Source organism: Sulfophobococcus zilligii (genome assembly GCF_055398255.1).
The window spans coordinates 57,672-980,417 of the sequence record NZ_AP042406.1 but is presented as its reverse complement, the minus strand read 5'-3'; the positions used below and the strand labels follow the sequence as shown (position 1 = coordinate 980,417).

1015 protein-coding genes, 33 tRNA genes, 1 rRNA gene, 2 other RNA genes, 16 pseudogenes and 3 CRISPR repeat arrays (2 of these 1070 running past the window's edge) are annotated in these 922,746 nt (G+C 38.9%); of the genes and pseudogenes, 567 read left to right on the top strand and 500 right to left on the bottom strand.

Translation table 11 applies throughout. The features are described from left to right. Together ACZ5YP_RS05620 and ACZ5YP_RS05615 are read right to left on the bottom strand one after the other, a co-directional pair. Nucleotides 1-286: the start of a S8 family peptidase gene (locus tag ACZ5YP_RS05620; RefSeq protein ID WP_464834775.1), read on the bottom strand. Its footprint begins 695 nt before the window's first position; only the first 286 of its 981 coding nucleotides appear in the window; it begins with the start codon at nt 284-286; its stop codon lies off the left edge, out of view. 376 nt (nt 287-662) lie between these two features. Further along, nucleotides 663-914, bottom strand: coding sequence for a hypothetical protein (locus ACZ5YP_RS05615; RefSeq protein ID WP_464834774.1), 252 nt, complete (start codon nt 912-914; stop codon nt 663-665). Between the two features lie 175 nt (nt 915-1,089). On the opposite strand from ACZ5YP_RS05615, the gene ACZ5YP_RS05610 reads away from it, so the two are divergent. After that, entirely contained in the window at nt 1,090-1,779 is a 690-nt protein-coding gene (locus ACZ5YP_RS05610) for a CdvA-like protein (RefSeq protein ID WP_464834773.1), read from the top strand. Nucleotides 1,780-1,869: 90 nt separating this feature from the next. On the opposite strand, the gene ACZ5YP_RS05605 is transcribed toward ACZ5YP_RS05610, so the two are convergent. Genes ACZ5YP_RS05605 through ACZ5YP_RS05595 form a run of 3 tightly spaced genes read right to left on the bottom strand, consistent with a single transcriptional unit; the run spans nt 1,870 to nt 5,235 of the window. Then, nucleotides 1,870-3,192 carry a TldD/PmbA family protein gene (locus tag ACZ5YP_RS05605; protein WP_464834772.1) on the bottom strand — a complete coding sequence of 441 codons (1,323 nt, stop codon included), beginning with the start codon at nt 3,190-3,192 and terminating at the stop codon, nt 1,870-1,872. Then, entirely contained in the window at nt 3,189-4,628 is a 1,440-nt protein-coding gene (locus ACZ5YP_RS05600; protein ID WP_464834771.1) for a TldD/PmbA family protein, read from the bottom strand. The genes ACZ5YP_RS05605 and ACZ5YP_RS05600 overlap by 4 nt, the downstream gene beginning before the upstream one ends. 58 nt (nt 4,629-4,686) lie before the next feature. Then, the gene (locus tag ACZ5YP_RS05595) at nt 4,687-5,235 is read right to left on the bottom strand and encodes a chromate transporter (protein WP_464834770.1); all 549 of its coding nucleotides are present in this window, start codon (nt 5,233-5,235) and stop codon (nt 4,687-4,689) included. Nucleotides 5,236-5,332: 97 nt separating this feature from the next. Between ACZ5YP_RS05595 and ACZ5YP_RS05590 the strand changes: the two genes are divergently transcribed. From ACZ5YP_RS05590 to ACZ5YP_RS05580, 3 genes and pseudogenes are all read left to right on the top strand, one after another. After that, entirely contained in the window at nt 5,333-6,721 is a 1,389-nt protein-coding gene (locus tag ACZ5YP_RS05590; protein ID WP_464834769.1) for an acetate--CoA ligase family protein, read from the top strand. 2 nt (nt 6,722-6,723) lie between these two features. After that, nucleotides 6,724-7,426 (top strand): annotated as a pseudogene (locus tag ACZ5YP_RS05585) (acetate--CoA ligase family protein). Between the two features lie 4 nt (nt 7,427-7,430). Next, nucleotides 7,431-8,375 carry a coiled-coil protein gene (locus ACZ5YP_RS05580; protein WP_464834768.1) on the top strand — a complete coding sequence of 315 codons (945 nt, stop codon included), beginning with the start codon at nt 7,431-7,433 and terminating at the stop codon, nt 8,373-8,375. Here the strand turns inward: ACZ5YP_RS05580 and uppS are convergent. Next, nucleotides 8,372-9,157, bottom strand: a complete 786-nt coding sequence (gene uppS / locus ACZ5YP_RS05575) for a polyprenyl diphosphate synthase (protein WP_464835966.1) — start codon at nt 9,155-9,157, stop codon at nt 8,372-8,374. The two genes, ACZ5YP_RS05580 and uppS, sit on opposite strands and share 4 nt — an antisense overlap. Nucleotides 9,158-9,267: 110 nt before the next feature. Here uppS and ACZ5YP_RS05570 point away from each other — a divergent pair, with 110 nt between their 5' ends. The 8 genes from ACZ5YP_RS05570 (at nt 9,268) to ACZ5YP_RS05535 (ending at nt 13,776) form a co-directional block, all read left to right on the top strand. Then, nucleotides 9,268-9,654: a 30S ribosomal protein S8e gene (locus tag ACZ5YP_RS05570; RefSeq protein WP_464834767.1), complete on the top strand. Its 387-nt coding sequence runs from the start codon at nt 9,268-9,270 to the stop codon at nt 9,652-9,654. Between the two features lie 22 nt (nt 9,655-9,676). Beyond that, nucleotides 9,677-9,988: a signal recognition particle protein Srp19 gene (locus ACZ5YP_RS05565; protein WP_464834766.1), complete on the top strand. Its 312-nt coding sequence runs from the start codon at nt 9,677-9,679 to the stop codon at nt 9,986-9,988. A gap of 30 nt (nt 9,989-10,018) precedes the next feature. After that, entirely contained in the window at nt 10,019-10,522 is a 504-nt protein-coding gene (locus ACZ5YP_RS05560; protein WP_464834765.1) for a magnesium-dependent phosphatase-1, read from the top strand. 49 nt (nt 10,523-10,571) lie between these two features. Then, complete coding sequence (locus tag ACZ5YP_RS05555) at nt 10,572-11,096, top strand: nicotinamide-nucleotide adenylyltransferase (RefSeq protein WP_464834764.1); 525 nt, start codon at nt 10,572-10,574, stop codon at nt 11,094-11,096. Next, complete coding sequence (locus tag ACZ5YP_RS05550) at nt 11,093-11,854, top strand: competence/damage-inducible protein A (protein WP_464834763.1); 762 nt, start codon at nt 11,093-11,095, stop codon at nt 11,852-11,854. The genes ACZ5YP_RS05555 and ACZ5YP_RS05550 overlap by 4 nt, the downstream gene beginning before the upstream one ends. Before the next feature lie 225 nt (nt 11,855-12,079). Continuing rightward, a complete protein-coding gene (locus tag ACZ5YP_RS05545; protein ID WP_464834762.1) occupies nt 12,080-12,352 on the top strand; it encodes an H/ACA ribonucleoprotein complex subunit GAR1/NAF1 in 273 nt (90 codons plus the stop codon). Nucleotides 12,353-12,357: 5 nt separating this feature from the next. Beyond that, nucleotides 12,358-13,227 (top strand): transcription initiation factor IIB, encoded by an 870-nt coding sequence (locus ACZ5YP_RS05540; protein ID WP_464834761.1) that lies wholly within the window; start codon nt 12,358-12,360, stop codon nt 13,225-13,227. Between the two features lie 114 nt (nt 13,228-13,341). Beyond that, nucleotides 13,342-13,776 carry a MarR family transcriptional regulator gene (locus ACZ5YP_RS05535; protein WP_464834760.1) on the top strand — a complete coding sequence of 145 codons (435 nt, stop codon included), beginning with the start codon at nt 13,342-13,344 and terminating at the stop codon, nt 13,774-13,776. 55 nt (nt 13,777-13,831) lie between these two features. On the opposite strand, the gene ACZ5YP_RS05530 is transcribed toward ACZ5YP_RS05535, so the two are convergent. Continuing rightward, nucleotides 13,832-15,148: a TIGR04013 family B12-binding domain/radical SAM domain-containing protein gene (locus ACZ5YP_RS05530; RefSeq protein ID WP_464834759.1), complete on the bottom strand. Its 1,317-nt coding sequence runs from the start codon at nt 15,146-15,148 to the stop codon at nt 13,832-13,834. Nucleotides 15,149-15,215: 67 nt separating this feature from the next. Between ACZ5YP_RS05530 and ACZ5YP_RS05525 the strand changes: the two genes are divergently transcribed. Continuing rightward, a complete protein-coding gene (locus ACZ5YP_RS05525) occupies nt 15,216-15,512 on the top strand; it encodes an ArsR family transcriptional regulator (protein WP_464834758.1) in 297 nt (98 codons plus the stop codon). On the opposite strand, the gene ACZ5YP_RS05520 is transcribed toward ACZ5YP_RS05525, so the two are convergent. Then, entirely contained in the window at nt 15,509-16,177 is a 669-nt protein-coding gene (locus tag ACZ5YP_RS05520) for an HAD family hydrolase (protein WP_464834757.1), read from the bottom strand. The genes ACZ5YP_RS05525 and ACZ5YP_RS05520 overlap by 4 nt on opposite strands. A 149-nt stretch (nt 16,178-16,326) precedes the next feature. Here ACZ5YP_RS05520 and ACZ5YP_RS05515 point away from each other — a divergent pair, with 149 nt between their 5' ends. Next, nucleotides 16,327-16,818, top strand: coding sequence for a hypothetical protein (locus tag ACZ5YP_RS05515; RefSeq protein ID WP_464834756.1), 492 nt, complete (start codon nt 16,327-16,329; stop codon nt 16,816-16,818). Between the two features lie 16 nt (nt 16,819-16,834). After that, complete coding sequence (locus tag ACZ5YP_RS05510) at nt 16,835-17,563, top strand: TatD family hydrolase (protein ID WP_464834755.1); 729 nt, start codon at nt 16,835-16,837, stop codon at nt 17,561-17,563. Here ACZ5YP_RS05510 and ACZ5YP_RS05505 read toward each other — a convergent pair. Beyond that, nucleotides 17,547-18,356, bottom strand: coding sequence for a transcriptional regulator (locus ACZ5YP_RS05505; protein ID WP_464834754.1), 810 nt, complete (start codon nt 18,354-18,356; stop codon nt 17,547-17,549). The two genes, ACZ5YP_RS05510 and ACZ5YP_RS05505, sit on opposite strands and share 17 nt — an antisense overlap. Before the next feature lie 104 nt (nt 18,357-18,460). Next, a complete protein-coding gene (locus ACZ5YP_RS05500) occupies nt 18,461-20,074 on the bottom strand; it encodes a CTP synthase (RefSeq protein ID WP_464834753.1) in 1,614 nt (537 codons plus the stop codon). Between the two features lie 63 nt (nt 20,075-20,137). Here ACZ5YP_RS05500 and ACZ5YP_RS05495 point away from each other — a divergent pair, with 63 nt between their 5' ends. Beyond that, a complete protein-coding gene (locus tag ACZ5YP_RS05495) occupies nt 20,138-20,671 on the top strand; it encodes a phosphoribosyltransferase (RefSeq protein ID WP_464834752.1) in 534 nt (177 codons plus the stop codon). A gap of 9 nt (nt 20,672-20,680) precedes the next feature. Here ACZ5YP_RS05495 and ACZ5YP_RS05490 read toward each other — a convergent pair whose 3' ends face one another. Next, the gene (locus ACZ5YP_RS05490) at nt 20,681-21,418 is read right to left on the bottom strand and encodes a KaiC domain-containing protein (protein ID WP_464834751.1); all 738 of its coding nucleotides are present in this window, start codon (nt 21,416-21,418) and stop codon (nt 20,681-20,683) included. Between the two features lie 110 nt (nt 21,419-21,528). Here ACZ5YP_RS05490 and ACZ5YP_RS05485 point away from each other — a divergent pair, with 110 nt between their 5' ends. The 5 genes from ACZ5YP_RS05485 to ACZ5YP_RS05465 all read left to right on the top strand — a co-directional run bounded on the left by ACZ5YP_RS05485 (nt 21,529) and on the right by ACZ5YP_RS05465 (nt 28,277). After that, the gene (locus ACZ5YP_RS05485) at nt 21,529-23,757 is read left to right on the top strand and encodes a CDC48 family AAA ATPase (protein WP_464835965.1); all 2,229 of its coding nucleotides are present in this window, start codon (nt 21,529-21,531) and stop codon (nt 23,755-23,757) included. A 90-nt stretch (nt 23,758-23,847) separates the two neighbouring features. Next, on the top strand, nt 23,848-26,319 hold the full coding sequence (locus ACZ5YP_RS05480) for a tRNA(Met) cytidine acetyltransferase TmcA (protein ID WP_464835964.1): 2,472 nt from the start codon (nt 23,848-23,850) through the stop codon (nt 26,317-26,319). Nucleotides 26,320-26,328: 9 nt separating this feature from the next. Then, on the top strand, nt 26,329-27,411 hold the full coding sequence (locus ACZ5YP_RS05475) for an L-threonylcarbamoyladenylate synthase (RefSeq protein ID WP_464834750.1): 1,083 nt from the start codon (nt 26,329-26,331) through the stop codon (nt 27,409-27,411). Continuing rightward, nucleotides 27,408-27,683 (top strand): hypothetical protein, encoded by a 276-nt coding sequence (locus ACZ5YP_RS05470; RefSeq protein WP_464834749.1) that lies wholly within the window; start codon nt 27,408-27,410, stop codon nt 27,681-27,683. The genes ACZ5YP_RS05475 and ACZ5YP_RS05470 overlap by 4 nt, the downstream gene beginning before the upstream one ends. Before the next feature lie 174 nt (nt 27,684-27,857). Further along, nucleotides 27,858-28,277: a hypothetical protein gene (locus tag ACZ5YP_RS05465; protein WP_464834748.1), complete on the top strand. Its 420-nt coding sequence runs from the start codon at nt 27,858-27,860 to the stop codon at nt 28,275-28,277. Nucleotides 28,278-28,284: 7 nt separating this feature from the next. On the opposite strand, the gene endA is transcribed toward ACZ5YP_RS05465, so the two are convergent. Together endA and ACZ5YP_RS05455 are read right to left on the bottom strand one after the other, a co-directional pair. Beyond that, nucleotides 28,285-28,764, bottom strand: coding sequence for a tRNA-intron lyase (gene endA, locus ACZ5YP_RS05460; RefSeq protein WP_464834747.1), 480 nt, complete (start codon nt 28,762-28,764; stop codon nt 28,285-28,287). A 74-nt stretch (nt 28,765-28,838) separates the two neighbouring features. Next, entirely contained in the window at nt 28,839-29,525 is a 687-nt protein-coding gene (locus ACZ5YP_RS05455) for a DUF47 domain-containing protein (RefSeq protein ID WP_464834746.1), read from the bottom strand. A gap of 44 nt (nt 29,526-29,569) precedes the next feature. On the opposite strand from ACZ5YP_RS05455, the gene ACZ5YP_RS05450 reads away from it, so the two are divergent. Continuing rightward, a complete protein-coding gene (locus ACZ5YP_RS05450) occupies nt 29,570-31,177 on the top strand; it encodes a B12-binding domain-containing radical SAM protein (protein WP_464834745.1) in 1,608 nt (535 codons plus the stop codon). On the opposite strand, the gene ACZ5YP_RS05445 is transcribed toward ACZ5YP_RS05450, so the two are convergent. The 3 genes from ACZ5YP_RS05445 to glyS are packed head-to-tail and all read right to left on the bottom strand — an operon-like array spanning nt 31,152 to nt 33,719. Beyond that, a complete protein-coding gene (locus ACZ5YP_RS05445; RefSeq protein WP_464834744.1) occupies nt 31,152-31,538 on the bottom strand; it encodes a hypothetical protein in 387 nt (128 codons plus the stop codon). The genes ACZ5YP_RS05450 and ACZ5YP_RS05445 overlap by 26 nt on opposite strands. Nucleotides 31,539-31,540: 2 nt before the next feature. Then, nucleotides 31,541-31,918, bottom strand: coding sequence for a hypothetical protein (locus tag ACZ5YP_RS05440; protein ID WP_464834743.1), 378 nt, complete (start codon nt 31,916-31,918; stop codon nt 31,541-31,543). A gap of 49 nt (nt 31,919-31,967) precedes the next feature. Beyond that, nucleotides 31,968-33,719: a glycine--tRNA ligase gene (glyS, locus tag ACZ5YP_RS05435; protein ID WP_464834742.1), complete on the bottom strand. Its 1,752-nt coding sequence runs from the start codon at nt 33,717-33,719 to the stop codon at nt 31,968-31,970. A 110-nt stretch (nt 33,720-33,829) separates the two neighbouring features. On the opposite strand from glyS, the gene speB reads away from it, so the two are divergent. After that, a complete protein-coding gene (gene speB / locus ACZ5YP_RS05430) occupies nt 33,830-34,702 on the top strand; it encodes an agmatinase (protein WP_464834741.1) in 873 nt (290 codons plus the stop codon). Between the two features lie 28 nt (nt 34,703-34,730). Here the strand turns inward: speB and ACZ5YP_RS05425 are convergent, their stop codons facing one another. Further along, nucleotides 34,731-34,880: an Rpo12/RPC10 RNA polymerase subunit family protein gene (locus ACZ5YP_RS05425; RefSeq protein ID WP_464834740.1), complete on the bottom strand. Its 150-nt coding sequence runs from the start codon at nt 34,878-34,880 to the stop codon at nt 34,731-34,733. Nucleotides 34,881-34,983: 103 nt separating this feature from the next. Here ACZ5YP_RS05425 and yciH point away from each other — a divergent pair, with 103 nt between their 5' ends. Further along, a complete protein-coding gene (gene yciH, locus ACZ5YP_RS05420; protein ID WP_464834739.1) occupies nt 34,984-35,298 on the top strand; it encodes a stress response translation initiation inhibitor YciH in 315 nt (104 codons plus the stop codon). Nucleotides 35,299-35,351: 53 nt separating this feature from the next. Here yciH and ACZ5YP_RS05415 read toward each other — a convergent pair. Continuing rightward, a pseudogene (locus tag ACZ5YP_RS05415) lies at nt 35,352-36,309 on the bottom strand (transcription initiation factor IIB). Between the two features lie 165 nt (nt 36,310-36,474). Between ACZ5YP_RS05415 and ACZ5YP_RS05410 the strand changes: the two are divergent. After that, nucleotides 36,475-36,561, top strand: a tRNA-Gln gene (locus ACZ5YP_RS05410). On the opposite strand, the gene ACZ5YP_RS05405 is transcribed toward ACZ5YP_RS05410, so the two are convergent. From ACZ5YP_RS05405 to ACZ5YP_RS05395, 3 genes are read right to left on the bottom strand one after another with little or no spacing between them, the layout of a single operon-like run. Continuing rightward, nucleotides 36,559-38,448: a phosphoenolpyruvate carboxykinase (GTP) gene (locus ACZ5YP_RS05405; RefSeq protein WP_464834738.1), complete on the bottom strand. Its 1,890-nt coding sequence runs from the start codon at nt 38,446-38,448 to the stop codon at nt 36,559-36,561. The genes ACZ5YP_RS05410 and ACZ5YP_RS05405 overlap by 3 nt on opposite strands. A gap of 47 nt (nt 38,449-38,495) precedes the next feature. Then, nucleotides 38,496-39,080, bottom strand: coding sequence for an endonuclease dU (locus tag ACZ5YP_RS05400; protein ID WP_464834737.1), 585 nt, complete (start codon nt 39,078-39,080; stop codon nt 38,496-38,498). After that, nucleotides 39,067-40,254, bottom strand: a complete 1,188-nt coding sequence (locus ACZ5YP_RS05395; RefSeq protein WP_464834736.1) for a Cdc6/Cdc18 family protein — start codon at nt 40,252-40,254, stop codon at nt 39,067-39,069. The genes ACZ5YP_RS05400 and ACZ5YP_RS05395 overlap by 14 nt, the downstream gene beginning before the upstream one ends. A gap of 108 nt (nt 40,255-40,362) precedes the next feature. Between ACZ5YP_RS05395 and ACZ5YP_RS05390 the strand changes: the two genes are divergently transcribed. The 21 genes and pseudogenes from ACZ5YP_RS05390 (at nt 40,363) to rpsB (ending at nt 56,552) form a co-directional block, all read left to right on the top strand. Continuing rightward, a tRNA-Ala gene (locus ACZ5YP_RS05390) sits at nt 40,363-40,449 on the top strand. Nucleotides 40,450-40,565: 116 nt separating this feature from the next. Then, nucleotides 40,566-40,823 (top strand): DNA-directed RNA polymerase subunit H, encoded by a 258-nt coding sequence (locus tag ACZ5YP_RS05385; protein ID WP_464834735.1) that lies wholly within the window; start codon nt 40,566-40,568, stop codon nt 40,821-40,823. After that, a pseudogene (locus tag ACZ5YP_RS05380) lies at nt 40,820-44,291 on the top strand (DNA-directed RNA polymerase subunit B). Before ACZ5YP_RS05385 ends, ACZ5YP_RS05380 begins: the two are co-directional and overlap by 4 nt. An 11-nt stretch (nt 44,292-44,302) precedes the next feature. Next, complete coding sequence (locus ACZ5YP_RS05375) at nt 44,303-46,942, top strand: DNA-directed RNA polymerase subunit A' (protein WP_464835963.1); 2,640 nt, start codon at nt 44,303-44,305, stop codon at nt 46,940-46,942. Nucleotides 46,943-46,948: 6 nt separating this feature from the next. Then, nucleotides 46,949-48,169, top strand: coding sequence for a DNA-directed RNA polymerase subunit A'' (gene rpoA2, locus ACZ5YP_RS05370; RefSeq protein ID WP_464834734.1), 1,221 nt, complete (start codon nt 46,949-46,951; stop codon nt 48,167-48,169). Between the two features lie 7 nt (nt 48,170-48,176). Beyond that, entirely contained in the window at nt 48,177-48,506 is a 330-nt protein-coding gene (locus ACZ5YP_RS05365; protein ID WP_464834733.1) for a 50S ribosomal protein L30e, read from the top strand. A 50-nt stretch (nt 48,507-48,556) separates the two neighbouring features. Continuing rightward, entirely contained in the window at nt 48,557-48,952 is a 396-nt protein-coding gene (locus ACZ5YP_RS05360; protein WP_464835962.1) for a NusA-like transcription termination signal-binding factor, read from the top strand. A gap of 58 nt (nt 48,953-49,010) precedes the next feature. Continuing rightward, complete coding sequence (locus ACZ5YP_RS05355) at nt 49,011-49,457, top strand: 30S ribosomal protein S12 (RefSeq protein WP_464834732.1); 447 nt, start codon at nt 49,011-49,013, stop codon at nt 49,455-49,457. Between the two features lie 10 nt (nt 49,458-49,467). Beyond that, nucleotides 49,468-50,064, top strand: coding sequence for a 30S ribosomal protein S7 (locus ACZ5YP_RS05350; RefSeq protein ID WP_464834731.1), 597 nt, complete (start codon nt 49,468-49,470; stop codon nt 50,062-50,064). Nucleotides 50,065-50,232: 168 nt separating this feature from the next. Beyond that, the gene (gene tuf, locus ACZ5YP_RS05345) at nt 50,233-51,549 is read left to right on the top strand and encodes a translation elongation factor EF-1 subunit alpha (protein WP_464834730.1); all 1,317 of its coding nucleotides are present in this window, start codon (nt 50,233-50,235) and stop codon (nt 51,547-51,549) included. Between the two features lie 99 nt (nt 51,550-51,648). Next, nucleotides 51,649-51,945, top strand: coding sequence for a 30S ribosomal protein S10 (gene rpsJ, locus ACZ5YP_RS05340; RefSeq protein WP_464835961.1), 297 nt, complete (start codon nt 51,649-51,651; stop codon nt 51,943-51,945). Between the two features lie 45 nt (nt 51,946-51,990). After that, a tRNA-Ser gene (locus ACZ5YP_RS05335) sits at nt 51,991-52,090 on the top strand. A gap of 100 nt (nt 52,091-52,190) precedes the next feature. Then, nucleotides 52,191-52,667, top strand: coding sequence for a 30S ribosomal protein S13 (locus ACZ5YP_RS05330; protein WP_464834729.1), 477 nt, complete (start codon nt 52,191-52,193; stop codon nt 52,665-52,667). A 13-nt stretch (nt 52,668-52,680) separates the two neighbouring features. Next, nucleotides 52,681-53,197, top strand: a pseudogene (locus ACZ5YP_RS05325) (30S ribosomal protein S4). Nucleotides 53,198-53,212: 15 nt separating this feature from the next. Further along, nucleotides 53,213-53,614 carry a 30S ribosomal protein S11 gene (locus ACZ5YP_RS05320; RefSeq protein WP_464834728.1) on the top strand — a complete coding sequence of 134 codons (402 nt, stop codon included), beginning with the start codon at nt 53,213-53,215 and terminating at the stop codon, nt 53,612-53,614. Nucleotides 53,615-53,629: 15 nt separating this feature from the next. Beyond that, complete coding sequence (locus ACZ5YP_RS05315) at nt 53,630-54,466, top strand: DNA-directed RNA polymerase subunit D (protein ID WP_464834727.1); 837 nt, start codon at nt 53,630-53,632, stop codon at nt 54,464-54,466. Further along, nucleotides 54,463-54,828 carry a 50S ribosomal protein L18e gene (locus ACZ5YP_RS05310; protein ID WP_464834726.1) on the top strand — a complete coding sequence of 122 codons (366 nt, stop codon included), beginning with the start codon at nt 54,463-54,465 and terminating at the stop codon, nt 54,826-54,828. The genes ACZ5YP_RS05315 and ACZ5YP_RS05310 overlap by 4 nt, the downstream gene beginning before the upstream one ends. A gap of 4 nt (nt 54,829-54,832) precedes the next feature. Further along, nucleotides 54,833-55,288 carry a 50S ribosomal protein L13 gene (locus tag ACZ5YP_RS05305; RefSeq protein ID WP_464834725.1) on the top strand — a complete coding sequence of 152 codons (456 nt, stop codon included), beginning with the start codon at nt 54,833-54,835 and terminating at the stop codon, nt 55,286-55,288. Beyond that, nucleotides 55,285-55,710, top strand: a complete 426-nt coding sequence (locus tag ACZ5YP_RS05300) for a 30S ribosomal protein S9 (protein WP_464834724.1) — start codon at nt 55,285-55,287, stop codon at nt 55,708-55,710. The genes ACZ5YP_RS05305 and ACZ5YP_RS05300 overlap by 4 nt, the downstream gene beginning before the upstream one ends. Before the next feature lie 5 nt (nt 55,711-55,715). Next, on the top strand, nt 55,716-55,916 hold the full coding sequence (locus ACZ5YP_RS05295) for a DNA-directed RNA polymerase subunit N (protein ID WP_464834723.1): 201 nt from the start codon (nt 55,716-55,718) through the stop codon (nt 55,914-55,916). Nucleotides 55,917-55,928: 12 nt separating this feature from the next. Further along, complete coding sequence (gene rpsB, locus ACZ5YP_RS05290) at nt 55,929-56,552, top strand: 30S ribosomal protein S2 (protein WP_464834722.1); 624 nt, start codon at nt 55,929-55,931, stop codon at nt 56,550-56,552. On the opposite strand, the gene ACZ5YP_RS05285 is transcribed toward rpsB, so the two are convergent. After that, nucleotides 56,545-57,183 (bottom strand): IS200/IS605 family accessory protein TnpB-related protein, encoded by a 639-nt coding sequence (locus tag ACZ5YP_RS05285; RefSeq protein WP_464834721.1) that lies wholly within the window; start codon nt 57,181-57,183, stop codon nt 56,545-56,547. The two genes, rpsB and ACZ5YP_RS05285, sit on opposite strands and share 8 nt — an antisense overlap. Beyond that, nucleotides 57,131-57,877, bottom strand: coding sequence for a nuclease/transposase family protein (locus ACZ5YP_RS05280; RefSeq protein ID WP_464834720.1), 747 nt, complete (start codon nt 57,875-57,877; stop codon nt 57,131-57,133). Before ACZ5YP_RS05280 ends, ACZ5YP_RS05285 begins: the two co-directional genes overlap by 53 nt. Before the next feature lie 545 nt (nt 57,878-58,422). On the opposite strand from ACZ5YP_RS05280, the gene ACZ5YP_RS05275 reads away from it, so the two are divergent. Further along, nucleotides 58,423-58,566, top strand: a complete 144-nt coding sequence (locus ACZ5YP_RS05275; RefSeq protein ID WP_464834719.1) for a hypothetical protein — start codon at nt 58,423-58,425, stop codon at nt 58,564-58,566. Continuing rightward, nucleotides 58,563-58,694 (top strand): hypothetical protein, encoded by a 132-nt coding sequence (locus tag ACZ5YP_RS05270; RefSeq protein WP_464834718.1) that lies wholly within the window; start codon nt 58,563-58,565, stop codon nt 58,692-58,694. The genes ACZ5YP_RS05275 and ACZ5YP_RS05270 overlap by 4 nt, the downstream gene beginning before the upstream one ends. 229 nt (nt 58,695-58,923) lie before the next feature. On the opposite strand, the gene ACZ5YP_RS05265 is transcribed toward ACZ5YP_RS05270, so the two are convergent. After that, a complete protein-coding gene (locus tag ACZ5YP_RS05265; RefSeq protein WP_464835960.1) occupies nt 58,924-59,886 on the bottom strand; it encodes a DNA methyltransferase in 963 nt (320 codons plus the stop codon). A 203-nt stretch (nt 59,887-60,089) separates the two neighbouring features. Here ACZ5YP_RS05265 and amrB point away from each other — a divergent pair, with 203 nt between their 5' ends. From amrB to rpl7ae, 5 genes are all read left to right on the top strand, one after another. Beyond that, complete coding sequence (amrB, locus tag ACZ5YP_RS05260) at nt 60,090-60,944, top strand: AmmeMemoRadiSam system protein B (protein WP_464835959.1); 855 nt, start codon at nt 60,090-60,092, stop codon at nt 60,942-60,944. A 46-nt stretch (nt 60,945-60,990) separates the two neighbouring features. Further along, nucleotides 60,991-62,112 (top strand): type 2 isopentenyl-diphosphate Delta-isomerase, encoded by a 1,122-nt coding sequence (gene fni / locus ACZ5YP_RS05255; RefSeq protein ID WP_464834717.1) that lies wholly within the window; start codon nt 60,991-60,993, stop codon nt 62,110-62,112. A 4-nt stretch (nt 62,113-62,116) separates the two neighbouring features. Next, on the top strand, nt 62,117-62,623 hold the full coding sequence (locus tag ACZ5YP_RS05250; RefSeq protein ID WP_464834716.1) for a DUF2118 domain-containing protein: 507 nt from the start codon (nt 62,117-62,119) through the stop codon (nt 62,621-62,623). After that, on the top strand, nt 62,586-64,343 hold the full coding sequence (locus tag ACZ5YP_RS05245) for a glutamate--tRNA ligase (RefSeq protein WP_464834715.1): 1,758 nt from the start codon (nt 62,586-62,588) through the stop codon (nt 64,341-64,343). The genes ACZ5YP_RS05250 and ACZ5YP_RS05245 overlap by 38 nt, the downstream gene beginning before the upstream one ends. 74 nt (nt 64,344-64,417) lie before the next feature. Further along, on the top strand, nt 64,418-64,804 hold the full coding sequence (gene rpl7ae / locus ACZ5YP_RS05240) for a 50S ribosomal protein L7Ae (RefSeq protein ID WP_464834714.1): 387 nt from the start codon (nt 64,418-64,420) through the stop codon (nt 64,802-64,804). Nucleotides 64,805-64,917: 113 nt separating this feature from the next. On the opposite strand, the gene ACZ5YP_RS05235 is transcribed toward rpl7ae, so the two are convergent. Next, nucleotides 64,918-65,157 (bottom strand): 30S ribosomal protein S28e, encoded by a 240-nt coding sequence (locus ACZ5YP_RS05235; protein ID WP_464835958.1) that lies wholly within the window; start codon nt 65,155-65,157, stop codon nt 64,918-64,920. Between the two features lie 127 nt (nt 65,158-65,284). Between ACZ5YP_RS05235 and ACZ5YP_RS05230 the strand changes: the two genes are divergently transcribed. Further along, nucleotides 65,285-65,470, top strand: a complete 186-nt coding sequence (locus ACZ5YP_RS05230; RefSeq protein ID WP_464834713.1) for a 50S ribosomal protein L24e — start codon at nt 65,285-65,287, stop codon at nt 65,468-65,470. Between the two features lie 6 nt (nt 65,471-65,476). On the opposite strand, the gene infB is transcribed toward ACZ5YP_RS05230, so the two are convergent. Then, entirely contained in the window at nt 65,477-67,294 is a 1,818-nt protein-coding gene (gene infB / locus ACZ5YP_RS05225; protein WP_464834712.1) for a translation initiation factor IF-2, read from the bottom strand. Between the two features lie 84 nt (nt 67,295-67,378). Between infB and ACZ5YP_RS05220 the strand changes: the two genes are divergently transcribed. The 17 genes from ACZ5YP_RS05220 (at nt 67,379) to ACZ5YP_RS05140 (ending at nt 78,419) form a co-directional block, all read left to right on the top strand. Continuing rightward, nucleotides 67,379-68,029 carry a 30S ribosomal protein S6e gene (locus ACZ5YP_RS05220; RefSeq protein ID WP_464834711.1) on the top strand — a complete coding sequence of 217 codons (651 nt, stop codon included), beginning with the start codon at nt 67,379-67,381 and terminating at the stop codon, nt 68,027-68,029. A gap of 15 nt (nt 68,030-68,044) precedes the next feature. Continuing rightward, nucleotides 68,045-69,301 (top strand): translation initiation factor IF-2 subunit gamma, encoded by a 1,257-nt coding sequence (locus tag ACZ5YP_RS05215; protein WP_464834710.1) that lies wholly within the window; start codon nt 68,045-68,047, stop codon nt 69,299-69,301. Beyond that, the gene (locus ACZ5YP_RS05210; protein ID WP_464834709.1) at nt 69,294-69,704 is read left to right on the top strand and encodes a type II toxin-antitoxin system VapC family toxin; all 411 of its coding nucleotides are present in this window, start codon (nt 69,294-69,296) and stop codon (nt 69,702-69,704) included. Before ACZ5YP_RS05215 ends, ACZ5YP_RS05210 begins: the two co-directional genes overlap by 8 nt. A gap of 64 nt (nt 69,705-69,768) precedes the next feature. Then, nucleotides 69,769-70,347 (top strand): DNA-directed RNA polymerase, encoded by a 579-nt coding sequence (locus ACZ5YP_RS05205; RefSeq protein ID WP_464834708.1) that lies wholly within the window; start codon nt 69,769-69,771, stop codon nt 70,345-70,347. After that, nucleotides 70,344-70,556 (top strand): transcription elongation factor subunit Spt4, encoded by a 213-nt coding sequence (gene spt4, locus ACZ5YP_RS05200; RefSeq protein ID WP_464834707.1) that lies wholly within the window; start codon nt 70,344-70,346, stop codon nt 70,554-70,556. The genes ACZ5YP_RS05205 and spt4 overlap by 4 nt, the downstream gene beginning before the upstream one ends. Continuing rightward, nucleotides 70,537-71,025, top strand: a complete 489-nt coding sequence (locus tag ACZ5YP_RS05195) for a DUF359 domain-containing protein (RefSeq protein ID WP_464834706.1) — start codon at nt 70,537-70,539, stop codon at nt 71,023-71,025. Before spt4 ends, ACZ5YP_RS05195 begins: the two co-directional genes overlap by 20 nt. 19 nt (nt 71,026-71,044) lie before the next feature. After that, on the top strand, nt 71,045-71,380 hold the full coding sequence (locus ACZ5YP_RS05190; RefSeq protein ID WP_464834705.1) for a 30S ribosomal protein S24e: 336 nt from the start codon (nt 71,045-71,047) through the stop codon (nt 71,378-71,380). 10 nt (nt 71,381-71,390) lie between these two features. Next, on the top strand, nt 71,391-71,561 hold the full coding sequence (locus ACZ5YP_RS05185; protein WP_464834704.1) for a 30S ribosomal protein S27ae: 171 nt from the start codon (nt 71,391-71,393) through the stop codon (nt 71,559-71,561). 14 nt (nt 71,562-71,575) lie between these two features. After that, nucleotides 71,576-72,649: a KEOPS complex N(6)-L-threonylcarbamoyladenine synthase Kae1 gene (kae1, locus tag ACZ5YP_RS05180; protein ID WP_464834703.1), complete on the top strand. Its 1,074-nt coding sequence runs from the start codon at nt 71,576-71,578 to the stop codon at nt 72,647-72,649. After that, nucleotides 72,637-73,323 (top strand): Kae1-associated kinase Bud32, encoded by a 687-nt coding sequence (locus ACZ5YP_RS05175; RefSeq protein WP_464834702.1) that lies wholly within the window; start codon nt 72,637-72,639, stop codon nt 73,321-73,323. Before kae1 ends, ACZ5YP_RS05175 begins: the two co-directional genes overlap by 13 nt. Next, nucleotides 73,316-73,885 carry an XTP/dITP diphosphatase gene (locus ACZ5YP_RS05170; RefSeq protein ID WP_464834701.1) on the top strand — a complete coding sequence of 190 codons (570 nt, stop codon included), beginning with the start codon at nt 73,316-73,318 and terminating at the stop codon, nt 73,883-73,885. Before ACZ5YP_RS05175 ends, ACZ5YP_RS05170 begins: the two co-directional genes overlap by 8 nt. Nucleotides 73,886-73,974: 89 nt before the next feature. Further along, nucleotides 73,975-74,460 carry a 30S ribosomal protein S15 gene (locus ACZ5YP_RS05165; protein WP_464834700.1) on the top strand — a complete coding sequence of 162 codons (486 nt, stop codon included), beginning with the start codon at nt 73,975-73,977 and terminating at the stop codon, nt 74,458-74,460. Between the two features lie 43 nt (nt 74,461-74,503). Beyond that, on the top strand, nt 74,504-75,658 hold the full coding sequence (locus ACZ5YP_RS05160) for a hypothetical protein (protein WP_464834699.1): 1,155 nt from the start codon (nt 74,504-74,506) through the stop codon (nt 75,656-75,658). Then, the gene (locus tag ACZ5YP_RS05155) at nt 75,643-75,939 is read left to right on the top strand and encodes a hypothetical protein (RefSeq protein ID WP_464834698.1); all 297 of its coding nucleotides are present in this window, start codon (nt 75,643-75,645) and stop codon (nt 75,937-75,939) included. The genes ACZ5YP_RS05160 and ACZ5YP_RS05155 overlap by 16 nt, the downstream gene beginning before the upstream one ends. Nucleotides 75,940-76,048: 109 nt before the next feature. Next, nucleotides 76,049-76,654, top strand: coding sequence for a 30S ribosomal protein S3ae (locus ACZ5YP_RS05150; RefSeq protein WP_464835957.1), 606 nt, complete (start codon nt 76,049-76,051; stop codon nt 76,652-76,654). A 114-nt stretch (nt 76,655-76,768) separates the two neighbouring features. Next, nucleotides 76,769-78,016, top strand: coding sequence for a bifunctional sugar-1-phosphate nucleotidylyltransferase/acetyltransferase (gene glmU / locus ACZ5YP_RS05145; protein ID WP_464834697.1), 1,248 nt, complete (start codon nt 76,769-76,771; stop codon nt 78,014-78,016). 10 nt (nt 78,017-78,026) lie between these two features. Beyond that, complete coding sequence (locus ACZ5YP_RS05140) at nt 78,027-78,419, top strand: DUF2095 family protein (protein WP_464834696.1); 393 nt, start codon at nt 78,027-78,029, stop codon at nt 78,417-78,419. On the opposite strand, the gene ACZ5YP_RS05135 is transcribed toward ACZ5YP_RS05140, so the two are convergent. Further along, on the bottom strand, nt 78,412-79,635 hold the full coding sequence (locus tag ACZ5YP_RS05135; protein ID WP_464834695.1) for a redox-regulated ATPase YchF: 1,224 nt from the start codon (nt 79,633-79,635) through the stop codon (nt 78,412-78,414). The genes ACZ5YP_RS05140 and ACZ5YP_RS05135 overlap by 8 nt on opposite strands. Nucleotides 79,636-79,705: 70 nt before the next feature. Here ACZ5YP_RS05135 and ACZ5YP_RS05130 point away from each other — a divergent pair. From ACZ5YP_RS05130 to ACZ5YP_RS05050, 17 genes and pseudogenes are all read left to right on the top strand, one after another. Beyond that, nucleotides 79,706-80,372 (top strand): annotated as a pseudogene (locus ACZ5YP_RS05130) (50S ribosomal protein L15e). Then, the gene (locus tag ACZ5YP_RS05125) at nt 80,336-80,812 is read left to right on the top strand and encodes an RNA-binding domain-containing protein (protein ID WP_464834694.1); all 477 of its coding nucleotides are present in this window, start codon (nt 80,336-80,338) and stop codon (nt 80,810-80,812) included. The pseudogene ACZ5YP_RS05130 and the gene ACZ5YP_RS05125 overlap by 37 nt, the downstream one beginning before the upstream one ends. A gap of 35 nt (nt 80,813-80,847) precedes the next feature. Next, nucleotides 80,848-81,462, top strand: coding sequence for a PHP domain-containing protein (locus tag ACZ5YP_RS05120; protein WP_464834693.1), 615 nt, complete (start codon nt 80,848-80,850; stop codon nt 81,460-81,462). After that, on the top strand, nt 81,463-81,924 hold the full coding sequence (locus tag ACZ5YP_RS05115) for an Rpp14/Pop5 family protein (RefSeq protein ID WP_464834692.1): 462 nt from the start codon (nt 81,463-81,465) through the stop codon (nt 81,922-81,924). A gap of 235 nt (nt 81,925-82,159) precedes the next feature. Beyond that, nucleotides 82,160-82,244: transfer RNA gene (locus ACZ5YP_RS05110), tRNA-Leu, on the top strand. Between the two features lie 66 nt (nt 82,245-82,310). After that, nucleotides 82,311-82,577, top strand: a complete 267-nt coding sequence (locus ACZ5YP_RS05105) for a hypothetical protein (RefSeq protein WP_464834691.1) — start codon at nt 82,311-82,313, stop codon at nt 82,575-82,577. Between the two features lie 58 nt (nt 82,578-82,635). Beyond that, nucleotides 82,636-83,376 (top strand): archaeal proteasome endopeptidase complex subunit alpha, encoded by a 741-nt coding sequence (gene psmA, locus ACZ5YP_RS05100; RefSeq protein WP_464834690.1) that lies wholly within the window; start codon nt 82,636-82,638, stop codon nt 83,374-83,376. Nucleotides 83,377-83,426: 50 nt separating this feature from the next. Then, nucleotides 83,427-84,122 (top strand): ribosome assembly factor SBDS, encoded by a 696-nt coding sequence (locus ACZ5YP_RS05095; protein WP_464834689.1) that lies wholly within the window; start codon nt 83,427-83,429, stop codon nt 84,120-84,122. Between the two features lie 4 nt (nt 84,123-84,126). Next, on the top strand, nt 84,127-84,858 hold the full coding sequence (rrp4, locus tag ACZ5YP_RS05090; protein ID WP_464834688.1) for an exosome complex RNA-binding protein Rrp4: 732 nt from the start codon (nt 84,127-84,129) through the stop codon (nt 84,856-84,858). Next, nucleotides 84,848-85,585: an exosome complex exonuclease Rrp41 gene (gene rrp41, locus ACZ5YP_RS05085; protein ID WP_464834687.1), complete on the top strand. Its 738-nt coding sequence runs from the start codon at nt 84,848-84,850 to the stop codon at nt 85,583-85,585. Before rrp4 ends, rrp41 begins: the two co-directional genes overlap by 11 nt. Further along, nucleotides 85,582-86,445: an exosome complex protein Rrp42 gene (gene rrp42, locus ACZ5YP_RS05080; protein ID WP_464834686.1), complete on the top strand. Its 864-nt coding sequence runs from the start codon at nt 85,582-85,584 to the stop codon at nt 86,443-86,445. Before rrp41 ends, rrp42 begins: the two co-directional genes overlap by 4 nt. A gap of 2 nt (nt 86,446-86,447) precedes the next feature. Beyond that, complete coding sequence (locus ACZ5YP_RS05075; protein ID WP_464834685.1) at nt 86,448-86,708, top strand: 50S ribosomal protein L37ae; 261 nt, start codon at nt 86,448-86,450, stop codon at nt 86,706-86,708. 5 nt (nt 86,709-86,713) lie between these two features. Continuing rightward, complete coding sequence (locus ACZ5YP_RS05070; RefSeq protein ID WP_464834684.1) at nt 86,714-87,253, top strand: Brix domain-containing protein; 540 nt, start codon at nt 86,714-86,716, stop codon at nt 87,251-87,253. Beyond that, nucleotides 87,243-87,500, top strand: a complete 258-nt coding sequence (locus ACZ5YP_RS05065; RefSeq protein ID WP_464834683.1) for a KEOPS complex subunit Pcc1 — start codon at nt 87,243-87,245, stop codon at nt 87,498-87,500. Before ACZ5YP_RS05070 ends, ACZ5YP_RS05065 begins: the two co-directional genes overlap by 11 nt. Further along, nucleotides 87,493-87,861: a prefoldin subunit beta gene (locus ACZ5YP_RS05060; RefSeq protein WP_464834682.1), complete on the top strand. Its 369-nt coding sequence runs from the start codon at nt 87,493-87,495 to the stop codon at nt 87,859-87,861. The genes ACZ5YP_RS05065 and ACZ5YP_RS05060 overlap by 8 nt, the downstream gene beginning before the upstream one ends. 124 nt (nt 87,862-87,985) lie before the next feature. Further along, nucleotides 87,986-88,240: a hypothetical protein gene (locus tag ACZ5YP_RS05055; RefSeq protein ID WP_464834681.1), complete on the top strand. Its 255-nt coding sequence runs from the start codon at nt 87,986-87,988 to the stop codon at nt 88,238-88,240. Between the two features lie 123 nt (nt 88,241-88,363). Then, complete coding sequence (locus tag ACZ5YP_RS05050; RefSeq protein WP_464834680.1) at nt 88,364-90,574, top strand: elongation factor EF-2; 2,211 nt, start codon at nt 88,364-88,366, stop codon at nt 90,572-90,574. Between the two features lie 128 nt (nt 90,575-90,702). Here the strand turns inward: ACZ5YP_RS05050 and ACZ5YP_RS05045 are convergent. The 3 genes from ACZ5YP_RS05045 to ACZ5YP_RS05035 form a co-directional block, all read right to left on the bottom strand. Beyond that, nucleotides 90,703-90,806, bottom strand: a tRNA-Asn gene (locus tag ACZ5YP_RS05045). A 57-nt stretch (nt 90,807-90,863) separates the two neighbouring features. After that, nucleotides 90,864-91,028 carry an MBL fold metallo-hydrolase RNA specificity domain-containing protein gene (locus ACZ5YP_RS05040; protein ID WP_464834679.1) on the bottom strand — a complete coding sequence of 55 codons (165 nt, stop codon included), beginning with the start codon at nt 91,026-91,028 and terminating at the stop codon, nt 90,864-90,866. A 4-nt stretch (nt 91,029-91,032) separates the two neighbouring features. Next, nucleotides 91,033-92,142 (bottom strand): MBL fold metallo-hydrolase, encoded by a 1,110-nt coding sequence (locus ACZ5YP_RS05035; protein ID WP_464834678.1) that lies wholly within the window; start codon nt 92,140-92,142, stop codon nt 91,033-91,035. A 101-nt stretch (nt 92,143-92,243) separates the two neighbouring features. Here ACZ5YP_RS05035 and ACZ5YP_RS05030 point away from each other — a divergent pair, with 101 nt between their 5' ends. From ACZ5YP_RS05030 to ACZ5YP_RS05010, 5 genes are all read left to right on the top strand, one after another. Beyond that, a complete protein-coding gene (locus ACZ5YP_RS05030; RefSeq protein WP_464834677.1) occupies nt 92,244-92,618 on the top strand; it encodes a nascent polypeptide-associated complex protein in 375 nt (124 codons plus the stop codon). Between the two features lie 28 nt (nt 92,619-92,646). Continuing rightward, on the top strand, nt 92,647-95,235 hold the full coding sequence (locus tag ACZ5YP_RS05025) for a DNA-directed DNA polymerase I (RefSeq protein WP_464834676.1): 2,589 nt from the start codon (nt 92,647-92,649) through the stop codon (nt 95,233-95,235). An 89-nt stretch (nt 95,236-95,324) separates the two neighbouring features. Beyond that, the gene (locus ACZ5YP_RS05020; protein ID WP_464834675.1) at nt 95,325-95,612 is read left to right on the top strand and encodes a 30S ribosomal protein S26e; all 288 of its coding nucleotides are present in this window, start codon (nt 95,325-95,327) and stop codon (nt 95,610-95,612) included. 37 nt (nt 95,613-95,649) lie between these two features. Then, nucleotides 95,650-95,988, top strand: a complete 339-nt coding sequence (locus tag ACZ5YP_RS05015) for a hypothetical protein (protein ID WP_464834674.1) — start codon at nt 95,650-95,652, stop codon at nt 95,986-95,988. A gap of 47 nt (nt 95,989-96,035) precedes the next feature. Continuing rightward, nucleotides 96,036-96,521 (top strand): protein-lysine N-methyltransferase, encoded by a 486-nt coding sequence (locus ACZ5YP_RS05010; RefSeq protein ID WP_464834673.1) that lies wholly within the window; start codon nt 96,036-96,038, stop codon nt 96,519-96,521. A gap of 16 nt (nt 96,522-96,537) precedes the next feature. On the opposite strand, the gene ACZ5YP_RS05005 is transcribed toward ACZ5YP_RS05010, so the two are convergent. Continuing rightward, the gene (locus ACZ5YP_RS05005; protein ID WP_464834672.1) at nt 96,538-97,311 is read right to left on the bottom strand and encodes a tRNA (adenine-N1)-methyltransferase; all 774 of its coding nucleotides are present in this window, start codon (nt 97,309-97,311) and stop codon (nt 96,538-96,540) included. 129 nt (nt 97,312-97,440) lie between these two features. Here ACZ5YP_RS05005 and ACZ5YP_RS05000 point away from each other — a divergent pair, with 129 nt between their 5' ends. Next, nucleotides 97,441-97,902, top strand: coding sequence for an ASCH domain-containing protein (locus ACZ5YP_RS05000; RefSeq protein WP_464834671.1), 462 nt, complete (start codon nt 97,441-97,443; stop codon nt 97,900-97,902). On the opposite strand, the gene ACZ5YP_RS04995 is transcribed toward ACZ5YP_RS05000, so the two are convergent. Next, a complete protein-coding gene (locus ACZ5YP_RS04995; RefSeq protein ID WP_464834670.1) occupies nt 97,889-98,074 on the bottom strand; it encodes a ribbon-helix-helix domain-containing protein in 186 nt (61 codons plus the stop codon). The genes ACZ5YP_RS05000 and ACZ5YP_RS04995 overlap by 14 nt on opposite strands. A 110-nt stretch (nt 98,075-98,184) precedes the next feature. Here ACZ5YP_RS04995 and ACZ5YP_RS04990 point away from each other — a divergent pair. The 5 genes from ACZ5YP_RS04990 to ACZ5YP_RS04970 all read left to right on the top strand — a co-directional run bounded on the left by ACZ5YP_RS04990 (nt 98,185) and on the right by ACZ5YP_RS04970 (nt 101,543). Further along, nucleotides 98,185-98,268: transfer RNA gene (locus ACZ5YP_RS04990), tRNA-Ser, on the top strand. 37 nt (nt 98,269-98,305) lie between these two features. Next, the gene (locus tag ACZ5YP_RS04985; protein WP_464834669.1) at nt 98,306-98,863 is read left to right on the top strand and encodes a hypothetical protein; all 558 of its coding nucleotides are present in this window, start codon (nt 98,306-98,308) and stop codon (nt 98,861-98,863) included. A gap of 110 nt (nt 98,864-98,973) precedes the next feature. Further along, nucleotides 98,974-99,609, top strand: coding sequence for a hypothetical protein (locus ACZ5YP_RS04980; RefSeq protein ID WP_464834668.1), 636 nt, complete (start codon nt 98,974-98,976; stop codon nt 99,607-99,609). Nucleotides 99,610-99,715: 106 nt separating this feature from the next. Further along, nucleotides 99,716-100,858: a hypothetical protein gene (locus tag ACZ5YP_RS04975; RefSeq protein ID WP_464834667.1), complete on the top strand. Its 1,143-nt coding sequence runs from the start codon at nt 99,716-99,718 to the stop codon at nt 100,856-100,858. Further along, on the top strand, nt 100,839-101,543 hold the full coding sequence (locus ACZ5YP_RS04970) for a hypothetical protein (protein WP_464834666.1): 705 nt from the start codon (nt 100,839-100,841) through the stop codon (nt 101,541-101,543). The genes ACZ5YP_RS04975 and ACZ5YP_RS04970 overlap by 20 nt, the downstream gene beginning before the upstream one ends. Nucleotides 101,544-101,716: 173 nt before the next feature. Here the strand turns inward: ACZ5YP_RS04970 and ACZ5YP_RS04965 are convergent, their stop codons facing one another. After that, nucleotides 101,717-103,312 carry a flippase gene (locus tag ACZ5YP_RS04965; RefSeq protein ID WP_464834665.1) on the bottom strand — a complete coding sequence of 532 codons (1,596 nt, stop codon included), beginning with the start codon at nt 103,310-103,312 and terminating at the stop codon, nt 101,717-101,719. Nucleotides 103,313-103,444: 132 nt separating this feature from the next. Between ACZ5YP_RS04965 and ACZ5YP_RS04960 the strand changes: the two genes are divergently transcribed. Then, nucleotides 103,445-104,221 (top strand): sulfide-dependent adenosine diphosphate thiazole synthase, encoded by a 777-nt coding sequence (locus ACZ5YP_RS04960; protein WP_464834664.1) that lies wholly within the window; start codon nt 103,445-103,447, stop codon nt 104,219-104,221. After that, entirely contained in the window at nt 104,221-105,573 is a 1,353-nt protein-coding gene (locus ACZ5YP_RS04955; protein ID WP_464834663.1) for a bifunctional hydroxymethylpyrimidine kinase/phosphomethylpyrimidine kinase, read from the top strand. The genes ACZ5YP_RS04960 and ACZ5YP_RS04955 overlap by 1 nt, the downstream gene beginning before the upstream one ends. A 16-nt stretch (nt 105,574-105,589) precedes the next feature. Here the strand turns inward: ACZ5YP_RS04955 and ACZ5YP_RS04950 are convergent, their stop codons facing one another. Genes ACZ5YP_RS04950 through ACZ5YP_RS04940 form a run of 3 tightly spaced genes read right to left on the bottom strand, consistent with a single transcriptional unit; the run spans nt 105,590 to nt 108,734 of the window. Beyond that, on the bottom strand, nt 105,590-106,822 hold the full coding sequence (locus tag ACZ5YP_RS04950) for a hypothetical protein (RefSeq protein WP_464834662.1): 1,233 nt from the start codon (nt 106,820-106,822) through the stop codon (nt 105,590-105,592). Between the two features lie 12 nt (nt 106,823-106,834). Then, nucleotides 106,835-108,334, bottom strand: a complete 1,500-nt coding sequence (locus tag ACZ5YP_RS04945) for a type II/IV secretion system ATPase subunit (protein ID WP_464834661.1) — start codon at nt 108,332-108,334, stop codon at nt 106,835-106,837. A gap of 10 nt (nt 108,335-108,344) precedes the next feature. After that, on the bottom strand, nt 108,345-108,734 hold the full coding sequence (locus ACZ5YP_RS04940) for a hypothetical protein (RefSeq protein ID WP_464834660.1): 390 nt from the start codon (nt 108,732-108,734) through the stop codon (nt 108,345-108,347). Between the two features lie 144 nt (nt 108,735-108,878). Here ACZ5YP_RS04940 and ACZ5YP_RS04935 point away from each other — a divergent pair, with 144 nt between their 5' ends. Further along, nucleotides 108,879-110,471 (top strand): DNA topoisomerase VI subunit B, encoded by a 1,593-nt coding sequence (locus ACZ5YP_RS04935; protein WP_464834659.1) that lies wholly within the window; start codon nt 108,879-108,881, stop codon nt 110,469-110,471. 9 nt (nt 110,472-110,480) lie between these two features. Beyond that, a complete protein-coding gene (locus ACZ5YP_RS04930; protein WP_464834658.1) occupies nt 110,481-111,785 on the top strand; it encodes a DNA topoisomerase IV subunit A in 1,305 nt (434 codons plus the stop codon). Between the two features lie 98 nt (nt 111,786-111,883). Here ACZ5YP_RS04930 and ACZ5YP_RS04925 read toward each other — a convergent pair whose 3' ends face one another. From ACZ5YP_RS04925 to ACZ5YP_RS04915, 3 genes are all read right to left on the bottom strand, one after another. After that, nucleotides 111,884-112,042 carry a hypothetical protein gene (locus ACZ5YP_RS04925; protein ID WP_464834657.1) on the bottom strand — a complete coding sequence of 53 codons (159 nt, stop codon included), beginning with the start codon at nt 112,040-112,042 and terminating at the stop codon, nt 111,884-111,886. A gap of 11 nt (nt 112,043-112,053) precedes the next feature. Then, entirely contained in the window at nt 112,054-112,671 is a 618-nt protein-coding gene (locus ACZ5YP_RS04920; protein WP_464834656.1) for an ASCH domain-containing protein, read from the bottom strand. Nucleotides 112,672-112,747: 76 nt separating this feature from the next. After that, a complete protein-coding gene (locus tag ACZ5YP_RS04915) occupies nt 112,748-114,571 on the bottom strand; it encodes a threonine--tRNA ligase (RefSeq protein WP_464834655.1) in 1,824 nt (607 codons plus the stop codon). A gap of 171 nt (nt 114,572-114,742) precedes the next feature. Between ACZ5YP_RS04915 and radA the strand changes: the two genes are divergently transcribed. From radA to ACZ5YP_RS04900, 3 genes are read left to right on the top strand one after another with little or no spacing between them, the layout of a single operon-like run. After that, a complete protein-coding gene (radA, locus tag ACZ5YP_RS04910) occupies nt 114,743-115,645 on the top strand; it encodes a DNA repair and recombination protein RadA (protein ID WP_464835956.1) in 903 nt (300 codons plus the stop codon). A gap of 48 nt (nt 115,646-115,693) precedes the next feature. Then, nucleotides 115,694-116,194, top strand: a complete 501-nt coding sequence (locus ACZ5YP_RS04905; protein WP_464834654.1) for an HIT family protein — start codon at nt 115,694-115,696, stop codon at nt 116,192-116,194. 2 nt (nt 116,195-116,196) lie between these two features. Continuing rightward, nucleotides 116,197-116,424 (top strand): hypothetical protein, encoded by a 228-nt coding sequence (locus ACZ5YP_RS04900; RefSeq protein WP_464834653.1) that lies wholly within the window; start codon nt 116,197-116,199, stop codon nt 116,422-116,424. A gap of 93 nt (nt 116,425-116,517) precedes the next feature. Here ACZ5YP_RS04900 and ACZ5YP_RS04895 read toward each other — a convergent pair whose 3' ends face one another. From ACZ5YP_RS04895 to ACZ5YP_RS04885, 3 genes are all read right to left on the bottom strand, one after another. Next, nucleotides 116,518-116,766, bottom strand: coding sequence for an eL24 family ribosomal protein (locus ACZ5YP_RS04895; RefSeq protein WP_464834652.1), 249 nt, complete (start codon nt 116,764-116,766; stop codon nt 116,518-116,520). Then, nucleotides 116,750-117,457, bottom strand: coding sequence for a DUF2208 family protein (locus ACZ5YP_RS04890; protein WP_464834650.1), 708 nt, complete (start codon nt 117,455-117,457; stop codon nt 116,750-116,752). The genes ACZ5YP_RS04895 and ACZ5YP_RS04890 overlap by 17 nt, the downstream gene beginning before the upstream one ends. 256 nt (nt 117,458-117,713) lie before the next feature. After that, nucleotides 117,714-117,887, bottom strand: a complete 174-nt coding sequence (locus tag ACZ5YP_RS04885) for a preprotein translocase subunit Sec61beta (protein ID WP_464834649.1) — start codon at nt 117,885-117,887, stop codon at nt 117,714-117,716. 64 nt (nt 117,888-117,951) lie between these two features. On the opposite strand from ACZ5YP_RS04885, the gene ACZ5YP_RS04880 reads away from it, so the two are divergent. Beyond that, on the top strand, nt 117,952-118,215 hold the full coding sequence (locus ACZ5YP_RS04880; RefSeq protein WP_464834648.1) for a MazG nucleotide pyrophosphohydrolase domain-containing protein: 264 nt from the start codon (nt 117,952-117,954) through the stop codon (nt 118,213-118,215). On the opposite strand, the gene ACZ5YP_RS04875 is transcribed toward ACZ5YP_RS04880, so the two are convergent. From ACZ5YP_RS04875 to ACZ5YP_RS04835, 9 genes are all read right to left on the bottom strand, one after another. Continuing rightward, a complete protein-coding gene (locus ACZ5YP_RS04875; RefSeq protein ID WP_464835955.1) occupies nt 118,193-118,939 on the bottom strand; it encodes a phosphoglycerol geranylgeranyltransferase in 747 nt (248 codons plus the stop codon). The two genes, ACZ5YP_RS04880 and ACZ5YP_RS04875, sit on opposite strands and share 23 nt — an antisense overlap. Next, nucleotides 118,923-119,231 carry a hypothetical protein gene (locus tag ACZ5YP_RS04870; RefSeq protein ID WP_464834647.1) on the bottom strand — a complete coding sequence of 103 codons (309 nt, stop codon included), beginning with the start codon at nt 119,229-119,231 and terminating at the stop codon, nt 118,923-118,925. Before ACZ5YP_RS04870 ends, ACZ5YP_RS04875 begins: the two co-directional genes overlap by 17 nt. A gap of 59 nt (nt 119,232-119,290) precedes the next feature. After that, nucleotides 119,291-119,680, bottom strand: coding sequence for a metal-binding protein (locus ACZ5YP_RS04865; protein WP_464834646.1), 390 nt, complete (start codon nt 119,678-119,680; stop codon nt 119,291-119,293). A gap of 17 nt (nt 119,681-119,697) precedes the next feature. Further along, a tRNA-Pro gene (locus ACZ5YP_RS04860) sits at nt 119,698-119,772 on the bottom strand. A gap of 48 nt (nt 119,773-119,820) precedes the next feature. Then, the gene (locus ACZ5YP_RS04855; RefSeq protein ID WP_464834645.1) at nt 119,821-120,318 is read right to left on the bottom strand and encodes a hypothetical protein; all 498 of its coding nucleotides are present in this window, start codon (nt 120,316-120,318) and stop codon (nt 119,821-119,823) included. Nucleotides 120,319-120,332: 14 nt separating this feature from the next. Further along, the gene (locus ACZ5YP_RS04850) at nt 120,333-121,244 is read right to left on the bottom strand and encodes a 3-methyl-2-oxobutanoate dehydrogenase subunit beta (RefSeq protein ID WP_464834644.1); all 912 of its coding nucleotides are present in this window, start codon (nt 121,242-121,244) and stop codon (nt 120,333-120,335) included. Nucleotides 121,245-121,249: 5 nt separating this feature from the next. Then, nucleotides 121,250-122,434 (bottom strand): pyruvate ferredoxin oxidoreductase, encoded by a 1,185-nt coding sequence (locus ACZ5YP_RS04845; protein WP_464834643.1) that lies wholly within the window; start codon nt 122,432-122,434, stop codon nt 121,250-121,252. Between the two features lies 1 nt (nt 122,435). Further along, entirely contained in the window at nt 122,436-122,720 is a 285-nt protein-coding gene (locus tag ACZ5YP_RS04840; RefSeq protein ID WP_464834642.1) for a 4Fe-4S binding protein, read from the bottom strand. A 4-nt stretch (nt 122,721-122,724) separates the two neighbouring features. After that, nucleotides 122,725-123,303, bottom strand: a complete 579-nt coding sequence (locus ACZ5YP_RS04835) for a 2-oxoacid:acceptor oxidoreductase family protein (RefSeq protein WP_464834641.1) — start codon at nt 123,301-123,303, stop codon at nt 122,725-122,727. A 158-nt stretch (nt 123,304-123,461) separates the two neighbouring features. On the opposite strand from ACZ5YP_RS04835, the gene ACZ5YP_RS04830 reads away from it, so the two are divergent. After that, nucleotides 123,462-123,710, top strand: coding sequence for a hypothetical protein (locus ACZ5YP_RS04830; RefSeq protein ID WP_464834640.1), 249 nt, complete (start codon nt 123,462-123,464; stop codon nt 123,708-123,710). Between the two features lie 14 nt (nt 123,711-123,724). Here the strand turns inward: ACZ5YP_RS04830 and ACZ5YP_RS04825 are convergent, their stop codons facing one another. After that, the gene (locus tag ACZ5YP_RS04825) at nt 123,725-124,474 is read right to left on the bottom strand and encodes a DNA polymerase sliding clamp (protein ID WP_464834639.1); all 750 of its coding nucleotides are present in this window, start codon (nt 124,472-124,474) and stop codon (nt 123,725-123,727) included. 61 nt (nt 124,475-124,535) lie between these two features. On the opposite strand from ACZ5YP_RS04825, the gene ACZ5YP_RS04820 reads away from it, so the two are divergent. Next, the gene (locus ACZ5YP_RS04820; RefSeq protein ID WP_464834638.1) at nt 124,536-124,910 is read left to right on the top strand and encodes a hypothetical protein; all 375 of its coding nucleotides are present in this window, start codon (nt 124,536-124,538) and stop codon (nt 124,908-124,910) included. Nucleotides 124,911-124,946: 36 nt separating this feature from the next. Here the strand turns inward: ACZ5YP_RS04820 and ACZ5YP_RS04815 are convergent, their stop codons facing one another. The 3 genes from ACZ5YP_RS04815 to ACZ5YP_RS04805 all read right to left on the bottom strand — a co-directional run bounded on the left by ACZ5YP_RS04815 (nt 124,947) and on the right by ACZ5YP_RS04805 (nt 128,702). Further along, nucleotides 124,947-127,502, bottom strand: coding sequence for a CehA/McbA family metallohydrolase (locus ACZ5YP_RS04815; protein WP_464834637.1), 2,556 nt, complete (start codon nt 127,500-127,502; stop codon nt 124,947-124,949). Nucleotides 127,503-127,608: 106 nt separating this feature from the next. Next, a complete protein-coding gene (locus ACZ5YP_RS04810) occupies nt 127,609-127,920 on the bottom strand; it encodes a hypothetical protein (RefSeq protein ID WP_464834636.1) in 312 nt (103 codons plus the stop codon). A 26-nt stretch (nt 127,921-127,946) separates the two neighbouring features. After that, nucleotides 127,947-128,702 carry a hypothetical protein gene (locus ACZ5YP_RS04805; protein WP_464834635.1) on the bottom strand — a complete coding sequence of 252 codons (756 nt, stop codon included), beginning with the start codon at nt 128,700-128,702 and terminating at the stop codon, nt 127,947-127,949. A gap of 72 nt (nt 128,703-128,774) precedes the next feature. Between ACZ5YP_RS04805 and ACZ5YP_RS04800 the strand changes: the two genes are divergently transcribed. After that, the gene (locus ACZ5YP_RS04800) at nt 128,775-131,618 is read left to right on the top strand and encodes a DEAD/DEAH box helicase (protein WP_464834634.1); all 2,844 of its coding nucleotides are present in this window, start codon (nt 128,775-128,777) and stop codon (nt 131,616-131,618) included. Here the strand turns inward: ACZ5YP_RS04800 and ACZ5YP_RS04795 are convergent. Continuing rightward, nucleotides 131,615-133,540, bottom strand: coding sequence for a phosphoadenosine phosphosulfate reductase domain-containing protein (locus ACZ5YP_RS04795; RefSeq protein WP_464835954.1), 1,926 nt, complete (start codon nt 133,538-133,540; stop codon nt 131,615-131,617). The two genes, ACZ5YP_RS04800 and ACZ5YP_RS04795, sit on opposite strands and share 4 nt — an antisense overlap. A gap of 83 nt (nt 133,541-133,623) precedes the next feature. Between ACZ5YP_RS04795 and cedA1 the strand changes: the two genes are divergently transcribed. From cedA1 to ACZ5YP_RS04605, 38 genes are all read left to right on the top strand, one after another. Further along, nucleotides 133,624-133,890 carry a DNA import protein CedA1 gene (gene cedA1, locus ACZ5YP_RS04790; RefSeq protein ID WP_464834633.1) on the top strand — a complete coding sequence of 89 codons (267 nt, stop codon included), beginning with the start codon at nt 133,624-133,626 and terminating at the stop codon, nt 133,888-133,890. Between the two features lie 17 nt (nt 133,891-133,907). Then, nucleotides 133,908-135,260, top strand: coding sequence for a hypothetical protein (locus tag ACZ5YP_RS04785; RefSeq protein ID WP_464834632.1), 1,353 nt, complete (start codon nt 133,908-133,910; stop codon nt 135,258-135,260). 1 nt (nt 135,261) lies between these two features. Further along, on the top strand, nt 135,262-135,420 hold the full coding sequence (locus ACZ5YP_RS04780) for a hypothetical protein (protein WP_464834631.1): 159 nt from the start codon (nt 135,262-135,264) through the stop codon (nt 135,418-135,420). Continuing rightward, nucleotides 135,407-137,035, top strand: a complete 1,629-nt coding sequence (locus tag ACZ5YP_RS04775; protein WP_464834630.1) for an ATP-binding protein — start codon at nt 135,407-135,409, stop codon at nt 137,033-137,035. The genes ACZ5YP_RS04780 and ACZ5YP_RS04775 overlap by 14 nt, the downstream gene beginning before the upstream one ends. Nucleotides 137,036-137,221: 186 nt before the next feature. Beyond that, nucleotides 137,222-138,058, top strand: coding sequence for a putative RNA uridine N3 methyltransferase (locus ACZ5YP_RS04770; protein ID WP_464834629.1), 837 nt, complete (start codon nt 137,222-137,224; stop codon nt 138,056-138,058). A gap of 98 nt (nt 138,059-138,156) precedes the next feature. Continuing rightward, entirely contained in the window at nt 138,157-139,347 is a 1,191-nt protein-coding gene (locus ACZ5YP_RS04765) for a 50S ribosomal protein L3 (RefSeq protein WP_464834628.1), read from the top strand. Nucleotides 139,348-139,349: 2 nt separating this feature from the next. After that, nucleotides 139,350-140,177, top strand: a complete 828-nt coding sequence (gene rpl4p / locus ACZ5YP_RS04760) for a 50S ribosomal protein L4 (protein WP_464834627.1) — start codon at nt 139,350-139,352, stop codon at nt 140,175-140,177. After that, on the top strand, nt 140,174-140,449 hold the full coding sequence (locus tag ACZ5YP_RS04755) for a 50S ribosomal protein L23 (RefSeq protein WP_464834626.1): 276 nt from the start codon (nt 140,174-140,176) through the stop codon (nt 140,447-140,449). Before rpl4p ends, ACZ5YP_RS04755 begins: the two co-directional genes overlap by 4 nt. A gap of 11 nt (nt 140,450-140,460) precedes the next feature. Then, on the top strand, nt 140,461-141,192 hold the full coding sequence (locus ACZ5YP_RS04750; protein ID WP_464834625.1) for a 50S ribosomal protein L2: 732 nt from the start codon (nt 140,461-140,463) through the stop codon (nt 141,190-141,192). Between the two features lie 101 nt (nt 141,193-141,293). Beyond that, nucleotides 141,294-141,707 (top strand): 30S ribosomal protein S19, encoded by a 414-nt coding sequence (locus tag ACZ5YP_RS04745; RefSeq protein ID WP_464835953.1) that lies wholly within the window; start codon nt 141,294-141,296, stop codon nt 141,705-141,707. A gap of 9 nt (nt 141,708-141,716) precedes the next feature. Then, nucleotides 141,717-142,190, top strand: coding sequence for a 50S ribosomal protein L22 (locus tag ACZ5YP_RS04740; protein WP_464834624.1), 474 nt, complete (start codon nt 141,717-141,719; stop codon nt 142,188-142,190). A gap of 1 nt (nt 142,191) precedes the next feature. Further along, the gene (locus ACZ5YP_RS04735) at nt 142,192-142,851 is read left to right on the top strand and encodes a 30S ribosomal protein S3 (protein ID WP_464834623.1); all 660 of its coding nucleotides are present in this window, start codon (nt 142,192-142,194) and stop codon (nt 142,849-142,851) included. Nucleotides 142,852-142,871: 20 nt separating this feature from the next. Next, nucleotides 142,872-143,048 carry a 50S ribosomal protein L29 gene (rpmC, locus tag ACZ5YP_RS04730; RefSeq protein WP_464835952.1) on the top strand — a complete coding sequence of 59 codons (177 nt, stop codon included), beginning with the start codon at nt 142,872-142,874 and terminating at the stop codon, nt 143,046-143,048. After that, nucleotides 143,048-143,335, top strand: coding sequence for a ribonuclease P protein component 1 (locus ACZ5YP_RS04725; RefSeq protein WP_464835951.1), 288 nt, complete (start codon nt 143,048-143,050; stop codon nt 143,333-143,335). The genes rpmC and ACZ5YP_RS04725 overlap by 1 nt, the downstream gene beginning before the upstream one ends. Nucleotides 143,336-143,341: 6 nt before the next feature. Further along, a complete protein-coding gene (locus ACZ5YP_RS04720; protein ID WP_464834622.1) occupies nt 143,342-143,701 on the top strand; it encodes a 30S ribosomal protein S17 in 360 nt (119 codons plus the stop codon). Further along, the gene (locus ACZ5YP_RS04715) at nt 143,701-144,129 is read left to right on the top strand and encodes a 50S ribosomal protein L14 (protein ID WP_464834621.1); all 429 of its coding nucleotides are present in this window, start codon (nt 143,701-143,703) and stop codon (nt 144,127-144,129) included. The genes ACZ5YP_RS04720 and ACZ5YP_RS04715 overlap by 1 nt, the downstream gene beginning before the upstream one ends. A gap of 13 nt (nt 144,130-144,142) precedes the next feature. Continuing rightward, complete coding sequence (gene rplX, locus ACZ5YP_RS04710) at nt 144,143-144,556, top strand: 50S ribosomal protein L24 (protein ID WP_464834620.1); 414 nt, start codon at nt 144,143-144,145, stop codon at nt 144,554-144,556. Between the two features lie 2 nt (nt 144,557-144,558). Beyond that, on the top strand, nt 144,559-145,314 hold the full coding sequence (locus tag ACZ5YP_RS04705) for a 30S ribosomal protein S4e (RefSeq protein ID WP_464834619.1): 756 nt from the start codon (nt 144,559-144,561) through the stop codon (nt 145,312-145,314). A gap of 1 nt (nt 145,315) precedes the next feature. After that, entirely contained in the window at nt 145,316-145,879 is a 564-nt protein-coding gene (locus ACZ5YP_RS04700) for a 50S ribosomal protein L5 (RefSeq protein ID WP_464834618.1), read from the top strand. Nucleotides 145,880-145,890: 11 nt separating this feature from the next. Then, nucleotides 145,891-146,055, top strand: coding sequence for a 30S ribosomal protein S14 (locus ACZ5YP_RS04695; RefSeq protein ID WP_464834617.1), 165 nt, complete (start codon nt 145,891-145,893; stop codon nt 146,053-146,055). A gap of 11 nt (nt 146,056-146,066) precedes the next feature. Beyond that, a complete protein-coding gene (locus tag ACZ5YP_RS04690) occupies nt 146,067-146,468 on the top strand; it encodes a 30S ribosomal protein S8 (RefSeq protein ID WP_464834616.1) in 402 nt (133 codons plus the stop codon). A 9-nt stretch (nt 146,469-146,477) separates the two neighbouring features. Then, nucleotides 146,478-147,032 carry a 50S ribosomal protein L6 gene (locus ACZ5YP_RS04685; RefSeq protein ID WP_464834615.1) on the top strand — a complete coding sequence of 185 codons (555 nt, stop codon included), beginning with the start codon at nt 146,478-146,480 and terminating at the stop codon, nt 147,030-147,032. Then, a complete protein-coding gene (locus ACZ5YP_RS04680) occupies nt 147,029-147,433 on the top strand; it encodes a 50S ribosomal protein L32e (protein WP_464834614.1) in 405 nt (134 codons plus the stop codon). The genes ACZ5YP_RS04685 and ACZ5YP_RS04680 overlap by 4 nt, the downstream gene beginning before the upstream one ends. An 18-nt stretch (nt 147,434-147,451) precedes the next feature. Further along, the gene (locus tag ACZ5YP_RS04675; RefSeq protein ID WP_464834613.1) at nt 147,452-147,910 is read left to right on the top strand and encodes a 50S ribosomal protein L19e; all 459 of its coding nucleotides are present in this window, start codon (nt 147,452-147,454) and stop codon (nt 147,908-147,910) included. Between the two features lie 13 nt (nt 147,911-147,923). After that, nucleotides 147,924-148,520, top strand: a complete 597-nt coding sequence (locus tag ACZ5YP_RS04670; protein WP_464834612.1) for a 50S ribosomal protein L18 — start codon at nt 147,924-147,926, stop codon at nt 148,518-148,520. 5 nt (nt 148,521-148,525) lie between these two features. Continuing rightward, complete coding sequence (locus ACZ5YP_RS04665) at nt 148,526-149,176, top strand: 30S ribosomal protein S5 (protein WP_464834611.1); 651 nt, start codon at nt 148,526-148,528, stop codon at nt 149,174-149,176. A gap of 5 nt (nt 149,177-149,181) precedes the next feature. Beyond that, a complete protein-coding gene (locus ACZ5YP_RS04660; RefSeq protein ID WP_464834610.1) occupies nt 149,182-149,682 on the top strand; it encodes a 50S ribosomal protein L30 in 501 nt (166 codons plus the stop codon). A gap of 14 nt (nt 149,683-149,696) precedes the next feature. Beyond that, the gene (locus ACZ5YP_RS04655; protein ID WP_464834609.1) at nt 149,697-150,164 is read left to right on the top strand and encodes an uL15 family ribosomal protein; all 468 of its coding nucleotides are present in this window, start codon (nt 149,697-149,699) and stop codon (nt 150,162-150,164) included. A gap of 180 nt (nt 150,165-150,344) precedes the next feature. Then, complete coding sequence (secY, locus tag ACZ5YP_RS04650) at nt 150,345-151,766, top strand: preprotein translocase subunit SecY (RefSeq protein WP_464834608.1); 1,422 nt, start codon at nt 150,345-150,347, stop codon at nt 151,764-151,766. A gap of 42 nt (nt 151,767-151,808) precedes the next feature. After that, nucleotides 151,809-152,219: a hypothetical protein gene (locus tag ACZ5YP_RS04645; protein ID WP_464834607.1), complete on the top strand. Its 411-nt coding sequence runs from the start codon at nt 151,809-151,811 to the stop codon at nt 152,217-152,219. Nucleotides 152,220-152,285: 66 nt separating this feature from the next. After that, nucleotides 152,286-152,567 carry a 50S ribosomal protein L34e gene (locus ACZ5YP_RS04640; RefSeq protein ID WP_464834606.1) on the top strand — a complete coding sequence of 94 codons (282 nt, stop codon included), beginning with the start codon at nt 152,286-152,288 and terminating at the stop codon, nt 152,565-152,567. A 44-nt stretch (nt 152,568-152,611) separates the two neighbouring features. Further along, entirely contained in the window at nt 152,612-153,139 is a 528-nt protein-coding gene (gene cmk, locus ACZ5YP_RS04635; RefSeq protein WP_464834605.1) for a (d)CMP kinase, read from the top strand. A gap of 23 nt (nt 153,140-153,162) precedes the next feature. Continuing rightward, entirely contained in the window at nt 153,163-153,453 is a 291-nt protein-coding gene (locus ACZ5YP_RS04630; protein ID WP_464834604.1) for a 50S ribosomal protein L14e, read from the top strand. 81 nt (nt 153,454-153,534) lie between these two features. Then, complete coding sequence (locus tag ACZ5YP_RS04625; RefSeq protein WP_464834603.1) at nt 153,535-153,810, top strand: tRNA pseudouridine synthase A; 276 nt, start codon at nt 153,535-153,537, stop codon at nt 153,808-153,810. Nucleotides 153,811-153,842: 32 nt separating this feature from the next. Continuing rightward, nucleotides 153,843-154,601 (top strand): RNA-guided pseudouridylation complex pseudouridine synthase subunit Cbf5, encoded by a 759-nt coding sequence (locus ACZ5YP_RS04620; RefSeq protein WP_464834602.1) that lies wholly within the window; start codon nt 153,843-153,845, stop codon nt 154,599-154,601. Nucleotides 154,602-154,614: 13 nt separating this feature from the next. Beyond that, nucleotides 154,615-155,190: a class I SAM-dependent methyltransferase gene (locus tag ACZ5YP_RS04615; RefSeq protein ID WP_464834601.1), complete on the top strand. Its 576-nt coding sequence runs from the start codon at nt 154,615-154,617 to the stop codon at nt 155,188-155,190. Nucleotides 155,191-155,198: 8 nt separating this feature from the next. Further along, nucleotides 155,199-155,318 (top strand) — tRNA-Ser (locus ACZ5YP_RS04610). A gap of 27 nt (nt 155,319-155,345) precedes the next feature. Beyond that, nucleotides 155,346-155,705, top strand: a complete 360-nt coding sequence (locus tag ACZ5YP_RS04605) for a DUF4870 domain-containing protein (RefSeq protein ID WP_464834600.1) — start codon at nt 155,346-155,348, stop codon at nt 155,703-155,705. 10 nt (nt 155,706-155,715) lie between these two features. On the opposite strand, the gene rbcL is transcribed toward ACZ5YP_RS04605, so the two are convergent. After that, nucleotides 155,716-157,053: a type III ribulose-bisphosphate carboxylase gene (rbcL, locus tag ACZ5YP_RS04600; RefSeq protein ID WP_464834599.1), complete on the bottom strand. Its 1,338-nt coding sequence runs from the start codon at nt 157,051-157,053 to the stop codon at nt 155,716-155,718. 151 nt (nt 157,054-157,204) lie between these two features. Here rbcL and ACZ5YP_RS04595 point away from each other — a divergent pair, with 151 nt between their 5' ends. Then, nucleotides 157,205-157,678 (top strand): archease, encoded by a 474-nt coding sequence (locus tag ACZ5YP_RS04595; RefSeq protein ID WP_464834598.1) that lies wholly within the window; start codon nt 157,205-157,207, stop codon nt 157,676-157,678. Here the strand turns inward: ACZ5YP_RS04595 and ACZ5YP_RS04590 are convergent. Continuing rightward, nucleotides 157,657-158,238: an archaemetzincin family Zn-dependent metalloprotease gene (locus ACZ5YP_RS04590; RefSeq protein ID WP_464834597.1), complete on the bottom strand. Its 582-nt coding sequence runs from the start codon at nt 158,236-158,238 to the stop codon at nt 157,657-157,659. The two genes, ACZ5YP_RS04595 and ACZ5YP_RS04590, sit on opposite strands and share 22 nt — an antisense overlap. Before the next feature lie 78 nt (nt 158,239-158,316). Continuing rightward, nucleotides 158,317-158,389, bottom strand: a tRNA-Phe gene (locus tag ACZ5YP_RS04585). 140 nt (nt 158,390-158,529) lie between these two features. Here ACZ5YP_RS04585 and ACZ5YP_RS04580 point away from each other — a divergent pair. Next, complete coding sequence (locus ACZ5YP_RS04580; RefSeq protein WP_464834596.1) at nt 158,530-159,222, top strand: nucleotidyltransferase family protein; 693 nt, start codon at nt 158,530-158,532, stop codon at nt 159,220-159,222. 117 nt (nt 159,223-159,339) lie between these two features. Then, a tRNA-Gly gene (locus ACZ5YP_RS04575) sits at nt 159,340-159,415 on the top strand. Nucleotides 159,416-159,633: 218 nt separating this feature from the next. Here ACZ5YP_RS04575 and ACZ5YP_RS04570 read toward each other — a convergent pair. The 5 genes from ACZ5YP_RS04570 to ACZ5YP_RS04550 all read right to left on the bottom strand — a co-directional run bounded on the left by ACZ5YP_RS04570 (nt 159,634) and on the right by ACZ5YP_RS04550 (nt 163,692). After that, on the bottom strand, nt 159,634-160,029 hold the full coding sequence (locus tag ACZ5YP_RS04570; RefSeq protein ID WP_464834595.1) for a transcriptional regulator: 396 nt from the start codon (nt 160,027-160,029) through the stop codon (nt 159,634-159,636). A gap of 2 nt (nt 160,030-160,031) precedes the next feature. Then, entirely contained in the window at nt 160,032-161,357 is a 1,326-nt protein-coding gene (locus ACZ5YP_RS04565) for a DUF438 domain-containing protein (protein ID WP_464834594.1), read from the bottom strand. 214 nt (nt 161,358-161,571) lie between these two features. Next, a complete protein-coding gene (locus ACZ5YP_RS04560; RefSeq protein WP_464834593.1) occupies nt 161,572-162,117 on the bottom strand; it encodes a tRNA (cytidine(56)-2'-O)-methyltransferase in 546 nt (181 codons plus the stop codon). Further along, nucleotides 162,083-163,171 (bottom strand): GTPase HflX, encoded by a 1,089-nt coding sequence (gene hflX / locus ACZ5YP_RS04555; RefSeq protein WP_464834592.1) that lies wholly within the window; start codon nt 163,169-163,171, stop codon nt 162,083-162,085. The genes ACZ5YP_RS04560 and hflX overlap by 35 nt, the downstream gene beginning before the upstream one ends. 17 nt (nt 163,172-163,188) lie before the next feature. Further along, nucleotides 163,189-163,692 carry a multiprotein bridging factor aMBF1 gene (locus ACZ5YP_RS04550; protein WP_464834591.1) on the bottom strand — a complete coding sequence of 168 codons (504 nt, stop codon included), beginning with the start codon at nt 163,690-163,692 and terminating at the stop codon, nt 163,189-163,191. A 63-nt stretch (nt 163,693-163,755) separates the two neighbouring features. Here ACZ5YP_RS04550 and ACZ5YP_RS04545 point away from each other — a divergent pair, with 63 nt between their 5' ends. The 3 genes from ACZ5YP_RS04545 (at nt 163,756) to ACZ5YP_RS04535 (ending at nt 166,307) form a co-directional block, all read left to right on the top strand. Next, nucleotides 163,756-164,976: a proteasome-activating nucleotidase gene (locus ACZ5YP_RS04545; protein ID WP_464834590.1), complete on the top strand. Its 1,221-nt coding sequence runs from the start codon at nt 163,756-163,758 to the stop codon at nt 164,974-164,976. Between the two features lie 111 nt (nt 164,977-165,087). After that, nucleotides 165,088-165,570 carry a PUA domain-containing protein gene (locus tag ACZ5YP_RS04540; RefSeq protein WP_464834589.1) on the top strand — a complete coding sequence of 161 codons (483 nt, stop codon included), beginning with the start codon at nt 165,088-165,090 and terminating at the stop codon, nt 165,568-165,570. Next, nucleotides 165,567-166,307: a proteasome assembly chaperone family protein gene (locus ACZ5YP_RS04535; protein ID WP_464834588.1), complete on the top strand. Its 741-nt coding sequence runs from the start codon at nt 165,567-165,569 to the stop codon at nt 166,305-166,307. Before ACZ5YP_RS04540 ends, ACZ5YP_RS04535 begins: the two co-directional genes overlap by 4 nt. Here the strand turns inward: ACZ5YP_RS04535 and tgtA are convergent. Then, nucleotides 166,264-167,823: a tRNA guanosine(15) transglycosylase TgtA gene (tgtA, locus tag ACZ5YP_RS04530; protein ID WP_464834587.1), complete on the bottom strand. Its 1,560-nt coding sequence runs from the start codon at nt 167,821-167,823 to the stop codon at nt 166,264-166,266. The two genes, ACZ5YP_RS04535 and tgtA, sit on opposite strands and share 44 nt — an antisense overlap. Before the next feature lie 12 nt (nt 167,824-167,835). Continuing rightward, complete coding sequence (locus tag ACZ5YP_RS04525; RefSeq protein ID WP_464834586.1) at nt 167,836-168,279, bottom strand: Lsm family RNA-binding protein; 444 nt, start codon at nt 168,277-168,279, stop codon at nt 167,836-167,838. A 79-nt stretch (nt 168,280-168,358) separates the two neighbouring features. On the opposite strand from ACZ5YP_RS04525, the gene ACZ5YP_RS04520 reads away from it, so the two are divergent. The 3 genes from ACZ5YP_RS04520 (at nt 168,359) to ACZ5YP_RS04510 (ending at nt 170,181) form a co-directional block, all read left to right on the top strand. Beyond that, nucleotides 168,359-168,700: a DNA-directed RNA polymerase subunit G gene (locus ACZ5YP_RS04520; protein WP_464834585.1), complete on the top strand. Its 342-nt coding sequence runs from the start codon at nt 168,359-168,361 to the stop codon at nt 168,698-168,700. An 87-nt stretch (nt 168,701-168,787) separates the two neighbouring features. Beyond that, the gene (locus ACZ5YP_RS04515) at nt 168,788-169,111 is read left to right on the top strand and encodes a hypothetical protein (RefSeq protein WP_464834584.1); all 324 of its coding nucleotides are present in this window, start codon (nt 168,788-168,790) and stop codon (nt 169,109-169,111) included. Nucleotides 169,112-169,275: 164 nt separating this feature from the next. Then, nucleotides 169,276-170,181, top strand: a complete 906-nt coding sequence (locus ACZ5YP_RS04510) for an ATP-binding protein (RefSeq protein ID WP_464834583.1) — start codon at nt 169,276-169,278, stop codon at nt 170,179-170,181. 18 nt (nt 170,182-170,199) lie between these two features. On the opposite strand, the gene thsB is transcribed toward ACZ5YP_RS04510, so the two are convergent. Then, complete coding sequence (gene thsB, locus ACZ5YP_RS04505; protein ID WP_464834582.1) at nt 170,200-171,843, bottom strand: thermosome subunit beta; 1,644 nt, start codon at nt 171,841-171,843, stop codon at nt 170,200-170,202. A gap of 188 nt (nt 171,844-172,031) precedes the next feature. Between thsB and ACZ5YP_RS04500 the strand changes: the two genes are divergently transcribed. The 5 genes from ACZ5YP_RS04500 (at nt 172,032) to ACZ5YP_RS04480 (ending at nt 175,229) form a co-directional block, all read left to right on the top strand. After that, nucleotides 172,032-172,583, top strand: a complete 552-nt coding sequence (locus tag ACZ5YP_RS04500) for a transcription factor TFIIE (protein WP_464834581.1) — start codon at nt 172,032-172,034, stop codon at nt 172,581-172,583. A gap of 2 nt (nt 172,584-172,585) precedes the next feature. Further along, complete coding sequence (locus ACZ5YP_RS04495) at nt 172,586-173,566, top strand: DNA cytosine methyltransferase (RefSeq protein ID WP_464834580.1); 981 nt, start codon at nt 172,586-172,588, stop codon at nt 173,564-173,566. Beyond that, on the top strand, nt 173,566-174,015 hold the full coding sequence (locus ACZ5YP_RS04490; protein WP_464834579.1) for a RecB-family nuclease: 450 nt from the start codon (nt 173,566-173,568) through the stop codon (nt 174,013-174,015). Before ACZ5YP_RS04495 ends, ACZ5YP_RS04490 begins: the two co-directional genes overlap by 1 nt. A 61-nt stretch (nt 174,016-174,076) precedes the next feature. Further along, nucleotides 174,077-175,078 carry an NAD(P)/FAD-dependent oxidoreductase gene (locus ACZ5YP_RS04485; RefSeq protein WP_464834578.1) on the top strand — a complete coding sequence of 334 codons (1,002 nt, stop codon included), beginning with the start codon at nt 174,077-174,079 and terminating at the stop codon, nt 175,076-175,078. 77 nt (nt 175,079-175,155) lie between these two features. Beyond that, nucleotides 175,156-175,229 (top strand) — tRNA-Ile (locus ACZ5YP_RS04480). Between the two features lie 95 nt (nt 175,230-175,324). On the opposite strand, the gene ahcY is transcribed toward ACZ5YP_RS04480, so the two are convergent. Further along, nucleotides 175,325-176,581, bottom strand: a complete 1,257-nt coding sequence (gene ahcY / locus ACZ5YP_RS04475; protein WP_464834577.1) for an adenosylhomocysteinase — start codon at nt 176,579-176,581, stop codon at nt 175,325-175,327. 119 nt (nt 176,582-176,700) lie between these two features. Between ahcY and ACZ5YP_RS04470 the strand changes: the two genes are divergently transcribed. The 4 genes from ACZ5YP_RS04470 (at nt 176,701) to pyk (ending at nt 179,660) form a co-directional block, all read left to right on the top strand. Continuing rightward, nucleotides 176,701-177,234 carry a hypothetical protein gene (locus ACZ5YP_RS04470; RefSeq protein ID WP_464834576.1) on the top strand — a complete coding sequence of 178 codons (534 nt, stop codon included), beginning with the start codon at nt 176,701-176,703 and terminating at the stop codon, nt 177,232-177,234. 107 nt (nt 177,235-177,341) lie between these two features. Next, complete coding sequence (locus ACZ5YP_RS04465; RefSeq protein WP_464834575.1) at nt 177,342-177,581, top strand: 30S ribosomal protein S17e; 240 nt, start codon at nt 177,342-177,344, stop codon at nt 177,579-177,581. Then, a complete protein-coding gene (locus ACZ5YP_RS04460) occupies nt 177,565-178,050 on the top strand; it encodes a hypothetical protein (RefSeq protein WP_464834574.1) in 486 nt (161 codons plus the stop codon). Before ACZ5YP_RS04465 ends, ACZ5YP_RS04460 begins: the two co-directional genes overlap by 17 nt. A gap of 194 nt (nt 178,051-178,244) precedes the next feature. Beyond that, nucleotides 178,245-179,660, top strand: coding sequence for a pyruvate kinase (pyk, locus tag ACZ5YP_RS04455; protein WP_464834573.1), 1,416 nt, complete (start codon nt 178,245-178,247; stop codon nt 179,658-179,660). Here pyk and ACZ5YP_RS04450 read toward each other — a convergent pair. The 11 genes from ACZ5YP_RS04450 to ACZ5YP_RS04400 form a co-directional block, all read right to left on the bottom strand. Beyond that, a tRNA-Thr gene (locus ACZ5YP_RS04450) sits at nt 179,661-179,761 on the bottom strand. Between the two features lie 39 nt (nt 179,762-179,800). Next, entirely contained in the window at nt 179,801-180,505 is a 705-nt protein-coding gene (gene tpiA / locus ACZ5YP_RS04445; protein ID WP_464834572.1) for a triose-phosphate isomerase, read from the bottom strand. A 41-nt stretch (nt 180,506-180,546) separates the two neighbouring features. After that, entirely contained in the window at nt 180,547-181,686 is a 1,140-nt protein-coding gene (fbp, locus tag ACZ5YP_RS04440) for a fructose-1,6-bisphosphate aldolase/phosphatase (RefSeq protein WP_464834571.1), read from the bottom strand. A 93-nt stretch (nt 181,687-181,779) separates the two neighbouring features. Beyond that, on the bottom strand, nt 181,780-183,588 hold the full coding sequence (locus tag ACZ5YP_RS04435; protein ID WP_464834570.1) for a ribosome biogenesis/translation initiation ATPase RLI: 1,809 nt from the start codon (nt 183,586-183,588) through the stop codon (nt 181,780-181,782). A gap of 120 nt (nt 183,589-183,708) precedes the next feature. Then, on the bottom strand, nt 183,709-183,996 hold the full coding sequence (locus tag ACZ5YP_RS04430; RefSeq protein ID WP_464834569.1) for a DNA-directed RNA polymerase subunit M: 288 nt from the start codon (nt 183,994-183,996) through the stop codon (nt 183,709-183,711). A gap of 211 nt (nt 183,997-184,207) precedes the next feature. Further along, nucleotides 184,208-184,325 (bottom strand): 5S ribosomal RNA (gene rrf, locus ACZ5YP_RS04425). A gap of 34 nt (nt 184,326-184,359) precedes the next feature. Continuing rightward, on the bottom strand, nt 184,360-184,629 hold the full coding sequence (locus tag ACZ5YP_RS04420) for a hypothetical protein (protein WP_464834568.1): 270 nt from the start codon (nt 184,627-184,629) through the stop codon (nt 184,360-184,362). A gap of 9 nt (nt 184,630-184,638) precedes the next feature. Continuing rightward, the gene (locus tag ACZ5YP_RS04415) at nt 184,639-185,724 is read right to left on the bottom strand and encodes a DUF1512 domain-containing protein (RefSeq protein ID WP_464834567.1); all 1,086 of its coding nucleotides are present in this window, start codon (nt 185,722-185,724) and stop codon (nt 184,639-184,641) included. A 79-nt stretch (nt 185,725-185,803) separates the two neighbouring features. Continuing rightward, nucleotides 185,804-185,909 (bottom strand) — tRNA-Ala (locus ACZ5YP_RS04410). Between the two features lie 53 nt (nt 185,910-185,962). Further along, on the bottom strand, nt 185,963-187,054 hold the full coding sequence (locus ACZ5YP_RS04405; protein ID WP_464834566.1) for a tyrosine--tRNA ligase: 1,092 nt from the start codon (nt 187,052-187,054) through the stop codon (nt 185,963-185,965). A gap of 20 nt (nt 187,055-187,074) precedes the next feature. Then, nucleotides 187,075-187,761: a metal-dependent hydrolase gene (locus tag ACZ5YP_RS04400; protein WP_464834565.1), complete on the bottom strand. Its 687-nt coding sequence runs from the start codon at nt 187,759-187,761 to the stop codon at nt 187,075-187,077. Between the two features lie 81 nt (nt 187,762-187,842). On the opposite strand from ACZ5YP_RS04400, the pseudogene map reads away from it, so the two are divergent. Continuing rightward, nucleotides 187,843-188,740 (top strand): annotated as a pseudogene (gene map, locus ACZ5YP_RS04395) (type II methionyl aminopeptidase). A gap of 46 nt (nt 188,741-188,786) precedes the next feature. On the opposite strand, the gene ACZ5YP_RS04390 reads toward map, so the two are convergent. Then, on the bottom strand, nt 188,787-189,041 hold the full coding sequence (locus ACZ5YP_RS04390; protein ID WP_464834564.1) for an Lrp/AsnC ligand binding domain-containing protein: 255 nt from the start codon (nt 189,039-189,041) through the stop codon (nt 188,787-188,789). A gap of 72 nt (nt 189,042-189,113) precedes the next feature. Between ACZ5YP_RS04390 and ACZ5YP_RS04385 the strand changes: the two are divergent. Further along, nucleotides 189,114-189,560: pseudogene (locus ACZ5YP_RS04385) on the top strand (DUF367 family protein); the annotation flags it as partial. 95 nt (nt 189,561-189,655) lie between these two features. Here the strand turns inward: ACZ5YP_RS04385 and rnpB are convergent. Next, an RNA gene (gene rnpB / locus ACZ5YP_RS04380) (RNase P RNA component) lies at nt 189,656-189,976 on the bottom strand. Nucleotides 189,977-190,885: 909 nt separating this feature from the next. On the opposite strand from rnpB, the gene ACZ5YP_RS04375 reads away from it, so the two are divergent. After that, nucleotides 190,886-191,155 (top strand): DNA-binding protein, encoded by a 270-nt coding sequence (locus ACZ5YP_RS04375; protein ID WP_464834563.1) that lies wholly within the window; start codon nt 190,886-190,888, stop codon nt 191,153-191,155. Here ACZ5YP_RS04375 and rgy read toward each other — a convergent pair. Next, entirely contained in the window at nt 191,084-194,737 is a 3,654-nt protein-coding gene (gene rgy, locus ACZ5YP_RS04370) for a reverse gyrase (RefSeq protein WP_464834562.1), read from the bottom strand. The genes ACZ5YP_RS04375 and rgy overlap by 72 nt on opposite strands. A gap of 145 nt (nt 194,738-194,882) precedes the next feature. Between rgy and albA the strand changes: the two genes are divergently transcribed. Both albA and ACZ5YP_RS04360 read left to right on the top strand, forming a co-directional pair. Beyond that, complete coding sequence (gene albA / locus ACZ5YP_RS04365; protein ID WP_464834561.1) at nt 194,883-195,173, top strand: DNA-binding protein Alba; 291 nt, start codon at nt 194,883-194,885, stop codon at nt 195,171-195,173. A gap of 59 nt (nt 195,174-195,232) precedes the next feature. Beyond that, entirely contained in the window at nt 195,233-195,910 is a 678-nt protein-coding gene (locus ACZ5YP_RS04360) for a hypothetical protein (RefSeq protein ID WP_464834560.1), read from the top strand. Between the two features lie 145 nt (nt 195,911-196,055). Here the strand turns inward: ACZ5YP_RS04360 and ACZ5YP_RS04355 are convergent, their stop codons facing one another. Together ACZ5YP_RS04355 and ACZ5YP_RS04350 are read right to left on the bottom strand one after the other, a co-directional pair. Further along, on the bottom strand, nt 196,056-197,720 hold the full coding sequence (locus tag ACZ5YP_RS04355) for a DEAD/DEAH box helicase (protein ID WP_464834559.1): 1,665 nt from the start codon (nt 197,718-197,720) through the stop codon (nt 196,056-196,058). Further along, the gene (locus tag ACZ5YP_RS04350; RefSeq protein ID WP_464834558.1) at nt 197,717-198,136 is read right to left on the bottom strand and encodes a hypothetical protein; all 420 of its coding nucleotides are present in this window, start codon (nt 198,134-198,136) and stop codon (nt 197,717-197,719) included. The genes ACZ5YP_RS04355 and ACZ5YP_RS04350 overlap by 4 nt, the downstream gene beginning before the upstream one ends. A gap of 125 nt (nt 198,137-198,261) precedes the next feature. On the opposite strand from ACZ5YP_RS04350, the gene ACZ5YP_RS04345 reads away from it, so the two are divergent. From ACZ5YP_RS04345 to ACZ5YP_RS04335, 3 genes are read left to right on the top strand one after another with little or no spacing between them, the layout of a single operon-like run. Beyond that, complete coding sequence (locus ACZ5YP_RS04345; RefSeq protein WP_464834557.1) at nt 198,262-199,071, top strand: phosphoribosyltransferase family protein; 810 nt, start codon at nt 198,262-198,264, stop codon at nt 199,069-199,071. Between the two features lie 57 nt (nt 199,072-199,128). Then, on the top strand, nt 199,129-199,536 hold the full coding sequence (locus ACZ5YP_RS04340) for an AbrB/MazE/SpoVT family DNA-binding domain-containing protein (RefSeq protein ID WP_464834556.1): 408 nt from the start codon (nt 199,129-199,131) through the stop codon (nt 199,534-199,536). A gap of 41 nt (nt 199,537-199,577) precedes the next feature. Then, nucleotides 199,578-200,351, top strand: a complete 774-nt coding sequence (locus ACZ5YP_RS04335; protein WP_464834555.1) for a DUF72 domain-containing protein — start codon at nt 199,578-199,580, stop codon at nt 200,349-200,351. Nucleotides 200,352-200,356: 5 nt separating this feature from the next. Here ACZ5YP_RS04335 and mtnA read toward each other — a convergent pair whose 3' ends face one another. From mtnA to ACZ5YP_RS04320, 3 genes are all read right to left on the bottom strand, one after another. Next, nucleotides 200,357-201,427, bottom strand: coding sequence for an S-methyl-5-thioribose-1-phosphate isomerase (gene mtnA, locus ACZ5YP_RS04330; protein WP_464834554.1), 1,071 nt, complete (start codon nt 201,425-201,427; stop codon nt 200,357-200,359). 338 nt (nt 201,428-201,765) lie between these two features. Continuing rightward, on the bottom strand, nt 201,766-201,987 hold the full coding sequence (locus ACZ5YP_RS04325; protein ID WP_464834553.1) for a DUF2283 domain-containing protein: 222 nt from the start codon (nt 201,985-201,987) through the stop codon (nt 201,766-201,768). A gap of 11 nt (nt 201,988-201,998) precedes the next feature. Beyond that, a complete protein-coding gene (locus ACZ5YP_RS04320) occupies nt 201,999-202,268 on the bottom strand; it encodes a hypothetical protein (RefSeq protein WP_464835950.1) in 270 nt (89 codons plus the stop codon). A 141-nt stretch (nt 202,269-202,409) separates the two neighbouring features. Here ACZ5YP_RS04320 and ACZ5YP_RS04315 point away from each other — a divergent pair, with 141 nt between their 5' ends. Next, complete coding sequence (locus ACZ5YP_RS04315) at nt 202,410-203,555, top strand: PUA domain-containing protein (protein WP_464834552.1); 1,146 nt, start codon at nt 202,410-202,412, stop codon at nt 203,553-203,555. 1 nt (nt 203,556) lies between these two features. Here the strand turns inward: ACZ5YP_RS04315 and ACZ5YP_RS04310 are convergent, their stop codons facing one another. Continuing rightward, nucleotides 203,557-204,060 (bottom strand): NOB1 family endonuclease, encoded by a 504-nt coding sequence (locus ACZ5YP_RS04310; protein ID WP_464834550.1) that lies wholly within the window; start codon nt 204,058-204,060, stop codon nt 203,557-203,559. A gap of 1 nt (nt 204,061) precedes the next feature. After that, on the bottom strand, nt 204,062-204,904 hold the full coding sequence (locus tag ACZ5YP_RS04305) for an NAD(+)/NADH kinase (protein ID WP_464834549.1): 843 nt from the start codon (nt 204,902-204,904) through the stop codon (nt 204,062-204,064). Between the two features lie 75 nt (nt 204,905-204,979). Here ACZ5YP_RS04305 and ACZ5YP_RS04300 point away from each other — a divergent pair, with 75 nt between their 5' ends. After that, on the top strand, nt 204,980-205,960 hold the full coding sequence (locus tag ACZ5YP_RS04300) for a class I SAM-dependent methyltransferase (RefSeq protein WP_464834548.1): 981 nt from the start codon (nt 204,980-204,982) through the stop codon (nt 205,958-205,960). Here ACZ5YP_RS04300 and ACZ5YP_RS04295 read toward each other — a convergent pair. After that, nucleotides 205,880-206,368, bottom strand: a complete 489-nt coding sequence (locus tag ACZ5YP_RS04295) for a DUF371 domain-containing protein (protein WP_464834547.1) — start codon at nt 206,366-206,368, stop codon at nt 205,880-205,882. The two genes, ACZ5YP_RS04300 and ACZ5YP_RS04295, sit on opposite strands and share 81 nt — an antisense overlap. A gap of 66 nt (nt 206,369-206,434) precedes the next feature. Here ACZ5YP_RS04295 and ACZ5YP_RS04290 point away from each other — a divergent pair, with 66 nt between their 5' ends. Then, nucleotides 206,435-207,103, top strand: a complete 669-nt coding sequence (locus ACZ5YP_RS04290; protein ID WP_464834546.1) for a protein-L-isoaspartate O-methyltransferase — start codon at nt 206,435-206,437, stop codon at nt 207,101-207,103. Between the two features lie 152 nt (nt 207,104-207,255). Here ACZ5YP_RS04290 and ACZ5YP_RS04285 read toward each other — a convergent pair whose 3' ends face one another. From ACZ5YP_RS04285 to ACZ5YP_RS04260, 6 genes are all read right to left on the bottom strand, one after another. Next, a complete protein-coding gene (locus ACZ5YP_RS04285) occupies nt 207,256-207,990 on the bottom strand; it encodes a UbiA family prenyltransferase (RefSeq protein WP_464834545.1) in 735 nt (244 codons plus the stop codon). A 386-nt stretch (nt 207,991-208,376) separates the two neighbouring features. Next, nucleotides 208,377-209,435 carry a flap endonuclease-1 gene (fen, locus tag ACZ5YP_RS04280; protein ID WP_464834544.1) on the bottom strand — a complete coding sequence of 353 codons (1,059 nt, stop codon included), beginning with the start codon at nt 209,433-209,435 and terminating at the stop codon, nt 208,377-208,379. Nucleotides 209,436-209,478: 43 nt separating this feature from the next. Continuing rightward, entirely contained in the window at nt 209,479-209,736 is a 258-nt protein-coding gene (locus ACZ5YP_RS04275; RefSeq protein WP_464835949.1) for an ArsR family transcriptional regulator, read from the bottom strand. 17 nt (nt 209,737-209,753) lie between these two features. Continuing rightward, nucleotides 209,754-211,940, bottom strand: a complete 2,187-nt coding sequence (locus ACZ5YP_RS04270) for a CDC48 family AAA ATPase (RefSeq protein ID WP_464834543.1) — start codon at nt 211,938-211,940, stop codon at nt 209,754-209,756. Between the two features lie 41 nt (nt 211,941-211,981). Next, nucleotides 211,982-212,056: transfer RNA gene (locus tag ACZ5YP_RS04265), tRNA-Val, on the bottom strand. 58 nt (nt 212,057-212,114) lie between these two features. Then, nucleotides 212,115-212,242: transfer RNA gene (locus ACZ5YP_RS04260), tRNA-Trp, on the bottom strand. A 98-nt stretch (nt 212,243-212,340) separates the two neighbouring features. Here ACZ5YP_RS04260 and ACZ5YP_RS04255 point away from each other — a divergent pair. Then, nucleotides 212,341-212,838 (top strand): transcription elongation factor, encoded by a 498-nt coding sequence (locus ACZ5YP_RS04255; protein ID WP_464834542.1) that lies wholly within the window; start codon nt 212,341-212,343, stop codon nt 212,836-212,838. Between the two features lie 9 nt (nt 212,839-212,847). Here the strand turns inward: ACZ5YP_RS04255 and truD are convergent, their stop codons facing one another. Both truD and pth2 read right to left on the bottom strand, forming a co-directional pair. Further along, entirely contained in the window at nt 212,848-213,939 is a 1,092-nt protein-coding gene (truD, locus tag ACZ5YP_RS04250) for a tRNA pseudouridine(13) synthase TruD (RefSeq protein ID WP_464834541.1), read from the bottom strand. Nucleotides 213,940-213,949: 10 nt separating this feature from the next. Continuing rightward, nucleotides 213,950-214,306: a peptidyl-tRNA hydrolase Pth2 gene (pth2, locus tag ACZ5YP_RS04245; protein WP_464834540.1), complete on the bottom strand. Its 357-nt coding sequence runs from the start codon at nt 214,304-214,306 to the stop codon at nt 213,950-213,952. 68 nt (nt 214,307-214,374) lie between these two features. Between pth2 and ACZ5YP_RS04240 the strand changes: the two genes are divergently transcribed. Then, entirely contained in the window at nt 214,375-214,587 is a 213-nt protein-coding gene (locus ACZ5YP_RS04240; protein WP_464834539.1) for a zinc finger domain-containing protein, read from the top strand. A gap of 9 nt (nt 214,588-214,596) precedes the next feature. Beyond that, nucleotides 214,597-214,872, top strand: a complete 276-nt coding sequence (locus tag ACZ5YP_RS04235) for an elongation factor 1-beta (RefSeq protein ID WP_464834538.1) — start codon at nt 214,597-214,599, stop codon at nt 214,870-214,872. A gap of 810 nt (nt 214,873-215,682) precedes the next feature. On the opposite strand, the gene ACZ5YP_RS04230 is transcribed toward ACZ5YP_RS04235, so the two are convergent. From ACZ5YP_RS04230 to ACZ5YP_RS04205, 6 genes are read right to left on the bottom strand one after another with little or no spacing between them, the layout of a single operon-like run. Continuing rightward, nucleotides 215,683-216,291, bottom strand: coding sequence for a KH domain-containing protein (locus ACZ5YP_RS04230; protein WP_464834537.1), 609 nt, complete (start codon nt 216,289-216,291; stop codon nt 215,683-215,685). Then, nucleotides 216,261-217,082, bottom strand: coding sequence for a serine protein kinase RIO (locus ACZ5YP_RS04225; protein ID WP_464834536.1), 822 nt, complete (start codon nt 217,080-217,082; stop codon nt 216,261-216,263). Before ACZ5YP_RS04225 ends, ACZ5YP_RS04230 begins: the two co-directional genes overlap by 31 nt. Then, nucleotides 217,079-217,417, bottom strand: a complete 339-nt coding sequence (locus ACZ5YP_RS04220; protein ID WP_464834535.1) for a translation initiation factor aIF-1A — start codon at nt 217,415-217,417, stop codon at nt 217,079-217,081. The genes ACZ5YP_RS04225 and ACZ5YP_RS04220 overlap by 4 nt, the downstream gene beginning before the upstream one ends. Then, nucleotides 217,418-218,473, bottom strand: a complete 1,056-nt coding sequence (locus tag ACZ5YP_RS04215; RefSeq protein WP_464834534.1) for an NMD3-related protein — start codon at nt 218,471-218,473, stop codon at nt 217,418-217,420. It lies immediately after the preceding gene. Between the two features lie 3 nt (nt 218,474-218,476). Beyond that, nucleotides 218,477-218,791: a DUF424 domain-containing protein gene (locus ACZ5YP_RS04210; protein WP_464834533.1), complete on the bottom strand. Its 315-nt coding sequence runs from the start codon at nt 218,789-218,791 to the stop codon at nt 218,477-218,479. Between the two features lie 8 nt (nt 218,792-218,799). Continuing rightward, complete coding sequence (locus tag ACZ5YP_RS04205) at nt 218,800-219,225, bottom strand: translation initiation factor IF-2 subunit beta (RefSeq protein WP_464834532.1); 426 nt, start codon at nt 219,223-219,225, stop codon at nt 218,800-218,802. Between the two features lie 89 nt (nt 219,226-219,314). Between ACZ5YP_RS04205 and ACZ5YP_RS04200 the strand changes: the two genes are divergently transcribed. Further along, a complete protein-coding gene (locus ACZ5YP_RS04200) occupies nt 219,315-220,610 on the top strand; it encodes a tRNA (N(6)-L-threonylcarbamoyladenosine(37)-C(2))-methylthiotransferase (protein ID WP_464834531.1) in 1,296 nt (431 codons plus the stop codon). Here the strand turns inward: ACZ5YP_RS04200 and ACZ5YP_RS04195 are convergent. The 22 genes and pseudogenes from ACZ5YP_RS04195 to ACZ5YP_RS04090 all read right to left on the bottom strand — a co-directional run bounded on the left by ACZ5YP_RS04195 (nt 220,607) and on the right by ACZ5YP_RS04090 (nt 233,630). Further along, entirely contained in the window at nt 220,607-221,284 is a 678-nt protein-coding gene (locus ACZ5YP_RS04195; RefSeq protein WP_464834530.1) for an NAD-binding protein, read from the bottom strand. The genes ACZ5YP_RS04200 and ACZ5YP_RS04195 overlap by 4 nt on opposite strands. Before the next feature lie 114 nt (nt 221,285-221,398). Beyond that, nucleotides 221,399-221,495: transfer RNA gene (locus ACZ5YP_RS04190), tRNA-Arg, on the bottom strand. A 98-nt stretch (nt 221,496-221,593) separates the two neighbouring features. Further along, nucleotides 221,594-224,344: an alanine--tRNA ligase gene (gene alaS / locus ACZ5YP_RS04185; protein ID WP_464834529.1), complete on the bottom strand. Its 2,751-nt coding sequence runs from the start codon at nt 224,342-224,344 to the stop codon at nt 221,594-221,596. 141 nt (nt 224,345-224,485) lie between these two features. Beyond that, nucleotides 224,486-224,809 (bottom strand): 50S ribosomal protein P1, encoded by a 324-nt coding sequence (rpl12p, locus tag ACZ5YP_RS04180; RefSeq protein WP_464835948.1) that lies wholly within the window; start codon nt 224,807-224,809, stop codon nt 224,486-224,488. Nucleotides 224,810-224,923: 114 nt separating this feature from the next. Then, a pseudogene (locus ACZ5YP_RS04175) lies at nt 224,924-225,154 on the bottom strand (peptidase); the annotation flags it as partial. 324 nt (nt 225,155-225,478) lie between these two features. After that, nucleotides 225,479-225,709, bottom strand: coding sequence for a M28 family peptidase (locus ACZ5YP_RS04170; protein ID WP_464834528.1), 231 nt, complete (start codon nt 225,707-225,709; stop codon nt 225,479-225,481). Further along, the gene (locus ACZ5YP_RS04165) at nt 225,709-226,269 is read right to left on the bottom strand and encodes a hypothetical protein (RefSeq protein ID WP_464834527.1); all 561 of its coding nucleotides are present in this window, start codon (nt 226,267-226,269) and stop codon (nt 225,709-225,711) included. Before ACZ5YP_RS04165 ends, ACZ5YP_RS04170 begins: the two co-directional genes overlap by 1 nt. A gap of 207 nt (nt 226,270-226,476) precedes the next feature. After that, complete coding sequence (locus ACZ5YP_RS04160) at nt 226,477-227,490, bottom strand: 50S ribosomal protein L10 (protein WP_464834526.1); 1,014 nt, start codon at nt 227,488-227,490, stop codon at nt 226,477-226,479. Between the two features lie 11 nt (nt 227,491-227,501). Then, a complete protein-coding gene (locus ACZ5YP_RS04155; RefSeq protein ID WP_464834525.1) occupies nt 227,502-228,149 on the bottom strand; it encodes a 50S ribosomal protein L1 in 648 nt (215 codons plus the stop codon). Nucleotides 228,150-228,158: 9 nt separating this feature from the next. Continuing rightward, the gene (locus ACZ5YP_RS04150; protein ID WP_464834524.1) at nt 228,159-228,662 is read right to left on the bottom strand and encodes a 50S ribosomal protein L11; all 504 of its coding nucleotides are present in this window, start codon (nt 228,660-228,662) and stop codon (nt 228,159-228,161) included. 3 nt (nt 228,663-228,665) lie between these two features. Continuing rightward, nucleotides 228,666-229,139 carry a transcription elongation factor Spt5 gene (locus ACZ5YP_RS04145; RefSeq protein ID WP_464834523.1) on the bottom strand — a complete coding sequence of 158 codons (474 nt, stop codon included), beginning with the start codon at nt 229,137-229,139 and terminating at the stop codon, nt 228,666-228,668. 5 nt (nt 229,140-229,144) lie between these two features. Next, a complete protein-coding gene (locus tag ACZ5YP_RS04140; protein WP_464834522.1) occupies nt 229,145-229,324 on the bottom strand; it encodes a protein translocase SEC61 complex subunit gamma in 180 nt (59 codons plus the stop codon). 11 nt (nt 229,325-229,335) lie between these two features. Beyond that, nucleotides 229,336-230,247, bottom strand: a complete 912-nt coding sequence (ftsY, locus tag ACZ5YP_RS04135; RefSeq protein ID WP_464834521.1) for a signal recognition particle-docking protein FtsY — start codon at nt 230,245-230,247, stop codon at nt 229,336-229,338. Nucleotides 230,248-230,258: 11 nt separating this feature from the next. Next, complete coding sequence (gene pfdA / locus ACZ5YP_RS04130; protein ID WP_464834520.1) at nt 230,259-230,723, bottom strand: prefoldin subunit alpha; 465 nt, start codon at nt 230,721-230,723, stop codon at nt 230,259-230,261. Then, on the bottom strand, nt 230,720-230,986 hold the full coding sequence (rpl18a, locus tag ACZ5YP_RS04125) for a 50S ribosomal protein L18Ae (RefSeq protein ID WP_464834519.1): 267 nt from the start codon (nt 230,984-230,986) through the stop codon (nt 230,720-230,722). Before rpl18a ends, pfdA begins: the two co-directional genes overlap by 4 nt. Continuing rightward, nucleotides 230,983-231,675 (bottom strand): translation initiation factor IF-6, encoded by a 693-nt coding sequence (locus tag ACZ5YP_RS04120; protein ID WP_464834518.1) that lies wholly within the window; start codon nt 231,673-231,675, stop codon nt 230,983-230,985. Before ACZ5YP_RS04120 ends, rpl18a begins: the two co-directional genes overlap by 4 nt. Before the next feature lie 17 nt (nt 231,676-231,692). Beyond that, the gene (locus ACZ5YP_RS04115; protein ID WP_464834517.1) at nt 231,693-231,986 is read right to left on the bottom strand and encodes a 50S ribosomal protein L31e; all 294 of its coding nucleotides are present in this window, start codon (nt 231,984-231,986) and stop codon (nt 231,693-231,695) included. A gap of 10 nt (nt 231,987-231,996) precedes the next feature. After that, a complete protein-coding gene (locus tag ACZ5YP_RS04110; RefSeq protein WP_464834516.1) occupies nt 231,997-232,155 on the bottom strand; it encodes a 50S ribosomal protein L39e in 159 nt (52 codons plus the stop codon). A gap of 12 nt (nt 232,156-232,167) precedes the next feature. Next, entirely contained in the window at nt 232,168-232,509 is a 342-nt protein-coding gene (locus tag ACZ5YP_RS04105) for a DNA-binding protein (RefSeq protein WP_464834515.1), read from the bottom strand. After that, nucleotides 232,506-233,012, bottom strand: coding sequence for a 30S ribosomal protein S19e (locus tag ACZ5YP_RS04100; RefSeq protein ID WP_464834514.1), 507 nt, complete (start codon nt 233,010-233,012; stop codon nt 232,506-232,508). Before ACZ5YP_RS04100 ends, ACZ5YP_RS04105 begins: the two co-directional genes overlap by 4 nt. Before the next feature lie 46 nt (nt 233,013-233,058). Beyond that, nucleotides 233,059-233,343, bottom strand: coding sequence for a YhbY family RNA-binding protein (locus ACZ5YP_RS04095; RefSeq protein WP_464834513.1), 285 nt, complete (start codon nt 233,341-233,343; stop codon nt 233,059-233,061). After that, nucleotides 233,289-233,630 (bottom strand): ribonuclease P protein component 4, encoded by a 342-nt coding sequence (locus ACZ5YP_RS04090; protein WP_464834512.1) that lies wholly within the window; start codon nt 233,628-233,630, stop codon nt 233,289-233,291. Before ACZ5YP_RS04090 ends, ACZ5YP_RS04095 begins: the two co-directional genes overlap by 55 nt. Nucleotides 233,631-233,705: 75 nt before the next feature. Between ACZ5YP_RS04090 and ACZ5YP_RS04085 the strand changes: the two genes are divergently transcribed. The 5 genes from ACZ5YP_RS04085 to dcd all read left to right on the top strand — a co-directional run bounded on the left by ACZ5YP_RS04085 (nt 233,706) and on the right by dcd (nt 238,691). Continuing rightward, complete coding sequence (locus ACZ5YP_RS04085; RefSeq protein WP_464834511.1) at nt 233,706-234,398, top strand: 16S rRNA methyltransferase; 693 nt, start codon at nt 233,706-233,708, stop codon at nt 234,396-234,398. A gap of 108 nt (nt 234,399-234,506) precedes the next feature. After that, nucleotides 234,507-236,387 carry an anaerobic ribonucleoside triphosphate reductase gene (locus ACZ5YP_RS04080; protein ID WP_464834510.1) on the top strand — a complete coding sequence of 627 codons (1,881 nt, stop codon included), beginning with the start codon at nt 234,507-234,509 and terminating at the stop codon, nt 236,385-236,387. A 51-nt stretch (nt 236,388-236,438) separates the two neighbouring features. Continuing rightward, on the top strand, nt 236,439-237,197 hold the full coding sequence (locus ACZ5YP_RS04075) for an anaerobic ribonucleoside-triphosphate reductase activating protein (RefSeq protein WP_464834509.1): 759 nt from the start codon (nt 236,439-236,441) through the stop codon (nt 237,195-237,197). After that, a complete protein-coding gene (thyX, locus tag ACZ5YP_RS04070) occupies nt 237,194-238,087 on the top strand; it encodes an FAD-dependent thymidylate synthase (RefSeq protein ID WP_464834508.1) in 894 nt (297 codons plus the stop codon). The genes ACZ5YP_RS04075 and thyX overlap by 4 nt, the downstream gene beginning before the upstream one ends. A gap of 79 nt (nt 238,088-238,166) precedes the next feature. After that, a complete protein-coding gene (gene dcd / locus ACZ5YP_RS04065) occupies nt 238,167-238,691 on the top strand; it encodes a dCTP deaminase (RefSeq protein WP_464834507.1) in 525 nt (174 codons plus the stop codon). A 13-nt stretch (nt 238,692-238,704) separates the two neighbouring features. Here the strand turns inward: dcd and ACZ5YP_RS04060 are convergent. The 8 genes from ACZ5YP_RS04060 to ACZ5YP_RS04025 all read right to left on the bottom strand — a co-directional run bounded on the left by ACZ5YP_RS04060 (nt 238,705) and on the right by ACZ5YP_RS04025 (nt 246,432). Continuing rightward, nucleotides 238,705-238,802, bottom strand: a tRNA-Glu gene (locus tag ACZ5YP_RS04060). A gap of 31 nt (nt 238,803-238,833) precedes the next feature. Beyond that, the gene (locus ACZ5YP_RS04055; RefSeq protein WP_464834506.1) at nt 238,834-239,568 is read right to left on the bottom strand and encodes a DNA/RNA nuclease SfsA; all 735 of its coding nucleotides are present in this window, start codon (nt 239,566-239,568) and stop codon (nt 238,834-238,836) included. Beyond that, a complete protein-coding gene (locus ACZ5YP_RS04050; RefSeq protein ID WP_464834505.1) occupies nt 239,528-239,947 on the bottom strand; it encodes a hypothetical protein in 420 nt (139 codons plus the stop codon). The genes ACZ5YP_RS04055 and ACZ5YP_RS04050 overlap by 41 nt, the downstream gene beginning before the upstream one ends. A gap of 50 nt (nt 239,948-239,997) precedes the next feature. After that, nucleotides 239,998-243,102: a DEAD/DEAH box helicase gene (locus ACZ5YP_RS04045; protein ID WP_464834504.1), complete on the bottom strand. Its 3,105-nt coding sequence runs from the start codon at nt 243,100-243,102 to the stop codon at nt 239,998-240,000. A gap of 139 nt (nt 243,103-243,241) precedes the next feature. After that, nucleotides 243,242-243,331: transfer RNA gene (locus ACZ5YP_RS04040), tRNA-Arg, on the bottom strand. 64 nt (nt 243,332-243,395) lie between these two features. Beyond that, entirely contained in the window at nt 243,396-245,468 is a 2,073-nt protein-coding gene (gene feoB, locus ACZ5YP_RS04035; RefSeq protein ID WP_464834503.1) for a ferrous iron transport protein B, read from the bottom strand. Between the two features lie 2 nt (nt 245,469-245,470). Then, nucleotides 245,471-245,701 carry a FeoA family protein gene (locus ACZ5YP_RS04030; protein ID WP_464834502.1) on the bottom strand — a complete coding sequence of 77 codons (231 nt, stop codon included), beginning with the start codon at nt 245,699-245,701 and terminating at the stop codon, nt 245,471-245,473. 80 nt (nt 245,702-245,781) lie between these two features. After that, nucleotides 245,782-246,432, bottom strand: coding sequence for a metal-dependent transcriptional regulator (locus ACZ5YP_RS04025; protein WP_464834501.1), 651 nt, complete (start codon nt 246,430-246,432; stop codon nt 245,782-245,784). Between the two features lie 89 nt (nt 246,433-246,521). Here ACZ5YP_RS04025 and ACZ5YP_RS04020 point away from each other — a divergent pair, with 89 nt between their 5' ends. Next, nucleotides 246,522-246,728 (top strand): 5'-nucleotidase, encoded by a 207-nt coding sequence (locus ACZ5YP_RS04020; RefSeq protein ID WP_464834500.1) that lies wholly within the window; start codon nt 246,522-246,524, stop codon nt 246,726-246,728. Nucleotides 246,729-246,789: 61 nt separating this feature from the next. Here the strand turns inward: ACZ5YP_RS04020 and ACZ5YP_RS04015 are convergent. The 4 genes from ACZ5YP_RS04015 to ACZ5YP_RS04000 form a co-directional block, all read right to left on the bottom strand. Then, nucleotides 246,790-246,891 (bottom strand) — tRNA-Cys (locus ACZ5YP_RS04015). A gap of 445 nt (nt 246,892-247,336) precedes the next feature. Beyond that, a complete protein-coding gene (locus tag ACZ5YP_RS04010; RefSeq protein WP_464834499.1) occupies nt 247,337-248,374 on the bottom strand; it encodes a PhoU domain-containing protein in 1,038 nt (345 codons plus the stop codon). Nucleotides 248,375-248,562: 188 nt separating this feature from the next. Continuing rightward, nucleotides 248,563-248,651: transfer RNA gene (locus ACZ5YP_RS04005), tRNA-Val, on the bottom strand. Nucleotides 248,652-248,698: 47 nt separating this feature from the next. Then, complete coding sequence (locus tag ACZ5YP_RS04000) at nt 248,699-249,337, bottom strand: haloacid dehalogenase (RefSeq protein ID WP_464834498.1); 639 nt, start codon at nt 249,335-249,337, stop codon at nt 248,699-248,701. Between the two features lie 92 nt (nt 249,338-249,429). On the opposite strand from ACZ5YP_RS04000, the gene ACZ5YP_RS03995 reads away from it, so the two are divergent. Beyond that, a tRNA-Tyr gene (locus ACZ5YP_RS03995) sits at nt 249,430-249,516 on the top strand. Between the two features lie 123 nt (nt 249,517-249,639). Here the strand turns inward: ACZ5YP_RS03995 and ACZ5YP_RS03990 are convergent. Together ACZ5YP_RS03990 and ACZ5YP_RS03985 are read right to left on the bottom strand one after the other, a co-directional pair. Further along, complete coding sequence (locus ACZ5YP_RS03990) at nt 249,640-250,689, bottom strand: MBL fold metallo-hydrolase (RefSeq protein WP_464834497.1); 1,050 nt, start codon at nt 250,687-250,689, stop codon at nt 249,640-249,642. 5 nt (nt 250,690-250,694) lie between these two features. Beyond that, on the bottom strand, nt 250,695-251,384 hold the full coding sequence (locus ACZ5YP_RS03985) for a CopG family transcriptional regulator (protein ID WP_464834496.1): 690 nt from the start codon (nt 251,382-251,384) through the stop codon (nt 250,695-250,697). An 80-nt stretch (nt 251,385-251,464) separates the two neighbouring features. Between ACZ5YP_RS03985 and ACZ5YP_RS03980 the strand changes: the two genes are divergently transcribed. The 3 genes from ACZ5YP_RS03980 (at nt 251,465) to ACZ5YP_RS03970 (ending at nt 254,122) form a co-directional block, all read left to right on the top strand. Beyond that, nucleotides 251,465-252,313 (top strand): TatD family hydrolase, encoded by an 849-nt coding sequence (locus ACZ5YP_RS03980; protein WP_464834495.1) that lies wholly within the window; start codon nt 251,465-251,467, stop codon nt 252,311-252,313. A 267-nt stretch (nt 252,314-252,580) separates the two neighbouring features. After that, the gene (locus ACZ5YP_RS03975; protein WP_464834494.1) at nt 252,581-253,567 is read left to right on the top strand and encodes an AIR synthase family protein; all 987 of its coding nucleotides are present in this window, start codon (nt 252,581-252,583) and stop codon (nt 253,565-253,567) included. Nucleotides 253,568-253,594: 27 nt separating this feature from the next. Continuing rightward, nucleotides 253,595-254,122, top strand: coding sequence for a hypothetical protein (locus ACZ5YP_RS03970; protein ID WP_464834493.1), 528 nt, complete (start codon nt 253,595-253,597; stop codon nt 254,120-254,122). A gap of 17 nt (nt 254,123-254,139) precedes the next feature. Here the strand turns inward: ACZ5YP_RS03970 and ACZ5YP_RS03965 are convergent, their stop codons facing one another. Further along, nucleotides 254,140-254,766: a Snf7 family protein gene (locus tag ACZ5YP_RS03965; protein ID WP_464834492.1), complete on the bottom strand. Its 627-nt coding sequence runs from the start codon at nt 254,764-254,766 to the stop codon at nt 254,140-254,142. A 230-nt stretch (nt 254,767-254,996) separates the two neighbouring features. On the opposite strand from ACZ5YP_RS03965, the gene ACZ5YP_RS03960 reads away from it, so the two are divergent. Continuing rightward, nucleotides 254,997-255,284: a hypothetical protein gene (locus ACZ5YP_RS03960; RefSeq protein ID WP_464834491.1), complete on the top strand. Its 288-nt coding sequence runs from the start codon at nt 254,997-254,999 to the stop codon at nt 255,282-255,284. A gap of 128 nt (nt 255,285-255,412) precedes the next feature. Continuing rightward, a complete protein-coding gene (locus ACZ5YP_RS03955) occupies nt 255,413-255,634 on the top strand; it encodes a hypothetical protein (protein ID WP_464834490.1) in 222 nt (73 codons plus the stop codon). Here ACZ5YP_RS03955 and ACZ5YP_RS03950 read toward each other — a convergent pair. Further along, complete coding sequence (locus tag ACZ5YP_RS03950) at nt 255,614-256,192, bottom strand: hypothetical protein (RefSeq protein WP_464834489.1); 579 nt, start codon at nt 256,190-256,192, stop codon at nt 255,614-255,616. The genes ACZ5YP_RS03955 and ACZ5YP_RS03950 overlap by 21 nt on opposite strands. A gap of 73 nt (nt 256,193-256,265) precedes the next feature. Here ACZ5YP_RS03950 and glmS point away from each other — a divergent pair, with 73 nt between their 5' ends. After that, nucleotides 256,266-258,086 (top strand): glutamine--fructose-6-phosphate transaminase (isomerizing), encoded by a 1,821-nt coding sequence (glmS, locus tag ACZ5YP_RS03945; RefSeq protein ID WP_464834488.1) that lies wholly within the window; start codon nt 256,266-256,268, stop codon nt 258,084-258,086. 185 nt (nt 258,087-258,271) lie between these two features. Then, nucleotides 258,272-259,373 (top strand): annotated as a pseudogene (locus ACZ5YP_RS03940) (tryptophan--tRNA ligase). 67 nt (nt 259,374-259,440) lie between these two features. Here ACZ5YP_RS03940 and ACZ5YP_RS03935 read toward each other — a convergent pair. Continuing rightward, a complete protein-coding gene (locus ACZ5YP_RS03935) occupies nt 259,441-260,097 on the bottom strand; it encodes an orotidine 5'-phosphate decarboxylase / HUMPS family protein (RefSeq protein WP_464834487.1) in 657 nt (218 codons plus the stop codon). 57 nt (nt 260,098-260,154) lie between these two features. On the opposite strand from ACZ5YP_RS03935, the gene ACZ5YP_RS03930 reads away from it, so the two are divergent. The 6 genes from ACZ5YP_RS03930 to ACZ5YP_RS03905 all read left to right on the top strand — a co-directional run bounded on the left by ACZ5YP_RS03930 (nt 260,155) and on the right by ACZ5YP_RS03905 (nt 265,118). Beyond that, the gene (locus ACZ5YP_RS03930) at nt 260,155-260,904 is read left to right on the top strand and encodes a 5-formyltetrahydrofolate cyclo-ligase (RefSeq protein WP_464834486.1); all 750 of its coding nucleotides are present in this window, start codon (nt 260,155-260,157) and stop codon (nt 260,902-260,904) included. A 128-nt stretch (nt 260,905-261,032) separates the two neighbouring features. Then, the gene (nadA, locus tag ACZ5YP_RS03925) at nt 261,033-261,989 is read left to right on the top strand and encodes a quinolinate synthase NadA (protein ID WP_464834485.1); all 957 of its coding nucleotides are present in this window, start codon (nt 261,033-261,035) and stop codon (nt 261,987-261,989) included. Next, nucleotides 261,974-262,834: a carboxylating nicotinate-nucleotide diphosphorylase gene (nadC, locus tag ACZ5YP_RS03920; protein WP_464834484.1), complete on the top strand. Its 861-nt coding sequence runs from the start codon at nt 261,974-261,976 to the stop codon at nt 262,832-262,834. The genes nadA and nadC overlap by 16 nt, the downstream gene beginning before the upstream one ends. Then, nucleotides 262,831-263,652, top strand: a complete 822-nt coding sequence (gene nadX / locus ACZ5YP_RS03915) for an aspartate dehydrogenase (RefSeq protein ID WP_464834483.1) — start codon at nt 262,831-262,833, stop codon at nt 263,650-263,652. The genes nadC and nadX overlap by 4 nt, the downstream gene beginning before the upstream one ends. Before the next feature lie 73 nt (nt 263,653-263,725). Further along, on the top strand, nt 263,726-264,841 hold the full coding sequence (locus tag ACZ5YP_RS03910; RefSeq protein WP_464835947.1) for a polyprenyl synthetase family protein: 1,116 nt from the start codon (nt 263,726-263,728) through the stop codon (nt 264,839-264,841). Nucleotides 264,842-264,869: 28 nt separating this feature from the next. Continuing rightward, nucleotides 264,870-265,118: a DUF504 domain-containing protein gene (locus tag ACZ5YP_RS03905; protein ID WP_464834482.1), complete on the top strand. Its 249-nt coding sequence runs from the start codon at nt 264,870-264,872 to the stop codon at nt 265,116-265,118. On the opposite strand, the gene ACZ5YP_RS03900 is transcribed toward ACZ5YP_RS03905, so the two are convergent. Further along, nucleotides 265,115-266,401: a Glu/Leu/Phe/Val family dehydrogenase gene (locus tag ACZ5YP_RS03900; RefSeq protein WP_464834481.1), complete on the bottom strand. Its 1,287-nt coding sequence runs from the start codon at nt 266,399-266,401 to the stop codon at nt 265,115-265,117. The two genes, ACZ5YP_RS03905 and ACZ5YP_RS03900, sit on opposite strands and share 4 nt — an antisense overlap. 209 nt (nt 266,402-266,610) lie before the next feature. On the opposite strand from ACZ5YP_RS03900, the gene ACZ5YP_RS03895 reads away from it, so the two are divergent. Next, on the top strand, nt 266,611-267,159 hold the full coding sequence (locus ACZ5YP_RS03895; protein ID WP_464834480.1) for a cysteine hydrolase family protein: 549 nt from the start codon (nt 266,611-266,613) through the stop codon (nt 267,157-267,159). On the opposite strand, the gene dph5 is transcribed toward ACZ5YP_RS03895, so the two are convergent. Together dph5 and ACZ5YP_RS03885 are read right to left on the bottom strand one after the other, a co-directional pair. Then, the gene (gene dph5, locus ACZ5YP_RS03890) at nt 267,156-267,920 is read right to left on the bottom strand and encodes a diphthine synthase (protein WP_464834479.1); all 765 of its coding nucleotides are present in this window, start codon (nt 267,918-267,920) and stop codon (nt 267,156-267,158) included. The genes ACZ5YP_RS03895 and dph5 overlap by 4 nt on opposite strands. 6 nt (nt 267,921-267,926) lie before the next feature. Further along, the gene (locus ACZ5YP_RS03885; RefSeq protein ID WP_464834478.1) at nt 267,927-269,300 is read right to left on the bottom strand and encodes a hypothetical protein; all 1,374 of its coding nucleotides are present in this window, start codon (nt 269,298-269,300) and stop codon (nt 267,927-267,929) included. A 92-nt stretch (nt 269,301-269,392) separates the two neighbouring features. On the opposite strand from ACZ5YP_RS03885, the gene ACZ5YP_RS03880 reads away from it, so the two are divergent. After that, a complete protein-coding gene (locus ACZ5YP_RS03880; RefSeq protein ID WP_464834477.1) occupies nt 269,393-270,181 on the top strand; it encodes an isopentenyl phosphate kinase in 789 nt (262 codons plus the stop codon). On the opposite strand, the gene ACZ5YP_RS03875 is transcribed toward ACZ5YP_RS03880, so the two are convergent. Next, nucleotides 270,178-270,603 carry a hypothetical protein gene (locus ACZ5YP_RS03875; RefSeq protein WP_464834476.1) on the bottom strand — a complete coding sequence of 142 codons (426 nt, stop codon included), beginning with the start codon at nt 270,601-270,603 and terminating at the stop codon, nt 270,178-270,180. The genes ACZ5YP_RS03880 and ACZ5YP_RS03875 overlap by 4 nt on opposite strands. A gap of 72 nt (nt 270,604-270,675) precedes the next feature. Here ACZ5YP_RS03875 and ACZ5YP_RS03870 point away from each other — a divergent pair, with 72 nt between their 5' ends. Continuing rightward, a complete protein-coding gene (locus ACZ5YP_RS03870) occupies nt 270,676-270,891 on the top strand; it encodes a hypothetical protein (protein WP_464834475.1) in 216 nt (71 codons plus the stop codon). Here the strand turns inward: ACZ5YP_RS03870 and cysS are convergent. The 3 genes from cysS to ACZ5YP_RS03855 are packed head-to-tail and all read right to left on the bottom strand — an operon-like array spanning nt 270,888 to nt 273,683. Then, nucleotides 270,888-272,369 carry a cysteine--tRNA ligase gene (cysS, locus tag ACZ5YP_RS03865; RefSeq protein ID WP_464834474.1) on the bottom strand — a complete coding sequence of 494 codons (1,482 nt, stop codon included), beginning with the start codon at nt 272,367-272,369 and terminating at the stop codon, nt 270,888-270,890. The two genes, ACZ5YP_RS03870 and cysS, sit on opposite strands and share 4 nt — an antisense overlap. After that, nucleotides 272,338-273,069: a purine-nucleoside phosphorylase gene (locus ACZ5YP_RS03860; RefSeq protein WP_464834473.1), complete on the bottom strand. Its 732-nt coding sequence runs from the start codon at nt 273,067-273,069 to the stop codon at nt 272,338-272,340. Before ACZ5YP_RS03860 ends, cysS begins: the two co-directional genes overlap by 32 nt. Before the next feature lie 8 nt (nt 273,070-273,077). After that, entirely contained in the window at nt 273,078-273,683 is a 606-nt protein-coding gene (locus ACZ5YP_RS03855; RefSeq protein WP_464834472.1) for a hypothetical protein, read from the bottom strand. Nucleotides 273,684-273,787: 104 nt separating this feature from the next. Here ACZ5YP_RS03855 and ACZ5YP_RS03850 point away from each other — a divergent pair, with 104 nt between their 5' ends. After that, nucleotides 273,788-274,276: an adenosine-specific kinase gene (locus ACZ5YP_RS03850; RefSeq protein WP_464835946.1), complete on the top strand. Its 489-nt coding sequence runs from the start codon at nt 273,788-273,790 to the stop codon at nt 274,274-274,276. Nucleotides 274,277-274,296: 20 nt separating this feature from the next. Here ACZ5YP_RS03850 and ACZ5YP_RS03845 read toward each other — a convergent pair whose 3' ends face one another. Further along, nucleotides 274,297-274,605 (bottom strand): TRAM domain-containing protein, encoded by a 309-nt coding sequence (locus tag ACZ5YP_RS03845; protein WP_464834471.1) that lies wholly within the window; start codon nt 274,603-274,605, stop codon nt 274,297-274,299. A gap of 78 nt (nt 274,606-274,683) precedes the next feature. Between ACZ5YP_RS03845 and ACZ5YP_RS03840 the strand changes: the two genes are divergently transcribed. The 5 genes from ACZ5YP_RS03840 (at nt 274,684) to ACZ5YP_RS03820 (ending at nt 280,015) form a co-directional block, all read left to right on the top strand. Then, on the top strand, nt 274,684-275,286 hold the full coding sequence (locus ACZ5YP_RS03840) for a hypothetical protein (protein ID WP_464834470.1): 603 nt from the start codon (nt 274,684-274,686) through the stop codon (nt 275,284-275,286). Next, a complete protein-coding gene (locus ACZ5YP_RS03835) occupies nt 275,261-275,899 on the top strand; it encodes an HAD-IB family phosphatase (protein WP_464834469.1) in 639 nt (212 codons plus the stop codon). The genes ACZ5YP_RS03840 and ACZ5YP_RS03835 overlap by 26 nt, the downstream gene beginning before the upstream one ends. A gap of 47 nt (nt 275,900-275,946) precedes the next feature. Beyond that, complete coding sequence (locus ACZ5YP_RS03830; RefSeq protein WP_464834468.1) at nt 275,947-277,083, top strand: radical SAM protein; 1,137 nt, start codon at nt 275,947-275,949, stop codon at nt 277,081-277,083. A gap of 59 nt (nt 277,084-277,142) precedes the next feature. Further along, the gene (locus tag ACZ5YP_RS03825) at nt 277,143-277,490 is read left to right on the top strand and encodes a hypothetical protein (protein ID WP_464835945.1); all 348 of its coding nucleotides are present in this window, start codon (nt 277,143-277,145) and stop codon (nt 277,488-277,490) included. A gap of 83 nt (nt 277,491-277,573) precedes the next feature. Continuing rightward, nucleotides 277,574-280,015, top strand: a complete 2,442-nt coding sequence (locus ACZ5YP_RS03820) for a valine--tRNA ligase (RefSeq protein ID WP_464835927.1) — start codon at nt 277,574-277,576, stop codon at nt 280,013-280,015. A 4-nt stretch (nt 280,016-280,019) separates the two neighbouring features. Here the strand turns inward: ACZ5YP_RS03820 and ACZ5YP_RS03815 are convergent, their stop codons facing one another. Then, on the bottom strand, nt 280,020-280,670 hold the full coding sequence (locus tag ACZ5YP_RS03815; RefSeq protein ID WP_464835926.1) for a PHP domain-containing protein: 651 nt from the start codon (nt 280,668-280,670) through the stop codon (nt 280,020-280,022). An 80-nt stretch (nt 280,671-280,750) separates the two neighbouring features. Between ACZ5YP_RS03815 and ACZ5YP_RS03810 the strand changes: the two genes are divergently transcribed. Further along, nucleotides 280,751-280,960 (top strand): indolepyruvate ferredoxin oxidoreductase subunit alpha, encoded by a 210-nt coding sequence (locus ACZ5YP_RS03810; protein ID WP_464835925.1) that lies wholly within the window; start codon nt 280,751-280,753, stop codon nt 280,958-280,960. A 1-nt stretch (nt 280,961) separates the two neighbouring features. Here ACZ5YP_RS03810 and ACZ5YP_RS03805 read toward each other — a convergent pair whose 3' ends face one another. Then, the gene (locus ACZ5YP_RS03805) at nt 280,962-281,201 is read right to left on the bottom strand and encodes a hypothetical protein (RefSeq protein WP_464835924.1); all 240 of its coding nucleotides are present in this window, start codon (nt 281,199-281,201) and stop codon (nt 280,962-280,964) included. 65 nt (nt 281,202-281,266) lie between these two features. Between ACZ5YP_RS03805 and ACZ5YP_RS03800 the strand changes: the two genes are divergently transcribed. Next, nucleotides 281,267-281,950, top strand: a complete 684-nt coding sequence (locus ACZ5YP_RS03800; protein WP_464835923.1) for a metallophosphoesterase family protein — start codon at nt 281,267-281,269, stop codon at nt 281,948-281,950. Between the two features lie 39 nt (nt 281,951-281,989). Further along, a complete protein-coding gene (locus ACZ5YP_RS03795; protein ID WP_464835922.1) occupies nt 281,990-282,862 on the top strand; it encodes a hypothetical protein in 873 nt (290 codons plus the stop codon). 2 nt (nt 282,863-282,864) lie between these two features. Here ACZ5YP_RS03795 and ACZ5YP_RS03790 read toward each other — a convergent pair whose 3' ends face one another. Beyond that, nucleotides 282,865-283,455, bottom strand: a complete 591-nt coding sequence (locus tag ACZ5YP_RS03790) for an HD domain-containing protein (RefSeq protein WP_464835921.1) — start codon at nt 283,453-283,455, stop codon at nt 282,865-282,867. Further along, the gene (locus ACZ5YP_RS03785) at nt 283,439-284,362 is read right to left on the bottom strand and encodes an N-glycosylase/DNA lyase (protein WP_464835920.1); all 924 of its coding nucleotides are present in this window, start codon (nt 284,360-284,362) and stop codon (nt 283,439-283,441) included. Before ACZ5YP_RS03785 ends, ACZ5YP_RS03790 begins: the two co-directional genes overlap by 17 nt. A 29-nt stretch (nt 284,363-284,391) precedes the next feature. Between ACZ5YP_RS03785 and ACZ5YP_RS03780 the strand changes: the two genes are divergently transcribed. The 5 genes from ACZ5YP_RS03780 (at nt 284,392) to ACZ5YP_RS03760 (ending at nt 288,312) form a co-directional block, all read left to right on the top strand. After that, entirely contained in the window at nt 284,392-284,676 is a 285-nt protein-coding gene (locus ACZ5YP_RS03780) for a hypothetical protein (protein ID WP_464835919.1), read from the top strand. An 8-nt stretch (nt 284,677-284,684) separates the two neighbouring features. Continuing rightward, entirely contained in the window at nt 284,685-284,978 is a 294-nt protein-coding gene (locus ACZ5YP_RS03775) for a hypothetical protein (RefSeq protein ID WP_464835918.1), read from the top strand. A gap of 8 nt (nt 284,979-284,986) precedes the next feature. Continuing rightward, a complete protein-coding gene (locus ACZ5YP_RS03770) occupies nt 284,987-285,523 on the top strand; it encodes an endonuclease (protein ID WP_464835917.1) in 537 nt (178 codons plus the stop codon). Then, a complete protein-coding gene (gene hisS / locus ACZ5YP_RS03765; RefSeq protein WP_464835916.1) occupies nt 285,516-286,796 on the top strand; it encodes a histidine--tRNA ligase in 1,281 nt (426 codons plus the stop codon). The genes ACZ5YP_RS03770 and hisS overlap by 8 nt, the downstream gene beginning before the upstream one ends. A gap of 67 nt (nt 286,797-286,863) precedes the next feature. Next, the gene (locus ACZ5YP_RS03760; RefSeq protein ID WP_464835915.1) at nt 286,864-288,312 is read left to right on the top strand and encodes an RtcB family protein; all 1,449 of its coding nucleotides are present in this window, start codon (nt 286,864-286,866) and stop codon (nt 288,310-288,312) included. A gap of 50 nt (nt 288,313-288,362) precedes the next feature. Here ACZ5YP_RS03760 and ACZ5YP_RS03755 read toward each other — a convergent pair whose 3' ends face one another. After that, nucleotides 288,363-288,599 (bottom strand): MoaD/ThiS family protein, encoded by a 237-nt coding sequence (locus ACZ5YP_RS03755; protein WP_464835914.1) that lies wholly within the window; start codon nt 288,597-288,599, stop codon nt 288,363-288,365. A 127-nt stretch (nt 288,600-288,726) separates the two neighbouring features. On the opposite strand from ACZ5YP_RS03755, the gene ACZ5YP_RS03750 reads away from it, so the two are divergent. Beyond that, nucleotides 288,727-290,619, top strand: a complete 1,893-nt coding sequence (locus tag ACZ5YP_RS03750; protein ID WP_464835913.1) for an aldehyde ferredoxin oxidoreductase family protein — start codon at nt 288,727-288,729, stop codon at nt 290,617-290,619. Nucleotides 290,620-290,678: 59 nt separating this feature from the next. Beyond that, nucleotides 290,679-291,776 carry a radical SAM protein gene (locus ACZ5YP_RS03745; protein ID WP_464835912.1) on the top strand — a complete coding sequence of 366 codons (1,098 nt, stop codon included), beginning with the start codon at nt 290,679-290,681 and terminating at the stop codon, nt 291,774-291,776. Between the two features lie 298 nt (nt 291,777-292,074). Here the strand turns inward: ACZ5YP_RS03745 and ACZ5YP_RS03740 are convergent, their stop codons facing one another. The 13 genes from ACZ5YP_RS03740 to ACZ5YP_RS03680 all read right to left on the bottom strand — a co-directional run bounded on the left by ACZ5YP_RS03740 (nt 292,075) and on the right by ACZ5YP_RS03680 (nt 304,520). Beyond that, complete coding sequence (locus ACZ5YP_RS03740; protein WP_464835911.1) at nt 292,075-292,266, bottom strand: hypothetical protein; 192 nt, start codon at nt 292,264-292,266, stop codon at nt 292,075-292,077. Further along, nucleotides 292,239-293,051 carry a hypothetical protein gene (locus ACZ5YP_RS03735; protein WP_464835910.1) on the bottom strand — a complete coding sequence of 271 codons (813 nt, stop codon included), beginning with the start codon at nt 293,049-293,051 and terminating at the stop codon, nt 292,239-292,241. Before ACZ5YP_RS03735 ends, ACZ5YP_RS03740 begins: the two co-directional genes overlap by 28 nt. An 807-nt stretch (nt 293,052-293,858) precedes the next feature. Then, nucleotides 293,859-295,427 carry a hypothetical protein gene (locus ACZ5YP_RS03730; protein ID WP_464835909.1) on the bottom strand — a complete coding sequence of 523 codons (1,569 nt, stop codon included), beginning with the start codon at nt 295,425-295,427 and terminating at the stop codon, nt 293,859-293,861. A gap of 268 nt (nt 295,428-295,695) precedes the next feature. Next, nucleotides 295,696-295,818, bottom strand: a complete 123-nt coding sequence (locus ACZ5YP_RS03725; protein ID WP_464835908.1) for a hypothetical protein — start codon at nt 295,816-295,818, stop codon at nt 295,696-295,698. A 91-nt stretch (nt 295,819-295,909) separates the two neighbouring features. Next, complete coding sequence (locus tag ACZ5YP_RS03720) at nt 295,910-297,148, bottom strand: dicarboxylate/amino acid:cation symporter (protein WP_464835907.1); 1,239 nt, start codon at nt 297,146-297,148, stop codon at nt 295,910-295,912. Nucleotides 297,149-297,526: 378 nt separating this feature from the next. Further along, a complete protein-coding gene (locus ACZ5YP_RS03715) occupies nt 297,527-299,227 on the bottom strand; it encodes a type II secretion system F family protein (protein ID WP_464835906.1) in 1,701 nt (566 codons plus the stop codon). After that, a complete protein-coding gene (locus ACZ5YP_RS03710; protein WP_464835905.1) occupies nt 299,228-300,931 on the bottom strand; it encodes a type II/IV secretion system ATPase subunit in 1,704 nt (567 codons plus the stop codon). Between the two features lie 10 nt (nt 300,932-300,941). Further along, nucleotides 300,942-301,589 (bottom strand): ATPase domain-containing protein, encoded by a 648-nt coding sequence (locus ACZ5YP_RS03705; RefSeq protein WP_464835944.1) that lies wholly within the window; start codon nt 301,587-301,589, stop codon nt 300,942-300,944. Between the two features lie 55 nt (nt 301,590-301,644). Further along, on the bottom strand, nt 301,645-302,169 hold the full coding sequence (locus tag ACZ5YP_RS03700; protein ID WP_464835904.1) for a hypothetical protein: 525 nt from the start codon (nt 302,167-302,169) through the stop codon (nt 301,645-301,647). Between the two features lie 11 nt (nt 302,170-302,180). Further along, nucleotides 302,181-302,657 carry a flagellin gene (locus ACZ5YP_RS03695; protein ID WP_464835903.1) on the bottom strand — a complete coding sequence of 159 codons (477 nt, stop codon included), beginning with the start codon at nt 302,655-302,657 and terminating at the stop codon, nt 302,181-302,183. Then, on the bottom strand, nt 302,636-303,565 hold the full coding sequence (locus ACZ5YP_RS03690; RefSeq protein WP_464835902.1) for a hypothetical protein: 930 nt from the start codon (nt 303,563-303,565) through the stop codon (nt 302,636-302,638). Before ACZ5YP_RS03690 ends, ACZ5YP_RS03695 begins: the two co-directional genes overlap by 22 nt. After that, the gene (locus tag ACZ5YP_RS03685) at nt 303,558-303,836 is read right to left on the bottom strand and encodes a hypothetical protein (protein ID WP_464835901.1); all 279 of its coding nucleotides are present in this window, start codon (nt 303,834-303,836) and stop codon (nt 303,558-303,560) included. The genes ACZ5YP_RS03690 and ACZ5YP_RS03685 overlap by 8 nt, the downstream gene beginning before the upstream one ends. A 60-nt stretch (nt 303,837-303,896) precedes the next feature. Beyond that, nucleotides 303,897-304,520 (bottom strand): archaellin/type IV pilin N-terminal domain-containing protein, encoded by a 624-nt coding sequence (locus ACZ5YP_RS03680; RefSeq protein ID WP_464835900.1) that lies wholly within the window; start codon nt 304,518-304,520, stop codon nt 303,897-303,899. 201 nt (nt 304,521-304,721) lie between these two features. Between ACZ5YP_RS03680 and ACZ5YP_RS03675 the strand changes: the two genes are divergently transcribed. Next, nucleotides 304,722-305,066 (top strand): hypothetical protein, encoded by a 345-nt coding sequence (locus tag ACZ5YP_RS03675; protein WP_464835899.1) that lies wholly within the window; start codon nt 304,722-304,724, stop codon nt 305,064-305,066. Here the strand turns inward: ACZ5YP_RS03675 and ACZ5YP_RS03670 are convergent. The 4 genes from ACZ5YP_RS03670 to ACZ5YP_RS03655 form a co-directional block, all read right to left on the bottom strand. Then, nucleotides 305,034-305,876 carry a hypothetical protein gene (locus tag ACZ5YP_RS03670; protein ID WP_464835898.1) on the bottom strand — a complete coding sequence of 281 codons (843 nt, stop codon included), beginning with the start codon at nt 305,874-305,876 and terminating at the stop codon, nt 305,034-305,036. The two genes, ACZ5YP_RS03675 and ACZ5YP_RS03670, sit on opposite strands and share 33 nt — an antisense overlap. 191 nt (nt 305,877-306,067) lie before the next feature. Continuing rightward, nucleotides 306,068-307,246, bottom strand: a complete 1,179-nt coding sequence (locus ACZ5YP_RS03665; RefSeq protein ID WP_464835897.1) for an ABC transporter ATP-binding protein — start codon at nt 307,244-307,246, stop codon at nt 306,068-306,070. Nucleotides 307,247-307,304: 58 nt separating this feature from the next. Then, a complete protein-coding gene (locus ACZ5YP_RS03660; protein WP_464835896.1) occupies nt 307,305-308,633 on the bottom strand; it encodes a glucodextranase DOMON-like domain-containing protein in 1,329 nt (442 codons plus the stop codon). A gap of 29 nt (nt 308,634-308,662) precedes the next feature. Further along, nucleotides 308,663-310,738 (bottom strand): glycoside hydrolase family 57 protein, encoded by a 2,076-nt coding sequence (locus ACZ5YP_RS03655; protein WP_464835895.1) that lies wholly within the window; start codon nt 310,736-310,738, stop codon nt 308,663-308,665. Nucleotides 310,739-310,831: 93 nt separating this feature from the next. On the opposite strand from ACZ5YP_RS03655, the gene ACZ5YP_RS03650 reads away from it, so the two are divergent. Beyond that, on the top strand, nt 310,832-311,896 hold the full coding sequence (locus ACZ5YP_RS03650; protein ID WP_464835894.1) for a pyridoxal-phosphate dependent enzyme: 1,065 nt from the start codon (nt 310,832-310,834) through the stop codon (nt 311,894-311,896). 47 nt (nt 311,897-311,943) lie between these two features. After that, nucleotides 311,944-312,218: signal recognition particle sRNA (ffs, locus tag ACZ5YP_RS03645), an RNA gene on the top strand. A 9-nt stretch (nt 312,219-312,227) separates the two neighbouring features. On the opposite strand, the gene ACZ5YP_RS03640 is transcribed toward ffs, so the two are convergent. Beyond that, the gene (locus tag ACZ5YP_RS03640; RefSeq protein WP_464835893.1) at nt 312,228-313,301 is read right to left on the bottom strand and encodes a site-2 protease family protein; all 1,074 of its coding nucleotides are present in this window, start codon (nt 313,299-313,301) and stop codon (nt 312,228-312,230) included. Nucleotides 313,302-313,382: 81 nt separating this feature from the next. Here ACZ5YP_RS03640 and ACZ5YP_RS03635 point away from each other — a divergent pair, with 81 nt between their 5' ends. Next, nucleotides 313,383-314,105: a nucleotidyltransferase domain-containing protein gene (locus ACZ5YP_RS03635; protein ID WP_464835943.1), complete on the top strand. Its 723-nt coding sequence runs from the start codon at nt 313,383-313,385 to the stop codon at nt 314,103-314,105. A gap of 45 nt (nt 314,106-314,150) precedes the next feature. Here ACZ5YP_RS03635 and ACZ5YP_RS03630 read toward each other — a convergent pair whose 3' ends face one another. Then, the gene (locus ACZ5YP_RS03630; RefSeq protein ID WP_464835892.1) at nt 314,151-315,212 is read right to left on the bottom strand and encodes an mRNA surveillance protein pelota; all 1,062 of its coding nucleotides are present in this window, start codon (nt 315,210-315,212) and stop codon (nt 314,151-314,153) included. 90 nt (nt 315,213-315,302) lie between these two features. Between ACZ5YP_RS03630 and ACZ5YP_RS03625 the strand changes: the two are divergent. Continuing rightward, nucleotides 315,303-317,697, top strand: a pseudogene (locus ACZ5YP_RS03625) (DNA-directed DNA polymerase). Here the strand turns inward: ACZ5YP_RS03625 and dnaG are convergent. The 3 genes from dnaG to ACZ5YP_RS03610 form a co-directional block, all read right to left on the bottom strand. Next, nucleotides 317,694-318,896 carry a DNA primase DnaG gene (dnaG, locus tag ACZ5YP_RS03620; protein ID WP_464835891.1) on the bottom strand — a complete coding sequence of 401 codons (1,203 nt, stop codon included), beginning with the start codon at nt 318,894-318,896 and terminating at the stop codon, nt 317,694-317,696. The pseudogene ACZ5YP_RS03625 and the gene dnaG overlap by 4 nt on opposite strands. An 89-nt stretch (nt 318,897-318,985) precedes the next feature. Beyond that, nucleotides 318,986-319,174, bottom strand: a complete 189-nt coding sequence (locus ACZ5YP_RS03615; protein ID WP_464835890.1) for a 50S ribosomal protein L37e — start codon at nt 319,172-319,174, stop codon at nt 318,986-318,988. Nucleotides 319,175-319,191: 17 nt separating this feature from the next. Next, nucleotides 319,192-319,419: an LSM domain-containing protein gene (locus ACZ5YP_RS03610; protein WP_464835889.1), complete on the bottom strand. Its 228-nt coding sequence runs from the start codon at nt 319,417-319,419 to the stop codon at nt 319,192-319,194. A 182-nt stretch (nt 319,420-319,601) separates the two neighbouring features. Between ACZ5YP_RS03610 and ACZ5YP_RS03605 the strand changes: the two genes are divergently transcribed. Further along, the gene (locus ACZ5YP_RS03605) at nt 319,602-320,297 is read left to right on the top strand and encodes an FKBP-type peptidyl-prolyl cis-trans isomerase (RefSeq protein WP_464835888.1); all 696 of its coding nucleotides are present in this window, start codon (nt 319,602-319,604) and stop codon (nt 320,295-320,297) included. Nucleotides 320,298-320,315: 18 nt separating this feature from the next. Here the strand turns inward: ACZ5YP_RS03605 and ACZ5YP_RS03600 are convergent, their stop codons facing one another. Beyond that, nucleotides 320,316-321,374 carry an NAD(P)-dependent glycerol-1-phosphate dehydrogenase gene (locus tag ACZ5YP_RS03600; RefSeq protein ID WP_464835887.1) on the bottom strand — a complete coding sequence of 353 codons (1,059 nt, stop codon included), beginning with the start codon at nt 321,372-321,374 and terminating at the stop codon, nt 320,316-320,318. Nucleotides 321,375-321,488: 114 nt separating this feature from the next. Between ACZ5YP_RS03600 and psmB the strand changes: the two genes are divergently transcribed. The 4 genes from psmB to rtcA all read left to right on the top strand — a co-directional run bounded on the left by psmB (nt 321,489) and on the right by rtcA (nt 325,747). Further along, a complete protein-coding gene (gene psmB / locus ACZ5YP_RS03595) occupies nt 321,489-322,124 on the top strand; it encodes an archaeal proteasome endopeptidase complex subunit beta (protein WP_464835886.1) in 636 nt (211 codons plus the stop codon). 127 nt (nt 322,125-322,251) lie between these two features. Continuing rightward, nucleotides 322,252-324,153, top strand: coding sequence for a beta-CASP ribonuclease aCPSF1 (locus tag ACZ5YP_RS03590; protein ID WP_464835942.1), 1,902 nt, complete (start codon nt 322,252-322,254; stop codon nt 324,151-324,153). A gap of 12 nt (nt 324,154-324,165) precedes the next feature. After that, a complete protein-coding gene (locus ACZ5YP_RS03585; RefSeq protein WP_464835885.1) occupies nt 324,166-324,693 on the top strand; it encodes a nicotinamide-nucleotide adenylyltransferase in 528 nt (175 codons plus the stop codon). Beyond that, nucleotides 324,674-325,747: an RNA 3'-terminal phosphate cyclase gene (rtcA, locus tag ACZ5YP_RS03580; RefSeq protein ID WP_464835884.1), complete on the top strand. Its 1,074-nt coding sequence runs from the start codon at nt 324,674-324,676 to the stop codon at nt 325,745-325,747. Before ACZ5YP_RS03585 ends, rtcA begins: the two co-directional genes overlap by 20 nt. Here rtcA and ACZ5YP_RS03575 read toward each other — a convergent pair. Then, nucleotides 325,722-326,735 carry a GTPase gene (locus ACZ5YP_RS03575; RefSeq protein WP_464835883.1) on the bottom strand — a complete coding sequence of 338 codons (1,014 nt, stop codon included), beginning with the start codon at nt 326,733-326,735 and terminating at the stop codon, nt 325,722-325,724. The genes rtcA and ACZ5YP_RS03575 overlap by 26 nt on opposite strands. Before the next feature lie 88 nt (nt 326,736-326,823). Then, a complete protein-coding gene (locus ACZ5YP_RS03570) occupies nt 326,824-327,450 on the bottom strand; it encodes a TFIIB-type zinc ribbon-containing protein (RefSeq protein WP_464835882.1) in 627 nt (208 codons plus the stop codon). A gap of 147 nt (nt 327,451-327,597) precedes the next feature. On the opposite strand from ACZ5YP_RS03570, the gene ACZ5YP_RS03565 reads away from it, so the two are divergent. From ACZ5YP_RS03565 to ACZ5YP_RS03530, 8 genes are all read left to right on the top strand, one after another. Further along, entirely contained in the window at nt 327,598-328,209 is a 612-nt protein-coding gene (locus ACZ5YP_RS03565; protein ID WP_464835881.1) for an Ntn hydrolase family protein, read from the top strand. A gap of 70 nt (nt 328,210-328,279) precedes the next feature. Then, the gene (locus ACZ5YP_RS03560; RefSeq protein ID WP_464835880.1) at nt 328,280-328,792 is read left to right on the top strand and encodes a ferritin family protein; all 513 of its coding nucleotides are present in this window, start codon (nt 328,280-328,282) and stop codon (nt 328,790-328,792) included. 108 nt (nt 328,793-328,900) lie between these two features. After that, on the top strand, nt 328,901-330,061 hold the full coding sequence (locus ACZ5YP_RS03555) for an MFS transporter (protein ID WP_464835879.1): 1,161 nt from the start codon (nt 328,901-328,903) through the stop codon (nt 330,059-330,061). A gap of 74 nt (nt 330,062-330,135) precedes the next feature. Then, the gene (locus ACZ5YP_RS03550) at nt 330,136-330,831 is read left to right on the top strand and encodes an FmdE family protein (protein WP_464835878.1); all 696 of its coding nucleotides are present in this window, start codon (nt 330,136-330,138) and stop codon (nt 330,829-330,831) included. Between the two features lie 17 nt (nt 330,832-330,848). Next, complete coding sequence (locus tag ACZ5YP_RS03545) at nt 330,849-332,030, top strand: ABC transporter substrate-binding protein (RefSeq protein WP_464835877.1); 1,182 nt, start codon at nt 330,849-330,851, stop codon at nt 332,028-332,030. A 3-nt stretch (nt 332,031-332,033) separates the two neighbouring features. Beyond that, nucleotides 332,034-333,077, top strand: coding sequence for a FecCD family ABC transporter permease (locus ACZ5YP_RS03540; protein ID WP_464835876.1), 1,044 nt, complete (start codon nt 332,034-332,036; stop codon nt 333,075-333,077). Next, nucleotides 333,077-333,838 (top strand): ABC transporter ATP-binding protein, encoded by a 762-nt coding sequence (locus tag ACZ5YP_RS03535; protein WP_464835875.1) that lies wholly within the window; start codon nt 333,077-333,079, stop codon nt 333,836-333,838. Before ACZ5YP_RS03540 ends, ACZ5YP_RS03535 begins: the two co-directional genes overlap by 1 nt. Before the next feature lie 142 nt (nt 333,839-333,980). After that, nucleotides 333,981-334,103, top strand: a complete 123-nt coding sequence (locus tag ACZ5YP_RS03530) for a hypothetical protein (RefSeq protein WP_464835874.1) — start codon at nt 333,981-333,983, stop codon at nt 334,101-334,103. A gap of 150 nt (nt 334,104-334,253) precedes the next feature. On the opposite strand, the gene ACZ5YP_RS03525 is transcribed toward ACZ5YP_RS03530, so the two are convergent. Beyond that, entirely contained in the window at nt 334,254-334,502 is a 249-nt protein-coding gene (locus ACZ5YP_RS03525; RefSeq protein ID WP_464835873.1) for a ferredoxin, read from the bottom strand. Nucleotides 334,503-334,748: 246 nt separating this feature from the next. Here ACZ5YP_RS03525 and ACZ5YP_RS03520 point away from each other — a divergent pair, with 246 nt between their 5' ends. The 4 genes from ACZ5YP_RS03520 (at nt 334,749) to ACZ5YP_RS03505 (ending at nt 338,404) form a co-directional block, all read left to right on the top strand. Beyond that, nucleotides 334,749-335,513, top strand: a complete 765-nt coding sequence (locus ACZ5YP_RS03520; RefSeq protein WP_464835872.1) for a ZIP family metal transporter — start codon at nt 334,749-334,751, stop codon at nt 335,511-335,513. 117 nt (nt 335,514-335,630) lie between these two features. Beyond that, on the top strand, nt 335,631-336,911 hold the full coding sequence (locus ACZ5YP_RS03515) for an ArsB/NhaD family transporter (protein ID WP_464835871.1): 1,281 nt from the start codon (nt 335,631-335,633) through the stop codon (nt 336,909-336,911). 66 nt (nt 336,912-336,977) lie between these two features. Beyond that, nucleotides 336,978-337,835 (top strand): DMT family transporter, encoded by an 858-nt coding sequence (locus ACZ5YP_RS03510; protein ID WP_464835870.1) that lies wholly within the window; start codon nt 336,978-336,980, stop codon nt 337,833-337,835. 95 nt (nt 337,836-337,930) lie between these two features. Beyond that, nucleotides 337,931-338,404 carry a hypothetical protein gene (locus ACZ5YP_RS03505; RefSeq protein ID WP_464835869.1) on the top strand — a complete coding sequence of 158 codons (474 nt, stop codon included), beginning with the start codon at nt 337,931-337,933 and terminating at the stop codon, nt 338,402-338,404. Between the two features lie 2 nt (nt 338,405-338,406). On the opposite strand, the gene ACZ5YP_RS03500 is transcribed toward ACZ5YP_RS03505, so the two are convergent. From ACZ5YP_RS03500 to ACZ5YP_RS03485, 4 genes are all read right to left on the bottom strand, one after another. Next, the gene (locus ACZ5YP_RS03500; RefSeq protein ID WP_464835868.1) at nt 338,407-339,117 is read right to left on the bottom strand and encodes a hypothetical protein; all 711 of its coding nucleotides are present in this window, start codon (nt 339,115-339,117) and stop codon (nt 338,407-338,409) included. Between the two features lie 67 nt (nt 339,118-339,184). Then, nucleotides 339,185-340,132, bottom strand: a complete 948-nt coding sequence (locus ACZ5YP_RS03495) for a glycosyltransferase (RefSeq protein WP_464835867.1) — start codon at nt 340,130-340,132, stop codon at nt 339,185-339,187. Nucleotides 340,133-340,310: 178 nt separating this feature from the next. Beyond that, on the bottom strand, nt 340,311-341,093 hold the full coding sequence (locus ACZ5YP_RS03490) for a DUF47 domain-containing protein (RefSeq protein WP_464835866.1): 783 nt from the start codon (nt 341,091-341,093) through the stop codon (nt 340,311-340,313). 250 nt (nt 341,094-341,343) lie between these two features. After that, nucleotides 341,344-342,369 (bottom strand): anion permease, encoded by a 1,026-nt coding sequence (locus ACZ5YP_RS03485; RefSeq protein WP_464835865.1) that lies wholly within the window; start codon nt 342,367-342,369, stop codon nt 341,344-341,346. 523 nt (nt 342,370-342,892) lie between these two features. On the opposite strand from ACZ5YP_RS03485, the gene speD reads away from it, so the two are divergent. Both speD and ACZ5YP_RS03475 read left to right on the top strand, forming a co-directional pair. Beyond that, entirely contained in the window at nt 342,893-343,267 is a 375-nt protein-coding gene (gene speD / locus ACZ5YP_RS03480; protein WP_464835864.1) for an adenosylmethionine decarboxylase, read from the top strand. Beyond that, nucleotides 343,267-344,361, top strand: a complete 1,095-nt coding sequence (locus tag ACZ5YP_RS03475) for an FAD-dependent monooxygenase (RefSeq protein WP_464835863.1) — start codon at nt 343,267-343,269, stop codon at nt 344,359-344,361. The genes speD and ACZ5YP_RS03475 overlap by 1 nt, the downstream gene beginning before the upstream one ends. Here ACZ5YP_RS03475 and ACZ5YP_RS03470 read toward each other — a convergent pair. Genes ACZ5YP_RS03470 through ACZ5YP_RS03450 form a run of 5 tightly spaced genes read right to left on the bottom strand, consistent with a single transcriptional unit; the run spans nt 344,315 to nt 347,980 of the window. Next, nucleotides 344,315-344,806, bottom strand: coding sequence for a hydrogenase maturation protease (locus tag ACZ5YP_RS03470; RefSeq protein ID WP_464835862.1), 492 nt, complete (start codon nt 344,804-344,806; stop codon nt 344,315-344,317). The two genes, ACZ5YP_RS03475 and ACZ5YP_RS03470, sit on opposite strands and share 47 nt — an antisense overlap. Nucleotides 344,807-344,812: 6 nt before the next feature. Then, complete coding sequence (locus tag ACZ5YP_RS03465; protein ID WP_464835861.1) at nt 344,813-345,874, bottom strand: thiamine pyrophosphate-dependent enzyme; 1,062 nt, start codon at nt 345,872-345,874, stop codon at nt 344,813-344,815. After that, the gene (locus ACZ5YP_RS03460; protein ID WP_464835860.1) at nt 345,874-347,139 is read right to left on the bottom strand and encodes a transketolase C-terminal domain-containing protein; all 1,266 of its coding nucleotides are present in this window, start codon (nt 347,137-347,139) and stop codon (nt 345,874-345,876) included. The genes ACZ5YP_RS03465 and ACZ5YP_RS03460 overlap by 1 nt, the downstream gene beginning before the upstream one ends. A 2-nt stretch (nt 347,140-347,141) precedes the next feature. After that, a complete protein-coding gene (locus ACZ5YP_RS03455) occupies nt 347,142-347,420 on the bottom strand; it encodes a 4Fe-4S binding protein (RefSeq protein WP_464835859.1) in 279 nt (92 codons plus the stop codon). 5 nt (nt 347,421-347,425) lie between these two features. After that, nucleotides 347,426-347,980, bottom strand: a complete 555-nt coding sequence (locus ACZ5YP_RS03450) for a 2-oxoacid:acceptor oxidoreductase family protein (protein ID WP_464835858.1) — start codon at nt 347,978-347,980, stop codon at nt 347,426-347,428. Nucleotides 347,981-348,147: 167 nt separating this feature from the next. Here ACZ5YP_RS03450 and ACZ5YP_RS03445 point away from each other — a divergent pair, with 167 nt between their 5' ends. From ACZ5YP_RS03445 to ACZ5YP_RS03430, 4 genes are read left to right on the top strand one after another with little or no spacing between them, the layout of a single operon-like run. Continuing rightward, nucleotides 348,148-348,402 (top strand): 4Fe-4S dicluster domain-containing protein, encoded by a 255-nt coding sequence (locus ACZ5YP_RS03445; RefSeq protein WP_464835857.1) that lies wholly within the window; start codon nt 348,148-348,150, stop codon nt 348,400-348,402. Then, nucleotides 348,403-349,527: a 2-oxoacid:acceptor oxidoreductase subunit alpha gene (locus tag ACZ5YP_RS03440; RefSeq protein WP_464835856.1), complete on the top strand. Its 1,125-nt coding sequence runs from the start codon at nt 348,403-348,405 to the stop codon at nt 349,525-349,527. It begins immediately after the preceding gene. Continuing rightward, entirely contained in the window at nt 349,518-350,345 is an 828-nt protein-coding gene (locus tag ACZ5YP_RS03435) for a thiamine pyrophosphate-dependent enzyme (RefSeq protein WP_464835855.1), read from the top strand. Before ACZ5YP_RS03440 ends, ACZ5YP_RS03435 begins: the two co-directional genes overlap by 10 nt. Next, nucleotides 350,342-350,875, top strand: coding sequence for a 2-oxoacid:acceptor oxidoreductase family protein (locus ACZ5YP_RS03430; RefSeq protein ID WP_464835854.1), 534 nt, complete (start codon nt 350,342-350,344; stop codon nt 350,873-350,875). The genes ACZ5YP_RS03435 and ACZ5YP_RS03430 overlap by 4 nt, the downstream gene beginning before the upstream one ends. Nucleotides 350,876-350,889: 14 nt before the next feature. Here the strand turns inward: ACZ5YP_RS03430 and ACZ5YP_RS03425 are convergent, their stop codons facing one another. The 3 genes from ACZ5YP_RS03425 to ACZ5YP_RS03415 form a co-directional block, all read right to left on the bottom strand. Beyond that, nucleotides 350,890-351,312: a PPC domain-containing DNA-binding protein gene (locus ACZ5YP_RS03425; protein ID WP_464835853.1), complete on the bottom strand. Its 423-nt coding sequence runs from the start codon at nt 351,310-351,312 to the stop codon at nt 350,890-350,892. A gap of 295 nt (nt 351,313-351,607) precedes the next feature. Next, nucleotides 351,608-352,267, bottom strand: a complete 660-nt coding sequence (locus tag ACZ5YP_RS03420; protein WP_464835852.1) for an MBL fold metallo-hydrolase — start codon at nt 352,265-352,267, stop codon at nt 351,608-351,610. Nucleotides 352,268-352,376: 109 nt separating this feature from the next. Then, on the bottom strand, nt 352,377-352,763 hold the full coding sequence (locus ACZ5YP_RS03415; protein ID WP_464835851.1) for a DUF6114 domain-containing protein: 387 nt from the start codon (nt 352,761-352,763) through the stop codon (nt 352,377-352,379). A gap of 145 nt (nt 352,764-352,908) precedes the next feature. Between ACZ5YP_RS03415 and ACZ5YP_RS03410 the strand changes: the two genes are divergently transcribed. Continuing rightward, nucleotides 352,909-352,981: transfer RNA gene (locus tag ACZ5YP_RS03410), tRNA-Ala, on the top strand. Here the strand turns inward: ACZ5YP_RS03410 and ACZ5YP_RS03405 are convergent. From ACZ5YP_RS03405 to ACZ5YP_RS03395, 3 genes are read right to left on the bottom strand one after another with little or no spacing between them, the layout of a single operon-like run. After that, entirely contained in the window at nt 352,982-353,494 is a 513-nt protein-coding gene (locus ACZ5YP_RS03405; RefSeq protein WP_464835850.1) for a DUF2299 domain-containing protein, read from the bottom strand. 54 nt (nt 353,495-353,548) lie between these two features. After that, on the bottom strand, nt 353,549-354,487 hold the full coding sequence (locus ACZ5YP_RS03400) for a triphosphoribosyl-dephospho-CoA synthase (protein ID WP_464835849.1): 939 nt from the start codon (nt 354,485-354,487) through the stop codon (nt 353,549-353,551). A gap of 23 nt (nt 354,488-354,510) precedes the next feature. After that, a complete protein-coding gene (locus tag ACZ5YP_RS03395) occupies nt 354,511-355,005 on the bottom strand; it encodes a ferritin (protein ID WP_464835848.1) in 495 nt (164 codons plus the stop codon). A gap of 68 nt (nt 355,006-355,073) precedes the next feature. On the opposite strand from ACZ5YP_RS03395, the gene ACZ5YP_RS03390 reads away from it, so the two are divergent. Then, the gene (locus tag ACZ5YP_RS03390; RefSeq protein ID WP_464835847.1) at nt 355,074-356,180 is read left to right on the top strand and encodes an aminopeptidase; all 1,107 of its coding nucleotides are present in this window, start codon (nt 355,074-355,076) and stop codon (nt 356,178-356,180) included. Between the two features lie 5 nt (nt 356,181-356,185). Here the strand turns inward: ACZ5YP_RS03390 and hxlB are convergent, their stop codons facing one another. Further along, on the bottom strand, nt 356,186-356,791 hold the full coding sequence (hxlB, locus tag ACZ5YP_RS03385; RefSeq protein WP_464835846.1) for a 6-phospho-3-hexuloisomerase: 606 nt from the start codon (nt 356,789-356,791) through the stop codon (nt 356,186-356,188). Nucleotides 356,792-356,968: 177 nt separating this feature from the next. Here hxlB and ACZ5YP_RS03380 point away from each other — a divergent pair, with 177 nt between their 5' ends. From ACZ5YP_RS03380 to ACZ5YP_RS03370, 3 genes are all read left to right on the top strand, one after another. After that, complete coding sequence (locus ACZ5YP_RS03380) at nt 356,969-357,859, top strand: SPL family radical SAM protein (RefSeq protein ID WP_464835845.1); 891 nt, start codon at nt 356,969-356,971, stop codon at nt 357,857-357,859. A 30-nt stretch (nt 357,860-357,889) separates the two neighbouring features. Further along, the gene (locus tag ACZ5YP_RS03375) at nt 357,890-358,447 is read left to right on the top strand and encodes a ZPR1 zinc finger domain-containing protein (RefSeq protein WP_464835844.1); all 558 of its coding nucleotides are present in this window, start codon (nt 357,890-357,892) and stop codon (nt 358,445-358,447) included. Between the two features lie 284 nt (nt 358,448-358,731). After that, nucleotides 358,732-358,899 (top strand): hypothetical protein, encoded by a 168-nt coding sequence (locus tag ACZ5YP_RS03370; protein ID WP_464835843.1) that lies wholly within the window; start codon nt 358,732-358,734, stop codon nt 358,897-358,899. A gap of 61 nt (nt 358,900-358,960) precedes the next feature. Here ACZ5YP_RS03370 and ACZ5YP_RS03365 read toward each other — a convergent pair whose 3' ends face one another. Both ACZ5YP_RS03365 and ACZ5YP_RS03360 read right to left on the bottom strand, forming a co-directional pair. Next, complete coding sequence (locus tag ACZ5YP_RS03365) at nt 358,961-360,229, bottom strand: aminotransferase class V-fold PLP-dependent enzyme (protein WP_464835842.1); 1,269 nt, start codon at nt 360,227-360,229, stop codon at nt 358,961-358,963. Between the two features lie 52 nt (nt 360,230-360,281). Further along, entirely contained in the window at nt 360,282-360,962 is a 681-nt protein-coding gene (locus tag ACZ5YP_RS03360) for a metallophosphoesterase (RefSeq protein ID WP_464835841.1), read from the bottom strand. 108 nt (nt 360,963-361,070) lie between these two features. Here ACZ5YP_RS03360 and ACZ5YP_RS03355 point away from each other — a divergent pair, with 108 nt between their 5' ends. Next, nucleotides 361,071-362,105 (top strand): TIGR00269 family protein, encoded by a 1,035-nt coding sequence (locus tag ACZ5YP_RS03355; RefSeq protein WP_464835840.1) that lies wholly within the window; start codon nt 361,071-361,073, stop codon nt 362,103-362,105. Between the two features lie 70 nt (nt 362,106-362,175). Next, nucleotides 362,176-362,874: a VTT domain-containing protein gene (locus ACZ5YP_RS03350; RefSeq protein ID WP_464835839.1), complete on the top strand. Its 699-nt coding sequence runs from the start codon at nt 362,176-362,178 to the stop codon at nt 362,872-362,874. Between the two features lie 76 nt (nt 362,875-362,950). On the opposite strand, the gene ACZ5YP_RS03345 is transcribed toward ACZ5YP_RS03350, so the two are convergent. The 7 genes from ACZ5YP_RS03345 to ACZ5YP_RS03315 form a co-directional block, all read right to left on the bottom strand. Beyond that, nucleotides 362,951-364,141, bottom strand: a complete 1,191-nt coding sequence (locus ACZ5YP_RS03345) for a hypothetical protein (RefSeq protein ID WP_464835838.1) — start codon at nt 364,139-364,141, stop codon at nt 362,951-362,953. 59 nt (nt 364,142-364,200) lie between these two features. Then, nucleotides 364,201-365,199: a thiamine-phosphate kinase gene (locus ACZ5YP_RS03340; protein WP_464835837.1), complete on the bottom strand. Its 999-nt coding sequence runs from the start codon at nt 365,197-365,199 to the stop codon at nt 364,201-364,203. Continuing rightward, complete coding sequence (locus tag ACZ5YP_RS03335) at nt 365,192-366,427, bottom strand: molybdopterin molybdotransferase MoeA (protein WP_464835836.1); 1,236 nt, start codon at nt 366,425-366,427, stop codon at nt 365,192-365,194. Before ACZ5YP_RS03335 ends, ACZ5YP_RS03340 begins: the two co-directional genes overlap by 8 nt. 16 nt (nt 366,428-366,443) lie before the next feature. After that, nucleotides 366,444-367,325, bottom strand: a complete 882-nt coding sequence (locus tag ACZ5YP_RS03330; protein ID WP_464835835.1) for a DMT family transporter — start codon at nt 367,323-367,325, stop codon at nt 366,444-366,446. Continuing rightward, a complete protein-coding gene (argS, locus tag ACZ5YP_RS03325) occupies nt 367,326-369,536 on the bottom strand; it encodes an arginine--tRNA ligase domain-containing protein (protein WP_464835834.1) in 2,211 nt (736 codons plus the stop codon). Nucleotides 369,537-369,636: 100 nt separating this feature from the next. Continuing rightward, a complete protein-coding gene (locus ACZ5YP_RS03320) occupies nt 369,637-370,230 on the bottom strand; it encodes a hypothetical protein (RefSeq protein ID WP_464835833.1) in 594 nt (197 codons plus the stop codon). After that, nucleotides 370,175-371,602 (bottom strand): aldehyde ferredoxin oxidoreductase N-terminal domain-containing protein, encoded by a 1,428-nt coding sequence (locus ACZ5YP_RS03315; RefSeq protein ID WP_464835832.1) that lies wholly within the window; start codon nt 371,600-371,602, stop codon nt 370,175-370,177. The genes ACZ5YP_RS03320 and ACZ5YP_RS03315 overlap by 56 nt, the downstream gene beginning before the upstream one ends. A 192-nt stretch (nt 371,603-371,794) precedes the next feature. Between ACZ5YP_RS03315 and ACZ5YP_RS03310 the strand changes: the two genes are divergently transcribed. From ACZ5YP_RS03310 to ACZ5YP_RS03275, 8 genes are read left to right on the top strand one after another with little or no spacing between them, the layout of a single operon-like run. Continuing rightward, nucleotides 371,795-373,420, top strand: a complete 1,626-nt coding sequence (locus ACZ5YP_RS03310; RefSeq protein ID WP_464835831.1) for an ABC transporter substrate-binding protein — start codon at nt 371,795-371,797, stop codon at nt 373,418-373,420. A gap of 2 nt (nt 373,421-373,422) precedes the next feature. Next, a complete protein-coding gene (locus ACZ5YP_RS03305; RefSeq protein ID WP_464835830.1) occupies nt 373,423-374,454 on the top strand; it encodes an ABC transporter permease in 1,032 nt (343 codons plus the stop codon). Between the two features lies 1 nt (nt 374,455). Beyond that, nucleotides 374,456-375,343, top strand: a complete 888-nt coding sequence (locus ACZ5YP_RS03300) for an ABC transporter permease (protein WP_464835829.1) — start codon at nt 374,456-374,458, stop codon at nt 375,341-375,343. Then, on the top strand, nt 375,334-376,302 hold the full coding sequence (locus tag ACZ5YP_RS03295; RefSeq protein WP_464835828.1) for an ABC transporter ATP-binding protein: 969 nt from the start codon (nt 375,334-375,336) through the stop codon (nt 376,300-376,302). Before ACZ5YP_RS03300 ends, ACZ5YP_RS03295 begins: the two co-directional genes overlap by 10 nt. 2 nt (nt 376,303-376,304) lie before the next feature. Further along, nucleotides 376,305-377,129: an ABC transporter ATP-binding protein gene (locus ACZ5YP_RS03290; protein ID WP_464835827.1), complete on the top strand. Its 825-nt coding sequence runs from the start codon at nt 376,305-376,307 to the stop codon at nt 377,127-377,129. A 41-nt stretch (nt 377,130-377,170) separates the two neighbouring features. After that, nucleotides 377,171-378,715, top strand: a complete 1,545-nt coding sequence (pheS, locus tag ACZ5YP_RS03285; protein ID WP_464835826.1) for a phenylalanine--tRNA ligase subunit alpha — start codon at nt 377,171-377,173, stop codon at nt 378,713-378,715. A gap of 15 nt (nt 378,716-378,730) precedes the next feature. Continuing rightward, a complete protein-coding gene (locus ACZ5YP_RS03280; protein WP_464835825.1) occupies nt 378,731-379,969 on the top strand; it encodes an RsmB/NOP family class I SAM-dependent RNA methyltransferase in 1,239 nt (412 codons plus the stop codon). Next, a complete protein-coding gene (locus ACZ5YP_RS03275) occupies nt 379,959-380,966 on the top strand; it encodes a hypothetical protein (RefSeq protein ID WP_464835824.1) in 1,008 nt (335 codons plus the stop codon). Before ACZ5YP_RS03280 ends, ACZ5YP_RS03275 begins: the two co-directional genes overlap by 11 nt. Before the next feature lie 241 nt (nt 380,967-381,207). Here ACZ5YP_RS03275 and ACZ5YP_RS03270 read toward each other — a convergent pair whose 3' ends face one another. Next, the gene (locus ACZ5YP_RS03270) at nt 381,208-382,704 is read right to left on the bottom strand and encodes a gamma-glutamyltransferase family protein (RefSeq protein ID WP_464835823.1); all 1,497 of its coding nucleotides are present in this window, start codon (nt 382,702-382,704) and stop codon (nt 381,208-381,210) included. 10 nt (nt 382,705-382,714) lie between these two features. Next, entirely contained in the window at nt 382,715-383,893 is a 1,179-nt protein-coding gene (locus ACZ5YP_RS03265) for a CaiB/BaiF CoA transferase family protein (RefSeq protein ID WP_464835822.1), read from the bottom strand. Between the two features lie 136 nt (nt 383,894-384,029). On the opposite strand from ACZ5YP_RS03265, the gene ACZ5YP_RS03260 reads away from it, so the two are divergent. The 6 genes from ACZ5YP_RS03260 (at nt 384,030) to ACZ5YP_RS03235 (ending at nt 389,615) form a co-directional block, all read left to right on the top strand. Continuing rightward, the gene (locus ACZ5YP_RS03260) at nt 384,030-384,953 is read left to right on the top strand and encodes a hypothetical protein (protein WP_464835821.1); all 924 of its coding nucleotides are present in this window, start codon (nt 384,030-384,032) and stop codon (nt 384,951-384,953) included. Nucleotides 384,954-384,994: 41 nt separating this feature from the next. Beyond that, complete coding sequence (locus ACZ5YP_RS03255; RefSeq protein ID WP_464835820.1) at nt 384,995-386,179, top strand: AAA family ATPase; 1,185 nt, start codon at nt 384,995-384,997, stop codon at nt 386,177-386,179. 266 nt (nt 386,180-386,445) lie between these two features. Further along, nucleotides 386,446-386,631: a chromatin protein Cren7 gene (locus ACZ5YP_RS03250; RefSeq protein WP_464835819.1), complete on the top strand. Its 186-nt coding sequence runs from the start codon at nt 386,446-386,448 to the stop codon at nt 386,629-386,631. Between the two features lie 267 nt (nt 386,632-386,898). Then, entirely contained in the window at nt 386,899-388,134 is a 1,236-nt protein-coding gene (locus ACZ5YP_RS03245; RefSeq protein ID WP_464835818.1) for a phosphoglycerate kinase, read from the top strand. Continuing rightward, complete coding sequence (locus ACZ5YP_RS03240; protein WP_464835817.1) at nt 388,128-389,180, top strand: type II glyceraldehyde-3-phosphate dehydrogenase; 1,053 nt, start codon at nt 388,128-388,130, stop codon at nt 389,178-389,180. Before ACZ5YP_RS03245 ends, ACZ5YP_RS03240 begins: the two co-directional genes overlap by 7 nt. A gap of 15 nt (nt 389,181-389,195) precedes the next feature. After that, entirely contained in the window at nt 389,196-389,615 is a 420-nt protein-coding gene (locus ACZ5YP_RS03235; RefSeq protein ID WP_464835816.1) for a universal stress protein, read from the top strand. A gap of 1 nt (nt 389,616) precedes the next feature. Here ACZ5YP_RS03235 and ACZ5YP_RS03230 read toward each other — a convergent pair whose 3' ends face one another. Further along, complete coding sequence (locus ACZ5YP_RS03230) at nt 389,617-391,134, bottom strand: glycogen/starch/alpha-glucan phosphorylase (protein ID WP_464835815.1); 1,518 nt, start codon at nt 391,132-391,134, stop codon at nt 389,617-389,619. Nucleotides 391,135-391,248: 114 nt separating this feature from the next. Here ACZ5YP_RS03230 and ACZ5YP_RS03225 point away from each other — a divergent pair, with 114 nt between their 5' ends. Both ACZ5YP_RS03225 and pheT read left to right on the top strand, forming a co-directional pair. After that, complete coding sequence (locus ACZ5YP_RS03225; RefSeq protein WP_464835814.1) at nt 391,249-392,865, top strand: zinc-binding metallopeptidase family protein; 1,617 nt, start codon at nt 391,249-391,251, stop codon at nt 392,863-392,865. Between the two features lie 4 nt (nt 392,866-392,869). Then, the gene (gene pheT, locus ACZ5YP_RS03220; protein ID WP_464835813.1) at nt 392,870-394,549 is read left to right on the top strand and encodes a phenylalanine--tRNA ligase subunit beta; all 1,680 of its coding nucleotides are present in this window, start codon (nt 392,870-392,872) and stop codon (nt 394,547-394,549) included. 73 nt (nt 394,550-394,622) lie between these two features. On the opposite strand, the gene ACZ5YP_RS03215 is transcribed toward pheT, so the two are convergent. The 4 genes from ACZ5YP_RS03215 to ACZ5YP_RS03200 are packed head-to-tail and all read right to left on the bottom strand — an operon-like array spanning nt 394,623 to nt 397,385. After that, on the bottom strand, nt 394,623-395,564 hold the full coding sequence (locus tag ACZ5YP_RS03215) for a GHMP family kinase ATP-binding protein (protein ID WP_464835812.1): 942 nt from the start codon (nt 395,562-395,564) through the stop codon (nt 394,623-394,625). After that, nucleotides 395,546-396,172 (bottom strand): DUF447 domain-containing protein, encoded by a 627-nt coding sequence (locus ACZ5YP_RS03210; RefSeq protein ID WP_464835811.1) that lies wholly within the window; start codon nt 396,170-396,172, stop codon nt 395,546-395,548. Before ACZ5YP_RS03210 ends, ACZ5YP_RS03215 begins: the two co-directional genes overlap by 19 nt. A gap of 12 nt (nt 396,173-396,184) precedes the next feature. Beyond that, the gene (locus tag ACZ5YP_RS03205; protein WP_464835810.1) at nt 396,185-396,913 is read right to left on the bottom strand and encodes an HAD family hydrolase; all 729 of its coding nucleotides are present in this window, start codon (nt 396,911-396,913) and stop codon (nt 396,185-396,187) included. After that, nucleotides 396,891-397,385, bottom strand: coding sequence for a MogA/MoaB family molybdenum cofactor biosynthesis protein (locus ACZ5YP_RS03200; RefSeq protein ID WP_464835809.1), 495 nt, complete (start codon nt 397,383-397,385; stop codon nt 396,891-396,893). The genes ACZ5YP_RS03205 and ACZ5YP_RS03200 overlap by 23 nt, the downstream gene beginning before the upstream one ends. Before the next feature lie 160 nt (nt 397,386-397,545). On the opposite strand from ACZ5YP_RS03200, the gene ACZ5YP_RS03195 reads away from it, so the two are divergent. Beyond that, nucleotides 397,546-397,815: a transcriptional regulator gene (locus tag ACZ5YP_RS03195; protein ID WP_464835808.1), complete on the top strand. Its 270-nt coding sequence runs from the start codon at nt 397,546-397,548 to the stop codon at nt 397,813-397,815. Nucleotide 397,816: 1 nt separating this feature from the next. On the opposite strand, the gene ACZ5YP_RS03190 is transcribed toward ACZ5YP_RS03195, so the two are convergent. Together ACZ5YP_RS03190 and ACZ5YP_RS03185 are read right to left on the bottom strand one after the other, a co-directional pair. Then, entirely contained in the window at nt 397,817-398,185 is a 369-nt protein-coding gene (locus tag ACZ5YP_RS03190; protein ID WP_464835807.1) for an MGMT family protein, read from the bottom strand. A gap of 2 nt (nt 398,186-398,187) precedes the next feature. Then, entirely contained in the window at nt 398,188-399,075 is an 888-nt protein-coding gene (locus tag ACZ5YP_RS03185; protein ID WP_464835806.1) for a damage-control phosphatase ARMT1 family protein, read from the bottom strand. 145 nt (nt 399,076-399,220) lie between these two features. On the opposite strand from ACZ5YP_RS03185, the gene moaA reads away from it, so the two are divergent. The 17 genes from moaA to ACZ5YP_RS03100 all read left to right on the top strand — a co-directional run bounded on the left by moaA (nt 399,221) and on the right by ACZ5YP_RS03100 (nt 411,796). Beyond that, nucleotides 399,221-400,099: a GTP 3',8-cyclase MoaA gene (gene moaA / locus ACZ5YP_RS03180; protein ID WP_464835805.1), complete on the top strand. Its 879-nt coding sequence runs from the start codon at nt 399,221-399,223 to the stop codon at nt 400,097-400,099. A 4-nt stretch (nt 400,100-400,103) separates the two neighbouring features. After that, complete coding sequence (gene moaC / locus ACZ5YP_RS03175) at nt 400,104-400,562, top strand: cyclic pyranopterin monophosphate synthase MoaC (protein WP_464835804.1); 459 nt, start codon at nt 400,104-400,106, stop codon at nt 400,560-400,562. Next, on the top strand, nt 400,546-401,241 hold the full coding sequence (locus ACZ5YP_RS03170; RefSeq protein ID WP_464835803.1) for a molybdenum cofactor biosynthesis protein: 696 nt from the start codon (nt 400,546-400,548) through the stop codon (nt 401,239-401,241). Before moaC ends, ACZ5YP_RS03170 begins: the two co-directional genes overlap by 17 nt. A gap of 28 nt (nt 401,242-401,269) precedes the next feature. Next, complete coding sequence (gene hypF, locus ACZ5YP_RS03165) at nt 401,270-403,591, top strand: carbamoyltransferase HypF (RefSeq protein WP_464835802.1); 2,322 nt, start codon at nt 401,270-401,272, stop codon at nt 403,589-403,591. A 108-nt stretch (nt 403,592-403,699) separates the two neighbouring features. Continuing rightward, a complete protein-coding gene (locus ACZ5YP_RS03160) occupies nt 403,700-404,191 on the top strand; it encodes an NADH-quinone oxidoreductase subunit B family protein (protein ID WP_464835801.1) in 492 nt (163 codons plus the stop codon). Beyond that, a complete protein-coding gene (locus ACZ5YP_RS03155; RefSeq protein WP_464835800.1) occupies nt 404,157-404,609 on the top strand; it encodes an NADH-quinone oxidoreductase subunit C in 453 nt (150 codons plus the stop codon). The genes ACZ5YP_RS03160 and ACZ5YP_RS03155 overlap by 35 nt, the downstream gene beginning before the upstream one ends. 2 nt (nt 404,610-404,611) lie before the next feature. Continuing rightward, nucleotides 404,612-405,811: a hydrogenase large subunit gene (locus ACZ5YP_RS03150; protein WP_464835799.1), complete on the top strand. Its 1,200-nt coding sequence runs from the start codon at nt 404,612-404,614 to the stop codon at nt 405,809-405,811. Continuing rightward, complete coding sequence (locus ACZ5YP_RS03145) at nt 405,808-406,206, top strand: 4Fe-4S binding protein (RefSeq protein WP_464835798.1); 399 nt, start codon at nt 405,808-405,810, stop codon at nt 406,204-406,206. The genes ACZ5YP_RS03150 and ACZ5YP_RS03145 overlap by 4 nt, the downstream gene beginning before the upstream one ends. Beyond that, entirely contained in the window at nt 406,203-406,472 is a 270-nt protein-coding gene (locus ACZ5YP_RS03140; RefSeq protein ID WP_464835797.1) for an MrpF/PhaF family protein, read from the top strand. Before ACZ5YP_RS03145 ends, ACZ5YP_RS03140 begins: the two co-directional genes overlap by 4 nt. Next, nucleotides 406,465-406,839: a monovalent cation/H(+) antiporter subunit G gene (gene mnhG, locus ACZ5YP_RS03135; protein ID WP_464835796.1), complete on the top strand. Its 375-nt coding sequence runs from the start codon at nt 406,465-406,467 to the stop codon at nt 406,837-406,839. The genes ACZ5YP_RS03140 and mnhG (ACZ5YP_RS03135) overlap by 8 nt, the downstream gene beginning before the upstream one ends. Nucleotides 406,840-406,844: 5 nt before the next feature. Next, entirely contained in the window at nt 406,845-407,105 is a 261-nt protein-coding gene (locus tag ACZ5YP_RS03130) for a Na(+)/H(+) antiporter subunit B (RefSeq protein ID WP_464835795.1), read from the top strand. Continuing rightward, nucleotides 407,102-407,884, top strand: a complete 783-nt coding sequence (locus tag ACZ5YP_RS03125) for a Na(+)/H(+) antiporter subunit B (protein ID WP_464835794.1) — start codon at nt 407,102-407,104, stop codon at nt 407,882-407,884. Before ACZ5YP_RS03130 ends, ACZ5YP_RS03125 begins: the two co-directional genes overlap by 4 nt. Before the next feature lie 4 nt (nt 407,885-407,888). Then, nucleotides 407,889-408,296, top strand: a complete 408-nt coding sequence (locus ACZ5YP_RS03120) for a sodium:proton antiporter (RefSeq protein ID WP_464835793.1) — start codon at nt 407,889-407,891, stop codon at nt 408,294-408,296. A gap of 5 nt (nt 408,297-408,301) precedes the next feature. Next, complete coding sequence (locus tag ACZ5YP_RS03115) at nt 408,302-408,808, top strand: Na+/H+ antiporter subunit E (RefSeq protein WP_464835792.1); 507 nt, start codon at nt 408,302-408,304, stop codon at nt 408,806-408,808. Between the two features lie 8 nt (nt 408,809-408,816). Continuing rightward, complete coding sequence (locus ACZ5YP_RS03110; RefSeq protein ID WP_464835791.1) at nt 408,817-410,451, top strand: proton-conducting transporter transmembrane domain-containing protein; 1,635 nt, start codon at nt 408,817-408,819, stop codon at nt 410,449-410,451. Beyond that, nucleotides 410,448-410,804: a sodium:proton antiporter gene (locus tag ACZ5YP_RS03105; RefSeq protein ID WP_464835790.1), complete on the top strand. Its 357-nt coding sequence runs from the start codon at nt 410,448-410,450 to the stop codon at nt 410,802-410,804. The genes ACZ5YP_RS03110 and ACZ5YP_RS03105 overlap by 4 nt, the downstream gene beginning before the upstream one ends. 8 nt (nt 410,805-410,812) lie before the next feature. Beyond that, nucleotides 410,813-411,796, top strand: coding sequence for a complex I subunit 1 family protein (locus ACZ5YP_RS03100; RefSeq protein WP_464835789.1), 984 nt, complete (start codon nt 410,813-410,815; stop codon nt 411,794-411,796). Here ACZ5YP_RS03100 and ACZ5YP_RS03095 read toward each other — a convergent pair whose 3' ends face one another. The 4 genes from ACZ5YP_RS03095 to ACZ5YP_RS03080 all read right to left on the bottom strand — a co-directional run bounded on the left by ACZ5YP_RS03095 (nt 411,797) and on the right by ACZ5YP_RS03080 (nt 415,247). After that, on the bottom strand, nt 411,797-413,056 hold the full coding sequence (locus tag ACZ5YP_RS03095; RefSeq protein WP_464835788.1) for a hypothetical protein: 1,260 nt from the start codon (nt 413,054-413,056) through the stop codon (nt 411,797-411,799). It abuts the gene before it with no gap. A 100-nt stretch (nt 413,057-413,156) separates the two neighbouring features. Next, nucleotides 413,157-414,230: a peptide chain release factor aRF-1 gene (gene prf1, locus ACZ5YP_RS03090; protein ID WP_464835941.1), complete on the bottom strand. Its 1,074-nt coding sequence runs from the start codon at nt 414,228-414,230 to the stop codon at nt 413,157-413,159. A 162-nt stretch (nt 414,231-414,392) separates the two neighbouring features. Continuing rightward, entirely contained in the window at nt 414,393-414,602 is a 210-nt protein-coding gene (locus ACZ5YP_RS03085) for a 50S ribosomal protein L40e (protein ID WP_464835787.1), read from the bottom strand. An 84-nt stretch (nt 414,603-414,686) separates the two neighbouring features. Continuing rightward, entirely contained in the window at nt 414,687-415,247 is a 561-nt protein-coding gene (locus ACZ5YP_RS03080; RefSeq protein ID WP_464835786.1) for a nucleotidyltransferase, read from the bottom strand. A gap of 60 nt (nt 415,248-415,307) precedes the next feature. Here ACZ5YP_RS03080 and ACZ5YP_RS03075 point away from each other — a divergent pair, with 60 nt between their 5' ends. Together ACZ5YP_RS03075 and ACZ5YP_RS03070 are read left to right on the top strand one after the other, a co-directional pair. After that, entirely contained in the window at nt 415,308-415,967 is a 660-nt protein-coding gene (locus ACZ5YP_RS03075) for an endonuclease V (protein WP_464835785.1), read from the top strand. Between the two features lie 11 nt (nt 415,968-415,978). Further along, nucleotides 415,979-416,053, top strand: a tRNA-Arg gene (locus tag ACZ5YP_RS03070). 63 nt (nt 416,054-416,116) lie between these two features. On the opposite strand, the gene ACZ5YP_RS03065 is transcribed toward ACZ5YP_RS03070, so the two are convergent. The 13 genes from ACZ5YP_RS03065 to ACZ5YP_RS03005 form a co-directional block, all read right to left on the bottom strand. Continuing rightward, nucleotides 416,117-416,356, bottom strand: coding sequence for a hypothetical protein (locus ACZ5YP_RS03065; RefSeq protein WP_464835784.1), 240 nt, complete (start codon nt 416,354-416,356; stop codon nt 416,117-416,119). Between the two features lie 14 nt (nt 416,357-416,370). Continuing rightward, nucleotides 416,371-417,108 carry a hypothetical protein gene (locus ACZ5YP_RS03060; protein WP_464835783.1) on the bottom strand — a complete coding sequence of 246 codons (738 nt, stop codon included), beginning with the start codon at nt 417,106-417,108 and terminating at the stop codon, nt 416,371-416,373. Nucleotides 417,109-417,304: 196 nt separating this feature from the next. Next, entirely contained in the window at nt 417,305-418,306 is a 1,002-nt protein-coding gene (locus ACZ5YP_RS03055) for a hypothetical protein (RefSeq protein ID WP_464835782.1), read from the bottom strand. Nucleotides 418,307-418,430: 124 nt separating this feature from the next. Beyond that, nucleotides 418,431-419,687, bottom strand: coding sequence for a M20 family metallo-hydrolase (locus ACZ5YP_RS03050; RefSeq protein WP_464835781.1), 1,257 nt, complete (start codon nt 419,685-419,687; stop codon nt 418,431-418,433). Nucleotides 419,688-419,746: 59 nt separating this feature from the next. Continuing rightward, nucleotides 419,747-421,612, bottom strand: a complete 1,866-nt coding sequence (locus ACZ5YP_RS03045; protein ID WP_464835780.1) for an OPT family oligopeptide transporter — start codon at nt 421,610-421,612, stop codon at nt 419,747-419,749. A gap of 258 nt (nt 421,613-421,870) precedes the next feature. Continuing rightward, nucleotides 421,871-422,551, bottom strand: a complete 681-nt coding sequence (locus tag ACZ5YP_RS03040) for an MPN domain-containing protein (RefSeq protein WP_464835779.1) — start codon at nt 422,549-422,551, stop codon at nt 421,871-421,873. A gap of 19 nt (nt 422,552-422,570) precedes the next feature. Next, nucleotides 422,571-422,831: a MoaD/ThiS family protein gene (locus ACZ5YP_RS03035; RefSeq protein WP_464835778.1), complete on the bottom strand. Its 261-nt coding sequence runs from the start codon at nt 422,829-422,831 to the stop codon at nt 422,571-422,573. Continuing rightward, nucleotides 422,824-423,300: a (2Fe-2S)-binding protein gene (locus ACZ5YP_RS03030; RefSeq protein WP_464835777.1), complete on the bottom strand. Its 477-nt coding sequence runs from the start codon at nt 423,298-423,300 to the stop codon at nt 422,824-422,826. The genes ACZ5YP_RS03035 and ACZ5YP_RS03030 overlap by 8 nt, the downstream gene beginning before the upstream one ends. Next, complete coding sequence (locus ACZ5YP_RS03025) at nt 423,293-424,216, bottom strand: FAD binding domain-containing protein (RefSeq protein WP_464835776.1); 924 nt, start codon at nt 424,214-424,216, stop codon at nt 423,293-423,295. Before ACZ5YP_RS03025 ends, ACZ5YP_RS03030 begins: the two co-directional genes overlap by 8 nt. Continuing rightward, nucleotides 424,210-426,570, bottom strand: a complete 2,361-nt coding sequence (locus ACZ5YP_RS03020; protein WP_464835775.1) for a xanthine dehydrogenase family protein molybdopterin-binding subunit — start codon at nt 426,568-426,570, stop codon at nt 424,210-424,212. The genes ACZ5YP_RS03025 and ACZ5YP_RS03020 overlap by 7 nt, the downstream gene beginning before the upstream one ends. After that, a complete protein-coding gene (locus ACZ5YP_RS03015; RefSeq protein WP_464835774.1) occupies nt 426,567-427,031 on the bottom strand; it encodes a (2Fe-2S)-binding protein in 465 nt (154 codons plus the stop codon). Before ACZ5YP_RS03015 ends, ACZ5YP_RS03020 begins: the two co-directional genes overlap by 4 nt. Then, complete coding sequence (locus ACZ5YP_RS03010; RefSeq protein WP_464835773.1) at nt 427,028-427,912, bottom strand: FAD binding domain-containing protein; 885 nt, start codon at nt 427,910-427,912, stop codon at nt 427,028-427,030. The genes ACZ5YP_RS03015 and ACZ5YP_RS03010 overlap by 4 nt, the downstream gene beginning before the upstream one ends. A gap of 3 nt (nt 427,913-427,915) precedes the next feature. After that, nucleotides 427,916-430,270, bottom strand: a complete 2,355-nt coding sequence (locus ACZ5YP_RS03005) for a xanthine dehydrogenase family protein molybdopterin-binding subunit (RefSeq protein ID WP_464835772.1) — start codon at nt 430,268-430,270, stop codon at nt 427,916-427,918. Between the two features lie 101 nt (nt 430,271-430,371). On the opposite strand from ACZ5YP_RS03005, the gene ACZ5YP_RS03000 reads away from it, so the two are divergent. After that, a complete protein-coding gene (locus ACZ5YP_RS03000; RefSeq protein WP_464835771.1) occupies nt 430,372-431,709 on the top strand; it encodes a dihydroorotase in 1,338 nt (445 codons plus the stop codon). A gap of 5 nt (nt 431,710-431,714) precedes the next feature. Here ACZ5YP_RS03000 and ACZ5YP_RS02995 read toward each other — a convergent pair whose 3' ends face one another. After that, entirely contained in the window at nt 431,715-432,152 is a 438-nt protein-coding gene (locus tag ACZ5YP_RS02995; protein WP_464835770.1) for a 4Fe-4S ferredoxin, read from the bottom strand. Nucleotides 432,153-432,205: 53 nt separating this feature from the next. Between ACZ5YP_RS02995 and pyrB the strand changes: the two genes are divergently transcribed. Beyond that, a complete protein-coding gene (pyrB, locus tag ACZ5YP_RS02990; RefSeq protein ID WP_464835769.1) occupies nt 432,206-433,129 on the top strand; it encodes an aspartate carbamoyltransferase in 924 nt (307 codons plus the stop codon). A 19-nt stretch (nt 433,130-433,148) separates the two neighbouring features. Here the strand turns inward: pyrB and ACZ5YP_RS02985 are convergent, their stop codons facing one another. Continuing rightward, a complete protein-coding gene (locus tag ACZ5YP_RS02985; RefSeq protein WP_464835768.1) occupies nt 433,149-435,311 on the bottom strand; it encodes an NHL repeat-containing protein in 2,163 nt (720 codons plus the stop codon). 167 nt (nt 435,312-435,478) lie between these two features. On the opposite strand from ACZ5YP_RS02985, the gene ACZ5YP_RS02980 reads away from it, so the two are divergent. The 3 genes from ACZ5YP_RS02980 to ACZ5YP_RS02970 all read left to right on the top strand — a co-directional run bounded on the left by ACZ5YP_RS02980 (nt 435,479) and on the right by ACZ5YP_RS02970 (nt 437,957). Beyond that, on the top strand, nt 435,479-435,877 hold the full coding sequence (locus ACZ5YP_RS02980) for a hypothetical protein (RefSeq protein WP_464835767.1): 399 nt from the start codon (nt 435,479-435,481) through the stop codon (nt 435,875-435,877). A gap of 56 nt (nt 435,878-435,933) precedes the next feature. Beyond that, nucleotides 435,934-436,269 (top strand): hypothetical protein, encoded by a 336-nt coding sequence (locus ACZ5YP_RS02975; protein ID WP_464835766.1) that lies wholly within the window; start codon nt 435,934-435,936, stop codon nt 436,267-436,269. A gap of 305 nt (nt 436,270-436,574) precedes the next feature. After that, nucleotides 436,575-437,957 carry an RAD55 family ATPase gene (locus ACZ5YP_RS02970; protein ID WP_464835765.1) on the top strand — a complete coding sequence of 461 codons (1,383 nt, stop codon included), beginning with the start codon at nt 436,575-436,577 and terminating at the stop codon, nt 437,955-437,957. Here ACZ5YP_RS02970 and ACZ5YP_RS02965 read toward each other — a convergent pair. The 5 genes from ACZ5YP_RS02965 to ACZ5YP_RS02945 form a co-directional block, all read right to left on the bottom strand. Beyond that, nucleotides 437,954-439,780, bottom strand: coding sequence for a hypothetical protein (locus ACZ5YP_RS02965; RefSeq protein WP_464835764.1), 1,827 nt, complete (start codon nt 439,778-439,780; stop codon nt 437,954-437,956). The two genes, ACZ5YP_RS02970 and ACZ5YP_RS02965, sit on opposite strands and share 4 nt — an antisense overlap. 69 nt (nt 439,781-439,849) lie before the next feature. Continuing rightward, entirely contained in the window at nt 439,850-441,289 is a 1,440-nt protein-coding gene (locus ACZ5YP_RS02960; RefSeq protein ID WP_464835763.1) for a type II/IV secretion system ATPase subunit, read from the bottom strand. A 50-nt stretch (nt 441,290-441,339) separates the two neighbouring features. Beyond that, nucleotides 441,340-441,984 carry a YkgJ family cysteine cluster protein gene (locus ACZ5YP_RS02955; protein ID WP_464835762.1) on the bottom strand — a complete coding sequence of 215 codons (645 nt, stop codon included), beginning with the start codon at nt 441,982-441,984 and terminating at the stop codon, nt 441,340-441,342. A 287-nt stretch (nt 441,985-442,271) separates the two neighbouring features. Continuing rightward, nucleotides 442,272-443,195 (bottom strand): NAD-dependent epimerase/dehydratase family protein, encoded by a 924-nt coding sequence (locus tag ACZ5YP_RS02950; RefSeq protein WP_464835761.1) that lies wholly within the window; start codon nt 443,193-443,195, stop codon nt 442,272-442,274. 14 nt (nt 443,196-443,209) lie between these two features. Further along, nucleotides 443,210-444,703, bottom strand: a complete 1,494-nt coding sequence (locus tag ACZ5YP_RS02945; protein WP_464835760.1) for a carboxypeptidase M32 — start codon at nt 444,701-444,703, stop codon at nt 443,210-443,212. Between the two features lie 86 nt (nt 444,704-444,789). Here ACZ5YP_RS02945 and ACZ5YP_RS02940 point away from each other — a divergent pair, with 86 nt between their 5' ends. From ACZ5YP_RS02940 to ACZ5YP_RS02890, 11 genes are all read left to right on the top strand, one after another. Further along, nucleotides 444,790-446,385 (top strand): NAD(P)H-hydrate dehydratase, encoded by a 1,596-nt coding sequence (locus tag ACZ5YP_RS02940; protein WP_464835759.1) that lies wholly within the window; start codon nt 444,790-444,792, stop codon nt 446,383-446,385. Between the two features lie 4 nt (nt 446,386-446,389). Then, entirely contained in the window at nt 446,390-446,836 is a 447-nt protein-coding gene (locus tag ACZ5YP_RS02935) for a GNAT family N-acetyltransferase (protein WP_464835758.1), read from the top strand. A gap of 50 nt (nt 446,837-446,886) precedes the next feature. After that, nucleotides 446,887-447,300, top strand: a complete 414-nt coding sequence (locus tag ACZ5YP_RS02930) for an EamA family transporter (protein ID WP_464835757.1) — start codon at nt 446,887-446,889, stop codon at nt 447,298-447,300. Nucleotides 447,301-447,306: 6 nt separating this feature from the next. After that, entirely contained in the window at nt 447,307-448,071 is a 765-nt protein-coding gene (locus tag ACZ5YP_RS02925) for a ParB N-terminal domain-containing protein (protein ID WP_464835756.1), read from the top strand. A 22-nt stretch (nt 448,072-448,093) separates the two neighbouring features. After that, nucleotides 448,094-448,966, top strand: a complete 873-nt coding sequence (locus ACZ5YP_RS02920; RefSeq protein ID WP_464835755.1) for a hypothetical protein — start codon at nt 448,094-448,096, stop codon at nt 448,964-448,966. 81 nt (nt 448,967-449,047) lie between these two features. Continuing rightward, nucleotides 449,048-449,139 (top strand) — tRNA-Glu (locus ACZ5YP_RS02915). A 25-nt stretch (nt 449,140-449,164) separates the two neighbouring features. Continuing rightward, nucleotides 449,165-449,389 (top strand): hypothetical protein, encoded by a 225-nt coding sequence (locus ACZ5YP_RS02910; RefSeq protein ID WP_464835754.1) that lies wholly within the window; start codon nt 449,165-449,167, stop codon nt 449,387-449,389. A 91-nt stretch (nt 449,390-449,480) separates the two neighbouring features. Beyond that, on the top strand, nt 449,481-450,386 hold the full coding sequence (locus ACZ5YP_RS02905; RefSeq protein ID WP_464835940.1) for an acetamidase/formamidase family protein: 906 nt from the start codon (nt 449,481-449,483) through the stop codon (nt 450,384-450,386). Nucleotides 450,387-450,673: 287 nt separating this feature from the next. After that, nucleotides 450,674-452,728: a S8 family serine peptidase gene (locus ACZ5YP_RS02900; protein ID WP_464835753.1), complete on the top strand. Its 2,055-nt coding sequence runs from the start codon at nt 450,674-450,676 to the stop codon at nt 452,726-452,728. 268 nt (nt 452,729-452,996) lie between these two features. Continuing rightward, nucleotides 452,997-455,114: a S8 family serine peptidase gene (locus tag ACZ5YP_RS02895; protein WP_464835939.1), complete on the top strand. Its 2,118-nt coding sequence runs from the start codon at nt 452,997-452,999 to the stop codon at nt 455,112-455,114. A gap of 199 nt (nt 455,115-455,313) precedes the next feature. After that, a complete protein-coding gene (locus tag ACZ5YP_RS02890; RefSeq protein WP_464835752.1) occupies nt 455,314-456,612 on the top strand; it encodes an ArsB/NhaD family transporter in 1,299 nt (432 codons plus the stop codon). Nucleotides 456,613-456,666: 54 nt separating this feature from the next. Here the strand turns inward: ACZ5YP_RS02890 and ACZ5YP_RS02885 are convergent. After that, nucleotides 456,667-456,741 (bottom strand) — tRNA-Arg (locus ACZ5YP_RS02885). A gap of 72 nt (nt 456,742-456,813) precedes the next feature. Between ACZ5YP_RS02885 and ilvA the strand changes: the two genes are divergently transcribed. Further along, on the top strand, nt 456,814-458,034 hold the full coding sequence (ilvA, locus tag ACZ5YP_RS02880; RefSeq protein ID WP_464835751.1) for a threonine ammonia-lyase: 1,221 nt from the start codon (nt 456,814-456,816) through the stop codon (nt 458,032-458,034). 4 nt (nt 458,035-458,038) lie between these two features. On the opposite strand, the gene ACZ5YP_RS02875 is transcribed toward ilvA, so the two are convergent. The 5 genes from ACZ5YP_RS02875 to ACZ5YP_RS02855 all read right to left on the bottom strand — a co-directional run bounded on the left by ACZ5YP_RS02875 (nt 458,039) and on the right by ACZ5YP_RS02855 (nt 461,669). Continuing rightward, complete coding sequence (locus tag ACZ5YP_RS02875) at nt 458,039-458,428, bottom strand: RidA family protein (protein WP_464835750.1); 390 nt, start codon at nt 458,426-458,428, stop codon at nt 458,039-458,041. Between the two features lie 70 nt (nt 458,429-458,498). Then, entirely contained in the window at nt 458,499-459,743 is a 1,245-nt protein-coding gene (locus ACZ5YP_RS02870) for a dicarboxylate/amino acid:cation symporter (RefSeq protein WP_464835749.1), read from the bottom strand. 181 nt (nt 459,744-459,924) lie between these two features. Beyond that, nucleotides 459,925-460,347, bottom strand: coding sequence for an EamA family transporter (locus ACZ5YP_RS02865; RefSeq protein WP_464835748.1), 423 nt, complete (start codon nt 460,345-460,347; stop codon nt 459,925-459,927). A 68-nt stretch (nt 460,348-460,415) separates the two neighbouring features. Continuing rightward, complete coding sequence (locus ACZ5YP_RS02860; RefSeq protein ID WP_464835747.1) at nt 460,416-460,865, bottom strand: Hsp20/alpha crystallin family protein; 450 nt, start codon at nt 460,863-460,865, stop codon at nt 460,416-460,418. An 18-nt stretch (nt 460,866-460,883) separates the two neighbouring features. Continuing rightward, nucleotides 460,884-461,669, bottom strand: a complete 786-nt coding sequence (locus tag ACZ5YP_RS02855; protein ID WP_464835746.1) for a proteasome assembly chaperone family protein — start codon at nt 461,667-461,669, stop codon at nt 460,884-460,886. A 147-nt stretch (nt 461,670-461,816) separates the two neighbouring features. Between ACZ5YP_RS02855 and ACZ5YP_RS02850 the strand changes: the two genes are divergently transcribed. From ACZ5YP_RS02850 to ACZ5YP_RS02785, 14 genes are all read left to right on the top strand, one after another. After that, on the top strand, nt 461,817-462,284 hold the full coding sequence (locus tag ACZ5YP_RS02850; protein WP_464835745.1) for an ArsR/SmtB family transcription factor: 468 nt from the start codon (nt 461,817-461,819) through the stop codon (nt 462,282-462,284). A gap of 41 nt (nt 462,285-462,325) precedes the next feature. Then, nucleotides 462,326-462,401: transfer RNA gene (locus tag ACZ5YP_RS02845), tRNA-Gly, on the top strand. 239 nt (nt 462,402-462,640) lie between these two features. Next, a complete protein-coding gene (locus ACZ5YP_RS02840; protein ID WP_464835744.1) occupies nt 462,641-464,197 on the top strand; it encodes a proton-conducting transporter transmembrane domain-containing protein in 1,557 nt (518 codons plus the stop codon). A gap of 1 nt (nt 464,198) precedes the next feature. Continuing rightward, the gene (gene nuoB / locus ACZ5YP_RS02835; RefSeq protein WP_464835743.1) at nt 464,199-465,224 is read left to right on the top strand and encodes an NADH-quinone oxidoreductase subunit NuoB; all 1,026 of its coding nucleotides are present in this window, start codon (nt 464,199-464,201) and stop codon (nt 465,222-465,224) included. Next, the gene (locus ACZ5YP_RS02830; RefSeq protein WP_464835742.1) at nt 465,214-466,317 is read left to right on the top strand and encodes an NADH-quinone oxidoreductase subunit D; all 1,104 of its coding nucleotides are present in this window, start codon (nt 465,214-465,216) and stop codon (nt 466,315-466,317) included. The genes nuoB and ACZ5YP_RS02830 overlap by 11 nt, the downstream gene beginning before the upstream one ends. Nucleotides 466,318-466,323: 6 nt before the next feature. Beyond that, nucleotides 466,324-466,797 carry a 4Fe-4S binding protein gene (locus tag ACZ5YP_RS02825; RefSeq protein WP_464835741.1) on the top strand — a complete coding sequence of 158 codons (474 nt, stop codon included), beginning with the start codon at nt 466,324-466,326 and terminating at the stop codon, nt 466,795-466,797. After that, nucleotides 466,797-467,078, top strand: coding sequence for a monovalent cation/H+ antiporter complex subunit F (locus ACZ5YP_RS02820; protein ID WP_464835740.1), 282 nt, complete (start codon nt 466,797-466,799; stop codon nt 467,076-467,078). The genes ACZ5YP_RS02825 and ACZ5YP_RS02820 overlap by 1 nt, the downstream gene beginning before the upstream one ends. Continuing rightward, complete coding sequence (mnhG, locus tag ACZ5YP_RS02815; RefSeq protein ID WP_464835739.1) at nt 467,075-467,449, top strand: monovalent cation/H(+) antiporter subunit G; 375 nt, start codon at nt 467,075-467,077, stop codon at nt 467,447-467,449. The genes ACZ5YP_RS02820 and mnhG (ACZ5YP_RS02815) overlap by 4 nt, the downstream gene beginning before the upstream one ends. Then, nucleotides 467,446-467,691: a Na(+)/H(+) antiporter subunit B gene (locus tag ACZ5YP_RS02810; RefSeq protein ID WP_464835738.1), complete on the top strand. Its 246-nt coding sequence runs from the start codon at nt 467,446-467,448 to the stop codon at nt 467,689-467,691. The genes mnhG (ACZ5YP_RS02815) and ACZ5YP_RS02810 overlap by 4 nt, the downstream gene beginning before the upstream one ends. Then, nucleotides 467,678-468,463: an MnhB domain-containing protein gene (locus ACZ5YP_RS02805; RefSeq protein WP_464835737.1), complete on the top strand. Its 786-nt coding sequence runs from the start codon at nt 467,678-467,680 to the stop codon at nt 468,461-468,463. Before ACZ5YP_RS02810 ends, ACZ5YP_RS02805 begins: the two co-directional genes overlap by 14 nt. Then, nucleotides 468,460-468,870, top strand: coding sequence for a sodium:proton antiporter (locus ACZ5YP_RS02800; RefSeq protein ID WP_464835736.1), 411 nt, complete (start codon nt 468,460-468,462; stop codon nt 468,868-468,870). The genes ACZ5YP_RS02805 and ACZ5YP_RS02800 overlap by 4 nt, the downstream gene beginning before the upstream one ends. Next, the gene (locus ACZ5YP_RS02795; RefSeq protein ID WP_464835735.1) at nt 468,863-469,372 is read left to right on the top strand and encodes a Na+/H+ antiporter subunit E; all 510 of its coding nucleotides are present in this window, start codon (nt 468,863-468,865) and stop codon (nt 469,370-469,372) included. The genes ACZ5YP_RS02800 and ACZ5YP_RS02795 overlap by 8 nt, the downstream gene beginning before the upstream one ends. 11 nt (nt 469,373-469,383) lie before the next feature. Continuing rightward, the gene (locus ACZ5YP_RS02790) at nt 469,384-469,719 is read left to right on the top strand and encodes a hypothetical protein (RefSeq protein WP_464835734.1); all 336 of its coding nucleotides are present in this window, start codon (nt 469,384-469,386) and stop codon (nt 469,717-469,719) included. A 3-nt stretch (nt 469,720-469,722) separates the two neighbouring features. Further along, nucleotides 469,723-470,691, top strand: a complete 969-nt coding sequence (locus ACZ5YP_RS02785) for a complex I subunit 1/NuoH family protein (protein WP_464835733.1) — start codon at nt 469,723-469,725, stop codon at nt 470,689-470,691. An 8-nt stretch (nt 470,692-470,699) separates the two neighbouring features. On the opposite strand, the gene ACZ5YP_RS02780 is transcribed toward ACZ5YP_RS02785, so the two are convergent. The 6 genes from ACZ5YP_RS02780 to ACZ5YP_RS02755 all read right to left on the bottom strand — a co-directional run bounded on the left by ACZ5YP_RS02780 (nt 470,700) and on the right by ACZ5YP_RS02755 (nt 474,838). Then, nucleotides 470,700-471,683: a UDP-N-acetylglucosamine--N-acetylmuramyl-(pentapeptide) pyrophosphoryl-undecaprenol N-acetylglucosamine transferase gene (locus ACZ5YP_RS02780; protein ID WP_464835732.1), complete on the bottom strand. Its 984-nt coding sequence runs from the start codon at nt 471,681-471,683 to the stop codon at nt 470,700-470,702. Between the two features lie 66 nt (nt 471,684-471,749). Further along, nucleotides 471,750-472,955 carry a SufD family Fe-S cluster assembly protein gene (locus ACZ5YP_RS02775; protein WP_464835731.1) on the bottom strand — a complete coding sequence of 402 codons (1,206 nt, stop codon included), beginning with the start codon at nt 472,953-472,955 and terminating at the stop codon, nt 471,750-471,752. After that, nucleotides 472,955-473,242: a P-loop NTPase family protein gene (locus ACZ5YP_RS02770; RefSeq protein WP_464835730.1), complete on the bottom strand. Its 288-nt coding sequence runs from the start codon at nt 473,240-473,242 to the stop codon at nt 472,955-472,957. Before ACZ5YP_RS02770 ends, ACZ5YP_RS02775 begins: the two co-directional genes overlap by 1 nt. Beyond that, nucleotides 473,242-473,682 carry an ATP-binding cassette domain-containing protein gene (locus tag ACZ5YP_RS02765; protein ID WP_464835729.1) on the bottom strand — a complete coding sequence of 147 codons (441 nt, stop codon included), beginning with the start codon at nt 473,680-473,682 and terminating at the stop codon, nt 473,242-473,244. Before ACZ5YP_RS02765 ends, ACZ5YP_RS02770 begins: the two co-directional genes overlap by 1 nt. A 60-nt stretch (nt 473,683-473,742) precedes the next feature. Further along, complete coding sequence (locus ACZ5YP_RS02760; RefSeq protein WP_464835728.1) at nt 473,743-474,264, bottom strand: CopG family transcriptional regulator; 522 nt, start codon at nt 474,262-474,264, stop codon at nt 473,743-473,745. Then, nucleotides 474,251-474,838: a hypothetical protein gene (locus ACZ5YP_RS02755; RefSeq protein ID WP_464835727.1), complete on the bottom strand. Its 588-nt coding sequence runs from the start codon at nt 474,836-474,838 to the stop codon at nt 474,251-474,253. The genes ACZ5YP_RS02760 and ACZ5YP_RS02755 overlap by 14 nt, the downstream gene beginning before the upstream one ends. A 168-nt stretch (nt 474,839-475,006) precedes the next feature. On the opposite strand from ACZ5YP_RS02755, the gene ACZ5YP_RS02750 reads away from it, so the two are divergent. From ACZ5YP_RS02750 to ACZ5YP_RS02725, 6 genes are all read left to right on the top strand, one after another. Continuing rightward, nucleotides 475,007-478,480, top strand: coding sequence for a hypothetical protein (locus ACZ5YP_RS02750; protein WP_464835726.1), 3,474 nt, complete (start codon nt 475,007-475,009; stop codon nt 478,478-478,480). Nucleotides 478,481-478,649: 169 nt separating this feature from the next. After that, a complete protein-coding gene (locus ACZ5YP_RS02745) occupies nt 478,650-478,871 on the top strand; it encodes an ATP-grasp domain-containing protein (protein ID WP_464835725.1) in 222 nt (73 codons plus the stop codon). Further along, on the top strand, nt 478,831-479,781 hold the full coding sequence (gene sucC, locus ACZ5YP_RS02740; RefSeq protein WP_464835724.1) for an ADP-forming succinate--CoA ligase subunit beta: 951 nt from the start codon (nt 478,831-478,833) through the stop codon (nt 479,779-479,781). The genes ACZ5YP_RS02745 and sucC overlap by 41 nt, the downstream gene beginning before the upstream one ends. Nucleotides 479,782-479,788: 7 nt before the next feature. Then, nucleotides 479,789-480,667, top strand: coding sequence for a succinate--CoA ligase subunit alpha (gene sucD, locus ACZ5YP_RS02735; protein WP_464835723.1), 879 nt, complete (start codon nt 479,789-479,791; stop codon nt 480,665-480,667). 51 nt (nt 480,668-480,718) lie between these two features. Continuing rightward, nucleotides 480,719-481,255, top strand: a complete 537-nt coding sequence (ppa, locus tag ACZ5YP_RS02730; RefSeq protein ID WP_464835722.1) for an inorganic diphosphatase — start codon at nt 480,719-480,721, stop codon at nt 481,253-481,255. A 9-nt stretch (nt 481,256-481,264) separates the two neighbouring features. After that, nucleotides 481,265-481,579 (top strand): transcriptional regulator, encoded by a 315-nt coding sequence (locus tag ACZ5YP_RS02725; RefSeq protein ID WP_464835721.1) that lies wholly within the window; start codon nt 481,265-481,267, stop codon nt 481,577-481,579. Here ACZ5YP_RS02725 and ACZ5YP_RS02720 read toward each other — a convergent pair. Then, entirely contained in the window at nt 481,576-482,610 is a 1,035-nt protein-coding gene (locus ACZ5YP_RS02720) for a deoxyhypusine synthase (RefSeq protein ID WP_464835720.1), read from the bottom strand. The genes ACZ5YP_RS02725 and ACZ5YP_RS02720 overlap by 4 nt on opposite strands. A 91-nt stretch (nt 482,611-482,701) precedes the next feature. Beyond that, nucleotides 482,702-482,810: transfer RNA gene (locus tag ACZ5YP_RS02715), tRNA-Met, on the bottom strand. A 93-nt stretch (nt 482,811-482,903) separates the two neighbouring features. On the opposite strand from ACZ5YP_RS02715, the gene ACZ5YP_RS02710 reads away from it, so the two are divergent. Continuing rightward, a complete protein-coding gene (locus ACZ5YP_RS02710; protein ID WP_464835719.1) occupies nt 482,904-483,821 on the top strand; it encodes a hypothetical protein in 918 nt (305 codons plus the stop codon). A 21-nt stretch (nt 483,822-483,842) separates the two neighbouring features. Here ACZ5YP_RS02710 and ACZ5YP_RS02705 read toward each other — a convergent pair. The 3 genes from ACZ5YP_RS02705 to ACZ5YP_RS02695 all read right to left on the bottom strand — a co-directional run bounded on the left by ACZ5YP_RS02705 (nt 483,843) and on the right by ACZ5YP_RS02695 (nt 485,700). Beyond that, nucleotides 483,843-483,927, bottom strand: a tRNA-Leu gene (locus ACZ5YP_RS02705). 6 nt (nt 483,928-483,933) lie between these two features. Further along, nucleotides 483,934-485,367: a ribonuclease FAU-1 family protein gene (locus tag ACZ5YP_RS02700; protein WP_464835718.1), complete on the bottom strand. Its 1,434-nt coding sequence runs from the start codon at nt 485,365-485,367 to the stop codon at nt 483,934-483,936. A gap of 63 nt (nt 485,368-485,430) precedes the next feature. Beyond that, nucleotides 485,431-485,700, bottom strand: coding sequence for a UPF0147 family protein (locus ACZ5YP_RS02695; protein ID WP_464835717.1), 270 nt, complete (start codon nt 485,698-485,700; stop codon nt 485,431-485,433). 95 nt (nt 485,701-485,795) lie between these two features. Here ACZ5YP_RS02695 and ACZ5YP_RS02690 point away from each other — a divergent pair, with 95 nt between their 5' ends. Further along, nucleotides 485,796-486,143, top strand: a complete 348-nt coding sequence (locus tag ACZ5YP_RS02690; RefSeq protein WP_464835716.1) for an Sjogren's syndrome/scleroderma autoantigen 1 family protein — start codon at nt 485,796-485,798, stop codon at nt 486,141-486,143. On the opposite strand, the gene tmk is transcribed toward ACZ5YP_RS02690, so the two are convergent. From tmk to ACZ5YP_RS02660, 6 genes are all read right to left on the bottom strand, one after another. Further along, entirely contained in the window at nt 486,133-486,747 is a 615-nt protein-coding gene (tmk, locus tag ACZ5YP_RS02685) for a dTMP kinase (RefSeq protein WP_464835715.1), read from the bottom strand. The genes ACZ5YP_RS02690 and tmk overlap by 11 nt on opposite strands. Continuing rightward, nucleotides 486,731-487,123, bottom strand: coding sequence for an aconitase X swivel domain-containing protein (locus ACZ5YP_RS02680; protein WP_464835714.1), 393 nt, complete (start codon nt 487,121-487,123; stop codon nt 486,731-486,733). Before ACZ5YP_RS02680 ends, tmk begins: the two co-directional genes overlap by 17 nt. Beyond that, nucleotides 487,113-488,300: an aconitase X catalytic domain-containing protein gene (locus tag ACZ5YP_RS02675; RefSeq protein WP_464835713.1), complete on the bottom strand. Its 1,188-nt coding sequence runs from the start codon at nt 488,298-488,300 to the stop codon at nt 487,113-487,115. The genes ACZ5YP_RS02680 and ACZ5YP_RS02675 overlap by 11 nt, the downstream gene beginning before the upstream one ends. After that, complete coding sequence (locus ACZ5YP_RS02670; RefSeq protein ID WP_464835712.1) at nt 488,300-489,586, bottom strand: UbiD family decarboxylase; 1,287 nt, start codon at nt 489,584-489,586, stop codon at nt 488,300-488,302. The genes ACZ5YP_RS02675 and ACZ5YP_RS02670 overlap by 1 nt, the downstream gene beginning before the upstream one ends. Next, entirely contained in the window at nt 489,583-490,959 is a 1,377-nt protein-coding gene (locus ACZ5YP_RS02665) for a Clp1/GlmU family protein (RefSeq protein WP_464835711.1), read from the bottom strand. Before ACZ5YP_RS02665 ends, ACZ5YP_RS02670 begins: the two co-directional genes overlap by 4 nt. A 151-nt stretch (nt 490,960-491,110) precedes the next feature. Further along, a complete protein-coding gene (locus ACZ5YP_RS02660; protein WP_464835710.1) occupies nt 491,111-491,758 on the bottom strand; it encodes a hypothetical protein in 648 nt (215 codons plus the stop codon). Between the two features lie 62 nt (nt 491,759-491,820). On the opposite strand from ACZ5YP_RS02660, the gene ACZ5YP_RS02655 reads away from it, so the two are divergent. The 5 genes from ACZ5YP_RS02655 to ACZ5YP_RS02635 all read left to right on the top strand — a co-directional run bounded on the left by ACZ5YP_RS02655 (nt 491,821) and on the right by ACZ5YP_RS02635 (nt 493,853). Further along, nucleotides 491,821-492,447: an RAD55 family ATPase gene (locus ACZ5YP_RS02655; protein ID WP_464835709.1), complete on the top strand. Its 627-nt coding sequence runs from the start codon at nt 491,821-491,823 to the stop codon at nt 492,445-492,447. Further along, the gene (locus ACZ5YP_RS02650) at nt 492,434-492,949 is read left to right on the top strand and encodes a CDP-2,3-bis-(O-geranylgeranyl)-sn-glycerol synthase (RefSeq protein WP_464835708.1); all 516 of its coding nucleotides are present in this window, start codon (nt 492,434-492,436) and stop codon (nt 492,947-492,949) included. The genes ACZ5YP_RS02655 and ACZ5YP_RS02650 overlap by 14 nt, the downstream gene beginning before the upstream one ends. Before the next feature lie 44 nt (nt 492,950-492,993). Next, a complete protein-coding gene (locus ACZ5YP_RS02645) occupies nt 492,994-493,284 on the top strand; it encodes a 50S ribosomal protein L44e (protein ID WP_464835707.1) in 291 nt (96 codons plus the stop codon). Beyond that, a complete protein-coding gene (locus tag ACZ5YP_RS02640; protein WP_464835706.1) occupies nt 493,284-493,484 on the top strand; it encodes a 30S ribosomal protein S27e in 201 nt (66 codons plus the stop codon). The genes ACZ5YP_RS02645 and ACZ5YP_RS02640 overlap by 1 nt, the downstream gene beginning before the upstream one ends. A 90-nt stretch (nt 493,485-493,574) precedes the next feature. Next, nucleotides 493,575-493,853 carry a transcriptional regulator gene (locus tag ACZ5YP_RS02635; protein ID WP_464835705.1) on the top strand — a complete coding sequence of 93 codons (279 nt, stop codon included), beginning with the start codon at nt 493,575-493,577 and terminating at the stop codon, nt 493,851-493,853. A gap of 15 nt (nt 493,854-493,868) precedes the next feature. Here the strand turns inward: ACZ5YP_RS02635 and ACZ5YP_RS02630 are convergent, their stop codons facing one another. Next, a complete protein-coding gene (locus tag ACZ5YP_RS02630) occupies nt 493,869-494,141 on the bottom strand; it encodes a hypothetical protein (protein ID WP_464835704.1) in 273 nt (90 codons plus the stop codon). A gap of 122 nt (nt 494,142-494,263) precedes the next feature. On the opposite strand from ACZ5YP_RS02630, the gene ACZ5YP_RS02625 reads away from it, so the two are divergent. The 5 genes from ACZ5YP_RS02625 (at nt 494,264) to xerA (ending at nt 498,881) form a co-directional block, all read left to right on the top strand. Then, complete coding sequence (locus ACZ5YP_RS02625; protein ID WP_464835703.1) at nt 494,264-495,169, top strand: class II glutamine amidotransferase; 906 nt, start codon at nt 494,264-494,266, stop codon at nt 495,167-495,169. Between the two features lie 60 nt (nt 495,170-495,229). Continuing rightward, complete coding sequence (locus tag ACZ5YP_RS02620; protein WP_464835938.1) at nt 495,230-496,303, top strand: ATP-NAD kinase family protein; 1,074 nt, start codon at nt 495,230-495,232, stop codon at nt 496,301-496,303. A 58-nt stretch (nt 496,304-496,361) separates the two neighbouring features. Then, nucleotides 496,362-496,760: a translation initiation factor IF-5A gene (locus ACZ5YP_RS02615; protein ID WP_464835702.1), complete on the top strand. Its 399-nt coding sequence runs from the start codon at nt 496,362-496,364 to the stop codon at nt 496,758-496,760. 143 nt (nt 496,761-496,903) lie between these two features. Continuing rightward, nucleotides 496,904-497,764, top strand: a complete 861-nt coding sequence (locus ACZ5YP_RS02610; RefSeq protein WP_464835701.1) for a DUF2258 domain-containing protein — start codon at nt 496,904-496,906, stop codon at nt 497,762-497,764. A 118-nt stretch (nt 497,765-497,882) separates the two neighbouring features. Further along, complete coding sequence (gene xerA / locus ACZ5YP_RS02605) at nt 497,883-498,881, top strand: site-specific tyrosine recombinase/integron integrase (RefSeq protein ID WP_464835700.1); 999 nt, start codon at nt 497,883-497,885, stop codon at nt 498,879-498,881. Nucleotides 498,882-498,890: 9 nt separating this feature from the next. Here xerA and ACZ5YP_RS02600 read toward each other — a convergent pair whose 3' ends face one another. Then, complete coding sequence (locus ACZ5YP_RS02600; protein ID WP_464835699.1) at nt 498,891-499,349, bottom strand: hypothetical protein; 459 nt, start codon at nt 499,347-499,349, stop codon at nt 498,891-498,893. A 95-nt stretch (nt 499,350-499,444) separates the two neighbouring features. Between ACZ5YP_RS02600 and ACZ5YP_RS02595 the strand changes: the two genes are divergently transcribed. From ACZ5YP_RS02595 to ACZ5YP_RS02585, 3 genes and pseudogenes are all read left to right on the top strand, one after another. Continuing rightward, the gene (locus tag ACZ5YP_RS02595) at nt 499,445-500,992 is read left to right on the top strand and encodes a hypothetical protein (protein ID WP_464835698.1); all 1,548 of its coding nucleotides are present in this window, start codon (nt 499,445-499,447) and stop codon (nt 500,990-500,992) included. A gap of 3 nt (nt 500,993-500,995) precedes the next feature. Further along, a pseudogene (gene proS, locus ACZ5YP_RS02590) lies at nt 500,996-502,436 on the top strand (proline--tRNA ligase). 64 nt (nt 502,437-502,500) lie between these two features. Continuing rightward, entirely contained in the window at nt 502,501-502,749 is a 249-nt protein-coding gene (locus ACZ5YP_RS02585; RefSeq protein WP_464835697.1) for a hypothetical protein, read from the top strand. Between the two features lie 15 nt (nt 502,750-502,764). On the opposite strand, the gene ACZ5YP_RS02580 is transcribed toward ACZ5YP_RS02585, so the two are convergent. Further along, nucleotides 502,765-503,451 (bottom strand): diphthine--ammonia ligase, encoded by a 687-nt coding sequence (locus tag ACZ5YP_RS02580; RefSeq protein ID WP_464835696.1) that lies wholly within the window; start codon nt 503,449-503,451, stop codon nt 502,765-502,767. 57 nt (nt 503,452-503,508) lie between these two features. Between ACZ5YP_RS02580 and ACZ5YP_RS02575 the strand changes: the two genes are divergently transcribed. Then, a complete protein-coding gene (locus ACZ5YP_RS02575) occupies nt 503,509-504,210 on the top strand; it encodes an MBL fold metallo-hydrolase (protein ID WP_464835695.1) in 702 nt (233 codons plus the stop codon). 4 nt (nt 504,211-504,214) lie between these two features. Here the strand turns inward: ACZ5YP_RS02575 and ACZ5YP_RS02570 are convergent, their stop codons facing one another. The 18 genes and pseudogenes from ACZ5YP_RS02570 to ACZ5YP_RS02485 all read right to left on the bottom strand — a co-directional run bounded on the left by ACZ5YP_RS02570 (nt 504,215) and on the right by ACZ5YP_RS02485 (nt 519,228). After that, nucleotides 504,215-505,276 carry a hypothetical protein gene (locus ACZ5YP_RS02570; protein WP_464835694.1) on the bottom strand — a complete coding sequence of 354 codons (1,062 nt, stop codon included), beginning with the start codon at nt 505,274-505,276 and terminating at the stop codon, nt 504,215-504,217. Beyond that, nucleotides 505,273-506,496 (bottom strand): signal peptidase I, encoded by a 1,224-nt coding sequence (locus ACZ5YP_RS02565; RefSeq protein ID WP_464835693.1) that lies wholly within the window; start codon nt 506,494-506,496, stop codon nt 505,273-505,275. Before ACZ5YP_RS02565 ends, ACZ5YP_RS02570 begins: the two co-directional genes overlap by 4 nt. An 11-nt stretch (nt 506,497-506,507) precedes the next feature. Next, complete coding sequence (locus ACZ5YP_RS02560) at nt 506,508-507,227, bottom strand: hypothetical protein (protein ID WP_464835692.1); 720 nt, start codon at nt 507,225-507,227, stop codon at nt 506,508-506,510. Between the two features lie 75 nt (nt 507,228-507,302). Next, nucleotides 507,303-507,857: a hypothetical protein gene (locus tag ACZ5YP_RS02555; RefSeq protein ID WP_464835691.1), complete on the bottom strand. Its 555-nt coding sequence runs from the start codon at nt 507,855-507,857 to the stop codon at nt 507,303-507,305. A 78-nt stretch (nt 507,858-507,935) separates the two neighbouring features. Next, nucleotides 507,936-508,556, bottom strand: coding sequence for a winged helix-turn-helix domain-containing protein (locus ACZ5YP_RS02550; protein ID WP_464835690.1), 621 nt, complete (start codon nt 508,554-508,556; stop codon nt 507,936-507,938). Nucleotides 508,557-508,689: 133 nt separating this feature from the next. Beyond that, nucleotides 508,690-509,253, bottom strand: coding sequence for a hypothetical protein (locus ACZ5YP_RS02545; protein ID WP_464835689.1), 564 nt, complete (start codon nt 509,251-509,253; stop codon nt 508,690-508,692). Between the two features lie 85 nt (nt 509,254-509,338). Further along, nucleotides 509,339-510,739 (bottom strand): V-type ATP synthase subunit B, encoded by a 1,401-nt coding sequence (locus ACZ5YP_RS02540; RefSeq protein ID WP_464835688.1) that lies wholly within the window; start codon nt 510,737-510,739, stop codon nt 509,339-509,341. Continuing rightward, nucleotides 510,732-512,451 (bottom strand): annotated as a pseudogene (locus tag ACZ5YP_RS02535) (V-type ATP synthase subunit A). The gene ACZ5YP_RS02540 and the pseudogene ACZ5YP_RS02535 overlap by 8 nt, the downstream one beginning before the upstream one ends. A gap of 119 nt (nt 512,452-512,570) precedes the next feature. Next, complete coding sequence (locus tag ACZ5YP_RS02530; RefSeq protein ID WP_464835687.1) at nt 512,571-512,900, bottom strand: hypothetical protein; 330 nt, start codon at nt 512,898-512,900, stop codon at nt 512,571-512,573. Further along, on the bottom strand, nt 512,897-513,847 hold the full coding sequence (locus tag ACZ5YP_RS02525; protein ID WP_464835686.1) for a hypothetical protein: 951 nt from the start codon (nt 513,845-513,847) through the stop codon (nt 512,897-512,899). The genes ACZ5YP_RS02530 and ACZ5YP_RS02525 overlap by 4 nt, the downstream gene beginning before the upstream one ends. 6 nt (nt 513,848-513,853) lie before the next feature. After that, entirely contained in the window at nt 513,854-514,417 is a 564-nt protein-coding gene (locus ACZ5YP_RS02520; protein WP_464835685.1) for a V-type ATP synthase subunit E, read from the bottom strand. A gap of 15 nt (nt 514,418-514,432) precedes the next feature. Continuing rightward, the gene (locus ACZ5YP_RS02515) at nt 514,433-514,909 is read right to left on the bottom strand and encodes an ATPase (RefSeq protein WP_464835684.1); all 477 of its coding nucleotides are present in this window, start codon (nt 514,907-514,909) and stop codon (nt 514,433-514,435) included. 51 nt (nt 514,910-514,960) lie between these two features. Beyond that, the gene (locus tag ACZ5YP_RS02510; RefSeq protein ID WP_464835683.1) at nt 514,961-516,910 is read right to left on the bottom strand and encodes a V-type ATP synthase subunit I; all 1,950 of its coding nucleotides are present in this window, start codon (nt 516,908-516,910) and stop codon (nt 514,961-514,963) included. After that, entirely contained in the window at nt 516,907-517,203 is a 297-nt protein-coding gene (locus ACZ5YP_RS02505) for a hypothetical protein (protein WP_464835682.1), read from the bottom strand. The genes ACZ5YP_RS02510 and ACZ5YP_RS02505 overlap by 4 nt, the downstream gene beginning before the upstream one ends. 23 nt (nt 517,204-517,226) lie before the next feature. Beyond that, nucleotides 517,227-517,634, bottom strand: a complete 408-nt coding sequence (locus ACZ5YP_RS02500) for a DUF61 family protein (protein WP_464835681.1) — start codon at nt 517,632-517,634, stop codon at nt 517,227-517,229. Further along, nucleotides 517,624-518,247 carry a V-type ATP synthase subunit D gene (locus tag ACZ5YP_RS02495; RefSeq protein ID WP_464835680.1) on the bottom strand — a complete coding sequence of 208 codons (624 nt, stop codon included), beginning with the start codon at nt 518,245-518,247 and terminating at the stop codon, nt 517,624-517,626. The genes ACZ5YP_RS02500 and ACZ5YP_RS02495 overlap by 11 nt, the downstream gene beginning before the upstream one ends. A gap of 87 nt (nt 518,248-518,334) precedes the next feature. Next, on the bottom strand, nt 518,335-518,697 hold the full coding sequence (locus tag ACZ5YP_RS02490; protein WP_464835679.1) for a hypothetical protein: 363 nt from the start codon (nt 518,695-518,697) through the stop codon (nt 518,335-518,337). Continuing rightward, a complete protein-coding gene (locus ACZ5YP_RS02485; RefSeq protein WP_464835678.1) occupies nt 518,698-519,228 on the bottom strand; it encodes an NUDIX hydrolase in 531 nt (176 codons plus the stop codon). Nucleotides 519,229-519,284: 56 nt separating this feature from the next. Here ACZ5YP_RS02485 and ACZ5YP_RS02480 point away from each other — a divergent pair, with 56 nt between their 5' ends. Both ACZ5YP_RS02480 and ACZ5YP_RS02475 read left to right on the top strand, forming a co-directional pair. Beyond that, nucleotides 519,285-520,163 (top strand): TIM barrel protein, encoded by an 879-nt coding sequence (locus tag ACZ5YP_RS02480; RefSeq protein WP_464835677.1) that lies wholly within the window; start codon nt 519,285-519,287, stop codon nt 520,161-520,163. Next, the gene (locus ACZ5YP_RS02475; protein ID WP_464835676.1) at nt 520,141-520,737 is read left to right on the top strand and encodes a CDP-alcohol phosphatidyltransferase family protein; all 597 of its coding nucleotides are present in this window, start codon (nt 520,141-520,143) and stop codon (nt 520,735-520,737) included. Before ACZ5YP_RS02480 ends, ACZ5YP_RS02475 begins: the two co-directional genes overlap by 23 nt. On the opposite strand, the gene ACZ5YP_RS02470 is transcribed toward ACZ5YP_RS02475, so the two are convergent. Next, nucleotides 520,716-522,749, bottom strand: a complete 2,034-nt coding sequence (locus tag ACZ5YP_RS02470; RefSeq protein WP_464835675.1) for a helicase HerA domain-containing protein — start codon at nt 522,747-522,749, stop codon at nt 520,716-520,718. The genes ACZ5YP_RS02475 and ACZ5YP_RS02470 overlap by 22 nt on opposite strands. Nucleotides 522,750-522,808: 59 nt before the next feature. Further along, complete coding sequence (locus tag ACZ5YP_RS02465) at nt 522,809-523,987, bottom strand: DNA double-strand break repair nuclease NurA (RefSeq protein WP_464835674.1); 1,179 nt, start codon at nt 523,985-523,987, stop codon at nt 522,809-522,811. Nucleotides 523,988-524,094: 107 nt separating this feature from the next. Between ACZ5YP_RS02465 and ACZ5YP_RS02460 the strand changes: the two genes are divergently transcribed. Genes ACZ5YP_RS02460 through cas4 form a run of 4 tightly spaced genes read left to right on the top strand, consistent with a single transcriptional unit; the run spans nt 524,095 to nt 527,370 of the window. Continuing rightward, on the top strand, nt 524,095-525,111 hold the full coding sequence (locus ACZ5YP_RS02460) for a DHH family phosphoesterase (RefSeq protein WP_464835673.1): 1,017 nt from the start codon (nt 524,095-524,097) through the stop codon (nt 525,109-525,111). A gap of 10 nt (nt 525,112-525,121) precedes the next feature. Continuing rightward, complete coding sequence (locus ACZ5YP_RS02455) at nt 525,122-526,156, top strand: histone deacetylase family protein (protein WP_464835672.1); 1,035 nt, start codon at nt 525,122-525,124, stop codon at nt 526,154-526,156. Next, entirely contained in the window at nt 526,149-526,715 is a 567-nt protein-coding gene (gene cyaB, locus ACZ5YP_RS02450) for a class IV adenylate cyclase (RefSeq protein ID WP_464835937.1), read from the top strand. Before ACZ5YP_RS02455 ends, cyaB begins: the two co-directional genes overlap by 8 nt. 13 nt (nt 526,716-526,728) lie before the next feature. Next, on the top strand, nt 526,729-527,370 hold the full coding sequence (cas4, locus tag ACZ5YP_RS02445) for a CRISPR-associated protein Cas4 (RefSeq protein WP_464835671.1): 642 nt from the start codon (nt 526,729-526,731) through the stop codon (nt 527,368-527,370). Nucleotides 527,371-527,530: 160 nt separating this feature from the next. Here the strand turns inward: cas4 and ACZ5YP_RS02440 are convergent, their stop codons facing one another. The 7 genes from ACZ5YP_RS02440 to ACZ5YP_RS02410 form a co-directional block, all read right to left on the bottom strand. Next, on the bottom strand, nt 527,531-529,333 hold the full coding sequence (locus tag ACZ5YP_RS02440; protein ID WP_464835670.1) for an AMP-binding protein: 1,803 nt from the start codon (nt 529,331-529,333) through the stop codon (nt 527,531-527,533). Then, complete coding sequence (locus ACZ5YP_RS02435) at nt 529,324-529,926, bottom strand: MBL fold metallo-hydrolase (protein ID WP_464835669.1); 603 nt, start codon at nt 529,924-529,926, stop codon at nt 529,324-529,326. The genes ACZ5YP_RS02440 and ACZ5YP_RS02435 overlap by 10 nt, the downstream gene beginning before the upstream one ends. A gap of 10 nt (nt 529,927-529,936) precedes the next feature. Then, nucleotides 529,937-530,977 carry a hydrogenase expression/formation protein HypE gene (hypE, locus tag ACZ5YP_RS02430; protein ID WP_464835668.1) on the bottom strand — a complete coding sequence of 347 codons (1,041 nt, stop codon included), beginning with the start codon at nt 530,975-530,977 and terminating at the stop codon, nt 529,937-529,939. Continuing rightward, a complete protein-coding gene (locus ACZ5YP_RS02425; protein WP_464835667.1) occupies nt 530,974-531,276 on the bottom strand; it encodes a HypC/HybG/HupF family hydrogenase formation chaperone in 303 nt (100 codons plus the stop codon). The genes hypE and ACZ5YP_RS02425 overlap by 4 nt, the downstream gene beginning before the upstream one ends. Nucleotides 531,277-531,281: 5 nt before the next feature. Continuing rightward, complete coding sequence (hypD, locus tag ACZ5YP_RS02420; protein ID WP_464835666.1) at nt 531,282-532,490, bottom strand: hydrogenase formation protein HypD; 1,209 nt, start codon at nt 532,488-532,490, stop codon at nt 531,282-531,284. Nucleotides 532,491-532,555: 65 nt separating this feature from the next. Then, nucleotides 532,556-532,834 carry a TIGR00304 family membrane protein gene (locus ACZ5YP_RS02415; RefSeq protein ID WP_464835665.1) on the bottom strand — a complete coding sequence of 93 codons (279 nt, stop codon included), beginning with the start codon at nt 532,832-532,834 and terminating at the stop codon, nt 532,556-532,558. Nucleotides 532,835-532,845: 11 nt separating this feature from the next. Further along, complete coding sequence (locus ACZ5YP_RS02410; protein WP_464835664.1) at nt 532,846-533,100, bottom strand: TIGR00304 family membrane protein; 255 nt, start codon at nt 533,098-533,100, stop codon at nt 532,846-532,848. An 82-nt stretch (nt 533,101-533,182) separates the two neighbouring features. On the opposite strand from ACZ5YP_RS02410, the gene ACZ5YP_RS02405 reads away from it, so the two are divergent. Both ACZ5YP_RS02405 and ACZ5YP_RS02400 read left to right on the top strand, forming a co-directional pair. Continuing rightward, nucleotides 533,183-533,497 (top strand): MTH1187 family thiamine-binding protein, encoded by a 315-nt coding sequence (locus tag ACZ5YP_RS02405; RefSeq protein WP_464835663.1) that lies wholly within the window; start codon nt 533,183-533,185, stop codon nt 533,495-533,497. Nucleotides 533,498-533,686: 189 nt separating this feature from the next. Next, on the top strand, nt 533,687-535,018 hold the full coding sequence (locus ACZ5YP_RS02400; RefSeq protein ID WP_464835662.1) for a hypothetical protein: 1,332 nt from the start codon (nt 533,687-533,689) through the stop codon (nt 535,016-535,018). Between the two features lie 314 nt (nt 535,019-535,332). Here ACZ5YP_RS02400 and ACZ5YP_RS02395 read toward each other — a convergent pair whose 3' ends face one another. Both ACZ5YP_RS02395 and ACZ5YP_RS02390 read right to left on the bottom strand, forming a co-directional pair. Further along, nucleotides 535,333-536,190 (bottom strand): radical SAM protein, encoded by an 858-nt coding sequence (locus ACZ5YP_RS02395; RefSeq protein WP_464835661.1) that lies wholly within the window; start codon nt 536,188-536,190, stop codon nt 535,333-535,335. Then, a complete protein-coding gene (locus tag ACZ5YP_RS02390; RefSeq protein ID WP_464835660.1) occupies nt 536,187-537,137 on the bottom strand; it encodes a radical SAM protein in 951 nt (316 codons plus the stop codon). Before ACZ5YP_RS02390 ends, ACZ5YP_RS02395 begins: the two co-directional genes overlap by 4 nt. An 89-nt stretch (nt 537,138-537,226) precedes the next feature. On the opposite strand from ACZ5YP_RS02390, the gene ACZ5YP_RS02385 reads away from it, so the two are divergent. The 3 genes from ACZ5YP_RS02385 (at nt 537,227) to ACZ5YP_RS02375 (ending at nt 539,610) form a co-directional block, all read left to right on the top strand. Then, entirely contained in the window at nt 537,227-537,982 is a 756-nt protein-coding gene (locus ACZ5YP_RS02385; RefSeq protein ID WP_464835659.1) for a lipoate--protein ligase family protein, read from the top strand. 7 nt (nt 537,983-537,989) lie between these two features. Beyond that, the gene (locus ACZ5YP_RS02380) at nt 537,990-538,289 is read left to right on the top strand and encodes a lipoate protein ligase C-terminal domain-containing protein (protein ID WP_464835658.1); all 300 of its coding nucleotides are present in this window, start codon (nt 537,990-537,992) and stop codon (nt 538,287-538,289) included. Nucleotides 538,290-538,437: 148 nt separating this feature from the next. Next, nucleotides 538,438-539,610, top strand: a complete 1,173-nt coding sequence (locus ACZ5YP_RS02375) for an MFS transporter (RefSeq protein ID WP_464835657.1) — start codon at nt 538,438-538,440, stop codon at nt 539,608-539,610. Between the two features lie 57 nt (nt 539,611-539,667). Here ACZ5YP_RS02375 and ACZ5YP_RS02370 read toward each other — a convergent pair whose 3' ends face one another. Both ACZ5YP_RS02370 and ACZ5YP_RS02365 read right to left on the bottom strand, forming a co-directional pair. After that, nucleotides 539,668-540,150: a YkgJ family cysteine cluster protein gene (locus ACZ5YP_RS02370; RefSeq protein ID WP_464835656.1), complete on the bottom strand. Its 483-nt coding sequence runs from the start codon at nt 540,148-540,150 to the stop codon at nt 539,668-539,670. Between the two features lie 33 nt (nt 540,151-540,183). Continuing rightward, nucleotides 540,184-540,381 carry a hypothetical protein gene (locus ACZ5YP_RS02365; protein ID WP_464835655.1) on the bottom strand — a complete coding sequence of 66 codons (198 nt, stop codon included), beginning with the start codon at nt 540,379-540,381 and terminating at the stop codon, nt 540,184-540,186. Between the two features lie 496 nt (nt 540,382-540,877). On the opposite strand from ACZ5YP_RS02365, the gene ACZ5YP_RS02360 reads away from it, so the two are divergent. After that, nucleotides 540,878-541,576, top strand: a complete 699-nt coding sequence (locus ACZ5YP_RS02360; protein WP_464835654.1) for a helix-turn-helix domain-containing protein — start codon at nt 540,878-540,880, stop codon at nt 541,574-541,576. Between the two features lie 46 nt (nt 541,577-541,622). Here ACZ5YP_RS02360 and ACZ5YP_RS02355 read toward each other — a convergent pair whose 3' ends face one another. Together ACZ5YP_RS02355 and ACZ5YP_RS02350 are read right to left on the bottom strand one after the other, a co-directional pair. Next, nucleotides 541,623-542,432, bottom strand: a complete 810-nt coding sequence (locus tag ACZ5YP_RS02355) for an SDR family NAD(P)-dependent oxidoreductase (protein WP_464835653.1) — start codon at nt 542,430-542,432, stop codon at nt 541,623-541,625. A 14-nt stretch (nt 542,433-542,446) separates the two neighbouring features. Further along, entirely contained in the window at nt 542,447-543,379 is a 933-nt protein-coding gene (locus tag ACZ5YP_RS02350; RefSeq protein WP_464835652.1) for an NAD-dependent epimerase/dehydratase family protein, read from the bottom strand. A gap of 104 nt (nt 543,380-543,483) precedes the next feature. Here ACZ5YP_RS02350 and ACZ5YP_RS02345 point away from each other — a divergent pair, with 104 nt between their 5' ends. The 8 genes from ACZ5YP_RS02345 (at nt 543,484) to ACZ5YP_RS02310 (ending at nt 549,750) form a co-directional block, all read left to right on the top strand. Continuing rightward, entirely contained in the window at nt 543,484-544,581 is a 1,098-nt protein-coding gene (locus ACZ5YP_RS02345; RefSeq protein ID WP_464835651.1) for a TRAP transporter substrate-binding protein, read from the top strand. Between the two features lie 43 nt (nt 544,582-544,624). Then, on the top strand, nt 544,625-545,107 hold the full coding sequence (locus ACZ5YP_RS02340; RefSeq protein ID WP_464835650.1) for a TRAP transporter small permease: 483 nt from the start codon (nt 544,625-544,627) through the stop codon (nt 545,105-545,107). A gap of 6 nt (nt 545,108-545,113) precedes the next feature. Continuing rightward, nucleotides 545,114-546,466 carry a TRAP transporter large permease gene (locus ACZ5YP_RS02335; protein WP_464835649.1) on the top strand — a complete coding sequence of 451 codons (1,353 nt, stop codon included), beginning with the start codon at nt 545,114-545,116 and terminating at the stop codon, nt 546,464-546,466. A gap of 91 nt (nt 546,467-546,557) precedes the next feature. Beyond that, nucleotides 546,558-547,673 carry a helicase HerA domain-containing protein gene (locus tag ACZ5YP_RS02330; RefSeq protein WP_464835648.1) on the top strand — a complete coding sequence of 372 codons (1,116 nt, stop codon included), beginning with the start codon at nt 546,558-546,560 and terminating at the stop codon, nt 547,671-547,673. Then, a complete protein-coding gene (locus tag ACZ5YP_RS02325; RefSeq protein WP_464835647.1) occupies nt 547,630-548,055 on the top strand; it encodes an ATP-binding protein in 426 nt (141 codons plus the stop codon). Before ACZ5YP_RS02330 ends, ACZ5YP_RS02325 begins: the two co-directional genes overlap by 44 nt. Next, nucleotides 548,036-548,299, top strand: a complete 264-nt coding sequence (locus ACZ5YP_RS02320) for a hypothetical protein (protein ID WP_464835646.1) — start codon at nt 548,036-548,038, stop codon at nt 548,297-548,299. The genes ACZ5YP_RS02325 and ACZ5YP_RS02320 overlap by 20 nt, the downstream gene beginning before the upstream one ends. Before the next feature lie 67 nt (nt 548,300-548,366). Continuing rightward, the gene (locus ACZ5YP_RS02315) at nt 548,367-549,185 is read left to right on the top strand and encodes a DNA double-strand break repair nuclease NurA (protein ID WP_464835645.1); all 819 of its coding nucleotides are present in this window, start codon (nt 548,367-548,369) and stop codon (nt 549,183-549,185) included. A gap of 64 nt (nt 549,186-549,249) precedes the next feature. Further along, nucleotides 549,250-549,750 (top strand): LEA type 2 family protein, encoded by a 501-nt coding sequence (locus tag ACZ5YP_RS02310; RefSeq protein ID WP_464835644.1) that lies wholly within the window; start codon nt 549,250-549,252, stop codon nt 549,748-549,750. A gap of 34 nt (nt 549,751-549,784) precedes the next feature. On the opposite strand, the gene ACZ5YP_RS02305 is transcribed toward ACZ5YP_RS02310, so the two are convergent. The 3 genes from ACZ5YP_RS02305 to ACZ5YP_RS02295 form a co-directional block, all read right to left on the bottom strand. Beyond that, nucleotides 549,785-550,417 carry an SDH family Clp fold serine proteinase gene (locus ACZ5YP_RS02305; RefSeq protein ID WP_464835643.1) on the bottom strand — a complete coding sequence of 211 codons (633 nt, stop codon included), beginning with the start codon at nt 550,415-550,417 and terminating at the stop codon, nt 549,785-549,787. Nucleotides 550,418-550,638: 221 nt separating this feature from the next. Then, on the bottom strand, nt 550,639-550,821 hold the full coding sequence (locus tag ACZ5YP_RS02300; RefSeq protein ID WP_464835642.1) for a serine aminopeptidase domain-containing protein: 183 nt from the start codon (nt 550,819-550,821) through the stop codon (nt 550,639-550,641). 101 nt (nt 550,822-550,922) lie between these two features. Beyond that, the gene (locus tag ACZ5YP_RS02295; protein WP_464835641.1) at nt 550,923-552,083 is read right to left on the bottom strand and encodes a glycosyltransferase; all 1,161 of its coding nucleotides are present in this window, start codon (nt 552,081-552,083) and stop codon (nt 550,923-550,925) included. Nucleotides 552,084-552,592: 509 nt separating this feature from the next. Here ACZ5YP_RS02295 and ACZ5YP_RS02290 point away from each other — a divergent pair. Together ACZ5YP_RS02290 and ACZ5YP_RS02285 are read left to right on the top strand one after the other, a co-directional pair. Further along, complete coding sequence (locus ACZ5YP_RS02290) at nt 552,593-553,243, top strand: DUF973 family protein (protein WP_464835640.1); 651 nt, start codon at nt 552,593-552,595, stop codon at nt 553,241-553,243. Between the two features lie 298 nt (nt 553,244-553,541). Continuing rightward, nucleotides 553,542-554,174: a DUF973 family protein gene (locus ACZ5YP_RS02285; RefSeq protein WP_464835639.1), complete on the top strand. Its 633-nt coding sequence runs from the start codon at nt 553,542-553,544 to the stop codon at nt 554,172-554,174. A gap of 262 nt (nt 554,175-554,436) precedes the next feature. On the opposite strand, the gene ACZ5YP_RS02280 is transcribed toward ACZ5YP_RS02285, so the two are convergent. Together ACZ5YP_RS02280 and ACZ5YP_RS02275 are read right to left on the bottom strand one after the other, a co-directional pair. Then, complete coding sequence (locus ACZ5YP_RS02280; RefSeq protein WP_464835638.1) at nt 554,437-555,486, bottom strand: glycosyltransferase family 4 protein; 1,050 nt, start codon at nt 555,484-555,486, stop codon at nt 554,437-554,439. 109 nt (nt 555,487-555,595) lie between these two features. Beyond that, nucleotides 555,596-555,940 (bottom strand): hypothetical protein, encoded by a 345-nt coding sequence (locus ACZ5YP_RS02275; protein ID WP_464835637.1) that lies wholly within the window; start codon nt 555,938-555,940, stop codon nt 555,596-555,598. Between the two features lie 24 nt (nt 555,941-555,964). On the opposite strand from ACZ5YP_RS02275, the gene ACZ5YP_RS02270 reads away from it, so the two are divergent. After that, on the top strand, nt 555,965-556,615 hold the full coding sequence (locus tag ACZ5YP_RS02270) for an IS607 family transposase (protein WP_464835636.1): 651 nt from the start codon (nt 555,965-555,967) through the stop codon (nt 556,613-556,615). Then, nucleotides 556,603-557,850, top strand: coding sequence for an RNA-guided endonuclease InsQ/TnpB family protein (locus tag ACZ5YP_RS02265; RefSeq protein WP_464835635.1), 1,248 nt, complete (start codon nt 556,603-556,605; stop codon nt 557,848-557,850). The genes ACZ5YP_RS02270 and ACZ5YP_RS02265 overlap by 13 nt, the downstream gene beginning before the upstream one ends. On the opposite strand, the gene ACZ5YP_RS02260 is transcribed toward ACZ5YP_RS02265, so the two are convergent. Next, a complete protein-coding gene (locus tag ACZ5YP_RS02260) occupies nt 557,847-558,887 on the bottom strand; it encodes an MFS transporter (protein ID WP_464835634.1) in 1,041 nt (346 codons plus the stop codon). The genes ACZ5YP_RS02265 and ACZ5YP_RS02260 overlap by 4 nt on opposite strands. Before the next feature lie 156 nt (nt 558,888-559,043). Between ACZ5YP_RS02260 and ACZ5YP_RS02255 the strand changes: the two genes are divergently transcribed. The 4 genes from ACZ5YP_RS02255 (at nt 559,044) to ACZ5YP_RS02240 (ending at nt 560,763) form a co-directional block, all read left to right on the top strand. Then, the gene (locus ACZ5YP_RS02255; protein WP_464835633.1) at nt 559,044-559,235 is read left to right on the top strand and encodes a hypothetical protein; all 192 of its coding nucleotides are present in this window, start codon (nt 559,044-559,046) and stop codon (nt 559,233-559,235) included. Continuing rightward, the gene (locus ACZ5YP_RS02250) at nt 559,208-560,035 is read left to right on the top strand and encodes an ornithine cyclodeaminase family protein (protein WP_464835632.1); all 828 of its coding nucleotides are present in this window, start codon (nt 559,208-559,210) and stop codon (nt 560,033-560,035) included. Before ACZ5YP_RS02255 ends, ACZ5YP_RS02250 begins: the two co-directional genes overlap by 28 nt. 157 nt (nt 560,036-560,192) lie before the next feature. Further along, the gene (locus ACZ5YP_RS02245; protein WP_464835631.1) at nt 560,193-560,336 is read left to right on the top strand and encodes a hypothetical protein; all 144 of its coding nucleotides are present in this window, start codon (nt 560,193-560,195) and stop codon (nt 560,334-560,336) included. A gap of 280 nt (nt 560,337-560,616) precedes the next feature. Next, the gene (locus tag ACZ5YP_RS02240; protein WP_464835630.1) at nt 560,617-560,763 is read left to right on the top strand and encodes a hypothetical protein; all 147 of its coding nucleotides are present in this window, start codon (nt 560,617-560,619) and stop codon (nt 560,761-560,763) included. A 75-nt stretch (nt 560,764-560,838) separates the two neighbouring features. On the opposite strand, the gene ACZ5YP_RS02235 is transcribed toward ACZ5YP_RS02240, so the two are convergent. Both ACZ5YP_RS02235 and ACZ5YP_RS02230 read right to left on the bottom strand, forming a co-directional pair. Further along, complete coding sequence (locus tag ACZ5YP_RS02235) at nt 560,839-561,501, bottom strand: Coenzyme F420 hydrogenase/dehydrogenase, beta subunit C-terminal domain (protein ID WP_464835629.1); 663 nt, start codon at nt 561,499-561,501, stop codon at nt 560,839-560,841. Then, nucleotides 561,498-561,632: a hypothetical protein gene (locus tag ACZ5YP_RS02230; RefSeq protein WP_464835628.1), complete on the bottom strand. Its 135-nt coding sequence runs from the start codon at nt 561,630-561,632 to the stop codon at nt 561,498-561,500. Before ACZ5YP_RS02230 ends, ACZ5YP_RS02235 begins: the two co-directional genes overlap by 4 nt. On the opposite strand from ACZ5YP_RS02230, the pseudogene ACZ5YP_RS02225 reads away from it, so the two are divergent. From ACZ5YP_RS02225 to ACZ5YP_RS02195, 7 genes and pseudogenes are all read left to right on the top strand, one after another. Continuing rightward, nucleotides 561,608-562,681 (top strand): annotated as a pseudogene (locus tag ACZ5YP_RS02225) (carbon starvation CstA family protein); the annotation flags it as partial. The gene ACZ5YP_RS02230 and the pseudogene ACZ5YP_RS02225 overlap by 25 nt on opposite strands. Before the next feature lie 57 nt (nt 562,682-562,738). Continuing rightward, nucleotides 562,739-563,032, top strand: a complete 294-nt coding sequence (locus tag ACZ5YP_RS02220) for a DUF7990 family protein (protein ID WP_464835627.1) — start codon at nt 562,739-562,741, stop codon at nt 563,030-563,032. Then, on the top strand, nt 563,029-563,979 hold the full coding sequence (locus ACZ5YP_RS02215) for an ArsA family ATPase (RefSeq protein ID WP_464835626.1): 951 nt from the start codon (nt 563,029-563,031) through the stop codon (nt 563,977-563,979). The genes ACZ5YP_RS02220 and ACZ5YP_RS02215 overlap by 4 nt, the downstream gene beginning before the upstream one ends. Continuing rightward, the gene (locus ACZ5YP_RS02210; protein ID WP_464835625.1) at nt 563,976-564,635 is read left to right on the top strand and encodes a hypothetical protein; all 660 of its coding nucleotides are present in this window, start codon (nt 563,976-563,978) and stop codon (nt 564,633-564,635) included. The genes ACZ5YP_RS02215 and ACZ5YP_RS02210 overlap by 4 nt, the downstream gene beginning before the upstream one ends. 93 nt (nt 564,636-564,728) lie before the next feature. Continuing rightward, entirely contained in the window at nt 564,729-565,187 is a 459-nt protein-coding gene (locus tag ACZ5YP_RS02205; RefSeq protein ID WP_464835624.1) for an aminoacyl-tRNA deacylase, read from the top strand. A gap of 133 nt (nt 565,188-565,320) precedes the next feature. After that, entirely contained in the window at nt 565,321-566,094 is a 774-nt protein-coding gene (locus ACZ5YP_RS02200; RefSeq protein WP_464835623.1) for a hypothetical protein, read from the top strand. Between the two features lie 223 nt (nt 566,095-566,317). Beyond that, nucleotides 566,318-566,806: a hypothetical protein gene (locus ACZ5YP_RS02195; protein WP_464835622.1), complete on the top strand. Its 489-nt coding sequence runs from the start codon at nt 566,318-566,320 to the stop codon at nt 566,804-566,806. A gap of 135 nt (nt 566,807-566,941) precedes the next feature. On the opposite strand, the gene ACZ5YP_RS02190 is transcribed toward ACZ5YP_RS02195, so the two are convergent. Beyond that, nucleotides 566,942-568,198 (bottom strand): asparagine synthetase A, encoded by a 1,257-nt coding sequence (locus ACZ5YP_RS02190; protein WP_464835621.1) that lies wholly within the window; start codon nt 568,196-568,198, stop codon nt 566,942-566,944. A 225-nt stretch (nt 568,199-568,423) separates the two neighbouring features. Between ACZ5YP_RS02190 and ACZ5YP_RS02185 the strand changes: the two genes are divergently transcribed. Continuing rightward, complete coding sequence (locus ACZ5YP_RS02185; protein WP_464835620.1) at nt 568,424-569,587, top strand: iron-containing alcohol dehydrogenase; 1,164 nt, start codon at nt 568,424-568,426, stop codon at nt 569,585-569,587. A 75-nt stretch (nt 569,588-569,662) separates the two neighbouring features. On the opposite strand, the gene ACZ5YP_RS02180 is transcribed toward ACZ5YP_RS02185, so the two are convergent. Beyond that, on the bottom strand, nt 569,663-569,860 hold the full coding sequence (locus tag ACZ5YP_RS02180) for a DUF401 family protein (protein ID WP_464835619.1): 198 nt from the start codon (nt 569,858-569,860) through the stop codon (nt 569,663-569,665). A gap of 78 nt (nt 569,861-569,938) precedes the next feature. Here ACZ5YP_RS02180 and ACZ5YP_RS02175 point away from each other — a divergent pair. Continuing rightward, nucleotides 569,939-570,106, top strand: a pseudogene (locus ACZ5YP_RS02175) (helix-turn-helix domain-containing protein); the annotation flags it as partial. Between the two features lie 14 nt (nt 570,107-570,120). Then, nucleotides 570,121-571,419 carry an RNA-guided endonuclease InsQ/TnpB family protein gene (locus tag ACZ5YP_RS02170; RefSeq protein WP_464835618.1) on the top strand — a complete coding sequence of 433 codons (1,299 nt, stop codon included), beginning with the start codon at nt 570,121-570,123 and terminating at the stop codon, nt 571,417-571,419. Here ACZ5YP_RS02170 and ACZ5YP_RS02165 read toward each other — a convergent pair. The 3 genes from ACZ5YP_RS02165 to ACZ5YP_RS02155 all read right to left on the bottom strand — a co-directional run bounded on the left by ACZ5YP_RS02165 (nt 571,375) and on the right by ACZ5YP_RS02155 (nt 574,932). Further along, the gene (locus ACZ5YP_RS02165; protein WP_464835617.1) at nt 571,375-572,382 is read right to left on the bottom strand and encodes a DUF401 family protein; all 1,008 of its coding nucleotides are present in this window, start codon (nt 572,380-572,382) and stop codon (nt 571,375-571,377) included. The genes ACZ5YP_RS02170 and ACZ5YP_RS02165 overlap by 45 nt on opposite strands. Nucleotides 572,383-572,497: 115 nt before the next feature. After that, nucleotides 572,498-573,406: a CPBP family glutamic-type intramembrane protease gene (locus ACZ5YP_RS02160; protein ID WP_464835616.1), complete on the bottom strand. Its 909-nt coding sequence runs from the start codon at nt 573,404-573,406 to the stop codon at nt 572,498-572,500. Nucleotides 573,407-573,468: 62 nt separating this feature from the next. Next, nucleotides 573,469-574,932, bottom strand: a complete 1,464-nt coding sequence (locus ACZ5YP_RS02155) for a gluconokinase (protein WP_464835615.1) — start codon at nt 574,930-574,932, stop codon at nt 573,469-573,471. Nucleotides 574,933-575,046: 114 nt separating this feature from the next. Between ACZ5YP_RS02155 and ACZ5YP_RS02150 the strand changes: the two genes are divergently transcribed. Together ACZ5YP_RS02150 and ACZ5YP_RS02145 are read left to right on the top strand one after the other, a co-directional pair. Further along, nucleotides 575,047-575,934 (top strand): dihydrodipicolinate synthase family protein, encoded by an 888-nt coding sequence (locus tag ACZ5YP_RS02150; protein ID WP_464835614.1) that lies wholly within the window; start codon nt 575,047-575,049, stop codon nt 575,932-575,934. Beyond that, entirely contained in the window at nt 575,935-576,942 is a 1,008-nt protein-coding gene (locus tag ACZ5YP_RS02145) for a D-isomer specific 2-hydroxyacid dehydrogenase family protein (protein WP_464835613.1), read from the top strand. 96 nt (nt 576,943-577,038) lie between these two features. Here the strand turns inward: ACZ5YP_RS02145 and ACZ5YP_RS02140 are convergent. The 5 genes and pseudogenes from ACZ5YP_RS02140 to tnpA all read right to left on the bottom strand — a co-directional run. Further along, nucleotides 577,039-577,599, bottom strand: a pseudogene (locus tag ACZ5YP_RS02140) (ATP-binding cassette domain-containing protein); the annotation flags it as partial. Between the two features lie 83 nt (nt 577,600-577,682). After that, nucleotides 577,683-578,336: an ABC transporter permease gene (locus tag ACZ5YP_RS02135; RefSeq protein WP_464835612.1), complete on the bottom strand. Its 654-nt coding sequence runs from the start codon at nt 578,334-578,336 to the stop codon at nt 577,683-577,685. Nucleotides 578,337-578,363: 27 nt separating this feature from the next. Beyond that, the gene (locus ACZ5YP_RS02130) at nt 578,364-579,275 is read right to left on the bottom strand and encodes an ABC transporter substrate-binding protein (RefSeq protein WP_464835611.1); all 912 of its coding nucleotides are present in this window, start codon (nt 579,273-579,275) and stop codon (nt 578,364-578,366) included. Further along, nucleotides 579,262-580,647 (bottom strand): RNA-guided endonuclease InsQ/TnpB family protein, encoded by a 1,386-nt coding sequence (locus tag ACZ5YP_RS02125; RefSeq protein ID WP_464835610.1) that lies wholly within the window; start codon nt 580,645-580,647, stop codon nt 579,262-579,264. Before ACZ5YP_RS02125 ends, ACZ5YP_RS02130 begins: the two co-directional genes overlap by 14 nt. Continuing rightward, the gene (gene tnpA, locus ACZ5YP_RS02120) at nt 580,644-581,069 is read right to left on the bottom strand and encodes an IS200/IS605 family transposase (protein ID WP_464835609.1); all 426 of its coding nucleotides are present in this window, start codon (nt 581,067-581,069) and stop codon (nt 580,644-580,646) included. Before tnpA ends, ACZ5YP_RS02125 begins: the two co-directional genes overlap by 4 nt. A 261-nt stretch (nt 581,070-581,330) precedes the next feature. On the opposite strand from tnpA, the gene ACZ5YP_RS02115 reads away from it, so the two are divergent. Further along, the gene (locus ACZ5YP_RS02115) at nt 581,331-581,900 is read left to right on the top strand and encodes a TMEM165/GDT1 family protein (protein ID WP_464835608.1); all 570 of its coding nucleotides are present in this window, start codon (nt 581,331-581,333) and stop codon (nt 581,898-581,900) included. 7 nt (nt 581,901-581,907) lie between these two features. Here the strand turns inward: ACZ5YP_RS02115 and ACZ5YP_RS02110 are convergent, their stop codons facing one another. Continuing rightward, nucleotides 581,908-582,696: an SAM hydrolase/SAM-dependent halogenase family protein gene (locus ACZ5YP_RS02110; RefSeq protein WP_464835936.1), complete on the bottom strand. Its 789-nt coding sequence runs from the start codon at nt 582,694-582,696 to the stop codon at nt 581,908-581,910. Nucleotides 582,697-582,954: 258 nt separating this feature from the next. Here ACZ5YP_RS02110 and ACZ5YP_RS02105 point away from each other — a divergent pair, with 258 nt between their 5' ends. Beyond that, on the top strand, nt 582,955-583,851 hold the full coding sequence (locus ACZ5YP_RS02105; protein ID WP_464835607.1) for a hypothetical protein: 897 nt from the start codon (nt 582,955-582,957) through the stop codon (nt 583,849-583,851). A gap of 45 nt (nt 583,852-583,896) precedes the next feature. Here the strand turns inward: ACZ5YP_RS02105 and ACZ5YP_RS02100 are convergent. Then, nucleotides 583,897-583,970 (bottom strand) — tRNA-Ile (locus ACZ5YP_RS02100). Nucleotides 583,971-584,129: 159 nt separating this feature from the next. On the opposite strand from ACZ5YP_RS02100, the gene ACZ5YP_RS02095 reads away from it, so the two are divergent. Both ACZ5YP_RS02095 and ACZ5YP_RS02090 read left to right on the top strand, forming a co-directional pair. Then, nucleotides 584,130-585,956: an aldehyde ferredoxin oxidoreductase family protein gene (locus tag ACZ5YP_RS02095; protein ID WP_464835606.1), complete on the top strand. Its 1,827-nt coding sequence runs from the start codon at nt 584,130-584,132 to the stop codon at nt 585,954-585,956. Between the two features lie 84 nt (nt 585,957-586,040). After that, nucleotides 586,041-586,409, top strand: coding sequence for a DUF120 domain-containing protein (locus tag ACZ5YP_RS02090; protein WP_464835605.1), 369 nt, complete (start codon nt 586,041-586,043; stop codon nt 586,407-586,409). A gap of 6 nt (nt 586,410-586,415) precedes the next feature. Here ACZ5YP_RS02090 and ACZ5YP_RS02085 read toward each other — a convergent pair whose 3' ends face one another. Genes ACZ5YP_RS02085 through ACZ5YP_RS02055 form a run of 7 tightly spaced genes read right to left on the bottom strand, consistent with a single transcriptional unit; the run spans nt 586,416 to nt 590,477 of the window. Then, nucleotides 586,416-587,960: a proton-conducting transporter transmembrane domain-containing protein gene (locus tag ACZ5YP_RS02085; protein WP_464835604.1), complete on the bottom strand. Its 1,545-nt coding sequence runs from the start codon at nt 587,958-587,960 to the stop codon at nt 586,416-586,418. 12 nt (nt 587,961-587,972) lie between these two features. Beyond that, nucleotides 587,973-588,458: a Na+/H+ antiporter subunit E gene (locus ACZ5YP_RS02080; protein WP_464835603.1), complete on the bottom strand. Its 486-nt coding sequence runs from the start codon at nt 588,456-588,458 to the stop codon at nt 587,973-587,975. Beyond that, nucleotides 588,458-588,859: a sodium:proton antiporter gene (locus ACZ5YP_RS02075; RefSeq protein ID WP_464835602.1), complete on the bottom strand. Its 402-nt coding sequence runs from the start codon at nt 588,857-588,859 to the stop codon at nt 588,458-588,460. Before ACZ5YP_RS02075 ends, ACZ5YP_RS02080 begins: the two co-directional genes overlap by 1 nt. Further along, nucleotides 588,852-589,592, bottom strand: a complete 741-nt coding sequence (locus ACZ5YP_RS02070; protein ID WP_464835601.1) for an MnhB domain-containing protein — start codon at nt 589,590-589,592, stop codon at nt 588,852-588,854. The genes ACZ5YP_RS02075 and ACZ5YP_RS02070 overlap by 8 nt, the downstream gene beginning before the upstream one ends. Nucleotides 589,593-589,594: 2 nt before the next feature. Next, nucleotides 589,595-589,846, bottom strand: a complete 252-nt coding sequence (locus ACZ5YP_RS02065; protein WP_464835600.1) for a hydrogenase subunit MbhD domain-containing protein — start codon at nt 589,844-589,846, stop codon at nt 589,595-589,597. Beyond that, nucleotides 589,843-590,202 (bottom strand): monovalent cation/H(+) antiporter subunit G, encoded by a 360-nt coding sequence (gene mnhG / locus ACZ5YP_RS02060; protein ID WP_464835599.1) that lies wholly within the window; start codon nt 590,200-590,202, stop codon nt 589,843-589,845. The genes ACZ5YP_RS02065 and mnhG (ACZ5YP_RS02060) overlap by 4 nt, the downstream gene beginning before the upstream one ends. Continuing rightward, nucleotides 590,199-590,477, bottom strand: a complete 279-nt coding sequence (locus ACZ5YP_RS02055) for an MrpF/PhaF family protein (RefSeq protein WP_464835598.1) — start codon at nt 590,475-590,477, stop codon at nt 590,199-590,201. The genes mnhG (ACZ5YP_RS02060) and ACZ5YP_RS02055 overlap by 4 nt, the downstream gene beginning before the upstream one ends. A gap of 152 nt (nt 590,478-590,629) precedes the next feature. On the opposite strand from ACZ5YP_RS02055, the gene ACZ5YP_RS02050 reads away from it, so the two are divergent. The 13 genes from ACZ5YP_RS02050 (at nt 590,630) to ACZ5YP_RS01990 (ending at nt 599,046) form a co-directional block, all read left to right on the top strand. Next, on the top strand, nt 590,630-591,574 hold the full coding sequence (locus ACZ5YP_RS02050; RefSeq protein WP_464835597.1) for an ABC transporter ATP-binding protein: 945 nt from the start codon (nt 590,630-590,632) through the stop codon (nt 591,572-591,574). Then, complete coding sequence (locus tag ACZ5YP_RS02045) at nt 591,564-592,382, top strand: ABC transporter (protein WP_464835596.1); 819 nt, start codon at nt 591,564-591,566, stop codon at nt 592,380-592,382. Before ACZ5YP_RS02050 ends, ACZ5YP_RS02045 begins: the two co-directional genes overlap by 11 nt. Then, nucleotides 592,382-592,906: an ABC transporter permease gene (locus ACZ5YP_RS02040; RefSeq protein WP_464835595.1), complete on the top strand. Its 525-nt coding sequence runs from the start codon at nt 592,382-592,384 to the stop codon at nt 592,904-592,906. The genes ACZ5YP_RS02045 and ACZ5YP_RS02040 overlap by 1 nt, the downstream gene beginning before the upstream one ends. 37 nt (nt 592,907-592,943) lie before the next feature. Then, a complete protein-coding gene (locus ACZ5YP_RS02035; protein ID WP_464835594.1) occupies nt 592,944-593,159 on the top strand; it encodes a hypothetical protein in 216 nt (71 codons plus the stop codon). A gap of 68 nt (nt 593,160-593,227) precedes the next feature. After that, the gene (locus ACZ5YP_RS02030) at nt 593,228-593,500 is read left to right on the top strand and encodes a 30S ribosomal protein S25e (RefSeq protein WP_464835593.1); all 273 of its coding nucleotides are present in this window, start codon (nt 593,228-593,230) and stop codon (nt 593,498-593,500) included. 178 nt (nt 593,501-593,678) lie between these two features. Continuing rightward, entirely contained in the window at nt 593,679-594,002 is a 324-nt protein-coding gene (locus ACZ5YP_RS02025) for a DUF134 domain-containing protein (RefSeq protein ID WP_464835592.1), read from the top strand. Between the two features lie 85 nt (nt 594,003-594,087). Further along, nucleotides 594,088-594,306 carry a DUF5320 domain-containing protein gene (locus ACZ5YP_RS02020; protein ID WP_464835591.1) on the top strand — a complete coding sequence of 73 codons (219 nt, stop codon included), beginning with the start codon at nt 594,088-594,090 and terminating at the stop codon, nt 594,304-594,306. Between the two features lie 12 nt (nt 594,307-594,318). Next, nucleotides 594,319-594,729, top strand: coding sequence for a NifB/NifX family molybdenum-iron cluster-binding protein (locus ACZ5YP_RS02015; protein ID WP_464835590.1), 411 nt, complete (start codon nt 594,319-594,321; stop codon nt 594,727-594,729). A gap of 44 nt (nt 594,730-594,773) precedes the next feature. Continuing rightward, nucleotides 594,774-594,849: transfer RNA gene (locus tag ACZ5YP_RS02010), tRNA-Gly, on the top strand. 75 nt (nt 594,850-594,924) lie between these two features. Further along, nucleotides 594,925-595,422 carry a QueT transporter family protein gene (locus ACZ5YP_RS02005; RefSeq protein WP_464835589.1) on the top strand — a complete coding sequence of 166 codons (498 nt, stop codon included), beginning with the start codon at nt 594,925-594,927 and terminating at the stop codon, nt 595,420-595,422. Then, complete coding sequence (locus ACZ5YP_RS02000) at nt 595,419-596,120, top strand: ABC transporter ATP-binding protein (protein ID WP_464835588.1); 702 nt, start codon at nt 595,419-595,421, stop codon at nt 596,118-596,120. The genes ACZ5YP_RS02005 and ACZ5YP_RS02000 overlap by 4 nt, the downstream gene beginning before the upstream one ends. A gap of 1 nt (nt 596,121) precedes the next feature. Next, the gene (locus ACZ5YP_RS01995; RefSeq protein ID WP_464835587.1) at nt 596,122-596,682 is read left to right on the top strand and encodes a hypothetical protein; all 561 of its coding nucleotides are present in this window, start codon (nt 596,122-596,124) and stop codon (nt 596,680-596,682) included. A gap of 135 nt (nt 596,683-596,817) precedes the next feature. Beyond that, nucleotides 596,818-599,046 (top strand): beta-glucosidase, encoded by a 2,229-nt coding sequence (locus tag ACZ5YP_RS01990; protein ID WP_464835586.1) that lies wholly within the window; start codon nt 596,818-596,820, stop codon nt 599,044-599,046. Here the strand turns inward: ACZ5YP_RS01990 and ACZ5YP_RS01985 are convergent. The 6 genes from ACZ5YP_RS01985 to ACZ5YP_RS01960 all read right to left on the bottom strand — a co-directional run bounded on the left by ACZ5YP_RS01985 (nt 599,036) and on the right by ACZ5YP_RS01960 (nt 606,793). Then, on the bottom strand, nt 599,036-600,877 hold the full coding sequence (locus ACZ5YP_RS01985; protein ID WP_464835585.1) for a GH12 family glycosyl hydrolase domain-containing protein: 1,842 nt from the start codon (nt 600,875-600,877) through the stop codon (nt 599,036-599,038). The genes ACZ5YP_RS01990 and ACZ5YP_RS01985 overlap by 11 nt on opposite strands. Before the next feature lie 88 nt (nt 600,878-600,965). Then, nucleotides 600,966-601,910, bottom strand: coding sequence for an ABC transporter ATP-binding protein (locus tag ACZ5YP_RS01980; RefSeq protein WP_464835584.1), 945 nt, complete (start codon nt 601,908-601,910; stop codon nt 600,966-600,968). Nucleotides 601,911-601,914: 4 nt separating this feature from the next. Continuing rightward, nucleotides 601,915-602,883, bottom strand: a complete 969-nt coding sequence (locus tag ACZ5YP_RS01975) for an ABC transporter ATP-binding protein (protein WP_464835583.1) — start codon at nt 602,881-602,883, stop codon at nt 601,915-601,917. A 4-nt stretch (nt 602,884-602,887) separates the two neighbouring features. Further along, a complete protein-coding gene (locus ACZ5YP_RS01970) occupies nt 602,888-603,772 on the bottom strand; it encodes an ABC transporter permease (protein WP_464835582.1) in 885 nt (294 codons plus the stop codon). A 4-nt stretch (nt 603,773-603,776) separates the two neighbouring features. Beyond that, nucleotides 603,777-604,805, bottom strand: coding sequence for an ABC transporter permease (locus tag ACZ5YP_RS01965; RefSeq protein WP_464835581.1), 1,029 nt, complete (start codon nt 604,803-604,805; stop codon nt 603,777-603,779). 74 nt (nt 604,806-604,879) lie between these two features. Then, nucleotides 604,880-606,793, bottom strand: a complete 1,914-nt coding sequence (locus ACZ5YP_RS01960) for an ABC transporter substrate-binding protein (protein WP_464835580.1) — start codon at nt 606,791-606,793, stop codon at nt 604,880-604,882. Between the two features lie 129 nt (nt 606,794-606,922). On the opposite strand from ACZ5YP_RS01960, the gene bgaS reads away from it, so the two are divergent. From bgaS to ACZ5YP_RS01940, 4 genes are read left to right on the top strand one after another with little or no spacing between them, the layout of a single operon-like run. Beyond that, nucleotides 606,923-608,461, top strand: a complete 1,539-nt coding sequence (gene bgaS, locus ACZ5YP_RS01955) for a beta-galactosidase BgaS (RefSeq protein WP_464835579.1) — start codon at nt 606,923-606,925, stop codon at nt 608,459-608,461. Beyond that, nucleotides 608,458-608,694, top strand: a complete 237-nt coding sequence (locus ACZ5YP_RS01950) for an antitoxin VapB family protein (protein WP_464835578.1) — start codon at nt 608,458-608,460, stop codon at nt 608,692-608,694. Before bgaS ends, ACZ5YP_RS01950 begins: the two co-directional genes overlap by 4 nt. Before the next feature lie 10 nt (nt 608,695-608,704). Then, complete coding sequence (locus ACZ5YP_RS01945; RefSeq protein WP_464835577.1) at nt 608,705-609,172, top strand: PIN domain-containing protein; 468 nt, start codon at nt 608,705-608,707, stop codon at nt 609,170-609,172. Nucleotides 609,173-609,213: 41 nt separating this feature from the next. Then, on the top strand, nt 609,214-611,169 hold the full coding sequence (locus tag ACZ5YP_RS01940; protein WP_464835576.1) for a glycoside hydrolase 5 family protein: 1,956 nt from the start codon (nt 609,214-609,216) through the stop codon (nt 611,167-611,169). A 163-nt stretch (nt 611,170-611,332) separates the two neighbouring features. Here the strand turns inward: ACZ5YP_RS01940 and ACZ5YP_RS01935 are convergent, their stop codons facing one another. Then, a complete protein-coding gene (locus ACZ5YP_RS01935; RefSeq protein WP_464835575.1) occupies nt 611,333-613,516 on the bottom strand; it encodes an alkaline phosphatase family protein in 2,184 nt (727 codons plus the stop codon). Between the two features lie 266 nt (nt 613,517-613,782). On the opposite strand from ACZ5YP_RS01935, the gene ACZ5YP_RS01930 reads away from it, so the two are divergent. Further along, complete coding sequence (locus ACZ5YP_RS01930; protein WP_464835574.1) at nt 613,783-614,493, top strand: iron-containing alcohol dehydrogenase; 711 nt, start codon at nt 613,783-613,785, stop codon at nt 614,491-614,493. Beyond that, a complete protein-coding gene (locus ACZ5YP_RS01925; protein WP_464835573.1) occupies nt 614,465-614,989 on the top strand; it encodes a dehydroquinate synthase/iron-containing alcohol dehydrogenase family protein in 525 nt (174 codons plus the stop codon). Before ACZ5YP_RS01930 ends, ACZ5YP_RS01925 begins: the two co-directional genes overlap by 29 nt. Nucleotides 614,990-615,038: 49 nt before the next feature. On the opposite strand, the gene ACZ5YP_RS01920 is transcribed toward ACZ5YP_RS01925, so the two are convergent. The 3 genes from ACZ5YP_RS01920 to ACZ5YP_RS01910 form a co-directional block, all read right to left on the bottom strand. Next, nucleotides 615,039-615,185: a hypothetical protein gene (locus ACZ5YP_RS01920; RefSeq protein ID WP_464835572.1), complete on the bottom strand. Its 147-nt coding sequence runs from the start codon at nt 615,183-615,185 to the stop codon at nt 615,039-615,041. 274 nt (nt 615,186-615,459) lie between these two features. Continuing rightward, nucleotides 615,460-615,813, bottom strand: a complete 354-nt coding sequence (locus ACZ5YP_RS01915) for a hypothetical protein (protein ID WP_464835571.1) — start codon at nt 615,811-615,813, stop codon at nt 615,460-615,462. A 659-nt stretch (nt 615,814-616,472) separates the two neighbouring features. Beyond that, the gene (locus tag ACZ5YP_RS01910) at nt 616,473-618,053 is read right to left on the bottom strand and encodes a hypothetical protein (protein ID WP_464835570.1); all 1,581 of its coding nucleotides are present in this window, start codon (nt 618,051-618,053) and stop codon (nt 616,473-616,475) included. Nucleotides 618,054-618,485: 432 nt separating this feature from the next. Here ACZ5YP_RS01910 and ACZ5YP_RS01905 point away from each other — a divergent pair, with 432 nt between their 5' ends. After that, nucleotides 618,486-618,749, top strand: a complete 264-nt coding sequence (locus tag ACZ5YP_RS01905; protein WP_464835569.1) for a hypothetical protein — start codon at nt 618,486-618,488, stop codon at nt 618,747-618,749. A 462-nt stretch (nt 618,750-619,211) separates the two neighbouring features. Here ACZ5YP_RS01905 and ACZ5YP_RS01900 read toward each other — a convergent pair whose 3' ends face one another. Then, nucleotides 619,212-619,343, bottom strand: a complete 132-nt coding sequence (locus ACZ5YP_RS01900; protein WP_464835568.1) for a hypothetical protein — start codon at nt 619,341-619,343, stop codon at nt 619,212-619,214. Nucleotides 619,344-619,434: 91 nt separating this feature from the next. On the opposite strand from ACZ5YP_RS01900, the gene ACZ5YP_RS01895 reads away from it, so the two are divergent. Then, nucleotides 619,435-619,947 carry a hypothetical protein gene (locus ACZ5YP_RS01895; protein WP_464835567.1) on the top strand — a complete coding sequence of 171 codons (513 nt, stop codon included), beginning with the start codon at nt 619,435-619,437 and terminating at the stop codon, nt 619,945-619,947. A 171-nt stretch (nt 619,948-620,118) separates the two neighbouring features. Here the strand turns inward: ACZ5YP_RS01895 and ACZ5YP_RS01890 are convergent, their stop codons facing one another. Continuing rightward, nucleotides 620,119-620,523 carry a hypothetical protein gene (locus ACZ5YP_RS01890; protein ID WP_464835566.1) on the bottom strand — a complete coding sequence of 135 codons (405 nt, stop codon included), beginning with the start codon at nt 620,521-620,523 and terminating at the stop codon, nt 620,119-620,121. Nucleotides 620,524-620,635: 112 nt separating this feature from the next. Here ACZ5YP_RS01890 and ACZ5YP_RS01885 point away from each other — a divergent pair, with 112 nt between their 5' ends. Next, nucleotides 620,636-620,878 carry a hypothetical protein gene (locus ACZ5YP_RS01885; RefSeq protein ID WP_464835565.1) on the top strand — a complete coding sequence of 81 codons (243 nt, stop codon included), beginning with the start codon at nt 620,636-620,638 and terminating at the stop codon, nt 620,876-620,878. Nucleotides 620,879-620,887: 9 nt separating this feature from the next. On the opposite strand, the gene ACZ5YP_RS01880 is transcribed toward ACZ5YP_RS01885, so the two are convergent. Together ACZ5YP_RS01880 and ACZ5YP_RS01875 are read right to left on the bottom strand one after the other, a co-directional pair. Beyond that, nucleotides 620,888-621,373, bottom strand: coding sequence for a helix-turn-helix domain-containing protein (locus ACZ5YP_RS01880; protein ID WP_464835564.1), 486 nt, complete (start codon nt 621,371-621,373; stop codon nt 620,888-620,890). 97 nt (nt 621,374-621,470) lie between these two features. After that, nucleotides 621,471-622,385 carry an N-acetyltransferase family protein gene (locus ACZ5YP_RS01875; protein ID WP_464835563.1) on the bottom strand — a complete coding sequence of 305 codons (915 nt, stop codon included), beginning with the start codon at nt 622,383-622,385 and terminating at the stop codon, nt 621,471-621,473. Nucleotides 622,386-622,611: 226 nt separating this feature from the next. Here ACZ5YP_RS01875 and ACZ5YP_RS01870 point away from each other — a divergent pair, with 226 nt between their 5' ends. The 7 genes from ACZ5YP_RS01870 to ACZ5YP_RS01840 all read left to right on the top strand — a co-directional run bounded on the left by ACZ5YP_RS01870 (nt 622,612) and on the right by ACZ5YP_RS01840 (nt 630,398). Further along, on the top strand, nt 622,612-623,022 hold the full coding sequence (locus ACZ5YP_RS01870; protein ID WP_464835562.1) for a putative metallopeptidase: 411 nt from the start codon (nt 622,612-622,614) through the stop codon (nt 623,020-623,022). Nucleotides 623,023-623,184: 162 nt separating this feature from the next. Continuing rightward, a complete protein-coding gene (locus ACZ5YP_RS01865) occupies nt 623,185-623,895 on the top strand; it encodes a hypothetical protein (protein ID WP_464835561.1) in 711 nt (236 codons plus the stop codon). Beyond that, nucleotides 623,895-624,647, top strand: coding sequence for a mechanosensitive ion channel family protein (locus ACZ5YP_RS01860; protein ID WP_464835560.1), 753 nt, complete (start codon nt 623,895-623,897; stop codon nt 624,645-624,647). Before ACZ5YP_RS01865 ends, ACZ5YP_RS01860 begins: the two co-directional genes overlap by 1 nt. A gap of 29 nt (nt 624,648-624,676) precedes the next feature. Next, nucleotides 624,677-625,912 (top strand): MFS transporter, encoded by a 1,236-nt coding sequence (locus ACZ5YP_RS01855; protein ID WP_464835559.1) that lies wholly within the window; start codon nt 624,677-624,679, stop codon nt 625,910-625,912. 81 nt (nt 625,913-625,993) lie between these two features. Then, nucleotides 625,994-627,805 carry an ATP-dependent DNA ligase gene (locus tag ACZ5YP_RS01850; protein WP_464835935.1) on the top strand — a complete coding sequence of 604 codons (1,812 nt, stop codon included), beginning with the start codon at nt 625,994-625,996 and terminating at the stop codon, nt 627,803-627,805. Between the two features lie 69 nt (nt 627,806-627,874). Further along, nucleotides 627,875-628,642, top strand: coding sequence for an ATP/GTP-binding protein (locus ACZ5YP_RS01845; RefSeq protein ID WP_464835558.1), 768 nt, complete (start codon nt 627,875-627,877; stop codon nt 628,640-628,642). Between the two features lie 76 nt (nt 628,643-628,718). Then, nucleotides 628,719-630,398: a DUF2070 family protein gene (locus ACZ5YP_RS01840; protein ID WP_464835557.1), complete on the top strand. Its 1,680-nt coding sequence runs from the start codon at nt 628,719-628,721 to the stop codon at nt 630,396-630,398. Between the two features lie 111 nt (nt 630,399-630,509). Here the strand turns inward: ACZ5YP_RS01840 and ACZ5YP_RS01835 are convergent, their stop codons facing one another. From ACZ5YP_RS01835 to ACZ5YP_RS01805, 7 genes are all read right to left on the bottom strand, one after another. Beyond that, on the bottom strand, nt 630,510-630,947 hold the full coding sequence (locus tag ACZ5YP_RS01835) for a hypothetical protein (protein WP_464835556.1): 438 nt from the start codon (nt 630,945-630,947) through the stop codon (nt 630,510-630,512). A 167-nt stretch (nt 630,948-631,114) separates the two neighbouring features. After that, entirely contained in the window at nt 631,115-632,011 is an 897-nt protein-coding gene (locus ACZ5YP_RS01830; RefSeq protein WP_464835555.1) for a protein-tyrosine phosphatase family protein, read from the bottom strand. Between the two features lie 11 nt (nt 632,012-632,022). Next, on the bottom strand, nt 632,023-632,502 hold the full coding sequence (locus tag ACZ5YP_RS01825) for a hypothetical protein (RefSeq protein WP_464835554.1): 480 nt from the start codon (nt 632,500-632,502) through the stop codon (nt 632,023-632,025). A gap of 211 nt (nt 632,503-632,713) precedes the next feature. Beyond that, nucleotides 632,714-633,316: a TATA-box-binding protein gene (locus tag ACZ5YP_RS01820; RefSeq protein WP_464835553.1), complete on the bottom strand. Its 603-nt coding sequence runs from the start codon at nt 633,314-633,316 to the stop codon at nt 632,714-632,716. Between the two features lie 120 nt (nt 633,317-633,436). Continuing rightward, entirely contained in the window at nt 633,437-634,555 is a 1,119-nt protein-coding gene (locus tag ACZ5YP_RS01815; protein WP_464835552.1) for a zinc metalloprotease HtpX, read from the bottom strand. A 62-nt stretch (nt 634,556-634,617) separates the two neighbouring features. After that, nucleotides 634,618-636,516: a S16 family serine protease gene (locus tag ACZ5YP_RS01810; RefSeq protein WP_464835551.1), complete on the bottom strand. Its 1,899-nt coding sequence runs from the start codon at nt 636,514-636,516 to the stop codon at nt 634,618-634,620. A 312-nt stretch (nt 636,517-636,828) separates the two neighbouring features. Further along, nucleotides 636,829-637,161, bottom strand: a complete 333-nt coding sequence (locus ACZ5YP_RS01805; protein ID WP_464835550.1) for a hypothetical protein — start codon at nt 637,159-637,161, stop codon at nt 636,829-636,831. Between the two features lie 154 nt (nt 637,162-637,315). Between ACZ5YP_RS01805 and ACZ5YP_RS01800 the strand changes: the two genes are divergently transcribed. Continuing rightward, nucleotides 637,316-638,674 (top strand): TrpB-like pyridoxal phosphate-dependent enzyme, encoded by a 1,359-nt coding sequence (locus ACZ5YP_RS01800; RefSeq protein ID WP_464835549.1) that lies wholly within the window; start codon nt 637,316-637,318, stop codon nt 638,672-638,674. A gap of 25 nt (nt 638,675-638,699) precedes the next feature. Here the strand turns inward: ACZ5YP_RS01800 and ACZ5YP_RS01795 are convergent, their stop codons facing one another. The 4 genes from ACZ5YP_RS01795 to ACZ5YP_RS01780 form a co-directional block, all read right to left on the bottom strand. Next, entirely contained in the window at nt 638,700-640,160 is a 1,461-nt protein-coding gene (locus ACZ5YP_RS01795) for a glycosyltransferase family 39 protein (RefSeq protein WP_464835548.1), read from the bottom strand. Beyond that, nucleotides 640,147-641,409 carry a hypothetical protein gene (locus tag ACZ5YP_RS01790; RefSeq protein ID WP_464835547.1) on the bottom strand — a complete coding sequence of 421 codons (1,263 nt, stop codon included), beginning with the start codon at nt 641,407-641,409 and terminating at the stop codon, nt 640,147-640,149. The genes ACZ5YP_RS01795 and ACZ5YP_RS01790 overlap by 14 nt, the downstream gene beginning before the upstream one ends. 161 nt (nt 641,410-641,570) lie before the next feature. Then, nucleotides 641,571-642,464: a metallophosphoesterase gene (locus ACZ5YP_RS01785; protein ID WP_464835546.1), complete on the bottom strand. Its 894-nt coding sequence runs from the start codon at nt 642,462-642,464 to the stop codon at nt 641,571-641,573. A gap of 37 nt (nt 642,465-642,501) precedes the next feature. After that, nucleotides 642,502-642,575 (bottom strand) — tRNA-Lys (locus ACZ5YP_RS01780). A 134-nt stretch (nt 642,576-642,709) separates the two neighbouring features. On the opposite strand from ACZ5YP_RS01780, the gene ACZ5YP_RS01775 reads away from it, so the two are divergent. Further along, a complete protein-coding gene (locus ACZ5YP_RS01775; RefSeq protein ID WP_464835545.1) occupies nt 642,710-643,393 on the top strand; it encodes a hypothetical protein in 684 nt (227 codons plus the stop codon). Between the two features lie 29 nt (nt 643,394-643,422). Here the strand turns inward: ACZ5YP_RS01775 and ACZ5YP_RS01770 are convergent, their stop codons facing one another. Further along, complete coding sequence (locus ACZ5YP_RS01770) at nt 643,423-643,764, bottom strand: hypothetical protein (RefSeq protein WP_464835544.1); 342 nt, start codon at nt 643,762-643,764, stop codon at nt 643,423-643,425. A 154-nt stretch (nt 643,765-643,918) separates the two neighbouring features. On the opposite strand from ACZ5YP_RS01770, the gene iorA (ACZ5YP_RS01765) reads away from it, so the two are divergent. The 3 genes from iorA (ACZ5YP_RS01765) to ACZ5YP_RS01755 are packed head-to-tail and all read left to right on the top strand — an operon-like array spanning nt 643,919 to nt 646,639. Beyond that, a complete protein-coding gene (gene iorA, locus ACZ5YP_RS01765; protein ID WP_464835543.1) occupies nt 643,919-645,853 on the top strand; it encodes an indolepyruvate ferredoxin oxidoreductase subunit alpha in 1,935 nt (644 codons plus the stop codon). Further along, complete coding sequence (locus ACZ5YP_RS01760) at nt 645,850-646,467, top strand: indolepyruvate oxidoreductase subunit beta (RefSeq protein WP_464835542.1); 618 nt, start codon at nt 645,850-645,852, stop codon at nt 646,465-646,467. The genes iorA (ACZ5YP_RS01765) and ACZ5YP_RS01760 overlap by 4 nt, the downstream gene beginning before the upstream one ends. Then, entirely contained in the window at nt 646,439-646,639 is a 201-nt protein-coding gene (locus ACZ5YP_RS01755) for a hypothetical protein (RefSeq protein ID WP_464835541.1), read from the top strand. Before ACZ5YP_RS01760 ends, ACZ5YP_RS01755 begins: the two co-directional genes overlap by 29 nt. A 7-nt stretch (nt 646,640-646,646) precedes the next feature. Here ACZ5YP_RS01755 and ACZ5YP_RS01750 read toward each other — a convergent pair whose 3' ends face one another. The 5 genes from ACZ5YP_RS01750 to ACZ5YP_RS01730 are packed head-to-tail and all read right to left on the bottom strand — an operon-like array spanning nt 646,647 to nt 650,536. After that, nucleotides 646,647-647,090, bottom strand: coding sequence for a hypothetical protein (locus ACZ5YP_RS01750; protein ID WP_464835540.1), 444 nt, complete (start codon nt 647,088-647,090; stop codon nt 646,647-646,649). Nucleotides 647,091-647,094: 4 nt separating this feature from the next. Then, nucleotides 647,095-647,457 (bottom strand): PolB1-binding protein PBP2 family protein, encoded by a 363-nt coding sequence (locus tag ACZ5YP_RS01745; RefSeq protein WP_464835539.1) that lies wholly within the window; start codon nt 647,455-647,457, stop codon nt 647,095-647,097. A 9-nt stretch (nt 647,458-647,466) separates the two neighbouring features. Then, nucleotides 647,467-648,420 (bottom strand): iron-sulfur cluster loop, encoded by a 954-nt coding sequence (locus ACZ5YP_RS01740; RefSeq protein ID WP_464835538.1) that lies wholly within the window; start codon nt 648,418-648,420, stop codon nt 647,467-647,469. Between the two features lie 53 nt (nt 648,421-648,473). Then, nucleotides 648,474-649,295 (bottom strand): SPL family radical SAM protein, encoded by an 822-nt coding sequence (locus ACZ5YP_RS01735; protein ID WP_464835537.1) that lies wholly within the window; start codon nt 649,293-649,295, stop codon nt 648,474-648,476. A gap of 5 nt (nt 649,296-649,300) precedes the next feature. After that, nucleotides 649,301-650,536 (bottom strand): Nre family DNA repair protein, encoded by a 1,236-nt coding sequence (locus ACZ5YP_RS01730; protein WP_464835536.1) that lies wholly within the window; start codon nt 650,534-650,536, stop codon nt 649,301-649,303. A gap of 120 nt (nt 650,537-650,656) precedes the next feature. On the opposite strand from ACZ5YP_RS01730, the gene ACZ5YP_RS01725 reads away from it, so the two are divergent. Together ACZ5YP_RS01725 and ACZ5YP_RS01720 are read left to right on the top strand one after the other, a co-directional pair. Continuing rightward, entirely contained in the window at nt 650,657-652,183 is a 1,527-nt protein-coding gene (locus tag ACZ5YP_RS01725) for an ArsB/NhaD family transporter (protein ID WP_464835535.1), read from the top strand. A gap of 77 nt (nt 652,184-652,260) precedes the next feature. Continuing rightward, on the top strand, nt 652,261-653,562 hold the full coding sequence (locus tag ACZ5YP_RS01720) for a phosphoadenosine phosphosulfate reductase domain-containing protein (RefSeq protein WP_464835534.1): 1,302 nt from the start codon (nt 652,261-652,263) through the stop codon (nt 653,560-653,562). Between the two features lie 10 nt (nt 653,563-653,572). Here ACZ5YP_RS01720 and ACZ5YP_RS01715 read toward each other — a convergent pair whose 3' ends face one another. Next, nucleotides 653,573-654,406, bottom strand: coding sequence for a hypothetical protein (locus ACZ5YP_RS01715; protein ID WP_464835533.1), 834 nt, complete (start codon nt 654,404-654,406; stop codon nt 653,573-653,575). Nucleotides 654,407-654,453: 47 nt separating this feature from the next. Next, nucleotides 654,454-655,200, bottom strand: a complete 747-nt coding sequence (locus ACZ5YP_RS01710) for a metal ABC transporter ATP-binding protein (protein WP_464835532.1) — start codon at nt 655,198-655,200, stop codon at nt 654,454-654,456. Nucleotides 655,201-655,274: 74 nt separating this feature from the next. Here ACZ5YP_RS01710 and ACZ5YP_RS01705 point away from each other — a divergent pair, with 74 nt between their 5' ends. From ACZ5YP_RS01705 to ACZ5YP_RS01690, 4 genes are read left to right on the top strand one after another with little or no spacing between them, the layout of a single operon-like run. Then, the gene (locus ACZ5YP_RS01705) at nt 655,275-656,291 is read left to right on the top strand and encodes a metal ABC transporter substrate-binding protein (protein WP_464835531.1); all 1,017 of its coding nucleotides are present in this window, start codon (nt 655,275-655,277) and stop codon (nt 656,289-656,291) included. A gap of 2 nt (nt 656,292-656,293) precedes the next feature. Continuing rightward, complete coding sequence (locus ACZ5YP_RS01700; protein WP_464835934.1) at nt 656,294-657,175, top strand: metal ABC transporter permease; 882 nt, start codon at nt 656,294-656,296, stop codon at nt 657,173-657,175. Further along, nucleotides 657,168-657,563: a CopG family ribbon-helix-helix protein gene (locus tag ACZ5YP_RS01695; RefSeq protein ID WP_464835530.1), complete on the top strand. Its 396-nt coding sequence runs from the start codon at nt 657,168-657,170 to the stop codon at nt 657,561-657,563. Before ACZ5YP_RS01700 ends, ACZ5YP_RS01695 begins: the two co-directional genes overlap by 8 nt. 2 nt (nt 657,564-657,565) lie before the next feature. Continuing rightward, nucleotides 657,566-658,441, top strand: coding sequence for a class I SAM-dependent methyltransferase (locus ACZ5YP_RS01690; protein WP_464835529.1), 876 nt, complete (start codon nt 657,566-657,568; stop codon nt 658,439-658,441). A 6-nt stretch (nt 658,442-658,447) separates the two neighbouring features. On the opposite strand, the gene ACZ5YP_RS01685 is transcribed toward ACZ5YP_RS01690, so the two are convergent. Genes ACZ5YP_RS01685 through ACZ5YP_RS01675 form a run of 3 tightly spaced genes read right to left on the bottom strand, consistent with a single transcriptional unit; the run spans nt 658,448 to nt 660,952 of the window. After that, nucleotides 658,448-659,140, bottom strand: a complete 693-nt coding sequence (locus ACZ5YP_RS01685; protein WP_464835528.1) for a hypothetical protein — start codon at nt 659,138-659,140, stop codon at nt 658,448-658,450. Continuing rightward, the gene (locus ACZ5YP_RS01680; RefSeq protein ID WP_464835527.1) at nt 659,137-659,331 is read right to left on the bottom strand and encodes a hypothetical protein; all 195 of its coding nucleotides are present in this window, start codon (nt 659,329-659,331) and stop codon (nt 659,137-659,139) included. The genes ACZ5YP_RS01685 and ACZ5YP_RS01680 overlap by 4 nt, the downstream gene beginning before the upstream one ends. A 10-nt stretch (nt 659,332-659,341) precedes the next feature. Further along, entirely contained in the window at nt 659,342-660,952 is a 1,611-nt protein-coding gene (locus tag ACZ5YP_RS01675) for an SLC5/6 family protein (RefSeq protein ID WP_464835526.1), read from the bottom strand. 166 nt (nt 660,953-661,118) lie between these two features. On the opposite strand from ACZ5YP_RS01675, the gene ACZ5YP_RS01670 reads away from it, so the two are divergent. The 10 genes from ACZ5YP_RS01670 (at nt 661,119) to ACZ5YP_RS01625 (ending at nt 668,813) form a co-directional block, all read left to right on the top strand. Next, nucleotides 661,119-662,489, top strand: coding sequence for an ATP-binding cassette domain-containing protein (locus tag ACZ5YP_RS01670; RefSeq protein WP_464835525.1), 1,371 nt, complete (start codon nt 661,119-661,121; stop codon nt 662,487-662,489). 1 nt (nt 662,490) lies between these two features. Then, nucleotides 662,491-663,186: an energy-coupling factor transporter transmembrane component T family protein gene (locus ACZ5YP_RS01665; protein ID WP_464835524.1), complete on the top strand. Its 696-nt coding sequence runs from the start codon at nt 662,491-662,493 to the stop codon at nt 663,184-663,186. 68 nt (nt 663,187-663,254) lie between these two features. After that, on the top strand, nt 663,255-663,776 hold the full coding sequence (locus ACZ5YP_RS01660) for an ECF transporter S component (protein ID WP_464835523.1): 522 nt from the start codon (nt 663,255-663,257) through the stop codon (nt 663,774-663,776). Between the two features lie 94 nt (nt 663,777-663,870). Further along, nucleotides 663,871-664,077 (top strand): hypothetical protein, encoded by a 207-nt coding sequence (locus tag ACZ5YP_RS01655; RefSeq protein WP_464835522.1) that lies wholly within the window; start codon nt 663,871-663,873, stop codon nt 664,075-664,077. Beyond that, nucleotides 664,052-664,357, top strand: coding sequence for a hypothetical protein (locus ACZ5YP_RS01650; protein WP_464835521.1), 306 nt, complete (start codon nt 664,052-664,054; stop codon nt 664,355-664,357). Before ACZ5YP_RS01655 ends, ACZ5YP_RS01650 begins: the two co-directional genes overlap by 26 nt. Before the next feature lie 66 nt (nt 664,358-664,423). Continuing rightward, the gene (locus ACZ5YP_RS01645) at nt 664,424-665,644 is read left to right on the top strand and encodes a hypothetical protein (protein ID WP_464835520.1); all 1,221 of its coding nucleotides are present in this window, start codon (nt 664,424-664,426) and stop codon (nt 665,642-665,644) included. Continuing rightward, nucleotides 665,645-665,890 carry a hypothetical protein gene (locus ACZ5YP_RS01640; protein WP_464835519.1) on the top strand — a complete coding sequence of 82 codons (246 nt, stop codon included), beginning with the start codon at nt 665,645-665,647 and terminating at the stop codon, nt 665,888-665,890. Between the two features lie 9 nt (nt 665,891-665,899). After that, the gene (locus tag ACZ5YP_RS01635; protein ID WP_464835518.1) at nt 665,900-666,247 is read left to right on the top strand and encodes a tripartite tricarboxylate transporter permease; all 348 of its coding nucleotides are present in this window, start codon (nt 665,900-665,902) and stop codon (nt 666,245-666,247) included. Nucleotides 666,248-666,473: 226 nt separating this feature from the next. Further along, entirely contained in the window at nt 666,474-667,466 is a 993-nt protein-coding gene (locus ACZ5YP_RS01630) for a tripartite tricarboxylate transporter permease (protein WP_464835517.1), read from the top strand. Between the two features lie 3 nt (nt 667,467-667,469). Beyond that, nucleotides 667,470-668,813, top strand: a complete 1,344-nt coding sequence (locus ACZ5YP_RS01625) for a metal-dependent hydrolase (protein ID WP_464835516.1) — start codon at nt 667,470-667,472, stop codon at nt 668,811-668,813. 27 nt (nt 668,814-668,840) lie between these two features. Here ACZ5YP_RS01625 and ACZ5YP_RS01620 read toward each other — a convergent pair whose 3' ends face one another. Beyond that, nucleotides 668,841-669,278 (bottom strand): OsmC family protein, encoded by a 438-nt coding sequence (locus tag ACZ5YP_RS01620; RefSeq protein ID WP_464835515.1) that lies wholly within the window; start codon nt 669,276-669,278, stop codon nt 668,841-668,843. 139 nt (nt 669,279-669,417) lie between these two features. Here ACZ5YP_RS01620 and ACZ5YP_RS01615 point away from each other — a divergent pair, with 139 nt between their 5' ends. From ACZ5YP_RS01615 to ACZ5YP_RS01605, 3 genes are read left to right on the top strand one after another with little or no spacing between them, the layout of a single operon-like run. Then, on the top strand, nt 669,418-670,407 hold the full coding sequence (locus ACZ5YP_RS01615; protein WP_464835514.1) for an ABC transporter ATP-binding protein: 990 nt from the start codon (nt 669,418-669,420) through the stop codon (nt 670,405-670,407). Next, nucleotides 670,404-671,204, top strand: coding sequence for an ABC transporter permease (locus ACZ5YP_RS01610; RefSeq protein ID WP_464835513.1), 801 nt, complete (start codon nt 670,404-670,406; stop codon nt 671,202-671,204). The genes ACZ5YP_RS01615 and ACZ5YP_RS01610 overlap by 4 nt, the downstream gene beginning before the upstream one ends. Next, nucleotides 671,188-671,997 carry an ABC transporter permease gene (locus ACZ5YP_RS01605; RefSeq protein ID WP_464835512.1) on the top strand — a complete coding sequence of 270 codons (810 nt, stop codon included), beginning with the start codon at nt 671,188-671,190 and terminating at the stop codon, nt 671,995-671,997. The genes ACZ5YP_RS01610 and ACZ5YP_RS01605 overlap by 17 nt, the downstream gene beginning before the upstream one ends. Nucleotides 671,998-672,066: 69 nt before the next feature. Here the strand turns inward: ACZ5YP_RS01605 and ACZ5YP_RS01600 are convergent, their stop codons facing one another. The 3 genes from ACZ5YP_RS01600 to ACZ5YP_RS01590 all read right to left on the bottom strand — a co-directional run bounded on the left by ACZ5YP_RS01600 (nt 672,067) and on the right by ACZ5YP_RS01590 (nt 675,605). Next, complete coding sequence (locus ACZ5YP_RS01600; protein ID WP_464835511.1) at nt 672,067-674,154, bottom strand: glycoside hydrolase family 13 protein; 2,088 nt, start codon at nt 674,152-674,154, stop codon at nt 672,067-672,069. Between the two features lie 89 nt (nt 674,155-674,243). Further along, a complete protein-coding gene (gene udg, locus ACZ5YP_RS01595) occupies nt 674,244-674,891 on the bottom strand; it encodes a type-4 uracil-DNA glycosylase (protein ID WP_464835510.1) in 648 nt (215 codons plus the stop codon). Between the two features lie 30 nt (nt 674,892-674,921). Further along, nucleotides 674,922-675,605: a dolichol kinase gene (locus ACZ5YP_RS01590; RefSeq protein WP_464835933.1), complete on the bottom strand. Its 684-nt coding sequence runs from the start codon at nt 675,603-675,605 to the stop codon at nt 674,922-674,924. Nucleotides 675,606-675,693: 88 nt separating this feature from the next. Here ACZ5YP_RS01590 and ACZ5YP_RS01585 point away from each other — a divergent pair, with 88 nt between their 5' ends. From ACZ5YP_RS01585 to ACZ5YP_RS01570, 4 genes are read left to right on the top strand one after another with little or no spacing between them, the layout of a single operon-like run. Continuing rightward, nucleotides 675,694-676,563 (top strand): NAD(P)-dependent oxidoreductase, encoded by an 870-nt coding sequence (locus ACZ5YP_RS01585; protein ID WP_464835509.1) that lies wholly within the window; start codon nt 675,694-675,696, stop codon nt 676,561-676,563. An 18-nt stretch (nt 676,564-676,581) separates the two neighbouring features. After that, the gene (locus ACZ5YP_RS01580) at nt 676,582-677,313 is read left to right on the top strand and encodes a GtrA family protein (RefSeq protein ID WP_464835508.1); all 732 of its coding nucleotides are present in this window, start codon (nt 676,582-676,584) and stop codon (nt 677,311-677,313) included. A 9-nt stretch (nt 677,314-677,322) separates the two neighbouring features. Continuing rightward, nucleotides 677,323-677,553 carry a DUF5622 domain-containing protein gene (locus ACZ5YP_RS01575; protein WP_464835507.1) on the top strand — a complete coding sequence of 77 codons (231 nt, stop codon included), beginning with the start codon at nt 677,323-677,325 and terminating at the stop codon, nt 677,551-677,553. 12 nt (nt 677,554-677,565) lie between these two features. Continuing rightward, a complete protein-coding gene (locus tag ACZ5YP_RS01570; RefSeq protein ID WP_464835506.1) occupies nt 677,566-677,871 on the top strand; it encodes a hypothetical protein in 306 nt (101 codons plus the stop codon). Here ACZ5YP_RS01570 and ACZ5YP_RS01565 read toward each other — a convergent pair. The 3 genes from ACZ5YP_RS01565 to ACZ5YP_RS01555 all read right to left on the bottom strand — a co-directional run bounded on the left by ACZ5YP_RS01565 (nt 677,864) and on the right by ACZ5YP_RS01555 (nt 679,472). Then, a complete protein-coding gene (locus ACZ5YP_RS01565) occupies nt 677,864-678,622 on the bottom strand; it encodes an RAD55 family ATPase (protein WP_464835505.1) in 759 nt (252 codons plus the stop codon). The genes ACZ5YP_RS01570 and ACZ5YP_RS01565 overlap by 8 nt on opposite strands. An 81-nt stretch (nt 678,623-678,703) precedes the next feature. Continuing rightward, a complete protein-coding gene (locus ACZ5YP_RS01560) occupies nt 678,704-679,153 on the bottom strand; it encodes an Lrp/AsnC family transcriptional regulator (protein ID WP_464835504.1) in 450 nt (149 codons plus the stop codon). Beyond that, on the bottom strand, nt 679,134-679,472 hold the full coding sequence (locus ACZ5YP_RS01555) for a hypothetical protein (protein WP_464835503.1): 339 nt from the start codon (nt 679,470-679,472) through the stop codon (nt 679,134-679,136). The genes ACZ5YP_RS01560 and ACZ5YP_RS01555 overlap by 20 nt, the downstream gene beginning before the upstream one ends. A 145-nt stretch (nt 679,473-679,617) precedes the next feature. On the opposite strand from ACZ5YP_RS01555, the gene ACZ5YP_RS01550 reads away from it, so the two are divergent. Next, nucleotides 679,618-680,133 carry a hypothetical protein gene (locus ACZ5YP_RS01550; RefSeq protein WP_464835502.1) on the top strand — a complete coding sequence of 172 codons (516 nt, stop codon included), beginning with the start codon at nt 679,618-679,620 and terminating at the stop codon, nt 680,131-680,133. Nucleotide 680,134: 1 nt separating this feature from the next. On the opposite strand, the gene ACZ5YP_RS01545 is transcribed toward ACZ5YP_RS01550, so the two are convergent. Genes ACZ5YP_RS01545 through ACZ5YP_RS01530 form a run of 4 tightly spaced genes read right to left on the bottom strand, consistent with a single transcriptional unit; the run spans nt 680,135 to nt 683,530 of the window. Continuing rightward, on the bottom strand, nt 680,135-681,274 hold the full coding sequence (locus tag ACZ5YP_RS01545) for an NAD(P)/FAD-dependent oxidoreductase (RefSeq protein WP_464835501.1): 1,140 nt from the start codon (nt 681,272-681,274) through the stop codon (nt 680,135-680,137). After that, nucleotides 681,271-681,552, bottom strand: a complete 282-nt coding sequence (locus ACZ5YP_RS01540; protein ID WP_464835500.1) for a (2Fe-2S)-binding protein — start codon at nt 681,550-681,552, stop codon at nt 681,271-681,273. The genes ACZ5YP_RS01545 and ACZ5YP_RS01540 overlap by 4 nt, the downstream gene beginning before the upstream one ends. Continuing rightward, nucleotides 681,534-682,028: an NADH-quinone oxidoreductase subunit I gene (locus tag ACZ5YP_RS01535; protein ID WP_464835499.1), complete on the bottom strand. Its 495-nt coding sequence runs from the start codon at nt 682,026-682,028 to the stop codon at nt 681,534-681,536. The genes ACZ5YP_RS01540 and ACZ5YP_RS01535 overlap by 19 nt, the downstream gene beginning before the upstream one ends. Before the next feature lie 5 nt (nt 682,029-682,033). After that, entirely contained in the window at nt 682,034-683,530 is a 1,497-nt protein-coding gene (locus tag ACZ5YP_RS01530; protein WP_464835498.1) for an FAD-dependent oxidoreductase, read from the bottom strand. A 112-nt stretch (nt 683,531-683,642) separates the two neighbouring features. Here ACZ5YP_RS01530 and ACZ5YP_RS01525 point away from each other — a divergent pair, with 112 nt between their 5' ends. The 6 genes from ACZ5YP_RS01525 (at nt 683,643) to ACZ5YP_RS01500 (ending at nt 687,748) form a co-directional block, all read left to right on the top strand. Further along, nucleotides 683,643-684,092, top strand: coding sequence for a hypothetical protein (locus ACZ5YP_RS01525; protein ID WP_464835497.1), 450 nt, complete (start codon nt 683,643-683,645; stop codon nt 684,090-684,092). A 247-nt stretch (nt 684,093-684,339) separates the two neighbouring features. After that, entirely contained in the window at nt 684,340-684,591 is a 252-nt protein-coding gene (locus ACZ5YP_RS01520; protein ID WP_464835496.1) for a hypothetical protein, read from the top strand. Between the two features lie 147 nt (nt 684,592-684,738). Then, on the top strand, nt 684,739-685,629 hold the full coding sequence (locus ACZ5YP_RS01515) for a CBS domain-containing protein (RefSeq protein ID WP_464835495.1): 891 nt from the start codon (nt 684,739-684,741) through the stop codon (nt 685,627-685,629). A 60-nt stretch (nt 685,630-685,689) separates the two neighbouring features. Then, entirely contained in the window at nt 685,690-686,202 is a 513-nt protein-coding gene (locus ACZ5YP_RS01510; protein WP_464835494.1) for a DUF5615 family PIN-like protein, read from the top strand. Between the two features lie 29 nt (nt 686,203-686,231). Then, a complete protein-coding gene (locus ACZ5YP_RS01505) occupies nt 686,232-686,897 on the top strand; it encodes a TIGR00296 family protein (protein ID WP_464835493.1) in 666 nt (221 codons plus the stop codon). A gap of 23 nt (nt 686,898-686,920) precedes the next feature. After that, the gene (locus ACZ5YP_RS01500) at nt 686,921-687,748 is read left to right on the top strand and encodes an NAD+ synthase (protein WP_464835492.1); all 828 of its coding nucleotides are present in this window, start codon (nt 686,921-686,923) and stop codon (nt 687,746-687,748) included. On the opposite strand, the gene ACZ5YP_RS01495 is transcribed toward ACZ5YP_RS01500, so the two are convergent. The 4 genes from ACZ5YP_RS01495 to ACZ5YP_RS01480 all read right to left on the bottom strand — a co-directional run bounded on the left by ACZ5YP_RS01495 (nt 687,735) and on the right by ACZ5YP_RS01480 (nt 691,681). Then, nucleotides 687,735-688,163 (bottom strand): hypothetical protein, encoded by a 429-nt coding sequence (locus tag ACZ5YP_RS01495; RefSeq protein WP_464835491.1) that lies wholly within the window; start codon nt 688,161-688,163, stop codon nt 687,735-687,737. The genes ACZ5YP_RS01500 and ACZ5YP_RS01495 overlap by 14 nt on opposite strands. Before the next feature lie 63 nt (nt 688,164-688,226). After that, complete coding sequence (locus ACZ5YP_RS01490; protein WP_464835490.1) at nt 688,227-689,432, bottom strand: phosphohexomutase domain-containing protein; 1,206 nt, start codon at nt 689,430-689,432, stop codon at nt 688,227-688,229. Then, nucleotides 689,416-690,555, bottom strand: coding sequence for a sugar phosphate nucleotidyltransferase (locus tag ACZ5YP_RS01485; protein ID WP_464835489.1), 1,140 nt, complete (start codon nt 690,553-690,555; stop codon nt 689,416-689,418). The genes ACZ5YP_RS01490 and ACZ5YP_RS01485 overlap by 17 nt, the downstream gene beginning before the upstream one ends. Nucleotides 690,556-690,616: 61 nt before the next feature. Next, nucleotides 690,617-691,681 carry a DUF711 family protein gene (locus ACZ5YP_RS01480; RefSeq protein ID WP_464835488.1) on the bottom strand — a complete coding sequence of 355 codons (1,065 nt, stop codon included), beginning with the start codon at nt 691,679-691,681 and terminating at the stop codon, nt 690,617-690,619. A gap of 151 nt (nt 691,682-691,832) precedes the next feature. Here ACZ5YP_RS01480 and ACZ5YP_RS01475 point away from each other — a divergent pair, with 151 nt between their 5' ends. Beyond that, nucleotides 691,833-693,185: an acetyl ornithine aminotransferase family protein gene (locus ACZ5YP_RS01475; protein WP_464835487.1), complete on the top strand. Its 1,353-nt coding sequence runs from the start codon at nt 691,833-691,835 to the stop codon at nt 693,183-693,185. Here the strand turns inward: ACZ5YP_RS01475 and ACZ5YP_RS01470 are convergent. Together ACZ5YP_RS01470 and ACZ5YP_RS01465 are read right to left on the bottom strand one after the other, a co-directional pair. Then, a complete protein-coding gene (locus ACZ5YP_RS01470; RefSeq protein WP_464835486.1) occupies nt 693,177-693,677 on the bottom strand; it encodes a hypothetical protein in 501 nt (166 codons plus the stop codon). The genes ACZ5YP_RS01475 and ACZ5YP_RS01470 overlap by 9 nt on opposite strands. Nucleotides 693,678-693,689: 12 nt before the next feature. Then, nucleotides 693,690-695,180: a TrkH family potassium uptake protein gene (locus tag ACZ5YP_RS01465; RefSeq protein WP_464835485.1), complete on the bottom strand. Its 1,491-nt coding sequence runs from the start codon at nt 695,178-695,180 to the stop codon at nt 693,690-693,692. A gap of 149 nt (nt 695,181-695,329) precedes the next feature. Between ACZ5YP_RS01465 and ACZ5YP_RS01460 the strand changes: the two genes are divergently transcribed. Then, the gene (locus ACZ5YP_RS01460) at nt 695,330-695,608 is read left to right on the top strand and encodes an LSM domain-containing protein (RefSeq protein WP_464835484.1); all 279 of its coding nucleotides are present in this window, start codon (nt 695,330-695,332) and stop codon (nt 695,606-695,608) included. A 55-nt stretch (nt 695,609-695,663) separates the two neighbouring features. Here the strand turns inward: ACZ5YP_RS01460 and ACZ5YP_RS01455 are convergent, their stop codons facing one another. Then, a complete protein-coding gene (locus ACZ5YP_RS01455; protein ID WP_464835482.1) occupies nt 695,664-696,161 on the bottom strand; it encodes a class I SAM-dependent methyltransferase in 498 nt (165 codons plus the stop codon). Beyond that, nucleotides 696,158-696,949 carry an endonuclease NucS gene (nucS, locus tag ACZ5YP_RS01450; protein ID WP_464835480.1) on the bottom strand — a complete coding sequence of 264 codons (792 nt, stop codon included), beginning with the start codon at nt 696,947-696,949 and terminating at the stop codon, nt 696,158-696,160. Before nucS ends, ACZ5YP_RS01455 begins: the two co-directional genes overlap by 4 nt. A 42-nt stretch (nt 696,950-696,991) precedes the next feature. Between nucS and ACZ5YP_RS01445 the strand changes: the two genes are divergently transcribed. From ACZ5YP_RS01445 to ACZ5YP_RS01435, 3 genes are all read left to right on the top strand, one after another. After that, nucleotides 696,992-697,888: an MBL fold metallo-hydrolase gene (locus tag ACZ5YP_RS01445; RefSeq protein WP_464835478.1), complete on the top strand. Its 897-nt coding sequence runs from the start codon at nt 696,992-696,994 to the stop codon at nt 697,886-697,888. Between the two features lie 66 nt (nt 697,889-697,954). After that, on the top strand, nt 697,955-698,854 hold the full coding sequence (locus ACZ5YP_RS01440) for a cation diffusion facilitator family transporter (protein ID WP_464835476.1): 900 nt from the start codon (nt 697,955-697,957) through the stop codon (nt 698,852-698,854). Between the two features lie 62 nt (nt 698,855-698,916). Then, on the top strand, nt 698,917-699,963 hold the full coding sequence (locus ACZ5YP_RS01435; protein ID WP_464835475.1) for a zinc-dependent alcohol dehydrogenase family protein: 1,047 nt from the start codon (nt 698,917-698,919) through the stop codon (nt 699,961-699,963). 19 nt (nt 699,964-699,982) lie between these two features. Here ACZ5YP_RS01435 and ACZ5YP_RS01430 read toward each other — a convergent pair whose 3' ends face one another. Genes ACZ5YP_RS01430 through ACZ5YP_RS01420 form a run of 3 tightly spaced genes read right to left on the bottom strand, consistent with a single transcriptional unit; the run spans nt 699,983 to nt 701,619 of the window. Beyond that, entirely contained in the window at nt 699,983-700,618 is a 636-nt protein-coding gene (locus tag ACZ5YP_RS01430) for a hypothetical protein (protein WP_464835473.1), read from the bottom strand. 3 nt (nt 700,619-700,621) lie between these two features. Then, nucleotides 700,622-701,335: an HAD family hydrolase gene (locus ACZ5YP_RS01425; RefSeq protein WP_464835471.1), complete on the bottom strand. Its 714-nt coding sequence runs from the start codon at nt 701,333-701,335 to the stop codon at nt 700,622-700,624. After that, a complete protein-coding gene (locus ACZ5YP_RS01420) occupies nt 701,332-701,619 on the bottom strand; it encodes a hypothetical protein (protein WP_464835470.1) in 288 nt (95 codons plus the stop codon). The genes ACZ5YP_RS01425 and ACZ5YP_RS01420 overlap by 4 nt, the downstream gene beginning before the upstream one ends. Nucleotides 701,620-701,704: 85 nt before the next feature. Between ACZ5YP_RS01420 and rqcH the strand changes: the two genes are divergently transcribed. Together rqcH and ACZ5YP_RS01410 are read left to right on the top strand one after the other, a co-directional pair. Further along, nucleotides 701,705-703,687: a ribosome rescue protein RqcH gene (gene rqcH / locus ACZ5YP_RS01415; RefSeq protein ID WP_464835469.1), complete on the top strand. Its 1,983-nt coding sequence runs from the start codon at nt 701,705-701,707 to the stop codon at nt 703,685-703,687. Nucleotides 703,688-703,837: 150 nt separating this feature from the next. Continuing rightward, on the top strand, nt 703,838-705,037 hold the full coding sequence (locus tag ACZ5YP_RS01410) for a methionine adenosyltransferase (protein WP_464835932.1): 1,200 nt from the start codon (nt 703,838-703,840) through the stop codon (nt 705,035-705,037). A 2-nt stretch (nt 705,038-705,039) separates the two neighbouring features. Here the strand turns inward: ACZ5YP_RS01410 and ACZ5YP_RS01405 are convergent, their stop codons facing one another. Continuing rightward, complete coding sequence (locus tag ACZ5YP_RS01405; RefSeq protein WP_464835468.1) at nt 705,040-706,935, bottom strand: DUF460 domain-containing protein; 1,896 nt, start codon at nt 706,933-706,935, stop codon at nt 705,040-705,042. Between the two features lie 63 nt (nt 706,936-706,998). Next, a complete protein-coding gene (locus tag ACZ5YP_RS01400; protein ID WP_464835467.1) occupies nt 706,999-707,889 on the bottom strand; it encodes an RIO1 family regulatory kinase/ATPase domain-containing protein in 891 nt (296 codons plus the stop codon). A gap of 66 nt (nt 707,890-707,955) precedes the next feature. Between ACZ5YP_RS01400 and ACZ5YP_RS01395 the strand changes: the two genes are divergently transcribed. Beyond that, complete coding sequence (locus ACZ5YP_RS01395; protein ID WP_464835466.1) at nt 707,956-708,954, top strand: PP-loop family protein; 999 nt, start codon at nt 707,956-707,958, stop codon at nt 708,952-708,954. Between the two features lie 21 nt (nt 708,955-708,975). On the opposite strand, the gene ACZ5YP_RS01390 is transcribed toward ACZ5YP_RS01395, so the two are convergent. Together ACZ5YP_RS01390 and ACZ5YP_RS01385 are read right to left on the bottom strand one after the other, a co-directional pair. After that, nucleotides 708,976-710,334, bottom strand: a complete 1,359-nt coding sequence (locus tag ACZ5YP_RS01390) for a RuvB-like helicase (protein WP_464835465.1) — start codon at nt 710,332-710,334, stop codon at nt 708,976-708,978. 72 nt (nt 710,335-710,406) lie between these two features. Continuing rightward, nucleotides 710,407-710,814 carry a Mov34/MPN/PAD-1 family protein gene (locus ACZ5YP_RS01385; RefSeq protein WP_464835464.1) on the bottom strand — a complete coding sequence of 136 codons (408 nt, stop codon included), beginning with the start codon at nt 710,812-710,814 and terminating at the stop codon, nt 710,407-710,409. A gap of 76 nt (nt 710,815-710,890) precedes the next feature. Between ACZ5YP_RS01385 and ACZ5YP_RS01380 the strand changes: the two genes are divergently transcribed. Both ACZ5YP_RS01380 and ACZ5YP_RS01375 read left to right on the top strand, forming a co-directional pair. Further along, nucleotides 710,891-711,715 carry a hypothetical protein gene (locus tag ACZ5YP_RS01380; protein ID WP_464835463.1) on the top strand — a complete coding sequence of 275 codons (825 nt, stop codon included), beginning with the start codon at nt 710,891-710,893 and terminating at the stop codon, nt 711,713-711,715. A gap of 59 nt (nt 711,716-711,774) precedes the next feature. After that, complete coding sequence (locus ACZ5YP_RS01375; RefSeq protein ID WP_464835462.1) at nt 711,775-712,269, top strand: hypothetical protein; 495 nt, start codon at nt 711,775-711,777, stop codon at nt 712,267-712,269. 96 nt (nt 712,270-712,365) lie between these two features. On the opposite strand, the gene ACZ5YP_RS01370 is transcribed toward ACZ5YP_RS01375, so the two are convergent. Then, nucleotides 712,366-712,773, bottom strand: a complete 408-nt coding sequence (locus ACZ5YP_RS01370; protein WP_464835461.1) for a DUF2153 family protein — start codon at nt 712,771-712,773, stop codon at nt 712,366-712,368. Between the two features lie 95 nt (nt 712,774-712,868). On the opposite strand from ACZ5YP_RS01370, the gene galT reads away from it, so the two are divergent. Further along, complete coding sequence (galT, locus tag ACZ5YP_RS01365) at nt 712,869-713,879, top strand: galactose-1-phosphate uridylyltransferase (RefSeq protein ID WP_464835460.1); 1,011 nt, start codon at nt 712,869-712,871, stop codon at nt 713,877-713,879. Then, entirely contained in the window at nt 713,876-715,132 is a 1,257-nt protein-coding gene (locus ACZ5YP_RS01360) for a GHMP family kinase ATP-binding protein (protein ID WP_464835459.1), read from the top strand. Before galT ends, ACZ5YP_RS01360 begins: the two co-directional genes overlap by 4 nt. Nucleotides 715,133-715,155: 23 nt before the next feature. On the opposite strand, the gene ACZ5YP_RS01355 is transcribed toward ACZ5YP_RS01360, so the two are convergent. Genes ACZ5YP_RS01355 through ACZ5YP_RS01345 form a run of 3 tightly spaced genes read right to left on the bottom strand, consistent with a single transcriptional unit; the run spans nt 715,156 to nt 716,421 of the window. After that, the gene (locus ACZ5YP_RS01355; protein WP_464835931.1) at nt 715,156-715,746 is read right to left on the bottom strand and encodes an MFS transporter; all 591 of its coding nucleotides are present in this window, start codon (nt 715,744-715,746) and stop codon (nt 715,156-715,158) included. A 14-nt stretch (nt 715,747-715,760) separates the two neighbouring features. Beyond that, nucleotides 715,761-716,279 carry an IS200/IS605 family accessory protein TnpB-related protein gene (locus ACZ5YP_RS01350; RefSeq protein ID WP_464835458.1) on the bottom strand — a complete coding sequence of 173 codons (519 nt, stop codon included), beginning with the start codon at nt 716,277-716,279 and terminating at the stop codon, nt 715,761-715,763. Further along, a complete protein-coding gene (locus tag ACZ5YP_RS01345) occupies nt 716,218-716,421 on the bottom strand; it encodes a beta-galactosidase (protein ID WP_464835457.1) in 204 nt (67 codons plus the stop codon). Before ACZ5YP_RS01345 ends, ACZ5YP_RS01350 begins: the two co-directional genes overlap by 62 nt. 126 nt (nt 716,422-716,547) lie before the next feature. Between ACZ5YP_RS01345 and rnhB the strand changes: the two genes are divergently transcribed. From rnhB to ACZ5YP_RS01330, 3 genes are read left to right on the top strand one after another with little or no spacing between them, the layout of a single operon-like run. Continuing rightward, a complete protein-coding gene (rnhB, locus tag ACZ5YP_RS01340) occupies nt 716,548-717,267 on the top strand; it encodes a ribonuclease HII (protein WP_464835456.1) in 720 nt (239 codons plus the stop codon). Nucleotides 717,268-717,272: 5 nt separating this feature from the next. Further along, nucleotides 717,273-717,701, top strand: a complete 429-nt coding sequence (locus tag ACZ5YP_RS01335) for a GTPase (RefSeq protein ID WP_464835455.1) — start codon at nt 717,273-717,275, stop codon at nt 717,699-717,701. Continuing rightward, on the top strand, nt 717,685-718,434 hold the full coding sequence (locus tag ACZ5YP_RS01330; RefSeq protein ID WP_464835454.1) for a TGS domain-containing protein: 750 nt from the start codon (nt 717,685-717,687) through the stop codon (nt 718,432-718,434). Before ACZ5YP_RS01335 ends, ACZ5YP_RS01330 begins: the two co-directional genes overlap by 17 nt. Here the strand turns inward: ACZ5YP_RS01330 and ACZ5YP_RS01325 are convergent. Beyond that, a complete protein-coding gene (locus ACZ5YP_RS01325) occupies nt 718,431-718,757 on the bottom strand; it encodes a hypothetical protein (RefSeq protein WP_464835453.1) in 327 nt (108 codons plus the stop codon). The genes ACZ5YP_RS01330 and ACZ5YP_RS01325 overlap by 4 nt on opposite strands. 104 nt (nt 718,758-718,861) lie before the next feature. Between ACZ5YP_RS01325 and ACZ5YP_RS01320 the strand changes: the two genes are divergently transcribed. From ACZ5YP_RS01320 to ACZ5YP_RS01310, 3 genes are read left to right on the top strand one after another with little or no spacing between them, the layout of a single operon-like run. Then, entirely contained in the window at nt 718,862-719,239 is a 378-nt protein-coding gene (locus tag ACZ5YP_RS01320) for a hypothetical protein (protein WP_464835452.1), read from the top strand. Then, the gene (gene glmM / locus ACZ5YP_RS01315; RefSeq protein WP_464835451.1) at nt 719,229-720,596 is read left to right on the top strand and encodes a phosphoglucosamine mutase; all 1,368 of its coding nucleotides are present in this window, start codon (nt 719,229-719,231) and stop codon (nt 720,594-720,596) included. Before ACZ5YP_RS01320 ends, glmM begins: the two co-directional genes overlap by 11 nt. Continuing rightward, nucleotides 720,593-720,991, top strand: coding sequence for a Trm112 family protein (locus ACZ5YP_RS01310; protein WP_464835450.1), 399 nt, complete (start codon nt 720,593-720,595; stop codon nt 720,989-720,991). The genes glmM and ACZ5YP_RS01310 overlap by 4 nt, the downstream gene beginning before the upstream one ends. Nucleotides 720,992-720,997: 6 nt before the next feature. Here the strand turns inward: ACZ5YP_RS01310 and ACZ5YP_RS01305 are convergent, their stop codons facing one another. The 10 genes from ACZ5YP_RS01305 to ACZ5YP_RS01260 all read right to left on the bottom strand — a co-directional run bounded on the left by ACZ5YP_RS01305 (nt 720,998) and on the right by ACZ5YP_RS01260 (nt 731,603). Next, nucleotides 720,998-721,759: a molybdopterin-guanine dinucleotide biosynthesis protein MobB gene (locus ACZ5YP_RS01305; RefSeq protein ID WP_464835449.1), complete on the bottom strand. Its 762-nt coding sequence runs from the start codon at nt 721,757-721,759 to the stop codon at nt 720,998-721,000. 18 nt (nt 721,760-721,777) lie between these two features. Then, entirely contained in the window at nt 721,778-722,497 is a 720-nt protein-coding gene (locus tag ACZ5YP_RS01300) for a hypothetical protein (RefSeq protein ID WP_464835448.1), read from the bottom strand. Then, on the bottom strand, nt 722,498-723,805 hold the full coding sequence (locus ACZ5YP_RS01295) for an ATP-binding cassette domain-containing protein (RefSeq protein ID WP_464835447.1): 1,308 nt from the start codon (nt 723,803-723,805) through the stop codon (nt 722,498-722,500). Nucleotides 723,806-723,859: 54 nt separating this feature from the next. Further along, the gene (locus ACZ5YP_RS01290; RefSeq protein WP_464835446.1) at nt 723,860-724,480 is read right to left on the bottom strand and encodes an ECF transporter S component; all 621 of its coding nucleotides are present in this window, start codon (nt 724,478-724,480) and stop codon (nt 723,860-723,862) included. A 186-nt stretch (nt 724,481-724,666) separates the two neighbouring features. Continuing rightward, nucleotides 724,667-725,635: an ABC transporter ATP-binding protein gene (locus ACZ5YP_RS01285; protein ID WP_464835445.1), complete on the bottom strand. Its 969-nt coding sequence runs from the start codon at nt 725,633-725,635 to the stop codon at nt 724,667-724,669. Then, complete coding sequence (locus ACZ5YP_RS01280) at nt 725,628-726,653, bottom strand: ABC transporter ATP-binding protein (RefSeq protein ID WP_464835444.1); 1,026 nt, start codon at nt 726,651-726,653, stop codon at nt 725,628-725,630. Before ACZ5YP_RS01280 ends, ACZ5YP_RS01285 begins: the two co-directional genes overlap by 8 nt. Nucleotides 726,654-726,662: 9 nt before the next feature. Next, nucleotides 726,663-727,763, bottom strand: coding sequence for an ABC transporter permease (locus ACZ5YP_RS01275; RefSeq protein ID WP_464835443.1), 1,101 nt, complete (start codon nt 727,761-727,763; stop codon nt 726,663-726,665). A gap of 11 nt (nt 727,764-727,774) precedes the next feature. Further along, nucleotides 727,775-728,833 (bottom strand): ABC transporter permease, encoded by a 1,059-nt coding sequence (locus tag ACZ5YP_RS01270; protein WP_464835442.1) that lies wholly within the window; start codon nt 728,831-728,833, stop codon nt 727,775-727,777. A 67-nt stretch (nt 728,834-728,900) separates the two neighbouring features. Beyond that, nucleotides 728,901-731,054 (bottom strand): ABC transporter substrate-binding protein, encoded by a 2,154-nt coding sequence (locus ACZ5YP_RS01265; protein WP_464835441.1) that lies wholly within the window; start codon nt 731,052-731,054, stop codon nt 728,901-728,903. A 69-nt stretch (nt 731,055-731,123) separates the two neighbouring features. Beyond that, complete coding sequence (locus ACZ5YP_RS01260; RefSeq protein WP_464835440.1) at nt 731,124-731,603, bottom strand: NUDIX hydrolase; 480 nt, start codon at nt 731,601-731,603, stop codon at nt 731,124-731,126. 83 nt (nt 731,604-731,686) lie between these two features. Here ACZ5YP_RS01260 and ACZ5YP_RS01255 point away from each other — a divergent pair, with 83 nt between their 5' ends. Then, nucleotides 731,687-732,409, top strand: coding sequence for a flavodoxin family protein (locus tag ACZ5YP_RS01255; protein WP_464835439.1), 723 nt, complete (start codon nt 731,687-731,689; stop codon nt 732,407-732,409). Here the strand turns inward: ACZ5YP_RS01255 and ACZ5YP_RS01250 are convergent. Continuing rightward, on the bottom strand, nt 732,396-733,103 hold the full coding sequence (locus ACZ5YP_RS01250) for a DUF357 domain-containing protein (protein WP_464835438.1): 708 nt from the start codon (nt 733,101-733,103) through the stop codon (nt 732,396-732,398). The two genes, ACZ5YP_RS01255 and ACZ5YP_RS01250, sit on opposite strands and share 14 nt — an antisense overlap. Before the next feature lie 126 nt (nt 733,104-733,229). Between ACZ5YP_RS01250 and ACZ5YP_RS01245 the strand changes: the two genes are divergently transcribed. Genes ACZ5YP_RS01245 through ACZ5YP_RS01230 form a run of 4 tightly spaced genes read left to right on the top strand, consistent with a single transcriptional unit; the run spans nt 733,230 to nt 737,646 of the window. Then, nucleotides 733,230-733,562 carry a hypothetical protein gene (locus tag ACZ5YP_RS01245; protein WP_464835437.1) on the top strand — a complete coding sequence of 111 codons (333 nt, stop codon included), beginning with the start codon at nt 733,230-733,232 and terminating at the stop codon, nt 733,560-733,562. Nucleotides 733,563-733,594: 32 nt separating this feature from the next. Beyond that, the gene (locus tag ACZ5YP_RS01240; protein WP_464835930.1) at nt 733,595-735,076 is read left to right on the top strand and encodes a B12-binding domain-containing radical SAM protein; all 1,482 of its coding nucleotides are present in this window, start codon (nt 733,595-733,597) and stop codon (nt 735,074-735,076) included. Nucleotides 735,077-735,120: 44 nt separating this feature from the next. Beyond that, nucleotides 735,121-736,626 (top strand): methionine--tRNA ligase, encoded by a 1,506-nt coding sequence (gene metG / locus ACZ5YP_RS01235; protein WP_464835435.1) that lies wholly within the window; start codon nt 735,121-735,123, stop codon nt 736,624-736,626. Between the two features lie 24 nt (nt 736,627-736,650). Further along, on the top strand, nt 736,651-737,646 hold the full coding sequence (locus tag ACZ5YP_RS01230; RefSeq protein WP_464835433.1) for an ROK family protein: 996 nt from the start codon (nt 736,651-736,653) through the stop codon (nt 737,644-737,646). On the opposite strand, the gene ACZ5YP_RS01225 is transcribed toward ACZ5YP_RS01230, so the two are convergent. Beyond that, nucleotides 737,643-739,013, bottom strand: coding sequence for a stage II sporulation protein M (locus ACZ5YP_RS01225; protein ID WP_464835432.1), 1,371 nt, complete (start codon nt 739,011-739,013; stop codon nt 737,643-737,645). The genes ACZ5YP_RS01230 and ACZ5YP_RS01225 overlap by 4 nt on opposite strands. Before the next feature lie 60 nt (nt 739,014-739,073). Here ACZ5YP_RS01225 and ACZ5YP_RS01220 point away from each other — a divergent pair, with 60 nt between their 5' ends. Genes ACZ5YP_RS01220 through ACZ5YP_RS01210 form a run of 3 tightly spaced genes read left to right on the top strand, consistent with a single transcriptional unit; the run spans nt 739,074 to nt 741,895 of the window. Further along, complete coding sequence (locus ACZ5YP_RS01220; protein WP_464835431.1) at nt 739,074-740,060, top strand: isoaspartyl peptidase/L-asparaginase; 987 nt, start codon at nt 739,074-739,076, stop codon at nt 740,058-740,060. 3 nt (nt 740,061-740,063) lie between these two features. Next, the gene (locus tag ACZ5YP_RS01215) at nt 740,064-740,639 is read left to right on the top strand and encodes an HAD family hydrolase (protein ID WP_464835430.1); all 576 of its coding nucleotides are present in this window, start codon (nt 740,064-740,066) and stop codon (nt 740,637-740,639) included. 59 nt (nt 740,640-740,698) lie between these two features. Beyond that, nucleotides 740,699-741,895, top strand: a complete 1,197-nt coding sequence (locus tag ACZ5YP_RS01210; RefSeq protein ID WP_464835429.1) for an FprA family A-type flavoprotein — start codon at nt 740,699-740,701, stop codon at nt 741,893-741,895. 12 nt (nt 741,896-741,907) lie between these two features. Here the strand turns inward: ACZ5YP_RS01210 and ACZ5YP_RS01205 are convergent, their stop codons facing one another. Next, nucleotides 741,908-742,693 (bottom strand): ATP/GTP-binding protein, encoded by a 786-nt coding sequence (locus ACZ5YP_RS01205; RefSeq protein WP_464835428.1) that lies wholly within the window; start codon nt 742,691-742,693, stop codon nt 741,908-741,910. Nucleotides 742,694-742,695: 2 nt separating this feature from the next. Then, complete coding sequence (gene amrS / locus ACZ5YP_RS01200) at nt 742,696-743,784, bottom strand: AmmeMemoRadiSam system radical SAM enzyme (protein WP_464835427.1); 1,089 nt, start codon at nt 743,782-743,784, stop codon at nt 742,696-742,698. 67 nt (nt 743,785-743,851) lie between these two features. Here amrS and prs point away from each other — a divergent pair, with 67 nt between their 5' ends. Genes prs through ACZ5YP_RS01185 form a run of 3 tightly spaced genes read left to right on the top strand, consistent with a single transcriptional unit; the run spans nt 743,852 to nt 746,522 of the window. Beyond that, nucleotides 743,852-744,751 (top strand): ribose-phosphate diphosphokinase, encoded by a 900-nt coding sequence (prs, locus tag ACZ5YP_RS01195; RefSeq protein WP_464835426.1) that lies wholly within the window; start codon nt 743,852-743,854, stop codon nt 744,749-744,751. Between the two features lie 29 nt (nt 744,752-744,780). After that, nucleotides 744,781-745,776 (top strand): TRM11 family SAM-dependent methyltransferase, encoded by a 996-nt coding sequence (locus ACZ5YP_RS01190; RefSeq protein ID WP_464835425.1) that lies wholly within the window; start codon nt 744,781-744,783, stop codon nt 745,774-745,776. Further along, a complete protein-coding gene (locus ACZ5YP_RS01185) occupies nt 745,773-746,522 on the top strand; it encodes a ribonuclease Z (protein ID WP_464835424.1) in 750 nt (249 codons plus the stop codon). Before ACZ5YP_RS01190 ends, ACZ5YP_RS01185 begins: the two co-directional genes overlap by 4 nt. 57 nt (nt 746,523-746,579) lie before the next feature. Here the strand turns inward: ACZ5YP_RS01185 and ACZ5YP_RS01180 are convergent, their stop codons facing one another. The 3 genes from ACZ5YP_RS01180 to ACZ5YP_RS01170 form a co-directional block, all read right to left on the bottom strand. Next, complete coding sequence (locus ACZ5YP_RS01180; protein ID WP_464835423.1) at nt 746,580-747,422, bottom strand: hypothetical protein; 843 nt, start codon at nt 747,420-747,422, stop codon at nt 746,580-746,582. Between the two features lie 296 nt (nt 747,423-747,718). Next, nucleotides 747,719-748,117 carry an RNA-binding domain-containing protein gene (locus tag ACZ5YP_RS01175; protein ID WP_464835422.1) on the bottom strand — a complete coding sequence of 133 codons (399 nt, stop codon included), beginning with the start codon at nt 748,115-748,117 and terminating at the stop codon, nt 747,719-747,721. Further along, the gene (locus ACZ5YP_RS01170) at nt 748,110-748,631 is read right to left on the bottom strand and encodes an AAA family ATPase (protein WP_464835929.1); all 522 of its coding nucleotides are present in this window, start codon (nt 748,629-748,631) and stop codon (nt 748,110-748,112) included. The genes ACZ5YP_RS01175 and ACZ5YP_RS01170 overlap by 8 nt, the downstream gene beginning before the upstream one ends. Before the next feature lie 181 nt (nt 748,632-748,812). Here ACZ5YP_RS01170 and thpR point away from each other — a divergent pair, with 181 nt between their 5' ends. Genes thpR through ACZ5YP_RS01155 form a run of 3 tightly spaced genes read left to right on the top strand, consistent with a single transcriptional unit; the run spans nt 748,813 to nt 751,552 of the window. After that, the gene (gene thpR, locus ACZ5YP_RS01165; protein ID WP_464835421.1) at nt 748,813-749,379 is read left to right on the top strand and encodes an RNA 2',3'-cyclic phosphodiesterase; all 567 of its coding nucleotides are present in this window, start codon (nt 748,813-748,815) and stop codon (nt 749,377-749,379) included. Between the two features lie 17 nt (nt 749,380-749,396). Beyond that, complete coding sequence (gene cca / locus ACZ5YP_RS01160) at nt 749,397-750,806, top strand: CCA tRNA nucleotidyltransferase (RefSeq protein ID WP_464835420.1); 1,410 nt, start codon at nt 749,397-749,399, stop codon at nt 750,804-750,806. After that, complete coding sequence (locus ACZ5YP_RS01155) at nt 750,749-751,552, top strand: serine/threonine protein kinase (RefSeq protein WP_464835419.1); 804 nt, start codon at nt 750,749-750,751, stop codon at nt 751,550-751,552. The genes cca and ACZ5YP_RS01155 overlap by 58 nt, the downstream gene beginning before the upstream one ends. Here ACZ5YP_RS01155 and ACZ5YP_RS01150 read toward each other — a convergent pair. Then, nucleotides 751,536-751,796, bottom strand: coding sequence for a hypothetical protein (locus ACZ5YP_RS01150; RefSeq protein ID WP_464835418.1), 261 nt, complete (start codon nt 751,794-751,796; stop codon nt 751,536-751,538). The genes ACZ5YP_RS01155 and ACZ5YP_RS01150 overlap by 17 nt on opposite strands. Before the next feature lie 268 nt (nt 751,797-752,064). Between ACZ5YP_RS01150 and ACZ5YP_RS01145 the strand changes: the two genes are divergently transcribed. Together ACZ5YP_RS01145 and ACZ5YP_RS01140 are read left to right on the top strand one after the other, a co-directional pair. Beyond that, nucleotides 752,065-752,170, top strand: a tRNA-Pro gene (locus tag ACZ5YP_RS01145). A gap of 41 nt (nt 752,171-752,211) precedes the next feature. Then, nucleotides 752,212-752,490, top strand: a complete 279-nt coding sequence (locus ACZ5YP_RS01140; RefSeq protein WP_464835417.1) for a hypothetical protein — start codon at nt 752,212-752,214, stop codon at nt 752,488-752,490. 26 nt (nt 752,491-752,516) lie between these two features. On the opposite strand, the gene ACZ5YP_RS01135 is transcribed toward ACZ5YP_RS01140, so the two are convergent. Further along, a complete protein-coding gene (locus ACZ5YP_RS01135; RefSeq protein ID WP_464835416.1) occupies nt 752,517-754,028 on the bottom strand; it encodes a family 4 glycosyl hydrolase in 1,512 nt (503 codons plus the stop codon). Between the two features lie 77 nt (nt 754,029-754,105). On the opposite strand from ACZ5YP_RS01135, the gene ACZ5YP_RS01130 reads away from it, so the two are divergent. Continuing rightward, nucleotides 754,106-754,888: a PIG-L deacetylase family protein gene (locus tag ACZ5YP_RS01130; protein WP_464835414.1), complete on the top strand. Its 783-nt coding sequence runs from the start codon at nt 754,106-754,108 to the stop codon at nt 754,886-754,888. 12 nt (nt 754,889-754,900) lie between these two features. Here the strand turns inward: ACZ5YP_RS01130 and mcm are convergent, their stop codons facing one another. Beyond that, nucleotides 754,901-757,033 carry a minichromosome maintenance protein MCM gene (gene mcm, locus ACZ5YP_RS01125; protein WP_464835413.1) on the bottom strand — a complete coding sequence of 711 codons (2,133 nt, stop codon included), beginning with the start codon at nt 757,031-757,033 and terminating at the stop codon, nt 754,901-754,903. Beyond that, nucleotides 757,030-757,623 carry a GINS complex subunit Sld5 gene (locus ACZ5YP_RS01120; protein ID WP_464835412.1) on the bottom strand — a complete coding sequence of 198 codons (594 nt, stop codon included), beginning with the start codon at nt 757,621-757,623 and terminating at the stop codon, nt 757,030-757,032. The genes mcm and ACZ5YP_RS01120 overlap by 4 nt, the downstream gene beginning before the upstream one ends. Nucleotides 757,624-757,690: 67 nt before the next feature. Between ACZ5YP_RS01120 and ACZ5YP_RS01115 the strand changes: the two genes are divergently transcribed. The 10 genes from ACZ5YP_RS01115 to ACZ5YP_RS01070 all read left to right on the top strand — a co-directional run bounded on the left by ACZ5YP_RS01115 (nt 757,691) and on the right by ACZ5YP_RS01070 (nt 766,945). After that, on the top strand, nt 757,691-758,683 hold the full coding sequence (locus ACZ5YP_RS01115) for a replication factor C small subunit (protein WP_464835411.1): 993 nt from the start codon (nt 757,691-757,693) through the stop codon (nt 758,681-758,683). Nucleotides 758,684-758,695: 12 nt separating this feature from the next. Continuing rightward, nucleotides 758,696-759,961 carry a replication factor C large subunit gene (locus ACZ5YP_RS01110; RefSeq protein ID WP_464835928.1) on the top strand — a complete coding sequence of 422 codons (1,266 nt, stop codon included), beginning with the start codon at nt 758,696-758,698 and terminating at the stop codon, nt 759,959-759,961. A gap of 158 nt (nt 759,962-760,119) precedes the next feature. Continuing rightward, on the top strand, nt 760,120-760,581 hold the full coding sequence (locus tag ACZ5YP_RS01105) for a Tfx family DNA-binding protein (protein ID WP_464835410.1): 462 nt from the start codon (nt 760,120-760,122) through the stop codon (nt 760,579-760,581). Nucleotides 760,582-760,583: 2 nt separating this feature from the next. Further along, nucleotides 760,584-761,603: a molybdopterin-binding protein gene (locus ACZ5YP_RS01100; protein ID WP_464835409.1), complete on the top strand. Its 1,020-nt coding sequence runs from the start codon at nt 760,584-760,586 to the stop codon at nt 761,601-761,603. 1 nt (nt 761,604) lies between these two features. After that, on the top strand, nt 761,605-762,483 hold the full coding sequence (locus ACZ5YP_RS01095) for a substrate-binding domain-containing protein (RefSeq protein WP_464835408.1): 879 nt from the start codon (nt 761,605-761,607) through the stop codon (nt 762,481-762,483). Beyond that, nucleotides 762,471-763,277, top strand: a complete 807-nt coding sequence (locus tag ACZ5YP_RS01090) for an ABC transporter permease subunit (protein ID WP_464835407.1) — start codon at nt 762,471-762,473, stop codon at nt 763,275-763,277. Before ACZ5YP_RS01095 ends, ACZ5YP_RS01090 begins: the two co-directional genes overlap by 13 nt. Nucleotides 763,278-763,316: 39 nt before the next feature. Beyond that, nucleotides 763,317-764,153, top strand: a complete 837-nt coding sequence (locus ACZ5YP_RS01085) for an XdhC family protein (protein ID WP_464835406.1) — start codon at nt 763,317-763,319, stop codon at nt 764,151-764,153. 660 nt (nt 764,154-764,813) lie between these two features. Continuing rightward, entirely contained in the window at nt 764,814-765,161 is a 348-nt protein-coding gene (locus ACZ5YP_RS01080; RefSeq protein WP_464835405.1) for a hypothetical protein, read from the top strand. A gap of 740 nt (nt 765,162-765,901) precedes the next feature. Further along, on the top strand, nt 765,902-766,057 hold the full coding sequence (locus tag ACZ5YP_RS01075; protein WP_464835404.1) for a hypothetical protein: 156 nt from the start codon (nt 765,902-765,904) through the stop codon (nt 766,055-766,057). 120 nt (nt 766,058-766,177) lie between these two features. Continuing rightward, nucleotides 766,178-766,945 carry a hypothetical protein gene (locus ACZ5YP_RS01070; RefSeq protein ID WP_464835403.1) on the top strand — a complete coding sequence of 256 codons (768 nt, stop codon included), beginning with the start codon at nt 766,178-766,180 and terminating at the stop codon, nt 766,943-766,945. A gap of 3 nt (nt 766,946-766,948) precedes the next feature. Here ACZ5YP_RS01070 and ACZ5YP_RS01065 read toward each other — a convergent pair whose 3' ends face one another. Then, on the bottom strand, nt 766,949-767,884 hold the full coding sequence (locus tag ACZ5YP_RS01065) for a hypothetical protein (RefSeq protein WP_464835402.1): 936 nt from the start codon (nt 767,882-767,884) through the stop codon (nt 766,949-766,951). Between the two features lie 280 nt (nt 767,885-768,164). Further along, a CRISPR array of direct repeats spans nt 768,165-768,843; the repeat unit is 24 nt; unit sequence CTTTCAATTCTTTCTATTGTATTC. Nucleotides 768,844-769,483: 640 nt separating this feature from the next. Between ACZ5YP_RS01065 and ACZ5YP_RS01060 the strand changes: the two genes are divergently transcribed. The 7 genes from ACZ5YP_RS01060 (at nt 769,484) to ACZ5YP_RS01030 (ending at nt 775,596) form a co-directional block, all read left to right on the top strand. Then, nucleotides 769,484-770,341, top strand: a complete 858-nt coding sequence (locus ACZ5YP_RS01060; protein ID WP_464835401.1) for a hypothetical protein — start codon at nt 769,484-769,486, stop codon at nt 770,339-770,341. Then, a complete protein-coding gene (locus tag ACZ5YP_RS01055) occupies nt 770,338-772,905 on the top strand; it encodes a hypothetical protein (protein ID WP_464835400.1) in 2,568 nt (855 codons plus the stop codon). The genes ACZ5YP_RS01060 and ACZ5YP_RS01055 overlap by 4 nt, the downstream gene beginning before the upstream one ends. 2 nt (nt 772,906-772,907) lie before the next feature. Then, complete coding sequence (locus ACZ5YP_RS01050; RefSeq protein ID WP_464835399.1) at nt 772,908-773,330, top strand: ATP-binding cassette domain-containing protein; 423 nt, start codon at nt 772,908-772,910, stop codon at nt 773,328-773,330. Then, nucleotides 773,317-773,610: a P-loop NTPase family protein gene (locus ACZ5YP_RS01045; RefSeq protein ID WP_464835398.1), complete on the top strand. Its 294-nt coding sequence runs from the start codon at nt 773,317-773,319 to the stop codon at nt 773,608-773,610. Before ACZ5YP_RS01050 ends, ACZ5YP_RS01045 begins: the two co-directional genes overlap by 14 nt. A gap of 124 nt (nt 773,611-773,734) precedes the next feature. Next, nucleotides 773,735-773,914, top strand: coding sequence for a hypothetical protein (locus ACZ5YP_RS01040; protein ID WP_464835397.1), 180 nt, complete (start codon nt 773,735-773,737; stop codon nt 773,912-773,914). 209 nt (nt 773,915-774,123) lie between these two features. After that, entirely contained in the window at nt 774,124-774,972 is an 849-nt protein-coding gene (locus ACZ5YP_RS01035; protein ID WP_464835396.1) for a hypothetical protein, read from the top strand. Nucleotides 774,973-775,434: 462 nt separating this feature from the next. Next, complete coding sequence (locus tag ACZ5YP_RS01030) at nt 775,435-775,596, top strand: hypothetical protein (protein WP_342783326.1); 162 nt, start codon at nt 775,435-775,437, stop codon at nt 775,594-775,596. 267 nt (nt 775,597-775,863) lie between these two features. Continuing rightward, nucleotides 775,864-776,610: a CRISPR direct-repeat array (repeat unit 24 nt; unit sequence GTTGTAGTTTCTTTTAGTTGTTAC). Nucleotides 776,611-776,862: 252 nt separating this feature from the next. On the opposite strand, the gene ACZ5YP_RS01025 is transcribed toward ACZ5YP_RS01030, so the two are convergent. Both ACZ5YP_RS01025 and csa3 read right to left on the bottom strand, forming a co-directional pair. After that, the gene (locus ACZ5YP_RS01025) at nt 776,863-777,822 is read right to left on the bottom strand and encodes a hypothetical protein (RefSeq protein ID WP_464835395.1); all 960 of its coding nucleotides are present in this window, start codon (nt 777,820-777,822) and stop codon (nt 776,863-776,865) included. A gap of 6 nt (nt 777,823-777,828) precedes the next feature. Continuing rightward, nucleotides 777,829-778,530 carry a CRISPR-associated CARF protein Csa3 gene (gene csa3 / locus ACZ5YP_RS01020; protein WP_464835394.1) on the bottom strand — a complete coding sequence of 234 codons (702 nt, stop codon included), beginning with the start codon at nt 778,528-778,530 and terminating at the stop codon, nt 777,829-777,831. Nucleotides 778,531-778,592: 62 nt separating this feature from the next. Here csa3 and ACZ5YP_RS01015 point away from each other — a divergent pair, with 62 nt between their 5' ends. The 8 genes from ACZ5YP_RS01015 to ACZ5YP_RS00980 all read left to right on the top strand — a co-directional run bounded on the left by ACZ5YP_RS01015 (nt 778,593) and on the right by ACZ5YP_RS00980 (nt 790,630). Continuing rightward, nucleotides 778,593-781,496 carry a hypothetical protein gene (locus ACZ5YP_RS01015; RefSeq protein ID WP_464835393.1) on the top strand — a complete coding sequence of 968 codons (2,904 nt, stop codon included), beginning with the start codon at nt 778,593-778,595 and terminating at the stop codon, nt 781,494-781,496. A gap of 97 nt (nt 781,497-781,593) precedes the next feature. Beyond that, on the top strand, nt 781,594-782,682 hold the full coding sequence (cas7d, locus tag ACZ5YP_RS01010; RefSeq protein WP_464835392.1) for a type I-D CRISPR-associated protein Cas7/Csc2: 1,089 nt from the start codon (nt 781,594-781,596) through the stop codon (nt 782,680-782,682). A gap of 28 nt (nt 782,683-782,710) precedes the next feature. Then, the gene (locus tag ACZ5YP_RS01005; RefSeq protein WP_464835391.1) at nt 782,711-783,517 is read left to right on the top strand and encodes a hypothetical protein; all 807 of its coding nucleotides are present in this window, start codon (nt 782,711-782,713) and stop codon (nt 783,515-783,517) included. Then, nucleotides 783,514-786,021, top strand: coding sequence for a DEAD/DEAH box helicase (locus ACZ5YP_RS01000; RefSeq protein ID WP_464835390.1), 2,508 nt, complete (start codon nt 783,514-783,516; stop codon nt 786,019-786,021). The genes ACZ5YP_RS01005 and ACZ5YP_RS01000 overlap by 4 nt, the downstream gene beginning before the upstream one ends. A gap of 5 nt (nt 786,022-786,026) precedes the next feature. Continuing rightward, complete coding sequence (gene cas2, locus ACZ5YP_RS00995) at nt 786,027-786,329, top strand: CRISPR-associated endonuclease Cas2 (RefSeq protein WP_464835389.1); 303 nt, start codon at nt 786,027-786,029, stop codon at nt 786,327-786,329. Then, on the top strand, nt 786,310-786,948 hold the full coding sequence (locus ACZ5YP_RS00990) for a Dna2/Cas4 domain-containing protein (RefSeq protein ID WP_464835388.1): 639 nt from the start codon (nt 786,310-786,312) through the stop codon (nt 786,946-786,948). The genes cas2 and ACZ5YP_RS00990 overlap by 20 nt, the downstream gene beginning before the upstream one ends. 5 nt (nt 786,949-786,953) lie before the next feature. Then, the gene (cas1, locus tag ACZ5YP_RS00985) at nt 786,954-787,952 is read left to right on the top strand and encodes a CRISPR-associated endonuclease Cas1 (RefSeq protein ID WP_464835387.1); all 999 of its coding nucleotides are present in this window, start codon (nt 786,954-786,956) and stop codon (nt 787,950-787,952) included. Between the two features lie 239 nt (nt 787,953-788,191). Next, nucleotides 788,192-789,324: a CRISPR direct-repeat array (repeat unit 24 nt; unit sequence GTAACAACTAAAAGAAACTACAAC). A gap of 1,150 nt (nt 789,325-790,474) precedes the next feature. Next, the gene (locus tag ACZ5YP_RS00980; protein ID WP_464835386.1) at nt 790,475-790,630 is read left to right on the top strand and encodes a hypothetical protein; all 156 of its coding nucleotides are present in this window, start codon (nt 790,475-790,477) and stop codon (nt 790,628-790,630) included. 265 nt (nt 790,631-790,895) lie between these two features. On the opposite strand, the gene ACZ5YP_RS00975 is transcribed toward ACZ5YP_RS00980, so the two are convergent. The 4 genes from ACZ5YP_RS00975 to ACZ5YP_RS00960 all read right to left on the bottom strand — a co-directional run bounded on the left by ACZ5YP_RS00975 (nt 790,896) and on the right by ACZ5YP_RS00960 (nt 795,893). Next, a complete protein-coding gene (locus ACZ5YP_RS00975; RefSeq protein ID WP_464835385.1) occupies nt 790,896-791,798 on the bottom strand; it encodes an ABC transporter permease in 903 nt (300 codons plus the stop codon). Continuing rightward, complete coding sequence (locus tag ACZ5YP_RS00970) at nt 791,791-792,867, bottom strand: ABC transporter permease (protein WP_464835384.1); 1,077 nt, start codon at nt 792,865-792,867, stop codon at nt 791,791-791,793. The genes ACZ5YP_RS00975 and ACZ5YP_RS00970 overlap by 8 nt, the downstream gene beginning before the upstream one ends. A 3-nt stretch (nt 792,868-792,870) precedes the next feature. Continuing rightward, nucleotides 792,871-794,409 carry an ABC transporter ATP-binding protein gene (locus tag ACZ5YP_RS00965; RefSeq protein ID WP_464835383.1) on the bottom strand — a complete coding sequence of 513 codons (1,539 nt, stop codon included), beginning with the start codon at nt 794,407-794,409 and terminating at the stop codon, nt 792,871-792,873. An 80-nt stretch (nt 794,410-794,489) separates the two neighbouring features. Further along, a complete protein-coding gene (locus tag ACZ5YP_RS00960; RefSeq protein ID WP_464835382.1) occupies nt 794,490-795,893 on the bottom strand; it encodes a BMP family ABC transporter substrate-binding protein in 1,404 nt (467 codons plus the stop codon). Between the two features lie 209 nt (nt 795,894-796,102). Here ACZ5YP_RS00960 and ACZ5YP_RS00955 point away from each other — a divergent pair, with 209 nt between their 5' ends. Further along, nucleotides 796,103-797,326, top strand: a complete 1,224-nt coding sequence (locus tag ACZ5YP_RS00955; protein ID WP_464835381.1) for a hypothetical protein — start codon at nt 796,103-796,105, stop codon at nt 797,324-797,326. Nucleotides 797,327-797,330: 4 nt separating this feature from the next. On the opposite strand, the gene ACZ5YP_RS00950 is transcribed toward ACZ5YP_RS00955, so the two are convergent. The 6 genes from ACZ5YP_RS00950 to ACZ5YP_RS00925 form a co-directional block, all read right to left on the bottom strand. Next, nucleotides 797,331-797,513 (bottom strand): hypothetical protein, encoded by a 183-nt coding sequence (locus ACZ5YP_RS00950; RefSeq protein ID WP_464835380.1) that lies wholly within the window; start codon nt 797,511-797,513, stop codon nt 797,331-797,333. A gap of 218 nt (nt 797,514-797,731) precedes the next feature. Further along, nucleotides 797,732-798,526 carry a TFIIB-type zinc ribbon-containing protein gene (locus tag ACZ5YP_RS00945; protein WP_464835379.1) on the bottom strand — a complete coding sequence of 265 codons (795 nt, stop codon included), beginning with the start codon at nt 798,524-798,526 and terminating at the stop codon, nt 797,732-797,734. Nucleotides 798,527-798,537: 11 nt separating this feature from the next. Beyond that, a complete protein-coding gene (locus ACZ5YP_RS00940; protein WP_464835378.1) occupies nt 798,538-799,617 on the bottom strand; it encodes a TFIIB-type zinc ribbon-containing protein in 1,080 nt (359 codons plus the stop codon). 8 nt (nt 799,618-799,625) lie between these two features. Further along, nucleotides 799,626-800,660, bottom strand: coding sequence for an SPFH domain-containing protein (locus ACZ5YP_RS00935; protein ID WP_464835377.1), 1,035 nt, complete (start codon nt 800,658-800,660; stop codon nt 799,626-799,628). A gap of 46 nt (nt 800,661-800,706) precedes the next feature. Further along, on the bottom strand, nt 800,707-801,207 hold the full coding sequence (locus ACZ5YP_RS00930) for a hypothetical protein (protein WP_464835376.1): 501 nt from the start codon (nt 801,205-801,207) through the stop codon (nt 800,707-800,709). A gap of 219 nt (nt 801,208-801,426) precedes the next feature. Then, the gene (locus ACZ5YP_RS00925) at nt 801,427-802,200 is read right to left on the bottom strand and encodes a sulfite exporter TauE/SafE family protein (protein WP_464835375.1); all 774 of its coding nucleotides are present in this window, start codon (nt 802,198-802,200) and stop codon (nt 801,427-801,429) included. Between the two features lie 82 nt (nt 802,201-802,282). Here ACZ5YP_RS00925 and ACZ5YP_RS00920 point away from each other — a divergent pair, with 82 nt between their 5' ends. Beyond that, nucleotides 802,283-802,825, top strand: coding sequence for a DUF84 family protein (locus ACZ5YP_RS00920; RefSeq protein ID WP_464835374.1), 543 nt, complete (start codon nt 802,283-802,285; stop codon nt 802,823-802,825). Between the two features lie 148 nt (nt 802,826-802,973). Then, nucleotides 802,974-804,677, top strand: coding sequence for a Na+/H+ antiporter NhaC family protein (locus ACZ5YP_RS00915; RefSeq protein WP_464835992.1), 1,704 nt, complete (start codon nt 802,974-802,976; stop codon nt 804,675-804,677). Between the two features lie 96 nt (nt 804,678-804,773). Here ACZ5YP_RS00915 and ACZ5YP_RS00910 read toward each other — a convergent pair whose 3' ends face one another. After that, nucleotides 804,774-806,213: a sodium:solute symporter family protein gene (locus tag ACZ5YP_RS00910; protein WP_464835373.1), complete on the bottom strand. Its 1,440-nt coding sequence runs from the start codon at nt 806,211-806,213 to the stop codon at nt 804,774-804,776. Further along, the gene (locus tag ACZ5YP_RS00905; protein WP_464835372.1) at nt 806,210-806,386 is read right to left on the bottom strand and encodes a hypothetical protein; all 177 of its coding nucleotides are present in this window, start codon (nt 806,384-806,386) and stop codon (nt 806,210-806,212) included. The genes ACZ5YP_RS00910 and ACZ5YP_RS00905 overlap by 4 nt, the downstream gene beginning before the upstream one ends. Before the next feature lie 80 nt (nt 806,387-806,466). Here ACZ5YP_RS00905 and ACZ5YP_RS00900 point away from each other — a divergent pair, with 80 nt between their 5' ends. Next, a complete protein-coding gene (locus tag ACZ5YP_RS00900) occupies nt 806,467-807,480 on the top strand; it encodes a DUF7343 domain-containing protein (protein WP_464835371.1) in 1,014 nt (337 codons plus the stop codon). Here the strand turns inward: ACZ5YP_RS00900 and ACZ5YP_RS00895 are convergent. Genes ACZ5YP_RS00895 through ACZ5YP_RS00880 form a run of 4 tightly spaced genes read right to left on the bottom strand, consistent with a single transcriptional unit; the run spans nt 807,477 to nt 810,399 of the window. Further along, the gene (locus ACZ5YP_RS00895; protein ID WP_464835370.1) at nt 807,477-808,202 is read right to left on the bottom strand and encodes a glycerophosphodiester phosphodiesterase family protein; all 726 of its coding nucleotides are present in this window, start codon (nt 808,200-808,202) and stop codon (nt 807,477-807,479) included. The genes ACZ5YP_RS00900 and ACZ5YP_RS00895 overlap by 4 nt on opposite strands. Continuing rightward, on the bottom strand, nt 808,199-809,491 hold the full coding sequence (locus ACZ5YP_RS00890; protein ID WP_464835369.1) for an MFS transporter: 1,293 nt from the start codon (nt 809,489-809,491) through the stop codon (nt 808,199-808,201). Before ACZ5YP_RS00890 ends, ACZ5YP_RS00895 begins: the two co-directional genes overlap by 4 nt. A gap of 13 nt (nt 809,492-809,504) precedes the next feature. Then, nucleotides 809,505-809,777: an alpha/beta hydrolase family protein gene (locus ACZ5YP_RS00885; protein WP_464835368.1), complete on the bottom strand. Its 273-nt coding sequence runs from the start codon at nt 809,775-809,777 to the stop codon at nt 809,505-809,507. A gap of 13 nt (nt 809,778-809,790) precedes the next feature. Further along, nucleotides 809,791-810,399 carry an alpha/beta hydrolase gene (locus ACZ5YP_RS00880; protein WP_464835367.1) on the bottom strand — a complete coding sequence of 203 codons (609 nt, stop codon included), beginning with the start codon at nt 810,397-810,399 and terminating at the stop codon, nt 809,791-809,793. A gap of 112 nt (nt 810,400-810,511) precedes the next feature. Here ACZ5YP_RS00880 and ACZ5YP_RS00875 point away from each other — a divergent pair, with 112 nt between their 5' ends. The 4 genes from ACZ5YP_RS00875 (at nt 810,512) to ACZ5YP_RS00860 (ending at nt 816,154) form a co-directional block, all read left to right on the top strand. Then, on the top strand, nt 810,512-812,953 hold the full coding sequence (locus ACZ5YP_RS00875; protein ID WP_464835366.1) for a thermonuclease family protein: 2,442 nt from the start codon (nt 810,512-810,514) through the stop codon (nt 812,951-812,953). A 95-nt stretch (nt 812,954-813,048) separates the two neighbouring features. Continuing rightward, nucleotides 813,049-814,536, top strand: coding sequence for an FAD-dependent oxidoreductase (locus ACZ5YP_RS00870; protein ID WP_464835991.1), 1,488 nt, complete (start codon nt 813,049-813,051; stop codon nt 814,534-814,536). Further along, a complete protein-coding gene (locus ACZ5YP_RS00865) occupies nt 814,509-815,792 on the top strand; it encodes an NAD(P)/FAD-dependent oxidoreductase (RefSeq protein ID WP_464835365.1) in 1,284 nt (427 codons plus the stop codon). Before ACZ5YP_RS00870 ends, ACZ5YP_RS00865 begins: the two co-directional genes overlap by 28 nt. After that, nucleotides 815,789-816,154, top strand: coding sequence for a DUF1667 domain-containing protein (locus ACZ5YP_RS00860; RefSeq protein WP_464835364.1), 366 nt, complete (start codon nt 815,789-815,791; stop codon nt 816,152-816,154). Before ACZ5YP_RS00865 ends, ACZ5YP_RS00860 begins: the two co-directional genes overlap by 4 nt. Here ACZ5YP_RS00860 and ACZ5YP_RS00855 read toward each other — a convergent pair. The 10 genes from ACZ5YP_RS00855 to ACZ5YP_RS00810 all read right to left on the bottom strand — a co-directional run bounded on the left by ACZ5YP_RS00855 (nt 816,146) and on the right by ACZ5YP_RS00810 (nt 825,417). Beyond that, the gene (locus tag ACZ5YP_RS00855; protein ID WP_464835363.1) at nt 816,146-816,571 is read right to left on the bottom strand and encodes a CopG family ribbon-helix-helix protein; all 426 of its coding nucleotides are present in this window, start codon (nt 816,569-816,571) and stop codon (nt 816,146-816,148) included. The two genes, ACZ5YP_RS00860 and ACZ5YP_RS00855, sit on opposite strands and share 9 nt — an antisense overlap. 99 nt (nt 816,572-816,670) lie before the next feature. Next, entirely contained in the window at nt 816,671-817,444 is a 774-nt protein-coding gene (locus tag ACZ5YP_RS00850; protein WP_464835362.1) for a 7-cyano-7-deazaguanine synthase, read from the bottom strand. Nucleotides 817,445-817,542: 98 nt separating this feature from the next. Next, complete coding sequence (locus tag ACZ5YP_RS00845; protein WP_464835361.1) at nt 817,543-818,250, bottom strand: 7-carboxy-7-deazaguanine synthase QueE; 708 nt, start codon at nt 818,248-818,250, stop codon at nt 817,543-817,545. A 42-nt stretch (nt 818,251-818,292) separates the two neighbouring features. Next, complete coding sequence (locus tag ACZ5YP_RS00840) at nt 818,293-819,228, bottom strand: 6-pyruvoyl trahydropterin synthase family protein (protein ID WP_464835360.1); 936 nt, start codon at nt 819,226-819,228, stop codon at nt 818,293-818,295. A gap of 145 nt (nt 819,229-819,373) precedes the next feature. Beyond that, the gene (locus ACZ5YP_RS00835) at nt 819,374-819,628 is read right to left on the bottom strand and encodes a hypothetical protein (protein ID WP_464835359.1); all 255 of its coding nucleotides are present in this window, start codon (nt 819,626-819,628) and stop codon (nt 819,374-819,376) included. A gap of 316 nt (nt 819,629-819,944) precedes the next feature. Then, nucleotides 819,945-820,553, bottom strand: coding sequence for an indolepyruvate oxidoreductase subunit beta (locus tag ACZ5YP_RS00830; protein ID WP_464835358.1), 609 nt, complete (start codon nt 820,551-820,553; stop codon nt 819,945-819,947). A gap of 1 nt (nt 820,554) precedes the next feature. Next, on the bottom strand, nt 820,555-822,381 hold the full coding sequence (gene iorA / locus ACZ5YP_RS00825) for an indolepyruvate ferredoxin oxidoreductase subunit alpha (protein WP_464835990.1): 1,827 nt from the start codon (nt 822,379-822,381) through the stop codon (nt 820,555-820,557). A 66-nt stretch (nt 822,382-822,447) separates the two neighbouring features. Further along, nucleotides 822,448-823,350 carry a hypothetical protein gene (locus ACZ5YP_RS00820; protein ID WP_464835357.1) on the bottom strand — a complete coding sequence of 301 codons (903 nt, stop codon included), beginning with the start codon at nt 823,348-823,350 and terminating at the stop codon, nt 822,448-822,450. A gap of 13 nt (nt 823,351-823,363) precedes the next feature. Further along, a complete protein-coding gene (locus ACZ5YP_RS00815) occupies nt 823,364-823,921 on the bottom strand; it encodes a PH domain-containing protein (protein ID WP_464835356.1) in 558 nt (185 codons plus the stop codon). Between the two features lie 71 nt (nt 823,922-823,992). Next, nucleotides 823,993-825,417 (bottom strand): tRNA sulfurtransferase, encoded by a 1,425-nt coding sequence (locus tag ACZ5YP_RS00810; protein ID WP_464835355.1) that lies wholly within the window; start codon nt 825,415-825,417, stop codon nt 823,993-823,995. Between the two features lie 104 nt (nt 825,418-825,521). Between ACZ5YP_RS00810 and pyrF the strand changes: the two genes are divergently transcribed. The 4 genes from pyrF to pyrD are packed head-to-tail and all read left to right on the top strand — an operon-like array spanning nt 825,522 to nt 828,436. Beyond that, nucleotides 825,522-826,202 (top strand): orotidine-5'-phosphate decarboxylase, encoded by a 681-nt coding sequence (pyrF, locus tag ACZ5YP_RS00805; RefSeq protein ID WP_464835354.1) that lies wholly within the window; start codon nt 825,522-825,524, stop codon nt 826,200-826,202. Next, on the top strand, nt 826,184-826,777 hold the full coding sequence (gene pyrE / locus ACZ5YP_RS00800) for an orotate phosphoribosyltransferase (RefSeq protein WP_464835353.1): 594 nt from the start codon (nt 826,184-826,186) through the stop codon (nt 826,775-826,777). The genes pyrF and pyrE overlap by 19 nt, the downstream gene beginning before the upstream one ends. A gap of 2 nt (nt 826,778-826,779) precedes the next feature. Beyond that, complete coding sequence (locus ACZ5YP_RS00795) at nt 826,780-827,547, top strand: iron-sulfur cluster-binding protein (protein WP_464835352.1); 768 nt, start codon at nt 826,780-826,782, stop codon at nt 827,545-827,547. After that, complete coding sequence (gene pyrD / locus ACZ5YP_RS00790) at nt 827,528-828,436, top strand: dihydroorotate dehydrogenase PyrD (RefSeq protein WP_464835351.1); 909 nt, start codon at nt 827,528-827,530, stop codon at nt 828,434-828,436. Before ACZ5YP_RS00795 ends, pyrD begins: the two co-directional genes overlap by 20 nt. 166 nt (nt 828,437-828,602) lie before the next feature. Here the strand turns inward: pyrD and ACZ5YP_RS00785 are convergent, their stop codons facing one another. From ACZ5YP_RS00785 to ACZ5YP_RS00770, 4 genes are all read right to left on the bottom strand, one after another. Further along, nucleotides 828,603-828,944, bottom strand: coding sequence for a PqqD family protein (locus ACZ5YP_RS00785; protein WP_464835350.1), 342 nt, complete (start codon nt 828,942-828,944; stop codon nt 828,603-828,605). After that, complete coding sequence (locus tag ACZ5YP_RS00780) at nt 828,937-829,395, bottom strand: OB-fold nucleic acid binding domain-containing protein (RefSeq protein WP_464835349.1); 459 nt, start codon at nt 829,393-829,395, stop codon at nt 828,937-828,939. Before ACZ5YP_RS00780 ends, ACZ5YP_RS00785 begins: the two co-directional genes overlap by 8 nt. Before the next feature lie 68 nt (nt 829,396-829,463). Further along, nucleotides 829,464-829,760: a hypothetical protein gene (locus ACZ5YP_RS00775; protein ID WP_464835348.1), complete on the bottom strand. Its 297-nt coding sequence runs from the start codon at nt 829,758-829,760 to the stop codon at nt 829,464-829,466. 2 nt (nt 829,761-829,762) lie between these two features. Beyond that, nucleotides 829,763-830,221 (bottom strand): GIY-YIG nuclease family protein, encoded by a 459-nt coding sequence (locus ACZ5YP_RS00770; RefSeq protein ID WP_464835347.1) that lies wholly within the window; start codon nt 830,219-830,221, stop codon nt 829,763-829,765. Nucleotides 830,222-830,340: 119 nt separating this feature from the next. Here ACZ5YP_RS00770 and ACZ5YP_RS00765 point away from each other — a divergent pair, with 119 nt between their 5' ends. From ACZ5YP_RS00765 to ACZ5YP_RS00755, 3 genes are read left to right on the top strand one after another with little or no spacing between them, the layout of a single operon-like run. Then, complete coding sequence (locus tag ACZ5YP_RS00765; protein WP_464835989.1) at nt 830,341-831,486, top strand: AAA family ATPase; 1,146 nt, start codon at nt 830,341-830,343, stop codon at nt 831,484-831,486. Beyond that, the gene (locus tag ACZ5YP_RS00760; RefSeq protein ID WP_464835346.1) at nt 831,483-832,751 is read left to right on the top strand and encodes a vWA domain-containing protein; all 1,269 of its coding nucleotides are present in this window, start codon (nt 831,483-831,485) and stop codon (nt 832,749-832,751) included. The genes ACZ5YP_RS00765 and ACZ5YP_RS00760 overlap by 4 nt, the downstream gene beginning before the upstream one ends. Nucleotides 832,752-832,806: 55 nt before the next feature. Further along, on the top strand, nt 832,807-833,331 hold the full coding sequence (locus tag ACZ5YP_RS00755; protein WP_464835345.1) for a THUMP domain-containing protein: 525 nt from the start codon (nt 832,807-832,809) through the stop codon (nt 833,329-833,331). A gap of 2 nt (nt 833,332-833,333) precedes the next feature. On the opposite strand, the gene ACZ5YP_RS00750 is transcribed toward ACZ5YP_RS00755, so the two are convergent. The 4 genes and pseudogenes from ACZ5YP_RS00750 to ACZ5YP_RS00735 all read right to left on the bottom strand — a co-directional run bounded on the left by ACZ5YP_RS00750 (nt 833,334) and on the right by ACZ5YP_RS00735 (nt 836,730). Then, nucleotides 833,334-834,446 (bottom strand): pyridoxal-5'-phosphate-dependent protein subunit beta, encoded by a 1,113-nt coding sequence (locus ACZ5YP_RS00750; RefSeq protein ID WP_464835344.1) that lies wholly within the window; start codon nt 834,444-834,446, stop codon nt 833,334-833,336. Nucleotides 834,447-834,467: 21 nt separating this feature from the next. Then, nucleotides 834,468-835,062, bottom strand: a pseudogene (gene pdxT, locus ACZ5YP_RS00745) (pyridoxal 5'-phosphate synthase glutaminase subunit PdxT). Nucleotides 835,063-835,064: 2 nt separating this feature from the next. Next, nucleotides 835,065-836,063, bottom strand: a complete 999-nt coding sequence (pdxS, locus tag ACZ5YP_RS00740; RefSeq protein ID WP_464835343.1) for a pyridoxal 5'-phosphate synthase lyase subunit PdxS — start codon at nt 836,061-836,063, stop codon at nt 835,065-835,067. 67 nt (nt 836,064-836,130) lie between these two features. Further along, complete coding sequence (locus ACZ5YP_RS00735; protein ID WP_464835342.1) at nt 836,131-836,730, bottom strand: SagB/ThcOx family dehydrogenase; 600 nt, start codon at nt 836,728-836,730, stop codon at nt 836,131-836,133. A gap of 71 nt (nt 836,731-836,801) precedes the next feature. Here ACZ5YP_RS00735 and ACZ5YP_RS00730 point away from each other — a divergent pair, with 71 nt between their 5' ends. From ACZ5YP_RS00730 to ACZ5YP_RS00720, 3 genes are all read left to right on the top strand, one after another. Continuing rightward, the gene (locus ACZ5YP_RS00730) at nt 836,802-837,476 is read left to right on the top strand and encodes a DUF47 domain-containing protein (RefSeq protein ID WP_464835341.1); all 675 of its coding nucleotides are present in this window, start codon (nt 836,802-836,804) and stop codon (nt 837,474-837,476) included. A gap of 136 nt (nt 837,477-837,612) precedes the next feature. After that, nucleotides 837,613-838,128 carry a flavin reductase family protein gene (locus ACZ5YP_RS00725; protein WP_464835340.1) on the top strand — a complete coding sequence of 172 codons (516 nt, stop codon included), beginning with the start codon at nt 837,613-837,615 and terminating at the stop codon, nt 838,126-838,128. A gap of 280 nt (nt 838,129-838,408) precedes the next feature. Beyond that, complete coding sequence (locus tag ACZ5YP_RS00720) at nt 838,409-839,617, top strand: aminotransferase-like domain-containing protein (RefSeq protein WP_464835338.1); 1,209 nt, start codon at nt 838,409-838,411, stop codon at nt 839,615-839,617. A gap of 10 nt (nt 839,618-839,627) precedes the next feature. On the opposite strand, the gene ACZ5YP_RS00715 is transcribed toward ACZ5YP_RS00720, so the two are convergent. From ACZ5YP_RS00715 to ACZ5YP_RS00700, 4 genes are all read right to left on the bottom strand, one after another. Next, nucleotides 839,628-840,359 carry a HesA/MoeB/ThiF family protein gene (locus ACZ5YP_RS00715; protein WP_464835337.1) on the bottom strand — a complete coding sequence of 244 codons (732 nt, stop codon included), beginning with the start codon at nt 840,357-840,359 and terminating at the stop codon, nt 839,628-839,630. Nucleotides 840,360-840,463: 104 nt separating this feature from the next. After that, nucleotides 840,464-841,186: a hypothetical protein gene (locus tag ACZ5YP_RS00710; RefSeq protein ID WP_464835336.1), complete on the bottom strand. Its 723-nt coding sequence runs from the start codon at nt 841,184-841,186 to the stop codon at nt 840,464-840,466. After that, nucleotides 841,170-842,603: an ATP-binding cassette domain-containing protein gene (locus ACZ5YP_RS00705; protein ID WP_464835335.1), complete on the bottom strand. Its 1,434-nt coding sequence runs from the start codon at nt 842,601-842,603 to the stop codon at nt 841,170-841,172. The genes ACZ5YP_RS00710 and ACZ5YP_RS00705 overlap by 17 nt, the downstream gene beginning before the upstream one ends. Next, entirely contained in the window at nt 842,604-843,188 is a 585-nt protein-coding gene (locus ACZ5YP_RS00700) for an ECF transporter S component (protein ID WP_464835334.1), read from the bottom strand. It abuts the gene before it with no gap. A 135-nt stretch (nt 843,189-843,323) separates the two neighbouring features. Here ACZ5YP_RS00700 and ACZ5YP_RS00695 point away from each other — a divergent pair, with 135 nt between their 5' ends. Further along, a complete protein-coding gene (locus ACZ5YP_RS00695) occupies nt 843,324-843,845 on the top strand; it encodes a nitroreductase family protein (protein ID WP_464835333.1) in 522 nt (173 codons plus the stop codon). Between the two features lies 1 nt (nt 843,846). On the opposite strand, the gene ACZ5YP_RS00690 is transcribed toward ACZ5YP_RS00695, so the two are convergent. After that, complete coding sequence (locus ACZ5YP_RS00690; protein ID WP_464835988.1) at nt 843,847-844,812, bottom strand: rhomboid family intramembrane serine protease; 966 nt, start codon at nt 844,810-844,812, stop codon at nt 843,847-843,849. After that, the gene (locus ACZ5YP_RS00685) at nt 844,781-845,209 is read right to left on the bottom strand and encodes a rhomboid family intramembrane serine protease (RefSeq protein WP_464835987.1); all 429 of its coding nucleotides are present in this window, start codon (nt 845,207-845,209) and stop codon (nt 844,781-844,783) included. Before ACZ5YP_RS00685 ends, ACZ5YP_RS00690 begins: the two co-directional genes overlap by 32 nt. Nucleotides 845,210-845,332: 123 nt before the next feature. Between ACZ5YP_RS00685 and ACZ5YP_RS00680 the strand changes: the two genes are divergently transcribed. Then, nucleotides 845,333-846,379 carry a PhoU domain-containing protein gene (locus ACZ5YP_RS00680; RefSeq protein WP_464835332.1) on the top strand — a complete coding sequence of 349 codons (1,047 nt, stop codon included), beginning with the start codon at nt 845,333-845,335 and terminating at the stop codon, nt 846,377-846,379. Here ACZ5YP_RS00680 and ACZ5YP_RS00675 read toward each other — a convergent pair. Genes ACZ5YP_RS00675 through ACZ5YP_RS00620 form a run of 12 tightly spaced genes read right to left on the bottom strand, consistent with a single transcriptional unit; the run spans nt 846,357 to nt 857,439 of the window. Next, nucleotides 846,357-846,911 (bottom strand): DUF1616 domain-containing protein, encoded by a 555-nt coding sequence (locus ACZ5YP_RS00675; RefSeq protein WP_464835331.1) that lies wholly within the window; start codon nt 846,909-846,911, stop codon nt 846,357-846,359. The two genes, ACZ5YP_RS00680 and ACZ5YP_RS00675, sit on opposite strands and share 23 nt — an antisense overlap. A gap of 2 nt (nt 846,912-846,913) precedes the next feature. Further along, a complete protein-coding gene (locus ACZ5YP_RS00670) occupies nt 846,914-847,402 on the bottom strand; it encodes a DUF1616 domain-containing protein (protein ID WP_464835330.1) in 489 nt (162 codons plus the stop codon). Nucleotides 847,403-847,404: 2 nt separating this feature from the next. Beyond that, nucleotides 847,405-847,818 carry a hypothetical protein gene (locus ACZ5YP_RS00665; RefSeq protein WP_464835329.1) on the bottom strand — a complete coding sequence of 138 codons (414 nt, stop codon included), beginning with the start codon at nt 847,816-847,818 and terminating at the stop codon, nt 847,405-847,407. A gap of 41 nt (nt 847,819-847,859) precedes the next feature. Beyond that, nucleotides 847,860-849,572, bottom strand: a complete 1,713-nt coding sequence (locus ACZ5YP_RS00660; protein ID WP_464835328.1) for a DUF58 domain-containing protein — start codon at nt 849,570-849,572, stop codon at nt 847,860-847,862. Then, the gene (locus tag ACZ5YP_RS00655; protein ID WP_464835327.1) at nt 849,544-850,410 is read right to left on the bottom strand and encodes a hypothetical protein; all 867 of its coding nucleotides are present in this window, start codon (nt 850,408-850,410) and stop codon (nt 849,544-849,546) included. The genes ACZ5YP_RS00660 and ACZ5YP_RS00655 overlap by 29 nt, the downstream gene beginning before the upstream one ends. Continuing rightward, on the bottom strand, nt 850,391-852,157 hold the full coding sequence (locus ACZ5YP_RS00650) for a hypothetical protein (RefSeq protein ID WP_464835326.1): 1,767 nt from the start codon (nt 852,155-852,157) through the stop codon (nt 850,391-850,393). The genes ACZ5YP_RS00655 and ACZ5YP_RS00650 overlap by 20 nt, the downstream gene beginning before the upstream one ends. Then, nucleotides 852,154-852,405, bottom strand: a complete 252-nt coding sequence (locus ACZ5YP_RS00645; RefSeq protein ID WP_464835325.1) for a hypothetical protein — start codon at nt 852,403-852,405, stop codon at nt 852,154-852,156. The genes ACZ5YP_RS00650 and ACZ5YP_RS00645 overlap by 4 nt, the downstream gene beginning before the upstream one ends. Then, nucleotides 852,395-853,093 carry a hypothetical protein gene (locus tag ACZ5YP_RS00640; protein WP_464835324.1) on the bottom strand — a complete coding sequence of 233 codons (699 nt, stop codon included), beginning with the start codon at nt 853,091-853,093 and terminating at the stop codon, nt 852,395-852,397. Before ACZ5YP_RS00640 ends, ACZ5YP_RS00645 begins: the two co-directional genes overlap by 11 nt. After that, entirely contained in the window at nt 853,090-853,782 is a 693-nt protein-coding gene (locus tag ACZ5YP_RS00635) for a hypothetical protein (RefSeq protein WP_464835323.1), read from the bottom strand. Before ACZ5YP_RS00635 ends, ACZ5YP_RS00640 begins: the two co-directional genes overlap by 4 nt. After that, nucleotides 853,763-854,722: an AAA family ATPase gene (locus ACZ5YP_RS00630; RefSeq protein WP_464835322.1), complete on the bottom strand. Its 960-nt coding sequence runs from the start codon at nt 854,720-854,722 to the stop codon at nt 853,763-853,765. The genes ACZ5YP_RS00635 and ACZ5YP_RS00630 overlap by 20 nt, the downstream gene beginning before the upstream one ends. Continuing rightward, nucleotides 854,719-856,371: an archaeosortase/exosortase family protein gene (locus ACZ5YP_RS00625; RefSeq protein ID WP_464835321.1), complete on the bottom strand. Its 1,653-nt coding sequence runs from the start codon at nt 856,369-856,371 to the stop codon at nt 854,719-854,721. The genes ACZ5YP_RS00630 and ACZ5YP_RS00625 overlap by 4 nt, the downstream gene beginning before the upstream one ends. Before the next feature lie 30 nt (nt 856,372-856,401). Further along, nucleotides 856,402-857,439 carry a DUF1152 domain-containing protein gene (locus ACZ5YP_RS00620; RefSeq protein WP_464835320.1) on the bottom strand — a complete coding sequence of 346 codons (1,038 nt, stop codon included), beginning with the start codon at nt 857,437-857,439 and terminating at the stop codon, nt 856,402-856,404. Nucleotides 857,440-857,657: 218 nt separating this feature from the next. Here ACZ5YP_RS00620 and glpK point away from each other — a divergent pair, with 218 nt between their 5' ends. Further along, nucleotides 857,658-859,238: a glycerol kinase GlpK gene (glpK, locus tag ACZ5YP_RS00615; protein ID WP_464835319.1), complete on the top strand. Its 1,581-nt coding sequence runs from the start codon at nt 857,658-857,660 to the stop codon at nt 859,236-859,238. 244 nt (nt 859,239-859,482) lie between these two features. Here glpK and ACZ5YP_RS00610 read toward each other — a convergent pair whose 3' ends face one another. Further along, a complete protein-coding gene (locus ACZ5YP_RS00610; RefSeq protein ID WP_464835318.1) occupies nt 859,483-860,724 on the bottom strand; it encodes an NfeD family protein in 1,242 nt (413 codons plus the stop codon). A 117-nt stretch (nt 860,725-860,841) separates the two neighbouring features. Here ACZ5YP_RS00610 and thiC point away from each other — a divergent pair, with 117 nt between their 5' ends. From thiC to ACZ5YP_RS00575, 7 genes are all read left to right on the top strand, one after another. Further along, the gene (gene thiC / locus ACZ5YP_RS00605; protein ID WP_464835317.1) at nt 860,842-862,188 is read left to right on the top strand and encodes a phosphomethylpyrimidine synthase ThiC; all 1,347 of its coding nucleotides are present in this window, start codon (nt 860,842-860,844) and stop codon (nt 862,186-862,188) included. Then, entirely contained in the window at nt 862,178-862,678 is a 501-nt protein-coding gene (locus ACZ5YP_RS00600; RefSeq protein ID WP_464835316.1) for a 4Fe-4S ferredoxin, read from the top strand. The genes thiC and ACZ5YP_RS00600 overlap by 11 nt, the downstream gene beginning before the upstream one ends. A 69-nt stretch (nt 862,679-862,747) precedes the next feature. Continuing rightward, nucleotides 862,748-863,617 (top strand): SPFH domain-containing protein, encoded by an 870-nt coding sequence (locus tag ACZ5YP_RS00595; protein ID WP_464835315.1) that lies wholly within the window; start codon nt 862,748-862,750, stop codon nt 863,615-863,617. A 41-nt stretch (nt 863,618-863,658) separates the two neighbouring features. Beyond that, on the top strand, nt 863,659-864,111 hold the full coding sequence (locus ACZ5YP_RS00590; protein WP_464835314.1) for an SDR family NAD(P)-dependent oxidoreductase: 453 nt from the start codon (nt 863,659-863,661) through the stop codon (nt 864,109-864,111). Between the two features lie 176 nt (nt 864,112-864,287). Beyond that, nucleotides 864,288-864,437 carry a hypothetical protein gene (locus ACZ5YP_RS00585; RefSeq protein ID WP_464835313.1) on the top strand — a complete coding sequence of 50 codons (150 nt, stop codon included), beginning with the start codon at nt 864,288-864,290 and terminating at the stop codon, nt 864,435-864,437. Between the two features lie 17 nt (nt 864,438-864,454). Then, nucleotides 864,455-865,663, top strand: coding sequence for an IS200/IS605 family accessory protein TnpB-related protein (locus ACZ5YP_RS00580; RefSeq protein WP_464835312.1), 1,209 nt, complete (start codon nt 864,455-864,457; stop codon nt 865,661-865,663). Beyond that, nucleotides 865,635-866,009, top strand: a complete 375-nt coding sequence (locus ACZ5YP_RS00575; protein WP_464835311.1) for a hypothetical protein — start codon at nt 865,635-865,637, stop codon at nt 866,007-866,009. The genes ACZ5YP_RS00580 and ACZ5YP_RS00575 overlap by 29 nt, the downstream gene beginning before the upstream one ends. Before the next feature lie 22 nt (nt 866,010-866,031). On the opposite strand, the gene ACZ5YP_RS00570 is transcribed toward ACZ5YP_RS00575, so the two are convergent. From ACZ5YP_RS00570 to ACZ5YP_RS00550, 5 genes are all read right to left on the bottom strand, one after another. Then, entirely contained in the window at nt 866,032-866,574 is a 543-nt protein-coding gene (locus ACZ5YP_RS00570; RefSeq protein ID WP_464835310.1) for a hypothetical protein, read from the bottom strand. Nucleotides 866,575-866,696: 122 nt separating this feature from the next. Further along, nucleotides 866,697-866,831, bottom strand: a complete 135-nt coding sequence (locus ACZ5YP_RS00565; RefSeq protein ID WP_464835309.1) for a hypothetical protein — start codon at nt 866,829-866,831, stop codon at nt 866,697-866,699. Nucleotides 866,832-866,843: 12 nt separating this feature from the next. Next, on the bottom strand, nt 866,844-867,833 hold the full coding sequence (locus tag ACZ5YP_RS00560) for a hypothetical protein (protein WP_464835308.1): 990 nt from the start codon (nt 867,831-867,833) through the stop codon (nt 866,844-866,846). Nucleotides 867,834-867,896: 63 nt separating this feature from the next. Then, nucleotides 867,897-868,808 (bottom strand): hypothetical protein, encoded by a 912-nt coding sequence (locus tag ACZ5YP_RS00555; RefSeq protein ID WP_464835307.1) that lies wholly within the window; start codon nt 868,806-868,808, stop codon nt 867,897-867,899. A 216-nt stretch (nt 868,809-869,024) separates the two neighbouring features. Further along, nucleotides 869,025-870,935, bottom strand: a complete 1,911-nt coding sequence (locus tag ACZ5YP_RS00550) for a DNA polymerase domain-containing protein (RefSeq protein ID WP_464835306.1) — start codon at nt 870,933-870,935, stop codon at nt 869,025-869,027. A 117-nt stretch (nt 870,936-871,052) separates the two neighbouring features. Between ACZ5YP_RS00550 and ACZ5YP_RS00545 the strand changes: the two genes are divergently transcribed. Together ACZ5YP_RS00545 and ACZ5YP_RS00540 are read left to right on the top strand one after the other, a co-directional pair. Next, the gene (locus ACZ5YP_RS00545; RefSeq protein ID WP_464835305.1) at nt 871,053-871,286 is read left to right on the top strand and encodes a hypothetical protein; all 234 of its coding nucleotides are present in this window, start codon (nt 871,053-871,055) and stop codon (nt 871,284-871,286) included. A gap of 55 nt (nt 871,287-871,341) precedes the next feature. Beyond that, on the top strand, nt 871,342-872,013 hold the full coding sequence (locus ACZ5YP_RS00540) for a hypothetical protein (protein ID WP_464835304.1): 672 nt from the start codon (nt 871,342-871,344) through the stop codon (nt 872,011-872,013). On the opposite strand, the gene ACZ5YP_RS00535 is transcribed toward ACZ5YP_RS00540, so the two are convergent. Together ACZ5YP_RS00535 and fba are read right to left on the bottom strand one after the other, a co-directional pair. Beyond that, nucleotides 871,991-872,914 carry a carbohydrate kinase family protein gene (locus ACZ5YP_RS00535; protein WP_464835303.1) on the bottom strand — a complete coding sequence of 308 codons (924 nt, stop codon included), beginning with the start codon at nt 872,912-872,914 and terminating at the stop codon, nt 871,991-871,993. The two genes, ACZ5YP_RS00540 and ACZ5YP_RS00535, sit on opposite strands and share 23 nt — an antisense overlap. Before the next feature lie 15 nt (nt 872,915-872,929). Next, nucleotides 872,930-873,751, bottom strand: coding sequence for a class I fructose-bisphosphate aldolase (fba, locus tag ACZ5YP_RS00530; RefSeq protein WP_464835302.1), 822 nt, complete (start codon nt 873,749-873,751; stop codon nt 872,930-872,932). A 123-nt stretch (nt 873,752-873,874) separates the two neighbouring features. Here fba and ACZ5YP_RS00525 point away from each other — a divergent pair, with 123 nt between their 5' ends. The 4 genes from ACZ5YP_RS00525 to ACZ5YP_RS00510 all read left to right on the top strand — a co-directional run bounded on the left by ACZ5YP_RS00525 (nt 873,875) and on the right by ACZ5YP_RS00510 (nt 877,241). Then, nucleotides 873,875-874,996 (top strand): aminotransferase class I/II-fold pyridoxal phosphate-dependent enzyme, encoded by a 1,122-nt coding sequence (locus ACZ5YP_RS00525; protein ID WP_464835301.1) that lies wholly within the window; start codon nt 873,875-873,877, stop codon nt 874,994-874,996. A 63-nt stretch (nt 874,997-875,059) separates the two neighbouring features. Continuing rightward, nucleotides 875,060-875,686, top strand: coding sequence for a phospholipase D-like domain-containing protein (locus ACZ5YP_RS00520; protein WP_464835300.1), 627 nt, complete (start codon nt 875,060-875,062; stop codon nt 875,684-875,686). Nucleotides 875,687-875,764: 78 nt separating this feature from the next. Next, entirely contained in the window at nt 875,765-876,322 is a 558-nt protein-coding gene (folE, locus tag ACZ5YP_RS00515) for a GTP cyclohydrolase I (protein WP_464835299.1), read from the top strand. 25 nt (nt 876,323-876,347) lie between these two features. Beyond that, nucleotides 876,348-877,241 carry a cation diffusion facilitator family transporter gene (locus ACZ5YP_RS00510; protein WP_464835298.1) on the top strand — a complete coding sequence of 298 codons (894 nt, stop codon included), beginning with the start codon at nt 876,348-876,350 and terminating at the stop codon, nt 877,239-877,241. A gap of 11 nt (nt 877,242-877,252) precedes the next feature. Here the strand turns inward: ACZ5YP_RS00510 and ACZ5YP_RS00505 are convergent, their stop codons facing one another. Next, on the bottom strand, nt 877,253-878,119 hold the full coding sequence (locus ACZ5YP_RS00505; protein ID WP_464835297.1) for a YraN family protein: 867 nt from the start codon (nt 878,117-878,119) through the stop codon (nt 877,253-877,255). 95 nt (nt 878,120-878,214) lie between these two features. On the opposite strand from ACZ5YP_RS00505, the gene ACZ5YP_RS00500 reads away from it, so the two are divergent. Further along, nucleotides 878,215-879,051, top strand: coding sequence for an LPXTG cell wall anchor domain-containing protein (locus tag ACZ5YP_RS00500; RefSeq protein ID WP_464835296.1), 837 nt, complete (start codon nt 878,215-878,217; stop codon nt 879,049-879,051). Between the two features lie 9 nt (nt 879,052-879,060). Here the strand turns inward: ACZ5YP_RS00500 and ACZ5YP_RS00495 are convergent, their stop codons facing one another. Together ACZ5YP_RS00495 and ACZ5YP_RS00490 are read right to left on the bottom strand one after the other, a co-directional pair. After that, nucleotides 879,061-880,011: an aldo/keto reductase gene (locus tag ACZ5YP_RS00495; protein ID WP_464835295.1), complete on the bottom strand. Its 951-nt coding sequence runs from the start codon at nt 880,009-880,011 to the stop codon at nt 879,061-879,063. Nucleotides 880,012-880,061: 50 nt separating this feature from the next. Next, the gene (locus ACZ5YP_RS00490; protein ID WP_464835294.1) at nt 880,062-881,003 is read right to left on the bottom strand and encodes a molybdopterin-dependent oxidoreductase; all 942 of its coding nucleotides are present in this window, start codon (nt 881,001-881,003) and stop codon (nt 880,062-880,064) included. A gap of 86 nt (nt 881,004-881,089) precedes the next feature. Here ACZ5YP_RS00490 and ACZ5YP_RS00485 point away from each other — a divergent pair, with 86 nt between their 5' ends. Further along, on the top strand, nt 881,090-881,968 hold the full coding sequence (locus tag ACZ5YP_RS00485; RefSeq protein ID WP_464835293.1) for a DNA-3-methyladenine glycosylase family protein: 879 nt from the start codon (nt 881,090-881,092) through the stop codon (nt 881,966-881,968). Nucleotides 881,969-882,039: 71 nt separating this feature from the next. Here ACZ5YP_RS00485 and ACZ5YP_RS00480 read toward each other — a convergent pair whose 3' ends face one another. Continuing rightward, a complete protein-coding gene (locus ACZ5YP_RS00480; RefSeq protein ID WP_464835292.1) occupies nt 882,040-882,864 on the bottom strand; it encodes a KaiC domain-containing protein in 825 nt (274 codons plus the stop codon). A gap of 45 nt (nt 882,865-882,909) precedes the next feature. Beyond that, the gene (locus tag ACZ5YP_RS00475) at nt 882,910-883,812 is read right to left on the bottom strand and encodes a cation efflux transmembrane domain-containing protein (RefSeq protein ID WP_464835291.1); all 903 of its coding nucleotides are present in this window, start codon (nt 883,810-883,812) and stop codon (nt 882,910-882,912) included. A 152-nt stretch (nt 883,813-883,964) separates the two neighbouring features. On the opposite strand from ACZ5YP_RS00475, the gene ACZ5YP_RS00470 reads away from it, so the two are divergent. The 3 genes from ACZ5YP_RS00470 (at nt 883,965) to ACZ5YP_RS00460 (ending at nt 885,480) form a co-directional block, all read left to right on the top strand. After that, nucleotides 883,965-884,039, top strand: a tRNA-Arg gene (locus tag ACZ5YP_RS00470). A 140-nt stretch (nt 884,040-884,179) separates the two neighbouring features. Next, nucleotides 884,180-885,046: a VIT1/CCC1 transporter family protein gene (locus ACZ5YP_RS00465; protein WP_464835290.1), complete on the top strand. Its 867-nt coding sequence runs from the start codon at nt 884,180-884,182 to the stop codon at nt 885,044-885,046. A gap of 158 nt (nt 885,047-885,204) precedes the next feature. Further along, nucleotides 885,205-885,480, top strand: coding sequence for a hypothetical protein (locus ACZ5YP_RS00460; RefSeq protein WP_464835289.1), 276 nt, complete (start codon nt 885,205-885,207; stop codon nt 885,478-885,480). 71 nt (nt 885,481-885,551) lie between these two features. Here the strand turns inward: ACZ5YP_RS00460 and ACZ5YP_RS00455 are convergent, their stop codons facing one another. The 4 genes from ACZ5YP_RS00455 to ACZ5YP_RS00440 all read right to left on the bottom strand — a co-directional run bounded on the left by ACZ5YP_RS00455 (nt 885,552) and on the right by ACZ5YP_RS00440 (nt 890,103). Beyond that, nucleotides 885,552-888,437, bottom strand: coding sequence for a cellobiose phosphorylase (locus tag ACZ5YP_RS00455; protein WP_464835288.1), 2,886 nt, complete (start codon nt 888,435-888,437; stop codon nt 885,552-885,554). Nucleotides 888,438-888,638: 201 nt separating this feature from the next. Next, complete coding sequence (locus ACZ5YP_RS00450; RefSeq protein WP_464835287.1) at nt 888,639-888,977, bottom strand: hypothetical protein; 339 nt, start codon at nt 888,975-888,977, stop codon at nt 888,639-888,641. A 35-nt stretch (nt 888,978-889,012) separates the two neighbouring features. Next, the gene (locus ACZ5YP_RS00445; RefSeq protein WP_464835286.1) at nt 889,013-889,135 is read right to left on the bottom strand and encodes a hypothetical protein; all 123 of its coding nucleotides are present in this window, start codon (nt 889,133-889,135) and stop codon (nt 889,013-889,015) included. Beyond that, the gene (locus tag ACZ5YP_RS00440; RefSeq protein WP_464835285.1) at nt 889,120-890,103 is read right to left on the bottom strand and encodes a radical SAM protein; all 984 of its coding nucleotides are present in this window, start codon (nt 890,101-890,103) and stop codon (nt 889,120-889,122) included. Before ACZ5YP_RS00440 ends, ACZ5YP_RS00445 begins: the two co-directional genes overlap by 16 nt. 217 nt (nt 890,104-890,320) lie before the next feature. On the opposite strand from ACZ5YP_RS00440, the gene ACZ5YP_RS00435 reads away from it, so the two are divergent. Beyond that, nucleotides 890,321-891,055, top strand: a complete 735-nt coding sequence (locus tag ACZ5YP_RS00435) for a hypothetical protein (RefSeq protein WP_464835284.1) — start codon at nt 890,321-890,323, stop codon at nt 891,053-891,055. A gap of 237 nt (nt 891,056-891,292) precedes the next feature. Further along, complete coding sequence (locus tag ACZ5YP_RS00430) at nt 891,293-891,577, top strand: cupin domain-containing protein (protein WP_464835986.1); 285 nt, start codon at nt 891,293-891,295, stop codon at nt 891,575-891,577. A 502-nt stretch (nt 891,578-892,079) separates the two neighbouring features. Here the strand turns inward: ACZ5YP_RS00430 and ACZ5YP_RS00425 are convergent. Continuing rightward, complete coding sequence (locus ACZ5YP_RS00425; protein WP_464835283.1) at nt 892,080-892,244, bottom strand: hypothetical protein; 165 nt, start codon at nt 892,242-892,244, stop codon at nt 892,080-892,082. Nucleotides 892,245-892,315: 71 nt separating this feature from the next. Continuing rightward, nucleotides 892,316-892,699 (bottom strand): DUF6653 family protein, encoded by a 384-nt coding sequence (locus ACZ5YP_RS00420; RefSeq protein WP_464835282.1) that lies wholly within the window; start codon nt 892,697-892,699, stop codon nt 892,316-892,318. A gap of 119 nt (nt 892,700-892,818) precedes the next feature. On the opposite strand from ACZ5YP_RS00420, the gene ACZ5YP_RS00415 reads away from it, so the two are divergent. Together ACZ5YP_RS00415 and ACZ5YP_RS00410 are read left to right on the top strand one after the other, a co-directional pair. Further along, nucleotides 892,819-893,289: a hypothetical protein gene (locus tag ACZ5YP_RS00415; RefSeq protein WP_464835281.1), complete on the top strand. Its 471-nt coding sequence runs from the start codon at nt 892,819-892,821 to the stop codon at nt 893,287-893,289. A 189-nt stretch (nt 893,290-893,478) separates the two neighbouring features. Continuing rightward, nucleotides 893,479-893,760: a hypothetical protein gene (locus ACZ5YP_RS00410; protein ID WP_464835280.1), complete on the top strand. Its 282-nt coding sequence runs from the start codon at nt 893,479-893,481 to the stop codon at nt 893,758-893,760. Nucleotides 893,761-893,831: 71 nt separating this feature from the next. On the opposite strand, the gene ACZ5YP_RS00405 is transcribed toward ACZ5YP_RS00410, so the two are convergent. Next, nucleotides 893,832-894,260 (bottom strand): BP74-related protein, encoded by a 429-nt coding sequence (locus tag ACZ5YP_RS00405; protein ID WP_464835279.1) that lies wholly within the window; start codon nt 894,258-894,260, stop codon nt 893,832-893,834. 535 nt (nt 894,261-894,795) lie between these two features. Between ACZ5YP_RS00405 and ACZ5YP_RS00400 the strand changes: the two genes are divergently transcribed. Together ACZ5YP_RS00400 and ACZ5YP_RS00395 are read left to right on the top strand one after the other, a co-directional pair. Continuing rightward, the gene (locus tag ACZ5YP_RS00400; protein ID WP_464835278.1) at nt 894,796-894,993 is read left to right on the top strand and encodes a hypothetical protein; all 198 of its coding nucleotides are present in this window, start codon (nt 894,796-894,798) and stop codon (nt 894,991-894,993) included. 113 nt (nt 894,994-895,106) lie between these two features. After that, entirely contained in the window at nt 895,107-895,277 is a 171-nt protein-coding gene (locus ACZ5YP_RS00395) for a hypothetical protein (protein WP_464835277.1), read from the top strand. Nucleotides 895,278-895,377: 100 nt separating this feature from the next. Here ACZ5YP_RS00395 and ACZ5YP_RS00390 read toward each other — a convergent pair whose 3' ends face one another. Then, nucleotides 895,378-896,946 (bottom strand): hypothetical protein, encoded by a 1,569-nt coding sequence (locus tag ACZ5YP_RS00390; protein ID WP_464835276.1) that lies wholly within the window; start codon nt 896,944-896,946, stop codon nt 895,378-895,380. Next, complete coding sequence (locus tag ACZ5YP_RS00385; RefSeq protein ID WP_464835275.1) at nt 896,936-899,128, bottom strand: AAA family ATPase; 2,193 nt, start codon at nt 899,126-899,128, stop codon at nt 896,936-896,938. The genes ACZ5YP_RS00390 and ACZ5YP_RS00385 overlap by 11 nt, the downstream gene beginning before the upstream one ends. Nucleotides 899,129-899,761: 633 nt before the next feature. On the opposite strand from ACZ5YP_RS00385, the gene ACZ5YP_RS00380 reads away from it, so the two are divergent. Further along, complete coding sequence (locus ACZ5YP_RS00380) at nt 899,762-902,422, top strand: hypothetical protein (protein WP_464835274.1); 2,661 nt, start codon at nt 899,762-899,764, stop codon at nt 902,420-902,422. A gap of 405 nt (nt 902,423-902,827) precedes the next feature. Here the strand turns inward: ACZ5YP_RS00380 and ACZ5YP_RS00375 are convergent, their stop codons facing one another. After that, nucleotides 902,828-904,180: a hypothetical protein gene (locus tag ACZ5YP_RS00375; RefSeq protein WP_464835273.1), complete on the bottom strand. Its 1,353-nt coding sequence runs from the start codon at nt 904,178-904,180 to the stop codon at nt 902,828-902,830. Beyond that, nucleotides 904,177-905,430 (bottom strand): DNA methyltransferase, encoded by a 1,254-nt coding sequence (locus ACZ5YP_RS00370; RefSeq protein ID WP_464835271.1) that lies wholly within the window; start codon nt 905,428-905,430, stop codon nt 904,177-904,179. Before ACZ5YP_RS00370 ends, ACZ5YP_RS00375 begins: the two co-directional genes overlap by 4 nt. A 202-nt stretch (nt 905,431-905,632) precedes the next feature. Here ACZ5YP_RS00370 and ACZ5YP_RS00365 point away from each other — a divergent pair, with 202 nt between their 5' ends. The 3 genes from ACZ5YP_RS00365 to ACZ5YP_RS00355 all read left to right on the top strand — a co-directional run bounded on the left by ACZ5YP_RS00365 (nt 905,633) and on the right by ACZ5YP_RS00355 (nt 908,996). Continuing rightward, the gene (locus ACZ5YP_RS00365) at nt 905,633-906,247 is read left to right on the top strand and encodes a PD-(D/E)XK nuclease family protein (protein WP_464835269.1); all 615 of its coding nucleotides are present in this window, start codon (nt 905,633-905,635) and stop codon (nt 906,245-906,247) included. Nucleotides 906,248-906,255: 8 nt separating this feature from the next. Continuing rightward, nucleotides 906,256-906,900, top strand: coding sequence for a hypothetical protein (locus tag ACZ5YP_RS00360; protein WP_464835267.1), 645 nt, complete (start codon nt 906,256-906,258; stop codon nt 906,898-906,900). A 176-nt stretch (nt 906,901-907,076) separates the two neighbouring features. Beyond that, nucleotides 907,077-908,996, top strand: coding sequence for a DEAD/DEAH box helicase (locus tag ACZ5YP_RS00355; RefSeq protein WP_464835985.1), 1,920 nt, complete (start codon nt 907,077-907,079; stop codon nt 908,994-908,996). Nucleotides 908,997-909,329: 333 nt separating this feature from the next. On the opposite strand, the gene ACZ5YP_RS00350 is transcribed toward ACZ5YP_RS00355, so the two are convergent. Further along, a complete protein-coding gene (locus ACZ5YP_RS00350; RefSeq protein WP_464835265.1) occupies nt 909,330-910,073 on the bottom strand; it encodes a protein NO VEIN domain-containing protein in 744 nt (247 codons plus the stop codon). 17 nt (nt 910,074-910,090) lie between these two features. Here ACZ5YP_RS00350 and ACZ5YP_RS00345 point away from each other — a divergent pair, with 17 nt between their 5' ends. Beyond that, nucleotides 910,091-911,158 carry a cation:proton antiporter gene (locus tag ACZ5YP_RS00345; protein ID WP_464835263.1) on the top strand — a complete coding sequence of 356 codons (1,068 nt, stop codon included), beginning with the start codon at nt 910,091-910,093 and terminating at the stop codon, nt 911,156-911,158. 397 nt (nt 911,159-911,555) lie between these two features. On the opposite strand, the gene ACZ5YP_RS00340 is transcribed toward ACZ5YP_RS00345, so the two are convergent. Genes ACZ5YP_RS00340 through ACZ5YP_RS00330 form a run of 3 tightly spaced genes read right to left on the bottom strand, consistent with a single transcriptional unit; the run spans nt 911,556 to nt 915,082 of the window. After that, nucleotides 911,556-912,593: an asparaginase gene (locus ACZ5YP_RS00340; RefSeq protein WP_464835261.1), complete on the bottom strand. Its 1,038-nt coding sequence runs from the start codon at nt 912,591-912,593 to the stop codon at nt 911,556-911,558. Beyond that, on the bottom strand, nt 912,586-913,770 hold the full coding sequence (locus ACZ5YP_RS00335; protein ID WP_464835259.1) for a hypothetical protein: 1,185 nt from the start codon (nt 913,768-913,770) through the stop codon (nt 912,586-912,588). The genes ACZ5YP_RS00340 and ACZ5YP_RS00335 overlap by 8 nt, the downstream gene beginning before the upstream one ends. A gap of 40 nt (nt 913,771-913,810) precedes the next feature. After that, the gene (locus ACZ5YP_RS00330) at nt 913,811-915,082 is read right to left on the bottom strand and encodes a dicarboxylate/amino acid:cation symporter (RefSeq protein ID WP_464835257.1); all 1,272 of its coding nucleotides are present in this window, start codon (nt 915,080-915,082) and stop codon (nt 913,811-913,813) included. A 379-nt stretch (nt 915,083-915,461) separates the two neighbouring features. On the opposite strand from ACZ5YP_RS00330, the gene ACZ5YP_RS00325 reads away from it, so the two are divergent. Beyond that, nucleotides 915,462-916,892, top strand: coding sequence for an alanine/glycine:cation symporter family protein (locus ACZ5YP_RS00325; RefSeq protein WP_464835255.1), 1,431 nt, complete (start codon nt 915,462-915,464; stop codon nt 916,890-916,892). Between the two features lie 172 nt (nt 916,893-917,064). Here the strand turns inward: ACZ5YP_RS00325 and ACZ5YP_RS00320 are convergent, their stop codons facing one another. Further along, the gene (locus tag ACZ5YP_RS00320; protein WP_464835253.1) at nt 917,065-918,522 is read right to left on the bottom strand and encodes a sodium:solute symporter family protein; all 1,458 of its coding nucleotides are present in this window, start codon (nt 918,520-918,522) and stop codon (nt 917,065-917,067) included. A gap of 425 nt (nt 918,523-918,947) precedes the next feature. Continuing rightward, the gene (locus tag ACZ5YP_RS00315) at nt 918,948-919,916 is read right to left on the bottom strand and encodes a DNA methyltransferase (RefSeq protein WP_464835251.1); all 969 of its coding nucleotides are present in this window, start codon (nt 919,914-919,916) and stop codon (nt 918,948-918,950) included. Nucleotides 919,917-920,047: 131 nt separating this feature from the next. Here ACZ5YP_RS00315 and ACZ5YP_RS00310 point away from each other — a divergent pair, with 131 nt between their 5' ends. From ACZ5YP_RS00310 to ACZ5YP_RS00295, 4 genes are all read left to right on the top strand, one after another. Beyond that, a complete protein-coding gene (locus ACZ5YP_RS00310) occupies nt 920,048-920,371 on the top strand; it encodes a hypothetical protein (RefSeq protein ID WP_464835250.1) in 324 nt (107 codons plus the stop codon). Beyond that, nucleotides 920,338-920,715, top strand: a complete 378-nt coding sequence (locus ACZ5YP_RS00305) for a hypothetical protein (protein WP_464835248.1) — start codon at nt 920,338-920,340, stop codon at nt 920,713-920,715. Before ACZ5YP_RS00310 ends, ACZ5YP_RS00305 begins: the two co-directional genes overlap by 34 nt. A gap of 3 nt (nt 920,716-920,718) precedes the next feature. Beyond that, the gene (locus ACZ5YP_RS00300) at nt 920,719-921,156 is read left to right on the top strand and encodes a hypothetical protein (protein WP_464835246.1); all 438 of its coding nucleotides are present in this window, start codon (nt 920,719-920,721) and stop codon (nt 921,154-921,156) included. Nucleotides 921,157-921,229: 73 nt separating this feature from the next. Further along, the gene (locus ACZ5YP_RS00295; protein WP_464835244.1) at nt 921,230-921,493 is read left to right on the top strand and encodes a MoaD/ThiS family protein; all 264 of its coding nucleotides are present in this window, start codon (nt 921,230-921,232) and stop codon (nt 921,491-921,493) included. Nucleotides 921,494-921,498: 5 nt separating this feature from the next. Here the strand turns inward: ACZ5YP_RS00295 and ACZ5YP_RS00290 are convergent, their stop codons facing one another. After that, on the bottom strand, nt 921,499-922,746 hold the 3' portion of the coding sequence (locus tag ACZ5YP_RS00290; RefSeq protein ID WP_464835242.1) for an amidohydrolase family protein. The gene runs 135 nt beyond the window's last position; only the last 1,248 of its 1,383 coding nucleotides appear in the window; the start codon falls outside the window, past its right edge — the gene reads right to left on this strand; it ends in the stop codon at nt 921,499-921,501.

Below are 922,746 nucleotides of genomic sequence, written 5' to 3'. Positions count from 1 at the left end.
CTCTACACTTGGATAGGTCTGTTCCCTTGTAGAATGACCTGCCATTGTTGAGAGACATTATACAGTATTTAACAGCACCTTGTAAATCAGAGTGCGAGTAGTCAATACCAGTATCTAGTACTGCTACTTGTATAGTAGAATAGTATCCATAAGCTGCATCTCCATATATACTACTATATGTGGACCAAACTTCATCTGCATATATCATGTAGATGTTCCATTGGACTTCGCCGTGGTGTTTAACTTCTCTATCTTCTTCTATAAATCTAACAAATGGCTTCTTCATTAAATATGAAATGATAGATCTAGGTGCTTCTACAACAACTACGTTTATTTCGGGTATTTCACTTACTACTTTACATACTTTGCACTGTGAGAGTAGTTGATTTACATCTCCATTGAGGCCAATAGCTATTCTTACTACTCCACTATTTAACTGGTCTTCTGAAATTACTGGTGGTGTAGTTGAGATTAGAATTACTCCTATAAAGCAATGCTAGTAAAACTAGTTTTCTACCCAGTATTGTGGTGGACACTATTAACCCACCTCATACTCGTAGTATAGCATGCAAAAGAATGGACTTATAAACTTACAAAAGGAGTAGTAACTGGGTTTTAATGAATGGTTAATGTTGTAGAGTAGTTTATTCTCTATAAAAACACTATATAAACAATCCAGTTATCATTAAAATCAATGCTAGTGCTAACATGAATTTAATGAATTGCTTTACAGTCATATTGGGTATTTCTCTTATAGCAACAATTAATATTCTTATAAATAATACTGTAGCCATTACTACTAGTATTATAAACCCGGCTAGAAATAACCAGTATCCAATTCCCTGCATACTGGCTAAACTCTCACCTATTCTTGCTATAAACTCGCTGATTTTACTTATTGTTGGTGTATTCATTGTAGCCCCTATTTTCAATTCCTAAATAATTTGTTTTAAAGAGGGGGTCTAGTAGAATCAATAATATTGGTGATGAAGGTTAAAAGCGTGTAGCCCTTTCTCGGGGCGATGACAGGTGCCAGGCTTCTGACGGTTTTTAAGTAAAACCGAGTTGATTAAACAAGTGGTGTAAGATATGTGCACTACAATTGAAACTATTGGAGAGTGTCTAGGGAAACCAGTAGTAGACCCTTATGGTAGGAGACTAGGATACATAGTAAGCTACTATAGTGATGCCGATGGTAGAATAAAAGGATTGGAAATAAACATAAATGATGTTGAATATAGAGAAGTATCAATTGAGAGAATACAGGTTGGTCAAAGCGGCATTATACTAATACCCGAATACGAGTACGACGCGATCGTAGTAGAAAACCGTTTAAAAAACGTAAAGAGTAGACTCGCATCTCTCGAAGAACTATACTCAAAGAAGGAAATAGCAACACACGTATATGAAGCACAAAAGAAGAAACTCGAAGAAGAACTAGCAGTTATAAAAGCAAGAGCAAAAGAAGTAAAAGACGCATTGAGAAATAGATTACACGAAGTAGAAGAACAAATAGCTGAAATAGAAAAAGCTATGGGTGCACTAAAAACCGGATATCTCGCTGGTGAAATACAAGACAAACCATATCTAACAGCACTAGATATAATGAAGAAGACCATGGAAATGTTCCTAAAAGAAAAAGACAATATAAAGAAACACCTCGATAAAATAGAGTCTCTTGAAGCACTCCCAGTCTCACCAGTAATAGGGCTTCAACAAACCAAAGAGCAGTCGAAAGGACAATCAAGTCAGCCAATGAACGTTGTTGTTATAGAGTAGACTGTAATACCCACTACCATCTTACTAAAACACTGGTTTTTCCGAGTAATAATAGAGAATAATGTATAGGAGATGAGTTAAGAGAAAAAATTATGCTTCAGGTTTAGTTATAGGTATGTTTTCAATCGCGAGGAATGGTGCTCTAGTTGGTATTCTAACCTCCCACCAGGCTATATCATATCTATTCTTTGTAGCTCCAGTAATACTTGATAGTAGTCTTGGATAACTCGTAGCTATTCTAACTCTACCCACATGGCCCTCTATTTCACCATTTCTCACCAAGAGTGCAACGTCTCTAGAGACTGTTGAGAAATATCCCTCATAGTAGTTTTGTAGTCTTGTATACCAGTTATTAGTTATTATCAAGCCATTCTTTACAATAGATGGGAGTTCTTCTTCTTTTAATTCACCACTAGAAATCTCTAGATTCCACGCTCTTGGATATATCCAGCCAGCGTTTCCAGTGGATTTTAATTGTAGTTTTGATGCTGTTGCAGTGTTGTGTAATACGTTTTTAATTAAACCATTTTCTATTATTGGCTTGTCAAAGGTTTCAACGCCTTCATCATCGAAGCTTCTAACACCTGGTAGAGTTACGTCTCTGGGTTTATCATATAGACTTATTACGTCACTACCTATTTTCTCTCCTGGGGCGTATTTTGCGAATACTGAGAACCCTATGAGTACCCATAGAGCAGAAGCCATATAGGCAAGGTAGTTGAAGAGGTTGCCGGCTACGAGTGGTGATATTACTACGTTGTACTCGCCTGGTGATATATCGGCTTTCTTGTTTGTTATAGTTGCGTAGTAGCCGGCTTTTCTCCCTACTTCTCTTATTGCGTTGTGGTCTAGTTTTGTTGAGCCGTGTGCCCAGTGTCCGCTGAACTCGCCTTTGAAAGCACGTATATATGCTTCAACACCTGTTTTCTCCTCGCTACACTCGAATCCACGGGTGTCTACGAGTATGGTTCTTGTTTTTGAAAGTGTGAGTGTACCTGCTACTCTATCAACTCCCTGCGAGATGGAAGCGTCTACCATTTCTTCTACTAACCTGCTCGGGTCGTTCATCGAGGATTCTACGTTTGGATCGTATGTATTTGTTAGTGGACTACACTTACCCGGCTCTGGTAGTGGAGCATACAACTCGGATTCTTCGATTCTACTAGCTAGCTTCAAGACCTCCTCGGCGTTTTTCACTATGTAGAGTGGGTCTTTGGAGTCATAGTCTAGAATCCAGAGCCGCCTGGATTTAGCTAGTCTCAACTGTATGCTTGTTTGCAGCCATGACTGGGTTACAGAGGGCTCTGAATTCCATAGTTTAACCATTACATTGTTTTTCTCTTCTATTAATACTGATACCTCGTCGAATTTGTTTTGAAGTGTTTTTAATAAGATATACGCGAGTTCACTCATTTCAATACACCTACTCTCATTTTTCCAAGTCTAACATTTGGACCGCCAAACCAGACTGGAACACCCTGTGACGGCTCGCCTTTACCACATGTGCCAGGATAAAACTCTAAGTTTCTATCTTTAGCTACTATATTACTATAGAACCAGCCCGTTGTAAACTCTAATACGGGGTTTAATACTGGTTCTGCTAGCTCGCCGTTTCTAATCATATATGATTCAAGACCCACGTATCTCTGGTTCCAACGGGCGTCGTCAATGTTCCACTCCATATAGGATTTTACAAATAATCCTAGTTCTATGTCTTCTATTAGTTCTTCGAATTTATAGTCTCCGGGGGTTAGATATGTATTGCTCATTCTTATAATTGGCTCGGAAGCATAGTCCATAGCTCTAGCTGCTCCATTACTGCTTGTATTGAATATTCTAGCTGTGTGTCTATTGTGGAGGGGTTCGTATAACAATCCCTCTTTGTATAGATATCTTGGTCTAGCTCTTACTGCTTCATCATCGTATAAATAGAATCCATAACTGCCGGGTATTGTTGGGTCTTCTACAACTGTTGCTTGTTCATTTCCAACTCTGAATTTACCAATCATATCGGGTTTTACGTAGGATTCACCAGCTTGAGCTGCTTCTCTACCAAGTATTCTATCTGCCTCCATGGGGTGGCCCGAGGATTCATGTACTATTAATCCCACGACTTCAGAGCCCACTACTACATCTATTTTCTCGCTTGGTGGAGTGGTTCCCTTGATCAATACTTTCTCGAGGTTTAATAGTTCATCTCTTACTTTGACTTCGGGTTTCCATTCATCTATTAACTCTGCTCCTCTAGATGCTCCAAACTCGCTTCTTCTCTGGAGGCTCCTACCCTGGTATAGAAGTGTAGAGTTTACTCCTATGAATAATCTGGGTATGTATGACTCTACGTATCCCCCCTCGGAAGTAATTACTAGTTTTTCCTGTATGTGTATATCTAATGATTTCACCATTGAGACAAGTTTAGCTTCTTTTATTTCTCCAGCTGTGTTTTTATAGATCTCGGAGAGAACGTTTATTGCATCCTCTATTTTTAATTCTTGTAGTGGTTTCTTCTCGACTACACGGTATTTAGCGCGTCCAGGTCTTTCCTCGGAGAATTCAATGGGGTTTTTTCTAAGTCTACTGGTTGCTTTTGCTCTAATGTATGCGTTTTCAACTGTTTTATATAGGTCTTCTAAGTCTAGACTATTTGTTGCTGCAAATCCAAGCGATCCATTCACGAGAACTCTTATACCAACACCCTTTGTTTTAAATACTCCAGTACCCATTAACTTATTGTTTCGTAGAGTAACACTGTATCCATAGTCGTTTTGAAATCTTACTTCAACGTATTTTGCTCCCAGAGCTAGCCCGCGCTCTATTATTCTATAAAGAACATCCTCACTTACTTCCAATTAATACACCTGCAAAATAAACTATATCCAGCCTAGAAAATATAAATCTTCAAGAACACTAAATGTTAAAAAGTATTTTTAAGACCAGACTAGTAGCTGCTGAAAGAATTATTACGAGTACAGGATTGACTTTTAAACCAAATAGTATTGCAAACGCAACTATAAATACAATGAATACAATGTAGTCAAAACCCCCTGTTTTCAACATCATACTACTCGCTAATCGTAGAAACGCGTAGAGGATAATAGCTAATACTGCTGCATTAACTCCTCTAAAAAACGCCTTGGCAATATAGTGATCCATAAATGGTCTAAGCACGGTAACTATTCCAAGAATGATTATATATGATGGTAATACAACACCAAACGTTGCTATTAGAGAGCCCGGAAGCCCCTTTAACTCGTATCCAACCCATGTAGCTGCATTTATTGCTATAGGACCCGGTGTACTCTCAGCTATACCAATTATACTTAGAAACTCTTCCTCGCTAATCCACTTTTTCTCTTCAACTAGAATTCTATAGTATATACCAATACCTCCATAACCACCTCCAAACATTATAAAACCTATTTTTAAAAACACTAGAAACAATTCGAGATAAGACACCAATTTACACCACCATGTCTACTTCACATCAAATTTTATTTTAATAAATTTTATTTTAATACTTGAATTCTACATAATATGGTAGAGAGGTGTATATATGAACGCGCTTTCAAAGTTTTTCCAACCGGAAAGTGTAGCTGTAATAGGTGCAACACCAAAAGAAGGAAAAGTTGGTAGAGCAATACTAGAAAATTTTATTTCAAGGTTTAAGGGGAGAATATACCCTGTAAACCCCAACTACGATGAAATACTTGGATTAAAGTGCTACAAGAGCGTTAAAGAAATACCTGAAACACCAGACCTCGCCGTAATAGTTGTACCAGCACCACAAGTACCCCAAGTACTAAGAGAGCTAGGAGAAAAAGGAACAAAAGCAGCAGTAATAATTAGCGGTGGATTCAGAGAAACAGGAACAAAAGAAGGAGCTGCACTAGAAGAAGAAGTAGTAAAAATCTCGAGGGAATACGGTATAAGGATCATTGGACCAAACTGTATTGGAATATTTGACAATTGGAGTGGAGTAGATACATTCTTTACAACAAAGATGAGAAAACCACCACGTGGATATGTAGCCTTTATAAGTCAGAGCGGAGCGTTTGCAACAGCACTCATGGACTGGATGGCCTATCATGGAATAGGTGTTTCAAGAGCAATAAGTTATGGCAACAAAGTAGACGTAGACGACATAGACCTACTTGAATACCTAGGTGAAGACGATAAAACAAAAGTTATTTTAATGTACATTGAGGGAATAAAAGAATCGCGCGGTAGACTATTCATAGAGACTGCCCGAAAAGTATCTCTCAAGAAACCAATAGTTGTATATAAAGCTGGAAAGACGAGTAGAGGTGGTAAAGCAGAAGCTAGCCATACTGCCGCTATGGCTGGAGACTACTCGGTGTATAAAGCAGCATTTAAACAAGCAGGTGTAATAGAAGTTGAAAGTTTTGATGAAATGATGGATGTTGTCAGGATCTTCTTAGACCAGCCATTAATGCGTGGTAATAGAGTATATATAGTAACAGATGCTGGCGGAGTTGGTGTAATGCTAACAGACGCGTTAACTAGTGCTGGATTTGAAATACCAGTAACACCACCAGATCTAAAAGAGAAGTTGAGAAGTATATTACCACCACACAATATAGTTGAAAACCCAATCGACTTAACTGGAGATGCAGACGACGAACGCTATATAAGAGTATTAGAGCTACTAGCTAATAGAGAAGACGTTGATGCAATAGTAGTTGTTGCATTACCACAAATACCTGGATTAAAAGGTACATTTGTAGACTACATAGCTAAAATCAAAGAAGAAACAAAGAAACCAGTTGTAGCATTAACTATTGGAAGCGAAATTTCAATTGAAACGGCAAAGAGACTACAAGAAAAAGGAGTTACAGTATTCGAATCACCTGAAAGACTAGCAAAGGCCTTAAAAGCTCTTAGAACTTATAGTCTACACGTAGCTAGGTTTAAGGGTCTCTAACCATGACACCCAGAGAAATAATTAGAAAAGCCCTTGAAGAAGGTAGAACAAAGCTACTAGAACACGAAGCTTTTGAAGTAGCTAAGTACTACGGTATACCAACTCCAAACGCCGTACTAGTTAAAACACCAGAAGAAGCATATAAATACGCTGATGAAATAGGCTATCCACTCAGCCGCTAAAATAGTATCACCAGATATAACACACAAGAGCGATGTAGGAGGAGTAAAACTATTCATTAAAAACAAAGAGGAAGCATACAAAGCAGTAGAAGACATATTAACTACAGTCCCCCAGAAAGCACCTGGAGCTAGAATAACAGGCGTTATTATATACAAAATGGCACCACCAGGCGTAGAAGTCATAGTGGGTGGATTAAGAGACGGTGTCTTCGGGCCAATAGTAATGTTTGGTCTTGGTGGAATATTCGTAGAGGTAATGAAAGACGTTTCATTTAGAATATACCCAATAAGCACAGAAGACGCATTAGAAATGATTGATGAAATAAAATCAGCTAAAATACTCAATGGATATAGAGGCCAACCACCCGTAGACAAACAAGCACTAGCAGACATAATAGTAAAAACAGCAAAACTCCTCGCTGAAAACGAAGAAATAGAATCCATAGATTTAAACCCCGTACTCGCCTACCCACAAGGAGCAATGGCCGTAGACGTTAGAATTATATTAAAACAAAAAGGGTAATTGAATGAACAATAATTTAAACAATCTAAGCATTGAAGAACTAAATAAAAGAGCCGAAGAACTCGCCAGAGAAATATATGAAACACGAGAAGCCATTAAAAACCTGAAGGAAAAGAGGATAGAATTATTCAATCAAATATCTAAACTACGCCAGGAAAGAGCTAAACTCCTAGAAGAAATAAGAGGTATTAAAACCAAATTAAAAACAGCTAGAGAAGAACGTAGAAAACTAATTGAGGAGTATAGAAAACTCGTAGAAGAACGTAGAGAAAACGTACTACAAGTAAGAGCAATTAAAGACTTACTATCAAGTAAAGCCAGTGAAGTTCAAAGCCTTCAAAACCAGACAAAGGAAATAAGAGTACCTATAAGTGTTATCAAGCAGAAAATAGATGAGATAGAGTGGACAATACAAACAAATGTTTTAACACCAGAAAAAGAAAACGAGTTAATTAGAAAACTAAAAGCATACAACGCTCTTCTAAAGAGAGTTACTGCTATACGCGAATCACTAAAAGAGAAAAAAGAAGAAGTATTAGAGCTCAGAGCAACCTATATGTCTCTCCGTGCAAGAATAAAAGAACTAGATGAAAAAATAAAGAAGCTAAGAGAAGTCATAAACGAGAAAACAACTGGTGTAAACAAACTAAAAGACTCGCTTAATCAACTAGTTCAAAAATACAATAGTATAAAGTCGGAGTTAGAATCAAAGAAAAAAGAGTTAGAGGAATGCAACAACGAGTTAACACTGAAAACATCTAAATTAAACGCTCTACGCACACAATACCAAGAAACACTCGCCGCAATTGAAGAAGCAAAGAAGAAACAAGTACTCAATGAGAAGAAGTCAAAAGTTGCTAGAGAAATAGAGCAAAGAGAGAAGAAGAGGTTGACTATTGACGAGTTAAAGATAATGTATGGCGATCTCGAAGACCTCAAAGAAGACTAGCGTCCAAACCTCCTCTCTCTTCTTTGATAACTCCTTATCGCTCTCCAAAAATCAATTTTTCTAAATTCTGGCCAGTATACATCACAAAAGTATAACTCGCTATATGCTGAGTGCCACAAGAGGAAGTTACTAATTCTCTCTTCTCCACTCGTTCTAATAATCAAGTCTAGATCTGGTATTTCACCTGTCGGTAGGTATTTTAAAAATAATTCTTCTGTTATTTCACTCGGGTTTAATTGATTGCTTACAGCGTCTTCTACAATTTTCCTTACTGCTTCAATTATTTCCTGTCTCCCACCGTAACAAAGCGCTATTGTCAATGTGTAATTTGAATACTTGGAAGTAGCTTCTTCTGCTTTTCTAGCTATTTCTCTCAATTCCTCTGGAACCAGGTCTAGGTTTCCCACTATTTTAATTCTAACTTTGTTTTCATGTAGTTCTCGAAGGGAAATTAATTCTTCAAGTCCATTCTTAATAATGTTGAATAGGTTTTGTTTCTCCTCTGGGGATCTGTAGAGACAGTTCTCTGTACTCATAGCAAATAGTGTAACATATGGTATTTTCAACTCCCAAATCCACTTTAAAACTTCTTTAATTTTTGTATATCCATAGTAGTGTCCATTAACTATGTCTAGCCCCTTTTCTCTAGCCCATCTACGATTACCATCCGGTATTACTCCAATGTGTCTTGGAAACGGCCCGTTTTTTATTTGTAGCCAAAGCCACTTCTCGTATATCTTGTATAGTGGTTTAGTAAGTCTTTCTCCCACATTGAGCGTCATTGACTCTGCTTTTCTTTTAAACACTATTCTCCCCACTTGTATCCACAATCCTTCTACGAGGGAATTATTTAAAAGCCCTGTAAATAATGTTTATCAACCGGTGCTACATCATGGCTTACTATCAAGGCAATGATTTAAGAAAACCAACAGGTGGATTGAAAGCTAGACATAGAGATAAGAGAAAGTATGAATTAGGCTCCCCGCCAACAAAGACTACATTGTCAACTAGTGAAGAGAGAAAAATTGAGAGAGTAATGGGTGGAAATAGAAAGATTAGATTAAAGAAAGCACTCTATGTAAACGTTGCATTAAAAGATGGATCAACAAAAAAGGTTAAAGTACTCGATGTAGTTGAAACACCAGAAAACCCACAGTACGCTAAATTCAAAATTATATCTAAGGGCACCGTGGTTAAAACAGAACTAGGCTTAGTGAAAATTACTTCTCGCCCAGGACAAGACGGTGTTTTAAACGGAGTACTCGTTGAAAAAGCCTAATTGACGAGTAGAGTGGTGTTTTTTGAGTAGAGAATATAGAGGGAAGCGCATAGTAATATACCCAGCATACTTTGATGCAAATCTATCTAGGAGAGAAGGGCGTAGAATACCAAAACACCTAGCAATATCCAATCCACGCCTAGAGGACATTGTAGAAATATGTAGAAAACTAGGTTTAAACCCAGAAGTCGAAGCAGACAAGGTATACCCACGCAATATATTCTCAAAGGGGAGAATAATAGTTGATAAACGGGGAAGTAAAATCAAAACACTACTTCTAATCGCATCAGAACTGAAAAAACAGTATAGGCAGAAAGCAACCACAGCTTCCTAGATCCAGGTTTAATCCAACGGTGTATACACATTGTGTGTAATTCTATTCATGGATCTAGATGGAACGCTATGGGACCACTATGACATATCTACTCTAAAACCACCCTTTAAAAAGACGTCTAGATATACCTTCATAGATTCAAATAATGTAGAAGTCCACGTATATGAATTAGCAGTTAAAATACTAGAGTATTCACTAGAGAGGAAAATTATAACATCAACACTTAGTTGGAATAACCCCGAAATAGCACTTGAAGCACTAAAAACAATAGAATTAGACCGGTTATTCCACTACCACGCAATAGAAAACCACCCAGATAAAGCTAAAATGGCACTAAAAATCGCTAACTTAGTAAAGAGGAGCCACGGGTGTAGCGAAGTATATCCTATCTACATAGATGACCGTGAATTACACTTAAACGACATGATCAACGCGCTTCCAAACCTACTCTACATTAAAGCATGGAAAACCTGTACTAACTTCAATGACTGCATTGCACTAATAGAAAACTACTTGAAATCAACTAGTTATTAACACCCTCGTAGAAATAAAGTATTTTTGAGGAATACATGGTGGACTATTAGTGAAGAGAGCATTATTCATAGGGAGGTTCCAACCATTCCACAATGGACACCTCCACGCCATACTAGAGATCCTCAGGGAATACAATGAAGTAGTAATAGTTGTAGCAGCTGCTCAATACAATTATACTTTTGAAAACCCGTTTACAGCTGGTGAGAGAATAGAAATGATTAAACGAGCTCTGGGAGAACTCTACTCTAGAGTCTACATTATACCCATAGACAACATTCCAAATAATAAACTATGGCCTCAACACGTTCTCTCATATATACCACGCGTAGAAACAGTATTTTCAAACAACGAGTTTGTAAGAGAATTATTTAAAATATATGGATTGAAAACACGCGAGACAAGTATAGTCCCTGGCGTCAGTGGTTCTCTAATTAGGAGGAAGATAGTTGAAAACGAAGAGTGGAGAGACCTGGTTCCACATGCTGTTGTAAAATTCATCGAGGAAGTCAATGGCGTTGAAAGAATAAAACTACTCTACCGTCTCTCAATTAGAGCGCCTGGTGAGCGTTTTTGAGTGGGAAATATACTGTTTGTATTGTTGTAATTGGATCTGAAATTACAAAGGGTATAATACAAGACACGAACTCCCACTGGATTGCAAATAGAGTAACAAATATGGGTTTAGAAGTAAAGAGAATAATCGCCGTGCCCGACGAGGCCCCTGAGATCGCTTGGGCTTTGAAAAACTGTCTTGAATCAACCAGTATAGTCTTTACTACTGGTGGTCTTGGATTTACAAGTGATGATATAACATTGAAAGCTATAGCGGAGACACTAGGTTTAAAACTAGTCTTGTCTATTGAAGCCCTTGAAATGATTAAAAACAGGTTGAGTAGAGAGCCATCATACCAGGTAAAAGCAGCTTATCTACCAGAGGGAGCAAAACCACTATATAATAGAGTTGGTATATCTCCAGGTGTCTACCTTGTATACCACTCTAAACACCTATTCGTCCTCCCAGGAGTGCCCAGTGAAATGAAAGCTATATTTGAAGACCACGTAGTACCAGTATTATCAAATCTTGTGAAATCATACTCTAAGAGAATTATTATTAAAACACGTCATGCTAGTGAAGCAGAAGTAGACAATAGAGTAAGAGATATCAGAGAGAAATATCCCTGGGCGTATATTAAAACCCACGCTAAAAACCCCGTTGAAGTTTCAATACTAGTGCTTGCTGAAAGCCCTAGGGAGCTAGAAGAGAGAATACACCTACTAATAGAGAAACTTCGAGAAAACCTTGAAGTATCAAGTATTGAATACGTCGAGTAGAGGTCTTCCACTACTCAATTTATACAGACTACGCCATATATATACCGTATTTGCTATCTCAATGGATATCTATAGGCTTCCTGTTGATTGTATTATATGATCTTTTATGTGTTTGCATTAAAGACAAAATAATTCGTAAAAGAGACTTCATTGAAATCAAAACCCCCTATTTCTTATATACGATAATACGGTAATACCAAAACGACGGATAATGAGGGATTCTTCTTGCGCTTGCTAGGTGTCTCCGAGACTTGGACAAAAGAGGGATATCTTGTAGCAAAGCCATATATATCTGAAGTACTCAGAGTTGTTGGTTCTCTTGTATATGATGACTCAGGACATAGAATCGGGCGCGTTGTAGACGTTATTGGTAAAACAAGCGATCCCAGACTAGTTGTAAAACTAGAACACCCAGATATGGGAGAACTCCTTGTTTCGAGAAAAGAGAGATTGTATTATGTTCCAAGGAGAGAACGTGGTAGAAAGAAAGCTAGGTGAGAACTATGGAGCTGGCCTGTCCTGTCTGTAAGAATACAAATATTCTATTTGATTCTAGTTTACAAGCATATGTATGCTCTACATGTGGACTCGTAGTAGATGATAGACCAATATACCAGGGGCAGGAGACAATAGATAGAGATGAAACAGCAAGATATAGTGGTGCTTTTACATACAGAGTACACGACCACGGAGTTGGAAGCACAGAGATTTCTGGTAGTCTAAGAAAACACATTAAACAAGGAAGAACATGGGTTGCTAGAAACGTAGATGCAAGAGTGAGTAAAGAAGACAAGAAAGTCGTTAAAGCACTCCGCGAATTAAACGAGCTTGTTAGACAAGTAAAACCACCAAAAGTAGTTGCCGAAACAGCAGGAGAAATCCTCAGAGAGGTAGTTAAAAACCTAAATGTCAAAGAACAGACACTAAAGAAAATAGTTATTGGGGCGTTATTCCTCGCATACAAGATTTGCAATACACCGAGACCTGCAAGAGTTTTCGCCAAAGAACTAGGTATAAAAGAAAGCGATCTATGGGAGGGAGTAAGGAAAATTCGAGAAGTTAAAGGAGATATTAAAGTAAACCCTGAAGTCTTCGAGCCAAGGTACTATGTAAACTTTATTACAAGCAAGTTGAAACTATCACCCGAAGTAGGAGCATTATCAAGTGAGATATTGAGCCACGTGAAAGAAGTACAATTAAGTGGAAAGAATCCTGCAAGCCTTGCCGGAGCAGCCGTGTATTTAGCCGGTATTCTCATGGATCAAAGGAGAAACCAGTTAGAAGTAGGCTCTGTAATAGGGCAAACAGATGTAGCTGTAAGAAGCGCGTATGACATGTTGATAAAAACACTCGACATAGAAATCTTGATTTAAACTCGTCTATCAAACAGCTCTACATTATTTTTATACATCACATAATTCTACTCGGTAGAAAAGTAAAATATATTATGGTTTAAAGAAAAGAAAATAATAGCATTGGTGCTGATTATGACGAGTTTGAATAAAACAGATGTTTTCTTGCTTAAATGGCTCAACAAGCAGAAAGATATAGTTTACCAAAACGATATCCCCAAATTAACAGGTATAGATGCTAAAACAGTGAGTAAATCACTATATAAACTCGAAAAACTAGGTCTTATAATAAGAGAGCAGACTGACCATAACAAAAGGAAGACATATATTGTCAAAATAGATTTTGAAAAAGCCGCGAAGCAACTCGAGGAAATAGGTGAAACACTATTTGAACCACGCGATCTGTTCGAGCAAATAGCAGACATACCATGCCTTTCCTGTCAAAACATCAATAAATGCTACGAAGGAGGTTTCTACGACCCTGTCTACTGCCCCCTTATCTTCGACTACTTGTTTGGAGCTAGTATGAGAGAGAAATATCCTATGAGTAAAATAACTGCTAAGAAATAAATCCTTGTTAAACCATATTTATAGTTGGGATGACTACTAGAGAACCCCAGACTGACTACGTGATGACTCCGGGCGCTTTGGACCATTTAGGAGCAATAACTCCTCTTTCATGAAGCTCTATAATCCTCCATGACAATTCTTCTTGTTTAATCCAATCACCATACCCTCTACCCATTCCTATTATTTTCCATATCTCTTTCTTAATCCACTCGGGAATACGTGTTGGCTTCTTCATTCCAAAGGGTGTTCCTGGTAGTGGAATATAGTAGTGTAGGTGGATTCGTGCACCCATATTTACTAGTTTTCTAGCTAGATTGAGTGTTTTCTCCATGTCTTCTACTGTTTCTCCTGGAAAACCAAATATTAAGTCGACGTCTGGTATAAACCCGTTACTCAGGCTTATCTCGACTGCTAAAACAACGTCTTCTACTGTATGCCCTCTATTTATACGTCTAAGTATTTCCTCGCTACCAGACTGAGCCCCCATTATTATTGATTTATTTGCTACGTATTTTCTAAGTAGTTTAATTGACTCTTCTGTTACATGTTCTGGTCTTACCTCGCTTGGAAAACTACCTAGAAAGATTCTCCCACCAGTATTTCTTGTTTTCTTTGATAGTTCTTCTAGCAGTTTCTCGATTGCATCGAGGTTTACACTTCTAGATGAAGTTGTCAATCCATATGCAAGGCTATCGGGAGATATAAAACGTATATCTCTAACTCCTAGTTTAACTACTTGTTCAACTATAAAGGAGATTTTCTCTATGCTTCTATGTCTATATTGTCTACCATGAAGGTATGAGACTTGACAATAGAAGCATCCATGTGGACAGCCTCTTGTAATCTCTATTGGATTAACTATACCCCTCCAATATGGAAACGGGTCGTATTTATCTAGATCTATAGGTTTTCTTACACCAGTATATACTGGTCTATCATTGTCTAAAAAGAACACTCCTTTTACACTCCTTGGATCTTGTTTATTGAGTAGTGCATATAGAAACTCGGCTAGCGATTCCTCCGCTTCACCAATAAAAACATAGTCAAATCCAAAATAGCTTAATGTACCAATAGGGTCTCCAGAGGGGTGTGGACCACCAGTAATAGTTAAACAACCCATTTTCTTTAGTTTTTCAACCACACCTCGTAGTTCTATATAGTAGTTGTCTCGTACTAGTAGAGTTGTCAATAAGCTAAATGCAACTATACACTGGTCTCCACGATTTACAATTAGCCTGGCTGTTTCTAGTAGCTCGTTTAAATCCCTGACTAGATGGTATTTAACACCTTCAATTCTATCAACTACTGCTAGTAGAGAGTTAATACTATACCTTGTTTCAACACTGTATAGAAAAACCATGTTTAGAGTCAACGTAGAAACCCATAAATATTTGTATTTCAATTAATTCTAGGTAGATAGATATAGAAGGGTGCTTAAATTGAAGTCAAATAATGGTTTAAGCCCAGAAGAAATACAAGAACTAGCTCGCCGTGTAAGATTAAAAGTTATTCATGAAGACGGCGATGTAATGTTGTTTACTGCTCCAAACGAAGAAGAACTAGCCAGTATAGTTAAAGAACTACTCAGTTATAAATCAATGAGTTTAAAAGAAATACACATGATTCTCTCAGGGATAGCAAGCGAGGATAAAATCAGAAAGGCATTGAATACACTATTAGAACGCGGAGAGATATATATTGGAAGTAACGGAAAATACATAGCTGTAAACATCTAGCGTAGTAGACCAGCATCACTAATCAATGTTAAAACCTCGTAGAAATCTCTCGCCGTCATTTTTACTCCTTCTTTAATCAAAAAGTGGTTTCTCTCTGGGTGTTTATTTAAACCTATGAATACGCCGTTTATACTTTTACAACTATAGTAGTCTGTAACATAGTCGCCTATACATATCGTTAAACCTGTAACGCCGTGTTTCTTCATTGCATATTCATATAGAGGCGTCTTGTCAAACAAGAACTTTTCTCGCTGGCCTAGATATACTAGGTCGTTTATAGTTAATACGTCGTCTATGTAGTCTAAAAACCCGTGTCTAGCGAGATCCCATGTAATATACCATGCATGTGTTTCCCTTCCAGAAACAACAATTGTCTTTATGTTCAACTTCTTCATAGTCACTAAGAATTCTCTAAGACCTGGTTGCGGTATTGAATGCCTAGAAATATATAGTCTGCGAAATACGCGAAAGAATTCTTCTGGATCTACGCCTCTAGGTATTTTCGACTGTAGATTGTTAGTTACCAGTAATTCTTGAAATTCATCATAAGAGATACACTTTGAACCAAAATGCAGTAATGCTCCACAATAAGCTTCATAGAAGTCAACAGTGTTATCAACCAGTGTTTGGTCATAGTCTAGTAAGACAAGTTCTAGGCGTTTCACACACTACACCTCAGGTTTCGGGAGATTCTTCACTAATCCGACTTCGGCAAATTCATCATCAGCTTCTACACTGTTCTATATTGTTTCATGCATTAAATACATAATCCACTTATATTTCTCCAATCTCTTAATAAATACGGGTTTTGAAAGTGAACAACGTAGAAGTCTATGAATGTCTAAAAAACAATGGATTTCAGTGTAGAGGATTAAACTACGAGGTTTTAAATGAAAACGTCGTTAAGATTACAACTAGTAAACCCATAGGTTTACTAGTAACTCACAGTCCCATCAGCTGTATTATTTGCACAGGTAGTGAATTCCAAGTTCTAGTATGGGGAAGCCAGAAACACACACTTTGGCTTCTCAAACCCGGTGAAAACTACTGTATTGAATTCAAAAACTGCTACATGGATCAATGCAGTGAAAACACAATTGCAATATCTCAACAACCCAGTGCCTGTAGAGAACTCACACTAACACAATGCGAAGAAAAACTACTCAATACACTATTACACTTAAACTACAAGTACCTGTTTATTACAAGCAATATAGAGTACGATATACCAATAGAGATACCCATAATAGTAAAGCATGGAAGTGAAAGAGAATGTATTGAGAAATTAAATAATATAACAACATAATACCAATGGTGGTAGAGTGTATATAGATGCACACGTACACTGTGTAGAACTAGAGAGTTTATCTAGTATAGATAGCGACATACTTGCCGTGTGCGTTGCAGACGACCTCGCTTCATCAATGAAAACACTTGAAATAAGCGAGAAATACAAAAACATTATTCCATGTATTGGAGTACACCCATGGGTAATCCACGAGCACAGTCTAAATGAAACTAGAGGGTTTATAGAAGACACGTTGAAAAACCATGATGTTAAATGTCTTGGAGAAGTAGGCCTGGACAAGAAATTCCGTGCTGAAACATTTGATAAACAAGTGGAATTCTTTAAACTATTTATTGAATACGCTAAAGAATACAATCTAGTATTAAATCTACATGCGGCAGGTGCTTGGAGAGAAGTATTCAACCTAGTGTATCATAGTGGAATAGACAAAGCATATTTCCACTGGTATACAGGCCCTCTCGACCTCTTAAAAGACATTACCTCTATTGGGTATTTAATCGGCATTAATGCAGCACTAGAAATACAAGAGAAACATAGAAGTGTAGTTGAACACGTAGACCTTAAATATATACTAACAGAAAGCGATGCTCCATACGAGTATAGAGGATTAAAACTCACACCTGGCCACGTGAAAAAACTAGTTGCTTTAATAGCTGGTATTAAAGGGATTGACGTCGAAGTAGTTAAAAGCACCATACTTGGAAACTTCGAGGAATTCTATGGATTTAAGAAATCTCGCTAAGAATACTGATTGCTCGCTCTAGTGCCTGTTTGACTTCTACTAGTTTGCTTTGTAAACCACTATATTTTACTGCTAGTTCTTCTTTTTCCTTTACTACTCTCTCTAGTTCGGATTTAAGAGTTTCAATTTGTGTTTCAAGGCTGGTTATCTTCGCTGTTTTTTCATCCAGTGCTCTCTTTAACTCGTCTCTTTCACTAATTACTTTCTCTAGTTCGGACTTGATGGTTCCAAGTTCTGTTTCTAGACTAGCTAGTTTTGTTGATTTTTCATTCAATGCATTCTTTAATTCATCTCTCTCTTTGGTTAATGATTCAACTAGTTCTTTGTATGTCTTTACTTGTTCTTTCAACTTGTCTATTTCTTCTCTGAGAACTCTGACTTCTTCTTCGGGGCCTGCTACTGGTGCTTTAATAAATGGAACAAGGAGTTTTAATTCACCTTTTTTAATTTTCTCGTATGTTTCAGCAACTAGTTTACCTGCTTTTGTCTTACCGTGTATGTGGCTTCTAATAGTAACTTCAGATCTCCCTAATTCTTCTGCTATTTGACTAATAGGTATACCTGCTTTATACCGGGCAAATGCAGCTGCTGCTACTGCGAGACTATCCATCCATGTTGAGCGCTCTATTGGATCACGTATTAACTCTAGTATTTCAGGTCTATATAGAGTACCAATAATTAAAGCCATTTCAAGCTGGCTTATTTCTTTTTTACCAATTGGTTTAATTGGCATATTAGTTAAATCAATGTAGATTGGTTCAGAAGTAGAAGTTGGAGTAGTGGGCTCTGACATATCAATCACCAGGTTATATTATTTGCATGGTCTCTTTTAAACTTTACAAATTGCATAATCAACAGTAATTTTAAAATGTTTATATTATTGTGTTATAAAAATTATTAATTGTTATTTTTAATTTTACTGTTTTTAATAAAATCTAGGAATGCCATGTATATTGGACTTGGTTCAAGTGGTCTACTCTTAAATTCTGGGTGTGCTTGTGTTCCTAGATAGAATGATTTGTTTTCTCTCAACTCTATTATTTCAGCATATCCCTCTTCGCTATATCCCGAAATCTTTAATCCAGCTTTCTCGAGGATGTCTACATACTTGGGGTTTACAATGTATCTATGTCTATGTCTCTCGTATACCTCTCTTCTACCGTACACTCTCCACGCGAGTGTTCCTTCTTCAATAATTATTTTTCTAGCGCCGAGTATCAGTGTTCCTCCAAGTCCTTTATTCAAATCTTGTGTTGGTGCTAGCGCTACAACTGGGTGTGGTGTATTAGGGTCTAGTTCCTGGCTATTAGCTTTTTCTAGTCCAGCTAGGTTTCTAGCAGCCTCTACAGTCATCAACTGCATACCAAAACATATTCCAAGTGTTGGTTTATTGTTTTCTCTGAGGTATTTTATAGCCATTATTTTTCCTTCTGCCCCCCGCCTACCGAAACCAGGGAGTATTATAGCTCCATCAACACCTTCTAGTCTACTTATTAATTGCGGGTTTGATTCTATATCTGTTGACTCGATCCATTCAAGTTCTGGTTTAATACCCAGCCATGTAGAAGCATGTGTTAACGCTTCTATTATGCTTACATAGCTATCTCGGAGTTTAGTGTATTTACCAATCATTGCTATTTTAACTGGTGTAGTTCTCTGTGTTAATTTCTCGATAAACACCTGCCATTGAGTTAAATCAGGTGTTTTTACTGGTAAATCTAGTTTTTCATAGATATACTTTGTAAAGCCCTGTTCGTAGAGTACTAGTGGAATTCTATATGGAGTATCCAGGTAGGGACAGCTGAATACACCATTTACTGGTACATTACCATATAATGCTAGCTTCCTCTTTGCTTCATCATCTAACTCCCTTATGGAGCGTGCTATAATAGCATCTGGTTGTATTCCAATACGCCGTAGTTCTTGAAGGCTGTGTTGAATAGGTTTTGTTTTCAACTCGCCGGAGGGTAGTATTGGCGCTAAACCCACATGTACATAAAACGTGTTTTTAAATCCTTCTTCAAACCTCATTTGTCTAGCTGCTTCGAGGAATGGAAGGCCTTCTATGTCTCCAACAGTACCTCCTATTTCAACTACTACTACATCTGCACTGGAATCTCTCGCTATACTTCTAATAGTATTCTTTATTTCATCTACTACGTGGGGTATTATTTGAACACATTGACCTAAATAGTCTCCACGCCTCTCTTTTAATATAACAGAGTAGTAGATTTGACCAGATGTTATATTATTCCTCCTCGATAGGTCTATGTGCAGGAATCGCTCATAGTGTCCAATATCCATGTCTGTTTCTCCACCATCTTCTGTTACAAAAACCTCGCCGTGTGCATATGGACTCATTGTACCTGCATCGACATTTAAGTATGGATCTATTTTTATCATTGTTACTCTATATCCACTGTTTTTCACGAGCATTCCTATAGATGCTGCTATTATTCCCTTACCTAAACCCGATAAAACACCTCCAGTTACAAATATATACTTCGTCAAGGTGCCCGGGTTAAAAATAAGCTTGAAACTAGCTTAAAAACCATTATTTACATATGGTTAAATATGGCGAGCCACAATACATCAGTAAAAACAAGATATATTAGCTGGGTTGACATACATAAAGCGCTAATTACACTAGTCAATAGAATGTCATCTACATTTAAACCAGACGTTATAATAGCTGTTGCTAAGGGTGGACTTATACCGGCACGCATAGTCTCTGATCTCATGGGAGTAGATGAAATAGGATATATAGAAGTAAAGTTTTACAAAGCTATTGGAGTACGGAGTGAAAAACCATTTATTAAATATCTAGCTATTCCACAATTAAAAGACAAAAATGTACTAGTTGTCGACGATGTAGTAGATAGTGGTAGAACAATACAATTAGTCATAGATACTCTTTCATCCCACGCACCAAGACAAATTAAAACACTAGTATTATTCCTCAAACCATGGAGTACATATACACCAGACTACTACTACGAAGTAGCAAATGAATGGATCGTGTTTCCATGGGAGATATGTGAATCTAAAAAAGAAGGAGTAGACAGTGATGCACAAGAATATAGAGATCTCAGCACAGGCTGCCTCTAATCTCTCTACTCATCCAAATCTACTTGTCTTTAATACCTTGTCTGGATAGACTACAATACCCTTGTCTGTAATGTCGAATATATGTCTCTTCATACTGTGACTTGTACCTCTCATCTTCCATATTACAAGACTTCTAACCAGCTCGCCATTTATTTCGTCTAGGTCTAATCTAACAATACCATCAGCCGCGTGTTCTACACCAGGACCTCCAAACCCCCTTTCTGTTACTGATACCTGGGATACCAGTATACTAGTTGTACCCATTCCAGACAATACTTTCTTCAATTGTAATACTACACTTCTAGCGACAGAGGGTTTTGTGAGGTATAGAGTTGAAACGCTGTCAACAACTACCCTCTGGGCATTTATTTCTTTTATAGCTGTACGTAGTACATCAACGAGTTCTTCAACGCTATCGGGGTCTTTAACAACATATTTTTCTCTCTTGGCTGCTTCTCCAATACCAGCTGTAAACGCGTCTACAATGGCGAATTTTCCTTCTTGCTCGTATTGTTTTACATCCCAGCCGAAATTCTTCATGTTTATTCTTACTTGAACGGGGTGTTCTTCTAGGGCAACATATATGCCTGGTTCGCCCATTTGAAGACCATTCCACAAGAACTGCATTGAGAATATACTTTTACCAGTACCTGGACCGCCACTCAGTAATACAACGTTTCTCTTGGGTATTCCACCATGAAGTATCTCGTCAAAACCTGGAATACCTGTTTTAACTCTTTCGACCATGATTTCCACCCTATATATTTATTATACAAAAACGTAATAAAGGTTGTTAATTTACCCTTTTTCCATATACTACAAAACAGGTGGAAAGAGTGTCTCAATCACACAATAAAATGGATAAATCAATCAAGTTGAGAGTTGCAGAGGCGAGGTCTAGAGATATTGGTCGTAAAATAGCTAGAATTGATAGAGAGGCCATGAGAAAACTCGAAGTAGAACCCGGAGACTTCATAGAGGTTATAGGTCCAAAAGGCCGTGAAATAGTAAAGGTTTGGCCTGCTTACCCGGAAGACGAGGGTATGGGTCTTATTAGAATTGATGGAACAGTGAGAAAAACTATTGGTGTTTCTCCAGGTGAATACGTTACTGTAAGATCTATTAAAGTAGAGCCGGCGACACGTATAACACTATCTCCTACTCAAGATATGCCTAGAATTACCGCTGATCCAGAGTACTTCTCTCAACTCATTAAGAGAAGTCTACTGGGCAACCCGGTTAAAAGAGGAGATGTTGTAGATATACCATTGTATGGCTTCCTCCTTAGATTTATTGTTACCAGTGTACAACCCTCAGCTGTTGGATATGTAACAGATGATACCATAGTCGAAGTTAGATTACAACCAGTTAAACCCGGTATGGTTGGTGAAGGCGTTCCACTAGTTACCTGGGAGGACATTGGCGACTTAGAAGAAGTAAAACAAAAAATCAGAGAAATAGTAGAACTACCACTAAAACACCCAGAATTATTTGAGCGTCTTGGTATTGAACCACCAAAAGGAATACTATTATATGGACCACCGGGAACCGGTAAGACACTACTAGCAAAAGCACTCGCCAATGAAATAGGTGCTTACTTTATTACGATTAATGGACCAGAAATCATGAGTAAATTCTATGGTGAATCAGAAGAGAGACTTAGAAAAATATTCGAGGAAGCACAAGCTAACGCACCAGCAGTAATATTTATTGATGAAATCGACAGTATAGCTCCAAAGAGAGAAGAAGTAGTAGGAGAAGTAGAAAAAAGAGTGGTTTCACAGCTACTAACCCTCATGGATGGATTGAAAGAGAGAGGTAAAGTAATAGTTATTGGTGCAACCAATAGACCAGACGCATTAGACCCAGCTCTCAGAAGACCAGGTAGATTTGATAGAGAAATAGAAATACCACCACCAGACAGAAGAGCTAGACGTGAAATCCTCGCCGTACACACTAGAAACATGCCACTAAGCGAAGACGTAGATCTTGATAAAATAGCCGAGATGACCCATGGCTATACAGGTGCAGACCTAGCTGCACTAGTCAAAGAAGCAGCTATGAATGCTTTGAGGCGCTTTATACAACAGGAAAACATTGATTTAAACCAGCCAATACCAGCTGAAAAACTCGAAAAACTAAGAGTTACAATGGAAGACTTCCTCGTTGCAATGAAGTCTATTCAACCATCACTAATGAGAGAAGTAATAGTTGAAATACCCGAAGTCCACTGGAGCGATATTGGCGGGTTAGAAGAAGTTAAACAAGAACTAAGAGAGAGTATTGAGTGGCCTATGAAATACCCACATGTATTCGAAAAAATGGGTATTGAACCGCCCAAGGGAATATTGTTATTCGGCCCGCCGGGAACCGGTAAGACACTACTAGCAAAAGCTGTTGCAACAGAGAGCGGAGCCAACTTTATTGCTGTAAGAGGCCCTGAAGTACTCAGTAAATGGGTTGGCGAGTCAGAGAAGGCTATTAGACAAATATTTAGACGTGCTAGAATGGTTGCACCAGCAGTTGTATTCTTTGATGAAATAGACTCAATAGCTGGCATTAGAGGAAGCGATCCAAGCGGAGTAATAGACCGTATAGTCAACCAGCTCTTAACAGAACTAGACGGTATACAACCACTCAGAAGAGTAGTAGTAATAGCTGCAACTAATAGACCAGACTTACTAGACCCAGCGCTGTTGAGACCGGGTAGATTTGACAAATTAATCTATGTTCCACCTCCAGACTACAAAGCAAGACTAGAAATATTCAAAGTACACACAAAGAAACTACCACTCTCAGAAGACGTAAATCTCGAGGAACTAGCTAGGAGGACAGAGGGATATACTGGTGCAGACATAGCAGCTATATGTAAAGAAGCTTCAATGCTAGCTCTACGTGAAGTATATAGTAAAAGCGGGTCTCTACAAGTAACTAAGGTTGAAATGAGACACTTCCTCGAAGCACTCAATAAGATTCCACCAAGTCTAAGTAGAACAGATATCGAAATGTATGATAAACTAGCCAAGGAAGTCAAGAAAGCTGGAACTAGTGGAGGCTTTAAAAGACTACCAACCACTTTCACGTAGATTTGTTTTTTATCCTCAGTATAATTACTCGTCGCTATATTACTAGATAAAAGTGTCTATTAGTGATTATTAACTGGTGCTTTCTACTTGATGGAGCCAGGTAGTGAGAAAAAGAATAACAATGACGAAGTAGTTATACCCGCATCATATACGAGATTTGTACGTGAAATTGGAAAGTTAGCTGAGATTCTAGTTAAATCTAGAATTAGATCACTAATTGTATTATCAGGTTCAGACTCTATTAAACTGGGTCTATTTGCAGGTAAACTAGTTGACCACTATGTAAATAAATGGATGAAAATCGAAAAGAGAGAATTGAAAGGCCTCTACATCTACCACGATGAATTCCCAGAAGCAGTTAAAATGAAAGAGGTCTTTGAAGAGAAAATAGCGGAAAACGAAAAAATAAAATTTGAATATGGTGTCTACGAGAAAAGCGAGAAATACCTTGGTGTAACAGTACAAGTACTTGTAATGGATTTAACGAGAGACTTTAAACCAAACGATGTCGGTAGACTAGTTGGAATAGTTGAAGGCGGGGGAATAATAGTCTTTTTAATCCCCAACTGGGATCAATGGGATACATTTAACACTATTTTCAAAGAGACCCTTACAGTACCACAATTCCCAGAACCAAGACACGTGTTTCTAACATGGATTAAAAAGAAGCTCTTAGAACACGATGGTATAGGTATCTACGACGTCGACAACAATAAAGTCATTAAGAAATTAAAGCTAGAGAGAGAAGTAAAAACATATTCAAAAACTGCTGTTCTACCTCAATCACGACTATTTCCAGCAGAAGTCTATAAACATGCATTAACAATGGATCAAGTAAACGTATTGAAAATACTAGAAAACTTCTATGAAAAACCAGGTAAAGGCAAAAAGAAAGTATTTGTTCTCACAGCTGACAGAGGGCGTGGTAAAAGCTGTGCAATAGGCATCGGACTAGTTGGATTAATACACTTATTCAAAAAGGTCAAACCACGTTTTAGAGCACTAGTAACCTCTCCATCACCAAGTAATGTTCAATCACTTATGACACTAGCCGCTAATGTACTCGACACTATGGGCTATAAATACGATGTAATAAAGAAATCGGGATATATTGTTGAAATACGAGGCGAGAAATTCAGTATTGAATACTGGGAGCCTATTACAATACCAAAACTAAAAGGAGACATTGTAGTAGTTGATGAAGCTGCAGGTATACATGTTCCACTACTCTATAAAATACTAGAATCACACAATAGACTAGTGTTTTCTTCTACAATACACGGTTATGAAGGAGCCGGGCGTGGCTTCTCAGTTAGATTTCTAAAGAAATTAAAGAACATGGAGGGTATTGAACTCTACGAGTACGAAATGACAGAGCCAATTAGATATAACTACAATGACCCCGTCGAGGAATGGCAGTTTAAAGCACTACTTCTCGATGCAGAACCAGCCGAACTAGATGAAAAAGATCTAGAAGACATTGAAATGAAGAGATTGATATATGTTAAATATGATCCAAAACAACTCTTTGAAAACGAGAAAGAACTAAGAGAACTATTTGGTATTTACGTATTAGCCCACTATAGAAACGAGCCAGACGACCTTGGAATGCTGGCTGATGCACCACACCATTTTATAAGAGCTGTGAAAACAGCGAGTGGTAAAATAGTGTGTGCTATTCAAATAGCCCAAGAAGGCCCCATAGACACTAGAGAAGTAGATGAACTTCTACGTGGTGGAAAAATTCCAGGTAATATTATACCAGATAGATTTCTCAAACACACTAGACTAGTTGATTTTGCACATACAATTGGGTGGAGAATAGTTCGTATAGCAACACATCCAGCTGTCCAGGGAAAGGGTATTGGAAGCTGGGCGCTTGAAAAAGTATTTGAAGAGGTAAAAGAGCGGGGTCTCGACTGGCTTGGCTCCGGGTTTGGAGTGACTGGTGAACTATTAAAGTTCTGGGTTAAAAACGGTTTTAGTGTTATACATATGAGTCCAGATAGAAACCCTGTTAGTGGCGAGTACACGGTACTAGTTATTAAACCAGTAAAAGAAGAAGTTAAAAAACTAGTTGAACTAGCAAAACTAGAATTCAAATCAAAAATCATGAATAGTCTTTCAATAAACTACCGTGAACTAGAACCCGAAGTAGCCCAGTTAATTCTAGACGACGAGCCATTCATTTACCATGAAAAACCAATAAACGCGCTATCTTCAATAGCTCTCGATAGACTATGGACTTATTGCAAAGGACCCATGACGTTTGAAGCTGCTGCTGACATAATGCATATTATTGCAAAAATATACTGGTGGACGGCGAAACAAATACGTCCACAACTAGAACCAATACACGAAGTAGTATTGATAACAAAGGCCCTCCAGGGCTTGACATGGGATGAAGTCTCAGAAATAACAAAGAAACCGGTTAAACTACTACAGGAAAAAGGACATGAAATAGCCTGTATCTTCTTTGAATACTTAACCGGAGTAAAAAGCGATGAATTCAAACCAGGAATAAAGATCTCCGAGTACAAACCAGGAATAATCTTCATCTAGGTGTAAAAAGTGACTCTAGTATTAAAAACAGACCCTGTAAACCCGGATCCACATATACTACGTGAAGCAGCTGGTATTTTAAAGAAGGGTGGTATAGTAGCCTTTCCAACAGAGACAGTATATGGCCTTGGAGCAATTGTATACAATGAAGAAGCTGTGAAAAAGATATTCTGGGCTAAAATGAGGCCAATGGATAATCCACTAATAATCCACATATCAAGTATTGACATGCTGGAAGAAGTAGCAGTAAATATTCCTGAAAAAGCATATAGATTAATAGAGAGGTTTTGGCCGGGCCCTCTAACCCTCATACTACCTAGAAATCCACAAATACCCAAGATTGTTACAAGTGGATTAGACTACGTTGCTGTACGAATGCCTGCACACCCCGTAGCTCTTGGTTTAATTAGGGAAGCAGGAGCTCCAATTGCTGCTCCAAGTGCAAATATTGCTGGTAAACCTAGTCCTACATCTGCTGAACACGTAATAAAAGACCTCTATGGTAGAATAGACGCTGTTATTGACGCTGGTGAAACAATATACGGGGTTGAATCAACAATAATAAACATTCTTACACAACCACCAATACTACTAAGACCTGGAGCTTATGCAGTAGAAGACATAGAACGAGTACTTGGAGAGAAAATACATATACCTGAATTTGCAAGAGGGTTTAAAGAAGCAGAAACAGCTCTAGCACCTGGAATGAAGTATAAACACTATGCTCCATCAACACCACTAATACTAATTGAGACAGATGAAAGCAGTATTGAAGACATTGTAAAAACAACTAGATCTATTGCACTCAACTATGTCAGCGAGGGCAAGGAAGTGTGTATTGTAGCAAGTAGAGAAACGAGTAGTGGATATAGAGACTTAAATGTAAGAGTTTTAGTTATCGGCTCGAGAAGCAATTTATTCGAAGTAGCTAGGAACCTCTTTAAAACCCTCAGAGAACTCGATGAGTTAAAATGCAGTATAGCCATAATAGAAGGATTTGAAGAAAGAGGATTGGGCCTTGCAGTAATGAATAGATTGAGAAAAGCGGCAGAGAAAAAAATCCACGTGTATAGAAGTGTGATGTCTCCATGATTCCAAGGGGAATAAGCGTTAAAAAACTAAACAATTTCCTAGAGGACTTGAGAAAACAGGGTTTATGGGCTGAAAGACACTCCTATAGCATTAGAATAATGTATAATGGTAAATTTGTAGCTAGTTTACACCTCTACCCTGGATTTAACGAGGCAGTACTACGCCTATATGGCGATGTAGAAGTAAACAACATGGTTCAAGAAGTAGTATATAAAACAGTGAGCAGATACCTACCTGATTTCAAATTAAAAATACAAGTTATTAGTTTATAATGCAATAAATTAACAGGGATGATAAACTCGGAAATCTGAATACGTGATGAACCCGCGCAGGGTTGACCATTACAATTCTAGCTTTACGATTAATATATAAATCTTTTACACAATATAGATATATACATGGGACAAATAGGACATGTATTATAAATGAGGTTATAGGTGCTTGTAATGAAAAACGAGCATAGTGGTTCCTATAGGCACCACCATACGGGACTAACACACCACCAAAGAGGTACACGGCCACCACACCATGGAGAACACGGTCTGGATAAAGAGAAAAAGGTTATGCCTCAGCCAATAGGAGATAAATGTAATCCGCTGTGCCCCCTCTTTGTCTGTACTAGAAATGCTATGTTTATTGCGAGTAAACCAGTAAAAGGTAGAATTATCAAGATAGCTCAGTGTAGATTAACTGGTGGCGATTGTATTGGTGGAGAATGCCAGTATGCATCGTGTAAAGTCAACAGTCTACTACCAGATGGTAGATGTGCTAAAGCACTTGAAAAGAAGCATACGAGGCCTTCAGACGAGGAATTCTTTAAGGAAATGCTTAAAGTTGAAGAATACGATGTTTCAGAGTTTAGATAGCGATATACTAGGGCTTCCACCATTCTAAAATCATGTATTTAACTTCTCTTGTTTTCTCATTTAAAATAGCCAATAATAACTTTTTTCTAACAGAGTGTAGTAGGCGCCCAGCTCTTACAAGTTCTATTGGATCTACTTCTTCACTACTGGTATACACTAATACACCGAAGGGAGCGTGGTCTATTCCAGGTCCATATCTATAGACGAGGTAGTCACATCCAAATTTTAATCCTCTACGTACAATAAACCCTCTTTTTCTCAAATCCGAGTATACAGTGTATAGAGCGTTAAACTTTCTTACACGTTTCTCGGCGATTTCAAAAAGCTCGTTTGGTGTTAGAATTTTATTGTTTTCTCTAACGAGAATAGTGTTTCTCTCTGAGAGGTATACTGTTTCTACTAGCGAGAGTTCTAGGGGGCTTTTAATATCTCTACTTCTTGGTTTGTATTCGCCTAGAAATGTCCCGTAGTATCCATTCCAATACACTCTATTAGCACATTCATAATCAAAAACTACAGCTCTATTTCCAAGTAGAAAGGCCTCGCATGGAGTAGACTGCTCTATGGTTTCCTCGATAGTGCTAGATATCGTATTTCCTCACCGACGTTTTTGAGGAGGTCGCTTATTTCTTCTAAGTGCTCGAAGATGTCTTTTAATAATAGGAGTGCTGGTATATACCCAGCGTATTTACCATAGACTTCAAACAAGCTCTTTCTGAATATAGTGTCTATTTCTTCTTCTACATTGAATACTCTTTCTAGTTTCTCCAAGACTATTTTAGATGATACTTTTAGTTTTGATAGTGCTTCTTCAACGCTCTCTAATTGTGTTTTTTCTAGTTCTACTAGTTTAATGAATGTTTCAAGTACTCCTTTCTCAATTATAACTTTGTTTTCTCTTGCAAGATACATTCTATATGCTACTGCATCTACTTGTTGTATGATTCTATCGAGGTGTCTAACGATGTTTATATATATTGGTACATAGAGGGCAATCTCGCTGCTTTTAACGAGATATTGCATTACACGTAGGTAGTTCTCCTCGCCTTTGTTTTTAATGTTTCTAATTCTCTCGTAGAGTTTTCCGATATCACTATTCTCCTCTGAATACTTTTTCATCATTTCAACTAGTTCTACGAGTTCATCATGAATTATTCTTGTAATATTGACTATTTCCTCAATAGCTGTAATTTCAACAAGTGCACTACTCTCCTCGCTCATTGGAACATCACTCGCGTCTTCAGGCATTAATAATACTCTAAGAGGTTTAAAAAGCATAATTAGAAATAGAGGTGAATAATCTGAAAACTGTTGTTATTGATACACTAGCTCGTGCTTCTGGTGAAAGATATTCAACATTTGATGTTGTAGGAGCTGGTCCACGCATTATTGCAGGTATTGCAGAGTTGTATAGTGATGTATATTTCTACCCGTTTGAAAAAGCACTAGTAGAGATAAACTCTATTATTGATGCTGATCTAGTATTAATTTCTGCAATGTCAAGCGACTACAATGCACTAGGTAAAATACTGGGTAAAATACGCTCACACAACTATAAAGGTAGAGTTATTGTTGGTGGACCAATAAGCTTTGAATACGAGAAAATATTATCAAATCTACCAGTCGACTACGTAGTTATAGGCGAGGGAGAAATACCACTCTTAAATATTTTTTCAAAACTAAAAGAAAAAGGCGAGTTCAACCCCACCGAGATACCAGCACTAGCATATAGAGTTGAAAGTATTGTTAAAATCACAGGGAGACACTTACATACACCAATTGAAATCCTCGATTCAATTAAACCATGGACACGTGTAGACGAAGCGTTTGACTACCCTCAGATCTACAGATTCTACGTCGAAGTTGTACGTGGCTGCAGTAATTTCCAGCGCCCGTTAATCACTACAGGGAAATACAACTGTATAAATTGCTTGAATTGTAGAAGCCCCATTCTAGAGAATAGACTAGTATGCCCCGTGGGAATTCCACCAGGATGCGGATTCTGCAGTGTACCATATATGTTTGGACCCCCTAGAAGTAGAAGTATTAAATCGATTAAACGAGAAGTTGAAGAGCTAATTCAACACGGAGCGAGAAGAATAGTTCTCAGCGGGCCCGACTTCCTAGACTACATGAGAGAAAAACTCGTTAGTAATGTATTAACAAACCCGTGTTACCCACCAGCTAATAAAGAAGCAATTGAAGGCTTACTCAATGAATTATCAAGTATTCCAGAAGTAGAAAGCGGACGTGTTGTCGTAATGATCGAGAATATCAAGGCATGTCTCGTAGATGAAGAAGTAGGTAGAATACTCGGTAAGTATTTAAAGGGGACTACTATTCACATAGGCCTTGAAACTGGTAGTGATGAATTCAACGAGAAAATACTGGGAAAACCAATACTTCTCAAACACGTTGTTGAAGCTTGTAGAATTCTACGTGCATATGGATTAAGACCCTATGTTTACTTAATGTATGGACTTCCATTTGCAAGTGAAGACGTATATCGTGATACACTCAAAGCAATTAGTGTTTTAGGAAGTGTAGGAGTAGAGAAGATAACACTATATAAGTTTACTAGTCTACCAGCCACAGCCTTCGAGGGTCTTAAACCAGAAATAGATAGTTATTTAGAGTTGATCAAGTCTATTAAAAACACTATAGATAAATACAATATGGCTATGAAGAGAAAACTTCTCGGTGAAAAGCTAGAAGTATGGTTAGTTAAATCAAAGAAAAAAATATATGGATACCCCGTTAAACACGGCCCAGTTGTATTTGTAGAGTATCATGGACGTAGAAATCTTACTGGCTGTCGTGGACTAGTAAAGATAGTTGATATAGGTCCTAGATTTGTAAAAGGAGTACTTGTTTCTATTTTAGAGTGTCCAGGAAACTAGAGTATTCTTTAAATAGATTTCTCGCTTCACCCGCCTCATTTGAATACCCTTGTTTTTCTAGTATATCAGCTGCTGCGCGTACAATATCTGCAATATATGGAATACTAATGTATACTAGCATTCTATAGTAGACACTTATGTATTTTGCTAGTTTATCATTTTCACTGGTTATATTATGCATTACTTCTCTTGTAGATGTAATTATTGGTTTTGAACGGGCAAGGAGATCTCTTGAAGAATTTATAAACACCAATATTAACTCGACATCTCTACTAGCAACTGCTAGTTTGCCCTTATCTATAGCTTCTTCGTAGTCATCTACTAGGTTTTTAAGTATTGTCATTGTATTGTAGAGCTCCATGGCTATGCTTTAACCCTCCTTATAGTTGCAATACTGTTGTCTGCTACACCTTGTTTTTCTAGGTCTTCAGGGTAGACTACAACTATGTTTTCACTGCCTTCGACTACTTCAGCTGTGAAGTATGCTTTTTTCTTTCCAGCTACAACTATTTCGACTTGATCTCCATTTTTAATTCCAAGCTCGTTTGCGAGAACCACTGGTATTCTCGCTATTGGTTTATCGAGTGATTTATCATACTTTATACGTATTCTCTTCTCTGAAAGCACTTTTTTCTCGCTTTTCAACTCGGATGCGGAGGGGACTATTGCCAGTAGTTTTGATATATCTACTTTCTTTGGTTCTTCTGGGGGTGTTTGTTCTGGTTTAACACCTTCAGACACACAACCACCATTTAAACTGATATTCTTTCTCCAATATATAGTTAAATCTCTATAAGAATTGTTCTAAACCTAGTTTTTCTACTAGGTATTTCTCTATACTGGATATTTCTATTCTTATCTGCTCTGTGGTGTCTCTATCTCTAATTGTAACAGTGTTGTCTTCGAGTGTTTGGTGATCTACTGTTATAGCGAAGGGAATGCCTATTTCATCTGCTCTTGCATATCTTCTACCAATACTTCCATCGTCATCGTATACTGCTCTAAACCCTCTAGCTACCAGCCTCTTATATATAGACTTTGCTATTTCAACCATTTTCACGTGTTCTGGTTTATTACCAGCCATTAATGGAAAGACTGCAACGTGGTAGGGAGCTAGTTGTGGAGGTAGTTTTAATACTATTTTACCTTCTCGCTCTGTATAAGCGTATTCTAGTGCTACATATATTAATCTCTCTACTCCAAAAGACGGCTCGACGACGTGTGGATAGAACTTTTTACCGTGTATTTTTTCTTCTTCTCTCTTTACATAGAAGCAGTTAGCTGGTAGTTTAAATCCTTGAACTTCAACGTATCCTTTTTCACTTAGCTCTCTCGCCAATTCTTCTGGTTTTCTACTATATAGAGACTGTAATACTTCTCTTGTTTTTTCACTACCTACTAGTTTAGATATTTCACTTGGATTTGGATAAGCTAGTTCTTTCTTGACTATTATGGGTTCTTCAAACTTCTTGAAGACTTCAAAGTCTGCATTACTGTTTGCAGCGTGTCTCTCTATATCATAGCTAGTTCTATATGCGTAGCCAGCTACTTCTATCCATCCAAATTTCTCTGTTAGTACTTCTTGGTCAAAGGTTTGTGCTGAGTAGTGTGCTCTTTCATGTGGTAGTTTCTCAATAAACCTGATTTTATCTGGTGGTACCCCTAGGCTTTTAACAAACTTGTTTCCAATACCCATCCAGTAGGCTAGCCAGGGAGTTTTAACTAGTTTTCTATCTATTAACTCTCTTACAGTGAACTCGGCTGGTTCCTCGATATTCTTTAATCTCATATCAGCCGTTAAAACCCATAGTTTCTCGTCTTCTACATCACTTACTACTCTTGAAACCTCTCTATCTGCTTCTTCGGGGTCGAAGAAGAACTCTATTTCCATTATATTGAATTCTCTAAGCCTCAATAATCCTTGCCTTGGAGAAATCTCGTTTCTAGCTACTCGGCCAACTTGTGCTATACCTAGTGGAAGAGTATTTCTTAAGATCTTGAATAAATGTGGGAAGTTAATGAACATTCCTTGAGCGTGTTCTGGTTTTAAATAAGCTGTTTCCCCTCTATAGGGGCCTATTTGCGTTGTAAACAATAATAGAGCATTAAATGCAGGTGCAAAGTCGCCACCACACTCTGGACACTTCAATTCTTTTTCCTGGACTAGTTTGGTTATTTCCTCGGGGCTCCAACCCTCAACTTCAATGTTTAATAAGTCTTTGATTAAGTGGTCTGCTCTATAAACTCTTCCACACTTATTACATACTAGAACAGGGTCTGTGAAGTGTTCTTCGTGACCACTAGCTTTGAATACTACTCTTGGATTAATAATAGGTGTTTCTATTTCTACAATGTTTTCACGTGAATATACAAAGTACTTTAACCACTGGTTTACAATGTTTCTTTTTATTAAAACACCAATGGGTCCAAAATCATAAAATCCAGCTACTCCACCATATATTTCAAACGATGTCCAAAAGATCCCTCTCCGCCTAGATAAATCCATTATTTTATCGTATTTATCTCTCTCACTACTAGCCATTACAAATACCCTTCAACGACTCTACTTGGTTAGATTAAACAAGAAAACACTATTAAAATCAATCTCTAATATATCTACGTTGAGTGTATTAATTAGAAAAGTGGTTAAAAATGGCGTGGAAAACAACACTTGTAAACCCGGTATTCGCGTGTATAGATAACGCCTCGTCACCACTAGCCGTTATAGGAATACCACTAGACCACACTGGAACATATAGACCCGGCACGAGATTTGCACCCCAGAAAATCCGTGAAGCAACATGTAATCTCGAAATATATAGTCTAATGGCAAATCTAGACCTTGAAGAAATAGGTTTTAGAGACTATGGCGACATACTCCTACAACCAGGTGAACCTAGAAAAGCAGTTGAAAGAATAGAGCTAGTTACAAGAAACTTGTTTGAAGAACACAGAGAATTCACAATAATACTTGGAGGCGAACACCTACTAACATATCCAGTCATACGTGCTCTAGGAAGCAAAATAGACACACTTATAGTATTCGACGCGCACTTAGACACGAGAAACGAGTATATCGAGTCTCAATTAAACCATGCAACATTTCTACGGAGACTAACAGAAGAAAAAGACATTAATGTTATACACATTGGTTCAAGAGCATATAGTAAAGGCGAACTAGACTATGCAAAAAAGAAAAACATTAAAGTATTTAATACACTCGACGTCCACAATGGACGTGTAAAAATAGAAGAGCTGGGACGAGTCTACATCAGTGTAGACATGGATGTATTTGATCCATCAATAGCGCCAGGTGTAGGCAATCCAGAACCCCTAGGGATAACTCCACTACAATTCATGAATATTCTAAGAGAAGTATTCGATAAATCAAGCAGGGTTTACACAATAGATATTGTTGAAGTTAATCCACTAGTAGACCATGGAGATATAACTAGTACCCTAGCAGCTAAAATAGCACTAGAAGCCAGTGGATTATACCTAGAACATAGAAGAAGCAGTATTTAAGAAGATGCACTCGAGATCAAAGAGTTATCTATCTAGCTTTTACAACTCTATATGTTCTAGCTACTTTGTAAACAATATCATAACTACAATGTGGACATCTAACTTGTCTACCATAAGTTCTAACCATTTCTTCATAGTCGAAAACATAACCACATCTACCACACTTGTATTTAACCATACAATCCACCTCTAGAGACCACTAGTCTCAGAAATCTACAAATAGGTTTTTAAGTCTTGATTAACAATATTAATTTTGAAATAAACCGGTGATGTGCAACAACATGCCCCGGCAGGTTTGCGGAGAGGAAATACCCGAAGAACTATGTGAACGACTATTAGTAGAACAACCACTAATTAAAATAAAACTAGATACAAGAAAATTCGGTAAAGCAGTAACAGTTATCGACGGCTTTCCAAACGATAAAGAACTCCTCAAACACCTAGCTAGCTTCTTCAAGAAAAAACTAGCTGCTGGCGGGACATTTAGAGAAGAAGAAGGGAGAATAGAACTACAAGGAGACCATAGACAGAGAGTAAAACAAATACTAATTGAAGAACTAGGAATTAACCCAGAAAACATCCTAGTAATAAGCTAGTTAACCAGTGAGATAGTAAACCCCGACTTGTAAACCCATATATTTTTGTCTTCTTATTCTTCAACTTCCATGCTAATAACTTTCATTAACTCTCTACATCTATTTCTAACAGTTACTTCTGTAACACCAGCTACACTAGCTATTTCTTTCTGCGATTTCTCCTCGCCTAGTTTCTCACATGCAAGATATACTCCTGCCAGCCGCTAATCCTACAGGGTCTTTGCCTCCCAGTATACCGGCTTCTCTAGCCTTGTTTAAAATCTCAATAGCAACTCTTACTACTGTTCCAGATAATCCAAGTGCATGTGCTATTCTTGGAACGAAGTCTGCTGGGTCTGATGTAGATACCTTTATATTTAGTTCTCTTAGTAGTAGACGGTAGCATCTAGCAATTTCTTTTCTATTTACTCTAGAGTATTCTTCTATTTCATCTAGTGTTCTAGGTAGTTTTCTAAGTCTACAAGCTAGGTATATTGCGGCGGCAATAACGCTTTCAATACTTCTTCCTCTAACTAACCCCTTTTCAACTGCTTCTCTATAGATTTTTGCTGCTTCTTCTCTTATATAGGTTGGTAGATTCAATAGGTCTGCTAGTCTATCAAGCTCGTTCATAGCGTGAGCTAGATTTCTCTCGACACTAGTTAGAATTCTTGTTCTAGATTGCCATTTTCTAAGTTTGTATAGCTGGTATTTCTTGTTTACAAGGGTGTGTCCAGCTGCATCTCTATCTGAGTAGTCTATAGCTGTTGTAAAGCCCATGTCGTGTACTGTTGGTGTAATGGGGCCTCCTGTTCGCGCCCTTCTCTCTCTTTCCTCGGGGGTGAATGCACGCCACTCAGCTCTATCATCTATAACTCTCTCTTCAATTACTTCTCCTGTTTCAAGACAAACATATTCTGCTCTTGCAGCATCATATACTATTTGTTCTGGTGGACACTTTTGTTTCTTATCTCCTTGTTCTTGTTGAGGAGTTGTATTGTTAGAATTATTATTGTGTGATGAATTACTCATTAGAAATCACCCAACCTTGTGTTTACTTGTTTTAGCCCCTTATAAACTTAACGCAATGCTTAAAAACCTCTAGGTGAAAGGGCCTTTTAAATCCCATGAGACATTTAAGTTCTAGCATCAAAAACTTTTTTAGGCGGGTAATTATTGTAGAAGAATAATGGATGTAGCCGGGTCGTCTAGCGGCCAAGGATGCGGGGCTTTGGCCGAGAAGGAAGAAACCCCGTGACCGGGGTTCGAATCCCCGCCCGGCTACTTTCTATCTAGTTTAAACGGGCTTACATGAGAGCCATACTTGTATCTAGCTTCTTCTAGTCTACGCTTCTGCTCTAGTAGTATGTCGAAGAACTTCTTTGGTGTATCTGGTACTTGTTCAGCATATATCTTCCATATTCTCTCGTATTTAGTTATTAAGTTCTCTATTCTAATAGTAAATAGTTTCTCATATAATTGCTCGCTGAACTCTTTGTTTAATTCTCTTTCAAATAATTTTACTAAGTCTGTGTATATGGGGATGTAGCCTGTTGGCGTTTCAATAGCGTCTACATCGTTGTTTACTCTCAGCTCCATCCACTTCAACCATACTTTCTTGTCGACTTTCTCGGTTAGATACTTGCCTTTTTCATCTCGGAGGAAGTAGTTAACACTGAATATTCTTGGTTTTTCATCGAGTGTCTCGCCAAATCTAAAGTGGAGTTCTATAAATGCACCTGGAGATATTGATAGAAAGTCTAGTATTGCGAACGGATTAAACTCCATTACCCCAACCGCGCCGAGTGTTGCAGCTGTTTTTTCTGATTCTAGAGATGCTCCTTTTGTTACTATTCCGTGTTCCCAGTCAAATGCTTCTTCTACTGGTACCCATGTATTGGGGTCTCTACCACCAAAGATCATTCCTTTTACTTGGACACCATATGGATCGTTGATTTTTGGATCTACTCTCTTCAAATAGTATATACTCGTAGTAAACCTTGCATTTGGATGAGATGGAGGTATTTCTCTCCCCTGCTCGTCTTTTTTACCTGGCCACCATTTTCCAGCGTAATTTATACCTGGTCTTGGTGGAGTTGACTTTCCATTCCACCATACTTCGCCGTCTTCTGTAAGTAATACATTTGCAAATATTACTTCGGTTTCTCTACTTGTAAGTATTTCGTATATTTCTGGGTCGTCAACTGGGTTAACTCCATCAATAATACCAAACATTCCTATTTCGGGGTTTATTCCATGTGGTTTTCCATTGTAGTTTCTAATTATTGCTAAGTCGTCTCCCACAATAGTGTCTGATATAAGTGCTGTTGATGTTTTTCCACATCCTGCTGGAAACGCGCCTGTGAAGTATGTTATTCTATCTCCTGGTCCCTTAATTCCAGTAATAAACATGTGTTCACATAGCCAGTTTTCTTTGTATCCCTTGTCTACACATATACGTAGAGCAAGCTTCTTTAATCCAACGGTGTTACCAGCGTATTGTGTGTTTACGCTGTAGACAACTCTATCGCTTGTGTCGATATATATTCTCCTCTTGGATACGTCTCGAGACCATCCATTCTCGTCTCTTGGACCAGTACTATGTAGAAACCTCATGTATTCTATGTCTTCTCTAGTTGTAAATACATCATAACATATTCTATGTAGGATGTTACTGCTGTGGATTACATAAGCGGAATCTGTTACTTCAACACCATACAAGCTGAATGGCGAGTCTTTCGGCCCGAAACAATAGAGTCCAATATACATTTCTCTACCAGTCATTATACCCTTGAAAAACTCCATTACTTCTCTTACTCCTTCACTCTTCTCTTTTGTGTTAACCATTGGTATTTTCACGCCGGGTGGTACGAGTATTCTCGTGTTTTCTCTGTCACGAGCTAGATCACGTATACCGTCAAAGTGGACAGTGTGTCTTGGATTATAACTAGAGGGTAGTTCTTCTCTGTTTTCAATAGCTCTTCTTCTAATGTATTCAAGGTCTTCTTCAGAGTCTGTTACTACGAACATTCTTGACGGATTTGTAATTTCTGCTACTTCAAGGAGCCATTTGAGTAAATCAGTGTTTTTAATACGTGATAGTTTTTCTAGGTTTTGTTGATCTACGTATTTTGTAAAAGCACGTAGCAAACTCTCTCTATAATTATTCATTTAAACCACCATGTTTTTGTAAAAAGAGTTGATTTTTATATATATTTCTACATGTGATACATACGTAACTTTATTTTTGCTATTGTAGATGCTATTTTATCAGCTATTCTCAATGGTTCCGGTATTGGACTATAAATACAAGTGTTTTTTACTACATTGAATGCTTCTTCTCTAGAAATACCCGTAATATTTATTCTTATGGGCTTCCACGGAGTATTATAATACATTGACTCAGAGTATACTTCTTCTATTACGCGATATCTCTCTTTCCAGTCTTCAAAGTGCTCGTAGAGCGCGTTTTTTATTCGTTGTAGATTTAATGGATACTGGAATACTACTATAACGCCTTTACCTGTTGTACTAGCTAGTATGCGAGGATCGACTACGTCGAATCCAGCGTATGTTACACCATCTAGTATTATAATTGATCCATTAAACTTCTTTGAAATCTCTATTATAGCTCTTTGACTCGCCCCCTGATCTACTCTTACACTAGTAATTCCAAGTCTTGACACTACTAGTTCACTATTTACCTCGACACCAGCTATTACAGTTGTACCTCTACCACCCTTGTAGAATACAGGGAAAAACCCGTCGTCATATGCTTCTATATAGTAGTTAGAGGTCTGCAAGAGCTCGTTCAACCGCTTTTACTACTTCGTCTTTTACTTTAATGATTTTTGTAAGTCCGTGTCTACCCATACTTCTAACTTCTGCTATGAGAATACCCATCATATCTAGCTGGGATAGCACTTGGCTTACACTCCTCTGGGATAGTGGTTCTAAACCCCTCTTTTTAGCTTCTTCGAGGTATGCCATGTAGACTTCGCCGGTGGTTGTAAACCCCTTCTTTGTAGCTAGTTCTACTGTTGTCTTCAATATTAGTTTTTGTTGGAGTGGTAGTGTTATTATACTCTGATAGACTCTGCCCTCTTCAATCTCTAATACTGCTTTCTTTACGTGTTCAATTGTTACAATATTTGCACCTTCTCTCTCAGCTATTTCCCCGGATACTCTGAGTAGGTCTAGTGCTCTTCGAGCATCTCCGTGTTCTCTAGCTGCTAGTGCTGCACAGTAGGATATTGTTTCATCACCTATTACTCCTGGATAGAATGCTTTTTCTGCTCTTTGCTTTAGAATAGTATATAATTGTTCTGCATTATATGGTGGAAAGAATATTTCTTCTTCTCCAAGACTCGATTTAACCCTGGGGTCTAGGTTTTCTACGAAGTAGAGGTTGTTTGTTATACCAATTATTGAAACCCTGGATTTATTTAGATCCTCATTTATTCTGAGTAGTTTGTAGAGGAGGTCGTCTCCGTTTCTCTTTACAAAGTAGTCTATTTCGTCGAGTATGACAATGTGTAGACCGCCCCACTGTTCAAGTGCACTCGTGTATTTCCTATATACTTCGCTAATAGCAAGGCCCGTATAGGGTATTCTTAAACCAAGACTTGAAGCTATTGAAGCAAGTACTTTGTATGGTGTATCGAGTTTTCTAGTGTTTACATATGCATAACTGAGAACTGTACCAATAGAACTTGCCTTCTCAGTTAGTTTTTTAACAACATATTTTGTTACTACTGTCTTACCAGTACCGGTTAATCCATACAATAATACATTACTCGGCTTTTCCCCCTTAGCTGAAACAACGAGTATGTCAGCTAGTTTTCTAATCTCTGATTCTCTGTGTGGTAAAACATCTGGTACATAGTCGGGGTGTAAAACCTCTCTATTAGCAAAGATTTTAGAAGCCAAACCTCTCTTTTTGATTATTTCATCTATTATATCATATTCTCCAAGCATAAATACACCCAGCAGTAAGCATGATCTAGTCAAGTAGCGGGTTCAACCCCAAATTTACAAATAAAAAAAGACTTTTAAGCCTGTTAATAAAATAAATCCTTTAACGGTGGGCCGGTAGCTCAGCCTGGAAGAGCGCCCGGTTGGCAACGCGCGCCAGAGTCCGGGAGGTCCCGGGTTCAAATCCCGGCCGGTCCACTAACCCCTCTCCTCTAAACCAAAATTGATTCTACAATGAAGAGCCAGGTATAACGGTATTTAAGCCCCTATCAACTTTTTCTAATTGAGGTTAAAGTGCTTTGAAGAGGGTGTATATGGAAGGGGAAATAAACATCCTTGAACACGAGTTAGTACCAAAACATGAAATCGTGCCCCCTAGCGAGGCAGTAGAACTACTTAAAAAACTAGGTATTGAACCATGGCAACTCCCCTGGATATCAGCCGACGACCCCGTTGCCAAAGCCATTGGAGCCAAACCTGGAGATATAATAAGAATTATTAGGAAAAGTCCTACTGCAGGAGAATTTGTTGCTTATAGATATGTTGTTGTAGAGGTGACTAAGAAGTCTTGAAGCCCGAGTTAACACATGAAGATTTATGGATTGTAGCTAGAAAATACATCGAGGAGAAAGGACTAGTTAGACAGCACTTAGACAGCTACAATAGATTCATTAGAGAAATACTACCATCAATTATTGAAGAATTCAGCGTTGTTCCAATAACAGAAGATGTAAAACTATACATTGAAAAACCGCAAATTGGAGAACCAAGATGGATTGAAGTAGATGGTACACCAAGCTATAAAACACCACTAGAATGTAGAATTAGAAATCTAACCTATATGAGTCCTGTAGAAGTAAATGTAAGACTTGAAGGAGATGGAATATATAAAGAAATGCGTCTTAAACTCATGGACCTACCAGTAATGCTTAAATCTGATATAGACCCGCTTAGTAAAATGAGTCCTGAAGAACTAATAGCACATGGTGAAGACCCGAAGGATCCAGGAGGATACTTCATTATAAACGGTAGTGAAAGAGTACTAGTAGCCCAGGAAGACCTTGCAAGCAATACCATTCTAGTAGATTATGGACAAGAAGGAACAGGTATAACACACACTGCAAAAGTTGTTAGTGCTGCTAGAGGCCGTAGATCCCAGTTAATTATAGATAGAAGAAAAGACGGTATATTCTACGCGAGCTTCCAAGGACATAAAATACCAGCTGTTATATTAATGATAGCTCTTGGATTAGATACACGTGAAATACTATACGCTGTAAGTCCAGATCCAACATACCACAACTATGTCCTCCCATCAATACTACAAGCAGAACAAATCCTTCCAAAACTAGAAATACCACAGGGACTAAGCGATGAAGAGCTAAGACAATACATGGAGGAGTACAAAAAGAAGCTAGTCGAAGAAGCCCTCGACTATATAGGTTCAAGATTCGCTATTGGCAGACCTAGAGAAGAGAGAATAGAGAGAGCACGTAGACTCCTAGATGAAAGACTTCTACCACACATAGGTACAGATTCAAGCCGTGAAACAAGGCTTCTAAAAGCAGTATTTATTGGTCAAATGATTGCCAGAATAATAGAGTTAATGCTTGGATTGAGAGAACCAGACGATAAAGACCACTATAGAAACAAGAGGCTTAAACTAGCCGGAGACCTACTGGCAACACTAGTGAGAACAGCACTAGTATCCTTTACGAGAGAAGTAAGAGCAGAACTAGAAAAACAACTATCTAAATCCAGGAAAATAGAGTTGAAAGTAGCATTTAAACACAGTATTATAACTGATAGAATACTCCACGCAATGGCAACTGGTAACTGGCCAGGTAACAGAACAGGTGTAAGCCAGCTACTAGATAGAACAAACATGCTTAGCACTCTAAGCCACCTTAGAAGAGTGGTATCACCACTAGCACGTGGACAACCACACTTCGAGGCGAGAGAACTACACGGTACACAATGGGGTAGAATTTGCCCGTTTGAAACTCCTGAAGGAGCAAATATTGGACTAGTTAAAAACCTAGCACTACTCGTAAACGTTAGTGTTGGAATAGATGACAAGCCAATAGAAGAACTACTATATGGATTAGGAGTTATACCAGTTGTAACAAAGAAGATCAAGGGTAAAGTAGTCAAGGGCTATTTAGACGACATAATCGAGAAACTAGAACGCGGCGAGCTAACAGGAGACGAGTATAGAGGTTGGAGTAGAGTCTTCCTCAATGGAAAACTAATTGGATACCACCCCAACGGAGAACAATTAGTTAAAACAATAAGAAGCATGAGGAGACAAGGTAAAATAAGCTCAGAAGTAAACATTGCACACATACGTACAGACTACATAGATGAAGTCATAGTAAACACTGATGCAGGACGTATTAGAAGACCATTAATCGTCGTTGAAAACGGAGTTCCAAAACTCACCAAGGAACACGTAGAGAAATTAAAGAAAGGAGAGCTGACATTTGAAGACCTCGTTAAAATGGGAGTAATAGAATACCTCGACCCAGACGAAGAAGAAAACGCTTATGTAGCTCTATCAATGGATCAAATCACACCAGAACACACCCATGTAGAATTATGGATACCTGGAATTCTAGGAATAACCGCCTCGATTATTCCATATCCAGAACACAACCAAAGCCCACGTAACATGTATGAAGCAGCTATGGCTAAACAAGCACTTGGATTAAACGCTGCTGAACTTCCAGCGGAGAGTAGATACTCGTGGACAACTACTCCACTATCCACAAAAACCACTCGTTACAACGAAACACATTGGAGTAATTGGATACAATGAGAGGCCAGCTGGTCAAAACTTCGTCGTTGCAGTATTAACTCTAACAGGTTACAACATAGAAGACGCTGTTATATTGAATAAGAGTAGCGTAGACAGGGGATTAGCGAGATCGACATTCTTCAGACTCTACACAACTGTAGAATACAAGTATCCAGGTGGAATACAAGACGAGATTACAAAACCACCACCAAGCGTTAAAGGCTACCGTGGACAAAGAGCATACGAGCTCCTAGAAGACGATGGAATAGTAGCACCTGAAACCCCTGTTGTAGGCGGAGATGTATTAGTAGGCAAGGTAAGCCCGCCTAGATTTATTAGTGCACAAGAATACGCTGTTGGAGGAACAACGAGACAAGACACTAGTATTGCTGTAAGACACGGCGAGAAAGGAGTAGTAGACATTGTAATTCTAACAATGGATAATGAAGGAAACAAACTAGTAAAAGTCAAAGTAAGAGATTTACGTATACCAGAATTAGGCGATAAATTCGCGTCGAGACATGGACAGAAGGGAGTAGTTGGTTTATTGATTCCACAATACGACATGCCATATACAGAAGACGGTGTAACACCCGACTTAATAATCAACCCACATGCATTCCCAAGCAGAATGACTGTTGGACAACTACTCGAGTCAATAGCTGGAAAAGCAGCTGCATTGAGAGGAGAGCCCGTGGATGCAACTCCATTCTATAAAGAAGACATTGAAAACCTAAAACTAGTCTTGAAGAAGCATGGTTATCCATCAACAGGAGAAGAAGTAATGTATGATGGTAGAACCGGCGAGAAACTAGAGGGTATGGTGTTCATTGGTATAGTATACTACCAGAAACTACACCACATGGTAAGCGATAAAATGCATGCTAGAGCTAGAGGCCCAGTACAAATACTCACAAGACAGCCAACACAAGGCCGTTCAAGAGCTGGCGGTCTACGCTGGGGTGAAATGGAAGTAGACTGTCTAGTAGGACATGGTGCTTCACTACTACTAAGAGAAACCATGAGAGAGAGGAGTGACCTGGCAAGAATATATATCTGCGAGGAATGTGGAATGATTGGCTACTACGATAGAAACAAGGGCAAACTAGTATGCCCAGTACACAAAGACAAGGCAAGTCTAAAACCAGTAGATGTAAGCTATGCATTTAAACTACTAATTCAGGAGTTAATGAGTATGGGTATAAGACCCAAACTAGTAGTTGAAGACATTTTGAAGGGGTGATAGTTGTGAGTGTGCTTACTACTAGGATCTCTAGGATAAAATTCGGTATTTTATCACCAGATGAAATTAGAAAAATGAGTGTAACAACAGTTGTAACAACCGACGTGTACGACAACGATGGTCTACCAATAGATGGCGGAGTAATGGATAGACGAATGGGAGCTATTGAACCAGGAGAAACATGTCCCGTATGTGGAAACACTAGAGACAGTTGTCCAGGACACTTTGGACACATAGAACTAGCTAAACCAGTAATACATGTCAGCTTTGTAAAATACATATTAATGTATCTAAAAGCAACATGTGAATCATGTGGTAGAATCAAAATACCTGAAAACGAGAGACAGGAATACCTAAAGTTATTGAGAGACCTCGAAGAACTTGGATTAACGTATTTAAAGAAGAGATTCCACGAGTATATTAGAAAGCGGGCAACATCTACTTCTACATGTCCACACTGTGGATTCCAATCTAGAAAAATCAAGTTGGAGAGGCCATATACATTCTACATACAATCAGAAACAGAGCTTAGAAAACTAACACCAAGTGAAATACGTGAAAGACTAGAGAAAATACCAGATGAAGACGTAATATTATTGGGGGGAGATCCCAAGTCTGCTAGGCCAGAATGGATGGTTTTAACGGTTCTCCCAGTACCACCAAGAACAGTTAGACCATCAATAACACTTGAAACAGGTATACGTAGTGAAGACGATTTAACACACAAACTAGTTGATATTGTAAGAGTAAACAATAGATTGAGAGAACACATTGAAAGCGGTGCTCCAAGAGCAATTATTGAAGAGGAGTGGGAGCTACTACAATACCACGTTGCAACATACATAGACAACGAAGTATCTGGTATACCAGTAGCAAGACATAGAAGTGGTAAGGTGTTAAAGGGAATAGCTCAGAGATTGAAGGGTAAAGAAGGTAGGTTCCGTGGAGACCTTAGAGGAAAGAGAGTAGACTTCTCAGCTAGAACAGTCGTGAGTCCAGACCCCAGCCTCAGTATAAATGAAGTCGGTGTACCAGAAGAAATAGCTAAAATATTAACTGTTCCAGAACGCGTAACACCATGGAATATAGATTTCCTGAGAAAACTAGTTTTAAACGGCCCCGAGAAATGGCCTGGTGCGAACTACGTTATAAGACCTGATGGTAGAAAAATAAGCTTGAAATACGTTGATAGAAAAGCAGTTGCTGAATCACTAGAACCAGGCTTTATTGTGGAGAGACACCTACTAGATGGAGACATCGTTTTATTCAATAGACAGCCATCACTGCACAGAATCTCAGTAATGGCACATGTAGTTAGAGTACTACCATACAAAACTCTTAGACTAAATCCACTTGTATGTCCACCATACAACGCAGACTTCGACGGAGACGAAATGAACCTACATGTCCCACAAGGCGAAGAGGCGAGAGCTGAAGCAAGAATATTAATGCTCGTAGAAAAACACATATTAACTCCAAGATATGGAGGTCCAATTATCGGTGGACTACAAGACTATATAAGTGGAGCATATCTACTAACAGTTAAATCTACAGTGTTAACAAAAGACAAGGCGGCAACACTACTATCTGTAACAGGCTATAAGGGTGGACTACCAGAACCAGCAATATTGAAACCAAGAGAGTACTGGACAGGCAAGCAACTAGTCTCTCTATTCCTACCCAAAGACTTCAGCTATAAGAGAAACACAAAGATTGGTAGTGCATCAGCACTAAGATGTATCGATGAAGACTGTCCACACGACAGTTTAATCATTGTGAAAAAAGGTATTCTACTCGAAGGAGTACTAGACAAAGTAAGTATTGGAAGAGAAGAACCAGAAAGCTTAATGCACTGGCTTATAAAAGACTATGGCGAAGACTTTGGAAGAACATTTATGGACCGTGTATACAAGATGTTTGTACGCATGTGTGAAATATATGGTTTTACAATGAGCTACGACCACCTAGTACTAAGTAGAGAAGCACGTTCATCAATAGACAACTTGATAAAAGAAGAATTGAAAGAAGTAGAAGAACTCATCCAGCTGTATAGAGAAGGAAAACTAACACCAAGACCTGGTAAAACCCTCGAGGAAAGCCTAGAAGACGAAATCATCGACGCACTTTCAAAGAAGCTCTTGGATAGAGTAGCAGATGTTATAACACAACACTTCAAACTAGACAATCCAGTAGTTATAATGGCTAGAACAGGTGCGCGTGGAAACCCAGTAAACCTTACACAGATGTCTGGAATACTAGGACAACAAACAGTTAGAGGAAAGAGGCTTACAAGAGGATTCAAGGGTAGAATGCTACCACACTTCAAACCAGGCGATATTGGTGCAGAGGCAAGAGGATTTATTAAAGCAGGTTTCGTCAATGGATTAAACCCAGTAGAAATGTTCTTCCACGCAGCTGCTGGTAGAGAGGGATTAATCGACACTGCTGTTAGAACAAGCCAGTCTGGCTACATGCAGAGAAGGTTGATTAATGCCCTTCAAGACCTAAGAGTATTCTATGATGGAACCGTTAGAGTTGCAAATGGCGAAATAGTTCAATTACTATATGGTGAAGACGGTGTTGACCCCATGAAGAGTGATCACGGTAAAGCAGTAAACATAGATAGAATTATTGAAAAACTCCTTGCGTGATGAATTATGGAGAAATACATAACCGAACACGAAATAAACGAGTTATTAAACAATGTAAAACACTTAATAACACCGCAATTATACCAAGAACTCTCAACAAAACTAAAAGATGTAGCGAGAAAACGCAGTTTAACCAGAGAGAAGGCAATAGAGATTATAAACGAAGTCGTGAAAAACTATCATAAAGCACTAGTAGATCCTGGAGAAGCAGTTGGAACAATAACAGCACAAAGCCTTGGAGAGCCATCTACACAAATGACTCTAAGAGTCTTCCACTACGCTGGTGTAAGAGAGTTCAACGTAACTCTTGGTTTACCACGCTTAATTGAAATAGTAGATGCTCGTAGAAAACCAGAAACACCAATAATGGAGATTTATCTAACAGACGATGTAAAACACGATTTAGAGAAAGTTAAAGCAGTAGCTCGTCAAATAGAGTCTACACTAGTAGAAAACATTACACAGGAATTCAGTATAGACTACGCTGAGGGTATTGTATTATTGAAACTAGACCCCGACATGTTGAGAGATAAAGGAGTAAGCGTTGAACAAGTTATAGAAGTATTGAGGGGCCTTGAAGTCGGAGAAGTAGAGGTTTCAAGCGACAATCCATACGAGATAAGAATTGCTTTGAGTGAAGAATACCTAGACCCCACTAAAATAGAGAAGTTGAGAACTAGAGTACTACAAGCACACGTCAAGGGAATACCAAATATAAAGAAAACCATTATCCAGAAGCGTGGAGACGAATACATTATAATCGCTGAGGGTAGTAACTTAGAAGCAGTAATGAAGATACCAGGTGTGGACTGGAGAAGAGTCTATACCAACAATATATATGAAATAGAGCGTGTTCTAGGAATAGAAGCAGCAAGGGCCGCAATAATTAAAGAGATAAAGAATACACTAGATGACCAGGGATTAGACGTCGACATAAGACACATAATGCTCCTCGCCGATATGATGACGTGGACTGGCCACGTGAGACAAGTAGGTAGAATGGGTATAGCAGGCGAGAAACCAAGCGTTCTAGCAAGAGCAACATTCGAAACCACGGTTCAAAAACTCGTAGAGAGCGCTGTAGCTGGAGAAGAAGATAAATTACCCAGTATTACAGAAAACATTATAATAGGACAAATAATACCAGTAGGAACAGGGCTTGTACAAGTCTATATGAACCCCCAGCTCGTTAAAAAAGAATTGAGTGAAACAAGTGCTTCGAGGTGAATGATGGATGAGCACTAGTATACCCAAACCCGAGTTGATAAGAGCACTACAAACAGCATCTAGAACAGGCGAAGTAGTATATGGTTCTAAAGAAGTATTAAAACTAGTACTACATGGAAAAGCAAAACTAGTTGTACTAGCTGCTAATGCACCACCAGAACTCAAACGCGACATTAAATATTACTCCCAGCTAAGTAAAATACCAGTAGTAATATTCGAGGGGACAAACATAGAGTTAGGAAACGTTATTGGAAGACCCCACAGTGTTGCGGCACTAGCAATTGTAAACCCTGGTCAATCAAAAATACTCGATTTGGTACAGGTGAGTAGTGAGTGAGTAATAGAGATAAAGGCCAGGCTAAAATTACACCAGAAGAATTTAGATACATGGCTCTACTCAGCGAGCTAACAAACACTACTGTTAGAGACTGTATAATAGACGAGGAAAACAACCGTATTATCTTCCTAGTAAACCCAGACGAAGTTGGAAAAGCAATTGGAGCACGTGGATTCTACGTCCAGCAACTCAGAAAAATACTCAATAAAAACATAGAGATAGTTGGCTACAGTGATAAACTAGAAGAACAAGTAAAACTAGCACTCCAACCAGCTAGAGTAACAGATATGAAACTAGTAACGAGACATGATGGTACAAAAGTACTATATGTAGCAGTAGACCCAGCAGATAAAGCAATAGCGATTGGTAAAGGAGGAAGAAACATACAGAGATTAAAACTAATACTTAATAGACACTTTGGAATAGACTCAGTGGTAATAGCTTAAAAACGATTTTTAAGCAGATTTATGAATTTATATCTAAGCCAGAACCAGGGTGCTTACATTGGCTGGGAAGAAGGGTCCAAACGGTCTATACGCTGCTAGAAAACTAGAAAAGAAGAGACAGAAGTTTAGATGGTACCAGAGAGAATACAAGTGGAGAATGCTTAGAAAACTAGGATTAAGAACAGACCCACTTGAAGGCGCACCAATGGCTAGAGGTATAGTATTAGAGAAAGTCGGTGTAGAGTCACGTAAACCAAACTCGGCACTGAGAAAATGTGTTAGAGTTCAATTAGTAAAGAATGGAAAGGTAGTTACAGCATTCGTTCCATGGGACGGTGGAATAAACTACATTGACGAACACGACGAAGTAATAATTGAAGGAATTGGCGGTACACTAGGTGGAGCAATGGGTGACATTCCAGGTGTTAAATACAGAGTTGTAATGGTTAACGGTGTTTCACTAAAAGCTCTATGGCTTGGCAAAAAGCAAAAACCAGTAAGATAGGTGTAGATTTATGAGTGAGCAAAAAACCTATGTACTAGCCGTTAGAGAACCACTCTTATTTGGCAAGTGGAGTTACGACTGGGTAGACATCAAAGACCCTAGTTTAAAAAAGTATATTTGTCTAAAACCAGTTAGACTTCCACACACTGGTGGACGACACGAACATAGAAAATTCGGTAAAGCAGAAGTACCAATAGTTGAGAGGTTAATAAACAAGCTAATGATGCCCGGGAGAAATGCTGGAAAGAAACACCTAGCATACAATATTGTAAAGAAGGCATTTGACTTAGTATACTTGAAGACAGGAGAAAACCCAATTCAAGTACTGGTTAGAGCAATTGAAAACGCTGCACCCAGAGAAGATACAACTAGAATAATGTATGGTGGAATAGTATACCATGTATCAGTAGACGTTTCTCCCTTGAGGAGAATAGATGTAGCATTAAAACACTTAACAGAGGGCGCAAGACTCAAAGCATTCAATAATCCAATACCTATTGAAGAAGCACTAGCCGAGGAAATCGTATTAGCTGCAAACAATGATCCAAAGAGCTATGCAATACAAAAGAAGGAAGAAATCGAGAGAATAGCTCTAAGCAGCAGATAGTTTTTCAATACATCTCCATACTCGTCAAAACCAACTCTAATTTTTATATACTACCCCTCAAAATCTACATTTATAGTTTCTACTTCTACCACGTTACGATACACCACTTGTAATCTTTATAAGCGTGAATTTTTATTTCCATTGAGAGAGGTATGGGTGATTTAAGAAATGAGCGCGCCGCAAAAACCCCACTTGAACCTAATAATAATAGGACACGTAGACCATGGAAAAAGCACTTTAACAGGCCACATGCTATATCGTCTAGGATACTTCGATGAAAAGACAATGAAAGAACTCGAAGCAGAAGCTCAGAAAATGGGTAAAGAAAGCTTCAAGTTCGCATGGCTACTAGACAGAATGAAAGAAGAGAGAGAGCGTGGAGTAACAATCTCTCTATCATACATGAAATTCGAGACTAAGAAGTACTTCTTCACTATTATCGACGCTCCAGGACACAGAGACTTCGTTAAAAACATGATCACTGGTGCAAGCCAGGCAGACGCTGCAATACTAGTTGTTAGTGCTAGAAAAGGCGAATTCGAAGCTGGTATGAGCCTCGAGGGACAGACAAGAGAGCACGCTATTCTAGCAAAGACAATGGGTATTAACCAGTTAATTGTAGCTGTCAACAAAATGGATGCAACTGAGCCACCATACAGTGAGAAGAGATACAAAGAGGTTGTAGACATTCTATCAAAGTTCTTAAAGAGCATTGGATACGATGTCAGCAAAATACCATTCATACCTGTATCTGCATGGACCGGTGAGAACCTAATCGAGAGATCACCAAACATGCCATGGTACAATGGACCTACACTAGTAGAAGCACTAGACATGCTACAAGTACCAGAGAAGCCAATAAACAAGCCACTTAGAATGCCAATACAAGACGTATACTCTATCTCCGGTGTTGGAACAGTAGCAGTTGGCAGAGTAGAAACAGGTGTAATGAAGGTTGGTGACAGAGTAGTAGTAACACCACCAGGACTAGTCGGCGAAGTAAAATCCATCGAGACCCACCACGTAAGAATAGATAAAGCAGAACCAGGAGACAACATTGGTGTAAACCTCAAGGGCATTGAAAAGAAAGACATTAAGAGAGGAGATGTACTCGGCCCAGTCGACAACCCACCAACAGTAGCCGACGAGTTCACAGCAAGAATAATGGTCATTTGGCACCCAACAGCAATAGCAGCTGGATACACACCAGTAATACACATACACACAGCTAGCGTTGCATGTAAAATAACCGAGATAGTTTCAAAGATAGACCCCAGAACCGGTAAAGAACTAGAAAAGAACCCACAATTCATTAAACAAGGAGAATTCGCAATTGTAAAGTTCAAGCCAATCAAGCCACTAGTAGTAGAGAAATACGCTGAGTTCCCACAACTCGGCAGATTTGCCATGAGAGACATGGGTAAGACTGTAGGTATTGGTCAAGTACTAGATGTAAAACCAGCACAAGTACAGATAAAGAAGTAGTGTTTTCAATAGAGATAAATTTAAAAACATGTTTTTTACTCGCTTACAATGATTGCTTACACTTTGTCAAACCGGGGATATGCATTGTCGACACAGAGAATGGTTAAAATAAAAATGTGGAGTACAAACATAGATGTATTAGAAGACTTCGTATCAAAACTCGTAGATATAGCTAAGAAAAGCGGTGTAAAAGTAAGCGGGCCAATTCCACTACCAACAAAGAAAATGACTATCAGAACATTAAAACTACCACATGGAGAGGGCAAGAAGAAATACGAGAAGTGGGAGATGAGAGTACACAAGAGACTACTATACATAGCCGAAGACGAGAGAGTAATGAAGCAATTAATTAGAGTTAGAGTACCACCAGAAGTATGGATTGAAATAGAACTCTAGCAGACAAGTAATTTAAACCCTTACACCTAAATGTTTTTCCTAGGAGCCGGGGTGCCCGAGCGGCCTAAGGGGCTGGCCTGGAGAACCCCTACCAGATAGCCAGTGGGGGAATGCCCCCGCGCGGGTTCAAATCCCGCCCCCGGCGCTCGCATATAAAACCCTCTTAATCAGTTTTAAAAGCCTGGTTAACTCTAATATGTTAGGCAGTGGATACATGGTTAATCAATGCTTATGGTGGGTTTCGAGTGAGTAGAGAGTTTAGGAGAATAGTGAGAATGCTGGAAACAGACATAAACGGAGCTCTACCAATAGTGTATGGTCTATCAGCAGTTAAGGGAGTTGGCTACAACTTTGCACTAGCAGTGTGTAGAATACTCAAGCTAGACCCATACATGAAACTCGGTTATTTAACAGACGAGGAGGTAAAGGAGATAGAGAGCGTTGTTAGAGAACCACAAAAATACCATATACCAGAGTGGTATTACAATAGGAGAAAAGACTATACAAGCGGGTTGAACATGCACCTCGTAGGAGCAACACTCTTATTCTATGTCAAAGAAGACATTGAACGCGAAAAGAGAATAAAGAGCTGGCGTGGAATAAGACACGCCTATGGACTAAAAGTACGTGGACAAAGAACAAGGACAACTGGACGTGCAGGTATCACTGTTGGTGTAAAGAGAAAGAAGACTACTCAACAACAACAACAAAAGAAGTCTTAGGGGTGGTGTATAAATGGGTGACCCAAAGAAGTCTCGTCGTCTATGGGAAGGCCCTCGTCACCCATGGAGAAAAGAGAGATTAATAGAGGAATCCAAGTTAATGGGTATTTATGGATTGAGAAACAAGAGAGAATTGTGGAAGGCTGCTACAATTATCAGGTATTTTAGACACCGCGCACGATCACTTCTCAGCAGCACCACCAGAAATACGTGAAAAAGAAGAAAAAGTATTGATTGGAAAACTAGTTAAACTAGGATTATTGAAAGAAGGCGCTAAATTAGATGATGTTCTAGGTCTACGAGTCGAAGACCTCTTAGAGAGAAGACTACAAACAATAGTCTACAAGAAGGGCCTAGCAAAAACCATTTATGAAGCCCGCCAGTTGATAACACATGGACACATAGCTATTGCTGGTAGAAAAATAACATCTCCTGGATACATTGTATCAGTAGATGAAGAAGCGCTTATTGACTACTACTATAAGAGTCCATATGCAAAGAAGACATTAACTCAAGAACAAAGCGCGTAAATAGAGGTGTAAACTATGGCGTTTGCATTTAGAGAACTAAAATGGGGAGTAGCCCACATATATAGTAGTTCAAACAATACAATAATACACATAACAGACCTATCTGGAGCTGAAACAGTAAGTATGTGGAGCGGTGGAAAAGTAGTAAAAGCAGACAGAGAAAAACCAAGTCCATACGCTGCAATGCTAGCATCTTCTAAAGCTCCAGCAGAAGCCATGGAGAAAGGAATAACAGCACTACACATTAAAGTAAGAGCACCCGGCGGACACGGCCCCAAAACACCGGGTCCAGGTGCACAAGCAGCAATTAGAGCCCTCGCGAGGTCTGGATTTATAATTGGAAGAATAGAAGATGTAACACCAATTCCACACGATACAACTAGAAGACCTGGCGGTAGAAGAGGAAGGAGATTATAGCTAGGTGTAGCAGTCTTGGAATTAAAAGTACTAGAAAAAACACCTTTTTCTCTAAGATTACTCGTAAAGGGTATTTCCCTCCATACTCTAAACTCTATTAGGAGAATTATACTTAGTGAAGTTCCAACAATGGCTATAGACTACGTAATATTCATTGAAAACTCTAGTGTATTCTACGACGAATACATTTCCCACAGACTGGGATTAATACCATTGAGGAGCGATATAGCATACGATAAATACAAACCACCAGAAGAATGCATTGAAATAGGTGAAACACAACAATATCCACCAGACTGCTTTGCTAAATTCGACCTTGAAGTAGAAGGGCCGGAAGAAGGCATACGCGTAGTCTATAGTGGAGACCTTGTTGCAAGCGACCCCGATGTAGTACCAGTTTACAATAACATCCCCCTCTTCAAATTGATTAAGGGGCAAAAAGTCAAGTTTGAAGCGTACGCTAGACTAGGACGTGGAAAAGAACATGCTAAGTGGAGTCCTGTTTCAATAGCTGTCCATAAATACGTACCCAATATATTAATCAATGAACAAGAATGTACTGGATGTGGTAAGTGTGTTGATGCGTGTCCCAAAAACATTCTTGAGTTGACTAATGGAAAAGCACGAGTTAAAAACCAGGTATTATACGAGTGTACTATGTGTAAACTATGTGAAAAAGTCTGCGAGGTTAGAGCTATAAAGGTTTCTCACGTTGAAAACGAGTATATTCTCTACTTAGAGTTTACTGGGGCTTTAAGCCCCAAGAAAACGCTTATAGAGGCTTCAAACATCCTTATTAAAAAGCTGGATGATTTTGAAGAGAAGCTTAAAAGTATGGGTGTATTGCAATGAGTGATCTAGGTAAAAAGACCAATTTAGTCTTAAGAGAACTCATCGAGACACTAGAAGAATACTCGAAGAAATACGATGCAAGAGTATGGAGAGCAGTAGCTGAAGAATTATCAAAACCCAGTAGAAAGAGAAGAGCTGTAAACGTTAGCAGAATAAACAGATATACAAATCCTGGAGACATAGTGGTTGTTCCAGGCAAAGTTCTAGGAGCGGGCGATATAAACCATCCAGTTACAGTTGCAGCTCTATCATTTTCTAAAACAGCACTAGAAAAAATCCAAAGAGCTGGTGGGAGAGCAATAAGTATTTTTGAACTACTCCGTGAAAACCCTGCTGGAATAAACGTAAAGATTATTGGGTGAAATCATGCAACAGGAGCAACAAGTAATATATATAGATGCATCCAACCACATTCTCGGCAGGCTAGCTAGTATTATTGCAAAGAAGCTATTAGAAGGATATAGAGTCTACGTATTCAACGTGGAAAAAGCAGTTTTAAGTGGCGAGAAGCAAAGAGTGATCGAGGGATACAAGGTATATCTGAGAATTAGAAGACACACAAACCCCGAAAGACACGGTTTAAAGAGGCCTAGAAACCCAGTACTAATATTCAAACACGCCGTTAAAGGAATGCTACCAATGGATAAACCACACGGTAGAGAAGCATATAAGAGACTAAGAGTCTTTATTGGATTACCGAGCGAGTTTTCAAATATAGAGCTAACTAGGTTTCCAGATGCTATGTCAACTAGACTACGTGGTAGATTTGTAACTGTTGAAGAAGTAGCAAAAGCTCTTGGATGGAAGGGTGTTGAGAAATGAGCCAGGAGACCCGAATGGTTAAAATAGTAATTGCAACTGGAAAGAGAAAAACAAGTATTGCAAGAGCTGTTATTAAACCAGGCGAGGGCAGAGTCTGGATCAACAATATACCACTAGAAATCTACCCAATTGAAATGGCCAGAGAGAAAATAGCTGAACCATTAAACCTCATTGGAAACCTAGCTAAACAAATAGATATAAAGATCAATGTAAGAGGAGGAGGTGTAATGAGCCAGGCCGATGCTTGCAGAATAGCAATAGCTAGAGGCCTCGTAGAATACTTCTCAGAACACCGCAATGAACTACTACAAATCTTTAAAGAATACGATAGACACATGTTGAGTGGAGACCCAAGACAAACAGAGCCAGAGAAATGGGGTAGATATAGCGCTAGAAGGAGGTGGCAGAAGAGCTATAGGTGACACGCGTGCTTTTCCCCGTTAGATGTTTTACATGTGGAAAACCCATTGGACACTTATGGGAGGAGTATATTAAACGCGTTAAACAAGGTGAACACCCAGCTAAAGTACTCGATGACCTGGGAGTTAAAAGGTATTGTTGTAGAAGAATGTTTTTATCCCATGTTGAAATAGCAGATGAAATACTCCACTTCCCCAAAGTGTCTTAAGAGGTGTTGTAAATGCCCGAGGAGATAAAACCACCTATTACAGTAGAACTCCTCATTCCAATAGAAAAATACCTACAAGCAGGAGTACACATCGGTACACATATATGTACAAAGTTTGCAGAGCCATTTGTATACAGAATAAGATCTGATGGCGTCTACATACTAGACGTTAGAAAAATAGATGAAAGATTGAGAATAGCAGGAAAATTCCTAGCATCATTTGAACCGACAAAAATAGCAGTTGTATCAGTACGCCTCTATGGTAGAAGACCAGTAGAAAAAATGTGCAAGTATCTCCAATGCAAGCCATTTACTGGTAGATTCCTACCAGGAACATTTACTAATCCATCACTAAAATGGTATTTCGAACCAGAAGTAGTAGTATTAACAGATCCAAGAGCCGACTCACAAGCACTCAAAGAAGCAGCCGAAATAGGCATACCAGTAGTAAGCTTCATAGACACAGACAACAAAACAGAATTCGTTGACCTTGCAATACCAGGCAACAACAAGGGTAGAAAGAGCCTCGCCCTACTATACTGGATACTCACAAGACAAATACTAAGAGAACGCGGAATGATACCACCAGACGCCGACCTACCAGAACAACCATCAGAATTCGAAACCCCTATATAACAATTAAATTTTTACATTCAACCGTTTGTCCCTTGATGCTTGTTGATATGGGTTTATGATTGTTCATTGCATCAAGGGGCTTCCACCTCGCCCACAGGGCTTTAGAGACCGCTGTGGGGTCATGGGCGGCCTTCGTCCCGAACGGCACGCGGGACACATCTACGATTATCCCCGCAGGGCTTGGAGCGTTGCTCCCATCGCCCCGCAGGGCTCTGAAAAATAGATTCCAGCAGGCAACCACGTCTCTATGCCACAGCTCGCCGCCAATACTACACTTGCCTATTCGAGAGCCATTATTGTAAACAATATGTGCTTTGTGTATTGGACATACTTTAGAGGTGTTCTTTGGATTTACATAGATTACTGGCACGCCGTATTCTCCTGCTTTTTCCTCGATTGCCTTTTGGATTCCTCTGAATGATGCCTGGTATATCCTGTGTCTTAATTGATCGTCTTTGATTCTCTTAATCATGTTTTCAGCTGGCTTCTTACCAAGCTTTTCGAGTACGATAGCATATTGCTTCTCACAGGCAATTCTAACAATAATATTCGCCAGCTTCCACTTTACGTCTTGTTTCCTATTTCTCTCTGAGTTTTCTAAGTATCTTTCTCTTAGTTCTGGATTTAACACCGTAGAGTTTGTCGTATTTCTCCTGTATTCTCTTTCTACGATAATAATATCCCAGCACAAGCTTCTCCATATTTGTCTCGAAGAGATAAGCTACACCGTCAACCAGTACAGCAACACTATTCTCATTAACATCAACTGGTAAATAACCCCTAGGTTTATATTCCTCTACACCCCTCTTGAAAACCAAGTAAATGATTAACCACCGGTTTCTCTTGTCGAGTTTTATCTTGGCTTCAGATGCTAGCTTCCAACCCCTATTGAGATACCTCCAGTACCATTTATGTGGCTCGAATCCTACTGTTATCCATCCCTTGTGAGTGGCAATACTAATAGAGGTTAATCCGCTGGGTTTCCACAAGTGGTCGTCTAGCCAAATACTGATACTCCTGACTTCTGGGTATTCTCTACTTGTTAAACCCTGCTTTTTCAATTTCAGGAAGCTCTTAGCCCTCGTGGAAGCGTCTTGGCAAGCCGTGTAAACATAGTGGCTTGGTAGTTGGGGATACTGGTTTCTCAATTCACGATACTTTAATGCCTTGAGTCTTGTGAAGCTGGTAACATTGTTTCTAACAGCGTACATAACTAGCTGTTCAACCATGTTGCGATACATACCCTCTAATTCAACGAAGACACTGAATACCTTTCTAGGTAGTTGAATGCTCCTGGCGACAACTGTTCTGGTTACACTGGGCAATCTCTCGGGGCCCTCTCCACGTGCTACTCTATGATTGTTACTGTGACGAGCACTCGTCTACCCAGTAGCTGCCTCCTCAACGCCTTTGGAACAACAATTATCGCCTTATCACCCATCTTTGAAACTTTAACGGGGCCGAACGATAATTGTTGATACATTTGACTCATTGAGTATATCACCATACATCCTCTTGGTATAACCCCCTATAAACCTTTACCACAGCGTCAAAAACACATAAAACAAGCAGAAACGAGTAGAAGAATTCTACACAACCAACAACAATAAACAAAATAAAAACCTATAAACAAAACAACCACTAATCAAAAATAAAGCAGCCTTCCTACCCTCTTGAAACCCATTACTACCATTGTCATTCACAAGTCCTTCTCCATCAAGGTATTCCCAGTTCAATTATAGACCATGAATAATAAGAGCTTAGAGAAAACATCGAAGAATCTAAAATCAACACAGCTCTATTTATAAACCACACAGTAATCACTACATCAACCTAAACATGCATGTCTACGTAATACTTGGTGATACACTTGTCTTTTGTGAACAAGGAATCAATTCAAAATAGAGTATATGATGCTAGGAGTATTGAAATCCCGAGAAAAGTACTGGGTTGTAGACTACCTGATCCCAAAGACACCAGAGGCCTTCTAGACGAGCTACTTGGAATTATATGAGTTCTAGATTGATCCTCGTTGAAGACTTCAACAACTACAAGTTATTCATTAAAGTCCCTGGTAGTAAAACAGCCTATATGATTTCCTGGTATGGTATGCCAAGTTTAATTCTAAAGGGGAACTCGTAGAATGCAAAGTTTCAACTCACGGCGATCTCGTAAATGGTATATGGGTCTTAAGAGTGGAAATAAAGTTGTTAACAATTGCTTAATCTAGCTACATTGAAATGGATCTCTTTACAAGAGGATGTAAGTTATCCTCCACCAAATATTTAGGTTTTAAATACGTATTAGCTGTATATGCTTTACTAGAGTGTGGCTTTACACTTGGAGAGGCCGAGAAAATAATTAGATTTCGCTAGGTTTTTACTAGCATACTATACTTGTATTTCTCTTTATTTTCGTCTTTCAATGGCTTTCTAAATATGTAGAGTTTTTCGTGTTCTATTAGTAGAAAGTCTCTCTCGCTTATTTTCCTCCATACTTCCCTCGTAGTCTTCGTTTTATGTTGTATCTTGATGACTTCCTCCTTGAGTATAAATCCTTCTTCAAGGAAAACACGTAGTACGTAGTGTGATATTGGAACGTAGTGCTTGTGGATCCTGGTGTCGCTAATGAGTATTGCACAATACCTTCCCGGTTTAAGCACTCTATAGAATTCTCTTGCACACATACGCGTCCATTCAAGGTATTCTTCGAGGCTTTTTGCTCTTGATAAATCTCCTTCTCGGTAGTCTCCACTACTATACTCTATGATGTTGAAGTAGGGTGGGTGAGTTGCAACCAAGTCAATGCTTTCATCGCTAATTAAATCTAGTTTCCTAGCGTCGCCGTGGTATATCTTAAACCATGATTTTTTTATCTCTTCTACTCCGGTTCCAGTAACCCCTAGAAACTCTATGAGAGACTTTCTTTCCTCGAGGTATTTGTTTAAATAGTAGAGTCTGTGAAGTGTGAGTATTACGGCATTGTAGTTTATATCTACTCCAATACAGTTTCTACCGAGTAGCTTGGCTTCTATACATGTTGTTCCACTGCCAATCATAGGGTCTAAGACGATATCACCGGGTTTAGTATACATCAACATGAGTGCTCTTGGTATCTGTGGAGCCCAGTTCCCTCTGTAATCACCTTTATGTGTAGCCCATGAGCCCCTCTTCGGGAAACTCCAAACAGTAGTAGATACATCCGTCAATTCCTCGCTAGCAGGGTGTAATCTAGTGATATCTATTGGTTTAAGCTCTATAACCTGGTCTTCAATAACCATCCTATTATTGTTTTTAACGAACTCGAGATACTCTTCAAGCAACACTTCACGCATTTGAATACCCATATCTAGCAGTCCTCTATACAAAAACCTTATTACACATCTTTAAAAATAAAATCCAGTAAAAACACATTGACGTTGCAAATCGAGCTATCCCACAGTAACTATTAGCTACTAGTGTCGAGAAATCACAGTCGAAGAGTACACCTAGAATTAATTAAAGCTTAATCCATAATTAAAAACGGTGTGTAAACTTGGTGAAAATACGTAGGCCAGTCGTAGCAGGCTATTTCTACCCTAGAGATAGAGCTAGACTAGTTGAGTCAATTGAATGGTCTTTTAAACACAAACTAGGACCCGGTACACTACCACAAGTAGCACAGGAAAGGAGAAAAAATGTTATTGGATATGTTGTTCCACACGCCGGCTACATGTATAGTGGGCCTATTGCTACACATGTTTTCCACGACATGGCGGGATATGGTGTTCCAGAGACAATAATCATTATTGGTACAAACCACACGGGTTTAGGTGCACCTATCTCAGTATACCCTGGTGGTTTATGGGAGACGCCTCTTGGAGCTCTCGAAGTGGATAGTGAACTTGGAAAACTAGTTGTAGAATACTCCGATCTAGCCGATTTAGACGTATATGCACACATTGAAGAACACTCTGTAGAAGTTCAACTACCATTTATTCAATACGTATTCAAAGACAAAGTAAAAATACTGCCGATAGTCATGGGAGTTCACACACCCGAAGCAGCTAGAGAACTAGCTAGAGCTATTCTAGAAGCTGTAAAAACACTGAAGAGAGATATTGTAGTCCTCGCTAGTAGCGACTTCAACCACTATGAACCGCACGATATCACAGTGAAAAAAGACATGGATGCCATTGAGAAGATACTTGCTTTAGACACAGAGGGATTCTACGAGACAATGATAAATGAATATATTAGTATCTGCGGTCCCGGCGGGATAATGACATTGATAGAACTATCTAAATCAATCGGTGGTAAAGCAACACTATTAAAACACGCCACTAGTGGAGACATCTCAGGCGATAAATCAGCTGTTGTTGGCTATGCAAGTATAAAATTCCACCTTGACTAATCTATTTTTTACTCTTCTACACCGTAGATAAAACGGTGCTTATTTAATGAGTGATGCAAAACGCAAACTAGAACACATAGAAATCAGTTTAAGAGAAGATGTTGTCTATACTGGTGAGTGCCGAGAACTATATAGTGAAATAGTGTTAATTCACCAAGCACTACCAGGTATTTCATTAAACAACGTGGATATTTCAACGAGATTTCTCGGCTATGAATTAAACGCCCCTATAGTTATTGAAGCAATGACTGGAGGCCACCCATCGCTAAAACCAATAAATGAAAAACTCGCACTACTCGCAAGAGAATACAAACTAGCAATAGGTGTTGGTAGCCAGAGACCAATATTAAAGTACAAGTTTAACCAGGAAGTCATTGATTCCTATCGAGTAGTAAGAGAAATAGCAAGCGACACTCCCGTTATTGGAAATCTCGGCATAGCGCAACTACATGAAACCAGTATTGACGAAATAAAGAAGCTTGTAGACGTAATCAACGCTGATGCACTTGCAATACACTTAAACCCCGCCCAGGAAGTAATTCAGCCAGAGGGAGATATAGACTTCTCGGAAGTACTTCTCTCCAAGATAGCTGTTTTGACTAGAGAACTCGGAGTTCCAATAATTATCAAAGAAGTGGGCAATGGATTATCAATGGAGGTTGTTTCAAAATTTAAAGCTATAGGAGTTAAATTCTTCGACGTAGCCGGTGCTTGTGGAACAAACTGGATTATGATTGAAGCACTTAGAAACCCTGAAGACTCAATAACTAGAGCTCTCGGAGTAAACCTCTTGAGTGTAAAATGGGGTATACCAACACCACTATCACTTATAGAAACACGCCATGTAGCACCAGAAGCCACGGTAATAGCGAGCGGTGGAGTTTGGAGCGGTATCAACGCGTGTAAAATGATTGCTCTTGGTGGAGACCTCGTAGGACTAGCACGACCACTCCTCAAAGCTCTAATAGAGAAAGGCTATGAAGGCATGAAGAAGTATATGGAGCTATACATTAAAGAACTTAAAACAACAATGTTTCTCACCGGCGCAACCAGTATAAAAGAACTTAGAAAGAAACCAATAGTATTAGGCCCCACGATAAGAAACTATCTTGAACAACGTGGAATAAATGTAAATAACTACCTTTCCAATACGAGGATTAGAGAGTGATACATTGAGTGAAAACTACGTATTCTATGAAGTATACGTTGAAGGCGTTGAAGGACCAAGATATCTATGTGTAAAAAACGACGAGTCTATTATAACATCAAATCCAGCTAGTATTGAATCATGTAGTAAAATACTCGGTTTAATCCCCTATGAAAGAGTAATCGACTACATAGACCTACTCGAAGGACGAACCAAGAAAACACTTGGAGTACTAATAGAAGACCCATCAACCGGGATTTATAGAGGTTTTCTACTAGGTGAAAACACTCCTATATGTCTACAAGAAGTACAAGGAAGTTACATTTTTATACAGTCAAAAGAAGGTTTTAGTGTAAAACCCGGTGATTTACTCGGCTATACAGTTTCAGATAAATTAGAAACTAGAAAAATAAAGTCTAATTGTGAAGGATTAATTGTTTTTATTATAGACCAGCCATGGGAAGAACCAAGAAAAACATTGGTGGTGGTTGCAAGTGAGTATAGATCAATCACTGCTAGAAAAAATCCGTGAAGTAACATATAAACACGCATTAATAAACGCTGTTAAACACGGAGGTAAAGCCGATTTAAAAGCTGTTGTTTCAAAAATAGCTGCTGAACTACCAGAAGCACGTAGAAATCTCAGAGACTACATGGAGTATATTAAATCCATTGTTGAAGAAGTAAACAAGTTGACGCTCGAAGAGCAATTAAAAATAGTTTCTACAAACTGGCCTGAAGCACTCGAAGAGAAAACACAAGAGTTTAAAAAAGAACTACCACCATTACCAAACGCTATAGAAGGCAAAGTAGTTACAAGACTAGCTCCAAACCCAGATTTCTCACTCCACCTTGGTAATGCAAGACCAGCACTTTTAAACTACTGGTATGCCGTAGCGTATAGGGGTAAAATGATCCTGAGATTTGAAGACACAGATCCAAGGTTAAAAGCACCATATCCAGACACCTATATAGCAATCAAAAGAGATTTAAAGTGGCTTGGAGTCTCTTGGAGTGAAGAATACATTCAAAGCCTTAGACTACCAATATTCTACCAGGTAGCACGAGAACTCATAGAGCGTGGAGGAGCATATGTAGACCTATGTGACGACAAGACGTTTAAAACATATAGAAACCAAGGAAAGGCCTGTCCACACAGAGATAGAAGCCCAGAAGAAAACCTCGAAGAATTCGATAAAATGCTCGAGGGTAGATATAGCGAGGGAGAAGCAGTTGTCAGAGTTAAAACAGACCTGCAACACCCAGATATTAGTGTTAGAGACTGGGTAGCCTTTAGAATAATAGATACTACTAAAACACCCCACCCGGTAACCGGCGAGAAATACATTGTCTGGCCTACATACAATTTCGCTGCTGCTGTCGACGACCACTTAATGGGAGTAACACATATACTACGAGCCAAGGAACACATTACAAATACAGTAAAACAGAAATACCTCTACGACCACATGGGTTGGAAATACCCAGAGACAATACATTTTGGTAGATTATCACTAGAAGGCGTTATTCTAAGCAAATCCAAAACAAAGAAGTTGATTACAGAAAAGGGTTTAACATCATACGCGGATCCAAGACTAGGCACTATTCAGGGACTACGAAGACGTGGAATACAAAGAGAAACCATTTGGCGGGTAATAAAAGATGTTGGAGTAAAAGGAATCGACGCAAAAATAAGCCTTGTCAACTTATACGCTATTAATAGAACAATAGTGGACCCAATAGCCAATAGATACATGGCTGTTAAAAACCCCGTGCCAGTGGTATTAAAGGGTATAAGAGACGAAATTAAAGCTCATATCCCCATACACCCATCTAAAAAAGAAACATACACCTATACAATAACAGATGAAACAAAGATATTGTTGTCCAGCGAAGACCTTGCATTAGTTAAAAACAATGTATTTAGACTACTTGGAATGGCTAACTTCGTAATAAAGAACATTGAAGAAGTAAATGGTAAACCATATTATGTAGCTGAATTCCACAGTCTAGAACACGACATTGTAAAAAAGACAAACGCCCCAATTATTCAATGGGTTAGCGAAGACGAGTATGTAAAAGCCATAATGCTAAAACCAAAAGGCATGGAGCTCATTGAAGAAGAATTGTTTGTCGAGAAAAGAGTAATGAGCGAAAAAATAGACTCTATAATACAACTCTACAGACTTGGATTTGCAAGAGTAGACAGTAAACTCGAAAACAAAATCACATTGATTTTTACACACGACTAGCAAAACCAAATCTATAAAAGCCTCTAAGTAGTCTTTTAGGAAATGACCGGGACGATACCCGGAGGAGGATGACCATGTCCAAACCATTTTATGTAAAATTCGAGGTACCACAAGAACTAGCAGAAAAAACATATGAAGCAATAAAGAAAGCAAGAGAAACAGGTGGAAAAGTAAAGAAGGGAACAAATGAAACAACAAAAGCTGTTGAAAGAGGACTTGCCAAACTCGTAGTTATAGCTACAGACGTAGACCCACCAGAAATAGTTGCACACCTACCAGTTCTATGCGATGAAAAGAAAATACCATATACATACGTACCAAGCAAGAAGAGGCTAGGTGAAGCAGCTGGAATCGAAGTAGCAGCAGCATCTGTAGCTATTATTGACGCTGGCGGTGCAAAAGACCTAGTTGACGAAATCATCAAGAAAGTACAGGAAATTAGAGCAAAGAGCGGCGTCTAGAGGGTGTAAATACTCTACAGGAAACAATATTGTGTTTTTAATTCTTTTTCAATAAAAACATTTTTCTTGAACAGTAAGTTCTCTAATGGTTTTAATAGTAAAAAGTAGTGGATTTATCTCTTTGTTGTTAGTTTGCGTGCTTCTCTCTCTGTCTCTCTTAGTATTACAATATCTCCGATTCTAACAGGTCCTTTAATGTTTCTCGTAATTACTCTACCTTTATCTCTACCCTCTAATACTCTCACTCTAACTTGTGTTATTTCGCCTGTTACTCCTGTTCTACCGAGTATTTGTATAACCTCCGCTGGGAATCCTATTTCTTCGACTATGTTTACTTTTGGTGGTTCAAACACTACTTTCTCTACTCTACCAGTGTTTTCACTCAAATCTAGCACCCTTAAGCACTCAATGTGTGAAAAATAATTTTTAAGGCTTTTAAAATTGTAGAGTTAGGTTTGACTAGGGAAAAAGGGTGTGTTTATGCCGAGAACATCAAATTGTACATTTTGTGGTAACCCAATAGAACCAGGAACTGGACTAATGTATGTGCTAAACGATGGAACAATATTGTGGTTTTGCAGTAGAAAGTGTTTTACAAGCTATAAGTTAAAGAGAGACCCGAGAAAACTAAAGTGGACGAAGAAGTACGGACAGGAGACAAAGTAAATTGTTTTATTGTGTTTGTTGAAAGACAAAGCCGTAGAGTGGATCAGTCTTTCTCTTTATTTTAATTATTTCTTCGAGAACGCTTTTTTCATCGTCTCTTAGCTCGCTCTTGTATCTTGTCAACCATACAACAACGTGTTCTTTTGGTATATCAGTGTAGAGTACGTCTCCCTCATCGATTTGTCTACCAATCATTACCTTGCCCTTGATGCTAATTGCTACTCTTTGACCTATAACTGCTTGTTTCAATACGTTATCTCTATCTCTAATCTGCATTACTACTCCTACTTCTGCACCATCGCTTCTCATTAACGGGTAACCTGGTTTTATTGTTCCACCTAGTACTTCTATACCTACTATTGCTGGGTCACTGCGTCTAAATACATAGCCAGGTAGTATTCTTATTTTACCTGGTCTGACAAGTGATTCTAGTTCTCTTAGTTTTTCTTGTTCTTTGTATTCTCTCAACCACTTCAAGTAGTCTTCGAGTAGCTGGTATATTACGTTGTTAGTAAATACCTTGATGTTTTCTTTTTCTATTAACTCGACTGCCTCACTCAATATCTTAGTGTTAAAGACTAGTATTACACCGTATTCTGGTTTCGACTTCTTAACTACAGCTGCTTCTAGCGCGTCGTTTTTAGATACTGGTCCTACATCTGCTAGTCTAATGGGTATATTTTCTCTCTTTAAAGCTTCAATGAGTGCTTCTAGAGAGCCGAGTGTATCGGCTTTGACAACTACTCCATCACTCTCGCTTTTAACAATGATTTGTTTTACTTCTTCAACAACTAGTTTACCATATTCTTCGGGTTGTTTATCGGGTGGAACAACGTAGAGTGGAGTACCAGCTATTACATCTTCTAGTTCAGGAGCAACTATTTTCACTCCAGCAGCAGCTACTACATAGTCTACTTGGATAAATCTACCTTCATGCATTCTCATATCTTGTAGTGGTCTCGGGAGTAGTAGTGCTCTAACCTTGGTTACTTTGTATCCATTACGGGAAGCAACGACTATTGTATCGTTTTTCCTAATTATTCCATCGTATATAATAGTGTCAAGAGTTGTCCCTAGTCCTGGTTCTTCTCTTACTTCGAGAACAACGCCTTTAGCGGCGTCTTCACTTGTAATTAATTTTTTCTTCATGAATTGCTGTGCTAGTCCCGCTATTAGTGCTAGGAGTTCTGGTACTCCCTCACCTGTTTTAGCCGAGACGGGAACTATTGCTACTGTTCTCCTAAAGTCTTTTACTCGGTCAAATCTCTCAGATTCAAATCCAAACTCGTATAGTTGACCTATAAGCGAGTATATTCTCTCTTCTAGTTTCTCTATTGTTTTTGGTGATTGTTTTTGAATACTCTCGAGAAACGGAGCGTCGGGATTGGGCTTCCACCCTTCAATTCTATCTATTTTATTAGCTGCAACAACAAATGGTACTTTTCTCTCTTTAAGTAGATTGATTGCTTCACGTGTTTGTGGTTTAACCCCCTCTATTATATCTATAACGAGAATAGCCATATCTGCAACACTACCACCACGCCTCCTTAGACTGGCAAATAATTCGTGTCCTGGTGTGTCAATGAAGAGAAGGCCTGGTATTTCGATTTTCAACTTGGGGAAGAATTTGCGGAGTGGTTCGGCTAGTTTTTCTAGTACACTAGCTGGTACTATACTAGCACCAATATGCTGGGTTATTTCTCCTGGTTCTTTTCTCGCTACTGCTGTTCCACGTATTTTATCCAGTAGGGTTGTTTTACCGTGGTCTACGTGTCCTAGAACAGTTATTATTGGCTGTCTAATCCATGTTTTACTAGTACTCAATAATCACCACCTCTTAAAGTGGGAATATATAAACGGCTTAATTAATGATTGATAATTAACCACCGGGCAACTGGTGGTCTATGTATGCCGGATTTCAAAATAGTTATAAACGACCCAGAAGCACCTAAAACAGCTAAAGCTGTAAAAGTAAAAGTTGTTGGAGATGGAGATATACCATTTACCGATAGAATGAAAGACCAATTCGAGCTACCAGTGGCAAAAGTAAACTCAAAACTAGCTAGTGAAATAGCTGCTAAACACGGAGTTGTATTAATAAGAATGAGGCGTCCAGACACAGGAGACAAAGTTAAAATGGTTTGTAAACTCGAAGTAGACGACTCTACACCAGATAACACTGTTAGAGTTAGTCTTGCTAGACTAATAGACTTGACTGGTACACAGGAATTAGATGGAGAAATACTTAGAGCTCCAGCATGGCAAATAAGAATAAACGACGAGAGAACAAACGCATTTATAGGATTGAAAATAGGAGATGAAGTAGCAGGAGAAATCGTTGGATTGAAAAACGTAAAACTAGTAATAACTGGCGGCAGCGACATAGCAGGCTTTCCAATGAGGCCAGATATACCAGGCCCCATTAAGAAACGAGCACTTCTCTCCGGCCCACCAGGATTCCACCCCAGAGAAGACGGTGAAAGAAGAAGAAAAATGGTTAGAGGTAACACTATAGCCCCTGACATCGTACAAATAAATACGAAAATAAAATATCTTTAATAACTAGGTGGTTTTTTGCAGCAAATTAAACCGCCCGAAGTAAACATTGGAATAGTTGGACATGTAGACCATGGTAAAACCACTCTTGTACAAGCACTTACTGGTATCTGGACTGCAAAACACAGCAAGGAATTAGAGCGTGGAATGACTATTTATCTCGGATATGCTGATGGAAATATTGCACTATGTCCTGGTTTAAACCCACCCGATGCCTATACCACCGAGCTCGTCTGTCCAGATGGAAGTGAAGCACAACTACTTAGAAGAGTAAGCTATGTAGATGCACCTGGACACGAAGCATACATGACTACAATGTTAAGTGGTGCAATGATAGTTGACGGCGCTATACTTGTTGTCGCGGCAAACGAGCCCTGTCCACAACCACAAACAGTAGAACACTTAATTGCATTGGAAGTCCTCGGAGTAAAAAACATTATTATAGTACAGAACAAAATAGATGTTGTTTCAAGGGAAAAAGCATTAAAGAACTACCAGGAAATACAAAACTTCATTAAGGGTACAATTGCAGAAAACGCCCCAATAATTCCAGTGAGTGCTCTACACAAAGTAAACATCGATGTCTTACTACAGGCAATACAAGAATTAATTCCAACACCCCAGAGAGATCTCTCAAAAACTCCAATAATGTATGTAGTGAGAAGCTTCGACATTAATAGACCGGGCACCCCCTACAACACGATTCAGGGTGGAGTACTAGGTGGAACACTACTCCAAGGAAGACTCAGAGTTGGACAAGAAATAATGATACTACCAGGAGTAAAAATACCTAGAGAAACAGGTAAAACAAAGACAACTATCTACCAGCCAATTACAACTACAATAGAGGAGATTAGATATGGCGACCTAGCAGTAGAAGAAGCAACTCCAAGTGGACTAGTAGCTATTAGAACAACACTAGACCCGTCTATTACAAAAGCAGATCAACTGGTTGGTTCTGTTGTAACAACACCAGATAATAAAATACCAGTTACAACATCTATAGAAATATCGTATAGAGAACTAGAAAGAGTTGTTGGTTTAAAAGGACAGCCACTAAAACTACCCCCACTACAAGTAAACGAAAAAGTAATAGTTGCAGTTGGCCCTGCTTCTAGACTAGCAACTATTAAATCAGTTAGAAAAGACCGTGTAGAGCTGAAACTAGAAGAACCCGTTGCAACATGGAAGGGTTCAAGAATAGCTATTGGTAGGAGAGTAATGGCTAGGTGGAGGCTAGCTGGTTGGGGTGTAGTCGAGGATATCTATGAATAGTAATCGTGTAATAGTTGTTTTAGATACAAATATGCTTCTTTTAATGGCTGATGGCGTACCAGTTCTAGACAATATAAAAGAAGCATTGGAAACAGAACCATTATTCATTGTATTAAAACCTGTCTACAACGAACTAGTCAAACTAGCAAGTAGTGGAGGAAATAAACTAAGAAGAAAAGCAAGATTTGCCCTTGAAATAGTTGAAAAATACTGTAAAATCGTGGATTTCGAATTAAAAGAAGGCGAGTCAGTAGACGATGGAATTATCAGGTTTGCACTAGAAAACAAGGCAATAGTTGCAACTAATGATAGAGAATTAAGGAGAAAACTAAGAGCTCTCGGTATACCAGAAGCATACTTGAGAGAAGAAGCTTGGAGAGTCGTAGTTGACTATTATAAATAACCCTGTTTTTATTTATGTATAACGCGTAGTGATTAAACAATGATAGAGATAGGTGCTTTTCAATATGTTTGCTCTTGTTGAAATACAAGACTATGTAAGAATACCACCATCAAAATTCGGTAGACAACTCGAAGAAACAGTAGAAGAAGAGTTAAAAGCGAAATACGAGGGTGCAGTAATATCAATAGAGAGAGGAGAAGAAGAAAAACCGGTACTCGGTATTATAGTAGCAATTACTTCTGCAAACACCGATCCACTAGGTATAATAATACCTGGTGATGGAGCAACCTACCACAAAGTATCATTCAATGCACTAGTATTTACTCCATTTGAAAAAGAAGTTGTTGAAGGACAAGTCGCGTCTGTAACAAGAGCTGGTCTATACGTTAATCTCGGTGTTTTAGACGGCTTTGTTCACATTAACCAAGTAGCCGATGAAAGAGTAGTTTTCGACACAGCGAGGGGTTCACTACTACTAGAAGAAACACGTAGATATGTAGATAAAGGAGACGTTGTAAGAGCAAGAATTTATGTTGTAGGCTTATTCCCTGGCAAGGGTCTGAGAATACACATGACAATGAGGCAACCATGGCTTGGAAAAATGGAATGGATTGAAAAAACACGAGAGGGTAGTCAGAAATGAGCAGTAGGTCTAAGAGTAAACAGTTCAAAGCATGTAGAAACTGTAAAGCACTCGTAGATAGAGAAGTAGAAGTATGCCCTGTATGCAATGGAAGAGAGTTTGTCGAAGAGTGGAGTGGAGTAGTAATAGTAGTAGACCCGGAAAACTCTGAAATAGCGAAAACACTCAAGGTTAATCAGAGAGGTAGATTTGTTGTTAAACTCGAGTAGAGAACTCAAAATTCCAATACTACTTTTACCAAGCGAGTATAGACTAGACCTCTCACTACCACAGGGAAAACTATACGTTCACAAAACACGCGGTGTAATTAAGGGTTTAAAGTCGGATGTAACAGTTGGAGATATAGTATCTGAGAGACACTACTCCAAGTTAAAAATCATTGATTACAAAACCAAGAGAGTACACTCAACACAACTAAACACCGTGTGCGACCAGATTGTTGTAAATCCACCTGGAGGTGTAAGCATTAATAGCTCTACAATTCTAGATGCTCTCAGAGAAGGATATATCTGTGTCAATGGAGAAGAAGACCTACTAGTAATACCTCTCCTGAAGAAAACAGGAGTTAAAATTATATATGGCCAACCAGATATAGGTGTTGTAGAAGTAGAAGGCTCATTGGAAAGGGCTATAAAGGTTTTAAAAATACTTATACCACATTGGCATAATTATGGGTAGATAAAACCCGGTGTTTACAATGAGTAAACAGGTAAAATTATTAGACAAATACAGTGCAGAAGTATTAGAAGAGAGATATAATGGACTAGTTGAGAGAATAGAAGTAAAAATAAGACTTTTACACCTAGGCGAGGGGACACCAAGTAGAGGACTATTGAAAATGGGAATAGCAAAACTATACAATAAAGACCCGTCACTAGTATACATAAGAAAAGTAGAGTCTAAATACGGCTCGCCAGAGAGTATAATTGAAGCACACATTTATAACAGTCAGGAAAGAGCTAAGTTATTTGAACCAGAATACATTATTAAAAGAGATGAGGAGTCTTATAAGAAAGTAGCTGGAGCACAATAGGTGAGATAAAATGCCCTACATTCACAAACTCTACGAAGTAGACTACAAAAACTGGACGATTAAGAGAAAGAATAAAACCTGTCCAAGATGCGGTTCATTCATGGCATTCCACAAGAAGCCAGTTCCAAGATGGCACTGTGGAAAATGCAATTATGTTGAATATGTAAAGCAATTGTTTTAGGAAAGAGTGTACTTATGTCTATTTTCTCGAAAACATATGAATTTACTCCTTCTATTAAACCCGTCAAGGAACCAGTTATAATACTCGGTATTGAATCAACAAGCCATACTTTTGGAGTAGGGGTAGTTGAATACTCTAATAACAGTGTTAAATTCCTAGCTAATATTTCTAGCCAATACAAACCGCAATCCGGGGGAATACATCCAAGAGAGTCGTTTCTACACCACGTCAACAATGCTCCAAGAGTCCTTCAAAAAGCACTTGAAACAGCAAAAATTAATCCAAGTGAAATAGATGCTGTCGCGGTATCTGTAGGGCCTGGATTAGGCCCTTGTTTAAGAGTTGGAGCTAGTCTCGCCCGCTTTATTGCATCCTACTATGGAAAACCAGTTGCACCAGTAAACCATGCTGTTGCACACATAGAGATTGGTAAGCTTGTCAGTGGATTCAAAGACCCTGTTATCGTCTATGTATCGGGAGGCAATACAATGATCCTAGTGCAGAAAAACAAGAAGTATAGAGTTATTGGTGAAACACTAGATATACCGCTAGGCAATCTACTAGATACTTTTGCAAGAGAAATCGGTATTGCACCACCATATGTTGTCGAGGGAAAACACGCGGTTGATATATGTGCAGAGTGGAGTAGTGAATACGTACCACTACCCTACACGGTTAAAGGCTGTGATTTAAGCTTTTCTGGTCTACTTACAGCTACACTTAGATTAATTGGCAACAATAGAGACAGAGAAAACCTGGGTAAAATATGTAGAAGTCTACGTGAAACAGCATTCAACATGCTAGTTGAAGTCACAGAGAGAACACTAATGTTGACAGGTAAAAAGAGTATTCTACTAGTTGGCGGCGTCGCCTCAAATAAAGAACTCCGCTGGAAATTCGAAGTGGTAGCTGAACACTATGGTGCTGAATTCTATGGAACACCACCAGAAGTAGCTGGAGACAACGGGTTAATGATAGCATATAGTGGACTACTACACTTCCTCCACGGCAAGCTTGTAGAGCCAAGCAGGGTTTTCACTAGGCAGAGATATAGATTAGACGAGGAGGAATATCCATGGCTACCATGAATACACAACTAGTAATGCTTTCACGTGGAGCCGAAGCCGAGATCTATCTAGTAGACTTCTTTGGTGTAAAAGCAGTATTAAAAAAGAGAGTGAGTAAGAAGTATAGAGCACCATTATTCGACGAGTTATTTATAAAAACCAGGACGCGTACAGAGGCAAGAGTGCTTTCAGAACTATATCTCTCAGGGTTAAAAGTACCAGGTGTTTTATTTGTCGACGAAGATAAAGGAGTACTCATTTTGGAATACATTGTGGGAGAGCGGGCTACAGAGGTCTTTGAAAAATCTGAATTCGAAAAACTAGTTTCTATTTCGAGAGAAATAGGTAGATTTGCCGGTGTAATGCATAGTCTTAGAATATACCATGGAGACTTTACACTTGCAAATATCATTATAGCCGGCGACAACGTCTACGTAATAGATTTTGGACTAGCTGGATACAGCGACGACATTGAAGAATACGCTATAGACCTACACTTAATGGCTAGAAGCATGCATGCTTCAAAACCCGAATACGCTGAAAAACTCGTCAACGCAATGCTTGAAGAGTATAAATTACACTATAAGGGAGACGCTGAAGAAGTAATTTCGAGAATGAAGGAAATAAGAGTTAGAGGGAGATACGTGGATAGAGAGCTACGTAAGGCCATTATGAGGGAGCGCTATATTGATTAATCTATGCTTTATAACTGGAAACCAACACAAATACCTAGAAGTAAAATCAATTGCTAGTGAATATGGATTAAACATAGAGATGTGTACAGCGCCAAAAATAGAAGTTCAAGCAGATAGTATTGAAGAAGTTGTCTACAAATCAGCAATGTTGGCATACTTCTTCACTGGAAAACCAGTACTCGTAGAAGACGCCGGGTTATTCATAGAAGCACTCAACGGGTTTCCAGGCCCCTATAGTAGCTACGTGTATAAAACAATAGGAATACAGGGAATACTAAAACTACTCGAAGGTGTTGAAAATAGACGTGCTTGTTTTAAATCAGCTGTTGCCGTTGTACTAGAAAACACGATTATAACTAGTACTGGAGAAGTATGTGGTGAAATCTCGAGAGAACCACGTGGCAATCAGGGTTTTGGATTCGACCCGATATTCATACCAAGTGGTGAAACACGGACATTTGGAGAAATGAGTATTCAAGAAAAGAATAGATATAGTCATAGAGCAAAAGCTGTACGGAGTGTTTTCGAAGAAATAGTTTTTAAAACAAATATAAAGCCCTGAATGCAAAGGATTTTAAGTGGAAAAATACAAGCCTCAGATTTATAAGCCTGGTTTATCATTTCAACTGATAATGATTTGGGTGCTTTTCAATGAACAAGAAGCGTGATAAAGGTAAATCACACCCAACAAGACCGGCTAGAGCAGGTCCACCCAGATGGTTAAAACTAGACATGAGTCCAAGCGACATAGAACTACTAGTTGTAGAACTAGCTAAGAGAGGATATACACCATCAATGATTGGCATTATACTAAGAGACCAGTTTGGAATACCACTAGTTAAACAAGTAATTGGCAAGAAAGTAGAAGATATACTAGAAAATCACGGTGTTAAAATCGTTGTTCCAGAAGACTTATTCAACTTAATGAAGAGAGCTGTTAATCTCAGAAGACACTTAGAAGAACACCCCAAAGATACACACAGCCAGCGTGGATTAATAGAGATAGAGTCTAAAATACACAGACTTGTAAAATACTATAAGAGAATTGGTAAACTACCACCAGACTGGAAATACGACCCCGAAGCAGCCAAGTTAATTGTTTCGACGGGTATATACAGGTTCCAAGAAGCAGCTTAATCTATTTTTCTCTTTCTGTTGCTAGCGTAAACCCGGTGGTTTATTGAGTGGAGAAGAAGCTCTTTTGAAACTCATAAAGGAAAAAGCTACAAGTTTTGTTATAATTCCAGATACTTCTCTTGACTCACTACTAGCTGCTTCTATACTACATAAAAACCTCTCAGAGTATGGTTTAAATGTAAAGTTATCACTTGATCCCAAATTACTCGTAGATTACCCCAAAGACCCTGCTATATTGTTAAATCTACCAGCTATAAGTGATGCACAAATCTCTATAGTTAGAAGAGATGAAAACACCTCGTTAACTGGAATTATTGTTTCAATAGTTGATAAACTACCCGGAATAGACAAATGGGATAAACTACTAGCTCTACTAGCTGCTTTCTATCATGGATTATACGATATATCCAGTGAGACTATTGGGACCATTGAAACCAGTTATTTTAAAGAACTCTCAGAGGAGAAAATAGTCCATAGCACACTGGGGCTTAGAGTTTGGGGTGCAAAGAGAGTTGGTCTTGCAACAGCTCTATCAAGAACTCTCCTCCCATTTATACCAGGAATAAGCGGTAATCATGAAAATGCTCGTAGAATAGTTAGTGAGATATTTAAATCGCAAGATACAAATGGTATTCGTTTAAAAGAGTTTGCGGGGAACCAAAAAGATCCTCTACGCGAAGTACTAAACCTCCTCGTCAAACACATTCAAAGCAATAGACAAATACCTCAACAAATAGCATACAAGTTACTAGGCGATTTCTATATCTCTATCCCAGAACTCGGTGAGACTTCAGAAATAGAGGCAAGTGAGTTGCTTGGTGCGCTTGTAGTATATAATAGTGTTTATTCAAATAGTCCTGAAGACCTACTCTTTATCTCTATTGAAAAATCTATTTTGAATGTTGCTTTCACAGTGTATAATGAAGTAATAGACAGTGTAGCCGAGAAAATAGCACGATATTTTGAAGTAGCGAGAAATGGAGATCCTATTCCGGCCGGCGAGCTATATCCTATTACTCGACCAGATTTAATAGTTGATGTTTTATCCTACGCGGGGGTTTTGCCATTAAGTCGTGTAGTGAAAATAATGGTAGATGGAAATACATATACTGTTCTAAGAGAATTAATACGTGTAAAAACCAAACCGAGCGAGGCATACTCGATTTGCGAGGAGAGTCAGCTGTGTCCAGTAAAGTAAAGAGTATTTTGGAATTGAAAACAAGTAATTGTAATCTATTAGTTGCAGTGAAAAACTCGTTAAGCCCCGATAACACCCAGGTAACTAGAGACATGTCTATTCGTGAATCCATAGTGAGATATAATAATTCGCTTTATACCTATAGAGTAGAAGTGGAAGTAGTAGGTGATCTTCTCCACGCATTAAAGAGAACATCTTCTACAATTAACGAATTACTCTTAATACTTAAATCCATTGAGAAAACACTAAATACTATTACTACTGGTTCAATACAAGAATAACTTTTTAAAGGTGAATTCATTTTAAAGGTTTTAGTGATTAAATTAAAGATGCTGAAAGAGGTGCTTTATCAACGTGTCTTCACGACCAGTAGTAAAAGACAAGTGGAAAATGAAAAAATGGTATGAAGTACTAGCTCCAGAAGAGTTTGGAGGAGTTAGTCTAGGTAGTATTCCAGCAGACGACCCAGACAAACTAATTGGAAGAGTAATAGAGACAACAATGTATGATCTAACAGGCGATATAACTCAAGTACATGTAAAACTATACTTCCAAATAATAAAAGTAGAAGGAGATAAAGCATATACAAGACTCAAAGGACACGAACTAGCTAGAGACTACATGAAGAGCCTTGTTAGAAGAAAGAGTAGTAAAATCCAGGGAATTTTCGACGTTGAAACAAAAGATGGTTACAAGCTAAGAGTAACTATTGTTGCACTAACAAGTTATAGGTGTAAGACTAGTCAAAAGAAGGCAATTAGAAAGATCATGCGTGAATACATATATGAAAAAGCACCACAATTAAACTACTATGAATTCATAAATGAGATATTGAAGGGAACTGTTTCTAATGATATAGCTGAAAGAGCTAGAAAGATCTACCCAATTAGAAGAGTAGAAGTATACAAAACCAAGCTGTTAATGATACCTACACCCGAAGGACCCAAACCAGCAGTGGTTATATCACCAATTCAATTAAAGAAGACAGCAAAGTAGTAATTCTTTTCTACTATACAGTGTTTTCACATATATCAAGAACTCCTAGTTCTCAACATCTATTCAAAACACCTTATTTTCTCAATCATATTAAAATACATTGAGGTGTATGAATTGGTAAAAGCTATATTGCTAGCTGCAGGAGAGGGTACTCGTCTCAGACCTATCACCGAAACCCGGCCTAAATCCATGATACCTATTCTATGCCGTCCAATAATAGACTGGCATATCAAAGCACTCATTGAAGCAGGTGTTGAAGAAATAGTAGTTGTTGTTGGATACTTAAAAGAACAAATAGTAAAACACATTGAGTCAAAAGAATATAGAAGCAGAGTTAAAATAGTAGAACAGGGAGAACTACGTGGTACAGGAGACGCTATAGTTAAAGCTAGCGAGAAAATCGGTGTGGGTGAGGATGTAGTAGTAGCCTATGCCGATGTTTTCCTCGAGGATTGGAGTATATATAGAGAACTAGCCAATAGAGATGGATACTACATAGTAGGTGTTAGAGTTCAAGACCCTCGTAACTATGGTGTTCTCGAAGTCAGAAATTCCAATCTCGTAAAAATAATTGAAAAACCAGAAATACCACCATCAAACCTTGTAAACGCTGGAATATACAAATTAAATACAAGCGATATTCTTGAAAACAAGGAAATACCTTTGAGTCCCAGAGGCGAACTAGAAGCGACAGATTTAATTACAAAAATAGCTTCATTGAAACCCGTAAAAGTATTAGTCTATGAGAAAAAGTGGATTGATATTGGTAAACCATGGCATATAATTGAAGCAAATAAAATAGCACTTGAAAACCACTCATTTGAGGTAAAAGGTAGAATTATTAATCCAGTCTTTATTCGAGGTAAAATCCATGTAGACGAAGAAAGCACTATATATCCATTTACAACAATTGAGGGGCCTGTCTATATTGATAGAAACGTGGAAATAGGGCCAAACGCATACATCAGACCATACAGTGTTATATGTAGCGGTTCCAAAATAGGCTTTTCAGTTGAAGTCAAAGAAAGTGTCTTATTTGAAAACGTCCATGCACATCACTTAGCATACATTGGAGATAGTGTTATATGTGAAAACGTAAATCTGGGAGCTGGCACTGTACTCGCAAATCTAAGACATGATGGAGCTACTGTTAAAATGACTATTAAGGGTATTCGAGAAGACACTGGTAGGAGGAAGCTAGGAGCTATAATAGGAGCAGGTGTTAAAACAGGTATCAACGTTTCAGTAATGCCTGGTGTAAAAATAGGTTCTAATTCATGGATTCTCCCCGGCGTCGTAGTATATAGAGATATACCAAGCAATACTATATATCCCCCAAAAACAAACACTATAAATGAGTGAGATGAGAGAAATGCCTGAATACGAGATAGATGAGTTTAAAAAGAAGTATCCTAGACTAGCCGATGAAATCCTATCTGGTAAAACAAAACAAATCAATCTACAAATACAGTTATTAGACCCGTGGAGAGGCTATGTCCCAACAGTAGTCGATTATATCAGAAGGTGTAAAACCATTGAAGAGGCATTTGAAGTTCTAGACTACCTTGTTAAAAGAGGCGAGTTAACCCAGGAACAGGCTGAAAAGTATAGAGAGGTTTTGAGAAGCGGCGGTATAGAGGCTTTTGGCGGTAGAAAAGAAGACGACTACTACTATAGAGAAGCAGTAAAGTACTGGAATAAACTAGCCAGGAAAATAAAACGTAGTGAAAGCGAGCTAGAGGAGAACATTGAAGAAACTACTTAGATTTAGCTGATACTATTTTAATAACATCATCGTCTTCTAAGACGTGTGTTTCACCGATTCTACGCTTTCTCTTCGCGTCTACTGCGTATAGAAAGCCTTCTCCAAGGTCTGTGTGTACCATGTATGCTAGTTCTCTAGCTGTAGTTCCCTTTTCCACTAGGTATGCATCGGGGAGTATGTTTCCATTGTGGTCAGTATACTTGTTTTCATCTTCTACTGGGTAAACAGTGATCATTCCGAGTTTGTCAAATACAGCTCTCTTCAATAACTCTTGCACACCTGTCGAACCATATACTTTTAAAACGTTTTTCTCAACTAGTTCTAGAGCCCTCAACTGCTCTCTACTAATTTCTCGCTGGATTATTTTAAACTCGCTGTCTCCAGGAAGGTATTCTACTACTCCACTCTGACTTGCTTTTCTCAGGATCAACTCTGCAAGTCCGCTAACAGGAACAACGTTTTCTACGCCGAACACCTCTATTAGTTTTTTAATGTTGTCTCTTGCTTCGGGATAGTCTGCTTTATTTGCTGCTATTATAATGGGTTTTGAAACCTCTCGTAGTTTAATAGCGAATTCTTCAATGTCGCTTTGACTCCATGTACGCGGGTTTTTATCGGCTAGTCCACTGAGTTTTATTGCTTCAACTACGTGTTTTCTCTTTATACTCAAACCCGTTAGGTTTTGATATATAACGTCTACTGGATTTTGCGCTGTAACTAGTACTCTCGAGATTTTAGAACTCCATACTCTTAAAACAACTGATTTAAACCACTCGTCTATTTCTCTCTTTATCAACTCGGCTTCTTCAACTGGGTTGTAAGTACCTGGTTTTCCCCTATTGCCCTCTAAATCCGTTGAGCCAGATGCGTCTACTACGTGGATTAATACATCAGCTTGTCTCAAATCATCCATAAACTTGTTTCCAAGACCTCTACCCTGACTAGCTCCTGGAATTAATCCTGCAACATCTATTATTTTCACTGGGATAAACCTATAGCCCCTTACGCAGAAGCCACTACGTGGATTACACGATTGTAGTCCTAGTTCGACGTGAACACACTTCTTTCTAAGATATGCTACTCCAATATTTGGCTCTATAGTTGTAAAGGGATGGTCTGCTATTTTAACTGGTATAAGTGTGAGAGCTGCGAATAATGTTGATTTTCCAACGTTTGTTTTTCCCACTATACCAATTATTTTTTCTGGGGGCGGCATTTTCAAGCAACCAGTTTATATAAAACCCCTAAAATCTATTAAAGTTAGATTTGGCAACGTGGTGTTTACGATGGCCAAGAGTATGTATCACTATCTAGCGGAAACATGGCATAAAATATACCAGGGGGAGTTAAAACACCTGTTGAGAGAGAGGTTAATAGAGTGGAGAAGACAGCCAAGTGTTGTTAGAATAGAAAAACCAACTAGACTAGATAGAGCGAGAGCACTTGGATACAAGGCAAAAATAGGATTTATAGTTGTAAGAGTAAGAGTACGCAAGGGTGGACAGAGAAAGCCAAGACCAGATAGTGGTAGAAGACCAAAGAGAATGGGTGTTTACGGATACGCTCCAGCAAAGAGTTTGAGGTTAATAGCAGAAGAGAGAGCTGCTGAGAAAGTATAGAAACATGGAGGTTTTAAACAGCTACTATGTTGGAGAAGACGGTAAATACAAGTGGTTTGAAGTAATACTAGTAGATAGAAGCCACCCAGCTATCTGTAGAGACCCAGAGATAAAATGGATTTGCGAACCACAAAACCGTGGAAGAGTATTTAGAGGATTGACAAGTGCTGGTAAGAAAATGAGAGGATTAAGAAAGAGTAGAGGACTCAAGGGAACAATATACTACAAGTGGAAGAAGAAACAGAAAGAACGCGAACTTAAGAAACGCCATGAAGCAAGTAGGGGAGCGCGTGACCCATGGCAGGTAGCAGAGAGATTGAAAGAAGAAAAGTAGAGGTTTTTCAAGTAGAAATAACTACTTTTTGTCATGCTACGGAAGACTGTCTACGTGTAGAACACGCCATCAAGAACCTTTTACCCCAAGAACTCAGAAATGCTATTAATATAAGTGTAGATAGCCAGGAAGGATACTATGGAAATCCAATAAACATACTTAGTACTAAAATAACGCTGAAAAACCATATAGATGCACTACTAAAACACTTGTCTACAACACTACCACAAATTGAAAAATCAATATTGAAGACAACTTTTGACTTGCGATTCGACCCTTCAACAAGGAGGTTTATAATTAGGTTTTCTAAGCAAGACCTATATCTTGGAACACTGAAAATAAGTGATACAGACGACGTAGTTAAATTAGCAATGTTTTTCAAAAACGCCAAGCGTAGAAATGATGTTTTAGAATACCTTGCTAGTATTGGATTAATATAGTAATTTTCTGCTCTAACTAGACATAGGTGTACTTATTGCCAATTAAAGTATTCGTGGATACGTACGTGAAAAAATGCGATTTAAAAACACTTAATACAGCTTTTAAACTCGGCTATAGAATTCTCGTGTGTGAAGAGATAAGTGAACAACTAGTCTCTAATGAAAACGTTAGAATTGTAAAGAAAATTGTTATATCAAGCGAGTCTACTGAGGATTTAAAAAAACAGTTATGGAGAATAAACCATAAGAAGTATTTTATCACAGTAGAACCATTATCAATAGAAGTAGCACGCTGGTCTGCACACGATACTAGAATAGATAGTATAATTATAACTCCACGCAACATCGAGTTATTTGATAAAAAACAAATTGGAATAATGAAACACTATTCAAAACCACTCGAAGTAACACTACCAGTACTCCTCAACGAGGGTAAAGCTGGGAGTTTACTATATAGGCGGTTGAGGTTATTTGCTTCTCGTAAAATTCCACTAATAGCTTCTTCTATGGCTTCAAACTGGTTTGAATTAACCCCTCCATACTCCTATATTGCACTCTTAGAAACACAATTCGATATTCCAAGAAACCACGCATATACAAGTATTTCTCTTACACCTAGAGTAGTGTTGAGTAGAAAAGAGGTGGTTTAAGTGTATTTTGAATACATTAGTATATCAATCCTTTTAATCTCGCTTATTCTACTAGTAGTAGTGCTTGGTTTACTCTTCAAGTCCATAAAGTACTATATTGGACTTAGAAAACTAGTTGAAGCAAAAATTAAACCCGTTGGAAAACCCAGAAAGAGATATATTGTCTTTACAGCACTATGCGAGGAAAAAACGAGTTTAAAAGACTTGGAAGAAGCCCTGAGAGAAATGATGATTAAATACTATGGAGTTGGAGTATATAGAAAAGCATCGCCCCAAATAATCTTCTTTGATGAAGCCAAGGGAGTGGGAGTTATAAGAGTACTACACACATGTACCAAGCACTTAATAGCAACACTTGGCTTGACAAAAAGAGTTGGAAATACAAATTGTATACTAATACCCTTAAAGACAACTGGTACATTGAAGAAGGCAAAAGAATATATTCGTAAAAACAAGATTTAACAGGTTCAAAACATATTGTAAAACGGATGATGAAGCCGCTCCAGAATGAATAGTGATTACTTCGCGACGATCTGACAGAGAAACAAGTAGATAATAGTATCGAATGTGTGTTGCATCAAACCGGTTTTATCTCCTAGTGTTTGTTTCCTGTTTTATACTGTATAAACCTAATATCTTGTTGATCAAAACCAGCAACAGCATTTAAACCCCCCTTTACTATAAATTAGATAATGGTGCGGGGGTGCCCGAGCCTGGCCAAAGGGGGCGGACTTAAGATCCGCTGGCGTAGGCCTGCGTGGGTTCAAATCCCACCCCCCGCACTCTCCTGAGAACCCTTGAATATTCATATAATTCTATTAATACTACAATCTACAGGTGATGTAGAATTGAAGTGTATAGAGTTAGAAGTAGAAAGCAAGGGTTGTCCAAGCTGTGTGAGAACTATAATACCTCACTTATTGAAGATAAAGGGTGTTAGAGGAGTAAAGACTATTCGAAATAAAGTCTATGTCATTATTGAAGACCATGTTGAACCAGGAGTAATTGTTAATAATTCTGAAATAAGGGATTTCTATATTATCCGCTCATGGAGTATACACAACGATACAGATAGGTGTAGTGAAAAAAGTGTTTTTAAACTCACAGGACTATAATGAAGAGTAATATTTTACTCCCTTTTTACAATACTGGTTTATAGTGTGTGGTGATATTATGGGTTTATCAATGGCTGCAGCTTACGATAGAGGTATAACTATATTTTCACCAGATGGTAGAATATACCAGGTTGAATACGCATTTGAAGCTGTTAGAAGAGGATGGACTACACTTGGAATAAAAACAAAGACGACAGCTGTTATTGCTGCCGAGAAGAGAAAGATATCTAATCTACAAGACGAGAAATCTATTCAGAAAATCTTCAAAATAGATGAGCACATTGGAGCTAGTTATGCAGGTATGGCTGGAGATGGTAGAATACTATTAGACTACGCTGTACAGAGAGCACTAATCCACAAATTCTACTATGATGAACCAATACCAGTAGAATACCTTGCAAAACTAGTATGTGATGTAAAACAACTATATACTCAACACGCTGGAGTAAGACCCTTTGGTGTATCAATTATATTTGCTGGAGTAGACGATAAAGGACCTCAACTCTACATGACAGAACCAAGTGGTAGATATGCTGGCTACTATGCAACAGCTATTGGAGAAAAAAGCAATAACGTACTTGAATTCCTAGAGAAAACCTATAAATACGATTTAGAAGTAGAAGACTCGATTAAACTAGCAATAGAAGCTATTGCAAGTATTATTGAGAATAAACCGCTTGAAAACTACATGGAAGTAGGATATGTAGATATATACACTGGTAGATTTAGAATACTCAGCCCCGACGAGATTAAAACATATATTGATAAACTAGTAAGTGAAGGTAGGATTAGACTATAACGTCGACTACATGATTTTCTACTTTTACTCTAAAACCAGGTGGTTTTTGCTTGAAGGATAAATACGTCGTTGTAAAATACGAAGCAAAAGGTCATAGATTTGAGATATTAGTAGACCCTGACAAAGCACTCGAACTCAAATCAGGTAAGAGTGTTAGTTTAGAGGAAGTACTAATAACAGATACTATTTTCAAAGACGCAAAAAAAGGACTTAGAGCTTCACCAGAATCCATGAAAGCTGTTTTCGGAACAGACGACCCTAGAACAGTAGCACTAGAAATAATTAAACGAGGAGAAATACCATTAACAACAGAGCAACGTAAAAAACTAGTTGAAGAGAAAAAAGCACAAATAATCAATTTAATAACGAAAAACGCCATAGACCCCAAAACAAAACTACCAATACCGGCAAAGAGAATAGAGTTAGCTATGGAGCAGGCTAGAATAAGTATAGACCCGTTTAAACCAGCAGAACAACAATTCGAGCAAATTGTAAGCCAGCTAGCAAAAGTTATACCAATAAAAATCGCGAAAGCATACGTTATCGTGAAACTACCAGCTGAACACTCTAGTAAAGGATTAAAACTACTACAATCAATGGGTACAATTAAAAAAACTAGATGGTTGAGTGATGGTAGTCTAGAAGCAGAACTAGAAATACCTGCTGGTCTACAACAAGAACTCATAGACAAAGTAAATGCTTTAACCAAGGGAACCGGAGACGTGAAAATAGTTAATGTAGGGTGAAAACTTGAAGATTCTCGTAGCAGATAGACAAATCGTTAGACCTGGAGACTGCCTCGCAATACTAGAAAAAGAAGAAGCACTCCCCGAGGGAGAATTCAAGTATTTTCCAGATAGACACATCTACATATACAAAAACAAAGTATTTAGTGATGTAGTAGGAGTAGTTAGTACAAACGAGGGAAACCTCACTGTTATACCATTAGAAGGAGTTTACATACCCAAAAAAGACGATATTGTAATCGGAGTAGTAAGCGATATTGGATTATCATACTGGATTGTAGACATTAAATCACCATATAAAGCAATACTGCCAGCATCAGATGTAATAGAGGGGTTTAACCCCGCAGTCCACAATCTAAGAAACTACTTGAATATCGGCGACTACGTACTCGCTAAAATAGCAGCGTTCGATAGACTAAGAGACCCTGTTTTAACAACAAAGGGTAAAGGACTAGGTAAAATAATAGATGGAATTGTAATAGATATAAAACCAAGTAAAGTAGCCCGTGTAATAGGTAAAAAGGGAAGTATGCTTAACATTCTAACTACTCTCACAAAATGCGAAATCATTGTTGGATTAAATGGATATATATGGGCGAAGTGTCCAGACGAGCAAACACAAAGTGCATTGATAAAAGTAGTTAAGTTGATAGAGTCTAAAGCACACATGAGGGGGTTAACAGAAGAAGTAAAAATGCTTTTAGAATCAATGCTTGGTGAGAAACATGGCGAGTAAACCAGTTCTAATTAGAGAAGATGGTAGAAGAATAGATGGTAGACTACCAGACGAGTTGAGACCAGTAAAAATAACAGTAGGTGTATTGAAAAACGCCAATGGAAGTGCGCTAGTAGAATATGGTGGCACAAAAGTAATAGCTGCAGCATATGGTCCACGTGAAGCAGTACCTAGACACATGGTTATACCAGATAGAGCAATACTCCGTGTTAGATACCACATGGCGCCGTTTTCAACGGAAGAGAGAAAGTCGCCAGCGCCGACAAGAAGAGAAATAGAGTTGTCAAAAGTTATCAGGGAGGCTCTTGAAGCAGTAGTATTTACCAATATGTTTCCAAGAACTGGAATAGACGTGTTTATAGAGGTATTACAAGCCGATGGTGGAACGAGAACAGCTGGTTTAACGGCAGCATCTCTCGCACTAGCTGATGCCGGTATACCCATGAAAGACCTTGTAATCGGAGTAGCAGTTGGAAAAGTAGATGGTGTTCTCGTACTAGATGTAAATGAATTAGAAGACCAGTATGGTGAGGCAGACTTGCCAATAGGTATAGCGCCAAATCTGGGAGAAGTAGTATTATTCCAGTTAAACGGTGTATTGACGAGAGAAGAGATGAAAACAGCTCTCGACATGGCGTTTAAGGCTTCTGAACAGATCTATAAAATCGCGAAGGAATCACTACACAATAAATACATGAAGATGATTGAAGAGGTGAAAGTTCAATGAGTATTACTCCTGAACGAGAGTTAATACCGAGAATGCAAGTAGAACACATGTTGAAACTCATTAAACGAGGCGAAAGAATAGACAACCGTGGGCTACTAGACTATAGACCAATAAACATCATATTATCCCCACTAGAAAAAACAGAGGGAAGTGCACTAGTCAAACTTGGAAAAACACAAATACTAGTTGGTGTAAAACTAGAACTGGGTACACCATTTAAAGATAGACCAAACGAGGGAGTTTTACAAGTACACGCTGAATTCGTACCACTTGCATCACCCTCATTCGAGCCGGGCCCGCCAGATGAAAACGCTGTTGAACTAGCAAGAGTAATAGATAGGTCTCTAAGAGAACCAAAAGTTGTTAAACTAGATGAATTAGTAGTTGAGCCCGGTAGAGTAGTCTGGGTTGTATACAACGACATATACTTAATGGACTTTGCTGGAAACGCTATGGATGCATCAATGCTTGCTTCAATGGCTGCACTAGCTACATCTAAAATACCAAGGCTGGAAAAGACAGATGACGGATATAGAATTGATAGAAGTATCAGGGAAAAACCACTTCCAATATCAAACTACGTAGTAACAGTTACTATGGCTATAATAGGAGATATAATACTAGTCGACCCAACACTAGAAGAAGAAAACATAGCAGACGCTATTTTAACAATAGCAGTAGATGAAAACGGGAGAATTTGCGGAGCACAAAAACGCGGTGAAAAAGGAATTTCAAGAAACACAATGGAGAAAGCAATCGACATAGCACTAGATAAAGGTAAATGGTTAATAAGCCAGTTAAAAAATGTTTTAAATAACCCGGGTGAATACACTAAACCACTATCGGAGATAGGTGCTTAGATATGGGTAAAACCAAAGTTGTAGGAATAGCTGGTAGATATGGAACAAGATATGGAGCAACACTACGTAAGAAAGTAAAGGAAGTATTAGAAAAGAGATATGCACCACACACATGTCCATTCTGCGGGCACAAGGGAAGAGTAACAAGAATAAGCACTGGTATATGGATGTGTAAAAAGTGTGGAATGAAGTGGACTGGAGGAGCATATCTACCAAGAACAGAAGTCTCCAAGACTTTTCCAAACATAATTGTTAGGGAATAGGTTTTTTGATCGTCGTTACAACTTCTCGTAGAACAACCCAGAGAATACGCTCGTTTGTAAAAGACTTAGTTTCAATTCTACCCTCCTCAGTGAAAATCAATAGAGGACATAAATCCCTACTAGAACTAGCAATTGAAGCATGTAAACTAGGAGCTAAATATTTCCTAGTTGTTACAGAGTGGAGAGGTAATCCAAGAGCAATAAACATATATGAAGTAGAAAAAACACAGCCACACCACGTAGAATACAAGGAAATAGCGACTATTCTAATACGCGGAGTAAAACTATCACGTGAAAACCCAGAGTCTTCAAGAGCATATGGTATAAGTAGAATTGGAGTAGACTACTCAAAGTGTATTTCCGACGACTGCTTCTACCTCGCTGATTTACTAGTCAAAATACTACAAGACAAGATATCCGAGAAGCCAGAGTTGAAAATAGTTCTCGAAGAAGACAAGTTCATAGTAATTAAAGCTCTAAACATACACGAAAAACCAGTTGGACCAGTACTAAGAGTAGAAAAAGTGGTTAGACATGGAGATTAAATTATATAGCCTTGAATACCAGTTTGAAGTAGAAGACAGAGAACTACTAGAATCAATATACAACTCAATAGCCCCAGAAACTAGAAATCTACCAGAAGACTGTGTCGGCAGCGTGGATTTAACGAGTGGAAAACTAATTGTGAAATTCGAGTGTTCTAGTTTATCGAAGCTTATGGCTTTAAACAATAGTTTTATAGGTGTTTTAACAATGTTATTGGAGGTAGTGAGAGTGGTTAAAAATGAGTGAGAAAACTCTACCCCCAGAAGCACGTCAATTACTAGTACAATACCAAACACTTAGAGAACACTATGCCAGAATAGACGCTGAATTAAAAATAGTTGAAGCAGAATTGAGTGAAATAGAGAGCATTATGGATACACTAAAGACTGTGGGAGATGATGTAGAATTATACAAGGCCGTAGGACACATATTAGTAAAGAAGTCTAAAAGCGATGTATTAAAAGAACTAGAAGAGAGAAAAGAACTACTTACAATAAAGAGAGACAAGTATAGAAAACAACTAGAATTCCTAAACAAGCAAATAAGTGAAACAGAAAACAAACTCAGAGAAACTCTATCCAAGCATGGATTAATAGCATCAAAGTAAACACTACAACAAAACAACACTAAACTAGAATCCCCGAGAAAGGTGAATAATACTGAGTAAAAAAGAAAGAGAGAAAGAATACCTTGAAATACTAAGAAAACTCTCAGATGTAGAACTCGAAGAGTTGATTTCATACCTGGAAAAAGAGACAAGTAAGTACTTGGAGGAAATACTACCCCCAAAAACAGATTTCAGCGTCTCTATTAGTATTGCTAGGAGAGAAGAAGGCGTAGATGTCTCAGTAGAAGTTTCCATTAGAGGTAGACTTCAAGAATACCGTGAAGAAGCAAAATCAGCTATAAACTACGCTAGAAACAAATTAATTGAATGGCTTGAATTACACAGAGAAAAAATAGGTAGAGACACGGGAAAAGAATAATTTTTAATATTGAGCCTTCACTCACTGCGAAGTAGCATTTAAAATTGCGATTCAGTTATATAAAGGTATAAATTGCTATTTTTCAATTACATTGTTTTGAGTGCTTAGTAGTGGTGTAGAATCTTGGTTAAATACAAACAAACACTAGAAGTATTAAAAATAATGAAGAACATTGACCAAATAAGAAACATAGGTATTACTGCACACGTAGACCACGGTAAGACAACTCTATCAGACACACTACTCAGCATGGCCGGCCTCCTATCAGAAAAACTAGCTGGACAGGTATTAGCACTAGACTACTTAGACATAGAGCAAAAACGTCAAATGACTGTTAAAGCTGCAAACGTCAGCCTCTACCACGAATACAAGGGTAAACCATACGTTATCAACCTGATAGACACTCCTGGACACGTAGACTTCCAATCCAGAACTCTAAGAGCTCTTAGAGCTCTAGACGGTGCAATAGTCGTAGTCGACGCTGTCGAGGGAGTAATGACACAGACAGAAATGTATTTGAGAGTTGCACTAGAAGAGAGAGTTAGACCAATACTATTCATTAACAAAATCGACAGGTTAATCAAGGAGTTAAAGCTATCTCCATCTGAAATCCAACAGAGACTAGTACAAATCGTAAAAGACATTAACACTTTAATTATGAACTACGCCGACAAAGAATTCCAGAAAGCATGGCTTCTAGACCCTGCCAAGGGACAAGTAGCTTTTGGATCAGCTAGAGATAGATGGGGTCTAACAATACCACTCGCAGCACAGAAAGGTATAAAGATCAGCGATATAATCGACGTATACAATAGAGGAAAAGACGCCGTAGCAGAACTACAAAAAGCTGCTCCACTACACGAAGCAATACTCGACATGGTTGTAAAATACATTCCAAGCCCGAGAGAAGCCCAGAAATACAGAATTCCAAAGATCTGGCATGGAGATCCAAACAGTGAAATAGCAAAATACATGATGGAGTGCGACCCCAACGGCCCATTAATTATGATGGTTACAGACGTAAAAGTAGACCCACACGCCGGACTAGTAGCCACTGGTAGAATATTCTCTGGTACACTTAGACCAGGCGAAGAAGTATACCTAGTCAACGCTAAATCACCACAGAGAATACTACAAGTAAGCCTCTACATGGGTCCATATAGAGAGCTAGCAGATGAAATACCAGCTGGAAACATCGGTGCAGCTCTAGGACTAGACAAGGCTAGAGCAGGTGAAACCGTAGTACATCCAAGTCTAAAAGACGTAATGGTTCCATTCGAGAGAATGAGAATGATTACAGAGTCTGTAGTAACAGTTGCACTAGAACCAAAGAACCCGCAACAATTAACAAAACTAATAGACTCACTCTACAAACTGCACTTAGAAGACCCAAGCCTCATAGTGAAAATAAATGAAGAAACAGGCGAGTATCTACTAAGCGGTGTTGGTACACTACACATTGAAATAGCATTAACTCTACTCAAAGACCTATATGGATTAGATGTAGTAGCATCACCACCAGTAATCGTGTATAGAGAGACCATTAGAACAGAGAGCAAGATATTCGAGGGCAAATCACCCAACAAACACAACAAGTTCTATATTAGTGTAAGACCACTAGACGAGGCAACAATTAAACTAATACAAGAAGGATTAATCACGGAAGACATGGATCCACGCGAGAGAGCAAAGATATTGAGAGAACACGCTGGCTGGGATGCCGATATGGCTAGAAGAATAATTGCAATAGATGAAAACATCAACATATTCGTAGATATGACAACAGGTGTACAACACCTAAGAGAAGTAAAAGACACTGTAGTACAAGGATTTAGACTAGCAATGAAAGAAGGACCACTAGCACAAGAACCAGTTAGAGGACTACTCGTTATACTACACGATGCAGTCATACACGAAGACCCAGCACACAGAGGACCAGCACAGATATATCCAGCAATAAGAAACGCAATATTTGCTGGTATGCTAACATCACAGCCCACACTACTAGAACCAATACTCAAATTCGACATTAAAACACCAATGGAGTACATTGGAAACCTCTCAGTACTCATAACCAAGAAGCGTGGTAGAATAATAGATATTCAACAATCAGAAAACCTAGCTAGAGTAATAGCCGAGATACCAGTATCAGAATCATTCGACATGGCAGACATGTTGAGAAATGCAACAGCTGGAAAAGCAATTTGGGGACAAGACTTCAGCAGATGGGCCCCAGTACCAGACTCAATGCTAATGGACTTAGTAGCCAAGATAAGACAACGCAAAGGACTCAAACCAGAACCACCCAAACCAGAAGACTTTATTTCACTCTAGCACAACTAGTTTTTCTCCCAATCACTAATAAAAATCCTCAATTGACCCTCCTAAGTAAAAACAAATACTAACCAGGCAATAGTATCTATTACTTAATTGTATTGTTTCAAAAAGGAAAACTAGTTTAACGCCGGGGCGGGGATTTGAACCCCGGACCACCGGGTTTCTGCCAGGCTTGAACCCCAGCTAGTGGTTAACAGCCCGGCGCTCTTCCAGGCTGAGCTACCCCGGCTCCTTTATTCTTTTATTAGAAGGGGGATTTTAAACAATATCTCTTCGTGTTTTCTATTTACTCTTTAATTTCTACTGTTTCACCGTTTTGTGGAATATGTATTTCTAAGTCTTCTCCAAGCTCGTTTCTTATCTTGTTTGCTAATCCAAATGCTTCTTCTTCGCTTCCGTGAACTATGACTAGTCGTTTCAAGCTATCTTTAAATCTACTTATGTATTTCACTATGTCATCTCTTCCTGCATGACTTGAAAAGTCGAGCCATTCTAGTCTCAGCCGCTATTTTCTCTGGGTTTTGATCGTCGAGTATGCCTGTCTCTAGTATTTTATGGCCGTTACTATTTGGAGCTTGATAGCTTACTAGTATAATCGAGTTTCTTGGATTTCTATACAAGTGTTTAAAGTAGTATAGTGCGGGGCCTCCCTTCAACATACCTGCTGATGCAATTATTACACATGGTTTCTTCAATATCTTCTTTCTCATAGAGTAGTCTGTTACAAAGTTTATTCCTTCAACTACTTTTGCAAAGAGGCCTGGGTCTCGAAGGTATTTCTTGTGTTTCAAGTAAACATCTGTTATATCTCTACTCATACCATCAATGTATATGTCTATGTAGGGTGCTTGTGAGTATATTATAGACATTACTTCTTGTGTCCTACCCACACTGAAAGCAGGAATTAAAACCACGCCTCCATTATCAATTGTTTCTTCGACTATTTCTAGTAGTCTCTTTTCTACTAGGTGTCGTGGAGGGTGGTTTCTATTACCATATGTTGATTCAACAATTATCGTGGTTGGTGATATAGTTGGTACATCAGCGCTTGGCAGAGTCCATGTTTGTATTGTATTAAAGTCTCCAGTATACAATACTTTCTCGCCACTTGGTGTTTCAACGTATACAGTAGAACTGCCCAGTATGTGTCCAGCATTATACAATCTAACTCCAAATCCATTAATGCTTACTTCTTCACCGTAATCGAGGAATTCAGTGTTGTTATACATTCTATCAAATTCTCTTATTTCATAGTCAATGTAGTATGCATTAAGTCTTAGAAAGTCGAGAATTAACAGTCTTGCAACATCAAGTGTTGGTTTTGTAGCTATTGCTCTTGGAGCACCACTAATATAGAGGTATGGAGCTGCACCTACATGGTCTAAGTGTGCATGTGATATAACAACTGCTGATATATCAACCGGCCTCACGTGTAGTGGTAGTCTCGGAGTATCTTTCTCGTCGAAGTTTACACCATAGTCTAACAATATACTACCCTCTCTATCCTTCAACAATATTGCTGACCGCCCAACTTCGCGTCCACCACCAAGGATTTTTACCTCCATTCAACCACCATTAACGTATGCTTTCAAATCGCTGAGTCCACAACTCAACAATGAAAATATAAGCACCAACCTTAATAAAAAGTGGAGAGAGGTGTGCTTACTTGGCGTTTTACAGTCCACACGAACTTAAAAAACTTCTAAAACGCTATGGTGTAGAAGTAGAAGAACTCAAAGATATTGAAAGAGTAGAATTCTATAGTGGTAAAAAGAAGATCGTAGTATCAAACCCCCAGGTAATAGCTTTCAAAATGTCTGGTCAAATCTTCTACCAAGTAGTTGGAAGCGAAGTAAGAGAGGAGGCGATTGAAGAGAAGAAACCGGAAACTCCACAAGAACAAGTAAAGTTCTCAGAAGAAGACGTCAACTTTATAATTGAATATACAGGTGCTCCGAGAGAAAAAGCAATTGAAGCATTAATTAAAGCCAAGGGAGACCTAGCCAAGGCTATAATGATTATACGCGGCGAAGAGTCATAACCCTTCAAGCCCCCCAGGGGTAAAAACATTGAGCAATAACACGCAAATCAAGAACTCGTCAAATAATCAAATGAGATTTATTCTCCCATTTAGAAAACCATTTGAAAAATCCATTAAAACACCCCACTATTTATTAAATGTATACTACGATGGTAAACTAGGAAAAGCAGTAATGGAGTTTCTCAGCGAAGATGGTTCTAAACTAGTTAGAATACCAGACCCATATGGTCATAAACCATACTTTCTCACAGATGAAAACATTGAAGAATTAAAAGAAAAGCTAGGTAGTAGTGATGGAGTAGAGGGTTTTGAAGAAGTTGAAAAAATCAATCCTTTAACAATGAAGAAGATTAAAGTAGTCAAAGTGATTACAAAAGACCCACTAGTAGTCAAGAAAGTAAGAAACAAGGTTTCAAAAGCATGGGAGGCCAAGATAAAATACCATGCCAACTACGTATACGATATGGGTTTAATTCCCGGCATGAGGTACACTATTGGAAACAACGGCGAAAAACGCCCTGTACTAGTCGAGCCAGAAATACCAGTTGAAGTCTTGAAAAACATTGATAAATTATTCGAGAAGGAACCAGAGTCAACTAGGCGTCTAGCAAGAGAGTTTGCAAAACTATTTGAAGAACCACCACCTAAAGCACTGAGGGCTTCTATCGACATAGAGGTATATACACCGTTTAAAGGAAGAGTACCAAATCCAAAACTAGCAGAGTATCCAATAATAAGTATTGCAATAGCTGGTAGTGATGGATTTAAAAAAGTATACGTGCTTTCAAGGCCCTTTAAAAACACGTTTATCTATGAAGCAGAAAACATTTACCCACTTGATGCTGAAATAGAAGTTTTCGACTCGGAAATAGCATTGATTCTAGAAGTATTTAAAGACATCTCTCGGTATCCCATAGTGTTAACATTTAACGGTGATAAATTCGACCTTGTATACCTCTACATGCGGTGTTTAAGACTCGGTATACCGAGATATCTTATTCCAATACAAATTAAAGAAGACGCCGCGCGCTTTGATTCCAGTATACACATAGACCTCTACAGGTTTTTCTCGAATAGAGCTATTAAGAACTATGCATTTGGAGGTAAATACCAAGAAGAAAAACTAGATGCTGTTTCACAAGCACTACTTGGAATATCTAAAATAGGTATCGAGGGGACTGTTAGTGATATTTCAGCTGGATATCTAGCAGCATACAACCTACGAGACGCTGTAATAACACTCACTCTAACCACGTTTAGCAACGAACTCACTTGGAAGTTAATGATACTACTAGCACGTGTATCGAAAACAACACTTGAAGAAGAGTGTAGGAGACAAATATCTGGATGGATACAAAACATGTTTTTCTGGGAACACCGTAGACTAAACTACTTAATCCCAAATAAAGAAGACATTGCAAGCCAGGTAAGAGCATCTACAAAAGCCGCTATTGAAGGTAAAAAATACGCTGGTGCACTAGTTGTACTACCACCACAGGGAGTATTCTTCAACCTAGTAGTATTAGACATTGCATCACTATATCCAAGTGTTATAAAGAACTACAATTTAAGCTATGAAACAGTAGATATGAATTGGTGTAAAGAAAAGAAACCAGTTCAAGACGAAACAGGAAGACACCTACACACTGTCTGTATGGATGCACCTGGTTTAACAGCTGAAGTTATAGGGATACTCAGAGATTTCAGAGTAGGAATATATAAGAAGCGAGCTAAAGACCCATCAATAACAAGCGATCAAAAGGCCTGGTACGACGTAGTACAAAGAGCAATCAAAGTATTCATTAATGCTAGTTACGGCGTCTTCGGTGATGAAAGGTTTTCACTATATTCACCAGCAGTAGCAGAGAGTGTAACAGCACTCGGTAGAAAATCCTTTATGAGCATTGTAACAAAAGCAGCTGAAATGGGTATAAAAGTATTATATGGAGATACAGACTCTATATTCACATGGAACCCCACACGCAGGCAACTAGAACTACTCCAAAAATGGATACAGAAAAACCTTGGATTAGATATAGAAATAGACAAGGAATTCTCATACGTCATCTTTACAGGGTTGAAAAAGAACTATCTAGGTAGAACTAAAAACGGGGAAATAGAGATCAAGGGACTCGTAGCTAAGAAGCGCAACACACCGGAATTCATAAAGTCGTTCTTCCAAGAAATACTAGACATGCTTAGAAAAGTAGAGAGCCCACAGGACTTCATATCGTTTATTGAATGGTTGGAAAAAGCAATTAAAGAATACTATAGTGGATTAAAACAAAAAGAAATACCATTAGATCAACTCGCTATTAAAATGGCTTTGACAAAAGACCCTTCAGCATACACTAAAAACAAACCACCACATGTAAGAGCTGCACTACAATTAAGAAAACACAATGTAAACGTCCAAGAAGGAGACGTAATAATAGTTGTTAAAGTAAAAGGTGGAGATGGATATAAAGCAATACAACTAGCTAGACAACACGAAGTAGACCCCGATAAATACATTGAGTTATTGAAATCAGGTCTAGAACAATTGTTAATGGCGCTTGGTATTAAATGGGAGGATATTTCAAAGGGAGCTAGTTTATTCAAGTATTCCTCTCAATAAAACCTGTATTTAAAACCCGTTATGTTTATTAATCTACCCGTGAAGTATATAATGGATTAAATCAATACTTGTCTTTGAGGGTGATCCATTTGCCCAAAAAGAGAGAAAGCCGTGGACGTAGAAAAGGCGACAAGGGATCAGTAGAGAGAATAACATGTGACAACTGTGGTGCACTAGTACCAGCTGATAAAGCTATATGTGTTGAGAGAATGTATAGTCCAGTACCTCCAGGACTAGCCGAAGAACTAGAAAAAAAGGGAGCTATTATAATGAAATACCCAGTTAAAAAGTGCTATTGTGTATCATGTGCTATACACTACGGTATTATCAAGGTTAGACCAGAAGAAGAGAGAAAACCAAAACAACTATCTATATAAACCAAGCTTTAATTATTAATAGACCGGGTTGATAGAATTGAAAGTAAGTAAAGTAGTTATAGTTACAGCTCAACACCACCCATACCATAAATTATGGGTTAGACTAGCTGAAAACCTGAGTAAAATACTAAATGTACCACTAGACATTAAACTAGAAGACTACGTTTACCTCATAGAACACGGCGACAAAGACGAGTTTGGAATGGCTTGGCTACCACAAATACTAGTTGAACTAGAAGACGGAAGCGTCCACTGGCTACTCTCACAATTACCATTAAATAATGCTCTACAACCAGACGAGGAAAAAGCAATTAGTGAAATGCTCGAGAAGCTGAAATCTCTAGGTGTTGAAGTCCCCTCAACACAACAACAATAACCTAGAAAAACATTTTTATCTCTGTATACCTGGTAAGGGGCGTTTAAATGGTCTTTGTTCCGTATGTTCCAACCCCCTACCAAGTTGTAAGAGCAATGCTTAAACTAGCAAATGCAGGCCCCGACGACATAGTATATGATCTTGGATGTGGCGATGGGAGAATTCTCATCGTAGCAGTTAAAGAATTCAATGTCAAGAAAGCTGTTGGCGTGGAAAAAGACCAGCAACTATATAAACTAGCATCTACGAGAATGATAGATGAAGGTATTGCAAATAAAGCTAGTGTTGTCTATGGAGACTTCTTCGAAGTAGATATAAGCGAGGCAACTATTGTCACACTATTCCTCTTAACCTCTGTAAACGAGATGTTAAAACCAAAACTAGAGAGAGAATTGAGAGATGGTGTTAGAATTGTCAGCCACGAGTTTAGAATACCTGGTTGGAAACCAGCGAGAGAAATAGATGTTAGAGATGAAAACGGCCTCCTCCACAAAGTCTACCTCTACGTGAAGGGTTCTCATAGAGAACAATAACGCCTCCCTCAAGGTGTTAAATAGCTAGTTTCCTTGCAAATACAATGTAGCCTGTATGCCCTATCATTTTAGAGTGTGGTCTTACAGCACCTGGTTCTACACGTATTTCTCTCTGTAGTAGTTCATACGAGTGTATATCTCCAAAATATCCACTATTCTTCATTGCAACTACAGTTTTTTCCACTTGGTTTATTGTTGGTAGATAGATTAATACTGTTCCCGAGTTCTTTAGAGCTTGTGCTATTTTATCCAGTGCATTCCAGGGGTCTGGTATATCTAGGAAAAAAGCGTCTAAACCCTCTACTCCAACTCCTTCTCTAATATCTTTTTTAAACAATGCAACTCTGTGTTTTAATCCTGTTTTTTCAAGGTTTTCCACTGCTGTTGCTAATGCTTTTTCTGATATATCAAACCCGTATAGTATACCATTATCTCCAATAATCGAAGCTATAGCTGTTGTTAAAGCACCAGATCCAACTCCTGCTTCTCCAACTCTACTTCCAGGTCCTATACCAGACAAGTAAATCATTAATGCCGCGTCTTTAGAGTGGATGATTTGAGTAGCCCTCTTTAATACTGGAATATAGTCTTGGCGTAGTGGTCTATAGAGGTAGGCTTTAACACCCATACTCGTCTCGATTGTAGAACCATATGGTTTACCAATCAAATCATCGTGTTTTATAAAGCCTTTATCAGTACCAAGTATTCTACCCTTTTCTACTCTAATAACAAATCTTCTCTTTGAATCCAAGTAGACTACTACACTATCTCCCTCTCTAATCAAATCCAAGGCTGTATACCTCTCAGACCCGGTGTCATTCATCAATAATCAGTAATACCAGCTTTCAGCATCTATTTAATTCATTTATCTACACGGGTTATAAGCATGTTATCCAGTCTACTAGAATAGGGTTTTGAAATGGGAGTGCTTATAGTTCCAATCAAGCCGGTTTTTGCATATAGAATATTTACTGGTAGGAAGAGATATGATTTAAGAAAAATGATTAGAGGAGCTAGTAGAGTAGAGAGTGGAGACCGTGCTATTCTATATGTATCAGGCGATGTAAAAGCATTTATGGGTGAATTCACTGTTGGAGAAGTAATAACGGGCTCCCCAGAATACATTATACGCGAATTGAATAAGAGACCGCTTAGTGGTGTTGGAGAAGAAGACTTTGCATACATAAGAGGAGCTGGGCTTGCAGTCGCTATAGAAGTATTAAATCCTATCCTCTATAAAACACCAGTCGAAATGAAAGAAGTTTTAAAGATTATACCTGACTACAATCCACCACTCGGTATTCAAAAACTAGACGAGTACGAGCCATTAGTAGTATTAATACTAGACAAGGCAAGAGAGAAGACTATTAGAAAGAACTAGATGCTTCTACCTCTCTCATCCAAAGCTCTTTTCTCAGTAATTCACGTACTGCTACACGTATAACCTCACTTCTATTTCTATACTTTCCAATTCTAACGAGTTCATCAATACCCTCTAAGTATATATCCGGCATTTTAACAGTTATTATTCTAAGCCTTGGTCTCAAATACATTACATCCACCCATCATTAAATCCCCATAGAAAACCCTTTAAAACCCAGGGTGGTGTTCAAAACCAATAGATTTTTATTTAAAACCCCTATTGAATAATATAGTGATTGGAGCCGGGGTCGCCTAGCCTGGTAGGGCGCCGGCCTGCTAAGCCGGTGGGGGAAACCCCGCGCGGGTTCAAATCCCGCCCCCGGCGCCTACTTATTGTAGTGGAAGAAGACAAGTGATGTAAAATGGTTTTACATGGTCTTCTACGAATAGTGGCAATTATTGGAGTTCTATGTGTACTATTATTTCTATTTAATCCATGGGTATACGCGTATAACACTACACCCCTATACACGCGTGTAATTGGATTTGAGAGAGGGGTTGAACCAGGTTTATATGAGTGTATAGGTTTTACACTACTACCAATAGGAGTTGACAATCTACGTGTTATACCAGGTGATTTAGTGTGCACTGTAGAGAATAAACCAGTCTTCGACTCTCTAAGAATATATCTCAATACTACTATTGGATACTGGATATACAAATATATAGCGTTATACTATGCCAATCTATCAACAACAAGAGAACTAGAAATAATAGTGGAAAAACCAGCCACTAATGCAACTATTAAACTGGTACTCACCACTAGAAACAACTCTCACATAGTTACAATAGATACGTCGAATACAAACAAGTATACACTACAACTACCACCAGGAGAATCAATATACAAAATATCTCTAATAACAGAAGCCAGTAGAAAAACTAGAGAAGTATTTCGAGTAGGATTCTATATAAAATAGTAATTAAAAAATCAAACACTAAAACCAAGAATTTCAAGCAATTAGGATTAGACTATAAAATTTATAAAGGGTTTTTTAAAATCAAGGAAATAACAATCTGGGTGAAATACATGGAGAGAAAAATACTACTACTAACAATAGCATTAATAACAATACTAGCAGTAGTAAACGCAACAGTATACGCCTACAGATGGATGACAGGTACAATAACAGTAGGAGATGCAACAACAGCTACTGGAGCAGCATGTACAGGATTCTACAGCTCAGCCGACCAAGAAAACATACCACTACCCAAAGCAGGTACAAATGCTGGACATCCTACATATGGAAGTAACCGCATATTAGTAACTCCAGGAAATACTGCCTGTAGATTTAATGGCCATAGTCTCTACGAGAGTATTAATGTAGAACTAAATATTACAACTGGCTATTGGTATATACAAGACTTCTATGGCTTCGGCTACTATCAAGGTAGTGCTCCAGTATACGTGTACTTTAGACTTGAAGACGACGCAAATGATAATGGTATTCTAGAGACCGCCATATTAAGATTACGCAATGCTACTAATGACGCATACGTTAATGAACTAGATCTACTCCAAGGAACAATGAGAGGTCCAATAATATTAAACCCTGGTGATGCATTAAAACTAGACTTGATCATTAATGCCACCAGTACTGGCTCAGTGAGCTTCAGAGTAGGCGTATACGTAACACAAACATCTGGCGAGGCACCAACACCATAACAATAACTAGAGGTGGATAACTATTGTCTTTAAAACAAAGTTTTTTTCTTCCAGGGGGAAACTCCTTAGCATTGTAGCTTATTCTATACTAGTTTTGTTTCTATTGTTGCTTATTGGTAAGGCTTTTTATTTCCCTGTTGTACTTGTTGTTTCTACCAGCGATAGTAGTGGTTTTTCTCAGTGGAGTTTACTAATTGGATTTGCATACTACTTGTATAAACCTGTTAATCAAAGTAGTGTTCTCGTGTGTCTCGTTGAGGCTTATAGTACTCCTTGTTTTACAGGTACATATATGGTTAATGGTGTTAATGGTAATGGTGGAGGCTATGTAGTTGTATCCAACGGTAATGGTGGACTTAGATTTAGTTTGAATGGAAACCATGTGAGGATTTACAACATTGTTGCATCCATACCGCCTTATATTTGGATTCCACTGCTAGTAGTTTATTTCTCTCTACTAGCTTACTCTTTGTGGAATAATACTAAAATGGGGTATTTACGTATACTACGAGAATCCAGGGTCATGGAGTTGGGTTTACTAATAGCTCTCACACTCAATATTATACTTGTTGGAGCAGTATATGTAGACCAGGCTACTCCAAGATACTATCTACCAGGTGTTAGTGTAGAGTGGAGTTTCAACCTAGATAATAGCACACTTATTGCCAGATTGAATTTAAACAATGTATATACATTACTTAATGCTACCTGCTGGTATAAACCACCAGGCGTAGTCAACGGCTTTGCAACTAACGGCAATAGCAATGGAAGTAATGGAGTAAACTATCCCCTGGAAACACTAATAGTTGATTTGAGTACCATAGTAGCTATCATACCGCGGAGTGTCTACGAAGAATACTTTAATAACAGGATTTTAGAGCCTGTTCCCCCAGTTCCCGCCTATCTATCTGTATATGAGGCTATACCTGTATACTGTGAGTTTAAACTAGATAAAGCTGTATTTAAAGCATCATATCTCATTACATTCTACTGGAGAGACCTTGTTGTCCGTAGTGAGGGTTCAAGGGTAGTTATATCTAATCCAAACCCTGTTTCTATCAATGCAAGTATTCATGTATTAGACTTGAAGAAAGGGCATTTTGTATACTCGAATAACATGACAATAAGCGCTCTCGGAGAAGAAGTATTTGATTTATCGAGTTATGAACCCGGCGTTTACCGGGTTATAGTCCAGTACAAAATGCTTGGATTGGTGAGAAGCCGCATTGTTGAAGTTGAAGTTTCGTAGGAGGAAAGAAAAACCCCTTGTTTTGCTTGTTAGAGAGGAGATTGAGTGGTATTGGTGGACGAGGCTTGGCAGACTTGGTAGAGGCTACTTGTTACTCTCTAGTCTACTAGCTGTGGGTTCCTCTCTTGTAACTATGTATATTCTCTTCCAGCCACTCGTCTACTATGATGGATACCAGCTTTCTGGTTTTATAGCTCCATTGAGATACTCGCTTAGTGTTGCCGGTGTACCAGTTAGATATCCTGTACTAGATAGTCTCTCCGTGATCTCTGTTTTCATGTATTTATTCGCGTTGATTACATTGTCTTTTGGAGTACTCGGAGTTATAGGTGTATTCAAGGAGTGGAGGACTTGGATAGCATACACGGTGGCTTCTACTGGTTCAGCCTCACTACTCGTATCTCTACTCTACTCGCTTCTAAGAGTCTACTCTCTAAATGTTATCCCCTCACTACCCTATACTATAACTGTTTACAGCGTGGGCGGTGGAAGGATAATACTATATCCACCTAAAACCACTTATACATGGGTCTACTGGCTTCCATGGAGACCACTATACTTCTTCATAGTATATACTCTACTAATAGCGTTTACAGCTGGCTCACTAATACTCCTACTACTAAATCCAAAACCACCAGTTACAAAGACGAAACCAAAGAGGAAAAAGGTAGAAGTACGAGTATAATAGTGTTGATTCCAAGCCCCTCTGGATGGACTGCAAATACAACGCTTAGAGCGGAGTTGCCTAGTGGGTCGAATTGTAAATTATACACTAAGTTCTACTATAACTTTACAAATAGTGTAATAGGAGGACTGAGTGCAATAGTATATATAGAGGCACCGTAGCCGAGTATCCAGCTAGTAAAAAACACGTTTACCAATCAGTTTCTCTTCGTATTTCGCTATGAGTACAATGAAGGGCTTTAATGGTTTTATCTTGGAGAACGCGTTTACTATGAATTCTAGGTCTCCTTGTTTCATTACTCCTAGGAGTGGTAGTAGTGTTGTATATATGAATAGATATACTAGGCCTCCCACTACTAGTTTCAATAGATTTAATGGTACCCCAATAAATGTTATCATTGATGACAAAGTGTATACTGGTACTCCAGCTACCAGAGATGCTGTTAGAATGGCTAGTGACGACTTGTAGTCTGGTTTTGCACTGTATTTTCTATGGGCTATGTATAGACTATACAGTATTGAAACTCCATTACCTATTATCATAGAGTATACTAGTCCATCTACTCCCAGTAGCCTAGCTAGCGGTATTGCTAGTAGTGTAAATAAACCAGCATAGATTACAGAGGCTTCTAGGTTTACTCTTGTATCACCTACTCCACTAAAGAAACTACCTAGTACCATGTAGCCGACTGCTACGTATAAGTAGTTTGCTGAAAGCAACGAGAAGTATCTTGGAGTCAAGTATAAATAGTCTCTTCCAAACAATACTGCTACTAGTTCACGAGACATAACAATGTAGAATACTGTGGCTGGTACTACCAGTATAGAGGAATACTTTATTGAAACAACAAGCATTTTCCGTAGTTCACCCCTATTATTATTTAGTTTTGAAAATGCTGGAAACAGCATTGTTGATATTGGAGCCATAATAATAGTTATCAGTGTTACAAATCTAAATGCGGCACTAAAACTACCAATAGTGTAGTCGTCTGCTATTCTAGCGAGGAGAGCGTTTCTATAGGTATCGATCAATGCAGTAATAACGCTGGAAATATATAGTGGTATTCCATAAGAAACCATCTCTAATAGTATTTTTGTAGCTGGCTCATTGTTGTTTTCATCTCTAATTAACACGTAGTATTTGTATAAATAGATCAATGAAGCTATACATGCCAATCCATATGCAATAGTGTTTCCATAGAGTGCTCCAACAAGGCCGAACCCGGTTACCACGAGTAGAGGGGCTATCAATAATCTAAATACTTGTTGTATAATGTTAATGTATGTTACTCGTAGTGCATCACTAAAACCCAGTAATACACCAATAGACGCTGTTATTACTGCTTGTAGTATTATTGTTGGGAGAAGAATGAGGGAGTAGTCTGCAAGGTCTGCTCTACCAAGTAGAATCCTCGTTAATTCATTAATAAACAAGTATCCCAAGATGAAGACCAGTATTGATTCAAACATGATGAATAACGTGCCTATTTTAATCATAGAGGCTAGTCTACTTGATTTTTCACCATTATATAAACTAGAAATATATCTAGTGAGAGCAGAGTTGACACCAAAACCAGTAAACACCATGAGAAAACCCGGTATGGTGAATGCAAGTGAGTATATACCGTATTGTTCAGGGCCGAGTAATCTAGCAATCAATATTCCTGTTAGTGCTGAGAGAGCTGTTGCTATGAATCCACCACTGAATAGAAAGAATGCTCCACGCGTAGTCTCTTCTAGTATACTAGTATACTCTTCGCTTCTACTCAATCCACTAGTACACCTTTTAGACGACACATTGTTTTCAATGGATTTACTCATAACTCGGGCATTAAATAACTCTTTCTCCACTGATAAAAAATTTATTAATTAATTAATTACTAAGTAATCAAGGGGATGGTAATGGAACTAGAATACCTGATTTCAAAACTCATTATTTCAGAGTCTAGTAGAGACCTACTAGAACACTTGGAAAACGACGTGGTCATTGTGGGAGCTGGGCCCTCCGGGCTAACAGCCGCTAAATACCTAGCTGAAAAGGGATTCAAAGTAGTCGTCTTAGAGAAGAGACTCAGCTATGGCGGCGGTATAGGGGGTGGTGGTAGTCTATTCCACAAAGTAGTAGTAGATGAAAGAGGCCTCGGAGTACTCAGAGACTTCAATATAAGGTATAACGAGACAAGTGTGAAAGGCTACTATGTAGTAGACGCCGCAGAGTTAATGACTAAACTCGCTAGTGGAGCTCTCGACGCTGGTGCAAAGATTATTCTTGGAGTAGAAGTAGAAGACCTGGTTGTACGTGAAAACCCATTGAGAATAGTGGGAGTTGTATTCAAGTGGAGTGCTATTAGTGTTGCCGGGTTACACGTAGACCCATTATTCATGATGTCTAAAGCCACAATCGATGCCACGGGGCATGAAGCAGTATTACTCAATATACTTGCGAGGAAAAACAGAGACTTTGGACTATTAGTTAAAGGAGAAAAATCTGGTTTCGCCGAGAAGGCAGAGAGAGACGTGGTTGAATACACTGGGAGGGTAATACCGGGCCTATACGCCACTGGAATGGCTGTGGCCGCACTACACGGCCTCTATAGAATGGGCCCAATATTCACTGGCATGTTGCTGTCTGGTAGAAGAATAGCTGAAATAGTATCAAGTGATTTAGGGAGGCCTTAATGAAACAGAGTAGAATACCTGTTGCAATGACTATTGCTGGAAGCGATTCTGGTGGAGGAGCTGGTATAGAAGCTGATCTAAAAACTTTCAGTGCTCTCGGAGTACACGGCACAGTTGCAATTACTAGTATAACAGCGCAAAACACCTACTCTGTATCAGCAATATATGATCTACCGGGTAGACTAGTCTACGAGCAGATAAAAGTAGTATATGAAGACATGGGAATAGACGCGGCTAAAACAGGTATGCTTAGCAATACAGATATTATTACACATGTTGCAAGTGCAGTCAGAGAATTCAATTTAAAACTCGTAGTAGACCCAGTAATGATTGCTAAATCAGGTGCTAGACTACTCCGAGAAGACGCTATTGAAGCATTAAAAACAAAACTCCTACCACAAGCACTCATTGTAACACCAAACGCACCCGAAGCCCAAGTACTCGCCGGGTTTAAAGTAGAATCGCTAGAAGACGCTGTTAGAGCAACTAAAGCCATACATGAAAAATACAGTGTTCCAGCTGTTATTGTAAAAGGAGGCCATTTAAACCTGGAGGAAGTAGTCGATGTATTATACTATAATGGAGAAGTATACTATTTCAAGTCCCCTAGGTATCCACATGGATGCTTCCATGGAGCTGGATGCACTTATTCAGCAGCTATAACTGCTTTTCTAGCCAGAGGACTAAGTATAGTTGAAGCAGTTAAACACGCAAAAGAATTCATAGATTTAGCAATAGATTACGGTTTAAAAATAGGTAGGGGGCATTGTCCAGTAAACCCAATGGCCTACCTTGAAATCCCGGCATTAAAGTATAAAGCAGTAGAGAGCGTTAGAAAAGCCGTTGAAATACTACTTGAAAACCAGGAACTCATACTACCATATACGCCAGAAGTAGGCATCAACATCGTTGAAACCATAGATCCACGCTATGCTAGAAGCCCACTAGATGTTGCAGGAGTGGAAGGCCGTATTGTAAAAGCAGGGAGGAGACTTGTAAGAGTAGGTGATGTTAAAATGGGTGGTTCAAGCCACCTCGCTAGACTAGTACTAGCACTAATAAGAAACGGGTTTGATGTACATGGAGCAGTAAATATTAGATATGACCAGGAAGTAGTAGAGAAAGCTAGGAAAAAGGGATACCATGTTTTATTCGTCGACAGAAGGATGGAACCATCAAATCTCAAAGTTGCACATACCGGAACAATGGAGTGGATTGCCAGTCAAATACCTATTGGTGAAACACCTGATTTAATCTATGATGTAGGTGATGTGGGGAAAGAAGCAATGATTAGAATACTTGGTAGGAGTGCCGTTGAAGCTGTTTTAAAACTAGTTGATATTTTAAAGTAGTTTTTCCTTGGAGCTCTTAAATAAAAATAAAGAATACGTGTATTGCTAGTCCAAGAATACTCATTACTATAAATGTCTTTGAAGAAGTTAAACCCGTATCTCGTAGAATACATGGAGGAGTAGATGTCAATAAAACACCTAGATATCCATACACTCCTAAAACTTCTTTTTCAACCACTACACCTGGTATTTGGAGAACTATATAGTAGGATAGGGCGAGAAGTAAAACCATGACGATAGAGTAGAATAAGTAATATCTCGACTTCTCATTGATAAACCGTCTAAGATTAACTACTTCACCAACATATCTTGCAACAATTGAAACATAGTTTTCACCTAGTCTAGTATAGCCTACTAAACTAGTTAATAACACAATGATTTTTCTAGGCAATAATGGAAGTTTTAATTTCCCAGAGTATTTCCATACTTGTTCACCGCTGAGAAAACCATACCATATAACTCTATACTCTACTAGATGTGATCTACTGATAGAGTCTATGAGTGCTAAATCTACTGGTTCTCCCAGTATACTCCTTGAATAAACCTCTCCTAGTACTCTTTGAGATTCTTCTTCGAGACTTATAATATAGTTATTCAACGGCCTAGTTGAGAAATACACTATTGTTAAAATAGCAAAATGTATAAACGGCCATTGTCTTTGAAAAACTATTGTTAATCCTCCAAGTAGTATGTATATACAGTCGAACAATACCCTCCAAAACACAGGTTCAACTACGAGTTTACCGAGAATACTCATTGACACTACATACTCGACACTCCAAGCCAACACGAGAAACAAAATGCCTAGAGTGCTTGAAGCAGGTAAAAACGGGAATATTGAGAGTATAGATAGAGATAAAACTAGCACTAATACTACTTCATAGATTACATTAACAATATTCATTAACTCTGACAGTTTAGCTTGAACTCTACTAAATTCTCTCTTGAGAAATCCCTCAACTAGTGTTTTTGTCTCTCCACTTGTAGAAACTATATCACTGTATTCTCTGAGAAATACAGCTAGCTCTCTATAGTCTACTAATTCAGCCAGGTTGTACAAAGCTAGTCTCGGGTCTCCTAGAATCGACTCTAACACCATGTATTTCTCTGCAATATCTCTATAACAATTACTTAACTCGATTTCACCAGTATAGAGTGATTTAAATAAATCATAGATTTTAAGACCATTGACTTCAAATCCATTTAGGTATACGAGGAATTCTGTGAAGTATTCTTCGAGGCACTTCAATTAAACCACTCTCTACGTAGTAAGCTGGGTTTCTTCTACTAGTGAGAGATAGTAGAATTTACTAAGTTCTTCTCTGAGGAGATTTAAATCAAATACTTGTTTCTCAACGAGGTTTTCCAGAAATTTCCTTCTCTTTTCTAGTTCTTCGTAGACATCAAACTCTCTACTTTTTAATCTAATAGTTCTCTCTGTAATGTCTTCTATACCTACTTCTCTTGTTTTTTCGAATATGCTTACAATGTTTGATTCGCTATCTACCTCTGATATTGAGAGTATTCTTCTCCTGCCCCTTTGATCAGGGCCAACTATTATAATACTCCAAATATTGTTTAATAGGTTTTTCGGTATAGATATTGGGGGAGCTGTTAGTCTTTTTAATACTGATTCAGAGCTGTCGGCATGAATCGTATTTAATACTCCATGTCCAAGTCTAGATGCCTGGACCAGTAGTCTTGCTTCCACACCTCTTACTTCTCCTATTACTATGTAGTCTGGTCTTCTCCTAAGCGCTGTTTTCAATAGTGTATAAGAATCTATTTGTGTACTCTCATTAAATACACTTGTTTTTTCAACTAGTTGCTCCCATACACCAGTTGAACCAGATAGTTCTGGCGTGTCTTCTATTACAATGACTTTTCTACCGGGTGGTATAAGAGTCAATAATCCCTGCAGTAATGTTGTTTTACCAGAACCTACATGACCAGCAATTATAATCCAGCCCTTCATTTCGAGAAGTAGCCATAAATAAGCAGCAATTAATGCATCGAGTACTCCTTCGGCTATCAACTTGGTAATAGTCCATGTAGCAAGTGTTTTCTTTCTCAAAACAAGACTACTACCAACAGTTGAAACAGTATCTCCATAGATTAAACTAAGTCTTAAACTAGCCCCATAAGAACCCTCGACAATAGGGTTTACGAGTGAGACGTGTTTACCTATTCTCCTGGATAGCGAGAGAATTAGTTTATCAACTAGTGCTGGTTCTAACACAATGTTTGTTTTAAGCCAGCCGCTCCACGAGAGCTTGTTGTGTATAACTAGTATTCTCTTGTTTTCACGTGAGACATATATGTCTTCAACGTATGGATCTAGTACTAGTGGTGATAGAGGACCTAGTCCACTGAGTACTTTGAAAAACACGTAGTCGTCGGCGTCTTTAATATCCATTGAGAAAATACTTGATGGGTTTTGATTTAACTCGCCTTTAACTACAATGTCTACTACTCTATCAACTATGTTTTTATATACATTGTAGTCTACTACTGGTTCACTGACAACATAGTATATTCCACTCTTATTACATCCAATTTTTACTTCTACTCCTCCACGTAGTGTATAAGAATAGAGAACTTCATCTAAATCCACTTGTTGTAGAGTATAGAGTTTTAAATATGGCTCTATAAATTCAACTAGTATCTTGCGTAGTTCACTCTTTTCTCCTGGTTTGAAAAGAATGGGTTTTAAAGAGGATAATTTGTAAAAAAGAGGTTTTAATTTAAGGGTTTTAGTCATGGATAAACCCTTAGCTGAGTATTCGTATTTTTACAGGGTCTGTCGACCCCTTATCGTATACTACTACAATGTATTTTGGTAGTGTGGTTTGTGTCCAGTTTACTTGTATTATTCGAGATTCACCTGGTTGTAGAATAGTATTTACTGTTGTATTTACTACTATACTGCCATTTACATCTACTATTTCAACACTCTTGATTTCTACTTCGCCAACACCTATGTTTTCAACATTGATGCATATTCTACCAGCTGTTTTCAAGTAGTATGCATCATGAACTATTATTCTACCAGTGTTCAACGTGTTTAAATACCCCATAGCATAGGTGTATAGTAGAACACCGCCCACTATTGTCATTACAAGTACTAGTGCTGTTGCAACTATACTCGATATAGCATTCACAAACATCCCCGGGTTTTATTAGAGGAGTTTAATAGCGGTTTAACGAATTAAAATATATAAGAGTAACCACGTGGAGTTAGCCGAAACTAAGACTCCAGGGTCTTTTAACACGTTGATTACCAAATAATAGAGTGTGGTGTGCTTATGAATCAAGCAGAAGAGATTTATCGAGCTGCAAGTCCAGCAGAATTCTTCTACAGGTATAGAGAAATAGCTGGATTTGCAAACCCTGTTAGAGCAATGTATCAAACAATACGTGAACTAGTAGAAAACGCATTAGACGCTACTGACGTCCACGGTATACCACCAGATGTAAAAATAACTATTAGAAAAGCAGATGAAACACAGGAATTCTACCAGATAACAGTTGAAGATAACGGGATAGGTATACCACCAAACATCGTTCCAAACGCTTTTGGAAAAGTATTGTTTAGTAGCAAGTATGCTATGCGCCAGTCGCGTGGAATGTATGGACTTGGAGTTAAAATGGTTGTTCTCTACGCTCAAATGACAACTGGTAGACCAGTCGAGGTAATAACTAGTAAAGCAAACTTCAAGAGAATATACTACTTTAAACTAAGAATAGATGTAAACAAGAATGAACCAGTAATTATAGAAGCAGGTAGCTGGAGGAAGACCCGAGACTGGCATGGTACAATAGTCTCAGTAACAATTGAAGGCGATTGGAGTAGAGCTAAGAGTAGAATACTAGAGTACATTAATAGAACTGCTATTGTCCTCCCCTACGCCAATATAACACTTGTAACTCCGGAAAACGAGATAATACACTATCCGAGAATAGTAAACACTCTACCAAAACCACCAGTAGAAACAAATCCACATCCACATGGAATAGACCTTGAAATACTTAGTGGACTAGCAAAAAACGCTGGTTTCAACACTATTGAAGAACTATTAATTAAGAGCTTTCAGGGAATAGGCGATGTAACAGCTAAAACAATACTACAAAACGCTGGAATAGACCCCTCGAAAAAACCAAGCGACCTTACAAACGAAGAACTACTAGCACTAGTAAACGCTATTAAAGCCTATGATAAATTCAAGCCCCCATCACCAAAATCTCTATCACCACTAGGCGAAGAAATAATAATTGCTGGTTTAAAACGCGCATATGAACCAGAATTCGTTACAGCTGTTTCGAGAAAACCAAGCGCTTATAGTGGACACCCATTTATTGTCGAAGTAGGATTGTCTTATGGTGGAAAAACACCGGTTGGAGAAGATAAACCAGTAGTATTGAGATATGCTAATAAAATACCATTACTCTACGATGAAGCATCAGATATGGTCGTAGAAGTAGTTAGAGATGAAATAAGTTGGGATCACTACATGATTACATTCCCCGCACCAATACTCGTATTAGTCCATGTATGTAGTACAAAAGTACCATTTAAAGGAGTTGGAAAAGAAAGTATTGCAGATGTTCCAGAACTACGTAGAGAAGTAAAACTAGCTGTAATGGAGGCTGCACGCGAGTTAAAACAATATATTTCAAAGAAGATGAAAGAAGAAGAAGCAAAGAAGAAGGCCGAGTCAATAGCAAAGTATATACCAGAAGTTGCTAGGAGCTTGGCAATTATACTAGCTGATGAATCAACACTACAATCATTTAAAGACAATATCTCTGTAAAACTATCACATATTGTAGCAAAACGTACTGGCGTCCCCTTAGAGCTAATACAGAGTATTGTTAAATCCATAGAAGCAGAGGCCTAGGGTGGAAGCATGGTTTCAACAATTGACGCGTCTGCGAGGAGTAAAGCCCTCGACATTATAAAGTCTTCAATGAGGGAAATAATTGAGCAAATAGAGAAAGGTGAAAAACCAACACTAGTAATGCCGAAGAGGACACTAACAAACACAATATACGACTATAAACACAAAATGTTATTACTCGGCCCCGAGCTCCAAAAAAGGTCTTTTACCGATGTAAATGAAGCAAAAAAGTTTATGCAAACACTACTCATGGCTTCAATAATATATGATGCGCTTAGAAACAATGAGTATCCAACGATCCGTGATTTGTACTATAGGGGAAAACACTCAATTACCTATAAATCAATAGATGGAAAACGAGTTTCAGAAAACACGTGGGATGAACAGAGAGAATCAGATAGTGTAATCAGAGACCTAGAGGTATTATTATCTGTTTTAAGAGAAGACCTGTTAATACTCAGCAAGGAAAAAGGCAAAGTAGTAGGAAACCTTGTTATTAGAAGTGGCGATGACGTAATAGACTTGAGTAAAATGGGTCATGGCGCATATGCAATCGAGCCAACTCCAGATTTAATAGAATTCGTAGATATAGATGCAGAGTACATTCTAGTAGTAGAGAAAGACGCTGTGTTCCAACAACTACACAGATATGGATTCTGGAAGAAAAACAAGGCAATACTAGTAACAAGCGCGGGCCAGCCAGATAGAGCTACAAGGAGATTTGTGAGAAGACTAAGTGAAGAATACAATTTACCAGTCTACATACTAGCCGACAGCGACCCCTATGGATTCTACATATACAGTGTCTTCAAAGCAGGAAGTATAACACTATCTTATGAAAGCGAGAGGCTTGCAACACCAACAGCTAAATTCATTGGCGTTATGATGACAGATATCTTTGGAGACAGTATTTTTAGAAAAATAATCAAGGATAGAGAAGCTAGAAAAATACTAGAAGAAATAACACCTGGAATAACTGATCTCAAGCCTAAAACACCATATCTAAGTGAATCAGAGAGGTCAAACTTCATAATTAAAGCTAAGACAAGAGACTTAGAGAGAGCAGTAGAATTAATTGGATATAGAGTAGCAGAAGTATGTATTGAAGAAAAAGACGCTAAAAACAAAATCAAGAAGAAAGAAGGATTAACTGGATACCCATGGTTTACAACACCACAATGGGTTAGAGAGCTCTGTATATTCTTTAATACACTAAGCAAACTAGAAATAGAAGCAATGGCTAGTAAGGGATTGAAATTCCTAGCAGATAAATACATACCTGAAAAGATATCTACAGGCGACTGGATAGACTAGGTGTTTTAATAGTCAGTTGAGACAGGTGTTCTCATCTCAATAAATCAATCCCGTGGATTCATCATCCAAGTAATTATTTCCTACACGGGATTTAATACTCACTCTTCCTCTATGTACTCTAAAATATCGTGAAATGTGTTTTTACCGCAGTTTTCACAGTAGTGGTATAATTGTTTAAACTCTTTCTTCAGTGGAAAGCTAACTAGTATTTTCCACTCGCGTCCACACTCTCTACACTTGAGAAGCCAGTATCCCATATTAATCCACTCTACTCTCCGCTTTCTAAGCTTTGTTTTTCCTGTGTACTAATTAAATTCCTCTCTATTAAAAACCTAAGGGCTTTTCTTATTGCTTTCCTCACTATACCTCTTTTATTTAGGTCTTTGAAGACATTGATTGCTGTTTTTCTAATACTGTTTGTTCGAGTGAGGTCTAAGAGTATTTTTCTATCTAGTTCTGTAAGTTCTTTATCTAGGTATCTAAGAGCTATCCTCGCTATATCTGCTGGTGTTAATCCATAATATGGGTCTTCACTTGCTAACTCGTCGAGTCGTTGTATAACTTCGAATTCTATTATTGTAAAGTAGTCTTCTTTACTTATTCTACCATATACTTTTTTCAACTCGTTTATTAATTCTTCTACGTTATTAAAACCCTCTATTCTCGCCTCGTATTCTCCCAGCTCGCTTAGTTTCTTGTAGTATACTCTCGTTATTTTTGCTTTTGCTATTGGTCTTCCACCGGCGTGTATTATTACTTCATCGTATTTTGGTTTATACACTCCTTTTCTAATAGTTGCTTTTTTCTCTCCATTCAATACCTTCTCTATGTATTCACCTTTTAACATTAAGTGTCTTCCAATAAACTTCATTTTTGTCTTTGACACTGTAAATCTCCTTTCTATAGAGGTAGGAGGTTATAGAGAGTTTTTAGGATTACTTTGAGGTAGAACCCTAGTTTCTTTAAAAAACGGGTCTTGCACTTAGTCTTTCAGGCATTGTCATTTCTACTTGTGGATATCCTTTGATCTCGTTTTTAATCAACTCGACTAGTTCTTCTGTCTTCATAACTCGTTGTTCATTGTTTACTCTTATTTTTACATTTATAGTGTTGGTTTCAACTTCTCTCTGTCCAACTACAACAATATATGGTATCCAATTCATTGCTGCTTCACGTATTTTCTTGCCTAGTGAGAGGTCTCTGTCGTCTATGTCTACTCTTATACCATTTCTCGCTATTTCCTCGTATACTTTTAATGCGTAGTCTAGGAATTCTTTTGATACAGGTATTACTCTTACTTGTATTGGTGCTAGCCAGGTTGGTATATATGGGACTTTTCCTTCTTTCTCCGTCCATGCTGCTGTATCTAATACCATGTATATGTATCTCTCGACGCTTCCAATTATAGCTGTATGTATTATAACAACGTGTTTCTTTTCTCCTTTTTCATCGACGTATACGATATTGAATCTCTTGCCGTTACCGATATCTATTTGCCAAGTAGCTATTTCTCTCGGTCTGTTTATATTGTCTATTATGTGGTATTCAACGTTTACAACCCAGTAGTATATACCACTTGGTAGAACAGCTACTAGTACCGGCCCGTTTTCCCTCTTAACGAATTCTACTAGTTTATCTCTATAGTTTTCTAGAAAGTCTTCTGTTACATTGTATAGAGCTACATATTTCCTACCGAGTTTAGCTGCTTCTTCATGTATTTTCGCTTGGACTTTCATAGCGACTTCTATTGCCTCGTCTAGGTCTCTAGTTAATATGTGGAGGTCTGGCATGTAGAACTTTCTCATTCTAAAACACAGGTTTAATTCTCCTCTCTGTTCGAGTCTATAGCTATCTGCTACTTCGAATACTCCTAGTGGTAGTTCTTTATAGCTTATAATCCAGTCTTTAAGCATTGCAAACTGCTGATGGCATGCAGCATATCTCAACACATATTTTTCCTCGTCTACTTCTACCTCGTAGAGTCTATCACCAAATAGTAAGGCGTGTTCGTATACTGGTTTAGCCTTTAAACTAAACATATTAGTACCCATTACACGGAATACCGGTATACCTAGACTACGAGCTACTTGCCATGAATACCTTGAAACAGCATCCATCATTACTACTGCTGGTGGTTCATACCTCATGTGTCCATGGTCGCTCATTGGCTCCCATTCAAACCCGAACTTCCTACAGTAGTCGTTTACTCTGTTTTCACCGCCTTCTAATTCCTTTCCATATACTTCTTTCTCTACTAGTATTTTGAGTTCTGGATAATTTGAATAATCGAAGTCGCTTGGATTAACTAGTTCACCACTTGGTGTTAGAATATAGAATTTTTTCTCAATACTCCTCTTTTGAGTTGTTGCAGCTGGTTTAATAGTTCTTGACAACTCGCTTAATGGGTGGCCGTAACACTCTAGTTTAAATGATTTATACCAGCCAAATGGTGCTTTATAGACTGGTATATTGAGTTTCTTTGAAGCCTCTTCGTATAGTTTATTCAATAATTCAATTGCTTTTCTAGGTGGAGCTAGATCCGAGGAGAGGTGTGCATATGGATAAATCAGTAATTCTGATGGTTTAATTTGTAGTACAAGGTTTTCTATTTCGCTCAATGCCTGGATTACTGTGGATTCATCGTCTTGAGATTCAATAGTTACAAATAATACAAGTACGTTTTCAAAGTTCTTTTTCTCCTCTCCCTTCAACTCCTCTGGTTCTTCAATAGCTGGTTTAACCACGTCATAGGAAAAACTCTTTGCATGTATTGAGAGTATTCGCATTACTAATCTCCCAAATACCCTCTATATTGTTCTATATATGAAGTACATGGTATAATAAACGTTTTTTAAAACAATATATTATTGGGGGTGAAATTGAGTAGAGAAAAAGAAAAAACAAGTGTTGAATCCGGGTTTGTTTCCGTTAGGGAAATACCAGGTATAAACCCTGCAATGGCCGAGAAACTTGAAGCTGCTGGATTTGTCTCTGCTTGGACGCTTGTTGTTGCAAGACCAGAGGAAGTATCTGAGAAAACAGGTATTCCCGTTGTAACTGTTCAAAAAATAATTGAAAATGCACGTAAACTACTCGGTATAAGATTCAAGACTGCTAGAGAAGTTAAACAAGAGAGAATGAATATTGGAAAAATAACAACTGGCTCTAAACAACTAGATGAACTACTAGGTGGTGGAGTAGAAACAAAAACTATTACTGAATTCTATGGTGAATATGGATCAGGTAAAACCCAGTTATGCCACCAACTAAGTGTAAATGTACAACTCCCACCAGAGAGAGGCGGTCTAAGCGGTAGAGCTGTATATATTGATACAGAGGGCACTTTTAGATGGGAGAGAATAGAAGCCATGGCTAGAGCGCTTGGATTAGACCCCGAGCAGGCAATGGACAACATATACTATATACGTGCATACAACAGCGACCACCAAATGTCTATAGTTGAAGAACTATTCTCATTTGTACCCAAAAACAATGTAAAACTAGTAGTAGTAGACAGCGTTACAAGCCACTTTAGAGCAGAATACCCGGGTAGAGAACACCTAGCTGAAAGACAACAAAAACTAAACGCCCACTTACACCAGCTTTTAAGACTGGCAGAAGCATACAATGTAGCAGTAGTAGTAACCAACCAGGTAATGGCCCGTCCAGACGTCTTCTATGGTGATCCAACACAAGCAGTAGGAGGACACGTACTAGCCCATGTACCCGGAGTAAGAGTACACTTAAAGAAAGCAAGAGGCAACAAGAGAATAGCCCGCGTCGTTGACGCACCACACCTACCAGAAGGCGAAGCAGTCTTTGCAATAACCGAGGAGGGTATTAGAGACGCTGAAGAATAAAACACTCACATCCACTATTAACTACTAGTTGAATACCCGGGGTTAAAATTGAAAATACTTTGGAATCCATGGAGATACGAATACATAAAAACATTTACTAATAAAAACGAATCAAGTAGTAAAGAATGCTTGTTTTGCAGACTGCAAAAACAAAACGATGATGAAGCATTAATTGTCTATCGGGGTAGAAGAGCATTTGTAGTTATGAACGCCTATCCCTATAACTCAGGTCATTTAATGATTGCACCATACGAACACATAGGAGACCCGACGCAACTAGACCTAGAAACAATAATCGAAATATCTGAACTAGTAAAAAAAGCAATAAGTGTACTAAGACAAGCATTTCACCCAGATGGCTTCAATATAGGAGCTAATATTGGGAGAGCTGCAGGTGCAGGTGTACCAGATCACTTCCACGTACACGTAGTACCACGCTGGGTAGGAGATGCAAACTTTATGGCTATTATAGCTAATACAAAACCATTACCCATAGGACTTAGAGAATCATATGAAGTAGTAAAGAAACACTGGGTTAACGGTGTTTAATTATGGTTTCAAAAAGCGATCTACGAGTAATAAGTATAGAAGAATCACTATTCCCCGGTGAAACAAGATATAAGATATGCGTTCAGGGAACAAACATTATTATAAATGTCAGCGCGTTTAGCGAAGAAGAAGCGCTAGATAGAGCATTGAAAATCCTTGAAAACATTAAACTCGACGATGACTCACTAAGAATTATAAGAGAGAAAATTGGAAGCAATGCTCGCTGCTAGGTAATCAGTCCGCGGTAATGTCTTCATCCCTTTTGAGTCTAAGGGGGACAAGTATCATCATTCAATAATAATTATTGAATTAGAGTCTAATAACTAGGCAATCTTTTTAGATTTAAGTTTTCGTTTTTGCTCTATTATCTCTTCATATTCCTCTCGTATTTTCTTGATATACCCCTTAATCTCGTCTTGTGGAAGCCTACTCAACAAGTCTCTTGCAAATTTTGCAAAACACTTAGAACTATGAAATTCTAGTGTTTCACCAGCTATTTTTATAATTATACCCTGTCCCTCGGGAAAGACGCGTCCACATGTTAAACACTTGTGTTTACTCTCTACACTCATGTAGTCCAACCTCGCGTATTCTATCAGCGAGTTTACTTACTTCAAGGGTATATAATCTTACATTATAGGGTAGTTGCGGACTCTCTATTTGAACAAACTTTCTCTTCGAGTCTACTTTATAACACATGTCTTTATCGAAAGCTAGTAGTCTACCATCCATTAACAAGCCCTCTTTGTATAGAGCAAATGTACGGGGAGTATATAATTGCTTCTTGCTTTTTAAACCACGCATTAGTATTAGTCGAGGTATTTGAATAGTAAGTACTAGAATACTGTAAAATACTAGAAATCCAATAAATCTCACTAATACCTCGTTTTCAAATAATTGTTTAGTAGCACTATCTACAATTGGATTTATATATGTCCAGTAGATTGGTGGAACTAGAAATATAATGATGAATGGCAGAAACATCATCAACATTACTGCTTTGAATTGTTCCTTGACTTCTTGGAGAATCAGTGTATCACTACCCATAGCTATTGATGTATTGTCTTCTTTGAATAGTGGAGATCCTTTAACACTATCAGCCCTCTTAAACCCCTTCATACTCATTTTTGTCATTACAACCATGATAATGATAAAGTATAGTATGAAGAATAACCAGGTATACTGTGGAGCTATAGCTGAAACTAGTGCAAACAATACAAGCGATACTATCTGAATTAAAATGTTTACTAGTTTACTAGGCAATTTCTCACCAAGCCCCAGATTATCTAGTCAATGGGTTTTAAATACATTAACATATAAACCGGGTTTAACTATAAAATCTAAATAGATGATGAATCGCCACTTTTCGGAGCAGTGAAGAAGGTCCGTGTTACTGACTATGTCAACTAGAGTATTGTGAATGAAAATCACACTAGTATAATACTTATTATTACCTAGCAAGCGATGAAGAACGATGGGAGTCTGAATAGATGAGGAAATTATCCCCAACTGAGCTCTTCTACATTGGTGGTACTAGTTTTGAAAGAGCTATAACTAATACTACAAATACAAAACCTGTTATTATAATCAAGTGTGGTTTCAACGCTATTTTTAAATCAGTTTCCTCGAAGAATCTAACCAGTCCAGCCGCCGATGCAAGTGAAGGTGTTTGTCTCTTGCTCTTCTTACTCATATTAACACCTCCAACACTACCAATTTAACTAGTTCTTTATATACTTCATATAAGGGTGGTTTAAATGGATATTCGTGAAGCACAAGAATACATTAAAACACGGTATTATGACCGTGATTCAACTCGTGGACTATACGCTACTTTTACATGGTTTGTCGAAGAAGTAGGAGAGCTGGCAGAAGCGTTGATCAAGTATAGAAGAGAATCTCTCGAAGAAGAAATAGCAGATGTTTTTGCATGGTTACTTAGCATTGCAAATCTATTGGGAATTGACCTAGAAGAAGCCTTTAGAAAGAAATACCTTGCTAGTGAGAACCAGCAGTCTTAATAGCCTTAATTATCTCAGCCGCCAACTCTGGGTTTTTCTCTACTATAGTACCAGTAACAATGATGTCTGCACCAGCCTCAGCCATCTTCCTCGCCGTCTCTGGATCTCTTATCCCCCCACCAACAATTACTATGAGGTCTGTATACTTCTTTACTACCTTGGGGAATTCTAGTGGCACTGGCTGTGAAGCACCACTGCCCGCTTCGAGATAAATATATTTCAAACCCATCATCTGACCTGCAAGTGCATACGCAGCAATTATTTCTGGCTTGTTTCTAGGAACTGGAATTATTCTCCCCACGTGTGCTACAGCAGTATCTTGATCTACAACTATATACCCTGTTGGGAGAGTTTCAAGACCATATTTAGCAATTATTGGTGCAGCTATTACCTGTACCTGCATTAAGTAGTATGGTTCAAGAGTATTCATTAAAACCATGAATAAAACAGCATCTGCATATCGAGATAGACAATTAATATTTCCAGGGAAGAGTATTACCGGTTTACCCGTTTTTTTAAGTGTATTTACAACTAAATCCATTTCTTCATGAGTAATACCAAGACTGCCTCCAACGAGAAAAGCATCTGTCCCGGCTTCAACCATTTTATCTACTACTTCTTCTAGTTTAACTATATTTGAGACCTTGTCGGGATCTATTAGTGTAAAGTGGAGTTTTTCTCCAACATCCACCTTGGACTTTATGTATTCATGAACCTTCTTCACCACTACTCTCCTCTAAACCACGCTCTTTAATTTTCGCCTTTCCACTATTGAATAAATCTATAAATTTTGCATATACATCTACAGGTTGATAGATAGCCGGTATATCTGTGAAATCTTCATCGTCGACTAATCCACATGTTCCACAAGTTATAACCGCGCTTGCTCTATACTCATCTTTCTTCTTGATAGTTATACTGAGTGTTTTCGCCGAGCACCTTGGACACTCAAACACAGTTGGTATTTTAACGATTTTCGTGGGAATAACCTTCCTCCTCTTTCTCCTACGCCCCACTAGTCAACACCAGTGAAATCTATTTTGTTCACGGTATTAAAAGAACGATTTTGAGGAATTTATTTTCTCGCAACTAGTTTTCTTCTTAGAAACACTGTAAAACCTTTGTTTAAAACCTCTGAGATTACCGTGTACGCTTCATCTATTGATAACTCTACCTCTACATATTTCTGCATAGCAATTGCCACATAGACTCCAAGTTGATGTTTACAATGTGTTTCAGTTTTACTAATAATGGTTTTTAAAGTAAAAACCTTACAGTTACAATATAATCCAGGTATTAACAAGTAGTCTCTTTCTCTACCAATATAAACCCACAATTCTGAGACAACACTGTCAGCTCTTATCTTTAGCTTTACATATCTATACTCATAGACCTCTGGGGGAATAGTAATCGTTGGAGAAGTAAGGCTTTTCTCTAGAGCCAACCTAGTAGTTCTATACGACATTTAATACACCTAGTTAGTGGGCCCGCGGGGATTTGAACCCCGGGCCACGGGGACCCGAACCCCGCATCCTAGCCAGGCTAGACCACGGGCCCTCATTTAAATCAATTATTTAAATAGAGTTTAAAATACATTGACTGAGTTTATCTGTGAATATAAATACTTGTGAATTTCTCGACTGTTTCACTTATTGTTTTCAATTCACTTTGAGCTCTACTACTCTCAATACACTTTCTCATTGTGCTTTCTGGTAGTGGTGGTTTTACTATTCCACTACATATAGCTATCCACACTAGTTTACGAATGATTCTTCCACGGCTTCCCGGTCTAATGTAAATACAGAGATCTCCGTGTTTTTCAACTCTAGGAATGATTTTCTCTCGTTGATTTTCTTCTTCAATCCATACTTCTATACAACATGTATTCCATATATTGTTTGTTTCACTTATCGTCTTTAAAACTGCATTTATTTTCTCGAGTAGAGATGTATCTACTTGGCTTAAGGGGTATTCGAGACGTAGTCTAATAGAATCATACGAAGTTTGTCTAGGCGAAAAACCCTTGTCTTTCAAGTATTTAACTAGTTTAGATGTATTGCCTAGATTTGTGTAAAAATCAATTAGTATATTGATCTCTCTCATTTCCACCCGCTTTGCTAACTCATCATTTTCATAATCCACTTCCAGTTTTCATCAACATATTTTTTAATTTCAGCGATGAATTCTTCTGTTGCTCCTCGGAATCTACCTTGTAGTTTAATGTATTCCTCTATTGGCTTTCTCTTTGATGGGTCTAGATATGGCCTGCTTGGACCCGATAGTGTTAGTTTTCCATCATGGTATTCATATAGAATCCACAGGCCTGTTTCAACAGCGAGTTTTGCAATTCTAACTGTGTATTGTGGCTCAAACCTCCATCCTGGTGGACATGGTGCGTGTATGTGTATGAATCTAAAGCCCTTGATGTTCTTTGCTTTTTGTAGTTTATTGTATAAGTCGTGTGGATATCCAACACTTGCTGTTGCAACGTATGGTACGCCGTGAGCTATCATAATTCTTGCAACATCTTTCTTGGCTTCTACTTTACCAGTTGGTGTTGTAGTAGTCCAAGCACCTGGTGGTGTCGATGAACTTCTTTGAATACCAGTATTCATATATGCTTCATTATCATACATTATGTATATAATGTCGTCGTTTCTCTCTGCAGCACCACTGAGAGACGCCATTCCAATATCTGCTGTTCCACCATCACCAGCCCATGCTATTACATATACGTCGTTTATACCCCTTTCTTTGAGTGCTTGTGAAACACCTGAAGCTACTGCTGCAGCTGAGGCAAATGGAACGTGAATTATACCTGCTTTCAATGCTTGTCCTGGATAAGTCCCCATTATTACCGATGTACAACATGCTGGTATTACAAATACTGCTTTTTCACCGAATACAGCTGATACTACTTTCAGAGCTATTGGTATAGGACACCCTAAACACGCAGCGTCTCCTGGTAGTACTCCCTCTCTTTGATCGTATGGTAATGGGGGTTTTCTACGAGCCTGGGGTGTACTCATCTCTCTCACCTCCTTATTTTCACCCATTCAAAGTAGTTTCTTTCAATTTGACCTGTTTCAACCCGGTCAATAAACGACTTGATTATCTTGTAGAAGTCGTCTGATGTTACATTTACGCCTGCAATACCAGCAACTATATTGGCCATGTATGGGAGTTTATTAGTGTATAGTGAGAGGCCGGCTACTAGGTCGCTATATATTGGGCCCCATGCACCGAAACTTATTGCTCTATCAAACACTATTACTCCCCTTACACTTCTCAATACTTCCCAGGCGTCTTCAATTGGGAATGGTCTGTAATACCTAATCCTCATAACTCCCACAGGGTATCCTTCACTTCTAAGCTTCTCAACTCCTTCAATTAAATCTCCACTCCAAGCACCCATTGAGACAGCAATGTACTTTGCATCGTTGCAGTGGTAGCATGATATTAATCCACCATATCTACGACCAAACAACTTGCCGAATTCCTCGTCGACTTCTTTAATTACTTTCTTGGCGTTTTCCATAGCTAACTGGATCTCGTAAAACATGTCTTCTGTATCCTCGGGGAATGTTAATCCACCAACACCAATCGGCTCGGAACCATCTATTACATATGGTTGCATCCTCTCACCAAGCCACTCTTCTACTAGTTTTTCATCTGGTATTTCAACGGGCATTGTAGTGTGGCTTATAATAAATCCTTCTAGGCCAACCATTACTGGTAGATAGACTCTTGGATCCTCGCTTATTTTAAATGCTTGTAGTGTTAAGTCAAATACTTCTTGGTTATCCATTCCATACGACATAACCCATCCAGTATCTCTCTGGTCTACGAAGTCAGAGTGGTCGGGCCATATATTCCAGGGAGTGTTGATAGTTCTAGAAACTATTGCCATTACTATTGGTGTTCTCGCCCTCGACGCCCAGTGCACGAATTCATGCATGTATAGTAGTCCCTGGCTACTCGTAGCTGTAAAAGTCCTGGCTCCAGCTACAGCTGCACCAAAACACGCTGCTAGAGCTGAGTGTTCTGATTCAACTCTTATCATTCTAGCTTTCAACTCGCCTTGTTCAATCATTTCAGAGAGTTTTTCAACTACGGGTGATTGTGGTGTAATAGGATATGCTGCTATTACTTGGGGTTTAGCTAGTTTAACAGCGTATGCTACAGCATGGTTGCCTGTTAAAGCAATCTTTTTACCCATACTACTCACCCACCTCGGGAACCATTGTTATAGCTCCTACAGGACAAACATCCATACATAATCCACAACCCTTACAGTAATCATAGTTTATTACTGCTCCTGTCTCTGGTTCAACGCGTATTGTGTTTACAGGGCAATAGATTTCGCATTGATAACACCTAGTACACTTGTTTACATCAACCACCGGCTTCATAAAGCGCCACAATCCTGTTTTTCCAGCAACACCAATTACTGGTTTCGTTAGTGGTAGTTTACCTCCAGTAGTTGGTTTCTCGATTTTAACCATTCTCCTACACCTCGCCAACATATTTTGTTTCTTCATATGCACGTTTAACTGCTTCAACGTTTTTCCTACCGATTTTCTCGCCGAAGTAGTCAATAACAGCTTTTTCCACGCTTTCTAATGAGAGGATCTTTGCAGCTGCTACCAGTGATCCAAGCATTGGAGTATTTACAAGAGGCCATCCAGCCACTATTAAACCCATTTCCTTAGCTATTTTAGTAGCATTTACAAAATATGCGTGTACTCTACCATTTGCTGAAATCTGATCTCTTTGTATACTAGTTGACGAAGTATTTACTATTAAGTAGCCGTTATCTCTAATCAAGTATTTCTTTACGACTCCTAGTTTTAACAAGCTATCATCTAACACGATCAATATATCTGCTTCACTAAACATTCCATGTTTAAGTATTGGTTTATCGCTTAGTCTAGCATATGCTGCTACTGGTGCTCCTCTTCTCTCAGCACCAAAGAATGGAAAGCTCTGAGCGTATTTAGACTCGTAGATTGCTGCTTGTACCAGTATATTTGATGCTGTTACTCCTCCCTGCCCTCCTCTCCCCAAGAAAATCATTTCATATAGCAATAATTACACCCATTACACGTATATACAAAAGGGTTTTTTATATACCAGTATAAATAATAAACCATAGTTTACACGTAGAGGTTTTCACAATATCTCAAAAATTACTGTTTGTATTTAATAACATGGTGTGTATTATAGTAATAGAGAGGGCTTAGAGTATGACTATATATTGGGATAGATGTGATCTATGCGGCCAGTATAGGCCAACTAGGAGTTGTACAATAATACCGAGTTTACAAGTAGATATACACTGCTGTGCAGCATGTCCCTATAGAGGTAATAAGTGTACTTCACCAACTTGGAGAATAGAAATTCCAAGTACAGGGTTGAAAACACGTAGAGAAATATCGAGTGAGGAAAAAGAACGATTACTTAGAGAGCTGGAGTCACTGTTAAAGGGTAGTTAAAACAATAGTGTATACTAGGCTCTAGGTGCTATCCAGTATACTAGTCTACCTCCTCCGAGATCATATTCTACTTTTAATGGTTTACCAGTATCAAATGCTACTACTACATTTTTAGATGCTCCAGCAGCTCTCGCTGCAACTATGACTGCATCAATACTATATGAAGCTCGTGCTTTTTCCACGTCTGAATTCAATAGAATTAGTGGCGCGCCCTCGCGTAGAATACAAACATACTCTTTTTGTTGCTCTACGGATTTTATAACTATGCTGCCTTCTTCATAGCTAAACACTACTTCTTCTCCAATAAGTTTTAAGTCGCCAGCTATGTCTTTAAAGTCTTGTGATAACATTGAGAAACTCACGGCAAGATCCATCTTCATTTCTGGTATTGCCTCGACGGGTCTTGGTATTAATGGTATTCCAAACTCTCTTTCAACACCTGTTTTTCTATCTCTAAGTATCATTACGAGTTCTCCTGTTTCTTTATTAATAGTCAATGTTACAACATCGTTTCTACTAGCTCTTCTAATAATCTTTTTCAACTCTGAAGTAGGTACTATAAACTGCGTTTCTTCTTCTACAACTAGTTCTTCGAATTCCATTCCGGGTAGAGAGACCACGGCAAGTATTGTTTTGTCTGGTGATAAAACTTTTATTTCAACGCCATTGCTACTTACAAAGAACGGTATTTCATCACTTAGTTTTACAAGCGCTTGAAATATCTTTTTGAGTTTTGATGCATTTGGATGTGTAGCTCTAAACAACTCTCTTCTCCCCCTTAAACTATTTTTTAATGCTTATAGAGATATATAAAAGGGATTAAAAGTGGAGATCAATGTCTACTACGATATTGCTAAATACCTCCATGTAAAACTAGATAGAGAAAAAGCACTAGAATTCATAGATAGTATTATATCAAAACACGGTATTACACGAGACTTAGAAGAAACACGTAGAATAATAGAAAACTTTGATGAATTCTATAGTATTGCACGTAGAAAAAGCGATGGCTACTTAATAATACAAAAAGATAGCGGAGATGTTGTACGAGGTAGAGTAGTAGTACATAAAATCAGATTGATTATAGAAGGCAATGTAAAAACCGTAGAGTTAATTATTGATCGAAGAGTATCCAGAGAATTAATAGAATCGTGTTTAAGAGAAATAGGGTTTACAAAAATAAATTATGTAGAAGAGTAGTACTTCAATGATTAAAAAGAGTTCTAGTGAAAAAGATTATTGTTTCTTCTTGATGAATAATCCCACTAGTAATCCAACTACCAATCCAATTATGCCGGCCACTACTGCAATATCGTATTTTTCTACTTCAACTCTCTCTACACTTGTAGTTGTAGTTGTTGTTGTTGAAGTAACAGTGTTTACTAGGGTTTTAGTCTCTGTATGGGTTTCTGTATAAGTAGTTGTAGTGGTAGTGGTTTGATACATTGTTGTTGTATGTGTTATTTCTCTGGGTACACCCATTAAATCAATCCATATTGGGTTAACTATTGCTCTATTACCCTTGCCATCATAGACAATTAACACGACAAATCCTGTTTCACCACCCATAGTGGCGTTGACTACGGGTATTGATATCTCTAAATTGACACTCTGTGTCTTGTTGAGTGGAATAGTCTTTAGTAATACGCCGTTCTTTCCATATATTTCTAGTCTATCAAGCCCGTAGACCGAGAACATAGTTGTTTTTACTGTGATTTCATCCTCTAAGCTCTTAGCAAATATAGTTGAACCCGGTATGGGGTCTGTGAATATGAATGGTCCATAAGATATAAAGGAGTGGCCGTTTTTCTCCGCACTGGCCAGTGCTTCAATACTGGGATCGTTTGGCAAGTATACTACTAGTCTTGGTTTACCAGTATATGTCTGGGTTAACACGTCGTGTACATCGCTTCCCGCCGTTAAATACTTTCGTATTCCACTACTCCACAACATAAACATCTTCATGAGTGTCTTGTTGTCGTCAGTGCCCCACGGCCCATTTATTTCTGCAGTATCCCATGCCTCGTAGTAGCCACCGGGTATGTTGTTTAATTCCTGGGCAATGAATAATCCACCAATATATGGATGGTTTGCTCTTACAACGAGTGCACCAGCATTTCTTGCAGCTTCAATTATCTCTCTCAGTGTTCCTCTATACACTAATTTCTCTGGGTATAACACGGGGTATACATTGAAGTGGGCCCAGTCTGGAGATATTTCTACACCACATATAAATGGTACTCCTCTCTGCTCGGCAAGTGTTTTGATTACTGGGCAGTTTCCAATATAGTCGTGGTCGCTTACAAATATAAAGTCTAGTGCAGATGCTAATTGTGAAACCACGAGTAGGTTTGGTGGTGTTTTTCCATCCATGTAGTCGGAGTGGTGGTGTAAGTCTACAGTATACCATCCATACTCTTGTGGTTTAAACAATATGTTTACTGTTACATTGACTTCTACTGTTTTTTCTGATTCAATAGTCACTGTCACAGACTCTGGTAGACTAATAAAGTCTGCTCCATATCCAATAGTTATATTGTATGTACCGGGAGCTAGCTCTACTTCGGCACATCCAATTCTAAAGAGGTCAGTATATGCTGTTGTAACAACCATGTATTGTATTGGAGGAGTATATCCACCACTTATCAGTATTCTAGCATCTGTTGGTTGACCAGTATCGTTTCTAAACACATTAACTATTAGTTTGCCCGCTACTGGTAGATCTGTGAAATCAACTGTCTTTTCTTCACCTAGCTCTATTGTTACCTCTATACTACTACTTGGACCATGAGACTTAGCTACAGCTGTTAAATTATAAGAGCCGGGTGCTAGAAGAGGCATTTCATATACTCCACTAGAATCCGTTATACTCCAACAAATTGGTTTACCACCTCTATAAGCTACTACTCCAGCATTTCCTAGTTTCTCGCCTCTACTATTCAATACCCTGCCAGATACTACTCCAAAAGCTCCCTCTTTGAATTCATAAATGATTTTCATGAGTCTACATAAATCAGGTTTATTTAAGACAACTAGATATGCCTTGAAGACTCTGCTTTCACCTGGATTTAATGTTACCTGGTAGAATGGATCAACAAAGTATGTATGGAGAGAAATGTGGGTATATCCAGGTGCATATAATCCTATCGCGAAGTCCTCGTGGTATCCTGCAACCCAGTCATCTGCTATACTAGTTCCAAGTATTGGCATTGTAGGCAATCTCCCAGTTCCATAACCGGGTACAAACGTCCACCCACGTTCAAACGTTATAGCTGGCCCCATTATCAAATTCGAATAAGTTGTACTACCGATATTGGTTACATTAACTGTTACTTCAAGGTATGGTTTACCAGATTCAAGTACATAGGTGTATTCTACGAGAAGATCTTTCCATTTCCCAATAGCTTTTACTACTGCTCTCGATGAACTCTGCTCTACTATATCTAGGTTTGTAATTGTAGCCCAATTACCCCAATCGTTTAATGGAAAACTAAATTGTGCTACAACATCTGCTGTTTTCTCGCCAACCGGTGCAATATCAATTATGTGCCCTGGAGTAATTCCCCATGGTGGAGTAGTACTAACCCCAAATGCTACTGCTAAATACTCATTCATTAAAGTAATGTCCTGGGGACCCTTGGCCTCTCCCTCCATTATTGGCGTTGGTCCAATAATTACTCTTACACCCTGTGTTGACTCAGAATTTACAGTAGTTAGTAGTGTTGTTAGAGGGTGTATGAGTGATACTATTATGATAGAGAGAGCTATTACTACTACAGCTCTATGCTTCATACAACCCCTATTACGAGTAATTAGCGATGAGCATATAAATGTAACGATATAAACTACTATTGAACACGCCTTTAGACTTCGTAAAGACTAAAAGACTGTCTATAAACTATTTTTTCTTTGTTTTCTTAGAAGACTTTGAAGACTTCTTCTCTTTTTCTTTTTTAGTTTCTTTGACTTCTTCTCTTTCTTTTTTCTTCTTTGGTTTTACGAGTTTCTTCTCCTCTGTTGTTCTAAGTGTATCTATTGGTAATTCGTTTCTCAATACTTGTCTCCATGTTTTTGTTACATCAACTAGTAGTTTTAATTGCTCTATTGCTACTTCTCCATGTTCTTCTACTTCTTCCTCTTCTTCTCTTTCTTCTTCTGTACTTGTTTCTTCGATTTCCATTTCTACATCAAAGCGTTCTTCACTAATCAAAATACACCACCCTTGAACACTAGTCTCTACCTGTTTTTTATACTTCTCTCAAATAGTAGATAATAATGGTTTTCTACCTTTAAGTTGCAAGCTGTATATATGAGGAGTGGTATAATCCCCATTAAACCCCACCCACTGAGAAATCCCTTTATCAATGATTCCTGGTATGTACTTGATGCGTGGAAGACTACTAGTATTAGTGTTCCAATAACCGTTGCTAGTATAAAAATGTATTGATGTAGTAAAACTACGGGTTCTCTAATAGTAAACCCGTTTATCCATAAAACTAGTAGTAGTAGAAGTGATATTGAAAACGCATGAGATGCTAGTATTACAACTAGTACATAAGGCTCTTTTTTCACCCAAATGTTCTCTATAAACCTTGAAATATCAATGCATACTCCATTATTTCTCTTGGATATCCTAGAAATAGAGCAGGTTACAAGTATTAATATCCAGCTAGTCAACTCCAACCACGTAAGAGCCATGTAGATTCTAGGAAGTATACTAGTTGAAACAATGTAGATATATGTAAATACCAGTAGTCTATTGAGAAAAACTATTATTTGCGAGTGGAGTAGTATATAGACTACTAGAGACTGGATAACAGCGGAAACCACATATATTAAACTCCAAGCAACAGCCTTACCTGCAAAGTATATCAACATTGATTCAAAACCATTGAAATCTAGTTCTACACTAGTTCTCGGAGAACTAGCTAGAAATACTGTTACATTGACTACTAGAATAATCATTGCGATTAGAAGTCTTTTATTCTCCACTATTCCAACCCGTTATCCCTATATGTGTTTTAAAGGAGATATTTTAATTTATAGTCATGGTCTGCTAGTACCATGAATCTTGATAAAATTGCTCTTTGCTTAAAGAAGCTTGGATATGAAAAACTAACAGAAATACAGAAGAAAAGCCTACAGGAAATAGCTCAGAAAAACAAGTCTGTAATTATAATTGCTCCAACTGGTAGTGGTAAAACAGAGGCAGCTGTTTTCCCAGTAATGGTTAAAATAGCACTAAATAAAATACCGCCAATTGCTGCAATCTATATTACACCACTAAGAGCACTAAATAGAGATATTGAGAGAAGACTAAACAATATTGCTAATTGCTTTGGATTAAACGTAGGAGTGAGACACGGAGATACACCGAGCTCTATAAGAAAAAATATACAGCATAATCCACCACACATATTGATTACAACGCCCGAGACATTCAACTATATTTTAATCAATGAAGACATGAAACCAACACTATTCAATCTAAGATATATTATAATAGACGAGTTCAGAGACCTCATTGAAAGCAAGCGCGGCCTACTAGTTTTATCAACAATTCGCATACTCGAAAGAATAATTGGTAGAGAAATAGGTTTAATTGCCTTGTCAGCAACACTACACAATGAAGAACTAGCACGTAGACTCCTATCACTCGGCTCTAATAGAGAAGTCGTCGTGATAAAAGAATCAACACCTAGAAGATTTGAAATACAAGTATCTACTCCTTCTTGTGAAAGCGAGTTGTGTAGAAAAATCAATGAATTACTAGGTGACCAGGCACTATCAGCGAGAATAACGAGAATATTTGAAAGAGCTGAAAGCGAAAAACACATACTTGTCTTTACTAATACACGCTCACTCGCAGAGAGTCTGAGTACGTTAATGCGGAGTCTTAGAGATGAACTAGGTTTAAATCTATCAATAGATGTACACCATGGAAGTCTATCTAGACAACACCGTGAAAAAGTAGAACGAGAATTCAGAGAGAGAAAACTAAACATTCTCGTTTCAACATCAAGTCTAGAATTAGGTATAGATATTGGACACGTTGAATACGTAGTACAATACATGTCTCCAAGACAAGCAATACGATTAGTTCAGAGAGCGGGCCGGAGCCGCCATAGACTAGGAGATGTTAGTAGAGGTGAAGTAATTACAACTAGTAATCTACTACACATTTTAGAATCCAGTGTAATAGCGTGGAGAGTAGTAAACAGTCAATTAGAGAAAGAAGTAGTTATTTCAAAACCACTCGACGTCTTAGCGTATACTATAGCACTCCTCGTATACCTGCATCCAAATGGAATTCCGGTTGAACAAGTATTTGAATTTATACGAGAACACCCCTTATACAATGACCTAACACGCGAAGAATTCAACGATGTATTAGACTATTTAACTTATACACGTGTTGTAAAACACGAGGGAATGCTACTCACACCCACAAAGAAGACGCGTTTATACATATATAAGACATCTATGATCCCCTCAACAATAGATGTTCAAGTCATCGAGGCAGGAACAAATAAGAAAGTTGGTGTTCTCGACGAGGAATACGTAGTAGTACACTTAAACCCTGGAGATAAAATAGTACTCGCTGGTAGACCATGGAAAATAATAAATTACGATGAAACAGAGCGGAAGCTATACGTAGAACCAACAGAAATCACTGAAGAATTGAGTATACCACACTGGGAAGGGGAAAACATACCAGTAGAATATGAAACAGCACAACTAGTTGGAGACATAGTAGCCTACATTAAAAACAATAATAAACTACCAGAATTCATCGAGAAGATACTAGAAGAAACCAACAAGTCCTTAGAAGCCGATATTATTAAACAACTAGGAGATAGTAAAACCATTACAATAGACTACATCGACGAATTCGACTTAATCATTATAAACATCTATGGAGGTTCAAAAGTCAACACTTTAATCAGAGACATTGTTAAATACGTATTGAAGACCCAATACCCCTACTTCAAAGTTACGTCATCATCGACAACACCATACGCTATCTTCCTACAAGTCCAGAAACCCATTACACCCATTAAAAAACACCCCGTAGACATTGTATTAGAAGTCTTTGAAAACATAGATAAGTACATAGAAGGCGAAGCAGTGGAGAGAATTGCAAAAGAGAGCAGTCAATTCCTATGGAGGATATACCAGGTAGCACAGCGTTTTGGAGCTATTTCACCCGAAACAACCAGTGTAAACAAAAAACTCCTAGAAGCCTTTACTGACACCGTTATAGGTAGAGAGGCATTAAAAGAAGTATTGGTGAAAGACTATGATATTACATCGTTTAGAGAACTAGTAAGAAAAATAGAGAGCGGAGAAGTCAAAGTATACTCGAGAAAATACAGTAAACTCCAAGACCACCACACAATACTCCTCAGTTACATTGAACTACCAATACACAGAGAAATCCCCGTGTTTGATACTAGTGCATTTATGGAGAGAGTACTGAATAGAAAAATATCCGTTATATGTTTAAGATGTGGTTTTTACAAAGAAGACAGAGTTCGCGAATTCCTCAAAATGGAGAAATATACATGTCCAAAATGTAAAGGTGCAACTCTCGCACTAGTAAAGGGAGATATTTCAAAAACACTTGAAATAGTGAAAAAACACCATAAAGGCTTAAAACTCACAGTAGAAGAACGAAGAATACACGAAGACCTGGTTAACAGAGCTGTTATACTACAAAAACACGGCGATAAAGCCCTACTGGCCCTTTCAATTCCAGGTGTTGGAGTCAAAGACGCGGGAAAAATAATTAATAGAGTGCTTAGTGGCGAAGACTTGTTTAAAGTACTATACGAGTATGAAAAACGCTTTTTAAAAATCAAGAAGTACTTGAAAGAAGAAGATAGAGAGAAGCAGAGTGAAGACTAGGCTAGTTCAGGTCTAGCCCTCGTTTTTCTCTTAAAAGACTTGTAGTCGCCTGTAATCAAGGATACAACTATTTTTTCAACCAATTGATCACTAATGGGGCAGACCTCGATATACAATCTCTTTTGTTTATCGTCTAGTTGTTCTAGTGGATACGGTCCATTTAGTGTTAGTTTTACACTACCCTTTTTCGTCCACAATACACATGCTCCACAATAAGCACAAGTGTGGAGTCTATAGATTACTTTCAATATATCAACGAATTCTTCAAAGACTTGTTTATTACTAATTGGCTTGGTTTTTACTTGGTTATCTATTATCTCAATAACTCCTGTTTTACTCAGTACCAGTGGTGATTCACTAACTACTTGGAAGCCAAGTCCATGCGCGTTTTTCAATAATAGTTCTCTTATTTCACTAGTAACTACTGGTTTATTGAAGTATACTATTAACTCGTCTTGGAGGCTATCAACTCTTATAGGTGTTAAACCATTTTTGTTGAACATGAGTCTAGACAAGTATTCCTGTCTCCAATCTAAATTGTAGTTTTCTAAGTGTTTAACTATTCTCTTCTTTGCAGTTGACGGTGTAAGCCACCTCCACAAACCATATTTTATCCATTCTGGCGGCTGGTTTAGTCTAACCCGCCATTTTTCAAGTACATCTACCCATTTACTCCACAATTCAGGATATATCCTCTTGACTTCATTATACTCTGCTAGTGCACAAGATGGACATAGATAACAGCCGAGTCTATCAAACCCTTCTTCGTATAGCTTATTGTATGGTAGTTTATACTTGAAGATATAAAGCCATGTTGACAGCTGACTCCAGTATTGAATCGGCGTTGTACTAATCATGTGTGGAATCCACTTGTTTCTCCATACAAGTGGGCTTTTCGCCCTGTCTAGAGATTCATATGCTCTCTGACCCACAATGTTTAATGCTCCACTAGGCCACTTCGCCCTAGTCAATTTTGCTATTGGTACCAACTTCGTGATTTTACAACACCATCTATAGTCTTTACCGGGAGGTCCAAAGATCTCTACTGCTCTCCAGAATATGTCTCCAGCTGACGCGACATTGAGTGTATAGCCGTAATACCTAGATACTTCCTCGACGTTTCTCAGTGTTTCAGGCATTTCAAGACCTGTATCATTGAATATTACTTCAATGTCTCCTAGTGCTCTATGAGTTAAATCTAGTGCTACAAGACTGTCTTTTCCACCCGAGTAAGACACTACTGCTTTTAGTCCACTATACCTCTTAGCCAGTCTCTCTAGGTATTTAATTGATTTTTCTTCTAGTTGATTAAGGCCTTCTTCATTGTTTTTCAATACGTCTTCAATACTTGCGTTTCTCCCACTGGTTTCAATGGGGTATGCTCTATCATGAAACACCTTTGTGATAACTAACTTATTGTCTTCAAATGAAGCTATTCCACGTATATTGTTTTTCCCGTCTACAACTACTACTTGTCTACTACTAGTACTAATTAATGATTCTAGTTCTCTATCAGTGTAGAACGGTGGTTGTGCTTTGACAACGTCTACTAGGCCCTCGTTAACTGCTAAATAAGCACCTTGAAATGTCAAGCGAAATCTCCATGTCTCCTTGTATGGATCGTAGTATAATTGTCCAATTACATTGCCAGAACTTACTACTTCATACATTACGTCCCAGTGTGGTACTTTATTGAGGAGTATAAATCTACCCTCTATAAACCTCTTATACAATGCATCGCTATTGAATTCGTAGATTATTGCTTCTCGTAGTTTCTCATAGTCGCCTCTAAAAGCAGGTCTAGCATCTCCGGGCTCGCTAAGTCTCAATTGATATAACAAGTCTATTTCTTCTTGTCTAGGTTTGATTACTGGTATATTCCTCCACGGGTCCCAGTAGAGCTTAACAGTCCATGGCCACATATGCCGCAATTCTAATCCCTCTCGGGTTAGTTTCGGATTACCCCCTCTTAAAACTAGGTTTGCTTCTTTATCTGGGTGGTTAAATGGACCTAGTTGAATTTATAAGAAGTCTTATTGCAACTATTGTTGTTATTGCATGGTTTGTTTTTCTATTATCATGGGTTGTTGGATGGCTTGTTAAAGGTCTACCAATACCATTTCTTAGAGTTAAAAAACTTGGTAGTAAGATTATTGAAGATGCTATTTGGGCTGCATTTTGGCTAGCTATGGGTACAACGATTTTTGCTGTAATAGCATATATTGCATCATCTATTAATCTCCCAATGCCTCAACCTCCGTCAATGCCATAGTTTCTAGTGGTGTTTCAATGGACTTTCTCGAGCTGGCATTCTACCTCTCAGTTCTCACATATGTCACTGGTGTATTTCTCAAAGCACTTCCACTACCATTTCTCTCGCTTAAAAAACTAGGTAGGAGTTTAATAACTGATGGTTTATTCTCTGCTGTTCTAGTATTTTCATATAGAATACTCCTTGCTACAATAGAACACGTGGGGTTTATACTCGGTGTTGACTGGGCTAGTTATACTTCGTGGTTGACAGAGAGAATTGGTGTATTATTATCGCTCTTTGTTGCCTTTAAGGGATTGGGTGTATTGTTGTCTAGATCGGGGCTGGGATTTCTCACAAATAGTTTTTTAAACCACGTTATCAGCTTGATTACTACATCTCTTACAACTATTGCTACAACTAGCTATTTATCTTCGATAATACATAATGGTGCAGAATTCCTCCTAGCTATAGGACTCGTACTACACGCAGTACCATTTAGACTTACACGTAGTATTGGTTCAACTATTATAGGAGTAGTTATTGTTTTCTCAACATGTCTTCCACTAATGCCGTTTTTTATAGAGTCAATGACCGGACTAGCAGGATATGTATTACTAAATAACGAAGACATATGCTCTATCAAGCTACTAGTTTTAGACACTATGGAAAACCCTGTTGGATACAGTGTTCTCGAAGGCTACGACGAGGATTTACTATATAGATATCTTATTGGAAGCGATGGATCACTCGTTATAGATTTATTCCATGGATTTCCCTGTAGAGAACACATAATTGAACTACATACACCCGGCTATAAATACACTACGAGTATTACAGGTGTTAAAAACCACGAGAGTTTAACATTGGTATTGCCAAATGCTTTGTCAATAGCCCCCAATAGAATAATCTATTTAACCGGTGAATTCAAAGTACTCAATTCGAGTAAAAGTCGTGAATGGCTAAATATAACTATTCAAGCAACTAGTAGAGTAGAACTAGAAGTATACATTGAAGCAGGAGACACTCTACAATTACACATAAATGAAACCCCAGTTGAAATACTACTCATTAATCAATCCAAATGGTATAACGTAGAATTTAAAACCTACTTCCTCCAGCTTGATCCAGGTGTATACGATATTAGAGTAAACATCAACTGGTATAAAACAACCCCACTACAAGTAGACATTGTTCCATACGCTGTAAAAACACTCGAAGTAGACATATACAGCCCTGAAAACATATTGTTTTCAGCCGTCTACTTGTTTATAGAGTATACTGTTCTCCCCATAATCTACATCACTATATTGTTTACAGCATCGCTAAGCCTCGCCAGGCTACTAGGAGGAACTTCTAGCAGTATTGCAAGAATTGTCACGGGGTATTAGCTTGAAGAACATAACACTAGTGTTGATTACAATAATACTAATCCACACTCTTATCATCATTATAGAAGAAGGAAGCCTAAATTCCCTTCCACTAGTATTCCTACTCATTACACTACTCTTATTATCGTATAAGGTGAAAAAGAAATATGAAACTACTTGAAAAAATCCTGATCCTTCTAGACGACATACTACTCCAAGAGGCAGCGAGAAGCATCTCTAGGATTAAACTAGACCCTCCAGACCTCATTGTCTACTTCAACCACAACCTAGTTGTACTCAATAGGTTTCTAGTGTGTAGAGATATAGAGTTGGAAGCAGACTTCGACGAGAAAAACGCGTGGAGTCTACTTGAATCCTATAAAGCACTCTTAAAGAGTCTACCTGGAAACACCTATATCTATATACAAAAAGAAAACATTGACACTACTAGCTTACTCAAAAAGATTACAAATGAAATCCTCAATATACAAGCCGAGTTGGAGTCTAGTAGAGATGAAGCAAAAAGAGTAAAAACAAATCTAAAACTAGAAAAACTACGTAGACTCTACACAGAGATAGCTAGTGGTAAACCCTTTGTAAAAACAGTTCTCGTACTCGTAGTTAGAATAGAAGCAAATAACCTAGAATCAGCTAAATCCATGGCTGAATACTATGAATCTCTCATTACAAGTACTTTTAGAGATACATATGGATTAAAACTAGAAAAAGCAGGTAGAAGCGAGATAACCAGGTTTCTACTCGGCTTACTAGGCTTACTAGATAAACCAGTAGTTAAACCCATTGAAGTACCACTAAGTAAACTCTCAATCCTCCAACCACTACTAGTAGATAAACCACCAAAACTCGACAAAACAATACTAATTGGCTTCCAATTAGATACCAATCACCCAGTTGAAATACCAGTAAGTGAACTATACAAACACCTAGTAGTCATAGGGCCGACTGGCAAGGGGAAAACAACACTTATAGCATCAATTATTAAACAACTAGTCTCAGAGGATTTAATGAAGATAGTTGCTTTCGACTTCAAAGGAGACCTCTCACGATACCTACCACCAGAACTAGTTGAAATCACAACCCCCGATAAAACACCTATAAATGTATTGAATAAACCACCAAGTATAGATAGCGTCGACTGGAAAATTCTAGTTACAGAGGCATTATCACTTGCAGCCGGCCTCAACGAGGAAACAGTACTCAAAGCACTAAATGAAATAGAAGAAAACAATCAAGTATTAACTACTGTAACAGTCAGCGTGCTAGGACCATTTAGAGAATTATTTACAGATAGCAGTGGAAGTATAATTGAACTACTTCAAAAAGGGAGAGTAGTATTCAATGTTGAAGGCCGTGGTATAGCGTTTCAAAACGCTTATGTAGCAATATGCATTGGCATACTAAGACACTTATTGAAAAACAATTTTGATGCAAACACCGTGGTCTTTGTCGACGATGCATGGAGGATAATAGAGCTTAGAACACTCAGAGAACTTGTACGTGAAGGTAGAAGTAGAAAAATAGGAGTAGTAGTATCAACACAAAGCCCCATGGATATACCACAAGACATACTTGAAAACATACATACAGCAATCGTATTCGGCTCTAGGAATAGAGAGTACATATTGAGAGTTATAGAGGCGTTCAATATACCTAGAGAAACAAGCAATCTAATACCTAAACTCGGAGTTGGAGAAGGAGTATATATTAATGCTTCAACCAAAGAGGTAAAGCCAGTAAAAATCCTTGATTTAAAAATAAATAATAGACAAACATAGAGAAACCACGATAATACTTATTAGTATCAAATTCCATTGAGACAAAAAGGTGGTTTACATGGGTGGAAGACAGAGAACAACAATCTTTATGGTTAAAGAAACAGTTAAGAAAGAAGCAGAAGAATCCAAACCAAGAGAAAAAGAATCAAAGAAACCATCAAAGTCTAGCGGGTAGAGTGTAGTTTAATGAATAGTGTTTTTAACACAGTCCTCCGCGTTGTTCTACCAACAAGTATTCTCTCAGTTGAACACCACCTACTTTTAAAATCTATTAGAATACACCAGGTAGCACGTTGGACATCGATTTTTGGTGTTTACGAAGTAGTTTTCTATAGAGAACCAGATACTCCAATAGAAGAATTCGAAGAACACAGAAAACTCATTCTTGACCACTGGGAGTACTTTTTTACACCACCATATCTACGAAAACACCTAGTTCCACTCAAACCAACATTGAAGTATGTTGGTATGCTTCCACCTATTAGACTAGAAGTATTTAATGTAAGTAGAAAACCACGTATTGGAGAATTGAGAATAGGATATATCTATATGGAAAACAACAAGTTGAAAGCGTTAATCGGCGACAAACTACCATATACTCCTATAAACGAGTGTAGAGAAAAAGAATTCAACCTGGTTAGAGTAGTAGATGTTGAAAAACGACTTGTTGAATGCACTAATCAATTCGTCTATACAGGCCCCCGCCTCTCATTTTCCAACTCTCTCTACAGAGCACTCGAAGAGAGTAGACGAGTCTCCAGGTACATCGTGGCAACTGATAGAAAGGGGAAGATTGTGTCGAGAGAAGAAGTAGGGAAAATCCGTGGGAGTACAACAACCATACTGTTTGGAAGCCCTAAATACGATTTATTCGAGATTAGTGAGCAAGAGGGAATAGATCTCTCAAAATTCATTGATTACACGTGGAATACCGTACCGGGTCAAAAAGTGGTTTCCGTGAGGACGGAAGAAGCATTAATAATTACCCTCGGAGTAGTAAATGCTTTTTTAAGGGCTGTGTGATTGAAAATAGCTGATTGAAATATAAAAACCTATGTAACTAGAGTTAGTAGAGCGTTGGGTGTGTGCTTACAGAGTTAGGAGTATAAAGGTGAATAGAATTGGGTCATAGAAAACTAGAAGCACCACGACATGGTAGTTTAGGAGTAAGACCTAGAAAGAGAGCTGAGGAACTCACACCAAAAGTAAGGTCTTGGCCGGAGAAAAGCTGGTTTGAACTCGTATTAGAGAAATATGGTTCTGAAGCTTCAAGCAAGGGAATAACTCCACGGCCCACTCTACTCGGTTATCCAGTTTACAAAGCCGGCATGACACATGCAATAATAATTGAAGACAGACCAAACACGCCGTCTACTGGTAAAGAAGTATTCACTCCTGTAACAATTCTCGATGCTCCACCAATAGTAGTAATTGGAATAAGAGCATACACTAAAGACCACGAAGGCGATTTAAAGACTATTGGAGAAGTATGGGCCAACCCAGTTGAAGCCGTTTTAAAAGCAAGCGAGCTATACACCAACAACCCACTATGGCAACTATCACCAAGAGAAGTAGTTAGAAAATACCTGGCTGGACTACACAAACTCAACCACGGCCTAGTTAAACCAGACCCCAGTGGAGAATACGGGTTTAAATTCATACCTGAATACAGCGAGGAAGACTACAAGAAAGTGTTTAGCGGCGACATAGCTGATATTAGAGCAATAGTATCTACAATACCAGTACTTTCAGGTATCGGCAAGAAGAAACCAGAAATAGTTGAGATAAAGATACATGGTAAATCCATAGATGAAAGAATAGACTACGCCAAGAAAATACTCGGCTCATACTTAACTCCAGCTGATGTATTCCTAGAAGGACAATTCGTAGACGTAATCGGTGTAACAAAAGGACATGGATTCCAAGGCCCAATAAAGAGGTTTGGAGTCAAAGAACTACCAAGATGGCACAAGCATAGAAAGGGTAGTAGAAAAGTCGGTGCTAGAAGCCCGGCTTTCACATACTCTATGAGCGAGGTTCCACAAGCTGGTCAAATGGGCTTCCACAGGAGAACAGAGTACAATAAGAGAATAATTAAAATGGGCGTTAATGGATCAGAAGTAGTTGTTGAAGGAGGATTCCTACACTATGGTCTAATATACGGACCATACATTATTGTTAAAGGATCCACTATAGGCCCAGCTAAGAGATTATTAATACTCAGACACCCAATAAGACCAAGTCTAAAATGGCTTCCACTTACACCACCAAAAATCACATATCTAAGTCTTGAAAGCAAGCAAGGTGCATAGCTATGTCTAGATTAATACTAAGTGTAAAAGACCCACACCTCGGAAACATTAAACTACTAGCACCACTATTCGACGCAGAAGGCAATAAAATAGGTGAAATAGAACTACCAGAACTATTCTACTACCCAATAAGAAAAGACATTATAAATAGAGCATTCCTCTCAGCTTTTACAGCAATGCTACAACCAAAAGGAAGAGACCCACTAGCTGGTAAGAGAACAACAGCTAAATACTGGGGAGTTGGATACGGACTAGCAAGAGTACCAAGACTACCAACTGGTGAAGCTAGATTTGTTGTATCAACGAGAAAAGGACACATAGCATTTCCACCAAGACCAGATAGAAGAATTCATGAAGAAGTAAACAAAAACGAGAGGATAATAGCAATTATATCTGCACTAGCAGCAACCTCTAGACTAGAACTAGTTAAGAGCAGAGGACACGTATTCAACGTAGATAAACTCCCAATTATACTAGTCGACGAAGTAGAAAACAAGTATTCTAAAGCTAAAGAAGCAAGAGAATTCCTCGAGAAAATAGGAGTGTGGAGCGATATAGAGAGGAGTTATGAGAGAATAAGAATAAGGTCTGGTAAAGGAAAAATGAGGGGTAGGAGATACGTTGAACCAAGAAGCGTTCTATTTGTATTGAATAGTTATGAATCACCATTTGCAAAAGCAGTTAGAAACTTCCCAGGTGTAGATATTGCAACACCTGGCAATCTAAGCGTTCTACACCTCGCACCAGGAGGTGTACCCGGTAGACTCATGGTGATAACCAAGTCTGCACTAGATGGAATTGCAGAGAAATACAAGGTGGTATATATATGAGTAGCGAAGTAGATAGATTAGCAAAGATAATTATAAGACCAGTACAGAGCGAAAAAGCACTTGGATTAATCGACAAGCAGAACACACTAACCTTCATAGTAGACATTAATGCAAGTAAACACGATATTAAGAAAGCAGTTGAATACTTATTCAATGTCAAAGTCGAAGAAGTTAGAACGCTAATTACACCTAAAGGAGAAAAGAAGGCATATGTAAAGTTAAAACCCGAATTCAAAGCATCAGAGGTGGCTTCAAAACTAGGTATTATGTAGAGGTGTAGTCTATGGGTAAGAGGATTATTGTACAGAGGAGGGGAAGGGGTTCACCAACCTGGAGAACACCAGACCACTTACACATTGCTCCAGCGAGGTATCCACCACTAGACCCAGATAAAACATACAAGGCAATAGTTAGAGATTTAATACACGACCCAGGTAGATGGGTCCCACTAGCAGAAGTAGAACTAGAAACAGGACAAGTATTCTATATTCCAGCAGTCGAGGGATTATACATTGGACAAGTAATATCCATAGGCCCCAACGCCGAAATCGCCAATGGCAATATCCTACCAGTAGGAGCAATCCCCGAGGGTACACAAATTTCAAACATTGAGAAAAACCCTGGAGATGGAGGAAGATATGCTAGGTCGAGCGGTACATATGGAATTATTCTAGGCAAATCAGGAGACAAAGTAAAGATTCAACTACCAAGTGGCAAAGTAGTAGAAGTATCTAGCAAAGCACGTGCAACTATTGGAGTAATAGCTGGCGGTGGAAGACTAGAAAAACCACTACTCAAAGCAGGCGCAGCATTCTACAAGTATAAAGCTAAGAGTACATGGTGGCCACGAGTACGCGGTGTAGCAATGAACCCGGTTGCACACCCACACGGTGGAGGTAGACACGTTGGTAGACCAACAACAGTTGCTAGAAACACTCCACCAGGACGTAAAGTCGGACACATTGCAGCTAGAAAGACTGGTAGAGGTAAGGGTAGTAGAAAGGCAGGGGCATAACATGAATCATAAACTTTTTAAGAATTTAACAAGTGTTATATGTAGAGGCATGCTTATACATGGTGATTGATTTGAGCACTCTACCACCACACTTACAAGACATGCCCCCAGAATGGAAGAAGTTTAAGTATAGAGGTAAGACCCTAGAAGAACTACTCAATATGTCTCTCGACGAATTTGCACAGTTGCTTCCAGCCAGACAGAGGCGTAGTCTACAGCGTGGATTCACTAAAGCACAGATTAAACTACTAGCTAGAATTAGAGAGGTAATTAAAAACCCAGAACTAGCCAAGAAAGCCGTTATTAAAACACACGTTAGAGATATGATAATACTACCCGAAATGGTTGGATTAACAATAGCTGTATACAACGGCAAAGAATACATACCTGTAAAAATAACTCCTGAAATGATTGGTCATAGACTAGGAGAATTCAGTCCAACAACAAAGAAGGTTACACACGGAGAGCCTGGATTAAAGGCAACAAAGAGCAGTAGATTCGTAGCTGTAAAGTAGGTGTAGAATATGCCTACATGGCACTACTCAGTTAAACTAGAAGATGAATCAAAAATTGCGAAAGCCGTTAGATACGATATTCCAGTATCTATAAAGTACATGAGGGAAATAGCAAACACTATTAAGGGTATGAAGCTAGATGACGCGATAAAATTCCTTGAAGACGTCATTAAACTCAAACAAGCAGTTCCATTCAAGAGGTATACTGGAAAACTAAGCCACAAGAGAGGGCTAGCCGATAGATTCAAGTGGCCTATTGGTAGATACCCTGTTAAAGGAGCCAAATACACACTTGAAGTATTGAAAAACGTTAGAGCAAACGCTGAAAACAAGGGATTAGACCCATCTAAACTAGTAATATACCACATAGCTGCACACAAGGGAATTACATTAAAGAGATATATGCCACGTGCTTTCGGAAGAGCTACTCCTAAATACAAGAGAATGACACACCTCGAAGTAATAGTAAAAGAGGTTGGATAACATGGTTGGTATTGGTCCACGCGTAAAAGAATACTTCCTAACATATGGACTTAGAAAAGTAATGATCGACGAGTTCCTAGCAAACTACTTCAAAGACGCTGGCTATGCAGATGTAGAATTATACAAGACGCCACTAGGCCACAGAGTAGTAATATACGCTGAATACCCGGGTAGACTAATAGGCCGTGGAGGAATAATACTAAAGAAAATAGCATCTATACTCCAAACACGTTTCGGGCTAGAAAACGTAAATATAACTGTTTCACCAGTTACAGACCCAGACCTCAACGCTAGAGTAGTAGCATATAGAATTGTAAGAGCACTCGAAAAAGGAATACCATTCCGTAGAGTAATGATGTACATGATTAGAAGAGTAATGGAAGCCGGCGCAGTTGGAGTTGAAATAACCATTAGCGGTAAACTACGCGGTGAGAGAGCAACATATGAAAAACTAAAAGCTGGCAAGATATACAAAGCTGGCGACCCAGTAGACTACGTCGTTGACAGAGCAGTAGCTAGAGCACTATTAAAACCCGGTATCTTCGGTGTCGAGGTCTTAATAGTGAAACCTGGTATAAGACTACCTGACCAAATTGAATTGAAAGAACTTCCACCTTCTGAAATAGAGAAGTTAAAACAAGAACTGGGTGTTAGCAGTTGAAGCCCAGTGAAATAAGACAAATGAGCCCAGAGGAGAGATTGAGAAAACTAGAAGAACTAAGACAAGAACTAATAAAACTTAGACTTCAAGCAAAAATGGGGTTATTGAAAGACACTGCTAAAATAAGAAATACCAAGAGAGACATTGCCCGTATACTTACAATAATAAACGAAGAGAAAAGGAGAGCGAAACAGTGATGCCAATAAATGCTAGAAATATATACTTCCATGAATTAATTGGTTTAAAAATAAAGATTCTCCAATACACAGATCCAAATCTCATTGGAGTAGAAGGAATAGTAGTAGATGAAACTCTAAAAACACTTATCATTGAGAAACCAGATGGTAAAAAAATACGTGTTTTCAAAGAAAATGGTGTTTTTGAGTTTAAGCTCCCCCATGGGGAGAAAGTAATTATAAAGGGCATTGATATAATTGGGAGACCATGGGATAGATTAAAGAGAGTGCTTACAGCTAAATGGTGAATACGTATGAGTTCAACTAGTGGAGTTAGAAATATTGGAATTCCAGGTGTTAATCCACCAGAAAAGACTTGTAATGACCCGAAATGCCCATGGCATGGACACTTAAAAGTAAGAGGCATTATTTTAAGAGGAGTTGTTGTAAAGAAGAAAATGCAGAGAGCTGTTGTCGTTAGACACGAATATCTACACTATGTTCCAAAATTCATGAGATATGAAAAACGCAGGAAAAACATTCACGCTAGACTCCCACCATGCATCGACGTAAATGAAGGCGATGAAGTCTTAATAGGTGAAACACGCCCACTATCCAAGACCATTGCTTTCGTTGTACTTGGAGTTGTAAAACGCGGTGAGGGTGGTAGGTAATGGGTGCAAAGAGAGCAGTAGCAGGAAAACCCGCATATTCAAGAAGACATGTTAACACCGGCCTCCAAGTAATGTCTAGAGCTAAAGTAGCCGACAATAGTGGTGCTAAAGAAGTACTAATTATTGGTGTACCTGGATACAAGAGCAGATTGAGGAGAATTCCACCAGCTGGAATAGGCGACCTCGTAGTAGTCAGCGTAAAGAAGGGTACTCCAGAAATGAGAAAGAAGATCTTCAAGGCAATAATTGTAAGACAGAGAAGACCCTATAGAAGACCCGATGGTACATGGATAGCATTTGAAGACAACGCCGTTGTAATTCTAACACCAGAAGGTACACCAAAAGGAACTGAGATAAGAGGACCTATTGCACGTGAAGCAGCTGAGAGATGGCCACAAATTGCTAACTTAGCATCAATTATTGTGTAGAGGAGTGACCATCATGCCCATGACAAGTTCTTCTAAACCATCTGCTCAGAGAAAAGCACTATACAATATGCCATTACACCTTAGACACAAATTGTTTAATGCTAAACTATCCAAAGAACTCGCCGAGAAATACGGTGTAAAAAGACTACCTGTTAGAGTAGGCGACGTTGTTAGAATAATGCGTGGTGATTTCGCGGGACACGAAGGAAAAGTTGTTGAAGTAGATCTTAAACGCGTAAGGATATACGTTGAAGGGGTACAAATAAAGAAAGCAGATGGCACACCAGTCTACTACCCAATACACCCAAGTAAAGTAATGATTGTAAAACTCGACTTATCCGATAAATACAGGCTTAAAATCATTGAGAGACGCAAGAAATCTGCTTCACAAGAATTAAAAGAACAGAGCGAGGAGAGGGGTGAGTAGTTATGGGTAGTGGAAGTAGGCATTTAAAAGCACTTGCAGCACCAGCATTCTGGCCAATTCTAAGAAAGGAATACAAGTGGACTGTTAAACCATCTCCAGGACCACATCCAATAGAGAGAAGTATACCACTCCTCATAATAGTCAGAGATATCTTAAAGTATGCTAAAACAGGTAGAGAAGCGAGAAGACTAATAGCTGAAGGACACTTCAAAGTCGATGGTAGAGTAAGAAGAAACTACAAATACCCTGTTGGACCTATGGATGTATTAGAAATACCAAAGACAGGCGAGATATATAGAGTAATACCTGTACCAACCAAGGTTCTAGGATTAATTAAGAACACTCCGGAGGAAGCCAGAATCAAACCATGTAGAATCGAAGACAAGACAACTGTAAAAGGAGGACACATCCAGTTAAACCTACACGACGGTAGAAACATCATCGTCAAAGTCTCAGACCCCAAAAACCCTGTTGAAGACACATATGAAACCCTAGGTACAGTAGTAGTATCGCTAGTAGACAATAAAATAGTAGACTACATACCACTAGAAAAAGGAGTTATTGCAATAGTCATTGGTGGTAGAAACGTTGGAAGAGTAGGTAGAATAGTCGAGATTATTCCAGGTGCTTTAAAGAGAAGAAAGTATATTGCAACACTACAAGACAAATATGGAAACATATTCCAAACAAGTATTGAATACGTATTCCCCATAGGCAGAGATAAACCAGTTATAACACTACCCGAGGGTGCATGGTAAAATGCCCATTATAACACCTGAAATAGAAGCAGAAATTACTAGGAAATGGGAAGAAAACCCGATGAGAAAACCAAAACTAGCCAAGGTAACAGTAAATGTCAGTATAGGCTCAAACTTCGAGAGATTAAAGAAAATTGCCGAAGTTCTTGAAGAGCTAACTGGTCAAAAACCAAGTTTTAGAAGAGCAAAAAAGACAATTAAAGAGTTCGGTATAAAGAAGGGAGAACCAATAGCTGTAAGTGTATCACTAAGAGGAGAAAAAGCCGTGAGCTTCCTCAAGAGAGCACTTGAAGCCGTTGGATATAGAATTAAAGCAGAGAGCTTTGACGACGCTGGTAATGTATGCTTCGGCATTAAAGAACACATTCAAATACCAGGTGTTAAATACGACCCTGAAATCGGTATATTTGGAATGGATGTTTGCATTACAATTGAAAAACCCGGCTATAGAGTAATGAGGAGGAGGCGTTGCCGCTCTCATGTTCCAAAGAGACATAGAGTAAATAAGTTGGAAGCAATGATATTGCTTAAAAAACTCTTTGGAGTTGAAATAGTTGAGTCGTAGGGTGTATGCTTATGGCTAAGTATAAACCACCAAGAATAGACAAATATGGTCGTGGAGTACAAGAATGCAGGAGATGTGGCTCTAAAGACGCTGTTATACAAGCCTACGGGCTATACCTGTGTAGACAGTGTTTTAGAGAAATAGCCTATTCAATGGGATTTAAGAAGTATAACTAGAGGTGACACATATGGTTGCAATAGACCCACTTGCAAACACGCTTGCAACTATATACAATGCTGAAATGAGGTCTAAGAAAGAAGTAGTAACCTGGCCGGCTTCAAAACTAATACTCAACGTGTTAAAAGTACTCCAGAGAGAAGGATACATAGGCGAATTCGAGTATATAGATGATGGTAGATGGGGTAAAATAAGAATACAACTACTTGGAAGAATAAACAAAATAGGAGTTATAAAACCAAGATATAGTGTTAAATACCAAGACCTCGTTAACCCACCACACTGGTTGAGAAAATTCCTACCAGCCTACAACATTGGAATACTAGTTGTTTCAACACCATACGGAGTACTCTCTCATAGAGAGGCGATTCAGAGGAAAATAGGAGGTGTATTAATAGCCTACTGCTACTAGGTGGGTTTTATGCCCAAGCTTCTCCACGTTTATGAAACCATTGAAATCCCCAATGGTGTTTCAGTAGAAGTAAATGGGTTGCAAGTTAGAGTTAAAGGACCAAAAGGCGAAATAGTAAAAGACTTTAGCCACGCTAAAGGAGTAGGTATAAGAGTAGAAGAAAACAAAGTTATTGTAGAAGCATTTATGGCTGATAGAAAACTAAAAGCACTAGTTGGAACAATAGCGGCACACATTAGAAACATGATAACTGGTGTTACAAAGGGCTATAGATACAAGCTCAAAGTAATCTACTCGCACTTCCCAGTAACAGTTGTCGTAGATGAAAAGAACAAGATTATTAGAATAAAGAACTTCCTCGGCGAAAAAGCAGATAGAATAGCAAAAATCTATGGAAATGTAAAAGTAAAAGTACAAGGCACAGACATTATTGTCGAGGGTATAGACATAGAAGAAGTAGGATTAACAGCTGCTTCTCTAGAAAGAGCTACCAAGATAAGGGATCTTGATAGAAGAATTTTCATGGATGGAATTTACATCTATGAAAGAGGTGTTGTTGAATGAGCTTAAACCAGGAAAAAGACCTTAAATACTATCTAGAACTACGAGAAAAAATGAAGCAGAAGAGACCAGAGTTTCTAAGACACGAGTGGTGGAAGAAAGCAAAATTCAAAAATGATCCAAAATGGAGAAAACCAAAAGGAATAGACAACAAAATGAGACTTCAACTCAAGGGATATCCACCAATAGTGAAAATAGGTTATAGAGGTCCAGCAATCGTACGGGGACTACACCCAACCGGGCTAGAACCAGTTATAGTACACAACGTTAACGAGTTAGACAAGTACAATCCAGGAAAACACATTGTGTACATTGGCGGAGATGTTGGATTAAAAAAGGCTATTGAAATCTATAAAGTAGCAATAGAGAAAGGCTTCAAGGTGGCTAATCCACCAAGAATATAGCTTTTCCAGGTGGTTTGAATGACTGATGTAACACTTCAAAAACGCTTAGCCGCCGAGATACTCGGCGTGGGAGTTTCAAGAATACGTGTTGATCCAGCCCGCCTCAGCGATGTTGCACAGGCAATAACAAGAGAAGAAGTCAAGAAGCTAATTGATGAAGGAGCTATTTGGGTTGAACCAGAACACGGTATTGCAGGAACAAGCTCAAAGATAAGACATGAAAAGAGGAAGAAAGGCCACAGACGTGGACACGGTAAACGCAAGGGTAGTAAGATCGCTAGAAGCGGCGATAAAGACGAGTGGATTAATAGAATTAGAAAAATGAGAGTGTTTCTAAGATATCTACGCGACAAGAAAATCATTGATAAAAAGACTTATAGAAGACTATACATGCTTGCAAAAGGCGGATACTTCTCTTCATTCTCAGCTCTAAAACTCTACCTACGCGAGCATGGAATAGTAAAAGACTTGAAGTAGAGGTGGCTTATAAATGGCGCGTGGACCTAGATACAAAGTACCAAAAAGAAGGCGTAGAGAGGGCAAGACTAATTACTACAAGAGATACATAATGGTTCTCTCTAAACACCCGAGATTCGTTGTGAGAAAAACCAATAAGTATATATTGGTACAGATAGTAGAAGCTAGACCAGAAGGAGACTACACAATTGCAGCAGCACACTCTAGAGAACTAGTAACAAAGTTTGGATGGAAGGCTGGAACAGCTAATACCTCAGCTGCTTATCTAACAGGGTTACTGGCAGCTCTAAGAGCACGTCAAAAAGGAATAGAATACGCTGTACCAGATATTGGACTACACAGACCTACAAAAGGCGCTATTGTATTTGCAGCTATAAAAGCAGCTAATGATGCTGGATTAAAAGTCCCAATGAGTGAAGACATAGCGCCAAGCGAGGATAGAATAACTGGTAAACACATAGCTGAATACGCTAAAATACTAAGAGAGGAAAACAAGCTTGAAATACGCTTCTCCGAGTATCTAAAGAAGGGGTTAGACCCTGAAAAACTCCCCGAGCACTTTGAAGAAGTTAAAAAAGCTATTTTAAAAGCTTATGGTGTTCAAGGGTGAGATAAATGTCTTACACTCCCATGCCTGCTATTGATAAACAAGCACTCGAGAAATGGGTTCCCAGAACAAAAACCGGCAAGCTCGTAATGGAGGGTAAAATAACGAGTTTAAAAGAAGTATTCGAGAAAAACCTACCTCTACTTGAACCAGAAATAGTAGACTACCTGCTTCCAAACCTCAAATACGTAAGACTCGACGCCAAAATAGTCCAGAAAATGACTGACGCCGGTAGAAGAACCAAATTCCAAGTTGTAGTAGTTGTAGGAGACGAAGAAGGATTTATAGGGATAGGAATAGGAAAAGCAAAACAATACACTGAAGCACTAGCCAAGGCTATTAGAGATGCAAAACTAAACATTGCCCCCATTAGAAGAGGCTGTGGAAGCTGGGAGTGCAGGTGTAGCGAGCCACACTCAGTACCATACATGGTTCAAGGTAAATCAGGCAGTGTTGAAATAATATTAAAGCCCGCTCCACGTGGAACAGGACTAGTAGTAGGAGATGTTGCAAAAGCCATACTTAGACTAGCAGGTATAAGCGACGTCTGGTCTCAATCATTCGGTCACACAAGGACAACACTAAACTATGCTAAAGCAGTAGTAAACGCCCTACACAATACTTACAAGTTTACAACGCCAATTGATTGGAGTAGGTGAAGTCTGTGAGTAGCAATCCACCTGTTTACGCAATAATTAGAATACGCGGCACTGTAAACACACCATACGACGTCGAGTATACACTAAGACTACTCAGACTCCACAAGAAATACCACTGCGTAATATACCCCTCAAACCTTCCCGGACTACAAGGCATGCTAGAGAAAGTAAAAGACTGGGTCACCTGGGGAGAAATAGACAGAGAAACCCTAATACAACTCTTAAAAGCAAGAGGTAGAATTCCCGGCGGTAAAAAACTAACAGACGACTACGTAGACTCCAAATTCAATGAGCTAGGAGTAAAAGGCGGTATACCAGCACTAGCAGATGCAATACTAAGTGGTAAAATAATGCTTCACAAAGTAGACAACCTTATAAAACCAGTATTTAGACTACACCCACCAAGAGGAGGATTTAAGAGAACTATAAAGAAACCTATTACACAAGGCGGGGAGACGGGATACAGAGGCCCCGCCATAAACGAGTTAATTAAGAAAATGCTCTAGGCCGGGTGGTTTAAATGGTAGTTAGAAAAGAAAAGAAGTCTAGAAAACTCCGTGGAAGAACAAGAACAATGAGTTGGGGTAGAGTAGGGCAACACAGAAAGAGTGGTTCAAGAGGAGGATTTGGAGCTGTAGGCTTCCACAAACACAAATTCATCTGGATAATAAAGTATGCACCAAACTGGTATGGCAAACACGGATTTGTCAGTGTAAAACAAGTAAAGAAGTATAGACACATAAAAACCATTAATGTAGGAGAATTAAACGAACTAGCAAAAACACTAATAGCTAGAAACACGGCTGTTAAAGAAGGAGACCTCATAGTAATAGACACTATTCAACTAGGCTACGACAAAGTACTCGGTGAGGGAGTAGTAACACTACCACTCAAAGTAATAGCAAAGTCTATGAGCGAACTAGCAAAGAAGAAAATAGAAGAAGCAGGAGGAACAGTAGTACTACTTGAAAAACCAGTTGAAGCCTAATCAACCTAGTTTATTTTAACTCTACACAACTCGTAATTCCAATGGAAATCCTTGCTTTACTCCTACAACTCTATGCAATACTAACTGTTTACACCATAGTATTACTTATTTTATCCCTTAGAAGTAATTATTAACTCCTAGTAAATCAGTAATAAAGGTATCTTAGAAAGGGTGCTGTGAATGGGAGTATTAAAGGCAATGTATGAAATAGCAAAGTATATTCCAAGCGCGCCAAAACCCAAGAGACACGTAGGACTAGGCGAGAAACTAGCATGGACGGGTCTCGCTCTAGCTCTATACCTCTTAATGGCTCATACACCACTATACGGCGTTCCATGGGAGGCAACACAACAGCAGCAACTCCTCCTACTACAAGTAGTATTCGCATCACACAGTGGTACACTAATGGAGCTTGGTATAGGACCAATAGTGACAGCTGGTCTAATAATGCAGATTCTAGCAGGTGCTAAACTAATCAATATTGATCTCACCGATCCAGAAGGACGTAAAATATTCACTGGAGCACAGAAAACTCTAGCATTAATACTCGCAGGAGTACAGGCATCAATGTATGTACTTGCATGTAGATACTGGGACTACGCCGGCCACCCGGTATTTGCATGTACAGCTACACCAGTGATACGTGTAGTTGTAGCTATACAATTGTTTATTGCAACACTATTTGTAATGATGCTAGATGAAATGATACAGAAAGGGTGGGGTCTGGGCTCGGGTGTATCGCTATTTATTCTAGCAGGTGTTGCAACTACTATATTCTGGGATATGTTTAGCCCTATAAAAGTACAGGAAGTATACGTCGGTTTAATACCACACATGATCGAGACTTTGAGTAAAGGTGGATCTATCACTGATGTATTAGTTAGACCTGGTGGTAGAGACCTACTTGGATTAATTGCTACTTTTGGAATGATTATATTATTAATCTACCTACAAAGCGTTAGAGTAGAAATACCAATAACATCACCCAGACTTCAAACTATAAAAACAAGAATCCCACTGCAATTCCTCTATGTAACAAACATTCCAATATTGTTCATTGGTATATTGTATTCCAACATAATTGTATTTGCAACAATAACCAGGACATACATAGGATCCGGCGTAGTAGCAGACTTACTAGCTAAGTATGATGCCAGCGGAAGACTGGTTGGTGGACTAGCATACTATTTAGCAGCACCCAACGGCTTACTCAGCGCTCTATCAGACCCAGCACACTTAGTAGTCTACAGTATACTAGTTATAATATTCGCCATGTTGTTTGGATGGCTCTGGGTCGAGGTAGCCGGGTTGAATCCTGCAACACAAGCAGAGCAATTAATTGAAAGTGGTTTTGAAGTACCTGGTTTCAGGAGGAATCCAAAAGTACTAGAGCAAATACTAGCCAAGTATATTTATCCACTAACAATACTATCATCGATTATTATTGCATTAATAGCTATTTCAGCCGATATTCTAGGCGTATATGGCAGTGGAACAGGACTACTACTATCTGTTGGTATATTGCAGCAATACTATGCATTAATAGCATATGAGAGAACGCTCGAAGCATATCCAATGTTGAAGAGATTGATTGGAGAGTAGGCGATGAACGCCTCTATATTGGTATTTATAGTTTTCGTTTTTATGATCCTCTATATCGTTATATTTAGACTTATAAAGAAAACACATTACTATAAAAACCTACTCGCACTATACGAGCAGGCTAAAAAAGTTCCTCAAAGAGTATCTACAAAGGGTGATTATAGAAGACTAAAGAAGTATAGACCATACCTAAGAGAATTTAGAAGAAGAATGCTAAAGCTAACACTGGTTAATATCGCGGTATTCATGGCTATCTATATACTAATGGTTTTTACAGAGCTAGTAGTAATCTCCCACTACGGACTCTACCTGGTGGAAACACCTGTATTAATACCGTTTTTCACTTATGAAGAGAGTGGTAAATTCTACACTCCATCCACTATTATAATCTTATTAGCACTAGCACTCACAGTCTACCCTGTAACCAGAGAGTTAAAACTAGAGAGACAATAGGGAAATATTTTAAAGCCCTTGAAACGTAAATCATTGAAAACAGAGTTGATACTGAGGTGTTTACACGTGCCAAGACCAATGTATAGAACTAGGAGTTGGAAGAGAATCATTAGGAGAATACCAAGTGGAGAACCAGTAATACACTACGAGAAACCAGAGAGAACCAGTAAAGCAAAGTGTGCTATTTGCGGTGCAGAATTAAATGGAGTACCAGCACTAAAACCATCTCTACTCGCCAAACTAGCCAAGACGGAAAAAAGACCTGAGAGACCCTATGGCGGCTTTATTTGCCCCAAGTGCTTGGCACGTGGACTAAGAGAAGCTATTAGAACATCTATAACACACTAGTTTTTCCTAATATAAATTCAGCCCCTACCTAGAGGGGTTTATTATTGGTTAGAATTGTTATTAGCGGTCCTCCCGGTAGCGGTAAAACAACGCAGGCTAAACTAATAGCTGAACACTATGGATTAAAGTATTTTTCGGCTGGGCGGATTTTTAGAGAAATTGCCCAACAGAGAGGATTAAGCCTAGAAGAGCTAAGTATAATTGCACTTAGAGATCCAAGTATAGATTTAGAAGTAGATAGAAAAACATACGAGATGGCTAGAGAAGACAATATAGTGATTGATGGACACCTCGCTGCTTGGATTGTAAACGACTTGGTTGACTATAGAATATATATTACAGCACCATTAACACTACGAATACTGAGAATAGCATCACGCGACAATAAATCCATTGAAGAAGCATTTAGAGAAACAGTTATAAGAGAACACGCCCAGAAGAAACGCTTTATTGAATTCTATGGAATAGACATAAACGACCTCTCCATATTCGACATAGTTATAAACACCAAACAAATTGGTATTAAAGAGGCATTTGAAATTATTAAAAAAGCACTTGAAGATAAACTATAGAGTGAAACTAAGGGGTGTTGATTATGCCCGCGATAGAAATAGGAAGAATATGTGTTAAAGTAGCTGGTAGAGAAGCAGGTAGAAAATGTGTAATAGTAGACATCATAGACGAAAACTTTGTATTAGTAACAGGTCCAAAACAACTAAGTGGTGTTAAAAGGAGAAAAGCAAACATTAAACACCTCGAACCAACAGACAAGGCTATTAAAATCCACCGTGGAGCAAGCGATGAAGAAGTATTAAAAGCTATCCAAGAAGCTGGACTAGTAGACTACATGAAAGAAGTAATTAAGCCAAAATTCTCACCAATATAGACATCCTCGTAGACAACAATATTTTTCTACGAGAATAACGTTATTTCCTCCGAGAATACATTATAATTCTAGGTGTTACAAATGGGACTAAGAGAAAAAGGAGTTGAATTCCTAGATTTAATCACTAGTAGAGCAGGATATGTAAATGAATGGATTGTTGTAAGGGAATCTGACACTAGTCCAGACTATGGTGTTTTACCATATGAAAGAAAACCAACTGATCATGTAGAGTTTGGAGTAATTAACCTAGATAAACCACCAGGACCTACAAGTCATGAAGTTGTAGCCTGGATTAAAAGAATGTTCAACGTGGAAAAAGCGGGTCATGGAGGAACCCTAGAGCCCCGTGTCCTTTGAGACCGGGGCGGGGAAACCCCAAAGTAACCGGCGTGCTCCCAGTAGGGCTAGCTAGTAGTACAAAGGTTATTGGAAACGTTATTCACAGTATTAAAGAATACGTAATGGTTGTTCAACTACACGATTTAGTAGAGAGAAAGAAAGTCGAAGAAGTAGTCGAGTACTTTAAAGGTCAAATTTATCAGAGGCCACCACTTAGATCAAGCGTGAAGAGAAGTATTAGAGTCAAGACAATATATGAAATAGAAATCCTAGACGTCCAAGACAAATTCCTACTACTCAGAGTACTATGCGACCCTGGTACATATATGAGGAAGCTAGCACACGATATTGGCCTCATACTCGGCGTTGGAGCACACATGAGGGAACTGAGAAGGACGCGTACAGGGCCCTTCCGCGAAGATGAAACACTAGTATCTCTACAAGAAGTAAGCGAGGCCCTCTATCTATGGAGAACCAGGGGCGATGAAAGATATTTAAAGAAAGTCGTGTTACCAGTCGAGGTTTCAACAGCACACCTCCCCAAAATACTTGTTTTAGACACCGCTGTAGACGCTATTGCACACGGTGCAAACCTCGCTGCACCAGGAGTGTCTATGTTAACACGCAATGTAGAAGCTGGTAAAACAGTTGCTATTTACACATTGAAGGGTGAACTAGTAGCTCTTGGAAAAGCATTGAAAAACGCTGACGAAATTGCTAGAATGGATAAGGGTATTGTAGTGAAAACAACAAGAGTAATTATGCCGAGAGGTATATACCCCAAGTCTTGGAAATCAAAAAGCCAGTAGCGGCTGACGAGAAATGCACTACTACAAGAAAACACCCGGTAGAAAAACCATTATACCACTCTACATACATGGACGTACATTTCAATTCATATCATATTCTAGTCTGTTTTCTGGTTCATCAGTGGATGAAGGAACACTACTCCTACTAGAAAACATAAAAATACCAAGCGAGGGAGTAGTACTAGACATAGGCTGTGGATACGGTGTAATAGGAATAGTAGTAGCAAAACTAAATCCAAAACTCAAAGTCTACATGACAGATATAAATCCACTAGCAGTTAAAACAACAAAACAAAACGCGAAAATAAACAATGTTGAAGAAAGAATAGTTGTTTTAGAAGGAGATAGATACGAACCAGTCAAAAACATTTTATTCAATGCAATATACTCTAATCCACCACTCTCAGCGGGTATGAGAGTAGTTGAAGACATTGTTTTAGGGGCTAGAGAACACCTCGTCAAAGAAGGCTTCGCCCAATTCGTACTAGCAAAAGGCGGCGAATACCTTGCCAGAGAAGCAATGAAGATATACAGCTACGTAGAAACAACAAGTAAAAAAGGTTATATTCTCCTATATCTAAAACCATAATAATGAGTGCCGGGGTGCCCGAGCGGCCTAAGGGGGTGGGCTTGAGGCCCATTCCAGCGTAAGCGTGGGTTTCCAAGAGACCCACTGCCCCCTAACGGGGCGCGCGGGTTCGAATCCCGCCCCCGGCGCTTCTAAATCACAACTGGTGTAGAGTGATGAGTACACACGATATAAGTGAAGATGAAAAGATATGGGCGTTTATTGCCTGGTTGATACCATTAATTGGTGGAATACTCGCACTCGTTCTCAAACCAAGTTCTAAGTATTCATCTTACTGGGCATATCTCTCTATTTCATTCTTTCTATGCATAATTGGAGCATCTATAGTATCGAGTATTTTCTTGATTATTCCATTTATTGGAAAACTCGTAGAAACTATTATTTGGATTGGCATACTAGTAGTTTGGATACTTGGTATATTGAGGTCTCTCGAGAAGACTTGGTGGAAGCTGCCAGTAGTCTATGAAATAGCGAGATTGTTAAATCCAAAAATAGATGAGTACATTCCAAGATAAGAGGATAAAACTATATTGGCTTTGTAAACCCCCATTTTTCAAGTGCTCTAGCTAGTTCTCTATGTGATTTAGCGTATTCTTCGAGTGGTATACCCTTGTTTATTGCTTCTAGTGCTTGTCTAACAGCTGCCGCACCGGCTCTTGGACCGTCTGGATGACCTATTACACCTCCTCCTACTTGTATTACAATGTCTTTTCCTAGTGCTTCTATTACTGGTGGTAGTATACCTGGGTGTAGTCCTCCAGAGGATGCCGGTACTGCTGGTTTAATATGGTACATTGGTTGTTCTAGGTGGAATAGGTCGTCTGGGTCTGGTTTAAAGTGTTCTTCTCTCAGTATTCTCGCATATCTAATAACATCTAGTTTCTCTCCCTCTAGTTTACCAACTCCAGCTGTTCCAACGTGTAGTTGGTCTACACCGATAATTCTATATAGTTTTGCCAAGACATACATTGATATACCGTGATACTTGTTCCTCGTGAATGCGGCGTGCATTGCTCTATGTGCATGTATTGCTAAACCATACTCCTCGGCCTTGTCTCTAATATAGGTTAGTGCAGACCAACCAGTTATTACAACATCTACCATGACATACGGGTTTCCATAATCTGCTACTAATTTAAGCCTCTTCTCCATTTCTCTTACATCAGCAGTAATATTTGCAAACCAGGCTTTTCTCTCACCTGTTTCCTTCTCTACTTTGTCTATTACCTTCATAATAGCCTTTGCTCTAGCTTCGAAGCGACAGAAACTAGGACTGGCGAGGTTTTCATCGTCTTTTATATAGTCTAATCCACCAGAGAGTAGTTCATAAGCTAGTTTTTCTACTTCATCTGGTGTATAGCCCTCTTTGGGTTTTGGCACTGTTCCAACTATTGGTCTATCATATACCTTGAATATTTCTTTAACGCCCTTCAACCCCTTGCTTGGTCCCTTAAAGTACTCTAGGAATTTCCTGGGTAGATATATATCTTCTAGTCTTAAACCAGCCGCTCTCTTCATTCCAAAGATATTACCAGCAATGCTTGCTAGAAAAGCTGGCATATTGCCTTCTTCAAATAATTCTACTGGATAAGCTATTTTAACGAGGTATGAGCCGTCGCCTAAATCGTGTATTTCGTATACTCTACCACTCAATCTCTTAACTCTTTCAACGTCATACCATGGGTAGAGAGTAGTCCATGTACCAGTACTGCTTTCAGCTGCAATACCACTAGCAACTTCTTCAATAGTAAACCCTTGTGCTGGTGTAACTCTAAATACTCCTATTACATCGTTTTCAGGGTCAGGAGTATATCCTGGAGATAGATATTCATAGTATGATTCAAACTCGTATTTTTTAACCAATTATAGACACCCCATCTTGGTAGTAAATACTTTGACTATAGGGTATTAAAAACATTACTACTAGAAGTAGGTATTTTTGAATCTATGTTTGTCACACCCAGAAAATAATTAAACACATGCTACTTAGTGTTTTATTGGAGGGTGCTTTACAATGACCAGCGAGGAGAAAGTAATCTACTCTCTACCTGGAGTATACGATTCACTAGAACACACGGGAGACGTATATATTAGAGCACGTGGAAAGAATATCGTCGAGTTATTTGAGAATAGTGGAATCGCTTTGTTTGATACAATGACCGATACGAGGAGAATAGAGGGAGTAATTACAAAGAGAGTGGTTGCTGAGGGATTTGACCTTGAAAGCCTTCTCTACAAGTGGCTTGAAGAACTATTAATTCTCTACTATAGTGAAAACCTTGTATGTGGAAAAATAAGTATCGAGGAATTCACTATTAGAAAAACAGGTGACGAATTAAACTATACAATAACAGCGACAGCGCGTTGTGAAGAATTCAACCCTGAGAAACACGATGCACGTGTAGAAGTTAAATCTCCAACTTATAGTTTAATGAGAATACTTAAAACAGAGAGTGAGTGGTTTGCCTACTTCGTACTAGATATATAACTCCTTGCTTTAACACCACACTCGTCACAATAGGTTTTGGGTTTTTCATCTACTTCTCTAACACTATTACTAAACCTCATAACACAATGATTGCTACAATGTCCTAGATTCAATAAGTGTCCTAGCTCGTGTAGTATTTCTTTAACAAGTCTTTCATAGTATAAATCATAACTCGCTTGTTCACCGTAAAACTCTGGCTTCAGCCTCTTCGTAAAGACAACTGCTACATTGTATTCTCTAACGGCCTCGCCGAAAACAAAGTTGTAGCCGTATTCATAGCCGTCTAAATATCCAATTCCAATAATTAAACTAGATTCTACCACTCCAATAACCTGGAATAAATCACGTAGGTATTTTGCTATACAGCCAGCATTATATTGTACTCTATCCCAGTCAAAACACTTCATAGGTGGTTTAACTACATCGGGCCATACTAGAACGTCTAGTTCTCCAAGCCCTATTTCACTGAGAGTTTTTGAAACCTCGTCTCTAAGCGTCTCAATGTACTCTGTTACTCCAAGCGTGGTCATAGGTACTAATACTACTCGTTTAATAGCCATAAAGCACACCATTAATCCTTACAATGAGACATAAATCCAGTGGATTTAATAAACATATAGATTGTTTTCAAGGAGAGATGCCGCCGCGGGGACTTGAACCCCGGACATCCCGGTCTTCAGCCGGGCGCTCTCCCAGCTGAGCTACGGCGGCCTCTGAAATTATATAGTTTTATGAGGGGTTTAATATCCTTTCCCCCAGCTAGCCAGAGAATATTTCAAAGTAGGCTTGGCAAAAACACTCTTCTTTTACACATATATACTTTAATACACTATTTATACATGGTGGTCATATTGCTCGCCGCAATACTCGCCGGTGGATTTGGAAAGAGATTGAGGCCTTTCACCGAGGAGTATCCTAAACCAATGATTCCAGTGGCGGGAAAACCACTCCTCGAATACCAGATTGAATGGCTTAAAAAACACGGTTTTAACGAAATAGTTTTACTCGTTGGCTACAAGAAAGAAAAGATAATTGAGCATTTTGGAAGCGGGTCTCGATATGGAGTTAGAATAACTTATGTCGTCGAAGATGAACCCCTTGGCACAGGTGGTGCAATTAAAAACGCAGAACATATTTTGAGCAAGGAAGACGTCTTCCTCGTGTTAAATGGAGATATATTGACTAATCTCAATCCACTACTCCTAGTAGAAAAAGTCGAGAAAAGCAATCTCCTCGCTGCAATAGCTACTATACCTCTACCAAGCCCCTACGGCATTCTAGAACTCGATGGAGACATGGTTAAAGGCTTTATTGAAAAACCATTGATTAAAGACTACTGGATTAATGCTGGAGTATACGCTATGAAACCAAATGCTCTAAAGTACTTCCCAGAGAAAGGAGACTTGGAGAAAACAGCCTTCCCGGCAATGGCGCGGGATGGAGTACTAGGAGCAGTGAGATACACTAGCGTATTCTGGAAGGCAATAGACACCTTTAAAGACCTTGAAGAAGCAAGTAAATATCTCGAAGAAAACAAGTATTAATCAGTATTTCCAGCGGTCTTCATCGCAGAAATACTCACAAGACCCTCTTTTCATCACCATACTAGACACTAATAGTAGAGACTTATAAACCATGACTAAACTAGATATAGAGAGGAGGCGGCGGTCGTCTAGCCTGGACTAGGACGCCGGCCCTCCAAGCCGGAGATCCCGGGTTCAAATCCCGGCCGCCGCACTTCTTTAACACTACTTCTTAATAGTCCTAGAAACCACTAGAGTCTTCAGGAGGCCATGTAACTCCACGCCTCGTACTCGTATTACATAATAGGTTAGGTATAGTATTAAGAAACACGCTTTCAATATGCAAATAGGTTTTAGACCAGAAGGCGTGTCGAATCACTCTTCTCTCCAAATAATCTAAGTAATATTCTTATCAATAATTGTGTGTAAAAACTACTTGAGAAAAATGTCTCGGAATAGAGTTTGACAAATATTGCATGTTGCAGGGTTGACGTCTCGTGTGGCTAGATAGTGGATTCCACAAGCATACTTCTTGTATAAAACATAGATCGTTAACCTAGCTATCTCCTTGTATACATCGAGGCCACAGAGCTTTCTCTCCGCTATTTTTATAGCTAGTTCTTCGAGTGCTTCATTGACCTCGCTTATAACTGATAGATCGTGTAGTCCCCTCTCACCTTTTACATATCTCGTTACTAGAGATGGAGAGATATCAAGGCATTTTGAGATATATGTTTTATCAATGTTTCTTTCGAGCAGTTTGAGAACAAGTGTTTTCTTCAATGAGGGCTCCATGTGCTTCGCTGCGAATTCAAAAATACTCTTCAATTCTACAACACCACTATCTTCTTTTTTACTTCGTCAGGGTTGTTTATAATCTCTGTTAGGTCTTCAACTATTTCGAGTGTTCCCAGTAATCTTCCATCTCTACTCTTTACAGGGACAATCAATACTCTAATAATTCTATCACCTTGTCTCGTCCAGAACTCGCGGTATTTAAATTCTCCTTTTTTAACTGCTTCTACATTTCGCATTACATAGTTTTCTAGTCTAGGTGGATGGCAGAAGGGTATTTTTCTACCAAGAATAGTTTTAGTTCTTACAAATCCACCTGAGACCTCGCTCTCAGAGAAGAATCTCACACGATCGTTTACATCAGCATATGTTACTTCAATTGGTAGAGACCTAAATATCCCATCTATTTCTTCTGGTGTTAGAAAGCCTGTTTCAAGCTCTATATCTCCCTCACGTCTAACACTATAGGTATCTGGTTGCAATCCGCTTTTTTCAACTATAGTTCTAAACTCTCCAGGTAGTTTCTCGAGTTGCTCTTGTGTTATAGAAACCTGAAGCTCGTATGGATAAACTGGCTTAGCACTAGGCCTCCACTCTCTTACACCAACATCGACGATGTAGCCCATTTCATCAGCTATTTCTGCTATTGCAGCCCATTCACCCTCCGAGAATAATGCATAGACTGCTGGATACAGTATTTTATTTTCTCTAAATACAAGCTCTGAGATCTCTCTAGATAACTCTAGTAGTTGAGACGATAACCTCGACAACCACTCTCGGCTACTTGTTTCTATTGGTTTTTCAAGTTCTTGTAAAACACTTCTAATTTTCGTTATTGCATTGTCTTCGCGGCCCCATAGAACTCTAGGTACCGCTATAATACCTCTTCTTTCAAGATATGGAAATATCAACATCTGGATTTTTCTATAGTGTATTCTTATCTTTTTGAGCTCTATCAAAACCAGTCTAACTGTATTGATGTATTGTCTAGCTTCAGCTGGGTCTCTAGAACTCTGTATTGCCTGAGCGTAAATACCCAGTGCTTCTGCTTGTTTAAGTATCCACTCGTTTTCCTTCATTAACAAGTCTATTGGGTGGCCTCTCGGCACGTTTAAGAGCTCTCTACTAGCTAGGAATTCTCTAAACAACTCAACGTGTAAATCACACAGTTTTAATATATCGCTTATTGGAACGCCTTCTTTAACGAGTTCTTGCTCGATCATTACTATATCTATTGGTGAAGTCTTGGCTAGTATTTCTCTAAATTCCGCTTTTAACTCGTTTGGATGAATGCCTCCATGAATTGCTTTTAATAGGTTCTTCAATGCTTCTTTTTTAACTTCTAAATCATTTTTTGACATGTGTCTCACCGTATTACTACTATTCTAAATCCCCTTTAAATATTTTACACGTGTCAAGAATAGTCAATCAAGAAAACATTACATTATAGAATAAGAGACTATAATTGACACGTAGCAATATACGCTATAAATACCTATATGCGAGTTCAACTAGAGGATTTAGAAGAGATAATTGAAGTATATACTGGTATATACTGGTTTATGGATTAGGGAATTAAGTCAATCTTTTAACTCGTTTACCCCGTAGAGATGGAATAACTTCTATTTTTGCACCGGGGAATTTCATGTGTAGTTCTCTTCCCTCGTATAGTCTATCTAAGAAGACTGCTAGTGCTGCTACTTCAGAGTGTGGTTGGTTTCCAATTGCTACGTTGTAATCTGCTATTTCATAGAAAAACCCAGGTACTTTCTTTGCCCCTATAACTACTAGTAGGTCGCGGGGTTCTTTCTTTATTTCTTCTATTACGTCGTCTATGTGTAGTCCATACATTGTTAAGTGTATTATCGCTCCATTGTTTTTCTTCCACTCTAAACAATACTTTTCAGAGTTAATACCCATTTCAAAAAACATGCTTCCTCCCCATGTCTCTATGACTTTTAAATATGCTTTTTGTATAGCTTCGTCAACTACATCTCCAAGTATAAAGCCGTGTGCTCCAAAAGCTCTGGCTACTAGTAGTGTATGTGTTGTTATTCTCTTGTCTCTACCAGGTCTGTGACCATATCTAAGTACGAATACTCTCCGTTGAGACTGCTCCACTTGCGACACCCTTTAAACTATTATATATCCGGTCTAGTAATTTCTCAATGTTTATCTTTTTACTACATGAAATCGTAATCACTGCTTCTCTATCTATTTGTGTTTTTTCAACTACGGCTTCAACTACTTTATCTATTGAGGGTACAAGGTCTATTTTATTGAGGACATAGATAATTGGCTTGTTGTGTACACCTATTTTCCTCATGATTTCCCTACCGGTTTCTATTTCAAGTACTATGTCGTTTATTCTCTTAGAAGCATCAACGATGTTTATAATTAAATCAGCATCTGATACTTCTTCGAGTGTTGCATAAAATGACTCTATTATCTCTGGTGGAATATCTCTTATAAATCCAACAGTGTCTGTTAATATAAAGCTTAGATCTCTATATACAACTCTATATGATTTAGGAGTAATAGTTGTAAATGGCTCTGGTCCAACGGGTTTCGAGAGCCCTGTGAGTAAATTGAATAAACTGGTTTTACCCGCGCATGTATATCCAACAATTGCTACGTGTGGTAGTCCAGCTTCAATCCGCGACTTTCTCCTAATGCTCCTAGTTTCTCTTAGTCTCTCTATTTCTCGGCGTATTCTAGCTTCTCTCTTCTTCAACATAGTATAGTATTTCTCGTATCCATATCTACCTGCACCCAGGAAACCATGCATTTCACCTAGTTTAGCATATCTAATTGCTTCTTTGACTAGTGGTAGCATGTGTTTTAATCTAGCTAGTTCTATTTGGAGAAGGGCTTCTCTAGAACCAGCATGGTTTGCAAAGATTTCGAGTATTAATAGTATTCTATCTACTACGTCTCTACGTATTTCTCTAGCTATGTTTACGAACTGCGAGGGTTTTAGTTTATCTAGTACGACTAGTTTTTCAAAATCTAGTTCTCTCAGTTTTTCTAGTTTGTCGCTGGAGAGATAGGTTTTTGGATTAGTGTTTTTTACTACAATGTAGTCTACTATTTCACTATATACTGTTTTAACGAGAGCTAGCTCTTCATCAAGGTAATCCATGTATTTACGTGGTAAAACAACAACTACTTTCAATTAAATACCATCCCTACCTATTCTTCCTCGTTTAAACGTATTAAGTCTCCAATAGTTAGATAGTCTTTTGAACTAGCTCTACTAGTAGATTCACCTTCTTCGACTACTGGTTCAAGTAGTTTAATACCGAGTATTCTCTCTAGTTTTCTCGCTAATTCAATACTTGGTTTTAGTTTTCCAGCTTCTATTCTCTTAATGGTATTAACACTCTCACCTACTTTTACAGCTAGTACCTCCTGACTCCATCCAAGCTTCTCTCGTGCATTTTTTATTCTAGTTGCATAGTCTTCAACTACTTCGTATTCTTCGGGTCTCCTAGCTGGCCTCGACGGTGGTTTAGGTGGAGGTGTTTGTTTTACTTGTTTACTCTGTGTTTGAACAGGTGGTTCTTTAACCACACCTTGTTTTGAAAGCCTCGTATAGCATTGTGGACAGAGAATTAGAAGCGAGCCTTCCACTATAGCCTTCTTCGCCTCTCTAGCATCTATTTCTCTACCACACATTTCACAGTAATACGACAATTTACAAACACCCATGCTTCTTAAAACATTTCTTAAAGGCTATTATATGTATGGGTTTCAAACATGGATGATAAACCAGAGAAAACTAGTAGTTTAAACAAGGACATACTTGATGCCTTATTGGAAAATGATGAAGACTACTTGAGATATCTTGAAATGAAAATTAAAGAATTAGAAGAAGAAAAACGCAAACTACAATTGAAGTTAAACTACTACAAGTCCGAGTTGGATAAATTCCTTTCACCTCCCCTCATAGAAGCAGTTGTAGAATACGTTCTACCAGATAATAGAGTAGTTGTAAAAAGCAATAATGGACCAAACCTAGTAGTCTACATTGCAGAACACATTGATAAATCCAGGATTAAACCAGGAACACGTGTAGCTCTTAGTCAAAGAGGCTCTGTAATAGTTGAAGTACTCCCCGAATACCCAGACCCCTATGTACAATTAATGGAAGTCGTTGAAAAACCCGATGTAAGATACAGTGATATAGGTGGACTAGAAGAACAAATTAGAGAAATAAGAGAAGTAGTTGAACTACCATTGAAAAACCCAGATTTATTTAGAGAACTAGGTATTGAACCACCCAAAGGAGTACTACTCTACGGGCCACCAGGATGCGGTAAAACACTACTAGCAAAAGCCGTGGCAAGAGAGAGCGGTGCAACCTTTATATCTCTTGTTGCAAGCGAACTAGTACAGAAATTCATTGGTGAAGGCGCGAGAATAGTACGTGAATTATTCGAGTTGGCTAGAAAGAAAGCACCAGCTATAGTCTTTATAGATGAAATAGACGCTATAGCAGCTAAGAGAATAGAAATAGGTACTAGTGGAGAAAGAGAAGTACAGAGAACACTAATGCAACTACTAGCAGAGATTGATGGATTTAAACCACTAGACCGTGTAAAAATCATTGCCGCTACAAATAGAATAGATGTACTAGACCCAGCAATTCTTAGACCTGGAAGATTTGATAGAATAATAGAAATACCACCACCAAATAGAAACGGGAGAATAGAGATATTCAAAATCCACACAAGAAAACTCAAACTACAAGGAGAAGTAGACTACGAGCTACTAGCAGATATAACAGAAGGCTTTACCGGCGCTGAAATCAAACTAGCAGTTATAGAAGCTGGATATATTGCTCTAAGAGAAAATAGACTCTATGTAACAATGAACGACTTGTTGAAAGGCGTTGAGAAAGTAAAGAACAAGAAGAACTTGAGAGATTCATGGCAACAACTATATCAAACACCTAGATCTCCACAATTAGTAATATAGTATTACACACTCTTCTTTTCTCCTAGACCGCTATTTTCAATCTAATTATCTCTAATTCTAATTCACGAATAAAACACTCTACTACTTGATTACATACTGGTGAATTCATAGTTGATTAAGAGAAAACCGACAGTATGGGAACTCAACGAACTACGTGAAATAGCTGAGTTTCAATTTGGTATTCGTGGAGAGCTCTTAATACCCAATAATGTAGACGTCGTAGTAAGTGTAAACACTAATAGAATTCGCTTTATACTATTAGATAATGAGAAATACTTATCACTTAGATCTCGTGACTACAGGTTTAATCTACATATTGCATCCGCTCATGCACTCAATAAACTACTACCACATCCCCGTCTACGCGTATATGTCAAAGAACCATATGTTGAATTCGTTGCCAGGGGAGGATCACTCTTCTCTAAACACGTATTAATGGCTGATCCCGACATAAGACCTGGAGACGAAGTCTTAGTAGTTGACTTTAAAGGTTCGCTAATAGCTGTTGGACGCGCTAAACTATCCGGCTGGGAAATAACTCATTATAATAGGGGTGAAGCAGTTAAAGTTAGAGAGGGTGTTATTAAACAATGAGTAGTATCAAGTTTATTCCACTAACAAGTATTTCAAGAGAAGAACTAGCTGACTCGCTATTAATCACTGGTTTTCACGGATTTGGACTAGTTGGCTACCTCACTACACTACACTTAGTTAGAGAATTGAATTTAAAGAGAATAGGCTTTATTAAAACCAAGTATATGCCAGAAGTAACAATGTATAGTAGAGATGTAGGTATTCGCTATCCATTTGAAGTATACCATGGAGTAGTAGGAGATAAAAAAGTATTGATTGTTTTACACAATGAAATGCCGGTTGACAGGGAGAAAACAGCCTACGTAGAACACCTTGTTTCACTAGTTAAAGAATGGAGAGTAAGAGAAGCTATTTTAATTGGTGGATTAAACCAAGACCTGCGAGAAGAACCAAACGAACAGTATAGGTGGATACCAATAAACAATCCAAGTATTAAACTAGACGCCAAGATCCTAGAAGAGAGAAATGTTATTGGTGCACTAGCACTAGCAATGATGTTTCTACAAGCAGAGGGATTAAACGGCATAGTAATACTCCCATTCACCGAACCCTATAGACCAGACCCTAGAGCTAGCGCCGTCGCCGTAGAAGTAATCTCGAAGATTCTAGGAGTAGAAATAAACATACAGAGATTAATTGAAGAAGCAACTATAATAGAGGCCATAGAGGCTGAAAAAGAGAGAATTGAAAAAGCTATGGAGGAAGCCGAGAAGAAATCTCGTCTAAGCTACATATAGTGACCTTCTCGCTATCGGAATAGCCAAGCAGTGTTTTAGTCGATTCAAATAGCTTTTTACTAAACCAACTAGTTTCAACTATGATAATGCTAGATGCTCCACTATCAAGTATTTTCTCAATCAACTCTGCTATTCTACGTGGTTTAATAGACTTCTTTGTTAATCTAGCTTCATGTTGGTAAAATGGATATGTTGAAGCCACACCAGGCGTCATCAATCCAAAATATGGATGTATAAATAAGACTACTACATCTCCTCTTTCTCCAATTAAATCTCTAATTTTCTCGAATTCTACTTGTTGATTATATGGCTTCTTATAAGCTGGAATTAAAACTACGTGTCTACCTCTCACTCTACTCTTCGCTATTTCAATACTCCTATCTATATTTACACTAGCCTTGGGGTTTACAAGCGACTCAAATGTATTAACGAGAAGTGCTTTACCACCAGGATTTACTCGTGGAGAGTATTTTTCAAGATAGTGTGCATACTTCTTCAATACATTAAAGGCCTCGTATAGTGATGGATGTGCTCTCGACCTATACTCTAAGAGCTCCCAGAGCCTTCCTTCTTTAATTGCTTGTTTAACTGTTTTAATTTCTCTCGCCAAGACGTATAGGTTGTGGAGTGCTAGTAGTTCTACTCTCTTATTCTCGGGCATTTCTAGTAGTTCTCGTGGAGTATACCTTGAACAAACCGGGCAGTTACAGGGGAAGTACTCGAGGTCTCTAATATGCTTTGTACCTGTTTCAAGCATGTATCTTCCATCACGAGCATAGAGTATGTAGCTAGCTGAGTCAAAGAGGTCTCCTCCAGCCGCGACGAGAAACGGTATTATCATGGGGTGCCCTACTCCAAACACGTGTATAGGCTTGCTTGGAGGTAGAATCATACGCGCTGTAACTACTAGTTCTACGAGTTTAGAATACTTGTATTTCTCCAACATAACTGTGGGTGAGCCAACAGCGTATATATCATATGGGAGTCTACGTGCCTGTATTGCAGCTTTAACTAGTAGTTCACGGTATGGAGCTCCTTGAACAGGATATACCCACAATTGATCCGAGTCTATTATCCATGGAAGGGCTTCAATACCTCTTCGATAAGTCTCTTCTACTGCATCTAGTGCTTCACTATAAGTCATTCTAGTACCAGTTGGTATGTCGAGTATTACTGCTATATCTGTTTCTATTTCCTTCTCGTATGAAACAATTGTTTTATTATCTACTTCGACGCCTCCATATACTAGTACTTGATATCCACCCGAATCAGTCATTATTACATTATTCCACTGGAATTCTCTATGAATCTTTTTAGCGACTCCTTTATTTCTCTTGTAGAACAAGTATGCATTTGTTATAAAGCCGTTAAAACCTAGTTGTTTAAGTACTTCGAGACTTGGTGTTTGCCTAGTAGGATCAACTACTGGAAATAAAAAAGGAGTTTCAAGGTATCCATGTCTAGTTGCGAGTTTCCCTATTCTACCCCCTAAATCTCTTGTTTTAGTTTCAAACAATTCTATTAAACCCTACATCTTCTTTTTCTTTTGCTCCATGTACTTCTTGAATAGACTGTAGAGTGTTTCAGCCATTGGTCCAGAGCCCATTACTCCTTCTTCGCTGACTCTATATCTTCCCAGTACTTCAACAGCTCTGATCTCTGGGAGTATTCTAACAGCGTGTTCTTGTATTTTCATTTCTCTCAAAAGCAATTCTTTGAATTCTTCTGGGTCAAATAATGGTTCTTCAAGCATTAGTATTTCAACTATTTTCTCTCCTTTAACGAGTATTTTAGAATACCTTGCTCCCGTGTTGTCAACAGCGTCTCTTAGTAGTATGTTTAGTGAAGGATGATCAAAACCTACTAGTACTCCCTCGTATGTCTTTCCATTCTCCAAGGTAATCTTGACTTTTCTATCTAAGACCGCTGATAGTTCTTGAACCAGCCTCCTTGAAGCTTCAGATACCGACACATTACTCACCCCGATGTTTTTAATACACTTAAGCTATATTTTTACAAGGTTTAATTAATGAGTTGTAAAGGTGTAGAAAGTGCTGTTTGAATGTAGTGTAGTTGATGTAACACCACTTAGAATACCAAGAGTTTACAGAGTAAAAACAACGTGTAGTGACTACGAAGTAGAAATAGAACTACACGCAGAAGTAGTCAATATACCTAGAAAAGAGAGTAAAATAACACTAGAAATCACAAACTCTAAAGACGAGTGTATGAAACACTACTTCTGCGCACACGGCTATGTTGTCTCAAATACACAACTAGGAGATATATACAGAGTAGTTATTTCACTACATGGATTCCTCGTAGTAATTAAAAGCAAGAATAAACTAGAACTCAAAGAACTAGACCATGTATATGTAGGGGCAACATACTAGATTTCTTTTATTTAACCAACATCAACACTAGAAAACTATCACTCAGCTCCCACTTATATCTACCCTACTCTAACTATAGGTGTAATCATGAATAACTCAATAGTAGTCCTCAGAATTTATAGAACAACAAGTAGTGAAAGAGATGTAGAAGAAGAATTGAAAAAACTCGGCGAATTCCTTAAAACAAGGTCTCAATTAGTAAGCGATGTAGAATACATTACAACGTCGAAGATAAGTAGCGGTGATGTAAAAGGATTAATTATTATAAAGAGTAGTAGTTTAGAGAGGGCTTCTAGCGAAGCTCATTTAATTACAACACTTGTAAAATCCAATTTCAAAACACTAGATGTTGAAGAAGCAAGTGACAGCTTAATTAGAAATATCACCATAGGACTCAAGAATTTTTTCTAAGACGAAAACCCTATGGATTTACAACACCAGTCATTCTTGAATATAGAGTCAAATATCCAAGTCAAATAATTCCACTAGAAGTCGATTCAAAAGAAGAGTATGTAGTTATTGGAAAAATACTGAATACTATACCATTACACACAGCAAAACTCTATAAAAACGACTTGTATAGACATGTATTAATAACTGGTACAACGGGCTCTGGAAAATCACATACAGCGGCACTAATTACAAAAAGAGCTTCTGAAAAACTAGGATTAAAAGTAGTAGTTCTCGACTGGCATGGTGAATACACTAGTCTACTACAAGACTATGAATACATAGATCCATACGATAACCCAGTAGCATTGTTTACAGGAGACCCAGACGATATAAGTGTTTTATCAAGTATTCTCGATTTAACTCCACCACAAGAATATCTATTAGAGAAAATACTACGTAGAAACACCAATGTAGTTAAATCAATAAACTTCTTACTAGACTACATTGAATCCTACCCCGAGGAGTCCAATTGGATGAGAGAAACAAAACTCTCACTTCATAGACGATTGAGTTTACTAGTAAGAGAAAACAATTCCACGCTCTTTGAAGCAAGGGGAAAGAGTGATTTAAAATCTCTTGGTTTAACGAGTAAACCAGTTATTGTAGATCTAGCTAGAATAAGAGATGTCAGTATTAGACGACTATATGCTTCTTTCTTATTAAAACGAATCGCTCCTTCAAATCCCGGTAGAGAGAAAAATCTACTCGTGGTCTTAGAAGAAGCCTACAACTACCTCTCAAAGATCCAACCAGTAAAACCTATTTGTGAAATGCTGAGAGAAATAAGAAAGTTTGGTGTTGGATTAATAATTGTTTCACAGTCAATTAGTCAACTAGTAGATGACGTTTCAATGAATACTAATACAAAAATAATACACGCTGTTAAATCAAAACAAGACCTTGAAGTCATCGAGAAATCACTGTATTTAGACCAGGACTTGGTGAGTGTTATTCCATACATGGAGCCCGGAGAAGCAGTGTATTCAACACCTAGTCTTAAAAAACCAGTTTTAATTAGAATTGAATAGAGTTTACATAAAAACAGGTTATTCTTCTTCTTTCTTTTCTTCTTCTGGTTTCTTACCGGCTTCCTCCTTCTTTTCGAGTTTGCTTGCAGATATAATGTCGTCTATTCTTAGAATAATTGTTGCTGCTTCTGTTCCACTCTTAATTGCTGTTGCAAGTATGCTTACTGGCTCGATTATTCCTAGTTTGAACATGTCTACTAGTTCACCAGTGTTTAAGTCGACACTAATCCACTTGCCATCTTCTTTCTCGTGTGCAGCTCTTAGCTTCATTATCATGTCTATTGTGTCTAATCCAGCGTTTTCAATCATTGTAATTGTTAGTCCCTCTAGTGCTTTTGCAAATGCCTCGATTGCTAGTTGCTCCTTGCCTCCTACTTTAACAGCGTATCTCCTCAAGTGCTTGGCGATTTCTATTTCTACTGCTCCACCACCAGCTATGACTTTACCGTCTCTTAGAGCGTCGGCAACAGCTGATAATGCATCTCTTAAACTCCTCTCTGCTTCGTCAACTAGTCTCTCTAGTCCACCTCTTATTACAATACTTACTGATCTCGGGTTCTTACATCCCTCAATAAATACCATTTTGTCTTCTCCAATCTTTCTCTCTTCTACTAGTTCTGCGTATCCAAGGTCTTCTGGTTTGAGGTCTTCAATATTGCTTACTATTCTTCCACCTGTTGCTCTTTCTAGTTTCTCTAGGTCGCTTCTCTTAACTCTTCTAACAGCAAGAATACCCTTCTTAGCAAGGAAGTGCTGAGCAACCTCGTCAATACCCTTCTGGGTTATTACAACGTTTGCTCCAACTTCTACTAGTTTTTCAACGTATTTCATTAGTATTTCTTCTTCTTGTTGTAGGAAGGCCTTCATTTGTGTTGGATCGCTTATTCTTATTTCAGCGTCGATTTCTGGTTTTTCAATTTCAAGTGGAGCGTCTAGTAGGGCTATTCTTGCTTTTTCAACTCTTCTAGGCATACCTGGATGTACTACTTCCTTGTCGAGTACAATACCGTATACTAGTTGTGTATCCATTAGTGAGCCTCCATACTTCTTAATTAACTGTATGTTGTCTATGTCTACGTAGATCTTGTCTCCTCTCTGTTCAGCTATCTGTTTGACTGCTTTAACAGCTATTTCTGCAAAGTACTCTCTAGCATCGTGAACAGCTTTGCTTGTTAGAGATGTCCTCGCGACCTTCTTTAATATCTCTTCGTCATTAATGTCTATTGGAATAGCGATTTGATATAGGATTTTTAGTGCTTCCTCCATTGCTTTTCTATAACCAGAAATAATTACTGTTGGATGAATGTTTTTGTTTAGTAATTCCTCCGCTTGTTTGAGTAGTTCGCCTGCAAATATAACTGCTCTCTTTGTTCCATCACCAACTTCTGCATCCTGGCTTTTAGCTACGTGTACAAGCATTTTGGCTGCTGGGTGTTGGATTTCAGCTTTGTCTAGTATTGTAGCACCGTCGTTTGTAATAGTTACATCTCCAAGTGTATCAACAAGCATTTTATCCATTCCTTTAGGACCATATGTGGTTTTTATCATTTCTGCTACTGCTCTAGCAGCCATCATGTTTACTCTTAGAGCGTCTCTTCCAGCTGTTCTCTGAGTACCTTCTTTAAGTATTAATACTGGAATACCAGTTGGCTCTACAGCCACTATATACCACCCCTAACCCAACCATAAGCTAGAAATATCAAAGGCTTCTATATAAGCTTTTTTTAATCAACCACCATAAAGATCTAGACAGAGGCTCAACGAGGCCACAATGCATTAAATACATTAAACCCTTTGAACAAATTAACTTTGAAGATAAGTGTTGTACTATGAATACATGGTGATTACAATTGAGTTCCAAGTCGAAACAGTCAATGGAGTTACAAGACAACGATCTAATAGACATGTCCGCCATGATCATAGAAAACATGTTTGGTGAGCCCGGTAGAAAGATATTTGAGTATCTACTGAAAAACGGGTATATTGCAGAAGAGAGAATAGCAACGACTTTAGATGTTAGATCTAATGAAGCAAGAAAAATACTCCAGAAACTCTCTGATGAAGCAGTAGTAATTCCCGATAGAGTAAAAGACGAAGAAACAGGAGAAGTACTACACTCATGGCGGCTCAATAAACCAGCATTGAAAACATTTATTCTAAATAGACTGAAGAAAACCAGAGAGAAACTTGAAGTCCTAGCAAGACATGAGAGAGAAGGTACACTATATATTTGTAAAACCTGTAATAGGAGATATCTATTAGATGAAGCATACGCCTACGGCTTTCAATGCCCCAACGACGGCGACTTACTAGTAGAAGCAAACAACCCAGCAGTAGTAAAACTAATTGAGGAATCCATTAAGAAAATAGATGTATTGATATCTATGATTGAGCGGATGTAGAATTGCCGAGTACTATATACAAATACATAGACTTGTTCTCCGGGGCTGGAGGCTTCTCACTCGGGTTTCACTCAACAAGTAGATTTAAGTGTCTACTAGCAGTAGACAACTTCAAATACGCAGCACTAACATATAAAGCAAACATACCAGATTGCACCGTGCTCATTGAAGACATCAAAGAACTAGATGCTACAAAACTATATAGTTTTGTAAAACCCGGAGAAATAGATGTAGTTATTGGCAGTCCTCCATGCGAGCCTTACACAGGCGCCAATCCCACAAGACAGAAAAACCCACTGGACAGATTATATGTAGACCCAATGGGACAGTTAACACTCCACTATATTAGAATAGTTGGTTTACTCAAACCCAGAGTTTTCGTCATGGAGAATGTCCCGGCAATAACAGAAAATGGTTTAAAACAAGCATTAATAGAGGAATTCAAGAGAATTGGTTATCCACGAATATACTTCAATGTATTAAAAGCAGAAGACTATGGAAACCCGAGTCACAGAGTAAGAGTATTTATATCAAATATACCAATAAACCCTGCAAAACAGAGAGATCGAGTAGTAGTTAGAAAAGCACTGAGTGGACTGTCAGAACCAGGCTCTCCACTAGTAGCAAACCATGAGCCACCACCTGAACTCCCATGGAAAAAACTCAAAAAAGCAGCCCGGTTGAAACCAGGCGAGGCACTAGTACACTATTATGGAGCAGAGAGACTGCTTCCAAACCTTGTTAAACTAGACCCAGACGACATAGCTCCTACAGTGCTTGGCTCATCAAGGTTTATCCATCCATTCCAGCCAAGACTACTCACTGTGCGCGAACAAGCGAGGCTCATGGGTTTTCCAGACACATTTGTATTTATCGGGGGCCGTGATTCTCAATATAATATGGTTGGCGAAGCCGTCCCAGTCCCCCTAGCTAGAGCAGTAGCACTCGAGGTTTTAAAAGCACTTGATGAAGGTGTAGTGTAATGAGAGAACTATATATTGTATTATATGCACCAAGTAGTGTTCAAAAACTAATTGATTTTCTAAAAACAGTCTACACTGTTGAGAATGCAGTACCAGTAGTAGTAAAACCCTTTGGTGCAGCTGCACAAGTAGGAGTACCAGAAGCACATAGAATATCGTATAAACTAGGTAAACCACTCATAATACTACCAGAACTAAAAGACTTACACTCAATCCTCAATTGTGAAACAGTATACTATGTAAGCGAAGAGGGAGTTAATAAAAACCTACATGAACTACTAGGCGAAGCAAAACAGAGAAAAACAGCTATTGTAGTGGGATCTGGAGAACAAGAACCAAGTAGAAAAGAAATAGAAGGATTTACTATTGTCTGGCCGAGAGAAATACCACGTGGAATACCATCTACTGCTTTAACAGGTATACTCGTATACGAATTAACTAGAATTTAGACTGCTTCCTCTCTACAACCCTTTATAATCCTATAACAATGTTATAGTAATAGGTGATTACATGTTTAAACTAAGAGCAACACTACCAAGAACTAGAATTGAAGAAACAAGAGATAAATACGACGTGGTAATAGTAGGCGGCGGCCCAGCCGGCCTCTCAGCAGCACTATATACAGCTAGATATGGATTAAAACCCATAGTAATAACCAAGACAATCGGTGGAAACGCAGCTATAGCACCACTAGTCGACGACTATCTTGGAATACCCGAAATACCTGGCCAAGACCTAGTTGATAAATTCGTTAAACACGTAGAGAAATACAATGTACCAATAATAATCGATGAAGTAGTAGATTTATTCAAAGACCCGGAAAACCAGCAATTATGGTGTGTAAAAACAAAGAGTAGATCTAAACCTATTTGCGGCTACGCAGTTATACTCGCCATGGGTAGCGAGAAGCGGAAACTAGGTGTTCCAGGAGAAGATAGACTACTAGGTAGAGGAGTATCGTATTGTGCAGTATGCGATGGAGCATTCTTCAAAGACAAAGTAGTAGCAGTAGTAGGTGGAGGAAACTCGGCTTTTATCAGCGCATTATATCTAAGCAACCTGGCCTCCAAGGTATACCTAATCCACAGGAGAGAATCGTTTAGAGCGTTTGAAACATACATTGAAGCCGCCCGTAAAAACCCAAAAATAGAGATACTAACAAACACTATTGTAAAAGAAATACTAGGAGAAGAGAAAGTAGAAGGATTAAAACTAGTAAACACACAGACAAACGAGGAAAAAATCCTCATAGTAGACGCTGTATTCATTGAAATCGGTACAAACCCACCAACAGAGTTCTTTAAGAAAGTAGGTATTGAAGTAGATGAAGAAGGCAAAGCAAAAGTCAACATAGACATGAGCACCAATCTCCCAGGAGTCTACGCTGCAGGAGATGCTGCAGGTGGACCCTACAAATACAAATTTGAACAAATAGTAACAGCAGTGGCGGAAGGAGCAATAGCAGCAGATGCAGTAGCAAAATATATTGCAACACTCAAGAAAACTAGTTAAACCTCCCTCCCATTGAAGACACGATATTGAGTAAAAGAATAAAATTTAAACCCTTTTGAAACTTTAAAATAGATAAGGGGCCCGTAGCTCAGCCAGGTAGAGCGCCCGGCTCATAACCGGGTGGACCGGGGTTCAAATCCCCGCGGGCCCACAAATAACTCCTCTATTATACATAGCCACAGAGGATGTACTCGTAGACATCCAGAGTGAAAAATGGTTTTTCTATAAAGAACAAAGTATTCGTTCTCACGTTCCATACTTCCAGGAAGAGAGATATTCGCGTTGTCTTGGTGTTAACTCGTCTATTTCTATACCCATAGATTCTAGTTTTAACCTTGCAACCATTTCATCTAGTTCTCTTGGAAGTCTCAGAACTCGGTTTCCAAGTCTACTCTTGTTTTCTAATAGGTATTTTACAGCTAGGAATTGATTAGCAAAACTCATATCCATTACCTCGCTTGGATGGCCCTCTGCTGCTACAAGGTTTACTAGTCTACCCTCAGCGAGTAGGTAGAGTTTCCGTCCATCTTTCAATGTATACTCTGTTACATATGGTAGTATTTGCCTCTTCTCGACTGATAGTTCTTCTAGGTCTGGTATCCAAATCTCAACGTTGAAGTGTCCAGCATTGGCGAGTATTGCTCCATCTTTCATTTTTTCAAAGTGTTCTCTTCTTATAACTGCTATGTTGCCTGTTGCTGTTATGAACACGTCTCCTATACTAGCAGCTTCCTTCATGGGCATTACTTCGAATCCATCGTATACTGCTTCGAGCGCTCTAATCGGGTCTACTTCTGTAACAATAACTCTGCGTGCTCCAAGACCCCTCGCTCTTCCCGCTATTCCCTTTCCAACCCATCCATATCCTGCTACAACTACTATTTTTCCAGCAACTAGTATGTTTGTAGCTCTCAATATACCGTCGAACGTGCTTTGTCCAGTACCATATCTATTATCAAACATGTGTTTGGTGTAAGAGTCGTTTACAGCTATAACAGGGTATTTGAGTAACCCCTCGTTTTCAAGAGCTCGAAGTCTATTAACACCAGTTGTTGTCTCCTCTGTTCCACCAATTACATTACTCGCTATGTCAGGGTATTTCTCGTGGAGTACTGCGTGTAGGTCTGCACCGTCATCTATAACAATATCTGGTTTGCTCTCAGCTATTTTAGTTATACACCAATAGTATTCATCACTATTTTGCCCTCTCCAAGCATAGACGTGTATTCCACGAGTAGCCAGCGCGGCTGCAACATCGTCTTGAGTAGATAGTGGATTACTCCCTGCAAGATAGACTTCTGCACCGGCTTCTCTAAGTGTTAATACCAATACAGCTGTCTCCTTTGTAACGTGTAGCACAGCACCTATTTTCACTCCTTTCAAAGGCTTTGACTCGGAATACTTTTTTCTAAGGAGCATTAAAACAGGCATGTTTTTCTCTGCCCATGCAATCTTCAACTCGCCGCTACTAGCTAGCGATATATCTCTCACTTTAAACTCCATTAAACCCACCATGAAAAACTAGTCTACTAGAATCTAATATAGTTCAATAAAACCCGTGGAAACAACATAAAACAAATTAGTTGATTTAAAAATAGTAGTTCAATGGTGGATAAAACACTATGTCAGAAGGAAACGAGTTACCTAGAAGTGTATTGTTTAAAAACCTCATAGCAGATAAACCATGGCTCTACATAATAGCCCGGTTTATCAAGAGCTACCCGGGTTTAACAATTGAAGAACTAAAAGAAGCATCTAAATTGAAAATAGACGTGGTTAAACGAGGAGTATGGTGGCTCAAGAAATACGGTATTATAGAGGAAAAGAACGGTAAATTGTTTATTACACGCGAATACTCAGACATCATGGAGTCAATGATATACAACACTTGTAGTATAGGAGACTACACAGTACTATTACTAGACAAAGTATACCTAGTCTACCTAGTTAGAGAGGGTAAGATAGAATACTGGTCTCTACCAGTAGACTACTACGAGAAAATTAAATACTACGAAAACATCACTGGTGGAACATACACACCAAGTGAAATAGCGAGTATTCTAGGAGTCGACCCTGGAACAGCGAGAAGAGTACACTTACTAATAGAGCTACTAAGACAGTGTAAGCCGTCTCAGACCCGTGGGTCTCGGTCATAAATCCCAGTCGGTGGTTTTCATCACCACTAACAAGAAAACTCGTTGAGTTTTATAAACCCGTTTATAAATGAGCATATTAAAGCAGACGATTTAGAAAGGTGTTTATTATGGGTAAGGTAAGACCAAAACTCGTTAAGAGAGTAGCTAGAGAGCTACTAACCAAATACCCGGATTTATTCAAGAGAGATTTTGAACACAATAAAAAAGTAGTTTCAAAACTAACTGTTATACCATCAAAGAAGTTGAGAAACCAGATAGCCGGGTATATAACACACCTACTAGCAATCGAGGCAAAACGCGAAAAGAGAGTTGAAGTTGCTGGAGAAGTGAGTGAGGCTGGTGCTTAAATACACTATTGGAAATGAATACATCGAGGTTTTACTAGGCTGGAGAAATACATCTCTACGTATATACCTCTACTCCTGTAAAAACATTACTGGAGACCTCAAAAAAGAAATAGAATACCGTGGAATTAAACCAGAAGACCCAGTCTCCATCATACCAGAAAACATTATTGAAACTCCACTCCAATTGATCCAAGCTGCACTAGCATATAAAATCTACTCTAGTGAATTAGAAAGAATACGTAATAAAGGCCTCTTACTAGCAATGCTAGCTACGGGAACTAGTCAAATAAGCGAAGTTGTTAAAATTCTAGGTGATGAAGTAGAAGAGAGAAAACAATACTATATTCTTGGAGTAGATTGTATTCCACAAAATACTAGTGAATGCACTCCACTAGACTATAGAAGTGTAGGGACAGGATTTGTAAAGCCATTGGTAAAAAACATTAGATTTCTTTTAACGCTTCTATAGCTCTACCACTCTTCTTCCCATTCTTCTTCTTCCCACTCTTCCTCTTCCCACTCCTCTTCCCATTCCTCTTCTAGCCACCACTTCACACTTCATCCCCAAATCCACGTTATAAGACACGACTTATAAATGTTTATTACTAGGAAATTCAACACGTTTCAATATGGGTGTAAATCAACTTTAAATGGTGTTTGCTTTTGAGTATTAAAGTAATTGCTACAATAGGTCCCTCTTCAAATAACTACGAAGTAATCTATGATTTAATTAAACACGGAGTATCTGGGTTCAGAATAAACTTTGCCTTTGGAAACCCAAGTGAATGGCATAACATAGTTGAAAATATTAGAAAAGCCTCTCGCGAACTAGACACGATAGTATCTATAATGGGAGATATACCAGGCCCCCAGACAAGAACAGAGAACACTGAAGCCATTACAGTGAAAAAAGGCGATTTCATAACAATAACCCTGGAATCCAAGAAGCAGGAATTTCAAGGCGAAAAAATACTAGTTGTTAGTAAACGCGAATTATTTGATATTCTCACACCTGGAGATACTATTCTCTATGGAGACGGAGAAGTAGAAATGAGAGTTGTAGAATTTAGTAGAGACTACGCTAAATGCCTAGTTGTCACTCCAGGTGTTTTAAAACCTGGTAGAAAAATTGTTGTTCCTAGAAAAGACCTACCAACTGGTTTTCTAACGAGTAGTGATATTGAATTAATAAAATATGCTTGTAGCGAGGAATTCACCTATATTGCTTTAAGCTATGTTAGAAGTGAAAAAGATGTTTTACTTGTAAGAGACCTATTAGCACAGTTAAATTGCAGTACAGGAGTCATTTCAAAAATAGAGACACGCAATGGATTCTCCAACCTCGAAAAAATCGTAGAAGCATCTGATGCAATACTAGTAGCAAGGGGAGATCTAGGAGTACACTTCCCAATAGAATTAATTCCAGTCCTACAAGACAAGATAATTAAAACAACTGTTAAACATGGAAAACCAGTAATAGTAGCCACCGATATCTTAGAATCCATGATTGAAAACAATAGACCTAGTAGAAGCGACGTTGTTGGATTATACAATATAGTACACAGTCTTGCAGACGCCATATTATTAACTAGTGAAACAGCAATTGGTAAATACCCCGTTGAAACAATTAAATGGGCTAAAACAATAATATCAGCTGCACTAAACAACCTCCCCCATTCCACACTCGAAGAATTCAGAAAAGAATTAACAGCTGAGTCACTCATGGAGAAATACGCTCAGGGACTTATACACCTAGCTGAAAGCCTACATGGAACAATTATTGCATATACAAAGACAGGAAATATAATTCCATTGTTGTCTAGGTATAGACCTCTAATTCCAGTCTACATGGGAAGTTGGAATAGAAAACTACTCGAGAAGTCAACTATATACTATGGAGTCAACCCCGTAGACTTATCAAGCAAACTCGTTGAATCAGATGACTACGAGAAAGGAGTTGAAGAAGTATACAGTAAATTGAAAACAATAGGCTACTTGAAAATTGGAGATATAGTAGTCAAATCCTATTCAAAACGCGGTATAAACATACATGAAATAAGAGTTGAAATTGTAGTGTAAAGCCGCCGGCGGGATTTGAACCCGCGTCCACCGGCTCTCTCGACTCCGGTCTCTAGTAAACCTTACGAGGCCGGCGCTCTACCAGGCTGAGCTACGGCGGCATCTATACAAAAAGAATTAGAGTAAGGGGTTTTTGTTTTTTACTTGGATATTTCTTTGAAGGCTAGAACGGCTTTTTCAGCCATGTCTTTCATGACGCTATATGGGTCTTTTGCCTTGACAATAGCAGATGCTACTAATACACCGATCGTGCCTAGTTTTATTGCTATATAGACGTCTTCACCTGTTGAAATACCTGCACCAGTTAATATCTTTACATTTGGATTAACTCTTCTAATTAACTCAACACTATTGGTTATAACTTCTGGTTTAGCTTTACTCACACTAATACCAGTACCAATCAACTCAGGTGGTTCAACAGCAACCATGTCTGGACCGAGTACAGCTACAGCTGCACCTGTCTCGGGCACATCTGCACATGCAAGTACTTCTAAGCCCAGTGTATGAGCCTTCTTTACCAAGTAGTTTATATCGGCTAGTTTTAATCTATGCTCACTGTGGTTAATGATAACTCCGTGTACTCCTAGTTCTTTCAGGCCTTCTAGTGGAATATAGCCTGTTATAGCACCTGGTTCTAGTGGGTCTGCGTGTTGAGCGTATACTTTTATCCTAGTCCCTTTTACCTCTTCGAGTATATTTTTCAACTCGGTGAATGGTGGTGCTAGAATTACTTCTACATCGTATTCCTCAATAATTTTCTTCGCCGCTCTAGCTAGTTCAAGCGCATGTTTTCCAAAACTATGTGGATAATACGCCTTGTAATTTACTGCTAGAATAGGGCGCATATACCACGCCTCGAGACAAAGTATTTATTGTGGAAAAAAGACTATAGTGAGTGTTCTTTCTTAACTACTTTATACGCGTCTTCGGCTTTTACAAATCTATCTTTTAACTTCTGGAGTACATCTGGTAGTGTTGTATACTCCATTTCCTCTGGTCCAAGTCTGTGTGGCATGAATGGACCATGTCTCCTCATGTATTCTGCTATTAACTGAGCTATTCTCCTTGTTTCATCGTATGCTACATCGTCGAATAGGTCTACGGGCCCAATCAACCTGCCTCTACTTATATTCCAGCCAAGAGCTATAACACGTGGTGGGCCGTCAAACCTTGTAACCTTGGCGTATCTTAGTGGTACTGGCATTAATGGGCCGAAGTGGCTACCCCTCATCCACCCGGCTACTAAGTGTGGAAATGCAAATGCTTCTAGGATTTCACCAACTGCTGGTAGACCGTGTTGTGCTCTAACAATTGCTACTGGGTCGTCTTTACCAACATATCGACCAGCCATTAAATTCAATCTCTCAACACTTACAACTGCCGCTAGTAGATTATCGCTTTTTCTATAAACTCTTCTAATTACAAATCTACCGGTTGTACCAATTAATGCTAGAATATCATACATTTCCTCTGGAGACTTCATTAATACACTTCTACCCTCCATTACATCGTATACTTCAAATACAAATCCATCATGCATCTTGGGGTCTATGACTAATCCAGCTGTATTGAATGGATCAGCAAATATTCTAAAGATCGGTAGGTTGAATGCACCAGGCTCGGTTTTATCAGCGTGGAACGTAATAACGGGTTCAGCTACTCTCTCCTCCATTTCAAGCTCTGCTACACCAGGACCCATACCTCTAACATTACCGGAAAACGCCTCTGATAAGAGGTCTTGTCCAGCCGCGTAGAGTTTTAATTCACGGGCAACTTTTGCAGCTGCTTTAAACGCGTCCCATGCTAGTCCATGGATGTCTGGGTGGTCTGGGCCCTTAGTATGAGTCATAATTAACTGGATGTCGTCTCCAACATTTGTTACGTAGAAGTCTATAATAATACCTTTCTGTTTGGCTTCTGCAAGTATTTTTGTTGCGGCTGCTAGTTGGTCGGGGTGAGGAGAGTGGTGTCCAGCTATACTTCCAACATCTGCTTTTATTACAGAAAGAGTTATTTTCTCGGTCATTATAACACCTATACGCTTTTAAAATATCATATCAATGCTTATAAATCTTTATGGGGAAGGATGGTCTTGGATATTGATACATCCATGTAAAAATTAATCAACAGCGAAGTATATACCACGCTGCTTCTGTTCTCTATCCAATACAGAGTCTGGTTTATTAATTCTTGGCCTTCCAGTCTCTTGATCTCTACGGACAGTTATATCGAGGTTTCTTAGTAGGTTGTTTAAGCCATCACGTAGATCTAGTGGTTTAGTAGACTTTCCCTCTATACTAGGCGAGCCCCAAAACACCATTACCTTATCACTCACGTATGTTTGGAAGAGTAAGTCGTGTTCTACAACGATGGCTGCTTTATGCTTTTCTTCTATTATTTTACGGATTACTTTAGCAACACTAATTCTCTCTTCTACATCTAAGTATGCTGATGGCTCGTCTAGGAAGTATAGATCAGCGTCTCTTGCCAATGAAACTGCTACTGCTAGTTTTTGTAGTTCTCCTCCACTGAGCTCGTCTACTCTTCTCTCGAGTAGTCTATTTAATTTCAATCTCTTTACGAGTTCGAGGTATAACCACGATGTGGGATCGACTGCTTGTGGAGAGGCTGCTTTTAAATTACCTAGAACTGTTTCCTCCGTGAATATTTTTGGCGAAACTTCTTGTGGTTTTATACTGACATTTGAAGCAGTAATTAATACTTCTCCACTAGAGGGTTTTAACTCGCCACTCAATAGTTTTATAAATGTTGTTTTACCTATTCCATTAGGGCCTACAATGCCAACTACTTCGCCTACGTGTAGCTCGCCGCCTTCTACCGAGAGTTTAAATCCACCTGGTTGATACTGGAACTCCATGTCGCTCCATGCGAGTACCGGGTATGGGTTTTCCTCTCTTACTTCTCCTTTAACTGTTATTCTAAACTTTATCTCGTAGTCTCTTATTCTCATGTTTTCCGCTGGTAGATAGCCCTTTAAGTAGTTGTTTATTCCAACACGGGTACTGTATGGTTTAGAGGCTATACCGTATACTCCGGGCTCACCATATATAACTGTTATATTGTCTGATAAGTAGTCGAGGATCATTAAGTCGTGTTCTATTACAACCACGTAGTTTTTCTCTGGTTTACTAAACTCTCTAATAGCTTTTGCAACTCTAACCCTCTCTCTTACATCGAGGTAGCTACAAGGCTCGTCAAAGAAGTATGCATTAGCGTTTTTCAATAATACTGCTCCAACAAGGAATTTTTGTAGTTCTCCACCACTCAATTCCCCTATGTTTTTATCTAGGAGTTTTTCTAGTGCGAGTGCAGATACTACCTCTTTGAAGTTTCCTGTTTCATCGGCTCTAGTAAGGAGTTCTCTCACTGTACCTTTGAGTACTCTTCTAGCGTGTTCAATGTATTGTGGTTTAACAACTGCCTTGATCTCGCCGGAAGCTAGTTTTGAAAGGTATGCTTGTATCTCTGTACCTCTAAAAGCCTTTATTACCTCGTCCCATTCGGGTGGATTGACTAGTCTACCTAGATTGGGTTTTATCTGACCGGAGAGTATTTTTATACTTGTTGATTTACCAGCACCGTTTTGACCAATAATACCCAGTATTTGACCGGTTCTAGGAGCTGGCAGACCATATAGTTTAAACATGTTTTCTCCATATCTATGAATAAGCATTTTCTCGTATTCATCTGGTAGGTTAACGATCGAGATGGCATTGAATGGACACTTTTTAATACATATACCACAACCAACACAAGTGTCTTCATAAATAATAGCTCTCGACCTATCCTCTGCTAAGTCAATTGCCTTCTTCTTTCTACTTCTATTTACAGGGCAAAACCTTATACACTCTAAATTACACTTACTCGGCTTGCAGTAGTCTCTATCTACAACTGCTACTCTAACCAAGCTGTAAGCACCTCACTATACTTTAAAATCAATTATGGGATAAAAGCAAGTATAAACACTATTTAATACGGGATGAAGAGTGGTGACGGCTCTGATTTATGACGATAAAAACAGAGCTGACTATTCTTCTGATGATTCTTCTTCTTTTTCAAACTCCTCAAGGAATATCTCGTAGAACTCACTAAGCATTTCGCGTTCTTCCTCGGTCAACTTCCTCTCCTTTGCCTCGCTTGCAACTGCTGTTGCAACTCTCTTATTAGCTTCAATTTGATATGTAATACTGTCTTTTCTACCCTTCTCTTCTTTTACTTCTACTTCATAACCACACCTAGTACACTTCATATAGATTTTCCCATTCTTTCTAGTAGGCACCATTATAGAGCCACACTTGGGGCAAAACTTAACCATTTAATCACCAAACACATTGTATCTAGTATAATGGTTAAATTAGGGTTATTAAATTATATACCTCTAAACACCAATAGAAAACACGTATTCTTTATCACAGTTTATTTACATACACGTATACTTCTAGACAACACCTTAATTGATGAAAACTTCTTGGTTGGAAAAGGTGTTGTCTAGAAGTAATAGTGAAGTTTAGAAGTGTAACGGCACCCGATCCCAGCTCGGGGCGGCTGCGAGGCCTCGCGGACCTCACGGCCACCCCGACGTGGCCGGCTTAACTTCCGGGATCTGACGAGACCGGGTGTTGCCCGGCCACTATGGCCGGGTCGGGTGCCGTTTTCACTCTATTTGTTGAAGGGGTTTTTAAAGTTTTTCTTTTTCAATAGCGTAGATTGCTTTTATCTTTAAGTCTCCTCCGCAAGAGGGGCATTTTCCCTTTACTAGTCCTATGAAGTCTCCTGGTTCGAATTCTCTTTCTACTACGTATCCGCATTTAGTACAGACTAGTCGTTCTCTAATTATTTTCTCTGTTTTCTTTGGCCTCCTAGCGTATGTATCGTAGACCAGGTAGATTATTAGTATTAGGATTACTATTAACCAGATTATATCGGGTGGGAGTTGTAGTTTTATCATGTTATCCACCTATCCAGGTATTCCCATTGTATTTCCAATACCCGCTATTATTACCGTTGCATTTTGTGGAGTGGTTTCTTCTATTATTCTCTCAATGTGGTTTAATGCGCGTTCACATGCTTCTACTATTTCTTTCTTCATTGTTGTAATAGCTTCTTTCATATCCATTTTCACTACCAGTGCTCTCAGTGGAATATTGTATTTAGATGCAGCTCTCTCAATTGCTATTTTCTCGGGGCCTGGGTCGCCTATAGCTGCACCAACACCCTCTGCAATAGAGCCTGTTTCTTCGCCTTCTAGTTTCAAGGCTGCATCAATAGTTATTATCAAGTCTACATTTCCTTTGAGTTCTTCTACTACTCTATTTATAACTGCTCCAGGATGACCTACATTACTACCAGGGCCCTCTGCTTTTACGAGTATTAACCTCCGATCCTTATAGTAGGCTTCTATTACACTCGTATCATCTATTACTCTTCTCGATTTAACCTCGCTTTTCTCTAGTAGATTATAGACTATAAACGGCCCTGCTCCATCCCCTATTGGCCTACCCTGCATAAATGACTCTAGCGCCTCGTGATATGTATATACAATCCGCATTACCTGGGGCATGAGGTACTCCAACTGCATAATCAATATAAAATTGTTTTCTCTCTCGCCGATGAGAAGGTAGTGTCTTATTTCCTTGTAGACAATGTTTAAAGCTGCAACTATTGAAAGCGATGTTTCTACTAGTGATAACTCGTGTTTACCGAGATTTGGTAGAAATCCAGATACTATTTTCCTAACGCTGTTTTCAGTTGTTCTCAACAAGTGATCCATTCGTTTAATAATATCAGTAGGCTCGATTTCAACTGGTTCAATAGTGAAGAAGTCAATAACTCTCTCTATAAGCGCGTCTGGAACTTCAACACCGAGATTTCTAAGCATATTCCTGGTTTTAGCCTTGTCTTCTTCAAGTAGACTCTTAATAGTATTTAATTTCGTCCTTATATCGAGAATCCATATCTTCAACTGTATGCGCTGGTTTAAACCAGTAATCAATAGAATAAACAGTATTATCCAAATCAATTGTATAATTGTTGAAGCATCCATTACATCCTACCCCCAAACACCCATCATGTAGTCAACTATGTATTAAGCATATACAGAAGGTTATTAAAAAGAATGTGAGTGGACCGGCCGGGATTTGAACCCGGGACCTCCGCCTTTCTCCGACCTCGGCCGCACCCCCTGAGGCCATGCAAGGGCGGCGCTCTTCCAGGCTGAGCTACCGGCCCACCATTAAAAACACTATAATTAACGGGGTTTTAAATTCGTGACTATTAGTGTCCTACCTTGTTATTTTAGCTGATTTCAACTCCTCTAGGATCTTTACTGTTTCACTCGACGAGAAGAGTTTTCTCTGTATATCACTTATCATTTTAACAAGTGCTTCTGCCGTGGCCTTCTTCAAGTCTAATGGGTGTAGTTTTCCACTTGTATAGAGGGATTCTAGTTCCTCTATGCTATATATGTCGATTGGGCCGCCATATTGTTCTGGTCGTTCTACGTGGAGTACAAATCCTGGTTGCTGGAACAACAGGTATTTATTGATCTCAATGATCGGGTTAAACTCTACTGTTCTTGGCGGGCAATAGGCCTTCATAATCTTCTCTCTAATTTCATCTGGAGAGTCGTGTAGGAAAATCGCTGTTTCAGGTTTACTCTTACTCATTTTAACCTCTGATAACACCTCGTCTAACTCGCTTGTTTCAACGGGTTTCTTTTTAGCGGGGCCTAGAAGACCAGATACTATTGGTGTGTGTATGGCTACTACTTTCTTCCGGCCGATTTTCTCGGCGATATCTCTTGCAAGCATGTGTGCTTTACGCTGGTCTAGTCCTCCAAGTGCAATGTCTAGATCTAGGTAGAATATGTCTGAAACCTGCATTAATGGATAGATTAACTTAGAGAAGTCTGTTTCTGCCTCGTCAGCTGTTCTACCCATAATAGTCAATGCCCTCTTCACACGTGCAAGTGAAGTTTTCTTTGCCGACTTCAATAGAATACTCCAGTACTCCTTGTCGCTTACTAACTCCTCGGCGTCTACAAAGTGTATTTTACCAATGTCGACTCCAATGGCCTCCAAGGCCTTTCTCGTGTATCTAGCTGCCTTTCTAATTAACTCAAGGTCTCCTCCTAGCTTGTCGTTAATATATGCGTGCCAGGTAGCTTCTAAAATATAGAAGTCTACACCTATGTCGACCAGGTCTTTTACTTTATACATCCAGACTAGCCATCCAATATGTATTAGTCCACTCGGCTCGAATCCAATATAGCCTTTTGGCTTCGGGTTTTCAACTAGTAGCTTACTTAGTTCTTCGAGTGTTACTACTTCAACCGTGTTGCGTACTGCTATTTTCAGTTTTTCCTCGTGGTTCATTGCAGAGTCCTCTCACTATACTAGGGGTAGCTTATAGATTCACCGGGGTTTAATACCACTACTCTAACTCCATATTTTTCCTCGACTAATTTCTTGAATTCAAATGGATCTGCTTGTATAACGGGGAATGTATTGTAATGCATTGGAATAACTAGTTTGGGTCCGAGTAGCTCAACTGCTTTGACTGCTTCTCTTATACCCATTGTGAAGTGTCCGCCTATTGGTAGTAGCGCGACATCTGGACTGTATAGTTCTCCAATGAGCTCCATTTCACTGAATAGACCGGTATCACCAGCATGGTAGATACTTAGATCTCTACCTCTGACAACTACTCCTACCGGGACGCCACGACTACTAGAGTGTGTTGCAGGAGTGAGTATTATTTCCAAGTCTGGGATTTTCAATGCTCCACCAATATTTCCACCTATTGCTTTTACTCCATGCTCTTCTGCATAAAGAGCTATTTCGTAGACTCCAACCACTACTCCACCTGTTAATCTAGCTATTTCAATAGCGTCTCCCAAGTGGTCTCCATGATCGTGAGTTACTATGATGTAGTCTACTTTCCTGTCTTTAAAGTCTCGTGGTTTAACAGGGCTTAATGGGTTTCCAGCCCATGGATCAATGAGAATTGTTTTTTCTTTTCCATCGAGGCCCGTTAATACTACTTCAAAGAAACTATGTCCATAATACTTGATAACTCCCATAACACACACCTCTATTTATCAGTTATTAATTCCCGGAATTATTATTGTTTTCGCTAGAGAAAACCTTTGAGTGTGTACTACATGGTTACAGACGAAGAAGTAGAGAAGTTGTTGAAAGCCGGTGGTATTGCAAAGCGCGCTGTAAAACTAGCAGAATCTATTGTTAAACCAGGAGTTAAATTGATTGAAGTAGCCAGCACGCTCGAAAAATACATTGTTGAACAAGGAGGGCAGCCAGCTTTTCCAGTAAACATTAGTGTAAACAATATCAGCAGCACACTACACACCAATTCCAAACGATGAATCCATTATTCCAGACAACTCAGTCGTTAAAATAGACATTGGAGTCCACGTAGATGGATACATAGCCGACACTGCTATTACACTATGCTTTAACCCCGTCTACGAGGGCCTCGTAGAAGCAGCTAGAAAAGCACTTGAAAAAGCCATCGAAGTTGTTAAACCAGGTATACGTGCATCTGAAATAGGCAGGGTAATAGAAGACACTATTAGAAGCCATGGCTACAAACCAATTAAAAACCTCTCTGGACACGGCCTCGAGAGATTTATTATACATAGTGGAGTAATAATTCCAAACTACCATGATAGATTAAACTTGTTTAAACTCGGAGAAGGCGTGTATGCAATAGAGCCATTTGCAAGTAATGGAGATGGAATAGTAGATGAAGGCCCAATTACAGCAATCTATGCATTAAAACCATCTACAAAGCGAATACCAGACGCTGCGAGACAAGTATACGAGGCAATATACAATGAGAGAAAAACCCTGCCCTTCGCGGCGAGATGGTATGTCAAACCAGGAAGTGAGACCACGTTTTACAAAGCTCTAGATGAATTAAAACGCTCTCGTCTACTAGTCGAATACCCTATACTCGTTGAAAGAAAAAACGCTATTGTATCTCAATTCGAACACACAATTGTTATTACAAAAAGAGAAGTAATTGTGACAACTATATAGATTTGAGAAAGTAGAGAATTAAAAAACACACAATCTACGAAGTATATTACTTAATTCTCTCCTCGACAACAATCATTGTAACAGTAGTTCTAATATCTGGTAGCTTTCTGATTTTATTGGTTACAATCTCTCTTATTTTCTCGAGAGCATCAGTTTCAACTTTGACTACGAGGTCGTAGGTTCCATAGACGACATAGGCTTCTTTTACCTCGGGGATTTTCATTAACTCTTCTACGACTTTACTCTCTGATCCAATCTCCGTCTGTATTAGGATTATAGCTGACTTCTTAGTCTCGGGCATTTCCTACCCCAATTATTTAGTTATTATAGGGGATATAATAAACTTATTTTCCACTGAGGTAATGGTGCAATAATGGAAACACCTAGAATAATGGTTTTACTCTATAGAGAAGACGATCCAAGCAAGAATACAGCGTTAAAACTAGTTAGAATGGGGTTTGCAGTACTGGTTTCAAAACACAGCGTTAGAGGATACCCCCTGGTTCTCAATCCCTACTCAAATACGTATCTTGGACCATGGTATAGAAACCAGGTGTTACAACACGGTGTACTAGTCCTTGACGCCAGCTGGAAAAAACTCTCTAAAAACAAGTTTAAGGGTCTACGGGGAGAACACGTTAAACTCCCCCCTCTACTACCAGGAAACCCTATCAACTATGGAAAACCATGTATGTTGTCTAGTATAGAGGCCGTTGCAGCAACACTCTACATAACTGGGTTTCAAGACCTCTACAAGAAGATTTTAGGAGTATTTAAATGGATGAATACGTTTGACGCATTAAACAAAGAACTACTAGACGAGTATGCACGTGTATCAACACTCGAAGAACTAAGAGAAGTAATTATATCATACTGGGAAGTAGAAAACCCATGTATAATACAGGAGGCTGGAGAGGCGGCCGAGGCATAACCCGTGTTCTGTACACCCGCATTCGTCTAAGCGGCCCATACCGGTCGCGCGGCACCTCACCCCGGACCCGGGCCTTGCACCGCGCGGGGCGGTCGTTTCAACGCCTCCGCCACGGTCCTCAACCGTTTAAACCCCTCGTCGCCGAGGGGTGGACGGCCTCATAGCCATGTCGTGGCGGCCGTATCGTTTCTGTACCGTTGCCGCGGGGACTACCCGCGCCCCTTACGGGGCCGCGCTGCCGCGGGGTGCACGGAGTTTCCTCACCCTTCACTAGTAATCCAGGCGTGGGCGGGGCCTCGGCCGCCTCCAAGATATAATACTTGATAAAGGGTTATTTTTCCATCCACGTTGAAGGCATAAAAATTGATCCACTTGAAGAGGTTCGGCTACCACTGGATACATAGAAAACACGTGTCTCGCCTGGAACCCAGTTTTAGTAAATTCCCGCTGGACAGAAACATGTCTATTAGGTATCAATTTCCACATTGTAGTCTAGTTAGCGAGAACAATAATAATTTAAATGGTCAAGACTGATAAAAAGCCTGGTCAACGCTAGGGGGCCATGTCCACCCGCAATGGAGGGGACGAACCCCCCGGTTTATGGACCAGGATCACTCCGCTAAACCCCCACCCCTGCCCTTCAACTGGAAAACTAAACCCTCTATATCTAAACAACTAATCTTCTCTTCTACTATAAGAGAAGTGATAGAGTAGTTAGTGCATAGACTTAATGCTTGAATATACTAGTAGAATCTTGTTGTATTATTATTGATCTTATTATCATTATACAAACTAGTAATAGAAAAATAGTGCATTAATTATACACTTGTTTACTCGAATTACTATGTCTTTGTAGCTAGTCTTGCAATTTAGATTGTATTGATTTCTTGTAGAATGAGTTGATTGTGTTATTGATTTAATAGTGTACGGGGTTTTGCATTGGAAGATGAGGGGTGGGTACCTGTGGTTTTTCTGGAGTGGAAGCCGAGGGGCGGAACCTTTGGTTTCAAGGTGGGAAAATTGCCCCACATAATTCATCCCACTCCAGGTCCAGTCGGGGTCGAGGGGTAGAACCTTTGGTTTCCAATAGTGGAATCAATAGGAGCCATTCATATATATCTCAAATTTATTTTTGCATTGTGTCGTATACGGTGGTTTTCTATGGTAACGATTATATAATTATCCATGTCTCTTAATGATATTAGGTGGTATATGTGAGTAAGAGTAGTGAAAGAGTGATCTTGGTTTCAACCAAGCCATTGAGAGAATACTTGATAGAAATAGCAGTAATGTTCCAAGAGGGTGCTGAGACAATAGTGATAAAGGGGTATGGACGCTTTATTAGTAAAGCAGTAGACCTCTATAATGCCCTAGTTAGTAAAATGGGAGGTAGTATCGAGTACCAGGGAGCATCAATTGGCAGCGAGGTTGTCCAGGGGAGGTCTAAGCCCTATATAGTTATTAAGGTAAAGAGGAGGTACTAGAGCGGCTTCTACTAGTCCACGAGTTACAAGCGAGGCAACAATACCTCTCACTGCTAGCAATCCCTGGATTTCACCCCTACTAATACCATCAATAACTTCCTCCATTCTCCTTGTTAACTCGACAGATATGAATTCTGGATAATACTTCTTCAAGTACTCGTATACTTCAACCCCTCTCTTAGTTGGAACCAGCTTCTTCCGCTCTTTTGATTCAATTATATAGCCGTGTCTTCTAAGACTAGCAATAATTTTTGCATATGTACTTGGACGTCCAATACCCAGCTTCTTCATGAGTAATACAACATCACCAGAAGTATAGAGTGCTATTCTACTCGAATCAGATACTTCTACTTTCTCTATGGACACCTCGATGACATTACGGCCTTTCAAGTCTCTGTATAATCTAACTTGCTGGATTTTGTTAAATCCATCATCGAGTACATCTAGTAGTACTTCTAGCTCACCCAGCTCTAGATCTCCGAGTTTAACAGTAAATCTAGCTTTTACTGCTTTAAACGGCTTCATTTGACTAGCAATAAACCTCTTAAATATCACACTGTATAGTTTTAAGTGTAAACCTGTAAGTGGTATTACAACAGGAATTAATCCTTCATCTATAGCTTGTAGTAGTTCATCAGCATCTAATGGGTAGACGGGCCGTATCGCCTCGTGGGTACCAGGCTGACCCCAGTGGCTAAACCTGGAATACTCTAATAGATTCTTCTTTGATAGGTATTCGCGGGCTATTGATAATCCTACACTACTAATATATGTGCTATCCGTTCTATGGTATGTTATAAGACCTGCTTCGAATAATTCCTGTGCAGTCTTCATTGCCACGTCTACTGGCAAGCCGATTTTAGAGGCCTCGACGAGCAGTTCATCAGTTGTTAAGGGTGGTTTAGGCTGTACTTCTACTACTTCTTCGGCCTTCTTTACTAGTGTAAGACTAGTTGCAGACTTAATCTTCTCGAGTAGTTCTTCTTGTTTTCTATCTATGTATATGGTAAAAGACAAGTCCACTGGTTCTTTGAATTTAAATACTACTCGTTTACACTTGTTTGCCAGGTGTTCTCTATACCTCTCAATTATTAATCCAAGAACGGGGGTTTGTACACGGCCGGCTCCGAGATTTCTCCTAGAGTATACAATTTGTAGTTTCTGGCTTAGAGCGAAGCCTACAAGTCTATCTAAAATCCTCCTATACATTTCCGCCTCGACGAGGTTTAAATCAATCCACCTCTTGTTTCCAAGAGCTTTGAGTAGTTCGTTTAGTGTTATTTCATGTAGTTCTATCCTCCATATATTGGTATTTACTTCTTTAATCGATGTGTATACATCATATGCTATTTTCTCTCCCTCCATGTCAGGGTCTGTTGCAATGTAGACTTCATCTACTTCACTAGCTAGCTTCCTCAATACATCTATAACGTATTTTGAATCACTGTAAGCTGGACTATTGCAGCGAGGACACTTATCGTAGTCTGTAAACTGAGTACCACATATACGACACTTTCTAATTGTAGTGTAAACTGGTTTTACCAGTGTGTCTCCAAGTATTACGCCGTAAAGCCCTGTTTTCTCGTCTATTGTTAAATCGTATATGTGTCCCCTTGTAGCAACTATATTGAATTCTATTACCTCTTGATCTATTTTCGCTGGAATAGTGTATACACTTATATCTCTAATCCTCCTCGCTGTCGGCTTACCGAAAAACCTCGCTATTGTCTTAGCCTTGGTTGGTGATTCTACTACTAGTAGTATAGACTTGTACTTTAAACTATCGCCACTACTAGTTTTTCTCGTGGATTCAATGAGGTGTTTTTCTCCCTGTAAATCAATGTCTCCGAGGTGTTTGAAAACTAGTTCTTTATTAAAAGACCTTAGTTTCTCTTCTAATCCTCTAACTAGGTTTTCAAGTCTCTTTTCTTCAATTATAATTGATAATCCATGTGTCATTCTATTTCCTATTAGCCTACTCGCCCTACCAGATGCCTGGATATATGTCATTACGTCTGGTATTAGTGCTTCATATCTGCTATTTGATTTTACAAGTGTAATAGTACCTAGTGTTAAAACACCTTGTTCATCTAGTATTGATTTAACGAGCTCTAGTGTCTCACTATATACTTCTTTGACTTCTTGGTATAAACCAGCTAGTTTCTGAATGTTTATAATAGAGTCTTCGGGTATCTTCCCAGTTAAACACAGTTTAATTATACGCTTCTCTGAGGGGGAGAGCGTCAGTGTCTTCTTTCTTAGTTCTACTGCTGTTTTTCTTAGAGCTGGGTCGTTTCTTCTACTTGCTATTTCAACAAGTGTACGTGTCAACATGTTTATTTTTGCCAGGAAAGACTCGATTGAAACAGCGAATACAGGTGTTCCGAGAAATACAACGTATTTTATTTGTTGTGGTGCATCAATACCTCTAACACTCGAACCATAATACGTGGAATACCCAATTAAAACATCTATTTTACCCTCTACTAGGAGGGATATTGATTTAGCATTAGCCTCGGCTACTTTAAATCCGTGTTTTTCAAGCTCGCTCTTTACTTTCCCGGTTAGATCATTAAACACTGTTTTCATGGGGTGGTGTGGAGATAAGTATACTATACATCCTCTACCGAGTTTTCCAACTAGGTTAACTATTATCGAAGCCGTTTCATTACGGTTTTCTACTAGAGTATAGCTGTCGGTGATATTTCTACCATAAATGCTTATACCAGACAAGTCTATTCTAAGAAGGTCTTTGAGTATTCTACTAGCTGGTCCACGACTACGGCCTGTTGCAGACGCGACTATTAATTGACTACTCTTTGTTCTACTGATTTCTTCTTCGAGTTCTCTATCTACTTCGAGGTATTCTCGTATTAATTCTTCTGGGTTTCTACCATAGACTTTACTAACCATGAGCTTCCAGAGTAGACTACTCCTCTTTTTAACTAGTTCTACTGCTCTATCAGTAAATCCAAGTAGTTTTACTAGCCCTACTACTCCCTTCTCGCTTTTTATCAAGCTATCTACATCGTCTACTATGACAACGTCTGGTGTACAAGTAGCTAGTAGAGCATGGTTTTTGAGGAGGAAGTGGTTTGTAACAACTAGTAGATTGTACTGGCAGTTCCTGATTTTCTCTAATACCTCTTCTCTATTCTTCTTCGACTTGGAGGAGTCATAACATAGTAGTCTACTCGTATCAAGACCTGTTTTCACAGCCTGCTGATACATTCTCTTGTAGGTTTGAGCTAGAAGGGATTTTGTTGGTGTTACATACAGTACTCTCTTGCCCTTTGAAGAAGCGTAGAGAGCATATACTGTTAGAAGAGTAGTTTTTCCAATGCCTGTTGGTGCTACGAGAACAGTGTTTTCACCACGTAAAATCCTCTTTAACCAGTGTTTTTGAGCACCCCAGGGTTTAAACCCTGTTGCTTTCTCAAAGAATTTTTCAAAGTCTTCCTCGCCGGTTTTCAAGAGGTCTAGATATATCTTTAAAGGCGAGTATTCACCACTATAAGCGTCAAGTGAACCCTGAATTAAAGCAGTGTGATTGTCTCTGTATACTGGTATAATAGTACTCACAGTCCCCCGTTGTTGAATGCCCTACTTGAAATACTTTTAAATGGGGGAGGTCGGTAATACCACGAGAAAGAAAAGTATTTAAGCACCGGGCACTATTCTAGTTTTATGAAATCTATACATAAACAAAAGAGATAGGTGGATAAATATGGCCCAACCACAAAGCGCAAACACAGTATTAGTTGGTAAGAAACCAGTAATGAACTATGTAATAGCAGTATTAACTCTAGTACACCAAGGCGTAAAAGAAATCTACATCAAAGCCCGTGGAAGAGCAATTAGCAAAGCAGTAGATGCAGTAGAGATAATAAAGAACAGATTCCTACCAGGCAAAGTAGAAGTAGAAGACATCAAAATCGGTAGCCAAACACTAACCAACCCACAAGGCAGAGAAGCAAGAGTCAGCATCATCGAGATTAAACTAAAGATCAAAGAGTAAACACAAAAATAAAAATACATTGTTTTTAACACTTTATTGCTCTCTTTCGTCGATACCCCATGCCGCGCATACCCTCAAACTCTATTATTATACAAGTAGACTTTTCACAACTAGACACTATAGTTAAAACAATTGAATACCTCATTGAAAACAAAGTAGAGAAAACATGTATCCTCCTAGAACCCGTAGCAGTAGAAACAAGATTAAACCGTGAACTAGTAACCCTCGCAGTTAACCCACCAGCTCTGATAATACCTAGTTTGGCAAATACACATGAATTAAGTAGTGGAGTAAGAGTAGATAGAGATACATGGGCTGAATACACCTGTATAGACCCGCAACTACTACACAGTGTTATGAAACCCCTCATTGATGGAAGAGACATAGTAGTTGAAAACCTAGAAGTACACATAGAGCAATCATGTATTGAGTGTACAACCCCTCTGGTTTTACAACAATACATATTGAAATATCCACACATACCACACATTATAAGAGTAGATTACGAACTCGTTGAAAACCAGTATAGAGAATTACTGAGAAAAGGAGTAGTGGTAGTAGTGGCCTGTGTAAAACAGAACACGATACAACCACTCGTATGGCTAGAAGAGAAAAACAATGCAAAAACCCTTTATGCATGTAAACCGAGTAGAGGACTAGAGTGGATTGTCTACGGGTCTATAATAGACATAGTGTTGTACGCTATTTCCACTAGATCCGCTAGATCAACTAATTAAAAGACTTCCACGGAAAACAGGAAAGATGCGTCTAGATGTACAGTGGTTCTATTATTACCTTCAAACTTCATATTCTTCTTTATTTGAGTTTAGCAGTGAGGGTAGATTTAATTGTATTTTTTGAAAACACGAGGTCTAATGGGTTTTAGTAGAGACTAGTTTCCTGGTCTTCGCCGAGGTATTCATCTAGATTGAGTGTTTTTCTCTTTCTAGCTTGGAATTCTTCAGTTGTTTTCTCGAGGATTATCTCGTACATTACTGCTTCTTTTCCACCTGGTTTTGGTCTCAGTAATCTTCCTAATCTCTGTATGAATTGTCTTCGTGAACCAGTACCAGATACTAATATTCCAACATTGGCGTCTGGTATGTCTAGTCCCTCATCTCCAACTGTTGTAACTACTAGTATTCCACGTTGTGCATACTTGAATTCTTGAAGGGCCCTTTTTCTCTCTTCTTCGGGTGTGTCGCCTGTTAATAGTAGTGCTTCTAGTCTTCTAGCTATTTCTCTTGCTTGATCTACATATTGCGTGAAAACTATTACTTTATTCCCCTTTTCGTATTCTTCTCTCGCTATTTCAACAGCTTTATCTATTTTAGAAGTTGATTTAGCAAGTAGCATTCTCGCCTCGCTGTGTATTTTAAGGGCCTCGGCGGCCCTTGAGTCCCCTCTACGTGCTAGTTCTAGTACTTCTTGGAATTTTAATCCTCCAACGAGTGCTCTATACTTCTTTCTCAACTGCTCGTATAATTCTCTCTCTTGTTTTGAAAGCTTTACTTTGACCGTTATGACTTTGTATGGTGCTAGATAGCCTTGTTCTACTAGTTCACCTGGTAGTTTATAGTATACTATTCCACCTAGTAGCGGAAATAATTCTTCGTGTTTACCGTCTTCACGTGTTGGTGTTGCAGATAAACCCATTCTATAGACTGCTATTGAATGCATAGCAATATACTTGAACTTCTCGGCTGGCAAGTGGTGAACTTCGTCTACAATTAACATTCCAAAATACGGTGAGAGAGTATTAATGTTTCTAAAACCACTTTGATAAGTTGTAATTGTTACTGGTGCTAGTTTTTTCTCCTCGCTGTAGAAGACGCCGACCATGTGTGGAGGAATAGTAGTGTATTTGAGAATGAATTCCCGCCACTGGAGTACTTGTTCTTTAGTGTATGCTATAATGAGTGTTCTAGTATTAACACGTGTTAAAGCAGCAAGTGCAACAATGCTTTTACCTGCACCTGTTGGTAGGGCGATTACTCCACGATAATTATTTTCAATCCATTTCTCAAGCGCTTCTTTTTGATAGGGGCGTAATTCTATGTTTCTTAGTTCTGGCTGGATCACTAGTGGTTTCTCGGTAAACAGGTTTTGAGGGTCTAGTACGTTGCCTAGTTTGTCTCTAAGTGTTTTATATACATCTGGTGCTTTGTATGGAAGGATTTCTAGTACGACTTTGTCTTCTACGAGCCCTATAAACCTGGGACTATACTTCTTTAAATCTTCTTTTACAACACCATATATTGACCTGGGAATACTTAGTTTAACAACACCTTTACTAGAAATCCACTCGAAAACAGGAGTGTAGTTGCTTGCCACTTCTTCGAGCTTGACTTCTACTTCTCTACAATCAATCGAATACTCGCATACAAGGTTTTTAATGTCTACTAGTGTATACCCGTTTCTAAAGGCCTTGTCTAGGTTTAATCTAAACGATTTAACGCCGTTTTCAAAACCCATGTAGTCTGCAATACGTGTTAGTTCTTTAAACTCGTCTTCTTCAAGCCATTTTTTCACTCTAAAAACAATCACTCTTCTACACCTTCAATTTGAAAATACGTGATTTCACTTTCATCGACTGGAGACCACTCACTCCAACCTGGTTTTACACTACTACATAGAATATAGTAGACTCCAATACTATAATTCCTTGGTATATAAAAGTAAACCATACCCTTCTCGCTAACCACTGTATTAGAGAGTTTTAGTAAAATACTTGTATTCTCGTCGAGTTCCTTTGAAGCTGGTATTTGAACTAGTAGTCCCCGTAGTAAAACCCTGTATTCTCCGACTAGGTTTACTAGTGATATATACACGCATAGCTTCCATTCACTACATTCTCCACATATTTTTAAGTGATCTACACCTAGTCCAATAGCTTCATCTAAAACCTCTTGGTTGACAATGCCCATTTTTACTAGGGTTTCGTCAAATATGTATTTTACCAAATTGCTCGCCGCGTGGGTTTATCATCATCAATCGGTACTTAAAACCCCGCTCATCGCCGATTTATTTAAATCTTTAAATACCTTAATTAACTCAATGCTAATAGTGTAATTGAGGGCTGATTTAATTGAGTAGTTGGAGTAAGAGAGTACTAGTTATAAGAAAACCATTAGAGAGAGAGGTTGAAGAGTTTGTAGAGAAGCTAGTGAGGGTTCACGGTAAAAGCAAGGCAGATAAAATGAAGTTGAGACTACTTGCATCCGAGGTTTTGAGGTTGATTAAACCCTCTCTTTCATATAGAGATCTATACGAGTTAACAGGCCTCCCCGAGTCTGTTTTATGTAGATATGTTAGGGGCTCTGTAATACCCAGTTTCGAACATGCAACCAGGATACTTGCACGTATTAGCCTCTCAGTAGACCTTGGACACTTATTGAGAGACCTTGTTGAACACGAAAAAAGCCCAATTATAGACTTGTTACGGGTTTTAAAAGACCCGTATGTAGCGAGACTTCTCTCAATAATGATATATCTAGACCTAGCAGACAGGAAGATAACTAAGATAATTGCAACAGCTGAAGCAGTACTCCCAATAGCTACAATGCTGTCAATAGAGTTTAGTGCACCCATTGTACTAGTAAAGAGGAATAAGAGCTACCCGGGCATTCAATACTACAGTATAAGCGTTATGAGGGGGCCACGCGACGTTGAAACACTATACTTAGACAGAGATCTCGTAACGAGAAAAGACAGTGTTCTCGTACTATCAGATGTCGTATACTCTGGTAAAACACTTGAAGCAGTATTACACATGTTAATGAAGTCCAAGGCTGAAATAGTCGATGTATATGTAATTATGGGTTTAGGCTCTAATTGGATGGAGCGTTTAAAACCATACAATGTCAAAGTACTCTCAATAGTACCCTTTGAGATATAATGGGAGTCAGTTCTAGGAATAAAAGGGGATATTGATTAAAAACACAATGGTGGTGGAATGTCGATAGAGGAAACAGTGAAAGTCGATTCAAAAGGCCGTGTCACCATTCCATCAGCAATTAGAGAATTGTTTGATATAAGAGAAGGCATGTATTTACTAATGATTGCCGATAAAAACTCGAAAGAAATAAAACTAGTACCAATACCAATAACAGCACAATTAATTAAACTAAGATTAATAGTAGAAGACCGCATGGGTGTTCTAGCAGACATAACCAAGTTTCTAGCCTCTAAAAACGTCGATATAATTTCATCAAAATGCATTGTACTAAAGAGAGAAGAACTAGGAGAATGCGAAATGATAATTGACATTAGTAGGAGTAACTATGCAGACCCATCGCTCGTTGAAGAAGATCTCAGAAGACTAGAACCAGTTAAAAACGTCGAAGTATTTAAACTAATGTAGTTTAATATAGCAGTAGAGAAAGCGTTTAAAGGGCTCTTTTCTTGAAGACAGTTTATACTGGATGTTGCGGGTTCCCCACAGCTAGAAACAAGTATTACAGAGTATTCAGTGTTGTTGAATTACAAAATACATTCTATGAACTACCAAGTATTGACTGGGCTAGAAATCTCAGAGAAGAAGCACCACGAGAATTCAAATTTACTGTTAAAGCATGGCAGGTAATAACACATCCACACTCTTCTCCAACATGGAAGAAAATGAAGAAGAAGCCAGGTGGAAACCTGGAAAACTATGGTTATTTAAAGCCAACACGTGAAAACATAGATGCATTTGAAAAAACACTTGAAGTTGCACGTGTTCTCAACGCTGAAATAATTGTTCTCCAAACGCCTTCAAGTATGCCCAGTGATCAAGAGACTATTAGAAACATTGATGTATTCTTTGAGAGTATTAAAAGCTATTTAAAAAATGAGATAATAGGCTGGGAGGTCCGGGGCCCTCTGCTCAGTAATTCAGAACTACCTAGAATACTTGAAAAACACGATGTGGTACATGTAATCGATGTCTTCAAAGGCAGGCCTCTCTATAAGTCTTCAATGCAAATTCTATATACGAGACTACATGGTAAAGGGCCCGGTGAAGTCAATTATAGCTATAACTATACAGATCAAGACCTTGAAGAATTGACAAGTATACTCCTCTCCGAGGATTACAACATAGCTTTTGTTTTATTCAATAATGTAAAAATGTTGGAAAATGCTTTGAGATTCAAAGAAATTGCTAGTAAGAAGCAAGAGTCAATAATATGGCTTTGAATACTTTACTGCTTACTCATAATTCTTGCAAGGTTTTCACTGAGTGGTTGATATACTACTCCACGCTCTGTTATAATACCTGTTACTAAGTCTGGATCAGTAATGTCAAACGCGTAGTTCAACGCGTTTACTTCTTGGAGTGTTATTGGGTGTCCATATATGTATTTTACCTCGTTTGGACTTCTCTCTTCTATAACTACCTGGTCTATTGTTCTCGACATGTCTATAGTACTTGTCGGTGCTGCAACGTAGAATGGGATATTGTTTCTCTTTGCGGCAAGAGCGATCATATATGTTCCAATCTTGTTTACAACGTATCCATCACGAGTAACTCTATCAGCACCTACTACGACTAGGTCTACGAGTCCCTTACGCATAACCATGCCTACAGTGTTGTCTGTTATAAGTGTTACTGGTATGCCTTCTTTGACTAATTCATAAACTGTTATTCGTGCACCTTGAAGCATTGGCCTTGTCTCAGTGGCTATTACTCTTATCTTCTTCCCTTTATACCATGCTATTCTAATTACTGCGAGGGCTGTACCATATGCTGATGTAGCTAGTGCACCAGCATTACAGTGTGTTAAAATAGTAGCATTGTCTGGTACGAGTTCTGCTCCATACTCTCCAATTCTTATATTTGCTTGTACATCCTCCCAGTAGATGTCTACAGCCTCTCTTGTCAAAGCCTCTGTTATTTTAAATGTATCACTCGTCTTCTTCAACGACTCGTTTAATGCACTCTCTATTCTCTTCAATGCATAGAATAAATTGTAGGCTGTAGGCCTAGTCTTCCATAATTTCTCAATAGCTTTTCGTATTTCGAATTCATATGAATCAATTGATAGTGTAGATACTTTATGTGCATATGCGGCAACAGCTAGTGCGGCCGCTACTCCAATAGCTGGTGCACCACGAATTTCCATGTCTACTATTGCTTTTGCAATTCTATCCGGGTCACTAGAACAAACCACTTCTTCTACAAAAGGAAGCTTCAATGTATTAATCCAACAAACTTCTTTTCTCTCTTTGTCAAACCATACAGCTCTAATTTTAATAGGGTATAGAGTATTCAAATCAAACACCCTAGTGAAAACTAGATTTCAGAGAAAGGTAAAAAGCTAAAACACCAAAAAGAGTAAACACATTAAACATACAAACTCCTTCAACTACTTGGCATATAGTTTCACAATGTATTAGGAGTTCTATTCCAACACTGTTTCCAAGACACTACTATAAGTTTTCATATTACTAGAAACAATTCATCATAATTAAAAACCATTCAAATTACCACTAGTTATTCTATGTTTCCCTGGTTTCTAGTAGGGGTTTTGGTGGGATTTTTTCAATTGGTAAAGTTTTTAAACCACCACGAGAAAACAATGACCAGTAACAACAAAAAGAAACTACAACACTAGAGTATGTATCCACCTATTTTCTCGCTGAATTTTAGTATTTGTATAACTATGAGTTTATTGTCTTTAAATCCGAGGATTACGTCTCCCTCCTCGCTTAGCCATTCTTCTTCGGGTGTTTCTTCCGGGTCGAAGTGTATGTATAGTATGTCGTTTTGTTTATCGTATTCTACTTCTATGTTTGCCGGTATTTTAACCGTGTATTGTTTTTCTGCCTCCAATAGTGTTCCCTCTATAGTGGTGATAGTACAACGTCTGTAAAGTCTAGTGGTAGCGGCTTGTTTTTGGATTTGTATTCATCGTATTTCTTCTCGAGGAAGCTCCTGAAGACCGGGCATGTCTCGAATTTTCCTTCTCTATCACACTTAGTGCCCATTGTTAAAAAGCACATTTTTGTCCTCTTATCGAAGTATGGACACATTTTATGGTATTGTTTTGCACTCTTGAGAATTCTATTTACCCATTTCTGTTTCTCATCGACTTTTTTGTCTTGTCTCTCCATGAGGGCTTCATCAAGGTCTTTTTCAGAAATTCTCGTTGATGATGACAATATACATCACCTCGTCAAGTGAATTCCCTATGCCTAAGATAATTACTTATCATCCTAATATAATTATTCACTTAGTATACAGTGGATGGTAGAATGGAAGAGTCTCTAGTGAGAGAACTACGGAGAGTATATGGGAGTTTAACAGAGGTATTAATTAACAAATTGAAAAACCCGCCACGCAGACTCTACATGCGTGTTGTTACTACTAGAGCTGAGAGAGAAGAAGTATTAAGACTACTACGTAGTGACAATGTACTTGCTTATCCAGACCCCTATACACCAGAGGCAATATACGTAGAAGTAGAGGGGCCTTTTGAAATCCAGTGTGAGAGCGATAAAGAAATCATAGTTGACGATAAAACAGCATCTTCTCTCCTCCTAGGTGCAAACCTATATAGACCAGGCGTGGTTAAAACGCCGGTATTTAACCCGGGCGAGAAGCTACTAGTTGTTACACGTACTGGTATTCCAGTAGCGTGTGTTGAAACAATTGTTTCAAGTAGAGAACTCTATAGAATGAAACGTGGACTAGTAGCTAAAAATATATCTTCCCCCTATAGAGCTCCAAGAATAACAGAAACCAGGGCTTACACAGCGGGGTTAATTTATCCACAGAGTCTTCCAAGCATGGCTACTATACACGCATTGTCTCCAAAACCAGGAGAGTTAATAGTAGATATGAATGCCTCACCCGGGGGTAAATCAAGCCATATAATACAGTATACTAGAGGCAAGTCTAGACTGGTATCTATTGATAGAAACGAGAAGAAGGTCGCTTTGTTGAAAGAAACACTCATAAAACTAGGACTCGATTTAAACAACGTTGCAATCCCCGGCGACTCCCGCTATATACACATTGATTTAAACCTAGAGAATAGAGCAGATAGAATTCTGATAGACCCACCCTGCAGCAATCTCGGTGTGAGGCCAGTATTAAAACAAGATAAAACCATTAGAGATGTGGAAAACCTAGTTGAATACCAGAAGCAGTTTCTAAAAGCCGCATACCACGTTGTGAAAAAGAATGGTATAGTAGTATATTCAACATGTACTCTCACACTACGTGAAAACGAAGAAAACATTAGATATGCTGTTGAAGAACTAGGATTTACTAGTGTAGAACTAGAAAAACCACTACCATACAGTGAAGTAGTTAAATACAAGGGTATTGTTGGATACAGATACAGCCCTCTCTCACACGACATGCCAGGCTACTTTATAGCTGTATTAACAAAGTAGTTTAGAACTGTCTACGCGTTATTTTAGCTCCACAAAGTGGACACGTCTCTACTCCCGGCGATGCCGGTGTGTAGCCGCAAACGGGACAGTATGCTCTATAAACACGTAGTGTGTTTACTCCACGAGTTCTCAGTGGTTTAAAGCCTATTCCAATATACAGTAGGAGGTTTTGGAGTTCGTAGTCGTCTGTAATAACTATGGTTGTATAGCCCATGTTGTTTAATTGTATTGCTAGAGCGGCTACTTCAATATCTGTTTTTGAGAGTTTATGTATTGATCCAACCTCTATGGCCTTTTTTCTCGCTTCTTCCACGTATTGAAGACCAGGGTTTGAAACAGTAATTAATCCAAGGTCTATGGCTTCAAATAGTGCTTCCCGGTTTTCACGGTCAATTACTTCTCTAACAGCATTTTCCGTTGTATATACTTCAAAGATGTTTCTTGGGAGTAGTCTATAGTACTTGGCGATTAATGCACTAGTATCTAATATTATGGCTTTCTTCAATTTAGAACACGCATTGTCTTGGTTCAATAATGGATCTCCAAATGTTTCTCTTCTCTCTAAATCTAACAACTCTTACATATCTAAATCCGTGTTTTACTTCAACAACACTATTGTCTTTTAACAGTGTGAGTTGCTCGCCATCAGCATATAGTAGTGTTGGGTTTTTCACCCATATTCTTACAGTACTGTATGGTGGAGCTACTATACTGGGTAGTCCGAGTTGTAGTGGGTTTAGAGATGTTATTATTAGCGATTCATGGTCTGGCATTACTAGTGGGCCTCTCGCGGATAGATTATGTCCGCTTGATCCATGAGAAGACGCTGTAATGATGCCGTCTCCCTCGAATAGCATGGATGTTTCTGCAGTGTGGGAAGTAATAGTTACTTTGAACTTGGTGACTTTACCCAGATCACTACTAACAAATACAGCGTCATTTACAAAGTATTTACATGTTTCTCCAGTGCATAATTGATATAATGGTATGTTTTCAAGGTAGAAATCTCCCTTTAAAACACGTTCTACTATTTTAGCAGGGTCTGGGAGGCCCTGTTCATAATATGCATTTCTCTTTCCACAAGGATATGGTAGTATAAGCGAGTAGAATGTAGAGTACTTAGCAGACTTCATAAATGTCCCGTCTCCACCAATAGAGACTATGAGATCGAAGTCTAGTGCTTCTTCGTTTTCTCTTTTTGTAAACAAGTCGTCAACTGATATTGCGTGAACAGGTATACCATGTATTCTCAGAGACGATGTTATACGATTAGCAATTTCAAGACACTTCTCTACTGGTTTATACACTAAGAGAGCATTTGTAAACAGTGTTATTCCCCCTTTCTCCACGCGTTGATTTATCTATTATCACCCTATTCAACTTTATTAATTAATGTAGAGTAGTGTCTGAATAGGCGTGTTGAAATGCCAGTATGTATAGAGGTCTCGAGAGAGCTGGCTGAAACAGTTCTCAGAGAGCTACGTAAACAGGGTTTACTAGATGATTTACACCTTGTTCAGAGGAGAGATAGTAGTGTATTAATCCCTGTAAAGGAAAACCCGGGAAGCCAGGTTAGAATAGGCGAATACATATTCACTGCTGTCGAGTGTAGTGTACCAGAGAAAAAGAAAACTAGTGTTAAACTACCATCACTAGATGTAATTGGAGACGTAGTAATAATTAGAGAAAACGTATTGGGTTTATGGGATACAAGCGAATTAATCAATGCTATTAGACAAGTATATCCTAGAGTTAAATCTATATGGATCAAGGAGTTAACAGTAGACGAGTATAGAAAACCAGTTTTAAGGCTTTTATGGGGAGAGGAGAAGAGAGAAGTAGTTGCAAAAGAACACGGGTTGCAATTCAAAGTAAAACTGGGAGAAGTATACTTTAATCCAAGACTCTCCGAGGAACACCATAGACTAGCAGAAGCAACCAAAAGCGGCGAGGTAGTAGTTGATGCTTTTACAGGTATAGGTGGATTTGCCATACACATCGCTAGTCTTAAAACCAGCCTGGTTATAGCTAATGATGCAAACCCAGTAGCCTACAAACTACTCGTTGAAAACATAGAGTTAAATAAGAAGAAGTTGAAGGGGACGGTGATACCATTAAACATGGATGCTAGAGAACTACCCTTTATCCTCAGAGAGGGCTTGGCTGATAGAGTAATAGCTGATCTACCCATGTGGAGCACTGAATTCGCCGATGTATACAATAAGTTGTTGAAACCCGGAGGAATACTCCACTTGTATCGATTATCGAGAGATGAATACTTGTTGTTAGAGGAACTAGAAAACGCGTTTTCAAACTGGGAGATTTTAGAGTGTAGAATCGTCATGGAATACGCTCCTAGAACTGGTATATTTAGATGTGATCTCGTCAAGTCTAAACACGTATAGATAAACCCTTAGAGTTGTAGATGGGTTTTTCAGGGATTCTACAAGTTCTCGTTTTAAATCACCAGCTGCTTTATTAGCTCTTACTCCGAGAGTAGCTGGTTCTATATACTCGCTTTTTCTAATAATGATCTTTCCTGGGTCACTTAGAATTAAGCGTGGTGAACCCTGTGCTAGAATAAAATCTCGTAGATTTCCTACTTCGAGGACAACTATTAATATTGAATCCTCGTGTTTTAAACACTCTTTGAAGTCTGGATTGAGACTACTAGTTGATTTATTAGCAGATACACCAATAATACAGTCTCCACGAGGTGTTACATAATCCTCCATTGTAATCTCTACGGTTGTTCTATGAGTTGCCTTTATATTCGGGTGTCCACGTGCAAACACGATTTCACTACAAACCAATCCCTCCACCCTTACATCAAGGTAATTAGGATGCAATGTATTAATTGAATACGTGGGGGTTAAAACTTGGATTTTGAAGAACAAAGAAGACGCGTAGTCGAGACCCTCGTATACCTAGGCTACTTGAAAAACCCCCGGGTTATAAAGGCACTACTAACAGTTCCACGCGAGTTATTCGTCCCCGAACACATGAGAGAATACGCATATATCGACTCACCACTACCAATTGGGCACGGACAGACAATTAGCGCTATACACATGGTTGCAATAATGACAGAGGAACTAGCACCAGAACCAGGAGACATAGTCTTAGAAGTAGGTACAGGCTCAGGCTATCAAGCAGCAGTACTAGCAGAAATAGTTGCCAGGCAAGACCCCAGTAGACGAGGACATGTCTATACTATTGAGAGAATAAGGGAACTAGTAGAATTCGCCAAGAGAAACCTTGAAAGAGCGGGATATGGCAACTACGTAACAGTAATACATGGAGATGGAACACTAGGATACCCCGAGAGAGCACCATACGACAAAATAATAGTCACAGCAGCAGCGCCAGACGTTCCGAAACCACTGCTGGAACAGTTGAAAGAGGGAGGGAGACTAGTCATACCAATAGGAGACCCATACATACAGAGACTAGTAACCATTGAAAAACACAGAGATGGAATCAAAAAGAAATACGGTATAGAATGCGTATTCGTCCCACTACTGGGAAAATACGGCTGGAGAGTCTAGATACACGTTAAATACTTCGCTTCAACTCTTTTCACTGTGTATGTGTGGTATAAAAATAGAGTATGTGTCTCTATATAAATTGCATTTAATTCTCTATAGCATTGTCTAAGACCATCAGTATGGAAGTGTTTTTCAAATAGGGGACTGTATTTTTAGCCTATTATTGTAGATTTCGCGATCTCAAAGGCGAGTAGTAAGAGTATGACTATTGTAAAAACATTGTACCTCTTCAAGAATACCCTGGTAAAACCTGGTGTCGGCTGTTTTAATAACTGGATTATAGAGTATATGAGGCCCGCCTCTGGTATCAAGATCAACGTAAATGTCTGTGAGAGTAAAACAGAATACCCTGCTTTGTAGTCTAGAAATAAGAGAGGGCCCAAGATCAATCCTAGTATTGTAAAGATCGATCCGGGCAATCCAGCAGTCCTGGGACCATAGACTATTGCAACACTTCTAACACGCTTTCTCTTATCACCCTCCATGTCTTGAATACTCTGAATAACCTCGCGTCCAAGGTTTACGAAGAAAGCAATCCAAGCAATTTTCAGTACCACGTGATTAACCGACCCCGTGGCTGTGAGAGACCCATATATAAAAGACGATGAAACACATAGTGCAACAACAATATTACCTAGTAGCCCAGTTGCCTTGAGCTTTAAACTATAAATAATCGACAAGGCATACATTACGTTTAGCACTATAAAAGATTGAATATTGACTCGTAGTGAGAAAACAAAGCCCACTATAAACAGTAGAATACCAAACACTATAGCACCTCTTCTAGAAACTCTACTAGAAGGTAGCGGTGCAGTGGGCCTGTTTACAACGTCGATTTCATAGTCGACAACGTCGTTAAAAACAAATGACGAAGCAGTCATTGACATTGATGCTAATATTGAGGTAAATACTAGGCTTGGCCCATAAAGACAGAGAGCCCTATGAGCAGAGGACCTATTGGTCGAGTTAACTCTATATATGCACTAATTGTCCTCGAGAACTTCATTAAAACTCCTTTTTACACTGTATTATTAGCTAATGGTATTATTGCCTTATATTTTTCTATGCCGGTAGTATACTTCTCAATCCTCTTATTGTATCCATGGTGTTCACGAGGATTGATTATATGGATACTCTCGTCTCCGGGTACTAATAGACCTTGATTTATACACTGTATTTAAAATACACTATTGTGTAGAGTTGGTCCCAGTGGATGAGGGAGTTACCCTGTTTATAATGTATATGGGTTTTGAGACTAGTTCATGATTTAACTTTATTTTTTAGTAAACCACTTTGCTAATCCTTGCTGTGTTCCCTTTATGTTTTCTCTGTATGCTTTTACTAGTCTTTCAAGCGCGTTTTTTACTCTTTCTTCGTTGAAGTCGTGTTCTCTAACTAGTAACTCTATTACTTGTTTCTCGTCGGGTTCACGCCATTCTAGTCTATAGTTTTTCGTTACTGGTGGGTCTAGGAAGTACTTCTTTATTGCTACTACGTCTACTTCTATGGGTGATTTTAATAGTGCTTTAGGTATTTTCTCTATGCTTCCATATGCTTTTACTAGTTGTAGTGCTTTTTTGGGCCCTATGCCCTCAAACCCGTCTGGATTGTAGTCTGTTCCTATTAGTATACCCAGGTCTACTAGGGATTCACGTGTTAAACCCAGTTTTACGAGGAGTTTGTCGAGTTCTATTATTTCAGGGAATATTTCAATGTATTCTTCTTTTCTAGGTAGTTTTCGCTTACCGCTAATTGTAAGGTTTCTAATGAGTCTTGGTGAACCAAATAGTAAACTGTCATAGTCTTGAGAAGCAGATGCGTACGCGTCGCCTATTCTAGCCATATATGCTGCTTGTGCTTCGCCCTCAGCTGGTGCCTGTACCCATGGAATACCCATTGCATCCAATAGTCTCTTTGAGTCTTCAACCATTGAATCAGTTAGTTTTGAAGCTATAGCTGCATATCTCCTTGCCGCTTCTAAATCTCCTGTTCTAACTGCTTCTTCGTATTTTTTAACTGCTTCTTCTTTAACTACACGTCTTCTCTCTATTTCTTTTGCTTTTAACTCTGGGGGTTTCCCGTCGAATACATATACTGGTTTAATACCGTCTTCTACGAGGTTTATTGTTCTATAGAAGAGCCCGCTTAAATGACTAGTTATTCTCCCCTGGCTGTCTAATAGGGGGGTTCCATCCGGCTGTCTTATGGCTGTTAGAAACTGGTATAGTGCATTATAAGCATCTATTGCTACTACTCTACCCCTGAGGACTCTGAGATCGCGTATTTGAATAATAATGTCTTCTGGAATCAAGTCTTTAAGGTCTACGCCCAATTAGCCCCCTTAACAGAATATCTCTAAACTCCTTATTTTAGACTCACGCCGAGAACTGTGTATATGCTTGTGGTGCTAGTTTAATAAGGAATTCTTTTCCAACATGTTCAACTGTTATTATACCACTCAACTCGTACTTCATGAGTACACTGTATAATTCTGGTGTTGTTGTTTCAATACCATACTCTTTTTTCAATAAATCAATTAGCTTGGATTCCGCTATACCCTCCGGCCTCGACAATATTATCTCTAATACTGCTCTATGTAGAGGCATTCTCCTCCATACTTCATGGTTTTTCATCAATACAACCACCCTCTTCATCCATATACAGATGGTTTTGTATACTTGGGTATACTGCGCCTAATCTTCTCGTTCCATTCATTGTAGAATCTAATGAGGTCTTCACTCAAGCTTGGTTTAATTATTTCTAGAGCTCTTATAAAGTGTCTTCTCTCAACTCTCTTAATAGTGGGGTCTTCGCGCAGTGCAAGTAGAAATGCTTCTCTAACAAGTGCTTCTAGGTCTGCACCGCTATAGTTCTCGGTGGCTTTAGCCAGCTCGTATAAGTCGACGTCTGGTGCTAGAGGTAGGTATTTCGTGTGGATTTTAAGTATTTCTAGTCTGGCCTCGAAGTCTGGTGGTGGAACATAAACTAGTTTATCAAATCTACCCGGTCTCAGTAGTGCAGGGTCTATTAAGTCTGGTCTATTAGTTGCAGCTATTACTACTACATTGTTTAATTCTTTGATTCCATCTAGTTCTGTAATTAACTGTGTTACTATGCGCTCTGTTACACCGGAATCACTTGCTACTCCTCTTATTGGGGCGAGAGAGTCTATTTCATCAAAGAATATAACTGTGGGTGCGTGCATTCTGGCTTTCTTGAAGATCTCTCGTATTGCTTTTTCTGACTCGCCAACCCATTTACTGAGTACTTCGGGGCCTCTTACAGCAATAAAGTTTACTCTGCTTTCTTTGGCTACTGCTTTTGCTAGTAGTGTTTTACCGCATCCTGGTGGGCCGTAGAGTAGTACTCCCTTGGGTGGTTTAATGCCGTATCTTCTATATAGCTCTGGGTTTTTCAATGGTAGTTCAATGCTTTCTCTGAGTACTTGTTTTACTTCTCTCAATCCACCTATATCGCTCCATGAGACTTCTGGTGCTTCAATAAATATTTCTCTTAGCCCGCTTGGTACAATGTTTCTAAATGCTACGAGGAAGTCTTCGTTTGTAACTTGTAGTTTACTGAGTATTTCTTCCTGGCTACATGTTGGACACGATTCAATCGCTCTCTTAATAGCCCTCATAACTGCTTCTTTAACTAGTATTGAAAGGTCTGCACCAGTATATCCATGAGTCATATCAGCTAGTTTTTCAAGGTCTACATCTGGTGCTAGTAATCCAAGTTCTTGTAGTCTACGAGTGTGAACCATTAGTATTTCAAACCTTCCCTTCTTGTCTGGTATTGGTATTTCTATTTCAACATCGAATCTACCCGGTCTTCTAAGTGCTGGGTCTATGGCGTTTGGTCTATTAGTAGCAGCTATTACTATGACGTTTCCACGACTTTCAAGACCATCCATTAACGCGAGGAGTTGTGCAACGACGCGTTTTTCTACTTCACCTGTTACCTCGTCTCTTTTTGGCGCTATAGCATCTATTTCATCAATGAATATTATAGCTGGATACTTCCTCGCTTTTTTCTTGGCGATTTTAAATATTTCTCTCAATCTCTGCTCTGACTCACCATAGAATTTACTCATTATTTCAGGTCCGTTTATTACAATGAAATATGCGTTTAACTCGTTTGCAAGTGCTTTTGCTAGTAGTGTTTTACCGCATCCTGGTGGGCCGTAGAGTAGCACTCCCTTGGGTGGTTCAATAGCGAGTTTAGCAAATACTTTACGGTATTTAAATGGTAGTTCTATTATGTCGCGTAGTTTCTGGATAACGGGCCCTAGTCCGCCAATGTCTTCAAAGGTTACTCGTGGTACTTCTCCTACTGGTTCATCAAATACTATTACCTCTGTGTCTTCTGCAACTATTACAGGTCCTCTTGGTTTCACTGTTACTACTTTAAACGGTATTTTTACTCCTTCAATAACAACTGCTACTTCATCTCCTTCGTGTACGGGTAGTGAGAGGAGTCCATGTTTAATTCTCGTGAGGACAGATGAGTCTATTGGCGCGTGGAAGTTTACTGGTGCTAGTTTAACTATTTTTGCATATCTACGCTCTACTTTCTCGACGTAGACCAAGTCTCCTACTTCGACTCTAGCGTTTTTCATAGAGAGCTTGTTTAACCTTATAACCTCTCTACCTCTATCTTCTTCGCGCCCGCTACGTACAATAACCGCTGTTTCCTGCTCACCCTCAACTAGCAGTAGGTCTCCGCTATTAATACCAAATTTCTCCATTATTTCAGGGTCTACTTCCGCCACTCCAATCGACGAACTATCTTCTAATTCTTCAACTCTAAGCACTAGTCTTACTTGTTTCAACATTTCATTATACACCATTGAAAGCCTAGTAATAGAAGGCTTAGTGGGCCCGCGGGGATTTGAACCCCGGACCTCCGCCGTGTCAGGGCGGCGTCCTAACCAGGCTAGACGACGGGCCCTTCTAACATAGAACATTGTATACAGGGTTTAAAAATAAAAGTATTGGAGAAATCGCAGTGGGCCCGGGGGGATTTGAACCCCCGACCTACGGGTCGCCCCTCCAGACTCATCTCATCCCTTAATGGTCGAGTGACCCGTAGACGTAGTCTGGAGCCCGCCGCTCTGCCTGGCTGAGCTACGGGCCCACTGCCTCTCATCCAATATGTATAGGTTGTTAACAAGGTATTAAAAACCTTTTAACATAGTAGTTATGGAAAGTAGAGTAATAGCGGTGCATAGAGCATTGAAGTACCCGCTTGACAGGATATGTATAAAGAGCGGTGTTTACTGCCCTTCATGCCAGAGGAAAATAGAAACAGGAGTGGTTTCAGAAGTAGACTTGCAAGTACTCAGAGAACTCGTTAATCTCGAAGACAAGTTGAAGCAATTGAAAAAAGGCGAGTATGTTAAATCAGTAGATACTGGTAGTGAAATACTAGTATTGATTAAAAACGGATTTGATCAATCGGAACTGGCCCAGTTAGAAAAAGAACTATCAAGTACACTGGGTAGAAGAGTAAAAGTAATAGAATATGTAAATGACACTAAAAAACTAATAGAGCAGATTATAGCACCAGCATCACTACTAGGAGTAAACAAGATATGGTTGCCAACAGGCGAAGAACTAGTAACAATAAGAGTTTCAAAGAGAGATAGAAGGTTTCTAGCGAGAAATAAAGAACAGTACGAGGCAACAATTGAAAAAGTAACTGGTGTAAAAGCAAGAATTGTTTTTGAATAAATCCTTAGATTATTTTCCCTCAAAATAAAGTTTGTCCTTAAATAACTCTCGTAAAACAATTGAAGCATACATTCCCGGTTCTAGTTCGAATTCATAGATAACAGAGTCTCCACGCGTGTAAACTACGTTGTTTCTTGGTTTAAACAATCCAGGTCTATGAAAACATGGAAGGAGTTTAATGACGCTGGGTTTTAGGGATTCAAGGTAGAATATATCACTATAGTAGTCTGTTGCATTCAAGCATCCAGGCATTGGGAGACTAGTAGCTAGTCCATTTAGACTACTAATCTCTATGATTTTATTTAGTAATAGGTTGAATAGATAGCTTGCATATGCATCTACCAGTATATTGTGGGTTTTCTTTGCTAGACTAGTCATTCCCATACCTAGCTTTGAAGAAATATAGTGTTCTTCGTAGATAAGCCCCCTGTATACTCCAAGTAATCTGCGGAGAGATACATCTGGGTCTTCAAGGAGATGTATTGTTCTAAGTAGTACATCTGCAAACAAGTCTTCTCGTTTCAACAATAATAGTTTTCCCAGTAAGTGAGAGTTGCATCTTTTAACACCGAATCTTTGATATCCATAATACGATGGTATACCAGTAGTTGAAATAATATCTACTATTTCTCTCAGTGTTTTAACTACTTCTACCCTTCCAGTCTCTATTATCACAGTGAATTTGTTTCCTTGAAATATGCTCCTAGAAGGCTTTTTCTTTGTAAATCCAACTAGTTCTATTTTAACACCTCTAGTTTCAATGGGTAGTAATGATGGATCCAGTAGCTGAGATTTTATAAAGAAATATGATTTAGTAGTTGCATTTTTGTCTTTAATACCAAAGAATATTATGTTTCCCACTGGTATACCTAGTTTACTCGAAACCAATTCCAGTGCTTTAAACGTCTCAGTATTTACTTTTAAAACACGGAGTACAGCGTATTCTCCCTTCTCATTGTTAAATCCTGTTTTTTCAAAATCAACTATTTCCTCGACTATAAATGACTCTGGTGAAACAGTGTATTCTACTCCAAGCGACTTGTCTACTACACTGTATTTAATTCCAGTTGCATAATCGAGGGGGTGTGGATAGACCAGCATTTACAATCCACTATAGTGTTTTCAAATGCCCGGTTATTTTATCTATTTTCTCGTCTGGAGCGGGGCCTATGCCAATAGCTGTTACTGTACCTGGTGGTAGCTCAGTTAAACCAGCATCGGCTATTAATGCAGTGGGGAGGCCTGAATACCTTGCTTTCTCATATATTTCAAGTAGTTCTCTCTCACTAGAAACCTTTAATACGATCTTCTTTTGGCCACTACTCAACCATTCTTGAAACCATTCAGAAGCGTGTTTTTGTGCTTCGAGAGCTGCTGATACAGCGGCGTGTGCTACTTGTACTGCTAGTTTCCCCTTACTCATATTTAAATCTGTTCTAACAACTATTACCTGCTTCAATGTAAACACCTATAAATAATTTATAAGGTTTTTAAGTTATGAATTAACACACTAGGTATTTACACAGGGTGTGTGCTTTGAGTAACTATGTACTGAGAGAGGAAATTAAACTACACGAAACAGCAACGATGGTTATATGCACAAGTTGTAGAAAGCCATTTACACCAGGAGAACACGGCGTCGAATTCGTCTGCCCCAATTGTGGAAAAGCAGTTATTAGGAGATGTAAGAGATGTCGTCAACTAGCAGTCGAGTATGAATGCCCCAATTGTGGTTTTAGAGGTCCGTGAGGTGGTTGTATGGCTAAAGTAGCAGTTATAATGAGAGTATTTCCAGAAGACATAGATGTAAACCTTGAAAACCTAGTCAAGGAAATAGAAGAGAGACTACCAGAGGGATATAGTGTTAAAGCATGGGATGAAGAACCAATAGCATTTGGATTAAAAGCATTGAGATTAATAATAACAATGCCCGAAGAAAGCGAGGGAGGAACAGAGCCTCTAGAAGAACTAATAAGCCAAATACCCCGTGTAAGCCAAGTAGAAGTATTAATGGTACACCGTGTTCTAGAGTAAAGCCAAAGAAACAAATTGTTTTTCACTACTGAAAACTACTCCTTGAAATCAAAGCACTATTTCAATCATTGGGAAGTAGAGATATTCTTGAAAACAAATTAACCCTCGTCTATGCGGGCCTTTTCAGCATCTATCAGGGGGTACTTACCCGGGTTCTCTCGTCATCGGGTCTAATAAACTATATTGTTTAACATTAATTTATACCTAGAGTCAAAGAAGAATTTGAAAAAGTCTTTTCATACTAGGCGGTAATTGATTGCTGATTCTTTAAAAAGAATTGAAGAAACTAAAAAAGTTTAATCAGAGAACTAGTAACGAGTAAACTCTCTATAAGACTACTTCTTCTTTTCTTCTTTCTTTTCCTCCTTCTTCTTCTGGCTCATGGAACCGTTTGTCCCTAGAGGAAACCCTCTAGGGACTTCCGCCTCGCCCACAAGGCTTTAGTTATCTCTGTGGGTTCATGGGTGGCTGTCGAGCCCAACGGCACGGGGCTCCCATCTACGTTTATCCCCGCGGGGCTTGGAGCACTGCTCCCATCACCCCACAGTCTCCAATACCACACAACTTCACCGACAACAACAAAACCCCATACAACCCCAAAAACTTTTCAGCCCACCCCTATTTTAACTCTATTTTTCCAGTAGAACTTATATACCTTAACTCGTTGAATAACTCGTTTGTTTTGTAGTAGTCGAGTACTAGTAAATACCTGCGAATTAACTAGTTTCGAGTAGGAATTCTAGGCGAGGGAATTCCCAACGAGGGAGTCGTTGGGTATTCAGAGTAGACTGGAGGCTAGATGTAAGTTGATTAAAGTTTTTCTTCTCTTCTCCATAATTCAGTCATTCTACGTCTTCTAATATTAAACATTTCTCTATCTATGTATTTATATACTGTTGAGTGCATTCTTCCCTCTATGAGCATTTCTATTGCTTTCTTTGCGATATTAGCTGTTTCATAGTCTCCTATTATAGCTACGTAGTGGTCGTATACTGATATATAGGTTCCAGTTAGTTCTTCTAGTGTTCTACGTGCTTTTCCTTCTTCACCTATAACACGACCTAGTACTCTCTTAATATGGTTTGGTTTGTCTCCAACGTATTGTCTAACATCTACTACTTCTAGAATCTGGTCTTCTTCTAGTAGTCTAAACGCTCTCTCGGGGCTGAAACCATACCCGATGGCTCTAACAATGTTTTGGGCTCGCATTAAATCTAGTGCTGTTGTATTTGGTGAAGCTGGCTCTATTATGACTGAACCAGTATTTGAATCTACTGTTATAATTGTTCGTGTTTTCTCTTCGATTTCCTTTTTTACTCTACCGTTTTCTCCAAGTAGTACTCCTATTCTATCTAGTGGTAGTTTCTCGTATAGTCTCGTCACGCCCATTATAAACTTTGCTTTCTCTTCTCCAGACATGGTATTATCTTCCCCAGTAATTCTTCAGTGTTGTCAGTCTCTATTTTTGCTTCTTTCTTAAAAAACCTAATTATGTTTTCAACATCTCTCTTGAGAAAGTCGTATGTATTTGGATGGTTTATATCTACTGCTTGACTCACATCTATTATTGCTATATCTAGTGGTTCTGGTTTAACCATGATGTTGTATTCTGATAGGTCTCCATGAACTAGTCTAGCTTTACACACTATTTTTTCTAGTTCCTCTACTACTAGTTTGTAAATAGTGTTTAATTCTTCTTCTGTTAGTTCCTTATACGCCTCTATTAGTAGTGGATATCTCATTCGATCCTCTCCGAGAAACTCCATTACTAAGACATTGTTGAGGTAGGCTATTGGTCTCGGTACTTTAACACCAGCTTCATACATCTTACTTAAATTACTAAACTCCTTTCTAGTCCATGCAAAAATAAGTGAGCGGGTATCTTTGGGTTTTAACCCTTCGAATCTAGGATCGCCCATTATATACTTGTAGATTCCTTTTTTAAACTCTGCCGTGCTAGTCAGGTAGATTTTAACTGCGAGGGGTTTACCGGTTTTATCATATCCCAGGTATACTTTTGCTTCTTTACCAGAGCTTATAACTCCACTTATTTTTCTGAGTACTCCGCGCCTATAGAGCTCAATAATAGTCATTACTGTAGATGTATCAAAAACTTCATCAACTACTTCAAATAAATCCTTGTCTTTTACTCTCTCTTCCCAGGGTTTTGTTGCTTCTTTGAGGAGGCGGTCTATTTCATCTATCTTCATACTGCTCCACTAATGGCATCTATGAATTCCTTGGGTACTACGCCACGCTCTACTAGCTTCTCGATTTCACTCCTACTATATTTGTGTATGATGTCTCCCTTGTCTGATCCAGGACTCCATAAACCAACGAGTACAATATCTCCCTCCATTATCCATACTTTCTTTCTGATTTTACCCGGTATTCTAGCTTTTCTATCATATCCATCAAGACATTTTACAAGGACGAAGTCTCCACCAAGGTGTTTTAATACACCGCAAATTATTGTTGCTTCATCTAGGTTTGGTAGTGGAATATCAACTGGTTTTTCTTCTACTGGTTCTTTTTTCTTGCCCAATCAACCACCCTTTTCTATGGGTACAAATGATTCTATATCGTCTGCCCTAATTAATATAATTCTATCTCCGGGTTTAAGATTATTGGTTAAACGACTTGGTTTTAATACTCTTTTTTCTCCTGTAGAGGGGTTTTCTACGAGTATTTTGTTATCTACTACTTCTCTAACAATGTATTCTTCCTTCTCTATTCTCGTGGGGTGTTTCAACTGGTTTTTCCAGTATAATCCTAAATCTACTTCTTCGAGTGTATTGGTTTCTAAATTCATAATTAGCAATTTGTTTTTATCAACTAGTTTTACTACTCCGAGTTTACCCTTGTATAATACAATGTCTTCTTCTTTGAAAACTGGTATTCTTGCGACGTATGTTACTACTCCAAGCCATTTACCACTAGATGAATCGTATCTAGTTGGCTTGAATGAGCTGGTTATTCTAGCCGAGTATTTTCTAGTTAATACCTCTATAATTCTCCTTGCAATTGTAGGATTATCTAGTTCTATATCTACTCCCTCGGGTAGTTCGTTGATATTGATAATTAAATCAGGGTTTATTCCCGATGTAGCTGTTTTTACAACATCTCTAACTAGTTCACGAGTGAAATCTCGACTAGTAAATCTTATTTGTACTAAGTGGCTGTATTTACCGATCGAGCGTGCTAGACAGCGAGGGCATTTATGATATGTTATTTTAGCTGTGAATTCTCTTGTTATACTTACTGATTTACCATCTACGCTGACTTCTAGTACAGCTCTAACATTCACTATTGAGGGGTCTAACTGGCTCCAGTCGTCTAGGTATAGTGATTTTAATTCTGCTCCTTCAATTAAACTCTTACTTGCTTCGTGTACCAGGATGTATTCTATTATCTCGGGTATTGAGAGAGGTGGACTCCACTCTCCTCTATACTGCCATGAATTACATATGGGGCAGATTGTTACTTTGACTTCTAGTGGCTTTTTGAATACATCATTGTATTTAACAAAGCAGTCTGGGCAGTAACCCCGGATTAATTTTTCTTTGGGTGTTGGTTTTCCACACTTTATACAATACCACAAGTACTACAACCTCGTGAAAAACGCTATTGGAATATTATTTACTACGAGTACAGAGTCTACGTGGATAAAACCAGATTTAATAGCTGTAGATACCGTTGTATCTCCAACTAGATTTGCACTACTCGCGTTTTCTAGGTCTAATAACAGTTCTTCTGGTGTTTTCAACTCTCCTTTGAAGTAGGATGGGTCAACGTGGAATTTTATTTTACGTGATGGGTCAGCTAAAACAACACCTAGTAATTCAGCATCACATGCAGCTACTATTACCTCTCCATTAGACCTGTGTATTTTAACATAGATCTTTTTTTCACTCTGCATTTCAACCACTAAAATGCCTGGAAACTTGTTTCTGCACCACAGGCTTCACACTTCAATATAAAGACCTTGCCTTTCTTTGTTAGTTTTGTATGGAATGAACCACAAGTAGAGCATTTAACATATTTCTGGACGAATCTATCGAGGAGTTGATTTATTGATACAGCGCTGAATTTACCTCTCAGCTCTAATTGGCCTGCTTCGTTTATTGATCCTGGAACATTTAATTCCTTCATGAAATACCTTTTCAATAATTCTTCTTCGCGGTTTAAAACCTGGGCTATATCTCTAAAGTTTTGGATAATGGTTTTTCCACCTATTACTAAGACGTTTGCTTTGGGTACTTCGAATACTTCTTCACTACCCTTTCTACCAGCTAGTTTTGTAAATGCTCTATCTAGTAGTTCTTCGTAACTGTATTCTCTTATAGTCTTCAACTAGTACACCTATTTGAGTTCTAATATGTGTTAGTAAAAAGGGTGTATTATAAATAATGTAGTGTAGTAGAAACCCTCGTGGATGAATAATGGTAAAAGTATACATTGAAACCTATGGATGTGCATTGAATAAAAGCGATGAAGCACTCATGATTGCTAAGCTATTGGAAAGGGGTCATAGAGTAGTTGATAGTATTGAAGACGCAGACGTTGTAGTTGTAAATACGTGTACTGTTAGACTAGATACAGAGTATAAAATGATCAATAGAATAAAGAAGCTGAGAGAAACCTGTTTAACACAAGGTAAAAAACTAGTTGTAGCTGGATGTATGGCTAAAACACAGCCATTTACTATTACAACTATTGCACCAGAAGCATCTCTAATATCACCTCAAAACGCCGATAAAATATATCTAGCAGTAGAAAACCCTGGTAGAATAATTCTCTTAGAGGGTAGTCGTACAAGGGATTTAATAGGCCTCGTTAAAGGCTTACGCGTTGTTCCTATTCCCATACAAGAAGGTTGTTTATCCAATTGCAACTTCTGTATAACAAAACACGCAAGGAGACAACTAGTTAGTCACAGTATAGAAGCAGTTGTAAAAGCAGTGAGAGAAGCAGTTGAATCGGGAGCTGTAGAAATAGAGTTGACAGGTATGGATCTAGGTGCTTATGGAATAGACTTGTATAGAAAGAGAAAACTAGTAGACTTGATCGAGAGAATAGTGAGCGAAGTAGATGGAAACTACATGTTGAGAATTGGCATGATGAACCCGGAACACCTACCAGACCTAATTGACGGACTGATAAGTATCATGAAAAACACGAGTAGAGTATACAAATTCCTCCATATACCACTACAATCCGGTAGTGATAGAATTCTAAAACTCATGGGGAGAAAATATACTGTTGACTTCTATAGAGCAATAGTTAAAGAAGTAAAAGAAAAAATACCGGGTGTAAGCATAGCTACAGACATTATTGTAGGACATCCTGGTGAAACAGAAGAAGATTTTGAACAAACGCTCCAAGTAATTAGAGAGCTGGAATTTGAAAGGGTACACTTAGCAAGCTATAGTATGAGGCCGCTAACACTCTCTGCTTCGATGACACAACTACCTACAAGTGTAAAGAAAGAGAGAGTTAAGAAAGCACTAGAGGTAATCGAAGAAGTAGGCTTGAAGATGAGAGAGAAATATCTTGGAAAAACAGTAGAAGTATTTGTAACTGAAAAAACTAATACTTGGATTGGCCGTCTAGACAACTATATCCCAGTAGTTATAAAGAACAGTAGTGGATTAGATTATGGCGTTAAAACCAGGGTTTACATAGATGAAATAACATTTTTTGATTTACGGGGTGTAGTAATAGATAGTAGTGTCTAAGTAGTAATCCCCTTTATTTTACCTAGAAACTTCTCGTTTTTAGCAAGTATGAAGAGGGTATATCCTGGAAGTAATTGTACATCTCCACTTATAGATTGGAGTTCTTTTCCATCATGTACTAGTAGTGGATATGCTTCATCTTCTTCTAAGCGGTGTTCGCTTAGAGAGGTTCTAGCGGCAATATCGTTTTCACCAATAGTAACAACGTACAACTTGTATTCACTAAGCGGATATGGCAGTTCAGCAACAATTCTTGGAGTTGTAAGAGATGTAAGTATTTGTTTAATTATACCACCAATTAGTGAAGGCCTTACGAGTGGTGTTCCCAATTCTAGGCTTTTAACTAATTCAGCTACTTTAGGGTCTTTAAATACACCAATTCTCACTGGAATCTTATATTGTTTTGCAATAGCCAGTACTAGGAAGTTGACTTCATCTTTACTTGTAAGCGCGAGAACAGCATTTATCTCTCTCATGTTTATTTCTTCGTATACACTGGTATCACTAGCGTCACCTTCAATAACTAGGATGTCACCTAGTCTTTCAAGTTCTTGCCTCCGTTTGGGGTCTGACTCTATAACTATAACTTGATCAACTATTTCACGTATAACGGGATCTCTCAACAACAATACAGTTGTACCACCACCACCAGCAATGAGAATTCTTAGTTTCATATAAACCCCCTATTGCCAGAATACACTATTAATCTAAGATTACAAATAGCCTGTAAAATATTTTGAAATACAAACTAGTGAATTCACCTTGATTGATTAGGGGTAGAGAGGACGCGGGCCCGCCGGGATTCGAACCCGGGTCCTCCGGCTATCTTCGCACCGGCCTCTAGCTTAGAAGGCCGGCGCCCTGTCCTGGCTAGGCGACGGGCCCATTTCTACTCCTAAATATGGTTCTGGGTGATTTATATCTTACTGCCTAGTTCAATCATTTATTTAGTCTAGGGGTTTAAAAGCATGGTTTTTATTGTCTTACTTGTTTCCGCTACAAATTGCTTTTTCTAGTGCTTCTAGTACTACTTTTCTGTCTATTGGTTGCTGTGATTTATATATCACGTGGTCTGGTTTACCTCCTCCCTTGTATCCGTGTTGAGCTAAGTATTCTCCTAGTTTTCTCAAGTCTATGTTTAACGACTTGTTTTTCTCTGGGTCTATTGATGCTTCAATAGTGTTTTCAACCACTAGTAGTAGTAGTTTCTTTTGTTTGAATACTAGTTCATTGATTATTTTCTCCGATAATTTCTCGTCTCGGCTTGGTAATTCGAGTATTACTGTTTCTACACCACATATATTCATGGTTTCTCTTGCTGCCTGTTCAATTACGAGTTTTCCTATGAGCTCCCTGTACTTGTTGACAACAGTGTTTAATTCATTGTAGTCGCTTGCTAGTTTTTTAACGGCTGTAACGACGTCTTGGCTTTTAGCTTCAATTGTAGTGAGTACAGTGTTCTTTTCTTCTTCGAGTTTGTTTATGTATTCTACTAGTTTAGTGCCGGCTATGAATTCTAGTCTTACTACTCCATCTTGTATTCTTTCTGCATTAATGATCTTTATACCTCCAACCTCGGATGTATTGTATAAGTGTGTTCCAAAACATGCTTGTGCATCCCATCCGGGTATTTCAACTATTCTGAGTTTCTCAGTATAGATTGCTCCTCCCTGGTGAATTTTAATACCGTATTTTTCTTCTGCTTCAAATCTATCGAGGTAGTGGAATTTCAAGTCTATTCTACTATTTACTATTTCGTTTGCAACACGCTCTATTTCCTTTACGAGTTCTGGTGTTAGTGGTTTATGGTGTGTAATATCCAATCTGGCTTTTTCAAGTGTTTTCTCTGCACCAGCTTGCCAAACGTGGTCTCCGAGAACTCTTCTAGCAGCTGCTAGTACAATGTGTGTTGCGGTATGATGCTTCATTAGTGTATATCTTCTATTCCAGTCTATTTCAACTACTACCGAATCGCCTGGTTTAAATACTGGTTCCCGGTCTAATACGTGTACAATGACGTCTCCTACTTTGCCAACATATGTCAACTTGTATTCTTCACCATTAAATCTAATTACTCCTACATCGTGGTCTTGTCCTCCAGCCCATGGATACGCGATTGTTTTATCTAAGACCACGTATTTACCAAGTACTCCTAGAACACTGGCTTCGATCTTGGTTATATATGGGTTTTCATGGAAGACTCGTCTAGTGGGGTTGAAGCTCGATGCCCACTTAGCTATTTCTCCAGGGAATTCGTGTTCTTTTGTTTTAACTAGTTGGCTAGGTGATGCATGTCTACTGGCTATCATTGAATAGAAATCTTTTGGTACTTCAACGGTTATTCCTAATTGGCTGGCTCTTTCAGCTATGAATTCTGGTGGTATTCCATGCGAGTCGTATAGTTCTACTAGGTCTTCTAAAGTAAGGCTCTTCTTTTTCTTTACTACTTTCTCGGCTATTTCTACGCCTCTCAAGACATTGTTTATAAACTTGTTTACTTCTGTGAGAGCAACGTCTAATATGTAGTCTCTGTGGGCTTCGAATTTACCATATATGTAGTCGTTTCTCCAGTACTTGATTTGTCTATCAAATAATTCGGCTACAATATCTGGTAGTTTACTGTATTCTATACGTAGTTTAACAAGGTTTCTAAATAGTCTTCTTAAAACAAGTCTTGCTAGATAGCCTTCACCCGTGTTTGATGGTACTATGCCGTCAGAGAGCATTAGTGAGAGTGTTCTCACGTGGTCTAGTATACTATACAAGTATACAGAGTCAACTAGTTGTTTTACGTATTCGCCGAAGCCGGCGTCATTGACTTCTCTAATATAGTCGTCTATACCACTTATCTCTTTGTCGCTGAGGAGGTAGACAACTCTCTTTAATACATCGTAGGGTGGTTCTTCTACTCCAAGTATATCACGGTATTCTCTCACCAAGTCTCCATATATAGCGTGGAAGCTCGTTGGTGATTTCTGGGTTAACCAGGCTATTCTCTCTATACCATATCCACAGTCTACTACGAGTACTGGTGTTGGAACGTATTTTCCATCTACTACTTTATAAGCCATGTGGACAAGTGTAGCAACCTCCATGCCGTCAACTAGTACTTCTGGTGCAGGGCCAGCGTTTCCCCCGCCTTCCCACCAGCCTTCTTTAAAGACAATATCGTCTAGGTTTAATCCTATTTCCTTTGTGAAGAACTCGATTGTATTGTCTAGTATTCCCTCCGACCAGTATATAAACTTCCCTGGTTTATTGAAAGCGTGCATTCCACCCATTTCAAAACTAGATAAGTGTCTACCAAAGGTCAATCCGACGTTATCTATATCTGTGAGGCGGATTGAAGGCTGGATAATAACTAGTGGATTGTGTGGGGGTTCTGCAAGCCCCTCTGTTGCTTCTGGTTGAAATACTACTATTGAAGCAATAGTTAAATACAAGTCGTTCCGCCACTTCGCCAGTACGGGGTAGGGGTCTATGACGCCGTGGCCTTTACGCTTGAGGAAATCAATGAATTTCTCTCTTACTTCTCTCAAACTGAGTGGTTTAACCCCCTTGTATTCTCTGTATAGAAACTCGTATTTACTACAGGGTCTATCTGGACAAGTATCTCTCGGTATTCTACTCCAGAAGAATTCCCCGCATTTTTTACACTGGTATCTTTGATAACCATATTGTCTACTCAAATACTCGTAGTTAACACCAATTTCTCTCTCCACATTATCCACCATTATACAGCTATAAGTATTTCTAGAAGAGTAATATTTTTATCTCCTACTCTACTAGCTACTAGGATGTTGTAGGTAGGCTATTGTATTTTCTACATGCTGTAAAAACAAAGATTTCTCTCAATAAAACACTGTGTTTATATGTTAGCCGAATAGTGCTGAGAATCCTTCTGCTAGTGCTTCTTCGCTTACTGCTTGTTCTTCTTCTTTCTTCTCCTCTTCCTTCTTCTCTTCTTTTGGTTGTTCAGCGGTTGCTGGAGCGGCTTGTACTGGGGCAGCTGCTACTGGAGCGGCTAGTGCTTGCTCTAATACTTTTGCAATATCAATGTTCTTTATTGCTGCTACTAGTGATTTTACACGTACTTCGTCTACTGCAATACCAGCTGATTCAAGTACTTTCTTTAGATTTTCTTCATTTATTTCTTTTCCAGCTTTGTAAAGCAATAGTGTTGCATATACGTACTCGATATTAACCACCCCATTTAATTCTAGTCTTCTAAGGTTTAAATGTAGATAAGGGCTTTTAAAGTTGTAGTTGTAGTTTTTACTTATAGAGCTCTTTATTTCCAAGTCGCTGGAAACTCATGTACTTCTACTTATAGTTTCAACTACTCTAATAAGGTATTCTTTAAAGAATTCTTCTGCGTATTGAAGTAGATTCATGTCGACGTTTTCAATTGTATCTGTATACCAGTGGTAGTTAGCTATTCTTCCCTTTTCATCTTTACCTAGAAAAGCAATTGCATTAAAACCAGCCGCCATTACAGCCAGCGCATCTGTAGGTAGAAGTAGATTTTTCATTTTCTGCACTCTCCGTTTGTTCCTAGAGGTTTTTCCTCTAGGGACTTCCACCTCGTCCACAGTGGTTTTTCCAACCGCTGTGGGGTCATGGGTGGCCTTCGTCCCGAACGGCACGCGGGACACATCTAGACTTAGCTCCAGGGGGCTTGGAGCACTGCTCCCATCGCCCCAACCAACAACAAAAACCATCAACCAACCCTAATAAGCTTTTCTACCCCTCATTCTTTTTCCGCGTTTCCTCGGCTATTTCAAGAAGTATCTTTCCAGCTTTTCTATAAAAGACCACTCCCTCGCCTTCGAGAAACGTGATCTTTCCAGCTCCCAAATTATCTAGAATTATGAATTGTGTATCTCTCGGGAGGATTTTAGAGTATTTTTTATAAAGTGTTTCATACCTCTCACTCCAGCACCTTCACTACCTGTAAATAGAAATACAATATCTATGTTTTCAGGGAATTCACTTCTATGATTAGTAAAATACTCGGCTAATGCAAGTGTTAAAGCAACTCCACTACCATTATCATTAGCACCTTGAACATATCTACCAGTTACCTCGCAGAAAAACATTAAAACAGTAATAATAGCTGTAGCAACAAGCCGGCTCGTAGAAAAACCTCTGCAATTGAATGAATATTGAATACACTGAGTAGTATTCCAATTGGAACTATTAGAAAACATACAAAGATAACCTTGGATACTACACCCAAGTAGTCTACGAGTTTTGGATGAAATAGTATACTTGCTCTTTGAGTATCGTAATGAGCTGAAACAATAATCAATTTCTTCCCGTTATTATCAAACCTGGTGAAAACATTTTGAGATTGATATTTCGGCATAAAGCTTGTCTCTATGGGGACTCCACTCACTTCTAGTAGAAAGAGTGATAATCCAAGTATACTTAGAAGTAGAGCTAATATATTGAATAAACCACCGTATTTTAATGAAATAGATGCTGAGAAACATAGGAGAACAGCTACTTGTAGTGGTAGTAAGTAGAGATTATCTCTTGTAGTTTTAAAACTCTGCCATTCTACATTGTAGCCCATACGTTTAAGCTCTCTTGCAATATACTCAGCGGCTTTCCTCTCGTCTTCAGTACCAGGTCCTCGAGGCCCTATTTTAACCAATTCCTCTAGGTATTCACGAGCGGTCTTTAAGCGAAAAGTAACCTCTTGACACTACCATAATAACTCATATAGCCCCTACTTATAACTACTATAACAAGTTACAAACCGGGTTTTTGAATTGAAGTATCTACACGGTATACTAGGATGTAGAGGCTTTATATGATAGAGAAACTACTTGGAATGTAAAAATCCTTGATGAATATAGATTTAGCCGAATAGTGCTGAGAATCCTTCTGCTAGTGCTTCTTCGCTTACTGCTTGTTCTTCTTCTTTCTTCTCCTCTTCCTTCTTCTCTTCTTTCTTTTCTACTTTTGTCGGTGTTTGTTGAACTGGTAGTTTTACTTCCAATCCAAGGTCTGGAGCGTATTTTGATATTTCTACTGCTAATGCTAGTGCTTTTAATTGTGCTGTGCGTAATACGTATTCTGCTGTTTCTGGTGTTATAAAGCCTGCTTCTGCAGCTAGTGCTAGTGCTTGGCGGTGTGCTTTTACTAATACAATGTTTAATACTGGTGGTTCTGGTATTACTAGTTCAACAGCTAGTTTCAATCCATCTAGTGCTGCTGTCTTAATCATTTCTTCGTATTCAGCTATGTTTAATACTAGTTTATCACCGGGTATAATTAAGTGGCCGTCGCGACCACACTTTATTTTAACTCTTATTTCTTTTAGTGCTAATCCGAGTTTTTGTAGTAGTGATGCTAGATCAGTTGATATCTTGTCTCCTGGTTTAGCAACTACTGTGTCTTTTGCAACGTATATTACGTTGCCTTGTACTTTCGTCTGTATTTTCAATCTACCAAACACGCTGAGCATTGGACCGGCTGGTATACCAGTGTTACCTTCGGGAATAACTATTTCCTTGTCTACTATTTCGCCGGGGCTGTAGTAGTCGTTAGTTACAAAGTTTCTCACAATATCAGCTATTTCAAATACGTTTCGATCTGTAAATATCAGCATTATTTGGCCAGTCATGTAGGGTTCGAGTTCTTTAACTGGAATGCCTGCTTCTCCAAGTGCTTTTAATGCGACTTTTGGTTTAACTACTCTTAATACAGCTATTTTATCTAGTTTTTTACGTAGCATTTGAATGTGTTTTGCTGGTATTCCAGTTAAATCTACTACTAGGAAAACAGGGTATTTCTCGGCTAGTTCTCGTATTTCACTGGCTATTTTAAGCTTCCACTCTGGTAGTTTGTGTCTTGTTTTAAGCATACTCATTTAATTCACCTCTAAAGCGCGAGTTCTACGGGTATACCCATGGTTGTCTTAAAGACGAGTTTACCAATATTTGCTGTTCTAGACGGGAGTTTTGACTCTACAGCTGATAAGACAGCTAGGGCGTTTTCTGCAAGGTCTTCGGGCTTCATATCCTCGGTTCCAATGGCCGTCATTAATATTGGTTGATCCTTTATTTTAACCAACACGGAATTCTTATATCTCTCTATTAGAGATTTCAATGCGCCACCCGATGGAACCGGCACTGGCATTTTACCGCGTGGTCCAAGGGCTGGACCGAGTACTCTACCAGCAACACCCATTAAATCGGCTTTAACTAATACCCAGTCGCATTCAGAAGCTATTTTCTTGGCTTGCTTCTTGTTTAATTCACGTAGCTCGTTACTTGTTATTACTTTGTAAGCTCCAGCTTCCTTAGCAACCTCGGCGAGGTCTGGGTCTACGACAACACATACTTTTGCTTCTTTACCTCTACCTTTAGGTAGGTTTACTACTTCTCTGATTTTTACCTGCTGGCTCTTTAAGTCTATGTCTTGTAGAACAATTATTAATTCAACACTTTGTTTGAAGTTTCGTCCTTTACCTAGTTCTACTGCTTTTGCAATGTATTGTGTTAATACTTCTCTACTTGGAAGAGACATTTAAACCACCTATTTCTCCCATTCCTCCTGGTATTTTGAAAGAATTTCATCGTAAACTCCTTGTTCTACGAGTTTAACTACTTCTTTGGGGTCTTTGCCCTCAACTGTAACGCCTATTGCTCTAGCAGTTCCCAAAATAGTTTTAACAGCTGCTTTCAATGTTTTAGCGGTTAACTGGTCTTTCTTCATAATAGCTATTTTAACAATGTCTTCGAATTTAACGTCGCCTATTTTCTTGTGAGCTGGGTCTCCAGATGGTTCTTTTGCGCCAGCGGCTTTCATTAGTAATGCTGTTGTTGTCGGTATACCTACTCTTACCTCGTATTTACGTGTATCAGTATCTATTTCTATTTCAACTGGGACTGGTAGCCCCTCGTAGTCTTTTGTCAACTCGTTTATTTTGTTTACTACTTCTACTACGTTTAACTTGTATGGTGATAGAGTTGGGCCTATTGGTGGGCCCGGCGTTGCCTTTCCTCCTTCAACTATGAATTTCAGCGTTTTCTTTACCATTTCCTAACCACCCTTTTTCACGTAATTTATTGGTATTGTTACGGGTATTGAAAAAGTAGCCTCTAATAGATTAACTGTAAGGATATTTTTACTTTTATCTATTGATACCACGCGGGCTTTCATACCTCTAAAAGGCCCACGTGTAATCTCTACGACGTCTCCCACGTTAATCTCCTCGAGTATTTCACGTGGTTTTATCGTTCCAATAAGTTCGCTTAAAGCTATTTTTAAAATTCTCTGTGTTGAAGCATATTTGATATTTGATAGAAGTCTATATAGCTCGGTTGGATTACTTGTTTCAACAAATACGTATCCTCGAACTCCAGGAGCAACTAGTATTGATTTAACACCCGTGGATTCTCCTTTACTCAGAGCTTCAAGTATTCTCCTCTCTACAATTAAGGCTACATCTAGTTCTCTCCCAGCTGTTGTTTTCACAGCGTAGATACTAGTTGCTTCTTTACTCTCAGAGCTCATGTTATTCAACCCGTAAATGGAAATAGAGTAGTATAGAATATCAAGCGTATTACAAAAGCTATTAAACCAATAAGCATGAAGCCTAGAAGTGTGATTTTAAGTAGAGTCATATACTCTTCTCTATCTGGCTTACTAGCTATTTGAAATATCTTTTTCCAAGCATCAATCAACTCTCTTAAATTCATTTACAACACACCTAGTCTTCTTGTGGAAGCACTTTATCTAGGTATTCTAAGTGGTTAAAAGGCTTTAAATCCCTATAATCTTGGCCTGTACCAATAAAAACTATTGGTTTTTTCAACACGTAGACAAGAGATATTGGTACACCACCTTCTTCATATGCATCATATTTTGTCACAATAAATCCATCTACTCCCACGGCATCATTGAAAAACCTTGCTTGTTCAATAGCGTCGTTTCCGGTTAACGCGTCTACAACGAGTAGTTTAAGGTCTGGTTTTACCACCTTCATTATCTTTCTCAACTCGTTTACTAAGTCTACATCAGTGTGCATTCTACCAGCAGTATCAATTAATACAACGTCAAAACCCCTGTTTTGAGCATAGGATATTCCATCATATGCTACAGAAGCGGGGTCTGCGCCATATTTACCCATAAATACAGGAATTCCAGTTTTCTCCGAGTGTTTCTTTAACTGTTCTTGTGCAGCTGCTCTAAAAGTGTCAGCTGCAATCATTAATGGTCTATGCCCGTGTTCACGTAGATATACAGCTACTTTTGCAATACTTGTTGTTTTACCTACACCGTTTACTCCCATAAAGACTATTTTTAGTGGTTTTCTCGTCTTGGCTAGTTCTAATATATCTATTCTCCCAGCGCTCTCAAAGTAGCTAGATATTATTTCTCGTAGTGTTTTAACAAGGGTTTTCTTGTCTCGTATTTTCTTTTCCTCGATTAACTCTTTGATTTTATTAGCAATGTCTTCTGCTGCTTCAAAAGCCACATCTCTACTTATTAATTCTAGTTTAAATTCTTCGAGGGCTTCATAGAGTTTTTCTTTTGGTATGAGGAGAGTAGTAGCTGTATCTACTACGGAGTCTATAAACTTCTTAAATGATTCACGTAACTTACCTAGTTTAGATAGCAATTTCTACACTCTTACTGGGTTTCTTGTTGCATTTGTGTTTGAAACACCTGGTTTAGTATTCTCTGTATGCTTGTGTATTCCTCGGCGAGAAGTCTACGTCTTGATTGAATATCGTTAATTGTTTTTTCGAGTCCTTGAAGCCTCTTAGATAGTATTTCAAGTGCTTTTTCCTTATTGGTTTTTAAGTAGAAACCCGAACCCAGATTGACTATTAAACTGCTACTCCAGTTTTCAGCTATTGTTGCCGGGATCATAACACTGGATAATCTGTCGAGTACTATGTATCCACTACTTGGTTTTTCATCTAGGTTTTTCAACGTATCTATTGCTAATTGGAGCTCTCTATAGTGTGATAGATAAGTATTGAGTGTAGCGTCGAGTACTTCAATACTTTGTCTTAGTTCTTCTGCTCTAGCTAGTAGTTCTTCGAGTGTTACTACTTGTTTCTCTCCTTGATTGCTTTGCTCACTGCTCATTGTTTAACTAGCCTCTCTACTCTCAATATGTGTAGTATTCTTGGACTTGTTGCTTCTTCGGGTGGAATTACCTCTACTTTCTCTATTTTGATATGGTATCTCTTGAGTTTATGTCTACTTCCTAGAACCGAGTATACTTTTTCTAGTGCGTCTTTCTCTGAGAGAGCTCTAACTTCTTGTGTAAAATTCTGCCATGTGGGGTATCTATCGTGGCTTATTAACATGCGCCCGGTTATTCTATATATTTTTACTTCTCCACTCATTCTCCACCACCACTAAACCCGGTTTTAACTCTAAGCACCTCTGGACCTGTAGTATTACCACCTACAACAACTCCTTTATTATTTGCTATTATCCCGCTTTTAACATATGGTACTCCGCCATTTATAGTAGCGTATTCTACAGATACTTTTGCTATGGTTTTCAATATCTTTAAGTCGTCTTCACTTGCATCAGGGTGTATTACTCCACCATTATCGTTTATTACAGCTACACTGCCTGGTACATCTAGGTTTACTAAGCGGGCTTTGTAGAATTCAACTCCGAGAATACTTGAAAGTCTTTTAACTTCTTCGTCTTCTAGGAGGGGACTTGCTATACACGCGTGGTTGTTACACAATATGAGGTTTCCAAGTGCTGTATATCTACTATTAGATACAACCACTTCGAGATCTACTCCATTTTCTCTAATCTCTCTCTTTATGTGTTCTAATTCTTCGTCGAATATGATGTGTGGAAGTATAATTGCATGGTTGTTTCCAGCAATAAATACACCGTTGAGTATTGTACCAGCGATTTTCGCTATTATGGGGGTAACTTGGAGTACACTATTCATTTCTCTAATATCGTCTTCGCCTATTCCAGGTGGGAGAATAAGCACTTTGTCATTTGCATAAGCGTAAATACCAATATTAGGGTTTCCGAAAAAACTCATACGTGTTATTTCAACCATGAGTAAACACCTAGAGTTTACTTGCGGGAAGCCTTGCTGGGTCTAACTAAAAATGCTTTAACTACTTTTTCTTCTTTGTCAAATCTGACTTCAACTACTACTCTTCTAGGTGGTTTTTCGCGTCCACGAGACCATACATAGTTGTTTATAGCTGGGTCGATAACTATCTTTTCTGCTTCTTTATAGTGGCGTGCTAGGTATTTTCTTATAAGTCTTATTGCTCTGTCAGCTCTATTAGCTCTTCTACCAAAATATACTCTCTTTAATGGAATAATATGTATTGATTTCTCAATGCTTTTCTGCTCACTCATAACTCACCACCTAGATGTTCTTTAACTTGGATCTTCTCCAGTGTCTAAGTCTGAATGAACGTCTAACTCTCAACCTGGTTTTCAATGATACCCATATGGGAATTGGTTTATTACTATTGTGAGCGGCTGCAAGTCTTAATTTCCTAGCTACGTGTTTATTTCTAGCCATATAAATCCCCCACTACTTCCTCTTAAATGTAATCTTTGTTTCACGTTTTGTCTGCTCATATAGTTCAGATAACAACCTCTTTAAAAAATCATCTGTTACGGGGATGGGTATTCTCCTTTGTTGAGCTAGGATTATTAATTGTTCTTCGAGGGCTGTGGCTAATTCGGGTTTAACTAGTCTTAAATTATTTAATCTCTCTCTTGCTTCAGGTGTGAGTATCTGTCTTAGTATTGCCTCTATTTGTGCTCTTCTAGCTTGTTCTTCCTCCATTCTACGTTTTAACTCGGCTAGTTTACGTGCTTTAAGAGCTTCTAGTTCTTCGTCGCTATAACCAGTGTATTCTTCACCGTTCATGTACTACCACTTGGAGCGCCAAGTATTTTTACACGGAGAGATGCTGGTAGGTATTTTGCTAGTTCTGGGTTTTCACTAGCTACTTCTAATGCTACTTCTAGTGCTATTCTATCTAGTAGTGCTCTACCCTGTGGTGTTAATACTCTACCTCTTCTTGTTTTTCTAACTAGTTGTGCTTGTTCTAGCTGTTGTAGTATTTTTCTAATAGCGTTTCCTGGTGCGCGATATGTTCTCTCTGGTCTAACACCACGTCTTTTTCTACCACCATACTCTCTTCTAAACTCGGTTAGCCCCATTGGTTCTCCTGCTTTATAGAGTTTTCTGAGTATACTAGCTGCTCTGTAATACCACCAATTGGGGTCTTCTGGCGGCTTTTCTTTGAAACACCCCGTTTTGACAAATGTTGCCCAGTGTGGTGGTTTTACTTCTGGCACGTTCTCCTTTAGATACTGTGCTAGTTTCGCTATTAATTTATCTGCTGGTACTTCTAAAGCTGTAACCATTAATCAACACCAAATTTGTTAACTTGACTAATCATTGATTTTTAGGTTATTTTTCCTTTATAAGCATGATTGTAAAGCCTCTTACTTCGTATACACGTGAATTCGTTCGCTCAGCTATTTCTCTAGCTATAGCGTCTATGTCGTCACTATATGTTTTTCTAAATGATTTTAAAACACGTATTTTTACAACACCGTGTTTTTCTAGTCTTGTTTTAACTTCGTTTATAAACGCGTCTGTTAAGCCATTTTTACCTAGTTGCACGTCTACTTTACCAGTTATTCTCTCTTTGATTTTTTCTTTGAGGTCTTTATCATAAATCTCCTTGTCCACCCGCAAAGGAGACACCTATATACTACTCGTGAACCCCTACCCTCACTCTTAATTCTAACACTCAGTGTTAAACCGGGTATTAGTGGTACATAACACTTTCTGCAATAGCTTCTTTTATACTTTCTAGGTATTTTCACTCTCGCTTTGCCAGCTATTCTAATAGCTATTTCTACATACCTCCTCGCTAATTCAACGTCTCCACGGTGGAGTCTATCAAATGCTTGTTTAAACAATATTTCTATTCTCTCACGTGCAATATTCTTCAATAGTTTTTCACGGTTGCTCATTTCTCCTCCACTAGAGACTACATTGATTAAAAGGTGTTATAGATTATAGTGTTGTGGTTATAGAGGAATAGGATTATGCGTAGTAAACTAGTATTAATACTACTAGAGGCCTCATTAGAAACAGTTCCAGCATCAATAGCAAATCACCCAGCAGTAGTTAAAACAGCTAGTAGGCGTGGTAAAAAACCAACCGAGATACTACTAGATAAAAGTATACACTATCATGCAATGAAGAAACTACCAAGAGCGGAAAAGCGTGGTAGACCAGACATTGTCCACATAGCACTACTAGAAGCACTTGAAAGCCCCTTAAATAAAACTGGTGGTTTATCCACGTATATCTATACTATTGAAGGACACGCTGTATTCATAGATCCATCTACGAGAATACCGAGAAACTACAATAGATTTGTAGGATTAATGGAGCAATTGTTTAAAGAAGGAAGAGTACCACCAGGTAGTGAAAAACCACTATTATATCTCAAAACAATTAAACTAGAAGATTTAATAAAAGAATCCATGAGTAGAGGACTGATACTACTAAGCGAAGAATGTGAATACAAACCAGTATATAGTGTTGTAGAAGAAGCAATTAGTGAAAAACTAGCAATTGGTATAGGAGGATTCCCCCATGGAGACTTCGAAGAAGAAACAAAGAAGCAAGCTGTTAGATGCTACTCTATATATAGAGAGCCTCTATCAACCCATATCGTTGTATCTAGAATAATCGCCTCAGCCGAGAAAATACTAGGCGTCATAGAACTATAAATATTCAGATAGAGTTTAGAATTCAAAAACGCCCGTGAACTTTTAGCTAGACACTTCAATTGCAGTTTTTAACCAACCGATTAATGATAAGGAGAGAGGCGTATTTTTATGCAGGAGACAACTCTACATCCACGAGACCCTCTAGACATTTATGCAGAGTGGAACAGACTCGACGTTAATGAAAACGCAAATAGATATCAGGGGCCTGGTAGCTTTTTCGCCTGGCTACTCGACGAGAAAATCAAAGAAGATGCCTACAATTTAATTCCAAACCACATACTAAGAGCACACATGGATGGATTAATATACATACATAAACTACCATACAGTGTGTGGCTTCCTTATTGTACAGGACACAGTATTGCACGACTGCTTGAAAAAGGCTTGAAGACACCCACGGTTATCTCGAGGCCGGCTAGACACCTCGACACGCTCGTAGACCACATTGCAAACTACTTGATTACAATGCAACACTACTTTACTGGTGCACAGGCTTTTTCAAGTGTTGAATGGTATGCTGGGCCATTTATACGCAGTGATAAACCAGACGAGAAGCAGTTGAAGCAACAACTACAGAGGCTTCTCTTCAACCTCAACTACCCCACGAGAATCGGGCTTCAAACACCTTTCACCAACTTCACTGTTACAATGAACGCCCCGAAGAAAATGCTAGAGGGAGACCACGCTGTCTATGGCGGTAGAGAAGCGGGAGTTCTCGGAGAATACGAAGAAGAAGCAAAGAGGTTTCTCAAAGCTCTATTCCAGCTATACCTAGAAGGAGACGCCGTGGGGCAACCCTTCACATTCCCCATACCGACACTAATGGTTACAGCTTCATGGATATGGGAAGACCCAGAACTACACGAACTGGTGTTCAAAGTAGCTGCTAAACGAGGAAGCTTCTATTGGTTGAATACAAGAGTCGTTGACCCAGACGCCACATATTCGATGTGTTGCAGAATTAATGTGGATAAAAATGAATTATTGTATGCCTACAACGGCTCCAAGTTCAAGCTCTCGCTGTCAAAGAGAGACGCTGAGGAAGCCCGTGAGGAATACTGGAAGCAAATCGAGAAGCAACGCTTCGGCGGCCTCTGGGCTCTGCCTGATATTACCGGGTCTGTGAACGTTGTAGACATCAACTTGCCCAGGATAGCCCTCGAGGCGCAGAGAGAGGAGCACAGGTTCTGGGAGCTATACGATGAGAGATTGAAGCTTGTGAGAGAAGCACTTGAGTGGCAGAGGGAGAGGTATGTCAGGCTTATGAAGCAGTATCCAAACTTCTACGCTATGATACTCGAGTACATGCATGAATTCCCCTCTAGCCACTTCAACACTATTGGAATTATTGGTCTACCAGAAGCAGCCGCTCTACTAATGCAGGAGCCAAAGCTGTGGCTCGACGGCGCTAGGAGAGACTGGCTCCGCGCCGCCGAGTTGATGAGGAAGATGGTTGAGTATGCTACGAGTAGAGCCCGTGAGTGGATGATGGAGACTGGTGTTCCATGGAACGTAGAGGAGGTACCAGGCGAGTCGGCGGCTCCAAAGCTGGCTCTTAGAGATATGAAGTTGTATCCAGAGCTAGCTGAATACCTGCCAGCTGAGCCACTATACAGCACTAGCGTTGCACCATACTATGCAGAAATGGAGTTGCCGGACAGAATAGAAGTAGAGCAGAGAGTTCAGAAATACTTTACTGGAGGCGTCATGATGCACTTATTCCTCGCCGAGGAGCCGGATCCAGAGGCGCTTGCCAAACTAGCAAAGAGGATAATGGAGACTGACATAGTCTACTGGAGCTTCACGCCAGCCATAACCCACTGCAACAACTGCGACTACACTGCGACAGGACTCTACAAGACATGCCCCAGGTGTGGGAGTGAAAACATTGATGTTTGGAGCAGAATTATCGGCTACTACCGTCCACTCAGAAACTGGAATCCATATCGTAGAAGAGAGTTCTGGCAGAGACAGCACTATAAATTCTAATAAGCTGTTTTTCTCCCACCATGCCTTTAGCTTCCACGTGGAGGATTTACTATGCGTTTATATACCGCTGGCTGGAAGAGCGTCTCACTAGTCGATGTTGTAGAACACCCAACATTTACTCTCTGGCTTTGTGGTTGCAACCTTCAATGCCCCTTCTGTCACAACTGGCGGATTGCTGAACGAGACTCCAAGCTATGTAAATGGATTGAGGTAGATGCAATACTAGAGGAGGTTGAAGCCAGCAAGTTCCTCGTAGACTACCTACACGTTACTGGTGGAGAACCCCTAATACAATACACTAGTGTAAAAGAATTATTTGAGAAAACACGTCGAATAGGACTTGCTACAAGTTTAAACTCTAATTTAACAATACCTCTACACTATTTAAAACACATTGTAGAACCAGGACTAGTGGACCATGTAGCAACAGACTTTAAAATTCCACCAAGTTTCTTATACGGCCTACCCGAGAAAGCATCTATGGTTTTATGGAGAAACTTCGTAGAATCCCTCAAATACCTAGGGGGTAAAGGTGTAGAGTTGGAGCTCAGAATACCGGTCTATAAAGAGCTAGCTCCCAGCACACTAGAGAAATACCTTGATGAAATAATATCGTATTTAAACCCAGATAAAACAACAGTGGTTTTCAATCCACTGCTAGGAGAGCCGTTTACAAACCCCAGGGATCCAGCATGGTGTAGAAAACACTGTATTATAGACGATGAACAAGTGAAAAAACTTACCAGTGTTTTCAGCGAGAAGGGGTTTAATAAAATAATAGTTAAATCGATACCGGGGTTTACACGTTGAAGTATCTACCAAGTGTTAAACTACTATACTATCTCTCAGACACCGAGAGAATTATTGCCACTAGTGCAAAAGCAACGCTTTCGCCAAGAGACTTTAATAGTATAAACGAGAAAATGAGCGTGGAGGACATTGAAAACTGGCTTAGAGAACTCGTTGTTAGGGGTCACGGTAGCCCGCTAGAACACAGTATCTATGTCTTCGAGGTAACTTGTAGTAGGGTTTGTAGCCACCAGTTGGTTAGACACAGACACGCTAGTTACACACAGTTGAGTCAGAGATATAGTGATAAATACCTGAAGAGCCTGGTAGAAGAAGCATCTAGACTGCTGGGTAAAACCCCGCCAGCTACATTTGGAGAAACAGCCCTCCTACTAGAAGATGTAGTTGAAAGCAACCTCGTATTCAACCAGCTACTAGAGCTTGCTTCACAGGCTTTCATTATACCACCAGTAATCGTAGAGAACAGGAATGAGGGCTTTCTCAAAGGGCTTCTAGCATCTACGGCCGAATACTACAGGGCGCTTGCTAGCGGGGTATCCTATGAAGACGCCAGGTACCTCCTACCACAAGCCGTGAAGACGAGAATTATTGTCTCTATGAATGCACGTGAGCTGGTAGAGGTCTTCCTCCCATTGAGAATGTGTAGCCGTGCACAGTGGGAGATACGATTTATAGCGTGGGAGCTGTGGAGGCAGCTTGTATCAGTCCACCCCAGGATATTCAAATACACGGGTCCAAGATGCGTGCTCGCCGAGAACAGGAGTAGACGCCAGCCATGCACACTAAACGAGTTCCTAGAGGGCAGGTGCGAGTTCACAATTGAGAGATGTCCAGAGAAAACACCAAGACATAAAATACTTGAGTGTTTAAACACGGCTGGATCGATATAACGAGTAGACAGATAGTAATACACGTTGATTTCTTGGTTTAAAAGGAATCCATGTTTATACACTAGTGAGGTGGTTTATATTGATACTAAGCGACTGGGATATACGTGTCTACCTTGAAAAGAAGTTGCTGGTTATAGACCCACTCTATCCAGACACTGTCAGGGAAAATGGTGTTGACTTGAGGTTTGGTTATAGATTCTGTAGGTTTAAAGGAAACAATGTAGTAATAGATACAAAAACAATGAATGTACCAGAAGCACTTGAATGCATAGATGTAGATGGAAACGGGTTTCTAGTGAAGCCATACGAGCACGTATTAGCCACCACGCTCGAATGGGTCGAGCTACCACACGACCTTGTCGGACTAGTAAACCTCAGAAGCAGTTTTGCAAGAGCGGGGCTCTACATTCCGCCAACAGTAATAGACGCCGGGTTCAAGGGAAACGTAACCATCGAGCTGATTGGCGGCATGCACCCAGTCAGAGTGTATCCCGAGCAGAGGTTTCTACACGTCGTGTTCTTGAGGACGAGTAGCCCGGTCTACAAGCCCTACCAGGGCAAATACCAGGGTCAAGTCAATGTAACACCTCCAAAACCAGATTAAGGAGTTGGAAAAATGCCGCCGCCGGGATTTGAACCCGGGTCACGGGCTTTCCACGCCTCCCTACAGGGGCTCGAGAGGCCCGCATACTTGACCGGGCTATACTACGGCGGCATCTATATAAACTAGAATTCTAAGGGGTTTTTTAAGCATTGTCGTCTAGGTAGCAATTTAGATCAACTGGTAGGTCTGAATTGCCCAGTATAATACTATTACTGTCTGGATTGTAGAAGATGTTTACTGATCTGAACACGATGCCTACACTTATAGCTCTATCTACGTATTTCTTTATTTCTCTGTCTACACTGCAATATAGTTTAAACCCAGTGCTAAATGGTACACCAGCTATAAATACTACTATTCCACTCCCGCCACTCTCAACGTATTTTGCTAGTGCACTTAACTGCCTCCACCCGCGCTGTGTTGGTGCATCTGGATATCCAGCAAGTCCTCCAGGCAACTCCATTACAGCGCTTTTTAATTCAACGAGTACGAGTCTACCACTACAGTTAAAAGCATAATCTACTACTTCACTGTTGAGTCTGTAATTCCTCTTTACGAGTATACAGTTTTCTAGCCACGGTATATGTCCTTGTTTAACAGCTTCCACGAATGCTTTTTCCTGTAGACTAGTATCTACTAGGTATGCATACTGGTTTTTCTCAACTGCAATCAATCTATACTTTAATTTACCGGTTTTATTTGGTATACAATACCCTTTTCTACCCTTAACTAGTATATTGGTTAATCTACCAGTATTGTTTAAATATACCGGTGAAGGCTTATTGTCTAATAATACTTCAACAGTAAACCTTGATTTTCTCTCTTGAATAATACATTCAACTGGATTGACTGGTTTCAATAGTATCTGTGTATACAATGGATTCACTCTCTACTTGTCTATGTTTAATTAATTTCTTTATTTCTCCTAGCCAGAGGATAAAGAGTAGTATTATTGATATTTGCCCTAAATCAGGGTATACTACTCCCCCTAGATCTGTTTTTTCAAGTATTACTAGTGGGAGTATAGTGATCTCGTATTGAGGATTACATAAAACAGCTTTTGTTGAAACAATGTATATGTAGGAGTAATTGAAGATTGCGAGTAGTAGCAATAGAAGTGTTAAAACATATTTAACTATTATCCTCTTGATGTCAAAGAGTGCATATATGGTGATAACAACGACAACTATTATTGAAATGTACAGTGATAATATTGATGTAACACTACCTATATCGCAGAATACCTGATTTGGCAACTACTACACCATGAATTTTCTAGTTTGATACTAGTTGATAGAATTATACATTAGGGGTTTTTAACGAGTTCGTTTAATACGAGATATGATATATATAGAGCTCTAGCTTTGTCTTCAAGGTATTTCAATATCAATTCTCTTTCTCTCTCCAGTATTTTCCTGTGTTCACGTATCTTTTTGAGTATAGTTAGTATAGTAGCATAGTTTACTCTCGGCTCTACACCTAGATTTACAGCTATTTCTTCTACACTTGTTAACCCGAGATCACTTTTTGATATCAGTGGTGTCACAGCAATTACTTGTTCTCTACTACTAGATATATGTGATGCTATTCTACGTAAATTGGCTTGTTTTACTTGTGAGAGCAGTATATCAACGTCTTCAACTATTAACTTGTAGTCTTCATAGTAGACTTTATCCAACAAACTACTTTCAACTTCAAGTAGTGATTGTGGTGGTTTAACTAGTGGTAGTGGTGGATAGATCTCCACGGAACCAGTAAACTTCTCTCCATCATAGAATCCATGAGCAGTAAGTAGTGATGGTGTGAGTGATTCTTCATCTAATACCTCGCTTACTACTACATATGCAAGTAGTTTTAAAGCTGGACTAGGCCGCGGTATTATGAGCTCTCTACCTTTAATAAAAGCTCTTATTTTATCCCTGGCTAGTATGTAGTCTACAACGCGTAGAGCATGGTTTCTAACTAGGTCCCAGTCAAACTCTATTGTTACAAGTGTTGAATATGCGATGTCGTCTATTTCAGATATAATAATTCTATCTAGTTCGTCTGGATTATGGGTTTTAATAAACTCTCTTATTTTAAACCAGTCTAGTTTTTCAATTAACCCTGCTGCTTCTGGCTCGTGGAGAGAGAAATACTTGTATTCACCGATTTTCACGACATCGTATAGTATTGTGTGTAGTGGAATACCCATATACCTCCTCAACAATACAATAATGTATGCGAGTCCTAGTCTAATGAGCTCGGTGTTTTCTCTTGGATCTATTGGATACGTGTAACCATATGTGAAATCACGGTATTCCCCTCCCGTTGGCATGGGAACATAGATTGTTCTCTTATCATAGTATACAATGGGCTCTCCCTTTACAACCATGTATTTTGGTTTCTCTGATCGAACAGTCCAAATACACCTTTCAGGTATTTTAATGTATTTTCCAAAACCATTTCTAGGAGTATAAACTACGCACAACTCCTCGCTGGTTATTCTACCCGAGAGCAGGTCTCTTATAATACTTGGTGTTTCACTCCACTTTAACTTGATATACCTGTATTCTTCGAGGGCTACAGATAATGCATCACTACTTCTAAAATCAATTTCTCTAATACTTTTTTCAATAATGCTTCTAACAAACCTTGTAGTTCTACCAGTATTTAGTGATACAACTATAGCTTCCTCTCCATAGTCTATATTTCCAGGTTGAAACTTCTCTACTAGGTCTACGTGTCCAATGGGTTCTAGTGGTATTAACTCTCCGTTTTTCTCGAGATACCTCTTAATACCATATGGTGGCGCATACTCGTAGAAATTGATCTTCTCGTATACTTCTCTCAACTTCTTTTCTACAACAACACCCTCACTAGTTAAAACACCAGTTGCTTTTAATGCTTCTACTTCTCGTTTATCTAGTTCTTGTTTAAACCATGGCGATAATAGTTTAATTACACCTGTAAACAGGTATATATAGAGGTTATCTGGATTCACAATGGTTTTCTCGAGTCCCAGACCAAGCCAGTTTTTAAAAGAATCTAGACCACTACTCAATAACTCCTTATCCCATCTAGCATATGGAATAATAATCGTCTCTGAAAACCCTAGTTCTCTCCTACGGCCTTTCCTCCCCTCTCTCTGATAGAACTCTCTAACGCTTTCTGGGAGGCCTAGGTGTACTACTCTAGTAATTAAGCCTATATCAATACCTTGTGATAGCGTACGGGGTGAAACAATGACTTTTATTTCACCTCTTCTCGCCTTCTCCTCGATTTCTTCTCGTGTTTTCTTGGGGACTAAGTGGTGGTGGCTTGCTATTGGCGCATTTGAACCATATTTTTGTTTTATTGTTTTTACTAGTTCCTCGGCTGAACCAATACTCCTTGTAAATACGAGTGTTACGTATTCATCGTTAAAGTATTCTGTTATTATCTCGGCTGGATCTACGTGTATACTGGGTATGTCGTATCCAAGGCTTTCAAGAATCGAGATTATTCTATATGCTTCTCTCTTGAATTCACTATAACTACTAATTATCTTTGTATACTCGTTTAGTTCTGGGTGTTCTCTAACTATCTTTGACCATTGATCTCTAATATTCCTCCATACAACTTCTAGGTTTTTACCTAGTACAATATACGTTCTATTCTCAACTCTAAACGGCTCACCCTCAATTACACGACAGTTTCTACCTGTTTCCTCGGAGAGGAATTTACAGAGGTCTTCTGGATTTGCTATTCCAGCTGAGAGAACGGCTACTTGTAATCTCTCCGCACTGATCTTTGAGAGTATTTTTATTAACGCCATAAAGAGCGCTAGACATCTCGGCCCATAGAAATCCAATTCATCTACAACTAGTAGGTTTAATTTAGAGTATATGGGGGCTAGTAGTGCACTACTCTTCTTCACCATATACTTTTTTAAATCATGGAGGAGAAAAGCGGGGTTTGTTACTATAAGGTTTGATGTTCCAATAGAGAATCTAAGTGAGGTTAAACCCTTCTTTTTAACTAGTTCTTCTCTCCTAACACTATCTAGTTGGAGTGGTGTTTTACCAATTAAACCCATATACTTCTCTATTCGTTTAACTTGGTCGTTTGCAAGTGCTAGTGTTGGATAGACAGCTATAACGTGGAAATCCTTGTTTTTCTTTAACTCGTTTAACACGTAGAGTATCCATGCTTCTGTTTTACCACTACCAGTACCGGCTCTTAAAACAATGTTTTCTCCGTTTTCCAATGCAGTGTATGCTTCATACTGGTGTTTATAGAGGTACGAACTGCCTATTTCTAAACTGGAAAACTCTGGGACGACGTCAATAAACCTTAAATTAGAGTATTTGGGCTCACTTGGAGGATCTATTAATTCAATAAAACTATAGCCCCTACTAGACAATACACTACCAGTAGATATCCTCGGCATTGTTTAACAAAGCCCCTTAAACACTCTATACAAACCCTTCTTCTATAATGTATTGTTAAACCCGGTAATTTATTGTAGTACAGCAGAGTTTAGTTGAACACTAATTTTCAAGAGTTGTTTTCTAGGGTTGTAGTAGACGCGGGCCCGCCGGGATTTGAACCCGGGTCCTCCGGCTTTCCACGCAGTGGCTTAGGAGGCCGGCGCCCTGTCCTGGCTAGGCGACGGGCCCATTGACTCCTTTACCTATATGTGTTATTTGGGGTTTTTAAACAATGGTTGCTTTATTATTGGGTTTAAAGTGGAATTAGCATTGTAATATTGTATGCTAGTAGAGCGAGGAGATAGGCTGTTGTCATCATTAGTACTATTGTTGAAATGGTTGTCTTCCAATTCTTTGTTTCACTGTAAATAGTTGCTATGGTTGCCAGGCACGGTACATATAGTGCTATAAACAATGCAAGTGAAACACTTGTTGGAATAGATAAACCAAGTGTTCTATACGCGTCAAGTGGATTGTTGACTCCAGTTGAAGCCACTATAGCACCCAGTATTAACTCCTTTGCTAGAAATCCCAGTAGTAGAGCATACCCCACGATCCACGTGTTTTCCCCGCTAACACCAAGTGGTTTCAATACTACTCCAAGACTCCTAGAAATGTATGCTGCAATGCTTTCCTCTGGGTTTTCCGTGTAGGATAATGTTGGAGTCGTGTGTTGTAGCCCCCATGATATAATGCTCACTAGAAAGATAACAGTACCTGCTTTAATCAAGAAGTGTTTTAAGTGGTGCCATGTAAACCACCATACTACTTTAAAATATGGTCTATGTAATGGTGGTATTTCGAGTAGTAATTCTACTTCTTCATATCGCTTTCTCTTCTCAAACAAGTACAATACATAATTTAACAATAACACTACTAGAAACGACGTCAAGTATACTATTGGGACGAGTAGAGCACCAATTACTCCTCCAAGCGAAGCTGATAAAACAAGTAGGACTACGAGGCGTGCTTGGCAGGGTATGAATGGTGTTAATATTATTAATCTCAATCTCTCTAAGTGGTTTGGAATAGCCCTTGTAGACATAACTCCCGGTACATTACATCCGAGACTGAGAGTTAATGGTAGTATTGCGTGTCCAGATAAACCAAATTTACTTAGTAATATGTGTGCTCCTATTGCTAGTCTTGGAAGTAATCCAGAGTCTTCTAGTGCTCCCAGTACTATCATTACAATAGCTATTAGTGGAATAAAGACTACTACCGAAACTACACCAGCAATAATACCACCAGTTATAAAAGATGAAAATGGTGTTTCACCGAGAACTCCAATAATATAGTTGTTTAAAGCATCAAATAATTTCTCAATTAAACTTGAAAGCGAATACTCCTCTAGTAAAACAGCTAGTTCTGTATATCCAAAGTGCTCTAAAATAGTTGTTAAGGGGTAGCCAGTGTTTACTATGAAAACCAAGATGAATAATGTGAATATAATGCTAGTTGAAAGCAGAGGGGCTATGTATGGATTATAAAATATTCTAGGCGACCTCACCCGCTCTAGTCGAGCATATACTACGGCGTTTTTCAACAGGTTGTCTCTTATAAAGTGCATTTTTCTCATTGATATATATGCTGCTAGATCTCTTCCAATCCTCCTCCTAGCTTCTTCTCTGATTTCAAATAGTTCTCTATATTTATCACTCAATTTCTCTTTCACTAGTTTTTCTACTTCTTCATCTCCCTCGAGGAATTTTAGTGCAAGCCATCTAGCTGGGTATTTAGAGACTAGTTCTCTATCTACGCGGAGAGCGTCTTCAATTCCCGTTATAAATGGTTCGAGTTCTCCATAGTCTATTCTAAGAAGTCTCCCCTGAACACGAGTTTTTTCAATGATCTCATCTAGTAGTTCTTCTACTCCACTACCCTTAATTGCTGAGACTGGTACTACTGGAACTCCAAGTCTCTTCTCTATTAAATCATAGTTTATATGGATACCCTTACTGTGAGCAATATCTACTTTTGTAATAGCTATTAATGCCTTGCTAGTTAATTCTAGCACTTCAACTGCGAGGTAGAATGTTCGTTCGAGTGCTAGAGAATCTACAAGTACTACTAAGAGGTCTGGGTTTTCCTCTACTACGAAGTTCCTCGATATTTTCTCTTCTAGTGTAAAATATGAGAGTCCATAAATCCCCGGGAGATCTACTATTTTAATTTCGTATTCTTTATACTTAATGGTGCTTTCAACTCGTTCTACTGTTGTACCAGGCCAATTAGATACTATTACATTTCCCTTTGTAAGCACGTTGAAAAGAGTTGATTTGCCAACATTTGGTTGCCCTATGAGTCCCACTAGGAGTTTAGACATGGTTATTCAACTCTTACAAGTATTTTTCTAGCAATTCCTCTACCAAGAGATATCTCGGCGCTTCCAACTCTAACGATTATTGGTCCAGTACCTCTATTGAAAACGACTTCTAAGTGGGTTCCGGGTAGAATACCCATCTGGTAGAGTCTACGACGCCATCCTCCCCCATGAATTTCAAGTATTGTTACGACCCTTCCTTCTTTCACAGTATCCAAGCTTGTAGTATTCTCCATAAGTACCACCGTTAATAATTTTAGACATGTCTAAACTTATATATTTTTAGACAAGTCTAAAATTATAGTAGCCTAGATGTCTAGGAGGAGAGATCGCTACATTCTACAACAATCAATCTAGCTATTCTCCTCGGTACTTGGATTTCTCTATTACTTAATTCAATTATTATTGTATCAGAGTCTTTTCCCAGGATTTTTATAGAAGAGCCAACTCTAATAGAGTTTTCACTGGCATATTCTAATACTATTCTTAACTCGCCGAGTAATCTCTTTACAATACAGGTTTTATTATCAGGTGCTTCACTGAGTGTAGTTTTCTTTTTTAATTCATAGTCTACGACTGGGTTTCCATGTGGACAGGTTGATGGTTTACCCAGGTATTCATATATTCTCTCTATTATCTCGCTTGGTAAGTGTTCTAAGTAGTGTGCATAGTAGTGGGCATCTTTATCGTTAAAACCAAGTATTTTTGTTAGAAACAACTCTGCTATTCTATGTCTTCTAATAATTTCTCTCGCTATTTCCCTTCCTTTTTCTGTTAGTGTAACACGATGGTATTTTTCGCGTATAACTAGTCCTCTACTCTCTAGTCTACTAACAATTTTTGAAACAGTTGCATTTGATACTCCGAGTTCTCTAGATATATCACTTGTCTTGGCTTCTCCAAGGGCTTCTTCTAGTCTATAAATAGTTGTTAAGTAGTCTTCTATTCTAGCTGATACACGTGGCATTTAAATACCTCGGATACAAGAGTATTTTAAGGTTAAATACACCTAAGAAATATTTAAACCAAGTATTATTTAAAATGATGGTGCTTATTATGCCCAAGGAAGTAACAAGTAGAGAAGAATTTATAAAGATCACCGAGAGAGCTGTAGAGTGTAGAGTAGTAAAACTAGAAAAAGAAGGAGTAGCAAAAGTTAAAGCTAGAACACCACGTTATCTATACACAATAAAAATACCACTAAACGAACTAGACGAGTTTTTAAAACAATTAAAATGCCAAAACATAAAATTCATTGAATAAAATTTCTTTTCAACAAACCTAAACCTCTCCTTTTCTACTAAATAAACCAAGAATTTATTAGAGCCGGGGGCGGGATTCGAACCCGCGGTAGAGCGGGTGTCTGGGCCCCCTGCCCAGATAAAGCCCTGCAGCCCGCCGCCTTAGACCGCTCGGCCACCCCGGCTTCCAATAAATAACTCCTAGTAAACCAGTTTATAAATACATCAATTGAGGAGTGTGTAGTGGAAGGGCGACCCCGTCTCCCGCTCATCCCGACCGTTTGTCCCTAGAGGTCTTTCCTCTAGGGACTTCCACCTTGCCCACAGTGGTTTTTTGACCACTGTGGGGTCATGGGTGGCGGTTGAGCCCAACGGCACGGGGCTCCCATCTACGGGTAAAAGCCCTAGAGGGCTTGGAGCATTGCTCCCATCGCCCCAACCAACAACAAAACCACCAACCAACCCTAATAAGCTTTCTGCCCCGGGACTCGGGGTTGTTGCGAGAGCAACCGGGGCTTCATGTATAGATATCTCGTTTACGAGTTTTTATTTTCGCCTTGTTGAATTCTACTATAAGTTTAACTACATCTAGGAGAATGAGAGAGTGTGTGAAAAATAATTGTTTTTTATCTACTTTACGTCTAATTCGTTGGTTTTTGCTATTTTAATATTGAGAACTGATTCTGCTATTCCATTTGAATATCTTGCAATTCTCTTAACACTGTCTAGTATTAGTGTTGCAATTACTTTTTCTTTGATGTCTATTGGTGCTACTACTATTTTATTGTATAATATATCTTCGAGTGTTTCAACAAATTGTTTTGTCTGGTTTATTACCTCTTCTGCCTCTCTCCTACTTAGTGTATAGAGGGAATTCATTGCCTTATTGAAGAGTTCTGCGTCTTTAACTAGGTAGTCTGCTATAAGTGGTCCACTATTTCTCAATCCTTGTATAGCAATAACTCTCTTAGCAATGTTTACTGCGTGGTCTGCTATTCTCTCTAGGTTTCTAGCTATAATTCTATAGCTCAACGCCTCTGTTACATTTGATAATCCAAGTTCATGTTGTATTTTAATGTCTAATAGAGCCATTGAAAGCTCGCGTGCTATCATGTGGTGGAATCTATCTGCTTCATCATCTCTCTGTATTATTCCATGAGCTATGTTTAAATCACCTGTTTTTAAGAGTTCAATGGCGTCTTGAAGCATACTGTTTACTATTAAGTGTAGTCTCTTAATCGCATTTATTAATGGTATTTCCTGGATGTTTAGTAGTACCTTAAATGTTATCGTATTATATGTTTCCTCGACGACTTCTATACCTGGAAGCTTAATTCTAACTAGGTTTTTTACATCACTTATGAATTTTGCTAGTTCTGGTATGTTTTTATCAAATACTACATTTATGATATTGTAGCCTGTAATGTACGCTCCTAGTATTGAACGGAAAACTTGTGAGACATCAACACCTGGATAAACCCTTATATTTATTCTCAACTGGGCGGGTTCTACGTTTGGAGGTATTAATACTAGTTTATCACCGAATTTCTCGACGAGTATATAGTCACCACTCTTTAATTTAACAGAGTCAACCCACTCTTTGGGAAGTGTAATTATATACGATGATGAACCAGTTCTTTGAACACGTCTTTTCTCTATTCCAATCATTAGAGTTCACCCACATATATGAATATATTTGTCTTTATCTCACTTAATAAAATAAATTAAAGCCTTATATATTCTTACACTATGTGTCAATATATTTGTTTCCATAGATCAAAAAATACTCTTTACAAGTAAATACGGATCAAAGGATAGTATAGATGTTACAGAAGCAAGATGGGATAAAAAGGGAGTGGGCCCGCGGGGATTTGAACCCCGGACCTCCGCCTCTCCCAGCAGGGGCTTGTAAGGGCGGCGTCCTACCAGGCTAGACGACGGGCCCCTAGCCACCCAGTTTTATTAAACGAGTGTTTATGGGTTTAAAAAACATTATCTTCGGGATTTCTCTATACATCTAACTGAGTTTTTAGTGTTGAGGATTAATACTCGTGTATCTTCTATTAGTCTAGAAGCAACATCTACTTTGTGCCTTAATCCAGGTGTTAATGCATCTGGATAGTCGAGTTTTCTTAGTTCTGAGTATATGTATTCCATGACCTCTAAGTATTCTTCAGCCTCCTCTATTTTTAGCTCGTCTAGTAGTTTAATTACGTATCTACGTATTTCTCCAATTAAATCTCCCAGTCCCTGGAGGTATGGAACTATAGTTACTTCTAACTCGCTAATTGAAGGAGTAGAATGCTGTGTTATTATAGAGTAGAACATGTAGGCTTCAACGTATTCACCAAGACAGTTGTAGACAAGCCCCGAGTACTTTAAATCTGGGTGGTTTTCAACTAGTTTATTTAATTCTCTCACTAGCTCTCTAGCTTTAACTAGTAGTTCTCCAGCCTGACTCCACTCACCCCGGTGAACCATGTGTACAATACTCCCCGCAAGCCTCGTTATTTCACGTGATAATTTAATAACTTCTTCTCTCACAGCATCTTTTTCACTCAGCAACCTCTCTACAAACTCTAAGTCTTTTTGTAAAACAATGAGATTTTTCCACTTCTCACTAGTTGACACGTATAGCACCCCGTAGTTTTTTATTGTTGGAAAACATAGAAAACTTTTAAAAAACCCTTGTAAAAATGAAGATAATTGGTAGTGTATTCTCTCCCGCCGTAGCTCAGCGGAAGAGCGCCCGGCTGTAGTGAGGGGGTGCAGCCACCGGGTGGTCGGGGGTTCAAATCCCCCCGGCGGGATTTCAAATTGTTTTTATGAGGAATTAAGTGTCGGATCGGCTCTTCTACATCACTATTCAGATTCGCGGTTGCTCTTCATCCAGTAACTAATTAATCAATTGCTTCTTAAAATCTCCTTTTCATTCAAGGCATTACAGTGGCGCAGAACCCTTTTTCTATTAGTGCTGTTTTAAGTGGTTCTGCTTCGCCGGGGCGGAAGCCGTCAACTATAACTAGTTGTGGATTTGATAATTCAACGTATTTTAATAAATCAGTATAGTCTGCGTGGTCGCTTAGAGATACTACATAGGTGTAATCATCTACTTTTGTAAATGGTTCTCTAGTGTAGCGGCCTGTTAAAACAATGTGTAATCCTCTACCATCTAGTCTTCTACTCTTCGCTAGATTAAAGTGTTTGAAAACAATGTATTTCGTGTTGTTATTATTGTTTATAAACTCGTTTTCCCTGTAGAAAACACCATAGTTAAATCCATATTTCTCTACGAGGAGCTTTGCAGCCCTGTATACTTTCTCTGGGAGGATAAAAGGGTTTGATACACCAGCATCTCGGAGAATACTCATTACTTCTTGCATTTTACCGTGGTAGGCATATATGTAGACTCGTTTATACTTGTCAAGCCCTTCTAAGACAAGGTCTACTAGAATTTGTGGAATGCTCTCTTTAAACGGCCTTGAATAAATGGGGCTTCCATAAGTAGCTTCAATAACTAGTACATCGGGGTTTTCAATAACCTCTGTTCTACTTGTTAATTTAAAATCACCAGTGTATCCCAGTGTGATTTTTGGTTCTTCTAGTTTAACTAGTACTTGTGAAGATCCTGGTATGTGGTCTGCATTGAGTAGTGTTATTTCGTCTCCATTGATTTTAAACGACTCGTGGTATTCAAGCGGCTTCTTTTTCAATTTATAGTGTGGAAGCAGGTCTTTGTCTACATAGTTGAGTACTTCTGCTAAGTCTAGTGTTATAGGTGTTGCAATAATGTATTTTGAATACTTTATGCTTTCATTTAATCCTATTAAGTGGTCTGAGTGTGCGTGAGTTATAATTCTAACTGGTGTTTCCGCGAATCCATCTATTGCAATGTTTCTTCCAAATACTATTGCACCAGTAATTAGTATTTTGACGTTTTCCAAGTATTCTCTGTAGTTATAAATGCATAGCTGGCTTGTCATACTCGTCAACCATTACTTTCCTCTACAAACCTCCACTTCTTAGACTTGGGGTCGAAGTATATAGCGTTGTCTAAGTAGAGAGCTCTCCACAACTCGTAGCCAGGGCTTCCGAGTATACTAGCTATTTCTTCTTCTTTATTAGTAGATATCTCATTTAGTTTTTCTTTGAACTCGCGCCAGTAGTCAGGGTCGACTGCAATTCTCTCTTTACTTAGTTTGATTATTATAGCTCCCATTCTCTCGAAGTATGCAAATAATCTGTCGCGTTGTATTCTAGGTGGTAGTTTACTCTCAAATAATACTTTTTCTTCTCTCAGCCTTTCAATACCGGTTTTACGGGGAGTGATTGCTTCACGTGGTTTTTCTTCGTGGATTTTCTTTATTGATTCTTCTAGGTTTTTTACTCGTTGATCCAGGTCTTCTATTTTCTCGTAGATTTCTATAACCTGCCTCTTTAAATTCTCGATGACTGCGAGGTTTTTGTTTAACTCGTCTTGTATATATCTTTCAAGTCTAGATTTCAATTTTTCTAGTTCATCTACTTGAATTCTACCTCTAATAGAACTAGTTAGAATTGAAAGAATGTATTCTTCAATACTTGCAAAACCTTCTCTCCTAGCCTGGTTTTCCAGCTGGGTGTATAAATCCTCTGGTATTTTAATTCTCAATTCCCGTTGTGTTTTACTCTCTTTCATAGTAAATATCCAAACTCTTTGTATTCAGGTTAATTATGGATAATACCTAGATTTAAACACAGTTTATAGAGGTGTTAATCATGCTTTATAGTGATGCACACTTACATGTAAACCCTGTAAAGGGGTTTGGAGCGAGCAAGATAGCCAAGAAGTTTAAGAGTATAGGTGGATGGTTTATCTCTATTGTTAGTCTTCCACCTTACCACTATGGATTTACAGAGCCGAGTATTGAATCATATAGGAGAGTACTCGAAATCCTCCAGCGAGAAGCAAGTAGAGCTAGAGAACAGGGGTTGGAAGTAGCTGTCTTTATGGGTTTACACCCAGCTGAAATAGACTACTACTATAAACAAGGAGTTAAACCAGATAAACTAGCAGGACTAGTCGACCAGGTATTAAAACTCATTGAAGACAGTATTAAAACAGGAGTAATAAATGGAATAGGTGAAGTAGGCAGGCAACACTATGGTACAAGCCCCGAGAGATTTGTCTTCGCAGAGACTATTATGGTGAAAACACTTATACTAGCAAGAGACTATGATGTACCAGTTCAACTCCACACTGAACAAGGAGGTTTTGCAACTGCATACTCAATTAGTCAACTTGCAAGTCTCGTAAAAATACCTTTATCAAGAATAATACTACACCATGCAAACCTAGAGACAGCCAGGTGGACTGAATACTTTGGAATACCATTTACAGCTCCAGTGAGACATTTCGATGAAAAATACGCATCTCACAAATGGATTAACTGTATGATTGAATCAGACTTTATAGACGACCCCGAGAGACCAGGGGTAGCAGCATATCCATGGGAAATACCAACCGTTCTAAACAAGCTAATAGAAAAAGGTGTTGTAACAGAAGAACAAGTATACAAGATCATGGTAGACAATATAGCTAGATTATTTAGAGTTAAGCCACCATGAGGTGTATTTCGACGAAGTGTGAAATATGTAGTGTTAATCCAGCAGAATATACTTGTAGAATGTGTGGTAGAAGAGTGTGTAGTGAAGACTACGATGAAGAGGAAGAATTGTGTAAAATATGTAAGACAGCACGGTGCGAGGTTTGTAAGAGGCAATTGGCAATTACTACGTGTAAGTATTGTAGACGCCTAGTTTGCGAAGACTGCTCAATTCAAATATCACTAGTTGAATATGTATGTATTGATTGCTACAAAAAGGTGGTTAAAAATGAAAACAGGTAAACTTCCATGGTTTGTAATGGAGGAACTCTTATCCCTACTACCAATTAAAGACTTAGACGTAGTCATCAGCCCTTCACAAGGAGAAGATGCAGCTGTAATTAGAGTTAGAGATGGATTTCTCGTAGTACACTCAGACCCGATTACAACCGGGGCTAGAAGAGCAGGCTATCTCGCCGTACACGTTGCAGCAAACGACATAGCAGTACGTGGAGTGGAACCACGCTGGTTTCTACCAGTTATCCTTCTACCAAGTAAATACAGTGAAAACGATGTAAGAGAATTATTTCAAGACATGTCGAGAGCACTTAGAGAAATAAATGGTGTGGTTGTTGGTGGACACACTGAGGTAACGCCTGGAATAGATAGACCAATAATAACTATGACTACAATGGGATATACAAGTACAAGAGTTATACTAACACGCGATGCAAGACCAGGCGACTACCTCTACGTAATAGGACGTGTAGGTGGAGAAGGCGCTGGAATCTTAGCATGGGATTTCCAAGAAAAACTTTTAGAGAAAAAAGTAAACTTAGAAACCATAGAGAAAGCTAAAAACTACATATTTGAAATCAGTGTTGTAAAAACAGCTCTCGGAATTAAAGACTATGTATCAGCTATGCATGATGCCACCGAGGGCGGTGTTTTACAAGCAGTTAGAGAACTAGCAGTAGCTAGTGGTAGTAGAGCAATAATAGATATCGATAAAATAAGAATTGAAAAAACAGTTAGCGAGATAACGAGCGCTATGGGAGTAAACCCATTAAAACTCCTGAGTAGCGGGTGTATTGTTGCAAGTGTACCAGCGAGTAGAAGAGAAAAGCTAGAAGAAAAACTAAACAAACTAGGCGTACAATACAGTTGTATAGGAGTACTAGAAAAAGGCTCTGGAGAAGTAGTATTAAAAAGTAGGGGCGAAATAATTGAAGTAGTAGATAAAGACATAATAGACGAAATATATAAATTGTGGTAGTAATTCAACCTGAATTGGTGGGATTAAATGTCAATGCCGATAACACAAGGTCTTGAATTAACAGTTAAAACACTAGACTCTGTAGTCACTAGTATTAGAAACAACGTGTTGAGATCTGAGGGAGCAATAGATAAAAAAGCGATTGGAGCTGTTGCAAGACTAGTTGAATTACTAGAGAAGACGGCGAGTACACTAGAAGCTCTTTCAAAGAAACTAGTCGAGGTTAAAGGAGACTTTGTAGAGATCTCGCCGTTCTTCTATTTGTTTAAGGCTGGAAACAACATAGTATTATTGAGGACAAAACCAGAACACATAGCATTATCATTCAATCTAGATTCAAAAACAATCTCTATTAAAACCAGACAGGGAGAGCTATCAGTATCACAGAGTGGACTAATAGTGAAAGCACGTGGAATAGCCTTTGAAATAACGCCGTTTACACCAGAAGGATTTAATGCTAGAAAAGATGAACTAAGAATTCTACTAGGTATATTCGAGAAAACTGTATACAAGAGGCTTATTCCAAACATCGAGCAAAAAGTTCTTAAGAGATAAATTATTTTTGAAAAACGCTAAGCAGTAGTTGTTTGTCCTGTGCTCGGTGATGGCAGGGCTTTTGGTAGTTCTGGGAATGTTTCTCTTATCTTTTGCTCTGCAACTATTCTTGCTTCTTCTAGTATCTTCTTTGCTTCTGCATCCATACCGACGTCTACGCTGAGACCGAGGTCTGCCATGCTCTCGCCCATTGCTGTTTCTAGTTCTCTTACTGCTACTTGTAAGTCTATCCAGATGTCTGGAGCGATGTTCTTGACTATTCCAAGTGCTTCTCTCATTACACCTATTACTGGTGCAACCTCGTTGATTGCACCGCCATATATCATAAATGTTTCTAGTTTTAGCGAGGCATGTTCTAGTGCATATTGTACTGTTAGTAATTGTTTTGTAATCTTTCTAATTTCGGCTACTTCTTTAGCATACATTTTTGCTCTTAACTCATCTTTCTTTATCATTGCATCAACAATGTTTTCGAATAATATTCTGTCTCTCTCGGAGAGTTTGTCAATGTAGCTTGCTATTTTACCCATAGCGGTTTTTAACCTGTATTGAGCGAGAATTGTCTTTTTCTCTAGTGATTCATTCTCGTTTGTAAAGAGCTTTCTTATTTTGTCTCCAATTGTTTCTTCTCTTCTCCAGGCCATATATCTATCCCGTAAGACCTATGCTTAGAGATTAGCTTTTAAACCATCTGTCTATTGAAACCCGTTATTGTTTGATTAATGTATTAAGAGTCTTCACACCACATATAAGAACTCGTCTAGGCGTGGTATAAATGTTGTAGAGCTCTAGAAATATAAATAAAACTTATAAGCTCAGCAATTATTAATCAGCTACAAGCTTTGATTTCATTATTGAGTAAAGGTGTATTGTTTTGAGTATAGACCAGTACATTGTGTGTTTTGAAAACTGCACGCTTAGACATATTGAAGCTCTTGCAATGCTTGGTTTAATAGTAGAAGCCAAACAAGAAGACTGTGAGAGACCGCGTTTCAAGAAAATAACTGCTACGTTATACGATGGGCGTGTAGTTACATCTACATGCTACCTCGACGAGGAGGTAGCACACTCTCTAAGAATAATCCAAATATACATTGGAGTCGCCAGGAAAAACAACGCTATTGGCAAACTCGCCATAGTTGAAGGCAGAGCTGAAGAATAGAAAGCATAGTAGAAGAAATTTAAACTACTGTAAAGAAACATTAACTTGGATGATGAACGGTATTACCAGTGACTAGTGATCGAGCCCCAAGAACTGAGTAAAAACCAATATGCAGTGGAGAATACGTAATGATTATTACACTCCAGTCAATAACTCTAACTGGAACTCCAGTTAAACCGGGTAAACCACCCCAAATTGACTCATGTTGCGGGTTAATACAGGTTAGTATTGAAGTACTAGTAGTATTGCTACTTCTAGCTTCGATAATCCTCTCAATAACAATATTGATACTTGGAAAACAATTGTTTACTACTAGAGAGGATAAGACACTAGGAAAACACTTCTCTTAACGCTAATTCAACAATCTTACTCCTGGCAAGTTTAACTTCTACTCTACCCCCTAGAATACTCGGTATGTCTAGGCTCTTCTCACTTAGCACGGCGAGAACACTATTTAAATCTATTCTCAACGGGAGGGAACCTGTATACTCGAGGAGGTTTAGTAATTCATATAGTATGTTCTTTCTGTAAGTATATTCATCTAGAATACCGTATCCTCCGAGTTCTCTGATTTTAAAATATCCAAGTAAATATTCTTCTTCTACTCCTTCTTCATAGTAAAATCTCTGCGATGCAAGTATTCTAGATGCTTTATTCAGTGCTAGAGCAGGAATATTGTGTATAACTGAAGCTATACGTATATTTGAATTCATAGAAGAGATTTCACTATATATTCTTTCATGTATTTCTCTGTTAATACCACTCGACAATGTAATAATTACTCTTGGTGTAAGAGTAAACGAGTATGCATTGTTTTCACTGAAATAGTCAACTACGCGTTTAACTAGTTCTAAACGCTCTTTCTCCGGTATTGTTGAATTAATCAATGTAATTGTATACCGCGACATTTCAGACTACTCTCTTACATCTAGATTTAAATTTATATAATAGCTATAATTAAACTAAAACAGGGGGCTTTAATTGGGCGGTATATTCGGTGGTATTTGTAAAACAGGTATTCCACGAGGAGCGATCTTTGAGGGTTTAAAGAGATTAATTTATAGAGGTTATGATGGAGCTGGCGTTGCAATTCTACGTGGTGGTTCAATAGAGGTTAGAAAGGCACCCGGCCACCTCTTTAATGTTGCTAAACAAGTAGATTTTGTAAACATAGACTCTAAGGTCGCTGTTGGACACACCAGGTATGCTAGTAGAGGTTGGCCTGTATATGAAAATACACATCCATTTCTAGACTGTACTGGTAGAATAGCTGTTGTTGGAGATGGTATTATAGAGAACTATGAAGAAGTAAAAACAATACTTGAGAGTAGAGGGCACGTGTTTAAATCTAGAACTGATACAGAAGTAGCTGTTCACCTAGTTGAAGAATACTTGAAACAGGGATTGGATTTAACGAGAGCACTATTGAAGACAGCAAGAGAGTTGAAGGGCAATTATGCATTAGTATTTCTAGTTGCACCGGAAGAGAAACTAGTAGTTATTCAACATGGACAACCAATAGTGGTTGGTTTTAGTGGAGATAAAAACTGTGTATTTGTATCGAGCGACCTACCATCTCTACATGGTTTTGCCGAGTACGGTTACATACTCGAAGATAAAACAATAGCCATTGTTTCACTAGAGGGGCTTCAAGTATTCGACATAGAAACAGAGTCTCTAGTAGACCCGGGCTCGATGCAATTAAAACGTGTAAAACCAGTTGTTGAATACGTTGAAAAAGCTGGTTATCCACACTACATGATCAAGGAGATACATGAAGTACCAGATGCACTGGTTGGAACGACTCTATCAGTAATGGACAAGTATCTCAGACTTGCAGCAATGATTGTAAGTAGAGGAGAAAAAGTCTACGTGGTTGGAACAGGTACCAGTTACCACGCCGCTCTAACCTCAGTATACTACTTTACAGAACTAGCAGGATTAAGTGTTACACCGGTATCCGCAGCCGAGTTTCCATACTCTCTCCTCGAAAGCGTTGAAACAGGTACTGTTTTAATTGCTATTAGTCAAAGTGGTGAAACAAGCGATGTAATAAATACTGTTAAACTAGCAAAACAAAGAGGTGCTGTAATAATCGGTATTACAAACAATGTTGGTTCTAGACTAGCATTAGAGTCAAATGTATATCTCCCAATAGGCGCAGGGCCGGAGCTGGCAGTTCCAGCAACTAAGACTTTTACATCTACACTTGCAGCACTACTCCTACTAGCGTCATATACTGGAGTATTCTCGGGGCTTAGAAAAATAGAAGAACATAAAATCCTAGTCGAGGAAATGAGGAATTACGCAAAGACTCTCAAAGAAACTATTCCATACATCGAAGAAAATGCATCTAGAGTATCAAGAGAGCTAAAAGACGCTATTGGTGCATATGTCGCTAGTAGTGGAATAACATATCCTATAGCAGTAGAAGGAGCTTTGAAGTTAAAAGAAGCTTCTCTACTCCACGCTGAAGGGTATCAATTAGGTGAATTGAGACACGGCCCAGTCTCTATTATAACACAGAGATTTCCAGTTATCCTCATAGAGCCATACGAAGAGCAAGCACACTCACTATACTTGAAAGTTCTAGGCGAACTAGAAGCGAGAAGAGCGAACATTATATCTATAGAGAGCAAGCTTAAAACAAACTATGCTTCGATAATACTACCACAAACACAGAAACACTTCTATCCAATATCTGTTGCTGTAGCACTCCAATTAATAGCCTACTACACAGGTGTAGCGAGAAATCTCCCAGTAGATACACCACCGGGACTAGCAAAAACACTAACTACATAGAACAGTTGTTTTCAATTTTCAAGCTAAATACATGGATTTAATAGGTTTTTAAATCACACTAAATATTGAGCGATGAGGAGTCCTAGTCCAGGTTGACAGGGTGATAGGAAACTCCGGGGCCGAGTCACTAAAACTTTTTACCCACGCTGACTCTAGAGTCAATGAGTAGTGAAAGGGTGTATTGTTTGAGTATAACGCTTGATCCATGGGGACATATGGCAATAGAAGACTATGAAAGGCTACTCGTTGAATTCGGTATTAAACCAGTGAGAGAACTGCTAGCACAATACAACTTAGACCACAAGTACTTTACACGTGGAGTAATATTTGGCCATAGAGACCTTGATTTATGGTTAAACTCTTATCTATCTGGTAAAAAAGTAGCTGTATTAACTGGCTTCATGCCCAGTGGAGATCCACATCTTGGTACAGCAATGGTATACGAAGAACTAAAATACTTCCAGGAGAAAGGAGTATTTGTCAAGATAGCTATTGCAGATGCCGAGGCATATGCTGTTAGAAGAGAAGATAGGTCAATGGTGGTTAATAGAGGACTAGACTTCATAGCACACGCTATTGCGTGGGGTATAGACCCGGAGAAAGCGGGTTTCTACTACCAGACAAACATGGATAGTTCCTACTACAGGTTAATACAAATGTTTTCAAGAAAAATAACAGAAGCTGAGATGAAAGCTATATATGGAGATCTCTCGCCAGCAAAAATAATATCTGCACTAACACAGGCAGCAGACATACTCCACTTACAACTAGACGAGTATGGAGGATACAAGTACATATTAGTCCCGGTTGGAGTAGACCAAGACCCTCATTTAAGATTGACGAGAGACCTAGCTGATAGATTTGAAAACGAGCTCGGATTAACTAGGCCGGCTTCGATATACCATAAGCTACTAAGAGGTTTAGATGGAAATAAAATGAGTAAGAGCAGGCCTGAATTCGCTATACACTTAACAGACCCTGTTGAAATAGCAGAGAAAAAACTGATGAACGCGTTAACGGGTGGTAGAGCTACAGCAGAAGAACAGCGAAGACTTGGAGGAGAACCATTAAAGTGTACTATCTTCGAGTTATATACATATCACTTGGCAAGAGATGAAAAAGAATTGAGGGAAATATATGAGGACTGTGTCTCGGGTAGAATACTATGTGGGCAGTGTAAGAGGAGAGCAGGCAGAGAAACTAAAAAGCCTCCTCGTCGAGCATCAAAAGAGATATAGAGAAATAAAGAGCAACGTAGAGAAATATGTGAAAAAACCATCATTCTAAGAAGTAAATCTCTTATATCTACTCTCTCGGGTTTACATAGAAGAGTAAAAATAGCTATCAACTACTCTTATAAAACACCCATTTCTCTAAGAATATCTAGTGTTGTTTTCTCTGGGTTTTCAGCTTTTGTAATAGCTGATCCAACAATTACCACGTCTACCCCTCTCTCCACTAGTCCTTTTATTACACCTGGTTTGAGGCCTCCAGCTACTCCGACTCTCACACCTAGTTCTTCTTTTGTTTTCACGGCTTCTCTAACTAGTTCTTCGCCTGTTACACCTCTAAGTCTCTGGACGCTTATACCTACATGGAAGAGTATTACATCTGGTTCATACCTCGCTATTTCAACTGCTCTCTTGTATGGTTCTCTAACTCCAATTAAGTCTACTATGAGTGCTCTACCATACTCTTTCTTTGTATCACTTGCTTCTTTCAATGTCTCTTCATCTGCTAATCCAAGTACCGTAAAAGCGTCTGCTCCTGCAGAATAGACTATTTTCGCCTCTATTGAGGGTACATCCATGGTTTTAGTGTCAGCTACAAGGTAGCACTTTGTTATTTCTTTGAGTGCTTTAACAGCTATTCTTCCCCATGCTTTAATCAATGGAGTTCCCGCTTCTATCCATATATGCCCGCATTTTGTTACAGCTGTAATTCTTGAGGCTATGTCAACTGCTTTTACTAGCTCGTCGAGGTCTAGTGCAATCTGTAAAACCGGGTACACTCTACCACCACTTTCATTTATAGTAGAACATAGATAAAAAACAATATGGGAGAATGAATGAGTGAATCAGATAGTAGTGTGAAGAAGATTAAAGATGAGATTAGATGGAGAATATGGAGACTCCTAGAAGAAACAAATACAGCTGCTTTTCCACGCCCGGTTTACGGTAGAATACCCAACTTCAAAGGAGCAGATATAGCAGCTAGATTTATAATTGAATTAGAAGAGTGGAAGAAAGCTAGAGTAGTAAAATCTAACCCGGATTCTCCACAATACCATCTCCGTCTACAAGCATTGAGAGAAGGTAAAATACTAGTAATGGCTTCTCCACGTCTACTCAACGGGTTTATATTAATTGATCCGGCGAAAATACCACAAAGTAAACTCTCACAAGTAGCTACAATAGCAGGTGCGTTTAGGTATGGAAGACTGGTTTCACTTAGAGAAATACCCATAATAGACCTAGTAGTAACAGGCTGTGTAGCAGTAAATGAAAAAGGTGTTAGACTGGGTAAGGGTGGAGGGTACTCAGAGCTAGAATATGGAATACTACGAGAACTCGGATTAATAGACGAGAAAACTCCAATAGTTACAACAATACATGATCTACAAGTAGTTAAAGACGAAATACCACTAGAAATACACGACTACACAGTAGACTATTATGCAACACCAACAAAACTCTACAAACCAGACTCGAAATACAAGTATAGACCTAGAGGAATATATAGAGAGCTATTAACACCTCAACTAAGAGAACTACGCGTTATAAAAGAACTATTTGAAATAACGGGGAGAAGTAATTAAATAAACTCGTTTACTAGCTGTACACTCCACTAGTTTTCAAATCACTCTGTGAGTTGTTTTAAAGATAATGGAATTCTAATCTCTTTAAACTGGTAATGCGTTAATTTTTGTAATTGGAGAACGAACACATGTTCGGTGATCACATAGTGGACAATTTAATTCAAGAAATCAAGAAGTTGAAGAAAGAACTAGACGCGGTTATACTAGTACATAATTACCAATTACCCTCAATCCAGGATGTAGCAGACTATATTGGTGACAGTTTAGAACTATCTATTAAAGTTGCAGTTGAAGTAAACGCGAAGTATATTGTCTTCTGTGGTGTTGACTTCATGGCTGAACAAGTAGCTGTAATAAATCGAAATGCAATTGTTTTACACCCTGATCCAAGCGCTCAATGCCCAATGGCAAATATGATTACACTTGAAGATGTACGTAGAGCTAGAAAGCAATATCCCAATACACCAATTGTAATGTATGTTAACAGCCCAGCTATTGTAAAAGCAGAGTCAGACTACATTGTTACAAGTGCTAATGCCGTCAACGTCGTCAAGGCTATTGATAGTGATGTAATCATATTTGGACCAGATAGACACCTAGCTGAATACGTTGCAGAAGTAACAGGTAAAACAGTTATTCCAATTCCACCCAATGGACACTGTCCAGTACACGTAAAATTCAACCCGTTTGAAATCACTAATTTGAAAACTCTATATAGAGATTCCATATTCATTGCCCACCCAGAGTGCACGGCCGATGTAAAGAAACAAGCTGATTTCATTGGTAGTACTAGTCAAATGATTAAATTTGTTAGAAACTGCCAGTGTAAACATGTTCTTGTAGGTACAGAAATAGGTTTAATCTATAGATTGGCCAGAGAAAACCCTGATAAAGTATTTATTCCTGCTTCTACGAGTGCAATATGTCTAGACATGAAGAAAATAACTATTGAAAAAGTCTATAGGAGTTTAAAAGACAAAGTCTATAGAGTTGAAGTACCAGAAGAAATAGCTCGTAGAGTCGTCAAGGCAATTGAAAACACATATAGAGTTCTAGGGGTTGAACCACCATGGTCGAAGAAGTAATATACAATAAACTACTAGAATTCATTGAAGAAGATATGCCATTTGGAGATCTTACAACAAATATACTAATACCAGAATCTACAACTGTAAAAGCACGTATTGTTGCTAAACAAAAAGGCATTGTAGCATGCATTGAAGAAGTAGTGTACTTTATGCGTAAACTAGGTTTAGAAGTAGATCCAAGAGTTAGAGATGGAGAAGAAGTAGACAGGGGAAAAACAGTAATAGAGGTTGTAGGGCCGGCACGAACAATATTAAGTATTGAAAGAGTTGTATTGAATTTACTAATGCATTGTAGTGGAATAGCAACAGAAGTTAGAAAACTAGTTGAACTAGTTAGAAGAGTAAACAACAGGGTTAAAATAGCGGCAACACGGAAGACCCTACCCGGCCTTAGATACTTTGAAAAGAAGGCGGTTCAAGTTGGTGGTGGAGATGCGCATAGATACTCTCTATCAGACGCTGTATTAATCAAAGACAACCACATTAGCATTATTGGTAATTTAGAAGAAGCAATTAAAACAGCTAGAAGCAAAACTAGTTTTATCCATAAAATAGAAGTTGAAGTGTCAACGGTAGAAGATGCTATTAAAGCAGTAGAATACGGCGTAGATGTAGTAATGCTTGATAATATGAAGCCGGAAGAAGTAGCTAGAGTTATAGAAGAACTACGTAAGAGAGGGTTGAGAGATAGAGTTTTAATTGAAGTATCTGGTGGAATAACACCCGATAACATTTTAGAATACGCTAAACTAGACGTAGACGTCATTAGTTGTGGATACATTACAATGTCGAGTAGACATATTGATATGAGTTTAGACATAGTTGAGGTGGTTAAAAAGTGAAAATAGCCGTTCTTGGATGTGGAGCAATAGGATCAATAATAGTTGAAAGCATATGTAGTGGAGAAATTAGAAATGCTGAATTAACAGCTCTAATGGACATATACCCGGATAAATGCGAGAAAATACTAGAAAACTACTGCCCCACGGTAAAAGCCAATATAAGTATTTGTAGAGACCTAGATTGTATGTTTAACTCTAAACCACAACTAGTAGTAGAAGCAGCATCACAAAAAGCTGTAGAAGAATACATTCCTAAAATACTATCACGAGGAATAAACACCGTCATACTTAGCGTGGGTGCTCTACTCGATGAAAACACTCTCCAAGAGATAAAACAGGCTTGTATGAAGAGTGGAAGTAGAGTATACATACCCACAGGTGCAATTGCCGGATTAGATGCTGTTAAAGCTCTTTCAAACAAAGGAATTAAGAGAATCGTTCTTAGAACATATAAAAACGCATATTCGTTTGATAAGAATACTCTTGAAAAACTTGGCTTCAAGGAGGTAACTGCGAAGACAAAGATCTATGAGGGTAGGGGAGATGTAGCTGTAAAACTATTTTCAGCAAATGTAAACGTTGTTGCTGCGCTATCACTAGCCGCTGGAGTAATTCCATGGGTTGAAGTATATGCTGATCCAGAATTAAAGAGAAATATTCATGAAATAGAAGTTGAAAGCAATGTATCAACAATCTATATAAGAGTAGAGAATACACCACATCCTCTCAATCCAAAAACAAGTTATTTAGCAGCTCTATCAGCTCTCCAATTATTAAAGAGAATTGTAGTGGAGGAACCAATAGAGGTTGGTACATAAACAAATAATCAACGATCAAGGAAAAAGAATTGAAAAACAACATATTTACTTCCAAGTCTTTATTTACATAGAGGTGTATAAATTGAAATACGAGGGTTTGAGTAGAGAGAAGTTAATAGAATTCGTTGTCCAAGGAGTAAATGAGAGGTTGAAAGCATTCTTCGACGAGCTATATAGAGAAGTAGAATTGGAAGCTATAAAAGCAAGAGATGTAGTTGATGTTGCAAAAAAATTTACATTGAGGGGTGGTAAGAGACTAAGAGCTGTATTAGCACTTGTTGGTTATTGGAGTCGCGAGTGGGGTAGTGGTAGTTTAAATCCAATAATGGATGTTATGGTTGCAATAGAACTACTCCAAAGCTATCTGCTAGTACACGACGACATAATGGATAGAGACGAGGTTAGAAGAGGAGGGCCTACAGCACACGTTGTTTTCAGAGAAATATGCAGGAAACATGGTTGGAGTGATTGCAGTCACTACGGTATATCACAGGCAATTACAACTGGAGACTACTTGGAAGCATTAGCTGTTGGACTACTAGCCTCGAAAAACATTGATCCAGTCTTAGTACCACAACTGGTTTCAACATATACACGTGGACTTAGACTAGTAGCTTATGGACAATACCTAGATGTATTATTCTCTAAACTACCACTTCGAAACGTGGGAGAAGAAGACATTACACTCGTATATAAATTAAAGACATCGTCTTACACAATAGAACTTCCACTACACCTAGGTGCAATAGCATCTGGTAAACACAATGATAGACTGCTACGGGAACTCTCAGAATACGCTAATCCAGCGGGTGTGGCTTTCCAAATAAGAGACGATATTATTGGATTATATGGAGACCCCAGTGTAACGGGTAAACCAGCTGGTAGCGATGTAAAAGGAAAGAAGAAAACACTACTCGTAATTAAAGCATACGAGTATGCTAGTAGCGATGATAGAAAACTCCTCGAACTCGTCTATGATGAAATGAGCGAAGAAGAAATAACAGATGAATACGTAGAGAGAGTTAGAGAAATAGTGAAAACTACTGGTGCACTAGAATACTGTGAAAAAACAATTAAAAACAATGTCGAGAAAGCACTTGGTGCTATCAAAGACTCCAAGGAGATTTCTAGCGAGGCGAGAGAGTTCCTAGAGTGGTTGACTTATAAACTAGCTTATAGAGAGAAATAAAACAATTCGAATATAGTGGAGGGAGTAAATGGGTAGAAAGAGAGGAGAAATAGAGGAATGGTTGAAAAAGATATTTTTTACTGGGAGGAGTAGCGAGTACTTTATATACGTTAAATACAGAGTTGACAACGAGGAGACTCTCAAGCCTATTCCAGGCGAGATCATAATTGATGTTCGTGGAGGATATATATTTACTAAAAACGGTGATCAAATACCGTTTCACAGAGTTGTTGAAATAAGGAGTAAAAAAGGAGAATTGGTTTATAAAAGAGGCTAGATCCAGCCGCGTAGTTTCATTGCTCTTACTACTCTGTCAACAGCTATGGCGTAGGCTGCCATTCTCATTGGGTATTGTGAATACTTCTTTTGCCACTCGTCGAATACTCTATTGAAGTTTTGAGACATCATTTTGTCTAGTCTGTCTAGTGCTTCTTGGTCTGTTAGGAAGCATCCCATTCTGTTGTGGCTCCACTCAATCCAGCTCATTGTTACTCCGCCAGCGTTTGCTAGAATGTCTGGTACTACTACAACGCCTTTTTCATGTAGGATCCTGTCTGCTTCTGGGGTTGTTGGTCCATTTGCACCTTCAGATATTACTTTTGCTTTTACTCTGTGTACGTTTTCAGCTGTAATTACGTTTTCAATTGCAGCTGGTACGAGTATGTCTACTGGGAGTTCGAGTAGTTCCATGTGGTTCTTGGATACTTTTACACCTTCGCCCTTGTAGTTGATGACGCTTCCTGTCTTGTTCTTTACTTCTATCACTTCATTGATGTTTAATCCCTTCGGGTTGTATATGTATCCCTGGCTGTCGCTTACTGCTACAACTATTGCTCCCCACTCTGCTAGGTATTTAGCAGCATACATTCCAACGTTTCCAAATCCATGTACTGCTACAGTTTTGCCTTCTACTCCGCCAAGAACTCTCTTAGCTGCTTCTCTTGCTGTTAGTGCTACTCCATATCCTGTTGATACTACTCTAGCATATAATCCACCGAGGTCTACTGGTTTAGCTGTTACTACGCCCCATGCATATGATGGTTGACCAGTGATTTTTGCGTATTCGTCGTAGTACCAAGCCATTACTTGTGGATTAGTGTAGACGTCTGGTGCTGGAATGTCTAGGTCTGGACCGACGTCTTTAGCTAGTGCGGCAAAGTACTTTCTACTTAGTTCTTCTAGTTCTCTCTGTGAGAGTGTCTTGGGGTCTACTCTAACAGCTCCTTTTCCACCACCATATGGTATTCCAGCTAGAGAGTTCTTCCAAGTCATCCACATTGAGAGAGCTACAGTTTCACCTGCAGTGGCGTTGGGGCTGTATCTAATACCTCCTTTGTAGGGTCCTAGAGCACTATTGTGCTGGCTTCTCCATCCAACATATGTTTCTACTTTGCCATTATCTCTCTTGACAGCAATTTTTACTTGTACTAGTTTTTCAGGGTGTCTAAGTACTTCAACGTATTCATCTGGTAGTCCTAGGATTGAAGCTGCTTCTTTTAATTGTTTAACAGCCATTTGGTAAACCGGGTCGTTTTCATATAGAGTTGCATATTCGGACATTTAATACGCACCCGACTCAAATATAATGAAGTCAAGAGTTTATAAATTTATTGATAGGCGAATATGCAAGTATATATGGTATATATTGATCACTAAAATATACAGAGAAATCAGCCCTCACACGGCTCTTCATATAATCCGAACCGAAGTCGCTCATCATCAAAAAGAATAATAGTTTTAAACCCTATATACTTAAACACGGGGCTTCTATGAAGCCTGCAATACTAGTAATAGATATGCTAAGAGAATTTGTATATGGCCGTTTAAAGAGTCCAAGTGCGCTTGAAATCCTTCCAAGAATAAAGCAAATAGTGGAAAAAGCACGCGAGAAAAACATTCCCGTTATATACTTAGCAGACCAGCACCTCCCAATAGACTACGAGTTGAATATTTGGGGTCCTCATGCGATGAAGGGAGATCCTGAGGCATCTATAGTAGATGAATTAAAACCAGTTGAAAATAGAGATCTAGTTTTCTACAAGAGGTCTTATAGCGGGTTTAGAGAAACAGGGTTAGCATATGTTTTAAGAGATCTCGGAGTAGACACAGTGGTTTTAACTGGGATACATACACATATCTGTGTATTTCACACAGCTATTGACGCGTACTACGAGAGATTTAAGTTGATAATAGTAGAAGACGCTGTTGCAGCGTTTAGTAGAGAAGACCATGAATACGCGTTGAAATACATGGAGAAAGTTCTTGGAGCACGAATAGTAAAGACAAGCGAACTACTTGAATTAATAGATAAGCTCTAGTCTACTCTACACTGTTTTTTCCAGTAGTTAACTATTTCTTCTTCAACAGGGTCTGGCTTCGATGTCACTATTATACTGTGTGGTGGAGGCGGATATTTATAGCTCCCGAGTTTCTCCAGGGTATCAGCACATATTTTTTCATCTCTCCAACCCAGTCTAGCTAGTCCAATAGCTATTCTATCTCTGAGTTTTCCAGCATAGTCTAGTTCGAGAAGTATACTTGTTGCTTCCGGTATGCTCATAGCTTTGTTTTCTTCAATTCTTAGATCTAATAGTACTAGCGTGTGGAGTCCTCTATTCAAGTTATCATAAATTGTTTCAACTGTACTTATTGGTTTAAAGTGTGTTGGATATATAAGTGTAACTATTTTTCCAAATCTATAGGTTTGAAGACCCGTTCTACTATATGCTAGTGTTAAAATAGAAATACCGTTTACTACTTTAAACTCAATATTGTTTTCCATGGCCTCGCTGAGTATTGCATCGTGTGTTGTAGCTATAAAGGGGTCTCCTGGAACAGCTATTACAACCAGTTTTTCTCTTGCTCTATTAATTATTTCTCTAATGGCGTTTCCCTCGAGATCTCTTCTCTTGGCAAAAATAAACTCTGCATTTGAATTGAGGGTTTTAAGGTCTTCGAGAGGGTCTTCATATAGAGAAGTATATGTATCAACATATACTACATCTGCTTTTTTAATCCATTCCACTGCTTCACTAGTTAAATGTCTTAGTGAATAGCCTAATCCAATGAAAACCAGCATTATTCCTCAAGCCCTCGGAGACTGGTTGTCATTGTACTTATATACCAAGTAAACTATGTAGAAAGCCGCTATTGAATAAATCAATATAGTAAACACCATGGTATAGTGGTGTGTAATGGATATAGAGTATGCTGCTTCTCTCACGGCTGGTATTGAACGTAGAAATATAATAAACCCGTATACAAAGTTTGAGGGGTCTGACGAGAAACAATCATATATAAACTTGTCTGCCGGTACCCATTTCCAATCCTCTGCTACAAAGATATAGTCTGAACCCGCAATCAGTGGAGTTGCAAACATGATAAATCCAAATACGAAACTAATTATTGAGTTAATGAATACATAGAGGTTTACAATGGATTTTTTCACTTTTTGATCTCTGAGTAGAGAAGTAAACACTATTAGTGGAGGAGCAGTCCACACCAAGTAGTTTATATTGCCGATTTTATTGAGAAATACTAGTCCAGCTACTAGTAACACCATGTATTTTACAATAATAAAGTATTCATCATTATAGTTTGTTTCAAGCTTCCACCACATATTGAATACTGTAAGTACCAGGTATGCTAGAAACGGTATTATCCATACCGTAGATACTAGTTCAACAATAATGTTCAATTCGTATTTATAGTAGTATAGGGGTATAGCCCATATACTCATATATTGCGGCAGCCTCCTCGCATGGAAGAACAATATTTTATCTAGAAAGGCTGTGGGCGAGGTAATAAAGAATGGAGCTATAAAGACACCGACAGTTAAAACCACGCCTAGTAAAAACTGTTTCAGCTCTCTAATAGCTCTTTTCTTGTAGAGATATAGTACAACAGGGAGTGCTAGTACACCTAGAGTTTGCTTTAATAAACTGGCTAGTGCAAGGTAAACACCTGTAGCAGTATACTTTTTGTATTTAAGACTAGTAATTGCGAGGAGAATAAAGAGACTTGCTGTTAAATCAAACTGGTAGCTTAGAATTAACGAGTACGCTGAGAAAGTAGCAAGCCATAAATAACCAGCTATTCTACCATAATGCCTACGTAGTATAAAGTATATTGTATTAAACGCTATAAGAAGAGGTATTTTGTTTATTACAACCTGGGCTAGTAGGTTTTCACCAAATAACCAGGTTGCAACAGCGTGTGTGAGTACAAAGTGGAATATTGCAAGTGGTGGATAAGCAACTTTTAATTCAGATGTATAGATTTCAAGTATTCTACCAGTTTTAAAGTATTCATTATACCATGCAATAAAGTAATTTACATCGTAGTAGTTCCATCCAATGATCATTAAATAAACATTAATAATGTTTACAACTACTAGGTATATGTATTCCCTCGACAATACATTCCTTGTTTTTACAAGTGTTGATTTAATAGAGTGCAAGTTTTATCCTCCAAAACAACGCGGTTTCAACACGGTTTCAAAAATAAGATTACTTACTAGGATAAATATAATAGATTTCAGGTGTAAAAGTATTGCAGAAATACATATATGTTAAAATCGGAGGAAGCTTTATAACCAATAAAGACAACCCTGTTTCACTCAACTATAAAGCACTCAAATCACTCTACGAGGTTTTAAATAGAATAAATAGCTTAAAGATCATTATGGGTAATGGAGGAGGTAGTTTTGCACACTACACCGTATTAAAACACAGAGAGAGCGGTGGTAGAGAGCTCTTAGTGAAATGCCACGAAGCCACCAGGTCGCTAAATAGAATTATCGTAGACTACTTGGTGAACAAGGGTCTACCAGTTACTAGTGTTCAAACAAGTGCTATAGTATACTATGACGAGGAGAAAAAAGATTTCGACGTCTTCTATAAACCAGTAGAAATCCTCGTAGAAACAGGTATTATACCTGTTCTATATGGTGAGTGTATTCCAACGAAGAGTAAACCAATAGTTTTATCAACAGAGAGAGTGTTTGAACTACTTTCAAGGTATTTAAAACCGGAGAGAATGATCTTGTTGACTGATGTACCTGGAGTCTATAATTGTAATCCCAAGACTTGTAGAAACCCAGAGCTAATTCATAAGATTACGCCTGGAAACCTCGAAGATGTATTGAAGCTTCTAAGAGAAAACGAGAAAGCAGATGCTACTGGTGGAATCTATGGAAAGGTATTGTCAATGAGTAAACTAGCTGTGGAGTTAAAAATAGATGTTGTTGTAGTATCGGGCTTTGATGTTGAATCTGTTATAGAAGCTATTAGAGGCGGTATTCCAAGAAATTCTACTTTAATTACACATAGAGAGGATTAAACAATATAGATTGTAACAACGTTCTTGTTTTCCTCAATGTAAACCTGTCTCTTTCCAGGTATTACAATAGCTACTTCACGCTCACCTATAACGACATAGTCTACTATAAACTGTCCAGACGTGATAATAGTGAGAAATCCACCAACTCGTGTTTTAATACTTCTAAAACTAGCTAAGTGTGTTGAAACCTCATCCTGTGTTTTTACTTGTTCTGGGCACGCTGTATTATTCGACTGGTAGTATAAATAGACTACTTTCTTTTTTCCACTTCTAATTTCGTGAATACTATACCCTGTAACACCAGTAGCTGTAATTATCCTCTGTCTTAACTCTAGTGTTAAACCAGATTCTATTTGAATTACATCTCCTCCAACACTAATTTCTATGCATCTATTTTCCAGTTTCATATAGTGTTTCTGCAAATACCAAGACACCACTTAATTCATTTATATAAGACTTGTTTTTTGTATTTAATTAAAACTATGGGTGTGATTATGCCAAAGACACCAAGTGTAATACTAAGAGAAGAATTAAAAAGTAGAAATATAGAGTTGCTAGACATCTATAGCTTTAAAGACCACGACGTTATAAGAGTACGCGATAAACTAACTGGTAAAGTTGCACTATATACTTCAAAGAGAAAGGTAAACACGCTGTCTTCAAAAGAAGAAATTGTAAAACTAGCTGATGAATTAAAGAAGTTGTTCTAACCAGGCTTTTTAATTCTAATCCATGTTGTTTCAAGTCCTTTATCCATTAATTGAATACCGTATTTAGCGAGCTCGCTCCTTATAGTATCTGCTAGATCATACATTCCTCTCTTTCGTAGTTCTCTTCTAACATCTACTAGTATGCCGATTAAACCATCTAGTTCTACTTCTTCTCTACTTGGCTCGGCCTCCTCGAATATATTGAATACGTAGTTAATTGATTTCAGTGTTTTCAATGCAAGTGAAACCAGCATGTGTTTTGGATTATACTGTATATCTCTATATATAGTGGTCAGCAACTTGTTGAGTGCTGCTATAGCTTCTGGTGTATTAAAGTCGTTGCTTAATGCCCTGTGGAACTCTATATATATATTGTTTAATTCTGCAACAATCTTTAAGTCATTGTCGTTTAAGTAGTGGAGGTCGCGGGCTTCTCTAGATAATTTGACTAGTAATTCGTAAGCTGATACTACACGATTATAGAGTTTTTCAGCTTGTTCTAGTGCTTCATCTGTAAATCCAAGTGGTTTTCTATAGTGTACTTGGAGATACCAGAGTCTAAGAACTCCTGGACTCCACTTCTTCAAAGCGTCTTTTAATGGAACAATATTGCCCAGGCTCTTACTCATTTTATCTGCTCCAACCATTACGAGTCCTGTATGCATCCATATTGATACCCATGGCTTCTCGTCGAAGAATGCCTCGCTCTGTGCTCTCTCGTTTTCATGGTGGGGGAATATTAGGTCTGTTCCACCACCGTGAATGTCGAATCTACCCCCTAGATACCTAGAACTCATTACACTGCACTCTATATGCCAGCCCGGTCTACCCTTCCCCCAGGGGCTCTCCCAGTATGGTTCTCCTGGTTTAGCTGCTTTCCAAAGAGCGAAGTCGTATGGTTTCTTTTTTTCGCCGAGGAATTCTGGTTCTTGATTCCAGTATTCTTTTTCTAGTCTACCCGATAGTCTTCCATAGTCTTCATACTTGTCTACTTCGAAGTAGACGCTTCCACTTGGTGTTACATAAGCATATCCTTTATCTATGAGTCTCTGTATGAACTCTATTATTTCATTTATATGGCTTGTTACTCTTGGATGGTGGTCTATTTTTACACCTAGTTTCTCTAGGGCTTCAAGGTAGTCTTTGGTGTATTCTTCTACTATTTCTCTCCAATCACGGTTTTCTTCATGGCTTCTCTTTATGATCTTGTCGTCTATATCAGTTATATTCATTACGTGTACTACATTGTATCCTCTAAGATTTAGATATCTCTTGAAGGAGTCGTAGACTACATATGTTCTTCCATGACCTATATGGGTGTAGTCGTAGACTGTGGGTCCACACACGTAGATTTTAACTGTTTGTGGTTGGAGAGGATAAAGTGGTTTTTCACTCTTAGAGAGGGTATCATATATTTTTATCTCGAATTGATTTGACACAATGTCTCTATTCACCTCTATAGTATCTACTATATACATCCATTATTATCTTTCCAGTCTTAATAAATAAATCTGCTAGCTCCTCCGTTGTCAGGTATTTCTTAAAGGCTTCTTCGCCGTGTAGTACATCACTTACTATTAATACACATGCAGTTTGAAATCCACGCATCCATCCAAGACCGAATAATACAGCGGCCTCCATTTCTACTGCTACTATTCCATAATGCTCCATTCTACTAGCGAAATCAGGTGATTCAGCGTAGAATGCATCACTAGAGAATACTGGTCCCTGTTTAAATGGTATTTTATTTTCTACGAGAGCTTCTATTATCCGTGTAGTTAGTACAGGATCTGGCGAGGTTGCTCCACAAATTCCAGGCATGTATTGTCCTAGAGCACAGCCACCACTAGGATATGCTGCTCCAGTTGCAACTATTATATCGCCTATTCTAGTATCTCTTCTAATTCCACCAGTTGTTCCAAGTCTCACTATTCTCTTTGCTCCTAGCTGGCTTAGTTCCTCGAATACTATTGCAGCACTCGGTCCTCCTATTCCGTGAGTAGCTAGTGTTATACGGTTGTTTTTATAGTGTCCTGTAACTACTTTTAGTCCTCTATGAGTATTTACTACTTTCGGGTCTTCGAGGAGGTTTGAGAGGAGGTCTATTCTACCAGGGTCTCCAGATGCAATTACGTTTTCAGCTATGTCTTCTTTTGAGGCCTTTATGTGAATGGGCATTAAACCACCTACTTACTACTTTTCTTCTTCCTGGTTTTTCTCTTTTTACTCTTTGACTTTGTCTTTGATTTTTTAGACTTTTTTCTCCTCTTCTTTTTCTTTTTCTCTTCTATTTTTGGTTTTGGTTTGGGTAGGAGGAGTTCGTGTGGATAGATTATTCTAGTGTATTCATTGCCTTCTAATACAATGAAGTCGTAGTCTATATTGTTTATTGATAGATTTCCCTCGTATACTATGAATTGTGATGATGGTTTATACTCGTATACTACACGGCAGTTAGTGGGCTCTGTACACTTAATAAAGAGTATTCTACGTAGGTATTGTGGTTTGGGTATTAGCACTGTAGACGCGTTGAGATCTCCGCCTTCACCAATAATTACTTTTTGACCGAGTGTTTCAACTTCTATTAGTACAAGTGAATCACTTGTTTTCTCGTGGACCATGTATTCACCGGCTACTTCGAGTAGTTTATTAATTACTTTTTCACGTGATTCTTCGCTATCTACTTCTTTAATATCCCATTTCTCGTCTTCTACGCGGAAGCCCGTAATACTCACATTATCGTCTTTTTCCTCGACTTGTTTCAACTTTAATATCTTAGTAGCTATTTTCAATGAATTCACCTATTATACCCCTCTCGAGTAGTTTGAAAAGCACTGGTACATCAATAGATAATAAATTTATCTCCACGTATATACTTTTATCATGGGGTGTACTCATGGATGTAAAATTCATTAAAATACCCGTTAAAATACCAGAGGGAGCAAACGTCATTATTGGTAGAAGCCACTTTATAAAGACAGTTGAAGACATATACGAGGTCCTCGTGACAAGTGTGCCAGGTATTAAATTTGGATTGGCATTTAACGAAGCAAGTGGTAAGAGATTGGTTCGCTACGAGGGAAACGATGAAGAACTAGTAAAAGTAGCTGTAGAGACAGCATTAAATATTGGTGCTGGACACACATTTGTCTTGTTTATTAGAAACGCGTATCCAATCAATGTATTAAACCAGTTGAAACAAGTTCAAGAAGTAGTATCACTATATGTCGCGACAGGTAATCCAGTCGAGGTAATAGTGGCTGAAACCAGTCAGGGTAGAACTATTATTGGAGTTGTTGATGGATATCCACCACTAGGTGTAGAATCAGAAGAGGATAAAAGGGAGAGAAAGGAATTTCTGAGGAAAATAGGGTATAAGAAGTAGAGTATACTATTGCAGTGCTACTAGTACTCGCTATTAGACTCGTTGAGCACGCTGATTATATGGCCTATGGCGATATCTCCTTGAATCTTAATTATTTTTATTTTTACTCTTGAACCGCTAGTAGCGTTTGGAATAATTATTTTTTTATCTCCATATCGAACTACTCCATTGCCTTTCTCGTCAATGTCGTATATATTGACTGTTATAACATCTCCTATTCTCAGACTCCTTTCTTCCGGGTTTCTTATTGATGGATAGATACTGAATCTCTGTATGTTGCTACTATATGGATTCCAACCCTGTTGTTTTTTATTGTTGTTTCTAGACACGTGTAACACACTATACGCTATGTCTTTTATCACTGGTTTAAATAAGTATAAAACCTTTAAAAAGTTTGAGGTGGTTGTTTGAAGCTTGATTTTCTAAGACACATAGCTAATCCATTGATTGATAAATACGTTGAAGAAGGAAAACTGTCTCCAAGAGATGCTATTGAAGTTAAAAAAGCACTATATAGAGCCGAGGAAAAATACAAGTTTAGTATTTATGGAGGAAGCCCATTAAATCTAGCTAGATACTTTGAATCAAAAGACTTTGAAGAGTTAATTCAACTCTTAAAATCTATGAATATAGTGGAACTACTATTCGACCTACTGGGAAAAATCGAGGAAGCATATCCAGAATACAAAGAGTTAATTGATAAAACAAGGGAAGTAAAAGAGAAGTACTTGTCTAAACCACTAGTAGAAACCAGTAGACAAGAAGAAGAAAAGAAGTGTATAGAAATAGATGAACTCGTTAAACTAGTAGAAGAGTATTTAAAACCAGAGAGCATCAATATCGAGAAAAACATAGTTAAAGCAGTAGTTAAAGGCGGGATAGAAGTAGATATTGGACTGTATAAACAACACATTAAAGTAGTAGTTAAAATTAATAGAAATGCAATTCAAACACCGAGAAGTATACTAGTCAAGGTGGCTGATATTGCAGAAAAAACTCTTTGTATTTGACTGTGATGGAGTATTAACAGTAGATAAAAGCAGCTGGGGATTCCTCCACGAGTATTTTGGTAGCCGAGACAACTCTTATTTCGCTGAACTATATAGAAAGGGAGTGATATCGTATCTTGACTGGATGAAAATAGATATAGCGTTAATGATACACAGCTATGGAAAACCAATAAAGAAGAGCGAAGTAGAAAACGCGCTTTCAAAAATAAAACTAAGAAACACGGCGAAGAGAGTAGTTGACGAAATTAAAAAGAAGGGCCATTACACGGCAATTGTTAGTAGTGGTGTCGACTTACTCGTAAAGAGGGTTTGTAGTGAACTAGGTGTAGACATCTGTTTATATAATGAACTCTACTTCTACAATGATGAACTAGTACCTGGTGGAGTAGCGAGAGTTCCACTGAGAGAAAAGAAAGAAGTAGTATTAAACCTAGCAAGTAGTCTCAGTGTAAATAGAGAAAACGTTGTATACGTGGGAGATAGCGAGTGGGATATAGAGATATTTAAATCCGTTGGTGTTTCAATAGCTGTTGAACCCTGTGGGAAAGCGTGTCAACACGCTAAATACGTAGTTAGAGATCTAGATAAAATCCTCGAGCTAGGGTTGATATAGAGTAGTATTGAATAGGGATTGAAACACACTATATATACGGGTAGTCCATGGTAGACTGGTTTATTACACTATGGAATTACAGACCAGACGCTCTAACAGTTTGGAGCGACCCGGTAGTCAAGGAGAGATTGTCACATTACTATAGTGTAATGAAAAATGAAAAACCAGCTAGATTTCTAGTTGCAAAACTCCTCGCAGTAGATGTAGACCCATATAATTCAGAGATGAGTATTGAAGAACTCTGGAAAATACACGAAGAAGCAGCAAGGGTATTTCAGGGATTTTACAGAGACGTGGCTTCCGAGGGCCTTCGTGGACTCGAGAAATACGAAAAACCAAGGTATAGCTATCTAGATGTAAAAATCGCTATTGCATACCGGCTAGTAAACCCATGCAGACTATGTGAACGTAGATGTGGAGTTCTAAGACTAGAGGGAAAACCAGGTGTTTGCACAATGGATAAAGATGTAATAGTACACAGCTACTTCCACCACATGGGTGAAGAAGCACCACTGGTTCCAAGTGGAACAATATTCTATGGAGGATGTAATTTCAAGTGCGTGTTTTGCCAAAACTACGATATAAGCCAGGTAAACCCGCGGAGTGGTGAGAAGTTAACTCCTCGAGAACTAGCATCTATACAAGTCTATTTAAGGCGTACTGGCGCCCGGAATATAAACCATGTAGGCGGGGATCCAACGCCGCACATTCCATTCATACTTGAAAGCTTCAAATACGTTGATGTAAACGTTCCCCAGTTATGGAATAGCAATATGTATATGAGCGAGGAGTCTATGAAGCTATTAGAAGACATTATTGACATATGGCTACCAGACCTCAAATACGGTAACAACCAGTGTGCTTGGAGGCTCAGTAAAGTTAGAAACTACTGGGAGGTTGCGACGAGAAATATAAAGAGAGCGCATGATAGTGGAGACATTATTATAAGACACCTCGTTCTACCAAACCATATTGAATGCTGTACAAAACCAGTACTTGAATGGATTGCAAAGAATACACCTAGAGCACTAGTTAACATAATGGACCAGTATAGACCAGAACACCTCGTAGTAAAATACCCCGAAATGTATAAAGATATTGCTAGAAGACCCCGTCACAGCGAGATTATGGAGGCATATAGAATAGCAGATGAACTGGGATTAGTCTACAAACCTGTCTCCTAATTTAAACTACTTCTCTAATTAAAGACAATACTGGAAACGAGGTGTAGTGGGATTTGAGCGTGGAGGGAGTAAACGAGTATTACTTCGATAATTACTATAGAGTAGTCGTCCTCGAAGATGAAGGGGGCTTCTTAGTATCAGTAGATGTATATATTACTGATTGGCGTCTAGGAGAACCAGTTGAAAAATGCATAAACAACACTTGTCTACTAGTAAAAGAGATCACTCTAAACAATAGTCAAGAATATCCATGCAATCCCAGTAAAATCACTATTATAGGTGTGAAAACAAGTGGTAAGAGAGAAACAATTAGTGTTAAATGGCTCTGTAGAGAGAAACCAGGATATAATCAGATTCAAGCACTCTACGAGCTATCTTGGAGAATAGCTCGTGGAGAACAGATTTAATCTTAAATAATACCTCTCTATATATACACCAGTAGTTGAAGATGATAGTTTACAGTGTATGATTGGTAAGGGCGAGAAACACTATGATTAAGGAGTTTAAACCAAAAATATCTTCTACTAGGTGGGATCCAAGTAGAGAACTAGAACTAGCTAAGAAGTGGGAAGAAGAGAAACTATACGAGTTCCACTTCTCCCCCGAAGACCCCAGAGAAATAATTGCAATAGATACTCCTCCACCATATGCGAGTGGAAAATGGCATGTTGGTGGAGCAGCACACTATGCTCAAATAGACATGATTGCACGATACTTCCGCATGAAGGGATACAACGTTATTGTCCCATTTTACGCTGATAGAAATGGACTACCAGTTGAAGTGCAAGTAGAAAAAGCATACAAGATAAATGCTCATGAATACGCTAAAACACCAGAGGGGAGAGCGAAATTCCTAGAAATGTGCAAGGCTTTCCTAGATAAAACAGAAGAAGAACTCGTAAAGATATGGAAGAGACTTGGATGCAGTTTTGACTACTGGAGGAATGGTACTGATAGCCCCGAATATAGACGTATAACACAAGCAACATTTATTGAGTTGTTTAATAGGGGATTGATATACGAAGCGGAGAGGCCAGTAAACTTCTGCCCCAGGTGTAAAACTACTCTTGCAGACGCTGAATTAGAGTATTTAGAGGAAGAGGGCTATTTATACTATATTAAATTCCCATTGAAAGACTCTAGTGAATACCTAGTTGTAGCTACTACGAGGCCCGAGCTACTCAGGTCTTGTAAAGCACTAGCATATAATCCAAAAGACGAGAGGTATAAACACTTAGAGGGTAGAGTAGCTATTAACCCATTATACGGTCATGAAATGCCAATTCTACAACACGATATAATAGACCCTGATTTCGGTACAGGACTAGTAATGATATGTAGTTATGGAGACCACGCAGATGTTGTTATGTTTAGAGACCTGGGATTAGAGCCAATAGTAATAGTAGACAAAGATGGAAAACTAACAGAAGAAGCCGGCCCACTAGCAGGATTAACTATTAGAGAGGCGAGAGCTAAAGCAGTAGAACTACTAGAAGCTAAAGGCCTGTTATTAAAGAAAGAAAAGATAAAACACAATGTTCCTGTTTGCTGGAGGTGTAAAACACCAATTCAAATAATACACGCGCGTGAATGGTTTCTTAAACAACTAGAATTCAAAGATGCACTACTAAAACTAATTGATGAAATGGAGTTTAAACCAGAATTCCACAAGGTAAAACTAGTAGACTGGATTAACTCTGTTACAACTGATTGGCCAATAAGTAGAGATAGATTCTACGCTACAGAAGTACCTGTTTGGAGATGTAGAAAGTGTGGTGCTATACTAGTACCAGAACCCGGTAGATACTATCAGCCATGGAGAGACCCACCACCATGGGATAAATGCCCTAAGTGTGGAGCACCAGCTAGCGAGTTAGAAGGCGAGAAGAAAGTATTCGACACGTGGTTTGACAGCAGTATCTCTGTACTATATGTTACAGGCTACTTGAGAAACCCCGAATTATTTAATAAAGCATTCAAGAACACTATTAGACCGCAGGGCGTAGACATTGTTAGAACATGGCTATACTACACTATTCTCAGAGTATACCAGTTAACTGGTAAACCAGCATTTAGATGGATACGTATAAGTGGAATGGGATTAGACGAGAAAGGAGAAGCAATGCATAAATCAAAAGGTAATGTAATAGATCCAGAGCCATTCCTAGAGAAGTATGGTGCAGACGCCTTTAGATTCTGGGCTGCATCTAGTGCTAAACTAGGCTACGACTACAGGTTTAGTGAGGCAACAATTAAAACAGGACTGTTATTTGCAACCAAGCTGTGGAATATAGCTAGATACATATCAAACTTCCCAGAGCCAGATACATACGAATTGAGGCCAATAGATAGAGCTACACTTGCACTACTCAATAGAGTATTACTCAACGTAGACTCTGGATATAGAGAGCTAGATGTATACATACCAGTAAGTGAAATATACCAGTTTACATGGAACTACTTTGCATCACACTACTTAGAGCTAACTAAGACAAGAGCTTACAATGCTAGTGGTAAATACAGCGTGGAGGAACAAAAGGCAGCTTGGTATGTACTACACTACACGTTAAAAGCTATTCTCCGTGCACTAGCACCAATAATGCCGTTTGTAACAGACGCTATTTATAGAGAACTATATGGTAGAACAGTCCATAAAGAGGTATTCCCAGAACCAGAAGAAGAATACCTAGAAGAAAACCCAGACCTAGCATTGAAGGTAATAGAGGTTAACCACGCTATATGGAAGTACAAGAAGGAAAATGGATTAAAACTATCACAGCCACTAGAAGTCAAAGTATACCTACCAATAAGTATTAAACCAGCACTAGAAGAACTAGTAGACCTACATGGATTAAAGAACGTTGATTTCTACGAGGAGAAACCACCAGAAAACACTATTGATATTGGTGGAGGAGTTTATATTCAACGCTGATTTTCTATCTAAATAGTTTTTCAATACTCCATATTACTCTGTCTATTCTTGTTTTAAAAGGGGGTTTTCCATAAACAGGCCTTGTCAACCCCTTTCTAATAGATTCGAAAATAGCCTCTATTTTTAAATCACTTACTTCAATTACGTTGAATGCAGCGCCAATCTCGCCGGGTATGTGTGCGTCGCTATTTGCTAGTCCTGGCTTGCCGAGTATTCTCGCTGCTTCAATTGCTTTTTTATTAGCTCCTCTTGTTGCAGATGCATTCCATACCTCGATAGCATCCCAGTCTCTGTATTCAAATACAAGGTCGCCTATACCCAGTCTGAGAGTGTCGAATGGGTGTGCTGGTACAATTAAACAGTTTTCACTGTGTGCTTTTTCTATTAGAGCATCTACTCTACGTGGAAAATCTATTTCTCTCTCACAGTATAAGAGTATATCTCCATGCTCGCTTCTAACTTCAACTCCAGGTATTACGAGGACACCAGTGTTTTCCATGTATCGTTTTGCGTGTATACTACCAGTAAATGTATCGTGGTCGGTTATTGATACAACTTGTAAACCGTGCTCGCGAGCAGTATAGAGTATTTCTAGAGGCCCTGCTCTCCCATCACTAAAAGACGAGTGTATGTGTAAATCGGCTTTAACAAGCACAACAAACACCTTTAATTCACAAAACTTTTAGTGTTTAACACGTTTTAAACATAGCTGGTGGTTATAGAGGTGTATTGTTTTTGCACGTAGTTGTTTTAGTTGAAAGGGAGGAGTGTGATCTATGCGGTCTCTGCGTGGAGTATTGTCCTGGCCACGTATTTAGTATTAGAGATAAACAATTGCTAGTCAATGAATCAAAGTGTTTAGAGTGCTATGTATGTATACCTATTTGTCCAAAGAGAGCTATAAGAATAGAGGTTTACAATGGACAACGCAGTCTCTTTAAATAAATTATTCAAAATATGGTTTTAACTCGTTTCTACAATATGGGCATTTATAGTGTACTTTTCTAGCGTCTGCTGCACAGAAATATGCTTTTAACCCGTTAGATAGGCATTTTGGACAATAATATATGTTCTTTAACTCATATCCCTGGAAGAAGTCTAGTGTTGTAGCACACATTATACACTTCTCTGTCGTCCAACCCTTATGTCCTGGTTTATTTGCACCTCTAAGCAAGCCAATAGTCATATTTTTCACCCTTCCCACATATCTAAGGGATAGAGGGGTTTTTAAATTAATATAGAGGTGTGGTAATGAATATACTGGCTACTTCAGACGTCCACAGTCCCACGCATCTACCTTTATTTCTAGAGGCGCTTAAAAACACTGTGAGTGAACCAGATATAATTGTATTTGCTGGAGACATGGTTGAAAGAAACAATGTATTTGCTCTTAGACACGTCTTAGATGTTGTTTCAAAACGGTTTCCAAGAGCTAGAATTATCTCTGTCTTCGGAAATGACGAGTATAGGGGCTACGAAAAACTATATATGTCAATATATAAAGAAGTAACATGGCTAAACGATGACTACACTACTCTTAATGACAATGAACTATGTATTATAGGGACAAGAGGGGCGCTGGATAAGCCAACTCCATGGCAGGCTAGAAATATACCAGATATACAGAAATACTACATTGAACTACCATTTAGAATAGAGCAAATGGCGTTAAATCTGAGAAATCAAGGTTGTAGAAAAATAGTTTTGATTTCACACTATGGTGTAACGAGAAAAAACCTAGTAGGCGAGAAAATAGAGACATATCCATATCTAGCTTCTACAAGATTCGAGAAAGTAATTAGAAAGGAGATTATAGACTTAGTAATTCATGGACATGTTCATCTAGGATTATACGAAGTAGTCTATGTAAAAGACGTTCCAGTATACAATGTAGCTCTCCCAGCAAGAAAGAAACTCGTTGAAATCAAGATATAGGAGTCGTTGTATATAACTAGTTTTTGACTGGTGTATTCAATGGAGGAGTCTTTAAGTATAGTAAAAACACTTGTAAGAGGAGTATTAACGGGGGTAAACGCATATATAAAGCCCGGTGGAGTCCACAGACTAGTACCAGTTAAAATACTCGATGAAGTAGTATGTAATATCACTTCGAGTATAGACTTCCTAGTAGAAGCGGTTGAAGCAGGTATACGTGTTAGAAAAGGAGAGCTGGTAGCTACAAGTGTAGACTACGCAAAACTGTTTACTGGGCCTTTAAAAGAGAGTTTTAGAAACTGTAGTGGCGTACACCCAGAATACCTCATCCCTCTCTCAGTATTCGGCTTTACTATTGGCCTCAGCGACGTAGAAAGCATTCTCGAAGAGAGCAACAAGTTTAAAAAAGCACTTGAAACAGTAAACGGGGTAAACAAGTGGAGTGATATAAAACAATTAATAGAGGTCTTTAGAGTTGTTGGACGCAACGATATGTATGAACATTTACAAGCAACTGGTTATACACAAATAACACTTTTAAGGTCGGGAGTAACCTTCAACGAGGTATTTAGGGTATTGAGTTCTAAGTGGCGTGGATTTACACTAGTAGATTCAAAAGAAGGAGTTGTATTCCACTATTTAAAACAACTAGTTGATCTACACAAAGAGTATAAATCACTTGAAAACGCCTTGATAGCACTCTACATGGACTTGATAAAACAACACGTCCCTCAATCCCTCCAAGACAAAGTAAGAGAAGCACAGAATTGTAAATACATGGCTACACCAGAATGCGTGAGGATAATGTATGAACTAGACGTATTGTTTAGAAAGAATAAATTAAACTTTGAATGGGCAAGTGAGATTACAGCGTTGACAGCAGCACTTGCAAGTTTTGAGGGTCTGAAGTAGAATTATTCTCCATTCATCTCTCTTTCTAATAGTTCTATTAGAAAACGTGTTCTCTCAGTGTATTTCTCTGCTATTTTTCTAGAGTAGTTGTAGTGCATGAGTTTGTGTAGTTTTAATATTTTCTCGTAGAAGTGGTTCAGTGATACCTCTAAGCTCCTACCGTGTTTTTCACCGTATAGGAATACACGTAGAAAACCAATTAATCCAAGCGCGTCTAGTTTATCTGCATCACTGAGTATTTTACCCAATACATCTGGGTTTACATTGTTGTTTTTAGAATAGCTAAAACTATGTGCTTTTATTGCCTCGACGACTTGTTTTAATTCTATTTCACTACACTCTGCTTCTTTTAGCAACTCCTCAGCGATTAAAGCAGAGTAGTATGCGTGTGGTTCACCTATTTCTCTTCCAATATCGTGGAGGTAAACAGCTAGTTTTAAAAGTAGTGGATTTACATCGAGTTCTTCGTTTTCTCTTATTCTCAATGCCCACTTGTATACTCTTTCAACGTGGTGTATTCCATGCTCTATTGATTTATCGTAGAGTGCTTTGGCGATTAAAACAATTATTTCTGATTTAATGGTGTTGCACATATCTCCCAGCACACTCTAATAGTATTCTAGCTGTTTCCAACGGTATACTTACACCATGCTTGGTTAATAGTGTTTCAACGGTTTTTTCCGGGTTGAAAGAGTTTTCTACTGCAATCCCTGTAAACAACCATGTAAACACGTCTAGTAGTAGACATGGTATTTGTGTAATTGTACAAACAGTATTCCATGCATTTCTAACTACTCTACTGTAACTACTACTTGTTAATTCTTTAGCACACTTGTGTAAATCTACATTACTGCAATTACTCACTATACAGCTTGTTAGAGCGAGCAGCGCGTTTCTATAGTCTACTGGTATACTTATACCTGTGAAATCAGGTGTTAAACCACTAGCTATACAGTAGTATCCATACATTTTCGCGGCAAACACGATGGTCTTACTATCCCGGTCTACTCCCAGTGTACGTGATAATTCGTCTACTAGATCTTTTACTCTACTACAGTATTGTAGTGGATTAGCAACTAGTTTCTCAGCTAGTTTAGAAGAAGTGAAAACACGTATTCTCTTAATTTTCTGATCTAGGCTTCTAGTGCAGTGTGTTTCAACGAGGAATCTTTCAAATCTACTGGGTAGTGGTTCACTACTTGGCTTGCTAAAATACCTTGAAAACACTGTCCAATACTCCTCGCCCGGCATGGATAACTGGTAGCTTATTAACGCGTTTGAAACAACTAGTAGAGCTGTCCAACTACTAACTAGAGATCCAAGTAGGTTTTTAACAGCTGTATACTGTGGATCTCTAGTTAACAATTGAGAAATCACATGTTCTATTTTCTTTAATTCACTTGCAACTAGTTTTACTCTTTCATTGTCGACAACTAGCCGGCTTGTAATTTCAAACCACCATTTATGTTTTATATAAGTATGTATACCAGTATTATTCACAACGAATTAAATCGTCGAGTTGAATAGTAATGGCATCTATTGTTTTCACTTGTAAAAACAATGAAATAGTTGGTTTTAACGAAGCAGAAGAACTAGTAGTATACGACATGGACTCAAAGAAGATTACTGCTAGATTAAAGAAACCTAGAAATATAGAGTTATTAGAGGATATATTAGAAGAATACGATCCATGGATAATTGCCACAGTAGAAGTAGACCCAGAAATACACGACCAACTACGCGAAATGGGGTTTAAAGTAGAAATTGTAAAACCCTCTAAACTCAACGATTATATTGAAGAAGTATTCGGGTAGACAGCTTTATGCTTATAAAACACATAGCACTCGACTTGTCAACAAGAGATCCAGGCGTTGAAGAAGGAATTAGGCGTGTTTTAACAAGTAGTTGTATAGAGCTGTATAGAGGTAGTGTTGAAAGAGGAGATCTCATAGTCTATAATTGTAGAGATTCGATTGTATCAACATTGAAAACAAGTGATTTTCTACTAGTAGACATTATTGGAGAAGAACGTGTATTTGAAGAACTATTAAATGTTCTGCCACGCGAGTACATTATGGTTAGACTCTTAGAGAGAGGGTTTCCAGTGAATAGGTGACTACTTTAATGGCTACTCGAAACGATCAATTAATCGTCTTTTTCGATGAAAACAACTGCGTTGGTTTCAAGAAGAGGAATTCGTTAACAGATGAACTACATGAAAAATGGTATGGAGTCTATAGAGAAGGGGTTTTTGTATTAAACCTTGTTGAACTAGCATATCTACTATCAACTAGTAGAGTAGTTGTAAAGAATGGAGATAAAGATATAAGTACACTACAAGAACTTGTTTCACAATACAATAAGTGTTTTGATACTAGTTTCTGGCCTATGCTCTCAGTGTTTAAAGACCTTAGAGAGAGGGGTAGGAGAGTTAGAGTATTAGGCCCTATGAAATTCCTCGTTAAAGACAAATCGGGTGATTTAAGACTAGTATACATTCTCGAAGAAAAGTATTCAGTCAGTGTAAACCGCCTCGTAGAGTTAATTGAAGAGGCTAGAAGGAATAATCTAAAGGCAACTCTTGCAATTGTGAGTTTACAGGGAGAGTTAACATATTACGAGTCTAATCTAGTTGATTTATGGGTTGAGAAAAATGAGTGAGTATAATCCACCACGTGGTATGAGGGACATTATTGGTGAAGACGCCGAACTATACGAGTATTTATTTGAAGAATTCAAGTCAACCGCTAGAAGACATGGATTTGAACCAATTATAACTCCTACACTAGAATACTTCTCGCTCTTTGAAGCTAAGAGTGGCGAGGAAATAAAGAAGTCAATGTATGTATTCGAGGATAAAGCAGGACGTAGAGTAGCATTGAGGCCCGAGGTAACGGCGAGTGTTATTAGAGCTTATCTTAGACAGTTAAGAGCTAGGCCAAAACCCATTAGACTCTACTACGTAGCACAATGTTTTAGATACGAGGAGCCACAACATGCTAGGTATAGAGAGTTCTGGCAGGGTGGACTAGAAGTTATTGGAGACCCAGATGTAAATGGTGATCTAGCCGCTGCTACTACAGCTAGTAGCTTCCTCGAAGAAATAGGTGTAAAACACTACTATGAAGTAGGTAATGTAGCAATATACAGAGCTTTTATGAGTGCAATGGGTTTGAGTGAAGAAGTACAAGACCACATCCTCCACTTAATAGATAAAGATAGAATTAACGAAGCACTCTCAGAGTTGAAAAACCTAGTTGGAGATAAAACAGAAATAATAGAGAGACTGGTTTCAACTGAGGACCTTGATAAAGTAGAATCTCTTGTAAACGAATACAAAGACTTTCTAGGAGAGAAATACGAGAGAGTTATACAAGAACAATCAAGACTTAGAGACTTTATTACTATTCTACGAGAACTAGGCTTCAACGCTAAATACCAGCCTAAACTCGTTAGGGGTCTAGCATACTATACTGGATTGATCTTTGAATACAAATTAGAAAACGCGCCGGGAGCTCCAAGTATTGGTGGTGGTGGTAGATATGATGGTTTAACAATGGTTTACAACGGCCCCTTTGAGTATTCAACCGGCCTCGCACTTGGAATAGATAGAATAGCTCTAGCGTTGAGTGGGAGAGAGCTACCGAGAACATATCGGAAAATAGCAATATTGGTAATTGGCAATGCACCACTAGTTATTGGCTATAAAATACTAGATAGAATAGTAAAAACAAACCGTGGAGTAACCGGCTTTGTCTTAAAGACAAAATCTCTCCCTAAATCACTCGAATACGCTGGTAAAATAGGAGTTGACTACACGGTAATAATTGGTGAGAGAGAATATAGAGAGGGAGTTGTAGCATTAAAAGACATGAAGACTGGTGAACAAGTAAAACTATCTATTGATGAATTGATCAACAGGTTTTCTCAGTAGAGCACTCTATAATCTTAATAAGCACAATAAGTATTCTCATATATAGAGTCTTTTATGGGTGTCTCTCTTGGCTAGATTGAAACTAGAGAGAATTAGTGAATACGAGTGGCGTATTCCAAAAGGAGCAAAACCATGTATGAATACCGATGCAATTATCTTTGCAGACGAATACCTATTAGAGAAAATGGAGAGCGATTTAACACTCGACCAGGCGGCCAATGTCGCCTGTCTACCGGGTATTAAACTATACTCTTACGTCATGCCGGACGGCCACCAGGGATATGGTTTTCCAATAGGTGGAGTTGCAGGATTCGACGTTGAAGAGGGCGTTATAAGTCCTGGTGGTGTTGGCTACGATATAAACTGTGGTGTTAGAGTACTGAGAACTAATCTATCAGTAGAAGACGTTAAACCAAGACTAAAAGACCTAGTAGATACATTGTTTAGAAATGTACCAAGTGGTGTTGGCTCAACCGGCCAGTTAAGACTCTCGTTCAAAGACCTAGACGAGGTATTAGAATACGGTGTTAAATGGGCTATTGAACACGGTTTTGGATGGGAGAGAGACGCCGAGCACACAGAAGAGCGTGGATCAATGAAGGGCGCTAGAGCAGATAAAGTAAGCAAGGTTGCAAAGCAAAGAGGACACGAGCAGCTGGGTACACTGGGTGCTGGAAACCACTTCTTAGAAATACAAGTAGTAGATAGAATATACGACCCCGAAATAGCGAAAGTAATGGGTATTACACACGTTGGACAGATAACAGTAATGGTTCACACTGGTAGCCGTGGACTAGGACACCAAGTAGCAAGCGACTACTTGCAAATCATGGAGAGAGCAATGAGGAAGTATGGTATAAACGTACCAGATAGAGAGCTAGCAGGACTTCCATTTAAGAGCCCCGAAGCACAAGACTACTTCGCCGCAATGGCTGCAGCAGCAAACTTCGCCTGGACTAATAGACAGATAATTACACACTGGGTTAGAGAGAGCTTTAGAAAAGTATTTAGACAAGACCCTGAAGCACTTGGAATGGAGTTAATCTACGATGTAGCACACAACATAGCTAAAATAGAAGAACACATTGTAAACGGCGAGAAACACAGAGTAGTAGTACACAGGAAGGGAGCTACAAGAGCCTTCCCACCAGGACACCCAGAAATACCAAGCGACTATTCGAGTATAGGGCAACCAGTATTAATACCTGGAAGTATGGGTACAGCGAGCTATATACTAGTTGGTACACCACACGGTGCTAGAACATGGTATAGTGCACCACATGGTGCTGGTAGATGGCTGAGCAGAGGAGATGCTATTAGAACACAACCACCAGAGAAAGTAATAGAGGAATTAAGTAGCAAGGGAGTAGTATTGAGAGCAGCAACAAGGAGAGTTATAAGCGAAGAAGCACCAGAAGCATATAAAGACGTAGACCGCGTAGTACTAGTAGCTGAAAAAGTGAAAATTGCTAAACCAGTTGTGAGACTCATACCAATAGGAGTAGTAAAAGGCTAGTGTTTTCACAATTTTCTCTCTACTACTTTAAAAGAAATACGTGTAAATATTCAACCACCTGCATACAATGGCATTACGAGTACTTCGTCTCCATTATTTAAAACCTGTTTTTCCTGTGGAAACCTATAGTTAACGTATACTACTCCCTTTGTTTTTACTTCTTCGAGTTCACGTGATATTATCTCTACAAGGTCTTCTATTGTAGCATCATCGTTTAACTCGTATATTCTCTCCTTTCCCATTTTCTCGGCGAATGTTGAGATAAATTTTACTTTCACGTATTTCATATTTCTCTAACCCAGTGTATATATGTGTATTGTTAATTTAAATCATTGTGTCAACATTTCCCACAGTTGTAGTAATGTTTATAAACTTAGAGATGTATAGTTTATCCCTGGAAAGGTGTCATAACTAATGCCTGGAGGATATATGGGTAGAGTCCTACGTGTAGACCTTTGGAAGGAGAAAGTATATGTTGAACCACTCCCACCAGAAAACATTCTTAGAATGTGGCTTGGTGGGCGTGGACTGGGAGTATACTACATGTTGAAAGAGGTTAATCCAAGAGTAGACCCGTTTAGCCCAGAAAACAAGGCTATAGTTGCTACAGGGCCTGTTACGGGTATTGCTGGTATTCCGGCTAGTGGTAGATGGTGTTCTGTCACCAAGTCTCCACTGACAAATACTATTCACGATGCACAGAGCGGTGGTAAATTCGGCCCTGAATTAAAAATGGCTGGCTTCGACCTTGTAATAATAGAGGGTAAAGCAGAGAAACCAGTATACCTGTGGATTCAAGATGGAAAAGCAGAGTTGAGAGATGCTAGACACTTATGGGGTAAAGATACTCATGCTACTACAGACGAGATAATCGAGGAGTTAACACCAGTGGTTGGAAGAGACGAGGCTAGACACATTAAAGTCGCTTGTATTGGACCAGCTGGCGAGAGATTAGTTAGATATGCGTGTATTATAAACGATAAGAGTAGAGCTGCTGGTAGAGGAGGACATGGAGCAGTATGGGGTAGTAAGAACTTCAAGGCTATAGCTGTTCGTGGACATTTGAAACCAAAGGTAGCTAGGGAAGAAGTATTTAAAGAAACAGTTGTTAAATCAATGGATTTAATAAAGAAGTCTCCTGTTACAAGCGAGGGTCTACCCAAGTATGGAACAGCTATCCTAGTAAACATTATTAATGCACACGGTATATTCCCCGCACGCAATTTCCAAACTGGTGTCTTCCAAGAAGCAGATAAGATAAGCGGTGAGACAATAGCTAGAGAAATCATGGACTGGGAGAAGTATAGGGAAGAAATATGCTGGGGTTGCCCAATAGGTTGTGCTAGATACACTAGAATCAATAAACCACCATTTACTGGTGAGGGCGGTGGTCCAGAATACGAGACAGTATGGGCTCTCGGTGCACAAACAGGTACTGGAGACCTGGCAGCAGTATCAAAAGCAAACTATTTGTGCAATGAGCTTGGATTAGACACTATATCAATGGGCCACGTTATAGGTACATTCCTAGAACTAGTTGAAAAAGGCAAGATTCCACCCGAGAAGCTTAGAGGGCTGAAAGCAGAGTGGGGTAATGGAGAAGTACTAGTTGAACTAGTGTGGAGAACAGCGTATAGATCTGGTATTGGAGACGACCTTGCAGAGGGAGCGTTGAGACTAGCAAGCAAGTATGGTGCTCCAGAACTAGCAATGGTTGTAAGAGGACAAGAGCTACCAGCATACGATCCACGCGGTGTACAAGGACATGGATTAGCATATGCGACAAGCAATCGTGGTGGATGCCACTTAAGAGCATACCTTATATCACCAGAAGTACTGGGAGTACCGGTTAAAGTAGATAGGTTTGAAACAAAGGGTAAGGGTAGACTAGTCAAAGAAATGCAAGATGCCTTCGCAGCACTAGACAGCATGATCGTCTGCAAATTCGTCACGTTTGCATACTATGTCGATGTACTAGCAGAACAAGTATCAGCTGTTACGGGTTGGGATGTAACACCCGAGGAATTCTACAAGATAGGAGAGAGAATATACAACGCGGAGAGAGCATTTAATGTACTATCATTTGGAGACGGCGAGGAATACGATACACTACCAAAGAGACTACTAGAAGAACCAATGCCTGAGGGCCCAGTAAAAGGACACGTTGTAAGACTGAAAGAAATGCTACCAGAATACTACGAGGCAAGAGGCTGGATCAAGGGCCGTCCAACAAGGGCTAAACTCGAAGAACTAGGATTAAAGTGGCTGGCTGATAGACTAGAAGAAGAAGGGTTACTCCCAGGTTAAATCCAATTCTTTTTTAACCTACTCCAACCCCCATATACTGGTTTATAGAGGTTTAAGCCTTGAGTATTCTTAGAATAGGAGATTGGATTATAACACATACAGAGTCTTTTAAACCAAGAGAAATAGTTTTAGAAGTATCTACAAAGTGTAATCTACAGTGTATACACTGCTTCCGCTACGCCGTACAGGGCTTTAAATACACCGACCTAGACTTTGAATCCTATAGGAAAATATTGGATAACGCAGTGGATTCCAGTGTAAAAAAGATAGTGTTTACTGGTTGGGGAGAGCCAACAATAAACCCCTACATCCTAGACATGCTGGAGTATGCGAAGAAGCACGGGTTATACACAGTATTAAACACTAATGGTATTCTACTAAGCGAGCTAGCCAGCGACCTTGTAAAAATAGGTGTTGACGAGCTATATGTTAGTATTGACGCTGTAGACGTCGAGTTATACGGGGAAATCCGTAGACTAGGCGATCTCTCAATAGTATCACAGGGTTTAAAAACACTATTAGAGCATAAAGAAAAGTCTTCTACTAGAGCCCCCGTTGTAAAAACCATATATACTATTAACAAATTAAATATTAGTAGCATAGAGAAAATCCTCGACTACGCTGTAGAAGCAGGTATACAAGAAGTATATCTAAGCCTCTATATTCCATATGAAGGGGGCCTTAGAGGCCTTGAGTGCGATAGTGAAGACTGTCTACGCGAGCTTAAAATACAACTAGAGAAAATAGCAATCAAAGCAATTAATTCACCAGTTAAAATCTCGGCTCCCAATATCTCATCTTATACTTCGCGTCAATGCCCCTTTGCATTCAATAGAGCAATCTTTATTCGAAGCGATGGAAAAGCATCTCCCTGTATATACATGGCTTATACATGGACAACTATATACCGTGGAGTAAAGAGGATAATACAGGAATACATTATTGGAGATGCATTAAACGAGAAGATCACAGAGATATGGAGGAGAAACATAGACATGTACTTCAAATTATTCTTTAACTACATGCCTTCATGTATAGACTGCGAACTCGTAAAATACTGTAGCTACACACTAAGCACAGAATTTGACTGCTGGGGAAACAAACCAAACTGCTCGCACTGTCCATACCACTACAAATCCTCATACTGCCCAGTCTAATACAATGTAGAAAACCATAAAACAGGGGGTCTAGCAAGGAAGAAAAGAATACATTGTTTTCCCAGAATTCACTTCCACCGTTAAGAGTAAAAGAATATTCATACCAGTATCTCTTATACTCAATAATACGATAGAAGTTAGGATATGGAATACAGCATATAAATTAATCACTGTAAAACCACTGAGTATTGAACAATAGGGTAGAACACAGTAGATGAGACTGTACTCTACCGAGGACACATGTTTGAAGAGGAGATGTAAAACACGAATAAAAATAGAAGACTAGAGAGTAGAGTTACTAGTCTTCTCTCTTCTTAAACATATTTCTCTTCAAGTGTCTTACATAAGCTACAGCTACTATTGCACCACCAGCACCAGCCACTACTAGCGAGACAATAATGGGTTCTGGAATTGACACTGGTTGCTGGGTCTCTGGGTATTCACTAGACACATAGTATGCTACTAAATCATTGCCTTCAACAGTAAACACAACGATCTTACCAGGACTACCCCAGGCAAAACCACAATGTTAACCGGAGTTACATTTGTTGCTCCACTGTTATTAATTGGAATAACAAAAACACCAATATCTCCGTTTTCACCGACAAGAGTTATAAAGGCATTGTAGTTTCTTGTAACCAGGTCTCTTACAGCATAGACCACGGGGAACAATCCACTACCAGAATCATAAGCTACTCTGACATAGCCAGCGTTTCTATCAGCCAACGGCACCAACTCAGTATTATCTCCATTAATATCAATAAACGTGATATTAACATATCCACGTGCACTATAGGCAACTAGCCATTTATCACTACCACCAGCAATCCATGGATAGAAAGTAATAGCCTCGCCATAGTCGAGTAACTGTTTAGGACCAGTAACACTACGAGTACTCAAATCAACCACTGCATAAGCCAATGCACTAGCAGTCTCATTATAAACAGTTAATGTATAACCACCACTACCAAGCAAAGCAGTATACGTAGGGTAGACATTAAAGAGCGATCGATTATCAACGCCGAGATCAGTGTCTGGACCTTGATCACCAGTTCTACTGTCAACAGTGTAGGAATGAGTATAGAAGCCTTGCGTTGAATCAGAAGTACTATGGATAGCTATAATATTGTGATCAGTTGTTTTATTTCTAGCTATAACGATGAAGGATTTCGTTTTATTATCATATATCATTCCACCCATAACATCAACTCCAACTCTTACATCTGATGCGTTTCCTCCACTGAGAACTGGGCCAAATGATCTAATAGATTTCAATGTTGAGTTATCAATAAGGTTTAAATAATACCAGGAACGATTAGTGGATTGATAACCATATCCAATAATCCAATACTCAGTTCCATTGGCGTGTTTGAAATTGACAACTAGTGGATGGTATTGATGGCTTCCACTGTATGCATAGAAGAACTGGTTTAGACTAGTATCGTATGGTATTGGCTTTGTAGGATCAATTGGTATGAAAGTATGTAATGTAATATTGTATCTGGTAGTAGTACCTATGAGTGTACTCCACTGTGTCCACGCTACTAGAAAACAGGAGTTGTTTGCCGCTATTGATATCGTTCCACGATATACGTTGGTTTGGTTAACCAGGCCATAGTCAACTGCTACTTGGCTTAAATTAACCTTTCGTACAATATTGCCGTTTTTATCTAGTATTACAACCCATAAGTGATAGGTATTGTACTCGGAGAATGCTACTCCGATATAGTTTCCATCTGGTGTAACGGCTACTCTAACACCCCATCTATCGCCATAGCTTACTCCCTGAGGTGTACTTGCTAGTACTACTCTGTTTATTACTGGTTGTTTTTTTTAGATTTTGTCTTTCTGTATTACTTCTAGTTTCCTTGATCGACATGATCGTTGATTATTGGCAATAAATCTGTTAAATCTGTCAAATACGCCGAGAAGGACTTGGTTTTAGACTCAGGCCTACACAACATGTCACAGCACTTTTTATTGAATCTAACGATCACGATGAATACACTTTATAGACACGGCGAACACTTAACTATTAATGTAGTGAAAGAGTTAAAACAATACAGAGTTATTCTAGGTGTTTTACGAGGAAATTCGATGTTTCTTAGCTATTGCAAGGTGTATCCAACTGGGTCCTTCACTCAGTGTTTTTAGTTCTTCGAGACAAGTGTATTGAGTTGTATTTGTGTCTATATGTAATCCTACAATTATAACTACTTCTACACCTGTTTGCTCAATAACTCTACATATTGTATCATTGGTTAAATCCCATGGATTACTAATCCATATGAAACGAGCTGGGTCGGGGTTTCTAATAGCTAAGTGGATGTATCTTGCGTGGTCTGCCCAAGCTATTATTACAGTGTTTTCTACTAGTTCCTTGTTGTTTTTAAAGAATTCATAGACATCCATGTAAACAGGTGATGGTGCTAATCGAGGTGGAAATTCTCTTAGAGATTCATAATATGTGAAAAACCAATTGTAACCATATGCAAATGAAAGACCTGGTAGCGAAGCAATTAATAAATAAGCTACTAACACCCTCCAATCACTAGTTGCTCTAACTAATCCTATAGTTGCTAGCGTAGTAACTAATGGAGTAGCACCAATTAGAAATCTATACCATGTTGTAACACTTGAAAATGGTGCTATCATTGGAGAGATACCAGCTACTAGTAAGGCTATGGTAACTATAGTGGTATATCTAGCTCTACTCTTAGACATAGCTATTAAAGCTAATGGTAGAATAAGGCCATAACCCGCTACTAGGTACGAGAGTGCTTGGTCTCCTTCATAACTAGCTACGAGTCCCGGTGGCAGAACACCAACAGTGCTTACAAAGCTATAGGGTCTTCTCCAATACCAGATTTCTAACACTGTATTCACAGTTAAACCCACTGTGCCGACTATAGAGGTAGTTGTATTTCTATTCTTTAAACCATGGTATAGGAGTACTAGGGATAATATAAAGCCGGCAAACCCTGTTACTTCATGGCTTAACCCACACGCTACTAGAAGTAATAATACAGATAGAGCATGCTTAGGAGTCTTAGGCTCCCTCCACTTCTCAAGTACTAGTATTGTCGCGAGGAGTATAACTGAGCCTAGTAACTGCCTCTGATAGTCCCAGGAAATCCTTAGATTTAACACGTAGATTGTAGTTAGAAAACCGGATAACAGTCCAATCCACCACTTTCTCCTCTCATCTATCTCCATGGCTAGTATTGCCGAGAGTGAAGCCATGAAAGCATATGCTATACTTGGATAGAACTTGAATAAATACCAGGCGTCAACAAAATAGGTAAATGGTACTAGTAGCATGGGTAGTAGTGGTGGAGTATTTCTTAAACCACCCATCCAGTAGTAACTAGTAAATGGATTGAGTTTTTCTCTGAAGTCTAATAAGTGGGCAACATACTCCGGGGTATCCCAGCCTATAAGCAAGGGCCACCAGTGGAGCTCTGGGATAAATCTAAATGTAAATGCAAATAAACCTACTACAATGGCTACTAGTACTATGTGCTTTTCAAATACGTGTATAACTATGTGTGTACAATAGTGTAGAGCATTAATAGCATCGCAGAATGCAGGTTTCTCTTTGATAATAATGACGCCACCTAGTACTATGTGTAAAATATTTGCTATTAACACTATAAAAGAGCCCAGTACTATTAGTAGAGAGCTTGCAAATCCCTGAACAGTGTAGTAATCACCAATTAAGGCGTTGAAAGAGCCAATAGTAAACGTCTTGTTGAAGTATATGCTCAGTATTCTACCCCAAACTGTGAAGAGTCCTCCAATAAAGACTAGTAATATAGTAGAGTAAAATGGTTTTTTATAGAGTCTTTTGAGCTCCCAGTAGACAGCTAGTAGAGTTAGTATTGTTGAAGTCCAGGCAAAGTAGTCATAAGTAACCCTTTTAGTTAAAAAGGGGGTTGTAGACTATGACGCCATATATCATTAATACCAGAGATGCTAGAGAAACAAGTAGGCTGTTAAGTCCAGGAATCTTTAAAACTCTGAGTAGTCTCGACCTACTCATATTCATCCCTATATTTACGTAGTTAGTGTTTTCTTCGTATAAGAATGTTTAAAGGAGTATTCTATGGAGGAAAAAAGTATGGAAGAAGAGGCTATTTCCTCCATAGTTCTTCATTGAAGTCTTTAGTAACATATTTAGATACTATGAGAGCGCCTAGTGGGTCTCCTATTACATTTAACATTGTTTCAAATGGATCTACAGCTGGGTGAACTCCAACCATCCAACCAGCTGCTTCAATGGGTATGCCGAGTGCAGCTGCTGTTGCTACTGCTACTATTGCTGCTCCACCGGGAACTCCTGCTGCAGCTGTAGCTCCTAGAAAACCTAGAGTTACTAATCCCAGTATCTCGGCAAATCCTAATGGTATTCCAAGCGCCTGGAAAGCAAATAATGTAAACAATGTAATGGTTGCACAAGCACCTTGCATGTTTATTGTTGCTGCCACGGGCAGAAGTACTGTGGCTACATCTCTCGAGATACCTGCTCTTAGAGCACAGTCTATTGTTACAGGTAGTGTTGCATTACTACTTGCAGTAGAGAACGCCGTAATCATTGCTGGATAGAACTTCTTCCAGAACTTTAATGGGTTTACTCTGGCAACTAGTAGCATTATTAAGGGCTGGAATACTAGGAGAACGAGAAAGCCGCTTACATAGAAAGCTAGTACTAACTTGGCAAAAGCTCCAACGGCAATAACGCCTACAACTGCTGCTACATTAGCCATTAATGCAAATACACCTATTGGACCGTACCATAGAATGAAGTCTAGTAGTTTGTAAACCACTGCTAGTAGCGACTCAATCAACCTCGTTAAGAAGTCTTTGACTTGTGGCGTAGTTCTTCCTATTAAGCCAACAGCTATTCCAAGTAGTATAGCTGTGAAGATTATTTGAAGCATTTTAAGATTTAGAAACATATCTATGAAGTTGGATGGAATAATGTTCTTTACGTAGTCTGCTATTGTTAGTTTTGCAGGAGTTACTGCTTGACCACCTGGTAGTGTAACTCCTTCACCTGGTTTAATCATTGCACCTATCATGTAAGCTGTTCCCGATGCAATCAACCCCATGAGAAGCCAGTAGGGTATGAATCCCATAAAGATCTTGCCTAACTTGACAAGATCTCCCATATTCATTACAGCCCATGTAATACAGAGGAATACTAGTGGTCCTACAATAAACTTCAATAGGGATACATAGATGTCTCCAAGAATGGCAATGTTTTTAACGGGTTCGCCTACAATAATGCCAACTATTAGTCCTACAATAGCAGCTATTAAGAGGAGTATTGGCCTCTTTCCTAGTTTAATCTGGAATACTATTTCGCTCATGATTACACCATGATACATAACATTAAGTAGTATTTATAAATTAAACCTACATATACGTCTAGTATTTACTCATATATTCTATAATGTGTCGTCTATATATTATATATTATATATATTCTAACCAAACAACTCCTGCGATAATAGTAGATTTGCTAGATAGTCATATCGGGCTACTCAGGGGAATCAACATTTTATGTAGAGGAAGGACCCGACGGAAGCCCGTTTCATTGTCCCGCGATGACGCGGGCCTCGCGGGCCGAGGGCCATTTATACTATATTGTAATTGAGTGCTTTAATTCTCAATGATAAATATCTACTTCTAGTGATGATTAAACTGGAGAGTAATAGTATTATATTTTGAAAAATTGAAAAATACTTTTATCCTATTGGTTGGAGTATTGTGTTTATGAGACCAGTCATGATATAGGAACCTATGTATATTCCTAGTCCTGTTATAATCAATAGTATTGATAAATAATAGAATATTCCATATTTCGATCCGGGGTTTACCGCGTATAGTGCAATAATGTTGGATATCATCATTACAATCGATGAAATATTAGTAACTAGAGAGACATCAAGAGGTGATATCATGAGAAAACCAATCATTCTAATATACTCCGAGGAAATGTCTCGTAGAAAACTAGATATTATGTTTGAAAAAGTGTTTATAAAACTACTAATAAACAACAATATAATCAATGCTGTTAAATGCATAAAGTATAGGGTTACCTCGAAGGTTTTAAATATTTGAATATAAGATGTTCTAAGCCTGAAAAGCTCGTTAGTATGATCCGATATTAATGCACCAGCTGTGGCCATATTACCACCTAGTTCAGTAGTATCTATGAAAATATACATACCTCTAGCAACCATTTCACTGTTTAATTCGTCAGCAAAGAGCTCCCATGCAATTCTCGGGTCAACTCTGTTTACAAGTCTAGCATACGTCTTACTCAATGGTTTCTTTAACTTTCCAAGCTCTGCTACGAGGAGGGGTTTAAGTGCCTCAACCATATTGGGTAGTACAGACAAGTGTTCTCCATAACTCCTTATAAATGCAGGAAAGAACATGTCATACTCGTTTATTCTATTTTCGAGTATTTTGACTAGTATTCCAGAGGGTAGGAAGCCCAATCCAGCTATAATCAAGGTTACTGCTGTATTTTCAATTCTATATATGTCTCCAGATACAACGAGATATACGAGTAGTAAAACAAAGATAACAAATCCCATTAAACCAGTTAATTCAATGAGAAGTAGAAGTCGAATTTTTCTTCGTGGTTTAGATTCGAAGAGTGGTCTTCGAGTAAAAACAAAGAGTAGTATTGCCATACCCAGTAATGTAAATCCTTCACTGATTATACCAGTGAGAATTAACTGTGTTATTTCACCAAAGATCATACCTAGAAGCATGAGAGTTGCAACCATGAAAGTTAGTGCTCCTAGTAGAGTTGTATAAACACCTAAAACTACTCTGAGCGCGTTGATTAATCTATTAAATGCTGAGCTATACTCTGCAAACAAAGTGTTGTATTCTATACGGAGATATTCTTCGACGTTTGCACCCGTTGCAACAATAGCAGATAATCTCTGGAGAAACGTTTCATCAACTTTAGACCCGGCCTCTCTTGCTACTAGTTTAAGTGCTTCTGGCGCGCTATATCCCCAGTTTTTAATCAACTCGCTTAGTTTTCGAAATAGATTTCTATATTTTTTCCTATAGAAACGAGTCTCGCCAACTCTGCCGAACATTGTTGTTAATGGTGGATTACCTGTAATCATACACATCATGTGTACAAGTATATATATCAAGTCTTCCGAGACGGGGATTACTCCTATTCTCTTAACTGCACCCAGGAAAACTAAAAACATAAGTGAGCCAAAAACTACAAATACACCTAGTATTGCGTTAATGGGGAATGGTAAGAGAATAGCTAAATAGTAAACTATAACTAAGTCAATAATGAGTACTCCAAGTAAGATCCATTTACTAACTCCTAGCTTGTAGAGAACACGAGATAAAGTACTGGAAATAGCGTTTTGTAGTTTATCTAAGATTGAACTAATCTTACTCAATTAGAATAATTCACCTCTAAGTAGTCTTTTATAGGCTTCTTCTAAACCAAGTTCATATGTTTTAACAATTGCCTTGAATACATCGTAGTAGTCAAGTATATTCTTTTCTACTAGTAGTCTTAGATATTTAGCTCTCAAATCGAGTTCATCATAAATAAGCTTTATATCTCTCCTAGAAATACCTCTCATAACAGCTATTTTCTCTTCGAGCAAGTAGCTTGAACCTCTACCAGAAAACCTGTGTTCGTCTTTTACTGGGTCCCAGATAAAAACAGGAATAGCTGCTATTGAATCGGTGCGTGGGTCATAGCCAACGATTTCGTATACAGAGATCATTCTACGAACTAGCATTCCTCGTTTATCATAGACTGAGGATTGAAACCAGGCGATATTTAATGCATCTAAATTCGTTTTAGGCACGCTTATTGGTGGATTAGTCAATCTCTGTAAAAGTCTTTCGAGGTTGGCAGCGTGAAATGTTGATAATACTGGGTGGCCGGTTTGAATTGCTTGAAAAGCAATATTGCCTTCAGCACCTCTAATCTCACCAACAATAATGTAGTTTGGACGTTGACGTAGAGCGGCTTTTAACAAGTCAAACATTGTAACACTACTTTCTGGCCTACCAGTATCTCTCGTTAGCTCTCTCACCCAGTTTTTATGTGGTAGTGTAACTTCGGCTGTATCTTCTATTGTGACAATTTTATTGTTTGGACGTATAAATACTGCAAGGGCGTTTAACGCCGTGGTTTTACCACTCGCTGTTTCTCCACATATAAATGCACTCATACCCTCTGAGAGCATAATCCACATATATGCAGCGGCTAGTTCATTAAAAGTACCCCATTTGATCAACTGTGTAACGCTAATTGGAACTTTGGCAACTTTACGAATTGTAAAATTACTGCCAAATAAACTAACATCAGTGCCATATACTATATTTATTCTACTTCCATCTGGTAGAGTGGCGTCAACAATTGGTCTGGCTCTTGAGATTGGTTTGCCGATTTTTTCGCCTAGTTTAATAATGAAATTATCTAATTCCTCTTCGCTTTTGAAGCCAATATTGGTTTCTAATGTTCCAAAGATTTTATGTACTATGTAGATGTTTCCTACGCCTTTGGCGCTAATATCTTCGAGGTAGGGATCTCTTAGGAAGGGCTCTAGAATATCAACTCCTATTTTATCTCTAATTAGGTGGTATTTAATATAGTCGACGTCTTCAATGTAAACGGGTACTCGGAGTAAACCGGGTTTTAACGTGTTGTAGTCGACTGGTTTGTCTTTTACATCAATTACTTCTTCGAGTAGTTCTAGTAGAAGCTTTTTTCTCTCTTCTGCAGTTTCAGTTGTGTGTTCTGGTTTGATCTTGAATGCTAAGGCTTCTTCAATTAGTTTAAATAAGTTGGGATGAGGGTAAGGTGGCTCGATGACAATGTATTGGTTAAAACCAGCTGCTGTTTTAACGAGGTTAGTTACGTGTATAAATATTCCTCCTCCAACAGGATATACAACATTTACTTTACTCCACATCTTCATGTCTCCAGTTGGTCTATCAACCAGCAGTGGTTCTTCTCCATGTTTTTGTTTGAATTCCTCGAGGTATTTAACTAGGTAGACGGGTCTATCTCCAAAATCTGGTTCTTTAACTTCTCTTTTACTCCTCTTAATTATCTTTAAACTCAAGCGTTGAAGGTTCAGCATTTCTATCACCCTAGGCTTTCGCTAGTGCCATTGGAACCAATTTTATTCCAAATGCAGGATCGATTTCAAATGTAATTGTATTCTCGAAAACACTAGGTACTCCCTTCAACTTAACAATATTCATGACTTTTAGAGTCCTCCCACCCATTTCAGCATTTTTCAATTCTATATATCCATCTGCAATTGCTTTTATTTCCGAGTAGAAGGCTTCAGACAGTTCTTCTGGGTGTAGAGTTAAAAATACGAGTTTTCCTCTATCAACGAGTCTTTTAACTATTGTGAGGAAGTTAGCAATGTCTTCTTTTTTAGAGCCCTTTATAAGAATATTAAAGGAGTCTATGGCATAGACATCATATTCCTCCACTGTTGAAACCATGTGGTTGAGAGTTAGAGACAACAGGTCTCGACCAGTGGTTTCCACCCATTTAACTCTAGGTATTTGAGTAGAATAAATCTTTAGATATCCCTTTAGAAAATAATTGATTACATCAAACCCTGCACTCTTCAATGCTCGAAGATATCCCAGGGTAGTAGTTTCAGTTGTAACAACAATGACTTTTAAACCACTCTTTAAAGCACCATATATGAATTGTTGTAATACAACTGTTTTACCTGTACCATGACCTCCTTCAATTACTATTAAAGCTGGGAAGGGTATACCACCAGCTAGTTTTACATCTAGTTCTTCATTTCCAGTTGTAATTGTACGTGTTTTAATCAGTTAAAATCACCCATTTAGAGTCGGATACACCATAGTGAGAAACAAACACTATTTTCAATGGCCTACTTCTATCTATATCTATAATATTAGTACTAAGCCGTAATAATCCTATTTCACTACTCTCTATAACTGGGTGGTCTTTAAATTCAACCCAGTAGTCTCCAACTAGAATAACCCTTGTAATATTCCACTGTAGAGGATATGTAAGCTTCATTGTTTTAAGAGATCCATTTGTAGAGTAGTACTCAATTATCAAGTCACATGCGTCGAATTTATATAGTGCTAAGGGCCCATGATTCATGATTTTTAATTCTCCCTCTAAGACACTACCATTGTATGTAACATTCAATTCTATAATGCTTATCCTAGTTGTCTTCTTCTGGAGGTCTTCATATCCCAATTTTAAAATATTAGTAAACATTGTAGTAGCTGCAAATATTACACTAATAATTGAAATCAATACAAGAAATAAGAGGACTATTACTGTAAATCCTGGTACAATGATTTCAGAGGGCATGAATTACCTCCTCATCCAACAACATATGTTGTTGAATACCCATTAGACAATACTAGTTTTATCTCTAGTGGGAGAGTGTAGCTTTCTATTAATTGTATAGTGAGTAGTACTGTTTCGCCTCTTTCAAGTACACCGGGTTGTGAACCATATTCTATGTAATTCACTCTATGTTGTGAATCAAGACGTGTTGAGTAATACATTGTTTTACCATTGTAATCTGTTATTATAACATCTATGTTGTTGAGATCACTATATGCTACATCACCCGTGTTCTTTACGTATATGTATATAATTGAGCTTTCTTTATCAATAGTTGCATGAATTATTGAAACACTGAGTCTATAGGATTCATATCTACTTCTTATACTAATAGATATAGTGTTAAATAGAGTATTTAATTGACCAATAACAACTGATGCAAAGAGCGAAGCCATTAAAACAGCTGCAATTGTTAGTATTGCATGGGTTATTGTTGCTGACTCCCCCATTTATATCCATCACCCTTGTTATCTACCTGGTTTTCTCTTTGTTGCTCTGGGGGAATTGTTTTTCTTCTTCTTGACTCTGTTAGCATATTAACTATTGTTTTCAATACTTCTTCTTCAAGAGCTTCTTCTCTTATACCCATGTTTCTTAGAAATAGATATATGAGTAGAGTGTTTTCTTCTGGTGTAATGTTTTCTTTTATAGATTGTTCTACTGTGTCTATAATAGTCTTTATTAATTTTGCTTCATCACTTGAAACTATTTTCAAGTTTTCTATTAATTCGAGTATTCTTTCGACACTAGATCTTGGATAATACTTCATTAATTCATACGTTGTCTTCATTAATAAAAGCATACGATTCAATGCTACTCCTGTAAGAGTAGCTCTCTCTTCTCTTATCACTCTACTGGCCTCACTTAAAATACCAGCTAGTTCTCTCAGCTCGCTTGGAGCACTACGAGTAGGTGGAGTGCTTGGTGTAACCTCTGGTTTTTCAATTACTTGTGGTTTTTCTCTTCTAGCTTCTTCAATAATTCTAGGTGTAGTTGTAGTAGACTCTATCTCGCTTGAAGTAGTTTGAGGTGCTGGTTGCGTGGTAATTTGTGGTTTAACTTCTTCTCTGGGACGGTAGAGACTATAGGGGCCTGTTAAATCAGCAAGTATAGCTTTGATTTCAGCTAGAGCACTAGCTAGTTCCGATACCGTTGTTTTTAACTCCTTTAAATCTCTAACTAAATCTACTTCCTGCCCCACTTCTCCCACCTCTCTTGTAGTAGAAGCATATTCGGGCTCGGGTAGTGAAACAAGTGATTTTGAGAGAAAGTATGATAGTATCTTCTTAACGATAAGCCTACTATACCAATCCCTCCAAGGCCAAATCTTCTCAACGAGTACACCGGGCTCAACCACATATCACCAACCCCCTCTCAGTGAAGTACACGGGATCTCTATATAGAAACATAGAGTAAGCACTAGCAAACAAGACACTAGAAGAGAGAAAACCAAGAACTAGAAGCAGTATAAACAATAATACAAGACCATACACTCCAAGAGCCAGTGAGAGAATTAATTGAGAAGCAAGAAATAAACCAGTAACAAACCCAGTAAACACTACGAGTGAAAGAATAAACACCACCATCAAACCCCTCCTAAACACACCAAACCTAAAACAAACCTTCACAACACCCACCCAGAGGGAATGATAAATAGAGAAAAAAAGAATTGAGTTTAGGAATTACAATCACCCTAATATAACAAATTCGTTCGCGGTCAACGTTGGTGGCACACTTCTCTCAACGATTAATGGAGCTCCCAGTAGTGGCTTAATTTCAACAGTGAACTGCTGGTATTGAGACAATGTTAGATTGTTTGGTAGAGTAATAACTACAAGGAATTTCTCGCCTACTTCTAACACAGTGTCATCGTCTCCCTGTATAATGTAGATACTGGCAACAGGAGTTGTTGCTGAATCATTCTTCAACTGAGCTAAGTTTACAGTTTTTCCTAGAGTGGATGAATTGGGGTCAAACCCAAAGTTTATCTTGCTAAATGCTCCTCCCGGTAGTTTTATCATAATGTCTATTTTCGTGTTGTTGAAGTCTACTGCTAGTTGTCCTGGTGATACTTTTAATGGTATGTAGATAGCTGTTACTTTTGGCCCGGTTTCAACATATCCTAGTACTGCACCATCGACTTCTAGTGCTGTTGTAGCCTCGTTTAGTCCTTGTTGCATTACTTCTTTGCTCTTCTGCGTGGTGTACATACCCATGTTTATTACTACGAATGCTAGTGCTGCTGCTACGATTACAAAGGCTATTAAGATGATTGCGGCTTCAATACCTACAATGCCTTTCTTTGTGGGCATTTCTTTCACCTCGTTTTCTATTTTTTCCTCTTTGTCCTTAAAAAACACGGTTTTTTCTTCGGCGTCTCGTCGACATTGACTGGTTAATGAGGGTTTCGCCGGGCCGTCGAATCCACTGGGTTTACACGTTGGTGTGGGGATGTTGGTTTTAAGGTAATTTAATGCTATGTATGTATAGGAGGAAAGAGCGGGGTTAGCGAGTTGATTGCTTGGGAGGGATTGAGCGTCATTGTTGATGGATTAATAGTTAAACAAGTAGTTATTGCTAGTTTTACCCATGGGGTTATTGCATATTGGCCTCCTCATATAGATAGAGAGGTCTTGGATATCTTTGATCAGTTGTATATTCGAACACCGGATTTATCCTATATGCTATTATACGATAGGAAACTCAATAAGAGGTATCTCGTGGTAGTCAATAAAGATAAAATTTTAGCAATGGAGGTCGATGAGAGAGTAGATGTTGTTAAACTAGGTGAAAAACTACTAGGTGTCTTCGAGAAGCTAAATAAACTAGCCAAGAGCACTTACTCCAAGCTTACTTAGCGTAATATTGAAGACAACTAGTAGTAGAGAAGTAATTAAGCCGAGAATAACAAGCCATTTATACCCTGCTAAGAAGACTCCTACACTGAGAACAGCTATGATAACTCCTAGAATGGTATTTACAGTTCTCTGTATTTCGCTAAGCCATGGAGTACCAGTTAAATATACAAGTAGTTTGTAAAACCTGTTTTCATTGAATAATCGGTAGTGGGGGATCTTTTTTAAAACTTCTAATCCCTGTTTATCTAGTACTAATACTTTTTCTCCTTCTTTTTCAATTAATTTAAAAAACCTCGTTGGAGAACGTGTAAAAGACTCGATTAGAATATTGAGGGTTTTCTCTGCGTCAACAAGGATTTTACTTGCTTCGCTGATTGTAGCATATCCTTTCTTAGATAATCCTACATAGACAAGCAATTTATAGAGGTTTATAGATAAAACTAGTTCTCTCGACAAATTTAGTCTCACTGGTGTTTCTAATATATTATCACTTGCTGTTTTAACAGGTGTTAAGACTTCTATAAGTCTACGAACAAATTCACGGCCATGCTCGCTCAACCCCACGTATAGATCGTCTTCTTGGTCTACTCTAGCAATTAAACCTTTTCTTTCGAGTTTTCGCAGAGAGTCTAGAATAGACTTTCTCGAATCTCCTATAGCTCTCGAGAGCTCTGTTATTGATACAGGTTGTTGTTTTTCAGCAAGATATAAGATAATACTGAATTGATTAGTAGCCCTTGAGAAATCAATAATGCTATCTAAGTCTTTGAGAAGCACGAGTTTCGTCATAGCGCTCCTAGCGGTAGTCATCACTATCACTCTAACTTCAATATACAATTAAGACGTGTTTTAAGGTATAGGTCTAAAGTTGTTTAAACTGTGGTTTTCAACGGGAGCATTCACTGTGAAATTAATGAAATGGAAAAATGGATTGAGATATTCATTGTAGATAATACGTAAACCAAGATAGATAAAGGATTTTAATCGGGTTGAAAAAGACTCTATATTATTAGTCTCCCTGTTTTAGCATTGAATAACAGGATTTTTCTAAGGTCTAGTTTCAAGTATACTTCTTCTCCGGGTTCTAGTTTTAGTGTTGCTGGTGTTCTCACTTTGACTAGGTCGTTTCCTACTAGAATGTTTACTATGTTTTCTGAGCCGAGTGCTTCTATAACGTCTACTTTGACTTTTAAGATACCGTATGGGTCTTTGAATGGTTCTTTGCTCAGCTCTATGTATTCTGGTCTTATACCTAGAAATACTGTTCTAGTATCTTCTTTTATTATTGTCTCAGCGTATTTTGGTGCAATGGGTATTTTGAGTAGGTCGTAGCATACTATGTGGTAGTTTGATTTAATTCTACCTTCTCCTAGAATACTTCCTTCTAGTCCGCTTGGAACAGTGTATTCGAAGCCAACTGGTTCTTCTACTAGCTCGCAGGATATAAGGTTCATTGGTGGATTGCCGATAAATGTAGCTACAAATATATCTTGTGGTTTATTGTATAGATTGTCTGGTGTATCTACTTGTAGTACTCTACCTTTATTCATAATGGCTATACGGTCGCTCATACTCATTGCTTCTACTTGGTCGTGGGTAACGTAGATTGTTGTTATACCGAGTGTTCTCTGTAGCTTCTTCAATTCACTCCTCATTAATATTCTTAATTTAGCGTCTAGATTACTTAAGGGCTCGTCTAGTAGCCATACTTTTGGTTTTCTAACTAGTGCTCGTGCTAGTGCTACTCTTTGTTGTTGTCCACCGCTCAGCTGGCTTGGATATCTATCTAGTAGCTCCTCGATCCCCAGGAATCTAGCTGCTTCAAGTACTCTCTTTTTAATTTCTTCTTTGGTTAATCCCAGTTGTTTTCTTCTGGCTTCAAGTGGAAATGCTATGTTTTCAAAGACAGTCATGTGTGGGTATAAAGCGTAGTTCTGGAATACCATTGCAATATCTCTATCTCTAGGGTGTAGATTTGTAACCACTTGATCATCTATTAAAACATCTCCTTCATCTGGAAACTCTAACCCAGCTATTATTCTCAGAGTAGTAGATTTACCACAGCCGCTTGGACCTAGTAGTGTAAAGAATTCTCCATCATTTATTTTTAAATTAACGTGGTCAACAGCTTCTACTTTACCAAATCTCTTAACAATATTTCTGAGTTCAACACGTGCCATTACAATCCACTCAAATCCATTTATTTAAATGTGATTAAACAGGGATAAAAAACACCTATTACTTCCTACTAGCTTTTTTAACAAATAGGTATCCAGTAGAGAAGCCAATTATCAACATTACTATTCCAATACCTATTGATGTAGCTGTGTCAACTTCTCTTATAGTTACTGGTTGACTCGTAGTCTCTGTAACAGTCTTTGTCGATTCAATTGTTTCTGTAATAGTTGTTGTTGACGTAATCGTTGTTGTTATAACGGGTGTGAGTACTGGTTTGTATATTGTAATCATATAGACAACTCCATATATTTGAGCAGGTGTTTTCTCATCTATGTTGAACGAGCGGAGCATACTATACTGGTCTTGTTTCGTGGGGGCGAGTACATCTAGTACTTTTGGTAGTACACCGTTTAGTATGGCAAGTGAGTATTCCGCTGGCACGTTTACTTGCCACTCACCGCCACCAATAGTAAATGATCTTATTTTATTCTCACCGTATCCATCATGACTAGTAACTAGTACTGCTATGACCCATTTACCAGCGTTTTCAACATCGTATAATACTTGTTTTGAAACCTCTACTATTATTGAATTCGTGGATTGATCAGCGTAGGCCTTTAACACGCCGTTTTGTACTAATGGCGTGTCTTTATCATAGTAGTATAGTGCTGTTTTCTCGCCTTGTGGTAGCGGGTCTGTGCCCCAGCCAGGAGCTACTAGTAGAGCCATATGCCATCCATGTGCTATTTCTACTCCAAGTCCAAACGTGTCTTTCTTGCCCGTAGCTGGCATAGTTGTCTTTACATAGACGTGTATTTGCTGGAGGCTCCAGCCGTTTGGCCCGCCCCATGGATTGCCACCTAGATTCTTAAATACAAATCTAAGCATTAACTTGTCTCCCTGGTCTATCATAGTAAACCTCAATAAATCGAATACTCCTGGTTGGAATGCTGGGTTTGATGGATAGCCATAGCCGCCTGCACCATCATCGTCTCCCTCTGGGTCTGCAATATCCATTAATACTCCTCCACTAGTTGTTTCGGGTGGTGGTATTGGTATAGAGAGCATGTATGCTAGTCCAAGTCTAGATGAATACTCTACTAGCTCGTTACTGCTATATAATACTATTGCAAAGAATGCTAGTTGGCCGGTTGCCAAGTCTAGGTCTTTAATGCTGGTTGATAATTCAATTATGTAGTTTCCACTACTTCCTCCAATAGCTAGTTCTTTGACGTCTCTGGTTTTAATCCATCCTCCTCTTCCCTCGGCCTTCGAGATAACTGCTGTTTTAGCTACTGGATCTATTAATAGTTCTCTAGCTAGGTGTATACCGAGGTCTATTCTACTGTTTCTTGGGTATACATTGTATTCTGGATTATACGGTGTCATTTTAACAACTGGTGTTGCAAAGTAAACTGCTATTTTAGTGTTTGATAGAGTAGTTGTCTTAAATTAAACGCGAAGTAGAGGTTGTTTGAATCAAGTGCTACGTAGACTACTGGTAGTTTCTCGCCTACTACTACTTGTAGTGCTTTACCCTCATTTACAAGTGTTGACCATGTAGCTTCCAGTGAGCCGTCAACTGTTAGTTGTTTATCTAACAGTCTCGGAGCGTTCTGGTTGAGTGTACCTATTGGTGTTCCATCTGGATAAGCAGAGACTAATAGGTATTCTGGCGGGGTGAGGCCGGCGAGTTCATATGCCCTAGCTAAATATGCCTTGAATAATGGGTCGAATGTTGCTGGCGATCCTCCTCCATCTCCACCATACCACCACCACCAATCGCTTGCTTCTGCCTTCATAATATATTTTGCTATTACGGGGTGTTTATCGTAGAGTTCATTGAATGATGATACACCTAGCTTCTTGAAAACGTCTTCTCTTGTTTTTACAAGCCACATCCAGGCAGTGTTTTCTTGTCTATGTCCAATCCAAATAGCTACTTCTCCACCACCCCAAGAACCCTCTGGTAGTCTAGCCTGTATTGTTTTACGTGGTAGGTCTGAGTAGGCGTCTCCATAACTATTCTCTGGTAGATCAGCAATATCTCTACCCTGTAAGTCTAGGTATTTGTATTGATTTGATGGTAGTTCTCTCGCTACATTCGGGAATCTAGAGATAAATTCTCCCGGTGTAATAGTCTCGATTACACCTTGTTTTTGTAGCTCGCTGAGTCTAGAGTATAGCTTGTTGAGGAATACATCTCCGAATTCAGGGTAGTTTTCCCATGGGTTTTCACCATCTAGTGCTATAACTACTAGTCTAGGCCCCTTGGCGCCCTTGGCTATGCCTAGTATTTTATCTACGAGGTCGTTTACGGCTTGGTCTTGATCCCAGTTACTATATTGAAAACTAATCAAGTTGCTTACTTCTGTATCGCGGAATACAATGTATATTCTGCCCTCTGGGAAGTCTATATACCATGGTATACCGAGGTTTTCAATGTCATCAGTGTTTACACCAGTAGCTCCAAGTATTGACTCGTCTGTTATAGTCCAGGTGATACCAGCTCTTCTAAAAGCTCTTACGACATATTCGTTTACTGCTTGCTCGGCCGGCCATACACCGTGTGGTGTAACACCTAGTTTTGACTTGAAGAGTTCAATACTGAATTTTACGTGTACTTCTAGGTCGTCTGAGAAGCCAAAGTCTACTATTAGTGGGGCTAGTGGGTGGCTGTATGGTACGGGTATGACTTCGACTTGTCCTTTGCTTGCTAGTTCTCTATATATTGGAATAATGTTTTTCACTATGTCTTCGTGTACTCTTAATACTTTAACCAGGTCTTCTATTGTAAATCCAGGATTGCTCTGTGTATAGGCTTTTTCCTGCATACTATATATTTCAGGGTATTTCTCCCTGGCTACTTGTGGGTCAATCCACATTAAGTTGAATAATACTGCTAAATCAATAGTGTTTTGTCCTAGTAGATTACCCTGGGTAAACCCGTTTACAATGCATTCTTTATACTCTAATTCAGTCTTAGCTGTTCTACCACAGTCACTTATTAATCTCTGTACTAGGTCTCTTAGAGAACTATATCTAGGAGATCTATTGATTATTCTCGCCCAGTTTACATCGAAGAAGCCCCCTGGAATTCTAAGCATTTCAAATACGTCGTCTTTTGTTATTGTTCCATTAGCGATTTTCCACGATATTATCTGTCTCTTATCCATTCTCCCGTTTTCAGCCATGTCTATTATTTGCTCTAGTAGGGATCCCGAGAAGGTAAATGTTGCTTTTACATCTGGATACTTGCTTAGAATATAAGCCATTTTATAGTAGTTTCCAACACTTTGCATTCTAACCCATGGTAGTACGAGGTGGGATTCATCTGCACTGTAATACCATGGCTGGTGATAATGCCAGACAAACGCTACATAGATTTTTTCTGTACTAGCTTCTATAATATTGGTTACTATATTCAACCCGTTAATAGCTAGTAGAGATAGTAGTAGGATGGAGAGTAGTATGTATGTATATGATTTATTCAATATTTCACCTATGTATAGAGAGCGCAGTTCGAACTTATAAAGAATAATTTAATTACTTGTTTAAACAATAGATAATTTATTGGTTGATTTAAATTGAAGTGGAAGTGTTTAAACTGCGGGTTTGAAGTAGATGCGAGTGTTGAATACTACTGGAAGTGTCCTAGGTGTAGTAGTCCACTAATACTAGACTATGAGTCAACATGTGAAATAGTAGAGTCGAAAAACGTGTGGGAGAGGTATAGAGGGTTTATACCATTTAAACCAGGAAAATATAGAGGTGAAGGATTAACACCACTTGTAGAAGAGAAAATAGGTGAACACAGAGTACTCTTTAAACTAGACTATCTCAATCCAGGTGGTAGTTTTAAAGATAGAGGTACTGCTCTCGCAATAGCTTATGGCTATAAACTAGGATTTAAAAAGACACTTGTAGATACAAGTGGAAATACTGGTATAAGTGTAACACTATACTCTAAACTATACGGGCTAGAACCAATAATAGTAATGCCTACTACTGCTCCACAAGGAAAGAAAAAAGCTGTTTTAAAACTAGGTGGTAGACTCGTAGAAGCAGAATCTAGAGCCACTGCTACACAACTAGTTACACGGTTTATGAGTGAACCAGGCGTATACTATGTCGGACACATATGGAACCACTTATATCCAATTGGACATGCTACAATAGCATATGAGGTATTCGAGGAACAGGGAGTTCCAGACGTAGTTATAGTACCAGTTGGCTCGGGAGGACTACTCCTAGGCGTACACTATGGTTTCAAGAAGCTAAAAGAGTGTGGATTGATAAATAGAATGCCTAGAATTATAGGTGTTCAGGGATATAGCTGTCAACCAGTATACAGAGAACTCTACGGTACCGAAGAAAAAGGCGAAGAATCAAACCTCGCAGACGGCATACTCGTACCAAATCCACCGAGAACAAGAGAAATAGTAGAAGCAGTAAAATCAACAAGTGGAGAAGTAGTACTAGTAGGAAACACAGAAATAACTAGAGCACACAGTGAACTATGGGAACAGGGATTCCTAGTAGAACCGACATCAGCAGCCACATACGCTGGATACAAGAAAATAATGAATAAAATACCAAGCGGGTCGAAAACACTAATAGTCCTAACAGGCTCAGGACTAAAAACACTATAGGTAAAAACCTATTAAAGACAAAGAAGCAATAATAATAAATGCCCACGGGCAGGGGTAGGTCCCGGCCCACCGGGGCAGACAACCACGCGGGGTGTATACAAACCCACCATCCCCCACGCATAGGCAATGAACTCCGCCCCATGGGGCTGGCGGAGGCGGAGCCCCCTCTGGAGAGAGGGGGTGAACCGCCTTAGCCGGGAGAACCAGGCCAGGCCCGGAAGGGAGCAACCTAATCCCGGACGCCAGCGTTCATGGGTCACCGGAGGGAGCCGGCGTGGGATGGCTCTGGTGGGTTTGTATACACCCCGCGTGGAGCTCTGCCCGTGGGCGTTTATATCCTAGCGCTTAGTAGTAATGCAAGTGCTAGGAGTGCTAGTGTAATACTGTTTACTATGCTTCCTACTTTCTTCCCAGCGACTTCTATAACTATTCTACCACCATCTGTTATAAATAATGGTAGTGTATTAATGAATACCAGACTATAGTTTACAATGTGGATCCATAGGAGTAGTCTTACCAGGCCTAGAAAGATGAATGGGTCTATTATATTCAATAAGTTTCTTGACGGTGCTATTGGCTCTAGTATTACTCCCAGTTTGTCTTCTACGGGGTTTTTCCACACTGTAATATTTTTGTAGCCAGAGCCGGGTCTATACACTAGTAGCTCGATTGTTAGTGATTCGTTTCGAGACATTATTTCTCTAAGCGCTGTTAGATTTGCTGGTGAACCATTTATTTCATATACTACATCACCTGGTTTCAACCCGGCTCTACTAGCTGGTGTTTCTTGTTCTACTTCTCTTATTATAAAACCACTTGGTGAAACAGTGAATTGTAGTATTCCAAGTGCTAGTAGTGCAACTACTAGGTTTACTGCAACACCCGCGGCGAGTATAGCTGTTTTTACTTTTTTAGATGCTTCGGCGAAGATTTTTTCATCTATTTCTACGAAGGCAGCTGGTAGTATGAGTGCTAGTATAAACCCGTATGATTTAACGGGTATACCTGTTTTCAAAGCTATTTTAGCGTGCATGTATTCGTGTAGTACTACTCCTACTCCAACAGCTATTGCAAAATAGAGTAAGTCGTTTCCAGTGATATTCAATCCTGGTAGTAGAATTACTACTTCACGAGAACCCTTGAATAAACCAGTATAAATAAGGCTTGCTAAGCTTTGAATAGCGAAGAATAACGCTATTATAAATAGCGCTATACACACATAGGGTAATACTCCACTACTAGTCGAGCTTATACCCTCATACTTCTTTTTCACTAGGAGTATAGTGTAGTATTGTAGTTCAATACTTGTCTTCTCGCTACGAACAATCTTTTTTAACACTATGTATAAAGTATTTACGAGAATCCATGCTCCTATAAAGTATACTATGTATACCGGTATATCCACTTTCACCCCCTGTATAAACATCTTTTTCTACGTATATGTTTAAGGGTGTAATTAAATAAGTGGGTTTTGATTGAGTGGTTTGTGTTGACTAGAACGAGGGTTAGAAGTACACCTGAATTCCGCGAAGTAGAGTATACACCAGAGCATTGGAGGCTACTTAGAGAATTACGGAGTAAAGCTAGGAGTATAATGGAGCCTCTTGCACGTCAGGGTTTTACATTGTGGTTGCATGGTAGTATAGCTAGAGGAGATGTCCGGGAGAAAAGCGATATAGACATAGTTATCCCCGTCAAGCTACCAGGATACCTGGTAGAACTAGCACTAGAGAAAGCTGGATTTAAATATTATTCGAGGTATATAGTAGCTGCAACACCAACCACGACGCCAAAGGGTATTATATATCTAGACGCCGAGGAGAGAATATCTATTAGTTTTCCACTAGTTGAGTTTAAACCAAGAGAACTAGAGTTCTTCAAGTATAGTGGAGTAATAGACTACCAGGGACTATTATTAGACAAGAGAGTACCAGGAGTAAACAAAAACCTTGTTTTAATAATACCAACCGAGAAAGGACACATTGAAACACCAGTTATAGGATACGAAGACTATGTAGCTAAAACTCTCGAGGTAAGTGTCGACATCGTTAAAGAAAGAGTAGAGGTGTTATCAAAGAGAGATCAAGTTGGAAGAACAGGTATATTCGCGAAAATACCGTTAGCACCAGGTGAAAGCTTTGAAGAAGGATTTGAAAGACTATTAAGAGAAAAACCATTAATGAGGAGAATACTCGAAGAAGAATCATAGTCACTCTACGCATTTTGGAGTCGTAGAAAACCCTGTTGTTAAAGACTATTCTGGTTTAAAGACTTTAAATCTAAGTATTGCAACTATTCCTCCAAAACCAGCTAGTTCACCGCCAATATCTGTTTTTGATGGTACTATTACTACATCTGCTTTTCTATCATAAGCATTTCTCAGTGTTTCATACACAGTGTTTCTTAGTTCGTCGTCTGGTGTGCGGAGTAGTTCGTCTAGTACTAGTAGTTTCTCTACTGCTCCTATTAGAGCGGCACTTCTTACTTCTTCTACTCCATAAGCTACTAATTCATGGTCTTTAACTAGTAGTTCTTTAAACTCGTTGAGTATACTAGTGGCTTTTACTAGACTCAACTCTCCCATTATATTCTTGAATAAATCTCTATTCAAAGCCTCGGATATACCCTTACATCCACCAGTAGACGTTGTATCTGTATACAATGGGAGTTTAGTGTTTTCCCCGATTAGGGTTTTCAACTGGTTTTTTATTTCGCCGGGCCCTACGATAACTACTGCATTAACATCTTCGTTTTTCAGTGTTTGAACTACTACTTCAACTACTTGTTTGAGATATGTTTTAATTATTGATTCATGGTCTACTGCGTAATGCTTGCTTGGTAGGTTTACACTAGACTCCCATATGTGTTTAACTCCCTGTTCTGCTACTAGCCCTATGCAGACCTCGTCGAAGTCTATTGATACAACGAGTACTCTATTCTTTGTTGTCTGGCGTTTGAGTAGGTCTACTTCTATTTTACTCCATTCTTCTTTGACGATACTCAATACATCTCCAACACCAATACTCAATGTGTGGTGTTTACCTTGTACACCGAATTTCTCGGGGCCTTCTACAACAATACCCGATATTCTTATTTTATTGGTGAATTCTTGGAATTCTATTTTTTTCACTTTTACTCCCAGTATCATTGGTATACGTGAGCCCTCTGATCCATCTCCAACTTTTACTTCACGTGTTGTTTTAGCGTATACTATATCTCCCTCTCTCAAGACATTGTAGAGTATCCATAAATCGTCGAGTGTTTCAACTTGTACTTGTATTACACCGTGTTTTAAGTCTTCTCCCAGTATCTTCATTATCCCAGCTTCAACATCAACTATTGGTTTTAACTATTGATTAATCTTTATTCCTGTTTAAACAATATTAATTGTTTGAGGATTAAACCCATGAGTGAAATCGAATTCTACTTACTAGATGTAACATATGAGGTTGTTGGTGGAGAACCCCATATTATAATGTATGGAGTATCCAGAGATGGACGGAGAATAGTTCTCCGCGACAAGTCTTTTAGACCATATTTCTACGCAATAATTAGTGACGATGTAGACCCTACTCTACTAGTATCAAAAATTAAAGCTCTCTCAGAACCCAATTCTCCAATTACTAGTGTTGAACAAGTATACAAGAAGTATTATGGTAGACCAGTCAAGGCATTGAAAATAACTACTGTTATACCAGAATACGTTAGACGCTATAGAGACAAAGTAAAGTCGATTAGAGGAGTAGAAGAAGTCGTCGAGGCAGATATACGGTTTAGTATGAGGTATATTCTAGACAAAGAACTGAGGCCGTGTGGTTGGCACATAGTTAGAGTTAGAGAATCCCCGTCGACGAAGTCTTTTAGAGTAGATAGTGAATACGAGGTTGTTGGAGAGATAAGAATCGCTTGAAGACTCAACACCACCCAGAGATTTAAGGTTAATGGCTGTTGACATAGAGGTTTACAGTGAACACGGTTCTCCAAAGCCAAGTAGAGACCCAGTTATAATAATTGGAGTTGGTGTTCCAGGCGGGGGTGTAAAACAGTTTACTGCTAGTGGACTAGACGATAGAAACGCTATAGCCGAGTTTGTAGACTACGTATTAAAATATGATCCAGACATTATACTCGGCTACAATAGCAACTCGTTTGACTGGCCCTATCTACTCGAGAGAACACGTGTACTCGGAATTAGATTTGATATTGGGAGAAGAATCGGCGCACTCCCCACTACTAGTACTTATGGACACATATCTATACCCGGTAGACTAAGCGTTGATTTATACAATTACGCAGAAGAAATCTCAGAAATAAAATTGAAGAGTTTAGATGTAGTAGCTGAATACCTTGGTGTAATGAAGAGAAACGAGAGGGTTTTAATAGACTACACAGAGTTCCCCAAGTACTGGAGAGACCCCGAGAAAAAGAAGTTGTTGTTAAAGTATAATGAAGACGATGTTGTCTCCACACTGGGGCTGGCAGATAAATTCCTACCATTTGCTATGCAGTTATCCTATATTACGAGGATTCCACTAGACCAGGTTGGAGCGGCGAGTGTTGGTTTTAGACTTGAATGGGTTTTAATGTATGAGGCCTATAAGAGAAACGAGTTGATCCCCAATAGAGAGGAGAGAGAGGTAGAAACCTACAAGGGTGCAGTAGTGTTTAAACCAGTTCCAGGTATACATGAAGATATAGCTGTACTAGACTTTACTAGTATGTATCCTAGCATCATGATCAAGTACAATGTAGGTCCAGATACACTAGTTGGAGAATTATGCGAGGGAGAAGGATACAATATAGCGCCAGAAGTAGGACATTGTTTTAGAGCTGAACCACCAGGATTCTTCAAAGACGTACTAGTTAAACTACTACAATTGAGAAAGAGTATTAGAGAAGAAATGAAAAAGTATCCTCCAACTAGCTACGAGTATAGACTACTAGACGAGAGACAGAGAGCAGTGAAAATCCTAGCTAATGCAACATATGGATATATGGGTTGGACTGGTGCACGATGGTATTGTAAAGCATGTGCTGAAGCAGTAACAGCTTGGGGTAGGCAATTAATTAGAAAAGCAGTTGATTTAGCTTCAAACCTTGGATTGAAAGTCATATATGGAGATACAGACTCTCTCTTTGTAACCTACAATCCAGAGAAAATAAAGATATTTATTGAACTCGTCGAGAGAGAACTAGGATTTGAAATCAAAGTCGACAAGGTATACAAGAGAGTATTCTTTACAGAAGCCAAGAAGAGATATGCTGGACTACTAGAAGACGGTAGAATAGACATTGTAGGATTTGAGGCGGTGAGAGGCGATTGGGCTGAAGTAGCCAAGGAGGTACAGGAAAACATTGTAGAAATACTCCTTAAAGAGGGGAGTGTTGATAAAGCAGTTGAATACGTGAGAACAGTAATATCGAATTTAATGCAGGGTAAAATACCACTAGAAAAACTCATTATATGGAAGACACTTACAAAACCACTAGAAGAATACGAGGCAACAGCACCCCATGTAAAAGCTGCTCGTAGATTAATCAACCAGGGGTTTAAAGTAGAAGTTGGTGATAAAATAGGATATGTGGTATTAAAGGGGACGGGTTCTATTTCAGATAGAGCATATCCATACATACTTGTCAAAGACCCTAAGACAATAGACTACAACTACTATATAGACCATCAAATAATACCGGCAACTCTTAGAATACTAGAGTATTTTGGAGTATCAGAAACACAGTTAAAACGAGCATCAACTGGTAGAAAAGGATTATTTGAATACCTTGGTAAAAAACAATCTTAGAGATTCAACTCGTTATAAGTCAATACTGTTGTTTCGGGTGGTTTATACTGGATTTTTCCGAGCCGGGCAGCAATAATCAATTTTACATTCTTACTCGCCGCTGTATCTACTAGTCTCTGAGTAGCTATACCATCCATTAAAACAGCGTATGCTTTACCAGGCTCTATATTCGACAATTCATTTACCAAGTCTCTAACTGGTATTCTCTTTATCTCGCTCCAGTCTTGTGCGTAGATAATGGATTCTAGTGTTCCCTGAAGGCTTTTAGCAGTGTTGATTACTGATTCTGGAATTGTAATTGTCTCAGCTTCTCTAGCTACTTCTGGTATTTTATGGAGTTTTCTCTGTGTTTGGAGTAGTTCTTCGGCTTCTTTAACCCCGCTTTTTACTTGTTCTTCAAGGTATTCCAGGGTTGACTTTGCATTTTTCAATGCTTCTTCGATTTCTTTACCGGTTAAGTCTTCTACTTCTCTGTTTGGTGGTGCTCTAGAGATGTAGTCTACTCTAATAGTCCTCAATACTTCTTTTATAATTAAGTCTCCGCCGTGGTCTCCATCAACTAATAGGATGATCTTTTTCTGGCTAGCTAGGTTTTTAATAGTGTCTGGTACTCTGCGTGCTCCGCCAAGTGCTATTACATTGGTGTACCCGTATCTCAATAAGTTTATAACGTCTGCTCTACCCTCTACTACTATGATCGTATCGCTTTTATCTACGTCGGGGCCTGCTGGCAGGCCTTCTGGTCCATAGGAGACGGGTTCTGGTGCTTTAAGGTATTCTTGTATACTTCTAATGACTTCTTTAATGTCTGGTGTTTTCTCTTTACCCCATAATCTGAGTATTTCAACTGTTCTCTCAATGATCTTCTTTATTTTCTCGAGTCTTAGGTCTTGGATATCCTGTATTTTTACTTCGGCGTCGTATGGTCCTACACGATCTACTGTTTCAACCATGGCTGCTAGTAGTGCTGTCTCTATTCTGTCGAGATTGCTTGGTATTAGGATTTCACCGATTGTCTTGTTTCCCTGTGTTTTCGTGTTTACTATTATTCTTCCTACTCTACCCTTGTCTTGTAGATTTCTCAAGTCGAATTCGCTTCCAAGTAGTCCTTCTGTCTGCCCGAATAATGCTCCTATAATGTCGTGTTTTTCAACTACTCCGTCAACGACTATTCTAGCTCTAATTAAATATTTAGCCATAAGTGTGACACCTGAAGTCTACGAAAACAATTTTGTTATACCTGGTAATAGTGTTTACTCTATTGTTGTCTTGGTTGGAGGGGGTTTGTTTAAACAATTCTAACTCTATTTACTTTTTTGTTTTGCCAACTATACCTTCTAATCCTCTTGCTTCGTCCAAAACCACATGCTGCACAATATCCTTTTGCAACGTTGAAACTGTGTCTTCCACATCTACGGCATCTAATGTGTGTTTTGCTTCTTCCATGTTTACCCATGCTTGGTGTTCCTTTTACCATGTTTCAACCACCTCTTTCTACTCTGTTATGGGGGAGATGAGTATTACATTGTCTCCTCTAATAACTACTGTTCCTAGTTTTCTCACTGTTCCATCGCTTCTTATTTCTTCTGTATCGTCTAATACAATGTTTAAGTGTTGGTCGAAGCTTCTTAGTTTTCCTCTTAGTGAAATACCCTCTCTTGTTTTAATTAATACTATGTTGCCGACGTTTTCTTCTAGTATTTTGTGTGCAGTGTCACTCAAATCTAACACCTTGTATATACCTACTTGATTTAATCATAGTTTAAAGCTATACTATCCTAAACGTGTTAAACAAGTTAAGGGTTAAAAAATACATTACACACAAATTCTTCATCAAGATTTATTAAGCTTAAATCTCTATTGTGTCTCACAGTTAAAAACACGTAGATGAGGGTTGATTATTCATGCCCTTTAACAAAGGAGACTTTTTGCTCGTAGAATACACGATTAGAGTGAAAGATACAAATGCAGTAATAGACACTACAGATGCAGAACTAGCGAAAAAAGAAAACATATACGAGTCAAATAGAATCTATGGACCAGTACTAATAGTACTTGGAAAGAACTGGTTAAACGCCTACGTCGAAGAAGAAATAGCAAAACTAAGTGAAAACGAAGAAAAAGAAATAGAACTACCACCAGAAAAAGCATTCGGTGAGAGAGACCCCAGTAAAGTAAGAATATTTAGTCTACGTGAATTCCAGAGGAGAGGATATACAGTCAGCGTTGGAGACGTAGTTGAAGTAGGAGGAGTAAGAGGTATTGTTAAACAAATAAGTGGTGGTAGAGTAACAATAGATTTCAACCACCCACTAGCCGGTAAAACACTAGTATACAAAGTAAAAGTAGTTAGAAAACTCGAAGACTTCAACGAGAAAGCAAAATACCTAGCTTCTAGACATCTAGGAATACCCAGCGATGAAGTAAGTGTAGAATACAGTGAAGGAGACGGAAAACTAGTAGTTAAAATACCCGGTAAATACATTACACGTGAAAACCTAGGCTACTCCAAACTAACACTAGCAGCTGACGTATTCGAGTTGTTTAAAGACCAGGTAAAAACCCTAGTATACCAAGAAGAGATAAAGAAGCCACAATAACCAAATCGTTTTTAACTCCTAAATAACACTGGTTTCACGAAGTACTTTTAAAGCAGCTTCTTCAGATACCCCTCTTTCACCTAGAATAGTATACCTTTCTGGTCTAATACTTGGAGCTATAGTCAATGCTTTTACTAGGATTTCTGGTGGCAGTCCCAACTCGCTTGCAGTTGTCGGCAACCCTATTTTCCTCATTACTCTCCTTATACGCTTCCATAACGGGTCTCCGTAAATATAGAGCATTATAATAGTGCCGAGTGCTACTGCTTCCCCGTGGAGTACTCTTCCAGGAGCTAGTATTTCTAGTGCATGAGCAAATAAATGCTCGCTTCCACTCGCCGGTCTGCTAGAACCAGCTATACACATTGAAACACCACTACTTACAAGTGCTTCTACTAGTATTCTCACTCCTTCTGGTGAACTAGAAGCTATTTCTTCATGGTATCTAAGAGCGTGTTTAGCACTTAGAAGTGCTAGTTGAGCAGCGTATTCTCCATAATACTCGCCTTTTAATCTATGTGCTAGTTGCCAGTCTCTTACAGATACGAATTTCCCTAGTAGGTCTCCTATACCGGATAGTATTAGTCTCTTTGGTGCTTTCGAGATAATATCTGTATCAGCTATTACCGCGTATGGAGTACTAGTCTTCATACTATATGGTTTATCACTACCTTTCAAACTGGCAAAAGGACTTGCTATTCCATCGTGGCTGGGCGCGAGTGGTATACTAATAACTGGTACTCCTGTTTTGAAACCTGTGTATTTAGCAATATCTATTGATTTACCACCACCAACGCCAATAACAACATCTATACTTTTACTACTAGCTTCTTCGGCGATTCTCTGAGCTGTTTCAAGTTTAGAGTCTTTTACTCTCCAAACAAATACTTCTCCAAAATCTCTTGCTGTTTTCTCGACGAATACTCCTCCCGCTGTATACGTGTTTTCTCCTGTGACTACGCCTATTCTAAGTGTTTCTTTATCATTTAACTCTCTGAGTATACTGGGGAGGCTATTCAGTGCTCCACTACCAACAATAACCTTTAATGGTAGAATAATCTCGTGTATTCTACTCATACCACTCACTATTTTTCACATTGTCCCTCTATGGTTTTGTAGAGTAATAAGTATTTAAGTCTAAATAGGGTTATCAATAACACAGTAACTTACTTAGACTTGGTGTTTACTGAAATGAATGTTGAATCTAAGACTACAACTGTTGGATTAACACTGAGAGACTACGTGGTTCTAGCAGCTGATAAAAGAGCTACAGCCGGCCCTGCAGTATACCATAAAGCAGTAAAGAAAATAGCTAAAATAACTGATAGAGCAGCAATGACTATTTCAGGTCTTGTAGCAGACGCTCAGATATTAGTAGACAATATGAGGTATATAGTACGTGAATACGAGCTGTCTACTGGTAGACCAATGAGTATAAGGGCGATGGCATCAAATCTCTCTCTAATACTATCAACGTATTTAAGAATCTATCCATTTATTGTTCAACTACTACTTGGAGGCTACGATGAGAAAGAGGGGCCCAGCCTCTACTACTTAGACCTATATGGAACAGTAACAAGAGAGAAATACATGGCTACTGGCAGTGGATCCCCCGTGGCATTTGGCGTGTTGGAATCAGGATATAGAGAAGATTTAACGCTGGAAGCAGCAGTAGACCTAGCAGTAAAAGCTGTCACGGCTGCATTGAGTAGAGATGGCTTCTCGGGAGAGGGAGTTGACGTACTAGTAATTGGTAGAGATGGAGTAGTACTTGAAAAAACAATTCAATTAAAGAAAACTCTCACTCCAACCTCGAAAACCGAGTAGTCTCTATTTTTAAAAGGGTTGAATACATACTCTTAATCGGTCTTGTTTATCAATGCTTTTAATCCTGCAAGCTAGAGAGGGGTTATAGTTGACATCAGGAAGACTGTTGCTAGACAGAGGAAAACTAATGCTGTTGAAGAGTATAATGGAGGAAATACCGGCTGAGCTCGAACTATCAAATATTGAATTCGAGGGTCCATTAATAGTAATATACATTAGAAATAGAAAAGCACTAGTTAAATACCCGATGCTAGCACAGACAATAGCGAAGAAAGTTAGAAAGAGAATAGTTATACGAGTATCTCCCGATGCAAGACTCGACAAAGAAGAAGCCAAGAAAATAATAATTGAATACTCGCCTAAAGAAGCCGGCATAGACCCCAATGGAATGTACTTTGACGAGGCAAGCGGGGAAGTATTAGTAAAAGCAGAGAAGCCAGGATATATCATTGGCAAGGGCAACGTTTTTCGAAACATGCTTCTAGCTGAAACAGGGTGGAGAGTAGTACCACTTAGAACAACACCGTTCGAGACAAAAACACTCAAAGAAATCACTAACTACTTGATTAAACAAAGCGAGTATAGACTGGAATTTCTGAGAACACTTGGCGAGAGAGTACATAGAGATGTAATATATAAAAACAACTATGTTAGAATAACCGGCCTCGGCGGGTTTAGAGAAGTCGGTAGATCAGCGATACTAGTTGAAACAAGAGAGAGTAGAATACTGTTAGACTTTGGAATAAATGTTGGCGCGTTTTCAGACCCGTTCAAAGCCTATCCAATAATAGATATATTGAGAATAGACGAGCTAGATGGAGTAATAGTAACACACGCACACCTAGACCACGCTGGACTGGTACCATTACTCTACAAGTATGGGTATAGAGGACCAGTATATACTACCAAGCCAACTAGAGAGTTAATGGCTATAATGCTCAAAGACCTACTAGAAGTCTCAAAGAAATCAGGTAGATATATTCCATATGGAGAAAAAGACTTGTTAACAGCACTAACACACACTATAACAGTAGACTATGACGAAGTAACAGATGTAGCACCAGATATAAAGCTCACAATGTACAATGCTGGCCACCTCCTTGGATCTGGAATAGTACACCTCCACATTGGAATGGGATTATACAATATCGTCTACACAGGCGACTTTAAATATGCTGATTCAAGACTGCTGAGTAGAGCACACACAGAATTCCCAAGAGTAGAAGCACTTATAATGGAGAGTACTTATGGAGCCAGCCTGCAAGAACCAAGAGCGCAAGCAGAAGCTAGATTAATAGAAATTGTAAAGAGAACAGCAGAGCGCAATGGAGTAACACTAATACCCGTATTCGCAGCTGGTAGAGGACAAGAAATACTCCTAGTATTAAACAGTGCTATAAAAGAAAAACAAATACCACCAATTAACATCTACGTTGAGGGATTAGTAAACGAGGTAACAGCAGTACATCTACAATACCCAGAATACCTCAGCAAGAAAGTTAGAGAGGATATCTACAATGGTGAAAACCCATTTATAACAGACAACGTGAAAATCCTGGAAGGCCCTGTTGCAAGGCCGGACATAGTGGAAGACAGGCCATCAGTAATTATTGCAACTAATGGAATGTTGAATGGAGGCCCTGCAGTAGAATACTTTAAACTACTAGCAGAAGACCCGAGAAACGCAATTGTATTCGTTGGATACCAGGCCGAGGGAACACTTGGAAGAATGGTTAAAGATGGAATGAAAGAAGTATCAATAATTGTTGAAAACAAAGTAGAAGCTATAAAAGTAAACCTCGAAGTAGAAAGCATTGACGGCTTCAGTGGACACAGCGATCAACGCGAACTACTAGCATATGCAAGAGATATTAATCCAAAACCAAAAACAATTATTTTAAACCACGGAGAGCCAAACGCTATAGATGCACTCGCATCATTATTAAAGAAGTCAAAGGAGATCAGGGCTTACACTCAGAAAATACTAACACCATCAAATCTCGACTCAATCCACTTAACAGCACAGTAGGAGTGGATGTAATTGAAGCGAGCACTATTCCCCGGTAGATTTCAGCCATTTCACAAAGGACACTTGGCAGCTATAAATCAATTACTCGACGAGTACGATGAAGTAATAGTTGCTATTGGAAGCGCGCAAGAAGGGTATACATGTCGAAATCCATTTACAGCTGGAGAGCGCTGGGAAATGATATATAGAGTAATAAGAGAAAACGGGCTTCTTGGAAGGGTCTGGATGATAACTATTCCAGATATAAATATGCCTCTGACTTGGACAGCATACGTATTATCAATGTCTCCCAAAGTAGACGTTGTAGCCTCTGGAAACCCCCAGACACTATACCTGTTTGAATGGCTTGGTAAACCAACCAAGAGGGTTACTCTACTAGAACCCACGAGGTATCATGGTACGAGGATAAGAGAGTTAATGGCTAGAGGTAGCGATGAATGGCGTGAACTAGTACCACCATCGGTATCTGAATACATAGATGAAATGAAGGGAGTAGAAAGAGTTAGGAGGTTGTGTTTCGATGAACATACTACGTATTGATGGAAGTATGGGTGAGGGAGGAGGACAGATACTAAGATACTCGCTAGCACTATCAGCACTACTTCTCCAACCAGTAGAAGTATACAATATTAGAGCTAAGAGGAGCAATCCCGGGCTAAGACCACAGCATTTAACAACTGTTAAAGCACTAGCAGAGCTCACTAAAGCAGAAGTTGAAGGTGCGCACGTAGGTAGTTCGAGACTAGTATTCAAGCCCGTTGAAAGACGCTGTGGAGATTTTACATTTGATATTGGAACAGCTGGAAGCGTCTCTCTCGTAATCCAAGCAATACTACCAGTACTATTGTTTAGCGATTGCTCTTCTAGAGTGACAATTAAAGGAGGTACTAATGTACCAATGAGTCCACCAATAGACTACATGATACACGTATTTACATATAATCTTAGACATTTCGGCGTAAATGTAGATATTAAACTACATAGACGTGGACACTACCCTAGAGGTGGTGGATTAGTAGAACTACGTGTAAACCCCGTTAAACAGCCATTAACACCCATAAACAAGGTTTCACGTGGTAAACCAGTAAAACTATTCATTACAAGCCACGCTGTAAAACTACCACACCACGTTGCAAAGAGACAAGCGGATTCAGCATTAAACATACTTAGAAAATACATTAATGTAGAGCCGAGAGTTGAAATAGAAACATATCCACCAGAGAGAGATCCACATCTAGGCCCTGGAAGCGGAATACTAGTATACGTAGAAACAGATATGGATGTTAGACTTGGAGGCGACTCTCTTGGCGAAAAAGGTAAACCAGCAGAGAAAGTTGGTGAAGAAGCCGCGTTATCACTAATTGAAGACTATGAAACAGGAATGGCGTTTGATAAACACATGGGTGATATGCTTATACCATATATGTTTCTAGCTAGAGGTGAAAGCATTGCAGGTGTATCAAGAATAACAATGCATCTCGCTACAGCTGTAGAAGTAGCAAAACTCTTTATTCCAAGTGCCCGCGTAGGAGTACAAGGCGAGATAGGTAAACCCGGTATAGTGAGAATTACTGGTGTTTCTTTTTCTCCTTGAGACAGCTTACTAGTAGTTGGCGGATTTCATCTAGATTGTAGCCTGTTAATGCAGAAATAGGTATGGGTTTTAAACCAGTTTTACTTTCAACTTCTCTCATATACTCCTCCAACTCTGTTTTCGAGAGTAAGTCTGCTTTATTGAAGACTATGGTTACTGGTTTATCACCGAGGAGGCGTTTTACTGATTCATAAACGTTTAATTGTTCTTGGAGTGTATAGTAGAAGCTAGGTGTATAGGCAAATAAGTAGACTACGTGGTCTGCTAGGTGTTTCAGTGCAAGTATTGCTTTGTATTCAATAATATTCTTTTCTTCAATTGGAGTATCCAGTATACCCGGTGAGTCAATAATAACTATTCTACCATATGGTTCGACAACGAGGTGTCCAGCTATAAGGGTTTTCGTTGTAAACGGGTATGAGCCAATTTCTGGTTTTGCACTAGTTAGTTTTGAAAGTAGTGTTGACTTGCCGACTTGTGGAAGCCCGGCGAGGACGACAATATAGTCTCCCCTTGTATCGGGCATTTTAGATACTTCCTTTAAGTATTCTTTAACTAGTACTACTCGTTTATCCATTCTCTTATATATTGATAAAAGCCTGCCTATACCAGCTCTAAAAGTCAATACTATTCTTCTCTTTCTCTTTGAATCCAAACTACCTAGTTCTTGAAGAGCCCACTTGTATATATTTCTAGCTAGTTTAATCCTCTTTTTCACGTCGGCTATGTATTCTTCTACAGTGCTACCAGTATATACCTTAAATAGCTCTCTATAGAAGTCACCAGCGTTTTGAATCAATACGAGTGCTTCGAGGAGCTTGTTTAATTCGCTTTCAATTACCTGGAATGCCGATGTTGTTTTCCTCTTCATAAATAACTTGAAGTCTTCGCCTTCTAATGGCTTGATCTTTTTCAATGAATTGTTTAAATACTCGTAGAGCTCGTTGTAGTTTCTAACGTATAGTTTAGACAATACTGGCTTTTCCATTTAAATCCACGCTGTAAAATTACTTGTATATTTCGTCTAGTATACTTAATCTCTATATCGAATTATTATTCTATACTTATTTTTCTAACTAGCTGGAAAACACTGCATTGTTTTCGAGTTGAGAGTTAAAGGGTTGGATTTGCGGCGACTTCAGTATTTTCTCGGCTATACTCCACAGTCTATTATAACTTGTATTACTAATATTGAATATTTTGACTACATCTTCTCTACTTGGATATCTCCCTGTTTCAAGTTTTACTGCAACCATATAGGCGAGAGCGTATTTACTCCTCTCGCTTCTAGCTAGAAAAGCTGGATTAACACTATTAATAAACTCTAATCCTTTCTTTACTATGTCCCAATACCCATATTCCTCGATGTTTTTAACTGCTTTAATTGATGCTTTTGATTTTATTGCGTGTACGTGTTTTTTCTCGTTGATTATCTTGTTATAGTCTACTTCGAGCCATGGTTTCCTCTTAACTAGTCTATTTGTTTTTTCATATATGCGTAGTAGTTTTCTGTATTCTCGTGAAACAATTGGTTTAATACTACGTGGTTGTTCTCTAATAGAGTCTTCTTCTACATTGTTTACTCTATAATACTGGCATTCAAGTGTTGTCAGTGTATAGTGAACTAGCCCACAAGAACTACAAACTACTTCTCCACGCTCATAATCCCAGATAAGCGTCCCTCCACAAATAGAACACTTCACTTTCGCCACCAATTGATGCTCTGTGGACCGGGTTTATTATAGAATTGGTTTTTTGTGATGGAGACTCGGAGTAGGCCGAAAGTATTCTTAAAACTATATTTACCTTGTTTACAATTATTCTAAACAAGACGCTTAATGGTGGTATCGATGGGAATGGTTTTACCGGGAACAGCTGTTGGTATTAAAACACGTGACGGAGTAGTACTAGCTACCGACAAGAGAGTAACATACGATGGCTTCATAATGAGCCGCCAAGCAACAAAAGTACACGCTATTACAAGTCGTAGTGGAGTAGCATTTGCAGGTCTCATGGGAGATATTGGCTATATAACAAAACTACTGAAATACGAGGCAAAGAAATACGAGTTGGAAATGGGAAGAGAAATGAAAACAAGGAGTCTAGCTAAAGTACTCTCAATCATACTCTACAGCTACAAGTTCTTTCCAATGTTTACAGAAGTAATAGTTGGAGGCTACGACGAGGCACCAGTACTCTTCATACTAGACCCTGTTGGAAGCGTAATAGAAGAAAAATACGCCACGGCAGGCTCAGGACACCAGTTAGCAATAGGCTATATAGAGCCAAGATACCGTGAAGACCTATCACTAGAAGAAGCAGAGCAATTGGCAATAGGAGCAATAAAGACAGTTATAGAGAGAGACGTGTTATCTGGTGATGGAGTAGACATAATAATATTCACCAAGGATGGATACAAGGTAAAAGAATACCTATTTAAAACACTACAAGAACAACGATAACTCCTATACACACGATTAAACTAAATTTTAAATTCTTCTAACAATGTTTATTCAAGATAGGAGATACATATTGAACACTGAAAAACCCGAATTATTGCTTCGAGAGTTAATAACATGTTCAATTGTACTCGAGAAAATGATTTCTGATCTATACTTTGAACTATATGAGAAGACGAGAGACCCAGATATAAAGCTATTGTTTAGAGTTATTGGCCTCGAGAGCAAAAGACATTCTGAAATACTCGAGGAAACGGCTGTTACCTATGGATTAAAACAGGAGAGGGTTGACTGTAGAAAACACCTTGGAGAACTATTTGTAGTCGTAGAAAGTGTTTTAAATCAATTAAGAGAGAAGTCAGAGCTGACTTTGAAAGACCTGGAGACTATACTAGGGAAGAATTGTATACTAGAAAACTTTGTTGGCGAAGAAACATATCATAGAATTCTCCTTCCACTCCTAGTAGACATGGTGCCAGATGCTTCGGAGTCTCTAGTGCGAATAATGAATAAGATTGTTAGAGACGAGGAATTCCACGAGGAGGCTTTGAAGTACATTATAAGTAGAATTCGAACTAGTCAATAATTGTGTTAATTAATACTGTTTAGTTCTACTGGGTATATAGTATTCTACTGTGTTTCAACTCGTGTTTTTATATCCTAGTTTCTATTGTGTACTACTGGTGACGAATACATGGTTGATAAACACAGAGTTGTCATGGTGTTTTTGATTCTAGGTTTGGTTTCACTCTTTGCTGACATGGTTTATGAGGGTGGTAGGTCGATTAGTGGTGCATATCTTGCTGAGTTAAACGCGCCGGCTTCTTCGAGTGCACTGATTGGTGTTGGCGAGTTTCTGGGACTGGTATTCAGGTTTTTCTCTGGGTATATCTCGGCTGTTATTCAATCTCCACTGGTTCTCTGGGGCTCTGTGTTTCTAGGGTATGCTATTACAGCTCTATGTATACCGCTTATAGGGTTTACGAGTAGCTGGGAGATTGTAGTACTACTATATGTCCTCGACAGAGTTGGTAAGGGGTTGAGAGCACCTGCTAGAGACGTTGTTTTAGCAGAGGTTTCAGAGGGTATTGGTGTTGGTAGGGGTTTTGGAGTACACGAACTACTCGACCAGCTCGGCGCGTTTATAGGTCCCTTGATAGTTAGTATTGTACTGGTTTACTATGGGTATAGAGTAGCCTATTTCACACTGTTAATTCCTGGTTTAATCTCGTTGATCCTTGTTGCAACAGCGTGGACTCTGTATCCTAGGCCCAAAGCTACTACCACTAGGAGACCTGGTTTGACACTGAAGGGTTACAATAAGGGCTTCTGGCTGTATACTATTGCTACTTGTATACTGGCATTGGGGTTTATACACTGGTCTATTGCATCATATTATCTAAGGCAGTTTAGGGGTTTACCAGGCGAGACTATTGGATTAATCTACGCGGTTGCAATGCTTGTAGATGCACTTGTAGCAGTACCACTCGGTGTATTATTTGATAAAGCCAAGGTAAAGGTGTTACTGTTAATTCCACTTTTAATACCGTTCTCAATAGGCCTCTTAGTATATACACCCATAGAACTCATATACCTCGCTGCGATCCCGTGGGGTATAGTAATGTGCTCAGAGGAGAGTATAATGAGGGCTACAATAGCAGTACTAGTAGAGCCATCTAAGAGGCCGTTGGCATATGGTTTATTCGGGCTTTTATTCGGGTCTATTTGGGCTCTAGGAGGCTTTATATACACAGCGATACTTGGAAGCCCAGTATACATGGTGATATATGCAGTTGCCACATCTCTTCTCTCTCTATACCTATACTACCTACTAGTCGAGTCTTGGATAGAATAATTGTTTTAAACTAGGAAAACTCGGTGTAGAAAGATTTTTAAGCAAAGTGCACTTTTCTAAATCTAGGGTGCACCATGGTTTCCAGAGAAATGATTGAAAAAGCACGTGAATTACACGGTCACATATGCCCATTTTTAGTAATTGGATTGAGAATTGGTGAAATAGCACTCAGTAAACTCGGAGTAGAGAAACCTGGTTTTACAGAGAGTCTTAGAGAAGACATTGTAGCAATAGTAGAAGTAAACAACTGTATGAGTGACGGAATACAAATAGCAACAGGTTGTACTTTTGGAAACAACTCGCTAATCTACCTAGACACGGGTAAAAACGCAGTTACAATACTAAAGAGGGGTGGAAGGAAGGGTATAAGGATATACGTTGACTCCGAGAAAATAAGAGAGAAATACTTCCCTAGAGAAGCAGTAGAATTATTTAGAAAAGTAAGAGTTAGAGGAGAGGGTAGCGAGGAAGACGCTAAGAGACTCCGAGAGCTATGGGAGGAAATAGCGTTGAAACTAGCCGATCTCCCAGAAGAAGAGTTTACTATACAAGAAGTAGAGGTGACGATCGACCTGGAGAGAGCACCAATCTATGATAGTGTGAGGTGTAGTAAGTGCGGCGAGCTCGTAATGGCTCCTAAAGCAGTATATATTGATGGAAAACCACACTGTGCAACTTGTGCTGGTAGAGAAGTCCCAGTTGTTATTGGAAGAGGTATTACACCAGCCTTCCTCGCGCCATTCAAAGTAGTCCGTGTTTTAAACAAGTAGTAGGGGGTGTGGTAGTAGTGAAGACTGTGAAAAACCCTGTATTAATCCTATTAATCCTCGTATTTGCAATTACACCAATACTACTAGTTGTAAAACCCGGTTTTACACCACATAGTAATCAATACGCTGAGCAAACGAGTACAACGGGGCCTATGAGCAATAATGGACAAGTAGAATACATTTTAGTCGTAGACGTGACTAATAGAACACTCAGTATACCGAGAAACATTTCTAGAATTGTAGCTATAGGGCCAGGCGCCCTTAGACTAGTAGTATACCTCGACGCAGTAGACCTAGTAGTAGGAGTCGAAGAACTAGAAGTAAAGAGCTGTATTGGAAGAGACTATGCAATGGCATACTGTGATTACATAAAGAATCTACCGATAATAGGCCCGGGAGGTCCGAGGAGCCCGCCAGACCCCGAGAAGATAATTCAGGTAAAACCCCAATTGATAATTATGAGTAGAACATATGTTAGCCTATATCCGCCAGAGAGACTAGAGTCTGAGACAGGTGTTCCAGTACTAGTCGTAGATTATGGTTCACCCGGCTATCTACAACTAGAAGACTTGAAGAAAGCACTCTTACTACTGGGTAAGGTATTAAATAGAGAAGAGAGAGCTAGAAGTCTAGCTAGCTATATTGACTCGGTACTCGTAGACCTAGATAGTAGAGTAAAACACATTGTAGTAAAACCACGTGTATATATAGGTGCAATATCGTATCAGGGTGCACAACCATTTACTACTTCCCAGGCGAAGTTTGCACCCCTAGTACTACTTAGCACGCCGTCTATAGTAGACGAGTTGAAGCCGGAGGGTGGGGTAGTAAGCGTGGACTTCGAGTGGTTGATCCAGGTGCAACCAGACGTTGTATTCATAGATGAAAACAACTTGAAACTAGTCGTGGAGGACTTCTCGAAGAACAAGGAGAAGTATTGTCTACTAAGAGCTTTCAGGGAAGGGAGAGTCTACGGTGTAATACCATTCAATTACTACCATACAAATATAGCAACGGCTATCGCTAATACATACTATATTGGTAGTATTCTATACCCCGAGGCCTTTAGAGATATAAATCCAGTGGAGAAAGCAGACGAGGTGTTTAAAGCATTCACTGGTAAGCCACTATATAGTTTATTTGTTGAAAACGGCTACCCGGGATATGTAGACCTAGCCGTCTTCTTCAAGTGTGATTAGAAAATGCACGTGGAACACATAGAGAAATACGTGAAAAAGAAAATGCTTTTTATCTCTATACTTCTATCCCTCCTAGTTTTACTCATACCACTAGCTGTGTCTATGGGGACGTATAATGCTGGCTTACTAGATGTATTCAATGTATTACTTGGCAATAACGACCTATCTACAGAGGTCAAGGCTGTTTTACTATTGAGGACTAGAAGGGTGTTTGCCTCTATACTACTAGGTGGCATCCTTGGAGTGGGAGGCGTCTGTATACAGGCGGCGATGAGGAATCCCATGGCCTCGCCTTTTACACTGGGTATATCACACGCTGCCGCACTAGGTGTAGCATTGAGTTTAATACTTGGTGTTTCAGGCTCTGTTAGATATAGAGTAATCCAGGTCTCTAATCCATATATTACTACTCTATTTGCACTTGGATTTGCACTGGTACAAGTAGTCATTGTATTAACACTGGCTTATAGAGCGGGGTTGACCGAGAGATCACTAGTACTCGCAGCTATAGCTACTAGTTTCTTCTACCAAGCAGTATTAAGCCTAGTACAATACCTACTACTCAATGAACTCCAATTGGCAGTAGTTGTCTACTGGTTGTTTGGCGATATTGGAAGAGTTGACTGGACGGGACTATGGGTTTTAACCGTGGTATTTGTATTTACAGCTCTCTACTGCTTTCTTAGAGCAATAGACCTAGACTTAATCTCTCTGGGAGACGACGTTGCAGCATCTAGTGGTGTTGACCCCAAGAGGCTTAGACTAGAAGTAGTATTAATTGCTACAGTAGGAGCATCGATTTCAACGGCTTTTGCCGGAGTACTGGCTTTTCTATGCCTAGTTGCACCACACGTATCTAGACTACTACTTGGTGGTACACATAGATATTTAATACCGGGATCAATACTCACAGGTGCATTGTTGACTCTAGTAGCAGACACTCTGGGAAGGCTTATTATCAAGCCCATGGTTCTACCAGCTGGAATAATTCTCTCGCTAATAGGAGCACCACTACTAGTACTCCTACTAGTAAGAGGTGGTCGTTAATGGCTATTCTGAGAATACAAGGCGTAGAAGTAAGATATGGGAGTACAAGGGTTCTCGAAGATATAGCAATGGACGTAGAGGAGGGAGAGGTAGTAACGGTATTAGGGCCGAATGGAAGCGGGAAAACAACTCTTCTTAAAACAATAGATGGAATTGTAAAGCCGGTTAGAGGATCAATATACATAGATACTAAGAATGCTTTGAGTATGAAGAGGAGGGAGATAGCTCGTTTAATAGGCCTTGTCCCACAAAGGGTAAACATCTACCATGGAGTAAAGGTATTTGAGTTTGTATTAACGGGGCGAAGGCCACACATAGACTACCTGCCTTCAAAGAAAGATATAGAGATTACACTCGAGTATATGAAGGCCCTTGAAATAGACCACTTAGCCAGTAGAGACATAACAGAGCTGAGTGGTGGAGAGCTACAGAGAGCACTTATAGCTAGAGCACTAGTTGCAGAGCCTAGAATACTACTATTAGACGAGCCTACTTCAAACCTCGATGTAAAATACCAGTTGTCTATACTCGACTTTATACACTGGTTTTCAAAGACAAAGAAGGTAACAGTTATAATGTCTCTACATGATTTAACCCAGGCATATAGATACTCTGATAAAACAGTATTATTGAAAAACGGTAGAATACATGCAATGGGAGAAACTGTTAAAACTCTAACACCTGAAACCATATTTGAAGTATACGGCGTGAAAACCAAGATAATACCCGAGTTAAAAGCAATAATACCTTTAAACCCATAGCCATAGTCACACCACTAGCTGGCTCCACGTAGAGAAGACAACGGTGTAGAAACAACCTCCCTCTGAGAAGACAAGAATAGTGGAATGAGTCTACATATTTACGGGGTTTTATGTTATGATATAATGATGCTTGGAGGATTATGTGTCTCCTAGAAGAAGTCTCATATTTACACTAGCACTTTCTCTACTACTAACAAGTATTGTTGCAATAGCGACTGCTAGTTATAGCTATAGAGGTGTAATTCGAGCTCCGAGTAATATATAGTTTCTGTAGAGACTCTTCGCGAGGACTACTATTCGCTGTTGGCTCAAATGACACACGGCTTGGTATTCCAAAACAAGGAAAAGCAAAAACAAAAGTAAACACGGTTAAAAAGAGAAAGGAGTGTAAAAATCGAAATCAATGAAACAAGGATTATTCTACTACTTCTTCTATTTTAATTGCTCCTACAGGACACGCTTCAGCCGCGTGTTTAATGCATTCATAGAGTTCTCCTGGTACTACTCCAATAGATATCTCGTTCTTGTTTTCAACAGCGTATTTATCTACTACCATGGTTTTACCAGTATCTGGATCTAGAGTGAAGACCTCGGGGCATATTGCCGGTGCTACACCACAGCCAATACATAGTTCTCTATTAACTACTACTTTGTATTTTGCCAATTCAAACACCATTTTAGACTATTTTAAACACGTATATTAAACGCGCTTTCTACAAGCTGGAAGCAATTGTTGATTAAGCTTTGTCTCTAATTATGTATTCTAATCCATTGATTTAAATTACAACTTTTCTGCTATGTATAACTAGTTTTAAATTTTGATTTTTAAATATTTAATATAGTGGAGTCAACTCAATGGCAATCAAAAATTATAATACACGTGTTGACTCAGTATTGTATGGTGTACGTAGTGGAGTGGTTTTTGGAAAACAGTGTTTTAAGAGCGTTGATACTTGGCTTAATTCCTGCTCTAGCGACTTCTCTAGGTGGATTAATAGGGTTAATTGGTGTTAGAGGACGCGAAGTACACTTGGATGTAGGCTTGGGGTTTAGTGCTGGTGTTATGACTGTAACAGCATTTACTAGTCTACTACTACCAGCTATTGAATTAGGTGGTGTATTCTTGACTACACTAGGGTTTTTAACTGGTGTACTAGTAGTTGTTTTACTAAATAGAATCATTCCACACGAGCACTTAATGAAGGGTTATGAAGGCCCTGTTTCAATGAAGAATAAAATTAAACACGTATGGCTTGTCGTGCTAGCAATACTCATACACAATCTACCAGAGGGCCTAGCTGTTGGTGGTTCATCTAGTATTGGATTGTCTATGGGTTTAATTACAGCTGTTGCTATAGGAGTACAGGATATACCAGAAGGATTTGTAGTCTCGTTTCCACTAGCAGTAGCTGGGAGAAGTAAGAGGACTGCACTAGCTATTAGTGTATTGAGTGGTTTGAGTGAGACGGTAATGGCTGTAATAGCTGCTCTTCTATCTACTGGTTCAACTAGTCTACTAGTATTTACACTTTCATTAGCGGCTGGTTCAATGATATACGTAGTAAGCCACGAAGTAATACCAGAGACACATAGACACGGGCATGAATCGCTCTCAACAACAGGGTTTATACTTGGATTTATATTAATGCTGTGGCTTGAATCCCTACTAGGCTAGGTAGACGAGTAGTTTTAACATAGAATTATACTTTTACTGGAATAGAGTAGACTCCTACCTACTAATAACTTATAATCCGAGTTGTAATTCAGTATTTTCCGGGTGGTTTATACGGAATTGAATAATCAGCTATACAGTGAAATAGTTGGCTTGGGATTGATTATATATTTAATTGCAATGTTGATTGTAAGGAGTAAGAAGACCCATATACCAGCATGGAGCATCATGGCCTTTACATCCTTTATTACTGTTGTCACTGGACTCGTAGGCTTCGACGAACTGGGCAGTGTAATAGACCTCGACGTAGTATTGTTTCTAATAGGTATGTTTAGTCTAGTTAGCCTCGCAGAGTCCTCCGGCCTTCTCTCAGCTCTCTCTATTTGGTATATAAGTAGGTTTAAAACAAGGTATTCACTAGTCTATGCTTCTTCACTCCTCTTCGGACTACTAGCTGCTTTCGCCGTAAACGATACAGTTGCTCTTATGGGGCCTCCTATAGCATACATGGTTTCAAAGGCAGCTGGATTAAACCCCAAGTTTATGTTTCTACTACTAGCATATTCTCTTACAATAGGCTCTGTAATGACTCCAATTGGAAATCCTCAAAACATGTTAATAGCTATACAGAGTGGTATTACAGCACCGTTTATTCAATTCCTCTGGAGGCTTACAATACCAACAATTATCAATCTCGTACTACTCTCATTGATAATGATAAAGATTTTCAAAGTAGAGAATACAAGGGTTGAAATAGACTCGATACCACGAGAGTATATTAGTGATAAACGAGACGCTGTAATCGCCGGGGTTGGATTAGCGATTGCTATACTGGGCTTAATAGTAAACGATGTACTAGAGTTAATGGGTCTACCACACATAACTCACAGAGGGTTTATACCATTTATAATAGCTGCTGGATTATATACACTAGCTAAAAATCCAAGGAGGGTATTGTCTGGTGTTGACTGGGGTACAATAGTTTTCTTTATAACAATGTTTATAACTATGGAGGGTATATGGCGGAGCAGGGTTTTACAACCTGTTTTAACACTTCTACTACCATGTAAACTAGGAGGCTTGGAGAGTGTAGTGTCTATTACTATTGCTTCAATACTTTTGAGTCAAGTACTAAGTAATGTTCCATTTGTAAAACTATTTATTCCATTTATGGAGAGCCTTGGATACACGTCGATAGATATAAACGCGTGGCTTGCACTAGCAGCAATGTCTACAATAGCTGGTAATCTAACAATTCTAGGTGCTGCATCGAATATTATAGTATTAGAAACACTTGAAAGTAAAATGAATACTACGATATCATTTATAGAGTTCTTTAAAATAGGATTGGTAGTAACTATTGTTAACACTATTGTGTACCTTGTATTTCTCCTCGTATAGTGGGCTACTAGTACTAGGCTTGTTTAAAGGAGGGTTTTACTTTTAATTAGTGTTATGGTGGTGCTTATGGACTCTATATACATAGTCTACCCGGTTATAACAGCTATAATTTGGAGTTTTAATCCAGCTGTAATATATCGATTCGCGAGGAATTCACCACCATCATTTTTCACTGCTATAAGAGCCCTTCTAGCAGTATTATTCATAGTATTATTCACTGTTTTTACTGGTACATTGCATTTTTCCTCTTTAACTCCAATGCTTGTATTCTTCATGGTTGTATCTGGTGTTCTCGGCCCAGGACTTGGAGATATTGCTTATACAAGGAGTATACAGCTTATTGGTGGTTCCCTAGCGATAGTCATCGGCTACCTCTATATATTCTTTGCACAAGTATTCTCGTTTATATTATTTGGCGAGAAACTTGGTTTAACAGAGCTGGTTGGCGGAACACTTGCTTTTCTCGGTATATTAATTGCTACACGTGGAAACAATAATGGAAGTAGAGCGTCTAAAACAGGAATACTACTAGCTTTCTCAGCAGCTGTATTATGGGGTTTTGCCGCGTCTATAATAAGTATGTTTAGAGGATTAGTAGACCCATATACAGTTTCTTTAATTAGATCCGCGTCTGTAGTTGTATTTTCACTCATAGTTAGCTTCATGAGAAGAGAGAATAGAGTCGTAGATAAGGGATTTATAATTGCTACTTTTATAACGGGTGTTTTCAGCTGGGGTATTGGAATGGTTTTATTTACTTATTCAATATACCAATTGGGAGTCTCAGCAACAGTTGTTGCAACAGCACTAGCACCTGTATTATCACAGTTAACAACGAGAATTATAGCTAAAGAACCATTTTCACCCTTTATTGTAGCCGGCGCTATACTAGTATCACTTGGAATAATAGTCCACTCTCTCTAGCAGTTTTACAACTTAAAACCTCGTTTCTTAGGCAGAGGTCAGAGTATCCGACTCCTTAAAACCCATCTATAATGCATTCTGGATAAGGGGTTAAAGTGGAGCGTGGATTGCTAGATATTGTTGTCAACACGTCTACTACTACGAGTGTAGATTATGAATTATTGAATAGTATAGTTAACTCGTTGGAATTGTACAGGAAGACTTGGAGTGATGAAGACTATACAATGTTTCTCCAATCATTCAATAAAATGCTGGAGTCTATATCACCAATTAAATATTATCCAGAAGTATTGTGGAAACTAGACTCTCTAGATGTACTCCCCTTATGGGGTTTAAACATAGACAAACAGCTACTCATGGACCTACTGGCTGACATAGTACTAGTTAAAACAAGTAGTGGTAGATACGACTATGTTGCCTCTTTGAAAAACAATCTAATAATACTCATGCGTGAACTAGGCGTGGATGAACCCGAAGAAGTCTTAAAGACATGTAGTAGTAGAATTGATGAAGGAGAATGCCTAGTCTACACGGCTATACTGCTCTTGATTAAATCATCAAATCCCTAGTATTAAACAGCGTACAGGGTTTCACTATGTACTAGTATATATATTGCAATAGAGATCATTAATAGAGAGCCAATAATTCTAACAAGCCTTTCACGTCTAAGTAAAACCAAATGTATTGACTTCAACTTTGTTAAACCGGCTAGACCGAGAAACAACACTATAATCGGGGATACGAAAACAGCTATGTAGTATAGTGTTAACGGTATAAACACGGAGAGGCTGAGTCCTAGTTTTCGTGACAGTAGAATATAGGTTATAAGTAGCTGAGCTGAACATGTGAGTATTGTAAAAGAAGATATTAATCCAATTACCAGTGTAGCAAAGAGGCTTCTTATAGCATACTTTTGAAGGTCTAGTTTAGAAGCTATCTTACATGGAATATCGTCTTCTCTACAAACAAATTGATCACTATGTTCAATCCTGTTTTTCAAAATTGACATTATGAGCGTTAGAAAACCATAAATCAATAGTATAGCTCCAAGAATCTGCATGGGCAATTTAATAACAGATAGTAGTGAGTATGCTACAAGAGCAATTATAAAGTAGCCTGTGTAAACAGAAGCTATAAATACAATACCTGTTTTAACAGCATATCGATGGTTTACCATTAAAGCCGAAATAAAGATACTAGCGAATAAAGCATAGAAGCAGGGATCAAACGAGTCTATTAGTGCAAAACTCGTTATTGTAGCCAGCAACGTTAAATAATCCATGGAATAACTCACACTTGAATACTAGTTCATATATCTTTCCAGTGTATTTTCAACTTATAACTCTTATTTAACGCGTTGAATTAACCAGTGTTTTTATTTCATCTATTTTCATGTAAACACGTCTCTCCAATCTCTTCACGTATAAAGCCATAATTGCAGATATTAGTGATTGAAAACCAGCACCTACAAGTATTAGTGCGGCTAGTCCCTTTATATGGTGTACTACTCCCATAAAGTAGTATCTATATGCAACCCATATACCCAGTATTAACCCAGGAATTAATAGTAGTGATCCAAGGGTGAATATTAGAAACGTTGGATTATAACGCCAAGTCAATTTAATCATATCTACTGCTATTTTAAACCCGTGTGTTACACCTAGTTTCTTGGCTTTAGGGTCTATTCTAGGCCTGTATTCTATTGGTACTTCGCATACATCGCAGAGATTTGCGAAGTGTGAAGCTATTTCTACCTCGACGCTAAAACCCTTCATTTCATAGTTTACTTCTCTCATTTTATCAGTTAACCCCATATACATACCGCTTAATACATCTCTAAGATTTGTTCCATACAGCGTGTTGAATGCAAGCGTTAAGAGTTTATTTCCGATTTTAAATATTAGTCGTTGTGATTCCTTACCAAATAATCTAGCACCTATAACTAGACTACACTTCTTCTTTTTCAATTCACTGTATAATAGTGGAATTGCACTTGCTGGATATGTTCCATCACCATCCATTACTACAACTATTGGTGTTGAAACGTATTGAAGACCTGTTTTAACAGCCAATGCTTTACCTTTACCTTCTTGCATTACTACTTTAACGCCTTTAGAGCGGGCTATTTCAACTGTTTTATCTGTACTGCCACCGTCGACAACTACTATGTTTTCAAGTGGTATACCAACTTGGATTAACTCGTCTATTACTACTCCAATAGCTTTTTCTTCGTTTAATACTGGTATAATTACACTTACTTCACTTGGATCAAAACTAGTTTTTAAACTACCAGTCAATAACTACACCTTTCCCACTCCTAGTATTAGCGACGAATATGTTGATCCCATGATTTCCAAGTATTTTAAATAGGGTTTATGGATTTTAACCTGTTTCACTATTGGATCTGTTGTGTTAGAAAATAGATTAAAGTAGCAGTGAATAATCCAAAAAGTAAATGGTGGTCATTCTTCTAGACTATCTTAGAAGTGCTATTGATCTCAATACATCTGCAGCATCTTCACATTTGTCTGCAGCGTTTTCCACCATGGATACTATTTCTCTGAGTACAATACACCTAGATGGTTTTGATTTATCACAGTATTCTAGTGTTGCTTCTAGTACTTCTATGTGTAATTCATCTACTTTTTCTTCGATTGTTTCTATTTTATCGGCGATTTCTAAAACCCTCTTTTTATTTCCAGCTAGGAGTTCTCTAGTTGCTTTTTGAATCAACTTGGTTGCTTCTAATACATGAGAAGCCATTTCAATTAGTTTATCAATAACTCCTTCTGGAATTTCACCGTCTTGTAAGAGACTTAATCTTCTACACCACGCCTTGGCATAAGAAGCAATATCATCACTAGTTATTACTAGTCTAACTACTTCTTCTCTATCAATTGGGTGAAAAGTACTCTCAGCGAGCTCCACTAGTATCTTTCTCTTTAAATCATCTGCCTCTCTCTCGGCGTCAAATACTCTTTTCCAATCTTCATTAAACTTCTCCCAATTCCTTTCGCGAAATGCTTCGACAGCGTGTAAAGCATATTCTACAACAATTACAATCTTTGATATGTGTTCAATGTATAATTCAAGAGCTCTTCTCTCCATAGACCTAGAAATCCAGCCCCAAGTAGACAACTCCAACACCACTGAGTAGTAATAGAGTAGTGTAGTATATATATGGTGTTCACTGTAAACTATATAGTTGTATAAGACTACTAGACAAGTCAAAAACCTTTTCTCGAAACCACACAGCATGTTTCAACAACGAATATTCTACGGGCTGAAAAGTTTTTGGGGTTGTATGGGGTTTTGTTGTTGTCGGTGAAGTTGTGTGGTATTGGAGACTGTGGGGTGATGGGAGCAGTGCTCCAAGCCCCGCGGGGATAAACGTAGATGGGAGCCCCGTGCCGTTGGGCTCGGCAGCCACCCATGAACCCACAGTGGTCTCTAAAACCCTGTGGGCGAGGTGGAGGTCCCTAGAGGAAACCCTCTAGGGACAAACGGATTACATACCTAAAAATACTTTTGTAAACAAGTAGTAAAAGCCCATGGAGAGAGTAGCTGATGTGGGGAGGGTTAGAAACCAGGAGAGTATAATGCCTAATACTAGTTTTAAATTGAGTGCTTGTCTAATGCTTCGATGTCTACCTATTCCTGCTCCAATAATTGTCCCAACTGATATATACGTGGTTGATATGGGCATTCCATAGCCAAACAACATGTATGGAATAGTTGTAAATATCCATGTTGAAGAGGCAGAGATGATGGATGATGATAGAGAGCCTATAGGGTCGAGTTTTGTTATTTTATAAGCCATTGTTTCAACAACTCGTCTGCCAAGTAGTACTCCGCCTAGAATAATGAATAGTGCACCATATAGTGTGAGTAGAAACCTAGAGTCTAGACTCGAGAAGAACGTGGTAGAGCCTACTATTGCATAGTATACACCAGTAGCGTTAGCTACATCGTTGGCTCCAAATGCATATCCATCCCACGCAGAGGCGAGTATGGCTAGTCCTCGTATTCCACGCTCACCAATTTTTACTCTAGAGAAAACGCGTTCTAGTACTATATAGAGAATTGCAGTTAGAGCTATTGCTAGAAGAGGAGATATTGTCCAACTTATAATGATTTTTGATACTACATCTAAATTGAGCTTAGTGTTCTGGCCAAGTATGATCATTGCTAGCCCCACACCTATTACTCCACCAGTTGCACTTTGAGACGTCGACACTGGCAGTCCTAGATAGCTAGCTATGTAGACCCAGATCAAAGCGGCGAGAGAAGCAGATACAGCGCCATAAATATTTAGATTCGATACAACTCCTTTACCAAGAGTTTTCATAACCATATGCCCCTGGAGGATTGCCCCTAGAAGAACACTAATAGAAAACACTAGTAGTGCGCTTCTATACTTTAAAACACCGCCTCCAACAGGGCCTGCAATAGAGTTTGCAGTGTCGTTTGCTCCAATTCCCATAGCGTAAACTGCTGCAAGTGCTAAACCGAGCCCTAATAGTAGTATTTCCACAGTGCCCTCTACCAATTCAGTTTTCTAGATGGTTATATAGACCAGCTATTGTCAACTATATAGACATATATAGAAAAGAAGCAATAACAACTCAGCATTCCTGGCCTTCATCAACATATTCAGGCACGCGCGCATCATCACCAAGTAGTATTTCTATTTTCTAATTAGATTTTAAACACTAACTTAAAACTATGGCGAGATGGATTGATAAGAGTTGGAATATGTATTCTTCTCAAGAAGCAGTAGCAAGTATTAAATTGGAGTTGCAGGTAAAGAAACCATGAAGAATTAAATAAGAGATTTAAAGTTTATATATAGCATAGAAATAACCCCTCCCCTTACATTTAAAATCAAACTCTCCCCTTGCAAGTAGCAAAACATATCTTACTAAAAGCCAATACAATTACTTGAATACGCATACAAAGTTCAATGGGGTTATAAAATGAAACATCAAGTCTTACGTGGAAGGGGAAGGGGGTAAAATTTATAAGTTTCCAAGGGGGAGTATTTTATGGTGATAAAAATGATTACGATTACACAATTAAAAAACAAGGTTATTGGACGCCACGTCTACGGGGAACTCTATGGATGCGATCCTGAACTACTCAGCGATGAGAAATACCTCGTAGAAGTAATAAGAGAAGCAGCAAAAATAGGTGAATTCACACTACTAGATGTAAAAGCGTGGAAAATACATCCCGGAGTAAGCGTTGTAGGAATTGTATTGGAAAGCCATATAAGTATACATACATGGCCCGAGTACGAGTTCGCCACAGTAGATGTCTATACGTGTGGATTGAAGGGAGACCCCGAGAAAACCTTTAAATACATTGTTGAAAAACTAAGAGCTAAACGCTATACAATGAAGTATGCATCTAGAAACTACGAGGAAGAGTAATGAAAAAAGACATTTTAATAATTGGAGCTGGACCAGCCGGCCTGTATACAGCTCTAAATACTAGAGGAGTAGATGTCGTTATAATAGAAGAACACATACAACCAGGCATTCCTAAACACTGTGCAGGAATCGTTGGAGAATACGTTGCCCGATTAGTAAACAATTTATCTAATCGTATTGTCGACGCCTCATATAGAAAAATAGTCTTTACAACACCAATGGGGAAAGCTAGACTGGAATTTAAAAAACCAATAGCTTACCACGTCAATAGGCCCCTCTTAGAACAAGTACTGGCCTCGAGAGTTGAAAGCCTCGGCCACACCATTATATGGGGGCAAAAAGCAAAACCACGTGGATTAAACACTATTAGTATAGGAGATAGAGATGTTGAATACAATAAACTAGTTGTAGCTGAAGGCCCCCTTGGAATATTCAAAAAGAAGTTAATTAGAGAAAAAGGAGAATACCTATATGGATTTCAAGTTCTATGTGAAGCAGACGTAGAGGAAGAAGATGGTTTAACCATAGTGTACAGTGAATACACACCTGAATTCTTTGCTTGGATCACACCGGTTTCAAATGGACTGGTTCAAATAGGCTATGCAAGTAGAAATCCACGCGAGAAAACGCTTTTGAAACACGTAGAGAAGTATACAGGGGTAGTTGTTAAAAGAGTTTTAGAGAGATATGGTGGATTAATACCAGTAAATAAACCACTCAAAAACCCTTTGATACACGGTAGAATAGTGTTTCACGGTGATGCAGTCCCCTTAGTAAAACCCTATACTGGTGGAGGATTATACTATATATTCAAGCTCTCGCCAATACTTGCAAAACATCTCGAAGAAGACACGTTGAGTAAATACATTGAAGACTATAAAACAAGGTTTTACATTGGGAGTAGAATAGAATACTTAGCCACTATTTTCTCTCGTAAAACAAGGTATTTCATACCTGTTTCATTTGTAAACGCGCTCTATAAAATGGGGCTTGTAGAACATGTTGATTTCGACAAACACTATAGGTTAATACTCAAACTACTCGGAGTTATACCAATTCTTCCATTTTCCTTTCTCTATTTAAACACTCGTTGATTCTCTCAGCTATATTTTTCACGGCTGTTAATACCTCGAATGATACTTCTAAGCCGAGGTCAAGGGTTTTCGGGTATATACCTATAATAAATACTTCTTCAACACCAATAGTATTTTTGAGTAGATTTAGAATTAGTGATTGTGGAATACTATGTGTCGAAATAACTAGCCCGTAGTCTTCTATCGAATCACTAGCTACTACTACCACGTCTCCCGGCCTACCATTTTTAAACAATGCCGCGTCGATTACTACTAGTCTACTGGGATGATAGTTTTCGATTTCGCCAATACAGTTTTCCAATCCATACTCGCATTTAATACACGTAATACCATGTCTAGCTAGTTCATTGCATGCTATTAGGCCTGCTTGATCGTCTTGTCTTAGAGGAGAGCCAAGGCCTAGAATTAAAAAATTATTTTGGAATAGACTACAAAAATCATTCAATTTCTACTACCGTGGCGCGTTTGAAGCCCTCTTTAACAGGTCTTCCCACATTGCATCTACGTATTCTTGTAGTTGTTTGAGTAGTTCTTTGTTTTCTGGTCTTAGTAGGTGTCTAAATCTACCTTGTACCTCTACGAATTTCTCAATGGGTTGTTTTAGTGATGGATTTCTAGCAATGACGAGGCTTCTGTCTGTGAGTACATATCCTGTTTCTGGTGTCCACTCCCATAGTGGGAAGTAGCAGGTGTCTACTGCTCTCCTCAAGATCTCTATTGATATGCTCTCTTCGTGTCTCCATCCTCTATCACAGCTACTTAATGCGTGTATAAATGCTGGCCCGTTGACTTCAATTCCCTTTCTTACCTTCTTCATAAAGTCCATCCAGTGGGCTGGTGTTGCAGTTGCAACATATGGTATTCTATGGGCAACCATTATCTCTGCTATTGGCTTCTTGCTTTCTCCCTTACCAGGTAGTACGCTTCCAACTGGTGATGTTGTTGTCCACGCGTACTTCGGGGTTCCACCAGACCTTTGTATACCAGTGTTCATGTATGCTTCGTTGTCGTATAGTATGTATAGTACGTCGTGGCCTCTCTCAGCCATACCGCTTAGTGCTTGGAATCCAATATCGTATGTTCCACCGTCACCAGCAAATACTACGACGTCTACGTGGTCGTATTTTAATCTACCAGTTTTCTTCATTGCTTTAATTCCTGCTTCTATTCCACCCGCTGTTGCAGCGGCGTTTTCGAATGCATTGTGGATCCATGGAACGGCCCAGCTTGTATATGGATAAATCGTTGTTGAAACCTCGAGACAGCCTGTGGCGTTGACTACTATCGTGGGCCCTCTAAAGGCGAAACTAGCTAGTTTAACGACTATTGGAGCTGCGCAACCAGCACACATTCTGTGTCCTGGGAGAAGGGCTGGTCTTCTCTGTTCTGCTAGTTGTCTTAGATTGAATATTAATGGTAGCTCTTTCTTTTCTCCTGGTTCGAATATCCAGATCTTGTATGGTGGTTCTCCTTTTTTAACTGGTATTTCAGGTAGAGTTTTAACTACGACCATTAAGCCCTCACCCCTATAAACCTAAATCTCTCTTCTTCTGGAACATATCCTCTTTCAAGGTCTTTGAGTAGCTGGTTGATCATTTCCTCAATCATGCTTGGAGATAGGTCTCTACCGCCAAGTCCATATACGTAGTCTATGAGTACTGGTCTATTCTTTTCATGGTATAGTGTAGCGGCTATGTCTAGGTATAATGCTCCGTATTGTCCTGGCCCTATTGCTTTATCCATTACGGCTACTAGCTTCGCGTCTTTTAGTAGTTCGCGGACGTCTTTGTGTGGGAATGGTCTAAACGACCTTATTCTCAATACTCCTATTTTTACTCCTTTTTCACGGTATTTCTTTACTACACTTCTAATGGTTCCTGTACTACTACCCATTGCTACTATAACAATATCAGCATCTTCAACCATGTATGGATCTACTAGTCCATTACCATATTTTCTACCAGTTAGTTGATACCATTCTTCGTTTACTTGTTTAATGACTTCAACGGCTTTCTCCATTGCTTTTAATTGTGGTATTTTCATTTCAAAGTAGTAGTCGTATAGTGCGAGATTACCCATGGATAGTGGTCTAGCTGGGTCTAGCGCGTAGTCTACTTCTTCATCGTAGTAGTCTACTTTGACTTTTGCGAGTTTTCTAGGTCCGCCGAGGAATTCGTATACTGCTTGGTCTGGTAGTACATGTATGTTTTCAAGTGTGTGGCTTAGGAAGAAGCCGTCTATGTGGACTGAGACTGGTAGTTGTACCTCTGGGTGTTCAGATATCTTAAATGCCTGTATAGTGGTGTCATAGGCTTCTTGGACGTTCTCGGCGAATAACATTACCCATCCAGCATCTCTCATTAAATAAGCATCTGCATGGTCGTTGTGAATATTGATTGGTGCTGAGAGAGCACGGTTTACAACTGCTAGTACCATTGGCAGTCTCAATCCACTTGCAATATATAGTATTTCAACCATTAATGCCAGTCCCTGAGCCGAGGTAGCAGTAAATGCTCTTGCACCGGCAGCTGCAGCACCTACACATGCACTCATAGCTGAGTGCTCTGATTCAACGGCTACGAATTCCGTGTGGACTTCTCCATTAGCTACAAACTCAGAAAACTTCTCGACAATTATTGTTTGAGGAGTAATTGGGTATGCAGCGACGACGTCTACATAGCTCTGTTTTACAGCGTATGCTATTGCTTCGTCTCCATTGACATTTAGCATAATTTGTTTTTCACGTGGATATTTGGGTATTAATTCAAGTCTACTCATTACTACTCACCCACTTCGGGAACCATGCTTATCGCTTTAACAGGACACTCATGTGCGCAAATACCACATCCTTTACAGTAGTCGTAGTTTACACTTACTTTTTCTCCATCCCATATAATCGACATGTCTGGACAGAACAACCAGCAAATTAAGCACTTTGTACACTTGTTTTGGTCTATTACTGGTCTAAGCGCTCTCCAATCACCAGTTTTAACATCTGTTGATAGTCTAAATGCTACTCCTCCAAGTGGTATTTCTCTCCATGATCTAAGAGTACTCATATCTCTTACACCTCGCGGGCTTCTTCTAGTGCTTTTTTAACTAATAATATGTTTTTCTCTGCTACTGGTTTACTAAATCTCTCGCTAATAGCTTTTTCTACGCTTTCTAGTTTAATCAATCCGATTTTTACAAGGCCGGCTAGCATAGCAGTATTTGTAATTTTTGATTTTAGAATTTCTAGTGCTAGCTTGGATGCAGGTATTAATACTACTTTGTAGTCTCCGCGTTTTATACCGAGTGCTTTAAATACTTGTTCTTCGTCTCCAGTGTAATTTGTAATTATTGTTCCACCTGGTTTTAGACCTGAGACAATGTTTGGTGATAGTAGTGTATAGTCTAATACTACTACTATATCTGGATTATAGATCATACTGTGTATTTCAATTGGTTCATCACTAATTCTCGTGAACGCGAGGATTGGTGCTCCAGACCTCTCGGGGCCGAATGCTGGAAAGCTCTGGACGTATTTTCCCTCATAAGATGCAGCTATAGCTGTTAGATTGCTGGCAGTCCACCCGCCTTGTCCTCCTCTACTATGCCATCTAATTTCAGTGATCAACTAGTTCACCCGTTAAACGAATATAGAGAACCTGGTTTAAATAAATGTTTTTCTAGGTACTACAGTATTATACGGTTTAGATTGTTTATTTACGTGTCTTTACTGTTTATAGAAGTATTTACTTTTTAAATCCAAGAAGTATTAATAAAAACATGGTGTTTACAGGTTTGACGCAACAGAGTGTTATTGGTTTAATCACTAGGTCTAGTAGTAAGTATCGTGTAAACATAATAGTAGATAGATGTAAAGAATGCGGTATATGTATATCTGTTTGTCCAACAAAGGTTTTAGAAAGGTCTAATATACTAAACAAGTATGGATACCACCCACCAGAACCAGTTAATATTGACAAGTGTATTGGTTGCAAGCTATGTGAATACAACTGCCCTGATTTCGCTGTATTTATTGAAAAGGTGGGATGAATGAGAAAAACATTTGCATCTGGTAATATAGCTATAGCTGAAGGTGCAATGACAGCTGGACTTAAATTCTACGCCGGCTATCCGATAACGCCGAGTTCTGAGATAATGGAGTATCTAGCTGAAAAACTACCCAGGAAAGGAGGAGTAGTAATACAAATGGAGGACGAAATAGGTTCAATAAACGCTATTATAGGTGCATCCTGGGCTGGCGTCAAGGCAATGACTGCAACCTCTGGCCCTGGATTCTCGTTAATGGCCGAGGCCCTTGGATTAGCAGTGATGTCAGAGACGCCTATAGTAGTAGTAGATGTAATGCGTGCAGGCCCCAGTACAGGTGTTCCAACAAAAACATCGCAATCAGATGTATTACAAGTTAGATGGGCCGCTCACGGAGACTATATTATACCTGTATATGCACCGTGGAGTGTGCAAGAAGCATATGATTTAACAGTAAAAGCATTTAATACAGCTGAATTATTAAGAACACCTGTAATACTGTTGAGCGATGCTGTAATTGCACACTTATGGGAGCCGTTGACAATCTATGAGAGAGGTGAAATAGAAGTTATTGATAGAAAAATCCCTGTTGAATCAAGTGGAACACCATATCCACCATACAAGCCAGACCCCGATCTAGTCCCGCCAATGCCCGTGTTTGGAAGAGGATTTAAAACAATCGTGGAATCACTTACACACGATGAGAAAGGCTTTTATGCACCAAGAGATGACGCTCAAAAAGCTCTTGTAAAACGCCTTGTTCTAAAAATACTAAAGAGAATAGACTATATATACGAGCAAGAAACAAGGTTTACTGAGGATGCAGAAGTACTACTTGTTTCATACGGCTCTACAGCTAGATCAGTATTAAACGTAGTTTTAGAATTGAGAAAACGCGGCATTAAAGCTGGATTTCTAAGATTAAAGACGCTATGGCCGCTCGACGAAGAGAGGATTAGAAAGAGTAGTAGTGCTAAAAAGATAATTGTTGTTGAAAACAACATTGGCAAAATATACATGGATATAGATAGAATATTCAAAGATAGAGAGGTATATCCTGCACCAGTTATAAGTCTCGATCTCCCCACTCCAAAAGATGTCTTAGAGGTGGTTGAACAATGGCTATAACCTATACACACCCCCTAGATAAACACTTGAGACTAGAGAGAATACCAACACTATACTGTCCTGGTTGCGGTCTTGGAATAGGTCTCGGGGCAATGCTCCGCGCCCTCGATAAGAGGATATCAGAGGGCGTAATAGATCCACGTAAAGTATTCTGGGTCGGCGGTATAGGTTGCACAGCGAGAATGGTCTTCTATGTAAACTATGATGCAGCACATGTAATACATGGTAGATCAATACCATTCGCTATTGGAGCCGTACTAGCAAACCCAGAGTTAAAGGCCATCGTTGTAGGTGGAGATGGAGATATTGCTGGAATAGGTGGAAACCACCTCGTCCACGCGGCGAGGAGAAATATAGATATGATTGTAGTGATGTTTACAAACTTCGTGTATGCTATGACTGGTGGACAAGTAGCACCTACAACACCACGAAAAGTAAAAACAACAACTACACCATATGGAAACCCAGAATACCCAATGAACGCTGTTAAACTCGTTGGTTCACTAAATGCCAACTATGTGGCAAGAGCAAGTGTTACCACTCCACACTACATCGAGCAATTCTTCTATAAAGCACTCGGTATGAGTGGATTTAGATTTATAGAAGTTGTATCAACATGTCCAGAAGTCTATGGTAGACACATTGGTCTAAGAGACCCAGTAGAAATGTACAATGAATTAAAGAAAAGAGTAAAATACAAACACAAACCAAGCCTCGAAGAAGCAGAAATAGACTGGGAGAAAGGCATTGTAATAGGTGAATTCATAGAGAGAAATAATCCATCCTTCATAGAAATCCTAAGAGGTGGACAGGCTTGAAGTATGAAATACTAGTAGTTGGTAGAGGAGGGCAGGGAGTACTACTACTAGGGAGACTACTAGGACTAGCAACTAGTAAATACGCTGGATTATACTCTATCGTTACAGAGAGCTACGCTGCAGAAACACGCGGTGGAGAAAGCAGATCTGATATAATAATAGCTTCATCAATGGAGGAAGTACCATACGTCAAAGTATTAAACCCTGATATAGCTGTATTTATGTTTCCATATAAAATAGAGTACTATAAATCCCTACTCCGAGAACACACAATTGTAGTAATAGACGAAGAATACATATCACCCAACACCTTCCAAGGCTACAAGCTAATAACACATAGATTTAGCGAGATAGCCGAGAAAACACTTGGTACTCGTAGAGTAGCAAACATATTAATTCTGGGTAGAATACTAAGAGAAATAAATGCATTAAACATAGAACAAGTCAAAAAAGCACTAGAAGACATAATACCACAAAACTGGCTACAATTAAACTTCAAAGCACTAGAAGAAGGATATAAACTCCCATAAACAACATTATTTGTTTACTCCATATTTAAACCTGGTTTCCAAAGCCACAATCCTCCTTCTCTTTTCCTAACAAGCTCGGGTCCTTCGAGTTCTATTATAACTACTTCTGCTACAAATACTCTGCCCTCTATTAAATGGCCTGAAACAGTCGAGCCATCTCTTTTACCTATAGCTACATGTATATGTGCGAATGGTTCACCCTCGCGTAGACTTATATTGCCTAGAGCACTGATTAATTCAACGTCTTCATTGACTTCGAATACTTCATATCTCTGAGCGATTCGATCATAATATCCTAGTTTGCAGTTTTTAAGAGATCCGATCGCTAAAACAACTCCAGCTTTAATACCTTTAGTTTTAGCAAACTTGTTTACATATGCTAGGAGTTCTTCGTCTTCTGGAATTCTAAATACGTGGACAAACCCTATTCTATACAATTTACTCAACCCATTTCTTGATTTTCCACGTCATATACTTAAATCTTTCACATTAGCTATCAATGATTAAAACCCAGTCTACTAGGAGATTAATACATGGTGATGAATGCACGTCAGGTTGATTTGATGAAAGGCCTCCCACCGGGCTGATCCTGTAACAAGATATAACCTCCACTGAGAAACAACGTATTGACGAGTTCTTGATAGAGATGTTTCAGTGGGTAACCGCTATTTCATCGAATACCTCAAACTCCCCGAAGAATTCATCATCAATGTGTATTCCTTGAAAACCAGTTTAATATTTATTGTGATTAGTATTGTGTGCTTCAATTAGTTTCTTTAAATAATAGTTTTCTACGAGTTCTCTTTTGAGACTTGATTCTTCGCCGTGGCCTGGAAGTATAATATAGTCCCCTGGTAACAAGGCTATTTTTCTAAGTGAGAAAGCTAGTTGTCTACTAGACCCGCCCGGTAGATCCGTTCTACCCACGGTTCCCTTAAACAACGTGTCACCTGTAAATAAGAAGTTGCCTACTAGTATACATACACTACCTGGACTATGTCCAGGAGTATGAATAATTTTTACTTTTACATCTCCAAAATATAGTTCGCTATCACTACCAAGTAGTACTAGATTTCGTGGCTTTACAAATACATCTCTATACAGGTATTCCCCGTATATAGCAGAGTATTCGAAAATCTCCAAGTCATCTCTATGTAGATAGACATCTACACCGAGTTTCTCCGAGATTTTACCAGCATAGAATACATGGTCGAAGTGTCCATGTGTTAAAACAATGAATTCTATTGTATCGATGTTTAATTCATTTATTAACTCGTAGATTTTAAACGGTTCAACACCAGCGTCTACAATAAATCCCCTACCTCTAGCATTATAGACAATATAGGAGTTAGAGTATAGTGGTCCACCAGTAATCTTTATATAATTCAACATGTTTAACCATCCTTTCCCATGCTCTAGTTTATTATACAGTAGAGACTATATTCAATTAGTTTTAGAGAAAAGTAGAGTAAGAGTTAAATAATAAAAACACTGTGTTTCCTTATGTTGGAGCTGGTTGTTCAACTTGTGTTTTCCCTGGTTTCCAAGTAAGACCTAGTATTCCATCAATTAGTGATAATAGAAAACCTATAAAGAATCCTCCACCCACTACGAATAAACTGAGAACACCGAAGATCAAACCTATAATTGATTCATTCTTGACTTTACCAGGATCTCCACTATTAACCATTAAAGCGCCAATTACTACTAGAATACCAAAAATCAATCCAAGAAATCCCACACCAATTACTAATCCACTAGCCGAAGTAGCGGCTGGTAACTCCATTCCAGCTATAACACCACCGAGGGCAATGACGAAAATGCCGCCAATTATAATGAAGATACCGCCAATTAATAGTAATATAAATGCTGCAGTTGGTTTTTCCATTATATCATCCTTGATAAAAATAATGTGGGAAAAACATATAATTTACCTCCTACAGCAGAAATTATTGTCAACGAGAATTGAATATACTTTGAGAAGTATTGGCTACAATAGATTTAAACCCAGATTGAATTTATTCCATAGTGGTGGGCCGGTAGCTCAGCTGGAAGAGCGCCGCCCTCGCACGGCGGAGGTCCCGGGTTCGAATCCCGGCCGGTCCACTACATAAATGCTCTTGATTCTTTTTCTTTTGCACTAGGTGGTAGTACTGGATGCCACTCGTTAAATCCAGATACAATCGCGAAATATGTATTTAGAAATCTTGTAAGTAGTCTCATAAAGAATGGTTTTCCATTTTTCTCTATTTCTTCTGTGTATACTTCTGCATTAATAGCTATTGCAACCGGGTTTACCATGTCTGGTTGGATAGCTATTTTACAATCGTGGCATACAAGAAGGCTTTTTGAGAGTATTGAGTGCATTACTCGTAGTCTCTCTGTGGGTTCTAGTTTATCTAGTGCTGACTTGTGTTCTGGCGAGATAGCTATTCCCATTGCTAGTATAATTCTATCTCTTTTGTCAAGCGGCATAACAACAGTAAATTTTAGTCCAGGGGCGCCTGGAGTTGTAACTCCAATACCCCATGCAATCCTGGCTTCTGGTGGTGCTTCTAGTTTGGCTACTAGAAATGATTCCTCAATGAGCCACTTTGTAACTAAGTCGGTAATATCCATTCTAACACCTAGTCACTACTATTATTAATATTAATATTAGTTAATAACTTGAATCTACTTGAAGATAGTATTCCACTTGTTTCTAATTAAAAACAATCCCAGTACTTCTACAACTAAGTCTGCTATAGATCCAGGATTAATACCCCGCGAGTAAAACTCTCTATCTAGTTCATTAACAATCATTACCCAGTCCGAGCCAGCATTTACTACCGTATTGTGAACTACTCTGGCTTTATCTTGTATTTCACGTGCAGTTTTCTCACCGTGTTTCAATAGTACTATAGTATCAATGTTTCTACTGAGGAGGTAAAGATATGTTTCTACAATAGCTCTATTTAAATCACCATGTGTGTTCAATCTCTCTCTTAGATAAACCTCGCCTCTAAATCCCTCTTCAAAGCCGTTTATGGCTTCTCGTGCAACCACGTCGAATTTTGCACTGTACTTTAATACGTCGATCAATCTATGATTTCTCTCAATAATCTTCTTTTTATACCTTGAATCCCAGATGTTTACAAATCCATTTGTTTTATCACTTGGTTTTAAATAGCTTGGAGCGGCTTTTCTAACTGCTTTGTAGTAGTATATAGTATCGTATACACTTGTTTCTTCTAGTGATTCTCTAGCAGTTCTCCCTAGTTCATTGAAATTTCTTATTTCACAGCGGATCATTCTACCTAGTGAAACACTCATTAAACTCAATAGTAGTGATGAGCCGAGACAAGTATTGGAATAACCTTCTTTTAATACATCGCTGAGTAATCCATATACGAGGTCTCCAATTACTATTCTTCTATGTCCTCTAAACCCTCTTCTAATTCCTTTCTCGAAGTATTTCAATGAATATATTCCTGTTGCTAGAAACGCTTCGTATTTGAGTTCTGGATTGTCTCTCAATCTATGTACATTTCCTGGTTTTGGATAGCTAGATACTTCTAGTAGAAGAGCCAGGGATAACTGTTCTGCAAGGGTTTTTAAAATATTTCTATTCATGTAGAGCAATTACCTTGATACAACTACTTTCTCTCTGCTAGTACTCTATCTAGTGCTAGTAGAGCAGCTATATTGCTTTTTACTAATTCAACTTTTGTTCTCAAATCTATTGCTTGTTCTTCTTCTTCAACTTGCTCGTTGATAAACCACTGGAGGAATGCTTCAGTTGCTTTATCACCGTGTTTTCTAGCGAGGTCTACGAGACTCCATATTCTCTGAGTGTTTTCTCTTTCCGCTTCATAGAAGTCTTTAACTGCTTCTTCAACACTACTCCAATTCTTCTTTACTGGTGTAACCTCGTATAGTTCTACACGCCAACCCCTTCTAGTAATATATTCATAGAATTTCAGCGCGTGTTCTAATTCCTCTTTGGCTTGGAGCATAAAGTAGTGTGCAAATCCATTGAGTGCTAATCCCTGGAAGTATGCAGCCATTGCAAAGTATAAATAGGCGTTTTTAAGCTCTTGGTTTAATTGCTTGTTTAAGGCTTCAATTATTTCCTCGTTCAAGAAGACCACCTAGTTAATCTATATTCAACCAGTGTTATTTAAACACATATCACTCTATATTTTTCATGGTGTGTAAATTGCGTGATCCAAGAATAGCAAATCTAGCTAGACTTGTCGTAGATTACTGTGTAAGTATTAAGGAGGGGGAAGAAGTCAGTATAAACGGCTCAGTAGAATCCATTCCATTCATACGGGAACTAGTAAAGGAAATTGTTCAGCGTGGAGGATATCCAATAATACAGATAACAGATGAATCAATAATAGAAGCATTCTATAAATATGCACCTGAAAACGTATTGAGGCACATTAGCCCAATAGAGAGGGAAATGACTCAGAAAATAAATGCAACTATTAGAATACTTGCTCCAACACACACTAAACCACTTGTAGGTGTAGACCCTGAGAAATTGAGAATTAGGAGTATGGCTACTAGAGAGCTCTCAGAAATATTCCTTAAGAGGAGCGCGGTGGGAGAATTAAAATGGGTTGTAGTAGCATATCCAACTCGAGCACTAGCACAAGAAGCCGGGATGAGCATTGAAGAATACGAGGAGTTTGTATTTAAAGCAACAATGGCTGATTTAGAAGACCCTATTACAGCATGGCGTGAAGTAGGTAGAAGACAAGAGAAAATAGCTGAATTACTCAATAAAGTAAAGGAACTGAGGTTCCAGGGGCCGGGTATAGACTTGTACATGCGTGTTGATGGTAGAAAGTGGATTAATGATGATGGTAGAAACAACATGCCTGGTGGAGAAGTCTTTTCAGCACCAATAGAAGACAGCGTGGAGGGATACGTGGAATTCGACTATCCAGCAATTTGGCGTGGTGTTGAAGTAGAAGGAATAAAACTAGTATTTAGAAATGGCAGTGTAGTTGAAGCAAGAGCTACTAGAAACGAAGAATTCCTTAGAAAAATGCTCAGTGTAGACGAGGGGGCAAAGAGGCTTGGCGAGATTGCATTTGGTTTGAACTACAATATAACGAGAATTACAAGAGAGATATTATTCGATGAGAAAATAGGTGGTACAATACACATGGCGCTTGGTTCTGCATACCCCGAGACCGGTGGGAGAAATATCTCTGGTATACACTGGGACCTCATTAAAGACATGAAAAAAGGAAGGGTTTATGCAGACGGCGATTTAATATATGAAAACGGTAGGTTTATTATTGAGTTCTAAACAATCTACTCTACATTAGCGTGTTTTTCTTTCATATCTTCTTCTGTTATTCCAAGTTTATTCATTAATTCAACTACTACTCCATCAAGAAATATCAATGTAGTAATCTCGAATAGTGTTCCCAGTGGTGCTAGTGGTTCGTGTATACCTCTCATCTGCCTCAATAGATAGTCTTCTTCTATAGCTAGTTTTGTTCTACCAGGTATTCTAACAATGACATCGGCTACTTTTCCCAACGGGCTATCTGGATATGTCGTTATAGCTATAACTTTAGCTCCAATAGATTTCGCTGTCTCTGCAACAGCAACAACTGTTTTTGTACGTCCCGAACCAGATACTGCTATTAATATATCGTCTTTTCTCACTGGTGGAGTAATTGTTTCTCCAATAACGTATACGTCGAAATCCATGTGTAGTAGTCTCATTGCAAATGCTTTGACAACGAGGCCGCTTCTACCCGCACCCACGACAAATATTTTCTTACCATCTCTACGGGCTTTTAACAACAAGTCTATCATTGCTTCCTTCTCTTCATCACTAATTAACTCTATTGCTTTTGTTACAAAATCAACTATTTGAATAATTGCGTCTTTAGCTAGACCTGAAACCATTTATTTCCCTAACTACGCTAATGTATTTGATAATTTAAATAATTGATTTATTAGCGAGCAATACAATTATTAATTTAGCCCCGCTCCCTCACACCTCCATGAGATCCCATGCTGGGAGATGAAGATGAGGGAGGGCGGTCGGGCGGGGTACAATTCTAGAATCAATGGGCGGTGGTATTGAGTCAGAATCTCACTGTAATACGCTTATTTGACCCATGGAAGTCACCACTCTGTACGTGTCCTAGAAAATATAGCCTCCACCCCTATACTGGTTGTAGTCATCAATGCATATACTGCTACGCCACCTCCTATATAGGTTTGAAGAATAGTATCCCCAAAGACGGGTTTATTCGGAGACTACAAAGAGATATTTCAATAATACCACGCGGCTCTATTGTCGAATTGAGTACGAGTAGCGATCCATTTCCACCAATAGAAGAAAAACAATTATTGACGCGTAGAGCAATTGAAATACTAGCACGTCATGGTTTTAGAATACTAATAACTACGAAATCGCATATTGTTGTAAGAGATGTTGACATCCTTGTTAATTCCCAGTCAGCAGTAATGATTACAATTACTACTCTAAGAGAAGATGTGGCCAGGTTAATAGAGCCGGGGGCTCCAAGCCCCAAAATGAGAGTAGAAGCTATTCGAAAACTAGTAGATCAGGGAGTACCTGTTGGAGTCCGCGTAGACCCGGTTATACCATATGTAAATGATGATCCAAACGAGTTGACAGAAATAGTAGAAGTAGTTGCTAGTGCGGGAGCAAAACACATTGTTACATCTACATACAAGGCTAAATGGGATAGTTTAAAACGATTTAGAGAACTCCTCGGAGAAACAGGGTTGAAAATAAATAATCTATACCGGGAAAAAGGTGTTTGGATACACGGATACCTCTACCTACCAGTAGACTATAGAAAACAATTACTCAAACCAGTTATAGACACAGCGAGAAAATATGGTTTAACACATGCAACATGTAGAGAGGGATTAATAGAATACAATAGAGCACAAAGCTGTGATGGCAGTCATTTAACAATACTAAAACAATTAAAATAATAATATACACTGAGTAAAAGAGGTGATTACATGAATAACGAACACCGGGAAAACCTAGTAGAACTAGCTGAATACGAGGGAAAATGCCCTATTTGCCAGGGAAAACTAGTAATTAAAGACTACAAATATACAGCTCCACTTGTAGGAGACCTTTTAATCTCAGTATCTAAATGTGAAAACTGCGGGTTTAAACACACAGATGTATTTCTACTTTCAACCAATGAACCGAGAAAAGTAGTTTACAGAGTGGAAGAACCAGGAGATGATAGAGCACTACTAGTAAAGAGCTCTACTTGTAAAATAGAAGTTCCAGAACTGGGAGTTACGATAGAACCAGGCATATACTCTCAAGGATATATAACTACAGTAGAGGGAATAATACTCGACGTTATATCAATAACAGAAAGCCTATGTAGTAGTGGCGACGCACCACTAGATAAATGCAACGAAGTACTAGATAAATTGAGAAAAGCACATAGAAATGAACTACCATATACAGTAATACTATACGACTATCTAGGAGTATGCGATATCATAAACGACAAGAAAAAACCGGTTTACGAACCACTAGAATTGAATCAAGAGTAGTACTCTTCATTATACAAAACCAGAACAATTGTATTATTCCGAATAAGTGAACAGTTATATAGCCAATTACAAAATAAAATTCAAAACAACAAAAACTCACATACGTTATTACTATCTCCACACATGAAGTAAAAATTTATACATGGTCATAAACATTTTATAATCTCAAACATTATAAAATAATTTGTTATATCAAACTGTGTGCGTTTTACACTTGTTAACAAAAAATAAAGTTTTTAAGCTCACACAGATAAATGTTATTATTGAAAATAGGGGTGTAGAATATGCCAGAGAAACTAAAATTCTTCGACCTAAAAGCAAAGAAGTATTTCGAGACTGACCAATACGAGGTAGTAGTAAAAGAGACAAAGAGGGGCAAGATAAAGATCGCCTTTGCTGTCAGCCCATACACTGGCAAGAAATTCGCTAGAATACTAGGCCCAGCAAAGTAAACGCGTTGAGTGTTTATTTATATAATTAAAAACTTTTTTCTCTTCTCTATTTCTATTTACATTATGTACCAGTGCATACATGGCTGGGTATTTGCTGTGAGAACTTGTCTTTTAATAAGATGATTTTTTCTAGTGATTCAATAAAGTAGTCTACTTCTTCAAATGTATTATAGAGGTAGTAGCTTGCTCTAACAGTTCCTTTTAATCCAAGTCTATAGTGGAGTGGGTGGGCGCAGTGCATACCTGTTCTCACAGCTATTCCAAACAAGTCTAGGGCTGCGCCTACTGTGTGGTGGTTTAAGCCTTTTATATTGAATGCAATAACACCTGTTTTATCTGCTGGATTTCTTGGTCCATAGTATTCTATTATGCCCTCGAATTCCTGGAATCTTTTTAGTGTATATTTTACTAGTTCTTCTTCGTGTTTACGTATATTCTCCATGCCTATTTTTGAGAGGTATTTTACTGCTTCAGCTAGACCGATACCCTCTATAATATTTGGTGTTCCAGCTTCAAATCTCCAGGGTAGATCATGCCATACAATAGAGTCTAGTGTAACCTCTTTAATGGTGTCTCCTCCTACTTTAAACGGCTTCATTTCTTCGAGTATGTCTTCTCTACCCCATAATACACCTATACCTGTCGGGCCAAGCATTTTATGGCCGCTGAAGGCGAGGAAGTCTACATCTAGTTCTCTAACGTTTGTTGTTATGTGGGGGACGCTTTGTGCTCCATCAGCTACAACTATTGCTCCTACTTCATGGGCTCTTTTAGCTATTCTCTTAGCATCATTTATAGTTCCAAGTACATTGCTAGCTATTGGAAAAGCAACTATTTTCGTCTTCTCAGTTATTAACTCGTCTAATTGCTCGTATTTGAGATAACCATTGTTTGTTATATCAATGTATTTTACTCTAGCTTTCTTTAACTGTGCTATAAGTCTCCATGGTAGCATATTGCTGTGGTGGTCCATTATTGTAACTACTATTTCATCTCCCTCGCTAATATTCCACAATCCCCATCCATAAGCAATAGTATTCAATGCTTCAGTCGTGTTACTAACAAAGACGACTTCTCTCCACGAGTATGCATTTATGAATTTAGCTACTACTTCATGTGCTTCTTCGTAGAGTTTACTCGCCTCCTGGCTTAGCGTGTGCAGTCCTCGGTGTACATTTGCATAGTGGTTTTTCATAAACTCCTCCATTGCTCTTATTACTTGTATAGGTTTTTGAGTAGAAGCTGCATTGTCGAAATATACTATTGTTCTATCACCTATTTTCCTCTCGAGAAATGGGAAGTCTTTTCTTATTTCTTCAACGTTAATCAAGTACAACACCCTTAGGGGTAATATAGTGCTAGGAGAATATTATTTTTTCCACTTATACCTTGTTGATTTCAATACTCTCTACTCTTCCATCTGTTATTTTAACCAAGCCATAATAACCCTTCATTAAGGGGCCTGGGTGTAGAATAATTGTTTCTCCTCTACTACTCCAGCCACTGTGTTCGTGTATGTGGCCTGTAATCCATAGAGTTGGTTTTATTCTATCTAGGTATTCACGAAATACTCGTGAACCAGTATTTACACCGTTTACCTCGTCGAAGAAGCCATGTATTGGTTGATGTGTGACTACTATTTTCATGTGGTCTTTAAACCGCTGTAGTGATAAATATGTGTTTTCAACTAGTTCTCTAAAATCTACTTCGGAAAACTCGATCATAGTGTTAAATGGTGTGATCCCGCTACCCCCTATACCAGAGAATACAACACCATTTAACTCCAGAGTGGTTCCATGTAGGTTAACTATGTTTCCACCAATATTTCTTACATTGAGGAGCTCTACGGGGTCACAATTACCCGGTATAAACAACACCATTGTATTAAACAACTGCCTGGTTTTCTCTAAAATCTTTACGGCTGTATCAACAGTTTTAAAGTATGTGAGGTCTCCGGCAACTACTACTACATCTAATTTAATTCCCCTATCTACTAGCACCTCTGCTAGTGTTTTCAATTTGCTTATTTTCTCGTGGATATCACTTAAAGCAAGTATATACACTTCAAATACACCGTTTAAGTTTAACTACTATTATGGATTATGATATAATAAGAGGAATTATAGTTGTTGGATAATTCAGAGGAGTATATAGCAAACTGGTGTTTACTCTTGGTTAAATGTAGTTTTTGCGATAGACAAGCAGTATATGTAAATAGAATTAGTGGGCTTGCCTACTGTAGAATACACTTTATTGAGTATTTCGAGCGGAAGGCGAGAAAAACCATTAGAAAATACAATATGTTGAATCCAGGAGACCATGTTGTTGTAGGTGTTAGTGGTGGAAAAGACTCAATGGCTCTCTTACACTTCCTTTTAAAGCTAAAAAAGAAGATACCGGGACTGGAGGTTACAGCTGTACTTGTAGATGAGGGTATAAAGGGGTATAGAGAAAAGACAATACCAACACTTGTAAACTACGCTGAAAAACACAGTGTTAAATATATCATTGCTAGTTTCAAAGACTATATTGGCGCTACACTAGACGAAATAGTTCAAAAGAGTTTTGAATTAAAACTACCCTACATGCCCTGTAGTTATTGCGGTGTATTTAGAAGACATGTATTAAACACTGTAGCAAGAGAAGTAGGAGCTACAGTTTTAGCAACAGCCCATAATTTAGACGACATGGTTCAAACATACTTAATGAACTTGATCAATAATAGCTGGGATAGAATACTATCACTAGCACCAGTGAGATCCTCTAGTGAAGAATACATTGTAAAGAGAATTAAACCCTTCTATGAAATACCTGAGAAAGAAACAGCATTGTATGCTCTACTCAATGGACTTATACAACCAGAATTCAATCAATGTCCATATGTTAAATACAATGTTAGATTTACAATTAGAAAACTAGTAAATGAACTAGAAGACAAATACCCTGGTTCGAAATATGGTCTACTTAGAAGCCTTCTTGAATTAATAGAATTACAAAACAAAGCTAAACTAGTAGAGAAAAACTTTGAGCGTTGTGCTATTTGTGGAAATCCATCATCCCACCCAGTATGTAGAGCGTGTGTGTTTAGAGCACATCTAGGCTTGTTGAAAAACGAAGAGAAGTTAAAACTAGATGTTTTACTTAGAGAAAACCCGGATGTAGCTAAACTATTTAAGCAAGCAGGTAGTGGAAACCAGCTTCAATAATTTATTATTGTAGCTGTATTTCTCTTAACTAGTAGAGTTTAATGAGTAATTCGATATAGTGGTGGAATATATGGATATTAGCACGCTAATGCCTTACTTCAGAGAACTAGGAGCTCTTGGACTATTCCTGCTTGCACTAGTATCTAATGCAATACCGTATTCAACAATACCATATCTAGTTGTTATAGCTCCCTCAATTCTAGCACGTCTTAGAGGACTAGACTTGCTAATAGCAATTCTAACATTGTCAGCTGGTGCAACAATGGGAAAGCTAGTTGTATACTTCATTGGTAGATCGCTTGGTAGAATAGAGAAAATAAAGAATTTCACTTGGAGTTCTACAAAATTCTTTTCAAAACACAAAAAATCAGTATTTACACTTATTTTTCTAGTAGCTGCACTACCACTTCCAGACGATGTATTTTATATTCCAATAGCCACTGCTAGATACAGTATAATATACTTTACAATAGCATTGTTTCTAGGAAAGCTTGTAATAACTATTTTAACAGCATTATATGGTATATCGTTGGGGTTTTTACTCGAAGAAACAGCTAAACTACCAGTTTACATTAGTATTCCAGTAATGATTGCTGTGACAATAGTGTTAACTATACTAGTAAACAAAATAGACTGGGCTGGTGTAGAAAACACATATATTGAAAAAGGTGCTTTACACGCATTTATCTACCTCTTAAAATCAATTATAAAACTATTGTTTATTACACCATTAGTTAAACTTATAACAATCCTTGAAAAATACTTTTAGTGGAGATGAGGAGGAACCCGGGAGATAGAGTTTAAAGCGATGAATTGAAATATAGAATGCGGGCACCGATCCGCCTCTAGATCAAACTGGCAACAAGAAACACCATAAATACTGTTAAGAAAACAATGTTTTCAAATCCTATAAGTGAATAGATGAAACCTGATAATAGAGTTGCAATTAACGCGGCTGATTCACCAAGTAATAAATAAGTTGTTGATTCAGCGCGGCCCAGGCTTTCTACATAGAGAGAATAGAACAATATGTCTATTACACTATTCAAATACAGTATTAAACTCAATACAACAACTGGTACGAGGAAGCTAGTATTTACTAGTGGAGGTAGTAGAGCTAGAGATATTAATCCACGTAGAATTAAACGTTGTTTAATGCCATTTACTCTATTTGACTGGATTATAAATAATGGAACTAGTAAACCCCTGGCAAGAGCATAAACACCGAGAATACTCGTTGATACATAACCAAGACTTCTCAGGTATACTGGTAATTGAATTAAGAGAAAGCTGTTTGACAAACGATATAGTGTTAAACACGCTAGAACAGTAAAGGGTTTTCTCGGTTTTTCTCTATTAATAGTTTTTCTCTTAAAAGAACTTATCAATATCCTGTGATCTCCACGTAGAAGCTCGTAGATAAATAAGTTGTTAGTTATAGAGGTTTCTATTCTAGTAATTCCTGTTTCTATTCTATAAAGTGTTCTCTCGATTCTCAATGGTGGATCTCTTACAACCAGAAATGATAGTATTGCAGGTAGTCCAATAATAGATATGAACATGTATAGATTGTCAACTATGAAGTCTGAAAATATGGATAGAAAACCCAGAAGAACCGATTCAAAAGCTCTAGTTGCAATACTCCTCTTAACTAGTAAATTCTCCCAGTAGTAGCTGGGGTTGTGTTCATGAATATATGCTGTTACAGCTGTTAGCGAGAGAGCTTGGAGAATAGAGTATGAAATATACGTTGTATACAGGTATTGTGGAATATGTGTATTGAAGAATACCCCTAGTCCTGCTCCATAGGTGATAAGAGAGATTGTAGTAAATAACAACTGTATTTTTATAATGCCTTTATCGCCTAGTTTACCACCAATATACAAGCTAAACAAATAGACTACATATCCAATAGTGTTAAAAACACCTAGTTGTGCTGGTGTTACTCCTCCAATAGTGATTGCAATTATATCTGTAAATATATCCATGGCATTTCCAATTGCAACTACTAGTGCTAGTAGCAATAGTGTATTCATTTTTGTTTTCCCACCAATTCACTAAACTAGGTTTTGAAATAGTTTTAAAGGATAATACTCTAACTCCACCCTTTAAACTGGTCGTATCTCAAAATGGCTAGTTTCTCTCCATTGAAGTAGATGCCTGGTTCAACATCTACAACTCTTCCAACTATACTGTATTCTATTCCATAGTATTCTAGCTCGTTGACTACTTCGTTGACGTGTTCTTCTCGAACACCCATTACTACTCCGTATTCCTCTCCACCGTTTAAACAATACTCGAGAATACACTTGGTGTTTTCTCTACAGTGTTCGCTTAGTTCTCTATGTGTATGTGGCGGCTGATCTATTTTAATTCCATAACCGCTTAGTTTACTGAGATAGTGTAGCGTATAGCCTAGTCCATCGCTTACATCCATTGTAGCAGTTATTGCTCTATAATGGGTAGAAACCAGGTATCCAATTTCAATTCTTGCACGTGGTCTTTTAGTAGCTGAAACAACCCATTCCTGCTTCCACGCCTCTTCAAAACCGTGTTTTACAACATAGCCCATTGCACCATACACTCCCGTCACTATTACTCTATCTCCTGGTTTCAACCCTCTCCTGCCTGGAGGGTTTTTCATACTTGTAAAACCCACTACTGTTATTGCTATCCATGGCTCAGAACTATTATTGGTGTCTCCTCCAAGAACTCTAATATTGTAGAAGCTACTAGCCTCTCTCAATCCATTTATGAATTCTAGTAACTCGCTGGTTTTCCACTCGCTGGGTATTCCAAGAGCGATCATTGCGTATAAAGGAATACCACCCTTAACTAATACATCACTTACCGGACCCGTAAATGCAGCCCATGCAACATCATCCAGGTTTCTCCATGGTAGTTTCAGGGACTTTACTGTATAAGCATCCATAGCCATTATTATACGAGGGCCTCGTGGAAGAATATCACGTGCGTCATCGGGATAGGAGAGGTATTCACCATAGGATGGTCGATGGACTAGTTTACTCGCAATTAAGTCTACTATTTCTTCTTCTGTTAGAGAACCCAGTTCTCTATTGTATTCACTAGTCATACAAATACACCTTAATTACATCGTTTTTCTCATATCCCTCTAGTTCTTCGGGTATAACAATGTATCCATTTGTCTTTAAGAGACTACTAATTACTCCACTTCCACGCAACATATATGGCTCTGCATGGAATACTCCGTTTTCATCTCTAACAATAACACGGATTAGAGATGTATAGCCAACATTATTAGGTGTTCTCTTGTCGAGAACTGCATATATGTATTTTCTCTCAAATCCCTTTAATCCAAGCCACTTTATCAGTGCATTACGTAGTATCAACTCGTATCCAGTCCAAGCAGCTACTGGATAACCCGATAGTGATAACACTACTTTCCCCCTGTATATAAACGAAGTAGTAGGCCTACCAGGCCTCATTTTAACTCCTCGAAATACAACTCGGTCGGCGTGTTCAATAATTCTTGAAATAACATCTGACTCGCTTACCCCGGTACCACCAGTTGTTATAATTATGTCGACGCCGCGTTCAACTTCTCTATCAAATGCTTTTCTCAGAGCTTCAGCGTTGTCTGGTACTATACCAGTATAGTATACGTCAAATATGCCGTCTTTTACGAGTGATGAGTATATAGTGTAGGCAGATGAATTGTATACTCTGCCATTAACAACCCTTGATCCAGGTTCAATCAATTCGTCTCCAATTGCTACAATTGAAACCCTTATTCTCCTATAGACAAATATATCCATTAACCCACTAGCAGCTAGTGCTGTTACAACTGCTGGTTTTACTACTTCCCCTTTTGACGCCAGTAGATCTCCTTTTTTAAAGTCTTCGCCTCTTAATACAATATTTAATCCTTTTGGGGCTTGTCTATAAACATATATCTTGTTGCCTATAGACTTAACGTCTTCATCCATTAATACAGCATCAGCTCCACATGGTAGAAGCGCACCTGTGTGAACTCTAATACTAGTACCTGGCTCTAGACAAATATCACTTGGTGTTTGACCGGGCCTTAAAACCCCTATAACTCTAAGTTCTACTGGGTTGTACTGCGTCGCGCCGAGTGTATCAATACTTCTCACGGCATATCCATCTACCGCTGTGGAATCCCTGCTTGGCCTGTCTTCTAGTGCATATATGTCTTGTGCTATAATTCTACCAGTTGCTTGTGTTAACTTCACGCTTTCTACGTCTAGATTAATTGTTTCTCCTAGTGTTCTACTCAACGAGTTTATTGCCTCGGTGAGGCTTACTAGGTTTTTCAACACAATAACCACCTTGTAATCACTCACTGGATTTAACAATAGTTGTAAACACTACGAGTAATATAATAGAGCCGAGTATTAATTGCTGTATTGAAACTGACTCGCCCAGTAGTATATATGCAAGTAATCCAGCACCATAGGGCTCTCCAAAACTAATAGAAGACACTATAGATGCTGGATATTTACCTAGCAGGTAGTTCATTAATGTATGGCCAAATATCATTGGAATAACTGCGAGGAGAACGAGATATACAATAGTAGATACACTCTTCGGAATAATCTCTACTCCACTAACTACACTTACAACTCCAGTGATAAATGTAGCTATTGAATAGACTTTTATAGCATAAATAGTTGTTGGTTCCTTGAGCCTAGACCTTACATAGTATCCTGCTACAAAGTAAACAGCGGCAAACACACCTCCCAGTAGAGCTTCAATTACACCTAGATTAAACCCGATATCACTAACACCCAAGTATACTCCGAGCAGTATTGATGCAAGTATTAACCCGGCAACTTGTATTACTCTAGGCTTTCTAGAGAAAACAATAACTTCTATTATTAGAGAGTATATAGGGTAGAGAGTTACAAGTAGTGTACTTGTATAGACTGGAATGAGAAATAAACTATGCATCCAAACCAAGAAGTGCATTGCAAGAGCAAACCCAGCAATAAAGTGGTATATTGTATACCCACTAGTATAACCATGATTGTTTTTGAATTTCAATAGAGCAAAAAGTATTATGAGAGAAAACAGAAGGCGCCAAAATGCACATGTTTCAGCACTAGCACCTGATAATCTAACTAATACACTAGCAGAGCTTATTGACAACCATATTATAATTGTAAGCCCTAGTAGTGTTAGTTTTCCACGTAGCTTCATTGTAAATAGTTGATTCATCTACATCTTCCTGAGTTTGGGGAATCCAAGTATATCCATTAACTCCGAGAGGAGTATTAAAGTCATTACTGTAATAGCTGCTCTCGTATACTTTTTGTTTTCATCTTTCTCTGAGACAACAGGGTATTTTTCGTAGAATTTATTGAAGTCTAGTGCTAGGTTTAAAGCATACTCTAATATCTTGTTGGGACTCATTTCACTATATGCCTGTCTCAGTATACTTGGATATTTGAATATGTCTTCTACTAGTTTCTTTTCTTCAATTGTGAGTTCAGTTCCAACTATTCTACTAGTTAATCCAAGTGCTTTTTCAACGACTTGTCTTGGGTTGTCGAGGAATTCTAGTCCCCATAAATTCCTTACCACACCCTGTGCTCGTACAAATGCATATTGTATTATTGTACCATACTCTACTTCGCCTATTTTCTCCGGGTTGAATACTAGTACTTTAGATGGGTCTACAGAAACCAGTATTGCTCTTACATTTGAAACAGCTAGTTTTTCAGCTATTTCAATCGAGTCTTCTTTTATACTTGACTGCTTCTCGAATAGCTTCTTTAAAATATTTGTTTTAGCGTCGACGAGCATTTCATCGATTGTATAGTAAACTCCTCTCCTACCACTCATTCTCATTCCTTTTAAGTGTACCATTTCATATGCAAAGTGGTGTAAATTATCTGCTTCCTGCTCGTATCCCAAGAGGTATAGTACTGCTTTTAATTGTTTCTGCTCGCGTGTTTGTTCAATAGCTATTACATTGTATACTCTCCGCGCACCTAGTTCTCTAAACTTGTAGAGTGTATAGGCAATATCACGTGTAACATATAGAGTTGTACCATCACTTCTACGTACTATAAACCTTCCAGCTCTATCGGGGTGGAATAGCTTTAATACTTTTTCATTTACCTCGGCTGCATAATCTAGATTTACTTCTACAGCACCGCCTTCAATTGTTTTAGCATAACCTCTTTTCAACAACCCTTCTACTATTTCATGTGCTGTTTTTACTACTTCGGGGTTTGATTCAAAGTCGAATCCATTAAAGTGTATTCCTATACTATTGAGTGTCTCCTTGAACCCGTTTAATACGGGTTCTATAATTCTTCTAAACAAGCTTATTGTTTCAGAGTCTCCACTCTCAGCTAGTTGCATCAACTTGTTTATTTCTTCTTCTGCTTCTCGGTAATCTCTAATACTTGCTTTGAGTGCTGAGTGTAGTTCAGGATATTGTATTGCAAGTCTGGTTTCTGCTTTTGCGAAATCTATGTATTCTGAGAGTTCAGCTTTATACTCTTCTATCAGGTTTTTCAACTCGGTTATTAAGGGGTTTTGAGTGGTTTTACTAGTTTTCTTTAACTCTCTATAGATATCTCTTATTTTCTTTGTATTGAACCTATAGTTTTTCCTCCATGATATACTACAGAATTCAAAGCATAGTTCTCTAGGTATTCCTTCTAGTCTGCCTTCAAGGCATGGATTACATAAACTACTTGTTTTCTCGATGATTTGATTGATTTTATCTCGTAGTTTCTTTTCTAGTTTGTTTTTCTCTATGAGGATGTTTGTAAGAGCATATATTGCTCCATACCAGTGGTCTGGTTTGATATTGCCTGGTATACTGATACCGCTGGATTCAACTATTTTAGCACCATATACTAGTGTTGCTACTTGTCTACCCATATCATTGACGTAAAATCTTGTTTCTACATTGAATCCTAGTTTACTGAGTAGTCTTGCAAAAGTATCTCCTATAACACTATTTCTACCGCTACCAATGTGGAGTGGGTGTACTGGGTTGGCGCTAGTGTGTTCAACTACTACTTTCTCGCCGTTTCCCACGCTCTCTAGTTCTCTAAATATCTTTCCAGTAAAGTAGTCTTCTACGAGTTTTCTAAGTATTCCATGGTAGTTAATAGTTATATTCAAGTATCCATTTACAAATTCTACTTTTTCAACCCAGCATTCATCACGTGTAGAAGAATATAATTCAGTTGCAAGTAGAGAACCTATTTCACTCCACTTTGATCTCTCAATGTTTTTCAGTAAGGGGTGGACTGCCACTCCAAAATCGCCCATTTTGGGGTCGGGTGTTGGAGCAATCTTTAATCTACCAGTATTGATTAAATCAACTACTACTGATTCATCAATACCTAACACTCTTGCTACTACTTCGGGTAGTTTATCAACTACACAGCGCCATGATTCACTCATAGATGCCCCCAGTGTTTCTAAACGTGAATAATAATTAAGGAGTTATTAAGGCTCGTAGAGGAGTTGAATACACTGGTTTAAAAAGAAACGGGGAACAAGACTATTGTACTCCAAGCACTTCTTCGACTTTCCTGTAGAATCTAGTCCACCATTCTTCGGCGGCTGCATACATATCTTTCTTGAATAACTCAGCCCACTTGGAGTTGCCGTATTCTTCAGCTGCTTTAGCCATGAATTCAACTATGCGTTTTGAATCCCACATTTTCGGTGTTGCACCAGCTAGTTTCTGGTATTTGGCTATCTGTATATAGGTTTTCTTTGCTCTATCTAGAGCTCCAGGTATTCCATAGTACTTCTCGAGTATAACTGGCATTGTTTTCTCGGCCCAACCTCTGTGGAATCTACACACACCCAGGTTTTCAATCATTAACTCGTAGAATGCTCTATCTAGTGATTTAACAGCGAATTCCTCTGGCTCCATGAATACTCCACTATATACAGTCCAGTATTTTCCAAGTACGTATAGTGGTGCTACTAAGCCAGGTGTCCAATAGTAGTTTGGCGATATGTGTCCATTCTCGCCGAATACAGCATAGACTGGTAGATCGCTGAATTTAATCTTCTTCGAAGCTACTCTATCAGCATACATAATGTCGAGTATTTTCAGCAGCGTCTCTAACGCCTCTCTCGGCAACGAGTCTTAATAGTGGGTTTGCACCAAATGCTAGTTTCTCTACTAGTTCAACGGCTAGTTTTGCATTCCAAGCTGAAGTTTCTAGTGATATCCTTTCGGGGTCTAGTATGGGTGTACCGCTAATACCTACTTCTTCTGGCTTTAAGAGGTCTCTGCTTACAGCTTCAAATATAAAGCCTATTATGTATCCTAGTTCAATTGCGTCAAACCCGTAGGCGTCGGCTACTTCTACTACTCTCTCAGCGTCGTGTACGTCGAATATTCCAATGAATGGACCTAGACCATTGTATGGCTCGTAGTCGCTCTTATATTTTCCTTTTCTAACTTTCTTACATGCTAGTGGGCACGGTTCTCCACATGTTTTCCAGCTCTTGGTTACTATGGCTTCTTGGTTGAACTTCTCCCACATGTACTTCATTATTAATCCATGTAGTTTCTGTCTAACTTCTTTACTTGCATATATCATATTCCAGTGTATCATTGGTGTTGTTACTCCTAGATGTGGATAGTTACCGCCAAATGTACCTCCAGTATTGAGTTTTGAATCATATCTATACTTAGAACCCGTTTCGATAACTATTTGTGGATATGGTTTACCCATCAACTCTGTGTATAACTTGTTTAAAGCCGAGATATCTAGTAGTTCAGCTGGTTGATTCTTTGAGCGATCATAGGTTCCACCATATATAACAGCTGCTACGCCATGAGCTTTCAACAATACACTTCCACCACCAGCTCTAGCGGCAAAGTCTTCGCTTCCATAGTCTATTCTATCCTTAACAATAGTTAGTGATGCTAGTGCACCATTATTTGAGTAGTATGCTGCCGGGCCCACTAGTACACTCCTACTTGAATACTTAGTATAGAAGTCTCTATACTCGTCTAGCAAGTATTCTTGTAGTGCATATATTCCACGGTGTCCTCTATACTCTCTCCATATACTGAATAGTTTTTCTTGTTTAATCTCGTAGAATTCTACTTTTGGTTCTCCACTACCCTCGTCAAATACTTTTACAATTAACGGCTCACTACTCTGGCCTATAAATACTAGTGCATCAGCATTTACATTGAATTGAAATGCTGCTCCACCCATAGCAGATACGTGGAGACCATGTGTCATTGGGCTTCTAAATACAGCTATAAATCTGTGTACACCATAGAGTTTTGTACCAGCTAGTATTCCCGCTCCGAGAACTAGTGCATTGTCTGGGTGGTAGACTGGTTTTCTCCAAGATTCAAATCTCTCAAGGTGTAGTTTTACTCCTAGTTCTATAGGGCCCATTACTTCATCTATGCTGTATTCTTCAATCCAACTAGTTTTCTTTGACGTGTCAATAAATATAGCTCGATAAGTCTTCTTAGCACTATTCAAATCAATCCCCATAACTATTCTTTGAAAACAAGTTTTTAAATCTAGATTTTGAGGTCGAAACAAATACTCATGTAGATTTTTAAACAGACAAATAAAAGAGAAGACATGGTTTTCACTAGTGAAGTTTTTAATGAAATCCTATTTAAAAGCATGGATTTTATAGTGATTAAAAGACAGGGTAGGGATATAGAAGTGAAGACTAAGACTCCCCTCTTAATAGGAATTGGGGTTGTAGTAGTAGTATTAATCCTAGTAGTAACTCTACTACCAAATCTAACCCAGAAACCAGCACCTCAAAGAATTCTCGTTTATGCATACAATGATAAAATTACTGGAATAGATCCCAGTATAGAAGATGATACAGGTCTCGTAGTGCTCGGATCAATATATGAAACACTAACATACTACGATTATAAAACAGGCGAGGTAAAACCAAGACTAGCAGAAAGCTGGTATTCAAATGAAGATGGAACAGAATGGGTTTTCCACCTTAGAAGAGGCGTTGTATTCCACGATGGAACACCATTTAATGCAACAGCCGTTAAACTAAGCGTTGAGAGAGCTAGAGATATTTACCGCGAGACTGGTAGAGGCTTGGGTTATATATGGGATGCAGTAGAAGAAATTGAAGTAATTGATGAATATACTATTAAATTCAAGTTGTCTTACCCCCAGAGATTAGATCTATTGGCGAGCGCGTCTTACTCAGCATATATTTTCTCTCCAAGTGTACTGGAAAAAGCAGGCGTTAACGACTACATGGACCCTGCTCTCGAAGAATGGTTTAATAATGGAAACGCTATTGGAACAGGCCCCTATAAACTACTCTCATATGATCCGCAGAAAGAAGTCAAATTAGAGAAATTTAAAGAGTGGTGGGGTTGGAGTATTATTAAAAACGATAATGCACCTGACGTAGTAATAATAAAAGTTGTCGTTGATCCCTCAGCACAATATAATGGACTACTAAGCGGTGAAGTAGATATTGCATGTAGCATACCACGAGAAACAATAAAATCACTACTTGATAGAGGATATAAAGTAATCAATTTATCAACATACCACAACTTCGTATTGTTCTTTAACACTAAGAGATATCCAACCAATATAACAGAGTTTAGACTAGCAATTGCACACGCGATAGACTTAAATAGAGTTGTTTCAGAAGCCCTCCTAGGCCTAGGTAGAGTAGCTAGTGGTGTTGTACCATATGGTTTCCCGGGACACGTAGAGGGATTAACATACGAGTACAATCTAGATAAAGCACGAGAAGTACTTGCAAAATCCGGCGTGTCTACACCTATCAAAATAGAACTACTATACCAGGTAGACTATGAAGAAACAAGAGCGTTTGCAACAATATTCAAAACCATTATGGCACAATTAGGTATAGAAGTAGAGTTAAATCCACAAGACTGGGCCCGCTTAAAAGACATAGCTAAAGGAGTATGGGAAAACCCAGAGGAAACACCACACCTCATAATAGCTGACTGGTGGCCTACAATACCATCACCATTTGACTTCCTATACACTATGTTCCACAGTGAGTCAAAAGAGTGGAATTTCGCGGGTTATGAAAACTCGGAATTCGACGAGTTAATAGAAGAGGCCTGGTTGACAGAGGGAGTAAACTTTGAAAAATCACTGGAGATGTATAGAGAAGCACAATTAATACTCTATAATGAAGTTGTAGCTATTGGCTTATGGGATGAAATACGTCCATACATATACTCTAGTAGAATATACGTACCTGAAGACGCTTTAAATCCACTATATACATTTGTAATTAGATTTGAACTAGTTGAGGTAGGGTCGTAGAATTGCCAATAAGCCTTAACTATGTATTAAAAAGAACTTTTTTGTCTATTCTCATAGTTGTTGGAGTAATTGTTTTTACATATACACTACTCATAATTACTCCTGGTGATCCAGCTGTAAAATGGGCCGGCAATCCACGTGGACCTAAAGCACATGAAGCAGTAGAACTTGCTAGACGCGAGTTGGGGTTGGATCAACCGATATATATTCAAATAGCTAGATTTATATACAATGTCTTCACTGGAAATCTTGGATTGAGTATTGCATATAAAATACCTGTTACACAAGTTGTATACTCCGGGTTTACATCTACACTTGAACTCCTCTTGTTTACATACATACTTGCTGTCCCCATGGGAATATTGTTGGGATTGTACTCGGCTCTTCGTAGAGGAAGTAGTATTGACGGGTTTATTCAATCATTTAGTGTTGTATTAGCTAGTACTCCAACATTTTGGCTTGCAACTATAATTGTACTCGTAATATATTCTACTACGGGTTTTCTCCCGTATGGGCGTGTTTCAAGTAAAGTAGAAATAACAACTGGTTTTCAGAGTATCACGGGATTTTACTTATTGGACTCGTTGATACAGGGGAATATACCGGTTTTCCTCGATGTATTAACCAGGCTTATTCCACCAGCACTAGCAATATCTGTCTATCCACTTGGAGTTATTACAAGAGTTACTCGTACTTTAATAGCAGAAGCACTACTTGAAGACTATGTAAAGGCTGGTGTAGCGTGGGGTGTTAGTAGAACAACTATACTCAAACACTTTGTATTTAGGAGTATTATACCTCCAATAATACAGACATCTGGATTAGCCTTTGTCTACAGCATGGTTGATGCCATGGTTGTTGAAAGCCTTGTATTCGGTAGACCAGGGCTTGGAAGTATACTTCTAGATGCACTGCATAAAGCAGATTTTAGAGTTGCCTTGGCTCTTGTAATCTACTTGACAATATTCTACATTATTGTAAATACACTTGTAGATATAATACAGGCAATAATTGATCCAAGGGTGAAATTGTAAAGTGGAGTTGACACGATTAATACAGAGAAACCTCAAAAAGACTCGTTTTATAATTGGCGTAGTAATTACATCATTTATATTATTTCTCGCATTGTTTTCACCGTGGATTGCTCCATATCCTCGTGAAGGATATGGATATGTACCCTTGGAAATCGAGAGTAGAAAACTCCAACCACCTTCATTAAACCATTTATTTGGTACAGATGTGCTTGGTAGAGATTTGTTTTCTAGAATAGCTATTGGTGCTTCAACAGCTATAATTCAAGCATTTACAGTGATCTTTTTGAGTCTATTAATTGGACTCTTCGCGGGTATTTCAGCAGCTTATTTTAAAGGCGTTGTTGAACTAGTATTGAATTATTTAATAGAGCTCTTTATGGCTATACCAGCTATAGTAATAGCTTTGTTTTTAAGATTGAGTACGGGGCCGGGACTCCACGTAGTTATTATTTCACTAGTTACAACGTGGTGGGCGTGGTATGCAAGAATAACATATGTATACGCTAAAAGCATTGTAGAAATGGATTATGTTGTCCTCGCAAAATTATCTGGTTTAAGTGATTTGAAAATCATTGAAAGACACGTATTGAGAAATATTATCCAGCCCATTACAGTCCAGGCGATATCAGACCTGGGAAGCGCGCTTCTCGAAGCATCTGCTATAAACTTCATGGGGCTTGGACTACCACCAGGACACCCAGACTGGGGCGTTATACTCTACGAGGGTATTACAAGTCTCAGTCTTGAAGCATTTATACGTGCTCCATGGCTAGTTGTATTTCCCGGTTTATTTATATTGATTACAACACTAGGGTTTACTCTAATAGCTGATCCTCTACGAGAAGACCTAGATCCAAGGTTGAGAAGAAGGTGGAGACTATGGTTCTAGCAGTAAAAACAGTGAATTTGAGAATTGGCTACCTCGACGAAGAAGAAGAAAAAATACAGTGGGCTGTTAGAGGAGTAGACTTGGAAATCCAGGAGGGAGAATCATTTTGCCTTGTTGGTGAGAGCGGTTCTGGCAAAACAACACTTGCAAATGCAATAGCCGGCATTCTCCCACCGCATGCTGTAACCCAGGGTAAAGTATACATATTTGACAAACTAGTAGTTGATGACTCCTCAAGGAATTATAATGGAGTAAGAGGCCGTATAGTCAACTACATACCTCAAAACCCAGGTACAAGTTTAAACCCGTTTTTAACAATAGAAGACCACTTCTACTATGTACTGAGAGATCTATACAAATACGATAAGAGTAAATCTAAAAGTATAGCTATTGAGTCGCTGAGTAAAGTTGGATTAACCAGTGAAATACTAGACTACTATCCTCACGAACTAAGTGGTGGAATGAAGCAGAGGGTATTAATAGCTCTTGCACTAGCATCTAATGCTAGAATTATTGTTGCAGACGAGCCAACATCATCTGTAGATGCATCTCTAAGAGCCGGTATACTTGGTCTTCTAAGTAAACTAAATAAAGAGTATAGAGTAACATTGATTATTGTAACACACGATATTAAAATGACTAGTGTTATATGTAATAGAACAGCTGTAATGTACTCGGGAGAAATAGTTGAAATAGGTAAAACAAGTATTATACTCCAATCTCCCAAACACCCATATACTAGAATGCTAATGGAGTGTGTTCCAATACTAGGAGTTGAAAAACCCCTAAAACCACTACCAGGAGAGCTAACTCGCATATTCGAAGATATCTCTTGGTGTTCTTTTAGAGGGAGGTGTCCCTACGCCAGTGTAGAGTGTAAAACAACACCATCAATGATACCAGTAGGAGACGATGAAAGCCACTTTGTCAAGTGCTGGAGATTCCACGAGGTGGCCTAGAAGTGAGTGAAGAAGTAATTAAACTAGAGCGAGTAACAGCTGGTTATAAAGTAGTAAAGGGAGCACTATCAATCTGGAAACAAGTAAATGTCGTACTAAGAGATATAAGTTTCAGTATTGGTAAAAGCGAGAGACTAGCAATAATAGGCGAGAGTGGTTCTGGTAAAACAACACTATTAAAAGTAATACTCGGACTTCTCAAGCCAATTAAAGGCAGTGTATTACTGTATGGTAGAGACATCTATAGAATACCCGACGAGGAAAGAGAGAAAATATTGAGGAAGATAGGATATGTTCCACAAGACCCATACAGATCTCTCAATCCTGTTTTAAAAGTTAAAACTATAATTGGAGAGCCACTCGAAGTAATTGGTGAAAACAAAGAGAAAATTGAAAAGAGAGTTGTAGAAGTTGCAAGATTCGTAGGACTTCCTTGGAGCGCACTAGATGACACCCCTGAGGAACTCAGTGGTGGAATGAGACAGAGAGTATTAATAGCGAGAGCTATTATAGCAAACCCCGAAATACTAGTTCTCGACGAGCCAACCTCTGCACTAGACGTCTCTATACAAGCACAAATATTGAATCTACTAAACAATATATACAGTAACTTCAAACCAACAATGATTACTGTAACACATGATCTAGCTGTAGCTCAATACCTAGCTGATAGAGTAATAATATTGAAAGATGGATGTATAGTTGAAGAGGGAAAGCTCGAAGAAGTACTGTATAATCCAAGACACGAATACACTAAAACACTTGTTTCCAGCTACCTATATACAACTACAACTAATAGTGTAAGCGGCTTTAACAATAAAAGCTAAGTAGCTATATAACAATGTAGTGTGTATAAACAGGTGTTTCGTTGCAGCAACCAGTATATGTTACACCAAGACAATACAGGATCTTAGAGTTGCTTGTTAAGGGAGTTAATCAATTACACGATATAGCAAGAGAACTAGGTGTAAAACAAGAAGATCTAATGAGAGATCTAGCCGAGCTAGAAGCAAAAAAACTAATAGAAGTAGATAGAAAGACAGTTAAATATTACACTCCATCAGAAATTGCAAAGCAATACTTGAAAAACGGGTTTCCAGAGGAAATAGTCTACCAGTATATACAGAAATATATAGGTAAATCAACAAGCGACTTAGTAGAAGAACTCGTCAATAAAAACACAGCGCCGAGAGAAGAAGTATTAATTGGACTACAATACCTCGTTAAAGGAGGATGTATTGAAATCGAGCGGAAGACGTTGAAGTCTATAAACCAAGAAAAATGTGTCGAAGTAGTTAATCAAACAAATGAATTGAAAAAAGCACTTCAAATACTACTAGAAGAAGGCTCTGTAAGCGAGGAATTATTAAACACTTTAAAACGACGCAAACTCGTAGAAACAAGAGAGAAGACAATAATTACACTTAGAAAAACCAGTCTGCTCGAACAACTCTGGAGTATTGGTTTAATTAAAGAGAAAACATTGATAACAGTTGTCAAACCAGAATACGCTGTTGAACTAGATAAGTACCTGGTAAAAGAGTTTGATTTATCAATAGAACCACCATCACCACCAATATCCAAGAAACACCCATTTATGCAGTTTATTGAGGAATTGAGAGAAATAATGGTTAGTATGGGGTTTGAAGAAGTCAAAGGACCACATGTTGAAGCAGAACTATGGAATTTCGACGCGCTGTTTCAGGCTCAAGACCATCCAGCTAGAGAAATACACGATACATTCTTCGTGAAAACCCAGAGAAAGGCTACACCACCAAGCGACATTATAGAGCGTGCTAGAGTAATACACGAAGCAGGATGGGGCTACAAGTGGAGTCCAGAGAGAGCAATGAAACTGGTGCTTAGAAGCCAGACAACAGCTGTTACAGCGAGAGCTATTTATGAAAGAGGGCCTGGAGAATATAGAGTGTTTACAATAGACAGGAATTTCAGGCCTGAAAACCTAGATGCCAAACACAGCATGGAATTCCATCAATTAGACGGCGTAATAGTTGGTAAAAACGTGAATTTCAAACACCTCTTATACTTCTTCAAGGAGTTAGCAGCAGCTCTCGGCATTAAAGAAGTATGGTTTAAACCCGGCTACTTCCCATTCACCGAGCCAAGTGTTGAGGGATATGTAAAACACCCGAAACTCGGCTGGATCGAGGTATTTCCTGGTGGTATGTTTAGACCAGAAGTAATGGAGATACTTGGTGCAAAAGGCTATAACGCGGCTGCTTGGGGTATTGGAGTAGATAGACTTGCTATGGTTGTACTCGGAGTAGACGATATAAGACTACTCTTTGCGAGAGATCTCTATACACTTAGAGAAATGAGAAATCCAGGACTACCATTCTTCACTCATAAAACAAGTGGTAGAAGTGTAAAAGTTGTTCCAGCACCACTCTAGGTAAAGGTATATATTTTGTCTATAAACCCTGATAAAGCAAAATTCTATACAACAATCCTCTTCAATACACTATTGAATAAAAAACATAGTTACGACAAAGTATTTAGTGACATAGTTAGAAGATATAAGTTGACTCCACGCGAGGCATCACTATACTATAAACTCTTCTATAAACTAGTAGTCTACTACCACACAATTAGATTTCTATCTAGCTATAATGGATTTGGTCACAGTGTTTCTGGAATAGTAGAATACTTGTTTTCAAGAGCTTTCGACTTAGATAGAATACTAGATGAAGCACGCGAGCTCTCTCACTCACTGTCACCAATACTAAAACTGTCAATACTATATGGCTATCCATCATGGTTTATAAGAGATTTATATGGAAAACTACCAAGCAACGAGTTAGAAAGCATGCTGAAGTCTCTCAATGAGAAAAAGAGGTGGCTTCGTGTAAATACATTGAAAACAACTATAGAAGACGCTGTTGAATGCCTCGAGAAAACAAGTATTAGAGTAAAAAGACACGAGTACTACGAAGACGTTTTGCTAGTAGAGGATCCATTTGTAAAAATAGGTGTTAATGAATGTATTTCAAAGGGCTATGTTATACCACAAGACATTACTTCCTATACTGCTATTTCACTAGTTACTAGTCAAATAGAAGACTTTGTAGATGCATGTAGTGCGCCAGGTGTTAAATTAATACAGGTTTACTCACAGTTAAATCCACGTAGATTAGTTTCGGTAGACATAGATTTTGATCGGCTCACTACTACTAGAAAGCTGGTTTCAAAGTTTACTAGTAGGGACTACAATGTTATCTATGTAAATGCTGATTCAGCGTTTCTACAGTTAAATCTACCCAACTCGTTTATTCTCGTTGACGCTCCTTGCAGTAATACTGGTGCTATTTACGGCGATCCAACAGTTAAACTATACATTACAAAGAAGAAAATTCAAAAACTGAGTATTCTACAAAAGAGAATTCTAGTAAACGCCTTGAGAAATGGGAGAAAGATATATTATATGACGTGTAGTATTCACCCGCTTGAAGGAGAAGAAGTAGTAGACTATGTAGTTAGAAGACTAGGCCTCCGTGTAAAATTCGGTGAAATCCCCATTAATGACTTCATAGATAGGGGTTATCAAGGCTATACATCTTCTAATTACACTCGTAGAATATATCCACATAGAATCAAGGGCCAAGGATTCTTTCTAGCTCTACTAGAGGTTGAAAAACATGGATTATAAATTAAGTTACTTCTACGGAGTCTACCCTGGTAGAGCACTAGGCAACCTCATACTATTAGACCCTCTACTACCACCGAGGAAGTGTCCATTAAACTGTATAGTATGCCCTCTACCCAAACCAAAAACTTCTATGTATCAAAGTGGAATAGAAATACTAGTTAATGACGTCTATGAAGACTTGTTATCATCTATTCCAGAATCCACGTATATAGATGGTGTTTTAATTTGGGGTTATGGAGAACCATTATTAACGAGAAACCTCGATGAACTACTACTACATGTAAAAATACTTCTTAGAAAACAAGGTTTTCAAAGCAAGACGTATATACATTCTAGTTTAATACCACTAGTTAAAACATGTAGTAAACAAGAAAACACTGAGCAAACTAGTAAATGCGTTGAGTACTCATTGTTAATAAATCAGGTTGAAGGATTCCTCGTACCCTTTATATGGTATGAAAGCGAAAAATACCTGTTTGGATGGCCCCGTGAAACCGGGTTTTCAAACTATATTAACACACTTAGAGAGTTATTCCACGACAAAACAAACAAATTATTAATTGAACTATACTTGTTTAGATTAAACAATGAACAATACCCTAGTCCAAGCCACCTAGACGAAGTAGTCATCTACTTGAAGAAACTAGGTGTAAAACACGTTATTCTAAAACCCGTTGATAGACCTGTAAACCACAGCGATATAAAGCCACCACCATTAAAACTAGTCGAGAAATCAAGCGAATACCTCACAAGAGAAGGATTTAAAACAATAATTGACGGGTTTAGCAAACCATCACTCTACAAATGGAAGAACACGGCGAGAACACTATATAATCAAATACTTAGAATACCACTGAAATACAGTGAAATCAGAGAATTATATAGCGAACTAGGAGTAATAGCACTAGACAACCTACTATCCAAAGGCCTTGCAAAGAGAACTACGTGGTCTGGAGAAGTATACTACACTGGTATACAGCGAGAAACAACTCTATGAGAAATAATTCATTACGTTCTTAAAGCACAATTCAAGAATCCCTCAATATACAGTCTTTATATTCCACGCTATATTCTTCAGAGGCCCTTGTTTTGATTCTACTTACTGCTATGGTAATACCGGTTCATGTTCATGGTTTTTCTCTTCTTCTCTCTTAGAAAAATTAAAAGAGCTATTATTGAGAGGATTAGTGGGTAGGAAAAAAAGAGTAGTACTAGTAATTCATGCATTTACATCCCTGTTATAGTGCTAGTGGTATTCCCTCGCTCCTTGGATTGCCGGCTAGTATTAATCCTTGCTCGCTTAGTTTTCCAATGTGTACGTGTCCTCTTAGCTCTCCGTATTTGACTTGTTTAACTTGTATGTTACTGGTTGATGGTGGTGTGTTTAATGGTTCTTCTACTAGTACTTCTTGTACACCATAGGGTGTTGTATAGATAAATCTAGGTGTTGCTACCGCTCTATCCAACCTCATATTGTATACAAATATGTTTTCATATACTCTGAGGTGTAGTTGGGGCCTCATATCTCCTCCTACACATCCAATAATATACTTCTCTCTGCCAGTATCTACACCTAGTATTGAGAGTGTATGTAGTGGTAGTTTTCTTGGTGCTGGGCTATTTGGTAATCCCTTCTCTCTTGCGAATCCAATCGCTCTATTTTGAACTGGGAATCCACCGGCTACTAGGCCTGATCCAAAGGCGTGGAAGAGGCTTTGTATAAATCCTATTATTGCTTCTCCATCTGATACAATAAAGAATGTTGTATCTCCACCGGGTTTACCCGTGTATACTTTTTTCTCTTTTAGTAAACCAACTACTTTACTGTATTCAATATAGCTCTGTGGGTCTATCTCCATGTAGTCTGGGTCTCCGAGATAGAGGTCTCTGAAGTAGTATACATCGCTTACTGGTTTACTCCACTCTAGTATTCTCTCGGGGCTATTGTAGTCTAGTTTGTCAAGGTTTAACTCATATAGTGCACTAATTAATTGAAGTGTTGATACACCCTGAGTATTTGGTGGTAGCTCGTATAGTACTTTACCGGCTACTTCATACTTTAATGGTATTATCTTGTAAACTTCGTGCTCCATGAAGTCGTCTAATCCAACGTTTACTCCTTGATCTTGTAGTTCTCTTACAATTTCCTCTGCTAGACCACCATAGTAGAATTCTTCAAAGCCCCTTGTAGCAATTAGTCGGAGAGTTCTAGCCATTTCTTTGTTTTTATAGATAGCTCCTAGTGTTAACCCCTTGAAGTACTTAGACCACTTGTATCCACCTAGTTCTTTCTCTAGGCTTCTACTTGCTTCTGCTAGTGAAACTCCAACGTGGAATCCATTATATGCGAGTTTAATTGCAGGGTTTAATAATTCCTCGAGGGGCATAGACCCGTATTCATCATATATTGCACTCCACAATGCAACTAGTCCTGGTATAGTAACTGTCAGCGGGCCTCGGAGCGGGTTTTTCTCGATGAATTCATCAGGGTTGAATCCACTTGGAGATCTACCAGAAGAAGCATATGCTACTACTTCTCCATCTAGAAATCCAAGTAGAAATCCATCGCCGCCCGGGCCGCTCATGTGTGGCTGTACAACTGATAATACAGCGCTGACAGCTATAGCAGCATCAAAAGCGTTTCCTCCCTTCTCTAGTATTTTCAAACCTATTTGAGTAGCTAATTGATGGTCTGATACAACACCTTTTGAACCAACAACTATTTTACCAATCATTTATCTTCCCTCATGGATAGTATACTACTCCTTCTTCTCTTAACTTCTTTATTTCTTCTTCGTTGTATCCTAGTTCTCTTAGTACTTCTACTGTGTGTTCTCCTAGTAGTGGTGGGTGTTTATCGCTGTGGTATCTCGCTCCATTTATTAATCCAGGTTGGTTTAACTGGGGTATTTTTCCTAGTTTGGGGTGTGGTTGTTCAAATACAATGTCGCTTGATGCAACATATGGGTCTTTGAATACTTCGTCTATTTCGTATACAGGTGCAACTGGTACACCGTGTTCTTCGAGTAGTTTAATCCAGTATTCTCTCTTATTGGTCGAGAAGATTTCTTGTAGTATTTTTACTAGTTGCTCTCTATTTGCTACTCTATCAGCATTGGTTTTGAATAATGGGTTTTCACATAGATCCATTCTATTTAATGCCTCGCAGAGAGACCTCCACAATCTGTCGTTTGCAGCTGCTACAATAAACCACTTGCCCTCAAAGTCCATGAACGCCTGGTATGGAACCATTGATGGATGTGCATGACCCATTCTCTTTGGTTTTCTACCTGTTGCTAGATACATTAGTGGAACATAACACATTGAGAATATTGCTGCATCGTACATTGGTACTTCTATTTTTACTGGTTTTACACCAGAGTATAGTGCTGACAATGCATAGATTACTGAGAGCATTCCAGTCATAACGTCGAATAATGCAAAACTAACTCTAACAGGGGGATCGTTTTCACTACCAGTTGAAAGCATTAATCCAGACATTGCCTGGATTATTATATCGTATGCTGTTTTATCCTCGTAGATACTTCCCTGTCTAAAGCCCTTTATACTAACATATATGATCTCAGGGTTTACTTTTACTAGGCTTTCATAGTCTACTCCTAGCTTCTCGGGTGTTCCGGGCTTGAAGTTTTCTATGACTATGTGTGATCTAACTGCCAACTTGTATATTATCTCTCTACCCTTCTCGCTCTTTAAGTTTACAACAATACTTTTCTTGCCTCTATTAATAGACATGTAGTAAGCACTTTCCCCATTAACAAAAGGAGCCCAAGACCTTGTTTCATCGCCATGTGGTGCTTCTACTTTAACTACTTCTGCCCCTAGATCCGCTAGAATCATTGTTGCTATAGGGCCTGCTAGAGTGTGACTTAAATCTAGTACTCTAATACCACGTAGTAGCATTTTACAACCCCTTGTTTTATTAATTGACTCGTTTTAAATATATTGAATACTCCGTAGAGATCACGGTAATACCACATCCCCGCCTTAAAAGCGTTTTCCACCGCGATAAAATTACTGGAGTGATGTAAAAGGGGGTATGATGCCTACAACAGCATCTAGCACTGGATTAGGCTGGTTTAGTGGATTGTTTAGAAAGGATCCTTCGAAAAAAGAGATTTCTCAATCTATTTACATAATTGATAGAATGATAAAAAATCTTGAGAGTTCAAAGAAAAACCTTGAAACCGTAGTTGAAAATCACAAGAAAAATTTAAACTTCTATAGTGACGACCAAGACATGGCTAGAATTATCAATGAAGAAATAAACAACATTGGAGGATATATGAATATAATTGACAGAGCAATAAAACAACTCTCAGCTGTAAAATACAGACTTGAAACACTACTATACGTGAAAGAACCATTAACCCAACTACCACTAATAGTACAAGAACTCCAATCCGTAGAGCCATTAATACAGCAGATCAATCCAAACCTCATGGAGGCTATGTGGCAGTTACAGCAGAAAGTATCTAGTTTAATGACTGCATCATCATCTACTTCTATTTTAGGTATTCAGCCAAAAATACCTGAAAACACACAGGTAGCCAGGGAGAATCCAGGTATTCTAAATGGGTATACAGAGAACACTAGTAGACAAAGAGAAATACCAGTTGCGAGAGAAACCCCTACTAGCGTGATCAAAGAGAAAAAGACTATTCAAACACCCAGCTCTCCAAGTCCAGCTATTCCAGAAGCACAGAAAGAAATTGCAACTACGTCAAAACCGAGTCAACCAACTAGAATAGAGAGTAGAGAAGAAAATACTGCTGCACTAGTCGAGAAAAACATACCATTACACATAATAGAAGAGTGGATACTCCAAGAACTAAGAGTAAACAATGGAGTATTAGACTTGAAGACTTTTGAACACAAGTATGGAGTATCAAGGAAACTCGTATTTGAAGCACTCAACTCGCTTGAATCCAAGGGGTTAATTCGACTGCGTAGAAAACAATAGTTTTTCCCCCGCTTCTCAAACCATGATAGAGGGGTGATTTCGTGAGCATGTACCACCTAGCTGATAAGGGAGTAGAATACGCTCAAAAAGCAATATCAGCTGATAAAGCAGGTGATTATGAAACAGCTATTAAATACTATAAGATAGCAATAGACTTCTTCTCAAAATACCTTGTATTATACCCAGATGCACCACTAGCAGACTTCTATAAAGAACTCGTTGTTAAATATAAACAGAGAGTATCCTACCTTGAAAAAATACTTGCTGATAGAGCACGTGAACCCGCAGTAGGCGATAATGGAAGTGGAGCGCCACAATCGAATACGAGCCAGGTGGACCCTGGATTATTTGAAATATTAACGCCTGATCAAAGGCCTAGAAAAACATTTAATGACCTAGTAGACCTAGAAGGAGTTAAAAGAGCATTGAAACGAAGTGTTATATATCCAGTTAGAGATCCATCACTATACCCACTTGGATGGCCAAAGGGAATACTATTGTTTGGACCACCAGGATGTGGTAAAACAGAAATAACTCTTGCTCTCGCAAACGAAGTAAACGCTATATTGATAAATGTTAGCCCGGCAAACATTGTTAGTAAATGGCTTGGTGATACAGAGAAAAATGTAAAAGCGCTATTTAAGATCGCCAGAGAATATGCTTTGAAGGGAACACCAGTAATAATATTCATAGATGAAGTAGATGCATTATTCCAACAATACAGTGTTGAAGTAGGTGGTGAAAAGAGAGGTAGAAACCAGTTCCTCATAGAAATGGATGGACTAGCTAGTAAAGAACACGCTAAAATACCATTATTCGTAATTGGAGCAACCAATAAACCATGGAATCTCGACATTGGATTCATAAGAAGATTTGAAAGAAGAATCTACGTACCACCACCTACACGTGAAGTTAGAAAACAACTATTTGAATACTACACGAAGAAACTCGCCGAGAGATTTATACTGGAAAGTATAGACTACGATAAACTAGCAGAGTTAACAGAAGGCTATAGTTCATCAGATATTGTTTCAATAGTTAAAGAAGTACAAAACAACATCGTCGAAGAAATAAACGAGAAGGGATTAAAGCCGTCAGATAGAAAAATACGTACAGAAGACTTCATAGAAGTAATTAAAACACATAAACCAAGTATAGATAGCAAACTACTCGAAGTATACAAAGAGTGGAATAAACAATATGGAACATACAGTGAAGAACAATAACTCTACTAATTCTCTGTTTTAACTACAAACTATAATACCCCCAGTAGTAATCTACTTGTTGAAGAACTCATAGTGATGAAAGTCATGCCTAAGGAGTAATGACTGCAACCCTGGGGTAGCTGACTCCTTCTCTTGATCTGTTTAATAACGAATCAATACATTCTAGTCGTAAATTACACTTATAAAACACAGTATACTCCAAGCTTTACCTCTACATAAGGTATTTAAATCCAATACACTATATAATCCATATTGGTGATAAGAGCATGCCATGTACTCAGAAAATAAAAGTAAAAACACCCAGTGGCAAGGAATTAGAGCTTGTTCCAATTAAAGTATGGCAATTAGCTCCAACTGGGAGAAAAGGCGTTAAAATCGGGTTATTCCAAGACCCAGAGTCTGGTAGATACTTTAGAGTAAAAGTTCCAGAAGACTATCCAGTTTGTGGTTGAAAATAATACGCTGTTGCAACTACATATCTATTTTTATTTTTACTCTTTCTCAACATTAATTCAATAATCCTCATAGACTATAGGAAATAAGTTACTGTTGTTGGCACTCCTATATTCATATTCAAATAATGATCTCATATGCAATTTTTAACATAATTAAATAAATTCTCCACGGGATGGGTTATATTGAATGTATTTAATTACTGATTTAAAAAAGTCCATGAAGGGTTTTAAAGGCTGGGTATATGAAGAGATCTCGGGGATAAAATGCACACTTTAAGTATTCCAAAACTGCCTACTTTAAACGATATAAATATAAATGGTAAGAAAGTCTTCATGAGAATTGATATCAATGTACCCATAGATCCTGACACTGGAGATATCATAGATGATCGTAGGATAAGAATACACGCTAAATACATTCGAGAAATCATGGAGAAGCACAATCCCGCACTAGTACTGGGTTCACACCAGGGAAGACCAGGCTCTCCCGATTTTACAACTCTGGAAAAACACAGTGAATTATTGTCGAAGTATACTGGATTAAACATTCAATTTGTAAACGATGTTATTGGACCTACAGCTCTCAAGGCGATTAAAGAACTTAAACCAGGAGAAGTTATACTACTAGATAATTTGAGATTAGCATCTGAAGAAACACTTGAAGCGCCCCCAGAAGTACACGCTACAAGTATTTTCGCGAAGAGAATTGCTTCTAGTGTAGATATATATGTAAATGATGCATTTGCAACATCGCATAGAAGCCAACCCAGTATTGTAGGACTACCACTACTACTTCCAAGCGCCATAGGCCCACTTTTCGAGAAAGAAGTAAACGCCCTTCAAAAAATAATCTCTGACTCAGAGTCTCCAAGAATATATGTTCTTGGAGGCAAGAAGGTAGCAGAACACATTAGAGTTATTGAAAACCTAGTTAGAAATAGAATGGCTGATAGAATACTCACGTGTGGACTACTAGGAATACTATTTCTAGCTGCTAAAGGCGTAAATATAGGTGTTGAAAACTACAAGCTACTAGAAGAATCAGGTTTAATTCCACTAATACCAAGAGCTAGACATCTATTACTACGTGGAGCACCAATTGAAACACCGGTAGACTTCAAAGTAAGAATTAATGGAAATACAGAAAACGTATATCTAGGCCAGTTAAAAGGGCAAATTGTAGATATTGGTGAAAACACAAGCGAAATCTACAGTGAATTAATCAAAGAAGCAAAAACAGTAGTTATGCGTGGACCTGCAGGAGTTATAGAAGTAGAAGAGTATAGAAAGGGCACGTTGAAACTACTAAATGCAGCTATAAACTCTAAAGCATTTGTCTTAATAGCAGGTGGACATTTAGGAGCAATGGTATCTGATGAACTCGAAGGAAGAGTATATGTCTCGACAGGTGGAAACTCACTACTATTATTCCTTAGTGGAGAAGACCTTCCAGCATTCAAAGCACTAGAGTTATCAGCAAAAATGTTTCTAGGGTGGTAGAAATCTCAGTTAAAGTAGCTGTTAATGGCTATGGAACAATTGGAAAGAGAATAGCAGATGCAATATTGAAAACAGGTGATTTCAAACTCATTGGTGTATCAAAATATAGCTTCGATTACTCGGCAATACTAGCTGTTAAGAAAGGAATAAAGATCTTCGTACCCCGAGAGAAAATAGAAGAATTTAGAAGCAACGGTGTTGAACCGGAGGGGACAATAGACTATTTAATTGAAGAAGCAGAGTTAATATATGATGCATCACCTGGAAAACAAGGGGTTAAAAACAAGGAATTGTATTTAAAACACGGTAAATTCGCTGTATTCCAGGGTGGTGAACCACCGGAAGTAGCAGAAGTAAGCTATAGTACTCTCTGCAACTATACATCTGCAATTGGAAGAAAATACGTGAGAGTAGTTAGTTGTAATACAACGGGTATACTGAGAATACTGTGTTCACTAAATATAAAGCCAACATCTGTTTTCGTTACAATTGTTAGACGTGCAAGTGACCCACGAGAAGATACAAGGGGGCCAGTAAACTCAATATTATTAGACTCCTATACTATACCAAGTCATCACGCAAGAGATGTTAAAACCGTTATTGGAGAAATACCAGTAACAACAGCCTCTGTAGTAGTACCAACAACATTAATGCACGTCCAGGTATTCCAGCTCAACATAGATCAATCTATTCAACTCGACGATTTAGTAGAACAACTTGGAAAATCAAACAGGGTTGTCTTCGTAGACCCTTATTACACAGATATAGATACTACAGGTAAAATACTCGAGTTAGCTAGAGATGCTGGAAGAACGAGAAACGACGTCTATGAAAACATTGTATTTACAAGTACGCTCTACAAACAAGGAGGTAGTATATCATTTATACAAGCTATTCACCAAGAGTCAATAGTAATTCCTGAAAACATAGATGTAGCATATGCAATGTTAAATCTTGAAACAGATGTATTTAGAGTACTAGAAAAAACAAATAGTGCTCTCGGAGTAGGTTTAATTAAAGATTTAATAAGTATGGTGGGAAAATAGAAATAGGTGGTATACTTGACTGAAGCACCTTCATATACTATTAGCTTCTACTATAGAAAAATACTAGTCCCCATAGATGGAAGCGAGACTAGTTTGAGAGCACTGCACGTAGCAGTAGATATTGCTCAGAGATATGGATCCAAAGTAGTTGTTGTATACGCTAAACCCAAAAACACAGAGCTTGGCGAAGACCCTATTATAAAAGCCAAAGAGAGATTAAAGGAGACACCGGTGAACATTACTTATAAATACATTGAATTCGACCCTAGAAACGATAGTGCTTCTTCAGCTCTACTCAGAGAGATCTTAGAAGAGGGCTACGACCTTGTTGTTATAGGAGCTAGAGGTAAAAGCTTGTTTGGAGAAATAAATATTGGAAGTACTACGCTCGCAGTAGTTGTAAATGCTCCAACATCTGTGTTTATTGTTAGATAGTTTATTCAAAATAGTATTTTCTCAATACTTTTTTAATATCAACTAAGTCGGGTGTAATTCTCCAAGCGTTTAATGCAATCTCCCAGTATTTCTCTGGTTTATTGTAATACATGTCTATGATGCTGGCTAGTTTTGCCTTGAACTCCGTGTATTCTCTTTCATCTATTTCTTTAGCTCTGGGATCCTCGTAGATATTTACAAAGTCTCTAATGTCTTCTCCAAAGAGCCATCCATTAACTCCATCTGTTACTACTTCGAGTACTCCTCCATCACGGCTAGATAGTACTGGTACACCGTTTACAAGTGCTTTCATATAGCTTGTTCCACAAGCCTCCCATCCACTAAACGGTGTAAACAACCATAGATCTGAAGCTTTTACTAGTATTTTAGCGACTTCGAGATTGTAGTCTGGTATATACACTACATTTCTGAGTTTAAGAGATAAGTCTCTAAACCAGTAGAGGTATTTATATCCATCGGGGTCTTTTGGGTGTGGTTTACCAGCTAGTACTACAATAGCATTTAAATCTGGATTCTCCTCGAGGAATCTCGCTATGAAGTATGGTCTCTTATACCTAGACAGCCTCCTACTCCAGGTAATTACTATTTTATTGCCTACTTCAACTCCCGGCTTGTATACTCTGAGTAGACTCTCTAGCTCTCTCTTGGCTTCTAAACGCGTTTCTTTTAGCGTCTCGAGGTTGAATTCTCTTTTAAGCCATGCATTATAGAGTTTACTATCCATCCATCTCTCTAAGTATATTCCATTTGTTATTGCCTTTAGTTTTCCAGCTACCTCGGGGAAAATCCTTGGTATTATATCACTCTGTTTTTTCGATACAACTATTACTTCACTTAGTTTCTTAATAGACTCCCGTGTCATGTTGACGATACTCTCTGATTTTACTCCGAATTCTCGTTCAATAATATCGCCTGGGAATAATGGATGCCCCCATGGCCCAGGAGTGTGAATTATAATTCTTGCTTTCAACGTGTTGTTCATGAGGTATAGTATGAGGCCTGTATAGGATTCTTCAAGGTCGACAAGTGATATGTTTTCTAATCCAACATACTTATTCATATACTCCCAGCTAGCTTTTGCTAGTAGTACATACTTCATGTTTTTCTCGAAGTCGCTGTCTTCAATGTAGACTCTATCTGTTAGTTTACGCGCCCACTCAGGGCACTTGGCTTCGAATAAAACAGCTTTTGCTGTTTTATACTCGTAAATCCATGGTTGAATATACACTATATTATTATTTAGTGTTATTGTAAACTCCTCGCCTGGTTTAAGACTTCTATAGAATTCCTCGTTTGCGCTCTCTCGGTCCATTACTACGGTTGAACCGTGAAACTTTATCTTTGTATATCCACCACGGTAGTAGAGGCTTAGTACAAGGTAGTCTAGTCCCATGTCGCCGGCAGCGTAGAACTTGTCTCCTTCGAGGACTCCTAATCCGCCGGCGTAGTTTATTGATTTATCCAATGCAATTTCTGGTGTAATGCTAATTATTACCATGTAGTTAATCACCAACTCTATATATTTGAACTGGTAAATATTTAATTGTGATTTAAACGCCTCAATAAATAATTTATTTATTCTTGAATCATACACGTAAAATGGGGTTTGAAATTGATATCACCGAATCTATTACTCGACGAGTTGAAGAAGACTCCAATTACCGGTTTAGCAAGAGATTTTATTCGTAAAATAACTCTCTACCACAGAATACAGGGTAGTAGTGGATTAGAAAACGCTTTATCAATAGTTTCAGAGTTTCTATCGAGTAATGGATACGAAGTAAAATTATTTGATGTACCAAGTAGCTCACAGCGCGGATTTATGGAGACACCAGTATCATGGGATGTGTACGAGGGGAGAGTGGAATTTAAATCTAGTAAGGGTTTCACTCATATACTTGACTACATGGAACACCCTACACTTGTTTCAGCTCATTCTCCACCAGGCGAGGGCTGTGGAGAAGTAACATATTGTAGAGATCTCTCGAATTGCGAAGGAGATGTTGTACTCGTTGAAGCACCAGGATATATTGCATACAAGGAGCTAAATGCTCGTTTAATCATACTGTATGATAGTAAGAGACACCCTGATGCAGTACCATATACTGGGTTGTTTATAGGTGAAAACGAAGTAAAGAATACAAGTGTAGTAAACATTCCATATACTCTAGTAGCTAGAATACTCGCTTATCTAAATAAAGGAATGAAAGTAGAGGTTTGCTGGAGTGTAAAAACCAGTTTTTCAAGTAGGCCACAACGCGGTTTAATAGCATATAAAGGAAGCGAACCCGGAGTTCTCTACATCAGTCATATTTGCCATCCAAAACCAGGTGCACACGATAATGCAAGTGGTGTTGTTGCAAACTTGTTAACTGGGTTGTTAATTGATAAAGCTAGTAGAGAAGTGCCTCACGCACACTTATTTATTCCAGAGTACTCTGGAACAATATATGCTGATAAACACCTACCGTGGACTCCTAGAGGAGTAGTAAACCTCGACATGGTTGGCTCAAAGCAATGGATAACGAATTCAACACTCAATATTGTTATACCACCACTATTTATGGATTCAGAGATCACGCCATACACTTATTTAGCGACAAAACTAGTACTAGATGAAGCAGCGTCTTTTGGAGGATTTAAACTACCAGCTTCGAGATACTCTCTATCACCATATACGGCTGGTAGCGACCACGATGTTACATTGTCTTGGGGTTTAGACAGTGTAATGCTCAATGAATGGCCGAGTAAATATTATCATACAGACATGGACGACATAGACTCTATTTCACCGAGTCAACTAGTTAATACTGCTATTATAGCTTCACTAGCTGGAATACTATTCCAAAACGAGTATAAGAAAGAAGAAGTAGTTACAGTATACAAGAACTACTTGAAGTCATGGTATTCTATTGAAGCATTAAAACAAGGTGTTGATATCTCGCCACTCAGTAGAGTAATAGACAACCAGGTAAAAGCAGTATACGAGCCTTCATTAACTCCTATTTCATCGAGACTATACTATAAGAAACTCGGCTTTGAATTATACGATAAACTACGTAGTATTAAAGGAGCACACACCTACATCTCTGTCTATGCACCACTAGCTAAATCTCTAGGTGTTGAAAACCCGGTCGAATTATTCCAGTTGGAAAATATACTGTCGTGGAGCAGTGAAGAAAAACAATTAGTCTTAAAGGCTTGGAGTTTAATAGATGAATTGATTTAAAAAGGTGACATATACGCCGGTAATAACAGTGAGAAAAAGCGATTTAGAAACACTAGTGGGGCGCTCTCTGAGTAGAGAGGAATTACTATATCTACTAGCAAAACTAAAATGTGAAGTTGAAGAATTAGAAGACGATGTTTTAACATACGAGGCAAATAGTGATAGACCAGATTTATTCAGTGTTGAAGGGCTTTCTCGTGCTTTAAAACCATGGCTTGGAATACAGTGGAGGCCGTTTAAAATAGTGGACTCCAATGTAAACGGCTACGCTAAGAACATCAAGGAGAGACCATATGTAGCACTAGCGATCGTTAGAGACCTTGAATTATCAAACGAAGCAATATCGCAAATAATGCAACTACAAGAAAAAATAGCGCAGACATATGGTAGAAACAGGAAAAAGGTAAGTATTGGCTTATACGACTTAGACTACATAAAGCCCCCAATATACTATGATCTTGCAGACCCAGATGAAACACGTATTAAACCATTAAACGAGCCAGTTACCATGAGTCTACGTGAAATACTAGATAAAACAGAGAAAGGAGTACTCTATGGATTTATCATTAAAGACATGGAGAAATACCCTGTTTTAAGAGATTCTGAGGGCAGAATACTAAGTCTTGTACCAATAATAAACAGCGACGACTTCAAAGTAACCCCTGAAACTAGAAACGTCCTTATTGATGCAACTGGAACAAGCCTTGAAGAAGTAGTTAACGCTGTAACAATAATGGCTACCAGTCTGGCCGAAAGGTCTAGAAGCGGGGTTATAGAAGTAGTAAGAGTATACTATGAAGACGGATTAGTAGTTGAAGCACCACGTAGGAGTCAACTAGAAATAGAAGTAGAACTCGAATCTATTAATAGACTGCTTGGTACACAACTAGGTATACAAGACGTTGTGAAACTACTTTCATACTTCTACTACGAGGTCAAACCAGTAAATAATGAAAAACTCGTTGCTAAACCACCAATTTACAGATTAGACGTTAAAACATGGGTTGATATAGTAGAAGACGTTGCTATTGCATATGGATATGAAGTACTCGGAGAAGAAGCACTAAGTCTACCACCATCTACAACACCCGGTAGAAAACACCCAGTTGAATATCTCTCTTCGAGGCTAAGAGATATCCTAGTAGGATTTGGCTTCCAGGAAGTAGCAAACTACATTATGAGTAATCGTGAAATACAACTCAAACTCCTAGGAATAGATGAAGAATTAATAGTAGTTGAAAACCCGAAATCTGATAGATTTGAAGCACTGAGAATATGGCTTACACCACAATTACTAGAAGTAGTTAGAGAAAACATTGAGAAAACACCTAGATTAGCAATATTTGAAATAGGAGATGTTGTAATTCCAGATCCAAACATGGAGACCAGTGTGAGAATAGAGAGGCGTCTAGGACTAGCTATAACACATGAAAAAACAACATTGACAGATGGTATAGCCTACATTAAAACAATTCTACGTGAACTAGGAGTAGAAGCGGTATTTGAAAAGAAAGAAGTAAAGGGATTTCTACCAGAGAGAACAGCTAGTATAAAAGCTTGTGGGGGAGAACTCGGCTTTGTAGGTGAAATCGACCCACGTATACTCTACAAGATTGGAGTGAAAAACCCGGTGGTAATAGCAGAAATCATATTGAATAAAGTTATTAGTCTTTGTCTAAAGTAGTTTTTAAACGAGGATGAGGCTTGGAAGGGATGACCTGGGAGGGGATGAATTGACGGGCCTAGCTGACCCTATACTAGTTTTCAATGTATAGTCTCGCTCCTCTATTCTGTGGTCTAGCTATGAAAACTCTCACTGAATTATCTATTAAACTCTTAATTCTCTCGAGTAGTATCTGTGCTTTTAACTCGTTTTCAACGAGTCCATATACTGTTGGCCCCCACGAACTCTGCCCTACTCCTACTACTCCGAGTTGTTTTAATAATTCAATATACCTGCATGATGACTCAGCGAATACTCCACCTTGAACACTACTAAACATTCCGCCCACGTATTCTTGTAGTTCTCTTAGTGCATGTGAAAACTCTTCGAAGTCTCTTTCTAGTAGTGATGGAATCATTTTTGTAAAGAGGGTGTGTGATGCCTTCCATGAGAGTGAAGCATCTACTTCTATGGGTGTTGAAAATACTCTTTCTTCTTCTTTGTCGCTTAATCCTCTACCACTGGGTACAATAACTATAAATCTCCATTCCTCTGGGAAGTCGGCGTGGAAGAGGAGGTTTGGATAACTATTGTTTTTTACACCTGTATCTACTATGAAGCCGCCGTGAATGAATACATATGTTCCCACGCCTGATACCCTACCTAGTCCTAGTTTTCTCGCTATTGTTATAAGGTCTTCTCTTTTACCATTGGCAACTAGTAGTCCCAATGCTACTCCGAGTAGTAGCTGGGTAGTAGAGCCTAAACCCGTGTGTTTTGGAATACACTCTTCAATCACTACATATCCATTTTCCAAACCGTATTCTTCTATAATGGGTTTTAGTTTCTCGGAGACCTCGCTACTTCTACAACCAGATATATCGTGTTTCATTTCTGGATATACTACTATACGGTTTCGTGGAGTATCTACTCCAACACCAGTAGAAATAAATCTCCTAGTATCTAGTTTAAACGGGTTGATTATTCCAAAGTGTATTCTTGCAGGGGTTTCCACTATTATTTTTCTTCCAGCCATTTCTCAACCCACGATTGTATTTGCTCGACGAGTAATAATTCATGTAAACTACATGTTTTACGTGTTACTTCTATATTGTACTCGATTATATTACGATATTTATTTAGTGTTTTCTCGTCTGCTCTATCTTTCAATGCTTTTATCTTAGTGGCGTAGACTAGTATTTCTATTATTGCCGTATAACACCTAGTGTATGGCTCTAAAACAACTTCTTTATTCAGCCATTTATCTATAATTTCGTATTCAATAGAATAATACTCTCCCTGATCAACTATTTGACTTCTCTCTAAAACTATGTATCCAATACTATTGCTTAGTAGGGGTAGTCCGTGTTTTTCATCATATATTACTAGTTCTCTTAGTTTATTCAATCCATTAAACTCTGCTTTTAGAGATGTATATGTATAGATTGTGGGGGAGTATGTAATGTTCAAGGCGATTCTATGAGCTTTAAGTACGGCTTTTTCTAGTAGTCCGCCTTTATATATCTTTGTATAAATTCGATTTCCACTCTTAGTAAACCCTATTGGAGCTAGATATATGGAGTCGTCGAGGAGCGTTGAAAGCACTGCTTCGTATAAAACACCATCACGTATTACAAACTCCACTTGTAATCCCTCTCAACTACAGAAAAACCTGTAGACGTGTATTAACTCTTTCAAATCTCTTATTACAGCTACATTCAACTCTGGTATAATCTTGTATTCGCCTACCCCCCTCGATATTAGTACGCCTATAGCGCCAGCTGAGAGCGCTCCTCCCACGTCTTCAATTACATTGTCTCCAACATATATTATTCTCGATGGTTCAACCCCCATTTTCTCAGCAAATACTAGGAAAATACCACGGTCTGGTTTCGTTGAGCCAGTGATATCTGAAAATACTAGTGTTTCAAAGTACTCTATTATACCAGTAGATTCAAGTAGTAGTTTTGTATATTCACTAGGCCAGAATAATACGTTTCCAATAATTCCCATTCTAATTCTTTGACTAGATAGAATTGAAAGAGCTGGTTTTACATCATTAAATAATACCTCGTCGCCTACACTTCTAAAAGCAGATTTCAATACGTCATCGACAACTTCTACTTCAACGCCCAGTGCTCTCGCCATTAACACTCTTGATTTCACAAGTAGTTCCTGAGGCGTGATATTTGGATTTAACCTTCTTAACTTCTTGGCGTCTTCATATGCTTTTAAAATCCCTTCTTGTACTTTTCTCGTTTCTACTCTTAGTCTTTTCGAGGCCTCTATTGATATAGCGTCGAATATTTTATTGAGGTCAAAGAGAGTACCCCATACATCAAATCCTATAACACACTTTGAACTATTTTCTATGGGGCCCTTCAAATCTATCAACCTCTTCTATAATGTGGTCTATTACTTGTATTAGAATATCTAGTCCTAGACTAGTCGCGTCTGGTGAACCAGGGAGAACAACTACTATTTTACCATCATGCATTATACAAAGTGTTGTCCTGGTTAAAACCGCTCTCACACCTATTTTTTGATATGTTAAATACCTGAATAACTCGCCGAAACCCGGTAGACACCTCCACGCAGTTGATTCAACAACATCTACTGTGAGGTCTCTCGGGCTAGGCCCTGTTCCACCTAGAAATACTATAACTCGTTCTTGGGAGCTTCTTAAAACCCGTAGTATATCTCTATACGAGTTTCCAACTACTTCTTTTCCACTAACACAAAAACCTTTCTCTCGGAGTATTTCTACTGCTTTTTCACCACTAATATCTACACCGCCTCCAGCGAGGATGGTGTCGCTTACTACTACTACTTTAAATAAGTGTGTATTACAGTTCACGGTATACACCATTTATAACACGATTATTGATATATAAGCATGTATATTTTAATCTATTTTATTGGAATAACAAGGTTATTGGTGAGTAAAAACGCCAACGTCTTATTGTGAAGTATACGTTAGAAAAATACTTCCAGCGATTAAAGCGTATATAGCTTGTATGCTAGTTAAAGAATACGGGTTCTCGCAGTTGAAAACATCAAAAATCCTCGGTATGAAACAACCAGCTGTCAACTACTTGATCACTGGGAGGAGGAGAATACATTGTATGGCTGTTGTCGAGAAACTCCCAGAGCTCAAAAACCTACTTGACAACTATGTAGCAGAGATAGCTAGTGGCAAGTCGTTTGACCCGTGTGAAATATGTAAGAAGATAACGAATAATAGAGATGTATATAACTCTATTCTAAGAGTTGTCAAGGAACTCTAGTCTACTGGCTTTCTAAGAGTTCTTTGATGTCTATAAAGTGGTTTCTTGAAATCCTCTCCTTACTATCTACTACTACGCCTTCTACTTCTAGGAGTTTCTTTTTGAATTCTCTTGAAGCTCCTGTATATCCTCCAAGTTCTAGATTGCTGTGGACTACTCTATGACATGGAATAACAATTGGTTGCTTATTGTTTTTTAAACACCATGCTACAAGTCTAGGGCTTACTCCAAGTGTTCTAGCTATACTTCCATAGCTTGTAACGTATCCGGGTGGTATAAGACTAATAAGGATGTATACTGCTTCACATAGATCGTTTCTAGATGCTTTTTGAATAACGAGTCTATTTCTAGATTTAGATATTAAAAGCACTATTATACACCACGACACAATACAACTATTTTACCTTTTGAACCCTCTTTTATTGCTCTCGCTACAACATCGCATTTAGGGATTAGAATAAAGCATACTGGTTTTCCAAGGTCTACTTCTGATAAATACTCGTAGTGACTCATACCCTTTGCTATAATTAAATCTACTTCTCCAAGTACTTCTTTTACCCTGTTGTTTAATGCTTCAATATGTATTGATGATGTTGAACCATATACAACTAGTTTATCGAGTAGTTTATCTAATTGTAGTTCTAATGCATCACTTATTGTTACATCGTTTTGAAAACCTGGTTCTTCCTTTACTAATCCATATACTTTATTACCAAGCGATTTTATTTCACTCACTAGTAGTGTATCATATACTACTTCTCCTGAGTTGTCAAATAACCATGCTATAGTCTTACCTCCCCGGCTGAGTACACTATATAGTTTTGAAATATCGTTGACTACTACAGGGTATTCAATAATTGTTTTTGGTGTTAAAGTGTTTTCTACGGGATTGTGGTCTGCAACACCATAATCAATGAGGTTTGCAATAGCTGATAGTTTAACTAGGTATTCAAATCTTTCGTAGCCATCGAGTTTTCCAGCGTATTCACGGTGTAGGGAGAGGGATTCTAGTGCTTTCTTATTTGACGCCTTCTTTACTAGTCTATAGTATTCTATAATACTTGGTGCTAGTGAAACACTGTATTTAAATATACTTGTAGCTAGCTTAGTCAACTCTACATCTGGATTGAACAGTTCAAGTATTTTTCCAGCTATCATTTTAGAAACAATAAACTTCTCGGTATCACTTAAACTCGATTTTTCTACTTCTTTCAATCTAGTTGTTATTAAACACCTTAAACACTCTGGACCAGGCTTCATTACTCGTCAACCTATAGAAACACCTAGTTTATACATGAATTCTCTGTTTTTGATATTAAAATAACCCTGTTATAATTTAACATAGTAGAAGAGGAGGATTAAAATCGAGAGATTAATAGACCCTTACGGTAGGAGAATAGATAGTTTGAGAATACTTGTTACTTCTAGTTGTAATTATAATTGCATATTTTGTCATAGAGAGGGGATTTTCTGGAATACAAGAGATGTATTTAGTGCAGATGACTATGGTTTTATAGCTGATGTAGCAAGTAAATTAGGAGTAAAATACTATAAGTTGACTGGTGGAGAACCACTAGTTAGAAGAGACATACATGAAATAGTAGCTAGTATAAAACCATATTCTAGTGAGGTTTCACTTGTAACAAATGGATCTCTACTATCATTAAAAGCAGGTGTTTTAGCCGAAGCAGGATTAGATAGAGTAAATGTGAGTCTCCACTCGTTAAACCCAGAAGTCTATAGATACATTACAGGAGGCTCTATTCTACTAAAGAGAGTGCTTGAAGGTATTGATAGAGCACTAGACTATGGTATAAAAGTAAAATTAAACTATCTCGTCATGAAATCCAATATTGGCGAGTTTACAAAAATAATATCCTATGCTGAATCTAGAGGATTAAGTATTAATGTAATAGAATTAATACCTCTCGGCGTACCACCAGGCGTTTATGAAAAAGAACACGTTGGAGTAGGAGAGATCATTAAATACCTCGAGGAGAAAGCCGTTAAGAAATACTTTAGAGAACTGCACAATAGACCGGTGTACATACTCGACTCCGGTGTAAAAGTAGAAGTTGTTGTTGGATATGGAAACTACTTGTTTTGTTCAAAGTGTTCGAGAATAAGGCTTACACCAGACGGCTATTTAAAGCCGTGTCTATACGTTGAACAACCGAGAATTAGTATTGTAGAACAAGTAAAAACGAGAAATAGAGAGGAGCTCATAAAGGCATTTAGAGAGATAGTACTGCTTAGAAAACCGTTTTTCAAGCCTCCGGGGTAGTAGTATGTCTATTAAAATGATTGATATTACAAGCAAGCCGGTTTCATATAGAGAGGCAACAGCTACAGGTTTTATAAAACTAAAACCTGAAACTATTCACCGTATAAAAAACAAACTAGTTGAAAAAGGAGATGTATTAACAGCTTCAACAATAGCTGCAATAAACGCTGTTAAAAACACTCCACTACTACTACCACTATGTCATAACATACCAATAACAAACGTCGATGTAAAATACAATGTAGAAGACGAAGGGATTAGAGTATACGTCACTGTAAAATCTACTGCTCAAACAGGCGTGGAAATGGAGGCATTAACTGGTGTAGCAATAGCACTATTGAATATCTGGGATATGGTTAAAAAATACGAGAAAGACGAGTCGGGTCAATACCCCTACACAGTTATCACAGATATAAGAGTAATCAGTAAAGTCAAGGTTGAACAACGTGAAAATCAAAATTAAAACACTATCTCTACTGAGAGATATACTTGGTGAAACAATAGAACTAGTTGTAGACGGCCCTGTTAGAGTAGTCGATATTGTAGAAATACTGCGGAGTAAATACAGTCTACCCAGAGACATAGAAGTAATAGCTATTGTAAACGGCGAAGTAGTATCTATGGAGTATTTAATTAGCGAAGACAATATAACAGTATATTTAACACCACCATTTGCAGGTGGAGGACTACACATAGATGTAAGACTAATACGCGATGAGAAACCAGATTTAAACAAAATACTCGAAGATCTTAGTAGAATAGACCCTGCCTCCGGAGCACTATCAATATTTATAGGTTTTGTAAAGGGATTGATTGGTGAAAACAAAGTAGAAGTATTAGAATACGAAGCAGTTGAAGAAGCAGCAATTAATCAAATGAGAAAAATAGCTGTTGAAGAAGGAGTAAAACATGGTTTAAAAGCAGTTGTTATATGGCACTGGCTCGGCGAGCGAAAACCAGGCGAGACAACTCTACTAATTGCAACACTCGGAGAAAATAGGAGTAATGCAATAAAAGCAATGCAGATTATACTCGAGAGAGTAAAGAAAGAAGTACCAGTATTCAAACTAGAAAAGAGGAGTGATGGAGAATACTGGATTATAGGAGATGGTGTGAGAATACCAAGACAGAAAAATAGTTGATAGATAATTAAGTGGCGTGTGTATCGAAATGTATAAACCTCTAGCTTTACACCTAGTATTTGTAGGACTAGTACAGGGAGTTGGATTCAGGCCATTTATAACTCGTATAGCACTAAAACACGGATTGAAAGGATACGTTAAAAACATTGGTGGTAGCGAAGTCGAAGTATGGATTGAAGGAGACTCAGAGTCAATCGATAATTTCCTAGCATCTATATTCTATGAAAAACCACCTGTTGCAATAATAGACTATATCTATGCATCTTTTGAAGAACCGAGAGGATACGAGTTATTCACAATTGAGAAAAGCGAGAGCGGTGTATACACAAGGTCTAATATACCACCAGACTTTGCAGTATGTAGTGATTGCCTCAGAGAAATACTAGATCCAAGCAACAGGAGATATAAGTACCCATTTAACTCGTGTGCATGGTGCGGACCACGATTCTCTATGATGTATAAATCACCATATGACCGTGAAAACACTGCTATGGGGAAATACATTCTCTGTGAAGACTGTCTTAGAGAGTATAGAGACCCAGAGAATACTAGAAGATATCACGCCCAGGGCATTAGTTGCCCCCGCGATGGACCGAGATTGAAACTACTTGACAGAGATTTTAGAGAAATAGTTGTTGATGATCCAATAGTAGAAGCAGCTAAATTAATAGATGAAGGCTATATTGTAGCGGTAAAAGGCATTGGTGGATACCACATAGCATCACTAGCAACAAACGATGATGTTGTATTAGAGCTTAGAAAGAGAAAGAAGAGACCGAGAAAGCCGTTTGCTGTAATGGGGCTTGACGTTGATGTCCTCAAGAAACTAGTATACATGGATTCCAGTGACGAGGAGTTGTTAAGGTCTCCCCAGGCACCAATACTGCTTCTACCCAAGAAGCCAGATTCCCCTGTGTCTAGATATGTCTCTCCCGACTTGTCTCATGAGGGAGTATTTATTGCCTATACACCACTCCACTACTTGTTGTTAATGAATACCCGGGACAAATTCCTCGTAATGACCAGTGGAAACGTTCACGGCGAACCAATGTGTACGAGTGAAGAGTGTGCCAGGGCGAAGCTGGGAGAAATAGCCGACTACTTCCTAGTACACGACAGGGAAATAGTGAATAGAGTGGACGATAGTGTATTGAGAAAGACAGGAGGTAGCTACGTGTTTCTAAGGAGGAGCAGAGGGTATGCGCCAGCATGGATCACTATAAATAGGGATTTAAACGGCGAATATATTGCTTTCGGCGGGGATTTAACTTCAGCGGGAGCGGTTGGCTTCGAGGACAAAGTGGTTTTAACACAGTATATCGGCGACCTAGACTCACTCAGTGCTCAGAGAGACCTGTTGTCCTCTATAGAATTCCTCGTGGAAAACTACCACATAGGAGAAAAATACAAGCCAGTAGTAGTTGTAGACATGCATCCAAGACTCTACTCGAGGAAAATAGGATTAAAGTACGCGGAGAGCAATGGATTAAATGTCGTTGAAATACAACACCACTACGCCCACGTACTAGGTGCAGCAGTAGACAATAATCTCAGTGGACTAGTAGCCGGGGTAGCACTAGATGGTGTTGGCTGGGGGCTGGATAACACTATATGGGGCGCTGAAATACTATTATTCAACACCGAGGAATATGGGTTTAAGAGGCTCGGTTCAATAAAGCCACTCCCACTAACAAGTGATAGAGACACATATCAACCTATTAGATTAGCAGTATCATACTTTGTAAAACAAGGTTTTGAATTACAAGAAGTATTTAAACTCCTTGGATTAAACCTGGAGAGAGAAGTCTTAGTAGAATTAGAGGCCGTTTATAAACTAGTTAAACTAGGAAGACATACTCCAGCATCAAGTACTGGTAGATTAATAGACATGGTTGCAGCAATACTAAATCCATCTATAACGAGGAGTTATGAAGGAGAACCAGCAATATGGCTTGAAGCAAGAGCATATCACGGCGAGATAAGAGAAATCGACGATTTCAAAATTACAAGTGAAAACAATCTTCTACTATTAGACTATAGAGAAGTAGTTGAATGGATATTAAATAACAAAGAAAGACTTGAAGTAGAAACAATAGCACGTAGCTTTCTATATAATTATGGAGTTGCACTTGGAGAACTAGTATTGGAATCAATAAAGGGCCTTCGCGTGGACTATGTAGTAGCATCGGGGGGAGCAATAGTAAATGAATACATATATAGAGGATTGAGAAATAAACTAGCTGAACATGGCTTAAATGTGTTAATACCGAGGAGAATACCTCCAAATGATGGTGGACTAGCATTTGGTCAAGTAGTAGCAGCCTCTCTATATACTAGTGTAAATAGTTAATTAGTGTTTTTTAATTAAATTAATCAATCACTATATTGCAGTGGGATTTATATTCCACATAGCATTTTTAAGCACTTCCTATATAGGTTTACATGAGTGTGTTTTCATATGACACAGGTACAAGTAGAAGAGAAGAAGCCAGAATACAAGATTGTAAGGTATAGTCCGTGGCTAGTTCACTTTAACACTGGTGCTTGTAATGGATGTGATATAGAGGTTCTAGCTTCTCTTACTCCTCTCTATGACCCTGAAAGATTTGGTGTTAAACTCGCTCCTAGTATAAGGCACGGAGATATACTCGTTGTAACAGGCGCTGTGACTAAGAAGGCTGCCGAGAGACTTAAAATTCTCTATGAGCAAATGCCCTGCCCTAAATTCGTAGTAGCTGTTGGTGCATGTGCGGTTGATGGCGGTGTTTTCTATAAATCTTATAGTGTAGTGGGGGGTGCTGACAAAGTAGTCCCTGTTGCCGTCTACATACCCGGTTGTCCACCGAGACCAGAGGCTATACTCGACGGATTGGTTAAGCTTTTAGAAGCAATTAAAAAAGGAGAGGTGGAGAAGCATGGCTGTGGAGATGGACAAACACAGTCTTCTTGAAAGCTTCTCGATAGGTAAAGGTGTTGTTAAACCGAATAGAAAAGTCTATATTGTTGAACCGGGAAGTATAAAGAAAATATTTCATGCACTTATCGAGAAATATGGCTACGAGAGCTTCTATTTATCAACACTAATTGGAACAGATTTAAAAGACGAGGGGAAAATCAGATTAGACTACTACGTTATACTCCTACCCGAAGAAGAAACAATAGTATTGAGAACTTATCTTCCACGTGAAAACCCCGTAATAGATAGTATCATAGACATACTCCCAGGTGCACTTGCAGGCGAACTAGAAACACACGATTTACTCGGCGTTGTATTCAATGGTAATCCATTCCTTAAACGAGGTGCTTTTGTACCAAGCGATCTAGTCGAGAAAGGAGTATACCCGTTGAGAAAAGACAGTGGTGTATAGGAATGAGTATGAGTAAAGTTGTAGAAATCCCCATTGTAACCACGGAGGTTCCAATAGGTCCACAACACCCTGCACTACACGAACCAATAATGTTGAAAGTATATGCTGAGGGAGAAAGAGTAGTTAGAGTCGAAATCAACACTGGATACAACCATAGAGGAATAGAAAAACTATGTGAGAAAAATAGTTTCTATAGAGATATATTCATTGTTGGAAGAGTGTGTGGAATATGTAATGCAGTACATGCAAATGCATATGTTAGAGCACTAGAACAAATACTTGATTTATACCCCAATAAGAGAGCACAGTATCTTAGAGTACTCGCAATGGAATTAGAGAGAATACATAGCCACATGTTAATCAACGCTGTAATGGCAGAGATCATTGGTTTTGAAACACTATTCATGCATATAATGCTAGATAGAGAAAAGGTAATGAAAGCAAAAGAAATATTGACTGGAGGCCGTGTAATGGCAGACTACATGATGGTTGGAGGAGTACGGAGAGATATAGATGAAGAAAAGAGAAGTAGATTGAGAGATATACTCTTAAAACTAAAACCACGAGTTGAATACTACAAGAAGATATTTGAAGAAGACGAGACAATTACAAAGAGACTAATAGATGTTAGTAGAATATCATATCGTGATGTTACAAGTCACGGCCTTGTGGGCCCAGTAGCGAGAGCAAGTGGTGTAAAAATAGATTCTAGAGCAAGCGATAAATACGATGCATATGGTGAAATACCATTCAATGTAGTGACGAGAAACGAGGGCGATTCATGGGCGCGAATGATGGTTAGATGGGATGAAGTACTAGAATCAATTGAAATGGGATTATACATACTTGAACACCTACCATCTGATGGAAACCCTGTTCCAGATGAAAAGAGGCTTCCTAGAAAATTCCCACCTGGAGAAGCATACACGAGAGTTGAAGCCCCACGGGGTGAGTTAACATATTACGTTATGAGTGATGGTAAAGGTCAAAACCCGTATAGAGTGAAAATTAGAACTCCAAGCGTTAATAATATAATTAACAGTGGATTTATGTATCTAGAACACAGCCTTGCCGATGTACCGGTTATATTGGCGTCATTAGACCCCTGTATATCCTGTATGGAGAGAGTTACAGTAGTAGACCTTGAAAAGAAGACTAGTTATAAAGTGCACTTAAAAGACCTAGCTGGTGGTAGAGTGTGAAGAGACCCAAGTTGCTAGAACAAGTATTGAAAAGTCTTGTTTCAAAACCAGCCACTGTTCAATTCCCTAGAGAGAAAACCGAGGTTGAACCTGATTTCAGGGGGCTTCAATACGCTGATTTAACAAAGTGTACTGGTTGTAGTCTCTGCTCTATTGAGTGTCCAGCTGATGCAATAAAAATGACTTCTATTCCACAGGAATATGAAGCACCGAAAACAAATCCGAGAAGGCTGTATCCACTCATTAATTATGGTAAATGCGTCTACTGCTATAGGTGTGTAAAGGTTTGTCCAACGAATGCCTATATAGTCTCCAATAAATTCGACTTGGCTGGTTTTACTAGACTCACCTCTGAGCAGTTTTCGCTTTCAACTCTTAAAAAGGTGGGAGCATGATCTGGGAGTTGATACTTATAATTGCACTTTTATATCTGGCTTCTATAGTATTGTTTACTATAATAGCGTTTAAAGGCCCTACTCTTGGAGACCAGGTTTTAGCAATAGACGCTATAACATATGCAACTATAGTGCTCATGGTTTTATTCTCTATTTACTTTAAAGAACCAATACTCACAGTGGTAGTTATACCTCTCGCTCTCTGGGTTTACGCGCTAGATATATATATGGCTAAATACCTTGAAAAGGGTGATCTGGGTGCTTGACACACTAGTACTCATATCTAGAGTGCTAGGTCTTGCATTAATAGTTCTAGGTGGAATAGCATCTCTAATTGGAGCTATTGGATTCCATAGATTCAAAAACTTCTATCTAAGACTCCACCCACTAACAATTACAACTATCTGGGGTTGTGTATACCCGTTAATTGGCGTTACACTATTAACAATTACACTGAGCGAGCTAGGAGTCTACAGGTGGTTTATAGCTGGTGCTAGTTTTATAACAGCACTAATAGTGCTGTTCCTAGCACCAGCCGGTTCACACGCTATAGCGCGCGGTGTACACAAATCTAAAACAGCTAAAGTTCAACCTTGTTTAGCAGATTTACTAGATAGCGAGTTGTGTGGGTGATATACATGTACCCTGAAACCATTGTTTACTTAATAATGGCTGTATCAAGTATTTTATCAGTTGTAGCAGTATACCTAGCTATAATGGAGAGAGATCTCGTTAGAGCAGTATTGTATAGTGCTATTCAAAGCGGTCTCTATACAATTCTCTACTACTTTTTAATGGCTCCAGACATAGTCCTCGTCTATCTACCAGTGGCTGTTGGCCTCATTCCAGGTGTTCTACTCATCTTAATAAGTAAGACTGAGAGGGTGGAGAAGGAATGAAGAGAGCTATTGAACTATTAGTTATTATTTCATTAATACTTGGAGTATCACTTCTATTGACATTTGCTAGTGAACTACTGGTTCCAAGCAAGGACATTAGACTACTAGCATTATTCTACTTATTCACAGCTTTCAATCCACGAATAGAATATTATACTGTTTCATCACCAGAAGCCGTTACTGCTATAGTATGGGATTATAGAGGTCTTGACACACTATTTGAGACATCTGTCTTCTATCTCGCATTAATTGCTGGTTTAGCACTAGCGAGAAAACTATACACAGAAACCTATAGTGGAGAAGTAGTTAGTGGTGGATTATCAACAATTGTAAAAACAGTAACAAGAATAACTGCTCCAATGATTATTGTTGTAGGAGCATCAATCGGCCTACATGGTCATTTAACACCTGGAGGTGGTTTCCAGGGAGGGGCAACTATAGCTGTTGCACCAATGATATTTATTGTCGTGTATTCAACAATGTTTCTACTCAGTAAGGGTGTATCATCTAGTAGAATGCTATTACTTAGAAGTATAGGCTTGCTTGGTATTGGATTTACAGGTATTGCCGGATTCCTCATTGGACTGGCAGTCAATAAATACGCATATGTCTTTCAAAACCTACCCAAACCAGGCGCGGAGATTGGCCTGCCAGCGTATATTGGAAACGTATTAATTAGTGGTACACTATGGTTTTTCAACTTCTTTGAAATGCTTGCAGTAGCTGCTGGTTTTACAATTGCATTTACAGTACTACTACTTGCCCGGAGAGAGGGGTGAGTGTATGAACTTGGAATTCGTGAATTCATATTTACTAATTATTACACTGACATCACTACTAGTTAACTCTATAATAGCGATTTACGGTATATTTTACAGACCACACTATATCAAGAAAGTAATAGCTCTAACAATACTATCAGACACTATGAATACTTTTGCTATATATCTTGGTTATCGTAGATGGATTGACAACGTTAATCCAAGACCACCAGTACTAACAACGCCTCCAACAGATGAAGCTCTAGATAGCTTTATAAGGCAAGCCGTTGACCCACTACCACAAGCACTAGTATTAACAGCTGTAGTTATAGGTTTAGCTGTAACACTATTTCTAGTGTTTCAAGGATACATTCTCTACACTCACTATAAAACCCTTGATATGAGAGAAATTAAGAAGTTGAAGGGGTGATCTACATGGCGAGAGTTTTAAACACTATAATAGTAGCAGTTCTCGCGTTCTTGGTCTACATAGTATTCTCTGGTAGTGTAAGCTTTTATGATTTAACTACGGGTTTAATAGTAGCGGTAATAGTTGGGTTAATGTTTTCAAATATAACTCTACAAAACCCCAATAAAGTCTTAAATCCTGTGAGATGGTATTACGTATTGAGATATGCTCTTAGATACTTCATTATCGACGAGACTAAAGCACACTTAGATGTAATAAAGAGGATACTTCACCCCAAAGCACCAGTTAACCCTGCTATTGTCAAAGTACCATTCTATGTAGAATCAGATTATGCTAAAACAGCTATTGCTTGTAGTATTACTAACACACCAGGTACTGTTGTCGTTGAAATAGACGAGAATGAAAAAGTATTCTATGTACACTGGATTGACGCTAAAACACTTGAACCCGAAAAAGCTAGAGAAGAGATTTCACTTGTTTTCGAAAAGTATTCAAAGAAGATCTTTGACTAGGTGGGAGCATGGAGCTCGCATATACTCTACTTGGATTAACAACTCCAATTCTAATACTACACGCATTTTCAATACCACTAGCTAAAATAGTTAAATCCGAGAAGCTACCATACATACTGGCATTTACAGCATCACTGTTCGCCGCTATATCGTCGAGTTTTGTACTCTATGAAGTGTACCATAATGGTCCAATGATCTACATGTATGGTGGTTGGCCTCCACACTTCGGTATTGTATACGAAGTCGACGCATTAAACGCACTCGTGGGCTTTTTAACGAGCTGGGTTATGTTAGCAGTAGTATTGTATTCATACTGGTATAGACACCACTTAGACGACCCAGTATGGTATTTCATACTACTAGTTGGATTAGAAACAGGCATACTTGGCTGTCTATATACTGGTGATGCATTCAACTTGTTTGTAATGCTGGAAGTACTGGGTATTTCAGCGTATGGCCTAGTAGCATATCATAGAGATAAAGCAGAAGCTGTTGAAGCAGCTGCTAAATACGCGTTGATAGGTGCTGTTGCAACAACGTTTTACTTCACAGCAGTCGTACTACTATATGCTGGCTATGGATCTGTCAACATGGGTGTACTAGCACTAGCTTCGAGATCGCAACTTCTATGGTTGTTCTATGAAATACCGCCATCTATAAAGTACCTAACACTATTCTCTATCGCGCTAGCTCTATGGGTATTTACATATAAATCAGCGCTGTTCCCCAACCACTTCTGGCTACCAGATGCACACCCAGAAGCTCCAACACCTGTCTCGGCTGCTTTATCAGGACTAGTTGTAAATGTTGGTATTTATGCAACAGCTAGATTCCTATACACTATTTTCGGAGAATACAGTGCTCTCGGCGAATATAGAATAGTAGTTCTAGCCGCTCTATTCACACTAGGTGCTCTTGGTGGCTTGATTGGTGCTTTAATGATGATGACACAACAGGATATCAAGAGACTTCTAGCATACAGTACAATTTCACATGTTGGTATCGCCTATATGGGTATAACAGCTGGCTTTCTAAACGGCTCGAAAGAGGCAATAGCGTATGCTATAGCTGGTGGTGTAATACACATTGTAGCTCATGGAATCGCTAAAGCACTGCTCTTCATGTCTAGTGGTGTACTAATAGACGCTGCAGGCTCGAGAAACCTAGATGAAATGCGTGGTGTTGGAAGATACTACCCATTAACATCGGCTTCACTAATACTTGGCTTCCTCAGTCTAGCCGGCTTTATACCATTTATTGGATTCTACTCTAAGTGGTATATTGCACGTGGATATCTAGATGCAGAATTCCCAATAGCACCAATACTCATAATAGCAATATCAGCGCTTAGTCTACCAGGCTATCTAAAAGCAATAGCTGCCATTGTGTTTTCAACTAGAGAAAAACCAGTAAACACAGTAAAAGAGAGGTGGATTGAATACTTATTGTTCGCCATGGCTATTGCTCTAATAGTACTAGGCGTGGTATTTCAATACATGTGGCCATTCTATGAATCAGCGTCGAAGGAACTAGTTAGTGGATATCTTGAATACATAGACAGAGCAGTAGATAAAATACCCCTTGAATACCGTATATTCATTTCCAGTGAAATAGAGAGAATGCTTACGGGTGTAAAACCATGAAGACTACTCTCATATTAGATCCGGCTGGAGCATTAACAATAACAACTTTTGCAATGGCATTATCTATACTGGTAGTTTTTATCTTATACTATGCATTAAAGTCTAGACGAGTTAGAACAAGTACTCTATATTTATCTGGAGAACCAGAAAACGTTGTTTCAACGCCTACACCGAGTATTGCATCAATGTACTGGGGGTTTATGAAGAGATTTGCTAAATCACTCTATAGAATACTAGTCGAGGAAGTCCACACTGGTAGTCTACATGACTGGGCTCGATTTATATCGTCTTGGCTTGCTATATTGATCATACTAGCTATAATTATATTCATAGTATTCGTGCTCATGGGGTGAGATAGGATATGTTCATAGAGGTTTTAAATGGAATATTTAGTATAATAGTATTTCCCGGACTAGTATTTCTAGTAGCACTAGGCTTTTTCACACAGTACCTAGTAAGAAAGTTCAGTGCTAGGTATCAGAAGAGAATGGGGCCTTCATATGTAGGCCCTGCTGGAATTCTCCAGCCACTATACGATTTTCTCAAACTACTTAGAGTTAAAGAAATAGTTGTATCTAGATATGCAATGCCGAGAGTTGCTGAGTTATTTCTAGTTATTGGTATTGGCTCTATTGTATCATCAGTAATCTTTCTGCCACTAAGTTTATTCAATGTAGCAAGTGTATTTGATGTCTTAATATTCTTCTATTTGAGTAGTGTAATGCCATTGTTTATGTTGATTCTAGCATCTCTATCAATGCCTAGTCCATATACAAATATTGGTGTTTCAAGACTTCTATCACTAGTTACACTCGCCGAGCCAGTATACTTTGCATGCCTCGTTATACCAGTATACCTCGCTACAAGAGGAAAAGGAGTATTTATGAGTATGAGTAGTGCTTATGCTACAGTAGTAGAATTATGGGTAAAACCAGAAACCATTGTTGTAATGATACTAGTATTTATTGCCTTTATTATCAGTATACAGGTTAAAGCAATGTATCCACCATTCAATATACCAGAAGCAGAACAAGAAATAATTGCTGGTTTTGAAACAGAGTTTACTGGTCCACTACTAGCACTAGCAAAACTCCTACACGACCTAGACTTAGTTGTTGCATTAATAGCTGGTACTTATATACTACTAGGTGGTCCAGCACCATTTAGACATCTCTCTATAGAGGGCATTATACTAGTAGTAGTCAAATACCTCTTGCTATTATTCATTGTAGTAACAATAAAGAATATTATGGGGCGTTATAGAATAGAACAAGCATTACACACTATATTCAAGTATGGAGTAATACCAGTAATCGTAGCTGCTATAATGAGTTCTCTTATATAGTCAGAGTATAGTAGATACGTTAACAATTATTTTTGATTTAATAATCGTGTTTGTTTCAATAGTGGTTATTTCTAAACCAAGAGCAATTATATAGTCGTTGTATCCATAACTACGAGTATCTATTATTACTGTGTCATTAATAGTAAAGTAGTAGATATTATTCCAGCCCGGACCGTAGAGAGAAGTGTGGGGTGGGATATAATACAGTACTATTCTATCAAGCCAGTAAACACTATTTATTTCTGATGGAGCGAGAAGTATTGGTTTTTGTAAATCAATATTTCCAGGTAGAATATAGACTACTACTACTAGCCCAGTAGCATAGGTCGTGAGATGGTTTCTAACATGTATATAGCCATCTATAGAATAGTTTAATTGATATAATCCTGGTTTAGCTTTGATTACTCTAAGAATTTGATTATAACTTAAATTTACAGTGGGAATATAACTCGACAAATTGGTTTTCAAGTAAAAATAGTCATAGTCATCAAACCACCAATAACTAGTATTATACCTATATGTAAGAAATGATGTAATTGAAATAAAACCTGGATAGGTATAGTGAGATGGCCATAATTGTATATTACACAATGTGTTATATGGATTTGCAACATTATTTTTATATGGACACAGTAAAGGACCGTTTAATAGCAAATTTTCTACAATACTAGAATCGTTTAATGTAGTAGTCTTAGCTACAAAGACTTTATAGCCCAATTGGTTGAGTAGTGTAATAAAACTGGTTTCACTATATGGATCATCTCTTATTGTGGTTCTACTACTTGTTTTTAAATACTCCAGTAATTCTTGATCAATGTATGGTTTTAACTTAATGTTTTCTGGAGCGTTTAGTAATTTGGGATCGTTTCTTGGTAGGTAATAGATGATTTCTCCACTACTAGTTAGTAATTGAATTATTAATGGAGTTTCATTAATAGACAATAAGTATTCTCTAGTATTTGAAACAACTTCTTTTACAGAAATACTATATATTAACTCACCATCTAAGTTTCTTACAACTATTTCATCTAGGTTTACCGGTATATATGGGGTTACAGAGAGTTTAAACCAAGTGTCATTAACGTAGCTTAGTGATAGTATGGGTGGATAGACTAATAGTAACTGTCTATCTATGTATTCCGTGAATTGACTACTAATACCCTGTCTTGCATAGTCGACATATAGGTATAGAGTTGTTAGTACGCCAACTATTATAACTAGAGCTAAATAAGCTCCAATTATGGATTCTACTCCCTTCATAAAGCCCCTTTATTATGAATCAACTTGTTATTTACGAGAGATTAGTGAAAGTATTAGTTCAGCTATGTAAGCACATTATTGTTGCAGTAAAAACTAGGAGCTAGTATGTAATTTTGTATTTTAGTATTCCTGCTATTCCATTGAAAGTCTTGTTAAACCACTCGGCTTCTGGTAGGTCTTTGCTTATTACTACTGGTTTGACATTATATTGATGAGCTAATTCCAGCCACTGTGTAATGTCTTCGCGGTTTTCACTTATCAATAGTGTTTTTAATACTCCTTGTTCAAGAGCTAGTTTTACTTCTTCTTCTCCATATACTACTAGTCCATCGTCTTTGGCTAAGTGGTATTTGAATTCTTCTAATTGCTTCATTGAATCAGCGTATTCATAGTCTTTGAGTATATCACCAGCTTTACTAATCAATTCGCGTAGTCCTACCTCGCCCTGGTAGGAAACATCTATTAATTCCGGTGCCACGAGTTGTTTGAGCCTGTAGTCTAGGTAGTTTCCAGCTAGAAAGTCGTGTTTAGCATAGCCTGGTCCTCCCACAATGATTACTTTGAGTTTTCCTTGTTCTAGTAGTGGTAGAAACACGTTGTTTGCGTGTTCTCCAACTTTCTTGTAGAATTCATCAACCATTTGCTCGATAATTCTATCAAATCTCCTCTGGCTCTGTCCTCCTTTGTGGTGTTTACCTGGTATATAGGCTTCTAGTTCCTCTACTACTTCTAATCTATTACCTTTTAATAATCCAATTGTAGCGGCATCTCTTTCTACTATGAGTAGACCTGCAACACTGCTCTCTGTTGCCATTTCTTCTAGGTATTCCGTGTGGAAGTACTTGTCTGTTCTATAGAAGAATACAGGTACTTTCTCGGGTGGTACTAGCATGAGTACTATTGTTTCGCCGGTATCGGGGTTCATACCGGCAAATAATACTAGTCCATTGTCTGGAACTTTGGGTATTTTATTCAATCTATCATAAGCTACATTTAAAGCCCACTCAACAGCGTTTCTTGTTTTCTTTAGCTTTATGTTTTCAGCTACTGATATTTCCTGTCTCAGTAGTGCTAGTACATCGCTTATTGGACGTCCTGGTGGTATATAGAGACTCAAAAGTATAGTAGCATGTGCACTCCACTTTTTCAATTCTTTTATTATTTCACGTAGCATTTGCTTATCTACTTTTAGTTTTTCCAATTGTTCCTCTGTATAGCTAAAAACCCACAGCCCCATCCCTCTTTTAAATACGTGTGGATATATCCGTGGAGTATTAAGTGAGTGGGAAACACCCTAAAATACTTCGTGTAGGCAAATGATTTCTAAAAAGAGCTATTACTTCTTACCTCCGCCGCCACCGCCGCCGCCGCCCTTGGTCTTTGGACCAGCCTTCATTGCCTTCTTTGGTCTAAGAGTTCCCTTAGACTTGCATCTTCTACACTTTGTTGCTCCTGGTGGGTTTAGTGCACCGCATTTTCTACAAACCCATTTATTTAATACTCTTGCTTCAACTATTTTGAGTAGTTCGGGGTCGTTTATTGGCAAATCTATACACCCCCTACTCTTTTAAAAGCACTTGACTACACTCTAATATGAAAATGGCTGACAAGCCTTTTAAATATAGTTTATCTAGGTGATTTCTAGGCCTGCTTGTTCTAGTCTACTCTTTATTAATTCCTGCTCGTCTTCTAGGTATAGTGATATAGCGTATTCTACTAGTTTAGTGTTTAATCCCTTTGTTTTCAGTTCTCTTATATATCTGCCGAGCTTGTCGAGGTCTATGCCTTGTCTTGCTTTTAATACAATGTAGTATTCTGGGCGTATTGCTTTTACTTTTACTCCTTCAATTCTGTATTCTATGGTGTCTTCTAGTATTTCTATTGGGATTTCTACATCCATGTAGTTTTCATATAATTCAACTATGAGATTTCCTCTTTCAACTGGTACTACTAGTGATGGTGTACCGAGCTCTGTTGTTGAAATCTCCCAGCCGGCTTCTTCTGCTAGTTTTTCAAATACTTCTTTGTCGGCGATTGGACTGTGACTTATAACAAATAAGTCGAGGTCTCCCTCGAAAACACTGTGTCCAAGTGCTAGTTGAATACTTGTATCACCGATTATTACGGCGTCAATGTTTTTCTCTTGTAGTTTCTTTATTACAAATGCTATGTTTTTAATACTGTAACTCAATATAGTCAACCCCATTGAGTTTTAAACACGTTTCAAAGTAATTATTATTGATGGTTATATATGCAGATTGAATTTGATATTCATCGAGCCATGAAAGCCCAGGAGTACTTGTCAAAACGGGTTTTAGAAAGCTTGGATAAAACACCTAGAATAAACCCTGATATGGTTAGATACATTGCTGGATTCGACTCGTCTTATACTAGTGGAAAACAATGTGCAGTAGTAGTGGTTTACGACCTACAGGCAAAGAGAATAGTCGAAGAAAAACACGTATTTGTAGACGTCAAAGTACCCTACATACCAGGCCTCTTGGCATTTAGAGAAATACCAGGATATATCCGTGTATACCAGAAACTAGGTGTAAAACCAGATATTCTACTCGTCGATGGTCATGGACTAGCACACCCCAGAGCATTTGGTATTACAACACACCTCGGCCTAGTATTAGACAAACCAAGTATAGGAGTAGCCAAGAAGAAACTATACGGGGAAATAATTGAGGAAAATAATCGTAGACTAATACTAGCACATGGTAGAATAGTGGGCGAAGTAGTCAAACACGAAGGCCAAGACCTATACGTGAGTATTGGATATAAAATCACACTAGAAGACGCTGTTACAATAGTAAAATCACTCCTAGTAAAAGGCATAAAGCTACCAATACCAATACAAATAGCAGACACATACTCCAAAACAATTAAAAACAAGTACTACAAGTAGAAATATAAGGAGGGCCCGTAGCCTAGCCAGGATAGGGCGCCGGCCTGCGGAGCCGGAGGACCCGGGTTCAAATCCCGGCGGGCCCGCATCCTCAATGTAAATAAAAAGAGAAAAGAAATGAAAATAAGAGGAAAAAATAATTGGACTCACTACCTTACAATACAAGTATACGTATCTACTTCTGTGTGAATTGAAAGATAGAGTTCGCTAGATGCTTGTTCACTGGAATCTAGTGGTATGTGTGCATCGAAACTCCTTGTTATATCTGTAAAGGTTTCTTGGTATTCGAAATTACCGATTCTCGGATTCCAATTACTTGTATGTGGTATTCCATTTTTACTTGTTGCGACATGGATGTGTATTTTTGTCAGCGAGTATTCAGGAGCCATGTTAAATCTCACTATTATCTCACTTCCACTCTTCCAAATATATATATATCTCCAACATAAGTGTACTGTCTCCACATTAGATCCGTGGTTTGGTTTCCACCAGTATAGACATTGTATGTAGCCCAGCTGTTTCCGCCTAAATCGTATCCCCGAGCCCATGCTGTACTTGAATTACCGTCAAGAGTGCAGACTTCTTCACAGCTTGTTTCACAGTTAACTGTATATGTATAGTACATTCCCCAGTTTCCTCTGTTAGTAAACCTTGATCCCTGGCCCCAAGCAGTTTCTGTTCGAACCACTACTCCATAGTCGTCTACTCTGGCTACAACAGCGTGTGCCGCTATGTAGAGAGTGGTTTCTACTGGGCAGTATAGTTCAAACAACTCTGTTAAATTCACTGTAAACTCATAGTATTGAGACCATATTCCACTAGCTTGATATGGGAATAATCCCGGTATTGGATTACCCGTCTTTGTCTTTGGTATATCACTTAGATATGTAGCTACTGCTAAATGCGCATCTATTATATACCATGATGGATCTGTAATTACATATTCTACGTGGAGAATAATTGAGCTATCAACAACCTGGCTCCAAGTATTTACATACCCGATTTCCATGTATTGACCAGCTATTAATCGAGTAGTATAGAGATTGCTTGGTATTGCTTGAATAGTTGGAATTATAAATGTTAAGGATAAAAGTCCTAATAGAACTATTAAAAGATATGAACTCTTAGATTTGAATTTCAAACTTATTCACCTTGAAGCTATATATGCTATTACTAGTTAATAAACCTTTTATTTGAATGTTAGTGAATTATTGGATAAATTAACTAAAATAAAAGTTAGTTTATTAAGCTAATCAATAAATAAAATATACTTTGACTTTACTCCATGGGATTTCTACGAGGAAGAGTAGATTTGATTAATCAATAATTATTGAATACTATTGAGAAGAGTCGTTGACTAGGTATTTCTCCGAGATAATTTTCAAAATCGTAGTTGCAGAATCCCTGTCTACGCCGCATATCTCGGTTATGTTCTCAATGGATAGTTTTCTGTGTTTAATTATACATTCTACTCTTTCATCTAGTTGGGATAGTATTTTGTAGACTACTTCTGGATCTGGTTTGACAAGATATCTCTTTTTTCTACTTCCCCTTCCAATCTTTATTTCCTTGATTAATCCACTACGAATAAGGATAAATGTATGCCATTCTATAACTGCTTTACTCCCTAACTCTAGGATTTTCGAGAATGGTATAGCACCATTTCTACTTATTAATTCATATATTTGTCTTCTGAGTGGGTGTTCGAGCGCGTCTTCGTATTTAATCTTAGTTCTAAGTAGTACTGGTATTGCTAGTAGTGGAATTTTGTGTTTCCTCATAAACTCTTTTATTTCATCTAGAAATGAAATTGTTAAACCAGATGTACCAATAACTGCTAGTAAAGTAGCGATTGGAAGTTGTGGGTTAAACTTGTTTTCAGTATTTTCTAGTGTTTTTTGTATTTCTCTGGCTATTTTCTCTAGTGTTTTATTGTCGTTGGTTAGACAATAACTCCATAAATCATGGTTTTTCAATAATCCATTATCGGAGAGTACATCTGTATATATGGTGTTTTTACTTGTGGATTTGTAGTGAGCGACAGTCGCTCCATGACTGGTTAGAAGAGAGATATTTGTTGCTAAATGCACTTCTAAACAAGTGTTTTCTATGTGTTGCCCAGGAGAGACTATAATTCCACTTATTGAAGGATAATACTTGTTTAGATTACGAGCTACCTCATAACCACATGAATCATATGCTACATATACTATTAACTGTGGTTCTTCTACCCGGGTAGTTTGTAGTAGAAGTATCAATGCCGAAACCAAGAGACCCAGCGAAACAGCCTTTGCGACGAGTGAAATCCATGTCATTCTATTTTGGCCTCTGTTATCCATGATTTACAGTGTTAATGCTTCCTTTTAACTAATTACTAGGTGTGTTTATATAGTTATAGACTATGATCGAGGTGTAAAAAAGTAATTGTTTATATATCTATAGTAGCCTGGATAGCACTAGTTGTCAAGGTGTATTCATCATTAGGTAAGCCATTACCTTGGCGTCTGCTATTAGATTGTCTATTTTACTATATTCGTTTGGCATGTGTGCTGTTTCGTCTATTGTAGACCATACAGCTGCTGGTATTCCAATTCTCCTGAAGAAAGCCGCCACTGTTCCTCCTCCAATACCCCCTATTTTGGGTTTTAATCCTCTTAGTTCTTCGAGGGCCTTTACAAGTGTTTTGACTATTGGAGAGTCTATTGGTGTTGGTGGTGCTGCATCAGCTCTATTTAATACTTCTATTGTGAGTTGTGGGTATTCTACTCCATTAACGGTTTTTACATATTTGTTTTTAACTTGTTCAAACACTATTTTAACATCGTTTAATAATTCATCTAAGTTGTATCCGGGTAGTACTCTACAGTCTACTACTACTTCGTGTTCGCCTGGTATAATATTTGGTGAACCACTTGGATTTCTAGCCATTGTCGGCTCGCAAGTAGTGTATGGTGGGTCGAATAACTCGTCTATTCTACCATATTTCTCACGTATTAGTTTATCTAGTAGAAGTATGAATTCTGCTGAAATTCTATGTGGATTCAACCCCTTGTGTGGTATACTAGCATGTACTTGTATTCCCTTAACTCTCAATCTAGTCCACAATATTGATTTCTCGGCTACTTCGATGAAACTACCATCGCTTGCACCAGCATCGGGTACTAGTGCTACATCTCCTGGACTGAATAATTCTCGATGGTTTTCAACTAGGTATCCAAGTCCATACTCTGAGCCTGCTTCTTCATCGCTTACAAATGCCAATACAATTGTTCTCTTTGGTTTAACTCCCTCTTCGAGGAGTGCTTTAGCGGCTATTAATGATGCAACCATGGATTGCCCGTTATCCTCAGCTCCCCTACCATATACTCTTCCATTTACATAAACTGGTTCAAATGGTTTTGCAATAGTCCATGCGTTGAGATCTCCGGGTGGAACAACATCGAGGTGTGTTAGAATCCAGAGTTTCTCTTTGCCACTGCCCTTGATGTATGCTAGTATATTTGGTCTTACTCCACCCTTCGCACGTGGATCTGGGGCATTGACTACTTTTATATCGTCAAAACCCCACTGCTCTATTTCTCTCAGTAGGAACATTGCTTTCTCGTATTCGCCCTCACCACCAAAACTAGGGTTTACGGCTGGTCTTTTAATCAGCTCTATGAGGAGGTTTACAGCGTATTCTCTGAGGGAATCTATTTTCGAATAGATATTCATATTCATTTGAAACCGCCATGTAGAAAAATATAGTTGTGGAAAAAATAAAAATAATTTTAATTGGTTTATTCTGTTATCCTCTTGAGGCCTAGTTTGAACAACCAGGCCATTATCGCTACTAGTACTATTAATCCAAGTATGTCGCTTGAGAATGGTAGTGTATATGTAAATCCGCTAACTATTAATCCGGCGAAGGCTATTCCAACCAGTGCTTCACCAGCTATTAGTCCAGCTGCAGCTATTAGGCCGGCATCTGTACCTTCAGTAGTCTTTACTTTTCTTTCAACAAGTCCTCTTACTATACCACCAATAAATATTGTTACACCGAGGCTTAATGGTAGATATATACCTACTGCAACAGGCATTACAGGTGTTCTAAACTTTGAGCCTTTTGCTCTCAATATCTCGTCTATTATTATCAATATTATTGCTAGTATTACTCCTAGTCCAACCATGTCCCATGGAACATTTCCTTCAAATACTCCTTTTGTTAAACTAGCCATTAGAGTTGCTTGTGGAGCTGGTAGTGGGTGTTCTTTGGCTGTTGGTGTACCAGCTATACCATATGCTTGAATTAATAGGTTTATTACGGGAGCCATTACAAATGCTGCAACAATTACTCCAATAATCTCGGCTATTTGCTGTTTCCACGGTGTTGCACCAACAGCGTAGCCAGTGTATAGGTCTTGCATAATGTCTCCCGCTATTCCAGCAGACATACATAATACTCCAGCAAGTAGTATTGTAGCAGTAGCTCCCTCAGTAACAGGGAAGCCGAGAGCTTTTAGAATTAGAGCTGTAATTAAGAGGTTCATTATTGTAATACCAGATATTGGTAGGTTTGATGAGCCAACTACTCCAGCTAGATAGCCAGCTATTGATGTTCCAATAAAGCCTAGTATTAACATTAAAACACTGAGTAGTAGTGCTAGTACTACATCGTTTAATACAAAGTAGTAGAGTATACCTAGTGGAATAATAAATAGTACTAGTAGTAGTAATACATAGTTCATTGGTAGATCATGTTCAGTTCTAATTATTGCTCCACCTTCTTTTCTCTTTCTAGCCGCTTCAAGTCCTGATTTAATACCTCTAGCAATAGCAGATCTCAGTCTAATAAGACTCCATAATCCACCCATTAACATTGCTCCTACTCCAATAAATCTAACTTGTTTCTTCCATATTGTAAATGCAACAGACATCGGGTCTCCAGTCCATGGAGTCGTCGATGCTAGATATGGAATAAAGACAAACCATGCTAGTGCACCGCCAAGTAGTACTAAAATAGCAATGTTTAATCCTACAATGAATCCTACTGCTAGTAGTGCTGGTGACAAATCCATTCCAATATAGATGGGGGTACTACCTATAGCTCCAGCTGTTTCAATGCTTCCAGGCCACAAGCCGATTCCATTGAGGAATTTGTATATTGCACCAACTATTCCGCCATATGCTATTGGCCTCGCGTGAGCTCCTCCTTTATCTCCAGCTATGAGTACTTCGGCGCAAGCCCTTCCCTCTGGGAATGGTAGCTGCTCTTCAACTATATATGCTCTTCTAAGAATTATAGTGAATATTGCTCCTAGAGAGCCGCCTAGAGCAGCCATTATTGTTGTAAGCCAGTATGGTAGCTCAGTGTATAACTCGAGAATTATCAGTGCAGGCATAGTGAATATTACACCGGCAGCAAGGGCCTCGCCAGCCGATGCTATTGTTTGAACCATGTTGTTTCCAAGGATGTTCTTCTCTCCTAGCATTCTAAATACGGCTACTGATACTATAGCGGCTGGAATACTCGCAGAGATAGTCATACCAGCATATAGTCCTAGATATGCGTTCGCTGCTCCCATTATTACAGAGAGAATGGCGCCAAGGATTACATATTTTAGAGCTAGTTCTGGGAGGCTTTTTTCGGGGGGTATATATGGCATATATACACCCATAAATATAAAAAGGGGATTGGTTTAAAAATATGGTTTCCTAACTCTGTATCAAAGCATGGTATGCTAGAAATGGTGGAATAAACTCTTTTCAAACATTGAAAAGCCACTAGTAAGTACTAGGATCTTATCCATCCCTAGAATAATACCTAGAATATCTTGACATAGTTAGAGGGAAATATGGAAGAAGTACATAATGTATTTGAAATTCAATAGGGGTTACCAGAGGATTAAAAAGTAGTTTTAAATTTAGATAACTATATACTTTATTGAATAGCTGACTAGACGTGTGAGTACTTCTAGCGGGTTGGAGGGTTTCTCTGCTTCTAGTAGTAGCTCGTAGTCTCTCATTGTAAGGGGGTTTGTACGGTGTATAACGAGAGATCTCTGTGTTGTAACAATAGCGTGTAGTACTCCTCCCTCTGTGAATAGTGTCTTGATTGCACTCCAGTCTTTTCTGCTTGGTAGTGGATTATCGTGTGGATGAGTGTGGGCAGAAATACAGAGTGGTATATGTGGAATTACTACTCTATCTTCTTCTCCCTCGAGGAGGAAGCCAACGCCATTCATTGTAACTCCAAAATAATATTCAGTGTTTGTTTCACGTGTTTTCCAAGCGTGCTCTATTATTCTCCTATGGTAGTTTTCTAAGTAGTCTTCTAGGACTCTATGATACAAATAAAACATTGAATTTCCTCTAATTGATTCGACTCGGGCATTAACACTGTATTTATCTTGGAATAGTTCAATGCTTTCTCTTAGATTATACTTGCAGTCAACGCCTTGGACTACTACTTCTCTATTGTTGTATTCTACTAGTATATCTCTACACTCAGCGTCTTCAAGTATGTCTTCGAGGAAGTTGATTAATCTACATAAAAACCCTGTTTTCCTAGTATTACTGTCTTCAAATACATTGTGGTATTTCAATATAGTCAGCCAGTGTTATTTATCCTCCTTCGTAGAGTGGAGTGTATATTGCAACTTCATCTCCATCATGTATAATGGTGGAGTTTGTGGAATCTACTCCATTGACTTGAACTAGTATAATTGGTATTTTACTAAGCCATTCTCTTAGCACGCTGTATTTTTCAACTAGTATTTCTATTAGCTCTTCTACTTTTACTTCTCTCGCTGTATCTATATACTCTATTGACTTACCTATTATCTCGCCGATTATCCCCGAGTAGACTATTTTCACTCTAGGCATTTCCAGAGTCTTCCCTTCTACTACTCGTTTTCAATACTGCTTTGAATATATTGATGTAGCCAGTACACCTACAGAGTACTCCTTTCAAGTATTCTTTTACATCTTCAATACTTGGATTTTGCTTTTCTCTCAGTAAGTATTCTCCCATCAATATAAATGCTGGTGTACAATATCCACACTGGAAAGCTCCTTCTTCGATAAAGGCTTTTTGTAGTTTTGTCAAGCCCTCTCTAGATAATCCTTCATCAGTTACTACTTCTCTACCATTTACATCGACTGTAAGTGTTAAACAAGATAGTACTGGTTCGCCATCAATTAACACAGTGCAATTACCACACTCTCCTATTCCACAGGCATACTTCACGCTTTTAACTCCTAGTTTATCTCTCAGTGTATTAATTAACAACTCGTTTGGTTCAACATCTACTACTACTTGTTCTCCATTTAGTTTAAATAATACTTTAACCATGAATCTCACCCTTCAATCTCATGTAAGCTGTTTGAAGAGCATCGTATACGAGGATTTTCGAGATGTATCTTCTATACTCTGCTGTACTCCGTACATCTGTTATTGGTGATATCTCCTCGTCTAGTAGTGTAATTGCTTTTCTAATCTCAGTGTCTTTTAATTCGAGATTTCTTAATGAGTATTCAACGTGTCTAGCACGTATTGGTTGTGGTGCTACCGAGCCAAGTGCTATTCTAATATCTTTAATCACGTTGTCTTCTACTACTATGTATACAGCGGCACTTGCAATAGCTAGGTCTACTGCTACACGAGAAATCTTTTTAAATGCTGATGAACCCCTACCAGCCTTCTCGACAATTACTTCTTTTAGTACCTCGTTTGGTTCAAGAATGGTTTTACCAGGGCCTTTAAAGAATTCTTCGAGGTCTACTATTCTCTCTCCTCTTCTACTAGCAACTACCACTCTGGCATTATGTACTAGTAGTGGTGGTGCGGTATCGGCGGCTGGCGATGCATTACAGAGGTTTCCTCCAATAGTAGCCATATTTCTAATTTGAATACTCGCCATTACTTTAACAGCATCGTAAAGTGCTGGTATGTATTTCTCTATGAGTAGTGATTTCTCTAGTTCTCTCAGTGTTGTAAGAGCACCTATTCTAATGTAGTCTCCATCTTCTCTAATGTATTTTAGCTCGCTAATTCTCTTGATGTTTACTATTACACGGGGTTCCACCAGCCTAGTTTTCATTTTAACAATGAGGTCTGTTCCACCAGCTAGTATTCTCGCATCGCTTCTATACTTGTCTAGTATTTCAAGTGCTTCACTGAGTGTTTTTGGCTCGTAGTATTCGAAATTGAATGGTATAATCCTTGTATTTCTACTCGTTATATTGACGGGTGGTATTTCTCCTACCATGGAGTTTCACCTTTCTCTCGGAGTGCTTTAATAATCTTGTCTGGTGTAACTGGGAGCTCGTAGAATCTAACACCTATAGCATTGTATACAGCGTTGAGTATAGCGCCAACAGCTGGATTCATAGCCGCTTCTCCAAGGCCTTTTGCTCCAAACGGTCCTGTTGGCTCATATGTATTGGCAAGTATTACTTTGAAGTCTTCGGGGTTTACCACGTCTCCAGCTGTTGGTATCTTGTAGTCTGTTATTAGTATTCTACCCATTATTTCACCGGTAACAGGGTCGTATTTTGTGTCTTCTGTGAAAGCCATGCCCCAAGCCATTGCAAACCCGCCGTGTAGTTGTCCTTCGACCATGTCTGGATTTATTGGTGTACCCACGTCTGCTCCAGCTACTACTCTTACTGGTCTTACTTTGCCAGTCCACGTGTCTACTTCTACTTCTACATAGTACACAGTGAAACTTGGAGGGGCAGAAGTCGAGCGGTAGGTAACAGATGCTATTAGTGTGCCCCAATTTCTCTGCCAGGCTGTCTTAGCTATTTCTCTTAGTGTGATCTTTATATCTGTTCCTTCAACGTAGACTACTGTCTCACCTAGTTTCTCATCGTAGCCTATTTTTAATGCTTCGGGGTTAACGACTCTACCTAGAATCCTCGTTGCTGTTTCAAAGATTTTCTGTTTTAGTATTTGAGCGGCTCTTCTAGCACACTCTCCACCAACATAGGTTCCACGAGATGCATGAGTACACACGTCGTAGGGAGTGTTTTCTGTGCTCGCTGTTGCCAGGTTTATTAGTTCCGGTGGTACTCCTAGCTCCTCAGCTATTATTTTTACATGTGCATCTAGAGATCCACCACCATGGTCTTGTAGTGCTGTTAAATAGTCTAGTGTTCCATCTTCGTTTAACTTCAATATACAACCCGTGAAGTCTATTACCTCGCCGCTTATGGGGCCTCCAGCACCAGAAGTATGGAATCCACGTGCAACACCTATTCCACGCCTATACCTCCCCTTCTTTTCCGAGGGACTACCCCTCTTATCCCAGTTAATTAACTCCTTCCCCTTTAAGAGGAGTTCTGGAACACCATCAGATTTAATAACTGATTTAACAGTGGGCCCCTGACCCCAGAATATGTCGCCTCGGCCCACATAGTTTTCAAGTCTTAATTCAATGGGGTCTATTCCCAATTTCTCTGCTATTTCATCGATCATTGTTTCAACAGCCCATTGGACTTCTGGAGCCCCATAACCTCTAAGAGCACAACCCGGTACTTTATTCGTGTAAACAGCTATACCTCTATACCTGATATTCCTCCACTTATACATCGATACAAACCATCCAAGACTAGTGCCGAGTAGTGGATATGGTTGTACTTGGTGGGCACCTACATCTAGTATATTTGTAAACTCGGCCGCTGTAAACAAACCATCTTTCTTCACGCCAATTTTGAATTTAAAGTGAAAGACGAAGTTTGAGTGGTCTAACATGTCTTCTTCTCTAGTATACGCTATCTTAACGGGCTTCTTTGCCTTGAGGCAGAGGGCTACTGCTATTGGTACAAGGTAGTTTACTTGTATACTTGAACCAAATGATCCACCTATTGGTACTTTAACAACGTTTATTCTACTCTCGGGTATGTTGAATAACTGGCTGACCAGTATTCTCGTATTGTGTATAGTTTGAGTCGTAGTGTATATAGTGAGTTTACCACCGGGTTCTGGAACAACGAGAACAGCTTTTGGCTCTAATTGCATATGGTATCTCTTTCCCGTTTTAAAAGACCTTTCCAATACTAGGTCTGCTTCACTAAATCCTTTCTCTACATCTCCCTCTTCATAGTCTAATCTAGCAGCTACATTGTTTTCTACTTCAATCCATTTATCTCCCTTCATGATTCTCTCGTGTATTTTTGGTGCTCCAGGCTTCATTGCCTCGTATGGATCTAGTATTGGATTGTATATTCTCTCAAATTCTATTTTAACGGCTTCAGCCGCTCTTTGAGCTAGCTCTTCTGATGGTGCTGCCACAGCTACTACTGGTTCACCTAGATATCGTGGTTTATATGTTAATACATATGTATCTTTAAACGTGGCTTCCTCGATACTCACTAATCTAGGATTGTATGGTTTTTGCGGTATATCATCTGGTGTTAAAACAACGGCCCCCATTCTAACTGCTTCACTTACATCTATTTTCTTTATATCGGCGAAGGCATATGGACTCCTAACTATTCTACCAATCAACATACCAGGGTATTCGAGGTCATTAGTGAACTTTATAGAACCAGTGACTTTGGCTTCAGCGTCTTTTCGCGGTGTTTTCTTAGATATGAATTTAAATCCTGTTTGAGTCAACGCCCGGCTCCACCTGTGGCTACTTTGTATACTGCATTAATGATTTTAACGTAGCCAGTGCATCTACAGAGGTTGCCGAGGTATTCCTTTACATCGTCTCTTGATTTAAACCGGCCTTGTTTTATACCGGCCCACGCTGTCAACAATATACCCGGTGTACAGAAGCCGCATTGAATCGCTCCTTCCTCGATAAAGGAGTCTACGAGTTTTTTGAATAACTCGTCGTTTTCTAATCCCTCTACTGTCACTACTTCTCTACCATTGACTTGCATAGTTAGTAGCATACATGATGTTACTGGTTGACCATCTAGTAGAATAGTGCAACTACCACATTCTCCTCGTTCACAACCCCTCTTTACACTTTTAACTCGTAGTTTAAATCTCAGTGTATTTATTAGTGTCTCGTTTGGTTCAACATCTACTACTACTTTTTTGCCATTGAGTACAAATTCTACTTTCACTCAAAACCACCCTTGAAAGCGCGTTTATAGGATTTCAATAGTAGTTCTTCGACTAGAATACGCGAGACGTGGAGTCTATACTCGGCTGGAGCTCTCACATCACTAATTGGCGATATATCTCTATCTACGAGTTTAGAAGCCTCTCTAAATAAATCTATACTCGGCTCTTTACCAAGAAGGAATTCCTCGATGCTCCTTGCTCTAATGGGGACTGGAGCTACAGAGTTCAATGCTATTCTAGTATCCGTTATTAATCCATCATCTACTCTCAATGCAACAGCAACCGAGACAATAGAGATATCGTGTCCACGCCTCCTACCGATTTTCCTATATGCATATCCATGTCTCTCGAGGTTTCTATATGGAACAACTACTTCGACCAATAACTCCTTTTTATCTAGTGCTGTACGCCTGGGTCCAAGGAAGAACTCTGTCACCGGTATATATCTCTCGCCACTAGTACTCACAGCTTTAACAACGGCTTCGTAAACAAGTAGTGGTGGTGCTGTATCTGCTGCTGGCGACGCATTACAGAGGTTTCCTCCAATAGTAGCCATATTTCTAATCTGCCAGTATGCAAACTCCCTCGCGGCCTCCCATAGCAATGGTGTTTTAGAAGCAATTATAGGGGAATCTACGAGTTCCTGGATTGTGGTTAATGCTCCTATTCGAAGAGCTTCACCAGTGTCTACAATATATTTCAGTTCTTTCAATCCACTAGTATCTACTATACTCTTTGGTTTATACCTCCCTGTCTTCAAATCTAGGACTAGGTCTGTTCCACCAGCTAATACCATGGCGTCTTCGAGTTTATCTAGTAGTACTAGTGCTTCCTCGAGGCTTGATGGTTTATAGTATTCGAAACCTGGGAATCTATACATGGATCAACCCCTCCCACTTGTTCTAGTGTATTCAAGTATTCTCCATGGCGTGAGAGGTGTAGAAGTAATGTTTACTCCGAGTGCGTGGGCTATAGCGTTTGCTATTGAAGCCGGGCCGGGAATCAAGGCCATTTCTCCAACTCCCTTTGCACCGAATGCACCGTGTTTAAACCTGTCTTCTACGTATACCGGCTTCTCTATTTCAGGCATGTCTTTAGCTGTTGGCACTACGTAATCCGTGAAATTAGTGTTTACAACCCATCCTTTTTCATTGAAGTACAAGTACTCCATTAGAGTATAGCCTACTGCCTGGGCTATAGCGCCCTCGATCTGACCCTCTACTTGCTGTGGATTAATTATTTTACCTGCGGCGAGGCCTGGGTATACTCTGAGTACTTTGACCTCGCCTGTCCATGTATCTACTTCTACCTCGGTGATTAACACTATGTAGCTGTATGCTGGATACGCGAATCCCTGTCCAACGGTTTCATCGAATCTACCTTTTGGTAGGTAGTAGTAGCCTGTAGCGCTTACTTCTACTCCTCTTGCATATGCTTCTCTTACTAGGTCTCTCCAAGATATGTTCTTTGATGGATCGCTCTTAGAGTATACTCTTCCATCTCTAAACTCTATGTCTTCTGGGTTTACACCAAGTAGTTTCGCGGCGAGACTAGCCATTCTCTCTCTGATCTTGGCTGTAGCGACTAGTATCCCCACTCCACCAATACTTGTACCTCTAGAGGCATGTGTAGCACCCGTGTCTGGTGCATCTGTCGAGGCGAATACTACTTTGACTCTGTCTACTGGTACACCGAGTATTTCGGAGACTATTTGTACATGTGAGCTCGTAGGTGAGCCCTGGCCCATTTCAACTATTCCAGTATACACGGTTACAGAGCCGTCTAGTTCTACCTTTACGTAGGCATTAGACCAGTCTGGAACAGCCCTCGATGTGCTTATTCCATGCCATGCAACAGCTACTCCAATACCACGTTTAAACCTCTCGCTAGTCTTATTATACTCTTCTATCTCCCTCCTCTTCCTCCACCAATCAGCCTTCAAAGCTGTTTTCTCTAGTGCTTCGCCAACACCCACCGAGTGGTCTAAAACCTGGCTTGTAAGCGTTGTAGAACCCTCTCTCAAGATATTTCTAAGCCTGAACTCCACGGGGTCTAATCCCAGCTTCTCTGCTAAAAGGTCCATTTGTCTCTCAACAGCGAATTGAATAGATAAATTACCAAATCCTCTGAAAGAGCCCTGGTAGACCTTGTTTGTATATACCGCGTATCCATCTACTTTCGCGTTTGGTACCTCGTAGGGGCCTGAAGCATGCATTGTCGCCCTCCAGAGGATAAATGGACCTCTATTCGCATATGCACCGGTATCATGTATTATTGTAACATCGATTGCTGTTAACTTACCGTTTTCATCTACTCCACTCTTATATCTAATTACTGCGGCTTCACGCTTCGGATGTATTTTAATTGATTCTTCTCTACTGTAGAGTATAAAGGCTGGTTTACCAGTCAAATATGCTACTAGTGCTGCTTTAGCACATGTTAATGGCCCCTCGTCGTCTTTACCTCCAAATCCTCCACCAATGTATGGTGCTACTACTTTAACCTTGCTCATTGGTATACCGAGGACTCTTGAAATAATTTTCTGGCCTAGATGGGGGTATTGTAGTCCACCTATAACGGTTATTCTACCCTCGCTCTCGGGTATCGCTAGTGCGGCTTCTGTCTCTAAATAAGCGTGTTCTTGGTGGTGGAGTCTATACTCGTTTTCTACTACTACTTGTGCTTTGGAGAAGCCTTCTTCTACATTTCCCTTTCTCACTCTCGTCTGGAAGGCTATGTTGGAACCTCTCTCTTCATGGATTAATACATCTCTTCTCTCTAGTGCTTCTAATGGGTCTAGTAGTGCAGGTAGCTCTTCGTATTCAACAACTACTTCTTCGGCTGCCTTGATTGCTTTTTCATAGTCTCTAGCTGCTACTAGTGCTACTACTTCACCGGGATATCTCACCTTTCCCTGTGCTAGGAGAGGCTGGTCTGGTATGGCGTATCCAACCTGGTTTTCACCTGGTATATCGCGGGCTGTATAGACCCCGTATACTCCACTAATTGATAGTGCTCTAGAGGCATCAATACTCTTTATTCTAGCGTGGGGCAGAGGGCTCAATACTTGTTTTATAAACAAGGCGTTTTCCAGGAAGTAGTCTATGTAGTAGTCCTCGGTGAACAGTGCTTTCCCGAGGGCTTTATCCAATGAGTCTACTCTATAAACCCCTCTACCAACTACTAGAAAGCTCTCCGAGGACATCCATTTCTCTAGGAGCTTGTATGGATCCTCCAATATCTACACCAATCCATAAACCCTAATTAAATTGATAATGGAGATGGTTAAAAATACATACTTTAATACACTACCCTAATAACTATATAGTGGTGTAGTTTGTGAACAGCCTACTTGTAAAAAACGGCCTTGTAGTAACTCCTAAAGGAGTTTTCAAACTAGATGTCAAAATAGAAAACGGTGTAATAAGCGAGCTCGGTAGAGACTTGTCGAGTAGTGGAGTAGAAGAAGTAATAGATGCGCGTGGACACTATGTATTCCCAGGAGTAGTAGATGAACACGTACACATGCGAGAGCCGGGATTAGAGTATAAAGATGACTTTGCACACGGCTCCAAGGCGGCAGTTAAAGGCGGAGTAACTACTGTTATAGAACACCCTAATACACTACCACCAGTAGACTCTCCAAGTAGAGTAATAGAAAAAGCAAGAATACTCGAGTCAAAAGCATACGTGGATTTTGCATTAACTGGTGTACTACACGATGGAAACACCCACTTATTTGAAGACATGCTTGGTGAAGGAGTAGTTGGATTCAAAGTGTTTATGGGGCCTACAACGGGGAATATTCCTCCACCAAGCGATCCCTCACTCTATGAAATACTATCTAAATCCGCCAAGTATAATACGAGAATAATGTTTCACGCTGAAGACCATGCGTTAATAGTATACTTCACAGAGAAAACCAAGAGACAGGGAGATAATCCATTATTGCATAGAGAAGCCAGGCCACCACTCGCCGAAGTATACAGTATTGTAAAAATAGCTAGTATTGCAAGGTACACTGGTGGAAAACCACACATAGTTCACGTTTCATCAATAGATGCACTTGAAGCCATAGTGAAAGCTAGAGAAATAGGTGTTGATATAACAGCTGAAACCTGTCCACAATACCTTGTACTAGACGAAGAAGACTATATCAAACACGGATCACTAGTAAAAGTCAACCCGCCAATACGTGGAGGAATACACCGAGTCAAACTCCTAGAAGCAGTTAAAAAAGGATTATTTGAAGCAATAGGCTCAGACCATGCACCACACACACCAGAAGAGAAATCCAAGAATATATGGGAGGCCGCTGCTGGATTCCCCGGTGTTCAAACACTATTCCCCCTGATGCTAGACCTAGCACTACGTGGACTAATCCCACTAGAAAAAATCCCACTACTACTATCAGAAAACCCGGCTAGATTGTTCAAGCTATGGCCATACAAGGGATCTATACTGCCAGGTGCTAGTGGAGACCTTGTAATCGTAGACCCCAATACAGAGTTCACTATTAAACCAGAATGGCTTGAATACAAGTACAAGCTATCTCCATTCATAGATTGGAGGGTTAAGGGTAGAATAAAACACGTTGTATTAAGAGGACACATAGTAGTACGGGATGGAGAGTTAACGAGTGTAAAAGTAGGTAGGTGGATTAAACCAGTTGGCTGAGACTACTATTTTTCTCTTTTCTCACTGGTTAATCTTTCTACTTTAGCCAAGTACCTAGAGTACTTCACTGTCTTCTCCGATACCTCCACCACGTCTCCCTCGTATACAACGAAGTGTCTGCGCTGAGCACCTGGTTTTACAATTTTGAATACTTCTTCTAGCATCCAGTGTAGTTGAGTACAATGCATACTTCCATCTACACTTAACACCGCTATTTCTTCAAAGCTACATCTTGCTAGTATACCACATAGTTTAAATCCAAGCATGTTTACGTGTTCTGCTTCTGGACAAGCTGTTACAACTATATACCCTTTCTTTTTAAATTCCTCTATGAGCCATGGCTTCTCGGTTTCAAGACACCTACTAGCTACTAGGAGTTTCTTTGAATCTCTGAACAATGTGGATTTAGCGTTAATATCTAGTAATCTGGGTAACTTGTACATTTACACACCTTGTTTAAATATTCTCTCAGGGTATACTATATATGGTGTACTCTATGTATCGTGGAATGGATGTAATATCTGCACTCCAGTTTTCTCGTAGCGACATAGAACACTTGATTAGAGTAGCAGAGGAATTAAGGCGGAGAGTAGAGTTTGGAGAGAAATTGGAAATAGCAAAAGGGAGGATTTTATTTACAGCCTTCTTCGAGCCAAGTACGAGAACAAGACTCAGTTTTCAATTCGCAATGACTAAACTGGGAGGTATGGTTGTAGACCTAGGCCCCGAAGAAGTATCAAGTATGGCCAAGGGCGAATCCCCCGAAGACACATTGAGAACAGTTGATAGTTATAATCCAGATGTAATAGTTGTAAGACACCGTGAACCCGGATTTGCAGCTAGAGCAGCAGAAATCTGTAAAACACCAGTTATAAATGCTGGTGATGGATACAATGAACATCCCACACAAGCACTACTAGACGTCTACACTATTTGGAGAGCACTTGGTAGAATAGATGGTGTTAGAATAGGGTTAATGGGCGATTTAAAATATGGTAGAACAGTATCAAGCCTCTCCTATGCACTATCAAACTTTAGAGACGTGGAAATACACTTTGTATCGCCGAGAGAACTACAACCACGCGAAGAAGTACTCAGAGTACTAGACAAGAGACGAGTGAGATACGAGCTACACGAGAAGCCAGACGAGGTAATAGAAAAACTAGATGTATTATACGTAACAAGACTACAAAAAGAGCGGATGAAGCCAGAGGACTATGAGAGGTTAAAGGGTAGCTATATAATCAACTACGAATACCTCAAGAAGTTTACACACATACCACTAATAATGCATCCACTACCACGAGTATGGGAGCTAACACCAGACGTCGACGGGCTACCACAGGCGATATACTTCGAGCAGGCTAGAAACGGATTGTATATACGAATGGCTTTAATAAAAGAGATCCTCGGCCTCTAACGCGTTTTTAACACCTTACTCACCAAAACGCGTATTCCAGTGGAACCAGGTATAATTCGTTTGTTTCATCGCCGCGTGCATATATAAGGTGGTTTGAGTAGTATACAAGTCTATTTCCAAGAGTATATGGCGTTGGATACAATAGTATGGGGAGAGCACGTAGCTCCCTGGTCGAGGTGTCTAGTCTATAAACCACTCCATACTCGCTACTATACCGCTGGGTGAAGTATAGATATCTAGATCCATCGTGTGTTAAACCATACAATCTATAATCGTGGACACCATAGACACCCACTGTTGAAACACCACTACTAGATACTCTATACACTACTATAATGGGCCCCGTACCACCCAGTAGTGATACGTAAACCCTGTCTCCACCACTCGCTGTACAAGTATACTCTGTAACAACCCCCTCTGTAATACCATGTAGAAACACATAGCCCGACGTAGCATTGTACACGCAGAGAGAGTTGTTGCCAACCCCCGGTACAACGACGATGGCGTCATTAACCACTGCTAAACCAGCACCTAGACCACTAGAACGACACGCAGTAGTCACCAGGCTCCAAGTATTCGAAGAGAAATCGTATCTGTACACACCACTAGTATTTAGTAAGTACAATGATCCCCTGGAAAAGGCTACACTGGTCTTCCCATCGAATACAGAGTTTATGCTTACTTCTCTAATAAACGATATGTTACCTAGACTGGTTAGGTTATATAGTAGTATTTTATTAGAACCGCCAATACCGACTGCGAGGCCGGTGAATCCTTCCGGGGCTTGTCTTACTACTACTCTATACACTTCGCCGCCCATAACGTATTCAAACCAGCGTGAAGCAACGAGGCTTCCCTCTTCATTATATACTTCTAGAACAGCGTTTTCCACTATAAAATAGTCCCAAACACCAAGTGATACGCTTCCATTGATCGACGTGGCCTCGCTTACAACACCCCCGGTTCGATTTTTCAATACTATCTTCCAACCCGGGGGAACGCTTGTAACGTTAACAAACCATGGAGGGGCATTGATAGTTATGAGTAGATTATCGAAGAATACAGTGAAATTATGCAAACTTTGATATATTCCCAACCCGGTTCGCGTAGGAGTTATACTTGTATCTCTCACTGATGTGTTGGCCGTTCTATTAACCCACATGCGGAGGTATTGAGTGCTGAACTCGTAGGATCCAATAATACCGTATGGACTCGCCCGGGTGTAACTCGTACTTGCAAGTTGTAGCCATCCATTTAGATATCTGTAGATATAAATTCGTGAAGCACTACCACCGGTCTCATATACTCCTAGAGTATAGAAGGCAGCAGTGGAATCTCTGTAGAATATAATCTCTACGTATCCAGCTCTTTGAGCGTGTCCACTCGTACTCGCTATTACAGCTGTATATATAGTGCCACTTGTCAGGTTTAGATTAACTAAGGCTATACACTCGCCTCCATGGTCTGAAGGCCGACTAGTGCGAGATATATATATTCTCTCTCTCGTTGCATCATACATCCAACTTTCATTACAGTTCAGCCTAGTTAATCTTCCCGCTGTAAAGGGGTTTGTTTTAAAGGTATCGTTGTATAATACGTTTGCACGTGATTGCAATTCAATATCAGCATCTACCAACGTGTGTATAATCGATCCAAGTGATAGCACCGTGCCTGCTTTAGCCGTTAATCCCAGGTTTAATAGTGTTGTGGGGTAGGGGTATGTTATAAATGGACACTTCACTACTTGGAATGTAATTACTGTGTTTCCAGCGTCGAAGAATACTATTCCACTATAGGTGTTGTTTAGTGTGAAGTATCCACTAGGGAAACTCATTTTTACATAGCCTACTTGGCCTGGCCCTAGTCTACCATTGAAACCTTCTATACTGGCATTTACACTCGGATGCCCCGAGACACCTCCTTCTACCGTGTACGTAACTAGCCCCTTATCTGTTTTCAACTGTATACTCGCGAGTTGGACTGGTATTCCCCGTTCATGTCTAATTGTAATAACTACGACTGTATTGTTGTTAATAGTAGTACATGCCTGTGCATAAGTAGAGAGCACTGGTGTTTTCAAAGCCTCTGTATAAGTATGGAGGAAGAAATAAATCAATCCAGAAACAGCAATTGTAAACGCAATAATTGCTAATATAGCCAGGTATGGATATTCAACACCCACTATCAACCCCCACAATATAAACTAGTAAAACCAGATTAAATCAATAACCAATACACATACTATTCAAAACACTACTTGGTTAAAACCATGATTAAACAAAAAAGTGGGATGGACATGTAAAGTTTTTTTAAGGTTTACACAAGAATAAATAATACATGGGTGGAAATATGAAAATACGTGGAGATCTAAGTGCACCAGTCTTAGCAATACTAGTAACAATTGGAGTAATAGCTGCAGGATTAGTACTACTAGCGTGGTTTTGGTGGTTTGCACCAACAGCTGGTCACGCAGGATCACTACAAATACTGGGACAGCCCGCAATAGACAATTCTACCAAGACAGCTTATATTTCAGTGAAAAACACTGGAAACGCCCCGATTACAATTGAGGGAGTAGTAGTAAAGGGTCAACAATGCACGTTTACTCAGCTACAATTACAACCAGGAGAGAGTAAAACTATAACAGTTAATTGCACTGGAGTAACCATTGATCTTAATGAGCGTGTTGTAAACGGAATTATTCATACTGACTACGGTGTGTACACTGTTAGCTTGGTTGTAGTTTAAGATTTTTTTCTTTTCTAGGCATTATTTTTTTCCTAGGTAGACATAGAGTGGGTTGGATGAGTGAATTGGATGATTTAAAGAGGAGTCTGTATGGGTTTTTGAGGCAGAGGGTGCCGGGTTTACTAGAGTTGCTCAATATCTACTGTATGACTAGTTATAGTAGTGATTGCCTCTCTCTGTTGTTTAAGAGTCCGAGCCGTGTTTACCAAGTTTTCCTCATGCATTATCGTGGAGACATGGTTTCAGCTGACTATGCTTTTACACTGGTATTTGCTGGTGGTATTGCACAGTTGCTAGGTAGATATGAACTAGCCAGTCAACTCTTAGAACTAGCGAAGACTGGTAGAGACAGCGAGTTTATTCAATTGGTATTGAAGTGTTTAAAGGGGTGAAAAGTTTATTAGGGTTGTGTGGGGATTTTTATGTGGGTATTGGAGACTGCGGGGTGATGGGAGCATTGCTCCAAGCCCCGCGGGGATAATCGTAGATGGGAGCCCCGTGCCGTTGGGCTCGACCGCCACCCATGACTCCATAGAGATAACTAAAGCCCTGTGGGCGAGGTGGAAGTCCCTAAAGGCAACCCCCGAAAAACCCAAAAACAATAAAGAATGACCCTTTAGGGACAAACGGTGTGGTTCGTGAAGACATTGTTTTCTCGAATGAGTCTCTGTGGAGAAGGTGTTGCGGGGTGGGTGGTTTGAAGAGATTTACTACTGGTGTATCCGGGCTTGACTCGTTGATTGGTGAAATTACTCCTCCATACACGGTAATGATTGCTGGTCACCCGGGAGCGGGTAAAACAACACTTGCTGAAACCATATGCTATAATAACGCTGTTAATGGATTAAAGTGTCTATACATATCACTATACGAGGACAAAGAGAAGCACTATAGATACATGGAGAGACTTGGATTAAGACTCAGCGAGGTAGAAGCACGGGGACTCTATAAATACGTAAAACTACCACTAACACTAGAAGTAGACTTCTTAGTAAACGAGATTAGTAAATTGATAAGTAAGGGATACGATATCATAGTAGTAGACTCTATTTCTGCACTGTTAGAACCAGTATTAAACAACCCGGAGAAGAGAGCGTGGTTACTAAACTACTTTTATCAAATACCGCTACTTACAAATGGACTACTAGTACTAATAGCAGAGCTACCATTTCTAGAAGAGAAACTAGCACTTGGTGGAATAGAATTCGTAGTAGACGCAGTGTTGATATTGAAGCACAGAGTTGGAAAAGGGTTTTTAACTAGAATACTCGAGATTAGAAAGACTCGTGGAGCACCACTACACATTGCTGAAATACCCTTCACCATAGTAGAGAATGTTGGAATCCAGGTATTTGCACCACCAGTACTAGCTGAAAAACCACGCGAGGGAGAAGAGGTAAAATTAGTATGTAGAGCTCTGGGCGAAGTAGTAGACCACTACCACATGGGCTTTATTGTAAACGTGTTTTTCCCACCGGGGGTTGTCGGTATACACGTAGAGTTTCTAGATATACTCGCGCTTTCTCTACTGAGAAAACTAAAAACACTAGTAGTTAGCTACACGCACCCGCCTAGTCTACTAAGAGAACGCCTAGTAAACCAATTAGTAGAAACCGGGTTTGACAGAAAGAGAGCGGAGAAACTAATCGACGAGTACTTTGTTATTACAGCATTAAACCCGTTTGGACAGAGTACATCAGAGATTTACTCGAGAGAACTCTCTCTCATAGAGGTAGTTAAACCCAACTTAGTTGTATTCCACGGAGTACACGTAGCTAGAGAAATGATAAAATACAAAGATTACATTAGAGAACTATACAACGAGCTACTATATCTAAAAAGTAAAAACATACTTGTAATTAGAATTGGAAGCTGTATTGATGAATCCAGGTGTATGAGTGAAGCATCTATAGCTGATGTAACGTATAAACTAGAATTAACTAGAACGGATACTGGTTTCGACAAGAGGCTGATTGTCTATAGAAGGTTTAGAGAACCATGTGTTCTACCGGGTAGTGTACTAGACGAGTGTGTTGGAGAGTGGAGGGATTTGATTAGAAGAGTCTATTTGAAGTCTTAGATTACCATCATCCCCACGACTATCTTTGCCAATGTATATATTAGTAGCATTAGTATAAATGACCTGTGGCTATACGTATAGGAGCCTCCTCTCACTACTCCAATGAGTATTGATATAAAGAGGAGTGAGAGTATTGATAGATTGTCGAGTAAACTATATATTCTCGGATCATATGTAAAGGGCAGTATTAGTGGAATGGAGTAACCAGTTCTCGCTGATTCAACAACGCCAACGATGTATTCAAAGACTTTTCTAATATACGCTATAAACCCTCCCACCACTGCGACTAATCCAATCATAATGGCTTCTAGTGTCCTAGCAAAACCCCTCGCTCTAGAAACCAAGTTGTTTATTCTCTCATAGCTAGAAGTAAACAATCTAAGCATTTGTGGAGTTGCACCTAGTCTTAAAATATTTATTAGTGTCTCAATGAATGCAGCGTGGAAGAGACTTGGTGCTCGTGCAACAATACTTACACGTAGTTTTTCGGATAAATAACCCATTGCAATAGTCCGCGTTAATCTCGTAATCTTCCTACCATATTTAACAGCACTCCTCTCTAATACAGAGACGAGGTTTTCACCCGTTGTAGCCGCCAGTGAAAGCGACTCCGAGGTTGCTCTTACAAATAAATCATAGAGTTTTACAAATCTATACTCTAGCTCTGATAGTATAAATCCAGGTAGTGTCGAAGCCATTACCATGGCAATATATAATTGTTCACTTAGAGGCTCTCGTTCTACTAGAAGAGAGAATATATTGTATAGTGTTAGAAACAATGGTGTTAAAATAGAAATAAACGAGGTAATTCTAAGTCTCCTAGAGGGTTTTACGACGAGGCTTGTAGGATATAGATTAGCTATTACAGCGTATAAAACAAAGAATACCAATACCTGCATTGTAAGAGAGACCCCAAGTACTAATAGTAGACTACCACCCATAACAGGAGCTATGGCTGCTACAATTACAGGTAGAAACAAGTATACAAAGAGAGATGCACCGACAATAATAGTGAAACTACCTATTAAACTAGCAACTTTTGATTCAAATAAACCATATATAGCATCAAATACTCTCTCAGCCGCCTCTGTGAATTCTCCATGTGTAGTAGCAGCTATTACTACTCTCCTCACATAACTAGAAATCTTTTCTGAGGGGTGATTAGCATACACAGTGTCTAGTGAACCAAGTAAAGAAGACGCTTTTACAGTAGCTATTTTCCTAGCAAACTTTACTTCTCTCGAAGAAGCCGGTAGCGAAATACTCTTCTCAATAATCGATATAACATCGTAGATAGGTATTTTTAAAACACTCAATACACGTAGTAGTATTACAAGATATGGTAGTTCAACTTCTACATCTGTCTTCCTCTGTGAAATCCACGAGTAAACTAGGAGACGGGGGAGTAAAATAACCACTATTAATATTGAGAAAAGTGCGAGTAGTGGGATTAAAATAAATACATTGAATCCATAGATACCAGTATATACGACTACAAAGAGGGAAAACCCTATAATTAAAACCAATACTACTTGAAGTAATCTGGCAAGGAACTGAATGCTCTCAGATTTCAAACCCCTACCTGCCCGTAATAGATTCGCTATGATGTATCTACGAGTAGACTCTGCATATACACGTGGAATAATCCTCCAATACCGCGCCAGTATAAGAGCTATAATAGACAGTAGTATAGAAGCAGTATTTAAACCCATAGAAAACTCTACAATAAACACTAGTAGACTTAAAATTATTAAGTATAGTATCCGCTTTTCTCTGAAAAACCATAGTTTATTAATTAAACGACTTTTCTCTTTGTTAGACAAGAAAATCCCTTGAAACAGCCTCCAAGTATATATTAATGCAGATGGATATTATTAAAAGACAAGGTGTAACTAGCGTTGGAGTAGCTTCTTTTCAAGTCTTCGATATATTATTTCAGCGAGTTCTCTATAATCCGGTCTATCGAGACTTGGATCCATAGAGACCGCTTCACTATATGTTTCTTCTAGAACCTCGACCATGGCTCTATATTCTCGTTCAAGGTCTTCTCTCGCAACTCTATGGGCAAGCGTTATTCTATCGATGAATTTAAGGTTTCTAATTGGGTTTTCCATAGCCAGCTCTATTCTATCCGTGGCCGGGTTGTATGTAAACAATGGTTTTACAATGTTTTCTTCGTATATGTAGACTTCGTGTCTATAGACTCTGCGCCCTGGCTCTTTCTCAATAACATTTGTTTTTACAAATACATTTAGCATTTTGAGGATTTGGGGATCTATGGATATTGGTGGAGAGATCAATCTAAGTATAGCGGCCTCGGGGCTCTCGGCGTGGAATGTTGTAATAGCGCAGTGTCCAAGTAGTATTGAGTGAGCCCACTCTCTCGCTTCCTCGCCTCTTACTTCACCTACTATCACGTAGTCTTGTGACAGCCTCACTCCTACTTTTAATAAATCAAACACTGTTACTTTGTATTCGCCATACTCTCTAGTAGTAGTTCTAGTCCAATACGGAGTTGGCAATCTAATCTCTGGTGTATCCTCTATTGTTAAAACCCTTGATCCAGGTGGTATTAATGCTAGTAGTGCAGTGGCCAGCGTGGTTTTACCACTCATCATTTCCCCGACGATTAAGATAGGGACTTTGTATTTTACCATTAACCATAGAAATGCTGTTTCCTCGATGCTGAGAGATCCATAGTTTATGAGTTTTAATACAGTCCATGGTTTCTCGGTTGGCTTTCTAATATCAATAGTCATGCTCTTCCTCATTGTTACATCTGATTCAAATACAATGGCTACTCTTGCCTCGTAGCGGGGCTCTATGAAGCTCGCTAGTGGCATTGCTTCTGAAACCGGTTTTCCAGCTCCTGCTGAGAGTCTGAGAGCTACTTCTACTACTTCATCTCTATTCAGAGTTATATTTGATAGTAGTCTTCCATAACTCCTGTGGTGTATTTGAATTGGTTTATCCGGCATTATATGGATGTTTATTACTGATGGATCTAGTAGGAAAGGCTCTAGTAGACTATAACCCGTATACTCTCTTTCAACAATGTGTCTAAGTCTTTCATCTCTAATACTCTCTATTAAATCCAGTAGTGATTCGTCTCCTACTAGTACATCATATAGTCTCTCTTCAATTACTGGTATTTCCCTAGATGCAACTGGATCTGTTGAAACAGTATCCCATATGATATATTGATCTCTAGTTATACAAACAGTGTAAAATGGTTTTTCAGGGGAGGGAACAAGGTATTTCTCAATACACTTTGACTCTATGGGTGGAGGTCTAAGTATTTTTAATTTCAGAGATTCTAATTCAATGGCCATATATTTATAACCTTGTCAGAGCACATCTATTTATTATTTGTACTATCTCCCTAAAATTTTGGTTTTTCTATAATTATGAATTGAATATTGTCTTCTCCTATTAATTCCTCTATGTATTTCTCACTACACTTTGAAAGTAGGATTAAATGGAGGTTTTCTATTGTTTTACTCTCAATGTGTTTTAATATACTACACTTCTCGCTTAACTTGACTAGCACATTATCTATTGTTTTAGTAGTGGCTGCAATAGCTATTACACTATCAGTATTATAGAATATCTCTATGAGCTCTGCGAGGGCAATTGTTTCTTCTGGAAATACTTCTACTAGTTTTTCCGGGTTGTTTGCAATGTTGCTTATACTGCTCTCACATTTTTTAATCCATGTACACTGTTGTGAAGCCACTACTCTACCACTAGCTATATCCATTAGTAGTGGAAACATTCTACATGCAAATGGTTTCTCTAAGTGTATTCTACAAGACTTTGCTCTTTCGTCGTAAAAGGGGCAGTATCCATGTATAATCCACTTGTAGAGTCCATTATCTAAGCGTTTAAATTCTAGTTTTAATCCCAGGTTTCTACCAAGTATTTTTAAATAGTATACCTCGTGGGGGAGGAGAATGGGCATATCTCTCTCATCGTTAAAGAAGCAACAATTACTACACCTTAAGCAATTAAAAACACTACACTCCATAATAAACCACCGTGTAAACAATTACCTCCAGTGAAAAACTAAGTATTTACTCTTGAAAATTAATTTCTCTTTGCTCTATCAATACTATATATAACTGCGTTGAGAGAAAATCTACTACATTCTCGCCAATGAGATATGAAAAAGTGGCGTCAATAATAAATAATATCGTCCAATCCACTAGATCAAAAGTCTATTTAATAAATAGTATTTTAAACCAGGTTTTACTGTGATACGGTATATTACCATAGTAGTAATTGAAAACAAGAGTAAAATCAAGACCCATATTTCTATACACTCTCACTACATAATTCAGGTATTATTGTTTTAAGTCCTTGTTCAAGTGTTATTTGTGGTTTATAGCCAAGGATTTCTCTAGCTCTCGATATATCAGCCCAGCTATCTCTTATATCACCCGGTCTGGGTGGAGTATACTCTAAGTCGACGTCTCCTCCTACTAGTTTAATTACTAGTCTAGCCAGGTCTATTATCCTCGTTGGACAACCAGTGCCGGCATTTAATATCATTCCATATGGTTGTTTTTCAATTACTTGTTCTAGTAGTCTCGATAAATCATCTACATGTATGAAATCACGTGTTTGTAATCCATCTCCATGGATTAATAATGGTTGTTTATTACATGCTCTAGTAATAAACTTCGTTATTACCCCTGCATACGTATTGCTTTGTCCAGGGCCGTATACATTGAATGGTCTTACTACTACGTATTTTAATCCATATCTACCATAGAATTCAACTATTTTTTCACCCATAAGCTTGCTTAAACCATAGGGTGATAGTGGGTTTAATGGGTGTTCTTCGCTTATTGGTGTTTTAACTGGGTTTCCATACACTGATGCTGAACTAATATATATCATTGGTTTACCTTGTTTAAGACTGGTTGATGCTACTACCGCTGTTCCACCAGCATTGTTATCTATGTATTCACGTGGTTTCTCGAATGACTCGTCTACACTGATATAGGCTGCTGTATGTATAACAATATCTATGTTTTTAACAATACTCCCCATGAAAAACTTGTTTCTTACATCTCCCTGTAAAACTGGTATTTCTGCATTGTAGAGTTTACTCAGTGCTCTTGGTGTAGTGTTTTCCATGTTGTCTACTACTATGACATCGTAGCCTCTTTTCTTAAGGTATAATGCTAGATTATGCCCTATAAAGCCAGCCCCGCCGGTTACAAGGATTTTCAAGGCGGTGAAAACACCTATTTCAAGTATTTCTCGACTAGGTATTCAACTAGGTCTTCTGGCGAGTATTCTCTACCAAAGCTCTTCTTTAACAACTCGCGTGGTGGATATACAGCTCCATATTTGTGTATTTTTTCTCTCTGCCATTCTCTTATAACACTGAATTCTCCACTGGCTATTCTATCGTATAACTTTATTTCATGTATCATTGTTTTTCTCGCCATTGCCGCGACTATGTTGCCTAGTGTGTATGTTGGGAAGTATCCAATACTACCCATACTCCAATGTATATCTTGAAGTATTCCCTCACTATAGGTTTTTGGTTTTACACCGAGTAGTTCCTCCATGGTGTTATTCCATAGTTCTGGTAGATCAGATATTTTCACTTCGCCTGTTAATGCTAGTTTTTCTAGTTCTGCTCTTAATACAATGTGCATATTGTATGTTACTTCATCAGCATCTACTCTAATCAAACTTGGTTTAACAGTATTGAAGTAATAGTATACTTCTTCAGGTGTGTATTTAGATATGAAGTCTAGGTTTTCACGGAGAACAGGGTATATGACCTCGACGAATTCCCTACTACGTCCTACAATGTTCTCCCAGAACCTGCTCTGACCCTCGTGTACACCGAGACTTACACCATCACCTACTGGTGTATATGCTAACGCTGGATCTATTTGTAACTGGTATAACGCGTGTCCATACTCGTGTATTACAGAGAACAGTGTTCTCTTAAAGTCTACTCCTTCATACCTAGTAGTAATTCTTACATCGTTTAAACCCATATCTATTGTGAATGGATGGGCTGAAACATCTAGTCTACCCTTTACGCCGAGTGGGTAGCCTAGGATTTCAAGTATTTTTCTATTAACTACCTCCATTCTCCCAGTATCGTATACTGTGTTTTCTAGTGGATGGGTTTGTGGATATCTACCCTCGTCTACTACTCTCTCAACTACTTTTTTGAGTTCTTTCTTTAAATAACCAAGTATTCTATCGACGTCTTCTGTTTTCAATCCTTCTTCGTAGAGGTCTAGTAGTGCGTCATATGGGTGTTTCTCCCAGCCTAGATAATTAGCTGTTTTCCTAGCTAGTTCAAATATTTTCTCTAGGTATGGTCTAAACAATTCAAAGTCGTTTCTAGTTTTTGCTTCTCTCCACGCGATCATTGCTTCCTGGGTTACTTTTGCTCTCTCAGCTACAAGCCATGGTGGGAGCGCTCTAGCTATTCTAATAGCTCTCTTTAAAACTCTTACAACTCCTTTTTCATAGTCGTTGAGGCCCTCTATACCTTCTGCTCTCTCTACTAGTTCAACGAAGTCTTGTCTAAGGAGTAGTTGTTGTCTCAATAATTCTAGTTCAGCACGGGCTATAGCCCTGTCTCTGTATCCTTCTCTAGGCATATATGTCTCGCTATCCCAAGACATTAATGCCAGGGCGTGTGATATACTCCAGAGGACTCGGTATTTCTCAATGATTTCTCTTACAACGGGGTTTTCAAACACCAAGACTTGTACACCCAGTCAATTACTAAACCAGCTTGGTTTAAAAACAAATATCTATGGGTTGATTATTGTATAATTGGTGTACTTGCTTGTCTTGGAGGTTTAAAGTTTGCAGTGTTGAGGAAGCTAAGTGGATTGATGAAGAAGCCGGGAGGAGGGGCATAGACCACTCTCTGTTAATGGAGGATGCTGGAACAGCAGTATTCAACCTTGTACACAGAGTTTACGGCGTCTACGGCAGGAAATACCTGGTAGTAGCTGGAACGGGAAATAATGGTGGAGACGCCCTTGTAGCTGCTAGGAGAATATATGCTTATGGAGGTAGTGTAAAAATACATATTGTGGGAGACCCCGAGAAATATAGAGAACCAGCGAGGAAAAACTATGAAATAATAGTAAAAATGGGCGTTCCCTTAAAAATAACGAGGAGTGAAAGCGATCTCCTAGAACTCGAAAAAGACCTTGAATGGAGTGATATAGTAATAGTTGGATTAATTGGTATTGGATTAAAAGGCGAGGTTACTGGAATTACTAGACAGGTTATCGAGGCGATTAATAAATCAGGTAAACCAGTTGTAAGTATAGATATACCCTCTGGAATAGATGGTAATAATGGATTAGTTAGAGGAGTAGCGGTGAAATCAACTTACACTGTGACTTTTGGACTACCAAAAATAGGTAATATATTATACCCTGGCTACTACTATTGTGGAAAACTATTTGTTTCCCGGTTGTCCTACCCGCCAGACCTGCTGGGATCAGAGAAGATAAAAGTAGAGTTAAACACACCTGTTAAACTCCCAGAGAGGGTTAAATGGGGGCATAAGGGAAGCTTTGGAAAACTACTCGTTGTAGCCGGGGCGAGGTATTACTATGGTGCGCCATACTATAGTAGCTATTCATTCCTCAAAGCGGGCGGCGGCTACTCGCGTCTAGTTGCACCTAGAAGCGTTATTCCCATTATAGCATCTCGTTGTAGTGAGGTTGTCTACCATCCAGTAGAAGAAACAGAAGATGGTACTCTATCATTAAGGAGTTATAGTCAAATAATGAGTATTATAGAGGAATACGGAGTAGACATAGTAGTAGTCGGCCCAGGCACATCGTTAAACCAGGAAACACAAGAGTTAATATTGAAACTAGTTGAATCTATTGACAAACCACTAATTATAGATGGCGATGGAATAACAGCACTCTCGAAAAACCCGGGTATTCTTAGAAATAGACGTGCACCAACTATTCTAACACCACACCCCATAGAATTTACAAGGTTAACCAACGTCCAATTTAGCGAACTACGTGAAAACCCTGTAGGTATTGTTTCTAGAGTAGCACGTGAATTAAACTCCTATATAGTATTGAAGGGAGCACACTCAGTCATAGTATATCCTGATGGAAGAGTATTTATCAATATGACTGGAAACCCGGGTATGGCAAAAGCCGGCATGGGAGACGTACTCAATGGAGTAATAGCTGCAATGTATGGAATTGGATTAAGAGATATTGGAGAAGCAGTGAGAATGGGTGTATTAATACATGGTTTAGCCGGAGACCTCGTAGCACAAGACATTGGAGAAGACGGTGTAACCCCCGACAATGTACTCGAATATCTACCCAGAGCAGTTAGAATTCTAAGAGAAAAACCGGAATACATAATTGAAAAGTATATGCCCGAGGAGATATAGATAGATGAGTGAATGCCGTGTAATACCATTTCAACAAGAATACCTTGAAAAAATATTGGAGATAGAGAAAGAGTGTTTTCCCCCATTAGAACAATTCGATTGCAGTGTTTTCTACTGGTATCTCTCACTAAACCCATTTTTCTACCTAGCAGAATGCAGAAGTGAAATAGCAGGATACATTCTCGGTGTTTTAGAAAATGATGGATCATGCCACATAGTTTCAATCGCAGTCAAAGAGAAGTGGCGGAGAAGGAGAATTGGTAGTTTACTCTTAAATACACTCCTCGAAGAATGTAGAAAGCATGGTGCTTGGAGGGCTATTCTAGAAGTCGCTGTTGACAACAAACCAGCTGTAAACTTATACTTGAAACACGGGTTTATAGTAAAGAAGATTATACCTAGATATTATTCCAGCGGGAGAGATGCTTTCTTCATGGAGAAAAAACTTTGAAAAACCGATCTTTCAATTTAATCAATATAGTGGTTTAAAGGGGCGGTTTGATGCAGTGGCTTGCTTATTCAATAATAGCAATGATACTATGGGGTTTTTGGGGTCTTGCGCTTAAACTAGCTGTTAGAGGATCTGATCATACAACAGCATATTTTCTAACTAGTCTAGCATCGTTTAGTCTAGCACTACTCATATATCTAACGAGTAATCCTAGTAGAAATAGTGATCCAAGCCCTACTGGAATATTATTTGCTATACTAGCTGGTTTAACAACTAGTCTAGGATCACTCCTAGTATACAAAGCACTAGAAAAAGGGCCAACACAACTAGTCATAGTGATTTCAGGGCTCTACCCACTAATCACTGTACTACTCTCAACACTAGTACTAGGCGAGCAATTAACACCTCATAGAATTGCTGGAATAGTTATGGCTGTAATCGCTATAATAATACTTAGTGTGTGATAGTACTTGTCGTTATCTAGATTAAAACTAGCAACAAGGAGAGATGTAGAGAGGAGAGTAGGAGAACTAGTTGAATTCTACCGTGAAACATATGGTTCAGCTCTCTTTATAGGGGAGAGAACGTACTATCCAAGAGAACTAGTATTAACACAAAGCCATATTGAATCAGATAAACTAGGATTAGTATTAAGATCCGTGTTGTTTGAAGCATATAGAGTACCAATAATAGTTGTTACTGGCGAGAAAAATAAACACTACGTTGTAGACGGCCACCACCGTGTAATAGTTTACTCTTGGCTTGACTGGCGAATACCTGGATATACAATTATTGTACCCGGGTATAAACCACGAATAGAGAAAAATATTATTGAAGTAGAAAGTATTAATCCACAAGACACTCCAATAGAGCTTTCTTGTTGGAGACATATTGTCAATACAATAAGGTTTTTTGAAAAACAATATGGTATACTAGCACGTGTATGGCTTGAAAACCTCAGGGTTGCACAATTAAAACCAACCGAGCCACCTATAAGAGATCCAAGTCCACACCCATCATCACAGTATTGTCCAATACTAGTCTACAAGTATATAAGTGAATACTATGTCGTAGATGGTCACCACAGAGTGTGTTTTAAACTCGTACAGGGTGAAAACACTATTCAATCAATTGTATTTACACTTGAAAACCAGGAGGTAGGATTAATTAAAACAGCTAGGAGACTTGGACATGCATATTTCACTCTTGAATACTGTGGAAAACCAGTTAAATAATGAAGCATAATATATAGTTCTAATGGTGTTTAAAACGACTCGTTACATACTAGTCTCTGGGTTAATACCATTTGAATCCGGTAAAACATGGTTTACTATTGGAGTAGGATTAGCTATTAGAAACCAGGGGTTTAAAGTCGCAGTGTATAAACCAGTTGCAGCTCATAATCTCTGGTATTCTCCGAGAACAATACGTAAATCTATTGAACTAGGAGTACTTGTAGGCAATGATGTATCTCTATACTATGATTATGGATTAATGCCTAATCCAGCTATTGGAAACCCCATAGCCCTTGCGACGACACCAGTAGACCCTGGAGTATACCTTGAAAACCTAAATACATACTATAGTGAACTAGAAAATATCTACTCTATTCTAGTTCTCTCTAGGAAGACTAGTTGTCTCTCAAACACTATTATACACAATTACTACCCTGAAAACACGCGTAAACTAGCGGGTAGAACAAAAAGGCTTGTTTTAAAACTCGCCAGGTATTTAAAAGCAGTTGAATCCAATATTGGAGAACTCAATGAATACATGTCTTCACGTAGAATTGAAGAAGAACTAGATAAGTGTCTAGAAGAGTATTCGCGTGGTATAGAAGTAGTGCTTGTTGAAAGCTTTAATGACGCGGTAGCTCCATATCTCGGTATACTAGATAAAATCATAGCTCTTGGAGTGGTAGCTCCATCTAGAATACTCGTTTACACCGACATTGAAGTAGTTAAAGAAATAGTAGAAGAAGCAGTAAGTAGTATGGGCTGGGAGGGCCTGAGAACAAAACACCTCGTTGAAAAAACTAAACCTTCATTTACAATCGAGACCACACCAATTAGTAAACCAGGAGTTAGAAGAGAACACGAATTATTTGTAAAACATGTTGTTTCAACTTAGAAACACTATGAATGTAGGAGTAGTGGAAAAATCTATTAGTGAAATTTAAAAGGGTTTCTATTGGTTAAAACATAACAAGGAGCCGCCGTAGTATAGCCCGGTCAAGTATGCGGGCCTTTCGAGCCGTGTGGCGGAGAAAGCCCGTGACCCGGGTTCAAATCCCGGCGGCGGCATTTCTCACATATTTGGGTTTCAACTATGAGAGAATACGATTTGAGGAAAATAGGAGGGTGTAGTGATAACCCAATATCATATCTCCTCAAAATACTAGAAGAAGGGCACGGAGAATTCACTGTTTTAACAAAGAAAACACTGATTCCACTAGAACTAGCTAGATTAATAGCAATGAGAAAAGGATATAGAGTAGACGTTATATCAGATGTTGGCGACGAGTTGAAATTAAGGTTTTATAGAGAAAAATAATTGCTTCTCCCAAGTGTTTTAATATAGAACTTGTTTTTCTCAGAGCCCGCTCTTTAAACATATTACTATGTGAGTGTATAGAGTTATATTGGTGTCTAGTTTGGTAAAGAAAATTCCAAGTACTCATGTCATTTATAGTTTTAGTCCTAGCAACAAACCCGTTGAGAAAGCTACACCCGGAGAAATAATTGTCTTTGAAACACTAGATGCCTTCGGCGGCCAGGTGAAAAGTGAAAATACACTACTTTCAAGTATTGACTGGACTCGTGTAAACCCGGCTACAGGGCCATTGTACATTGAAGGAGCTGAACCAGGCGATACACTAGTAGTAGACATACTCGACATAGATATCGCCGACTACGCCATTATAGCTGTTATTCCAGGCGCGGGCGTCTTGAGAGATAAAAAGTTCGAACCCAGAGTCAAAATCCTACCTGTAAGTAGGGGATGTATTTTATTCAATGGAATTAAACTCGTAGTAAAACCCATGATCGGCGTTATAGGTGTATCTCCACCAGACAATTCAATACCAACTGGTACCTCGGGACCTCATGGTGGAAACATGGATGTTGCAGAAGTTACAAAGGGATCCCGCGTATATCTACCAGTATTTGTAAAGGGTGGTTTACTCGCAATTGGCGACCTCCACGCGCTTCAAGCTGATGGAGAAATTTGTGTTGCGGCAGCTGAAACGCCTGGTAGTGTAACTGTTAGAGTGGAATTAATCAAAGGTAGAAAACCAAAACTACCAATAGTAGAAACACAAAACTACATACACATTATTGGGTATGGCGAAACACTCGATGAAGCAGCGTATAGAGCAACAGAAGTAGCTGTTGAAGCATTAATGAAAGAGCATTCAACGAGTTTTGAAGAGGCATACATGCTAGCCAGTCTAGTCGTAGACCTCAAAATAAACCAGAGTGTAGACCCTGCAAAAGGAGTTCGTGCATCAATACCAAAAAACTTAGTGTCTATAGATTCACTACTCCAATAATATAACAAGTATACAGGGTAAACCATGGAAAAATACATATTAAACATGTAACTATAAAAGAATGAACTCTACGGAGCCCTCTAGATAAACTTTTCCATTGAAAATATTTTTACCACTCTTTCAAACAATAGTTTGAACTATTTGTTTTCATATACTATTGATGTTTTATTTTAAGTAATATTTTATCTATTATGAAGTGGGAGAATTGTTAGACTCATTAGTGGGTAAAAAATAGATTACACAAAAGTTTATAACCTATGGATGATTAATTACTATGGGTGTGGGTAATGAATCCCAAATTCTTGAAAACCACTAGTGTAATTGTATTAATTCTAATCCTTGTAATACCACACATGGCAATTGCATTATCCCAAACTACAATACCAGAATTAAAGCCGGGTTATACAAGAGCCTATATTAGCCCAATACTACTAGACGATGAATTCTGGAAACATGGTGCATATGTTGAAGACTCTTCTCTACTATCAATTGGTAAACCAGACCCAGTTGAATTCGAAATAGCAGATGTGGAATTCGGACAAGTATTAATTATAATGAGTAGAACTACTTCGCCGATTGTATTAAAGGGCAAAGTATTGGGATTAATTGCTAATTTACCAACACACATGTACAACGTGGTTATTGCATGGATAACAAGAGATCAACTAAACAAACTAGGATCTACCCCGGGAGTATTAGCAATACTACCAGATATTAGACTAGACGTACTAGTAAACAAAGAGCAGAAAGTACTAAGAGAACTACTAGATAAAGACCCAGTACTAGCAGAGATTCTAGAAGCAGGTGGAAGCGGGCAGGGTACACACCACTATACAGTAGAAGTAACTGGAGCCTATGATGTATGGACTCAATATGGAATTAGAGGCGAAGGAGTAAAACTAGCGATAATCGATACTGGTGTAGACTACGGGTCGCCAGGTCTCGGGTTAGAAGCAATAGCTAGAGACGAGTATGGACTACCCTTGATATTCGATGCGAGTAGTCTTGGACTAGTATTAACACCTGTAAAAGCCACTGTACTTACTGATGGATATATAAGAGTAAACTATAGTGATCTATATGTATTCCAACCACCATACTACGTGTTTAGATGGACTAATAGATTATACGTTAGATTTACCGGTTGTGGTGGACGTTCAGGATGGCTAACAGTACCCGACACCTGGTATATTGGTAATATAACATTCAATCCAAGTGTTCCAATTAAATTTGGATTGGCATACCAGTACATATCGACATCTCTTGGTACACTCTACTATACTATTCCAGTAATAGTTGTAGACTCTAGTGGAGATGGATACTATGATACACTCTATGCTGACACTACTACAGCACTATACCTAGTGAGATGGGCGCTAGCAGTCTGTAATGTAACAATACCTGGTACACTTGGAACAACACCAGACTTCTCCTTTGCCGATGAAGAACCCATTACCTACGGCAACGAGGTAATAGCTAGAGACCTAGATGGAGATGGTATTAGAGATTACTCTGTGGGTGCACTGGCTGGATACGTCTACGACGCCGCGTTCGTAATACTACTAGAGAAACTTGGTACATGGAAGGAGTTAATGCCTCAAACACAACCACTATATGGATATTCAACAGCGAGTGTAATAATGTATGAGACATGGAGGTATGAGCCAGTAGCTATGGTATGGCCTGGTCTAGACCCGTATGGAGACTACGTTGTATTAGAATACGACTACCACAGTCACGGCACATACTGTGCAAACACAGCTGCTGGAAGAGACTTCTACGCTCAAACAGGCTACGGTGCGAGAAGTATTTCTGGACAAGCACCAGCAGCCAAGATCGCTGCTTCACCAGCACTATACTTTGGAACAACAGCTGTATCAATATACTTCTTCTCTGGCTTCGATCTCGCTACACCATATGGCGATGGATCAAGGTATCTATGGCCAAATCTACTCGTCAATCCATGGATTGCCTTCGAAGGCTATGAATGGACTTGGGTATATACTGGTGAACACCAGGTAGACATTACTAGTAACTCCTGGGGTATAAGTGGATGGGCTCTATGGGGATGGAATACTGGTTCAGACCCGTATAGCGTGATCTATGACTATACAATACTAACATCTGGAACAATGCACTTTGTAGCTGTTGGTAATGGTGGACCAGGCTACGGTACTGTTTCATCGCCGGCTAGTTCATCCTTTGCTATTGGTGTTGGTGCAGCGACAGAGTTTACTTATAGACCTCTATACGGCTACTGGCCTGGCTCCAGTAGAAACGTTATAACATGGAGTAATCGTGGACCAACAGAGCTAGGCGTTCTGACCTCCTCCCCGCCCTGAAGGGCGAGGGTTCCCTTTGGAGCGGAGAGGTTTGGGGCTACATTCCCAGCGAAAGCTGGGTTCAGCCCCGCGCCTGGTCTCAGGCGCGTTACCCCTACCCCGCTTAGGGCGGGGCTCGGGGCTATGGATTTTGTCCTAAGGCTACTCCACGCTAGAGGTTCGCCCACCGAGGCACTCCCCAAAACACATTATAGGATACACACCTTATAAGCTTTTCTATCCATCCCCGCCTTAAAAGGCGAGGCTTTCAGTTGTAAAACCAGATGTACTGGCTATTGGATCCTTTGCATGGGCTGTTGGTAGAACATGGGATGCACTTGGAAACGTTTATGGAATACGTAGACTAAGTGGATGGCTAGCATACAATTTATTCAGTGGTACAAGCCAGGCTACACCAATGGCTGCTGGTGTAGGAGCACTTGTTGTCTCAGCTTACAAAGCAAAATACGAGAGTAGAATGCCGCCATATCTATTGAAGACAATATTAATGAACACTGCTAAAGACACTGGATTCGACGAGTTATCCCAGGGTGCTGGATTCGTCAATGCATATAGAGCTGTTACAGCAGTATTAGATCCATCATTCCCCAAGGTGTACTCAACAGACTTTGCTAGAGACGTATTCAGCGAATTAGAATTAAACTATGCAGCGATAACCTATGGAGAATTCACTGAAATCGCTGGTTCATGGTTTGAACCAAAGATCTTTATACCACTCGTTAAAACATATGAAACAAGAAAGCTTACAATTGAAGGTGCTGGTACATATAGAGTATACCCAGCAAGACTAGTAGCAGTAGAAACAAGAGATATTTGTAGTGCGATAACAAGTGGTATTGATCTAGCTGGATGTAGTGGAGACACGGTATACCTCAATGTAACAGCCGCTACAGTCTACGCTCACGTCTTCATTGATCCAAGTACTCTAACTAAATACGACTTCTTTGAAATAGAAGCAGTATATCCATATGAATACTTTGAATCGGGTGGTAGAAGTGGAAACTACACCTTATTAATCGGTTCAAGCATATTAGACTTCGCCTACTGGATAGATGTTGGTGCAGATGGAGTATTCTCATGGAGTGAAACTGGTAGAATAACATATGATATACGTAGAGCTAATGCACTGAGAATACAGAGTGGTAGACTAAGCGAGAAACTAGCAGAAATTGAGGCACTTGCAGAGAGATATATAGGTGTAAATGTATCGAGTCTACCAAAATACCTAGTATTGAGAATTGGTGTTTCAGGAGCAACATTTAGAGGAATACTGCCAATTAAGATTAGAATAGTGGGATACAAACTATCACCATGGAGCGATGTACGTGTTAGCCCATCTATACTCACTGTAACAAGTGGTAGTAGAGTAGTAAATGTAACGGTTTCACCGACACCACTACGTGGATTCCACAGTGGATACATTGTAGTAGAAGAAATAACCAAGAAATATAGATACCTAGTACCAATATCATACTTCATACCATTAGAGATCACCAGTGAATACCTATATAAGATAACACCATACACGGAAAACACACCAAGAAAGAACACTTATATACGCGGTGCATTCGACTATACTTGGAGATATGAATCAGGTGATTGGAGAGTATTCAAAGTAATAGTATCACCATCACTAACAAATATATGGGCTCTTGGCGTTAGAGTAACATGGCCTATACACGGTAATACCAACTATGCAAGCAACCTCGACGTCCACGTCTACGGTCCATACACCTACTACATGGTAGACGAAGCATACAATGTATACACGTATAGTGTAAACACCGTTCAATTAGCAGCTGAGTTAACCAGAGACCCGGCAGGAGGATCCAGTTATAACCCAACCAGGTTCTGGGATGCATATAAGCCTGGAGAATCAATAATAGTTGCACCAGTATCTGGACCCGGTGTATATAGAGTAGTAGTTAGAAACATTCAGTATAGAGGATTATTCTATAATGAGTTATTTACACTCGAAGTATTTCCAATAACACTAAGAACAGTGTATTCATATAATGCTAATACAAAGACCTATACTTATTTAGTAACAATTAAAACACCGGGTTACTCTATGCAAACACTACCACAAACACTAACTCCAACTAGAGAAGCAATATATGTAACAAACATGGTATACATACCCGATATTTCAAATGTCGGTATAAGTGTATCAGCTAGTATAAACAGGGTCGATTATACAACTGGATTACTATATGCAACAATACAAGTAAAACACATTGATACAACACCACGTGGAATATACATGATACCATTATCAACAGTATTCAGTGTACCAGTAACAACATGTGGTTGGTTAGAAGGTGGCAATGCAAACATATACTCCTACCACAATGAAATACCACTAGTTATAACAGTAAAGATATAACTATAATTCACCTTTTTTCTTCATTCTCGTTTTTACCTATCCTCATTCTTTTCACTCCTCCTTTACGGGGAAATATGTTTAATAGTAGAGTAGTGTAATTTCCCATAGGACTGTTTCTAGATTAAAAAATATTAAAAAAACTGCTAGGTGATAGTATTATTGGTAACTAAGGAAAAGACGTGTGTATTGGTGAATAGCGTTGATTTACCAAGTTATAGTGTCACTGCTATTCATAGTATTCATAGGACTAATATCAATTGGAATCGACAGATTTATAGTTGCAACTTCTACAATAATCCTTCTTCTTTTACTGGGAGTTATCTCACCACATGAAGTTTTGAACTTTGTAGACTGGGATGTACTAGGATTAATTATCTTTATGAACATGTATAGCTATATCTTGGAAGAATCGGGTTTTGCCAGGTTTGTTACATACAAGATCGTATCATCTATTAAGAATACTAGAGTACTACTATATTCATTAATACTACTTTCGGGAATTGTCAGCTTGATCTTGGAAAACGCTGTTACAGTCTTTATATTTGCGCCTGTAGCCCTAGAGGCCTCTATAATGCTTGGTGTAGACCCTAGAAAGATATTAATTGGTATAGCACTAGCTGCTGGAATGTCTGGATCTGCGACAATGGTTGGTGATCCACCAGCAATGATCGTGGCAGGTCACTACAATCTTGGCTTTATGGACTTCATATTTTATAATACTAGGCCATCAATGTTTTTCTTAATACTAATACCCATGATAATAGCTATTGCATCATATGTATACTTCAACTTCAAAGAAATAGACGAAAAGAATATTGATTTATCAAAAGTAGACTTGGGAGCAGTAGACAAGTTGTTTGTATATGAAGCTCTTGTATTTCTACTAGTTAAAATAGTTTTATTGAGTGTAAGAAAAGAACTTGGATTACCTCTAACTATACCGGCGTTTATAGCATTAACATGTGTTTTAGCTACTAGAATTCTAGTACATAGAGATGTAGAGACAGCTAGAAACACTATTAGAGAGGGATTAGACTATAAACTACCAGTATTTCTTATATCAGTATTTCTACTGAGTAATTCTCTAAAGAAACACGGTGTAACAGACATTATAGCCAGCTACATATTGAGTTATGCTGGTGGAAACCCCATATCAATAGCTATAACTGTTTTTACACTCTCAGCTATTCTATCAGCATTTATAGAAAACATACCAGTAACACTAACACTACTACCAATAATAGACGTGGTATCAATAAATCTCAGAGTAGACCCCGTTATTCTAGCATGGGCAGCATTATCGGGTCTTACAGCTGGAGGAGGATATACATATATCGGAAGCGGAGCGAACGTTGTGGCCATCCATATACTCGAAAGCAAGAAAATAAAAACAACATTTAACTCCTTTATAAAGACGGCACTTCCATTCAATATAGTAAACACGATTACTGTATTAGGACTCTACATAGCAATATGGGGTCCCATTATTTTCAAGTAGTATACTGGCATTCATGATGTAATGAAGACTCTAAAGACTAGACTGAGATGGTCGCGGGCCCGCCGGGATTTGAACCCGGGTCTTCCGGCTCCGGAGGCCGGCGCCCTGTCCTGGCTAGGCTACGGGCCCCTTGTATTAATACAGGTTTTGAGGGTTTATTTTGGCATTTAGGGATAATAACTTATAGGAATGGCGTGGTGAATGTTTTTGAATGGATTAATTGATGAAGTATGGAGTTTAATCCAGAAGGCGGGAAGTGTTATCTACAGTGTTCTACATAAAACACCACTTGAATACAATACTAGTTTTTCCCGGATGTTTAATGCAAGTGTTTTCTTAAAGCTAGAAAACATGCAGAAAACTGGTTCTTTTAAATCACGTGGTGCTTTCTTCAAGATCTACAGTCATCTTGATGAAGCTAGAAAGAGGGGCGTAGTGGCCGCTTCGAGTGGCAATCATGCACAGGGTGTTGCTTTTGCAGCGTCTGCTCTAGGTGTAAAGGCAACTATTGTAATGCCCGAGACAGCACCTATATTCAAAATAAATGCAACTAGGAGTTATGGTGCAGAAGTAGTACTCTATGGTCGAGTATATGACGATGCATGTCAGAAAGCACTTGAAATAATGCGGGAAACAGGAGCAATGTTTGTACATCCATTCAACGATAAAGAAGTAATTGCTGGACAGGGAACAATAGGATTAGAAATAGCTAGTCAACTACCAGATGTAGAAGTAGTAGTTGTACCAATCGGGGGTGGTGGATTAATCTCGGGTATTGGAGTTGCATTAAAAAAGCATAAACCAGGAGTTAAAATAGTAGGGGTAGAACCAGAAGTAGCAGCTAAATACTACGAGTCTCGTAGAGTTGGGCAGAGACTTGTAATAGAGCCAAAATTGAGTCTTGCAGATGGCGTGGTAACAAAAACCATTGGCGACTTAACATGGGAGATAATGAACCAAGTAGTAGACGATGTAGTCAAAGTAAGCGAGGACTCTATTGCACAAGCTATTTACCTCCTCTTAGAGAGATCAAAAGTACTAGCAGAAGGCGCAGGAGCACTACCACTAGCTGCTATGCTAGAGGGACACTTCAATAATACTGGAAAGAAAACAGTCTTAGTAGTAAGCGGAGGTAATATAGATTTAACCATGCTCTACCGTGTTGTAATACGTGGATTAGCTACATCTGGAAGAATATCAATTGTTAGACTAGTAGTACCTGATGCTCCGGGTCAATTATATAGAGTTTTAGAAGTACTCTACAAATACAGATGTAATATCATAGATGTTAAACACGACAGGTTTAACCCAATTATACCAATTGGGCACGCAGTAGTAGACCTAGTGTTTGAAGCACCCAGTGGAGATATAGTGAGAGAATTAATTAAAGAGTTTAAAGAAATGGGTTATAGAGTAGAATAGTTTTTCATGGACATTTCTCGATTTTTGCTATTGCTTCTACTTCAATATCTACTCCACGAGGTAGATTTCTCACTTCGACAACACTTCTTGCTGGCGGGTCTTTCTCGAAGTATCTCGCATATATTTCATTGAATACCTGGAATTTTGATATATCTCTAAGAAACACTGTTGTTTTTACAATGTCTTCCATTGTGCCACCAGATGCTTCAACAATAGCTTTTATATTGTCTAGTACTCTTCTAACTTGGTTTTCAAAGCCCTCTGTAATTAATTGTCCCGTTGAAGGATCTATTGGTATCTGTCCAGATATAAATAATAAACCATCAATACATACTGCCTGGCTATAAGGGCCTATGGGTTTAGGGGCTTTATCCGTGAAAACAACCTTCTTCATATTATCACCATAAAGAATTACCTTTTAAGTAAATAAAAAGATTTGTATATGAGAGAGCAGTGAAAAAATATTATTGTTCCTCGGGTTTTACGAGTTTATAACCGATTATTCTCGATACTAGAATTGTACAGGCGTTGTCTCCGCTTACATTTATAGCTGTTCTCATGGCATCAGCAAATGCATCAATAACCCACATTATTCCAACTCCCTCTATTGGTAATCCTAGCGTTGAAAGGACAAATGCCAGCATTACTGTTCCACCACCTGGTATAGCGGCTGTTCCAATTGAGCCTATTAGCGCAGCGAATAATACTAGTCCGTATTGAGCTGGTGTTAACGTTACTCCAAATAATTGTGCGATAAAAACAGCGCTTAATGCTTGATATAATGCTGTACCATCCATGTTTACCGTTGCACCGATTGGTAGTGTTATCTTGAATACTTCGTCTTGTACACCCATTTTTTTAGCTGCCTCCATATTGTATGGTAGAACTACAGCACTAGACCTTGTTGTAAACGCTATTATAAATGGTGTTATTTGGTATTTGAAATAGGTAATTGGGTTTAATCCACCAATTGCAACTATAATTGAATATACTATAATCAAGTGGAATATTGAGAAACCATATTGTACTAGTAGGAAGCTAGCATATGCTTGTAGCATTTGTGGACCATACTGTGAGATCAACCATGCAGAATAACAAAAGACAGCTATTGGTGCATAATACATTATTACTCTTACAACACTAATTGACAACTCCGAGCCCAACTCGAGAAATCTAGCTACTATTCTACCATTTTCACCCATAAATAAAACCACTGCCACACCTAGTATTATTGCAAAAATTATCATTGATACAGATCCTCCAACAGCCAATAGTGCATTAAAATCTGTTTGGAAGAAACTCAACAATATATCTATACCACTAGGTGGTTTGGGTGGAGTATATCCAGCTGGAGGAGCTAGTTGAGTAGCTGTACCAGGCTGGAATATTAATCCACCGATAAGCCCCCAAAACGCGGCTAACAGTGATGTTCCAATGTAGAGTATTAGCATCCATAATAGTATAATACCCAGTTTTCTAGCATTAGCTATTGAAGAAGTAGCTGCTGAAATTGTAAAGAAGATCAACATTGGAATTACAATTCTAATCAATCGGACAAATATATCTCCAAACGCCTTCAACCAAGCATTTATATCGCTTCTAGCAGGTGCTTCTGGAATAGCTATTGTCAATATAAATCCAAACAATACACCGAGGACGAATGCTACTAGTATTCCTACTAGCAACCAATACCTTCTAGGCGTGCTCATTAATTCTCCCTCTTTCACTTAAATATATATGGTAATAATTAATAAATATTCCATTATGATACATGATAAGAGTGATTTTTCCAACCCACAGGTAAAAGTAGCCTCGTGTACCAAATCAAGTGTTACTTTGTATTTCAAAATCAAATTGAATAATAGAGGTGTTTCGACTAGCCAGGTGTTTCTATATCGCGAGAAGTACTAGAGCTGTAAATACTAGTATTCCAGCTACTATCTTTTTAATTGTTAGTTCTTCTTGTAGTAGTATTGTTGCCAGTATTATTACAAATAAAACACTAGAACGGTCAACGACTGCTACTTTACCTGCTTCTCCTTTCTGCAGGGCGAGAAAGTATAGTATCCAAGATGCGCCACCTGCTAGCCCACTCAGTATTATAAACATGTATTCTCGTTGTGTCAAACCAGTTAGTCCGCTATATCCTTTCGTGAAATATAGTACTGTAAATACTAGTATAGTCATTACAATTGATCTCAGAGCTGTCGCAGTAATAGAATCAACTCCTTGCAAGCCGATTTTGGCGAGTATAGAGGCTAGTGCAGCCGTCACTGCACTAAACAACGCGTATATAAACCATTCTGGTAGCATATTAACCACCAAGTAAACTAGTATAATGGAGTAAATTAAAACCGAGATTAACTGTGTAGTGTATTATCTTATTTGTAGATTATTATTCTAACACGTCCTCTCCTAGTTTCTATTTTTACTTTCTCCGGGTATACTTTAAATGGTAGTTCGATGACATCGCGGTATTCATAAAACCTTGTTTCTCCTGATTGACCGGTAATTCCGTGAAATCTAACTTCCTCTCTAAGCTTTGCTTTTATATACATATAGTTGTCTTGGAATTTTACTTCAAGAGATTTCTCGTCTGCCCTTGGTAGATCTACATATACCTCAATGTAGTTTCCTCTATCTCTTATACTATAGAGTGGTCTAAGGTATCCTTGGTGGTGCCACATTGGTCTAAACGCGTCTTCCATGTATTTTAACTCGTCTCTAAACTCTCTAAGTGTTTTCTCTATTTCGCTCTCTACGTATTCTCTAATTCTCTTTTCTAGTTCTCTCATTCTCTTGAAGAACTCGTCGAATTCGTCGCTGTACATGCTGGATCACCGTGTGCTCTAGGTATAGATAGGTATGGTGTGTTCAACGTCTTTTCTCATTTGGATAAGTCCGCGCATAGTGTTCTTCATAGCGTCTCGTGCTTTAATTCTAATTAATTCTGCTTCTTCTACTAGCTCTTTAACATCTATTGGTCTACCAATGATTTTTGAAACTAGTTCTAGGCTTTTCGCTGCTGCCTCGGGATCGGGGAATTCAAGGAAAGACTCTGTTAGTAGTAGAATAGTGTTTACTCTGGCATGTACGAGTTCTTTTAGTAGTAGTGCGTAGGGTCCTGCTAGAAAACCGTTTTCAAATGGTATAGCGTTTATATTCTTTGCTAGTTCAAATGAGCGTTGTGTTGTAGTTAAATAATATGTTTTCAAAGTGTCTAATTCAAATCTATTTTGTACCGGTATGCCAGAAGAGAGTATGACGTAGTCGACTCCTCGTCTTTCAAGGTAGTTTACTAGTACTCTTGATAACTGTATTAATCCAGGTAGACTGAGAGAAAACTCGTTGTATACAACTAGTAGGTTTCCACCAGTAAATACCCTTATAGGCGCTCTAATATAGCCATTATTAACAACTACTACTGGTGGTAGAAGCGTATAAGAATCAATACCAGCTACTTCTTTTAAACCAAGATTTTTCACTAAGTGCATTCCACTAATTACTCCTACAAGCCCTGTGTCTGGCAGAGAAATAAATGCAAAACTTGGTTTTTCGAGTTCTATGGGAGTGTATTCAATAACGTGGAAGTCTCCAATCCACTCTTCTCTATAAATACTCATAGTAGAATTCATTATTTACACCCGTATTTCTCGAGGTAGTAATAATTATTCAAGTGTAATAAAGACTTTGACGCTCGGCTTTCAATTCCCAGTATCTCATAGATTTTTAAACAAGTAGGTAAATCATTAATTTACATAACATTTCAAGGTGTTCTAGAAGTGCCTACTAAAATAAAAATAGAGGAGATACTAGGAGAACTAGAAAAGCAAAAAGCTTGTAGACTAGACGAGTTGCTTCAACAAAAACGTTTTCCACTAGAACCAACACGTGAAATAGAAGTACCTGGCTCTGAAATTGAAGGAGTAATAGAAATAGTTAAGCAATTCTCCGAGACAAGTAAACTCCGAATACTCCTCCTCCTATACTACAACGGCCCACTACCAGTATGTATAATATCCAGCGTCCTTGGTTTAGAGCAGACTCTCGTATCCCACCACTTAAAGACATTTAAATCACTCGGTCTGGTTGAATACGAGCGTAGAGGAAAATACAAACTCTACAAACTAACAAATTGCGCTGCAAACCTAGTAAAAGCACTACTAGAAACACTCGTAGAACAACAATTAAAATGCGAGAGGAAAACCCCGGGAGAACGGGAAACAGATTCAGTTGGAAATACTCAATAGAAATAATTTATAAACGCCAACTAAATATAACTCAATTCAGAGCGGCGGTCGTCTAGCCTGGACTAGGACGCCGGCCTGCCACGCCGGAGATCCCGGGTTCAAATCCCGGCCGCCGCACTCTCCTCTAAACCCGTCGTGGAAACCCACTACTCCAACTTTATATTCAAATCCCTGTGTTTTCCAGCATCTACTATTGTTTTCTAAACTATGAAGGTTGATGAATTACTCTGTGGAAGTAATAGTATGCTTATTTGAATATGTATTCACTCAATTCAGGAATATTTAAAAACCTGGTCTTTATGATATAACCATGTTAAGTATAGCTGTGTTATATACAACATGGTTATTTAAATAGAATGGTTGAGAAAATGAATGCAAGCGTGCTTCCAGCGCTGACACCATATGTGCTTATAATGGGTGCTTTTACACTAGTTTTCTTCAAAGTGTTTAAAGTGAACTCCTTGATTACTAGGTTCTATGTCTCTCTCTACCTTGTATTCTCGTTTATTGCTTCTCTCTTGATTTATAACCTCGTAGAGAATCAAGGAGTAGTCTACTATACTATTGGTGGTTTTCAGCCGCCAATAGGAATTACATATGTTGTAGATGGGTTTTCAGGGCTTATTGGATTAGTTATCTCGGGTCTTGCACTGTTTCTCTACCCATTGTTCTCGGTTTTTCCACGTGGTGTAGATGAGTACTATTTAGCACTGTATCTTGGACTTGTAGCGGGTTTACTGGGTGTTATATATACTGGTGATTTATTCAATATGTTTGTAATGTTGGAGGTTGCATTGATTTCATCTTATGGTTTAATAGCGCTTGGTTCTCATAAGGAATCGTATAAAGCAGTATTTGACTACATTATGATTGCCGGTGTTGGTGGAATACTGTTCTTCCTAGGTGTTGGATTAATATATTTTGCGGCTGGAACAGTCAATATTGGGCAATTGGGTTTAATCCAGTTGGGTATTGATACAGGTTATCGTGGACTAGTAGAAAACCCGGGTAGGTATCTGCCCATTCTAGCAATTATTCTATTTTGGAGTTTGGCAATAGATGAAGCACTAGCACCACTACACTTCTGGCTTCCACCAGCATATTCAAGTATAAATCCTGTTACAGCGTCTCTACTTGCAGGTGTTGCTGAGGGTGTTTCCTACTATGCACTAGCTAGAATTATCTATACAGTACTTGGTGGTTTAACACCGGTTTTAGAGTATTCGTTGAGAATACTAGGTATACTTACAATACTAGTTGGAGGATTGGGAGCAGTATACTCCAAGAGGATACTGTATACTATTGCATATACTGTAGTCATGGATTCCGGCTATATAGCAATAGCTCTCTCACTAGGGCCTAGTGGACTAGGTATTGCACTACTCTACATTATAGCACACGCCATTGTAAAACCACTACTATTTCTAACAGCTGGATGGATAAGGGAAACACATGGTACTGACAAACTAGACAGTGCTACGGGCTCGCTTAGAGCATCAAGGATTCTACAGTTGTCAATGGTCATTGGAGCTATAACCATTGCTGGTATACCACCAACTATATTCTTTACAGCCAAGCTACAGGTATACATGGGCCTCTTGGAAGCCATTAGTAGAGATTACACTATCCCGGTGGCATTAGTCGTTGCATTTATTGGATCTGCAATGGGCTTGGTTGCATTTCTCAAGATATTAAACTATACAGTGTTTGAAGCGAGTGGTATAAAGCAGGATATTCATGTCCCAGGCTTGTTAAAGATCTATTTATTGGTTTTAAGTATAGTGATTGTATTGCTCGGGTTGATTTATGGATTTGTTTTAGACCCCTTGATCTCCTCTACAGCCAGGTCTCTCATTGATGAGAGGAGTGTATACCTCGAAGTAGTTAGAAGAATACTGTGGATTGGTGATTAAAATGGTGTTATCTAGACTACTTAGTAAACTAGCTCGCTGGGCTCGTAGTAGGAGTATTTGGATGATCCATTATTGTTCAGCATGTGGAGCTGTAGAATTTCCACCACTAGTTATGGCTCCACTAGACTGGGAGAGATACGGCTACATGCCGGCGCCAACACCGAGACAGTGCGATCTCTACGTTGGAATGGGTTATTTAACCAAGAAGGCAGTTAAAATGTTTTTAAACATGTATAGACAAATGCCAGAACCACGTTTTGTAGCGGCTGGTTGCAACTGTACTGGTACTGGTGGATTATACTGGGATAGCTATGCAACCTACAAGAGACTAGACGACTTCGTAGAAGTAGAGGGATGGGTACCCGGCTGCATGCCAATGCCAGACGACTACTTCAGCCTCTTAGAATACTTGAGAAAGAAGATCTATGAGTCATCACTTGAAAAACACATATCTAGAATTAAACCAGATGCATTTGAGAAAATAAAGAAGTATGAAGAACTCGAGAGAAAACTCCTAGAGGAATACATTGAGAAATTAAAAAAGAGCCAGCAACAAGTAAACTATCAATTTACACCATCTTATCCAGAATGCTATGAATACAATGAAAAACACAAAATATGTAAAATAAGTATTGAAAACAACGACTTAAGGAGAGTAGTACAAGAACTAAAAGATCAAGGGTATAAACTACTAGTAAACATCAACCCTGTTGACTACCCAGATAAAGGCGTAATAGAAATATACTACATCTTTGAAAACCCGTCAACCAGCGAGCAGAAGTGGATTAAAACATATGTACCGAGAACAAACCCTGTAATAGACAGCATACACGACATATACCCACTAGCGCTCTACATTGAGAAAGAAGTATGGGAAATGATGGGTATTGAATTCAAAGGACATCCATCTCTCAGAAAATGGATCCTCGACGGCAACTGGGAGGGCCCTCCACCCCTTAGAAAAGACGTAGATACAGTTGAATTCGTTGTAAAACACGTATATGGTGGATACAAGTATGGAAGGTAGAAATACTCAAATAGTTTATTTTGGACCACAACACCCCGGTGTACCAGGTAATATAGCGTTTAAACTATGGTTAGATGGAGATAGAGTAGTTAAAGCCGAGGTAATACCTGGTTTTCTACACCGTGGATTCGAGAAAATGATGGAGAACCGTACATGGGAGATGAATGTAACACTTAGTTATAGATTTTGTGTTGAAGACCCAGACCACCTTGAAATAGCATATGCAATGGCGGTTGAAGACATAGTTAACGCCAACATACCTGAAAACGCTAAATGGATTAGAATGATCCAGGCTGAAATGGGTAGAATAGCATCACACTTGTTCTGGAGCCACTTTATTGGTGGAAGTATTGGATTGAGAACACCAGCATACTGGGCTGTAACAGCCAGAGAAGAAATCCTCAAGTGGTTTGGTAGAATAGCAGGACACAGAGTATACCACAATCTAAGTGTACCTGGTGGAATAAGATACAAGCTACCAGCAGACTTCAAAGAACACACATTAAAAGTCTTAGACTTCGTAGAGGAAAAAGCAAGAGACGTTGAAGAAGCACTATTGAAAAACAGTGTATTCAAAGCGAGAACAAGAAACCTTGGAAAACTAACAAGTGAAGAAGCATTAATGCTCGGCGTGACAGGCCCCGTGTTGAGAGCAACTGGCTACAAATATGATTTAAGAGTAAATGCTCCATACCTCAACTACGACAAAGTAAAATTCGAAGTTCCCACGGGATCCATTGGAGATGCGTATGATAGAAGCGTAGTTAGATTCAAAGAGATCTACCAGTCAATATCGATTATACGCCAAGCACTAGAAGAAGTAAAACTCGACGAGCCACTGAGAATTAAAATTGGACTAACCATTCCACCTGGAGAAGGAGTTGCACGTGTAGAATCAGCGAGAGGAGAATACGTGATCCACATTATAAGCCAAGGCGGTAGAAAACCCTATAGAGTTAGATTGAGAAGTATGTCTATGCCGCTATTAACAACAGTTGTCGACTATATACTGTCAAAAGAGGAGATTACAATAGCAGACTTCCCCGTTCTACTTGCTTCACTAGACCCATGCCCACCAGACCTAGATAGGTGAGAATCAATGGCTACACAAACACTTATTAAATCACTCAAATACCTGTTTACAACACCATATACAAGACTAGTCCCCAGAAAGGTAAAACCATTTAAAACAGAGAAGATTAGAGGAGCACACATATTAGACATGAATAAGTGTACTGGTTGTTCAATGTGTCAACAAGTCTGTCCAGCAGCATGTATAGATATGGTTCAAGTAGAAGGAAACTACCCGCAAAACCCTAGAAAGAGGTTTCCGAGAATCGATCATTCAAAATGCACTTTTTGCGCGCTGTGCGTAGAGTACTGTCCAGTGGGAGCGCTCTCAATGACTACTAGAACTGGCTACGAATTGTTTACAATAGATAAAAACACTACTCTAAAAAGCCCACTAGAACTATGCAGGATAGAAGGCGAGGTAACAGTAACCAAAGAGGATTTTGTAGTGGGAATTACTCCTGTTAAACTAGGCGAAGTACCTCTCAAGAGGGGGGAGTAATGGTTTCCTATGAAACACTACTAGGAGTCCTCCCAGTACTAATGAGTTTGTTTACAATAGCCATGATAATATATTCAATAAGAGTTTTTACTTCTAAAACACTTGGCAGTATGGTATTAGCTATTGACGCGCTTGTAGTAGACCTTGTTGTCTTAATGGTTTTGGTTGCTCTCTACTACAAGTCGGCTTTTCTCTTAATAGGAGTTATTCCACTAGCTTCTTGGGTATTTCTACTAGATGTAGTAGTAGCAAGATACCTCGAGAAGAGGTGGTCGAAGTGATAGACTTGATATTATTCTATATAGGCGTAGCACTAGTCTTTATTGGCGGCGTTATGGATATACTTGCAACCATCGGGTTCTTTAAATTCAAAGAATTCTATACTAGACTACACGCTGCAACAATTGGATCAATTGGTGGAGGACTTTATCCATTGATTGGAGTAGTCTTTATAGTACTTGGATTAGACATAGACTACAATTTAAAACTGGTTTTCACTGGTACTTCGATAATAGCGGCTGGAATAATAGCGCTTGCTACACCAGTCGGTTCGCACATTCTTGCTCGTGGAGTATATAGGTCGAGAGAGGAATCTCCAAGTGTTATCATAGATAGACTGGGAGAGGACTTGGAGACGGGTGAGATGGAGTGATCCTATTACTCTCATCTATAGCGGCAACACTAGCACTAATATCAACAATTCTAGTACTATACGAGAAAGACGTTGCTAAAGCCGTAGTATTAGCTGGAGTAGAATCTGTATTCTACGCTCTACTACTCCAAGTGTTTCTCGCTCCTGACTTGCTAATAGCATATGTTGGAATAGGTCTTGGATTAAACACTGTTGTATTACTCTACGTGTTGACAAAGGGTGAGAGATATGAAGAAGCTTGAAGTAGTTATACCCATAGTAATAGGTCTTGGATTATTCATACTATTATACAACTCGGGCTTGTTGAGTGTAGAGAGATCGCTAACTACACTTGCAGAGAAATACCTAGAATACATACCAGACGCGTCTTCTATTTACACCTCAATGGCGTTTGAAGTTGTAACAGCTGTTATATGGGATCAAAGAGGATTTGACACATACTTCGAGACAAGCGTGCTGTTCTTTGCAATAATAGCTACGTTAGCTATAGCATCAAAGCTTGAAGACATTATTGGAGAACGCCGTTCACTAACAATTATTGTTAGATTAGTGACGAGAATACTAGCTCCCATTATAGTAGTAGTAAGCATATCAATTGCGCTACACGGCCATATAACACCAGGCGGTGGCTTCCAGGGAGGAGCAGTATTCGTTATAGCACCACTACTATTAATGCTTGCATATACAAGTGATTGGATTAGAAGTAGAGGATTTACAGATAGAAAACTACTCCTACTTAGAGGTCTAGGAGTAACACTAATTGCCCTGGCTGGTCTAATACCAGTAGTATACTCGTATACAACCAATATAAATGCATATCTATTTCAAAACCAGGCTAAACCAGACTCGTTTTTCAATTATCCAGCATATCTGCAAACACCTATATCTACAATTCTCGTCTCTGGAACAATTATGTTGTTGAATATACTTGAATTCATTGCTGTTTTAACAGGGTTTACTCTTGCATTCTACTATCTAACAAGAGAATTCGAGAAGAGAGGTGGTGGAGAGTGATAGAAGAGTTGTTATGGTACTATATAGGTTTTACTATATTATTAACAATAGGGTTTTCAATTTACGGAATAGCAGTAAGACCACACTTAGTTAAGAAGATGGCTTTATTTACAATACTTGGAGACGCCGTATACGTACTACTAGTATATCTTGGATATACATTGAACTCCACTAATCCGCCAGTAATTCCAGGTGGAAGCCTGGAAAACCCAGTATTCTCCTCTAAAACAGATATACAGAGATTTATAGGTTCAACAGTAGACCCTATACCCCAAGTATTTATAGTTACAGCGATTGTTATAGGTCTAGCTGTATTCCTACTACTAGCAATTGTATCTCTTAGAATAGCACGTGAATACGGTACTCTCATTACAACCAAGATTAGAGAGGTGAGTGGAGATGAATAGGGGTTACTCTGTATCAATAGTGGTTTTCACTATAATACTTGCAGTTGTATATCTCGTCTATACTGGCTCATATGGACTAGTAGAGATTACTATTGCACTACTAGTAGGAGTAGGTGTTTCACTAGTACTGGCACCAGACTTAATTCTAAATCCAAGTAAGATGTCGCCGAGACGGTTTATTACAGCAATATACTATCTAGTTAAATACTTCACTATAATCGAGGCTAAAGCACACTGGAGTGTATTAAAACTAATATTGATGCCTAGTGCTAAATACAATCCTGCAATAGTGAGAATACCATATAGTGTAACAAGCGACTACTCAATACTATTAATATCTAACTCTATAACCAATACCCCTGGTACGGTAGTAATAGATGTCGACGAGAAGAGAAAGTATCTATACGTACACTGGATAGATGCTACTAGCGTTGAAGACCAAGAAGCTAGAAAGAGTGTTTCAGAGGAGTTTGAAAACTATGCTTACAAGATATTTGAATAGGTGATCATGGTATGGATGTATATGAATTTACATTAATCTATACATTGACCTCGATTACTACAGGGCTAATAATATACTTTGTTTTTTACTGGATGTTCCAGAAGTATGTAGCGTCTAAAACACCAGTTGAAAGAGATGAGGTATCAAGTCTTATTGTTATGGGTGGATTTATTGTTGAAGAACCAGCGAGAATACCAGTTACAAAGGTATTCAAGGATATTTATAAGAGGGCCCTTGGTAGACTCATGCTAGTTGAAGAGTGGACTAGTAGAACCTCTACTTGGTACCTAATCGGCCTGGTTGTACTCGCATTAATAGTTATAATTGCACTTGTATCGGGGTGGTAGAATATGATACTTGATTTGATTGTACAGGCTCTACTATATCCAGGCCTCTTATTTACAATAGTATTCATTATTTTTACACAGTGGTATGCGAGAAAACTGTCAGCGAGAATCCAGTATAGAAGAGGGCCAATACATGCCGGTCCAGCTGGCTTCCTCCAGCCACTAGCAGATCTATTGAAGCTCGTAGCTAAAAGAGACATGGTAAACAAGTATTCTCTCAACGTGAGCCCGGTAATCGTTATTAGCCTAGCTATAGGCTTCTTGATACTGGTTCAACTAGCTCTTCCAGTAGCCTATAAACCACTATATGCGAGATATGATTCACTCGCCATACTATACTTTATGTTGATAGCTCCATTTGCAATAGCATATCTAGCGGCAGCTCATCCAAACCCCTATACAAGTATAGGCGTAGCGAGGTTTCTAGCACAATTAGTAGTAGCTGAGCCATTATTTGCCATTACAGTTATTACACCATTAATTATTGGTGCCCGTCTCGGTGGAGAGTACAGTATATACCTTACAAGTATATTGTCACCGAAAATATGGAGTAGTGGATTAACGAGCTTTATAGCAATCCTGCTCTCTGCTATTGCCGGCTTTATAGCATTACTAGCTGTTTTAATGGTTAAACCATTTGACACACCAGAAGCAGAGTCGGAGATATACTGGGGTGTGTTTACAGAGGTGGGAGGGTCGAGACTAGCACTTGGATTCTTCTTGAAGTTTGCCGAGAGAATAGTATTTCCAATGCTCTATGCGTGTCTCTTCCTTGGTTGTACATGGCCTGTTGAACCATCAAACTGGCTTCTCTCAACAATAGTAGTGTATTTAAAGACACTATTAGTGTTTACAGTGCTTACAATAATCGATAATGTAATGCCAAGGTATAAACCAGAACAAGTAGTAGTATTTCTATTGAAATACGGGTATCCACCAGCTTTACTTGGCCTTCTCTTAGCACTAGTCTAAAAATCCCACTATTTTTCTAAGTGTTCAAGTAGTTTTTTGGCAATAAATAACGCTCCGTTTTCATAGTTTAAACTTGTTTTTTCTACTTCATCAATAGCTCTACGGAGTAGTCTGGGGTCTGGTTTATCGAGAAATACTGCTTTTATTTTCTCGGCGTAGATTTCAACGTCTTTTTTAGACGCACCTAGTGAAACTCTTGGATTGTATACGATTATAACTGGTTTTCCATATGCAAATCTAGCAGTAGAGGTTGTTGCACCACCTTGATGTGCTATAACGATGTCTGCGCCGGCAATCCACTTGTGTATGTCACTAGTATACTGGAATACAGTCCAAGACGGGTGTTTTTTCTTGTAGGGTTCAGGGTCTACATCACCAGTTTGCAATACTATGTTTTCCAGGCCTAATTGTGATATGGTATCAAATAACTCTTTGTATCCAAGAGTACCTGTTGTAACGAGGATATAGCCCTGGTTTCTTGGTTCATATATTCTTGGCTCGTATACAGGGCCGGAGACTATTCCACGTGGAAACAACTCTAATTGTTCTTCCCAGTGGAGGAAGACTTTTGCACCTGTTTTTACCAGTATATCTACCGCTCTAGATTTCGTTGTAAAACGCTCAATTGTTTCAAGTGTGTAAACAGGTGTTTTTAATAATATTTTAGACACTAGGGATGGCGGAATAGAGAAGTTAGATCCGCTTGCAAAGACTGCTCTGGGTTTACTTTTCAATACGCTACGTGTTGATTGAATAAACGCGTTTATCCATCTGTGTAACCCCTTGTATAATGGTTCTCCTGGCTTGCGTGGCAGGAAGAGGTATTCTACTTCTCCGAAGTTCTCGAATTTTCCAGCTAGAAACTCGTATCCTCTAGCTACTAGTATTGTATTGTTATTGAATCCCAATTTGTTGAGATACCATGCAATTGAATACGTGTATCCAGCGTGTCCACCATAACCGGCAATTAACAACAACTTCTTCTCACTCAATAAAAACACCTATCTAAATAATAGGAAAAGATGAGTGTATATAACTGTAAATAAAGGTGAGATTGGTTATCCCACAGCGTATTTTGCAACCATGTCTAGTATATAGTCCACTTGTTTCTTGATTGATGGAGGTAGTGGTGCATCAATACTCATAAAGCCTCTTACCAGTACTGCTTTTGCCTCTTCCTCGGTGAATCCACGGCTCATTAAGTAGTCTATTTCCTCGTCTGCTATTAATCCAATTGCTGCTTCGTGGCTGAGTAGTGCTCCCTGCTTTCTTGAGGTTATTATTGGTATCGATGAAATCACGGCTTTTGGAGATAGTAGTAGTCCGAGACACTCAATATGGCCTTTTGTATCTGACTCCAAGGCTTCTATTTCAGCTCTCGCATATGATTCTGATTCATCTCTAGCTACTACACGTGATACGTTTTCTACACCGGCACCTGGTTGCTCTAGTACTGCTTTGGATCCAATGTCATATATGCCCTTATTACTCGACGCTATAATAGATGCTAGATAGGCCCTGGCGTTTCTACCGAGGTAGACTACTGGATATGTTTGTATTGATGCTACTGGACTATAGGTTACATAGTAGTTTATGTATTCGCCTCCCTCTTCGACTTTTACCACTGTGCGGGGTCTTACATGTAGTCCCTCTGCCCATGCGTGTAGCATTGTAAATGTCAGCTTGGCGTTTTTAGCGATATAGAATTCTGATATACCAATGTGTACACCGTCTTTTACACCATGTGGTATTGCACAGCCTGTTACAAGGTGTGCTTCTGCACCCTCATCTACATATACAATGTTGTGTGCTGTTTGAACAACATTATTGCTTGTAATTGAGAGACAAGTATATATTGGAACAGGGACTTTAACGCCTGGTGGGACATATATAAAGTAGCCTACTTCGCCCCCGTAGAGATATGCAAACGCAGTATACTTGTCTTTAGTTGGATCTACTAGCTTCCAAGATAATTCTCTTGCAAATGGTTTTCTCAACAATGCTTCCTTAGTTGGTAGAACAATAACACCGTATTTCTCTAGGAGTTTAGCCATTGCAGTAGCTAGTGCTTGCTCGTTTCTCTGTGCATATGCAAGACTACTAGCATCTAATCCAACTCTACTAGTAGCTTTTAAGAGCGATGGGTCTACTTCCCGTGTCTCTTCCACGCCGGGTTCTTCGATTTTATATTTTGACAAATCAAGATCTGGACCGTAGGGTGCCGGCTTCTCGAGGGCTTTAAATACTAGTTGAGAATCATACACTACATACCACCCATAAGTACCTCCAATCCTTTTCTAAAACCAAACTTGAAGACTACAGGTAGTACTACATCGGGTGATCCACTATAAGCTATTTGACCATTCATTAATATGTGTACTTTGTCGATTTTACTCAGTTTCTCGGTGATCGCGCCTGTATGTGTAACCAGTATTAAACTAGTTCCTCTACTGCGTAGTGTCTCCATAGTTCTCGCTAGTATTTCAATACTCTCAACATCTACGCCGCTGTCTGGTTCGTCGAGTAGTGCTAGTTTGGGGTTTTGGAGCATTAATAGAAATAGCTCTGTTCTCTTTTTCTCGCGCCGCTAAATCCAACAAATAGGCTTCTATGTAGAAACGAGTTTACTAGTAGTGTTTTTGCTAGTAGTGTACAGTCGCTACACCCGTATTTCTTGGCCATGGCGTTTGCTACATCTATGAGTTTAACACCTTTGATTTCAGGTGGGTTTTGGTGGGCTAGTGCTATTCCGAGTTTTGCTCTTTCATAACTTGGCATATTGGTTATATCTACACCATTGAATATTATTGAGCCACCACAAATCCTTGTTTTCTTCAACCCCATGATTGCTGATAGTAGTGTTGATTTTCCACTTCCATTGGGCCCCATTATAACGTGTACTTCGCCCGGCTCTATTTTCAATGAAACTCCTTTAATTACTTCTTTGTCTTCAACGCATACTCTAAGGTCTACTAGTTCGAGCAGGGGCATTGTATCACTCAATAACAGTGTTATAGGTCTAGAGACTAATATATGTTACCACGTAAAACACTAGCGGCGTTCATATATAGCTAGAGACCTACTAGTCTGGAGTATAATAGTTGTTTCACCAGACTCAATAACTGTTAGTCCAGAACCTCTAGCAATACCCTTTAATAACAATGCTAGTTTCTTTTTCACGGGATCGTATTGAGGTAGTAGAATAATGTTTTCTCCCTGCGAGACTATTAATTGATTACTTAATCCAATAAACTCTATTGTTTCCACGGGGCTAAACCCTAGTTCTCTAATTGTTTTTCCAATAACTACTCCTCTCTCAACTACTTCTTCGTCTGTTTTAGCATTGAGTATATCTGGTGGTAGAATTGAAAACCCTAGTCTTGAAAGAAGGATTTCTATTTGTTTTTCTAGTAGTGCTCTTGGTGCATAGTAGCCCATATCTTCTAGTTTGACAGCGTTTTCTACTAGTTCTCTGAGGTAAGACGCTATGCTCATTCCTCTATTTCTAGCTATTTGTTTTAATAACTCTACGTATTCAGCGTCTACACCAATTGTTTTTCTATTCTTTCTCAAAGAAACCAGTCACCCTTATAGAGACAGTATTATCTCCTGTTTTGACTTCTAGGATATTTAAGTGGAAGCCCTTGGCCAGGTTTACAGCTATTTGCTCGGCTAGTTTCAGTATTCTCGGCGACTGCTCCATGAATGAAATAACAAATCTATATGATCCATCTCCCTCCTGGATAGTGTCTATGAGCGCACTTGAAATAAAAGCAGATAATGCCGCCTCGAAGAAACTGGGCGAAGAACCATGTTTAACTCTCATTAACTCTCCAAACCATATACAAGTCCTACCCATTTCCTCCAGTAGAGTATTGAATTCATCATCACTCATTTTATCAATTATAATTCTCGTTGTTTTCCATGGTAGAATAATAGAGCCAATACGTCTCAAGTCATCAATAACATCCGCGAAAACAAGTGCTCTAAGTATACTTGGCTTATACTTCATAATCTTCAAATTCGACTCTAAAATCTTCTCTATTAAGACAAGATACGGCATACCAACTCTCTCAGAAACCCTCATTGCTTCATCTATAAGCGATTCTGGTAACGGTACAAATCTACGTGGTTGACTACGCGACATCTACTCCAACCTACACTAATAAAAACATAGTGTTATTACAATATAAACGTGATTCCAGTGTTTAATGTAAAAAGTGTATACACATGTATACACCGTGTATACACATTTATAGACACAATCTTTAAAACATATCTAAACCGTTATTGTAAAACACGGGTGAGTCTATACATGAACTATAAGTCTATAATATCCACAATAGCCCTATTCGCAATAATATTACCCATAATAGCACCACTAGTACTAGAAATACCACTAGTAACAGCACAGCTACAACCAGTAATAGTCAATATACATGGCCCCATAAATGTAACAGGCTTAACCTATCCTGGAGTATATCCAGGCGATACTATAATGGTGGAAGTATATGTACCATTCCCTCAACCATTCACTGTTAAACTAGTAAACAGCCATAATAATAGCACAGTATACGACCAGAAAACAGTTACACCATATCAATCAGGATATGTAAATGTAACACTAGTAGTACCAAAAGAACTAAGAGAATTAATATCCATTGACGGTATATTAACAGTAAATCTATATGTTGGCCCATCCCCAACACCTGAATCAAAAAAACTATCGATACTACCATTAGTAGAAGTATATCCAACAGTAACACCACCACAAAACAATATTACCGTAACCATTTATGGATTACAACAAAACACTGTTGTTCAAAAAATCTATATTGGTACACACTCAATTCAGACACCTAAAACACCAGATGAATATGGAAGAGTGATAGTACCAGTAAATCTAACCGGACTATGTCTACCACAAGATACTTATGTCGTTTCATTTGAAGCAAATTCATCTTATGGTGTGTCTTCAGCATTCTATAGGAATGCAAGTCTAACAATTAGACCAATAGTTAAAATAATTAACGTTGACGCTGGTGAGCCAGCTGGACATGGAATGTGGGTGAATATTACAGGTAACATCTTCAAGGATAACATAGTAGTAGAGGGTTATGGATTCCCAGCCAATGTTAAAGTAACAACGATAAGACTACAAAACACGAACTTTACTAATGTCTACTATGACTTCCCAGTGAACGTTTATACTACTTCGTGTGGATGCTTCAATGTGACAGATCTATTATCCAAGAAACCAACAAACATGACTGCTGGATTATACATTCCAATAGTGTATATTGCTCCACGAGATGTAAATAGAACTGCAACCGAAGGAAATGTAACCCTGGGTAAAGAAGTAACCGTGAGTTTCGACTTATCTGTACTTAATATAGGGTTAAAAGGCTTTATCAATGCAACATCGCAGATTAATGGTACACTAGGCTATGCGCAAGCATCAGCCAATCAATCAATAAACAAGAACGATGTATTAAGCATTCTCATAGTAGATGGAGCTAAGAAATACATATTATCTGCCAATCTCAACCCAGATTACACTGTAACATTTGCTTTATACAATGCAACCGCGCTACCATACGTGACATTATTTAATGTAACAGTAAACTCCACCTACAACTCAACCCTAAGAGCAAATGTAACAGCTATATTATTCAACTTGAATGGAAAATACAATATCAACATCTCCGAGCCAGGGTATAGATACAAGGCAGAGTTCTATGAATATGCCAACCAAATACTACTAATATTGTATGAATATAAATTGACAATTACTGGCGGCTTTGTATACATGATTCACACGCCAAGTGGACAAAACAAAACATATACAACAGAGAACTTGACTGTTGATGGTACAGTAGTGAAGACTCCAACATGGAAATTCACTCATGAAGGATATACATACCAAGTAAACTGGGTATATGATGCTGAGGCAAAAGTCGTTACTATGACAGTAACGGTTAGTCTACCAGAAACACCATACGAGTTTAGAAATGTCTACTACTTGGTGAGACCAGTATTAATGTTCCTAGTAGGCAATGAACTACGCAAGACTTATCCAACATCAGTAATGCCAAACGAGACCATTACAATAGTGGCTTTTGGCTACTCACCAGGCTATGGATGGTATGATTTCAGAAACAATCTAACTGTAACCCTAGACATGGTGTCACCACTATTCACTGGAGAACTAGGTAGAGATGGTAACTTAACATTCAAGATAACAATACCACCAGGTACAACATTTGGTGCCCACTACATACACGGTATTGACTCTAGAGGATACGAGTACTCTGTTGCAATAGTTGTTGGTGCAAAAGGAGTATTCATAATTGTTGGTAAGCCAACCAGTAGAGAAGCATCTGCTAGCTACTACAACACAAGAATCGAGGCCTGTCCATGTGCCGTATACGAAGGCAAGTCATTCTGTGACGTCTGCGTAGTATACACTGGAGACTGCGACTACCTCGGTGACTACATAGAAGTAGAACTATATGGATTAAGACCAAACGAGACGCTAATAGATGTATATCTCAATGGAACCAAAGTATCTCCATCTCTAATAACACCGTCAAAACCAGTTGCAGACTCCAATGGTTATATGACTTTCAAGTTCCTAGTTCCATCAATTCCAGAAGGCGAATATACAATTAGAGTAATCACTAGTGTCTCTGGAGAACAGATATTATCCTGGAAGACCAATACGACCTATACAACATTTATAGTTAAACCCAAGCTATTATTGGTAACACTAGACAGTAATTTAACAAGTGGCAAGGCAATTCTACCAGTAATAGTTGGTAGTGGTGTAGTTAGAGTTATTGGAACAGGATTCAAACCTGGATTAACATTTGATACCATAGTAGTCAATATGACTGATGCATTTAGATCACTCTACACACATGTAAGAGACTGGAAAGTAGACACTAACGGTATAATTATTGGTGGAAAGGTAGCTGGCCAAGACTTGTATCCAGCACTACTATTCCCAGTACTACAACCAGGTAAATACGAGGTTAGAATTGTATACTATGAGGGAACAACAACAAAGATCTCTGAGCCAGGATACATCTACGTAGTCAACAACCTGACATTTGTTGCAACCAAAGACGATGTAACCCAGTTAAACAACGCGATTAACACTGGATTCAACAATGTACAAACCAGTCTCAACAATATTGTATCAACTATAACTACAAGCCTCAATACATTTAGCACTAAACTAGATGATATTTCAAGACAAGTATCAACAGGCTTCACTGATGTAAAGAGTATGTTAAACGACATTAACAGCACTCTAACTACTGTAAGAAGTGATGTAGGCGCTATTAAGAGTGATATGAACACTGTAAAGACAACATTGAACACTATACAAGGAATGTTAGCATCACTCGGTGGTAAATTAGACAATGCTCTAGCAATACTCACTGATGTAGAAAGCAATGTAACACTAATCAGGATTAAGACAGACAAGATTGATGAATTACTAAGCAAAATCAAGACTGACGAATTAATAGTCAAACTCGACGCACTAACAGGTAAAATAAGTACACTTGAAACTAAAGTAGGAGAAGTAGATACTAAAGTACAACAACTAAGTAAAAACACTGAAGATAGATTTAGCGCTCTCGACAACAAGGTATCATCAACAACAGCTAGTGCATCGACAAGCATGTACATCTCAATAGCTGCAACACTCTTCGCACTACTAGCAACAATCTTCAGCCTACTAGCATATACATCCATTAAGAAATCAGTAGCTCCAAAGTAAAGAGTAAATACCAAACCCTTTTTCTTTTTTCTCTAATTTCTATAATTTCCTAAAATCTCATTCTACTCTACTAGTATCTTACATATTGTTAACTCTGGTCTCTCTTAGTAGTATACCTCTCAGTAAGGGTTTTAATTGTAATCTCCTATTTCTTATACAGGTGGTTTATTTGAAACTATATGAATATGAAGCCAAGGAGATAGCTAGACGCTATAATATTCCAGTACCACGTGGAAAACCCGTTTCTACACCTGAAGAAGCCCAGCAAGTAGCAAGCGAGCTGGGAGGACAAGTAGTCATTAAGGCACAGGTTTTAGTTGGCGGTAGAGGACTAGCGGGAGGAGTGAAATTTGCTTCTACACCCGGAGAAGCAAGAGAAGTCAGCCGCTAAACTATTATCTACTGAGATACGTGGGTTAAAGGTTTCAACGGTGTTAGTAGAAGAAAAAATCTGTATATCGAGAGAACTATATTTATCACTAGTAATTGATAGAGCAGCTAGAAAACCAGTCTTCTTGATCTCAGAGATGGGCGGTGTTGAAATAGAGGAATTAGCTAGAAAATACCCTGATAAAATAAAGAAGATCTACATTGATCCCGAAGTAGGATATTCCAGTTACATGTCTAGAATCGCAGTTGATGTATTAAATCTACCATGGAGTAGCATTGGCGAATTAGATTCGATAATGAAGTCAATGTATAAGATAATGATAGACTATGATGCCGAACTAGTTGAATTCAATCCACTAGTATACACGTGCGACGGTAAATTAATAGCTGTAGACGCCAAGATTACAATAGACGATAACAGTTTGTTTAAACACCCTGAACTACAAGCACTTTATGGTAGAGAATACAGTGAATACGAGAGAAAAGCAAAAGAACTAGGATTTAGCTATGTAGAACTAGATGGAGATATAGGCGTTATAAGCAACGGTGCAGGATTGACAATGGCTACAATGGACTCTATTCTCTACTATGGTGGAAAACCAGCAAACTTCCTCGACATTGGTGGCGGTGCATCCAGGGATAGAGTAAAAGAAGCAGTAAAACTAATGCTACTACACCCAAGACCACGCGTCCTCCTAGTAAACATATTTGGTGGTATTACAAGATGCGACGAGGTGGCAATGGGTATTATAGAGGCACTAAGAGAAACAGGTAGCACTAAACCCATTGTTGTTAGAATGCTCGGTACAAACGAAGAAGAGGGTAGAAGGATATTAATAGAAAACGATATTGAAGTCTATGTAGAAATGGATGATGCAGTTAAAAAAGCAGTTGAATTAGCAAAGAGGTGAGGGGTTTATGGGCATACTTGTAAACTCTAATACAAGAATTATAGTACAGGGAATTACTGGTAGAGAGGGTGCATTCCACACTAAGTTAATGCTTGAATACGGTTCTAAAATAGTAGCTGGAACCTCCCCAGGCAAGAAGGGAACATATGTACATGGAGTACCAGTATACAATTCAATAGATGAAGCTATAAGAGAACAGGGAGCAATAGATGCATCAATAATATTTGTTCCAGCAAAATTCGCAGCAGACGCCGTGTATGAAGCAATAGATGCTGGATTGAAACTAGTAGTAGTAATCACAGAGGGAATACCCGTACACGACGAAGTTAAATTCGTAAACTACGCGAGAAAGAAAGGAGTAGTAATAGTAGGCCCCAATACACCTGGAGTAATGACAGTTGGAGAGTGTAAAATGGGTATAATGCCAGCCCACGTGTTCAAACCAGGTAGGATAGGACTAGTTTCGAGAAGTGGAACACTAACATATGAAATAGCACGCGAACTAGGAAAACACGGAGAAGGAGTATCAACCGTAGTAGGCCTTGGAGGAGACCCTGTTACAGGACTAGACTTTATCGACGTAGCAGAATTATTCTTCAAAGACCCAGCAACAGAAGCCATGGTACTAGTTGGAGAAATAGGTGGCGATGCAGAAGAAAGATTTGCAGTATACTACAAGAAAACAAGCTATAAGAAGCCAGTAGTAGCCTATATTGCTGGTAGAACAGCACCACCAGGTAAGAGAATGGGCCACGCTGGAGCAATAATATCAATGGGTATGGGAGACTATGCATCAAAGAAGAAAGCACTAGAAGAAGCAGGTATACCAGTAGCAGAAACACCCTCACAGGTACCAGTACTACTAAAACAAGTTCTAAGACAATAACACATTTTTTTTTACCGTAATACAATATTTTCTCTAAATTGGTGAGTAATAATGAGTATATTTGAGAAAATCGGACCCGGCGAAAAAGCCCCCGAGGAAGTATATGTATTAATAGAAATTCCAATGAATAGCGGTGTAAAATACGAATTAGACAAAGAGACAGGTGTTTTATTCGTAGATAGAATACTATATACATCAATGGTCTATCCATTCAACTATGGATTTATACCGGGAACACTAGAAGAAGATGGAGACCCAGTAGACGTATTAGTTATTTCGTATGACACGCTAGTACCCGGATCCGTTATTAAAGCAAAACCAATAGGTGTACTTGAAACACAAGACGAAAAGGGATACGACTCTAAAATCGTAGCTGTTCCAGCTGATAAAATAGACCCTAGATTCCAAAATATAAGAGACATAAACGATCTACCAGAAGCAATCAAGCAGAGAATAGAACACTTCTTTGCACACTACAAGGAGCTAGAAAAAGGTAAGTGGGTCAAGGTAATTGGCTGGAAGAATAGAGAGGTTGCACTAGAAAAGATTAGAAAGGCTATTGAGAGATATAGGGAATCAAAGAAGTAAAGTGGTTTAATGGAGTCTACTACACGCGAGAAAATAATAGAAATATTGAAAACAGCTGGAAGACCACTTACAGCAGAGGAAATAGCTGGTTTTTTAGGTGGCGATATAACCCCTCGCGACGTATACGAACATCTTCCTCATATCTCAAAGTCTCTTAGAGCTAGGAGTAATGGAAGAGAAATACTTGTAATGGAGCCTCCATACTGTAGAAAATGTGGTTTTGAATTTAGAGAACTAGATAGACCTAGAAAGCCAAGTAGATGTCCGCGTTGTAAAAGCGAGTGGATTTCTCCTTCACGCTTTACAATTATTATTGTAGACTAGTGTTTTTTAACTACTACTTCTAATACGTTTTGCGGATTCTTTCTCTTCACTCTTCCAACTAGTAGTCCATGTGCTATTATTGGTAAAGCTATTGTTGCATCAACGTGTACTGTTCTCTTTTTCGCGTGTGGTGATACCTTGCCCCAGCTAACGGCTTCTTCAAGTGTTGCACCGCTTAGTCCACCCCATTGCGGCATATCGGTTGTAAATTGAACTATGTATTCAAACCCCTTGTAGTAGTCGTGTCTACCCTCTTCGTATTCAGCTATTAGTGTTTGTGCTACAGTCATTAAGTTAACGTAGTCTTTGGGTACTCCACCACCAATATATATTGCTGAGACTTTCTTGCTGTGTCTACCTATTTCTACTAGTTGATAGAAGTCTTTAACCATGTCTAGTACTATGTGTTTTCCACTTCTATATGCTAGTAATAGGCCCATTCCATAACCGCTATCTACTAGTGCAGGCGAGAAAACGGGGACTTTTGCTCTATATGCTGCTGCTACAATGCTATCTATTCCCTTCTCATTGAGGAACTTTCCGAATTCATATAGGAATTCAGGTGTAGAGTATACTCCTTCTGGTAGAGTCTCAACGAATTCTCTTATCAAACCCTCCATTTTCCTATAGTCTAACTCGTTTGCAACCGTGTCGTAGAATCTATCATACTTTCTCTCTAAGAGCATAGCGTCATCTATACATGGATGTACTTTGTAGTATTTAAAGCCCATTGCTTCATATATGTCTTCGCTTATTATTGCACCAGTAGATACAACTACGTCAACATATCTCTCTTCAACCAGCCACTTAATTATCTTCCACATACCAGCAGTACTTATCGAGCCAGCCAGTCCGAGGAATATCGTGTTCTCTGGGTCGTTGAACATATCAATTAGTATTCTATAGGCTTCGCCGAGCGCGCGCCCCTGGAATGAAATATCATTCATTGCTAAGAGTAGTTCGTGAATACTCCTCTCTTTAACATCTAGCGCTTTTACTTCTCCATATGCAAAATCCGGTATTTCACTCACTATTCTCCACCATTAAAACCAGTAATACTTACAAATAGTTTAAATAAAAATCAGATTTAAAGCACTTTCCAAGGACACGATAGAACTGGAGTGCCGCCGCCGGGATTTGAACCCGGGACAACCGGATCTCTCCTGGGCCGACCCCGCTGTCCTCCAACCCGTATGAGTCCGGCGCTCTGGCCGGGCTGAGCTACGGCGGCACTCCCTGAGAGATAATTTATTTAGTATTCAGACTTAAAAACTCTTTCGCGTATATCTCTGATGTAGTTTATAGGGTAGGATGGGTGGTTTTATTGAGTAAAATAGTTTTGGAAATATCGCCTTTGAATATTGTGCTACTAGTATCTATTCTGGTATTGATTTCTCTAGCTATATGGATATTATACACTGATAGCAATACTGGCTATATATGGGTATACCCGTTAGATAGAGAGAGAATAGTATTTACATTGTTTAAATCAGAGGTTTTATTATTGAATTCTAGGGTTATCGAGAATATTACCAGTGTTACGGTTGTAACGGGTATACCTAGTTTTATTGGTGTAGGTGGTACAGGAGACTACGTTGTAATGTTAGTGCGCGGTCCAAGCATATATGTTTGGACTATAACTATATCGACAGTTGCTGGATATATATTGACATTATACAAATATAGAAAAGTAGTAAGAGAATACTCTATTAAAAACATTGCATTACTACTAGTCCTCATAGTATTATTCGTAATGCCCATAGTATCCCTTTTTATATATATTAATGAAGGCTTCAATAATGGATTTAACTACCATGAAGTAGTCGTATATGAAAACCTTGAATGTAAAACCATCAACATCACAGAGCTAGCTCTAGTGGGATATAACTGCGTGGACGGTGTAAAAGATGAAATCCAGGGAGACGTGGGTAAAATATATCTAGTTGCTTTTAAAGTAGATTTAAAAGACCAAGAGAATCCATTAGTAATCTTCACAGTGGATAATAAACCATTAGGAATAACTCATGGTATGTATGGTATGTCGAAGTTTATAACGAGTGGAAATGTAAATATCATAGTGTTATCAAGACAACCACTTGCAAATTCAACTCTGATTTACTATAAAGGAGAATTCACTGAAAAACCGGGTTTTTCACTAATAGTAGCAGTAATACCGGTATTAATGCTCGTAGTAGACCTAGTTATAGCAGGGGTTTTCTATTACAAGTTGAAGAAAGTATAGTTGTTGAATAGTATTGTTGAGTGCGGGGGGTGGGATTTGAACCCACGCAGGCCTACGCCACCGGGTCCTCAACCCGGCCCCTTTGGCCAGGCTCGGGCACCCCCGCTCTATTTTATTCTAGATTTTTACCAGGGTTAAAAACATAGTTCATGGGATTTAATAATATTTGTTTCACGGTGTTTACAGCGTATTCATATAGTTCTTTCGTTATTACTCCCTCTCTGTATAGTTCTACTAGTTCTTCTTCATCTACTATTTTAACCTCGCCTGATGGATGCACTACTACGTCTACTAGGAGGTCGTGGTATTTAATAATCGAGGGTGTGATTTCTGGCGGGGTATTGATGTTTATATATGTTCCAAGCCAAACCCCGCTTCTATAGTAGTTGTGTGTAATTATTGGAGAGCCTGTTTCTACAACCATGTAGTCTATATCTCCGGGTTTCTTGTCTACTCCAAGCCCGTCGTATATACCCTCGCTCTTCATAACTCTCTCTAGTACAATGAGTAATTTGTCTCTATTGTATTCTACTCTGTATAGTCTACCATGTTGTAGTCGTAATACTTCACCAGTTGGTTTAACGTGAATTAACTCGATTCTAGAGGTTTCTCTTAAACGTCTAGCTATATAGTTTAAAACTCCAATTTCAGTGTTTTCTCCCCTTGAAGGATGTAATGGCGACATGACTTCTTCTGCGAAGTCTACTAGGTCGCTGTATCCCATAGACTTCAAGCTGTGATGATAGTCTATTGTAAAACACGTTGTCCTTCTATACTCGTCTAGTTTCCTCTTAGCTATACTTGTCAAGCCAATTATACCGATGAACTCGCCATGTCTTAGTTTCACTGGTGAATCCTGTTCTCTTTGTTTTTGAAGTATCTGCTTGTATTCTTCTAGCAGTAGATCTATTTCTCTAGATAATTCGTCTCTATCAGCGTATTTAGCACTACTTCGAAAGTGTATTCCTATTCCACTCCCCATTAACTTAGATGTAGCTATAGCTGATAGTTTTGCTTTTACACTCGGATCGTAGATGTGTTCTGAAAACGTAATTCTTGGTTCTCCGTGTACAAGAGCTATTCTCTTACCAACAAGTCTAAAATTCCTTGTTAATACTAATCTCTCGTTTTTTCTTAGAGGAGCGTGTTTTACTCCAACGAGGATTTTTGCTCCTACATCTTCTCTACAGGGGTATAAGTAGCCTTTCTCCCCTCCTAGATCTACAATACAGCTATCACTAGTTTTCTCGACTACTACTCCTAGGTAGACGCTGTGGAGTTCTATTTTAGACTCCCATTTATACACGTAGTTTAATTTCTCGACGAGTACATCAAATACTCTTTTTGCTTCTACTGGGAATCCAAGTACTAGGATTTCATCTGGGTTTTCTGTGTCTTTAACTGTTGCATCACATGGACTGGTATCTATTGGTATATTGAGTCTCTCAATGATTTTATCACTGGCTTCTACGAGTTTAAATCCTTCTTCTAAGAGTAGTTTGGATACAGCTGTAGAATATATTCCTCTAACTCTCACATTAACCATTAAGTAATCCACCCATTAAAAACACTCTAGTGTAAATAAAAACACTTTTAGTTGAAAAACAATTTAGTCTTTAACTGTTTCTAGTAGTGCTATTATCTGCCATATTTTTGTACGAGCACTTAGAGGCATGTTTGGATCCTGGCTGACCTGGTCTAGTGCACTAATAGCGTTCGCGGCTCTTACACCGGGGGAATATCTCTCGTCTCTCAAGTAGTTGAGAGCTTCTGTTGCTGCACGCCTTATATTTCTAGGTACAGCAGTGTCATTTATTATACTGACAAGCATGAAGATCGCGCTTTTTATTTTTGCTTCGTTATCCATTACACGGCTCATCGACACCACCTCTATGCTAAATCTATAAATACACCATAATCTACAATTGATTTGAGGAGTGATTAGTCTAATATGTTTTATCCCTGGTGGGTTTATTGAAAAACGAGAAAGACCCAACGAAAATAATGGCTGAGTTGTTAAAGTCTGGAGCTACGATGCTGGCTGAAATCTGCCCTGTTGAAGGTTGTAATCTACCATTGTTTAAATTAAAGAGTGGTGAAGTCATATGTCCCGTTCATGGAAGAGTACACATAGTTAAAACAGATGAAGAAGCAAGACTAGTTTTTACACAGGTGTATACTTCGCAGATACTAGAGAAACTAGAAGCATATACTTTGAAAACAATTGATTCGCTATTGAATTCGAGTGACGTAGATCCAACGGATTTAATAAAGTGGCTTGAAGTACTCGAGCGTATTCAAAGACTTAAAACTAAGAAGTAGATTTTGCTCTGAGAGCGTTTAATACATGGTTTTCAACGTCTCTATATACTTCTTCAAAACTCCTCTTTGCATCAATCATTACTAGTAGTCCGCGTCGAACTAGTTCCAAGTAAACTTCTCTAACTCTATAAGTAAACTCTAGTTTTTCAAACTCCGGAAATCTCGTTTCCTGTGAGGTTTTACGATTCAACCCGGTTACAGGGTCTACATCTAAGTATATCGCTACATCTGGCTTTAAAGCCCATTTATTTACTTCTAAAACCCACTCTATTGGTGCTCCACTAGCTGATTGATACGCTACACTACTATAGAAGTATCTGTCTGATACAACTATATAGCCTTGATTGAGTAGTGGTTTAATTTTTAATTTAATGTGGAGTAGTCTATCAAGTGCAAATGTAAGAGCGTCGATATATGCGTCTCTGTATTCTCTGTACTTTGTTCTCATTAATTCAACAATGTCTGAATCTGTTGGTTCAAAAGTATATTCTGCTTTATACCCATAAGACCTTAGTTTCTCAACGAGTGTTTTTGCAATTGTGGTTTTACCAAATCCATCAATACCCTCCAATACTACAAATAAACCATTATTTTGCTTCAACACGGCATAATCCACCATTACAATTAACTACTATATATGTATCGTTTTCTAGTTTATCTATTATTCTAGTAGTTGAAATATATAGTGGTATACCAGCCAGAACACAGCCAGCTACTAGTAGTGGTTCAGCTTCTTCAACAATCATGCAGACCGGGGCCTTATCGTTTTTCTTCAATGCATAGATGATATAGGGTCCTACAGTACTGCCCCTACTACCTCTAAACACTAATACTCTCCCTGGAAAACATATGTTAGATCCGCGAATGCAACCTGTTTCCGGATCTACCTCACCGAAGAAGCTGAGGTATTGATCTAGTATTAAAACCCTCCCTCTACACTCTCCTGGAACAAGGGGTTTTAGAGCTAGCTCAGTATCCACAGATATATCTAATCACCTCTCTGAGACTTGTAATTATTGTTTTTAAACCATGTATTCTCCGCAAGTAGAATGCTGCTTTACCACTATTTGTTAATACATAATCATATTTCTTCTTGTTGAATACTGAGACCACGGGGCATGTTCCAGCAGCGATATCTACACCTCGAGCTCTTAATTCATTAATTAGAAAACTGTATTTGTCAAGGTATTCAGGTGGTAGTGTTAGTAATAGACTACCCCGTCTAACTCTACCATACTTTCTAATCAATTCTACTATTTGGAGGAGTTCGAGTGGGTGGAGGTGTGGACACCCTAAATAGCCTAGTACACTACTAGTTGACTTATGCTTTAAATCCAGGGATTCACCCATATACTTCTCTAAATCTTGTTTTTCAATAGTCAATTCTTCTTCAACTTCAACTCTATATGTGTTTTCAGGTGTAATTCCTGGAATTATTGCGAGTGCATGACTGCCACTAGCAGCCATTGATGCAAGTAGTATTTTTAACTCGCTGAAATCTATGTTTTCTAATCCATGTAGAACTGGTGTTTTCTTAACTACATCTCCAATGAATAGTCCAATTGCACCCATCGGGGTGTTTTTAACAACTGGGTCTAGTTTAACTATTATTCTTCCAACACGGTTTTCAAGTAGGTGTAATCCAGCATTATATGTATATCCAGTTATAGACGCAGCGAGAGCTATTGGACCTCCTTCTCTGTTAGTTAATGCTCCATAAATAGAATTAGCGTATATTACTGCACTACTCTCTCCCCATGCGAGGTGTTCTCCCTGTACTGGGGGTCTGTAGTAGTAGGGTATACAAGTAAATACTGGTTTAAACCCCATTCCAATTAATGCATCATCTATTACTTTCTGCTCTGACATGTATTTATTATCTATAATCGTGGAGAAACCCGAGTAGTCTATACAGCCGGGATTGATAGTAGTGTATACTCTAGCTCTACCTCCACGCTTATAGAAGTCAACTATAAACTCTAAACCATATTTTCCAATGTTTGAATAAGAAACACCTGATACATGAGCGTGTTTTACTTGGATTAACCGGTCTGCTCCAAGAGCTTCTCCAACTCGAATTATTAATTCAATTGCTTTTGCAGTTGCCCAGCCGTATTCTCCATTGAGCATTTTCTCTTGTTCTCTCGTGAGGTACATTATGGAATCTCCACTCTCTTGTATTTCTCGTAGGGCTCGTTTCGTGGAGTAATAGCTAGAAATACTACTTTATCTCCTATTCCATCCTTGCTTCTAGGTTCTAGTGTGCTACCACGGATATCTCTTATTATGTGGATGTCGTCACCACCCTTCATTCTAGTGGCAATAGCCCATTCAACCATGTTTGGATCGTCTACATCTATGTCTTCATCTACAACTACAACGTGTTTAATACTTGGATGAGCCGAGATAGCTGTTATTCCAGCTAGTTTAGCATCACCTTCACTACACTTCCTTGTAACTGATACAACTGCATGGAGCCACATTCCACCAGCTTCAGTCAATCTAACTGTTTTAACACAGGGAACTACTCTCTTTAGTTCAACATACATGTGTGCTTCTCGTGGTAGACCCATGAGTAGCCAGTGTTCCCATAACCCGGGTATAATTCCATGTACTAGTAGTGGTCTACGTCTAGCAACATACATTTTCTCAGCTATAAACACTGGCTGCTCTCTAACAATATCGGCTAGTAGAAGTATATCTGTAAACGGCCCCTCACTAGCTCTTTTATCCCTTGAAATCACGCCTTCAATAATTATACTAGCACTAGCTGGAACGGGTATTCCATATCTAGGTGTTTTAACAATTCTCGATTCTCCACCTAGTGCAGCACCTACTTCAACTTCGAATACACCGAGTGGTGGAGTTGTAGCAGCAGCGAATTCCTGGATTGGATCTAATCCGAGAACTAGTGCTACTGGTGCATCTCTACCTTTCTCGAAATACTTTGATACAAGATAGTTGAGGTGTCTAGGAACTATTCTCAATGCAACAGTATCTCTACTTAAACGCATTGTTCTATGGTAGCTAGCATTGCAAATACCCTCGTAGCAGATAATGTATATTGAGCTAGAGAGATAGTGGCCTCCATCCTCTCTAAAGAATTTTACAAATGGTATTCTATAGAAGTCTACATCTACTTCTTCAAATACATCATTGAAGTTTATTGTTTCAAGCTGTATATTTGGTGATAGTGCACGCTCTATTTTCACATAGGCTTCTTCAATAGAGTTTACACCGAGTAGTTTTACAATATCTTCTCTTCTAGTAAGTAGATTACTGTAAACAGGTGTTTCACCGTGGCCTTTGAGAGTTGCAAGTATAACACTATCTCTGTTTTTAAAAGCTAGTCTAGTCAACTCGTATTCTAATTCTATAGACTCTACATTTACTATTTTCTTTCCGAGTAGAGAAGCATACCTATGTAGTTCGCCAATGTTCATTGCTGTACAACCTCTATATATTCTTCTGTATAGTTTTCAGTTAACTTGAATTTGCCTAGTTTAACTACTTCTACTCTACCCGTATATTTAGTTCTAATTATGATTTCTCTGTTTTCAAAATCTATTTTCTCGATTACACCGGGGTATTCTGGGCCATTGACTACGCCGACACTACAATAAAGTCCTTTTTCAAATCCAATTGGATAAGCTTTAATTTTTTCAAAACCGTGTTTTCTGGCTTCTTCGAGGTTATAGCTTTTTACAACTCCGTAGACGTGGAGTGTTCCAGTGTAGTATCGTGCATGTATTACTCTTCCATCTATTATTGGAGTCAGTATGTTCTTGTCGACTTCGCTCCCCAGGAATAATGGGTGCCCAAGTATAACTACATCGTCGATTTTGGCTTTCAATATACTGGCGTCTTCGAGAAACTCTCTATATCTTAAACTTCTAAGAGCTCTACGCTCTTCTCTACTCCTTGCCTTCCTGTAGATTGGTGTTGGAAGCTCGTAGACTTCTACGCCTATTTTAACTAGTTGTTTAAATATGCCTTTTAACTCGTCGCCGAGGACGAAGACTACGTCTGGTTTTACCTTCTCTATAAGCATTAATTTGTGTTGTATTCCCTGCTCGTCTCTAACCCAGCCATCAGTATCTATTACTACTGCATCGTAGTTGCTTCTAAGTGCTTTTTCTACGAGTAGTTTTGTCTCGTAGATTATTGTTTGAGAGTATAATTGTGGTTTAATATCACCTATAAACTTCATTTCAAGTGGTTGTAGTTCTGTTAGCCAGTAGATTTGTTTATTTGAAGACCCCATAGTGATAAATCCCGGCGGACCTATATCTGCCTGTCCTACATCACTATCTATAACAATGGGCTTCAAGCCGTTGGCCAGCATTGTATTAAAAGTAATTGTAGTAAGAGATGTTTTGCCGCAATCAGTGCATCCAATAACAATTATTTTTCTAGCTCCTTTAGCAACTATGTCTCTCACTAGTTTTATTTTTTCAAGATATGGGTCGTTTTGGTCGAGTATTTGTATTTGTGATTCATCAAGCATTGATATATCTATTTCTGAGGGTTCAACAGCTACAACTACGTAGTTTCTAGTTTTATGTACAATGAATTTCTCGCCTGGTTCAACGATTTTCTCGTGTACACTGAGCCTGCCAGAGGCCAGTCTGACCTCCTCCCCGCCCTGAAGGGCGAGGGTTCCCTTTGGAGCGGAGAGGTTTGGGGCTACATTCCCAGCGAAAGCTGGGTTCAGCCCCGCGCCTGGTCTCAGGCGCGTTACCCCTACCCCGCTTAGGGCGGGGCTCGGGGCTATGGATTTTGTCCTAAGGCTACTCCACGCTAGAGGTTCGCCCACCGAGGCACTCCCCAAAACACATTATAGGATACACACCTTATAAGCTTTTCTATCCATCCCCGCCTTAAAAGGCGAGGCTTTCAGTTGTAACAGCCATGGGGCCGTATAGTTTTAATGCCTCGCCAGGCGCGAGTTTTACACGAGGCATTTTCTATTTAACCTCTACTCCCTTACTAAGTGCTATTCTATATGCTGCATAAATGTCTTTGTATCGAAATGGCTTTAATCCCTTGAGTCTTCTAGACAAGTATATTGTATCGTCTACTCTGTTTTTACTTGGAGTAGTACTGTATTCATCTACGAGTTCAAGGGGGATGTCTCTATATCTTGTTTTAACATACTCTACTACTTCAATCGAGTGGACGCCACTTCCAACCTTGATTTTTACTTCTTCGAATGGTATACAGTTCAATACGTAGTCTAAGTCTCTTGATAAGTCTTCTAAACCCCCCTCCCCGTATAGTAGAATGACGTCGTCGCCTAGTACTATGTAGCTAATTATTTTTCCAGGGTCTATACCCAACGCTATTGTTTTAAAACTAGTGATATACATTGTTGACAATATTGCTTTTTCCAGTTCTCGACAAGTGTGTTGGTGGTCGTAGACTACTAATACATCGCTTCTCTCTGAGAGCTCTCTCACAATAGAGTCTAGATCTGTATATACAATACTCCCATACGGTACCTCGCTCTCAGTGTAGTAATGGTGGAATTTAACACCGCGTCTCTTGAGTATCTCTAGTGTTTTCATAAACCACTTTGAATCATAGATAGCGACTACTAGTGGCCTCTTCTGCAATATTTCCTCTCCACCATTTATATAACTATGTAATAATGGATTTTATTTAGGTGTATTAAAGAGTGGTTGTTTACACAGGTAATACTGCTTTAGATGGTTTGATAAACGAGTATTCAAGTATTTTGTTTTATGGACCTGCTGGAGTCGGCAAGACAACTCTCTTGTTGACTATAGCTGGCAATCTATGTAGTGTCTACAGCTGTATATATATTTCCACCGAGGAAACACTACACTATGAAAGAATAGCTGTAAACCCTGAGAAATACGATAAAACATTGTTTACAGAAGCATATGATTTAGATACACTAGTTAAAACAGCAGTAGCTGTGAGTGCTTTAAAACCAAAATATGTTTTCGTTGATAGTATTAATGCTCTCTTCAGAGTAGAAGCACTACGCGAAGAAGCAGTTAGTAAACTAGCATTTATAACAGCACTACTATTGAAAACCATAGAGGAAACCAGTGGAAAACTATTTGCATCTGCACAAGTTAGAGTGGGAGAAACAGGTGAAATAGAAGCATCTGGTATTAAAATCCTAGAATACTACTTCGACTTAATTATTGGACTCTACTTTGAACCCGGCGGTAAAAGATATATTAAAATCGTAAAACCAATAGATAAAGCCTTAGAAGAAAAAATATTGTTTACTATAACGAGTAGGGGTGTTGAATGGATTGATCGAGGCTAGTGAGTTCGTTGAGTGGTTGTTGAAATACTACCTTCCACCAATGATTGCAAATGCTTCTCCTGTACTCGTAAAGGGAGCTAGGAGAATAGATAGAGGTAGATTATTTATTGATGGAAAACCAGTATTTGGAAGTAATAAGACCTGGGAGGGCCTCTTAATAGGCGTAGTAAACTCCTACATAGCTGGTTCTTCTCTGGCACTTGTATTTAGAGATAGCTATTTGGCCTTTCTAGGTCTCGGGGCAGGATTATTTGCACTACTAGGTGATATGATCGGTGCGTTTATAAAGAGGAGGATTGGATTAAAGCCAGGAGACCCTGCTCTCTTCCTCGACCAATGGGATTTTATACTTGGAGCTACATTCTTCTACTATGTCACTAATACAATACAAGTATTTGAGAAACCGGAATACATACTCATACTACTCGTATTAACATTTATACTACATGTATCAACAAATTTAATAGCCTACGTGTTAGGTTTAAAACAGTCTAAGCTTTAATTATATAAAGCATTGATTAATAATCAACATAAAGGGTGTGTGCTTTGGCGAAATACCCCAAAGTAATAGTAACATATTGCCCAAAGTGTAGAACACACACAGAACACTCAGTAACAATATACAAACACGGCAAGAGAAGAAGCCTCGCTGAAGGTGAGAGAAGATACGCTAGAAAGAAGAAGGGTTATGGTTCAAAGAGAAAACCAGAACAGAAGAGATTCGCCAAGACAACTAAGAAAGTAGTATTAAAATTAAAGTGTCAGAAGTGTGGTTATATAATCCACAGAGAAGGAATAAGATTAAAGAAAGCAGAGTTAACCGAGGTGGTTAAGTAGTGAAGAAGAAGAAAGTATTGATTCCAATGCCAAAGAGTAGATTTTACAAAGTAATATGTAAGAATTGCGGTGCAGAAAACATTGTTTTCAGCCACTCTACATATCCAGCTAGATGTAAAGTCTGTGGTACACAAATAATAAAGCCAACAGGTGGAAGAGCAGATATCATCAATGCAGAAGTAGTGGCAGAACTAGGATAGATCTTTCACCAGAATAATTCCCACATCAAAAATATATTAGTTGAACCCCTAATTCTATTTTAATGTTATAAAAGAATAGAAGTGAGGTTTATGAGTAGAGACCAGGTTATTGGATGGATACTAGTATTAGTATCACTAGTTGTAATCATAGTATACACATATATAATGTTCTTTACTAACTACTGGGAGCTACTAGTAAAAATAACACTTGTTGTAGGAGTACTAGGTATTGGAGGAATAATGGCGTGGATTGGATATACACTAGCAACAACACCTCCACCAAAACCAATCGAGGAAATAGAGAAAGAAATAGAAGAAGAACTCAAAAAACTAGAACAAGAAACAAGTAAAGAAGAAAAAACACAGTAAAAACAAGTGTTTTTCCTAGCAGCCCTTGTATATTTTTACACCAGTTCTACATAGTTTAAACACTGTTTTACTACATCCTCTTAGAGGAGCTATTTTAAAGAATACTTTTTGTGGCTCGCCCTCGGGATTAATATATCCTATTGCTTCTTTCGAAATAGTGCTTGGAATACCAGGATTTGTCCTGCAGTGTTCTTCGCATGTTTTAGCTTGATCCTCTAGTTCATAAAGCGACCTACATACTTCACATGCATAGTATTTAAAGCCATTTAACTCTACAATATAGACCATAACTACCACCCTAACCAGGGTTTTTAATTCAGAAATGAGTATTCTTCACCGTTCAGCGTTCGGGTTCCCTCATCACAGCCACTTATTATCTCTATAATAATATATCTTGAATAGGTGTTTATATGTGTAGAATACTTGGACTAGTCTATACTCAGCATAGTAGTGGGTCTTCTAGTAGTGAATTAAATACAAGTATAAGTGAAGTTATAGATGCATTTATAAAAGCTTCACAGTGTGATCCATACCTTCCATATAATTGTAGAGACTTCTGTAAAAACAGTGTTTCTAGTATTGAAAATAATTGCAGTCATAGTGATGGCTGGGGTCTATCCATTATTACATTTAACTCCAACACGCAAGGTAGTGTCTACTACTATAGGTCTACAACACCCATTTATAGAAAGACCTCTAGTGTACTCCTAATTGACGTAGTCAATAAAATCCTGTCTCTCGGAGAACCCGTTACACTCTACCTTGTACTCCACAGTAGAAAAAAGTCTCCTGGTGAACCGTTTGGATTAGAATATACACATCCATTTATGTATAATTTCGAACACGGTGTGGCGTGGTTTTCACACAATGGAAGTGCAAGTAAACGAGAATTAGCTGGTTCACTCGGGATAGGAGGCGAAGAAAACTATGTAGACTCACAGCTCCTTGGATTCTACATAGTTAAATACATTAGAGAGTGTGTTAAGGGAGAAGGCGATCTAGAGCACTGTGTAATAGAAGCATATAGAAAAGCTAAAAACTATATTCCAAGCAATACTGGATTCAATACAACACTACTACTGCTCTGGAAGAACACAATCCACTTATACATATCGCAATGGGTAAACAACCCCAGTAGCGAGGATAGAAAGAAATACTATGATATAATAGCCCGTGTTTCAAACAACCTTGTCTACACGGCTTCTATAACTATAAGAGAATACTTACCACTTAATCAACAGAGAGAACTCAGAGTAATAGAGCCCGGTGTCTATGAATTAAAACCAAGCAGTCTGGTTAAACTAGGAGATTTATAGAGGAGTGATTAACCCTTGAAGAATAAGACAATAGGATTTATAGTAAATCCAATAGCTGGAATGGGGGGTTCAGTCGGCTTAAAAGGCACTGATGGAGACGCCTACTATAAAGCACTAGAGAGAGGAGCAAAACCCGTAGCTCCCCACAGGGCTCTAGAATTCCTCGAAGCAGTAAACCACGAGGGGTTTAGAATTGTAGTAGCAGCTGGAGTAATGGGTGAGGAAATCGTCGCTAGAAGTAGACATAGAGATAAATTATACATGGTATTAGGCGAGCGGAAAACCAGTACCAGTAGAGAAGACACTATTAGAATTGCCCGTGAAATGCGTAGACTAGTAGACATAATAGTGTTTGTTGGTGGTGATGGAACAGCAAGAGATATACATGAAGCAGTAGACATGGAAATACCCGTTCTAGGCGTACCTAGTGGTGTAAAAATGTATAGTTCTGTCTTTGCTGTAAACCCAGTGGCGGCTGCTAGAATACTCGAAGAATTCCTCGAGGATAAAGCAATAATAGTAGAACGCGAAGTAATGGATATAGATGAAGAAGCATTTAGAAGAGACGAGTTTTCAATAAAACTCCATGGATACCTCTTAGTCCCAGTAGTTGAGGGGTTAATTCAATCCTCTAAGAGCATATATAGTGGTGTAGATGAAGAACTATCCAAGGAAGCCATTGCAGAATACATAATTGAATCAATGGAAAAAGACACACCATACATACTAGGCCCTGGAACCACTGTTAAAGCAATATGTAGAAAACTAGGTTTAAACTGTACTCTACTAGGATTCGACGTCTTATTAAACAAGAAGTTAATTATACGAGATGCATGGGAGAGGGATTTACTAGATGTAATTACAAAACACAATAGAGTAAAAGTAGTATTAACACCAATTGGGGGACAAGGCTTCCTCCTTGGTCGTGGCAATCAACAATTATCTCCAAGAGTTCTCCGTTTAATAGATAAAAAAGACTTGATTGTAGTAGCAACTACAAACAAGATCAGGAGTGTACCATATCTGCTAGTAGATACCGGTGATCCAGAGATAGATGTAAAGTTCTCTGGTTATATAAGAGTACTCGTAGACTACAATAGATTTATAGTTGTAAAAGTAGTTGCACAGAGATAATAGAGAAACCTATTTAAAGTTCCAATGTATATATTTTCAAAGTCGAGGTTGATTAAATATGAGTAAAACATACGAGTCTGTTGGAAACCTAAAAGTAGGTAGCTTTGTAATAATAGATGGAGAACCATGTAGAGTAGTAGATATTTCAAAAGCAAAAACAGGTAAACACGGTAGTGCAAAAGCAACAGTAACAGCTGTTGGATTATTCTCAAAATCCAAGAAAGTCCTAGTAGCACCAGTAGATTCACAAGTAGAAGTACCAATAGTAGAGAAGAGAATAGGTAGAATAATAGCAGATCTAGGAGATAAATTCCAGGTAATGGATGTAGAAACATTTGATATATTCGAGGTATCAAAAGACACAATAGACGAGACAATTAGAGATAAACTAACAACAGACCAGGAAGTAGAATACTGGCTAGTATTAAATACAAGGTTAATAGTACGTCCAAGATAACACATTAATTCAATTCATTCTTTTATTTCAACAAAGATAACAATACAACTAGTCCTCAAGAGCATTTAGAACACTCTTCACGGGTAAAAACTAAGCCTATTTATTTCACTATAAACATAATATATTATATATGGGTGAACTCTATGTCTCAAACTACTTCAGAGGCCACGAGATCTCTCAGTAGCGGTCTCGTTATAGCTGGTGCATATGCAGATAAAATCAGACGCACGCTGTTCGCGCAGTTAAAAGACCTTGTAAAACAAGATAAATCCTTTAGCAAAGAAGTAGCACGCGCAACTGGAGAATTAAACGCTGTATTATTCCGTATACTCGTAGAGGAATTGAAAATTGAAAAGGGAGATGTAGTTAGAATAAGAATAAACTATAATGTAGACCCCAATACGAAGAAGGTTATATGGGATTACTCATCACTGAGAATAGAGGTATTTAAACGAGTACCAGATGAAACAGTATCTCGAATAGTAGAAGATGTTTTAAAGAATAAACTAGCAGCACTCATTGAAGAATTTGCAAAAGCACCAGTAGCAATAGAGGAAAAAGTAGCTGCATTCTCTGCTCCCGAGGGGAAGGAGGAAGAGGTACCAGCGTCCAAAGTTGAAAAACCAGCTCCGTCAACACCTCTTCCACAACCTCAGCCACTACCAGCGCCACCAGTTACTCTTACTATAAGGGATATTGTGAGCTCTGCTGATGTACTCGGAGAAACCATTGATGGTGGATTACTACTTAAACTAAACGATAAAAAAGAACAGCCAATAGGCCTGGCTTCTATAACTCCAAGAGGAGATGAACTAGTAATCGACGCCATTATAATATATGAAGGTATAGCTAGGAGGTATATTGGCAAGAGCCGGGGTAAACTAAGCGATTACGATGAAAACCCGTCTCGCATAATAGACGATCTCGCCAATATAACTCCCACCGAGATACCACGAGATAAAGCAGACGAGTTAATACGAGAGAAAATGCAGAGTCTATACTAGTGTATTTTAAATCCCTTGATTTTCCTTCTCTCCTCGCTCCACTTATTGTATTTCAATTAGCGAACAACCCACTCCTTTAAATCATTTATTGATGCAATTTAGTTTCAAGGGAGGGTTATTGCCAAAACTCGATGTTGGCGAAGCACCGGAAGAAATACTAGAATTGAGTAATGAAGAGATACTAAGAGAATTTATTGATACACTACGAGCAGCTGGTGCTACTAGTGAAACAATAAAGTCATATACAGCAGCTATAAAAGACTTTCTATCATACATTGGAGATAAACCACTAAGAGAAGTAACACTCAGAGATGTTGTAAACTGGCGTAATGATAGATTAACCAATGGATTCCCCGGAGCTAAAACACACGATAAAACAAAGTGGCAGGTTACTATGCACTACTATACAATTATGCTACGCCGCTTCTTCAAGTGGCTTGGTTTAAAAGTAAAAATACCCGGTGTCAAGAAACCACCAGCTAAAATAGAGGCTTTGAGCGACGAGGAAGTAGCGGCATTATTCTCGGTTGCTAAGAAGCCAAGGGATAAGCTAATACTTCAATTACTATTAACCACCGGTCTCCGCAGTAGAGAGCTATTAGAATTGAGAGTTGGAGATATAGACTTCAATAAAGGCGTTATTAAAATACGAGGTGCAAAATACGGGAAGGAAAGACTTGTAACTGCTCCAAGAGAAGTCTTTGAGCTACTTGAAGCATGGATAAAACTAAATAATCTTGGATCCAGAGATAAAGTCTTTAATATCTCTTATCAAGCACTATACAAAATGCTTAAAAAACTAGCTGTTAAAGCAGGAGTAGATCCAGTCAAAGTTAGACCCCACATTCTAAGACATACATTTGCCACCATGGCTCTTAGAAGAGGCCTAAGCCTCCCCAGTCTACAAAGGCTTCTAGGACACAGTGATATAAGGACTACTCAGGTATACCTCCATATAACTATAGAAGATGTCAAAAGAGAATACGAAGAGAAAATAGGAAGTGTAATTAGTGTTAAGAAGTGCTCTGTGTGTGGAAGATATACTTCACTAGATGCACTGTACTGTCCATATTGTGGAGCACAATTCAAAGTGGACAGTGTAGAAGCTTCTACATAGAAGTAAACTCTACTCTATTAACCTAGCAATAACTATATGTGGAATCCTCGAATAACCAGGATTTCTCTCCCGGTATGCTTTAACCAAGTTTTCACCATCTTCAACTGGATAGTTGTCTTCGTATTTCTCTACTACTCCAACTATAGTTTCATCTAATACTAGAATATAGATTGGGTTTACAGGAATACTCCAGTTTTCACCCGAGTTCTTTATTTCCAATAGTTTTTCAAGAAATTCCTTGTCGCTACCATATGAATTACTTAGTACAGCTCTATAGTATGGAGTTATATAGTGTGCAACTATGTAGGCGGCTAACTCATTGTTTTTATATACTTTGATCGTTGTGAGCTCGCTGTGGTCTTCTAGCACTATGTGCGGACCATACTCAATACTATATCCATTGCTTGCCAGCTCGTTGAGAAACCTCGTTAAATCTCTAATTTTTTCAACAGCTACTATTCTAGCCATTAACTACACCATTTAACTACTAGTAGTGAATTAAGTATAATGACTCCTTATTAACAATAATCATGTATAGATAGGTAGAATAGTGGAGAACTATAATGCTAGTTGAATCCATTATACCCGGTAGTAGAGAAGAACGCGGGGTAGTTGGAGAAGTAAAACTATATCTGCAGGATCACCTCGACGATGTATGGACTATTGACGTCCCCGTGTTGAACTGGAAATACAAGTGTATTGTTTCAACTAGCGGTATTGAAAAACAGTGTTTTCCACTACCATATAGTTCAAATGGTTGTATAGAGATTAAACGCGACTCTATTACATGGATTAATAACCCCGAAGAACTCAGCGCAGTAGATGTAAAAGACAAAGTAGTAGTTATGCCATTCCCCGAAGACCCTGTATTACTAAGACTAACTAGTCTACTTGTAGCTCTACGTGGAGGATTATTATTGGTATTCTATGGAGAAGACAATATTATACATGGAGGACTAGTAACGGGGTCGCTTGGATTCTCATACAGTCCTACATCAAACCTCTCTATACCAGTTGTATCACTCGATAAAGAAACACTTTCAATACTGGTTTCCAATGGTGGTTCTATATGCATTGAACAAGTACTTGGAGATTCAACGGGCTGGATAGTTATGGGTGTTTTAAATGGTAGGAGAGATGAAGAAATACACATTATATCACATCATGATTCACTAATAGGTGGTTTAAAATCAACACCAACTACCATACTTCTTGAAGTAGCGAGGTCTCTGAGCAAGAGGGGTTCAAACCCCAGGAGATATACAATAGTGTTTACATCGCTTACATCTAGAGAGATAGGAGACCCTGAGCGAACAGAATACAGTTACACCTGGGGAGAAAGATATTTACTAAGACTACTAGATGCTAGAGGAAGCCTTGATAGAGTAGTTACTAGTATAGCACTAGGACCTCTACTACATAGTAGTGTTTTAAGAATACATGGACACTCATTAATACTTGGTTTACTCAGAGATATAGGAGTAGAGGTGAATGAAAATACTTTTCTACTAGAGTCGCATCCATATCTCGAATATGGTGTTCCATCAATAACCATTGTCTCTCACGAGTCTCTTAAATATAGAAATACTAGTAGACCAGTTGATAAACAAGTATACAGTGAAGTAGTAGAAAAGACTAGTAAACTAGTAGAATACATTATCAACAAGCTCTCAGAGAGAGAACAGTGGATTAAAACGCTTAGAGAACACACATATACCAAACTAGGAGATACTAGTCTTGAAATCCGTGTATTAGCTTCGAGAATACTAGAAACACTACTCGTAGAAGAAGATTTTAGAGCAGTGAGGAGAGTTATCAAGTTGAGTTATGGATTAACATACACGTTGTGTTTAAACCCGGTATTGTATAGTATAGAGGCCTCTCCATGGAGCACACTATCTCCAAATACACTAAGCAACATTGAAAGAATAGTGAGCGAGTGTAGAGGACTACTAGTTATTGGTGATAGTGATGGATACTCTACGATTATATCAAGTAGTGGTTTAACAAGAGACTACATTGACTCGCTTGTTAAATATAGAGTCAAAGTATTAAAGAAGAAAATTGATTATGAGTTTACTAAGACATTGTTGGAGAGTAAGGGTGAATAATACTTGTCGAAGAAAGCTATTGGAATAGATAAATTTACAGACTTTGACGACTGGTATCAAGATGTATTGAGAGAAGCAGATATAGTTGATATTAGATACCCTGTTAAAGGCATGATTGTGTGGCGTCCATATGGATTAAAAGCACTGAGATTAACACAGCGTATTCTAATGGATTTACTCGAGAAGACAGGCCATCAAGAAGCCTACTTCCCCACACTTATTCCCGAATCAGTATTCTCCAAGGAAAAAGACTTCCTCGAGGGTTTTGGAGGAGAAAGCTTTGTAGTAGAGGGAACTGGTACAAAGAAGTTTAATGAAAGATACTATTTAAGACCTACAAGCGAGACAGTAATGTATTACATGTGGAATCTATGGATAAAGGGCCTGCAAAGACCTCCCACTTAAAATGTACCAGGTTGTCAATGTATTTAGATATGAAACCAAAATGACACATCCAATTCTCAGAGTAAGAGAGATAATGGGGTTTATCGAAGCACATACAGCCCATGCCACCCCCGAAGAAGCTGAAATCCAGATTAAAGAAGCACTCAGTATATACAAAGAGTTCTTTGATAGACTGCAACTAGCATACTATATTATAAAAACACCTCCATGGGACACATTTGCAGGAGCTGAATACAACTACGACTTTATTACTGCAATGCCAGATGGAAAAGGCCTAGAACTAGGTAGTGTAATCAATCTAGGACAGCGATTTGCAAAAGCATTTGACATTAAATTCATGGATACAGATGGACAAGTAAAATACGTATATCAAACGTGTTACGGTGTGAGCGAGAGAGTACTTGGAGCAGTAATAGCAACACATGGAGATGAAAAGGGATTATTCTTCCCACCAGAAATAGCACCAATACAAGTAGTAATAGTGCCAATTGCAAAACCAGAAGAAAAACACATATTTGAATACGCGGGTAGAGTAAAACAACTACTTGAAAGAGAAGGTATACGAGTATACTTAGACGACGACTTAGAACATAATCCTGGATGGAAATACTACTACTGGGAGATGAAGGGCGTACCAACAAGGCTAGAAATAGGCCCCCGCGAAGTAGAACAGAAAACAGTAACTATTGCAAGAAGGGATGGAGCACCCAAGAAAACAGTTAAACTAGAAGAACTAGCATCAACCCTCAGAGAGATATGGGTGGAAATAAACAAGTTCTTGAAACAGAGAGCAATAGAACAACTTAGAAAACTATCAATTATAGCAACAAACTGCACACCAGTAGAAAACACTAGAGGACTTATAATTGCACCCTGGGATGGTAGTAGAGAAGAAGCTGAAGAATTAGAGAAAACATTTGGTAAAAGTGTACTTGGAGAAATAGTTGAAGCACCCTTCGAGCTACCACCACCCTCAAACTACACTACTTGTAGTGGTAAAAAGGCTGAAAAATGGGCTTTACTAGGGGTAACATATTAGTTAAAGGTTTTAAAGGGTAGTCTAGGATTATTTTTAAAAGCATTGTTTTCAAAAGGAGATAGATATGAGCGAGTATTTAAAACAATTAAAAATACAAATTGCTAGCAAAGTACAAGGAGTAAGATTTCAAGATGTCTCACCACTAGAAATAATGATTTTAAAAGAAGGACAGCCAGAAGTAAGAGTAAAAGACGAGAAAGACTATGTTACAGTGAAATATGGAGATCAAGTTATAAAGTATGATAAATGGTATACTAAACCAGAACACCTAGCTGAAATGATCAAAGTCTTCTTCTCAACACAGAAGAAGTAAACAAGGCAAGCCAAGTCAACGCTGTTTTTTAATCGATTTGATTTCTTCAACAATATAGTAGCCTTCATACTCAGATACAATGTGTTTTCTACCAGTTAATTCAAGTCTATACTTAAATAACGGTGCATCTACAACCAGTGTTTCGGCGTCACCGCCTTCAAAAGACAAGTTGAATCCATATTTCCGTGATAGTCTCACTAGTTTCTCAACGTCTTCCCTCGTTATTGGTTTTCCAAGAAGGTCTAGTGGTATACCCATTGATGTAATAGAGATTATTATGAATTCAATGCCCTCTCTTAGTAGACTCCACAAGTATTCTTCTTCATTAATCATCCATAGTGGAGTGTAAAACTTTAAACCTAGCTCGCGCGCTATTTCGCCGAATATCCTGTATTGAAAGACGCTTTTCAACGCCCCGCTCACTACTGCTTCAACACGGTATTTTTCTCTTATTCTCTTCAAGAGGTGTTTTAGTGTTTCCCTCTCTGCTTCTGGATTTACTAAGCCTGTAGATTCTAGTGGAATACCGAGTGATTGTGATTGTGCTAGTAGGCATTGGTAAAGGGGTTGATGATATAGCATTGAATACTTGTATGCAGGAATAACACTGGCGAGAACTACTACATCTAATCCATCTCTAACAGCTCTATGCAATGCCGTCGTGGAGTCTTTGCCTCCACTATACATGACAACAGCTCTCACTACAAGACACCTATTCGCTTTATATAGTGAATTATGGATATTACAGGGGTATAAACAATGAAAATAACAGTGCTATCTGACGATAAAGCATCAAAACAGAGATTGGTGGAGAAACACTCGTTTTCACTCTACATTGAGAGAGATAGTGAAATTATATTGTTTGATTTAGGAGTAGAATCCAGTGTTCTCGAGGTAAACACGGCTGTTTTGGGTTTAGACCTTGACATAGTCGACTATGCAATTGTATCACACGCTCACACTCCACACTACGGTGGATTTAAATATCTTTCACAAGAAGCACCATTTGTAACAGTGTATATTCCATTTGGTACAATGGAGTCTCTTGGATACACGTTTAGAGCTAATGGTTTAAAACCAGTGGAAGTAGTGAAATGGATTCAACTAGGTGAAGGAGTCTACTTGTCTAAACCATACTATGGACCACCATACGAGCACTTCTTGGTATTTGACTATAATGATGGATTAATAGTTGTAACTGGCTGTCTACACCCAGGTGTCGACGCGTTAATCGACATATCTAGCTACTTTAAAAAGAGAATTAAGGGGGTAATAGGAGGACTCCACTTATACAATGCACCAGAAGAAATCATACGTGATTTTACATGGAAACTCGTAGAAAAAGTAAACCCGGATTTTATAATACCACTTCACTGTAGTGGCCGCCGGATAATAGATGTACTGAGAAAAACCAGTATTAAAGTATTAGAGCTTAAAACAGGGGATTCAATAACACTATAGTGTTTTATTCTCTGTTTGCATCTCTATTTGATGTTTCACTGTATACGTATACTGTGTCGTTTAAAACTAGGTAGTATTTTCCTATTTCTGGATTACATATTACTGGTAGATCATATTTTCTTGAAATAGCATTAAATGAGTGTATGTCGCTGACAACAACTAGTTTAAACCGGGATTCATCTACCACACCATTAATAACCCTCTTTTTTAAACCAGCAGTGTTTTTCTCAATTGTAAACCCATATACCCTGCTTGCTAAAAATACAAGATTCATCATTACTACTCCAAGTATGATTGTGGTGTATAGTGTTATTGACCTAGCGCTGGCTACGCTAACCGAGAATCCAAAGGGCAAGTATAATTTATTCTCGGTGATTCTTTCATTGTTTTCACTATAGGTGTTGGTTAATCCACCAGTGGTGATTACTAGAATATTGTTGAGTTCATTTACACTTAGTAGTATATATGGTTCTAGTACATACTGCTTCTTCTCGCCGTTAGAATACGTTGATGCAACCACTAGTTTAATAGATATATTTACATCGTATCTCCTAGAAGCTGATTGTACTTCTAAATCAATTGTTTTTACGAGGTTTTCTATGTCTTTGAGCACTATAGAATCATTAATTGTTAAACTATTGCTTTCACTTATTTTTGGAGTTAATGGAAACTTCTTACTCCAAGCTGGAGTTGTAATAGTTATACTTGGCTCTAAATAATGCGTTGTATTTATAACTACCCCTTTCTTTGTATTGTTATATAAAATCCAGTTTAATTTAAACTCGTATTGAACACTATTAGCGAGTGATAGATAGACTGTTGGATTATATATGATTGTAGCGTAATCATATATTATTGATGGTTTAACACTAGTAGCATAACTTGTTTTAGCTTGGAGAACAGCTAGTTTATACGTCTCTGTATGGGAACTATAGGGATGTCTTCTATAGCTTTCAACCAGGTAGAAACCACTAATTGAGAAGAATATAGTAACTATTACTATTGAAGCCAAGAGGAGTTTTTTAACTAGTCTCCTCGAGGAGAATACTTTAAAACTAATACTCAATATAATTCGACCTCTTTTACCATGTAGAAAATGTAGATTAGGGATAATATACTGAGTGTAAAGGAAATCACATTGCTGTAGTTGCCGAATAGTTCAAGAAGGTATACTATTGGATATCCAATACCTGGTATTACAAAGACAACTTCACCAATAATACTTTCACTACATGCCCACAGCGGATCAGGGTCTCTATTAGCATCACCCTTCGTTATAAAACACTCATCTCCTTTAAACCCAATTACTCTGTGAGCTATAATTCCCATGTCACTCTTAAAAACTATTATATCATCAATTAAGATGTTTTCTCGGGGTGTAGGAATAGATACAATTATATCTCCAATATTAATACTCGGAGCCATACTACCACTAATAATAACTAAAAACCTAATACCTAGTAGAAAAGATACTAAGACTCCAATGGCTAATACAAAGATAAATATATATGCAATCTTCGAAAGTAAACTACTATGCTTCTTCACCACAGTGACACTCATAGGTTTTGTTAAACTATGTAGAATAAATGATACTAATAGTATTTGCAATACTACTGGAAATATAAAACTAAGAAGCGAATTAGCTAGAGGGAGTAGTGGAGCTAGATAGAAAAATACAATATATGATAACATAATAAATAATTGAGATTTAAAAACATATTGCCACGCAGTTATAGACAATAATATATTGAGAGATAAAATAGCAATATATTTTGTAATCCAATTGAAATTAGATGGCAAACCCTCTAAAATCATAGTATAAACAAGAGCAAACAAAAATGAAGAAGCAATTGTATAGATTAATGGATTGATTTTACCTACGTGTTTATTTACTATTAAAGCTCTAAAAGACTCAATAAACAATGTAGTTGAAACCACAAGGATAATTCGTAGTACATATGTAAATGGAGATAAAATATAAACATTCAAACCCATACCAAAAATCATACCTGTCAATATATATGAGACAAAATAGACGAGAAAAGCAAGATAGTTAAATATCATTGATGAATAATTCAATATGGGGTTTTCCATAGACTTATTGAATTCATAGTTTAATATAAACCCTGTGAGAAATAAAATAGATGGAATAATATAGTATGCTATTCCATATAGAATTCTAAACAACAATAAAAACACATATACTAGAGTTACAACTAGTGAAAACAAGTATAAATGAGTAGATGTGAAAAAAAGAAATAGCTTATATGAAACATCTTTAACCATGATTTAACACTCTACGATCGTTCCGGTTCAGTAGGAGTTATCATTGGAATACTTGTTGGTATACTATACTCGTTCCAGGCAACTGCATCAAACGATATTGTAAAACTCATTGTTGAACTCTGTGGAGCTGTTTGAAGTATTGTTAAATCAAAGCTAATATCAGCTGATTGACAGGGGTGTAATTGAACGCCGAAGTTGTCTCCCCACCATACTAGTATATCTGGTTGGCCATCTCCGCTAATGTCGAGTTCTACTCCTTGCTGCAACTCCTGCTCGTTTAACTCATAGTATTCTACGCCTCCAAATACAACTCTCCAAATCTTTAATGGAATTGTTCCATCATTGTGTACTTTAAATGCTATGTGTGTATAGTACCATGGATATACATTGTATAGAGTTATATTCATAGTGTCGTAATCTCCATCTCCATCACTATCAATTAACTCTACATTTGTACAGCCAACATCCTTGTCTAGTTGAAGCGCTCCGGGTAATGGTAGATAAGTTGCATTCCAGTCGTTTCCTCTAAAGTATCCATATCCTGGTTGCAGGCCACAAGCATCTAGCCATATTGTTGGTCCACTCATAATCTCCCAGTCTAGTTCACCACTAGCTACGTATGTATTTGCTCTTAGATTCATACTCCACATTGCAAGACCAACTAGTATTGCTACACTAATAAATCCACCTAACAATACGAGTTTTGTATTTATCTTGGTTTCTTTATTCACGAATTCACACCTCTAATTCAAATTACGAGTTACGAGAGAGCACTCGTACCTAGCGAGTGCTCTCGATGTGAAAAATTATGGTACCTCGTTCCACTGTGCAAACGTGTATTCTACTTCAAATGTGTATGTTGTTAGTTCTTCGGCTTCTTGTAATACAACTATTTTAATACCGAGTTCTAGTGTCTCTCCTGGATGTATTTGTGTGTCTTCTGGTATAATGAAATCTACACTTAATGCATTTTCATCGTATTCGGAGATACTGTAGTCTAGTAGTTTAACTGGTATTGTACCAATATTCTCTACTACTAGAGTTATTTCTGGTGCATATCCTGGATATGCGTTTACAATTGTTACGTTTAATTTAATTATGTTTTGTTCTTCGTCGTATACCTCTGGCTCTATAATGCATTTTGCAACGTCTTTTCCTTCTTCATTATGGAATGGTTCTCCTACCTGGGGGTCTGGGCCCTCGTCAGAGCAATACCAATCCACCCATGCGACCTGAACTTCTCCAGTGTGTACATATGTATTTATTCTTAACGTCTCCATCCACATTGCTGATGCTACACCTATTGTTAAGAGGATTAATCCGAGGATGGTTAATCCTTTGATTTGAGTTATTCCTTTCATTTCTTTACACCTTTGCAAGTAAATTCTATGAGTTGTTTTATTTAAAAAACTATGGCAGAAGTTATATAGATTAACTATCTAGATAAAACCTACATTTCTAAGTACTATTATTTTAACTTCTAAAACACCATTATCCGTATTGATTAAACTAGTTACTCGTTCAACTAGTTTTTTATCTTCGAGAGCTATAAGAAGAGGTAGCCCAGTATCTTTTGCTGTAATAATAGAATATCCAATATTTCTAATAGAGTAGAGAGATAGATTTTTCGAGTCTTCAATTAATAAAAACAAGTATTTGTAGAGAGGAGATTCGAAAACTTGATGTGAGTATTCTAGGCCTGAATGTCCCTTTATAGATTTATTCACAATTCTGCAATTATGCACTCCTAATTCATTTCTCAATGAACTTTCAAGTATTGAATAATTGTCTTGGAATTGATCACTATTACTACTCATCATTCTAAATATATCTCTTAATTTATCGAGGTATTGTAGTCCCTGAGGAGTAATAGAGTAATATATCCGTCTTCCTTCTTTGAATGAAATTAAAAGGTTACGATTAGTCATCCAGCCAAGTATTCCTTCGAGACTAGTAGTGTTTAAATTAGCATAGTAGAGAATGTGTGTTTTAGAAGTTTTATCTCTCTTAGCAACATACTCCAAGATTTTAACAACTACTTCGAGTTTACTTCTATGCAAAATAATAACGCCTCAAAATAGAATAATCAACAAGAAAGTTAATTATATTAGCTCCCAATAAACTTTACGTATTTTTTATTCATTTGAAAATTTAAAAAATTAATATATTGAGTCAGCTTTTACATTTATTTACTTAAGAGTAGCCTGGATCTAATTTAACTATTAACTCAGTGTTGCTTACACATAGTTCTATGTATAACCATACAACGAGTTTATATCCTGTGGGAATAATAACAGGGAGACTACTTGTATAATTCTCGACTGGTAGATCTGAACACGATAATAAACCCCAATAAGGTTTATTGCCAATTCCGGTTTTAATTGGACCATACATATATATTTGTGGAGTAGTATTGTATTCGCCTATTGAGTCAACTAGAGTTATATTTAAACCCTCTAGTTTAAAATCTAATTCACCATTGTTTTCTACTACTAAACCTATCCATAGTGCGTTTACAACTTCCGATCCAATCAATACGTGGAGTGTATCGTTTTCAAGAGATAGATAAGCTGAGTTAAACCCCATACAGGTTTTACCTGGATGTATAGCAAATAATCTCCAAGAACCTATTTCTAAGTGCGGTTTCAACATGGATATATAAGTGTTGACCCTGAGGTTTTCACTCCAAATTCCATAAACAACACCAACTAATAAAACCATCAGGATAAACAACATGGGTAAAAACACTGGTTTCAATTTAAACACCTGTGTTGAGTTAACGAGGTTTGGTGTTTATAAAGTAAATGTATTTTTAATCCACAATTAAAAACAATAGTGAAAACTACGATGAAAGAGATTTGTATTTTGGATGGTATTTCTTAATGTGTTCTGGTTTAACTTTCTTTAATTCTTCTTCTGGGAGTATAGCGAGCAGGTTCCATGCCCGGTCTAGTGTCTCCTCGATTGTTCTCCTCTCGTATTCACCCTGGTTGATAAACTCTCTTTCAAATCTATCTGCAAATTCAAGGTATTTTCTATCTCTTGGTGTAAGTGATTCTGTTCCAACAATTACACTCAGCTCTCTTAATCTAACACCTTCTGCATAGGAGCTTATTAACTGCATAAATACTCCGTGGTGGTCTTCTCTGGTTTTACCGGGTCCAATACCGTCTTTCATCAGTCTCGACAGGCTCATTAGTGGATCTATTGGTGGATAGATACCCTTCAACCACATTGTTCTCGAAAAGACTATCTGGCCCTCTGTAATGTAGCCTGTAAGGTCTGGTATTGGATGAGTTATATCGTCATCTGGCATTGTCAATATAGGCATTTGTGTTACACTTCCCTTTCTGCCGGCTACTTTACCAGCTCTCTCGTATATTGTGGCGAGGTCTGTATACATGTAGCCAGGGTACCCCCTTCTACCTGGTACTTCTTCTCTCGCCGCGCTCAGTTCTCTGAGTGCTTCACAGTAGAAAGTCATATCTGTCATTACTACAAGGACGTTCATGTCATGGCTCCAGGCTAAGTGCTCTGCTATTGTAAGAGCAACTCTTGGAGTAGCTATTCTCTCGATTACAGGGGCATCAGCTGTGTTTATAACTGCAACTACGTGTTCTAATCCACCAGTCTTCCTAAAGTTGTCAATAAAGAACATTGCATCATCGTATGGTACGCCAATAGCTGCAAATACAACTGCAAACTTCTCTTCTTTTCCTCTAACTCTTGCTTGTCTAACTATTTGTGCAGCTACTCTATTGTGTGGTAGTCCAGAACCACTAAATATTGGTAGTTTCTGTCCTCTTACAATACTGAATAATCCGTCAATAGCTGAAATACCGGTTTCAATAAACTCTGAGGGTGGGAGTCTTGAAGCAGGGTTTAATGGCTCTCCATTAATATCCCTGTATTCTTCTGGAATGATTGGTGGCCCTTTATCTATTGGTCTACCGAGACCATCGAGTATTCTACCGAGCACGTCTATACTTACTGGTATTTTTAGTGTTTCTCCTCTAAATCTCACCTTGGATCTCTTTAAATCAACATCTGATACTCCACCGAATACTTGTATAACAGTCATGGTTTTACTGGCGTCTATGACTTGTCCTAGTTTTACCTCGCCGCTTGGTAGTTCTACTTCTATTATTTCACCGTATTTTACTCCAGGTATTGTCTCGACGAATAATAGGCTACCCTGGGCTCTGAGTAGTTTGTGTGTTTCTCTTACTAGGAGGCTAGACACGTGTTTTCACCTCTTCAATGAGCGCGTTGAATTCATTTATTATTTCATTGTAGAGTTCTCCGAAGGCTTTTTTCATTTCTTCTCTTGGTGTAGTAGATGGAATATTCTTCATTCTAGCTATTCTCTCTCTAACTTTTAACTCTCTGATTTTCTCGAATGGTACACCTGCATCTATTGCTTCGCGTGCTTTATCATAGAATAGCTTTATAGCGTGGGCCATCCAGGCGTCTTTATAGGGTGGTGAATAAGCGTCGTCTAGGCTTAAAGCGTCTTGTTGTAGGAAGTCTTCTCTAATCATTCTCGCTACTTCTAGTATTAATCTATCATCTACTGGTAGCGCGTCTGCACCGACTAGTCTAACTAGTTCTTCTAGTTCTGCCTCTCTCTGGAGGGTTTTAGAGAAGAATTCTCTGAGTTGTGGGTATTCTGGGTCTATTTGCATCCACCACTCGCGGAGTTTTTCAATGTAGAGACTATAACTTGTCAACCAGTTGATTGCTGGATAGTGTCTTCTATAAGCCAAGTTAACGTCTAGTGCATAGAGTGCTCTAACTATTCTAAGTGTGGACTGTGTAACTGGCTCGCTGAAATCAGCTCCAGGCGGTGAGACAGCACCAATAATTGTAAGACTACCCATTCTCTCCGGGTTGCCGTATACTTTTACATAACCACTTCTCTCGTAGAAAGATGCAAGTCTAGAGCCCAGGTATGCGGGGAATCCTTCTTCGCCTGGTAGTTCTTCGAGTCTACCACTAATTTCTCTCATTGCCTCGGCCCATCTACTCGTTGAATCAGCAACTACGAGTACATTGTAGCCCATGTCTCTAAAGTACTCGCCTATTGTTACTCCTAGAAAGACGCTTGCTTCTCTCAGCTGCTACTGGCATGTTGCTAGTGTTTGCTATGAATACACTTCTCTCCATCATTGGCTTGCCGGTTTTCGGGTCAATTAGTTTTCTAAAGCTATGGAGTGCATCGGCCATTTCATTGCCTCTCTCGCCGCATCCAATATAGATTGTTATTTCGGCGTGGCTCCACTTAGTAAATGATTGCAGTGCAACTGTTTTACCAGTGCCGAAACCACCTGGAATAGCTGCTTTACCACCTATTCCAAGTGGAAACATGAAGTCTACTACTCTCATACCAGTAATTAATGGTTTATCTGGTTCTAGCTTCTCTCTATAGGGTCTTGGTTTTCTAACGGGCCACTTCTGTAGCATTGTTACTTCTCTTCCAGATATTCTGGCTACTGGTTCTTCTACTGTGTAGTCTCCCTCACTAGCAATCCACTCTATTGTACCGCTTACACCGTGTGGAACCATAATGTAGTGTTTAACTACTTCTGTTTCCTGTACGTAGCCTAGATAGTCTCCCGGCCCTACCTTGTCTCCTTGTTTAACTAGTGGAGTAAAATGCCATTTCTTATCGCGTGGTAGTGATGGTTGTTTAACTCCTTTTTTGATAAAGAATCCTATTAGTTCTTCTAGTTTTGTTAGTGGTCTTTGAATACCATCAAATATTGAACCTATTAGTCCGGGGCCTAGTTCTGCTGATAGTGGATAGCCTGTTGAATATACTGGTTCTCCTACTTGTATACCCGTTGTGTCTTCATATACTTGTATAATTGCTTTATCTCCTTCAACACCAATAACTTCTCCTATAAGTCTCTCGTTTCCAACTTCTACTACTTCGTAGACGCTTACTCCACGCATGTCTTCAGCTACTACTACTGGGCCTGAAACCCTGTATATTCTTCCTTTAAGCACACTAACACCTCTATAAAACTAATATATGCGTATGGATTTAAATGTAGGCTGGTAAATTGTAAAAATCAATCTATTTCTACCTCGATACCAAGTATTCTCCTCGCGATATTTCTATAGTATTCTCTTGGATCAATACGCATACCCTCCATGGGGTGTTCAATCATGAGAAATACTCCTTCACTATGTATTTTCTTCATGTATTCAACTAGGTCGAGGCATTCACTTTCAATAGTAGATAGATAAATGACTACGTCGTATTGCCTAATTGACTTATTGATGAATTCTCTTAGTTCACTGCAATCATGTTTAAAAACATAGTAGTCTACTCCAGCAGCAGCTGCTATTAGAGATAGTGGTTCATCACCAATAACTATTATTTTACCTGTTTTAATCACGGGTAAACCCACCTCTCAACAATAGTTTTCAATGTGTTTTTCAATTCCTCGTCGTTGAATACTATAGAGGTTAATACTAGTCTCAACAATACTGATTGTCTGAGAAGTAGAAAGTACGCTTTTAATAACTCGCTTGAATCATAAACATGAAGCATGAGATTTGCATAGTATGCTGGTAGAATTGTAGCTATAAAATCAAATATTTCTATTTTATCACTAAGTTTACTTACATCTTCGGCCATTAATGAAATAATCGAGAATATGGGTCTAAGTCTTCTAGTGGAATCTAGAGCTGACGGTATATCTACACGGGCCAATCTACATAGTTCTAGGTATTCATCATAATTAATCAATAACGGTCTAAATGTAGCTTCTTCTAGTTCTTGTATACTACACAGTCTAAGCAGTGTTATATCATAGAGTAATCCAGCTATTAATCTCTCGTATTGTGTGCTTGAATAAACAATATCTCTTCTAATATTGTCGAAAACTCTAGCTAGATCATCTCTGCTTACTCTTTTGAATCTAACACATCGTTTAACGAGGAGCTCTACAAATGGATTTAGTCTTGGACGACTAGTTGAAATATATTCTTCTAGGTGTTTCAACGACATACTTGGTAGAAAACTAGTTGGCTTTAAACCCTTAAAGTAGTTGATTAATCCAACTGTGGCATTGTATGTCTCATATACTCCTTCAACAGCTGTTGCTAGAGTAGTATTTTTTGCTTGTTTAACTAGTTCGTGGAGTCTACTTATATGGAAGTCATCGAGTGTTTTTAAAAGGCTTAGATGACTACCACGTGATTCCTCCCAGGTGCTGACTAATTCTGATGTAAAAGATTTATCAGCGAGTATTCTGAAAGCATCTTGTATATTTGTAGTAGTTGAGAGTAGTTTAAGGTATTCTTCTCTAAATACATATTCTCGTCTTGATAGGTACTTCAATGGACTCTATCCCCATAGAATTCTAGCTATTTTATCAATTAATTTCTGTTTTGCTTGTTCAAGCCTTGTTTCTAGTCTATTATCTACTACGAGGCCGGTTTCAGATTCTACTATGAGGCCTCCTAGTATGTCATCTCTTGGTACTACTTCTACATTGTCTAGGCCGAGCTCTGAGAGTATTTCTTTCATGTATTTTACATGGTTTGACTTTACGATTATCCGCGATGGTTTATCAATGTATGCTAGTGCTTCTTCTAGTAGGTTTTTAAGTGACTCTTTGACATTGTATTCTTCTCTCTTGATTAATTCTAGTGCTTCTTCGAATACTTTATTAATTACTTCTTCTTTGGCTTTGACAAGGAGGAGGTTTGATCTCGACTTGGCATCTGCTATTATCATACTGGCCTTTCTCTCTGCTTCTTCAATAATCCTTCTTCTCTCACTTTCTGCTTTTGCCCTCCACTTAGCTTCAGCTTCTCTTATAATTCCATCTGCTCTTCTTCTTGCTTCTTCTATTATTTCACTTGCTTTTCTCTCTGCTTCCCGTATTATTCTATCTCTTTCACTCAAAGCAGTGGCACCGTGTTAGCCTAGTATGCTTAATCCTAGTATAGTGAAGACTATTCCAAGTATTCCCAATAATTCTACGTATACTGCTAGAATAATTGTTGACATTAAGTTTCTACCTTTAGTTCGTGGCAGGTCTGCTTCGCCAGTAGCACATATTATTCCCTGAGCCCATGCTGAAAGCCACTCGGCAAAGAATCCTATTAATCCAATACCCAGTATTCCAAGTGCTTTAGCTATTGTTATAGACTCTATAATTCCTGGGAGATAGATTGATAATATATAGATCATTTGGATTAATCCATAGAATGTCTGAGTAATTGGAAGCGATGCTAGTAGCAAGACATTTCTAAATTGTGTTGGGTCTTCTGATAATACTGCCGCACCAGTGCTCGCAGCGTGTTTCATTCCAAGAATTGAACCTAGTATACCACCTAAAAGCGGTAGTACAGCTGCAATATATGCTACACCAGCTGGATCTAGAGATTCTATCATATTAAGCACCACTTGAATAATTAGTAAGCTGGGAATATAAATATTCTATTATTATGTAGATGTAGAAATTACTGTTTTACTGACTACTCTAAATGGGTTATACTCGTAGCCGTTTCCCTCATAGAACTTTGTTAGAAATTCCAGCATGCAGAGTCTCAACGAGTGTATAAATGCTCCTAATTCGGCGAGGACAAATACTAGTAGGTGTGCTATAAACGCTATTGGTATTCCTACTATTAGCCCTAGTACGATGTGGTATGTTGATAAATAGCTTATTAGAGAGGTAATGGTGTAGTTAAATATCATTGCCATATAGTATGTTGCCAGTCCCACACCGGCTAGTCTAACATAGCTCATTACATCTCCGAGTACACCAGTTATTTGAAATATCCACATTAAGAGGCCGAGAAACCTCATTGTCTTTAAACTACCAATAATAATCAATACTACACCGGTGAGAGTAGCATAGAGCAGTGTATTCATTGGTAGACTACCTATAACTGGTATATTGTAGTTAAAGAATGCTTTGAGCAGATATGGAATACCAAATATCTGCGATATAAACAATCCAACCTCTATTAGCAAACCACCTACATTTCCTTCTTTAATAGACTTTATAGTGGCTAGTACATGCGCGATATTGACATGGATTAATCCAATTATCAATGATAGTTTTATAAACTCCAGTGGACTGGTCAGTGAAGTTATTAATACTGGTGGATTAACTCCAAGTATATCTAGTAGATTACCAAATACAGTGCCCGTTAACAAGCCGAGTACTAGTGCTATAATATTCGAGACTATGAGAGTACCTTTAAACTCTTTGTAGACATGTGATTCTTTATCTACTACTAGTTTATCTAGTAGTAGGTATACTGCTAGTATGCCGGCAAGTGCATAGCCGAAATCAGCGTTCATTAATGCAAAGAATAATGCAAAGGAGTATGCTAGTAGTGGAGTTGGATCCCACTCATAATACCTTGGTACTCCATATAACCTGGTTATAACTTGGTAGAACTTTAATACTGGAGCGTTTTTCATGAGTGTTGGTGGTTCATCGCCCGGCTCCGGGTCTCTCAATTCATAGTATACTGGGATATCTATTCCACTCAGTAAACGAGTTAGACTACTGATTTTTTCCTCGGGGATCCAACCAGTTAAAACCGTTATGTGTTTAAGGTTTTTGAGTTTACCTATTACAGTGTATTTTTGTAATTGGTTGTCTATGTATAGTAGGTACTTGCCGAGTATTACAATATTGTCTTTTATAACACTGTTTATTGATGTTTCTAATTCATGGATTTTCTCTCTAACAATCTCTAGTTCTCTTGAAACCACTTCCCATAATTCACTCAGAGAACTTGTTTTTTCAATGTATTCAATTATTTTTCCACTTGGTATCCATGCATTAATGTTTCTGGCATTATTGATGAATTCATCGAGTTTACTTGTTTCTACGAGTGCTACAATTGCAATTGACTCCTCGTTGATAATATAAGATGTATGGGATTTGACTAGTTCTGGTTTTGTTATTAATTCTACTACGTCTTTTCTACAAGATACGAGTATACTTGAAACTCTCCTCCCTCTATAGTATAGGTTTCTAGTGGGTGTTTCACGAGGCAGCTTCAATATTATTTCATTGAATTTTGCTAATTCTTCTTCTAGCTCCATGAGGGATTTTAACTCTGTATTCATTTGATGTATTTTTGCATATATGCTTGCTACATCTTTTTTAATGTTGTCTATTTTTAAATTTGCTAGTTCGTATGCTGTTAATTCAACGGTTACATTTATGTTTTTAACGCGTGTAATCAATGCATTTATTTCTTCGCGTAGTCTTTGTAGTGTTTCATACTCTGATATCAGCTTTTTTTCTTCTACTCTAGATACATCTACTACTCCGGCTTCTTGGAGGACTTCTATTGTTTTCTCAGAGTATTCGAGTGGAGATGCCACTATTACTTTTTTCATTTTTGCTGGTTTGCTCAAAATGATCATTTCTTCAACCCTGTAACGACTTCTACTAGGAATTTCACAGCGTCTTTTAATCTAAGAGATGCAAGTGCTTTTAATTCTCTTGCTTTTTCTTCTCCTTCTTTAATTATTCTCTCTGCTTCTTGTTCTGCTTTTCTAACTACTTCTTCTGCTTCTAATTTATAGATCTCTATTGGTATTGGTTTGTTGAGGATTTCACTTGCTTTTCTCTGAGTGTCTTTTAAGATTTCTTCTCTTGTTTTCTCTGCTCTACTCATGATTTCATCAATTACTCTATCGAGTTCTTCAACACTCAATATTAAGCACCTTTACCGTGAATCTATAGTATTTGTCCTGGATTTAATAAGATTATAGTAGTGGTTCTGAGAATTCTACGGAGTTCAAGTATTCGTGTTCTATCAAGGTATAATGGAGTTGAAAAACTAATATTTAGAATACTAGCAACTACTTGTGATTCAAGCGGGTCTCTTATAATGTATACTCCATCTCCCTCAGCAAGGTATTCTAGTATTATTGGTAGTTTTAAATTACAGTTTCTACCACTAATACTCGCTAGAATTTCTAGTTCTCTAGGGTCGAATACATGTATTGAACCATTACTTGTCTGGATGTATGGTACTTCCATATTGATTAACTCGCAGATTGAAGCCCTTCGTCTTGGAAGGTGTTTATTAACTATTTTTAATTCTTCTCTTAGAAATACATCGAGGAAGTCTTCACTGTTCAAGCGTCTTCTTCCTCGTTAATACTTGTTTAATTCTCTTAAACCTGGCTTTTTCTTCTCTCTCCCTCTCGTCGAATTTTAATTGTAGTTGTCTAATTGTCTCGCGTAGTCTAGGTATAATAATGTGTTCTAGTGCATTTGTTTTTCTCTTAGTGGATGATATTTCCCTCCCCAGCTCGTAGAGCTCGTTTTCTAGTTTTGCAAGGTCTAGTAGGACTTGTATAAACTGTCTACTATACTCTGCAAATTCGTTTAAACCCGCTGGGTGGAGTTTAACGTCATCACTATACTTTAAAATAATTGTTTTTACTTTTACACCCATAATGTTTTCTGTACCAACATATATTTTGGGTTTAGGCGATGCTGTTTCAAGGTGGCTTAGTGCACTGGGTCCATAGATTCCAAGGACAACTTCTGCCCTTCTATACGCTTCGAGAAGTTGTTTTTGTAGTGTTTTTCTCTTTTTAACTGCTTCTAGTAGTGCCGCCATAAATTCATTAACTAGGATTGTAAGTCTCTCACCAAGGATTTTTCTAACTCTAATACTCGTTGTTAATCTCCGTTTAAGTCTAATCAACTCTATTTTCGTTGGTCTTACACGTGTAAGCGCTGACACTCTAGTAACACCGTTTTATACTCTAGTTTTAGCTATAAATAAAAAAGATAAATACATTGTAGACTGTGCTACCCGTTGAATATGGTTTTAAATCTTCTGGTTTGTTTCAGCGTCTTTAACTCCAATGAGCTTTATTTGTAGTGTATTACTGCCTCTATTAAATCTGTAACCAGCATATACTAGTGGTCTCCTCCCGTCTTTTTCATATACTTCTACTACTAGTATTTCTTCGCATTTATCCTCTTCGGGGAAGACCTGGCACCCCTTGTTCTCTATTATTGATGCATCTAGTCCGTATGGTTCTAGTGCTTCATTGATAATAAGTGGAAATCTTTCTTCAAGCATATCTAGGATCAAGTCTATAAATTCCCTAAAAGCCCAGTTATCACTACCCTCTACTCTTACCTCGAAGTATAAGAGTCGTTTCAGCACGCCTGGATCAATACTCATTTAACCACCTCTTAGAGCACTATATAGGAGTATTAGTAGTGCTGTTTTAGCATCTTTTATTTCATTATTCAATACCATTTCATATGCCTTACTGAAACTTATTTTAAATGGAGTTATTACCTCGTATTTTTCTGGTCTAGCACCAACATACTCTAAATTAGTAGCATAGTAGAAGTGGAGTATCTCCGTGCTATAACCCGGTGTTGGCGTAAAAGAACCTAGTTTAACTAGTTTCCCGGGCCGGTAACCTATTTCTTCTACTAGTTCTCTCTCCGCTGTTTCTTCTGGTGTTTCACCATTATCTACAACTCCAGCTGGTGCTTCAATAATATAGTCGTTTAGTGGAGCTCTAAACTGTTTTATCAATACTACTTCGTCGGGGGAGATAAATGGTAGTACTACAACTGCCTCGGGGAAGACGACAACGTCTCTCTCAAATACACCATCATCTTTCTCGTATATTCTTCTAACAACGTTGAACCTCAACCCCTTGAATAGTAAAACCTCGTTTTTCAATTTTGGTTTAATCAATTCTCTCGCCATTGATTATTAAGTTCAATAGCTCTATATATACAAATGGGGGTTGAATGCCGAGGTTTTGGTTTGGCCCGGCTGGTAAACCCATAACAATGAAGACTAGTGATATATTAAAAGCACCAGCGTTCCTCCGCGAAATTGGTTTAAACGCTATGGAGTATGAAGCGGTGAGAGGAGTTAATATAAAAGAAGATAAAGCGCGAGCTCTAGGCCTCGAAGCAAGAGCTAATGGTGTAAGACTAAGCCTCCACGCACCCTACTTTATAAACCTAGCTGGTAGAAAAGACGTTGTTGAAGCAAGTATAGAGAGATTAAAAGCAGCTGTAGAAGCAGCATACTGGATGGGTGCTTACGTAGTAGTCTTCCACCCAGGATACTATAAAGACGCCCCGTCGAAGAGAGAAGCTGTTAATAGAGTAGTTAATGCACTAGCGAGCGTTGTAGAATATAGAAGTCAATTAAACGCTAAAAACGTCTGGCTGGGCCCTGAGACAACTGGTAAAACAAGCCAGGTGGGTGATTTAAACGAGGTATTAGAAATATCGAGTAGAGTAGAGGGTACGAGGCCAGTAGTAGACTTCGCGCATTTATACGCGAGGAGCGGTGGAAAATTCATTAGGTCTGAAAAAGACGTTTTAAAAGTAATAGAAGAAATCGAGAAAAACCTTGGTTCATGGGCTTTAAAACCACTCCACATACACTTCTCCAAAATCGAGTATGGAAAGAGTGGTGAGAGAGAACACCATAGACTAGATGAAGAAGGCTATGGACCAGACTTTAAACACGTTTGCACTGCTCTATGCGAGACTGGAGTAGACGCTGTAGTTATAAGTGAAAGCCCTATATTAGAGCAAGATGCACTTGTAATGCTGAAGATGTGTAGAGAAATATGTGGTGAAAACTGCATTGTTGAACAAACTACGGAGTAGTCTAGAGGGATTGCTTCGTAGAATAGCTTGGATTATTAGTAAAACACGTGTAACTCCGAATCAACTAACTCTTTCAACAATACTTTTAGCACTAGCTGGATATGTATTGACTATTCAGTATAAAACACCATTTATTCTACTAGCAACTATTTTAACAACTGGTTTTCTAGACGCTATCGACGGTTCTCTCGCAAGACTCACTAATACAGCATCTAGAAGAGGTGCTTTTCTCGATTCTTTCACTGATAGAATATGCGAGATAATATACTCTCTAACTCTCATTGAACTAGGTTTCAACACTAAACTCGTACTACTATATCTAGCATTCTCTCTAATGGTTAGTTATACACGTGCGAGAGGAGAGTCTCTGGGAGTAAATATGAGTGGAGTTGGATTAATGGAGAGAGCTGAGAGATTGATTGGTCTATCAATAATACTACTGCTCTATGCTTACATACCAGATATAGCTCTACTATTATTCATAGTATTAACTATTCTAACTGGTATTACTGTACTAGAGAGGTTTCTATATGCGTGGAGAGTACTTAGCTCTCAAAGCGCTGATAGATCATAGTGTCCAATTAATGGTAGTGGTGTTTTGAAACTAGCGTATCCAAGTCTCAAAACATGGCTTTTTACAACTCCCACTCTATCACTAGCTCTCGTTATGAAATCACGGTATTCTTCGGGCAGGTCTAGTATTGATAAATGTGTTTTATCAGTTCTCAAAACAATTTTTGTATTTGCTAATTGTAGTATTATGTCGTGGACGTCTCTAGGGCTATGAGTACTAAATATTAAACCAAGTCTTCGCGCGCGGCCAAGTCTCGCTATTCTATCAATCATTGATGAAACGTTTTCAATGTATTCCTCTGCCCCGCCTCTACTAGGGAAAAACCTGTGTGCTTCATCAATAAATATCAATACTGGCTTGGCTGTCATTCTATACCTGCTTTCAACTATCTTCCACTCAAAGATCTTGTTTAGTATTCTAAATGCAACAATACTGATCGTCTTCTCTGGGTCTGCTTCAGAGTGTATTTGCAGGTATTCTAGGTCTACTACTATTGGATAACCATTAAATAATTCAAAGTGTTTTTCAAGTACTAGTCCAAGCGGTGGTTCATGGAGGTATTTGTCTTCTCCACTACCCTTAGTGTACACGTCGAAAAGTCCAGTATCTATTATTGCAGCTATTTGTCTAATCATGTTTTCAATAGTGCTTTTGTGTATTGCAAGGTCTTTTATTACTTCTACTACGTACTCCCTGCTTGGGTCGAGGACCACTCCTCTAGGCCTCGTGTATTTATCTTCTAGTCTATACCTTGCTTCTTTGAGCGCTTCATATAAGTCATAAATTGTCTCGAGGTATGCGTTTTTACATGTTAGTGCATGGAGTATTCTATGCAATGCGTCTTTTGCTTGTCTCGTGAAGTATGGATTCAAAGCTATTATTTCTCGGGGTGCAAAATCAGTAAATCTTAGGGCGTAGGGGATAATGTAGTAGTATATGTCTCGAGAGCTATTATTATATCTAATTCTAATTTTTGATTTTACAAATCTCAGGGGCCTTGGACTGCCTGGTTCTTCTACTACATCTATATCGATGATTTCATAGCTCCAATTAAACCTCGTGGTTAATGGGCGTAGAACACTATGGATATAATCTTCCCCGATAGCCTTCAATATACGGGCCCACGTCTCGTATTTAGCGAGGTATTCTTCAATCACGCTTCGTGTAACGGGGAGTATTACTACTACCCCGTTTAATCCATTTACTTTCTCCATGGATTTCTCGGCTAATACCACCTCGTCTCTAGAAGCATACGTGTTTATAGTCCATGGTGGTGGTAGAGGGATTGTAATATAGTCTTTATTGGGGTCTATTACAACAATACTTGGTTTTTCATCTCCAATATTATAGCCAGAATACATTGATGCAATCATGTTTTTAAGTAGAGTGGTTTTACCACTACCAGTTGTTCCCAGTACTAGTATGTGTTGATAAAATGCTTTTAATGGTAGAAACAAGGGGGCGTTTCCCTCGAAAGCCGGTGTATCTCCAATAGTAGCATATCCTAGAAATACTCCTGTTGTAGGTAGACCCATAATTTTCTGGATTATATGTGTATCTGTTAAGAGGACTACTGGGCTCTGCGGCTCTATAACATAGTTTGCTACTGTTAACTCGTCTGCTTCGGGATTGTATGCAAGTAGTGGCTTGGCTTTAATTCTCGTCTTTGTTAGTAATCCAGAGGCTTCTGAGTGTGGAAGAGGGTAGTACATATCTGGTAGGTCTAGTTCTGCAAGAATATCCCGTCTTTCAACACTGAGTACTTTCAAGCTTACAACATTCATTGTTTTAATATCTACTACTCCAAGTATACTGCCAGCCTGTGCGAGCATTGAGTAGTTTTGAAAGTATACTACTGGGTCAACATCGAATACTACATAACCTCCTTCTTCATTAATTAGTGATGGACTTGTCCGTGATACAAAGCCTACAATACGTCCTATTTTCTCGCTGAATTCAATTGCTTTCTTTAATTTCTCCTCGATATCTCTAACTATCTCGCTAGATGGCAAGAAACGCCTCCCCGTGGATCAATAGAAGAATTCTACCTCTACTTCAATTCAAATATGAGTTATAAAACACTAATATATTGACTAGTTGACTCCTCCGAGAGGCCTGTTGTATATAGTAGATACGATGTGATTGAAGAAGTGATCTTTTTAACTCTCTTATCAGTAATCAATATACTTAGAGGTAGAAGACCACCCATGTATAGACTATCATACACGATATATCCAAGTATATCGTTTTCACTCCACTCACTAGACTCGAAAACCTCTACTCTAAACACTAGGTAATTGCCCATTCTACCAGGTACAGGGTGTAGTCTCCGCGGTATTGCTAGATACCACATTATTCTCGGTGCATTGGGGATTTCGTGTTTTACTCTAATAGGCCCTACTACTACTGGTTTACCAGGTTCTGGATTACGAGTATTAATCAGTGTATAGAGATATGTTTCATCGCTCACCAAGCCCATGGCCATTCCAAACGGGTCTATACTCGACAAGTAGTAGCTACGCATTAACCTCTTTACAACCCCCGCAACGAGAACTCCCCGATTCATTATTTCTCTGAGTACTTCTACTCTCTCTTTATTTAAGTATTCAATGCTTTCAGAGTATATTGTTTTAACTACTTGGGCTTCTTCTATGTGTTCAAATACACGTATTTTAGGATAGATTAAGGGACCGTCGACGAGTAAAATATTATTAGAGACAGCTAGATTTGACGAGTTGAAAATCGATAATATACAGTTTTCAAGGCTTAATCTAAGCTCTCCAAGTGCTAATTGTTTATTATAACTACTCGTATATGGTTTTCCAAGAGGGTTTTTTGTCATTACCCCCGGCATGTCTAGTAAAAGCCATTCCTGCTCGCTGACTTCAATTCCCGGTATTAACAAGACGTGTCTGCATAGTGGTTTTTCTAGTCCAAGTAGTGAAGATGGACTGGGGACGTCTATTCCTCTACCAGTAAACCTACTAAAAATACTTCCAGCCCCAATTCCCAGGAAGAGGTAGGGTGTTTCGACAACTCTAGAACTAGAATCGAGTGCGTATAGTTCTCCTTGTGGTCTTAGGGGTTTAACATTGAGTGTTTTAATAAATTCTCTACTAGTTATCTCGACGTGTCTACTGGGTGTTTCCTCGAATACTACTGGTAGATCACGGCTACCACTATCTTCTAATCTACTAGTTACTGAAACACGTTTCCTCAGATCATTGATTAAACCAGATAGATAGCTCAATCTAGGTAATCCCAGGTAAAAGTGCTTCCACTATATTTAAATCAAGTTTAAAACCATGATTTAAATATATGCTATAGTTGATTAAGAGGTGTTGAGGTGCTTATGGTGTGGAGAGAAAAAAGAAAATCCTTATACTTGGAGATTGGGATGCAGATGGTGTAGTGGCAACAGCATTGTTAACTTATAGCCAGGAATACGCTAAGAAATATCCAATACAGGGAGATGTAGAAGTAGTAAAAATACCAGTAGACCCAGATAGAATAAGATATTTATTAACAGAGATAAAAGACAAGTATGAACTAGTCTACTTCCTCGACATACCATACAGTGAGGTATTAGGGGGAATAGTTAAATTAATGAAGCAACACTTTGAAATCGGTAGAATAGTATTTGTAGACCACCACATAGCCAGCATGCAGAAGATAAACGAGTTGAAAGAAGTATTTGACACTGTAATAGTAGATTATAGAATGCCAACATCTGTTCTCATCTATGAAGAACTAGTTAAAAACAATATACCAATACACCCGAAACTACGAGAATTCGTTGAAGTAATAAAATACATGGATGCAGGTAAGAGAATACCCGAGAAATACATGAAGCTGTTTGAAATAGCCAAAATGATTTCAAAAGCACTTACAGCTGTTAGAAACGAGGAATTATGGTTGAAAACTGTCTACTGGCTTGCAGACCCCACACCAGTACCAATGCCGTTAAACGAGACAACATGGGCAACCGTGAAAAAAGTTATTGAAGAAAGAGACAAGGAAGTAACTGATATAGCAATGAAACTAGCTATAGGAGCAGTAAAAGTAGGAGATTTCAGATTCGTGGATGCTAGACACGTGTGGAAGAAGAGGGGTGCTACAGCACTAGCATCTAAACTAGCATTAATACTAAAAGCACCCGTGGCAATGCTGGCTGGTACAAATAGAGGCTACTCCTTGCTAATTATAAAAGCATCTGGTGGTAGAGCATATAGAATAGCCAAGTTTCTACTAGCAGAAGGTATTGCAAACGATATAGCTGGACACCCCAATCTAGCAATAGTTAGAGTCTCCAAAGACATTGATAAAAAACAATTAATTGAAGCACTATATCAAGCACTATACTATGCATCATAGGTGCAACGTATTGAGAATTATTTTTCTAAAAGAATCCACTTTTATGCATAAACCATTCTACCACCACCCCGAAAACCCACGTAGAGTACTAGAAGTAAAATCATCTCTCGTATCAGAGGGAATAGCTGTAGAAGAAGAGAGTATTCAAAGAGTAGACAAGCGAGAAGCATTGAAGCTAGCTAGGAGAATACACTCACCAGAATACATAGACTACCTACTCAATCTATCACATAGAGCACCCATAGACATAGATGAAGACACCTACATGTCGAGAGATACCATGGACCTTGCACTAAGCTTCTTCTACCTAGCATACAAATACGCGCTTGAATCACGTAGAGTCTTCTTGATTGGAAGGCCCCCGGGACACCACGCCGGAATAGCTGGTGCAACTCCGGGTGTGTCATCAACAGGCTTTTGTATTCTAAATAATGCAGCCGTAGCTGTATATGGCTTTAGAGATGCTGGATACAAAAAGATAATGGTATTGGATTTCGACGCGCATCACGGTAATGGTACTATGGAGATATTTTATAGAGATAAAATACTACAAGTAGATTTCCACCAAGACCCAGATACACTATACCCACACACAGGATACCCCGATGAACTAGGAGAGGGTGATGGATATGGATACAAAGTAAACATTGTTCTACCAAGATATACAGGAGACGATTTATTCGCAGAACTAGTAGATATGGTTGAAAACCTAGTAGTAAAATACTCACCCGAAGCAATCGTTGTATCAGCTGGTTTTGACGCTTTTGAAAACGATGGACTAGCTGATTTATCGCTTACAGAGTTCTCATATTACAAACTAGGATTACTAGTTGAGAAAGTAAATGTCCCCACAGTAATAGTACTCGAAGGAGGTTATGGAATAGGCTTGAAAAGAGGAAGTATTGCTTTTACAAAAGCATTCTACACGCATCAATTAGAATATCCACCATTAACACAAACACCTAGAAGCGCCTATAGAAACACAGTTGAAACAGTGAAAAGAGTTTTAGAAAAAGCTAGTAGAAGGGTGCTGGAGTCTGGTTAGCGAGGTAGAAGTAAAACTACGAGTAGAAAACCCTCTACTTACAACCAGACTACTGGAAGAAACTGGTTTTAGTAAAATCTATGAGTGTATTGAAATCGATTACTACTATAACCATCCATGCAGAGACTTCTCGAAGACAGATGAAGCAGTTAGAATTAGATGGAGAAAGTGTAATTCAAGAGAATTCCTCGCACTAACCTACAAGGGACCGAAGAGAATTGATTCAATGGGTGTTAAAACAAGAGATGAACTAGAAATTAAATTGAATACAGAGTATAATAGCATACTCAACGAGCTATTACTAAAACTAGGGTTTAAACCAGTACTAGCAATAGCTAAAAAGAGAATTGTCTATAAATACCGTGGCATAGAGGCATCACTAGACGAGTTAATAGGTGTTGGATGGTTTCTCGAACTAGAATTACAGAGCGATGAAGATAGAGAAGTGTTTTCCTCCCTAGTGAAAAAACTAGTTGTAGAATATGGTTTAAAACCAGTTGAGAAAACATATCTTGAAATCTGCATAGAAACAAATAAATGCAGAGGGAAACTAGATTAACAAGGGGCTTTCATTGCAGAGTCGAAATTACAGTATAATAGACATTTTATACGAGTGGGTTTTAAAGGAGCAGTTGAAGAAACTACCAGAGTCTAGAGACCCAAGAATTATCTATGTAACAGACCTCGTTGGATGCAGCCATAAATACCACTTGAGAAAGAAATACCCCGAACTCACATTGTCATTTGAGCCAGCAGCTATACTCGGAGATATTGTCCACACGGGTTTAGGAAGACTACTCGCTGAAAAAGGGTTTGAAGTAGAATTAGAGGTATCGAGAGAAATAGTTGTTGATGGAGAACAATACTTGCTAAAGGGTAGGGTTGATGCTTTTAAGAGAGATGAGGGGCTCGTAGTAGAAGTTAAAACGAGTAGAACAGCTATTAATCTGCCCAGAGACCACCATGTAAAACAATTGAGAATATATCTTCAACTACTCGGCGCGGAGAAAGGCTTATTAATCTATATCACGCTAGACAAGCTAGTAGAATACCCAATTGAATACCAGCCTGTAGACATCGAAGAAGAAGTAAAAGCAATAATCAATGATACTGTCCACCCTAGATATCAATGGGAGTGTAAATACTGTGTTTATAGAAAACTATGTTCCTACTACGAGGAGTATAGAGAGAATTATAAAGAAGGAGAGAGATAGTATTTTTTGATGATGAGCGCTCGGGTTGGCTGCAATGTGATGACGGTCTTGAGTTCTGATCCTCTTACACACTAATTTTAAACACCATAATACTTCATACCATTTCTTGGTGATGAAAGGTCGGTTAACAGAGTGGTGAAGAACACGGCAAAAACTGATTTTATTCTTCCTTGATTATTTGCTTGGGTTCTACTATACCTCCAATTGCTCTTCTAATAGTGGATTTAACTTCTTCTGGTGTCACCGGACCCTTGTATTCAAGTATAAATGACTCGAATCTCTCCGGGTCTTTTACTCTATAAATTCTTGTTTCTATCCCCAACAGCTCTCTGAGTGCTTTAACTATTGCTCCTGGACTTACTCTATACCCGCTTATTTTCGCTATATTGTCTAGTCTTCCGAGGACGTATACATATCCATCTCTCGTTATGTAGGCATAGTCTCCTGTTCTATAATAGCCGTTTTTCCACTTCTCTCTGTATTCAACCGGGTATTTAATTGGCATTGCTGGCCATGGATTTCTAACTACTAGTTCACCAATAGACTCGGTTAATTCACGGCCCTCGCTGTCTACTACACCTACATTGAATCCTGGTATTGGTGTACCAGCCGAGCCAGGCGCGATTGGCGGGAATGTATAGTTTACTAGGTTGCCGGTTACAAATGTTCCTATTTCACTCTGTATATAGAGGTTTACTACGGGTATTCTACCAGTATACCCGTCTGGTTTTGAGTCAATAACTGGCGTTTTACCAGTACCTACTACTCTATAAGTCCAATACCATGTATCTGGTTCTAGTGGCTCGGCTGTTACTAGTATTGCTTTTAGTGTATCGAGATTTCTACTTGTTACATATTGGTCTCCTTGTTTTCTAAGTATTCTAAGAGCACTACTAGTTGTGAGAAATAGTGTTACAGCGTAGTCTTCTATAATCCTCCACCACCTATCCCATGACGGGTAGTCTGGTCCACCCTCGTATAAGACAATTGTTGAACCAATCATTAATGGACCGAATACAACGTAGCTTACACCAGTAATCCAACCAGGCCACACAGTACAGAAATAAGTGTCTCTAGGTCTAAGTCCTATCCACTGGCTTGTAGAATATACTTGTACTAGAAAGCCTCCCGTGGGGTAAACTATTTGACTATACTCGTCGCTGTAGCCACTGTGTAAGCCAAATAATGGGTGCTCACTGGGAGCGGTATAGTCTTCTATACTTCCACTGCTATAGCCGAGTAGTTCTTGGAGGCTTAGTTCACTATCTCTAAGCGGTGGCGTCCCCGGGTTTTCAATTACAACAACGGGGTTTTTAAAACCAGATAGTTCTACTGCTTTTCTAACTGTTGAAAGCGTGTCCACTAGTTTCCCACGGCGGGTGAAACCACTGGTTGCTAACAAAATGTTTGGGTTTACATCTCTAATCCTCTTGGCTAGCTCGTAGTAGCCAAAACCAGTGAAAACAGTTTCAAATGGTGCCCCGATCTTTACTGATGCTAAGAGAAATGCAAGGGCTTCTATTGAGGGAGATATATATGCTAAGACCCAGTCTCCTGGTCTAACTCCAATTGATCTGAGGCTAGACGCTATTCTACTGGCTAGTCTATCTAGCTCGCCATATGTAATTATACGTGAATCTCCCTCTTCATTCTCCCATATAAATGCTGGTTTACTCCAAATCCACGTATTTCTATGTTTGCCGATAATATTGTAGTATGCATTAATGTATCCACCAGTAAACCACTTGGTATTCGGCGGCTGGCCCTCGACAACTCTGCTCCACTTTCTACTCCATGATAGTTTTAATGCTTCTCTCTCCCAGAAGGAATACGGGTCTCGAATGCTTTCTTCATAGATCTTCCTGTACTCTATTGTTGAAACGGTTTTCCACTTCATTAATGGAGGAATAATTCTCTCGTTTGACAATAGTGTTTTAAGTGTTTCATAAGGGTCTACTTCCAAAGTAATACCACCTGTGTATATGGCTGGACCATATCTCTGAATTTATAGAGTAGTCGTGGATCCTCAGTGTGAACTGGTATAGTGACTACTGGTTTAATGGATTTAACTAGTTCAAAAGCGTCTTCGGGATTCATTACTGCTCCTCCACCAATGGGTGGAATTAAAACATCGATACTGGATTCTACTTGTATTAACTCGGGGACTAGGTCGCTGTCTCCAACATAGTATATACTTGGCCCTTCGGGAGGAGAGAGAATATATCCAACACTAAAACCCCTGGGATGGGGAACGCTGTCTCCATGTATACTAGGATCGTTGTAGGCTTCGCGCACAGTGATGCGTATACCTTCTACTTCTAATACATCCCCTGGTTTTACAATAACCCCTGTAAAAGGCGAGTAAACTCTTTTTTCACTGCTGACTGGTGAGTTAGTGTAGTGTCTACTGTGGCTGTGTGTGTAGAGTATTATACTGCAGTTTTCTACCTCGCTAGCAGGGTCGATGCAAATAGAGTGTTTATTGTATTCTACTTTAACACCGGCAAAGCCTATGCGTGTAATTACTGTGTTGCCTATTGAAAGCTTTTTCGGCATGGTTTTCAACTCAGCATATTCTTGGAACTATTTCTCCTCTTGGAGGTTCAACTACACGTAGTCCTCCAATGGGTGTTTCAGTTGCCACGTATCCCTTGAATACATCTGTTTCTCTTACTTCACCAATAATTCTAGCCTCTGTAAATCCTAGTTTGTGTATATACTCTAATACTTCCACAGCGCACTCTTCTCTCACGGCGAGTACAGCTGCTCCCTCGCTTGCAAGGTAGTATGGGTCTACTCCTAATACCTCGGCGTATCTTCTAACTGGTTCTCTCACTGGGACGTCGGCGTCTCTAATAACTATTAGTGTATTTGTCTTCGAGGCCCACTCGTTTAATACACCTGCTAACCCGCCTCTTGTTGGGTCTCGGGCTGCTGTAATACACGCTCTATACCTCTCTAGTAGTGGAAGCATTAGTTTAGTGAGTGGTTTGACATCGCTTTTCAATAATCCAGTTTCACTTGATTGCAGGCCTAGTTGTGCTAGTAGTATTACTGCGCCGTGATCTCCTAGATAACCACTCACAATAATCTTGTCTCCAGGCCTTGGATTATCGGTTATTGGCGGCCCCTCCGATATACCAATACCTGTTGTTGTAATGGTTATTCTGTCTACCTGCCCCTTGGGCATTACCTTGAAGTCTCCACCAATTAATGCTACTCCTTCTTCTTCGAGTGTTTTAATCAACGAGTCGACTATTACTTCTAGGTCTTCTAGTGGAAAGCCTTCTTCAACTATAATAGCGTCTAGTAGAGCTATTGGTCTTCCACCAAGCATTAAAACATCGTTTATTGACCCGCTCGCGGCTAATACACCTATATTGCCCCCGGGGAAGAACGGGGGGTTTACAGTATACGCGTCGATTGATACAACGAGGTATTTACCTCCACCTATTGGTATAGCGGCTGCATCGTCTGGTTCATCTATTCCAATACCTCCCTCTACGCGTTTAAATCTATCACTCACCCTCTTAAAGAATAATTTCTCGAGTATTTCATGCATTTCAACGCCTCCGGATCCATGGGCTAGAGTAATATATTCTTTCACTTTTTCTCACCCGTTATTTTCTTCGACTCTTTCAATAAGTATTCATAGATCTTTGTAAACCCGCTACTAGCTTCTTCTCCAAGTGTTGTTTTAAAGAATTCCAGTTGTTCTAATACCTCCTCCTCGTTCATTTCTGAAACTATTACTCCAGCGTGGATGATTACTATTGAGCCGGGCTTGACGCGCTCTTCGGAAATCCCTATTAAAACCTCTCGTGGAATACCGTCACCGTAATCCACGATTGCCGTCATTTTCTCGTGGTCGACACTTAATACCACTGCTGGTGAGCCAATGCACACATAGATCACCCCTTACTAGTTTTAACTTCGTTTGTAATTCGGAGTAGTAGGTCGCGGGACCCGAACCGAGCCCATATAGCACAAGTACCCTCAATTGAAACCATGCAGGGCCCTACTGGCTTCTGCGGTGTGCAAGCCTTCATGAATAACGGGCACTGTGTTGGATAAGCCTTGCCTAGTACTACTTCAGCACACCTACAACCCGGGGGCATGTCTTTCTCCCATTCAACTGGTTTCAACTCTCTAACACCGTATTCGTGGAAGGCGTCGTATAACCTGTATTCTTCTCTCAATCTCAACCCGCTCTTGGGGAGGAAGCCAATACCCCTCCATGCATCGTCTACTACTTCAAATACTTTGTTTATAGCGTTTTGTGCTCTTAGATCTCCATGCCATGAAACACTCCTCTTGTATTCAATAACTGTTTCAGCTTTACCTTCAACTAGTTGCTTCATTATTTCTAGAATAGATACGAGTACATCTAGTGGCTCAAAACCAGAGATCACAACTGGTAACCCATAGTTCTCTGAGACAGGAGTCCATGCTTTAGCACCTGTAATAGTAGAGACGTGGCCCGGGGCTATTACACCATTAATTGGTGGCTCAGTTGGTTTTTCTCTACTGACCTCTAGAGAGTAAAACATCGCGGGGGGCGTGAGTTTAACCAGGATTAGTAACTTGAGGTTTACTGGTAGGTGTTTCCTTAGAATACTCCAAGCGTATGCTGGTGCAGCTGTTTCAAACCCTACTCCTATAAAGACGGATGGCTTGCCGTGTCCAGCGGCGTCTCTAGTAGCTGATAGTATATCTTGTACTATTCTAACATCACCACCAAGACTCCTAGCCTCACTTAGAGAATAAGCTCCTCTAACACTCCTTCTAGCTCTCAACTTGTATACATCTCCATAGGCATAGACAACCACTCCATCCAGTGCGAGTTTAATTGACTCCTCGATGTAGTGAGAGGGGACAACACAAACCGGGCATCCAGGTCCTGCTACAAGCTCCATACCGCTTGGAACAAGGCTTCTAAGCCCATAGTATGTAATACTCCACTCGTGTGTACCGCAAAAATCCATTATTTTTAGTCTTTCAATACCTGTTTTAACAGTGTACTCTGTGAATAAACCCTTGATTTTCTCTACTACTATTTTTGCCAGTTCTCTATTAAACCTCAATTGTTTTTCTAGCTCGCTGTAAAAACCAAGAGTCAATTGTAAACACCGAGTTATAACCTAGTTATAGATAGTTTAATTAGAGTAAAATAAACTAGTGTCTTCTACACAACCGTCTTTTTGAACTCTCTAGTTAAGTATATATTGAGTAAAATCAACACTATTGTTAAAACCAACCCCAAGACCATTAGAGTAGTAATTAGAGCGGGTTCTCCAACACCAAAACATATTGGAATAAACAATATTATAATACAACCACCTCCACCTACTTTTACTTCTTCACTACTTGTTGTTAAAGCATAGTATACTTGTAGTAGTGTAGCTACAAAGACTAGTATTATACCTGTGAAAACAAGTAAGAAACCAATATACTGTAATTTCATCAATCTCCACCTCACAATACTGCTATTAGTATGTGGATTAAAACAAGAATTACTGTCAATACAATTGCAAGTACTAGTAGTGACTTAGCAATTCTCTGATTGCTTCCAACAACTATTGGTATTGGACCAATAATTACAACTCCACCAGCTTCTACTTCACTCTCTTCTCTAGTAGATTCTCTGAGGATACCAATAAATACAAGTATTATACCAATCAACACGAGTAAAACCGCTAGTGTTATTATAATCGGTATAAGTGTAAACATGGTGCAATCACTCTCACTTGTTTATTAATCCATTAATTATTAATTGTCTTAGACTGGATTTAATTTATTTATGGTGGTGGGAGTGAAAATACTAGTATTTCTACGGGTTATACCAATTGGAACAAGCAGTGCTAGTTTAAGTAACTATGTTGCAAGAGTAATCCGGGTTATAGAGTCAATGGGTTTAAAATACACTATTACACCTTTTGGTACAGGGATAGAATTAGAATCTTTTAATGAACTAAGCCGTCTACTCGAAGTAGTAACTAGTGAATTAAGGAAAACAGGTGTTTCAAGAATAGCAATTGATATATCACTAGATCTAAGATTTGATAAAGAAATAACACTGGAATATAAAATAGAATCTGTTAAGTCCAAGTTGACAAGTATACAATGAAAAATAATATTTCATTATTTCTAGTTCTAGAGTGCCCTTCTACACCATCATACAGGTTGGAGTAGATAGTAGGAGACAAGTTGTAAGGCTTTTTAATTCTCCTCTCTCCCTTTACGTATAGTAGTTGTGGAGAGTAAGCCTTATAAATCCATAGGCACTAATATTATATTTGGAAGTATGGTGTCTTGATTGAATCGCTCCATAGCACTCATCATCTTGATAGTACTAATCCTAGCATCAACCCCTATAGCTATTTCACAAGAAGATGAATTAGAGAGGCTTTACAAGAGCTGGATCGAGGGTAATCCTCTAGTCCTTGTAAGACTCGATGTAAAAATACCAAAAGTAGATGCTGACGAATGCCTTGTAGTTGTAGCTAGATTTCCCACACCACTAGCTCCAACAGAGTATGGTAGACTAGAATACCTGTATACCGGGTCTGTGTCTCCAGACTCTACGATAACAGTGAAGAAGTATATACCAGCTATTCCAGTCAAATTAAAATACGATGAAGTATCTAGAAGCTACACTGTTAAATACTATGAACCACAAGAATTCATCCTCATAGTAAACTGTGTTAAGGGCAAAGAGGAGGTATTGGTCTTCAATAGGGGTATAAGCGTCTACCCAAAGAGTCTACTAAACAGAGTAGAAGTAGACATGGCTAAACTCATGGAAGCAAGTGGGTTTAATACACAAGAAAGACCCATTACATACGAAGAAGTAGTAAGCAAAGACTGGAGTATTACTACTAGCGAAGATGCAAATATGCGTGATATAGGTGAAGGTGGAGGTGGTACAGGTAATCAGATATGTAGTATGACTATAGTAGAGCAGAGACCTGATTATAAACGTGGTGAGTGTAGAGCATGGGTTAAAGGACCCTACCTGTACAGCTTAAGTGGCCTTAATACAAGCTTCTGCTTTGTTCACTACCCAAGGCCTTCAGCCATGTACTTAACATACTTTGCAGGGGTTAGCTACTTGGGTAATCCGCCACCACTCAATCCAGCTGGTAAGAAAATAACTGCTGCGACTTTCTCTGGATGTTCTAGTCAACTTACTGGAAACTCCAGGGTCAGGGTATATCTCTACGTTAAATTTGTATATGAGGAAATTCTAATGTGTGGTAACTACTTCTGTAGAGAGGTTGGAATTCTCTACCCATCTGCTATACGGGATGTTGGAACTTGGTTGGAACCTTCTGAGGTATATCTACCACCTCAAACTAGACCGCATTGTGCTGATGGGCCTTCAGTCGGTGATCGTATTCAACCATTCCTCGAGGATTATGAGATTCGTGAAGGCGACTCTCCAATAAGCTCTATATCTATAACGTTTTCACTTCCAGGTAACATAGTTAGTTTGAACGTAGAACTATACAATGCTGGTAGGAGTGATAATCAGTATACAACACCATATGTTAATATTACCGATGTAAGTGGTAAGACCTACGGCTGGTATTATCGGTGGTTTAAATACTGCGACCCAATGACGTATGAATTACAGTTCGGAACGTAGACTTCAATGCTTTTCCCCTCTAATCCTCTCTCCACCTCTTAAAACACAATAGTGTTCTAGGTGGATAAACTAATTGGCAGAATACTTCGCGAACAATAGGTGCTCTATACTAGCCAGGAATAGGGATATCAAGAGTCTACATGTAGGAGAACTATGAGCTCACTAACTTTTCATCTTTTCTCTCATAAACTCCAATAGAATTACTTGCATTTTAGCCATCATCGGGTCTAAAAGTGCCAATCTAGAAGTCCAATTGCAATACGTAGTGAGTTGAATAAAATATAAAACTAGTTTTTATATCCATAGTTTTTTAACTAGTTTATTCCCGGGGCTTTGAATATCCTTCTTGTTTCATCTGTTAATGGTATAGAGCAACATGCATCAAATACTTCGCTGGGGTATTTACGTAGAACACTATAGTGTGGATTAGCTACGCGCTCAACAAGGTTTTTCTCAATGACTACTGGGTCTAAGAGTGGCTTGATATAACCCGGCCTCATACACCCCAAATAAATCTTTCCGGAATAGGTATTCCTTAAATACTCAATGTTTTCTAATACGATACCTGCTAGTTTCAATGGTTCATATTTTACATAGGGGTCTATGTAGACAAGTAGTGTAACTTCTTCTATACCGAGATCACTTAAAACACTTGTTTCTCTAGTGAGTAACTCTCTATCTAACCCTGGGTGCCATACGTAGATATGGGGTACTACGTGTAACCCGGTTTCAAGCATTCTAGTTAGTGCTTCAATATATCTCTCTGGTTTGAATTGAAACCCTCTTATTTCATTTACTATAAATGAACTCAGTGAAAACTCGTAGTCTACAACGTCTATTACTTCTTTCAATTCTAGTAGTAGGTCTCTATTAGTATTCAAACCCAAGTGTGCACTAGTAATTAATCCTAGTTCTCTCTTGACAACTCTTAATTCATCAATATAGTTTTCTATTGGTAGTACTCCATCACGGTTAAATCCACCACTAAGTAAGACTCCTCTTACTCCGTACTCGTATAGCTCTTTTATAACCCTGGTGAAATTAGATGGGTTTACGTGGACCATGTTTTCAAGGTATTTCCTATTACAGAATCTACAGTTTAATGCACACTGATTTCCCGTGAGTGATACGGGTTTATACTTGTATCTAGGTGTGAAGTACTGTATATTCACATTGATACACCAATTCCTTCTAGTTCTCTCTTTAATACTTCACGGTATTCTTCGAGTATTTGTCTAGATGGAATATTGTATATTGGGCCGCGGGGGCTTTCATTGTAGAATGGTCTATTACACCCTGGGCAACCACTCGTGTAAAACGCGTTTTCAAGTGTATTTAATGGTATTTGTTTTCTAATTGTGTTTTTCTCGTAGTCTATGTATTCATCTGGGTCCAAATTGTTTTCTAGTAGTAGTCTCGCGATTTGTACTAGTCTATAATATTCTATTTTAACGGGTGAGTAACCCCTCATAGTATAGTTGAATAATGCTACTCTACCACCAATACTATAAATCTTCTTCATAGCTGAGACTATTTCTCTTAGTGTCTCGCCAAGACCTGCAATTAAGTGTACGTATACATTGCCCCTGCCGAAGACACCTACTCCCTTCTCGATGAAAGACCAGTATATACTCCAACTATATGGTTTACTCCACTTCTCGAAGAGTTCTGGCGTCGACGTGTCTAATCCTACTCCCAGCGTGTCTACTCCGAGTTTTCTCGCTTCTTCAAGTATTGTTTTCGAGACTGGTGTTATAGCTAGTGAAAACGGCTTTGTTTCCCCGGCCTCTCTGATCCTCTTTAGTATTTCTAGTGCTTCTAGGTGGAAGCCTGGTTTAATAATTGTCTGTAGGCAGATACGTGTAAATACACTACTCCATTTCTCTAGTAGTTTACTGAGCTCGATTACAGGCCATGTAACCCTTCCCAGTTTATCACTCGTAGTATCTTGTATTTGTCTATGTGATTGTAGACAGAAGCCGCAGCTAGCACGGCAGCCAATTGGTGAATACTGGAGTAGATAGGCTGATGTAGGTGTTTCTTTTACTTTTAAATCTACGAGTCCTAGTTTAAACAGTGTTCCAATAGATACTCTTACATAGATTTCACTGTTCACCACTTTGGCACCAGTATTAACAATCAATAACATGTTTATTTATTCTACTATCTATATGTCTATCTACATCTTGGATTACAGGGTGTAAATACTTGAAGCTGAGAGTAATACTCGACCTGGAAGGACGTGATGCATATTGGCAAATGGCTATTGATGAAGCACTATTACAGTTGAGAGTGAGGGGAGAAGTAGAAAATACTCTTAGACTATACAGGTTTAAACCAAGTGCTGTGACAATAGGCTACTTTCAGAGAGTGGGCGATGCAGTCAACCTCGAATACATTAAAGCCAACAGTATTGATTTTACTAGGAGGATTACTGGCGGAGGCTCGGTATACCACGATACAAACGGCGAGGTAACATATAGTATCGTGCTACCAGTACAAGGAGTGCTAACAGATGTCCTTGAAAGCTACCGTGTAATATGTAGTGCATTAGTATATACACTTAGAAAACTAGGAGTAAACGCTGAGTTTGCACCAGTAAACGACGTTGTTGTTAGTGGTAGGAAGATCTCTGGTAGTGCACAGACACGTAGAATGGGTGTTCTCCTCCAACATGGAACACTAATGTATGCTACAAACCTCGATGTACTAGAAAAAACACTGGTTGCACCACGCGAGAAACTAGCGAGTAAGGGGGTTAAGAGTATAAGGGAGAGGGTTGTTACATTGAAAGACATTATTGGAGAAGTAGATGTGGATCTACTAGTTAAAACATTCATAGAGGGATTTAAACAAGCATTAAACGCCGAGATCTACCATGATGAATTATCAGAGAAAGAATTGAGAGTAGCTAGTGAATCAGTGGGTAAGTATAAGAGCCCTGAGTGGATTTACAAGAGGTGATTCTTCTTTGAAGTATGAATCAATTATTCTAAGACATGGTAAAACAGTTAAACTAGATGTTGCACTAAGTGATCAATGCGAAATAGTAAATGTAGTAGTATCCGGAGACTTCTTCGCCTACCCTGAAGACGCGATTGAAAAACTCGAGGATAAACTAAGATACTGTAATAGTAGAGAGTGTATTGAAAACGCGTTTGAAGCCCTCAGAGAAGCAGTGGTATTGGGGGTAGATGTTAAAGACTTAGAAAACAAACTAGTTGAACTCGTTGAGAAATGCAGGAGTGGACAACATCCTGCCCGGTATTAATCATCCCCTCTGGTTTACACAGGGTTTCCCATAGAATATTGAAATCTAGTTATTCACAGAGTAGAGCATCACCCGGCTTTTTAGTGGCTGATATGTAAAGGATTAAAATCCTCTATTACCATTAACCAGTGTTTCCTGGGTGGTGCTTATGGAGCATCGTAAACGCATTATATTAACAAGTGTGCTTTTAGCTGGAATAAGCCTGGATTTTTTCCATAGATCTATGACGGGGATTATGGAGAGGGAGATTTCCGAGATAGCTGGAGTCCTCGATGGTGACTCTAGAGTATTGTTATCATTGGCCTCTTCACTCTTCTTCTACGCGTATGGTTTTTCACAGTTTTTCCTCGGCTCGCTTCTAGATAGTTTTGGAATTAGTAGAGTTACAACGCTTCTACTACTGGTTATGGGTTTTGGAACACTACTCATGGCTACTGGCTCACCGGTTTTACTACTCGCTAGTAGAGTCGTGGTTGGATTTTCAGCTGCTGTGCTCTTTCTCTCGTATCAAAGAGCGCTCTCCCTCTACTATAGGAGGGATGAGCAGGCCTGGGCTACTGCTATTGGTTTAATGATTGGTAGTTTGAGCGCGTTGCTCGCTACATACCCGCTTAGATTATTCCTAGAGAGATTTGGCTTTGTATACACTGTTATAGTGTTGTCTACTATAACAATAATTGTCGCTGTATTGCTATGGCTTACTAGTCGCATCGGCCTTAGAGATAATGGCTCTAATGGAAGCATACTGGTAACACTTAGAAACCTAGGATTAATTGCTAAAGACCCGCATAGTTGGAGTGTAAGTATTGGTACACTAGCAACATATGGAGTAGTATTGTCATTCCAGTCTTCCTGGGGCCAGCTACTTCTATCAGATTACCATGGCCTAGATAGAATAGTTGTTAGCTACTACTTGATGCTACTTGCAACACTATTCCTAGTCTCATCGCTACTGGCCGGCTATATAAGCGACAAGATCATCCAGAAGAGAAAACCCATACTAATACTATCACATGTATTTATAGCAGTAGCATGGATCCTTCTCTACATAATACATCAATTTAGAAACAACTACCTACTCCCAATCTCTATAATCATAATGGGTGTAGGAGTAGGACTACATGTAGTGGCCCCACCAATGATAAGAGAAGTCTATGGTGTAGAAGTCAGCAGCGACATCAATAGCCTTCGCCAATATAGTACTCTTTATAGGAATAGCCCTGCTAAATACAATACTACCACTAGTAGACCCGTCAACCGCTGTATTGGCAAGCTTAATAATTACAACGGTGAGTACAATAATAGTTGCGAAATACGCTAGAGAAACACTGAAACAATAACGACTATGCAATAAAGATCATGGTTGAATGAAAAACCATTATTTCTTAAATCTATAGATTTCCACTAGGTGGTTCGGCCATGGTGCAAGAGTATACTTTTTCAGCCATTCTTCATCAATATGGATTTTTCTAAATTCCTCTACGACTCTCTCAACAAATTCTCTTGGTACGAGGCCTTTAGACACAGCTGGGCAGTCAAGGTCTAAGTATACGACTCTCTCGCCTGTTTTAAAATCATAGTATATTATTACAGGCCATATTCGGCAATCCAGTGGTCTATTACTGTATATTTTACACCTACCGTTCCCGTCTAGGAAGGGACAGGGTTCTCCATTTCTAGAACCAATAGCTTTGATACAGCCCAGCTCGGTTTCAACCATGAAGCTATTCCGTGAAAACTCCTCTTCTTCCTCGGGGAGGAGTATAGCATAGAATCTTTTACAGCAATTCACATTACAATTACTACATATCGATCCGAAATCCACGAAGTTAAATAGATATCTAGTCTTGAGTCTACTCATACACCCCTAGACCTGTCTCCAAGAACACACTTTTTATTTCAAGTTTTTATAGTTTTCCTCCAAATCTAGTAGTTCTTTGAGGTTTCTCGATGGGTATTGAGTACTGTAGCCCGTTGCTTTATAGGTTACTAGTAGTGAGCCTAGCTTACCGGCTCTAACTATATTGCAACCCATTAATACACCGTAGTGAACACCAGTATTAATAGCAACACCACAACCAGTTGTATCCACAAAGTTAACTCTATGTGCTGGTATAACTACAATTCTATTCCTCTCATAGATTAAAGAGCCCTCTTCGCATAGTTTAATTTGTGGTTTAATCGCCTTGTATAGTGTTTTTAAACCCTCTTCAATACTTTCAAATCACGTGATCTCCAGTAATTCTAAGTTCATTTAAAAACAAGTAGTCTATTAGCGTTGTTTTAACTTTGAATCACCTATATTAACACATAGTCTAGAGTAACCCGTGTGCTACTATATTCCTGTTGAACACGAGAGTGTGTAATAGGTTGATTTCACGTATTGATCACATCGCGTGAGTTAGAGTACTCTATTTTAACTAAACACAACACTAACTCTTCTTCTAAATCCACGGGTCTGGCCATGGGGGTAATTATATACTTGGCTACAAGGTCCTCATATGGATTTGTTTTATATAAGTATATATTGCTCTTATTTCTAGAATATTAATGGGAGCAATGACACGATAAGAGAGGGAGTAATTTTAATGCACTTAACGAGCTACATTATTACTACTCATACAAGTAGTAATAGCTTATTTGTTCCGCTCTCTAGGCAGAGTACAACGCCCCTTATACTCTATGTTTCACGCGATCCCAAAGACCCTGTATACACGGTAATAACGTATACTAAAGACCTTGAATTACTACCTCGAGTAAACGAGTTATTGAGAAATAGAGATTCAAAAATTCTTTCTCTAAATAGATTTATTTCTGAGAGGTCATTACTCATGATAGCTGTTAAAGAGAGGTGTGAATTCTACGAGTTAATTGAGAACTATGGGGTTACATTATTATCTCCCTATATTGTTAAAGGAGGGAAGAGAATATTTTGTGTAATGGGTGAAGAGGAACACATTGAAAAATACATAGATAACCTTCAATCATATTATGGAAAGAAAAACATTACTGCCAAAAGATCATCTCTTGCAGAGTGTATTGAAAACACTATAAAAGTATTATCTAGTAACTACGCCAAACTAGGTCTTACTAGTAGAGAATTATATATACTAAATAGAGCATATCAAGAAGGTTATTTTGGAAGTAAGAGAAGTATTCAACTCGAAGAACTAGCAAAGCAATTAAATCTATCTAAGCCAACTACGAGTATCATGCTTAGAAAGGCCATTGGAAAAGTATTAAGAAATATATTTGAAAACGAAGACTTGGAATACCTGGTCAACTAGGATAATTATAGAATTAAAAACTATGAATTAATATGGAAAATATATACTATATTTGACCCTTTTCCTTCAAAGCTAATATTTCTTTAACAGAGAGTCTTGGATTTACAAATGTTAAACCGCCATCGACAACTATTACCTGGCCAGTAATGAATTCCGCGTAGTCGCTTGCAAGAAAGACAACTAGATTCGCAACATCTTTTGGTAAACCAAACCTCTTGAGTGGGTTTATTAATTCCTGTATTTTAATGTCTTCGGGGCTCCAAATGGATTTTACACCAGGGGTTAGAATGGGGCCTGGAGCAATAGCGTTTACTGTTATCTTGTATGGAGCCAGTTCTGCGGCTAGACACTTAGTAAATCCTATTATACCAGCTTTAGCTGCTCCATAGTGTACTAGTCCTGGTACTCCATGATATATTCCTGTAATAGATGATATATTGATTATTCTACCATAGTTATTCTTGATCATGTGTGGTGCAACATATCTAGAGAATAGAAATGCACTTGTTAGATTTACATCTATCATTTCACGCCAAAATTCCTCGGTCATTTCAAGGAAGGGTTTTCTTGGAAATGCTCCTACATTGTTAACCAGTATATCTATTTTTCCAAATGTTCTTACTACTTCTTCAACTGCTCTTTCTACTTCTACTCTTTTTGTTGCATCTGCTATAACACCTATTGCTTTAACTCCTTGTTTTCTGACTTCTTCTACCGCTACTTCGAGGTCTTCTCTAGATCTATTTACGATAGCTATGTCTGCACCGTGTTTTGCTAGTGTTATAGCTGTTTCTAATCCTATTCCCTTTGCTCCGCCAGTAACTATAGCTACTCTACCAGTCAAATCGAGTTTCATTTTCTCTACCCATACTATGATAGTTTAAACAATGAACTCCCTTTCCTGTATGTTTCAATATAGTCTTCTATTGCTTTTTCATATAGGTATTTTGGAGTCCACCCTATTTCTGATCGTATTTTTGAATCATCTACAACAGCGGGGTATCTAACTGTTGGTTGTGGTTGGATCTCGTATTTTAGTGTTGGTATGTATTTTCTAACGAGCTCGGCGAACTCGATGACTTTGCTTACAAATCCTCCTGCATTGTAAACTCTAGATGGTGTTTTCTCGGCTTCCATTAATGCTACTAGTGCATCTACAGTGTCTCTAACGTAAATATAGTTTACTCTATCCTCGGGGTTCTTGATAATTACTTTTTCGCCTCTCAACGCGTTTTCTATAATTAAACTAGAATACTCGGCTGATGGACCTTTAAATCTACCAGGACCAAATACCACGGTTGGTCTTAGTGCTCTAAAATCGATTAGTCCTTTTCGAGCATACCATAATCCAATTAATTCACCAGTATACTTGGTTACTCCATAGTAGGAAACGGGTTTACCAGCATATTCCTCCTTAACCGGTTCTGGTGTATCTGGGTGATAGACAGATGCTGAACTCATAAATACGAATTTCTCTACTCCATGAGTAATAGATAACTCTATTAGATTCTGTGTAGCATCAATATTTACTCTTGTTGCTGCAACTGGGTTGTTTTCACATGTATCAGCTAGTAGTGCAGCTAGATGTATAACTACACTTGGCTTGTATTTCAAGAAGATCTTGTTCATAAAGATAACATCTGTTACATCACCAGAAATATAGACTAGTTTTGGGTGTTCATGGAAGGGCGATGGTTCTAAACTCGCTGAGACCACGCTATATCCTTTTTCAATTAGTTTCTCTACTAGAAATCTACCTATAAATCCACCGCCACCAGTAACTAATACGTCCAGTGCTACCACCGGTTAAAACGAAGAGAATTCAATCCTATAAATAGCCAATAAAACTGGTTTTATTTAAGCTATAAAACCACTTCTAGGGGAGAATAGAATACGGGTGTATATATATGAGCCAAACAAGTAAAAAGACGTATGGAGTATTCATACTAATCGCTATTGTAATAGGTATTATAGCTGGAGTAGCAGGGTATTTTGCCGGCTCCTCTAGTGTACAACCCTCTGGAGGAGCCGTCACTGTGACAACAACAGTAGCTACAACTCCACAACCCGAATACGAGTTGCATGTTGCATACCTCACTGCACCCAACCCGCTAGATACACACCACTATTTCTTCACTAGGTTTAAAGAAAAAGTCGAGGCGAGAACTGGTGGTAGAGTTAAAATAATACTACACCCGGGTGGAGAGCTCGGTGATCAATCACAATACTTAGAGTTGATGAGAACAGGACAGTTATTCATGGCTACAATCGAGGTATCTAGGTTTGCAGCCTATACAGATAAACTACAATTCCTCAACTTCCCTGGATTATTTAGGAGTACAGAGGAGGCAATGGCTTTTGCAGAGTCGGATTGGTTATTGGAGTATTCAAATAGTGTATTAAACGAGTTTGGATGGGTGGTACTAGGTATAACAGTGGGTGGAGCCAGATACTTCTTATCTATACCTGAAAAACCAATAACATCTCTTGAAAGCTTCCAGGGCTTAAAACTCCGTGTTATGAATTCACCGCCATATATAGACGCAGCTAAAGCACTTGGAGCAAATCCGAACACTATAGCATATGCAGAGTGTTATACAGCGCTACAAACCAAGACTATTGATGCAATGGAGAACGAGGTGGCCGCAATAATAGCTATGAGGTTTTACGAAGTAGCACCTAATATAGCGTTAATACCATGGGCTTATGCATGGCACTATGTAGTAGCAAGTAAACAAATACTAGACAGTCTCCCCGCAGATATAAGACAAATAATTATTGAAGCTGCACGTGAAGCATCATCAGAGAAGAATGCATGGGGCTTATTTGTAGAGCAAGTCATAGGACTACAATACTTGATGTCTAAGGGAGCTAAAATAATATATGTTGATACAAAGCCCATATTCGACAGATTAGAAAAAGAATTCCTACCAAAATACCAGGATAAAATACCAGCAGGAGCACTCCAATGGCTACAAAACTATAGAAAAAGTATGAGTTCATAGTTTTTTCTACACTCTCATTTATTATTCATATAGGTGTGCTTCCATGAATAAATTAGAGAGGGCTCTTGTAATAGTAGATAGAACACTAAACACTATAGAAACACTAGTATTACTAGTAACCGGTGTACTTTTAGTTAGCTCGTTATTCTATGCTGCAGTTGTGAGATATACTCATCTAGGCTCGTTCCCCGAGGAAACAGAGTTATCGTGGCTTCTATATTCATGGATGGTTTTTATTGGAAGTAGTAGTGTGTTGAGAGGAGGAGATCATCCACGAGTAGAAATCCTACCTAGAAAACTCGGCTGGAAGTATAAGATAGTTATCTATGTAGTTTCAATAATATATCTTGCATCAATAATCTATATACTAGTAAACTATAGATGGCTCTATTCAGTCCAGAAAACAGCAGTAATGCGTTTAAGTCTAATTTATTTTTACGATGCAGTTATTGTAGGATATTCCTTTATGATTGTGAGATATGTGATCAAAATTTTCAACTTAGTTAAAACTAGAGGAAGAGGGTGAAGAATAATGGAGTCCATTTTGCTCTTTATATTTTCTGCAATAACATCTTTTATAACCTCTCTACCGGTATGGCTAATTGCAATTGTATTTTTACTAATACTAATAGGATTAATTCTAATTGGACCACCAGTAACATTCGCTATAGGCTTAACAAGTCTACTATTTCTAGTTATATATGGCAAATCACTGTCAATTATAATATCAGCTATAATGATACCAATTTCATCGTTTCCACTACTCGGAGTATTCCTATTCATCTTAATGGGAGTTGTCTTCGAGAAAACCCGTCTAACAGAGGTAATTGTCGATGCATTAGAACCAGTTGTAGGTAGAGTAAAGGGTGGACTCGGCGTAGTAGTAACTCTTGGATGTGCATTCTATGGGCTACTCACAGGTGCAGTAGCTGCAACAGCAGCAGCGTTTTCCAAACTAGTAGGTCCTGAAATGGAGAAGCGAGGATACCCTAGGGATTTTGCTAGTGCAGTTATTACTGCTTCAGCACCACTAGGAGCATTTATACCTCCAAGTATACCTGCAATTATTCTTGCTACTTCAACAGGTACATCTGTATTTACAACATTTATGGTTGGTGCTTCACTGGGGTTGGTAATTGCGTTTACATTAATTGTATTGATAGTAATTATTTCATATATCAAGGGCTATGGAGGAATAGAAAAGAAATATACACTGAGAGAGATAATTATACGTTGGTTAAAAGCAATACCATTACTCTCAGTCCCCGTTGGAATACTAATAGGAATCTATATAGGAGTATTCTCGGTAACGGAAGGTGGAGCATTTGGTTGTATTCTAGCATTCATAGTGGCAGCATTATATCGAAGACTTAATTTAAAGAGTATACCAAGTATGTTTCTAGATGCAGCTAAATCTACAGCTGTAGTTATGTTAATGATTTCTACTTCTTACATTCTAAACTTTACATGGTCGTTAACGGGAATTAACGACTCTCTACTACGCTTCTTTAGAGGTATAGCTACAATATATAGTCCACAAATCTCTCTCGTTATACTAGCATTAATACTCGTTGTACTAGGTATGTTCTTCGACGTAATAGTACTAGCTGTAGCTTGGGGTTCAGTAATAGTGAGTACTTTTGCCCCATACGGCGTTAATCCATACCATATTAATGCATTATTCCTTATGGGTGTACTAATAGGTACTGCTACGCCACCAGTAGGAGCTGGAGTATTCGTTGTATCCGACGCTATGAAAATAAGTATTGAAAAACTATTGAAAGCAATGATACCATTTATCCTGCTATATGTAGCTATATACGTTGCTGTAATATTCATACCAGAACTAGCATTATGGATACCTAGACTAATAGGTCTAATATAGTGTTTTTTACTTCTAGACCACTATGCTCCAATATACTCATAACTATAAGTACTTCTTTTTTTTTCCTAATTGTAGTAGTGGGTGTTTTGTTTTGAGAGAAATTGGTGTTGTAGCGTCTTATTCTAGGTCTTTTGAAGCTCCTATACTAGTCTATAAGGGAGTTGAAGGATTCGTTAAAGAAGAATCCCTCGCGGTAATAGAAGATATTAAATTTAAGAGAATGTATTTGGGTGTTCTTAGATCCACTGTTAAACTAGACCCATTGCTTACTACAAGTTATAGATCTGCTGTTATTGAAAAACCAGAATTGGCTGAAGGCGGTTTAGACATACCCTATGAAACAGTATATGTTAAGATTATTGGTGAATTTACTGGTAATAGAATAGAACCTGCAACTACGCCTCCAACGCCTAGATCCAAGGTTTACCTCATCGAGTCGCCTAGGGATTTAAATCTTGATCTTGGCAGTGGATTAGTAATTGGTGTGCACAAATATAGTGGTGTAGAATTACCATTTAAGTCGGAGGCACTTAGATACCATGTAGCAGTAGTGGGGACAACGGGTACTGGTAAGTCGAGACTAGTTAAAGCACTTGTAGATGAAGTATTAGCTAAGACAAATATGAGTGTTTTAGTCTTTGACCATACGGGAATGGATTATACACCATACTGGCCTGATAAAACAGTGAGAGCTGATGAAATAGTATTAGATGTAGAAACAATTACTGAAGGATTAAAACTAGCTGTTGGTGCTGTTGAAAAACTAATTGAGGATTATGTTCCAATAGCTCTAATGGAATACATTATTTGTGAAAGTGGTAGAAGAGATTTATGTGAGCAGTGGCGTAACTTCATAAAATACCAGAAAAACCTACCTGATATTAGTAGAGAAGAAATTGAAAAACTCACTATAAATGTATCGAGTAGTCGCGCATGGAATCCAAGTAAACTAGCTGGTTACGTGAATAATACTGCTATGTATTTCGGTGCTAAACCAGCTACTCGATTAAAACTACCACTATATATAACGCTTTTCGCCGGACACTACATTGAGAGACTTAATAGTATGCGCTACAGCGTAGATGAATTAGTTGAGAAACTCCATAGAGATAAACTACTCGTAGTAGACCTCAGCACGGTTGAAACGGAAACTAGGAGGGTTATTGTCAAGAGATTTCTCGAGAGATTTTTGGGAGATTATTACTGAGAGATTGGAGCCTGTTAATACACTCGTAGTGATCGACGAAGCACATAATTACGCTTGCTATCAGGGTTGTAGTCCATCCAACCACATGATTGAAAAAACATTACGTGAAGGGAGAAAGTGGAATCTAGGAGTAGTACTAGCTAGTCAGAGAGTACTAGATTTCTCAATAGATATTAGAAACAATGTTAATACAGTGTTCTTTAGCAAGCTACAAACACCAAGCGATTTCGAGCAGTTAAAGAACTTCGTAGACCTTGCTGGTATAAGACTAGAAACACTATCACTACTGGAAACAAGAGAATTCTTCTTCGCGGGCCTCGGCAATCCATTGAAATACCCAATGTTGATCAAGGTGAGAGAGGTTGGAGGCCCCTCTCGATGAAACATTAATTAGTGGAGTATATGGTGTTTCACCTGAAATAGTCGATAAAGCCCTGGATAAAGCCGTTTGGAAACTAAGTAGAGAAATCGAGAAGTTGAAGAATACACTAGTTGAAATTAGAAAAACAATGGAGTCTAGAAGAGAACTCTTCGAGTTCGGTGTGGCCGGGCCTCCTAGAGAACTCTGTTATGTAGCAGTCGACTCTAGTTTCACGGCTCCAGCTATAGAGTTGGTCGGCGGCTGATCTTGGATTAGTAAACGTTGTCTCAGTCCTGTATGGTTCAAAGTGCGTTAAAGGCGGTGAGAAAACAGTGGAACCCAGGGTATATATTGATTTATGGTTTAACGACGACTTGACTAGTATTACAGCTAGGTATTATGAGAGACTAGTAGCCGGAGAACTACTAGAAAAAAAGAAAGAGGGCGTATTAGACTTCGACGTGCTCTTATTAGACGGCGAGTTAATACCGAGAACACTACCACGTAGTGGACTAGCCGGCGAGAGATTAAAGAAGACAGTAGACCTCACAAATGAAATAATAGAGCTCGCAGACTCTACTAATACAGCACTAGTAGGTGTTTTAAAGAGGAGTTATTCGCGAGACATCGTCAACATACTTGGATATGGTGGTCTAAGACTAAGTGATAAAGCAGTACTGAGTTTAATATTGAAGCCACTAGAATACGTTATAGCTGGTTCACACCACGATATAAATAGTGAACTAGAGAAACTAGAAGGAAAACCGGGTGTTCAAAGAGAATGGTTGAAAACAAGGCTTAAATGGTATGAATCCATAGTCAACAATATCCCAATGGGCTACACTGTTAAACTAGCTTTCTACCGGGCACCTACAACAATATATCCAGTAGCGACAAAAATAGAATATATAACTAGCGATACACTAGAGGACGACTCATTGATCTCTAGTATAATACACATTAGCGGCGAGACAGGTATACCAATACCAGTAGACTACGCAGACACTCTCTCGACAATAACCAAGGAATTAAAGCAAACAGTATACCAGAAACTACTAGCAGAACTAGCTAAAAACACCAAGATAGAAGCAAAAGACGCAATACTACTACTCTCACTAACAAACCCAGAGAAACTAAGACACCTATACTAGGCGAAAAACAATTTTAATATATTCCCCATGTTTAACTAGAAGGGTGGTCGGTACGAGTAGGATTATGCTAGTAATTATAGTTGTAGTACTAGTAGTTACTGGTCTACTAGGCTATCATACACATCAATTATACACAGGAGCCGAGAAAATAGAGGTATTAAGAGCAACAGTAAAAACTCTACAACTCCAAGGCTTTCCAATACCATCAAAAATAATCCTTGAAATAGAGTTACAACTAGATAATCCATCACCAGTAACACTAGAAATAGAGAGATTAAACTGTAGAATACTATTTAACAACGTGTTAATTGGTGAGGGCGTGAGAGAAAAAATCAAGCTACCAGGCAACACCAGTGTAAACACTACAATATTAATAGAGACAGAGATCTCAGATATAGTTGAAAACATACTAGTACAAATACTACAAGGTAAAAAGAATATAACGGTAACACTCGAAGGCTCGATGGAAATACCGGTTAAACCACTTGGAATAGAAGTAACAAGTAGAACAAGAACATTTAACATTACAGAAACATATTCTTTACCAGGGGTTCCAGGTTTTTAAATGGTCTATAATTGTGGATTCTAAGCTCTTCTATTTATCCTATACTCGTTGTTCTCCGCTGGTAGTATGGATTATGTGATCTTAGAAGGTATTTTACTCCTGGTCTTTGTTGTAGTGCTTGTGGGTAGAGATCCATGAGCATATCTACTTCTGGCGGTACATTAGTATTTATGTTTAATCCTAGTTTTCTAGCTTCTTCTACCGTTATTGGATAGTTGTGTGTATAGTGGCCCTCTGTGAGCTTCCTGGCTACTTCGAGTGCTTTTTTCCGTCCTATTTTATCTTCGAGTAGGTATACTATGAGTTCTTGTATTTCTCTATTTGCTTTCTCGGCTATGTCTGCCAGTATTAGGGTTTGATCGCTTGTAGCATTGCCTTTAGATTTGGCTATTTTAACAAGGCTTGGAGCCGGGTATACAGCGCCACCTACTTGTAGTTGTGGGTCTAGTGGTCCTAGAACAGCATCTGGATCCATTATTATTTCAACAGCTACTAGTGCTATCAATGTACCACCACTCATAGCGTAGTGTGGAATAATAACTATTTTCCCTGCTGGATGCCTCTTTAAAGCCATAGCTATTTGTGAAGCCGCTAATATAAGTCCTATAGGCGTGTATAGTATAAGAGCTATTGGCTGATTCGGCGGTGTTGTTCTAATAGCTCTCAATACGCTCTCAGAGTCCTCTATATCAATATATCTCTGGCCTCCTTCCCGCCTTAAAGGACGAGGCTTTCATTTGTAATTGCGGGTGTTGAACAATATATAGAAACAATATGAAAAACAATATATTCGTTAAATCAGTGAAACTCGATAGACCCACCTAGAAGAATAAATTGCCTCAGTTTAATGCCAGAGTATACAGAGTTACCTAATAGCTATTCCTATAGCTAGATAAAATCCTCCAATCCATCTACACAGCTCTTCTCTGTTTTCTCGACTGTTCTATCATGACCTCTTAAATCCATCATGCAATAGTCAAAATTATTTCTAGCTAGGTATTCAGCAAAGTTGACATATCTATCATTATGCTCGGCAAGCCCGTATACACCAATAACAAGTCTTCTACCCACACTAGTAAGCCAACGCCAGTAGGAAACCCTCAAGATAATTCAAGAAAACACTATTGACAACTATAGAGTTAAGACAAATATATCTACTCGAATAGGCATTATCAACTATGAATACGAGTTTCTAGTAGGTAGTTCATGTACTTTGATAGTTCACTCTTAAACCTCTCGTAGTTGAATTCCTTGGAGACACTAATACTCTTGTTTTTCAACTCCTCGTAGAGCACTCTATCACTCTCAATCCTCCTAATAATCCCGGGAACCTCGTTTACATCACTATAGCCTAGTATATCCGAAACCCTACTCACGATGTCAAACCATGCCCCGCCATCCCTATAGACAATGGGTATACAACCAGCAGCCATAGCCTCGACTACTGCTATACCAAAGTGCTCGGCGTATGGTGGGTGTAAATAGTACTTTGCTCTACCAAGTAGCTCTCTTAGCTTGTCTCGTGGCGTGTTAACCAGTAATTCAACGTTGTCTAAACCTTCTTTTTCAACCCGCCTCTCGATATCCTCAAGCACGGGTTTGGAGTATCGCTCGGCTGAGCCGGCAAGCACGAATTTATAATCTCTCATCTTCGCCGCAACGTCGAGTATTTTATCAAGTCCTTTCTCAGGGGTAAACCTTGAGACGGTGACGACTAGGTTTTCCCTGTCTCTATCTGCCACCTCGTTGAAGTACTCTATGTCGACTGTGGGATAGAGAACGTGAACCTTTCCCTTGAACTCTGGATAGGTTTCAAGTATCTTTTTAGCTGTCCAAGAACTGTTAGTAAACACCAGTCTTGGTTCACCCTCGATCGTCATGGCATACCGTTCGACGATGGAGTGGTATAGCCTGTAAGCAAAGCTCTTACCGAGCCTCTGAGACGCAATAATTTTCACTGGGAAGTGGATGTAGGAAACGTCTACGTTTAGAGGCGTGTTGCTACATGTCTCGAAGACTAAGTCGTAGCTGTGTTCTTTCTTTACGTTCTTTAGTGAAGACTTGATCGCCAGTAGCCGCTTGAGCCTCACAAATCTCCCTGGGCTTAGAACATCGAGGAAGCGGTAACTCAACGGAACTGGTTTAGCCACAACTCTGGGTTTGCGTCCGGGGGCGAGGAGGTTTATATTCCTCTCCAAGATGCTTCTATCCCTATAGAAAGTCAATATTTCAACATCGTAGCCGAGCTCATCGAGAGCTCTAGCCAACTCCAGCGCCAGCTTCTCAGCACCGCCAGCTATATCAAACAATGCGTGGAGTACTGCTATTCTCATAGAGATACCCCCATAATAGTCGGGTTCTCCAAATTACATATAGTTAACCATGCATACTATTATATTCCAAAATAATAAATAAAACACACTACTGATAGATGCTTTCAAGACACAGGTATATGTTTACCGTTTCCCGTCCTAGGTCGTGGTGGGTCTTGCCTGGGACGGGTTGTGTCTCGGCTCCACGCTTCATTGTGGCCACTGACCACTCTACGTGGAGGTCATGGACACCCTTCGGGAGGCCTACGGCACGAGGTATTACTACAGAGGTCTTCACGCTGTTAAACCTCGCTTTTTGTTTCTAACTCAACCTTGATTATTATTCTCTAACAAGTCTCTAAGTAAAATACATTTAAGTCTCCTCCCTAGAACCTATTGTATTATTCTTCGTGGAAAACTTATCCACTCATACATCTAGTGAACTTGTTTTCCATGGTGTCAATATATCGCTATTGCTGAGAATAAGTTTTATAGTTTTGATATGCTGATTATTTTACGGTGGTGTTGTAGTGTCTTACGTGTCAGTTATGCAAGGTCGTTCTGGTTTTGGAGAGATTGATGCTTTGCGGCGGATGAGGAGGGGTGTTTTGTATCTGCTTATTGCATGGTTGATAATGGTTGTTGCTGTTGCTACAGTATTTACTAGTTTTATTGTATCAATACCTGGTTTTATTAGGGTAAGAGGCCCACCCAGCTTTACTAGTATTCTACCCGGTGTAGTAGTTGCTTTGGTTTTACTCGTTATTGGAGTGGTTATTGCACTAGTTGGTTTCTACGTGGAGTTTATTCCTGGAGTAACGGGGTTGGCGCGTGTCCGCTCCGAGTTTTCAACTCCAGCACAACTCATTAGATTAGGATATATAGTGGGACTACTTCTTGTTTTAATTGGTATTCCATTAATACTAGTCGTTATAGGTGTCTTTGTAATCCTTGTTGGAATGGTATTTCTAATTATAGGTTTTATAGGAGTGGTAATACTGTGTTTTAAACTCAACGATGTATACAGTAACACGTTATACTTAGTTGCTGGGATACTATTCATAGTAGGTATTTTCATACATATACTCGAAGTACTTGCATGGATACTACTATACATAGCACTGGGTAAAACAATAAGAAAACTAGAAGCTACACAACTACCAATACAGCCACCCGTTTAAACCCTGGAGTTAAAAATACAGCGTGTATTCCTAGCAGGCTCTTTTTGAAACAAGAGTGCTTTTAATTGTTGAGCTACTAGTGTAATCTAGGTTTGATACAGTAGATCCCTAAAACTACTTTGCTAATCACAAGTCTCTAAGCTACACTGTGATGAAACTAGTCAACTAGGATTTTAACATGTGTAAATATCTATGTAAGTAATAATCTATAAAAGCTGTATTGGTTACATGAGAATTAACAGTTCTATTATTTAAATTTATAAATGTAAAGGCATATATTATTACTTGGGGTATTACTATGAGCGATATAGCAATTCCTCAAAGCCCTCGTAGTCTTGAAGAAATAAATGCCTTACAGCGCATGAAGAAGGGTGTACTACTAGTATTTATTGCATGGATATTCCTGGGAATATCTATTCTTGTTGGAATTACGAGTATTCTAGCAATGGGTGCTATGGATGGGCTTGAAGGCCTCGTAGCTGGTGGTGTCGCTCTTGTTGTTTTAATTATAGTTGGAGTTATAATTGCACTCATAGGACTATACAGAGAGTTTATTCCAGGAGTAAAGAACCTCGCGGATATCTATCCCGAATTCTCAACTGCTGCAAAACTCATTAGAATTGGATATATAGGAGGCCTAATACTACTATTAATCGGCGCTATACTCACACTAGTCCTTATTGGCCTCTTAATAATTGTTATTGGATTAATACTCGTATTCTTGGGTACCATAGGCGTTATAATACTGTGCTTCAAACTCAAAGACAAATACCAAGATACATTATACCTTGTTGCCGGAGTATTATTCATAATAGGCCTCTTTATACCAATACTTGCAGTAATAGCATGGATACTACTATACGCTGGTCTAGGGTCCACAGTGAAAAAACTACAAAGCACCACACCCTCACCAGCAACACAGCCCGTTTAAATCCAAGGGGTTAAATAAAAATATTTTTAGTTAATACCTCCCTACTTTCAGTGTATTTATAGATGAAGAAATCACTTAGTAATTCTATTATTTCACTGTCTTAAAAAGTACTTGTAGGTTAAACGAGTAGTTTGCGTGGTATAGGTTTTAAAGGTCTTTGTAAGTTTTTACTAGGACCTCTAATCTCCCATTAAACTCGAAGTAGAAGCTATGGATTGTTTTTAAGCTTTCTATTAATTCCTTAGTAATGCCTTTCTTGCTCTCATAATATCTCCTTGATGAGATCAATGTACTTTCTCGCTATTTCAATATAGTTATATTTCCTCGCGAAATCCAAGGCGTTTCTTGAGAGGTTTAACCATAACTCATGGTTTCCTAGGAGTTTTTCTAGGGCATTAGCGTAGTCTACTGGGTTGAAGCTATTAACCCTTATACCATTGAAGCCATCGATTACGACTTCTTCCGGTGTAGCGTTAGAGACTACTGCGGGGGTTCCACAAGCTGTAGCTTCTAGAGATGCATAGGAAAACGATTCGTAGCTTGAGGGCAGTATGAGAGCCTTTGCTTTACATAGAAGTTCTAGTTTTTCTTTTTCACTTATAGCATACTTGTACTCGACGCCCTCAACTCGTGGTAGTGTTGCAGGGGGTCCGATAACTACGAGTTTAACGTTGTAGCCTTTCTCTCTCAGTATTTTTACAGCCTCTATGCTAATCTGGGGGTTTTTAACAGGCCTAGTACCAATATGTATAATTATGTCTTCTCTCTCACCAGGTTCTAAGGGTTTGAAAAGCTCTAGTTTTAGAGGGAGTGGAATCACCGTGCAGTCTATATTGCGTCTTGTCTTAGTCTCATCTCTTAGTTTAGAGCTAACACAAATTATCCTATCATACCTTCTATACAACTCTCTCACGAGTATTTCGTAGAACCATCCTACTTTTCGGGTAAAACCATGGCTTACAGCAATTTTGGGTTTAAACATGAGGGGTATAATGCCGTTGACTATAGCTACATCGAAGCCTTCTTCTGAGAGGAGTTTAGAACCTTTTGTCAACCAATCAAAAGCCATTTTAAACCATGGGTCTCCTCTACACGGTTCTTGTTTCAATGTGTGTATGGGTATAGGGGAGTCGAGACCGTGCATTTCTTTAAACCACTCGCCGAGTTTCTCTCGTTCAACCCCCTGGTAACACCAGCTAAAAATAGTTGCTTCGTAGCCAAGCTTGATAAAACCCTCTGCTAGATAGGCAATAAATCTATTAACACCATCAAGGTGAGTAATATACTCTCTACGAATCAAAGCAATCTTCACAATTACCCACCAATTTTTAATCTCAATTAATTGTCCTTCCTAGCTAAGTTCGTTATCTTCATTGTTATTATTATTTTTGTATTTTTCTTAATTCCTCCAACTGCTTGTTCTACTCACTATTCTTTTTTACAATGGGGATTAGTGATAGAAGGGTTCCCACTATACAGAGGAATACGTAGATTACTAGTGAGGTCTCTACTGCTAGTGCTAGGTCTTCCTGTATTGTCATTATAGTGGTTATTATTGACATGCTTAGGGCCTGCCCGAGAAACCTCATAGTTGCTAGTAACGCGTTTGCCGAGCCGTATGCTTCTCGTGGACTCATATTTAATACAGCTGTAGTGTTTGGCGATGCAAAGAACGCGAAACCAGCTCCCAGTATTATCAATGCCGGGTATAACTGTGTTAGAGGGCTGTTTTGTTTTTGATTTGTGTTTGTTAGATTTATAAGCATTTATTTCTTTTATTATCATTGGTGATGGAGATTTCTGAGAGGTTGTTGAGGCCTAGGGAGGTTTGTGAGAGGCTTGGTATTAGCTACACTACTCTCTATCGCTGGATTAGAGATGGTAGGATTAGAGCTATTAGAACAGCTGGTGGCAAGTATAGAATACCCGAGAGCGAAGTTAAGAGAATTGCTGAGGGGCTATCCACTCTAGTTGAAACGAGAGCGGTAATCTACGCTCGTGTAAGCTCCTCAGACCAGAAGAGTGATTTAGAAAGACAAGTGGAATATCTAACTCAGTACTGTAGTGCTAGAGGCTATAGAGTAGTTGATGTTCTAAGCGATGTAGCTAGTGGTCTCAACACTAATCGTAAAGGTCTACTCAAACTATTCAACTACGTAGTAGATAGACAAGTTGACGTAGTAGTTGTAACGTACAAGGATAGATTAACAAGGTTTGGCTTTGAATACCTAGAATACTTCTTCAACCAATATGGTGTCAGAGTGGAAGTAGTCTTCGGAGAAGAACCAAAAGACGCATACCAGGAGCTAGTAGAAGATCTGCTAGCAGTAGTCACCAGCTTCGCTGGCAAACTCTATGGATTGAGGAGTCACAGAAAGAAAAAGCTAGTTGAAGGCTTTAAAAAACTCCTAGAAGAGGTTGAAAAAGAGTGTGTGTTTTAACAAGAACAATCGTTGTGCCCAGTATTAGGCTTTCAAGGAGGAAGCTAGATGTTTTCAAGGAGCTTGAAGCCCTCTATAAACAGATCCTCGTGGAACTCGTAGACTACGCCCTTAAGAACAAGATAGACTCTTTCACCAGGTTGAAAAAAGACAAATACCACGAGCTACGTGTGAGATATCCACGTCTTCCTAGCCACTACATACACACAGCATGCCAAGACGCCGCTACTCGTATTAAGAGTTTCTTGAAGCTGAAGAAAACGGGTTTAGCGGAAACAGAGAAACCAGTGGTCAAGAGTATTAGTATTTGGCTAGACGACCACTTATGGAAACGGGTGGGTTATACACTGATTCTTGTATCTACGCATAAGGGGTATATACCAGTGGAGTTACAACCACACAAGCTCTACTGGAAATATATTAACACAGGGTGGACATTGAGAACTCAGCCAAGGATCAAAGTCGACTACAAACATAGGAGGCTACTGGTATACTTCGTATTCGAGAAAGAAGTCGGCGTTAACACTGCTAATGCTGAAGAAGTAATCTCGGTAGACGTTAATGAAAACAATGTAACAGTTAAAGCATCTAGTAGAGTATACATTCTTGAAACCGGGATAAAGAATATTACGATAGGGTATGCTAGGTATAGAGAGGCTTTACAGAGCATTAAAGGCAATAAATGTATTAGCAGAGCTCTCCACGGCAGAGAGTGGAAGAGGAAGAGAGATATTAGATTGAAAATAGCCAATATCATTGCCAATACAGCTAAGAATTTGAATGCAGTGGTTGTAGTTGAAAACCTCCCAAGGAAATGCAGTGACAATATGATCAGGAATGTCGAGGATCCAGTGCTGAGGCACAGGATATACCAGGCTGGTTTTAGAAGCATGGTTAAATCCATAGAAGAAAAGTGCTTGGAGAAAGGCATTCTAGTATTCAAGGTAAACCCGAAAAACACTTCTTCCACGTGTCCACTCTGCAACTCCAAGCTGATGAGGGGCAGTGCCCCTAGGCATTTGAAATGCCCCAATTGCGGGTTCGAGTCTGGTAGAGACGTAGTCGCAGTTCTAAACATTGAAAAGAAGTATTTAACTCTCAAGGGGCCCATGCCGTTGGCCCCAATGCCCAGTGAACCCACTCTAGAGGTAGCAGTGCTACCAGTGAAAGAGTGGGCGAGGAGAAAGTCCCTAGATGCAATGAGAGACCATAAACCCATACAAACGAGCATCTAGGGACAAACGGCTTCAGGAGTCAGTAGTGTTAGACTATAAACTCCAATTGTTATCACCGCCATGCCCGTGGACGCTATTATTGATGGATTATAATGGTCTCCTAGAAACCCTGCAATAGGCGATAATAATACTTGTACTACTGGTTGAATACTCAGTATTAAACCAGTCTCGCTCGGCGGTAGACCACGTAGTTTCTGGAGGTAGTTGCTTAACAGTACTGTCAGCGCGTAGGTAGCACTGTAATTGAGTAGTGTAGCTACAACAGCCGCTATTATCCTCGTATTAAATAGTTTTGAATGGAGGATCCTACTACTCCACCGCTCTACTAGGAGTACAGTGGACAGCGAGATACATCCAGTGAGAGCTACTACGAGTCCAATTAGACTATTGAGGTTTGATGCTCCATAAATAATCATGCTTATCGAAGTAGCTGTAAACACCAATACTGGGATACTGGGTCTAGGAGACACTGTTCTACTAGACTCCACTGTCTTCAATGCAACTAGTAGTGCTAGTAGTGATACCAGGGTTTTAAACGCGAACAGTGAGCGCCACCCACAACAACTAGTTAAATAACCACCGAGCAAGGGCCCAGTGCTTAAACCCAGGTATACAGCCATAGTATTCAAGCCAATAGCTAATCCACGCCGCTCTCTCGGAGCAACTTCCCCCAGTACTGCTATAGCTGTACTAGTAATCATAGCAGCTGCCAATCCCTGTATAAACCTGTAAACCATTAAGTCTGTGAATCCACGAGCAGTGAAAACAGCGAGCGATGAAATAGTAAACAATACAAGACCCAATTTGAAAACCCTACTCCTACCAAGCCAGTCGCTAATCCTACCGAAAACGAGAACAGTTGAAGCAAGCGGTATTAAAAACGCGTTTACAACCCAGTTAACACTAGCAAGTGAGATTTCAAACTCAGATGCCATTAATGGCAGAGCAATAGCAATAGATGAAGAAGTAAACGGTGTGAGAAAAGAAGCCAGTGTGGTAGCTAGTAAAACAGCACGCCAGCCTCTAACCACCTTCATAAACACTAATCACCAATACCAGAAGAGTGAATAGTAGTAGAGAATAAAAATACAATAGCTAACACTACAAGCAAGTCATTACCGTTGATGTAGAAAGCATAAGGTAAAAACATATTAAGTAAAAACGTGGAATTCCTATACGGGTAGAGTGGTTTCGTGGAGATCCTATATTTGAGTAGAAGGGATATCGAGTCTCTAAACATAGCTCTTAGAGAGGTTATTGATGCAGTTGAGAAAGGGTTTAGATTGAAAGGCGAGGGCCGGGTTGAACTTCCTCCAAAACTGGGTGTTCACCCGAGGAAAACGCGTTTATTCATGCAATGCCGGTTTATATTGGTGGTGAAGTAGACGCTGTTGGTGTTAAATGGGTTTCTGGGTATCCTGGAAACCCGGCTAGGGGCCTCCCATATATAAAGGGCTTGATTATTCTCAACGACCCGTCTACTGGTATACCTATAGCTGTAATGGATGCTACATGGATTACTATGGTTCGCACGGGAGCAGCGTCTGGTGTCGCCGCGAAATACCTGGCCCCTGTGAAAACAAAGAGTATTGGTATAATAGGGCTCGGCGTCCAGGGGAGGATACACCTACTTGCTCTGAGAGAAGTACTCGAGTTTAAGAAGGCATATGTCTACGACGTATTACCAGAAAAGATAGAAAGGTATATCATGGATATGGGGTCTAAGTGTCCGGGTGTAGAGCTAGTCCCATGTAGAGACTACAAGTGTGCTACGAGAGACGCCGATGTAGTAGTCACAGCTACCACTATGTCGGAGGAGCCGAGGAGGTTTATAGGCCTCGACGACTTGAAAAAAGACTTTCTAGTCATAGCAGTAGACTATGATGCAGCCGTTAAAGAAGAAGTAGTAAACACAGCCGACGTCTTCGTTGTAGACGATAAACAACAATACCTAGCAACCAGGGCAAAAGGCCCATACTTCAAAAACTACCCCGGCAAAATAGAATTAGACATGGGAGACATATGCACCAAGAGAATAGAGCACCTGAGAAACAAGCCAAGAAAAGCAGCAATCCTACTAGGAATAGCAGTACACGACGTCGTAGTCGCCAAACTAGTATACGAAAAAGCAGTCAAACAAGGCACTGGAACAACCCTACCACTCCAACCAACACAACAAGACTAGCAAGACGTGTCTACTCTACTGGATCAAACAACGCAACAATATCTATAAAGTACACGAAGCGGTATCGCGATTCAAAAACCCAAGAAGTAGAATCAAGCAAGTAGTAAAACTAGCCCGCAGGGTAGATAAGCTAGAAGCAAGAGTAGACGAGTTCACCGTGAAAGTAAACAAGCTAGAAGAGGAAATCAATAAGCTCTCAACTATAATCAACGAGCTAGTCGAAAATACAGAACTACTACCACAAATCAGTGAAGTCAGGAAGCTTCTAGATGAAATCCTCTTTGAAACGAATTTCATTTGAGAACAGGCTGTGTTAAAAACGCGATAGATGAGAGTACTACGGTAGTAATGATTATTGTTATCGCTGGCGTGCAAGAGAACTTTTTGAGGGGCTGGATATGAAGAAGTATATGGATAGATATATACTCAATGTGAAGAAACATGTATTATTTTGTACAGCCTGCCCGTCATTTAAGAGAAAAGACTCTACGGGGTAACAAAGAGAGAAGTATTTTTCTATTCTCTTTAATTCCAAATCCCGGAAACCCATGCATCCACTACTACACAAGTAATAGTAGGCAGTGAAGCAAACCCTCTTCAACACCACGTTGACTGGTGTAAAATACAGTGGAGATAAGAGTGTTATAGGTGGATTTGGAAACTTAGAAGGGGTCTTTGACCAGGTCGAGAATGAAACTTGGAGAGTGAGCATGGATGCTCCTTGTTAAACAATGCTGAGAAGCAATAGTATTGAATACGAAGCTATACACGTACTATGTAACGCTACATTAGGAAATACTTTTCTATGCGAATAAATCTCTTCTCTGTAGCTTCGTCTTCTGTAAGAGCTTTACGCCCCTGTACATTTTAGTCCAAGTAGTACCTAATTTAGAGTCTAGGAAACCAGTAGCCTTGAAAACTAGTGGCACGAAGACTTTGTGATATGCTCTTAGAAGAGGCCATAAACCCTCTCTCAAAGCTAGCGAGTGTCCTACATGGTATACTATCTCGTAAGCTATCGTTGTGAAGCTGGGAGATAGATAGGTAGTATTAGTGGTCTTCTTTAGAGTCCTCTTCGATAGCCTCAATAGCGTGGCATCTTGAACTGCGTATATGGGGTCTACTTCCACGGCTGAGATATACCCGGACTTCACTGCTTCTTCAAATACCTCTAAGCCCCTCTCACTCCTAACGACTACTAGTGTTGCTCCTCCAAGCTTTTTGATGGGTTCATGGGGTAGAGTCCAAGGATCTGCGAGTGAAATATCAGCCTGAGTATTCGTCTGGTCTGTACAGAGGTAGCAGTTTAAACCATAAAAGTACTGTCCAAACCCGCAATCCCAGAAAACAGAGGAGGGTATTCGTATAATGCCCCTCTTGGTTTTTACAACTGTGTAGCCAGGCCACCCAGAACCCCTAAACCTCACTGATTCCACTTCGTCTACTCGTATACCAAAATACTTCAACGCGTACCTAGTAGCAAGTAGACTAGGCGTGTTTGAACAATAAAGTCCAGTATGGTATCTACTACAGCCCAGAGACTATTTAAACGCATATCTACTATGGGTTTTCGTAGTACTAGCTGTAATAGCACCACTACTACTGCCATTCTTGAAGTTCACGGGTCCAGCATACATATCATTTGCAGCTAAAGGCAGCGCCATTGGCGCGCCAGCTGGCTCACTACCTGCTACATGGGATATAGCGTGGTTCTGGCCAACTGTACCACTAGTTATAGCTTGTGGCGCACTCTCCGGATTCCACTCGGTAGTAGGCTCTGGAACCACGTCTAAACAATTGTCAAATGAACTAGATGCTCTACTCGTAGGTTATGGTGGAATGTTAACAGAGGGTGCTGTATCATCACTAGCAGTTATACTACCAGCAGCTCTTGTATGGGACTTTGCCTCTATAGCTCAGAGCGCTGGTATACCTCTCGAACTAGTAGCTAAGGCCGGTATAAACATTACAGCAACCCCCAATATATTGAAATTCACTGGAGCAGAGAGATTCTATACAGCGTATGGTTTTGCACAAGCTATGGCGTGGAGTAGAGTAGTGGGTATTGAAGCATTTCCAATATTATTCACTGGTTTCAAAACATTTGCCGCCTGGACTCTTACAGCGTTTGTACTTACAACTCTAGACACAGCGAATAGATTAGCTAGATTTGCCTGGAGTGAATTCTTCGACTGGGTTAAACCGAGATCGCCTGGTCTACATAAAGTATTGACTAATAGATGGATTGCTTCAATAATATCTGTGCTAATAGGTGCAGTAATGGCCTATCCAAAACTCCCAGATCCACTCAACCCCGGTAAATTCATATATGCATACAGTATTGTCTGGCCAGCATTCGCTGGTACCAACCAATTACTCGCAGCACTAGCATTATTAACAACGACTCTATGGGTCTACGTTATTCTAAAAGTAAGAGGTGGACTAAGCCTCCTCATGTTGATACCAGCATTATTCCTATGGGTTACTGTTACAGCAGCTTTAATCGTATGGTTGATATTCATAGTGCCATATCTACCAGCAATATATATTGTTGGTACTGGAACAATAGTAGCTATCTCAGTAGGCCTAGACTTCCTATTAATAATACTGTTTATTAGAGGATTGAGAATGGCTAGTAAACAATAGTTTTTTCTATCCAATATTCTTTTCATACTTATTCATGCTTCTATGGGGCGATCCTGTATGCTGGAAAAACTTAAAGGAATTATTAGAGAGCTATTGTGGTTTATCAAAGGAGTTGACCAAGCACTACTAGAGGAAAGTGTTAGCGCGTTGGAGGGAGAGTATTTAGAGCTTGAAACTGTTTTTCTCACAATAGTTCTAGGTCCACTCGTCGGTATTAGAACATTAACACCACTACTTAGTCTTGAACTATTAGATACACTGAGAGATGAATTGAGAATTCTCGCCTCGAGAGCTTTTAAAGGAGAAGATGTACTAGGCGATTTAATGTCTGCACTTGGTGGTGAGTGGTGATTAATCCAGTAGACTTACTGCAACCTATTTCGTGTTATCCCCACGTTGTCTTAGTTCTGGGTAAGGGTGGTGTAGGTAAAACAACGGTTTCTATACTCCTAGCTAGATCTCTAAGCCAGTTTGGTAGTACTCTACTATTAAGTCTAGACCCAGCAAAACACCTGGTTAAATACCTTGGTTTAACTAGTGAAGAACACGTCGAGATCACTAGAAACCTACATATTCAACAAATCACCATAGATAGAGAAGTAGAAGCTATTACATCTAAGTATGCAGAGCTACTCAGAGAACTCACACCATCTCTAACAGTATATAATATAGAAAACGTTGTCGACGTAGTTAAATATACACCTGGAGTAGAAGAAGAAGTATTTCTTAGAGCTCTACTAAGAGTTTATAAAAGCAACTACAATTACATTGTGGTTGACACACCTCCTACAGGAGTGGCATTGAGAACTCTAATACTCCCTAGTCTCTACCTGACCTGGCTAAATAAACTAATAGAGGTTAGAGAGAGAATAGTGTCTCTTAGATACGTTACAGCTAGAACACTGGGGAGAAAAGTAGAGTTAAAAGATAGAGCGCTGGAAAAACTCTATGAAATGAAGAGTGAATATGGGTATCTACGAGAACAACTAGCTCTACCTGAAAAAACCTCTTATGTAATAGTAGCTACACCAGAACCACTACCCATGTATGAACTCAGAGAAACATTTAACTTCTTGGTTCAGAAAACCCGGAATAAACCCAAACTACTTGTTTTAAATAGAGTATTACCTGAGAGTATAGCTAGTGAGCTCGGAGTACTAGAACTCCAGAGGAGATACATAGAGGAAATAGCGTCTTATGGTGTAAAATGGATTATTATTGAACACCTGGGTAGGCCAACTGAAAATATAAGAGATATAGAGGAATTAGAAGGTAGGATTAGGGTGTTAGAGAAGTGATTTCTCTAGATTATCTAGGTGTAGTAATACTATCAGTTCTCGCAGTGGCAATGGTGATCTGGTATTTTAAAATGAGAAAAGTTATGATTCTATTAATGAAAAAGGTTACAGATGACCTAGAAAAGTTCTTCAAGCCCCGAGATAAATCCTATATACTACTAGGATATCTTGTTGGCTATAAAGCAATATACGACCTGGAAAACGGTGATAAAGTCTACATTGTATATACAACTGTACCAAAATACTCACTACTATACTACCCTATAGCCAGGATCATGGGTAGAACCGATAAATTACACATAGCTATAAAACCCAATAAACGCTACGTAGTTAGAGAACTACACGTTGTTAACCAAGCTGATAGTAGACTACACGCAATACTATTAAAAGACCTTGGAGACTACGCCAACACACTCTCTAAACGCGAATTAGAAACACCTATGGGTAAATACATAGTCTACTATAAAGACATAGACGACTACGAATTCACCGAGAAAATACTTGCAAATACACCTATAACGATCTACAAGCTCTCAGCATACTCTAGAGAAAACCTAGTTGAAATAATAGCTGATGTAAGCTCTGGAAACGCTATACAAATAGCAGAAGTATTAAAAGAATTCAATAGGAAAATTACACGTGGTATTACTCAGTAACCACTCGTAATTAAAACAATTTAGAGAGTAAAATTAATTCCATTATTTTTATAGTAAAAGTACTTGATTTATTATTTAGAGGTGTATAATTTAATGCCTCCTACAGAGAAGAGAATAGAGGTTATTGATGGTATAGAAGTAGAAGTATTGGAATTCAGTGACACTGTTGAAACAGTAGATAAAGCATCAATGCTCAGCGGTTACCCGCCAGAGGTTATTGCTAAAACCATTCTATTGAAAGTAGACAATAATTATTTAATTGCTATTGTCAGAGGTGATAGAAGAATAGATTATAAGAAAGCATCTAGCTTACTGGGTGGAAGAGTTAAACTAGCAGATCCAAACGTAGTAAAACAAGTACTCGGAGTAGAAGTAGGAGCTGTAACTCCACTCAGCCCACGAGTAAGACAACTACCTGTAATAGTAGATCCCTTGATAACACAGCATGAATACGTGGTTTGTGGTGGAGGAGCACTAAACAAATTATACAGGGTGAAAGTAAGAGATCTACTGGAATACTTGAATCCCAGAATAGTCGACGTATTCAAATGAAACGAATAAACATGGTTAAACTACTTCTACCACGCAGTGTTTAAACTAGGAGATTATGCATATAGACTTGTAGACTATGGAATTTATAAATAGTTTTTGTATATTTTATTGATAGTGTATTCCGGTTATAATAATGGCTAGTACTAGAACACTCTCAGTATTCACCACTATATTATTAATAACAGGTCTCGGTGCGCTAGTAACCATCGCTCAGACAGGGTATGGTGGTAGTCTTCAAACCCCCAGTGATGTTATACTACATAGTGTTTGTGGTGATACCACAAGTGGGCTATTATTAGCTGTCGGCACAGACGGTAAAAACGGTGTGATATATAGAATTACATCTCTAGATACGTCTGATCCAAGTTATATGGTTTTACTTCAAAACTCTACGCCTTCCTCGGGATACGACAACCTCGGTTTCTATGCTTGTGAAGTAGTAGATAACTACCTATTTGTTGTTGGTGAGGTGGAAAAGAAAGAACCTCGGACAACTCAGATTCATGGCTATGTTGTAATCTACTCTATTAATGCTAACGGTACTCTAACATATCTATATTATAAAGTAAAAGGTTCTGGTACATCAAGCGTGTATAGTTATAAAGACATTGAAGTCAGGAAGATAGGTGATAGATACTATATGTACATGTTATCAATACTAGGAAGCAACGTTCACTTCCACTACGCGGTATTCATTCCACCCAATCAAGTAGAAGGGGATACCGTATATGTCAATTTGACTTGTAGTGGTTGCAATGGCTATGAGATATCATTGTATGGTGACTATCTTGGTGTTCTATATAGAGACAGCAGTAATAACCTAAACTTGACAATTTACGATGTCACAAATGGAGTACCAACCACGTTGCAGAGCGTTACATTGGTGTCGGGCAGAAATGTTTATTAGGGTCTGCTAGGGTTTTTTATTGTTGGTTGGGGTGATGGGAGCGTTGCTCCAAGCCCCGCGGGGATAAACGTAGATGGGAGCCCCGTGCCGTTGGGCTCGACCACCACCCATGAACCCACAGTGGTCTCCAAAGCCCTGTGGGCGAGGTGGAAGTCCCTAGAGGCAACCCCAAAACAATAAAGAATGACCCTCTAGGGACAAACGGTTTACTGGTAACGCTACTGTGGTAGCTTATAGTGGTGGATTCATAGTTGCAACTAATAGCGTCTTATACGGAGTATACCTAAATGGAAGTAAAGTAGAACTCACTAGTGTTAATGGTATTGTAATCGACATGTTTGTAACTGACAGTGTTGTATACATGTTTACACGAGCAGATTCAACTATCAATGTTATAGCCTACGATATTAAAAATAATTCTACGATCCTTATAGGTAGCATTGAAGCTACAAGTATTGGAACGAGTCATAGTGACTCCTACATTGTATATATTAACAACACTACGAAGGAAATTGTAAAGGCAAGTAGTTGTTATTCAACAGGTAGTTATCCAACTGTGTTCTATGGGGCTGGATCATCTGTCATCTACTGCGATTTAACCAAGCAGGGAACCCTGCCTTACCCTATGCCAGAACCATGGATTACCACGATAGCTATACCAACAGTGATAGTTGTTACTATAGCGTCTATTGTAAAGAAGTTTGAGTATTAGGCTTCTCTTTAATACTACCATTGATTCATTTGTTTAGTTATATGAAAAATCCACACTCGTTGAATACTATTCGTCTTAAGGATAATGTCTGGAGAAATATGGAAAACCCTGTATTTGTATTTCTCGGGTTTTGCATTATGGCCCGATGACACCCGGTATTTTTGGGTGTGGTGTTGCATATGCTATGTGTTTTAGGTTTAATATGTATTTAACTAATCTCTCGACCCCTATTCCCCACCCGCATGTTGGTTTTATTTCGTTGTTTCTTGTTAGTCCTAGGAACCACTCGTATTTATCTAGTGGCTCTTTATGTATTTCTATGATTTTCTCTCTTAGTTTCTCGTATCTATACTCTCTACAACCACCATCTAATACCTCGCCGTGTCCGCCTGGTAGTATGAGGTTGTAGTCTATGTTGTATCCTGGCCTGGCAGGGTCTTCTAGATAGTAGAATCCACGTGCTTTAACTGGGAAATTGGTTATCCAGACTGGGCTATTATATTCAATTGCTAATCTAGCCTCGGCCTCGAATGGTAATTCCTCGCCGTGTCTGATATCAAATCCCTTCTTTCTGAGTATTTCTACTGCTTCATCATATGTTATCCTCGGGTATGGTGGTTTATCAACCTCGTTTTCTAACCTCTCGATTTCACTATAGTCTAATAGCTCACTGTACTCGTTGAGTATTCTACGTATCGTGTAGTAGAGTGCTCTCTCACCTAGTTTTACTACTTCGTTCATTGATAAATCAGATGCCTCGATATCTACCTGTGTGAATTCTACGAGGTGTCTACCCGTATCTTTGTTTTCTACGGGTTCTAGTCTAATGTTCCTGGCTACATAGAATACTCTATCGAGGAGACTAGCGTATAACTGCTTATACATTATGAGACTACTCTGCAGTTCGTATACTCCACCATATAATTCAATACTTATCTTTCTCGCTCCCCGCAATCCCGGATCGCTCGATTTACCAATTATTGGTGGTGGTAGTTCTATAAAACCGTTTTTCAAAAGGAAGCTTCTTAAATTGTTGAGTACACTAGAATATACCAGTATGGATTTCAAGATACGGGGGTATTTGAGATATCTATAATAGTGTTTTGTGTATTCAACCGGGTCTTCTGGTGGGTCTATTGACTCGTTTTCTACTGGGGGATTTACTGGTTTATGTAGTACTCTGATTTCTCGAATACATATTCTACCAGGCCCTACTATCTCCCCTACTACTTCTACTTGTGACCAGCTTGGTATTTCACTTAGTCTCTCGTTGTCAATGCACTCTACTATTACCTCGTAGAATCCATGTATATTCCACAAGAGGATTTTTCCATCGGGAAGGTGTTTAATCCAGGATTTAAATCTTACGTGTTGACTACTTAGTTTTCTCAATCCACTCGTGTATTCTAGATATATGGGTTTACGAATAGATTGTGTTAAATGACATCCCTCTCCACCACGGAGAAATATTATTACAAGGAGGTTTTTAAACGCGTGTTTACATTTATAAATACCCCATAGCCTTGTATTTACTGGCTTGATAAATATATATTTATTAGAAGAATATTTATAAGTCTAGACGGATATATATTATTCATGCAGTAGGGCTTGATATCTATGTGGAATAACCAGTTTAAAATAAAATACGGAGATGTAGACCTCTACTTCGGTCCTGGTGTTCTACGAGAGCATGGTAAACACGCTCTAAGTGGTTCTAAAAGAGTTGTTATCGTCTCAACAAAGTCTGCTGCGAAGATCTCTGGTGCACTAGACGATATTGTATCAATACTAAGTGGTATTGGTGCAGAGTATACTGTTTACAATAAGATAACTCCTAATCCAACAACAGATAATGCCAATGAATTGATTAAACTAGTAGAAGAGTTCAATGCAGACACAATAATTGCTATTGGCGGTGGTAGCCCAATAGACACTGCAAAGGTAGCATCTGTTCTAGCTTACACCGGAGTAAAAGCAGAAGAATACATGTATGGCAAGCAACCACCTAGAAGAGATAAAATAGTAAAATTAGTCGCCATTAATCTAACACATGGAACTGGAACGGAGGTAGATAAATGGGCTGTACTCACAGTTACAGGAACTATTGATAAACTAGCTGCAGCTCCCCGCTACCCCGATGTAAGCTTCGACGATCCATTATACCTTACAACACTACCACGCGATCAAACCATGTATACAACATTTGACGCGTTCTACCATGTATATGAATCAGCCACTGGTAGAGCACGTAATCTATATATTGCAACCCTAGCAGAGGAAGCAGTAAGGAAAATGAAAGACTACTTGAAAATAGCGCTTGAAGATCCGAGAAACCTAGAAGCAAGAACAAACCTCCTCTACGCCTCAATGCTTGGTGGAATAGCCATTGATATTGGCGGCGTGCACATAGTACACTCACTAGAACACGGTTTCAGCGGGCTCATTCCAAACCTACCACACGGTGCTGGACTAGCTATTGTAGGTCCCTATGTAGCTTACTATATACATAAAGCAGTACCGGAAGAATCAGCTAGAATACTTAGAATACTAGACCCCTCAATCAAACCAGTAAGCGAAGACGCTGAGAAAGCAGTAAAAATAATACAGGAATTCCAGAGAAAACACGGATTCGAGCAGAGACTAAGCGATTATGGAATTAGAGAAGTCGATCTTGAAAAAGTAGTAGACTTCGCTATTAAACTAGCCAATGCTCTCAAACCCTTCTTGCCATTCGAAGTAAACAAATCACTCCTATTAGAAATAGCTCGCAGAGCACTCTAAACACTATTCTTTTTTCCTTTTCACATCCTCTTTTAATTCCTCGGTGTAAACACAGAGATAATAGCAGTATTCACACTAGAAAACCATCATCAATAACAACGTAGTTACAGCTGTCAATATAGATGCTGGAATAGTATACTTGTAGACCCTCGGCAACTCTGCTTTAAAGTATTTTGAAGACATTACCAGGCAAGCGTGCGCTGGAGACAGCATTGCACCTATAAAACCACCTAGAAAACCAATAGTGATATAGTTTGGATCAACCTGTATCAAACCCTTCAACGCGGGCTGTTTCCTTTTTGATTGCTTGTTGTTAAGTTTATAAGCTTTTATTACTATTTATTATCATTGGTGGTTGAGGTTTCTGAGAGGTTGTTGAGGCCTAGGGAGGTTTGTAAGAGGCTTGGTATTAGCTACACTACTCTCTATCGCTGGATTAGAAATGGTAGGATTAAAGCTGTTAGAATAGCTAGTGGTAGGTATAGAATCCCAGAGAGCGAACTCAAGAGAATCATAGAAGAGGTAGGGAATAAGTGACCAGTATAGCGAGAACCGTTATTGTTAATAGCACCAGGCTTCCTAGGAAAGTATTTAGTGTCTTCGTTGAACTTGAGGGTATGTACAGAAACATGGTTGAACAGTTGACGATGTATGCTGTTTCTAGTGGAATAACGAGTTTCACCAGGCTCAAAGCATTAAAGTACCGTGAATTGAGAAAACAATATCCACATTTACCAAGCCACTACGCCTACACTGCCTGTCAGGACGCATCCACTAGAGCCAAGAGCTTTCTAAAGTTGAAGAAGAAGGGCTTGACGGATAGAGAATACCCAGAGATTAGAAACGTTACTATCTGGCTAGACGACCATCTGTGGAAAACTAATAGCTTAACTTCTATCAGTATAGCTACCCACAAGGGCTGGGTAGTAGTAAAGTTCGAGCCACACAAACAGTATTGGAAATACATCAGTAGGGAATGGAGGCTCGCTTCAGAAGCCAAGATAAAACTCGACAAGAGAAACAGGCAGTTAATAATATACCTCGTCTTCATGAAAGAGGTAGATGTGTATAAGCCCAGGGGCTATCTCCCAGTGGATGTTAATGAGAATAGTGTTGCATTACTAGTTGATGGTGTGGTTTATCTCTTCGAGACTGGTATGGAGAGGCTTGTATTGGGATATTACTACCGCAGGAAGAGTATTCAAGAAAAGTATGATAAGCTCTACGGTGTTAATTCACGTGTTAGGAGGAAAACCATGAGGAAGCTCAAAGAGAGAAATAGGAAACAAGACATTAAATGGAAGCTGGCAAATATAATTGTTAGAGTTGCATACGAGAAACAATATACTGTCGTACTCGAAAAACTTGGTAAAAACCCAGCTGGCAACATGATTAAAAGAATTAAGGATGAGCAATTGAGGCACAGGATATACCAGGCATCATTCAAAGGAATTCAAAAGGCAATCGAGGAGAAAGCCAGAGAGCTAGGAGTTCCCGTGTTCTACGTAGACCCCAAGTATACCTCCAAGACATGTCCAATCCATAAATCACAGATAACCTATGATAACGGCTCCCGCATCGGCAAGTGCAGTATTGGCGGTGAGCTGTGGCATAGAGATGTTGTTGCATGCTGGAACCTGTTTTACAGGGCCCTAGGGGGTGATGGGAGCAGTGCTCCAAGCCCCCGGGGGCTTTTACCCGTAGATGGGAGCCCCGTGCCGTTGGGCTCGACAGCCACCCATGACCCCACAGTGGTCAAAAAACCACTGTGGGCGAGGTGGAAGTCCCTAGATGCAATGAGAGACCATAAACCCATACAAACGAGCATCTAGGGACAAACGGAATCCAAGTGCAACATATGTAAACTCGAATCCCGTGGCGAAAACTATTAGTAATGGTATTGTCAACATGGCGATAAATCCCCAATTAGACAATAGTGTAACTAGTATTTCAGCGAGACGTGTTTTCTCAATTGCTTTTCCATACATTAACGATATAACAATTAGTGTTATTAGTGAGGGGTCTAATGCTCTCTTAACTGCTTTAACTAGTATTCCACGTGGAACCCTATAGACTAATATTGAAATAGCGATTACAATTGCTAGTGCTATATATAATGGTATACTAGCTACAAGTAATAGTATTGCTAGTAGAATGAAGGGCCATGTGTGTAGTAGTCCACGTAGACCACTATTACTATTCCTCCAATTACCCCTCCCTCTCGTAATAACAGTGAAAACTACTATCCCAGATAATAGTGACGCTAGTGCTATAGGCCACGTCTTCTCCAATAATTCAGTATATGAGATGCCTAGTAGTGCTGATGCAATAATAATGGTTTGATATAATGGCCAAATAGTAATCCATATATGTCTAAACCAGTAGTTGGTAAATGTCTTCTCGTATGGATCTAGCTTCATCTTGGTGTATACCGGGTCGATCATAGTAGCAGAAATATATGCACCAGCAGGCATGGGAAGCAATCCAATAATTGCAGGAATAGATACAGCTGCTGTTTTCGCGCCAATGTATTCAAGGGATTCAACTAGTTCACCAGCGGCTTTTGTTTCACGGTAGATATTAGCAAAAATCATGGCGGAAACAAGCGAGGCCACGGTATTAAACATTGTATAGTTGAGCGACTCTAATACAACATCCACTACTCCAAAACCAAGTAGTGGAATCGAATACAATAAGAAAGAAGCAAGTATAGCCAGTGCTACACTAACCCTCTTTAAAACCAGTACCACAACAACCAATACACTTACAATAAACAAGTAGACCTGTATAAGCACGTCTAGACCACCCAAGTAGACTAATTGATTATACAAACAGCTTTTAATTCATAGTGTCCAGAATTCAAGAAGGCGTATCTGCAATAACCCTTAGAGCGAAAAATCATAGATTAATCTACGAGGAGGTGTTTACAACGCGCTGAGCCTCTCTTGGTTTAATTACATGTAATAATATTATGTAGACAACTATACTTATAGCAAGCCATGAGGCTATTCCTAATGCACCAAGACCACCTAAAACCTCTCTTTCACTCAATGGTAGACTAGAAGCCACTATTGTTAAACCCCATAGTGCGTTTATAGCTCCATGTAGTGATGCAGCTGGCAATACGCTTTTTCCTACTCGTGTTACTAGTAGGTGTGGAAGAGTAAAAACAGTGGTTAACAATGTAAACAATAATACTCCTAGATAACGGTTGACTTGATAGTTGTATCCTAAGAGTATTATTGCCGAGGCGTGCCAAAGTCCCCACAATACACCGATAATTACTGTATTTTTCAAGTTGGGATTACCACCTAGGAGATCGTATAGGTAGCCCCTCCACCCTATTTCCTCGCCAAGTGCAGACAATGCATTTATAGTTAATGCAGTTGGATAAGCGAGTATTAACTGCATATATGCTGATATTGTAGCCAAACTAACCACTTGTTCCTCGCTTAGCGTTGTATTAGTTGCTCGTATAGCGTCAACAATGACCTCAATGTATTCATTGAAATCGAAAAATCCCAGTAGGGAGGCGAGAACTACATATAATCCGAGAGCACTATAAACAAGTATTGGTGATACCAGGTACATTATAATAGCGTTCTTTGATAAACCAAGATATTCCTTTAGACTCTTAGATACACTCTCTCTATAGAGACGTAGACATATTAAAACACTAAGCGTAACACTCCACATCCTCGTAAACCCCCATAAAAACACTGGGAGATTAAACCATGCCACGGCAATATCTAGCATTAATGCAATTACATAGGATAATATGGTGAAAACCAGGATTTTCCAAGCAATATCTTTATTCAAAGCCTTCCCCTATTAACAGATTTATAATTGAAAATAAATATCTTTGGGTATTTCCGTGAATACTAGTTTGATATGTATATCTTGTCTATAATTTCTGAGAATTCATTGAATAAAGCATTATATGTTTCTATTGCTTTCGGGTTTGGTATTACTGCTTCAGCTGTGTGTAGTAGGCTATCTAGTACTTGCTGTAGTTTACCTGGTGATTCAAGGGCTTTAAGTGCTAGTAGAGAGTTGCCTACGTGGACAGCATCGGGTATTTGTGGGTAGACAACACGTGTTTTTAATAGATTTGACAATACGTATCTAACAAAGTAGTGTTGAGATAATTTGCCTCCTACTCTAACCTCACTGTATTTTACTCCATTATCACGCATAGCTCTATCTATTAGAGCTAGTAGCATTAATACTCCTTCAACTACTCCTCTAACAACGTCTATTCTATCTACTTCTAAACTGAGTTTTGCAAGCATCATTCTCTTAAAACTAGATATATAGGGTAGTCTCTCCGGGAAGAGAATCGGTATAGATATTACTTTCGGCTCTACATTAACGCGTTTAGATAGTTCGGAGAATACTTCTTCATATATTCTACTATCAATAGACCCATAGAGTAGCTTCAAAATATAGTCGACTACTACAGAGCCATTGTTTAACCCGCCACCACTAAGCCATACACCCCTCAATAAATAATATGTTTGAAAACGCATTAGAGGAGACGAGTCTACTACTGGTTGATTCGAAGTAGTTCTAAACATAGCACTAGTTCCTAGGTTTACTACGGCTATATCGCTTTTTCCACCAGTTAATCCTAGAATCATAGATCCCCCGTCGTAGACACCAAGTACTAGTTGAGTACCGTTCAGGTTTGTTTCAGATGCTATACTCCCCCTGAGTATTGTTATAGTATCTCCCTCGGCTAGACTGGGTAGTTTTGACTCGTCAATTCCAGCTATATTGAGTGCTAAATCATCCCATTTGAGATTGGATATGTTTAATAATTGATAGGTACCAGAAGCTGTTGAGTAATCGGTTACTGTTTCACCAGTTAAAACAGATAGAAGGTATGATTTAGCATCTAGAAACAACTTGGTTTTACCGAGTATATCTGGGTGTTTTTGTCTAAGCCACAATATCTTTGCTAGTGTATAAATATGTAGTGGCGGACAACCGGTTCTCTGGTAGAGCTCCCTAGTGTATGGTTTGAGTTGTTCTAGGATCATAGTTGCTCTTTCATCTTGCCATGTGAGAATACCTGTCAACGGTTTTAAATCACTGTCTACAGCAATAAAACCAAATAAATAAGTAGATAGAGAGACAACATCTGGTTTGAATTTAGAGTAGTGTTTAAGTAGTTTTACAACAGCATTAACAACATCTCTAGGGTTGTGCTCGTAGGCTAGTGGTTCTGGCTTCTTTGTTTCAACTGGGATATTAGAGTAGTCTATTATCTTTAATTCTTCACTAGTATCTACAAGTGCTGCCTTGATAAAACTTGTACCGACATCAATAGATAAAACCTTCAATAATAATCCCTTGTTCAATATCTAGAAATTATGGAGTAATAAAAGAACTTCGTAAAACAAGTTTTATTGAAAACTTAAAATAAACACTACTAATCCTCTTACACGGGGATCGCCGTGTTAAGAGGAGTTGTAACAGCACTAATAACGCCTTTTATGGATGACGGCAGTCTATGCCGTCCCTGCCTAGAGCAGCAAATAGAACTACAAGTAAAGGGAGGAGTAAACGCATTATTTATTTCAGGTACTTATGGTGAAGGCGTTATCACTAGTACTAGAACTAGAGAAGAATTACTCAAAGCAACCATAGAGATAGCACCAAGTAATCTCGCTATACTCCCCCATGTTGGTAGTGCAGATGTAGAAGTAGTACTACACCTGGCTAAACTAGCTAGAGATCTAGGCTATAAAGCAATAAGCACTGTTGGGCCAATATATCATGTTCCAACTAAAACAGGTCTTGTAAAATACTTTAACTATATAGCTAAAGCAGGTGTAGACATCGTAATATATAATAACAAGGGTAGACAGGGCTACAATATATCTCCAGACGACTTTGAATACATAGTTAGAGAAGTCCCCAGTGTAATTGGTATTAAAGATACTAGTTATGATGTAGACCAACTACTAGAATATGTAAAGAGATTTGGAAGTAAATACTTTATAGCTGGAGCTGGAGACAACTTACTCTACTATACATTTGCAATAGGTGCTTCAGCCCATATATGTGGTATATCAAATCTATTCCCTGAACTAGTAGTTGAACTATATAGGGCAGTGTCCGAGGGTAATCATGCAAAAGCTCTTGAACTCCAATACAAGATCAACTCGTTTAGAAAATTCATGAAGAAATTCGGTGTAGAAGCACAAGAAGTAATAAGAGTAGCTCTTAAATTCAGAGGTGTAAATGCTGGTTCTCCACCACTACAATTGAAATTTGAATTAAACGAGCAACAACTCTTAGAACTCAAGAAAATAGTTGAAGAATACTTGGGGGTTAAATAAATGACTAAGCCTAGAATTGCAATAGTTAACTCGAAGTCTTTTGGAGTATACACAGACGCTATTGAAAAACTAAGTAGAATAGCCGAGGTTACTAGAATAGAGGTTCCTAAGAATATAAGTGGTGTTGAATTAGCAAATAAACTACAGGGTTATAACTTCGTTGTAGCAAGTGTAACACCACAATACAGCCGTGAGTTCTTCGAGAAAAACGACTCGGTAGTTATGATTGTTAGACATGGTATTGGATACGACAATATAGATGTAATTGCAGCAGAAGAACACGGGGTAATAGTATCCAGAGTTCCAGGTTGGAGGGAGAGAGAAGCAGTTGCCGAGCATGCAATAGCTTTAATGTTAGATGCTCTAAGACACGTAACTAGATCGCACAATTACGTAAAAACAGGTAGATGGAGTGAGAGAGCTAAATTCATTGGTAGAGAACTACCCAGCCTCACAGTTGGGGTAATAGGGTTTGGAAACATAGGGTCGAGAGTAGCTGAAATAATCCGAAAAGGCTTTAAAGCAAGAGTTGTAGTCTACGATCCATATGTTCCAGTAGAGAAAATTAGAGAGCTCGAGTGTGAACCAGTAGAAAAACTAGAAGACCTACTTAGACAAGCAGATATAATTACTCTACATACAGCTCTAACACGTGAAACATACCACATGATAGGGAAGAAAGAATTTGAAGTAATGAAAGATGGTGTTATAATAGTAAACACAGCACGTGGAGAATTAATTGATGAAGAAGCACTAATAGAATACATTGAAAAAGGCAAAGTAGGCGCAGTAGCACTAGATGTTGTTACAGGTGAACCTATAGGTCCAGATCACCCACTACTCAAATATGAAAACGTCGTGATTACTCCACATATAGCTGCCTACACATATGAAGCACTAAGAGGAATGGATGAAGCAGTAGTTGAAGCAATACTCAACTACTTAGAAGGGAAACCAATAGATGGCTTGGTAGTCTCGCCGAGAAATCCAAGAAAACTAAAACTCTAAAACCCAAGTATTCTTTCTAAATTTTTAATCCACATAGTTTTTTTATCTACTTCTAGACGTGTTGAAATAATAGTAGCTTCTATTGGTGTTAACGACTTATATACTGGCGGCTTCTCCATTGATTAACTCGATTATTTGCTTGACGTGTATTTTTAATTCTCTGTGTATGTAGTGTGTTGCTATTATAACAATACTTCCATTACTCGCTATTCTTGCTAGGTCTTGTATTAACAGGCTTGTTCTACTAGCGTCTAGGAAAGTAAATGGTTCGTCTAGTGCTAGTATTTCAGGGTTTAAGATTAGTGCTCTTAGAATACTTATTGTCTTTGCCTGTCCAGCACTTAGCTTGCCGGCTGGTTTACCCAGTATTTCTCTAAGCATGTATCTATCAATATAGTATTCTACTAGTGAACTGTCTACTCTTGTATCTCCTCTTAGTTTCAATCCGAGTTTTAAATTGTATTCCACAGAGCCCCTGAGAAGTATTGGTTTATCGTGGACATACGCTATCCTCTTCTTTAACTCTACTCGTCTACTCTCATCATTTATACTCCAATAGTCGACTCCATCTACGAGTATTCTACCCTTTGATGGTTTGAGTATGAATGAAAGTATTTTCAATAGTGTTGTTTTACCAGAGCCGTTGGGACCTATTAATATGTATAATCCTGGATTTGTAAACTCCAAGTTAATGTTTTTCAAGACGTAGGATTTTCTATCATATGTAAACCACACGTCTTCTAGTCTAATCTCCATAATACTCGTTCACCCAATAGTTTCAAGACTACAACTAGTGATACAGTTATAGATACGAGGATTAATCCGAGTTGAATAGCGTACTCATAGTTTCCAAGAGATGTCTGGATAGCAATAGCTGTTGTTAATACATTGGTATAGCCTTCAATACCACCACCAACTATTAATGCAACACCTAGTTCTCCCATAGCTCTTGAGAAAGAGACCAGGTATGCTGATAGTAGGATGGGTGTTAGTTCTCTTAAGAGGAGTTTAAATACTGGTTTCTCCGTGCAACCCAGTGATAACACTAGCTCTCTAATTTTTTCTCTTAGAGTATAGTAGTGTCTAAACATATATGTATACGCCATGGGGAATGCTACTAGAAACTCACCTATTATAATAGCGTATGGTGTATAAATGAGTTTTAATGCGCCTAGTGGGCCCTTGGGAAAGAGCAACATGTATACTAGTAGACCAATAACAGTTGTTGGTACTCCTACAAGTGCCTCGAAGACGCTAGATACTATTTCAACGTATTTTCTTGAAAGCCTCGATATAATAGTGCTCAGTGCTATCGAGGACATAAATGCTATTAGTGCTGCTATTGACGAGATATAAATGCTTCTAATTGTCACTGTATAAATAGACTCCGTCATATCGCGTCCTCTCAATTAAATTAAGATTTATAGTTTTGTTAAAGCTTTCCATATTTCTCCAACTAATTCCTCGCGTCCACGAACAGGGTTTAATAAACCATTAAATCTCGATGCTATTAGCTCCTGGCCCCTGCTAATCAGGTAGTCTCTAAACTTGTATGCTATATACCATGTATATGGATTATCGCAAGACGGTGTTTTAGACAGGTACATTGAGTATACATTGACGAGGTTTACTGGATCGGTCTTCAACACTACTAGGTTAACCAGCTTCCCCTCACTCTTTAATTTAGAGTATGTTGCAATATCAGTTAGTGTATATGCGTTTCCAAGGTTCTCGGCTATTATTAGTGCTTGTATCATACCCTGCCCTGTTTTCAAATACCATTTTCTACCCTCTGGGTTTAAACCAGTAGTATTCCATAATTGTATTTCCCTGATGTGTGTTCCAGAGTAGTCTCCTCTACTTACAAATACTGCCAGCCCCTGCTCGCCTGCAATATATATCCTCTTAAATGCCTCAAAGACATTTTCAGCACTGCTAATATTTGCCGGGTCGTTAGCAGGGCCTACAATAACGAACTCGTTGTATGCAAAAAACGCTAGTTTCTCAATTAACCCCTTCTCAATATACTGCAACTCTAGTGTGGGGGCATGGGTAAAGCCAATACAAGCAGAGCCGTCGGCTAGTAGTCTTAGTGTTTCACCAGAACCTCTAACCAATACGTCGAATTTAATGTTTAAACCAGTAATATTGTTGAAGTCGCTGAATAATTCCTCGAGTAGTCCAATTTGGTATAGAGATGTAGTCGTAGCAACCCTCACAGTATACTGGCTTGAAGTAACGCTAGAATAATTTAACCCGGTATAGAAGCCAGCTAGAAACATAGATGCGAGTAGAATAATCAATAAAGCATAAATAGACCTAGTCTTCTTCAATGCGTCCACCGAGTTGTGAGACTCCGTTCTTCACGAGGTACCGGATCAGCCACCTGACCTCCTCCCCGCCCTGAAGGGCGAGGGTTCCCTTTGGAGCGGAGAGGTTTGGGGCTACATTCCCAGCGAAAGCTGGGTTCAGCCCCGCGCCTGGTCTCAGGCGCGTTACCCCTACCCCGCTTAGGGCGGGGCTCGGGGCTATGGATTTTGTCTTCGAGAGTATGTTGAATGCTCCCACTAAATCTGCGTTGAACACTTTGTTGTGTTTGTAGCACTTCAGCAATCCCCTGACTATTCTCTTGTGACCTATGTGTGTTCTACATATTGGGCATGTCCTCGACGTATCTCTTTCATCAACGTATTCTACTTCAATTCCGTACTCTTCAGCAACTTCCTTTAATCTCCTCAGTAGATAGCCATAGCTCCATGCATGGACAACTTCGAAGTTAGCCTTAGAGTTCTTGTTAGGTTCTTGTGCAATATATTTGGGGTAGCCTACGATTATTCTTCCAACACCTTTATAGTGCAACCACTCTATAGCGTTCCTAACAGCCCAGTCTATGCAGCTCTTCACCTGCTTTCTCCACTTCTTGTACATCCTCCTGAGCCTCTTAGATGTATTCAATCCATATCTATTCAAAGTGCTCTGATACCTAGCTATCCTGTTTCTCCAGTAGAAGCTCATTGATTTAAGGGGTCTCCCACGCACAAGCATGGCGGAGCCATCGTCCACGTAGATGGCCAACAGATTGTTGATGCCTATGTCTACTCCAGCAACTTTATCGCCAAGAGGTTTCATGGGAACTCTAACCCTCCTGCCCCCAACCATCTTCTCCTCGACGTCAAACGATATGTGTATGTACCACTTCTCCTCATCAGAGTCATAATGTATTTCCGCCCTTCCCTGCATACCAATAATGTGTATTCTACCAGAGAACCTTACCTTCAAAGAACCGATGGCTCCCAAACCCTTGATAACTATATAATCTCCATCAATCTTGTACTGGTCGTTTCTTAAAACTGTCCACAGCACTCTTCTACCTCCTCTCTTCCTGTAGCTCGGCGGATTAACCCTTTTCATGAATGGCGGTAGTCTCCCCTCTTTCTTTGCTTTCAACAGCGAGAAGAAGCTTCTCCAAGCCTCATCGTTTTTGTTCAGGACTTGCTGTGCTGTCGCTGAGCCAATCAACGTCTTGTACTTCTCGTAGAACTCCTTGTATGTTCCCTTCAAATCAACACTCTTGGTCTCGAAGAACATCCTCCTCCTAGCATAGCTCAGCTCGTTCCAGAGCTTCGACGACAAGCTACAGAGAGCCCTCAGCTTCGCTTCAGCATCTTTATCTGGAAGCAGTCTCAGCGTTACTGTTCTCTTCATCTCTCTCTCGCCCACTGCTCCTCAACATACCTCTTGACTACGTCGGCCGTTACATTCCCAACCGTTGCCACGAAGTAGCTTCTGCTCCAAAGCTTCCCTCTAGACGCTTTGGCTCTAAGCCCTGGAAACCTCTGCAGTATCCTCCTAGCGCTCTTACCCTTCAGGTAGTTCACGATATAGGCTGGAGAGTGCCTCGGAGGGCATAATGCAAACACGTGGACATGGTCGGGCATAACCTCTATAGCTAATGGTTCACACCCCAACTCTCTGAGTATTTCCTTCAAGACCTCTCTAGTGTACTCAGCAACCTCCCCCACAAGAACATCTTTACGGTACTTGGGAATCCACACAAAGTGGTAGCCACACCAATACCTAGCATGTCTAGTGCTTCTAAGGCTACTCCACGCTAGAGGTTCGCCCACCGAGGCACTCCCCAAAACACATTATAGGATACACACCTTATAAGCTTTTCTATCCATCCCCGCCTTAAAAGGCGAGGCTTTCAGTTGTAAACACATTATACTCATCTATGTTGAATTAGAAATTCGTACTAGCTATATAAATACAAAATGCATTATTTCAAGTACCCTACTGGGAGAGTTGATTCCACCTGTATGGTTTAATTAATAAACCTTGACTTGGATTACAAAGAGCGGATTGATTAAGAGTGAGAGTGAAATATAGTGGACTCAATAACAACGTTGTTGTTGTCAATAGGACTAGTATTTACAGCTGAAATTGGAGATAAAACAATGATATCTACAATTATACTTGCTCTTCAAACAGGTAGATTTATACAAGTAGTCGGCGCGTCTATTCTTGGTTTTACACTTGCAAATATTATTGCTGTCGTCGTCGGCTTTATTGCTAGGAGTATGGTAGACTTGTCTATATTGAAGATCCTGGCTGGAATACTGTTTATTGGAGTTGGATTCTGGATGATAATGGGTAAAGAGGAGGAAGAAGAAAAAACGAGTTTACATGGTGTACTAGCTGCATTCCTCACTGTTTTCCTCATGGAAATGGGTGATAAAACCCAGATAACTGTTTTCACTCTCTCTATGCTCTACGATAATCCATTAATAGTGTTGATTGGCGGTGTGTTGGGGTATGGAGTAGCCAATATATCTGGACTACTTGTCGCCAAGTATATTGAGGGTAGAGTAGACTGGTTGAAAATCAAGAAATATGCTGGATTGGTAATGGTGTTTATTGGTGTCCTAGTAGTAGTTGAATACATTCTCGGATATTGAGTCTAAACTAGGAGAACTTTAACTTCAATCTCTCTCCTTGTCTAACACCTAGTAGTCTACTCGCATCTCCTTTAAACACAGCTATCTCGAAGTAGCCCCATGAATTAATATAGCATGCTAGCTCTCCTTCTCTAACCCAGCTAAAACTAGGTACGTATTTACACTCGTATACTCTGCTATAATTTGAGATTTGTATACTACTCCACAGTGCTGGTTTTACTTGTTGTAGTAGTGACTCGTCAATATTTGTCATTATGTTTCCATATACATCAATGTATAGTATTGAGGCCTCGACAACCCTGTTTTCCAAGTCTACTCTTGGTTTTTCAATTTTCATTCTCACTATCTCGTCTGGTTTTAATTCCACTCCTATTTCTTCTAGTGGTATTCCACGACTAATCCATGCTGCTACTGGTGCAAAAATATCTCTACCGTGAAATGTTGACGATACTACTGGCAGTCTATACCTTGAATTCGACACGTCAAATACTCTTTTAATACCATCTATTTCTGCTAGTAGTGAGAGACATCCATTATCTGGGCCTACGAGGATGTAGTTGTTTGTCTCTATAACAATTGACTTCCTCTCCCCGCCGACACCAGGGTCTACTACTACAACGAATATTGTATTTCTGGGGAAATACCTTGCTGAAACAGCCAGCATTACTGTTGCTTCTAGTATATTGTGTCTCTCTACACCGTGTGTTAAATCAATTATTTCAGCGTCGGGGTTTATTGATTTAATAACTCCTTTCAAAACACCGACATATGGGTCTTTATATCCGTAGTCGGTCATTAACGCTATTATCTTCTTCACTTGTACACCACCATACTGTATTTTATTACTCCTTGATTCTAATAGTTATAAATAGCCGGGGATGGAGTCGATGGGCGGCCTGAATAATGATGATTGTTGACACGTTCGACCCGGCGTTCTACAGCCGATGATTAACAGCGGATAGCCTGATGTAAGTGATGATCCAGGTTGATATGAGGATTAATAAACCACTCGTATTAAACACTATATTGGTTTCTAGGAGAAAAGGTGTTGAAATTGGCATCTGGTATGGCGACGAAAACACTGCTTAAAAACACGTGGTTTTTGAGTAGTAGTGGATTCAAGTATGGATATGTATTCATCAATGGGTCTAGAATAGAAGACGCTGGTGAGGGAGACCCGCCGCCAGAATACGAGCTGGTAGAGTTAATGTATGACTTTGAGGGCGACGCGCTGGTAACTCATGGATACAGTGTAGTAGTAGACATTGTAGAATATGTTCTACGTGGATTAGACAATATTGATTTAAGTATATTTACACGTGAAGAACTGAGAAAACTAGCTAATGTTGGACTAGTAAACTCCTATATTAATGGTGTAACATTACCAGTTGCAATTACAAGCAAGCCAGAAGTAGTAGCTGATGTTGCACGTGAAAACATGATGAGAATAGCTTTAATTGTCGATAGAGGTACTGTCTCTAGAAACCCGTTTCTACTACTACTAGAAGTAGATAATGGAAAAGTATACTTTGAAGACCGTGTAATAGGAGAATACAACACGGTAATCTGTAAGCCGAAGACGATAACTAGTGAGTGTAGAATACTAGATACAAGGCAGTACGGCAATACAACAACCGCAATAGAAGAAGCATTTATGACAATAGGCGATGCACACAAAGCAATCGAGTTGCTAACTAATACCTATAGGTTGACAGGAGTAGATAGTGGATACATAGAGAAAAACAGTGCCTCAGACCTCATAATCCACGACATGAAAAACCCATTAAAGACACTACCACTAGTGAAAACAGCAAACATGGAGAAACTGGTTATGAGAGCCCAGCAACCAGACATTGTATTTATTGGAGGCGACATCTTCTACGACCATGGCGAAAACCTAGCTATACCAGTAGTAAAAATCCATGAAATAATCAAGAAGAGAGTAAAGTAGTATATACCTAGAGGAGTTTCCAACACTAATGTGGTTTGTGAGGAGTGGGCCCGCGGGGATTTGAACCCCGGACCTCCCGGTTATCAGCCGGGCGCTCCACCAAGCTGAGCTACGGGCCCTGACTAAAAATACTTATGGATTACCAGGGTTTTTAAATTAATACTATATTGACGGGTATTAAAACACAACTAGCTCAGTGAAGTCTCTCGTAGTGTCTTCTATTCTCTTAAGGTATATATTCTTTCCGGCGTGTATATATTGTATATGGGTGTATTGGTTTGAATGGATGGTGGGGTAAAGTACTATACGTTAACCTCACTAGTAAACAAGTCAAAGAGATAACACTGGATCCATCAGTATACCTCGAATACCTTGGTGGTAGAGGCCTCGCAATAAGGCTACTATGGGATTTAAACCCAATAGGAGTAGACCCGTTTTCACCATACAACCACTTGGTTATAGCTAACGGCCCCTTATCCTCGCTACCAGCTCCAAGTAGTGGTAAAATCCAGGTTGCAACTAAGAGCCCATTGACACTTGGATATGGAGATGGAAACCTGGGTTCAATGGCTAGCTTCCACTTGAAGAGAAGCGGGTATGATGCAATCGTGGTAACGGGTGCTTCGCGGAAGCCTGTATACCTGTATATTGAAAACGAAAAAGTAGAATTCAGAGACGCCGAGGACTTGTGGGGTCTAGACACGTTTACAGCTGAAGACAAGTTGATCAGGGAACACGGTAGAAATGTTGGAATACTATTGATTGGCCCGGCTGGTGAAAACCTCGTACGCTATGCAACTATAATATCACAGAAGGGTAGGAGTGGTGGTAGACCAGGCGTCGGCGCTGTAATGGGTAGTAAGAAACTCAAAGCCATTGTTGTAAAGGGCTCTAAAGAGCCGCCAATAGCCAACAAAGAAGAATTCAGGAAGATTGCTGAGGAAGCATATGAAAAAATCATGAAGAGCGACAACTACGACTTTTGGATTAGACAGGGTACAATGGCCACTATTGTCTGGAGCCAGCAAAACAGTGTCTTGCCAACAAGGAACTTTAGAGAGGGTGTTTGGGAGGAGTACGAGTCTATTAGTGGAGACTTAATGGAAAAGATCAAAATAGCTAGGAGGGGCTGTCCATTCTGCAATATGCAGTGTGGAAACGTAATACTAGACGACTCAAGCGAAGAGAGCGAGTTAGACTATGAAAACGTGGCAATGCTTGGAAGCAATATTCTCCTAAGTGATTTGAGACGTGTGGGAGAAATAAACAAACTAGCAGATAAAATGGGATTAGACACTATAAGCCTGGGTAACTCGCTTGGATTCTACATGGAGGCGAGTGAGAGAAAACTAGTCGAGGAGAAACTAGAATGGGGCGATTACAGAGAGATCAAGAGGCTGGTAATAGATATATCCCATAGGAGGGGCCTCGGTGCATTCCTAGCAGAGGGAGTAATGAGAATGTCCCGTAGCCTCGGTAGAGAAGCACGGGAATTCGCAGTACACGTCAAGGGATTAGAAGTATCTGCATACGACTGCCACGCTGCACCAGCAATGGCACTGGCATATGGTACTTCTCCAATTGGCGCACACCACAAAGACGCGTGGATTATAGCATTCGAGGTTAGAACTGACAGGTTTGGATACACGAGAGAAAAAGTCGAGAGACTAGTATTCCTACAAGACATGAGGGGTGGAATGTTCGAGTCGCTGACGACTTGTAGACTACCATGGGTAGAAGTAGCACTAGACCTAGAATACTACCCCAAGTTATTGACAGCGGCTACTGGTGTAACCTGGACACTAGAAGATATTAGAGTAGTAGCCAATAGAATATACTCGTTGATCAGAGCATACTGGATAAGAGAACACGGAGACTGGAGCCGTGAAATGGACTATGCACCAATAAGGTGGTTTAAACACCCATTAACCAAGGGTCCATATACAGGTATGAAACTAGACTTCGACAAATACAATAAAATGCTAGATATGTACTATGAAATGAGGGGATGGGACGAGCGTGGAATACCGAGAAAAGAAACACTACAAAAACTAAAACTAGACTATGTAATACCAGTTCTCGAAAAAATAGTTGAGTTAAAGTAAAACCCTTCAACGACAACAATTATTTTTTAATTCACTCAATTCTTTTTCCTCTTGATTACAATAGTGGAAGGGTGTATTGTAGAATTGACACTCTGCATACAGGGAAGAGTGGTGTCTGGAATAGGTAGAGCATGGTATTTCGTTGAGAAATATAGTGGTTTATTCGAGGGTTTAATTGATGGCAAACCATATCCTGGAACACTAAATATTGTTCTAGACAAGTGCTTCAACGAGGTGTTAGGGGGGATAGAGCCATTAATTATTAATCCACCAGAACCAGGTCTTTGTAGTGCAATAGCGTATAAGGGTTGGATTCGTGGAGTGAGAGTAGTCGTATTAAGGCCTCTTGCATCTAGACATGATTGTAGAGTAGTAGAGGTAATAGCTAGTGTTAAATTAAGAGATGTTCTTGGAGTTAGAGACGGGGATTTAATTGAAATATGTATTGAATAAAAAAGTCTACGTTGAGTAAAGTTTATTTGTAACGCTAATAATGTATTCTTCGATATTTATTGTTTGAGATGCACAAGAGCCAAATACTACTTCTAGGTTTTCTGGTCCTAGTAGGAATAGAATACCTAGTGCTACTATAACGAGTGTTAATACAGCTAGTGTAATCTTGGCTGCTTTGAAATCTATTTTCTTCTTTCCTGTTATTGGCGTACCTAATACCACGATGTAGAACAGTCTCATATATGATAGTAGTCCAATAGCACTTGCAATAATCACTAGTATAGCGGCTAATGGATTGTACTCGAAGAGTGCATTGTATAATAATAGTTTCGCTAGAAATCCAGGTAGTGGTGGAATACCAGCGAGTGTCAGTGTTGACACTGTAAAAGCTAGTCCTGGTAATAAATACCTTGTTCCCAGGCCTGAGAGCTCGTTTATATTTCTACTACCAGCTATTTTTATAAATACACCAGTACTCAAGAAGAGTGTTGCTTTAGCTAGTGAGTGCATTATGATATAGTATGTAGAGGCTAGTAGTCCTAGTTCACTAATACACGCTATACCCATAAACAAATAGCCGAGATTCATAACAGTAGAATATGCAATCAACCTCTTTACATCTGCCTGGATCATCATTAGTAAACCACCAACTAGCGCCGATAATCCACCCATAACGATAGCTATTAGTGAAATAGTTTCTCTAACACTGTATAATGGGTCGCTCATAGCACTCCAAGTAGCAATATAGAGGAATTTATAGAGTCCTACAATACCAGTATTTACTACGAGACCACTTAATAGTGCAGATATAGGTGTTGGTGCAGCTGGGTGTGCGTCTGGTAGCCAGAAGTGATTGGGGAATACACCGCTCTTTATACTAAAAGTCCAGAGTGAAATACCCAGTATTAACCCGAAGACTATGTAGTTTACCTCGCTTGTTACAATAGGTATTCTCAGTGAAAAGTCTACTATGTTTAGTGTTCCATAATAACTGTATACAAGGCCCATTGAGAGCAGGTATAGTGCTGTACCAAGCGAGCCTATAAACGCGTATTTTAATCCTGATACAATAGAGTCTCCTCTATGTCTATAATACATTACAAGTCCATAACTAGATACACTTGTTACTTCTAGCATTACGAATAAATTGAATAAATCACCCGTGTATATAACGCCTAGTAGTCCACAGGCATTTCCGAGTAGTAGTATTGTATACCATGGGTAGCCATCATCAACAATATAGCTCACACTATAAGTCATAATCATGAGAAGTATGAATGATGTAACTAGTCCGAGCAATGCACTGAAACGGTCTACAATATACGTTATACCTATGGGTGCAGGCCAACCAGCTGCTTTAAATACAAGTGGAGATTCTAGTCTATATGCTTCTATTGTAACTAGTAGTGAGAGTATAGTGGTTATAAATAGCCCTGTTATCCCCGTAGCCATTACAATATATCTATTTCTAGATGATAGATATACTAGTGGTGTTAGAAAAGCTGTAAATGCAGGGATAAAGGGTATTAAACCAATTAATACTTCGATCATAAACTCCCCACCTCAATCAAATATTCTACTTGCAAAGCGCTCGAATTCCAAGCTTATACTCTCTCTTGCTTTTAATGGATCTGTAGTGGTTACATTGATCCAGTTGACGTAGAAGTAGTCGTTTTTCTCGTCTACTACTATTGTTCCAGGTGTATTGGTAATAGAGCTCATTACGAGTAGTCTAGCATACCTTGAAACAGAAGCAACCGGTACTCTCACTATGCCTGGATTTATATCCATAGTAAATATTCTTTTAACAACATCCATGTGTGCTCTAAACTCTATTATTGTAATGTACTTTATGAAGTAGTATACTAGGTATAGGAATCTAATGGGTTGTTTTAATTTCTCCTCGTCTTCTACAAGATATTTTGCAGTTATAATACTGAGTATTATTGATACTAGTAGACCAGTAATTAGTGTTAATGGCGATATTGAACCAGTAAAAATAATGTAGACTATAAACACTAGTAACCATACAACTAGGTATTTCAACATTACTCTTCCACCCCACTCCCACTTAGTATTTCAATTATTTTCTTTGCATCAGTAGTACCAGTCAATCTATAAGCTTGAATAATACCGAAAGCTATGAGTGCATTTATTGCTAGACCGATTACTATACCGGTTAATACTAGTGCTTGTGGAAGCGGGTCTGAGGCGTGTTTAATCATGTAGTCTACATTTCCCCCGCTTAGATCTTCGTATACTGGTGGTATAAGGGGGTGTGTAAAGTAGAAGCCTGCGAGAATTACAGCTACAAATATAGTGTCTGAGAGTATTGTAAGTGAAATTAGTTTTTTAACCAGGCTTCTTCTATACACTATTCCATATATTGCTATCAACGAGTTTAATGCAAGTATTATTACTATTAGAGTATAGGATACTTCTTCAAGCACTGGTCTCACCTGTTTTGTAGAGTTCTTCGGGTATAGATAAATAGAGGGCTACAGCAATAAAACCAGATGCTACTGCAATAGACTCGAATATATTGTATAGCGATATACTACCACTTATCGGTATGCCGAGTACTTGTGCAGGATAGAATTTCTGGTTTGTTACAATTTCTAGTCCTTTTACTACGGGGAGTAGTGCTACTAATCCAATGGCTGTCAGTGCAAATCCTCTTAGAGCAACTAGTTTTGTACTAGTAATACCCTTTTCTAATAGTGCATACATTGAAAACACGGGTATTATCAACATAGCAGCTACAGCTAGTGCTGAACCACCCGGGAATCCACCACCAGGTGTTAAATGACCGTGGAATGTAATAGCTGTTGATATAGTGGCTATTAGCAACGAGATTATTTTGGTAGAGGTCTTTGAGAAGAGTGTTAGTCCCATAGGGGTTTTCGTAATGTTTTTCACGCTTATTCTAAATATTGCTAGTCCACCAACTATTGCCAGGTATAATACTAGTGTTTCATATATTGTATCTAGTCCTCTATAATCCCAGACTATTGCTGCAACTGCTTCTGGGCTACCAGTGTCTCTAATGGTATTGGTAACATAGTATACTGCTAGTTCTTTTAAACTCTGTGGAATAGGTATATCTAGTACTAGTGAAGCCACTATTGATACACTAAGGGCGAATACAACTAGTAGAATTAATACTAGGATTCTAGTATTCACTATCAACCACCCTCAAACCTCTCTGTCTTGCTAATAACAAATAGTACTAGTGCAGAGTATAATCCAACCGATACTGTTACATATGTCATTACAATATCTGGTGTAGACATTGTTTGTAATAGTATGGCGTAAGATATACTCTGACCAGCTGAGAATACAATTGCTTTCAACAAGTCTTTTTCTGTAATAGCCATGTAGACGAAAACCAGGCTTAATAGTGAAGCGGTAATTAATAGTATTATGGGTAGTATCATTGTGTCTCATCCTCTACTAGGTGGTCTACAATGGGGTTCCACTCAACTGTTTTTGATTTATGTGCTGCATATGCTAGTACATGGCTTCCAATGGGAGCAACAATCAATAATAGAATAGCTGTTACAAAAGACGCTCCTGCAATAGCGAATCTACCTGGTAGTTCTGGTAGCCCCAGGGCCATTAGTGAAATACCAATTAGTGGTAGTACAGCACCATATATAGCACCAATAGTTGCAGCGTGTAGTCTAACATAGAAGTTTGGAAATCTAACTAGTCCAATAGCAGCAATCAAGTCAAATACTCCACCAATAATAAATAACGCACTTCCAACCCAGAATAACACGGCCTCGATCATACTCCCACCTCGCGTGTAACCAAGTATTTAGATACATAGACGTCGAGTAGATAGACCCATAAAGCAAGCATTATAGGTGGAGCTATGAGAAACGGTGTTCTATGGTATATTGCAAGAGCCATTAAAAACACCGCTAGATCATACGATAACGAGTCAGCGGCGAGAACCATGTCGGGGATTGTTGGGCCCATAAGCAACCTATATGAATATAGAATAATAGCAACTATGTATAGTGGTGCACCAATAAGCACAACTAGCTCAGCGTATTCAATCAAGTTCTCAGCCAAAGTTTACTTTATAGGGGGGTGGGATATTTAAACATCACAAGTAAATGTATCTCTAACTTCCTCATAGATATCCAGAGAGATATAAATAAATTAAAACAATGTATTTTCTCTATAGAAGTATAGAGTAAAGGATTGATTTTATGAAGAATAAAGCAGTTGAAATAAAGAATTTCACTAAGAAATTCGGTAGCTTCATAGCAGTTGATAATTTAACACTCGATATATACGAGGGAGAAATATTCGGGCTACTAGGCCCCAATGGCTCGGGCAAGACAACAACACTTCTCACAATAGCTACTGTTTACAAACCGAGTGGTGGAGACATCTATGTATTTGGACACAGTGTTACACGTGAAGACTACGAGGTTAGAAAACTAGTTGGTATAGCGTTCCAAGACCCGAAGGCCATGTGGATTGATAAGCCAATAGACCTATTGAAGTGGCATGCTAGAGTAGTGGGCTACTCTGGGGAAGAGGCAAAGAGAGTTGTAAGAGAAGTAATGGAGTTGCTTGGATTATGGGAGCACAGAAACAAACAGTTCTACCAGTTGAGTGGTGGAACAAGGAAAAAAGTTGAACTAGCAAAAGTATTAATTCAAAAACCAAGAGTTGCAATACTCGACGAGCCAACAGCACAAGTAGATGTCTTATCTAAACATGCATTATGGGATGTAATCAAGAAACTACGCGATGAGGGAACAACTGTTATACTAGCAACAAACGACATGTTTGAAGCTGAAAGGGTTTGCGAGAGGATTGGTATTATATACAAGGGTAGGTTGAGGGCGCTGGGAACGATAAGCGAGTTAAAAGACTCTATTCCCAGTGGAGACGTAATAGAAGTGCAATACGAAGCGTCGAGTCTACCAGGCGAGTTGTTGAGAGAACTAGAGGTCTACGGTAAAGTAAAACACGAAAGCAATAGGATTACTATATATGTGGAAAAAGGCGAAGAGAAAGTAGTAGATATTGTCGACTTGTTTAAAAAGAGAGGTGTTCGAATAAAGAAGATTATGGTTAAAGAGCCAACACTAGACGATGTATTCACATATATTACTGGTGCTAAACTACGAGGTGAAGAATAGGGTGTCAATGCTTAGAACACTACTCGTTATTGCTTCATGGGACTTAATAAAGCTGAAGAATCAAAAAGTATTTATTGCTATGAGGTGGGCTTGGTTCACTGTTCAAATACTGGTTTTTGCACGTGCAATATCATATATTGTCTCTCACAGTGTAACCCAGTATACTGGTGGAGTAGACTACTACCACTTCTACATTCTCGGAGTATACACTACACTCCTATACTCTGCGAGTATTGCGAGAGGCTATATGATAGCAGATGAATTCGATGATGGAATAGTTGAATACCACCTCGCACTACCAGTTAAAAGAAACATACTCGCAGTTGGCAGGGTTATTGGTAGTAGTATTTCAACTATTATATTTACGTTTCCAATGATGATAATAGTATACATGGTGCTCGGCGTCCGCGATATACTAGCTATACTGGTATCGCTAGTCTCTGCGCTTGTTTTCTCAATGGGTGTTGTATCATTTGTTATAATGATTGTTTTCACTGTGAAATCAACAGACCTCACTGATATAATAGTAGGAGCTATTGACGCGCTACTAGTGAGGCTTAGCACGGTTTTCTACCCGCTACCAGTAATAATGGCTACTGGTATAGCACCATACTATATTGCTGCACTAGCAAATCCCATCTCGCACATGGCTGACTTCCTTAGAATACTATTGTTTCCCGAATACTACCTTGTAGTACAGCATGGATTATGGGCTTCATTAGTGTATTTAATAGGCTTCTCTATGGGCTTGCTTATACTTGCTATTGAATACTATGAAAAGAAGCTTGAAGCTGGCGGGTGGAGGTAATGGTGGGCCTTAGAGAATTCGTTTTACAGTCATTTATTGTTTCTCAGAGGGATTTAAAGAGGTTTTTTATGAATATCTACTGGCTGGCTGGTCAAGTAGCAATGAATATTGCTGACTTGGTTATATTTGGATTGATTTTTAGGGGTATAGTAAACCCTGTGTTGATACCAGACTACATCAAGTTTATTACTCCAGGTATACTCTGCCTCTCGATTTTCATCTCGTCTTTTACTATTGGGAGAGAAGTAGGTGTAGAGTTAAGGAGAGAGGTTACACACTACCTTGTATCTCTACCTATTACACGAGGAGCACTTGTTGCTGGGAGAATACTTGGCGGGGTATTGAGGGGTTTTGTATACCAGTTCGGGTTTATAATACTAGCTGTTTTAATAATGGGTCTGCCCACGCTGGATAAGTGGTTGTTGATTCTAGCTACCTCGCTACTACTTGCAACCACGATGTCTAGTATTTCTATTACTGTTTCAACGCTTACACGGGATTTTAATTTACAGGCTGCTGATTAGATCACTAGTATACTTCTTATTCTTCTTCGTATCAAACGTGTTCTATCCAGAAAAGGCAATAGCTGTGAGGCTGGGCCCAGCCGCTCCACTAGCATACTACTCGCCTGTCTCAATGGCTGTTAATATCTACAGGTATAGTTTTGGATATATCCAGCAAGTAGACTTATTGTTTAATCTAGGTGGACTAGTAGTATGGTGTATATTTGGATTGCTACTAGCATACAAGCTGTACATTAGAAATCTCACTAGGTAGTATATTTAAAACCCGTGATTGAATACATAGTAAGAGAAGACATCGTGGTTTCACAGGGGTGCTTAGATATGTCTACACAGAAACAAAAGAAAACAAGAGAGAAACTAAGTGTTCCAGAAGAGGTTTCAATGAGGAGTCTAAACGACCTTGGAGAAGTACTCACCAAGCTCAAAGCAGAAGTAGAAAAAGGAAATGTTAAATACATTACTCCATACATGCTTGCAACAACATATAACATCACTATAAGCGACGCCAAGAAAGTATTGAATGAAGCAGTTAAACAAGGATTTATGAAGCTATATAGTGGTGGAAGAAGAGTTAAAATCTACGTACCAGCCTAGCAGAATTCAATAGAGTGTAATACACTTTATTGTTTTAACTAGTCTCAGGACAAAACAGCTTTCTATCCCCCTGCTCTCCTCGCAGTCTCCGAGTTCAATGCCATACACAGTGGCATAGTAGATATTAGTTGATTAAACAACAATGTATATCAAGGTGGTGTTTACGCCTAGACGTTGTATGCGGCAGTGGCGTAGAAGACTGAGCTGTATGGAAGGCGCCGAGTTGAAAATGGTAGAAGAGCTATTCTATATCCCAGTAAAAACAACCAGCCCGGTGATTGCAGACTACGTAGAAATATATGATTACGAACTAGAAGCATTTAAACTAGTCCACTATGATGGATTAACCACAGATGAAGCAGCTGTTAAAATGGGATTGTCTAAAACAACATTTTGGCGTATACTAGAGCAAGCCAGAGTTAAAATAGCAAAAGCACTAGTAGAGAGAAAACCACTTAAAATAACTCCTTCTAGGAGAGAGGATTTACTCCAGCAGAGTTAGACCCTGTCCATTTGAAACATGTTTCACTCTAGATAAATATTGTTTATAAGGGGTTTTGAAACATGTTTCAAATTGGTGGTAAAACATGCCCTGGTGGAAGCACTGGCCTGGTCGTGGACCATGGAGGCACCTACCGTCTTGGGAGAGGCCTGGATGGATATATGGAAGAGGATGGTGTTGGAGCTGGATTAAACCACCAAGTAGAGAAGACGAAATTAGATATCTCGAGGAGTTAAAGAAATACATTACCGAAGTTGTATTAAAAGAAATTGATCGCAGACTCGAAGAACTAAGAGGAAAGTAGGAGGCAACCACTATGGAGTCTAGTGAAACAACTGTAATTGCTATTCCAGTAATCAGTGTTCGTGGAGAATACTATGTAAGCCATCATTTCGGTAGAGCACCATACTATGCCATTGTAGAATTAGGTAGAAGTGGATACAGGCGCATAGAGATACTGGAAAACCCTTCACCAAACCATGTTCACGGACATGGGAGAGGAGGTTCACACATTGTAAAACTCATAGAGTTGTTTACACCTAGAAGGGTTTCCAGTGTAGTAGTCTTGGGGATTGGTCCGGGTGCATACTATAGACTTAGAGAACAAGGAGTGAGAATATATTATCTACCAGTAAAACCAGGAGAATTAATACCGCTATCCAGGGCGATAGAAGCATATTTGAATAACCAAGTAGAAGAAGCATTAGAGCCAAGAGAACTAGATTAGTATACAAGTATAAAACCCAGTCCCCACTAGTAGATTTTATTGGAGCGGCGGTCGTCTAGCCTGGACTAGGACGCCGGCCCCCCAAGCCGGAGATCCCGGGTTCAAATCCCGGCCGCCGCATTTTCTTCTTCATTTATTTTAAGACCCTGTATATACAATAACTAGGTAATAGTGGACTCTAGAGAGGTGTTTTACGTGAAGACCCGGGTTATTGACACTGTTAAAGCAGCTGTAGTTGCTGGATTATATGCTGGATTAGTATACGCGCTTGCACCAATTAGCTTCCAAGAGTTTCAAATTAGAGTAGCCGATGCACTATTAATACTACCATTTCTCGACTACTTCGGCTTCCCCGCTGTGATTGGACTGGCTATTGGCTGTGCTATAGCTAATCTAGCATCTCCCTTCGGCGTAGTCGACATAGCGTTTGGCTCTTTCGCCAACCTCGCGGCTGGTTTAATAGCTTGGATTATTGGAAGGAGGAGTAAGAGTATACCTGCACTTATACTTGCATCTATACTTGAAGCGCTCGCTGTATCTCTTGTTGTCGGGTATTTCGTATTATACCTGTATGGTGGTATACCAGATATACTGGTAGCAATAGTGGGCGTGTTGGTTGGTAGCCTGGTTAGTATTAGTGTCTTGGGTGTTTCACTAGCGTTATTCCTATTGAAGAGGCTGGGTATAAAGTGATAAAACTAGAAGATGTAACAGTAGCGGTAGCTGGAGAACCAATACTCCGAGATATAAACCTCGAGTTTAAACCAGGATTACACCTTGTAATAGGGAGGAATGGTTCCGGCAAGTCTACACTGTTGAAGACTATTGCTGGATTAGTAAAACCCGTTAAAGGCCGTGTCTTGGTGTATGGACGCGACATACACAGTCTCACGAGGCGCGAAGTAGTCAAACTGGTTGGCTACACCTGGCAAAACCCCTATGCTGGATTTGTAGAGGCAAGTGTTAGAGATGAATTAGAGTTTACTAGGAGAGTTACTGGTGTTGAATTAAACAAAGAAATAGTAGAGCTACTCGTACCAAGACACTTAATGGATAGAAACCCGTTTACTCTTAGTGGTGGTGAAGCCAAGCGTGTTTCACTCGCTTCTATCTTGGCGCTGGATCAACCAGTATGGCTTTTAGACGAACCATTCGACTTCCTCGACACTAGTGGAGTAGAAGCTGTTACCAAATTGATATTTAGAGGAGTGGAGAAGGGAAAAATAGTGATTGTTGCAAGTGCTAACATGGCCTACCTCCACGTCTTCCGAGACAGCCGTGTAGTCTTGATATCGAGGGGCGTGGTTACTTTTGAAGGCGATTTCAAAGACCTCTCGTTGAGTATACTGGAAGAACACGGTGTTCCAACAAAGACATTAATGTGTGGTTGAATTGCTAGAAGAAGTATTCCAAGCGAGGGCGAGGAGGACCATACTACACAATTATAGAGCAATATACTTTAAACTACTACTAGTAGTACTTGTTGTTGCATCACGATTTATATCTATACACCTCGTACCCCTCCTACTCCTCGTTGATACACTAATACTCTTATACATTGGTGTTAGGAGAATATTGCTCGCCACGTTTACTACATGGGTTTTTCTAGCACTATTAATAACAAGTATTAACCTTCTACTCGGCTCGTTTAAACAAGAATACTTCTATAATCTAGTCTATGGTTTTACAACGTTTACTGCTACACTGTTATTCTTTGCTACTACAACACCAAGAGATCTACGGAGACTAATAGGATTCAATACGCTAACACTATCCTATTTATTCCTAGACTACTCCTATAAACTAGTAGTAGACACTATTCAATCACTACAAGCACGTGGATGGAGGGCTGGGCCATCGAGCACCAAGTATCTACTGAGAGCATTTGGAGTACTACTTGTAACAAGACTAAAAGAAGTAGAAGAAGCGCTCAGAGCGCGAGGACTAGAATAATAGTTTACATTGTATATTTATCCCTACTCTAATATATCGCTTTTTTCAATAATTGAATACCATTCTGTTTTGGTGAGTATTAAAGGCTTTAAAATATCTTAGTTTTATGGATGTTTTCAAGAAATGGTGGGTTGATTGAATAAATATAAAGACTTAGTTAGATCCATGTCTCTACGTGAAAAAATATCTCTCATCGTGGGTGCGGGTTTCTCGCGGAGTATTACTGGTGCTGCTGGTGAGACAAGGAGTATTGAGAGACTAGGCATACCTGGAGTGGTATTAGCTGATGGGCCAGCTGGACTTCGAATCCACCCCTTAAGGCTAGGAGTAAAAAACGAATTTTACGTTACGGCGTTTCCCAATGAGATAATGCTTGCATCTACTTGGAATACAATGCTCGTTGAAGAAGTTGGAAGAGCTATAGGTGAAGAAGTAAGGGATTATGGAGTTGATGTTTTACTAGCTCCCGGGTTAAACATGCATAGAATACCAATAGGTGGAAGAATATTCGAGTATTTCTCGGAAGACCCTATTCTAGCTGGTGAAATGGCTTCAGCATATGTTAATGGTGTACAATCAGCTGGAGTTGGAGCTACACTAAAACACTTTGTAGCTCACGAACAAGAAGTAAATAGACTCAAAGTAAACATTGTTGTCTCCGAGAGAGCATTGAGAGAAATATACTTGAGACCCTTTGAAATAGCAATTAAAAAATCTAAACCATGGGCTGTAATGGCTGCATATAATAAACTAAATGGTGTTTACTGTACACAGAATCCGTGGCTTCTTACAAAAGTTCTAAGAGAAGAATGGGGCTATAACGGCCTAGTAATGACTGATTGGCATGCTGGAGATAACCCCGTAGAGCAAATAAAAGCAGGCGTTGATTTAATCATGCCTGGAGACGACGAGATCATAGAGAAACTTATAGAGGCAGTTGAAAAAGGTGAAATCACCGAGGACATCGTCAATGAAAGAGTTCTACGAGTATTAGAATTAGTCGAGAAGAGTTTGAAGAGTAAGGGGTTTACAGCCCCTAATACCACTAATCTAGAAAAACACGCTGAAACAGCTTTAAAAGCAGCTATAGAGGGAATAGTGTTATTAAAAAACGATAATGCCCTCCCAGTTAAACCACCAGCAAAAATAGCTTTGTTTGGCCGTGGTTCATATTGGACTGTTAAAGGAGGACTAGGTAGTGGGGATTCATATCCTAAATACACGATTTCCATTGTTGATGGATTAAAAGAAAAGGGTTTCCAAATAGATAGTGAAATTGAAAATATCTATAGAAACACAGTGCATAGATGGTATGAATACGGCGAGTCCATATGGCTCTATAGAAAACTAAGAGAGAAAGCTCTTATCAACGTTGATCCATGGTTAATAGAATTATTAACCACTCATTATGTAGACACGGTTTTTGAATACCTACGTACAATGCATATTCAAGAAGACTTCTTTACAAACGAACAACTAGAAGAAGTAGCTAGGAGAAATGATCTAGCGATAATAACAATATCTAGAATATCGACTGAGGGATTTGATAGATTTCCATTTAAAGGAGACTTCTATCTCAGAGACGATGAATTAAACCTCATTAAAAACATATCTAGTGTTTTCCACAAGTATAACAAGAAAGTAGTGGTTTTACTCAATGTACCAGGCCCTATTGAAATAGTTAGTTGGAGAGATCTAGTAGATGCTATACTAGTTATATGGCTTCCAGGTCAAGAAGGCGGGAGAGCTGTTGCTAGCATTATAGCAGGTGATGTTTCACCCAGTGGAAAACTCCCATTGACATGGCCAAGTAACCTCTATGAAAATCCAGCGATGAGAACATATCCTAAAACACCAGGTGAAAACCCATCTGAGATAGTCTACCTCGAAGACATATATATGGGTTATAGATACTACGATACATTCAGTGTTAAACCAGCATACGAATTCGGTTTTGGATTAAGTTATACCAGGTTTGAATACAGCGACTTAGATATCCAACTAGGAGAAGATAAAATAATCGTAAAACTCAAAGTGAAAAATACTGGTTTATACCCGGGTAAAGAAGTTGTTCAAGTATACTTTAGAGCATTAAATACTAGATTGAATAAACCATACCAAGAACTCAAGGGATTTACAAAAACAAAACTATTAAATCCAGGTGAAGTAGACGATATAGTGGTTGAAATCCCCATAACCTATCTGGCTTCATTTAATGGAGCGTACTGGATTATTGAAAAAGGACCATATGAAGTGAGAATCGGTCGTTCATCGAGAGATATAGTCTTAGCAGGAAGAATTGAGTTAAACCGTGATTACTGCTATGATACAAAGTGGAGAGAAATTAATTGTTCTATAGAATAGTCTTTTTTCGATATAGAAGTAGAAATAGTGTTATTACACTTATTAATATAGTAGCTAGAGCAATGTAGAAGTACCAGTCTATTTTTTCCCCTCTAATACTTGTAGTTTGGGAGAGTTTAGATCCGAGTATATAGTACTCAATGATTTCTTGCACCCCCTGATCCTTCATTATAGCGTAAGGTCCATCATTCCAAGCCCATATACCGAGATGTAGTGATTTACAATTCAATGTAAATAATTGTTCTAGGATTTGGCCATAGTATTTCTCATCTATTTTCTCATCGAATACGATTTGTCTCTGTGGATTCCATGGTTCAATATATGCTTCTCTATCATTTAATCTAAGGCCAATTTCTCCTATGAATAATTCCTCGCAGGGTATACTAGTAGTAAATACACGTAGTTTATTAACAATGTATTCTGGAATTAGTAGTCGGTTATTTTTGTATTCATACACCCAGATATCAATACCTATTAATTCAAGACCAGCAATTCTTTTTAGTTTTAATAGTGTTTCTGGTTCTTCACTACTTGTTCCATAATAGTAGAATCGTGCTAGTGGAAATTCTTGTTTTAATTTCATGTATAGTTCAACCAGGTTTTCAATACATTGATTATTCATAGTGCACTTGGTTAACTCGCTAAATCCTAGAAAAGTGTTTTCTCCTCTTCCAATCGCTCTACGTAGACTTTCTATTATTTCTTCGTGTAGAATAATTTGATCTAGGTTACCTCTCCACGTCCATGATGGATGATATTTCTCTGGAAATAGGTTTATGTATAATACTCCATGTGTTTCTCTAAACTTCTCGATTAATTCGATTGATGTATTCAACCAGTTTTTAAGAGTAGTACTACATAATCCGCATTCAACATCGTATGCTAGTACTATTCCAGGTGTAAAGTTTTTATTGAAGGATTCTGGTTTGGTTTTCTCACCCCATGGTGTTATCCATGCTACAAGTTTCTTTGAATATATAGATAAATCCACTAGTTGACTTGTAGTGTAGTCGCCTATAACCAGCCAGTATTTAGATATATATGCTTCGACACCTACTTGTTTCGAGTAAAATATTTCATAACCTAATTCAATCGAGTACAATGTGTATTCGTGTTCACTTAGATTTAATCTCTTCATGGAATCCACTATGAAGTCTGAGAGGTTTAATACGATTTCTCCTTTTCTAATAGGGGGTTGTAGTACGTAGGCTATATAAGTCCACCCACTACCTATACTTCCAGCAATCCATATGTCGAATCTAACGTTTACGGGTTTTCCATTCACTAAGACTTCAACTACGTGAGAACCTATTTTTCTCCCAGCTGGTCTCGCATGATCGTGGTATAGCCAAATCATTAATTCTACATCTCCAGGGCCTGGTTGCCTTAAAACGCTGGATTTTAAAATCCATATGTCGAATGCTAGGTTTAAACCCGTTGTATAGTTTACTATTGAATAATCTAATACAGTGTGTATTTTTGGTAATAGATGTATTTCTAGTGGTAGTTTTAAATAAGAACTCGTTTTTCGATTTAAACTACTACTCCATGGTTTTACACCATATATTACTTCTGGGTAGGCGATTACATTCCATTCCCTTAATGGTATTTCATCGAGTGATAAATGTGTGTGTAATTCTAGAACACCTTGTTCGTTTATTTTAAGGTCTATGTATCCATTGAATTTGTTTTCAAAGCCGTTTAAACCCCACGCGTTGACGTCAATATATCCATATTCGATTTCTTTTTCATCCCATAATCTACTTGGAGTAGCAGTTGAAGTTAATGCTTTATTAGATGGAATTAACTCAATGATTTTGTATTGCTCCACTGTATTCTCCCCGTAGATGGGGATTATTGCTTGTAAGGTGGAAATCAATGAATATATGAGAAAGATTATAGAGAGTAGTAAAACAAAGTTATTTCTCTGCATAAAGCCAGCACTTTACCATTGATTTACCAATTTTAACATATATTGGTTCTTGTTTCTCGCATATTTCCATTTTAAAGGGGCATCTAGACGCAAATACACATCCTTTTGTCGACTTCGACTCTATAATTTGATATTTGAATTTCTCCTGCCATTTTCTATCTATTCGTGGAACTGCCTCAGAGAGCATTTTTGTATAGGGGTGCATGGGGTCTAGTAATATGTCTACGGGTCCTTGTTCAACTATTTGACCTCTATACAATACTACGACTTTGTCGCTGGCATAACTAGTTAATGCTAAATCGTGTCCTATGATAATCGAGGAGACTCCATCGTTTTCCTTGAGGTCTATAAATATATTTAATATATCTATTCTCGTCGAGGCATCAACCATGGATACTGGTTCATCAGCTATTATCAACTCGGGTTTAACTAGTAGGGCTCTTGCAATAGATAATCTCTGCAGTTGTCCACCACTAAATTCATGTGGATATTTTCCTAGAGCATCACGTGGATTTATCCCTACTCTCTCAAATACGGGTTTAACTATTTCAATTAATTCCTCATCGCCGGCTACTTGTTTTTTAAATGTATTTACTATAGTGTCATAAAAGACCTCTATTACTCGGCGTCTAGGGTTAAAACTGGAATATGGGTCTTGGAATACTCCTTGTATGTGTTTATAGTATTCTCTATCATTGATCTCCCAGATGTCTCTACCATTAAATAATATTTTTCCACTCGTTGGCTGAATAATCTTTAGTATTAGTCTTGCTATTGTTGATTTACCACTACCTGATTCCCCTAGGATTCCGAGGATTTCACCTCTACCTACTTCGAAAGATACGTTGTCTACTGCTTTAATACTGGTTTTACCTAGTAGTCCAATAGTAAATATCTTTGTTACATTTTGTAATTCTAATAGTGTCTCCATTATTTCACCCTTTTACATATAACCAGCATGAAACACGTGATCTACCTATTTGTATTATTGGCGGTTCTTCTACTCTACACTTATCCATTGCATGGGGGCATCTAGGGTGGAATCTACACCCTTTTGGTGGATTTAAGAGGCTTGGTGGTGCTCCTCCAAGTCCTCTCAACTTGTTTTGCTTGTAGTTTAAACCTATTGGAGGAATTGATTTTACCAGTAGAGATGTATATGGGTGGAGTGGTTCACGTATTATTTCTTCTACTTCGCCTTCTTCAACTAGTTTACCAGCATACATTGTTACTATTCTATCAGCTATTTGTCTAACCAGTGTTATATCATGTGTAATTATCATTAGTGAATCAACCGTTCCCTCGTCTCGTAGATCTCTTAGCAACTCTACTACTTGTCTCTGTGTAACAACATCTAGAGCGGAGGTTGGCTCATCTGCTATTAGAAGAGAGGGTTTGAAGAGTGTTGATATAGCTATAAGTACTCTTTGCTTCATACCACCCGATAATTGTAGTGGATACATATCGAGGACTTTCTCGGGGAGGTTGACTTGTCTAAGTCTTTCTTTAAATTTCGCTACTAATTCATCGTATTCTACTTTCTTCTCTGAGGCAATGTCTTTTAAAAACATTTTTATTTTTTTAATTGCAGGTAGTGAGTCAAGTGCGTATTGTGGAATATAGGCGAGTTTTGTCAATAGTAGATTTCTTTTTTCTTTTGGTGTTAATTCTGGAAGATTGTATTCCCCGAGGAACAGGGCTTTTCCACCAATATATACCATTGGGTATTTGGGTAGTATAATTGATTGGACGAAAGTTGATTTACCACTGCCGCTTTCTCCTATTATTCCTACAATTGTTTTTGAATCAACTCTAAGTGATACTCCATCAACGGCTTTTACCATTCCACTTAGTGTTTTATAGTAGACTTTATAGTCTTCGACAAGTAGGATTTCTCCACTCATTTATCTACACCTTTCTCAATCTTGGATTGAATACTTCGTCAAGAGAGAGGACTATTAAGTAGAGTGATGCTATAAACGCTACTATAATAATTCCTGGTATTAGCCAAGCCCACCAAACACCAGCCCATAAAACACCCATTTGTAGCCATTGATTTACTCTGGCGAATAATGACCAATCAGATGCTTTTATACCGAGGAATTCGAGTGTTACAGTAGCTGATAATCCATTAGCTAATTGTATGACGAAGACTAGTAGTATATATGATGCAATGTTTGGTAGTATGTCTTTAACTATTATTTTGAAATCAGAGTTCCCACTGAGTTTTGATACAACAATATAATCAGATATTTTTAACGCCATAACCTGTGCTCGAACAGCCCTAGCTGTCCAATGCCATGATAGTAGACCTATAGTGGAGCCTAGAAATACTATGTTTACTAGTTCTCTGTACTTAGCTGGAATTCCCTCTGATTGCAGGTAGAAAGAGCCTATGACTATCATTATAAATATTGTTGGAATAGTTAGTAGTAGATTTGTTGCTCCATCTACAATCTGGTCTATTAACCCGCCTTTATAACCTGCAATAAGCCCCAGTAGTACACCTACAATTGTTGCAACGAGAGCTGCAATAAAACCAACTGATAGTGAAACTCTAAGACCGTATACTGTTGAACTATAGATATCGTAGCCTAGATTGTCTGTTCCAAATGGGTGTCCTGGTGTAAGCGGGGGGAGTCTGGGTGTAGTGTGGTCTACTGGTCTATATGGTGTAAAGTAGGGTCCTATTATGGCGAGTAATATGACAGATACTACTATGCCTAGACAAATCCAAAACCTTATTTTTCTCTTTAATAGTATCCAAGTTATTGATCGAGAAAGTGAAGTCATGTTTTCACCCTCCTAGGAAACCATGTCTTATTCTGGGGTCTATGAGGATGTATAGTATGTCGATTAAGAAGTTGAATGCTATTACCATTATTGTATAGATTATCGCTATTCCCTGTATTAGAAAGATATCTCTGAAGTTTATAGCATAAATTAACGCTATACCTGTACCTGGATAGTTGAATACAGATGTGAGTGCTAAACCAGCCACGATTAACGTACCTAGCTGGACACCTAGACCTGTTATTTGTGGATTGATAGCATATCTAAACGCATATGAAGATATCTTTTTATCACTAAATCCAATAGACTCCATATATCTTGCATAATTCGACTCCAACTCGTAGATCATGAGTGTTCTCATACCAGAGGCCCATCCACCAGTAGAAACCAATACTAGTGAGAGAAATGGAAGAGTATATGCTCTCATAAACTCAATGAATGTAGAGTATGATGGATTAGTGAGAAAAGCCTTTATATCTATTGACGAGAGAACTGGTTTAAAGAAGCCTCCAAAGTATTGATTTGCTTCTATACCTACAAAGTATATCATTACTAAACCAAAGAGGAAATATGGTGTTGCAGTCAGTACGTATATTACTGGAACAAGTATTTTGTCGAGAGTTTTATACTTGGCTGCTAGAGCACCCAAGTAGTTTCCTATAAACCAACTAACAATTATTGCGGGAGTTAAGAGTATTAGGTCATTGAAAACAAGTTCTCTTAGTTTATCTGCAACTGGTGTAGCAAAATAAGTACTTACTCCTAGATCACCAGTTAACACTCTGTAAACATATGTAAAGTATTGTATAATGAGTGGTTTATCATATCCAAGCATTTCAATAGCTCTTTGCTTTAATGCCTCGAGTTGTTCACGCGTTATTTGTACTCCTACGGGCGTCATAAAACGTAGATATGCTGTCAGCGCGGGGTCTCCTGGGGCAAATCTTATTAAAATCCATATAATAGATATTGCAATATAGAAAACAATGATATACAATACTATTCTTTTAAGTAGATAAGCGATTATAGACATAGAAACAACCCAGTGTATCTAACTATAAGGGGGATTGGAGAAAAAATAATTGGATTAAATATATTCATTTCTACTCACTTTTTACCTCTTCTAGCTAGTAATAGTGCTACTACGGCCACTATAATGATTACAACTATAACGCCAATTATTAATCCAGTATAGTCTTGTGGTGGAGTTGTCTCTGCAGTTGTCGGTGTGGGGGTTGGTGATGGTGTAGTCGCGGGTGTGTATGCTGGCTTTAGGTTTAAGAGTACTAGGATTCCACCGTGTTGCCACATACCGTTCCAGGAGACTGGAACAGCATATGGATTATTGTTGCTCGGCCAGTTTGTCCAATACTTTGTTGAGGCTAGGAACCAGTATCCATTGTACCATAGTGGTAGTGCTGGCATTTCTTCTAGTAGTACTTTCTGGATCTCTCTGAGTACTTGGCGCATTTGTGCTTCGTATTCCGGTAGTGGTGGTATTGTGGCGAGTTGATCTATTAGTTCATTGAGTCGTGTGTTATTGTATCTTCCATGATTACCTATCCAAATACCCGGTGTTGCTCTATAAGCCCAGTAGTAGAGGGTATATGGGTGTGGAGATGCACTGCTACCAAAGTTGTTGATTGCTACATCGTATTCTCCACTATCTATCATTGACACGTAGAGGCCGAAATCGGGGAATCTCGCTTCTGCACAAATACCGACTTTTCTCAAGTCGTCAGCGATGTTTATTATTGCAAACATCCAGTCTGTCCAACCATATGGGACAATAATGGAGAATCTTATTGGCCTTCCATCTGGGAAGTCTCTACATCCATCTCCATCTCTATCTATATACCCTGCTTCATTGAGTATTTGCTTGGCTTTTTCAGGGTCGTATTTATAACCGTATTGTGCTATTAGATCTGTTGCTAAATACTTCTCCCAGTATGGTAGTAGTCCAACAGGGTTGGATTTAATTACTACTCCTTCAAACGCTGCGTTAATGATTTTATCGACGTCTATAGCGTAATACATAGCTTTTCTAAACTTGGGGTCGTTGAATGGTGGTTTCTCCGTGTTTACAAAGAGGAATGCAACGTTTGCTGATAGATAGTATGGTGGATTGTTATAGAATGCTACTACGAGGCCTTTTTTAACCATGTCTGGACCTCCAGGTATATAGAAGTTACTCCAGTCTAGTTCTCCAGCTCCAAGCATGTTTGCAGCTACTTGGTTGCTATAGACTATAACTCCCTTGACGTATTTTGGTGCTGGTAGACCAAATACAGTCTTACCCCACCAGTTTTCAACTCTCTCTAGTATAAAGTGGTCGTCGGCGAGCGAGTAGACTCTATACATACCACTAGCAACGATTTTCTTGGGGTCTTTATCGGGGGCTACAACCGGCCACTTAGTCAGGTCTACTAGTTCATCTTTGTACTGGTCTACGAAAGACTTCAATACGTGTCTTGGTAGTATGGGTGTGGTGTAGAGGTTATATAGGAAGTTTGCATAGTTGGGTGATTCGCTAAATACAAATCTAACTGTTTTACTATCTATTTTCTCTATTGATACAATGTAGTCTCTAACTCCACACCAAGCACACCAAGAGAGGGTATTTGGTACTTCGTAGAATGTAAATACAATGTCGTCGGCTGTGATTGGAGTACCATCCCACCATTTAGCCTCTTCTCTAAGTTTTATGACTACACGATTAGTTGTTTCCCACGTGGGTAGTTCCCTTGCTAGCCAGGGTATAAATCTCTCGTTTTCAGGTTTTATTGGAATCCAGAGGTAGAGGGGTTCATAGACTAATCCAACAGTACCCGATGCGGCTCCACCGTGATTGAATGGATTCCACTTATATGGTGGTTCCCACCAAGCTCCTCCCACAATAATTGTTTGTTCTCTTGGAATACCTGTTTGGGCTTGTATGGGCGTTACTGCGAATACTGGGAGGAGTAATAGGACCACTATTAGACTAGCTAGTTTTGGGTGTATGTGTATAGTATGATTCAATTTATACACCCTCATATATTACATATAATCATGAAGTTTATAAATTTTGTCTCCACGTAAATTACATTTAGAGGTGAAATACTTATAAATAACGATATGTATTATAATTTATAAGGGGTGGTATAATCAATGGTTTTACCCACGGGGTTTAAGTGGGGTGTTTCTCAATCGGGTTTTCAATTTGAAATGGGTGATTCCCTCAATAGATTTATAGATACTAATACTGATTGGTGGCATTGGGTTAGAGACTCCTATAATATCTCTTCGAAAATTGTTAGCGGCGACCTCCCAGAAGAAGGTGTAAACTATCTGGGTTTGTATAGTGTTGACCATGAAAACGCTAGGCGTCTTGGACTAGATATCTATAGAATCGGTGTAGAGTGGAGTAGGATTTTTCCTCATCCAACCTGGTTTGTAGAAGTAGATGTTGAATACGATGGAAGTGGTTTTATTAAAGATGTCAAAATAACCCGTGAAATACTTGAAGAACTAGATAGGATTGCAGATATTGACGCTATTGAATTATATAGACAGATAATCCTCGACTTGCGGGAAAGAGGATTCAAGGTAATAGTGAATCTCTTACACTTTACACTACCATATTGGCTCCATAATCCTATACGGGCGAGAAGTAGTAACATGGTAAAGGGGCCTAGGGGTTTAATAGAAGACTACTTCCCCGTGGAGTTTGCCAAGTTCGCTGCTTATACAGCGTGGAAACTAGGTGACTTAGTTGATATGTGGTCTACTATGAATGAACCACTAGTGCCAATCGAGCTTGGCTATATGGCTCCTTATAGTGGTTTCCCGCCGGGGGTTAATAGACCAGATCTAGTTGCTAAAGCATTTGAAAACACTGTTATAGCTCATACACTAGCATACCGGGTTATAAAGAGATTTGATACTGTAAAAGCAGATGCTGACTCTAAGAGCCCGGCTGAGGTTGGAATAATACATAATTTTATACCAGCATACCCCAGAAGCGAATCCGACTCTATCGGTGCAGAACACTACAACTACTTCCACAACTACATGTTGCTAGAAGCACTAGTACACGGTAGACTAGATACAGGCCTCGACGGAGAGTCGATTGTCAAGCCATGTATACTCGGTAATTCCATAGACTGGCTTGGAGCAAACTATTACACAAGACTGGTTATTAAGAGAAAGGAGTCTGCGCCGTATCCAATACTAGACTTTGAAGCAGTACCAGGGTATGGATATGCATGTATACCATATAGTAATTCAAAAATTGGCAGATGGTGTGATGGAATGGGTTGGGAGATGTTTCCAGAGGGGTTGGTTGAAGGACTTGGAATGGCTTATAGGTATTCAAGGGAAATCTATATTACAGAAAATGGTACTTCTGATCCAAGAGATATCAATAGACCTAGATTTATAATTAGTCACGTTTATGCTATTGAAAAAGCAGTAGATGAGGGTATTAACGTGAAGGGCTATATGCACTGGTCGTTAAACGACAACTATGAGTGGGCTCATGGTTTTAGACAGAAATTTGGTTTATTTGAAGTAGATATGATAACCAAAGAGAGGATTCCAAGACAATCAACAAGGGTATTTAGAGACATTGTTCAAAATAATGGTTTGACTAGTGAGCAATTAAAACTAGTGGTTTTCGAAGAAAAGAATCCAGGCGGGCTCTTATGAAGACTGTAGCTGTCAGCGAGGAAACCTGGAGAAAATTGAAAGAATTAAAAGAGAAAATAAAGGCGTCATCATTTGACGATGTAATAAATGCGCTTATAGAAGCATGGCATTTAACTTCTCTTAGAGAAGAAGTTTCAAAAGTAGATATGACGGTTTCATTCCACGAAGTACGTGAATTCATTACTACTATGAGGAGTATAGGAGGCGGGGAAAAACAGGTTAAAGATCAATAGGTATAACGTTATGATTGAGGATATACCATATAGAGAGTTTCTAGTAGATTCATATGCACTTGCATATCTATACTCTCTTGAAGAAAAAGACTTGTTGGTTTTACTACTTTCAAAATTCAAGTTTCATGTATCAACACTTTCTCTCTACGAATTTTTAACATATATATACTTTAAAATCCACGATTATACAAAGATATCTTCAATAGTAAACTTCTTGTTAAAAGTCCATGTAGTTGACGAAGTAAACACAGATATAGCTATTAAAGCATCAATGATAACTAGTGATTTACTCAAACATAGAATACCATATGAAATAATAGACGTAGTAAACACTGCAATATCACTAGTAAAAAACATACCAATACTCACAGATAATCCTGATAGATATAAAACATATTTGAAATACGGTATTACAGCATACTCAATTGAAGACTTTATTGTAAAATTCAAAAAACTACTCGAAGAAAGAAAACTTTAATAACAATGTACTAAGGATATTTTACTGGTCTAGGTGGTTTTGTGAAAACCGAGAGAAAGGGAAGTATAATACTAACTAATGGTGAATTTAAATTCCTACTCGGTGTAAACTATTGGCCCCGGAAACTAAATATTAGAATGTGGAGGGATTGGAGCGAAGCCGATATTATTGAAGATGTAAAACTCATAAAGGAACTCGGTATAAGAGTAGTGAGGTTTTTTATTAAAAACGAGGATTTTGCAGATGAAAATGCTAGTGTATATATGGATTCACTTGAAAAACTTGATAGATTTCTTAGAATTCTAGAATATTATGGTATTATTGGATTTGCAAGCTTTCTAGTTGGTCATATGAGTGGTAAGAATTGGAGGATTCCATGGTCTAAACCAGAAGAACTCTATACTCCACCGAGTATTGAAAAAACATGTAGGTTTATTGAAACTATTGTTGGAAAATTCAAGGATTACAATAGTATTGGTGGATGGATTTTAAGTAATGAGATTAGTCTTGTTAAAAAAGCTGAGAGTAGAGAAGAAGCACTTGCATTTTTGAGGGCTTTTTCTAAAACTGTTAAAAGTATTGATTTGAACCATGTTGTTTCATCTGGTGATTTAATAGATGGATATATGCAGGAAACACCTAATGTTAGAGATCTCGTCGACTATGTCGGCCTCCACCTTTACCTCTATGATAGCGATATTGTTAGACATGGATATACTTATAGCGCTATGTTAGAGCTGTATTCAAACGATGGTGATTTACCCGTAATTCTAGAAGAATTTGGATTTAGTACTTATCAATTCTCAGAAGAATCTCAAGCAAGATTTATAAACGAAGTATTATATTCGGCGTTAGCTCATGGTGCAAGTGGAGCTTTTATATGGTGTTTTTCCGATTTTCCAGACGAGTCTGATCCTCCATACGAGTGGAGACCTCTAGAACTAGGTTTTGGATTAATTAGAAAAAATGGCTCGTTAAAACCCGCTACTAGAGTTGTAAAGGAGTTTTCTAGAGTTCTCGAAGAAGTAGAGAAAATGGGTTTACATAGAGAGTTTAATAGGTTTATAACTGCATCTATTGTTGCCCCATTCTATTTATTTAGAGATTATGAATTTGTATGGTATAGAAACGTCGTTGATTTTCAGTCATTGATACAGCCGTTGATTGTTGCGTATATATTGGCTTCTAGTGCTGGTATACAATCATCTATGATATATGAGTTAGATATTGAAAAGGCTTTGAAAACCAGGAAGTTTATTATTATGCCTTCTGTAATAGTTGCACTGTCTTCTACGTGGAGAAGGCTCTTAAACTACGTTGAGAGTGGTGGTGTTGTATATACTTCTCTATTGAGAGGTATTGGTTTTCTTAGAGCTCTACATGAAGCACCGATGCATTTATGGATTGAGTTTTTCGGTGTGGAAAATATTCTCGAGGCTGGTTCTACAGGGTATAGACTACATGGTTTAACAACAATAGAGTTTGTAAGGGATTTTGGTGTGTTCACTAGTGGTGATAGATTAGAATTGTGGATTAATGAACCAGTATATACGTTTCTAGCCAAGCCCATAGATGCAGAAGTACTAGCGGTAGATGGCAGGGGGAATCCAGTATTATTTAAAACTAGAAGGGGTAGCGGCGTAGTGTATCTCTCACTAATACCAATAGAAACAGTAATAGCTAGACAAGAAGTAGTAGAGTGGAGTAGAAACCACCATAGAATATACGAGTCTATAGCGATAGAAGAAGACATTGAAAGACCGTATACATGTGAAAACCCAGAAGTAGAAGTAGTCGTATACAAGGGAAGAGAAAGCAATATTTTAATAACAATAAACCACGGCTATGAAAAACAAACAATAATACACTCTCCAATCCCAATTAAAGAAACCAGGAAAATAGGAGGAGACATAGAGGTAGAACTAGCTGGTCGAAACAAAATAAAATTAAATACACCGAGAAAAGGCGCTGGAATAATAGAAGTAAGACACTACTAAACACTGTGAAGACCTCGCTTAGTTAAATAGTTTCACATTGCTTGTCGCTGGCAAAGTGGATTTACTAATAGAAACAACTTCATTTCTAATTGGAAAGACATGTAGCCACTCTGAGAGGATTTGTGTAAGAGAAAAAACATGGATTTGTAGTGGAGAGAAAAAACTATCTTTTTCTTGATAGAATGTAGCCTACTGCTAATCCTATTACTAGTGTTATTATTGCTACTGTTATTGTGGTTGTTGTATCTAGTTCTCTAATGGTTGTAGTTATTGTTGTTGTTTTTGTCTCTGTCTGGGTTACTGTGTGTGTTGTGGTTGCATGGCTTGTAGTTGTTATTGTAGTGGCTACTATACTGGTTAATGTTTCTATTGTAGTTATGGTTTTAACTTCTGTTTTTGTCTCGGTTGTAGTAGTTGTTATTGCTTTCTCGTATATGTTGAATACTGGTGGTTTCACGGCGCTGGGTGGTGGGTTGATTCTCAGTATTCTAGCTATTGTTGGAGCTATTTGTAGTGATGATACTTCGCCGAGGTATCCTCCTCTAATATTGGCGCCTACTGCTATGAATACTGCTTTTAGCTCTCTATAGTGTGGTAGTACTGGGCCATGGTCTCCCGTTGCAGACACGAATGGTGTAACTACTTCTACCTCGACTGCTCTACCAGTGGCCGGGTTTTTCTTTAGAGTTGTTGAACTAACATATCCTGGCTTCAAGGCGAAGACAATGTCTCCTGTTCTCTCTCCTCCCAAGCCTATAATACTGCTTTCATTTCTAGTTATAACGAGGTCGAAGACTGGTTCTCCTGTATCTGGGTCTCTATATGATCTCAACAGGTTGATTATTGATTGAACAATGTTTTCGTATTCACTGCGTGGTACAATGCCATTTAATTCTCTTCCCTCTAGGTTTACAAATATGTGTCCGTGGTATGTCATATAGGCTTTTGTCTCGTTTACTACTACTTTGAATGCTGTGTCTACTGTGATGTATCCATTGTTTAATAATATGCCGTTTACATATATTGTTTTCTTAACTGGGTATTGGCCGTGGTCTGATATAAGCATGAATACTGTGTTGGATAAATCAATGTTTTCAATTATCTCGCCGACGAATTCATCGATCATTTTATATGTTCTCTCAATGAGGCTCCAGTAGTATTCTGCTTTGTCGGGGTTGTAGTATGGTGTTGTAGGGTCTGTTAACCCTAGGAATTGGTGGTATACATTGTCTACTACTGGTGTATACGACATTACTAGGTCCCAGTCATAATTCTTGATCATGTATAGTGTGAATTCTTTGAAGAACAGGTTTGTATAGTATACTGTCTCCATGTAGGTTTCCTCGTCAAACCATCTGCGTGATAATCCATAGTAGTCTCCATCTGTAAATGTTCCTGTTTTAACTACTACGTTGTTCCATACTTCTCGAGTAATTGTTTCATTGTTAAACCATGATCCTTCTAGCGGCCGTGTTGTACCACGGTATAGTCTAAAGTCTTCGATTGGGTTTAGTTTTAGTGCTTTAAGTAATGGTGCAATAGTGTAGGTTTTATTTGCATATATCACTGTTGTATTGATTGGTTCGCTCCACTCTCCCTCATTTAGTATTGTATATGCTTTAGCCAGGTCTTTTTCTGGTGTAATTGCTAGTTTATCGTACTTTCCATCACCGTTTAAATCAGCTAGGTATAGATACCATGTTGTATCGCCGATTTTAATAGTGGATTCGAGTGCGCCCGCTACTGATCCAAATACTCTATCTACATTCGTCCAATTCCCTGCTTCTTTGAATTCTATGTATGTTGCTCCCGAGATATTTCTATTTGTTGTATATAGTGTTGAATATGTGAATGGAGCGGATGCATCGTATATATTGAATAGTATTGCTGAAGATACATTCCATGCTGGTGGTGTGCTCTGGGGGAATGATGCAACTATAGATTTCAATCCAGCCTTGTCGACTGTAACCCATATTGGTTCAGCTGTGAGGTAGAATCCACTAAAACCAGACACAGTGGAGGTAATACTAGTATTTGGAAGGTGGATTGAATTGCCAGTAATGCCATTAACACCTGGTGGAACACCAGTAGCAATAGCAGCATGGCTGACAGCTGTAGCAGTAGGATATACAACAATCATTTCTCCGAATAAACCACTAGTAATAATTCTAGAGATATTTGGTAGTTTGCCCTGGGCGACGAGCTCCATCAAGTGATCATATCTCATTGCGTCAACACTCAATACTACAACACGTACACGGCCGCCAACAGGAGTAATAGACAGTATAGGTATTGATGCACTAGTTAATACTAGCAACAACAAGAATACTACATAGAGTCTATTCATACTCCCACAGTAAAAACAATGTAAAAATAGTTTAAAAACACACACCACAAATAACATCAATTCATCGACACGAAATAGATGGGCTAGAAGACATAATTGACGATTACCCAACTGTATCAAATAAAATTCATAACGTTTTTGTACTCTATTTTATTTTCAACTACTGTAGAAATTTTATCGTGTTGGTTTTTCAATTTTTACCATCAATTGTAAGTTTAGAAATATTTATTAGTTAATGGTTTAGTTTATATAAAACGGGGGATGTAATGAAGCTTTGGTATACCCCTATTAGTTCCTACGTAAAGACTTTTGGAGCTCCATCTAGATATATTCAAGGTCCTGGTGTACTCGGCGAATACATGGGTAAAATATTAAAAGAGCTTAAAATACGTAAACCACTTGTATTTGGTGGTACTAGAGCTCTTGGTAGTGTTGAAAAACATGGATTATTTAAATCACTTGAAGCGGAAGGAATAGACTATGTAAAGGAATATTTTGGGCGTACTCCTTGTGGTCCTGAAAGCTGCGATGAAGAAATAAATAGACTCATTGAAATAGCAAGAGCTAATTCATGTGATGCTGTTATAGGAGTTGGTGGTGGTAAAGCTATAGATACAGCTAAAGATTCAGCGTATAAACTAGGTGTACCGGTAATTATTGTACCAACTGTTGCATCTACAGATGCTCCTTGCAGTGCTGTAGCTGTTATCTATACATGTAACCATGTATTTAAGGAGTACAGGTTTTATCCTAAAAACCCGGATGCTGTAATTGTAGATACAAAAGTAATTACAGAGTCGCCTCCACGGTTATTAACGTGTGGTATAGGAGATGCAATGGGTAAGTATACAGAGGTTCCATCTGCTGTAAGAGTGGGTGCAAATAATCTCCTCGTGAAACCTATACTTGGAAAACCAACTTTACTATCTATCAGCAGCACAACAGCTTATGGTAGACATTTTATTTACATATGGTGAACAAGCGATTGAATCTGTAGAGAAAATGGTAGTTACACCAGCTCTTGAAGCCGTTGTTGAAGCTACTACTCTACTAAGTCAAGTAGCTTTTGAATGTGGAGGTTTAGCAGGTGCTCACTCTATATACAATGGGTTTACAGTTTTAGAACCTAAATACCATGCTAGAGGTAGGGAATTTCCATACCATGGTGAACTAGTATTCTTTGGAGTGCTAGCGGAAATGGTTATGGATGGCTATCCACGAGAAGAAATAGTCAGGATAATGGAGTTTGGTCATAGAGTTGGACTACCAATAACCCTCGAGGAACTAGGATTTGGAGATATAGATGATAGTGATTTAATGGAAGTTGCTAAAAGGGCTACAGCCCCCGGTGAAACAATACACAACAAACCCTACAAAGTTACACCTGAACACGTCTTCAACGCTATAAAAGTAGCTAATGAAATCGGCCTCAAAGTAGCATCATACATACCCTTAAGAAAATTCAAGCGTTAGATATATTGAAACACTGCTCTATTTTTTAACTTAGTCTTGCCTTTTCCGCCTATTTTACACTTCGACAGAATTCTCTCCAAGTATTATAACACCAGTAAACACCCAGTATTCTAGATTTACATTTCAATACTTCGTAGTCTTCCTCAGTTAATATAGTAATTCTCTTATACATAGGTGTTTGGAGAATACTCCTCACTACATTTTCCCTCTGGGTATTTTTAGCTTTATTGATAACAGGTATTAATCTACTAATAGGTTCTTTTAGAATAGACTGCTTGTACAATCTGGTCTATGGATTTACTACTTTTACAGCAGTACTTTTATTCTTCGCTACTACAACACCTCGAAGTACTACCTTGGCTACACCCAGAAAGACCTAGAAGAGGAGCTTCGAGAAGTATTCAGGTATTTCTAGAAGTACAAAGTGTGGTTTAAACAAAGTAGGTATTAACATGTAAAAATTTCATTTTCTATTCTGTTTTCATTGTTTTCTCGTTTTCTTTAGACTGTAGTCTTGATAGATATGGCTTGACCACGAAATGCATGTATAGAGCGAGGGCACCATTGAAGAGTAAGACCCATGCAGCTATAATCCAGAGCATGTTCGTGAAGACTGTCCAAGCCCATTGGGCTACTGCTTGGTATTTGGCGTATAACTCTAATAGTGGTATATACGTCTGGATGAACAATAGAGCTAGAAGTATAGGGATAATGACAACTACTAGAAATGGAAAACTTAACACTGCTATCAGTGTGTATATTGGATGTCTTTTCACGAATTCAATTAATCGTTCTATTACATCAACCAGTTCAGACAGCTTCACACCAGCCACCCTCCGCAGAATTGGAAACATAGCCTTCTAAGCATTAAACTGGCTTTTAAGACGGTGATGACAAAGCCCTGGACTCATTCCACTCATCATTCATTGTTTTCTACCCTATTTCTGGATCGTGATTCTAGAAAAAGTGTTTATCACGCTGTCTTAGAACTAGAGGCTTTTCTGTTGGTATGAGATTCCTATTTACGTCTTGAACTTGTCTAGTTGACGGTATTTCATTGTTTTATAACGTTATCTAAACTCTTGATCTTTTTTTGGCTATGGAATAACCGGCTCTGAGCAAACTGGTCTGTGGGGATGTATATTTTGTAAAATTTTCGTGTAATACATTGTTTTGCGATCATGGTGTAAAGGCTTGCAGAGGGTTGCACCCTGATATCAAAATAGTGTATTTTTCAAGATGGTATTTAGCTCCCTTGGTAGGCCTACAAATACTGGGTTGACTTGATGTAGAGTCCTTTAGGGTGTATTTTGTAACTCCAAGTTCTCAAGGCTTTCTGTGAAGTAGGTTAGTTCTGGCTTTATGTATTTCTCATAGCTCTTATCATACAGTTTCACATACAGAGTTTAATCAATGATTTTAGGAAAGAAGTATTGCTAAAGAGACCAGTATATTATGGATTTCTTTCTATCACAGGTATCTTCTATACACCAATAAAAGTTATATTAACAGTGTTGATTCCAAGGGTAGACCAGTTGCTAAAGCTATATCTGAATTCTACTAGTAGACTACACCTAGATTGACTAGGTAGGTAGGCATCAGCGTATATATATCCAGCGACGTTATTTATATACCTCGTCATATTGATAATACTTGTATTTTGAGAAAACATTATTCCTCTATAGATTTCAATAGGTGTTGAAGAGGTATACGATGTGTTCACGAGGTATACGTATATATAGCTACTGCCGCAGTCTACGAATTGTGCAAGAACTAGTTGAGCCTGGAAAGACCGAGTAGCCTCAGAGTCTATTCTGAGAACATAACCACGAAAACCATTGAGTCTATACACATCGCCTCCAACAACATAGTCGAATCGTCTCGAAACAACGAGACTGCCTTTATCATCGTAGACCTCTATAACTCCATTAGTAATTATAAAGCCATCTCTATAGTTAGGGTATAGTGTGAGATCTACTAGGGGAGGAGCAACACTAAGAGATGCAACACCATCACCACTAGCTACAGCTTGTGAAACAATACCTCCAGTAGCATTTTTCAAAACAACCCTCCAGCCCCTTGGAACATTGGTTACATTAACAAACCATGGAGGAGCATCAACTGTAACAACCAGGTTATCGAAATACACTGTTCCAGTAACACTAGTAGTACTAGTAATGTAGCCTACACCAACACGATTAGGAATAAATCTATAAGTGGAGCCAATACTTCCAGTGTTTATCACAGTTTCATTCCAGTGATATGCATACCAAGAAGAAAAATCTATCCATGAAACAATATAACTTAGATATTCATACTCTGTAGTATTACTTATACCGAGAGATCTCCGAGCAATCGATCTCCAACCTGTATTACTAGCCCAGTAAAACACCTTGGACGATATGCTATCACCTGTTCTAGCCATTTGCGGCACGTTTTCATAGCCTATTGTATAGAGCCTAGATAGGGTTGTATTAATATAAACAGCGTCGAAGTAATACGTCCCTGAAGAAGAAAAATCAGATCGCAAAACCAGTGTTGCTACATATATTCTTCTACCCATAGAAGCATATTGACTAACATCTATATTTGCAACAACCATACATTCACCACCATAATATGTAGTAGACGTATTTGCTGTTATAAACAAAGCTTTTCTATTTGGATCCCAGTTCCAACCACTACAGACCTGCCTCCACCCCCACCACCAATCCCATACCCATCTACAGTTCCAGTTACAACTTAAAACGGTGATATTTTTCCCTATTGGGTCTGTATCAAAGGTTTCGTAGAATATAGCGTTTCTCTTGTCTAGAACTATATCTAAACCTGGTGTGTTAACTATTACAGAGGCCCTTGTACCCTGGTTTTCTAGGGATACATTGACACCGGGTGTGCCGGGATCTGCAAACCATACAAGTGGAGGATATACGTTGATGTTTCCACTTATCCATCTATAGGTAAATATAGATGAATAGACGAAGAGTATGAGGCTAGAAACAAGTATGATTGCTAAAACAATGGCGATTTTAAATGGTTTTCCATGTATTTGCATAATCTGCAAACACCCTACAATATCATAGGATCTCTATACATCAACACACACTATTTGGTTATTGGATAATAATGTCTTAAATATTTTATAGTCTAACCTCAATTACCTCACAGAAACAACTCCAAGTACTATACTCGTATTGCTTTAAATAAACCTATCTCGAGGACTTCTACTTCTTGTTGGTGTGATCTAATCACTAGTCTACACTACGTGTAATTTCCATCGTAGTTCTAAGAATAGCTTGTATTAAACACAATGGAACCAAGATATGTTATTTCTCACAGTACTTAACTATATAGCGTGGTTGTAATTAGGGATTATTGTTATTAATTGGTTGCATATGCTAGATCACTTCTAGCTATTCAATATGGTCTTTCTAAAATAACTTAGACGAAGAGACTAGAAAGACATGAAATATCTAGGTGCTAGTAAGAAACGCTTTTGGAGAAATTAAAACTCACGATAATCGAATACGCAGAAACATACCTCAAACAACTACTAGCAAACAACCCATACAACTACTACATAGACCCAAGAAATAGAAAAACTCAAAAACCAACTAGTAACAATACAAGCAAACCAACTACTAAACCACATAAAGACAACGAGCAACAACGACAAAAAGAAGCCAGAATAAACAACACTACTACAAAGTCCCTAGTAATAAGAGGCTTCCATGTTTTCCATCGAGATGTTCTTCCATAAGCTCGAGGCAACCCTCATTGAATTCATACTCGAATATTTCTCTCCATCGAGATTCGACTTTGCAAGATTGACATATCAGCAATCTTTCTAAGAGGTTGATTCCGCCGAGATAATGAATGTGTAGTGTTATTTATGCTCTACGTGTTTCCACTCGTTGAGTAATTTGTAGATTCTAAATTCTGCTGGTGGGTGTGTAGTTGAATGTTTTTCCTCTAAAGATGCTAATATAGTGGATTGGGGATTGAAACAGTGTTTAAATAGTGTTTTCAATATCTTGTTTATACCTGGTTTCTGGTGAGATATTCGTATATGAGCCTTGTGCATAGCGTTTTAGTAGTGGTATAGCAAATTTACTCTGAGCGGAGTTTTGAGCTTCTTCAAGTCCCCTCAATAAGGAAAAATAGAGCGTAAAAGAAGAACAAAAGACGAGTTGTTTTATTATTCTTGTTCTTTTGGGGATGTTTAGGGTTTTGTTTTTTCTTCTAGGCATTGCCAGTAGCACTCGTAGTCCAGTATTAGTTCTCCATAGAGGTTTTCATCTGAACAAATAGTTGTACAATATTTTATTGTTTTTTCCAAGAGATACTTGTCCACTTCTAACTCTCCTCTTGTGTAAATACTACTGTATTGTCTTTAAGTGTTATTAGCTAAATTCTACTTAATATAGGATACTATGGTGGTTTTTATGAGCAACCCGGGAGTTGATATACCAGCATATATTGTTCTTGCTTTTCTAGGAGTCCTTATTGCATTGTGGGGCGTGCAATTGAAGAGAATACTTGTTTCACTCGTGTTTGGCGGTCTTCTCGGCTATCTCGCGTGGAGGTATACATATCTAGCATGGAATAGCATATTGATTTCATTATTCTTCTTTTTCGCAGGGCTATTAGCCGGGTTGATAATAGGGTTTGCGCTATTTAGACTCGTTATCTCACTAACTGCATCGTTTTTCCTAGCTCATATGATCACCAGCGACTCCACACTACAACTGGTATTGCTAGTAGTACTTACACCAGTATTCTACGTGGTCTCTACTATAATTTTACCAGGAGTGTATGCAGTAACCGGTGCTCTAATAATCTATACATCCCTAGTAGTACTTGGATTAAATCCCACACTAGCAATACTAGTAAGCACAGTAGTAGGAACCATAGGATTCTACAATCAATGGAAATCACTTCATAAAAGACACAACTAGCCATTAAACCACAATAAAAACCATCATTCAATACCGGGGGAATTTTCAACGAGAAGGATTTTTAAACCACTACGGGAAAACAATAACCAGTAACAACATAAAGAAACTACAACATTGGCGATTTAATCCCGGTTGCAGGTGTTTAAGACTTTGCGTAACAACTATGAGAAACTATAACATGTATGATTTTAATGCGTTAATTAATTCTAATACGAATTTTCTACATGGTTCTAGTTTATCAAGGCATTCGCCATGGTATTTAAGAATTGTTTTTTCTGGTTTTTCTTCCAGGGTGATTTTCAATGTGAAATTGAATTCTTTTGAAACTCCTAGAATCAATATGTAGGATTCTTCTATTCTAAATGAGAGGTTTATTGTTATTGAGCGGGGTATTATCTTCTTATATATCCATTTCACAGTGTAGACGCTTCCAGTTGTACCCGTGTGTTTTATTATTCCCCGGCCGTGTAGGTATTTAATGAATTCTACTGGTTGTTTTAATACTTGAATAACAGAGCTAGTGTTTACCATGGTTTCTTGACTATCTTCTATGCAGAGCTTGATTTTGGGTGTCAAAAGCAATCCCGCCTAGTAATTAATCACATTGGTAACATCTATAAAAACTCTGTTCTCACATAGAACACTAATTTAAACTCGATAACAATAATATTGTTGAATCAAGGGAGGTATGTTGAAAAACCAAGATGTTCTCAGAGAAGTACTGTCTAGACGGGATCCTAGTGGATACTATGTGTTAATAAGTGTGAAAAACAACGAGGCAGAAAATGTAGTCCTGGAGTTTAAGGAGAAAAGCGGTGTAATAGTAGAGGATTATGGCGGCTCGATTATTATTCGCTGTAAGTCTAGGAGTATTGCTGAGAGTATTGCCAGGAAGCTATTGGCGAGGAATCTCCTGGTTTTTGAAAAATAATACATGTGTCTACTCTACTCCTAGGTATTCTTCGAGTAGTGCTAGTAGCTCGCTTGGTGATCTAGTCTCGTTTATCTTTTTTGCTAGTAGTGTTCCACCGAGTACACTTGAAATCCACGATTGCAAATAGCCTTTTTCCAAGTGGTATTTGAGAATGTTTTCTGGTAGCAACTTATACTTCAATACAATGTAGAGTTTCTCGAGGGAGTCTACTCTGAGCGGTATTGGTACACCGTTTTCATTTGTAAATACGTATGAATACTCTTCTCCAACACTCCTACTAGAAACACTCTCTCCCTCTAGGAGCAACAAGCCCTTCTCTGCAACAATGTATTTACCGCCGCTCTCGACAACATAGCCTCTCCGTATTAATTCATGTAGATACCTCTTAGCAGTGCTTGGTGAAAGCTGGGTTTTAGAAATAAAATCGTTGAGTGTGAATTCTCCCCCGAGGAGTTTTAATAGCCCACGTGTTTTTCTATTAGATAATGGCATTATTCCACCTCTAAACCCTAGTATAGACTTGGAGAATATATAAATATTTCACTGTGTAAATACATGTATATATATTAAACACACGTAAACAGCAACTCTATGATTCAACTAGTTCCTTATAGAGTAGAAATTCAGACTCGTGCATTTTAAACCCTGATTCAACAAGCAACTCCACCAGGCTCTGCTTTGTCGAGTCAACTGGTATTTCAATAGATTTAACTCCACGGGTCAAACCAATATTCTTCAAGCTATGCAGTAGTACTTGTAGTGCTTCAAGTGCGTTAAATGAAGACAGCGATATCGTGTCAACTACCAGCTCATCGTTGACACTATACAGTGCAAATGCTACTCTCTTCCTCCCCTGTTTAACTACTAATGCTCTCTCAGCTCTATACAGCTTCTTCTTGTAGATAGACCTGTCAACATCGTCTACAAAACTACTCCACGTGGAGGCATAATACCTTAACTTAGAGCCGATTTTCGATGCGTTGAGATCTGCTACACTATACTCACTACTATCCATGGAAACTATTTTCTCTGGTGGAGCAGTAAACCATAAAACAACGTTTTTAATGTGGTAGCCGTTTTTCAAGTAGAAGTTTATTGCACCAGTATTCCAGTCTTTAACACTCAAATAAACAGTGTCAACACCGGTTTCTCTAAGCATTCTCTCTGTCTCACTCAGCAATACTCCTCCTACCCCCAAACCCCTCATTGAGCCGTCGACAGCAATGTTTTCAATGTAGGCCTTGTTCTTCTTTCTATATGCAAGGCAGTAGCCCGCTACTCTACCATCAACTAGTGCAACAAGGAATACTATTCTCTTAGACCTAGACTTCAATAGTGCTTCAAACCACCTAGAATCCTCTTTACCAAGCTCTCTCATAGACTGGTCGTGAATATACTGGATTACAGGTAGATCTGTTTTAACAGCCCTTCTAACAACAATATTTTTCTCCAGCGACAACATAGTTATATCTTCAACCCTCACTCTATACGAGTATATGCCCACCTCCCCTTATAAAGACGGGGATTTCAATGTAAATACATTGATAAAAACATCTATATATAATACATAATAGTGAGTGGATGAAGAACCATGCCGGCACTGACGCGTGATGACCCCCTAGCCACAGACACTCCTCTAACACCTCTAGGTGAAACATAGACTTGTCTACAATGGAAATACTAGATATATACTTACACCCACCTAGTTTCCTGGTTAGTGGTGTTGGTTATTGAGTAGAACAAGGAGATATGTCTACAATAGGGAGCTGGAAGAGCTACTGCGAGACATTGTATATACTCTACGAGACTATTTCCCGGGAATAGATGTTGAGAGAGTAAAAATAGTTGTTTGTATTGACTGCAAGTCACGTGCACTAGCGAGAATAAACGCGTTGCCAAGTATTTGGAGAATAGTACTCGGCCTCCAACCAATGTATATTATTGAAGTAATAGATAGAAACTTCAGTAAACTCTCGAGTGAAGACAAAGTAAAAGTATTAATCCACGAGTTGCTCCACATACCCAGAGGCTTTACTGGCGGCCTCAGACCACACGGTAAATACGTTAATAACCACATAGTTGAAAAACTATACAGTGTATACATTGAGAGAAAGAAGAGAATACCCAATACCTCTAGTTAACTAGTTAACTCTTTCTCAGCATAACTCTGATTAATCACCAATTCATTCTTGCCGGGTTCTCATCATCAAATACTAGTTATAGTATTGAGAGCTATTATAACTAGACTAGATTAAACAATAAATCACTCTAGCATCTACTAATAATCATGGAGGGAGCGTGTTTTGAGGTATCTAATAGTAACTTGTAGTAAACAAATAAATCTCTTAATAGAAGCAATTAGAAAACACGATGAAAAATCCATTATAACACTAGTAAGCTTCGTTCAAGTAGAGAAACCAAGTGAACTAGGAGTAGACGAGGTATTAACTGGAAGAGAATCACTGAGAAACATCGACTATAGAAAAATCGATGTTGCAGTAGTTTGGGATTGCATAGATAGTGAAGCATACGAGCTAGGTAAACAGTTTAGACTGGCCGGAATCCCCATGATTATAGGTTTCACAGAGTCTCTTGAAACACGTATTAGTAGAGAGTGTGGTTTTGACGCGGTAATATCGTTTAAACACTATATTGATTGCTCTATTGGAACACTACTAGGATTTGACACGTGGATTGAAATACCAGTTAAAGAATTCATAAACACCCATATCAAAGCATACAGGGTCTACAAGAGAGCACGGCTTGGAATAACACTCGAAGAAATACTAGATGCAACTAGAGATTGTAGTGGTATTATCTATGTATATGATAAAACAGGAAAGTATACAACTACACTAACATATAGATTGGAAGAAGGTAGTTTAATAGTTGTTGTAGCACCCACAGAAAAAGCTTTATCAACCTGTATTGATAGACTAAATAAGCTGTTTACACTAGCTGAAAGAGCATATGCTTCACTAGAAGCTAGAAGGCCGTTTGGAGGGTGTGAATAATGCCAGTATCGTTTGAAGCTGTATTAGGGTATTTAATAAGGGTTTTACAAGCAAGTATAGTTGTTATTGTAACATACCTCGTTGTTAAATACCTAGATAGACTCGCTAGAATATTTGTTAAAACAGAAGAGTATGAATACCTCGAGAGATTTCTATTATTCCTTAAAGCAATAGTTTACACTATGGCAGCGCTAATAGCAATAAGTTTTCTATCAACAGAACCATTTGTCTTCGCCGTTCTATTACTAACAGTTGGAATAGCTATAGTAGTAATGTTTTCAGATGTAATTAGAAACCTTGGTTCAGAACTCTACGTTAGAAATACAAGAGCATTCAAAGTAGGAGATTGGGTTGAAATAGAAGGTGTTCAAGGAAGAGTAACATCAATGAATTCACTAGGTATAACTATAGAGACACTAAGACGAGAGAGAGTTTTCATACCATATGTTAGACTAGCGCACTCGAAAATCATTAATAGATCAGGTGTTTACGGAGTCTCAATTAGACTCGAAGTAAGAATACCTAAAACACACGATGTAGGAAAAGCCAGGGAAATAGTAGCAACAAGCCTCCGGGCAGTTAGAGGAGAATTAATAACAGAACCCACAGTAACACTGAGAGGAGTATCAGAACTCTACTACGTATTCGACGTTGTATTAGACGTGATGAATATAGGTAAAATCGAAGAAGTAGTAGAAAAACTAGTCTCGGAGTTAAAGAAAAACGAGCCCAGTGCAGACGTGGTATTCTAGCAATTAACTCATTAAACGGTGCAAGCTGATTGATAGACAAGCGCTTAGAGAGAATACTGAATATATGGAGGATTGAAGCCTCAACATACACGTATTCTACTAGTATATCTACTACTCTCGCCCAGGCATACGCTATTAAAGTACTTGGTTTCAACGTAGACCTCTTGGGATTAATGGTCTCTTTGCAAATAGGTTCTGTCAGTCTTGGATTTCTAGTAGGCTCTCTACTACTAGTTGTATTTAGGAGAAAGAGGATTCTGTTGTGGAAGCTTTTTGGAGCAGTGAATAGAATATTGTGGGCTATAATAGGATTTACACACTTACTACCCATAGAGGCGAAAACACCGTTTTTCCTGGCGTCAATCGCTACAGCACAGTTTACGGGTTCAATTGCTGGACTGGCATCTGGGGATGTTGGTGCAGACTTGGTTAGTAGAGAAAGAGCTATCAAGTTCTTTAGTTCACTAAACTCTTTAACGCTACTAGCTAGTTGTCTAGGACTGGCTACAGCCACTGTTATCTTTAATTTCCTTTTATTAAACACTGTGGAAGCATATACTATAGCGTATAGTGTAGCACTAGCTTCCTCTATTATATCAACTATTCTACTAGCACTACTAGAAGACTTAAACCCCGTGACAACACGTGTAAAGCCAGTGGATGCACTGAGAGAATACGTATACATCGCGAGAAGCCAAGAAGCCTCTAACTACTTGAAACTAGTAACTATATTTATGGCCATGGTAAACCTCCCGGGTGCACTCTGGAACTACTACTTGCTAACGGTATTCAAGGGTAGTGAGAGCTGGATTACACTTAAAGCAGTAGTAGCTAATTTAAGCCAGGCGGTTGGATTCAGGGTTTGGGGAGAAATATCTAGGAGAATTGGAGTTAAGAAGACTCTGTACACTGGTATTTTCCTCACTGTTCCAGTACCAGTAATCTTTATTTATGCATCTACACTACCAGCTCAACTAGCAATGGAGGCATATTCGGGTTTTATATGGGCCGCCTACAACTTAGCTAATAACATCTACACGCTTTACCTGCCGAGGAGGGAGTCAAGAGTACACTTTATAACACTATTAAACCTATCATTTAACGCAGCAGCTGCTGTAGCTACAAGACTAGGTGCATCAATAGCTTCACTGGGTTTAATGGAGATGAATGCTGTTTTTATTGCTTCGACACTTGGTAGAGTAGTTGCTGGTTTTATAGCTAGGTCTAAAGCACCTAGATTAATAGTGGAGGCTTCTCGAAAGTAAACACTAGTGTTTTTCCAAGCCAGTCTTCTATATTAGTTTCTAATGATTAATTTAATTATTGGGGTTTGATTAATGCCAGATATGCCGCTCCGCATTCTAGTCGAGACAATTGAGAGATTAGAGCTCGTCACTGCTAGAACACAACTAGTTGCATTTCTCGTTAATTTATTCAAGCAGACGCCGCCCGAGATCATTGATAAAGTAGTCTACTTGGTACAGGGTATTCTCTGGCCTGATTGGAAGGGCATGCCCGAACTGGGAGTTGGAGAGAAAATGTTGATTAAAGCAATATCTCTAGCCTGCAATATCTCAGAGAGAGAAGTTGAGAAAACAGCCAAGGAAATAGGTGATATAGGGAAAGCAACCGAGAAACTAAAACAAACCGCTCAATCCAAGCAGACGGGATTAACAATATTTGCATTTACACAGCAGCCAACAGGCCTCACAGTAACAAATACCTATAATACACTCGTTAAAATAGCAATGGCTCAGGGTGAAGGAAGTAAAGACTTGAAGATTAGACTACTAGCCGGCCTACTCAAAGACGCTTCTCCTAAAGAAGCAAAATTCATTGTTAAATTCGTCGAGGGCAAACTAAGAGTTGGTATTGGAGACGCAACGATTATGGATGCACTCGCCGTTACATTTGGAGGCGGGGTTGCAAACAGACCGGTTATTGAGCGCGCATATAACTTGAGATCAGATCTCGGGGAAGTAGCAAAAATACTCGCATCAAAGGGAATAGAGGAATTAAAGAAAATTAAGCCCGAAGTAGGTGTTCCAATAAGACCAATGCTTGCAGAGAGACTAAGCGACCCACGTGAAATACTCGTTAAAACAGGAGGCGAGGCCTTTGTAGAATACAAGTATGATGGTGAAAGAGCACAAATACACAAAAAAGGAGATAAAATCTGGATTTACTCGAGGAGACTAGAAAACATTACTAGTCAGTACCCAGACGTCGTTGAAAGAGCCCTAGAGAAGATTAAAGCAGATGAAGCAATAGTAGAAGGCGAAATAGTAGTGTATGATCCAGATACAGGCGAGTTAAAACCATTCCAGGAGTTAATGCATAGAAAACGCAAACACGACATCCGCCAAGCAATAAAAGAATACCCTGTCAAAGTATTCCTATTCGACCTACTATACTTGAATGGAGAAGACTATACTCTCAAACCACTACCAGTACGTAGAGAGGCACTAGAGAAAATAATAGATAAAACAGAAGACTTCACAATTGCAGAGTATATTAAGACAAGCAACCCAGAAGAACTAGAAAAATTCTTCCTAGAAGCAATAGGCAATGGTGTAGAGGGAGTAATGGCCAAGGCAATACACAAGGATTCAATATACCAAGCAGGTGTGAGGGGGTGGCTGTGGATTAAGTATAAACGAGACTACAAGAGCGAAATGGCAGACACAGTCGACCTAGTTGTCGTTGGAGCATTCTATGGTAAGGGTAGGAGGGGAGGTAAATACGGAGCACTATTAATGGCCGCCTACAATAAAGAAAAAGACGTATTTGAAACAGTCTGCAAGGTTGGATCTGGATTTAAAGACGAAGACCTAGACAAACTACCCGACATGTTAAAACCATATATTCGCGATAGAAAACACCCAAGAGTAGTCGCCGAGATAGAACCAGATGTATGGGTAGATCCTGTACTAGTAGCCGAGATAATAGGTGCAGAACTAACACTCTCACCAATCCACACGTGTGCAAAAGGAGTAATAAAACCAGATGCTGGTATTTCAATTAGATTTCCAAGGTTTATAAGGTGGAGGCCTGACAAGAGACCCGAAGACGCCACTACAAGTAGTGAACTAGTAGAAATGTACCAGAGACAATTAAAGAAGATAACTACAGAGCAAGCTACCCAAGAACAATTATAGTTTAAACCATGAAATAATACTAGTGTACAGCTGATTCAACATAGTTAAACCACTACACGGGTGTCTACTATGCCAGCAGTATTTGTGGTATTCGTCGGGCCAGCTGGATCCGGCAAGAGCACGCTTGTAGCTTCTTACTCCTCATGGGCCCGTAAAAACCTAATATTAAGAGTAGCACCTGTAAACCTAGACCCAGGCGCGGAAGAAGTAAAGTATAAACCAGTATTCGATATTAGAAACTACTTTACACTTAGAGATATAATGGAGAAGTATGGGCTGGGACCAAACGGCGCATTTATTAAAGCATCAGAGTTGATAGCCGAGAAGCTAGACGAGGTATTTAGTCAACCACCTTTTTCCAACCCGGATAAATGGGATTTAGTACTCGTCGACACACCTGGACAAATGGAGGCATTTCTATTCAGGCCTTCAAGCAGTGTTTTTCTTGATTCACTGAGAAAACTAGGTAATACAGTTGTAGCCTATGTTATAGATGCATCTGCTGTTGCAAGAGTAAGTGATGCTGTATTCCTGTGGTTTCTATATGTATTAATACAGGTAAAAACAGGGTTGATATCAGTCCCCGTTATAAACAAGAGCGATATAGCTGTTAATCCACGACTACTCAAACTACTCATAGAAAACCCGTCGGCACTAACAAGCGAGGTAGGTAGTGAAGGGTTTGCAGCAGAGATAATACCCGATTTAATCCAGATAGCAGAGAAGACAAGGGGGCCTCTGAGGCCCGTTATGGTTTCAGCAGTAAACGAGGAAGACATGGAGAAACTACACGTACTGTTACATGAAGCGTTTTGTGCATGTGGAGATCTCACGTAACCCTTTGTTATTTTAAAACACTAATATTATTATAGTGGATACAGGTGTAGACACGGTTTAAACAACGGTGCTTAAGGTGGACGTTTATAAACCACGCACAGTGGTCAGCCGTTATTACACAGTGTTATTCAGTCTCCCCAAGTGGCAGGTACTCACAGCAATACTACTGGCAATAGGTGTATTAGTTGTATTGTTTATGGGTAGTAGAGCAATACCACTCATATTAAACACCGTGTTCGTCCACCTAGTACTATACGCATACTCTCTAGTCAACAACTCAACTGTATTCTATAAAGCAAAGAGGAGGATAGGTTTAGCACTAGCAATACTAGTATATACTGCAGTCTACACGGTTTTAACTAGAGATCCATGGATACCCATAATCTCGTCTACTACAATGCTTGTTGTCGTAATACTAGGATTGGATGGTACTAGTAGACCCCGGTATATAGTTGCAGTTGCTCCACCACTACTAACCCTTTTATCATCCTGGATACTCGGCTACTATAATTATTTGAAACTACTAGTAGGAACTATAGTTGTTTTAACACTAGCATTTATAGACATGGCTATCTATGCATTTATGGCTAGGAGGAAAATCAATGGATATCCACTACCAGACCTGGGCACAATGTTTCTTCAAAACTGGCTTGATAGAAAAACAAGTATTGAAAAAGCATTTGATGAACTAGGTGAAATACAATACGTTTATCCAAGAATCATGGAGTTTAAAGAGCTATTATTAATCTATACTGATGTCCACTACGGGCCGTTTTCAAATATAGGTAGTAGTAGACTACCAATACAACTAAGTGAAACCCTGAAGAAACTAGGTTATAGATACATACTAGCACTACATGGACTCGGCTCACACGATCGAAATATTGCTTCATCTAGACACGTAGAGTTGTTTCTAGATGAAATAGTAGAATCTATTACAAGCAATTCTAGAACACCCATATACTACCATGGAGCATTCAAGAAAACACATGCTTCATGGGAGGCGTTGACAATAGTATTCGACAAGCTATCACTAGTATTAATTAGCAGGCCGGGTAAAGGCATAGACGACCTACCATACAATCTCCAAGTAGAATACGAATTGAAAACTAGAGAGAGGGGTCTTGGAGACCTGGTATTAATAGATACACACAACTGGGAGCTCGAGAGAGAATTCGAAGAAAAAGACATATTGGAGTTGAAGCAACTACTAGACGAAGTAGTAGATACAATAGCCGAGTATAAAAAGAAGCCTCCAACACCCATACAATACAAATACAAGTGTTTCAAGTCGAGTGCTCCAGGCCTCGTGGAGGGAGAATGTTGTATTCTCTGTATGAAAGGAGGGGGTAGAGAGAGTGTTTGCATCCTATACATGAGGGGTAACAACGCGAAACCAGGATTAAGAGACATGTTGATCGAGAAGCTTAGACCTCTAGGTGTGGATTACTACGAGGTATTAACAAACGATGAACACACAGAGACTGGTACGAGGGCTAGAATAACCTATATCCCAGTCCACGAGAGTAGCCAACTACTCGGAGACATCGAGAAAGCGAGCTTCGAGTTGAGTAGAGAGGAGTGGATACAAAACGCGTTTCTATACACTACGCGATTAGAGTTAAAACTCATGGGTAGCGGTATTGATGCTATCAAGAAACAATTAGCATCTAGTTTAAAAGAATCAAGTATTCTCTTACTCCTCTATGTATTTGCTACACCCATACTCTTATATCTCGCTATAAGCATACTCTAGAATTGTCTAGAATCTCATAGTCAATACTCTCACTCTAGGGCTATTTAAGGAACCGGTATGTAGTATAAATGAGTATAAAAAGGTTTAGAATTACTTGGTTTCTCCGTAATCCTATAATGAAGCATTATCGAGGCCGCCGAATCCGCGAGCTCTCACTTCTTCTACGCATCCATTACTATAGTAGATTTCAAACACTATCTCTAGGAAAACTGAGCGATCACGAGACAATAGTATTCCGTCTTTGAGTAAGTCTAGACCATTCTTATTGAGTGTTATTACAATGCTCGGCTCTTTATAAAATTCATCAAGGTTAATGACGAATTCTCCGCTCTCATTTCTAAGTCTCCACACAAGTATTCTGACACGTGTGATTTCATCTACGTGGGAAGTATAGAAAATTATTGGTATCAATCTAATACCGTTTTCAACATCCTCTCTTTTTACAGCCTGCGTCACTATCCTATAAGTATTTGTCTTATTCGTTGATATAATTGCAGTTACAGTCGTTGTCTCGGTCGCGATACTTACTGCTGGTTTGTTGGGCGACATAGACAAATTGATATAGGCGAGTATAATCATAGATGTTAGTTTACTGTAAATAATAGAATTACGAGACCTAAACGTCTTGAATTCGTCATGCCGTCCTACCTTTAATATCTTTCAAAAATTAGGTTAATAAATTTATACATTTAATTCTTTAACTTAAAGTGTTATTACTAGATGTAATCTAAATAGAGGCCCCAATCTACGCTCACAGTGGATTTTATACTAGTTAACTCTACTAGTTTATTCTTGAACTCTATTGATATGTCTTCGCAGTTATCTCTACACAATAGTGTTACTTCTGGTTCGTCGATCACCCTGGTATACAATACCACAACTCTTGAATCAAATCTGCTATCTAGGACGTGTGCTAGTTCTACGAGTAGCTCTTTGTAGCTGGGTTCTTGGATTTCAATGTAGTTTAAAACAATGTTTCTTGTTTCTACTCTGTGGATGTGTAGTAGGGCTTTTAACAACTCGTTTTTTAAATCTACGTCTTCTCTATTGATGACACTATTTAATTCAATTGTAAACTGCAGGACTTTTGAGGCATGTCTATATGCTACAGGGTCGAGTGATTGTATTTCTCTCATTGTTTTAATGTATTTTACTAAGAGGGGTTTATCTACGTGGTTTAATAGTGTTTCAAAGTCTTCTAGTAGCTGGAACTGCCACTTGTTCTCTACTGCGCTAGGTATAATACTCCTCACAGTAGATATTGCTCTATACAAGTCCAGCCCAGTGTATAAGAGGTAGCTGGTTGTCACCTGACCGCTCCGTCCTATACCACCATAGCAGTGTACTAGTACCCGGCCACCCTTACTCAATACTTCATCTATAAATACACTTGCATTTAGTAGGTCTAGTAGTTCTACTGGGTGGAAGTCCGGCGTTGGAATATGTAGTACTTTCAAGCCGTGTTCAACTAGTTTATCAATATATAGTGGGTGGTGTTCACTAGGCATTGTTAAAACTACTACCGCGTCGAATAAACCCGCTATTTTCTCTACATCACTGGGTCTTGGTAGAGGAGACTGTGCCAGCTTCCCTGGTATAATCCACTTATACACGGAGAACACCTCTAGTAGACAACTATTATTTTATCCCCGCCTTTTCTCTTAATACTCTTTAATAATTTAACTGCTCTTCTACGGGCAGGAGTACCATAGTATGCTTCTCGTCTATCCCGAGCTGGACGGCCCGTGACGTAGTCGTATAATACTACACCAGACAATGTAACACCGAGAGAAGAAATCTTCTTCCTGATTTCTTCGAGGTCTCTTACAATACTATCTATATCTATAGGATAAGGTATTTCAACGACTACTTCTTCAGTGCCCCTCTCTCTATCTAATCCATAAACCACTACTCCACGGTGTTTTCTAACAAACTCTTCGACGAGATTAGTTAGTTCACCAGTAATCAAGTTAGGTTTGTATGGATCCAATCCTTTTTCTTCAACATACTCTCCAAATCTATCCAGGTCTAGTATAATCACTAATCCAGGAGCAAACAACTTGTCAGATTGAGCATTGAGATCTTCATTCCCAGTTGTGGTCAAAGTGGCTGCCCGCTTCATCATCAATAAAAAGAATACTTCTTATAGAGTATTATATCTTACCAGTTCACTGGATTTCAAGGAGTTATCAGTGAGGATTGTAGATTCCGGGTTGATTTAATTGTATGATTGATTAGTGGAAGAATAGTACAAATCGGTAAAAACATAGTGTTTAAAAAGAAGTGTGTATTTACCAGTTTGAAACTAGAGCATGCTATTCTAGTTCTTCCTCTTCTTCTCTGGGTCCCACGATGCAACCTGTTTTATAGAGTTTCTCGGCTATTCTATTTACTGCTAGTTCAACTTCTGCTTCTTCTTTTGCACCAGTTATAACCATTTTTCCACTACTAAAGATTAATAGGACTACGCGTGGATCCCGCATTCTATGTATTAATCCGGGGAATTGTTCTGGTTCATACATACAGTCTTCTAGGTAGTATGCTGCTTTCTCCAGGTTTACATATGCGTGTAGGTCTCCACCTGCAACAATGTTTTGTACTTGAACGCGTGGTTTTCCATGTACCCCAGAACCGTATTTACTCAGTATTCTATCTATTGTTCTAATAATTCTCTTAACTGCCTCTATTAATTGACTAATGCTCTTTGTCCCAGTTACAACCATTTTACCAGATCTAAATATAAGCGCTGTAGCCCTTGGCTTGTCGAGGCGGAATATAATTCCTGGAAACTGTTCTGGTTTATATACGTGATTGGGTAGTTCTGCTTCGAGTGCGTCAATATCTATGTCTTGATCTAGGATAACAGTTGCAACAATATTCTCTATTCTAAAAGTTGGACGCGGCAATCCAGCAACCATTTCGCTTCCACCCCTTTAAAAAGCAATTTAAACTCTTATATAAAGGGTTTATAAATCTATAGGCTGGTAAGTCATTAATACATAATTCATTTTCAACAATGTTTTTTCACGTGTGAAAAACTAGCTGGTTGGCATGTCGAGGAATCTTATTCTCTTTGGTATTGCTGGGTGTGTTGAAAAGAACTCGTTTATATCGTTTACTTCTACTCTCTTTAGTTTTTCAACGATTTCATCTATATCTATGTCTCTAAAGTTGATTCCAGAGGGGTATCTACGATAGAATGGGTTAGCGTATGCTTCTGTAAATGCGTATATAAAGAGTGCTTTTAGCTTACTGTTAGCTATTGCTTCTCTAGCTATATCTACACTATTATAGTAGAGGTGGAGTCTAGCTAGTGCTCTCTGCATTGCTCTTCTTCCAGCTGCTTGTGCTCCACTGGTATCGGCATAGTATTCTCTCAGTCTACTAAATGCGAGTACAAGGACTTGTACAATGAAACTCGCTATGACGGCTATTATACCCGCGAGGACTAGTATAAATCCACCATTTCCCTCTCTCCTTCTATCTGAATAAACTGTTCTAGCATACCCACTAATAAACCCGAGTCTAATCAATGTAACACCGAGGAAGTATAGTACGCTTGGAATCAACCCCATAAACAACATTACAGCGTTGTCTCTGTGTTTGTGGTGTCCCAGCTCGTGGCCTATAACGGCTTCCAGTTCTTCTCTACTCATTAATTCGAGGAGTGTATTGGAGACTGCTACATATCTACCAAACAATATGTTTCCATATGCGAAGGCGTTTGGTGGGCCATGGACTATCATTGCTTTTGGAGGCCTTGTAAATCCTAGTCTCATTGCAACACTGTTTACTATTTCTTGTAGCTGGGGACTTGGCTTTGCATTATACATTAAGTTTATTGTAACCGGCGAGATTAGATATGATATAATGTTCATTATGAGCACGAAGATCAATATTGACGCAATAAATCCCGACGTGACTTCTCCACCAAGCAATCCTCCAATTAAGTATGCTGTTAATCCAACTCCAGCAAGACCAGAAATCACTACTAGTAAGCCAATAATCAACATTGAAGTTTGAAGAGTAAATCTACCTGCAAACTTCCTTGCAACTCTAGGTGCTATAATACTAGCTGTAATCATGAGTACTATAAAACCCAATATGTATGCAATGAATAGTGAAATAACTGTAAATGGATCATAAAACAACCACACTAATACACCACCATGGATACTACTTATCTAATTGGAGGTATTTATGTTAACACCTTTTAAAACTAAGTTCCCGATTTACTCACTACGTGTTCTCTCAAGATATATATGATAATAATGAAGACGCTTATAATAAGTGCTAGTTGTATAATTGGTAGAATCCAAGAGTATTCCTTATCGAGACTCGATGTGTTATTAAATGGAGTTGGTGTATTAATAACTGTAGTGGTAGATGTGGTTTCTTGGCTTTTTACTTCTACTATCTCAAACACAATGGATTTTTGAATACATAGTGTTCTCAGTAATTCCAGTGTTCCTATAACAACTAGAAGTGTTTTAACCGCTGTACTATTATCTCCTATGTCAATGGCTTCTCTATACAACCTTGTATAGAAGGATAATACTCCACTGTTTGTATTTAAATTACTGGAATAGAAAGCTTCTAGTGGAACTAGTTTTTCTAGAAGTTGATTTAAATCATTAATTGCTTGGTGTATTTCTAGTGAAACACCTGCTAGTGTAAATATACTAGCTACTATTACAGCTGGTTTACTATTCAAATATGCATAATTCAATACTTCAATATAATCTGAGACATGGTCTTCAATATAACTACTTGTACTTGTTTCTTCTAGTATTCTATTTCCATATGTATACACTGCTAATATGTGTGAGTAGATCTCTGTATACGTAGTTTGAGTACAATTGAATACTATATCACTCCCTGTAATAGACCCTACTAGTCGTATATATTCTAGGTAAGCAATACTGTCTCCTACATAGTCTATAATAGTGGTTGTATCAGTGGAATTAACTGCTTTTAAATAGTTTAACCACGCCATGTATACATAGAATTGAATAAAACTATCCTGGAGAGAACACTCCACTCTCTCATATTTTTCAATGTATTCTTCAAGGGTTTTATTTACATCTCCTAGTATTCTATTAATGTTTTCTCCACTTCCAACACGTAGAAGCCAGTAGAGTTTAAGGGAATAGGTGTATAATTCAATAGCCTTGCTTACAGTGTACACGGGGTGTGATCCAACTAGTTCTTCCAAGTTGTCTAGTGAGCTATTTACGTTTCTAAGATAGTTTTGGAATTGCATACCGTATAATCCAAGACTACGAGTTAGAATTGTAGCATTTTCTACAACTTCCCTGGTTTTACCAATATATTCTCTTGCTAAAACTATTAATTCACTAGTATTTTCTATTTCACTATGCATAGTAGTTTGAATATTGAATTTTAAACCAGTAAAGTATTCTAGTGCTTCAAGAATATTTGATACTTCATATACAGATACATTAAGTGTTTTTCCATATTCTACTAAGTCTATACTTTCATATCTTACTCTTCCAATTACAAGAGGCCCTCTTCTCTCTTCGACGTAGACTGGATAGGAATAAATCCTCTGACCACTTGGAATTAAGAATACTTTGAATCCAGCTGAGGTAGCTGCTTCGAGTTTTTCTTTCAATCCACCTACAGGTCCAATAGTTCCATCGGGGTTTATCATACCAGTCATTGTTATATTGGGGAGTATAGTTGTATTCAATAATAGTGCTGTAAATCCAACCGTTATTAATCCACCAGCACTCGGCCCTCCAATTAATGGAACACTTGATTCTATTAAGACGTAGTAGTCGTATTCTTCATAGTCTACTCCAGCTATTATAGATGCTATAAATGCTGCAACACGTGCAGCACCCTGAGTTTCAACTTCGGAGTATGGAAGAGATGAGAAGAAGAGTCTTCCACTACCTGGATAAGCCACGACTAGTTGAATCTTAGTTAATACTCCTCCACCCCCACTGGATACAGCTGGAGCGTATACAATGAGAGACCTTGTTTCTTTATACTCAAATAACTCAGTTATAACAAGAGAACTGTGTAATACTAGTAGAGTAAGCATGAATAACACGGCGAGACCAGGTTTTAATCTATACTTACCAATCTCCAAGTCTACCACCTATTAAATACTAATATTAAACACTAAATAACTATGTGTTTAATTAAATACTTTGAATACACGGCAATTATTGGTGTAATTAACATTATTGTTATTAATAGAGCTAGTGTTATACTTGCCGCTTTCATTTTTTACACCTATTTGTAAAATAAGGGGGTTGTTTAAAATAAGGGATGTAATGGAACAATCGTTGAAACAACGAGGTTTTTGTTTCTAATTGTTTCAGATCGTTTCAATTAATTGAAATATCTACTTTTCTTTCCTCAAACGAAAATAACGTGTATTAGAGTATTCCTCTATCTTTCACTTTCGTATTAAGCCAATAACTACTCCTAAAATAAATCCTGTAGCTATTGGACCTACTAGTAGAGCTGTAAATGATATCACTATGTTTTTAATTGTCTCTATTGTAGCACCTAGTTTACCGAGGGTTTCTTTTGATAATCCTTCAATAGACCATATAGAGAGCAGTGAGCCCAAAACCAGTATTCCAATCATAGCTAATACATACTTGAAGATCTTGGTTGCAATATATCCGAGTGCTACTCCGAGAAGAAACTGTATAACAACTACCATGCTCACACTAGGAGTAGATAAAACCTCTGATATTAATTCACCAATAGTTATATTCGACAATTCAACCACCCTTGATATATACATAGTTATTAATTGCTTATATAACCCATATAGAAGACAATTCCAAGATCTACAATGTAAATACTATTTTATAAAAACAAAGATTTTTAAACTCGGCTAGTTATTCAAAATATCTTGGTGAAACCATGTACCAATGGAGTTAAATAAAATAAGATCTATTCAAACACCCGAGCTACTACCTAAATCATGGTACAATATACTCCCAGATCTCCCAGAACCCCTTCCTCCAATGTTGAAACCAGATGGCTCTATTGTAAAACCAAGTGACCTGTTAGCTATATTTCCCAAACAACTCGTTGAACAAGAATTCTCTAATAGTAGATTTATAGATATACCTAGCGAGCTCAGAGAACTTTATGTTGAACTGGGAAGACCAACACCGTTAATTAGAGCTAGAAGACTAGAAAAACACCTTGATACACCTGCAAAGATATATTTTAAATACGAAGGAATATTGCCGGCAGGGTCACACAAAGTCAATACAGCGATCGCGCAGGCATACTACAATAAAATAAGTGGAGTTGAAAGACTAGTTACTGAAACAGGAGCAGGACAATGGGGTTCTGCTCTAGCACTCGCCGGAGCATTATTTAATTTGAAGATAAGGGTATACATGGTGAGAGCGAGCTACGAGCAAAAACCCTATAGAAGAACACTTATGCAAGTCTACGGTGCAGAAGTCGTTCCAAGTCCAAGCACTCTTACAAATACAGGCAGAAAGATCCTAGAAGAAAACCCCAGCCATCCTGGATCACTGGGCATAGCTATTAGCGAGGCAATTGAAGACGCTTTAACAAACCCCGGTACGAAATATAGTCTAGGCTCTGTTTTAAACCATGTACTACTACACCAAACAATTATAGGTTTAGAAGCCATTAAACAACTCGAATATGTGGGCGAAGATCTACCCGACTATATAGTTGGATGTGTAGGTGGTGGAAGTAATTTTGCGGGACTAGCATATCCATTCTACTACGAAGCCATTGCGAGGAACAAAAAGAGGGAATTAAAGTTTATCGCTGTAGAACCAAAAGCTATTCCATCTATGACGAAGGGCATTTATACATATGATTATGGAGATACAGCTGGTTTAACACCCCTCCTCAAAATGTACACTGTGGGACATAGATATACACCTCCACCAATCCATGCTGGTGGATTGAGATATCACGGAGTAGCTCCAACGCTCGGAGTATTGATTAAAAACAAGCTCGTAGAGCCAATAGCATATAATCAAACAGAGGTGTTTAGAGCAGCAGAAATATTTGCTAGAGTAGAAGGTATTGTACCAGCACCTGAATCAGCCCATGCTGTAAAAGCCGTTATAGATATAGCTCTAGATGCGAAAAGAAAAAATGAGAAAAAGATAATATTATTCAATATGAGTGGTCACGGACTACTAGACCTCGCTGGATACCAAGAATACCTAAATAGTGGTTTGAAAGACTATGATCCTGGAGATATAGACACCTCGTATCTACCAAAAATATGATTTTTTCTGGGAATACAGGGCTGTTTTATGAAAGTATGAGGAATTCAAGTATTTTCTTGGTTTTTACTGTTATGTCAAACCATGATTTGAGGATAAATGTGTTGAGATTGCGGGTTTCTCCAAACGTGTAGATTAGGTATGCTAGATTAATGTATACTAGTGGTGTTAGTTGTATAGCGTAGAAGCTGTATTGTGTTCTACTTCCAAGTATCCATATAATAATATAGCCCGAGAATACTCCAAGTAGGTATAGGAGTGTTTTTCCATAGTTTCTCTTAATGTATACTAGTGGTAGAGATATTAATCCGAGTACAAGGGATGCAAACCATAGTGGATAGAAGCCCTCTGCGTATAGCGTTCTACCATTGGGGAATACGTATAGTGGGAAGCTATGATATCCTAGAAACCACTCCCATGGATCAGACCATCTTGCACACCTAGCTGGATCAGTACACTTAGCACTTAAATGCCATGAAACACTACCTAAGAGTGCATTGTTTATCCAGTTGGAGACACCCATATAGTGTATTATTGGTAGTGAAACAATAGTTAATAGTGACACGTATAAAACAATTCCCAGCAAGCCAAAGTATACCGTGTTATATAGGAATTCACCGAGATCCCCCCTGGACCTCTTAGTTATATTTCTAGCTAGAAGTAGTACCGAGGGGATTGCTGCAAACAACCCTGTTGCCTTGAATAATCCACCCACTAATGCTACTACTAGTGCTTGTTTATACCTACTCTTTAATGCATAGTATAGAGAGATAACTGTAAAAGCCGCGACAAAGCCGTCGAGTATTGCAATACTAAATATAGCCCGAGTCATAGAGTCGAATAGGAATAGTAGAGTTCCTAGAAATGCGAGTATTCTATTATTTGATAATTCCAATAATACTAGGAACACAAATAGTGTTGTTACAGCTCCTATTATTACAACTGGTATTCTCCAATAGAAGGGACTATCTCCAAAGATAATCATTGATAGAGCGATTAGGTATTTAGCGAGTGGTGGGTGTTCATGGTTTATGTATGTATGTATAACCTCGCTGTCTGGTAGTTGCCAACCGGGGACGATATCTACTACTCTCTGTGTAATATTCATTCTATAGGCGAATTCAAATACGTTTTCCCTCTTGCCCTCAACGTATACAGCGTTGATCTTGCTGTAATCGGTTTTAATACTGAGATTTAAACTACTAGCTATTGATCTAGCCCTTGCAACATCAACACTAGATTGAAAGAGAATTGTTGCACCATATCTACCAGGATCTTGTCTCGGTTCACCACCAAATACTCTAATAAGTATATTTCTCGCTGCTGACACATACCAGACCTCGTCTGTAACATATCCTCTACCACCCCTCTCTCGCTCAGTCTCTGCTAGTTCTAGTGCTGAATACGTGAGTACAATTAGTGATGCTATAACTATAATGGTTGCTAGAATTAAATTGATCTTTGATTCTCTACTCTTAATCCACGCCATGATCTGCACCCACAGAGGTGTTTTCAACTCTTTCTTTAACTATTGAACCAACAATATAGAAGAAGAGTATGAGTAGAATGAGATTTCTCATAGTAGCCATGTATTGCGGAATAGAGCCAAACTCTTGTGGTTTCGAGTATTGGAAGAACGTCAGTATAATTAGCGCATTAGCTGTGTCGCATAATCCATATACTAGGTAAACTCCAGGGTTTAATGCTAGAGCGGCGAAAGGCGATATTAAGAGAATCATTTGCGGTGAAAACACATGGTTAAACAATACTAGTGTTGTTATAGCGGCGAATAAATACTTCCACTCTGTCTCGGTTTTCATAGATCTCCATGGGGGAATTAGTAGTGGAAACGCGATTGCAAACGTAGCGGCTATTGCAAAGTAGAGTCTTCTATGGAGGTCAGACCATATATCTCTAATTAACGGGAGGTATATACAGTTCTCGCAATACCAAGACAAGTGGTGGTTGATAAAGGCAGTGAAGCCCGTTGGAGACAGTAGATACATTGTAATAAATGGTATTAAACCCGTAATTAAAAATCCAAAAACATATTTTCTAAATAATCTCTTTTCCCTCTCTACGAGTAGGTATTTTACTCCGTAGTAGTAGACAATCCCCAGAGTTAACAGTTTAGACGATACTGAAAGACCGTGAAAGACACCAGCTAGAAAACTCTTTTTCTTATTTGCAAATAAAACTCCGAGTAGAGCGAGTGAAACTGCAACTACATCCCAATTATACACTGTGTAGATAAACCAAGAGGGGAGGAGTAGTATTACTAGTCTAATCCAGTCGCGGTCGTATTGTGCAATTAGAGAGTATAGTGTTATAACCAGTAAGATATAGAATACACTTATAATTGCTGACTGGAAATAGTAGTGGACTACACTAGCAGATTCTAAATCACTAGTTACTGTAAACCCAGTACAAGTCGATAAATACCATAACACTCCAATTAAAGGTGGATATTCAAACTTGTAGTCTATGTAGGGTATTGGACACTTATACAAACCATTTTTGAAATCAGAGTAGAGTCTACTATTAAACCAGCGCTCTGGTTTAGTATAGATGTTGTTGAAAACACCGTGGATTATATCAGTATATTTAAACCCAAAGTTATCAACCGGGAGTTTAATACCCGGGGCGTGTATGTATATTGATACAGCGAGCGGTATAAATAGGAGTAGAACAACTACACGTCTTCTATGATTAAACACTTCTCGAAGAGTATCTAGCATTGAAGCAACACCACTATATTTACTAAACTACACATTCGTGGATATATAGTTGTTGTCTAAATCACTGGTGAAACCTTATATGGATGTAAATTAATATCTTCAGTTGTTGATGAAGCCGACATAGACTGAATTGTTGATGATGGGTCGATTGGCTGAATCGTTTACACCTCACACACCAATCTAGCCACCTCGTAGTTTCTAAACTCTATAACAGCATACTCTCTACTCCCCACGACGTGTTTTTCAACAATTGCATCTCCACCTAGATTAAAAGATTCAAAGTATTCTACACTACTGGGAGATATTTCTCCGAGGTCTATCCAGGTGATAATAGACATGTCTTTTAGTGTAGTCAGCTTTCTAATCAAGGGCGATAAATAGTCTACTGGGTTTGGAGTAACAGTTACTCCAGGGTGGTAGGGGCCGGTTGCAGGCATAACTATGAGTGTTTTATTGTTTTCTAATGGTATTTTGAGTATGCAGGGAAAGCGATATACATCAAAACACCTTATACTAGGGTGTTCGTGGCCGATGACTACTACGTCGTATTCGCCGTAATCAACGTCTTCATGGCCGTGGGTAACAAGCACTCTTTTCCCACTACTAGTTGTAACCAGGGAATTTACAAATTCAACACGTAGTTTTCTCAGAACGGGCTTAATGAAGTTGTCGTGGTTTCCACGTACAACCATTACTTCATCTACTCCCATCTCTCTCAAGTAGTTGACTAGTCTTACTACTTCTTCACGCTCTTGCTTCAACAACCTGTCAAATGCGTGTTTTAAATCACCATTAACTACAACTCGTTTAACAACGAGTTTTCCAAGGACGCCTCCAAGCAACTCGATAACTCTTTTTAACTGTATTCTCGGTAGGAACACGGCGTAAAATCCACTTGTTTTTCTAAGAGAGTAGTGTAAACCCATTGAGGCAGCTTCTTCAAAGCCAAGATGGAGATCAGACATAACGAGACTCGCAGATTCTTCAATGTAGAGAAATGGAGTTCCAACAACTAGTTTAATCCCAGCTAGCTCTCTACTCACCGGTCTCAGCATTTCTTAATCCCTAAGAGTAGACGGGAAGAAGGGGTTGCGGGCCCGCCGGGATTTGAACCCGGGACCTACGGGTTAAGAGCCCGCCGCTCTACCAGGCTGAGCTACGGGCCCTCCAATCACATTTATACCAGTGTTAGAGAGCTTTTATATCTTTACTAATTTAATACCACGTGTAGAAACCACTATTGCATTAAGCATTAAAGCCCTCTCAATGTATACTATGAGTGGAGTAAAGGGTTTTCAACGTGCAGAAAAAACAGAAGAAACTAACAGACTTCGTAAAGACTAAAAGCCAGAAGTCCACGCCGAGTAGTAGTACTGAGAGTAGAAGAGTTGAAGCAAGCGAACAACGTGAAAGTAGAGAAGATGTTTTCATAGATATCGATGAACTACTAGCTAGAATACACCAGAGAAAACAATCCAATTCTACAACCAGCATGCAACAGCAAACCCCTCAACAGCAATCCACTACTCCTACAACTACTGTAGAGAGAGAAGTAGTTAAAAAAGAAGAAGTTAAAGTGAAACAAGAAGATACAGCGGTTATTCAAGATAGAATAAGTGAAATAGCTCAGCGCGCACTAGAAAGAGATATAACTATAATAGAATGTGATAAAATGGGTGTTTGCCAAGACAATAGAAGACTAGGCGAGGTATTTGAAGATGAATACGGAGTGAAGTGGCAGAGAACATTTATTAATACAACTAGACTACCCATATTCCTCGACTTTATAGCTGAAGAAGCAGAAATAAAGGGTAGAGTAGGAAAAGCATACGTAGTTGTTACTACGAGTGGAGCACAGGCAATTATACCAGACGAGTTTATTTGTGAAGCAGTAACGAGATATGGAGTTTTACTCAAAATAGATAAGTGTATAAACTACAAGCCTTCACCATGGGCTGAGAAGTCAAGGAGGAAGCAGAAGTAGGAGAATAATAAAAAATGAAAAAGATTGATCTAGGCTACTGGTAGCTCTATTGGACCGAAATCCATTAATCTAGCAACTCTCTTTCTACGTCTCCTCTTTGTACCGGTTGGCTTCCACTCCATGTCTGGTGTTCCAAGGCTTCCATCTGGGAATTCAACTATTTTCTTTAGTGCTAGTAGGTGGCTGACAGCTCTTCTAACTCTGTCTTCTCCAACTATTCCACTAAACTCTTTAACTATTTCCTGGAAGAATACTGGTCTCCCCTTCTTCTTTATATAGTTGTAGACTAATACTGGTAGTTCTGGGTCTCTTGGGGCTATTTCTACCACTACGTCTTTGTCTTCGTATACAACTTTCTTTTTCTCTGGCATAATCAACACCCACTTATATATTTTGAGTGGGCTAGCTTATAAACTTTATCTTTATGCTGTCCCACCGCACTATATATTAATACTCATTTAGAAATCCACGAATAAACCAGTCTCCTTTAATATCCCCGGAGGGTTTAAAAATCTTGGTGTCGCTGTGTCTGAAAACCCGTTGTTAAAGCCTAAAGGAAGCAAGGTGTTGCTTTTAGGCAACGAGGCGATAGCTAGAGCAGCGCTTGAAGCTGGAATATGTGTTGCAACCGCTTATCCTGGAACACCATCAACAGAAATAATGGAGGCTCTTGCTGAAGTAGGAGAACAGTGTGGAGTATATGTTGAGTGGAGTGTAAACGAGAAAACAGCTTTCGAGGTAGCATATGCAGCTGCTATTAGTGGATTAAGGAGTATAACGTCAATGAAGCATGTTGGATTAAATGTAGCAGCAGATATACTAATGAGTTCAGCTTATGCTGGAGTAGAAAACGGGTTTGTAGTTGTATCAGCCGATGATCCATCAATGCATAGTAGTCAAAACGAACAAGACAACAGGTGGTATGGTCTACTCGCACACCTACCAGTAATAGAACCTTCAAACGCTCGAGAAGCATATAAATTCACAAAACTAGCTTTCGAACTAAGTACACAGTATAAAATACCAGTAATATTGAGAACTACAACTAGAATAAGCCACACGAGAATGCCAATCCTCCTAGAAGACGATATTCCAACACAGAGAAACTGCAAAGGACAATTCAAATTCGACACTAGTAGATGGGTATTAGTACCGGGCAATGCTAGAAGAAGAAAACTAGAATTAATGAAAACTTGGAGTGCAATAAGGGAAAACGAGGGTAGAGAACCACTAGTAACAATATTCAATCCAGGCATAGAGAAAGCAATTATAGCAGGTGGTATAGCGTATTCTTATGTTAGAGAAGCACTAGACATATTGGGATATAGAGATAAAGTCACACTGGTAAAAGTCAATCTCCCAGTTCCACTACCACTAAAACCAGTAAAACAAGTATTAGAATACTCCAGCGAGGTATTAGTCGTAGAGGAATTAGACCCCATAGTAGAAATGCAAGTTAAAGACATAGCGTTGACTAGTGGCTTCAAAGGACGCATTATAGGCAAAGAACTCGTCCCAGTAAACTACGAGTTAAACCTAGAAACAATATACAATGCCGTATCTAAGTTTCTAGGTCTAGAGACAACCTCGGAGAAAATATGGAGTAGTGTGGAACAAGTAAGAACAGATCCTCCAATACCACCAAGACCACCTGTTCTATGTGCTGGATGCCCGCACAGAGAGACATTCTACATACTCAAAATAGCAGCTACAAAAGCAGGGTTGAAGACCCCGGTTTACACTGGAGATATTGGTTGCTATACACTGGGCTTCCAAAAACCATTCGAGACACAGTCTACTTGTTTCGAAATGGGTGGAAGTATAGGAGTCGCCAGTGGACTAGCCAAGGTCGTCTCCAACCCGGTAATAGCGGTTATTGGAGACTCTACTTTCTTCCATGCCGGAATACCACCAGCAATAAACGCTGTCTACAATGATTCAAATATTGTAGTAGTAGTATTAGACAATATGACTACAGCAATGACCGGCCACCAACCACACCCTGGTACAGGGGTCTCAGCTACTGGAAAACAAACGACTCGAATACTGCCCGAGAAAGTACTCGAAGCAGTTGGATACAAAGTATATGTGATCAATCCAATGAGAGTTAAAGAATCAATTGAAATAGTTGCCAAGGCTTTCGAGGAATACAGGAAAGGAGTGAAAATAGCTATTGTTTCACGAATGAAGTGTGCACTAGAAGTAGCTAGAATTGCGAGAAGAGCCAAGATTGTTCTACCAGTATATACAATAATACAAGACAAGTGTACTGGTTGCATGGCGTGTATTAATCTAACTGCATGTCCGGCAATCATGGTAGAACCCGGTGCGAAAAAACCTAGAATACTAGGCGAGCTCTGTGTTGGATGTGGACTATGTGCATCTATATGTCCATATAAAGCAATAGAGATTGCAAATACTCCAAGCCCTGATTACGAGAAGATCTGGGTGGAACTATGAAGCGGGTATACAATATAGCTATTGTAGGAGTTGGAGGTCAAGGACTACTAACACTTGGCAGTATACTTGGAGAATCAGCAATACATGCTGGTTTAGATGTTGCAGTAGCCGAAGTACACGGTATGAGCCAGAGAGGAGGAAGCGTCATAGTATATGTTAGAATAGGCGAAGAACCAAGCCCACTTATACCAATAGGAGGAGCCGACCTAATGATCTCCATGGAGCTATTAGAAGCAGCGAGATACACCCAATACTTGAATAAAAACAGTATCCTGGTAACAAACGACTTTATATGGCCACCACCACTCGCAAAATACCCATCTAGAGAAACCATTATAACAGCTCTACGAGAAAAAATACCCGAATTATACATATACGATGCAAACAAAGTAAGCAGTGAAATAACAGGCTCAATAATATCAGCTAATATAGCTCTACTAGGCTTCTCACTCGGAGTAAACGAGGAGTTGAGAAATCTAATTGGACTAGAAAACGTTGTAAAAGCCCTAGAGGAGACATTTAGGGGAAGAGTACTAGAGTTAAACAAGAAACTATTATACAAGTCGTTTGAAGATGGTGTAAAAATTGCAGAAGAAAAACGAAGTACTAGATAAACTAGACGAGGCAATTACACTCATAGATAAAATAGAGAGTTTTTTAGGGAGAGTTAAACCAGGAGACAATGTTCAACCAGGAATACTATACCAAATATACGAGTCTCTAATGCTACTCCGCGAGAAAATAGTTGAAACTAGATTAATGGTTTTACAAGAAGAGAGTGGTTGAGATCAAACTAGTCCATTATTTTATACGAGAAAAACGTTTTTTCAACACGCCCTATTTTCTTAATGTACATGTGTGGATCTGTAAATATTAGTTCACGAGCACTCTCCAGCTCCTCTATTATGCATTGCTCACCTAGAGTTGCAGTATTAACTATGAGTTTTTTAACATATAGTTTCTTTGTGTATAGTCTATCCGTTCTTATAACACCAGCTACAATGGGCTCTTTTAAACCAAGAGCTATTATGCTCCCACAATGTATGTTTGATACTAGGAGCGGGGTTTTCATAGATACAAGGATACACTCATTACCAGATAAAATACCTATTCTACCACCACCAATAACCACCACGCGTTTCTCGCCTATTACAATAGAGGAGTCGATAAATCCAACAACCACTACTTCATTGTCTCTAATGAATTTCTCTTCTATTTTTCCACGTAGAAATACCATTTCATCAACCCTTTTCTAATATTTTTTCAAGTGGTTTTGATTTACCTGGTTGTAGACTACCTAGTTTACTCTTTATTTCCTGGATTATCCAGTCTGAAAGCCTATATACACCATTATTGTAGACTAAAAAGTCTTTTTTGACTAGTGATGCTAGTGCTATATATAGTTCTCTCACGATTACAGCGTCTTCTGCTTCGCTAACTAAGTCTGTTTCACCCATTGAAAGCCTCTTTTTAACTTCTTCTTTCAAGTCTAGTACAGCTATTATTTCACCAGCACTGATGTATTTTATAAAATACTCTACTACTAGTCTTTCGAGTCTACTTAATCCAAGTATTTCTCTGAGGCTTCTTGACTGCTGAGACATATTGTTCACCTAGTAATACCATGTATTGTAAAATACGTGTTCAGAAACCATGAATGCATTGTTTTTTCTAGCTCTACAGAATCCCTTAAAGAAGCATTTATCGCATAGTGGTTTATCGTCTCTTAGACAAATAGTTCTCCCCATTATCCAGAAGTAATCGTCTACATATCTAGCGTTAACACCTGACTTCTGAGAAATTAGTCTATAAGCGCGGCGAATAGTAAATCTTAACAATACGTCTTCTTCTAGTGATACTTCAACTCCTTCTTTGATTTTACTCCATAGGGAACCAGAAACGGCTACAAGGCCAGTTCTATACGCTATTCTAGACAAGTGGTTGTCTACTGCTACATCTAGTTCGTCAACTGGATTGAAGTATCCTCGAGCCACGAGGAATTTCACTAATAGCATGGTTTTCTTTTCTACGGGGTCTTCGTATGCACGGAATACTCTGAGTAGATCGGCGAGGCCTGGTTCAACAATAGATCCATGTATTCTATTCTTCGCTGTATTGAGTAGATTTGAAACACTAGCATTGTATAACTTGACTAGTTTTAACCCTAGGTCTCTTAGAAGAAGCGTTCTCACCTCCGGGTCTGGTGGTGAAGCATTTCCTGCTGAAAATACTTGTTTAACCTCATCTATTGATACACTTGATAAATACTCGGGGTTGAAGAATACTGGTTTTTCATTTAGTAATTTCGCTCCAAGCCGGTATAAGAGGTCTGCCCCCTTATAGCACCCGTCATCAAGACATGCCTCATATTTTCTACCAGGCCTACTCAATCTATGATCCATTGCAACCATTACAATAAAATACCTCAAAGCAGTCTCTAAATCAACGTCTCTTGGTGGATAAAACCTCTCGTCGAATACGTTTAGAGATGGTAGTTCTTGTATATTGTTTCTCAATACTCTGGCAATTCTATCGATTATTGTTTCATCAATGCCTATTACCTCCATTGATAGAAGCACCATTATTTAATAGGAATATAATAGAGTGTAAAAAACACGTTTTACACTTTGTTCACAGAGTTGCCTGTAAAACCTGGTTTACAGTGGACATGGTGTTCAATACAGTAGTCTAATATCTTCTTTGAAACCCTAATCCACCAGTCCCGTGTTTTCCCAGTAATGTAGTTATATAACTGGTGGTTGGGGTTTAATAGAAATGGTTTTACGTGTATTGGGTCGTAGTAGAGAGTAGACTTTGTTTCTCTAGCTAACTCTACTATTTGAATAATGGTTTCTTCGTCATCGTTTAACCCCGGTATTACTGGTCCATAGAAAATCCATGTTTTCACACCGTGTAAACTAAGTTTTCTAAGTGCTTCTACTCTTGCATTGTATGGTGGTGTTTTGGGTTCTATGAAGCGTCTAATGTCTTCGTTTAAACTAGTTATTGTTAATCCAACGTCTACTTGTTCTCTATGTGTTTTAAACAAGTCTAGGTCTCGTAGAACAAGAGGGTTTTTGGTTTGAATACTGGTTGCAAAGTTCTTTTTCAATAAGAGCTCGATACTCCTCCTTGTCAACCTATATATTGCTTCAATTGGCTGATATGGGTCTGTAATTGTCCCAATTCCCACTATCCCCGGCGGATATTTCTGTACTTCTCGTGCTAGAATAGATAGAAGGTTTGTTTTTACTACAACTACTTCTCCCCATTTCTCAGAGACATCTCGGTCTCTAGTGTATAGTCTTGCATAGCAATATATACAGCTATGGTAGCAACCTATGTATGGGTTTAAAGCATAGTCGAGCTCGGGTAGCCCGGTTTTCGACAGTGCTGTTTTTACACTTGTAAATCTTATTTTTACTCCTCGTGGAGTAATCAATTGCTTCATCCTCGTTTGAAAAACTCGCTTATTTTCCTAGTACTAGTTATTCTTCTAAGTAGTCTCGACGATGAAAACCACTTTGTACATCCAAGTTTCGTGGATTTATCAAGGTATTCGCACACCTCTCTTAGACTAAATGTTTTTAGCACTGGGCCTTTTCGATACATTTCTCTACATGATTCTCGTACAAACCATACACCTATTGGTAGATTGAATCCAGGATAGATTTCTCTGAGGAGAATAGCTGTAGCTTGTTTTCTCAGTTTTTTAAGGTGTTCTAGTGTTGCAAGCATACTTGCATAGTAGCATCCACCAATACTTGGATAAGTCGTTCTTCCATGGTAGTCTTCATAATCACCCTCGACAACCACTTGTAAACCAATTGGGTTCCAAGTAGAACCAGGCCACCAAGCCTCCATCCACTCATAACTCCATTTTTCAGGGTATAATATGGCAATGAATAGATTGTCGTGTACTCTATACTCGTATACTTGTATTTCACCAACTACTTCGTATTCTTTTACTTCTTTTATAAGAGACTTTGAAATAATCGAGTCTACAGCTGTAATACTCCACCTTGTAGGTACTAGTCGACGCTGGTTTTTCAATCCAAATGATCCAAGGCTAAAGGCCTTCTGTATGTGTGAAACAGGTATATTGGATTCATAGAGGTATAAAACAGCCTCTGAAGCAGACAGGTCGAAATCGTAATATGTTTTTTCAAGGGGGTGTGGTATACTGGGGTTTCCAAGTATTTTTAGTGATTCAAGAGGGGATCTAGGGCCCTGAGGTGGTTCGTGTTCGTTAAAAGTAATTATGGGACGTGGTGGTTTCTCCAAGACTACTTGTACATCGACTGGTTTTGAGCTGAGGACTAGTAGTCTAGCTTCTTCTAATATTCGATTATCTGGTTTTCTAACATCAAATACTTTAAATCCCGTTACGAGAGACCATCTGTATTCAAGGATTTCCTCTATTCTCCGCTCTCTCCATAGCTCTGGATAGTCAAAAATAGTTGTATCACCAATTAAAGGCGGTGTTGAAGGACCTGCACGTACATATGGGTATCCAGTACGGCCAACAAAAACGGCTGGAGGCGTAGAGCCCTCTATTACTCTAGAATAGGATATTGGTTTGAGGACTTGGGAAACACGTAGTCTCGCCATTACTGGGCAATAAGTTAATCCACAAAGCCCCCTTCCCCTACATAATACACAGAGTGATGGATCTATTCTCAACTCTATACTCCTTGAATTGTTTGCTTCAATAATATTTTTAAATACTAGTCTTTATATTCTAACAATGAAGTCTAAGACTGCTGATCTACAAGTGTACAAATTAATAGAGGCCGTGCTAATATGTCGCGGTGGAAGACAATAATACTTGTTTTAACACTATTGATTTTGTGTTCAATTTGTTTAATGGGTATTATTAATGTCAAAGGCGACTATATTGGTTTAGAAATTGCTAGAGAGTGGTGTTTTGAAAGAGGTATTAACGGTTCTACCCAGTATTGCATTAATGAATTGAATTCACCCATAATGGATATCTATCAGGGTCTTTCTCTAGGATTATTTCTATCAGTAATTGCTTTTACAGTGTTAAAAATGGAGTGGCGTCTTGCAGCCGCCATGATCGCAGTGGCCTTGATAATTATTGTTTGTGTAGTTCCACCACAATACATAGTGAGTGCTGTTTCATGGAATCTAGTCTTATTCCTTATTGGCGCGATGACTCTGGCTGGAGTATTAAGAGAGCTGGGAGTTTTTAGGTATCTAGCTATAAAAATAGTAATGTTGTCTAAGGGAAACCCTACGCTGTTAATTATACTACTAGGGTTTCTCTCTTATGGACTAGCCGCTGTCTTAGATGAAGTAACAAGTATAGTATATGTTGTAATACTAGTACTTGAACTATCTAGAGTTCTAAATACAAATCTAACGCCACTTATAATATTCAGTGTACTAGCTACAAATACTGGTAGCTCGGCTCTACCAATAGGTAACCCTATAGGTGTCTATCTACTCTTTGCTACACATATGGAGATTTCTATGTTTATTAGATACTCTCTACCGCTATCATTGATCAACATTGTTTTACTAATACTAGTATTCATTGTTTTCGAAAAGAGGTGGATTAAATTATTGAAGAAACAATTGATTGAAAACATTGATAGGATCAACGCGTATATTGAAAGACAGAGAATAGAGTTGGAAGAAGAGAGTAAAGCGCTTAGAGTTGGTATTGGATTAATAGTATTATCTGCTTTCGTAGTCACTATAGCTTTAAACGACTATATAACTCATGGATTATCAATTATTACACATACAGATATTGATTCACACGCATTTCTCTCTTTTATACCCTATGTATACCTAGTTATATTGTTGTCTGTTACCCCAATGGAGGAAATTCCAAGATTTGTCGAGAAATCTGTTGAGTGGTCTTCAATACTATTCTTTGTATTTCTATTCATGTTGAGTCATTCGTTAACTTATTCTGGTGCAATGGCTAAACTAGCCTATGTTTTTTCAGCGATCTCGACAAACCCTATGGGTTTAATAACGGTATTATTGCTTTCTTCTACTGGTTTAAGTGCGGTATTAGATAATCTATCAGTTGTTGTAACATATACACCAATCGTAATTATGTTTAACCGATTGGGTATTACTAATATACTGTCTTATTTCGCCCTACTATTTGGAGGAGTATTTGGTGGAAACTATACACCAATTGGTTCAACCGCCAATATAGTAGCACTTGGACTAGCAGAGAAACGCAGAGTTAAAATTACTTGGAGGAAGTGGCTTAAACTAGCAGTTATTCCAACAACACTACAGGTAGTTGTAGCATTACTCTACCTCCTTGCATTAAGTATTTTCTAGACGCTATTCATGCAAAGAATTAAATCTATTATTGATAAAGAGAGAATTGTCTAGAATACAATGGTGTAGATTTAAATATGATTGGTTTATCGTGGAGTATAGAATACAATGTACCGTTAATAGTGAACTCGGAAAAAGCCCCGTGGAAACCCAGAAGAGAAGTATGGCTGGCTGGTTTATGGGAGAGGAAATTACTCTCAGACATAGTTTATGAAGTATTCAATGTAAAAATAGATTTTACAAATAGACACCTGGTTTTCCATAGAGTCCCAGCATGGGTGAAAAACATACATTACGCCATTGAAGTATTTGGTGAGGGGGCTAGACTCGGATTAATATACTACAACGCTAATAATCAATGGAGTATATCTCCTTCAGGAGCACTCGCCAGTATATTGGATTCTCTGGGATTAGAGACAATAGAGCTCAAAACAAGTACAAGATATGTTAAAGGCAAGAAAATAGGGATTGATAGAAGTAGGTGCAAGGAGAGAAAGGAGTATGTACTTGTAGCCCTTAAAGACCATATTGGTGTAGCACGAGTATTAGACCCAGTAGAATGTATTATTAAAGTAAAAGATACTGCTCCAAGAGGATTTAAACTATTGAATACACCAGTAGCAAGCAAGCTAGTTGAATTAAACACGTCTATAATAGAACAATACGCTGGTGAAGCCAAGAAGTTTATAGAGAGAGTATATGGGAAATACGTTGGTTCAGGTAAAATACATGTTTCTTTTAGTGGAGGAGCTGATTCTACAAGTGTATTAGTCCTCGCAGTAGAAGCACTAGGAGCCGAACGCGTAGTTGCAGTTTACAGTGATACAGGCCTTGAATACCCTGAATCAAGAGAATACGTTGAGGATTTGGCGTCGAAACTAGGTGTTGAACTAGTGGTTTTAAAACCAGAGGTTTCATTTATAGATGAAATAACTAAACGTGGATTAATGAGCGTTGAAAACAGGTGGTGTACAGAACTATTAAAACTAAGACCTCTAAGAGAATACTATACTAGGAGAAACGTAAAGATCTATCTAGATGGAGCAAGAGACTATGAAAGCACATTGAGAGCTAAAACACCGAGAATCTCGGAAAACCCTGCCCTTCCGGGAGTGTTGAGAGCACTACCCATAAAGAAGTGGCCTCGGATACTCGTACAATTATACTTGTTGTCGCGTGGAGTAGAGTTAAATCCACTATATGATAAAGGATATAGTAGAATAGGCTGTATAGTGTGCCCCGCTATGCATAAACACGAACTCTTATTATCCTATAACCAGTATAGTGAGATACACGAGGAAATAATGAAGAAAACTGGTTTAACACGCGAAGAATACTTTTCAATGAAGTGGACTAGTAGAAAAATATTCATGGAGTAACCCGTTGTCTTCAGGGTATACGTGGAGTTAAAACGCCATGGTCTGGTACAAGGTATACACCGCTCCCCCTATGCTCTATTCTAGCATTGAATACATAGTACTCGCCGGGTTCGAGTTCAGCGTATACTTCTCTCAGTGTTTCCAATACTACTTCTACTCCATTGTTTAATACTGCAGTATATCTACCTGGCAGTATGTGTAAATTCTCTGCTCTCGCTATTTTCACGGGGCCTGAGTAATACGTATAGTCTTCCACTGGATCTACACACGTATTAAATCCCCTTTCATAACTTAGCAACTTGAAGTTTACGTGTACACCTTCTAAGACACCGTGTAATAATGTATTTTTCTTGTAGTAGAGGTAGTTGAATAGTGATGTATAGTGTGAGTGCTTCTCGATGTATTCTTTTACCAGTATATACTCTGATTTCTTGATTACACCATTATTGAACAACTTGGCGAGTTTATATACTGTATCCTCTGTCGCCCCGTAGACTATGAAGTCGAGGTCGTTGTATTCGCTTGTTATAAGTGCTGATCCCGTGAGGTATAATGGTGTTTCTAGTAGCTCTTCTAGTAGTGTTTTCAAATAGAGGGGTATTTTCGATTCAATAAAGTCTCCGGTGTAGTAAGGTGAAGTAGTGGGTATTACGGGTATTGTTGTCTTTAGGCAATCCCAGTATATTCTACTAGTGGCTATTTCTTTTTCATGGTTTTGAAGCTTTGTTTTTCTAATTATACTATAGCGTGGATATGCTATTAGAAATCCAGGTGGGTGTTGAAATCCCTTGACTAGGTGTACAATACCATTGTATAAATATGCTTCTCCCTCGAGGTAGCGCAATTTACTCTAACCCATAAGAAGTAAATGTATTGAGATATTAAGAAATACTAGTGCCAGTCAATTATGTGTACGTGTTTTTCTATTTCGACAGCGCATTTCTTGTAGAATTTACTGAGAATATCGTATTTCAATATCTCCTCGGGGCTTCCAAACGAGTAGTATCCGTGTCCCAGTATGAGTATTTTCTTGGTGTGCTCGAGGAGTAGTATGGGGTCGTGGCTTGTAACAACTAATAGTTTACTCTTTGCCAGTGTTCCCAGTAGATCAGCTAGATCAACCTTGCCCTCTGGATCAACGTTGGAAAACGGCTCGTCTAACAATAGTATTTGAGGGTCTGCTACGATGGCCCTCGCTAGAAATACTCTTTGTAGAGTACCACCCGATAATCTACTTAGTTTTTCACTCCACAAACTCCTAGGTACGCCCACGAGTTCTAATACTTCTTCAATTCTACGTTGACTTGATTGTTTACTTGTTTGTATACCATGTTTTCGATTTAATAGTTCATAGTAGCTTTCAATAAACTCAATTGTAGTTATTGGTGCATCACGAGGTATTTGGTATTGCTGGGGCATGTAGGAGACAACTAGTGTTCTACCTCCTTCTACTTCAATATTGATTCTTCCAGATTCTGGTTTTATAAATCCAAGTATTGTGAGAAGTAGTGTTGTTTTGCCAGCTCCATTAGGCCCTATAACCTGGTAGAGTCCCGGCCCCTCGAATTCAGCGTCTAAACCATTGAATATCATTCTATTTCTTCTCTTAACAACTAGTTTTTCGACTATTATCTTCATAGTTTATTTCTACACCTCCTTGTGCACAATATTTAAAAGGGGGTTAAATATATTGTGCACAACTGGGATGCACTATGAAGAAGCTAGTAGTCTATGCTATTTTATCAATAGTATTAATAGCTAGTTTAACACCGGTGACAGCACATAGCAAAAACCAAGTGGTAGTTGTAGTAACATTCAGCTATTTAGCTCCCGATGTAGAGAGGTTATTGTGTAATGGAGTAGTCTACGCAATTGTACCAGCCGGTGTAGATCCACACGAATACCAGTTGAAACCAAGTGATATAGATGTTTTGAAGAAAGCAGATATAATTATATCTACTGCCCATACACACTTTGAACTAGATATCAGAGATCATGTTGAAAATGGAGAATTAAATGCAGAGTTAGTTGAAGTAACCGAGATCAATGGATTAGAGATAAAAACAAATCCATCAACAAAACAACTAAACTATCACATGCCTATAAATGACCCATTAAACTATCTATTATTCCTTGAGGAAATAACTAGAAAACTAGCTAGTTTAGACCCAGAGAACAAAGCTTGCTACTATGAGAAATACGTGGAGACTGCTTCAATTATTGTACGTGAAGTACTCGTACATAAAGGAAAATATAGTGGTAAAGTAGTAGTAGATAAACCACACGCTCAATACCTTGTTGAATGGCTTGGATTACAAGTAGTCCAGGTATTGAAAGCCGAGGAAGAATACCAGGTAACTCCGGGCGATATTGAGAAAATACAAGAGCTAGCTCGTAGTGGTGAATTAATTGGAGTAGTTGTAACAGAACCCAGCGTAGATCCCGTCGCGTATAAACTACTAGAAATAGCTAGTCAATACAATGTAACTGTTCTACGAGTCAATAGTCCGAGTAAAACTAGTGGAATACTTGAAAACCTTGAAAAACTAGTTTCCCAATTGAATCAATTAGAAAATAGAGAATTCAAGAGTAAGGTAGAGTCATCTACCAATAAATTATTATCAATTGGAGAGATAATAGGGCTTTCAATACTAGCAATTGGTATTGGATTTACTATCGGCTACTTGTACACTAGTAGAAAACAAAGAAAAAGTGGTGAAGTGTATTGAACATGTTTATTTTTCTTCTTTTACTTATCTTTATATCTTCTCTTGTAGTTGCATTACAATATGATGTTGTACGCGTTGTTGCATTTGTATTAATGGGTATTGCAATGAGTTCAACTAGTTATATTATCTACTATAAGAGACTCGAGTTTCTAGCTGCTGAGAGTGTACATATTAGTTTGTTTTCTATTACACTCGCATATATAATTGTATACTCGTTGACCGGACTACAAAACTATTTGTTATATACTTACTCCGTACTAGTAGTCGCATTTATTAATGGATTGCTTCTAATATACCTGGTTGCATTAATGATCAAGAGGGGTTTATCACAGGAGAAGGCATCAGCTATAGTAGTATCATTGACAACAGCATTCTCGGTTATTGCTATTCAATATGCTTTAACCAATATGCCTATGCAATACTCTCTCTCCTCGATTATACTTGGAGAACCATTATTAATGAGGCGTGAAGAAGCATTAATCGGCGTTATTATCTCGTTAATTATAGTTATAACTACAAGTCTACTACGTAGAGAAATAGTAAATACTAGTATTGACCCCGTATCAGCTTCTCTAGCGGGGGTGAAAATATCATTATACGACTTTATAATATATACATTAATTGGAGTAACATCCATTGGATTACTAAGGTTTGCAGGTTATGTAATGGAACACGTATTAATGCTTCTACCGGCAACAATTACGGTATTCTACTCTAGAAACATGAGGGAACACTATATTGGAACACTAGTACTTGGAGCATCCGCCTCAGCGGCGGGATTCGCCTTATCGATATATCTAGATACACCTCCAGCCGGTCTCACCGGTGTATTAATGATAATCCCCCTTGTAATTGGATTAATTAGGGAGGGGAGGTATGACTAGTAAGCGGAGATTTGGTGTTAGTATACCAGAGAATATAGCTAGACAACTAGAAGAAGCAGCTGTATATACTGGTTCTAATAGATCTCTCGTTGTTGAAAAAGCATTGTCAGAATTCCTCCATGAAGAACTCCACGTAAATAAAGAACACGCGTGCTCCGGGATCATTATTGTTTATAGTGAAACCCCAAGTATAAACCTCGAGAAAACAAGGTATTCCCAGCTAGTAAAAGGGTTGATTAGTGTTAAATTGAGTAGTGGATATGCTGTTATCCTCGTTGTTGAAGGCAACTACCTAGAAATACAATTGTTGAGACGAGAAATAGGTGAAATCGTAGATAAACCAGTTCTCTCTAGGTATATTCCATTAAACTGTACACTAGGGAAGTAGATTTGAGTATTGAAAACTACATGTACAAGTTCACCCCTGTTAAGGGGTTTTGGTTTACTAAGCCACTAGTAGATATGCTGGTTGGAATTAGTGGATGTATAGAGACTACTCTTGATATTGGTTTGACCAAGACACGTGTTTGTATAGAAAACAATACTGTAATACTAGATGATCTAAAAATACCTCTAGTTGAAGTAGAACCCAGTGAGGAAGACAGAGTTGTATTCTACGATATTGAATCAGACGCTATATATGAAGTCCTACGTAGTACTACGAGTGGATACTACAAGTTGAAAGCAGTTGGATTCGATAAAGCACCGACAATAGAAATAAATGGAATACACATGCATAGAATTGCCGGTACCGACCCATGGAGAGATACACTGGAAAAAATCAAAGCTGCATCTATAAGAAGTAATGATGTGGTACTAGATACATGTACGGGTCTTGGCTACACTGCTATTGCATCAGTAATGTATGGAGCTAGAGAAGTATATACTATAGAAATAGATGAAAACGTCTTATGGATTGCACAGCGAAACCCGTGGAGTACTGGATTATCGAGTAATGCTATAAAAGTATTTCACGCAGACTCTACTGAACTAGTACGTAAACTACCAGACTCGTATTTTACAAAGATAATACATGATCCACCTAGATTCACGAAGTCAACGGGCGACCTTTATAGTCTCGAATTCTACTTAGAACTATACAGGGTTTTAAAAAGAGGAGGCGTGTTATTCCACTATACTGGAGAGCCGAGAATACACGGGCCGAGTATATTGAAGGGTGTAAGGGATAGATTGGAAAAAGCTGGTTTTAGAGTATTAAGATTTGATAAAAAAGCACTTGGTTTTATAGCTGTTAAAACAGTGTAGCAATCTCTATTCAAATGCAATTCTATACTTGAATAGCTTTACCAGTGCATAAATATTTAAAACTAGTGAAATACTCGATATAGCGAGTAGTAGTCCTACAATTAGTAATGCTATTGAACTACTAACTTCTAGCTCGGAGGCAATGCTAGCTAATTCCTCTTGTGAAAATATAGATTGTGTAAAATACATTACAGCATTGATCAAGTAGGGTAAGAGGAGGACTAAACTAGTAGCCAATGTTACAAATCCAATAAGCTTCATTCTCACAAAGTAGAAATAAGTCCACATTAATCCAAGAAATATCAATCCAATAGCGAGCACGGGTAGACCAAACAATGCAGCAGTAGGTAGACCGAGAGCCACTGATGCATAAGCCGCCCTTCTAGCTCTTACAAGTTCTCTTATTCTACCAGTTGAAATCATATTTAACAATAGTGAATACCTATAGACCCTCCTCGCCTCTTTAACACACGCCTCGTTGTCTCCCGGTTTAACCATTGAAACACATTTTTTCAACTCCGATATAGAGTCTAAGAGGAAACCATAGATCTTTTTGTAATCAGGGTCTTCACGATCACCTAGAGATACTTCTTTTAGTAGAGTAAGGGCTTTACTAGATAGACTATGAGCTCTAGAAAAACCACGAGAATTGAGTAAAAAAACTATTTTTTCAAGGGATTCTACTGGATTTATACTCAAGGCTTCTTAGCAACCTCGCTTGGTTTTTTACTCCATTTGTATATTGCATAGAATAGTATTGCTAATACTACTAGCCATCCAATAATAGCGAATAGTGTGGCAGATCCCGGCTCGGCCAGTAGTGGTGTTGAAGTGGTAATAGTTTGATTATCTACAACAGTAGTAAATGTATAGTATCCTATGGTCTCCATTCTCCCACCTCTACGGATTCACCTTTGAAAACTTTTCTTCTATTACCTTGGTTGTTACTATGAAGCCAACTATGAATAATACTAGAGTGAATACTGATGAGAGAGTTGCTAGTGTTGGGCCAAGCCACTCTAGTGGTGGTTTCGTTTTGAATATTATCTCTCCTATTCTAGTACTCATTGGCAACCAAACAATCATTGCTAGTAGGTAGATTGGTGCTATAATTGATAACACTACATTCCATACAAATTTAGGAACTTTTATTAATCCACCACGGTTTACTTCTTCGTATCCCTCCTTCCACAGGAATGAACCGGCAAATATTGTCTCTAATAATGCAAGTACGACTAGTAGGAATGATCCCGCCCAGAAGTCAGTGAAGTCAAGGTATGTTGTACTTGGACCCCAGTTGTATGCGCTGGTTATAGCTCCTTCAATAGTTATTGGTAGACCAAATAGGAACATTAAGAATATAGATATAGCTGTTCCAGTAGTGCGTTTAAGTCCTAGGTCTTGGAACCATTCAACCATGGCATTGGTTATTGCAATAGCTGAAGTCACTCCTGCAAACCAGAATAGTAGATACCATAGTGTTCCCAGGAATGCTCCTAAAACTCCTAGTTGACCATAAAATGCTGGATAGACAGCCATTGATAGGAAGAATGGCGATTTACCCTTTATGTAGACCATTCCAATTGGTAGTTCGCCGCCGAATGCATATCCAATTCCAAATGCTAGTGTTCCACCACATATTACCTCAGCGAACTCGTTTAGTGAAGCTGTTGTTAGAGCTGATAGTGCAATGTCATCTTCTCTTCTAACATAACTAGCATATGTTGGAATAATACCAGCTATTCCAAGACTCAAAGAGAAGAATATTTGTCCAGCTCCTTCTAGCCATGTTGCGGGGTCGGCTAGCTTCTCGAATCTAGGTGTCCACAGCCAGTAGAATCCTTTTAGTGAATCCCATTCTGGTTTTACAGGTGTTCTCCATGTAAATGTCATTACTAGTAGTCCTATTGCAAAGAGGAATAGTAGTGGCATCATTATCTTCACCGCTCTCTCTAATCCCTTGCTTACACCTGGTGCTACTATTATACCAATCATTATTAGCGAGAAGGCCCATGGAAGAATATTGTATAGTGGGTCTCCAATTATTTTTAGTAGGTAGCCTACTGAGATGTCAACGCTTGTTACTTCCACTATCTTGCCAGAAATACTCATTCCAGCCCAGAATGCTGTCCAACCAATTAGATTGGTGTAGTATGCATTTAAGAGAACAGCTATACTTAGTGTAAGACCCCCGAATATTCCAGCGATTATTTTCGCTGTTGAATGGCCGAACCGCTTCTTTGTAATGAGGTACATCATTGGACCAAGCCAGTGTGCTCTGTACTGGCCGCCGTATCTTCCAATTGCCCATTCAAGCCACATAATTGGGAATCCAAGTAAGAATAGTGCTATAAAGTATGGTATTAGATATGCTCCTCCACCATATACTGCTACTTTGCCAGGGAATCTCAGGAAGTTTCCTAGTCCAATGGCGTTGCCGGCCATTGCTAGGATCAATCCCATTTTAGTGGCCCAGGTTTCACGTGGTCCAAGGGTTTCTTGGCTTGTCATTTGGTCACCCCACTTTTTTCCTAATATGGGGGTGTGGTTAATATATTTACTATTTACATTGATCAGACCCGTGACCCTCTTCACCAATCCGACTAGGACGCTTTCATCACACAGTCTAATTATTATATATCAAAAATTATTTTTAGTGTTTAAGGGCGCGGGGCAGATGGGTGTATATGTCAATATATTGAGAGCTGGTTACCAGGAAAACCATATTGTACTCAGAGAATCCATGTTTAAAGCTGGTGAGGGAGAAGTAGTATTAATTAGTGGTCCATCTGGATCTGGTAAATCAACACTAATTCTAGCAATAACAGGCATTCTCAAACACGTTCTAGGTGGATTTGTAGAGGGAGTTGTAGATTTAAATGGTTTAAATCCTTTGGAGCCCACGGGCTTTGAAGAAATACCGAGAGAGGTAAGTGTACTGCTACAAGACCCTGAAAGACAATTAGTTTTCCCCACTCCACTCGACGAAGTCGTTGTTTCACTTGAAAGTCTTGGAAGTCCTCGAAGTACAGCTTTCGAGAAAGCACGTGGCATATTGAGCCAGATAGGGCTTGGAGGCAAGGAGAATAGACATGTAGAGGAATTGTCGAGTGGTGAGAGGAGAAGGCTTACACTAGCTCTACTGGAAATAGGGGATCCACGCGTTATTATCCTGGATGAACCATCAGCTAATCTAGACCCGCGTGGAGTGTCACTAATTAGAGAACGGGTTAGAGATTGGAAGAAGCAGGGTAAAACAGTTATAATAGTAGAACACAAAATCCAGTATTTTACGGATTTAGCTGACACGATGTATACTCTTAGATCAAGAAAACTCGTTGAAGACGCTGTTAGAGACGATTTATATGTTAATCTACCAGAATGTAGAAACAACCCGGCTGGCGCGAGTGAACTAGTATTAGAGCTGAGGGGGGATATAGGATATAGAGACTACACTGTTCTCAGAGATGTCGACTTCAAAGTATATAGAGGTGAAATAGTAGCTATTATTGGACCAAATGGTTCTGGTAAAACAACACTACTAAAGACAATAGCTGGTTTAACACCAATACTCAACGGTGAAATAACAACTAGTGTAAAAAAATTGTTTTATGCTCCTCAAAACCCAGACTTGGTATTTGTTTCTTGGAGTGTGAAACGAGAAGTTAAAAATATTGTGAAAAAGACTGGTTTAACAGTCGAGGAGTTGGTTAACATGTTTCCATGGCTTTCAAACGCTCTTGATCAAAGCCCTTTTCTACTGAGTCACGGTCAGAGGAGACTACTAGAATTACTCATAGCACTAGCTCATGGAGGAGACCTGCTTTTACTCGACGAGCCAACAACTGGTTTAGACCCTAGTTTATACCATAGTGTTCTACGGGAATTAAAAAACACGAGGAATAAGGGTAGGAGTATAGTTGTTGCTACACACGATCCCCGCCTTGTCCTAGAAGTAGATAGAGTATACAAGGTTGAAAATGGTTTTCTACGAGAAGTAGATAAGTGTAGAGTTGTAGAAGAAATGATCAGGGAGACCGGTGTATAGAATGACCAAGCCGAGAATACTAACAATACTTATTTATGCATTTACTACTTCTACACTTGCATTTATTTATAGAGATCTATACGACCTCCTAGTACTCCTCGCACCAACAATTATACTTGTATTCATATATGCTAGAAGGGGTTTACACTGGATTATTATTGGTGTATTAATTGGATTACTCGGATTATTTATTAATGCAATAGCTTTCTCTAATACTGGTGAAACAGTATTTAGATTGTTCACTATAGAAGTTAAAACAGGTGCAGTACACGCCTTCCTCGTTGTTTCAATAAGGTTATTTATAATTGCATTTGCAGGTGCATTGCTCGCTTTAACGTATTCACCAATAGAAATCTATAGGAGTTTAATATATGAGTTGAAAACACCAGTAATTATTGCTTTTCCAGTAGCGTATGCATTGAGAATACTACCAGTTGTCAAGCGAGATTACAGTGAAATAGTATTCCAGAGGAAGCAGCGGGGTTTAAAAACAAATCTATTAAATCCACTAGACTTGGCAAGCGTAGTAACACTCCTCATGGTTGTAAACTATGAGAGAGCTAAGTGGAGTGGAATAAGCGCGGAGTTAAGGGGCTTGCGAAGGATTAAACCGGAATTTCAATATAAACCCCGTATAGTCGACTATATTCTACTAACGCTCCTAGTCCTATTAGTCGTTTACACTATTGCTTTTTAAAACACTCATTCTGTATTCTGTGTAAAATATAAAAGATTAATCTTGTTATTGATAAATTGGTGATATATGTGAGTGCTCGTTACACTATGGTCGATATATTAGTGCTGGGAGTAATAACAGCTGTTTTTGGAGTTGTTTTCTACGCTATGTGGAGTGTTTACTATGCTGTAAAAGCAGTTGGTGGACCAATAATTGCGAGATTAGTAACTTATGGAGTATGGTTTATGCCAGCACCACTAGCTGCATCAATAATAAGAAAGAAGGGTAGTGCTTTTCTAGGCGAGTTTCTACCAGCATTTCTCGAAGCAATACTTCCAACTGTTGGTGGAGTTACAAACATCTATTATGGGCTGGGACAGGGATTATTTAGCGAACTAGTATACCTAGCGAGGAGATATAGAAAATATGGATTAATTGAAGCAGGCCTAGCCAGTGCACTACCAGCAATACCAGCCGTAACACTAGACGCCATTTTATTTGGAGATATCTACCCAGTCAATGAAATGCTATTGATTATTATTGCTATAGCAATTAGCGGATTTATCTATGGAGTAATAGCCTACTACATATCAAAAACTATCAGAAAATAGTTTTTCCTTTCCTACAATAACCAATCTCTCCTTGAGTTAAATAGAAGAAAAAAATATAAATCAAAGAAACAATTATGGACTAAACACCGGTATGGTGGTCTTTACGAGTGAAACTGGCGGGTCTAGTGGGTATAAAGATATAGAAAAATACTTGTATTATCCTGAAATAGAAGAACGAAAAGTATACAATGTTGAATTCCTCAAGATTATTGCAGTAGGACTAGTAATAGTGAGTATTATAGCAGTACTTGGAGTAGCGAGAATTACACCAGTAAATGAATTATGCTACATTCTACATTGAGGGATTAATTACAGATCCACCTAGAGTAGACTGGGTTGGAGGCAAGCTGAGAATAACACTATACATAAATGATGGCTCTACAGACTACAATATGGCTGTATATGCATACGACCCGCTAGCTAGTGAAATGATAAGTAAAAACCTTGTTCCAATGATCGGAGATAGAGTTAGACTACTCCTTCAACTAAGAGTTAGAGAAGACTACTTCTACGCTTATCTACAAGACACGCGTGGAATACAAATAATTGAAACACCAGATACCAGGGGAAAAATACGTTGAGTCGCTAGAAGGCCTTCCACAATATGTGTATGTATGTGTAAAAGGCAGTATTAAAACCCGCGAAATGTGTCCTCAAGACTCCTCTTTGATGTAACTACGCAGAAGGGTAGTGTAACCGTTCTACTTCCAAACGCATTGAACTACATATACGCTGGAGTTATAGAGCCGGTAATTGCAAACTTGTCGAGGGGCAGTATACCAGTTGATCTATGTGGAGTAGTATTCTACTATAGGGGTACATCGCCAAAAATCGTTATTAGAAAACCTGAAGACATCAATATAATGACACTTCAACCAGTAGGAGTAGTTAAATTCTCTGAGCTAGCTTCAAATATTGCATTATACGAAGGACAAACAGTTAAAACACAAGCAAGATTTATAGGTGTAATGTGTGAGGCCTTTGACGATCCATGTAGACTTGGATTTGTAGACCCATTGAACGAGTCTATAATACTACCCATAATGATGTCAAAAGACCTAATGGCTACAGTGCTCGATCCATGGACTACAGGCTCGAGAACAATATTGAATTTAACACTTGGCGTAGTAAACAGTACTTATATAATAGCATATGGTGCAACGCCAGTAGAAGTAGTTCCACCAGTTGAAACAACAAGCGTTTCAAGTGTTCTAGGACTAGAGAGGGGTACAATTGTAGTGTTAAAACAAGTAAAGGTCTCGTCTACAAGTGTAACCAGTGGTGGATCATGGAGAGTGTTTGTCGTGGATAATACTGGTAAACAAATACTAGTATTTGTGCCGTCGACTATAGCTAGGCAGATAAGTGATACTCCACCACCTGTGAATACAGTAATCTCTGTTGCCGGGTATAGACACGTATATGCTGGAACAGACGAGATAGTAGTGTATAGTGTTAACGGCTTAAAAACAGAGACTGTGGAGACTACGACGACAACCACGCCTACACCGCCGCCACAACCAGAATTCATATCGATAGATATCAAGGATGTTGGACAATACATTGGTAAAAACGTTTCGATAACGGGATTGTTCTACGCGATATACTATGACAGTGCAAATAGAGTATATAATGTCGAAGTGAGAACTAGTGATGAAAAATACGCTGTAAACGTTACTATGACTAGAGATCAATTAATCAACTTATTAGACCCGGCAATAGTTGGATGGAAGTCTACTGTAACCATTAATGGAACAGTTAAATCAGCAAGTACAATAACATTCATAACTGATAGAGTAGTAGAGAAAAGAGATCCATTAAAGGTAACAGTGGCAGAAGCACTGAAGCAACCTATTGGAAGACCATAAATGATTGTAAATGCCCGTGTCGTCAACTCGTCTATAGCTAGTGGTAATAACTGGAGGGTTTATATAACGGATAACTCAAACGCTACAATTCTAATATTCATACCGGCTTCAACAGTTGCAGATCTAGAACTACAAGAACCACCAAAAGCAGGTACTGTGGTAATAGTTGCTGGTTATAGAGATGTATATAGAACAGACCAGGAAGTAATAGTTGTATCAAAGAATGGATTTGTAATCGTTAAATAGGTGGTTGCAATGGAGGCTTTTATCGACCCAGTAAGCGTTTTAACATGGGGTTTAATGGGTGCGCTAATGGGCCTAGTGTTTTCATGGATGCCTGGTTTACACATATTTAACCTACTAGTACTAGTATTTGCACTAGCACCAGCATTTATAACGGCGAATTCACTCTACGTGCCATACTTCGGCCTTGGTGCTGTAGTTGGTTTTTCGTTTGCTAGTGCTATTTCGTCAACTTATCTAAGTGTATCGGATGAGTCAATGATGTTGATGTTGTTTCCAACACAGAGGTATTTGCTAGCTGGTAAGGGGCAGAAATGTTTATTAGGGTCTGCTAGGGTTTTTTATTGTTGGTTGGGGTGATGGGAGCGTTGCTCCAAGCCCCGCGGGGATAAACGTAGATGGGAGCCCCGTGCCGTTGGGCTCGACCACCACCCATGAACCCACAGTGGTCTCCAAAGCCCTGTGGGCGAGGTGGAAGTCCCTAGAGGCAACCCCCCAAAAAACCCTAAAACAAAAAGAATGACCCTCTAGGGACAAACGGCATAGAGCTATACTACTATACTCTATTGGGGCACTCATTGGAGCATTGTTTCTAGCATTATTTATGACTACTATTGGCGTGTATGCTATGCCAGTAATATACAATCTCTTCAGCCCCTACTACTGGTTTGCACTACTAGCTGTCGTAATATTCATGTTTATGAGTGAATGGCCTAAAGAAGCAGACTTGGGGAGAACGCCAAGAGAGAAATTATGGCTTGCCTGGAGACAAATACTAGGTGGACTTCTAGTCTTCTTTGCATCTGGAATACTAGGATTTGTTGCAACATATTCAGGATTGATTAAACTTGAATCAGCATTTGCTAGGTTGACGCCGCTATTCATTGGATTCTTTGGTGTACCATGGGTTTTGAGAAACATATTGTCAAAAAAGGAAATACCTAGACAAGACACTAGAGACGTTGTTGAAACAGCTCCTTCAGCTATTATCGTTGGTTCGGCATCAGGTATTATTGGTGGTGGAATAGCGGCCTTCTTCCCAATAATAACTGGCGGTATGGGTGCATTGATTGGCGGGCACATGGCGAGTAGTAGAGGAGATGATACATTTATAATTAGTCAGGGTGCTGCTAGACTAGTATACTATACTGGAGCACTATACTTCCTATTCCATCCAACAATGAGGGTTACAAGGGGATCTGTAGCGTGGCTTGTTGGAGGACTATATACACCTAAGACATGGACGGAGTTCTATGCCGGCGCCGCCGTAATAGTATTTGCAGCTGGTCTTTCATTCCTAGTGACACTATACTTGTCTAAAGCTGTTTCAAAACTACTAAGTATTATTAGCTACGAGTATATATCAATAGCTGTACTGGTATTCCTAGTTGGACTAGTACTCTATTTAACGGGTCTTCCAGGCCTATTACTAATGATTGCAGCGACAACAGTCGGATTTACAGCAATGGTGTTTAATACAAGGTTGAGTTACTGCCTTGGATCACTAATACTACCAGTACTAGCTAATACAATGGGCTTTTCAGGATTCTTCTTCTGGCTACTTGGAATAGGGTGGTAGAAGATGAGGGGCTGGACACACTATTTCTCTGGTTTAGCAATGGCAACATTCTTCCCACCACTACTCTCTGACCTAGCAAGAGGAGTAATGTGGCCGGTATTAGCTGGTGTAGCAGGATATCTACCAGACTTCCTAGACTTCAAGTTCAAAAAGTTCCTTTGGAAAATAGATTACGAAGTAGACCCAGCACCGAGAGATCCACTAAAAAAGATCTCACCACGCAGAGTAAAAATAAACGAGTTGCCAGTGGCTGGTAGATGGAGGTTCTACTATCTTGAAGGCTTTATAGAGAGAGTAATCGAGGAAAGCGAAGACTACTTTAAACTAAGAGAAATGTTTGGAGCTAGTATTAGAGAAGTAGCATCTTCTGGCAAGAGGGTAAGGATACCGGGATATCTAGACCAAGATGAACAAGGCAATATATACTGGAATGTAGCTGATGCACCACACCCGCAACTCATAGCTAGTGTGATCGCAGAAGCAATTGATAGAGCATATGAAACGGGTAGAATGGTAACAGTAAAACTGCACAATATAAGAATGCCAGGCGACTTCTACCGTAGATACATGATATACTATAAACCAAGCACTAGGGAAATAATGGTGTTTATGGGTCCACTGGTATCTACTGGTGGTCTGCCATTAGAGGGTACAATGACACCAGAGTATCGAAGAGTAGGAATCGCTAAAACAAAACACCCATTTACCAAAGTATATCCAAGACCAACAATAATAGATGCCTTTTCGGGGCCTGAAATAGGATTTGAAAGAGTGGGAGATACTGTTGAAGAAGTATTTATACCATGGCACAGGGGGTTTAGTCACAGTATAACGGGTGCTATAGTTATAGGTGGATTAATAGGTTTGATATCCCTGCTAGCCGGGTATGCAAACTGGATGTATCTTGCAATAGCATCAATACTTGGATTTTTAATGCATGTAATTGAAGACCAGCTTGGATTAATGGGCTCCGTTCTACTGCCACCACTAACAAAACGTAGAATAAGAGGATTAATGCTTGGTGCAAACAAGCCAGGATTAATGAACTTCGCTACCAATTGGTTGATGATTGCCTTGATGACTTGGAATTTAAACAGGTATATGCCGCTAATAAATCCCACACTACCAAAAATCATAAAGCTATCTACACTAGTTCCAGGTATAACTCCAGACATGGAAGACGCATTATTATTACTACTACTAGCACTACCAACAATAATCGTCTACATATGGGGCATATTTGATAGAAAGAAATACCTAGAGAGAATTAAAGAAGTAGAATTCTTGAAGAAAGAAGAATACAAGGAAGCACTTGAAGAAGCACGAGAAGAAGTTGGTGGATTCTAAAATAAAAAATATAACTCCAATCTTTTTCTACACTAGTTTTGATACAACCGGAGTATGATTTACAAGATTATCTAGTACCGGGCAGCGTTCTTCAACACTCTTCAACCACTTCTCGAGTATTTCTCTTGGAGCACTTGATTTCACTTTGACTTCAACTTCTATTTGTTTAAATCCTGCTCTCTCGCCTCTACCAGTATATAGTTTTTCAGCGTTGAAAACACCTCTCACTGTAATATCTAGTGATTCAATTTCAATATTCAACTCCTTGGCAACTACAAATCCAACAACATTGAAGCATCCGGCTAGCGCGGCCAATACATACTCTATTGGACTGGGCGCTTCTCCCTTTACTTTATCCATATATATTTTGAAAGATCCTGCTTCAATACAATAGAAGGTTTGTGGTTTACCCTCTACACGATATCCTTTAACTTCGAAAACCATATCTTTGTATTGAACAACCATGTCTATACACCCTATTATACATATATATATGGGTCATATATAAATATATGGATTATATAGATGAACATATATGGTAATTCGTTATTTTGAAACATATAACTCCAATTGTATTTTATCATGCTAGTAGAGAGTGTTTTACATGACTCACGCTGTAGAAGTTGAGGGATTGGTTAAAACTTATCGTGTTAGGAGTAGAAGAGGGTTTTTCAAGTATAGTGTAGAGTTGATAGAAGCTGTTAAGGGTATTAGTTTTACAGTGGATTATGGATCTGTTGTATGCTTACTGGGTCCTAATGGTGCTGGTAAGACAACCACGATAAAAATTCTCGCTACACTACTACTACCTGACTCTGGAACAGCGAGAGTTGCTGGCTACGACGTCGTGAAAGAAGCTGGTAAAGTCCGCGAGAATATTGGTTTAATGCTAACGGTGGAGAAGGGTTTTTATGGAAAACTAACTGGTAGAGAAAACCTCGAGTATTTCGCGGCTCTATACGGTATTCCCAGGAGGGAGGCCGAGCGTAGGATAGACTACTTGATAAAACTACTAGAACTAGACAAGCTTGGAGCTGATAGAAAACTATACGAGGAATTCAGTCTTGGAATGAAAGCACGGTTGAGTCTTGCTAGAGCACTATTAAAAGATGCACCTATACTCCTACTAGATGAACCCACACTGGGATTAGACCCGCCGAGTGCGCGTAGAATACGAGAGCTAGTTAGAGATATAGCCCACAAAGAGGGTAAGGCTATCATATACACAACACACAATATGTTTGAAGCTGAATTAGTCTGTGATCGAATATTACTAATCAATAAGGGTGTAATAGTAGCCGAAGGAACAGTAGACGAGTTGAAAGATAAAATCCCTAAACTCAAAGTAATAAATATTACTCTCAAGTCTGGTAGAAACCCAGCCGAGGTAATCGGGGAATACCCATTTAAAAAAGAAGTTGGAGTCGAAGAGAACAATACATTTAGAGTTAAACTATACGTTCAAAAACCAGAAGAAGTACTAGGAGAAGTACTAAAGAAACTCGTAAATAGCGGGGGCGAGGTAGTAGATGTTAAAATTGAGGAACCCACTCTCGAAGACGTATTTATCTACTTTAGCGAGGGATCAGTGTGAGCTTTATTGATATTCTACGAGCTGAATTCAAACTAGAATATAATGATGTATTTAGACGTAAATCAGTACTAGTAATGCTGGTTCTCTACCCATACATATTTACATTGTTTACACTGTTTATTGGTTACGCTGGTGGTTCACCAGAATACTTTACAATGAGGGTTAAAGTAGAACCAGTAGTCTACTTGATCACGGCGAGTTACATGTTAATGTCTATTTTTGCAAGTATAGATGTATTGCTATGGAGACCACTATACGATGAGCGGAATGGAACACTAATATACATTATAGCATCACCAGTAAGTCGCTTGAAATACTACATGGCACTGCCATTTCCTAGATTTACAGAGCTATTACTACTGGGTTCTACTAGTATTTTACCAGTGTACACTTATTACTATGGATTAGACGGGCTTCTACTCGGAATTCTCGTAATGCTTCTTATTTCTATTGGATGTGTAGTTATGATTCCATTTGCAATAGTGATTGTAGGGTTGTCTCATAGAATTGGAGAGTCGTGGAGAGTACTGAATATTGTCAGGCCGTTGATAATGGTTGTAATGGGAATCTATTATCCAAGAGTATACATGCCTCTAGCGGGCTACATTATCGGTGGATTAATCCCCTCATCTCACATTGTTGAGGTTGTTCAAGGATTGCTCATGGGGTTTCATTCAAACTATTTTATGCTACTAGTGCTTGCTTTTACATTGTTTACAATCTATCTACCTCTGGGTTCATGGTCTATTGGATTATGGGAGAAGAAGAAGGTGAGAGAAGGTGTTAAAACTTCCTAGGCGTACAATGGGAGTGTTGAAAGCATATTTTCTCAGCGAGTTTATTAGGTCTCGTGGATTTATATATGGATTAATAAGTATGGGGCTCTGGATCGTCTTGTTTTCAATGCCAATAGCTTTGTTTACTCCTCCAGACGTAGACAAGTCTGTAATGGCTTCGAGAATGTTTGTTGGTCTAATGCTCTTTGTATATTTTAGTGCTGCAACATGGGATTGGGCGGCTGAGCTTAGATGGATGATTATTGAGGGTAGAATCGAGTATTTTATTACGAGTAATGCTGGTTTTCTACCACACTATCTCGCAATATTTCCAGTGACTATTACTTGGTTGTTGATCGCGCTTGGTTTAATGTATTTATTACTATCCATTGTGTGGGCACCGCCAGCCATAGTAGTATATGACTTATTCTCTCTAGTGGTTGGAGTGGTCCTCTACACGATTAGTTTAATGGGTTATGCACTCATACTTGGTAGTTCAATGATATCAACTGGTACTACGGGATTCATAGTGGAAATACTGGGTTTTGTATTGCCAATCGCGACAGGTGGTATTCTACCACTAAGATATTCACCCGAGTTATTGAGAACTATAGCGTTATACACCCCGTTTAGCTATCCAGCAGAGTTAATACGTTATTCACTACTGGGAATCGAGCCGGTTGTACCAGTTGAAAAAGCAGTAGTTACTGGTTTAATTTACGGATTGCTCTTTGTAGCTGTTGGAGTAGTAGTATTTAAAATTCAATTGAAGAAAGCATTGAAAAATGGCTTTCCCACTGCCTCGTTATGGTAGATCAGTTAAGGCCGTGTTCCTCACTCATCGGGCTGATGGCTCTTCATCACCAATTCCATTTTTAGCTTTCTACTTCTTAAATCTTCTAGCTAGATAGATCAAAACTGGAATTGTCACTATTATTAATGTTGCTGATATGACGATGTCGCCTATTCCTCTATTTACTGTTGCAGGAGTAGTTGTGTTTGGAGTAGAAGTATGAGTAGATATAGTGGTGTTTGTTTGCTGGGTTGTAGTTGTTTGATTTACTATTTGTTTTTCGAGTATTACAGCCGTTAATGGTGGTATTGTAACTACTCCTTCATTTACTACTGGTTGTTGTCCTGATGAAGAATATACTAGTCTCCAATTATAGTTTCTTAGCTCGCTTGGTAACGTATAGTTTACTTGTGTTTTTCCATTGTTTGCCAATACTAGGATTTCATCTTGATATCCCCTTGTATAAGCTAATACACCATTACTGGATTCAAATATTCTTATAATACTCGTGTGTAGAGCACTATAGTTGTTTTTAATCTCTCCTAGTTTCTTGTAGTGTTCAAGTACTTCTATATTGACCCATTTATCCCATTGTATAGGGTATCTATGTTCTTCTTTATTCCATTTTGCACCCGGTAATCCAAGCTCGTCTCCCATGTATATAACTGGTAGTCCCGGCTGGGTGAACTGTATTACACTTAGTAGTTTTAATCGATCGATTGCTTCTCGTGGTGGATTAGGGCCTCCTGGAGCTAGGAGTATTCCTCCTCCAAGCATTGTTAAAACCCTGTCTGTGTCGTGTGAGTCTACTAGGTTAAACCCCATTCCAACAGCTGCAACGGAGTACACCGAGTAGTAGTGGGATAAAACGTTGTCAATGTTGTCACTATATCCGCCCTTACTATACTCTATTATAATATTTCCTAGTGCATAGTTCATTAAAGTATCAAATGGACCATTATTAACCCATTCTGGCTTTAACTCCCAGATCTCGCCTACAATGTATGCATCTGGAAATCTCGATTTCACTCTTGTTCTAAATTCTGCAAAGAATTCTCGTGGATTTAAGAGGTCTAGTGGAGTATCTATTCTAACACCATCAAATCCTTGCTCAAGCCAGTATAATACAGCGTTAATCAGGTATTCTTTGACTTCGGGTACAGTTGTATTCAATTGTGGAAGGCTTCCAAAGCCCCACCAGCAACGATAATCATTACCATTACCCGGCGTGAAAGGCCATCTCTTAATTGTAAACCAATTCCAATACCTGCTTTTAGGGCCGTTTACATAGACATCTTGAAACGCGAAGTGCCCTAGGCCCACGTGTCCTGGGACAAAGTCGAATATTACTTTTATACCTCTCTTATGTGCTTCTTCGAGGAATGTTTTTAAATCCTCCATTGTTCCTAGTCTCGGGTGGAGTTTGTAGTGGTCGTATGTATCGTAGCAGTGGGCGCTTCCACATAGGAATATTGGGTTTAAATAAATTACTCTTACACCTAGTTCTTTCAAGTAGTCTAGTTTCATTGTTATTCCACGGAGGTCTCCGCCGAAGTACTGGTGGCAGCAGTGTAGATATTTATCTGGTGGATCACTCCACTTTGATAGAATAGGTTTTGCATTTGTTGTATTATCGTATAGTAGTGCATCATAAATTAGTGCATAGTGGTCGTTGCCAGGGTCTCCATTATAGAATCTATCAGGGAAGATCTGGTATCCAACACCATATTTAAACCATTCTACTTGACTAGGTATATTTAATGCGTTAAATGAAAAGAATGGTTCCACCTGGGACTTGTATATTGTCAACTGGGTATTGTTTTTGAGTGTTATTATAAAGTAGTATTCTCCAGTATTGATAATAGAGTAGTATCCATAGTAGACTACAGTATTAGATAGGTGTAATTGTGGTTTTAACGGTATAGATATCCAGCTCTTCCCCTGGGGATTAGTGTTAAGCATTATAGATAGTGATTCCACTTGACTGGCGAGTGAGCGGTCAATAAAAACCCTCCAAATCAATAAGGTGTCTGCTATTGATAGATAGACGGGGTCGGATGGATTGTGTTGTATGAGAGTATATTTGTCTATATATACTATTTGACTCGATGAATTAAGAGTAATTAGATTGCTGAGTAGTATTATGAGTACTAGTGTAGATAGTACTCTTATATTCACAGTTCCACCCATGTGTAAACCATGTTTAATAGTGTATTAGAGAGACAGGGTTATTAAATAGAAGTGTTTTTGTGTGTTCCATTGGTGTCTTACTTCATATAGTCGAATAGTGTTTTTCTCCGTGGTTTTTGTTTTCCGGTAATTTCCTCGTCTATAACTGGTTTTATAGTGTTTTTAAAGTCTTCTTCGAGCACGCTTCTTAGTGGTGGTTTGTAGAGTGCTGATGCTGGATGATATGTTGGAATAATTTTTACTTCAAAACCCAGTATTTTTGCATTGTATATTCTTCCATGGTTTACACTCATACTAGTCCACTTTAATCCAGCTAGTTGAAAGATTATTCTACCAGCGTGTCTGCCGAGAGCTATTATTACCCGGGGCTTTATGAGTTCTAATTGTCGGAGTAGATATGGGAGGCATGCTGCTATTTCATCTTCCTCCGGGTCTCTATTGTTTGGAGGTCTGCATTTAACTACATTGGTAATATAGAAATCACTGCGCTTATACCCTATAGACTCTATTAGCTCTGTGAGTAGTTTGCCAGCCGCTCCAACAAATGGTCTTCCTTTTTCGTCTTCTTTTTCACCCGGTGCTTCACCAATAAAAACTACGAGTGTTTTTCTATTACCCTCTCCAGGCACGGCTTTTCTTCTATTGAGGTGTAGTCTACACTTTGTACAATTATAGATTTCTTGTTCTAGTCTACTCCATTCCTCATCTATATTCTGACTACTCAACTACTCTCCCCAGATACTCTGGAAAAATGTCTATACACCTAGAAGTATCTTTGAGGAGATAAGTATTAGACTAGATGCTAGTGTTATCAATACATTGTCGTCTATGTATGGGGGAAACTCGTAGTGTTCAACAATACTTGAAACAATAGCTGCTACTACTCCTGGATACCCCGCTAGTATAAATCCTATTGGAATAGTCGTAAAGAGCATACCGAGATTTCCATACCAAGACTTAGTTCTCCTTCCATACAATCCATTTCTAATAATTCCTGTTACAGCATCGCCAAAGGAGATAAATAGCGGGGGTATTACAGCGTAGAAGGGATTGCTAGTTAAAATCCATACAAAGAACAATGAGAGACCCCATGCAATAGCGAAGTTTACCTCGAATGCGTTTTCACTGGTTTGAAACCATCCTAGTAGCTTTCTAGAACGGTGTGGTAGATATAGAATTAACGCTATTGCCAGCGCGAACAGTGTTGGTATAAGCGGCGAGGAAAATATAAATGGTGTGAGTAGTGCAACCACGCCTCCAGCACCCATGTGAATAATCTTTCTATTATAGTATACTGCTACGTTTTCCCGCATTCCCCTGCCCACCATGAATTTAAAGAGTTTTCTTGTAAACCATATGAGGAATACTATGTAGATGAATAATCCAATAGCATATAATACCTCTCTCACCGGGTCGCTTGGTAGAATCAACGTAGCCACCTTCACAATTATCCTTTCTAGTAGTGAAGGAATTTGCCAAGAAATATTTATTTCTTAAATTTATAGAGTAATACAGTAGGCGATTACATTGAAAATAGGCATTATTGGATTAGGAGTAATGGGTTCTAATCTAGCAAGGTGTTTATCGGGAAAGAATGTTGAATTAGGATACTATAATAGAAGTAGAGAAAAAGCAGATAGATTAGCCCGTGAAATAGGTGGATTAGTCTATTCAAACCCCGTGGATTTATTAAGTGAATCTGATTTAACAATACTGTTTCTACCTCGGGACGAAGACGTTCTCGAAGTGGTTGGAGAAATAACTAGAAAAAGCAGTGGTGGTGTTGTAGTTAACGCCTCTACTATTACTCCAAATACAAGTCTTAAAACACAGAGAATACTAGAAGAAAAGGGAGTGAAGTATATTGAAGCACCTGTATATGGAAGCAGTGATGAAGCACGAGAATGCAGACTTATAAGCATTATAGCATCACGTAGAGAGGTATTTGATGAATATAGAGGTGTTTTCGCCCTCTACAGTAGAAAAACATATTATGTTGGTGAACCACCGAAAGCTATTGCTTTAAAACTAGCTTTAAACAATCTAGGTCTTTCAATGCCTGCTTTAATAGCGGAATCACTAATGATCCTGGAGTCGCATGGAGTAGAATTAGAAGTATTCAAAGAGATCTCGCGCGAATTGTGGTTTGGTGGAGTCCTAGATAGATATCTAGACAGAGTAGTCAGTGAGAAACCAGTTAGATTTAAAGCAGAACTAGCTGCTAAAGACTATGCCTATATATCACAATCTCTCCGCGCAAAGGGACTACCATCAATAATATCTAGTGCACTATATGAATTCTACAGTATTGCAAGTAATAATGGATACGCCGAAAAAGACTACCCCTACGCAACAAAATACTTTATAGACATGGCGAAAAAGAAGCAAAGACAGTAGAATACCCCGTGGTACATAATGAATTTAAAATGCATTAATAGAGGAATTAAGAGTGAAATCTGCATTCTCGAAGACTGGCTAGACGTAATACAAGATAAAATAGACAACTACAACTTCAAAGAAGACAGTGTTCTAGCTGTAAAAACACCTTTAATTCATCGAATTGCGTTGAAAATACTTAGATTTAAAACACTTGGTTCAACTAGAAATGGATTTATTATAGGCTATGCCGGGTCGGAAGACACGAGTAAAACAATATTATTGGAATTAACGAGTAGAGACTACTACTCCCTCTACTCTAAGAAACTACCACGTTTAATAGCTCTTCCACTATCAGAACCCGAGAGAACACTAATCTATGTAGGTGTAGGAGCCTCTGGCGTCGTAGTCAATGTATTAGTAGCAGAAATAACGTATCGTGCATTAAAGGAAGCACTTGGCTTAATAGTAAACACTATTGCTTCAGCCACAGGCTTCGAGGTAAGTGTACTATCAAATTTCACATTGAATGAAACAATAACATTTAGAAATACAGGGCTGGAGAAAACCTGGAGAAAAATATTGGAGAGGTTTTTCAAATACCATGTTGCTAGTTTAGCAAGCCTGGCCTGCCAGGTGTCTATGGCTAATATACTACCATTCTTGTTTAAAACACCGTTCTGGCTTGGACAATTCACTGGGGTATTACTAGGTTTTATTGTAAACTTTATTTTGGGATACATATATACGTGGAGTAGGCATAGAATCTAGGTGGTTTCCATGGGCTTGAAGCATGGAAAATACATATATGTTAAGAGAAACGATGGATACTATGTCAAGGTAAGAGTATTAAATATAAGGTTCAAGGGGAAAACAGAAGGCGCAGATATAAACAATCCATCAAAATACATTGCAACAAACTACAAGACAACTAAACCACCATTGACAGCTACAATAATAAGCGAAGAAGTACTACCCGAAGATATTCGAAAAATAATCAATTCAATATAGTGTGAACTAGTCTTGATGAACACGTTTTTCAATATTTTATCTAAAAACCTAGATAGAATTACACGTGAAAACCAGGGATCCTACCTACTAATTCTCGGCGAAGTCAAAGGGAAGAAGATAGCTATATGTACTAAGAAAGGAGAGCACTCCATATACGCGAAAATAACACTTGAAGAACTACTATCATCTCTTGACTGCAGAGAGGTTGAATACAATCCACATGGATTATATGTTTTCGCCGAAACAGAAGAAGAGTTGGCAGAAAAAACAATTAGTAAAATAACTCGAGTAATAGAGGCATCTTTTAAAACTACTTAGTTAATTGTAGTACAACTGGTTTTAAGCCTTCATGGTCTATACCATACAATACATATCCCTGCTTGCTATCCACGCCCTTCATTTTACGAACAGTTATCTGGCGTACAAATATTGGTATTGCCTGTGCGAGCTGTGGGTGGATGTTGCTTGTTTCCAGTATGCCGTCAACAAGGTGTTCTATACTAGCTAAGTATTCTTTAAAACTCTCTGTTGACGTGTGTAGCGTTGCTATTGTAAGAATATTTCTTGATTTTGCAAAAATAGCTCTCAGCGACTTGATAAATAGTATTAGTCGTGTTGGATCCATTTGAATAAAGAGGTCGTTTAGAGAATCAATTACAAGGAGGCCATTCTCACTCAATCCATGTTTTTCAACTACACGTGTAAGTATCGATAGGAATTTATCTGGTTCTTCTACTTGGACTTCCTCTTCGACGCAAAAGTGGGGCTTAGTGGTTTTCAAGATATAGCTAAATCCATCTACCAAGATTAATTGTTTATCACTACATACTTTGTTTGTATCCACACCGAATGATTCTAGTTGCATGAGTACCGTTTGGGGATCGTCGTCTACTGTAACATATACGACTGGCTCACCACTAGATAATGCGTCTTTAACAATGTGTGTAATAATAACAGATTTACCTGAACCTCCCTCACCGGCTAGTATTACAAGGTTGTTTCTTGGTATTCCATGTGGGAGAATGTATTTGAATAAATCTTGTTTTAATACAAAGAACTTTGTAGTCAAGATTCCACGCCTTTAATAGGAAAAGATGTTAGAGTTTAATAAACTAGTTGCTAATAGATCTTCGACTTATTGACAAAAACTCTATATGTATGCTTCGTTTTTAACTACTTCGGATAGAATCATTGGATATACTGAGATTACGCCTTCAATACTCTTTATTTCACTATGTATTCTCTCTAGTTCCTCGCCTGAAGTAGCCCATATTACAGCCAGTATATCGTGGTCTCCAGTTGTTATCGCCAGGTATTTTACATAGTCTTTTTCTTTGAGTTGTTTAACTACATCGAATAGTTTTTCTGGTCTTACATTTATTCCAGTAAAGCTTATTTTAGTGTAGCCTAGTGCTATAGGATCAATTATTGCCGTGTATTTTTTAATTACACCACTACTCTCTAGTTTTCGAACTCTCTTAATAACTGCTACATCTGTGAGATTAACTGTTTTTGCGAGTTCACGATATGTGGTTCTTGCATTTTGCTGAAGTATTGACAAAATCTTTCTATCTATTTCATCAATCAGTCTTGCTGTCATCATAAACACCTTCTTCTCTACTACTTGTATTTAAACCATTGAATTTAAACACACCAATCCTTTTATATTCAGCTTCTTCACCTTCTGGTTCAATCATTTCAACTAGTTTCAAATTATATCCTTTTGACAATGCTAGATATGCATAGTCTTCAAGCCAATCTCTAATTCCACATGTATGGCAAAAAGTACCAGTAAACTCGACTACTATAGTTCCATCATCTCTAACTTCTAATACTTTGGCTTGTGATTCTACTCCATGTAATTTATTATATAGTCCGGTTATTTCTCCAAGAATATATTTAAATTTACCACTAGACATAGTTAGTATCCCCACTAATCTAGTTATATTTTTGTACTGGTTAATAAATTCTATAAAACAACAATAATGACTACAAGTGAAGTTATAAAAAACTATAACTACTTGAATAATCAATTAGCAAAATCTAGGTAATAGGTGTGCTTACATGGAGAAAGATCTACTGGAATTACTAAAGAAAATGTTGTATAGTGATCCAGAGAAGAAAAAGGGTAGAGAAGGCCTGGAAGTAGATCAAATAGAACCAGATTCGCCACATGGAATCTACGTATACGACTTCAACAAGGAAAAATGGATTTTAAGACAGGTTAGCGGCGAACCCCAATTACCATGGGGAGATGGCTACTATGCTATATACTTTGATAATGCAAAGTGTCCTGCTTGTAGATCATATGATAACTACTGGTATCCATTTGTCAAGTTGTTTGGAAAACTATTTTCTAATGTAAACTACGTTGTAGTATTATGTGATTGGTTTTCAAGAGAGTGCTACTCGGAAGCAGCAAGTGGTGCATTCAAGAAATTTGATGTTCACGCGTCTCCAACGACAATATTTCTAAGTGTGAATGGGGGAGAAGTAAAGGGTAAGAACGAGGTTAGCGGGGTAAAAAAGATTGATGAACTACTAAGTTTACTAACTGACTTCATACAGAAACACAGGTAGTTTATCCAATAACAGCTAGTTCTTTTACTAATTTACCAGTCTTAAATCTCTCAAGAGTTAGATTTTCTGCTACTTCAATACCTGGTTTTCCATCAACAACCCAGTTTGCTATTACTACACCGGTCATTGGAGCCATCATTAATCCATGCCCGCTGAAGCCAGCTGCTATATAGAGGTTTTCAAATGGATGGACTGGTCCATATATTGGGTGGTGGTCTGGTGTCATATCATAGTATCCCATCCAATACCTTGTTATATTAATGTATCGTAGAGCAGGGTAGAGCTCACTGAGTGGTTTTACAATTTTATAGATAGCGTCGAGTCTCTGAGAGTTGAGGGGTATCCACGGCTCGTCTTTGACATCTCTTGCGAGTATTATTGAACCATGGCTTGTTTGAGTTATATGTGGAGAACCAGGTGTATCCCAGTCGATTACCAGGCCCGCTTTAATTATTTCACTATATGCTTCTGTTACAATTGGATGTCTTGGAACAGGCTCTATTGGCACGTCTACACCAATAGATTCAAGTATTTTCTTAGACCCTTCAGCTGCCGCTACTATAAATACATCTGCATCTAGCTGTCCGCGTGGAGAAATAGCTGATTTTACTCTTCCACCACTGACTACTAGTTTTTCAATTGGTGTATATGGTATGATCTTAGCGCCCATTTTCTTTACTCTTAGATATAACTCTGTGAAAACCTCCATGAGGTTCATTTTACCCGCTGTTGGATCATATAATGCTCCTTCAACGATATCTATATTCATATATGGTTCTTTTTCTTTCAACTCGTCTTTTCCAATAATTCTCGTTGGTACACCATATGAATTGTGGAATTGTGAGAGCTTTTTGAAAACATCTATTGTCTCGTTTTTTCTAGCAACCCATATATATCCATTTTGATGAATTCCAACACCCCACGAGTCCCTGATCTCAAGCCACTTCTTAATGCTTTCTTTCATTAGTATAACGTGTTCTGGAGATGTAAATGAAGATCTAAAGCAAGCCACGTTTCTCAGTGATGCTCCACTACCAGGTGTTTTAGCATCAACAATTGTTATTTCTCCTACTCCTCTCTTGAGTAGCTCGTATGCTATGAATAAACCAGATACTCCAGCACCAATAATTAATACCTTCATTTCTCGCCACCACGTGTGAAGTATTTAACTGGTATTGGAACGAGGGGTGGTCTAAACGTATAGTTTGATATGATTTCTCCAAGGTTTCTCCCGGTTTTCCTGGCAAACAATCTTCCTGCAATAACTAGACAGCCTCTCCCCTGACAGGGACCAAACCCTATTTTCAGTTTTTTCCTCAATAGTTCAAAGTCGTCTATTCCACTCTCAATGGCTTTAAGGATGTCTTCGAGTGTTACATCGTTACATCTACATATAATTGTTACTTTCTCTCTATCCATATACTCCTCACCTCCATACCGAGTCCTTTTGGAGTTTTAACCGTTACAATAAAGGTCTTGTTTCTCTCCCAGACACGGACTACTTCGCCTTCTCCTACACGCTCGCCTCTTCTATTTAGTAGTATTACTCGGTCTCCCTTTCTAGGTGGTGGTAGTAACTCGTATGGGAGTGTAACATAGTCTGCATCGGGCTTTGAAAGGTCTACTACGAATGCAGCTAGTCCAGGACATACTGCTACACACATACCACAACCAGTGCATTTATCCCATTCTATTCTCGGTAGATCAATTATTCTCTCCATTTTAATGGCTTTTGTAGGACAGAATGCAATGCATATATTACATGGTATTTCCTCTGGGCACTCCAATATTGCCACAGGGCCTTTTACAAGCCTCTCGCTTGGTGGTATTAATCCGAGTTCTTTTAACTCCTCGATTTCAATATAGCCTTTTCTACGGAATTCAAATCTACTCATATTTTTCACCCAAAGGAAACAGGTGGTGGGTATTTACTACGGAGCTCTAGTAGTTCTTCTCGAGAGACAGTTACAGATTCCTTTCCACGTCTAGCTCTAGATAACAGTGGAGACGACCTATACTCCTCCCAGAGGAATTTCAAAGTCTTCTCCATTTCTTCGAGTGCTTGTTGAGCTCTAGAGCCGCTGGTAAACTTGGATATAATGGAATATGCCGCAATTCTCCCTTCAAGTATTGCTGTTGTGGCTTCTTCAACACCAGAAGAGTCTCCTGCTACGTATAGATTGCTAACAGTTGTCTCTAAATCTCGCGTTCTAATTGGTACCAGCCCGCCGAGTTCTGGAACATACTTCATTACTGCACCGGCTTGCGCGTGGAATCTTGTATCTGGTTCTAACCCGACAGCTAGTAGTACGAGGTCTACATTGAATTCCCTCTCAGTGCCTGAAATGGGATTGAATTTATCGTCTACTTCTACAACTACAGTTTTTTCAACTCTACCATTTCCTTCAACGTATTTAATAGTGTGGCTGGTTAGTATTGGAATACCAAGTCTCCTTACTTTTGCAGCGTGTACAAACCATCCTCCGATCTCCTTCATGATTTCAACTATTGCTTTTACTTCTACTCCCGCTTGGACTAGTTGGTATGCGACTATTAATCCAACATTACCAGATCCAACAACTAGTGCTTTCTCACCGGGTTTTACACCAAACTCGTTCATTATTGTCTGTGCGCCGCCAGCACCCATAACGCCTGGGAGGTCGTTGTTTGGGAATTCAATTAGTCTTTCTTGTGCACCCGTAGCGGCTATTACAGCTCTTGGTTTTATAATATAGTGTTTATTTCTACCAGCAGCCGCGACTATTCCTCCCCGGAAAACACCATATACAGATGTCTGTGTTAACAACTTGATGTTTGAATACTCTGCTAGCTTCTTAATGTATAATTCGGCTATTTGAAAACCTCTCTGTCCTCCAAACAATTCTACGTTTCCAAAGAACTTATGGGTTTGTTTTAATAACTGGCCGCCGGGTTTAAAGTGTTCGTCTACTACAACTACTTCTAAACCATTACTTGCTAGTATACTCGCTGCTTCTAGTCCAGATGGCCCGCCTCCCACTATGAGTACGTCGGGGTTTAATTCTACTTCTTCAACTTCTTCTTCTAATGGTTTGGATGGTGGTGTGGCGAGGCCTTTCTGTCTCTCTACTACTAGTCCCTCTTGTACTGGTAGAATACATGTTCTCGTATTTGGAATATTATTTACAATCATAAAGCAACTACTACACTTTCCAATCATACAGAATGGGCCGCGCGGCCTATTTAGTTTTCTACTCCATGAAAACACGTCAATTCCAATTGCATATAGTGCAACTGCTACGCTTTCACCCTCGTATGCTTCTACCTCTCTGCCTTCAAATACAAATTTTATTTTTCTCCCTCTATGGAATGTTATTATTGGGTGTTCGTATATTCTTCTATCGATTGGCGAAGTCAACCACCCCTCTTACAGCCAGTTATGCTCTGTATACATACATAGATTACATACTTAGACATAATTATTAACAAGTATGTATAATAAGTCTTCTATAAGCAAAAAGGGACGTACCATGGAGGCACGTGATAATAAATTAATAATTCTACTACTAGTAGCAATTCTAGCAAGTATATGGATTACAAGTCTATGGAGACCAACAGAGACAGCAACAACAGTAACAATCACTATTACAAATACAAAAACAATAACAACATGCCCACCACTAGATTGGTGGGAAACAATAAGGGCAACAGAAAACCTACAATTATACCCAGACAGCTACATAAATACCACTAGCAAACAGCTCACTCTACACGTTAAGAACACTGGCTCGGTAGTAGCAGTAATATACAAAATAGAAGTAGTAGCTCTCGGGTCCACAGACATCACAGAGACAATAAATCCTGGTGAAGATAAAACTATAACTGTCCGTGTAGCTGGTGCTGTTCCCGATACTAACTATGCTGTAAAAATCTATACGAGAGCAGGTAATGTCTATACAATAACTGTACAGGCTAGATAATTACTGTGGATTTTTAAATAGATATATTGTCTTCTCTGCAACCTCTACTTGAGTGTAAAGTAGTTTGTGTTTTCGTTTAATTGTCTGGTATCAGTGATCGAGGACTTCTTCATCGTTCCGGCAAACCCCTGCCCTCATCACCAGTTATATTGATTGTAATGTAGTTTTTAATACTTGTTTTATGTTATGTACTGTCTACGAGTTAAGTGTATAAATCGTGGAGTAATTGTTATTCATGGTGGTATTTATGTCTAATCAAATAGACTATACTGAGGTATTAGAGAAGACAAAGATATGTGTAGAGAGAATGGGAGTTTCTGGACGTGAAATCTGGATTACTCCTCTCCGTAGTGGCTATAGAGTAGAGTTTATTCCAAATCTCTCCATGGATACTCTAGAATATATTTCTAAGTGTATAGAGAAGGAATTGAATACTAGAGTAGTTATAAGAGAGTCTAGTAGGGGTATGCCCGCCATTATTCTTGAAACTACAAAGTAGAGTTTTAATCCAGCAGAGAACTCGTAAAACGTTTTTTCCAGGTCCATGATTTAAAGATATAACCCAGCTCCTACTATAGAGTAAATTGGTGGTAGATTGAAATTCACACCTAAATCCCGTCCTCTAAGACAAGAACATTATAGGTGGATGAGAGAGGGGACGCCTAACTTCGACGATAGGGTTTTTACGGGTATAAAAGAACTCGAATTAATTGCCAAGAAAGAAGTTAAATGGGTGTTGCCATCTACATCTATACTAAAAGCCCTCGAGGAAATGGCCCACTCCTATAGAAGCCTCATTGTTCAAAACTCAACTGGGTCTTTCAAGGGACTGCTTACAGTTATGAGATTAGTGAATTATCTTGGTGGAGGCGATTTATTCCAAATCGTTGAGAGGAGACATAATTTCAACTTGTTTTCAGCGCTCAGCAAGGAACCCGTTGAATCAATTATGGAGAAAAACCCGGTAGTAGTCTATGTTGATGAAGGAATAAAAGAAGCACTTGCTAGAATGGTCAACTACGGTGCTGGCATACTCCCAGTTTTAAATAGAGAAAACAAAGTAGTTGGTATACTCACCGAGCACGACTTAGTAAAATACCTTGCTGGAGTGGTCTCGCTGGGATTGAAAGTAAGAGATGTTATGTCTTCCCCGGTTGTAACAGTAGGGGAAAACGCCACGTTAAAAGAAGCAATGGAGACAATGGTTAAATACGGATTTAGAAGACTGCCAGTAGTGAACGATGAGGGCGTCGTTGAGGGGATAATTACAGCTGTAGATATAGTGAGAAAGTTTGGAACGCACGAGTTAATAGAGCGTTCAACAGGAGGTGATATAAGAGATATACTAGTAATCCCTGTAACAGAGATAATGGTTCACGATGTTGCAGTAGCACGTGAAGACGATGACTTAGCAAGCGCTATTAACACTATGTTAACTAGAAATATCAGCTCGGTCCTCGTAATAGACGATGAAGGAGTATTAAAGGGTATTGTAACAGAACGCGATGTTTTATACGCTATTCTCGCCCCTAAGTAATCCTCTTCTTTTAAATTTTGTTTTAAAGGGGTTTTCTACTCTATACAATTGGTTTTGCTTATGAGTAGTGAATCCAAATTCATAGTAGACAACATGCTTGGTTCAATTGCAAGATGGTTGAGAATACTAGGCTATGATACAGTATACGATAGAAACGCAGAGGACTGGGCAATAGTGAGAAGAGCACAATTAGAGGAAAGGATAATTATTACAAAAGACAAGGGACTACACAATAGAGCATTGAAAAACGGAGTGCGAAGTATACTAGTTTGGGAAGAGGATATAGCTGATGTACTAGCACACATAGCTGTCGTAGCCGGGATAAAGCTCTCAGTAGACTTTGATAAAACAAGGTGTCCAGAAGACAATACACCACTAATTAAAGTAGCTGGAAAAGAAAAAATAAAAGACAAAGTTCCACCAAGAGTTTTTAGTTTACACGAAGACTTCTGGGAGTGTCCACGCTGCGGCAAGGTATACTGGATTGGCAGACACTGGCGTCAAATAGAAAAAATACTCGGTGAAGCACGTAGTAAACTAGAAGTATACAAGTTGAAAACGAGTTTAAGATAGTTGATTAAACTATCAATATGGGGGTTGTTTTGGAGTATATACATCCATCCGAGTTGACACTAGAAGAAGGAGTCTACCTCGTTAAACTAGCCAGGCAGGCGATTGAAGAATACTTGAAAACAGGTAGAAAAATAAAACCCAGCTCCCCTAACCCTAAGCTCTCAAAGAAGGGTATGACGTTTACTACACTCGAATCACTTGACTCTTCCACGGGGAGAACTAGTCTAAGGGGTTGTATTGGGTTTTTAACACCCGTCTACAGCCTTGTAGACTCGGTTGTAGAATCAGCTATTGAAGCAGCAGTTAACGACCCTAGATTTCCACCAGTTGAAATATGGGAAATGGATAATATAGTTATAGAAGTAACTGTTTTATCATTACCAATTCCGATTAAAGTAGCTGATAGGAGAGAAATACCCAAACAGATCATTATTGGTAGACATGGACTAGTAGTGGAAAAAGGATGGTTTAAAGGAACGCTTCTCCCAGTAGTCCCAGTTGAATACTGCTGGGATGAAGAAACATTTCTCGCCGAGACATGTTTAAAAGCATGGTTGAAACCAGACTGCTGGCTCGACCCAGCTACAAAAATATACTACTATGAAGGAAGAGCGTTCAAAGAAATCAAACCGCGAGGAGAAGTAGTAGAGAGAGATTTAAACAAAGAGTATAGAGAACTCTGTAAACTAGTATAAAACACTGCAAAGAGGACTCTGCAATGAAGATTACTCTAAGAGATGTGTTGAATATAGACTATGAGAGCGCGGTAGAAGCTATAAGACAATACGTTGAAAAATCCATTAGAGAAGCCGGTGCGAGAGAAGTAGTTATGGGATTGAGTGGTGGTGTAGATTCATCAGTACTACTTAGACTGCTCACGGAGATCATAGGCCCCGAGAAGATAGCAGTATTAATAATGCCGGATACAAGGGTTACTCCACAAGAAGATACTTTAGACGCTATTGAACTAGCTGAAAAACTAGGTGTTAAATACTATGTGGTAAACATAGACTCTATAGTCGACTCTTATAGTATAGTGGAATTCTATAGTCCAAACGATAAACTAGCAATTGGGAACCTAAGAGCTAGAATCAGGGCGAACCTGTTATACTACTATGCCAATAAATACAAGGCTATTGTAGCAGGCGCTAGTGATAGAAGCGAGGTGTTAATTGGATACTTTACAAAATACGGTGATGGAGCAGCTGATTTTTACCCACTAGCCTGTCTCTATAAATCACAAGTTAGAGAGCTTGGAAGAAGACTTGGACTACCAAGTAAAATAACAGAGAAACCTAGTGCTCCAAGATTGTGGAGGGATCACACAGCTGAAAGCGAATTAGGAGTACCATATGAAGTAATAGATGTAGTTCTCTACGCTGCTTTTGATAGAAATATTGATCCAGGTGAAATTCCAAGTGTAACCAGTGTTGATCCCGGTGTAGTCGAGAAAATAATTGGTTTACATAGAATGAGCCGTCATAAAAGAAGAGGTATTATAGCCCCAGAGCTACCCTGGTTAAAACAACCTATTAGAGAGCTTTAAGTACGACTTGTAGTAGAAATGGTTTTTCAATGATTTGAATCATAGAGGAGTTGTAGCTAATTAATAGTTTTCTTGGATTAAAGGCTATTGTTAAAGCAACTGGATAGTTGTCAATTACTGCATTAAACTCAGACAACTCCCACTTCTTTGTTTTTGTTTTTGCAATAATGTTTTTTCTAGTATCGACAACTTCTAGTTTTTCACTGTAGCTTTGTGGGGTTTCACTGTTGATTATTAAGATACCGGGATCTTGATAGTAGATATCAGTTGGTCCAGATATCTCCAGTCTTCCCTGTATACCGTGTAGTTTATTGAATACTAGCTTTCCAGTGGTTTTAGCTGTAATGTATACTTCAATCGCACTGTATGGCTGACCGTCAACTACTACAATATTGTCTTTTAAATCTAGTATCATGTATTTCCACCTTGCTCTACCCGGTATAAATCTATGGTTTTCAAGGTGTAAAAGCATGTCTTGCTAGAATTTATCACCCTCTAGTTTGATAAAGCCGTCGGCTTCTGGATTATAGATTAGTGTAATTAACTTGTTATCTCTGAGTATTCTACAACCCCATAGTGTTGTTTCATCCGCTTCTCTACAGATTTCCAAGCCATTATTTAATGATAGTGTTTCACGGTGTAATTCTTCTCTTATTGATTTTACTGTATCTAGTGGCTTCAAACCAATATCTGATAATGCTTCTAAAACCTGCGCGTAGAGTATAATTGCATCAAAGCCGAGGCTGAATAGTGGGGTTATATATTCTCCACGCCAAGTCATAGATATAACGGGTCTTTCTCTCCTGTTAACAAAGTGGAATTTTTCCTCGTCGTCTACAATGGTTATCTTATAACCCTCTTTCTCTAGGTATTCAATAGTCTTTTTGAAAACAGGGTTTAATACTAGTACGCGGCTTCCAGGACCATATTTTTGAATTACATACAATAATAGTTCTTCTGGCAGTAGAAATCCCAGGCCCTCTAGACACAGAGTTAGAGCTGAACCATCATGGCTAAACAATACACCTATATCGCTTTGTAGTGCTCTTCTAACACTCCATATTTTCTTCATTAGAGTTGAAAATGGGTGGATGGGGGGATTAATGTCGCCAATAATTATTTGGCTTACTCCAAGTCCTCTAGCTAGCTCTGTTAATATGGATTCTAGTGGTTCATAGTCTGGTGCTACAACACTAGATATTTTTCTACTTGTAATAATATCTCCTTTTACAAATGAAGATATAGCTGACGTGTATAGTCTATGCACGTATTCAGCGTAGTATACCCAGCCAATTTCACTTCTTGCTTCTCTTTTTTCTTCTTCAGCCTCTCTAATAATTCTCTTCAAGCTCTCTCCTGCCAACTCATAGCCTGGAGACGAGAATATCTTCAATAATACGCCGCCTGTAGAAGGGTCTATTGACACCATAAACCCCATTTTAGCACCGAAACGCTTAATTGCAAATGCTATTTCTCCATTGAGTGATTCGTGGAAGTCCATTACATCGGCTCCAGCAGACATTACACCAGCTGTAATAGCTCTTTTAAGCATTCTTGAAACTCTAAAAGCATCTCTACCACTTACAACTAGATTGCGTGGACCAGCACTCCTTCCAATGACATATCCTAATTTAACGGCTTTCTCGAGAGTTATGTCTTCGTAGAGCTTACCCTTTAACCTCATAAGGAGACACCTTTAAACAAGGCTCAAGGACTGTATTGAATAAATCTCTTTCTACAACACACCCTGTTCCAACAATAGAAGAGACCACTTTAACACCCTCTTTTACTACAGTATTATTCATTAATACAGAGTCGTAAATATACGAGTTTCTCTGGATGACACTATTATGCCATACAACACTATAAGACAATCTAGCACCAGATTCCACTCTAACTCCTTCTTCTAAAACTACATAGGGCCCTATTCTAGCACCTGATTCTACAATTGTATTTCTACCAATATAGACGGGCGGGTATATTTCACCATGTACTTCTGATTCTTCGCCGACAACTACACCTTTCGAGTAGACTACTCCTCTGTGATTCCACCCTAAAACCTTGTTGTCTAGAAAGTCCCAGAGTGCTTCTTTATATACTTCAACTCTACCAATATCATTCCAGTATGTATCAGCCGGGGCGATCCACCCTTTAATTCTATATCCAGCTTCAAGGAGGAATGGAAAAACGTGTCTACCAAAATCCATTAATCCCTGGTTTTCCAAGAGTATGTCTAGGAGTTCTTCTCTAAATGCATATATTCCCGCGTTGACTAGATTACTATAGAATCCCTTTGATTTAATTCCATGAAACGCGAGTGAAATCAAGTAGATTTCAAGAGATGGTGGTTTTTCAGAAAATAATACTATGTTTGAATTGGGATCCATGTAGACTAGTCCATATGGTAGTGGATTATCAACTTCTTTTAATACAATAGAAGCTATTTCTCTATGGCTTAAATGATACTCGAAAAACCTCTTATAGGGGATATTTGTAACTACGTCGCCCATGGATACAATGAAGTCTCCTTTAATAAACCTGGCAACCAATCTAACAGCATCGGCTGTGTCTTTAGAGTCTAATAGGAGTGGAGTAACGTTTCTTCGGCCTTGAAAATACTTGACTATTTGCTCTCCGAGATATCTAGCAGTAATCAATATATTGTCAAATCCATTATTCTCTAGAAACGAAATAATATACTCTAGTAAGGGTGCTCCAGCAAACGGTACGAGGGGTTTGGGTACGATTTTAGTTAGTGGGGAGAGACGAGAACCTACACCACCAGCAAGTACAACGGCTGTGGGCAATCCAATCACAATTATTATTTCTTTGTTCGTGGTAAAAAATCTTTATTTCTAGGTGCTCTACTTAGTAGTCTATAACTACTACTCTTCCAAATCTACCAAGATCTACTGTGTCGCCTGGTTTAGAGGAGACTGGTATTGCTCTAATAGACAATGGCTTTTTCTTCACGTATTTAATGGACATTAAACCAGCTATAATCCTCGCTAGAGACTCCGTGTTTTCTGGTACAACAATCATGTCTACTCCTGCAACACAAGTTGAAGCTAGGAGTAGTAGGTCTCTCGCTCGTATTAGTCCTCTGCGTCCATATTCAAGTAGTATAGAGTCCTCTGCGTAGGGTAGCATTACTTCGTTAAATCCTATTCTAATAGAACTATCACTAGTATCATCTATTACCTTGTTGAGAAGCCATGTATAGTATACTCCACTAGAATCTAGTACACTATATCCTGCTTCAACGTATAGCTGGACCACACTGTTTTCCATCCAGGGGGATAAACTATAGTCGACGAATACTGGTAGCCCAGTAGTATTCCTGGTTATTTCTACTACTCTATTTACTTCTCTAAAAACAGATCTAAACGCTTCCCATATAGTCAAACCCTCTTTGAGTTTTCTAAGTACTAGTTCAGGGTAGAGAAATGCCAGTCCTATTGCCTCACTCCCCCTACTCGATGAGTCAGGGAAGTATGGTGTTTGAAAATACTCGTCGTGGAATCCAATTGCAAATCTAGTTGCGTTTTCCGGGTTTATAGATGCTATTTTATGTATTAGAGACGAGTATTCTCGTGCTTTATCAATACTTGGCTCTTTATTGTATAATACTGGAACAAATAGTCCTTTAGAAGTGAATTCAATAATATCTTCGAAACCGTACTCGCTATTATAGCCAGTACTAACTAACAACCCCCTTTCTAAGTAGTCGACGAGTTTGTAGATTATTTCTCTACGTGGTCCAGGTAGAGATATGCGTTTAGTAAACACGTGGTATCCCTGGTTTTCAAGTGTTTTCTCGAGGACGCTGTGTATTTCACTAGCTCTATGTATAATACTCTCTAGTTCTTCTCTTGTTTCTACACGTGGAGTAAAATAGGTAATAGCTCTAACAATAAGACTATTTTGGGTCAACTGTCTTCCACCATAGTTGATAGTAGGGTTTAGCTGTGTATTAAACTGGAATTATATGATTATTCATAGATATATACTTATACTATCCAATACGTAGAAGTAAAGAGTATATAAACTAGTACACATATTTTAAATGACTGGTGGTCTCTTATTGAAGCCAGTTGTAAATATTAAGCCTGGAAGTGAGGGTTCAAAAGCAAAGTATTGGATTGAAGAACACTATAAATACGTTGCAACAACAACTCACGATCCCCAAGACCTACCACTAGTTATAGAGAGAGGAGAAGGAGTTTGGCTCTACGATGTAGATGGAAATAAATACCTTGATTTCACTAGTGGAATAGGAGTATGTAATATTGGATATCCAACACACCCAGAAGTAAAGAAAGCAGTAATTGAACAACTAGAGAAAATAGCACACGCTGCTGGAACAGACTTCTACAATCCATACCAAGTAATGCTCGCGAAAAAACTAGCTGAAATAGCACCAGGCGACTTTCCAAAGAAAGTCTTCTTCTCAAATAGTGGCACAGAAGCCAATGAAGCAGCTATAAAGATTGTTAGACAGGCAACTGGACGTAAATTCATAATCGCATTCTATGGTGGATTCCACGGTAGAACAATGGGTTCACTAGCACTAACAGCAAGTAAAAACGTACAGAAGAAAGGAGTGTTCCCATGGATGCCGGGTGTTGCACACGTTCCATATCCAAACCCATATAGAAACCCATGGCACATAAATGGATACGAGCAACCAGAAGAACTAGTAAACAGAGTATTAGAGTTTATTGAGGAATACGTATTAGACAAGATTCTACCACCAGATGAAGTAGCAGCAGTAATCTCCGAGCCAATACAGGGAGAGGGTGGATATGTAGTTCCACCAAAAATGTTCTTTGCAGAGTTAAAGAAACTACTAGATAAGTATGGAATACTATTCATAGACGACGAAGTACAAATGGGTATGGGTAGAACAGGTAGAATGTTCGCTATTGAACACTTCAATGTAGCACCGGATATTATATCACTAGCTAAAGCACTGAGTGGTGGAGTAATACCAATAGGTGCAACAATTTATAGAGCTGAATTAGACTTTAAACAATCAGGAATGCACAGTAATACGTTTGGTGGTCATTCACTAGCATGTATGGTTGCACTTAAAACAATAGAGGTTGTTGAAGGACTACTACCACACGTACAAAAACTCGAAAAGATATTCGCTGAGGAGTTAATGCCCTTGAAGGAAAAATACGAGAAGGTAGGTGATGTAAGAGGTATTGGACTAGCATGGGGTGTAGAAATAGTTGTAGATAAAAAATCTAAGAAGCCAGATCCCCAGACGAGAAACAAGATTATAAAAACAGCATTAGAGAGTGGACTAGTACTGCTACCATGTGGAAAGAGCTCTATTAGACTAATACCACCATTAGTTATCAGCGAGGAAGAAGCGAAAACAGGACTAGAAATATTCGCTAAAGCAGTTAAAGAAGCTGTCTCAGCGTAGAAGAATAATCAATGCATATATAATGGCTAGTACAACCAGTGCTACTCCAATCCATAGAAATATCCTGTGGGTTTTTAAACCAGCAATTTTTTCAATTGGTTTTCTAGCAACAACTCTCTCTTCTTCTTGTTCTATTCTAAATGTTGCTTCACGAGTGCTTGTATCTATTGTTCTACTTTCTCTACATGGAGTACTAGATAAAACCTTGAATAATACATCAGAGTAATCTCGTAGTTTACGGATTCTAGGGTCTCTAGCAATACGGGCTTCAATCTCGTCTCTGTGGCAGGAAAGGATAGATATATACTCTGAGAGCAGGCGGTGTTTTAATATCTCTTCGAAAATGGTTTTTGCTTTTAATTGATCACCAAATGCATAGTCTTCTACATCGTATGCTAGAGATGATAGTTTAACGAGAAAGCTATCTAGAGATTTATAGTGTTTAAACTCGCTTGATAAAACAAGTGCTTTTTCATTAATCCACTCCTCCATGCAAAAACCCACCTATCCAGGTATAACTTGTATAATTCTTCTATATATTAGTAAACCGAGAACGACAAATAACGGTATGTATTCAAGTCTTCCAAGATACATGAGAACCATTAATACTAGTTTAACTATGAACGGTGCCTCGGGTGATGCTATTCCAACAGATAATCCAACTGCTCCAGCCGCTGAAGAAGCCTCGAAAAATGCATCTATAAAATCATGGTTTGAAACCGCTGATTTTATAATACCTGCACCAATAAGCACTATGGAGAAGTGTAGGAGAATGTATAGAATCATATTTGAAACTTCTTTTTCATCTAGTACTTTCTCACCCATTGTTATATCTTGTATTATACCACCACCACTTATCAGGCCGAGAACGTAAGTCTTGATTTTTTTGAGAAATACTAGAAATCTAATTGTTTTAATTCCACCGGCAGTCGAGAAACTCATACCTCCTAGAAGCATTGCGAGAATGAGTAGTAGTTTCATTGAGGCGGGCATTGATGCAATATTTCCAATATTAAAGCCTGTTGTAGTTAGAGCTGATATGGCATTGAAAGACCCATATAGTAGACTGATTTCTGGGTTGAAGCTTGTAGCGGGAAGGATTATTGCGAAGGATAATAGAGAGAATACTAGGTTGAGATATAAGAACCCTCTAAACTCCTCGCTATCCCATGCTTTTTTTAGTTCGCCGTCGAGTATGTATGCTAGTACTACGAAGTTGAAGCCTCCAATGATCATTAGTGCAGTAATAGGGTATATGCTTTGAGGAGCATATTGAAAAACTTTTTCATAATTTGCATCATAGGTACTCATACCTCCAGTAGCAATAGCAGTCATAACGTGTACTATAGCGTCAAGGGGTTCCACGCCAGAGTATATACAGACAACTATTCCTGCAACAGTAATTAAGAAATACATGTAGAAAATCTTCACGGCAGACTCTCTTAGAGAGAGGGATATACGAGTAGGGCGCTCTAAACTATAGAGGATATGACCAAACCTCCAGAAGAATGGTAGAAATACAGAAGCGAATACTATTACACCCAGCTCGCCAACCCACTGCATTAAACCTCTCCAAAACAAAACACCTTTCGACATGTAGTCTAATCCTCTTAGAACAGTAAACCCTGTCCCAGTGAAACCAGAGATACTTTCAAACAAAGCGTCAATATAGCTTATTCTAAGCTCTATACTGAGAGGAATAGCCGTCAATACAGGTATGATAATCCAGACTAGTGAGTAAGAAATTAAAGCTTCAAAATAAGAAAACTCGGGTACGCCGTATTTTGATTCTAGGTGTTCATAGAATAGAAAACTGGCGAGTGCGTATAGTGCTCCAAATACGAAGAAAGCTAGACTTGGTTTTGCACCATACAATGCGTCAACAATGGGTACAAGTAACATTAAAGTACCAATAATTATAATTACTGGCAGTATTCCCTGGAGTATTTTTATAATAGACTTCTCTGACTTCTCCGAGTTACCAGGTTCCTCCATACTTTGTTTTTCACCATTAGCGAATAGGCCACTATAACCCATATATGACCACATAAATATTTTTAAACCAGGCTTATTAAGTGAATTTATAAGGCCCTGGTATTAGATTAAAGACAGTGTAGAATTCAACTATATTGAGGGATTTCCAAGTGAGCAAGCCCCAAAAGAATTTGAAACCACCGAGTCCACTAAAGGTATTGAAAACATCTGAAGGAAACATTGTATTGGTTAAAACAAAAGGTGGATACGAATACATTGGAGTATTAGAACTGGCAGATGGAGTAATGAATGTTGTATTAAGAGACTGTATTGAATATACAAACAACAAGCCAACTATGAGGCTTGGAAGAGTGATAATCAGAGGAAGCAATATAGAGTTTGTCAGCGTAGACTATGCTAGAGTAGCACCAGACCAGGTCTCTCTCTAGCAATAATAATATGTGCAAACAAATCTGGAACTAGAAACCAGCATACAGTAGAATTTTAGAGAGTTGAAAATACATCATCAATACAGCTACCAAGGTAGACGTAGTTTTCATCGAGGTCGCTTGGAGAAACACTATATGTTCGTGGATAGCCAGTAATAACAACGCGGCCTCTAGGACCCGCAATAGCTTTGAACTCCTGGAGGACTAGTTTGTCTTTTCTTAGAGCCCCCCACGTAGAAATAGAAACAACTAGTGAATTCAATTCCTCGCGGATAGGTAGCTCCTCTCCATAAGCCTGAATTAATATTGTAAATGGCGTAGTGATCTTTTTTGAAGCTATTTTCAACATTCCATAGTCTGGTTCAATACAGATATACCTGCCGTTAAAACCATGTTTACTCGATATATATTCGTAGAGAAAGCCCGTTCCACAACCAATATCAACTATTTCCCCCTGAAATACTACCCCAAGCTTCTCTAAACACTCGTATTTCCTGTATTGTTCATCTCGAAATAGTTTCTCGTATACTCCTGGTTTAATAAGGTGTTTCATTCCCGTTCACTCTTCAAGTACTTGAAGAGTGATGTTTTTTCTCTTTCCCTCTCTTTCTTAATCAACTCCCATATTTTCTTCAAGTCTACGTGTTTATATTCTAATCCAAGTTTTAGAAGTGTCTCGATACATGTTGGTGCAAATGCTGGTGCTACTAGTATTCCCCTCGGCCTCTCTCTGTATTCTCTAGTATATGATTCTACATACTTGTATAGTTGTAGTGCTGCTTCTTTTGTAGCCGTTATTCTCTTTAACTCTATAATTACTGGTCTTCCATTTTTATCAACAGCGTAGATGTCTATAAAGCCGTCTCCAATGGGTTTTTCTACTTCGCGGACTACCAATCCCTCTTCTATCATTGATGGATTAGAAATCAAAACACTCCGCATTTCATTTTCGTCTACATACATTGTAAATAAACCTGGGTCTACGAGTTTACCTGTGATTAACAAGTCTATTCTATACAAGCTAATAGTGAGGTATTCTCTTGGCTTGTCTCGTATAGCGTGGATTATAAGACCAGTGTCTTCACGGTATATTGTTTCAATTACAGATGTTGATGGCTGCCAGTTTATTGGTGAATAACCTGTTGGACCGTGGACAAGGACGGCACCGTCTTGTTTTATAATGATTACTCTTTCACCTGGTTCTAGTCTAGAAGCAGCTCTACCCTCATAGTCTACTCTACACTCTCCAATAATAATGACTAAGTTTCTCGATGCTAGCGCGGATTTAATAATTGAAACAGCATCTGAGAGTACTGGTTTCTCATAGATAGATATAGTCATTTCTCAACCCATACTATATTAGCACAAGTAGAGTATTAAACAATGGTGTCTACTACGAGAGTGAAACTAGTAGCTTTTGATAGTATGGGAGTTAGAAGTATGGCTACAATTATTGAATCAAGCGCTGGATTAATATTTATTGATCCAGGTGCTGCTCTAGCACCATGGCGCTATAATCTTCCACCTCATGAAGTAGAGTTGAAGACTCTGAGAGAATTCCTCGAAGAGATATATAGGTATATGCGTGAAGCCGATTATGTTGTAATTACTCACTATCATAGAGATCACTATTTGTATAGGAGTGGCGAGGAAGAATACTATAGTGGTAAAACACTGTTTATTAAACACCCTACTAACATGATCAATCGTAGTCAATATGTTAGAGCATATGTATTACTAAAGAAAATGAACGTGGAAAACAAGGCAAAACATGTTTTATACGCTGACAACTCGTCAATCAATATAGATGGAGTTAAAATAGAGTTTTCAAAACCACTACCTCATGGTGAATGCAATTCTAAACTAGGCTGGGTAATTACCGCTAACATTATTGAAAATGGAGAAGTAGTTTCTTTTGCTAGTGATACACAAGGCTGTATGTGTAGAGAGTGCTTGGATTACATCCACAGAGTCAGCCCAGACCTGCTAATTATTAGTGGTCCACCAGTATACCTTGGATTAAAAGACATACCGCTAAATACAGTAAAACTAGTTGAATCAATGAAACCTGGTTCAACCATTATAATAGACCACCACTTCTTGAGAGAGAAAAACTACATAGAATACATGGAGAAATTGAGGAGAATTAGAAGTGATGTTAGAGTAGTAACAGCAGCTGAATACATGCATAGAGAAATCAAGCAGTTAGAAGCCTATAGAGATCAATTGTGGCGCGTGCAGAGCAAGCCCCGTGTACTAGACGAAATCGAAGAAGAATAGTTTGAACCATTAAACTTTAAAAGGAGTTGTTACACAAAAATAATATAGTTTGGTGACTATAGAGAATTGCACCCGGTTTTAATACTATTTATTGCTAACACGGTTTCAGTTATATTTAAATTCGTAAGTGTAATGGGTACAAACGCGACGAGTGTATTCATAGATCTTTTAAATGATGTAGGTGATAGTGTAGGCCTTGGTCTACTCATACTTGGATTAAAGTATACGAGAATAAAGAAGAGTGTATTCTATCCTTTTGGAGGACGTAGAGCACCATATGTTTTGACACTACTCTCTATTATGATCTTTAGTGGTCTATTATTCAGTGTAGCATTATTTAAAGTTATAAGTATACTACGAGAACCCATAGAAATAACCGTTAAAACATACTCTCTAATAGTATACTCTACTGCACTAGTATTCAATATTTCTGGTTTTACATATCTATACATCTATTCCAGGAAAAACAGTGGAAAAGACCCCGTATTAACGGGTAGCGCTGTAGACTCGTTTAGCGATACTTTTGGTAGTATACTAGCACTATTTACACTTGTAACGAAGAGTACACTATTAGACATTATTGGAAGCCTAGTTATCTCTATTGTAATATTGATTTCAGCGATATCAATAGGTTACAAGTATTTCCAAGTATTAATTGGTAGAGCTCCCCCCAGAGAGGTATTAAAGAAAGTAATCAACAAAGTACTAGAGTTTAAAGAAGTAAGAGACGTCAATGTCTTCCAGGCAACAATGATAACAGAAGATGAATACATGCTCATTCTAGAAGTAGAAGTAGACAAGGACATGGAAGTAGAAGACGTGGAAAAACTATCAATGAAAATAGAAGAAGAAATAAAGAAAGTCGAACCGAGATTTAAATATGTAACAATTGAATTTGTTGGTGAGAGGCCAGAACCAAAAACATATAGAGAGATATTGAGTGAAATAGAGAAAGCCGGTGAATAATAAACTTAAGATAAACCATGATTAATTAAACACTAGAAGAAGTAGGAGAAGGGTGTTGTTTTTTGAAGGCGGCTGTATTGAGAGAACACGCAGAAATAAGTATTGAGGGTCTTCCTCGTAGATATCCACACCTGCCACTTAAAGAAAACCCTCTAGAGATAGTGGAAGTAGATATTCCAACACCTACTCGTGGACAGGTACTCTTGAAAATAGAGGCTTGTGGTGTCTGCTATACAGATATAGATATTGTAGAGGGGAGAGTTCACTGTAAACTACCAGTTATACCAGGACACCAAGTAGTAGCACGCGTAGTAGAAGTATACGATGAAACCACTAGTCTGAAACCAGGAGATAGAGTTGGTGTAGCATGGATTGCCCACACGTGTGGCGAGTGTAGTTATTGTAAGAGAGGACTGGAAAACCTATGCGTGGATTTCAAGGCAACTGGTTGCCATATTGATGGTGGATACGCTGAGTACATGGTTGCATATTCTGATTATGTTTATAGATTACCCGGCAATGTAGACCCTGTTAAACTAGCACCATTAATGTGTGCTGGAGCAGTGGGTTATAGAGCTCTACGTCTAACCAGGATGGAGGATGGACTACGCCTTGGACTATTTGGTTTTGGTGCGTCTGCACACTTATTGATACAGGTCGCTCGGAGACTTTACCCCTCTTCTGAAATATATGTTTTTACAAGGTCTCACGAACACCAAGAACTAGCTAGAAAACTAGGAGCAGACTGGGTTGGACATCCAAGCGAGCAACCACCTAGACAGATAGATAGAGCTATAGATTTCACACCAGTAGGTGAAACAATCCAGAGAGCACTCGAGCTACTAGCACCAGGTGGAATACTAGTAGTAAACGTTATTAGAAAACAGACACCAGTAAACCTCATTTATGAAAAACACATGTGGCTCGAAAGAGAAGTTAAAACAGTTGCTAATGTAGCTAGGAGAGATGTTATTGAATTACTTGAAGCAGTGGGAGATAAACCACTCGAAGTACACGTAGAAGAATATCCACTAGATAGAGTTAATGAAGCACTAAGAAAACTCAAAGTAGCGAGGATTAAGGGCTCGGCTGTACTACGTATACAATAGTTTTCTTAGAGTAGAGTTTTTATTGTAGAGAAGCTAGTTCACTCCAAATATCGTCTCGTATTTTCCTATATTTCAAGTAGTATTCTAGTCCATCAGCTAGAAGGGGTTTTCCATTTACAACGGGGTATCTATAGGGTAGGTATACTTCGCCATAATCGGTTTCTATTTTCAAGCCGTCAATGTACTGGTATCCTTCAAGATCCTTGTTCGACCAGAGATAGTGTACATAGTATACTGTACCATCAATACTATACTGGCCTTCCCCTATGTGAAATGCTTTTACAGTAGGTGGCATTTTACTAGTTATAAATTCCCATGTTCTACCCCTGGGTGGGTAGTCGCCTAGTATTCCGCCTACAACTACGTATTTGGCTTCTAGTAGGTGAGTATATTTTAATTCTTCACGTGCTTTTGGATCTAAAATTATGACTTGACTGGCTGGTATTACACCGTTATTAACCAAGTCTATTATGCTCTCTTCTTCTACTCTTCCATACTTAGCTAGTATTTTATGGTATTTACGTGGTATATTAGTAAATAACAGGTTTTCTCTACCATAGATTATAGATGCATGTCTATACTCTAATATAATCCATGGAGACAACCCGTCTTCACAGTGTTCTATTATAATAATGGGTTTTCTACCCGCCTCCATTAATTATTCACCAAGTATCTTCTCGAGTACTGGAATTGCCTCTCTCAGAGAGTAGATAATGGTTAACCCAGGTATTTCCTCGCATGCTCTTATACTTTCAGAGCGGCGGGCGTATAAAATGGGTTTAATCCCAGATACATATGCACCTAGAACATCTCTACTACATGAATCTCCTATGTGTATTGCTTCAAAGGGTTTAACGCCAAGTGCATTCATTGCTATTTCAAATATGCGGGGATGTGGTTTTAAAACCTCGTAGTCAGCTGATGAAACAATAACATCTATATATCTGGATAAGCCAGCGTTTCCAAGTATTATTCTTAGTACACTACTCGAGAAGTGGGTATTTGTTACTAGTGCTGTCTTCAAGCCTCTGTTTTTAATGTATTCGAGGAGTTCGCGGGCGCCTTCTACAACGCGTGGTGTGTACTGGACTGCTCCGAATTCATATTCTACTGCAACTTCTTCGAGGAGGGGGTCGTTTGGATTAAAACCTAGTAGACTAGCAAGTAGTTTAGCGTAAACTCCTGGTTTAATTACACCTCTATAATCAACTAATACTCTATACGCTCTTGTAACTCTATCAATATCGATGTTTTTTACTCTACTCAGTGTTTTTGTAATTGACTCTAATTCCATCCTTGTATATGTCTCTATGGGGCCTGGTTCGGAGTATATGAGTGTATCCCATAAATCCAAGAATACTGCTTTAATCACTCTACAACACCAAGAAATCTAAATAACTCGTGTAGTAGAATAGTTGTTAGTAGCCATGTAGCGTAGAATGTAGCTAGCCCTCTAAAATAAACTTGAAATCTACTTGGAGGTTTATACTTGTAGACAATATATGGAATTGTAAAGTAGTATACGAGGATTGAAGCCGCCCAACCAATTCTAGATGCTTCAAGCGGACCTCTAAGCAAGTAGATAGCGTAGACTACAACTCCATACAGCAAGCCCACAATGAATCTATTCAATACTATTTTGTCTTCTATATTCACTTTTAACACCAAGGTCTATTTGTAGCTATAAAGAGAACTAGTTATTTAAATCTTGGTAGAGAAAACTGGTGACTGGCGATCAGTATTGCTCAAAAAAGCAATGGATATTATTGATCTATATGCATGGATTAAAAACCACCGAGAAGACCTAGTAGGCTGTTTCATTGATAATGCCTATAGAGCGAAATACTACTGGCTTTTAAAACTAAGATGTAGAGGAGAGAGTAGATTATTGAAAATAGAGCCCGGTCAAAGAATACATTTATCCATGGTTGAACCCGGAAGCAAAGACATTGACAATCTAGCTAGATTTCTAAGAGCACATGTAAGAGACACTAGAATTATCGGTATTGAAATGCCCTGGTGGGAGAGAATAATAGTTGTAAAAACCGGCAGGCATGAAAGAGAATTAATACACTACATCGAGCTGATTCCACGAGGACTCTGGGTAATAGCTAGTAGTGATGAAAAAATACTATATGCATCCAGATTTGAAGAATTCAAAGACAGAGTAGTAAAACCGGGCGTAAAATACACGCCACCCCCACTCAAAGGAGTAGGTCCAAGTGATAGAGAAACCCTGGTTACCGCGCTCTCAAAGGGCAAAGACCTTGTTCGAGGATTAGTGTATGGATGGGGCCTTCCCGGATACCTCGCCGAGGAAGTACTCTACAGAGCTGGTTTATACAATAGTAAAAACAAGAAGCCAAGCGAGATACAATTAAGTGACATAGAAAGATTGATTACAGAATACAATGGGTTAATTACAGAGTCAGAGCGGGGTAGAGGCTATATTGTTAAAAACGAAGATAGAATTGAATTTTACTCCCCCTACAAGCCATTATTGTTTAGTGAAGTATACAGCTACGAAGTAAGAGAATATGAAAAACTCGATGAAGCAATAGACTTGTATTTCACAGAATACGAAGCACAACTAGAAGTAGAAGAGAGAAAACGCGAATTAGAAAAACAATCAGAAACCTGGAAGAAGAGAATAGAAGAGCAGAAGAAAATAATTAACGAGTATGAAGTAGAATTAACCAGTATTACAAAACTCCTCGGAGTAATATATGAAAACTATGGATTAATCAACGAGGTATTTGAATGCATTGTTAAAACAAGGCGAGAAAAGGGGTGGGAGTATATAAGTGAATGTGGAGTTTCTAAATACGATGCTCGCAGTGGACTAGTATTTCTCCAGTTGAGCGGCGTTGAAATACCTCTCAGTATTCGTGAACCACTAGATAGACAAATACTTGAACTAGAAAAGAAGAGGGGAGAACTAGAAAAGAAACTAGTAAAAGCAAGACAAGTACTCGTTGAACTAGAACAGCAATCAATGCAGGTAGTACAAGAAGCAAGTAGAGTAGTCTATGCAAAGAATCCTCCGAGATACTGGTATGAAAAATACAGGTGGAGTATAACGAGAAACGGTTTTCTAGTTGTAGCAGGCCGTGATGCATCGCAAAACGAGGTATTGGTAAAGAAGTATCTTGGAGACAACGATATCTTTCTACACGCTGATATTCATGGAGCACCAGCTACAATACTATTTAAACACGGTAGAGAGCCAGGCGAAGAAGACATATTAGATGCAGCGTATATAGCTGGAGCCTACTCGAAAGCTTGGAAAGCAGGATTTAGCTACATAGATGTATTCTGGGTTAAAGGCTCCCAGGTATCTAAAACTCCTCCTTCAGGTGAATACATTGGAAAAGGAGCATTTATGATCTATGGTGAAAAATCATATGTAAAAACACCATTGAAGCTAGGGCTGGGATTGAGGTTTTTCTGTGACTCTATATATGGTGGCTATATAAAGCTATTTGCTGGCTCACCAGACGTCGTTAGAAAAACAAGTATTTCATACGTAGTCCTAGTACCCGGCGATGAAGAACTAAGAGAAGTATCAATCAAGATAAAGAAGCTACTCGTAGAGAAAGCGAGTGAGCGTGCAAACATGTATATAGAGTTGAGTGAGGAACAAATAGAACAGTATTTACCAGGGCCGTCTAGAATTATAGAACATGGTGTGGGAGAAGGCCTTGTAGAGTGTTATGAAACATAGTCGAGTAATACGTGTAGAGAAAAAGAAAAGAACTTTATTTATAAGTGATTATAGATTAATCAAGTATTTTGAATACATAGATTGCAACCCGGAGAATTAATGGTGTTTAGATTGGAGTTTCCCCGAAACATTGAAATAGAACTTCTCAAAATGCAGAGCGTTAGAGAAATGAGAGTAGAACTAGTAGAGAGAAAGGGATTGGGGCATCCAGACTATATAGCTGACTCTGCTAGCGAGGTGGCCTCAAGGGCGTTGTGTAAATACTACTTAAAGGAATTCGGCACTATTCTACACCACAATCTAGATAAAACACTACTAGTTGGAGGTCAGGCAAACCCGAGATTTGGTGGTGGAGAAGTAATAGAGCCAATATACATTATCGTTGCTGGAAGAGCGACAACTGAGGTAAGAACAAGCGATGGAATACACCAAATACCATTTGGAAAACTAGTAGTAGAATCCGTTAGAAACTGGATTAGACAAAACTTTAGATATCTAGACCCTGATTCACATGTAATAGTAGACTACATGATTAGAAAGGGTAGTGCAGACCTGATAACAGTATTCGAAGCTGGAAAACAAAGCTCACCACTAGCAAACGACACGAGTATTGGAGTAGGATTTGCTCCACTAACCACACTAGAACAACTAGTATTAGAAACAGAACGACTACTCAACAATAGAGAGTTTAAAAAGAAGTATCCTGGAGTAGGAGAAGACGTTAAAGTAATGGGTTTGAGAAGAGACAAGAAAATAGTGTTGACTATAGCAGCAGCAATTATAGACAGAGAAGTAGCTGACAAATACGAGTATTTAAAACTAAAAGAAGACGTAGTAGAAGAAGTTAGAAACCTCGCATACAAAATAGCACCTGAATTCAACGTCGAAGTATACATTAATACAGCTGACATACCAGAAAGAGACAGCTTCTACATTACAGTAACAGGTACATCAGCAGAACACGGAGATGACGGGCAAACTGGAAGAGGTAATAGAGCTAATGGATTAATAACTCCCATGAGACCTATAAGCATGGAGGCCACTGCCGGCAAAAACCCTGTTAACCACGTTGGCAAGATATACAATGTACTAGCTAGAATGATAGCTGAAAAAGTATACTCTGAACACAGCGATGTATTTAGTGATGTATATATTGAGCTCCTAAGCCAAATTGGTAAACCAATAGATAGACCATTAATTGCAAGCGTTAAGTTAATACCTAGAAATCCCGCAATAATGGAGATTCCAAGTCACATTAGAGAAGATGTAAGAGGAATAGTTGACGAATACCTTGCAAATATAAGACAAGTTACAGAGTTAATACTCAGTGATAAAGTAACCCTCTACTAGAACTATTCTGTTTTTCTCCTTGATTCCTGGTATTCTCTGATTAATCTACGAATTCTCTCTCTACGCTCTTTGTCTTCTAATTCCTCTATCTTCGCCCACAAACTCTTTATTTCATTTAATAACTCCGATCTAACTAGTACGTAATTGCCCAGGTCTAAAACCACTTCTCCAATTACAATGGGGACTCTAAACTCCTCCCATGATAAACCACTATCTTTGAGAGGTGTAATGATACCTGTCTTCATGTTTTTAGCGTATGTAATCGCCTGGTTTAGATTTAATGGATTGTCTAGGTATACTGGTTGACTACTACATACTTCTATACTACTTGATTTACAGGCGATAGTGTAGTGTCCACTAGCTGTTTCTATTAGTAGTTTTTCTAGTAGGGCTGCTTTATCCCTCAGGTATTCAATTATACGTGTTTTCTCTTCTAGTAGTCTACTCAGTGTTTCAACTTCTAACTGCAACTGGTTTATTTTTCTCTCGCATTCAACGCCGAGAGGCCTCTTTTTAAGGTATGCTAGTTCTAATTGGAGGTTTCTAACTTCCTCGTCTTTACGGGCTAGTTCGGCTTCTAGTTTCTTAACCATTTGTTCTAATTCGACTAGTCTAGTGTGGAGTCTACTGGTAGTGGGAGTTGTTGTTTCCGTGGGTGTGGGTTTTTCTTGTATTGTGTATTTTGGTTTAGTTTCGTTTTTCCACAGGATTTTCATGAATTCTTCTTCTAGGACTTCTGCGAGTGGTTTTCCACGAATAACTTGTGTTATTACTTCTTCTTTGTCGATTTCATCAATACCAGTTATTTTCGATAAAACCTCGTCTATTACTGGTTTGAAGTAGCCATATGCTTTTATAGCGGCTGCTAGTGCGTCTCTAGCGTGTGAGTCATCTACTTCTATATTGTATTTCTCAGTGTATTTTGCTACTATTTTTTGTTTTTCATCTACTGACATGTCTTTTTCAGGAGTGAATAATATTGCATCTAGTAGTGAAGAAATCTTTTTTACGTATTCAGGTGGTTTTTCAACGTCTACAGATACTATTATTGGCTTGCCGATTGCCAGTATTGATTCTATTATCAGCTCTCGATCAGGTGTTTTATAGCTCTTTACGAGAAGGGGCTTTCCCTCGAGGTCTAATACAGCAATACCAACATTTATACCGGGGTCGATGCCTAGAATAACTTTTTTCTTTGACTCTCTAGAGTATGAGACGTGTACACCCGGCTCTATTTTTACTTTGATGTTTTTATGTTCAAATCTAGACACTAGTTCTTGAACTCTCTCTAGTGGAGCGTACACTATGAAAAATCCTCGTTCGAGGCCGCCCTCGCTCTCTTTTACAACTAAATCATAGTCTAATTCGTTTTCGTCGAGTACTTCTTTGATTTCTTTTACTGCTTGTAGTACAGAGGCTCTTATACTCCTCTTAAACCTATCACTGCTTGATCCTCCCTGAACTGGAGTCCTTCCCTTTGAGACAATAATGTAGACTCTATCAGCGTGTAGTTTGATTTCTTTTCCAAACCCCCTCTCTGCAAGTAGTGCATTAACAAGTGCTGTTGTCAAGGGGTCTCCTGGAGCTGGGAGGCTTTGTTCTCTAGCTAAACTCTCTACATCTCTATATCCACTGGGAGTCCAGGTAACCTCGACTATTTTACACCATGATGGTATTAGCTTAGAGAGTTTAGCTATATCTCTCGTGCTTTTAGCTAGCTCGTATATGTTGTCAACTGCTATTATGTCTACATGGTGTTCTATAATCAACCTTATTACTCTATATAAGGGTACACTGTCAAATTTTGCAACTACTTCTCCATTTCGAGTTATTACTACAGCGTATCTTGGTACTCTCTTCGACCTCGGCGAATATCCTGGTATAATGTCGAGGCCCATAGTTGTTACTATGAGCTCACCCCGTGGAGAATTAGTGTTTAAGTGGTTAATTAAATTGTTTCACTACTGGTTCTTTTCGGTTTTCAAGATATTGTTGAGTGCTTCTTCTGGATTAATATTTAACTTGTAGACCTTATTGAAGAATTTTACAATATAGTATACATCTCTCTTCAAGAGATCTGGTGCTGATGGGTCATCGCTGTATACGTATTGAGGCCAGTCTATTATAAATGGCGACTCATCTTCTTTTCTAATGAGTACATTGTACTCGCTGAGATCACCATGTACAATTTTCACTTTGTGGTATGCTATTGAAATAGTCTCTAGGATCTTGGATAAAACAAGCTCGGGGTTTTCTAGTTCTGGTCTTTCATATAATTCTACTCCATCAATAAATTCTGTTACAACGACGTGTCTATTATAGCCAATTGGTTTTGGAACTAGTGCTCCATGAGGGTGGAGTTCTAAGAGTGCTTTGTATTCTCTCTCAGCAGCTATTTTTGATTGTTGATACCAAGATATTGATTTATCACGAGCCCATGCTCTTACACGAGCTGTTTGTCTAAAACTCGTTCTACCAATTCTAATAAATTTAATTGCTACTTGCACGCCGCCTGGTGCTAGCCCGAGATATATCTCGCTTTCTTTACCAGTTCCTACTTTGTCTCCAATAGCCTCGATCACGTTTGCTTTGGCTAGAGCTCTAATTGCGAGTACATCATAGCCCAGTGTTGTCAATCTATACATTTTTTCCCCGGATATCGTCTCGCGTTTAACGAGTTTTAAATCGTGTAGTTTCCTCAATATCAACTGTAATTTCTCTTCGTGTATACCACTTAGTTTTTCAAGTAGCTGTAGTGGAGCATACTCTCTATCAACAAGTGCTTTTTCAAGCGATGCAAGAACTTTAAAGTCTTCGTCTACAAGGCTTTTATATACTTCTCCAATAAGCACTCTCAACACCTTGAAAATAAATCATTATATGGGCTATAATAATCTAAATTGTTCTCGGTGTAGTAGATGAGTGTATTGATAAGCGCTAATCCGAGAGTACAGTGTAAGAAGTGTGGGCGGCCGGCAACTGTAAGAATACGATATGCTAAACTCAATTTGTGTAGTGAACACTTTACAGAGTATATTGAAGAAAGAGTTGCAAAAACTATTGAGAGATATAAAATGCATAGTGATCTAAAAAAACTACTTATAGGTGTATCGGGAGGAAAAGACAGTATGAGTTTACTCTATATTCTATCAAAACTGAAAAGTAGATACAATATTGAAATTGTATGCCTCCACATTGATCTAGGATTAAACAACTACTCGGAAGAATCAAAATCAATAATTATAGAAGCTAGTAGAGAACTGGGAATACCCTGTCTAATAATCTCACTAAAAGACTTAATTGGTTATACTCTACCCGAGCTAGTCGAGAAATCTAAAAGGCCTCCTTGTAGTCTCTGTGGAATGTTAAAACGATATGTATTAAACCTCGTGGGATTGGAAATAGGGGCTGACGCGATAGCTCTGGGACATCATTTAGACGATATTTTATCTTTTGCATTAAAAGACTTTCTACTCCAAGACCTAGTAGACTTCTCGAAAATGACTCCTATAACTCCTGGTATTCCAGGAGTAGCTGCAAAGAGAATTAAACCACTATATGAAGTATATGAAAGCGACTTAGAACTATATGCAAAACTGAAAAATATAAGAGTAGTGGGTGCAAACTGCCCGTTTAAATACAGAGACCCGATTACAACCAGTGCTCGTAAAATGCTAGATGAACTAGAAGAATATGCACCAGGCTTTAAAATATCTCTCTCACGGAAACTCGCGCGTAATGCTAGTAGATATGTTCAGGGAGAGAGCATTATTCTATGTAAATACTGTGGTATGCCGTCTTCTAGTGGAATATGTGGTTTCTGCAAGTTAACTATGAAGGTTATGGGTGAGCCAAAGGGGCGTGAAGCCAGAGAAAAAATAAGAAAACTAGTTGATTCAAGTAGTTTTAATAATTAATAGAAGAGTGGATTAACCAGTCTACTTTAAAAACTTCTCTTCGTATTGTCTAAGATATTCAACACTTGTTGATACATCTATGAATAGTTTAGATGCTTTTTCAATGTCTTCAACATCTATTTTATCTGATCCCCTGGATTCAGCAATTATTCTAGCTGGCTCCATTAACTGCACTGCGTATCTTAGACTCTTCTTTACGCCTAGATCTACTAGTTTCTCGAGTGCCTGCTTGGTTAATTCAACCTCCATTTCTTCAGCTCTAATTTTTATAATTTCACGTATTTCCTCGGCATTGTACGGTCTGGTTGGTATAATTAATAATCTGTCGAGTAGGTCTAGTGGCATTCCATGTGGGGATTCTATATCTGTTCCTCTGATCTTGGCGAATCCCCTATTAGTTGCAAGTATTAGTATTGGCGCGAACTCGGCCTCCATAGCTCTTGTTAGAAAGCTAAAGGCTTCTATATCAAGCATGTGTGCATCGTCAATGAATAAAACACCTGGTACTAGCTCTGCTTTCTTCTCGTCTAGCCACTTCTTTACTGTTTCATCTACTTGTCTTCTAACCTCGCTTGGAATTTCTCTTTCAAATGTCAATCCGAAGAAGCTAACTATGCTTCTCTGAGCTGCAAAGTAAGTGTCTAGTTCGTGGAGTGATACAACTGTTACTATTTCTTTCTCTTTTTTCACGGGGCCTTTGGGTATTTCAACTACCTTTTTTACTTCTATATCATATGTTCTTGCTCCTTCAACCTCTCTTGTTTTTCCAACTCTGTGGACTCTACCTGTCTCAGCGTCTATCCAGATAACGTCGCCTTTACGTATACCTAGTTCGAGGAGTTGTTGTGCTACTTCTTCTGGAACGGTTAGTGTTAACTCTTCGTCTTTTGTTGCAAGTGTTATTCTAGCCTCTACGATCATAGCGTAATATGGCATTAGTGGATGGCGTGCTCTCCTGTACTTTACCTCTTTTACTACTCCTTCATAGACTTTTCTAACCTCTCTAATTCTAACACCAAGTGCTTTTCTAACGGCTTCCATTAAAACCTCTGTCTTTTTACGCTCTGTACTATAGATTTCACTACCACTCATCATAACGAATGGCGTGTCTTCACCCAGCTCTCTAGCAATTGCTACTGCTAGTGCTGTTTTACCTGTTCCAGGTGGTCCAACTAGCAGTATTCCCCTACCGGCGAGCTTGCCCTCTCTAATCATTTTAACAACTATTCCAGCTGCTTCTCTCGCCTCTGTTTGTCCAACCAATCCGTCTGCTACAAATATAGCTTTGCCGTTCTCGTCTAGGCCTAGGCCTCGTATGTGGCTGTGTGCTGATATTCTACGTCTACTAGGGGATTCAACTCTTATACCAATACCACTCATTATAGAACACCATGTTGTTTACGGTGCTTCCACTAATATAATAATACAAAAATAACATGGTGTTTAATAACTTTAATTAACTAGAACCACCTCTACTCGTTTAACCCCGCCATCTACGAGAATCCAAGCCGCGTATTCACCACTACGAGAATCTATTATCAACCATGGATAACGCCATGTCTTCATACCCTCTAGATCCAGGTAGCTGGGTTTGGGGCTTGCTGGGTGAGAGTGTATTAAGACAACTAGTTGTAGCCCTCTTCTCTCACTCCTAGTTAAAACGTTGTATAAGCAGATAGGGTCTGCTTTAAAGGATACATATGGGTTTTCAGCTATATTCGGGCATTCTTCGACTACTTCAACTAGTACTTCACTGTTTCCCTTATATCCAAGTCCAATATAGATTTTTTCTAGAGGCGATGAAATTGATTCCTCGACGGGTCTGTTTAGAATACTCTTTTTAAAAACTATTCTTTCCATAACAGCACCTTTAAAACCCAATTTCACTATATGTAAGTGGAGTGTATTTAGGTCAACAATGAAGGAGTGGTGTATAGTGAAAAAAATAGTTGAAGACTTAATTAAAAGACTTGATTATCTCGCATTGAAGCTACGTGAATCCGGGTTTGATAATTGGGCTCTCTCTTCTATAATGGATATAAAAGAAGAGATTTCACATTCTAAAACCCCTATTGGCTTCTCTAGGAGGATATGGGATAAATACGTATTAATTGTCTTGCTCATTGAGGAAGCAGTGAAAATAGCTGGCAGACGGGACTACGACTACGTTGTATACAATTTAATACCATCGCTTCGAGAGCAAATTAGAGAGTTTAGAGATATGCTTGAAAAAACACATTTAATTGAGAGAATACAACTTGCTCTCCCACTGGTTCTTGGAGTAATATATGGTTTAATCAAGATTGTAGAAGAGGGCTTACTAGAAAACCTCTACTTATTTATTGCTATTGCTCTATCAGCAATTGCTCCAATACTTGGACAAATATATGGTTTAATAGCGACTGGTATTCTCGGAGTAGTATTCATACTACTAGGTGGAGATTTAAGCTCTATTTTAACCGGTGGACTTCTACTCGTTGTTTCAGGTTTATACGTCTACATTATATACTTTACCAGGTCACATAAATTCGCATTGAAAATACAAGAAGCAATTGAAGGCGTTGATAAAGCAGTATCATTTGCACTCGAGAAAACAAGTATTGATGTCAACAAGGCAGCGGGTGAATTAATAAATACCCAAGGGTTTAAAGTAGAACAGGCGGGTATATTTGCATTTATTGATCCAATGGAGTTATTAATGTATAAAGCCAGAATACTACTAGCACACAGACCAGTAATTACCACCCAGCAAAATCAATAATATAAGACCCCTACGTGAAATAGGTATATAGAGCCCCTTGATTAAGAGAGGTGGATTGTATGGGTGGATTAAAGAAACCAAAAGTATCTGGTCAGCAGCAAGCAGGTAGTAGTGAAAAAGGAAAGGAAATACGTATAGTTGCTAAACCAGTAGTAACAGTTAACGATGTAGTGAAAAACCCGAGAGCAATAAAACTCCTCTACATAGTCTCACTAGCGTCAAGTGGTATAAGCGAGAAGGCACTAGCAAACCTAGTCTACTTAATAGACAAAGAGAAGGGGAAGTTATTTGGCTATAACTATACATTGATAGGGGATACGCCAACAAGCAAAGAACTACTAAATGATTTAACATCACTTAAATACACTGGTCTAGTAGAACTATCACTCAAAAACAAAAAGCTATACATTACAAGTAGCGGTAAAGAAGTACTTGAAAAAACAATTGAATCAATAAAGAGCGATGTTGAAGAACTAAGAAAAGCCTATGAAGAGATATGGCCGAGAGTTGCACCAATAGATGTAGAAGCTGGATTGAAAGCATCAAAGCGTTGAAGTAAACACATATTATACGACAACTTGTTTTCCACTATATATTTTGTAGATACATACAATAGTTAGGGAAACCTTGTTTAAAAACAGCTGGCTCTTCTAGATAATTGGTGTAGGCGGCCTCCTCCTACTCTCTTTTTCTTCACGTGTCAGTCTAAGTGTAAACAAAGGGTTTATACCATCTGATTCTTCTAGTTTCTTTAAGTGTTCAGCGAATTTCGACGTGTGCTCGATGTCTAAGTCTATTAGTTTATAGAATATTTCTCTTAGCTGACTCCATAATTCAACCAGCATTTCACGAGGCATGTGTGTGGTTATCATGGGGTCTTTTAACCAATTGTCAAATGCTTCTATTGTTTTCTCCATGTGTTGAAATGCTAGTCTTGATAGAGTGATTAGTGTTAGTCTATCAGCTGTTTCATAGTCTTTTTCAGCCTTCATAAACAAGTCTTTTGTTTCTTTCTGTCTTTTAACCCATGCATCTAGATTATCATAGAAAGACGACATTTCAATCAACCCTAGACTATGTTTACACTTAGATATAGCCTACTATATATTTTATATCTCCATGTACCATAATATTAATTAGGGTTGAATGCGTAATGCACGAAGTAAGATTTAATCCATTAATTAATCAATGGATAATTGTAGCTAAGCATAGAGCGGTTAGACCTTGGAGACCAGAGGAGAAACAAACCTCGTTCCAGTGTCCCTTCTGCCCGGGAGCGCCTGAATTAAAACACTTGGATAAATGGGACGTGGTTGTTTTACCAAATAAATATCCTGCTTTGATTCCCAATCCCCCCAGTGTTGAACAAGAAGAGTTTTCGCTCTATACCAAGAGAGAAGCACGTGGTATTGCAGAAGTAGTCGTTGAAACACCTAGCCACGAGGGTGATTTATACACTCTAAGCCTCGACCATGCAGTTAGAGTTGTAGAAGCCTATAGAAGCGAAGTTTTAAAACTAAGTAGTCTAGACTTCATAGAATACGTAGCTGTATTTAGAAATAAGGGCAAGGAGATAGGAGTATCTCTCACACACCCACACTCACAGATTTACGCTCTGCCCTTTATTCCACCACGTATAAAGCAGGAAATAGAGTCTTTTAGAGAATACCGGGAGAAGACTGGTTCTTGTCTACTATGCGATATTGTAAAATATGAATTAAACTACAAGAAGAGATTGATTTACTCAAACGACGAGTTCATAGTGTTAATTCCACACTATGCAATGTGGCCTTACGAAGTCCACGTTTATCCATTAAAACACATTAAGTCATTGAGAGACTTTAACGAGAGGGAAATTAGAGCGCTAGCAGATGCCTTGCGTGTTGTAACAGCAATGTACACAGTGCTCTTAGAGAGAGATGCTCCATATATAATGGCCTTCCACGACCACCCAGCAAAAGGTAGTTATGAATACCACTTCCACGTAGAGTTCTACCAGCCGTATAGAGATAAAGAGAAGTTAAAATACGCTGCTGGAATCGAGTGGGGCTACTGGGTTTTTACATATGATGGTGTCCCGGAGGAGAGAGCAGTTGAACTGCGAGAGGCATGTAGAAAAACTGTATCATTGTTAGACGATGTCATGGGGAGGTGTTTTGAATGAATATACTTGAATACATAGAAACCAGGTTTCAAGAGTTCTTTAATAGAAAACCGGAAGTTATAGCGTCAGCTCCCGGTAGACTAGACTTTCTCAATACTCATCAAGACTATAAGGGTTTGCCAGTAGTATCGGTTGCTATAAATAAGAGAACATATATTGCTGTCTCCCGCTCTAACACCACTCAAATTGTATCGTTAAACCTCTGCGTGGAAAACCAGCCTTGCATTGATGAATTCAGCGTGGAAAACCCTGTTTTAAAGGGTGGGGGCTGGTTTGGAGACTACATTAGATCAGTTGTATTAGTGTTAAAAAACAAACTTGGAGTAACTGGAGAATTCAATATGTTGATATATAGCGATATACCAGTTGCATCTGGATTGGCTAGTAGTGCAGCACTCCAAGTCTCAGCTGTAAAAGCACTGTCAGAATTGTGGGGATTTAACCTGAGTAGAGGGGAAATTGCAGAGCTGGCATATACTAGTGAACACGATGTTATGGGTATACCTTGTGGTAGACTGGACCAGTATGGATCGGCGTTTGGCTACATCTCGAGAATTGAAACCAAACCACCATATAGAGTATCAACTCTAAAAACACAATTATTTAAATTCGTAGCAGTAAACTCTGGTATAAAACACTCTACTGGAGCAATTCACCCGGTAAGAATATACGAGATTAAAAGAGGAATAGAACAACTATTAAAACAAGAACTGCCAGTGGAAGTAAAGAAACTACTGAGTACAAATATATATGAAGTAAAATGGGAGGAGTTGTCAATTGAAGACATAAAGCCATACATTGAGAAACTAGATGAAACACCGAGAAAGAGAATATTGTTTACACTAAAAATGAATTACAGTACAAGACTAGCACTAGAGTTAATTGAAAATCCAAGCCGTAGTAAACTGAGAGAAGTAGAAGAATACCTTAGTAGAGAGTGTAGTAAATGCCTTGAAGAAGCAGATAGTGCAAGTAGCCATCAACTAAAACTACTCGGAGGACTAGTAAACTATCAACACGTACTACTAAGAGATTTATATGATGTAAGTCTACCACAACTAGAAGAAATAAGGAGAAAAGCACTTGAAGCAGGAGCATTTGCAGTTAAAATAAGTGGTGCTGGACTGGGCGGCGCACTACTAGCAATGGTTGAAGACGGATCTAGAGGCTTAAACGTAGTGAGAGAAACCAGTCGAATAACAAGTGGGTCTTGGCTTGTTGAAATAGATGAGGGGGTAAGAAGGGAAAAATAGAGTATGCAAGAACAAGCAAGATACTATTTTACCCCGGCGCGCTCAGCAAGGATTTTTCTTAGTTTCTCTCTATCTCTCTTATATGTCTTTAGTGCCGGTAGCCATAGTAGAGCACATGGTATCCATAATAGGGTTACAGCTATTAGTCCCTGATACATTCCACCAAGAGCCATTATAAGTGTACCCGCTAGTAGAGGCCCTATTGCAGAACCTATATTATCGGTTATATTGAAGATTCCAAATATTGTACCTCTGTGTTCTGGAAGAGTAATCTCGCTTAGTACAGCCGGTACGTTTGGAGCTGCAAATGTTACAAAGACCATTCCGAGTAGAGATAGTAGAATAACTGGTAGCAATACATTTAAATCTGTAACGCCGTGTGGATATGGATAACTCAGTAGCACAACAGTGGTAGCCGTTCCAATCAATATACCGGTGAATGGAATTAGTAGTCTAGCATTGACATAGCCCTTCTTTAACAAGTGATCTGTTAGTAAACCAGAAATAAAGTATCCAAACATCATGCCGAGACCTGCAGCAAAGACTATTAGTGTTGCAGTAGCTGGGTCAAGGCCCCATTGTTGCTGGAAGTATGTTGGAGCCCAGTATGGTATTGCACCGTTTGTCCCTAGATGCTTGTTGATATGGATTTATTTTTATTGGTTGCATCTAGGGACTTCCACCTTGCCCACAGTGGTTTTTTGACCACTGTGGGGTCATGGGTGGCGGTTGAGCCCAACGGCATGGGGCTCCCATCTACGGGTAAAAGCCCTAGAGGGCTTGGAGCAATGCTCCCATCACCCCCTAGGGCTTTGAAAAACAGATTCCAACATGCAACAACATCTCTATGCCATAGTTCGTTTCCTTTACTACATTTGCCGATTCGAGAGCCATTGTAGGTTATTTCGGCGTTGTGTGTTGGACACAGCTTCGAAGTATACTTGGGGTCTACGTAGAACACGGGAACTCCTAGCTCCCTGGCTTTCTCCTCAATTGCCTTTTGAATTCCTTTAAATGATGCTTGGTATATCCTGTGCCTCAACTGTTTGTCTTTAAACTTCTTAATCATGTTGCCAGGTGGGTTTTTACCGAGCTTCTCGAGGACAATAGTGTAGTGTTTCTCGTAGGCACGAGTCGTCGAAGACAACAATGTCTTCTCTTGGTGAATGCCAGTTCCAGGGGATGTAAGTAGATACACAGTTTCCACCAGCTCTCTTTAATTTGAGTAGTCTATCACGCCAGAGGGGTTTGGGGACTCTAAAGTAGTGTATTTCTCCACATAAATACATAGATAACACCTAGGTAGAGTAATTCTCTTTGAGGTATTAAGGCGTGAAGTGCGTGTTTTACTATGAGCTGATTCAATAGAAATACTATATAGGCTTTATAGTGGAAAATAATGAGTGGTTGTAGAAATGGATAGTGATAACACAGTGATTATTGGAATAGACGAGGCTGGTAGAGGCCCACTCATAGGGGACATGGTTGTATCGGGAGTAGTAGCTAGAGAGAGTGTTCTCAAAGAACTAATTGGTAAGGGACTAGCAGATAGTAAACAATTAACGCCGAGTGATAGATATAGAATCTTTCTTGAAGCACTGAGTAAGGGGGTTGTTGTAGTATCTATCTATATTCCTCCGTGGAGGATAGATAGAGAGAATTTAAACGACCTTGAATTAAAAGCAATGGAGAATATATTGAGGATCCTGGTTAAAATAGTAAAACCCCAACCGAATACACAGGTAAAAATATATGTTGATGAAGTAAAGGGTAGAAGTAGTTTACTGGACAACTACTCAAAGAAGTTATTGAAAAACCAAGTGGAGTTTAAAATGGAGGCTAAAGCAGACGTGCTTTATTCAATTGTATCTCTTGCAAGTATTTTCGCCAAGGTATTTAGAGATGTAAACCTCAATGCACTGAGAAAGCTAGTTGGAGATTTTGGTTCTGGTTATCCAGTGGATCCTCAGACAATAGAGTGGTTTAAAAATACTTATAGAGAGAATAAACCACCACCAGTTTTTCTAAGGAGGTCTTGGAGTAATCTAAAGAATTTAGCCCCTAAATGGTATCAAGAAAAAGGCAGGGAGGGTAAACCGGGATACAAAAGCCTCTTTGACTTTGCTAAACGGTGAAGAATATGCCAACTAATCTACCAGCTGAGGCTAAAGCCAAGTGGATCAAGGTGATGGAGGCTAAAACTCCAGAAGAGAAGATTAGAGCACTAGAAGAGTTTCTATCAGCAGTACCTAAACACAAGGGTACTGAGAGACTACGAGAATGGGCTACGAAGAGACTAGCTGAACTCCGCGAGGAAATAGAAGAGAAGAGAAAAAAGAAGGTTGGTTCACGTATATCGTTTTTTGTAGAGAAAGAAGGAGATGTACAAGTAGTTGTAGCGGGGCCTCCAAACACGGGTAAAAGTCTACTAGTAAACAAGTTAACCGGGGCCAAGACGGTTATTGCAGACTATCCGTTTTCAACCACCTATCCTGTTCCAGGAATGCTTAAATACAATGATGTATACTTCCAACTAATAGATACACCACCACTTGTTTCTGGCGGCTGACTTTAGAAAAGTAGTTGGATTAATGAGAAATGCTGATGGAATAATAATTGTATTAGATGCAACAAGAGACTTCCTTGGTGAATTGCGCGAGCTGGTTGAAACACTAAAACAAGAAGGCGTATTACTCGTTAAACCCGGAGGAAGAGTTGTTATCGATGTTTATAGAACTGGAAAATCAGGTATTCGCGTGACTTTAATGGGTAAGATCACTGATGGAACAATAGATGATGTGAGAAAACTACTAGAAAGCTACAGGATTTTCAATGCACACGTAAAAATATATGGAGAGGTCTCAATAGACGACGTAGAACAATCATTATTCGAGGCAACAGTATACAAGCCAACAATAATATTTATAAACAAAGCAGACTTGGCTAAACCAAACCCGTCTACTATTGAAGAAGTAAAGAAACTACTACCCGGTGTTAGAGTATTGGTGGGTTCAGCTCTAACCGGCGAGGGATTGGGAGATATAGCACCACAATTATACGATGTCTTAGAGATTATAAGGATTTATACAAAAGCCCCGAACGCTCCTCCAGCAGAGAGACCGCTTGTACTAAGGAGAAATGCGACAGTGAGAGATGTTGCTAGAAGCATCCACAGTGAATTGTTAGAAAACTTCCTCTATGCGAGGGTGTGGGGGTCTTCAGTGAAGTATCCTGGTGAAAAAGTAGGTTTAGACCATGTATTAGCTGATGGAGACATCGTGGAAATACATGCTAAAGGCTAGCATTCAACTCTCTTAACAGGAGCTATTCTGAAGAGCTCTACGAGGGGTTTAAGTACATTGTATTTGTCACAAATGTATACTATGTCGGGTGTTGAAATCTTATAGATTTTCAAAGAGAGTTCTTCGGGTCTACGACCAGAGAAAACAATAATTCTATCTGGTTCTAACCGCGAAAAGATGTTTTCACGGGCAAGTAGCTCAGCAGACTTCTGGTCTGTTACCAGCCATGCACTCCGATATTTATTTACTAGTTCTCTAATCCAGTTTAAATCATCTGTTTTCTTTACTGATGCAATAATAAGTACTCTCTCCACGCTCTCCAAGTTATTCCCCGCTATAGGTGTATTAGACATATTAACCTATTACTTTTAATTTATTCCTAAATAATACATAAGTGGGAAGGCTTACTGCTAGCGGTGGTTTATACTTGAGTAAACAATTAGAACTAGCAGAGTATTTGAAGTCTCTTGGCTATAAAGTAGAAGTATTGAATAATACTGTGAGAGTACTACACGATGTTCTACCATTATACCTAGAACTAGAATTCAAAGATAGATTTGTCTATATCTCTATTAAACACACAGATGACTTTAGAGACTACCTTGAAGAAATGCGGGATATGGGAGAAGACATTGAGGAACAAGTAGAAACAGCTATGAGCTATCTAAGTATTGCTGCATTAAAAGCAAGACAGTGGATAGAAGATAAAGAGCTTGTACCAGTATTTAAACTCCGTGAAGGTAGCATAGAGATAAGTGAAACACTCGAAGAACTAGTAGAAGAGGAGGAGGAGAGTGAAGAATAGACTGTTTGGAACTGATGGAGTGAGAGGAGTAATAGGCTCAGAGTTAAACCCGTTATTTGTATCTAAACTAGCAGTAGCTATAGGAACTTTTTTCAGTGAGGGAGCACGAGTACTAGTAGGTGCAGACTACCGTCCAGGCAACGAGGCACTAAAGAGAATAGTAGAGGGCAGTCTTGCATACACCGGATTGAAAGTATATGATGCTGGTTTTCTACCAACACCGGCACTACAATACGTAGTTAAAACACAGGGTTTTGATGGAGGAGTAATGATTACAGCTAGTCATAATCCACCAGAGTATAGTGGTGTAAAAGTTATTGGGCCAACAGGGATTGAAGTAGATAGAGACGAAGAAAGAATTATAGAAGAAATCTTCTGGTCGGAGAAATATAGGTTTGTAAACTGGAAAAACGCCCCGGATAGAATAGAGAGGTTTCCAGATGCAATAGACATATATGTAAACGGCGTAGTGGAAAAAGTCGATGTTGCTAAAATAGCGAGTAGAAACTTCAAGGTACTAGTAGACCCAGCAAACAACGTTGGAGCTCTAACTACTCCTAAACTACTAAAGAAACTAGGTGTTAAGCCAATTGTTGTAAATGGAAATCTGGATTCACACCCAGCTAGACTACCAGAGCCAATACCAGAAAACCTTGTAGATACAGCTAAACTAGTTAAACTATATGGATGCGACATTGGAGTAGCACACGACGGCGACGCTGATAGAGCAATGATTATAGATGACGAGGGCCGGGTTCAATGGGGCGATAGAACAGCGCCGCTTCTAGCTAGACACCTAGTAGTAAATAGAGGCGAGCATGGTAAAGTATACACAGGGGTTTCATCGAGCACTATAATTGAAGACTTGTTGAGACCACTAGGCGTTGAAGTAGTATGGTTGAAAGTAGGAAGTGTTGACATTGCACACGCAATGAGAAGGGGTGGCGACGCTCTATGTGGATTCGAGGAAAACGGTGGATTTATGTATCCAAAACACCAGTTTGTTAGAGATGGTGCAATGACAACAGCGTTATTCTTAGAACTGCTCGCGGTTGAAAACAAAAAAGCATCTGAGTTATTCAATGAACTACCCAGACTACACGTATTGAAAACAAAATATAAAATGCCAAGGGAAACAGCATTGAAAATAATTGAACTAGTAAAAGAAGAGTTCAAAGGAGAAAGAATGATTACAATAGATGGTGTTAAAGTCATTAATCCAGACTACTGGGTTCTAGTTAGACCAAGTGGTACAGAACCACTACTTAGAGTAATGATTGAGGCTAAATCAGAAGAACTAGCAAAACAAATACTAGAGAGGGTAGAGAAATATATTCGTGGAGTGATGAATCTATGATGCGGTATTGGGGATTAGACGTATTAAAGTGTGTTAACTGCAAGTCGTTTCCACTAGAACTACACCCAATAGAACAGGAAAAACAAGAAATAGATACTAGTGGCATTGAAAAACCATTCTGTAAAGTCTACTGTGGATATTTAAAAGAAAATATTCAACCAGGCAAGGAATATCCATGTGATGAATGCATACGTATAGGAATAAAAACAGGTGTATTATACTGCCCTAATTGTAAACACTGGTATCCAATTAAAAATGGAATAGCAGTAATACTAGTAGACAATAAGAGAAAGCTAAACAAAGACTTGGAGTTCTTGAAAACATATAGAGATAGAATACCAGAATACATCTTGAAAGAAGGACAACCCGTAAACCTCGAGTCTGCTTCAAAATAGTTTTCTCTATTCGAGTGAAACTTCGATTTTTATCTTTTTCGGGGCCTCAGGCACTCCCTTTAATGAACGCGTAATTCCAACAACAATATTTCTAACAATGTTTTTTACAAATGGATTTAATGGTATTTCTCTTCCATCAACACTAATTTCTACGTTTGATACAATTGGACACCAATAACTCTCACCTCTTACATATTTATTTATCAACTGGTTACACGTTGAATACCCACACATTTCACAGTTCAATCTAGGTATCTGACTATAGAAGTATTCAATCATCTTCTTTTCTACGAGGTCTGCAAGCAGTTCTTCTTCGCCGCTTCTATAGAGGGGTATTTGTACATCTATTGGTTTAACTACATCATTCATTGTATATACTGCTATCGGATTTACTACTACTCCGAGTAGTTTTCTCAATTCTTCTTCGCTTCTCACTACTAGAATACTGTCGCCTATACTACTAGTTTTAAATCCTTCTACGAGCACCAGGGGTGTCGATGTGTGTTTTAATGCTTCTTCAAGTGTATCTTCGTGGTTTCTATTGTATACAACTACAACACCCTTTGTAGATAGAACAACCTGTAGAGCATTGACATCAAGGTATTTCTTGCTGTCTTTGTCTTCGAGGGTTATGCCTTCAGCACAGTGTTTAATTACTCCTATTTTATACCCTCTCTGAATGAGAATTGATACTAGCTTGCTTCCAAGATGGGTTTTTCCAGCTCCGGAACCGAGGGATACAATTCTGAGAACGTAGGGTTTAGGCATATTGTACACCTCTCTATACTAAATAATACAGTATTGTATAAGTGCTAGTATTAGTGAAGCCAATAATAGTACTAGCGTTGGATAGTAAGACCTCTCCATGGGAATGTATTGAGCGGCAGGGGTTCTTATCTTCCAATAACAGTATTCATCTATAAACCATCCAACCTCGATCATCCCTGCTACAGCGGGCGGTATTCGTTTAGCTATATTTTCTTTTTTCAACGTGCTAATCATGAGTGACTCGAGAAAGTTTTTCACTCCTAGAGGGATTGTTCTAGCTAGAAGTAGTGGTAATACAGCGTATTTTCTTGCTTTGAGAAGGTATAATGTGTTAAATACTTCAATAGGAGATATAATTATAACTGTGAAAATAATACTTACTCCTATTCCAATAGTTCTCCCAGTAATCAATAATATATTGATTAACGGCATTTGGTATAGTCCAAGTAGAGAGAGTATATAGGCTGATACACCCATAGCAAATCCTACGATACCAGTGAGTGAGATAACTGCTATAATCCACTCTATTCCGGGATATATTACTCCAAGAGGTAGGATAATCCATGGTAGTATATAGGTCTTTGAAGGATATCTTGTTATAAGTAGCCATACAGACCATAAAAACACTATTTTTGCAAGTAAGTGGGCTTTTCTAAAACCAGTGTCTTCCGTGAGAAAGAATGACTTGTATACTATACTTACAAACCAGCTTACAAATCTTGATATTGACAGCTTCATCTATGACACCTTGTGCAACTCGATTTTTCTAGTGTTTTCATTTGATACAGAGAGAATTCTTGGATCATGAGTAGCTATTACAACAGATTTTCCTTCATCAACGAGTAATTGGAGAGCACTTACTACTTTACTAGCACTCTCACTATCTAATCCACCAGTTGGCTCGTCAATAAAGTACCCGTCGTATCCAGCTAGATAGGCTGACGCTATAGCTGTTCTACGCCTCTCACCACTACTTAGTCTTGCAAGAGGTCTATCGAGGATTTCTTTTAAACCAAATATTTCAGCTACTTCTAATACTTTGTTTTCATCTCCTCTAGCTGACGCTAAGAGCTCTTCTCGTGGAGTAGGCATTGTAAAGTATAGTAGTGGGTTTTCAGGAATATATGTAAATAGACCACGCCTCTCGACGACTCCTTTAGATGGATTTAAAAGTCCAGCTCCAAGTTTTAAAATTGTTGTCTTACCTGCTCCATTAGGTCCTGTTATAATTGTAATTACGTGTTTTTCAAATTCAGTTGTAAACCCCTTCAATACATAGTCTCCGCCAGGATATTTAAACCACACGTTTTTAAAAGACACTATTGTTTCACCTTCTCTTCCCTTCTTCAAAGAGGGGAGTTTGTGAACTGGTATAACACTATCTCTCCAATCGCCAAAGTATTTTACACGTCCACCTTCAAGAACTAGTAGATGTGATACTAGTGGTTTCCATTCTAGTGGGTCGTGGTCGACGAGTACGACTGCTACGCCCTTGTTTAAAGCTAGGCGGACATAGTGTTTAACTACTCTACGTGCTTCTTCATCTAGGTAGACAAGGGGTTCATCCATTACTAATACTTTTGTACCTAGTAGTATTGATTCAAGCCAGAGTAATCTCTGTGCTTCACCAGCACTTAGAGTATACGTTAATCTATCTATTAGTTTAGTAAAGCTGAGTGGAGCAAAGTCTTCGCTTGTACATATTCTCCCAGCTAGTGATAGCGAATAACATATTTCTGCACGTATACTATGTCCTATTATAGCATACCATGGCTCTTGTGGAATATATGAAATAACCCTGTATACTTCACTGGGGTTGAGACTAGAGATTTCTCTACCACCAATAGTGATACGTCCTTCTATATATCCACCTGAAGCTTCAATTGTTCCAGTTATAGCTCTTATAAGCGTTGTTTTACCACTACCAGATGGACCAGTTATTAAAAGTAGATCTCCCTCACCAATTCTAAACGATATGTTTTTTAATTCAAAGCCATCGCGATATCCACATCGTTTAATGTCTACATCTAAAACAATTCTATTCAATACTCTAGCACCGTATTAATAACCCATTTTAAAAATACTATGTAGTTAAATTTCTTATTTAATATATCCAGCTCTACGTAGCCATGAAACAACTGGTATAGCTATTGAAATACCAACTATTACTTGGCCGATGTTAACAGGGATTTCAAGTACAGCGGCTGCTGGCTCTCTACCAGTTAGTGGGTTACTAATGAAGTATTCGTATAGATAGTATCCTAGAACCATTAATGCTCCTCCAATAGCTAATCCATATACTTCACCCGATGAAACATAGCTTTTTGTAAGAGCAATAATTACTAGACTAGCAAGTGCAATACCCAGTGCAATCCATACCGCTAGAGCAACCTCTACATATGGTGATGGAAGCTCAATTACAAAGCTGGTACCGGGAATCATTAGTGTTGAAGGCCCCAAGTAGACGCCGCCGAGAGTTGCATATACGGAAACTAGTATAATGCTGTAAACACCACCTGTTATCAGGGCTTTTACTGCTCCATGTATAGATTTAAGTTTTCTCACAAAGAACCCGGCTACAAACCCCTCAATAAACTTTATAACTAGTGTTCCAGGAGCAAATATGGCATATCCAGTTGTTAAATCAGCTAGAGCAGCTCCTACACCACCCGCGATACCAGCTACTAGTGGAGAAGTAGTTAAAGCTGCTACATATATCATTGATTCGCCTAGATTAAAATATCCTCCTGTTGGCGGCTGATATATTGGGAGGGCGGTTGTCAGCCGCGTAAACTAGTACTGTAAACACTACTATTTCTATAACTCTATGTGTACGAGTAGACATATTCGTACACCACCTAGAATATATAAATATTCAAAGGGGAGATAAAAACCAGTATAAAAACACTACTTTGAAGCATACAGCCAACAAGCAACAAAACGATCTTTTTCGACCTCTATGAGTGGTGGTTCTTCTCTCCTACACTTATCCATTGCAAAGGGGCATCTCGGGTGGAATCTACAGCCAGGCGGTGGGTTAATTGGTGATGGTGGCTCGCCTTTAATAAGGATTTTCTCTCTCGACCTCGCTATTTTTGGATCAGGTATTGGAACAGCCGCTAATAGAAACTTTGTATATGGGTGTAACGGGTTTTCAAATAATGGATCTGAAGGGCCAAGTTCAACGATTTTACCCAGGTACATGACGGCCATTCTATTACTCATGTATTTTACGACACTAATATCATGTGAGATAAACATGTATGTCAATGAGAATTTTCGTTGTAGATCTTTGAGTAATTCCAGTATTTGTGCTTGAACTGAGACGTCTAGTGCTGAAGTTGGTTCGTCTAGTACAATGAATTTAGGTCTGGTAATAATAGCTCTTAAAATAGCTACCCTTTGTTTTTGACCACCAGACAATTCATGTGGATATCTATATAGGTGTTCTCTACCTAAACCTACAAGCTCCATTTGTTTAGCTAAGAATTCTTCTTCGTCACCAACATCGATTTTATAGAATCTTATTGGTTCGAGTAGTATGCTTGCAATAGTCATTTTAGGGTTTAGGCTTGTATGTGGGTCTTGAAATACCATTTGAGCGTTTCTCCAGTATTCTTTTAACTCTCTTCCTTTAGCTTTGGTGATATCTTTTCCTTCAAAGAATATTTTACCTGAAGTTGGCTCAATGAGTTTTAAAACGAGTCTACCAAGGGTTGTCTTGCCACACCCACTCTCTCCGACAAATCCAAGTGTTTCACCTCTCTTAATGTAGAAGTTTACTCCGTCTACTGCTCTAACCTTCTTGGTGAGAGAGCCTCTTACTCTAAAGTGTTTTTTGAGGTCTTTTACCTCGAGTAGAATATTTTCACTCAATTATCTCACCCCCTTTCACTAGAAGCCAACAAGTAGCTTTATGACCCGGTTCTACTTCTATGAGTGGTGGTTCTTCTCTCCTACACTTATCCATGGCGTATGGACATCTATCGGTAAATCTACAGCCAGGTGGTGGATTTATGAGAGATGGTATTACGCCGGGAATAGATTCTAATTTCTCTATTTTCTTTGTTGGGTCTGGTACTGCCCTCAATAAGAGTTTTGTATATGGGTGTTGTGGATTGTAGAATATTTGCTCTGTTTTTCCTTCTTCTACTATTTTACCAGCATACATTACGTATACTCTATCAGCTACTTCTGCTACTATTCCAAGGTTGTGGGTTATTAGTATCATACCCATTTTGTATTGTTCTTGAAGTTTCTCCAATAGATCTAGGATTTGTGCTTGAACAGTTACATCGAGGTTTGTTGTTGGTTCGTCGGCTATTAAGAGTCTTGGATTATTTGATAAACTAATTGCTATTACACTTCTTTGTCTCATTCCACCAGACATTTCATGAGGGTAGTTTTTAACTCTGACCTCGGGACTCGGTATTAATACTTGACGTAGCAGTTCAATCCCTCTTCTAAGAGTTTCTTTTTTAGGTATTTTGCCCACATGGGCTTCAATGGTTTCATGTATGTGGAATCCTATAGTGTATAAGGGATCTAATGCCGATGTAGGGTCTTGGAATATATATGCTATTTCATTTCCTCTAATTTGCCGTAGTGTTTCAAAGTCTACTTTGAGTAAGTCGACTACTTCTCCGTTTCGTCTTCTAAAGAGTACACGGCCTTCTTCTATTCTTCCTGGTGATTCAATTAATCTCGTTAATGCTCTCGTAGTTACTGATTTACCACATCCTGTTTCTCCTACTAGTGCTACTGTCTCGCCTTCTTTTACATAGAATGAAACCTTGGAGACAGCGTGTACTACGCCGCTGTAAGTATAGAATTTTACAACTAAGTCTTCTACTTTTAGAACCACGCCTTCTGGAAGCTCGAGTTTACCCTCCATGATCCCACCCTACTTCTTCTTTTCCTTTTCCATTCTATACTCGATTGCACGCCTTGTTCTAGGGTCTAGGATATCTCTTAATGCATCGCCCAATAGATTCCACCCTAATGCCATAACTAAGAGGATTATACCGAGGAATGCAACAACATGGCTGCTTCTTTCTGGGAAGTAGTAGCCAGCTTTTGAAATCAAGAATCCTAGTTCGGGAACTGGTTCTTGTGGTCCTAGTCCTAGGAAGGATAGTGAGGCAGCGAATAACGTGGCAGTTGCTATATCAAATGTCATCATAACTAGTACTGGTGAGATAACGTTGGGTAGAACGTGTCTAAACAGTATACTCCATGTTGATAGACCTGATAGTTTGGCTGCTTCGATAAATGGCATCTCTCTAATTGATAAAACGCTTCCACGTACTATTCTAGCATAGCCGGGCCACCACACGAGAACCATTGCTAGCCAAATCGAGAGTAGTGCTGCTATTTGTGCATACTCGGCTTCTCTGAGACCAAATAACCCGGCAAAGAATGCTCTTAGTATACTGTTTGATTCTAGTGCTCCTCTTATTCTCTGGGGTAGTACAGAGGCAAATGCTATTGCTAATACAAGTCCTGGGAATGCAAGAAATATATCTGTAATCCTCATTATAGCCTCGTCTACAACGCCGCCTTTATAGCCGGCTATTAACCCGAGTATTATACCGAGTGGTGCGCCGAGTACTACTACCACTATTGATATTACAAATGATATTCTTATTCCATATAGAGACATTGCAATTATATCCCGACCCCATTCATCTGTACCCAGGAGTGGAGAACCGGTACAAGATGGGGGTAGACACGGGGGCATATATCGATAGCTCTCGTTAATTATTATTTTATACTCCCAATAAGGCTCCCACGATATCATAGGTCCGATGACAGCTAGTATAAATGTTACAAATACTATTAGTCCACCTAGTACTCCTATTGGTGACCTACTATATGCATATGCCATTAACTCCCATTCACGTATTCTAGACGAGTTCTTTTGGATCCAGCCAGGAGATATCTTCTCTCTCAGACCTGCATATTTCCATATGATTTTTTTAAGAAGGATGTATATGAAGTCCATTCTCTCACCCCTCAATACCTGATCCTTGGATCTATAATTGCATACAATATGTCAACTACTAGGTTTATAGTTACATAGACTAATGCTACGAGAAACGTACATGCTATTATTACGGGGAAGTTTAATCGTAGAATCGCTTCATACATGTATCTACCTATACCTGGAATATTGAATACTGTTTCAGCTATAATTGCACCAGACAATAATCCGCCAAAGTTTAAACCTAGAACAGTTACAACTGGCACCATGGCGTTTTTAAGAGCGTGTTTCCAAACACTCAACTTACGTAAACCCCTCGCTTTAGCATAAGTTATGAATTCAGCACTTAAAGCGTCGAGAAGACTGTTTCTAACTATTCTCGCTATAAATCCACCATTTAGTAATCCAAGCGCGAGGCCGGGCAGGTATAGCCTCTTAAATGTCTCGCCTACAACGTCGAATTCTCCACACATTATACCGGCAAACATAGGGACTTTTCCAAGAGCCGCGCCAATATGTCCAAGAACCGGTATGCTCTCTGGCCATGAAGCAATAGATACCCTGCATGTAAGTGAGGGTTCTGGTATACCTGCTAGATAAGTCGTTCTAAACTGTGTAAATAACAATAGTATTAAGAAGTAGTAGAGGACGAATGATGGTAGTGAGCTTCCAACGAGAGCCATTATTCTAACAGCGAAGTCTATCGGGGTGTCTTTATATATTGCTGCAAGTAGTCCCAGTGGTATTCCAATAGCTACTAGGAATAAAAAGCCTACAATAGCTACTTCTACTGTAACACCAAATCTATTTGAGATCTCGTCAAACACATTCCTATGTCTAATAGGGTCTTCTAACTGCCCTGTTAGTAATTGTTGTACGAGAAACGCGAATTGCTCGTACCATGGAGCATTAAACTTATACTTGGCTTTTATCTGCTCGAGGGTTTGAGGATTCATTAATTTCTCGCCGACCCAAGCTCTCACGGGGTCTGTTGGTATAGCATAAGCAATTAGATAAGTTATCAATAATACTCCTATCAAAGTAGGAATGAAGGTCAATATTCTCCTAGCAATGAATGTTCCCAAGCCCACTTTTCATACACCTTTTCAATGATTATGTAGGGGAGGAGTTAATAAAAATATTAGGAAGATAGAGAAGCTATGGTTTATACCCGTATAACTGCTCCCAAAGTGTTGCATTCCAATAGTATGGATTGATCTTTAATATGATATATGCGTCTTCCTTGTAGTCGGCTACATAGTATGGACCGGTGGATACTGGGTAGTCTTTGAGTTTCTTGTATGTTTCATCTTCTTCTCCTTCTATAACGTATTTAGCCCATGCAGATGGGTTCTTACCGTAGTTTGAATCAACTAGTGCAGCTTCGTATTTCTCGCCGAGTGCATATTCCATTGGTATAACGCTAGCTACTCCAGTGGTTAATATGTGGAGTATTGGTGGATATGGGAATTTGAGTTTTAGTTTTACTACGCCGGCCGTTGGTCCATTGTAGTTAAATACTCCTAGTAGTTCTTGGAGTGATCTAACCTCTTTGGACTCGCCGTGGTATACAGCAATTAATCCATTTGATAGTATTTGCTGGAATTCTTCTTCTCTTAATACTTGTGAAGCATTGACGTCAATAAAGCTATCTATCATCCATTGTGGTCCACCTGGTAGGTTTACTCTTACTGCTCTCCACAAGCTGAATAATACATCTGTAGCGTCTATTGGATAGGTCTTGTTGTTCCATGGGTCATATGCTACTACTCCTCCACGTATCACTAGGTATAATTCATCACCGCTTGGTGTAAAGGCCCAAGCAACTGCTAGTTCTGGTTCTGGCTCTGTGTTTTCATAGTAGTAGGTTATGGGCTTGGAGTATATTTGATCAAAGATTTCCCATCCAAAGCTTTCATAGCTCTTAGCTGGGTCGAATGTGTCGGGCCAGCCAATAGTGGCTATTACCATCGTCTTTGGATCGTTTCTTATACCCTTTACACCAGTATCTGCTACTGGCGCATCTGGGTGTTCGTAGACTAAGTCGTATCTCGCAAACTTTGTAAGTGGATAATACATGTTGAGTACCCAGCTACCATACTCTCTACCTGTTACTGCTTGTCCAAGCATTATCATTGGAGCTTCGTTATTGAAGACTATTACAGCGGCGTTGATAATGGCCTCTCTTATCTTGGGGTCTAGAACTCTCTGTGATAGCTTGCAGAGAGCGCTTACTGGTATGTCTTTCCATCCAGGTGATCCAATAGTAACCTGTGCAATCGGGTTCTCCCAGTTCTTCTTTGTTGCTTCTTCATCTAATACATATCCAACAACGAGTAGTGGTTTATGGCTTGGACCAGTATATGTTGCACCAGTGCCCTTTGGACCAATTACAACAATGTAGTTGGGTGTTTCAACAACTCTTTCTACTTTGGATAAGTAGTTGCCAACGTTTCCTGGTTGCACGTTCTCCCAGTATGCTAGCTCGGTGAACTCGGCTCCACCCCAGACAAATGGCATTAAGTAGTTGTCTGGGTCTAAGTAGTCTGGAATCCAGCCTAGTAGTGCAACGTCGAAGTTGAAGTGGTCTACTTTGTCTAGGTATTCGGGCCAGTTCAGCGGCTGTGTTAGAACTTTGAAGCCTAGTCTTGCCCACTCGTTTTGAATTAGTGCAGCTATTTGTGCTCTTGCAGTGTTTCCAATGTTGTAGTATATTGTTATAGTGTATTTTGACGGATCAAACCCTCTCTCCTCTTTTAACTTGTTAATTATTTCTTGTGCTTTTGTTCTATTGTACTCGTATTTTACAATGCCGAACTCGGTATAACCAAACACGCCTTTTGGTACAATAGTATATAGTCTTGTGTATAGACCTCCAAATACTTGTGATATAATTGTATCGTATGGTACAGCCCAGGCAAGTGCTTGTCTAACTTCTGGTATATTGAATGGTTCTCTCATAGTATTCAATATTATGTGTTGGATTGTCAGTCTTGGCTTTGAAGGGTCTGGTTCTAAGACCAGGTAGAAGTTTCCAACAGGGGTTCCATTTAGGTCTTTCCACCTAGCTGGAGTTATAGCTGCGATATCTGCTACTCCAGCTTTAAACAACTGGATTCTCGTCAATTCCTCGTTGGAAATAATATACAACACTGTTTCATGGAGGTATTTCTTGGATGGTGTGGGAGAGGTCTGGGTTGGAGTAGTTTCTGTTGGTGCAGGAGGTCTCAAAAAGACTACTCCGGCAATGACTGCTATAATTACAACTAGAACTCCTATTATGGCTATAGTACGAGTTGTAATTGCTTTCACACAGTTCACCCACTTATAAGTAGAAAGGGGTGTGGTTAATAAATATGTATAGTTATTATCTCTAGACTATCACTCTACAACAATGTTTTCAGTATTAGTTATTGGTATATAGGTTAATCCATATACTTGGATTCTATCTATGAGTAGTTTAACAGTTCTCGATACCTCGGGGTTTTCTCTTAAATCTCGTATTTTAAACCATGATGCTTCAACGGCGTCACTACCTGGTTTTAAATCTCCTTTTATTGTATTTGAATCAAATAATACGTCGATTATTACATAGTGGTATTTTACTCTGCCTTCACGGTCTTTTACAATGTTGTTTAATACCCAGATAATACCTATTGGCTCAGCTTCCAATCCTGTTTCTTCTAGTAGTTCTCGTTTCGCGGCTTCTATTAAGCTCTCACCAGCTTCAACAACTCCCCCGGGTATAGACCACTTGCCCTTACCTGGTGAATAGCCGCGTTTAACGAGTAGTATTTCATCGCCGCGTATTAAAACAGCTCCTACTGCTGTAATAGCGTATTTTGGATAAGTTCTCTCCATGTTAAATCCCTGGTTGGCGACACAATATATAAGCATGTTTCAATTAGATTAAAATCTCTAGGGTTTGCTTAGAGGTGTAATGTATGACTTGGAAGCCACGTGTATTAATAATACATGGTTCGCCGAGAAAATATGGTTCATCAATACAACTAGCTAAAATAGCCGAGAAGGGAGTATTAGATGCTGGTGGTGAAGTAGAAACTATTTTTCTATACGACTACAATATAAAGCCGTGTATAGGCTGTGTTTCAGACGATGTTAAATACTGTAGATTTCCATGTATAATAAGAGACGATGACTTCAATAAAATAGGAGAGAAAATACTACAAGCAGATGGATTAATAATTGCTACACCAGTATACTGGTATGCACCAAGCGGCGTATTAAAGAACTTTATTGATAGACTAACAAGCTTTGAAAACATGATATTCCACGGGCAGAGGAGCCTATTAGAGGGTAAAGTAGCAGGATTTATAGCAACAGGAGCAGATAGCGGTGTAATGATGACTATTTCCTATCTCGCAATAGTATTAAACAGTATGGGTGTAATTATAGCTCCATGGAGTATGGCATACACACACGAAGAAGACGCTGTCAGCGATGAAGGAGCAGTAAGAGACGCATATAACGTTGGATACCTAGTAGTAGAGACAATAAAAGCACTAAAAACATATGGTAAACACATTGGCTACAAACCAGAAGTTGACATAGAAAAACTCGCAGCTCTAGCAAAGAACTATGCAAATAACAATAATGGGAGTAAAGAGGAGAGAATTAAACTACTAGAAGAACTCAATCGTGGTTAATACACAATTGTTTTTTCAATTCACTATATACACTAGTAGAACTCCACAAACCTTCCCTCTTTTCATACTTTAATATCTTGACATTAACTAGTCCTCTCTTCTCTAAGAGCTCTTTGAGTTCACTTGGTTCTATCCATTGATCAGGGCCTAGTAGAATAATATCTGGTTTTAAATCAATAATGGGTTTGAGAAAGTCTTCTTCATCTCCGAGAGACGCCGAAGAAACATACTTTACACTTCTCACGACTTCCAATCTATCGTTTTCACTTAGAACTGGTTTTCTACCCTTGAATTTCTCGAAGTTTCTATCTCTAGATACTACTACGTGTACCCTACCAAGCTCCCAAGCCCGCTTCAATAGTGCAAGGTGGCCTGGGTGGAGGAATTCAAAGCTACCAGCTACTAAAACTAGTGGTCGTTTCAATGCTTCGCTTAGAGGCTTCCAATCAGCTGTTTTAATATGACCTTGGTGTCTTAGCGCGTCTAGTAATCCCTCTGCATATGCAATACACGATAAACTAGTAATGTAGTCTCCTTTCTCCAAGTAGTATTTTGCATCATTGAGGTAGTCTCTTGCAAGTGAAACAATAAAAGAGGCTTCTCTACTCAACTCTCCCTCTTTAACGCTATTTAGAAACTGTTCTACATTGTATATGTAAGCACTTATTCTATCTTTCAAGTCGATGTGCACCACTTCAACCCCCGTTTAAACAAGTATAGTATGATTCAAGGAAAATTAAGTCTTAAGGTTTAACCTTATTAACCAGGACCTGTGTCTATAGACATATCGGATAAGCCTTGTTTTCGAGTGTGGGTTATAATGCAGACGGGATTTAAAGACCCTGGAACAGTTGTTCTCATCATAGGCAACCCAGATGATAAATGCCTAGAGAGATTAACTACACTCTACAGGGTTTATGGCCCACGTGGATTAAAACTCATAGTAATCTCTAATTCTGGTGTTTCTAGAGTATTAGAGTCTATGCGTAGCTTCCTCCAGAAAAACACGTCGTTTACTATTGAATTATACGTAGTAAACCCGGGTGATGCAACGAGATCCGGCGTCGACAAATATACAGATGTAGTTACATGTGATCAAGAGCTCTTAGAAGCCCTACCAAGCAATTTGAAATCCAAGGTGGTTGCACAGTGAAATACGAGGTTATAATAACAAGCGATAGAACAATGATGAGTAATCATCATGGCAAGGAGTTCCTTGGCTTTATCGCCACGGGGCCACCCATAGCGATGAGTGAAAGGTTTTGGCTTTATCTAGCAGCCCCGAAACCAAAAGTAGACGATTTGGGTAGACCGGTTGAAGCACCCTATGGATTGAGGAAAATAGAAGCTGTATTAGTTAATGCTGGATTCAATCCTGCAATAATAGATCCAGACCACCTCGATAAACATGTTGATTCAGCGAAGATCGTTATGATTGGACACCACGACTACTTTGCATATGGTCCTCCAAGTAGTGAGTGGTGGAGTCTAACTGGACTAGAACCAATTAATAGAAGGAGTTTTATTAGGTTAATGGAGAGCCCTGCTATAAGGCGTGCGAAGAAGAATGGTGCAAAGATCATAGTGGGTGGTCCAGCCGCGTGGCAGTGGCTATATGAAACAGAATTCGTAGAGAAGTGGGGTGTAGACACTATAGTTGAAGGAGAGGGTGAGCGGGTAGTTGTAAAACTAGTTGAAAAAGCACTACGTGGAGAACCACTACCGAGATATGTATATGTAGGAGTAGACAACGCTCCCGGAGTTAATGAAATACCAGTAATCAAGGGGGCTAGTGTTAATGGATTAGTAGAGATTATGAGGGGTTGTCCAAGAGGCTGTAAATTCTGTAGTGTAACACTAAGACCGCTTAGATTTATACCACTCGAAAAAATACTAGCAGAAGTCGAGGTAAACCTGAGAGCAGGAGTAAAAAGCACTATACTGCACAGTGAAGACGTATTACTCTACTATGCCGACGGTGTAAAACCGCGTCCAGACCCCTTGATTAAACTCCACAAAGAAGTCTTGGAGAGAATAGGGCCTGATGGAAGCTTTGCATGGTCGCATGCAAGTCTAGCGGCAATAAAATACGCGGAGGAAAACTACAGACTCATATCTAAGTTAATGCATGAATACATATTGAGTGAACACAGGAAGTTTATTGGTGTCGAAGTAGGTATTGAAACAGGTAGTCCAAATCTAGCACGAAAAATAATGGTAGCGAAATCAGCACCATATCCACCAGAAGAATGGCCGAGTATTGTTGAAGACGCTTTTAGAATAATGCATGAAAACAAAATTATACCAGCTGCAACAGTAATTCTCGGAATACCCGAAGAAACACCAGATGATGTTGTTAAAACCATTGAGTTAATAGATAGATTAAAACCCTATAGAAGCATTATTGTTCCAATGTTCTTTGTACCAATGGGCGTATTAAAGAACAATAACAAGTGGTTTTTGAGAGATCAATTAAAACCAGAGCATATTGAAGCAATGAAGAAAATGTATGAACACACTATTTACTGGGCTGAGGACATAATGAAGGTATACATGGACTCACCGCTCTACCTCCCAGTGAAAGCCCTGTTAAAATACTTCTTGTGGTATGTTAAATACAAAGTAAACAAATACATGGTTAAACTCGAAGAAATAGTTAAAAAGTAGTAGTAGATAAACCCTAAATATTGAGTATTGATTGGTGTATAGCATTGGATGTATTTTACATTACAACACCAATATATTACCCCAATGCACCTCCACACATTGGACACGCTTACACCACAGTATTCGCTGATGTACTAGCCAGGTACAAGAAGCTACTTGGCTACAAGACGTTCTTTCTAACTGGAAACGATGAACACGGGTTGAAAATACAGAAAGTAGCTGAGAAACAAGGAAAGAAGCCAAAAGAATTCGTTGATGAAATGGCCGAGGTATTTAAATCCTATTGGAGAAGCCTCGACGTTGAATACGACCATTTTATTAGAACTACTGATGACTACCACGAGAAGGCTGTGAAAGAAGCTTTTAACTACATCTACAAGAAGGGATTGATCTATAAAGCAAAGTATTCTGGATGGTATTGTGTCGACTGTGAGAAATACTATACACCGGGTGAATACATAGAAGTAGATGGAAAACCATACTGTCCACTCCACAATAAACCACTCGAATTCATGGAAGAGGAGACATACTACTTCAAACTAAGCGAGTTTAAAGACTACCTATTAGACGTGTTGAGAAACAAAGACATTGTTTACCCTAGAAGCTATGCCGAGGAAGTAATTGCTAAAATAGAGAAAGAGGGATTACGCGACCTGTCAATAGCAAGACCCGTTGAAAGAGTGTGGTGGGGTATACCAGTACCATTCGACGAGAAATACGTTATATACGTTTGGTTTGATGCACTACTAAACTACATTAGCGCGATTGGTTACAGTGTAGACAACGAGAGATTCAAGTCGTATTGGAGCAATGTCCACCACGTGATAGGTAAAGATATATTGTGGTTCCATACAGCAGTGTGGTTTTCAATACTTAAAGCCCTCGATATTGAACCGCCGAGAAAGCTCTTAGTACACTCATATCTCACTGTAAAAGGGGCAAAAATGAGTAAGAGTGTTGGAAACATAGTGTCAATAGAGGAGTTGCTTGAAAGATATGGTTCACCCGACGCTGTTAGATATGTATTAATGAGAATTTTCAATATGGATAAAGACAGCGAGTTTAACTATGAATTAATAGACAGTATCTATAATAGTGAACTAGCTGATACATATGGAAATCTAGTTAGAAGAGTTGGTGTATTAGCCCTCAAAAAACTACATGGTAAGGTCTACAGGAGGAGTCTTGATTCAAAGTTGAAAGAAGAGTTAAACGAGAAATTAAATGCTTATATAGAAGCAATGGAGTCTTTTGACGTAGCACGCGGTGCCTCTATCGCTATGGATGTAGCGAGAATAGGTAATCAATACCTAAACGAAACAAAACCATGGGAGAAAAGCGATCCAAGCCGTGAACTATACACCACTATAGAAATAATAAAACTAGCAACTACAATGCTAGCTCCATTCACTCCTAGAACAGCGAAAACAATATCTAGTGTATTCGGGTTTACTATTGACAATCCACGTAAATACTCGTTTGAAGCAGTAGAGAGATTCAATGTAACAGATGCACCAATACTATACAAGAAAATAACACCCAAGAAGTAAATTTTTCAGGAGAAGGTGTATTAGATGAACTACTACATTGTAGTCGACTTGGGAGCTACAAAGACAAGAATTGCCCTCTCAAATAGTGAAAAAATCCTCGAGAAAACAGTCTACTCAACTCCCAAGAAGGGAGATGAATACACTATTGCTAAAACCATAATAGAAGCTATAATGAATCAATGGCGTGACTTGATTAGAGATGTAAGGGGTATAGGTATTGCGAGTATAGGGCCACTAGACATACACTCAGGAGTAGTAATTAATACACCAAACCTTGAAATAAAGAGAATAGAGTTGCTTAAACCCCTCGCAGAATACTTTAGAAAACCAGTATACATAGCGAATGATGCTATAGCGGCTGCATGGGGCGAGAAACACTATGGTGATGCCCGTGGAGTAGAAAACTACGTTTACATTACACTCAGCACAGGTGTAGGAGCTGGTGTAATAGTTGATGGAGAATTATTAATTGGAAAAATGGGTAATGCACACGAAGTAGGACACATCGTCATAAACTTTGATTCAAATATAAAGTGTGGATGTGGCGGAGTAGGACACTGGGAGGCCTACGCAGGCGGCAATAACCTACCAAAACTACTTCAATACTTGGTAAAAACCAGGAGATATGATTCAGAACTAGCTAGACTGGCAAATAGTGGAAACCCTGTAGATGCAAAAACTATTTTTGAATACTATAGGAGGAAAGACCCGTTAGCACTGGATATAGTAGACCTCTACATTAAAGCAACGGCTGCGGGCATATCGTCGGTTATAAATGCATACGACCCAGAATTAATAACGATTGGTGGAAGCGTCTTTTTAAACAATGTAGACATTCTATACGAGCCCATACTTAGACTAGTGAGAGAAAACATAGCAACAGGGCTTCCAGAGATAAAGCCAACTAGGCTTGGAGACGATGTAGGACTCTATGGAGCACTAGCACTAATAGTAAATCCACCTGTTAAACTAAAGAAAATACAGAGTAGAATACTAGAGTCTCTTGGAGTTGAATACTAGAGTAGAATGATTGTTGCTACTTCTACTACTCCTGCAAGCAAGAGAACAGAGGCACCAGTGAGTACTGTTTTAACGAATTTCTTGGTGTCGTGGAATAGTAGAGTGGATGAAACAACTAGTATGGCGTAGCCAGTAAACTCTAGTATTGTATGTGGAAGGACAAGTGTTAATAAAGCAACAGTTCTAGATTCGGGTATTGTAGTAAAATAACCCATAATTACTCCGGCATTATAGCCTCCAATAGCAACTGGGATGAGCCCTATATATGGTATTACAGCTAGAATAGATATTATAAAGTTGTTTGTAAATATCATTACAACCTGTAGAACTGGGTCTTCACTGGGTATTCTACTCCCCAGTTCTCTTCTAACAATCTCTGTGTAGCTGGAAACCTCGCTACTTGCAAGTAAACCCGTTGTAAAACCAGCTATCATAATAGAGTAGAGTAGTAGTAGTGCTAAACCAGACTTTCTCCAGGAGTTTTCACTCCTCATAGAAAACAATATACTTGATACTATGAGTGCTGAACCCGCTGGGATAACAGGCATTATTGTAGATCCCAGCTTTGTATAGATAATACTCAAAATAGGAGTCAATAAAAGCAGAATATATGCGTATTTAGAACCTGAATACGTATTTGAAGGTGTACTAGTTGACTGAATTGTTCCTCTTGGCTCTGGTGGATAGGGATGGGTACTATGAATCAACTCATAGTGTTTATTGAAGCTGGTTGTAAACCTCCAAGCTATATACAGCCCGTAAGCTCCAAGTGTTAGTACAATTAATGCAACATCAAGCACTATGTAAACACTTGTTCTCTGCTTGGAGTACTTAGACTTCAATAATAGCTCTTCTTCTAGTATACAGTGTTCTATAAACGCCTTCTCTACTAGTAGTAGAATAATTGGATAGGTTATGCCAGATGAAACAATGTTTAGTAATAGACTTGTAATGGGTGATGGAAGAGAGTGTTTGTTAACCATAGACTCTAAAATACTGAGTAGGCTCTCGACGGATAAACCCTTAGTGAAGTATGTTGTAGCTACAATACTGTCGTGGAGGTGTCTTGAAACCTTTCTAACTAAGTAGTATACTGATATTGTAGATGATAGTAGATAGCCAATTATTAGTAGAGCTCCATATGAAGATAAACTATAATCTATCTGAACACTTTGAATACTGTTTTCTACAATACCTCCCCCGAGAAGGCTCTTTAAAAACCCTGATGATAAGAGTAGCAATATCCCCGAGGAGAGAAATATAAAAGGAAGTAGTATCGGTAGCAGATTTATTTTTTCGAATTTAATACTTGAAACCAGTTTTTGAAACATATCTGATTCAATTGTTGTATTTTGCGTAGATGTCAAGTTCTACACCGTGAAAAAATATTAACTAAGGGGGTTTAATCAAGCTATGGTGGTGTAGTCATGGTTAAAGCTATTATTCTACATGGTGGGGCAGGGGCCTGGCGTGTAAGGCCGGGTGTAGAGAAATCTATTGAAGCAGTTAAAAAATGCACTGAGAGAGGGTGGAGGAAGCTCGTTGAAACAAATAGTTCTCTAGAAGCGGTTGTTGAAGCAGTTAAGTGTATGGAGGACTCTGGACACTTGAATGCTGGATATGGTAGTGTACCCAATCTACTGGGCGAGAGGGAATTAGATGCTGGATTGATGACTTCTACGGGTTTAATGGGTGCGGTAGCCGCTGTCAAGGCAACTCGTAATCCAATACTACTAGCTAGAATTGTAGCCGAGAAAACACCACACGTATTACTCGCCGGTGAAAACGCTGATAAACTCGCTACAATATATGGTCTTCCACCACTACCACCAATGCCTCCAAACCTCGCAGAGAGGTATGTTGAGGTCTTAAAGAAAGTATTTAGTGAAGAACCATCAGACTACTTCTACAAGGCCTTGAAGTCTTTTGTAACAAGCAACAAGACATACTATGAAATAGTTAGAGAAATGATTGGAGTATTCGACACCGTTGGAGCGGTGGCAGTTGACGACAATGGAGTACTAGCGGCGGCTACGAGTACTGGAGGCGTAATTCTAAAACTACCTGGAAGAGTTGGAGATACACCAATACCTGGAGCTGGATTCTACGCCTCACCCAGTGTAGCATGTAGTGCAACTGGTATTGGCGAGTTCATAATTAGATCAATGCCTTGTTTAAAACTAAGTATGGAGTATGAAGCAGGTAAGACACCAGAAGAAGCATTGAGAAATGTTGCCGAATACGTAGAGAAAACAGTGGGCTCTAATACAATGGGGTTTATAGCCGTAGATAAAAACGGCAATATACTATACGCATACAATACAGAAGCAATGCTAATTGGATACATGTACAAAGACGAGGTAGTAGTAGAATTAAAACCAGAACTAAAAATAAACATTGTTAAAACCGTGTAGAAAATGACGTTGAATAACTGTTTAATAGTCGTAGACGTTGATGGAACAATAATACCACTACTTGTAAACTTCGACGAGATTAGAGAGAAAATTAGGAGACTACTCGGTATAAATCATCCATTAAAACCACTGGGAGAAAGCCTGGCCAATCTACCAATAAACGAAGAAGATAAGAGAAAGGCATGGGAGATAATTGAAAACGCCGAGCTAGAATCAATAGAGAAAATAAACCCTGAACTAGTCAGAGAAAACACATTGATTTTAAAACAATTAAGGGAAAACGGCTACAAAGTAATACTAGTAACAATGAGGAGTAGAAAAACACTACTTCCACTACTAGAAAAACTGGGTTTAACAGAGTTTTCCTCGAGCTCGCTAACTAGAGACAACTATCCAAGTAGAAAACAACAATTAGAACATGTAAAGAAGGGTTTCCAGGGTAAAATAGTGTTTATTGGCGATACAATATACGATGAAAAAGTAGCCTTTGAGCTGGGCGTAGACTTCATCAGAGTTGAATCATATATACAGCTACCGGCGGCTATAAACTCAGCTATTGAAATATGTAGAGACCTGTAAGTCTATTTGTTTCAATTTTAAGGATTCAACTCGTTACTATATACGTAAAGGTGGTCTCATTGGTTAAAACCATAGTTGAGAAAATAACTAGAAATGTATACCTTCTTAGATTAGACGATGATCAAACTCGTTACTTTGAAGCCATATGGGAAATACCCGAGGGAGTAACATACAATTCCTACTTGATAACTACTAGTGAAGGCGCAGCGGTTATTGATGGATGGAAGAAGGGGTATGGAGAACTCCACTTGGAAACAATAAGAGGTATTGTAGATCCAGGAGATGTGAGATACATCGTGGTTAACCACACCGAGCCGGATCACAGCGGCTCTATAAAAACACTTGTAGGCTCACTTAAAAACGCCACTATACTAGGACACAATATAGCAATAAGCCTACTCAACGCATTTTATGGAGTAGCAGAGAGAGTAAAACCCGTTAATGATGGAGAAGCAGTGGGGTTGGGTGAAGAAGTGTTAAGGTTTTATCATACTCCATGGCTCCACTGGCCGGACACTATATTCACATATTATGAAAAAGAGAGAATACTATTTACGTGTGATGCATTCGGCTCTTATGGCATACCCTCAAAAATCTTCTATGAAGATCTACCCGTAGCCGAAAAAGAATTGTTTAATAGATATACTAGAAAATACTTTGCAAACATAATTGGTAAACACGCTGAATGGGTTGTTAAAAACCTTGATAAACTATCCAAACTAGGTTTGAAAATAGACGTCATTGCCCCGTCACACGGTCCATTACATAGAGAGCCAAATAGAATTATTGAATTATACAGAGAGCTAGGCGAGAGGAGAGTTGTAAAAGGCAAAGTAGTAGTGGTCTATACTTCAATGTATGGATTTATAAATGAAGCAGTAGAAATCCTCGTAGACGAACTTAGAAAGAGGGGTGTTGAACCGGTAATACATAGATTCGACGATAAAGAACACTCGTTAATAAGTGAGGTAATAACAGATCTTTATGATGCTGAGACCATAGTGTTCGGGGCGGCAACCTATGACGCTGATTTATACCCAATTGGAAAATACATCCTAGAGATTATGAAAGCTAAAACAAAGGGTGTTGGTAAACGACTAGTAGTAATATCCTCGTATGGATGGGGCCCTGTCGCCGCGAAGAAAATAAAGGATTTAACTTCGGACATGGGGTTTGAAATAGTAGACACAGTGGAATTCAAGGGTAGAACTAGTGAGGCTAGAATAAGGGAATTGGCTTCTAAGATAACTAGTTGATTTTTTATTAATTCATAACATGGGGTTTGGTTCTTCTGTATAGTAGTCTTCACCGCCAGCTACTATTCTCTGTATTGCAGCATATAAATCATCAAATCCCTCGCCTGTAACATTTGAAACCGGTATTGTCTCGAAGACTGCTAGTTTCTCCACTATACTCGATACTTCCTCTTGATCCCACATTAACACAGCATCTTTCTCCATTGAAATCTCTGCTGCTAAAACATCGGGGTTTTCAATCATGTCAATAATCCTCTGTAACTGGGTGTCGTCGAGAAGGTCTGTTTTTGTCAATGCGTTTACTAGTGGTATTTTGAGTCTGACATAAGTAGATGCTACTAGTAGTAGTGCTGAGAGTAGGTTTGACGCCTGCTGTGCATAGGACGAGTCTATTAGGAATACACCAGCTGATTTAGCGTCTCCAATCAATGCTTTCAATACTAGTGGACCTGTTTGTCTAAATGCAAATAACTCCATTTGACCAGGGGTATCAATAATGACATAGTTTGATTTATAACTCCATACTTCTTCTTTTAAGTCCTCAATATTCATTAACAACATGTCTATCGAGGCTATTAGTGCGCCGTTTGGTCCAAGCCCTGTTTTCCTCATTACTTCACGTGTATCTACATAGTCTCTTACATCTACGTGTGGTTCATAGGGTAGTTCTTCTACGGCGGGGTCTAGATTAACAATTATTGAGTCTAATTGGTGGTCTTCGAGATACGTCTGTAATACACTAGTCAACGATGTTTTTCCACTACCCGCAGTACCCAAAACCACTATGAAATACGGCATTTCTACCACCATAGACTTCTAAATCTAACTCCATGGAATACTCCTTTGAAGTTTAATCTATAACCGCATACAGGGCATTTAAAGTCTTCTTTAAGCTTCCACTTTGTTATAAAAAAGCCTTTTCTCTCTACTACGAGTGCTCCACAGTTGGGGCAATACGTGTTTTCTAATGGATGTCCCCACACGTTTCCAATATATACGTGTTTCAATCCTTCCTCCATTGCTGTCTTGGCTAGTTTTTCGAGTGTTTCTACTGGTGTAGGTGGTATTTCTTGTAGTAGGTAGTCTGGGTGGAATCTCAAAAGGTGAAACGGTGTTTCAGGCCCTATGTTTTCAACAATCCACTTGGCTAGTCTTCGTATATCTTCTTCTTTATCACCTATTCTTGGTACTACGAGGTTTGTTATTTCAATCCACCATCCATTCTTCTTCATTTCGAGGAGTGCACTATATATTGGTGTTGGATCGGGTACGCCCATGTAGTTCCTGTAGAATTCAGGGTTTCCACCTCCTTTAAAATCGACTGTTGCAGCGTCTATTAATCCACTTAGTTCTCTCACACCCTCGGGTGTAATATATCCATTTGTAACCATGGTGTTAAACAATCCTTTTTGCTTAGCTAGTTTTGCAGTGTCAGCCATGAATTCAAAGAATATTGTTGGCTCATTATAGGTGTAACTTATACCTTGACACCCGGATTTCAATGCCGCTTCTACAACGTCTTCTGGATCGTATATATTCCCGAAGACTCTATCCCACCTGCTCTGGCTGAGAATCCAGTTGTCGCAGAATTTACAGTAGAAGTTACAGCCAGATGTTGAAATCGAGAATACACATGCACCTGGATGGAAGTGCATTAGGGGTTTTTTCTCTATCGGGTCTTCGTTTGCAGCTGTTAAAACCCCGTATACGAGAGTGTAGAGTTTACCCTCATAGTTGTATCTAACACCACAAGCTCCAAAAGCGCCTGGTACAATAATACATCTACGACTACATAGATTACACTTTACTCTATTTTCACTAAGAGACTCCCACAACCTAGCTGGTTTTACACCAGGATCTTCTGGGTTGAATTTTCTAAGTTTAAACATGTTGAGAGATCCACCTCTCTATAATTTAATATCTAGTATAACCCAATATATCCATGGGTGTGGATACTTGCTCGTTGTAACCGGGTTTCCCTACTACGAGTTAACTAGAGAAATCGCTTCAATACTTGGAGGAGTAGAAGTAGGAGTGGCTGAAAAGGTCTTCCCGGATGGAGAATTCTATGTGAGAATACTTGAACCAGATAAAATACCATCTAATGATGTAGTTGTTGTTTCAACTACTTATCCAAAACAAGAGAGCTCGTTATTGAAAACAATGCTTTTAATAGATGCTGTTAAACAAAACAACCCTAAGAGAATCATAGCGGTAATACCCTACATAGCCTACTCGAGACAAGACAAGGTGTTCCTCCCGGGAGAGCCTGTATCGGCTTGTATGGTGTTAAAAACACTGAAGACTATTGGATTGGATGTACTAGTAGTGGTCGACATTCACAGTCCAAAAACACTAGAGTGTTTCGGGGGTCCGGCATACAATGTACTAGTATCAGACCTACTGGTCAAGGCAGCATTGAAATACCTTGAAAACCCAATTGTTCTAGCACCAGATCAAGGCGCTCTTGAAAGAGCCTCTTATGCAGCTAGAACTCTAGGTTTAAACTATGACTTTCTAGTTAAAAGTAGAGATAGAGTTACGGGTGCTATTACATATAAACCAAAAGAACTCAGCGTTAAAGGTAGAGATGTAGTATTAGTAGACGATATAATTAGCACTGGTGGTACAATAGCAGAAGCATCTAGAATACTACTACAACAAGGAGCTAGAAGAGTAGTTGTTGCTGCAACTCATGGACTACTAGTGGGAGATGCATTGAAGAAGCTGAAAGAAGCAGGAGTAGAAAAACTAATTCTCGCAAATACTCTACTAGTAAAACACGAACACGAGTTAATAGAATACGTTAATATTACAGAGGCATTGAAACCAGTACTGGAGAAAATAACCTCCTAGGTATTTTTATACTAATACGGTTTAAGAACATGGAGGAGCATGTTGAAAACAGCTACTATTTTCTACTAAGAGGGAATAATGAATACCTAGCACTAGGAGAGCTAAAAGCACTACTAGAAGTCTATACTGGTGGAAACAGAGTAAACTGTTTTACAATGCTGTGTATAGCTAGAACTAAGAGTGAAGTAGTAGTAGAAATTATCGAGAGATCTGGGTTTTTAAAAGAAGCTGGAGTAGTAATAGGCGTATTCGACGCTTATTCAGAACAAGACGCTAGAGAAACAGGTAGACTAGTAGGTAAAAACCCGGTACACGTCTCTATTTTGAAATCCACTATTAGCGAGGAATCGGTAAATAGATTCATAGAAGTAGGGGGAATAGAAGTTGGTTTTAGAGGGCGCGGAGAATACAGGTTGTTTTTTACTGATGGACGCGCGGTTCTAGCTAGGAAGCTATTCGAGAAGGATTATGGTGTATTATTGAAGAAAGCTCGGAGCAGACCGTTTCAGAGGAGTATTGCTTTAAAACCCGATATTGCAAGAGCACTAGTCAATCTAACAAGAGCTAAAAGAGGAGATCTACTAATCGACCCGTTTACAGGTACGGGAACTATACTCTTAGAAGCCTGGGATATGGGGGTTTTAGGTCTAGGTGTTGAAATAGACTATGAACTAGTGGTTGGCTTTAAAGCCAATGTACTATATTCAAAAGCTCCAATTATACCAGTAATTAGTGATTCAAGCGAAATAGTGTTTAGAGAGGTAGATAGAATAGCCACTGATCTCCCATATGGAAGAGGAGCTAGCACACATGGAGTTGAAATAAAAAAACTATATGAATCCTTTACTCAGAGACTACAAGAATACTTGTCGAGAAATGGATATGCTTGTTTTATGACTCCACTATGGCTAGAAGACTACGTAGACGAATTAATTAGTCAATACGGGTTTAAACTAACAGAGAGATACTATGACTACGTCCATGGACAATTAACAAGAGTAATAAACGTGGTGAGAAAACAGTGAATGCCCGAATACACTTTCTAGGTACAGGTGCAGCAATGCCCGTAACGCGTTCACTACCATGTATAGCGTTGAAAGTAGACTCGGAAATATACTTATTCGACCCTGGAGAGGGATGCCAGTCAAAAATGTTTAAATACGGCCTCAGCCCGCTAAAGGTGAGAACAATATTTGTAACACACGCACACGGAGACCACTACCTGGGACTACCAGGCTTAATACAGACAATGACTCTTTCAAACCGGAAAGAGCCACTCGTGATCGCCGGGCCCCGTCAATTCATAGATACAATCAGATACATGTTTGAATCAAGTCTTATTAAACCAGGATTCAAAGTAGAACTACAAGTAGTAGATTCAAACTATTCATATAGTGACTCAAAGATAACAGTCAGCGCATTCCCAGTAAACCATAGTATTGAATCATACGGGTATCGTGTAACAATAGGAAAGAAGACCGTGTGTTATACGGGTGATACAGCACCCTCTAAGACTATAATAGAGGCATGTAGAGGAGTAGACGTGTTAATCCACGAGGCAACGTTTACAAGCCTCTACGAAGAAGAAGCACACGAGCAAAAACACTCGACTGCAAAAGATGCTGCTTTAACAGCTAGTGAAGCAGGTGTAGGACTACTGGTATTATTCCACATAAGTGCTAGACACAGCGAGGAAGAAGCACTCGTGGATGCAATAAGAGTATTCATGAAGACAATAGTGGCAAGAGAAGGCATGGTGTTATATCTATGATTCAATTACTTCATAGAAAAAAGTAGGGGGGATTTTATAGTTATTCAATCCCAAACATTACTTCATAAGTGAATGGATCATCGTCTTTATACCACCAGTAATACCAGCCGGCCCCCTACCACTTAAATCAATTACTTTGACATAGGAATCTACGATACAATGTGGTAGGCTTTCAAAGTAGTCTCTAATGACTTCAGGTGGTACTCCTAATTCAAAGACTCCATGAAACTCTTTGTTAAATAGGATTATGCTGTGACCAGCGTAGGGTCCAAGAGCATGCCACGGTCGGGAGGGTGGTTGATACGGCTGGACTGGCTCTTTAATATCTGATATTTCATATATAGCTCTTGGATACAGAGTTATATCTACTATGCAGTGTCCTGAATACTGACTACACCACCACTTCTCTTCATATACGTATTTAACATAAAAGTATATTCTAACCTTGCTGTTGCCTGTAAGTCCTCCTCTACATGCACCCACGGAGGAATATGTCAATACCTTACCACTACTCGTTAATACAGGCTTTATTTCTCCACATGTATGTGGAGAACAGAATACTCTACTCTTAAAGCTATCAAGGTATATTTTAGAGTGAGCGGTGATACAGAAGTGTGTTTCAAGGCCTTCTATACTGTATAAATAGGGGCCTTTAACCCATGCTTGACACCAACCCTGTTTTACATAGTATCCATTACTAACCTCTTGCTTCTCTATGTAGACTTTACAATCTTCGAGGACATCACTATCACTAATTACTACTTCCATTGTAGGTAGTCTACTAGCACCAATACTACTTTTATTTGAATTACTACTCTCCGAGAAAGCAAAGAATACAATGAAAAAGACTAAAACAGCGACGAGGATATATCGTACACTGAGAACTATATCTCTTTTCATTGATATATACCTCTACATTACCATGATTACACTTTCTCCCACTATATTATAAACTTTCCTTCATCATGGTTTCTTTGAGTAGCCACTATACTCTCTACTCCTATAGGGTTTACAGGGGAGAGCCGCCTAGATAACAAATCGTTTTAGCCAAACGGGGAAACGGAGACAAGTATTAGTTGCGATTATAAAACCTATTGAGCTTTCTTCTTTCTCAATATATATTCTCATCTCAGTAGAAATCCCGTTTGAATCCCATTTGGAATCAACAAGTGGGGTGTGGAAGTGAGTTGTTAATACTATTCGCTTGTTAGGTATTCGATGATCTTTTCTAATTCCTCTTCTGTTCCTTTTATTGTGAGTTTTATTGGTCCTAGTGGTGATTCTCTATAGCTGTCTATGAGGGATATTTTTCCCACGTAGCATGCTTGTTTATGGAGGAGTATGGTTATAGTGTCTCCCTCCCAGTATTTTTCTAGGTGGGCTCTAAATGCTGGTTCTATTTGCTGGGATTTAATCATGTTTCTCAGTGGTTCTAGACACTCTATTCTACTACATTTAATCCTCATTACTCTAAAACCCGTTGTTACTTCTTCTACTTCTAGGTCTTCGGGTCTAGCTATGTTTAATAGTGCTGTTTTTACTTTTTCAATGTCTTCTGTTGGTCTTACTTCTGCTTCAACAGTGATTTCAACCATGGGTTTCAACCAGTTTAAATAATATTTCACGGGCTTTTCTTTTTGCTTCTTCTATAGAGGTCTCGTTTATTATTACATAGTCTGCTAGTGCTATAACGCTCCCGATTCCAAATCCTAGTTCTGTATAGTCTCTCTTCTGGAATTCCTCGTATGTAGAGGGGTCTCCAGGCCTCTTTCTCTCAACTAGTCTCTTAAACCTTGTTTTTGGCGAGGCGTGTACAGCTATGATTACTACTTCGCCGTGTTTCTTGAATACTTCTACTTCTCTCAGGCTTCGAACCCCGTCGATTAATACTATTTTGTATTCGCTGGGTATTTTCTCAATGGTTTTAACTGCTACTATTTCATCACCGTATTCCTCTCTAAGCCTCTTTGATGTTTCAACCATGAGTTCTGGTGTTACAACACCGTGTCTTCTAAGTGTTTCTTCTCTAATTACATCGCCCATTGTGTATACTGGAATACCTATTTCTCTTGCAACTTCTGCTACAATGCTTTTACCAGAGCCGGGCATTCCAGTTAGTAATATGTATAAGCGCTTCAATAGACTACACCAATGGGTAGTCTAAGTGGTTTAGAGATTAATTATTTCTCTAGGGTTTATGAGTTTTATAGCATAATGCTTTCAATTATATAATTAAGCCTTGAGAGTTAATTACTATTGGATAGAGTGTATTGCTGATAATGGTGGTTTAATGAGCGAGATGATTAGAACATTTATAGCGATTGAAATAGAAAACAGCGATGTACTCAAAAAACTAGTAGAAGCGAGAAATAAACTAGTTGAAACAGGTGCTGATTTAAAACCTGTAGAAGACGAGAATATACATTTAACACTGAGGTTTATAGGTGAAATACCAGCCGGCCTAGTCAAGGTACTGTGTAGTGATATCTCTACATTGAAGTACAGTAGATTTGAAATGCATGTAAAAGGCCTTGGCGTCTTCCCCAATCTAGCGAGGCCGAGAGTTGTATGGGCTGGTGTAGCCGAGGGGTCTGATAAACTAGTAGAGCTGGCTAGAATAGTAGAGAGAATAGTGAGAAGACTTGGTGTTCCACCAGAGAGAGAAGAGTTTGTACCACACATTACACTTGCAAGAGTGAAAAGTGGACGTGGAGTCGACAAACTAGTTAAAACAATACAGTCTATGCAAGACATGGATTTTGGAGTTTCAAGTGTAACTAGGATTCACGTAAAAAAGAGTGTATTGACTCCAAGCGGCCCCATATACAGCGATCTCTGCACTGTTGAATTACAATAGTTGAATAGTGGTGGTCGATGGAAAACCTGGGCGAAGTAGAATTAAAAATACTAGAAGAAATCAAGCCAAAACCCAGTGAATACGAATTGTTATTGAAGACATATGAGAAAGTAAAGCATGCTATAGAAGAAACACTGAGTAAACACAGCATACGGGCTGAAGTAACACTTCAAGGGAGTGTAGCACATGATACATGGCTGAGTGGAGATAGAGATCTAGACGTATTCGTCTTATTCCCCAGTGATTGGAGTAGAGAAGACCTCGAGAAAAAAGCACTTCCAATACTGATAGAAGCAGCAAGAGAGATTGGAGAATACGAATTGAGATATGCTGAACACCCATATGTAAGAGTAAGACTAGGCGAGGTAGAAGCAGATATCGTAGCTGGTTTGAAACTAGATACACCTACACTTGCAAAAACAGCTGTTGATAGAACACCATTCCACACATTATTCATTAATAAAACACTGAGTAGCGAGCAAAGAGATCATGTTAGACTACTCAAGAAATTCATGAAGTCTATTGGTGTATATGGAGCAGAAGTTAAAACACGTGGTTTTAGCGGATATGCCGTTGAACTACTAATAGTTGCATATGGAGGTTTTAGAGAGGTTTTAAAAGCAGCTAGTGAATGGAGGCCTCCCGTAGTAGTTAATACCATTGGAGACAAGTTGACGAGAGAATTGCTGAAGAAACTACGAGATAAATACCCTGATTCACTTGTATATATGCCAGACCCAGTAGACTACTTGAGAAATGTAACAGCTAGTGTAAATGCTCGCAGTCTCTTCACGTTTATAATTGCATCACAATGCTACTTGTCTAATCCAAGTGTTTCCTTCTTTAGAGAACCAGTAGCTCCACGAGTAGAAGAATTACTAGAGAAAACTAGAAATAGGTGTATTGTATTCCTGGAATACTATTTAAAAGAACCACTACCACCAGACGTTGTATGGGGCGAGGCGTGGAGGGTTGCATCTACTGCTCCACGGGTTCTAGGCGGATTTGATATAAGGGTTTTAGACTATTCAGCTTGGAGTAATGAAAAAGATATTGTTGTAATAGCACTTGAATTAGAAAGTTGCCAGCTACCACTCTTCAAACTGTACAGTGGACCCTGTCTCGGCCATGAAGGAGATAGAATACACGGATTTATCAAGAAACACCTTGGTAGAGGATTCGGCCCATGGATAGACTATAAGGGGTGTATGGAGTCTCTAGACCCGAGGAGAGAAGTCAATGTACTAGAAGTAATCTCGGAGAGATGGAGCGAGTTTACTGTATCACCACATTTAAAGACTATTAAACCCGTAGTCGAGCTTCTCAATGAAGAAGTATTCAAGAAACTCAGCGATCTAGGTGCTACCAGGTGGCTACGAGACTTTATATTGAAGAAGCCGAGTTGGATGGAGTACTGCACTTCCTAGATAAACCAGACACGTATATTGAGCGAGTACTCTGCTTTCCCCGAGAGAATTGTAGTGAGCTCGAAGAGAGATTAGAACTCCTTAAACTAGATGGTTTCACCTATTTATTGGAAACAGGTGGTAAATTTCTCGACTTGAGAATACTTGGTAAGGGCTACTCTGCAATAGTAGTAGTTGCATACAATAAATTCAATGGAATTGGATCGCTGAAGATAAAAAGACTAGATAGTAGAAGAGAGAGTTTTACAAGAGAAGCATTATTAATGAGCGAGGCCTATCCATCTAGTTTACCACCAAAACTCCTAGCCTACCGCGACTTCTATGTTTTCTACGAGCTACTCCCGCCTGGGAAGTGTAGAGATTACACTATTGTACTAGAAGAATACTTGAATTCGAATAGATTGAATGAATTGAAAACACTATTATTAAATACCATGATTAAACTGAGAAAACTAGACTTGCTTGGTATAGACCACACAGAGATCAATAGACCAAGTGGACACGTATTTGTATGCAGAGAACAAGATGTTAAAATACTGGACTGGGAGAGCGCTAGAAAAACGCGTAGACCAGTAAATACTACATCATTTACGTCGTTTCTACTATATAGATATAGAAATAGCAGTAAACTCATAGAAACACTAGGTATTGATAGAAACAGAGTTCTAGATGCACTGAGAAAATACAAAGAATCCTATCTAGATGAAGACTTTGAAAAACTACTTGAAGCTATGCAGTTGAAGTAATAGTGGTTCTCGACGAATCAAATAGTGGTAGCGAGTCTCTTGTAAACGGCACTGCTGGTCTAATATACATATACTTGCGTACATCTCCCTCAGGCTCTTTTAAGGGGGCTTTGCAGTATGGACAGTGATAGCCAACTAGTTTTACGAATTCACGTGGAGAGATCAAACCTGTATAACTCTGGCCAACACCTTTAAACTCGTAGATTACATTTCCACAGTGGCTACATCTATATCTAACAGGCATTACTATTCACCAAAGCCAATTGGGAATATTCTATTCATTAATAGTAAAGGTAAGGGTTCACAATACAATTAATTAACATGATTAAAAATCTCATTGAGTGGGCATTTTGCGATATGCATTTTTTTAAATAAACGTGTAATGTGTTATAAAGGCTAGGTGTTTTAAAAGAAGAGAGGTGGCCGAAAGTATTGGATAGATAATGAAGTATTGTTCTACCATGGATATTCTTTTATAATCCCCTAGAGTATATCTAATGAGACTTGAAAGAGGGGCCGTCGTCTAGCCTGGCTAGGATGCCGGCCTGGGGGGATGTCCCCCGTGGCCTGGGACTCCCGGAGCGCCGGTGGTCCCGGGTTCAAATCCCGGCGGCCCCACTACGCAATATTTTTAAGGTTTTATACAATGGTTTGTCTCAATGGGTGGTTATGGGTTGAGTGAAGTAAAAGAAATATTGTTTGTTGTAAAAGTAGGAGAGAAAGAAATACCGATAACAGAAGACTTACTTAAAATTATTCGTGAATATATTAGAACACCTATGAGTCTCGAAGAACTAGCTGAGAGACTTGGTCTTGAAGGCTGGGAGGAAGCCTACGAGTTTATTAAAGCACTGCCATTATGGGTAATGTGGACTCCTCCATCTCTATGGGAGTATAGAAGACAGTGGATTGCAGAGAAAAAAGCTGTGGGTAAGTAGTGAATTCAAAAATTATTTTTATAGTGTTACGAGTAGTGTTTTGCCATTTCTTCGTTTCCTGGTAGTTTGAGTATATCGTCTATTACATTGTTTACTTGTTCTGTACTCTTTGTTCTAGGGTCTACTATTAGCCAGTTGAACAAGTGGTCTCTACCACCTTCTAGAAATGCTTCTATTGCCCACTCTGCCCTCATTAGTCTTGGTAGTAGTACTTGGTTGAGTATTTTTCTGGGTATACTACTCGTTACTATTGGCTCTACACCTCTACCACTTACTCTCGCTGGTACTTCAACAGCTACATTGCTTGGTAGACTACTTATTGCACCATTATTCAATGTGTTTACCTGTATTGGTACAGGTATTTTCACCCCCATTGGAAGGTGGAGGTAGTACCATGATTTCTCGATGTTGTTTGCAAGAGAATCTATAATTTCAACAAGTGACTCGCCGCTTGGTCTTGGTGGATACTTCGATGTAATGGGTGTTGTTAAATCATAGACGGCGTTTGCTAGTTCTCGCATTTTTCCTCTCAGGTGGGCTATATACATTGCCCAACCTATCTCTGAGTCTGGCCCGCCGTATGGTCCATACCAATACTGTTTTGTTTTTAGATTCCAGTGGTATTTCCATGTACCTCCACGTACAGTGTCTCCTATTGGTAGGAGTCCATAGGTTTTATACATGTCTATTGCTGCTGGTGATAAATCAACTTCGAATGGGTTGTGATAGTATTCCCTCCATGTCTTCCAGTATTTCTCGGCGTCTTCTTTTATCCATTCATCTAGGTATTTATAGGCGTCTTCACCCCTATACTTGAATTTTGTCAGCCATATTACGTGGTTGAAGCCGAGCATTTCTACTTCTACTTCGCGTGGGTCGACTACTTGTATGGTGTTGAAATAGCATTCTGGCTCCTCCATAGCGCATTTAACGACCATGTCGTATCCATGTTCTTTCATTAAACGCATACCTAGTACTAGTATAGCTGATTTCAAGTAGCCTAGATGTCCATGGCATAAACCAATGTATTTAACCCTGGATTCTCTAAAAGCCAGTGTTGAAAGCTCGAATACTGGGTTTGCTACATTTATCATCCAAGCGTTGGGTGCATACTCTTCGATGTCTCTTAGTATATTCATGAATAGTTTGAATTGATAGTAGCCCCATATAGTGTGGTAGTCGCTCACGTAATTCCATTCAACACTGTTAATCCCCCTGTAATACCCATGTTTCTCCGAGATTTCTCTTAGTAGTTCATAGTACGAGTGTCCTCCAGCCATTGCAGAGTTTACTACGAAATCTGCTTCTCTAATGGCTTCGACTCTACTTGTTGTCTTGTATACCCGGGCTTTAACACCTAGTTCATCAATGTATCGCTTGGTAAATCCATATATTACATCCAGCCTCCATTCATCAATATCCATGAGCCAAATGTCAATTCTATCTCTAAGCCTCTCGTTTATCAATAAGTCGACAACTATTGTACTAGACCATACAGCACTACCAGCACCAATAAAAGCTATTTTCAATCTATCCAACTAAACCCCCACTATAAACTAGCATCTTAATTAGTATAAAAAGAGAGCGGTAGATAATAGTTCATGGAGGATAAACCTTGAAACAAGAATGGCTTGAAATATACTCCTCACTAGTTAAACAAATAGAACCTGATTACAAGAGACCACTTGAAGTATCAAGAAAAGTACTATGTGTATCACCACACCCAGACGACTGTGAAATAGGTGCGGGTGGTACAATAGCTAGAGCTACTAAGAGCGGGGTAAAAGTAGACTTGGTTGTCGTAACAGATGGATCAAAGGGAACACTCAACCCTCATGCAAGAGAAGAAGAAGTAGCATCAACTAGGAGGAGGGAGCAAGAAGAGAGCGCTAAAGTCCTCGGAGTAGAAAACATATATTTTCTTGGAGTACGAGATGGAGAATTAACATTTAACTATGATGTACTAAATAAACTGATAACCATTATTAGAATAACGCGTCCAGACCTTGTATTAACACCAGACCCATACCTCCCATATGAAGCACACCCAGACCACTACTACACTGGTAGACTAGTATCAGCCGCTGTATTGTTTTCTGGTATGCCATTGTTTAACAAACAAGACCTTGAGAAAGGACTAACTCCACATTCGCCTAGATTTATTGGCTACTACTATACGAGTAGACCGAACACCATTGTTGATGTTTCAAACTATGTAGAATACAAGATAAGCGCGCTGAGAAAACATAGGTCTCAATTTGAAAACGAAGACTTCTTACTCTTCATTTTAAAATACATGGAGTTATCTGGTAGTAAAATAGGTGTTAAATATGCAGAGGAATTCAAAATACTCCCAGTAAAACTACTCCATATAACTCCGTTTATAGAATACCTCTAATTTATTTGATGACTATACTTTTCTGATTTTTCCTAGTCTTGGATATGTTATTTCTCCACTCTGCCATAATTCATCTATGACTTCTTTTGCAAAGTCTACTTCAAATCCTTCTCTACGTGCGAGTTCAAGTAGCTGTGCAAGCTCCATTTCTCCACCGACTTCTTTTAGTTTCTCGAATAACCATTTAGTAAACTTCTTTTTCTTTTCTCTTCGTGAGGCTGATTCTCCTGTTTCAATTATATCTATATCTAGTTTACCTGTTTCCACGTCTAATCCTACTTTTGCTAGTGTAGCCATCATTATACGAATTGCTTCTTCAGCGTCTTCAACTGTAGCCTTGCTTCTCAAAGCCATTTTTGCATGTGCTTCTGTGAGCCTTATTAGTGCTTCTAGCTGTCTCGGAGTTATAGCTATAGCGGAGACTCCCTCCTCGCCTGTTGTTAGAGAGGCTTGTCTTAATCCAACATAGAATTCTTCTATTAATCTTGCTGCTTCGGGTGTGAGTTGTGGTCTTATATACCTCCTCGCGTAGCTAATGTATTTCTTTAGTAGTTGTGGATCTATAAATCCACGTGCTTTATCTGCTTCTGTGTGAATACCGAGTATGTGTCTTGCTAGTTTTCTATCTTGATCTTTGTGTGGAATATCTCTTATAATAAATATCAAGTCGAATCTCGAGAGGATTGTGGGGGGTAAGTCGATGTTTTTACTTATTGAGAGGGTTGAATCATATCTTCCATGTTTTGGATTACCAGCAGCTAGTACAGATGCTCTCGCGTTTAGTCTTGCTACTATACCTGCTTTTGCAATACTAACTGTTTGTTGCTCGAGTGCTTCGTGTATTGCACTTCTATCTTCTTCCCTCATTTTGTCTATTTCGTCTATACAGGCTACTCCACCATCAGCTAGAACTAGTGCTCCTGCTTCTAAGTAGTATTCTCCAGTTGTCTTGTCTCGGAGTACTGTGGCTGTTAAACCAGCAGCTGTTGAGCCCTTACCACTAGTGTATAATCCACGTGGGGCTATTTTAGCAGTGAATTGTAGTAGTTGTGATTTAGCTGTACCGGGATCGCCGGTTAATAATACGTGTATGTCTCCCCTGATTCTAGTGCCGTCGGGTAGGATTTTGGGTGTTCCACCAAACAGCATTAGAGCTATTGCTTCCTTTATATCCCAGTTTCCATATATACCCGGTGCTATACTAGCAATTATTTTTTCTCTGATCCACGGGTCTCTCGACAACTCTAAAATAGCTTCTTCGTCTTCTTTTGTAATAACTATTTCCTCTAATACTTTCTCCTGGACTTCTACGTGGTTGACATCTATGTAGAAGTAGTATAGACTCCTAGAGCTCCTTGCTTCTGGAGTACCCGCAATTGGTGCTACACGGAGAATACCTGTGATTACTACTCTATCTCCTGGTCTAACAGAGTCTACGAGGTCTGCTGTTAAAATGGCTTCAATAGACCTGGGTATTTGGCCGCCTGGTACTTCTTCTGGTTTTTCTTGGACTACTATTTTCTGCCAGTCGATGAACTCTGATTTCTCTATTATTAACTCGAATTTCCCTCCTGATTTACGGCATATGGGGCAGTATGGGGGTTTCTCTATTCGATCAGTGAAGTATCCTTCTTCTGGATAGTCGAATTCGTGGTCTTCTTGTTCTCCTGGTTTTTGTTCTTCTTTCTCCTCTCTGGCAACTATGATGTGTTTGAATCTTGCTCTAACCATTTTGGCATCGATTCTTGTGACTCTTGTAACTATTCCCTCGATTGCAATTAGTTTTCCAAGGTAGTCTGTGTTTAGATTTCTTATTTTGAGTATTTGTGGTGGATTGCGTATTCTCACATAGAATCTCTTTGTTTGATTAGCGTATTCGGGGTTTTCGGTTTTAACAATGTCTTTTAGAGCTAGTGAGAACTCTTCAAGGGCTTTTTCTGGATTGTCTAGTATGTAGTTTGCTAGTGATGGGTCGTATAGGATTAAGTCGTCGAAGTCTACTATTAGACTCTTCTGGTTTAATCTAATCAACTGTCTAATTCTCTCAACGTATTTAGCAATGCCTTCACTAGACCTGAACTCTAGTAGAAATACCTTGAATCTCTGGACGTAGTCTTCAACTACCAGTGTACTCGTAGCTGTCACCTTTTCTCTCTAAAATCGAATACTCTTGAATTATATGTATCAATAACTGTTTTTAGTGAGTGGTATAATTGTTTTTCTTCTTCGCTTAGATTGCTCAGTATTTCTGGTGAAACCTCGCTTGTAAGAATATTGAGTATTTTACTTAAACGAGTTCTATAGAGTTCTCTCGTCATACTCTCCATTCTTGAATACGATTGTAGTACTTGTTGTACTCTACTGATATCGCTTATTTCCTTGAATAGTGTTTTAATAGTTTCTATTATTTGCTCTTTGATCCTCGTGTAGAAGTATCCTTGTAGCTTCTCGAATTTTAATTGTCCTTTTGAACGGGATTCATTGAATTGAAGTCTAGCAACAATGTTTTCCTCGATTGGTGCTTCGGAAATCTTTGCCAGTCCTTTTTCAGCTAGGTATTTGGCAAGCCACCGTGGAAGCGTGTATTCAGATCCCTTTATGAGTTCAATATATCCATCTTCCAAGAAAACCTTCATGTTCTGTCCAATATAGACTATTTTAACTTCTTCCTCCTCGTACTCTCTCTGTACTAGCTCAGTGTTTAAAACAAGTGATAGTTCTAGGAGTCCAGTCAAAAAGCACCCCCTATTCATATTGAAAACACACTCCCTTTTATTACCCTTTCCTTTAATCATAGTTTTAATGGGGTATTACTGGTGGTATGTTTTGAGTGAGCTTCTCTGGGCTGAGAAGTATAGACCTAAAACACTAGACGAGGTAATTAACCAGAAAGAAATAGTTGAAAGACTCAAGAAGTTTGTAGCTGAGAGAAATATTCCCCACATGTTGTTTGCCGGTCCACCAGGGACCGGAAAAACCACTGTTGCTCACGCTCTCGCACATGATCTTTATGGTGAAAACTACAGGCAGTATATGTTGGAGTTAAACGCTTCAGACGAGAGGAAAATAGAAGTTATTAGAACAAAAGTAAAAGAGTTTGCCAGGTCGAAGGTTGTAGGAGAGGTGGGCTTTAAAATAGTGTTATTGGATGAAGCAGACAATATGACTTCTGATGCGCAACAAGCTCTTAGAAGACTCATGGAGCTTTATTCTGCAAATACAAGGTTTATTCTTACAGCTAACTATCCAAGCAAGATCATCGAGCCAATTCAAAGTAGGTGTGCAGTCTTTAGGTTTACAGCGCTGAAGAAAGAAGATGTTGTACCAAGACTACAATATATTTGTCAAAACGAGAACTTGAAATGCCGTGAACGAGCACTAGAAGTAATCTACGAGTTATCAGAGGGAGATATGAGGAGGGCAATAAACATACTACAATCAGCTGCTGCACTTGGTGAAGTAACCGAGGAAGTAGTCTACAAAGTTGTTGGATTAGCTCATCCAAGAGAAATAAGAGAAATGATCCAGTTGGCACTAGCAGGAAACTTCCTTGAAGCTAGAAAGAAACTAAGGGATTTAATGATCACGTATGGATTGAGTGGACTAGACGTTATTAAACAAGTACATAGAGAGATATTTTCCTCTGATTTAAAGATTCCAGAAGACCTCCGCGTAATGATCGCCGACTATGCTGGTGAAATACAGTTTAGACTGGTTGAGGGAGCAGATGATGAAATACAGTTAAACGCGTTTCTAGCGAGACTAGCACTACTAGGTAGAAAGTTCAAGGTGTAGTAGTTTTTGAGTATGCGAAACCTACCCTGGATAATAAAGTATAGGCCGAAACACATAGACGAAGTAGTAAACCAGGAAGAAGCAAAACAAAAACTAATTGCATGGTTAAAATCATGGGAGACCGGGAAACCACAGAAGAAAGCAGTTCTACTACACGGGCCGGCGGGTTGCGGTAAAACAAGCCTGGTGGAGGCGATCGCCAAGACCTATGGCTATGAAATATTCGAGATGAATGCTAGTGATAGTAGGAGGAAAGAAGACATTGAAAGACTGGCAAAAACAGCATCTCAAACCTCTGCGCTAAGAGGTAAAAAGAAAATTATACTACTAGATGAAGTAGATGGCTTAGACCCAAGAGCAGATATGGGAGGTGTTGAAGCACTAGTCGAGGTTATTAAAAACACTAGAAACCCAATTATAATGACTGCGAACAACCCGTATAGAGAACACTTAAAGCCCCTTAGAGACCTCGCAGAAGTAATAGCAATGAATAGACTGAAAGAAACAGACGTGGTTAAAGTACTCCAGAAGATATGTTCAGCTGAGAAAATAGAGTGTGAACAAGAAGCACTACGTGAAATAGCAAAGAGGAGCGAGGGTGATTTGAGAAGTGCAATAAACGATCTCCAGGCAGCTGTTATAGATGGAAGAGTTACTCTTCAATCAGTTAAAGCAGTATCAACATATAGAGATAGAGTGTATGCTCCATGGGAGGCGCTACGAAAGCTCTTTTCAGCACAGTATGTTTTTCAAGCAAAAGACGCTGTTACATCGACTGATCTAGACCCGGAGGAAATGAAGACCTGGATAAATGAACACATTCCAACATGGTACGACAACCCCGAAGAAGTCTGGAGGGCTTATGAAGCACTTAGTAGAGCAGACGTCTATTTTGGTAGAATAGTTAAAACACAAAACTGGGATCTACTATCATACGCACTCGACATGATGGGCCCTGGCGTGGCATTTGCTAGAAAACAGTATAAAGGTAAATTCGTAGCATTCAAAATGCCGGAGAGAATAAGAATACTGTCCGAGACCAAGAAGTCTAGGGAATACAGGGAGGCACTGGCAGAATACTTTGCTTCTAGACTCCTCACTAGTAAGGCAACTGTGAAAGCAGAGTTTATACCATACTTGAGAGTAATATTTACAAATAATCCAAAATACGCTGCTGCAATAGCGAGAGAATACAAGCTCCCCGAGGAGTTGATAACTTGGCTTGCTGGTCCAAGAGCAAAAGAAGTACTCTCCTACTTGAAGAAGCCGGTTAAATAACCTGTTTTTAATCAATAGTTTCCCTATTTATTCCCTAGTAGACTTTTTACTATGGATTCTACTTGTCTATGGAAACCAATAGACAAAACACTACATAATAATTTAAATCCCCAGCGTGGTTTAAACTATAATTAGTTGACAAGCAAAGAGTGGATTTGATGAGTAAATACGGGTTTTTAACTAGAAAACAAGTTGTTGTATTGAAATACTGGTTGAATGGATATACCACTAGAGAAATAGCTGGGAGACTGGGTGTTTCACACCAAGATGTAGCGTTGACTATTAAACGAGCAGTTAGAAACATTGAGAAGGCAGAGTCTACACTCTTGGTTTACAGATTACTCTCTGCAAAGTCGAAAATAGTGTTGAGAGAGGGTACTAGGCTCGTAGACGTCCCCGGTATTATATTTGAAGAAGCAGATAGAATTGGAGTGAGGGTTAACGCTGACTTCACATTGATTTTTAAATTATTGAGGTTTAAAGCAAGGGGTTGTATTGGAGACAAGGTCGTCAAGAAACCAGTGCTCGTACTGCTCTATGGAGATGGAGAAGTAGACGTGTTGCCCTTGGAGAGGGTTTCAAGTCTACTCATCGAACTAGATTCTATAGGGGTGGCTTAGTAGTGATTGTTGCTGTTAGAGCACGTGAAGCAATAGGTATGAAGCTAGCTCAAGACTATACCTGTGTAACACCTAGCTACAAGGGAGCAGTGAAGAAGAAGGGAGATGTTGTACGAGAAGAAGACGTGGAGTTACTAGAGAAGTGTGGGCACTTCGTTGTATACGTCTACGATGAAGACCCTGGTAAACCAGGATATATACATGAAGACGAAGCAGTAGATATGCTGGCTAGTGTAATAACCGGGCCCTATTTGAGAATAGAACACCGTGAAGAAGCAAAGGCATTTATATACAGTGAGGAGAGGGGTTTAGTAACGATAAACACTACTGGTTTAAAAATAATAAATGAGAGCGGGGTCTTCGTTGTTGTAACGAGAAAGACTGGTTGCTTCCTAGATAGAAATGAGTTGGTTGGTGTAGTAGAGTTAATTCCAATGTATATATCACAAAGTGAATTCAATGAAATAGTAGAGAAGGTAAAACCACATCTACCAATTATTAATCTACACCCTGCCCGCACAGTGAGAATAGGGGTTGTGGTTACTGGTACAGAGGTTGCTTCTGGACTAGTTAGAGATGAGGCTTCACCCGTTGTAGTAGAGAAGATTAAGAGGTATGGCGGGGTACCAGGCGACATAGTATACGCTGTAGACGACGAGGATGAAATAGCTGGAAGAATACTACAACTACTTGAAACACACGATGCTGTTATCGCCACGGGTGGTATGAGTGTTGATCCAACCGACTACACACCACACGCTATTAGGAAAATAGCTGATGAAGTAGTAGTGTATGGATTGCCAATCAAGCCGACAACTATGACTATGCTTGCTTATAGGAGTGGTAAGCCTATAATCGGGGTTTCAGCTGGAATAATATACTTTAGAGAAGAGAATGCACTAGACGTTCTACTACCCTGGATCGTGGCTGGTGTTAAAATTCCACGCGAGTATCTCGTATCGCTTGGTGAGGGAGGCCTCTTCAAATCCTTCCTAGACAAGGCGGGAAGGAGGACTGGTTGAAATGGATAAATACATAGTTGTACTACTCAGTATTATACTACCCGGTGCAATCGGGTTTTTTGGTTTAATAGGTTTAACTCACGGTTTATACTCGAGTAGTAGTGGAGTTAATGGAGAATTAATTGTTTATACTCCTCCAGTACTAGCTAAAATAGTCGAGGAGTTCTCTGGTTTCTTCGAGGAGAGGTATGGTGTGAGAGTCAATGTCGTCGTGGATAGTACTGGTAGATTGCTCACGAGACTTGAGACGACTATGCAGGGTGATATACTTGTCACAGCTGACCACTACTTCATGGAGGAGGCTGTTAAAAGAGGGCTCGTTAACCCCGAGTCTACTAGGAGGATAAGTATTATTGTACCAGTAGTATTGTTTCACAGGGATTCTAGTTTTAAACCACTAGATATACGTGATCTACCAAGGCTCTCCATGGAGGGAGCGAAAATCGCTATTGCAGACCCGAAGGCTTCTCCTTTTGGTAGAATGGCTTATAATCTACTCGTGAAGACAAGTGTTTACAGTGTATTGGAGAATAGACTGTGTGTATATTCTGATGTAGGAGTTGTAGCGAGGTATTTATCACTCGGGGAAGTCGATATTGCTATTCTCCCCCATATTGTTAAATACTGGTATCCCAGCGAGTTGGAAATTGTGTGGTTGAAACCAGAAGATATTAGTGGTATTGCTAGTTGCCAGTTAATTGGTATTACACGATACGCTGTTAACAAGGGTTTAGCTGGGTTGTTTATTGAGGAGTTTACTCGTTATGCTTCATCACTTGATCCTGTGAGGACGGGGTTTGTATATAATATTAGTGATTTATCAAAGATTGCACCTTACGACTATAGAGGTATTGAGTTGCCGGTGGTGTGCAGTCTTTGAATGACGGGTTTTTCTTTAAGGCTGTGATGGTATTTATTATTCTATTAATTGCTTTATTGTTGACCACGCCATTCATGGTTTTGTTTTCTAGTGTGGTGTTTATTGAAGAAGAGTTTATTAGTGATTTTACCTGGGCGTTTCTACTCTCGTTGTTTTCTTCTCTGCTCTCTGCTTCTATATCTGTAATGCTTGTACTACCTGTTTCCTACTATACTTCTAGGTTTCTACGTGGTTGGAGGCGTAGAATTGTCTATTCATTGTTGATGGTTACAGCTGTTATTACTCCTTCTGCTACTGGTGTTCTCCTCTTGGAGTTTTTCACGTTGAATCCTCTTGGTGGTTATTTAAACAGGGTTTTCGGTGTTGTCGGCGATGTAGAGGGTGTTGTTGTAGCCCAGTTGTTTGTATCTATACCTATTGCTTTCAGCTACTATGCTGCTTTATTTGCGAGTGTTTCAAGGGTTTACGAAGAGCTGGCTTTGGAGTCTGGTTTGACTAGGATTGGCTATTTATACCGTGTTCTCCTCCCTATGCTTAGGGGTAGAGTGCTGGCTGGGTATGTACTCGTATTCTCCAGGGCTTTTAGTGATTTTGGTGCTTCATTGATACTTGGTGGTGGTATTAGGGGTAGGACTTGGACTCTCCCAATACTAGTGTACTCGGCGACCTATATGGGTGGATTGGTTACTGTTTCAACTGTTCTCGCGTTTTACCTGGTTTTCGCTGTTTTACTATACTACTTTCTATCTGGCCTCGAGGAGAGAGGGGTGGGTGGGGTTGAAGAGGTGGAGTAGGCTTTTTGATACACATGGTTTAATATTGTATCTTGGAGAGTGGTCGCCTTGAATGAATACGATGTTTTGAACTGGGTTCTCGGAGAACTGTCGAGGGGGAGGAGGGTTGCACTAGTGGCTATTACTGGGAAGGAGGGCAGCGGCCCCAGAGACCCCGGGGCAATGATGGCTGTTTCAAGTAGTGGTGAGAGAATGGGGACTATTGGCGGTGGAGACGTCGAGAAAATCATTGTCGAAGAGGCATTGAAGGCGCTGGGAGAGGACAAGCCGAGGAAACTGAGAATATCTCTTGGAGCCGAGAATCCACCACCAGACGCTAAACAAGCTCATGCTCTATGTGGCGGTGTAATAGAAGTATTTATCAATGTACTACACCCGAAGCCGCGTTTAATACTAGTGGGGGGAGGTCATGTTGGTAAACCAATAGGGGATATAGGTAATCTACTAGGATACCGGGTAGTAGTACTCGATACAAAACCAGAACTAGCAAACACTGAGAGATATCCCTACGCAGAGAGAATTATTGTTGGAGACATACCCCTAGAACTAGGCAAACTAGAACTAGGCGTAGAAGACATTGTTGTAATAGCGTATGGAGACCCAGAAGTAGACTATAAATCACTAAAAACACTACTGGAAAAAGACTTCAAAGGCCACGCATGGATACTATGTAGTAGGAAGAGAGCATCATGGATGCTAGAGAGACTAGCAAGAGAAGGCTTCAATATAGAAGAATACAAGAGTAGAATACACATGCCAGCCGGACTAGACATAAAATCAGACACACCAGGAGAAATAGCAGTCAGTATATGGGCAGAAATAATCTGCGAGAAGAAAAAATGTGAAAAACCAGTGAAAACACTAAGTATAATCTAATACAATAAACCAACACTAGCAAAGACTTCAAGTACTCGTGGTAGTTGTAGTTTCAGAGTTGTCGGGAGAGGCCTAGTAAGCGTGGAATCACTATTCACCAAGTGACTCGGGGGCATCAAGGAAACCATAAGACTAATCCTAGCAATAACAGTAGTAAACCACGAGAACTCCACATATCTTAGAAGAGAAAGCTACTACGAGTACTAGGCTTGACTAGAGAAACCAGTGAGATGTAATGTAGAAAAAAATCCAAGTAGAAGGGGTGTTCATAGATTAAACGTATTGAAATACCTGGTCTTCTATGTGTTCTCCTACTCTAATACCCCTGTTGCCGTGTAGTCTGGTATTTTAATTATTATAATAGAGGCTCTTGCCAACATGGATTATAAGCGCTAATGAGGCGATTTCACTGAAGAATACTACAACTACTATAACGCGTGGACCTACTTGTTTATTACTAGTGCTCGCTATATCCAGTATATAGCTCGATATTCAATTCTATTAGAGTAGCTATATATGTAGCACTCTTTATTCCAAGTGTGGATAATTTCTCATCGTATCGCTATACTTGGAGTTGTCATTGTGTATAGACTTACAATTACTGCTACATATAAATTAATAGGGCTCTGCTAGTAGTTTAACATGGAGTTCGGTGTCTTAGTGTTAGAGAGTGTACTTGAGAATTTACCATTGGCGATTGCAGGGGGTATTGGAGGAGTTATAGGTATTATTATCTCCGAGATTGTTCTTGCGAAGTTAAAATGGGCTGGGAGACAGTGGCCACCGAGTATAAGGAGAGTTACTATACTTGCTTTAATATACTTCCCAATAACTCTATTATACGTCTTATTTGTTTTAACTGTACTCTACCCTCTCGGATTAAAACCCAGCCCTAGAGATATCCTCTATATTACAATCACGATTATAGTAACACTAGCTGTTTTAAAAGTAACTGGAAAAATCAAAAAACACACTAGGAAGCAAAGAGTTGGAGTAACACCGAGTTAATTCCAACCCATTTTTCTCCAAATACATAGTTTACATATACTTTCTACTCCTCAGAGTAATCACGTAGAGGACTATAAGTGAATTAAATCTCTATATTTCCAAACAATTCCCATCTCTTATATTTGCTCTTAAAGCAATAAACAGACCCTCTCACTACTGATGCATAAGTAGTCCATTGTATGTAGGGAGAGTTCTACGGGTGTTTTCACGTGATATAAGGCCGTAAGAATATTTTCACTTACTCCTTATGAGACTTATCAAGGAGGACTCAGAAGCCTACTCACCACGTTACAAAAGACTTTAACAGTAGATGGCCCAGCCTAAATTAAACGCTCGCGAAATAATTCTTAAACTTGGCGATCACACGTTTTTGAACCATGGAACATAATTAGGACTTCGCCGAAGTCTCTATTTTTAGTTGTATAGATTATAGACTAGGAGTATTGTGTTTAATACTACAATAATTCAACTATAGGAAACATGGGATAGACAAGTATATTTAAATATGGGTTGCCTGGAATTACTTGAGGTTTAATTAAGCATTTTGTATTAAAGGCATAAATAGAAATCATAGAAATCGAAAATACATTGATGTATAAGTGCGAGGTGGTTTCTCTATTACTGAGTATGTAGGGAGTGTCGAGTTTCAACTCGAAAACGCAGTGAAAAGAGCTACGGATGTTATACGATTGGTCTTAATAGCTTATTTGAATTAGCAACGAGAAATCCTAGTTGCTGTATTGAAAGACTATGTGGGTTCTAGTCCATACATTCATGGTGTTAGAGGTATTTCCGTGAGTAAGAGGTTAAATATTCAGTCTCTTGAACGCCACTTCCTAGTTTTAAGAGATATACCACTAGCTAATGTGTGCTTTGATAAGGCATTGATAGAGTAGCTGGTTTGAATTAGTGAGAAGTGTATACAAGCTATTGAGAATTCCCCGATTCTATCAATACTAGTGAATCTAGCTGTATTCTTCGATTTTCTCGGAACTGGTGAATACCAACTGGGTGACTTGAAGAATAAAGTTTCGAGTGTGCTTAGCTTTGGAGTCGATGTTCTCCGGAATATTGCTTATCTAGTTATATTGTTTCCAGTAGTAGTTAGAGTAGTCTGTAGAGACGTAGACATTTACAGCTACTTGGTATTGAATTTCGATAGTATAAAGTCGAAGAGGCCTAGAGGTAAGAGACGAGATGTAGCTGAACTCTTCACAACTTCTTTGATGTCTATTTGTCCAGATATTGATGAAGCTAGAGTAATTCTACTATCACACATAGTAAAGAAATCCTCGATATGGTTTCCTAGACGCCTAGAGACCCGAGAGTATATTTCTCTACCTCTACACTTAGAAAAATACATCTATGCAACTCCTACACGTGAAATTCTAGACGGTATCATAGCAGAAGTTCTCGGAGACCTAGGATTCGACGTGAAAATCAATGCTAGAATGGAGTCTAGAGTTGGAGAGCCTATAGAGGTGGATGTCTACGCCACTAGGTATGCGGGAGATACAAAGTTCTCAGTATGTGTTTCCTGCAAGAACTGGAATAGGATAATTGGAGGGAAAATAGTGGATGAAGAAATAGGTAGAGTAAGCAACTTGAAGGACGTATCTCAACTCAAAGTAATTGTAGTTAGGGAGCTAGCAGAGCTCGCTAGAAAATCAGCTTTAGCTAATGGATTCATGGTGATAGAGCTCGAGGAGAAAGTAGATACTCAAAGTGCTTTAGAGATATATAAGCAAATCTATAAAGTATTCCATGAGTTATTCCATAAATAGTGATTAGTCTAGTCTACTCTCTACCTTCCCGGCTTGTAGTGGTTTTATTTCTATGTGTCCGAAGCCTGTTGCTCGCCCCGTTCCTACTCCGAGTGTTATTGCGTGTGTGAAGATTTCTATGAGCCATTTTTTAACGTCTACTCCGTGTGTTTCTAGTTGTTTCATGTAGTTTTCGTCTATTCTATAATTTGCAAAGCCCGCTAATGCGGGTATCGGTTTGTCTGTGTAGTAGACCCATTTTACCCTCACGGTGTTCAGTATACTGTATGTCTCGTTGAATAAACGGTGTATTCTTAGTAGTTGTCTTCTAAATACTGCTTTTCTATATGTTCCCGTAGTGTGTAGTTGTAGATAGATTGGTGTTGCAAAGACGTTTATTGGTGTTGGCAGTAGTGTTTTATGCTTTCGCATTGTCTTCAATGGGTCTCTGAGGAGCGTTGGGGACGAGAATATTATTTTCACGCCCTTGTTTTTCAATGCTTCTTCTACTATCTTCTCCGCGATGTGGTGTGGATTTAAAACCTCTATTCCCATTGTTTCAACGCATACTCTCTGCTTTATGAATTCAAAGCACTCGTTGTAGTTTACTAGTGCTGATACAATATCACTGTGTTTAACTAGTGACTCGTGGAGTCCAAGGTAGAAGTAGTAGTTGGAATTCAACTCTATTATCCTCGGTGGACCAGTACACTTCGCCATCCACGCACTAGGACTGCAATTAGCATAACTATAAATACACTTAACACCCCGAGAAGTATTCTCGTAGAGCGGTGTTATATGAATCAATTTTGGAATAGATCCCCTTACAGGTTTAAAATGCTCTTCTAGCGGGGGATAAGCCCTCACAAGAATAGTCTTAACCAGCTTACTCGTATATAGATAACCATAAAAACCAGAGACTCCAACGTCAACTCTTACAAGTACAAGTTTATTAAGCATGAATAAACACCGCACCATTATAAAATCGCAAGGCATATAAATAAACATAATTAATACAAGAACACCTTGTTTGCTTCTAGGTGCTTGTCGAGATAGATTTATTTTCACTTATTGCATCAAGAGATTCTACACTGCATGCATGGATTTAGATATCAGTGTAGAGTCGTGGATGCCCCCAAATACAAGCCTCTAGATCTCTACTTATTAAACTCTCAAACCATTAAGTAACAACTTCTTTTTGCAAACACAAAGACCACTGTTTATAAAAGCAATTAAAACTCGTTCAATTCTTTCTATTGTATTCTCCGATCGCTAAATTCTTACATTTTCCTTTGTTTGCTGTTTATCTTTCAATTCTTTCTATTGTATTCTGAACTAATATATTAAATAAATGACGCGTAACTCATAAAGCTCTTTCAATTCTTTCTATTGTATTCAGGGAGAGACAGCTCGAAGCATGGGCCCAGGGGAAGCAGAACTTTCAATTCTTTCTATTGTATTCAATTTCCACGGGGGGTTTATAAACTTTATAATTATAAACTTTCAATTCTTTCTATTGTATTCTGGAGGCTATTACGATGAAAGGGAGGCCGAGAGGCTAACTTTCAATTCTTTCTATTGTATTCAGGAGCAGTGGTTAGGAGCATGGACGTCTCGATAAACCAGACTTTCAATTCTTTCTATTGTATTCGTATTCGATCACCGCATCAGCTACCTGATATGAGTCAAGCGCCTTTCAATTCTTTCTATTGTATTCTCTGGAAATCAATAGCGTTGAGGACTTATTTATTAGATGATAGAATGCTTTCAATTCTTTCTATTGTATTCCTCGAGGTCGGGAAAGTTAGCGAACGTGCTAACAATTGCTATCCTTTCAATTCTTTCTATTGTATTCTAATAGACTACATTCAAGACGCGGTAGAAGCAATAAAGACCTTTCAATTCTTTCTATTGTATTCTGTTCTTGATCTTTGATGTATTCATGTTTATTCTTTTAGCGTCTGAGTTTTTAAATATTTTGTGCTGGTGTGGGTTCATGGCTGTGATATGGGGTTGATCAGTGATCGCACCGCTAACGTAGTCTAGTATTGTTCCCTTTGGATCCTGGGATTACCCTGCCTGGCTTTATTGACTATGCTTCAATGTCTGGACTCTGTAATGGCTTGACTGACAGGTGTGATCAGGCCTGTGGCGTAGGGTGGAACCCGTTGTCTCCCATGCTCGCCGTGGGACTTGGACTAGCTATTTCTACTTGTGTCTTGTTGAGCTTAAGAAGTGATTCAATGCACTTAGTTTCGCTTTCATCAACTCGTGGCGCAAAACCACCGTGTTTCAAGCTAGATGGGGGAATCCTCAATTGTAAAGGTTGATGCTAATCATTGTTATCTTATTTTAAAGATAGCGCTCCAGTGTTTTAGAGTCTTCTTAGTATGGATAAGCCGGGTATTATGTTGCTGGCTCTAATGATTCTATTCAGTATTTTACATAAGTATTAAAATATAGATATATCCCAAGGCATGAAGTTTTAACTAAAAAATATTAATTTAAATATATATGCCAAGGAATTCCGTTTTTAACCGGAAATAAAGGTAACAGGCTATGAACTTGTCAAAGTATCTGTTCGCTGGAATGGTAACACTAGTGATAGTAGTCTCCGTAGCAGAAATAATAGCTTCAGCATTAACATTTGAGAGCTTCTATGTAGTTTCAACTGGTTTACCACTACTGCAAGAGAGGGTTGAAACACCCCAGTATATTTCTGCTGCAGCAACAACAGGGTATATCATATATTCATACCTACCAGGCCAACCAAACTACAACAACTTCATCATGCAACCACCTGTGGCCTCATACATAGATAAGGTTGGACACTGGGAAGGATCGACTTATTGGTATGCTAGAAGTCCTATGACGTCTCCATGGCTGTCACCTAATGAAGTATCGGTTTATGTAAAATGGAATTATAGAGATATGAGCAACTCGGATATCCAAAACATTGACTACCATGGATGGCTCATTGACGCCGACGCGTCATCTCAGAGTGCCAGTTTTTCACTATCCGTTAGTGGTGGAACGAATTACGCGCAAGACGGAATTACGGTTACATTCTATGATGTAACAGAAACAAGCACAACAACAGATAAGAAGATTGAAAACGGATGGCTGCGAATATCAACAGCCAGGGCAGACTATAGATCGTGGTTTAGATGGGAATGGGGAGGTGAATGGAAGATGACTGCCGCAATAGTTCCATTAATGAAGAACTCTTATCTATATGATAACAGGGCTTCCAGGATACAGTATATGATACGTCACGATATAAGTTATTGGACAGATATGACGTTATTGTGGATAACTATAAAGCATGTGAAGATACAATACATTCTAGGTGACAATATCGCAGACGGAGATGGCGTAATCACTATCACACCGGGAGTTTGGAGGGGTTCACAATGAATATTGAAAAATATAACTACTTCTTCCCCGCTTTACCGCTAGTTCTTATCATTTTATTGCATGTAGGCGTTTTCTATCTTTGTAATAGTTTTATTATAGATTACAATAGCTTGTTTTCTTCGCGAAAAATACATTTGATAATAGGTTATTCTGGTGATATAGAGAAAAACATGTTCACTAATTTGTCTAAGGATATCGTTTTTCTGGCAAGCGAATATGGTAATAAAGGAATGTTGTTCTTCGGCTACGTAGGCTGGCTTGTAGGCGTTGAAGCGGAGGTAAATGATTCGCGCTCACTCGTACTCTTCCCAGACCAGTTCTTCCATTTATGGCTAGGTAACTTTGGAAAGCCCTCGTGGCTAGACTATATAGAGAAACACTATGGATATGAAAATACATCCTACTTGATCTACTTATCCGAATCTGAGAATAGAACTGAAGTCTATAGAGCTTTGCTCTCGATACCTGGGAGTGTTTCTAATCAGAGCGTTATGGTTGTGAAAACAAACGTTGATGATTTAAAGGAGATGTTCTCGAGTATTTTGTATGGACGTAGGGATGTCTACTTGTTTCTACCAGTTTCAGCGCCTGCTACAGAGCTGTATCGGCAAATAATGCTAGATGTATCCGCTGTAAATAGTGGGGAACCTAAACCCGTGCTTTACTTGTCCATGTTTGCGTTCTCAACGTATACGAATAATGGGCAAATACTAATCGATCCTGAAGCCATAAGATCATTCCTTAGTAACGCATCACGTATAATAGCCGGGTACGGATATAGCCCTGTGATAATCGACCGTGTATCGCAAAAGCTACAGTCTTATATATTATCTCTTCAGACCATGCTTACTGTCTACACCATCGTGTTTTTAGCGTTTTCTGTAGCTGTACTCGCATATACGTACCTGGTTTACCGCTCAAAGTGGCTGCCAAGCTACTACAAGTACATACGGTTGATTTCAAGTATGGGATATTCTCCAAAACACATTAAGAAGAAGGCATTGCTTTCTACGATAACAGTGTTGACAGCCACTATCTTATCGATTTTCGCCACGTATAACACGTTGCTTAGAACAATCGTGTTCTACGGATACGACTCTGCTATCCTGCCCATATTAATAGCAATATCCTTGACAATTATACTATACAATTTATTCCTCTATAAAGCATTAGTTGACACAATAAAGTATGGAGCAACTGGTTCTTCAACTAAAATTAAGTTCCTTCTGTTTACAGTACCACTTTTCCTAGTGTTCTTACTAAGATCATACCATATAACCGGTGTTTTTGGAAGGATATTCGGCGCCGCTATTCTATTAAATCTCGCTTTACTGTTCATCCTGCTACTGGTATACGACAATAGATTCTTCAGTAGACTCATATACAGGACTGCCAGGGTTTCAAGCACTGCGAGCGCAACATTCTTAACCACGATAATATTTTTCTCTGTCCTGTCCCCTGTTATCGGTACATATACGCTCACAATCGGTTCGGAAGAGTTGATCAGGTTTTACTTTCCTTTAGACAAAGGTATCGACAGGGTACTGATTATACCAAGCCATACGAGTCTGAGAGATCTTGCTAGTTTAGAGGAGAAGTTGGAGTCTAGTAAATGGTACCTCACAACAGAGTTGCATATACAAAGAATTGATGATAAAGAGTTTATACAGGTAAAAACAGAGAAAGGTACTGGTCAATTCATTGCTGAAACGACCTTTATGATGAAGATTCCACTAATCATTGTTTCCGATGAGTTAATGGATTCGCTTGGCTATAAGGACTACAATTACCTTTTATTCGTATCCCAGTACTCGCCATATGTTGACGAGCTATCCAAGCTTATAAACGGCAGAGATTATGTAAATGTCTCGCTGATTCCCGTTGAATCTCTACTGTGGGAATACCCGGTAATCAACATGGTTGTTGAGAGAGGAACTCTTGTTAACACCGGTTTTCCGCTATGGATAATAGGATACAACCCCGAGGGAGAATCGATAGAGTCATACACTACTCTAATGGATTACTTTAATAATGCTTTCGTTGTTAGAGATAGCTACTTCAAAGAAAAGCTGGGTGCGAATTCATCTTCGTGGTATGTAGATATTATAGGTGTAGTTAACCCCCGTCATATTCCTGAGGGGGGTTTCGTGGTTGACTATAGGGCTTTGGCGAAGAGTTTTGCAGAGGAGCTTGGTGGCGTAACACCCAGCATTATACCCCTACTCTTCATATTGAGTTTTCTGTTGATGATGCTTGCCAGCTACCTTTACTATCACGATATAAATATGGTTATTCAGAAGAAAGTAAAACTCTTGATATCGCATGGGGTTACTGGTAGGGATATTGTTAGAGGAGAGCTTCTAGGCAATATAGTTGGTGCTGTCATAGCGTTCTCCATTGTGGTTGGGTATATGTATAGTGTTGGGAGAGCAGTATTGTTCCCCGTATTGAATACCTTTACCTTGCTTTTAATCATATCTATTGCTCTATCCATTTTTGTCCTTGGTGTAGCATTCTGTTTGAAAACAACCACTAGGCTGATTAAGACCGTGTCGGGTGGTTAGGTATGGGTGAAAAGGAGTCGCCTATAGCTAGAATCGCCAGCATAAAGCTCGAGAATGTAACTGTAAGGTACCCTGGAAATGTTGATGCATTAAAGTCGCTGTCACTCGTCTTCGAGCCAGGGATATACATATTAGTAGGGCCTAATGGTAGCGGGAAGACTACATTACTGGATGTCGCTGCCGGTATCCGGAAGCCTTCTACGGGGAGAGTGGTCGTCAATGACGCAATCAATCTTTATGGACTGGATGAAGAGACTCGGGCGAGTATAAGGAGAGAAACAATAGCATATATGCTCCAGGAAGATATTTTCCTCGACCACCTGAACGTAGTTGAGAACTTGAAATTCTTTTTCAAGACCATAGATGAGAGTGAAGTAGTGGCACTCATGAAGAAACTAGGGGTAGGGTCGCTTGCCAGCCGCTGATCCGGCCGCCTTAAGTGGTGGTGAGAAACGAAAAATCAGCTTCATAAGAACCTACCTAAAGGCTGTTAATTCATCGCTGGTATTGTTAGATGAACCAACTTCTCACATGGATGCAGATAGTGTTAATGTAGTCAAAGATATGATACTTGAGCTCTGGGAACGCGATAAAAAGAAAATTATTATAATAGCCACACACGATCTTGAACTAAAGAGCATTGCACACGTACATATAGAGTTGAGGGCTGGCCGCCTCGAAAAAGTAGAAAAACAGCTGACATAACCTAACATCACCCTCTTTTAGCCCCTGCCCCACATAGGGCAGGTCCAAAGCTATGGATGCCTTCTTTGGGAGCGTGATGGGTGTTTCTACAAGGGCCTGCATCAAGTATTTCACCACGCCTGCGATGCTTCGACAATCCTTAAACACTTTCTCCCGCTCTACATGTGCTCTACGTGCTGTGCATGTCCTCGACTTGCTTGCCTCGTCTGCATATATGAGCTTGAGGTATATTGGGAGAACGCTCATAGCCATAGGTATAGCTGTTTTCGCCCTACTCGCAGCTAAGCCGGCTGAGATGCTGTAGCTAAGCAACGCAAGCACTATAATCTTGTTACCTCCTCCCCGCTCTGAAATGCGGGGCTTTCAGTTGTAAAAAGTATAATAAGTTGGTGTTGCCATAATATTCCGCGGGAGTAACCTGTGAAGAAGGGTATAATTCCTTTACTAATTATTGCAGCCATATTATTGGTTCCAGCATTAACTGCCAGCTCAAACTATACATGCATTGCTTCGGTGATTAATAAGTACGGCCCCGTTGTTATTTACTCCGAGAATAGTGTGATAATATACGCGTTCGACGAAGGCTTCTTCAACTACACTTATAGAAACGTGTATGTCTACATCACAAGTAACTATATTATCGAGGGTGAAGATAGAATCCCCGAACTATACAATATAACCTATAAGTATCTACCAGTAAACCCGTATGAATTAAACTTAAGCACTGCAAAAGCAGATACTTGGAGAGAAGAGCAAATCGCTAACCTCTTCAACGAGAAAACAGGTTATCCAATAGTTAAAGGAGTAGGGGAATACGACGGCACGATTCTAATAGTTATAGCGAATACAAATGCGGGGCTTGACGAACTCGTCGCCATTGGTAGGGAGGTATCGGGGAAGTATAATGGGAAAGTAGAGATCATTGAGATGAGCCCCTTTGAAGGGTTCTTTAACGGGGAATATAATGAATCACTGATAGCTTCAGAAGCCAAGAAGATTGTTGAGGAAAACGGTTTGACAAGTGTTGTGACCGGCATAGGTGGATGGATTCCAGCGTTTAGAATATATGCTATCTTAGAGCTTGACTCAGACGCGTTAAAGGCCATCGCAGAAAGCAAGCATGTTAATGCAACTAAGCTGATCCAAGATATTATAGACAAATTGAGAGAAAGAATACCTGAGGAAATACCATTATCCATTATCGTTAAGAAGAAAGGCGAAGTAAAGTTCCTAGAAAATTATGGGAAGAACGAGATCGATATCACTCCCCCTAACTATGGAGCACTACAGTGGATTATCGTTACTGTCCCAGTAATCGCATTGCCACCAGCCGTGTACTGGTGGTTTTCAAAAAGATGGTAATTTCTACCCCGCAACCTTGTATATAAGCTGACCCCCGGCCCCCACTATGCCCTGGCACGCTGTATGGGGCTGGGCGTCTGGTGGTGATGTGTCTTATGTAATCCCCCTGTGTTTTCATTGGGCTTCTTGGTGGATTTCATGCCGGAGACCAGACTCTCCAGCGGGTTTCTTAGGGGTCTCCGCCAGATTTCTTAAGAGTCTCCGCTGGATTTCCCCGGGGTTTCAATGAAATAATACCGTGCGATTCCATGCTGGAATCCCCTAGGAGCCCGCCAGAAATCCTAGACCACATCGCCAGGGGCCTCCGACACGGACCAGGGGTTTCCGGGAGTCTCAGGTATAAAAAGTATACGCCTCCAGGGATTATTTGATGATATCCCCCGGGATTTATAGGCGGTTTCCCCAGGGAAGCCCGCCCGGCATCTAAGGGGTCTCCAGCATGGAATCCCTTTTGCAGCCGGCATGATAGGGAGCCCTCCTGGCTGGCCAAGGGGACAACGCGAAGTCCTTGCTAAGCTACCTAGGTATGATTACCACTGTAGCGTAGACTTCGAGAACCCGGTAATCGGAGAGAGGAGGAAGTATATCGACAGTGGTACTGTAAACCGTGAAGCACGGGTTTAAGGTAACGTTAACCAACATGAGTGATACAAACAGCCTTGAAAGGAGTTGATTACCCCGACACGGTGTGAAAGCAGTGTTTGTGGAGAGCGTGGAGTGCTGTCTACCGCCCTGCTATATATCCTGCTACTGCTTGAACTTGAAGAGCTTCTTCAGGCGCTCCCTAACTTTTGCTCTAAGCCTAGGAGAATCTACTGCCAAGATGATAGGGCTTACGTAAAGACGGTTGAGGAATAGAGTCCTGACGAGGATATTAAATTACTAGGGGCAGTTGTAGTTTCTTTTAGTTGTTACCATCGCTGACATATCCAAGTAGTTTACCGAACCCCAATTTTTAGTTGTAGTTTCTTTTAGTTGTTACAGAGTAAGAGATCACACCAGGCAAATAGCAGGCATTACAACGTTGTAGTTTCTTTTAGTTGTTACATATTGTATCCCTGCTGTACCAGCTTCTCCCATGTCTTCTTTATTGTTGTAGTTTCTTTTAGTTGTTACTTCAACCAGCCTAGACGAAGTGATATACTGGTTCTCAAGTTGTAGTTTCTTTTAGTTGTTACACGGGTGGAAGAAACATGTCCCAAGCACAAATCCCCAAATCCCAGTTGTAGTTTCTTTTAGTTGTTACCTTGTAGCGTTGATGCTTAATTCACTCATATTCTTCGTTGTAGTTTCTTTTAGTTGTTACAAGTCCCCGTGATAATTAATATCTGCACCAGGTTTTTAAGTTGTAGTTTCTTTTAGTTGTTACAAGTCCCCGTGATAATTAATATCTGCACCAGGTTTTTAAGTTGTAGTTTCTTTTAGTTGTTACGATGTCTGGTGGAGAGTAGATGTGTATTCGGGGGCGACTGTTGTAGTTTCTTTTAGTTGTTACGGTATCTCAATCCTGGTGACCTCTATGCCGTCTGGAGATATAGTTGTAGTTTCTTTTAGTTGTTACCTTGACAACCCGTAGAGCAGTAGCATCCCGTTCACATAGGTGAAGCTCACCGGGTTGTAGTTTCTTTTAGTTGTTACTGGTTATTGATTTCTCGTGGAGGGTTTTAAAGGTTTTCTATTGGAGTCTATTCCCCGCCATACCCCCAATAGAAACCAGGGAAACATTGAAAAATCAATAATAAACAACATTTACTTTATATTGTGTCCATAGTGGCTTTTAGTATTAACTGGTATTTCTTCACTCATATAATTCCCTGTCATAGCTCCAATAAAGATCAGGGAAACATGGAATACCATGAAGTATTTAAAATTAAAAATAGTATTGATAGGTTACTGTTGGTTTATGGAGATAGTTGTGTGGCCAAAACCTGTTGCTCGCCCATCTCCTACTCCGTAGACTTGTGCTAGTATTATTGATTTAGCGAGGAGGTTTGTGAAGTCCAGGTTGTGTTTTAATTCTAGTGATTTTTTGATGTGGTTTAGTAATTGTGTATCTATGTAGTACTTGGTATAGCCTATAAGTGCTGGTAGGGGTTTCGCATCGTATATATACCATACTAGGTTAATCGTTTTGAGTGCTGTGTAGGGTATGTCGAATGCTGATTTTACATAAACCATGCACTTCTTGAAGAGACTGGTTTTATATCTACCAGTGTCTAGTAAAGCCATGTAGAAGGGTGTGGAAAAAACTGCTTCTGGTAGAGGGAAGAACAGTTTCTTCTTCTTCCATCGAGCGATTGCAAGAGGGTCTTTTAACAGGGTTGGTGATTCAAAAACTATTTTTAGATACCCATTACTTGATGATTCCAAAATACTCTCTATTCTTTCAGCTTCCCTCTCAATATCTATGTATTTTACCTCGAAGTCCAACCGGTTAATAGCTACTGTTTCACTGCCAAAATCAAAACGGTCTACATTAGATAAACCAAGTAAAACAAGGTTTAGTAGAGATGCATTTGTACCAATATAGAAGAAGTATTCTCTGCCAGCTTTTAATTCAATTGGCTTGATTCTATTTATACCTGGAGGTTTACTTGTTGAACCAGTAGGTATGTATCTAGTGTAAACGGGTTCCATCTGCTTTTCTCCAGTCTTCTCATTCTGCTTATAAGTGTAGAGAGGTGTTATATGAATAGGTTTCGGCCCCTCTCTTCTAGTAAATATCTCTTCTAGTAGTGGATTAGAGTTTATGAGGAGTGATTTAACGAGTTTAGCAGTATAGTCTTTCACTACTAGATTCTGCTCGAAAACTATGGTAGCTCTAATTAAAACTGGGTTTTCCATGTGCAAATGTGATCACTCTTGAATCTCTAATAAGAGCTCTCCTAGAGGAGTTAGTCTATAGATTTGTTTTTTACCCTTTAAGGTATAGGTTACAAGCCCCCTTTCTCTTAGTTTACCCAGGAGTTTTCTCACTGTCACCTCGCTTCTTCCAATAGCTAGTTCTTCAAATCCTGCTTCACCACGAGCTTTGAGTTCTCTAAGTAATTCTCTCTGTATTTCTGTAATTGCTTTTAGATCTATTTTTAAAACCTCTATTGGAACAGTGTAGAAAACAGGTCTATCTTCTCTCGAGAGCTTTATTTCTACTTGAATACCAAGTGAGCTCAAAAGCTTTGCAATTACTAGTGTGGCGATAATTAAAACTCTCATACCGCCGGTAAGGTAAAATTTATATCTCTCCCCACGGAATTCTTCTAGTGTTTTTGCTATGTCTCTGCAGATATGTATAAAGTCTCGCTCTGTATCAACCTCTCTATAGTATATACTTGATACTCCAGCCATACCTAGAAAACTCTCTACTTGTCTCAGAGCCTCGCTCACCCTTTTAGCAACATATTCTGTCTCGGGTTTACCAGCTATGAGGAGAACAATGTCTGATTCAGAAACACCTTCTTCGACGAGTGGTCTTATTACAAACTCGGGACTCCAGCCAAATGTGAACACTAATATCCTTCTATCCTTGCTATCAGTCATTTCATCATGACTCTCAATCATAAATCCTACCCAGGTAAAAATATATAAACCCGGGGGTAATATTTTTTAGTAGGGCGACCCCGATGAGTAATTATAGCTATGTAGACATGCTCATTGAGGAACTATATGGACTTCTAGAACCAGAACACCTCTTCTCAAGGGCGAAGGAGTATAGTTGGCAAACATTCTTTCACCACTGTGTTTCAACAGCTCTCATATCATATAGACTGGGTTTAATAATCAAGAAAAACGCATACTCTACAATTAAATTAGCTATTGAATCCATGGAGAGAAGTCTTGGAATAGAATATGAAAAACTACTCTTTCTAGCCGGAGTAGCACACGACTATGTGAAGCTATTCGGTAAAGAGGAGAAAACAGGTGAAGAAGTAATAAGAAACATTCTTTCAGAGCTACTCGACAAATGGTTTGTATCTAAAAAAGAAGCCATCATATCAAAAATACTATTAATTGCAAAAGCCGTTGAGGGGCGAAGTGTACCCGAGTTAGAGGAAGAATACATCATATATGTAGCACCTATAGTCGAAATTGCGGATAAGTTAATGAGTATAGACTCCGTGGACGAAGCCATTCTATACCTTTACAGGTCTATTGAAGAGTTAAAACTAAAAGATTACGGAGTGAGATTCGGCTATATAAAAACATCTACTTCTTCCATTCTCCTAGCAAAAATCTCCGAGAAAATAATAGATATTATTAGTAGTCATGGATGGATACCACTAGTTACATACTACAATGGAGTAGTCTTCGTTGGAGATAGAAGTGCTACAAATATTCCGGGAAGAGAGATCCAAGAGGTTGTTGAAAAAGAAGTAATAAGTGTCTTCGAACCGGAAACTCAAATCCGGGAATTAATAACACTTCTTCAAAAGAAGCAAATAAAAAAGTTGTATGGACTATTAGAACAGACAGGTGCTAGTAAAATCCTATCTATTGACAAAGAAGAATATACAGACCCTATACAAGTATACCACGACTTCATCGTCAAATACATAAAGGGAGTTTCAATCCAAGAGCTAAATTCGAGTTTCTCTAAAGTCAAAAATAAACTGGGTCAAACAAGAGGATCCCTTATCGACCCTCGAAGCCTTGCAACGGGTCTTGGCAGGGGCTCGGTTTGGTTTAGTGACAAACTAAGATCAATGATCGTCTCTAAAGATGTCTTAGTTAACATAATCCTCACACAAGATAAAGAGAACAGATTTCTCCTACTTTCATATATAATTGCATTCTCTTCAAAAGAAGAAGAGGTAGTAGGGAATATTCTTAGAAGAGTTTTCGGTGTATTCCTTCCACCTAAACTCGATCCAGAACTACTACGTATTATAGCCATTGCAGAGGTTTATAGAAACCTCGAGAGAGAAGATGTTATTAGAAAACTCGTTGAATCCGTTTTAGATGAACTTAAGGCCTCTCAAGATATTGGCTATTACGTCTCACGATTCATTGCTTCTACATTGAAGAGTGATATAATTGATATGAGTTCTCTAAATTCGCTTGAGACGCTATTGGAGGGGGCTAGGAAAGCAGTTAACTACTGTAGAATCTGTAATGAGCCTTTGTTGTCTAATTCAATAAGGTTTATAGAGTATACACGGGTAATAGGAAGGGGTGGTGGTGGATCCGAGATATGGCTTCATGATGATCCACCCCTTGTATCTCTTGAAGATATCGCTACAAATAAGCCTATTAGGTATATATGTCCACTTTGCTATTATGAAGCTATTCAGTTAAGAGAGGGGTGCATTCCCTCTTTCTTTGTTGTTGCATTGCACCCAGTTGTATCTTATGATTTATGGCTGTATGTAAAGAATAAACTGGTTACTCTTCAATACCTTTATAGCTTCATCAATAGAGATCCGTTCAAGATAGCAGAAGTATATAAAAGTGTTGTAGAGACTATGAAGGTTACCCAAGATGTAATTAGTGCGTTGACAGCTAAAAAGCCCGGAGAAGGTAAATTAACAACTCTCTTCGACCATCTCGGTGCCAAAGTGATAATACCTCTAGGTACTAATATGTCTGTAAGAAAGCGCGATGTAGCCATGGCACTTGCACTAGCTCCATTTGTCATGTCTGCTGCAGGCGGTGGACAAGTAGCCTTAGTGAGTAATATCACCGGATTGTATAGTATGGGTCAAGAATACACACCGGTTATAATGCCGCATAATCCACCAATAGTACTATCTATAGTAGAGTGTTTCGAGAAGATAAAGATAAAAGCTAGGATAGATAAAAGACCAATGAAGCTAAGTGAGTATAAAGTCTACAATACTTCATATATAGCACTATTAGAAACCCTGTTTATATATGGATTAAAACTATTTGGCTGGTATGCTAGGTGGAAGAAGACTGGACGGGGGAAGATAGACGATTACGCATTGGACTTATATGAATACACTTCATCTATACCCTATACTCCACTAGCTCTGGTTGCTCCTCCACCCATGAGACTTGATCCCAGGTCGGGGGATGAGCCCCTTCCATATTACAGTTTAATCTCTTCAATGTCTCGAAAGGTGGAGTCCTATATGGCCCAGGTATATAAATCCATAGAGGGTAAAGAGCCCACATTAAACAAAGCGTTATACATATATGCAAAGTCTTTAAAAGAGATAAGAGATAACTTGTCAAAACACACAGTGCAAAAACCCTTGAGAAAGGCTATTAATTTCATTGTTGAGTACGCGTCTGTTATAGGGAGCGAAGACGCTAAAAAACTAGCTGGAGACAATTTCATTAGTGTCTTAGAGATTAGTCTAGGAGTAAATCTAAGCAATGTGAAAAAGAAGATCGAAGATAAAGAGGTTTCATATGCCCAAATACTCAGAAAAACCTTTGAAGATATAGCAGATGTAATCATCAACCTCATGGATAAACTACCACCAGGAAAACTCTCAAAGTTCATAGAGGTTTTACTAGACGTTGCATACGAGAAATATAAGAGTATTCAAAAAGAGCAGTAGCGGTGAAACTCGTGTTTAAAACTAGTTTTTATTTACTTGCCTCCACCCCGCCCACCTTCCATGTATTGGCATGGAGGGTGGGTAAGGGGGTGAGAGGTTGTCGATCCCCCAGTCGAAATTTAATTTAGATAGTATAGGTAGAAGTATCTTTGAGCAAGAATACGAGAAGATAGTAAATTGGTGTATTAAGCGAGATGAAGTTAATAAACTAAACGCATTGCCGAAGGGAAGAGTAGCAAATGTATTCATAGTGATAGAACCAGTATCGAGACTAATTATAAGACACGAACAGGAGACAACAGACGTAACAACTATACCTACATATGTAGGTGCAATAGTTCCCGCAATACTTAATACAAAGCTACAATCCGGCTCGATGAGAAGGCAGTTATTGACTATTCTACATGAATGGTTTGAAAGAAACAAGACTATAGCTGGAAAAGAACTTGGAATAACCAGTTACACATGCGCAATGAGACCACATTTAAAACAAGCAAGAGAAAAACAAGCTCCAGAAGAGTTTGAGGGATATTGTGGCGAATGTCCAAACTGCTTGATATTTGGCTATGCTGTACAAGAGGGCGGCGGCTACAATGTTAAATCACGGGTTGAAGGAGACATATATGTAGGTGTAGTGCCCCAGGAGCAGAGTATTGTAAGTGTAACGTTTAACGCTGTAGACGATATTGCCAAGACGACTTATAGACCCGAAGCGACGGGAGAAGCTAGAACAGGAGCACTCTACGAATTTAGAATGATCGAGGTTGGCACCCCCTTTGTGGGTAAGCTATCTTTGAAAGACATGACATTTGCAGAGCTCTTGTTGACACTGGTGGCACTTGCGAGAACGACTAGAATAGGAGGTAGAAAAACACACTTTGGAGAGATAAAAATACATATTCCAGCCATACTCTTCAGTAAATACGAAATTGGAAGCGGATATGAAATAGCCAATAGAATACTCCTTAGACATTCTGGTAAACGAGTAACTATTGAAGAAACAATAAATGAAGTAGTAGAATACGTTAGTAGATTCAAAGACCATGGTATTCTAGTACTCGACAGAGAACTAGGAGACAAGCTCAGATCACTAGGTGAACGAGAACTAGACACTGTAGTTCTACAAGCTTGGAAAGACGTGTTGATATTGAAGAAGAGCCTCGACGAATTCGTAGGCAAGAAATAACTCTACTAAATTAACAGAGGATCTAGCAATGCTGAGAGTATATGTTGCAGATATGGAGTTGCACGGAGTACTACTATTCGCGTCAGAGCAGAGACCATCTCTTGCAGAAGAAGGAGGCCCCGTGATTGTAACTGGGCATTTTATCCATAACTACCCCTTAATCTATGGGTTGATTGGTAAAAACGTAGAAGCCTATGCGGTCATCCCCTCGCTTCACTTTTTAACATACAAAGACCTCAAGGAATCACCCTTTACCTCCGAGCTGGCGCGAGAACCATTACGCTATTCTACTGTTGAAGAGCAACTTGAAAACCTCCGTACAGGCAAACAAGCCATATACGCATTCCCCGCGTTTCCATTGAAAGCAACGCCAAAAAAGTTTTTTATGCAAGCTCAGGGCTCAGGCTATGTAGAAGTTCGTGGTGCATTGAAAACAGTGTACCCTAGGCTTGAACACTACATAGCACTAATCCCTCCTTCAAAGTTCAGAACAGTAATACTAACAAACGACTTCGAGCTACCGAGAACTATGTATATTAGAATCGGTATGAAGAGAATGGGTTTATTCAAAATAGAACTGAGAGAAGCCGAAATATATAGTAGAATCGAAGAGCCTAGATGGACTAATATACCTGTAAATCTCTACGATGTATCCCTCTTCGGCTATGATCCACTAGATGTAATGAAGATAATGGAAACACGGTCTAAACCACCAAATAAGTTCTCAGCGTCTGTTATAGGTTATATTCGATCAAGAAACCTCTATTCAATACTTGATCAACGGGATGAATATTATATTCCACTGCCACAAAAACTCGTAGGTAAGGGCAGATGAATAGCACATTGAATAACGATATCTCATTTTATGTATCACCATTATTCATAAAACTCTCCAAGGAGGAGATTGCTCTAAAAGAAGGCTTTAAAATAAGACTTAGGGATTTTCAATATGAGCTTTTAAAGAGGTTTTACAACCGCGAGGAGAGAGAGGTAATCATTGTAAAAGCACCGACAGGGAGTGGGAAAACATTATCGCTATTAATACCCCTTATTGCAAACATAAAATCATCTAATTGGATGTATCATGGCTCAGTCGGTATTTATCCATCGAGAGAACTGGCTAGAGATCAGTTTATCTCGATCTACAATCTGCTACTAAAAATAGGGGCTGAGCCCGTAGATATTAGAGATTTCTACAGTGAACTCAAGTCTATCATGGAAGAAGAGAGGGGATTGCTCAATGAGTACATAAGAATAGTAAAGATTTATCTCGGGAGCGATGAACCAGTCTATATAACTCTTCTATTGATTTCATCAGAGTCTCTAAAAGATATTAGAGGAGTTCTCTCTAGACACGTTGAATGTATGAATAGCAATAAGGAGATCTTAGACTACTTATACAGGAAGACTATTCGAAAGGCTTTTAGAGTAATATTTACTGTTCCAGAATATCCATACCTACTTTCAACAAGTGTCTACAGGGATTTCCATAATGCTGGTATATGGCTACACGCAGTGCTCATTGAATTAAAACGATTTTTAAAAATACTTGATTCAAGAGATAGAGAAGTATTTAAAAAATGGCTTGAAGAGATAGAAGTCGATATTGACCGTGGAAGGCTGTTTGAATCATATTATACTAGTAGAGAGTTCTTGAAGGATTTAGCAGACCTATTCCTTCTCTTCCGTTTACCAGTATTCTTCGACGAATTCCATCTCTACACCGGGTTTTCACTAGCCTCATTTATGGCACTACTTTATATTTATCTAGTAGAGAGAGGTATAGGGAAGATTATAATATCTTCTGCTACTCCAGAGAAGACTATTCTAGTTAAGGGTAAGAGAAAAGACTTTCTCGACTTAGTGAAGAAATTGGCATTGCTAATGAAGTATAATGTAGTAGAAGTGACAGCTGATACCTCTACTGAGCCTGGCGAAGACTACGATCAAGTCCGCAAGAAAACCATGGTGGTAATAAAACCAATTGTTTTAAGAGGAAGACAAGTAACGGGAGCTCCCGCCTTTGGAGCTATTCAACGAGAAATACCCTCGCTCATCGGGGAGAGTGATTGGATCGAGAAATTTAAATCTATTGGTAGATCTATGATCATTGTTGACAGAGTAGCTTCTGTTCTTGAAATAGGAGATAAAATTGAAAAATTAATTGGTGAAAAACCTGTTCTTATATGCTCTATAAAGAGGCTAATACATGAAAACACCGAAGAGAGAAGAGTTGATTTGAGACAAGCTAGAATAGTCGTTGGCAACATGGCTATAGCGTTTGGTATCGACATAGAGGGCATGGATCTAGGCGTTATAGTCGCTAAAGACTATCCATCAGCACTTCAAAAAATTGGAAGAATAGGTAGGGGTAGAGGAGATAATATAGCAATAGTTTACCTACCAATACCCTTCTATAAATACCGAGATCTAGAAAAGGATAACTATTTTGAAAAACTAAATGGTAGAGAAATACCATATGTTTCGAGTCTTTCTGAAGTAGACTTCCTACGTGTTTTAAAGAAGGTATATCCGCGGCAGAGATCAGATATACTTGTAAGACATAAAGCAAGTATTTTGAGAATAGCGTTGTCTACGTGGGCTTATACACTTACAAATATTATTAGGTTGAGAACAGAGATACGTGAAGTCCTAGAAACAAGTGAAAAACTAGAAGATGTACCATATATACGTGAATACACGTTATTACTTCGAGAACTAGAAGCATTCTTTGAAATAGAAAACCTAGCAAGAAAACTAAGAAAATATGTAAAACACGGCTTATACCTGACACCACTAGGACTCTTTTATTTCTACTCGTATAGAACTATCTCCGGCGTAGTTGTTAAAAGAGAAACTAGGAATGGCGAGATTATAGAAGAAGTGATAGATCTCGTCACAGCGGGTAGAAACATTCCACTTGAATATAGACAAGGCGAGTTCTATGTGAAACCTGGAGGCAAGTTATACGAGTATACTATACTAGAAATAGAAGTAGAAGAGCAAAATAGAGAACACGTCAAGAAACCTCTTAAAATCCTAGATGGTAAAATAGTATGTTTTAAATATCTTGCGAGAACACTTGGAGGATATGCCTTTCTCTGTCAAAGCAGTAGATGCCAAGACAGCAGGGATCGCTGGCCCCTGATAATTCTCGCTGATAACTCTACTCTACAAGATCTTCCAGTGCTAGTCATAGACGCAGAGGGAGATAAAAAGAAAATTAATTTGATCGAATATTTATCTGCAACGGAGTCTGTAATACCAATTAAAATCTGTCGTGGAACAAGTGGTGGAAGCAGACAATGTGAAATCATAGGTGGTATATACCTGCTTTAGAGGGGTTGAGATTGTATGTCATCATCGCCTACGACATCCAGAGAAACGATGTTCGTGAAAAAGTTAGGCGTTTACTATGGCGTTACGGTTTATGCCCTATATCCAAGTCGGTCTATGCTGGAAGACTCACTTGGTCTAGAGCAACAATTCTATGTGAACAACTTAGCAGATTGGTTGGCGAAGGGGATTCTATCGTCGCAATCCCTGTACAAGACTCTGATTTCCGCAGAGCCCTTGCTGTTACCAGGGGTAAGATCTGGAACAGGTCGGAAAGGATGGAAGTACTCGTTGCCGGCCCGGATACTTGACGACTACATGGTGTGCAGGACCAGGGCCTGGTATACAGCTCACCCAATAGGGTCTAAGCCAAGGAGGATACAGGATATGGAAGATAGTGAGAAGCGGGGCAGTGCATTTATAGGTCACTATTTAATTCCAAAACTAGAAGAACACTTTAGATCTACTGATAGAGGATATATTGACATAGTAGACAAAGTGGATTGTAATAAAGAGAATAGAATATACTATTTAGAAATAAGTGGTTTAGAAAGAGAAGTTGGATGTAAACCAGACTCGTTACTAGTGCTCTCATTACATGGTATACTAAGGTTATTAGTAATTGAAGTAGCTGATACTAATGTGCAAACCATCCTCTCCAAAAAACACGTAATACCAAGGCTTGTATTATACATGGCAGCAACCTATCTCCACTATGGAATCCCCTCTGCAGGATTGTATGTGTCTTTATCTCCTTCATCTAATCCACCAGTACTATTATTTATATCAAAGGGAAGACTCAGCAGGAAAATACTTGATTTGCTCGAAGAGATTAAAAAGATTGTTCAAATAGACAATCCCCCACCTCCATCAAAACATCCCATCTGTTCACACTGTGTATATACACATATATGTCCATATGCAAAGTGAAAAACATGATTTTAATCGTAAAAGGAGTTGCCAAGATAAGTAAGAGAGGATCTACACTCATCGTTTCTACACCTAGAAAAGATGAAAAGGGGGTTATCACGTGGGAGACACAGAGTATACCACTACTCGACTTAGAACTACTTGTCGTAGTTGGATCGAGTGTTAGGATCTCATCTGGTGTTTTCGTAATGCTTTCCGAAGCTAGTATCCCAGTGGTTGTTCATAGTAGGAGAAGTGATAGTGTACTTGTTAATCCATTTAATGTTAGAATGGCTGATGTTAGACGGAGACTGTATTTTATCACCGAGGACCCTGTTTGGACAGTTTCCACAGGATTAAGGTTCATCGAGGGCAAACTCTATGGATTGATCAACCTATTGAGATATTTAACATATAAAGACGTGGAAAAAGGAAGGGATATCAAGTGGGTTTTGAGTGAACTAGATGAAATCGAGAAACATATGAGAGATGAGAAAACAAGTATTAAAAACACTGAGACACTGCGTATCTACGAAGCAAAGTGGAGTAAGAAACTCTGGGAGTTAATTACACAGTTTATACCAAGCGACTATGGTTTCACTGGTAGAGACCCGAAAAGCAAAGACCCGGTAAACTCTGCTATAAGTTATAGCTACGCTATACTCTACGGACTGTGTACACATGCATTAATAGCTGCTGGATTAGATCCCTATCTAGGCGTAATCCACTCGGAAAGAGCAGGTAAAACATCTCTAGTATACGACTTCTCCGAAATGTTTAAACCAATAGCTATACACGCGGTGGTAATTACATCTAGAACAACAACGTTAAATACAGATACAAGCGGATATTTGACAAAAAACTCTCTAGAAACCCTGACAAAACACCTATATAGAATACTAAAGAAAAGACACTACAAGTGGAAATACACAATTAGAGGTGAAATATATGCAAAAGCATGGGAACTAAGACAAAACATAGAAAAAGGAGTAAAATTTGAACCATTCATATACACAATCAAATAACCCTCCCACAACAATTAAAGCCGCCTATAGACTTCACCATGCTTCCCCAGCTTCCATCAAACTCATAGCAGGGAAAAATCTCTAATAGAAAAACCCAATCCCACACGATGACATAGTGCGATGAACATAGTAAAAATCCCATTAGTTTTTCAATGTTTCCCTGGTTTCTATTGGGGGTATGGCGGGGAATAGACTCCAATAGAAAACCTTTAAAACCCTCCACGAGAAATCAATAACTAGTAACAACTAAAAGAAACTACAACTCCAATATGATAACACAATGGTCTACATAACCCCGCAACAACAGTAACAACTAAAAGAAACTACAACATCCTGTGCCTCTATGGTTAGCAAGCCATTGCTCACATGTAACAACTAAAAGAAACTACAACCACGATTCACGAAGCATTACAATAACATCATATAGACGTAAGTAACAACTAAAAGAAACTACAACATAATAAAGGGGCTTGTATCGTTTTACTTACGCTTACTTTTAGAGTAACAACTAAAAGAAACTACAACAGCAGTGACGCCTGCCTCTTAGTCTCCCTGGCAAGAGACCTAGTAACAACTAAAAGAAACTACAACTCCTGTAGGCATTACGTACGATGTAAGTGTCACTGTGCTCGTGTAACAACTAAAAGAAACTACAACTTCTACCCAGACATTGTTGCAATGTATAAGAGGAGCAGTAACAACTAAAAGAAACTACAACTATATAATACCTTGAAATCTCTTTCTACATCACTCTCTAGTTGTAACAACTAAAAGAAACTACAACCCCAATCAGGCTCATTGGTTGGGCCCAATCAGTCATGAGGTAACAACTAAAAGAAACTACAACTATAATGAATTGTGTTAATATGTGTTCTTTCTGTGTTATTATATGTAACAACTAAAAGAAACTACAACGCTCTACTCGGCTGGAGTACTCCGTGGTCTTGTCGACCCCGGTGTAACAACTAAAAGAAACTACAACAACCCAGAACCCCGTGTAGTAGTCGAAGTCATCGTAGACGAGTAACAACTAAAAGAAACTACAACATAGGCCCGCTTATGGCGGGTAAACCGAAGCCTACGTTAGTAACAACTAAAAGAAACTACAACAACTTAGAAGGAATAAAGAGCTATTTAGGAGGCTCTATTAGTAACAACTAAAAGAAACTACAACTAGCAATGAGACCTGTGTGAACTTTGCTGGGTCGCCCCATTGTAACAACTAAAAGAAACTACAACTTATTCTCAACCAACCCAGTAGACCTAGCAGAGAAGATCAAGTAACAACTAAAAGAAACTACAACCTTGAGGTGTTGGTAGTAGAGCTTCTAGCTCTGGATATTTCTCTGTAACAACTAAAAGAAACTACAACATTACTTGTTCTTCCGTTGTGGGTGCTGTTAAGAGGGCTATTGAGTCTCTTAGAGCAATGTGTCTCCGTCAGGGTTTTGCCGAGCCCGTTGTAGTCGAGTTGAATTGTCATGATCATCATGAAAAACTTAAATACCCCAGCCCTCAATAAAAATACATGAATACAATAGAAAGAATTGAAAGTCGGTTTCGTGTAGATTTAGTCCCTTGGTTGCTTCTACTAGTGCTTCAATGCGAATACAATAAAAAGAATTGAAAGTTATGTCTAAGTGTAAAATCCCAAGAATGAGTTACACGGATTCAATGAAAAGAATTGAAGGCCTCTTAGTAAGATGATTTTGAACAGGGAGTATTTTATATCGCCTATTACTAGATCAAATACCCGTAGGACACGAAAGTATAGGTTATCTCTATTTAGCTCTAGGTTAATAGAATGTGCTGTGGGAATTGTAAACATGTGTGATGGACATATCGCGTCAAAAAATAGAAGTTTAAAGGGTGCGAAAAACACCTCACTTAAGTTGATGTAGAAGTAACCTCAATGAAGTAATGTCACATTAAAAGTTAAGCTATTAGTAGTGTAGAATTCGAGTACTATTTCTGCATCCATATTGTCCCGCTTCTTTGATTTGTTTAGTTGTCTTTGTAATCTATGTCTTCTCCTCTATGATCGGAAGAAGGTGTCGTGTAGAGATGAGCTTATATATACTAAGTGGATATATTAAGGTGTAGATGCCACTGAGACTTACAGTTTATTTCAACCCCGACTACTCGATTCACTAGTTTGTTTTCAATTCTTCTCTGTAATATATTAACTCTAGTATTCATGTATACTTTTGTGGAGTTGTTAGATTGCTTGGTCGGGTGGTTGGTTGTTGTGGAAGTCAAAGAGAGCGTTCTTGTTGGGGTTTTCTATGCTGGTATTAGGTGGTGTCGGAGTGTTGGTGAATATCGCTCTTTGGAGGCCTATAGGTGTTCTCCTATTTGCGTGTATGGCTTGCCTCGGTGTTATTGTTTTAGCTCTCTATAAGTGATTGATACAAAAGCCTCGGAGATATTTAAATTGTTTCAGTGGGGAGTAGGCCTCTATAGTACCTCGAGGTGAAAACCCCCTCTGTTTCAGCTATGGCTTCATAGTCTACTGAGTAGTAGTGACACGCCTAGACAATAGAGTAACTCTAACATCCAGTATTGGGAAGCAGTCTAGCGAAGACGTTGAAGGACTAGTAAGTCTACCTAGTAGACTGCTTCTTCCAGTGGATACACCTGTACTACTGCTTCTTGAATACTATAGTGATGGATTCTAGGAGTAGCTCTTGGTGGAGGGTTTCACTCCCTGGGACTAGATATATACTACTGGATGTTGTGCGAGAGCTGAGCGCTGAGTCACCGGTGCTGAATCCCCTGGTACTGAACACGCAGGCTTCTGAATATACTCTCCACACCACTAGTAGATAGTGTTTATTAAAGCCATAGAGACTCTACGCACTCTAGAGACAGGGGCCTTGTCGAAGGCTGTGTCTTTCACCAAGATTAGGGTGGTTTGTAAAAACTATTGTGGTGTGGTTTAGTCTATTCTCTTCTGTATGGTGTTCCTACGCTTCTTGGTGGTCTTGATTTTCCTATTACTCCTGCGACGACCATTAGTGTTGCTATGTATGGTATTGTGTTGATTAGTGGCATTGGGATTACTTGGACTATGCTTGATATGTTTTTCATGTATTCGCTTGCTGTCCACAGGAATCCAAAGATGAAGCTTCCTAGTAGTGCGTATAGTGGGTTCCAGTTGGCGAAGTTTACTAGTGCGAGTGCTATGAATCCCCTTCCGGCTGGTAGCTGCTTTGTTATCGAGGCCAGCCAGTCTATGCTGAGTGAGGCCCCGGCGAGGCCTGTTAGTGCTCCTCCAATAACAGTAGCAATGAATTGCGTTAACTCAACATTGACGCCGACAACATCTGCTGCTTCTGGGTTTTCACCGCATGCACGTAGTCTTAGACCACTGTGTGTTCTATATAGGTAGAAGTAGAGTAGTACTGCAACACCAAGGGTTACTAGGAATAATGGTGATACTCCAAGCCCAGGTATTCTGGGTACTTTAGCCTCTGGTCTAGGCGTGTAGTAGCCTCTAACACCCCAGAAAACCTCAATACTATACGCTACAAAACCCATTGCGAAAGTATTTATACCTAGACCACTGATTATTTGGTTTCCCTTCAAGTAGACTGCTATAAATCCATGTATTGCACCTATTAATGCGCCAACAGCGATCGCAGTGAGCACTCCAAGCCAGGGATTTAGTGTTTTGTCTGCTACGTATACTGCGAACAGAGCAGAGATCAGCATTATTCCCTCTAATCCAATGTTTACTACACCACTTCTCTCAGTTAAAATCTCGCCTAGTGCAGCAAGCAGTATTGGCATCATAGCCCATGACGTATAGAATAATATACTACCTAGTAAGTCAAGTTCAGGCATGCTCTCCACCCCTAAGCGCCTTTTTAATCTTCCACCTCCTATACAGGAATGTCAATCCAGGAACTGAGAGTGCAATAATAATCAATCCCTGAACAGCCATAACCATTTCAAGTGGTACTTTAGCTCTAATCTGCATTCCACGCGCACCAGCCGTCAACCCACCAATAATGATTGCTGCCGGTATTATCAATAATGGATGATTCAACCCGAGTAGAGATACAGAAATACCTGTAAATCCAAATCCAGCAATATTCGAAGCACCAGTTGTAATAGCATAAGTTGGTGGTCTTCCACAGATTTCTAGTGCTCCAGCAAGTCCAGATAGCGCGCCTCCAATTATAAAGACGTAGAGTGTAGTCTTCGTGGGGTTTATTCCAGCGTATTTCGCTGATTTTACACCTGCTCCAAGTACTCTAATGTAGTATCCTATTTTAGACCTCCACATTACAAAGTAAATCAATATAGCTACTAGTATAGCGATTATAAATGCTGTTGACAACTCCGTTCCCTTGACTAGTAGGGGTAGTCTTGCCGAGGGAGGCATACTTATAGTTTTCTCTTGTCTTCTAGGGTCGCCGAGTCCATATGTTCTAGCATATTCAACTATCCAGAAGGCTATCCAATTCAACATAATTGTAACTACTACTTCATTAACATTTCTCAGCGCTCTAAATAAACCAGCTATAAGCCCCCACAACGCACCCATTAATAAACCAGTAATTAATGCTAGTGGTAGCGCTATTAGTGGTGGTGGATTAAATGCTGCAATTAATACTGCTCCTAGTGCTCCCATGTATAACTGGCCTTCTGCACCAATATTGAATATACCAGCTCTCGCTGAAATAGCAAATGTTAAACCAGTGAGTATAATTGGTGTTGCATAACTTAGTGTTGACGATATATAGTATGGATCTTGAAGGTTAAAAGATGTTTCAAATAATCCTATATATGCTTCGATGGGATCATATCCACCCATCCATATAATGAGTGCGCCGAGCGCTAGTCCTATGAGTATTGCTATAACAACGTTTCCAAGGTATATAAAGTATTCTATTGTCCTTGGATTCATAGCTCACACCCTTTGAGCTTTAATTTCTTCATATGTATAACCACCCATCATTAAACCAAGCTCTTCATCAGTAATCCTACTCGGGTCTACTATACCCATAAATCTACCATTATACATAACTGCTAGTCTATCGCTAAGAGATAATACTTCATCTAAATCAGATGAAATCAATATGACAGCCTTACCCTTACTCCTCATTTCAACAAGTAGGTTTCTAACGTATTCAGTAGCAGCTACATCTAATCCACGTGTTGGTTGAGCTACTATTATTACCTTTGGGTCTTTTGACAATTCTCTCCCTACGATAAATCTCTGTTGGTTTCCACCACTAAGAGCTCTCGCCGAGGTGTAGATAGAAGGTGTAATTACATTGTATTCTCTAACTATTTTTGTAGTTTTCTCAATTAATTGCTTCATTCTAACAAACCCCATTTCACCCACTATTTCACGAGAATATGTGATTTCTGTGAGAGGTGTGTTTTCTACGAGTGAAAACTCCATAATTAACGATGTCTTTCTATCTTCTGGAACATATGCTATTCCTCGTTTATACCTCTCAGATGTATCGAGAACAGTTATTTCCTCGTCGTCTAGTATTATTCTACCACGTACCGGCTTTCTCATACCTACAATTGCTTCTGCTAGTTCTATTTGGCCATTCCCCTCTACACCAGCTATTCCAAAGATCTCTCCATATCTAACCTCGAATGAAACACCTCTTACAGCTGGGACTCCGAGATCTCCAAGTACTTCTAAATCCTCTACTTTCAAGGCTGTTTCACCTGGTTTACTTGGTGGTTTGTTAATAGATAACTCTACTTCGCGTCCAACCATCATTTTAGCGAGGTCTCTAGGAGTTACTTTTGATGTTTCAACTGTTCCAATCAATCTTCCCTTTCTAAGCACTGTGACTCTATCAGTTGCCTCGTAGATTTCTCGTATTTTGTGAGTTATTAATACAATTGATTTACCCTGTTCTTTCAGCTTTAATAGTGTTTTAAATAGATCCCGGGTCTCTGTTGGAGATAGATTTGTTGTTGGCTCGTCGAGAATTAATATGTCTACGTTTAAAGCAAGCATTTTTAAAATCTCGATTTTCTGTCTTACACCAAACGAGAGGTTTTCTACGGGGGTGTCAAGTGGCACTATTAAACCTGTTTCCTGCATTAACTTCTCTATTTCTCCTCTACTTGGTTTAACCCGTCTAGCACCGAGGATTATATTTTCATATGCTGTGAATACTGGTACTAGAGATAAACCCTGCATTACTATACCAATACCTTGTTTTAAAGCATCTGCTGGACTATGGAATTTTACTGGTCGACCTCTAACTACCACCTCGCCCTTAGTGGGTTTTATCAATCCAGCAAGGATTTTCATTAGTGTTGATTTACCAGCACCGTTTTCTCCAAGGAGACCGTGTATCTCCCCTCTACACAACTCGAAGTCTACGCCTTGCAGTGCCACTGTACCGTCAGGGTAGACTTTTACAATATTCTTCATTACCACTACTGGATCACTATTGGGGCATTGGCTGTTCAATGTTATCCCCACGTCTTTAGAGTATTTAATGAAGAGCAAGGATTAAAAAAGCGTTATGAGAAAAAAGAAATCACTGTATTCTACTTCTTTCTCTTAGTTGTAAATAATACTGCTACTATGATTAATACTAGTATTACTACACCTAAAACAATGTACATTGTATAGTCTTGTTGCTGTGCCGGTGTCTCTGTTCCAACTGTTACAGTTTGTGTTGTAGCTATTTCAACACCTACTTTAAGAGTGCTTCTAACCTGCCCTATTGTTTCAGCAGTATATGGTACTTTATCGGCTATGTCTTTAAATGACAAGCCATATATGCTTACACCGGCTGGATTCGTCTTTATTAATTCTGCTAGTTTATTGACTTCTTCCCAAATCCATGATGGTATGGATTCTCTCATCGCCTTTACTTTATTGTATATTTCATCTCTATTGACTTGTCTACCAGCCTGTATTGCTATTTGGAGGAAGGTGTCTAGGTCTTCTAGTGTGCTGACGCTAATGCCTCCTTCTGCTAGTCCTAGTTCTAGTATGCCTCCATACTTGGTTATTTTACCTGCATAATAGTCTAGTGCTCTCTTTACAGCTGTATAAACGCCCACGTCGACTCTCTTCATCATTGATGCTATGATGTAGCCTGGTTTAATCCAGTCTTGATCAGCGTCAACACCTATAGCGAAGGGTGGGCCTTGATCCCTGCCTCTACTCTTACAGTATTCCTCTATGGCTTCAAATATACCTAGACCGGTAGCACCCGCTACATTGTATACTAATCCAGCACCCATTTCTAATTGTGATTGAGTGGCTGTTTTACCTTTCGCTGGATCATTGAATGCACCGGTGTATGTGTATAGTATTCTAAGTGGAGTGATTTCTTTACCTGTTTTCTCCTGGTATACTTTCTCACCGTATCTTATACCCCAGTAGTATCCAGCTTCAAACTTGTATAGTACTGGTATCTCCATACCCAATACTACGCCTACAGCTTTGTATCCATAGTGGTGGGCTATCATTGCAGCCAGTGCTCCTACTAGCGCGCTACCCTCGTGTTCCTTGAAGAGAACACTCAATACATTTGGTTTATCGACATACCCGTCGATTATTGCAAAGAATTGATCAGGGTATTCATCAGCAACGGTTTCAACAGCGTCTGTCATTAAAAATCCAACTGCCACGATCACCAAGTATTCTCCTGTCTTAGCCAGGTTCCTCAGGTTTGGCAGGTAGTCTGCCTCGGTTGTACTTTGTACTTCAACTAGCTCAAGGCCGAATTCTTCCGCAGCTCTCTTACCTCCAAGATACGCCATGTCGTTGAAGCTAAGGTCTCCTCTTCCACCAACATCGTAGACAACAGCTATCTTTTTCCTCGTGGTCTGCGTTTTAATTGGTGATTCAAGAGCTGTTACTACCGGCGGCATTATAGAGACTAGTAGAGTTAATACGAGTAGAGATACTACAATATATCTTGCAAAACTGTATTTCATGGTATTCCCCCATACAATACTAATATATAGTGGAGGCTTAGTATTTAACCATCACATTTAACTATTTGTGTTTAAATCTCGTGTTAACCTCTTCAACAATACACTAGTTATATTTACAGAACTACATCAATAAAACGAGAGGAGTTTGTAGTCAGCGATATATTTATAATTCTAGAGGAGTATAGAGTAGAGAGATTGGTGTATTTAACTTGAATAAACCATGTCTTGCACTAGTCACTTCTACTATGGGCAAGAATATTGGATTGAAATTATGGAGTTCTATAGTGGAGAGACTAGATAGTAGTATGGTTAAACTAGAAGGCATCGTGGTTCCAGAAGAAGCCAACCAGCTGTCTCATTGTAGTCAACGAATAGTAATAGTAGCCACGGGTGGAACAGAACAGGGGATTATTAAGCTCGCAGAGAGATCAAATAGCCTAGTACTCATTGCACATAAATACTATAATAGCCTACCCGCCACGTTGGAAGCAATATCTCTTATCTCTAATAATATAGGAAACATTGTGAGCATTGAAATCGCCGATGATGAGACAGCGATTACAAGTATTGTTTCTAAAACCCTCAGAGTCTATAGTGCAATAGAGAAACTCAGAAACGCGAGGTTTGGATTGATTGGTGGTGTTAGCGAGTGGCTGGTCTATAGTAGACTAGAACCCGGCTACTTAGAGTCCAAGCTCGGAGCCAAACTAATCTATGTCCCACTAGAAGAATTAGTTGAAGAATACCAAGGTGTAAAGGTAGAAGATGACCTCCCCTTGAAGATAGCTGGCTCCGCGAAGAGTATTTACGTAGACGTAGGTAGCATTCGAGATGCTTTAAAAATATATAAAGCCATAGAAGCAATTATCGAGAATTATTCTCTAGACGGGGTTTCAATAAAGTGTTTTGATCTAATAAAGTCTACGGGGATAACAGCTTGTCTAGCACTATCACTATTGAATACAAGGGGATTTCCAGCCTCTTGTGAAGGAGATATACCATTATTAATCTCTATGGCTATGGGTACATGGCTAACAAGTAAACCAGTATTCATGGGCAATATAGCCTTTATCGACGAAGACAGCATCCATATTGCCCACTGTACAGCACCGCTCATAGGGCCCTACACTCTCAACACGCATTTCGAGTCGGATTTAAGTGTTGGAGTTAGAGTGGATTATCCAGTTGGAGAAAAAGCAACTTTATTCAGAGTAGACCCGGGATTAAACAAACTACGAGTAATTAGTGGAGTAATAGGGGAAGCCGAGTATAGTGGAAAATGGTGTAGAACACAAATTAGAGTAAAAACGGGGAATCCATGGGAGTTAATTAAAAAACCCATGGGTAATCACTATGCTCTACTTATTGGAGACTATACTAGTGAATTAACAATTATGGGTAGAATACTGGGCTTGGAAGTAGAAGAAGTGTAGGTTTCTATCTAGGCGGTGCAAAAACACCTTCTTCTCTTGGATCATACCTGTAAACTCCTTTTCCACCGAGAAACCTAGAGAGAAACACGTATAAACCTCCACTATACGCCAATACGCCCATTAACAAGGGGTTTTGTAATACAAGGCCGTAGAATGTAGAGATCGCTCGTGCAAATAAACCAGACAAGACTGCCCCAATGACCGTTTGTCCCTAGAGGGTCATTCTTTTTGTTTTAGGGTTTTTTGGGGTTGCCTCTAGGGACTTCCACCTCGCCCACAGGGCTTTGGAGACCGCTGTGGGTTCATGGGTGGCGGTCGAGCCCAACGGCACGGGGCTCCCATCTACGTTTATCCCCGCGGGGCTTGGAGCAACGCTCCCATCACCCCAACCAACAATAAAAAACCCTAGCAGACCCTAATAAACATTTCTGCCCCTACTGCCAAGTACTTTACTCTCTTACCCTTGGCGAGAGGGTATTCAAGGTAAACTATTGTTCCATCAGCCCCGTCAACCACGCCCTTAAAAGTCTCTCCATTATACTCGTATTCTACCAGCCAGAAGGGGTAGTGGGCAACACCCTTAAAACTCGATTTATTAACAACTTCATAGTTTCCAGGACAGGCTAGTTCAGCCTCGCTTATAGCTCTATTAAGATATGGTTTTACAATTGTTTTCAATAATTCATATGGATTTAACTCGGGCTGGAGGTAGACGGCCTCCTTCATTATTTTTGGCTTGAAATACTCTCTTGTCTGGGCTGGAAATGAATAGTCTCTCGGTATTGGAAAAGGATAGTTGTTTACACCTGGTATTACTTCAAAGCCTGTTTCCTGGCCTCCGAGGACGTCTGCTTCTAGGTGTTCTTGGCCATCTAATATCCTAGAGGTCAAACACGGAGTTTCCACTACGACCTCGTATATATACATGGGAACATAGTACAATGTGCTCTTGAGATAACTCATTGCATATTTCACGTCTATAGGTACTCCGGGTTGAATCGATACAAACCTCTTTAAATACTCGAATACCTGGTTTGAATCATACTTCAACTTGAAGACATAGTGTTCAATGGACTCGAGTGGTTTACCTAGTTTAAACGTTGTACCACAATATGGACACGTAGTAAAAACAAGTATACTGGGAACTTCGAATTCAGCCGAGCAATATGGACACTTAGCCCTAGTGGTTTCCCCACTCATTTAACTCGCCTCTAGCCTGGTCTCCTAGGGGCCTTAGAAAGAATTGTTTTAACAATAGTCTTCATGGGAGTAATGGCTTTACGGGCTGTATAGTAAGACACATATATAGCTAAACCAATAGCCCCCACCAATATGAGTAATCCATATGGATTCAAGGGATCTGTAATCGAGGCCAGCCAGCCGAGCAACCCTGACGCAGTGATTCCACTAGTAAACCACAACCCTCTCTCTAATTTAGTGGCTGGTTTCTCCATTACCAATACCTTCCCACTCCAACCAGCCATGTAGACTCTGTAGAAGCCATTCTCGTCTTTGAAGACGGCATAGTATAATGGTACAGCAATAGGGTCTGAAACCCGTGCTTCTACATCCACGGGTGTTAAAACCAACCATGTAATTCTAGACCCGGTGACTACTCTACCCCGCATTGCAACTCTAGACTCTGCTTCTCTCTTAATAAAGTTTTTTACATTTTCTCTTTCTTCATCTAGAAACTCATCTACTGCAATACTAATAGCAGTCTTACTATCTACATCTAATGCGAGTAGGTCTCTCCAATACCCTTTAGGTATACTGGCCTCGTTTAAAGGCTGGTCTCTAGGTCTCTCCGCGATAAATTCACCTGTAAGTGCACGTATAGAGTAGATTGAAACACCGCGTCTCGCAGTCACGGGTATTTCATTGTATACAGGGCCATACACCCCGTTAACTCTAACATTAATGGATTCAATCCAGCATTCTTCTCGATTTTCCCTTGTACGCCTGCACTTTTTATAGTAGACTTCGACTATCGCGTTATATATAAGCGAGGCCTTGATGCCCACTATGTATATTGGGACAATTACACGTTCAAACCAGTCTAGATTAGAGCGTTGAAAAACATTGTTTAACTCATTCCTATTCGACTCTTCAAGCCTCCTCAATACTTCTTCTTCACTCAATGGAAAAACAATTCTCAGTTTACCCATTAATTCAGGCTTTATAATATTGAGTTCTCCACAATAAGGGCATCCTACAGCTATAGTATCAGCAGTCACTGGTAGAGCAGCACTACAGTTTCTACAGCGATAACCCTGTATACCACTCTCCATTAAAGCACCTATTGAACTCTAACTCCACAGGCTGGGCAGTAATTTGCTTCTACTGGGACAACATGGTTGTTTACACACCACTTTACCTGTTTACCACAGAACGGACAGAACTTTGCCCCTGTGGGAATAGGGCCTTGACCACAATAGGGACATCTAGCTACGTATCCAGCGAGAGAGGGTTGCCCGATCTGGGCCTGCCCCATTTGAGCACCTGGTGGAGGTGGTTGGAGAGCGTATGGTATAGCAACCATTCCAGCACCTAGTACAGCTCCACCTGCTTGTGTTTCTTTTATTGCCTCGGCGAATTTACGTGCTGTTTCTTGTTGTACTAGGTATGCAGGTGCTGTTCCCTGTAGTATCCAGAAGACTCTCTCCCTGTATTCCGGTGGAACATCAATACCTTCAAACACCACGTCTTCAAGCATTAATCCAATCTCCTCGAATGCTTTTCTCAAAACCATTGTTGCCTTCTTACTTGCCTCGCTTGCTTTTTGATACAGGTCTCTAATACTAGACTCGTTTATAAAAGACATGATTTTCGTCGAGAAGTATCCTCTAATATACTCGTCTAGCTCACTCCTCGTAAACCTATTATCCGGCCCTACAACCTTGTTGACGAATAGTACCGGGTCTGCAACTCTATAATAGTATATACCGTGGAAACTCACAGGGATAACTTCTACGGTTTGACTTCTACCTCCAAATCTACCCTGTAGACGATTCATATTGACAAATATTAATATAGCTCTAAACACGCTTTCTCCATAAATCCCCTCTACTAGTCCCTGGAGAAACGGAATGTTTTGAGTGTCTAGGACGTGTCTACCCGGCCCTAGTAACCCATATACTTTTCCATCTCTATAGAATACAACTCTCTCCCATTCTTTAACTAATACTATACTACCCCATGGTATAACCTCGTCTGGATATCTCCAAACAATGTCTTCGGGTGTTGCATCTTTCCACTCAATGAATTTTGGTTGAAAACCACTTATTTTACTAGTTCCCTTACCAATACCTCTACCTATTTTATCTAGGACCATGAATACTCACACTTAACCTCTATATATGCTTGTAGACCAATAAATACTACTGCATCCAATTCCTCAATACTTTCTCTCTTTCTCCCAGTTGCTTTTTGAATTCATTTATCAACTCGAATAGTTCAACTGCTCTGTCTCTAACTGGGTTTTTCAATAATACATCTTTCTTCAAGTTCTCGGTGAAACCACGTATCTTCTCAGCGTATTCAACTAGTCCACCGTCGACTTCTCTTAGTTTCTCGAGGTCTTCTTCAAGTATCTTGGTAATATAGAAGTGTGGTGTATAACCGTGTTCGGCCCATCTAATCTTGTCTGTTACTAGCCTTAAATCTCTGAGGATTTCATCGTATATTTCTGCTGTTTTATAATCATATTCTACTAGTTTTGAAACAATGTCCTCTATGTTTCTCACTGCATCACTCAGTATTTTTGTAATGTATTCTCTAATCAATCTATCATCTTCGCGCAAATACTCTTTTTGCCTATATCCCTTAAACCCCGGGAGAACATCTAGTAGTCTCTCTAAAACTGCTTTCTTTCTAGTCATGACTCTACACGCAAAACTCTCTACTTAGACTATTGTATTGAAGGGTATATTAACGCCTACTATAATAACAGTGTTATAGAGGTGGTTAAAGTGAAAGAAGAAGATAACGATTCAAATAGCAATAACGAGGAAGTAAATGAAGAATTATTAATTATGGAAATGCTTGGTGGAAAGTGTAGTAAGTGTCCATTGAGAGGTATTTGTGGTTAAATACTGTTTTTAGAGTAGTTTAATTATTGATTCTATTATTATTCTGAGTGTTGCAATAATCATTACTCCACCAATAATCTCCACTAGTTTTTCTCTCCTCGTACGTAGAGCTATTCTTGGACCCGTCCACCCCCCGATCAATGCACCAATACTGAGGGGTATTCCAATACTCCAATCGATTAATCCGTCTTCAAAGTGTCTAATTACTGATGATAGTGATGAAGGTATCATACAAGCCATAGACAATGAAACTGCGAGGTGTGGGTCTAAACCAAGTACGTATATAAAGACTGGTACATTGACTACGCCTCCGCCAAGACCCGAAATACCTGCAACAAGGCCTGCAAGTGCTCCTGAGAAGGCACTGTGTATATACATAGGTAAACCCTGTCTTAGACTGGTTGATCTACTCGTATTATTTCTCTGGAATAGCATTCTAAGAGCAGCTACAAACAGTATTAAACCTATAATAGTAGACAATGTGTTTACCGGTAGAATGGCGACTAGGAAAGCACCCAGATACGCTGTTATAATCATTGGTGTAACCACGGCTATGTATAGGTTTAAAGGGAGCTTTATTTTCTCAATGTATCGATAAGTACTAATAATAGAGTTAATGAAAACCATGAATTTAGATGTCGCTACAGCCACCGGCATCGACACTCCTATATAATATAATAACGGGACGCTGAGAAAACCACCACCAAGTCCACTCATAGACCCCAAAAGCGTGGCAACTACACCAATAAACCAGTATACTAGTGTACTCAATCCGTCAACCACTACTCTCACCATTTTAAATTTAAACACATTGGTTATACTAGAAATCAATAGATATTGTTAAGACTAATAAAAGTGGTTTGAAATGAACGAGACGCAGAGAGAAATCACTGTATGCATTGGATCTCAAAACCCAGCTAAAATACGTGGTGTAATAGAAGCGTTTTCAAAGTATTATAGAGTAGTAGAAATTAAAGCAAAAAGAGTTAATACTGGTCTACCACTCCAGCCAATCTGTCTACATGAAATAATAGAGGGTGCTAGGAAGAGAGCATTGCTAAGCATGGATGGAGAATGCGATTTTGGCGTTGGCATAGAAGCGGGTTTTGTATTAATAGACAACGAGCCATTCGATGTTGAAGCCGCCTATATCGTCTCGAAAAACGGAGATCACTCTCTAGGGTTTTCACCATCATTCCCAATACCGAAAAGTATGTATAAAGGAATAGTTAACGGCGTCTATAGAGAACTAGAAGAAGCAGTTGAAGCATTGTTTAATGTTAGAGGAATTGGTGATAGAGAGGGGTTTATAGGACTACTCACAAAGAGGGTTTGTGATCGCTGGGTACTTAGCTACTATGCCACATTAATGGCACTGGTTAAATTCATAAATAGAGAACTATACTAACCTCCCTCTCAATTGACACGTTTTGTTTTTCAACATCAAAGTATATATATTCTAGACTCTCTATTATAATAGGGTATAAACCATGAGCGTCAATAAAACCCGCTATTTGAAAATACTCGTAGTAGCAATAATTCTATTAATTGGATTAATGGCATACGATGTAGAGAGATTTGGATACTATACATTCCCACTACTACCACCATTAATAGCAATAACACTATCAATGATTACAGACCAGGTTCTCCCCTCACTATTCCTAGGTGTATGGATAGCTGCATTAATGTACACAGCATACAACCCCATAGCTGGTACAATAAAGACTTTTGAGTGGATTGTTGGAAACATTACTGATTCATGGAATGCCACAATACTATTATTCGACTTCGTAATAGGAGCTTTTGTGGGAGTACTATATGTCTCGGGTGCAATGCATAGTATAGCAGAAGTATTGATTAAGAAGGTGAAGTCTTCTAGAGGAGCATCGCTCATAGCATCAATTCTCGGTGTATTAGTTTTCTTTGACGACTATTCCAATACTGTAATAGTTGGAAACACTATGAGAACTCTCACAGACAAAGCTAGAGTTAGTAGAGAATTACTTAGTTATATCGTAGACTCAACAGCTGCACCAGTAGCAGGAATAATGTTTGTATCAACATGGATTGGAATGGAGGTAAGTACTATCCAAGACGCTCTGGAAGCAATCAATGCCAAAGTAGAAGAGGGAGTAATAAGTACTGCACCAGAAATAGGACCCTATGGATTGTGGTTTAGAGGACTACCATACCACTTCTACTCCTTCCTAGCATTACTACTAGTCTTCCTCGTGGTTATAACAAGGAGGCATTTTGGTCCAATGCTAGAGGCTGAACTACGAGCTGTGAAAACCGGGAAGGTCTTGAGAGATGGAGCAGTTCCACTAATGCCAACAGAGACTATTATTGGAGAACCAAAGACAGAGAAGAGAGCTCCATGGTGGTTGTTTGCTCTCTCTGTCTTTGCACTAATAGCTGTAACCCTCATTGGTTTATGGTATACAGGTGGACAAGCACTAGTTGAAAATAAAGTGGTTTCTGAGTGGTATCAGGCGAGTTTAATAGACGCGTTATCCCATGCAGATCCATCGACTCCTCTACTATGGGGTAGTTTCATAGCCTATCTCATAGCTTTAATTGGAGCATTAGGGACCAGGGCCCTCCGCTTTAAAGAAGCTATGGATGCTACTATAAAAGGCTTTTACTTAATGACTCTTGCAAACGCTATTCTACTCCTAGCCTGGACTATTAAAACAGCTGTTAGTGAAGTAGGAACTGCCGACTATATAATAGCGAGAACTGTTACAATGATACCAGTATACTGGATTCCACTAGTAGTCTTCCTTGTATCAATGTTTATAGCTTATACAACTGGTACTAGTTGGGGTACTTTTGGAATAATGATGCCGCTATCTGTACCCCTAGCGTGGATTGCTGCACTGGTTCAAACCGGTAGTGTTGAACTAGCATATATAGTTACAGCTGCTAGTATTGGAGCGGTTTTCGGTGGTGGTATATACGGCGACCACGTGTCACCAATAAGCGATACAACTATTATGTCCTCGATGTTTAGTGGTTGTGACCACATAGACCACGTAAAGACACAAATACCATATGGAACACTAGCCGCGTTTGTTTCATTAATACTATACGTTACACTAGCAATTTGGCTGTCAATAACACCTACTCCATATGCTGGAATAATACTAGTATTGATAGGTGCTGTTCTTCTAATAGTACTACATAGACTACTAAACAAATGGTATACAAAGAAGAAAGGATTACCAGAAGTACTTGAAGACTATAAAATAGAATAGATTGTTTCTGTAAAACAAATACACAATACTCTTTTCTCTTTTAATTATTTCCCTCCTCTGAAATAATCTATCTACGTGTTTTTAATTGAATATTTTTCATTGTTTAAAACATGGTGTTAACTTCTTTCCAATTAGCACCCCGGTCACCAATATGATTGTTGAAGACACTAGAACTAGTAGTGAGATTGGTAGGTCAAATACTCGTTCTATAAATGCTCTTCTTGGTCCAAGTGTATAGGCGTAGTAGGTTGCAATAGATACTCCGATAACTATACCTATTATTGCAGAGGTTTTAGCGTACTTGTTTTTCACGTTAAAGTATAATCCCGCTATTGTTACAGGTGCTAATGGGAGGAGTATAACACTAGTAAGTACTGATAAGTCAACTATAAACCCTATATTTGCTCTAGCTATAAGGGTTGCCGCTACTACTAGCATGGCGTCTATTATTCTCGCTATTGTCAAACCATTTTGTTTATTAGTAGAAGCCAGTATACTGCCAGATATTGCTAATACAATACTGTTTGCTGTTGAAATAGCAGCTGCAATTACAGATATAGCTATTAGTGAACCAAGCAGTGGATGTATTCTATTAATTAACCATGGGGTTACAGAGTCTCTCGGTAGATCGCCTGGTATAAAACCAAGTATTGCCAGCCCTCTTGCAATTAAACCCACCACTACAACTATTAATGTATAGAGGAAGCCATAGACAAAGAAGTAGAATACACCCCTCCTATATGCTTTTTCATCTCTAGGCATATAGAGTCTAACAACAACTTGTGGATTTGTCACGGCGAAGAACATCCATGGTATAGTATAGGCTAGAAATACTGGTAGAGACCAGAAACCCGTTAATCCAAGATATCCTTTTTCACCGAGCACCCTGAAGACCTCGTTTAGAGAAAAACCTGTTGATGGAGTAAACACCAGTATGATCCATGCGAAATAGGCGAGTCCACTAATAAGCATTATTAAACCCTGGTATACATCGGTTAAAGCCACACTCCACAATCCAGCTATTACAATCCATAGGTATACCAGTATAGAAGAAATTAGCAGAGCCAATTCTTCGCTTAAACCACCATAATTAAACATTGCTTTCAATCCTTGAATCTGCGCGGCGAGATATGGAAGCATTGCAAACAAGTATATAATAGAGACTAGTATACTGAGGCTTCTACTACCATATAGATCACCCAGCATTTGCGAGGGAGCTATCCAATTATACTTCTTTGACATTCTCCATGCTTCATACCCTATAGTAGACAATAGAAATACTGTTGCAGCCAGATATAGTAGTTCAAACCCTAAAGCTCCAACACCAGTTGCATACGTTAATCCAACAAGACCAATCATCATAAATGCACTATAAGTAGTTGCAGCATAAGTACCAGCCGTTAATAATGGGCCTAGCCTACTACCTCCCACATAGTAGTCGCGTATGTTTTTCTGGAAAAACCTCTTTGAAAATACTGCTAGTATTGTTCCTCCAAATACATAGAGAGCTAGAATAGCGAGAAACTCTATTTTCACTCTTTCTCACCTCTTTTAGCTAGATATAGAATAGCGATAACACCAGAGAGTAGAGTAGTTAGAGTCCAATATGTAAACAACTCTATTCCACTTGTTCCAGCAAGTAGAGTATATGGTACTATATACATAGACGCCAATAAACATAGCTGTATAAGCGTATATATTCTCTTCATTTTGAACACCGAACACTTGTTCGGTAATCCATAAATGTTTAATAATCCGTAAACTTTAAAAATATTTCACAGTGAGCTAGATGAAGAGTAAACTAAGAGAAAAAATTCTCGAGCTACTTAGTTTACATCAGGGCTCGTATATTCCACAGTCTTACATACATAGAGCACTAGGCGTATCTAAGAGTAGAGTATCCGAAATCCTCTCCGAGCTTGAAAAAGAGGGATTGATTAATAGAGTTGTTGTTGGCAGGAACAAGCTGATTTATATACCCCCAGGTATTACAGAAAAGAATATAGTCTTCAATGAAAAGATATTGAGGCTAGGCATAGTTTACTCTAGTGAATATTTATTCCTACAAAGCCTCGTTAAAAAACTAGAGAGAAAGGGTTTTAGAGTAGAAATCACTCCATTTAGAGACGGATTAAAACTTACAAGAGCTCTTGGAGAAGGATTAATAGATATTGCATTATCACCACTACCAAGCCAGCTATACCTATACCCTGCATATAGAAACTACACCATTATACTAGCCGGGTTAAAGGGGGGATTTAGAGTGCTATCTCTCGGCGGTGAAGGCCCCATATACTCGAGTATGATTACAACAATGGATTACACAAGACACTTATTGATTACAGAGGAGTTAATTCCAGCTAGTAAAACAGTCTACTATGACGACCCCTATGCATTGTTGAAAAAGAAGAATAATAGAGGCTATGTTGTTACATGGCACCCAGTATACCTAGAACTAGAATCCAAGGGGTTTAAACCCATTATTACACCAAGCGATATCGACATTCACTTTTGTTGCACTCTAGCTATTTCAAATAAACTAGATGAGAGAACAAGACACACCATTGCATCAATTTATCTCAGTTCAATCGAAGAATACAGGAGAAACCCCGAGAAAGGCCTCGAATACTATTCACTAGTAACTGGTATACACTCTAGTATTTTGAAGTCAGCTGTAGAGGAATATCGTGTTGCAGAAGACCTGGACTTAAAAACAGTAGATGAAATAACCGGTAACTTTGCTCCATTAATCCCGTATAAGAAAGTATATAGAGAGGGAGTAGTTGAAAAAGAAAAGATCTAGCCTCGTAGAGCTTTAACTATTTCTTCAACATTGTCAGTAATAATTCCATCTACACTACTACTCCATTCTTTAGCGTCACGTGGGTCGTTTACAGTCCACAGGTAGATCTTTAAACCAGCGTTTCTAGCTTGTTTCAAATACATCCCGGCGAAGAATCTAAACATTTTTAATCCTTCAATAGGCGGGTTGATAGAGTATAGTTTTAACTCTCCATGTTTACTCCAACCCCACTGCGCCTTCTCCATGCTGTCAATATTTAATCCTATTTTTAACTCGCTGGATAATCCGCGTGCTTTAACCAATACTTCTGGTATAAAGCTTATGAGTACTGTGGATTCTAGTCTATTATACTTCTTAATTAATTCAACAATGCTTTCAACCGCGTCTAAGTCTTTTACTTCAACTAGTACTAGTTTATTTCTCGGTAGAGCTGTAAATACTTCTTCAAGTGTCGGTATAACCTGGCCCATTCCAAGATATGCTTTTCTAAGTTCTAAGAGACTATTCTTTTTAACGAGTAAGTCTACACCTGAAACCCTCTTCGTTGATTCATCGTGTATAACTACTGGAATACCGTCGCTACTCAACCAGACGTCTAGTTCTACACCGTCTGCTCCATGGTATAGTGCCGCTAGGAATGATACTATCGTGTTTTCAGGGTATTTAGCTGAATAGCCTCTATGTCCAATTATTAGTGGTTGACTAGTACTCGTATACCTCACCCCTTAGACTCTACAATACGGCTTTTCAGATATAGTTTCAATAATAATATCCATATAACTAGTGGTATCAGCCACAATAATACAATAGTTGTAATCGAGTATTTGGAGGCAGTCGCTATGGCTTCTTGGTGGGCAAGACCCGGAGACAATGATGTATAGTAATAGTCTTTTAGTAGTCCATATAGTGTTGGGCCAAGACCCCATCCAAGATTGTTGAGTATGTTGAATACGGCGAATACTGTTGATCTATACTCTGGTCTCGTTACCTCGCTGAGTACACTACTAATATTAGGGTATGCTAGAGTAGTAAACATCATTCCAGCTAGTGCGAGTATTGCTGGTGGCAATAATACTGCTAGTTCTTCTCTTCCAAATGGATATGGATATAGAACAAATGATAGCATTACCAAGATACCGATGGTAACACCCAGTATACTGATTTTTACTCTTCCAAGTATATCTCCCTTTTTCACTCTACGATCTGCGAGTATTCCACCCATAATATGGCCAATTATTATCGATATAGAAGACAGCGTCAGTATTATTGTCGCCGTTCCCTTGCTAACGCCCCATGCATCCATTAAGAAGTTAACTGCATATCTTGTAATTGCCCCCCATGGTATTCCCCAGAAGAAGATCAATACAAATAGCGCTACAATAGCAGGTGTAGTAATAGTCTTTAAAGCCACTTTTGCCTTATACTCTCCACCCTCTACTCTCTTACTTGGTAGAGTCTTGTAGATTTTTTCAAGTGGTGTAAATACTAGAAATGTAAAGACTAATACGAGGGCACCTAGTCCAGTATACCCCGTTCTCCAAGCTAGTAGTAAGCCTACTATTAATCCTAGTGGATAACCTATTACTGTACAAGCATAGTATATGGCGTATCCAGTACCTCTACGTTCTTCGGGTGTAGTATCTGCTATTATACCCATTACAGCTGGATATATGCCCTGCATTCCAATAGCGAATAATGCAAAACCTAGGCTCAGCATGGCTAATCCTTGCGAGGCACCAACTAGGAATAATCCAATAGACATTAACAATCCTGTTACAACTAGGATTTTTGTTTTTCCAAGTTTATCTGCAAGTACACCCATTGGTATAGAGAGAATTATAGCTATAATACTCGGTATTGTGACAAACCATAATCCGGCAATAGCTTCGTATTCGTGTTCGGCGCCCGGTATAACTCCCTCTTGCCACATTGATTTAACAACAGCTGCATACATGTAATTCGCTGTGAAATAAAATAGAACTAGTAGTCCAATTAAAACTAGGTGTTTCATTTAAACCACCCCTCTACATATACTTAGATAGGAAGTCTATGAGTCTCGTTTTGTATTCTACACTGTAATCCTTCCAAGCACCCACGTGTCTTGTGTCAACAAACCATGCTTCTACGCTTAGTGAAGACTTCTTTAATGCTTCATATAGTGCTTTATATTCTTCGAGAGATATTAAGTCGTCTTTGGTTGGCGCTATGAGTAGTACAGGTGCTTTAACTTTCTCTGCATACTTATACATTACGAGATCATCGGGGTTAACACGTGTTTTAGACGCTGTAAACTTCATTATCAATGGATAGCTAATTCTCAGAAGGGCCCCCCATTGGGCCTCTTACTCTATTAATCCATCTTCTACCAGAAGCTTTTACATCTACATATGGACTATCAAGTATTACAGCATCAACGCTTGTTTTACTAGCAGTCATAATTGAAATAGCTCCACCCATAGAGAAACCGTAGACAGCTATTTTTCTAAACCCCTTTTCTCTGAGAAGGTTTACCATGTCTACAACGTCATCAGACTCTTTATAACCAAGTGTTGTAACACTACCACTACTCTCACCATGAGCCCTCATATCCACCGCCAATACTGTAAAACCAGCTTTTCCAAGTGTTTCGAGAGCGGGCTTCATATAGTCTTCATCCCACTTGCTAGAAGTATACCCGTGTATTAATACTACTGCTTTATCACCACCCTTAACCAACCAGCCCTTTAATTCAACTCCATCACGTGTCTTAAATGTAAAATCTTCGTATTCTAATCCAAGGTCTTTTGGAGTCCACTTAAGGATCTTTCTTGGAGGGCTCGCTAATCTACCAGCAGCCATAAATGAAATTACCAGTATTAAAACGAGTAGTACTATTATTACTCCAAGGATTACAGAGGCAACGAGTAATAAGGGATCCATTAAACCCCCAATTAAAATACATAGGCATTGATATAAATACTTTTTTAATTATAAAATCTATTTTTATACTACTCTAGATAATAAATAATCAACAAGTCATGGTGTATTAGTTATGAATAAAACTACAGTTATATCCATACTAATACTGGTTTTCACAATAATAGCCTCTATGGCGATTCAAACCTCCACAGCTCAAACCACGATAGGAGTACACAGTGACTTCCCACATGCAAGAGTAGTTGTAACCGAGGTAATAGATGGAGACACTATACGTATATCGCCACCAGTACTTGTTAATGGCTCATATAGAAGTATTGTTAGACTAGCAGATATAGAAGCACCACCAGTTAACACCACTGAGGGCGAAGAAGCAAAACAAGCACTAACATATATAATAGCACAGCATGGAGGAGTAGTCTACTTAGACATTGATAAATCCAGGGGAGTAGACCCCTATGGCAGAGTAATAGCAGTAGTATATGTAAGACTCGACGCAACAAACCTACTAAATATAAACAAGTGGATGGTTGAAAATGGATATGCAAATATAAAAGACTACACAGACAACGACTTCGACCCTGAAAAATGGAGTCTATACATTGAATACCCCGTTGAAAGAGAAAAACCACCTATTTTAAAGAGAGTAGTAGTAGCAAGTACACCAATAGCATACGATACCTCGTGGGGTGTTAAAATAGCTGTAACTCCAGATGGAAACTACGTTGGAGTGGCGTTTTCAGAGCACAATACCTACCACTTATGGGTTGTAATACTAGATAAATACGGTAATATTGTGAGAAGAGTTAATCTTAGTGATGTAGCAGTTCAATACAATCTAGTTAATAGAACCAATGTATTCCGTGGAATGCTATCACTAGCAGCAAACAACACGGGCTTCCTAGTAACATGGACACAGTATAGCACAGTAATAGGTGCTGGCTCACCACGCTCCAGTATAGTATTATATACTTACATCCCTATAGACCCCAATCAATCAATACCATACAATGAGAGTATAAGGCAGTTCTACTACTTATTTAATGGAACATTTCAATACCATCCACATACAACTTGGTATTGTGAAACTAGTGATTGCTATTGGATTGTTGTCTACCACCGCAACCAGTTGACTTACACTTATGCTATTGCCTCCAACCTCACAACTAGAATACCGAGTAGTGGATACCCATTGAATTTAAGTACAAAAGCTCCATCATCTGATCATATTGGCATTGCTGTCGGAATAGATGTATTGAGTGGTGTGCTATTTGATCCGGTTACAAAGAAGTTTATAGTGGTAGCAAGAAATTACACTGATACAACTGGATACGACATTGAATTATGGATGGGTAGTGTAGCAGGGGGTAGTATATCAATTAATAGGATGCCAGTGGATAATAGAACTGGTGATCAAGGTCCATCACCAACAACTTACGTCTCTAATAATACTTACTACTCTTATAACAACGTGTATCCAATGCATTCTAGTCTACTAGCTAGTGGTGGTAGAGCACTCATAGTTTACAACGACACGGCTTCTTCAATAGCATATGCAGTCGTAGACCTCTCCACAGGCGATGTATCAAGGAATACACTGTTTGATTATGGTAATGACACTACTTATTATTCATGGATTGCTGGTGGTAGTAGTAAGTGGTTGCTTGCTTATAGTGCGCGTGGCTATGTAAACACTACTCTTATTGGTATTGATGGAGTCAATACTGGGCTAGTACCAGTAGCCGATAAAAACTCTGCTTATGTCAGAGTAGCATACGACTCTAGTAGTAGATTATTCCCCATAGTCTACGGTGTGAAAGACCTTTCAACAGGCAACTATAATATCCACCTAGTTTTCTACAATGAGACGAGTAGTCTACTTGGAAAATACGTAATACCTATTTACAAAAGCGGAGTTAGTGTAATACCAGTAAACATAGTTGTTCTCCCTAGTGGTAGCCCTGGTAGAATAGTGATATTAACTGTTGAAGGCGACAATCTAGTTGCATATTATCTATCAGGCAACTATCCGGAGAGCCAGAACCCAGAGCCTATTCCACCTCCACCAGAGACTACTACTCCAACTACACCTACAACTCCTACTACTCCAACCACCATACCTGGAACAACTGTTCCGACTACTCCAACAACTGTTACAGTTACTACTACTGAAACCAAGACATTAACAACAACTGTTACTGTTACTCAGCCTCCGACAACAACGACTATTACATCAACTACAACTCAGACTACAACGGTAACCACTACTGAAACCAAGACATTAACAGCGACAACTACGCAATTAGTAGAGAAGACGGTATCATTGACAGAGACGATTACGTTGATTCAAACCAGTATTGAAACAAAAACAACTATACAAACCATTGTATCCACGGCGAGAGAGACTCTGTACTCATTAATACCAGTAACTATAAATCAAACTGAAACAGAGACGAAAACGTTACTAGTGCCCGATTATACCACGACTGGCATAGTAGGAGTAGTAGCACTCGTTTTAGCAATAGCACTGTTACTGCAACTCACAAGAAAAAAGTAGATAGCTAGGAATTAATCTAGAATCTATTTTTCCCGTATTTTACCCCTCTAACTTCTTTAATTGACACTAAGGATTAGGTGTTGTTTTTGAGTGTATTGAAAATAGTGATTATTGGTAGTGGAGTTGTAGGGGCTTCTATAGCACGCGTGTTGTCAAGGTATCAGGGGCTAGAAGTCATAGTCCTAGAGAGAGAACCTGATGTTGGCTGGGGTGTAAGTAAAGCAAATACCTCAATAATACATCCAGGTCATGAAGAAGACCCCGATCAACATCCATTAAGAGCAAAGCTCTGTGTTAGAGGAAATATGCTTTGGAGGCAATGGGTAAGAGAATTATCAATACTGTCAACATGGCCGGGCGAGTTAATGCTCTATACGAACACCGCTGAGGAAAAAGAAGCACGTAAATACCTTGAATACGCTTCGAGAAATGGCGTTCCAGGTGTGAGAATACTAGATAAAAACGAAGTACAAGTAATTGAGCCAGCTGTAAATCCAGGTGTAGAGGGAGCACTATATGCTCCAACAGCAGGATTGATCTCTCCATTCGAAGCAGTACCAGCAATAATCGAGAACGCTGTTGACAACGGTGTAAAACTACTTGTTGAAACAGAAGTTAGAAATATAAGGATTTCGAGTGGGAGAGTTCTAGGTGTTGAAACAAACAAGGGGTTTATACAAGCAGATATTGTAGTGAACGCGGCCGGCCTCCATGCAGACACTATATCACATATGGCGGGGGTTGAGCCAGAATTCAAAATCACTCCTAGAAAAGGAGAATACATATTATTCGATGAAACAGTAGAATCAAAACCCCGAATAATCCTCCATACAACTCCAACACCCAAGACGAAAGGTGTATATGCTATTACTACTGTTCACGGAAATCTAATGATAGGGCCAACAGCCGAAGACATGCCATACGAATTCAAAGAAGACACCTCGACTAGTAGAGAGGGTATTGAATACATATATAGAGAAGCCGCGAGAATACTGAAAAACCCGCCTCCTAAAAACCGTGTAATTAGGGTTTTCGCGGGTGTTAGACCAGAACCCCCGGGTGGGCACTGGTTGATCAAGGCATATAGTGATCCATGGGGATTTGTAAACGTTGCTGGAATAAGATCACCTGGATTAACAGCAGCACCAGCCATAGCGGAATACGTATTAGACTTGATTAGAGAAACATACGATGTAAAACTCGTTGAGAAACAAAAATGGAATCCATATAGAAGAGATATCACTAGAATTAAAAACAAAAGACTTGATGAAATAGACGAACTGGTTAAATCCAATCCTAATTACGGAGAGATAATATGTTATTGTAAAATGGTTTCTAAAGCAGAGGTTTTGGAAGCTATTGAGAGAATAAAGAAAATTGGAGCGAGAGTTACAGTTGACGGTGTAAAATTCAGAGTATACACTGGTTTCGGCAGGTGTCAGGGTTCATTTTGCAGGTGGCGGGTTGCAAACATTATATCCATGGAGTTAGGCATACCGCTACAAGAAGTAGTAGTTAAACACTCACCATATGGTATTGGAGATGTTAAAAAACTATGGAGGGAAAAGGTGAGTGTGCATTGAAAACTCTCTACTATGATACAGTAGTTATTGGTGGAGGACCAGCTGGAATAGCAGGAGCTATAAAAACAAGAGAGAAAGGATTGAAAACACTCCTCATTGAAAACCGCGATGTACTTGGCGGTATTCCACTACAATGCATCCACCCGGGATTTGGAATACACTATTATAAACAAGATTTAACTGGTACAGAGTTTATTACAAGGCTTTTAGACAAGCTAGTAGAGTCGAAAACAGAGTATTTGACGAAAACGTATGTACACAGTATTGAATACATTGACTACAATGACAAAGTAGTAAACGTCATATCGCCAAGTGGAGTCTTAGAAGTACACGCAGAGACAATTATCTATGCTACTGGCGCACGGGAAAGACACATATTTGAAATAGGTGTTTATGGAGACCGAGTAGACGGTGTATATACAGCTGGCGAGGCCCAGACACTAATGGATATATTTGGAGTTCTCCCGGGTAGAGAAGTAGTAGTAATTGGATCTGGAGATGTAGGATTAATTATGGCTAGAAGGTTTGCACTAGAAGGAGCTAGAGTTAAAGCAGTAGTAGAAATACTACCATATCCAGGTGGATTAATGAGAAATGTAGTACAGTGTCTAAGAGACTACGATATACCCCTCCTCCTAGGACACACAGTTGTAAAAATTATTGGTAAAAAGAGAGTAGAGAAAGTCATTGTTGCAAAAGTAGACGAGAACTTGAAGATCATACCGGGGACAGAGTTTGAAATACCATGTGACACTGTTATCGTGTCAGCTGGTTTAAGACCAAACATAGACCTACTCGAGAAAATAGGTGTTGTCATAGACCCGGCAACAGGGGGTCCTGTAGTAAACGAATACTTAGAGACTAGTAAACCAGGTATATTTGTTGCTGGAAACGCCCTTGTAATAAACGATTTAGTCGACTATGCTGTTGAACAAGGTGAGAGAGCCGGAGAAGGTGCACACAAATTCGTCGAGAATAATGGATTACCAAGTGAGAAGTGGATTAGAGTTGTTAAGGGGAGGAATATACGTCTCATCGTACCACACTACATCAGTGGAAAGAGAGAAGTAGTATTATATGCTAGAGTTTCACAACCCGAGAAAAACGTGTATATAGAAATACCAGAGGTAAACTATAGAGTATTCAGTTATGGTGTAAGACCATCTGAAATGATTAGAATAAAGCTTAAACCAGAACACTTCAAGAAAATGAGCAGTGATGATAAAATAACAATACAGGTGACTCCTAGACAATGAAGGAGCTTGAACTCTACTGTATAATGTGTCCAGCTAGTTGTACACTGAGAGTTATTGTGAAAGATAGAGAGATACAAGTATATGGAAATCAGTGTCCAAGAGGAGTAGAATATGCTAAACAAGAAGTACTAGAACCACGCAGACACGTAATGAGTGTTGTAAGAGTAAAAAACGGTGATATGCCAACAGTATCGGTTGTTACACGGAGCCCAGTACCAAAGGACTGTATATGGAGGATAATGGAGCAACTAGCAAAAATAGAACTAGAGGCCCCGGTTGAAATAGGAGACGTTGTAATTAGAGATATCTGTGGAACAGATATTATTGCAACACGGCGTGTTAAGAGAATTGAATTACTTTGAAGTTGTTTCAAGAGACGAGACGAGGAAGGGTCTAACTAGTTTTACTCCACGTACTCTCTCTAATCTTCCAACAAACTGTTTAATTGAATCAACACTGCCTTTTACCACTATAACCAACATACAGTTTCTTTCATCTAGGTGAATATGTATTGATGCAGATATAACATCTAGAAAACCATGTTGTATATCGGTTAGTTCTTCATCTACGTGTCCAATTTCATGATCATATAGTACTACAACAACACCTGTTGCAAAACCCCCTGTTCTCCAGGCATGCTCAGAGATATATAGTCTCAACGCTTCTTGGACAATTCTCGAGAAATTATCAATTTCTAGTTCTTTCATCAACTCGTGGAGCTTCTCGGCTAGCTCGCTAGGCAGATATACACCAACACGTAGTGGTTTATTCTCCTGCAAGTAAACACCCACTATAATTATTTCTATTTGAAGCTAATAAGGAGCGGACCAGTATCTACGTGGTTAGAAACAGTTATTCCAGTGATTAAAATCAAGGGTTTAGTATTGCAGTGGAACTCTATACTTTGTTTTATCTATTAAACCAGCTTCTTTAAAACTCCTTGCTCTATTACGACAGCTCTCGCATTGACCACAGTGGACGTCTCCTTCTTGGTAGCAACTCCACGTGTCATATATAAGGTCGCCTATTAACTCATAGCATTTCGCTAAGAGCTCGGGTTTAGTGAGAGACTCTCGAGACGGCGACCATAATTCCAAGTCTCGCATATTTCTAAAGTGACACATTCTAACAGCTGTTTCAATAGATAAAACGCATTCTGGAGTGCAATCTGGGTAGTTGAAGTCTCTTATTTCTGGATTGTATACAGCATCATTTAGTTGTGCTCCATATATAACAAATGTTTTTGTATTAGTTAATTCTCTAATAGTGTATGCATAGGCAGATGCAATAGTAAGCATAACAATGTTTCTAATCGGGACAACAACACTTGGCGTGTATTTTTCTTCGATTTTCACAGTGCTATCTGTTAACTGTGTCCCCCTCCACAATTCCCGCATAAACTCCATGTTGACAACTCTGTGTTCAATAATCCTACCCCATCCTTTCTCTCTCGCCAACTCATCTAGTTTTACTACTAGTTGTTTAGCAATCTCTATTTCCTTCTGTGCTTTTTGACCATAGTTAAAAGTTAATACGTGTGCATTACAGCCTCTACTAAGCCATAGAGCTAGGTAGCAAATGCTATCCGGGCCCCCGCTGACTACTGCAATTACTCTACATGGTTCATTCGTAACTGGCGTTAATCCATTCATATCTATCGCCTATTAGCAATTCTATTATTATCTAAGAGAATTATGTTTTGCTTTATATTTCAACTAAAAAGGTTTATATGTGTGGATTGAATTTCTTGTTAAACACCCTGTCTCCCACTATAGATACATATGTGTATTCTAGGGGAAAATCTAACACCATACTTTTTAGATAACTCTATAACTAGTGGTGCTCGTTCAATGTATTCTTCTCTAGTAGATGCAAGCGGCATAAACAACACTCTATCTCTATGTTTACTAATAATCTCTGCGAGTAGTGGGTGACCAAGTATTTCTTCAACGTCTTTTTCATTTAAAACAACGAATTTAAAGTATGCTTTTCCACTCTTTTTAAACCACTCTATAGCTTCTGGTATGAGCCTCTCGCGTTCAGGTATCATGGAATTACCTAGTTTTAATGATACATTGTATTGGGAGACGTAATTGTCAAACTCTATTGTTGGTTTTATTGTGCCATTTGTTTCTACTTCTACGAATAAATCAGTGTATTTGGATTTTAGAATACCTAGTAGTATTGACAGCTCTTTCTGCCATAGTAGTGGTTCTCCACCAGTAATAACCAAGTGTCTTCGCCTAGTTAAAAACTCGTTGAATTCCTGGATTAAATTAATCAATTCCTCTACTGTATACAATTCACCATTACTCCACGCGTACTTGGTATCACACCATACACACTTGAGGTTGCAACCAGATACCCTTATGAAGAGAGCTGGTACTCCACTATTAACTCCTTCCCCCTGAATAGAGTAGAATATTTCACTTATTGGAATTACTATTTTAGAATCCACTTTTCAACCCCTAAATCCCGAGTTGAAGCGTCAAAGTAGGAGCTAGGTGTTTAAGTATTTTACAAGTATTTCTTCTAGTTTCTTCATCCAGAGTGGTTTAGTTCTAGCAATATATACAGCTCCTTTATCTACTCCTTCACGTAGAATTACTCCGACTGATGTTACGTTTCCTGGCATCCTCTTCAGGATCTCCTCGGCAATGTATTTTGTAATGTTTTCAATAGTTGGTTCTTCATCTAGTATTTTGACTTCTGATATTGGGAGTGTATAGTCGTGTATTCCCTCCACTGTTTCATAGTATATTCTTACATGTCTATCCTTTACTGCAACAACATACTTCTTGTTAACAACTAGTTTATGGTCAAATTCGTTTACAACATCTTTTACAATTCGCTTAACAATATTGAAGTCTACAACCATGCCGTCGGGCGCTTTAAATCCACCTATAACTACATCTACGTAGTAAGATGAGTGTGCATGAGTTGCTCTACACTTCCCTGGATAGTCGGCCATGAAGTGTGCATAATCAATATTGGTAATGTTCTCTATGAATATAACCATGTATTCAGATGTGTCTACGGGGATAACATCAATTAAAATCCCTTGACCTGTAATGTAGTGTTTAATACATGTTTCTATTGATGGAGCCATGGATTTATCAATTACTAATATATTTGGGGTTTCTTGGTCAATAATACTCATTATTGAACTGCATAAATCAGTGGAGTCTAGTAGACTACTATCTACCACTAATAGTTTTACTTTGTTTTCAATTGTGAAAATAGAAATACAGGATTCGCTTCTTCCACAGTTGACACTGTGATATATGTATTGTTTGTTTTTACCTACTAGAAACCATGCAATCAATTGATCTAATCTCCCAGTATAGTAGTTAAAACCGCTACTTAATAGTAACTCGGGGGTTAGTAGTGTTTTTCTCGTGTAGTACTCGGAAATCCCAGACTCTCTATCCTCCATAATTACACCTCGAATTTCACTCTGTATTAATATAGCAAGTATAACTCCTACTTTGCTAGATTAGACTCATAGAGTGAAAGACTAATTAATGTAAAGAGTATAGGTAGATGGTGGGTAAAGAAAGTTGGAGATGGAATTCGAGATTCTACTCTACGCATCCTTCTTGTATTAAATTCAATACTCTTTCTCTTATTGAGGTTGCAATGATATATCTTTCTAGTAATGATGCATTGTTATTCATTAGCTCTCTTCCTTTTTTAATCCAAGTAGTTATCTCTGCGTGACTGCATTTTGCTAGTAGACGTAACAATAGTGGTAGATAGTATTCTTTAACGTTTTCTATTTCTCTTTCGAAATACGAGTTCAATGCATTAATAGATGGCGTTGTGTTTTCAGCCATTACATGCACCGTTGGTGAAATCGCCGTAGTTGACTTAAAAAAGGGGTTTTTGGGGAATACTTCACACTATGGATTTAACAAGTGATCTTCTGCAAGGTATTACAATTGTAATACCATATCCCAGTGTTTAAAAACGGTTTCATCTAATCATTGCGGAAGTATTCAGGAGCGAGGCCTCTTCATCACTATTTCAGAGAATCGAGTGTTCTTCATCGAGAATAAATATGTGTTTGCAGGGTATTCAAAACTATCCAAACCACTGGTTATAAACCAATGGTTTTGGGTTCAATCACGGTATTACCAAGTAGAAGAAAAACTAGATAGGTATACTATGCTTTAATGATTCTGCAACCGCGTATCCCATATCATAGGCTTTAATAGATGTATCAACGGCTTTTCTTGGTAGTACTCTCTTTATAGCTTCGTAGACTACGTTCTGGTCAAATAATCCAGCAATAGAGTTGAATGCTCCCAATAATACAATGTTTAGTGCACGTGGATTACCGGCTTCAACAGCTATTTTTCTCGCTGGTATAATCATGGCTGAGGGGAGTATGGACTTCAACCGCGCTATTAAATCATTGCGTGTTGCTTTCGGGTTTTCAAAACTCATAGTGTATGGAGGCCTGTATTCATCTGCTACAATTGCGACTCCTCTACTAGACAAGTAGTGTATATTTCTAAGTGTTTCTACGAGTTCCAAGCCGATTAAGTAGTCTGCCTCACCAGGCAGGAATTTTGGTGTATAGACTCTACTACCTATTTGCACATAGCTTACAACACTACCATACCTCTGAGCCATACCAAGTGTTTCACCAGTTCTAACCGAGAGCCCTGATAAAACAGCCACTTCAGCTATAACTCTAGCTAGTGTTAAACCACCCTGTCCGCCAACGGACGCAATGAGTATTCTTTTAACCTCCATTCTACTCCACCTCTTTTATAGCATTAAATGTACAGAATCTACTACAAAGCCCGCATCCATTACAGTCTTCGAGTATTATGTGAGCCTTACCTTCTTCAAATATTATTGCTGGACACCCCGTGGTTACAAGACATGCTTTACAACCAGTACACGCGTTGGGATCAACATAATACCTCTTTGAAACACCCTTCTTTCTTGCTTCTAGTAGAGCACAGGGATGTCTAGCAATAACTACTTTAACGCCTGGTTTATCGAGGAGTTCTTCTATGGTCTTCATGGTTTCTTCAAAGTTGTAAGGGTCTACTATAGCTAAGTAGTCGGGATTTAATGATTCAACTAGTTTATCGAGGTTTATTGGTTTTAGCAATCTTCCAGTTTCACTCGTCTGCCACGCCGGCGTCGACTGGTGTCCCGTCATAGCAACTACTTCATTGTCTACTACTAGGACAAGTAGGTCTACGCGTTTATTAATAGCTTCTATAAGCGACTGTATTCCAGCGTGGAATAGTGTTGAATCACCTATAACAGCTACAACTGGCTTGTTGAAACCAGCTATTTTCATGCCCATAGCCATTGAAATACTAGCTCCCATACTGTGCTCGGTCCACAACATATCTATTGGTTGGTAAACAGCTAGAGCATAACACCCAATATCTCCAATTACGGGGACTTCGCTTAGTTTAAACCCTTTCTTTATAATAGCGCGTTTCAATGCGAGAAATGTAAATCTATGAGGACACCCGGGACACAGTGGTGGAGGCCTCTTCGCCACGTTTTCTTGTTTAATCCATTGACGTGGTTTTTCATAGCCTAGAGCTTCCAGTACAACGCCTTTATCTAGTTCGCCTTCTAGTGGTATGTGTCCCGTGCTCTTCCCCTTCACTGGTATTGAATACCCTGATTCATATAGAAGTGTTTTCAACTTCTCTTCTATGTATGGGTCTAGTTCTTCAACAACAAGGATTTCTCTGCATTCTCTAATGTTGTTTAATAGAAATCTACGTGGGAATGGGTAGAGTAGACCTAATTTAACTATTTTTGCAGGTATATTCTTCTCAGCCACCGCCTCGGCGACATAGTTGTATACAGCGCCCTCTGTTACAATACAGAGGTCTCCACCCCCCTCAACTCTATTTAACCTGTATTTCTCTGAGACTTCTTCAACCATCGATAACTGTTTATTCAACCACTTATGCCTCTCTAAATTCCACAACATACCAGCTCTTACAAATCTCTCTGGGTTTTTCTTAAACCACCGGGCCCTTCTGGGCTGTTCGATTTCCCCGAATACTACGTCTCCAACTGCATGGCTGACTCTAGTAGTAGTTCTCAGTATAACAGGGAGGTTTAATGCCTCACTTAATTCAACAGCTATTTTCACGTAGTCTTTTGCTTCTTGTGGATTAGAAGGCGATATAACTGGTAGCTTTGCGAGGTCTCCAAACCACCTGCTATCTTGTTCAGTCTGGGTTGTATGGGGGCCTGGATCGTCTGCAACGTAGACTACTAGTCCGCCATCTACACCTGAATAGGCAGCTGAGAGCAGTGGGTCGGATGCAACGTTTAATCCAGGAGCTTTCATTGTAGCCATTGCTCTAGCGCCTGTAATAGCTGCTCCAATAGCGATTTCTAGTGCAACACGCTCGTTTACAGCCCATTCAACATATATGTCTACTTCTCCCGCGTATTCTTGTAGAGTCATAATAACCTCGCTTGAAGGAGTACCAGGATAGCCTGTTACAACGCTTATCCCCGACTCTAAAACACCTCTTGCAATAGCTTCATTACCCATTAGAGGAAGCTTTGTACCTGGGGGTGAGAGCAACACCAATTCTCTAATCACCTGTTTAATATCAGAGGTGTAAAGTTAAAATATGTATTAGAGTAGAGAATGCTATCCACAAATTTCATTTAGAATGCTATCTAAAACACTAGTAGTTAACTCTATTCTCCCTACTTCAATTAAAATCCACTCTTCTACATGTACATGTATTCCTCCTGGTTTAACTAGTTTGAGAGGTGCTAGTGTTTCGAGTTCAAGGTATTTACTCGACACGTATACTTCAACACTAGATCCAAGGTCTGGGTATTCACCCTGCTCGAACACAGTCTTTTTAATAAACAAGTATTTGTCAATGTAATATGCAATAATTGGTGGATTAGCACTAGCCCCGATTTTCAGTGGATTGTAATTGCCCAGGTCTTGGTGTACGAGGATATAGTTGTCTATAAATTTTAATCTAGGGTCGCTCAACGTTGTATATGGCCATAGAGATATAACTCTATCTGCTTGTAGACCGTGTTTATCTCTCTTCAAGGGTTTAACTGGTATAATAGCTACACCTCCTGGTTTAACAACCGTTATAGCCCAGGGAGCATACTTCACTTCCCATCTACCAATGTTTACTACTTCATGGATAACTCGTAGAGAATTACTGGTAGCGCCAGGCGTTATCTTAATTCTCTTCAATACGTTGTTTTCACGTTCTGGTTGTCCTTCAACTACTATTGAGTTTTCTTCAATCGAGATTTTTACTGGTTTATCATCTATTGAATATGTTCGAGGATATTCTTCTGGTGCAATCCATAATCTATGCCCGCCTATCAACCTCCAATATCCATCTGGTGTTTCCATTCCGGTTTCCGGGTCTACCTCGAGTATATTTTCTCCTCTACCTACTAGTCCAAGGTATAGTATTCGAGGCCCTACATCTATTGCTATACCTACCTCTAGACCGCCTAGTTTAAACAATTTTACTTTAAATCCCTTGATTGAAACTATACTTTTGTCTTCCATGTAGATTTCCTCGTTATATCTTCTCTAAGATCTTCTTGACCTTCTCCCTATATTCGTCCTCTGTGAGAACACCTTTATTTCTTAGTTCTTCTAGTTGCTTCAATAACGATTCTATTTCTAATGTTTGTAATTGGCGTTGCTGACCTATTGATCTGACGAGTAGTTCTTTTGATTTGTGTAAAATCCAGTCTTCGCCTACAACACCCTTTTTCTTTTCGAGGACTGGTGGTTCTACAGCCAGTGATTTTAATGCATTGTAAATAGCGTTTACTGCTTCTCTAGATTCTTCTCTATTCATCCATGTAAGTATTATCTTCTCGCCTTTTTCTAATTCTATTATAAACTCTGATGCCATTGCCCCTATGTGTAGGTGTATTTTTTCTACTCTCTCGTATGGAATCGCTTTCATTTCATATCTTCCAAGTATTTTCTCGTCAAAGACTATAAGTCTTCTATTTGTTACTACAAGCCATTTTGGTTTTTCAAGCCCGATTTTCTTTTTAACAGCGTATAGGATTTTCTCGTCGGGGTCTAAGTTTTCAATTAGTTTTTCAGGTAGTTTCTCTTCCATTAATACCAGCCACTATACTGATAATTATAATGTAGGATAGTGTAATTAGTTTTCTCAGTGGTTTTTAAAAGCTATCTTCTACAATATCCTCCTTTAAAACTATAAGCTTTCAATCCGTGTTCACGTAGTGTACGTGCTATTAAAAGGCTTTTTACACCTGTTTCACAGACTATGATTACGGGTTTTTCTCTTGGTAGTTCTTCGATTTTCAATTCTTCTAATCCTATTGCTCCATGAATTGGGTTTTTCACGCGGTTTTCTGGGTTTCTAGCGTCAACTACTATTGCTTCTACTGGTATAAAGTCTATTTCTAGATCACTACTTGGAATTACATCTAGTGGGTTACTAGATAGTAAGTCTAGTGTTTTTGCTTCTCTCACTGCTTTCTCCACTAGCTCCATGTTTATTTTCTCTAGTTCCCTTGTTAGTTCATCTGGTTCTGCAGCTGTAACTACTCTACTTGGAGCAATACTACATGCTTCTACAACCATAGATGACAACTCATAGAGCCCTATTCTCCTAGAGTATTCAATAATTTCTTCTTTGTCAAAGCCTACAAGAGGCCTCATAATGGGCTTTAATGGCTTTGAAACTAGCTCTATTGCTTCAAGGTTTCTAAGTGTCTGACTTGATGCTTGGCCTATTGACTCGCCAGTTACTATAACATCGTATCCCTGGTTTACAGCTATTTTAGATCCAACAATATACATTAGTGCTCTTAAAACTACTTGTCGATAACTCCACTCAACTTTCTTTGTAATCTCGTATAGTAGGTCGCGGAAGTCAACTATTATAAATACTGGTCTATAGCCATAAAGCCATTTACGAGCTAGTTCCTGGGCAACTCTAAACGCGTTGTAACTAGACTGTGTTGAACCCATTACATAGTGGAGAAAATCTACTCTCACACCCCTCTTCGCTGTAAACCATGCTGCTACTGGTGAGTCGAATCCACCGGAAAACAATACTAGTCCCCGTCCTTCAACACCTATCGGTAGGCCGCCGGGGCCTCTAGCTGTATCTAGGTATAGAAATACCCTGCTACCTCTTACTTCAAGAGAGACTTCTACCTCGGGGTTTTCCAAGTCTACGCCTTTAGAGAATGGTTTTAATAGTGCGCCTACTTCTCTAGCAACGTCGAGAGATGTAAAATCGTGTTGACCGCTCCTCTTTACTCTAACAGCAAACTTCTTTCCCTGGACATAGCCTGTTGCTTTACTTGCAACCCATTCAGCTAGGTCTTTTAAATCTCTGAATTCGTATTCCAATACTCTTCCAACTCTATACACGCCGAATACTCGTGTTAATACTTCTTCTACTTCACGGTCTACGTCGAGTAGTATTTTTGCTTCGAGTATTTCAATAGTGTTTACTCTACCTCCAACTCGCTCTACGGCGTCTCTAATATTGTCAATTAATACTTTGTAAAACCTTGGCCTTGTCCTCGAAGACCTTAATGGTATTTCACCCGTCACTGTAACCAGGTATTTGGGCAATGGAGTCGACCTCTACTAGTGTTTACCACTCATATATCTAACAATGTGTTTTGAAACCTATTGTATTTAAAAACCCTAGACGTAATTAAATTGAACCGGGCACCTTGTTAGTTTTAGCGCTTGATCCACCATTTGGATTAAAAGGAGATAAGTCAACACGAGAAATAATTGAAGAAACCAAACACGTTGTTTCAGCCTACAAGATTGGACTGCCACTCGTCCTCAAAGAAGGCGTTGGAGTTATAAGAGAAGTCAAAGAATCATCTGGTAGGAGAGTAATTGTTGATTTTAAACTCGCAGAAATTGGAGATGTAATGAAAGAAACTATTTCAATTCTAGCTAGAAACGGCGCGGATGCTGTAATAGTACATGGATTTATAGGAGTTGAAGGCGCGCTAGATGTTCTCGTCGAGGAGTCGAGAAAGCTGGGACTAGACGTTATAATAGTTGTATCAATGACTCACAAGGGAGCTACTAGATTTCTTGATATCCACTTTGAAGAATTGTTAAAGCAGGTGGTAGATCTCAACGTGCATGGTGTTGTACTACCGGCTACACGATTACACTTGATTAAAAAAGCACGTGGAGTATTAGGCGGGTCAATAAAGATATATTCACCGGGCATTGGGGTTCAAGGAGCCGAGCCGGGTAGTGCTATATGTGCTGGGGCAGACTATGAAATTATTGGTAGATTGATTACTAGGTCTGAAAACCCCCGTGTAGTGGCTGAGAGAGTATATAGTGCTCAGTTAGAGGCGTGGAGGAGATGTCGTGGCTACCAGTAGAACTCTATAAACACGGCATGGTTAAAATAGGAGAGTTTAAACTGTCTTCAGGGCTGACTAGTCCGTTCTACATCGACATTAGAAAACTATATAGCTACCCAGACCTAGCTAGGAGAGTAGTAATCGAGCTAGCATCTAGAATACCACTCGACAATATAGATGTAATAGCAGGAGTGGAAACAGCTGGTATACCACTAGCAACATATCTCTCATGTATAACTGGAAAACCACTTGTATACGTGAGAAAAGAAAAGAAGCAACATGGTACTAAATCAGCTGTAGAGGGAGATGTAAATGGTAAAAGAGTTGTAGTGGTTGACGATGTTGTAACAACTGGAGCTTCTCTTCTACGAGCAATACAAAATGTTAGAGAAGAAGGCGGTATCCCGGTTTACGCAGTAGTAGTAGTTGATAGAAACCAGGGTGCACGTGAATTATTAAAATCCAATGGTGTAGAGTTAATCTCGTTGACTACAGCACTAGATATATTTAGAGAACTATACTTAAAGGGATTCATTGACGTTGAAACCTATCTAAACATTACCAACTACATAAAGAGCTTTACCAAGGTGTAGAAATGTTTAAACCAGCATTGAAAACAAAAACCGAGCAGTTGAGTTCTGCACTATACCTAGCAGAGTTCAAACTAGTAGAGCCAGTACACTCAAAGCCACTACCACTACAATTCACTAATATCTGGATACCAGGTGTAGACGAAATACCAATGTCTATAGCTGACTATGAAGAAGAAAAACAAGTACTTAGAATAATATTTAAAGTCGTAGGAGAGGGCACTAGAAGTCTTAGAGATAGAAGTGGCTTCTTCGGGGTAAAAGGCTTTCTAGGAAACGGGTTTAAAACGAGAGGTCACGATAGAATACTGTTCGTTGCCGGCGGCTCTGGAATAGCGCCACTACCACTACTAACTAGGTATTGTACAATAGATAATTGTATAGTAGACGTTGTCTGGGGTGTTAAATCAAGTGATATGTTGTTTAATATTGAGAAAGTAGCGTTAAACCCGGGTAGTGTATACTATGCTACAGAAGACTGTTCATATGGTTTTTGTGGCATGGTTCCCCAAGTACTACAGTATATAATAGAGAAAGAAGGTGTTAAGTGGAGTACTATTATAGCTGTTGGTCCAAAACCCATGTTGAAAAGTATTTGTAGTACTATAGACCCCTCGATTGAAGTATATGTATCTCTAGAAACGATGGTTAAATGTGGTCTAGGAGCTTGTGGTAGCTGTGTATTAAAACCACTACCCAAACTCCTCTGTATCCACGGGCCAGTATTCAAGTGCAACGAGGTGAACGAGTTTCTTGAATCGACTCATGATTGAACTAAATGGATTAAAACTAGAACACCCAGTTATGAATGCTAGTGGAATACTAGGCTCAGAGCCCGAACACGTAGACATACTAGTAAACGCCGGGTTTTCAGGTATAGTAACAAAAACCTTTACTAAAAACCCGAGAAACGGGTATCCACCACCAATAATTGTGGAGTTGGATAACGGGGGGTATTTAAACGCAGTGGGACTCGCCAACCCTGGAATTAATGGAATCTGCCCCGTTGTAGAAAGAGCTAGAAGACATGGAAAACCAGTAATTGTAAGTATTGGTGGAAGCAGTCTAAGTGAATTCATTGAAGTCTCTATTAAAGCAGAAGAGTGTAGAGCAACAGCCATTGAATTAAATATGAGTTGTCCACACGTAAAAGGACATGGTTTAGACTTGGGTTCAGATCCCAGCATGGTCTATACACTAGTAAAAGAAGTAGTCTCTACTATAAACACCCCTGTCTTCGTTAAACTGGGATTATGTGATAAAATCATTGAATCAGCTGGTAAAGCACTAGAAGCTGGAGCTAGCGGGGTAGTATTAATAAATACTATTAGAGCAATGGCTATAGATGTATACACTGGTAAACCAGTATTATCAAATAAATACGGGGGTTTATCGGGGCCTCCAATAAAACCCATAGCTATTAGAGCAGTATACGAGGTATACAGAGAGTACAATGCCCCAATAATTGGTGTAGGCGGTATTAGTAGTTGGCGCGATGTCGCCGAGTTTATTCTAGCTGGTGCTAGAGCAGTACAAGTTGGTAGTGTATTCATGAAAAATAGGAGGATTGTCTATGAAATACTTGAGGGATTGGAGAAGTGGATTGAAATTCATGGTGTTTCATCAATAATGGATCTCGTGGGGTTAGCTCATAGAGTTTAATTCTAATTAAACGGTCCCCTAGGGGTGGAGTATCCGCACCGATCGGTATTGGAGTCTTCGGTCATCCCATTAAATATTATTGTATGAAGCCCCGTTATATATGAGTTAAAAGGAGAACAAGGTAAGCGTGAAAAACAATCTACGTGAATGGATTTACGGGTCTACTCTAGTATTCTACGAGGTTTACTTTCTTCATTTCTTCTAATACTATTACTAGAGGCTCTATTACTCTGTTAAACTCTACTTGAGCGTTTTCAGATATATCATTGGCTATAGATTCAACTGTGTGTTCTCCATCGCAGAGGGCCCATATATAGTAGGCTAGAGGAGACAACTCATATACTTCCTCTTCGCTTACAGCTACATAGAACTTGTCTTGTTCAGCGCCTAGAAACTCGCCTTTTCTCATTGGTTTTAAATCCTTCATTGAATTGTATTTTTCTTGTACTTCTCTACTTAGTTCTACGTGTTCGTGTTCATGTTCGTGTGGGTGTTCTTCGTTACTCATTGAATTCACCTCCTCTCCTACCTCTCCCTTTAAACCCCCTTCTCTGGGGTCTGAAAGGTCTTGAACCACTGGGTCTGCCAGTGGCTTTTGGTTCTTCTTCGGGTATTTCCTCCGGTACGCTTTCTTGTGGTGCTTCTGTTATACTGGTGTTTTTACCTATGTTTAACTGTAGTTTGCCTCTGTATTCTGTTACCCATGCTCCCTGTATGCTGACCACTTGTCCTTCTTTGAGAGCTGTTGTTTTTTCTCCCCATAGAACAGCTTCTACTCGTCCTGTTGCGTCTCCTACGACTGCGTTGCTTATTGTTCTTGTTCCCTTCTTTGTCTCAATTGTTCTTGGTGGTGTTGTGCTTATTACTCTTACTACTACATTTACGTTTTCCATTCCTGATTTCAAATCTATTATATTTGTAGGAGCTGTGCTCCCACTTTGTTTTCTACTTGATTCCATTTGACCCAACTCGAATACGGTTACGTCGTGTTTAGTCACGTTTGTAAAGGTTAATAAATCTTATTTTTCTATTCTAGATCGCTTAAATCACTGGTTTGATCACAATAATCGTGTATTAAACCAACTAGTTTTTCCACGTATTCCAAAACAAGTGTTTTACGTGCTCTTCTAGCTATTTGAGAGTATTCTGGACAATACTCGACTATTAATCTCAACGCGTTATTTAATAGTTTAACTCCCTCACTATTTAAATATCCATTACTAGTGTAGAAGTCTATATTTCTCATTAATTCATAGAGGTAATCTAGTGAACTACAACACTTTAATTGTTTTTCACGTTCTCTTTCATAGTGTTTAAAATACATTATTAACCCACCTGGTTTTCAATGTATACTACATCTTCAACGCAACTACTCTCTTCAACTATATTGAAGACTAGAGAAGTACAATCTGTATAGTCACTACTACATTTAAACAAGTGGGATATATCTCTTGGTTTATCACTCTGCCCAAACCTTGGAATTGCTTCTAAAACCATGTTTAATCTACTTGCAAGTTCTGATTCGCAATCTCCATTACTTGATTTAACTAGAATAAACCCGAGTATTTTTGATGCATTGTGAGTTGTTAAGTAGTCTATGTGCCACCACTTCTTTTTACTTTTAGATAAGTGTCTAGTAATTCTCTGTATTATTCTCTTTCTCGCTGATCCAACATAGAAGTAGATTCCAGGTTGTAATTTAAGCCTTCTACGACGTATCTCTATGTTAACCACTCTATCCAGCTCTAATACGAGTATATAAGCACTCCAGTTTTCAACGTCCACAAACCCTTACCAGGAATAAATAAGTGTGTTTTGAAATTAATAATATGTGTGATGACACCCGGTTTCAACTGATTAGATATGACGAGGAGTTGCCTCGCTGAATAATGGTGGTTTAATTGCTGGAGAGTGTTCTACAGAAATACATGGCTTTAATTAATACGTTTAAAACAGAGCTTGAAAAACCATTTATTGGTAGAGAAGAAGAAGCACTCGTTATAACACTCGCTCTAACTACAATGGAGCACGTTGTATTGATTGGAGAACCCGGTACAGCGAAGTCGGCGATGGCTAGAAGGGCTGCCGACCTACTCAAAGCAAGGTTTTTCAAATACCTTCTCACCAAGTACACCGAGCCAGATGAGCTACTGGGACCAATTGACATTGTAGCATTTAAAGAAGGCAGGTATGCAAGAGTTACAAAGGGTAAACTACCAGAAGCTGAAATAGCATTTCTAGACGAGATCTTCAATGCGAGCTCTGCAATACTAAATACACTTCTCACTCTTCTAAACGAGCGGGTTATATATGATGGATACAATGAAATAATAGCACCATTATGGACGTTGATCGCAGCGAGTAACAATGTCCCAGACGAGCCAGAATATCAAGCACTATACGACAGGTTTTTAGTAAGACACTTTGTAAAACCCGTTGGCGAAGACAAGTGGAGTAAACTACTAGATGCAGCTTGGAGAATCGAGAAAGAAGGGTATAGAGCACCACAACCAGTAATTTCTATGAGTGAATTAAAACAAATCTACAACTTTATACTAGATGTTGACTTATCAAGTATTAAACAATCACTGCTAAGAATATACGCTGTTCTCGAAGACCATGGAATACACTTAACTGATAGAAGAAAGGGTAAAACCCTCAAATTAATAGCTGCACACGCGTTTTTAAAGGGGAGAATGATAGCTGTTGAAGAAGACTTATTTGTATTAAAATACACTGTTCCATCAACAAGAGAAGAAGCAGATAAAGTATTTGCTATACTCCTCGAAGAACTAGGATCAAGAGAAAGATTAATCTATGAACTAGGCGAAATAGAATCTAATCTCGTTGAAGTGAAAAACTATCTTGCTAAGACAGCTTCATTCGACCCTAAACTACTAGAATACCTGAGGGGACTAGAGAAAACACGTGAAAGACTAGAGAGAATAGCGCGTGAAACGAGCGATGACAAAGTAGCTGGAAAAACAAGAAAACTACTAGTAGAAATAGAAGAACTAATAGAATTGATCAAAGAGAGGATTATTTCATGAACAATAACTCTATCAGTGGTGTCCTCGAGGGAGTAGACTACTCTTCACCCCTAGTTAAATATAGAGGTGAAAAAGTAGTTAGACTACTCTATGCACTGTACGGCTCAGATCTGGTTAAAATAGACCCTGCACTCGCAGTCGACATCTATTATACACTCTATCTACCAGCCCCAGTCCCGAGGGAGGATGGGCCCGAAGTAAATAAAGCCATGGTTTCTACACTATTGACTTCACCCAGTGGTATAAAACTAAGATCTAAAACAATACTAGATGGATTAATGAGTGGACTGGCCTCAGCAATACTACTTGGAAAAATACATGAAGAGCTATCTGGAGTAAAAAACCGGCAAGAAGACAATCAATTAACAAGTAGCTCTACAGATAGGAGAATACATGAAAAAATAGTTGAAGATACACTGAGAGAGGTTAGCGAAGTATATCAATTAAGAGTTTTACTAGAGGGGTCTGAACCAGGCTCATTTAGTATTGAATCAATTGAAGAATACAGTCTCGAATTAATTAGACTAGCACGACAAGCAGATATCCAATTATTGTTGAAGTCACTAAGTGGAATTTCAATTCCAGGTTATACTAGGTCTACGAGGAAAATTAGATCTAGACGTGGAGAGAAAATAGGTTTTGAAATCGGTAGAGACCTTGAGAGAATTGCAACGAGAGAACTACTAGTAGACGAAGACTTATTTCTATATAGACTACTACAAGGTCAACTACTACTATACAGTAAATACATAGAGGAATCTAGTGGCCCAGTATACGTCTTAGTTGATAAAAGCGGTAGTATGGAGGGCGAGAAGATAAAATGGGCGAAAATACTCATTTTAGCATTATTAAACAAGTCTTTAAAGGAGAAGAGAGAGTTCTATATAAGGTTTTTCGATAGCCAACCCCACGGTCTTAGATACCTCTCGAAGAAGCCTAAAATGAAGGATGTTACTAGTTTATTCGAGTATATAGCTAGAATGAAAAATGCTGGTGGAACAGATATTAGTAGAGCGCTGGTTACAGCACTACGAGATCTAATTGAAAAAAGAATCCAGCACGCATCTATAGTTTTAGTTACAGATGGTATAGATAGAATTACTGAGAGAACACTTAGAGAAGCATTGAAAAAGACTTCTTCAAGACTAATCACTGTTATGATCAAGGGTGATAACGAAAGCCTCAAGAGAATTTCAACAATATATCTCAAAGCAGTCGAGCTATCTCAAAGCGAGGTAATCAGAGTGGTTAAAGCTATAGATTAACACAATATATAATCCATAATAACAATATCACCAATTCGAAGAGAGGTTGTAAAACATGAGCTTCAACATAGTAATTACCCACGAGCAGGGACTAGACAACTATAGATTTATTATGAGTAGATTGAGGCGTACAGGCATAGACTACGTAGTAGTCGATAAGGGCCCCTCAGTGATATTGTTGAGAGTAGATGATCCATACAGTGCAATCAATCAATTCAGAGAACACGTTAAAGAAATACCTGTTATCTACAGGGTTATACCAGTAGACCTGGTCGTAGACCCCTACGTTGAAATAGTGGCTGAAAAAGCACGAGAACTAGCAGAGCAGAAAATACCAGTAGATAAAACATTTAGAGTTACACTTCATGGTAGACTCTACTGGGCTGAAACCAGACTACCGGCTCACACAATGGACGCCATTAAAGTAATAGCTAATGGAATAAATAGACAAGTATCACTAACACACCCAGACTACATTGTCTACATTAGAAGTATAAAGCTATACCATAGAAAGAGGTATGCAACAATAACTGTTACAACACCAGACAATATTATAACGTTGAAGTCTGACAAACCGTGAATTTACGAGCACAACTTGTAGAGCACTATTTTACGCCTACCTCTACTCGCCGGTTCTTCACAAACCAATCCGTCTTCAACGAGAGATTTAATTGTCTTGTAGACACCTCTCAGAGAATACTCGTTATTATACCTCCAGATTTCATATGCTGATGCCTTACCTAGTTTTTCAAGTGTTTTCAATACCTGTTCTGCTAGTTTACTCCTCCTCTTTCTTGTTCTCGGCTTGTAGCCTATAGTTAATACTGCAATAGAATTACCTAGCGATCTCGCTACTTGAAAACCTATTGCTGAGAGTGGTGCGGTGTGAATACCTTTTTTGAGTAGGTAGTTAAATGATTCAAGTACTTCGCTATTCGTGGTTTTAAGGATTTTCACTCTTGGTGTATTCTTTATAAAATCAGGGACAATGTAGTCTTCTGGAAATACTGCAACTACTTCGAAGCCGGTATCTAGCCCGCTTTCTTCTAGTTCTCTAAGGCCTTTTACAAGCGAGTATGCTAATACACCTGTTTTTGCTGGTACGACAATATAGTCTCCTTTTACCTTCTTTTCATATATTTCAAACACAATAGTTTTCAATCCCTCTATTGTCAATGCACTAGTATACTCTACTAGTACTCCATCAATGTTCCTACAAGTAGCGAGTTCTCCTTTCTTAGCTAGTGTAAATAATTCTTCAACGTCTACTTCAAGTGGTTTTTCAATACAATAATACACTTTCAAACCCGAGGGGAGGTAGTGTGAAAGAGACTTTGTAAAACCCGGCTCATACCTCACCCATATCTTCTTGAATCCACGTGATAAAATATAACTAGTAATAAGTGCTGATGCTCTATCGGCATAACTCCCCGTTGGATTAAAACGCTCGTTTTTCACGTAGACTCCATCTATTTCTATAATTGGCGTTAAACCCTCTCCTCTAGTGTATTTAACGGGGAATTCAGGGAGGAGTGTTGAATACCTGGTTATCCCGGGTTTTAACTGCTCTATTTTAAAAACATGGTTTTTGTATTCTATGATGGGAAGGCCTCCGCAAAAAGGACACTTCTTTAAAAACCCTTCTTCTCCTAGTTCTCTACCGCAAACACTGCATTTTACATGGTAATTCAACAATAAACTATCCCGTTTACTCCATTATTTCTTGGCGATGCTTATAAGGTATTCGTATACTTTTTTGTCTCCAGTGATTTCTGGGTGGAACGAAATAGCTAGTAGATTGCCTTGTTGTGCTGCTGATTCCTACTTTTCCAATAACTGGGTGTTCTATATACCCTGTGATCCTGGCTGGACTCCAAGCACTCGATATAATTGGTGCACGAATAAACGCGGCTTTTACTTCACCTATCCCTTCAATCCACACATTTGTCTCAAATGAATCGTTTTGTCTTCCAAAAGCGTTTCTAGTCATTGATATATTCATTAATCCAAGTGTAAACTGGTTGGTTTCACCAACTACTCTATCTACGACTTTCTTGGCTAGTAGTATTGCTCCAGCACATGTACCCAGTATTGGGTTGCCTTCTTCGGCGAATCTCGTTATTGCTTGTGCTAGACCTCTATAGACTATTAGGTTGCCAATAGTGGTTGATTCTCCACCGGGGATTATCAAGGCATTTATTTCATTTAAGTGTTCTTGTTTCTTTACGTATACTGGTTCAACACCTAGTTCTCTTAGTAGTTGTGCGTGTTCTAAGAAGTCTCCTTGTAGAGCTAGTACACCGATCTTCACTGCTACTCACCTCTTACCTGCATTAATTGTTCTGGTTTCAGAGTTCTAATGTCTATACCCATCATTGCATTCTTTTCAGACACCATTTTCTGTGCTTCAACAACTGTTTCTGGATCGTCGTAGAAGGCCGTGGCTAACACTATAGCTCTAGCTCTCGCAGCTGGATCACTACTCTTAAAGATACCAGAACCCACGAACACGCCGTCTGCACCAAGCCACATCATGAGTGCTGCGTCAGCTGGTGTAGCTATTCCACCAGCCGCGAAGTTTACAACTGGTAGTCTGCCGAGTTTAGCTGTGAGGAGTGCTAGTTCGTATGGTACTTTGTTTTCTTTTGCATAAACCCATATTGCTTCATAGTCTCCTGCGAGATAGTATCCCCTTAAAACAGCTATTTCTCTATTAACAATTTTCATGTGTCTAACGGCCTCTGCAACGTTTCCAGTACCTGGTTCTCCCTTTGTTCTAATCATTGAAGCTCCTTCATAGATTCTTCTAAGGGCCTCGGGGAGGTTTCTAGCTCCATTAACAAATGGTGTTTTAAACTTCCACTTGTCTATATGGGCTTTCTCGTCTACAGGGGTTAAAACCTCGCTTTCATCGATTAAATCAACACCTATTTCTTCGAGTAATTTTGCTTCTTCTTCGTGTCCAATTCTACACTTTGCTGATACAGGGATTGTTATAGCCTCCATTACGCTCTCAATCACTTTTAAATCTGCTGTTCTAGCAACACCACCAGCCATTCTAACATCATATGGGAGTTTATCTAAAACCATTACTCCAACAGCACCGCTCTCCTCCGCGATTCTAGCCTGTTCGGGATTAGTAACATCCATTATTACTCCTCCCTTGAACATAGAGATAAAACCGTATTTGACTAGTGGAGTTGCTTGTTTAACAATTAATCCTGCTTCAATTGCTCTATCTCTTGCTTCTAGCAATGAGTAGATGAGGTCTCTTAGTTTTTCTAGATATGCATATCCATCAATTAGTTTCACGTAGTACCACCAGTTATAATTGTCTAATAGAAAGGATTGTTAAAACTTGTGGAACGTTCAATAAAAACTATAGTGGTTTGCCAATAGGGAAAACATAAAGAGCTATATATTCCTCACCAAGACCGAGAAGCCCTAGTACTTCATCGTCGTTAAAAGCACCAACGGCAACAGTACCCAGCCCCATTTCAGCCGCTGCCAAGTATATGTTTTGACCTATATGCCCGGCCTCCATGTATATATATCTAAACCCCCTCTCACCATACCATCCAGTTGTTTTTTCATATCTTGCAACTAATACTATGTTTAAAACAGCGTTTCTAACCCATGATTGATCGAGGCATGCACGTGCTAGTTCTCTAGAGTAGTCTCCTTGTTTAACTAGTTCTAGTGTGTGATTGTATTCATTGTACTTGTAGATCCCTGGTTCCAGGCCAACTACGTTTTTTACAACTACATATACTTCTACGGGATATGTTGCACCAGCAGAGGGTACAACTCTTCTCTTTCCATCTATTAATCCATATGTATACCATAAGAGTTGTGATAGAGTGGTTAAATCCACGCTGTCTTTTCCATATTTTCTAATACTCTTTCTCTTAACTAGTAAGTGGGCAAGGAGTTTATTCATGTCTGGACTGGGGAGCTTTACAGTACTCAATTCAATCACACATGTAGTAATACTCTATGATTTCCAATATATAAATCCTTGCTTTAATCTTAACTAATAAGGGAGTGTAATTGAAGCTACTACTATCTGATGTTTTATCAGATAAAGCAATGAAAGCACTAGAGAAGTATATAGAGTTGATTACAAGCGCTTCAGATAAGTTTACACAAGCTGTTAAATTACTAAACGATGTAAAAATCAGTGAGTCGAGATCTACTTTTATACAAGTTGTCAAGCTACTCAATGAGAGTAGTAGAGTTAAATCAATTATAGAAGATGAAATAGCAAATACAAGTCTTGATCCGGGTTTAAAAGAAGAATTATTGACAATGATAAACCTAGTAGATGACGTTGGTGATTTAGTTAAAGAGTCTGCGAGAGAATTCACTATTCTACCCTTTCTAGAAGTACCAGTTCAATTAAGAACAGGATTATTAAAACTAACTAATACTGTCTCAGAAATGGTTAGTAGCCTCTCTAATCTTATAAAAATATTAATAACTGGTAACTATGAGAAAATAGATGAAGTACTATCTAGAATTATCGAGTTAGAAGAAAAAGCAGATGAATTAGAATTAGAAAATAGAGGATTAATCCTCTCATTCAGCGAGAAGTTAAAGCCATTTGCACTACAATTACTAATACATGATTTAAACGCACTACTCGAAAACACAGCAGACTCCTGTGCTAGAGCGAGCCGTAGAATAAAACTCCTAGTTATTGCATGGTTAACCCCGGTAACATAGTGCTTCCACATTTATACTAGGGTCTTAGAAACAATCAAGAATAAGCCGACTCATCAACACAGATACTCCTCGCATAAAACTGTTAGATAAAGCTTAACTCTCCCCCTAGTATTAATAGAAACCTTGGTGGTCTATAGTGTATAGACTACTCTACCCATTGAGAACGTATTTAATAGTATCTGGTAGACTAGGCGAAGAAGTAGACGTAATGGCTGCAGACTGGGTAACTATTGTCTCTGCTAATCCATTTATTGTAGCGGTTGCAATAGCTCCTTCAAGATATACATTTAAACTAGTCGAGAAGTATGGAGAGTTTGTTATTAGTGTTCCAAGTGTTGAGCTACTTAGAGACGTGTGGATTGCTGGCACAGAACACGGCCCGAGTAAACTATCAAAAACAGGATTTGTATTTAAACCTGGTAGTAGTGTAAAAACACCTATTATTGAAAACGCATTGGCAAACCTAGAGTGTAGAGTAATTGGTAAACACCCCTATGGAGACCACGTATTATTTATTGGCGAAGTAGTAGGATATCACTATAAAGAAACAGCATTTAAAAACAATGAACCAGTTCCAGAAGCAGGCTTTCTAGCCCACCTAGCATGGAATAAATTTACAACGTTTAATAAAGAGGTATTAAAACCACAATAACACCGCTATGGCTAATATCCTTCGTTATCTAATTATGGATGCTTGCAAGGGGGGCACATGTAAAATACAAGGGTTAAATAATAAGCATTTTCACACCGAAATCCTTTCTGCCGGGTTGAATCTCCTATTCTACCCTCGATTACTCAGCAGACTGTTTACTCATCATTAATCTCAGCTACTGGCGGTTTCAGCATCTAAGAATAGAATTCTACTACGAGTATAAAAATACAATAAATATTTATATCAGAATATATGATAAATATCAATCCGGTGTATTAGAGTGCCCAAACCCGATTACTCTAAGTTTGAATCAAGTCGTGTAAACCTCGTAGAGCCAAGTCCTATAAGAGTAATGGTTTCAAAAATCGCGCAGAAGTCGAGAGAAACCAGAGTTATAAGTTTCGCGGCTGGAGACCCCGACCCTGATGTAATACCACGTGAACTATATGGAGAACTAGCTAAAAGCGTATTTGAAGAACGCAAATCCGTTATTTACTCTCCAACAGAGGGACTACCAGAACTAAGAGAGGAAATAGCGTCTTTTATGAGGGGGTATGAGGGGGTAGATGCTAGGAGTGAAGATATAATTGTTACACTCGGCGGGTCGCAAGCACTTGATTTAATAGGAAAACTAATGTTTGATCCCGGAGACATCGTCATAGTAGAAAATCCATCATACGTTAACACACTCCTCGTTTGGAAACAATATGGTGTTAAATTAATAGGCGTATCAATGGACGATGAGGGAATGAAAACAAGCGAGCTCGAAGCAGTATTAAAGAAGTTGAAAGCCGAGAAGAAAACACCAAAACTAATCTATACAATTCCAACAGGTCAAAACCCAACTGGGCTAACAATGAGCATGGATAGAAGAAAACACCTTTTAGAAATAGCTAGTCAATACGACTTGCTAATAGTAGAAGACACTGCATACAACCACCTCGTATACGAGCCAGTCAATGTAAAACCAATTAAATCACTAGATAGAGAAGACAGAGTAATATACGTGGGCAGTTTTAGTAAAGTACTTGGAACAGGACTTAGAATCGGCTGGCTTCATCTCCCAAGTGAACTAGTAGAAGTATTCAAGGCCGCGAAAGGCCCATCAGACATGTGTGCTCCAGTACCCTCACAGCTACTAGTTTATAAGATATTGAAGCAGGGATTGTTCAAGGAAATTAGAGATAGAGCGGTTAGAACCTACAAGGAGAAAAGAGACTTAATGTTGCAGGCAATAGAGAAATACCTACCTGGAATAAAACACACACATCCAATAGCAGGTATGTTTGTATTTCTATGGCTACCACCAAACATTAGTGGATGGAAGCTTGCAGAGGAACTACTAGAGAAACGAGGAGTTGCGGCAATACCTGGCGCGCCATTCTTTACAGATGAAAGTGGATTAAACACTTTGAGATTGAATTTCTCAATGGCGCCGAAAGACTTGATTGAAGAGGGTGTAAAAGCAATAGCAGAACTTCTTGCTTAATTTTTTAATACTATAATCCACTACACACGGGGCATTTTGGATTCCGTGATAATTGTAGAGTAGTGAATTCACCGTTTACTCCATCATATACTATTAACTTGTTGAGTGCTGGTTTTCCATACCCTGTTAAAATCTTGATCGCCTCTACTGCTTGTAGTGCTCCGAGAACACCTGGAGTTGGACCTAGGACGGGTATTCCAGTTGTTTCAGCTGGTTTTCGTGGTAGAAGGCATTGAAGACATGGTGTTATACCTGGTATTACTACTAGTAGTTGCCCATATAACCCGTATACACCGGCATGAATTAATGGTTTCCGGTGTTTAACACATATCTCGTTTAGTATAAACCTGGTTTCCCAGTTGTCTAGTGCGTCTATTACTAGGTCTACACTGGGGACTAGTTCTTCTAGTAGCTGTTTATCAGCACGTTTATGTATTGGTGTAATTTTAACATGGGGGTTTAACTCGCGTAGTCTCTCAAAGGCGATATCTACTTTTGGTTTTCCAATATCACTTGTACGATATAGTATTTGACGATTTAGATTGCTTAATTCTACTAGTCCATCATCTACAACTACTAGTTCTCCAACTCCAGCCGCCGCGAGATACAATAGTACTGGTGAACCAAGCCCTCCAGCACCAACTACTAATACCCTGGATTTCTTTAGTTTTTCCTGTCCCTCAACACCAATGATTTTTAATTGTCGATCATATCTTTCTAGTTCAAGTTGAGATAAAGACATTATACAACCCTGTTTTCTTTATATCCTAGTTGAAACGATAATATATATTGGATGATGAAGCCCTGCCGCTAGTGATCAATGAGCCCTGGACCCCTGTCTGACCATTACTTAATTAAGCCAACCGTGAAGACACCGAGTAGAATAATAATTGAAGCAGTATAGAGATATACATCTTTGGATTTCCAAGTAGTAAGTTTTGTTTCACTCATTACACCAAATAGCGTGTATGACTCTGCTAGGCTTCTAGATACGAAAAACGTGTAGAGAACCAGTGGTATTATAACTCTATGCAGACCTCTATTTCCATACTTTAATTTAATAGCAGTAAACGCTTCTGAAGTATAAACCAATACTGTGGGGACCAACAATACTGTTAGAGATAATAGTAGTGAAATAGACTTCAATCCAAGCAGGTCAAGTATTCTCCTCCACTCTCTAAGAGATATTAATTGGAAGAGGCATGAAAATGATAGAAATAGTGCGAGGGTTAACAGCGAACCAGTAACAACCTCTAGTGGTGTAGGCCTACTCCAACCCATAAAGTAGCTAATGATATAGATTGACGATCCAATCATCAAGAAGAAGCCAACTAGGGATATAGCATTCAGTAACACCCTCCACCCTCTGAAACTCGCTATTACATAGAGGGCAATTGAAACAACATAGACTAGTCCGAGTAGCATGCTCAAAATGCTATTATTGCGAGCGGCGAGTATACTGGCTGTAACCAGAGTCGATGTAAAAACTATTCTGGCTAGTGTACTATATTCTTCTAGTTTCTTAGAGTAAATGAATAAATATGAGAAATCTCTAATCGCCGACGCCATTCTTGATCGCCTCGTAAACTAGAGAAGCCCATTTTAAACTAGTTTTAGACTCGAAGTCGAATGGGTAGAGAGCACCATCTTCGAGTTTATAAGCTTGTGTCCAGTTAACTCTTCCAATGCCCTGTATTGTACTCGTAGCTAGAATAAATGCTTTATCACGCATTGACAACATGTATTCTAGTAGGCTCAGTCTATCACTATATGTTAAACCCGCAAAGGGCTCATCCAGTAAAACCAGGTCTGCCCCTGCAAGCCCGGATATTATAATAGCTAGTTTAACCATTTGACCATGACTAAGTGTAAATGGAGATCTATTGAGTGGGATACCCTGTTTACTAACTAGTTCTAAGCCTTTTTCAATGCAATTAGTATTCTTTTTCCACGTCTTACAGATCATTTCAATTTCCTTTCTCACAGTTTCCTCTGTGAAAAACAAGAGTGTGTTTTGTGGAATATACAGTATCCTCCCCTTCCGCTCTACACGGCCTTTCTTCGGCTTTAAATACCCCGCAAGGATTTTTAGAAGAGTAGTTTTACCTGTTCCATTCAATCCATATATTAAAACCAGGTCGCCTTGCTTAATAGATAAATTAATGTTTTTCAACACTATTCGTCCATTATAACCGTGTTCAATATTAACGGTTTTCACTATTTCTCTACCAGTCGTCCTGGAATCCAGCGTAGAGCTTGAATTATCCGGATCAGGTGTTTCTTTTAACACGTTTAATGCGTGCGTTGATACATCATAGATTCTACCATTCTTTAACAAGAATACACGGTCGAACTCTCTTATAATAGGTAGAAATCTATGTTCAAATACAAGTACTGTTCTACCTAGATATCTCAATAGTTTAAGAAGGTCTAGAAAGTCCGAGACGCCCCTGTCGTCTAGCCACATTAATGGCTCGTCAAATAAGAGTATTTCTGGCTCTGCAATTAGTGCTCTTGCTACTATAACTCTTTTTGCTTCTCCACCAGACAACTCGTAAAAATACTTGTCGACGAGATTGTATATGTGGGTTGCTTCAACGACTTTTCTAACAGCTCTCTCAGCTTTTTCACTGGTTTTATATATTTTCAATGCGTAACTATATAATTCATCTCTAACAACGTGTTCTGTAAAGTATAGATATGGGTTTTGACCAATAACATGTACTAGTCTTTGTAGTTCTTCAAAACCTATTTCTCCTATGTTTTTACCGAGAATTCTAATTTCACCGGATAACTCTCCTCTATAAATGAATTCTGCTGTTCTAGACAGTATTCTAACAAGTGTTGACTTGCCGGAGCCAGTATCACCTATTACTAAGACGTGCTCGCCTCTTAATACCTCGAAGTAAGCACCTCTGAAAATATAGTCTCCACCAGGGTATTTGTAAAAAAGATTTTTGACTTCTATAGCGGGCTCTCTATTCATCTATATCATACCTGAACTCTTCAATCTCTTTAGTGTTAATACTGTGAAAAACGCTACTATTAATGCTAGTGTTGCATTAAATACCACTATATGGGGTATTAAGAGCAATGTGTATTGATATGCTTGTTCATATGTCTTCGTCCACCTAGCCATTACCAACCAGTAGGGCCCTACAAGTAGATTCATTAGAGTCATTAGTGCAACTCTTGAGACAACAGCTCCAATCGTGGCCAATACCACTCCGGTTTTACCCAGCTCCTTCTTCTTGAGGGCTATTGCTATTGGCACACTCGTAGATAACTCTGCAAGCGCCTTCACTGCCATACCTATTGGTAGCCCAGCTGGATCAGCCGTCATTAATGCATGTACTAAGAAGTATACAAATAGAGATGCTGGATAGGCTTTCAGCGACATAAATGCAATTATTGCTAGTGGAATTCCAGATAGATCGTATTTTAGAAATGGTGCTGGTGGATATGGTATTTCAAATACTTTTAGTTTTAATACTATTGCTAGAGCTGTTAATCCAACTATATTGAAAAACAACGGCATATATCCTGGTTTAAAACTCTGTGTTTTAGACATGTATAACCACCCGTAGAAAAATATGGAGTGGAAGCAAAGACTTTAAAATATCGCTTTGCATTAAATTTAAAACCCCCCTTTTCAACTGGAAAAATATATTCTCTACTAACATAATAGCCTTAAAGAGGTGTCTATGTGGAAGACCACCTCGAATTCTTAAAGTCTAGACGTAGCATTAGAAGATTCAAAGAAGAAAAACCACCATTAGAACTAATACTTAAAGCAATTGATGTAGCAAGATACGCCCCCAGCGCCAAGAATAGCCAGCCCTGGAGATTTATTATAATAGACGACCCGGAAGTGAAAACCAAACTGGCTGAAATACACTTGTGGACTAGACCACTGAAAAACGCCCCACTCGGCGTAGTAGTTGCTTGTCACATTGATGAATCACCTACATCATACATGCTGGATTGTGCTAATGCCACCCTATACTTCCTCCTTGCACTACACGCCCTTGGCCTTGGAGCAACATGGATTCAATCACTTAGAAACGTCGAGGAGTTAAAAGAACTGCTCGGCCTTCCAAACCATGTGGTTCCAGTTGCAATAATAGCTATTGGATACCCAGATGAAAACCCACCACCAAGACCACGTAAACCACTAGAAGAAATAGTATTCTATAATAAATACGGTGTAAAATCAAAAAACAAGTAGCCTATATGTATGGATAGGCGCCGGGAAGCTCTAGTGAACTAAAAACACTGGTTTCATCGCTTTTCAGTATCGATGAAATAGCAAAAACAGATAATGAAGCTGCAAGTAGACACAGTGGCACCATTAAATCAAGGTTTACATCGTATGCATTGTAATTAAATGAAATAGTTGTTTTACTACCCAGTTTATTGTCGACTACTACATATGTATCTAAAACGCCCCTTGAGTAAACCATTACTCCTTTTTCATTGTATTTTGCATAAAAGTCTCTTAGTACAACTTCTACATCTACACCTCTAATTCTCACTGTGTAGAGGTAGTATTGGTATTCTACTTCTCCACCTTTACCTTCATATGTTGAGTTATAGAGTAGTGGTTGTAGACGATTCAATGTTATTCTAACACTGTCTATATAAGACAATGTAAAATCTATTGGAGTAGGAGACCCGGGCATAAAGTAGAGTAGTATAGTGTCTTCTACAGCACCTTCCACGAGAGTGGTTTTCACATTTACAATATAGGTGTTAAAGGGTGCATTGGTAGAAGAATACGCCGCATACATAAAGCCAGTTGCAACAAGTAGTAGTAGAATAACTAGTATTGTTTTCGCGGTTCTCCCGAGGCCTCGTGGCCTGACTACTTGTATGCCGAGGTATTCATAGAGGTATTTTAATACATAGTCTAAATAGACTGGATACCTCCTACGCGGCTTGTAGAGATGGGGTATTAGAAATAAACCCATTACAAATCCTCCAATGTGTGCAAAGTAAGCTACTCCCCCTAGTTGTAGATATCCATAGAGTACTTGCTCGGCAAACCAAAATAGGAGGAATGCATAGGCTGGTAGATTAAAACAAAATGGTATGAAGAAGTAGAAGAAGCATAGTGAGAGCCTCGTGTGTGGAAATAGTAGTAGGTATGCTCCGAGCACGCCACTAATAGCTCCAGAAGCACCAACAGCTGGAATTAAAAGTGATTCGTAGCCTCCAATGGGTATAAAGCCAATGTGGAATAGAATAGCTGCTGAGTCCAGATAGAAAGTAGAGCAGTAGCGTCTTTAAGTGTCCAATAGTCCTCTCTATTCGCGAGCCAAACAACCAGAGGAAATACATATTGAAGAATATATGTAGTAGGTCAGCGTGAACAAACATACTAGTAAACATTGTTACTATTGCTCTCTGGGGATTATAAAAGATATAGCCTGGTTTAAAACCAAATTCGTTCACTGCTTGTTGTGAAGAGGCATATAGCGGGATACCACTACTAGTAGTGTAGATAAAGACAATGATGTTGATTACCACGAGAAACACTATTACTACTGGTCTGTGTCTCCCTATAACTGGTTCTGCTCCACCAGGTATCATAGCCACATACTCCACCATTTAACTACAGAGTCTAATAGAGATTAATGGGATATAAATAACTGTCTTCATATATCTAAATAGGTCTTTTAAACCACTATATAGATTATTACTCGTGGTGAGAGATTGAAGAGGTATATTAGAAGACTGCAGTTCACGGGGAAATCAACTTACATAGTATCCCTCCCCAAGTCGTGGGTTTTAAACCAGGGCTTGAACGCTAAAAGCCAAGTTGTAATCGAAGAAAAAGGTGGTCAATTAATTATCAAGCCAACTGTCATCTCCCAAGAGAAAAAAGAGAAAACAGCGGTTATTCAACTAGATAACGAGTCTCCAGAAGCAATTAGCAGGAGGATTATTTCGGCTTATGTTATGGGTTTTGATAGAATAATATTGAAGTTTAGTAAACCAATAACCCCTCTAATTAGAAACTCTATTAGAGAATTAATAGTCAATAAAACACCAGGTGTAGAAGTAATAAGTGAAGACGAGAGAGAAATACATCTCTTCGTTTTACTAAACCCATTAAATACACCACTACAAGACACAATAAAGAGACTAGTGAGAGTAGTTAGATCTATTATTCAAGATGCATGTAGCTATATTAGAGAAACTATTGAAATACCAATGGATCAATTAGTTAGAGAAGACGATAGTGTTGATAGAGTCTACTTTTACACTATAAGAGTACTAAACAAGATAGCTGAGGGGTATATGGAGGTCGAAGACGAAAAAATAGATATTAAAACACTTCTAGCCTATAGATCTCTGAGTAAACTACTAGAGAGAATTGGAGACCACGCAGTCAATATAGCGTTAAATACAAGTAAGTTAAAGGGTAGAGAAGATATTGCAAGAGAAGTGAGCGAACTGTGTATAGAAGCACGAGATATCTATATCGAATCCACCGAGTCTTTTCTCAATGCAAAACCAGGCGTTATCGATGAAATAGCAATGAAAACATCTTTGCTGAGAGAGAAGGAAAGAAAGTTGTCTACAAGCTATGTTGGAAGCCTGGATCCCCAAGTCCTCGCCTCGCTACAATTAGTACTTGAAAGTATTAGGAGAATTGCAGAGTACTCTAAAGATATCGCGGAATTAGCCCTAGACCTGGCTATCGATAAAATCCTTGTGAAAAATCAAGGAGGTGTCACCGAGGATATAGAAAGCTAGATTCGTGTTTTCTCCTGAGTACTCTGAATTTCCTCATTGTGGCTACTAGTGTTAATCCAAGTGTATAGGTGGCAAGGGAAATTATAATTGGGTCTAGTCTAATCCCCCATGGTGTATAATTGAGTATTAAGCCGATGAGAGGGACGACTGCGAGAGATAAACCAATTGATAATGCAAGTCTCTCGAGTGGTTTTAACTCTCTTTCTTCGGGGTATAGTGCTTCAACTAATACATATCCTGGTAGAAACAACACGTATATTGTTCCAAACACGTATCTCAACGGCATTATAAATGGTAGACTGCTACTCGTATAGACAATTATTATTGTAGCTATAGTGAAAGCTACTATACTCCAAAACCATAGCGAGTATTCTAGTCTAACAATGTATTCAGCTATTGTTTTAGGCGGGTTTGGATCAATTAGTTTTATACTACCACGTGAAACCTCCTCGTAGACAGCTCTAATGACACTCCATTTACTACCCTTATTCCTCCTAGCAATGTATTCTTCGAGTGTTACATCGCGCTTCATAGCTACCACGATGTTATATTTATATATAAGTGGACCCATCTCCCAGTATACATCCAGGTCTTCTCTTCAATATTATACTCCCAGAGTTCAAAAACCAACGCCATTCTACAGGGTGGACTTGGACAGTATACGGGTACCTCTACTGATGTTTCGATAGATTCATTACTAGCTAGTACAAACCTCCACTCTTTTACAATTGGTGTAGGTGATGGAGTAGTATTTGTTGGTAGACTAGTATTAGAGGCGATTTTATAGACTACTTTGAAGTAGCCAGTATAGCCTAGCTGATTCTCAACGTATATACATAGTCTGAGATTAGACTCGTTAAATGCTTTCTCGGGGTATTCTCCTATTTTACAGTTTTCATTTAGTAGTCCAATTGCTGTAAACGGCTCTATATTACCTGGTCTTAAAACAAGTGCTATTCCAAGTGTTGATGCAATTATTGATACTGCGAGTATTACTGCAAATACTTCTTCATCGAGGATCATGGCTAGTACTCCCTCACAATCCACCTCTTCCTAGTCTTAAACCAGAGGTAGAGGTATACACGGGGTAGTAGTGTATAGACTAGAATAGGTATTAATGCAAGTACAATAACAGTAATAGCTTTTGTAAACACGTATTGGTAGTAGACTTGATCAACACTCCTTTCAAGAGAATCAAGTAGAAAATCTACTTCTCCAAGTATTTGAAGAGCTCTGGTTTCATCCTCCTCCTGGTATTTTTCAACGGCTTCATTAATCAATTCTACAACTTGAGTTGTATCTACGTTTTTAGCTTCAAGTCTTCTCACTCTAGCAATATACTCGGCTATTACTGAGTCGAAGTCTTGGGTAGATGCAATTATTGGTGTTAACAATATGTAAACTAATAACAGCGTTGTAATCATTAATCTTGTATTCATCTATACACCGTTAAACATGTATATCTCCCAAGTCTATAAACCTATTTCTTCAAGGAGACAACGTAAAAACCACTATCTTTTAATACACTACTAATTACTCCATACTTGTATGCTAGAGCATTTGAGTGAATCAATGATACGTTTTTTACTCTACTAGCATGGGATTTAAAGAGTTCTATTAAACCTAGTCCAAGACCTCTATAGTAGTCTTCGAGTTCTCTTATAAACCCTCTAGCCTCGCCGATCTTCATAATTCTCGTCCTGCCGTGTGTTTGATAGTCAAATAAAGATCTAATACTATGCTTCTGCACAATTGTATTTAGCGCGGCGAGAACATCTATGGTTTTACCATTGATATAGTAGAACTCTTTCCCTGGTATTTTAATAAATAAGTGGGTTGTTGTGAGTCCAGTGCCCTCTTTTACTCTAGTGATTAAATCGCTGTAAACAGTAGTTATTAATAAGTCGAGTTCTTGTGGGCTAGTAGTTGTTAAATCAACGAGTATTATTTTCTCTCCACGCCCACTACTCTTCTTTGAACTCCCTTTTCCATATAGTTTAATATATAATTCGTCTTGGTTTTCCAATCTAGAGATCTTTTTCCAGTGGATGAAGCGTGGATTATCTCCTGGTGTGTATTCGCGTATGCCTATATATTCTCCTGTATAAGATCTCTCAATTAGTTTAGTAATATATTCTTCAACTTCTCTTATAATTTGCATTGCGACGTGTGTTCTACTAGTAGTCTGCTTTTCTAATGTAGGTGTTTCGCTGGGTGTCTTATGAGGTGGTACTCCAACGCCTGGCACGCTTTTCTCTCCACTTGATACACTTAAACCACTACCTGGTTGTTCAATCCATACTTGTACCCTATCTTGAAGTGTAGAGCTTTCACGTAGAACGCTTCCACCGATGCCTATATCTCCAAATCCCCCTATTCCTACTTCTACTTTTAGGATTCTCGGTATTGAAATATACTTAGTGTATTCCATTAGAATTTTCTCGGCTAGTCTAATTACATAAGTCGACTTGACGAGAACAGTATATGTAATTCTATAGGGGCCGTGAACGGTTTTTGCAAGTCCTCGAATATCGCTTACTTCTACTTTTACTTGTGATTCATTAAATCCAATATTTCCTGGTTTTAACGATAATTCTAGTTCTATGTCGTTTACGCCTTCGTCTTTTAATACTTCTTTTTCACCATGTATAATAGTGTATTTGTAGTTGCCGGGGCATTTTATTGAAACAATGTATTTAACGTTTTCTCCGATATATACTGTTTTATCTAGTTGTTTTACTTCAACACTTGATCTCCCAATTCTCATGTTTTCTCTAAATACAGCGAGAGTAAAGCTCAGTACTACAGTTGATACTGGTATTAGTGAATACGGGTTGATAATACATAGTGGAGAATAAGCAAATAAAGTAACAAGAAGGGTTTTTACAATATCAACTCTACTAAAACGATATAGGATTATAAAACCCCACAGCGCTGTAATCAAAGCAAGGAGGACTACTAGTGGATTACCACTGAGAGAAGTGATTATACTCGCACCAGTTGTAGCTATAAACACGTATTCATAATCTCCTATAAACACCATAGAGCTGAAAATGACGAGGGCAAGGAGGATCCATGCGTTTTCGGGGTTAATACCAGTAAAGACTGTTTCTACTAGTATTAGAGTTGCAAGTAGTAGTATAGTGGTGTATTTGTAAGGGTTTCTACTGTGAGTAGAGGTGTTTAATTGCATATACTACCACCAAGGCTGCTAAAATAGCTGTGATAGATGCGTAAGCCGGTGAGATACCTCTCTGCGAGTAAACTAGTGATTTAAAGTATAGTATTGGATTGGATTTAACCCATGATTGATCTATTATAATACAACGCCCCTCACTTAGATGTGTAAGCCACTCTATATTGTACTTGTAAACTCTATTTGCCATAATACTTCTAGCTAGTACAATTACGAGTCTGCCGTTACCTATTTTTACTTCGTAGGCTACTGGTATTTTACCAATATATTCGCCGACAGTATAGTGTTTATCATTGTTTTGATCAATAAATGAGAAATCACTTGTATAGAATATCCTTGTGACTTCTACTCCTGGATTATTCGTGATTACAACGTGGTATGGTGTATCCAATACTATTGTCTTATTGTAGACTACATCGTTAACAAATACCAACTCGGATGTATTAGCGCTGAATACAGGATCGTATACAAACCCGTAAAACTCTACTTTCAATCCATTATACTCTAACATCTGTATAGTAGTATTTGGTAAACCACTGGCAACTACAATACCACCTTTTTCTACAAAGTCTAAGATGTAATCTAGTTCGTCTTGTCTAAACAAGGCTCCTCTTTCAACTACCAAGAGGTTTTTCTCTGCCTCTATATTCTCCAGGTCTTTCAAGTTATAGAGAATTAGACATGTATTACCAGACAACATGGTGTATCCATTATCTCCACTATTCAATATAGAGTAGGCTTGATTAACAGGTATAATTAAGACTAGAGTAACAGCTAGAATAACACCTATTACCAGTGAATACATTATTACATAGTTACTCTTCTTCCACTTCACTGAAAACACGCTCATATATATTCTTTGCTTCTTCTACACTGGGTTTTTCACGTGAATACATATCTCTCTCTGCAAGTAATAATAGCTTCCACACGAGTTCTTTTACACGTGTATTCTTAATGGAATCCTTGAGTACAAGGTAGTAGTGTTCACGCAGTGTTTCATAAGCGTGGGGAAGCCTCTGTGTAAACCTCCTCAGTAGTTTATAGTATATTAGAGCAATTGCTGAACCAAGACCTGTAATATATGGTTTTAGCAACTCCTCTAGTATGCCGTGACTAGTTTTTCCAGGTTTTTCAATTCTTCCACCCAATCCTGTTTTTAATAGCAACAAAAATGATTTTTCATGGTTTTTCAATACTATACTCGATAAAACTCCAAACAAAGTAAAACCCATTAAAGACCCTATATTTAACACTATAATCCGCTCTGTGTATTTGTATGGGTCGTAGTAGCCATTTAAATCCCTTATAGAAACATTTACGTCAACAATGGATATCGGGAGAATACTAGTAAATAATTGTAGCGATAGATCTCCATTGAGAACACGAGAAACACTATTTTTAATTAAATCCCCCGCTACAACTTCTACTGTGTAGTTTCCACTACCAATAATTAAAACAGGTATTCTACCATCAAGTGTAAGAGCTACTTGTGGAGTTTTCACTTCGACTGGTGGGTGTCTCAGCTCGAAGAATACGGGTTTTTCAAAGCAGTAGGATAGCGTTGTATCAGACGCATTGAGACATAGTTTTATAGTGTTGTAGCCAGGGGTGAATACTGGTGGTTCACCACGTGCTTTCACTATTAACTTGTTTGGAGAAATAGTTAGGTTTTCAATGACGATCTCGTTATAACTATTCTTTATAATCAATACACCTTGCACAATAGTTTTTTCTGAGTAGAGTGTAATAGTGACTTCGTCGCCCCTAGTAATCCTCGATGGTGTTTCAATAAAAATTCTGGGCTGAGAGTATTTCACAGAGATCTTTCTATATGTCTTTAAGACAGTATTATTGCAGTTGGTTCTCGCTACGAGTAGAACATCAAGTATTCCATTACTACTAATGTATTTTTCTATACTATAAGCTGGAGGAGTAGAAATAACTAGAGTACAGAATCCACCAGTGCACACTGGCTCTTTGCTCTCTAATATCTCAAAACCTGCTACTATGTTTAAATCCATTATTTTACAAGACGTGTTCTTCAATGTAATAGTAATGGGTATTTCCTCGCCGGCATTGTATAGATTGCGGGGTGTATGTATTGTAATATAGTAGTCTTCACTTGTAAATAATACTTCTAACTCTCTAATTCTCTCTCTCAACTCATTGATCATTAAATCTATTCTTGTTTTTAATGCAACAGCGGGCTCTCGATCAATACTGCAAGAAACCAGTTTACCAGCGTATTGGGATATAGAGTTTAAACCCTCATCTACACTACTAAGTTTTACTTGCTTCTCTTCTTTCGATGTGTTACCTGATAGTAGTTCGTAGTATTCAATTATTGTTTTATATGTTGCTTCATGTAGTCTAGATAGATCCGGGGTTACTGGTGTATTCAATAATACCTCTGCATAGTATTTACCACTCGGAGCCTCAGACAAGGTATAACTAAGTGTTTTCTCGAGTACAGCGAGCAAATACGTGCAATCAGTAATAGATTGACGGCTTTCTAAGTGTATAATTGTAGTAAACAGTGGAATTAATAGTAAAAGTAGTAATGGGGATATTACTTTATTCATGATATAAACACCTCGTATACTCTATATGCTACTATTACAGCAAATAATACAAAGAGAGCAATGTTCAGAATTCTAACTGGTTTATACGTTGTACTAGGCCTGGATAACGCGTGTGAAACATAGTATGCTAGTATACTGAGTGAAATATATACATCTATTCTCGACTCGTTTAAGAATACAAGTGTAATATTTGAAATAACTACTAGTGATGTAAACATTAATGTAAATAACACGATCCTACTCTGCAATCTCTCCAGCCCTCAAAGCAATTACTACTCCATCAGGAGTGGTAGTTTTCTCAACTACTCTAATACTACTAGCCGAAGTTGTATATGCTATTATTGCTGCAGTTACAATGACATAGGGGTCTACCGGGTACTTCGAGTAGTCCTTCAACACCTCTATTAAACCATGGATATACACGTGATAAGTATTCCCCGTAATTGTAAGACCTAGTTCTCTAGCCATACCTAGTTCATCTACTATTATTGTACGTAGCATCCTCTCTAATGTAGCTTGATCCACTGTACCAGTAGCTTCAAACCCCTCTACTAAGGGGATTTCAATTGGTATTGCAAGATATGGAGAGCCACCTGTAAAGCCGACACCGGGATCTACTTGAATAGGACAAGGTATTTTAGAGTAGACAGCCAGCAATTCATTTCCTTTTCTAACAATACATAGATTTGAATCCAATAAATCAAGGTCTTCAATAATACTCGTAGTTGATTCAAGAAGTATTTTTGAATAGTTTACTAGCGCTGTAATAGTGGGGTCTCGTGGAATTCTACTGTAAACTATAAAAACACCTCCTAGTACTCCAAGTGAAGATGCAACACCTATTAAACTATTAACTCCACTCATCAACCCGTATAATGCGAGAAACAATGATATAACAATTATATTCAATCCAAATATGAATAATTGTGGAGTCATACCACGGTCACCACTACTGGTCTAAGTAAAACATCAACTACTACGAGTAAACCTGTATAATGTTTATTTCCAACTATAATAAGTAAATCTCTAGCTATATGTAGTCCTAAAAGAAAGATTATTGTAGATAGATTTAACTCGAGTATGGGTTGTGAATAGATAATTGTAAAAACAAGTAGACTACAAGTCAATTTATATAGTGTTGACTTCTTTAATTTAAATACTGGTATACTAGAAAAAGCATCTATTAATCCAGTAGTAACTAGTAGAACCGTGTATTTCACACCGAGAAACACTCCTAGAACAATACTTGCAAAAATACCAACTGGTATTAGTGGAGTTGTAAAGCCGTATTGTGGTATTTCAACGTGGAGATGGGAAGTAATAACTAGAAATACTAGTATGTAAACCACTACTAAGCCTACTTCAAGCCCTAATAGTGAATAGTATTCTATTAACAAGTAAAACATACTCGATGAGAGAAGCATTATTGAATATACAACTAGTAAACCACGTAGATTTATGTTTCTAAAAAACAAGTAGACTGTGTTTAAAACAACTATAGATACAGTAAACCCTAAAATAACAGCTACCAACCCCATTTTAAACTTGAATAAAATACTTGAAAAAGCGAGAAGGAGTAGAAATACAAGGTCGCCTTCTAAGAGTCTACTTTGGTACCGGGACATTTCTTAATGCCTCTTCAGCAATAGCTTGAGGTGTTAAACCCTCTAGTTCAAACTCCTCTCTTAGTTTAAATCTGTGAGAGACAACAGGGATAAAGACTTTTTTCACATCGTCGGGTATTACATAGTTTCTCTTGTCTAAAAGCGCTACTATCCTGCTGACATTGAGGAGGTTTATTGTTGCACGGTGTGATGGCCCATAGAGGACGGCCCTGTGGTTTCTAACATAGTTGACTAGTCTGACAATATAGTCTAGTATTTCGTCACTAGCGTAGACTAGTTCTGGTAGTCTCCTCGAGATTTCATAGACTCTACGTGGAGTTGTTACTTGTTCTATGGGGAGGTTTGTGATATAATCAGACTTCTTCAATACCTCCAGTTCTTCTTCTGGTGGATTATAGTAGCTTGGTGCTGTCAGTGTAAATCTATCTAGTAGTGTCTCTAATACCTCAAAGGCACCTCTCGCTGCTTTCTCGGGTACTTGTGTAGCAATTACCATGAATGGTCGCTCGAGTGGAAACGTTACTCCATCTATTGTCACCTGGTATTCCTGCATTGCTTCTAGTAAAGCTGCCTGAGACCTCGTTGGGGTTCTATTGAGCTCGTCAAACATTAAGATATTGGTGAAGACTGGTCCTTTAACTAGTATTCTCTCACCGGTAACTCTATATATGTGGAATCCCAGGATGTCGCTGGGTAGTATGTCTGGGTGTCCTTGTATACGGTTATATGTTCCTCCAATAGCTCTAGCTAGGGTTTTTGCAAGTAGTGTTTTACCGGTACCAGGATATCCCTCGATTAACAAGTGTCCACCGGAATACAATGCGGCAATAGATAATTCAACTAGTTCTTTTTTACCAACATATACTTTTGATATCTCTGAGAACAGTGCTTCTAATTCGCCCACGACATCGTCGAATTCTAGTTTCAATGTTTCACTCATGATACTCCACCATGCTTTAAGCGTAGTTTACTCCACGCTAATAGCACTCCCATGTATACGACAAACAATACGAGTATTATATATACAGATTGAAAAAATATATGTAGTAGATTATTGTCTGATTCAATGCTTACTCCTGCAATAGAGTTTAGAATAGAAGCTGTTTTTGGAGCTATATTTCTCGGATCCCCAGTATTCATAATTGATACACGTACGTATATAGTGTATTCATCTCTTCCAACACTTATTTTCACGGGGAACAATGTATATGCGAGTAGACCCCTCCAGCCTTGTTTCTCTAGAGCTATAAATCCTATTTTAGTGTTGTTTACTTGTTCGTACCATGATGCAGTTATGTTGTAGCCTTGTAGTGTTAAACACAATTGCCACGTGTGGATTCTTGCAGGTGTATCTACGACTTCTATGTAGCCTGTATAATATTCGTTAAAATACCTGAGTGATACTCTATAAACTGCTAGTGCACCCAGTACTCTTGTGAGGAATGCATCATAATACCTAGTGGTGAATTCAATTCCTTCTCTTGACAAGTATTTTTCCGGGTTTTCAATGAACTCGTATATGCTTCCTACTTGTATTGGAATTGACTGGTAGATTACAGTGGATTGAGATGCGTAAATAGTCGTTGCTGTAAATATACTTGTAAAAACAAGTGATACTAGTAATACTCCAATAATATAACTCCATGTAATTCTCGGTACTTCGCCTTTAGAGAGAACTCTTGAAAACACTGATTTAAACTTAGCGTATTTAGTGATTATTTTAAATGCTGCTATAACCGAGATGGCAGAATACAAGAGGGAGGGAGAGTAGTGGAATAAATTATATGCTTGCTCAACGCCAATCCACATAGTACTATAAACCATTATCAAAGCTCTAACTATATTACCTATAATTCCAATAATCAAGGCGGTTAAAAGCGATGCGGTGGCAATAGCTATTTTTCTACGTGGTTTATCAATACTAAATGTAAGCATGTATATTATTATTGGTAGTGAGGCAATAATAGAACTAACAGTTACAATACCAGTACATGCTACTTCAACACTTAAATAAATAGTACTACCCGTGGGCGTGGCGACTTCTAGTTGTGTAAAACCAGGTGTTTCAACTACTCTTACACCAGTTATAAATCCAACTAGTCTCCCAATATACCTTGATAAAACCGGTGTTAGAGAATCTAGAAATCTAGCTGGTAGTGGTGTGAGGAGAAAGGGGGTTAGTAGTGGAATTGATTCTCCAATAGTGTTTGGCTCGTAGACCAATAGTATTAATCCAATGAAAAACAGTGAGAAACTAAGTGATTGTAGTTGTATTTTGTGTTCAAGGTCTATTAGGGATAACTCGTAAATCGATAATGCAAGAGTGGCTAGTAGAATAGATGCTAATATCTTACTAGTTCTTACTCCATACGAGAAGCCGGTATATCTAAGTGAGAGGTATATAACTATTAGAATAGAGAATAGAGAGGCGAGAATATAACTATACTCCTCGGTCAAAGCTAGTTTTGTAAGTGATTCAAAGAGTTCTCTGTAGACTACTTCAATAGTTAATCCAAGTAAGAGAGAGATAAATGTAAAACCAAGTATTATTTTCGACGTGTAGTCTCTATATAATACATTAATCTCCAATCTCCAGACACCGCCTTAGACAATTTGTTTTTATAGAGTGTTCTCTGTGTTTAAAACATTATTGTTTCCTATTAGTTTTTTAATTCGTTTTCTTCCATCCTCTCTTACTTTCAATAGTAGCTCACCAGTCAATTCTCCTGGTTTTACCCCCATTGCTGCAAGGTCTTCTTCAAGGTCTAGCTCTGTATATATACCCATAGAGTTCAATAATCGCCGTGCTTCATCTAGACTCGTAGTGTACAATATATGTTTTACTGGTTTAGTGTTTTCTACGAGTATTTGTGAATCAAGGTAGAATGTAAATGTATTGAATACCGTGACGTCTGCTCTTCGAGATCCTCTTCTAACTTCAATACTGCCTCTATGACCATTATAGGCTAATAGGGGGATACGTGAGGCCTCGCTTTCTACGTATTTCAATACTTCACTTAGTAGTTCAGCGTCTTCTCTACACATACTGGATACTCCGAGCAACCCGTTTTTCACTGAGAGCTCATCTATTCTTTCAATAATGTATTTTTGTGGTAGTTCTCCATCACTACCCGGTGAGTGGACTGCGATAACTCCATTTACTCTTGATACTGTTGCTAAACCCATCCAGTCTGCAAGCGGACTCCACAATTCATCCTCGAAACCAGTTGCAACTACATCTCCACCTACATCCACGCCTATAACAATATTTATTGATTCTCTATTCATAATTGACTTCAAGGCTTTATAGTATCCTTCTACACCATTATACAAGTCGACGATATATACTGGTTTACCTAGAAATCTAGAGGCTTTTACAACTTGTGGGATTATTTTTCTATTGCTTCTCACAGCGTATGATTCTCCTGTAATTAACACGTAGTGTGGATTAGCCTCTATAGTATTATAGAATTCACTTAGTCTTATTGGTCCTGGGACAGGATCGTAGATGTATCTCTCCCATGCAATTGAAGCAAGTACTGTCTCTACACCATATTTCTCTAGTCTACGAGCTAATACAATAGTCGAGGCAATATCTCCTCCACCACCAATCGCTATTAAAAGAGCTTTTTTCACACCGTTTAGAAAACAGAGCATTAACACACCCTTCAAGCCACAAGATATATTTGAATATAATTTCCAGTTTTAATTTACAATAGATCAGTGGGAGGAAATTCAATCACCAGTCATTGCGACCGAAAGTTCATCATCAATTATTAAATACTTAATTCAAAGTGTTTTAATTCTGGATTATTCACATGGATTGAAAATATAATTATGTCCCCATGGATCAATTTAAATAATGGTGTCTCTTTGTGTCTAATCGCTACGTGTTGTCTATAGATCAAGGTACTACTGGTACAAGAGCAATTATATTTGATGAAAACGGTCTACCAGTGAAAAATGGAGTAGCGTATCTTGAACACAGACAAATTTATCCCCGCCCTGGATGGGTTGAGCATGATCCAATAGAGATATGGGAGAATACAAAACTCGTTATTAAAAAAGCACTGGAGGGCTCTGGCGTCGATCCACGTAGTATTAAAGCAATTGGTGTAACTAATCAAAGAGAGACGATTGTAGTGTGGAATGTAAAAACCGGGAGGCCGGTCTACAACGCTATTGTATGGCAGCATCGTAGAACAGCACCGTTAATCGACTATTTAAAACAACACTATTTTGAATCTATAAAGAAGAAGACGGGTCTTATACCAGACTGTTACTTCTCTAGTACAAAGATATGGTGGCTTCTCCAACAAGATAAATCACTAAGAGAGCGTATGGAGAGCGGTGAAGTAGTAATTGGAACCATTGATACCTGGTTGATATGGAATTTAACAAGGGGGTCGCGAGACAATTTAACACCCGAGAGAAACGGGGCACATGTAACAGATTATAGTAATGCATCTAGGACAATGTTGTTCAATATATACAAGTTAGACTGGGATGACGAGCTACTGGAAATCCAAGGTAAAATACCACGTGAAACACTACCACTACCACGGCCCAGTAGTGAAATCTATGGTTTTACAGGGCCAGAAGTATCTCGTGAATTATTCAATGGAGTTGAGATACCAGTTGCAGGTGATGCAGGCGACCAGCAAGCCGCACTCTTCGGCCAGGCCGGGTTTGAAGTAGGGAGTACTAAGTGTACCTATGGAACAGGCAACTTTATATTAATGAATACTGGTTCAAACCCAGTGGAATCCAAGCACGGATTGCTGACAACTATATATTATAGTCTACAACCAGGGAGAGCAGAGTATGCACTAGAAGGCAGCATATTCATTACTGGAGCGGCTATCCAGTGGTTGAGAGACGGGCTCAAAATAATCGAGGTTTCAGCGGAGGTAAATCCACTAGCAGAGGCGGCACCAGACACGGGTGGCGTATACTTTGTACCCGCATTTGTAGGTCTTGGAGCGCCATACTGGGACCCATACGCCAGAGGCTTAATAATAGGAATCACTAGGGGAATAGAGAGAAAACACATCGCTAGAGCCGTCTTAGAATCAATAGCTTATTTGACAAGAGACGTAGTTGAAGCAATGAAGTCTGATACGGGAATAAATATCAGTGTATTAAAAGCTGATGGTGGAGTAGCTAAAAGCGACTTTCTACTACAATTCCAGGCAGATATATTAAATGTAAGAGTTGTAAGACCAGTAGTATATGAGACAACTAGTCTTGGAGTAGCATATCTAGCCGGCATAGCCGTTGGAGTATGGATTAGTATTGATGAAATTAAAAAGAACTGGAGGGCCGAAAAGATGTTTGAACCGAGAATGAATGAGGAAACAAGAGAAAGACTATACAGGGGTTGGAAGTCGGCAGTACAGAGAGCTCTTGGATGGGCTCGTGAAGTACCATGGGCTTACGGATATGATAAACAATAAATCCCCTTTAATAGTAATTCAATAATGGAGTGATGAGAACGGCGAGCAATGAGAACTCGTGATCGATGCGGCCGTATCTGACGGCTTTTCCTCCACTATTAATTTCATTTAGTATTGATTGTTAAGAGTAGATCGGATCCGCCGGAAGTCATCACATATCAGTCTGCAGTAACCTCCTCATCCATAGTTAAATTAGAGTAGAAAGCTCTCAAAAACACTGTATACTCGTGGAATACGTAGATATTTACTCTTCTATTTTTTCAACGTATAGTTTCAAGCCCTCTACTCTTACAACTCTTACTTTACTACCAGCTGGTATTGTACCATTAATGGAAAACGCCGTCCAATCCTCGTTTAACACGTATACTGTTCCAGGAGTGGTTTCACCAACTTCTGTTTTTGCATATCCCACAGCATTTAATAATTGCTCGCTAAGGGGTTTTCTCTTAATTCTCATTGTCGAGGCTGCCTTATACCCTATAAATACAAATAATCCACCAATAGCTACGAGACCCATAGTTGTAGTTAATACTACTCCTGTAAGGGTCTCGGGGGGTGTTGAGAGTATTGTTAGTGTAAAGCCGATTGCAGTTAATATCACGCCTGATAGCCCGAATACGCCGAAGCCTGGTGTAAACAACTCTATTATTATTAATACCGCTCCAGCTAGTATTAGTGCAATATGTAGTATTTCAACGGGTATTATTGTTAAACCATAAAGTGCAAGTATTACTAGTAGAATACCTGCTAATCCATAACCCTGGAATCCAGTTGTAAACACCTCTATTAATATGAGTAACACGCCGACAAACAATAGTATTTCTGAGATTAGTGGATGAGATATTAATGAGATCATTTTATCCCATAAAGAGGGAGTTAGCTTCCCAGTTAATTCGAGGTTTTCACTCGACAATACTTCTGATAACTCTATAGCTGGTTTTGCAATTCCTAGTGCAACGGCTTCTTCATATGTAAAGGTTTTTGCTTCTTCAACTAGTTGTCTAGCGATGAGAGAAGAGTTTTCAATGTTTTTCTCTTCGAGGAATGACCTCAATCTAGCCTTTATGTATTCAACTATTTTTTCATCGTATGGTGATGGTTTGATAGCTCCAATCACAGATCCGGGGGCCATGTATACTTCTCTACATGATAGAGCTATTAGTGCGGCTGCTGAGACGGCGTATGAGTCAGGGGGGATCCATGCAATACAGTGTGATCCAGAAGAAGCAATTATATTGATTATTCTATCAGCCGAAGACAAATATCCTCCATAACTATTGATTTCCAATATATATACTACACCAGGATGTGATTTCACAGAGGACTCAATAAATGATACAGCACCACCATCAATATTCATGTCTAAAACCAATACAATAGCTCTTCTAGTTTCACTCTGCGAGTGTATTGTTGATATGTAGATAGAAGCCAGTAGTATTAAAACCAGTAATAGGAAATATGGGGTTTTCTCGTAGTGGAACACCATGTATTCTAACACCCATTCTACAATAGTATTAAGAGCACACTCGGTGTTTAAATTTTACCCGCATAGATAAATTACTTATTAATTCCTTGATTACTTATTTATTACTGGTGGAGCAATTTGAGTTTAATTATACAGGCTAGATCAGAGGGCCATGTAGACACGATAATAGAAGTAGCAAGACGAGAAAGACTGGACCCCGAGGTATTAAAGAAGAAAGTAGCGGCAGGAAGGGTTGTAATCCCCAGGAATACCCGTAAGAAAAAAGCTCGATTAATTGGTATTGGCGAGGGACTTACTACTAAAGTAAATGTCAACGTGGGGACTAGTGGTGTATACGTAGACCCTGACCTAGAAGAGGCCAAGGTTAAACTCGCACTTGAATACGGTGCAGATACAGTAATGGATTTGAGTACTGGTGGAGACCTAGATGCAATACGTAGGAGGCTCATCGAGGCGGCTGAGGGACTACCATTTGGCACTGTTCCAGTCTATCAAGCCTGGATAGAGGGGGTTAGGAAATACGGGAGTATAGCTAGTATTCCACGTGAATGGTTTCTAGAAGTAGTAGAGAGGCATTTACGTGATGGAGTAGACTTTATGACAATCCACGCTGGAATTACTAGAGACCTGGGATTAAGAGTATTAAAGAGTAGGCGAGTAATGCCAATTGTAAGCCGTGGCGGTTCAATGATTGCTGCATGGATGGCCGAGACCAATAATGAAAACCCATTTTTATCGCAATGGGGCCAATTACTCGAATTGTTCAGGGATTACGATGCCGTTATCAGCCTGGGAGACGCGTTAAGACCTGGTTGCATAGTAGATGCACACGACGAGTTCCAAGTATCCGAGTTGATATTGAATTCTAAGCTAGCTCGAGACGCTGTTGAAAAAGGAGTGCAAGTCATGATTGAAGGCCCTGGACACATGAGAATGGATAAGATCGCATCGGACATTAAACTAATGAAGAGCTTGTCTGGTGGTGTTCCATACTATGTACTGGGACCACTAGTTACAGATATAGCTGCTGGATACGACCACATAGCGGCAGCAATAGGTGCAGCTATAGCATCAGCAACTGGAGCGGATTTAATATGCTACCTCACACCAGCAGAACACCTTGGACTACCAAACCTCGAACAAGTCAAAGAGGGGTTAATAGCCGCTAAAATAGCTGCTCACGCTGGTGACCTAGTAAAACTCGGTAGTAGAGTAGTAGAACAAGACGTCTATATGAGTATAGCGAGGGCTGGACTAGACTGGGAAACCCAGTTAAAGTATACACTAGACCGGAGGAAAGCCGAGGAAATAAGAAGACAGTTTAGTGGTGCTGGATTGAAATCTTGTACTATGTGCGGACAATACTGTGTATTCCTCGTTTTAGACAAATATACTCGTGGCAAGCCAAGCATTGATCCAAGCGAGTTAATACAGAGATTCGAGGTGGGTGTAAATGTCATGTAATCCAAGTGAAAAACCATGGATTTGGAGTACATGGGCTAAAGCACCATTTATGGAAAACCAAGAAGTATTAATAGCCTCAGCCTGTCTACCACTTGTAAACCCAGAACTATTTAAAAAACTATCTGAAAACAGAGTAGTACTACTAGCGTGTCCTGAAAGAGAGAGCGCGGCCTATTATGGTAAAATAGCGAGTATGGTGAGATCCACTAGACCCAGGAGGATAATAGTGGCAACTATTGATGGTAGTCCACATTGTTTTACACTACAAGCATCTGTAAACGAAGCAGAATACATACTAGGCGAGAAACTCGAGAGAGAACACTACGTTGTAGTAGATGGAAGAGACTTGGTGAAAATAGATCCCAATGCTGTGAGAGTAGCTAGATATCTAAGTATTGTAGACAATATATTGAAATCCAATCCTGAAATACTAGAGAAACTTAGAAAACACAGTAAAGAATACAATGCTGTATTTAAATTTGAAAAATAGATATCTATGTCGATAAAAACACTTTTTAAACAGGGCCTTCCATTATATCTAAGTAAAGAGGGGGTTTAATTGACTCTAGAGTTCATTATTGCACTACTATTCATCATCATTATCCTAGTAATAATTATACAACATGTAAAAGTAATACCAGAATACAAGAGGCTTGTTGTATTTAGACTCGGTAAACTAATGGGTGTTAGAGGACCTGGACTAGTATTCCTCGTTCCAATCATCGATAGAGGCATAGAAGTAGACCTACGTGAATTCGTATTGGATATTCCACCACAAACATGTATTACAAAGGATAACGCGCCAGTAGATGTAGACTTATTAGTCTACATGAAGATATTCGACCCCAACCTCGCTGTTACAGCAGTACAAAACTATGTTACTGCAGCCACTGGTATAGCTGTTACCACTCTAAGAGCTATTGTTGGAGACATGCCTCTCGACGATGTATTGGCAAAGAGAGAATACATAAACTCTACTCTCAGGGCCAAACTAGACGAGGTAACAGATAGATGGGGTATAAAGGTAACGAGTGTCGAGATAAAGGAGATCAAGCCGCCACGAGACGTCCAGGAAGCAATGATCAAGCAAATGGCCGCTGAGAGAACAAAGAGAGCAATGATCCTAGAGGCCGAGGGCAAGAAAACAGCTGCTATACTAGAAGCAGAAGGACAGAGAGAAGCAATGATCAAGAAGGGAGAGGGTGAAATGCAATACGAGGTACTAGTAGCAGAGGGTAAAAAGAGAGCACTAGAACTAATACAAGAAGCAGCAATGAAGCTGGGACCAAACGCTCTACTCCTCCAATACATGGAGACATTGAAATCCATTGCTCAAAGCCCCGCTACAAAAATCGTAATACCACTAGAGCTACTGGGAGCATTTAGTAAAATACTCGGTGGTGAAAAAGAAGAGAAGAAATTCTACTAGTTTTTATACTTACCCTAAATAAACCCATCTTGGTGGCTTAATTGAAGGCACTTGTAACCGGTGCATCCTCTGGTATAGGTAGAGAACTAGTTAAACTACTATGTAGTGAAAAAGACAACAGGGTTATGGGTGTAGCTAGAAACGAAAAAGCATTAATCGAGCTCAGAGAGAATTTCAAAGAGTGTTTTATACCAGTTCAAGCCGATTTATCAACTAAGAGTGGAGTAGACCTTGTTGTTAAAGAGGCGGTTGAGAAACTAGGAGAAATAGAGTTACTCGTTAACAACGCTGGTTTTGGATTATACAAGAGGATACTCGACCACACAGATGAAGAACTAGTATCAATGACCATGGTTAACTTCATATCGCCAATACTACTAACAAAGAAACTAGTAGACGCTATGAAGCCGGGTTCTACAGTAGTATATGTAATTACAGCTGGTGTATACGTAATACTAGACGATCTACCAATATACGGGCTGCTTTATTTTTAATTAGTGGTTGTTTTGTTTATAGGTTTTTATTTCATTTATTGTCGTTGGTTGTGGAGTACCTTTCACTCGCTCTTACCTGTTTTATGTGTTTTGACGCCGTGGTAAGGGTTTATAAGGAGGGTTATGCTGATGTAATAATAGTGGATATGCACTTATAATATATGGTGATATACGACGTGTCATCTGAGCGTGTGTTTAAACAGGTATCGTTTGGCCCCGTGAAAGTCGCAAAGATGGGAGATAGAGCCGTAATATTCATTCCACGGAAGCTAAGAGACCACGTACTAGGAAAACACGTACTAGTAACACTAACAATACTCGACTAGAAAGAGGCCCCGAGACATTGTCCAGTGTAACCAGAACAGTTGTTGTCGAGAGCGTTCAACTACCTAGAAAGGTATTCGACGCCCTCGTTGAATTAGAGGGTATGTACCGAAACATCGTCGAGCAGTTAACAATGTACGCTGTTAGAAGTAATACTACTAGTTTTACTAGGCTCAAGGCATTGAAGTATCGTGAATTGAGGAATCAATACCCCCATCTACCTTCACACTATGTCTACACAGCGTGCCAAGACGCTTCTACTAGAGCCAAGAGCTTCCTGAAATTGAAAAAGCAGGGTTTAACAAGTAGAGAATACCCAGAGGTCAGGAGTATCAGTATCTGGCTAGACGACCACTTGTGGAAACCCAACGGACTAACCTCTATCAGTATCGCTACCCATAAGGGCTGGGTAGCAGTAGAACTCGAGCCACACAAACAGTATTGGAGATACATCAATAGAGGCTGGAGGCTAGCCTCCGAAGCAAAGATAAAACTCGACGGGAAAAACAAGCGGTTAATCATCTACATGGTCTTCAAGAGGGAGGTTAAAGATTACAAGGCCAAAGGATATCTCTCTGTTGATGTTAATGAAAACAATGTCACTATACTCGTTGATGGCGTGGCTTATCTCTTCGAGACTGATATGGAGAAACTGGTGTTGGGATACTACTACCGCAGAAAGAAGATACAGGAGAAATATGATAAACTCTACGGTGTTAATTCACGTGTTAAGAGAAAGATAATCAGGAAGCTCAAAGAGAAAAAGAAGAAGCAGGACGTAAAGTGGAAGCTGGCAAATATAATCGTTAGAACTGCTTATGAGAAGCGATATGCCATAATTCTCGAAAAGCTTGGTAAGAAGCCAGTTGAAAACATGATTAAGAGATTTAGAGACGATCAATTAAGACACAGAATATACCAGGCATCATTCAGGGGGATCCAGAGGGCAATCGAGGAGAAAGCAAGAGAATACAGTGTACCAGTAATCTATGTTGATCCAAAGAACACCTCGAAGACATGCCCACTGCACAACGCCCTCATAAACTACGACAACGGCTCCAGAATTGGCAGGTGTAGTATTGGTGGTGAATTATGGCATCGTGACGTCAGCTGCTTGTTGGAACCTCCTCTTCAAAGCCCCGAGGGGCGATGGGAGCAGTGCTCCAAGCCCTGCGGGGCCATACGTAGATGGGAGCCCCGTGCCGTTGGGCTCGACAGCCACCCATGACCCCACAGTGGTCGGGAAACCCCTGTGGGCGAGGTGGAAGTCCCTTGATGCAATGAGTAATCATAAACCCATATCAACAAGCATCAAGGGACAAACGGAAAGAGGAATACATGTTTTAAACGTATACCCTGGTGTAGTAGTAACACCATTCCACGAGAAAGCAGGATATAAAATCGAAAAGGGAGTTAAACCAGAAGAGGCGGCTAGAGCAATAATAGACGGTGTAAGGAAAAAGAAGAAAGAAGTTTTCATACCGTTCTATCTATCTACGGCGAAAATACTAGAGGCATTTACAATCCATGTTAAAGGACCAGCTGGAAAAAACAATCCACGTGTAGACAAATAGTTCAATGAGATAATGGAGTCCGTTATAGACGTATTTGAATGTATGGTGGGCCTATAACTAGGTTTATAGACATGTCTCCTTTAGAATATGGTTTAACATATACTTCGACAATGTATTTTAAGACTACTGTGTCTTTGAACTCCATTAATGGCTTATAGCTCTCATTGTAGAGGTCTTCTTCAACTAGGTTATTGAAGACCTCCCATACTTGGTCAAAGCAGAACTCTCCGAGATTAAAGCGCATTCGTAGTGGAGTTTCTGGATTAAAGGGTTTATTGTTAATCCAGATATACGTGTGGACTATAACGTCGAAGTTTAAATCACTCGTATTGGTTTTTATACACATAGGGAGACCTGGGGTTATCTTGAAGAAATACGATTTTACCTTGAAGAATGCTGGCTCAATTGGCCTCGGGGCTTCGTAGACTCCTTGAGTAATACCTTTTGGTATAGTGAAGTTTACCTCTATTGTTTTATTCCATACAAGTATGTAATCTAGTGATGCTTCCCCAAATGATAGAGTAGTATTCTCTTCTATTTTTTCATCGCATTTAATAATACCCATGGAGTTACCATCGCTTATATTTGATTCATGAATGTTTTTGAAAGAGGTTATAATACAGTAACTCCGCCCTCTAGTTATATCGATAACAGAATTGGAAATACCCATATCGCAGTTTCTCACTCCTAGATAGGGAATAAACCGATTTGCCTGGGAGCTACATAGTCGTAGTAGACTACGACTAGAAGGAGGGTTGCTATAACGACCGATATAAATACGTAGAAAGCGATTTTTGATTTAAAGAGAAGTGTAAGTCTCATGGAGTTCACCCTCTACACGCTACTAGGTTTAATATTACATCCTTCAATGCACTGTAGGGCCTCTTTGACTACATCGCCGCTTGGAGTAAGTATTACTGTGTATAACCATTTTCCATGGTATTCAAGTGGATCATGGTAGCACCTTGGACACGACGTATTAAATGCCCATATCATGGGGAAACTGGGGTTAAAGTAGTCGTTGGAGTATGGACCCTTGAAGTCAATGTAGTGACCGACATCTATATCTCTATAGAATGTATAGTTGACTCCTTGTGTAGCAGATTGTGATGGCTTGGTTTTGAATTCACCATTCATAGCTATACTTATTATTTCACCCTTTATACTAGTGTTCAATGGCAACTCTGTGTCTGCAATGGAATTGAATACACTAATACTATACTGACCGGCGGTTTCAAACACAGTTTCCCGGGCTTCGTATATTGCACACGTAGTTTGATTTCCTATTACCCTACTACTAGTAGGATCTTTTGTTACAACACTAATACAAGTGTTGTCAACAAGGTCGCCGGGGCGTTCATATTGACGGATTACTCCATTTGGATACACTTTTGTTACAACTGGTATATAGAAGGATATTGTCGGCGGCCATGATGGTCGTAAACAGGTTACTTCGTATATTGTTACATCGGCTTCTCTAATTAATGCAATACTTGAGCCATTACGTGGAATCGCGTTCTCCAATATTCTCAGTTCTTGAATAAATGCTTTTTGAGGACCACTACTCCAAGAGAAGTAAATACCATCCATGTAATGTGGTGTTTCACCATTGAAGGGGGAGTTAATAATCCCCACTATAATAAACATTTTAACTCTCTCTATCGGTGTTCTCTTTAACACCCAGAGACACTTTGGATATGGAGATACTGCTTGGTCTATTTGTACATGGCTAGAATCCTCTGTGTATACTATGGAGGAGTATATAATTAATGGAAGTACTAGTAAACCTAGGATTAATATAACAATGGCTCTCCGCGACTTCATGTTTTTAAATCCCCTACCATGTATTTCAAGGGTGAGAACTTAAATACATTGAGAATAGAGGGCTCAACATCCTTTAATACACTTAGTTGTCTCATTGATTATTTCGCCTCTTATATCGAATATTATTGTGTGTAGGTATAGTCTATTGTATTCGTATGGATCACACGTTGGACACTGTGTTTTAAACGCCCATATTACCGGATATACACGGAGGGTGTGATCGTAGGGTCCTTTGTAGTCAATATTGTAGACGATACTGGGTCTTCCTGGATAGAATGTATATTTAACTATTTGATTACCTATTGCAAATACACCGTTTATTACTACTTCACCTAAAATACTACTTTTTACTCTAACCTCCATTGGTAACTCGGAAATAGATACATTAATACGAGTTGTTTCAGTGATTCTCCCAGTCAAGGTTGAAAAGCCAGGTTCATCTACATCTTCAAATACAGCACACACTGTTTGTTCTCCTATTACTCTGCCAGTAGATGAATCCATTGTTACAACGCGAATACATGTATTGTCGAAGTGATCGCCCTCAGAGTCAATAGGGTGAACTCCGAGATAACCTGCAAGACCACCTACGTGGTTTATGCGTATTATATGGAATTTCTCTAATATTTTTCCCATAGTTAGTGATCGCGGATTAAATACTAGGCAATTCTTCTCTACCTCGTAGATTGTTAAATTAGCTGTTCCAATCGCGGCACCACTCGAACCATTACGGGCATAGAATGTCAATTCAAGTGGTTTAAAAGTCTGGATTATTGGAGGGTCTAGAGTTACATTGCCATAAATTGGTGAATATGCGTGTTTTATAATCCAAGAGTTACTAGTTGTAGTTGTATAAGCTGCTTCGCCATTAAAGGGGGAGTTAACTATTCCCAGAATAATATACATTTCAATTGTTTCTATTGGTGTTTCTATTGGTTTCTCGTGGAGACTACAATGCACTAGTTGATCTGGCATTATATAACCCACTATAAATAGTGTTGCTATAAATGAACACATTAGTAAAATCACTACTAATAAAACAATGGTTTTCGAAAACTTCATAACCCCCACATACACATATCAGAGTAGAGTTTAAAAAACCAATAGTTTCTAAGTCATCTACTTTATAGAAAGACAACTATTTTTTACTCAATGAGCTAATTGTAGAATAGTATCGTGTGGAAAACAATACTAGGTGGCATAGAAGAGATCTTCTAGGTCTCTACGTGTAGGTAGTTCTCTCTTTGCTTTTTCTAGTAGTTCAATGTATTTGTCAACATCGTAGTTTCTATTTAGTGTTTTTTCTAGTGGAACTAGTCTTCCATCAATGTAGACTAGTCTATATGGTGGTTTTGAATTGAAGATGTATAATGGTGGTTTTACATACTCTTCTCTCGTTCTACCATTTCTACTCACTACTAGTTCACGTATTTCCACTTCCCGTTTTCTAAGTAGCTCTATGTATTTATCTATTATACTGTGGGCTTCTTCTAGTTTAATACTTAGCTCCCATGGTGTTTGTGCTTCAAATAACTTAGAGAGTGCTTCTAATTCTGCTTTTCTCACTATTAGTGGAGTATCTCTCCGTACTGCTAGTATTCCCTTTATTTTCGGCTCTCCACTGCTCGTTAATCCATAATACTTGTTTGCAGTGCTTTCATCGCTGTTTAGACTTCGTGGTATATAGAGCCATGTATAGTGTGCTTCTATTTTTACTTGGAAACCAGTTGCCTCCTCTATAGTGTTTTTTAAATATATGCATTCATCGAGTGTTTTAGTGCCCTCTATAAACAAGCTGTCTATTATTGCATGTATTATCCTATAGCCTTTTTTCTCAACGGCTATTCTTGCTTTCTTCAATACTTCTCTACTAGTACTTGTAACTACTTCGTGAGCCATTACAGAGCCGAAGAAGCTGTTTCTATAGCCTAGATACCCGAAACTAGCTACTAAAATCCATTTAACAGCATTCTTTCTCTCTTTGTATAGTTCATCCATGGTTTCTCTGTATAGTGTGTCGTAGAGATCTTTTAATTCAATCAACCTCTTTATACTGCCTGGTACTACGCCCTCACTATCTAGGCATATTCTGTGTGGTGTCCATGGGAGTATTAGAGTATTCCTACATCCTGGTTTATCTACTGTTTCTCCCGATACATTGTATTTAACCATTATGCTCGGATAGAGGCTTTTGAAGTCTGCTTGACACACACTCCAGTAGAGGCCTGGTTTCGGCTGGTAGACTACACCGCCACGATCATACACTAGTAGTTCACTTATACTCCTCCAAGACTCTCTTCTACTCCTAGATTTATCTATAAGCATTCTCCTATCTCTCGCGTAGAGGGCTTCAATGGTTGATAGTATTTTACCAATAGAGGTATTGTTCATTAAACTAAGTGGTGTATAAGCTAGTCTACACCACTCAAAGTATTCGTGTGGAGAAAACCCACCACTATAAATCCACTTGTATACCGATGTCTTAATGCCTAGGTCTTCTTCTACTAGTCTCATATATATGTATGGATCAGTAAATCCAAGGTGGAACTTATCTGATTTAATGTATTCTACGAGGTCTCCTAGCTCCCAAAAACCAATTGTCTCCTCGGGGGTTTCTACTACGTAGTATCCACTTGAAAACTCGACTACAATATACTTTAACTCTGGATCTCTACTTCTAGGATTCCATTCACTGGTTTCAATTCTTCCTTTTATAGAGTGGTTTATAGGTGTTAATGGTTGTATACCCGTTCTATAGAGGGCCTCGATTAATGGATGTGGAAAAGTATTCACCACTCTAAGATTTTTTAATTTTGCAAGCCAGAGTATGTATTTAAGCAACTGGTAGCTCTTTGTCGTGAAAACCACTACTGGCTCGATTAAATCATAGAATGGAGGTATAAGCCAGCTTTCAATCCAAGCGTCTTCTACTCCATCAGCTTTTCTCAACTCGTCTACGAGGTGTTCGGGATTACTAGTTTTAATGTATCCATAAAAGTAGAGGTCTACGATTTGTTTTTCAATAGAGTTTGTTGAATCATCATATATATCTAGATACACTCTGTCTCCGAATATATAAGCATCTAAAATCCACTTAGTCAAACTTTAACCCATTCTACACTCTACTTTATTAAAATAGAGGCGGCCGAAACTATTTCTATAAAACCCCTGGTTTAACAATCCTGGATTACAAATACTCTATTTGGAAAAGGTGGTTTTATGGGTAGAACTACTCCACCACTTAGAACTATTGTGAGAGAGTACACTGAGAGGTTTAGAAGAGTAGCCGAGCTTCTACCACCTGAAGACAGGGTTCTCATTGAGAAATACCTAGAGGACTTGGATTCAACGCTCTCAATATATATGCATGTTGGCTCGGTAGATCCACTGGAAGTCTTTCTATTACACCTTGTTAGAAAGGCCAAAGACCTCTGTAGCTGCAGTAGTAAATAGTTTCAACCATCTCTCTTTGTATTAAAATCACTGTTTATATCAAGGGAGTAAATTAATGCTTACTGGTTTAAAACACGTTGATGAATTACTGAGCCCCATTAGCAAAGAGTGGATTGTAGAGTTTTATGGCGATCCATACCTAGTATCTAGGTTAATGCACTATGTAATGGCTTATAGGAGTAGAAATGACGTAGTCTATGTATTGTTTAACCAGGAGTTTGGCGGGCTGGATACACTATACTTTGTTAAACTCTGTAGAATGCTTGATTGTAGACTAGAAAACATTGTGGTTTCAAGGTCTTTCCGGTTAAACGACACAATTAGTGCTCTTGAATCTCTTTTAAAAGTAGAAAACACGGTTATTCTACTCTTATATCCATATAACTATCTACCAAAAGACCCTGTATTCTATACCGAGGCAACGAGGATTACTGGGTTGATCTCTAAGTTGGCATTGTCAAACCAGGTGTTATTATTCAACACTGTATCCAAGTATGGTAGGAAAATGCCCGAGGGCGGTAGTTTACACCATCACCTAGTAAAAGTCATTGTTCGAGTAGAGAGGAGTGGTAGAACAATGCATTTTAAACTAGTTAAACACCCGGTTAAACCAGGTGGTTGGAGGAGTATCCCCCTGGTTTTACTCGAGGAACCAGTAGTGGATTATAGACGTGGAAAAACAATAATGGATTGGATTACGAGTACTAGGAGAGCTTTTCCCATATAAATCTAACTACTTCTTCGTGTGATGGTACATTGTGGCTTCCAAGTCTCTGTATTTTAAGTGCGGCTACGGCATTGCCGTATACGAGTGCTTTTCTAGTATCATATCCTCTAACTAATCCTAGGATAAACCCTGCTGCAAACGCGTCTCCAGCACCAGTTGTATCTACTGGTTTATCGACTTTGAATGCTGGGATATCGTATTCTACTCCTTCAACTAGTGCATATACTCCCTCACCGCCTCGTTTCACTATTACTATTCGTGGGCCAGTAGAAGCAATTAATTTAGCTGCTTCTCTATAGTCTTCGAGGCCCGTTAAGTATTTTGCTTCTTTTCTATTTACGAGTACTATGTCTACGTGTTTCAATAGTTCTTTGAAGTAGTCTAGTCCCTTCTGCGACATTCTTCTACCGGGGTCCCAGGATACTATTGCACCGTATTGCTTAGCTAGTGTTGCAGCTCTTATTGAAGAATCTACTCGTAGACTAGCTATGTGTAGTGCCTTGGCTTTCTTTATAATGTTTGCGTCGATGTCGTCTGGTTCCAGCTCTTCTCCCGCTCCTTTAAACCCGTACATTGCAATATTTCCTTCATTGTCTATTATTACAACGCTGAAACCAGTGTCTTTAAATGATACTCTTATACCTGATACATCAACGTTTTCCTTCATTAACTCTTCTATTGCTATTCTACCGAAACTGTCGAGTCCTATTTTCGCTATTACAGCGCTTCTACCTCCTAGTCTCGATACTCCTATTGCTACGTTTGCAGCTGATCCACCAGTACCCCTTGTCTGTGATAGTATTGATGCTTCTTCATCGGGGCCTGCAAACCTGTTTACTATGAACCTTATGTCTACGAGTATGTGTCCAACTGTTACTACATCACATGTTTTCTCGTTCATAGCTTGTCTATCCCACTACTCGATTAGTTTAACTGCTTCTTCTGGTGTTTTATCTTCGTGTACAATGGCATTTATTGCTTTTAGCATTCCACGTGGGTTTCTATGCTGGAAGACGTTTCTACCAACTACTACTCCTTTACCACCAGCTTTAATCACATTGTAGACGTCTACTAGGAACTCTAAGTCGCTACTTCTCTTTGGCCCACCACTCATTAATACTGGTACACCACTCGCCGCTTCAACTACTTGTCTAAATGTCTCGGCGCTACCGGTATAATATGTTTTAATCAAGTCTGCACCTGACTCAGCAGCCGCTCTCGCACCATATTTTACTATTTCGACATCATACATGTTTATAATTGCTGGTCCTCTTGGATACGCTAGTTGTAGTGCTGGTAGTCCATATGAATCAGCTGCGCTTCTAATTGAAACCCATTCTCTAAGCATTTCGTCTTCGTACTGGCTACCCCAGTAGACGGTGGCGGCCACTCCATCTGCACCTAGAGCTACTGCTTCTTCTACTAGTCCAAACGGTGATTGTAGTAGTCTTTCTTCGTCTGGTCTTAGATTAGTTTTACTTGTTACTTTAACAATAAGTCCTGTTTTACCAGCCCATAAATCCCATGTTAACCTTGCAATACCAGGTAATACCATTATCGCGTCTACGTATCCAACAACTTTCTCTATTACTGTTCTAGCGTTCAATGTCTCTAGAGTAAAGTCTTTGGGGCCGTGTTCCACGCCGTGGTCGAATGCAAATATTACACTTCTACCTCTCCCAATAATTCTACTCAATCTAACTCTTTTACCAACCGTATTGTATGTTAAATCAATCATTTAAACCACCAAGCACCACACTAGAAAACAATCCATAAAGAGATTTAAAAGTATTTTGCAACTCTCTGTCACCAACAAGGATTAAAATGCTCATTTAAACTCTTAGTCTCCATGGGTTTGTCTATGAGTGCTTATGATGAATTAATAAGAGAAATAAATGAACTCTACGAGAAGACACCTAGACACATAGATGGAGGCATACTCGGCTCAATGACTACTTGGCCTCATCAAATAGGAGTATATGCCTTTATGAAGTTTATACATGTTAACGGTAACGACCCAGTATTATTCCCCATTGTAAAAGAATGCGAGGAAAAACTAGTTAGAGAACTCGGCTCTCTCTACAATGCAGAATACGGGTTATACACGTCTGGTGGAACAGAGTCAAATATACTCGCCGTGCTGGCGGCTATTAGAGCAACAGGTAATAGAGTTGTAGTAGCCCCCTCTACAGTCCATAAATCTATTGATAAAGCATGTATATTACTAAATTGTAAACTAGTGAAAATACCAACTAATCCATTGAAACCAGTAGACCCAGTACTCCTCGAGAAATACATTCGTGAATACAATCCAAGCCTAGTAGTAGTAACAGCTGGCACTACGGAGACGGGAGTAGTCGACCCGGTTGAAGAAGTAGCAGAGATAGCATTGAAATACAATGTATACCTCCATGTAGATGCAGCGTATGGAGGACTACTAATACCATTTCTCAACAAACACGGATTGATAAAAACAAGTTTAAAGATCGGCAGAGGAGTGACAAGTATAAGTGTAGATATGCATAAAAACGGTGTTGCACCAATTCCATCAAGCATACTCTTCTTTAGTAATAGTGAACTACTTGAAAATACTTGTTTTGAAATGGAGTATATGCCAGCTGGAAGATCATGCGGACTACTAGGTACAAGACCAGGCGGAGCAGTAATAGCATCATACTATACATGGAGAGCCATTGGCTTAAAGGGATACGAAGAAAACGCTCTTAGAATGATGAATTACACTAAATACCTATATGAAGAGCTATCGAAAATACGAGATGTAGAAGTATACCCATACACACTGCCAATAATAGTGTTTAAATCCAAGAGGTATGGGTTAGAACTATATAAAATACTGTGGAGCAAGGGATTCTACTTGTATAAAGCACCATCACTTAATGCTTTGAGAATAGTGTTAATGCCTCATCATAGACGTGAACACCTAGATCGACTACTAGGAGTATTAAGAGAACTACACTCGTAGAGCCGGGTTTTCAAAATACAATATATAAGTTCTAGAGTATAGTCAAAAACAGAGGTGTTGATTATGCCTAGTAGAAGTGACGTGGCGTGGAGTCTCATAATAGTATTCATTGCTGGACTAGTAATAGGCTTTTTTGCATCAATGGAGTTACTCCAGCAAACACCTCAAGAACAAGCAATTCCAGCAATAAATACTACTATTGGTGTACAACTAGGAGAGAACAGTGTATTATTCCTACCAGACAAGGCATACTTTGGTAATCTAACCAATTATCTTGAAAGCGCCAATACTAGTGTATATGTTGTAATGTATGTAATGAAGTATGATCCAAAGGAGTATAATGACCCGGTAAACATCCTACTTAGAAAACTAGTAGAGTTGAAAAACATGGGTATAGATGTAAAAGTAATCGTCGACGACGAAACATATGACAGCTACCCGGAAACAATAGAATTCCTAGTGAGAAACGGTGTACCAGTAAAACTAGATGAATCCAATGGTAGAACCACACACTCAAAAATAGTTGTAATAGACGGGAAATACGTGTTTATAGGTAGCCACAACTGGACGGAAAGCGCTTTAACGAGAAACCATGAAACAACACTATTAGTAAACTCCCCTGAACTCGCAAGGCAAGTAGTAGAATACATAGAGTCTATTTGGAGCAATGGAAGGACTATATCAGCCTAGTATATTTAGTAATTTATAGTTTTAAACCTCTATGAAAAACACGATTTTTATTGAAGACAAGTGTTTACAGTGGTGTTTATGAATAGACAAATAGATAAAGAGAAGATAATGAAGGGTGTTAGATTAATACTTGAAGGACTGGGTTTAAACCCAGAAGATGAAAACTACAAGGAAACACCACAGAGAGTCGCCGACTTCTACGAAGAGTTATTATCACCCAAGATCACGGAAGACGACTACAAGTATTTTACAAGTAGTGGAGACCTCGTAGTAGTAAGAGATATTCTCGCGTATTCTCTATGTCCACACCACCTCCTACCAGTAGTCTACAGAGTATACATTGCATATATTCCACGTGGAAAAGTAGTAGGAATCAGTAAACTAGCACGTGTAGCACTAGATGAAGCGGGAAGAATAACTCTCCAAGAACAATACACCGAGAACATTGCGAGTAGAATACAAGAGTTAACAGGGAGCAACGATGTAATGGTAGTAGTACGCGGAGAACACTTCTGTATGAGAATGAGGGGTGTTAAAACACAAGACGCCGAGGTTGTAACATCGGCCATAAGAGGCAAATTCAGAGATTTCGCTTTGAGAATGGAGACTATGAGGCTCATGGGCTTCACTGAATAATACAGTTAATTTAAATGGTGTAATATTGAATAGTGAATTCAATAAGAGGAGGAGGGCGGGTTACCAAGAAGGATTTATCTCTATAGTGGTCAACACGTTGTTGTTTATAATCAAGTATTATGTAGGAGTGATTTCTAATTCAATAGCTGTAATAGCGGATTCAATACATACACTAAGCGATACTGCAACATCTCTAATACTAATTATTAGTTACCGCTATGCAAGTAAACCAGCGGATGAAGAACACCCATTTGGACACGGGAGATTCGAGTTACTTGGAAGCCTCGTAATAGGTGTACTTCTTGGAGTAGCTGGTTTCGAGTTTGGATTTTCTAGTATTGAAAAATTACTATCTAAAGAAACACTCGTATACTCTGATCTACTAGTACTAGTTTTAATTACTTCAACTCTTACAAAGGGATTACTGACTCTATGGGCCTGGCGGCTCGGAGTTAAAACAGAGTCGGAACTTGTGAAGGCAGACGCCTGGCATCATTTAACAGATACATTTGCAACTGGTCTACTAGCAATAACTATATTTATCGGTAGAGACTACTGGTGGATCGATGGTGTTCTCGGATTACTTGTTTCAGCTATAATAATTTATACAGCGTGGGAGATATCAAGTAGAACAGGCATGGAGCTTCTTGGAAGGGGGCCAACCCCTAGTGAAATAGCAGAATTGAAACAAGTAATTCAGAGTGAGTTCCCCATGGTGTCAAATATACATCATATTCACTTCCACAGGTATGGAGACCACGTCGAGGTTACACTACACGTAGAACTACCCGGTGAGATGTCTTTAAAAGAGGCACACGATATAGCGTCGAAAATAGAGTCTACTATTAGAGAGAAATTCAAATACGAGCCAACTGTTCACGTAGAGCCGAGTGGAGATAGCAGTGGTGAAGACGAGTAGACGTGGAGTATTTATTGTTGCTGTGTAGTCTGCTGTGTTGCTTGTTGTATTGATTGCCTGGTTTCACCTATACTCTGTGTTTTTACTTCTAGTTTAACTATTAAGTCTTGTAGTTTCTTCAACTGCTGGTTTAATGTACTTATACTACCCTGTATTGTTTTTAATTGTTCTTCTACTTGCTTCAGGTTTTCTATTAGTTTCCGGGTTTCTTCCAGTGCACTCATCATGCTTTGTTTTTGAATAACTACTTGTGCTATTCTCTTAACGCTATTGTATTTCGTTGCCCACTTGGGGATAACTCCTATTCTCTTTAATTCATCTATTTTTCTAGCTAGTCCAGCAGGGTCTAATCCTAGTTTACTAGCTGCTTCATCTATAGTTGTAGAGTTGTGTATAGCGTATAGGATTTCAAGGTGTTCTGGTTTTAACTGGGGGTTGAATCCATAGAAGACTTCTAAGTAGTCTGTTAGTGTCTCCTCTATTACTTCGCGTACTATAGTGTACAATTCCTCTGATTCAACTAGGAATACATCAGACAACTGGATAACTCTTACTCCCAGGTGCTCGGCTAGTTCTCTCGCGGCGTCGTCTGCAAACCCTTTGCATACAACGAGTGGTTTTGCATTTATTAATAAGGCGTTTACATATGCTTGTCTAATACCACTGACATCTATTCTACCAGCTTTTACTTCGACTGCATATATTTCTCCCTGCTGGTCGCTTGCAACTACATCTACTTCTCCTACTTCAACACCATTGATCTCTATTCTCTTACTCGTCTCGATGATTTTATAACCCAGTTCTTCGAGTACACCTATAGCTATTTTCTCACTAGCCATCCATCTTCGACGCGCAGACAGGTTACTAGTAGAATTCATTTACAACCATTCCCTTGACTACAATTAAAAATACCCATTGCGAGTTATTTAAGTTTAAATAGTTAAAGACAGCTCTAAGTCTCCAGGTGTATTAATTGACGTGGTTTAAACTAGAATTAACACTATTGATTCTAGTAGTATTAACCCCTATACTAGTAGATGCAAATACTATTTCACCAGTTGAGAGTATTAGATATGAATTACTATACGAACCTCTAGAAAACACTGGACTACTTGTTTTAAAAACCAGTATTTCACTCGGTGATTGTAGTAGTCTCTACATACCTGTTAAAGTAGTAGAAGCATACTTTGGCATGTATGAATACATAGACTACACTGTTGAAGGAAACTTGCATATTCTAGGATCGTACTTCAACGAGTCTACTGGAATACTAGAAGTAGTCGCGTGTGGATCAGGAGTTTTCGAAGCATATTTCGCTGTAAACGATTTGTTCTTTGAGTATGGTCCCGGTGTATATAGTGTAATCGTTGATACAAGTGATACCGGCTTGTTGACGAGAAATAATGAAGTCTACTTAAACCTGTTAAATCCATACAATATTTCATACAATGTATTCTCAAATGGAATTATAGTTGAAGTGGATCAAACAGGTAGTAGAGTATTGATAAGAGGAGTTGGCTCACTAGAACTCGTTTTAACAAGTGAACTCGGCGAAGAAGAGCCAGGAATAACTACTACTCCTCAACCACCAACTACAACCACACCGAGACTGGATACAACTCCTACACGTCCAGCTACAGAGACTACAAATACTCCTAAATCAACTACGACAACACCTTTGAATGAAACGCATACTATAAAACCATTGGTGTCGAATAGAGAGAGTGGAAATAGTGGTCTCTTAATACTCGGTATTGTATTGATTATAGGTGTAGTTGTATTCTTCCTGGTTAAAAAGAAGAGTGTGTAGAAAAGAAAACTACCATGTAACATATGTTATTTTAATAGACTTGCTTATTTCGTCTAGTAGTCTCCAGTCGTCGTATGAAAGCTCCCATCCAACTGCTCCAGCGTTTTCTTCTACTTGTTTGGGTGTTTTAGCACCTGGTATTGGAACAATAACGGGGCTATACTTTAACAACCAGTTTAATGCTATTTGAGCTGGTGTTTTATTGTATTTTTCTGCTAGTTGCTTCAATGTGTTTATTAATTCACTCATTTTCTTGAAGTTTTCTGGGTGGAATACTGCTTCATTGCTTCTCACGTCTTTGAATTCTGGTGGGTTTTCCGGCGTGTATTTTCCTGACAATAAGCCTTTTGCAAGTGGGCTCCATGGTATAAAGGTTAAATCGTTTGCTTCTGCGTAAGGTATTAACTCGTATTCAGCCCATCTCTCAACGAGGTTGAATCTGTATTGCATACTAACAATGTCTGTAAATGAGAAGTATGATCTCAACTCTTCTATTAGTGCAACGGGGTAGTTGCTAACACCTAGATGGACTACCTTACCCATTGCTACTAGTCTCTCTAGTGCTCTCGCATACGCACCTGTTGGATAATTATGCCAGCATGGAGGCCAGTGTAGTTGTAGCAAGTCTATTTCGTTTACTCCAAGTCTCTTTAACGACTTGTCTACTGCGCGGAACACGTCGTCTGGATTTAGGAATTCACCTGGTATCTTAGTAGCGATTACAACTTCTTCTCTTGGAATACCAAGTTCTCTGAGTGCTCTACCAATAAACTCCTCGCTTAGTCCCCGGCCATAAACCATAGCAGTGTCAATAAAGTTTATTCCCAACTCGTGTGCTTTAGCTATAACGGCCTTGGCGGCTTCGTAGTCCACTACTCCCCACGCCTCGCTAAACTGCCATGCTCCAAGCCCTATTCTAGAAATCTTTAAGTCACTCCATCCTAGATTTGTATACTCCATAGTTTACACCAAGAATACTGATTAAAACCGTGGATAATTAATGTTTCACTCTACTTGTTTTTAAATCTCTCCTCGAGGTCTACCCGGCCTCTTGGATGATATCCAAGGGCCTCCCAGTATCCATCAATATATCTATTAGTAAAGTGTATTCTCTTAACCCACTTTGCACTCTTCCAGCCGTAGAGGCTCGGTATTATTAGTCTCGCTGGGTAACCGTGGAGTATGTCTAGTGGTTTACCATTCATTTCCAGGGCTACTAGGTTTTCTCTCCGTGTAAACTCCTCTATTGGAATAATAGTTGAATACCCGTCGAGGGATTCAATATACACCCATTTAGCCTCGTTTAGTGGCCTGGCAAGGTCTATTATTCTAGTAACCGGTACACCCGTGAACTCTAAGTCTCTTACACTCCAGCCGGTTACACAGTGGAAGTCTGTTTTTATCCTTGTTAATCCGAGTTCGTATAGGCCTGGTAGTCCTATTTCAATCGGGTTTTCAACTAGTCCATCAACACGTAGGCTCCAAGTGGAGAAGTCTATTTTGGGGACTCCTAGAATAGCGTAGACTATTGGTATATCAATGTAGACTTGTCCCGGTGGGGGTTTTACTTCTCCTTGACTATTAATAAACTTGTCTTGTTCTGGGTCGTATATTCCTCTATTATACTTCACCTCTACACTCGTAGATTTCGGTATTGTAAATAGTATTCTAATAACTTCACGTCTTCTAACGACTACTCTAACTCCAATGTATTTACTATTTGACACGTGTATTCTAAACCTGTGGAGTGTATGGGTGTATCCAATACTCTCATTCGACTCGAATACAGGAGTTGCTTCTAGACCTGGAAACACTTGTTTCACAGTCTCCTTTAAGAGTTCTTCAATATCAGGTATTCCACCCACGTGTTTTGCAATAGGGCAGTCTACGACTAGCTCGACTCCTTTCGAGTCTAATCCTGGTGAACTGGTTTCATAACACTTGGATATCAAGGCTTATCACTAGATTAATGTATTTAGCAAACAGTATTTTATCCATGACTAGATTTTCCATTGATGAGACTAGACTGGTGTACTCGATGAAGAGAGTTGAAGAATTGAAACAATGTGAAACAGGTGTTTTACCCAGTGGTATTGTAGACTATGCATTAACTAGTAGTGTTTACAATTTGTGTTTCTGGATTTTGAAAGATAAGTCAATAGTGTTTCTACCCGGAGCAATCACGACTGTAGCAATTATATATCATAATGGGAGATTTGAAGTTTATTCATCAGAGTGTAATACTCGCTATACTCCAATTGTTAAAATGGTTCTCGGCGTTGAAGACGACTATACTGGATTCTATGATCTAGCACTACGAGACCCCCTACTCCGAGACTTCGCGACAATGTATCGAGGGTGGAGGCTACGACAGAGTGATTTGTGGTGGAGTCTTGTAACAGGGATTTGCCAGCAAAATGCTAGTTTTAAACAAGGCTGGAGTATGCTCCACAAAATAGTCTTGAATTATGGTAGACATGTATCACTAGATAACCTCGTAGTTCCAAGGCCTCCTAAACCAATCGAGGTACTAGAGAAACCAGAGGTTTTATTAGAGTCTGGTGTTGGCTACAGGGCAAAAACTATTTTAAACACGGCCAGGGCAATTGTCTCTGGTTTAATAGACGAGTTGGAAAACACGAGTGGTGTCTGCGAAGCAGAGAGATCGCTGAAGAGAATTGATGGAATTGGACCCTACACGGCGAGACTAGCAATAGTGTTATCAATGAATAATTATACTCTACCACCAGTCGACAGGTGGTTGAAGAAGATCATTAGTGTGGTATACAGTGTAGACGAGAAGTATGCCGAGGAATTCTGGGTTTCAAAGTGGGGGGGAGTGGTCTGGACTAGCCTCTATTGCCACGACAATAGCACTAGATGCAGAGCCATTATCGAGAGCACTAGAGCGTATTAGACGTGGAGAACTACTACCAAACCCCAGTGTAAACCCCTCGCCAGTAAATATGAGTGGATTTTGTAGTTTGCTCATGGCCCGCTGAGGACTACTCCCCTACCGGGTTGTACTTCTAGTTTAAACGCTGTTCTCTTGTGGTAGGTCATTCTCATCTTCTTTATTATCAAGTATCTCCTTACCTCTCTGGCTGATTCCACGTCATCCATCCACAAGTGGAATACTCCATCAGCAATGTGTTCTAGTCCAAAGCCAAATGTAGACTTCGTGGTCATTGCATACTGTGATACAAGGTATGCTGTTACGTTTTCTCTATGAGTAGCTATTTTCAAGTCGTAGCTGTACTTCCTCGCCATTGCTGGCTTGTCAGCCCAGAATGCACTTAGAGAGTCTATTACTAGACGCACGTGTTTAAATGGAGACTTTGATTTCTCGTCTCTTAAAACACCAAGTATTCTATATGCCTCGTGTATTGCCGCTATAAGGGTTTCAATATCCAGTGCGGCATACCATTTTCTCCTCGTTGTTTCTGTATCTACTTGTATCTGTGTACTCATCTGTCTCGCTATTTTTAGTAGTCCAAAAATATCTATTACGACGATATCTGGTGGTTCACTCGGTGTCTCTTTACTCGAGATGTCGTGTATTCTATACAATTCAAAATTCATTCCAAACATTTTTGCCTGTCTAACTACGTCTCGGAATTCAGCTTCTGTTGTAACATAAACTACTGGGTCTCCACCCAGTAGCCCAGCCCAGGCGTAGTGCATACATAGAATGGATTTACCAGTTCCCGGTTCACCGGTTATTGCTATCCAGCTTCCTTTGGGTATGCCTCCTTCTAGTGCTTCATCTAGTTCTTTAATCCCCGTTGATATTCTCACGATGTCTTGGTGCATGTAGACAACCATTGTATTAACAATATTTACTATTTACTACTGTGTTTATTTTTTCTTTCTAGCTAGTTGTTTCAATGGAAATATCTTTATGTCTATGTGGTAGATTAAACTAGATTCTTCGAATATACTGCTAATTATCTTTTTTCTCAATCTATAGATGTCTCCTATTCTCTCTCTTGGGTCTACTCCTATTTTTGCCTCGACGATATAGAATGACCCTATTCTACGTGCTACTACGTCTTCTACTTGTAGATTATCGTATTCATTTATTAGTTTCTTGTATATCTTGATGCTTAATGCATGATCTATATTTGTACCAGTTATTGTTTTAACAATGTCTTTCAGTATTTCGAGGAGGCTGTGTATTATAAACATTGAGGAGATCACTACAAACAATAATTCTAGACTACTGCTCTGTGTATAGTACACTAGGATTACACCAATTGTGGCCGCGCCAGCCGCGATCATGTCTAGTAGTGCGTGTGTATAGTCTACTTTTAGTATTTCTAGTTTATACTTTTCATAGTTTCTCCTCTGTATTACGAGTGTTAGAGCTGTGAAAACACCTCCCAGTATTGTTGCAACCGCTGGTACTAGACTAGTTGTTGTCGCTGTATTCTGAGAATAGTTTGTTGTTAAATAACTAGAAAATGATACAATGTAGATTCCAAGTGCGAGAGTAATAGATAATAGCATTGCCTGGCTCTCTAAAACCATTACACTCCATGGAAACCTTTTACCAATTCTAATAGCATAGTACAATGCGAGAAGCCCAAAGAACTCTACTGTTGTATCAATAGCCCAGTGCACTATATCAGTAAGCAATATAATACTACCACAAAGAGAAAACACTACAAGCTCTACTATGAGTCCAACTAGTGAAAACAACGCTGAATACACAAACCCCTTGTAAGCACCAGTGAGCTTGGTTTCAACAATATCTCTCATAAACACCACCACAAATAAAGCGGTAGGTATGTAAAACCAGTGAGTTGCAAGATCAAGGGGCCGGGTAAAACAGGGAAGCCCGAAACAATTATTATTTGTAAACACGCTTAAATATAAAACCAGTAGTGACAACAATTAAATCAATGGAGACAGGGCCCGTAGCCTAGCCAGGACAGGGCGCCGGCCTTCGGAGCCGGAGGACCCGGGTTCAAATCCCGGCGGGCCCGCATACTCATAAATACTTTTCTTCCAAGCTACTTCAGCAAGGCATTTTTAAAGGTTTATTTTTAACACTCTCAAAGTAAATTCTTGGTTGTTGAGGCTACATGGTCATTGTTTGCTATGACTACGTATGGGCTGGAATAGCATGAGTGGGATAGTAGATTATATTTGCAGAGATGAATTGTTCTCCTACAACCTCTACAAGTCACTAGCGAAAAAACCATTTATTACAAGAGAATTAAAGAATATATTACTTAGAGCGGCTGAAGACGAATACAAACACTATCTCTTCTGGAAGAGTATTAGTAGTAATTGTAAAACCCGCTTCTCGACTTTGAAAATCCTTGTTTACACTGTTTTCTTCTATCTCTTTGGTTTAACAATTCTATTGAAATACCTTGAGTCAAAAGAGAAAACAGCTATTGAAATGTATAAAAAGGTTGTTGAGTCTAGGCCGGAGCTAGCTGGAATAGTTGAGAAAATAATTGATGAAGAATTAAAACACGAAGAGGAGTTTATATCCGGGGTAGATGAAGCTAGAGTTAGATATATTGGCGCAATAACACTTGGTATATCTGACGCCCTCGTGGAGTTAACGGGTATTTATACTGGTTCTCTAGGTGCATTTGAAAACACGTTGAGTGCTGGGTTAACAGGTATACTAGCTGGTATTGCAGCATCTATCTCGATGGGTGTTGCATCATATACACAGGCTAAAAACGAGGGTAGAGTGAAACCATGGCGTGCAGCACTCTACACGTTTACTTCATATATAACTGTAGCACTACTACTAGCTCTCCCATACCTATTATCAAATAGTATACTATTAGCGTTTATAATAATGCTGATTATAGCTATTGGTATAGTTGCATACATGTCGTTCTACACAGCTGTATTATACAGTAGAAACTATGTGAGAGAGCTCGCCGAGACAACACTACTCTTACTCGGTGTATCAATAATACTATACGTTTTGGGATCAATACTTGGAGAAACACTTAGAGCAATATAATACCTCAATACAAAACCCGTAAAACAATACATGTAGAATACGTAGTCTATCAATTTTCAAGTCTAGCCCAGTAGTATAGAGAGGCAATAGAATTTAGAGTTAAATGGAGTACTATTGGAGGCCCACCAAGCGGAGGTAGTTTCTTCCTAAGAATCTCATTGATAACTGGTAGAGGATGGTCTAGTTACGATGAAAATAAGGGTGGTGCATGGGATATAGGAGGTTACTCGGATGCCTTAGATGCAATTACTAATGTAACGGGTAATACATGGGATGAAGTCCAGGATGGTGATGTAGACTACTACATAGACTTGTATTTTGCAACTCAACCGCCATACTATCCGATACCTGAACCATATGTTGTTGGCTTGGTTGTTACTGTTGTTGCTAGTGTATTGATTGTTTTCTTTACGAGGAGGTTTAGGAGGTTTTAATCTCCCTTTATTACTTTTTAATACCTGGTTTTTCTAATTCTCTTGTTTTTCCGCCTACTTCTCGTTGTGTTTTAATGTGTTGTTTCTGGTTTGTTTGGTAGATGTATTTCTATTGATGTAGCTTCACCGTTTCTTATTTTCAATGCTAGTTCTCCCCGTATCTTGTTGCCTTTGACTTCTATTTTCTCATTGTTTCTCAAGTATACTATTATTCTTGCTTCTTCGAGGTTTAACCTCCACGTGTCTATTCTACTCGGGTTGTAGTATGTCACTATGCACTTACCTAGTAGTTTGAAACTGGCTTTTCCTTCATTGTCGAATAGCCATCCTGGTAGTGCTGGCTTGAATTCTAAGACTAACTCTCCGTTTTCTAGTTTGAATGGCTTGTCTCCTATGAACATGTTTTTCCATATACTGAGGAATTCTGCGTTTGCACCTGTCAGCCTGGCTACGAAGCCCGCTCCGTGTAGTGTTTCATCGGGGTATGCGCTACTAACAATAAATGATGAGTTTTCTAGTGGGCTTCTACCGTAGACGCCGGGGTCTAGGAATGCAACTATGACTTTTTTAAAGTCTTGGTAGAACTCTTCGTATAACCCCTTCTTTACTAGTTCAAGCATGTATTTGTACTCCATGTGTAGCCATATAGACTCGTTTTCCAACCAGCCGGGTGGGAAGGCCCTCGCGCGTCCAATCTCTATTGGCTGGTCTCTAAGTGGAGCATTAACCTTATACATCCCTAGTTTTCTATCATATAACTCGCTCTCTTTTACCTTTCTATAGATTTCTTTCAGGGCTTCTCTATTCCTTGTAATCCTGAATTGCTTGACAACTCCCTCTAGGAACAGGGGCGTTTTCTTCCTTTCGAATCTATGGATTATTATTTCCCCGTTTTCTCCCACCTGGTATTCTACTGGCTCGTAGTAATAGTACATTGGTAGTAATCCATTATTTTCTTCTATTGCTCTATTAATACCGCTCCATAATTTCTCCCTCATTGCTTCTAGTCCAGTAATAACATCTCTTGTTTTAACTACTACCTCGCTACCCATAAAGCCTAGTTTGGTTTTCTCTCTGTATTCCTCGCGTAGTCTAGACAGGTTGTCCCATAACCAGTGGTCTCTCCTCTCATCGTTTATTCTCTTATTGTATTCTTCTAGTAGTTTGAGTATACTGGTGTACAACTCCCAGACTTCTACTGGTATTTTCAATTCTTCATCAGGGTATTCCTCGAAAGACTCTATGAGGAAGTCTATTAGCCTTATTAACTCGGCTGTCTCGCCGACCGAGGAGCCGAAGAGTCCTGGTAGTCCATTGAGTGCATCATACCATCCTGGTTTACCAGCCTCCATCTCAATACCCATTCCATCAGGGTCTAGCGTGGCGAATTTAACAAGGGCTAGATTGAAGAGTTTTACTGCTAGCGTGGTCTTGTATACTTCGCCCCGGCCTCTATTTGTTCTAACAAGGTGTTTATACTCTCTCCTGGATTCAATGAGCTTCTTTTTCTCCGGGTCTTCTAATAGCGAGTTGTATTGTCTAACCCTGCCTTTATCTAAGACGTACCTTTTACTCCTTGGTAGTACTATGAATGGATTGTCGTAGTAGGTGTAGCTGGGGTCTTTAAATAACAATTCTCTCTTTTTCTCCGGGTATACTCCAAGATAGCTCTCTATTAAATCTAAATTGTATGTCCAGTGGTCTATCCAAAAGCCCTCTCCGTGGACAGCATCTACTTCCTCCTCACAGTATTTAATGATTTCCTCTAGGAATACTTCCTCGGATACTTTGAGCTTTATTCCCTTTTCCTCTAGATACATTAATAGTCTTCCAGGTGTAACTGGTTGCTTCAGGTATTCTAGGAGTTCTCCTGGTCTATCTACGAGTTCTCGCAGTGTTTCTAGACCTATGTTTCTACAGTGGTATTTCACGCCATTTATTACTAGTGGATTATAGCCATCTACTTGTATGAGGTTAACAAAGAATTTAATATCGTAGTCTCTTATCTCAGGGTGTAGGAATACGTATTCACGTCTATTCTGGTTTACATCACGGTAGTTTGCATTACCAGTCGAATAATACTCTGGAGTCAATACGAAGTAGTTGTAATCTCTCTCCTGGTCGCCGTGTTTCCTCATGTAGAGGTAGTAGACCAGCGGCCTCTCCTTGTCTAGTATTATCGGGTAGCCGCCTCTCAACACGTTGTCTAAATAGCATTGTTTAACGTATTCATCAAATAGTTGAGATGAAGTCTTGGTGTAGACGTCGCCCACGATCTCCTCTATTATAGCATTGTTTTCTCTGCGCTTCTCCTCCAGGTATTCCTCGCTGGCGAATTTCGCGATGTATTCTTCTAGAACATGCATGCTTGGCGCGTATCCTATTACACTATATATCTTTATGCTCTCGCCTGGCATTAACTCTATTTCTACTGGTGTAAACGCTGATGGTAGCTTGTTGAAAATTACTTGTTTTGTATTCATTATTTCTCTTAGTGGTTTACTAGCGAAGTTCTCTGGGTGTATGAGCGAGGTGTCACTACCAAACACTAGGTCTGGGTCTACTATTGGTTTAACGAGTTTCTTCTCTCCCCTGGCAACCAGGAAGGAGAGGTAGAAGTTGCCCTGTGCCAGCTCTTCTACTCTTGGAACATCCTCGGTTGAGGATTTGAGTTTAAAGAATGGTATTCCCCTGTCTAAATTGTAGACCTCGATCCACGCTTTCAGTGTTGTAAGCATGTGTTTTAAAACCCAGTCGTTTAATCCATAGGGGACTATAAAGGATAATCCATCTAGTAGTTCAATCCTCCTCTTTCTACTACTAGTATTCTCTATTGTTACCCTTCGTACAAGTGCAGGTATTTTCTCTTGTGGAATAGTGTAATACAAGACATTTATTTTCAATCCTAGTTCTTCGTTGATTTCTTCTATTTCCAGCTCGCTCCGCCCAATATACATTCTCTGCACAGTGTTTCTCGAGGGGGCAGAAATGTTTATTAGGGTCTGCTAGGGTTTTTTATTGTTGGTTGGGGTGATGGGAGCGTTGCTCCAAGCCCTCTAGGGCTTTTACCCGTAGATGGGAGCCCCGTGCCGTTGGGCTCGACCGCCACCCATGACCCCATAGAGATACAAAGGTCTCTATGGGCGAGGTGGAAGTCCCTAGAGGCAACCCCAAAACAATAAAGAATGACCCTCTAGGGACAAACGGTAGGTAAAAGGCTCGTATAATACGTTTTCTCCTGGTATCTTGATAAATGTTCTAAAACCATGAGTTCTAATCCTCTGGTAAGCTCTGACAGCTGAGTCAAACTCCATTATTGGGTGGTCTTTGTCCTGTACGCCGAAAGAACTAATACATTGAACCCTGTTAACGTAGAAAACCCAGAGAGGAATACCCTTTCTACCAGCAATTCCGGGTAGAAAGCTGGCGAAAGGCCTTGATTTATTATAATCCTCGATGAAAAACCTACCTTTACCGTCAAATCCATATCTATTCATATATTTCAACCAGTAAAAACAAACCAAGAATCTCTTTAAAAACACGTATCGTGTACTACAGCTAGAGTTATTGATTTAATAAAGTAAACTAGTCTCTGTATAACTACTAGTTGTCTTCTATTGAGGAAGTTTTTGCTTATATCTAGTATTTCTTCCACTCGATGTATCTGCCTCTTATTGGTATTTCTCTACTGCATCTTGGGCATTTGTATTTGTCTCCCGAGTGGTCTAGTTTGAAGTATGTTACTCTATAATGGCTTCTTGCTATTAGTAGTTTGTTGCAGTTTGGACAGTATGTTGATTCATAAATGCTTGATCCAATGTTGCCTATGTATACGTATTGTATTCCTAGCTCTCTTGCTTTATCTCTAATTTCTAGTAGTTTCTCTATTGGTGTTGGGGGCTCGCTCCACCTGTGTGCAGGGTAGTATCTGTTAATGTGTAGTGGTACTTCTGACCCGAGAGTGTCAACGTGGTTTCTAAGTATCCACTCATAGCACTCCTTGCTGTCGTTAGTGTTTGTTACTACGAGGTAAACCATTTCAACGTGTGCACCAAGGTCTAGTGCTAGCTTGGCGTTTCTAAACACCTTGTAGTGGTCTATACCCACAAGAGCCCTTTTCAATCCCGGGCAACCCTTGATGTCGGCTGAGAAGCCGTCGACGCCGGCCTCTATAAGGGTTTTCAGCACCCTCTCAGACATATACATATTTGTAACGATCATAGAGTATAGATTTCTCTTTCTAGCCTCTAGTGTTGCATCTATGATGTAGTCGAAGTTTGTTGTTGGCTCGTTGAAGCTAGCCGATAAACCCTCATCGCCATACTTTAATGCCAACTCGACGAGTTCAAACGGCTCTACTACTGGTTCAGAGCCGCTGGGGCGAGTAAAACTCAAATAGTGGTTTTGACACCATGGACAGTAGAAGTTGCAGCCATAATTAGAATATGTTAATGCAGTACTATTAGGCCAGTAGTGAAACAATGGCTTGATCTCAATAGGCCTGCTCTCAACAGCACTTAGTCTACCATAACCCGAGTGGTATAGTCTACCCTCGATATTAACATAGTTTCCACAAACACCCCTACCACTAGGAGGAACACTGCAAAACCTCTCACAAACCAAACACTTAACCCAGCCATCCCCTAAGACTTCGTATAACCTAGCCTCTCTCACGTAGCCCACATAAAACACTAAGTACAAAACCCTCTATATACCTACATCCACTATTACACATTGAATTATAATGAGGAGTACTGTTTAAACCAGTCTTCTTGTTTCTAGTGGAAGGTGTTTATATTGTAGAGATTTGTATTGTCAATACCAGGGGTGTTATGTATTCATGGTTATTAAACAGGTATTGAAGTACTCTATTGCATTATTAATCCTCATTTATGTTTCAACCATCCCGATAACTATTACTGGTGATATTCAACCAATATATAGACCAGGCGACTACTTCATATATAGACTCGTCGTTGAAGAAATAGAGGGAGGTTTTTCTTGTAGAGCAGAAGCCAAGATCAAAATAAATATTGCAAGGATTGACCACCCGGTAGTAGTATACAATGCAACGTTTTTCGGGGTTAATGGAACTGGTAAGTGTACTAGTTATATTCCACCATTAAATTATAGTACAATAGAAGAACACGAAGTAAACGTATATCCCAATTCCACAATGGGGATTTTATATCTAGTACACTCCTCTTATAGTGGAGAATACACTAATACAGTTGTGAGTGAACAGTATAATGTGACAATATCTTCTAAGTATAAAAACGGTGTTTTAACACGTGGATATATGGCTTTGAGTTATTGGCATGGAGCAGTAATGCTAATAGAAGTAGAATTAATAGATACAAGTGTAAAAGAACTACTTGGAGTAGAAACAAGTATAAATGAATCAACCGGTAGAGGTGAACTCGATATTCCATCAATTATTATCATTACATTACTAGTATTCGTGGCTGGCATAGTAGTGTATAACTTAATCCATGTAAAACACGTAAAGAAGCAACCAGTATTACAGAGTTTAGAAACAATACACACTGCTACAAGTAGTCTAGGCATCTCCTAGGACTTCAATACGTTAATTCAATATTTATCAATAGCCCATGCATCCAAGTCTCGCTTAATAACATTTGTATACCCCGTGGCACAGTAGTATTATATTGTGGGATTTATGAAGATAGATATTAAGCCTCTACCAGTATTTAAAACATCTGATCGTAGATTAGTGAGAGTAGTCTTGGATCCCAGACTTGGAAACTATGAGAAAACCACATTCTATCAACCATTATAGAACCCGGGGGGAATTATACCACTACACCAACACTCATCCGATGAAATAGCATTTATTGTCTCGGGGAGAGGCAGGATCACCATAGTGGAAAACAATATAAAACAAGAAGAAGACATAGGAGAAGACACTGTTTTAGTAATTAAAGCAGGAATTGTACATGGAGTAGAAAACACTAGCAGAGAACCATTAAAAATATTCAGTGTCTTCATACCACCGTTTGTCCCTAGAGGCAACCCCAAAAACCCTAAAAAACTTTTCAGCCCTACCCGAAGAAGGATGGATTGCAGAAGCCCTTAAACAAATAAAAACTAGTCAAACCATGTCGCTATAAAATACTAGGTAACACTCTAGATACTACGGGACTCATAGATAGACCTTGAGACGAAATAAACAATCAAGAACTAGTATTTAAAAACGTGTTGAAGCGTGAATTTACAATTCCATGGGGTCCAATGACTTCTATTGAAATAAGTGACTAGTTGCCGTCTTGGTTGAAGATTCAACCTGGAACTCCAATGGCGAAGAAAACCACAGTGTTTACCCGCGAAAAAAATTTTTAAACACACCCTAGATGAGGAGACCCTTGGGGGTGACCCCTATGAGTCAGAAGAAAGAAGAGAAGAAACAAGAAACTAAGAAAGAAGAAAAGAAGAAGAAGTAGCCCAGTACTCCTCAAAAACCCTACCTGAAATCACACTTATTTTTTTTCTCTCTCTCATCACAACCTTGAATAAAGTAGTTTTGTGTTGAATTAGTGTATTATATGAGTTGTTGATGGGGCTTCACGTATTTTTATTCTTCAGTAGATCCAGTTTTTGAATTCTGGGTGTTCTTTTAAATCCTCGAATAACCATACCATTCTATCTACAAACCATAGTTTACCAAGGTAGGTGATGGTACAGTCTGTTATTGTTGATATGGGTTCTAGTTTGACTAATCCGTATAGTAGGATGATAGCTCCCATCATGCTCAGTATTGTTAGTGCAAATGTTGCTTTAACATGGTGTTCTGGTATTTCAATACAATACTTTTTTTCTATTCACGAGTCACGAGAATTCTCTCGCCGAAAACACCCTTACTGATCCAGTTACGAGTTGAACGGGGCTTGGGGAAGACTCTTGGATTTAGATAGGTCCACGCGATGATCACACCTAGTGGAATTAGAGAGAACCAGCCAATCCACACGCGAGACCAGCAGGTAATAGTGATGAGTAGTAAGAGTGGAAGCCTAGTTGCAAAACTCCATGGATTTGCATGTCTCAACCATGTTTCATCACTCATTTTCATTACAGTTGCCGTTTTACCAAGGATTACTCCAAGTATTCTATCGATCAAAGACTCTCTATACTCAGTGCAATCAGTGTTTGTATTAGAAACACTTGTCGACGGGTTTATACCAGGAGAACCGGGCTCCCCCATTTACCCACCAAGTATTCATCTATTTACTTCCAACTATACTCTTAGTACACGTGTTATCCAATATGGTTTTCCTTATTAAAAAGCTCTATATATCTATGTTGTAGAGGGGTTTTCACCGGATGAAAACACACCGATGCCCCGTGGTTTTAGGAGTTGTAGTTGTTGTCTTGCAGGCTCTACTGTATACTCTGTTTGGATATCTCGTAATGGGTTTTCACAGTACTGGACGTTTTGAATACGTAGAGAATACTACACTAGGTGAAATCTGCTTGTTTATTGAGGGTCTTTATAGAGAACTCGGCCCCGGCTACGGCTGTCTCGTGGAGAGCCCCGTGGTGGAGTCTGATACCTGCTATACTAGTACTAACATGCTCGCCGTGTATGTGTTGCGAAGTATATGTGGAAACAGTGTTCTCGCCGAGAATGTAGAGAGATTCCTGGAATTATACAAGACTGGTTTCTACGACTACTACCAGGTGCTCCTTGGTCTACCCATCCAGCTACCCTTCAATGCGACAAGCCATGTTGTAGCGGGCCGTGTAGGAGAGATCACGGTTAAACACGTTATAGTCTTAGATAGAGTAATGTAGGACTATGATGAATACGCTAACCTAGTAGCTATAAAGGCAATAAACCACGCTAAGAGAGGCGAGAGAGAAGAAGCCGCTAGGGAACTAGAAAAACTACGCAGGCTCTACAATGGAGTAGGATTTAGAGACAAGGCATTTAATGGATACTACGAGACATATAAACTAGCCCTGGCGGCCACAGCATATAGTATGGTAGGATATGATGAAGAGGCACTAAGACTCCTCGAGGCGATACGAGAAGTAAAGCCGTTAACAACACTCTACACGGAAAACAAGACTGGAGTCGGAGACCTCAACTTGGAAACAGCGTGTCTAGTGGCAATAGCGATTAATCAATCAATTCATACTCGAAACAAACACTATGATGCATTGTTAAACCAGGGACGAGTAGAAGCCAAGCTACTCATATTAATTACACTACTAGTATTAATCACTATACTCCTACTCAGACACCACTCAGGCAAACACTAAACTACACTATTCCATCCAAGACTATGGGTTGATCCAATTATTGTATACTGAGTATTCTAAGTGTAAGTCTTCTAAGACCCTCTATACCATGGTTCCTCCGCGACTACTACGCCGCCCCATGGACAGTATCGTTTCACTGTGTTTAGCCAGTAGTCTAGCTCGCTCTCTATAAATGATGGTGTTCCATCGCATAATTCAATTGTTATTTCTGCGATTTCTATTGTCTCCGGGTCTAGGTGCCAACTCCACGGCTTGTTGAATCCACCGTCACCCCTCCTAAGCTCGCCCACTATGATCCCCTGTCTCTCACCACGCATCATTTCTCTCAGCAACTTCGCTGTCTCTGGATTAGTTACGAGGACTTTGAATTTCTCGCCGTTGACGTCCACGGTGAAAAGCCATCCATCTGGCTCCCTCTGAGGCCTCAACGTGGCTAGTATATACATGAGTATTAATGTAGCCACCACCAGTAAAGCTATAACTACATATTTCCTCTCCAATACAATACACCACACATCATAAATTATAAGTAAATACAATCCCCCTGCATTTATAAATATATCCTATTAAAACATCCAGAGTAGAATCCAGTATTTTCCATTGTTTCAACTAGGATGATATGAATATAGACTAGTGGGTATTCTACACGCCACTCCCTCGTGTTGTTTACAACGAGAGGACCAGTGGAGATTACGTGTTTCGTAGTGTTTTCTGTTTGGGTTTATAGTTTAAGTACTTGTATGGCGATATATAGCGTAATGTTGATTGTGTAGCCGGGTATTCTGAAATGGTTGAATGTTGTGGCTTTCATAATGGCTGTCGTTGTCAACTAATTGGCTGGTAGTACAGCAATTATTGGCGGTGAAACCACTGGTCAAGTATCAGATGCTATTCGACTCTAGTGACTCCGGCGGGATATGTGTTTTCTATATGGTGGTTATCTATGTATTACTCGGAGTGTTTATTTACTACCAGTCTACTCGGGGAGAGGAGTATGTATTGAAAATAGGTTGATTATTCATTGCGAGCTGTATATTGAATATTGCCTGGTTGTTTCTTTGGCAACTAGAATACCTTGTCTTCTCAGTAGTCGTCATATTTCTACTCTTGGCTAGTCTAGTAGCAATATATCTCCGTCTAGGTATTGGAGAGCGTAGACTACCACTACGAGAGAAAATAGCCTTCCACCTACAATTCAGCGTCTACCCCGGGTGGATAGTATTGCCTCTATAGCCAACGTAGCCGCCACACTGGTTTCACTCGATTGGGACGGGTTTGGATTGACACAGGAGACCTGGGCCACTATAATCATATCTATCGCGCTACCAACCACATTGCTGGTCTAATTGAGAAGACGGAATATTGCTTTTACACTAGTATTTATATGGGCCCTACTAGGTATACCTGTAAAGCAAAGTACGATTCAAAGCATTGTATTAACAGTAGCATTAAGCATTACTGTCTTAACTGCCACACTAACCATACTGTTTTATCAAAGGATCAAACACTACGAGTAACCACTACTAGAATAGATATTTGTCGATGTAAATGAATTACAATCCCTCCCTGTAAACCATGGATTATAGATATAATCATGGAATTAAACCACTATAGAGACTAGTGAGATAAAAACGGCTCAATAGACTTCCATATGTTTTCATCACGCTTATCACTACTCATCCTGGGATCCAACGGGTATACATAAACCTCTATTTTAACAGGTATTTCAGTGTTTCTGATTCCGGAGCGCGGTCTACCAGGCTTCTCGGGGTTACTGGCTAGTTTATAGAATACTCCGAGTAGTTTCTTCTCTCCTTTTATTTCTACGGGTTTAGCGTATTCCACTATATAAGTCAACATTGTTTGTATGTCGCCTCTGTAGATTCTTGATTTGTATTTTGCATCGTATACTATTGAACCCTTACTCCCTTGTAGAATGTAGTCTGGTCTTAAATGGATTTTCCTCCCCGATAGCTTCTCAAAGAATGACCATCCACGGGGGATATTATAGTCTAGTGCTATACCTCCCACGTTGAATTTAACATAGAGGTCTCGGTATTCTGAAACACTAATTTTCACACCGTATTTTCTAGCTAGGAAGTTAAGTATACTTGTCAAAACCCAGAGTTCGTAGATTTTACTAGAGGCACTTGGTATAATGACTCCTCTCTCAATGTACTCGTGGATTAAACCAATATTACTAATATACATTTCATAGAGGTCTGCTAGTATAGTGAAATAGGGGTTTATTCTACTAGCCCTTCTAGTCTCTCCTACTAGGTCTTGAACGTCGACTTCTTCTTTTGACAATATATTGAAGTAGTTGTTTAATGGAGGTGTTGTGAGGTAAAACCAGTGGAGTCTTTGTAGCCACTCGATACCACTAGCTATAAACTCGTTGTAAGCACTCTTCATGTTTTCTAAGAGTATCTCTATTGAATTATTCAATGTATGAGTTAGGTCGTAGTGGAATTTAGCTAGAAGCATGTATGGATAATCATGTATTTCAATTCTAACTCTCTCGTATACACCGAGCGGGTAGCCCTGCCAAATATACTTCAGTGTATCTGGTAAAACGGGATGTCCAACAATATCCTCTGAGACTGTTTTTACACTATTGGTTTTTCTCGGCGGGCTTGAAGACAGTATTAGATTTGTGAGGCGTAGTAGTAGTATACTGTAAGATACTGGTGAAGACAGTGTTGGATAGTGGAGATTTCCAAGTAGTGGTTCTAGTACACCGGTCTCTGCTACTAATACATCGATCGAACGCTTGGTGTCTCGGAGCATTCTATTATATCCACTCCACCCTATCTTGGGCTCTACATGCAACACAATTTTTAAATCACTACTATCGTCGAGCAAGTAGTTACCGGGGAACTCACCTGGATCAACTTTGTCTTCTTTGATTTTTGGTAGCGATATATCTATTATGTCTTCTCCGAGTAGGTTTTTAATGGATTTTTTAATCGAGTCTCTGAGTTCATATAGAAAACCAGCTACTTTATTATCCACTATGTCTCCGGGGTTTAAACCATATTCTCTGATACCCTGTTTTAATTCACTAACTACTACAGATTTGTCTTCTCTTAGACATATGTATAGTGTTTTATCCCTACTTGAAAAGTAAACTGGTTTCTCGTTTAAACATGGTTTTTCAATGGTGTAGTCCTGGCTAGAAGACATGATATCCGTCCACTAGTTTTCCAATTAGTTCAGCTGAGTAAACCAGGCCAGTACTCTCAAACACTTTTTCTTTGATTTCCCTCAGTATATCCACTATGCTCTTCTTCTCCCGTCGTTCTACTACTCCTGGCCTGCCGCGATAGAGTCTCTCTCTATTGGCGTAGTCAGCCAGTATGTCTAGCTGTGGAAGAACATAGATTGAAAACGCAGTATCTAGTAGTAGAAGCGTATATGCTATTGATAGAGTATTTTCATCGGTGTTTGCCAGGCATTCTAGTTTAGTAGCATATCCATGATTATATGCGTAGACGCCAATAGCCAGGTATTTCAATGCATCCGCTACGAGACCAGGTGTTATTTGAACAGGGCATATCTCGCAATCCCTATACTCCCTGAGCATCATGTTGATTTCTCCTACGAGTTTAAGTAGGATTTTATCGAGTCTAATCTCTGTGTTTTTGAGGGAGTATACTTCTTCATACCATTTATCGCCGTATTCTTTTATCATCCCGGCGAAGTCGACTGGTGATACACAATCATTTAAAATGTCCTTTTCACGTTTAACTTCTCTACACGTGGCTAGTCCATCTTTTACTTTATTATAGTCTATGTTCTTGAACTCCTCTGAGCCTCTAGTCGCCTCGGTTATTTTCTTCTTGGTGTTTTCATCGAGGGCTTTATCAACATAGTGTTTACAATAGCTAGATAGGTTTTCAAGGTAGTTGTGGTTTATAACGGCGAATCTCCTTGTCAACGCGTATCCTAGTTTGAATAGTAGTGCACGATCATAATTGTTCATGGTAGCTAATACCCTGAAGGAGAAGGGTACTATTACACTATTACTCTCCTTGTTTACATCGTCGCACTTTATGTACGGTATCTCTTGGTCTTCTGCCTTTTCGCCTTTAACACTGGGTATTTCCAGTTTTTCTATCTTTCTGTATACAGGGTCTAGTAGAGTAAAGAATTTGCCGAAAGCCAAGTCTACATTGGCACGGTTAATCTCGTCGATAATAAGCCAGTGTAAACCACCATTTCCGCATAGTGCTTGCACACTCTTCTCAACTACACTAAATATAAACCCCTTTCTTACACTACCATCAACTAGAACACCACCAATAGTATCAAATGGAGTCCACTCGGGATTACCAGTCACAAGCATACTACGTATACCAAGCCCCTCGAGTAAATCCCTCAATAAACTGGTTTTACCAGAACCAGGAGGACCAACCAACAACACATTCTTCCCACTAAGCAAATTCAATAGAATGATATATGTTTCACTCCTCTGAGACTCTCGCTTCCCAAGAAGATTCTCCATAGTGTAGACTACCGGGCGGGCCACTTCTAACTTCACTACCTCTCTACCCAAACCACGCTTCAATACCTCTAACGCTACTTCCCTATTCAATTCTACTAAATACCTCCCTTGAAGTCTTGCTAATTCCTCGTATTCAGCCTTATTTGGAAACTCGATGAAATCTGACAATTTAACGAAATAGAATGAATTATGCTTTTTAAGTAGATTCTCTGCGTAATCTCTATACTTCTTATACCAAATACACATTGATCTTAGTTTCTCCTCTAGTTCCTTTCTAGTGAGTGCGTGTTTTTCGACTTCAATTACACGTGATACCCCTACTACTTTTGGTGATTCTGATGTGAGATAGTGTATTATACAGTCTCCTTTTTGGAGTTTTTCTACTATATCTTTGTATTCGGAATTAACCCATAAACACTTACCGATATGCCCTGGATACGGTGCATTTGTGACCTCTAGATAGAAGTTTCCACACTCGGTAAGGGGGTCCCAACTAAATTCCTCTACTTTCTCGCTAAGTGGTTTAAAGTCGTTGAATTCAGGGTAGTTCTCCAAGTATTCTAGGAGTTTACTGGCTATACACTCTTCATTTACAACAGTAACTACTTGACCCCCAGGAATTTTAACATCCTTTTCATCTATGCGGCATTCACGAGCAATATACCTACGAACTTCGTCTAATTTAATAAAGTCCTCACTTGATGGAAGAGCTCCATTTTCGCAAATATCACGGAGTTTCCTTAGAACCTTTAATGGCTTCAAATAAAATCTACATCGATATATTACTTCATTCTTTTCAATTTCATCTGGCCAAAACGGTTTATCGTTCTCTACCGGTTTAACCACTAATTTAGCGATCATAGCCAAACCATGCTTGGCAACGTAAAAGACAACCAGCCAATCTTTACGTTCAAGTATAATGCTAAAAGGACTCAGATTCGGAAAACCCCATAGAAACAAACCCGACTCGTATGCTTTACACAGAGATGTCTTGAAATTCTCGTAAGGTCCATTGATAACTAAAACCAAGTTACTAGAAGATCCTAGACCAGTCATTACAGACCCTCTCGAAATTATATTATCTTGCAATCCATAAATAAAACTAGAAACGAGGGAATATTAGACCAACAAGAGAGAACAATAAATACATTTCGAGGATACAAGGATATTTATACTTAATTTATATTCTTAGACCGAACTACATAATCTTTGTCCATCATGGATTACAATAACATCTCGTATATTCACCACAGTACATTTAGAAACAGCCTCACTAGCATTACTTCAATATACTTGATAAAAACTTAGGACTCTTTCTTCGAACTTTCCCTAACACCAACTCTTATAATGTAGCTCTTGTATTTACCTCTCGGATCAACTTGATACCTGAACCTACCCTTACATTTAGGACACTCGTAGAAGTATACATCCCACCACTTATACCTCCACGTCTTCAGCATACGCGAGGAGGAAGTCGAAGAACTCATAAAGAAAATGAAGGTAAAGATACTTGATTTTACAAAGAGCTTGGAATCAATAGATAAGGTTAGAGGAGGAGTCATCCGCGAAAAGATATACGATATACTCTACAAGCTATATGGTCTATCCATAGCTGAGAAAAAAGACCCTGAGGTAGTCTTCGGGCAAACCGCTCTATCCATAATCCTATCATCAGTATTCTATGAACACATTAGCAACGGGCATTCCCACCTACGTTCACTAAGCGATTACATTAGAGAGTCTGGGTACATCGAGGGGCTTAGGAGGGCCCTTGAAGACCTCTTAAGAATAGACTATAGAGAAGCAATTGGAGTTACATTAGAAATACTTGATGTGATTCCACGAGACATCGAGTACAGGGTTAAAGACCTCGTAGATATAGCATTGAAAATTACTTCTAAGAGGAGCTTGTTAAAGAGAGACTTTGCTGGTAGAGTATACCATGAAATCACTGGTGATATAGCACTTAGAAAAGGCTTTGCCACATTCTACACTGAGATACCAGCTGCATACCTGCTTGCAACACTAGCAATTTATAGCCTTCTAGGACTAGACGAGAAAAACATACTGGAGATCACAGATGAAGAGGCATACAAAATCATAGAGAGAATAAAGAACTCTAGGTATGGAGACTTTGCTTGTGGTAGTGGGACACTACTCACAGCTGTACACAATACATGTACAAGGATTGCTTCTGCACTCAAATACTATTATGACTTAGACGATGTAAACCCAGATGAAATCGCTAGAAAACTAGTCGAAGAAAACATCTATGGCATTGACGCATTGAAATACGCTTCCCAGATCACAGCTATAAACCTTGCTCTACTAGTACCAACCACAATAACCAAGGAGAATGTTTACACAATATATCTAGGATACCTAGACTACATACCAGTAAAAGGAGCCTGGCTGGGTAGTCTAGAACTCTTGGTTGGTAGTCAGAGGGTAGGAGGTATCCTAGGATACTTGGAAAGAGGCCTTCAAGATGTAGCTGGAAAGGTCACTATTGAAGGTCATTTTGGCAGAGTTGAAATACCTGATAAGTTCGATGTTATTATAATGAATCCGCCATTTGCGAGGCCCACTCTTAGGAGCAAGGAGGTTCCCGAGGAGGAGCGTTCGTTCTTTGGTTTCATAACAGAAGAACAACCCAGAAAGGAGTTAAAAGAAAAATATAGCGAGATACTCGAGCAAGTGACAGAGAAGCTAAGGAATATAGCCAAGGAGAATATAGAACGCCTTCAGGGTTTGCCAGAGGAATTAAAGAATATTATTGAGGGAGTTAGCGATGAAAAGTTGAGGCAGTATCTCAACATAGGCTTAGCGGGTGAAGCATTACCCTTCCTCTACTTAGCCTACAAATATATAAACGAGGAAGGAGGTGTAATAGCATTTGTACTACCTCGAGCTGTACTTTCAGGAGTTCAGTGGTTCTTAGCTAGAGTACTTCTCGCCTCAGAGTTTCACGTTAAATACGTTATAGTCAGCTCAGACCCTGAAAGAGGCTATAACTTCTCTGAGGGTTCATCACTCAGCGAGGTTCTATTAGTGGCTAAGAGGGTTAGAGAACACAAACCTGATGAAGAAACAGTGTTCGTAATTCTAACAAAGAAACCTAGAATATCACTTGAGGGTATGCTTACCGCTGAGAGAATAATTGAAGCTGTTAAAAGAGGTGAGATATCAGCCTCGCTTGGCAACGTTAGCTTCATAATCAAAAGGGTTAAGAGAGAAGAACTACTTAAATATATTGACAACTGGTACAGGTTTGCATCTATACCTGAGCCTCTACTTAGCGATTACATGTTTAAATTCCTTGAAAGTAAAACCATTCCTATAAGTGATCTGAAGGTCAAAATTCCCCTGGTTAGATTGCACAAGCTCTTAAAGACCGTTAATGTGAGGAGAAAACGAGGAAAAAGAGAAGTATATGTATCAGTAAAAGCTATTGGTATAGATGCTAAAGAATTCTACACATTATACAATTGCAGTACTGCTACCATTACACCTTATCCAGCTCTAAAAGGAACGGAAGAGAGATTCAGATCTTCCATGAAGATAAGACCAAACGCATATCTAATACCAAAGAACGAGGAAGTTAAAGAGAAAGCCATTGAGAAATTTAACATATATGCTGGTAGGATCCTTCTTCCTGGTGTAAATATATGGTATGTTACTTCTCGCGTCATAGTTCTCTATTCCGATCAGAAAATGCTATCTAATACACACTATGCTATAAAGCTAAATGTAGACCCCTCTACAGAGCCATATGCAGAGAAAGCACTAGTCCTATGGTTTAACACCACGTGGGGGCTACTTACAATACTTATCAATAGAGAAGAGACAAGAGGTGGCTGGGCCCAGGTTAAAATGGGACAGTGGCTCTTAATGCCTGTTCTAGACGTTGCATCCCTAGACTCGGAAACAATAAAACGACTAGCGGGAGTCTTCGATAGATATGCTGAGAAACAACCTAGGAGAATACCAGAGCAATTCAATCCGAGAGACCCAGACCCGATTAGGCTAGGTATAGACATTGAGTTCCTCGAAGCATTAAACCCCGAGTTGAAGAACAAACATGACTACGTAAAAGAGAAACTACTGGAACTCTACAAACACATAGACATAGCGTTAAAACAATGGATCGGATAAACAAAATATCTATCCAGAGTTTTATATACAATACCTGTCACGATGTTCAAATCTAAATTAAACCCATTAAATCAAAAGTATTTTTAGAATTTAACCCCTACAAGACACAGGTTTTTTCTTTTCCTCTTTCTTCTCTCCCTTCTTTTCCTCCTTCTTCGATTGGCTCATAGAGCGAGTTCACCTCTCCTCTACTATCTTGTTATATCGAAGCGTGTTTAAAGCCTTTCCGCAGGCGTTATTAATGAGCGTTCTCTCTTGACCTCGAAGATTGTCTTCTGGTATTTGGAACCAAATGTTGATTTTTAACTTGTAACACGAAACTGCCTAGATATAACGGGGATTTTTACATACGCTTTCTATGGATCAATTTCACCTTTATGTCTATTCATTCATGGCAGGCAATTATTAAAGTGACCATATGCATTGTCTCCTGGTATTTCCAATATCTATATCTCTATGTAGATATACTGCAATAGAACCCAGACATACTTGTTTTAAATATTCGAAATTAGCTGTAATATTGTTTGTCTCTAAAAGTCTAAGGTCTTTACCTTCTCTACTATAAATTCTCATTATTTCCACTGCACATGTTTCAGCTAAATCATTTAGACTATCTATGTAATCCTCTAATTGTAGATTTGCCTTCTTATATAGTTCAGCGAACTCTCTTATTACCCTGCTTCCATTCTTCTTTAATTCTTCATATACAGCTCTGACATTTGTAAGACCGTATTGTCTTGCTACTTTAACCTCATTTATAAGCAATGAATAAAACAACCAGACGTCATCTGCTATCACATCGCTGTGAAGAGCAAGTGTTTCAAAATCTAATCCTACATAATCTGTAAAGAATTCGTTTCCAAAGAGAATTTTCAACCAGACTTTGAATCCAGACTTAGTGTTTTGAATACATACCTGTCTATTAGCAATATCAGAAATACGCTTGTAGACAACATCCTTGTTTAAAACCAGGCCGTCACATAGTTTATAATCACCGCTTAGTTTTTCTAGAGCTCCCCATACATGTCTATCTTCCATAATATAGTTAACTAAGGAGGTGAATCTACCTACGCTAGCATTTTCTTTTGTTAGGAGTTCATGGTTTTCATTAAATAATATAGCTATTGAGAGATCTACTTCACGTATACCAATACTTTCTAGTTTTTCTCTGAGTTTTACTTTGGAATCCTCGAGAAAATAGAGAATTAAAACAATCTTGTCTAAGAGGGACTCCTGTGCCGTCCTACCACCTGTATGCTCACTTGTTCTAATTTCTATAAATGCAATTCTCTCTTTACTTTTCAATACGAAATCTATTTTATTTCTTCCTTGAATATAGACATTGGCTATTTTTCGAAGAGCCTCGGCGAGAGATATGTTTCGTCCTATGACACTATAATTTCCACTATTATTAATCCAGTAAGTTAAGAGTTCTTCCGCGAAGTTTCCTACTCGGGGGCCCATTGATTGATGGAATATTCTTGTCAGGTAGAACCACAATGATGCTGTTCTACCTAGAATATTATTATGTGCTATATTTTCCAATTTTATAATACCTGTGAAGATTTTGTCTAAATCATGCATTTTTACTTTGACTTCACCACTGTACAGGCTTTCAATCAAGCATGGTATAAGAGTTTTGAGATTATTCCATTGTAATTGTAGGAGCTTACTTTGATTGATTATTTTATCAGGTGTTAGGTAGAGTACTACGTAGCGATAGTTTTGCCCACTAGAAGAGTTACTCGAGGGATTCATATTCTTCTCCTCATTATTAACAAGTGTTCTGTAGGTATTCTATCATCTACTATGCCTGTTGCTGGGTTTACCTGGGTTTTGAATAGTCTTCTAGCTACGATTGTGTCTACTAGTGTTTCTTCGTGTTTCCACCCGAGATACTCGAGGTGTTCTCTTATTATTGTGTCTATTGGCACTCTGATATTTCTTATTTTAGCGGGCCCTACAAAAAACGCGATTATGCTTGCTACCTTCTCGTGGTTGTTGTTTAGAAATCTAGCTAGTGAATTAAAGTAGACAGTGTACAACTCTAAGAGCTTGTCGTGGTTTAACCTGGCTACTTCTTTCTTTAACTCCTCGTATGTTCTACTCGATATTTCTCCCTCTCCGATTTCATTGTATGGTATTTCGTGTTTGGATAGCTGTGTTATGAAGTCGTCTGGGTATCCGAGCCACGCTAGTTCTAGCTTGAAAGACCTGATGTATTCCTGGGCTTGTAGGTATGGCGGCGACGTGACTAACACATGGACTTCTCTATCTAGCTTCTCGTTTATGCTATCCACGATTCGCTTTTCACTGGTGAATACTCCCCAATCACTTGCTTTAACAACACAGTTGATCTTATATGGTTTTAACCTTTGATACTCGCGTATTTTTTCCAGGGTTTCCCTTGTGTAATCCCAATACATCTTCTGCATCTTAGACTTCCAATCAGTACTGAGTAGTTTCTTCACCTTCTCCTCGGCATACTTGGATTTGTATAGTTTTGCTATTTTTTCATCCGAGTAGCTGAAGTACCTGGTTATCTTCAATAGTGGTATAGCCACTACTGGTTTGAGCTTGTCGTCTAGTGCTCTATGCCAATAGCCCCAAACACGCGTTAATACCCTGAGGAATTCTGGTGGGTGCCAGTAGCCAATATTATTCCATCTGGGGTAGAATGTCTCAGAGTATTCAAAGTCTACTTCGAGGTCTCTAAGCGTCAATGGCTCTGTATACAGCGAGGCCCTCACCAAGAGGTGTAGTATCGGGTTTAAATCCCACAAGACGCAATTCCTATTCGTGAGAGAGGCTTCAATAGCAAGGGTTCCATAACCAGCAAAGGGATCAAAGAGCATATCGCCGGGCTGTGTATACTTCTTAATAACATACCTGACAACCTGTGGAATAAACTTAGCAGGATACATATAGAGACCATGAGTAGCATAAGTAGTCGACGGTATCTCGCCAACAAGCTCTCTAAATAAGACATAACGTATGTTCTGGGTCATAACGCTCCCTTATCTTGCTAATACAGTACGCTCTAACTCTATACCACCCAAAATAAATAGCTCCAATAACAATTAATATTCCTCCTTCTAAGCTTTGATAAATAAGAAGTATAGAACAAATTTAACCTTAGTAATTAAAAAACTTATAATTAATGTTTCATAGATATATGAATGTAAACCATAAAAACTGGTTTGAATAAGTATGACTCCCCAGGAGTCGAGGTCATCGTCACAAATTGGCGTTAAAAGACTCCTTAGTGAGAATTTTAGTTGTACTTTCTTCAATTCTAATCCTCAAGTCTGGGATTCCTCGTTTAAGAAACATGAAAAACTAGTAGGAGAAGTTATGGAATTATTTGAGAAATCGTTGAAAAAACCTAAATGTATCACTGAATATCCTCTTACCCTTGACGATACTATTAAGGGTAAAGCCGACATTGTATGTGAAGATGCAGATGGATACGTCTACATAGTTGAAGTTAAATCAACACAAATTCACCGAGTTAGATTTCAAGACTTACTTCAGCTCATGCTATATGTATATATGTATTCTATGAACAAAGGAGTACCACTTGATCGTATTAAGGCATATCTGGTTTATAGATATGTAAATATAAGAGAACTTAAAGTATCGCCATATATTATCCATATAACTGGTGATATCAAGAGAACATTACTTAATATTGTTCAATACATTGCAGACAGACAGAAAACCGTTTCTAGTGGAATCAACAAGACTGGAAATAGAAGTTTGTACATAGTAACCGATTTATGCAAGATATGCATCAATAACAATTGTCCGTTTAAAGCTTCCTAGGTGATGTTATGAGTGATAGGAGGAGGGATGCTGTAGAAGATATAATTAATATTTATCATGAAATTCTATTGAATGAAATAGCTATTATGAGGTTTAATACAATAGTCGAGGAAGGAGTAAATATCGGTGATTCCATAGCATATTACCATAATATGCACCCATTACAAAGCAGCGTTAAACCTAATACTAGTAGAGGATTAGACTATATAGTCCTAGCATATGCCGTATTTAATGGTGTTAGAAGAATCGTTTGTGGATACAATATATTGAAGCCTATAGATCCAGAACCCAAATGTGATGTAAATGAAATCAGGAGTAAAATCCAAGAGATTTTGAGAGAGTTAAGTAAGACACCCATTGAAAACAATTATAGTTTAGAACAACTTATAGCAAAATTAGTTATTGTAATGATAAATCATGGTCTACTTTTCATCGTTCCTAAATGGTCTCAAGACAATCTAAGTATCATTACTACCATGGAAAAGACGTCTATGTCTAAACAATCCAAACACGTCATAGAAGTAGGGAGCTTCCAAGACTTCCACTCTCTTATAATAATGGAAAAATTGGAGAGGTTCTTTGGAGTATACGGTATAGAACTCTCTAGACTTATCAATGCTTTGCCGTGGAGTTTTTTAAAGAACTTGAATTAAAAGAGGTTAGCCTAGAAGATTTTAGTTTTGTCGAGAATACATATTTTAAGACGCTGCATGGGATGCTCTATCGCTATGCAAGCACGGCATCATCATTACCATTTAATCCAGCAACTCTGGAATCCAATATACTTCCATTCATGTTAGAACCACCACTACCAAAAAGTTACTTGGCGATGTTGTCTAAAAATACACAAAGTAATCTAAGAGTTTTAACACTACAAAGTAAAGAACTCCAAGACACTATAAAAGAGTGTATTGTTAAAACCGCTCATAAACTCGGTGTGTATGACAATACTAAGATTAACGAAGTTGTAGATATTGTTTTTAAGATTTTAAGCGAGCTGCAGAATAACTATAAATACCTCACTTATTACCAATACACCTATCTACTAGAAATGTTTAAGGCGTGGAAGGATGATCGTGACACGTTAACTATAATATCTTCTCCTACAGGTAGTGGTAAAACACTGATATTTCTTTTCTATGTATTGATAAAAGTATTAGTAAATAAGCTACTGGGTTCAAAACTTAAAGCAATAATAATTTATCCGCGAAAAGCACTAGCGAGAGACCAGCTCGAAAGAATTATTGAAGCTTGCTACATTGTCAATAGAGTTCTCATAGAAAAAGGTGTTGGTCTACAACTTGTCGTTGGTATTAGAGATGGAGATAGCCTCAATATTGATTCATCAAAGCTAAAGCCTCAGAAATTCAAGAGTCTTCGAGAAATATTTGTTAAAAAAGAGGGTAAACAATACAAGCTATACCATGGTATTGACGAGTATAGAAACTACAGAGTATTTCTAGCCGATGAGAAATATGAAAATATATATGTCGAGGAAGTAACATGGCTAAAAGATATGAAAAAATCTGGAGATGAATGGAGTTATTTAGCAGAGTATGATATAGTTATAACAAATCACTCAATACTTCATAAACTTTCTAATTCAGCTCTGCTCAATCCTCAGACCTTTATCAACATTGTAAGTAGCATGGGTATTATTGTAATTGATGAGGCTCACGTATATGCCAGGGAAGACCTCGAAATTCTAGCAACATCGCTTCTAAAACTATTTTATACAAGGGCACGGCTGCGTAAGAACTCTGAACCTACTTCGCCCGTTGATTTAGTATCTGGACTCGACATTATAATGTCTAGTGCTACACTAACAGATCAGCAAATCATTAGTAAGAATAATGCAAAGATATTTACAGGTAATATAATAGGTTTCTTTAAATTAAAAACTACATGTATAGACAAACATTCACCATCATCTACACTATCGGAATTCTTAGCAAGCATTCTTTCGGAGAAAATACTAGATGTCTATAGATCCCAGGGTAAATTGGTATATCTAGATTATGATTGCGCAGTAAACGATGACTTGGGTATAAGGAAGGATGATACGGGTCAAATCATATGGCGTTATCCCTATCGAGTTAAAACAGGTCTTGTTATAATTCCATATCCACATAGAAAGTCCTGGACAACACTATTGGAGGTTCTAATTACGTTAATGCATTGGCTGAATAGTGCTAGAACACGACTTGAAAAATTCCATAATGGTTTCTCGAAAATTTCATCCCTCGTATTCGTTGATAGTAGAGCTACTCTAAAAGACCTATATGAGATAATCATTAAAAGATTTATACTCGAAGCACAGGATCATGTTGATAGAGTTCTATTTACGGGAGACTACCGTTATGATCAATACGCAGAAATAAGGGAGGGTAAACGTGTCGAGAGAGAACGAGCATTAAAACAAATAGTTGAATTCATCAACAAGTTAACAGAGCGAAATAGAATCCCTGCTTATCAATTAATTTATGGTGAAACAGATATAACAGAGGAGACTAGGATTTTAGGAGATTTCAATGTAGTTCCATTATATGTTACATTAAAAGACATAGTTTTACTCAGAAAAACTACCGTTGAAAACTATGTTAACCTCCTTGATAAGGTTTTAAAGAATCTTTCACATAAGGATAATATCATAAACTTTATTAAAAGTTCAAACGAGTTTGCCAGGCAGATCCGAACTACTCATTTAACTAACCCCGTTTTCACTAGAATACTAATAATGGTTAAATAAGAATATATTATAGAAAACAATCATCAGAGGATTCAAACTCTGAAATTAATAACCATTAAGACAAAAATAAAGACCTTTAGTACTTCAATTATCAATACTAGTATTTAGGGTATTTCAATACAGATGTAGTTATTGAAACTCAAAATAAAAGGATAATATCTGTTGGAGAAAAGACCGTAGACATTCATACAGTGAAACAAAAGGTATTTAGAAAAACCCACCATTGTGAATATGGTTGATCTACTAGTGTAATTCACGTATTCGATTTAGAGCAGAAATATACATTACCATTTATGTTTAAATGGAATATGAGAAAGTGGTTTTACCACTGGATTATACTTTTCTTGGTCGTAGAATAAATCTTTTTTCCATACGTCTTTTTTCAATTATTTCTATGTTCATGGTTTCTAGGGGGTTTTGGAATCTCAGTATTTTGGGGGTTCTGGTTTTAATATCGTAGACTATGTATAGCCAGTACCTGTCTTTTTCTCTCTCTGCTACTTTATACTCGTTTTCAGTTAGTTCTGCGTGTACTTGTGTACTACTATGGCCTTTTACCTCTATAATTCTTATTTCGCCTGTATTAGGATCAATGCTTTCAATATCATATGGCATGTATTCTGGCATACGGCGGGGTATACGGCCCTCTTCTCTCTCAACCTTCATTACTATCTCAACTGCTATTTCCTCAACTTTTCTCTTGATGTCCTCGGGCGGTTCCTCTAATCTCTTTTCATATTCTGCTGCCACTTCTAGTATTTCTCTAGCTTTTTCAATTTCACCTAGAATTGGGATATTAGCAATTGATTGAGTAAAAATTATTGCTCCGAGGTATTCAGACTTCTCGCTGTATTGAGTTGTATCTCTGGGTTCCCAGTTGTCGTGTTTTCTCGCAAAGCCCCGGTTTTCGGTATGAGTGATATACGTGATTAACTCGTAAACAGCTTCTCTAACAATAGTATTTATAACGTTTGTTTTAGCCTTTAACATGAGGTATTGCAGATCTCGCGTGTTATATGTTTTTGCAACACCTAGAATATGGTTTGGCGATAAGGCTCTAATGATTATATATTGCACTGGCGAATATAGGGATAATGTCTCTATTGTTTCTAGCTGGTTTAGAAAGCGATCTTAGACAATTCACCGAAAACATGAAGAGTGTTGGTATTGTAGCACTTGGAGGAGTTGTAGGAGCAGTAGCTACTAGTTTACTCGTATTTACATTGATTGGTAGGAGTTTCAATGAGAGCTTGGCAATGGGGATTATACTATCTGCTACATCGATTTCTATTACAGTAAAGACATTTGAAGAACTAGGTGCCCTCAATACTCTAGAAGCACAGCTCGTAATTGGAGCAGCAGTAGTAGACGACGTAATTGGTTTAGCACTGTTGAGTCTCCTACACGGTTTCACAGTGAAATCTACAGATGTAATACACGTAGTTGTAATACCAATACTAGCATTTGTAGCATGGTTTGGAACAGCATATCTAGCAAACATGTTGACTCCTAGACTATTCAGTATGGTTTCAAGATTGGGACATGAAGCAAGCGTGGTGTCAATAGCCTTCGCACTACTACTACTCTTCGCATACATGGGTTCTACAATGGGTTTAAGCCCAATACTCCTAGCCTACGCTCTTGGATTGGGAATAGCGGGCTCTGGATACTTCGCCCAGAGAATAAGGGAGTCTAAGTGGATTATATCTTCAATATTTACACCACTATTCTTCATATACGCTGGATCTAGACTAGAAATAGGAGAACTCTCGAGAGAGCTCCCAGCAGAGCTAACTACCATAATACTAGTTGTAGCTGTAGCACTGACTTCAAAGGTTATTGGATGCTACGTGGCCTCTAGAGCAATAGGTTTAGATAATATAAGGTCTTTGATTATAGGAGTAGGCATGGTCCCCAGAGCAGAAGTCGTACTTACAGCAGCTACACTAAGTCTTGGAATAGGAGCTATAAAACAAGACATGTTTGCAGGTACACTATTAAGCATCCCAATAACCCAGATTCTAACACCCATAGTGATAAAATCACTCTACACCAGAATAACTCCACCCTCACAAATCCAGACATTCCCAACCCCATTCCCCATACAGAAACCCATACAAACACCCAGTAGAGCTAAACAATCTCCTCCATCAAAACCCTGACTCACTCTACAAGTGATGTAAAAGTACTACTCCTCCAACAATTACTCGACTACACTCTATATCTTGATTATACCCTACAATACAATCAAACCATTGGAAACTATGTTGTAGCCTGAAACATGGAAAAGTGAACGCCGTTTTGAAACAGTATTGATGAGTAAGTATATTTATTGCTAGGTTGACTAGTAGTGGTAGGAATAGTGTCGAACATGTTATTAGAGAGAGTGTAAACACCAGTAGAATTACTCTTAATAGAAATAACAAGTTGAATCAATGTATTCAACCCTATAGAAATATACCTCAAGAACCGCTGTGATCAAAACAACAAGCTCTCAGAGAGTTATCTTTAGGGATTTACAACACCCCGCTCTTAATCTCTGGAATGCTTTAATGGAGTCTACGTTAAATCGTAGCAAGGAGTTATTTCATCTTCATAGTTCTTTAATATCTCTTTTCTAACACTACTTACAAGCTCCTTTCCACTCAACTCGCGTAGTTTACCCAGTACCCACATGAGTTTAACGATAGTAGCTTCCTTACTCATATCACAGGCAGGTATAACCCCGCTTTCTAGGAGTTTTAAGCCAACTTCGTATTTTCTAAGGTCAACTCCTCCATATATTGGTTGAGAGGTTATTACTACTGGTAACCTATCGGATATCTCTGAGAGCTTTACGATCAACCATTCTGGAAGTCCTCCCAGCCCAAATGATTCAATTATAATACCTCGTACTCCAGCTGATAGAATAGACTCTACTATGCTAGCCTTAATCCCTGGAAACGCCTTCACCACCACTATAGAATCATCGAAAGAGGTTTCAAGCTTTAGAGATCCTTCTACTCGTCTTGATGGTATATGATTTACAATTACATTCTCGCCCTGTATGTAGGCTATATAGGGGTAATTTACTGAAGCAAACGCGTCTAAATCTATGGAGCTCACCTTGCTGGCTCTGACCCCTAATATAGCTTTACCATGAAATACTACGTAAACCCCAGAGAGGTTGAGTTTAAATGCCTCTCTAGAGAATATTAGTGAGTCCCATAGATTTCTAGGGACATCCGAGTCTATATCATCTGAGATTTTCATAGATCCCGTCAGTACAACCGGCTTATCAAGTCCTCTAAGTGAGAATGCCAGAGCAGCTGTGTAGGACATAGTATCGGTACCGTGGAGTATTAGGAAAACATCATAACTCCAGTAATTCTCGAATATCGTACTAGCTATTCTAACCCAGTCCTCTGGATACATTAGCGAACTATCAACCCTCATTAAATCTAGAAAGTCTACCTTGAGATTCCCAGGGAGCTTACCTCTAAGTGCTTTTCTAAAAATTTCCTCGACACTCATTCCCGGAGCTATTCCTCTACTGGTTTTAACGCTTGCTATTGTACCTCCAACACCTACTACTAGAATTCTCACGGGTTCATTCAAGTTCTATCACCTTGATGGGGTCTACATATCTATTCCTAAGCACATTCATGACCTCCTCATAGTTAGCTATTATTTCCTCTATACATATTAGAGCTATCTTAGCAAGAGTGTCAGCGTCTTCTCTAGTAGCATATGGTATACCAACTTGGTTCATATAGTCTTCACCTACTACAATAGAAACTACCACGCCAGTCCCTGGTACTAATCCTGCTGAGCCTACTACTTCGGCTAGATCTTCGCTCATAAAGAAGACGCCTCCGAGGTCCTCGCAGACTATCTCGGCTAGTTTTGAAGCAGCCAGCACTTTATCCATGGATTTCTTAGAATTGCTTAAAGTAGAAGCAAGCACGTGGATCTTAGAGACTATTTCAGCTTTAGGTTTCCCAATGGAGTTAAAATACCGTGGAAAGGCGCCATCTAACTCTATGTAATTCACTCCAAGTCTGGATAGCACTCTCGAGACAGCTCTAGCTACGACTACGTTATCATAGTCTTTATTGTATCTCAAGAGAATGGCAGAGCCGTGAACTCTACTAGCTAGGTTTGGTATGAAAGCCTTACTTTCAAGGATGATTGATGGAACTGTAATACTACCAAGTGTCTCCATAACCTGGCGCTTAGGTCCTACCGGTATATTTCCCTCGAGGTCTTCTATAGGCCCTATACCACTACCTGAGCCGTTTACCGTTATAACTACTGAGAGAGAGGCTTCGGGAAGTTCAATATTAAGACCTCCAATAACACCGCTTTCATTGCCTATTTGACTGAAAATAAAATTCTCTACCTTTTTTGTAACGGTATTAAGAGCTGCTACGGAGAGAGCATACTCCACTGATGTAGGGACTTCATCACATCCTCCTCGTACTTTACCAAAGAGTTTAAGGGTTGCGAGATGAGGTAGTGTTGCATCCGCGCCTTCAAGATTCTTTAGAATCTCTATTTCAAATATATTAAGGCCTCTTCTAGGAGTAGCACAACCTATTCCTCCATCAACTGTTTCGACGCAGATTTTTCTAGGGGTTTCTATGTAGACTCTTCTAATAGTTGTATCAAAATCGTAGAATTTACGTAGTAAAGCTAATGCAGAAGAAAATCCTAGGGAGTCGTCTTGGATGAAGCCGCTATGACTGTATGTATGACCTACTCCTATATGTCCAGCTACTAAGACCTTACGCAAGAAACCACCTCTAAACACTAAAAAAGAAAAAAGCATTGTTTTACCTAGATTTAAACTTCTGCTCGTCGAAGTCTTTTAGTACTAGCTTACTCACTACTAGAACTCCTAGCGGGTCTCCAGTTACGTTTAACATGGTATTCGGCATGTCTATTAAGGTGTATACACCGGCAATCCAACCAACTGGCTCCATTGGAAGACCTAAGATCGACATAGTCATAGCAGCTATCATTATACCACCACCTGGTATGCCAGCACAGGCTGCTGAACCTAGTACACCCATTAATAGAGCAAGAAGTGTTTCAAGACCTCCGAGAGATACACCGTACATTTGAGACACCCATACAGCATAAATAGGCATTTCAGCGGCAACTGCTTGCATGTTAATTGTTGCTGCTATTGGTAGTATGAGGTTTGCTACATCGGCTGGTACACCAAGTTCTCTGGTAACCCTCATAGTAACTGGTAGTGTAGCTGAACTACTACATGTAGTAAAAGCTGTTATCATAGCTGGATACATCTTCCTCCAGAACTGGAGTGGGTTGAGTCTGAGTACTACAGCTAGTATTATTGGATGATACACGAAGAGGATTATAGCATAGCTAATCCACTGTGTTGCGATCATGGCACCTACTGCAGTAAGCCCCATAGTCCCAACAGTAGCTACTAAGTTAGCCATTAGAGCAAATACACCTATTGGAGCATACCACAATATGAGGTCTATTATCTTATAAACCACTGCTAGAACAGCTGAAATAAACTTTACGAGAAAGTCTCTAGTCTCCGGGGAGACTTTACCTGTTAAAGCTATTCCAAAGCCTGTTAGAATAGACATAACTATTATTTGAAGAGCGTTTAACTCTAAGAATGGCTGAATGGGGTTTCTAGGTATGAGCCCTAATATAACGTCAATAGGCGAAGCAGGCTTTGGAGCCGTCCAGCCTTCAGGTGGAGGTAGTTGAAGACCCACACCGGGTTTAAGTATTGTAGCCATAACATAGCCGGTAACAGCTGCTATAATCCCCATTATAAACCAGTAGGCAAAGAAGCCACCGAAAGTCTTGCCAAGCCTAGTATATTCTTTAACTGTTGCAATAGCCCAAGCTATTGAGAAGAAGATTAAGGGGCCCACAATAAAATTCAGTAGGTAGATGAAGATATCGCCCAGGAACTTTATACCGGTAATAGGCTGGCCCAGTACTAGTCCGGCAATTACACCTAGTAGTGTTGCAACAAGCATTAGTAGAGGTCTTCTTCCTGGCCTTAGGACGAGCTCAAATGCTTCCGCTTCTCTAGAACCTCTACTAGAGGCCATTACAGACACCAACAAAATTTTTCTTCTACGCTGAATTTTATAAATTTTACTGGAATTTCTTAGATAGGTTTTTATCAACCTGAGAATCAAGGGCGTCTGCAGAGTCATCTAAAAACCATATTTCACTACACGAGATAAAATTATTTACTATTGTTAGATCTCTGTAATACCTGGACTACTCGTAATGGATTTGTAATGGTGCATTATCTTGAAGATCATTGTTGTTTTTCCTCGTGGTTCTATAGTTACCTCTAATATTGTAGTGTTAAAATACAATATCTCCTACTAAGTTATCATAATCTCCATGTATCCCACATAATTTTCCTCCCACTTCTAGAAACCTTTATAATCTCTCCCCTTTACAATTAATTTAGTAGGGGTGATATGCATTACAATAGAGGAATTACTAGAGTTTATAGCCTATGAAATAATATGGAATCCCTACATGCCATTCCTCTTCTTTGGTGCTGGAGCAATCATAACTATTTTAATGGGCTTCTTCCAGTTTAGACATTTTGGCTATATAGTTAAAAACACAATTGGTAAAATTTCTGAAGCTAGAAAGGGTAAGGGCCCAGGAATAGTCTCGCAGTTTGCAGCGTGGGCTACAGCTACTGGTGCTACAATAGGTATGGGCAATATAGCTGGTGTTGCAAGCGCTATAGCTCTAGGCGGACCAGGTGCAGTATTCTGGATGTGGATGGCTGCCCTATTTGGAATGGCTATTAAAATGGCCGAAATAATCTTGGGTATTAAATATAGAGAGGTATTACCGGATGGAAGAGCCTATGGTGGGCCACCATACTATATAAAGAAAGGGCTTGGTGAAGAACGAGGATGGCCAGCGTGGGCTTGGAAAACCCTGGCTTTTCTGTTCACTATAACATTCTGTAGTACAGCAATAGTGTCTATGGCTAATTACACTATAATGGAAGGAGCTATGACGTGTTTCAACTTGACAAAAGAACAAGCAATTATAGTAGGTTTTATTTACGCGTTACTCGTAGCTCTAATATGTATCGGCTTTATACCTAGAGTGGCAAGAGTTGCCGAGTTTCTGATACCCCTCATGGTCATTATCTATATTGGTGGAGGACTTGGAGTTATCATAGCTAATTATGATAAAATACCTCGAGCAATAGCTGATATATTTACTTATGCTTTTACCCCACTAGCCCCCATAGGAGGATTTGCTGGTGCAACTATTGCTAAAGCTATACAAGTAGGTGTAGCGAGAGCTGTATATAGCAATGAAGCTGGATGGGGCTCAGCACCACACATACACGCTACAGCAAAAGTAGAGTATCCAATGCAACAAGCAATATGGGGTGCTATGGAGGTTTTTGTAGATACAATAATAGTTTGTACTATAACAGCTCTCATTGTTACAACAACACGTGTATGGGAAACCGGGTATGGAGGAGTAACAGCTGTCTTAACAGCGTTTAGATCTGTGTATGGTCCAATCGCTCCAATCATCCTATACATAACTCTATTTATATTTGTACTAACTACAAGTATAGGATGGTATACATACTACGAGGTAGAAGCCAGGTTCTGGCTTGAGAATAAGCCGAAAGCTAGAGACATAGTAATTAGATTCTTCCAGGTAGGAAGCCCCTTCATAATATGGATTGTATGTGCTCTAGGTATCTATGCTGGCATAGTCCCAGCAGTCTTCTGGATCATAGGCGATATAACATCTGGAATACCCGTATATATAAACTTAATAGTACTCCTACTTCTATCACCAGTAATCTATAGAGAAGTAAAAGAGTTTAGAGAAAAAATCCTCAAGACTGGTAAATGAAGTCAGCGGAGAGTATTCTTCATTGAAACTAATTTTATTTTCATCCATTTCTTAGTTTTTAGAACAGATAATTCTATCCTGGATTATACATATTGCGTATTGTGAATGAGGATTTGTGGTTTTGATATGTGGGTTGAAAGAATGTATAAGATATTTAAAAAAGTTTTGTGTACTACTTCCATTTGAGTAGTTTTGCTAGGGTTTCTTCGGGTTGTGTTGGTTTTGTAATTAGACTTACTACTATCATTACTATTAGTGAAACTAGTGCTCCCCATACATAGATCATTTCATATATTTCTACTGGTATATAGCCCATTATACCCATTAATGACGCTATAAAGCCCGCTATCATACCAGCCAATGCTCCTTCTTTTGATGCTCGTTTCCATAGGAGGCCTAGTACAAAGGGTATGAAGACACCAGAGGTGTAGAGGTCGTAGGAGTATATGAGTAGCTCGATTATTCCTCTAACAGTCAACGCGGTTATTAATGAGAATACACCGACTACAATTGTAACTAGTATAGAGAGTTTTAGCATTTGTCTATCAGTGATTTTCGGGTTTAACTTGTAGCAGAAGTCTCTAACAATGTGTGATGTAGCTGCAAGTAGAAGAGAGTCTGCTGTTGACATTATAGCTGCAAGTACTGCTGCTATAAACAATGCTCCAAAAACTGGTCCAAGCACTACTAGAATTAAATGGGGTACTGCCACTCTTGGTGATGCAATAACTTTTTCTGGTTCTGGTGAAAATGCTAGTGTAGCCATACCAGCTATTGGTGGTATAAACGAGACTATTACGAGGAGTATTCCCGAGAGAAGCGAGGCCTTTACAGCTGTCTTCTCGTCTTTTGTTGCAAATAACCTCTGGTAGAAGTCTTGTCCTATCAATGTATACATAACAGTAGCGGCAACTGTGAGAACTATAATAGAAGTTCCCGGTGAAAACACATTAAAGTATTCACTGGGTGGACTACTAATTACCCCACTATTATATAGTTCTCCGAGTTTACTCTCTATACCAGTGAAACCACCTATATTAACCAATGCAAGTCCGGTAGCTATTATAACACCCAGAGTACCCAGGATTAACTGGACAAAGTCTGTTAGTGTAACTGCCCATAGACCTGAAATAGCTGTATATGCTATAAAGATCACTGTAGCGAGAATTGAACCCCAAAGTCCAGGAAGCCCCATTGATTCAAATATAGCTCCAGCAGCCCACACCTGTGCACCCGTTATACCTATTAACGCTAAGAGCGATAGTAGAGCAGATAGTGTTTGAACACTGCTACTACGATACCTTAAATACATTATTTCGGGAACAGTATATAGTGAAAGAGCCCTCGAGAGCTTTGCAAAAGTAATACCTAGTAATGCCAATCCCAAACCACAAGCTGCACCATACCAGAAGCCACCCAGACCATATTTTACACCCCACGATGCACCACCAAGAACAAATCCACCACCATAGTGAGTAGCAGCAAGCGTGGCAGCAGCTAGTAGTACTCCAAGTCTTCTACCAGCGAGAAGATAGTCATCTGATGACTTAATGAATTTCTTAGCCCACACTCCTATACCAAGCATAGCTAGGAGGTAGATTACAACGGCAATCCACAAAATTAACTCCATAGACACCCCAATATAAATTCGTCACTTATATTTAAATAAATTAACTTCAAGTATAATTCTAGATCTTACACATCAATAAAGATACTAACTTCGATTGTCATAGAGAAATTAATGTAATACTTCTAGCTCTCACCGATATATACAATAATGGTTTCCAAAGTAAACAATTTTATCCCGTGTAGAAAAATATGGTATTTAGAAGACCCTGCAGACGCCCTCGATTCTCGGGGGAGCGTGAAGCAGGGTAACCGCGGGGTTTTCCACATTTTTACTCCACAGTAAATCCTGGTTTAAACCAGGATCTTCTAGTCTATTCAGTATTGTTCAGTAAGGACCCATTTTATACATCATTCTTTCAGTCGAAACCTCCATCATCACTATGGAAACTATATTTTTAGAGCCTATATAAAGCTACATTGTAGATGCTAGGTTTTTACTAGTGTGCTGTATTTGTGTTTTTCCCGGTCTTTGTCTCCTAGTGGTTTTCTAAATATGTATAGTTTCTCGTGTTTTATTAGTAGAAAGTCTCTTTTTCCAATCTTGCTCCATACTTCCCTCGTGGTTTTCATATTGTGTTGTATCTTGACTACTTCTTCTTTTAGTATGAAGCCTTCTTCGAGGAATACTCTTAGTACATAGTGTGATATTGGAACATGGTGTTTGTGTATTCTCGTATCTCCAATTAATACAGCGCAATACCTGCCGGGCTTTAATACTCTATAGAATTCTCTGGCGCAACTACGTATCCATTCAAGGTATTTTTCAAGGCTACGAGCTCGCGATAAATCACCTTCAACGTATTCACTGCTATTGTACTCTATGATGTTGTAGTATGGTGGATGTGTTGCTATTAAGTCAATGCTTTCATCTTGTATTAAATCTAGTTTTCTAGCGTCGCCATGGTAGATTTTAATCCATGCTTTTCTCACTTCTTCTACTAAATCGCTTGGTATTTCCTTCAACAACTCTTGCCTCTCCTCGAACGCTCTTAGTAAATAGTATAATCTGTGTAGTGTTAGCATCACGGCATTGTAGTTTATATCTATACCTATACAGTTTCTACCTAGTAGTTTTGCTTCTATACATGTTGTTCCACTACCGATCATTGGGTCTAACACTATGTCTCCCGGCTTAGTATACATGAACATTAGTGCTCTCGGTATTTGTGGAGCCCAATTGCCTCGATAATCTCCTTTGTGCGTAGCCCAAGATCCCCTCTTTGGGAAACTCCAAACAGTTGTAGATATATTTGTTAACTCCTTGCCAGTAGGATTTAACCTAGTAATCTCGACGGGTTTTAGTTCTATAACCTGATCCTCAACAATAATTTTCTTATTGTTTTTAGTGAATTCCAGGTATTCCTCGAATGATACTTCGTGCATTTGAATACTCATATTTAACAATCCTCCTAGATGGTATTTCTAAAAGCTTACTTCAACTCTCTGTGTTAAATCAGATATTTTAACCCTCGCTATTTATTCCAATTTAATTGTAGTAGTTATTTAGAAGTATGGGTTGATGCATTATGAAGAGAGGTTTTAATTCTGGTTTAATAGGTGTTATTGTCTTATTGCTGGGTTTAATAATCGTGTTAATAGGAGCTTACTTAGCGTATGAAGCATACCAGACATATAAACCAGTTTTACCCAAAGGATCATCCTTAGATGAAGCAATAACTAATACCGCGTATGAACTAGTAAACCTAGTGTTAAAACTGGGATTCCTCGGCGTAATGGTTTGGGGTGGTAGTATACTCTTGAAAAACGGGTTAAACGCCGTTGTAGAAGTATATAGGATCGATAAGGGTAGTAGGGAATGTTCACCCCAGCAAAAACAGGAATCGCAGTAGTATTAACACTAATAGTTCTAGCAACAATCTCACCACTAGCAATATTTCTCATCGAGATTTCTCAAGACCCCAATATACTCTCAATTACAGATTTCAATATTAAGCAATTAGAAGGAAACCAGTTGGAATTAACGATAACAATTAGCTATAGTGGGAGTGTTCCACTAAAAGACTTTACTCTGAGAATTCTCAATGAAACCATTAAATACGGAGATATTGCAAGGGGAAATTATACTGGGCGTATCATAATTAGTAGTGATAGATTACATGGACAGGAATTAAAAATTGAAGAATACTCATTTAAGATCGCTGGATTATACAGATTAAGTATTAGAGAGTGGTAGGAAATGTCTAGAAAAACCATTAAATTCATTATTAAAGAAGTAATTGCTGGAATTATCCTGGGATTAATATACTATACAATCTATGTTCTACTACTCCCAAAAATACTCTCGTCTCTACTCCAAACTCCAATGCTCATGGTAGAAAAAGATCTTCCATTCTTTCTTTTCTTCTTTATAGCACTAGGTACAGCTGAAAGTATATTGAGAAACAATGTTGTTTCAATACCTCTACGTATACTATCAAAGCTTTTTGGTGCACTAATACTCTACATAGTACTAAACGGTGGAATAATAGAGACAAGTATAACAATGGGAGATGCTGTTCTCAGAGTAGAATTCGATTTGAGTATACTACTCTATACAATAATACTTGTAAGCTTGATTTATGGATTTATAGATGCATTTACTTTCTACACATCAAATGAAGAGATAGGTAGATGAAAACTTCTATTCAATAATATTTTGGGGTTTTTAGATAAACATTATTATTGAAATTGAACGTGGGTGTAACACGTTGAAAGTAACAGTTGTATTCCTTGGAAGAGCTAGTGATATATCAGGTATAAATGTTCTAGAAGTCGAGTTATCAGAGGGAGCAAGATTAAAAGACTTGATTAAAGCAATTGGTGAAAAAGTAAATTCTGAACTAGCAAAAAGGTATTTCCAAGGACACTATATTTTCATTACACATATAAATGGTATAGCGGTAGACAATCTAGAATACGAGTTACACAATGGAGACCGTGTAACACTTATAACACCAGAGATGGGTGGGTGAAAAAACTATTTAATAAAGTCTATTTGTGGAACACCCTCACTCATTAATTTATCCCATAACTTCTCGACTACTTTGTGTATGTATTCAATGGCTTCTTCCTCGTCTATGTTTACCAGTCTACCCTCTTTCAACACATATTTTCCATCGACTATTACTGTATCAACGTCTCTACTACTGAAAGTATTTACTAAGTGTCCATATATGGTCTTAGAGTTTACTGGTGTATTTGGTGTTTTTGGCTTGAGTATGGTTAAATCGGCTTTTTTACCCGGCTCGATCGAGCCCAGCTGTTTCTCTTGGTGGAACATTCTCGCAACGTTTACAGTAGTCATTTCGAATACTTCTATTGGAGTCATTACTCTCGGGTCTCTACGTGAAACCTTGTGTAGTAGGTATGCTGCACGCATATTCTCGTATTGGTCGAAGATATAGCCGTCGTTTCCAAGCCCGACATTAATACCCATTTTAGTCATTTCTGGTATTTTAGCTACTCCCACGGCATTTAACATATTGCTCATTGGATTATGAGCTACATGGCTTCCACTCTTTTTAACCAGTAATAATTCATCATCAGTTGCTTGAACCAAGTGAACTAGGTGTGTTCTAGGCCCTAGGAATCCTAGTTTAAATAGTCTCTCTATTGGCCTCATTCCATAGTGCTCTATATTGTGGTAGACGTCTACGAGGCCCTCCTCGGCGTGAATGGCGAGTAGTGCATTGTATTTATCCGAGAGCTCTCTGGCTTTTACTAGCAACTCGTCTTTTACTGTAAAACTAGCGTGGACGTATATCGCTCCCTTAACGAGTTTGGATTCATCACTATTGTTTTTCTTGATAAACCTCTCGTTTTCAAAGAGGCCTCTAAACCCCTCTTCATCACTACGCCTCTGTGTTGCCTCGAAGGAGATAAATCCACGTAGTCCAACCTCGCTGACTGCTTTTTCAATGGAGTCTAGAACACCATTAATGGTGTTCGGACTACTAATATTGTCGAAGAAATTAGTTACACCCGAGTGAGCGAAGAGTATAGATCCCATTAATGCAGAAGCATATGCTTCTTCATAACCTAGTACTACGTCTAGTGCCCACCATATCCTCTGAAGGTTTTGTTGGAAGTCTGTGGGTGGCTCTATTTTTCCAAACCATGGACTCCCAGTCAACAGTAATCCATAGAAGTGAGTGTGTGCACATTGCAAACCCGGTATAACGACGCTCTTCTTTCCATCTACTACTTCTTCAGCTGTATACTTATC

What these genes read in the sequence shown, in the direction of transcription:
- ACZ5YP_RS05615 (WP_464834774.1), bottom strand. Translation starts at nt 914, where the DNA reads ATGAATACACCAACAATAAGTAAAATCAGCGAGTTTATAGCAAGAATA.
- ACZ5YP_RS05610 (WP_464834773.1), top strand. Translation starts at nt 1,090, where the DNA reads ATGTGCACTACAATTGAAACTATTGGAGAGTGTCTAGGGAAACCAGTA.
- ACZ5YP_RS05605 (WP_464834772.1), bottom strand. Translation starts at nt 3,192, where the DNA reads ATGAGTGAACTCGCGTATATCTTATTAAAAACACTTCAAAACAAATTC.
- ACZ5YP_RS05590 (WP_464834769.1), top strand. Translation starts at nt 5,333, where the DNA reads ATGAACGCGCTTTCAAAGTTTTTCCAACCGGAAAGTGTAGCTGTAATA.
- ACZ5YP_RS05580 (WP_464834768.1), top strand. Translation starts at nt 7,431, where the DNA reads ATGAACAATAATTTAAACAATCTAAGCATTGAAGAACTAAATAAAAGA.
- uppS (WP_464835966.1), bottom strand. Translation starts at nt 9,157, where the DNA reads ATGACGCTCAATGTGGGAGAAAGACTTACTAAACCACTATACAAGATA.
- ACZ5YP_RS05570 (WP_464834767.1), top strand. Translation starts at nt 9,268, where the DNA reads ATGGCTTACTATCAAGGCAATGATTTAAGAAAACCAACAGGTGGATTG.
- ACZ5YP_RS05540 (WP_464834761.1), top strand. Translation starts at nt 12,358, where the DNA reads ATGGAGCTGGCCTGTCCTGTCTGTAAGAATACAAATATTCTATTTGAT.
- ACZ5YP_RS05535 (WP_464834760.1), top strand. Translation starts at nt 13,342, where the DNA reads ATGACGAGTTTGAATAAAACAGATGTTTTCTTGCTTAAATGGCTCAAC.
- ACZ5YP_RS05505 (WP_464834754.1), bottom strand. Translation starts at nt 18,356, where the DNA reads ATGTCAGAGCCCACTACTCCAACTTCTACTTCTGAACCAATCTACATT.
- ACZ5YP_RS05495 (WP_464834752.1), top strand. Translation starts at nt 20,138, where the DNA reads ATGGCGAGCCACAATACATCAGTAAAAACAAGATATATTAGCTGGGTT.
- ACZ5YP_RS05490 (WP_464834751.1), bottom strand. Translation starts at nt 21,418, where the DNA reads ATGGTCGAAAGAGTTAAAACAGGTATTCCAGGTTTTGACGAGATACTT.
- ACZ5YP_RS05485 (WP_464835965.1), top strand. Translation starts at nt 21,529, where the DNA reads ATGGATAAATCAATCAAGTTGAGAGTTGCAGAGGCGAGGTCTAGAGAT.
- ACZ5YP_RS05480 (WP_464835964.1), top strand. Translation starts at nt 23,848, where the DNA reads ATGGAGCCAGGTAGTGAGAAAAAGAATAACAATGACGAAGTAGTTATA.
- ACZ5YP_RS05470 (WP_464834749.1), top strand. Translation starts at nt 27,408, where the DNA reads ATGATTCCAAGGGGAATAAGCGTTAAAAAACTAAACAATTTCCTAGAG.
- ACZ5YP_RS05465 (WP_464834748.1), top strand. Translation starts at nt 27,858, where the DNA reads ATGAAAAACGAGCATAGTGGTTCCTATAGGCACCACCATACGGGACTA.
- ACZ5YP_RS05455 (WP_464834746.1), bottom strand. Translation starts at nt 29,525, where the DNA reads ATGCCTGAAGACGCGAGTGATGTTCCAATGAGCGAGGAGAGTAGTGCA.
- ACZ5YP_RS05445 (WP_464834744.1), bottom strand. Translation starts at nt 31,538, where the DNA reads ATGGAGCTCTACAATACAATGACAATACTTAAAAACCTAGTAGATGAC.
- glyS (WP_464834742.1), bottom strand. Translation starts at nt 33,719, where the DNA reads ATGGCTAGTAGTGAGAGAGATAAATACGATAAAATAATGGATTTATCT.
- speB (WP_464834741.1), top strand. Translation starts at nt 33,830, where the DNA reads ATGGCGTGGAAAACAACACTTGTAAACCCGGTATTCGCGTGTATAGAT.
- ACZ5YP_RS05425 (WP_464834740.1), bottom strand. Translation starts at nt 34,880, where the DNA reads ATGGTTAAATACAAGTGTGGTAGATGTGGTTATGTTTTCGACTATGAA.
- yciH (WP_464834739.1), top strand. Translation starts at nt 34,984, where the DNA reads ATGCCCCGGCAGGTTTGCGGAGAGGAAATACCCGAAGAACTATGTGAA.
- ACZ5YP_RS05405 (WP_464834738.1), bottom strand. Translation starts at nt 38,448, where the DNA reads ATGAATAATTATAGAGAGAGTTTGCTACGTGCTTTTACAAAATACGTA.
- ACZ5YP_RS05395 (WP_464834736.1), bottom strand. Translation starts at nt 40,254, where the DNA reads ATGCTTGGAGAATATGATATAATAGATGAAATAATCAAAAAGAGAGGT.
- ACZ5YP_RS05385 (WP_464834735.1), top strand. Translation starts at nt 40,566, where the DNA reads ATGGAAGGGGAAATAAACATCCTTGAACACGAGTTAGTACCAAAACAT.
- rpoA2 (WP_464834734.1), top strand. Translation starts at nt 46,949, where the DNA reads ATGGAGAAATACATAACCGAACACGAAATAAACGAGTTATTAAACAAT.
- ACZ5YP_RS05365 (WP_464834733.1), top strand. Translation starts at nt 48,177, where the DNA reads ATGAGCACTAGTATACCCAAACCCGAGTTGATAAGAGCACTACAAACA.
- ACZ5YP_RS05360 (WP_464835962.1), top strand. Translation starts at nt 48,557, where the DNA reads ATGGCTCTACTCAGCGAGCTAACAAACACTACTGTTAGAGACTGTATA.
- ACZ5YP_RS05350 (WP_464834731.1), top strand. Translation starts at nt 49,468, where the DNA reads ATGAGTGAGCAAAAAACCTATGTACTAGCCGTTAGAGAACCACTCTTA.
- tuf (WP_464834730.1), top strand. Translation starts at nt 50,233, where the DNA reads ATGAGCGCGCCGCAAAAACCCCACTTGAACCTAATAATAATAGGACAC.
- rpsJ (WP_464835961.1), top strand. Translation starts at nt 51,649, where the DNA reads ATGGTTAAAATAAAAATGTGGAGTACAAACATAGATGTATTAGAAGAC.
- ACZ5YP_RS05320 (WP_464834728.1), top strand. Translation starts at nt 53,213, where the DNA reads ATGGCGTTTGCATTTAGAGAACTAAAATGGGGAGTAGCCCACATATAT.
- ACZ5YP_RS05310 (WP_464834726.1), top strand. Translation starts at nt 54,463, where the DNA reads ATGAGTGATCTAGGTAAAAAGACCAATTTAGTCTTAAGAGAACTCATC.
- ACZ5YP_RS05305 (WP_464834725.1), top strand. Translation starts at nt 54,833, where the DNA reads ATGCAACAGGAGCAACAAGTAATATATATAGATGCATCCAACCACATT.
- ACZ5YP_RS05300 (WP_464834724.1), top strand. Translation starts at nt 55,285, where the DNA reads ATGAGCCAGGAGACCCGAATGGTTAAAATAGTAATTGCAACTGGAAAG.
- rpsB (WP_464834722.1), top strand. Translation starts at nt 55,929, where the DNA reads ATGCCCGAGGAGATAAAACCACCTATTACAGTAGAACTCCTCATTCCA.
- ACZ5YP_RS05270 (WP_464834718.1), top strand. Translation starts at nt 58,563, where the DNA reads ATGAGTTCTAGATTGATCCTCGTTGAAGACTTCAACAACTACAAGTTA.
- ACZ5YP_RS05265 (WP_464835960.1), bottom strand. Translation starts at nt 59,886, where the DNA reads ATGCGTGAAGTGTTGCTTGAAGAGTATCTCGAGTTCGTTAAAAACAAT.
- fni (WP_464834717.1), top strand. Translation starts at nt 60,991, where the DNA reads ATGAGTGATGCAAAACGCAAACTAGAACACATAGAAATCAGTTTAAGA.
- rpl7ae (WP_464834714.1), top strand. Translation starts at nt 64,418, where the DNA reads ATGTCCAAACCATTTTATGTAAAATTCGAGGTACCACAAGAACTAGCA.
- ACZ5YP_RS05230 (WP_464834713.1), top strand. Translation starts at nt 65,285, where the DNA reads ATGCCGAGAACATCAAATTGTACATTTTGTGGTAACCCAATAGAACCA.
- ACZ5YP_RS05220 (WP_464834711.1), top strand. Translation starts at nt 67,379, where the DNA reads ATGCCGGATTTCAAAATAGTTATAAACGACCCAGAAGCACCTAAAACA.
- ACZ5YP_RS05210 (WP_464834709.1), top strand. Translation starts at nt 69,294, where the DNA reads ATGAATAGTAATCGTGTAATAGTTGTTTTAGATACAAATATGCTTCTT.
- ACZ5YP_RS05205 (WP_464834708.1), top strand. Translation starts at nt 69,769, where the DNA reads ATGTTTGCTCTTGTTGAAATACAAGACTATGTAAGAATACCACCATCA.
- spt4 (WP_464834707.1), top strand. Translation starts at nt 70,344, where the DNA reads ATGAGCAGTAGGTCTAAGAGTAAACAGTTCAAAGCATGTAGAAACTGT.
- ACZ5YP_RS05190 (WP_464834705.1), top strand. Translation starts at nt 71,045, where the DNA reads ATGAGTAAACAGGTAAAATTATTAGACAAATACAGTGCAGAAGTATTA.
- ACZ5YP_RS05185 (WP_464834704.1), top strand. Translation starts at nt 71,391, where the DNA reads ATGCCCTACATTCACAAACTCTACGAAGTAGACTACAAAAACTGGACG.
- kae1 (WP_464834703.1), top strand. Translation starts at nt 71,576, where the DNA reads ATGTCTATTTTCTCGAAAACATATGAATTTACTCCTTCTATTAAACCC.
- ACZ5YP_RS05175 (WP_464834702.1), top strand. Translation starts at nt 72,637, where the DNA reads ATGGCTACCATGAATACACAACTAGTAATGCTTTCACGTGGAGCCGAA.
- ACZ5YP_RS05165 (WP_464834700.1), top strand. Translation starts at nt 73,975, where the DNA reads ATGAACAAGAAGCGTGATAAAGGTAAATCACACCCAACAAGACCGGCT.
- ACZ5YP_RS05150 (WP_464835957.1), top strand. Translation starts at nt 76,049, where the DNA reads ATGAAAAAATGGTATGAAGTACTAGCTCCAGAAGAGTTTGGAGGAGTT.
- ACZ5YP_RS05140 (WP_464834696.1), top strand. Translation starts at nt 78,027, where the DNA reads ATGCCTGAATACGAGATAGATGAGTTTAAAAAGAAGTATCCTAGACTA.
- ACZ5YP_RS05135 (WP_464834695.1), bottom strand. Translation starts at nt 79,635, where the DNA reads ATGCCGCCCCCAGAAAAAATAATTGGTATAGTGGGAAAAACAAACGTT.
- ACZ5YP_RS05125 (WP_464834694.1), top strand. Translation starts at nt 80,336, where the DNA reads ATGGCAGGTAGCAGAGAGATTGAAAGAAGAAAAGTAGAGGTTTTTCAA.
- psmA (WP_464834690.1), top strand. Translation starts at nt 82,636, where the DNA reads ATGGGTTTATCAATGGCTGCAGCTTACGATAGAGGTATAACTATATTT.
- rrp41 (WP_464834687.1), top strand. Translation starts at nt 84,848, where the DNA reads ATGGCGAGTAAACCAGTTCTAATTAGAGAAGATGGTAGAAGAATAGAT.
- rrp42 (WP_464834686.1), top strand. Translation starts at nt 85,582, where the DNA reads ATGAGTATTACTCCTGAACGAGAGTTAATACCGAGAATGCAAGTAGAA.
- ACZ5YP_RS05075 (WP_464834685.1), top strand. Translation starts at nt 86,448, where the DNA reads ATGGGTAAAACCAAAGTTGTAGGAATAGCTGGTAGATATGGAACAAGA.
- ACZ5YP_RS05065 (WP_464834683.1), top strand. Translation starts at nt 87,243, where the DNA reads ATGGAGATTAAATTATATAGCCTTGAATACCAGTTTGAAGTAGAAGAC.
- ACZ5YP_RS05060 (WP_464834682.1), top strand. Translation starts at nt 87,493, where the DNA reads ATGAGTGAGAAAACTCTACCCCCAGAAGCACGTCAATTACTAGTACAA.
- ACZ5YP_RS05035 (WP_464834678.1), bottom strand. Translation starts at nt 92,142, where the DNA reads ATGGAGGTAAAAATCCTTGGTGGTGGACGCGAAGTTGGGCGGTCAGCA.
- ACZ5YP_RS05010 (WP_464834673.1), top strand. Translation starts at nt 96,036, where the DNA reads ATGGTCTTTGTTCCGTATGTTCCAACCCCCTACCAAGTTGTAAGAGCA.
- ACZ5YP_RS05000 (WP_464834671.1), top strand. Translation starts at nt 97,441, where the DNA reads ATGGGAGTGCTTATAGTTCCAATCAAGCCGGTTTTTGCATATAGAATA.
- ACZ5YP_RS04995 (WP_464834670.1), bottom strand. Translation starts at nt 98,074, where the DNA reads ATGTATTTGAGACCAAGGCTTAGAATAATAACTGTTAAAATGCCGGAT.
- ACZ5YP_RS04985 (WP_464834669.1), top strand. Translation starts at nt 98,306, where the DNA reads ATGGTTTTACATGGTCTTCTACGAATAGTGGCAATTATTGGAGTTCTA.
- ACZ5YP_RS04980 (WP_464834668.1), top strand. Translation starts at nt 98,974, where the DNA reads ATGGAGAGAAAAATACTACTACTAACAATAGCATTAATAACAATACTA.
- ACZ5YP_RS04960 (WP_464834664.1), top strand. Translation starts at nt 103,445, where the DNA reads ATGGAACTAGAATACCTGATTTCAAAACTCATTATTTCAGAGTCTAGT.
- ACZ5YP_RS04955 (WP_464834663.1), top strand. Translation starts at nt 104,221, where the DNA reads ATGAAACAGAGTAGAATACCTGTTGCAATGACTATTGCTGGAAGCGAT.
- ACZ5YP_RS04945 (WP_464834661.1), bottom strand. Translation starts at nt 108,334, where the DNA reads ATGACTAAAACCCTTAAATTAAAACCTCTTTTTTACAAATTATCCTCT.
- ACZ5YP_RS04935 (WP_464834659.1), top strand. Translation starts at nt 108,879, where the DNA reads ATGAATCAAGCAGAAGAGATTTATCGAGCTGCAAGTCCAGCAGAATTC.
- ACZ5YP_RS04930 (WP_464834658.1), top strand. Translation starts at nt 110,481, where the DNA reads ATGGTTTCAACAATTGACGCGTCTGCGAGGAGTAAAGCCCTCGACATT.
- ACZ5YP_RS04925 (WP_464834657.1), bottom strand. Translation starts at nt 112,042, where the DNA reads ATGGGATACTGGCTTCTCAAGTGTAGAGAGTGTGGACGCGAGTGGAAA.
- ACZ5YP_RS04915 (WP_464834655.1), bottom strand. Translation starts at nt 114,571, where the DNA reads ATGCGAATACTCTCAATACATGCAAAGAGTTTTTCCTATGACGTGGTT.
- radA (WP_464835956.1), top strand. Translation starts at nt 114,743, where the DNA reads ATGGCCGAGAAACTTGAAGCTGCTGGATTTGTCTCTGCTTGGACGCTT.
- ACZ5YP_RS04900 (WP_464834653.1), top strand. Translation starts at nt 116,197, where the DNA reads ATGGTTTCAAAAAGCGATCTACGAGTAATAAGTATAGAAGAATCACTA.
- ACZ5YP_RS04895 (WP_464834652.1), bottom strand. Translation starts at nt 116,766, where the DNA reads ATGAGTGTAGAGAGTAAACACAAGTGTTTAACATGTGGACGCGTCTTT.
- ACZ5YP_RS04885 (WP_464834649.1), bottom strand. Translation starts at nt 117,887, where the DNA reads ATGAGTAAGAAGAGCAAGAGACAAACACCTTCACTTGCATCGGCGGCT.
- ACZ5YP_RS04880 (WP_464834648.1), top strand. Translation starts at nt 117,952, where the DNA reads ATGGATATTCGTGAAGCACAAGAATACATTAAAACACGGTATTATGAC.
- ACZ5YP_RS04865 (WP_464834646.1), bottom strand. Translation starts at nt 119,680, where the DNA reads ATGTCGTATAGAACTACTAGGTTGGCTCTAGAGAAAAGCCTTACTTCT.
- ACZ5YP_RS04855 (WP_464834645.1), bottom strand. Translation starts at nt 120,318, where the DNA reads ATGAGAGAGATCAATATACTAATTGATTTTTACACAAATCTAGGCAAT.
- ACZ5YP_RS04850 (WP_464834644.1), bottom strand. Translation starts at nt 121,244, where the DNA reads ATGAGTACACCCCAGGCTCGTAGAAAACCCCCATTACCATACGATCAA.
- ACZ5YP_RS04845 (WP_464834643.1), bottom strand. Translation starts at nt 122,434, where the DNA reads ATGGGTAAAAAGATTGCTTTAACAGGCAACCATGCTGTAGCATACGCT.
- ACZ5YP_RS04840 (WP_464834642.1), bottom strand. Translation starts at nt 122,720, where the DNA reads ATGGTTAAAATCGAGAAACCAACTACTGGAGGTAAACTACCACTAACG.
- ACZ5YP_RS04830 (WP_464834640.1), top strand. Translation starts at nt 123,462, where the DNA reads ATGACTATATATTGGGATAGATGTGATCTATGCGGCCAGTATAGGCCA.
- ACZ5YP_RS04815 (WP_464834637.1), bottom strand. Translation starts at nt 127,502, where the DNA reads ATGAAGCATAGAGCTGTAGTAGTAATAGCTCTCTCTATCATAATAGTA.
- ACZ5YP_RS04800 (WP_464834634.1), top strand. Translation starts at nt 128,775, where the DNA reads ATGAATCTTGATAAAATTGCTCTTTGCTTAAAGAAGCTTGGATATGAA.
- ACZ5YP_RS04795 (WP_464835954.1), bottom strand. Translation starts at nt 133,540, where the DNA reads ATGTGGCCATGGACTGTTAAGCTCTACTGGGACCCGTGGAGGAATATA.
- cedA1 (WP_464834633.1), top strand. Translation starts at nt 133,624, where the DNA reads ATGGACCTAGTTGAATTTATAAGAAGTCTTATTGCAACTATTGTTGTT.
- ACZ5YP_RS04785 (WP_464834632.1), top strand. Translation starts at nt 133,908, where the DNA reads ATGGACTTTCTCGAGCTGGCATTCTACCTCTCAGTTCTCACATATGTC.
- ACZ5YP_RS04775 (WP_464834630.1), top strand. Translation starts at nt 135,407, where the DNA reads ATGAAACTACTTGAAAAAATCCTGATCCTTCTAGACGACATACTACTC.
- ACZ5YP_RS04770 (WP_464834629.1), top strand. Translation starts at nt 137,222, where the DNA reads ATGAATAGTGTTTTTAACACAGTCCTCCGCGTTGTTCTACCAACAAGT.
- rpl4p (WP_464834627.1), top strand. Translation starts at nt 139,350, where the DNA reads ATGTCTAGATTAATACTAAGTGTAAAAGACCCACACCTCGGAAACATT.
- ACZ5YP_RS04755 (WP_464834626.1), top strand. Translation starts at nt 140,174, where the DNA reads ATGAGTAGCGAAGTAGATAGATTAGCAAAGATAATTATAAGACCAGTA.
- ACZ5YP_RS04750 (WP_464834625.1), top strand. Translation starts at nt 140,461, where the DNA reads ATGGGTAAGAGGATTATTGTACAGAGGAGGGGAAGGGGTTCACCAACC.
- ACZ5YP_RS04745 (WP_464835953.1), top strand. Translation starts at nt 141,294, where the DNA reads ATGCCCCCAGAATGGAAGAAGTTTAAGTATAGAGGTAAGACCCTAGAA.
- ACZ5YP_RS04740 (WP_464834624.1), top strand. Translation starts at nt 141,717, where the DNA reads ATGCCTACATGGCACTACTCAGTTAAACTAGAAGATGAATCAAAAATT.
- ACZ5YP_RS04735 (WP_464834623.1), top strand. Translation starts at nt 142,192, where the DNA reads ATGGTTGGTATTGGTCCACGCGTAAAAGAATACTTCCTAACATATGGA.
- rpmC (WP_464835952.1), top strand. Translation starts at nt 142,872, where the DNA reads ATGAGCCCAGAGGAGAGATTGAGAAAACTAGAAGAACTAAGACAAGAA.
- ACZ5YP_RS04725 (WP_464835951.1), top strand. Translation starts at nt 143,048, where the DNA reads ATGCCAATAAATGCTAGAAATATATACTTCCATGAATTAATTGGTTTA.
- ACZ5YP_RS04720 (WP_464834622.1), top strand. Translation starts at nt 143,342, where the DNA reads ATGAGTTCAACTAGTGGAGTTAGAAATATTGGAATTCCAGGTGTTAAT.
- ACZ5YP_RS04715 (WP_464834621.1), top strand. Translation starts at nt 143,701, where the DNA reads ATGGGTGCAAAGAGAGCAGTAGCAGGAAAACCCGCATATTCAAGAAGA.
- rplX (WP_464834620.1), top strand. Translation starts at nt 144,143, where the DNA reads ATGCCCATGACAAGTTCTTCTAAACCATCTGCTCAGAGAAAAGCACTA.
- ACZ5YP_RS04705 (WP_464834619.1), top strand. Translation starts at nt 144,559, where the DNA reads ATGGGTAGTGGAAGTAGGCATTTAAAAGCACTTGCAGCACCAGCATTC.
- ACZ5YP_RS04700 (WP_464834618.1), top strand. Translation starts at nt 145,316, where the DNA reads ATGCCCATTATAACACCTGAAATAGAAGCAGAAATTACTAGGAAATGG.
- ACZ5YP_RS04695 (WP_464834617.1), top strand. Translation starts at nt 145,891, where the DNA reads ATGGCTAAGTATAAACCACCAAGAATAGACAAATATGGTCGTGGAGTA.
- ACZ5YP_RS04690 (WP_464834616.1), top strand. Translation starts at nt 146,067, where the DNA reads ATGGTTGCAATAGACCCACTTGCAAACACGCTTGCAACTATATACAAT.
- ACZ5YP_RS04685 (WP_464834615.1), top strand. Translation starts at nt 146,478, where the DNA reads ATGCCCAAGCTTCTCCACGTTTATGAAACCATTGAAATCCCCAATGGT.
- ACZ5YP_RS04680 (WP_464834614.1), top strand. Translation starts at nt 147,029, where the DNA reads ATGAGCTTAAACCAGGAAAAAGACCTTAAATACTATCTAGAACTACGA.
- ACZ5YP_RS04675 (WP_464834613.1), top strand. Translation starts at nt 147,452, where the DNA reads ATGACTGATGTAACACTTCAAAAACGCTTAGCCGCCGAGATACTCGGC.
- ACZ5YP_RS04670 (WP_464834612.1), top strand. Translation starts at nt 147,924, where the DNA reads ATGGCGCGTGGACCTAGATACAAAGTACCAAAAAGAAGGCGTAGAGAG.
- ACZ5YP_RS04665 (WP_464834611.1), top strand. Translation starts at nt 148,526, where the DNA reads ATGTCTTACACTCCCATGCCTGCTATTGATAAACAAGCACTCGAGAAA.
- ACZ5YP_RS04655 (WP_464834609.1), top strand. Translation starts at nt 149,697, where the DNA reads ATGGTAGTTAGAAAAGAAAAGAAGTCTAGAAAACTCCGTGGAAGAACA.
- secY (WP_464834608.1), top strand. Translation starts at nt 150,345, where the DNA reads ATGGGAGTATTAAAGGCAATGTATGAAATAGCAAAGTATATTCCAAGC.
- ACZ5YP_RS04645 (WP_464834607.1), top strand. Translation starts at nt 151,809, where the DNA reads ATGATCCTCTATATCGTTATATTTAGACTTATAAAGAAAACACATTAC.
- ACZ5YP_RS04630 (WP_464834604.1), top strand. Translation starts at nt 153,163, where the DNA reads ATGCCCGCGATAGAAATAGGAAGAATATGTGTTAAAGTAGCTGGTAGA.
- ACZ5YP_RS04625 (WP_464834603.1), top strand. Translation starts at nt 153,535, where the DNA reads ATGGGACTAAGAGAAAAAGGAGTTGAATTCCTAGATTTAATCACTAGT.
- ACZ5YP_RS04615 (WP_464834601.1), top strand. Translation starts at nt 154,615, where the DNA reads ATGCACTACTACAAGAAAACACCCGGTAGAAAAACCATTATACCACTC.
- ACZ5YP_RS04605 (WP_464834600.1), top strand. Translation starts at nt 155,346, where the DNA reads ATGAGTACACACGATATAAGTGAAGATGAAAAGATATGGGCGTTTATT.
- ACZ5YP_RS04595 (WP_464834598.1), top strand. Translation starts at nt 157,205, where the DNA reads ATGACCAGCGAGGAGAAAGTAATCTACTCTCTACCTGGAGTATACGAT.
- ACZ5YP_RS04590 (WP_464834597.1), bottom strand. Translation starts at nt 158,238, where the DNA reads ATGGCTATTAAACGAGTAGTATTAGTACCTATGACCACGCTTGGAGTA.
- ACZ5YP_RS04565 (WP_464834594.1), bottom strand. Translation starts at nt 161,357, where the DNA reads ATGTCAAAAAATGATTTAGAAGTTAAAAAAGAAGCATTGAAGAACCTA.
- ACZ5YP_RS04545 (WP_464834590.1), top strand. Translation starts at nt 163,756, where the DNA reads ATGGATGATAAACCAGAGAAAACTAGTAGTTTAAACAAGGACATACTT.
- ACZ5YP_RS04535 (WP_464834588.1), top strand. Translation starts at nt 165,567, where the DNA reads ATGAGTAGTATCAAGTTTATTCCACTAACAAGTATTTCAAGAGAAGAA.
- ACZ5YP_RS04515 (WP_464834584.1), top strand. Translation starts at nt 168,788, where the DNA reads ATGAATAACTCAATAGTAGTCCTCAGAATTTATAGAACAACAAGTAGT.
- ACZ5YP_RS04490 (WP_464834579.1), top strand. Translation starts at nt 173,566, where the DNA reads ATGAGAGAACTATATATTGTATTATATGCACCAAGTAGTGTTCAAAAA.
- ACZ5YP_RS04485 (WP_464834578.1), top strand. Translation starts at nt 174,077, where the DNA reads ATGTTTAAACTAAGAGCAACACTACCAAGAACTAGAATTGAAGAAACA.
- ahcY (WP_464834577.1), bottom strand. Translation starts at nt 176,581, where the DNA reads ATGGAGTTTAAAGTGAGAGATATATCGCTAGCTAGTAGCGGCGAGTTG.
- ACZ5YP_RS04470 (WP_464834576.1), top strand. Translation starts at nt 176,701, where the DNA reads ATGTCAGAAGGAAACGAGTTACCTAGAAGTGTATTGTTTAAAAACCTC.
- ACZ5YP_RS04465 (WP_464834575.1), top strand. Translation starts at nt 177,342, where the DNA reads ATGGGTAAGGTAAGACCAAAACTCGTTAAGAGAGTAGCTAGAGAGCTA.
- tpiA (WP_464834572.1), bottom strand. Translation starts at nt 180,505, where the DNA reads ATGCGCCCTATTCTAGCAGTAAATTACAAGGCGTATTATCCACATAGT.
- fbp (WP_464834571.1), bottom strand. Translation starts at nt 181,686, where the DNA reads ATGACCGAGAAAATAACTCTTTCTGTAATAAAAGCAGATGTTGGAAGT.
- ACZ5YP_RS04430 (WP_464834569.1), bottom strand. Translation starts at nt 183,996, where the DNA reads ATGGTTAAGTTTTGCCCCAAGTGTGGCTCTATAATGGTGCCTACTAGA.
- ACZ5YP_RS04420 (WP_464834568.1), bottom strand. Translation starts at nt 184,629, where the DNA reads ATGATAAAACTACAACTCCCACCCGATATAATCTGGTTAATAGTAATC.
- ACZ5YP_RS04415 (WP_464834567.1), bottom strand. Translation starts at nt 185,724, where the DNA reads ATGGATGCTTCAACAATTATACAATTGATTTGGATAATACTGTTTATT.
- ACZ5YP_RS04405 (WP_464834566.1), bottom strand. Translation starts at nt 187,054, where the DNA reads ATGAACCACGAGGAAAAACTGAAAATAGCAGTACGCAACACGGTTGAA.
- ACZ5YP_RS04400 (WP_464834565.1), bottom strand. Translation starts at nt 187,761, where the DNA reads ATGGGAGTTATCAAGTATTATGGACATAGTTTCTTTGAAGTAGTATTA.
- ACZ5YP_RS04390 (WP_464834564.1), bottom strand. Translation starts at nt 189,041, where the DNA reads ATGCCCGAGACTAAGAAGTCAGCTATAATCCTAATACAGACGGAGATT.
- albA (WP_464834561.1), top strand. Translation starts at nt 194,883, where the DNA reads ATGGCCCAACCACAAAGCGCAAACACAGTATTAGTTGGTAAGAAACCA.
- ACZ5YP_RS04360 (WP_464834560.1), top strand. Translation starts at nt 195,233, where the DNA reads ATGCCGCGCATACCCTCAAACTCTATTATTATACAAGTAGACTTTTCA.
- ACZ5YP_RS04340 (WP_464834556.1), top strand. Translation starts at nt 199,129, where the DNA reads ATGTCGATAGAGGAAACAGTGAAAGTCGATTCAAAAGGCCGTGTCACC.
- ACZ5YP_RS04320 (WP_464835950.1), bottom strand. Translation starts at nt 202,268, where the DNA reads ATGGAGAGACAAGACAAAAAAGTCGATGAGAAACAGAAATGGGTAAAT.
- ACZ5YP_RS04315 (WP_464834552.1), top strand. Translation starts at nt 202,410, where the DNA reads ATGGAAGAGTCTCTAGTGAGAGAACTACGGAGAGTATATGGGAGTTTA.
- ACZ5YP_RS04300 (WP_464834548.1), top strand. Translation starts at nt 204,980, where the DNA reads ATGCCAGTATGTATAGAGGTCTCGAGAGAGCTGGCTGAAACAGTTCTC.
- ACZ5YP_RS04285 (WP_464834545.1), bottom strand. Translation starts at nt 207,990, where the DNA reads ATGTCAATGACTGCTTCGTCATTTGTTTTTAACGACGTTGTCGACTAT.
- ACZ5YP_RS04275 (WP_464835949.1), bottom strand. Translation starts at nt 209,736, where the DNA reads ATGAAAAACCATGAAGTATGGAGGAGAATGCCTCTACATAGAGCAGTA.
- ACZ5YP_RS04270 (WP_464834543.1), bottom strand. Translation starts at nt 211,940, where the DNA reads ATGTTGAAACAAGTAAGACTAGTGCTTAGAGTTGAAGAATTAGAAGAT.
- truD (WP_464834541.1), bottom strand. Translation starts at nt 213,939, where the DNA reads ATGCTGGTCTATCCACACCCCCTCGATTATGCAACTGGAATTAAATAC.
- ACZ5YP_RS04235 (WP_464834538.1), top strand. Translation starts at nt 214,597, where the DNA reads ATGGCTAAAGTAGCAGTTATAATGAGAGTATTTCCAGAAGACATAGAT.
- ACZ5YP_RS04230 (WP_464834537.1), bottom strand. Translation starts at nt 216,291, where the DNA reads ATGTCTGGAGAAGAGAAAGCAAAGTTTATAATGGGCGTGACGAGACTA.
- ACZ5YP_RS04225 (WP_464834536.1), bottom strand. Translation starts at nt 217,082, where the DNA reads ATGAAGATAGATGAAATAGACCGCCTCCTCAAAGAAGCAACAAAACCC.
- ACZ5YP_RS04210 (WP_464834533.1), bottom strand. Translation starts at nt 218,791, where the DNA reads ATGCAGAGTGAAAAAAAGATCTATGTTAAAATACACAGGTCTAATGGA.
- ACZ5YP_RS04200 (WP_464834531.1), top strand. Translation starts at nt 219,315, where the DNA reads ATGGTAAAAGTATACATTGAAACCTATGGATGTGCATTGAATAAAAGC.
- ACZ5YP_RS04195 (WP_464834530.1), bottom strand. Translation starts at nt 221,284, where the DNA reads ATGAAACTAAGAATTCTCATTGCTGGTGGTGGTGGTACAACTGTATTG.
- alaS (WP_464834529.1), bottom strand. Translation starts at nt 224,344, where the DNA reads ATGGTGGATAATGTGGAGAGAGAAATTGGTGTTAACTACGAGTATTTG.
- ACZ5YP_RS04170 (WP_464834528.1), bottom strand. Translation starts at nt 225,709, where the DNA reads ATGTTTTTCTGCGAGGTAACTGGTAGATATGTTCAAGGTGCTAATGAT.
- ACZ5YP_RS04160 (WP_464834526.1), bottom strand. Translation starts at nt 227,490, where the DNA reads ATGAGTATGCTTAAAACAAGACACAAACTACCAGAGTGGAAGCTTAAA.
- ACZ5YP_RS04155 (WP_464834525.1), bottom strand. Translation starts at nt 228,149, where the DNA reads ATGTCTCTTCCAAGTAGAGAAGTATTAACACAATACATTGCAAAAGCA.
- ACZ5YP_RS04150 (WP_464834524.1), bottom strand. Translation starts at nt 228,662, where the DNA reads ATGGTAAAGAAAACGCTGAAATTCATAGTTGAAGGAGGAAAGGCAACG.
- ACZ5YP_RS04145 (WP_464834523.1), bottom strand. Translation starts at nt 229,139, where the DNA reads ATGAGCTCTGAGAGTAAAGAAGCAACTAGTATCTACGCTGTGAAAACA.
- ACZ5YP_RS04140 (WP_464834522.1), bottom strand. Translation starts at nt 229,324, where the DNA reads ATGAATTTAAGAGAGTTGATTGATGCTTGGAAAAAGATATTTCAAATA.
- pfdA (WP_464834520.1), bottom strand. Translation starts at nt 230,723, where the DNA reads ATGAGCAGTGAGCAAAGCAATCAAGGAGAGAAACAAGTAGTAACACTC.
- rpl18a (WP_464834519.1), bottom strand. Translation starts at nt 230,986, where the DNA reads ATGAGTGGAGAAGTAAAAATATATAGAATAACCGGGCGCATGTTAATA.
- ACZ5YP_RS04120 (WP_464834518.1), bottom strand. Translation starts at nt 231,675, where the DNA reads ATGGTTGAAATAACACGTATGAGTTTTTTCGGAAACCCTAATATTGGT.
- ACZ5YP_RS04115 (WP_464834517.1), bottom strand. Translation starts at nt 231,986, where the DNA reads ATGAGTGAGCAGAAAAGCATTGAGAAATCAATACATATTATTCCATTA.
- ACZ5YP_RS04110 (WP_464834516.1), bottom strand. Translation starts at nt 232,155, where the DNA reads ATGGCTAGAAATAAACACGTAGCTAGGAAATTAAGACTTGCAGCCGCT.
- ACZ5YP_RS04105 (WP_464834515.1), bottom strand. Translation starts at nt 232,509, where the DNA reads ATGAACGGTGAAGAATACACTGGTTATAGCGACGAAGAACTAGAAGCT.
- ACZ5YP_RS04100 (WP_464834514.1), bottom strand. Translation starts at nt 233,012, where the DNA reads ATGGTTACAGCTTTAGAAGTACCAGCAGATAAATTAATAGCGAAACTA.
- ACZ5YP_RS04090 (WP_464834512.1), bottom strand. Translation starts at nt 233,630, where the DNA reads ATGAGCAACCGTGAAAAACTATTGAAGAATATTGCACGTGAGAGAATA.
- ACZ5YP_RS04085 (WP_464834511.1), top strand. Translation starts at nt 233,706, where the DNA reads ATGCGTAGTAAACTAGTATTAATACTACTAGAGGCCTCATTAGAAACA.
- ACZ5YP_RS04080 (WP_464834510.1), top strand. Translation starts at nt 234,507, where the DNA reads ATGCAGGAGACAACTCTACATCCACGAGACCCTCTAGACATTTATGCA.
- ACZ5YP_RS04075 (WP_464834509.1), top strand. Translation starts at nt 236,439, where the DNA reads ATGCGTTTATATACCGCTGGCTGGAAGAGCGTCTCACTAGTCGATGTT.
- ACZ5YP_RS04045 (WP_464834504.1), bottom strand. Translation starts at nt 243,102, where the DNA reads ATGCCGAGGATATCTACTGGTAGTGTATTGTCTAGTAGGGGCTATAGT.
- feoB (WP_464834503.1), bottom strand. Translation starts at nt 245,468, where the DNA reads ATGTCTAAACTCCTAGTGGGACTCATAGGGCAACCAAATGTTGGCAAA.
- ACZ5YP_RS04030 (WP_464834502.1), bottom strand. Translation starts at nt 245,701, where the DNA reads ATGGAGAATACTACAAGCTTGGATACTGTGAAAGAAGGAAGGGTCGTA.
- ACZ5YP_RS04025 (WP_464834501.1), bottom strand. Translation starts at nt 246,432, where the DNA reads ATGCCACGTGTATCAGCTAGAATAGAAGACTACTTAACAACTATTTAT.
- ACZ5YP_RS04020 (WP_464834500.1), top strand. Translation starts at nt 246,522, where the DNA reads ATGCCCAAGGAAGTAACAAGTAGAGAAGAATTTATAAAGATCACCGAG.
- ACZ5YP_RS04010 (WP_464834499.1), bottom strand. Translation starts at nt 248,374, where the DNA reads ATGATTGGAATAGAGAAAAGACGTGTTCAAAGAACTGGTTCATCATCG.
- ACZ5YP_RS03990 (WP_464834497.1), bottom strand. Translation starts at nt 250,689, where the DNA reads ATGACAAGCCAGCTATGCATTTATAACTACAGAGAATACTTGGAAAAC.
- ACZ5YP_RS03985 (WP_464834496.1), bottom strand. Translation starts at nt 251,384, where the DNA reads ATGAAAGAGAGTAAAACACAACGGGAATTGAGAATTAAAATACCAGAG.
- ACZ5YP_RS03980 (WP_464834495.1), top strand. Translation starts at nt 251,465, where the DNA reads ATGCTTTATAGTGATGCACACTTACATGTAAACCCTGTAAAGGGGTTT.
- ACZ5YP_RS03975 (WP_464834494.1), top strand. Translation starts at nt 252,581, where the DNA reads ATGAAAACAGGTAAACTTCCATGGTTTGTAATGGAGGAACTCTTATCC.
- ACZ5YP_RS03970 (WP_464834493.1), top strand. Translation starts at nt 253,595, where the DNA reads ATGTCAATGCCGATAACACAAGGTCTTGAATTAACAGTTAAAACACTA.
- ACZ5YP_RS03965 (WP_464834492.1), bottom strand. Translation starts at nt 254,766, where the DNA reads ATGGCCTGGAGAAGAGAAGAAACAATTGGAGACAAAATAAGAAAGCTC.
- ACZ5YP_RS03955 (WP_464834490.1), top strand. Translation starts at nt 255,413, where the DNA reads ATGATTATTACACTCCAGTCAATAACTCTAACTGGAACTCCAGTTAAA.
- ACZ5YP_RS03950 (WP_464834489.1), bottom strand. Translation starts at nt 256,192, where the DNA reads ATGTCGCGGTATACAATTACATTGATTAATTCAACAATACCGGAGAAA.
- ACZ5YP_RS03930 (WP_464834486.1), top strand. Translation starts at nt 260,155, where the DNA reads ATGAGTGAATCAGATAGTAGTGTGAAGAAGATTAAAGATGAGATTAGA.
- nadA (WP_464834485.1), top strand. Translation starts at nt 261,033, where the DNA reads ATGTTCGGTGATCACATAGTGGACAATTTAATTCAAGAAATCAAGAAG.
- nadC (WP_464834484.1), top strand. Translation starts at nt 261,974, where the DNA reads ATGGTCGAAGAAGTAATATACAATAAACTACTAGAATTCATTGAAGAA.
- ACZ5YP_RS03905 (WP_464834482.1), top strand. Translation starts at nt 264,870, where the DNA reads ATGGGTAGAAAGAGAGGAGAAATAGAGGAATGGTTGAAAAAGATATTT.
- ACZ5YP_RS03900 (WP_464834481.1), bottom strand. Translation starts at nt 266,401, where the DNA reads ATGTCCGAATATGCAACTCTATATGAAAACGACCCGGTTTACCAAATG.
- ACZ5YP_RS03895 (WP_464834480.1), top strand. Translation starts at nt 266,611, where the DNA reads ATGAAGCCTGCAATACTAGTAATAGATATGCTAAGAGAATTTGTATAT.
- dph5 (WP_464834479.1), bottom strand. Translation starts at nt 267,920, where the DNA reads ATGCTGGTTTTCATTGGATTAGGCTATTCACTAAGACATTTAACTAGT.
- ACZ5YP_RS03870 (WP_464834475.1), top strand. Translation starts at nt 270,676, where the DNA reads ATGCCAAAGACACCAAGTGTAATACTAAGAGAAGAATTAAAAAGTAGA.
- cysS (WP_464834474.1), bottom strand. Translation starts at nt 272,369, where the DNA reads ATGTATATAGTAGATACTATAGAGGTGAATAGAGACATTGTGTCAAAT.
- ACZ5YP_RS03860 (WP_464834473.1), bottom strand. Translation starts at nt 273,069, where the DNA reads ATGCCCATTCACATAAAGGCCTCAAAAGAAGACATAGCTGAAAACGTA.
- ACZ5YP_RS03850 (WP_464835946.1), top strand. Translation starts at nt 273,788, where the DNA reads ATGGATGTAAAATTCATTAAAATACCCGTTAAAATACCAGAGGGAGCA.
- ACZ5YP_RS03830 (WP_464834468.1), top strand. Translation starts at nt 275,947, where the DNA reads ATGGTAGACTGGTTTATTACACTATGGAATTACAGACCAGACGCTCTA.
- ACZ5YP_RS03820 (WP_464835927.1), top strand. Translation starts at nt 277,574, where the DNA reads ATGATTAAGGAGTTTAAACCAAAAATATCTTCTACTAGGTGGGATCCA.
- ACZ5YP_RS03805 (WP_464835924.1), bottom strand. Translation starts at nt 281,201, where the DNA reads ATGACTATTGGCTTGCTTAGAGGTGCAAATAAACCAGGACATAAGGGT.
- ACZ5YP_RS03800 (WP_464835923.1), top strand. Translation starts at nt 281,267, where the DNA reads ATGAATATACTGGCTACTTCAGACGTCCACAGTCCCACGCATCTACCT.
- ACZ5YP_RS03795 (WP_464835922.1), top strand. Translation starts at nt 281,990, where the DNA reads ATGGAGGAGTCTTTAAGTATAGTAAAAACACTTGTAAGAGGAGTATTA.
- ACZ5YP_RS03790 (WP_464835921.1), bottom strand. Translation starts at nt 283,455, where the DNA reads ATGTGCAACACCATTAAATCAGAAATAATTGTTTTAATCGCCAAAGCA.
- ACZ5YP_RS03780 (WP_464835919.1), top strand. Translation starts at nt 284,392, where the DNA reads ATGGCATCTATTGTTTTCACTTGTAAAAACAATGAAATAGTTGGTTTT.
- ACZ5YP_RS03775 (WP_464835918.1), top strand. Translation starts at nt 284,685, where the DNA reads ATGCTTATAAAACACATAGCACTCGACTTGTCAACAAGAGATCCAGGC.
- ACZ5YP_RS03770 (WP_464835917.1), top strand. Translation starts at nt 284,987, where the DNA reads ATGGCTACTCGAAACGATCAATTAATCGTCTTTTTCGATGAAAACAAC.
- hisS (WP_464835916.1), top strand. Translation starts at nt 285,516, where the DNA reads ATGAGTGAGTATAATCCACCACGTGGTATGAGGGACATTATTGGTGAA.
- ACZ5YP_RS03755 (WP_464835914.1), bottom strand. Translation starts at nt 288,599, where the DNA reads ATGAAATACGTGAAAGTAAAATTTATCTCAACATTCGCCGAGAAAATG.
- ACZ5YP_RS03750 (WP_464835913.1), top strand. Translation starts at nt 288,727, where the DNA reads ATGCCTGGAGGATATATGGGTAGAGTCCTACGTGTAGACCTTTGGAAG.
- ACZ5YP_RS03725 (WP_464835908.1), bottom strand. Translation starts at nt 295,818, where the DNA reads ATGAGTAGGTCGAGACTACTCAGAGTTTTAAAGATTCCTGGACTTAAC.
- ACZ5YP_RS03720 (WP_464835907.1), bottom strand. Translation starts at nt 297,148, where the DNA reads ATGAGCGAAATAGTATTCCAGATTAAACTAGGAAAGAGGCCAATACTC.
- ACZ5YP_RS03710 (WP_464835905.1), bottom strand. Translation starts at nt 300,931, where the DNA reads ATGCTGAACCTTCAACGCTTGAGTTTAAAGATAATTAAGAGGAGTAAA.
- ACZ5YP_RS03700 (WP_464835904.1), bottom strand. Translation starts at nt 302,169, where the DNA reads ATGCCCTCTGAAATCATTGTACCAGGATTTACAGTAATAGTCCTCTTA.
- ACZ5YP_RS03695 (WP_464835903.1), bottom strand. Translation starts at nt 302,657, where the DNA reads ATGGGGGAGTCAGCAACAATAACCCATGCAATACTAACAATTGCAGCT.
- ACZ5YP_RS03680 (WP_464835900.1), bottom strand. Translation starts at nt 304,520, where the DNA reads ATGCCCACAAAGAAAGGCATTGTAGGTATTGAAGCCGCAATCATCTTA.
- ACZ5YP_RS03670 (WP_464835898.1), bottom strand. Translation starts at nt 305,876, where the DNA reads ATGACTACCGCTAGGAGCGCTATGACGAAACTCGTGCTTCTCAAAGAC.
- ACZ5YP_RS03665 (WP_464835897.1), bottom strand. Translation starts at nt 307,246, where the DNA reads ATGGCACGTGTTGAACTCAGAAATATTGTTAAGAGATTTGGTAAAGTA.
- ACZ5YP_RS03660 (WP_464835896.1), bottom strand. Translation starts at nt 308,633, where the DNA reads ATGACACCGTATAATCCAGAATACAATGTATACCCAAGAAACAGTAGA.
- ACZ5YP_RS03630 (WP_464835892.1), bottom strand. Translation starts at nt 315,212, where the DNA reads ATGAAGATACTGGGAGAAGACTTAAAACACGGTGTAATACAAGTACAA.
- dnaG (WP_464835891.1), bottom strand. Translation starts at nt 318,896, where the DNA reads ATGGCTAAATATTTAATTAGAGCTAGAATAGTCGTTGACGGAGTAGTT.
- ACZ5YP_RS03615 (WP_464835890.1), bottom strand. Translation starts at nt 319,174, where the DNA reads ATGGTAAAAGGAACACCAAGCATGGGTAAACATGGAAGAAGCAAAACA.
- ACZ5YP_RS03605 (WP_464835888.1), top strand. Translation starts at nt 319,602, where the DNA reads ATGCCCTTTAACAAAGGAGACTTTTTGCTCGTAGAATACACGATTAGA.
- ACZ5YP_RS03600 (WP_464835887.1), bottom strand. Translation starts at nt 321,374, where the DNA reads ATGAGTAGAATACACGAGATTATTCTACCATTAAAGGTTATTGTTGGT.
- psmB (WP_464835886.1), top strand. Translation starts at nt 321,489, where the DNA reads ATGAATGTTGAATCTAAGACTACAACTGTTGGATTAACACTGAGAGAC.
- ACZ5YP_RS03590 (WP_464835942.1), top strand. Translation starts at nt 322,252, where the DNA reads ATGCTGTTGAAGAGTATAATGGAGGAAATACCGGCTGAGCTCGAACTA.
- rtcA (WP_464835884.1), top strand. Translation starts at nt 324,674, where the DNA reads ATGAACATACTACGTATTGATGGAAGTATGGGTGAGGGAGGAGGACAG.
- ACZ5YP_RS03575 (WP_464835883.1), bottom strand. Translation starts at nt 326,735, where the DNA reads ATGGAAAAGCCAGTATTGTCTAAACTATACGTTAGAAACTACAACGAG.
- ACZ5YP_RS03565 (WP_464835881.1), top strand. Translation starts at nt 327,598, where the DNA reads ATGGGAATGGTTTTACCGGGAACAGCTGTTGGTATTAAAACACGTGAC.
- ACZ5YP_RS03555 (WP_464835879.1), top strand. Translation starts at nt 328,901, where the DNA reads ATGGTTGATAAACACAGAGTTGTCATGGTGTTTTTGATTCTAGGTTTG.
- ACZ5YP_RS03550 (WP_464835878.1), top strand. Translation starts at nt 330,136, where the DNA reads ATGGTTTCCAGAGAAATGATTGAAAAAGCACGTGAATTACACGGTCAC.
- ACZ5YP_RS03540 (WP_464835876.1), top strand. Translation starts at nt 332,034, where the DNA reads ATGCACGTGGAACACATAGAGAAATACGTGAAAAAGAAAATGCTTTTT.
- ACZ5YP_RS03535 (WP_464835875.1), top strand. Translation starts at nt 333,077, where the DNA reads ATGGCTATTCTGAGAATACAAGGCGTAGAAGTAAGATATGGGAGTACA.
- ACZ5YP_RS03510 (WP_464835870.1), top strand. Translation starts at nt 336,978, where the DNA reads ATGGACTCTATATACATAGTCTACCCGGTTATAACAGCTATAATTTGG.
- ACZ5YP_RS03500 (WP_464835868.1), bottom strand. Translation starts at nt 339,117, where the DNA reads ATGGATTATTTAACGTTGCTGGCTACAATAACGAGTTTTGCACTAATA.
- ACZ5YP_RS03490 (WP_464835866.1), bottom strand. Translation starts at nt 341,093, where the DNA reads ATGCTGTGTGGTTTCGAGAAAAGGTTTTTGACTTGTCTAGTAGTCTTA.
- speD (WP_464835864.1), top strand. Translation starts at nt 342,893, where the DNA reads ATGATTACGATTACACAATTAAAAAACAAGGTTATTGGACGCCACGTC.
- ACZ5YP_RS03475 (WP_464835863.1), top strand. Translation starts at nt 343,267, where the DNA reads ATGAAAAAAGACATTTTAATAATTGGAGCTGGACCAGCCGGCCTGTAT.
- ACZ5YP_RS03465 (WP_464835861.1), bottom strand. Translation starts at nt 345,874, where the DNA reads ATGGTCGTAGTTAAAACTCTACCTGAAATACCAGTTAAAAAAGGAGAA.
- ACZ5YP_RS03460 (WP_464835860.1), bottom strand. Translation starts at nt 347,139, where the DNA reads ATGAGTAGACTTGAATTAATACCCAAATATCCACGTGAAAAACAAATT.
- ACZ5YP_RS03455 (WP_464835859.1), bottom strand. Translation starts at nt 347,420, where the DNA reads ATGAGTACTCTTAGATCATGGAGAGAAATACCACTTGGAGGAGTAGCA.
- ACZ5YP_RS03440 (WP_464835856.1), top strand. Translation starts at nt 348,403, where the DNA reads ATGAGAAAAACATTTGCATCTGGTAATATAGCTATAGCTGAAGGTGCA.
- ACZ5YP_RS03435 (WP_464835855.1), top strand. Translation starts at nt 349,518, where the DNA reads ATGGCTATAACCTATACACACCCCCTAGATAAACACTTGAGACTAGAG.
- ACZ5YP_RS03420 (WP_464835852.1), bottom strand. Translation starts at nt 352,267, where the DNA reads ATGTTGAATTATATAAAGATTACTGGTGGACCACTATACTCTAACTCC.
- ACZ5YP_RS03415 (WP_464835851.1), bottom strand. Translation starts at nt 352,763, where the DNA reads ATGGAAAAACCAACTGCAGCATTTATATTACTATTAATTGGCGGTATC.
- ACZ5YP_RS03405 (WP_464835850.1), bottom strand. Translation starts at nt 353,494, where the DNA reads ATGGATATTACCGACTTAGTTACAAAGTGGCTCATTGAGGAATCATTT.
- ACZ5YP_RS03400 (WP_464835849.1), bottom strand. Translation starts at nt 354,487, where the DNA reads ATGAATAGAAATATTTTAAAAACCCTTGCAGAACAGTTATCCCTGGCT.
- hxlB (WP_464835846.1), bottom strand. Translation starts at nt 356,791, where the DNA reads ATGGTTTCAGGTCTAGCTAAAGACGCAATTATTCAAATAGTTGATTTT.
- ACZ5YP_RS03375 (WP_464835844.1), top strand. Translation starts at nt 357,890, where the DNA reads ATGAATAACGAACACCGGGAAAACCTAGTAGAACTAGCTGAATACGAG.
- ACZ5YP_RS03370 (WP_464835843.1), top strand. Translation starts at nt 358,732, where the DNA reads ATGCCAGAGAAACTAAAATTCTTCGACCTAAAAGCAAAGAAGTATTTC.
- ACZ5YP_RS03350 (WP_464835839.1), top strand. Translation starts at nt 362,176, where the DNA reads ATGGATATTAGCACGCTAATGCCTTACTTCAGAGAACTAGGAGCTCTT.
- ACZ5YP_RS03345 (WP_464835838.1), bottom strand. Translation starts at nt 364,141, where the DNA reads ATGAATACACTATTGCTACTAGCACTAGTAGTTGCAATTGGAAATGCC.
- ACZ5YP_RS03340 (WP_464835837.1), bottom strand. Translation starts at nt 365,199, where the DNA reads ATGACTAGTGAATACAATAGAGAACTGGGTTCTCTAACAGAAGAAGAA.
- ACZ5YP_RS03330 (WP_464835835.1), bottom strand. Translation starts at nt 367,325, where the DNA reads ATGAATCAACTATTTACAATGAAGCTACGTGGAAAACTAACACTACTA.
- argS (WP_464835834.1), bottom strand. Translation starts at nt 369,536, where the DNA reads ATGAGTGAATCATGGCGCTGTGTAGTTGATAAACTACCCGAAGTAGTA.
- ACZ5YP_RS03295 (WP_464835828.1), top strand. Translation starts at nt 375,334, where the DNA reads ATGGTTCTAGCAGTAAAAACAGTGAATTTGAGAATTGGCTACCTCGAC.
- ACZ5YP_RS03275 (WP_464835824.1), top strand. Translation starts at nt 379,959, where the DNA reads ATGGATTATAAATTAAGTTACTTCTACGGAGTCTACCCTGGTAGAGCA.
- ACZ5YP_RS03270 (WP_464835823.1), bottom strand. Translation starts at nt 382,704, where the DNA reads ATGATTGGTAAAATAGTTGTTGGTTCAAAAGGTGTTGTATCAGACCAT.
- ACZ5YP_RS03265 (WP_464835822.1), bottom strand. Translation starts at nt 383,893, where the DNA reads ATGCTACTACGTGGTATTAGAGTACTAGATTTAAGTCACACTCTAGCA.
- ACZ5YP_RS03260 (WP_464835821.1), top strand. Translation starts at nt 384,030, where the DNA reads ATGATGCCTACAACAGCATCTAGCACTGGATTAGGCTGGTTTAGTGGA.
- ACZ5YP_RS03250 (WP_464835819.1), top strand. Translation starts at nt 386,446, where the DNA reads ATGCCATGTACTCAGAAAATAAAAGTAAAAACACCCAGTGGCAAGGAA.
- ACZ5YP_RS03245 (WP_464835818.1), top strand. Translation starts at nt 386,899, where the DNA reads ATGCACACTTTAAGTATTCCAAAACTGCCTACTTTAAACGATATAAAT.
- ACZ5YP_RS03230 (WP_464835815.1), bottom strand. Translation starts at nt 391,134, where the DNA reads ATGGTAATAATTAGCATTACACCAGAAATTGCATTGGATAAATCAATA.
- ACZ5YP_RS03215 (WP_464835812.1), bottom strand. Translation starts at nt 395,564, where the DNA reads ATGGCTGGAAGAAAAATAATAGTGGAAACCCCTGCAAGAATACACTTT.
- ACZ5YP_RS03195 (WP_464835808.1), top strand. Translation starts at nt 397,546, where the DNA reads ATGCTAGTTAAAGAATACGGGTTCTCGCAGTTGAAAACATCAAAAATC.
- ACZ5YP_RS03185 (WP_464835806.1), bottom strand. Translation starts at nt 399,075, where the DNA reads ATGAAGCCTGGTCCAGAGTGTTTAAGGTGTTTAATAACAACTAGATTG.
- moaC (WP_464835804.1), top strand. Translation starts at nt 400,104, where the DNA reads ATGTCTATTAAAATGATTGATATTACAAGCAAGCCGGTTTCATATAGA.
- hypF (WP_464835802.1), top strand. Translation starts at nt 401,270, where the DNA reads ATGTATAAACCTCTAGCTTTACACCTAGTATTTGTAGGACTAGTACAG.
- ACZ5YP_RS03160 (WP_464835801.1), top strand. Translation starts at nt 403,700, where the DNA reads ATGACACAGGTACAAGTAGAAGAGAAGAAGCCAGAATACAAGATTGTA.
- ACZ5YP_RS03155 (WP_464835800.1), top strand. Translation starts at nt 404,157, where the DNA reads ATGGCTGTGGAGATGGACAAACACAGTCTTCTTGAAAGCTTCTCGATA.
- ACZ5YP_RS03150 (WP_464835799.1), top strand. Translation starts at nt 404,612, where the DNA reads ATGAGTATGAGTAAAGTTGTAGAAATCCCCATTGTAACCACGGAGGTT.
- ACZ5YP_RS03140 (WP_464835797.1), top strand. Translation starts at nt 406,203, where the DNA reads ATGATCTGGGAGTTGATACTTATAATTGCACTTTTATATCTGGCTTCT.
- ACZ5YP_RS03130 (WP_464835795.1), top strand. Translation starts at nt 406,845, where the DNA reads ATGTACCCTGAAACCATTGTTTACTTAATAATGGCTGTATCAAGTATT.
- ACZ5YP_RS03125 (WP_464835794.1), top strand. Translation starts at nt 407,102, where the DNA reads ATGAAGAGAGCTATTGAACTATTAGTTATTATTTCATTAATACTTGGA.
- ACZ5YP_RS03120 (WP_464835793.1), top strand. Translation starts at nt 407,889, where the DNA reads ATGAACTTGGAATTCGTGAATTCATATTTACTAATTATTACACTGACA.
- ACZ5YP_RS03115 (WP_464835792.1), top strand. Translation starts at nt 408,302, where the DNA reads ATGGCGAGAGTTTTAAACACTATAATAGTAGCAGTTCTCGCGTTCTTG.
- ACZ5YP_RS03110 (WP_464835791.1), top strand. Translation starts at nt 408,817, where the DNA reads ATGGAGCTCGCATATACTCTACTTGGATTAACAACTCCAATTCTAATA.
- ACZ5YP_RS03105 (WP_464835790.1), top strand. Translation starts at nt 410,448, where the DNA reads ATGAAGACTACTCTCATATTAGATCCGGCTGGAGCATTAACAATAACA.
- ACZ5YP_RS03100 (WP_464835789.1), top strand. Translation starts at nt 410,813, where the DNA reads ATGTTCATAGAGGTTTTAAATGGAATATTTAGTATAATAGTATTTCCC.
- ACZ5YP_RS03095 (WP_464835788.1), bottom strand. Translation starts at nt 413,056, where the DNA reads ATGAAGGGAGTAGAATCCATAATTGGAGCTTATTTAGCTCTAGTTATA.
- prf1 (WP_464835941.1), bottom strand. Translation starts at nt 414,230, where the DNA reads ATGCTACGTGAAATAATAAAAGAATTGAAAAAGTGGAGTGCACATGCT.
- ACZ5YP_RS03075 (WP_464835785.1), top strand. Translation starts at nt 415,308, where the DNA reads ATGCAGATTGAATTTGATATTCATCGAGCCATGAAAGCCCAGGAGTAC.
- ACZ5YP_RS03065 (WP_464835784.1), bottom strand. Translation starts at nt 416,356, where the DNA reads ATGGCTCCTGAATACTCGCTGACAAAAATACACATCCATGTCGCAACA.
- ACZ5YP_RS03055 (WP_464835782.1), bottom strand. Translation starts at nt 418,306, where the DNA reads ATGGATAACAGAGGCCAAAATAGAATGACATGGATTTCACTCGTCGCA.
- ACZ5YP_RS03050 (WP_464835781.1), bottom strand. Translation starts at nt 419,687, where the DNA reads ATGAATATGAATATCTATTCGAAAATAGATTCCCTCAGAGAATACGCT.
- ACZ5YP_RS03045 (WP_464835780.1), bottom strand. Translation starts at nt 421,612, where the DNA reads ATGCCATATATACCCCCCGAAAAAAGCCTCCCAGAACTAGCTCTAAAA.
- ACZ5YP_RS03035 (WP_464835778.1), bottom strand. Translation starts at nt 422,831, where the DNA reads ATGCCTAGAGTGAAAATAGTCTACTCGGGGATAATCGGCGAGATAATA.
- ACZ5YP_RS03030 (WP_464835777.1), bottom strand. Translation starts at nt 423,300, where the DNA reads ATGGTTAAAGTATTATTTAAACTAAATGGAGAACAAGTAGTAGTAGAT.
- ACZ5YP_RS03025 (WP_464835776.1), bottom strand. Translation starts at nt 424,216, where the DNA reads ATGGTAGGAGAAATACCACCCGTCAATATAACGAGTAGAAATACAAGG.
- ACZ5YP_RS03010 (WP_464835773.1), bottom strand. Translation starts at nt 427,912, where the DNA reads ATGTATAGATTCCCAGGTTTCGAATACTATAAACCATCAAGCCTCGAG.
- ACZ5YP_RS02995 (WP_464835770.1), bottom strand. Translation starts at nt 432,152, where the DNA reads ATGTACAAGTTACCCAGATTACTAGATATTAACGCTAAATCCACATTG.
- pyrB (WP_464835769.1), top strand. Translation starts at nt 432,206, where the DNA reads ATGTATCGTGGAATGGATGTAATATCTGCACTCCAGTTTTCTCGTAGC.
- ACZ5YP_RS02980 (WP_464835767.1), top strand. Translation starts at nt 435,479, where the DNA reads ATGAAAATACGTGGAGATCTAAGTGCACCAGTCTTAGCAATACTAGTA.
- ACZ5YP_RS02975 (WP_464835766.1), top strand. Translation starts at nt 435,934, where the DNA reads ATGAGTGAATTGGATGATTTAAAGAGGAGTCTGTATGGGTTTTTGAGG.
- ACZ5YP_RS02960 (WP_464835763.1), bottom strand. Translation starts at nt 441,289, where the DNA reads ATGGCCATTGAATTAGAATCTCTGAAATTAAAAATACTTAGACCTCCA.
- ACZ5YP_RS02955 (WP_464835762.1), bottom strand. Translation starts at nt 441,984, where the DNA reads ATGGAGTGTAGTGTTTTTAATTGCTTAAGGTGTAGTAATTGTTGCTTC.
- ACZ5YP_RS02935 (WP_464835758.1), top strand. Translation starts at nt 446,390, where the DNA reads ATGAGTGAATGCCGTGTAATACCATTTCAACAAGAATACCTTGAAAAA.
- ACZ5YP_RS02930 (WP_464835757.1), top strand. Translation starts at nt 446,887, where the DNA reads ATGCAGTGGCTTGCTTATTCAATAATAGCAATGATACTATGGGGTTTT.
- ACZ5YP_RS02920 (WP_464835755.1), top strand. Translation starts at nt 448,094, where the DNA reads ATGGTGTTTAAAACGACTCGTTACATACTAGTCTCTGGGTTAATACCA.
- ACZ5YP_RS02910 (WP_464835754.1), top strand. Translation starts at nt 449,165, where the DNA reads ATGAGAGAATACGATTTGAGGAAAATAGGAGGGTGTAGTGATAACCCA.
- ACZ5YP_RS02900 (WP_464835753.1), top strand. Translation starts at nt 450,674, where the DNA reads ATGAATCCCAAATTCTTGAAAACCACTAGTGTAATTGTATTAATTCTA.
- ilvA (WP_464835751.1), top strand. Translation starts at nt 456,814, where the DNA reads ATGTTTTTGAATGGATTAATTGATGAAGTATGGAGTTTAATCCAGAAG.
- ACZ5YP_RS02875 (WP_464835750.1), bottom strand. Translation starts at nt 458,428, where the DNA reads ATGAAGAAGGTTGTTTTCACGGATAAAGCCCCTAAACCCATAGGCCCT.
- ACZ5YP_RS02870 (WP_464835749.1), bottom strand. Translation starts at nt 459,743, where the DNA reads ATGAGCACGCCTAGAAGGTATTGGTTGCTAGTAGGAATACTAGTAGCA.
- ACZ5YP_RS02865 (WP_464835748.1), bottom strand. Translation starts at nt 460,347, where the DNA reads ATGCTACCAGAATGGTTTATATACGCGTTGTTTAGTGCAGTGACGGCT.
- ACZ5YP_RS02860 (WP_464835747.1), bottom strand. Translation starts at nt 460,865, where the DNA reads ATGTACAGCGACGAATTCGACGAGTTCTTCAAGAGAATGAGAGAACTA.
- ACZ5YP_RS02855 (WP_464835746.1), bottom strand. Translation starts at nt 461,669, where the DNA reads ATGAATTCTACTATGAGTATTTATAGAGAAGAGTGGATTGGAGACTTC.
- ACZ5YP_RS02840 (WP_464835744.1), top strand. Translation starts at nt 462,641, where the DNA reads ATGGTTGAGAAAATGAATGCAAGCGTGCTTCCAGCGCTGACACCATAT.
- nuoB (WP_464835743.1), top strand. Translation starts at nt 464,199, where the DNA reads ATGGTGTTATCTAGACTACTTAGTAAACTAGCTCGCTGGGCTCGTAGT.
- ACZ5YP_RS02830 (WP_464835742.1), top strand. Translation starts at nt 465,214, where the DNA reads ATGGAAGGTAGAAATACTCAAATAGTTTATTTTGGACCACAACACCCC.
- ACZ5YP_RS02825 (WP_464835741.1), top strand. Translation starts at nt 466,324, where the DNA reads ATGGCTACACAAACACTTATTAAATCACTCAAATACCTGTTTACAACA.
- ACZ5YP_RS02820 (WP_464835740.1), top strand. Translation starts at nt 466,797, where the DNA reads ATGGTTTCCTATGAAACACTACTAGGAGTCCTCCCAGTACTAATGAGT.
- ACZ5YP_RS02805 (WP_464835737.1), top strand. Translation starts at nt 467,678, where the DNA reads ATGAAGAAGCTTGAAGTAGTTATACCCATAGTAATAGGTCTTGGATTA.
- ACZ5YP_RS02795 (WP_464835735.1), top strand. Translation starts at nt 468,863, where the DNA reads ATGAATAGGGGTTACTCTGTATCAATAGTGGTTTTCACTATAATACTT.
- ACZ5YP_RS02790 (WP_464835734.1), top strand. Translation starts at nt 469,384, where the DNA reads ATGGATGTATATGAATTTACATTAATCTATACATTGACCTCGATTACT.
- ACZ5YP_RS02785 (WP_464835733.1), top strand. Translation starts at nt 469,723, where the DNA reads ATGATACTTGATTTGATTGTACAGGCTCTACTATATCCAGGCCTCTTA.
- ACZ5YP_RS02770 (WP_464835730.1), bottom strand. Translation starts at nt 473,242, where the DNA reads ATGCTCCAAAACCCCAAACTAGCACTACTCGACGAACCAGACAGCGGC.
- ACZ5YP_RS02765 (WP_464835729.1), bottom strand. Translation starts at nt 473,682, where the DNA reads ATGCCCCTGCTCGAACTAGTAGACCTTAGAGTATGCGTTGAAGACAAA.
- ACZ5YP_RS02755 (WP_464835727.1), bottom strand. Translation starts at nt 474,838, where the DNA reads ATGTCGCGTAGTCAACCACGTAGATTTGTACCGTTACCAGAATCGCTT.
- ACZ5YP_RS02750 (WP_464835726.1), top strand. Translation starts at nt 475,007, where the DNA reads ATGAACTATAAGTCTATAATATCCACAATAGCCCTATTCGCAATAATA.
- sucD (WP_464835723.1), top strand. Translation starts at nt 479,789, where the DNA reads ATGGGCATACTTGTAAACTCTAATACAAGAATTATAGTACAGGGAATT.
- ppa (WP_464835722.1), top strand. Translation starts at nt 480,719, where the DNA reads ATGAGTATATTTGAGAAAATCGGACCCGGCGAAAAAGCCCCCGAGGAA.
- ACZ5YP_RS02725 (WP_464835721.1), top strand. Translation starts at nt 481,265, where the DNA reads ATGGAGTCTACTACACGCGAGAAAATAATAGAAATATTGAAAACAGCT.
- ACZ5YP_RS02700 (WP_464835718.1), bottom strand. Translation starts at nt 485,367, where the DNA reads ATGGTTAATGTGAGAGTTAGAGGAATATATTCTACAGCTGTATCCAAA.
- ACZ5YP_RS02695 (WP_464835717.1), bottom strand. Translation starts at nt 485,700, where the DNA reads ATGAGCCGTGTAATGGATAACGAAGCAAAAATAAAAAGCGCGATCTTC.
- ACZ5YP_RS02675 (WP_464835713.1), bottom strand. Translation starts at nt 488,300, where the DNA reads ATGTACCTCACGAGAGAACAAGAGAAAATGCTCAATGGAGAATACGGC.
- ACZ5YP_RS02670 (WP_464835712.1), bottom strand. Translation starts at nt 489,586, where the DNA reads ATGAACATTGGCGAACTACATAGGTATGCTTCTCTACTCGGAAAGAAA.
- ACZ5YP_RS02635 (WP_464835705.1), top strand. Translation starts at nt 493,575, where the DNA reads ATGAGTAGAGACCAGGTTATTGGATGGATACTAGTATTAGTATCACTA.
- ACZ5YP_RS02630 (WP_464835704.1), bottom strand. Translation starts at nt 494,141, where the DNA reads ATGGTCTATATTGTAGAGTTAAATGGCTTTAAATACTATGCATGTGAA.
- ACZ5YP_RS02625 (WP_464835703.1), top strand. Translation starts at nt 494,264, where the DNA reads ATGTGTAGAATACTTGGACTAGTCTATACTCAGCATAGTAGTGGGTCT.
- ACZ5YP_RS02620 (WP_464835938.1), top strand. Translation starts at nt 495,230, where the DNA reads ATGGGGGGTTCAGTCGGCTTAAAAGGCACTGATGGAGACGCCTACTAT.
- ACZ5YP_RS02615 (WP_464835702.1), top strand. Translation starts at nt 496,362, where the DNA reads ATGAGTAAAACATACGAGTCTGTTGGAAACCTAAAAGTAGGTAGCTTT.
- ACZ5YP_RS02610 (WP_464835701.1), top strand. Translation starts at nt 496,904, where the DNA reads ATGTCTCAAACTACTTCAGAGGCCACGAGATCTCTCAGTAGCGGTCTC.
- ACZ5YP_RS02600 (WP_464835699.1), bottom strand. Translation starts at nt 499,349, where the DNA reads ATGGCTAGAATAGTAGCTGTTGAAAAAATTAGAGATTTAACGAGGTTT.
- ACZ5YP_RS02595 (WP_464835698.1), top strand. Translation starts at nt 499,445, where the DNA reads ATGCTAGTTGAATCCATTATACCCGGTAGTAGAGAAGAACGCGGGGTA.
- ACZ5YP_RS02585 (WP_464835697.1), top strand. Translation starts at nt 502,501, where the DNA reads ATGAGCGAGTATTTAAAACAATTAAAAATACAAATTGCTAGCAAAGTA.
- ACZ5YP_RS02575 (WP_464835695.1), top strand. Translation starts at nt 503,509, where the DNA reads ATGAAAATAACAGTGCTATCTGACGATAAAGCATCAAAACAGAGATTG.
- ACZ5YP_RS02565 (WP_464835693.1), bottom strand. Translation starts at nt 506,496, where the DNA reads ATGGTTAAAGATGTTTCATATAAGCTATTTCTTTTTTTCACATCTACT.
- ACZ5YP_RS02555 (WP_464835691.1), bottom strand. Translation starts at nt 507,857, where the DNA reads ATGAAAGGAATAACTCAAATCAAAGGATTAACCATCCTCGGATTAATC.
- ACZ5YP_RS02515 (WP_464835684.1), bottom strand. Translation starts at nt 514,909, where the DNA reads ATGATAGAATCTCTAGATCCAGCTGGTGTAGCATATATTGCAGCTGTA.
- ACZ5YP_RS02510 (WP_464835683.1), bottom strand. Translation starts at nt 516,910, where the DNA reads ATGATCATTTTGAGCAAACCAGCAAAAATGAAAAAAGTAATAGTGGCA.
- ACZ5YP_RS02490 (WP_464835679.1), bottom strand. Translation starts at nt 518,697, where the DNA reads ATGAGTATTGATCCAGGCGTGCTGAAACGACTCTTATACTTCGAGGTA.
- ACZ5YP_RS02480 (WP_464835677.1), top strand. Translation starts at nt 519,285, where the DNA reads ATGCCGAGGTTTTGGTTTGGCCCGGCTGGTAAACCCATAACAATGAAG.
- ACZ5YP_RS02435 (WP_464835669.1), bottom strand. Translation starts at nt 529,926, where the DNA reads ATGCCGAAAAAGCTTTCAATAGGCAACACAGTAATTACACGCATAGGC.
- ACZ5YP_RS02415 (WP_464835665.1), bottom strand. Translation starts at nt 532,834, where the DNA reads ATGAAATTACAGTATATTGGTTTCTTACTTGTTTTCACAGGTATAATA.
- ACZ5YP_RS02410 (WP_464835664.1), bottom strand. Translation starts at nt 533,100, where the DNA reads ATGTTTACACTTATACCGATTATAATAACACTAGCGGTTTTACTCGTG.
- ACZ5YP_RS02375 (WP_464835657.1), top strand. Translation starts at nt 538,438, where the DNA reads ATGGAGCATCGTAAACGCATTATATTAACAAGTGTGCTTTTAGCTGGA.
- ACZ5YP_RS02370 (WP_464835656.1), bottom strand. Translation starts at nt 540,150, where the DNA reads ATGAGTAGACTCAAGACTAGATATCTATTTAACTTCGTGGATTTCGGA.
- ACZ5YP_RS02360 (WP_464835654.1), top strand. Translation starts at nt 540,878, where the DNA reads ATGCACTTAACGAGCTACATTATTACTACTCATACAAGTAGTAATAGC.
- ACZ5YP_RS02355 (WP_464835653.1), bottom strand. Translation starts at nt 542,432, where the DNA reads ATGAAACTCGATTTGACTGGTAGAGTAGCTATAGTTACTGGCGGAGCA.
- ACZ5YP_RS02345 (WP_464835651.1), top strand. Translation starts at nt 543,484, where the DNA reads ATGAGCCAAACAAGTAAAAAGACGTATGGAGTATTCATACTAATCGCT.
- ACZ5YP_RS02340 (WP_464835650.1), top strand. Translation starts at nt 544,625, where the DNA reads ATGAATAAATTAGAGAGGGCTCTTGTAATAGTAGATAGAACACTAAAC.
- ACZ5YP_RS02335 (WP_464835649.1), top strand. Translation starts at nt 545,114, where the DNA reads ATGGAGTCCATTTTGCTCTTTATATTTTCTGCAATAACATCTTTTATA.
- ACZ5YP_RS02310 (WP_464835644.1), top strand. Translation starts at nt 549,250, where the DNA reads ATGCTAGTAATTATAGTTGTAGTACTAGTAGTTACTGGTCTACTAGGC.
- ACZ5YP_RS02295 (WP_464835641.1), bottom strand. Translation starts at nt 552,083, where the DNA reads ATGAGAATAGCAGTACTCCACGCATTGTTTGATATAGCTGGCGGTGCT.
- ACZ5YP_RS02285 (WP_464835639.1), top strand. Translation starts at nt 553,542, where the DNA reads ATGAGCGATATAGCAATTCCTCAAAGCCCTCGTAGTCTTGAAGAAATA.
- ACZ5YP_RS02275 (WP_464835637.1), bottom strand. Translation starts at nt 555,940, where the DNA reads ATGCTTATAAATCTAACAAACACAAATCAAAAACAAAACAGCCCTCTA.
- ACZ5YP_RS02270 (WP_464835636.1), top strand. Translation starts at nt 555,965, where the DNA reads ATGGAGATTTCTGAGAGGTTGTTGAGGCCTAGGGAGGTTTGTGAGAGG.
- ACZ5YP_RS02260 (WP_464835634.1), bottom strand. Translation starts at nt 558,887, where the DNA reads ATGAAGGTGGTTAGAGGCTGGCGTGCTGTTTTACTAGCTACCACACTG.
- ACZ5YP_RS02250 (WP_464835632.1), top strand. Translation starts at nt 559,208, where the DNA reads ATGCCGGTTTATATTGGTGGTGAAGTAGACGCTGTTGGTGTTAAATGG.
- ACZ5YP_RS02220 (WP_464835627.1), top strand. Translation starts at nt 562,739, where the DNA reads ATGCTGGAAAAACTTAAAGGAATTATTAGAGAGCTATTGTGGTTTATC.
- ACZ5YP_RS02205 (WP_464835624.1), top strand. Translation starts at nt 564,729, where the DNA reads ATGCCTCCTACAGAGAAGAGAATAGAGGTTATTGATGGTATAGAAGTA.
- ACZ5YP_RS02200 (WP_464835623.1), top strand. Translation starts at nt 565,321, where the DNA reads ATGGCTAGTACTAGAACACTCTCAGTATTCACCACTATATTATTAATA.
- ACZ5YP_RS02185 (WP_464835620.1), top strand. Translation starts at nt 568,424, where the DNA reads ATGTGGAATAACCAGTTTAAAATAAAATACGGAGATGTAGACCTCTAC.
- ACZ5YP_RS02145 (WP_464835613.1), top strand. Translation starts at nt 575,935, where the DNA reads ATGACTAAGCCTAGAATTGCAATAGTTAACTCGAAGTCTTTTGGAGTA.
- ACZ5YP_RS02135 (WP_464835612.1), bottom strand. Translation starts at nt 578,336, where the DNA reads ATGACGGAGTCTATTTATACAGTGACAATTAGAAGCATTTATATCTCG.
- ACZ5YP_RS02125 (WP_464835610.1), bottom strand. Translation starts at nt 580,647, where the DNA reads ATGAAGAGAACAGTAACGCTGAGACTGCTTCCAGATAAAGATGCTGAA.
- ACZ5YP_RS02110 (WP_464835936.1), bottom strand. Translation starts at nt 582,696, where the DNA reads ATGACCGACTACGGATATAAAGACCCATATGTCGGTGTTTTGAAAGGA.
- ACZ5YP_RS02085 (WP_464835604.1), bottom strand. Translation starts at nt 587,960, where the DNA reads ATGATCGAAGTATTAATTGGTTTAATACCCTTTATCCCTGCATTTACA.
- ACZ5YP_RS02080 (WP_464835603.1), bottom strand. Translation starts at nt 588,458, where the DNA reads ATGTTGAAATACCTAGTTGTATGGTTACTAGTGTTTATAGTCTACATT.
- ACZ5YP_RS02065 (WP_464835600.1), bottom strand. Translation starts at nt 589,846, where the DNA reads ATGATACTACCCATAATACTATTAATTACCGCTTCACTATTAAGCCTG.
- mnhG (WP_464835599.1), bottom strand. Translation starts at nt 590,202, where the DNA reads ATGATCGAGGCCGTGTTATTCTGGGTTGGAAGTGCGTTATTTATTATT.
- ACZ5YP_RS02050 (WP_464835597.1), top strand. Translation starts at nt 590,630, where the DNA reads ATGAAGAATAAAGCAGTTGAAATAAAGAATTTCACTAAGAAATTCGGT.
- ACZ5YP_RS02040 (WP_464835595.1), top strand. Translation starts at nt 592,382, where the DNA reads ATGGTGGGCCTTAGAGAATTCGTTTTACAGTCATTTATTGTTTCTCAG.
- ACZ5YP_RS02030 (WP_464835593.1), top strand. Translation starts at nt 593,228, where the DNA reads ATGTCTACACAGAAACAAAAGAAAACAAGAGAGAAACTAAGTGTTCCA.
- ACZ5YP_RS02025 (WP_464835592.1), top strand. Translation starts at nt 593,679, where the DNA reads ATGCGGCAGTGGCGTAGAAGACTGAGCTGTATGGAAGGCGCCGAGTTG.
- ACZ5YP_RS02020 (WP_464835591.1), top strand. Translation starts at nt 594,088, where the DNA reads ATGCCCTGGTGGAAGCACTGGCCTGGTCGTGGACCATGGAGGCACCTA.
- ACZ5YP_RS02015 (WP_464835590.1), top strand. Translation starts at nt 594,319, where the DNA reads ATGGAGTCTAGTGAAACAACTGTAATTGCTATTCCAGTAATCAGTGTT.
- ACZ5YP_RS01980 (WP_464835584.1), bottom strand. Translation starts at nt 601,910, where the DNA reads ATGGAGACACTATTAGAATTACAAAATGTAACAAAGATATTTACTATT.
- ACZ5YP_RS01975 (WP_464835583.1), bottom strand. Translation starts at nt 602,883, where the DNA reads ATGAGTGGAGAAATCCTACTTGTCGAAGACTATAAAGTCTACTATAAA.
- ACZ5YP_RS01970 (WP_464835582.1), bottom strand. Translation starts at nt 603,772, where the DNA reads ATGACTTCACTTTCTCGATCAATAACTTGGATACTATTAAAGAGAAAA.
- ACZ5YP_RS01965 (WP_464835581.1), bottom strand. Translation starts at nt 604,805, where the DNA reads ATGTCTATAATCGCTTATCTACTTAAAAGAATAGTATTGTATATCATT.
- bgaS (WP_464835579.1), top strand. Translation starts at nt 606,923, where the DNA reads ATGGTTTTACCCACGGGGTTTAAGTGGGGTGTTTCTCAATCGGGTTTT.
- ACZ5YP_RS01950 (WP_464835578.1), top strand. Translation starts at nt 608,458, where the DNA reads ATGAAGACTGTAGCTGTCAGCGAGGAAACCTGGAGAAAATTGAAAGAA.
- ACZ5YP_RS01945 (WP_464835577.1), top strand. Translation starts at nt 608,705, where the DNA reads ATGATTGAGGATATACCATATAGAGAGTTTCTAGTAGATTCATATGCA.
- ACZ5YP_RS01935 (WP_464835575.1), bottom strand. Translation starts at nt 613,516, where the DNA reads ATGAATAGACTCTATGTAGTATTCTTGTTGTTGCTAGTATTAACTAGT.
- ACZ5YP_RS01930 (WP_464835574.1), top strand. Translation starts at nt 613,783, where the DNA reads ATGAAGCTTTGGTATACCCCTATTAGTTCCTACGTAAAGACTTTTGGA.
- ACZ5YP_RS01925 (WP_464835573.1), top strand. Translation starts at nt 614,465, where the DNA reads ATGGTAGACATTTTATTTACATATGGTGAACAAGCGATTGAATCTGTA.
- ACZ5YP_RS01895 (WP_464835567.1), top strand. Translation starts at nt 619,435, where the DNA reads ATGAGCAACCCGGGAGTTGATATACCAGCATATATTGTTCTTGCTTTT.
- ACZ5YP_RS01885 (WP_464835565.1), top strand. Translation starts at nt 620,636, where the DNA reads ATGTTGAAAAACCAAGATGTTCTCAGAGAAGTACTGTCTAGACGGGAT.
- ACZ5YP_RS01880 (WP_464835564.1), bottom strand. Translation starts at nt 621,373, where the DNA reads ATGCCATTATCTAATAGAAAAACACGTGGGCTATTAAAACTCCTCGGG.
- ACZ5YP_RS01860 (WP_464835560.1), top strand. Translation starts at nt 623,895, where the DNA reads ATGCCAGTATCGTTTGAAGCTGTATTAGGGTATTTAATAAGGGTTTTA.
- ACZ5YP_RS01850 (WP_464835935.1), top strand. Translation starts at nt 625,994, where the DNA reads ATGCCGCTCCGCATTCTAGTCGAGACAATTGAGAGATTAGAGCTCGTC.
- ACZ5YP_RS01845 (WP_464835558.1), top strand. Translation starts at nt 627,875, where the DNA reads ATGCCAGCAGTATTTGTGGTATTCGTCGGGCCAGCTGGATCCGGCAAG.
- ACZ5YP_RS01835 (WP_464835556.1), bottom strand. Translation starts at nt 630,947, where the DNA reads ATGTCGCCCAACAAACCAGCAGTAAGTATCGCGACCGAGACAACGACT.
- ACZ5YP_RS01820 (WP_464835553.1), bottom strand. Translation starts at nt 633,316, where the DNA reads ATGGTTGCTGGATTGCCGCGTCCAACTTTTAGAATAGAGAATATTGTT.
- ACZ5YP_RS01800 (WP_464835549.1), top strand. Translation starts at nt 637,316, where the DNA reads ATGGAGTTAAATAAAATAAGATCTATTCAAACACCCGAGCTACTACCT.
- ACZ5YP_RS01795 (WP_464835548.1), bottom strand. Translation starts at nt 640,160, where the DNA reads ATGGCGTGGATTAAGAGTAGAGAATCAAAGATCAATTTAATTCTAGCA.
- ACZ5YP_RS01790 (WP_464835547.1), bottom strand. Translation starts at nt 641,409, where the DNA reads ATGCTAGATACTCTTCGAGAAGTGTTTAATCATAGAAGACGTGTAGTT.
- ACZ5YP_RS01785 (WP_464835546.1), bottom strand. Translation starts at nt 642,464, where the DNA reads ATGCTGAGACCGGTGAGTAGAGAGCTAGCTGGGATTAAACTAGTTGTT.
- ACZ5YP_RS01770 (WP_464835544.1), bottom strand. Translation starts at nt 643,764, where the DNA reads ATGCCAGAGAAAAAGAAAGTTGTATACGAAGACAAAGACGTAGTGGTA.
- ACZ5YP_RS01760 (WP_464835542.1), top strand. Translation starts at nt 645,850, where the DNA reads ATGAAGCGGGTATACAATATAGCTATTGTAGGAGTTGGAGGTCAAGGA.
- ACZ5YP_RS01750 (WP_464835540.1), bottom strand. Translation starts at nt 647,090, where the DNA reads ATGGTATTTCTACGTGGAAAAATAGAAGAGAAATTCATTAGAGACAAT.
- ACZ5YP_RS01745 (WP_464835539.1), bottom strand. Translation starts at nt 647,457, where the DNA reads ATGTCTCAGCAGTCAAGAAGCCTCAGAGAAATACTTGGATTAAGTAGA.
- ACZ5YP_RS01740 (WP_464835538.1), bottom strand. Translation starts at nt 648,420, where the DNA reads ATGGAGGTAATAGGCATTGATGAAACAATAATCGATAGAATTGCCAGA.
- ACZ5YP_RS01725 (WP_464835535.1), top strand. Translation starts at nt 650,657, where the DNA reads ATGTCGCGGTGGAAGACAATAATACTTGTTTTAACACTATTGATTTTG.
- ACZ5YP_RS01720 (WP_464835534.1), top strand. Translation starts at nt 652,261, where the DNA reads ATGATTGGTTTATCGTGGAGTATAGAATACAATGTACCGTTAATAGTG.
- ACZ5YP_RS01710 (WP_464835532.1), bottom strand. Translation starts at nt 655,200, where the DNA reads ATGAAGATAATAGTCGAAAAACTAGTTGTTAAGAGAAGAAATAGAATG.
- ACZ5YP_RS01705 (WP_464835531.1), top strand. Translation starts at nt 655,275, where the DNA reads ATGAAGAAGCTAGTAGTCTATGCTATTTTATCAATAGTATTAATAGCT.
- ACZ5YP_RS01700 (WP_464835934.1), top strand. Translation starts at nt 656,294, where the DNA reads ATGTTTATTTTTCTTCTTTTACTTATCTTTATATCTTCTCTTGTAGTT.
- ACZ5YP_RS01695 (WP_464835530.1), top strand. Translation starts at nt 657,168, where the DNA reads ATGACTAGTAAGCGGAGATTTGGTGTTAGTATACCAGAGAATATAGCT.
- ACZ5YP_RS01680 (WP_464835527.1), bottom strand. Translation starts at nt 659,331, where the DNA reads ATGGAGACCATAGGATACTATACATTTACTACTGTTGTAGATAATCAA.
- ACZ5YP_RS01675 (WP_464835526.1), bottom strand. Translation starts at nt 660,952, where the DNA reads ATGACAAGCCAAGAAACCCTTGGACCACGTGAAACCTGGGCCACTAAA.
- ACZ5YP_RS01670 (WP_464835525.1), top strand. Translation starts at nt 661,119, where the DNA reads ATGGGTGTATATGTCAATATATTGAGAGCTGGTTACCAGGAAAACCAT.
- ACZ5YP_RS01665 (WP_464835524.1), top strand. Translation starts at nt 662,491, where the DNA reads ATGACCAAGCCGAGAATACTAACAATACTTATTTATGCATTTACTACT.
- ACZ5YP_RS01650 (WP_464835521.1), top strand. Translation starts at nt 664,052, where the DNA reads ATGAATTATGCTACATTCTACATTGAGGGATTAATTACAGATCCACCT.
- ACZ5YP_RS01640 (WP_464835519.1), top strand. Translation starts at nt 665,645, where the DNA reads ATGATTGTAAATGCCCGTGTCGTCAACTCGTCTATAGCTAGTGGTAAT.
- ACZ5YP_RS01635 (WP_464835518.1), top strand. Translation starts at nt 665,900, where the DNA reads ATGGAGGCTTTTATCGACCCAGTAAGCGTTTTAACATGGGGTTTAATG.
- ACZ5YP_RS01625 (WP_464835516.1), top strand. Translation starts at nt 667,470, where the DNA reads ATGAGGGGCTGGACACACTATTTCTCTGGTTTAGCAATGGCAACATTC.
- ACZ5YP_RS01620 (WP_464835515.1), bottom strand. Translation starts at nt 669,278, where the DNA reads ATGGTTGTTCAATACAAAGATATGGTTTTCGAAGTTAAAGGATATCGT.
- ACZ5YP_RS01615 (WP_464835514.1), top strand. Translation starts at nt 669,418, where the DNA reads ATGACTCACGCTGTAGAAGTTGAGGGATTGGTTAAAACTTATCGTGTT.
- ACZ5YP_RS01580 (WP_464835508.1), top strand. Translation starts at nt 676,582, where the DNA reads ATGAATTTAAAATGCATTAATAGAGGAATTAAGAGTGAAATCTGCATT.
- ACZ5YP_RS01575 (WP_464835507.1), top strand. Translation starts at nt 677,323, where the DNA reads ATGGGCTTGAAGCATGGAAAATACATATATGTTAAGAGAAACGATGGA.
- ACZ5YP_RS01560 (WP_464835504.1), bottom strand. Translation starts at nt 679,153, where the DNA reads ATGACAGCAAGACTGATTGATGAAATAGATAGAAAGATTTTGTCAATA.
- ACZ5YP_RS01555 (WP_464835503.1), bottom strand. Translation starts at nt 679,472, where the DNA reads ATGTCTAGTGGTAAATTTAAATATATTCTTGGAGAAATAACCGGACTA.
- ACZ5YP_RS01550 (WP_464835502.1), top strand. Translation starts at nt 679,618, where the DNA reads ATGGAGAAAGATCTACTGGAATTACTAAAGAAAATGTTGTATAGTGAT.
- ACZ5YP_RS01545 (WP_464835501.1), bottom strand. Translation starts at nt 681,274, where the DNA reads ATGAAGGTATTAATTATTGGTGCTGGAGTATCTGGTTTATTCATAGCA.
- ACZ5YP_RS01540 (WP_464835500.1), bottom strand. Translation starts at nt 681,552, where the DNA reads ATGGATAGAGAGAAAGTAACAATTATATGTAGATGTAACGATGTAACA.
- ACZ5YP_RS01535 (WP_464835499.1), bottom strand. Translation starts at nt 682,028, where the DNA reads ATGAGTAGATTTGAATTCCGTAGAAAAGGCTATATTGAAATCGAGGAG.
- ACZ5YP_RS01525 (WP_464835497.1), top strand. Translation starts at nt 683,643, where the DNA reads ATGGAGGCACGTGATAATAAATTAATAATTCTACTACTAGTAGCAATT.
- ACZ5YP_RS01520 (WP_464835496.1), top strand. Translation starts at nt 684,340, where the DNA reads ATGTCTAATCAAATAGACTATACTGAGGTATTAGAGAAGACAAAGATA.
- ACZ5YP_RS01515 (WP_464835495.1), top strand. Translation starts at nt 684,739, where the DNA reads ATGAGAGAGGGGACGCCTAACTTCGACGATAGGGTTTTTACGGGTATA.
- ACZ5YP_RS01510 (WP_464835494.1), top strand. Translation starts at nt 685,690, where the DNA reads ATGAGTAGTGAATCCAAATTCATAGTAGACAACATGCTTGGTTCAATT.
- ACZ5YP_RS01500 (WP_464835492.1), top strand. Translation starts at nt 686,921, where the DNA reads ATGAAGATTACTCTAAGAGATGTGTTGAATATAGACTATGAGAGCGCG.
- ACZ5YP_RS01495 (WP_464835491.1), bottom strand. Translation starts at nt 688,163, where the DNA reads ATGATACTAGATTTAAAAGACAATATTGTAGTAGTTGACGGTCAGCCA.
- ACZ5YP_RS01490 (WP_464835490.1), bottom strand. Translation starts at nt 689,432, where the DNA reads ATGAGGTTAAAGGGTAAGCTCTACGAAGACATAACTCTCGAGAAAGCC.
- ACZ5YP_RS01470 (WP_464835486.1), bottom strand. Translation starts at nt 693,677, where the DNA reads ATGGAGGAGTGGATTAATGAAAAAGCACTTGTTTTATCAAGCGAGTTT.
- ACZ5YP_RS01465 (WP_464835485.1), bottom strand. Translation starts at nt 695,180, where the DNA reads ATGGAGGAACCTGGTAACTCGGAGAAGTCAGAGAAGTCTATTATAAAA.
- ACZ5YP_RS01455 (WP_464835482.1), bottom strand. Translation starts at nt 696,161, where the DNA reads ATGAAACACCTTATTAAACCAGGAGTATACGAGAAACTATTTCGAGAT.
- nucS (WP_464835480.1), bottom strand. Translation starts at nt 696,949, where the DNA reads ATGACTATATCTATCTATGAGAAACCAGTACTCTCAGATGCTGTTTCA.
- ACZ5YP_RS01445 (WP_464835478.1), top strand. Translation starts at nt 696,992, where the DNA reads ATGGTGTCTACTACGAGAGTGAAACTAGTAGCTTTTGATAGTATGGGA.
- ACZ5YP_RS01430 (WP_464835473.1), bottom strand. Translation starts at nt 700,618, where the DNA reads ATGGAGGCGGGTAGAAAACCCATTATTATAATAGAACACTGTGAAGAC.
- ACZ5YP_RS01410 (WP_464835932.1), top strand. Translation starts at nt 703,838, where the DNA reads ATGCAGAGCGTTAGAGAAATGAGAGTAGAACTAGTAGAGAGAAAGGGA.
- ACZ5YP_RS01405 (WP_464835468.1), bottom strand. Translation starts at nt 706,935, where the DNA reads ATGGGCCTCGACATTATACCAGGATATTCGCCGAGGTCGAAGAGAGTA.
- ACZ5YP_RS01395 (WP_464835466.1), top strand. Translation starts at nt 707,956, where the DNA reads ATGAGTGTATTGATAAGCGCTAATCCGAGAGTACAGTGTAAGAAGTGT.
- ACZ5YP_RS01390 (WP_464835465.1), bottom strand. Translation starts at nt 710,334, where the DNA reads ATGAGTGGTATTGGTATAAGAGTTGAATCCCCTAGTAGACGTAGAATA.
- ACZ5YP_RS01385 (WP_464835464.1), bottom strand. Translation starts at nt 710,814, where the DNA reads ATGGAAAGAATAGTTTTTAAAAAGAGTATTCTAAACAGACCCGTCGAG.
- ACZ5YP_RS01375 (WP_464835462.1), top strand. Translation starts at nt 711,775, where the DNA reads ATGGGTGGATTAAAGAAACCAAAAGTATCTGGTCAGCAGCAAGCAGGT.
- ACZ5YP_RS01370 (WP_464835461.1), bottom strand. Translation starts at nt 712,773, where the DNA reads ATGTCGTCTTTCTATGATAATCTAGATGCATGGGTTAAAAGACAGAAA.
- galT (WP_464835460.1), top strand. Translation starts at nt 712,869, where the DNA reads ATGCACGAAGTAAGATTTAATCCATTAATTAATCAATGGATAATTGTA.
- ACZ5YP_RS01360 (WP_464835459.1), top strand. Translation starts at nt 713,876, where the DNA reads ATGAATATACTTGAATACATAGAAACCAGGTTTCAAGAGTTCTTTAAT.
- ACZ5YP_RS01345 (WP_464835457.1), bottom strand. Translation starts at nt 716,421, where the DNA reads ATGTATTTATGTGGAGAAATACACTACTTTAGAGTCCCCAAACCCCTC.
- rnhB (WP_464835456.1), top strand. Translation starts at nt 716,548, where the DNA reads ATGGATAGTGATAACACAGTGATTATTGGAATAGACGAGGCTGGTAGA.
- ACZ5YP_RS01335 (WP_464835455.1), top strand. Translation starts at nt 717,273, where the DNA reads ATGCCAACTAATCTACCAGCTGAGGCTAAAGCCAAGTGGATCAAGGTG.
- ACZ5YP_RS01310 (WP_464835450.1), top strand. Translation starts at nt 720,593, where the DNA reads ATGATGCGGTATTGGGGATTAGACGTATTAAAGTGTGTTAACTGCAAG.
- ACZ5YP_RS01305 (WP_464835449.1), bottom strand. Translation starts at nt 721,759, where the DNA reads ATGCCTAAACCCTACGTTCTCAGAATTGTATCCCTCGGTTCCGGAGCT.
- ACZ5YP_RS01300 (WP_464835448.1), bottom strand. Translation starts at nt 722,497, where the DNA reads ATGAAGCTGTCAATATCAAGATTTGTAAGCTGGTTTGTAAGTATAGTA.
- ACZ5YP_RS01290 (WP_464835446.1), bottom strand. Translation starts at nt 724,480, where the DNA reads ATGATATATGTAGCAGCTTTAACTACTTCTCCACTAGTAGCTGGTATC.
- ACZ5YP_RS01280 (WP_464835444.1), bottom strand. Translation starts at nt 726,653, where the DNA reads ATGGAGGGTAAACTCGAGCTTCCAGAAGGCGTGGTTCTAAAAGTAGAA.
- ACZ5YP_RS01275 (WP_464835443.1), bottom strand. Translation starts at nt 727,763, where the DNA reads ATGGACTTCATATACATCCTTCTTAAAAAAATCATATGGAAATATGCA.
- ACZ5YP_RS01260 (WP_464835440.1), bottom strand. Translation starts at nt 731,603, where the DNA reads ATGGAGAGAACTTATCCAAAATACGCTATTACAGCAGTAGGAGCTGTT.
- ACZ5YP_RS01255 (WP_464835439.1), top strand. Translation starts at nt 731,687, where the DNA reads ATGACTTGGAAGCCACGTGTATTAATAATACATGGTTCGCCGAGAAAA.
- ACZ5YP_RS01245 (WP_464835437.1), top strand. Translation starts at nt 733,230, where the DNA reads ATGCAGACGGGATTTAAAGACCCTGGAACAGTTGTTCTCATCATAGGC.
- ACZ5YP_RS01240 (WP_464835930.1), top strand. Translation starts at nt 733,595, where the DNA reads ATGATGAGTAATCATCATGGCAAGGAGTTCCTTGGCTTTATCGCCACG.
- ACZ5YP_RS01230 (WP_464835433.1), top strand. Translation starts at nt 736,651, where the DNA reads ATGAACTACTACATTGTAGTCGACTTGGGAGCTACAAAGACAAGAATT.
- ACZ5YP_RS01220 (WP_464835431.1), top strand. Translation starts at nt 739,074, where the DNA reads ATGGTTAAAGCTATTATTCTACATGGTGGGGCAGGGGCCTGGCGTGTA.
- ACZ5YP_RS01215 (WP_464835430.1), top strand. Translation starts at nt 740,064, where the DNA reads ATGACGTTGAATAACTGTTTAATAGTCGTAGACGTTGATGGAACAATA.
- ACZ5YP_RS01205 (WP_464835428.1), bottom strand. Translation starts at nt 742,693, where the DNA reads ATGCCGTATTTCATAGTGGTTTTGGGTACTGCGGGTAGTGGAAAAACA.
- amrS (WP_464835427.1), bottom strand. Translation starts at nt 743,784, where the DNA reads ATGTTTAAACTTAGAAAATTCAACCCAGAAGATCCTGGTGTAAAACCA.
- ACZ5YP_RS01190 (WP_464835425.1), top strand. Translation starts at nt 744,781, where the DNA reads ATGGAGGAGCATGTTGAAAACAGCTACTATTTTCTACTAAGAGGGAAT.
- ACZ5YP_RS01180 (WP_464835423.1), bottom strand. Translation starts at nt 747,422, where the DNA reads ATGAAAAGAGATATAGTTCTCAGTGTACGATATATCCTCGTCGCTGTT.
- ACZ5YP_RS01175 (WP_464835422.1), bottom strand. Translation starts at nt 748,117, where the DNA reads ATGGTTGAAATCACTGTTGAAGCAGAAGTAAGACCAACAGAAGACATT.
- ACZ5YP_RS01170 (WP_464835929.1), bottom strand. Translation starts at nt 748,631, where the DNA reads ATGCCCGGCTCTGGTAAAAGCATTGTAGCAGAAGTTGCAAGAGAAATA.
- thpR (WP_464835421.1), top strand. Translation starts at nt 748,813, where the DNA reads ATGAGCGAGATGATTAGAACATTTATAGCGATTGAAATAGAAAACAGC.
- cca (WP_464835420.1), top strand. Translation starts at nt 749,397, where the DNA reads ATGGAAAACCTGGGCGAAGTAGAATTAAAAATACTAGAAGAAATCAAG.
- ACZ5YP_RS01150 (WP_464835418.1), bottom strand. Translation starts at nt 751,796, where the DNA reads ATGCCTGTTAGATATAGATGTAGCCACTGTGGAAATGTAATCTACGAG.
- ACZ5YP_RS01140 (WP_464835417.1), top strand. Translation starts at nt 752,212, where the DNA reads ATGGGTGGTTATGGGTTGAGTGAAGTAAAAGAAATATTGTTTGTTGTA.
- ACZ5YP_RS01115 (WP_464835411.1), top strand. Translation starts at nt 757,691, where the DNA reads ATGGGGTATTACTGGTGGTATGTTTTGAGTGAGCTTCTCTGGGCTGAG.
- ACZ5YP_RS01110 (WP_464835928.1), top strand. Translation starts at nt 758,696, where the DNA reads ATGCGAAACCTACCCTGGATAATAAAGTATAGGCCGAAACACATAGAC.
- ACZ5YP_RS01105 (WP_464835410.1), top strand. Translation starts at nt 760,120, where the DNA reads ATGAGTAAATACGGGTTTTTAACTAGAAAACAAGTTGTTGTATTGAAA.
- ACZ5YP_RS01095 (WP_464835408.1), top strand. Translation starts at nt 761,605, where the DNA reads ATGGATAAATACATAGTTGTACTACTCAGTATTATACTACCCGGTGCA.
- ACZ5YP_RS01065 (WP_464835402.1), bottom strand. Translation starts at nt 767,884, where the DNA reads ATGCTTAATAAACTTGTACTTGTAAGAGTTGACGTTGGAGTCTCTGGT.
- ACZ5YP_RS01060 (WP_464835401.1), top strand. Translation starts at nt 769,484, where the DNA reads ATGAACTTGTCAAAGTATCTGTTCGCTGGAATGGTAACACTAGTGATA.
- ACZ5YP_RS01055 (WP_464835400.1), top strand. Translation starts at nt 770,338, where the DNA reads ATGAATATTGAAAAATATAACTACTTCTTCCCCGCTTTACCGCTAGTT.
- ACZ5YP_RS01050 (WP_464835399.1), top strand. Translation starts at nt 772,908, where the DNA reads ATGGGTGAAAAGGAGTCGCCTATAGCTAGAATCGCCAGCATAAAGCTC.
- ACZ5YP_RS01040 (WP_464835397.1), top strand. Translation starts at nt 773,735, where the DNA reads ATGCTTCGACAATCCTTAAACACTTTCTCCCGCTCTACATGTGCTCTA.
- ACZ5YP_RS01030 (WP_342783326.1), top strand. Translation starts at nt 775,435, where the DNA reads ATGATAGGGAGCCCTCCTGGCTGGCCAAGGGGACAACGCGAAGTCCTT.
- csa3 (WP_464835394.1), bottom strand. Translation starts at nt 778,530, where the DNA reads ATGATTGAGAGTCATGATGAAATGACTGATAGCAAGGATAGAAGGATA.
- ACZ5YP_RS01015 (WP_464835393.1), top strand. Translation starts at nt 778,593, where the DNA reads ATGAGTAATTATAGCTATGTAGACATGCTCATTGAGGAACTATATGGA.
- ACZ5YP_RS01005 (WP_464835391.1), top strand. Translation starts at nt 782,711, where the DNA reads ATGCTGAGAGTATATGTTGCAGATATGGAGTTGCACGGAGTACTACTA.
- ACZ5YP_RS01000 (WP_464835390.1), top strand. Translation starts at nt 783,514, where the DNA reads ATGAATAGCACATTGAATAACGATATCTCATTTTATGTATCACCATTA.
- cas1 (WP_464835387.1), top strand. Translation starts at nt 786,954, where the DNA reads ATGATTTTAATCGTAAAAGGAGTTGCCAAGATAAGTAAGAGAGGATCT.
- ACZ5YP_RS00975 (WP_464835385.1), bottom strand. Translation starts at nt 791,798, where the DNA reads ATGCCTGAACTTGACTTACTAGGTAGTATATTATTCTATACGTCATGG.
- ACZ5YP_RS00970 (WP_464835384.1), bottom strand. Translation starts at nt 792,867, where the DNA reads ATGAATCCAAGGACAATAGAATACTTTATATACCTTGGAAACGTTGTT.
- ACZ5YP_RS00960 (WP_464835382.1), bottom strand. Translation starts at nt 795,893, where the DNA reads ATGAAATACAGTTTTGCAAGATATATTGTAGTATCTCTACTCGTATTA.
- ACZ5YP_RS00945 (WP_464835379.1), bottom strand. Translation starts at nt 798,526, where the DNA reads ATGAGTGGGGAAACCACTAGGGCTAAGTGTCCATATTGCTCGGCTGAA.
- ACZ5YP_RS00940 (WP_464835378.1), bottom strand. Translation starts at nt 799,617, where the DNA reads ATGGAGAGTGGTATACAGGGTTATCGCTGTAGAAACTGTAGTGCTGCT.
- ACZ5YP_RS00935 (WP_464835377.1), bottom strand. Translation starts at nt 800,660, where the DNA reads ATGGTCCTAGATAAAATAGGTAGAGGTATTGGTAAGGGAACTAGTAAA.
- ACZ5YP_RS00930 (WP_464835376.1), bottom strand. Translation starts at nt 801,207, where the DNA reads ATGACTAGAAAGAAAGCAGTTTTAGAGAGACTACTAGATGTTCTCCCG.
- ACZ5YP_RS00920 (WP_464835374.1), top strand. Translation starts at nt 802,283, where the DNA reads ATGAACGAGACGCAGAGAGAAATCACTGTATGCATTGGATCTCAAAAC.
- ACZ5YP_RS00915 (WP_464835992.1), top strand. Translation starts at nt 802,974, where the DNA reads ATGGCATACGATGTAGAGAGATTTGGATACTATACATTCCCACTACTA.
- ACZ5YP_RS00905 (WP_464835372.1), bottom strand. Translation starts at nt 806,386, where the DNA reads ATGAAGAGAATATATACGCTTATACAGCTATGTTTATTGGCGTCTATG.
- ACZ5YP_RS00900 (WP_464835371.1), top strand. Translation starts at nt 806,467, where the DNA reads ATGAAGAGTAAACTAAGAGAAAAAATTCTCGAGCTACTTAGTTTACAT.
- ACZ5YP_RS00890 (WP_464835369.1), bottom strand. Translation starts at nt 809,491, where the DNA reads ATGAAACACCTAGTTTTAATTGGACTACTAGTTCTATTTTATTTCACA.
- ACZ5YP_RS00885 (WP_464835368.1), bottom strand. Translation starts at nt 809,777, where the DNA reads ATGAAGTTTACAGCGTCTAAAACACGTGTTAACCCCGATGATCTCGTA.
- ACZ5YP_RS00880 (WP_464835367.1), bottom strand. Translation starts at nt 810,399, where the DNA reads ATGGATCCCTTATTACTCGTTGCCTCTGTAATCCTTGGAGTAATAATA.
- ACZ5YP_RS00875 (WP_464835366.1), top strand. Translation starts at nt 810,512, where the DNA reads ATGAATAAAACTACAGTTATATCCATACTAATACTGGTTTTCACAATA.
- ACZ5YP_RS00865 (WP_464835365.1), top strand. Translation starts at nt 814,509, where the DNA reads ATGGAGGGAAAAGGTGAGTGTGCATTGAAAACTCTCTACTATGATACA.
- ACZ5YP_RS00860 (WP_464835364.1), top strand. Translation starts at nt 815,789, where the DNA reads ATGAAGGAGCTTGAACTCTACTGTATAATGTGTCCAGCTAGTTGTACA.
- ACZ5YP_RS00850 (WP_464835362.1), bottom strand. Translation starts at nt 817,444, where the DNA reads ATGAATGGATTAACGCCAGTTACGAATGAACCATGTAGAGTAATTGCA.
- ACZ5YP_RS00840 (WP_464835360.1), bottom strand. Translation starts at nt 819,228, where the DNA reads ATGGAGGATAGAGAGTCTGGGATTTCCGAGTACTACACGAGAAAAACA.
- ACZ5YP_RS00835 (WP_464835359.1), bottom strand. Translation starts at nt 819,628, where the DNA reads ATGGCTGAAAACACAACGCCATCTATTAATGCATTGAACTCGTATTTC.
- ACZ5YP_RS00830 (WP_464835358.1), bottom strand. Translation starts at nt 820,553, where the DNA reads ATGGAGGTTAAAAGAATACTCATTGCGTCCGTTGGCGGACAGGGTGGT.
- ACZ5YP_RS00820 (WP_464835357.1), bottom strand. Translation starts at nt 823,350, where the DNA reads ATGGAAGACAAAAGTATAGTTTCAATCAAGGGATTTAAAGTAAAATTG.
- ACZ5YP_RS00815 (WP_464835356.1), bottom strand. Translation starts at nt 823,921, where the DNA reads ATGGAAGAGAAACTACCTGAAAAACTAATTGAAAACTTAGACCCCGAC.
- pyrE (WP_464835353.1), top strand. Translation starts at nt 826,184, where the DNA reads ATGTCGTGGCTACCAGTAGAACTCTATAAACACGGCATGGTTAAAATA.
- ACZ5YP_RS00795 (WP_464835352.1), top strand. Translation starts at nt 826,780, where the DNA reads ATGTTTAAACCAGCATTGAAAACAAAAACCGAGCAGTTGAGTTCTGCA.
- ACZ5YP_RS00785 (WP_464835350.1), bottom strand. Translation starts at nt 828,944, where the DNA reads ATGAGTAACGAAGAACACCCACACGAACATGAACACGAACACGTAGAA.
- ACZ5YP_RS00780 (WP_464835349.1), bottom strand. Translation starts at nt 829,395, where the DNA reads ATGGAATCAAGTAGAAAACAAAGTGGGAGCACAGCTCCTACAAATATA.
- ACZ5YP_RS00775 (WP_464835348.1), bottom strand. Translation starts at nt 829,760, where the DNA reads ATGTATTTTAAACACTATGAAAGAGAACGTGAAAAACAATTAAAGTGT.
- ACZ5YP_RS00760 (WP_464835346.1), top strand. Translation starts at nt 831,483, where the DNA reads ATGAACAATAACTCTATCAGTGGTGTCCTCGAGGGAGTAGACTACTCT.
- ACZ5YP_RS00755 (WP_464835345.1), top strand. Translation starts at nt 832,807, where the DNA reads ATGAGCTTCAACATAGTAATTACCCACGAGCAGGGACTAGACAACTAT.
- ACZ5YP_RS00715 (WP_464835337.1), bottom strand. Translation starts at nt 840,359, where the DNA reads ATGTCTTTATCTCAACTTGAACTAGAAAGATATGATCGACAATTAAAA.
- ACZ5YP_RS00710 (WP_464835336.1), bottom strand. Translation starts at nt 841,186, where the DNA reads ATGGCGTCGGCGATTAGAGATTTCTCATATTTATTCATTTACTCTAAG.
- ACZ5YP_RS00705 (WP_464835335.1), bottom strand. Translation starts at nt 842,603, where the DNA reads ATGAATAGAGAGCCCGCTATAGAAGTCAAAAATCTTTTTTACAAATAC.
- ACZ5YP_RS00700 (WP_464835334.1), bottom strand. Translation starts at nt 843,188, where the DNA reads ATGTCTAAAACACAGAGTTTTAAACCAGGATATATGCCGTTGTTTTTC.
- ACZ5YP_RS00685 (WP_464835987.1), bottom strand. Translation starts at nt 845,209, where the DNA reads ATGATACCTGGTGGAGCAGAACCAGTTATAGGGAGACACAGACCAGTA.
- ACZ5YP_RS00675 (WP_464835331.1), bottom strand. Translation starts at nt 846,911, where the DNA reads ATGAAGCGCGATGTAACACTCGAAGAATACATTGCTAGGAGGAATAAG.
- ACZ5YP_RS00670 (WP_464835330.1), bottom strand. Translation starts at nt 847,402, where the DNA reads ATGATCCTCGATGAAGAAGTATTTGCAGTAATACTCGCAGTATCAATA.
- ACZ5YP_RS00665 (WP_464835329.1), bottom strand. Translation starts at nt 847,818, where the DNA reads ATGAATACAAGATTAATGATTACAACGCTGTTATTAGTTTACATATTG.
- ACZ5YP_RS00660 (WP_464835328.1), bottom strand. Translation starts at nt 849,572, where the DNA reads ATGCAATTAAACACCTCTACTCACAGTAGAAACCCTTACAAATACACC.
- ACZ5YP_RS00650 (WP_464835326.1), bottom strand. Translation starts at nt 852,157, where the DNA reads ATGAATAAAGTAATATCCCCATTACTACTTTTACTATTAATTCCACTG.
- ACZ5YP_RS00640 (WP_464835324.1), bottom strand. Translation starts at nt 853,093, where the DNA reads ATGACTCCACAATTATTCATATTTGGATTGAATATAATTGTTATATCA.
- ACZ5YP_RS00635 (WP_464835323.1), bottom strand. Translation starts at nt 853,782, where the DNA reads ATGTCCCGGTACCAAAGTAGACTCTTAGAAGGCGACCTTGTATTTCTA.
- ACZ5YP_RS00630 (WP_464835322.1), bottom strand. Translation starts at nt 854,722, where the DNA reads ATGAGTGAAACATTGAAACTAGAATTCGACGATGTCGTGGGCGAATTA.
- ACZ5YP_RS00620 (WP_464835320.1), bottom strand. Translation starts at nt 857,439, where the DNA reads ATGCTCTGTTTTCTAAACGGTGTGAAAAAAGCTCTTTTAATAGCGATT.
- ACZ5YP_RS00610 (WP_464835318.1), bottom strand. Translation starts at nt 860,724, where the DNA reads ATGGTGTTCCACTACGAGAAAACCCCATATTTCCTATTACTGGTTTTA.
- ACZ5YP_RS00600 (WP_464835316.1), top strand. Translation starts at nt 862,178, where the DNA reads ATGTCATGTAATCCAAGTGAAAAACCATGGATTTGGAGTACATGGGCT.
- ACZ5YP_RS00570 (WP_464835310.1), bottom strand. Translation starts at nt 866,574, where the DNA reads ATGGGTATTATTAAATGCGATGAAAAAATAGAAGAGAATACTACTCTA.
- ACZ5YP_RS00565 (WP_464835309.1), bottom strand. Translation starts at nt 866,831, where the DNA reads ATGAGACTTACACTTCTCTTTAAATCAAAAATCGCTTTCTACGTATTT.
- ACZ5YP_RS00560 (WP_464835308.1), bottom strand. Translation starts at nt 867,833, where the DNA reads ATGAAGTCGCGGAGAGCCATTGTTATATTAATCCTAGGTTTACTAGTA.
- ACZ5YP_RS00555 (WP_464835307.1), bottom strand. Translation starts at nt 868,808, where the DNA reads ATGCCAGATCAACTAGTGCATTGTAGTCTCCACGAGAAACCAATAGAA.
- ACZ5YP_RS00545 (WP_464835305.1), top strand. Translation starts at nt 871,053, where the DNA reads ATGGGTAGAACTACTCCACCACTTAGAACTATTGTGAGAGAGTACACT.
- ACZ5YP_RS00540 (WP_464835304.1), top strand. Translation starts at nt 871,342, where the DNA reads ATGCTTACTGGTTTAAAACACGTTGATGAATTACTGAGCCCCATTAGC.
- ACZ5YP_RS00535 (WP_464835303.1), bottom strand. Translation starts at nt 872,914, where the DNA reads ATGAACGAGAAAACATGTGATGTAGTAACAGTTGGACACATACTCGTA.
- fba (WP_464835302.1), bottom strand. Translation starts at nt 873,751, where the DNA reads ATGATTGATTTAACATACAATACGGTTGGTAAAAGAGTTAGATTGAGT.
- ACZ5YP_RS00525 (WP_464835301.1), top strand. Translation starts at nt 873,875, where the DNA reads ATGAGTGCTTATGATGAATTAATAAGAGAAATAAATGAACTCTACGAG.
- ACZ5YP_RS00520 (WP_464835300.1), top strand. Translation starts at nt 875,060, where the DNA reads ATGCCTAGTAGAAGTGACGTGGCGTGGAGTCTCATAATAGTATTCATT.
- folE (WP_464835299.1), top strand. Translation starts at nt 875,765, where the DNA reads ATGAATAGACAAATAGATAAAGAGAAGATAATGAAGGGTGTTAGATTA.
- ACZ5YP_RS00505 (WP_464835297.1), bottom strand. Translation starts at nt 878,119, where the DNA reads ATGAATTCTACTAGTAACCTGTCTGCGCGTCGAAGATGGATGGCTAGT.
- ACZ5YP_RS00495 (WP_464835295.1), bottom strand. Translation starts at nt 880,011, where the DNA reads ATGGAGTATACAAATCTAGGATGGAGTGACTTAAAGATTTCTAGAATA.
- ACZ5YP_RS00485 (WP_464835293.1), top strand. Translation starts at nt 881,090, where the DNA reads ATGAAGAGAGTTGAAGAATTGAAACAATGTGAAACAGGTGTTTTACCC.
- ACZ5YP_RS00480 (WP_464835292.1), bottom strand. Translation starts at nt 882,864, where the DNA reads ATGCACCAAGACATCGTGAGAATATCAACGGGGATTAAAGAACTAGAT.
- ACZ5YP_RS00475 (WP_464835291.1), bottom strand. Translation starts at nt 883,812, where the DNA reads ATGAGAGATATTGTTGAAACCAAGCTCACTGGTGCTTACAAGGGGTTT.
- ACZ5YP_RS00465 (WP_464835290.1), top strand. Translation starts at nt 884,180, where the DNA reads ATGAGTGGGATAGTAGATTATATTTGCAGAGATGAATTGTTCTCCTAC.
- ACZ5YP_RS00455 (WP_464835288.1), bottom strand. Translation starts at nt 888,437, where the DNA reads ATGTATATTGGGCGGAGCGAGCTGGAAATAGAAGAAATCAACGAAGAA.
- ACZ5YP_RS00450 (WP_464835287.1), bottom strand. Translation starts at nt 888,977, where the DNA reads ATGAATAGATATGGATTTGACGGTAAAGGTAGGTTTTTCATCGAGGAT.
- ACZ5YP_RS00435 (WP_464835284.1), top strand. Translation starts at nt 890,321, where the DNA reads ATGGTTATTAAACAGGTATTGAAGTACTCTATTGCATTATTAATCCTC.
- ACZ5YP_RS00425 (WP_464835283.1), bottom strand. Translation starts at nt 892,244, where the DNA reads ATGGGAGCTATCATCCTACTATACGGATTAGTCAAACTAGAACCCATA.
- ACZ5YP_RS00420 (WP_464835282.1), bottom strand. Translation starts at nt 892,699, where the DNA reads ATGGGGGAGCCCGGTTCTCCTGGTATAAACCCGTCGACAAGTGTTTCT.
- ACZ5YP_RS00415 (WP_464835281.1), top strand. Translation starts at nt 892,819, where the DNA reads ATGAAAACACACCGATGCCCCGTGGTTTTAGGAGTTGTAGTTGTTGTC.
- ACZ5YP_RS00410 (WP_464835280.1), top strand. Translation starts at nt 893,479, where the DNA reads ATGGTAGGATATGATGAAGAGGCACTAAGACTCCTCGAGGCGATACGA.
- ACZ5YP_RS00390 (WP_464835276.1), bottom strand. Translation starts at nt 896,946, where the DNA reads ATGTCTTCTAGCCAGGACTACACCATTGAAAAACCATGTTTAAACGAG.
- ACZ5YP_RS00385 (WP_464835275.1), bottom strand. Translation starts at nt 899,128, where the DNA reads ATGATCGCTAAATTAGTGGTTAAACCGGTAGAGAACGATAAACCGTTT.
- ACZ5YP_RS00380 (WP_464835274.1), top strand. Translation starts at nt 899,762, where the DNA reads ATGAAGGTAAAGATACTTGATTTTACAAAGAGCTTGGAATCAATAGAT.
- ACZ5YP_RS00375 (WP_464835273.1), bottom strand. Translation starts at nt 904,180, where the DNA reads ATGAATCCCTCGAGTAACTCTTCTAGTGGGCAAAACTATCGCTACGTA.
- ACZ5YP_RS00370 (WP_464835271.1), bottom strand. Translation starts at nt 905,430, where the DNA reads ATGACCCAGAACATACGTTATGTCTTATTTAGAGAGCTTGTTGGCGAG.
- ACZ5YP_RS00365 (WP_464835269.1), top strand. Translation starts at nt 905,633, where the DNA reads ATGACTCCCCAGGAGTCGAGGTCATCGTCACAAATTGGCGTTAAAAGA.
- ACZ5YP_RS00360 (WP_464835267.1), top strand. Translation starts at nt 906,256, where the DNA reads ATGAGTGATAGGAGGAGGGATGCTGTAGAAGATATAATTAATATTTAT.
- ACZ5YP_RS00355 (WP_464835985.1), top strand. Translation starts at nt 907,077, where the DNA reads ATGTTGTCTAAAAATACACAAAGTAATCTAAGAGTTTTAACACTACAA.
- ACZ5YP_RS00345 (WP_464835263.1), top strand. Translation starts at nt 910,091, where the DNA reads ATGTCTCTATTGTTTCTAGCTGGTTTAGAAAGCGATCTTAGACAATTC.
- ACZ5YP_RS00330 (WP_464835257.1), bottom strand. Translation starts at nt 915,082, where the DNA reads ATGGCCTCTAGTAGAGGTTCTAGAGAAGCGGAAGCATTTGAGCTCGTC.
- ACZ5YP_RS00320 (WP_464835253.1), bottom strand. Translation starts at nt 918,522, where the DNA reads ATGGAGTTAATTTTGTGGATTGCCGTTGTAATCTACCTCCTAGCTATG.
- ACZ5YP_RS00315 (WP_464835251.1), bottom strand. Translation starts at nt 919,916, where the DNA reads ATGAGTATTCAAATGCACGAAGTATCATTCGAGGAATACCTGGAATTC.
- ACZ5YP_RS00310 (WP_464835250.1), top strand. Translation starts at nt 920,048, where the DNA reads ATGAAGAGAGGTTTTAATTCTGGTTTAATAGGTGTTATTGTCTTATTG.
- ACZ5YP_RS00305 (WP_464835248.1), top strand. Translation starts at nt 920,338, where the DNA reads ATGTTCACCCCAGCAAAAACAGGAATCGCAGTAGTATTAACACTAATA.
- ACZ5YP_RS00300 (WP_464835246.1), top strand. Translation starts at nt 920,719, where the DNA reads ATGTCTAGAAAAACCATTAAATTCATTATTAAAGAAGTAATTGCTGGA.